We start from the raw sequence: 922,746 nt of genomic DNA, 5'->3' as shown, positions 1-922,746 counted from the left end.
AAACCAGAAAAAGCTTAAGTAAGCTTTTTCTGGTTAAATTAAACGAAATACATATCCGCCTACAGCGCCTGCCAGCACAATGACCCACGGCGGCATTTTTAGAAAAGCGATTAAACTAAACAGAATGGCGCCCAATGCAAAATCCTTAGAAGATAAAATGGAGCTCGTCCAGATTGGTGTGTAGAAAGCCGCGATCAAAATCCCTACAACCGCACCGTTCGCTGCTTGCATTGCCCCCTTCAGCTTTGGAATTCCGCGAAGCGCTCCCCAGAATGGCAGTGTCCCCATAATCAATAAAAAAGCGGGTAAAAAGATGGCCGCTGTAGCTAAAAGCCCTCCCTTCCAGCCGTTCATAACTGCTCCTAAATAAGCGGCAAAGGTAAAAAGCGGCCCAGGAACAGCTTGTGCTGCCCCATACCCTGCTAAAAAGCTATCCTTCGATATCCATCCCTGTGGCACAAATTCGTGTTCGAGGAGCGGCAGCACTACATGCCCACCGCCAAAAACAAGGGAACCGGATCGATAAAAGCTGTCGAATAGCGCCACTGTTCTAGAAGAAGTCAATTCCCTCAGAACGGGCAGGAATAAGAGCAATCCGCAGAATAGAATTAAACAAATCCAGGCAAATCGCCGCGATATTGGAACGCTGATATCCTTATCGACAGATATCTCTGTATGCTTAAAAAGGAGAAAACCAATCAGGGCTGAGAAAAGAATAATCGATACTTGCGACAATGGCGAATGCCATAGGAGACTCACCACTAAGGCGAACAAAGCCAGGCCTTTTCTTTTTAAATCCGGTGTCAGTGTCCGGGCCATGCCGATAATGGCTTGGGCAACAACGACGACAGCCACGATTTTTAACCCATGAATCCATCCTGAATCAATCAAAGCGGAGCCTTTTACTAATAACGCAAATAAGATCAAAACAATAACCGAAGGAAGCGTAAAACCTAAAAAGGCGGCAATTCCACCCAATACACCGGCACGGATCACCCCAATTCCAATCCCTACCTGGCTGCTTGCTGGTCCGGGCAAGAATTGGCAAAGGGCCACGAGGTCCAAGTAGCTGCGTTCATCCAACCATTTTCTTTTTCTTACATATTCTTCGTGAAAATACCCTAAATGAGCAATCGGACCGCCAAATGAAGTCAGGCCCAGTTTGGTCGATACCCATAAAATTTCAAATAGTTTTCGTGTCTTCATCGTTCACAACCCATTCTTTTCAATTCTTCCATTAATTTATCATTATTTTGCACTAGGCACGAGACCAAAAATTTTCTGAACACCCATGACATTTTCAAAATTATCGCATTTACTGTAAGGGTAAAGGAGGATGAGAAAATGACAGAGAAAGTTTTTCATCATGTTGCCCATGAACATTTAAGTAAAGAAGTTGAGATTATTACGGTTCAAGGTACATTCACTGGCAGGATTGAAGAGATTGGCGGTGATTTTCTTATTTTGCACACTAGGGGCAGAGGATTCCCACTGAATATCGCGATTAGAATTGAAGCAATCGTGGCCATCTTCCGAGTCGAGCATTTTCCGAGAGGACCATTTGGCTTTAACCCCGGTATTGAAGACGAGCTGCCTGAAAACCATTAAATTCATCGTTTGGGGGTCTGCTCATGAGGGGGCAGACCCTGATAAATGTCCGCGTTAATCAATTTCATCGTCCACTCGATACATAATATAAAAAAGGACAGACATATCAAAATAGCAGGCGGGTTCATTTTGAAAATTTTTTGAATGCAGGAAAGGCGGAAATCCTTTCGCTAAAAGCTTTTTCTTTAACCTGTTAAAAGACTGAATAAAAGTGTTCGGCTTGATGTTTTCAACAATGGAAAAAGCGATTCTTGTTGCGGGTGCTTCCTCATGGCTTTTTAACAAAAAATACTTAAGCATAATTCCTTCATCATGAGACAGAATGACTTCCCCATCCTCATAAACGGCGATAATATTCCGGTCATTAAAATACAGAATCAACGTGTTAAAAGGCGGGTTGGAGGTCAGGTTTTCACATTCTTGCTTGGAGCAGGTGGAAGTGCCGAATTCACTTACTTTATAAAAAGCATTCTTCCGCAAATATTGTTCATTTTCTAAGAGGCTTTTAAAAAGTGGAGAAAAATCTTGATTTGGGACTTGCAGATGTTGGTTGTGAAGCAATTTATTCATTTGTTCATAGGAATCTGTTGCAATATATAAAGCACTATTAGTCAAATATAAATGGGCATTCACCTGCTGCTGGTTGTTTAAAAGGTAGGGTGTATGCTGATAATACTGCTGGTTTTCAAGCGAAATTTGAAAATACTGCAATGCTTTTGTGTAGTCATTATACTTATAAGACAAAAAACCAAGCCGGTAGGCTGCAATCGGATTGCCAGGATCATATTTCAAGGCTTTTTCCAAACAATGGATCGCGGCATAATCATCCTTTTGATAGACCATTTTTGAATAGGTACCATAATGAATCAGATTGTAGACAAGCTTTTTGGTGACATATTCAAGCGAATTTCTACTATATTCATCTTGATTCTGACTAACGAGTTTCCTCCATTTTCGATGAATTTCTTCATAGAGTTCGATTCTTTGATAATGGTTTGAAATCCCGAGTTCAGCCTCCTGCTCGTTCAATTCCTCTTCAAGGTCTTCTAATTCTTCTAAGGATTTATTGGCTAATCGCATTTTGATTCCCCCAATAATGGCTTTTCCTGTCATAAACATTTGAATTTTCTTTACAAATTCTAGATATATCGCGGAAATCCTTCCTTTTTTTCATAAAAAAATGAGGCTTTCTCAGCCTCATTACACGACTTCTTTTATTTGTACGGGGGCAAATTTTCGCTTTTGTATATAAATTAAGCGGATGGATAAGGCGATGCCGGCTGCCAACAGGCCTACTGTCAAGCCAATCCAATATCCCGTAGCGCCCATGCTTGTATAATGGGCCAATAGATAGCCAACCGGTAAACAAATCAGCCAATAGGCAATCAAGGTCATGATAAAGGCAAGGTTCACATCTTTATATCCTCGGAGCGCAGCCTGTGCCGTTGCCTGGGTGGCATCACAAATTTGAAAGAACAGAGCATAGATTAAGAAATTTGCGGTCAATTCAATCACAGCAGACTCATTGGAATAAAAGCCGGCCACACGATAACGGAACGTAACAACTAAAACGCCTGTGACGATTGCAATCAAAATTGCAAGGAAAATCCCTAACCAGCTGTATGTTCGGGCATCGCGATATCGCCGCGCCCCTACCTCAAAGCCGACTAAAACTGTCTGCGCCATCGAAATACTAATTGGAATCATATATAAAAACGAAACGATATTCAGAGCAGATTGATAAGCGGCGATAGTCGTGACATTGAACTTACTGAGGAGGATTGTGACGACGGCAAACATACTTGTTTCAAAAAAGGTGGAGAGTCCCATTGGCACACCGATTTTTAAAATTTCCTGGCATTTTTTCAGCGAAAATTCTTTCAAATTTGCAAAGACCGGGTAGGATGAAAATGGATCCTGTTTTTTGACAATATAAACGGTCATGGCCAGAATCACCCAATAGGTAAACGACGTTGCATACCCTGCCCCGGCACCACCAAGTTCCGGAAAACCCCAATTGCCAAAAATCAGGACATAATTTAAAAAGAAATTGACAGGCAGTGCCAATAATAAAATCACCATGACAATGCGTGTTTTTCCTAATGCATAAATAAACGATCTTAAAACATTAAACAAAAACAAGGGTAAAATTCCGTAAGCGAGCCCTGCCAAATAGTTAAAGGCTGTTTTCTCCACTCTTGTTGGCAGATTCATTTTATCCAAAATCGGATGAAGGATAAAGGCTCCAAGTATGATCACTAAAATACAAATGATGAGGGAAAGATAAAGTCCATGCTTTACAACGGAGGTTACTTCATCGTTTTTCTTCTGACCAATCCGCTGGGCGGCAATCGGTGAGACGGCAAGGAGAATGCTGCTGATTCCGGTAAATATCGGACTCCAAATGGAAGAGCCGATCGCCACGCCGGCAAGGTCCGAGGAATTGTATTTCCCTGACATGATTGTATTGAAAAACACCATCGAAAACATACCAAGCTGTGTAATTAAGATCGGAATTAACAAGATAAAGATTTGCTTCGTCTTTTCTTTTAAACTAAAAGTTTGCTTCATAAAATAGACTCCTTAAAAAAATAACCAGTGGTTCCTTTACCATATTACCTGTTCCTTGGAAGGAATAGAAGTATTTTCATTCGTCATCATCACGAATTTAATTTTTCTAAGTTGTTAAACTAAGCATATCCCAGAAAATGGAGAGTACCGTAATGGAGAAAAAGATTGCAATTATCACAGATATTCATGGAAATTCCTCTGCTTTGAAAGCCGTTTTGGAGGATATCGATCAGAACAATGGAATCAACCATATTTTTTGTTTAGGTGATTTGGTGGGAATTGGGTATGAAACGAATGAAGTTTTAGAGCTGCTCGTTAAGAGAGACGATATTTCATTCGTGATGGGAAATCATGATGAAGCGATTTTGGATGTGATCAGAGGAGAAGAACCATACAGCAGGGGTGCGGAACGAGAACATCATAAATGGATTGCCGCAAAATTGGACCGGAAATTTATCCCCTTTTTATCTGGCCTTCCTATCTCATTAACAAAAAGCTTTAATGGAATGCGGCTTCATTTTGTCCATTACCATTTAATCAAGGATGATCAATTTTTAGCCGTTGATAAAGAACCGACGGAAGCGAAGCTCGATGAATTCTATAAAACCAGCAATTATGACATCGTATGTTTTGGACACCATCACGTCATCCACCATTTTAAAACAAAAGAACGGCTCTATCTAAATCCAGGTGCACTGGGCTGCCAATTCAAACCGGCCGCCCCCTACGCCATTTTAACCATCAGTCCCACCGGCACCACCAATATCGAATTCAAAGAAATACCATACAACAACAAAGAATTTCTACTCGGATACCAAAAACTAAACGTCCCAGACGCCGAATACATACTTAAAGTATTTCATGGGAATCAGCAATTGCGGTGATATCGGTGACAGGCACCGTTCGTGGACAAAACGGCCTAATGTGTCCTCCTGTGGCGGACACTCGATTTTGCCTCTGATGAAACTAAAAAGAACTAGTGCAACCTAGTTCTTTTTAGCTGGCCATTTATTTTTTGGCAATTTCGATCAGTTCCTTTAATTCGTTTGTAAATCCCTTAACTACATGCTTTTCCACGACAGTGACAGGCACTCCCATAAATCCAAACTGTTCCACTTCCTTTTGATATTCAGGATTGATCGATACATCTCTTGTCTCAAATGGAATCCCTTCCTCTGTAAGGACTTTTTTGACCATTGTGCACTCGATGCAATCCTTCGTCGTATAAACGATTACTTGTTTGCTCATGATTCATTCCCCTTCTGCTCTTTCCAAACTGCTAGATTATCCTGATGTCTTTTTTTCAAATTGGTTAGAAAACGGTAGTTCTTTTCATGCAAAAACCCAGTAAATGCTTCCCCATTTTGTTCATTTTTCACAAGCGCCAAATATTCCTTTGAATCATTCAAACGTTTTTGGATTTCACTCACTTCTGCTGCTACACTGCCATGGCCGGTTATGACCACTAAATGATGATTCTCACTGAGCAGCCTCTGAACGGTCATCAAGGTTTTATCGTATTCCCGATAGCTATGATACACAAATGGAAATTCAATATCTGAAAGGTAATCGCCGGCAATTAGCAGGTTTAATGACTCCACAACAACGAATAAACCGTCATTATTGTGACCTATTGCATGATAAAATGAAAGCTGCGTATCCCCTATCATTAATTGCTGACCATCCTTTTCAATCGCGTGGTCAATAGTAGGATATTCAACCGGGTATGGGCGGGAAATATAAAAATCATCATCATATTTGATCAGATCTTCGATTTGCTTTTCCCTAAGCGGACTTTCTACAAACTCCCTGCTCGCAATTGTTTTTGCACCAGGGAAGTTAGGGTAGCCAACAATGTGGTCATAATCTGAATGGGTAAAAAAGAGATAGACGGGCCTTTCCCCTTTGATATTATCCACATGGAGACGAATTTCATCGATTTCATGGGGGAAATAGCCAGGATCGACGACAAGAACCATATCATGGGTACTGATAACCGTTGAATTTAATTGAAACATCGCACTTTGAAAAACGGTGACATTTTTTGTCTTATAAATAATCATTGTTTTCTCCTTTCAATTCAACACTAATTTGCATTTTATGACAAAGTAATGCGGGAAATGTCTGTTTTTGCGCTTTCCCGAGAAATCTTCGGAAATAAATTGTTTGCGCTTACATTCATAAACTATGCCGTATCTACTTTGCAACAAACCAACAGGCATAGCATTAGTTTAGTATATTTTCTAAATAATTGCCCACTCTCACATGCACAAAAGGACAAATTATTTATATTCATCCAGAATAATCCCCTCATTTTTACAATTTGTTAAAGCTACGTAATGGAATTATTGTGTTAATATTAATAATATTCCGACTCAAAGGAAATGAGGGAAACTAATGAGCTTTAAAGAAACACCCATTAATTTTAGACATGCGGATCCCTTTCTTTATAAAATGATTGCCAATAAGCTGCGGCAAGCGGGATGTGTTTTTGCCGAGGATGAAACACGAATGCTCCTTTCCTCGGCAAAAAGCCAGGAAGAGCTTGACTCCATGCTGGAAAGGAGAATGTCCGGTTTGCCCCTGGAACACATCATAGGCTGGAAAGAGTTCTGCGGCATACGAATAGCGGTGGACCCGGGTGTCTTTGTCCCCCGCCGTCGATCTGAGTTTTTAGCCCTTCAGGCCGCCACCCTCCTGATGCCAGGAGACGTGGTGCTTGACTTGTGCTGCGGTACGGGCGCTTTAGGTTTTGTCTTGGCTGAAGTTCAGGAAGATATCAAGTTATTCGCCGTTGATATCGACCCGGCAGCGGTGAAGTGCGCCCGGAGAAACATCACATCCGTTGGTGGACATGTGTATGAAGGGAACCTCTATGAGCCTTTGCCAGCGAGTTTAAAAGGAAACGTCAATGTCCTTGTCGCAAACGCCCCTTACGTACCTACCGAGGTGATCGGACTTTTACCCGCGGAAGCCCGAATTCATGAGGCTCGAGTAGCACTTGATGGCGGCTCGGATGGGCTTGACGTCCAGCGACAGGTGGCCGCTGCTGCCCCCTTTTGGCTTGCACCAGGCGGTCATCTTCTAGTCGAAACAAGTGAAAAGCAGGCACGGCAGACCGTTGAGATTTTTGCTCAAAACGGGCTAATGCCTATAGTGGTAAACGACGAAGATTTGGATGCCACTGTTGTGATTGGCACTAAGCCCTCCCTATGAAACTAAAAAAAATCCTTCATAGACTCTATGAAGGATAAATCATACTGCTTTTAGAAATTCACAAATGCCTGCTTAGCATTAAGCGGGTTTTTTACCACCTTATTGTCATATAACCATTTTGCAACATTGGACCAGACCGCCAAGTCCTGATGACCGAATGTTACATTTTTTCCATCCATTAACGGCAGAAGAATCTGTAAGCTTTTCGTTTCCACCCCTTTATCTAATGGAGACGTTTTGTCTTCATGCTGCATTAAGATCGAAAGACCTTCCGCTGGGTGCTCCTGAACAAATTGCTGCCCCTTCCTTACCGCGGCCATAAACTTTTTAAACATCTCAGGCTTTTCTTTTAATTCCTTATCACTGGCAGTAAAAACTAATTCATAATAATCTGGCACTCCAAAATCTGCAGGATTGAATGTTCTCATGGGGTGCCCCTCTTTATCTAACAATAATTTCTCATGGTTTATATAACCGCCGATTAGGGCATCGGTCTTTTTCGTTGCCATGGCGGGAATGAGGTCCCAGCCAACATCGACCATTTTCGGTCCTTGCGGGTTACCTCCATCAGTTTTCACCATCGTTTGAATAATCGCTTCATCTAATGGAATCGATGGATAACCTACGGTTTTTCCTGCTAAATCCTTTGGTGATTTTATCGGCCCTGCTGCAGGAACCATCAATGTATTGAGCGGATGGCGGACAATCGCTCCAAAGGATTGAACGGGAATATTTTCGCCGCGGGCGATGAGAACCTGCGGCTGATAGCTGATCGCCATATCGACTTGGTTGGCTGCCACGAGTTTAAGAGGATCGTTCGTATCGGCAGGCATCTTAATATCGACATCGAGACCGTTTTCTTTGAAGTAGCCTTTTTCTTGTGCGACGTATAAAAACGAATGGACGGCGTTTGGATACCAATCCAGCATTAAGCTTACTTTTTGAAGTTTTTTGTCAGAAGCATTACTGCTATTCCCAGTGCTGCAAGCGCTCAACAGGACAACGACCAGACTTAACATAATTAATAAACTTTTTTTCATTGAAATGACTTCCTTTATCTTAATCTTTTTTTCAATACTAATTTTTCTAAAAATCCTATTAATAAAAAGAGGATAATTCCTAATAATGATAGGAGAAATATCGCGGCAAATACGGCATCTGCCTGCATATTTCCTGACATTCGCCGGCTGAAATAGCCCAAGCCAACACTGGCGCCGAGCCATTCCCCGATCGTTGCACCGACTACACAGTACACAGCGGACAACTTCAAGCCGGAAAAAATCGAGGGCAATGCCATAGGGATCTCGATTTTTTTAAAAATCTCCCATCTGCCGGCTCCCATTGTCAGCAGCAATTCGCGGTATTCATTCGCCCCGACCTTCAAACCGTCATAGGTGCTTACCACAATTGGAAAGAAAGCTGTTAAGATGGTAACGGCAATTTTACTCCATATCGAATAACCGAACCACATAATAAAAATTGGTGAAATGGCAATTAACGGAACCGTTTGCGAGATAACTAGAAACGGATAAAGAATCTTCTCCAACCTTTTGAAAAAATGCATGCTTACACCCAATAATGTGCCGCCGATCATGGACAGGCCAAAACCGATCAAGACTTCATTTAATGTTGCAGGCAAATGTTCTTCCAACAATATCTCTCTGTTATCTACCAACGATTTCCATATAGAAGTGGGAGCCGGCAATATGAAAGCAGGTATTTTCCCATGCGCTACCACCCATTGCCAGCTGCTGGTGATCACCACAATCACTAATAAAAACATGCCATATTCTTCTATCCATTTTTTCCATCTAGCTTTCATGGCGAATCAGCAGCTCCAATTCTTTTCTCAAATCGATAAAATCTGATTGATAAATCTGTTCCATACTTCTTGGTCGTGGCAAATGGATTATGACTTCCTTTATCTTCCCGCCGCTTGTCTTCGGCAGAAGGTAAATCCGGTCGCTTAACAAAATGGCTTCCTCCAGGTCATGGGTAATGAACATAACCGTCTTTTGTAAAATTCCCCATAATTCTAATAACCAGCCGTGCATGTTCCGTTTTGTCAGGGAGTCCAGAGCTCCAAAAGGCTCATCTAATAATAAAAGATCCTTATTCGTCATGATCGTACGTAAAAAAGCAGCGCGCTGCCTCATTCCACCTGACAATTCATGGGGATAGGCTTTTTCATATTCTGATAGACCAAACCGTTCTAACCATTCCCTCACTTCTGCCATTTTCTCAAGCTTGTTTTCTTTCGATAGCTCTACAGGGAGGAGGATATTTTCCATGATGGTTCTCCATGGTAAAAGAAGATCCTTTTGCGGCATATAGCCTACTTTACCTAATCGGTCCTTGGACTCCTTCCCCTCAATCCAAATTTGTCCCTCATCTTGCTCAAGCAATCCGGTAATCAGCTTAAAAAGGGTGCTCTTCCCCGATCCGCTTGCCCCGATGATGGAAACAAATTCTCCTGCTTTTACTTCCAAGGAAACCTTTTGAAAAATTGATTTCGAACCGTTCTCACTTGGGAATACATATGATATGTCTTTCACAGATAACATCGATGAGTTAGACAGGCCACTCGCCCCCTTTGTATACCATATCCCAGAACATGTACTCAAAGCGGGAGGTTGTCAGGAAATGTTCCTCCAGGATCGCCAGGTCCCGATCGGGTTTCCCTTCGGTCAATTCGTTTAATAAATCAATTAACCAAGCTGCCAATGTTCCAAATTCATCGGATGAATACATGGTAATCCACTCGCCATATAGCGGGTGTTCGCCTGAGCCTGGATAGGTTTTGGCGAGCATTTTTCCAATCTCCCAATAGCTCCACATGCAAGGAAGGAGGGCAGAGATTAGTTCTTCCAATGAACCATTCTGCGCAACATTTAACATGTAACGCGTATAAGCTAAGTTGATAGGAGCAGGCTCCTCTTCTTCCAGCTGCTGAAGGGTAATGCCAAACCGCTCCGCATATTGACGGTGCAAATCCATTTCGCCATGCAGTGTTTCATTTAAAAGGCCTGCGAATTTTCCCATCGTCTCAAGATCTCTGGCCTTCACGGCTCCGAAGGCAAACAGCTTGGAATAATCAATTAGAAATACATAGTCCTGCTTCATATAACGGATAAACGATTCAACGGGTAAATCCCCTTTGCCCAATCCCGTCACAAATGGATGCTGGTGGGTTTTTTCCCATATTTCTGAAACTTTTTCCAAAAGAGTTTGAGAGAACTTCATTGATGCGCTTCCTTTCTGGTGTTGCACCATTCAGCGATAAAGGCGGCAAGTACTTTTGTAAAATCGAGCAATTGACCGATCTCAACCTTTTCATTCACCGCATGGGCATCCTCTAATTTACCTGGTCCAAAAATAACCGTTGGGATCCCTGCCCGCCCCAGCCAGCCTGCATCTGTAACAGTTGTGGACATTCCGACAGAGGCGGATTGCCTTAGCATTTTTTGATACGAATGGACCAATGCCTGAGTTCCAGCCTGATCAGGGTCAATTTCTAACGAAGGAAAAATTTCCCCACGGTCGACAATCATGGATTTGCCTCCCCAAACAAATTGCGGAGGGTTCTCCCTTAGCCATGGATCTGCCGCTGCGACTGCACCAATATGATTTTCAATTTCTTGAATAATCTCTTGATAATCTTCATTTGGATAGAAATGAACGGTTACCCACAGCGCACAACGATCTGCTACAAACGCTGCATGCCTGCCGCCTTCAATAACAGCAGGATTAATGGTATTTGAGCCGGGAGGAAAACCCTCATAAGTTTTCGTCACGGCCCAGTGGCGTTCAAGTTCTTGAAGGCCTGTGACGATTTTCATCATTTTTTCGATGGCGCTCGCTCCATTCATACCACCGCCGGCATGAATCATTTTTCTGCGGAGACCATCATGGTATGTTTCTTTGCTTTGTACCGTAATCCAACCGGTTATGACGCCACCCTGCCCTTGGATCTGCAAGTCACTTGTATCGACAACGACCGCAAAATCTCCAGTATATCCTCTTTCCGTACAAGCGAGTGTACCCGCTTCCCCTGCTTCTTCTCCGATGACGGATTGAAACTGAAGATCGCCGTTTAACGTGATGCCAAGTTCTTTTAAGAGTTTAATAGCAATGAGTGAGGCGGCGATGCCGCCCTTCATATCGGCAACACCGCGGCCATAAATATAGGGACCTTGAATGGTTGCAGAAAATGGGGAATTGTCCCACTCTTGATCGTCACCGACTTCGGCAACATCGATATGTCCATTAATGATCAAGCTGTTGTATTGTCCTGGTGTTTCTCCCTGTAAATTACCGACCACATTAGGGTCACCAGGGTAAACATCCCATTTGTCCGTTTCAAACCCCAATCCTTCCAAATACCCTTGAATAAAATCCTGTACTTCATTCGTATTTCGGGCAGGAGGACTAACGGTCGGAAAAGCAACCAGTCTTGTTAAAAGATGGATTAATTCCGATTTCCTAGCCTCTACCTCGATTGATATTTTTTCAAACAGGTCCTCAGAAATCATTACTTCACCCCACTTTAAGCGAATTTGCCAACATTGTCTTTTAATGCTTTGGCAGCTTCAGCGGGTGATGTAGCGTGGCTGATTGCCGTAATGATGGAAACACCATCTGCACCCGCCTGTACGACTAAAGCAGCGTTTTCAATCGTTATTCCTCCAATGCCAACGATTGGAAAATCTATTCCTTTTTTCCGTAATGTTTCAATGAGGTCAGTGCCACTAGATTCCTTTGCATCCTCTTTTGTTTTCGTTGGAAAAATGGGTCCAATACCAAAATAATCTGCGCCCTCTTCCATTGCAGCTGTTGCTTCTTCTGGCGTATGGACGGAAACGCCAAGGATTTTATCGCAACCAATTCTTTCTCTGACCGTTTTCACTGGTTCGTCCTCTTGGCCAATATGAACACCATCCGCATTAAGGGCCATCGCAAGCTCAATATCATCATTGACAATGAACGGGATATTGTGATCCTTGCAAATCCTTTGAAGTTCTTTAGCCAGGGCTAGTTTGGCTGTTCCCGTTAAGGCATCGGCACCTTTTTCACGAAATTGAAAAAGAGTAATGCCCCCTTCAATTGCCTCTTTTAATACTTCTTTCGGATCCTTCAGACAGTTGGGGCTGCCCATAATAAAGTAGACTTTTAAAGCCTGCCGCAATGCTTGTTCAGTGGTTAGTAGCATGATGTGTCGGACTCCTTTCTTGTATTTCGATAGGCCCAATGATTGGTCGGCCCATGGCCATGACCAATATTGATTTGTTGTTCGATGGCCGCTTGGATAAAATCCTTTGCTTTGCAAACGGCCTCATAGACTGATGCCCCTTTTGCCAGCTCCGCTGTGATGACGGCCGAAAAAGTACACCCGGTTCCATGCGTGTTCTTTGTGTCGATTCGTTTGCTCTTAAAGGTATAAAATTCCGTCCCATCAAATAATAGATCCGTAGATTCAGTCTGATCTTCATCATGACCGCCTTTGATGACGATATTTTTTACGCCGTAATCCCAAAGTCGCCTTGCCGCCTCTTTCTTTTGATCGTCCGTTTGAATCGTCATTCCCGTTAATTCCTCTGCCTCAGGAATGTTCGGAGTAATGACCTTTGAAAGTGGCAGCAGATAGCGCTTCATAGCAGAAATGGCCTCCAGCTGCAGTAAGGATGCGCCTCCTTTAGCGATCATGACAGGGTCAACGACGACATTTTCCCATTGATACTGCTGAAGTTTTTCTGAAACAGCTTCAATAATTTCCGCATTAAAGAGCATACCGGTTTTAATGGCATCCGCACCGATATCTTCTCCGATCGATTGAATTTGTTTGGCAACAGCTTCCGCAGTCATCGGGTAAACCGCCTGAACTCCAAGTGTGTTTTGGGCCGTAATGGCGGTCAACGCTGACATTCCAAAGACTTCTAATTCTTGAAAGGTCTTAAGGTCTGCTTGGATTCCTGCGCCGCCTCCGGAGTCGGATCCGGCAATCGTTAAGGCTTTTTTCATGATGGTTTCCTCCCTAGAGTTTTCTAATAGAACTTGATTGTACGATATCTTCGTTTGAAACCTGTGCCAATTGGTTTAAAAACTCGATTTGGAAGCTGCCTGGTCCTTGTTCAACCGTTTTTGCCGCAGCTTTTTCAGCCGCAATTCCGTAATAGGTTAATGCTGCGACAGCTGCCGTTAGTAAATCTTTTTCCACACCGGCAAATGCGCCGATCACAGAGGTTAATAAGCAGCCGGTGCCTGTCACCTTTGTTAGAATTGGATGTCCATTGGCAACAACATAGGTGGTAATCCCATCCGTTACGACATCCTCTTTGCCAGTGATGACGACAACCGTATTCATTTTGGAAGCAGCCGTTTTCGCCAAGTCTACGATATTTCCTTTAACGGCCCCCGCATCAACACCCTTGATTTCCCAGTTTTCACCGGCCACATTGGCAATCTCAGCTGCGTTTCCTCGTATGATTGAAACGTTCAGCTCTTTCATGATTTTTTGTGCGGTTTCCGTCCGGTAAGGAGTAGCCCCTGCTCCAACTGGGTCAAAAATGACAGGGACACTATGTTCATTGGCAGATTTACCAGCAATGATCATCGACTCAACATTCTGAGGATTCAATGTCCCAATATTTAAAACGAGTGAACTCGAAATTTTCGCCATATCCGCGACCTCTTCGGCTGCATAGGCCATAACGGGCGATGCGCCAAGTGCCAAGAGTCCATTTGCCGTAAAATTTGTCACAACCACATTGGTGATATTATGTACAAGCGGGTTTACCTCCCTCACTTTTTGTAACGCAGCAATAATAGATGTTTTTTCCATGTTTGTTTTCCTCCTAATTTATATTGAAATTGATAAGGTTGTTTTTCCTTTAGGAAGTTCGGGCCGCCAATTTTTACAAATAAAAAGCCAGATCCATAACAGGACCCGGCTGGCACGTGAGCAACACAAAAATTCGCTTGCTACTTTCCTACGCTGGTATAATCCAGATCAGGTCCGAAGGGTTAAAAATGTCGCCATTTTCTCTCAGCCCGCTAAGCAGGCACCCCTAGTAGATAACACATATCAAATTAGCTTCATCATACCCCTATAAACTAATTAAGTAAAGAAATAAATAATCACAATAATTCTCCTAATTTACAATAAAAGGGGAAGTGTCCATCCTGCACGGACAAACGGGGAAGTTTGTCCTTTTGTGGTGCCTGTCACCAAAAAAAGCTTTTGTAGATGGCTGTAGTTTTGGCTGTGGTTTGGTTGTATAATATTTTTAGATATTTATAGTGGGTTTGGTGGAGGCTTATGCGAACGTTTAATGAGAAGATTAGTATTTATCATGGGATGGTTTCGACTATTGCTGTGAATCTTGCGGGGAATTTTTATCCGATTTTTGCGATTTCTATTTTGAATGCATCGAATTATCAGGTAGGCCTGATCAGTTCCCTTCCGCCTTTGGTTGCTTTGATCATGACGATTCCAACTGCGATGATGTTCAACCGGTTAGAGCAGCAGAAGAAAACGGTGGCCGTTTCTGTTTTATGGGCTCGATTGATGTTTTTGTTATTAATAGGTGTGGTTTACCTTTCTACTTCATACCAGGCGTGGACTTTTTTAATCATCATTGCCTTAATGAATATTCCCGGCACCGTATCAAACATCGGCTGGCAAACGCTGATTAGCGGCATGATTAAAGAAGAACGGCGTGGAACATTTTTCAGTGACCGCAATCGATTGTTAACCGTTGTTGGCATGATTTCAACCCTCATTATCGGAATAATCATGAAAAAACAGACCTATAACGTTTCGGCCTATCAGTGGTTATTTTTTGCCACTTTCCTTTTTGGCTTAGGAGAAGTTTATTTCTTAATGAAACACCGGGAAAAAAGTCAACCCAAGTCGAATTTGCAAAACAAAAATTCTTTGATGAATTGGACCATCTTTAAAGATCATGGGTACAAATGGTTCCTTATTGCGGCCCTATGTTTTAATTTCACATGGCAGATGTCTTGGGGAATTTTTAATATTTATAATGTAAAATATGCACATGCCACGATTTTGTGGATCAGCCTCTTTTCAGTCGGGAATCAGTTAGTCCAAATTTTCACCTTCCCATTATGGAAAAAATGGGCCGACCAAAAATCAAACACTTTAATGTTGGTTTGGGTTGCACTTGGAATGGCACTAGCTCCATTTTTAACAGTCCTGTCAACAAATCTAATCTATTTAACTATTATTCAAATGCTTTCAGGATTTTTTGTATCCGGAACATTGCTCCTCCTTTTCAATTTACTCCTGGAGCAATCTCCAAAGGAGACCAGAACCTATTGCATTACCACCTATAATGTCCTTTTATCCTTTGTGGCCTTTATCTCGCCGCAAATTGGCATCTGGCTATTAGATGCAACCGGCATCCAAAAATCAATGGAGTTAAATTCCGTTTTAAGGGGCATCAGCGCATTGGTTTTCTTGCTCATGTATCTAAAATCCATTAAGCAAGATAAAGCGTTGCTAATAAAAAGTAAGGCCTAATTTATTAAAAGGAGAAATGATGTTGAAAGAGTTTGTTTATCTAATCAGACCAACCCGGGAAAATTTTATGGATACCATGACTCAAGAAGAATCTGAGATCATGGACCAGCATTTTGATTATTTGAAAGATCTTTTAGAAAAAGAACAGCTTATTATGGCAGGACCTTGTTTGGACGCCGCCTTTGGAATCTGTGTGATTGCGGCAGATTCATGGGATTCCGCACAAAAAATCATGAAAAATGACCCCGCCGTTTCCAATGGGGTCATGAATAGTGAATTACATCCATATCGTGTCTCGCTTTTGCAGGGACGTTAGGAAAAGTCGGAGTTCCGGCTTTTCTTTTTTTCGTTCAAGCCTCTTCAAATGCATATCCAAGCAATTGCTTCTTTTTAAACTTCAATTCTTCCATTATTTTTTCATAGTTTTTCTTTTCAATGACAAGCTGCTGTTTTCTTGTTTCGATCATCCTTTGAACTTCCTTAGGACTTGGACCCCCTTGGATTGATCTAATTTCAATAAAGTAAGCAGGGGAAATGATTTTGTTCCAAACCTCATCCGTTAGAGTGACATCGGCATAACCTTTTATCATCATATTAATTTCATCAACGTCCCAGTCATAAAGTTCTTTTTCCTGCTTGGCTGTTGTTTTAGCGATGAAACTAGCGATCGTATGTGCTTTCCGAAATGGAAGTTGGTAATCCCGTACAAGCGTATCTGCTAATTCTGTTATCGTAATACATGATTTTGCTGCCATTTTCTTTGCATGTTCTTTATTTATTTCGAGTGTGGCAATGACGGCATACATCAGCTTTAAAACGCGGTTTGCCTTGTTAAATGCCCTGTATAAGTGCGGCTGAAGATCGTCTTCTGTATCAACGATATCGCCAAACGGTGTGTTGTGGATCATTTGCATGGCTGCTAATGCGTCGCTGTAAGCGCTCGAGGCAATGGCCCGTGAATGCTCAATCGATACCGGATTCCTTTTTTGCGGCATAATGCTGCTTACTTGGACATAAGGGTCAGCGACATGAAAGGTCGCAAATTCCCGGGTCACGTGCTGGAGAAAATCCTGAATCCACCTGCCTGTATTCACCATGCAAGTCATAATCGCCGTTGCCGTTTCTGTTAAATAATCGGCTCCTGCAACAGCGTCATATGAGTTTTCGATTATTTTATCAAATCCTAATAATTCACACGTCCGCATGCGGTTAATCGGGAACCCGGTAGTCGTGAAGGCTGCGGCACCAAGCGGAGATTGGTTAACCCTTTTATAGGCTGACCATAAACGTCCTATGTCCCGCTTCATAACATCATAGATGGCCAAAAAATAATGCCCGACAGTCGTCGGCTGGGCCGGTTGGGTATGGGTATATCCTGTTAAAATGGTTTCTTTATGAAGCTCGGATTGCTCTAATAACACTTCAGATAATTGGTACCCTTGATGGATCATTTCTAAAAGGTGGCCCCTAAGAATCATGCGATACATCGCGACACCCATATCATTGCGGCTGCGGCCGATGTGGATTTTCCCGGCCAATTCCTCGCCCATTTCCTCTGAAATTTTTGCCTCCATCATAAAGAATAAATCCTCAAACTGCGGTTGATAGGAAAGCGCTGCCGGATCCGTTTCTGCCACTTTATTAATGCCCGAGAGGATCCTTTTTGCTTCGTCTTTTTTCAATATTTGCTGTTCAGCGAGCATGATGGTATGGGCCCGGTGAATATCAAACATCGCATGAAATAGGAAGTCCCTTTGGTCATTAAAAATGGGAATCAGCAGTTCTTCCGCGTAGGTTTTTCCTGGAAAAGCATTTCCGTCGTTCTTGATAAATTCCTTTCGTTTACTCATACATTCCACTCCGTCTTTTTGCTTTCAAAAGCCCATATATAATCCTATGTTATTCCTTTCGAGATGGTTTCACTGTTGCCTCTGCACTTGTCACCTTTCTGGTCATAAATTCATATTTATTTAGGAAGGGATTGATTGGTTTGGGGGACTTTTCATGATAAAAGTTGGCGGTGAGGTTAAGAAGCCTCAGGAGTTGTTTCATTATATTACTGATCCGGTACAGAGGATTATTTTAAAACAAATGGCAGCATATGATGTTGTTTATGAATATTTAACGGTTGATTATCTAAAATTTGAACTATTATTTCGCATCAACACCTTAAAGGCAGCCCAGGCTCTGAACAAAAGCGGTGCAAAGTTTACAACCTATTATTATGCAATCTGCAATCGAAAGTATTGGGATCGTTTAGCGAATGGCGGGTTTCTAATAAAAGATAATATTAGTCCCTCCACTGCCATTTTGGATATTCTTAGAAATGGGCCAAAATATGCATTTGAATGTTCGACGGCCATTGCTATTTGCTTATATATCGCAACCGTTTATTCCATTGGTCCAGAATTATTTGATACCTATTTTCAAAGGCTATATTTATATGATTGGCAATTTGATGAGGACCTCTCCGTCCTTCCAAAAGACGGAGATGATTTTATAATAGGGGATGTTCTGCATTTTAATAACCCTGATTTTGATCCCAGACTGCCGCATTGGCGCGCTGAAAATGTTATTTATTTTGGCGATGATCGATTTTTTGGTCACGGAATCGGCATCCGAAATGCCAAAGCGTTTATTGACTTTCTTAATAAAAAAAGAAAACCGAATCCGAGGCAATCTGCATATTTAATGCGACAAGTAACAAGACCTAATTATCAAGCCATTTATAATTTGAGATTTCAAAGCTAGCCTTTCAGAAATCATACAGATTCTCACAAACACGCATAATGTCCGCCTGAGGTGGACATTATGCGTGTTTTGTCTTTTTGCGGTGCCTGTCACCAAAAATGTCACAAAAAAAGGTATTTCGTTACACGAAACACGGTGCTATAATTATAATCGGTTTTTAATTTGCTCATATTGGAAAGGTATGTGTTTAACATCATGTCGATGCGTAAAAATAAAGCATTAATCAGTTTATTTTTGGTTTCTATTTTATGGGGATGTAATTATCCGGTTAGTGCTTACCTGCTGCATGGCTTCTCACCTGTTTTTTTATCAACGGTTCGGATTTGTTTTACTTCTCTGTTTCTCATCATTGTTGCCCTTTGCCGAAGGGGTGTTAGAAGGCTTACGTCACAAGAATGGAAGTATTTAATCGGGGTCGGCATTTTTGGTACGCTTTTGAACCAAACTTTTTATTTTACAGGACTTCACCATACTACACCTGCGAACGCTTCTTTAATCCTTGCTTTATCACCCATTGCGACGATTTTATTGGAACGAGCTATTTTTAAAGTGAAGTTAACTGTAAAAAAATCGTTAGGTGCCATTATTAGTTTAATAGGCGTTTTTTCGATCATTGGCGTTGCTTCTGGCTCAATGGGGGTTTCGTTTGGAGATTTAAATATTGTCGTCGCTATGCTTTGTTTGTCTATTAGTCTTTTATATATTCGACGTTTGTCTAAAACATTGAATTCTTACGTGATTACGGTTTACGCAACTGTATTGGGAAGTGTCCTGATGATTCCGGCTGCAGGTGTGGAGAATCTTGTGAGCGGGTCAGTCATCAGCCATTCACCATCCATGTGGATCCTATTAATTTGCGCCGGTATTCTTGCACAAGGCATCGCTGGTTTTTGGTGGAATAGCGGCGTTTCGGAAGCCGGAGCGGGAACAGCATCTATGTTCATGAATATCCAGCCCTTCGTTGCCATTATCGCTTCCCATTTTATTTTGGGTGACCGAATACTTCCCATGCAAATTTTAGGTGGCATTTTAGTCCTACTTGGCGTATTCATTGCAAATCTTCCAACCGTTAAACCAATGGTTCCAAATGTAACCAATAAAAGTGTATAAACAAAAATATGGCCACCTGGTGTGGTCATTTTTTTTGCTTCAAACCTCACTTTAAAATAGGCTGTCCCATTTTTCTATTATCGTGATATCCGTTTAAGCCTGTCCACCAATTCCACATATACTAAGCTTTGTAAGGGCCCCTTATATTAATTTTGAAAAAGGAAAGGGGGTAGTGAATTGACTTTTTCTCTTGCGACTTTCCTTGTTGTAGTAGTCTTATTGGTTGCATTGCTGCTTGCAAGCTTGCTAAATGTTGACCAAGCTCCAATTTTAGCTGCTATTTGTGCAACATTGGGCTGCAGCTAATCCCTTTTTGCGCCAAAGGCTCTGCACTTGTTTCATCTAGAAAAAAATGCAGTACCATTCAATGACTCTAGAAGGTTATTTGAATATTAAAATAGCCTTCTAGGGTTTTTCAAAAAAGATATTCAAGAATTCAATACACATTCGGCTGTAAATTAATATCATAAGGTATGGATTTAAAATTAAGTATGTAAAGGTGGGCTAAATAATGGATGAACCCAAAAATGAGAATAACGCTTCTTCAATCAGTAATGAGTTAAATAAGGAAGCTATTATGAATCTCGCTAACAATCTAACAAAAAATGAAAATACGATTGATATGAGCTCGATTATGAGAATGGCAACCAATCTTCTAACAGATAATTCCCTTTTGAACTCAGTTAAAGAATTGGGGAATGTTAATAAAGCTCCCGCTCAGGACGAAGCAACGACAAACGATAACCAGAATAACAAAGAAATAACAGCAATATTTGAACAAATGGAGAAACTGATGGATGAGATTTCAAAAATGAATAAAAATCTTATGGCCGTTTTAGAACAAAATGAACAATTAATAAAATTAATGCAACCGAATGACAAGTCGGAGAAAAAAAGGAAAAAGTACTAATTGAAAATCACCCAAATTAAAAACCTTGAGAAATCAAGGTTTTTAATTCGTAAAAAATAGTTTAAATATCTCCTTTATATTGTTTGCCTAAATATTTTTTCGTTTCATTTTTTTCTTCAATTTCCAAAGGAAATGCTGCTTCCTCATTAACAGATGGAAAAACTTTTTCTTCATCGTTTCGTGGCAGCGCCTTCGCGTCCACCAGCTGCTCAAGCTTATTTATTCTTTCAATTAATAGATGATGTTCTTGTTCTGCGATTCTACCCTTCGAAGAGTAGTACGGGTCTCTTTCCCACCAATCCATTCCAATTTCCCGTGCCTTATCCACAGAAGCTACGAGGAGCCTGATTTTTATTGTCAGCAGGTCTACATCTGCCAACGATATTTTAATATCCCCTGCGATCACCACTCCCTTATCGAGAATTTTTTCTAAAACTTCGAGTAAATTGGTTGTTTGGGGTCCATTTTGAATGGGCATTAAATCTCACCTCCGCGATTCTTTACAGCAATTTTCCAAGCGGCCCCAGTTCAATATTCAAATCTTCCTTTTCTAAGCCAAAAACCCTTTTTAATTCTTCCATTTTTTCTTCCAGCCTCATTAATGTTAAACCCAGTTCCTCTAATTGATCGTCAGTAAGCGAATCATTCTCAACTCTTCGCATTGCCTGTCTTTCCATTAACTGGCGCAGAAGCTCGATGATCGTTAAGACTAACTTTGCTAACCCCTGCTCCACTTTATTTGAGTCCAGTAATATTCGTTCCACCTGCGATTGCCTCCCTAGCAAATTTGCGGTTGTTTGTTCCAAAGGCAGTTTCAATGGATGAAATAAGCAGCTGTAGGTCCACCAATATGAGGTCAATATTGGCAATCGATATGACGATTTCCCCTGTAACCACAACACCGGTATCAATAATTCCATCCAAAAGATCTAATAGGGTCATTTCTTTATTTTCAAATGGATGAAATTGTTCCATTACGAAGACTCCATTTTTGAAAAATGATAAGGCGGCCACGGTCCCGTTATTTGGATCATACATCCCATTTCCTCGAACCCCTGTTCAACTTCTTTCATTTTTTCTAAAAACGAATCGATATTCCTTGCCTCTATTAAGTAATCACAATTGATAATCATGTCATCTTTTCTCTCCGTTACCTCTTTTCCCCAATTCCTCCGTAAATTTGTTTCGGAAACGAAGGATGTTACCTGATCATTTATCTGGCGGCACCATTTCGATTGTTCGATTTCAAATTGATCCGCAATCAGACTTTCCAGCTTCTTTTTCATTAAAAACTGTTTCCCTTTTGGCATAAATGCCAGTTTTTCTTTTAACTCTAAAACTGCTGCATTTTTCTCCATTACGTAAGCCAACGCTTTACTTTTGTGACAAAACATTTTTACATTCCATTCTTGCTTATCCTTAAGCGCTAATAATCTTTGATGAATTCTTTCATACCGATTGGCTACTAAGCTTTCAAAATTCATCTCATTTTGATAAATGGTACAAAAGGACATCGGAATGATCGTAAAATGCTGGGAAATATTTGAGATAACTTCATGATGATGAAATGCTTTTTCTTTTAGCCATTCTGCATCTTTTAATTGAAGGTTTATATGCTGTTGTGAATAATTATTAGAATCCACCAGGGTCATAATCGCGGCAACATCTTTATACAATTTAACCGCGATCATTCGTTGATCGATTCCCAAAATAGAAGGAACCTCTGACTTTTGAAGTTCCTCTGCTAAAATGAAACCGTATATATATAGAAAATCCATTTCAAGCTTTATGTTTGTCATACTTCCTCCTCCAAACTATTCACTATCAATCTGATTCTTTTCACGTTCTTTGGCTATTTTATATCTATTAAGGAGTTCTTCTTCTTTCGCAATATATGTTTCTTCGTCCATTTCCTCCATTTCAAACATCATATGCAATTCGACAAGCTGTTGTTGCAAGTACGGAATATTGTAAAGCTCCTGGTCAACCTCTTCCTGGATTTTTTCCCCAAGTTTGATTAACGAACGGAATGGCAAGGTAAACAATTTATGAATCATGACTTTCCCTCAATCCTTAAACGAATATTGACAAAATTATAGGCTGGCCATGGACCTGAATATTTAAAATCCACTTTATCCTGCCAGACTTCATATAATTCATTCACCTTCTGATCAAAGGATTCTTCCTGATCTTTTTCCACTAAAAAAGCGGAATTCAAAAGGATTTTTCCTGGTATTGTACGATTGAGTTTCCCTGCTGCTGCAAGCTCTAATAATGGTTCGTATATCTCTTTCTCCACTCTATTTTCGAGAAGCATAACAAAATTTTGAGCATGTTCCCCTATTTCAATCTGTTCATAAAAAGAGCCCGGAGCTGCAAGATCCTTCTTTGCGTTTTTCCATTCATTTAGTAATGGATCCTTTTTCATTTCCTGCTCAATCCAATCTTTTTTTGCTTGGACCTTTAAGCCCACCTCGATCTTGTTTTCTAATTCGGAAAATAATTTATCAAGTTCTTCATACAAATGTTTCGTAATAAGAATGACATCCTCCTCTGAATGAAACACATTTCCAAAGCTCATAGGGATTATCGTATATTGCTTCATCACGTTTGAGATGGTCGATTGATGGGCCAATAAATTATTCCTTACCGGTAAAACCTCATCATCCACCCTTGCTGCTACCATTGCTACATCTTGGTGGTGTATCGTATATACCTCGTTTTCTTGTCCATTTAAGAGGACAGTTCCAAATTGTATGGGTTTTTTTTCTTGAATAGCACAGAATACATACACACCATTTTTTGATGTCATAGCTGTTCTTCCTTTCTCAGCAATTCCTTGATAATTAAGTCTCGAACTGCATCACGTCCAAGATCGGGATTCCCTTGTTTAACTGCTCTTGATAACAAATCCAAGCAAAGGTCTTGAAAGGCTTTATTTTCCGGCTGGACGGGGATATCTGCAATTTTGGCAATTGTCCCAACCATTAAGGATGACCGTAAACTTGGACCATTCCCATTCGAAAAAGATCGTAACCTTGAAACGAGCGTCACTATTATTTGGGCGTCCTGTTTGTTTAAACCTATTTTCTTTTGAAGGATTTCCATCTCTGTTTGATTGTCACAAATATCTAAGCTGATGGTGATCAATCGATCCATCAGTGCGTTTTGGGTGTGAAAGGTTCCAGCATATTCATCCGGATTACTTGTAAAGATAATGGAGAAATCAGGATGGCTTTTTATAGCTGATTCCTTCCCTTTCCCATATATAGGGAGAACTTTTTCTTCCAAAAGGGCTAGAAATATATTATTCGTTTCAGGAAGGGAACGTGAAAACTCATCGTAAATCACGACATGTCCATTTTTTACTGCCTCTACAAGCTGGCCATTGATCCAAAGCGGTTTGATTTCTTGGCTCAGTTTATAAACGGAATGAATATAATTATCAACCACTTCTTTTTTGGTAATTCCATAATATTGACCTAACAGATCCTTATTTGACAATTCATGATGTCCCCGGATGATGGTAATGGGCCTGTTTAATTGGCTGGCAATAAAGTAAGCCAAACTCGTTTTTCCTACTCCCGATGGTCCAACAAAATGGACTGGATATCCTGCTTTCATGTATTTAATCGCTCTTGCGATAATGTCATCGAAAAAAGCAGTTTTCACAAATCCACCGGACTCCTCTTCTTTCATTGAATGATTCAATATCATTCCTCCTACTTTCATAAGATAATTTCAAAAAAATGAGCCAAGGCTTATGACGATCCTTAGCTCCCACTTACAAACTATTTATAGTGCAGCCTCGACACCGACTTCCTCCCCAGCACTTTGAGATTGATTATTTAGAAGTCCTACCGCCTTTGCATATTTTAACCACGTATCAACGCTGGCAATAACAATTCGACCATCAATCGTAAGCAACTCGATCCCTACTAATGAAACACGCAGCCATAAGTCGATTACAACCCCTTTATCCAATATGCGGTCAATTACTTCAGCAAGGCTTGAGGAGTCTACACTCTTTTGAATAGCAGCCATAAAATCCCCTCCTTCCATTAGCTGTACCAAAGGGAGACCTGTATAAGATATTCCTAATTTTCAACTCTGGTGACGCCACACTCTCCTTTATGACAGCAGAATTCTTCGTTAATAACGAATTCATATATTATATGAAAATAGTAATTTCATCGTGTGGACAAACACTCATTCATTTGAGAGGATATATTTTTCTTTATTAAGAATTACTTCAAGTGTAACTTTTTGGAAGGATTCAAAGGAGCCACTCTAACAGAAGAAAATAGAGTAGGCGCATGAGAAATTTCATGCGCCTCTCACAGATCCGTACGTGCGGGTCATCGCATACGGCTCCTCCACTTTATCCCCTTTGGGGATGTAGTTCGTTGTATATGTCTAAAAGAAAAACAAGTTTAATTTCCCGAAACCTTTCATTCGGAATCGCAAAATGAACGTGCTCAGTCTTAGAATTCCTCCATCTAGTCATTGAAAGATGCGGAAGTTCACCCTTCCAATTCCTTTTCCGAAGCTCCCTGTGGAGCTTTCTTATTTTTCTCCAGCTTCTTAACTGAATCATTCTTAGCCTTCTTCGAATCCATGTATCCAATTTTTGAAATAGTTTTTTTGAAAAGCCAATTCCAAAGTATCTTCCCCATCCTCTAATAATGGGATTTAATCGATGCTTGACGAATTCTTCCAGGTTAACTGTTAGATTTCTTTTCGTTACATCTTTGATACTTTTCTTAAACTTCTTTACTGCTTTGTCTGATGGAGAATGGAAATATCCTCTTTTGAAAACATACCCTAAGAAGATAAACGGTTCTTCGTAGTTGTCTACAATCTTAGTTTTGTCTGGGTGCACTTTCAATCCTAACTTTTCATCTAAGAGCTTCACTACCGTTCTTAGTACTCTTTCTGCTCCCTTTCGGGATTTGCAACAGATGACGAAGTCATCCGCGTACCTTGTAATACGGTGACCTCTTTCCATCATCATTTCATCGAGCGGATGCAAATAGATGTTCGCTAACAATGGACTGATTACGCCACCCTGAGGACTCCCCTTGTCACTCTCATAGAAAATACCATTTTCAAGGATTCCCGATTTTAAGAACTGCAAAATTAGCGCCAATACTCTATTATCCACAACTTCTTCTTTGATTAATTCGATAAGCTTATCATGAGGAATTGAATCAAAATAAGTCTTTATATCGGCATCAATTACAAAGGTGTACCCATCCATCAAATCCTTTCGGATTTTGTCTATCGCCATATGTGCACTACGGTTCGGACGAAATCCAAAACTACAGTCTAAGAATTTCTGTTCAAAGATTGGTTCAAGTATTCTTTTAGTTGCAGCTTGGAGAACTCGGTCTTCTACTGTTGGAATTCCCAGTGGACGTTTTGTACCATCAGCTTTTGGAATAAAAACTCTTCTAACTGGTTTTGCACGATATGTTTTCAAACGCAAAGATTCTTGGAGCACTCTTAAGTTGTGTTCCAATTCAATTTCATAATCTTTAATCGTTACTTTATCCACTCCGTGTGAACCGCGATTTTTCTTCACGTCATAGAAAGCTTGTTCCAGGTTTTGATAGTTCCATAATTTATCCATTAGGCTGTACCACTTGCGTTTCTTTTTAGAATTCTCCACTACACGTAAGCTTCGTTTTCCTATTGATTCATTCATGCATTCGATTCCTTTCCCAATACAATATCAACTGAATAGGTAAACCAATGGCTGATATTTGATATTAGTACTTCGCCCTAAACAACCTACTTTCTTTCGGTCTCGATTCTTCGGCTTTCTGCCTCATCGACTTCTGTTTAGTACATGACGAGTAAATAAGTTCGTATTGCTTTTCTTCGATGGACAGACGGGCTTCGCATCAGTCCACTGCCTTTTGAGTCAGTGCCCGCCTTATCAACTTTGTGATAAGTCACTTGTCTTTGTGGCGTTTCCAACAAGTTTATTCACTACTATCCCCTGCTCTGACTTCTCACCTTCCATAATCCATTTCTTGTCCTTCGCGGCTTTGAAAAAGAGTTACCACCTACGGTGGAGATGATGAGATCTCCTTGGGTCACGTTCATCGCCTTTCACTCGAATCCAGTCCTCATAACTAATAAGATACAGAGTGGTATTGGACATCCCCATTTTATGCAAGGTTATCCCACCTTACCAGCCAACATGGTTACAGCCACCTGTTCCGAGTTTTGCCTTCAAGTCCTCCGCACGAAATCTCACGATACTCGCACTACCTGTCAGCTATACATTTCCGCCACAACGGCATGTTAGGGACTTTCACCCATTAGAGCGATGCGCTGCCAAGCGCACATAAAAAATGTCCACCTGGGGTGGACATTTTTACGGTTTTGTCTTTTTACGGTGCCTGTCACCGCATCATGACACCAGTTAAGAAGGACAAGAATACGTGGGTCCCCATTTTGACGGTTGGCTGGACTTGGGTGTCTTTTAGTGGGTCGAGGCAGACGATGTCCATGGCTTTTACTTTTGGGTGACGTCCGGCTGCCAGGACACCCTCAAGCAATTCCGATGTTGTCATCCCACCCGGGGTCGAAGCCGGCACGCCCGGTGCATAGGCAATATCAAGGCAATCCATATCGACCGTTACATAAATGGTATCTACCTTTTCAGAAAGCTCCTCCAAGCATGCCAATACCGTTTCTTCAAATCCCTTTTTCCTGGCATTGCGAAGGGTAATATAATTTACACCATGCGCATCGGCATATTCTTTCAAATCCTTTGTATTAAAAAAACCATGAAGCCCAATGTTGTACATATTGCGTCCTTCGACAACACCGCTCTCGATCAAATTCCGCATCGGCGTTCCATTGGAAGGACCGTTATCGCTCATATCCCGCAAATCAAAATGGGTATCAAACTGCAAAATCCCAATCCGCTCGGCCGGTTTCGCCTTATGCAAACCCTTCACCATCATCGCTGTAATCGAATGATCCCCGCCAATTGCACAAACCTTCGAATTTACAAAATGGCTGTGAAGTGTGGCTGAAGCCTCGATAATTTGATCATGGCAGCGGCGAATATCCGTTACATGCATCGGTACGTCGCCGACATCAAGTGCTGTCATTTCCGCTAAATCGATATCTTCGTCAAGATTATACGTGGTAAAGCCTTTCCATGCGCGCCTGAAGGCATCCGGAAATTCTGATGCACCCGATGCACTGATCGAAGAACGCGACAAAGGCACACCGACTACAACGATTTCTGCTTCCTTACTTTTTTCCGGATCGGCCTCTGACGTCAATGGCTGAATCCACTCATGAACCTTCTCAGGCGCTCTCCCCTCCGGTCTTACCCATGTAAAACTTGGAGGATTAATTTTTGGAAAAAGAAAGCTCTTCACGCAAGCGACCTCCCTTGACCACTACGGCACCATTTTTCACAACGGTGTCGACGTGGTTAACCCCATAGGAGTACTGTAGCTTCATATAGTTCGCCACATTAAAGATCGTTACATCGCCTTTTTTGCCGACTTCCAAGCTGCCAATCTCACCCGCGCGATTAATCGCATGCGCTGCATTAATCGTAGCTGCCGTGATGACCTCAGCCGGTGTCATCCCCATTTTCATACAGCCAAGGCTCATAATGAATGGCAATGAAACCGTTGGGGATGAACCTGGATTACAGTCAGTTGACAGGGCAACCGGCACACCTATATCGATCATTTTTCTTCCGTTAGCAGACTCTGCCATTAAAAAGTACGCGGTACCCGGAAGCAATACACCGACTACGCCCTTTTCCGCCATGGCCTTCATGCCTTTTTCGGATGCCTTTAATAAATGGTCGGCTGAAACCGCTCCGACTTCAGCTGCAAGCTCTGCCCCTTCATATGGCTCAATTTCATCGGCATGAATTTTTGCCAATAATCCATGACGCTTGCCTGCTTCTAAAATTCTTCGGGATTGCTCTGGTGTGAACACGCCATGCTCACAGAAAACATCGTTGAATTCAGCAAGACCAAGCTCTGCCACCTTTGGGATCATTTCCTCTATCAGCAGCCGGATAAATTCGTCGGGATTTTCCTTGTATTCTTTCGGAACCGCATGCGCACCCATGAAGGTTGGCACAACATCAATTACATGCTTTTCGTTTAGCTCTTTTGCCACTTCCAGCTGCTTCAACTCCGTGGCCCATTCCATTCCGTAGCCGCTTTTTGCCTCAACCGTTGTAACCCCGTGACGCAGGAATTGGTTTAAGCGTTCATAGCTCTCGGCAAAAAGTTGTGCATGGCTCGCAGCCTGCGTCGCTCTTGTTGTAGCATGAATTCCGCCGCCGGCATTCATGATGTCCATATAGGTCGCACCTTGGAGACGCATATTAAATTCATTTTCACGGCTTCCGGCAAAAACAAGATGGGTATGGGGGTCAACGAGCCCTGGCGTTACAAGCTTTCCTGTCGCGTCAACTATTTCTGCTTCACCCAAACGGGCTCCGTACTTAGCCGCCAACTCCTCATCCTTACCAACAGCTTGAATCACACCATCCTCAATCCAAACACTGCCATTTTCAATTATGTGAAGCTCAGACATCGCGTCCTTAACAAGGGGAGCATTCGAGCTCCCCTGCAAAGTAACGAGCTGAGCGGCATTTCTGATAAAAAGCGCTTTGCTCATTCGTTTTCATTCCTCTCTTCGACTTTTAGAATTGTCTAGCTACAGCGCCCAGCGACTAGTGGACTTCACTCGCCTCCTTACGATAAGTCAACATCGAATCGCTAACGCTCTTCGTGTTTCCTTTATCTCAGTCGACTCGCTCCAGTCCATACGTCGCTAAACAGGCGCTTCCGCTTTTCTTATAACATCGGCATTTTAATGCCTTTTTCTTTTGCCGTTTTAATCGCGAGTTCATAGCCTGCATCGGCATGACGGACAACACCCATTCCAGGATCAGTTGTTAATACACGCTGCAAGCGTACCTCCGCATCCTTCGTACCATCTGCCACAATGACCATACCAGAGTGTTGAGAATAGCCCATTCCAACGCCGCCGCCATGGTGTAAGGAAATCCAGCTTGCGCCGCCGACTGCATTAATCATCGCATTTAAGATCGGCCAGTCAGAAACTGCATCACTGCCGTCCTTCATGCTTTCTGTTTCACGGTTTGGCGAAGCAACAGAACCGGCATCCAAGTGGTCACGGCCAATCACAATTGGTGCAGACACTTCACCGGAAGCAACCATGTCGTTGATGATTTTTCCGAAGCGGGCACGATCTCCGTAGCCCAACCAGCAAATGCGGGCAGGAAGTCCTTGGAAAGCGATTCTTTCTTGAGCCATTCTTACCCATTTGCAAAGGTGCTCATCGTCTTTAAATTCGCGAAGCAGTGCTTCATCAATTTTACGAATATCTTCCGGATCTCCTGAAAGGGCTGCCCATCGGAACGGTCCTTTACCTTCGCAGAATAATGGACGAATGTAGGCTGGAACGAAGCCAGGGAAATCAAAGGCATTTTCCACGCCTTCATCTTTTGCCACCTGGCGAATGTTGTTACCGTAGTCAAACGTAACAGCGCCTTTTTGCTGCATCGTTAACATCGCTTTTACATGGAAGGCCATGCTTTGTTTTGACAGCTTCACATAGTGTGCAGGGTCTTCATTTCTTAGTTTTGCAGCTTCTTCCAGGCTGAAACCAACCGGAACATAGCCATTCAATGGATCATGTGCCGAAGTTTGGTCTGTCAACACATCCGGGTTAAAGCCTTTTTCAATCATTAATGGTAAAATTTCTGCTGCATTACCTAGGAGACCGATAGACAAGGCCTTTCCGGCTGCCTTAGCTTCATGAGCCAATTTTAACGCTTCATCGAGATCCTTTGTTTTTACATCAAGGTATTTAGTTTCGATTCGGCGGTCGATTCTCCATTCGTCCACTTCAATCGCAATACAAACGCCATCATTCATCGTAACGGCTAGTGGCTGAGCGCCGCCCATGCCGCCAAGTCCTGCCGTTAATGTAATGGTATGTTTTAATGTGCCGCCATACTCCTGTCTTGCAAGCTCTGCGAACGTTTCATAGGTTCCTTGGACAATCCCTTGGCTGCCGATATAGATCCAGCTGCCCGCTGTCATTTGCCCATACATCATCAGGCCTTTTTTATCAAGCTCATGGAAGTGCTCCCAGTTTGCCCAGGCAGGAACTAGATTTGAGTTTGCCAGTAAGACGCGCGGTGCATCTTTATGAGATTTCCAAACCACCACTGGCTTACCTGATTGGATGAGGAGCGTTTCATCCTCTTCTAATTCTAAAAGCGTTTTCACAATAGCATCATAAGACTCCCAGTTTCGCGCTGCTTTTCCGATTCCGCCATAAACCACCAAGTCTTCCGGTCTTTCCGCAACCTCTTGATCCAGATTGTTCATCAGCATGCGCAGTGCTGCCTCTTGAATCCAGCCCTTTGCATGTAATTCAGTGCCTTTATAATTTTTAATCACTCTTTTTTGAGTTGTGTTCGTTTCCATTTGTTTCACTCCCTTAATGTTGAAATCTAACTTTATTATAAAAAGATAATCTTCTGAAAAATACGAGTGAAAAGACAGAAAACATATAATATTCATTGAAAATAAAAGCTTTTATATAAAATAGGTATGTCCAAAACTATAAAATTTTTAGAGACATATAATTTAATTAGTTTTTCCATCTAAAAAAAGACTCAGTTTTCATACTGAGTCTTTTTCATCCGAAAATCTCTTGGTGATGTACCAATTGTTTCTTTAAACATCCGGCTAAAATAATTCGTATTGTGATAGCCTACCAAAAGTGAAATTTCCTTTACTGGCTTTCTTGTTTCAATCAGCAGACGTTTTGCTTCATTCATCCTAATGCCGGCTAAGCTTTCTGTAAACCCTTTTCCTGTTTTCGAAATCAATAAATGGCTAAAGTAGGACGGGTTTCGGTCCACAAATTGCGCGACATCTTCGAGCTTCAGATTACAGTTGGAAAAATTCGCCTCCATGTAGCCGATTCCTCGTTCAACTGGGTCCACTTTGTAATTTCTCGAGCTCACTTCAGCGCCAATGAAGATTTTTTGAATAAACAGGATCAGACTTTGAACTGTCCGATACAGGACTGTATCATACAAAATCGAGTTAAAAATATACCGGTATTCCCGCTCATATTGTGGCTGTTCGTCCAGGTTAAAGGTCTTCATATACCTTCGAATTTGAGCAAGAATACTGGTCAATCTGATTCTTACTAAACCTGGATCTGGAAAAGGATCTTGGAGATGAAGGAATTCATCATAAAGCCATTTTTTTATTTTTTCCAAATCGAAATTTGTCAGCATATCAATCCAGGCCCGCTGCTCAGGGGGATCAAGGAATGGGTCGATATGAGCCCAATCTGGTGAATAGTCAAACTCGACTACTTGCTTGTACCCTTTATAATAGGTGAATTCGAGCATTTTCTGCGTTTGCAGATATTTTTGGTTCAACCTCATGTTGGGAGTATTCCCTTTGTACACCACGATGGCAAGGGGTTCTGAGAATTCCTCTTCCCACCTTCTCATCACTTTTTGGCACTGTTCGGTCATATTCATGCATGATTCTTGAAATAGCAAGACAACCATATCACTAAGTGCGAATACACCATGCATGTCTTTAAATGGATATTCTGACAAGAAGGATTGCAGTGTCCCGATTGTTTCCACATTTTCCGTCTTGAATGCCGCCATATGGTAGTCTTCAGTTATAGAAGGCTGAGGGATAAATAAGGCTTCATAGCTTAAATCTTTATAGGAGTTAGGGTGAAGAGCCCCATTGGCATGATACTTTTTATCGAGATTTCGTGAAGCTTTTTGGTAGGCAGATTTAACCTTGGTCGACGAAAACGGCTTAATCATCAAATCCAATGCCTGCATATCAATAGCCAGCCGGGCCTTTTCAAAGGTTGCTTCCGCACTGGTCAGCAGTAATACCGGATCATATATTCGCATTAACTCACGGAATGATGTCCAATCCTCTTTCCCAATCATATCCAGCTCCATCAGAACAACATCAGGCGTTTTCCGCTCAAACAAAACCACAAACTCCTGATAATTCGAAGCCAATAAAATATTAGTCACCGGAATCGAAGACGTCTTCAACAGCCACTTCAACCCCTCCCGCTCATTCAAATCCCGATCCGCAATCAGCCACATCCCTTCCATAAACAATGCCCCCTCAACCAATCCATCTTCTCGCTCACAAACTCTTTCCCTCATTATATATCAAAATTCGGTGACAGGCACCGTTCGTGGACAAAACAACCTATTTTGTCCACCTCCAGAGGACACCAAAAAATAACCATAAAAAATCCTGCTGTAGCTTGCAGCAGGATCTAGCGTCCTCCTCAGGAGGACAAATTAGCTGTTTTGTCTTTTTGTGGTGCCTGTCACCAAGGTCGTTGTCACCAAGTCGTTGAGGATCATTTCTTTTTCGATGTAGCTGGCGCGGATTCCGAATTTTGGTTCCATGGTTTGGTGAATCTCTTCGCCAAGCAGGATTTTAATGGCCAAATATGGAATGTTGATGCCGGAGAGGCAGCTATAATGCAAGCCTCCGCTCATTCTCGGATTGATTTCGAGCAGCTTTGGAATGCCGCCGGAACTATATTTCACTTGGATATTAAATACATATGGTAGATGGAACGCTTGATGAAAATGATGGGCCATCTGAATGAGCTCGTGATGATCGATTAACTCTCTCACTCTGCCCGACCCTTTCCTTCGCGGGATGGCAGCATACATTTTCTCTGCAGACGCTACACAATCAATACTAAATTCAGGACCCTCTAAATACTCCATTACCATTAAGTCGGGAAAAGTCTCCTGCTGGTTTAATATGTCACAAGCATATTGGTACGGAATGCGAAAGCCTCCTCCAATTGAAAGCAATTGTTTAATCGAGTCATTTTCTTTCTTAATAACCCGAAATCCGCTTGCCCCTTCGCCAATCACTGGTTTAAAGCAAACATTATGTCCTTTTTCAGATAATCTTTCATACGCCGATTTAAAATCAGTGACATTGTTGACCACATAAAAATCAGGGATACGACAAAGTGCCGCTCCTTCTTTTTCCTTTTTCAAAATAGCTTGATAGGTTTCAGCCTTATCATCCATCATTTCCATTAACGCAGAATCAGGGCTGACTAATACTTTTACTCCTAACTGCTCAAAAAGGGCCAACCTTTTTGAAATTAATACATTTTCCTTCCTTGGAATAAAAATATCAATTTTGTGTTTCTTGCAAAAATCCAAGCAAAACTCAATATACGCATCACCAGAAATCTCTGGCTCCAAATAGGCAAAATCGCAATTTTGCAGGTATAGGGCATCCTTGTTTGGATTTGTCCCGTAAATAATAAACTTCCTCTGGTCAGGGTTATCACGTATTAAATCGATGTAATGTGAAACCGTCGTAAACCAGCGATTAAACCAAATATTCATTGAAATCCTCTTTCTAGTTATAATTTTAGACTTTTTCCATTATGGACTTTGTCCTGCCATTTTATAACCAGAAAAATCCAGATTCCTTACAAAACTCCTATTTTTCACCCAAAAGTCCTATTTTTATATACCAACTTTACTCTCTAACGCAATGAATCTCTGATCTAACCAAGTAATCAGATCATAGTAAAACACTTCCCGACCCACATCATCAAATGGGCGGTGTCTGACCGAATCATATTCAAACTTTTGTTTATCATTGGCCCCCACGATATCAAAAAATTCCCGAAGTTTTACAGGCGGGGTAATTTTATCATCATTTCCATACAGCAGCAATAAAGGGGCCTTAAGTGACTGCGCTTCGTTCATAATGCGTTTTAGAGATTCGTAAAGTCCTTTTCCCAAGCCAGGGGTAACGATATTGTGTCTAAGTGGATCAGCTGAGAGCTGCTCAATCATTTCTGGATCCCGTGTCAATAATTCTAAACTTCCTGGTTTATCTACTTTGAAATCCGGTTTGATTTTACCCATCAACGAGACGAGGATTTTCTCTGAAATAGTAAGTTCATATGAAATGGCAGGTGAAATCGCAACAAGAGCCTTCAAATCTTCTCCGTGAAATAAAGAATAGTCCAGGCAAATTACGCCCCCAAGGCTATGCCCGACCATTATTAATGGCAGCCCGGGCTGCTCATTACTAACAAGCTTGCGAAATTCGTGCAGGTCTCCTCTGAATTCTTCCCATTTCCGAATAAATCCCCGTACCCCCGGGCTTTTGCCGTGTCCTCTGAGGTCAAAGGCATATACTATGTATTCCCGTCCAACTAGACGCTCGCAAACCTTTTGCAGGCCACCGCTATGGTCCCCATGACCATGTACGACAATGATTGCGGCTTTAGGATCTACTGTTGGTGTAAAAACTCGATAATACAATTCAAGACCATCAGAACTTAAAAAAGTCCCTTCCCTTTTTTGCAAAAAAATCTCCCCTTTGTTTATTAAAAACTTAATTTCGAAATTTCCCAATACTCCTTTCATCATATTATTAATATCTAAATCTGTATATCTCAAAATACGATTAATTCCATTCCTTTCTTGTTTGAAATTAAACAGATAAAGGAATATAATGGAATGAATAATTCAGAAAAGAAATACTTTTCTGAAATAACAATAAAATTTCGTCATCTAATTTAAAAAAAGGGGATTGGGAAATGAGGCTAAAAGGAAAAGTTGCCGTTGTTACCGGGGGAGCCAGAGGAATTGGAGAATACACAGTCAGAGAAATGGTAAAGGAAGGTGCCAAAGCCGTTATTGCTGATTTAAATGATGAATTAGGCAATAAATTGGTACAGGAACTGAATCAGGAAGAGCAGCAAGCTGTATACATACATGTAGATGTCACAAATGAAGATCAGGTTGAACAAATGGTAGAGCGTGCTGTTTCTGAGTTTGGCAAACTGGATATTTTATTTAATAATGCCGGGATTGGTTCTTTAAGTCCAGCAGCGGAGCTTCCTTTTGAAGAATGGAGAAAAGTCATTGCGGTTAATTTGGATGGAGTTTTCCTTGCTGCAAAACATTCGATTAAAGCAATGCAAAAAAATGGCGGAGGAAGCATTGTTAACACGGCCTCTATTTTAGGTCATGTCGGACAAGCACAAACCGCTCCATACTCTGCATCAAAGGGTGCCGTTGTCAACCTTACGAGGACACTGGCTATTGAATATGCAAAAGATCATATCCGCGTGAATGCCGTGTGCCCAGGGTATATTGAAACACCGTTATTAGAACAGCTGGATGAGACAATGAAAAACTACTTAGTTTCGCTTCATCCAATTGGCCGTTTAGGTAAACCAGAAGAAATTGCAAAAGCCGTCGTATTCCTCGCCTCTGACGATGCCAGCTTCGTTACCGGCACAAGCCTTCTCGTTGATGGCGGATACACCGCTCAATAACAACCCACAAATTAAATTTAAACCAAAAAGGGACGCAATACCTAAACTGGTATCGTCCCTTTTTATTTACACTCTCAAATAACAGGGCATTACTGTCCACTCCACACGGACAAAACATGGTGAATGTCCTTTTGTGGTGACAGGCACCATATACACCATTATTTTACCACTTTTGGTTCGACTGAAAATTGGATGCTGCAATTTAGTGTTTGTGAGATGAAGCATGCTTTTTCTGCTCGTATGGCAAGTTCTTTTAGTTTTTCTTCTGTTACTTCAGCAGTGGTTCCTGTGTAGAATACTGGTCTGTGGATGATTTGTTTGAATTTTAATTTTCCATCGACACTGTCTACTATGCCTTCTGATTCCACTTCTAGTTTTTCAACTTCTATTTTTCGGTTACTAAGCATGGCTGCCAAGGTAATCATGTAACAATTATTTGATGAAGAAATGAGTAATTCTTCAGGACTTGACCCGATCCCTGGACCATCAAATTCTTTTGGTACCGAAACGGTAATATCTAATCCTCCCGGTGATTGAATATGTCCCGTCCCATTCCGATCACCTTGCCATGATCCATTAATTGTAAAATGTGAACTCATCACTTTACCCCCTGTTTCTTCTGAAAAATGGAATACCTTACTATTATATCCCAGCCAAAATGAAAAGTAATTGATTTAGATTCCTTATCAAGAAAACACTTATAGAGGAATTTAAATATTCTAAAAAACTATTTTGAGAAAATTTTCATGTTATAATCCGACTGATGTGATATTACTTTAATTAACAAGAAAGACAATTAAAGCAAGTTAATTTTCAAAAGAAATGAGGAAATACGATGAAAAAAGTTTTTTTACTAGCATCCGCAGCAACGATGGCCATTGGTTTGGCTGCCTGTTCCAGCAATAGCGCAGATTCAAACAAAAAATCATCCGATACTGCGCAAACTTCTTCCACAACAAATGTGAAAAAAGAAATGGTTAAGTTCTATATGGGCTTTACAAATGAAATCAATGCTAAAGACGCCGATCTAAATGCGTACGAAGCTGCCGATAAGCCAGATGCAGCAATGAAGCAAAAAGCAAGCGATTCAGCAGAGGCTGTTGCCAACTATCTTAAAAACGTACAAATCCCGGCTACACTAAAAGACCAAAAGTCTTCATTGGAAACAGCGATTAAAGACCTTGCGGATTCTTACCAAGCAAAAGGAGATGAGTTGAAAAAAGCTGCCCCATCACTTGACGCAGCCAACCAAACTTTCGCTAAAGGTGATGACGAGCTAGGAAACGTGTTTGTAGGCGTAAAATTATTTAAACCAAGTCTGGCAAAAGAAGTAGACTAAGGTATAATGGAAGAACGAGTCCTTACTTATGGGCTTGTTTTTTTGTTTCCTTCATTCATGGTAAAATGAATGAATCAATAATAAAGGAGCTATAATTCATGATTAAAATCGAAATACCACAAGCAGATGTTGTTCTGACGAAAAACAAGGAACTAGGTCAGCCAGTTGAAGCCCCGCTTAGCAGTGCCTATGGATTTACCGATTATAACCGTATTCCACGGGATAAGGGTGGAATAATATTATTTTACAATAAAAATGACGAATTGCTCTTCGTTGGAAAAGCAAGGAAATTACGGCCAAGAGTGAAAAGACATTTTGAGGATACCGTATCACCTATCAAAGCACATCGTGATGAGGTATATAAAATCGCAGTCAGCATTGTTGAAGATCCGATGGAAAGAGAGATTTACGAAACCTATATCATCAATAAACTACAGGCAAAATATAATATTGAAAAAGCATTTTACAAATAAAAAAAGGCTGTCATGACAGCCTTTTTTTTATATTATGAAAATTAAGCTTTACGAACGTTAGTTGCTTGTGGTCCACGTTGACCTTGTTCGATATCGAAAGTAACAGTTTGACCTTCGTCTAAAGTCTTGAAACCTTCAGTTTGGATTGCTGAAAAATGTACGAATACATCGTCTCCACCTTCGCGCTCGATGAATCCGAAGCCTTTTTCTGCATTAAACCATTTAACTTTACCTTGTTCCATTTGGAATCCTCCTTGTGTGCGATGCACACATTGTATTACTATCCTTGCTCAAAGTTATTTTCAGACGAAAAGTATCAAACTTATTCTTTCCTGACAAACCGAACAAAAATAATTCTTTTCCATCATAACAGCTAAACGAGATAATAGCAAATTTTTTCAAAATTAATTGCATGGGATAAACTTTCATAAAATTCCATCAATTTACCAACCCATTTCTTTTTACCTATAGTACAATGAAATTGGAGGTGCTTACATGAATCGTTTAACCGACCATTTGATCATCATCTCATTTGATTGCTTATCTGCACTCGACTTGCCATTATTACTCACTATGCCCCACTTCCAGACGGTTTTACAGCAAGGGGCCATTGTCGAAAAAGTTGAGACGATTTATCCGTCCATTACCTATCCCTGCCATGCTACCATTGTGACCGGGAATTATCCGAATCGCCACGGTGTCATAAATAACACGCTTTTTCAACCCGGCAGACTCTCCCCTGATTGGCATTGGTACCGCGATTCCATCCGCGGGACAACTCTATATGATGAAGTGAAAAAAGCAAACATGACGACAGCGGCATTATTATGGCCTGTTACCGGCAAGGCGAATATCGACTATAATATGCCGGAAATTTGGGCGAACCGGCCGTGGAAAAATCAAATTCTCACTTCCTTATTAAGCGGCAGCCCCCTTTTTCAATGGGATCTTAATAAGCGGTTTGGACAGATCCGGCAGGGGCTGAATCAGCCGGAATTGGATGACTTTGTTCTTGCTTCCACTGTATATACGATTAAAACGAAGCAGCCCAATTTATTAATGGTTCATTTCACCGATTTAGACACACAGCGGCATTACCATGGATTTTCATCCTTAGAAGCGACCGAAGCCATCAATCGGCATAATGACCGTTTAGGGGAAATATTGAAGGCTGTAAAGGATTGTGGTTTAGAAGACCGCTCTACTGTGGTTATTTTGGGAGACCATAGTGCCTTAAATGAAAGTCGAGCCCTTCATTTAAATGTGCTGCTCCATCAACATGGATTTATATCAACCAATTCAAATGGACGATTAAATAATTGGAAGGCCTATTGTAAAAGTTGTGACGGCTCCGCATATATTTATGTAAAAGACAAACATGATTCTGAAACCTTAACTGCCGTTCGCCTGTTGTTGGATTCGTTGCTCGAGGATCCTGGGTCAGGTATTGAACGGGTCCTGACTGGTGAACAGGCAGGTGAAAAAGGGGCGGACCCATCCTGCGCTTTCATGATTGAGGCTATGGAAGGATATTATTTTCTAGAGGATTATCATGGGGAATACCGGAAAATGGTTACTCCAGAAGACGTCAGGAGTGATAAAAAATATACTCTTGCCACCCATGGATATTCACCTGAAAAGGATGGCTATTCCACGATTTTGATGGCTGCTGGTAAAGGAATTCGCCCCGGTTCCATCCCTTCCATCCATCTTGTTGACGAAGGACCGACTTTTGCAAGGCTGTTGGGAGTTGATTTGGGTCATACAGATGGAAGAGTGGTTGTGGAGATGCTGGACTTTCTTAAAAAGGAGGAAAATGAATGAATCGTTTGTCAAAGCAAGAAAAAAGCTGGGTCTTTTACGATTGGGCCAATTCTGCCTATTCCCTCTTGATTACCACTGCCATTTTTCCATTATATTTTAAAGCTGCCGCTAATCATGCTGGTCTTTCCCCTCACGATTCAACCGCCTATTGGGGGTTTGCCAATTCTTTTGCTACCCTGCTTGTCTCGATTTGTGCCCCTGTTTTAGGAACGATTGGCGATTATAAGGGTTTAAAGAAACGATTATTTACCTTTTTCTTTTTGCTCGGAATTGTGTTCACATTCATACTGGCCGTGATTCCCAATAACCAATGGCTCACTTTATTAATTTGTTATATGTTGACTGTGGTTGGTTTTGCCGGAGCCAATATTTTCTACGATGCCTTCCTGGTCGATGTCAGCTCGGAGGAACGAATGAACCGGATCTCAGCCAGAGGCTTTGCGATGGGTTACATCGGCAGTACGATTCCCTTCATTATTTGTATTGCGATTGTCATTTTATCCTCCAAACATGTTCTTCCCTTGTCAGTTACAACGGCCAGCCAGATTGCTTTTGCCATCACCGCATTGTGGTGGGGTTTGTTCACCATTCCAATGCTGAAAAATGTAGAACAGGTTTATTATGTGGAACGCGTACCAAAACCAATTTCAAACAGTTTTAAACGGATGGTTGAAACCTTTAAACATATCAAAACCTATCGTGCATTATTTCTATTTCTCATCGCCTATTTCTTTTATATTGATGGTGTGGATACCATTATCACCATGTCAACCGTGTATGGTACCGATTTAGGAATCAGTTCGAATAATCTTTTAATTATTCTTTTTGCTACACAGGTTGTTGCCTGTCCCTTTTCGATGTTATATGGAAAATTGGCAGAGAAATTTCACGGAAAAAGAATGCTGCTTGTTGGCATAATTGTCTATATTGTCATCTGTTCCTATGCCTATTTTATGAAATCGACTTTGGATTTCTGGATTCTTGCGATGCTGGTCGCTTCATCACAAGGGGGCATTCAGGCATTGAGCCGTTCCTACTTTGCCAGGCTTGTACCGAAGGAAAATGCCAACGAGTTCTTTGGTTTCTATAATATTTTTTATAAATTTGCAGCGATTCTTGGGCCATCGTTAGTGGGTGGAATTGGGTATTTAACCGGCAATACGCGAATTGGTGTGTTTAGTTTAATTATTTTATTTGCTATCGGTGGAATGGTCCTGCTTCGTGTTCCGGAAAAAATAGATTCAGCATCCTCAAATTCTATTTAGAACTAAAGAAAGAGGCTTCCTGCACAGAAGCCTCTTTCTCTTATTTTTTAACGATCTTCGAAGGATTATTTATTTTATACAGGACTGCTTCATCTATCAAAAATTCTTCAGAGACGTCCTTCCCTTTTGACAATTTTTTGGCTGTTGCTTTTCCATCAAATTCAAGCAGATCCCCTGCTGCCAACTCAAATTTTTTGAGCGTTTTGCTGTGGCTGCACCAGGCAAGTCCTAATTCTAGCGGCGGGTCTTGTTCAATCCTCACCTTTTCCAGGATGACGACCTCATCATTTTCTTCAGTAAAGGCATTGTAGGTCATCGCAAATTGTTTAACTTGAGCTGTAAAATGGACCTTGTCCGGTGGAAGATCGATTTTCACTGCTTTTTCCTTCTTGGGTTTCTTCGGTTGTGGTTCCTTTTTGGCAACCGGCTCTGCTTCTTGTTTTGATTGTTCCGCAGTGGATTCAGGGACTTCTTCTACTTGAACAGGTACTTCCAAGGACTCTTGCTCCTTTTCCTCCAACCTCACCATACTTTCTTTTCCAAAGCTCGCCTGCTGCATTTCCTTTAAATAAGCCGGATGAATACAGCTTAAGTTTCCATCTGGAAACTCGATAACAATGGTATTTAAGTCGGCAGCCCGGCCATAGGTTTCAAAACCTTTAATCATGACAGTAAGCTGGTAGTTACGGTCCTTGTACCAAAACTCCTTTTTGGCTTCCTTAGAGGCAGAAAGTCCCCATTCCTTTAACTTATCCTTATAATGGTCCACATCGCGAAATGTTTCAAACTCTCCCCTTGGAGGAATATACTGAATCAATCCTGCCTCCTCCAATGCCGTTCGTTGAATCCCCATCACTACACACCCTTCTCTTATGTAAGTATCCTAAATTATAACACGTTCACAGAAGAACAAAAAAAGAACAGCCCGTCTATCCAAGCCATTCCTTTATGAAAACAAACTGTCCACCCCACACGGACAAAAGAGGAGGAGATGTCCACGAACGGTGCCTGTCACTGTGAATGTCACCGTGTCACCGTGTCACGATTTGTCCATCTTCGGTGAGGTAGTAGACTTTTTCGTTTGTGTGAATTTCTTTTGGGTAGTAGCGGATTTCTATGAGGACTGGCAAATGGATGGTTTGTAGATATTGTTTTAGTTGTTGGATATGACTCATTTCGAGTTTTTCGTTCATTCTTTTCCAGTCTTTTCTTATGTTTATGGTGACTGAGCATGAAAGTGGTGAAGCGTGGACTTGTTCATATGTTGGGGTATGTGGACCATTGTATTCTCCGCGCTCGACAACTTGCTCAGTATTGAATGTTGATTTATTTAAGCTCGGGAAAATGCTGGTTATTTTTTCTTTTATTGTGCTGGAATAAACGGTATCCCAGATCACTTTTGGATATGTATCTGAATATCCTGCTTTCGTATCCCCGTCTTCTTGCACCATGAATAAGACGTCTGTATGTTCCGTGGGATAAGCGTATGCCTGGTAGCTTTCGTCTAAATAATTATAATCGGTGGATTTTATAATAAATGACGCATGATATTTCTTAGATAAATAAGCCTGCATGCTGGCTGCCTGCTGATATTTACCCCATGGTGTTCCATTAAAGCCAAAATACACATAAACGCTTATTGAAAGAATGAGCAAAGCGATCAACCATATAAAAAATCTTCTGGCCGTTTTCATCCTCCCTCACCTCTAATATTCAGAATATTTAAATTATATTATTCGACTTTTTTTGAATTAATTCCTCTCTATTTTTTATGCATGGAAAAACTTTTTTAAGAAAGGTAGAATCATAAGCTGATTCTACCTCCAAAAAATGTTTACTTGATGACGATCCACCGAGTCGTGATATTCCGTGCCCCTTTGTTGTCGGTTACAGTAAGAGTTACTTTACATTTTTCTAAGTGCTTATATGTGTGATGAAAATAAAAACAATTTACTCGTATCCCTCCTTGATTCTCAAAATAAATACTTTTAACGATATGAAAAAATTATTTTCTATATAACTTCTTTAAGGAGATTTTTTTGCGCAACGATGCACCATCATTAGCTACTTTAAACGGTTAATGCGCTAACACAATGAAAAGAAGTTATTTTCCAAAAATATCGCTATAATAAAAATTTGCTATTTTTACTAAAATAGTGGAAAATCCAAGATGAAAACAAAATATATGAAAAATAATGTAGGGGAGGACTTATGAGGAACCATTTAGGGTATTTTTCCATTTTGATATCTTCTGTGTTGACACTCTCTGCATGTACTCCATTTCATGCTTCAAAACCGATATCTGTACATCATGAAAAACAAAAGGATACAGGGCAAATCAGTCCGGTTAACCACACTCCCGAACAAACTTCATCTCTTAAACAAATAAAAGATCTCGCCTATTCAGGAAACGTGGCTTCAAGCAAATTCGCCGCACATAAAAATTCCATTACAGATGTAGAGCGGGATTGGGGGCCGGCTTCAAGAACCGATCAAGTCCAAAACCTCTATTACGCAAATTACCCGGCCAAAGGAACGGTATTTGGCTACAATGCAAAAAAACAATTAGTGGATGTTCGCTCCTATGCTAAAAATTTAAACAAAATCACTTATCAGCAAATAAAAAAAGAACTTGGTGCTCCCACCTACATCCGGTCGAATCAATACGACCAAATCTATGGGTATAAGCTCAATATTCAATTTGAACTTCGATTTATTATCCCTAAATCTACCGGTACCGTGGACCATATATCCGTTTACAGTCCCAGCGATGCAAATATAGTGAAGGCCTTGCCGCCCTATATTTTACCGATTAAAGGGAATTCGAACACTTTATCGGCAACGGCTTGGGAAAATATGCAGGCCTGGCGCAATGAGATGGTTACGGTAATGAAACAGCATCCCAACCAAATTTTCCTAAATGGACCGAATCGTAAAATGGTAGCGCTGACGTTTGATGATGGTCCCGATCTAATTAATACACCGGTCATCATTGATACTCTTGCTAAATATCAGGTGCAAGGTAATTTCTTTTTTATCGGTGAGAAAGTTAGAAAATATCCGGAGGTTGTGAAGAACGCATATAATCAGGGGAATCTTGTTTTAAGTCACAGCTATTATCATCACGACTTAAGCAAAGAGACAGCTTCTCAAATCGAGGCTGATTTGGCCAAAACCGAAAAAGCCTTTCAGGATGTAGTTGGCGTGGAGCCAGCCTTGTTACGGCCACCATATGGTGCGGTGAATGATACCGTGATCTCCACTGGCGTTCAAAATGGCTACAAGGAGATATTATGGTCCATCGATACGCTCGATTGGTCGCAAAAAGAAAGCAGCAATATCGTAAACAATGTTTTGAAAAACATCCGATACGGCGATATCATTCTCATGCATTCTAACGAAGATAAAACAGAAACGGCAAAAGCATTGCCTCAGATTATCGAAGGCTTAAAGCAAAGAGGATTTGAAATTGTCAGTCTGCAAACCATGCTGAACGTTAAACCGTATAAATAACAAAAGAGGCTGTCACGCAGCCTCTTTAAATTTGATAAAATGATTTCGTATTTTCCAGCAAAATCTGCGCTATTTCCTCCTGAGCCATATTCTTGATTAGTGATATTCGCTCTATGGAATACTCCATCATCTTTGGATGTGTCATTTGCCCAAGAAACGGCCCTTCAAACGGCCACGGTCCATCCGTTTCAATCATCAACTTATTAATTGGGTATCTCTTCACTAAACATTGAATTTCTTCTTCATATACAACATCAGGTGTTATGGAAACATAATAGCCGTTTTCGATCATTCTTGTGATCGTTCTGTCATCGCCCTTAAACCAGTGAAAATGAGCCTTTGTGATGGAGTGCTTTTCTAAAAGATCACATACAGACGGGGCATCGTCATAAACTGCATGAAGGACAATTGGAAGCTCCCATCTTTTTGCCAATTGGATAAAAGACGCCAACAAATCAAGATAGGCACCAAAATCCCGATTTGAGACCTTCCCTTCCAGTCTACTGTAATAAGGGAGTCCTACCTCTCCAATGGCAACCATTTCAAATCGGTGTTCTTCCAGCCATTTAAACAGCTTTTGTCGTTCTGCTTCGGAGGGTAATCGCTGCTCTGGATGATATCCAAACGCTGGCTTCACCAAAGAATACTTTTTTGATAATAAAAGATTCCTTTTTGACGATTCAAGATCAAATGAAACGGAAACGAGCCCCTCTACTTGAGGAGAAGTCATCAGGATCTTTTCGATTTCTTCGTCTCTATAGTGGTCCAAATGAATATGGGCATCAATCATTTTCATTCTTTTATCTCCCCGGATCCAACCAATGCATAATGCACACGTCGTTTCCACTCCAGAAACTCATCATCCAGTAAAATCCTTTCCTTTCTTGGCCGTGGAAACGGGATCGTAAACTCTCCGGCCACTTTTGCCGGTTTTGCTGAAAGAACAATTATCCGGTCTGATAAAAATAACGCCTCTTCAATATTATGGGTGATAAAGAGAACCGTCCGTTTATGAGCCTCCCACACGGTTAAAAGCCATTTCTGCATCTCCAAACGGGTCAGTTCATCCAAAGCCGAAAAGGGTTCGTCAAGACAAATCACCGGTTGCGGGCTTAACAGAGCTCGGATAAAAGCAGCACGCTGTTTCATTCCCCCTGATAATTCATGAGGATAGGCTTTTTCGTAATCAGCCAGACCTGCGACTTCAAGCATTCCCCTTGCCTTTTCCTTTTCTTTTTTCCCCTTAAGTTCCTGGCCAAGCAAGACATTCTCCAGGATGGTTCTCCACGGAAAAAGTGATGGTGTCTGGGGCATATAGCTGATAAAGCCTCGTTTTCCATTAATGACTTTATTTTCGAGGATGATCTCTCCGTTGTCAGGGGAAAGAATTCCGCCAATTGTGTTAAAAATGGTACTTTTACCGCTTCCAGATGGCCCAATGATGGAAACAAATTCATCTTTTTCGATGGAGAAATTCATTTCCTTAAGGACTTCATTTGGACCGAAACGTTTCGAGACATCCTTCACAATGAGATGATTCACTTTCCTTCATTCTCCTTCACATGCCAGCGGACAACCCGCCGCTCAATCAGAATAATCACCAAAAAGAATAACAGGCTTAACAGCATGATCGCAAAAATGGCGACAAACACGCGGTCCGTACGAAAGGATGACGATGCAAGCGTCATGTAAACACCGATTCCTTCCTTCGCTCCCAGCCATTCTGAAATCACAGCCCCCATAATACTGTAGGTAGCCGAGATTTTTAAGCCTGAAAAAATCGACGGCAGCGCAAAAGGAAACTCCAATTTCCAAAACAGCTGCTGCTTTGAAGCCCCTGCCATCCTCATATAATGCTTTAATTCAGCCGGAGTCTGTTTAAACCCGTCCAGCGCTGCAACCGTGATTGGAAAAAAGCAGACTAAAGTGATGACAATCATTTTCGGCAATAAGCCAAAGCCAAACCAAATAACCAACAGCGGTGCCAGAACAATAATCGGTATATTTTGCGATAAAATCAGCAATGGATAAAAAGAATCTCTTAAGAACGGGATCAAGTAGAGCAGGACAGCAACCACCAAGCCAATGACAGCACCAATCACAAAACCAAGTAGGGAAATATTGATTGACGAGATCAAATTTGGATAAAAGTTGGGCCAATCGGTGAAAGCCTCCCTAAAAATCTTCGTCGGGGCCGGCAATAGCCATTCCTCAATATGTCCAAGCCTCACAACGATTTCCCAAATCACGAACAAAAGGAGGAGAACCGCGATTGGTCTCCACCCTTTAGCAATTTGTTTCTTCATTATCTATATTTCTCCGTTAATTGGTTCATCGTAATACCTTCCGGCTGATACAGGATTTTCACTTGTGAAATAACATTTTTGCTGCCGATTTCAATCATCCGTTCATTCATTTTTGCAATGACCACAAATAACTGCTGCAGTTCGCCCTCCATGGTCGTTTCTAATGGATGGACTTCATATTTTACCCCCGATTCATGAATGATGCGAATCGCTTCATCGACGTATGGAATGACATCCTCGCCATTTTTCGTTTTCGGCAATATTTGAATACTAACCAATGAATTAGCCATCATAATTCTCCTCCTATTTTGGTAAATACTCATTCGTAAATGCTTTATTGGCATCGAGCTTTTTATCTAAAAGTTTGTTGTCATACATCCAAGTGGCATAATTATTCCAAACACTTTCCTTTTGAATTCCCCATTGTTTTGCGTCGTCCTGATATTTAGGTGATAACCACTTTTGGCTGGCTTTTACAAGCTTTGGATCTAAATCCGGCGCTGCTTTGATGAGAATATCTGCTGCTTGGTCCGGATTTTTGATCGCATAATTATAGCCTTCAGAAGCTGCTTTTAAGAAAGCCTTTACCGTGTCAGGGTTTTGTGCGATCATTTTTTCACTTGTTTCTAAGACAGGTGTGTAATAATCAAGCTTCTTCGAATAATCCGTTAAGTAAACCATGTTAATTTTTTGATTTCGTAAACCTGCTTCAACCCCATCCCAGCCGTAATAAATCCAGGCAAAGTCGACGTCTCTTTTAACGGCTGTAAAGAAGTCCGTATCACCGATATTGACAATCTTTACCTTGTTTGCATCGGCATGTACTTTATTCATTAACGAAGTGATAACCGATTTTTCAATTGGTGAGCCCCAGCCGCCATAGGTTTTACCTGCGAAATCCTTCGGTGTTTTAATATTTTTAGCAACAGGTGAAGCAAATCCGGAAGTATTATGCTGAATGACAGCAGCAATCGAAACGAGCGGTACACCTTGAATACGTGCTTCAGTAATCGCCTCTTGATATCCGACACCAAAATCCGCTTTTCCGGAGGCCACGAGCTGGTCTGCGCCGGTTTTTCCCGGTTGAATAATATCCACATCCAACCCTTGATCTTTAAAATAACCCTTTGCTTTTGCCACATATAGACCGGTATGATTGGTGTTAGGTGTCCAATCAAGGACAACCGTAATCTTTTTCAATTTATTGCTATCCTTAGCTTGATTTGTTCCTTTATTATTGCTGCAGCCAGCAATTAAAAAAACGGTAAGTAAAACGAAAAACCACTTCTTCATTTTTAAATCCCCCATATGTATTTTTCAATTGAAATTGAATTAGAATCTGGTTGATTGCATTATAGAACAAAACTTTGACAACAACAAATAAGCACTCAGGCTCGAACCATGAGTGCATATCAACAAACAATTAATTGTTTAAGAATATGTTCCCTCCGCCGGTATCAACCAGATCAGGTTCTAAGGGTCATTGTCTTTTGCGGACAAACTCTCAACCGGCTATACCGGTCCCCCTACATTTCACTGTATTCATTTCAATTACCATTCCCATTATAACAAAAATGGTTCATATTACTAGCCTTATCTCATTTTTTCATTAATTTTTGGATTGTTACTAAAACCTCGTCGAGTACCTCAAAATCACCTTCTTGGATTCTTTCGACTACACAGCTTTTCAGATGGCCCTCTAGAAGGATTTTAGCCACGCTATTTAGCGCCGATTGCGTAGCCGAGATTTGCGTGATCACATCATCACAATATGTATCTTTTTCAATAAGCCCTTTAATCCCCCGGATTTGACCTTCGATGCGGTTTAATCTTGTGATCAGGTTACTTTTGGTTTTATCTGAATGGTGGCTTTTTCGGTGGCTTCCTTCCGCGTCACAGCAGGTCTCCTCGTCTAAATCCTTCATGTTCTCATGTTCAAAAGACATTCCATCGCCTCCCCTTTATCAATCGATTATAACATACCAGGGTATGGTAACGCGAATGAACTCAACACAAAGGGTCTGACTTCAGTTTCATGTCAGACCCTTTTGGTTATTTGCTTGTTATGCCAAAACTTTTTTCCATGAATGATTCAAGCAGTGGCAGGTTGAGACTGATCTCTTGTTTTGCTTCCTCCGCTAGTTTGAGGGCAGAGATTTCCTGATGAAGTCGTTCCATCTTCCTGTCTAAATGGGCTGCCATTGACGCTGTTTCTTTTAATTCGGCTGACATATGGGATGGAATTTCCTTATTGTATTTATAGAAAATTTTATGCTCAAGGCTTGCCCAAAAATCCATCGCAATGGTCCGAATTTGCACTTCCACATAGGTTAATTCCTCGTGGTCAGACATAAAAATAGGAATTTCTAAAATCATATGCAAGCTTTGATAACCATTTGGTTTTGGATTTTCGATATAATCTTTATATTCGATGACTTTAATATCCTTTTGGCTCGCAATCATTTTACTGATTTCATAAATATCTGAACGGAACGAGCAGGTGATGCGAATTCCTGCAATATCCTTAATATTTTCTTTGATCGCTTCTAATGAAAAGTCGCACCCTTTCCGATACACCTTCTTCAAAATACTCTCAGGTGCTTTAATCCGTGATTTCACATGCTCGATGGGATTATAGTCATGAATAAAATTAAACTCATCTTTTAAAATATTAATCTTTGTATTCATTTCATCTAACGCAAACTTATATGCCATCATGAACCTTGTCAGCTCAACCTTAAGCATTTTTAACTCTTTCATGTTAAGGATTTGTTCGATTTCCACAGAAAAAACTTCCTCTCTCCATTTACTCGATGCCTTTAAATTATGTTGTTGGATCGTATCTCGCTCTTATCATACCATAGGTACTAAAATTGGAACTAATGTTCATGTTTTTCCATTGACATGACTAGGGCCTTCGGTTCATACTTGAACTACTTTTTCGTCTAATAATCGGCTTATTTTTTTAATTTAGGCACCTTTCCTAAATTTTCTTCATAAAATTAATTATTACAATACTTTTGCCTAGCTTTAACTGTTACCCATCCTTTATAATATCACCATACTACTTTGGAAGGTGTGAATAATTTGGCAACCAATTCTGATTCAAAAAAAATTGATGTAAATTCAACCATCTCCTTAAAAGGAATCGTAAAAGCCATTTTTAACGATACTGTTCATGTACAAATTGGTGGAAAGATTATTACCTTACCAATTGGAGATTTTCTGCTGGAAAAATCAATAAATTAATGATTTTTAGAGTCATAGATTTGCAATCGTAAATAAACCCATCACTTTTTAAGTGATGGGCCTTTTTATTTCTATTAAACTAGGTTGTTGATTTACGCTGCGGGCGCTCGCTTTCCGCGGGGAGGTCCGGGAGCCTCCTCGGCGCTTTAGGCGCCTGCGGGGTCTCCCGTGACCTCTATATCCCGCAGGAGTCGAGCGCCCTCCGCTCCAATCAACAGTTATAAAAAATCATTATTCTCCTTTAACACATCAATTTCTGATTCCGTTTTTTGGTAGCAAAAGCATGTGACGATATGATCATTCACCATGCCGACGGCCTCCATAAATGCATAACAAATCGTGGAACCGACAAATTTAAAGCCGCGCTTTTTTAAATCCTTACTTAATTGATCACTTATTTCCGATGTTGCCGGAACATCCTTTAATTCATGGAAATGATTCTGGATCGGCTTTCCACCCACAAAGGACCAAATATACTGACTAAAGGAACCAAATTCCTCCTGAACTTTCAGAAACGCGTGGGCATTTGTCACCACGGCGTTGATTTTTAATTTATTCCGGACAATTCCTTCATTATGTAATAGCTCTTCGATTTTCTTTTCATCGTACCGGATAATTTTTTCAGGATCAAAGTTATCAAAGGCACTGCGGTAATTCTCCCGTTTTTTTAGGATTGTATACCAGCTAAGCCCGGCCTGTGCCCCTTCCAGATTTAAGTACTCAAAAAGCAAACGGTCATCATAAACGGGTACCCCCCATTCCTGATCGTGGTAATGAATATATAGTGGATCTTGATTCACCCAGCCGCATCGATTCATTTTATTGTCTTCTCCTTTCTTTTAGACATGCCCAGAAACATCTTACTACATTTATTACATGAATTGAAATTTTATCTAAAAAGTCTAAAAACTTAAAATAATGATTCATTTCTGTTTCTTTTTATGCTAAGGTAAAATCATTAAAGGATTTCATGCATCATGAAGATTTTTTGAAGTATTTACTTCACTAATTCATTACTTAACTAAAGTACGAAAGGATGAGGGAATGGAGCAGTCTTTTCAATTGATGGTCAAAGAAAAATTCCCCTATTTATCAGCAGGTCAAAAAAAAGTCGCCAATTATTTGATTGATAACCTGGATGAATCGGCTTTTAAAACAGCTTATCAAATTGGCCGCCTATCAGATGTTAGTGAAACAACCGTTATTCGGCTCTCCTATGCATTAGGTTTTGAAGGGTTCAGTGAAATGCAGACAAAAATTCAAAAGCAGCTGCTCATGCAGCATCAGACAGATCAGGCTTCATCCACTGACATTCAGCAAATGAAGGACCCTTTTACAAAAGTAATTGAAAATGAGGTTCATATTTTAAGGCATCTCCTAAACCCGGGGAATGTTCAAGAAATCTGGAAAGCCGTTGATGCCTTAATCAAGGCAGATCAAGTCTTAATTTCCGGGCATTACCTTTCACACGCCGCCGCCTATTGGTTTTCGTATATGCTAAGCACGATCAGAGAAAATGTCAGTCTTTGTTCTCCGGCTGGAGATTTCTTTGAAAAATTCTGCAATCTTACCAATCAATCGGTGGTCGTCGTATTCTCGTTTCCTCGCTATTCAAATGAAACCATTAAAATAGCGGAGTGTGCCCGCCAGCATAATATTGGCTTAATTTCCGTAACCGACCGCCTTTTATCACCTGTCGGCCGAATTGCTGATATTGTCCTGACTACTGAAGAAAATGCGGAAACGGGCATGAACTCGATTGCATCTGTCATAAGTCTTTTAGATTTAATTATTGAGGGGATCCATCAAAAGGACCAAAAAAGGATTCAGTCACATCAAGAAAAACTGGAAAGACTCTATTCCAGCTTCAACGTTTTTATTGAATAATATTTAAAGGAGGTGAAGCAAAAATGAAAACGATTCCATTTATTGACTTCTATCAGGATTTACTTTTAAAAACCTATGATGAGCTCCATGCATTAGCCGAACCAAGCTGGGAAGAAAAACATACATCCACCTATATTTGCCAATGCCTCCAAAATGCTGGTATCAAATATAAGACGTTTTCCGGTCATTATGGAATCGTCGCAGAAATTCCGGGTGAATCAAATCAAGTAGTTGCGTTAAGAGCTGACCTGGATGCTCTTGTACAAGAGGTTGACGGTGTCATTAAACCCAATCATTCCTGTGGTCACGATGCCCATAGTACGATGGTATTATTTGCGGCTCTAGCCATTCATGCAAGCGGGATTCAACCGAAACACACGCTCCGCTTTATTTTTCAACCTGCTGAAGAAAAAGGGGAAGGTGCCCTTCAAATGATGCAAGATGGCGCTCTGGAAAATGTCCATTATTTATTCGGTGTTCATGTTCGTCCAAATTCTGAAGTTCCATACTTAAAAGCTTCACCTGTCATTATCCACGGAGCGGCGGCAACCTTTAGCGGGACCATAAAAGGCTTGCAGGCGCATGCATCTCGACCGGAGGATGGCATCAATGTTCTTGAGGCAGCTGCCATACTCATTCAAAAATTAAAGCAGATCCAGCTCGACACATCCGTCCCCTACTCCATCAAAATGACCAAGCTTCATACCGAAAATGAGGCTTCCAATGTTATCCCGGAAACAGCTGTTTTTACCTTGGATGTAAGGGCACAAAAAAATGAAGTCATGAGCGAGCTCAAACAGGAAACAGAGGTTCTTATTAAGCAAATTATGGGACAAACAGGGACAACAATCTCAATGTCTGTCGTAGAATCTGTTCCTGCCGCCTCTGTAAATGAGAAGGCAATCAACTTAGCAAAAAGTGCAATTGCCTCCATTCTTGGAGAAGAAAATGTGGTTCCAACCTGTATTTCCCATGGTGGTGAGGATTTTCACTATTATACAACCAGAAATCCTCAGATTGCGGCTACGATGATTGGGTTAGGCTGTGATCTATCACCAGGTCTTCACCATCCACACATGAAGTTTAAGGTAGATGCCCTTATCTATGGAGCAAAAATATTAACTCAAACAATTTTACATGCTTCAGACCAATAAATTAAAAGAGGTGTTTTATGCAAAATACAGCGAAAAAATATCAATCCTCTGGACAACCCCTTCATCAGGAGCATTTGGAACGAAAATTGAAAACGCGCCATTTAACGATGATTGCCATTGGCGGAACGATTGGCACGGGACTCTTTTTAGCTAGCGGCACGACGATCCATGATGCCGGTCCGGGCGGTGCGATTGCCGCTTACTTAATTGCAGGAATCATGGTTTATTTCTTAATGGCTAGTTTAGCGGAAATGTCGGCCCTTATTCCAATCACTGGCTCCTTTAGTACATATACATCCAGATTTGTCGACCCGGCATTAGGTTTTGCTGTCGGCTGGAACTATTGGTATAACAATGCGATCATCCTCGCACTTGAATTATCCGCCTCCTCCCTGATCATGAAATACTGGCTGCCGCATGTGCCGGGAATCCTGTGGAGTGCAAGCTTTCTCGTCATTATTTTCCTATTAAATATTTTATCGGTTAAAGGTTATGGGGAAGCGGAATTTTGGTTCTCCATTATCAAGGTGTTCACGATTATTGTGTTTATTGCTGTTGGCTTACTCATGATCTTTGGAATCATGAGCGGTCATGCCGGTGGATTTAGTAACCTCACGAAAGGGGATGCACCATTCCATGGCGGTATTTTATCGATCTTTAGTGTCTTTATGGTTGTCGGTTTTGCCTTCCAAGGAACAGAAATGGTCGGGGTTGCCGCAGGAGAAAGCGAAAATCCAAGCAAGGATATGCCTCGTGCGATCAAGCAGATCTTTTGGCGCATTCTTTTATTCTATGTATTAGCGATTTTCGTGATCGGCTGTTTAATCAGCTATAAAGATCCAAATCTATTAAGCTCTGATTTAACGAATATTGCTGTGAGTCCGTTCACATTAGTGTTTAAACATGCAGGGCTTGCCTTCGCGGCGGCTGCCATGAATGCGGTTATTCTAACCTCTGTTCTATCAGCGGGAAATTCATCTTTATATGTTGGGTCACGTGTCCTTTGGACCTTAGCGGAAGAAGGAAAAGCCCCATCATTCTTGAAAAAAGTAAATAAAGGTGGCGTTCCGGTTAATGCGATTTATGCAACGACCCTAATTGGTATGCTTTGCTTCCTTACTTCCCTTTTCGGAGACGGAACCGTGTATAATTGGTTATTGAATGCAGCCGGCTTAGCAGGATACCTTTCCTGGTTAAGTATTTCTGTTACTCACCTGCGTTTCAGAAAAGCATACAAGGAACAAGGTAAAAATTTGAACGACCTGCCATATGTCGCCAAATGGTATCCATTCGGTCCCATTTTGGCAACAGTACTATGTTTAGTAGCTACATTGGGTACTAATTATGGAGCATTTATCGGGTCAAAGATTGACTGGTACGGCATTTTGGTTTCCTACATTGGTCTTCCATTATTTCTCTTAGGGTATTTAGGTTATAAATTTGTCAAGAAGACGAAAATGGTTCCATTGCAGGAAGCTGATTTCAGCCGGGAATAAGGTTTATTTTTAAGGGGGAATTAATCATGACAAGAAGTGAGGAAATTGAGATTCGTTCCCTGTATCGGATTGACGAGCTGGAAGAAGTGAGAAAGCTGGAATCTAAAATTTGGGGGGAGTCAGACTCCATCCCCACCCACCAAACCATTACGGCCGTGAAAAACGGCGGTTTGGTGTTGGGCGCCTTTTACAGGGACCAACTGGTAGGATTTCAATACAGCTTTCCCGGTTTCAACGGGAAATCCGTTTATCTTTGCTCGCACACATTAGGGACTGATTCTAATTTTCGCAATCAAGGAATTGGTGAGAAATTAAAGAATAAGCAGCGTGAGGAAGCCGAGAAGCTTGGATATTCGCTGATTACCTGGACATACGATCCATTAGAAAGCATTAATGGGTATTTAAATATCGCCAAGCTCGGCGGAGTATGTTCGACCTATATCACAAATTGTTACGGTGAAATGGAAGACATTCTGAATAGCGGGATTCCATCAGACCGCTTTCTAGTGGAATGGCATATCGGTGACGTGAACCCGCTGGAAAAGGTGGGCAAACTGGATGATGCAATGGAACAATCGCTGATTCAGTGGGCAATGAATGAGGAAGGTCTCCCCTTCCCTAAAGCGGTACGGTCGTTACCTGCTAATAGTGATGTGGCCTATGTAGCCATACCTAAGGATTTCCGAACAATCAGAAATACCAATTTAGCGGTCGGCACTGATTGGCGTTTGAAAACAAGAGATGCCTTTAGTCAGGCTTTTCAGCAGGGCTGGCAGGTGAATGGGTTTTTAAAGAATTCGAATTCAGAGATACCCGTTCATTTTTATGTGCTTACAAAAAGCCAGGATTCCTTCTTTTAGGAACCTGGCTTTTTTCATTTCTATTTTTTTTGATAAGCCCGTCTTTCAGCATACTCGGAACAAGGAATGCAGACTTTGACCGTCTCCCCCTTGTCATTCAGGTATTTGCGCAGCGGCTTCACCTTTCTTTTACAAATCGCACATTTATTGTCGAAAAAACTGAAAATAGACATTTTCTGTCCCCTTTAAAAGTGACGTTTTCTATATTTTATGTTTAATAGTTTCAATTTTGTTACATGTAATTTTGGGCTCCCTTAAATGCGTCCGTAACCCATCCCTCGGGCATAAGATATCACAATTAATATTGATAAAGGAGCATTAAAAATGGGTTTATTCATTAAAAATCCCGAGGTTTTTAGGAATAAAGAAAATCTTCAGGAACCAAATCAGCAGCTTTTAAGAAGGAATTCATTTTCAGAATTAATGGAAGAACAACAAAAAGCTAACAGCGAATTAAGGGAATTTTTAAAGCAGACAATGTTGAAAACGGAAGGAACAGTAAAACAGGATTTAATGAATCAAATTAACAGTGTGCTCGACTCCAATCAAGAGATTATCAAAAAGAACGATACCATTCATCAACAGTTTACACTACAATTGGAAGAACAATTGGATCTGCAAAAGCAAATGGCTATCCATATTTCGAAGCAGGAGGAAATTCAGAAGAGTGTTTTAAGCCGATTAGATTCCCATGAAGCAATTATAGAAAAAATTTCACGGCAATTGCATGAATTCCGTTCGATTCTTTTTGAGCGAACCAATCATTTAGCTGAAAAAATTGAAAATGGCTATAAAGCAACTTCATCCTATCTTCATAAACTGCTAACTGGATCAGACCAGCAAATGACCTTCTTCTTGATGAAAAATAAAAAAGAAGAGAATAAAAAACAGCAGGAATAATTTTTTCATTTACAAAATAAAACCCATCATGCAATCCTGAATGATGGGTTTTTGAATTAAATACCTTTATTAAAAATATCGGTTAAAACTGGAACAATCTGCTTTTTACGAGAAACTACGCCTTTTAAGACGGCTGTGTTAGCAGAGAGTGTAACATTATAAGCTTTTTCTACTGCAGTCGCTTTACTTCCTAATGCTAAACCGACAGAATCATTTGTTAAAATATCAGTAACAACGAATAAGAATAGATCAAGGTTCTTTTCGGCAATGATTTTTGAAATCTCAGCTTCTAATTCCTCTTTTCGGGAAAGAACCTCATCCGTATCAACCGCATTTACTTGGGCGATTTCTACTTTGCTGCCGCCCATTTCAAATCCTTTGGCATCCAGCGATAAAAGCTGTGGAACAGTTTTATCACTTAAATCAGCACCGGCTTTTAACATTTCTAAACCATATGTATTTGCGTCAACACCAGCAATTTCTGCCAATTCATGTGCAGCAGCAACGTCTTGGTCTGTGCAGGTTGGTGATTTGAATAATAGGGAGTCAGAAATGATGGCAGAAAGCATAAGGCCCGCAATTTCCTTACTGATTTGTTTCCCATTTTCTTTATACATTTTGTTTAAAATGGTTGCCGTACAACCAACAGGCTCACAACGGTAATATAATGGGTCACTTGTTTCAAAATTTGCGATGCGGTGATGGTCAATAACCTCTAAAACACGAACATCGGCAATGTCATTTGCACTTTGCTGGCGCTCATTGTGGTCCACAAGGATGACAGATTTCGCTTCTGCTGAAACAGCTTCCACCAAACGCGGAGCTTCTGCTTTGAAATAATTTAAGGCATATTGTGTCTCGCCATTTACTTCACCTAAGCGAACTGGCTCAACATCCATTCCTAATTGCTTTTTCAAATCAGCATATGCAAGCGCAGAACAAATTGTATCGGTATCAGGATTTTTATGACCGAATATAAGTACTTTTTCCATTTGATTACTCCTTAATTAAATAAAATATACGGTATTGCCCAACCATGGGAAATGACCCTAATGCAAATTATATATGATTCTGAAGCAGTATTCAAAAAATTTATATAAAAAACCAGCAGACTATCAACCGGCCTGCTGGTCTTTCTATTGGATTACATAATATTTTCTTAAGCGCCCTTCTAGCTTTGAATGGACTTGATTTCTAGATTCAAGCAATTCCAAATGCCCCTGTATTTGCGAAAGGCCAAGAAAAACGGTTCGTTCCCTTAATTGAGGATAGATTTTTGTGCAAAGCTCAAATACCGTCTTTTCACCATCAAGGAGAATTTCCAAAATGGTTTCGCAGCGTTTCTCCTGTTCTTGTCTTCTTGTTTCAATGATTGCTAAATGATTGTGAAAGGGTTCCCCATGCCCTGGATATATCGTTTTTAATGGCAAACGGCTGATTTTTTCAAGCGATTTTCGGTACTGTAAAAGCGGACTCGACCGTTCCTTCTCCCCATTAATCGGTGGTTCGATAAATGCATTGACAGAAAAAGCCTTGAGAAGATGGTCACCAGCAAAGGTATCCCCCGATTGCGGATCCCACAGCAGCATATCGCAGCCGCTATGTCCAGGGACAAAGACTACCTCAAAAGGGGTTCCGCCAAGCGGGATCGTCTCTCCCTCCTTCACATAGTTAATGTTGCTCCACTTTTCTTCCTTAAATTCCTGCCATATAATATGTCTTCGATAGTCGGCCCCGCACTGATCCAAAAATTGTTTATAGAAATCCTCAATTTGTTGAAAATCTTGTGGTCCACTATTAAAAGGACCTCTTGCTTTCTCATGGACATAGACTGGTACATCCGTCTCTTCCTGAATTAAACGGACACCGCCTGCATGGTCGAGATGCACATGCGTAAGGACGATATGATCGAGGTCTTTCAAAGTAAAGCCCTGGTGGTGCAGCAAGGATTTCAACGTTTGAAAAGACTTAACTCCCGGGTCACCTGTATCAATTAATGTAACGGACTCCCCTATTACTAAAAAGGAGTTTACTGTACCTTCTGCAAATTGAGTCTCGAGTTCTAGTGGTACAATTTTAACCATATTCAAGACCACTCCATTCTGCAAAAATTCATAAATTTACAATTCGCAAATAAATGTGCCGGATTCGCAAATAAACATCCTCAATTCGCAAATATAAGTGTCAGATTCGCAAATAAGCATCCTGAATACGCAAATAAAAGGTAAGTATCTGAAATTCGAAAGCTTTTATCGGCGAATTCTTTGGATTTATCAGCGAGTCTAGCGAGTTTATCGGCGAATTTTACAGATTTATCAGCGAATCTAGCTAATTTATCGGCGAATCTAAAATTCTACGAACACACCTCTCCCATATGAATAAACAAGGCAACTGCCGGGCCCTCAATTAATATTGCTGAAAAACAGCTTCGCCCTTCAATACTTCCTTTCCATCCTGGTTCACGGCCTGCACGTTTAAATATAGATTGTTTTCTTTTTGATCGGACAGTATTGCCTTAAAGGTAATGACATCATTTAAAAAAACCATGCCTTTAAAGCGAATCGAGTAATCCTGTATAAAGCCTTCTTCATAATGGGCAGTAAAAAGCTTCGCAAGATTTCCCATGGTCCACATCCCATGGGCAATAATCCCAGGGAGTCCTGCATTTTTGGCTTCCTCATCAATCGTATGGATTGGGTTAAAATCGCCGCTTGCACCCGCATATTTGATTAAATCAAGCCTTGATACAGGCGGTAGTTGAACTTCCTCTAAAGATTCGCCTATTTGCAATTGATCAAGTGTTTTCAATTGTTCAGCACCTTCCTAACCGCCTCCGTGATAATGACCGTCATTTTTGAACGAAAGATTACGTTCCCTGACCTGTCCTCGCCGTTGTTTTCCACTATAAGGAAGCCCATCCCGCTTTTCTCAAGATAATTCTTAATGACGGTGTAGCAATAGACCTCTTCGCCCACTAATATAGGCCGTTCATAATGATAAGACTGCTCTCCATGAATTAAGCCTTTAATGGGTAGAGTAAATCCCTCGATCACACCAAAATCGAAGACTATTGGAAAAGTGGGCGGTGCAATATTATTTTGGTAACGCGATTTTTTTCCGGCTTCTTCATCAATATAGATCGGATGGAGGTCGCCGATTGCTTCAGCAAATTTCTTAACAGCTCCTCTTTCGACTATGTTCTTCACTTTATTTGATTGTTTTCCGATATGCTCTTTGAACAATTCAACATCACCTCTAGATCTGCTTAATTTTTCGGTCTGCCGGCTTTCCGGTTTTTCCTACCGGAATTTGTGGGCACTTCTTTAATACATTATTTAATAAATTGGAAATTCTACAAATTCATATTACCCATTAATATGCTAGATACTTTTTGAAAATAACATATCTACCGATTGGTATTTCGGTTTAATTTTATTCTGAACTTTCAGATTAAACAAGTTTTATATAAAAAAATCCTTCGGTGTTTTTACACCAAAGGATTTTTTAATTTTGCCCGAAGAATTTTACGTTCTCTTAGTGTTGAAATGGCAATCGAACTGACAAGCCATGCAAGTAAGCCGATTATGATGCTGAAAGCCCAGTTATTTGTAGATTTCAGGACCAGCAGGACGGCTGTTACACAAACCAAGCCACCCATCATTCCATAGACAGAGCCTTTGGCAATGTTCGTTGCTTTCTTGGTACCAGCGGCAATTCCCACCATAATGACGGCTGTCAGCATGACCGCAGGAAAAGCAGCAAAGATTCCGGCAAGAATTTTCCAAGGAGAAATAATGGTGATGAGATAACTCATTGATACGGCTGTCCCACCGAGTAAAAATCGTATGAATAAGTCCTTTTTGTTCACGTTGTCCACCTTTTTTCTAATGTGATGTTATAAAAACGACTACAATCGATACTACAAACCAACAAGCCATAGAGTGAATGATGCCACGTTTCCAACCAAGTTTAGGCAAAAGATAACCGGCAATAATGGCAACAAGTATATTGATCGCCATTCCAAATATTGCGCCTTTTGAGATGATGATAGAATGATTGACTAGCTCGCCTCCATGAAAATCAAGTCCAATCGTTAGCAGTGCTGCCAGATAGACGGCAGGAAATGCGGCAAAAATTCCTCCTGCTTTCTCCCCCAGCCTCCTGGCCACTAAAGTGCAGGCAAGGACGGCTGAACCTCCCATTAAAAATCGAATGATTAGCGCGCTTACAGATAGATGCATCGATGTTCGCCTCATTTTCTGATTTTATTTGCTCAATGTTTCACAAATTGTTTTACAAGAATATTTTACCTCATTTTCTTTAGAATGCTTGTGAACTTTTTATTACGGTTTTGAATGGATTTTATTAAAATTATTGTCGTGGAAAAAGCTGTGGGTATGATAGTAAATTGATGCTCGTGCGGATCGTGTACCTCAAAAAGATGCCAGTGGATATTGTGGTAGTAATTTAGATGACCGAATCCAACCTTTATATCGGGTATCGGTCACCTAGAGCCTTCATAGGTGACCGATACCGCTCTTTTACTCACTTATAAGTAACCTAAAAAACCTAATAGAAGACTTCCATCATTTGTGCTTCATTACTTCGTTTTCATCGCATACTCTCTTACCATTTCGGCCGTTACATTTTTTCGAGTCGGGATAATGCCCTGTTTTGCTAATGTGTTAATTTGGTTTGTTACGTCATTAATTTTTTCCACTGTAAAGGCTTTTCCCTGTCTGCATAATTCCAAAGCTTCTTCGATATACTCCTCACGAAGTCTGTCCAATGATAAAAAATCATTGATCTTCTTGTTTTGTTTATTTACATGATCACTAATCGCTTTATGTACACTCATTTAATAAATCTCCTTTTACACTATTTTTTTTCCGAGGATCAGTAAGTCTCTCTCGATTCCATCTAACTCGGCGACATTTGGAAGATGAGCCCATTTTTCAAAACCCTGTTTTGTGAAGAGCTTAACGCTGGGTTCATTATGACCAAAAATAAACCCTAATAAGGTTTTAATCTTTAGGCTCGGACAAGCTTTGATAGCTGTTTGAAGCAAATATCCCCCCAGCTTTTTCCCGCGATAGTCAGGATGAAGGTAAATACTGATTTCAGCCGTCGCATTATAGGCAGGTCTGCCATAAAACGATTGAAAGCTGACCCAGGCACAAATTTCACCTTGATTTTCGACCACCCATAATGGTCTAGTGGCAGGCGAATGTTCATGGAACCATTTTTCACGGCTTTCCACTGATACCTGTTCAGTATCGGCCGTCACCATCCTGCTTGGAATCGTGGAATTATAAATACTGACGATTGCAGGTAAATCACTAAACAAAGCATCCCTTATGATGAAATCTTCATACATAATTAAGTACTCCTATTTGATAAGATATAGTTAGATTACCGATTAATGTTTATAATATCAAATAATTCGATGGAGGAGGAAAAAAGATGAAATTATCAGGGAATACCGTTCTCATTACCGGTGGCGCATCAGGGATTGGTTTAGCCTTTGCAGAGCGCTTTTTAGAAAGAGGAAATGAAGTGATTATTGTGGGCCGCAGGGAGGAGAAACTGAACGAAGCGAAGAAGAAGTTTCCACAAATACATACGAGAGTTTACGATGTTGCAAAGGTGGATGACCGCCAATCATTATTTGAGTGGATAACCGGTGAATTCCCCCAATTAAATGTCCTGGTTAATAATGCCGGGATTCAGCAGAAAGTGAATCTATTAAATGCTGACCAGGATTGGAGCTATTATCAAAATGAAATCGCGATAAATGTGGAGGGTCCCATTCACATGTCCATGCTGTTTATCCCCCATCTTCAACAACAAAAGGATGCAGCCATTATCAATGTTTCATCCGGCTTGGCGATCATGCCGGGAATTTGGGTGCCGGTCTACAGCGCAACAAAAGCAGCAATCCATTCCTTTACGGTGTCTTTACGCAATCAGCTGGAGAATACGAGCATCGAAGTTGTCGAAATCCTCCCGCCAGCGGTTAATACAGATTTAGGAGGCGTTGGTCTGCATACCTTTGGAGCCCCATTGAACGACTTTGCTGATGCCATTTTTCAAGGATTTGAAAAAGGTGAAATGGAAATTGGCTATGGCGATACAATAAAAAGGCTTGATGCATCAAGAAAAGAGAACATGTTCGCAGCAAAAATGGCCTGGGAAGGCTATTTAAAAAGGAATCCGGATTTTATAAGGTAATAGGAAAGAATAAAGGGTCTGTTCCCACAAACTATCACCGATTGTGTTTGAAGTGATGTAATGTGGGGGCAGCCCCCTTTTTTTAGTGCTTCCATACCAAATGGTACCCTTTTGTAATTTTGTCATTTTCCGTAATTTCCAATTTTGAATCATTCCAAATGTGTGCAGAATTTAGTACTATAGAAAGTGAAATATTTTTTCACTCAACTTCCTAGAAAGAACTGGAGAATTACATGAAGAAACCTAAGCTTGTAATCCTATATTATTTCATTGCCAGTATTATTTGGATATATGGAACTAATTTTTTAGTAGAACATTTTATACCAGCTTCGTTGGAATATTTTTTTGAAAGAGCAAAAGAGATTTTATATTTGTTGATCACGGGCGGCATGATTTATTTTTTCCTAAATAAAAAAGAGGAATTACATGCATCCAAAGAGGACGAAAAACGACTTTCGACGTTAATCAATTCAATGGTGGATTTTGTGAATTTTAAAGACGGCGAAGGCAGATGGATTGAAGCCAATGATTTTGGATTACGTTTATTTCAACTTGAAAACGTTGACTATCGAGGGAAAAAGGACTCCGAATTAGCTGAATACACCGAGTTTTATGGAGATGCGCTAAGATATTGTGAAATATCGGATGAAGAAACCTGGAGAAATGGCGAAATTACACGCATCGAAGAAGTGTTGCCAGTTCCCGATGGCACAACCAAAACATTTGACACGATCAAAGTTCCGCTTTTTAACGAGGATGGTACTAGAGAGGGTCTCGTCATCATGGGCAGGGATATTACCGAGAAGAAAAATATGGTAAAAGAGCTGGCCGAAAGCCAAGAGCGGCTTAGAAGGACGGAAAAGCTCTCCGTCGTTGGTGAACTCTCCGCTAGTGTGGCTCATGAAATTCGCAATCCGCTCACCTCTCTAAAAGGGTTCGTCCAATTGTTGCAAATGGAAGATGAAAAGCATCAGTTTTATTATCAAATCATGCTCGATGAACTAAATCGAATCAACCATATTGTTGGCGAGCTGCTGCTTTTAGCAAAACCACAGGCCCTAAAATTTACGACGTTCGGTATTCAAAAAATTTTATTTGATGTCATCTCCTTATTAAGCACAGAAGCAAGTCTTTATAATGTTCAAATTGAGTCTTCTTTTCCAAATGAGGATTTATTAATCGAATGTGAACCCAATCAGTTGAAGCAGTTATTCATAAATTTAATAAAAAACTCGATTGAAGCTTCACAAAATGGCGGCATGGTTTGGGTTAATATAGAGAAATTTGAGAATGGAATAATTTCCATCACGATTAAGGATAATGGGAGCGGTATTTCAAAAGAAAGATTGGCGAAAATTGGCGAGCCCTTCTATTCTTCAAAAGAAAAAGGAACGGGTCTCGGTTTGACCGTCAGCTTTAAAATTGTCCAAGCACACAAAGGAACAATCCACTTTGATAGTCAAATAAATGAAGGTACATCCGTTCATATCCAATTACCTTTACGACAATAGACCACTAATTGAACTTGCCAGCTAAAAAAGAGAGTATTCCTAACCTTAAGGAACACCCTCTTTTTAGCTGGTCTTCTTTTTCCGATTTCGAAAAAAAGCAATGATCAGCATGCTAAATGGTATAATAATTTGAAATGGCCAATGCAAATAAATCGGCACAATTATTAGCCCCTCTTTTATATGTTCAGCATAATTGGAAGCAATCGTCACGGATGCAAACAAGATGATGAAACCGATTGGAAATGAAAGCTTCTGTTGGCTTTTTAACTGAAAAATATCCGCTGTACCCGCAACGGCCGCATAAAAAAAGATGGAAATTTTAAAAAAGCCGCCTATGACTAAATAAAGCATAAATAAGACATCAAGACGCTCGATAAAATCAGCCAATTGGATCCTGGAAATGGTCGATAGCAGCGGAAAATTAGCTCTGCTAAACAGGGCTGCTCCTAAGACAGATACATTAACAACCGCCGTAATCGCAATATTGATCCCACTTAAAATCATCCCGCCGAAACAGACATATTTCACTTTTTTCGAGTCATTTAAATATGGTAACAACATTGTAAAGACAATCATTTCTCCAAATGGGAAGGTTATGGTTTCACCCAAAAATGTCTTTATTACAGGCTTCCAGCCATTCTCCAGTATAGGCCGAAGATTTTCTAAATGAATTAGGCCTGAAACAGTAATTAAAAGAATCCCTCCAATCGCCATGAAATAAACTACTCCAAAAAATATCTCTCCCACCCGGGCAATCACTTCAAAGCCCTTATGAATCGCATAAATGATTGTCACAATCATTAAAGAATTAATCACAATCATCGGTGTATTTGTATAGATCGTTGTTGTTAATAACTCGCCAAAATCGCGCAATACTCTTGAAGCGCAATACATAAAGTAGGTAATGTACAATATACCAATAAAGCGTCCAACCCATTTTCCGACAATCACTTGCAGATAGCCGGTCAAAGGTAAATCCTGATAATATTTATACAATTGGTAGTTAACGAGAAAGACACCGAGTCCTCCAATTAATCCTAATAAAATGGCGATCCATGCGTCTTGCTTTGCGCCGGATCCAAGACCAACAAGGATCGCACTGCCCATTTCAAAGAGAACAATCAGAACAAACAATTGTGATGCCTTTATTTTTGCATTTTCCATTTGTACACTTCCCTATTATGGAGGGTCATTATCTATTGAGGTCCACCCAAAATGGCTTTGTTCGTATACCCTCCCGCCGGATATAGGAATCAACCTTGACGTTCACTGCTAAATTAGCAAAATGATTATCCCAGTCCTTATTCAATTTCCTCCATAGTTTTGGATCCTTGCGATGAACGAATTCACCGAATCCGAAAACATCAATTTTCATTTTTTGTGCAGTTTTAACAGATTGAAGAATCTGTTTTTTTATTTCTTTTTCAACCTGTTTATCTATCTTTTCAATGACATTTGGATCGGTCAAATCTACTGCGGTATTCGCTTCACTAATCCAGCCTTCGTCTTTTATGAGGACATCAATTATAGGCTTCCCATTATTTATCCTGGCCGAAATCTTCGTTTTTGAGCGAATCGGCGCCATATTGATTGCGTTTTTTTTTCCATTCCAATCAACATTAACATCGGTACTGCTTACTTTGTTTAAAATCCAAACAACTCCACGTGCTTTTTCATGACTCATCCAGCCTATTAATTTACCCATTCTAAATATCGCTAAGCCATTTGCAGAAAGATAGGCTTCAGATGTGGTTTTTTGCAGGTTAGAAGCGATACTTGCCATTTTCTGGTTTCCGACAACTTTGTAACCATTTACCACCTGCGCCTTTCCACTACTTACAAGACCACTAATAAAATCATCGATCGTCACGGGCATATTTTCTCCAAGCATTTTTTGCGTCGATTCCAGTTCTTTTGTTACATGGTTGACTGGAATTTTATCTAATATGGTAAGTGCACTTACAAATTCTTTGGCCGTTGAATTTCGAGCAATGACCATCTGAGCTGTTGTTCTAAATTCAGGGTCCCGGTCCAATGCGTCCATAATATTGAGCATTTCCTTTTTGGCAATTTCCTCACTTACGACAACCAAATTGGTATGAGCATAATAAAGTCTCCGAGAAACTTTCTTTGTCGCATTTCTGGCAGCTTCCGTTAACGTATCCCCTGATGCACTATACACGGCAATGGGGAGCCCCATGCCGCCTCCAGATTGTCCAGTGGCAACATTTCCAGGATTGACAAGCTGGAACGAAACTTTAAACCGATTCCCGTCTCCTTTATCAATTCCCATCGCCATCACAAACGCCAATTCTGTCAGCTCTTTCTGATTCCAGCAGGCGCTGAGGACTGGTAGGAAAGTAATGACAAGTGAAAAAACCAAAAATAATTTTTTCATCCTTGATCACCTTTTGGGGATTGTTGTTGTTCATCCGGTTTAGGCGGTTCGGGTTTTTGATTTTCACCCGTTCTTACCATGTTTTCTTTACTAATAAACTTCGGTCTATTTTTCATTGCCCATACCGGAAAGCGAATAAAGACATCCTGTTGATTATGTATATTAAATGGAGCAATCGGCATCATGTAGGGAATCCCAAATGATCTTAGTGAACATAAATGGATGACCATAAACATAAGACCGATCATGATACCATAAAAACCCAACATAGTCGCTAACCCCATTAGAACAAAACGGATCAACCTGGCAGAAATCGCCATCGCAAAAACGGGTGTTGAAAAATTTGAAATCGCAGTTATCGCAACAACAATAACCATGATAGGCGAGATAATGCCTGCCTGAACGACAGCTTGCCCGATTACCAATGCGCCAACAATCGAAACGGCTTGACCTACTGATCGCGGCAGCCTTAATCCGGCCTCCCTTAAAATTTCAAAGGTAACCTCCATAACCATGGCCTCGACAAATGCCGGGAATGGCACATTTTCCCGTTGCGCAGCAATGGCAATCGCCATTGGGGTTGGGATCATTTCTTGATGAAAGGTTGTGGCCGATATATACACAGCCGGAGCAATCAACGCCAGGAAAAAAGCTAAAATCCTTAAAAGGCGAATTCCTGTCGAGATATCAAACCGGGAATAATAATCATCAGCAGCCTGAAAAAATTGGATAAAAATAGCTGGAACGGTGAGCACAAAAGGCGTACCATCGACAATGATGGCAATTCTCCCCTCAAGCAAATGCCCTGTCACTGTATCTGGTCTTTCCGAATGATAGGTGGTCGGAAATGTAGTCCACGTTTGGTCCTCAATTAATTGTTCAATATATCCAGAGCCTAAAATGGAATCCATGTTTATTCCTTTTAAGCGATCTCTGACTTCCTGAATAATTTTTTCATTTGCAATCCCTTTAATGTACATGATTCCAACATCTGTCTGGGAAACGGTGCCAATTTTCATCGTTTCCAGCCATAAATTTGGACTTTTAATTCGTCTGCGTAATAAAGCAGTGTTAGTTCGCAGTGTTTCCGTGAAAGAATCCTTTGGACCACGTATCGATAATTGTGTGGAAGGCTCAGTAATCGCACGCTTTTCATATCCCTTTGTGTCTACACTAATCGCTTTATTGTATCCATCAACAAAAATGATGGTGTTTCCTGATAAAAGTGAATCATATATTTGATTCCAATCAAGAATAACCTGGAGGTTTCCTAGCCCAGTTGCAATACTGACCATCCACTCGAAGGAATCGAATTCCGCAATTTTTACATCTTCCGTATTCATTTCCAGGAAGAACTCGCTGATCATCTGATTATCGGCTAATCCATCCACAAAAACGGCAGTTCCTTTACATTTTGAAAAACCGATTTCACGGAACGCAATATCTGTGCTTTTTCCGAACTCTTCCTTAATTCGACTAATATTCTCCTTGTAATCACTTTCTATAGGGAGATCTTCCGGTTTAGATGGGTCTTGTTTTTGCCGATAATTATCATTTTGTCGTTTTTTTTGCTTATTTTTTAGCATTTTCGATAAAATCGACACAAGAATCGCCTCACTTTAATGGGAAGGTAAACTTTCTCTCATGATTGGTAGATTACCCCAAAATAGATAGGCTTATCCACTTCTGTCATTCGAACCGTGAATAAATGATAAAAAGGATTCTAACACTAATCTTAATTTCCATTAGAAGGTGAATGGATGAAAATACTCCTAATTACATTTTTATTGGCCTTTCTATTATTAACGTTAATTATTTCACTCGACTTAATTTTAGGCACGGAACCGAGAATTGTTTTTTGGAAAGCACTGAACCCATTTCGGGTCATGGAACCAGCAGAATATGTGATTGTTTTACTTTTTATCCTCTTCTTTTTATTAAAAATCTTGCTTTCCTTTTTGAAAAAGAAAAAAGAGGAGAATCCATCCAGTAATTAATGGCATTCTCCCCTTTGACTTTTCTTTATGATAGTGATTTTTCAACAGACGGTACTCTCGCTTTTACATACACTTTGTTCCCCTTCGTGAAAAAGAAAATACTGCCAAGTGTCACTAAACTAATGATCCATAACATGATTTGTCCATGGAAATGACTGAAAAGATAACCGCCCAAAATGGGTCCCAGAAAGTTCCCAATTTTTCTAAAACCCCCTGCTCCAAAATAGGTACCCCGCATATGGTCAGGGGCAAGCGTATCAATCATCAGACTGTTGGAAGGAAATATTAAAATTTCACCTAAAGTCAGAAGGATAATCGCAAATATTGCAATGGTCCATCCATTTACAAAACTAAAACAAAGTAATCCTGCAGCCATTAAGACTGCACCCAATACCATCACTTGCATCGGCGTATATTTTTCTGCAAAATGGCTGATTGGCATTTGCAGGATGACCACTGAAATCGCATTGATGGAAAGTAACACAGAAAATATGACAACACCATTACTCATCGTCGCTTGCAGGTGCTGTGGCAAATTCGAATCTAGTTGAACATAGCCCATGTTGACTAGGATAATGCCTAAAATTAAGTATCTTAATGCTTTATCGGTCTTAACAATTCGAAATGCATCACCGAACGACACCGTTTTTTTACGCTGCTCCTGCTGTGGGATCACAAGTTTTTGCATAAAGTACAATAAAATGATGGCATAAAGCAAATAGGTAGACCCAGTAATTGCGAATGAAAGCTTGGCTGATGTCGTTGCTAAATATGCGCCAACCAATGGTCCGACAGAAGCACCAACATTTATTGCCGTATAGCGCAGCGAATAGGCTTTCATGCGATTTTTCTTATCCGTTACATCTGCCATCAGCGCCTGAGAGGTTGGTTCAAAGAAGGAATTGCAAAGACCGTTTAAGGCATTTAAGAGAATAAACCAGCCTTGGCTGTTGGCAATCGTAAATCCATAATAAACAAACGCCAAAGTGAACACTGCAACCATCATGACCCGTTTGCGGCCAAACCGGTCCGATAAATGCCCGCCGATAAAGCCCCCGATTGTCCCCATTAACGGGCTCATCCCGACCGTTAATCCGATAATCACCGGCGGTAGGTCCAAATGCCTTGATAAATAGATGGATAGGAACGGGAGTGTCATAAAGGCGGCACCTCTTGATAAAACGGTACCGATTAACAATACCCAAACAATTGTATGGAATTGACCGATGTAATTTTTGATATGATTCATAAAATTCCTCACTTCGATAGTTTCCTTATTTAGTAAACCAATATGTTGGGAGAAAGTAAAGAATTTTTGGCCTTTTCCAAAAAAAATAGAAAGAGACCCTTTTTAGGAGCCTCTTAGCCGATTAATAAAATTAATTTTGCATGTAATTCCACAGATAAATCCTTGTGGGGGTCTTGTACAAAGTGAAGTTTCGTCGTCCCCATATCCAATGTTTTTTTACGGCTGGTTCCGATCAAGCCCGGAAACACTTTTTCAATGAAGGTCCAATCCTGCTTTGAAAAATCCTTCATAACAAAGGGTTCGTTAATGGATACAATCCCGATATCCTCCGTATCAGGCTTCATAAAATATTTTCGGGTAAATACATATTTCTTTTCGCTGTCCATTTATTTTGGGTCCTCGTATTTTAAAGCTGTATCACTGTCCCCATATCCTTTGGTGGTGGGATCCTGGACAATTCCCAGCAACGAAAGCAAAACAAACACCGCATTTATGAACGTTAAAATCGAGTTTTGCATGGCACCGGTTAATTGGAAATGAACGACCCCCATTGAATTCAATCCGGCTATCACCATTTCGGCCACAATCAAAAGATGAGAAACAAATGAGACAACCCAATGCTTGTTTTTCAAACGGACCTTCCAGTTAATCATACGCCTGTCCCCTCCTATAAAATAATTGCTTTTTATAACATATGCTTGGGCAAATAAGGATTGTCCACAATTATCATTGGAATGAATCTTTTTTCACAAAAATGCTTTTATTGGTCTTTTGTTGCAAGAAAACTTATAATGGATGAAGCAAAAATTCCTTATGAAAGTTAGGTGATATAATGGAAAAGTTGCAGCCCTATTGGGAAAAATTGCAGCCCTATTGGGAAAAATTCAAACATTTATGGAAAAAAGCACATTTAACACAAATTATTTTATTAGTGGTTCTTGTCACTATTTTAGGGGCAATCCTTTATTTCGGCTGGCTTGCCTATCGCACTAATGTCCAATCCTTGCAGCAGGGACTCAGCCAGCCTACTGTCGTCTATGACAAAAACGGTAAGATTGCCACCTATGTTTCCACTAATCGAACGAAAGGTGTAAAAATAGCCGAATTGCCGAAATACGTGCCGAATGCTGTGGTGGCCATTGAGGATGAACGCTTTTATCAGCACGGGGGCTTTGATATTAGAGGAATAGCCCGCGCCTTTTTTGGTGATATCTTTGCTGGCCGAATAACGGGGGGCGGGAGTACTCTAACTCAGCAGCTGGTGAAAAATGCATTACTTTCACCGGAGCAAACCATTAAGCGGAAAGCGGAAGAAATATTTTTAGCTGTGAAAATCGAGAAGGTTTATACAAAAGATCAAATTCTCCAGATGTATTTAAATCAAGTTTATTTTGGCAGCGGGGCCTGGGGAATTGGAAACGCCTCAAAGAAATATTTTAATACGGATATAAAAAATGTTTCCATCAGTGAGGCCGCCCTTTTAGCCGGATTACTGCATGCACCTGATTATCTTGACCCTTATAAAAATTATGATTTGGCGATCAAACGAAGAAATGTTGTTTTGGCCAAGATGAAAGAGCTGAATATGATTACCTCCGCCCAATATAATGAGGCGATTAATGAAAAAATTGTTCTTCATAATGGCGGCGGAAGCTATATCAATCGAAAATATCCATATTATGTCGATGCTGTCATGAACGAGGCCATCTATCGTTATGGATTAACGCAGGATGAAATTCTTACTCGAGGCTATCGGATTTACACGGAAATGGACCAAAACATGCAAGCCGGCTTAGAAAATGTTTACAACATGGATTATCTGTTTCCTAGTAGTATGGGTGGTAAATTGGCTCAAAGCGGTTCGGTTTTAATGGACCCTGCTTCCGGAGGAGTCCGCGCACTTGTCGGCGGACGGGGTGAGAATACGTTTCGCGGCTATAACCGGGCGACACAGTTAAAGGCACAGCCTGGTTCTTCGATCAAGCCACTTGTCGTCTATACCCCTGCCCTTGAAAATGGATACCATTACTCATCTGAATTAGTCGACAAGCCGCTGTCATTCGGAAATTACAAGCCGGAGAATTTTTCAAAGACTTTCAGCGGACAGGTGCCAATGTATAAGGCACTGGAAGAATCGCTAAATGTCCCTGCTGTCTGGCTGCTTGATAAAATCGGTCTTGATAAAGGGTTAAATTCTCTAAATCGGTTTGGCATTCCCGTTGAAAATGCCGATAAAAATTTAGCGATTGCCCTGGGGGGAATGAGCAGAGGGGTTTCCCCCGTGCAAATGGCCGATGCGTTTTCAACCTTCGCAAATGGCGGATCTCGCTATGACAGTCATTTGATTACCAAAATTGTCGGACCGACAGGAAATATTATTGTGGCACATAAGCAGGAAAAAACAAATGTGACTTCGAAAGCTGTTACGGATGAAATGACCTCCATGCTTTTGAATGTCGTAGAGTCCGGAACAGGAAAACGCGCAAATATACCTGGAGTTCAAATTGCCGGAAAAACCGGGTCTACCCAGCTTCCGTTTGGAGGGACTGGTACGAAGGATCAGTGGATGGTTGGTTATACACCTAACCTGGTCGGCGCGATTTGGCTCGGCTTTGATCAGACTGACCGGCAGCATTATTTGACAAGTCCAAGCTCATCCGTTGTGGCACGGATTTTTAAAGAGATGATGAAGTCCTCACTACCTTATGTTCCTAAGCAAAACTTTGATGTAATCTCAGTTAATGACCAGATGGCCGGCAAAGAGCAATCAAAGATCAATTTGCAGCAGCAGGCAGAGAAATTGAAACAGGAATTGAATGCAAACGCGGCAAAACTTAGTAAAACGATTCAGGAAAATGCACCGGTCTGGAAAAAAGGACTGGACCAAGCCCTTTACAATTTTGGACAAGCGGTGAATGCAGTCGTCGAAAAGCTCAAAAACTTTAGACAATAATAATGAATAAAACCTCCTGCTCTTGCTGAACAGGAGGTTTTATTTTTCCAACAATCCATATTTCCTCTGAAAACGAGTCAATATTTTCAGCCAGGCATTACCGAATACCAGGAGAAAGAAAACATTTGAAACAGCATGCATGGAATCGAATAAGGCACTTCCAGCAAAATAAGGAACGATTGTGTTCATGTTTAGCGGCGTACCCGACTGTACCATGGAAAGTAAGCCCCAGATGTTCATAATCCAGCCAAATAAAAAGCCCCAGATCAACCCGAAGAGAAGCCTTCCCCACTTCCACTGCAACAGTTTCGTATTCTTTAAAAGCCCTGCTGTAAAACCAACAAGTCCCCATGCCGCCATTTGCCACGGTGTCCACGGACCTTGACCAAGGATCATATTGGAAGCAAGGGCCGCCACAGCTCCAATAATAAAGCCGCTTTCAGCCCCGAATACCAAACCGGCCATCATGATGACAAATGTCGTCGGCTGCACGCTCGGAATACTGGCAAACGGAATCCGGCCAACAGCGGCAATGGACGCCAAAACGGCAAGCAGGACCAATTCTCGTGGATCGACCTTTCTTCCTTCAAAACGAATCAAAAATAGTCCAAATATCAAAATTACCATTCCAAAGCTCAAGAGTAAATATTGATCTTCCCACCAAAAAGAGGTCAATAATACCCCAACAACAAGGAAAAATAAGATAACTTTCATTAAGACTCGATTAAAACGCATCTTCCTAGTGCCTCCTCTTTTGTGATCACGGAGGTTTCCCGGAAAAGCCGCTGAACCATGGTTGTATAAAAGAAATTGCCTTTGAAAAAGCTTTCTGGTGCTCCTTCTGCTGTAATCTTCCCCTGGAACATCATGCCGCATGTCGTTGCATATTGGGCAGCAAATTCTACGTCATGAGTAGACATAAAAATGGTGATTCCTTCAGCATTCAGTTTGCCAAGAATTTTAGCGAGATTCTCTTTAGAAATGGGATCCAACCCTTTTGTCGGTTCATCTAAAAGAAGAATTTCCGGTTTTCTTAGTAATAAACAAGCCATCGCCGCCTTTTGAAGCTCCCCGCCGCTTAAATCATATGGATGGATTTCAAGCAATTGATCGATGCCCAAATCTACCAAAAGCTGTTTTACTCTATCATCTCGAAGAATGCCCCACTGCTCCATTATGACTTCCATTTCTTTTCCTACCGTATCCTGAATGAAAAATAGCTTTGGATTTTGCGGCAAATACCCGATTGTTTTCGGGAGATTGATTTTTTTCAAAGGTTTATTTTCATAAAAAATCCGGCCGCTTTCCGGTTTCACCAACCCCGCCAGCACTTTTAATAAAGTGGACTTTCCTGACCCGTTTCCGCCGAGCAAAGCGTAAAAATCCCCTTTGTTTAATGAAAGGTCGAGCTCATTTAAGATGAATTCGGATTTCTTATCGTAGCGAAATTGTACCTTCTTGGCCTTCAGCCATACCTCACCACAATTTCTTGGATTCAAAGATACATTTTTCTCAACTATTTGTGGTGCCGCTTGCTGAACCCAGTTTCTTCCTTCTTTTACGGTTAAGGGAACATCCCCGTTGCCTCCCATACTAAAAAATAGCGCCGGGATGCTTGGCACAAAGGCTTGATTTGGAGAATTCCAAACCTTTTCAAGTACTTTCCTAGGTTCGCCGCTTAAAAGAACCTGTCCTTTTTCCATCATGACAATTTGATCTGCCATGGTAAACACTTCATCGAGTCGGTGCTCGGCCAAAATAATCGTCATTCCAAATTCCTCGTTCAGCCGTTTCAGCATATCTAAAAATTCTCTTGAACTAACCGGGTCCAATTGGGCGGTTGGTTCATCCAATAACAATATATCCGGCTGCATCAAGAGGATAGAAGCTAAATTTATCTGTTGCTTTCTCCCGCCGGAAAGCTCATGGGTTTTTCTGTGGAGCAAGGATTCTGCACCAAAAAAATGAACCATTTCCGCGACCCGGCTTCTCATTTCACTCGGAGACAGACCAATGTTTTCGAGACCAAAAACCATTTCGTGCAGCACATCATCTGCAACCACTTGATTTTCCGGATCTTGAAAAACAAATCCTATCCCACTTGATTCCCCTTTTATCAAAATGTCACCTGTCAGATTTCCGTGCGGGCGAATCTCGTTTTTTAATAAGTGGAGAAGGGTGCTTTTGCCTGAACCGGATGCACCGAACAGGACGACAAACTGTCCCTTCTTTATTTCAAGGGAAAGATTCCTGATGGCTGGATCTGAACAGTCTGGGTAGGTAAAGGAAACATCATTTAATTGAATAATCGCCATCTAAGCATCCCCCCTGCTTCAACAAATAATGGAAAGCTTATAAATAATAAATAAAAGATAAGTGTTTGAACATCCATCACAGATAAATGCCAAGATTCCATGACCGGATAAATTTGCAAAAATCCAAAGCCAAAAGCTCTCCCGTAAATAATCAGCGTAAACAAAATCAGCAAATAGATACCTGCCAGCAAATCGCCGCTTCGAAAAGTAAAATGCTCATAGCTTGAGCGCTGATGGGAACCGTACCCCCGCGCTTTCATGGAATCTGCCGTTTGGATGGCTTCTTCCAGGGAATAAGTTAATAGTGCCTGGACAAAAAGCATCGCGTTTCTTGCCCGGTATTTCCATTGTCCCTGAGTTACCGAGAGTCCCTTACTTTTTTGTATAACTGAAATCTCCTCCAATCTTCGTCTCATTAACGGGATAAACCGGAGCGTCAGCATTAAGAGGACGGCAAACTGCGGTAAAAATTTTGTAAATAAAAATAACAATTTATTTGGCGTCATCACAATGTTATAGGAAATAAAGAGGACAATAATGGCGATAATCGCCATTGCATTCATTCCTCCATAGGTAATCGCTTCCAATGTGAAGCGATGCTGGTGGATTTCAAATAAAACATGACGCCCTCTCTCATTAAAAAGAGGATTCAGGATCACCATTAGCAAAAAGGTTGAAAAAATGAAAACAAGCCAGTGCCGAAGTCCCTGAAACCGATCGTGGAGGAGGTTCATCATCAATATCATGACGAACCCCGAAACCAAGAAAACCGGATGAAGCATAAGAATCATAAGGGCGACACTCCCCACATAGTAAAGAAAAGTAACCAGCGGGTGTAACCGTTCAAAACGAAATCCCATGCTTCTATCGCTTATTCCGTGTATAGGCATTGAATACTGTCCCCTGCTTTGACTTTCATAACCCCGACACTTCTTGTCAAACTGCTACCGTTTTGCTTAAAAATCCAGCCGCTCTTGACACCGTAGTCAAACTCATAAATATTATCGATTCCCTCTACATAAGCGGTTGCGCCGCTGCCACGGGAATCAACCTGGATCCCGTGTTTTTTGGCAGCTTGCATGAGAATATCATAAATTGTATCTCCGTCCTGAAAGCTTACTTTTTCGGCAGCGAGAATATTTCGATGATCTTTCGGACCTACAATCGAAATGGTAACGGTCGAAATCGGCTTCTGAACAGGTGTTTTTGTTACGGGCTTTGCTCCGGATGTCTGGCTATTAGGTTTTACTACAGGTTTTACTGCAGGTTTTACTGCAGGTTTTATTGTTGTTACTGTTTTTTGTTTTTCAGCAGTATTTGTTTTCTTTTCGGTTATAACTGCTTTTTTTGGCTCATTGATTTTTGTACTTTCTTTTTTCACAGCCGGAATTGCCGTAGATTTTGCTTTTGGCTGTACAGGAACGGTCGGGCTTTTACTAGTATCCTTTTGGACCGCTATCACTACGGGCTTTGTATCCTTTTTGGCTTGGCCTGTGGAACTCGCTGATGTACCACCACACCCCGCTAGACTTACCGAAAGCAGGATGGTGATCATTAATGTTAAAAATCGCCTCAAGCTGATTTCCTCCTATTAAACAAAAAGAATGCTGCCATCCCGATCAGGATGAACACTGCCCCTAAAAGGAGAAGATTCTCTGCGTTGCTTGCCGTGTCCGGTAAAGAATGACCATTTTTAATGTTTGTGGCTGGAGCCGCCTGCTCATTGACCGGAGCCTGTTTCAAGAGCGGCAACTGATACAATGAACCGCTTCCTTTCGTATAAAGCAGGTAGGCTGCTAATGCCTGGAACCCTTGAGTAGACGATACCGGGTCACTTGAATCCCCGCTTTTCCAGCCAAATCCGCCGTCTTTATTTTGGAAGGATAATAAATATTGGAGCAGGTTTGACTTGCTATCCGCAAATAAGCCTTCACTGGCATTAATCCCCAAACTTGAAAGGGCGATGACTACTTGGGAAGCAGTCGTACTATTGTTGATTTTATGGCCAAGGTATTGCTTCGATAAATATTGAACGGCTTTATCTATTTTTACTTTCATGTTCGCTTGGTTTTTATATGGAGCAAATGCTGATAAGATCATCGCCGTTGTATCAATATCGCTTGTGCTGCTTTCATCCCAGGCCCAGCCGCCGTCTTTGTTTTGTTTTTCAAGCAAATAGTTTTCCAGCTTTTCTCTCGTCCAAACAGCAGATGCCGGGATTTGAAAGTGCGCGCTGTCAAGCGCAATTAGCGCATAGGCAACACCGATTAAACCTTGTTTGGTCACGTTTCCATTATATATTTCCTTCACTAGATTATAACCTTCAATATTCGTGGGGTCCCCACCGGCTGCAAGAATTCCAAGAACATATCTTTCCGTATCGGTGATTTTATGAAATTGACCTTGATTCTGGATCATTTGCTTTTTCACATTTTGCAGATAGCTGGCAGGAATCTTTCTGCCTGTTTGTTTCAAGGCAATAGCTTCCCATTCACCTATTTTCTCTTTCATGACGTATCCATCGACAGAGCTGATTGCTTTATTTACTGTCACATTGGAAATTGGTTGAACGACTGGCTTGTCATTCCCATTATCTCCATTATCTCCATTATTTCCATTATCACCGGGAGCCTGCCAGGATTCGAACTGAAAACTGATTTGATCATTCGACTGTAGCTGATAGCTGTCTGCTCCAACCGGTGCCATTTTTCCATTAATATAAAATGCCCAATAATTGGTGCCTTCTGCTTTCATTCCGTTGATCGAAGTTATCATTTTTCCGTATTGGGTATCTGTTAACCCTACCTTATCAGGCCCAAGGGCAGTCTGCAAAAGCTGCAAAGCGGTAGGATGCCCAATAATGGTAATCCCTGATAAATTATTCATTATGTTTTGCTTATCATCTACCACTTTAATGGACACGCTGCTTTGCGGAGGCTTCGTCCAGTCCGTATAACGGAAACTGATTTTGTCACCATTCTGGACAATGTATGTATCGGCCCCCATTTGTGCGGCTACTCCATTCACATAGAAAGCCCAATAATTGGTTCCTTCTGCCTTTAATCCGCTGATCGCCGTCACCATATCACCGTAGGTAGAATGAGAATATTCCACATTTTCTTTCCCAACTGCACTTTCCAATGCTTCCGTAGCGGTTTCTTTATCTCCTAATTGAATGGTCTTTTCAGGCAGTAATGGTGCTGCTTCATCGGTTCCAAAAACGGAAACCGTCCCTTGTTGCCCCTCTATTGCTGCAAATGCTGGAATTTGGAATCCGCTTGTTAATAATGCAAACAAAAGTATTGCTGCCATCCATAAATTTGATTTTCTGCTCTTCATGTCTGTCTCCCCTTTTAAAATTTCCCATAAAAAAATCCCCCAAATTGGAGGAGGGTGTTATGTAATGTTAAGAAAAAACGCAATGCTTACGTTTAAATGCTTAACACTCTCCTATCCCCGTAGGCTGCAGGTGTTTAAAAACAGGCAGGTTTCCTGGCTCATGGTCATGGCTTCCTATGTCTTCCCATCTATTTTGACAGTGACATATTATAGGTTGCTCCCATTTACAGTGGCGGGACCGCGTTGGTATTACACCAACTTCCCTTTTAAGCTACAATCTCTTTCAAGATTTTAGCACCTGTTCTTTCATTTTTTTATGTTATCTCTATTATTATATATATTTTTTTATTTGTATAGATTTATAAAAAAAGTAGTTGATAATTGAAATAGGCAAACAGAAAATAGTTTGCCTATTGGTTTGCTTCATAAATCCATATCTTATTGCTCGATACTTCTGAAAAGATTAGCCATTTCGATTGCTGCCGTCGCCGCATCCCAGCCTTTATTGCCAGCCTTTGTTCCGGCCCGTTCAATAGCCTGCTCAATGGAATCGGTGGTAAGTACCCCAAAAATGACTGGTATACCACTATTTAAGGCTGTTGCGGAAACGCCTTTCGCCGCCTCATTACAAACATAATCAAAATGAGGGGTAGATCCCCGAATAACAGTCCCGAGAGTAATAACTGCGTCATACTTTTTACTTTTCGCCATTTTTTGAGCAACTAACGGAATTTCAAATGCCCCTGGTACCCAAGCCACATCAACGTCCGCTTCATCAACCCCATGCCTCTTCAAGGCATCTTGGGCACCGCTAAGTAATTTACCAGTAATAAATTCATTAAACCGCCCAACTACAATCCCTATTTTTAACCCTGTTCCAACTAAATTGCCTTCAAAAATATGTCCCATCATTTGATCCTCCATTTATGTTTAATAATGTAAAAGATGTCCCAGCTTGTCATGTTTTGTTTTTAAATAGTTTTCATTCTCTCTTCTCAATTCCATTTGAAGCGGAACCCGCTCCACCACCTCAAGGTCATAGCCTTTTAAACCCTTAATTTTTCGAGGATTATTCGTTAGAAGCTTCATTTTCGTAATGCCTAAATCCTTTAATATTTGAGCACCGATCCCGTATTCCCTTAAATCAGCACCAAAGCCTAGCATCTCATTCGCTTCGACTGTATCGTAACCCTCTTCCTGGAGCTTGTAGGCTCTTAGTTTATTTAATAGGCCAATGCCCCGCCCTTCCTGGCGCATGTATAATAGGACTCCGTTACCCTCTTGCTCAATCTGCTTAAGGGCTGCATGAAGCTGCGGGCCGCAATCACAGCGATAGGAGCCAAAAACATCACCCGTTAAACATTCCGAATGTACTCTGACGAGAGTTGGTTTTTCGGGATCAATTTCCCCTTTCACTAATGCGACATGCTCTTTTTGGTCTACAAAATTTGTATACCCGATTGCTTTAAAAGTGCCAAATTCTGTAGGCAGTGTGATTTCCACTTCCCGTTTGACCAGCCGGTCCTTTTTATTGCGATATTCAATCAGGTCTTTTATTGTAATCATTTTCAGGTTTAATTCATCAGCAATTTTCCGCAATTGAGGAACTCGTGCCATAGACCCATCCTCATTCATAATTTCGCAAATCACGCCAGCAGGCTTTGCCCCGCATAAATTGGCTAAATCGACAGCCGCTTCCGTATGGCCTGTTCTCCTTAATACACCGCCTTTTTTAGCGATCAAAGGAAAAATATGCCCGGGTCTTTTAAAATCGTCTGGTTTTGCTTCCGGATCGAGCATGCTTAAAACGGTTGCGGAACGCTCGAAAGCCGAAATTCCTGTTGATGTAAATTTATGATCAATGCTGACGGTAAAAGCTGTTCCATGGGCATCTGTATTTTTCGCTACCATTGGCCATAAATTCAGTTTTTGAGCTAGCTCCTCTTCAATTGGAACACATATTAACCCTCTTCCATGGGTAGCCATCAAATTAATGACATCTGGCGTTGCTTTTTCTGCTAAGGCGATGAAATCACCTTCATTTTCTCTATCCTCGTCATCACATACGATGACGACATTCCCTTGTTTTAATTCATGAATAGCCTCTTCAATGGTATTAAACAATCTTCTCACTCCTTTGTTTTATACGAATCCGTTTTCTTCTAAAAATGAAAGGGAAATTCCTTTTTCCTTTTGGTTCCCTTTAAGACCTGTTAAAAAATGGCCGACATATTTTCCAATCATATCACATTCCAAATTGACGACTTCACCCTGTCCCTTCAAACCCAGGATGGTTTCTGATAATGTATGGGGAATAAGGGAAATCGTAAAACTTGACTCAGTTTTGCCAAAAACGGTTAAACTTGTCCCATCTACCGCAATGGAGCCCTTTAAGATTACGTAATTTAGCATTTCTTGATTCGCTTCAATTTCGTAATAAATGGCATTTTCAAACGGCTTTTTACTTTTGATTACACCCGTGCCATCGATATGACCGGAAACAAAATGCCCGCCAAATCGGCCGCCGGCAGCCATTGCCCTTTCCAGGTTAACCTTTGAACCCCGGTTAATATGATTCAGGCTTGTTGCCTTTACGGTTTCAGGCATCACATCGACGGTAAATCCTTTGCCCGAAAATGAAGTAACCGTTAAACATACTCCATTTACCGCGATGCTATCACCAAGGTGTACATCCTCAAGAATTTTTCCCGCCTCTATCGTCAATACAAAGGTTTCCCCCGACCGTTGAATAGTTGAGATTCTGCCTATTTCTTCAATAATTCCTGTAAACATAGTGTCTTTCTCCTTTAAAATTGAAAATAAAAAACCCTTAAGCAAGTAACGCTTAAGGGTCTCTTTTAAAGGCAATAGGAAAGAAAGGCTTAAAAATGGGTACAATTGTCCCTTTAATAATCCTGATTTTTTCCTTCTCCCATCCAGACTTTAACTGTCGGCCCTGGAGTTTCACCAGATCCACCGTTTAACTTAACGTTAACCGGGTCACGGACTAAGAAGCTATTCGCTTCATCACCGCCGGTTAGGAATTTCACCTGACCCCGAAGGCGAGGATGTCCCATAAGGGAATCTTACCCTTTGTAATGGAACAGCCTCCTTTATTAAAATTTTTATTGATTTAATCTTACTTCAGAATAATGTTTCTTGCAAATTATTTTCATTAGCTCCATAAATAGCGGAGACTTTTTCCGCTGTCTTTTTTCCCTGTTCGATACAATCCGGGATTCCCACTCCTTCATAGGATCCTCCTGCTAAGAATACCCCGGGAAGCTCCCTGCCCAGCTCCGCGTTGACGCGGGCCAATCTTTCCAGATGACCAACTGAATATTGCGGCATGGTCTTTTTAAATCTGGAAATAACGTAATCATCCGGTTTTTCGGTTATGTTCATCGTTTTATTTAAATCATTAAGAGCAAGCTTTACGATTTCCTCGTCTGATAAATCCACGATCTCTTGGTCGTTTGGTTTTCCAAGGAAGCAGCGGAGCAGTATTTTCCCTTCAGGAGTTGACCCTGGCCACTTTTTATGGACCCAAGTGCAGGCCGTAATGCGATGTTCGCTGTTTCTCGAGACAATGAAGCCCGATCCGTCGAAATCCCGCTTGATAACTGATTTAGGAAAGACAAGCGCAACATTTGCCACTGAATTGGCAGGCATCTGTTTATAGCCACCCATAAAGGAATAATCTCGAAGCATTTGCTGGGCATGAAAATGATCGGTGGCAATGATCACACTGTCCGCCCTATCCACCACCCCATTGGATAAATGGAGCAAATAGCTATTTTCGGTTCGAGCAATTCTTTCCACAGCGGTTTCTTTTAAAACGGTTCCTTCAAGTAATCGTTGTTCCAAAGATTTTACAAGCGTTTCAAGTCCACCTTTCAGAGAGAGAAACATCCCTTTTTTGGCTGTATGTTTTTTAGACTGCTTTGGTCTTTTTGGAAAGGTACGTTTTAACCCAGCGACAAGACTTCGATGGTTTTGCTCCATATGATAAAAATTTGGAAACAAAGCCATTAGGCTTAAATCATCAATATCTCCGGAGTAGATGCCGGAAAGCAGTGGTTCAATAAGGTTTTCAACGACTTCCTTCCCTAATCTTCTGCGAAAAAAGAAGCCTAATGATTGGTCTGTTTGTTTCTTCCCTTTTGGTAAAATAAAATCAGCCGCTGCTCGCAGTTTTCCCTTCAACGTAAATAATCCGGAAACTGCAAATGGCGTCACTCTGGTCGGGATGCCCATATAGGCTCCTTCCGGCATCGAATGGAATTTACCATTTGCCAGGATATAAGATTTCCCTGACTGATTATAGATGACCTGATTCTTCAATCCCAACTCTTCAATCAACTCTAGCCCGCACTTTTTCGTAGCGACAATCGAATCCGGCCCCTTCTCAATTACAAAGCCATCCTTTTTAATTGTTTGAATAACTCCGCCAAGTCGCGGGCTTGCTTCAATTAACTTGATTTCAATAGGGAGGCCCTTTTTTTGCAAATAATAGGCTGCCGACAATCCGGCAATTCCCCCACCAATGATGACCACTCTTTTTTTGTCCATGCTATTCACCTTATTTATCTTTAAATTTTGCTCATATTTTCACAAAATAATAGTAAAATGGATGGAGGAAAGGTTCTCCTCCATAGTTCAATTTTACAATATAAATTTAGTGAATAGTATTTTCAGAGTTAATTGTCAAAAATCGTTTGAATTTATCGCCAATCGTACTTTTTAACGGGTAAATAGATTTCATAATGGAGGTTCCCTGTGGAGTTTTGCTGATTACTTTCTTCCTTATAGACCTCCAGGCTTAATGCTTGAAAATCTTGTTCATAGCCGTACTCCTTCATCCATTTGATCATTTGCAGATATGTATTTTCGACCTCTTCCGGGCCTCCTCGATGAGTGGCAAAAACATAATTTTTTGCTGGAATCGTAAAACCAACCATTCCCTCAGGTACACTCTCAATCTTCTTTACGGGTGCCGTTACAAAATAGGTGAATTCTGTCTCTCTGCTGTGAAAAGGAGCAATTAGTACAGGTTCATCTGTTTTATTTGCCACCTCTTCAAGACGCTGTTTCATTTCTACAAATAGTTCCGGAATCGTACTTGTTTGTGAATAGGTCCCATTCCAGGAAATGCCCACAACCCTTAATTCTTCTTTTTCTACAACTTGAATGTCCAAGCGATCTCCCCCTTTTACAAACATCTTATTTTTATAATTCTGAATTTATCACCGAAAATCCTGCATAAAAAAAGAGTTTTTGGTCTTTGGGCGAAGATTAACAAAATTTACATTTTCCCTAGAAGTGGTTTTTTGTGCCTGTTCGGCCATAAAGGCCGCTCTTATTCACTTCTATCATTCATTAATCGGCAATGCGGTTGTATATTTAATCTCTCTTAATGATAAGCTTGTCTGAATTCGATTCACACCTGGAAGCAAATTTAGCTTGCGAATAAACTGCTCCAGTTCTTCTCGATTTCGGTTTGCGACTTTTAATAAATAATCGTACTCACCCGTTAAACAATGGCACTCCATAACTTCAGGCATCCTATTCATGGCCGTTTCTAAAATTTCAAGCTGTTCTTTTTGATGTATATTTGTACTGACAAAAATAAAACAAAGCAAATCAAATCCAAGCTTCTGATGATTTAAAATAGCTACTTGTCTGTTGATTAATCCTTCCGATTCCAATCGTTTTACCCTTGCATGGGTTGCCGGCGGAGAAAGATTTACACGGCGCGCAAGCTCAGCATTCGTGACCTGGGCTTCATTTTGAAGGATATCCAAGATGGCCCGGTCCAAATTATCCAATGTTTTTAAAATCGATGAATCAAACATCATACGTTCCTCTTTTCTGAATTTATATTGGTGAATAATTAATTGAACCAACACATTTTATTAATTAAAATATTAATAATATTTTTCAAAAACCACCAAAATCATAATATTATTCGTTATATTTACAATAACACAAAATATTAAACTATAAATCCCTTTTTTCTGCTAAGATAATACTATATTTTAATACAATTCAGAAAGAAGGGCATTCCATGCCAGGTTTATATGTTTTTTTATTGTTGCTAACCAGCTTCCTCTGGGGCGGTAATTTTGTGTTTGGGAAGTTCTTGGTAGGTCATGCCTCTCCCATGACGATTACCACATTAAGATGGGGAATTGCCACGATTGTCCTGCTGCCATTTGTTTTAAAAAAGGAAAAGAAACTGCTCCCGGAAAAAGAGACGATCCTTCCACTATTTTTAATGGGATTAACGGGGGTCATATTATTTAATATTTTTCAATTCTTAGCCTTGGCCAAAACAACGGCGACCAATGTCGGATTAATCTCGACTTTAAATCCCATTTCCATTGCGATCTTTTCTACCTTAATCCTGCAGGAAAAATTAAGAGTGCTTCAAATCGCATCAATGTTTGTTTCCTTTATCGGCGTATTAATTGTCCTTTCTAAAGGTGAAATGAGTCACATCCTGGAGTTGAATTTTAACACGGGTGATTTGTGGATGATTGCGGCTGTTATTTCATGGGGGCTTTATTCTGTTTGCAGCAAATGGGTTATGAAAAAAATGTCGCCGATGCTGGCTACTTTTTACTCAGGGATCTTTGGGGTGCTGTCGCTGCTTCCCTTTAACCTGCCGAGTTTTCAAATAACCAATTTCAATTATTCCTTTTTAAGCTCCCTTCTCTATACCGGTGTTATTTCAACAGTTGTTTGCATGGTTTTATGGAATACCGGGGTTCAAAAAGTGGGGGCAACCCATTCTGGTATGTTTTTAAACTTTAATCCTATTTTCACAGCTATACTTGCCTTCTTTATTTTAAGTGAGAAGCTGTCATGGGCTGAATTAGTTGGAAGTATGATCGTTATTTTCGGATGCTTTTTATTTTCATATGCCGGGTCTCTGACACCGATAAAAAGAGCCGTTCACGGAAAATGAACGGCTCTTTCCATTTACTTGACTCCTTGAGGAATGGCTAAACCCAGCCCCTTGGCAACCCGTTGGCCAAACTCCTGATCGGCTTTTAAGAAATGCTCGATTTGACGCAGCTTGATTGTCTCACTTTCAACAGGCTTCATTGCCCCCACGATATTTTCAACAAGGCGGCCCTGCTCTTCTTTATCCATTAACCGATAAAGGTCACCTGCTTGTGTGTAATGATCATGATGATTATAAGAAGTACTCTCAGCAACACCTGATACTTGAAAGGCTGTTTGTTTTACTTCCGGTGCTTCCTTTGGACCCCCAAAGCTATTTGGCTCATAATAGACGGACCCTCCGCCATTGGTGTCAGAGCGCATGGCCCCGTCCCGCTGGTAATTGTTTACCTCTGCCTTAGGACGATTGATTGGCAGCAGGTTGTGGTTCGGACCAACCCGATAACGATGGGCATCCGAATAGGCAAAAATGCGGCCTTGAAGCATTTTATCCGGCGAAGCCTCGACACCAGGCACCATTGTTCCAGGTGAAAATGTGGCCTGCTCCACTTCAGCAAAATAATTTTCAGGATTGCGATTTAATACCATACGCCCGACTTCGACAAGCGGATAATCCTTATGGGACCACACCTTGGTCACATCAAATGGATCAAAACGATACGTATTGGCGTCCTCAAACGGCATGATTTGAACATAAAGCTTCCATGCTGGGAAATCGCCCTTTTCAATCGCGTTAAATAAATCTTCCGTATGATAATCCGGATTTTCCCCCGCCAGTTTTGCCGCAACCTCATTGCTCATGTTTTTGACACCTTGTTCGGTTTTAAAGTGATATTTAACCCAGACTGCCTCACCCTCTGCATTCACCCATTTGAATGTATGGCTGCCGTAGCCGTTCATATGACGCAATGTCGCTGGAATTCCACGATCGCCCATTAAATAGGTTACTTGATGAAGAGATTCAGGTGAGTGCGACCAGAAATCCCAAATGGCCGTTGGGTTTTTTAAATGGGTTTGCGGATGACGCTTTTGGGTATGGATAAAATCAGGAAATTTAATAGCATCACGAATAAAGAAAATGGGTGTATTATTCCCCACTAAATCATAATTTCCTTCTTCCGTATAAAACTTCACCGCAAAGCCGCGCGGATCGCGAACGGTATCGGCAGAGCCTAATTCACCTGCAACCGTAGAGAAGCGAATGAACATCGGGGTTCGTTTTCCGCTACCATTAAAAAGCTTTGCTTTTGTATATTTGGACATATCATTGGTGACTTCAAAATAGCCATGTGCCCCCGTACCCTTCGCATGAACAACCCTTTCAGGTACCCGCTCGCGATTAAAATGGGCCAATTTTTCAAGGAGATGGACATCTTGGATAAGTGTAGGACCACGAGATCCGGCAGTCATGGAATTTTGATTATCCCCCACTGGTGCTCCGGTACTGGTTGTTAATGGTTTCTTTTGGTTACTCATTTGATCACCTCTTAATCTATTTGATTCCCAAATTATATCATTTTACTATTTAAAATCAATACTAAATTATAATAATTTTAAATAACTAATCAATTTGGGCCTGCTCTTTAAAAATATTAAAAAATATGGACATTATTCCTCAACCAACAAAATTTTGTCCACCTCGGATATGGACAATGGTACAAACCATAAAATGCTCTAAGCATAAAACTGTAGTAAACGAAAAAAAGACGGTGAAAATCATGCCTGCAATTTCTGGACAGGAATATATTAATAGAGTAAACAGGCTTAAAGCAGAGATTTGGATTGGCGGTAAACAGGTCGAAGGAAATATTTCTGAACATCCCGCATTTGCTGGCGTCATAAAGAGTCAGGCTAAATTATATGATACTCAGCTTGAATCGAATCATATGACGTTCAAATCCCCGACAACTGGCGATTCCGTTGGGCTCTCTTTTCTTATGCCGAAAACGAAGGAAGACCTTGTTTTACGAAGAATCATGATACAGGAATGGGCCAAAACGAGTGCAGGAATGATGGGTCGCTCACCTGATTATATGAATACTGCTGTAACGGCCTTTGCGTCAGGGGCTGATATTTTTGCAGTGAAAAATAATTGCTTTGATCAAAATATGAGGAATTTATATGAATTTGCACGCGAATCTGACCTATCCTTTACCCATACATTCATTAACCCCCAAGTGAACCGTTCCCAATACTATTCTGAAGATACACCAAAAATTATTTCAGCACAGACAATTAAGTCAAATGAGGAAGGCATCATCGTAAAAGGTGCCCGCCTTTTGGCAACACAGGGGGGCATTACCGATGAAATTCTCGTGTTCCCTACCCAGGCAGCTGCCATGAATAAAGACTTTGCTTATGCGTTTTCGATTCCAAGCAATACAAAAGGGTTAAGATTTATTTGCAGAGAATCTTTCAGCTACAAGGATTCTGAATTTGACCATCCGCTTGGCTCCCGCTTCGATGAAATCGATACTGTCGTTGTTTTTGATGATGTGCTGGTTCCGTGGGAACGAGTTTTCTGCTATCAAAATCCGGAAGCCGCTTATAAAATTTTTGCTGAGAGCAGTTTTTATCCTATAACAGCCCACCAGGTCACCGCCAGAAGAATTGTGAAAACAGAGTTTATTTTGGGTGTCGCCCAAATGCTTGTGAATGCCATCAATGTAGGAGAATACCTGCATATTCAAGAAAAAATCAGCGAAATCATTATCGGACTGCAAACATTAAAATCCTTGCTTTTAGCTTCTGAAAACAATGCTGAGATCGATAAATGGGGTACGATGGCACCAGACTTTCATTACTTGAGGGCAGCTTGTCTGATCTATAGCCGATTATACCCTCGTCTTTGTGAAATCCTTCAGCTCATCGGAGCAAGCGGCCTTGTCACAATCCCTGGTGAAGAAGATTTTGAATCTGAAATTAAGGAGGACCTTGACCAATACCTTCAAGGTGCAAATGTGAGCGGATATGAACGGGTCAGATTATTTCGGCTTGCGTGGGATATTAGTATGAGTGCATTTGGTACAAGGCAGTCACTCTATGAACGCTATTTTTTCGGCGATCCCGTAAAAATGGCCAGTAACATCTACCAAACATTTGAGAAGGATTCTTATATAGAATTTGCGAAAACCTTTTTAAAAAATAGTTAAATGATCAAAATCTTTTTGACTCTGTCTCTGAATTCGATATATGATAGTAGATACTATAGAACTAGGAGGAAAATCAGATGACAGAATCAAACCAGCCTGAAGAAGCGAAAAAGAAAATCAGCCTGCAGGAAGCCATGAAGCAGCAACTCGAAAACAAGAAAAAACAAGCTGCAGCAGGAAACTCCAACTTTAATCAGCAATCAACCAAGAAACTAAAAAGCCAACAGACGAAAAAAGTGAGCAATTCCCGCAGAAAAATGGGTGTTTAATTTTTACTAAAATACACCATACTAGTAGTACCATTTTACTTTTCTGTTATAGAGCAGAGAGGCTGTCTCAAAAGGGTCTGACCCTTTGTTATGAGGCAGCCTCTTTTTTCAGCATTTTATCTCATTAAATAAAAACCGACTCCAAATTTTGGAGTCGGTTTATTTTTAGGTATATTTATGATTTTTGGACATTTACTGCTTGTGGTCCACGTTGGCCATTTTCAATTTCAAAGGTTACCTCTTGGCCTTCATCTAATGTTTTATACCCTTCGCCCTGGATCGCCGAAAAGTGAACGAATACATCTTCTCCGCCTTCACGCTCAATAAATCCAAAGCCTTTTTCACTGTTAAACCATTTTACTTTACCATGTTCCATTTCTTTTGTAGCCTCCTAGCATGTAACAATTACATGAAATTGCAATTTATTCTTGCTTGATTATCTTTCCCCAGAAAAAATATTTTTAAACATTTTTTAATACCCATTTTCGAATTGCTTTTGCCACGCCATTATCATTATTTTCAGCTGTTACCCAATCCGCTGCTTCTTTCACTATTTCTTGGGCATTGCCCATCGCGACACCCAGTCCTGCTTCCTTTATCATCGCCATATCATTAAGGCTGTCACCGCAGGCCATGACATTTTCCATTTCAATTCCAAGCCGCTCACAAACAAGCTTCAGACCTTTGGCTTTATTGATTCCAAGCGGATTCACTTCTATGTTTCTTAGAGTTGAATTGCTGAGTTCAAATTCGCCTTTTGATTGGAGTTCTTTTAAAATGATTTCTCTAATCGCATCATCTTTTATGTCGAATCCGAATTTCAGCCATTCAAGTCCATGAATATCCTCGGGCATTTCATTAAACCAGTTACTTTCGGTACTGATTGCCCAGAATTTGGTTTTATGTTTTTGAGAAAGGTCCCACATCCATTGGATGAGTTCTGATTTTACAAGGTTTCTTTCTACCAGCTCGCGCTTATCATCCCAAATTTCACTGCCGTTCACGGTAACTAAATAGGAGGTCAGCTCTAATGAATCCGCATGCTCGCCACATGTCCGTAAAGAGCGGCCGGTACTTAAAACCACATAAACTCCTTGCTCCTTTACTTCTTTGATTGCTTGGCGGTTTTCCTCTGAGACCTCTCCTTTATCATTCAATAATGTTCCGTCCATATCTAAGGCAATTAATTTAATTTCAGGTATAAAATGATCCATTGTATGTTCCGTACTCCCTTCTTTGTTTACCGTATTAGATTATCATTTTTTATTATTCTTAATCAAAAAATGAGATTTATTTTTAGTTTACATAATATTTTTATAGTCATGTTAAAAGTTAACATAAAATTCAAACATTTTGATCTGCCTTTTATATAAAATTGAATTAGTGCTAAGTAAAAAGAAAGGTTGTGAAAAATGGTTATAAGGCCACGTCCAGTCCCATCTGATTTAACTATTATGAGATCGTTAAATGCACGAATGAATTTAGTAGAAAAAGAAAAAAACTACTTTTATTACCGTGAAAAAGGTTATGAAGGGGAAGTGCAGTTTGACAAATTGACTGAAAAGCTTCAATGTAATTGTTATATTTTAAACGACTTATTGCTCGAGCATAACAACTCTGAATTTCAAATTGACTCCTCCATTATTATCCAAAATACCCTAAATTTTTTCGAAATAAAAAATAATGAAGGCGATTATTGTTTTCATCCCGACAAATTTACTAACAAATCCGGCGACGAAATAAAGAATCCTTATATCCAATTGCAACGAACTGAATCCCTTCTCCGTCAATACCTTCGACACCATGGATATAATCTTAAAGTTGAAGGCCAAGTGGCATTTGTTAACCCCGAGTTTACCTTATACCAAGCCCCACTCGACAAGCCGTTTATATTCTCAAACCAGCTAAATCGATTGATGAAAAACTTAAACATGAAGAAGTCAAATTTAACTGACCGTGATTTGAATCTTGCAAACCAATTAATATCAGACCATAAAACCAAATCGCGATATACGATCCTCCCTGAATATAAATACCTCCAGTTGAAAAAAGGCACATTATGCGCAACTTGCTACTCCTTTATGCTTTATACAGGAGGAAGAAAGCTGGTATGTAGAAATTGTGGCGCGGAAGAAGGGATTGAATCGGCTGTATTAAGAAGTGTGGAAGAATTAAAATTGCTTTTCCCAGGTATGAAAATGACAACATTCTTGATTTATGAATGGTGTCGAGGTGTGGTGAGTAAAAAGGTGATTAGGTGTATATTAAAGAAAAACTTTAAAGTAATGAGTTATGGCAGGTGGTATTATTACGAGTAACTTTTGTTATTTTATGTGGTTCATTAGCTGTTTTCGATCACGGTTACTGTTCCTAAGTGACCTGAGATTCATTAATTACCTTTTCTTGGTCACGTAGGTTCCTCCTTCGTGACCGATTCTTATTTCTGCTCCAGCTTTTCGTCACGTAGACCCCCTCTACGTGACCGATCCAGCTTCTTGAACTAGCTTTTCGTCACGTAGACCCCTTCTACGTGAACGTTTCTGCTTTCTGCACCAGCTTTTCGTCACGTAGACCCCTTCTACGTGACCGATTCTGCTTTCTATATTAGCTTTTCGTCACGTAGACCCCTTCTCTACGTGACCGATCCTGCTTTCTATACTAGCTTTTCGTCACGTAGACCCCTTCTACGTGACCGATCCAGCTTTCTATACTAGCTTTTGTCACGTAGACCCCTTCTACGTGACCGTTTCTGCTTTCTATACTAGCTTTTCGTCACGTAGACCCCCTCTACGTGACCGATTCTGCTTTCTATATTAGCTTTTCGTCACGTAGACCACTTCTACGTGACCGATTCTGCTTTCTATACTAGCTTTTCGTCACGTAGACCCCCTCTACGTGACCGATCCTGCTTTCTATATTAGCTTTTCGTCACGTAGACCACTTCTACGTGACCGATTCTGCTTTCTATACTAGCTTTTCGTCACGTAGACCCCCTCTACGTGACCGATCCAGCTTCTTGAATTAGCTTTTCGTCACGTAGACCCCCTCTACGTGACCGATCCAGCTTCTTGAACTAGCTTTTGTCACGTAGACCCCTTCTACGTGACCGTTTCTGCTTTCTGCACCAGCTTTTCGTCACGTAGACCCCTTCTACGTGACCGATTCTGCTTTCTATACTAGGTTTTCGTCACGTAGACCCCCTCTACGTGACCGATCCAGCTTCTTGTATTAGCTTTTCGTCACGTAGACCCCCTCTACGTGACCGATCCAGCTTCTTGAACTAGCTTTTCGTCACGTAGACCCCTTCTACGTGACCGTTTCTGCTTTCTGCACCAGCTTTTCGTCACGTAGACCCCTTCTACGTGACCGATTCTGCTTTCTATACTAGGTTTTCGTCACGTAGACTCCTTCTACATCACGGATATCGCCGTCTAAACAAGCTTTTGGTCACGCAAACTCCTCTCTCTATATCAGTATCTACCCGGCCAAAAAAAAGAGCCCCATTAAAAAATTAGGACTCCTTCTTGTATCACAAGCTATTGTTGAAACTGGACCCGGTGAAGATTGGCGAAAATTCCGCCCTGCTCGATCAGTTCATCGTGCCTGCCTTCTTCTGCAATTCCGTCTTCAGTGACAACGATAATGCGGTCGGCATTTCGAATGGTGGCTAGACGGTGGGCAATAATTAAGGTGGTCCTGTTCACGGCAAGCTCCGTTAATGCTTCTTGAATGACCAATTCCGTTTCCGTATCCAGCGCGGAAGTAGCCTCATCCAAAATCAAAATTGGCGGGTTTTTCAAAAACATGCGGGCGATCGCAATCCGCTGTTTTTGACCGCCAGAGAGCTTTAATCCCCTTTCGCCAATTTGGGTCTCATAGCCATCCGGGAGTGATGCGATAAACTTTTCCAAATGGGCCCGGCGTGCGGCATCGAAGATTTCTTCATCGGTAGCATCCTGTTTGCCGTAAGCAATATTTTCTCTTAGTGTTCCCGTAAAGAGAAAGACATCCTGCTGGACAATTCCAATATTCGAACGCAACGATTGTTTCGTCATATTGCGGATATTGATACCATCAATGGATATACTGCCTTCTTCGACATCATAAAATCTTGGGATTAAAGAACAAATCGTTGTTTTCCCCGCTCCGGAAGGTCCGACAAAGGCAACCGTTTCACCTGCTCGAATCGACAAATCGATATCCTCAAGGACTGATTTATTCGAATCATAGCTGAACGAAACATCATGAAAAACAATATTTCCCTTTAATGTGGCCACTTCCACTGCATTGGCGGTATCCTTTATCTCAGGTTCGGTATCAATCAGCTCAATAAACCGCTTAAATCCAGCCATCCCTTTTGGATACAATTCCATAATGGCGCTGATTTTATCAACCGGCTTAAAGAGAACATTCACATACAAGACAAAACTGACCAATTCCCCGTAGGAAAGCTGTTTCGTGAAGCTTAACCATGCTCCGTAAACTAAAACGATCAACGTGATCATCCTGGTCATCATATAAATCCCTGAATTACTGAGCGACATCACCTTATAGCCGCCGAGCTTCGCTTTGCGGAATCGTTTATTATTCGTTTTAAATCTCGCAATCTCATAATCTTCATTTGTAAACGATTGGACAACACGAACGCCAGAAACACTGTCTTCGACCCGCGCGTTCACATCGGCAATATTGCTGTACATTTGATCCCATGCTTTGTTCATTTTCAAATTGCAAATGACAATTAGTAAAATTAAAAATGGAATAATGACAATCGTCGCAAGGGCTAGCTTCGCATTGATGGTCAGCATAATCCAAAATGCACCAATAAACGTCATGATGGCGATAAACGCATCCTCCGGTCCATGGTGGGCAAGTTCACCGAGATCAAAGAGATCGTTGGAAATTCTGCTCATGATATGACCCGTTTTCGTATTGTCAAAAAAGCGGAATGACTGTTTTTGCACATGCTCGAAAAGCTCCTGACGCATATCGGTTTCAATATTAATGCCAAGCTTATGTCCCCAATAGTTCACTATAAATTGCAGAAAAGTGCTTACCAGATATAGGGTCAATAAAGCAGCACTTACCGACACAATCGCCTTCCAATTCCCGCCTGGTAGTAATTTGTCAATAAACCACTGGACAGCAAGCGGAAACGCTAATTCTAATAGAGCCACTATGACCGCGCTGCTAAAATCGAGAATAAAAAGTTTCTTATGCGGTAGATAGTAAGAATAAAATCTTCGAATCATAATAATCTCCTTTATGTAGCAATACTTGAATTATATGAAAAAATCGTGAACATTTTCAAGGATTTTACATAAATAAAACGCTTGGAACTTTTTGCCCAAGCGTTTCTTCAAAAGATTAATGATGGTGGTGGTGACTGTCTCCATCTTTGGCAGGATTGGTAATCACCCATTCCTCTTTAGGGACATGGAACAGTTGAATCCAAACCCCATCTAAATACTCTTCCCGTTTATCCAAGATGAAATCGATATCCTTATCCGTTTTCACGATTTCATCATGTTCAGTTGGTGTATCCAGCATGAGGTCATAATGGGCATGTTCCCCGTGCATATGGGTGACATATACACGAAATAACTTCCCTTCTGACCCTTCTGTTTCTAACATTTTTTTTAAAGCCTTTGCGGCATTGCGATTAATTTTGCATTTCATTAAGCTGTTCTCCTATTCCTATGTATTCACACTTTCATTATCCCATTATAAATCATTTATTATCCTTTTCACTTTTTTTAAGTAAATTTAGTAACCGAAATGTTTCTAAGGAAAAAGTCATCCCTGTTACCCAAACAGCGCTGAAAACATAGCCCCCTAATAAATCATTCGGTTTCAGGTGTGAAACAAAAATGGCTGAAATAAAATAGGATAGCAAAATAAACAGAAACACGAAAAGCATAATGGTTGTGAAAAGAAAACTATTTCTATGCCGAACAAGCATGACAAAGAAAAATCCATAAACAGCCATTAGGAGCATGGCTTGCTCATTTGGAAAATCCACACTAATCCCTCTTCCAGGCAACATAAATTGAAAAATCCAGTGGATTCCGATTGAAAAAGGATAGCTGCCGACAAGTGTTGCTGCGAAAAATAATAGCTCAAGCCTTACATTCGTTCGATTGAAGAAAATGATAACAATGGTAAGAACGGCCATCACTGCGAATGAATTCCAACTAGAAAGATAATGAACCACATTCATTAACGGCACCCAGTGAGCATTAAACAATGAGAGAACAATGGTTTTGACAATTAAATTGAAATGCACATATTCGTTGGCCACTAAATCCTGAGTCATTCCAACCGTTAAAATAATGAAGGAAACAAATAGAATAAAAATGAATAAGATCATGATCTTGATTTTCAGAAAACTTCTAAACCTTTTAAAAGCTGACTCGTAAAGGAGGACGAATGCCTCTTTGATAAATACTTTATTATAGCGGAAAACAAAATAACCGATCGCGAGAATGCCAAATAGGATACTGGCTAAAACAAGCCATTTTTTAATTTCTCCCTGGTATTTATCCCATTGCGGGCCTAATACTTTCCCTAACGAAATAAAGGTCCCTACCCAAAGAAAAACTCCTATATATGAAAAGAACATAAACGAACGGAAAGGAAGTTTTATCACACCGGAAATGATGCTGGCAACATGTCTGACACCCGGAATAAAAAAAGAAAAAATCAACAAGACCTTTCCATACTTTCCGTACCATACGGACATCTTCTCCAGTTTTTCCGGGCCCATATGGATATAACGGCCATACTTACGGAAGAATGGCACACCTAGTTTATTTCCAATCCAATAGGAAATCGTAACTCCTAAAACCCCACCAAATCCTGCACTTAAGATAGAGAGATAAAGATTCATTTTTCCTTGGTAACAAAGGACACCTACATAACTCATTAACGCTTCATTTGGGATTGGGACAATGATCAGCTCAAGCATGAGTGAGATGATCAGGATGATATATCCATATTGATTTAATAAATGAATTAATTCATTCACATAAAATCCTCCGATTAGGAACTTCCTGTGCAAGGTGAATTATTTTTTCAGGCTGTTCTTCTTACTCCTTACCAGCTGGTAGCCGATAAACGCAACATATAGCGGGATCGCCACATAGATAAAATATGGAAATCGATGATGTTCTTTTCGAAAAACAATGTAAATAGCATAGCCCAAAAATAATGTGATTATGATTCCGTATTTTGGAAGTGGAACTTCCTTTAAGCTTGGAATTTTAATGGTACTGACCATTAAAAAACAAATGACAAAAAAGGCAATCGGCAGGATGATTGAAGGCATTTTCCCATGAAAAAGGGTTAGCAGCGTTAGCAAGCCCCCGCCTGCAGTAATCGGAACACCGGTAAAATAATGTAACGAAGATTTCACGGCGTTGATATTGAATCTAGCTAAGCGGTAAGCACCGAATAATGGGAATAGTCCGGAAATAGCCATTCCAAGCACGCCAAACGTAGAAAAATAAGAATAATAGGCCATCATCGCAGGAGCAACCCCAAACGTAACAATATCGGCTAGAGAATCCAGTTCTTTCCCAAGCTCGCTTTCTACACGCAGCATCCTGGCAACCCGGCCATCCATACTATCGAGCATCATCCCAATTAAGATAAGGATGGCCGCGTTTTTATAATCTCCGACAGCCGAATACATGACAGACAAAAAACCAAAAAATAAATTTAACAGCGTAAACAGATTAGGAATACTAGATCTAATAATATGTATCACTCCAATTTTTTAAAAAGGCAGGGGCTCCTTCATCAGTAATTAATTCTCTTATTATAACGTTTTTCTTTATAATATTGAAAAACCCAAATGGCACAAGCGAGCCAGAAGCCACTGGCAAAATAACCGCCAATTATATCACTTGGATAATGAACCCCTAAATAAATTCTGCTGACCCCAATAGCTAAAATCATAACAATACTGAAGAGGATTAACAATCCCCTGCCGAGCCTGCTCGAAATATGACGCCATAGCAAAAAGGCTAATATTCCGTATACCGCAAAGGCACTCATCGCATGCCCGCTTGGAAAGCTGTAGCCCGTTACATCAATGAGACGATGCAGGTGGGGGCGATTCCGGTGAAAAAGGTGTTTTAAAATTTCATTTAAAATACCTGACCCGGCAATTGCTGCAATAAAAAGGATTAATTCCAAACGGTGGTGCAGCACCATATAGAGATAAATCATAATTAAAAGACTGATAATGATAACAAATAAACTTGAACCTATCAAAGTAAAGAACTTCATCACGCTTGTTAAGGCTGGATTTTCCCGTCCTTGAATGGCCGATATGATAGTGTCGTCAAATTGACTAATTTTCTTATCACTAATCAACAATGAAATGATTCCAAAACCTATGACACTAAAAAGGCTGATAATAAAGGCAATAACAAGATTATTCTTTAAATTCATCGCAAATCTCCTTCATGTGAGTCTATCCAAAAATTAACATACTTTTTAATCGATAAACAAGTGAAAATGGAAAAAAGAAGCTCTTTTTCAAGAACCTCCTCATTCAATCCCCGGTTTTAATGGTACTTCTTTCTTTTTAAAAACAAACAGCTTCTGCCCCAAATAGTTTAATACAGTATAAAGCCCTGTTCCGACGAGAACGGCAAGGTCTGTTTGCCAATAAACGGAAATAAAATGCTGATTGTTCAGCACCCATACAACAAAATTTTTGGCTGCATCATAAGAAATAAAGTAGCAGGAAAAAATCACCAACACAAAACGAAAGGCACTCTTTGAAACCGCCTGCTCACTTTTAAACGTAAAGCTTCGATTTAAGAAAAAGCTGACAACAGCTCCAATCGAGTTTCCAATAAATGTTGATATCCAATAGGAAAGGGAAAAGGCATGCAACAATACATACGTTGCTGATAATCCAACAATTGTATTCACAATCCCTACCAAAATAAAACGAACAAATGAATGCCTCATACTTACTCCTAATGAGCAACAGCCTGTTTTTGTTGCTGTTCCTTTTCTTGTATATTGTAAAGGTTTTTCTCAATTGCGTATCTTGGGCGTCTTTTGACTTCTTGATAAATTTTACCAATATATTCGCCAATCATTCCAATTCCTAACAATTGCAATCCGCCAACAAACCAAATGGAAATCACAATGGAGGCCCATCCGGACACAGTGTGACCCAAGATTTCTTGAATAATTGCGTATGCCCCAGCCAGCACACTAATAATCATCGAAAGGAAACCAATAAAGCTGACAAACCGAATCGGAGCGACACTAAACGATGTGATACCATCAAATGCAAAGGCAAGCATTTTCTTTAATGGGTATTTCGATTCTCCGGCATACCGTTCTTTCCGGTCATAGTAAACATGAGTGGATTGAAATCCTACAAGCGGGACAAGACCGCGAAGAAATAAATTCGTTTCTTTATATTTGAACAATTCCTCTAAGGCACGCTTGCTCATCAAACGAAAATCGGCATGATTTGGGACAAGTTTTATACCGATTTTATCCATTAACCGATAAAATCCCACAGCAGTAGTACGTTTAAAATAGGTATCCGTATCCCGGCTGTCCCTTACACCATAAACAATATCGTATCCTTCCCAAAATTTCTCAACAAATTCATGGATGACTTTAATATCGTCCTGTAAATCAGCATCGATGGAAATCACACAATCCGAATAATTGGAGGCCGTTTCAAGTCCTGCAATAAGGGCATTTTGATGACCAACATTTCGGGCAAGCTTAACCCCTTTTACAAAGGGATTTTGTTCACTTTCACTCTCAATTAGTTCCCACGTACGGTCCTTGCTTCCATCATCCACAAATAATAGTTTGCTTTCACGAGCAATAAGCGCATCTTCCATTAATTCTTCCAGAACAGAAGATAATTGGGAAGAAGTCTCCATAAATACCTCTTCTTCATTGTAGCAAGGGACTACGATTGTCAGAATTGGCTGATTCATAACATAAAACTCCTCTTATTGCATTATTGTACTTCATAAAGGTAAATTCTCCAGGCAGAATCCTTTTGGTCAAACGCTTTTTTGAATACTAAATGATTTTCCTTCGCATTTAAAATCGGTACGGCTGAAAAAATATACTGCCCGCCCATTTGTTTCAATACCTTCGTATTAAGTTGCAAATGGTGAATTTTCACCTTGGAATTCTTTTCAAAATCATATTTCTTGCCTAATTCCGCTACAAAGATATAGCATCTGCCGCCCCATGTATCGAAATAATCCTTTAATAATGGACTCTTGTCCAACTCCTTTGAAATGATCTTTCTAAATTCATGTTTATAGGATAATGGATAGAAATTATTATAGGTATCCAGAGTATAGAACCCGTTATATTGGGCAATTGCCGGATGGAGTCCGATGCTTACCACCCGATAGCTATCTTTGGGTTTCCCGATATACTGGTCAATTTCTTTAAATTGCTCAACCGCATAAAATTGCTTGAACGAAGGAGTTCCGGCAATTCGATAAATAATTTCATTATTTGCTGCGAATAACACGATCAACTGAGCCACAAGGCAAACCTTGACAAGTGTTTTCCATCCTTTGCCCATTCGCCAAAGAAGATAGGCTCCAACGGCAAACATTAAATAAATAATTAGCGGATGTAAGAAATGAAATCGGGAAAAATTAAAAGTGTTTAATATGGAATACCGCTGCTTCAATGGCTCCCAGCCTTTATAAAACCAGAAGGCATACCAGACTGATAAGATAAAATTCAAGAGAAACAGCTGGATATACCGTTTTTCAACCCACCCCTTCTTTCGATTCCACAAAATCAAAATGACGAGGAAGGATAGCGGGACAATGACATACAAGTGTAATGTCAAGACATGGGTATGACCGAGAAAATAATTTGTAAAAATTAATTTAATTGTCGTCCATAAGCTATTGGTAGATTCATCAAATTCATTCCTGTTCGTCGGCGCTTCCGGAAAAACAAGCGAATAGACCAGACGGTACTCAATCGCCAAATAAAGAATGGTCATGAAAACGATACTGACGAAAAAGACCCAATTTGCTTTTTTCTTCACCAGTAAATCACGGAACCAAAGAAGGCCCATGGCTGTTAAAAAGAAAAAGAAGCCTAGCACAAAGCTGGAATAGAAGGGAAGCAGAAAAAGAGTCAGCCATTCCTTCCACGAATAGTTCCCCTCTCGAATATTCATAAATGCCCAAAGCGCCAGCGGCATCCCTAATGTACTCAGCATGCCCGACGGCCAAAATGGGGTTAACGCGAATGCCAACGATACCCATACACGGATTGGGTAGGCCTCTTCTAAAGTTACAAAATGCTTTTTTAATAACAGGTACATGCCAATAAAGGCAAAAATCCTTGTGATCGACTGGCCAATCGAAAAAGCCAGCATCGGGGAAAACACATTATTAAGCCACTGAATCCCGCTGAACTCCGTTCCAAACGCATTACGCGGAAGTCCATTGATGATTTGTGGGATAATCGCATTATTTGAGCCAAATAATTCCCCGCTGTTTTTCAATACTTTATACCAAGAAACATTCGAATCCAGATTATCGTGAACACGAATATGGGAGTTTTCACCTAAAATAAATAATGGTGCAACATAGATGGCAAGCAAAATAGCCGCTAAAAATAAATGCTTTTTTTCCTTGCTCCAAGATGCTAAAGAGTTATTCATGTTCCCACCGCAGTACAATCACACTTGTCTCAAATGTGATTTCCTTCCTATCAAACTAAAAAATGGTAGAATTTACTACCATTAATATTTTTACAGAACTCATTCCCAGCTGTCAAATTTATATGCGATTATTCAATTAGGCTATTCGATAAAGCTATATTTCATCGACTCTTGCATAGGAAAGCTTTCGCAATTTTAACTCCGCTAATACGTCCTTTAAGGCCGTAATGGTATTCATCGGGGCATCTGAGTCAGCGCCGAAGGTTTCTCCGCAATCGTGCAAAAGGATAATATCTCCTTGTTTTGTCTCAGACAGCAGTTTTTGCTTTACTTTTTCACTGCCACCTGAACTGCGCCAATCCTCAGCCATAACAGACCAGAGAATCGTTCTGTAGCTGTGAATGGTGAATAAGTCGAACAGATTTAAAAGCCCCCACGGCGGGCGGTAATAGATCGGCCTTACCCCCGTGATTCCTTCAATAATCGAGGCACTTTTGTTCAATTTTCTGTGGACGGTCCATGGAAGCATCAGCCAATTAGACCGATGAGCATAATTATGAATACCAATTAAATGCCCCTCCTGGTGCATCCGTAATATCAATTCCGGATATTTTTCCGCTTTGGAGCCAAGAACAAAAAAGGTGGCCTTGACATCATACTTTTTAAGTAAATCCAGAAGGATCGGCGTATAAACCGGATTGGGTCCATCATCAAAGGTTAAGGCAACTTTTCTTGAATCCTTCAATTTCTTGGTGACGCCCAATCCCAAGCCCCTATATATAAAAGATGGCATTATCGTATAAAGAATAATGAATAGAAAAGTTCCAAAAATCAAATCCCTTTCCATTTAAATCGTCACCTGCTTAACTACTTTCATCGATCTGAAAAGCTCATTATTTTGCCAAAGCAATGTTTGGTCTTTCATATCTTTTCGCCGCCCGTAAAATCACCGCAAGTGCATCCAATGAGGAGGTTTTCGTTTGAAATTGCTTCGTTTTTTGCCTCATCGATAGTAAGGAAAAGGAATCATACAGGATGGAATCGATTTTTAAAAGTAAATCCTGCTCATCTTCCGCCCTGATGGCAATCCCTGTTTTCACTAAATAATTGGCATTATCCTCCTCTTGTCCCGGCAGCGGATTAAAGATTAATAACGGCAGCTCCATGGCAATTGCTTCTGACGTGGTCACACCGCCTGGTTTGGAAATCATAAAATCAGCTACTGACATTAATTCATGGATATTTTCACAGAATCCCAGAACAAGCACATTATGTTTGGATGTTCTAAGCTCTTCCTCCAATTGTTTCCGTAATTTTTTGTTGCGGCCGCAAACAACAATCAACTGAACAGAGCAAGAAAGATTTTCTAATGCCTGAAAAGTTGACTTTCCTTTTCCAAAAAATCCGTCACCGCCGCCCATGATCAAAATCGTAAATTGATTAGAATTAAGGCCATATTTTTCCACTAGCAATTTTCGCGGTTGTTTCTTAACAAATTTTTGTCGAATTGGAATTCCGGTGCATTTAATCTTTCTGCTGTCTACACCCAGTGAAATTAAGCGGTCACGGACCTGTCTGGAGCCAACGACATATTGATCCGTATACGGATGAATCCAATAGGAATGATCTGTATAATCCGTAATGATGGTCACAACTGGAATATCAATCAATCCCTGTTCTTTTAATTTGGACATAATTCCCGCTGCAAACGGGTAGGTGCTGACAACAACTGATGGATTTATCTCTTCCAGAATCTCAAGCATAGAGCGCATTCCCATTGAGAAAAGTGTATTTAATTTAGCGGAGAATGCATTTCTTTCCCGTGTTTTTTGATAAAGATAGCCATACACCTGAGGGAATTTTTTAATGACTCTTTTATAAAAATAATTACTTACCGGATAAAGAACAGGATGTAACCACTCCATAATATCAATTATAATTGGCTCCATATTTGGAAGCGTAAATTCAACAGCTTCACTGATTGCATTTGCCACTTGCTTATGTCCATCTCCAAATGTGGCAGAAAGTAGCAGCATTTTATCCTTTTGTCTGTAATTCATATCATTATTAACTCCTCATTCGTAATTGATAAACTTTACCCTTTAAATCGGTATCCAGCTCCCCATACGGTTTCGATATACTGAGGATTGGAGGGGTCTGTTTCGATCTTTTCGCGAATTTTCCGGATATGGACGGTAACCGTCGATATCTCGCCCAGTGAATCAAAACCCCAAAGCCGCTCAAATAACTGTTCCTTACTGAAAACATGGTTTGGATGCATCGCTAAAAAGGTTAATACATCAAACTCTTTCGCTGTTAAGATCACTTCGTGGTTATTCACGTATACCTGTCTTGATGACTTATCAATCCTCAAGCCCCGAATCATAATTGATTCTGTTTGGGTTTCTTTTGTAATTAATCGTTCATACCGGGCTATATGGGCTTTCACCCGAGCAACCAATTCGCTTGGGCTAAATGGCTTGACAATATAATCATCCGCCCCGATCCCCAGCCCGCGGATTTTGTCTATATCCTCTTTTTTGGCTGAAACCATTAAAATGGGAATATCCTTTTCCACTCTGATTGCTTTGCAAATTTGAAAACCATCAATCCCTGGAAGCATTAAATCAAGTAAAACTAAATCTGTTTCTTCCTTTAATGCTTTATTTAAGCCGTCATTTCCATTAAGGGCGATATCGACACGATATCCTTCTATTTCTAAATAATCGCGCTCTAATTCAGCAATACTTTTATCATCTTCAATGATTAGAATGTGTTTCAACTTGTCCACCCGCCTTATTCAGCCTTATAAAGATCGATGTACCTTGACCTTTTATACTTTCTGCCCAAATAGACCCATGGTGTTCTTCGATAATTCTTCTGGCTATGGAAAGACCCAGTCCGCTGCCGCCTTTTTCGGTTCCTCTGGCTAAATCGGCCCGATAAAACCTTTCAAAGATGTTAGGCAGATTTGCTTCATCAATTCCGGGTCCATTATCTTCTATTTTTAATATTATATCAGAAATTTCGGATGATAGATGAAAGTCAAGTATTTTATGGTCAGTTTCGATATATTTCATGGAATTTTCAACGATATTGGTGATCACTCGTTTCAGATGTTCACGGTCAACCATTATATAATAATCACTATTTTTTTCAATATTTAAGTGTATTTCAACATTCATTTCTTCTACATCAAAACGAAGCTCTTCGACATAATCACGCAAATAATCATCGAAGGGAATTTTTTCAAAATGAAAAGGAAGCCGTTGCAAGTCTAATTTGGAATAAAGAAATAGCTCATCAATCATATGGTCCAAATCATTTGATTTAGAATAAATAGTCTGAATATACCGGTCGATTTTTTCCTGACTATTTGCCACGCCATCGCGGATTCCTTCAACATATCCTTTTATAGTGGTGATGGGTGTTTTTAAATCATGTGAAATATTGGCAATGAGCTCTTTTCGATTAGCTTCCATGGCCAGCTGCTGTTCAATCGATTCTTTTAATTTTTCCCTCATCTCATCGAAGCTTTGTGCCAATTGCCCGAGCTCATCTTTTGATGTAGCTTTTATCGGGACATTCAAATTTCCCTCTTTCATCAGCCGGGCTGATCTTTGCAGGTTTCGAATAGGCCGAATGATACTTCTTGAAACAAAATATGTCAATAATCCGTTTGTCACAATTAGGATAACAATTAAACCAATAAATAACAGCGGATAGGAGGCACGGACAAATTTAGCTAAGCCGCTGGCATCCGTGACAAAATATAACGAACCTTCTGTCTGATCCGGAAAAAAGAAATCAATTTTTTGGATCGAAACAAAACGGTGATCAACTCTCTCGAATGGGTCAACCTCTGCAATTTCACCAAATAATGGAAGGTCCTCTATATCGAGCCTGCTAAGTTGATGTGATTTGTAAATGACTTTGTTGCTTCTTTTTACCACTAAAGCGGAGCCGGATTTTTCAAGTTGCTTATCAATTTGATTTAGATAGGAGATATTCGTAAATTCCCCTGAATTTTTCAGTGATTGCCGCTGCAGATTAACTAAAAGTTGATCCTTGGCTGAAATCTGATGGTGATGCTCAGGCGGTATATAGATGTTTCGCAGCTCATTAAAATCCCCTCTAAATAATAGCGCGACTAAAAGAGCTGAAATCACAATAAAGAAGATCGGCACTAGTATCATCGCGAGATAGGAGATTAAAAGCCTAAAGCGAATGGACATCAAAACACCACCTTCTCTATTAAAATTCTTTTAACTACAATTATCATAACGTAAAGTATTAAATAATGTGAAATATGAGAACCAATCGTCCTGACTGTTTCTACCCTATTATACTAAAAAAGTCAACAATAATGCGATGGCCATTAATGGAAACCATGACAATAATGATACAGGTTTAGATTAGACAATCCCCATAAACATTGTATTAATGAATGATTAATTATTTATTAAATATTTATTGGAAATGAAAAAAGAGAAGGGCATCGCCCCTCCCTAACAAACTATAGTCCGTAAATCTCTGTATATTTTTTTTCCAAATATTCCACAAGATAATCAGCGTTCAATTCCTCACCAGTTACTTTGACAATCAATTCATTCGGTGTATACAGCTTTCCGTACTGATGAATTTTTTCTTTTAACCATGTTTGAATCTTATCGAATTTTCCATTTTGAATGCTGCTTTCAAAATCCGGCATTTCTTTTTGGATTGTGCGCAGAATTTGTGCTGCATAAAGATTTCCCAATGAATAGGATGGGAAATAGCCAAAGCCTCCAAAGGACCAGTGGACATCCTGAAGGACCCCTTCTGTATCTGTTCCTGGCGTCACTCCCAGGTAGTCCTGCATTTTTTCATTCCAAATGGCAGGAAGATCCTTCGCTTCAATTTCCCCTGCGATTAACGCTTTTTCAATTTCATAACGAATCATAATGTGCAGGTTATAGGTTAATTCATCTGCTTCAACTCGGATAAAGGAAGGCTGGACTGTGTTTACTGCCCGGTGAAACTCCTCTACCGTCACATCCTCTAATTGCGCTGGAAAAGTGCTTTGAAGCACCTGATAAAAATATTCCCAAAATTCCTTGCTGCGGCCAACCATATTTTCTAAAAAGCGTGACTGTGATTCGTGAATGCCAAAGGATGCGCCACTTTGCAAGACAGATTCCTCAAATTCCGGATTGACCTGCTGCTCATAGATCCCATGGCCTGCTTCATGTATGGTACCGAATATGGCTGAGCGAACATTGTCTTCCAAATAGCGTGTAGTTAACCGGACATCACCCGTATTAACGGTCTGTGCGAATGGATGGACGGTTTCATCCAACCGGCCAGCTTCAAGGTCAAAACCGATGACAGGTAAAATATAGCGATTGAATTCCTTTTGTTTGTTAACTTCATAGGATTGATCAAAAATTTCGACAGGGGTCGGCCTTCCATTCGCCTGGATTCGAACCAATAGGTTCACACTGGCTTCTCTTAATTTTGCAAACAAGGGATCTAATGTTTTAACCGTTAAACCTGGTTCGAATTCGTCTAATAACGCATCATATGGGTGGTCTTCATAGCCAAAAATTTCAGCAAATTTGCGTTTAAAGTCGATGATTTTTTCTAAGTATGGGAGGAAGTGTTCAAAATTATCTGTCTCTCTGGCCTCTTCCCACGCATCGTTGGCTTGGCCGGTTAAAACGGCATACTCCTGAAACATGTCAGCCGGGATGCTTTTTGATTTTTGATAATAGGCCTTGTATTCTCTAAGCTTCGCTTGTGTTCGATCATCAAGTTGCGAATGGTTTTCTGGAGAGGTTAATACCGCTAACAGGTCCCCCATCTCTTTAGAAACGGAGAGTTTAAAAACCTCTGTGCGAATGGTACCGGCTGCTTTAGCAAAAGTTCTTCTCCCTTTTTTTGGTGCCATTACTTTTTGATCCCAGTCAATTAAACCGCTGACACTTGAAAAATGTGAAATTTTCTCGTCTAATGCTTTAAATTGAGCCAATGTTTTTTGCAAGGTCTGATCTACGACCTTTTGCTCCATATGTATATCCCTCCAAATAATTTCTCCTCTACAAAATGTATCAATTTTGAAAACGGATACATTTCATTTTTATTATAAAGGAAATATTTATAATTTGGAAAAAATTCAGTCATTCATAAATTGACAATATTTTTAACCGCTTGATTAATACCATTTTTTTCATGTGGGCATAATAACCGCAGATTGATGGATGAAGGATGTGTAACGATTGGAAAATAAAAAAAAATCGCATTTCCCCTTTCGCCTTAATATCATTTTTTTCAGTATCTTTATATTGTTTTCCGCACTAATATTACGTTTAGGTTTTGTGCAAATTGTCTATGGCGAAAATTTTAAAAGAGATTTAGCGAGAAATGGGGATATTACCATCCAAAACCCTGTGCCAAGGGGGAAAATGCTTGACCGAAATAAAAAAATTATTGTTGATAACGTTCCGAAAAAAGCGATTACTTATACAAATTTAGGTGCGAATCAGCAGGAGATGCTGAATACGTCGGAAAAACTGGCTCAATTAATTGTAAAAAAAACGGATAAAGTGACAGAAAAAGATAAGAAGGACTATTGGATTTTAAAGCATCCACAGGAGGCTGATGCAAAAATTACCAGGAAAGAAAAAGCGCTCTATGCTTCAAATAAACTATTGGATAAGGATATATATCAAATAAAATTAGAGCGTGTTACGGAAAGAGATTTAAAAAAATTGACCGCTGATGACCTTAATGTCATTGCGATCTACCGTGAAATTAGCAATTCCTACAAATTCACCCCACAAATCGTGAAAAATGAGGATGTAACCGACAAGGAATTTGCTGTTGTCAGTGAAAATCTTCAATCCCTTCCTGGTATTGATACCACGACCGATTGGGAGAGATCTTATAACTTTCATAACACTTTAAGATCCGTATTAGGAAAGGTAACCACCTCGGATGAGGGATTACCGGCCGATCAGCTTTACTATTTTTTATCAAGGGGTTATAACCGAAATGACCGAGTCGGAAAAAGTTACTTAGAATATCAATATGAAGATATTCTCCATGGGTATAAATCAAAAATTAAAAATGTGACTGATAGCTCAGGTAATGTCTTGAATACCGAGGTTTTATCTGACGGAAAAAGAGGAAAGGATCTTGTTTTAAGCATTGATATGGGTTTACAAATGAAGGTAGAAAAAATTATCGAACAAGAGCTTTGGTCATTAAAAAGACTGCCCGGTACTCATTTCCTGGATAGAGCCTATGTCGTCCTAATGGACCCGAAAACCGGAGAAGTATTGACAATGGCTGGGAAACGAATCGTCAAAAATGAGAAAACCGGCAGAGCGGAAATGATGGATGATGCTTTAGGGACATTTACAACAACCTATAATGTGGGTTCTGCTGTTAAAGGGGCAACCGTCTTAACTGGCTATAAAACAGGGGCGATCACGCCGAATACGTATTTAAATGACGAGGGCATCAAGATTAAAAGCACCCCGCTTAAGAAATCATGGATGTATTTAGGAACATTAAATGAAATTGATGCCCTTAAAAAATCATCAAACGTTTATATGTTCCGCACCGCCATCAGGATTGGCGGTGGTGAATATGTTTATGATCACCCATTGAATTTGAAATCCAAGAGCTTCGATATTATTCGAAATTCTTTTGCAGGCTTCGGACTGGGAGCTCACACCGGCATAGACCTTCCAAATGAACAGGTTGGATTAAAAGGAACCAGTAAATTGCCCGGATTTTTACTTGACCTTGTCATCGGTCAATATGACACCTATTCCCCGATGCAAATGGCCCAATATGTTTCGACGATTGCAAACGGCGGGTTTCGCATGCAGCCCCATCTGGTTAAGGAAATTCGTGAGCCGGTGGATGGAATAAAAGGAATTGGATCCGTATATCAAGAAATCCATCCAAAAGTGCTTAACACGATTGACGTAAAACCGGACTGGCTAAGACGGGTGAAAATTGGGTTTAGAAAGGTTTTCCAGGAGCCTGGTGGTACAGCTTATAAATATTATCACGATGTTCCTTATTCACCCGCTGGAAAGACCGGTACAGCTGAAGCTTTTTATGATGGACCAAACCGCAATTTGTATGGAAAAGAACCGCCTCCAGTCATCAACCTAAGCTTAGTCAGCTATGCACCAAGCTCAAATCCTAAAATCGCCATGGCCGTACTAGTCCCTTGGGCCTACCAAGGAAAAGCTGAAAATAAAGCCAACTTAACAATCGGCCGAAAAGTCTTGGATACCTATTTCCATTACGAAAAGAAAAAAGAAGATGTTAAATAGGGGTCAGTCCCCCGTCGCTTTAAAGCGACGGGGGACTGACCCCTTCTTTATTTCTTCAAAACCGATTTGATAGCCTTTTCGATTTCTGCGTAGCCGGTGCAGCGGCAAATATTCGATTCTAGCCATTCTTTGATGGTCTTGTCATCTGCGTCTGGATGCTGTTGGATTAACGAATGGCAGTTCATAATGAATCCGGGTGTGCAATAGCCGCATTGAAAGGAAAAGTTTTCTATGAACGCTTTTTGAATCGGGGTGTCCCTTAACCCCTCGATAGTGGTAATTTTTTTCCCGATTCCTTCTACTGCAAGCATTAAACACGATTTCATCGGCCATCCGTCAACATTAATTGTACAGGCACCGCAATCACCGTTTAAACAGCCTGGTTTAGCACCTGTTAATCCAATCTTTAAACGTATTACTTGTAATAAGGTGTCTGCAGATCTTACCGTCACCTCATGAATCTCGTCATTAATATTTAATTGAATCGTATGGGTTTTCAAAATTGCCGCTCCCCCTTTCCTGTTAATCTATTGCTTCATCCCCTCACTCCATCCAATTCTATCAAAATCTCAGTCAATAAATTTTTTAAAACAAATAGCCGGTATTCGGAAGATCCCTCTACATCATTGAGGATGGGTTCAGGTAAATCTGACATAGCACCGGTTACCCTTTCAGATATAGAAATCCCTTGTCTATTCAACCCGGTCTCCATTTTTTTTGACCGAAACGGAAACGGACACAGTCCGCTTATTGCAACCCTGACAACATTATTGATTTTCAAGGCGGCGACGGTAATTAAAGGATAGCCGGTATCCCATTGCTGGCGTCGTTTTATGCTGACAAATGGAGCCGAAAGGTATCTTTGTTCCGTTGCTACTTGAACGAGAAACTCTCCTTGTTTCAACTGAAGCTGCTCATTGAAAATATCTTGAATAGCCGATACTTTTACGCCTTCCGGACCCACTGTGACCACCTGGCTGTCAGCCAGTAAAAAAGGAAGTACCGCTTCACGGTAAAAAATTTGCGCACAAATATTTCCGCCCAATGTGATTTTTACCCGTGCCGTATGATCCGCTATTTCACTTGCTGTTTTACTTAACAACGGAAAAGGGTTAGCCTCCTCAATTTGCGTCAGCGTCAGCGTGCTGCCCAACACCAAATAGTCCCCGTCAAACTCCATCACCTGACATTCAGCAATCCCCTTCAAATCAATCACTGCCTCTGTATAGACAAGATCAATTCTCCCGAGGGTTATTAATTCCGTTCCCCCAGATATAAACATCGGCTGAGTGCCTTGCTGATCCAAATACTGATATAAATCAAGGGCTTCTTTTAAGGTTTTAGGTTTAAAATAATCAAATTCCATTTATCTGCTTCCCTCCTTTGTCTTCCAGATTAGCTCTGGAATAAGAGGTAAATGATTTAATGAAATTCCTGCCGCCATTGACAGGGCATTTCCCAGTACCCCTGGCATGCCCATCAATCCAAACTCACCTATTCCGCGAGCTCCATAGGGTGAGTCCATCTGTGGCGTTTCCACAAACCCTACTAAGTACTCAGGGTTTTCTCCATAACGCAGCGGCCGGTATGTCCGAAGCTGTGGATTCAGCACCCTGCCGAGCTCATCAAAATAAAAGGTTTCTCTTCCGGCGAAGGCAATCCCCATACTCATGGCACCCATAATCTGGCCCAGTGCCATTTTTTCGTTCATTACTTTTCCGGCATCCACTACAGTCGCTGCCTTGACGACACGATACGTGTAATTGCGCCGGTCAAATTCGACTTCTATTCCGTAGGCTGCAGTCGTCCATTCCGGACCCGGTTTCCCTTCGCCTGTTTCGGGATCGATGCGGGTCAGGTGTCGCATGATATATTTCCCTACGCCAATTATTTGGCCGCCAATCGCATTCCCATTGGGATATTGATAGCCGTAGCCGATATCTTTATAATCAACGCCTATGGAGGGGTTATCCCCTATAAACACGCGGCTATTTCCAATTTCGAGGTCTTCCGTTGGAGCCCGTAAAACCGTTGAAGCAATTTCTTTCAATTGGCGGATTACATCCTCTGCTGCCAGCAAAACAGCTTTTCCCGCCATGAACGTTCCACGGCTTGCGACTGTTTTCCAATGCTCCGGCATCGTTTGCGTATCCACATCTAATCGTACATGGACTTTATTCACATCCATCTTCAATCTTTCAGCCGCAATTTGGGCAAGAATCGTTTTTGTTCCCTGTCCAATTTCGACTACACCTGACATGACATTAATACTGCCATCTGGATTAAACGAGATAATCGCCCCTGATGGAGCATTCGGATCAATCGTTGATGTTTTCCAGCTGCAGGCAACCGCCTTTACACGGACGAACTGCTCATTGATTTCCTGAACCTGCCTTCCATCCCATTTAAAAATTTCTCGTAATTTCTCGATACATTGCGGTAAATCGCCGAGATTACTTTTATTTAACAGCACTCTTGTGGGTGTCGTGTTTCCTGGTCTAATAGCGTTGATATATCTTAATTGGAGCGGGTCCATGGCTAATTTTTGCGCCAGAAGGTCCATCGTTCTTTCGATTGCAAAGGAAAGTTCAGAATGGCTGAAGCCTCTAAACGGTGAGGCATAGGGATGATTGGTATACATACAATAGGAGTCACACCAAACATTTTCAACATTGTACGGGCCTGTGCAGTCGACAGCACCCGATCTTGACACATCCACAGCTTTATCCGAATAAGCTCCCCCATCCCATAAATAGCGGATTTCCATCGCTTTAATCATTCCTTTTCGATCCGCGCCAATTTTAACATTAGCATCTAAACCGATATGACAGGGGGAGGTGATAAGATCCTCTTCCCGAGTATTAAAGACTTTAACCGCCCTTCCGCCAACTGCCTTTGAAGCAAGGTATGCGAACACTTCTAGCTGGACTGGAGCTTTTCCTCCGTAACCGCCTCCTACGAACGGGGTTTGAACAACAATTTTCCCGATATCTTCATCAAAGTAATCTGCAATGAGCCTTTTTGCCATATACGGAGCTTGAGAAGAGGTTGTAATATTTATAATTCCATCTGGTAAAATCTCGGCAATGGCACATCTTGTTTCCATTGCCGCATGGTCCGAAGGAGAGAAGCTGTAGCTTGCTTCTACGGTGATTTCCCCCTCGGACCAGCCTTTATCCATATTTCCTTTGCGGATTTTATAGTGTGTCGCAATATTGGTTCCTGGCACAGGGAAAGAAACTTCGTCCTTTTTGTATTCACCCAAACGTTCATGAATCAGCGGTGCATTTTTTTGAAACGCCTGCGTGGGCGAATTCACCACAGACAGCAATTCATATTGGACCTTCACTAAATCTGCCGCTTCTTTGGCCTGTGCCGGTGTATCCGCAACAACCAGTGCCACCGGTTCTCCGTGATAACGAACCCGATCATAGGCAATTGGCGGGCGGTCGCGAACTGCTTCCCCGATTAAAGGGAGATGACTCCCCCCTAATACAATCGCTCTAACCCCTAGCACTGCTGAAGCTTCAGACGTATCAATCGAGACAATTCGCGCATGGCCATAGGGGCTGATCACCTTATGACAGGAAAGGATTTTGGATGATTGGATATCATTGGTGTATAACGCCCTGCCAGTCACTTTTTCCTGTGCATCCTTTCGGATAATGCCTTTGCCAATTACCTCCATAGTCTTCCCCCCTTTAATGCGAAATGAAAGATTAGTAGCATCATCGAGCCATGTTTATACAAGCAGAGCTGGATTCAAAAAATCGGAAAAAGATCCATCATGCTACTCCTCTTTCCGCACAAAAAATTCCTACCCTATTTATATTCACCGCTAAACCATTCCTAGAATGGTTAATTTTTTTCATAGAAGAAACATACGCTATTTAAAAGATGTCTGTTAGGAGCGGTAGGTATGAAACTTTCAAAATTTATTGACCTTCTCCCAATTCCACCACGATTAAAACCAAAGTGGCAGTCAGGAGAATACACCTATTATGAAGTAAAAATGAGGCAGGTAAAGCAATCCTTGCATAGCGAATTGCCTGAAACGACTGTATGGGGATATGAAGGCAGCTATCCTGGACCAACAATTGAAGCTGAGATGGGGGAACGAGTTTTTGTTCAGTGGAAAAATGATCTTCCGGAAAAACATCTATTTTCGATTGATCATTCGGTACATGGCGCGGATATAAATAAGCCTGATGTGAGAACGGTTGTCCATCTTCACGGCGGGAGGACAGAGCCATCGAGTGACGGATATCCGGATGCCTGGTTTACGAAGCGGTTTAAGAAAACGGGCCCATTTTTTCAAAAAAAAATAGTTGAATATGGGAACCAGCAAAGCTCGCGGACACTTTGGTATCATGACCATGCAATCGGGCTGACGAGATTGAATATTTATGCCGGATTGGCTGGATTTTATTTGATTCGCGATCATCATGAACGTTCTTTAAATCTTCCAGCCGGCCCCTTCGAAATTCCTTTACTCATTCAGGACCGCTCTTTTCAATTGGATGGTTCTCTTTCCTACCCTGTAGGTCATGAAGCTGGCATTACCCCTTCCATTATCACTTCCTTCTTCGGGGATACGATTGTCGTCAATGGGAAGATATGGCCGCATTTGTTGGTCGAACCAAGAAAATACCGCTTCAGAATATTAAATGGAAGCAATGCCCGTTTTTTTCGATTGACATTGGATTCCGGACAAGTGATGTATCAAATTGGAACGGACAGCGGTTTACTGGAGAAACCTGTGGAAGCAGCATCCATCCTGTTAGCACCGGCAGAACGCGCAGATCTCATCGTTGATTTTTCAAAACATGCCGGCAAAACGATTCTTTTGAAAAATGATGCACCAACACATTTTCCGATTGGTGATCCTGTCGATCCTGAAACAACTGGAATGGTTATGCAATTTCGCGTAACCAAACCTCTTTCCAGCATGGATACGAGTGTGATTCCAAATTTTTTGGGGACCATTCTTCGCCTGCCGGAACATACAGCAAGTAAGCAAAGGTTTTTAGAATTAAGTGAAGAAAAAGATCGTTTTGGGCGCTCCCTGTTTCTCCTCGATAAGAAAAAATGGGATGATCCAATTACGGAAAATCCCTTTGCAGGTTCACGTGAAATCTGGAATTTCGTTAATACAAACGGCGATGACCATCCGATCCATGTTCACCTTGTCCAGTTTCAAATTCTTGAACGCCGACCATATGATGTGGAACACTTTAAAAAATCGAAAATAATACGATATACGGGATATCCAATACATCCGGAACCTGGGGAACGCGGTTGGAAGGATACAGTGAGGTGTCCTCCGGGGCAAATTACCAGAATTATCATACCGTTCTTCCCCTACACGGGCCGATATGTCTGGCATTGTCACATGCTTGAGCACGAGGATTATGAAATGATGCGCCCCTATCAAATACTTCCGCCTCACTAGCTTTTTGATAATTTTTTAATTAATGCGTTTGTTTCATGATATAAAGTAACTTGATATTGCATTTGTTGGATTTCTTTAGGAAGTTGAACCATCATCACCTCACTCTGGACTGCCGGGATTTCTTTTGCCTGAAAGAATGGGGCCAGTTTTAAGAATTGGTCGGCCCAGAGAGATTGCAAATCCGAGGTAATAGTCCCTGCAGCCACCCATGCTTGTAATGTCCCAACAATATTAGCAAGATAGGAATATCCTTCGGTTAAGTCATAAATTCTTTGTTGATGAAACTGCAGCACTTTTTCACTTTTTTTCGCAAAGGGGTTGTATCTTAGGCTGCTTTTCGCGTCTTGGATGATATTTTTTGTTCGATGAAGCTCTTGTAACAATTCTTTTGTTTCGATATGCAAATCATGGCCTTCCGCTTTTTCGAGGCCTGTTCGCACCCAATCAGATATTTTTTTAAGAGTTGTTGTTAGATTCTCAGATAAATCCGTAATGCTTTTTGTTGCCTCTTGGGTGAAATTTGGCGGGTAGACGATCATATGGATGACAACCGCAACTATAGCCCCGATTAATGTGTCACGAAAACGATCGATAGGATAATTGCCAGATTTTTGACCTACTGTAAAAACGAGTAACACGGTTAGAGCCACTTGGTGGAGGGCTGTTTCATCATTCTTCAACCATTTTGATAGAAAGGCTGCGACTAAAATAATGAACCCAATTGTCCAGCCATTTACTTGTAAATAGGGCGTTGCTAGAACCGTAACAGAAATCCCAATTACAGTTCCGACCATTCGATGGTAAGAAAACTGTATCGAGCGATTGATGGTCGTTTGTAAGCATAAAATTACGGAAATAGGGGCTAGATAAGGGTGATGCGATCCTGCCAACTTTGCAATCTCCCATGAAATAGCCGATGCAATTGCCATCTTCCAAATCAAAAAAGTTTTATTGATCATTCGCTTTTTAACCTGTTGATTATTTTTCATATTTTTCACCAGTAAATGTGGAATTTAATCCTATTTACTTTTCCCAGGATCATATGAATTTATCCGTTTTGGAAATCATTTAATGGTTAATGTCACCAATTTTACAGACTATTAAAGTTTCATTCATAGTTTGTTCATATTTATTGGCTATGATAGATTTAGGTTCCTAGTTTGAACCTTACACACCCCCCTTTTATATATATTTGTTTTGATATCCAGCCCGGTGCTGGATATTTTTTTTAGGCTCTCCTCCTCACCATGATCCAAGTATACTTTGCTAGATCCCTGTCAATAACAATACCAACGCAGTGAAAAGGGGTGTTATTGGATGAAGGGAATTTATTTTATTAATGAACGTATTTGTATCAATAATCAAACAAAGGAAGAAAGCACTCGAATGCAGGAACAATCCATTATCAACTATATTCAAAAAAATAAGATTGAAATCATAAAACTGAATCCTCTGCAATTACATGATTTTTATACCATTCCTCATGCCCTTTTATATGACTTAAAACAGAAAAAAAGTCAAATTGACTATTTATTGCTCTATTCTTCTCAGGTAATCGAGGATTTTATTTATACGTATCCTGCCAAGTGGCTTATTCTAAAAAGTTTTTTTGCAAATGTTATCATTCTAGAAGAGGAGAACAAACAAAAGATGCAAAATGTCATTTAATTATTTTTGATTTTGAGCGGTTAAAAATCACTAAATTAATGAGGAAAAGCAACAGAATATAGGCACCATAAAGTCCTACGGATAACAGTTTATTCCTGCTGAAGGAAGCTCCGACATAAGATAAAAGAAGGACGTTCGGAATCTTACCGATGGCAGATGCTATAAAAAAAGTCAACCATTTAACCTTGCTTAAGCCACAGACAAGATTGACAACAAAGGCCGGAATGACAGGGATCAGCCTTGATGACAAAATCGCAACAAAGGAATTTCGCTCAAGAAACAGCTCGAATTCCTGCAGCTTTGGGTATTTTACAAGTTTCGCCTGTGCAAAATCCCGGAATCCATACCTGCTCAAGAAAAAGAATAACATGGTTCCAATCATTGCTCCTGTTAAGGATACAAGCATTCCCTGCCTTGTTCCAAAAACCGCTCCTATCACTCCTGCTAAAACAGCAAACGGAACAACCGGAAAAAAAACACAAATAGCAACCATTAGCATGCTAATGAAGACGGATAGAATCCCACCTTCCTTAATAATCTGAATCAGTTCGTCCTTTTGAAGGAAGCCTACGGCAATAATCAATATAATGATCCCTATACTTACAATCCTTTTCATCATCCATTATTACATCCATTTCTGATTAGTAGTGTATTACTATTATACACATAAGGTAAATATAGACAAAGAGGCTGCCCCTAATTTTGAGACAGCCTCTAAATGAATGTTAAAATGCAGTTTTTGCTCCCAAATAGATTGGTTTCCAGTAGGAGGTAGTCATATCACTAATCGTGATTCCTTTCGATCCGGCATGAATAAATTGGTTATTGCCCAAATAAATTCCCACATGTGATGGACTAGAGGAAATTGTAGCAAAAAACACGAGATCCCCTGGATTTGGAGCACTTACACTTTTCAAAGCAGACCATTGAGTCGCCGTTGTTCTTGGAATAGAAATTCCCACCTTATTAAATACATAGCTCGTAAATCCGCTGCAATCAAAGCCCTGAGGGGTGCTTCCCCCCCAAACATACGGTACCCCTATGTATTTTTTCGCCTCTGTTATAACTAGTTGTGACTTCGAAATCGATTGGGGTGAATTATTTGTTGTACCGCTAACGACGAGCTTTTGCCCTACGAAAATCGTATCAGTGGTTAGGCCGTTAAGGATTTTCAGCGCCGTTACAGTAGTCCCATTTGCTTTAGCGATAGCGGATAGCGTATCACCAGATTTTACAATATAGGTGGTAGATGTTTGAGAGGTTGGTGCAACTAATGATAGTTTTTCATTTACATAGATGATATCATTTGTAATATTATTCCAAACTCTTAAATTACTAACGGACACCCCCGTCGTTTGAGAGATTTTCCAAAGAGTATCACCTGTTTGAACCGTATAGCTGGTTCCTGCAGCACTTGCTGAACCTCCAAATCCGGAAAATAAGAACCCTGCTGCGGCAACAGCGGCAAGTATTTGTTTTTTCATTAATTCGAGCTCCTTCATGGTTGTGGTTACTCCCATCATAAAAGAGCGTTTACATAAAAAACATCTGCAAAATGTGGTTGACTAGGAAACAGCTTCCTTACCTGGTAATGAAAGCGCTATATGTTACAAAGAATAGAAAAGTCCCCAGCTCTTGTCTAACATGGCAGCAAGCCTATTTTACTATTATTTTTTTGATAGTTTGTAATATTCCTGTAACAAAATCTTAATATACTTTTATCCACCCGGAAAGGAATGTAGAAATATTGTAACAAACCAGCGGTGTACTCCCAGCTTTCAATTTTATAATGAACCTATAGAAACAATTAATATGGTTTTAAAATAAAAATGAATTTTGGTGATGAAAATGCAAGGAATTGGACATCCACAGAAGATAGGCCATCCACATGGAATGAAAAAGGTAATCGATTATGATAAAAATCCGTTTATTGTCATTTGGGAAGTTACGCGTGCTTGTCAATTAAAATGCGTACACTGCCGGGCAGATGCTCAGCTTACACCAGACCCACGGGAATTATCACATGAAGAAGGCATCAACCTGATCGACCAAATCTATGAAATGGATAATCCGATGCTTGTTTTCACTGGCGGGGATTGCATGATGAGAGAAGATTTATTTGAACTTGCTGATTATGCCGTCAAAAAAGGTATGCGCGTGTCGATGACACCAAGTGCAACAGCTAATGTAACAAAAGAGAAGATGGAGCAGGCAAAAGCGGTTGGACTATCACGCTGGGGCCTCAGCCTAGATGGCCCAACCCCTCTGATCCACGATTATTTTCGCGGAACACCTGGATCATTTGAGCTTACAATTGAAAAAATAAAATATTTAAATGAGCTAAATATGCCGCTTCAAATCAATACAGTTATCTCCAGATACAATTACGATCACCTTGAAGAGATGGCAAAGCTAGTCGGCGAGCTAAAAGCTGTAATGTGGTACATTTTCCTGCTTGTTCCAACAGGAAGAGGACAACTGGATGCCTGTATCAACCCTGCTGAACATGAAAAAGTCTTCCGTTGGTTATATGAGCTAAGCAAAACGGCTCCATATGATATTAAAACAACAGCTGCACAGCATTATCGGCGCGTTGTCTTGCAGCAAAAAGCCCGGGAACAAAAAATTGCCAGCGGTGAAATTCGCTATGAAGATTCGATAACAACGGATTTTGCTTCCATGCATGATGGCTTAAAGCGCGCACCAAAAGGGGTAAACGATGGGAACGGATTTGCCTTTGTTACCCACATTGGGGATGTGGTACCGAGCGGATTGCTGCCAATCGTAGCCGGCAACATTCGTGATACCCCGCTCGCCGAAATCTACCGGGAATCAAAAGTATTTCAAGAACTACGTCAGCCTGACAACTACAAGGGAAAATGCGGGGTATGTGAATACAATAAAGTTTGCGGCGGCTCGCGCTCCAGAACCTATGCCGTAACTGGAGACTACATGGAAAGCGAACCATTCTGCGTCTATATTCCTCAAGCCTTGAGAAATAAAGAATCTGGGGCAACCGTATAAACGTATAAAGAGACCTCCACGTGGGGTCTCTTTATTAATGAAGAAACTGGTCTTTCCGTTTATCAATATATAATGAACCATCCCTCTGTAACTCAGCAAAAAAGACCTCTGATAAATCCGTTCCAGACTGGGTTAATTGTTGATCAACCCATTCTCGCTTTAGATTTAACGCTTGTAAATTTTCCTCTATGACTTTTCCATCGACAATAATTTGAGTAGGGATTTGGATTTTCGGCTGATTTTTTTTCGGCAGAGGAACATTTTCTTGTCTCAACGGTTGCTTTGTTTCTTTTAAAAGGACTGATAATTCACCATTTGTTTCGAAAATCGCATACTCCACATCGGAAATTGTGAAGACATCCTTTTTTCGTAAAAGCAGCTGCAAATGATCCATATCTAATCGCTGTTTTTTTAATGCCTGCTCCATCACCTTCCCTTGTTTGATCACAATAACCGGCTCACCTTCAATCATCATTCGCAATTTCCTTGATTTCAAATCGATTAACCCTACTAACAAGGTTAAGGCGCACCAGGTTAATAAACTAAGAATTCCTGCTGATACCTTTAAGCTTGCGTCGACTGAGATGGCACCCGCAATCGCACCGATAGAAATTCCAGTGACGTAATTAAAAAAAGTCAATTCTCCAATTTGTTTTTTCCCCATTAATTTTGTAAGAAGAAAAAGGACAATAAACGCCCCGACCGTCCTGGCAAAAACAGAAATCAAACTCATAAAATTTCGCCACCACCTTCATTATTCACTGTAACATCTGGACAGGTTAATATTAGTTCCTAATCTTTTTAACGTTCCAATCTAGATGGGATTTTATTCCGAAAGTCAATGAGACCTATTCAAGAAGTGAAAGCCGCTCAAGGGTGTGGTATGATGGTTTCAAATTTACATACATAAGGAGTTTGTATGATCCGAACAATTGCAGTTACTCAAAATAATCAATTGAAAAAAGATTTGGAGGTTTCAGAGCTGATTAACGGAAACTTCCGCTGGTTTTGGATTGATTTAAATCAACCCACCCAAGAGGAAATGGAGCTTCTAAAAGACCCCTTTCAATTTCATCCATTAGCCATTGAAGATTGTATCCATACTTTGCAGCGGCCAAAGCTCGATTATTATGAGGGCTATGCCTTTTTTGTGACCCAGTCCATTAACCCACAAACATTTAAACGGGAGGAAATTGACTTTTTTCTAAGTCGAACTTATTGTGTAACGTTCCACCATCATCCATCAACAGAAATTGAGGAGGTCTGGAAGCGGTTCAGCCTTGAAAAGGATATGAAGAAGTGGGATCCTTCACATGTTCTCTATTATGTACTTGATAAAATGGTGGACAATTATTTCCCGCTTGTCTATCAAATTGAAGATACCTTAAATGAAATTGATGATAATTCAAAGGGCAGATCCATGGAAGCACTGCTAGAGGATTTATTTGAGGCTAGACATAATCTTCTTTCACTGCGCCATACGATTACACCAATGCGGGACCTCTTATACCGAATTATCAATTCGCAGCGTTTAAAAAGTATCGAAGGAAAAATTGCTTATTTCTCTGATATATATGATCATTTATTAAAATTGACTGAAATGGTTGAGGCGAACCGGGAGTTAACAACGGATATACGTGATAGCTATATTTCCATCAACTCGCATGAAGCCAACCATGTGATGAAGGTATTAACCGTGATTACAACCATTTTCATGCCACTTACCTTTATCGTCGGTGTATATGGGATGAATTTTCACAATATGCCCGAGCTCTCATGGAAATACGGTTATTTCGCAACCCTTATTGTCATGCTGATCATTGCTGTATGGATGACCCTTTGGTTTAAGAAAAAAGGATGGTTTAAATAAGAAAAGACAAGCTGCATTTACGCTTGTCTTTTGCTATTTCCAATTTTTATATTCAATTTTACCACCCGTTAAATCAATGGTATTGAAATCTCCCTGATAATAGGTTTTTCCATCCTTTTTAACAATCTTTTTTTCGTACGTAAACATCTTTTGTCCGTTCGGCAATTGAATGACAACCTTTCTCCCTAAATCTTCTTTTGGAGGATCCATCCGAATGGAGCTCATATAATAATATCGAAAAATAAAGAAACCTATCGTAATAAAGATACACAATAGAACGAATAAAAGTAGACTTTTCCATCGTGATTGCTTCGGCTTAGCATGGTATAATTCTAATCTGGTCATCTTTCTCCCCCCATTAGTCTGCAAATTACTAATGAAAACATCCCCCTGTTTATTAAAATATCGTTATTTCATTCATAACCATTTTTATCCAATTTAATCCATTTGCATAATGTTTTTTATCATAGTTAACCTATGCATATAGAAATAAAAAGTTGACCAATCTTTTTTACAAAGACTTTCCAAATAGTTGTATAATAGGTAAGAATATGAATGAAGGGAGAATTTGCCTTGAATTACCCAAGCACGAAAGAAACGATTGAATTAATATCAAACCTTGTATCGATCCCCAGTCCATCAGGCAATACCAATGAAGTAATTTCTTTTGTTGAAAAATTTTTAGCAGAAATAAATGTAGAGACAAAAAGAAATCGAAAAGGCGGAGTCATTGCCACTCTTCCCGGGAAGGATTCCAATCGGCAACGCATTCTAACGGCTCATGTGGATACCCTGGGTGCGATGGTAAAGGAAATTAAAGCAAATGGCAGACTTCGGCTCGATTTAATCGGAGGCTTTAAATATAACTCCATTGAAGGTGAATACTGCCAGATTGAAACAAGCAGCGGAAAGAAATTTACAGGAACCATTCTCATGCATCAAACTTCTGTGCATGTATACAAGGATGCAGGAAAATTAGAGCGTAATCAGGAAAATATGGAAGTCAGAATTGATGAAAAAGTACATAATGCAGAAGACATCCGCACCCTTGGTATCGAGGTAGGCGACTTCGTTTCATTTGATCCGCGTGTGGAAATTACCCCTAGCGGCTTTATTAAATCACGCCATTTAGATGACAAGGCGAGCGTTGGCATTTTACTTCAACTAATTAAGCAAATTAAAACGGAGAATATCGTTTTACCGTATACCACCCACTTCCTGATCTCGAACAATGAAGAAATCGGCTATGGCGGTAATTCCAATATTCCTGTAGAAACGGTTGAATATTTAGCAGTTGATATGGGGGCAATGGGTGACGGCCAGTCGACTGATGAATACACGGTTTCGATTTGTGTAAAAGATGCAAGTGGTCCTTATCATTATGAGCTCCGCAAAAAATTAGTTCGCTTAGCGGAAGAAAATAATATACAATACAAATTGGATATTTACCCGTATTATGGATCTGATGCTTCTGCCGCAATCCGTTCAGGACATGATATTGTTCACGGATTAATTGGTCCGGGCATCGATTCTTCCCATGCATTTGAACGAACACATGAATCGTCCATTGAAAATACGGCCAAGCTGTTATTTCATTATGTTCAATCCGAATTAGTTATGTAACATTATGTATTTGGTCGAATTATTCAAAAAAGCCTGCGGAAATACTGCGTCGGCTTTTTTCCTTTTTGTTGAATTTAAGTTAATAAAAATTAATTTATTACTCATTATTTTTTAATGCAGAAAATTTCTATGGGCATTATGATAATAAAGTCCTATCAAACGAAACAGTTTTTTATGTTGATAGCGACTTCTCAAAATGTCATTTCATCAAATATATGACAAGTGGGGTTTTTAACCATGATACAAAAAATTAAAGAATTTTTTTACAATGAAAAAGTCAGCGGGACCAGCCGATTTTTATTCTATTTCATCATTCTGTTTTTATTGTTTTTTATGTATGGCTTTAACGATTCGAGTGCTGGGACCTATATTTATAATGATTTTTAATTTTGGAGGTGCCCTTAATGAAGATGTTAATGGCTATAAAGGAATTTGCACAAACACAACCAGAAAAAATGGCTTTTATCTCTTCCGATAAAGAGCTCACCTATCGTGAGCTTTGGCAAAAATCGGAGAGGATCGCAGCCTATTTAAACAAGCATTACCAACGCGAGCAATCACCAGTCTTGGTCTATGGACATATGGAACCTGAAATGCTTGTCTCTTTCTTAGGGAGTGTTAAAGCCGGTCATCCTTATATTCCTGTAGATACTTCTATTCCAATGGATAGAATCCTAAAAATCATCGAAAGCTCACAAACGGAACTAGTCATAAATGTATCAGACATTCCGTTAATGTTTGAAGGGTCATTGGTAAATGTGGTGAATCCGGACGAGATTTTCGATCAAATGGATTCAAATCCAAGCATTGACTCATCGAAATGGGTGAAGGATGATGAACCATTTTATATTATCTATACATCCGGCAGTACGGGGAACCCTAAAGGGGTGCAAATATCGGCCAATAATTTACAAAGCTTTGTGAATTGGATGGTGAACGATTTCTCAATCGATGGCGGACTTCGCTTTTTAAACCAAGCGCCTTTTTCCTTTGACCTATCTGTAATGGATTTATATCCTGCGTTGGCAACCGGTGGAACCCTTTTTGCCATTTCAAAAGAAATGATTGCAAAACCGAAGATGTTATTTGAAGCATTAAAAATTTCGAATACTGAGGTTTGGACATCAACGCCTTCATTTGTGCAGATGTGTTTAATGGACCCTTCTTTTAATGAAGAATTACTTCCTGATTTATCGGTTTTCTTATTTTGTGGAGAAATTCTTCCTGTCGCCATTTGCCGCCAATTAAGTGAGCGTTTTCCAAAGGCGAAAATTTTCAATACCTATGGTCCAACAGAAGCAACCGTTGCGGTAACCTTTGTAGAAGTAACGAAAGAGTTACTAGACGAATACCCATCCCTACCTGTCGGACAACCAAAAAATGATACGAAAATCGTGATTATTGATGAAAATGGGCAGCAGGTCCCTGATGGGGAAAAAGGAGAAATCATCATCGTCGGTCCAAGTGTTAGTATTGGTTACTTAGGCCAACCTGATTTAACTGATAAAGTGTTCTTTTCCTATGAAGGCCAGCAGGCTTACCGAACAGGCGATGCTGGATATATGGAAAAAAATCTTCTCTTTTACAAAGGACGAATGGATTTCCAAATCAAGCTCCACGGCTATCGGATGGAGCTTGAAGAAATTGAACACCATATTGCTAAATCGAAATATGTTAAAACGGTTGCCGTTGTACCGATTTATCAAAATGATAAAATCGAGTATTTATCAGCTTCGATCGTTCCAGCGCAGCACGAATTTGAAAAAGAATATCAACTTACGGGTGCCATTAAAAAAGAACTTAGCGAGATGCTTCCAGCCTATATGATTCCTAGAAAGTTCTCCTATCATGAAGAACTTCCGATTACACCAAATGGAAAGCTGGACCGAAAAAAAATTAGAGAAAAGGTAATGCTATGACACCTTACGGTAATTTTACATTCTTTTTTATTCTTGCGATTCTTTTAGCACCAACTGCTATTCTCGGTCTGCGAGGGAAAAAATTTCTAACCTATAACATGTTTGTAACGATTATAGCGCTTGTTATCATCTTTTCTTCAAGCCTTACTGAAGCCATTGCCTTAATTATTTTTAACATTTGGCAGGTTCTGTTAATTAAAGGCTATATCCGTTATCGAAAAAAAGCTAATGAAGGATGGGTATTTTATCTAGCTGCTTTTGCTTCCATCCTTCCTTTACTCATCTCAAAGCTCATGCCCTATTTTTCAAGTGTCAATTGGGTTGGATTTCTAGGAATTTCTTATTTAACTTTTAAAGGAACGCAATTGATTATCGAAACAAGAGACGGATTAATTAAACAGGATATCCCAGTTGGGCGTTTGCTTTATTTTATGGTATTTTTTCCGACGATATCATCCGGTCCGATTGACCGCTATCGCCGCTTTGATAAAGATATCCAAAATGAGCTAAAAGCGGATCAGTACAAGCTTTTACTATATCAAGGAATAAACAGGATTTTTCAAGGTTTTTTATACAAATATATAATTGGTTATTGGATCAATACCCATTACATTGTTAATTTAAGGTTTATTGCCACAAGTCATTTTCAAAATGAACTTTACTATATGTATCTCTATAGTTTATATCTATTTTTCGATTTTGCCGGCTATAGCTGCTTCGCCATTGGGGTCAGTTATATCATGGGTATTAAATCACCGGAAAACTTTAACCTGCCATTTATCAGCCGAAATATGAAGGATTTCTGGAATCGCTGGCATATGAGCCTTTCCTTCTGGTTTCGGGATTATGTTTACATGCGCTTTGTATTTTTAATGACAAAGAAAAAATGGATTAAAAACCGAAATGCAGTTTCAAACCTGGGTTATGTCTTATTGTTTGTTTTAATGGGATTTTGGCATGGCCTACAACCCCAATATATTTTATATGGTATTTATCATGCATTAGTCATGGTAGGTTATAATACTTTTGAGCAATTTAATAAAAAACACAAATGGTGGCCGCAAAATAAATACACACAAATTGTCAGTATTCTTCTTACTTTTCATGTTGTGTGCTTTGGGTTCTACATTTTCTCAGGCCATCTAATTTATAAAGGAGTACGATTATAATGGAATTTAAAAATGAAGTAATTGAACTATTAGCTGAAATTTGTCAAGACGATGTGGTTAAAGAAAATCCAGATGTCAATTTATTTGACTCCGGTCTTTTAGATTCGTTTGGCACAGTTGAGCTGCTTGTACAAGTAGAAGAACGCTTTGGAATTACCGTTCCCATTACTGAATTTGACCGCGATGTCTGGGATACTCCTAATCACATCGCCGTACAGTTGGCTGATATGAAATGAAAAAACCAATTTTCATGCCCTTCATCCTAGCATTTATTGCCCTATTTATTTTGGTAATCATTCCAAATAAATGGATTGAGAGCATGATTCCAAAAAATCGGGTTCAACAGGCTGCAACGGCAATGGACCCATTTATGTTCCAGGGTAAATATGTGCAGCAAAAAATGCTGGAAGACAAACGGTATTTACCAATGTACGGTTCATCTGAACTAACTCGACTTGACCGTTTTCATCCGTCCAATTACTTTCAAGAAACAAAGGCAGGGTTTACTCCCTTCCTTATTGGACGCGGCGGTTCTGAATCCTTGATCCATTTTCTTAATTTTTCGGAACATATCGATCAACTAAAGGGAAAGAAACTAGTTTTTGTCCTATCACCGCAATGGTTCACTCCAGGTGGTGCAGATGAGTCCCATTTTGTACCGAATTATTCATCGTTACAGGGATATGATTTTGCTTTTAACAATAAAATTAATCCCAATGTAAAGAAACTTGCGATAAAACGACTCTTAACTTATTCATCGGTAAAGAACGATTTTATGCTTTCTACCCTTTATAAAGCTGAAATCTCAAATGATTCATGGACAAAAGGTGAAGCTTCCCTTCTGCGTCCTTTTGCTCTCGGCTACCGGTCATTATTAGAGAAAAAAGACCTCTATTATACGTTGTGGGGCAGCAAGCCTCGTAAACGCGAGGTTAGCCCGGCTGTAAAGGGCAAATCATGGAGTCAATTAGAAAAAGAGGCTAATGCATACGCAGCCAAAAGAGTCACGAATAATCATTTTTATGTAGAAAATTCACAATTCAATCAATTTAAAAGCATGTTACCTTCATTAAAAAATAGTAAAATCAATGCAACCTACGCCAAGTCAAAAGAATATGGGGATTTCCAGTTAGTCCTCGATGTATTGAAACAAGCAGGAGCGAAACCGTTATTTATTTCTGTTCCTGTAAATGGCCGCTACTATGATTATATGGGCTTTCCAAAAAAGGGACGCACTGGCTACTATACGAGAATTAAGAAACAGATTGAAGCTGAGGGCTTCCAGATTGCAGATTTCTCAAACCATGAATATGATCCTTATTTTATGAAAGACACGATCCACATTGGCTGGAAAGGCTGGGTTTATACCGATCGGGCCATTAAGGATTTTTATGATGGTAATAAAAACGCTGAGGTTTATTAATGCCTTAGCGCTTTTTTTTGCTGTTTTCTAAAAGATTGTTAGTTTTAAAATAGATTCTGTGAGAAGTTGATTGGAGCGAAATCAACAAACAAGTTTAACAGAGCCTTTAGTAATATAGGAACAAAGTTTACGAAAATAGCCATATTTTTTTATGATTCTTTCTACCTTTACATAAATAATTATACTATACTGGTACAATGAAGGATAAAAAGTTATAATGAAGATTGAATAAAATTAATCTTCGCAAGGAGATGAGACTATGCTTTCAAATATTGGCGTACCAGGGTTGATTTTGATCCTAGTTGTTGCCTTAGTCATCTTTGGGCCAAATAAACTGCCTGAAATCGGACGTGCTTTTGGTAAATCAATTCGTGAATTTAAAAAAGCGACAGAAGGAATTGCTGACGGTATTAAAGAAGATATAAAAGAAGATATTAAAGAAGCCAAACAAGAACAAATCGATTTGAAAAAATAAACCTACAAAATGGAAATGCAAGATGAATTTACATTCATCTTGCATTTTTTTCATCTTCGTGTTTTTTCAGCAAAGGATTGGAATTGATTTTTCAGCTTTTCCCGGGTGTCTTTATTTCGCAGTAAATAAGCTGCTCCTAAAGCAAGTGTTGTCATCATCAATTTTCGGCCCATCTTTCATTCCTCCTACAAATGTCCTCACTTTAAATGTTCCCTTGTATTTTATTTTTTAAAAGCGAGTTTCTTAAAGAAAAATTTTAATTATTTCGACAAACTAAATATTTACCATCCAGGTGGTTTGTTGTATTCTAAAAATATAGAATAATTAATTTTTTTTGAATCTTCCATCTAGAGATACATCTTGGTTCTATTACATAAAAGAAGGTGTTTAGATGTATTTTCACATTATCATTGCAATTATATGCTGGACCATCGGACTTTCTTTTCCTTCAATTTCCGACAAATATCTTGTAACTCTAATGGTGGTGGGATTCTTTGCTTTTCTTCTATTTTTAAAAGAGCTTTTAAGTTATGTTAACTTGAAATTTCTTAAAGAAGTCGAGGAAGCCGAACAGGAGGAGAAAAGCAACCTGGATTATTTTAAAGGTAAATTTGTGATGATACGTGATGAGGATTCGCCCTTTTCTGACGAATTTACCTACATGATCTTTAATAATGGTCAAATGGAAATTCCATTATTTTGCCGTAATCTCCGCGTCATTCAAAAAGCAGCACAGGCAACCACAGAGTTAATGGTTTATTATAAAAACCATATCCTTGTCAGTGTAGATGAAATTGAAGAATAGAGTAGGCGCATGAGAAATTTCATGCGCCTCTCACAGATCCGTACGTGCGGGTCATCGCATACGGCTCCTCCACTTTATCCCCTTTGGGGATGTAGTTCGTTGTATATGTCTAAAAGAAAAACAAGTTTAATTTCCCGAAACCTTTCATTCGGAATCGCAAAATGAACGTGCTCAGTCTTAGAATTCCTCCATCTAGTCATTGAAAGATGCGGAAGTTCACCCTTCCAATTCCTTTTCCGAAGCTCCCTGTGGAGCTTTCTTATTTTTCTCCAGCTTCTTAACTGAATCATTCTTAGCCTTCTTCGAATCCATGTATCCAATTTTTGAAATAGTTTTTTTGAAAAGCCAATTCCAAAGTATCTTCCCCATCCTCTAATAATGGGATTTAATCGATGCTTGACGAATTCTTCCAGGTTAACTGTTAGATTTCTTTTCGTTACATCTTTGATACTTTTCTTAAACTTCTTTACTGCTTTGTCTGATGGAGAATGGAAATATCCTCTTTTGAAAACATACCCTAAGAAGATAAACGGTTCTTCGTAGTTGTCTACAATCTTAGTTTTGTCTGGGTGCACTTTCAATCCTAACTTTTCATCTAAGAGCTTCACTACCGTTCTTAGTACTCTTTCTGCTCCCTTTCGGGATTTGCAACAGATGACGAAGTCATCCGCGTACCTTGTAATACGGTGACCTCTTTCCATCATCATTTCATCGAGCGGATGCAAATAGATGTTCGCTAACAATGGACTGATTACGCCACCCTGAGGACTCCCCTTGTCACTCTCATAGAAAATACCATTTTCAAGGATTCCCGATTTTAAGAACTGCAAAATTAGCGCCAATACTCTATTATCCACAACTTCTTCTTTGATTAATTCGATAAGCTTATCATGAGGAATTGAATCAAAATAAGTCTTTATATCGGCATCAATTACAAAGGTGTACCCATCCATCAAATCCTTTCGGATTTTGTCTATCGCCATATGTGCACTACGGTTCGGACGAAATCCAAAACTACAGTCTAAGAATTTCTGTTCAAAGATTGGTTCAAGTATTCTTTTAGTTGCAGCTTGGAGAACTCGGTCTTCTACTGTTGGAATTCCCAGTGGACGTTTTGTACCATCAGCTTTTGGAATAAAAACTCTTCTAACTGGTTTTGCACGATATGTTTTCAAACGCAAAGATTCTTGGAGCACTCTTAAGTTGTGTTCCAATTCAATTTCATAATCTTTAATCGTTACTTTATCCACTCCGTGTGAACCGCGATTTTTCTTCACGTCATAGAAAGCTTGTTCCAGGTTTTGATAGTTCCATAATTTATCCATTAGGCTGTACCACTTGCGTTTCTTTTTAGAATTCTCCACTACACGTAAGCTTCGTTTTCCTATTGATTCATTCATGCATTCGATTCCTTTCCCAATACAATATCAACTGAATAGGTAAACCAATGGCTGATATTTGATATTAGTACTTCGCCCTAAACAACCTACTTTCTTTCGGTCTCGATTCTTCGGCTTTCTGCCTCATCGACTTCTGTTTAGTACATGACGAGTAAATAAGTTCGTATTGCTTTTCTTCGATGGACAGACGGGCTTCGCATCAGTCCACTGCCTTTTGAGTCAGTGCCCGCCTTATCAACTTTGTGATAAGTCACTTGTCTTTGTGGCGTTTCCAACAAGTTTATTCACTACTATCCCCTGCTCTGACTTCTCACCTTCCATAATCCATTTCTTGTCCTTCGCGGCTTTGAAAAAGAGTTACCACCTACGGTGGAGATGATGAGATCTCCTTGGGTCACGTTCATCGCCTTTCACTCGAATCCAGTCCTCATAACTAATAAGATACAGAGTGGTATTGGACATCCCCATTTTATGCAAGGTTATCCCACCTTACCAGCCAACATGGTTACAGCCACCTGTTCCGAGTTTTGCCTTCAAGTCCTCCGCACGAAATCTCACGATACTCGCACTACCTGTCAGCTATACATTTCCGCCACAACGGCATGTTAGGGACTTTCACCCATTAGAGCGATGCGCTGCCAAGCGCACATAAAAAACGAGGCTGTCTTGGCCTCGTTTTTTGGTTTTATTTGTTATTTTAACATTTCATTCATTTTTTTGTTTTGTTCTTTGTAGTGCATTAATAGCTGGTCTAAGTGCTTCTTGGCATTCACTCGATCCTTTGCCTCCGCCGCTTTTTTCAATTCATGGAAGGTATGCCATGCACCAAAGTGTTTACCTTCATGTACTTTTTTCATGAATTCCTCTTTGGTGATTTTTCCTGCATCTAATTGCTTCTTTAATTCCTGCATTTTGGCCGTATGTTCTTTCTTCCATTGCTCACGTTTTTTGGCATTTTCCGGACTCATCCACTTGTTCACCAAAGCTTTTCTTTCCGCTAAGACCCGTGTCCATTCGGCCTTTTGCTGTGGAGAATATTGGTCCACCCATCCAAGAATTTTCTTCTCTTTTTCTGCCATTCTCGCCTGCCAATCATGGTGACCCATATGGTCACGATGCTCATCTTGGCAGCACGATGGTTTTTCATGCGATCCCCCGTGATTGTCTGGCATAAAACCATGGGCAAATGCAAATCCAGGCAGAGCCAAAATGAACCCCATTATCAAGGTGAACATTTTAATTGTGATTTTCATCAAAATAACTCCCTTCATTTAGAAAATACTGAATGTCCTTATTGGCACGAATATATCATTCCCCATTTTTTTAAAAATATTTACCATATCGACAAAAATTTTCAATTAAAAAAAGCCCTCTTTAAAAGGACTTTTTGTCACTGTTTTACATCCATTCCAGAAATTCCAGCCGATTTCCAAAAGGGTCTTCAAGGTGAATTCGATTAGCACCGGGAAGATTTTCATCTTCAGTAAAAGATACATTTTTTTCTTTTAAATGTGATTTCAATTCTTCAAGATTTTCGATTACAAAGGCCGGATGTGCTTTTTTCGCAGGAGAAAAAGGCTCTTCTACCCCAATATGTACCTGATACATCCCGAATTCAAACCAAACTCCGCCTCGTTTTTTTAATTCTTCCGGCTTTTCGACTTCAGTTAATCCTAAAATACCTTGGAAAAATTCACGGGCAGATTCCTCACATCCTTTTGGTGCCGCAAGCTGGATATGATCAATTTTTTTAAAGTAAAAAGTCATTAAGAATCCCCTCCAAAATTGTATTTAATTTTATTTTATAAAATTATTAATATTCAATCAAATATAAACAAAAAAAGAGGCTGCGCAAAAAGATCAGACCCCTTTGGGGTCTGACCCTTATATTTTCGTCATTTACCAATAAACATTTGTGACCAGTAATTTCCATTTGATGTAAAACCAACACCGATATTCGTATAGTTAGGACTTAAAATGTTTTTGCGGTGGCCTTCACTGTTCATCCAGGCTGTAACTACCTGCTGAGCAGTGGTTTGACCCATTGCAATATTTTCACCAGCAGAACTATACGTGATCCCAAAGTCCCTCATCATATCAAATGGTGACCCGTATGTTGGGCTGGTATGTGAGAAATAATGCTTTGCTTCCATATCGTTTGATTTGGTCTGGGCTACCTTGCTTAATGATGCATCCGCTTTTAATGGAGGAAGCCCATTTTTCTTTCTCTCCGCATTCGTCAAGTCAATAACCTGCATGGCCACGGTGCCAATTCCGGCTGTTGCTTGCGGTGTTGTTGGCGCAGTGGTTTTTGGTGCTGCTGGTGCGGTTGTTTTTGGTGCTGTTGGTGTTGTTGGTGCTGTTGGTGTTGGTGCTGTTGGTGTTGGTGCTGTTGGTGTTGGTGCTGCTGGTGTTACCGCTTGCGGCGGTGTTACATTTCCAGGTCTTGCTTGATTCGTCATCCCTGTTTTAGGCTGGGCTCCTGAAGGCTCAAACGTGTAATACCAAAAGTTCCCTTGCTTTATTTGTTTACTGTGCGGGAACATATGGCTTGGTGTGTCAGTACTAAAGGAATTATGATCAATGGTAATGAACCCATTACTAGATGGCTGAATTTCAGTCGTTGATAACATGTTACCATTTTTCATGGTACCATTGTTCCAGCCAAAATTATTGTTCATTGGATTTAAATTACTGTTGTTCATTGGATTTACATTATTATTATTGTTCCATGAATTTAAATCATTATTGTTCCATGGATTTAAATCACCGGTAGATACATTTCTTGTATTAAATGTTCCCGTAGGATTATTAACCCTTGTTAAATCAGTGGAAACATTCCGGTTATTAAGCGGATGATTCAAATCACCCGTTGAAACATTCCGTGGGCCGACAGCAGTATTATCAAGATTGTTATTCGTTTTATTCGTTGAACATGCTGCAAGTGAAGCTAACATTAATGATGCTACCGCTATTTTTGTTTTCTTAAAACCCATCGTCACATACCCCCTTAATTTTTAGAAGATACGTTATTATCTTTTCCGGTTTGAGGTAAAGTATCGATGGGAAATACCGAGAAAATTGGAGTTAAAAGACGTCTTTTTTCGTAAAAACAATAAAGGCAGCAATCAATGCGCAAGCCCACCAAATAAGGAGTACAAGCATTGAAAACGACATGGTCATCCCTTCAATTGGCGGTGCCATCCCCTGCAAATAATCAGTTAATAACAAATTTACCATGAATAGGTATTTTGCTGATTGCCAAGAGGATACCATATTGTTTAAAATGGCTCCGGATATGAGGGCTGCGAGCATGACCCCCATTCCGGCAGCAGTACTGCGGATCATTACCGACAGCATAAAAGATAATGTCCCGACAACAATGGCCACAAACCATACAAGCCCAAAATCCATCAGCAAATACTGCCATAGCTTGAGCATTTTAACAGAAGAAGTATTTAAACCTGTTTCATTCACACTAAAGCCCGTTAAAATGGGTGTTCCCCACCCTTTATAGCCAAAGACGAGCCCGGATATTAAATAGGATAAAATACCAGCAATAGCAATAATGACGGATACTGCCAGACAAAGGGCAATATATTTACTTAAAAGAATTTTCCACCGTTTTATCGGCCTGGTTAACAGAAGCTTAATCGAGCCAAGACTGTGCTCAGACGAAACAAGATCACTGGCAATGACCATGACCATTAAGGGAATAAATAAATCGATGGAATTTTCCAAAAATATCCGGATAAAGGTCGGAGCGCCAGGTGCTGTTGGGTTTATATTATGATTAAGATAATATTGCTCCTGCTGCAATGTGATCTGTAGCTGTTTTTTCCATTCCGGAGGCATTCCACTGCTGCTTAACCTGTTCGTGGTATCGACAATTTGCTGCTGTAAAATCGTTCGCCAGTCACTTGTCCCCAATTTTGCCCGTTTGGTTTCAACTTGTTTGTATTGGGCATATGTAAAAAGAATGACCAACACCGTTATAATGATGGAGATGACAACAAGTCTATTCTTGGCAATCAGTTTCATCATTTCGTTTTGGACCAATTTATTCAATCGAATCACCTCCGGTTAATTCGAGGAACAAATCTTCAAGAACGGGCATCTTTCGGGTCATTTCCATGACGAGAATCCCTGCTTCAACCAGCTGTTTATTCCATTCGGGTACTTTTTGTTCTTTATATTCAGTCAGGATAAACCCATCTTCTTCCTCTAAATCGGTTAATGAACTTAAAATTTGTTTACCTTTTTCCAATGGTTCGAGATGCCAAACAACTCTTTCCCTGTTGGCTAATAAATCATGAACAGTATCAATTCGAATAATGGTCCCTTTGGAGATAATGGCAACCCGGTCGCATAATAATTGAATTTCACTTAATAAGTGGCTTGATACGAGAACGCTGAGGCCCTCTTCCGTGGCAAGATAACGGATGAATTGCCGCATCTCCCTTATTCCTGCAGGATCTAAACCATTGGTCGGCTCGTCGAGTATCAAGACTTTCGGTTTCCCTAAGAGAGCCTGTGCAATTCCAAGCCGCTGCCTCATCCCTAGTGAATAGGTTTTCACTTTATCATGGATCCGTTCAGATAAGCCGACAAGTTGGGTGACTTCGGTAATCCGGTCTTCTCCAATTCCATCAAGCATTCGGGCAAAATGAAGGAGGTTATCATGACCGGATAAATAGGGATATAATTCCGGGTTTTCTACGATACAGCCCAGATTTCTCATCGCTTCTTGAAAATGGTGGCTGATATTGAAACCGCAAATTGAAACGGTCCCTGATGTCGGTTTAATTAACCCAACCAACATACGAATCGTCGTGGTTTTCCCTGCCCCATTGGGCCCTAAGAAACCAAATACTTCCCCTTCTTTTAGCTCAAAGGTCAGCCCTTTGATAATTTCTCTTTTGCCAATTACTTTTTTTAAATTTTGTACTGATAAAGTTACTTTTTCCATTCCATTCGCTCCTTACCAGGTGAGCAATGCGGCCACACGTTCTGCGATCAACCGGTATCCTTTTTCATTTGGATGAAACTTATCAGAATACAGATAATCATTGACCTTTAATTCAAACAGGTCAAAGGTTGGAACAAAAACGATTTTTGGGAATGCGGCACTAATTTCAGCACTATCATAATTCCAATGCCGGATCGCCTTTGACATTTGATTACCTTGTCCTAAATCGATAAATGGATTATACAATCCAACAAAAAATACATTGGCAGTGGTATTTACCTGGCGTATTTGACCAAAGATAAATTTTAAATTAGCCAAATAATTTTTTTCAACCGAAGCAATATTACTTGATTGAAAATCCAGCAATCCCTGCCCGCCGCGAAACATATCATTTCCGCCAATTGTCAGCAAAACAATATCAGCTTTTTGAATTTGCCGTTTTACTTCTGTTTGCTGTACTTGTTGCCGAAGCTGATCAGATGTTTGCCCCATGATTCCCAAATTGGTAAGCTGAACTTGGCGCTTTGTTTTTTTCTTGATTTCATCCAGTAAATCACCAACATAACCCTTTCCCGTCACATCACCTGTACCCCTTGTTAAAGAATCACCGAGTGCAACGATGGTCAGCCCTTTTGTATTTTCCGCTTTCTTCGATAGGGAAGCTGGCGGAATTTTTTCCGGTTTTCCCGCATAATATTCGCCAACAGCATAGAAAAGTCCACCCAGCCAGAGAAGGCAAAAGATTACAGAAATAATCGTAATCAATCGAATAACATTTTTATTCAACGGCAACACTCCTCACTCGTTGGTATTTTATCCATTTTCATCTAATATAGTAATCCTCTTTGTAATTTCACACGAATTATTTTCAAAAATGGAAATATTTGATATCCTTTTTGTAAAATTGATAGAATTGGGGAATTTATGAAAAAGAAGATTTACTTTTGGGCAGGCTTTATTTTCGTGGTTGGTTTAATTTACGTTGGTTTTTTGCAATATAAAATCTCTCAATTCAGCTCATTAGAAGCCCCGAACAACGCGGATTATCTGATTGTCCTTGGAGCGAGGGTAAAGGGCGACGTCCCCTCGTTGGTATTAAAGGAGCGAATTGATGCGGCAGCGGCCTATTTATTGAAAAATAAGTATACGGTAGCGATTGCGTCTGGCGGATTGGGACCGGGAGAAACGATTTCGGAAGCAGAGGCCATCAAGAAAAGATTAGTCGCTAAGGGAGTTGAAGAATCGCGGATCATTTTAGAAAAGCGTTCCACAGATACATACGAAAATATCCGCTTTTCCAAAAACCTCATACCTTCCGGCTTACAGTCTGGTATTATCGTCACGAATACGTTCCATATGTTTCGATCGCTCATGATTGCGCGCGATGAGAAGCTGAAGGTTGCAGGACTTCCGGCAAAAACACCTTTATCAGCGATTTTTAAGTCCTATTCCCGGGAATATTTGGCGATTACGAAGTATTATTTAACGAAGGTTTTTTGAAAAAGTGAGTGTGGCCCCGCGTTTTGATTGGCATCATTGCGGGGCTTGTATTTGGAAGGTTTCTTTACCCAAAAGAGATTATTTTTCTCTATTACGGTCAATTCTACGGCTTTCCTTTGACCGTCCGTGATCTATTTTTCCTTCTATGGGCAAAGCAACGGCTTTCCTTTGACCGTTCATGCTCTTTTTTTCTTTCTAAGGGCAATGCATCGGCTTTCCTTTGACCGTTCATGCTCTTTTTTTCTTCCAAAGGGCAATGCAAGGACTTTCCTTTGACCGTTCATGCTCTTTTTTTCTTCCAAAGGGCAATGCAAGGACTTTCCTTTGACCGTTCATGCTCTTTTTTTCTTTCTAAGGGTAATGCAACGGCTTTCCTTTGACCGTTCATGTTCTTTTTTTCTTTCTAAGGGTAATGCCACGGCTTTCCTTTGACCGTTCATGCTCTTTTTTTCTTTCTAAGGGTAATGCAACGGCTTTCCTTTGACCGTTCATGTTCTTTTTTTCTTTCTAAGGGTAATGCAACGGCTTTCCTTTAACCGTCCGCGCTTTTTTTCCCTTTTGTTGGCAATGGAATTTTATTTAAGCAATACTTCCGAATTGCTATCATCAGGTTTCAAGCCAATATGCTTATACCTAGGTGAAAATACCGTGGTTTTGATTGGACAAGCGATTTGTTTTTGACAGCCTCCATCCACTGTCGGAACTTCCACCACCATTCCCCGCTCTTTCAATTGTGGATGTTCACATGCCTCAGCGAACGTGAGCACCGGCTCGACACATGCTTCAAAATCAGCAAACACCGCCTTCCATTCATCAAATGTTTTGCTGAAAAATGCAAACCGAACGGCCTCTTTAAACCTAGCAATATCTTCTGCTTTATGACTCAGGCTTATTTCATATAAGTCTTCCCTTCCGATTGCCACACATAATTGCTTCCGGAATTGAGGTTCCAGGCTTCCGACCAAAAAATACCTTCCATCACTGGTTTCATAAAAACCATAAAAGCTCCTGCCATTCAACAACGTTTCTTCCGGTTCAGGATTTACCCCGCCATTAAAATAACCAGGTGCCCATAATGCATTTAGGGAAAAGCTGCAATCCGTCATGCTAATAACGATCGCCTGCCCTTGTCCTGTTCGATCACGGTAAATCACAGCAGACAATATGCCAATGACAGCATGCAGAGAACCGCCCGCAAGATCAGCCATTTGCGTTCCATTTTGTGCCGGCCCCCCTGCCTTTGTACCGGAGTAGCTTGACACACCTGCCAATGCCAAAAAATTAATATCATGTCCTGGACGATCCTTGTAAGGACCAGTCTGGCCAAATCCTGTAATAGAGCAATAAATAAGGCGGGGATTAACTTTTTTAAGCTCTTCATATCCTAAACCCAGCCGGTCCATGACACCGGGGCGAAATTGCTCTAACACGATATCATATTCTTTCACTATTCGCTTGACTGCCTCAATCGATTCCGCCTTTTTTAAATCCAGTGTAATCGACTTTTTCGAGCGGTTCAGGTATTGATCAGTTCCCAATTCATCAACATATCCGTTTTTTTTCACATGAATTACCTCTGCGCCTAAATCGGCTAAAAGCAACGAAGCGAATGGACCAGGTAATAATGTAGAAAAATCTAAAATCTTTAAATGAGTTAAAAGTGACATAAATTAACTCCCTTAAATCTCTCCACTAAACTATTTTTGAAAAAACACACATATCTCTTACTTCCTTTCCATCTCCAGAAAGGGTGGCATTTTTTAAGATTCCTTCAAGAGTAAACCCCAATTTTTCCGGAATCGCCCGGCTTTTCATATTTTTTGAATCACAGTGGATGTCCACACGCCTTGCCTTCAAGCTCTCAAAAGCAAATTGAGTGATTCCTGCAACTGCTTCGGTAATATACCCCTTTCCACTGTGGCGGGTATCAATCCAATAGCCAATTTCAAACCGAGGCACATCCCAGTTGATTCGGTGTAAACCGGACGCCCCGATAAATTCGCCTGTTTTTTTATCAAAAAGGTGAAGCCTTAGGTCTTCACGGGTTAAAAATTTCGCATGGGCCTCGCGAATGTTTACTTCCGTATCCTCTTCCGTCTGGTTCTTATGTACCCAAGGCATCCAAGGTTTAAGTTCATTTATTGAAGCCTGGATTGCTTTGTAAACGGTTTTTCCATCACCAGGCATAGGCTTCCGGATGAGTAATCTTTCAGTATGAAATTCTTCAGGAAAATCTAGTAGTATTGGTTTCATTTTTTAATCTCCTCTCCATAATTTAGAAATTCTCCAAAAAAAGAGAAAGTCCTTTCTTCTTCAAATACGATTCGCTGATAAATATGAATGATTCGCCGATAAATAGCAATAATCCGCCGATAAACACTCTTGATTCGCCGATAAAATATATTGTCTTGTTCAAATTTCGCAAAATTCCATAAAAAAGAGCCCTCCTTTTATGGAAGAGCCCCTCAAAATAAGATTTTTAATACGCTTTTGCCCAATAAACCATCTTATCCGCTGGTTTTCCGCAGCAAACGCAAGTATCAGCAACTTTTTCCTGTGCAAATGGAATACAACGGGAGGTTGCGCTTGTTTCCTCTTTAATTTTTTCCTCACAGGCTAAATCGCCGCACCACATGGATTTAATGAAGCCGCCTTTTGACTCCAATGTTTCCTTAAATTCATCAAAAGTCACGGCAACCGTTGTTCTGTCTTCACGGTGATTCAACGCTTTGTTATATAAATTTGATTGGATATCATCAAGTAATTCCACAAGCTTTGTTTCGAGCTGATCCATAGGTACAACCACTTTTTCCAACGTATCACGACGGACTAACACAACTTGTTTGTTCTCGATATCTTTTGGTCCAACCTCTAAACGAACTGGAATCCCCTTCATTTCATATTCATTGAATTTCCAGCCAGGCTTTTTGTCGCTGCCATCAATACCAACACGTGCAACATTCGAAAGTGATTTTTTCAAATCATAGGCAAAATCAAGAACGCCTTCTTTATGCTGTGCGATTGGCACAATCATCACTTGAGTTGGAGCCGCTTTTGGAGGAATTACCAAACCGCGGTCATCTCCATGCACCATGATTAAGGCGCCGATGATTCTAGTTGTGAAGCCCCATGATGTCTGATGGACATATTGCAGCTTTCCTTCTTTGTCCGTGTATTGAATGCCGAACGCTTCGGCAAACCCGGTGCCAAAGTGGTGAGATGTACCTGACTGCAGCGCTTTTCCATCATGCATTAAGCTTTCAATCGTAAAGGTTGCTTTCGCTCCTGCGAATTTTTCCTTTTCGGTTTTTTGCCCTTTAACAACTGGTATTGCAAGTATCTCTTCACAAATCGCTGCGTAGACATTCAGCATTTTAATCGTTTCTTCCATGGCATCCTCATCGGTTGCATGGGCGGTGTGTCCTTCCTGCCATAAAAATTCTAATGTTCGTAAGAATGGGCGGGTCGTTTTTTCCCAACGGACCACATTTGCCCACTGGTTATAAAGCTTTGGAAGGTCACGATAGGAATGAATAATATTGCTGTAATGCTCACAGAAAAGCACTTCAGATGTTGGTCTAACCACCAATCTTTCCGTCAGCTCTTCAGAACCGCCATGAGTAACCCATGCCACTTCAGGAGCAAAGCCCTCGACATGATCCTTTTCTTTTTGAAGCAGGCTTTCAGGTATAAACAATGGCATATACACATTTTCATGCCCTGTTTCTTTGATTCGTCTGTCCAATTCATTTTTAATATTATCCCATAAAGCATAGCCATACGGACGAATAATCATCGAGCCGCGCACGCTTGAATAATCAATTAAGTCTGCTTTTGTGACAACATCGGTATACCACTGGGCGAAATCCTCGTCCATGGCGGTAACATCTTTTACAAATTCCTTTGCCATTTTTGACACCTCTTATTTTTAAAAATATTACCTGTTGATTTCCGCTCCAGGCACTCGCTTTCCGCGGGGAGGTCCGGGAGCCTCCTCGGCGCATTAGGCGCCTGCGGGGTCTCCCGTGACCTCTCTATCCCGCAGGAGTCGAGTGCCCTCCGCTCCAATCAACAAAAATACAAAAAGGCCCTGATCCCAAAAAGGGACCAAGGCCTTGGCGGTACCACCCTAAATTAATAAAGCAATTGCTTTAAACTCTCACCATGATAACGGAATCGATCCGCTTGTATCTTCAAAAAGAATCCGATACAGAACTCGGAGGCAGGTTCAAATGATGGTCTAAGAAACCTTGCACCAACCGGTTTCCTCTCTAGGTAAGACGCTGTCATTTTACTAATCCCCGTCATTGTTTCAAATGTATTTGAGGATATTATATGTTTCTCGACAGAAAAAGTCAATTCCTGCGTTGGAATTTTTTTCTGAAAACTGCTTTAAACTGAATTCCTTATCGGTTAAAATGCAATTAATTATATTTTTCGGAGTGAAAACATGAAAAAAGAAGAACAGGATGAATAAAAAAATAAGAAGATGAAGAGAAAAAATTTCTTCTCGACTATATAAAAATGCAAAATGAAACATTAAAGCGAATTTTTAAAAATACACTCGATAAAGAAGACTAGGATACTTGTAATGTTCATAAAACTCTCCCAAAATCGAAATCGGCAGGCGATTTTTACATTTATAATATTCTTATATTGTAATTAAGGAGATTTTTCTATGAATATTCTATCAATTTTTTCGGCTGTTATGGTCAGTCTTATGACCGGCTATTCTATTTATCTTGTTCACCGTGAAAAACAGAAATTAAGCTGCATGTCCGGAATGATAATTGCGATGGCCATTGCGATGGTAGCTGGCCTCATGTCCGGATACCTTCTTGGCGTCTTTTCCGGTGTCATGTTTCTTTCCAGCGGAGTTAGTATCATCATTGGATTCATAATTGGCTTACTAGCCGGGCAGCCAATCGGACTCATGGCGATTCTCGATGGACTCCTTTCCAGTATCATGAGCGGGTTAATGGGTTCGATGCTTGGGGTTATGATGAAATTTGAAAATCCGTCAATCATGTTAGGAATTTTACTGGGATTATCAGTAATCATTATCGGACTCGTCATTTTATTTATAATAGTAGAAACCAATGATAAGTTTTCCATCGATACCTTGAAAATTTCACCTTTTGCCATATTATCAGCTGGTGCAGTTCTGATTGCCTTATTTTTATTTTTATATAGCAGTGACCTTGTTAAAATACCAACTTACAATACTACTGCTACCACAAGTCAGACAGCGACTCAAACGGAGGTCGATGTGACGGCACAGGCAGCTCCAACCATAAAAATGCAGGTGACTCAATCCGGTTACAGCCCGAATATCATTCATGTCAAAAAAGGCGTTCCAGTTAAATTGACGATAGAGAATCCACTCGAAAATAGCTGCTTATCTACATTCACAATGCCTGAATTTAATATTAATAATGTCAATTTAAATGTTGGGACCACGAATCTCCAATTTACCCCTTCCAAAACAGGTGAATATACCTTTAGTTGCGGAATGGAGATGTTTAAGGGGACTGTCATTGTTGAATAATTATAAACAAAGGGTCAGACCAATGGTCTGACCCTTAATTTCGCTTTTATAATTTCCTGTACTTTTTCAATGCAAAAATGTTAAGAACAACAAAAATTACAGCAAAGATGATTAAGGCTAAAAGATCACCGCTAATATCCCCGAGTGACATCCCTTTGTACATGACACCTTTCAATGCGTCACCTGCGTAATACATCGGCATGATTTTTGCAACGGCTTGCAGCCAATTGACCATTCCTTCAAGCGGAAAGATACCGGCAAAAAAGACTTGCGGAATAACCGCGATCGGGATAAATTGGATCATTTGAAATTCTGATGCGGCAAAGGTTGATAATAAAATTCCTAAAGAAAGTGCGACTAAGGCCAGGAGTAGATTAGTGATGACCACACTCCAAATCGAACCTACAAGGACAATATCTAAGACCTTAATCGCATAGAAAACAACGATTAGGGTTTGAAGAACCGCAAATATTCCGTAACCCACCAAATACGAGATTACAATTTCAACTCTGCGAATCGGTGTCGACAACAATCTCTCTAGCGTCCCGGTAGTCCGCTCCCGCAATAAGCCGATCCCTGAAATAATAAAGACGAAAAAGAAAACAAAGTATCCGACTAAAATCGGACTTAAGACATCAAAATAGACAGTGTCTTTGTTCCCATAAACATATTTTGTTTCAATACTTTTATTCGGAAGACTCACATGTACCAGCAGCTGTTTCATCATGTTCGCTTGGGCAAATGTGGCAACCGCCTGGTTCACCTTCAATTGGAGGGCTTTGGCAGTTGCTGGGTCCGCATTCTTTAAGGTTAATTGATAGGTGCCATTATCCATTTGAAGCAAGCCGTCAAGATTATCACTAACAACGGTGTTACTGGACACTTTATCATACTGCTTCACTTTAATTTTTGAATCCTTTAAACCTTTTACAATTTGATGATCGATATTCCTTACGCCTAACGTAGGATTAACGGTATTGCCATTAAATAAAAAGTACATCAGGGTTAAAATGATTAGCGGCGCAACAAAAAGTAATGCCAAGGTTCGCTTGTCCCGGAACATCTGCTGACAAATTCGTTTGATTAAGGCTAGTATTCTCATGGTTTTTTCACCCCGGCCCGTAAGAATACCTCATCAAAATCGTCCGTTTCATAGACAGCCTTTAATTCATTTGGTGTGCCGTTAGCTAAAATACGGCCATCGCGAACCATCGCCACTACATCGCATTTTTCAGCCTCATCCATGACATGTGTGGTCACAATAATCGTTTTTTCCTCTTCATTTTTTAACCGTAGCAGCTCTGCCCAGATGGATAATTTTAATTCTGGATCAATTCCGACAGTAGGCTCATCCAAAATCAAGATTTTCGGATCCTGTATTAAGGCAATGGCGAGTGATAGCCGCCGTTTCATTCCTCCTGAGTAGGTGGATACTCGTTTCTTGAGATCGTCGGTAAGGTTGACTAACCCGGCTGCATACGCCATTCGCATTTTCTGTTCTGCCTTTGGCAGTTTATACAATGAGGCAAAGAATTTCAGATTCTCCTCCCCGGTTAATTCTACATAGAGGGCATCAGATTGCGCCATATAACCAATTTCCTGCAATAAAGCGAGGTTTGGCATTTGTTTTTCCAAAACAAGAATGGAACCTCGATCCGCTTTCTCCATCCCTACGATCATTTTGACCAATGTTGTCTTCCCTGCCCCTGACGGCCCAATTAAGCCAAATAATTGCCCTTTAGGAATAGTAAGGTTGATATCCTTTAATACGGGCTTTTTTCCAAAGCTTTTCGTGACCTGTTCGACTTGAATGGTCGGTTTCATGATGTAACCTCCTCTTCATTTCACTTAATGAACACCGTGTTGACCGTTCCTATGTGTTCAGATTACAATGGATTTACATGAAATACAATCAACAATAAATTGAAAAATGTTCAATCCTACAAAAGGAGTATGGAAACGATGTCTGAGAAAGTCCATCAGCAAATGGCAGCTCGCACCCGCCAATTATTGAAAGATGTGCTTGCTGAGTTAATTGAGGAAAAAGGATTTGAAAGTATTACAATTCGCGATTTGACAGCCAGAGCGGAATTAAATCGAGGCACTTTTTATCTTCATTTTCGGGATAAATATGACTTAATGGAGCAGATCCAGAACGAACTGCTTGAAGGATTTAGCGAGGTCATTCGACGAATAAACCCTTTTGGAATCGTTGAGTCTATTACCAACAGACAACCATACCCTGTATTGATTCAAATTCTTCAATATCTGCAAGGTAACGGTCGTTTTTTTAAAGTCTTATTAGGACCAAATGGAGACCCGGCTTTCCCTAAGAAAATGAAGGAAATGATTAAGGCGAATTTCTATAATAAAGTAATCAAACCGCAAACCAGTAATAACGGACTGGATTCCATTGTTCAAGAATATTTGCCTGCGATTGGGACATCCGCCATTTTTGGACTTATTGAGCATTGGCTGGAAACAGATATGCCGCACTCCCCTGAAGAAATGGCGACTGTTTATTTAAAATTCATTCATTTTATTAGCAGCCAAATAGGCCAAATAAATAAGGCTGACTTCTAAAGAAAGGGCTGTCGATTTAATCGACAGCCCTTTCTCTTAATTTACATCAATTTCTCCATGATGCTTCTTTCTTTTTCTTTCCGCTCTAAGAACATTGATGGATAAATACACCCCTGTCCCGGTTAAAGCCATCATTGCAATTGCAACGAGATCAAGGAGCCATTTTACATCGGTATTGCCGATTCTTCCTTCATGAAGGTTGCGGATGGTTCCTAAGATTCCTTGGGCTCCCCCATTCCTTCTAAAACCATTAAAATTTCCATTTCCACGAAAACTTCCACGACCTTGGAATTGCCCATTACTTCCTTGACCTTGGAACTGACCTGATGCTTGGCCTGAGCCAGCTGAATTCCCTTGCCCATTTTGTCCTTGATAGAATTGCCCCGGTTGGAAATTGGCTCGTCCTACACTAGCTTGTGATTGACCGACCAACCAAGGCTCATTCATTAATAATCCCGTTAAAGCCTCAGCGAAAATGAAAATTGAAGCTATTAAGCCAATCCATAAATGTGCCCTTCTAAGTTTCTTCATGTTAAATAAACTCCCTTCCATAAGACAATTCATGCTTGTACAGTTGATAATCGTATTATGTAAGGAGTTCCTTAAGATTTTCTTAAGAAATCAATTTTTTTGAGCTCTTGGAAAAATAATTTCAATCGTTGTCCCTTTACCAAGCGTACTAAGAACCTTTGTTTTCCCGTGGTGCTTGTCAATAATCCATTTGGCGATGGATAAGCCAAGCCCAGTCCCTTCAGCGGCAGAACGCGCTTTATCACTCTGGTAAAAGCGGTCAAAGATCTTTGGAATATCCGATTCCGGGATGCCTATGCCATTATCCTTCACACGTAAGGTAATCGATGAATGGCTTTGGTGACAGGAGAGCAAGATCTCCCCTCCTTCATTTGTGTACTTCATGGCATTGTCTAATAATATGATAATCAGTTGATGAATTCTTTCTTTATCTGCAAAAAATTGCACCGGATCGGGAACTTCCAAATGAATGGACTTTCCTTGATAAGAAATGATTTCTTCGTAATGCAGAAGAATTTCCTTTAAAAGCTGATCCAGCTGAAACATTTGCTTCTTCATTTCAATTTGGTCAGAATCAGACCTTGCCAAGGTCAATAAATTAGCCACCAGCTTCGATAGCCGTCTTGATTCGGTGGAAATCGCTGAAACATCAAGAATCTTCTCCTGAATAGTAGCAGACGGTGCACGGAATAATAGATCCGTTTTTGCCTGGATGACCGCTAAGGGAGTCCGTAGTTCATGAGAAGCATCAGAAACAAACTCCTGCTGTTTTTGCCAAGCATTTTTGATCGGGACAAGCGCTCTGCCAGCAAGTAAATAGCCGAACCCAATTGCACAAAGAACACCAATCCCGCAGCCTACTGCAATGATAATCAATAAACGGTTCAATAATTCTTTTTCGGAATTGACATTTCGAATGACTTGAACGGTGATTTTACCAAGCTGTGGAATATTTACATGAATGGCAATATAACGGAATGAGAAATTTTCGAACGTTACATCTTGCAGACTGTCCAACTTTTTCGGACGAATCTCGTTTTCATGATCTTGAAAGAGCTGTGATTCACGGCTCATTTCTGCCACTAGCTTATTATTTTCATCCCATACCAATGTCATGATTCGTGGGTCCCTTCGCAAAAATCGGGGAGCACCAATATCAGGTCCTTGGCCTCCTTGAGGCAGCTGCTTAAAATGGTTCACCGAATCCTTAAGTGACTGATTAACATCCTGATATAGCCTATTTTCCGTGTAAAAATAGATAATGCTTCCTAATATGCTAATCAAAACAATAAACACCAATGAATTTATAAAAGTTAGCCTAATATGTGTTTGCCGAAACATTCTGTTTTCCTCTATTCCTCATTCAGCATGTAGCCGACACCGCGGATGGTCTTGATATCTGCATGATAGCCGGATGGTTCAAGCTTTTTGCGGAGATGGTGCATAAAGACTTCGACAATGGCAATGGTTGTATCAGAATCAAAGCCCCAAACACGATCATATATTTGTTCTTTTGTTAAAATCGCTCCTTTATTTTGAATTAAGTATTCCAATAACTCATATTGTTTAGAGGTAAGTTTAACCGCTTCACCCTCCACTGTAATGTCCCGTTCTTTACCGTGTAATTCAATTCCGCGATATTGAATCGTTTGATTCGTTGTTAAGCTGCCGCTCCGCCGAAGTAAGGCTCGAATCCTCGCCTTCAATTCTGCTGCTTGAAACGGTTTTACCAGATAATCGTCGCCCCCGCTATCGAGCCCTTTTACCCGGTCCTCCAATGAATCTCGTGCGGTTAGAAACAGGACAGGAGTTTTTAATCCATCCTTCCTTATTGCCTGAAGGACTTCAAATCCATCGATTTCCGGTAACATGACATCCAGAACAATCACATCATGAATCCTTTGCATCGCTAAAAATAACCCGTCCTCGCCGTTTGCTGCCTGGTCCACTTCAAATTCATCTGATAACAGTTCCACAATCGATTCCAGTAATGGTATATTGTCTTCGACAACTAATAAACGCATCTAAAGAGCCCCTTTATATCAAAATAACTAACCACTATTATATAGCAAACAAAGCGATCGCAACATACGACCGCTTTGTTTTCAAACCGCTATTCATAGCGAAGGGCTTGAATAGGGTTTAATTTAGACGCCTTGTTGGCTGGGAATACCCCGAAAACGACACCAACGACAACGGAGAATAAAAACGACATGAACACAACCGACGACGAAAAGGTCATCGTCATACTCAGAGTTGATGATAGAATTTTCCCGATGCTAAGCCCCAGAAGAATTCCAATAATCCCTCCTAATGAGCTTAAAACAGCTGCCTCAATTAAGAATTGCAGGAGGACATCCCGCCGTTTGGCCCCGATGGCTTTGCGTATTCCAATCTCTTTTGTCCGCTCCGAAACGGAAACAAGCATGATATTCATAATGCCGATCCCGCCGACAAGTAAGGAGATACTAGCTATTCCGCCTAACATCATTGTCATTGTATTGCTTACCGAGCTTGCCGTGTCCATTAGATCTTTCTCGTTACTAACCGTATAGGAATCACTTTTATTTGGAAATAAAGACGCCATTTCCATTTCTACTTCGGTCATGACAAAATCTACCTGCTGTTCATTTTGTCCTTGGAGATAGACTTGATTAATATTGGTTTGTTTCACTAATCGTTCTCCGGTGCTTAGCGGTACAATAACGACATCATCACCGCTTTGGCCTAGTGAGGTTCCTTTCGAAGCTAGTACCCCAACGACCTTATAAGAATTTCCATCGATTTGTACGTACTGACCAACAGGGTTCTCTGCCCCAAAAAAAGTTTGCGCTGTGGTTGCACCAAGCACCGCAATTTTTTGTCGGTATTCGATATCAAGGTCATTAATAAAACGTCCTTCACTAACCTGGGCATTACGAACCGTTTCATAGGATGCAGTCGTACCAGTCAGGGATACTTGTTGGTTTGTTCGGTCTTTTGTAACACTCACTCGCCCAGAAATAACCGGTGCAAAATCCTTGACACCATTTAATTTGCCAAGCTTCGAAATTTTATCATCGGTTAACGCCAAATCGGTTCCAAAAGTATTTACAGTGATGAGATTCGTTCCTAACTGATTAATTTGGTTGGTGACATTTGTCGTTGAGCCTTGGGCCATCGCAACGAGGACAATAACCGAAGAAACCCCGATAATGATGCCCAGCATCGTTAGCACCGAGCGAAGCTTATTGCTTTTAATACTGCGGAGAGCCATTTTAATAGATTGAAAGATGCCCAATGAGCTCACCCCCATCTTCTTGAAGCTGTCCATCCTGAATGCTGACCATTCGATTTGCCTGCTTGGCGATCGCCAGATCATGGGTTATCAAAATAATCGTATGGCCCAATTCATTTAATTCTTTCATCACATAAAGGATTTCTTTACTAGTCTTACTATCTAAAGCACCCGTGGGTTCATCCGCTAGAAGAATGGCTGGGTTACCGGCTAGGGCTCTTGCAATCGCTACCCGCTGCTGTTGTCCCCCAGACAACTGTGAAGGCAAATGACCCGCCCTATCGTGCAAACTAACCTTTTTTAAACTTTCTAATGCCATTTCACGGCGTTCTTTTGCTGATAATCCTCGATATAAAAGCGGCAGTTCCACATTCTCTACCGCTGTTAATTTCGGCAGCAAATTAAAGTTTTGAAAAATAAACCCGATTTTTTCATTACGAATGGCCGCTAACTGATTATCATTCATTTTGCCAATCTCTTTCCCGTCAAGCAGATAGGTGCCCTTATCAGGGAGATCGAGACAGCCAATCATATTCATCAAGGTGGATTTGCCAGAACCGGATGGTCCGATTATCGCCAAAAACTCACCTTTTTTTATTTCAAGTGATACATTATTTAAGGCATGAACGGTTTCACCGCCAAGCTTATATGTTTTCATCATATTATGAATTTCAATTATGGGTGTTGACATTAGTTTCCGCTCCTTCCACCAGATGACTGGCCGCCGCCAGATCCGCCATTTCCACCTCCATTTCGGAAAGAACGGCCCGAGCCGCCATAACCACCGCCTCCAAATCCGCCAAATCCGCCAAATCCTCCCCTCATCATTTGCCCATTCGTGGAAGAATTACTGATAGCGAGCTGTGGAAGCCGGACAGTTTCACCTTCTGTTAAACCTTGAGTTATTTCCACGTAATCTGCATTGGCTAAGCCTGTTTTCACGACCTGCTGCTGCATTCCGCCATATTGATTAGAAGAGTTACCTGAATTTTGATTAGAAGAGTCAGCTGATGTTAAAATTACAAATTTTTCATTATTTCTTGTACGAACCGCATCTATAGGTACATACAGCGCATTGTTCTTGCTAGCTGTTAAAATACTTGCCTCTGTACTCATTCCAACTTTCAAGTTCGTCGGTTTATCAATGTGAACGGTGACATCAAAGGTTGAAACACTATTTGTCGATGTTCCTTCGTTAGCAATAGCTGTAACTTTACCAGTAAATGTTTGATCTGGATAGGCATTCACATTTACTGTCACTGGCTGTCCTAATTTTATTTTTGGAATATCAAGCTCATCAATTTGGACGACGGTTTGTAAATCGGTGTAGTTCGTTAAGTGGGCTACAGCTTGTCCAATTTGGACGCGTTCACCTGGTGCAACAGACAAAGTGGTTACAACCCCACTTGCAGGTGCAGTAATCGGATCGCTTCCATCTGTAAAGGTTATAAGGTCCTGACCTTTTTTAACCTGCTCACCGGCCGTAACTAACACTTCATCAATTTGATTATTGTTGATCGTGGAAGTGATATCTTCCGTCGTAACAGGCTGGACAGTTCCTGACCCGCTAACTTTAACCTCTAATTTCCCTTTTTGAACCATTGCAGTACGAATCTGAGCGGTCGCAAATTTCCCGGAGCTTGCATTTGCTCTTGATCCATACCACTGATATCCAACAAATCCTATTACGACAATCACAATAACCGTAATAATCCATTTTTTCATTCTACTTACTCCTTTTCCTGTCAGTATTCTAATGCTTTTATTTTGGAATAAGCCTATTATTATGTTAGTTCCTTAACTTTTCCTTAAAAAACAACCATCTGGATGAAACCTTTCTTCCTCTTGCTCGTACTGTTTAATAGTGGAAAAAAATCTCTCTAGAAATTTCGTTCTATAACAATAATCGTTTTATAATGGAAGTAAGAAAACTGGTTAGGAGTGAAAAAAGTGGGTGTTACCTTAAGTAAGGGCCAAAAAGTGGATTTAACTAAATCCTACCCTGGTCTGCAAAATGTTGTCGTCGGATTAGGCTGGAATATTAGTAATCTCGGGAATCAATTTGATTTAGACGCTTCTGCTTTCCTTTTGGGACAAACAGGCAAGGTTCAAAGCGATCAGGATTTTGTTTTTTACAACAACCCATCAGGCGGGGATGGGTCAATCCTTTACAGCGGGGATAATCGGGTTGGATCAGGTGTACAGGATGATGAACAAATCAAGATTGATTTAAAAAAAGTGCCGGCACATATTCATCGGATTGCCTTTACCATTACCATCCATGATGCCCAAGTAAAACGGCAAAATTTCGGACAAATCTCCCAGTCTTATGTGCGAATTTTTAATGAACAAACGAATGAAGAGCTGATTCGGTTTGATCTTGGCCGCGATTTTACAGTGGAAACGGCTATTGTAGCGGCTGAGCTTTACCGCCATAATGGGGAATGGAAGTTCAACGCCATTGCCAGTGGATTTCAAGGGGGCTTAGCGGCATTATGCCGGAATTTTGGTGTTTCGGTCGACGATGCACCGTCGCCAACCATATCATCTATGCAGCAGAATACTTATCAACCCAATTCATACCAGCAAAATCAAAATAGTTTTCATCCATATACACAACAGCCTGTGACTCCATATCAACAGCAGGCAGCAGCCTTTCAGCAGCCTGCCTATGGATATCCGTCAACTGCCTACCCTTCTGCACCAATTGCCAACCATACATATGGCGGGGAGGAAATTATCTGTCCGCGATGCCATTCCTCCAATGTTCGAACAGGACAAAAAGGCTTTGGGCTTGGAAAAGCGGCGATCGGCGGCTTGATCCTTGGACCAATCGGTCTACTGGGCGGTTTTATTGGAAAGAATCAATTGAAATTCACCTGCAACAATTGTGGCAGTTCTTGGTCCCCTTCGCAGACAGACTATGCAGAATGGGCGAACAATCAAAAACGAAGAGCACAAGAGCTTTTTGCCCGCTATAAGAGCCAGGATGTTCTGGATGCGGTTGTTGCAGCATGTGCCTTGGTATCGATGGCAGACGGCCATTTAGATATGGCTGAACGGCAAAAAATGATTGAATTTGTCAACCAGAGTGAAGAACTCCGTGTTTTTGATTCACAAAAGGTCCTGCAAAAATTCAACCTGTTTACTTCGAAGATAGAAAATGACCATGTGGTCGGGCGGGCTGAAGCGTTCCGGGCTTTAGGGAAAATGAGAACCAAACCAGAGATGGCAAGGCTAATTGCCCGCTATTGCATTGCGATCGGGTATGCGGATGGAAACTTTGATCAATACGAAAAACAAATGGTCGCAGATATTTGCCATGAACTCGGGTTAAATCCTACAGAATTTTTGTCTTAAAAAAAGAAAAGGCTTATCTCATAATGGGTTCCGTTCACTATCACTAACATTAAAATGTAAGTAAGTAGTCTAATCCTTTATGGAGTAACCAGTAATATTTAAAATAAGCGGAGATATTTCGGTTAAATTCAGAATGAAGCTCTTTTCGGGGGAAATAAGGGGAGGATTTCCGGTTAAGCAAAGAAAAATCCATCATTTTCATGTTTTTCGAGTCAATAGGCGGAATCTCTCCGTCTATTTAAGCTATTTTCAGTGCATTTTACTAATTAAGAGGAATTTCTCCGTCTATTTATCAGATCGGCTGCTTAACCACCCCCCAACAGATAAGAGTGGACCCTCACGGACCCAGTTGAGGGAATCAACATCTTTTTATCTGGTAGCATTCAGGCGGCCAAAAATGGATATTAAAAATGGCTCAGTAATGAACTGAGCCATTTTATTTTTAATTGCAAAAAGAGATACAAAAGGCAGTACAAATTGTGCTACATTTCCGGGTTTTGCGACCGAAAACGAAACCCGTTAGGCTCATCTAAGCCTCTTCTTTATTTTTGCATCCAAACTCGCTTATTTTCTACTCGTTTTGTCAATCCCAAGGCATCTAATTTTTCTAAGAAGGGAATCATGTATTTTCGGGAAAGGTCGAGAATATTTTTCGCATCCCCGACTTCAAACTCTGATCCTGTTCCACTGCGAAGCTTTTCAGCTGCCATATTAAATACTTCACCATGATAAGCAAATTGGTCATCAAGAAAGATGATTTGTCCTTGGTCTTCTAAGAATCGCCGGATATCGGCTTCCAGATTTGCCGGAATTCCCGCAGCTAAATAATAATCTTTGAAATGGTGGACTTTAAGGTCATCTTTCTTCATAACTTCTAACATGTTCTCAGTCCGTTTTTGCCAGCTTTTTGGAACATGGGGAGAAAAGCTTGAAAGGGACACATACTGTTCCTTCCTTGTAAATATCCTTTTGGCAATCCCATTTTCGAGAACAAAATCCAAAAGAGGTTTTGAGAACCTCTTTTGCATGGACTGTAAAAGCTCAGCCTTATTCATTCCTAGCTTCATGGGATGGGATTGATGAAATTCCTCCAAACGATCATATACATCCTCTTCAATGGAATCAATCAACCATTTTAGTGAATAATCCTTTCCATTATATAAGATAAAATCATTTGCTTTTAACTGTATGGAGAGCATCTCTTCATCTAAAGAAGTTCGTTTCATTAACTCTTCAAACGGCAGACTTTTTGCTTCAAAAAGTGCAGCAGTAATCCGTTCCTTCGGGGTACCCACTTTTTTCTTCTCAAGCTCTTCAATGGTTTGATGACCAAATTTATATTTATTTCCACGTGGGTCGATTACCCAGCCTCCGCCAATGGTTTCTTGCGGACTGGGACGGCGGATAATAAAACGGTCGCCTCTTTTTGTCAAAATTTCTTCATCCAGCCTCAGCTGACAGAGGATTTCACCGTTCTCTTCCTTTAACTCATTGCGATCAAAGAAAACAATCCTGCCCATTACTTCAGCGGTTCCAATATGCAGCTTAATCGGCATCCGCTGCTTTACCAAATGCTCAAGGTCTCGGGTGACCCTGATGGCGACATCTAGTGTTTTTGTGACGATAAAATGTTCGGATGAAACCAAAACATCCCCGCGTTCTAACTCATCCTTTGACACTCCGGAAAGATTAATCGCAGCCCTTTGTCCCGCATATGCCTTCGGCGATGACTGATGATGAACCTGAATTTGCCTGGCGCGAACTTCTACGCCTTTTGGCATAATTGTTAACGATTGCCCCTCTTCGACGGTACCTTCATAAACCGTTCCCCTAACTACCGTCCCCTGGCCCTTTACCGTAAACACCTGGTCAATCGGCAGCCGAAAAGCCCCTCGTGTCTCTCGCGTTTCCTTTTCCTTCAATGTCCGAATGATGAGCTCTCTTATTTCTTCAATTCCTTTTTTGGAAAGACTGTCAACGAGAACGAACGGGGCGCCTTCAAACACAGTTCCTTTCAATTCCTCTAAAATATCGTCCTTAACAAGCTCGATAAATTCTTCATCCACCCGGTCAATTTTTGTGATCGCTATGATTCCGGTATTGATCCCCAGAAATTTCAAAATTTCCAAATGCTCTTTCGTTTGCGGCATGACTCCTTCATCTGCCGCAACGACCAATACGACGAGGTCAATCCCGGCAACACCGGCAATCATTTGCCTGATAAACCGCTCATGTCCAGGAACATCTATGACAGAGATTTGAATTTCATCATCTTCATATAATGGTGCAAATCCGAGTTCAATCGAGATTTGACGTTCTTTTTCTTCCTTTAAACGATCGGTATCCACATTGGTCAGCGCTTTTGTTAGCGACGTTTTCCCATGATCAATATGCCCCGCCATGCCAATGGTAAAATATCTCTTTTCCAAGTTTGCCACCTACTTTATCACTCTTCCATTTTACTGTAGCCTTATTGGCAAAATTGTTCAAGCAAACATTTTAAGATATATTCCAATCGCCTAATTTGTAAATTTCAAGCAAATAGATACACAAATTTTTCAAAATTTTATATAATAATGATATATAAATTTTGCACTAAGGAAACATTTATTGACGAACGAACAAAGCTTGCAATAACGAAAAAACAAAACGAACGAAAGGATGGTGTCTTATGGGTCAAACAAATACAGTAGCTATTGAACGGACCCAGGCTGCAGAACACCGGACCGTTTCAGCCGCAAGAGATGCCATAAATGGTAAAGTTAAAGGCATCCGGGCGCTGCTTCCGTTTCTCGGCCCTGCTTTCATTGCCTCTATTGCTTATGTAGATCCAGGAAATTTCGCCACGAACATTCAGAGTGGTGCCCGATTCGGGTATAACATGCTTTGGGTGATCGTTTTAGCCAACTTGATGGCAATGCTTTTGCAAAACATGTCAGCAAAGCTTGGAATTGCAACCGGAAAAAGCCTGCCGGAAATTTGCCGCGCTAATATGCCAAAATGGCTTACCATCATTATGTGGGTTGTTTCAGAGCTGGCGGCCATGGCAACCGACCTTGCAGAGTTTTTAGGAGCGACGCTTGCTCTTAATTTACTGGCCGGCATTCCCATGCTATATGCCACGATTATCACCGGAATTGTGACCTACTTGATTTTAATGTTAGAGAAATACGGTTTCCGTCCACTGGAAAAATTTATTGCCGCATTCGCGGTCTTGATTGGCTTATGCTATTTGGTCGAAACATTGCTTTCAAAACCAGACTTTTCAATGATTGCGTACCACAGTGTGGTGCCTTGGCTTGGAAGCAACGAAAGCATTATGCTTGCGGTCGGTGTGATCGGTGCTACTGTTATGCCGCATGCCATTTACTTGCACTCTAGCTTGACGCAAAACCGAATTGTTCCAAGGAATGATATGGAAAAAATTAAAATACAAAAATTCAGCACAAAAGAAATTCTGATTGCAATGATATTAGCAGGATTTGTTAACTTGGCGATGATGTACATGGCCGCCTCTGTGTTCAACCACAGCGGGAACAGTCATATCGCGGATTTGACCTCTGCCTATCATACACTCACTCCACTGCTTGGATCTGCTGCAGCCAGTGTATTCTTAATCTCATTGCTCGCTTCTGGTGTATCAAGCTCTGTCGTTGGAACGATGGCCGGGCAGGTCATCATGCAGGGGTTTGTCGGCTTCACGATTCCATTATGGATTCGCCGCCTGGTTACCATGGCACCTACAGTCATTATCGTTGCAATTGGCGTTGACCCGACTCGTACCCTTGTCATCAGTCAAGTCATCCTAAGTCTCGTACTTCCGTTTCCGATTATTGCCCTTATCTACTTCACACAAAAGAGGGAGATCATGGGAGTGTTAACGAATAAAAGGATCACAACGATTCTATCAAGCATTTTTGCCATCGTGATATTAGGATTAAATGTTTGGTTGATCATGCAGACGTTTTTTGGATAAAAAAAATGACCATAGCTGGTCATTTTTTTTATTCTACTTTTAAATGAATCACATCCATTGCATTGTAACCGTAACCTTTCGGATTCCACTTTGCATCCTTTGGCTGAACATGACCTTCAGAATCTGTGGCTTTCGATAAAATGGTGTATTCTCCTTTATTATTGGCATACCAATTATAGCCCCATTTTACCCAGGCATAATGGTCATGGGATGGATCTAGTTTTGCTAAAGCCCAAGTCACTCCCCCATCCAGACTCACCTCGACACTGGTGATTCTCCCTGTACCTGTCCAGGCAATACCTGTTAGCTGATGAAACCCTGTGTTTACAACCTGTCTGTCTACTGGATTTTGAATCGTAGAGTTCACGTGGATTGTTGTCACCGGGATTTTTTCATTATTTAGGTAGTAAACATAATCAATAGCTTGAAAGGGTCCCCTAAACTCATGATCAATCACCGTTATTTTTTTAAGCCATTTTACCGAAGCCATGGCATACCATTCCGGTACGATTAATCTAAGAGGATATCCATGCTTAAAAGAAATTGGTTGATGGTTATATTCGTAGGCAATGATGGTATCGGGATGGAGTGCTTTTTCCAATGGCAAACTCCTAGAAAAATAGTGGATTTGATTTGTATCCGGTCTTTCTCCAAAATCATAGCCTTCAAAGACAATTTCTTTTGCAGAATCAAGATACCCTGTTTGCTGAAGCAATGTCCCGAGCGATACTCCCTTCCAGATTCCTTGACTGATGGCACCCTTTCCCCATTGCTCACCAAATACTTTCGGTTCAAAATGCTCCCTTTTATTGCCGGCACATTCCAAAACAACTTTATTCGTTTTCGAAGGCAAAGCGAGAATCTCCTGCAAGGTAAACACTTTTGAAGAATGAACGCGGCCATCAATCGGAAGCAAATAAAACGATGACAGAAAACTTGGATATGGAAAGTGGTTCCTTCGGTAGAATAAGCTGTTATTGACAATATCACCTGTAATGAATTGGATGGGAGTTTCCTGATTTTCGGGGGTTAATGACTTGGTAATTAAGTATGGTTTATTCATGATGCTCCTTTCATGATAAAGACTTTCGCTATTAAATTCATATGAAGGGTTTTTGAAATCATTCATTAAGCCTGAAGTTATCCGATTGATAGATTTTTAGGGGTATGGTCTTCTACCTGTGTCCTATGCCATGTTTGTAAAAGCCACTCCCCCATGGATCCTTACATACCATAGTTTGTTTGGATTTTCACGCTGTGTCACTAGAAATAATTCTTACTAAGCCCACTGAATCAGATTGCTTCCTTTAGTTTATTTTTAGACCGAAACAATTCCCCAAATGCTGCACCTCCTAAGATCAACACTGCCCCAGCTATTTGCATAAGACTTAACTTTTCACCTAAAATGGCAGCTGAAAAAATTAATGCGGAGAAAGGATCTAAATATCCGAGAATCGATACTGTCTGAACGGGCAGACGACCAATGGAAGAAAAATAGAAATAGCAGCCGATTCCTGTATTTACAACGCCTAATATCAGTATAGGTATCAAATTTCCTGCCATAATATGAACCAAAAATCCTTGCTTCAAGCCCATAAGAACTGCAACCGTTATAAAGCTAATAACTAACTGGCATGTGGCATTTTCAAGTCCCGTTATGCTCACAGCCATTTTATTGAACACTACCATAATGGCATACATGATTGCCGATAATATTCCGAAAATCAACCCCAAGGAGATTCTTCCCTGTATAAAAGCTTCCCCGTTTACACAAAGCATTCCAATGATTACTGCAAGAAATCCAAGTAGTTTAGCGCTCGATATTTTTTCCTTAAATATAAGTGGTGAGAGGATCATGACAATTACGGGAGCGCAATAATAGCATAGCGTGGCAATACTGACACCGACTTGTTCATAAGCTTCAAATAAAAATATCCAGCTTGCACCCATCGCCACACCGGAAACCACTAAATACAGAAAGTGTAATTTATTTTTCCAAAACTGTACTTTCTGCTTAGACAGTACCAATACGAAAATTAGAAACAGGCTGCCAATCAAAGTCCGTAAATAAACAATTTCATTACTGCTCAATTTGATGTAACTTGCAACAATTCCGTTGGAACCAAATAAGAGCAATGCTACTACATATTTGAAATATGCATTTTTCATATATAATCACCATACTTCTAGTAAAATTTAATTTTGAAAAACTCATACCACAACATCGGGGAGACCTCAACCGAGCATTATTTTCGAGTCATGACAAATAAAAAGAAGTAGGGATTGACCCTACTAAGTGGACAAATAAACATCGTTTGAATCCATGAACATATAAACACATATTCCTATATATATAAGGTCTACTTTTAGTATTTATTAATCAAAAACGCGAAATCGAATCTAAATCTTTTATTAAACTTTCTTTTGATTTCTCGACCTTAACCATTTGTGCATATTCCAATGCGAGTTTGTATTGTTCCTGTGCTAACTCATTTCTTTGTAAAAGAGCATTAGCACGACACAAAGCTTCATAAGCATAACCAATATAAAATGGTTCAATTTCATTCTTCAAGCTGACTTCCAAACAGCGTTCACCAAAATATAATGCTCTCTCCCCCAGTTCGGCAACCGCATATACTCTAGATAATTGCCAATATCCAATTGATAAATTTTGCGGTGTGTGGTCGACAACCTGTGTCCAATGCCAAAAAGATGTATGCGCTAAGTGGATCATTTGCTCATTCTCATCCACTGTTCTTTCTTTTAAATCAAGCAAGTCCCAGACTGCATTAAAGCAATGAACAGCGAGTTTTTTGTGAGGTAGGGTTGCTTCTGTCATTATATTTCTCCCTTTCTTTTTTCAAAATGACTGATGAATAGACCAGGAATTACTTCCATTTCCTCGACTAGCTGATAGCCATTTTTCAAATATAAATTTTTAGCAGGAGTATTTTCCCTGCCTGTTGAAACTTTAAAACTAGGAATGGTTGGATGATTATTTTCTAAAAAAGCTAATAATTTGTTCGCAATCCCTTTCCGAAAAAAATGAGGATGGACCACCATTCTGCAAATGGTTAGCTGTTGATGAAAGATTTCATAGGAAAGAGCTCCAGCCAGTTCTTCCCCTTCAAAAAATCCGATAAACGTTTCTCCACTTCTTTCAAACTCCTCATAAGACTGCTTCAAAGGGGGGATATCATAAAAATGAATTAACTCCGCTTCGATGAGATAAGAGGCTTTTTGCAGCGCAAATAACCTTTTTACTATTTTCCTATCTTGAAAATCGAGATATTGAATCATGAACCATAAACCCCTTATTAATCTTAAAAATTAACCATTTATTATATTCTCCACCACTAGCAAAAAACCTTTTTTAAAGGGAATTCTCTGTATATTATGTGTTATTATTTATCTATAAAGTAAAATTAAGGAGGAGCCTTATGACAGGTCTGGTTACAGTCGTTATGATTTTCTCGATTCCGATTGTTGCAATCGTTACCTCGCATTTCCAGCAGCAAACCAAAATGAAACACAAAATGATTAAAGAAGAATTGGAGCTTGAAAGGCTTAAACACGAAAACTACTTGATTGAAACGGAAAAAATGAAGTTGGAACTCCAAAAGATGCAGCTTGAGGAACCAAAGGATAAAATCCATTTTTAATAGAAAAGGTGCTTGGGACCCTTTCCAAGCACAAAAAATGCCCGGAACCTAAATCCGGGCATTCATTCAACCTCATTTTGGATACAAAATTTCATCAATAATCCCATATTCCTTTGCTTCTTCCGCACTCATGAAATAATCGCGGTCAGTATCTTTTGCCACCTTTTCAATTGACTGACCGGTCCGTTCGGAAATAATTTGATTTATATGCTCCCTTAACTTTAAAATACGACGTGCTGAAATTTCGATTTCCGTTGCTTGGCCGCGGGCGCCGCCTAGCGGCTGGTGAATCATGATTTCACTATTCGGCAGTGCATACCGTTTCCCTTTCGTACCGGCAAGAAGCAGCATGGCGCCAAATGAGGCAGCCATCCCTGTGCAGATGGTCCTCACCTCCGGCTTAATGTATTGCATCGTATCAAAAATCGCAAATCCTGCTGAAGTGGAACCGCCCGGGCTGTTAATATAAAGAGAAATTTCCTTATCCGGAGCATCGGCGGCTAAAAATAATAATTGGGCGACAACACTGTTTGCGACATGGTCGTTAATTTCATCCCCAATGATGATAATTCGATCCTTTAATAAACGGGAATAAATATCATAGGACCGTTCTCCACGGTTGGAATGTTCAATTACATAAGGTATCGTACTCATTTGGAACTCCTCCTTGAAAGCGTTTTTTGGCTATGCAGCCATACAGAGAGTGCTTGAAGGAGAGTGAGTTTTCATCATAAGTTTTGGTGTTTCCGTTTTTCTTGAAGAAATGGTTTGAATCAGTATGGACGGATCCCCTGTCTTTAATGCCTCCGTAAAAAGATCCGCAAACTGCTCGCGCTCATTCTCATCCCAATAGGATTGTAAAGAAACGTCTTCGTTTGTCTTTTCCAAGCGTTGTTTCATTCGATGAAGATTCGATTTTACCGCGATTTCGGTTGTATCCATCATCTCGGCAATTTCCTTTAGCTGATATTGAAACCCTTCCTTAAGCAAAAAGATCACCGCTTGCTTTGGAGTGAATCGATTTATTAGAAGATCGACTGTTTCGATTACATCAGAATATGGTTGGTTTTTAACATGTATATCGGGATTTTCCTCAATCGTTTCATTTTTTCTTTTTCGAATAAGGTCGATCCAATGATTGTAGGCAATTTTATTTAATAAAGCGGTAGTTAACTTTTGCGGGTTAGAGGCATATTTTCGTGCTTTCAAATAGGCATCCTGTGCGATATCGTCCCCATCCCATTTGTTTTGGGCAAGAAAATGACAATAGCGCTGAAGCTTTGGATAATGTTCCTTCCAATAAGAACTCTCTCCCCCCTCTTCAAGCTGATTATAATCATTAATGTCCGATTTCTGTAGGTTTGACATTTGGTTCACTCCTTTAACACTCTCTACCCAATAAACGTTTTGAGAGGGGTAAAAAGATACGGGTGTAAAAAATTTTTATTAATCCTAGATTATTCAACGTTTTGGTGAGAGTGATGGACTACTGAAAGTAAATATGTCCTTCAAATTTATAAAAATATATGATAAAACCTCTATAGAGGAGTTGTTAACATGAAATTTATTATGAAGGTTTTCTCCATTGCAGGCATCGTTATTTTTACAATACTTATATTTGTATTGTTTAATCTGCTTCAAGCAGAACTTTTTGTACCGAGAAATTATTTGATGTGGATTTTTAAAGGGCCTGCCTCACATCTCATTATCCTTTATGAGATTTATGCGTTCATTGTCTTTTTTTATATCACCAGCCGGGGTATGAAGGAAATAATCTCGAGGATTTTTAAATGGAATAAACGATTCATGATTACAGTTTTTGTCATACTGAATATTGGATTATTTTACTACATATTAACAGCTGTTACTGTTATTACAAATAATAAGATTATTAACTATTCATTTACAGCACCATTGGGTAAAGAATTCAGTTATAGAGATATTGTTAATATCAACACTGGCGTTTATGGTACCGGGCGCTCTAAAGGGAATTTCTATTACATCATCGAATTAAAAGATGGATCCAAAATCGATATCACCCAATTAGGCGGCGCAAAAAATGATGAGGACGAACGGTTTATCATTGAAAAACTTGATAAGAATTGGGTAAACATGGGCATTCCTAAAACCGCGAGTATGGCTAATTTTAATTATGCGAAGAAAAACCTGGATAAAATCTATACTGATAAAATTCGAAATATCATCAAAAATACAAAGTAAATTTTATTACACAAAAAGAAAAACACCCATTTTTGAGTGCTAAACGTTTGAAGTTTTATTTTTTAAATTTGGTCCAATCATACATTTTTTCCTTTTGCTTTCTTAGCCGTTCTTGTTTTTTACTTTCCACCTGTTTCTCCTTATTAAAATTCATGATATAACCACAGTCTTCACATATATAGGAAAAGTGTTTTGATTGGACAGGAATTTTAGCTAATTCGTTTTGCTCTTCGGATTCCAATATGAATTTTATTTTTGCTTCTCGATCCTCATTCATGCGAACATATTCATCATATCTTTCATATTCAGCTTCATAATAACCTTTTCTAAAATTAACGCCATTACAAACAAGACATGCAAATTCACTTTGTTTCTTATCCAGTTTAAACACCTCCATTAAATTTTATGAAGGCATTTACCATTCAAAACCAAAAATATTTAATAAATTATTAATAGATTAAAAGTAAATAATTAAGAACCTCCCTATATAATTACTTTGGTTTTAAAGAAATATTGGAGGTATTTTTTTGATGAAAAATTCAGCTACAGCAGAAAATTTAAATATTGAAAAACCACTTGTCAGCCAGTTATTAAGTAAGGTGCCAGAGGTTACTATTTACTTCTGGATCATCAAAGTGTTATGCACAACGGTCGGTGAAACATTTGCTGATTTCATAAATTTCAACCTTGGAATTGGATTAACGAACACAACCATCATTATGGGAATTGCGTTTTTCATCGCATTGTTTCTTCAATTTAGAGCAACGAAATATGTTCCAGGTATTTATTGGGCAACAGTTGTTCTTATCAGCGTTTTTGGAACGTTGGTCACTGATAATTTGACAGACGGAATGGGTGTACCGCTTGAGCTTAGTACAGCTGTTTTCTCCGTTTTGCTAGGATTAACTTTTCTTTTTTGGTATCTCAGTGAAAAAACACTTTCGATCCACTCGATTTTTACAAGAAAAAGAGAAGTTTTCTATTGGTTGACCATTCTTTTCACTTTTGCCCTTGGAACAGCAGTCGGCGATTTATATTCCGAACAACTCGGGTTTGGTTATCTAAACACAGGAGTAGCTGTTATTGTCATCATCGCATGTATATATTTGGCACATAAATTTTTGAATCTTGATGCGGTTTTAGCGTTTTGGGTTGCGTATATTCTGACTCGCCCGCTTGGAGCATCGTTGGGAGATTACCTATCTCAGCCAAAAGTGAATGGCGGGTTAGGCTTAGGGACAACCATTACTAGTGTCATTTTTCTTATAGCCATTTTAGCGATTATTGTTTTTCTAGCTGTTTCAAAAATTGATATCAATGCAAAAAGTGAAAATGCAGAAACAAACGGTAACAAGAGATATGTATTGACACAAACGATTGCAGTACTATGTATTTTCTTAGTTGTCGGAATTGGCGGTTATATTTGGCGCAGTAATGCTCTAGCAGCGCAAAATTCTTCACAAGCAACCTTAGGTGGACAATTAACACCTTTTATTAAAATTGAAAATAATATGCTAAAAGATGTAGACTCAAATAACTTTGCTTCAGCAAAAAAAGGTGCTGATGATTTAGAACATCAATGGGACACATCGGAAGCGAAGCTTAGAAAAATAGACGGCACCACATGGACTAAAATTGATGGAACGATTGACGTTGTCTTAGCATCTGCCCGTTCATCAAACCCTGATGCCAGCAAGAGCAAAACTGCACTTAATGCTTCACTTAGTGTCTTAAACAGTGCAAATAATAAAACCGCTTCATCACAAACATCATTAAAAGGGCAATTAACAGGTTTTGCCAAAGTCGAAAGTGATATGTTAAACCAAGTAAACTCAAATAACTTTACATCTGCGAAAAAAGGTGCTGACGATTTGGAACATCAATGGGACACATCAGAAGCGAAGCTTAGAAAAATAGATGGCACCACTTGGACTAAAATTGATGGAACAATTGATGTTGTATTAGCAGCAGTTCGTTCTGGAAACCCTGATGCGAGCAAATGCAAAAATGCCCTTAATAGTTCGCTAAGTGTCATAAACACAGCAAATAAATAAAAATCTAAGGAATCGCAATCGCGATTCCTTTTTTTATTGGAGATAAGGAAATGCCCGAACAAATTATCTAAAACTAGCATTTAATATTATATCTTTTAAAGAAAGGAGCTTTTTATGGATAATTTAAGAATATTTAATCTAGATGAAATGAATGAAACCCTTACTAAAAATACTAGAATGCAAATTAGCAATAACCAAGTGTTCACTTTTGTATGCGGAGCATTTGCGTTTTTTACTTTTCCTATTATTTTGCAAAGGGGCCAATTTGTAGATATCACTTGTGAATCAGGCCCCATTACCATCAGAATCGGATGCGGAAATCAGTTCAACGTCCGCATTGCAACGTTTAACTTAAGAGCCGGACAAGCCGTTCAAGTAACGTGTATCGGTTAACCATTCTTTCCCACGACCTTTATATTGCTTCAAACAGTACCCTTATGGATACTGTTTTTTTACGAATACCCCTACCAATAAAAGATTAATAGGTTATTACATAACCAAACAAGTAAATTTTTTCTATTTTTATTTTACAGTTATCAAGTTGCTGGTACCATTTCCAAGAACAGTTGTTGGATTCACACCGTTCCATTTCAGTACTTTATTGTATTCCACCAGTTCAGGTGTTAGAGATTTTGATAATGCTTTATTGGCTGCTGATTCACCATCGGCTTTGATTTTTGCCGCTTGTGCATCTGCTTGTGCGTTTAGGATTTTAGTCTGATTCTCAATCTTCGCTTTTGCCTGTTCGGCTTGTGCTTTTTTAACATTTAGCTCCGCAGTAGCAAGGGCCTGCTGAGATTGCTCCATTCCTTGTGGTGAACCTACATGAGTAAATCCGAATGTTCCGATGGAAATGCCCATTTTCTCAAGTTCAATCCCTAGCTCTTCATTGATTTTTGCTGTAACCTCCGCTTGCCCTGCACCTTTTATGTCATTCCACGTGTACATATGGGTGATTTTATTGACCACATTTTTCATCGTCGGTTTCACAATGGAATCGGAGATATATTGAATGTCCTTCCCCCCGACTGTTTGATACAATGCGGTGGCATTTTTGATATTGATCTTCCATGTTAAAGACGTATTGACTGGAAGTTCTTGTTGATCACTGGTTCCCACCGACCATTGTTGATTATCTGCCCCACCTTCCTTTGGGTTATTGGAAAGCACCATCGACTGCATATAAGTAGGATATTCTTGAACCGCAACTCCCCAGCCAACCCAATGAATCCCTTGGTTAAGTTCTGTGACTTCACCGTCTATATGTTTGACAATACCTACGTTTCCAACACTAATCCATGAAATCCCTGTAAAACCTGCAACTAATACCAATACAAGCACCAACGCAAAGATCAATGCTCCAAGTTTAAATTTTGTTATTTTCATCTTCCTCGTTCCCCCTGTTAATTTCTTCTTTGATTTTTTCTTTCGTTTGCTTTACTTTGTTTCCAATTCTAAAAAACAGTTTCCATGATAAACAAAACACGATCACTGCCAGGATTACCGCAATCACCACAAGCTGTAAAACGATTTCAACCAATTTCATCCCCCCCTTTTTTTCTTGAAATTGGCATAATAAAAAGACCTGCAATTTTCACAGGCTGCTAATTTGTTGAAAAACAAAAAAGCCCCCTGTATAAGGCGGTCTTAGACCTCCCTCGCTTTAGCCGACGAAGTTAGCTGACGGGTAGGATGGCGAAAGAGCAGTTCTCATCCCTTCTGATTCCAGAATTAACCCCAAAAGATTGGTTCCTCCGCTCCTGAATTGCTTCAGGATTAAGCCGATCAATGAAATTGCTAATTTATGAAATAATTGTAATCTTGAGTAACGAACATGTAAAAGTCCGTTTTGGGTTAAAACTGCTCTTAAACTAGGATTTTTTCAAATAAACCCAAGATTTCATCTTATTTTCTAATCCACACTCGTTTTTTTATCATACTTTGAAAAGTACTCTAATTTTCCGAATAAATATGCCATAAAAAATATCCCAACTGGTTACACTATCTAAGTATAGAAGATCGGGGACTAGGAGATTACATATGAATAAACAAACCATCAGCTTGCTTCAAATGTCTTCTATTCTAATAACTAGCACCGGCATTATTAACCATGTGCTTATTATCCCCTTGATACTGGACGTTTCTGGCCGTGATTCCTGGATTGCTATTTTGTTTTCAGGCGCTGCTTATCTATTCTTGATTCCTATTCTCTATTTTATCCATACAAGAATGAATGGAGAACAATTGTTTCTTTGGTTAAGGCAGCACTTCGGACCATTTGTTGCTTATCCTTTAATAACTATTATCCTCCTATACCTATTTTCCTTGAGTGTAGTAACTTTAAAAGAAACATTAACTTTTTTATCGTTTTATCTTCCGATGACACCTAAACTTGTTCTAGGTGCCTTATTTTCTCTTATTTGTTTTTATAATGCAAAACATGGATTACAATCTATTGCGTTAACAACAGGTATCCTTTTGCCCATCGTTATTGTTTTAGGGTTCTTTGTCATGACAGCAAATTTTCCAAATAAGGACTTCGCACTTTTAAAACCTTATTTGGAACATGGCCCTTCGCCAATCATAAAAGGCATGATATATCCTGTATCAGCATATATCGAATTAGCATTTATTCTATATTTGCATCAACATGTAAAATCGAAAATAAAGTTCATTACTTTGATTTGGATTGGGATTGTTTTTTTACTGCTTACTCTCGGACCTACAATCGGGGCGATTACGGAGTTTGGGCCTTTCGTTGCAGCTAAACAACGATATCCTGCCTTTGAGGAGTGGCGGCTTGTTTCAATTGGACGTTATATTGAACATCTCGACTTTTTATCCGTTTATCAGTGGTTTGTCGGGGCTTTCATTCGATTGTCACTACTTTCCTTTTTAATCCCTGATCTACTTCAAATTACAAATAAGAAAGTAAAATATGGTTTACAGCTCTTTTTATTCGCATTGGTCACTTTTCTATCAACTTGGTCTATTAACGATTCCACTTACTATTGGTTTTTATCCCACCTATTTATGCCCTACTCTTTTGTCTTAATTCTCTTTCTCACTCTATTCTTAGCCTTGCTCTCCATGTTTGTGAATAAGAAGAAGGGAGTAAAAACGAATGAAGCGCATTAAACAGACTGCACAAGACACGATCAATTTCATGTGGGATGAGCCCTTATTAAAAGGATGGTTTGAAGGATGTAAGGACGTTTTCATTGAAAAACAGCAAATTGCACATGGATCCCATTCTTTCTCATTTTTGTCATTGTATTGTCAGAGTCTCATTGATATAAAAGAATTGCGAAGAACGATCTTGCCTCATCTTCATGAGGTAGTTGAAAATGGAATTTCCGGTGATGCAACGGAATTGGAGGCAAAAGTTGTTTTCCCAATTAATCCCATACAGTCAGATTTATTACAGGAGGACATCGCCCAAAAGGTCTTTGAAGGAGAATTTCTCTTTTTTCTCCCTGAATTTAAATTGGCTTATTCCATAAAAATCGCACATTTTCCTGCAAGATCAGTAGAAGAACCTAGTACTGAGGTTACTTTGAAAGGAGGAAGGGATGGTTTTGTTGAAGAGCTAAGAACAAATATCGGATTGATCCGGAAACGATTAAAAACTAGTACCTTGACATATGATGAATTTGTTATCGGAACCAGGAGTAAAACGAGGGTAGCTGTCCTATATTTGAACGATGTGATTTCGGAGGATTTATTAGAACAAGTTCACTCTCAATTAAATAAAATTACTATTGATGCAGTCGTTTCTGCTACGCAAATTGAAGAACTTATTACCAATCGAACTTACAGTATTTTTCCATTATTAGAATATACCGGACGGCCAGATTACGCTGTAAATTGCTTGCTTATGGGCCGCTTCATTATTCTAGTAGAAGGCTCTCCAACTGCGTCAATCGGGCCTGTCACCCTCCCATTCTTTGTGAATAATGCAGAGGATCAACATTCTATGTCTCCTTTCGCAAGCTTTGCGAGAATTCTTAGAATTTTCAGTTTACTTGTAGCGGTCTTTCTTCCGGGGTTTTGGATTTCCTTAGCGGCCTTTCATCCTGATCAAATACCCTACACATTGTTGGCAACACTGACATTATCAAGAGAAGGTGTTCCATTGCCTGCGGCTTTAGAAGGGTTTATCATGCTTTTTTTATTTGAGTTACTGAGAGAGGCTGGACTTCGGATCCCTTCTACAGTTGGTCAAACGCTATCCGTGGTGGGTGGTTTAATCATTGGGCAAGCTGCCATCAGTGCAGGGTTCGCCTCCCCGGGGATCGTTGTCATGATGGCTATTTCTGTCGTTTCAACCTTTACCTTAATCAATCAATCACTTACTGGAACATTAAGTATCCTACGATATATTGTCTATATTTTCTCATCCCTTCTCGGAGTAGTAGGACTGATATTTTCAGTCTTTATTATTTTTATTCATATCGTGAACCTAAGGTCTTTTGGTGTTCCGTTTATGGCACCCTACTCTCCCTTGGTACCACAAAGTGTTATACCTGCCACATTCCGAGTTCGTTTTAAAAACATGCTAAAAAGGCCGAAAGAGCTTCATACAAACGATAGCACGAAAAAAAGGATGAATAAGAAGGATGATAAAAATTCGATTTAAGAAAAGGCTTCTTATTGTATTTGCAATCGTTTTTCTGTTAAGCGGGTGTTGGGATACAAGAGAGGTAGAGCATGTATGGTACATTAATGCATTAGGAATTGACTTTCAAGACAATCGTTACGTGATCTACCCACAGATCATCAATTTTTCGACTTTCGCTAAACAAGAAGGTTCGGCAAATCGTACTCCACAACCCATTTTTATCGGAAAAGGAACCGGGGAGATTTTAGATCAAACAGCCTTCGATTTTTATAAAACGGTACAACAACAGGTATCTTGGGAGCATATTAAAACTGTTGTACTCTCTGAAAATGTCTTAAAAAAAGGCGATATACAACAAATAGATGAATTTTTTGCCCGATTCTTTCAATTTAGAAATAGGATGTGGGTGTTTGGAACAAGGGATCCGATACATGATGTGCTCGCAACCGGGACTATCCTGAATATCTCCCCCCTTTATACAGTAATGGATATACCAAATGAAATGACAAAAAATTATGCCATTTTTAGTCCGTTGAGTTTTTTTAAATTTCGAGCGAATTTATATGAGCCTGGAATGACAACACAAATCCCTTTTTTAACAATTGCCAAAAAAAAATGGAAAGCAGACAAGAAGGATTTCCCTTTACTAAAGTATAGCGGTTCTGCTTTCGTGGCATCAAAGCAATACAAAGGATACTTTTCTGAAGGAGATCTATCCGGCCTAAAATGGATTGATAAAAAAATGAGACGAGCCCCCGTTCAATTACTAATCGATAGTAAGCCTGTTGCGGAAATTGTATTGAAAAAACCGAAAGTCAAAATACAATCTTACATAAAGAATCGTGAACCACATTTTCGAATGAAAATCAGCCTAGAAGGAGATATTTTCCAGTTGGTTAAATATTTGCCAGTGAAAAAATTAGAAACATTAGCTGATGAGAATATAAAAAAAGAAATTGAAAAAACCTATGAAAATGGATTAAAAAAAAGAATTGATGTGTATCAATTCTCCCAATTTTTGTATCGAAATCATGTAGATGTCTGGAAAAAGTATGAGAAAGATGGACTTATCCCACTAACGCCGTCATCCTTATCCGTGGATGTTAATGTAAAGATTTTAACCAGCGGCCAATGGAAGTCAACTAACTTGCAAGCGCCATTTACTAGTGAAAAATGAGCTAGATTTGGATTTAGAAAAATGTCTGTTTGAATTCCAAAAAGGAACTGAAAAATATTTTTCAGTTCCTTTTTTATCTAGAATCAATAAATTATTTAATTGGAATCCAAATTTCTGAATAGGAATCTTGATTGTATGGATTTTCCTCCGGATAAACTTCTAATTCCGGTGTACCGGCATGCTCATAACCACTAGACGGAAACCATTCAGTAAAAATCTGTTTCCACGCATTTTGCATAGCATCCGGCATCGGTCCATGAACCTCGAAAACGGCCCATTTAGATGCAGGGATATCTAGGTAATTTAATCCATCCGGTACTTCACCATGGTATTCAGTTGCAACCCAATAATCCATGCTCTGGCTTCCGCATATAACAGAACATATACCTAAAATGCCTTTCATGTTACCACCATTTAATTTAAATAATAAATCACTGGTTCCATTCGCATTTACTTCATCCCAGAACTTTGGAATCCCAACAAGGTTTTCTCCATTTTCAAATGAAAATTCTCTTTTAATCCCGACAACTTGGAAGGGCCCTTTTTCCATTATCGTATATTGCATCAATTCTACCCCTTTTTTTACTTTTTTTGAAAATTTTAAAAACTATCTGATATATTCTATATATAGGGATGTATCATCACCTAGTCAAGTTTATACATGTAACACCTACATAAATCAACGATATTTCAAGCCCGGAGGAAAAAATGATGGATTATGATGTAATCGTAGTGGGGGCAGGCCTCGCAGGCCTTGTGGCAACTGCAGAGCTGGCAGATGCTAGGAAAAAGGTGCTGTTAGTAGATCAAGAACCTGAAGCATCACTTGGCGGTCAGGAATGGTGGTCATTTGGCGGGTTATTTCTTGTCGATTCACCCGAACAGCGCAGAATGGGAATAAAAGATTCCCGTGAGCTTGCCTGGCAGGATTGGTTAGGTGCAGCGGGCTTTGACCGGGAAGATGATGAAGATTATTGGGGCAAAAGATGGGCAGAGGCTTATGTAGACTTTGCCGCCGGCGAAAAACGGGAATGGTTATATGGTATGGGTGTTCGCTTTTTTCCGGTTGTCGGCTGGGCTGAACGAGGTGGTTACCTTGCAGAAGGTCATGGCAACTCGGTCCCCCGATTTCATGTGGTTTGGGGAACAGGACCAGGTCTCGTAAAACCTTTTGAAGAGCAGGTACGGAAAGCGATGGCGAATGGGATTGTCGACTATCGGCCACGGCACCGAGTCAATGAGTTAATCACGGAAAATGGAGCCGTAACCGGAGTGCGGGGCGATTGTCTCGTGCCAAGCAATGCTGCCCGCGGCGAAGCCAGCTCCCGAGAAGTGATGGGTAGCTTTGAATTCCGTTCACAAGCTGTCCTGGTAACAAGCGGCGGGATTGGCGGGAATCATGAACTGATTCGGAATAATTGGCCAGCCCGTCTTGGTGATGCACCCAAACGGATGATTTCCGGTGTCCCCGAACATGTTGATGGCCGAATGCTTGCCATTACGGAAAAAGCAGGCGGTCGAATCGTGAATCGAGACCGGATGTGGCATTATACAGAAGGCATCAAAAACTGGGATCCCGTTTGGCCCATGCATGGGATTCGAATCCTGCCCGGCCCTTCCTCCATCTGGCTGGACGCCACCGGCAAACGTTTTCCGGCCCCTAATTTCCCAGGATTTGATACGTTAGGAACACTTGAAGCAATCATGAAAACTGGTTACGATTATTCCTGGTTCATTTTAACTCAAAAAATAATTGAAAAAGAGTTTGCCTTATCAGGGTCTGAGCAAAATCCTGATTTAACGGAGAAGAGTATTAAAAAAGTGTTGTCCCGTGTTCTCCCCGGGGCTACCCCGCCTGTTAAAGCCTTTATGGACAAAGGAGAGGATTTTGTGGTCGCAGAAACTTTGAGCGAACTCGTTTCCGGCATGAATAAGCTGACTGGTGACAACCTGCTCCAATTTGAAGAAATCGAGCGGCAAATTCTTGCACGGGACCGTGAAATGGATAACAAATTTACAAAGGATTTGCAGATTACGGCATTGCGTGGTGCGCGAAATTACCTCGGTGACAAATTAATCAGAGTAGCTTCTCCCCACAAAATTCTTGACCCGAAGATGGGGCCGTTGATTGCGGTTAGGTTAAATATCTTAAGTAGAAAAACACTTGGCGGTTTGCAGACAGATTTATCCGGTCGTGTCCTCGGTTCAAACGGACAGCCTGTCCCTGGTCTCTATGCGGCTGGAGAGGTTTCCGGTTTTGGCGGCGGCGGCGTTCATGGTTACCGCTCACTTGAGGGTACGTTTGTCGGAGGCTGCCTGTTTACCGGCAGGCAAGCTGGCCGTGCTCTTGCAAAAGAACTGAAGTAGTTGAAAAAATCAGTGGAAATCCATAATGGGTTCCGTTTCCTGTCACAAAACACAAAAATGCAATTGAAAATGTAGCCCAATTTGTACTGCCTTTTGTATCTGTTTTTGTAATAAAAAATTATATGGCTCACTACTGAGCCATTTTTAATATCTATTTTTGGTAAAAGAACGGACCCAGTTAAGGGAATTAGCATGGTTTGATACATAAGCGGTGAAAATTCTCTTAATTTGGAAATAGCACTGAAAATAGCTAAAATAGACGGAGAGATTCCGCCTATTGACTCGAAAAACATGAAAATGGGGGATTTTTCTTTGCATAACCGGAAATCCTCCCGTTATTTACCCCGAAACGAACTGCATTTTACAAATAACCGAAAAAACTCCGCTTATTTTAAATAGCACTGGTTACTCAATTATGGATAAGCTTTTCTTAAACTCCTCAGATTCGTTCATGTAAATCTACCAAACCACTCATTCAGTTCTATTTCCACTAAAATTTAACATAGATATAATCAATACTATTTAAACAGAAGGTGGATTTGTTGAATTACATAAAAAAGGCATCGCTTTTTGCATTTCTATATTCAGTAATAGGAACTTTGTGTGGGACTGTCTTATTTTTTGGGGGTCCTAAATTTTTTAAAATCATCGACTTGATTCTCTTTTGTTTCCTTACCGCTCTATATGTATGGCTGACGACAAAGTACTTGAAAAAATGGCGATATATCGTCGTCATCCCATGTTTTTATATTATTTATTTCCTTTTGTTTCTGATGATCATAAATACTATAGTTCATCGTGAATGGATAATGGAATTTTACACTATTATCTTTTTGGTGTATAACCTATTTAATTTCTACTGCGTATTAATTGGGTCATTTATCGGGTTTATACTCTCTCATTTAATGATATGGAGGATTAAAAAGTAAAGTGAAGGTTATAGAGAAAACTTTGCGAGCTGCTCTCCCCAAGAGGCTATTTCAGTTTCCATAAAACCCGCTTTTTTATAAACAAATTTTGCCGGATTTTCAGGATGATAACCTATCATAATCAATGGAATATTTGTATGATTCATTTTCTTTATAGCTTCAATTATTAATTTAATAGCCTGCATTCCAAGACCGTTACCTTGAAATTCTTTATCGATCATTAGCCTATAAATCCAATAATTATGATCTTCAGAGTCGATTCCAAACATAGTAAATTCTATCATTTTTTCATCAAGATAGATTCCTTTTGCAAAGAAGTTTTCAAGAAACTGAACCCCTGCAATCGAATAAAGGTTTGAAGCAATAAATGGCTTTTGTTCCTCAGTTACGGATAAACAAATCGCGTCTTCCCAATTATTTTTATTAATCGTTTTTAACGATACATTATGCAAGCCCAAGCTCCTCTCCTATGAAAAAAAACGGCACCAAGATGCCGTTTTTCTATTCTTTCATCATTCTATTAAACATATAAGAAGTTAGGACCATTGCCGCCCCAAATAATCCAAGTATAATAATTATTCCGATATCCATTTTTTTCACCTCTTCTTACACTTTTTATTGCTTAAATCACATTTTTGAACCCTACTAAAACAACCCTTATTATACCATCCTATCAAAATAAAGACTATGCATTTTATCACATTGATAACTTTATAATAATATTTTCAAAAAGTGGATTCTCCCATAGAAAATCCACTCCATCACAAAATTAATTCGAAAACACAAACTCCGTCCGACTTCCAGTTTGTGCTGCGGATACTTCCAGCCTTACGTCAATCCGTTCTTTAAGTTCTGGTACATGAGAGATGATTCCTACTAATCGTCCGCTGTTTTGGATGTCAATCAACGCTTCAATAGCCTGATCGAGTGATTCTGGGTCGAGGGTTCCAAAGCCTTCGTCTATGAACATCGTTTCCAATGAAACGCCGCCCGCATAGTTTTGAACGACATCGGCAAGGCCTAAGGCCAATGACAAGGCTGCCTTAAAGCTTTCACCACCCGATAAGGTTTTCACATGCCTCTCCTGACCCGTGTATTGATCAAACACTAGCAGCTCCAAGCCGCTTTGAGCATTTCCTTTGGATCGGTCTGTTTTTCGACTTAAATGGAAACGACCGGACGTCATCCGACGCAAACGAATATTGGCCTCTCTTAAAATATCATCTAAAAAGGCAGCCAGCACGAAACGCTCAAAGGTAACGCGATACGTATTTTGACCCTTGGCAATTTCGTAGAGATGGCCAATTAGCTTGTACCTTTCCTCTAACAATTTCATTTGTTCATTTAAATGATTCACCCGGTTATGGATTTCCTCATTATCCCGCTTCTTCACGAAAAGATCGGTGCGCTGATTCGTTAAGGATTCAATTTCCTGAACAAGGTTCCCCAACAACTCTTTTATGCCTTCCACATCCGGTACTTTCACATCTTTTAAAAGCTCTGTGAGTTCAGTCAAACGGTCCGTAACCGATCTTAATTCCTCGCGATATTCGCGAATTGCTTGATCCAGTCCTTGGATTTCATTTTCCGATCGTTTGGAGGAAGCATAATCCCCATAATTTTCAAATCCATGATCAGAAAGCTGTTGCTTAAATACTTCACGCTCGATATCCAATTCTTTCCCTTTATCCGCAAAGCGCTTTTCGGCATCTTGCAATCTTGCGGTTTCAGCAGCATGCTTTTCCTTAACCGCTTGGAATCGCTGCTTTGCATCCTCTAGCCTTTTTAATAATCCTTCATAAAGACTTTTGGCAGAAGCAAGGGCCCGTTCATATTCCGGTGCTGAACGAAGATTCTCCGGGATCAGATTCATCATTCTCGTTAGGTTCGTGTTCTTTTCGGTAAATTTGACTGTTAAACTGCTCACCTCACCGGTCAAGTCCTGAATGGCATTTTGTAGTAAAAGTTTATCGGCTTCTCGTTTTTCTATTTTCATTTTGATGCTGTCGAGCTGCTGAATCTGCTCGTCCAGTTGTCTTTGCTGATTGACAAGTTGATTTTTGGCAGAAACAATTCCCAATTTTACATCCCGCACATTATTTTCGGTTAAATCGACGCGCTGTGCACGCATTTCTGCAAAAATCCCCTCTACTGTTTCCCTCTGACTTTTTTCGGCTGATAAATGTTCAAAATAATTTAACTCTGCCTTGGACTTTTCTTGTTCCAACAATGCGACCTGTTCCTTTGCCGCCTTTAAGTCCTTTTCATTAGGGATTTCTTCTTCCGAAAAAAGAGCTGGTGCCGGATGATGCTCCGAACCGCAAACCGGACAGGCTTCACCTGAATGCAGCTTTGCTGCAAGCAATGCGGCTTGACCATGACGCCATTTATTCTCCAACTCTTCCACAAGTTCTCTCGCATCCGAATACCTTGAAACAATGTTATCATATTGTCCCTTTACGGCCGTCAGGTTCTGACGTGCTTTTTGCCATTGTTGATTGGTCTTTTCATATTTATCGAAACGATCGAGCTCTAACTCCAGCATGCTAAGCTTCTGCTTATTTTCCAAGAAAATAAGCTGGCCCCTTTCAATTTCTGCCTTTTTCTCAAGGAGAACCTTCATTTGTTCTTCCAAGGATTGCAGATTTTTTTCGGCAGTATGATGGTTGTCATTCGCTTGCTTTAGATTACTCTCAAGCTCCGCGGCCTCCTTCGCCAATAAAGCAAACGCATAAACATCCTCTTTTATAGAAGATAATCGATTTGCTGCCTCCAGAGCAGCCTGGCGTTCGCCTTCACTATCAAGCTCTTTCTTCAGCTGTTGTTCACAAAGTGCCGATTGCTGTCCCAAGCTCTCTAGTTCGGCTGTTATCGTATTAACTGCTGCTTGAACCTGATCCAAATCACGTTTCAAACGGTGGCAGAGGTCCTCTTGGTGGGCAAGATTCACCGCTTTTAATGCTTTTTGAACCTGTATTTCTTTTTCAGAAAATACAGCTGCTTGTTCATCAAGACGTGTTTTCTGCAGCTTTAATTGCTCTTTTGTCTGTAGCTGTTTAAGGATCGCTTCCGCTTCAAAGACTTGAGCTTTAAGCTTATCCTGCTCGAGAATTTTTTCTTTTAAGGTTCGATCCAGCTCCGCAAGTCTTTCTGCCATGCCAGTAATTTCCTCCACTAGCAATGGCATCATGATCGTGTCATTCACACTGTCAGCATCAAGGAAACTGTGCAGCTCCTCATTCAAAACCGCATGAATCCGGCGAAGCGCCTCACTCCTTGCTTGAACTTGGTCTTCTACAGATTTCTTCAGCTCTGAGGCTTCTACCTTTAGCCTTTCTTCCACCAGTTTGTAAATCTGTGTATGGAATAGCCGCTGTAAAATGACTTCTTTGTCCTTGCTGTCCGACGTCAACAGCTTTCGAAATTCTCCCTGCGGAATCATTAAGATTTGCCGAAATTGGTTGCTGTCAATGAGCATAATTTCTTTAATTTTTTCATCCACATCACTGACTTTTGAAGCAATCAGCTTTTTCTCGCCAGTGTCATCAATTAAATATAGTTCCCCTTTTGCACCAATTTGCGTAAACCCATCGCCTTTTTCCTTCTTTTTCTGCTGCTGCGGTGAACGGGTGATAGAATACATTTTGTTTCGAAGGGAGAAGTCGAGTGAAACCTCGGTTAATAGCTCATCCTTGGCAAACTGACTGCGAAGCTCCGGCCCATTTCGGTCCTCACCGCTCGCTTTTCCATAAATCGCATAGCTGATGGCATCGAAAATCGTCGTTTTGCCTGCGCCTGTTTTTCCAGAAATGACAAACATGGTGCGGTTGCCAAGCTTCGCAAAATCAATCGTTTCGACCCCTGCATATGGACCAAACGCTTGCATCGTTAGTTTTATCGGCTTCATTTTACTCCCTCCTCCTTCAGCACCTTATCGATTACATCTGTCATTACGTTTTTTTTGTCATTCGTAAATTCAGCAGAAGTCATTTCATTATAAAATTGTTCGAATAACTCCAATTCGGATTTCTTATCGCTCCTAGCGGCATCGAAGGATTGTTTTTTCTTCAAGTCGATTAAATCCATTTTCCGCTCGAGGTGAAGGACATTGGGATAAACTTGGCGGAGCTTGTTGATCGGGTCCAATAAGGCTCCTTCATCTAACAAGGTGATTTTTAAATAATCGTGGAGCCGTTCTTTTTCATAAAAGCGGGGGTCCAGCAGCTCATCCAAATAGCCTTCAATCTCCCGCATATCATATGTCGGTGTAAGCGACCGATAGCGATGGGTAAATCCGCCTTTCTCATCCATTTCAATGATGGAGATTGACTTATTTTGCTTAGCTTCAGAAAAAGAATATTTTAATAATGAACCGGAATATTTTACTTTAGGATGATTAATGGCATCCGGACTATGCAGATGGCCCAGTGCGGTATAGGAAAATGGTTCAAACAGCTCCGCTCCGACACATCCGGAACCACCGACAGATAAAACTCGTTCAGAATCGGAGGTCTGACCGCCAAGTACAAAAGCATGTCCTACTAAAACGTTAGGCTCATTCGGATTTAATGTTTCTTCCATTCTGCCGATTAGTGCTTTCATTGCATCCTGATGGGAATGGATCGTGTCATCTTCTAAAAGCTGGCGGACCACACCAGGCTCCGCATATGGAACTAGATAGAAATTGACGCCGTTTATTTGAACAGGTTGAAATTGATTTGATAGTTTACCAGTTAAATAGAATTGGCTGTGCTTATACCAGGAGCTGCCAAACGAAAGCCGCTCGGCACTATCATGGTTTCCCGCAATCGCCACGATAGGAGTTTTAAGCTCAACGTTGATTTTAAATAGTATTTCATCCAGCAATTCCACCGCATCGGTTGGCGGTACGGAGCGATCATACAAATCGCCGGCAATCACAACTGCATCCGGCTGTTCTTCTGCGACAACTGCCGTAAATTGCTCAAGTACTTCCCGCTGGTTTTCTGTCATATAGATTCCATGTACCAATTTCCCTAAATGCCAATCGGCCGTATGAATAAATTTCATCCGCTTCACCCCATTATCAAAATTCCAATACTACTATTATAGCAAAATAAAATCCTTAAAGGCTTTGGAAATCCAAGAAATTACAGGAACCTATCAGATTTTAGGACAATAAAAAACAGCCTGGCAAAATACCAGGCTGTTATAATTGGTTTTGTCAAATTATTTCTTAGTTACGTTAGCAGCTTGTGGTCCACGAGCTCCTTCAACTACTTCGAAAGAAACTTCTTGACCTTCTTCTAAAGTTTTGAAACCTTCTGTTTGGATTGCAGAATAATGAACGAATACGTCGTTTCCGTCTTCAGCTTCGATGAATCCGAAACCTTTTTCTGAATTGAACCATTTTACTTTACCGTTTTTCATGTAAAAAAATCCTCCTATTGGCTTAAATCTAAGCCATGTGTAAAATTCACCAAATTACAACGTGATAGCTTTACTTTCATTTTCTTATCCAAACATCGGCAAAAACTTTGAACAAGCTTGTTACATAAATCTAATCTCGTGCAACGGCTGTTTAAAATTTAACATTTATAATGTAGAATGTCAAGAATCGAAAGGACGACATAAATCTACAATATTCTACGTTCTTTCCCTCATTCGCTCTGGCAGTTTTTGAATCGATTCAACGACCATATCCAGCTTTGCTTCAATACGGTAAAGCAAATAAAGTGTCACAACGATCGGGAAACCAACCTGGCTAATGACTGGAACGAGTTGTTCCATGTTAAGTACCTCCTCTCATTCTAGGTTTGAAAAAGAGACCGGCTTCGACTCGAAACCGGCCCCCTACATCTTAAACAATCTCATAATCTGTTACATTTCGTTCTACAATGCGGGCTCCTTTTGCTGAAACAAAGTCATCACCTCCTTTCACCTTCTATATAGATGAAACGAAGTGAAAAGGTCATGGTTTGAAAAAATAAAAGGGCAACTCGAGAAATTCATAAATCCGTCTATATTTGTCGAAAAATTTCTCGAACAAAATAAAAAACCGAAGAAATTAATTCTTCGGCAATGTTGATCCTTCTTCCTCATTGTCCTTAAACTTATCAAAAATCGAAATGGTATCGACTAGATGATTATTGAAAATCTGACGAGCCACGGCTAAAAGTTCAATAATCAACGGGTCTTTTAGGGTATAGATTACCTTATTTCCTTCCTTCGTCCCGGAAACAATATTTTTGGCTCGTAAAATCGTTAGCTGTTGTGAAACGGCAGAGCCTTCGCTCCCAACAAGGGTTTGAATTTCGTTCACATTTTTATCTCCTTCAGACAAAAGCTCTAAAATGCGGATTCTTAGTGGATGCGCAAGCGCTTTGAAAAATTCCGCCTTAAATTGCTGCATTTCCAGATTCAATTCCTCCACTCCTTTCTAGAAGGTAGCTGTTAACGTCTGCCTACCTTCTACAGCCCCAGAAGCAGATAATTTTGTACATTCTCTAAACGCAAAATGTTTACATCCCAAGCATTTATTTTTGTTTATCTGTTCAAGAGCAAATTGAATCGCCTCTCCGGTCGATTGAAAAAAATGTTCCTCACCGATGATTTGGTATAACCCGGTCTTTTTCAGAACCCCTTCCGGCTGAGCATTCAATCCTGATACCATTACTATACCACTTTTTGAAAAATGATGGACAATACTGGCTAAAATGGCTTCCCCTGTTGTATCCATAAACGGTACTTTACCCATTCGTAATAATAAAATTTTTGGCCTGTAATTGATGGTAGACATAATCGTTTTTTCAAAGGTTTGTGCCGCTCCGAAAAACAAAGGTCCCTCTACATTGAAAATACTGATTTGCGGACAATCATGGGTGTCCGTCACCATTTGTGTTTCGACCTTTTCATTCTTATGGAGTCGATTTGGCAATGCTTTGGCCGTTCTGGTCACATCGCTCATTCGTTTTACGAAAATGACCGCTGACATCACCAGTCCCACTTCTACCGCAGTTGTTAAATTCACAAAAACCGTTAATAAAAAAGTCACCAATAAAACGAGGGTGTCTGTAGATTTTGTTTTTAAAATATGGGAAAACACTTTTCTTTCACTCATGTTCCAGGCAACGACCATTAAAATGGGTGCCATACTGGCGAGTGGAATATAAGAAGCTTTTGGCGCAAAAAACATTAGGACAAGCAAAACGACTATTCCATGTATAATCCCGGATAACGGAGATACTGCCCCATTCTTAATATTTGTCGCAGTTCGAGCCAATGCGCCTGTTGCAGGAATCCCCCCAAAAAGCGGTGTAATCATGTTCGCAATCCCCTGCCCAATGAGCTCCTTATTGCTGTTATGCCGGCTATTGGTCATTCCGTCTGCCACAACTGCTGATAGCAATGATTCGATTCCTCCAAGCATCGCAATAACGAAAGCGGGTTTCAACAATTTGACAATCGTTTGGGTATTTAAGCTTGGAATGTGCATAGACGGCAGGTTACTTGAGATTTCACCGTAGGCGGTTCCAATTGTCGCGACATGTCCGGGATAAAATAGCGATGCGGCCATAGTTGAAATCACTAATCCAATTAATGGCCCGGGGATTTTCGGTGCCACTTTTGGAGTTAAAATGATCATTACTAAACAAATAAGTGCGGTAACCATACTGTAAAAATTAATTGTACCTAAATGAATAAAGATTTCCTTGACGTTAAGAATAAATTCCTCATGCCGCTTAATCCCTGATAATCCAAGAAAACTGGCTATTTGTCCTGTAAAGATTGTCACCGCAATACCTGTTGTAAATCCAATGGTAACAGGTCTGGGAATATACTTGATTAATGAACCTAACTTAAACATCCCCATTAACAAGAGCATGATTCCCGCTAAGAACCCTGCTATTAGTAGATTTTCATAACCGTAAGTCATCACAATCCCGAACAAAATGGGAATAAAGGCGCCTGTTGGACCGCCAATTTGATATTTCGAGCCCCCTAATAATGATATAAGGGTCCCTGCCACAATCGTTGTATAGATTCCATACTCCGGTTTCACCCCGGAAGCAATAGCGAACGCCATACCAAGAGGTATTGCAATGACACCGACAATCAAGCCTGAAACGAGATCTTTCGGTACACTTCTTAAAGAATACGGATGGAATCTTTTGTCAATAAACATATACACCCTTCTTATCTTTTTATTTTTGTATATCTGATTATTTGAATATAGAATAATAGATAAAATATAACAATACTTTTTTCAAAAAAATTTTGTTTGTTTTCATCATTAGATTGTGTTACAATAACTGAGCGATGAGCTGAGTTGTGTAAGCCGAAGAACATTCCTTAATGGAACACACAATGTGGAGTGTGGTTCTTCGCCTCAATACGCGAGAAGACGCCTGATATCAGGCGTCTTTTTTATTTAATAAATGATTGGAACTTTTTCCCTTTATATTTTAAAATTAACATGCAAGGGAGAATTAGGGAAAATCGGAGGGATGAAAATGAATAACCACGAGATCGATTTCAAGATTTATGGCGATGACATGCAGTTTGTTGAAGTAGAGTTAGACCCACAGGAAACGGTGGTCGCAGAAGCTGGTGGTTTCATGATGATGGAAGATGATATACATATGGAAACGATTTTCGGTGATGGGAGCGGTAGCGGTGGTAGCGGACTTATGGGCAAGCTCTTCAGTGCTGGCAGACGTGTCCTTACCGGGGAAAGCTTATTCATGACCACCTTCACCAATCAAGGCAGAGGGAAGAAACGGGTTTCCTTTGCAGCCCCCTATCCCGGGAAGGTCATTCCCATGGACTTAACCCAATATGGCGGCAAAATCATCTGTCAAAAGGATGCGTTTCTCGCAGCAGCAAAGGGGGTTTCCGTCGGGATTGAATTCCAACGCAAATTGGGCGTAGGATTTTTCGGCGGCGAAGGATTTATCATGCAAAAGCTAGAAGGAGACGGTATGTGTTTCATTCATGCAGGTGGAACGATTATTCGTAAGGAACTATTACCAGGTCAAAGTTTACGGGTTGATACTGGCTGTTTAGTAGCCATGACCAGTGGGGTCAGCTATGACATTGAATGGGTTAAGGGAGTTAAAACGGCTCTGTTTGGCGGTGAGGGCTTATTCTTTGCCACCCTTCGCGGCCCTGGCTCCGTTTGGATTCAATCGCTGCCATTCAGCCGTCTTGCCAGCCGCGTATTTGCCGCAGCACCGTCACGAGGTGGAGCAAAGGATGAAGGCAGTTCCTTGAAAGGGATATTTGATTTATTTAGCGGGGATTGATTTTTTCATACTTTAAAGTGGCAGGGTCGTTTGACCCTGTTTTTTTCTACTAAGTTTTCCTCAAGCAACTTCTTCAAGGACACTTCTCCCTGCTTTTTGACCGCAAGTGACCTCGAACACCTTCTTCAAGGACACTTCCCTTCCTTTTTTGACCCCAAGTGTCCTCGAGCACCTTCTTCAAGGACACTTCCCTTCCTTTTTTGACCCCAAGTGTCCTCGAGCACCTTCTTCAAGGACACTTCCCTTCCTTTTTTGACCCCAAATATCCTCGAATGCCTTCTTCAAGGACACTTCCCTATCTTTTTTGAACCCAAGTATCCTCGAGTGCCTTCTTTAAGGACACTTCCCCTGCTTTTTGACCGCAAGTGTCCTCGAGACGCATCTTTAAGGATACTCTCAACTTTGTATGTTCCTATGAAACCTAATTGAATTTTTAAAACTGAGATTATCTCTGTTTCCTGCGGATTTTCTCAATTACATTCTCGAGATCATCCGGGCGTAAAAACTCAATTGGCGAAAAGCCTTTTTCGAAAACGACCGAATCCGCTTCTACCATTAATAGATACTTCCCGTTCACCTTTGCCAAATGAATGGTATCACCAAAATCGGCCAGCAGTCCTTTCACGGAAACGTGGTCCAGCTTCATTTTCAATTCGAGTTCCGGCGTGTGCTCAACAATTTGCGCGGCAGCTTCAATCACCTGCTCGGTTTCAAACCGTTCCTGAAGCTCTCGCTTTTCACTAGCCGCCCAAATTTCCATCGCCCCTTCAAACTGTTCGCGTTCCTCACTCTCCGGCTCAAAAGCTTCCTCTATATGCCCTTTCACCATTTCAAGAACCTGCGTTTTGACAATTTCAGGCATCGATTGCGCATATTCCACATACTTTAAAAAATCCTCAAAGTATCGGGCATGGGATGACTGATTAATCTTCAGTTCTTGCTCTTCGAGAATTCCTTCCTCCGGCATATAGGGATATTGGATCGATTTCATATTTTTCGTGGTAATCGCCATTTCTACATGGCGAATCAACGTGGACTCGTCGGAAATCGAGGCCACTTTTGGTTCAAAATCGCATTTTAATATAAACACAAAGGGATCATCAAAATAGCGTGCCAGCTTGGCAGTGGCAACCAAAAATACCCCGCCCCGAACGGCACTTGTATTTAAATAAGTATTAACAAATTTTTCAGCCTCTTCTTGAAATGCATCCTTAGAGTCTGCAAAACGAGTTCTTGAAAATAGATTATAGTTTGGATTTGAAGTGATATCATGCCCTTCTTCAACAACAAAATAGCCGATTTTCGTTGGGACCTCTTCCGTTTTCGGATGGCGCTCCACCTTCCGTTTAACGATTTTCGCGAATTCCCCGTCAAGAAATTCCTTTAATGGACTCTCTTCATACTCGGCTTCATTCATAGTTTGAAAATGTTTATATCGTTTATCGGCCTGCTCTCCCTTGCCTTCGACTTGAATCACAAAAAATGATAAATACTGTATTTGAAAGTCCATCCTATTCACCCTGTTTTCTTAAAATTGACTATACAAGTATATTGAAGGGATAGAAATAAAGTCAAACAGATTTTTACCGTATAGAATAGAAAAAGACCTATTCCTTATCAATAGGCCTTTTCATAACCATTATCTTAGATCCAATTCTTTTAGCTTTTGCTTTACTTGTTCTTTTTTCAAACTATAGGATTGCCACGGATGATAGGTGCCCGGTGCTTCATAAAAACGATGCACTAAAATCGATTTCAAACCCGGCACATTTTTATCCTTCTGGTAAAGTTCAATTAATCCGATTACGCCTGTAGAGGATAAATCGTTCATATATTGAAGATCAATTTTTCCAGTCTGTTCATAACGGGCGATATTTTCCTTCACAACAATTCTATCCAAATTAATCATATTTATCGATGTATAGTAGATGAGGGCCGTTATAAAATAGAAATGGAATAGTGACAGCTTTTCTATCCAAATTTTGATTAACGTGTAGATTAAGATGACGACGAGAAAAATCATGAACGAATGCGATAACACCCTAATAAACGAGAACCCATATGCTTCCTCATAAAGGCTTAAGCGGAGGAAAGCTGAGCCCAGCATAATAAAGCTCGCGAGAATAAGGAAAGTTAGTAAAATTTGAATCAACCGTTTTGTAACACTTGTTCCTTGACCAACATACGACAAGACTGTAACCGTAATAGACAGATTGATTAAAGAGACAAATAAAAGCTCAAAAAACCCTTTCCTTGCGTATTCTGCATAAGTAAATTCCCCCTGAAGGGTACCGCTGAAAAAATATTTGAATTGGACGACTGTAAATAACAAGTAGACAATATTAATTAAAACGAGAACGGTAATGGCGATTACCGCATCCGCTTTAAACATTTGGATACTTGATGGACGATTGATCACTTTTATTTGTTTATGGAAAAGAACTTGCAAGAAACCAAAGAAGCCAAAAGTATAGATTAGAATCACAATCAACCTTATAATCATTTCCGCTTTAACAGCTTTAAAAAATTGAGGGATCCCCCCCACTAACTTTTCAAACTGGGAATCGGCTGTCATTAATAAATATAGGACAACCATCAGGACGGGTATCGAAATCAAAACCCCAATTAATACTTTTTTCCAAACTAAAAATTGGCTTTCACTACCCTCCTGTTTTAAACCTTTCCCAAACAAGGCGGCAAAGGCGGCGTTATACTTTATCGCCTCCAAAAAGCGTGAGAAAATATATAAAATAAAGGCGAGCTGATTCCATGCCATTAATTTCGGCCCTGTTACCACGATAAGATGAAAAATGACTAACCCGGGAATAACCAGTCTATTCAATGCATTAAAAGCTTCATTATCTTGAAAGTAATAATTAGCAGAAAGCAGCCAAATACAAATGAGGACAAGGTATCCAAAGCGTTGATGGGAAAAAGGAAAACGGCGATATCTAATGAAAAATGCAGTGTAAAAGGAAAAGATAAACACAATATACGAAATTCCGATTTCGCCATGAAAAAAGGCTTCTTCTGCCAAAATACCAAGTAATAAGCAACAAACTAAAAACAACCAATCTGATCTGTTAATTTTCGTTTCCATTATTCATCCCTCTTTTTATAAAGAATTTCTATATACATAGTTTTTCTAGGTAATTAAGCAAAAAAAACTGCTTATATCGAAGCTTTCTTTCCCCAGCGATAGCCAATCAAACTAACTGGATAAAGAATAATAGTAAAAAAGATACAAGCAAGAATGAAAGTCTTTGTTAACAATGGAGCAAACCATGAATGGGGAATAATTTCAAAAACCGTTAAAATCATTAAGACTAGATTTGGAATAATGGATAGGAGAAATGTCTTTTTTAATAAATGCCTCCCCCTATGCCCAAACCCTTTGCCAATTTCATAGCCAAGCAATGCCCAAAAGAACAAATAAATAAAGGCAATTAAAGTTGGGATTGCGGTCAATTGGCTCCATATCATCGATAGCCATTCCCATTGATATAGATTATGGGCCAATGTCAGCAGGCTGCCACCACCGAAAAAGAGAATATTGATAAGGATAAATAGCCATTTCATATTGCTCGGTGTGACTGCTAGTTCTTCTTTCCACATCGCGGCAATCTCTCGTGGACTCCCAAGCCGTGTGATGATTCGTTCCATTACGGCTTCATCCTGCGTACAATCATAGGATTCCATTAATATTTCATCGATATGGCTCTCATACTCACGAAGAATATTCTCTTTATCCTGGTGGTTTCCTAATCCGATCGACAGTTCCTCAAGGAACCTATTCTTCTGCCGTTCCATGATTGGTTCTCCCCATTACCTTGTTCATAACTTTAACGAAGTCCTGCCATTCCCGGGTTTTTTCTCTTAATACTTCCTTCCCGGCATCTGTGATTCGGTAATACTTTCTGGCTGGACCTTTTTCCTGCTCACGCCAATAACAATCAATGTATTCTTGTTTTTCTAGTTTGTGTAAGGCTGGATAGAGGGTTCCTTCTTTGACACTAAAGCCATTGTCACTTCGTTTTTCGAGTTCCTTCACTAATTCATAGCCGTACATGTCTCTTTCATTTAATAGCTGCAGCAGGATTAATGATGTACTGCCTTTTACCAGTTCGCGGTTAAACATCTTATCACCTACCTAGTTTTTTTAGGTATATAGAAATTCTACCTCAGTAATATTTACTTGTAAAGTATTCCAAAGAAAAAAAAACAGTGACGAATCGCCACTGTTCTTTATTTTTTAGTCTGGTTTTTAATGTATTGGTTTCGTTCGCCGCCATCTGAGAGTTCTTCGGAAAATTCGTGTTCTGCTTTTTCCCCTAGGAACATTTCAGATGAGCGGATCGTTTTTGATGGTAAATTATTATTGGCTGCCGCCTGTTCATTCCATTTTCCCATAAAATCACCTCAGACTTATTATTGATAAAGCGATATGATTTTATTTATAAGAAAACCAAGCGTCTATATAATCATTTTCTTATTGGATTGTAAATGAATTTCTTGCTCCCCTAAGTCCTCCTGCTCACGATTCTTTTTAATTTTGAAATGATAAATTAAATAGCAAGCAACCGTAAATGGAACACCACAATACAGGGCAATTCGCTGTTCTGGATCGAATGCTAGGCTTAATAGGACGATGATGTTTAAAGTAAGACCCAAAATCGGCAGGAATGGGAAAAGCGGTGTTTTAAATTTAAGATCGGCGATATTTCCACCTTCACGGATGAATTTTCTACGGAAGGCAATCTGGGAAGCAGTTATGGAAATCCACCCCACCTGTGCCCCAAGTCCTGCAACGGAAATGAGCCAAACAAATACAGTATTTGCTGCCACAACACTGGATAAAAGAGATAAAAAGGCAATCGCCATCGTAATAAATAGGGCATTTAGCGGAACGCCTCTTTTGGATAATTTGGTCAGTTTTGTACTTGCCATCTTCTCCTTTGACATCGCATAAAGCATACGGGTAGCAGCATAGAGGCCAGAGTTTGCAACAGAAAGTAATGCCGTTAAAATGACAAAGTTCATAATGTCGGCTGCATACGGAATCCCAATACTATCAAACACCATAACAAACGGACTTTCAATAACGCCGGCTTTCTTCATCGGAATTAAACTGGATAGAACAAAAATGGCTAAGACAAAGAAGAAAAGTGTACGCCAAACTGTTTGTCTAATGGATTTTGGAATGGTTTTTTCAGGCTCTTCACTCTCGCCCGCTGCAATCCCGATTAATTCTGTTCCTTGGAAGGAAAAGTTGACGGTAATCATGGTCATGATTAAAGCAATGAACCCATGCGGCAGGAGACCATGTGCAGTGAAATTTGAGAAAAACGGTGCAGCCTGTCCGCCTTTCATATGGACGACACCAAACATGGCCGCCGCACCAAGGACAATAAACGCGATAATGGCAAAAATTTTAATGCTCGAAAACCAGAATTCTGTTTCCCCAAAGGCCTTTGCGGAGAGTGCATTTAATGCGAAAAGAACGGCTCCGAAAATCAGGCACCACATCCAAATCGGTGAATGTGGAAACCATCTTTGCATCTGATTACCCGCAGATAATAACTCAAGAGCAACTGTAACAGCCCATCCGAGCCAATATAGCCAGCCAAGAGCAAAACCCGTGCCAGGGCCAATAAATTTTGTCGTGTACGTTTGAAATGAACCTGATACAGGCATGGCCACAGACAATTCACCCAGACAAACCATGGTCAAAAACATGATAAAGCCGCCAACGATATAAGAAAGGACAGCACCGGCCGGTCCGGCATGCGAAATCGTATAGCCTGAACCCAAGAAAAGTCCTGATCCGATTACTCCTCCAAGCGAGATCATGAATAAGTGCCTTGCCTTCATCGTCCTTTGTAACTCTTGTGTGTTGTTCTGTTGTAAATTCATCGAATATCCCCTTTCATCCCCTTTTAGTGAACACGCTTTCATTATTTTGGAAAAATGCGATAATTATTTCAGTAAAACGAATTCCCTCCGAATCCTCGCCTATGAAAGAATAATGTAATTGTGACATATTTGCAACAAATAAATTCTTTCGAAATTATCACTATTTTCTATTAATATTATTGCAAGTTCCATGCCAACTTTAAAATGCCTACTTATGAACATTTTACGAACATTCATGCAAATTTTTTTTGCATAATCACCAAATATTTTGCTCTTTTAAAGCAAAAAAAATGCCCTTCTCGAAAAAAGAGAAGAGCGTTTTGTACTATAATAAAAATATTTTATACCCATCCACGGAAACGAGAAGCTTCCGCTACTTTTCTAATCCCTACCATGTAAGCGGCTAAGCGCATATCCACATGATGGGTTTGGGCAGTTTGGTAAATGTTTTCGAAGGATTCAACCATTACTTTCTCGAGTTTTTCCTCCACTTCTGCTTCTGACCAATAATAGCCTTGGTTATTTTGTACCCATTCAAAATATGATACCGTTACACCGCCAGCGCTTGCAAGAATATCCGGAACAAGGAGAACATCGCGTTCAGATAGAATTTTTGTCGCCTCTAGAGTTGTTGGTCCGTTCGCTGCTTCAACAATAATGGAAGCTTTTATCTTGTCTGCATTATGTGCGGTAATTTGGTTCGAAATAGCTGCAGGAACAAGAATATCACATTCTAATTCAAGTACTTCTTCATTTGTAATAGTATTATCAAATAGTTTTGAGAATGTTCCATAACTATCTCTTCTATCTAAAAGGTAATTAATGTCCAGACCATTTGGATCATATATGCCGCCATAAACATCTGATACACCAACCACTTTCGCACCTGCATCATGCATAAACTTTGCAAGATAGCTCCCCGCATTACCAAAGCCCTGAATAACAACACGTGCGCCCTGTAATGCGATCCCCTTTTTCTTAACAGCTTCTTTTATACACATCGTTACGCCGCTTGCCGTTGCTGTTTCACGTCCTTGTGATCCGCCAAGCACAATTGGCTTACCTGTGATAAATCCTGGTGAATCAAATTCACGTAAACGGCTGTATTCATCCATCATCCAAGCCATGATTTGCGAGTTCGTATAGACATCCGGTGCCGGAATATCCTTAGTTGGTCCAACGACTTGGCTGATAGCACGGACATATCCGCGGCTTAAACGTTCCAGCTCTCTGAAGGACATTTTCTTCGGGTCGCAAATAATTCCGCCTTTTCCTCCGCCATAAGGAAGATTGGTAATCCCGCATTTTAAGCTCATCCAAATGGAAAGAGCTTTTACTTCTTCTTCATTTACCTCAGGATGGAAACGGACTCCTCCTTTGGTTGGTCCCACGGCATCATTATGCTGAGAGCGGTAACCTGTGAAAACCTGTACCGTTCCGTCATCCATTCTGACAGGGATGCGAACCGTTAACAAGCGGATAGGTTCTTTTAATAACTCATACATTTCATGATTGTAGCCCAATTTTGCCAGCGCTTTTTGGATCACAGTTTGTGTTGAGTAAAATAAGTTTAAGGATTCCTCTTCTTGTTTTTGTTCCTTTGCCATATTTTCTTGCACTGTCGTAACGGTCATGGTTGACACCTCATATTAGTAGTAGTTTTAGGATAATACTTTAATAATTTTTTCGATTGCCCAGTCAATTTCCTCTTTTGAAATAATCAATGGAGGAGCAAAGCGAATTACAGTATCATGAGTTTCCTTACATAATAAGCCCTCTTCTTTTAATTTTTCGCAATAGGCCCGAGCTTCTTCTGTTAATTCAACCCCAATAAACAGCCCTCTTCCTCTAACTTCTTTTACGATTGGATTTTCGATTGTTTTTAACTGTTGAAGGAAATAGGCACCTAATTCTAAAGAACGTTCTGCTAATTTCTCTTCTTCTAAAACCTCTAAAGCTGCGACAGATACGGCGCATGCCAGTGGATTTCCGCCAAAGGTTGAACCGTGCGAGCCTGGATTAAATACGCCTAAAATATCAGAATTTGCCACTACACAAGAGATTGGGAATACCCCTCCACCAAGTGCTTTTCCTAAAATCAACATGTCAGGTATAACATTTTCCCAATCGCAGGCGAACATTTTGCCCGTACGTGCCAAGCCTGCTTGAATTTCATCTGCAATAAATAGAACATTGTTTTCTTTACACAATTCGGAAGCTGCTTTTAGGAATCCTTTAGGCGGAATGATGATCCCTGCTTCCCCTTGAATCGGCTCGATTAAAAACGCAGCCGTATTTGGAGTGATGGCCGCTTCTAATGCTTCAAGGTCTCCGTAAGGAACTAATTTAATGCCGGGAAGCATTGGTCCAAATCCACGCTTATATTCCGGGTCAGACGATAAGGAAACAGCCCCCATCGTACGTCCATGGAAGTTCCCGATACAGGCAATGATTTCCGCTTGGTCAGCTTCGATCCCTTTCACATCATAACCCCAACGGCGGGCAGCTTTTAGTGCTGTCTCAACGGCTTCTGCCCCCGTATTCATTGGCAGGACCATGTCTTTATTGGTTAATGTGCTCACTTTTTCATACCAAGGACCCAGTTGATCACTGTGGAATGCGCGTGATGTTAACGTTACTTTATCCGCTTGATCTTTTAAGGCTTGGATAATTTTCGGATGACGGTGGCCTTGGTTAACCGCTGAATAAGCACTAAGCATATCCATATAACGATTTCCTTCCGGGCTTTCTACCCACACCCCTTCTGCTTTTGCAATAACGATTGGCAGCGGATGGTAATTATTCGCACCGTATTTTTGAGTTTGTTCAATAATGGTTGTTGTTTTTGACATTGAAGTGGCAGTCATGTAATTTCCTCCTTATATTCAATCCACCAATTTTTAATGCAATTTTCATGCCAAAATATTTTTTGCTTTTTGTAAGGGTTTTCGGTTTTTATCCGCCATGCAATTTTGCGCAAAATTATTTTTTTCTACCTCTAACGCAAAATTATTTTGCATTAATAGTTTTCTAAGGTTAAAATGATTTGTAACTGATATGAACAAGGGGTATAGGGGATCATGGATAAACCGATTAAAAGCATTCAAAATTTGCAATTTATCAATCAAATGTACCAGCGCATTTTAGATGAAGTGGATGTAGGTGTACATGCGGTAGATGAAAGCGGAAAAACGATTATCTATAACAAAAAAATGATGCAAATGGAGTCAATGGATATCCAGGATGTTATTAATAAGAACTTATTAGATGTATTTCGATTTAAAGACAATCAAACGTCTACTCTCGTAAAGGCCTTAAAGAACGGGAAAGAAACCAATAACGTCAAACAAACCTATTTTAATAACAAAGGCCGTGAAATCACAACGATCAACAATACCATCCCGATTTATCATCAACAAAAAATCCAGGGAGCGGTGGAAATTGCACATGATGTCACTAAACTTGAGCGTTTAATGAAGGGAAACATAAACGCCAAAGGCACGCCGCGATTTACGTTTGACAGCATCATTGGAACCAGTCCAGCCATTAAGGATGTCATTAAAGGGGCTGAGCGCGCCACTAGAACCTCCTCCTATGTCCTAATCGTTGGAGATACTGGGACGGGGAAAGAACTCTTTGCCCAAAGCATCCATAACGGCAGCAGCAGACTTGCAGGTCCCTTTATTTCACAGAATTGTGCCGCCTTACCAGATAATTTAATTGAAAGCCTTCTTTTTGGTACGAAACGAGGGGCCTTTACGGGGGCAATCGATTCACCAGGATTATTCGAGCAGGCCAATGGCGGAACATTGCTGCTGGATGAAATCAATTCATTGAATTTAAATCTTCAGGCAAAATTGCTGCGAGTCCTTCAGGAAAAAACCATTCGGCGGATTGGTGATACGAAGGACACCCCTGTTGATGTCCGTGTGATTGCCAATATTAACGAGGATCCGATTGATGCGATCGCCAATAACCATTTGCGCAAAGACCTTTATTATCGCCTTGGAGTTGTAACCATTTTCCTTCCGCCTTTAAGAGAACGAAAAGAAGATATCCCTCTTTTGGTGCAGCATTTTATTGAAAAATATAATGAGCTTTTTCAAATGAATGTACAGGGTTTACATGAAGAGGTTAAACAGTCCTTCCTGGAGTATGATTGGCATGGGAATGTACGTGAGTTGGAACATATTATTGAAGCAGCCATGAATATCATGATGGATGAAGAGTACATTCGGTACTCGCATCTCCCTTACCAATATCGTAATAAAATGCAATTAAAAGAAAGAATGATTCCCCTTTCCATGGTGGATACCTTTATCTCCGAAAGCGATGAAACATCCGTTCCCCTGAAGGAACAAATGGAGTTATTTGAGAAGTCCTATATCGAGCATGTGTTAAAAAAGAATGATTTCAATATCTCCCGAACGGCAAAATTACTTGGCTTAAGCCGCCAAAGTCTGCAGTATCGAATGAAAAAATTAGAACTAAATACGAATGATTTGAATTAAAAAACCGCGAAGTGCTTTCGCGGCTTTTTATTTATGCCCAGATTATTTTTCACCAGCATGAAAAGGACAGCATAATATATAGAAATATACTCTACAAAAGATTCATCCACGAAATCTTATCCCCTGCATTGAATCAAAAAATACTAGCATAAAAATTCCATTTTTACTCAATACTATGAAAAAGCCGAGGTGATAGAAATGGGATTACTGAACTCTTATAATCAATGGAGAGAAACCAGACAGCAAAATCATATTTCCAATATGAAAGACCAGGGGAAATGTCCGGATTGCCAAGGCAGAGGCTATACCGTATACCCCTATAACGAATTCGCCTATTTCAACTCTTTTGAATGTCCAGGCTGTCAAGGCAGCGGCTCCTATTCCGATTGGGAGGAAATGCAGTAAATCATGAAAAACCGCTACTTTTAATGTAAGCGGTTTTTTTAGTGATTTTAAACCTGGAATATTTAGATAACCTTTAGGGAAAAAGAAGCCATAGGGATTATATTTTTTCCGGAGGTGTAAAAATGACGGTTTATGTTTACCAGACGTTTGATGTAAAACAGGATAAATTTAAAGAAGCCATCGATAATTTGAAGGAAATTAAAAAGTTTCGGAATGAGAATTACAACCAATCTGTTGAAATTTTAACCCCTGTTTCAGGCAAGGATCATACATATGCTCTTCTAACCACTTATGAAGGTTTGGCAGAAATGGAGTTACAAAACAAGAAGCTTTTTGAGGATGAGGAGTATTTAAAATTAATCGGTGATTTTTTTCTGGAAAATATTATTCAAGGCAGTTTATATACGCAAATTTATCGTACCATTAATGGAAAGAAATAGCATTATATTGAATACATAAACCTAATAGATAAAGGACAGTCTATTATTAAAAATAGCTGTCTTTTCTATTAAAATGTATCCTTCCATCTTTATTAGTGATATGATTTTCATCGAGATTATTTTTAACAACAACAAGGATGGATGAACGTGAAAAAACTTCTTATATACTCCCTTTTTTCCATGACCTTGCTTTCTGGCTGCAGTTTAAAGGAAGCGAGTGCTAAAATGAGCTCAGATGTGAAACCAACAATCCATTCTAAGGAAGTCAGCTTACGGTCTTCTTCGGAAATAAATGAAAAACCTGTAAAAGAAACCGCCAAAAATTTATTATTCCACCCTACGGCTGAAATAGCTATTAGTCCTATTCATTATGATTCTACTAGTTTAACTCTATCAACAATTAATAGAGAGGATTCGTATGCAAAAATAGATTACCATATTTGGCGAACTGCCGATGGACCGGAAAGCATGAAGAAGTTTTTTTCGGACCAAATACAGACGGATTTTTCATTCTTATTTCATTTAAACGAATTTTTAGACAAACGCGGCGAATATCAGGTGGAAGCGTATGGTGTAAAGGCTGACGGTAATGAAGAGCTTCTCGCCAAGTCCACCTTTACCTTTCAACAGCATGTCCCCATTCTCATGTATCATGCTATCGATGATTATCACGGGAAAGGTTTAAGAGAATTGTTCGTAACACCAGCCAATTTTGAAGCACAAATGAGCTATTTGAAGGAAAATGGATATACGTTACTTTCCTTTGAACATTTTGGCGAAATCAATAAAGTAAACAAACCTGTTCTTGTTACCTTTGATGATGGCATGAAAAATAATTTAAAGGCCTTCCGGATTCTACAAAACTTGCAGGATGACCATTTTCATCCTGTTGCAACAGAATTTGCCATCGCTGGTTCAATTGATCAGAACTCTAGTCACCTTTCGAGTTCTGATTTAAAAGAAATGTCGGACTCTGGGATTTTTTCCATTCAAGATCATACGATGACTCACGCAGAGCTTCCGAAGGTAACCGATTATTATTACGAACTGGAAGCATCCAAGGAAAAAATCGAACAAATTACAGGCAAACCGGTCATAGCCATTGCCTATCCATCAGGCCGTTTTAATGACAATGTTCTGGCAGAAACTAATAAATATTATCAATATGCGGTAACAACAAAGCCTGGGCAATTTATTGAAAAGGGTATTCCAGATGAAATGCTGTTAATCCATCGTGTTCGTATTTCTTATTCCACAACGCTCAATCAATTTGCTGCAATGGTGCATTCAAGATAAAACAATGAGGATGACTCTGAGAGTCATCCTCATTGTTTTAGAGAGGGTTCGGGCACCAATTCCTTGATTAATTACTTACAGATGATTGGTTGTATTTTCGTAATAGTTGTCCAAAAAGTTGGCTTTCCTCATCGGTCCAGTCTTTTATGACTTGCCCTATTCTCTCACAACGGGCCATCTGGTGTTCATCAAATTCTTTTTTTCCTAATTCTGTAATTTGCAATGTGTAGGCCCTGCCATCAAGAGGATCTTGAATTCTATATACATATCCCTTTTGCTCTAAAGCTGCTGTTTGTCTGCTGATGGTTGATATATCCAGTTGAAACTCATCCGCAAGTATTTTAACTCCAGCCGGACCTTGGGAAATAATGCGATATAATAATAGATACGCTGATCGATCAAGATGTCCGATTTTCCTGCTTGCTGAAGTGACGCGGCGAAGCAGAACCGCTAATTCAAGATCAATGGTTTCTAAGGCATTTTCCTTCATCCATTTCACCTCATTTTATCCATTCTTATCAACATGTTACCATATAGTTATTTTTTTTAAAGAGATATCTATTAGGACTTGTTTTATTCCTCATCAATTGGAATACACTATTGACATAGGAATAGATAGTTGTATAATACAAACATATACTTTTATTATACAACTTTTTAAAATGGGGGATTTTTATGCAAGCGCATGAAATTATGGTTGGCCATGTACAAAAGGTTAAAGAAGACGATACGGTACGGGTGGTGATTGAAAAATTTATTGAACATGGAATCAGCGGACTGCCTGTTGTCAATAATCGAAATGAAATTGTCGGTTATATCAGTGATGGTGATATTTTGCGCTATATTGGCAAGCATGAGGATCGCATTGTTGATTCTTTTTATTATGCTTTCGTGATCAAAGGCGATAATGAGGAGTTTGAAGAAAGAGAACAAAGGTTACTTGGTTTAAATGTTATGGAAATCGCGAAAAAGAAAGTCTATAAAGTTTCATGGAATGAAGAAATGGAAAACATCGCAGCGATTTTAGGAAAAAAACAAATAAAAAAAGTCCCGGTGGAACGGAATGGGGTATTAGTCGGGATTATCAGCCGCGGCGATGTGATCAGAAATTCATTTAAATCCTTCTTATAATTTTGCCTTCATTTCACCGAAAATAAAAGATAAAAACTAAAAGGGTAAGGGAATAATATAACAAAGGGGAGTTATAAGAATGTCATCCAATCCACAATCAATGGCCTCCGGGTCTGAAGATATAGTGTCATCATCCAATAGCAAATCAAGTTTATTAAGCCAGCCTCGCGCTGTTTGGGCTGTATTTTTTGCTTGTATTATCGCTTTCATGGGGCTTGGCCTGGTAGACCCAATCCTCGTTACAATTTCTAAACAGCTGCATGCGACGCCTAGTCAAACCACTCTGCTTTTCACCAGCTATAATGCCGTTATGGCCGTAGCCATGCTCATTACCGGAATGATTTCTTCACGGCTGGGTATTAAGTGGACACTTCTTTGCGGGATTATTATCATCGCAGTCTTTTCAGCTCTTGGAGGTGCCTCTAATAATATCTGGGCACTTGTTGGATTACGAGGCGGATGGGGCCTTGGAAACGCCCTTTTTGTTGCCACTGCCTTAGCAGCTATTGTTTCATTATCAAAAAGCGGCACAGCAAAAGCGATTATTTTATACGAAGCGGCTATCGGCATGGGAATATCCGTCGGACCCCTTTTAGGAGGATGGCTTGGCGGCATGTCATGGAGAGGCCCGTTCCTTGGAGTCGCTTCCTTAATGGTAGTAGCTTTTATTGGTCTTATCACGTTAATGCCAAATTCTAAACAACAAAATGTTACGCAAACAAAACAATCGATTAAAGAGCCTTTCCGTGCCTTAAAACATAGAGCATTATTAGTTTTTGGAATTGGAGCAGCTTTATATAATTTTGGTTTCTTTACGTTATTGGCGTACGCTCCGTTTGTTATGGGGCTTGATGAACATGGAATCGGCTTTGTATTCCTTGGATGGGGGATTTTATTGGCTATCACTTCTGTGTTTATGGCACCGATTCTTCAAAGAAACTTTGGAACAGTTAAATCAATGTGTATCATGTTAACTCTATTTGCTGCACTCCTTCTTGCTATGGGAATTTGGACTTCCACACAATGGGTAATTATTACAGCCGTTATTTTAGCAGGGGCCATGCTAGGGAATAATAATACACTTATTACGACAGCGGTAATGAATTCTGCACCGGTTGCTAGATCTACCGCATCTGCTGCCTACAGCTTCCTTCGCTTTATTGGCGGGGCAATTGCTCCTTATTTTGCTGGTAAGCTGGCTGAATGGTATAACCCAAGTACCCCTTTCATTGTAGGCGCCGGGTTTGTCCTTCTTTCAGTTGTATTTATTGGGCTAAATCATAAACATATCAAACATGTCGATTCTGTTGAATCAGGACATTAACATCAAAAAAGGCGAACAGTCAGGAGACTGTTCGCCTTTTTATTATTATTTTACTTTATTAGCGAGTTCTTTTAGTGCTGCGGTTAGTTGATTGTTTAATTTGCTCAATGCTGCTTTATCAAGTGTAGCAGCTTTAGAGCCGGCAATGGTTGGGTCAAGATACTTTTCGACTTTTCCATATAAATCTTTATTGTCCTTTTTCACATCATCTTCAAATGAAGACCATTGATCTTCCAGCGTTGGTCCAACTTTTTGTACTGTTGCTTGATCGCCGCTTTCAATGGCTTTCGATAATTGTGATGTTGTATCCAACATTTTATTTACACCATCTGAAACCTTGTTACTGGTTGAACTGCAGCCTGCTAATACGAATACTGCTGCAAGTAGTACGGCTAAGATCATTGAAGTTAACTTCTTCATGAAATATTCCCTGCTTTCTCTTTTTAATTATTATTTGCTGCTACTACACTTTTTCCTTTATATTTCTTCAAGACAATAATGAATGCAGCTGCAATAATAAGGATCACTTGAGGAACCACACTTTCCCACGATGGGTATAGTGCAAAAAACTCAACACTTGGGATACTCTGCACATTTGTTGTCGGAATAAACCCAGCTAATTGCAAGCTGTGGATGCCCATCCCTGTAAACTTGATACACAGATAAAATACAATAATGCTTGAGACCATAAAGAATGGACGTAGCGGTAATTTGAGACCGACAAACACCATTAAGTAGGCTAAAACTCCAAGAATTCCTGCGCCGATTAGGAAACCAAGCAATAAGGCCTGAAGCTTGATTTGGCTAGCCATCCCAATATAAAACAATACAGTCTCCGTTCCTTCACGAAATACGGCTAGGAAAGCAAGTAAACCTAAGGAAATAAGTTTCCCTGTCGTGATCGCCGTTTGGCTTTTCTCACGGATGTAGCGATTCCAATCGGCAATATTGGATTGGCTGTGGAGCCAATAGCTCATATACAGGAGCATTACCGCTGCAAAAACCCCTGTCCAGCCCGCTATAAGCGAGTTGTTGTTTCCAAAAGCACCAGAGGAAATCACAAATTTGACGATAAGGGCTAAGATGATACTCACACCTAGTCCTGCTAAAATCCCGCTCCAAATCCAGCCTTTCCCTTTTGACTCGCCAGACTTTTTAATGTATGACATAAGGGCAATAACAACGAGTAAAGCCTCTAATCCTTCCCGAATTAATATCATGGCTGCATCCCAAAAGGTATATTCTGATTTGGAAGCTAAAGGAGTAAGATAATTAATCATATTATCAAGCGTTTTCGCTGCTTGTTCATAATTAGGAGGGTTAGCCGCAAGCATTGCTTGAATCGTAACCAAATCTCTTTCTGAATCACTATAAACCTGTGCTGATTGGGCAACAACCACCCCTTCAACACTTAACCAGCTGCTGCTTGCATGTTTAATGTTTTTTAAGCTTTTAGCTTGATTTTGTGCTGTTATTTCCTTCTTTGTGTTTTGCAAAATAAGAATAAAATCATCTAAAGAAAGATCTTCCTTTTTAAACGCTTCTTTTGGATATCCGCCATTAGCAAATTTTTCATTTACTGTTTTGAGGCCTTGAAGAGCCTTTACCGCTTGATCGGGTTTTTTTAACGTAAACGCATAGACAACCTGTCCCATATTAGACTCGATATCCCGGTATGCTGCGGCTGAATCAGCCTTGACCCCATCTTCAATATCTCTCCAGGTTTGATCGAACTGATCATATGCCTTCTCTGCTTCAGTGAGGTTTCCTTTTGAAGCAAAAGCAATCGCCTTGTCCACCGAGGCCTCTGCCTTTTTAACATCTTCATTGGAATTTCCTGCAGCATACACATGGTTATGTACCCCAAATCCTATGATTAATAGAAGGATAGATAATGTAAGTAATAGTTTTTTGCTCATAAGATCCTCCTGATAGATTAATTGATAATGAATTTCAATATCATTTCATGTTTATAATTTTATTTTAAATGATAATGATTGTCAATTAGATTAACTAAAAAAATATGGCATTAATGTGGAAAACATAAAAAAACACCCCTCTCAGGGTGCTTATTCGTATATTTCATTAAACTTATGCAGCTTTCGTTTCTTTCAGCTCTTTAGCTGCAGGCTTTTTCATGACAATTGGATAGATGACAAGACCGATGACAAACAAGCCAATCCCCAGGAAAAAGGTTTTTAAATCAGCTGTACCAGTCTTAATGACCCAAAGTGAATATCCCAATGCAAAAACGGTGATAATTCCATCTTTAATCCGAGATCCTTTAATGATGTCATAGGTTTCTCCGGTAACAATCAACTTCAATTGATATAAGGCAGATACCAAATATGGGATTAAGTAGGCAAGTGTAGCAACAACAATGACAAAGTTATATGCCTCCGTTACAGTGCCTGAAATCGTTGAAAATAGAAATACCTGCGTCATAATATTGGTCAATGTTAAGGAATTGATTGGGCTCCCCTTGCGATTGGTTTTCGCAAAAAATGCAGGGAATAACTGATCCTTTGCAGCTTGATAAGGAACCTCCGTACTAACCACAATCCAGCCTACTGTCGAACCAAATAAGGAGATGAGAGCGAGCAGCGCCATAATGGAAACACCCCCGGACCCAACTACCTGTTGCAAGGCATCCACTAATGGCTTCTGAGAAGTTTTCAACGCTTCTACAGGCAATGCTCCCATCGTTAACAGGGTAATTCCAATATAAATAAACAAGGAAATAATAAGGCCGATAATCGTTGCTCTTTTGACATCCCTTTGTGATTTTGCCCGGTTTGATAACATAACAGCTGATTCAATCCCAATAAAGGCCCATAAAGTAAGGATGGCTCCGGCATTAATTTGACTGCCAAACGAAACAGCTTTTCCTGTCTTATCAATAAATTCCTTACCGTTACCAAGATTCGCCGCATCAAAAATAAATAAAGTTAACACGATAAATAAGGTAAACCCAATTACTTTAGCAATGGTCGCGATTAAGTTCAATTTTCCTCCGCCATTGAAGCTTCTTGCCAGTATCGCTTGGATGCCCCATAACATTATGGAACAAACAATAAAAGTGATGGCTTTTCCCATTTCCAATGAAAAGCTTGCTGCTGTAAAAATGATTTTTGTACTTTGCATGATCGGAAAAAAGGTCGTTAAATAACCGGCAAATGTGATGATAACGGAGGCAGTAGCCGCCCAGTTTGCCGCCCAGTACCCCCAGGCCATGCTATATCCTGCAATTCTTCCTGTTTTGGGCGATGAAAACATCGCCTGGGCATAGCTTTGCGGGCCGGCTTTTAATTCCGGCTTTCTTATGGCTAAATTACCAAAAACAAGTGCGATAAATAAGACACCCAGTCCTGTAATTCCCCATGCTGCCATGGAGCCAAAAGGGCTTGCTGCTTGTGCCATATTACTTGGCAGCATAAAGATACCTCCTCCTACCATATTCCCTACAACAAATGTTGTTAAAATCCATAATCCCCATTTTTTCGTTTCCATGATTGTAAACCCTCTCGTTTAAGATTTAATGTATTTTAATAGTATTTTCAAATTAGATTAACAATGTCGATGATGGTGCTTATAAGGATCGAATTTATGTTTTTTGATTGGAATCATCATAAGTCACCTCATGTTCTTTGATTACGATGCTAGTATATAACAATATTTTAGTATGGTAAAGTGATAAATCGGTAGCGTGATAAAGTAATAATATTCATAATTAATTGATAAATATTATAATAAATTTTTTGCACCAAAATCAGATTTGCTTCATATGCTGTAAAAAGCCAATAAAAACTTTTTTCCGGAAGTTTGGCTTTGATTAAAAAAATTACAATTTCCCCATCTTTAATGGGCTACTTCCTCCTTTAAACCTCATAAATTCCGAGAGCTGCTAATACCGGTTTTCGGATATTTTATTTAACATAAAAACCAGTCATAGCGGACATGACTGGTTTTTATGTTAATCAATTATATTAGGCTAAATAGGCTTCGCGGACAATTTAAAATGACGACACAAACATGTGCCGTCATTTGTTTTTCCCCATTCACTTTAAACCATAATTTTACAAATATCGTTTGTAAACTCTACAGGATCTTGAATTGGCAATCCTTCGATCAGGAGAGCCTGATTATACAAGAGGTTAGTAAATAGTGATAATTTTCCCTTATCCTTTTCAAAGGCATCTTTTAATGATTGGAAAACCTCATGGTGAACATTAATCTCTAATACCTTTTCAGCCTTAATATTTTGGTTGCCTGGCATTGCTTTTAGGATTTTTTCCATTTCGATCGTAACTTCGCCATCCGTCGTTAAACAGACAGGATGGGACTTTAATCGCTTGGAAACTCTAACATCCTTCACTTTTCCGGATAATTGGCCCTTCATAAAGTCAAAGAGGTCTTTATTGTCATTTTCTTCAGATGCTGATGCCTCTTGCTGGTCCTCTTCAATTCCTAAATCGCCGCTTGAAACGGATTTGAATTCCTTCTCCTTATAGCTCATTAACATTTTGATCGCAAACTCATCGATCTCTTCTGTGAAAAAGAAAATTTCATAGCCTTTATCCGCAACTAACTCGGTTTGCGGCAGCTTTTCAATTCTTTCCACCGTTTCTCCTGAAGCATAGTAAATATATTTTTGATCCTCCGGCATTCTCGACACATATTCTTCTAAAGTGACCAGCTTCTTCTCCTTGGAAGAATAGAACATCAATAAGTCCTGTAATTCTTCCTTATGTGTGCCAAAGTCGCTGTATACACCGTATTTCAACTGACGGCCAAAGGATTTATAGAATTCTTCATATTTTTCCCGTTCATTTTTAAGCACATTTTGCAATTCCGTTTTGATTTTTTTGCTGATATTTTTCGCGATAAGCTTCAATTGGCGGTCATGCTGTAAAATTTCTCGTGAAATATTTAGCGATAAATCCTCTGAATCAACCATACCTTTGACAAAGCTAAAATAATCAGGAAGGAGGTCGGAACATTTATTCATGATTAAGACGCCATTTGAATATAACTCTAAGCCCTTTTCATATTCCGGTGAGTAATAATCAAAAGGAATTTTTTCAGGAATATAGAGAATCGCATTATAGCGTACCGCCCCATCTACTTTGATATGGACATATTTTATGGGTTTATCAAAGCCATAATGTTTTTCAGAATAAAAATTCACATAATCTTCATCGGTCAATTCATTTTTATTCTTACGCCAAATCGGAACCATGCTATTAATGGTTTGTTCCTCAAGATATTCCTCGTATTCATTTTCGCTTCCTTCTTTAAGCTTGCTTTCGGTTACATCCATTTTGATTGGATAGCGAATGAAATCAGAGTATTTTTTGATAATTGATTTTAAGCGGTATTCTTCAAGGTATTCATCATAGTTTTCATCTTCGGTATTTTCTTTAATTTTCAACGTAATTTCCGTTCCAACTGAATCCTTCTCACATGGAACAATCGTGTAGCCTTCTGCTCCCATCGATTCCCATTTATAGGCTTCATCACTGCCTAATGGCTTACTGATAACGGTCAATGTGTCCGCAACCATAAAGGCAGAATAAAAGCCTACTCCAAATTGACCAATGATATCGTAGCCATCCTTTAATTCAGTTTCCTTTTTAAAGGCTAATGATCCGCTTTTCGCAATGGTCCCAAGATTAGTCTCAAGCTCTTCCTTTGTCATGCCGATACCGGTGTCAGCGATTTTTAAGGTTCTGTTATCCTTGTCCACTGCTACTTTTATGTAATAGTTGTCTTTGTCAAAGCTTAAGGAATCATCTGTTAATGCCCTGTAATATAACTTATCAATTGCATCGCTGGCATTGGATATTAACTCACGCAAAAATATCTCGCGATGTGTATAAATAGAGTTAATCATCATGTCTAATAATCTTTTTGATTCTGCCTGGAACTGTTTCGTTTCCATTATGATGTCTCCTTTCAATTTCAAATCAAATGGTTAGCACTCTTAACATTAGAGTGCTAACCATTATTTAAATATCATATTATTTCATTTTCGTCAATATTCACCTGACAACTAACGCCCGTTTTCCCATTTCAGTATAGATTAAATTAAAACGAGATTTTTTAATAGGATAGTTTTTATGACCGTTTAATGGATCATTTATATAGAAGTAACTGCTACTTGCTCCTGTCACAACAATACAATGCAAGGGTTCCGGGAACCAGTATCGATGACCATTTCGATAAATATAATGATTGGTTGGCTCAATATACCCGATTGTATACCAAGCCAGAACTGGATTACCTGCTCTGACTTCTTTTTCAATGGTTGCAATGCTTGCACCGGTCAGATCAGCGCTGCGCGGGCGGTATACCTTCGCCTCCTTCTGTAGCGCAACCGGATTTATCGTATTCCCTGTAGAATTGAATGGATTACCGATATATCCTTTATTTGCGTCCAAGGTATTGGTATAAGGCATCTTTTTTGCTGCCGTAATCTTATCTATTTTGATTCCTTTATAATTGAGGGCCATGGTAAGGCTGACCACTTCACAGCCGTTTGGAAGCTGGGGCATCTGACGAACGACTGGTACATTCATGATATAGGTGGAAGCATTATTCATTTTTTCCACATATGAACCACTAACGAAACCTGTTTTGCCATGATAGTTAATTTGGTACCAGCCGTTTGTGAGCTTCTTTTGAACGGAAAGGGTTGTACCTGCTTTTAATACTCCGAGCACACTATATTTAACTGAACTTCCGGAACGCACATTTAAGTTTTCAGTTGTCATATATTGATAGCTTAGTTTTGTTGAAGAATTATTTGATTTCACATATTGCCCGCTGACAAATCCTGTTTTGCCATGATAATTTACCTTATACCATCCACTTTGAAAGCCGGTAACGCTAATTTTTGCCCCTTTCGGCAATGTTCCGATGATTGAATAGGTTGTGGATGGTCCCATTCGAACATTCAAGTTTTCTATCGTTGTATAGACAGGCGTGTCAGCATTAACAACCGTGGGCTTAAGAAATTGAAAATTCATCCCGCCAAATCCATTAAGTATAATATTGGCCGCAATCCCCGCTGAAAGTAGCTTTTTTGCAATATGTTTTTTCATGATCCTTAAAATTGCCTCCTCCAATATCAATATTTTCGCATATAGTAAAATATAAAGTTAGAAGCTTAATAAATGGTTAATTTTAATAAAAATTACACATTTTTCTTTTTTTATTTTAACAAATGAAAAAGCGTGCAAACAAGTTTGCACGCTTCTGAAATTTATGAGGTGTGCTGTCGAACACCTTATATAGCAGGAAGATTAAATGACAATTCCGAAAGAAGAAATTTGTAGAAGAATAAGGTAGAAGTGTTAATACGAGTGAAAAACGCTATTGAAAAAATTGCACGATCAAAACAATCGCACCGAGCACAACGGCTAACCAAGCCAAGACCTTTTCTGGACTTGCCAAAGTAATTAAACCCAATACTAAACCAACAATACCTAACCAGATTGGGGCAAAGAAAAATCCAACAACTGCAGCAACAATCCCTAACCAGCCAAGCACTTTACCAGTTACAGCGCTCATTATATTCAGCTCCTTTAATTTCCATTTGGAATGTGTTTAAAACAGTCCGAAATCAAAGTTACCTTCCATTATTGGGGAACTCCATTTATTTTTGCTGTCCTGATCACCCCCTTAAAATTAAATTTCTTTTACAAATTCGAAAAGCTTACAATATATATATGTTTGGTGTCAAAAGAATAACACAGGCTAAATTCAAATTTATTGGGGTCAGTCCCCCGGCGCTTTAATGCGTTAACGTAAGATGCCATTTTATTCCTTTATTTTAGACTATTCATTATTTTCCCGCATAAAATTTTCCTAGAATCGAATTGAGGAGGGTGATTATGTTTAAGTTTTTTTCTATGAAGAAAAAACAAGTAGAAAAAGAAATCAAAATACCTCCTTTTCTCATTACAAAGCTAGACCGTATTATTGAATTGCTGGAGCAGCAACAAAAAGTTAACGAAAAAAAAGAAATCGAAAAAGAGAACCTGCGTGAAGGAAATAATATCCATATCGATCATGTCCAAATCGAACATTTAGAGAACATTGTCTTCCGGCTGGACAATATAGAAATAGACGATTTAAGCGGTAAGTTTATTATTGGGAATAATATCAATGCCACAGAAGATATGGCCAAACCACTCATGCAAAAGATCAACAAGGAAAATGCAAAAAATGAGGCCATGTCAGAATCGGAATCACCTGACCAAACAAATATGGAGAAAACTTCAAGTGGCTTTCGTTTCCGCAATAAATTCTAAACGACGCTTATTCCTTTTGGATATTGGCAATTTTGACATCCTGATCTTCAATGATGGCATCAATGACATCTTGATCATAATTCACATTATAATTGCTTGATAACTGATTTTCGTTTCCAAAGATCGCACCTTGGGCATAATTAATTTTTTCATTTCCATCCATTCCTGTTACATGACTTTTTCCAACAAAGACTGAGCTATTTTGCTGCATGGAATTAACATTAACGCTATCAAGATTAAGGGTGGACGTGTGCTCTTCATCGTTTTCTATATCAAAAGAAATATTGATATCACGATCATCGATTGGTGTATCAATTAAATCAGGGTCATTTAAGATAGAAATATTATGAAAAAGAAGATTTGATTCCCCGCTTACATTTCCAATTACAATATTTTCTTTCCCGTGGGCGCTCCAGCCGATGGCATTGTTTCGTTCCCCTATAAAGATGCCGCATTGCCTCTGCATGGTCTGGACATGAATATTCCCTAAAAAATTTATTTGTGAAGACTTCAACATCACTTACTCACCACGCTTTTTTTATTAACAGCCCAAGCTTTTACTGGCCTCACTATTGTAATTTATGTTTCAATATGGGGTTTGTGACGTACGCCTACCAGAATAAGAATAATTGTGTCATTCGCCCATTGCATGAATAGGCTAATATAGAAAGAAAGGGGAAATGGGACGATGATTCATATCACATTTGAAAATATAGCCATAAAAAAAATGGGTAATACTTCAGGAATTTTTATCGGCCAAAAAAATAATGTAGAAAAATTTCAATCTGAACGTGTCGTAAATGAAGTAGTAGGAAGCTTGTCCGGAAATGAAAATCGCGTAATTGAAAACAAGTGGCTTAAAAATAAAGTTGAAGAGGAGGCATAGTTCATGACTTCTCCGATTCTTTCGCCCACCTTTCATATCGGTACGATTAAAATCGGGAGCATTGAAGGTGCTTCATGCTTTAGCATTGGGAACAATTTTATTGAAGACTTTAAAAGCAGCAAAAAACATAATCAAGGGCTGGGCAACATCCACGGGGATCGAAACAACTTTGCCCGCACCAGCGCTTCTTTAACAAATTACGAGCGTCCTACCAAAAAGAAGAAACCAATAGAAAAGAATTTAAAAGAAGAACACCAAAATGAAAATGGAAACAAGGAGCCCTTAATTTAAATAGGGTTTTTTTTTATAAATTATTCCCAAAATTCGGTTTGAAATCTTGATCAAAAATAACCCCGTCAACAACTTCAAAAGCATCGACATTATTGCTTATATTACCGGCAATTACATTTAAAAAACCATATTGCCCACCAAAACCCAAATTATATTTCCTGTTACCATCCATCCCGGTAACAACAGATTCCCCTACAAAGATTGCGGCATTCGGCTGCGGAGAATTTATATTCATGATCCCTAAATTAATGACTGATGGCACCCCTATTACCTCCGTTCGTTCCAGTTTTTTAAGGTATCTTATGATAAAAAAATAATTTCTGTGAAGAAATTCCATTGTTTGTCCTAAAAAAGGCCAGCCCCTCAATTTTCATGAGGGGGCTGGCCTTAATGTAGAATCATCATTTAGAATTATTCAGCATTGGATTTCGCATTAGGATTAATATAGTTATATTTATTGCGGTCCACTGGGACAAACCCTTTTGGTTTGTAGAAACGTAGTAAATCTTCATTCACAACTGTATCTGATAGCGATAATTTTTGTTCAACGATGGACTGGTCTTTCTCTGCCAGCGGCAATTTATCCTTCGCCAGTTCCTTGCCAGTTTTTGAATCATAATAGGTTCCTTGATTTGATGTGATGGTTGAACTTACAAAATCACCATTTCGAAAAGGAATCAAATCATCATGCTGCTTTGAAAGCAGGTCGGTTCCGAATTGTACATAGTCTTTTGAATCGATTCCCATTAAATGAAGCAGTGTCGGCAGAACATCGATTTGCCCCCCATATTCGTGGTTAACACCGCCCTTTATTCCTGGAACATGAATGAATAAAGGAACACGTTGTAATCCAGTGCTTTCAAATGGAGTTACTGGTTTTCCAATTACTTTTTCCATCGTTTTATCGTTATCCTGCGAAATTCCGTAATGGTCGCCATAAATAATCACAATCGTATGATCCGCTAAGCCTGATTTTTTTAAGTCAGCAAAGAATTGCCTTAATGCTTCATCCGCATAACGCGCCGTCTGGAAGTAGCTGTCAATGGATGGAACACCTGTATTATCCGGTGCAATCGTTGCATCCTTTGGATCAATTGGAAAAGGAAAATGATTTGTTACGGTTATGAGCTTCGTATAAAATGGCTGCGGCAATGATTCCAGCATTGGCATCGATTGAGAAATAAATGGTTTGTCCATTAATCCATATTGAGCCATGTCATCAGGGTTGGTTTTATAATAGCTCGCATCAAAAAATTTATCGAAGCCGAATGATTTATAAATATCATCACGATTCCAAAAACTCCCCGTATTTCCATGAAACACGGCTGTTGTATAACCTTGCTGGTCAAAAATAGCCGGAGCTGCTTGGTATGTGTTTAGACTTTTGGTCATATAAGCAGAGCCTTGAGGCAATCCAAATAGGGAATTTTCTAACATAAATTCTGCATCAGACGTTTTACCATGTCCGGTTTCATGAAAGAAATTGTCAAAATAAATGGTGTTTTTATCTTTTGTCAAGGAATTTAGAAATGGAGTCACTTCTTCACCATGTAATTTGTAATGGATCAAGAAATTTTGAAAGGACTCCAAATGATAATAAATAACATTCATTCCCTTTCCGACACCAAAGTATGCCGGATTTGGTTCCGCATAATGGGATTTGGTATAATTCAAGACCTTTGTAATATCATTACTATCTGCCAAGACCCGTTGGGCAGATGTTTTTGTGTTTTGAAATGCATCATAGACAGCATAATCATACAATCCTAAATATTTGACAATGTAATTCCGGTCAAACCCTCTTGTTAATAATTCAGGACGGTCTATTTCTGCAAGAGCAATATTCGTACATAAAATAGCAATCGATAAAGAAAATAATGCAGAGATTCTTCCGGTTGGCTTATTTTCAACATCCATTTTAAATAGACGGAAAATAAGAGATAAGGCCAAAAGAACAAAATCCATAAAAAATAAAAAATCATAAGGTTTTAATAGTGAGACAACACTGCTTCCCACTTCACCAAAATTTTGGGTCTGAGTTAATGTAGGAACTGTAAGAAAATCATTAAAGAAACGGTAATATAAAATATTGCCATATAAAAGGATGGATAAAAACAAATAGATCCCCATTAACCAAAAATACTTTTTACGACCTTTAAATAAGCAGGCAATCCCTAAAAATAGCAGGGATGAACCCAATGGATTAATAAATAACAGAAACGCTTGGTAGGGACTCGAAATTCCCAACTTAAACTGTGTAGCTTGAGCAATATATGTTTTCATCCAAAGGAAAAATACAGTCACAAAGAAAAAGCCAAAATAGTTCTTAAAGATATTTCGACCTTTGTGAATTATACTATTCATTTTGTACCTCTCTTTTTACTTTTACTGAATGGTATCTATCTTTATGCTAGATCCAAACCTATTATGAAACCTATCTTAACATTTAATCAGGAACATTTAAAGCATTTAACTTGAGAATAAATGGAAAAACCAAGATTCTCTACCATTTATTATGCTAAAAATAAACAATTTAAAAATGAAAAGGAAATACATCACACAAAAAATGAACATTTTGTGACAAAAATCATTTTTCATTCTAAATTTGTCATCTTTCTGCTATATTAAAATAGCTTTGTACCTTTATTACTGTATTTATGCTAATTTACTATTTTCATTGAAAGGGGAACTTACATTGAGTAAATGGATCCAATATGCTAAATATTCCTTTTTAGCTTTATTGGGCATGGTGCTTTTAGCCGGTTGTGACAAGAGTAAATATATCGTTCTTGACCCTAAAGGACCAGTCGCTCACGAAGAACTACGTCTTATTATCATTTCGGTTATTTTATGTGCCGTCGTCATCATTCCAGTTTTAGGCATTTTCGTCTTTATAGCTATTCGTTATAGAGATAAACCAGGCAATACAGCCCCATATAAACCAGAATGGGATGATAGTAAAATCTTAGAATTCATTTGGTGGGGAATTCCGATTGTCATTGTCGCAATTCTAGGTGTTTATACTGCCAAGACAACCTTGGCTTTAACAAAGCCTCCGGTCAAAGATGTTAAACCGATTACTGTTCAGGTTACTTCGATGGATTGGAAATGGTTGTTCACTTATCCAGATAAGAAAATTGCTACAGTCAATTATGCAGAAATTCCTGCTGGTGTTCCAGTTCAATTCGTTTTAACGTCTGATGCTCCGATGAACTCTTTCTGGGTGCCTCAATTAGGTGGCCAGGAATATACAATGCCTGGTATGTCTATGGGACTCTGGCTTCAAGCAGATAAAGTCGGACAATATTTTGGCTCTGGAGCTAACTTTACCGGTAAAGGCTTCGCTCATATGCAATTTAGAGTGAAATCTGTAGCTCAAGCTGACTTTGATAAGTGGGCAGCAAACGTGAAGAAAACGGCTCCTGCTTTAACAAATGCAGGATATGAAAAATTATCTAAACCAAGTACTGAAAAAGAATTAAGCTTCTCATCTTATCCAAAAGGTTTATTCGAAAATATTGTGAATAAAAACGGCGGTAACTATTATCATCATATGAATCATATGGGTGACGGTTCGTCAATGTCCGGGATGGATATGTCCGGAATGGATATGAGTAAATAAAAAATAAATCTGGAGGAAATTTTCCATGAATACATCGCATTTTTTCGTTACCGGCGATCCTATGATTTATGGGGCGGATGTTTCCATTGTTTTGGTAATGGTCGCTGTTTTATTTTCCCTCACCTATTTTAAAAAGTGGGGTTGGTTATGGAGAGAATGGATTACAACGGTAGACCATAAAAAAATTGGTATTATGTACCTTCTTTCTGCTTTGCTTATGCTATTCCGCGGTGGAGTCGATGCTATCTTAATGCGGATTCAACTAGCTGTTCCAAATAATCATTTTTTACAGTCTGAGCACTATAATGAAATTTTCACAACACATGGAACAATCATGATTTTGTTTATGGCAATGCCATTTATGTTTGCCTTATTTAATATGGTTGTTCCTTTGCAAATCGGTGCCCGTGATGTTGCTTATCCAATGTTAAATGCAGTCAGCTTTTGGTTGTTCTTTATCGGAGCGATGCTCTTTAATATTTCCTTTGTTATCGGGGGTTCTGCTAGTGCAGGATGGCTTTCTTATCCTCCATTATCAGAAACTCAATTTAGTCCAGGACCTGGTCAAAACTTCTGGATATGGGGTATTCAGATTTCCGGTATAGGAAGTTTGGCAACAGGACTTAACTTCGTTGTAACTATTTTAAAAATGCGCACACCTTCCATGCGTTTAAGAGACATGCCTTTATTCACATGGTCTGTTTTATCATCATCTATTGCAATCTTGGGAGCATTTCCTATTCTTACTGTTACATTAATTATGCTGACGATTGACCGTTTACTGGGGGGCCACTTCTTCACCATGACAGCTGGCGGTAACCCGATGATGTACGTCAACTTGATTTGGATGTGGGGACACCCTGAAGTATACATTGTTGTATTACCTGCTTTCGGTGTATTTTCTGAGATTGTATCAACCTTCTCTAAAAAACGTGTCTTTGGTTACAATTCAATGGTATTTTCAATGATTGCTATTGCAGTAGTTTCTTATTACACATGGGTACACCACTTCTTTACAATGGGTGCCGGTGCTGATGTAAATATTGTTTTTGCCATCTGTACGATGATTATTGCGATACCAACTGGTGTTAAAATATTTAACTGGCTGTTTACAATGTTCCGCGGGCGAATTACCGTAACACAGCCATTGCTTTGGTTCTATGCATTCGTTCCAACCTTCCTAGTTGGTGGTGCAACGGGTGTCATGCTTGCTGCGGCTCCAGCAGACTATCAATATCACAACAGTTATTTCCTAATCGCCCACTTCCACCAAGTATTAATCGGCGGTGTTGTGTTCGGTTACCTTGCCGGTTTATATTACTGGTGGCCAAAACTGTTCGGATTTAAATTAAATGATCGTTTAGGTAAATGGGCATTTTGGTTGTGGCAAATTGGTTTCTATGTATGCTTTATGCCTCAATATGCCCTTGGTTTCATGGGAATGACAAGAAGAATTTATATTTACGATCAATCTGCAGGCTGGGATATGGGCTGGGCCCCACTTAATATGATTTCTAGTATTGGTGCATTCTTGATGGGTATCGGCTTCATCTTCCAAGCATGGCAAATTATTTATAGTATTAAGCAAGGTGAACGTGATGTAACTGGCGATGCTTGGAATGGCCGTACATTAGAATGGTCTATCCCTTCCCCACCTCCTGTTTATAATTTCGCTGTATTACCAACTGTTAATGGCAAGGACGCTTGGTGGTATCAAAAAGAAGATATGAAAAAAGAAGGCTATAAACCTGAACCGGTAAAATATGAACCGATTCATATGCCAAAAAATACTGGGATTCCTTTCATCATGTCAATTTTCTTCTTCATCGCCGGGTTTGGCTTTACGTTTGAATGGACTTGGATGGGAATTATCGGTCTAATCGGTGTAGCCATCACTTTATACGTACGTTCATTCCAATATGACTTAGATTATTACATTACTGTAGATGAGATCGAACGAACTGAAAAGGCATTTAGAGATAACCTTTCAGCACATCGAACTGCAAATTAGGAGGTTGTAAACATGCAACAAAGCGTTTCTGCTCATGTTTCTGAACATGATCATGGTCATGTTGACCAAGAAGGCTTAAAAATATTAGGATTCTGGATTTTCCTTGTAACGGACTGTCTTTTATTTGCTACCTTTTTTGCTGCTTATGCTGTTTTGCATACTCATACGAACGGCGGTTTTACAGCAAAGGAATTCAATGTTCCTGGTTTTGTTATTGAAACATTTATTCTATTAACTAGTTCATTTACAAGTGGTTTAGCTGTTTTAGCGATGCATAAAGGGAATAAGAAAGCTTTGATTAACTGGTTAATCATTACGATTGCTTTAGGTGCTGCATTCGTTGGACTAGAAATCAATGAGTTTATCAAGATGGCACATGAAGGTGCTACTCTTCAAAAGAGCGCATTTCTAACATCCTTTTTCTCATTAGTTGGTACTCACGGTGTCCACGTTTCCTTCGGTATTTGTTGGATGATCGGTTTAATTATTCAGCTTTCTAAAAAAGGAATTACATCGGTAACAAAACGTAAAATTTCTATGATTAGTCTTTATTGGCACTTTTTAGACGCTGTTTGGATTTTCATCTTCACAGTTGTTTACTTGATGGGGGTGATGTAACATGTCAGCACATGAACACACACACGAAAATCATGGATCAATCAAAGCATATGTTATTGGTTTCATTCTTTCGATCGTTTTGACTGTCATCCCTCTTGTGCTTGTTTTGGATCATTTAATGGCGAAAACAGCACTTATGGTGAGTATTTTAGTCGCTGCCGTTTTACAATTTGTTCTTCAATTAGTATTCTTTATGCATATTCGCGATGGAGAAGGTCCAAGATACAACGTAATGGCGTTAATTTTAGGGATTGTCTTCGTTGGAACGATTATTGCTGGCTCAATTTGGATCATGTCGTTTAATTCACAAGTTCAGTAGGAACCTTATAATCATAGAAGTTGAATCAAAACGAAATATTGGTACGATTCATTTATACTTCTCTTTGTACAGGCGGCGTTATCGTACAAAGAGAAGTTTCTTCTATGTCTTTTTTCATTTATTGCTTGTTTGTTATTTATAGATGTTCTCATACATAGTGAGGAATCTAATTAGAGGATGTGTGTTTATGCGCTATTTTTGGCTTTCATTTATAGCCGCAGCAGCCATTTTTTTGGTGAATGTGATGGGTTTTATAGATACGATGACCAATTCTGCTCAAGGATGCGGAAGCGGTTATCCCCTTTGTAATGGAAGTTTGTTTCCCAATTTTACTGACTATCATTCAGTGATAGAATATACACATAGAATTTTTGTTGGCTTAGCAAGTATTTTATTATTCGTTGTTTCTTTCATAGCCTGGTTTCGTTATAAAACGAAAAAGATCAAATGGCTCGTTGGTTTTGCTGTCCTGGGTATCTTAGGGGAATCAACTCTTGGTGCATTGACGGTAATGATTAAGTTATCACCGATGCTTTTGGCGGCACATCTTGGCATTGCCCTTATTTCTTTTTCGTCGCTATTTAATATCGCCTATGTTATCTATCATCAAGAAAAGAACATTCAACGAGAGCATAAAATGCCCTCTTCTTTCACAGCTTTTTCTTGGTTTACCTTTATCTTTTTATACGCAGCACTTTATTTTGGCGGCTATGTTGCCAAAACTGGATCAGGCGCAAACTTCCGTGGCTTCCCCATTCCAACAGAACAATTTGCTGTGGTTGGTCAGGCTTATTGGGTGGATGTCATCCATAGATTATTTGCGCTTTGCTTAATCATTTTATTTACATTCCTAATGCTGATGGCCAAAAAAAGCCGTGCACATCGACCAGACATCTATCGCTTTAGTATCATTTGTCTTCTACTTATCCTCCTGCAAGGCTTGAGCGGCGCCCTTCTAATCTATACCCATCTGCAATTAGGGTCCGTCCTGTTACATGTCTCATTTTTATCACTGCTCGTCGGCACACTAAGCGCCATCTGCGTCCAAAGCTGATATGTGGGGGGTCAGTCCCCCGGTCCGTTAACGCGTTAACCGACCGGGGGACTGACCCCAAAAAAAGGAGTGATTTGATGTTCCATAGCCAGCTGAGCATACTTGTCTATAGCCCGCAGCAGGCAGAAGAGTATGCTAGTAAAATACGTGAATACGGTTTTTCATCCGTAAGGTCAGCAGCGACTCCTGATGAAGCGGAACTATTAATACCAAATTCGGAGATCATATTGGGATGGAAGTTCCCTACCAAGCTTCTAAGTAAACCTATTTCCAGATCTGTCCGCTGGTTTCAATCGATGGGTGCTGGAGTGGATGACCTTATGGCAGACACATTGATTCCGTCCGACATTTCCATCACCCGAATTGTTAATCAATTTGGTGGATATATTTCAGAATATGTTTTCACTTACCTGTTGTACATATTGAAGGATGTTCCCCGAATGATGAAAGCACAATCTGAACGGAAATGGGATTCATTTATAGCAGAATCGCTTGAAGGTAAGGTAATCGGAGTTGCTGGCCTCGGATCAATTGGAGTTGAAATTGTACGAAAAGCTCGCGCCTTTGATATGAAAGTTCATGGATTAAGTGCTGGTGGAAAACACGCTCATTTAGTAGATTCACACTTTTATCCTGATGATTGGAATGGTTTTGTTAAGGATCTTGATTATTTAGTTCTAACTCTTCCTTTAACTAACGACACTCATCATATCATTAATCGAAAAATCCTATCTGCCATGAAAGCAGATGCTTGTCTTGTCAACGTGGGACGTGGTGCATTGATTGATGAAAATGATTTAGTAGAAGTCATGCAAGAAGGCCATCTAAAGGCATCCATTCTTGACGTATTTGAGAAAGAGCCGCTCGCTATGGAGCATCCTTTTTACTCCATTCCGAATATTTATGTCACTTCCCACCTCTCTGGACCCAGCACAATCGACGGAGTGACCGAATTTTTTATCGAAAACCTAAAGAGGTATGCAAATCATCAACCCTTGCTTGGCTTAGTGAATCGAAACCTGGGATATTGACATAAATTAGGGAGTGGCCACATACGGTCACTCCCTTTGTTTCATTCAGTTACTGCCAAATTCAAAACGAACTCCTGTTAATTTTTCTGAAAGCTCCCATAACTTTTGCATTGTTTCAGGATGATAGACACCAGATGCTGGAGTTTCAATGGCAGGATTCCCCTTTCGATTTCCCCTTCCATCGGGTCCAATATACTCTCCTCCCCTTAAACTATTTTCTGTCGCAGCATGGATGGTCGGTAGCGCTCCTTTGTCAGCAGGCTGCAAAAATACGTTCATTAATGTCTTTAAGTACCAAGGTGCATCTTTTTCTCTTACCTTAAACAGGTTGGTCGAAGAAATTCCCGGATGACAGGCCAGACTTAGTGTAGAAATGCCATGTTGTTTTAAACGGTTGTCGAGTTCTTTTGCGAATAACAAATTGGCAAGTTTACTTTGTCCATAAAACTTCATTGCTTTATAGCCCTTTGAACCATCCAAATTATCAAAAAAGATCGTGGCTCTTCTATGGGCTAAACTGCTAATTGTTACGACACGGGAATTTGCTGTTTTTTTAAGCAATGGCATCAAAAGACCGGTTAATGCAAAATGTCCTAAATGGTTCGTGCCGAATTGCATTTCAAAACCATCTTTTGTTTTTGAATATGGTGGTATCATGACTCCAGCATTGTTAATTAAAATATCTAATGTATGAAATTGATTACTATAGCTTTCAGCAAAATTCCTAACGCTTGTTAAGTCTGACAAATTAAGTTGCATCACTTTCAAAACAGCTTTGGGATACTCCTTTAGTATGGCTTCCATTGCCAGTCTGCCTTTTTGTTCGTTTCGAACCGCTAAGACCACTTCAGTTCCTTCTCCTGCCAAAACTTTCGCCGCCTCCAGCCCTATTCCGCTATTTGCTCCTGTGATAATGACTCGTTTTCCTGTTAACTCTTGATTTATCAACTGGAACACTTCCATTTCGATATATTAATAGAATTAATTATACAGAAATCCTTATAAATTGTTTTAAATAAAAGAAGAAAACAAAAGAAAAAGCGCTCTTTTTAGCGCTTAGAACTTACATTTCGGGCATTTCTCAAATGGATCCTTCTCATTCCCGCATTGCTTGCACTTCACAGTTCCTTTATGCAAACTTTTAAACTTCCATTGATCATACGTCATCCCATGAGCCGCCTCATCATTTAAGTACTTAATATAATCATAACTATATGGATGCTGCAAGAAACTCACCCCCTTCACTATCAATGTATGCGCTTTCATAAAATAAATGACTGGGGTCAGTCCCCCGTCGCTTTTATGCGGCGAATTACTAAAGGATTTTGATTTGCTCTATTTTTTCACAATAAGAGGTATTATAATATCTTTGTGTTGCAAGCTTTGTTGTAGAAAGAAGGCGGTTTGGATGGAAGCACTTATTACAATCGAAAATGTGATAAAAAAGGACAAATTGGGGCAGCCCATATTAGATGGAATATCAGCAAAAATATTCGAAGGTGAATATATTACGATTATTGGCCCTTCCGGCTCGGGAAAAAGCACCTTTCTATCATTACTTAATCGAATGATGGAGCCAGATTCCGGCACTTTACGTTTCAATGGCACTCCATATGGTGAGATCGATGTGTTAACACTGCGAAGAAAAATTGGCTTGGTTTTTCAATTGCCAACGATGTTACCGGGTACAGTAGAAGATAATCTATTAATCGGCCCAAGCCTGTTAAAGAAAAGCTTAAGCGATGCTGACTTGAACGAATTATTAGACCAGGTAGCACTGCCAAAATCAATAAAAAACCAAGAAGCCCGTTCCCTTTCAGGGGGACAAAAACAGAGGGTTTCCTTAGCACGGACATTAGCTAATCAGCCTGATGTCCTTCTCTTAGATGAAGTAACAGCCTCGCTGGATCCGAATAGCACCGAAGAGATTGAAGAGTTAATTCAAAATTTACACCAAAATGGAAAAACAATTCTTTGGGTCTCCCATAATTTGAAACAAGCAAAAAAAGTTGGACAATATACATATGTAATCGCAGGTGGGAAAATAGTGGAACAAGGACCCACTATTGAAGTCTTTGAGCATCCCAAAAATAAGATTACCCAAGAATTTATCTCGACATCCTTTGAGAAGGAGCCTATTAACTGATGAATACATTTGCCTTACTGTTGACGCTGATTTTTGTCGTTTTTGCCATTTTACTTTCGATTTGGCAGAAGCTTGGAATTGAAAAAGATATTCTCATCGGAACCGTACGTGCTGCGGCTCAATTAATCGCTGTCGGCTATGTCCTCCATACAATTTTTCGGCTTAAGTCATGGCCGCTCATTCTCCTGATGATAACTGTCATGATCACGGTGGCTACCCTTAATGCCCGAAAAAAAGGAAAAGGACTGCCGGGAATTGGCTGGCGGATCGCAATTGCGATCACCACCACTGAAATTCTCACAATGGGATTATTAGTTAGCCTGAAAATCATTGGAGCCACCCCGCAATATATTATCCCAATCAGCGGGATGATTATCGGAAATGGCATGGTGGTCTCGGGGCTGTTTCTTAACCGTTTACAATCTGAAATCGAAACAAGAAGAGAAGAAATTAATGTTTATTTAGCATTGGGGGCCACTTCCAAACAGGCTATTTCGCATGTCATGCGCAACACCGTGAAAGCGTCCATGCTGCCAACCATCGATGGAATGAAAACAGTGGGCCTTGTTCAACTTCCAGGTATGATGACCGGGATGATTGTCGCAGGTGCTAATCCAATTGAAGCAGTCAGATATCAAATATTGATCATGTATTCTTTTACATCGGCTGCAGCCATTACAGCGATTATTTTAGGAATTTTAACTCATGGACTGTTATTTACAAAAGCCCATCAATTTTCCTGAATTGCATTTCCTTTTTCGGAACGGATTGTGAGTTTAAAGTGACTCCTTCCGTTCCCTTTCTGTTGTAAGAAAAGTTAACCCATAACAAATGCTCATGAAAATAATAATAGCACTGACAAGTCCGATCCAGTGCAGATCTGACAATATAAATCCTCCCGCCCAGCCCAGGACACTCGATCCTAAATAATAGAACAACAAATACAGCGACGACGCGGTTGCTTTCCGATTGGCAGGAGCAGCCACTCCAGTCCATCCGCTAGCCGTGGTATGGGCTGCGAAAAATCCAAATGCAAAAACAGCGATCCCGCTAATTTTAACCGCCAGAATTGGGATAAGCGTTATCAAGGCACCTAGAATAAAAATGGCACAGGAGATTCCCATCAGCTTTTGGCGAGTATGGTGTTCTGCCAGTTTTCCAAACATGGTGGAACTCCAGGTGCCAATTAAGTTGACGACAAACAAAAAGCCTAGAACTGTTTGACTTAAATTATAGGGTGGCTCGGTTAATGGATATCCAATATAGTTAAAAAGCATGATATACGAACCCATTATCAAAAATCCCATGGAATACAATGGAAACAAACTTTTGCTCTTGAAACCTGCTGATAAAGCTTTCAAATAATGAGTAAAAGGGATTTTTTCAGCTCGGAAATTCCGTGAATGAGGCAAATAGAACCAAAAATACAAACTGCAAAGAAAACAAATCAGCCCCAAAATAAAAAAAGCAATCGGCCATGAAAACCAGTCGGTTAATGGCCCAATCGCAACACGGCCGACAAATCCTCCAACTGCGGTACCGGCAACATACGCTCCCATTGTACCACCGATGCTGTGTGGTGATAGTTCTTCATTTAAGTAAGCAATCGCAATGGCCGGAAAGCCTGACACACTGATACCTTCGAGTAACCGTATGAACAAGAATACTCCAAAGTTAACACTAAAAGCAGATAGCATTGCCAGAATGGACGTTGCAAACAAGGAAATCGCCATGATTCGTTTCCGGCCGATCCGTCTGGAGATAAAGGGAATAAATAATAAACTTGCAGCAAGTGCGAAGGTAGGAAATGAAATTGAGGCACTGGCAGTAGCGGGGGATACTCCGTATTGTTTTGAAAAAACATTCATTAAAGGCTGTGGGGCGTACAGCACTGCAAAAGTAACGATACTGCCAAGCAGCATACATATAATCACACGGTGATACGACTGGGTATTTCTCTCAATATAATCCATGATTCTCCATTCCTTTCCATAAGTCCTATAATACTGTAGAACAGAACGGAGAAAATGTCAAAAATGAGGAAACCTCTCCATTTATGAAGTAATAAAAAAGCTGACCAATTAGGTCAGCTTCAGACTGTCGACAAATCCGAGAAAAATCGGGTCTGCCGGCAGTCTTTTTTGTATAATTGATATATGAAGATTTTAATGAGGTGGATACTATGCTTTCAAAAAATACACAGATGAATCGTGACCAAATAGAAATGATAGCTTTAGAACAACTTGTACCTGCGAACCATTTGGTTCGCAAAATAGAAGCTGCCATAGATTTCTCATTTATCTATTCACTTGTACAAGATATGTATTCATCTGATCGAGGTCGTCCGAGTATTGACCCTGTAGTATTGATTAAGATGGCGTTTATCCAATATACCTTCGGTATTCGCTCTATGCGTAAAACTATAGAGGAAATCGACACAAATATTGCTTATCGTTGGTTTTTAGGCTTTGGATTTTATGATAAAGTACCACATTTCTCAACCTTCGGTAAAAATTACGAAAGACGTTTCAAGAACACTGATTTGTTTGAGCAGATTTTCTATCGTATTTTGAAGGAAGCTTCTGATAAAAAATTAATAAGCAGTGATCACGTTTTTATTGATTCCACACATGTTAAAGCAAGTGCAAATAAGCGTAAAATTGAGAAGAAAGTCGTTCGAAAAGAAACTAAAGCATATGAAGCGCGATTACAAGAGGAGATTAATAGTGACCGCGAAGATCACGGGAAAAAGCCATTTCCTCCAGATAAATTTGAAAAGGAAGAAAAGAAAGAAATTAAAGAAAGCACCACGGACCCAGAAAGTGGTTATTACGTAAAGGACGAGCGTACTAAACAGTTTGCTTACTCATTCCATACAGCTGCTGATCGAAATGGTTTTGTTCTGGGTACGATTGTTACACCAGGGAATATACACGATAGCGTTATTTTTGAACCACTTCTAGAAAAGGTCATTGAAAAACACGGGAAACCTGAGGCTGTTGCTGCTGATGCTGGATATAAAACGCCTGCCATTGCCCAATACTTATTTGAAAATGATATAACGCCTGCATTACCTTACACTCGCCCTCGTACGAAGGATGGCTTCTTAAGAAAGCATGAATATGTTTATGATGAATACTATGATTGTTATATCTGTCCGAAAGGACAAATATTAAAATATGCAACAACGACAAAGGAAGGTTATCGACAATACTTCTCTAACCCCATTGAGTGTAAAAATTGCCCATTATTATCACAGTGTACACAGAGTAAAGAACATAAAAAACTAATTCAACGACATGTGTGGGAAAACTATTTAGAAGAAGCCGACCATCTTCGTCATACAGAAGAAAATAAAACTATATATGCAAGACGTAAAGAAACGATTGAGCGTGTCTTTGCGGATGCTAAGGAAAAGCATGGAATGCGATGGACAACCTTAAGAGGTCTAAAAAAATTGTCTATGCAAGCGATGCTTACTTTTGCTGCCATGAATTTGAAAAAGATGGCCAGCTGGACATGGAAAAGTCCGGTAATGGGGTAAATATATGAATAAGATAAGTCTAAGTTTTGCTCTTACGAGCAAAAGTCCAACAAAAAGGCATCCGAATGGACACATTCGGATGCCTTTTGTCTACAATCTGAAGCTGACCAATTAGGTCAGCTTTTTTAAAAGGCTTTTGGTAGAGTTACTGAATTCCCAACTCGCTCTTTATATCTGCAAGTGTTTTGCCTTTGATTTGCTTTACAGCTTTTGGAGCGTTTGCCACGGTAGGATTTTGCATTAAGAAGTTCTTCTCAACAAAGCCAAAATCCTTCTCATCGACTTTTCCATCAAAATTGATATCCACTGAGCGTTCACTTGTTCCCCAATATTTTTGGATTAATAGTGCATCATTAATATCGATGACATTATCTTTATTTACGTCTCCTGCGGCAGCTACAAGCATTGTTTCTGTCCCTAATCTTTTAAAGATTCCGTAGTCAACACCATCCATTGTACTGTAAGTATTGTTGAATTTATCATACATTGTGAAGTGGCCAGGAATATTTTGGATAACGGTAAAATCATCACGTGTAACTGGTAATCCAGTTATATAATATTGTCCATATTTATCCATTGTCCCTGTGTAAGTTTTTCCTTGACTATCTTTAATTGTTACCTTTGCTCCAACTTTCGTATAGTCTTTAGCAAAATCAAGGTACCCATCTGCATTATTAAGTCCTTCAGCCTGAATATAGGCTTCCACGCTAGTGAAATTAGAAAGTATATTAATAGGCGCTATATAAGTAAATGGATTTGTCACGGTACCGTCAACACTGGTGAATGTTGAAGCTACTGATCTAAAGCTAGATGCAGGATTGACATCTTTCATGTTTGGAATTTTAATCGTTACATCCACCATTGGGAAATCACCTGTTACCTCTGATGAGCCATCAAATGTTACATTAACATTAGACTTGACGGTTGTGCTTGTTGGATTTGTGGTTGTCACATTTAGTTGTCCGCCAAGTTTTTGTGCAGCAGGATTTAGCGCAATTTTGGTAATATTCGTATCTGCAGTGTTTGTCGTGAAGCTGTAACCAGCAAGTTTCAGTTTGCTCACATTATTGGCAGTAAGTGTAATGGTCATGATATCGCCAATATGAGCATTGACTTGGTTTAATCTTGTCGCAACATTTGGCTGACCGTACACATACGGTGTACCTTCTTTAACAAAGAAATATTGTTTAAAACCATAGACGTTTGTAGCTTGGTCTGCCCCTGAGAACCGGAAATTTAACACCGGTAGATTGGGTGCCGTGGCAATTTCATCTTTGGCATTGCCATTTTCGTCTAATGAGAGTAGTCCGGATAGCCACGGACTGTTAAAGTAATAGCCAATCATATTTTGCGATTGATCAGCCTTTAAGCCAGCTGCTTTCATAGTATCGACAATTTTGTCATTTATTGAAGCTGTAAAAGGAACAGTCTGTTGACCATCTTTATATTCCACAAAAGGATTTCCTGCTTTTTCACCATCCACATGCACATCAAATTGATCAGGCATGGTGTTATCAACGAACAAATCCTGAGAAACAGTAAAGGATTTACCTGCATCATCATATCCAATCATCTTCACCTTGTAATGTCCTTCTGATGCTAATACCGTTTTCGAGCTAATTGGATTATTTGCATCATTTGTAAATGGGTAATAATATCCTGCGAATGCTCCAACCCCGTATTGAACACCTTCATCGCGTCCTATCCCATCAAATTGACCAATAAAGCCTAAGTCTTTACCTGTAGCTGCATCCGCAACTACTATATCAATGTATCTCATATGGGATTTTAATGAAAAATCAGCAAATACATATGGATAGAAAAATCCGTTATTCATATTATTACGATCGGAAGCCATCGACTGACGATCAAGAGTGAAACTCTGGAATCCTTCTTCTACAAAGTGTACGCCAAATGGTACTCGGTACGTTTCATTTGGATTATCATGGTTGGTATAGACAATATATCCCTCATAAATTCCTTTTTCCGCTGTTGCTGGAATCGATAGGGTTACTGTTCTCGTTACATTGCTATTTGCCGGCACTTTAAATGACTGGTCGTTATTTACTTCTACACCATTTTTCGCAGCATCTAATGAGCCTCTTAAATTTGATTGGAAGTTAACGCTAACATCAAATGTCTTATCTTTAGAACCATTGTTTGCAAATGTTAAAGAACGAGTATCTTTTATATTTTTACTGTTGTAAACCTCATTACCGAAGCTTAGAGCCCCTGTATCTTCTTTTATTTGTTTTTCTCTGCCATTAATAATCGTCGGTGTGGTTTCCTTCACTTTGATTTCCATATCCGAGTGAATCGCTTTATAAGGGTCTACACGACCAGCTCCTTCCTCAAATACACTGTATGTCTGACTTAAAGGATCTGCGGTATTCATTAAGATAGATTTTACATCTTCCGGCTGTAAACCAGGATGAGCCTGCAATAATAATGCAGCAACGCCAGTTGTGAAAGGAGTTGCCATAGAGGTTCCGGACATGCGCTCATAAGCATATTTATAGTCTGCTGGATTGCTAGGACTATGGATAAACCCTGGTACAGTCGATAACACACTTACTCCTGGTGCTGTAACTTCCGGTTTAATATCATAAGTAACACGAGATGGCCCGCGAGAACTGAAGTCTGCCAGTGTATCTCCTTTTGTTGAAAATTGACCTAATTCGCTAAAAGAAAACTGAGTATTTCCAGCAGCAATTTTTTGTTGAAGGGCAAGTCCATCGGCATTTGTTAAATTGAACGATGGGATAAAATCTGAGCCTTCCCCTAAATAAAACGGCATATAATCTTCAGTCGTTATGTTGTCCCAAATCAGAATCGCTGCAGCCCCTTTTAACTTGGCTTGTAAAATTTTATCATTAATGGTTGTTGAGCCGCGCTGTACAAGTACTACTTTACCCTTATAGTAATTTGGGTCAGAATTATTATAGTTGTAAGATGCACCATTTCCTGCAATAGGAACAATCGTATACGAATTTCCCAATAAAGAAGAAATGTTATCACTCCAACCTTTTGCCAATAAGCGCATATCAGATTTTACAGTGTCAAGATTCCCCTTCATCGTTGGAATTTGTGTAGGAACATCACTGGCTCCTACAGTTAAGGCTAAAGCTGCCCCGCCGGGAGAACCGACTGTATACATACCGTTTCCAGCATTTCCTGCCGCGATTACAGCCGTAACTCCGCTTAGCACCGCATTGTTAATTGCGATACTATCAGGATATAGCGGGTCATTGTAGTTAGCACCTAACGAAAGGTTCATCACGTCCATACCGTCTGCTACCGCTTTATCAATCCCCGCGATAATTCCATCATCAGCACCGCTTCCCCCTGGACCAAGCACACGATACACATATAAATCAGCATCTGGTGCAATACCAGTTGTTGCATATGGACTATCATTTTTCCCTTGACCGACGATTATCCCGGAAACATGAGTTCCGTGTTCTGTCTCGTAAGTTGATGGATCTCCGTTCGGCTTCCCGGCTTTTACCCAGTCCGCGTATGTTGTTTCCATCGGGTCATTATCATTATCGATAAAATCGTATCCACCTTTATAAGCGGATTTGATATCCGGATGATTGTAATCAACACCAGTATCTAATACCGCAACTTTTATACCTTTACCTGTGTATCCTTCTTGATGTAATTTATCAATTTTAAGGTAGGAGCGCTCAGCTGCCATTCCTTGGCCTTGAGCTTCCGTAGAAGGCTGCGCTTCACTGGTTGGGGGCTCTACTGTTACGGTTGAATCGCTATAAATTGCTTGGACTGCGTCCGATTTCACTAAATCCTTCAGCTTATTTGCAGGTACTTCGAGTGCTACCCCATTGAAGGCATTTTTGTATTCCCGTTTCACTTTGTAGGATCCATCTGATTTATCTTTAAACGTGTTTTCTAAATCATTCTTAAATGTTGCATGATCATTATCAACATTACTTTTGGCCTTGCTATCGGATATACTTTGGCCTTTTACTGCTGCTTCCAGAACAGCGACCTTCGAAGGTTTGTTTTTAAATTCCACAATTACCGAAACATTTTCAGTACTGTCAAGATTGACTTTAGAATCCACAAAAAGCCCGGTTTGATCGTCGGTGGAAAGCTGTTTTAAAGCCTGTCTTTGCTCAGGAGTCAATTTAGCTAAGATCTGTTCGGCTGTTGAATTTGTGGCAGCATCGACTTTTGATGGCAGTGAAAAATATGTATTTGATAGACTGCTAGAAACCAAACCTACCCCTAAAGTCAGAGCTGTCGCTTTTTTCACAAAACTCTTCTTATTAAATTTCATATTTGCTCCCCTTTTATTATTATTTTTTGAAAATTAAATCGATTACAAAAATAATAGTAAAGGGAATACAGGAAGAAGTAAATTGGGGTTATTGAGAGGCTAAATTCGTGTAAAAACTAGCTAAAAAGGATTACTTTTCTGCAATTAAAAGATATTTTTCACTATTTTATTTGAGCTAGAACTAGAGAACAGGCCAAAAGTCATAGTTGTCTTTTATAAAATTACCCCAAATTTTTGCATTTTAAATAAAAAAACTACCTGCCTTCAAAAAGGAGCAAATAGTTTTTTAAAATTATTGTTTTTAAAGCACTCCACAACCAGCTGGTCTAACTGAACAAGCCGACCATGGTTCCTGTCATGACGGAGCCAAGCGTAGCTACTACCAAAATTTTCAAACCAAATTTAGCCATCATGCTTGCTTTCTCCCCATTAATAGCCTGAATAGTGCCAAGAATGATCCCGATGGATGAGAAATTAGCAAATGAAACTAAGAAACTGGATACAATGGCTACGGTCTTCGCAGACATATGTGGAATCATTTTTTGAAATTGAAGCATAGCAACAAATTCATTTGCCGCAACCTTCGTTCCCATTACGGAGCCAACTTGTACGATTTCATGGGCGGGAATCCCCATTATGTAAGCGATGGGTGCAAACACATACCCCAATACTGCTTGAAAATTTATCCCGAAAAGGATAACAAAGACATAGTTGATCATGGCCAACAGCCCAATGTAGGTAATAAGCATAGCAGCAACTATTAATGCGACCCTTCCTCCATCTAATGCACCATTACCGATTGCTTCAAACAAAGATCTCTCATGAATCATTTCTTTCACATTAATTGCTTCATCCTCTTCAGCCTTTACAGGGCACACAATGGAAGAAAGGATTAAGCCTGAGAAAACATTGATTGGAAGTGCTACTAGAACATAGCTTGGTGGAATCATCTGCATATAGGCACCCAAGATGGAACAACTGACAGCTACTAACGACGAGGTACAAACGACAAATAAGCGGTTGGCACTTAATTTGTGTATATAAGTCTTAACCGAAAGAATCGCCGTTGTATCGCCAAATACCATGGAATTCACTGCTACAAAGGATTCAACTTTGGGGAGACCTGTTATTTTAGCAACGGCTCCACCAATGTACTTAATCGCTAATGGTAATATTCTCGTATACGTTAAGATGCTTAGCAGCGCAGACACGAAAATAATCATCATCAATACATTTATAAAGAACAACCCTTGTTTTGTTAATCCACCAAACACAAAAGCGATCCCATCATTACCAAACGAGAGGATTTTATTAAACAGATCAGTTACTTTCTTTAATATCAATTTACCAATGGATGTATTAAGGTTAAACCATGCTAACGCTAACTGAATAACCAACATAATCCCTGTAGCAGTATAGTTAATGTTCTTCTTATCATTTGACATGATCCATGCGACCACAAGTAGCAAAATAATTCCGATTATACCTATTAAAATGGACATACAATTTTCCTTTCTATGTTTAATAAGCTCATACATATCATGCCCAGTTCGAAAACCTTCATTATCAAAACTAAAAAAAAGACACTAGAGAAAAAATCCCTAATGTCTAATGAATATTTTATAAGCAATAGAAATACCATCGCATTAATGTCCACCCCATATGGACAAAGTCACATAAATGTCCACGAACGGTGTCTGTCACCATCACTCAATAAAGGAATTAGCCAGTTCTAAGGCTTTTTCTGTTGCTCCTTTTTGGAGATAGTAGTGAAAGAGTTTTTTTTCAAAGTGTTTTTGTAGGTTTTTGAATCCTGTATTTTTTAAATGCGGAAGGACTGTTGCCGCAATAAACTGATAGTACTTTTTTTCTTCATCCTTGAGTTGGTAGATGTGTAATTGAAAGGATATCCATAAATCTGATTTTGCGGCTTTGGCCAAATGTAAGCCTTTATTGGTCAGCTCCAATAATTCCTCGTGTGAAAGTAAGTTTCCTTTGTAGCTCGTACTGATCAAACCATCTAAACTAAGTAAATAATGAGGGATCCGTTCATCAACAAGTTTCATGGCCTGTTGGAAATAGTTCGAAGCCTCACCGTATTCCTTTCTCCGATATAGATCAAATGCAAGATTATGATAAAGCTTCGACTTGCGCTCCACATCATTAATGGTATCACAGGTACGGATCAATTGTTCGTAACGCACTTTCGTCTTTTTGATATCATGGTGTTCCTTGGCATTTAATTGGATCAACAACATCATTTCCGTATCAATGATTCGCTTAATGTTAAGGGTTTTTTGAAAATAATCAAGAACCTTCTCTGCATAATAATAAGAAATGATATTAGCATTAATCGTATGGTAGGCAAGGGCCAGATGGTAATAATATTCGAAGTGATTATAATGATTTTGATCAATCGATATTAAGATTTGTATACAATCGCGATATTTTCCAGTGAGAAAATAATAGATACCTTGTACATGCTTTAACATATTGCGATCTTGTGGAGAAAAAGATGCCTCATTTTTATGCAGGCTTTTGATGATATTCAATGCTAAGTCCAATTTAAAATGAGATAAAAAATGTCTGGCAGAAAGTAATTGATAATAAACGTGAAAATCCTCCAGGTTTATAAGCTTTTCCTTTTCAATTTCATTTTTTAATCTTTCTGATTCTTCGTTTTGCTGCATGACCAATGCCTCATGCCAAAGTTTTAATTTCAACTGAAGCTTATGAAAACACTCCTTTTCATCTTCGAGGTCGATATTTAATTTATTGGACAATAAGTATGTAATTTCCCCTGAATATTCCGTAATTCCTCTTTCAATTTTGCTTAAATGGGTAACTGAACAAATTCCTTCGACAAGTTCTCCCTGGGTTAAACCCGCCTTTTCACGATAAAACTTGATAATCTTCCCCTCTATCATTTACCCACCTCTATTGTCATATTGATATTATTATAGTGAAATTGTTAATAATATACTACATGTGCAAGCAAGAGGTTCAAAATAAAATAAATATAGGAGTAATAAAAAAATCCCTTATCAAGTATTATTCTTGATAAGGGATTTTTGATTATTTACTTGAAGAAGTTACTAATTCTTTCACACTATCTTCTAAACCAAGAGCAAATCTTTCATGTGTTTTTCTTACTAGTTTAAAATATTCATCGAAAACATTGTAACCTTCATGTCTCTGTTTTTGCAGAAGCTCAAAGTAAACTTTGTTGTTTTCAACTGATTTTTTTTCTAACCGGTTCAATAAATCAAATGTTGATTTAGTTGGAGTGATCATGATTTTTTCCCAACGATTAACTAGATCCTGCCATTGATTAACGAATGCATTATTTTTCAAGAACTCTAGTTTAAATGAGTTCTCTTGCTGTGATATGATCGCTTCATTTGCTTTTTTCGTTTCATCGAAATAGAATAAAAAACTATTTCGGTATTCAGAATTAAATTTTGCAGCATCCTCAAATGATTTTACTGACGCTTCAATTCCTTCCTCAAGGAATTGACGGGAAAGCTGTACAGCATTTTCAAATTGATCCCATAATGTGTTAACATATGAACTTGCTACAAACTCTTTTCCAATTTGATCATTCTTCTTTTGACTCATTTTTATTCCTCCCTTTACTGATACTAGATTTCTCTATGGAATCCTGCTTGTTATAAGTAGGAATGTAGAGCTCAAGAAAACTTGAATACATATGAAAAAATTGTTCTAACATACTTTGATAGCTCTCTAATTGATTCGCATGAATTTTTAAATAATTAATGCCAACATCTGTTATGGAGTATTTTCTCTTAGCAGGTCCACTTCCTGTTACATCCCATTCAGAACACACCAAATTTTCTTGTTCCAATTTCCTTAATAGACGATATAAATTCCCCTGATCAAGTGTTCGGAAGCCGAAATTTTGCAGCTTTTGAATAAGGTCATAACCATGTAAGGACATCTTGCTAAGCAGCAATAAAATAAATGGCAGAATAAAATTTTTAGATGGAGCCAAATTTTGATCATTGTTGTCGTTTGCCATATTTATTATCACCTCAAATCAATCTATATGTGTATTTTACACATATGGTTTATTTAATGTCAAGAGCAGTATTTCGGGGGTCAGTCCCCCGACAATTTAATGCATTAATGTACTGGGGGACTGGCCCCCGACCAAAAATAACCTTTATAGCAGAAAGAAAAGGCACTTTCCACTATAAAGGTTATTTTTTGTTGTATTTTCATTTTTTATGAAGTGGATGGTTGTGCGGAAGCTTGATTTTTTGGTTTTTTTGTAAATTGGAATGTTTGGTGAGCGTAATATACTTTTGCAAAAGCATGATTATCGCATAGTGAACACTTAACTTGGTACGATGCTTTACTAACATGGGGAGCTTCTAACAATGGCAATGTTTCTTTCATATGTGTAGTGCAGACCCACATAATCTCACCCCTTTAAAAAATGGTTATAATTCAACTAATTTCAAGGAAAAGGTCTAGGTAGTGGAAGCCACTTCCGTTTTAATTTTGTCCGGTTTTCTCATCTTCACTTGTTTTGTCACTTCATCGTCCCAGGAAACCGAGATATCCCCATTTGTGACAAATGTCTGGCAGCCTAAACGATAGCCCTTTTCAAGCCATTCCTCCCCTAATTTTCTTCTTTCCTGCACTTTCACTTTATCAAGATATTCTGTTCCCTCTTCCACTTTACATACACAAGATCCGCAAATTCCTCCACCACAACGGTTCGGAAGTTCACCATCATATCGGAGGGACATTCTCAAAATATTAGAATCCTCAGGAACCGTAAATTCTTTATTGCTATTTATAAATTTGATATTTGGCATTGGTCAATTCCTCCTTTTCATTATCTTCTTGGTATACAATATACCATAAATTTAATTTTCTAACAATATGTAAAATTTAAAATATTGAAATATTTTAAATTTACATATAGGATCCTATAGTGTTTTAAAATGAATAAAACAGGCTACTTAAAAAATAGCGGCCTGCTTAATACTTCCTTTTATTTTGTTTCTCTTTTAAACTCTCCATATAGGTGATATAAGCCTTTTTGGAGTTTTCAATATGGATCTTCATTAAATACTCGGCAATTTCAGCATCTCTGTCTCTTAATGCCTTCATGATATCAATATGTTCTCTTAATGATACTTTCCGTCTTCCTGGAGTTTCATATCCCATATTGGCAGCCATATGGATATAGTCGATCAGGCCGGAAAGTATTTCAAATAACTTGGGGCTTTTAGATGCTTTATTAATCAGCCGATTCATTTGAATGTGTTCAAAATTGAAATTTTCTTCCGCCTGCTCTTCCAATTCCTTCAGTTCTTGAATTTTTTGGTCCAGCTCCAATTGGGTTTCTTGATCCATTCTTTGGGCCGCTAATTTTACCGCCAGTACCTCCAAAGAGGCGAGAATCGTAAATACCTCAATAACCTCATTTTCCGAAATGTTCGTCACCACGACACCTTTCCGCGGTACGGTTTTTACAAATCCCTGTGATTCCAAACGGAACAATGCTTCCCTGATAGGAGTCCGGCTAATGTTCAATTTTGCCGCAAGCTCTCGTTCAATAAGGCGGTCCCCCGCTTGAAATTCACCTTCGAGAATCGTCTTTTTTAAATAAAGATAAGCATGTTCCCTGATTGATAATAGATTTTTTTCCTCCCATGTCGTTTCCATTTATTACACCCGCTATTATAGATTTAGGATAAAAAAAAGCCCCCATAAACGACCGCACCAATGATGACAAGAGAAGGATGAACCTTCCACTTACTTAAGGTGAGATAACTTAGCAAAGTCAAAAGAATGAGTTGGATGGCTCCGCTTTTTTCAAAAGCATCTAAAAAGAATTGGTAGGCCATAATGCCAAGCAACACAGCAATGATGGGTTGAACAGACTTTGTCATTAATTTCACTTTTGGTGAATCTTTAAATAAATTCACAAACTTAAACATTAAAATAACGGCAATAGCTGATGGCAGAATGGTAGCTGCAAGGGCAATAATAGACCCAAGAACTCCCCCAAGTTGATATCCAATAAAACCGCCCATTTTCGTTGCAATCGGTCCCGGCAAGGCGTTCGCTATGGCCAAGACATTGCTGAACTCAGATAAAGTCATCCAATGATAATGATTCACTACATCATTTTGGATTAATGGGATGATCGCAGGGCCGCCGCCATACCCCAATAAATTAGAAACTAAAAACGACCAAAATATATGCCAATAAATCATGAACTTTTCTCCTTTATTTGAACCACATTATCATCTGAGTTTGGTGATGACTTTTGTTTACGAGCAGCAATAAAATAAGCCGAGATAAGAAAAATTGCGATCAATATTCCTGGATTCACATTTAAAAATTGGATTAAGACTAAAGAAATGACTGAAAATGAGAGCATTTTTGAAATACCTAGTCCTTTGCGGCCATTTTGGAAAAAGCGATAGGCCATTTCCGCCAGCATAAAACCGATCACAGGTGTAACACCTTCTACCATTCCACCCACAATGGGAGAATGACGAAACGAATAAAGGACGCCTAACAAAGCAATCATGGCAATAATCGATGGAAGAATATGGGCAAGAATCGCTACTGTAGCACCTAATTTACCCTTCACTTTGAAGCCGATGTAGGCCGCCATTTTCGTTGCAATCGGTCCTGGCATTGTATTTGCAAGGGCTAAAATTTCTGTGAATTCCTCTACCGTCATCCATTTATATTTTTGGACGGCCTCGTATTCAATCAGAGGAATGGTAGATGGCCCCCCGCCATAACCAGTCACACCTGTGCGGGCAAATCCAATTGTTAAATCCATATAGGGCTTCAAGTGATTCTCCCCTTTCTAAAATCTTAAGGTTTGGATTCTAAAAAAAGACCTTATTCTGGACCATCAAAAATTTTGAATAAGGTCTTCCTATTTGCTTATTTTTTAATATCCGCTTCGGTAATCACTTCTAGTCCGCTTTTTGCCAAATAGGATTGTAAAGCCTTTAGTGCTGCTGTGCCCACTGCCGTATCCTGTTCACCGTTTCCGCCGCTTACACCTATTCCACCTACAACTTCACCATTCACCACGATTGGGAATCCTCCAACAAAAATGGCAAACTTGCCTGGAAGCATCTGATTGATCCCAAATGCTTCATTTCCTGGAAGCGCGGGGCCGTTTGGCTCTTTGTTAAATAAATGTGTGGAACGTTTATGGCCGGAAGCTGTATAAGCTTTTGCAATTGAAATTTCAGGGCCGGTAATGCGTGCTCCATTCATTCTTTCAAGGGCAATCAGGTTGCCGCCATCATCCACAATAGCAATCGTTTCTAGCACATTAATCTCTTCTGACTTTTTCTTTGCAGCTTCAACCATTAATTTGGCTTCTTCTAATTCTAATTTAAGGGCTTGTTTCATAGCGACTCTCCTCGGAAATTTACTTGTTTTAATAGCCGATATAGACTGTTTTTAATTGTGTAAAGAACTCCAAACCAACTCTGCCGGATTCACGGAATGTGGATGTACTGGATTTCTTCAGACCGCCAAAAGGAGCATTGATTAAGTTGCCAGTCGTAGTCCGATTCACCTTTACCGTCCCTGCCTGAATGTCTTTCGTAAACTTACCCGCAATCTTCAAGTTATTTGTCACAATGGAAGCAGATAATCCATACTCCACCCCATTGGCAATCCTAATCGCCTCTTCGTATGATTCTACTTCGATCACTGCCACAACGGGACCAAAAATCTCTTCCTTTGCAATGCGATGATCAGGTTTTACATCGGTAAAGATCGCCGGCTGAACATAGTAGCCCTGTTGGAATTTCCCGTCAGTCAGCTGTTCGCCTCCATAAGCTAATGTCGCTCCTTCTTCTTTACCAAACTCAATATATTTCAAGACATTTTTCAATTGTTTTTCATTGGCAAGCGGCCCGATTTTGACTCCCGCTTCAAAGCCATTGCCGATTTTAAGCGAACTTGTTTTTTCAATTAGTTTTTGAACAAACTCATCCTTGACATTTTTCATGACAATGACTCTGCTTGTTCCGGTACAGGCCTGACCTGTTAGCGAAAATCCGCCGTTTACAGTTAATTCAGCAGCCAAATTGAGGTCAGCATCCTCCATGACGATTAATGGGTTTTTCCCGCCAAGCTCCATTTGTGTACGGGTTGTAAAGGAAGATTTCTTATGAATATCTTCACCTGCAGCCGTCGAACCAGTGAACGTAACTGCCTTAATAGCAGGATGTGTAACCAAAAGATCCCCAACTTCCGAAGCTTTTCCCGTTACAAAATTAATAACACCTTTTGGTATACCAGCTTGAACCAATGCTTCCACAAGTCGCAATCCAATAAGCGGAGTATCAGATGATGGCTTAAAAACAACCGTGTTACCGGTGATTAATGCGGGAGCAATCTTTCTCGCAGGAATCGAAATCGGAAAGTTCCACGGAGTAATGACACTTACCACTCCAAGCGGTTCTCTTTCCGTCGAAACCTTCATGTTCGGATCATCATTTGGAAACGTCTCTCCTGAAATACTCTGTCCTTCCACAGCGTAATAACGGAGTGTTTGAGCAGAGCGCAGCACTTCATTCTTTGCATCGTTTACGTGCTTTCCTTCTTCTCTTGTTAATTCTTCAGCGTATTGATTGGCATTTTGTTCTAAAATCTCGGCCGCTTTATTTAAAATAGAGGCCCGTTTAGATGGCGCTGTATTGGCCCAGGTTGGAAATGCTTTAACGGCAGCTTCAATGGCTAATTTGACATCCTGTTCATTTGAAGCTTGGAAAGCCCCGACAATATCTTCTGTATTTGCAGGGTTTACACTATAAAACAGTTTATTGCTTACCGATTCCTGCCACTCACCATCAATTAAATTATTAAATGTCTCAACTTTAGTCGTTAGCAAACTATCACCTTCTACCATTCTATTAAATAAAAAACGGCCGTCTCATAGAACCTCGAATTTTCAAGATTTATAGGACGGCCTGAAACGTGCGTCGATTTTCTATAGGAAGTTCAATCTTCTGAATCAGGAATATATAATTGGTTACTTTTAGTCAATACTTAAGACTGAACTAATGCTCCTAGATCCTGCTCAAGATATTCTCTCCATAGACCGTCCATATACATGCGGCGCATTTTTGCTCCCGTACGGACAACTTCTAGGCAGCGCTGCTGTAATTCAGGAGTATCTGCATGGTCAAGAACGATTTTGTAACCGCGTTCGCCGTGGATTTCATCAGATACGATGTGTAAATCAAAGAATTCAATTTCTTCATCTGTAAATCCATATTGTTGACGTAATGCAGGAGTCTGTTTCCGGTAAATATCAGGAACTTGTGATTCCAAACCAACTACTAATGCAGCCGTTGCCACGACGAAATTTTCACGAGCCGCAACAGCAAAACACCAGCTTTGAAGACCTAGAGTCGTTGGAGCCATGTTAGCAGGGTCCATCACTCGTTCACGAGTGGTGCCGCAGCTTTCTGCAAAGCGAATTAGTAAGTCGGTATGGCGATCTGCTGCGATTTCTTCTTCATACATATTTTGTAATGTGAAATCCTTTGCAGATTCAAATTTTGGATCGGTTGGAGTGTTGTGGTAAATATACGCTAAGTAGTCTGCAAAAGGTCCTACATAGTGGTAATGGTTTTCAGCCCATTTTGCAAAGTGTTTTCTTTCAAGCTTCCCTTCAGCCCAAGCTAGAGTAAATGGAGCCTTTTGGCTATGGTTCCCTTTAATTGCTTCCTCTAATTGTTTACGAAATTCATCTTTTGATAATAATTCTGCCATTTTATAGTCCTCCTCTAGTTTTATGTAGGTTTTCTTAATGCTTGGCATTTGATATTTTGTATACCAAACTGTTGAAAAAATAAAAGAAAGTTGCTTGCCAACACTCTTTTTTAACTGTTTGGTATACCTTTAAAAATATATTAACCTACTTTATGTTGTTTGTAAACAAAATATTTAGAATTTTTTAAAGATTATAAATCACGTTTTCTATTCCCTGATCTCAAGCTAGTTGAAACTATTGATTTTTAAATTTAATAGTTTGCTAATCTCTTCCCTCAGGTTTTCCAGTGCTTCCTCGACAATACTTTCGCCAATTTCTCGGCTTGCTTTGGTGGCATCGCCGATACACCCATTTTGAGTCATTTCTTCATAGTAATAAAACCCTTGGATGGCTTTGCCTGGTCTAAGCTGCTTCCATCTTCCCTCTTCCTGGATATCCCCCTTTTCGAGGTCAGCAATCCGGACAATTTCTGGTGCCAAATAAAGCGCTTCCGAAACTTCCCGTTCACAGCTATGGCCGTATAAAGAGGATTTGATATATTTCTTAAAAGATTCCTTCGCCGATGCGGTCGTTTTCGCATAATAAACTTCTACTTCTAATTCTTTTGTTAAAGTCAGTGCTGCGACGCTTAAGGTAGATTGGTTGCCGCCGTGTGAATTTAAAAATAAAAACTTCTTTATACCATGATGCTTCAATGATTCAATCATATCTTTAAGAATGGCAATCAGCGTTGAAGGCTGCAAAGAAATCGTACCTGGAAAATTTAAATGGTGCTGCGAAACCCCCATATTTACAGTTGGTGTAACCAATGCATATGGATATAATTTTTCTCCCAGCTTTTTAGCCATTTTTTCAGCCAATACAGCATCGCAGCTTTCAACCATATGCGGACCATGTTGTTCATGGGCACCAATTGGGATGATCGCAAGCTGAACCGTAGTTAACGATTCTTCCACTTCCTTCCACGTCATCCGAGTTAGATCATAACAATCCACAAAACTTCACCTCTTGTATCTTTTTGTATTTTGTATACCTTTTAAAAACTATAACGTTTGCACGGTTGATTGCTTTTTAGGAACTGGAACAGAAATATTTTCCTGTGAAATTTCAATATCCTCTTGGATCGTTAATTGGCAGGTTAATCGATAACCTTCATTCACTTTGTCACCCAGCATTTTGACTTCCTTCCAATTTGGAGGCGCCAATGTTTCTGCACCGTTAATCACTTGACACGTGCATTTTGTACACCGTCCCATTCCGCAGCCATACTTTAACTTAGGAAATTGTCGAGTAGCGGCAAGTACGACTAAATTGGCATTGTCCTTAACCTCTTGTTCCACGATTGTTTCATCAACATGAAGAATAACTTTTGGCATACCAAATCCCCTTTCCTTCCGTTCAGAAAATTAAGATTTTTTTAAAGTATACAATCATTTTAACCAATAAGTAAACTAGTTTTTTTCTAAACCTGCTTTATTTACTACTTTAACGAGATGCATACGTTTAAATTTTTCTAATATTTAGAATATAATATTGAATTATCAGACTTTTTACTTTAAAATACAATTAAGAAGTTTTGGTATACAATGTTCCGCAGAGGTGATGCTAAAATCTTAGTTTTAGGTCTTGGTCTAGGATAGCACGTAGTAGTCATAAATTAATTAAAGGAGTGTTCGAAATGGGAAAATTTATAGTCTTAACGAATAAAGATACGGTCCAAACGATTTTAGAAAACGAGGGTTTAGAGGCTGTAGAATCCTATCAATTCTATTTTTTTGATAAATTAAAAGCTACATATACCATTGCCAAAGTCCTTGATGACAATATTAAAATCCAATTATTTGAAGAATACGAAGGAAAACAATATGTAAATCATATTGCTGTTAAGTTCTTTGAAAAATTCGATACGATTGACGCTGCCCGTGAGGAGTTACAGGAGATCGTCAAGGCGTCGGGGAACAGTGAAGATTCAGTGAATTCCAAGCTTGTTAAGGCTGAAGCAACAGTATAAGTTTTGAAAATAAAAAATCCGGGGGGAAAACATCTCTCCGGCTTTTATTTTATTTATCCTTTTTAAAAAATGGCTGTGTTAAAATCTAATGTTGATTTTTAATATTTGTTGATTGGAGCGGAGGACGCTCGACTCCTGCGGGATGAAGAGGTTACGGGAGACCCCGCAGGCGCCTTATGCGCCGAGGAGGCTCCCGGACCTCCCCGCGGAAAGCGAGCGTCCGGAGCGGAAATCAAATTTAGCAGTGCAGAAAAAAACCGCCACTTGAAAGGGACGGTTTTTATAGAAAGATTAAAACTTAAGTGTTTTTCTTAATGAAGCTAATTTTTTCTCCGCTTTTTTAGCAGCTTGTTTGGAACCAAATAGGAAGTTAAACATTTTTCATTCCTCCTGAATAATGGGTTATTTGTTACTTTTATTCTATTATGATGTTGAAAATAATACAACCAAATTGTATACCAAATACCAAATTTTTATTAAATTATGGCTAATTTGTGACTGGTTTATTATAAATTCATTCACTTGGTATACCATTATAAAGAAATTAGGTGATGATATGCTCCGGTGTATGTTTTTGTTGGTGATTTTTTTATATTTATTATCTGTGCTTTTACCTCAACTTGATCTAAATGTTCTTATATCCATACTAAGTCTTCTGATTGTCCTATGTACATGGGTCCTGGCAAAGCGATTTGTTCGAATATTAGGTAGCAGTTTTTTAATTCTGGGACTCCTGTTACTTTGGAAAAGCAATGCTTCTTATTCTCAATACATTCTTTCCTTTGGTCCAATGCTTGATTTGCTTACCATGTTTACCTTAGTCCCGATTTTAGGAATTCCGATAAAATTAGGCGGCTATAGCGGCGGGATTCAAACGATTATACAAAAAAATGTTAAGAATTCCGGTCAACTTTATATCATCACTTCTGCGATTTCCTATTTTTTTAGTATATTTATGAACCTTGCGACCTTGCCAATGACCTACTACTCCATCAGGCCGGCGATGGACTTATTTACAGTACAAAACAAAGAGCGTTTTATGAGCAGAGCAATCTCCCGCGGATTTGCGATGCCGCTTATATGGGCTCCCGTTACCCCTATTGTAGGAATTGTCATTACCATGACGGGCGTATCGTGGATTTCCATTCTTCCTTATGTCATTCCACTTAGCATTATAGGAATGGGAATGGATTGGTATATTGGAGCACGGAAATCAAAAGTGATGAACAAACCGAGAAAGGGCATAGCTGCAGATGAAACGGCGGCAACGGCAGAAATCAGCCCGAATAACCGTTCACGCCGAGTCTTACAAATTTTGCTGGCCATCATCATTTTCAATATCGTGATTTCCATCGTCGAAAAAAATGTTCCGTATCCTTTTTTAATTCTAGTATCTTTATTGGTTATCCCATTTGCGCTTGCATGGTCTCTTTTCTTAAAACAGGGGAAGGAATTTGGAGTTCAGTTATTAAAGCATTTTCAGTCTTTCTCCATTAGTATGAAGGATCAATTTTTCATTTATTTATCGGCAGGTTTTTTTATATCTGCTATCAATGTTTCCCATACAAATGAATGGTTGTACAGTTGGGTGATTAAGTTTATTCATGTGGCAGGTGTGGAGGCCTTCTTAATTTTACTGCCTTTAATCCCGTTGGCTTTTGCCTTTCTCGGTCTTCATCCAGCTGTTTCCCTTGCACTATTGGCGGAAGGATTAAATCCGCACACGATCGGTATTTCACCTCAAATATTGACTGTCGCAATGCTCGCCGGAGCCGTTTCCTCGTTTCTGGTAGGCCCGTATAATGCGACTTTAGGTCTCATGTCCAATATTGTAAAGGAAAGTTCCTATAAAGTGTCAAACTGGAATCTAACCTTCACAGGCCTTTATATTGCATGTGTAATGGGTTATTTATTTATTTTGCAATTATTATTAACATAAAATAAGGGTGTCAATCTGCATGATTGACACCCTTTTCATCTTTATATTGAATTTCTTTCACGATTTCCATCGCAAAGTGCCCGAGGCTCCCTTCACAATACCCTCGTATGATCTCTGGAGCTAACGATGTTAAAGCCCTTTTGACATATTCGGAAGGAAATCCCCTTTTGGCAAATTCATTCTCGATTTCGATTGCCGTTTTTACTGCGTAATAGGTTGCTAATTTATTTATTTCTGTTAAACAATTTTCATTTTCTATTTTTACCTGGCCAAGAGATTGATATATCTCTTCTATTTCCTCAGGAAGCGATGTTTCTGTGATAAATAGGCCGTTGCCGTGTTCCAATAAGTCTTTCCAGTGCCCCATGAACTTTACCCCGTAAACCTTTAATTCAGGGAATTTAGCTCTAACTTCTTTCGTTTGAAGAGTCGTGGCCATATTAATGATCATAGGTGATTTTATATTCAAATCGGAGATAAAGGGAACGATCTTCATTGCGGGCAAAGCCAAGATTAACACATTTAATTCAAGCAAATCTTTTTCTGTTAAAAGATAGGTATTTGGAAATTGTTCTGCAAATTGTTCTGCCTTCGTTTTGGAAGGATGGAATATCCCTATTTCTCTATTCTTTTTATTCCAATGCGTCATCATGGCGGTGCCTAATCTACCAATACCGACGATACCAATTTTACTTTTTTTCATCCCTGCTCACCTCGATTTTCCCATTATATGCAAAAATAGGGCTTCCCGACCCCCCTGTCAGGAAACCCCATTTAATAATTAAATGTTTGCAGCTACCATATGATAACGGCTAGAACCGTTGCTAGCAACAGTCCAATGATTACGGGCAGGAAGTTCTTTCTCGCCAGCTCTAATGGTGAAAGATTCAGGAAGCCTGCTACTGCACAAAGAGAAGACCAAGCAATAAGTGTTCCCCCACCGCTCCAAACCGAGCCCATCTGACCAATTGCGGCCATAACGGATGGATCAAGATGAGAGCTATGACCTAACGCTCCTGATAAAGCACCTGTTAAAGGAAGGCCTGCAAAACCGGAACCATCTAATCCTGTGATGATACCAACGAGTAAAATGCCGATTGCCGCAAAAATTGGGCTGTGCGGAATATAAGCCTGTCCTGCCTGGATGATGTCGAATAAAAATGCCGGTGCCTTAGCTGTTGGTGCAAGAGATAGAATTTGTCCTGAATAGTCACCAGTTCCCATAAAGAAGAATCCTGCAATTGGAATGACTGGACCCATTGCTCTGAATGAAAAGACAAATCCTTCTGTAATGTGTTCACTTATTTTTTCAAGTGCATGAATTCGATTAAAGGCAATAGTAGCCAATACTAATAGGATGGTTGCAACCCCGCCAATGAAAGCTGCGCCGTCTCCTCCCTCAAATCCAGTGTGTCCGCCAATTTTGGTCCCGAACATATAAATCATTACACCTAACATCGCTAGTGGTACAATGACAGCAAACGCTTTTCCCCAGGTTTGTTTTCTTTGGACCAATACTGGACTTTCTTCAACAGCTACTGTAGCAGCCATTTCATCGGCAACATTAAAGATTGTAGTCTCAGCTGTACCCGATTTTTTGGTGATCGCTTTTCGATGGGTCACGTACACGATTGCCAAAGAACTTAATCCAACAATTAAAGATAAAATCATCGCCTTGTCGGCAACTAAGGATTTATCAATACCAGCCGCTTTTGCACTAAGCATTGGCGCAACCTGCATAATATAGTCAGAAGAAAGCGCCATACCTTGGCCGGCAATGACAATGACCATTGCTGAAGTCATTACTGGTAATCCTGCACTCACTGCAGCAGGTACTAACAAAGCACAAATTAACGGAACTGCCGGGGTTGGCCAGAAAAAGAGTGAAATCACATAGGTGGCGACCATTAAAACGAGATACGAAACATGCCCGTTTACCATGATTTTTTGGATCGGAACAACCATCCTTTGATCCGCGCCCAAATCCTTTAAAGAGTTAAGTAGTCCAATCATGATTGATATAATTAGGAAAATACTGAATAGCTGCTGGGCTGCAACAAGGTTGGCATTAAAGATTGCCTGAAACCCTGCAATAATACCTCCTTTGTAAACCGCGGCGACTAAAAAAGTCCCGATGATAAGAGGTAAAACAATCCCCTTTCTAAAAAGCATGATAATAATTACACTCACAGTGACAATCAGATACATCCAATGAGCTGCTGTTAGTCCCATATATTACCTCCATCATTAAATAGAATCTAAAACGCTTTTCAATTAGACAACTTATGCTAAATGTTTTGAAAAGGATTGAGGATGAAGGAACCTTTGTATGACTGATCCTAGAAGACTATGTATTTCCTCATTCACAATCATTTAATGGAATATAAGGAAAAAAAGAGTTCTAATGCTAGTTTTGTATTTTGTGGATTGTATACCATAATAAAATAATAAATGCACCTGCTTAATTCTTTTAGTAAAACGCTTTCTTTTTCGTGAACCAACCACTTTCTGTGCTCAAAACAACTTCCCCTGCCAACATTTATAGCTTTAGAAAATAAACACCTCCTATATTCACTGTGTATAACTTATAAAATATCATATCTGAAAATAGATTAACTTGCAAAGGAATTTTTAAAAAATTTAGATATTTTTTTATATTCTAAATATTGATATTGTCTTTGAATAATTTGTTCAGTAAAATAAAATCAAATCGTATATTGTATACAATTTGAATAGACAGATGATGAGGTGAGTTGTTAATGTTAAAAGCTGGTATTATTGGATATGGCACATTGGGAAAGAGTATCGGGGAATTAATTCAAACAAAACAGGCCGGGGATATTGAATTAACGGCTATTCTGGTTAGAAACCCACTTAATTTAAAGGAGTCTCCAGGGGACGAAGTTACGGTAACAGCTGAGGAAAATGTGTTTTTTAATCTTGGTTTAGATATCATTATCGAAGCGGCTGGACATCATGCCCTTCAGCTCTATGGTGAAAAAGCTCTAGCAAGCGGAAGTAATTTGATGATCCTTTCGGTTGGCGCCCTTGCAGATCATGATTTTTATGAAAAACTACATAAGACCGCAACAGAACAGCATAAACAAATCCTGATTCCCTCTGCCGCTATTGCCGGTTTAGATAGAATTGCTGCTGGGGTATTAGGGGAAATCGAAGAGATTACGCTTATTACCCGGAAGCCGACAAGAAGCTGGTATGGGACAATTGCCGAGGAAAAAGTAGATTTAAAAACATTAGCAGAACCATTTTGTATCTTCGACGGCAATGCACGAGAAGCTGCGAAATTATTCCCGGAAAACGTCAATGTTTCCGCTACCCTCAGCCTTGCTGGTGTTGGTTTCGAAAAAACGAAGGTTCAGGTATATGTTGATCCTACGATTCAAAATAATACACATACGATTAAGGCAAAGGGCTTTTTTGGCCAAGTAGAAATTTCAGTCCAAAATATCCCGTTTATCCAAAATCCTAAATCAAGCCCAATCGTTTCTATGAGTGTTGCAAAGGTGTTAAAAAACTTAACTTCATCACTGGTTATTGGCGTATAAAACAATAGGGTCAGACTCCTCACTTGTGGTATGGAGGAATCTGACCCTGATTTTGTTATCACTTCTCTTTTTTCTGTCCTTTGCTATGATTAACCGCTTCAATATACGCTTTTCGAGCATTTTCAATATGAATTTTCGTTTGGTATTCGGCCATATCACTTTCTTGATTAATGATAGCCTCCATAATTTTGATATGCTCCTCCATCGACTGCTCTGCTCTTCCCAACTTTTTATATCCTGTCTTTGCAAAGGCTCTAATATAATCGGATAATCCACTCAGGATTTCAAAAAGCTTTGAATTCTTGGCGGAGCTGTATAGGAGACCATTTAGTTCTGTATGTAGCTCAGCGTATTCATCTTCATTTTGTTCCCTTAAACAGTCTTCCACTTTTTTAATGCATGCCTGAAATCTCCGTTTTGTTTCATCATCTAACTTTTGTACTGCTAATTTAGCGGCCAACACTTCAAGGGATGAAAGAATCGTAAACACTTCTATAATTTCCTTATCTGAAATATCAGCTACAATAACTCCCTTTCGCGGCACGGTTTTAACAAAACCTTGCGATTCTAATCGAAATAAAGCTTCACGGATAGGTGTTCTGCTAATATTCAATCTTTCTGCAAGCTCCCTCTCCACCAGCCGGTCACCCGTTTTAAATTCACCCTCTAATATTAAATCTTTAATGTAAAGATATACTCGTTCTCTTATCGAGATGAGATTTTCTTCCGTCCAGTTATTCCCCATGTTTTCTCCTCTTTCCACTCGGTAGACATTGGAATCATTATAACTTAAATTCTTTGAAAACAACAATTTTTTTGGAATTTATACCCATAAGGGGAATTTTCACTTGTGATTTTCACAGGCCGCTGATGCACCGCTCATGATAATCCCTGTCATGATCTCCGCCATTAACAAAACGGTATACAATCGAGTGTTATTTAATGACTGAGCGGGTGAAATGGGGTCAAGGTAATTAACAATAGCTTTCATATGGTAATCTCCCACACTAGGCAACCTCTTATTGAGTGCTTTGCCGGGAATAAATGATCCTTCCGATAAGTAGATGGATCCAATGTTCCTTTCATCACCCAAACAGGCATCAATTCCAAAAATAAAAGGGTCTTCAAATGAATCTTGAATATCCTTCAAAACCCTTGTTATATTTAACGCATGGACAGGAGAATGCAATGTTCCGTAAACAGGATATGGAAAATATTTGTCTTTTAACATTGTCCCTACCATTGGTCCTAGTGAATCTCCTGTAGAACGATCCGTTCCAATACATAAGAAGATAATTTCCTTAGACGTTTGGTTTAGCACGTCTTTTAGTTTATTTATCATGATTTCCTTTTCGAATTCTGTCCTCGGTTCTTGCAAGCAAATATCATTTGACCTTTCAGCTTTTTCTTTTTCCTTTTTTTTGTTTTCAAAAGGCCACATATGAATAAAACTCCTCCCCGTCCTTTGCAAATGGAGTATAAGTTGCGGGCAAAAAATTTCCATACCTTCTCTCTTTTCCAATATACTACAAAATAGTATTGGTATAGAACATTCATTTCATTTAAGGACCATATCAAAAGGAAGAGGTTGACTCAAAGTGAGTCAACCTCTTCCTTTTCTATTTTATTCCCAGTGCTTTTTTTGTATTAGGTCCAACGACACCGTCTACTTGTAGATGATGGGCTTTTTGAAAAAGACGGACAGCCTTTTCTGTGTTAGGGCCAAAGACTCCATCAATCCCTTTCGTCGAATACCCAAGAGAGGTCAGTTTCTGTTGAAGCGTCCTTACAGCAGAACCCTGACTTCCTTTTTTTAGAATGGCTCCACTGCTGCTAACCGGAACGGAAGCATTTCCAGCTCCCCCAGTTACTTTAAAGCCATTAGCAGATGCAATCGAGTTGAATGATTTTCCCGAATAGGTAATGATAACCGGTGTATTAATGGGAACTTGATTAAACAGCCACTCTACCTCATTATCATACATCCGAACACAGCCGTGGCTGACATACCCGCCAATGGAGCTTGGGTTATTATTTCCATGGATACCATAAGTCGTCCCCCAAGTTCCGCGTGCATTTAAACCGAGCCAGCGGTTCCCGAGCGGATTGCGAGGATCTCCACCTGGAATGTGTCCTGTGTAATAAGGCCGATTGACTATTTTATTCACAATCTTAAACCGGCCTTCGGGTGTCAAGGTCCGGCTCTTCCCTGTTCCAACTTTAAATACTTTTTGCAATTTGCCATTATCATAGTAAGCAAGCCGGTTGATTTCCTTGTTGATAATAATTAACTTGTTTCCCGTTGCAGCCAAACCAGAGGGGACCCCAACGATAAAACTAAAGAACATCAAAAAAGCAAAAACAACCAGAATAAACACTTTTTTGTGCAATCCAATCCCTCCAACACGACATTTAAAAAACTAATCCGTGTATCCTATGTTGAAGGGCTTGTTCATATTACAAATTTTACAATTTAGTTTCTTATGAATCTACTTCTCTTTGAAACTATTTCTAAAAAAATCAAAGTCTGTTTTTACGTAATGAAATGCTGCCGGGCTCCCGCCGTGGTCAGGATGGGTTATTTTCAATAATTGTTTATATCCTGCTAAGACAGTTTTATAACTTGCTGTTTTTGGAAGTCCTAATTTTTGACGATAATTATTCGAAATTGGTGCTGGAGGGGGAGTTTCAGTTTTGTCCGCCTCTTTTTCCGTTCCATTCGAAACGAAGTCTTTTAATTTTAATAATTCATTGCGTAAATCAATATTTTCTTTAAGAATTTTCTTGTTTTCTCTTTGTAATTCACTTTTTTCATTCTCTAAACTGACAATTTCGTTCCTTAATTTATTTCTTTGCTGTATTAACGTATTGACGGAAGTCTGATGAAGCTTTTCAAACTCTTTTAGATGCTCTTCCTGTGCTTTTATTTTTCCTTTTAATTGGCGGATAATTTTATCAGCGTCAATTGGAGTATGATTTAAAAACCTCTTTGAGGTTATTTCATTTGGTATGTATTCAGAAGTCCCTAATTTATGAATTTTTCCTTCATGAAGGTAGCGCTGTACAATTTGCATCCCAATCGTCTCAGAGACCCCTGCATCCTTTAACAGGTTCAGAGCTTCGTTTGTATCTTCGAGAATGTATCCCGTTTTCCTTGACCCTCTTGCCTCGAAGGTAATCTTCTTTTCCCTCAGCCATCGCCGGACCGTTTGAATACTAATATCTTCAGTGACTCCTGCATCCTTTAAAAAGTCAAAAGCTTGATCTGTGTTCACTTTGTTCCTCCTATTGAATAAATCCAAATCTCTATATCCCTATCATATATGAGGAAAGGAAGAAAATGAATGGATAAAAAATACTACATGGGATTGTTATTTGCACTTTTTATATACAATATAGCCCCATTGATTGGAGGCAAGGATCTTTAATTGATTGGACTTTAACAGCGATTCACTATACCATTCTTTCGAAATCATTAGCAATGCCTTCTTTTGGTTTAAAAACTCTGTAAAATCTCCATTTTTTACCTGTAAATTTCCTGCTAACTCAGCGGTCAGGACCTCGCTTTGAAGCCAATCCACAGTGCCAAAGGGCTGGTATTTATAGATAAGAGCTCCTTTAACTTGCATGTTATTTTTTACTTCTTCTATAAGACTTTGCTTTGGATTAGTCACGGGATTATTGAGATATGTAAAAATTTGCATTTCATAATAGACGGCTACTGACAAAATTGATGCTATAAGAATCAACTTCGTGAATCTCCTCCCATTTTGAAGAAAACTACTTGCAAGTACACCTATCATGATGGAAAGAGCCGGATAGATCGGCAGGATATACCATCTAATTCTTGTTTGCGCGAAGGAAAACAGGATGGATGGTAGCAAAATCCATAAACCAACTCCAATCCAAAAATACTTTTTTTCGGACGGGATGCTTTTGAACGACGAGCCTTTTTTGAGAACCAACAGAAAAATCAGCAAAACTATCCATAATCGAAAAAATTTGTATAACACTTCTATATAATAAAATTTTCCCTCTGTGTGATGCTCAATGGTCATAGTAGATCTATCAAGTAAATCATAAAAAAGCATGTTCTTAAAAAACATGACACTATCATAATGGTATCGAATTGCTCCCCAGGCAAGAATGGGCAGACTCATGGATAAACATACAATTAGCCAATTTTTGAAAGAGTGATTTTTATATTTTCCAGTCAAGATCAGTAAAAACGTCGTTATCAACACAATAATACCGGCATGCCAGCTTTTGGTTAAAAATGCGAGAGAAAAACCAATTCCTGTTCCACATAACCATTTGCAATTTTGATTCGATAATAATAAAGACAATAACGCGAAAGTAAAAAGAAAGACGTAAAGGGCATCTGCATCTCCTGTTCTTGAGGAATGATTGATTAAAAATTGAGTACTTGTCGCCATAACTAATGTTGAAATAAGAGAAGCGAGCTTTCCATGTTTTTTGTATAAAAAAACCGACACCATCGTGATGGTTCCCATTGAAAAAATGGCAGAGCAAATCCTCAATCCAAGCTCATTAAAACCTGCCAGTTTGTACCCGAGGATAATCGTCCAAAAACTAAGTGGAGGCTTTAGATTCCAATAATCATTTTTTTCTCTATATGTATTAACTATAAAATTCCCATTTTTTATCATTTCGAAGGCGCTAACGCCATGTCTCGCTTCATCCCAGCTGTAAATTGGGAAATCTCCCAACCGATAAAAGATATTAAAAGATGCCATGGTAAGTATTACTGCCATGGAAATGAAATAAACAATGGTTAATTTTTGATTTAAAAGGCGATCCATAAGGCTACTCCTATCTCTAAGAATAAACTTCAATCTCTCCTTCATTATCCCCTATTTATTTTTTTACTCTTATTTTCTCCGGTATGGCCTTCCAGTACATGGGGTCTTCCAGGCCGAGCCGCCAAATCCCGATTCCTTGTAAGTTATAAAATTCCACAAGATCCAGTTTAAATCGAAGGCTGTAACTATTCTCAAACCAAGCCTGATGGGCATCTTTATTTTCATCTACATAGCTAAAATAAGGTGTTTGCGAAACAGAGTCCCAGGAAATAGGTGTTTTATACTTTGCTTTCTGGCTCATTAACAGAGCATAGGAGCTATAAATCGATTTGTTTGCGGTTGTATCCCAGTTCCATCCGTAACCGGCGATACCAAGTAAAATTTTTGATGGCCGGACTCCATGATTCAAGGCATATTTAATCGTTGCTTCTGTCCAATCCAGCGATGCCGTTGTCCCTGGCTTGGTTCTTGGGTTATGTTCATCATAGGTCATAATCACTAACCTATCGGCATATTGACCCAGTTTCGCGTAATCAAACCAAGGCGACCAGGGGTTTGCACGCGAATCACCTGTATTTGCCGGAACGGAAACTGTCACTGCTTTTCCATCATTATGCAAAGCATGAGACAAATTTTTTATAAATAGACTAAAGGAATTTTTATCAGTCATATACAAATTTTCCATATCAATATTAATCCCGTCATAACTGAACTTCTTTAATTCATTTCGCAGGTTCTGTATAAAAACGCTGCGGTTTATATCGTTATCCAGAACAGCGCTCGCTACCTGCTTCCCCTTCTCGACGGTTCCATAAAAGAGATTATGAACGACCAGATATACCTTTATATTTTTTTGGTGGGCACTCTGAATAATCTTTCTTTTATGGTCTGCTGTAACAGAATTTAACAGACTCCCCGGCTTCTTATCATCAAGCTTGTACCAAAATGGCGCAATAATGGTGATATAGGGGGACTGAGTGTCTACGGTAGGTTGCGACCCCGGATAAGCCCCTTCCTGTTCTGTGTAAAAACCTAAAACTTCGCGAGGTGTTTTATTCGGATAAGTGACCTTTACTCTTTGAATGGGTAGTTCTAAGGTGCTAGGATGAAAATCAGCCAAATGATCGGGTAATGGCTTTCCAACTCCATAATTCTTTTCATTTATTATATTAGGGACTATTTCATTCTTTTGGGACTGACTGCAGGATGATAGGAATAAAAAGACCATGCATATAGAAATGATTGTGAATGTCCGATAACTGGAACAAGACAATACTTCCACCTTCTTCTCAAATATCTTTATTTCTAAGGTGATGCTGATAGGGGTAACTTATTCATGAAATAATCTCAAATATTCGAGGAATAATAGGAGAAAGGAGAGATTTAAATGGAAAAACCAATTATTATGATTCCAATTATTCTGCTCGTTGCCATCATAGTTTGCGCCAACGCCCTTTTCAGTCATCAGGCAAAGGAGCATAAAACAGGAACACCCGCCACAACGGATCAGGCGGCGAGCTCTTTTGATCCAAAAGCCTTCTATAAGCAAACTTGTGTCAGCTGCCATGGTGATCAGTATCAAGGTGTGGTGGGTCCCACTCTTAAGAATTTAAGCAAAAAGTATACTCAAAAGGATGTAGAAGGTATTCTGAAAAATGGAAAAGGCGGTCGGATGCCAGCTGGCCTTGTTAAAGACGAAGATATTCCGGCAATGGCAAAATGGGTATTATCACTAAAATAATCATGATATTCAGCTAAAAATTAAAAGAGGCGATTGAAATCGTAACGGGTTCCGTTTCATGTCGCAAAACCCGAAAATGCAATTGAAAATGTAGCCCAATTTGTAATGCCTTTTGTATCTGTTTTTGCAATTAAAAATAAAATGGCTCAGTTCACTGAGCCATTTTTAATATCCGGTACCTGAATGTTACTCGATAAAAAGATGCTGATTCCCTCATCTGGAGTCCGTGAGGGTCCGCTCTTATCGGTTGGGGGGCAAGTAAGCACCCGGTTTGATAAATAAGCGGAGAAATTTCTCTTATTTTGTAAATAGCACTGAAAATAGCTAAAATAGACGGAGAGATTCCGCCTATCGACTCGAAAAACATGCAAATGGGGGATTTTCCTTGGCATAACCGGAAATCATCCCCTTATTTACCCCGAAACGAGCTCCATTTTGCAAATAACCGAAAAATCTCCGCTTATTTTAAATATCACTGGTTACTCAATTAAGGATAAGACTACTTATGTTTCTAAGCATTTTTTGTAAGATAAATTGTATATCAAATTGAGGGTAAAATTGTGAGGGTACAACATCAATTGTACCCCTACAATTTGAGGTGCATTTCCTATATAAATTTATATGCAAATTCCACCCAAATGGCTTTACACCAATAAAAAATGAGAGTCAATTTCATATGCAAATTGGCAATCATTTTAACTTACATAGTGAAAGGGAACGGAACCCGTTATTGAATACGCCTCTTTTTTTACCGTTCTACAATCGTTGCCACCCCTTGGCCTCCGCCAATACAAAGTGTGGCTAATCCCGTTTTGCTATCCCGTTTTAACATTTCATGAATAAGTGTGACTAAAATTCGTGCCCCGCTAGCACCTATGGGATGCCCGAGGGCAATCGCACCGCCATTTACATTTAGTTTTTCTTTATCAAAATGAAGTTCGCGGTCTACCGCTAGGGCTTGGGCGGCAAAAGCTTCGTTGGCTTCAATTAAATCCATTTCTTGCAGTGACATGGCAGCTTTCTTTAAAACCTTCTTAACCGCTGTAACAGGACCAATCCCCATAATGCTTGGGTCGACGCCGCCACCTGCATTTGCTTTTATGCTTACTAATGGCTTAATTCCTAATTCATCTGCTTTTTTACGACTCATCACGACTAGTGCTGCAGCCCCATCGTTTATTCCTGAAGCGTTACCGGCAGTGACCGATCCTTCTTTGTTAAATGCCGGACGAAGCTTGGCTAAACCTTCTGCTGTCGTTCCGGCACGTGGAAACTCATCTTGGGCAAACACGGTAACCTGCCCTTTACGCCCAGGTACTTCTACTGGGACAATTTCATCAGCAAATCGATTCGATTCAATTGCAGCTTGAGCTTTCGCTTGACTCCATGCGGAAAATTCATCTTGTTCTTCACGGGAAATTTCATATTTTGCACTGAGATTTTCTGCTGTTACTCCCATATGATAGTTATTAAAGGCACACCATAATCCATCATGAATCATACTGTCTACCAATTTCTGATCTCCCATTTTAAATCCGTCGCGCGCCCCTCTTAGCACAAATGGGGCCTGGCTCATATTTTCCATCCCTCCGGCTACGACCACTTCGGCGTCTCCGGCTAGAATAGCTTGTGCGGCAAGGTGAACCGCTCTAAGCCCTGATCCGCATACCTTGTTAATGGTTAAAGCTGATACCTCATGAGGGAGCCCGGCAGCAAGGGCAGCTTGTCTTGCTGGATTTTGGCCAAGTCCCGCCTGTAAAACATTCCCCATAATGACTTCATCTATTTGAGATCCATCGATTCCAGCTTTTTCAACCGCTTCTTTTATAACAATTCCACCTAATGTAGTTGCAGAGACGCCTTTTAGCCCCCCTAAAAAGCTTCCGATTGCTGTTCTTACTGCACTGGCGATTACCACTTCTGTTTGCATACTGTTTGCGTCTCTCCTTATTAAAATCATTTACTTTTCCAATTGTTATCCTTTCATTTTTAATAAGGGTATATGCAAAAAAAGCTGATAAAAAAAGAACAGCGAAAATCGCTGTTCTACTTAAACATATTTAATGCTGCTTTTGTATTGGTTTCAAAAAGATCCATTAAACCTTTTTGTGCAGATTTAAATTGATTGATTGACTCTTCATAATATTTTTTTTGCTGATCAAAGCTGTTTTTAATTGAATGTTGGATTTGTTCTTGTGACTGATTTAACACTTCTAAGCTTTCTTTAAATGAAGGAGATGCTAAATTTTGAATACGGCTGTTCATTTCATCAAGCTGTGCATTCCACTTTTCAAAAGTTTTACTTGCATCATCGCCATAAAATTTTTGAATGTTTTGATTCACATACTCACGAACTTCTGCAATTACTTGTTTCTGTTCTGCTTGGATGGATTCGATGTTGCCAACAATTTTTTCTAATGATTCTTTTTGGCCCGTAAATGCTTGAAGCAATAGATTTTCTACTTCTTTTTGAGAAGTGAACACCTTATCCAAATTGTTTGACCACATGTTCATTAGAGATTCACCGAAATTGTTAAGGTACTCATTGTTTACTGTCATTTAAAAAACCTCCTATTTAAAATTCATAAAGTTTATCATTCACGATGAATGCAGCGATTATGCTAGACTTTTTATATATCGTTATCCTATAATAACGATAAGCCCTTATGTGTAATTTACACCTATAAGCATAATTAGTCAACCAATTTTTTATTGTAAAAGAATTTTCCCTTTCTTTGCAATAATTACTCTAACGGTATTTCACATTAATCGGGCATGATAAATGTTATTTAAAATAAAAATGTTGTGGAGGCAATAAAATGACTCAAAACTTTGACATGTTTGAAATGTGGAAAAATATTTATAATCAGTATAACACTTCTTTTGATGAAAAAATGAAAGAGAACTTTCCTTCTCAGGCTATGGCGCAAATGTTAGATATGAATCTCCTCTATCAAAAGATGTTAAATGAAACAACTGAACGGTATTTGGGACAAATGAATGTCCCTACTCGTCAGGACCTTGCAAAAATTTCATCCCTTATTGTCAATGTGGATTCAAAAGTGGATAACTTAGAAGACCTTTTGGAAGAAACAAGAGCAAAACAACAAAGCCATGAGGATGTGCAATCTCAAATAGCCGATTTAAGAAAAGAAATGGAAAATTTAGACTCTAAACTTAACCAAATCCTTACACAATTAAATTCTTTAAAGGATACAAATAATAAAAAAGCTGCGGATGACGTTGTAGAAGCAGCTGGTACTGATAAGACCAAGGAAACAACTGCTGTAAAAGCGGTTGTAATGAATGATGAGTCAGCAGAAGCTGAAAAGGCCAAAGAAACGGCTGCTGTAAAAGTGACGGCAAAGAATGATAAGGCAGCAACCCCAGTTGCAGCAGATGCTGAAAAGACCCAGGAAACAGTTGCTGTAAAAGTAACGGCAAAGAATAATGGTGGAGCAAAAAATAAAGAAGCAACAATGACCAAAGTGGCGACAAAGAAAAAGGAACCGGCAAAACGCAAAAAAACTAGCAAATAACATGGGTGAGCAACCAAATTTTTTAAACGGCCTGTAAGATTACTTACCATAAAGGAGTTGGGTTACATGGCGGATTTAAATAATAAAGTTGCGATAGTGACAGGCGGAAGCAGAGGGATCGGCGCATCGATTTCCAAAGAATTAGCAAAAAGTGGCGTAAAAGTGGTCATCAATTATAATAGCCGGAAAGAAACGGCTGAAAAAGTAATTGCAGAAATTAATGAAATCGGTAGTGAAGCGTACGCCGTGCAGGCCGATGTGTCAAAAATAGCAGATGCCGAAAAATTAATAAAGGAAGCTGTTGAACATTTTGGTCGATTGGATATCCTTGTAAATAATGCAGGGATCACTAGGGACAGATCGTTCAAAAAGCTCAGTGAAGAAGACTGGAGAACCGTTATTGACGTAAATTTAAACAGCATATACAATACTACCTCCCATGCTTTGCCACATTTGCTTGAATCTGATGCGGGACGTATTATTAATATTTCGTCTATCATCGGCCAGGCTGGCGGTTTTGGGCAAACTAATTATGCTGCAGCAAAAGCGGGAATGATCGGGTATACAAAATCTCTTGCGCTTGAACTTGCCAAAAGCAGTGTAACGGTTAATGCGATTGCTCCGGGATTTATCGACACTGAGATGGTTCAGGCCATTCCGGAAAATATCCGCGAGTCGATCGTGGCGAAAGTTCCACAGCGTCGTTTCGGACAGCCCGAAGAAATCGCCAAAGGAGTCATTTACCTATGTAAAGATGGAGATTATATCACTGGCCAGCAGTTAAATATTAACGGCGGGCTGTATATGTAATGAGTTCCTTCCCTATTGTTAGGAAACACCATATGATTCACATATCTGTGAAAGGTGTGAAGAACCATGAGAATCCCGACTTTAGAAGATTGGAAACAAATTTATCCAGCAATGCCGGACCAATACCAAAATTATTATCAGAAAATAAAAAGGGCAGCGGAAGTGCTGACGAAAGACGCCGATCCCGAAGTGGGACCCACACCAAAAGAAGTTATTTGGACAAAAAACAAAGCGATTCTTTTCAGGTATATTTCTAATCAGCCTGATAAGCATAAAGTTCCTCTTCTGCTGATTTATGCTTTAATTAATAAACCGTATATCCTTGATCTGACGAAAGGATTCAGTTTGGTTGAATATTTGGTCAACCGGGGATTTGATGTGTACCTTCTTGATTGGGGTACACCCGGTAAAGAAGACAGAGATATGAAACTGGATGACTACATTACAGACTACATTCCACGTGCCGTTCGTAAAGTATTGAGGACATCACAGGCGGAGGAAATTTCGCTTCTGGGTTACTGCATGGGCGGGACGATGACTTCCATTTTTACTGCTTTGCATCCTGAATTACCGATTCGTAACGTCATATTTATGACAAGCCCATTTGATTTTGAAAATATAGGCTTATATGGTGAATTCGTTGATGAAAAATATTTTGACATTGATAAAGTTGTCGATACCTTAGGTATTATTCCTCCAGAAATGATTGATTTTGGCAACAAAATGTTAAAACCAATGACAAACATTTATGGTCCGTATGTGAGTCTTGTTGATCGGGCCAACAACGAAGATTTTATTAAAAGCTGGAAGCTCATGCAAAAATGGGTGGGCGACGGCATCCCCTTCCCTGGTGAAGCCTTCCGTCAATGGATCAGAGACTTTTACCAGCAAAACAAACTGATCAAAGGGGAATTGGAGATTCGTGGTCAAAAGGTCAATTTAGGTAATATCACAGCCAATGTTCTCAACCTATCTGCTGCAAGAGACCATATTGCTCAGCCTCATCAGGTGGAAGCGTTAATGAACGTCATTTCCAGCAAGGATAAAACGTACATTTCCTTGCCAACTGGTCATGTTTCAGTGGCATTTGGTTCTAAAGCATCAAAAGTTACCTATCCAACCATTGGTGACTGGCTGGAACAGAGGTCAAATTAAAAATTGTTTTTGCTACTTGTTAAATAGAAGAAAGAACCTTCCAAATGGAGGGTTCTTTTATTTGTATATAAAAATCCCTAAATATTATCCTAACCTGAACACAATTCCATGGCCGCCCTTCGGATATTCCCATTTGATATTTTGATGCGGGCAGCCGATACGGCAGCTCCCGCATTCATGACAGCCTTCGTAACCAACATGCATTCTTATATCTTCCCATTTATAAATTTCGGCCGGGCAAAAGATCGTACAAATTTTATCAGGACATTGTGTTAAACAAATATCCTCATCTTTCACGTGAAGATGTGATTTTGTATCGGCGTTAAAGCGAATAAGGTATTGCTTTTCTTCGATGGACTGAAATTTTTTCTGTTCACTCATTATTTCATCACCTTCCAGGCTCGGTATACATCACGAGCCAATTTCATTTTTTCTTTCGCTGTACCAAGTCCGTTCCAAATTTTCTTTTGTTTCTCCCATTTGGATGCACCATCTACAGTAAACATTTGACTTGCGGCTTTGTTCACCATTGGAATATAGGCATCAAAATATTGCGGAAATTTATTAAAATGATGGGTGGAATTCTGATATTTTTTCATATCTTGGCCGACGAAACCTTCCATTAACTTGACGCGATAATGGTCGAGCATTCCAACAGAGAAATCTCCCGCTTCTTTTGCTAAAAGAACCGTTTCTGCTGCTAATCTGCCTGAAGTCATTGCCAAATTGGAACCCTCACGATGAATCGCATTAACTAGTTGGGAGGCATCGCCAATCACGATAACACCGTCCCCGACAATTTTCCCCATTGATTTATAGCCGCCCTCTGGAATCAAGTGAGCTAGGTACTCTTGCGGCTCGCTGCCTTGAATGTAAGGGCGGATCATCGGATGTTTTTTCACATATTCCAGTAATTCATATGGTTTAATTTTATGTTTGATGAGCCCGGATAGAAGTGTCCCAACACCAATGCTTAGCGTATCTTTATTGGTATAAAGAAACCCTGTACCGAGAATCCCCTTTGTGGCATCGCCAAATAATTCAAGGGTACAGCCCTGATTCTCTTCTAAATTGAAACGGTCCTCGATGATCGTTTTATCAAGCTTTAAAATTTCCATCGTGGCTAGGGCAACTTCATCCGGTTTATACTCTTTATGGAACCCTAGCTTTTGAGCCAATAGCGAGTTGACACCGTCTGCTAAAACAACGACATCTGCATAGATGTCACCGTCCGGGCGGTCTGTACGGACACCGACAACCTTCCCATCTTCCACGATACATTCTAAAACAACCGTTTCGCAGACTAATATCGCTCCTTGCTGAACCGCTTTTTCGGCATACCACTGATCAAACTTAGCTCTTAATACAGTAAAGTTATTGTAGGGCTCTTGGGCCCACTCCATTCCTTTATAACTAAAGGTTACTGCTGACTCCTTATCCATCATCACAAACCGTTGTTCAACGATGGGGCGCTCAAGCGGAGCTTCCTTCCAAAAATCTGGAATAATGTCCTCCATCATTTTCCGATAAAGGACACCTCCCATAACATTTTTTGAACCTGGATACTCTCCTCTTTCTATAAGCAATACATTTGCGCCGCCCTTTGCTAATTCATACGCACAGGAGATTCCAGCTGGACCTGCCCCGACAACGATACAATCAAACTTCTCTGGCATATTCTACCTCCACATTAGATAAAGCTTGTTTAAACTGTTCAATTAATAATGGGACAATCTCAAAGGCGTCGCCAACGATTCCATAGTGACAAGTTTGGAAGATAGGGGCTTCCGGGTCTTTATTAATCGCAATGATTATTCCGGAATTTTTCATCCCAACAATATGTTGAATCGCACCAGAAATACCTATGGCAAAGTAAATCTTTGGCGTAACCGTTACACCGGTTTGACCTACTTGGTGCGGATGGGCAACCCAGCCTGCTTCCACGACATCTCTGCTCGCCCCAACTGCACCGCCAAGTGTTTCAGCCAATTGATGAACTAACTGAAAACCCTCTGCACTTCCTAACCCTTTGCCGCCGGCAACAATGATATCGGCTTCGTCAATGCGGACATTTTTTGTGGTTTCCTTCACAATTTCCAATACTTTTGTTCGAATATCTTCTTCTTTTAAGGAAATTGTTTCGGAAATTGTCTTTCCTGTTCTTCCTGGTTGTGGCGCCAGAGCCTTCATGACTTTTGCACGGACCGTTGCCATTTGCGGCCGATATTTTTTACAAAGGATCGTCGCCATAATATTGCCGCCAAATGCAGGGCGGCTTGCCAATAATAGACCGGTATCTTCTTCTACATCCAACTCGGTCGTATCGGCGGTTAAGCCTGTCGGCAAATCTGTGGCAACCGCGCTGGCGAGGTCTTTTCCGGTTGAGGTCGCGCCGAACAGGATAATTTCAGGTTTATATTTATTGGAACACTCCAAAAGCGCCTTCATGAAGGATTCTGTTCGGTAATGTTTAAAAATGGGCTGGTCATAAATATAAACGGTATCTGCCCCGTATTCAAAAACAGTTTTACTTAAATGCTGAATATTTTCCCCGATTAAAATTCCTGCCAATTCCACTCCTCGTTTATCAGCAAGTTTTTTCCCTGCTCCTAATAGCTCCAATGAAACAGAAGCAATTTCCCCGTCCTTTTCTTCAATAAAGACCCAAACACCTTTATAATCTTTAAAATCCATCATTTCCCCTCCTTAACCGCAAACAATTCTTTCTTCTCCAGTATCACTGAAAGCAATTGTCCGACTTGTTCCTGCGGATTGCCTTCAATCATTGTCCCCCCTGCCGGCGGCGGCGGAGCCCATACTTTCGAAACAATGGTTGGAGAACCTTTCAAACCAAGCTGTTTAATATCTACGTCCTCCAAGTCATCAACTGACCAGATAACAGGTTGGTATCTCGCTGCTTTTAACATGTTGGGGAAGGATGAATATGGCACTTCATTAATTGTTTTTTCAACTGAAAATAAACAAGGTAAAGTCGATTTGATCACTTCATAGCCATCTTCCAGTTTGCGATGGACAATCGCATAGCCCTCGTCTTTATTAATTTCTTCTACTTTATTAACCGATGTCAGCGGTGGTATATCAAGTCTTCTGGCAATACCTGGACCGACTTGTCCCGTATCGCCATCAATGGTCATTTTCCCACAGATGACAAGATCAACAGGATTGGTTTTTGAAATTTTTTCAAGCGCTTTCGTAAGGGCATAACTGGTTGCCAATGTATCCGCTCCTGCAAATCTCCGGTCAGTGATTAAATAACCTTCATCTGCACCAATTTCAATACATTTTTTAATCGCCGTAACGGCTGGCGGAGGTCCCATCGATAAGACGGATACAATCCCACCATACCTTTTCTTAAGGCGTACGGCTTCTTCTACTGCGTGGGTATCATAAGGATTTAATATGGCAGGTGCCGTCCTCCGGTCCATCGTGTTGGTTTTGGGATTCATCTTAATTATTTTGGTGTCAGGTACTTGCTTAATACAGGCCACAATATGTAGCATCTAATCCCTCCTTATATAAATAAAGCGCTAGGCACATTTCTTAGAAGCAATAAGTTAAGAAACTATGATTTGAAGAAAAGGATAAGGTTGTACATCTCCTTCTCATCGAAAGCGTATTTACTTTTACTATATTAAAGCGACTCTGCTTACATTCGAATTTTCTGATAAATATCTTATCTTTTTTCATTTTAATTCGAGTAATTAAAAGTTAATAGCTAACTACCACTTGCATACGTTTTTACCAATAAACAGATAATAAGATATCATTCTCTTATTGAACCCGGGTGGATTTAATGAATATTAACAACGAGGTATCAAGTGTTCTTCATCATAATATAGAAGCGATAAATACTTTGTTGGGGAATAGTTCTGATTTTCAAATTCGAGAAATCACTTTGACTAGTATTGGTAAGAAAGCAGCAGTGTTGTTTATCGACCAAATTGTAGATTCGAATGCTGTCCAGTGCTATGTAATCGAACCTTTATTAACACATAAACCACCTTGTTTCCACTCTGATGAGGAACTCCTTTCTTTTTTAGAATCTGCCGTTATTCAGGCGAAAAATATTTCCCGCATAAAAGATCTTTCGCTTGCTTCAAATGAGTTGTTGACAGGTAAGACCCTTGTCATGGTGGAGGGAATAAATACGTTTCTCTCAACCGATACAACGAAATGGAATATAAGAAGCATTGAAAGCCCGAAAGGACAGCGGGTTGCGAAAGGACCTGATCTAGGTTTCTCTGAGAGTAGAAGTACAAACATTTCTCTCGTTCGAAAGATTATTAAAAATCCGAATATAAGAGTAACTACCAAACAATATGGAACCCACACGAATACAGACATATCCGTTATGTACATTGAAAACATTGTGGATAAGCAAATATTGGAAACCATTTATGCACGCCTTGAAAATCTGAAGTTGGATGCAGTGCTCGAGGCGAATTATATAGAAATGGTTTTGACGAAGGAATCCAAGTCTTTTTTTCCACTCATGCTCAATACCGATAGACCAGACGTGGTAGCAGCTGAAATGCTGGAAGGAAAAATCGCGATTTTTGTAGACGGTTCTCCATATGTACTAATCGCTCCTGCTGTTCTCATTCAATTTTTCCAAACACCCGAGGATTATTATGTAGGGAAAACTGGTCTTATAAATCCTCGACTCCTTCGTTGTTTTCTCTTTTTTATAGCATTGTATATTCCAGGGGTGTATGTTGCGTTTGTAACTTACCATGCAAACTTGCTACCCGTTAAACTATTAGTTGGGTTTGTTTCCCAACGAGAATTAGTGCCATTTCCAACCTCGTTTGAAATATCCATTTTGATCATTGTGATTATGGCTATAAACGAAAGTTCGACTCGGTTGCAGCAAAATATTGCCCTTACAGTGTCCATTTTCGGGGGAATAATCTTGGGTCAATCTGCTATTGAATCTCAATTAGTAGAACCTGCCAGCTTAGTTGTAGCTAGTGTTGCTTATATATTTATCAGCGTCGTCCCAATTAGCGCGATGAGACCACCGGCAGGCGTAATCTCTCTTAGTTTTATTAGTGGGGGTGCGGCTCTCGGATTTTACGGAATCGCCTTATTATCGCTTGTATTGTTGCTTCATCTCTGTTCATTAAGGAGCTTTGGCGTGCCCTATTTATCCCCTTTTGCTCCACTTGTAGCCCATGATCTTAAAGATAGTGCGATTCAATTGTCTCAGATTGAGATGACAAACGATGAATCCCAGTTTATGAAGGAAGAAACGGTGGAAGAGACAGATGAAGCGTAAACATTCGAAATCAAATATTACTCTTTGTCTATTAATCGGACTCATCATCGCAAATGTTGTCGGCAAAAATGCTCAAGACAACATGTTGAATAAAATATATATTATTTCCGCGATAGGAATTGATAAAAGTAAGGAAGGATACGTAACGAGCTTACAAATTATTAATCCCGCCTCCAACAGCAAAGAAGGAGCAATGGAACAAGGTGCTTACACCTACAGTGTACAAGGCCGAACGATCCCTGAAGCCATTGAACGTATTCATAATAGGGTCCCTCGGTCCATTTTCTTACATGATACAGAAGTTGCGATTATAGGTGAATCATTAGCAAGATCCGAAGGAATTTCTTCCATTTCCCATTACTTCATGCGTGAATCAAGTTATCCTTCCAATCTTAGGATAGTTATTTCGAAGGGAGTAACACCGGATAAACTTCTTCAAATCTTTACACCTGTTCAAAAAATTTCAGGAAGCAGATTTGAAGAAATACTGAATCAAAAACGAGAGTCGTGGGGGGATCTAACGAATATGACTTTTGACAAAGCAGAGGGAATGTTAAAGCAGAACAGAACGGAACTAACCATCCCTTATCTCACCATAAAAGGTAATGCCTCAAAGGGAATTATGAAAGGCAATATCGAAAAGGCGACGCCAGACGCAATATTAGAAATGGATGGATTAGCTGTTTTTCATCACCACCGATTATCATACTGGCTATCTTCATCGGAAAGCACCATATATGCGTTAGCCCGAAATAAAATAGCAGATACACAATTGGTAACGAAGTGCAGTAAACAGTCTGGATATGTGACATGGAAAGACGTTCAAAGCAAACCAGATATTCATGTACAAGATAAGAAGGGAACTCCATCCTTTCTTCTTCAGATTCACTTAAAAGGTAAATTAGGAGATGTATCGTGCAATATGGACACCTCTACTGTCCGTGCGATTGCCCAATTAGAACATGATACAGAGAATAAAATTCAAAAACAGATTAATCAACTGATAGTGAAAACACAACAAAAAAAAACCGATATAGCTGGATTTGGAGAAACCTTGTATCGAAAGCAACTGAATCGTTGGAACCAGGTTAAAAATAAATGGGATTCCGTTTATTCAACTGTACCGATTCGGACTAAAGTAAAGGTTGATCTTATAGATACAGGTGAAATTTCAGCCCAATAAAATGGATGATGCGTATGGAAAGGAATGGAGTAGGATGATGGTCAGAATATCACCAATTGAAATTTGTTCCTTAATGATCAACTTCTTACTGGGAAGCGCTATTGTAGTTGGATGGAACTTTGAAACGAAACAAGATGTTTGGATCTCCATCTTGTTGTCGTTAGGTTTTGGAGTGGGGATTTTTTATTTCTATATCACGCTTCACACGATAGGAAAATGGGGTAATTTGGTGCAAATGTTTGAATTGGGATTTGGAAGATGGATGTCCAAACTACTTGGATTTATTTATTGTCTTTATTTTTTATATATTGCCGGGAGAGTGCTAAAAGATTTCTCTTTTTTCGTCGCTCAAGTCCTTTTCGACAATATCCCTTTTGGAATTATTGCTTTCACCCTCCTTCTGGTGGTGTCGTATGGTTGTTTTCTAGGCATTGAGGCTACAGCAAGAAGTTCACTGATTTTATGTGCTTTTACTGGCGTTTTCATTTTAATTCTCATGTTATTTGGATTCCTTTCACCTTATTTTGATTTCAGCCATTTAACACCTATATTTCGGACGAGCTGGAAGCAGATTCTCTCTTCCATTTTCCCTACCGGACTGACTTTTCCGTATGGCGAACTCATTGTATTTACTATGCTCTTTCCGTTTACAAAAGATAAAACAGCTTTGCGAAAATACGGTTGGATTTCTGTTTGTGCAACAGGAGTGCTCTTGCTCTTAGCTGGTGAAATGATACTGGGCTTGTTAAATTCTGAAACAGTCACCATGTATGTTTTTCCGTTTGTGAAGGCTTTGGAATTAACCAGCGTTTTAGAATTCCTCCCGCACATTGAAACTTTTGCTGTGATCATCAACCTGATCGGTGGATTTATTAAAATTTCCATTTTTATGTACGGCGGGATCATGATTCTGAGACACTTGTTTCCGAAGACAAAGCCGAATCGGCAAATTATAGGATCAGCGATCCTAATCCTTTTATTTGCATTTACATTATCTAAAAACATTATCCAACACCTGTTTATTGGTTTAAAAATCGTTCCACTTTTTATCCATATACCAATTCAAATTATCATTCCATTCATTTTATTTGTCATTTTACTTATAAAGAAATACATTGTGAAATCAATATAAAAAAGATAGTGAATAAGAAAACATTCCTCTCTCACTATCTTTTTAAATATTGATGGTGGTACAACTGTATAAGTCTCTTACTATTATCAGTTTGTATGGTAAATGATCCTTATTTATCAACCTAAAACCTGTTGCCTAGTTTGAAGCCAGCATAAGTCCTCTTTCAATTAATACCGGGTATTCCTCATTTAATTTCTTTATTTCTTCGAGTTGATTCTTAAGAATCTCTTGCTTTTCTAATAAAAGATTATTTTTCATTAATAATTCAAGGACTTCGATTCTTAATAACCAATCCTCATGAAATTCAGCCGATAAAACTTTTATTACATCTAATAGTTCTTCTTTTAAATTATATTGATTATGGTCATTCTCACGTAAGCATCTTACTTTGCCATACAATTGTTCAAGTGGTGATAACTCTTTTTTAACGAGCGGGGTTTGTTTGATTTCTTCTAAATCGGAAAAGAACATTTCAGAATCGGCTGCTCCTGCAAAGATAGACGTTATTTTTTCCCCTACAGCCATATCATATGATCCCCAAGAAGGGTGGAATAACGTTTCTTCATTTAAGGTAACGGTACAATTCGTAAACGAAATGAGGATTAACTTCCCGTCTTCCCAGATGAACTGATTTGGAATTCCACTGACTTGTATCCCGCTTTCAAACAAAAGTTTACTCTCTTTGCCTATCACTACATCTATCATGCGAAGCTCTTCTTCAGTAAAATCTTCAAGAGGTACTGACATATTTTTAAGCCTGCCAATGGGAGAGCCAAACCCATCATAATGTGTTTCCTTCCCATGCCCTTTTATTTCTTGATCTTCATATGCTAATGCAGATGGACCCTCCGTTTTAATATAAATCGCTTCACCATCTGAATCCTTCATAATCGTGGTCAACGTCCCTGTCAGCTGCAGACCGGAGCTAAAACAAATAGTTGCCGTATGGTTTGAGCGGAGAGCTTTCTCTAGGCTTTCTGTTCCGCCAACCGTAAACGCCATTGTACCAGCAAATTCATTTACGGCATCAATCAATTGATCAAAGCTTTCACAAACAAATAGTTGAGGTTGAGGCTTTGTGATGTCAAAGCCCGTTTTAATCACCTGCTGCAGGTCAAAAGGAAGTTTTTCTACCTCTCGGGATAAGCTATTCCTTCCTTCCGCAACCGATGACAATAAACCTGCGCCATAGATTTTAGGGTCCGTAATGGTTCCTATTAACCCGTATTCGACCGTCCACCAGTATAACCGTGAAATTTGCTCCGCTTCAGATAATTCCGTTACGGCTGTTTGTTTTTCTTCAAAATTGGCTTTGGCCTGCTGGATTTCTTCATCGGATGCCAAACCGCTTTCTAAAAGATTCGAGTACGTACGAACCGCTTCAAACAGCTCATGCTCTTCTTTCGTTGCAATTGCTTTGGAGCCAATTTTTCCAAACAGCTTTACATACTCTGAAAATTTCTCTTCCGCCAGTATCGGAGCATGACCTGCAGCTTCATGGATGATATCCGGAGCAGGTGTGTATTGAATGTTTTCCAGTTTTCGAATATCTGACGCAATTGGCAATATGCCGTGTGCTTGGAAATCGAAGAACACAACACCAGGAATAAAACCGTCGATGTTTGCAGCCCCCCACCCGAAAGGTTCGAGTGCTTCATTCATTTGGTTTACATTCGGAATCTTCTCAATGGCGATTCCTGAAGATTTTAGACCACCCGTGTAAGCTGGATGTGCTGATTCCTTCAGAAAGTGGTGATTTTGCCTCATTACATAGCGCCATACGGCTTGATCGATTGGAGAGTATTTATCATATTGTTGATCTACCACGTATTTTGTTAAATGTCTTGGAATCTTTCTTGCTGCTGTTACGACTTCACTCATTTGTATATCTCCCCTTAAATAAAGTAAAAAGAGCCTACTCATCCCAAACAAAGGGACGAAGAGGCTCTCCGCGGTACCACCCTATTTGACAGGCAATAGCTGCCCATCCACTTAAAAAACAAGCTCATAAAACGGCATATGTAATTCGTATTCTAATACACCTGGATTTGCACCATTCATCCAGTCTCTATTTGCTGTGTATCAGGTACTACTAAGAATGCTGAGCTTCTATTCATTTGCTTCTTGTTCGTTAATCACTTAAACACTTAGACGCTTAAACGCTTTTAAGCACTAAAGAACTATATTAAAATATTATTATTTAAATTATAATTTGTCAAATAAAAATTCGTTTATAATGTGCTTCTGTTGAACTTTGAGTTGTAACCTGCGTTTGAGCGACGGTCTTTGTTTTGACTGTCGAAACATTATTTGAAATTCCAAGGTAAAAGATAATTCCTGCAATGTAAGCAATACTAGCCAAGCATACGATCCAAGAAGTAAATTTCTTTTTGTCCATATTAAGAGACTCCTTTCGGTTTATAATAGATTGCTATCATGATACTTTAGGATTAACCTCTCTTGAATTTCGTTTCTTCCTTAATAATCGCTTTTCTATATAAAAGGTAGGAATGATGATGGCTGCCCATATCGCAAAATAATTTAGAACTACGAGAAATGGACTGCTGCCGCCGCCACCGTCATGTCCACCTTTTCCACCACGAAAATCTCCGTTAGGCGGTCCTTGATGTATATTTGGAGTTGTCGGTGTAATTCCATTAGTAGATGTCTGTCCAAATTGCTGCATTTGTTTTGGATTGAAATCTCCTTTGCTAGGAGTAGAAGTTGAAGAAAACCATTGTATTCCGCCAGCTAAAATAGCAAGCGACAGGACTACGGATGCAATAACACCCTTCCTAAGTTTTCCTTCTTTCGATTTAAACGCTTTTTTACAAATAGTCATGACCCATTGCCAGTGTACCCCAATGTGGAGACCCACTAACGCAAGTGTGGCATCAGCAGAGAAACTGTGGATCCCACGAATCGAGTGGTTTCCTTGAATTGCAAGGGTAGGTAAAACGACTCTCGAAATTAAAATTCCCGTTATAATCACGGTAGCCATCGAAATTAACAACAATATGTTGAGCAAATAACTGAAGCGTGTTTTATTGGGAAGTTTTGGATCAAAAATCTTTCTCGTTGTATTGATCACCCACCGAAAGTTCAACCCGATGTGCGTCAAAATAGCTACGCCGATGACTAAACCAGCAATTTCATGAAACGGCAGACCGTTTAATACTCTTGGATTCATCAGCAAAACGAAGGTGACGGCCATCAGTAAATCCAGAACAATTTTCGTATAGTTCTTTTTCAAGTTCATTTCCTCCTAATTAAAATCTTAACCTGATTATAGAGAGGAAATTCAGAGGAATTATCGTAATAATATGTGAAAAATATGTGATGTACTTTCACATTTATTTCCATAACTCATCGTTAAATGATGTAGATATGAATGAGTGCAAGGATTCCAAAAACTAAGGCGGCAATCTTATGCTTCTTCTTCGTTGGCACGTTTTGCTTGGTTTTCCGCTTAGCGTAATGATACCAGCCTAACAAAGTTAGAACACCCAATGCCAAAAAGGAAGCAATCCCACTGTAAAAGTTCAAGGTATTATCATGACCGCCATGGGGTCCCATATCTGTCTTCACATTTCTAAATAGGAGGAAGTAAAGTCCGTGTATAAGGGTAATGAGGAATGTAATGATCGCCAAAAAGATATGATGCTTTTGCAACACCAAATACAGTTGACGAAACCATTCTTTTATTGAGGGATTTCCCTTTTTTATTTTTATCATGGCGATTCTAACCAGCCAAAGGACTGCCGAAGCGATCCCGACAATTTCTGCAAAAGTACCCGCTTGTCGATTGAGTCTTTCCCCGGTTTTGAAAGAAACGGACTTCCCCGCTTGTAAATTTAAAGTTGTAAATAACGCATATCCGCCGAACAATATTATTAAAACTCCTGCAATTAGGATTAACACAGAAAAACCTTTCATGGCTTGTCCAATTTGCTTTTTGTTCATTTTGCACCCTCCCCCTTTTCATTCATTATTCCCTAATAGTTGAACATTATGGTTAGGACCATTGGATTCGTTCATTCAATTTGAATGAAAAAAGGTGCTATAATAAAATGATCTATCAACACATATTTTTCACATAATTCTACGATAATTCCACGGAAATTCCATTTTATACTCTAATTAAAAAGAATTTATATATCGGTTCCATATAGAGATTTACAAAAAAGGAGGTTGTGCAAATGGCAACAATCTATCTGGTTGAGGATGAAGAACATCTCAATCATTTACTTAAAAAATACTTGGAAAAAGAGGGATATACGGTAGTATCCTTCTTAAACGGTGATTCTGCACTAAAAAAAATTCACGACTTACCCGAACTTTGGATTTTAGATATCATGCTGCCGGATATAGACGGGTACCAGCTCATTAAAGCAATAAAGGAGTATAATCCCCAAACGCCTGTCATCTTTATGTCGGCAAGGAATCAGGAACTGGACCGTGTGGTGGGATTGGAATTGGGCAGTGATGATTATTTATCAAAGCCGTTTTTACCAAGGGAGTTAGTAATCAGAACGAATAAAATCATCGAGCGAATGTACAGCAAAAAAGAAGAGCGTTCTGCCGATTTCCAATTAGAAGGCTACGTGGTCGACCGAAAACAGCGAACCATCTTTGACAATGGCGAGGAGATTATCTTGACCAATAAAGAATTTACCCTCATGCTTTATTTTATTGAAAATAGTAATACCGTGGTGACAAGAGAGCAAATTCTTGAAAAAGTCTGGGACGAACATTATTTCGGTTCGGATCGTGTTGTCGATGATACAATCAGAAGATTAAGGAAGAAATTAGCCAGATTGAATCTTGAAACCGTCTACGGTTTTGGCTATAAATTGGCTGTAAAATGATGAAATTTAAATCGCTTACGATAAGAATATGGTTTATTATATCGGTCATTATTTTCACCATTGTGTTGGTTGTTTCTCTGGCTTTTGCATTTATTATTAATCGAAATGATGAGGATAAAGCACTGCATTCGTTAGACCTTACCCATCAGCTTGTATTGCAAACGTTGACAGGAAACAATTTTAATCATGATATCATCGGATTTGTTAATCACCAAGGGACCTTTCATTTTCTTTTTGATAAAAGGAATAAGCAAATCAGCTTGATTCCGGATGACAAACACGAACCGGGTAAAAATGACATACACGATGCAGACAAAATGAAGCCCGACCAACCATTAATGATGAAGATGAGTAATCTAATCACAACAAACGCTCATCAAAGTCTGAAGGAAACCATTAATAATCAGGCTTACTTGATAGAGATTAGCCAAATTAGAGATCAAATGTTTTTAATTTCTTATCTGCCTCTCAATGATGGACAGAATTTGCCTCAAATTTTTCTGATTGGAATCCTTGTCATACTCTTTAGTTTACCTCTGTCAAAGGTAATAGCTAACAATCTTGCAAAACCTTTAAAGCAGTTGGAGGGTTATACAAAACGAATCGCTAATAAAGATTGGGATCATGAAATTGAATTAACTAGCAGGGATGAAATCGGAAGATTAGCGAAAGCGATGAAGGAAATGAAAGAAGCTTTAAAAATGGCAGATGAAGAAGAAAAAAAATTCCTGCAAAGCATTTCACATGATTTAAAAACACCTGTCATGGTCATTATGAGCTATGCTCAAGCAATTATTGATGGAATGTATGAAGATTCTGCCGAAGATTCTGCTACGGTTATTAAAAATGAGGCCATTCGGCTTGAGAAAAAGATCAAACAAGTTTTGTATTTAAATACACTTGATTATGTTTTAGGTAATGACAAAGAAAAAGAAGATGTCTATCTCGATAAGCTATTAGCCTATCTGATGGCTAATTTTCAGGCAGTGAATCCAAAATTAACTTGGGAATTGAATATTGAAGCAAAACCAGCCGTTATGTTAGGAAACCCAGACCGCATTAGAGTTTCGATTGAAAACATTTTAGAAAACCAACTTAGGTATGCAAAGAATTGGATCCACGTTTCCTTAAAGGATGCCGGTCGGTCCTGGTTGATTGAAATCAGGAATGATGGCCCTTTAATTTCTGAAAAAGATCTAAATCAAATTTTCAAATCTCTTTATAAAGGTGATAAAGGCAATTTCGGGCTTGGTTTAAGCATCTCACATAAAATTATAAATTTTTATCAAGGTTCTATTAAGGTTGAAAATCGAAATGGTCAGGTCTGCTTTTCTATTAGTTACCCAAAAAATGAATAAAAAATGATAAAATCCCCTTTTTTCGAGGGGATTTTTGCTAGGCTTTTATAGGTTATCCCCATTGGTTGCAATAACATCTTTATACCAAAAGAAGGATTTTTTCCGTTTGCGTTCCAATGTCCCGCTGCCATCGTCATGTTTATCCACATAAATGAAGCCATAGCGTTTCGAGAACTCCCCTGAAGACATGCTCACCATATCAATGCAACCCCAGCTAGTATAGCCCATTAATTCAACACCATCTTCAATCGCTTCACCCATGGCTTTCACATGTTCACGAAGATAGTCAATTCGATAATCATCATTGATAGAGCCGTCTTCTTCCACTTTGTCATATGCACCCAAGCCATTCTCGACAACAAACAAGGGAATCTGGTAGCGGTCATACAATTTGTTCAAGCTAATCCTAAGCCCGACCGGGTCGATTTCCCAGCCCCAGTCACTTGCTTTTAAGAAAGGATTCTTTACCCCTCCTATAATATTTCCTTGGGAAGCATCCGCATCAGACTTTACTTTCTTCTCGGTGCGGGACATATAATAACTAAAACCGACATAATCAACCTTGCCTTCTTTAATTATTTCTAAGTCCCCTTCTTGAATCTCTAATTCGATATGATGCTCTTTAAAGTAGCGATTGATGAATGCCGGATACTCTCCTCGTACTTGCACATCGCCGCAAAAGTAATTGAAAAGCTGCTCCTCCTGTAGAGAATGCAGGACATTTTCCGGATGGCAATCAAAGGAATAGACAGGTGCATAGAGAATCATACAGCCGATTTTTGAATTAGGGATGATCTCATGACACGCCTTGACCGCCATGGCGCTGGCGACAAATTGATGATGATAGGCCTGGAAAGTAGGTTGGTATTTATCCTCTTCTTTTTGGATCGAAAAACCCAGGCCTTGAATCGGCATCACCAAGCTACTATTAATTTCATTAAAAGTCATCCAGGTCTTTACTTTATTTTTATAACGGTTGAAAATAACATTTGCATATCTTTCAAAAAACGTTATTACCTGACGGTTTCTCCAACCACCATATTCTTTCACAAGGTTTAATGGCATTTCATAGTGTGAAATGGTCACAACCGGCTCGATGCCATACTTGTGCAGCTCATCAAACACACGGTCATAGAAAGCTAACCCTTCTTCATTAGGTTCCAGCTCATCGCCATTTGGAAAGATCCGCGTCCATGCAATCGACATCCGGAATACTTTAAAACCCATTTCCGCAAACAAAGCAATATCTTCTTTATACCGATGATAAAAGTCAATCGCTTCATGGTTGGGATAGCTGTATTGATCTGGATGGAGTTCAAAATCAAAGCCCGGATTCAGTAATATATTATACCGCTCTTTACCTCCTGGAAGAACATCAGCAATATTTAAACCTTTATTCCCTTCATTATATCCGCCCTCCATTTGGTTGGCTGCTGTAGCCCCTCCCCATAAAAAACCTCTAGGGAATTGAAACATTTTCATTTGATTCCCTCCCGAAATTTTTAACATTAATAGTAAAGGGACAGTTAGCCTGTCCCTTTTTGTTCACTTATTTTGATTTTTTTGAGCTCTTATTGCTATTTTTTCAAGTCCATTTTCTTTTGCAAACTCGGCATCTGATTTTGGTTGATTGCTCTTTAATCGGTTTTTCTTATTTTTACCCATTTTTACACATCCCTTGGCGTTTATTAAGTTATCCTTATTATTTTGCGCTGAAGGTTTTTAATTCAGCAAGTGTTGATGGAACTTTTACAGCCCCGGACTTAATTTTATCTGTCCAATCTTTAACTGCTTTATCAATCGCATCCTTGTTCGGAGCTTTCGCATTAATAGGAGCTAATCCTACACCGTTCTCATTCAATCCGTAAAGGACATCCTTTCCTCCGGGGAATTTTCCATCTTTTGTTTTTTGAGAAACGTCTTTTACGGCTACGTCCACACGTTTAAGAGCAGACGTAAGAACGACATCCGGACCCATGTCGGTTTGATCACGATCTACGCCAATGGCCCAGATTTCACGGCTTGGATCCTTTTTCTTTAAGTCATCTGCTTCTTTGAATAAACCATTCCCAGTAGCTCCTGCTGCGTGGAAGACGACATCTGCACCAGTAGAATACATTTTGTCAGCGATAGCTTGACCGACCTCGGCTTTGTCAAAAGCCCCAGCGTACTGAACATCAACCTTTACTGCAGGTTTTACTGCTTTTACACCGGCTAAAAATCCAGATTGAAAGTGTTCAATTACGGGACTTTGCATACCGCCGATGAATCCGATATGATTAGTCTTCGTGGTAAGGGCTGCTGCCACTCCGGCAAGGAAAGCGGCTTCTTGCTCTTTAAAAAGAATGCTTGCCACGTTAGGTTCCTTTACTTCAGCGTCTATAATTGCAAATTTTGTATTCTTTTGCTGCTTCGCAATTTGATCGACTGCGTTTTGCATTAAGAAACCAATACCGTATACCAGGTTAAAGCCTTGACGGGAGAGGGTATTTAAATTGGTTGTATAGTCTGCATCAGATGTGGATTGGAGGTAATCATATCCCCCTTTTCCTTTTTGCAGGTTGTTAGCCTTCCCAAAAGCTTGAAGACCTTCCCAGGAGGATTGATTAAAGGATTTGTCATCAATACCTCCTACATCTGTAACCATACCGACGGAAAATCCATTTCCTTTATTTCCACCAGTAGTATTATTATTTTTTCCACATGCACCCAAAAATGTTCCAACGACAAGCAAAACTGTTAATATCATTCCAATTTTTTGCTTATTCACATTATTGTCCTCCATGAATTTTTTGTCATTCTGATTCCTTTATCATAATGGAACCACACCTTTTTATATTTTCAATTAATTAGTCTTTATATTCATTATTTCCTACCGGTTGATACCTCCAGAAATAAAACAATTAATGATGTGATAATAGAGTAGGCGCATGAGAAATTTCATGCGCCTCTCACAGATCCGTACGTGCGGGTCATCGCATACGGCTCCTCCACTTTATCCCCTTTGGGGATGTAGTTCGTTGTATATGTCTAAAAGAAAAACAAGTTTAATTTCCCGAAACCTTTCATTCGGAATCGCAAAATGAACGTGCTCAGTCTTAGAATTCCTCCATCTAGTCATTGAAAGATGCGGAAGTTCACCCTTCCAATTCCTTTTCCGAAGCTCCCTGTGGAGCTTTCTTATTTTTCTCCAGCTTCTTAACTGAATCATTCTTAGCCTTCTTCGAATCCATGTATCCAATTTTTGAAATAGTTTTTTTGAAAAGCCAATTCCAAAGTATCTTCCCCATCCTCTAATAATGGGATTTAATCGATGCTTGACGAATTCTTCCAGGTTAACTGTTAGATTTCTTTTCGTTACATCTTTGATACTTTTCTTAAACTTCTTTACTGCTTTGTCTGATGGAGAATGGAAATATCCTCTTTTGAAAACATACCCTAAGAAGATAAACGGTTCTTCGTAGTTGTCTACAATCTTAGTTTTGTCTGGGTGCACTTTCAATCCTAACTTTTCATCTAAGAGCTTCACTACCGTTCTTAGTACTCTTTCTGCTCCCTTTCGGGATTTGCAACAGATGACGAAGTCATCCGCGTACCTTGTAATACGGTGACCTCTTTCCATCATCATTTCATCGAGCGGATGCAAATAGATGTTCGCTAACAATGGACTGATTACGCCACCCTGAGGACTCCCCTTGTCACTCTCATAGAAAATACCATTTTCAAGGATTCCCGATTTTAAGAACTGCAAAATTAGCGCCAATACTCTATTATCCACAACTTCTTCTTTGATTAATTCGATAAGCTTATCATGAGGAATTGAATCAAAATAAGTCTTTATATCGGCATCAATTACAAAGGTGTACCCATCCATCAAATCCTTTCGGATTTTGTCTATCGCCATATGTGCACTACGGTTCGGACGAAATCCAAAACTACAGTCTAAGAATTTCTGTTCAAAGATTGGTTCAAGTATTCTTTTAGTTGCAGCTTGGAGAACTCGGTCTTCTACTGTTGGAATTCCCAGTGGACGTTTTGTACCATCAGCTTTTGGAATAAAAACTCTTCTAACTGGTTTTGCACGATATGTTTTCAAACGCAAAGATTCTTGGAGCACTCTTAAGTTGTGTTCCAATTCAATTTCATAATCTTTAATCGTTACTTTATCCACTCCGTGTGAACCGCGATTTTTCTTCACGTCATAGAAAGCTTGTTCCAGGTTTTGATAGTTCCATAATTTATCCATTAGGCTGTACCACTTGCGTTTCTTTTTAGAATTCTCCACTACACGTAAGCTTCGTTTTCCTATTGATTCATTCATGCATTCGATTCCTTTCCCAATACAATATCAACTGAATAGGTAAACCAATGGCTGATATTTGATATTAGTACTTCGCCCTAAACAACCTACTTTCTTTCGGTCTCGATTCTTCGGCTTTCTGCCTCATCGACTTCTGTTTAGTACATGACGAGTAAATAAGTTCGTATTGCTTTTCTTCGATGGACAGACGGGCTTCGCATCAGTCCACTGCCTTTTGAGTCAGTGCCCGCCTTATCAACTTTGTGATAAGTCACTTGTCTTTGTGGCGTTTCCAACAAGTTTATTCACTACTATCCCCTGCTCTGACTTCTCACCTTCCATAATCCATTTCTTGTCCTTCGCGGCTTTGAAAAAGAGTTACCACCTACGGTGGAGATGATGAGATCTCCTTGGGTCACGTTCATCGCCTTTCACTCGAATCCAGTCCTCATAACTAATAAGATACAGAGTGGTATTGGACATCCCCATTTTATGCAAGGTTATCCCACCTTACCAGCCAACATGGTTACAGCCACCTGTTCCGAGTTTTGCCTTCAAGTCCTCCGCACGAAATCTCACGATACTCGCACTACCTGTCAGCTATACATTTCCGCCACAACGGCATGTTAGGGACTTTCACCCATTAGAGCGATACGCTGCCAAGCGCACATAAAAAACAATCCATTCCTCGATGGATTGTTTTTTGTTACAGTTGTTCAGTCCTCCAGCAGGTCTTCATAAATCTCATTATATTTCTTTGCGGACTGCAGCCAGCTATAATCTTGGCTCATCGCTTTTTGAACCAATCTGCTCCATGTTTCATTTTGATGGTATAAATTGATTGCTCTTCTTACTGTATGGAGCATGTCATGGGCGTTGAAATTCTTAAAGGAGAAACCGTTACCCTGACCGGAAGATTCATTGTACGATTGAACGGTATCATTCAAGCCACCTGTTTCTCTAACAACGGGGATCGTACCGTACTGTAATGCGATCAGCTGCCCTAATCCACACGGCTCAAACTGGGAAGGCATTAAAAATAAATCTGCCCCTGCATAAATTTGATGTGCTAACACTTCATTAAAACCTAAATAGATCTTTACCTTTTCAGGATATTCATGTTCCATTTGAGTAAAGAAGGTTTCATACTGATGGTCTCCAGAACCAAGAACGATAAATTGTACATCCTCTTGAATCATTTGATGAAATACATGAGTCACCAGGTCTAAACCCTTTTGCTGTGTTAATCGTGTCACCATAGCCATAATGGGTGTATCTGCTTTTTCCGGCAGCCCAAAATATTTCTGCAAAACCTTTTTATTTTCCGCTTTCCCCTCTTTCGAATCGCGATCATAGGGAACCGCTATTTCACTGTCTGTTCTTGGATTGTAAGCTGCATCGTCGATTCCATTGACAATGCCGAAAAGCTTATGGTTGTGCTTTCGTAAGAATCCATCAAGCCTTTCACCATAATAAGGATATTGAATCTCTTCTTTATAGGTCGGGCTAACAGTCGTTACTATATCTGATGCAACGATTCCGCCCTTCATAAAGTTAACATTCCCATAAAACTCGAGCTGCTCCGGATTAAAATATTGATGTTCCAATCCTAGCAGCTCACTCATAACCGTATACGGAAAAATCCCCTGGAATTGCAGATTGTGAATCGTAAAAACGGTTTTCATATCCCTATAGAGAGGATTTAGACGATACTGGGCATTTAATAAAAAATTTACCATGCCGGAGTGCCAGTCATGGCAATGAATTATATCCGGAATAAAATCCAAATGAGGAATACACTCCAGCACTGCTTTCGAGAAAAAGGAGAAGCGTTCTCCATCATCATAATGACCATATAAGGAATCTCGATAAAAATAATATTCGTTATCAATGAAATAATAGGTAATCCCATCATGTACGAAGGTGAAGATGCCACAGTATTGACTCCGCCATCCTACTTGAACATCTATTGATTTTTGAAACTGAAATGATTTTTTATACTTATCAGGTATTAAACTGTAGTTAGGTAAAATCACACGTACTTCTGCATCCAATTTTTTTAACGCTTTTGGAAGTGCCCCCGCTACATCCGCAAGGCCTCCAGTTTTCACAAACGGGACACACTCCGATACGGCAAATAAAACTTTCACGGTATTCTCAACGCCCCTTTTGGACAGTCCCTTTTTCTACTAAGTATGGTGCCTCGGCTGTTCCTTTCAGTTGGACACCCGTTTCAATCTTGACATATTTATCAATAATAACCCCATCTAGTACACAATTTTCTTCAATATTACATCTTTGCATAATAATCGAGTTCCGGATGACTGAGCCTTTTCCAATTTTCACTCCACGAAAAATAACGCAATTCTCAACTTCTCCATCAATTGTGCAGCCATTTGCAATCATTGAATTTGTTACCTTCGCCTCCTTCTTATATCGTGTTGGTGGCTCATCCTTTACCTTTGTGAAAATGGGTTTATCATCCGTAAAGATTTGCTTCCACACCGATTGCTGAAGGGTATCCAAGCTATTTTGATAATAGCTATTCAGTGAGTCAATGGTCGTAATATAGCCTGTCCATTCATACATATTAATTTTAAATGTATGGCGTTTATCATGTACTACATCCATAATACTGTAATATCCTTGATTCCTGTATTGTTCAAAAAGAGAAAGCAATAAATTTTTACTCAAAATGTACGTTTTTAGTGATTGCCCATTATGAAATACTTCTGTTATATCTGCCTCTGTTTCAATGTGATGATCCAAAATGGTACGGAAATCAATGGTTCCGATCGTATTGCAATTGGTAATCACCACATATGGCTGCCTAGCTCGTTTGAAATAGGTTATATTTCTAGAGAAATGCGCAAAAGAACCAAATCTTTCGTTTGTAGAATAACCTTCAGGTCCAAAAATAAACAACCCATCACGCTTTCTGTCCAAGTCCCATTGCTTGCCTGACCCTAAATGGTCAGTTAGGGAGCGAATCTCATGTCCGGTGAAAATCGCCACATTGGTAATCCCTGAATTCACCATATTGGATAACATGAAATCGATTAACCGATAGCGGCCGGCAAACGGAAGTGATGCTAAAGAACGATGGGCTGTTAAATTTTTAAACGTGCCAAACTCATTGGTTGCATTGATAATTCCCAGCATGGAACGCGGCATAGTATCTCCCTCCTTTTTCTCTACTCTTCATTGGCAAACAGCATGACAGCATCGTTCTTTGACGGACGAATGACGGCATGCTCCTCCACGATTACTCCTGGGGCAACAATGGCTCTTTCGATCACCGCATTTTTTCCAACACGGGCATTGGGCATGATCACGGAATCACGAATGACACTTCCTTCTTCTACTGTAACGCCTTGAAATAATACGGAATGCTGGACGGTGCCTTCCACCATGCAGCCTTCGTTAATCAAAGATTCCTCAATTTGAGCCGTTGGACCAATATACTGAGGCGGCTGGTTTGGATTGACAGAGTAAATCCGCCAATTTCGGTCATACAGATCTAAGTCTGTTTCTTCTTTTAATAAATCCATATTGGCTTCCCACAAGCTGCCTACTGTCCCAACATCCTTCCAGTATCCCTTGAATGGATAAGCCACGACCTTCTTCTTTTCTTCCAGTAACAGCGGAATAATATCTTTGCCAAAATCATTGCTTGACTCCGGATTTTTATCATCCATCTCCAAAAACGCTCGTAAGACGGACCATTTAAAGATGTAAATTCCCATTGAGGCCAAATTGCTTTTGGGAGATTTCGGCTTTTCCTCAAATTCAATGATCTCTAAATCCTCATTCGCATTCATAATGCCAAAACGGCTCGCTTCGTCCCACGGCACTTCAATAACGGAGATGGAAACATCCGCTTCCTTTTCTATATGAAAATCAAGCATTTTAGAATAATCCATTTTATAAATATGGTCACCTGAAAGAATTAAAACGTATTCAGGATTGTATTGCTTTAAATAATTTAAGTTTTGATAAATGGCGTTTGCCGTCCCTTTATACCATTTAAGGCCCGTGATTTCTGCATAGGGAGGTAATACCGTTACACCGCCGTTTATCCGGTCCAAATCCCACGCGCTTCCGATCCCGATATAAGAATGCAAAACTAGCGGCATATATTGCGTTAAGACACCAACTGTTTCAATTCCAGAGTTTGTGCAATTACTTAAGGGAAAATCGATGATTCGATATTTGCCGCCAAATGAAACAGCCGGCTTGGCGATATTTTTCGTCAGTGAGCTTAGACGGCTACCTTGTCCGCCTGCCAGTAACATGGCTACGCACTTTTTCTTCTGTACCATTGCTTTTAGTCCCCTTTCTGGTTTTCACTGGACGTAAGATTGAGATTCCAAAAGGCGGAATGGTCATTTCCAAATGACAAGGCTGATTGTGTAAAGGCTTTTCAATTGTTTTCATTTTCTTTTTATTCACTTGGCCTGAGCCGCCATATTGAATGGAATCGCTATTTAATATTTCATTGTAATGTGTGAAATAAGGAACCCCCACTTTGTAGTGGCTATAAACCACCTCTGTAAAATTGCACACGACAATAAGAGTATTGTCTTCTTTTTTCCCATTTCTTATAAACGAGAAAATACTTTGCTCCTTATTATCCGCATCAATCCATTCGAAGCCTTCAGAGGAATGATCAAGCTCCCACAATGGTTTCGAGCGCGTGTACAGCTTCATCAGATCTTTAAAGTACTCATGGATGGACCGGTGCATCTCGAAATCGTGCAATTCCCAATCTAAATCCTCTAAATCCTTCCATTCATCAAACTGTCCAAACTCTCCGCCCATAAACAGCAGTTTTTTACCGGGGTGTGTCATGAAATACCCTAGTAAAAGCCTTAGCTGGGCAAATTTCCGCCAATAATCACCGGGCATTTTATTTAATAGTGATTTTTTTCCATGAACAACCTCATCATGGGATAAAGGTAAAACAAAGTTTTCTGAATATGCATACAGTAACGAAAAAGTTACTTTTTCATGCAAAAACTTCCTGTTCCGCGGTTCAGCTTCCATATATTTCAAAATATCATTCATCCAACCCATATTCCATTTATAGTTAAAGCCAATACCACCTTCATATGTCGGCCTTGTAACAAGCGGCCAATCAGTCGAATCCTCCGCAATCATGAGGATGGTTGAGTCAAATTCAAACACAACTTCATTCAGCTTTTTTAAGAAGGAGACAGCATATTCATTCTCTTGTAATGTTCCCCCAGCCTCCCAATACAGCATATTGGCAACAGCATCCACCCGAAATCCGTCTATGTGGTAGTATTTCATCCAGAATAAGGCGTTCGAAATTAAAAAGCTTTTCACTTCAGGCTTACCTAAATCAAAATTCGCCGTACCCCATACCTTATTTTCCCGTACGTCCTCATCTTTATATTCATAGGCAGGCTGTCCATCAAACATGTACAAGCCGTGGGCGTCCTTGCAGAAATGCCCGGGAACCCAATCAAGCAAAACCCCAATACCACTTTGATGACAATGATCGATAAAATACATTAAATCGTGCGGTGTACCATATCGGCTTGTCGGCGAAAAGTAGCCTGTTCCTTGATATCCCCAAGAGCGGTCATATGGATGTTCAACAAGAGGCATAATCTCAACGTGTGTAAAATGGTGCTCCAGTACGTAGGGAATTAGCTCATCCGCCAGCTCTTTGTATGTATAAAACGCATTCTTATCCTTTTTCTTCCAGGAACCTAAATGTACTTCATAAATGGCAAGCGGTTCTTCATAAATACTTTTCTTCTTTTTATTTTTAAACCACTTTTGATCCTCCCATCCGTAGCCTTCTATATTATAAATAACAGAAGCCGTGTGTGGCCTGAACTCTGAATAAAATGCGTAAGGGTCTGCTTTTAGAATGGTCTTGCCAGTTGGTGTTTTCATTTGATACTTGTATATTTCATTTTCCGATAGACCAGGAATAAATAAAGTCCAAATTCCTTCATCATTCAGTCTGGTCATTCCATGATTGCCGCCATCCCATTTATTGAAATTTCCGACTACTTTAACTTCCTTCGCATGGGGAGCCCAAACCGAAAAACGAGTACCCTTTACACCTTTATGGATATCAAGGTGAGCACCAAATACTTTGTAGCTCTCATATAAACTCCCATCGTGGAAAAGGTGAACATCGTAATCTGTAGGATGTGTTGAAATCAAGATTTTCACCTCTTTGAAAAATAATGTTTATCTGTACATCATCAATCATACTACTACGTCCCTCATGACTCTCTTGTAGTTTTTCTAGAGAGAAAAGTTTAATGCATAATAAAGAATAATAACGCCAGGCCTCTTGGCCTGACCCTATTATTCTTTCATTTTTGGATGTTAAATTTCCGCAAAATTCTTCATTCTACTTAATTTGTGGCTAACAAGATAGATGCAATAGAAAATAGGAAATGAATAAAAAACACTCCATTTTTTTATCACATAAAAACCGAGCCATAAAAATAGTGGTTCTCCAATAAAAGAACTTCCTGCGGCAAAAATTAACGCCTTAAGATAAGGAGACAGCTTTGATTTGAATTGAATAAGGAGCATGATAAAGACAGGTAAAATGCAAAAATCCCAAGGAACATAGGAGGGCATAGACGGGATCACTTTTCCTGTATAGAACCACAAACCAAGCATGACTCCCCAAAAGTCCATCCATGAAGTAATAATTAAAACAAAAAATCCTACAAATATCAGCCGGCTGGAACTTTCCTTTTTTCTTAGTTTCCACCAAACAACCCAAGGTAAAATGGTTAAAATTAAAGATAAGAAAAAATCCCAATGAAATAAGGTGTTTTTCATCCAGAAGTGTAAATAATCATAATGAGAAGAGGAAATTCGATCATAAAACTGTCCTACCTCTTTAATCCTCTGAGGGCTCTCTACTGTTTTCATTCATATCTTCCCACTTTAAGCGTTTTTTTCTATCCTTACCATTAAGCATGAAACTATCCCAAATTTGAAAGGTTTTAACACGAATATTCTTAAAGAAGAATAGAGTAAAAAACGAGTAAAATTAAACGGTTAATTATTCCAATTAGAAATCGGATAAATATTTTTATACTTTTTCACATCAGCGGGGGTGTCGAGGTCTACACCCCATAAGGCGTTTTCAACATCGACCACTATTAATTCCTGCGGGTGTTTTTTTATGATGGAACGCCCTCCCTCATCTCCCGTTAAGTCGAGAAATTCCGAAAAAATTTCAGCATCTAGCAAAACAGGGTGACCGGGCACCCCCCTGAACCTAGGACGTACAATCCTAATTCCTTTTTCATGATTCAGCCAATACGATTGCAGAAGCTTTTCTATCAACATGGGAGGCAAAAACGGTTGATCGGCCAGAAATACCATCAAAGCATCTACCTGATTTTTCATTGCTTCAATCCCCAATTTTAACGAAGTGGCCATGCCCTCTTGGTAATGCGGATTATATATGATCTCAATTGGAAGTTCCTTCGTGTGTTCCCGAATGGCCCAAGTATGTTCCCCTCCGACAATAAAGATGGGAGATAAATCAGAATGAAGGGCACATTCTACAGCATATAAGAATAATGGTTTCCCGTGAAAATCTATGAGGATTTTAGGTTCTCCCATACGCTTTGACAATCCTGCAGCAAGGATGACGGCACCGACTTTACGCATGGATTTTCTTGCGTCCTTTAAGTGGTCTGCCACTCCTTCCACTTCGAAACATCATCAGTTCAGATAGTATACTTATCGCGACTTCTTCAATCGTTTCGGCACCAAGATCCAATCCAATCGGTGCATGAATGGGGCCACTGGATAATGTGGCACCAATGTTTTCAAGCATTTCCTCTGTACGGGAGAAAGGACCTAAGACACCAATAAAACGCGGGTTGCTTTTTAAAGCCAAAGCTAATGTCGCTTCATCGCGATTTTGTTGATGATTCATAATAACCCACGTGCATTCATTTACTGACCTGGGATCTGCTTGGTCCGGTTCAACGACCAAATGGGATACGTCTGGAAACCGGAATGGATTATTAAAGTCTGTACGAGGATCTAAAATGGTTACATCGTATCCCACTTTGTGAGCGGCCGAAGCAAGCGGGACCGCATCATGACCTGCACCTGCGATAATTAGCCGTTCATTTGGTTTCATTGTATCCACTACAAACCGGCGATTTTCGGCAGTAAGAATTTGGGCGCGTGTTCGTTCTGTCCCTTCCAAAGATGACTTTAGAACATGTTCCGGTACCAATTCCATATCCCCCCATCCAGTTCCTTCCTGGTCAAAGAGAATCCGAGCACCAGTTGGAATTTCTATAATCATCGAAAGCGGTTGATTTTTTTGTATCAGACATATGGCTGTTTTCCAAAATGTGTCGTTTGGATCAACCGGGATAATCATAATTTCCAAGGATCCTTTGCAGCCAATCCCTAAAGACCATAGTTCATTTTCACTTAGATCATATTGTTTGATAAGTGGACTATTTTCAGAGATTGCTGCTTTTACCCACTCAAACAAATCGCTTTCTAAACAACCGCCGCTCAGCGTGCCAAACATCTCCCCATCTGCCGCCATCATCATTTTTGCTCCTGGTTGACGATAAGCCGACCCTCGCACCTCATTAATCATTAATAAAGCAGCCTTTTGATTTCGCTCCCAGGCCTTTTGAATATGATTCAATACAAATTGTGCTTCTTGTAAGCGTGACAACATACTCCCTCCCTGATCTTTCCGTTAGCGTGAAACAATTGCACTCCCCAAAATAAATCGTTCCTCTTCTTCAAGTGCGGGAAGACCTTCCCAATCGCCCCAATACTGTGTAACCATGGCCCATCTGCATTGGCTTACTGTTAACAATAATAAAAGGCCATTTTTATTAACTTATTATAATCTTTTCATTATTTGCACACTGATCATTAATCTTTCAAAAAAATAGCCTATCGTCGTTTGACAATAGGTTAAGTTAACACTTTAATTAGGCAAAAAATTTAATATAAATTGGACGGGCAATTAAAGCAAGAGGAAAAACAATTCATAAATTTACAGAGCGTTCAAAAATTATTGTTTGATTTTTTGCTTGTCAAGTGGATAGACCCTAATTCACTATGAGGATGGCTTAATGATTGTAATTTTCTATATTCATTTTCTAGTTCCGTTAGTGTCAGCTGATAGAGGTGTTCATCTTCTTTTTTATACACGTTAAAAGCAATCAGTATTTCTATTAATTTTTGGCGCTTATATTCAACTGTTTTCCGAAGCCTCCCCACTTAGATCACCCCTTCTTTAGATTTTTTTATCATGCAAACTTTCGATCTAATAATGCTCTTGTACTTTCAAATAAAAAATAGGAAGCTTTTATTATGGCTGATTCATCAAGGGTAAATGCTGGATGATGCCAATCTTCGGTGCCATTTGTACCAAAAAAAGCAAATGTACCTGGGACATGATAAAGATAATAGGAGAAATCTTCTCCGGCCATTGATGTTTCTGGATCAATAATATTTAAAGACAGTTGTTTAGCGGCATTTCTAGCAATCTCTGTAACAGCCTGATGATTAGCAAGAGGTGGTGGACCTGGAAACCAGCCAATTTCTACTTTTTGTGAAAAAGCTGTAGCAATAGCCTCGACTATTGTATAGAACTTTCCTTTTACGTCTTCTCGTATTTTATTATCGAAAGTTCGAATTGTACCTTCAAGCGTGACCTCCCCAGGAATAACGTTCCAGGTGCAGCCGCCTATTATTTTCGTTACACTCAAAACCGCACATTTCAGTGGAGATACCGTCCGGCTAACAATAGTCTGAAGAGCAGTGATAAGATGACCAGCCACTACGATCGGATCCTTTCCATTTTGCGGAAGGGCTGCATGGCTGCCTTTTCCGTAAAGAACGATATGAAAACGATCCACTGCTGCCATTAATTGCCCTTCTTTTAAGCCAATTGTTCCAACAGGCAGCTCAGGTTTATTATGAAGCCCAATAATTGCCTCAACACCATCTAATTGTCCATCCGCAATGACTTGTTTTGCACCACCTCCTGATTCCTCTGCTGGTTGAAAGATCAGACGGACCGTTCCGTTTAGTTCTGTTTGTTTACCTTTCAAGAGGGATGCAGCTCCAATTAGAGCTGCTGTATGAAAATCATGACCGCAAGCATGCATGACCCCTTTTATTTTTGAAGAATATGGTAGGCCTGTTTTTTCCTCGATTGGAAGTGCATCAATATCTGCCCGTAAAGCGATTATTGGACCAGGTTTTTCCCCTTTGATGTCAGCAAAGACACCTGTCTTCATGCTCGTTTTCCGTGTGGAAATGTCGAGTTCCCGCAACCATTTTTCAATTGAATTCGTTGTTTCAAATTCTTGTTTTGATAATTCAGGGAATTGATGTAAATGACGGCGAATGGATATCAAATATGCTTCTAATTCCGTCTGATTCATAGATTTCTCCTTCCTTCAAAGCGATGCTTCCACCAAGGCGATATTTCCTCTGATGATTAGGTTGAGCCAATCGAAGTTTTACAGGCTGTTAACATCTAAACGAAAGCATTTTACTAAAATATCATTATTCATAAACTCTTTCGTTGGATCTCGTTTGAAACCAAGCCATTCATATAAACGGATCGCCTTTGGCATTTTATCACTTGAGTGCAAATATAATTTCTTTGCACCTTGAGACTTTGCAAAATGAATACCCGCTTTTATTAATTCTTGCGCTATACCTCGTCCTCTTGCTTGGGGATGTACAGCCAATAGACGAATAATGGGGGAATGAATTTCTAATTCAGGTTTTTGATAGGCCTTTTCTGATGACTCGAACAGCTGTAATGTCCCGAGTATTTGCTTATTACCTTTTGCAATTAAGATTTTTTTTACATCCGGGTTATCGACCGATGCCTTAATATTCGTTAAATAATTCTCCCAATCTTGAGAATTAGCAAATTCATTCTCATATTGTTTGTAACTCTCAACTAATAACCGGCGAACCGCTTCTTTTTCTTTCTCATCTATTTCCTCAATGATGATTGGATTTTTCACTTTTATCTACACCTTCCCCTACTTTAATTTTTCAAGAACTTTTTCAAGATGTTCAATTCCTACTTTTGTTACCCCTTCATAAATTGATCCCTGGCCAATTTCAACGACTGGAACATGCCTTACACCATACTTCATTTCTAAAATATCTCTTCGCTCATCATGATTGGTCACATCAATCGTTGTATATCTAATCCCTTGTTCTTGTAAATATTGTTTAACCTCTCCACAATAGTGACAGCCTTGTTTTGACCAAACGATAACGGTTAATTCTTTTCCCATCTTTTTATCCTCCCAATTGTTTTCTATTTCCTTTTAACTAAAAAAGCTCGCTATTAAAGGTAAATGACACCTTAAATAGAGAGCCTCCAGTTGTCTAGACAGCAAAATATTTTTACATAAAGTTTTATCATCTTTTTAATACCTTTTTTGCATAGCGGTTTTCTGGAAAAGGGATTCCCAGGTTTCCGCGCAATGTTTCAGCATCGTACTCTGTTCTAAATAGTCCTCGTTTTTGAAGAATCGGCACCACATAGTCTACAAAATCATCCAATCCATTCGGAACGACAGAACCGATAATGAATCCATCAGCCCCCTTACCTTCAAACCATTCCTGAATCAAATCAGCAATTATTTCAGGAGTTCCAATGAAAGGTGTCCTCGGTGTTGTCTCTCTTAAAGCAACTTGACGAAGCGTTAAATTTTGTTGCTTTGCTTCTTGTTTAATACGATTCGTATGACTTTGGAAGCTATTTTTACCTAAGTCCCCCAATTCAGGAAACGATTCATCGACAGGATATTGAGAGAAATCATGATGTTCGAAATATCGGCCCAGGTAATCAAGAGCTTTATCAATGGAAACTAGATTAGCAATTTCCTGATATTTTTTTTCCGCCTCCTCTTCGGTTATACCGATAATAGGTGAAATTCCAGGGAGGATAATGAGTTCATCTGGATTCCGGCCGAAAGCTTTCGCCCTTTTTTTAACATCCTGATAAAATTCTTTTGCCGATTCCAATGTTGGATGGGCTGTAAAGATGGCATCAGCTACTTTGGCTGCTAGATTTTTTCCCGGTTCAGAGGAACCCGCTTGAAAAATAACCGGACGCCCTTGCTTTGATCGACCGATATTAAGTGGACCTTGGACCGAGAAAAATTCTCCCTTATGATCTAATGAATGTAATTTATCTGGATCAAAGAATACCCCTGTTTCTTTATCCCGTATGAAGGCGTCATCCTCCCATGAATCCCATAGTCCTTTTGCCACCTCCAGATATTCGGAAGCAATTCGGTACCTTTTGGCATGATCAGGATGTTCTTCAATCGTTTTGCTATAGTTTAAAGCCGTTTTCTCTAATGGGGAGGTCACTACATTCCAGCCAGCCCGGCCTTGGCTGATATGATCAAGCGAAGCAAATTGACGTGCGACATTAAACGGTTCACTATAGGATGTGGACAATGTTCCCACGAGTCCTATCTTAGAGGTAACAGCAGCAAGAGCAGACAAAATCGTAAGGGGTTCAAAACGATTTAAAAAATGCGGGATCGATTTCTCGTTAATATGCAAGCCATCCGCAATAAAGACTAAATCGAATTTTCCTTCCTCCGCCTTGTGAGCTTGATTGGTGTAAAATTCCAAACTGACACTTGCATCCGCCTGAATTTCAGGATGTCTCCACCCAGCAATATTTCCACCAACTCCATGAATAATAGCGCCAAATTTCAATTGATTTTGCTTAGCCATCCAAAACTCTCCTTTATAAAATGAAATGTTCCGCGTATTATTTAACCAAATCCTTACTCATTCGCTTTAAGAACTGCCTTGTTCTTTCTTCTTTTGGTGATTCAAAAATGGTTTGCGGATTACCATCCTCCACAATTAGACCATTTTCCATAAACACCACATGATTTGAAACATCCCGGGCAAAGCTCATTTCATGTGTGACGACAATCATCGTGACCCCTTCCTTAGCGAGGTCACGGATTACCTCGAGCACCTCACCCACAAGTTCAGGATCTAGCGCCGAAGTCGGTTCATCAAATAGGATGACTTCCGGATTTAAGGCAAGAGACCTTGCGATTCCGACCCTTTGCTGCTGTCCTCCAGATAATTGGTTGGGATAGAACTCAAGCTTCTCCCCCAGTCCAACCTTTTCCAAAACCTCGATGCTTTTTGCCCGTGCCTCTAATTTGGGCTGCTTATGAACCATAACAAGGCCTTCCATTACATTTTCCAAAACGGTCTTATGCTTAAATAAATTATAATGTTGAAACACCATCGCTGTTTTTTTACGAAGCTGATGAATATTCTTTTTACTCGGATCCGCGTAGTCCATTATGAATTCTCCAATTCTAATGCTTCCAGTCCTTGGCTTTTCTAAATAATTAAGACACCGTAATAATGTGGTTTTCCCAGAACCACTTGGCCCTAGGATCACGACCACTTCCCCTTTGTTTACAGTTAAACTTATATTTTGCAAAACCTCATGTTCCCCGAAAGACTTTGAGATATTACTCAACTGAATCATGCGACACCTCCTCTATTAAAACGATTGATGCGTAATTCAATGAATCTTGTCACCCGCTCAATTAAAATCGTTAATCCCCAATAGATAACGGCTGCAGCAATATAAGATTCAAAGAATTTCCAATTGCTTGACGCGACGATTTGGGCTTTCGCATTAATGTCTACTACTGACACGGCGAATACCAAGGTGGATCCATGGAGCATCCCGATTAAAAGGTTTGAAAAGTTTGGCACACTTGCGGCCATTGCTTGTGGAAAAACAATCCGCCGCAATGCCTGATAGGTAGACATTCCAATGGAATAAGCTGCCTCTAATTGCCCTTTATCCACTGCTAACAGTCCGGAACGAATCACTTCAGAAAGATAGGCACCTGCTGTGATCGAAAAGGATAGGTAAGCAAAGTCGATCATCGGGACCACAGAAGAAGTAAAGTTCCACCCAAAATAAGGCGCCAAACCATCCACTAAAGAGGAAACCCCGAAATAGATTAATAATAGATGCGTAATCATCGGAGTTCCACGAATAATCACGACATAAATATGTGCAATCGACTGCAAAATCGGAACTTCAAAGTATCGGACAAAGACCACGATTGTACCGACTATAAAGCCTGCTAATACAGAAACTGCTGTTATTTCCAAGGTTACTGGAAGTGCAGCCAAGATACTAAAGAATGCTGTCAGGATAAAACCGGGATCGAGTTTCATAACCGGGAACCTCCTTTCTGCAGCTTGATTCCCGATGGAATTAAATCGACTAGCAATCGTTTTTTTTCAACTAGCCTCATAGAAAATTGACCCTTGAATTCATATTTCAGCAGACGCCTTTCAAGATTCACAAATAATTTTTCCAATACTAGACTTATAGCTAAATAAATCAATGCGAGGGCCATATAGGTTTCTATAAAGTGCTGCGTTAATTGAGCCAGCGTTTGGGCTTTACCGGTTAAATCCATCACACCTAGGGTAAAGGCCAACGAAGTGTCCTTCAAATTGGCGATGACGAGATTAGCAAATACGGGTACCGCTATTGCAAATGCTTGGGGAATGACAATCCTGCTAAATGCTTGATACCCCGTCATCCCAATCGAATAGGCCGCTTCAACCTGGCCCCTATCAACAGAGAGAACGGCAGAACGGATTGCTTCAGAAAGAAAGGCTCCGCTGTTTAGGGCATACGTTAAAATGACAAACGCCAATATAGGTGTTTTATTGACGTTAATATGAAGCAAAAATAAAAGCTGAGGCAGACCATAATAGATTAGAAACAGCTGAATTAAAATGGGCGTACCTCGAAAAAATGAAATGTATACCACTGAAAATCTCTTCAAAACCGGTATTTTGTATATCCTCGGAAGGGCCGCAACCAGGCCGAAGATGAATCCAATAAGGATAGAAAAAATAACAATCAACAGGGTTGTATTTAAACACGTAATCAATTTGGGAATGTGGATGAAAACATAAGTAATATCGAATTTTTTACCCAATTTCTATTCTCCCTTTCGGCTATTTCTAAGTGTTACTTAGTTGTCACCAGATTGTTCGTATAATCCTGCCCGAGCCATTTCTTGCTTAGTTTCGAAAGAGTCCCATCGGCCTTTATTTTTTTTAAGGCCTGATCAATCTGATTCGCTAGTACTTGTTCCTTTTGATCATTTTTTCGAAAGACGAAATAGACACCGTTACTTGCCAGTGGTTCCCCTGCAATTTTCAGCTTACCTTGAGGGTCGATGAGGGAAAGTGAAAAATCTGCGCCAAGTGTAGCATCGACACGTCCTGAAGTGATCTGGCTGACCGTATCATTGGATGCCCCATTGGTGTACACGATTTGGATGGAATTGTTATGGCTTTTGTTATAGTTTTCCAGCAGATTCGCTTCCGCCGTAGTGGCTGTGGTTAACACTTTTTTACCTTTTAAATCATCGAGGGAATGGATCGGATGATTATTCGTTTTGGCAACAATAATATAGGTCTTCCAAAAGGCATAAGGCTCCTTATTAAACAAGTATTTCTGTGAGCGTTCTTCATTTTTCTCCATTTCATTCGATACAAAATCAATCTTATTGGTCGTTAGACTTAGAAGTAAGTTAGCAAAATCCATTGTTTGGAACGTGAACTTATAATCCGGAAGACGATCATCTATCTCTTTGACCAATTCGATATCAAAACCCGTCAATTTGCCATTCTGGTCTAAAAAGGTCACTTGAGGAAAAGAGGGGCTTGTTCCTACGATAATTTGTTGAGCACTTTCTGACGAATTAGAGCTAGCCTGATTGGTGGTGGATGTACTGCATCCACTGAAAACCAATAAAGTAAATATAAGAAGAAGACTAAGACCAACCTTTTTTTTCATTTTAAAATTCCTCCCTAATTTAAGTTTTAGTTTCTGGTAATCTAGTTATTTTGAAGAGATATTTCTGATATTGCTTCACTTAACAAAACATACGATTTTAGCCGATCTTTAAAATTTTGAACAGGAGTTAGAATAATCACCTCATCAAGGTCGTAAATATTTTGAATTTGCAGCAATTTCTCTCTGATCGTCTTTTTTGATCCGTGTAAAATGTTTGCCTCTTGAATTTCAATTCGATAACTTTCATTTGCCTGCTTTGCAAACAGCTCTGCATGCTCTATGCTCGCTACCGTTACACTTCTTCCACTTTCAAGATGAACCTTATAAATTTTCGAATTGGTAACCAGCTGCTCTGCCTCCTCATCTGTGTCCGCAACAATAACAGAAAGTGCAAGAGTAAAGGAGATGGACTCTGACTTTTTGCGTTGCTGCAGCCGGCTGAATACTTCGAACGCTTCATCAAGAACCGACTCATTGCTATTGAAGAAATGAGCAAAAACAAAAGAGTAACCCAACTCACCGGCAAGTTTTGCACTTCCTGCACTTGCCCCCAGTAGGAAAAGCTCTGCAGGGACGGTTGGAACAGGCTCAGCTCTCAGTCCATAAAAAGGATGGTGCGGTTCAAGAGTATCCGTTAAAAAGCTTTTAAGATCGATCAGTTTTTCCCATAACTCTTTTTTCTTTTCCGTTCCTCCTTCCTGAAGGGCCATTGTCGACAACGGGAGCCCGCCTGGTGCTTTCCCTACCCCGAGGTCAACTCTTCCAGGAGCCAAAGACGCTAAAACATTGAATGTTTCGGCAACCTTATAAGGGCTATAGTGCTGAAGCATTACTCCTCCCGAGCCAATTCGGATCGTGTTTGTTTTTCCGAGTAGATGCGAAATTAAAACCTCAGGAGAAGACCCGGCAAGGTTTGGTGCATTATGATGCTCTGAAACCCAGAAGCGATGATACCCTAAACTTTCAGCCTCTTGAGCCAATTTAATCGTATGGTTAAGCGCATTAACGGCGGTTTCATTATTAGCGATTACACTTTGATCCAATATGCTAAGTCGTAATCCCATGAGATTCCACTCCTTCATTTGATTTATAGGATTGTGCGGCTCACATTCTTTTCAGTAATAACTTTCAATGATGTTTCTAATCGCTTTTTTGCATCTACATCCAGCTCGTATCGATCGTTACCCAGCTTTTCTACTTGGCTGTCTAAAACGAATGCACCTTTTAAGATGTGGGTCGCACCAAGTGCAGAAAGCACAGGTTTTAGACCATAATCAATCATTAACAAATGGCCGAATGTGCCACCAATGGCAATCGGCAAAATGGTTTTATTTTCAAAGCTATTTTGAGGAAGCAGATCCAAGTAAGTTTTTAAAATCCCCGTAAAGGATGCTTTATAAACTGGAGTTAGAATCACTATCACAGTTGATTCTTCCACTTTATTATTGGCTTTTTTAATTACAGGGCTGTTAAAATTAACCCGAATTAAATCCTCAGGTGGAAGATTGCGGATATTTATTACCTCAGGAAGTAATGCCACCTTTTCAAAGTGTTTGATAACATAATCCAGTACCCCATTTAATCTTGTTTGTTCTGATGGACTTCCAGAAATAATGGTTACTTTACTCATTTAGTGATACACCCTTTCTTTTTCCAAAAATATAAAAGGCTCCTGTTTTTATACAGGAGCCTTTGGTGGACCAATCGGCATTTTTCAGTATTCTGCTCGTTAATCAGTTAGGCTTTCCCGCTTCTTTCGTCATTCTTGTATCATGTAATTGTTTTCTTTTTCGGAGCAAACCTATTTTTTTCGGTCCTCTCTACTTGCACTAGTTGACCATCATGGATGGTAATCACTAATGTCCCATATTCGATGTTCTTTAATGCCTTTACAATAAAATCGATTTTTTCTTGATCAACAGCCGCCAATTAACATTCCCCTTTCATTTGGCCCTAACAACCAATAGGTATTTTTTTGGTAATGGAACAAAAACTGTTAAACGACTCTGATTTCACAGACATCTGTCTAACAAAAAAGGCTCCATCATCTCATTTGTTTGAGATAGGAGCCTTCGGTGGACCGAACAGCAGTTTTCTTACTTATCCAACCTGTTTACTTGGTATTAAATCTTATAAAGTCAAATATAAATTCAGAATGTAAAACTGTCAACTAATTTTTTGAAAATTTTTAAATTTATCTTTTAAAACCAACTTGACTTATCGGAATAGTTGATAATATGATTAGTTTAATAAATTGCTGTTTGGTCATCCAAAGGCACTCAACCCAAAAGGTGTCTAGAATTTTCTATAGGAGGGATTTTTAATGGAGGAAAGATTTCCTGTATTAACGGGGGCTGAGCCAATTTTCATAAAAGGAAGTCAAGTTGGAATTTTGATTTCCCACGGATTTGGAGGAACTCCTCAAAGCGTCCGATATTTAAGTGAGTATATTGCAGCTAAAGGGTACACAGTTTACGCACCTAGATTAAAAGGGCACGGGACTCATTTTCATGACATGGAAAAGTGCACCTATCATGATTGGTTTCAAAGCCTGGAGGATGGGTATCACTTTTTACAGAAACATCGTGACGTGATCTTCGTTATAGGTCAATCCATGGGTGGTACATTAACTCTAAATCTGGCAAGTAAATACCAGGATATTCAAGGTGTTGTCATCATAAATGCAGCCATGACCACTATTCCTGATATGGAACGGTTTAAACATACACAGGAACCAAGGTTTATTGAGGAAGGATCTCCTGATATCAAAGCGAAAAACATCTATGAATTAACCTATACCAAAACTCCTTTAAAAGCGATACAACAATTGTTAGCTTTAATGGGCCAAACTCAAGGAAAACTTCAGAGGGTTATCTCTCCAACATTAGCCTTTCAATCGCTGGAAGATCATGTCGTTCCACCTAAAAATACTGATTTTATCCTCCAACATATTCAGTCTGATATCAAAGAAAATTTATACCTCTATAACTCTTATCACGTGGCAACCATGGATAATGAAAAGAAATTTATAGCAGAAAACTGCTGCCTATTTTTTGAAAAACACTCTAATAATACAAGATACATGAAGTCTCTTTAATAGACCTACGCAAAGTAAATTGAAAAGGAATGTCGGTTGCTTAAAATATAAATTATTTTAATTGACCTATCCGACATACGGAGGGTCATACCATATTACCAGCTTGATAGTCTATGTTCCCCCCCTTCACAAGCGCCTTCCACTTATTCAAAAAAGTCGCAAACATCTTTTTTTTGGACATGCATAAGATGGAATATCCATTTTTTGCTGAAAGGGATGTTTTTCCATGAATGAATACAGATCAAAGCTAACGGCTTCGCTGTACGCAACGATATCGATTAGTTTTTGGGGAGTGTCGTTTGTATCAACAAAAGCTGTGCTAGGGAAGCTTGACCCTTATTCGTTACTCGTCATTCGGTTTGGGATAGGAGCCTTATTTTTACTTTTGCTTTTACATATGCAGCGTAAACGTCTGCTCGTCTCTATTAAATACCTCCCTCATTTAATCGTTCTAGGTATACTAGGAGTATTTGTTCATCAAGTGCTCCAGGCAACAGCCTTATTAACAATCCATGCTTCATCAGCTGGATGGCTCATTTCACTTTCCCCCATCTTTACGGTCATCCTGTCCATTCTCTTTTTACACGAAAAGATGAGGTTATCGCGGGCTGTAGGAATGCTGCTGGCGATAACAGGTGTATTCCTCGTTACGACCACAAGAAGTGGACAATCCTTTCAATTGGACATGAATTTTGGCTTTTTTCTCATGATTTTGAGCACCTTGAATTGGGCTGTTTATTCAGTGCTGTTAAAAAGCTTAAGAATTCCATATCCTCCTCTATTGGTGACGTTTTATATGAGTTTAATAGGCTTGATTCTTACAACCCCGTTGATCATCCGCAACAGAGGTTGGGAATCCCTGTCCCGTCTTAGCCAAACAGAGTGGGCGCATTTATTGTTTCTTGGGGTATTTGTTTCGGGAATCGCCTATTGGTATTGGGGGAAGGCGCTCGAAGTTTTAGAGGCATCAAAGGTTTCAATGTTCCTTTATTTGGAGCCTGTCTCCACTTTAATTGCGGCAGTTTTGCTTTTACATGAAAAAGTTTTCTTCATAAGTGTTGCTGGAGGAATCATAATTATATTGGGGGTGATTATTGTTAACGGTCAGCTTGTGCCTATGTTGTTCAGCTTCTTCAGGAAAAAACATCTATAGGAGGAGAGCTTTGTGACTTTAACAACCAGGATAAAAAATGTTTTTGACTCATTAAAAAGTCCATCTAAAACCGATCTGAAAGAGGCTTTATTACAATTGAATATTACACTTGACGACCTTGCCCAATTACCGGAGCCCTCTAAGAGAATTCCTTACAACCGGAAACTTCTCTATAAAAATGATGAAGTTGAACTGCTTGTGATGAATTGGTCCCAATTAGAGTGTGCCCCTCATGACCATGGAAATTCCCACGGCTGGATTCAAGTCCTCTCTGGTACCTCAATAAATACAGTTTATGAGGTAAACGAAAACGGCTTGCCTGCCGAATTATTTCATCATTTCCATCATAAAGGGAAATTTTATTACGCACCGAAAAAAATCATCCATAAAATGCAAGCTTCAAATCAGTCCGATTTGGTCACTCTCCATCTTTATTCCCCGCCGATCACCGGAATGATGGTCTATGATTTACAAAAATGTGCTGCCTGTGTGGTATCGGATGATTGCGGAGCATGGTGGCCTGAGGAACAGTATCAGAAGGTGAAAGAGATCCAACTTAAGAGGGATGTTGTTTCAGAAGAATGACATGCCAAATAAATAAGAAAAAAGAGGATTTTATACAGATCTCCTCTTCTCATTAAAATATTCATGGTCACCTTATTTGTTCTTATTATTGTTACTTGATTTCGAATTATTGTTTTTATTGTTGTTTTTATTATTGCTATTGTTTTTGTTATTGCTATTGTTTTTGTTATTGCTATTGTTCTTATTATTGCTATTGCTATTCTTCGAGGATCCAGAGTTTTTATTGCTGTTGTTCGAGTTTTTTCCCATCATTATCACCCTTTCGTGAAAAAGAATTTCTTGCACTTGTAACTTAATATAGATTATTCAGAAGTGGAAAAAAATCACGAGACAAGGCAAAAAAAAGGCGCTATGAGACGCCTTTTTGTTTTGATCCAAATTTATTAAGCTACATGCTCATTAGTGTTGCGGGAGACATTGAATGATTTCGTAGCAAAGCTGACACCGAATGTAACAACTAGATTGATGACTAATGCGATAACCCCCACATTGAGGTCTTTCACAAATTGCGGAAGAGCAGGGAAGAGTGTCCCAACAGTAGATGCGCTTATTGTAATATAGGCAACCGTTAACACTCCAATAGTAATACCTGCAAAAGCACCTGCTTTTGTAATAATGTTCTTTTTAGACAAGCTAAATACCAATGCTGGGAACAATTGTGTTACAAGGCTATAACCCATTAATAACAAGGTTACCAGCGTGTCTCCACCTTTAAAAGTAAAGAATAATGCGATTAGTGCAACCACTGGTACTAAATTCTTGGCAAGTTTTGAAATTTGTTTATCAGAAGCTTTTGGTACAAAAACCTTATAAACGTTTTTCGCTAATAGAGTAGACGCTGCCATCATGATCATCGAACCAGGAACGATTGCGGTTAATAGGCCAGCGGCTCCGATTAATCCGACGACCCATGGATCAAATGTCTGCATGGATAGCTTTAATAAGGAAAGGTCGCCGTCTGCTCCCTCTAAACCTTTAACCTGAAGGATGGCCGCAAAACCTACAAAGAATACAAACAATAACACGAGTTGATAAAGCGGCATGATAATGGCATTTTTGCGGAAAACCTTTGAATTTTGTGCAGAATAGATCGACCCAAATGTGTGCGGCCACATATAGAAACCTAGCGCTGTTAAGAGCACCGTCGAAACGAACCAAGATGGACTTAATCCTGTTGCAGGAAGAGCAAGGAAACCGGGTTTTGCTGCCTCAATTGCTTCAAACATCGGCTGGAAGCCGCCATAATAATGGAATGGTAAATAAATTCCCAAGAATAAAACAACACCGAGAATCATGATATCTTTGATTACAGCTGTCCAAGCAGAGCCGTGAATCCCTGAGATCATAACGTAAACTGTAACGGAAATTACGCCAATCCAGATCGCTGCAGTGGATGAAATAGAACCACCAGATGCCTCTGAAACGATAATTCCTAAACCTTTAATTTGAAGGACAAGATATGGGATAAGAGCTACTACACCTACAATAGATACTAAAATACCAAGAGCAGGGCTTTTATATTTACTTACAAAGAAATCGGGTTGAGACATTAATTTTTTTTCTTTTGCATATTTCCAAATAGCCGGAAGTAACCAATAAGACATGATATAAGCTAAACAGCCGTAGCCTAAGATATAAAAAGTAGGACCGCCTTTACCGTAAGCCCAACCGCTACCACCCAGGAAGGTAAAGGTTGTATAAATTTCCCCCGCCATTAATAGAAATACGAAGATCGTTCCGAAGCCGCGTCCCCCTATAGACCATTGCTCAAGGCTCATTTCCTTGCCCTTTTGTGCCTGTACACCAAGGAAGATGGACAATGCTAAAAATCCGAAAATGATAATTAATGCTGTATTCATTAAATTTCCTCCTCCCTATTCGCTGGGTCCATTTTGAAAATGATTGCCATAATTCCTGAAGTAAGAACTACCCACAAGACAATGTAAAAGAGGATAAAAGGCATCCCGAATACGTAGGGAGTGACTTGATTGACAAAATAAATTCCTCCGAGTAAACCGATAAAAGGTAATATTGCTAGAATGTTCTGTATTTTCATAAAATACTCCCCCCATTTAATTGATTAAAAAGTAGTAATGATGATACGGAACCTTCCAGCATTTCTATATATTAGAAGGTTCCGTTGATCACTTAAGCTAAAAACTTAAAGGTGGCATGAAGGAATGTTTTTACACCGATCGCTAGTGCATCCTCATCGATTGTGAAGCGTTCGTGATGATGAGGATAAGTGATCCCCTGCTCCTCATTTCCCGCTCCAACATAGAAGTAACAGCCTGGAGCTTTTTCCATGAATGCAGAGAAATCCTCTCCACCCATATTGGGTCTCATCATATCAAGTGCTTCTTCTCCAAATACTTCCCGCACCGTTTCTTCAATGACCGCTGTCACTTCGTGATCATTGATCACTGGACGATAGCCAAATTCATATTTAAACTCGTAAGTCGCTTCATGTGCTTCGGTGATTCCCTTAATGACGCGTTCCATTTTTCCTGGAATGGTTTCACGGAGTGTTGAATCAAAGCTTCGCACTGTACCGCAAATTTTAACAACTCCAGGAATTACATTGTGCGTTGTTCCACCAATAAATTGGGTCACAGAAAGTACTAAACTATCCAATGGGTCCGTATTCCTTGATACAATATGCTGAAGGTTCGTTACAACCTGTGCTGCAACAGCGATTGAATCGACTGTTTGGTGTGGAAGTGCAGCGTGCCCGCCTTTTCCATTAACAGTAATCCAGAAGGTATCTGGAGCAGCCATCATCGAGCCGTAAACAACGCCCACTTTGCCTTTTTCAATCGGTGACCAAAGGTGTGTTCCGATTACAAGGTCAACCCCATCCATTACTCCCGCTTGAACCATTTCCTCTGCACCACCAGGGAAAAGCTCCTCTGCATGCTGGAACAAGAAACGAACTTCTCCTTTCATCTGCTCCTTTAGACCTGAAAGAATTTTTGCCGTACCAAGCAGCATGGCTGTATGACCGTCGTGGCCACAAGCATGCATGACACCAGGGTTTTGGGAGGCAAATTCGAAAGTGTTCTCTTCCTGGATTGGCAATGCATCCATATCTGCACGAATGGCAAGTGTTTTTCCTGGCTTAGAGCCAATCAATCGGGCCATCACACTCGTTTTTGTCGGACGGGAAATTTCCAAGTTCCCAAAGGATTGTAATGTATCATATATAAATTGAGCTGTCTTTTCTTCATGGAAAGAAAGTTCAGGATTTTGATGCAAATGCCTTCTCCAGGAAATCACTTGCGCTTTTGTTTCTTCTGCTAATTGATTCAGATCAACGATTGTGCTGACACTCATGTTTGTCATCTCCTATTAATTTGATGCTACATTCACTTTTTGGACTGCTAAATTTAATATCGTATGAAAAAGAACATTGGCTCCGTCTGTACAGTCTTTTTTCGAACTCCATTCAGCCGGATCATGACTGATTCCATTCTTTGAGCGGATGAATAACATCCCCATTGGACATAAATCGATCAACTGCATCCCGTCATGTCCTGCACCACTTGGAAGATATGTGGTTTGAAGACCTAATTTTTCAAAAGCGTCCTTTTCCGCATTCTTTACTAATTCAGAACAAGGGGCCGGTGCAACCCGCTGCAGTTCTTCAATCGTTAACTTAACCCCTTGAGCCTCACAAATCTGTCCAGCCTGTTCCCTAATCTTCTTCTCTACCTCATCGCGTACCGCTTCACTAATATCTCGAAGGTCTAATGAAAATTCGACCCGTCCAGGGATGATGTTGATTCCTCCCGGAAGCACCTGAACTTGTCCTACAGTACCAACAGTGGTTCCAGTCTTGGCCGCTTCAGCTTCAATCGCAAGCATCACTCTTGCTGCCGCAGACAAAGCATCATGCCTAATTGCCATCGGAGTCGTACCTGCATGTCCAACTTCTCCTTCTAAAATGAACTTGAGCCATAACGGGCCGGCAATTCCAGTAACAATTCCGGCTGAGAGGTTTTGACCTTCAAGTACTTTCCCTTGTTCAATATGAAGTTCGATATACGCTTTAACATCCTCAGGCAAGCGCTTTGCTTTACCTATTTCATCCGGCCGGAGTCCGTTCGCGACGAACGCCTCGGCAACCGTGATTCCCTGCTTATCCTTATTAAGCAATTCCTCCTGCGTTAGAGTGCCTGCGATTCCTCGGCTGCCAATCATACCAAAACTGAATCTTGCCCCCTCTTCATCCGTAAAAGCGATTACTTCAAGGGGATGTTCTGTTTCAATACCCTGTTCATTCATGACTTGGAGTGCATCAACCGCTGCTAATACACCAAGTGGTCCATCAAAATTCCCGCCATTGAAAACAGAATCTACATGGGAACCAACTAATACGACAGGTGCATCCGGATTTAATCCTTCCTTCCTGCCAATTAGGTTTCCAACCTCATCCTCCCGAACTTGCAATCCTGCTTCTTTCATAAATGCAGCTACTAGGTCTTTTGCTGCTCGTTCTTCAGCCGTAAAGGATAAGCGGGTGACTCCCCCCGTTTCTGTTTTTCCAATTTCACTTAGAAGCTGCAGTCTATTCCATAATCTTTCTTCGTTAATCAATGTTTTCTCCTTTCCGCCACAGTCGGTTTAAGATTTAATTTTTGTGGGCTTGTCCTTTATTAATTATTTTTATTATAAAACTTTTCAGAATATTTGTTATGTCATTTTCTACAAAGTTTTCAATAAACAATTTGTGAAAACACACAAAAACATCACAACAAAATGCCCTTAACCTCATATTTCCTTATAAAAACCACACATCCACCAGAATAGTTTGTTACAATAGACAAAAGAAATAAATTTTTACATTATTCCAAAATAATTAGATTGTGAGGTGCATGATGAAGGAAACTCTTAGCCATCGTCAACTGCAGTCATTAATTCATGTCTCCAATGTATTAAACTCTTCCCTGGATATCGATACCATTATTGATTCGATTATGGTGCAAACAGTTTCAGTCATAGATGCGGCCCATGGCGGTGTTTTATTCATTTATGACCCAAAACTAGATCTCCTTATCCCAAAGTCTGACAGCAACTTTACATCAGAAATTACTGGGGTAAGGTTAAAACCAGGCGAATCCATGACTGGTCTAGCATTTACCGCACAGAAATGCTTGATTTTCCATAACCGGACGGAAGTGGAAAAAGCTATGACAACTCTTTCAGCATCCAATTATTCACTAATGGATCAATCGATTCCAACGCTTCCTTATTCATCGATTTGCGCGCCGATTATGTTAAAAGGACAATGCATCGGAGTAATTACACTCGATTCTTTTGATCCATCGCTCCACTTTATCCCTGAAGATATTAATCTATTAACAGCGATTGCCCATCAAGCAGCTGTAGCTCTTGAGAAAGCGAATCTTTACAGGGAGCAAGAACAGACGGTGAGGCAGCTTGAATATTTAAATAATACGATAACAAAACAAAATGAAATGCTTTCCCGCTCGGTGGATATCCATAATAGACTAGCTGAACTTGTATTACACGGGGAAGGTCTTGATTCCATCATTACCTATTTGAACGAAACAACCGGACACACTGTTTTGTTGTTTGACGATCTTGGTGAATTGATTTCTAATGCTCATAAAAACACGCTTTCCATTGAGGAATTGTTAATAATAAGGGAAATGGCACAAGAATCAATTAAATCCCCCACAAACGTACGTTCATTTCATAATTTTCAAATGAAAAAGGCAAATCAGTGTATTACGGTACTTCCAATTGGTGCTAAGCCAACGCTTTATGGATCACTAATTATCGTTTCCAATGAAAAAATGCGCGATGTAGATTTTGCCGCCTTAGAGCATGCCTGTACCGTTATCTCACTAGAGCTGGTAAAAGAACAAGCGATATTTGATGCACAGGAAAAATTAAATGAGGAACTAATTGATGTTCTCTTTTCCGGTAAAATAGATGGCACCATTCTTCAAAAAGCAAAACAAATGGATTTCGACCCTATGGGGGATTATTTAGCTGTCGTGATCCATCTGGACGAAATGGACAATACTCATAAAAGGAGCAGCATCATCCGGCATCTTGTTCAATTGTGCAATCGAGCGTTTTTAAAAAATTTCTTAAAAGGAATGGCAGTCCGGAATCACGATCAAATCGTTGTACTCCTTACTTTTCAACAAAAAGTCTCAACATCGTACGCACACCATCAGGTAAAGGAGCTTGTATCAAAGTTCCAGCAGGAAATTCAGATGAAAAATTGGGGGACCAGTATTTCAATCGGAATTGGCCGAATCCACTCAAGTTTATTAAAGGTTACTAAATCAATGCAGGAAGCAGCAAAATGTCTTCAATTCCTGCAAAGTTACGGCGGGGAAAACCGGGTAGTCAGTTATAAAGATCTCGGTGTCCAAAGGCTTCTCCTTCAAAATACCGAGGAGGAACTGATTGATTTTATTATGGAAGTTCTAAGACCCCTGTTAGAATATGACCAATCCAGGAAAGGGGAGCTTCTCCCTTCTCTTTTCGCGTATCTTGACAACAATCAAAATGCGAAGGAAGCAGCTGAATCGATCCATGTTCATACCAACACCTTAATGTACCGTTTAAAAAGGATTGAAGAAATTCTTTCCACTGATCTATCGGACAGCCAACAATTTTTAAATATCCATCTGGCGGTAAGCCTTTATCCTTTATTGAAAGATAAGCTTACTCTACAGGTATAAAATAAGGCGCCCTAATTAGGATAGGGCGCCTTTCATTTATTTCCCGTTAGAATATCGACGGTTTTTGATGTTACATAAAGTGGATTATTTTGTTAAAAGTGGCTGACTGACATTTTCTACCCCAACCAAACCAAGAATGGTTAAAAAGATAGTTTGAACTCCATAAAAGGCATCAGTTGGATTATAAAATTCATCAAGTGTATGGCAGCCGCCAAACTCTCCGCCGCCTCCGAGGGTAACGGCCGGGATTCCCAGGCTGATGGGAACATTTGAATCAGTACTGCTTGATTCATCCAAATTGGGCTCAAGTCCAAGTGCAGCACAAGAGGCCAGTGCGGCCTGCACAATCATACTGTCTTCTGGCTGTGACCCAGCCGGTCTGTCGCCTACGAGTTTCATTTCCACTTTCATTTCATTTGTTTCCCATCGTTTATTTTCTTCTTCCGCAGCATTTTGAATGATCTCCATCACTTTATCTTCTAATTCCGTTAACGCAACCGGAGAATTGGAGCGCATATCGATTAGCATTTCCGCACGAGCTGAAATCGTATTGATGGAAGTTCCGCCCTGTATGGTGCCAACATTAAATGTCGTTTTCGGCTCTTTCGGAGTTTGGATATCACTGATCCTGGAAATAGCTCTTCCCAATGCATGGATGGCACTTGGCCTCCCAAAATCAGTAAAACTGTGTCCGCCCGGTCCGGTAAATGTCACATGGTACCTTCGGCTTCCCGTTCCGAGGTATGTAATACGGTCAGGTGCTCCAGGCTCGATTGAAATAAAACCGTCGATATCGCGGTTGTTTTCGAAAAGTGCCTTGACACCATTTAAATCCCCTAAGCCTTCTTCTCCTACCGTTGCACCAAAAACAATATCTCCGGTTGTCTGGATACCCGCTTTTTCAAAAGTCCTTAATAGAGTTAGAACAGAGGCCAGCCCTCTTCCATCATCAGAAATTCCTGGGGCATAAATCCTTCCATCCCGTTGTTTCGCTTTTACGTCCGTACCTTCGGGAAACACCGTATCCAGATGGGCAGAAACGACCAGCTTCGGTCCTCCCCCTATCCCTGGCCGGATCCCGAACACATTGCCCTGTTTGTCTACTACAACATTCTTTAGTCCATATTCTATTAATCTCTTTTGATAATCCAGACCACGCTCCTGCTCTTTAAAGGTTGGAGCAGATATTTCTGTTATCGCTATTTGTTCCAAAGTGGTGTTTTCATTATCCTGTTCAAGGAAATCAAGACCTGCTTTCACCTTCGAATCTCTTTTTAAAACATCAAAAATGGACTTTGTTTCCTTTGATACTAAATCTAATGCATTATGTTTGCTGTTCACAATCCTATTGGCCATTTGAGTTCCCCCTCGTTGGAATTTAGATTTGAATCTATCAATATATTCTCGCTATTCTAGAAATTTATCAACCCCTATTTTCTCTACTATATTTCGTATGGTTCATATGTTTCAATAAAAAAAGTGCAGTAATTTACTACACTCTAATTTGAATATTGATTTAAATGGCCGCTAAAACTTTCAATCCGAACTTCCGTCGGTGTAAGATTTGTATGTTTTTTAAAATATGTATCTGTAAACGATATCCTCATTTTGGAAGAACAGAAAATAAAAAGAGAAACGCAAGCGTTTCTCCTAATTAGTATGACAATTAGCGGCAATACCGTGTATCCGTTCCTGATGGGTGTACACATTTAGGCCGTTTTCACGGATAAATCCTACTACCGTTATTCCGAGTTCGTTTGCCAACCCGAGAGCCAGATTGGTTGGGGCAGATTTCGAAAGAATAATGCCCACTCCAATCTTGGCGGCCTTAAGCAGCACCTCTGAGGAGATTCTTCCGCTAAAGGCTATCAGCTTATCTTTCAATGAAAGACCGTTCATTATGCAGTACCCATAAAGTTTATCTAAAGCATTATGCCTGCCGATATCCATTCTGGATAAAACAATTCCGTCGGTTGTGCACAAAGCCGCATTATGAACGCCGCCTGTCCGCCTAAAATGGGTAGAACCTTCCTGTAGTTTTGCCATTAAACCAAGGCATTGCTTCGGTGAAATCGTTAAGCCTGTCTTTACAGTCTTGGCTGTTTTGACATCGTTGTGAAAGTAAAATTGGCGCCCTTTACCACAGCAGGAGCCAATAAAGCGCTTCGAATGAAACTCTTTTTGGACGGACATTTGGTTAACCAGGTCTACGTAGGCAAAGCCTCTGTCCTCATCAATATGAAGGGATTTGATATCTTGATAGATTCGAATGACACCTTCTGACGCTAAAAATCCAACAACCAATTCCTCCAGTTCCGATGGGGTGCAAACCATTGTGGCAAACTCGGTGCCATCTAAAATAATGGTTAATGCTGATTCAACGGCTATATCATCCTGTTCCTCAACAAATTCCTCGCCGATAAACCTGACAATGTTTTCTGAAACCATGATCTCCTTACACACCTATTTTCACTCCTTCCCTTTAAGAAGCTTTGTGCTTATCCGATCTCCGTTTCAAGATCAGGAATTTGTTTTTCCAAGTAACCGGTATCTTTCCGGGCATTGTATCGTTCTGCTTTTTCCAGATAGACTGTAATATTGTAATCGGGAATGCCGGAAAATTTCTCGTAACGGCCGCGCGGCAGCAGAAAGTTGCCTTCCGGGAAGTGCACTTCGATATTCCCCGGGGCAATTTCAACGAATTTCGCTGTGCCTTGGAAGACACCGAACCCGTTATAAACCACAATTCCTTCCCCTTCCACAATACTCAGTCTCTCCGCATCCTGTGCATTCATAAGGACATCATAACGTCCTGCTCCGTTTTGCGGATCCACCTCTTTATAAACCATGGAATTAAATTGCTTTCCTCTTCGTGTCGTAACGATAAATTGTTCAGGCTTGCGATTTAAATTGGGAATATCGACCGGAATTAAGCTCGCCTTCCCATCTTTCGTCGGACAGACGCCGTCTTCACATAACCAGGCGCCGCCCCACTGGAACACATCCCCCTGCTTTTTCAAGTGCTGGATGCCGTTATAATCTGGATTTGCTTTAGCAATTTCTTCGCGGATACTGAATCCGTTTTCAAAATCAACCATGTAAGCACTTTCTGGTTTCACGCGCTTCGCCAGATCGATATAAATCTTCCATTCTGTCCTGGCTTCTTCTATTCTATTTTTATTACCCGGAATCTCAGGCGAAAAATAAACCATTCGTTCTGTTGACGTACTGGTCCCGCCGTCTTCTTGTTCATACCGTGTTTTTGCCGGGAGCACAATAACTGCTTCTTTTGCATCAACCAATGTTGAAGTGTTTAAGATGATATCCTGATGAACCCGAACTTCCAGCTCAGATAAGGCTTCTTTAATAAAATCAGGATCCGGCATCGTTTCCAGGAAGTTTCCGCCCGATAAATAGTAGAGTTTGATTTTTCGCTCATGATTGTCAGGAAGGTCAATATTTTCCAATGTCACCCCGACAATATCCCCCTGCCATTTAGGCAGTTCAAAGCCCCAAAGCTGTTCGATCCGCTCGACATTGTTACGGTCCCAGCCACCGCCAGGCAGGCTGAATGGGTCTGCCCCCATTTCGCTGCTTCCCTGAACACTGGAGTGTCCGCGAAATGGCATCAGTCCGTTAAATTTGCTTCCAAGATGTCCCCTTAAAAGCGCCAGATTGGCCACCTGGGAGATATTATCGGTTGCAAACGAATGCATCGTAAGCCCGAGCGCCCAAGCATAGACGGCATTTTTACTGGAAGCCAGCAATTCGGCTAATTCAATAATTCGTTCTTTCACAACACCTGAGGATTCCACAATCCGCTCCCATGATTGCTCCCCGACTTTTTGCTTTAGTTCCTCATAGCCCTTCACATTGGCTTTTACAAATTCATGGTTAATCGCTGAACCAAATTGGTTTTCTTCCATAGTAAACCAATGTTTGATGATTCCGTGCATGAACGCAATGTCCCCGCCAATGTTGACTTGATAAAAATCATCGGCGACTTTGGTTCCGAATAAAGCAGATTCAGGGTTCGAAGGAATCCAATACTCATCCATCGCCGGTTCCCGGTATGGGTTGACGACAATGATTTTCGTTCCTTTTTTCTTTGCTTCCAACATATATTTGGTCGATACAGGTGATGAATTCGAAGCGACACTGCCCCAAAACAATAATACATCTGTTCCAATCCAGTCTAAATAATTGCAGGTGGAAGCCCCAACCCCAATGGAGCGTTTTAACGCCGTTTTACTCGGGGCATGACAGATCCTGGAAGCGTTATCAATATGATTGGTGCCAAGAAAACGAGCCACTTTTTCCGCTACATAATAGCTTTCATTAGTAATCCCGCGGGAGGTGAGATAAAAGGCATATTGCTTCGGGTCCAGTTTTTTCATTTTGTCTGCAATCAAATTCATTGCTTCATCCCATGTAATGCGGGAGAATTTCCGTTCACCGCTTCGACGGATCAATGGGTACGGAATTCTTCCAAGCTTGCGGAGCTCCGTACTGTCATATTCCCTTAATTCTTCGATATCGGCATGAAGGATTTCAGGGGTTATGGCAGGCATTGTATTGAGCCTTAGAACATTTAACCGGGTTGTACACAGATGCGGACCCTTTAGGGTTTGGTCGTGCATCCCTGATACACCAAGCGCGCAGCCGTCACACACCCCTTTTGATAGGATATTGGCAGCGTAACCGATATTATCTTTATTTTCCCAAAATACCTTCATGGTATCGCGAATATGCTTTGGTTTTATTTTTCCCAGTCCAAAAGGAATCGGACTGACCCAGTGTTTGGGCGCAGGGACTTTTGAGATGTTTTGCGGACCTGGATGTAAGGTTTTTCCCATTTAAACTCCTCCTTGAACAATATTCCAATAAAAAACCACCTGAGAAAACAATCATCCCAAAATATCAGAATGATAGATTCCAAGGTGGTTAACCTTTAACGGACCTCGCCGCCAATTATATCAACGGCATTCCTCCGAAAGCGGATACATTTCCTTCAATCATTTTTAGAGATGACAAATCGGTCCATCCTCGGTTAACACTACGTTGCTGTTGTTAATATTTTAATTGATTATTAAAATATTTGCAAATTCTCTTCCTTTACTCTTTTACAGCTTTAATGACCAGATACATGATGCAAAAGATATTTTTTAACCTCCCTTTCATTCGACACCCTTTTTATTTTTCAGGGTTTATAGTATTTCTATGGTTTTATAAAGAGAAGGGGGATCCATATGAAGTTATTAAAAAGGTTGTTTCCAATTACCATCATCATGTTCCTATTAGTTCTGTCTACTACCAGTTTGGAATCTTATGCAAAGACTACTAATTCCAAGCATGCTAAAGTAATTAAAGCAACCACTTATATCACCTCATTTAAATTAAAAAACGGGAAATGGGTTGGAAAATTCGACTACATCCAATGGTATGTTGGAAAGGCGGCCGATCGAGAGTTTCTAAAAGATTGCAAGTGTAGTAAAGATATGGACCATGCCCCTGATGGCTACTGGATCAGAAATGTAAATCCAAAGATTCGTACTTTTACCATCTCAAAGAACGCTCAATATATCTTGCAAACCCGTAATGACTACGCGATCAAATGGAATGAAAAAGTGACAAGATCCCAATTTCTCAAATTTTTGAAAGAAAGAAATCGTGACCACCAAATTCCTTTTCATATTGAGATAAAAAATAACGTCATCACGAAGATTACGGAACAGTATATCCCCTAACACTCATCAATTACTGATAAAAAGACCTGCTCTGAGGCTGAGCAGGTCTTTTTATCAGTAATTGTGGAAAAAGCAATACCAAATTCCAAAATATGACTTAAGTCACATAAAAGTGTTGACGAAGGTGACTACATTCGTCATTAAAGCCGCCATATAATCAGAGTGTAAGATAGAAAACAAAATAAAATTAAAATAAGCTCATGAAAAAGGAGAATGAAAAGTGAACGCATTACCAATGTATGGAATCATTCTTGTGATTGTAGGTTTGGTATTTTGGAGAAGGACCAGGGCGATGGTTCGTCCGATTCAAGGGTCAGGGATCAAAATAGTACTTCCGATCCTCTATCTAGTACCAGGGATTTACGCCCATTCGAGTTTTCATTTACATTTAAAAATATGGGAGATTGGCGTTGCATCGTTCATCGGTGTATTGCTTGCTGTTCCGCTTATGATGACGACCAATTATGAAATTCGACAAGATGGACAGATTTATGCACAAAAAAATAAATCCTTTTTTATCGCTTTGATTGCCGTCGTGGCAATTCGAATCGTATTAAGGCAATTTATTTCGGACATGGATCCGGCAAGCTTAAGTATGCTTTTCTTTACAGTCGCTTGCAGCTATGTGGTCCCTTGGGGAATTGTCTCCTATGTAAAATTTAGAAAGGTAAAACAGTCACGAGCTTTTGATAAAGAGACTCTGCCAATTAAAGCATAAATTCATATTAATTAAACTTCAATTTCTTCACACGCGGTAATCTTGGATATAATAAGAATCCTAATATGGCACCCATTTTAAATGAAAATATAAGCAAATAGATTTAAAGACCCTCTCAGAACCATTTAAATGATTTTTGAGATGGTCTCCTTTATCTGAACCATTTAAAAAGGATTTGTGAGGGCACAGTTATTAAAAATATAATAATGCCACTTTTTCTTTTGCTTCTAGGTTTTCAATCATCGAAAACCAGGACTCAGGTTTATTCGGTAAAACCGTATAATACCTTTTTAAAAACTTCACAATTAAGTCTGTGTCCAACTCGAAGATTTCCCCATTCATTGGAAGGAAACAAAGGTCAAGACCTGTTACAGCTTCCCCATCATTGTTCCAGGACGGATGAACATAAGGAAAATCAAGTCGTTTGTAGCCCAGGTGAGCCAGCACTTCCCGGCGGACATAAGGATCCATTGGCTTCACTCCGCCAAATTCATAATGTTCGACACGATAGGGATCATAGATTTCCGCGAACATACCTGATAATTTCTTACCATTAGCGGCCGCTAATTCATTCAAATCCACTAATCTTTTTTGTGCTAAAAATGGTCCAATCCCCAAACCGGCTTCTCCTATGATGGTAAAGTCAGTCATCGCAACATTAAAATCCTCATAATAACGATACTCGGTCGCCCCGACCACTTTTCCTTCATGATCGGCAACAAAAACCCGAATTCCCGGATCCTCCAAAGGTTCTTTCCAAAGTCCGAATTCTAAAACTTCCTCCTGTGGGAATACATCCTGCATTAATTGATGCATTTGTTTGAATAACGGATCTTCAATATTGGTAATTCTACTATATTCCATTTAATCATCTCCTTTTAACTGTGAAACGGATTTTTCCATTTCATTAATGTTCCGAAATTACATGATTCTTCATCATCTAAATAATCTTTTACTATTTTAACAGGTGTACGGCCGCATCGAAGTAAGAAAGTGATAACGGGATCTTTTAGCTCTCCTTTTACGACTGCATCGAGATATTGTTCAGGTGACATTTCCTTTGCTTGTTTATAATAACCCGGCATCCTGCCTCCACCGAGCAATCTTTCCAAACCCAGATGAACAACCACATCATACATCGAAAATATCAACCACTTGCCTAAGCCTAATTTTCGGTAAGAAGGACGCACGCTGATATCGACAACGTACAAAGTATTTCCATTTGGGTTATGGTTGCGAATATAGCCATTGTCTGTTATCTCTTCCCAGGAATGGTCTGGGTGGTCGGGATCAAAGTTAATGAGCAATCCTGTCATTGAACCAGCAATTTCTCCATTCACTTCAATGCACAAAGCTCCAGAGGGAAATAACGTCACATGGTTTGTTAACTGCTCTTCATTCCACCATAATTCGGATGGAAATGGGGGAGGAAAACTTTCCTGCTGAATACGAATTAAATCAGGAAAGTCCCTTTCCTCATAATTACGGATTACCACTGGGACAGGATGATCTTGGTTGAAAACGAAAAATTCTTTTCGATACACGATGCCCCTCCTATCTCTACTATGTTTCCCAATCCGGGTATAGATCTGTTCGGCGGTCGCGCCATGTGGTAACAGATCCCTTTTCACGAACTTGATATAATAACTCTAAATCAAGATCAGCTGTGACAATCATATCTTGATTCAATTCCCCTTCTACTGCGATTCCTTTAGGTGGGAATGGAATGTCATTCGGAGTAATGATTGCTGCCTGGCCAAAATTTGCACGCATGAAATCAACGGTTGGCAGTGAACCTACCGTACCCGTCGTTACGATATATACTTGATTTTCAATGGCTCTTGCATGGCTTGTATAGCGAACCCGATGAAAGCCGTGGCGATCGTCCGTGCATGATGGACAGAAGATGATGTCTGCCCCTTTCGCCTTAGCCATTCGGACGATTTCTGGAAATTCGATGTCATAACACGTTAACATGGCGATTTTTCCTTTTTTTGTTTCAAAAATCTCAAACGATTCTCCAGGACTCATATTCCACTCATTTACTTCAGTCGGAGTAATGTGAAGTTTTGCCTGTTCTCCTACTCGTCCATCCGGGTAAAACAAATGGGCAACGTTATAAATTCGGTCATTTTTACGGATCACATGAGTACCACCGACAATGTGCATTTTATATTGTTTAGCTAAATTTATAAATAATGAACGATATTGTTCAGTAAAATCAGGTAATTCTTGGATGGTTAATGCTTCACCTTTATTATTGCCAACAGACATTAGCTGCGTGGTGAAAAATTCAGGAAAAATGATAAAATCCGATCCAAATTCTTCTGCTGTTTTTATATAATGCTCTACTTGGTTGGCAAACTCATTAAAAGAATGAATCGTGTGGAGATGATATTGAACTGCTGAAACTCTTAATTTCATTGGTTCCCTCTTCCTCTTTCATTATTAGTATGTAATCCTATTATTATCGAAATTAACAAAGCTAACAAGCTAAAGAATTAAAAAGACAGGAGATCTTAACTCCTGTCTCTTTTGTCTTACTTTTTTGATAATGATTTTTAAGAACCCATTGGTAATAAATATTTGGTCACTCTGATCCAAGGCATAGTGGTTTAGATTGCCTTTAATTCGAAACAAGGATCATTATAGTACACAATCTCTGAGAGAATTTTACTACCCTGAATATTCTTCAAAGCTTCTCTTGCTTCCTTTTCGGTGTTAAATTCATACATAATAATGGTTTTTTCCTTTGAATATACAGTGATAGTCCACATTGAAAAATTCCCTCCATTTGAATACTTACCATCTAAATACTACCATGAATTTTGTTTAATTATGACTGTTTTTTTGTTAAAATTTTGTAATATTATTATTCTTTCTATAATTTCCCTCCCGATATTTTATGTCTTCGATAGTAATATTTTATTGTGTTTTTACCAACATAACAATATTATTATCCGAATTTTATGAAAATTATTTCAAAAATAGTAAAATAGATAGAGGAAAAAGCAAAAAAATAACCCGAAGCAGAACGTCACTTTATTATCTTAAAATGTTTTATTTTGCAAGAAATCAAAACCGCCGGTAATCGGAGACTTTCCTCCAGTGTAAGTAGATTGAATCTTAGTAAAATTCAACTGGAACGATTCGAGTATATTGTTGAAGTTATAATCACTAATCATCACATTGCTTAACTTAATTGTGAGAATAGGAGTGGGAGTTTGACCTCTTGATACGAACACGATTGTGCATTCTTTTAAACGTTTTCCTGTCAGCATATTCTGGAATATAGGGATGGAAGAGGAATCAAGGCCTTTTTTGACTACAAACTCATTCATCTTTGGTTTTCCTGAACCGGCACCACTGCTTCCTCCAGTACTTGTCACTTGAGAAGCATCAAACTGAACTCCGGTAAGCACAATCCAATCGGGATAATTTTTTGCTCTCGAATCCCCTTTGATGGTGTCTAATTTCATAAACACATCATAATTAAGGTCAGTCGTTGCGGTACTCCCAGACACTGCATTTCCTGAAGAGCCTTGAGGGCCAGTAGGATTATTGTCCTGTGCCCAAACATTGGAAACTCCAAAGATCGCAGCGATCACCAAAACACCAATCATTGCAGCTTTCGTAATGGAATAGTTGAAGAAGCTTCTCATTTTCAAAAAGAAATCCCCCCTTATATGGATGTATGATGTGACACAACTATAAGAAATGCTCATTGTTCGCTTTTTAGAACATTGTTTCAAAAATATTAAGGCTGCTCCATCTGTCACCTGTAACTCTAAAAATTACTGTCAAAAACTCCATTGGACACATATATATATAGATGTTTTGATGAGGGGGATGATCTTTTTTATGTATTATCGGAATATTAATTATATCGTTCAGCAAGGAGATTCGCTGTATACCATTGCTAAAAAATTCAAAACAAATGCTGAACAAATAAAATATGAAAACCAACTAGCTTCAAATATAATTTATATTGGTCAGCCATTGGTCGTGCCGGCTAATGCTGAAAGGGAACTTTATATTGTCCAATCAGATGACAGCTTGTATACAATAGCTGCGAAATTTGGAGTATCGATTGAAAAATTAATTAGAAAAAATCAATTGCGCTCCGATATGATTTACATTGGTCAGCAATTGGTGGTGCCAGCTAATACTGAATGGTTGAATGGATCGGGGAATGATGTAAGACAAACAGAATATGTCATTAAGTCGGGTGATTCCTTATATCAAATTGCTCGCAGATATCATACAACCGCTGAGAGTATCATTGCCTTAAATAACTTAGCAGGCCACCAACTTACTGTCGGACAAAAAATTAGGATTCCGGTCTATTCGGAAGTGATTGTGAAGGCAAATAATGCAAACATCCGGCTGCGGCCAGGTCCTAGTTTTAGTGTCATTGCCCAAATGGACCGTGGCGCCAGATTACCTCTTATCGGTGTGGAAGGAGACTGGTATAAAGTTGCCTTATTCAATGGCAATCCGGGGTGGATCCCTAAGTCGGGGGCTACTTTAAGAGCCTATGATGGATCAGATCCGATTATTGAAATATTAGGCTATTATACCTTATCAGAAGGACCAACATTACCTAGTTCATATCAATCCTTTGTGACAAACACAGCGAGTAACTCACAAATCGGATTATTCTTATTTAGAATAAGTAAAGACAACCCAACAACAATTGATAAGTTTGGGGATTTTACGGATCAAGAAGTTCGGGAGCTTGTACGGATCGGTCACAGAAAAAATATAAAAATGTTAGCAACCGTTCACAACCTTTTATACGCAGAAGGCGTAGAAGAGGCAAAGCGGATCATTCATGAATTGGTTTCGTCTGAACAGAATATGAATGCCTTTGCGCTAAATTTAGTTAAATTGGTAGAAAAATATGGATTAGACGGCGTTGATATTGATATCGAGGATGTTTTGGAAGAGGATCGAAATCGATTAACTCACTTATATCAAGTAATCGGGCGCGTTTTTGATCAAAGAGGATATTTCTTCTCGACGGCTGTTCCATCTAAAACAGGACCTGGTGATCCAAGCGTTTTTGCCAAACCATTTGATTATCCAAATGTGCATAAACCAACGGATCAGTTTGTTATAATGCTTTATAATGAGCATGGCTGGCCGGGTAGCGGTCCAGGTCCAGTGGTATCGATTGGCCGAATGGAGAAAGTGCTGCGTTATGCCATGACCGTTATGCCTAAAGAAAAAATTGTTGCTGCTGTTTCAGTATTTGGTTTTGACTTTAATCTCGAAACAGGTCATGCCGCATATGCATCATTTGATCGAGCGATGTCTCTCGCTGCTAAATATAAAAAACAGATCACCTTTGATGAAGAAACGAAAACCCCAATGTTTGCCTATACAGACGAAAAAGGGGTCAAACATGAAGTATGGTTTGAAAATCGGGCTAGTATCAAAGCGAAGGCTGAGCTTGCCTATCGTCTCGGAATAAGGGGCTTAGCACTTTGGAGATTAGGAATGGAAGACAAAGGCATGTGGGATATGCTTCAAAATGAAGTAGTCGTGAGAAAACACGGATTAGAACAATAATGATTTGTTTTTAATTTGAGTCACCTTGTTAAAAATGGTAAACAGGGTAATAGGGAATCCCCCTTTTACCCTGTTTACTTTACACTCTTAACCGCAGTAATTCTACTAATCTATTATTTAATTTCGCACAAGATTCTTCAAAGTTGATTCATACTCTGTTAATGCCTCATCAAGTACTTGTAATCCTTCATCAATTTGTTCTCGTGTAACGATTAATGGTGGAATCATTCTTATAACTTCGCTGTGGTTTCCACAGAGGTAGAATAATACTCCTTTTTCAAGAGCTAAATCTAAAATTTTTAATAATCCCTTACCGTTAGGCTCCCTTGTATTTGGATCAATGATTTCAATGCCAATCATTAACCCGACAGCACGAATGCTGCCGACAACAGGATGTCTATCTTTAATACGTTCAAGTTGCTGAACAGCATAATTGCCCATTGTTTTCGAGTTTTCAAGAAGGTTTTCCTCTTTCATCACTTCTAACACTGCTAATCCAACCGAACAAGCAATCGGATTACCGCCAAATGTTGTACCGTGACTACCGAGGGGCCACTGCTTCATTAATTCACTAGAAGACACAGTTGCGCTGAGCGGGAGGCCATTTGCAATTCCTTTTGCAATCGCCATAATGTCCGGAATCACATCAAAGGTTTGTGCGGCAAACCATTCTCCTGTCCGGCCAAATCCCGTTTGAACTTCATCAAAAATAAGTAAAATGTTATAGCGGTTACAAATTTCACGGATTTTTTTCAACCAAGATTTTGGCGGAACAATATATCCCCCTTCTCCCAAAACTGGTTCCAAAATAACACAAGCTACTTCCTCAGGTGTTACTTGGTGGCTAAAAAGAGAGGCGAAATCTTTTTCTAATTTTTCAATTACAAAGCTTTCCGGGTCTACACCTGGCGGGCATTCTTTCACATTCGCATAAGGAACCTGATATGTAAGGCCTGATGGCTGGATAAATTTACGGTATTTGCTTTTAGAAGTAGTTACACTTAGCGCACCTAAGGAACGCCCGTGAAAACAACCCGTAAATGAAACAACATAAGGGCGTTTGGTTACATACTTTGCAAGTTTAATAGCTCCTTCAATTGCTTCTGCTCCACTGTTAGCAAAGAAAAAGCAATCAAGGTCTCCAGGTAAAATTTCTGCCAATTCATCTGCTAAACGTAATATAGATTCATACATGATGACACCAGAAGGGCCATGCATTAAACCGTCTGCCGCATCCTTAATCGCTTGAACAATTTTTGGGTGGCGGTGCCCAACGTTTGTGACGGCAATTCCAGACGTAAAATCTAAATATCTCTTTCCATCTACCCCGTAGTAATAACAGCCTTCCTCTTTCACAACTGGCAGGTTCGGATGATCCTTTGCCATACTAGGCGCTAACCTATTGGGCATATTTTTCACAAGATGATCCCATTTTCTTTCCATAAAAATTCCCCCAATTTTTGTTTTTCACCCTCAAATATGTTTTCTTTAATTAAGCATTTTTTTATTTAATGGATTTTAAGCTTTCTTCCCGAATAAGAGACAATAATTCTTCTTTATATTCGGCAAATTCCACTGTAGCTTTGATACTGAAATCTCTGGGTCTCTCCAAAGCAATCGGAACCTTTTTCTTTAGTCGACCTGGCCGCGCCGTCATCACATATACCGAATCGGCTAAAAAGATGGATTCATCAACGTCATGGGTAATAAATAAAATCGTCTTTTTAGACTCTTCCCATGCCTTTAGTAGTACTTCTTGCATGATGTTTCTTGTTTGGGCATCTAATGCTCCAAACGGTTCATCCATTAATAAGATTTTCGGATTATTGGCCAACGCACGGGCAATCGCGACACGTTGTTTCATCCCGCCTGACAGCTGAATTGGATAATGATTCTCAAAGCCTTCTAAACCGATTAATTGTAAGTAATGCCTCGCAACATCGCCCCGTTCTTTTTGAGAAACTCCTTTTAACTTTAGACCAAACGTAATATTGTCCTTCACAGTTAGCCATGGATAAAGTGTATAAGATTGAAAGACCATTCCACGGTCAGGCCCTGGACCATTGATTTCTTGCCCATCAAGAAGAACTTGGCCAGAGGTTGCTTCTTCTAACCCCGCCACGATACGCAACACGGTTGATTTGCCACACCCTGAAGGTCCTAATATTGTCACAAATTCCCCTTCGCCAATCGAAAAGGATGTCTTTTCTAGTGCTGTCGTTTCTCCTCGTTTCGTTTTAAATATTTTTCCTACTTCTTTAATTTCTAACTTCGGCTCTCTTATATGAGGTGCTACTATTACTTTCGGTGCCGGTTTAACAATTTTTTCAACTTCTTTTACTGTTGGTGTCACCATTTTATAAGCCATCCTTTCTCATCCACGAAAATGAAGCACGGTAAATGACTTTAAAGATAATATCTGTCATAAGCCCAAGCAAACCAATAATCAAAATTCCAACAATAATTTTATCTGGCTGCAAGAAACGTGAAGCTTGCATAATCATATACCCTAAACCACTGGATGCTCCCACAATTTCCGCTACTACTAAATACGTCCAAGCCCATCCGAACGTAATCCGAAGTGTATCGACTATTCCCGGTAAAGAGGCAGGTAGAATAACCCTCGTAAAAACTTGAGCCTTCTTGGCTCCTAATGTATAGGAAACATCCACTAAATCATTTTGAACATTTTTTGTAACGTCCATGACCATAAGAGTAAGTTGAAAAAAGGTTCCAAAGCATATTACGCCCATTTTTTCTGTTTCTCCAAGACCAGTCCATAAAATAAACAATGGTATAAATGCTGAAGCCGGCATATAGCGAATAAAACCGATTAAGGGTTCAAAGGCACCTTCCATAATTTTCAATGATCCCATCAAAATTCCTAATGGTATCCCAATTATTGCTGCTATTAGAAATCCAATTAGAACCCTTGAAAAGCTTATGCCAATATCAGAAAGGATACCTCCATGCATAAACAAATCAGCACCTGTGGCCAGCACATCGGTCGGCGTTGGTAAAAATAAAGAATTAACTATTCCTCCGTAGCTCAGCACAGACCATACCAATAGAAAAATAATAAAGGTAATTAAGCCAGCGGATGAATAAAGCGATTTTGATATTTCTTTATTAGGAGTAAACAACTTTGCTATCATTAATAATCACCTAATTTCACATTATTCTATAAATCTCTTGAAAAAAATGCCTAACTCACACGGCAATAGATAACCAGAATGAGTCAGGCAACTATATAAATGTCACCACAAAACAACGAAATACTCTTTATTTCTTTAGAAAACTTGGATTAATTAATTCATTAACGTTAGGTTCTTTATTAATTAAGCTTTGCTCTTTGTAAAACTTAATTGCATTATCCGTTGATTGATAGATCGATCCTTTATTGCTTTCAGTTCCGAATAATTTTGTATTATCCTCTTTCCCAAAGAATTTCAAGCCAGGTACCGTGCCTTCAAATTCTTTCAAATCAATCTTTAACCCTTTGGCCATAATTTCGTCTGATTCTTTAGGATACTTTTTCCAATAAGCCATTGCTTCTCCCATTGCATTTACAAATGCTTGCACATCTTTTGGACGGTTTTTAATCACGTCTTTTGAAAAGCTGATTGTATCGACTATAATTCCAGGTAAATCTTTCGTTGTTAGTAAAATTCTACCATTCCCTTGAGCACCTTTAGTTAACCAAGGCTCCCATGTAACAGCTGCATCTACTTTACCAGCTGCAAACGCTGCACCGGCATCACCGGCTGACATTGGAACGACCGTCACGTCTTTTTCTGTTAATCCACCTTGTTTCAACGCTTGTAACGCCAGCATTTCACTTGTAGAACCCACTTCAAATGCCATTTGTTTACCTTTTAAATCTTTAACACTATTAATTCCTTTCTTTACAAGGATCCCATCTCCACCGTGGGAATCATCCAATAACCAAACAACTTGCACCGGGATATTCTCTGCAGCTAACGTCACTTGTACATCTAACGCGGTTGCCATCCCATCAATTTTTCCACTTGCTAATGCTTGTTTGCGTTCAGCTAATCCTTCAACAATAGACAGGTCGACATTTACACCATTTTTTTTGAAAAAGCCCTTTTCTTTTGCTAAAAAAAGCGGCCCATAGCCTGTCCAGGTAGGCAGTGTCACTCTCAACGGCTCTGAAGACTTTCCATCAATTGTACTGGAGGCGGTATCCTTTCCACAAGCTGCCAATGCTAATAACAACATAAACGAACATACAATCACTAACCATTTCCTCATTGATAAGTTCCCCCTTATTTTTTTATCATTAATACAGCTTAGAAGCGGATAAATTCCCATTTCCAATTTCATCGGCTCTGCGAACAGCTTCTATCACCATATCTGGAGTGACTTTAAATGGCATATTCGCCATGTCTTCAATTGTGACGCTGATTTCTCCAAATTCTTTCCATTGATGATCCGTTAAACTCTCAATCCCCATTTGCTTTAATGTAAACGGAAGACCGATTTCTTTGTAATAACTGATTAAAGTATTCAGTTTTTCTTTCCCTACACCTTCCATGCACAATTGGGCTAAAATTCCAAAGGCAACAATTTCGCCATGATAGGTGCCATGAATCTCTGGAAAAATTGTTAATCCTGAATATATAGCATGAGCACCCGCAGTTCGGCAATCGTCACCACCATAACCGCTGACACTTCCACTCACTAAAATAACAGCATCTATAACATCTTCTAATGCTCGAGTTAAGCGTTGTTCTTCCACGGATTGAACAGCTTCTTTCCCTATATGGAGTAAAGTCTTGTACAACTGACTTGCTATTGCAATGGCCGTCTGATTTATCGCCGTCGGCACAGCTTTTTCCACAGAAGACTTCGTTTCAAACCATTTTGCTAATGTATCACCAATACCCGCAATCAAATACCGAACCGGCGCATTCAGAATGACGGTCGTATCTACTAAAACCAAATCAGGTGCTTTTGATTCTCGTCCGATTCCTATAAATTCACCTTCATCAGTGTATAGTATTGATATAGGTGTAGCTGCTGCACAAGTCGCAGCGATTGTTGGGATGGCCACTAAAGGTTTATTGAGCCGATAAGCAACAGCTTTAACCGCATCAATGGCTTTCCCTCCACCAACGCCTATTACAAAATCGATGTTTTGTGAAGTTAATTCTTCGACTAGTCTATTAATATTCGTTTGAGAAGATTCACCCCCATACCATAGGGAGTGCTCCAAAGAAATTTCGTACTCTGCTAAACTCTGTCTTATTAAACCTTCTACTATTTCTAAGCTAGTATGTCCCCCAATAAGAGCAGCAGTTTTTCCGAAATTTCTCATGTAATTTCCCGCTTCATTTAAAACTCCCTGCCTTCGTAAATATTGTCCAGGCCCTATTGTTACCATCAAAAGACACCCCTCCACCGCTTTTTAGTTTTTCTCATATTTATCACTTGTTAACTAATATCATGCAAGTTCTATGCCACTTTCATTCTATTTCATATTTTCTGATTTTTCTCACCACAGATGGTTGACTAATTCCTAAGGCTTTAGCCATTTGAATTGTTGTTTTGTATCGGTTTCTAGCATGTATTAGAACCTGTTTTTCTACGCTGTCAAGAATCTCAACCAATGGGCGATTTCCATCATCAGCGAATGAATCATAAGAGAAAGACTTTCGATATTCTTCTGGCAGATCTTCTATTTCAATTAAATGTTTCGAGGAAGTAACAACAAGTCGTTCAACTAAATTGATTAACTCTCTAACATTCCCCTTCCATTCTTGCGCTAACAACAAATGAATAACCCCTTCATCAATGTTTCGATCACGGCCATATTTTTCTGAGAAATATTTTAAAAAGTGGTCTATCAATGGAATAATATCAGATGGCCGCTTCCTTAATGGTGGGATTGTGATGGGTACGACATTTAAACGAAAAAACAGATCCTGTCTAAAGCTTTTTTCTTCAATTGCCTTCTCCAAATCTTTATTCGTCGCAGCAATAATTCGAAAATCAACAGTTCGAAGCTTTGTTCCTCCAACCCGATAAAACTGCTTTTCCTGAATAAACTTTAATATCTTTACTTGATTGGCTATTGACAACTCACCAATTTCATCTAAAAATAAGGTTCCTCCTTCTGCGAGCTCTGCTAAACCTACTTTGCCTTTTGTATTTGCACCTGTAAAAGAACCAGATTCATAACCAAAAAACTCAGCTTCAAAAAGGGTATCGGGAATCGCTCCACAGTTTACTTCAATAAATGGACCTTCCTTCCTGAAACTTTTGTTATGAATAAATTTAGCAACATAGGATTTGCCCACCCCTGATTCGCCAAGGAGCAGCACATTTGCATCGATTTCAGCTACTTGTAAAGCAATCTGAATGACCTTTTTCATTTTTTCACATGTTACAATCATGCCGTCAGTATAAAAATGAAGGTTTTTAAGCCTTTCAAGCTCACTTTTCACGCGTACCATTTCGTCTTCAATTTCAGTTAAGTATTTTTTCATATTGAGTAACTCAGTTACATCATGTGAATAACTAACAATACGAATTAGCTTATGGTCCTGGTCAAATACTGGAATTCCAGTAACAAGTAATTTTTTTCCCTCAAAAGTTGTTTGTACAAGGGTAATTTTCTTTTTTTCTTTAATAACCAGCGGTGTCAAAATCGGTGTAAAAACACCTTCTTTTTCGAGGTCATAAACCGAACGGCCAACCATATCATTTGAATTCATATTATAAATAGCTTCTGTTGCTTCACTGACTTTTAAAATAATTCCATCTATATTCGTCACTAAAATATCATCTTGCAATGAATGAAGAATCGCTTCATTTTCATTCCAAACTTTTTTTTCATTCACTCAACATCCCCCTCCTTTACATACTTTTTAATGCTAGCAATTATTCATTTATGAATAATTTTTTAGCAAATTCCTTTTATTCCTCAATGTTATCAGATTAAAAACAATATTTATACAATTTTGAATAATAAATTCAAAAATGGATAATTTTCTTTGTTAATAATATTGTAAGAGCCACCCATATTATTTTTATATGCGAACCGTTCTTTCAATTTCATCTCCATTACCAGTAGAAAAATCAGTTATAAATTCACTATGTATCCTAATGTCTATCTCTGCATTTAAGTTCGTAAACGTATAATAAAAATCAAGAACGTTCATAAATTATTTTTCTAGTTTACGAACGCCAAAAAAGTCCTTTTTTGAATAAAAAATACCCGTTCGGAAAAGTGCACTTTTTCGAACGGGTTTACAGTAAAGAAAATCCAATAGCTATTAATGCTTTCACCTTGTTGCATCAATATAGACTCCATAAAATCTTGTCGTTTAAAAAACCTCTGTCTATCCTCATTTGCCTTCTTCATATAATCGAATATATCCGCTCGGCTTTAGAACACCAGCAATGAATTCGAGACTGTCACCCCTTAATAAAAAGTGAACTAAAGAAGAGTAATACATATCTCATATATGAGACATGCTTGCAACAAAAAAATTATGAAAGATAAGACTTCTAATCATAATTAATATCTTTAACGAGCCTTTACCAGCTTAATCTCTCCATTTTTAGGTACCATTTCACTGATATTTTCATGTCTTTCGTCCATTTTTGACTGGTCTTGTTTTCTTACTACATATTCCTTAAAGGAACAACAAAAAAGCTTACGTTCGAGTCTTCCTCGTTCACCAATAAGGTTGAACCATTTTTGTCCAACATAAAATGCATTCATTAGCATTCTATCAATGATAAACGATACACGGGCGTTTTCTTCCTCTGTTTCAAATTTTATTTTAGAGGAAAGAGCCAATATAAAATAGTTTTTAAACTTATCTAATTCCAATACTTGAAGGTAGTAGATCCCGCGCTGCTTTTGATTGAAATCGTCCAGGACCGTTTTGATACTTTTTTCAATATCGATTTCATATTTACTGGCATCTCTTAATGTCGATAAACGAGAATCAAAGATGGACAATGTCAGGATATAATGTCCCGCATAATTTTTCGGATCAAATACTACCTTACCAACTCGCTTTTTATCTACTGGTTCGACAATAAAATTTTTATAGTCAGCAAAAAAATGTTCGTTCATATTATTTACCTTCTTTCATACCTCAATGGAATGGATAAATAAAATTATTCTTATCTATTACTTTCTGCTGTTGAATTTCCTTTTGAAATATACAATTATTCTTTTTTAATAGGCAAATCGTCGTTATGTCATATATATTCCATTATTAAATTCAAAAATCCTGCTTTTTCTTCATAAATCTACATGAATCAGCATTTTTAGTTAATAAGTCCTGTTATAAGATTCTTATTAGTGTCGCAATCTAATTCAAAGGCAGAACAAAGTTACCCCCTTTTTAAAAAGAGTAGGGGGTTATATGCCGGTTATTACCCGGTATACCTTTTTCGTTTATTCAATAAATAGCTATTCCCAACTTTAACCATTTGTTCGAATGTTACTTCAGGAGGTTTAGATGATTTAGATGCCCTTGGATACATAACATTATTTTTATTGTTATTATGAGCAAAATCATACTGCAGGTTCCCTTCTGTATTTCGCTTCGGTTCTCCTTGAGCGTCTACTAGAACATATGGATTGGGATCTTTTTTATCACCAAAAATATTTGAATAATATAAAATGTGTCCCATTTCATGAGCGACTACCCATGGATAGTCTGCCGCACCATCAGAGAATACAATGAAATATGGTGGTTTAATGGTATCATACGCAAGGGATAGGCCATTTACTGTCCCCTTAAATCCTACCCCGGGTAAATACAGGATGATGACATCCGGTTTTATATTTTGCTGCAAAAAATATTCTACAGCCTTTTGATATAACGATTTTAGAGAAGCATTTTTACTGAGTGCTTCTTGACGAATGCTTGTTGACTTAAGACTTGTACTTATTTTAGCCAGTCCGATATTTTCAAAGGAAATTCCCTTCCATACTCTTTGAGCATTTTGATATTGTTTAAATGGCTCTTTTATGGCAGACTGATCAGAAATGATTGTAGCAATTTTAATTCTTGGTTTCCCTCCATATCGAGAAGTCCCTTCATCACTCATAGACCCTTCCCTTTGAAAGTGAAACTGTTCCATAAATCGTACCTCTTTTCTAATAAGCTAATAGCATTGTATGAAATGGGACGACCTATGGTCTGTGTGCTTGTTCGATAGAAATGGATTTTATTATTTTCTAAGACAATTTAAATTTATCATCTTACTTTTAAATGATGTGCATAGATAAAAAAGGTATTATACAATAAATTCATAATAGGTGAATATTTCCACTTATGCGTTTTACGAACCATATTTTAGCCATTGAAAGGAAAACAGGTAATGGATGAAATCGACTATAAAATTATCAAACTATTAAAGGAAAATTCTCGTATTCAATGGAAAGAAATTGGAGATTCCATTCATTTGACTGGTCAAGCAGTTGGGAACCGAATTCGCAGAATGGAGGAGGAAGGGGTTATTGAAAAATTTACAATCATTGTAAACGAACTTAAATTAGGTAAATTGATTCAAGCATTTATTACAATCTTTATGAAAACAAATAATCATGCTGAATTTCAAAGGTATATAAAAAATAACCCGGATATAACAGAAGCTCATCGAGTAAGTGGTGAAGGATGCTATATTCTTAAAGCAAGTATTTCATCACAAGAAGACTTAAACAAAACTTTAGATGAAAAATTGAAATATGCAAACTATCGAGTAAATTTATCAATTGGTATAATTCTATAATAAATATATTATATTTTACCTATTTCACTTTTAAAAACGGAAAACCTCTTACAATTAGAAAAGAGGTTTTCTCGTTATTTACCTTGGCAATTTACTATATCTAATAATTTCCCCATTCTCAGGTACCCAAACTCTATCTTCTAATTTATTTTTTTGAATATAATTCCTAACTTCCTTACGAGTTAAAACACAGTGATTCCAAGATTCCATATGTGAAATAACCAAACTGGTTTTTGGATATCCTGCCACTATATGATGAATGTCTTCAATACCCATTGTAATAGGTTCCCCTTCCAAAAACTGAGCCTTACCTGCAAACACAATTGCTACATCCGGAGAATAATTATGAAAAACATTTTCAATCTCTGAACACCAAATACTATCACCAATTATATATAGGCTGGGCTCATCATCTGAATGGAGTAGAAATCCTGAAACAGGTCCCATTTTTTTTGCCAGTTCACCCTTGCCATGCTCCCCTTTTGTCCGAATAAAGTGAATTCCTTCCCAAGCATACTCCGCTAAAATTGGCAATACATTTGTAAATCCTTTCTCTATAATGATGCCTTCATCCTCTGGTTGACAAAATAATGGTAAACTTTTAGGAAGCCTTGAGACTGCTTCATCATCAAAATGATCGCGATGAGTATGAGTCACAATAATTGCATCTACATTGATTAAATCATCTATTTCAAGCGTGAGATCAGTTAATGGATTTTTTAAATGTTCATTGGGTGCATTTAAAACTGGTGTAAGAGTTCCCTTTTTATTAAACATTGGATCGAGCAATAATTTCTTCCCTTTATAAGAGATAATATGTGTTGCATGACGTGCTAATTGAATATACATTTGATTTCCTCCTGAAATTTAATTATATAATTTGTTTACAGGATAATTTTAGAAAAAATTTCAATACTGCAACAGAGTTTGGTGAAAAAGAAATAACGGTAAATTTTTCGCCATGAAAAACATTTGATAAAATTTTATGGAATTCTTTAGGGTTAGCAGGGCTTTTCATGCATAATTTATTCCTATTTTACATAGCTTTAATTCGGACTTAATTTAGTTTCATATAATAGAGAAAGCGGGAGATTTACATGATTGGAATGCAATATAAGGTCATTTTACCAAAAGATTATGATATGGGGATTATTAGAAAAAGGGTACAAAACAATGGTCATAAAACAAATGGTTTTCCGGGGCTAAATTTTAAAGCCTATTTAATCACTGAAGCTGAGAAAAATGGGAATTTATACAATTCCTACGCACCGTTATATATTTGGAATCATACACATGGAATGAACAAGTTTATCTTTGAAGGTTTTTACGACAATATTTTAGATTCATTTGGATGGCAGCATATTAACATTGGTGTTCCTTTATCTATTAACTTAGAAAAAGATTTTATTAAAAGCAGATTTCTTGTTGAATATGCCGGAAATATTCCGGAGGGCAAATCATTAATTCATACTCCATTTAATTCTATTAACCACTATGTGATAAATGCAGAAATAAGTTTGGGAAATGTATTAGTTTATAATCCAGATAAATGGGGATATAGCCAATTTAGTTTTTATCATGAAGAACCAAAAATTGACTCATCCACTCCCCTTACAGTATATGAAATTTTACATATATCAAAATAAGAACTAAGGGTATTCCATTAAAATGAGTGCAGGATATTTTCCTGCACTCAAATGATTTCAAAAATTGTATTTAATGCGCTTCCGATACCTTTTTCTTAGTCGTTAGCAACATCCCGACCATGATAATGACTGGTGTTACATTCACGGCTGCCAAAATGGTCCCTTGGAAGTCCGACCCGCTCATGATACCGTGTAACGTGACGAGGATATAGAGAATGGGATTCAGCGCATGCAATTTCCGCCATCTTTGATAACCAATTTTCTTGCGGAATTTGGATGTGATGATGGTGATGATTAAGAAATAAAAGGCAATTGTCCCCATTGCCATGGAAATGGTTTCATAGCCGCTGGCAAATGGAATCAGCACTTCTGATAGTTTAAACGGGAAATAAGAATCAATCAGCAATACCCCTAAGTGTGCACATGTAAGGATTAATGACCAATCTGAAAGGGCTTCATGAAGATGAATGATGCCGTTTATTTTCTTTTTCCTTTTCTTCTGTACTGCAGAAAAAAGTCCAGTTAATACTGCCAGATATAGTAATAGATAAGCCACCGTGCCTGTTGCCCGAATGGCGTACCACTCAAATGTCTCCATTTTATTCTCCTCCGATCCAAATTTCTTTCGCTTGATTGATGATGACTGCTTTATTCTTCTTGCCGGAAATCCAAGACTTTCCGCCCTCTTCTCCCATTAAAAGAATCACTTTTGCTAATACGTCCGCTTCCGTTGCCGTTGGGGCCGTTACGGTAGAAGAGATAATATTACTCTCTGATGATAGTCCTGTTCCAGCATCAATAAGGTGATGCTTATTTCTTCCATTAACCTTCCATCTTCTTTTCATAGAGGTGGAAGTGGCAACGGCGCCATCGGAAACTTGGATAGAGGAGATCATTTTGGCCGGGTCGAATGGATCTTCAATGCCAATATTTAAATGCCTTGGCAGCTTTCCAAAAATCCGAATATCGCCGCCGACATTAATAAAACCATATCCAATTTTAGATAATACATCTGCAGCGCGGTCAATGACCCATCCCTTGGCAATCCCGCCTAAATCAATACGAGTATTTAGGATTACTGTCTGTTTTTCCTCATTTAATTGATAAGGTTGAATGTTTCTAACCTCCGGAGCTGAAAGGGAGGAAGCCCCCAATTCGCGCCCTTTAATAAACTCAATCGATTTTATATACCCACTGTTTTCTATGGCCGACAATATACCAGGATTAAATACTCCATTTGTTTCTTTATAAAATTTAAGTGCGTTTTTTAGGATATTAAATAATAGATTCGAAACTTCCACTTCTTTGTGAAGTTGTTGATTTAACCTGGATAATTCACTTTCTTCTTTAAATCTGCTGCATGTATCTTCAACAGATGAGAACCATTTGTATACGGGCATGAGATCATTTGCAAACAGTTCTTGGTTTATCGATATTTGCACCGTCGTACTCATTGAATTGAAATGAAAGTTATACATCATCAGGTCCCTCCTGTCGTTGTGTCAAATCCTCCATGTTGACCAAAGCCGTCGTCTGAAGATTGAGTATCGTTCTGTCCTGAACTTCCATCATCAAATGTTGATTGACTGGACTGGTCATCGCCAGAGCTGAAAGAAGAGCTATCATCATTTGATGACTGGTCATTGCCAATGGTTGAGGAATCCCCATTATTATCGGAAGAGCTCCCAGAGGAGCTCTGGCTGTTTTGACTGGCTGATTGTTGCTTGGTGTTTTGACTAACCGATTTCGTTTGCTTTGATTGACTTAAAGCGTTTGTCGTTTCTTTGTTTGTTACTCCTAGGTATGATACCATGCCTGCAACGAGAGCAAGGCTGGTAAAGCTCACTCCCCAAGAGGTAAATTTCTTTTTATCCATTTTAAGGACTCCCTACGGTTTATTTAACCTTCATTCTGATCGATTATCATACAGTTGTGGTTTGAGCCTTTGGCTCTAACTTCTTTTCCACTTTTATCTTGTTGCTCATGTTAAGAAGTATAGAGAGGAAATTTCGTGAAATTATCTTGAAAATATGTGAAAAATATGTGTTTCGTGATTTTTGGATAATCGATTGATGCATGTTAATGTTGAAAGTTTAGTAGATGTTGGTGAAAACTTGATGAAAGCATTTCTTTTGACACAAAAAAATCCACCTTATAGAATTGGTGGATTTTTGAAAAATAGTAATCAATCTTCAATCTTAATAATAGGCTTGGCTTTTGGATTCAGCCATTTGAGTGTGGTTAGGAGATCTTTCTCCTGAATGGCCACGCAGCCGAGCGTGTAACGAGTATTGCTGTTTTTAATGTGCAAAAAGATGGCACTCCCCGCACCGTTTATGATCGGTGCATCATTGTAGCGAATGATGACGGCATATTTATATAACGGATGGGTCAGACGTTCATAGGATTTCCATCTTTGATAGGGATTTCCGGTATAATGAATCCATTTGTTATAGTCATTGGATGCGGTCGAGTCAATCCAGTAATCATATTTTCCTGCATGAAGAAATGGATATGTCATACCTGACGGCTTCGTCCCCCAGCCAAATGCATTCCCGAGCAGGAATGTTCCTTTTGGAGTCAGACTGTCACCTTCCCTTGTTTTGCCTACTCCTTTTTTACCGACAACGGCAGCGAACGCTTGGGACACCTTCACCCATTTGCCGCTCTTCTTTATATATCGCTGAAGGGTCGCTTTTGTTTTATCCTGGCTTGATTCCTTTACAAGCAGCATTTGACCTGCCGCTTGTTCAAGATTCTTATCCCGGACACACATGGCCAACTGTTTCAGCTTCGAGCTTACCATATCTAGTTTTATGTTTTGGTTATTTGTCGCAAACACGCCATTGCCCAAATCCAATCTGCCGGACTGGATGGAATAGACACGAAATTTTTCGTCAGGTTTAGCAGTTCTGATCTTACTTTTATCTACTTTATAAAGAAGTGTATTTTTTAAAACCGTCATTCTGGCAATCTGGTAGGGTTTCACTTCATCCTTCCCCAGCCACAGTTTCGTCCCCGCTTTTACGGTTGTACATGGGTTCACAGTTGCCGCCGCCGCGGAAAGCCCGTTCCCGCTTGAAATCCACATGGTGCAAACTGTAAGCATTATGACAATTATTTTAAGTTTCATTCCCTTATGCCCCTTCTCGATGATTTTCCATCTTTGATTCTACCATAGTAAGGAACCCTGTGAAATCGGAAGTGGACGACAAGAACTAATAATGGACGCAATGAAAACCAGTAATTTTTTCCAAATAAGGTTGACATTAGTTCAAAAACGGATTATTATCATTATTGAAAATGATAATAATGAAACCAACAAGGTGATTCTAATGAACGAAAAAGCAAATTTAATCCTACATCCAGTTAGAATGAGCATAATTCAAGTTTTGGTTGGCGGCAGAAAGCTTACCGTACAGGAAATGGGAAAATATTTAACCAATGTCCCTCAAGCGACCCTTTATCGCCATTTAAATAAACTTGTCGATGGAGGAATTATTGAAAGTGTTGAACAAAATCAAGTACGTGGAGCGGTTGAAAAGGTCTATGCGTTGTCAAGCAACAGCGCTATTACCACAAAGGAATTTATGGAAAGCTCAAAAGAAGAAAAGCTGGGAGTCTTTATCCAGTTTGTGAATGGATTAATCAACAGCTTCGGAAGTTATTTAGAACAGGAAAATATTGATTTGGTTAAGGACGGGATGAGCTTTAGACAGGTGGATCTTCATTTGAGTGACCAGGAGTTTGTCGAGTTTGTTCAAAGCCTTAGAGCAGTCTATCAAAAATATATGCAAAATACACCTGAAAAGGATCGAAAAAAAAGGACCGTTGCGACTATTATGATCCCCGAAGCGGGAAAAGGAGCGATTCGAAAATGAGTTACCAAATAAGAGAAGAGAATGTAATCATTCAAAGTATTGTAAAATTAGCCGGTACATTAACCATTCCCGTTGCTGGTGATGAGGAATACCCCGCTGTTCTGATCATACCTGGCAGTGGAGGCAGTGATCGTGATGGAAACAGCGGCAAATTTAATATGGGAATTTATAAGGATTTGGCTGATTTTCTTACAGGTCTTGGTTTTGTGACGCTGCGCTATGACAAACGAGGCACCCATCAAAGTGAAGGTGATCCCTATACTCGCGGATTCCTAGATTTGGCAGACGATGCAACCGCTGCACTTCGTTTTCTCAAGCAGCATCCGAAGGTAAATGCAAGTAAAACCGTAATCCTTGGCCACAGCGAGGGGGCACAGCTTACGCCTGCTGTTTATGTTCAGGAGCAATCGGCTGGAGTGGTCCTATTATGCGGGGGTGCCATGGGGATGCAGGAAATTATAAATTGGCAGCGTCAGCAGGGGTTAGATGCCCTTAATGATCTCGGAGGATTTAAGGGTTGGCTTATTCGAACGCTTAAAGCTACCGAAAAGGCAAAAAAGTTTAACTTCAAATTTGATAAAAGAGTAATGAACAGCGCTTCTGACACTATCAGATTAGCCGGAAGGAAATTTCCCGCAAAATGGCTTCGGGAATTTTATCAATATGATGTACTCGAAGACCTACGTCAGATCACCTGCCCCGTTCTGGTTATCGCGGGTGATAAGGATTGTCAGGTTCCGCTTGCAGCAAGCGAACAAGTCCTTCCAACTGTGGCAGGCTTGGCTGAGCTTCATGTGATTAAAAACATGACCCATATATTAAAAAGCTTATCCGGCAAAATGGATGCCGCCAATCCGATTAAGATTTATAAACCGTTGTTATCTGAACCACTTGCAGAGGAATTGAAAACTTGTTTGTCCACATGGATGAGTGACCATCTCCTTACTAAAGTTACTGACGACCAGCAAATTGTTGGCAATTAGATATCGAAAAAAATAGTAAACCCCTACTCAACTGAATAGGGGCTTTTTTGTATGACTGTGCTATTTAGTTGGTTATGGGCATAAAATGCATAACTTTTATAATAGTTTTTGCACTTCTTTATACCCTTTATCAAGTAAATCTATATCTCCAGACCATATTTGAAATTTATCATAATTTCCTTCAACCGTATTAAATACTTGATCAACGTTATAATCAATATACTCAAGACTACGAAGCTTAATTAAATGATGTGTAGCTTGACCGTTATTTTCAAATCCCAGATTTCTAAATTTTATTGGCTGATCATAGTTGTATTTTAATTCATAAAGAACAAATAAAATCTTTTGTTCACGATCATTTAACACATTATCACCCTCTCATCCTTCAAATTTACAAAGTCATAAACAATGTGAATTAGGGACCATTTCATTTTAAACAATTAAAAACAATTGTTTTTCGTTTTCCTAAACGATTACAATTACGAGTATTCTAAACTCCCAAAATTAATTTTCCCTTAACAAAAAAATTTTTTAATTAATTTTTGATTAATAAAGAAGCCACTCTTCGGAACTGTTGACAAATTAAGGTCCAAAGCAAAATGAAGACCACAAAAAAAGGACCGCATTTGACTGCGGCCCAACCCAAATCTAATCAATATCACTCCACTCTTCAATATAGGGGTCTTCAAAAATATTATACTTATTCGTATCCGTTCCTCTACAAGATTCACAAGTCCAACACTCACCATTGAAAGTAAATATTGTGTCCTGATAACAATTAAGACAAAATTCTTCAACTGTTATAACCATTTTCTTAATCCCCCTTCCAAAATTGAAAAAATGATTCCTTTATATTTATTATACTATTTATTAAAAATCTTTAACTTAGCTTTTAACAACAAAATATAAATCTTTTGTGAATTTCTTAACAATGTTTTGAGGCGATATAAAAAAACTTCCACCCTATGTTAATGGTGGAAGTCTGCATTCTTATAATGATGTGGTTGTGAAATTGTAATCCTGCGGACTTGTTTTGTCCACTCCCTTCTTTACCCCAAAAGCGCGGAATACGAGGGTAAGGACAATAGCAGCCGCAAAGTTAAGAATAAGAGCGTAAACTGCCGCGTATGCCGAAATAACTGTGCCGCCAATGTGAAGCGGGTAAACAGATGTGAATCCCTGAGCGGTAGCCATATAAGTACCCGAGACCATTCCGATCACCCAGCCTACAAGAAGGGCGGAACGATGGAACCAACTGGTGTATAGCCCGACAATAACAGCTGGCAGTGTTTGCAGAATCCAGATACCGCCGAGCAGCTGAAGGTTAATCGCGTACTGGGTTGGAAGAAAAATAATAAAGAAGAGCGCGCCCACTTTCACGATCAGCGATACGTATTTGGCCATGCTGGATTCTTGTTTTGGCGTACAGTTCGGATTGATGTATTCACGATATATATTTCGCGTAAATAAATTCGAAGCGGCGATCGACATGATCGCTGCCGGTACTAGAGCCCCTATGGCGATTGCGGCAAAAGCAAATCCGGAAAACCAATCTGGAAACATCTTTAAAAAGAGCAAAGGTACCGCACTGTTCGGTGTCTTTGTTTGAATCCCAGCTGCAATGGCCATAAAGCCTAAAAGAGCGATAATGCCGAGAATGAAGGAATATGCCGGCAAGAGCGCTGCATTCCGTTTAATAACATTCCGGCTGTTGGAACTGAGCACACCGGTAAGTGAATGTGGATACAAAAATAAAGCGAGTGCCGAGCCCAATGCAAGAGTCGCATACGGCATATAGGCTGCAGGGCCCAAGTTGATGCTCCCCGGTGGCGTGTGTGTAGGCAATGCCGCTGCTGCCGCGCTAAAAATATGGCCGAAGCCCCCGAGTTTCATCGGAATAATGATGATTGCTGCAATGACGGTAATGTAAATCATTAAGTCTTTAACAATCGCGATAACAGCCGGCGCACGAAGACCGCTTGTGTACGTATAAAGAGCCAGGATGGCAAACGCGATGATCAGAGGTATTTCCCCCTTAAATCCGTTCCCCGTAAGGCCCATCGCCGCAAGAACAGTCTGCATCCCCACGAGCTGTAAAGCAATATAGGGCATGGTCGCCAGGATGCCTGTAAAAGTTACAGCCAGAGCAAGAGATCTGCTATCATAACGATCCCTAATGAAGTCTGAAATGGTTATGTACCCGTGTTTTTTCGCCACTGACCACAGTCTCGGCATCACAACAAAAACTAGCGGATAAATGATGATGGTGTAGGGTACGGAATAAAACCCGAGGGCCCCTTTACCGTACATGAGTGCAGGAACGGCAATGAAGGTGTAGGCTGTATAAAGATCTCCTCCTAGCAGAAACCAGGTGATGAGCGTTCCAAAACGCCTCCCGCCAAGTCCCCATTCATTGAGATGATTTAAGTCGGCCCGACGCCACCGGGCTGCATAGAATCCCATAATGGTCACGAGCGCAAAGAAAAAGATAAAAACAATAAGTGCCGGCCAATTCATACATGAACCCCTCTCCATAATAATATTTATTTATTGCGTGTCCCAAAATAAACAATGCCCGTTAATATCGCGCTGATCAAAACCCAAACAAACTGATACGTGTAGAAAAACGGGATGCCGAAAAACGATGATGTAGAATTAGAATAAAAAGGCGGCCAAAGTGTGGCAATAAACGGAATAATCAATAAGAGATACCAATTGCTCCACTCCGATTTGTGTTCATTTTCATTTCTCTCTTCCATTTTGCTCCCCCCTTTCTTATATAATAAAGTTGCATATATTTTTTGATACATGCTACTATTCTGAATTTTCCCACATTATTCCACTTGCGTCAATATGAAGGAAATAAGCTTCTATGCCTATTTTTTCAAAAAAATATTTACATTTATTTCATTGTATTCTATAATCTACCTTATAAAGTTATGGAAAGCGGGGGATGTACAATGTTGATTTTAATTCAATCACTCAATTTAATTGAATATTGTACACAGCCCGATGGTTTTTTCCAATAAATTTTCATTGGTTTATTCGATGAGGATCAGTTTGTTTGTATACTTTTTTCCTTCTTTCACATTGAGAATCCATGGGCTGTGTACTGGCTCATGGGTTTTTTGTCATGTTTTATTCCGGGGCCGTTTTACACGGCCCTTTTTCATGAAAAATATTCTTAAATACGGAGGAATTAGCATTGAATAAAGGACAATTTGGTTGGAAATCATCGTTCGAAGAATCCTTTTTGCCTTATAAAGAACAAGGTCTTGAAGTGGGTCGAGTGACTCTTGAACATAAAAAATTGTATCGAATTATAACCGAAAACGGAGAATTATTGGGAGAAGTGACGGGAAAGCTTCGTTATGATGCAGGTAGTCGCGGGGATTTCCCGGCAGTTGGGGATTGGGTTGTTATTTCCCCCAGATGGAATGAAGAGAAGGCATCAATCCATGCCATCCTCCCTCGTTTCAGTAAATTCTCTCGAAAAGAAGCTGGTTTGGTTACGGAAGAACAAATCGTTGCAACGAATGTGGATACAGTGTTTTTAGTAAATGCATTAAATCGTGATTTTAATGTAAGACGGATTGAACGCTATTTGATCATGGCATGGGAAAGCGGGTCCAATCCCGTGATTATCTTAAGTAAGGCAGACCTTTGCGAGGATTTAGAGGATAAAATCCAAGAAGTGGAGTCGGTTGCCTTTGGAATCCCGGTTCATGTCATAAGTGCTGTAGATGGCAGAGGAATGGATGAACTTGCTCCATATGTTTCAGGAGGAAAAACGGTGGCCCTATTAGGATCATCAGGTGCAGGCAAGTCGACTTTAACGAATTATTTAATAGGAGAAGACAAACAGCTTGTGCAAGAGATCCGTGAAGGAGATGACCGCGGCCGCCATACCACCACACATCGGGAATTAATCGTCTTGCCAACCGGCGGAATTCTGATCGATACCCCGGGGATGAGAGAGCTGCAGCTTTGGGAAGCCGATGATAGCTTCAGCCAAAGTTTTCAGGATGTCGAGGAGCTAGCTTTGCAGTGTCAATTTAGGGATTGTACCCATCATAAAGAACCTAACTGTGCAGTAAAAGAAGCGATCCACGACGGTTTATTAGATCAGAGAAGATTTGATAACTATATTAAGCTTCAAAAAGAGCTGGCTTATTTAGATCGAAAAGCAGATAAAAAAGCACAGTTAGCGGAAAAGGAAAAGTGGAAGAAAATTGCCGGAGATCGTACGCGGGTAAACAGACGTTGATAAAAGCATAAGACAGACCCTTCAATGGGTCGATGATTAGGATGAAATAGATATTACGATTTACTTGAATAGCTAAAAAGCCATGATTACTCATGGCTTTTTAGCGAATTTAATTATTTAAATCGTTTTAAAATCGGTGCTTATCTTTGAAGCAAAGATAAAAATTCTGCTCGTGCATCCGAATGATCGCCAAAAATACCCCGGACAGAAGAAGTAGTTGTGGAAGCACTAGTTTTTTTGATTCCTCTTCCACACATACACATGTGTTTTGCTTCAAGAATAACCATCGTTCCTTTTGGTTCAAGAATCTCTTCTATTGCGTTTGCAATCTGAGATGTGAGACGCTCTTGAACTTGAAATCTTTTTGCATATCCTTCAACCATACGGGCGATTTTTGAAAGTCCAGTAATTTTTTCATTTGGGATATATCCAACATGTGCAACTCCAAAAAAGGGAGCGAAATGATGTTCGCAAACCGAGTGAAATTCGATGTTTTTAACAAGGACAAGCTCTTGATGTTCTACATCAAACGTTTTTTCAAGATGGAGTTTAGGATCTTCCCGATAGCCTTCCGTATACTCGAGAAATGCTTTAAGGACACGGTAAGGAGTTTCTTCGAGGCCGTCCCGGTTTGGATCATCACCGCATAATTCGATCAAGTCCTTGACGCCTTCCATAAATTGATGACCTAGTTTCGTTTTTTTATTTAGTTCATGGTATTGTTCCATTACTTCCGGAAATTCTCTCGTAATTAATTGTTTAGCATCTACTGCCATTTATTTTTCCTCCTCTTTTTCCCTATTAATGTTGGTTAAGATGTAGGCTCTAGAGAGAAATAGGGATGGTCTTTATCTATCGGCTCGTCTATCAATACTCGAAAGACACACCGTCCATCCCCATTTTGGAATCGTTCTTCACGAATCACTCGATGCCCAAGTAAACGAGTAAGCATAGAAACGGTCACACTACAAAGAGCAGGACGTTCTTTGGCTACATTAAGGAAAGGACAGTTCCTTTCAACAAGGCTCAGGCGATCCCCAGATTTTTCAACATCCATAAAAGTGTCATTCTTAAAATAAATTTCCTTCAATGCTTCTACACGCTCTGCTAGATCCAGCCCTTGAAGACGAGGTTCCCACTCTCTAACTCGCGCCTCAGTCATTTTTGAAAGAACTTTTTGCAAAGCCTCTAACCCAAGCTGTTGAGAAACCGTATCAATGACTTCTAAAGTGAGAGAGTCATAATGTTTTGGGAATAAGTGTTCACCTTCTGATGTTAAGCTGTAGTGCATGGACGGACGTCCGCCACTGTTTCCTGAATCTCTTTTCAAAATTCCTTTAATCCAGCCTTCATGCTCAAGCTGCAAAAATTGCTGACGTACTGCTTCGCGCGTCATTTCTAACTTCGAAGCAATTTCCGCTATCGTTGCAGATCCGTTATTTTTAAGGTATTGAAGAATTATCTGACGAGTTTCCGATAGCTGCTCCACACGTAAACCCATTAATAAATTCCCCCTTCCTTTTACGGTAGTTTAATAAAATTATAATTTAGCATAACAAGTTATACAAGTTATAAATTGCATAACTTATATAAATAAATTATATTCATGATGAAGTGGAAAATTGATGGAATGAAACGATTGGACAGAATAAAAAAATTCCCACTTCTAATTAGTGGAAATTTTCATGGAATTCCATTACATTTTTCGTTTGCAGCCAACCCTATCTAATTCTTGTTCACACTGATCGCAGAAATTGCAGTGCTTTCCAATGCCTTTTTTTGCCCGTTAAGTAACTTTGGTAACACGAGAAGATAATAACAGCCAACCCCAATCATGAGAACCCCGATTGCGTAATAAATGGCATTCACTGTTACAAAGGCTGGAAAAATAATCGCAATGACTCCAAGTGATAAAGAGTGTGAGAAACTCATTAACGGATCAATCCAACCGGACACTCTTCCCATTAACTTCGGATCCACCAATTCCGTCAACCAGCCGGAAAGCGCTACGTTAACCGGAGCGAGGATAACACCGGTAATGAATACGATAACAAAATAGATCCATACATTCTCCAACATGCCCAGAACATAATTGAAAACACCTGTTAATAGGATTCCGCCAATCAAAACCCGATGAACCTTTAATCTTTGAATTACATAGCACTTGATGTCGTACTTTTTTCAGACAATTCTTCTTGGTTTTTCCCTTTTAAATTTACTAAAAGCACACCGAATATGGCTATGATACCGCCGATGATCGATATATTGTTTGGCAGTTCATGAATCCAAAACCAGGCGACAATGATCGCAACCACCGGTTCAAGATACAGCATGCTTGAAACAGAACTGGCTTTTCCCGCAGCAAGCGCTATGGCCCATGTAGCATATCCTATGGCCGTTGGGAATATCCCGATATAGACGGCAGATAAATTTGCCTCCATAGTTGCGTGCTGAATATCATGCAAGAGACCTGGGAAAAAAATAAAAAATGACAAGGTTCCAGCCCATGTGAAATAGGCAGTTAATTCTATTGATGTATAAAGGCTATACAGAGACTTTTGATAGACAAACATCACAGATGTCGCAAGCGCTGCGATGAGTATAAAGATGGCCTCTTTAGAAATTGTAAAAGAATGATTGGATGAACCCAAGGTAATAATGAAGATCCCAACAAAGCCGATGGCTAATCCAGCCCATCCCCATTTCCCAAGCTTTTCTTTTAATACAATGACTGCAAGAAGTGCGGTAAAGATTGGTCCTGAGCCAATCAGCATCCCAGCAGTACCAGCAGAAACCGTTCGTTCACCAAATGTAACCCCTAGATGATAGATGCTGATCCCAATCAAGCCAAGTATGATTATTTTGAAAAGATCTTTCAATTTAGGGAGCCGGAAATGAACACCTGGCCAACAAGCATAGATGACAAAAAGTGCAGAAGCAATCAAGTACCGAATAAGAATCAAATGCCCTGCCGAATAGCCACCCATTAATCCAACCCGAATCGCTGTAAAAGAAGACCCCCAAATCAATACTGTAAAAAAGGCGATACAAAATGCTTTCGTATTCAATTTTCTTCCCCCTCATCCCCATAACACAATCCCAAGCGTATCATGGTCGGTGGATTGGTGCAATAATAAAATGGTGAAGTATTAGCATGCAAAAATAGCAGGACAATCCTGCTATTTATTCAAGAGGCTAAACTCCATCTAAAATATTTTCATATAATGATATTTTTTTCAATAATATCCCCTACCTAAAAAAACTAACTTTTATTTACGTTAATATTTCCACTTTTAGGCGATAATAAGAACGGTATAATCCCAAGAAGGAGCTTGAGTAAGTATGAATTTAGAGAATTTTAGCGATATGGATTTTATGAGAGAAGATTCCTTGGATCTTCATGAAAATAAGGACGGGGACCTTCAAGAAAAGTCAAACCCATTATTAAATGCTCTAAAGGAATCAAATGAAGTAAATGAACGTTTGATTAAAGTGCTAGAAGAAGTAATGAACCAAAATGGATTATCATCCTTTTTAGAAATGAATGACGGGGCAAGTACAGAAGATTATTTTTCCTATATCGCTAAACAGGCATTGGAAGGGGAGGACTGAATATGGTTCGAATCCATATAAATGTTACCCACAAAATCGATCCTGTTAAAGAAAACAGAGCTGCATGTTCTGCAACTCTGCACCGAAAATTTAAATACCAATCTCCCTATCTTTTGTAAAACAGAAACAACGATATTCCTAGTAAAATAACTGCAATACCTCTATGCCAATCAAAAGGAATCTGTTTTCCACCAAAAAAGCCGAAATTATCAATAACCAAACTCATTAAAACTTGACCTAAAATCACAGACACCATGGTTGTAGCCACACCAATTTTCGGTACAGCCATTACCATGACCAGCACATAAAAAGCTCCTAATAAACCTCCAGTTAATTGCCATTTTGAAACTGAGAAGATGTCTAGCAAATTACCCTTACCAAAAAAAATGGTAAACAGTAATAACACTAATGAACCAATAGCAAAAGAAACAAATGCGCCTTCTATTACTCCTATTTTCTTTCCCAAACTACCATTGATTCCAGCTTGGGCACCGATAAATAATCCTCCAATAACGGCTAATATCGACATGAGCCAACTCACGATGATCCTCCTATGTATTAAGACTTCACAACAAGTTTATATGGAAAATTCTACCCTATGTATTATAACCAATGAAAGGAATATGCCCTCATATATTCAATACGATTGGACCGATTTTAACTCTCTTCGAATAAAATTAGCAGATATAGGGTTTAGCTTTAATTCTCTCGCCCGAATTGAGAGTTGACCAATGTGATGAATTTCATGTGCTATGATATGGTGTAGTATTTCATCCACTGTATATTTTTCTTCGTCCCAAGGAACACTCACAAGTTTCTCTTTTCGTTCTTCCAAATTCGTTTTTAAGAATTCAGCAATTTCATTTCGAAATCGCTCTGATAGTAATTTCACTTTCTCAGGCGTATTATAATCAGCAAATTTAACGACTACATCTTCTTTGCCTTGAATCCCCCGAAGCCAACTGTATTCCACATCAATAATATGGAAAATGGTATATAAAATACTTCCTACTCCCCCTTTACGATTTTTTACCAATTCTTCAATTGGGAGTTGATTGCACCAGTCCAACCATTCATCTCTTACTTGCCAGTTATATTCAAAAAATTTTATCAAAGGAACCCTCCCATTTCTTAAGCTAATTACTTCTTGAACAAATAAATATATTCCCTTTTCAAGGATCATTTTCCTGTGTATTCTTTGTATTTACTCTAATCAGACATAAAAAATATCCTCCTTTGCATGTTTGGAGGATTCCAAACTTACAAGGAGGATCTATAAACTGTATTTAATTACCGCATGTAATGCCAATCCTTATAAACTTTTCCGTTCAATTCAGTCATCACATGCTTGATTTGTGTATAATCTTCGAGTGCATACACGGACATGTCTTTGCCAAAGCCGCTCTGTTTATACCCACCGTGTGGCATTTCAGATACAATCGTGATATGGTCATTAATCCAAACGGTTCCCGCTTGAATTTTCGAAGCCATCCGATTGGCTTTAAATACGTCCTTGGTCCACACGGAAGCGGCTAAGCCGAACGGGGTATCATTGGCTAACTCAACAGCAAGTTCTTCCGTTTCAAAAGGCAGAACCACAAGAACGGGTCCAAACACCTCTTGTTGAACAATTTCCGAGTCTTGTAAGGCATCCACAATGACGGTAGGAAGAAAATAGGCACCGTTTGCTAAATCTGGATCCTCCGGCCGCTTTCCACCTGCTGCAACTTTGGCTCCAGATTGGACAGCACGCTGAACGTATCCTTCCACCTTGTCACGGTGTTCAAATGAAATCAGCGATCCCATTTCTGTCTCACGCTGCATCGGCAATCCCACTCGAATACGTTCAACCCTATCCACGAGTTTCTGTACAAAATCATCATAAATGGAGGCCTCTACATAAATTCGGGTAGCAGCGGTACAATCCTGCCCAGAATTAATAAAACCACCCATTGCAGCCCCCTGGACGGCTGCCTCCAAATCGGCATCTGCGAAAACAACAAAAGGAGCTTTCCCCCCCAGTTCTAAATGCAGCTTTTTCACTGTCGAGGCCGCCTGAGCCATGATGGTCTTACCCGTTTCAGTATCTCCGGTCAGAGAAATCATCCGAACATCCGGGTGACGAACCAACGCTTCTCCAACTGTTCGTCCAGGCCCCGTGACAACGTTCAGCACGCCTGCCGGAATGCCAGCCTCTTCCGCACACCGCGCCATCTCCAAGGTGGTAAGCGGTGTAATGGTTGCCGGTTTGATTACCACTGTGTTTCCGGCAGCTAGAGCCGGACCAAGTTTCCATACCCCCATATTCATCGGATAATTCCAAGGGGAAATGAGACCAATAACACCGAGCGGCTCTCTATGAATCGAGCTTTGATGGCCTGGTACATATTCCATTGTCGCCATACCCGGAAGCACTCTGGCAGCTGAAGCAAAAAATCGCAGATTATCAATCGAAAAGGGAATATCAAATGTCTCTGTCATAATAATGGGCTTGCCAGTTTGAGCCGTTTCGAGTTCTGCAAATTCTTCGGCACGCTTTTCCATAATATCTGCCCATTTAGTCAACAAGGCTGCACGCCCCGCTGGTCCCAGTTCTGCCCATGCAGGAAAAGCCCGTTTTGCAGAAAGAACCGCCTTGTTAAGTTCTTCTGTCCCACATTTCGAAACTTCCGCGACAAGCGCGCCTGTTGCAGGATTAACAACTGAAAAAGTTTCCTTTGTGTTAACCCATTCACCATCGATGTAACTGTAGTATCGTTTTACCAAACCAACTCACCTCAATTTCCCATCTAAATGTATGCTCCGCCAATTTGAATCAAATTTACAAGTCTAGAGCTTTAGTGATTGCATGTTCTGCACACTCAATGTCTTCATTGGTCGTTCCCCCACTGACACCAATCGCTCCAATTAAGTCGCCCGACGCATTCCAAATCGGAACACCCCCGCCAAAGATCACCATTCGTCCATCTAAATTGAACTGTAATCCATATAATTCGGCACCAGGGCGGCATAGTTCTCCTAATTTGTCGGTCGCTAGCCGGTTTACCAGCGCTGTATACGCTTTATCTTGAGCCAGTCGAATACTGACAATCTCGGCATTTTCATGACGACGAAATCCCAAAAGATTCCCTCCCGCATCGACGACTGCCACAGAGATCAGAATCCCTAAGTCTCGCCCCTTCGAAAGCGCAGCATCTAACATATGAACAATGATTTCTTCTGTTAGTTTCATCAGCCCACGTCCTATTCTGCATCCGCTAGAATCTTACCGATTTGTTCAAGACGCCCAGGATTACGTGCCAACCTATGAATGACAATGCCCCCTACAATGACGTACGCCACAATGATGTATGGAAACCAATTGTAAGGTGCGCTAGGTATTGGATAGATGGATCCGATAAGTGGGATAAATAGAATCAATGCTGCGATGATAGGCAGTATGATATGCTTGAATGGATGCCGTTTTTCATCCTTTTGCTTTGACTGGTAGCGAACGTACCCGAAGGCTGCCAGCATATAGACTGGAATAATCCCCAGGGTCAGCAAGGCACCTAGGTACCCGTAAGTATTGGAAGGCCCGACCGACAATCCCATGACAAGCAAGAGAAATATCGAAACCACAGATTGAATGATAATCGCGTTTGTTGGAGTTTTATATTTTTTGTGCACTTTTCCAATGGACGCAGGCAATATATTCTCGCGGCCCACGACATATATAACGCGAGCGACTGCATTGTGTACATTGATGGTTACCGCGAGAATACTGCTTAAGCCGGCAAGAGCAACAAGACCGACCAACGTCCCGTTACCAAATTTGGAGGCTAAAGTCACAAATGGTGAAGTGTCCGCAGCGAGTGCCTTCATATTCCCCAACCCAAATCCATTCACTTCCGCAAACGTCGAGAAACAATAGATAATCCCAACTAAGAGCGTGGATCCAATCAAAGCCCGGTACACGTTCTTACCTGGTTCGCGAACTTCCTCTGCCAGTGTTGTAGCGGCTTCAAAACCAACGAAGGAAAGGATTCCGTACACCATACCCAAAGCAATACCTGAGAAACCGGTCGGGCTTAACGAAGGATTAAAGACACTGGCGTGAACCCCGTTAAATCCACCCTTTGCAAGAATAATGAAGCACAGAACTAAAAGTACACCGACTTCTGCCAAGAACAGGATTAGACTTAGCTTTAGTGACTGTTTTGCACCCACCCAGGAAAGAACCAAAACAACCAACCATGCTGCCAAAGCAATAATAACCCATGAGATGTTAATATGAAGATATTGTTTTAGTAGAGTACTAGCTGTGATACCAAACAAGGCTTCTTCTGCAGGTTCCAACGTGCTGTAGCCAATAAACAGCAGCCAACCTGTAATAAATCCAGTGCGTGGTCCAAATCCCTTACTCGAGAATGTGTAAAATGCGCCTGCGCTCGGTGCAAGTTTACTAAAGTCTCCGATGGTATTTGCGAGAATTAAACAGGCTATCAATGAAATCAAAAAGCTAATAGGCATCGCTGCCCCGGCAAAACCAGCTGCATATCCAGTATTGAAGTACATAGACACTGCAGGACCCATTGTACCAGCAGACATTATCACCGCGTCCCAAACGGACAGGTTTCGAACAAGGCGGTGGCTGCTAGTGTTAGTGCTAACCTGTAAATCACTCATGCTTTCCTCTACCTCCATTAATAGAATTTTGTTAATAGTACAAATATTCTGAAGACTTAGGTGCAATATTTTTATCTTACTATAAAGGGGACAGCAAATCATTAGACAAAATGTAAAGTTTTTACTTTTTTCTTTAGACGTAATGTAAAATTTTATAAGTGAAAACTCTATTGATTTCTTGGACAGATAGGAAAAAATAATGCCACCCGGTAAGGTGGCTTTGTTTTAAATTAAATACGTTAGATGGCGAACCCTATTATTTATTTAAAAAAACCGTACCCATTGAAATGAGCAGGAGACCGATGAATGTATAGACTGAAATTTTTTGATGTAAAACCAAAATAGATAAGATAGTTACGAGTACAGCATATATCCCTGTTTGAATCCCCCCGAGCATTACTGTATTTCCAAATACTCTACTGCCTTGGATGAAACCCCAGGCCAAGGCAATGTTTCCTAAAAATGATACAGGAAGAAAATAGATATTAAATTTAATGCTGTCCTTTAAAGTGGGTTGAAAAAAATTCGCAGATAAAATGGGAAATAAGGAAAACACAATTGAACCAATTATAATCGCTCCAATAACAAGAAATTTCAAATGAACACCCCTAATATTTTTAGAAAATATTTTACCCTAAATTGTAATCGATCTTTTTTGTCTCCCATTTTATTACCTTTTAAGTGCATCATTATACTCATGCATAAATTATTTTCATAATAACTGTCTTCGACGAACCTGATCTGTTCGATAAACATGAAAAAAGCCGCCATAAATGGCAGCGTATTTTTCAAATAACATATTCTTCATTCAAATAAAAAAATCAATCTAAATAAAATTACTAACAATGTTAGCTGGATTTTTTTATTTATCGGATTTAGATTCGGCTTCCTTAATCTTGATTTTAATGATTTCTAAGCATTCCCATCTATACATAACGATTCCTCCTTAATAAAACTGACTAATTAGTTTATTTTATTAAACCATGAATTACCATTTTTTTCAATAGGCGATGAGGATTTTTTTAATTTGACTCTCCCCCATTCATATTTAGTCATTTCATCTGTTAAACCCTCAACATTAAATGCTTAAAACATCGGTAGTCTTATCCTTAATTGAGTAACCAGTGATATTTAAAATAAGCGGAGGTTTTTCGGTTATTTGCAAAATGGAGCTCGTTTCGGGGTAAATAAGGGGAGGAATTCCGGTTATGCAAAGGTAAATCCCCCATTTTCATGTTTTTCGAGTCAATAGGCGGAATCTCTCCGTCTATTTTTGTTATTTTCAGTGCTATTTCCAAATTAAGAGAGATTTCTCCGCTTATTTCTCAAACCAGGTGCTTAACTTGCCCCCCCCAACAGTTATGAGCGAAACCTCAAGAACCCAGATGAGGGAATGATTGTACCATTAATTCTTGCTTCAATATTCTTCCACTCCTGAATTCAACTTCATCTCCCTCCCCCCCTATTTCTGCAAAGATATGGGGGCTTTTCTTCCGTTTGTCTGCATAGAATGTAGACAAGGGTAAGTAGTCTCTCAATGAAAATAGTGAACCTGGAGGGAATAACCTAATGCATTTTATTGAAGATGTGAAAGATGTGAAATTTAGTTTTTTGGAGAAACCGCCGGCGTCGTCTATGACTTATGCCTTTGTTTATGTGAATAATCAAAACGAATACTATGCCGTTAAAAATGGAGAGCGTTTGACTCGCAGTGAGTTGAGGATTGGTAAATATAAAAAGGTTTATACCGTCAATATGCAGCAACAGACCATCACCTACAATGAGGAGGTCCCTTCAGCAACAAGAGGAAGAAGGTTTTCGGTCAATTTATTTATTGATATCGCCGTCGAACATCCGGAACGATTGGTTCAGCAAAATGCTGGGGAATTTAGCACCATTATTAACAATAATCTGCCCTTTTGGGTGGAGTCGGAAGCAAGATTTTTTCCTATTGAAGAGGAGCTGAGATTTGCCCGGCATATTGAAGAATTTTTTCAAAGCTCACCATTAGTCAAGGTGTTAAGAGAGGCTGGAATTGTTGTCCGAAATGTTCGGGTTTTGATCCGGCAAGGGTTTCGGGATCAACGCCATGATGAGGCGATTGCCGATTTGGACAGGAACGCTGAATTATCTGCCTATCAAGAGGCTCTGGACTTGGAGGAAGCCCGCCGGATTTCGGCCTCGATTAAAGAAGCCCTTGAAGCAGGTGATTTTATCACGGCAGGGAAACTTGGTGAAAAGAATGAAATGGCACACCGGTTAGTAGAATCGGAGTTTAGCCAAAATCAAACTTTCAAAAATGAGGTAAACAAACAACTATTAAACTTAATCAATGATCATTCCATCGGCCAGTTTGAGGCTGAACAAAGATTAGCCAAGCTAAAGAAACTATTCCCTTATCTCCCCGTCGATTTGGAAAAAATAAATAGAAAAAAACAAATTGATAGTCCAAAGAGAGAACTTCTATCCTATTTTAATAAAGGAGATTAGCGATTGTGGAATCCATTATCAATCAGCTGTTTTGGATCTGGTCACCAATTTCTGTCCTGCCGGAATGGTTGCGTATTTTATTGGTCCTCTTTGTGCTCCTGCAGCTCGCAAGGCTGATTTTGTTGTACATCGTTCCTCTCTTTCTAAACTTGTTGTGCCGTTTTTTGAAAAAAATGCTTTATTACCTTTCTTATCCAATCATGGCACTCATTTTCAACATGCAAAGGAGCCGGAGAAACGCAGAAAAAACAGGTATCCCCGCTTGGATTGATGTCATTGAAGGAATGTTTGCCTTGGCCGATCGTTTTTTCAACAAAATGATTCAGCTTTTCATGAAACAGAAAAGGAATAAGAAAAGGATTAAAAGATGGACCTTCTATTCTGCTACAGCTTTAGCGATGTTGCTTACTGCAGCAATCATGAACAATCCACATGAGTGGTATACACAAAAATGGAAGAATGCGGAGGGGTGGCTAAACCAAGATCACGTGCACATACAAGCATCCGGGGTTTCCGTTCATCAAAAAGAATTTATTTTAAATAAGATCTATGAAGAGGGCGGAAATATTCGTGAAGCTCCCGCTCTGACTGCACCTCGTCTATACACCATTACAAATGGAGAAATCATGCAATTTTTGAATGAGGAACAAGTAGATACCAAGGGCATTAAGTGGCTAAAAGTTCAAACGATTAACGGGATCGAAGGCTGGATTTCAGCCGCGATTGTAAAGGAAAAATAAATTATTTTTCAACTTAATGGCGCAATGAATGGAACAATTACCGGGAGATTATGATCCTTTATCCAGTTCATAGAAAATGCTTCTCATTCAAAAAGCCATCCTATCTGGATGGCTTTTTGATTACATAGATTCATGTTTTATTATTCTTGATGTAAATTTGCTTCATTAACTTACATTACTTTCTTCTAGTGCATGTTGCCAACTTGGATAGTAATACAAAGCACTTCGCATTAAATCAGGATAAAGTTGTTTGACCTCTTTTTTCCGTAATGATTTACCTTCGTTGTGCAACTTCTGGATCTGAGTAATGACTTCCTTTGATGTTAATGTAACACCCATTTTCCATTCCTCCTATTCCATTTTCATTACTATCTTTCCATTGGCTAAAAATAAAAGTGTAAACATAGTTGCCTATTCGTCTGCAACATGTTTAAACAAGGTTATCATAGATTCATATTGTGAAGCAACTAATACGGTATCTATCCTGACCTTGCATCACAAGAATTTAACTGGAACAATAAACAAGGCTTTAATTCTATTCTATTTGTTATAATCAAATTTCATTTTACAAATGAGGAGCTTCTTCTGTCCCATTTTTCAAAGTGAATTGATTGGAATTATCCCACGTTCCTAATGACTTGCCAGTAGTTTTAGGTGCAAGTAAAGCCACATCCAATATCACAATAAACATAGCAGCCGCAACAAAACTAAACATTACCCCTGCCCCACTGTGTTGTAAAACTGGCAATAAGATAAACGGCATTAAACCGCTCATGATCCGGCTAATGCTGTAGGCACCACCAGAGGCTGTTGCACGAATAGCAGTTGGGAAGATCTCCACCTGAAGAATATGATAGGCGTTTGAAAAAATATTGCTGACAACCGTATAGAGGAATCCAGCAACAATAATAAGGGTTGGTGAACCGGCCATACCGAACATAAGCCCGAATACAGCCATACCAAATGCGGCAAGAACCACCAGCCATTTACGGTCAATACGTTCCACTAATGGTACTGAAAGCAGCGAACCTAATGGATAGCCAATAAAGGACAAGGCTACATATTCAAGCGAGTGCGTAACTGTATACCCCTTTGCTGCAAGAACGATAGGAGCGAGGGTGCCAAACCCATAGTAACCAATCGTCTGAAAAATTTGGAATATATAAAGCATTACTGTGCTTTTAAGAAACGGCTTTTGAAAAATAGTGGAAACTGGGAGTTTTTCCTGCTCTTTTTTCTTTTGTAAATGGGAAGCTGAAAAATCAACCTTGCTCTGTTGGTAATTAGACCCTTCTGCAAATCTTTTAAAAATCTTTTCTGCTTCCTCCATACGTCCAACTGATGCTAACCAAAGGGGTGATTCTGGCAAATTACGGCCCCCAATAAAAACGATGACAGCTCCAATGGCACCGATTATAAATAACCATCTCCATCCCTCCACTCCAAGAGGTGAAAGCGGTACAATCCCACGGGCTAAAAACCCCTCAACTGGTACTGCAAGAAAAGACAATGTGTATGCCCAGGCAATACATTTTCCTCGTTTGGAAGCTGGTACAATTTCACTTAAATACGTATCACAAAGGGCTGGCTGGCAACCGAGTCCGAACCCGGCAATAAATCTAAACAAAATAATAAGCGTCACGTTAGGGCTAAGTGCAATTAGGAATGAAGCAATAGAATAAATGGAAAGATTGAGGATAAATACTTTTTTTCGGCCCAATTTATCAGCCAAACCACTTAGAAAAAGCGCACCGAAGAACATGCCCAGGAAACTCGATCCAAGTAAAAGAGGCATTATATTTGCGCTAATTTGGAATTTTTCTTGCAATACAGGAGATAACACCCCTGCTAAAAACAGCTCGAAAAATTCAAAAAATAAACCAACTCCAATTAAGGCTATTGCCTTTTTATGGGTATTCCCAATCTGAAGACTGCTCAATTTATTTCCGATTGATACTTCCATCACAATTCCCCCTAAATGTTGATTTGTTGTTCATCCTATTTAATAAGGAATAAATTTTAAATGTTTCATGGTACAAAAAACGTAAACTTCTAATCTGCCGTCCCATGGTGATGAACAAAGAACAGTTATTGCCAGTTTCAATTGACATATAACTCACATTCAGAATACGTCACACTCCTTATGATTCTTTCACCCCCTATGCTCAAGTGAATTAACTATATAACTCATTTTTTTAACAACAATGTTTCTCTACCTTTAATGGTGCGAATTCTCCCAAGTGGTTCTCTTTGAGAAAGATTAACAGCAAAATCAGAAGCATCTAAAAGCTTTGAAAGGTCAATCCCTGTATCAATGTTCATTTTTTCAAACATGTGGACAACATCTTCTGTTGCTGCATTCCCGGCTGCACCTGGAGCAAAAGGGCATCCGCCTAAACCTCCAATCGATGATTCAAAGATTCGAATCCCCGCAATATGGGCCGCATAAGTATTCGCTAACGCCAACCCTCTTGTATCATGCAAGTGAACGGCTAAAGGAAAACTTCCTGTATCTTTAACAAGGGTGCTGCAAAGCTGGTATACCTGATCCGGAACCGCAACCCCAATTGTGTCCGCAATCCCCACTTCATCAGCCCCAGCCTCAATGGCCCTGTTGACAAGGTTCCTTACGTTGTCTTGCTTTATGCTGCCTTCATAGGGACATTCAAAACTCATCGCTACTGAAAAACGAAGTTTTACTCCTGCCTGTTTGGCTCGGGGAACTAGCCGTTGAAAGGTTATAAAATTTTCCTCTATTGATTGATTAATATTCTTCCGGTTAAAAGTTTCACTTGCGCTTGTTACCCAGTTCACTTCTTTGACCTGATTACCTAATGCACGTTCAAAGCCTTTTTCATTAGGGATGAGTGCGCAAAACGCAACACCTTCAACTCGGAACAGCGCCTTAATTACAAGTTCTGCATCTGCCATTTGCGGTACTTTTTGGGGATGTACAAATGAGACTGCTTCCACCCTTCTAATCCCTGATTCACAAAGTCTATGAATCAACTCAACTTTCTTTTCGGTCGGTACAAATTGCTGTTCATTTTGTAAACCATCTCTTGGACCCACTTCAATAATGGTTACCTGGGACATTTAAATCACCCCTTTTTCTTTCAGTTCAGCCATTTTCTTTTTTTCTAATCCCAATAAATCTCCCAATATTTCAACATTATGCTGCCCCAGCTCCGGACCAATCCAATCCAGATGACCAGGAGTTGCCGATAACTTTGGAACAATCCCTGGCACCAGGACTTTTTCCCCGCCAGGTAGATTTACTGATTCTAGCATTTGACGCGCTTTGTATTGTTCATCCTCAACAATCTCTTCCATACTGTATATGGGACCAACTGGAACAGATGCTTCATCTAATTTCGACCAAACCTCTTTCATCGTATAGCGATTCGTCCAACTTTCGATAATTCCATCAATGTATTGGACGTGCTCTGCCCGACCTTGATTATTTTCAAATCTTAGATCATTGGCCACATCATCCCTGCCAATGGCATGCATTAATCTTTTAAAAATACTATCTCCGTTTGCCCCTATGACAATATACTTTCCATCCGCACATAAGTAGGTATTAGAAGGGGCTATTCCCGGTAAAGTACTTCCAGTTCGTTGCCTGACAAGCCCTTTTAAATCATATTCAGGGAGGGCTCCCTCCATCAAGCTGAAAACGGATTCATAAAGAGCCACGTCAACAAGCTGCCCTTTTTTCTCCGGGTGTTGGTTTCTTGCATGAATCGCAAACATTGTACCAATAACGGCATATAGTCCAGCTGCTAAATCCCCTATGGCTATTCCAGCACGGACAGGGGGCCTGTCAGGAAAGCCGGTTAAATTCCGAAGCCCCCCAATAGCTTCAGCCACACTCCCAAATCCAGGCTTCTCTCTGTATGGTCCTGTTTGTCCATATCCGGAAATACGGGTCATAATCAAGCCTGGATTCAAGGCCTGAAGCGTCTCATAACCCAATCCCCAATTCTCAAGTGTACCTGGCCGGAAGTTCTCGATAATCACATCGACTTCTTTTGCTAATGAGCGAATGATTTCTTGTCCTTCTAAAGTACGCATATCAATCGTAATCGATTTCTTATTTCGTGCCTGAACATACCACCATATGGAAGTGCCATTATGTACAACCCTCCAACTGCGAAGAGGGTCCCCTTTTTCCGGCGTTTCTACCTTAATTACTTCTGCACCAAACTCGGCAAATACCTTAGCAGCAAAGGGAGCTGCGACAAGCGTCCCGAGCTCGAGGATTTTTAGTCCCTGCAACGGTCCTTGAACTTGCTTATCACTCATTAGGATCACCTCTAGATTGTTTTTTCATAGCTTTTTATACTGAGAAAATAGTCTTTCTGGATATGGTTGCACATTAATTCATGGGCAAGGTCGCCGTTTCGGTCCAATATCGCATGATAAATGGCCTCATGCTCTTCAATGACACTTTCTGGTCGTTCCGGATTATTCCGTAAAATGGCATTTCGATATAACGCTATAAGTCCTTTTAACTCTCTCATGATTTTCATAAGGTATGGATTCATGCTGGCTTCCACAATCTCCTGATGAAAAGCTGAGTTAATGTCATGAACTTTAATGTTTTGATTATCTGCATTCTCCTGCTTCATCTCTTCCAATAAAGTTTTTAATTTTTCTATCCTTTCAACTGTCCAGCGTTCAGCTGCACATCTTGCAGCTAAGGGTTCCACACTTAATCGGCATTCATATAAATACTTAAAATTTTCCTTAGTTGGGTTGTAAACCGTCACACCCCCCTGTGCGAAGGAATTGACTTTTACTAGACCGTCTGTTTCTAATCTTCTGATCGCCTCCCGAATGGGGCTGCGGCTTACCCCTGTTTCTTCTGAAATTTTCTCTTCAATTATCCTTTGCCCAGGTTCTATGCTTCCTGTTAAAATCTTATTTCGTAAATATTCGTAGACCTGAACTTGAAGTGTGTCGGTTTTTTTTATGATTCTACTCATTTTTTTCCACCCAAACTTCTTATTTGAATACTGTATTCTGTATACAGTCTCCTTATTTATTAGTATAAATATTCTGAATCTTAAGTCAATATTATTTTACAAAAATACATGATGCTACTGTTCTTATATGAATATGACATCTCATAAAAATATAGCTATTATATAAAAATCCATGTAAATAAAAAGTATATTCAGTGATATTCATATAAGTTAAAGCACATTCTATTCAGATCTTAAAAGACAAAAAAAAAAAGGGCAACAGCCCTCCTTTCGCTATATTTTTCGTAAACCTTTATTCCTATTGAAGAAAGCAATTTTTCCTAATTAAATGGTTTTATAAAATTCAGGTCTGCGATCAGCCACGCTTGGCAACTTTTCTCGTACACGGTTAATTCGCTTAAGGTCAATCTCTGAAATAATTAAAGTTTCTTCTTCTCCCGCATTTGCTTTCACTACACCCATCGGATCAATAATCATACTTTGGCCGGAGAAAATATTATCTACTTGGTCTGCTGCAAAAATATAAACCGTATTCTCAATAGCTCTTGCACGAAGAAGCGTTTTCCAATGGTCTTCCTTCATAGCTCCTGCTACCCAGCCAGCAGGGATAAAGAAGAAATCCGCGCCTTTAAGTGCTAACTGTCTGCTGATTTCCGGGAACCTTATCTCATAACAAACCATCATGCCAACTGTACCAAACTCTGTCTCAATAACTTCTTGTGCCTCCGTACCTGGTATGATAGAATTTGATTCTTTATAATTGAAGGCATCATATAAATGTGTTTTGTGATAGGCTTGCAATAATTCACCAGAGCGGTTAAGAAACACAGTAGTATTATAGCACCTTGCGTATTCACCAGGTTTTGACTCATGTACTCCACAAATAACATAAACTTGATTTTCCCTTGCGCACTCTGCTAAACCGCTAACGAATGGTCCGTCTAGAGGTTCGGCAATATCGGCATACCGAATTCCCGAGGAAGCAGGGTTAAAGGCCATGTACATTTCAGGCAGCAGAACAAAATCTGCTCCTTGATCAGCCGCCTTTTTAATATAATCTTTCGCCTTCTGTAAATTAGCGGTTTTATCCATACTAGACTTCAATTGGGCAACAGCGACTTTCATTAAAAATTACCTCCAATAGATTAGATTAATTGATTGCTAGTTTCAGCGTTTATGATTACGGTGTCAATATCATCAATATGATCATCTTCAAGAAGCGGTTTATTCGGTTTTACAAATAGCCAAGCGACTGCTCCTAATGCTCCAACAATGGTTAAGGAAGTAATACCAATTGTCCAATTTCCATAATGATTGACTAATTGAACAATTAAGATGGTGCCAATTGCGGTAGATAAATTCCCGCAGAAGTTAACAAAACCTGATAACGATGCACTATGTTTACCGCCAATGTCTTGAACGGCTGTCCAGTTTGGTACTTGAATCATGCCAATCCCTGCCATTGAAATCATTAAGAGGATGGACATGCTGGTAGTGGAACTGGTTTGTGTGGCAAGCCATAAACAAGATGAACTAACAATAAATCCTGCGATACCAAAAGGAACGCGTGAAATCACCCGGGATTTTGTTTTGCGGTAAACAAAATCCATGATACCGCCCATCACTAAGACCATAAGAGTCAATGATAACCATGGTAATGATGCAGAAATACCTGTTTTTACAATGGATAAATGACGTGCTTGAACAAGATAAGTCGGTAATAAAGTAATAAAGAAGCTTTCGATGAGAACCAAACAAAAATATTGAATACCGAGTGCCCAGAACTGGGACTTTCCTAAAAACTTTTTCCATTGTTTCCAGGATGTTTTGACAACGGTTACATTATTGTCTTCTTGATTTTCTGTAATGAATTCTAACTCAGCTTGATTGACTGATTTATGTTCCTTAGGACTATTACGAAAATTTTTATACCAGTACAACGCAATAACCAAGCCAATAATCCCAAAGCTATAAAAACTCCAACGCCAGCCAAATTGAGAAACAATCCAAGCGGTTAATATGGTTCCTATGGCTGACCCCAGATACCCTGAGCTTAGAAAAACGGAGTTTGCTGACGCTTTCTCCTTTTTAGGGAACCATGTATTGATGGCGTTAATGCCGCCTGGAATATCTGCCGCTTGCGCTATACCCAATAGGCAGCGGAATACAATAATGAGAGCGAGACTGGATCCTAAAGGGGTTATTAGAGTAAACAGCGACCAAAAAATACCGGCAATCGCAATGGCTTTATGAGAGCCTATCTTCTGCACCCAAATACTAGTGGGGATTTGAAAAAATGCATAAGTCCATGCAAATGCTGATAGGATAAAAGAAATCTCTACTAGACTGAAATTAAAATCCTTTTGAATAAAGGGTGCGCTTACCCCGATATTAATTCGGTCTAATGACATAATTAACTGCATCGGAAACATGATTAAAAATATAACTCGCCATCTAACATTACTTTTTTTCAATCAGCCCACCCCCGAATATTTTACCTAAAGAATTTTTCCGCTCCACTTAGTGCTGCAAGGCTCACCCCTGCATCTACTTGTCGTTTTGTTTCGATCTCAGCTTCTTGTTTTCCAATAGCCGTTCTACCATATTCTTCAGCATTTCTTGGGTCGATTACGAATACTCCATCATCACTGGCCACAATTAAATCACCAGGGTTAATACTTACGCCGCATACACTAATGGTTGTATTGATTTCGCCTTCGATCCCAAGAATTCTTGTTGTTAACGGGCTAATACCCAAAGAGAAAATGGGTAGATTTAACTCCAGAATTTCTGGTACATCATTAATACAGCCAGAAATAATGACACCGGCTACGTTTTTTGCTTTAGCAGCGTACGAGACCATCCCGCCCCAACAAGAACGTTGTGTGTCGCCGGACATATCTACAACTACCACATCACCAGGTTCTACCAAGTCTAACGCTTTATGTACAGCCGTAGAATCCATATGAGGAATCCGAACTGTCACAGCATTACCTACAAATCGTATGGGACGAGAGAGTGGCTGCAATCCTTTTAAAAAGCCAAAATCCGTCATATGGCCGATGGTGGAAGGATCTACCTTCTGATATAAATCAATTAATTTTGGACTGACACCTTGTACTCTAGGATTCACTCGAAACATTTTTTCTCCTCCATTTATTATAATTATCTAGCCATTGAAACCTTTTCTCTTATTTCCCAATTTTGCTGTAAAAATTGAACAATCCGATCAACGGAACGATCAACTAAAGCCTTTCCTTTTTCTGGGGTTCCTAAGGTAGCGTTGCCAATCGTACCTGAGGTTGTGTGTTCATCATAATGTGTGTATTGAATAAAATCAGAAAATTGGCTGCTAAATTTAGGCGGTTCATGGATTGCTTTTTCCATATCGACAAGATCTGGGTAAAGATACATTAACACGGATGTACCTGCTTCACTTGCATGGGCATGTGCTAAATCGCCTGTTTCAATGATGCCTTTATCTAGTGATTTAATAAAACGCCAGTAATCTATTTGAGCACAGCGAATGTCCTCATCTCGTTGCAATTCATGAGCGACTGAGCCAATGATAGGGACATTACCAAGATGCGTATTTATGAATAAAAAGTCTTTGAATCCCCATTTCTTCAAACTATTTACAATATCAATCAAGTAAGCTTTAAAACTTTCAGGTTTAATGGTGATTGTTCCTGGAAAAATATCAAGCATGGCAGAATCGCCAACTTCTAGAGTGGGAGAAATTATCGCATCAACTCTCTCTGCGACCAGTTCAGCCACTTTAACCGAGACTAACGTATCAGAGCCAAGAGGTAAATGGGGACCGTATACTTCAAAAGCCCCGGAAGGAATAATGACGAGATCTGTGCTTTCCTTTCTTTCCTTAAATGCTTTCCAACTCATTTCTTTCAGATAGTTCGTTTTCACACTCATTTTTGCATCTCCTTTTTAGTGATTTAAAAGATGTTTTAACTTGTGTTTTTCTTGTATTCCTGTTGTATACAAGTCATAAGCCTATATTACGATGATTCAGAATTGTTTGTCAATAATGTTTTTAATAGATTTTCTTCCTATTTACAAATTTTCATAATTTGTAAATTAATAGTAATAAAAGAATTGCATTCGTTGTATACAACAAGTATACTAAGGATACTGTGGTAAATAGATTACTATTTTTACCTTCGAATATCCTATACGATAGTTAAGGAGATAGATAAGATGAGCAATCTGCAGCTTAAAAATGGATTTCTTAAAGATCAAGCTTATCTAGCAATAAAAGATGAGATTATGAATGGGAAATTAACGCCTGGGGATTTTATTTCTGAAAATGTTCTTAGCGAAAAATTAAATATGAGCAGGACTCCCATTCGTTCCGCATTACAGCGGTTAGAACACGATGGAATTGTTCGGATTCTCCCTAAACAGGGAATTTATATTTGTGAAATTTCCGTAAAACAAATCAATGATGTTTATGAAATGAGAACTTCATTAGAGACATTTGCCATTAAGAAGCTAGCAAATAGAATCGAAAAATCTCAGATTGAAGAATTAAAGGAAATTTTAAAACAACAATATGAACAAATAGAATTAAAAGATCCCAACCTATTTATCGAATTTGATACGATCTTCCATTTAAAGTTAATGGAGTTTATTGATAACAAAGAAATGTACAACGCATTTAGTAACATTGAAGAAAAGCTTAATTTTTATGGGAAAGAAATTATTAAAAAGAATTTTGAACGGCTTAAGAACTCGTATGAGGAGCATGAAAGAATTTTATCCGAATTGGAAAATGGGAACGAAGCGGCAGCTATAAAAGAAGTGGAAAACCATTTACAAAATGGTCGTAGAGTTCTCCTAGGAAATTAATAAGCAAAAATGAAAGTTAGGTTTGAACAAACCTAACAGATTTCAATTAAACCATAAAAAAGGGAATATCCCTCTAGCAGTTTTCACCGCTCGGGGAATTCCCTTTTTCTTGAAATTGATTTTAAATATTTACCGCTTCTTCACCAGATGCAAAATCTAATTCTGGCGGTCTCTTACTAAACATTTTCGTCAAAAAGACCAAGTAAATAAATCCTATGACAGCCCATATGGAACCTAGCCAAAGCGCATTTTTATCCAAATGTACAAATAGCCAGATTGTAAACCCGGCGCCAATCAATGGCATAACCAAGTGCATTATTACATTTTTAACTGTTCGCTGCTTCCCACGGATAAAGTAATGGACAATGACGGACAAATTAACGAATGTGAATGCGGTAAACGCACCAAAGTTAATAAATGAAGTCGAAGTAGCGATATTTAGTTTTAGCGCTGCCAAACACACGATACCAACAATGACAATATTCCACACGGGGGTTTTAAACTTCTGATGCAGATGTCCAAAAACTCGTTTTGGGAGTACAGCATCTCGGCCCATTGCATACAGAAGTCGGGATACACTTGCCTGTGCAGAAATTCCGCAAGTTATGGCACCGACACCGAATCCGGCAACAAAAATGGCTGATAGAATGTTCCCCCCTACAAACTTAACAATTTCAGCACCTGCCGAGTCTGTACTTGAGAAAGTCACACTCGGATGATACAATTGCCCGACATAAGATACAATAATAAATATCAAACCACATCCTAGTGTTGCTAAAATTGTAGCCTTCGGAATCGTACGGGCTGGATTGATCGTTTCTTCCGAAAGTGTTGAAATCGCATCAAACCCCAGAAAAGAGTAACAGGCAATCGATGCCCCCGACATAATTGTGGAGAATGAACTATGTGCATTGAAAAGCGGCAAGCTGGAAACAAGTTTACCGGTTCCAATTCCAGAAAGAATTCCTTTAATTGTAAGAATGATAAAAGTTGCGATTACTACGAGTTGAAAAATCATCAACCAAAGGTTTACATTCGTTGAAACTTTAATTCCAATAATGTTTAAGATGGTGCAAATCGCAACGATTGAAATCACCCAAACCCAGGCAGGAACCCCTGGTATGGCTGAGCCTAAGAAAGCTGCTGAAACAACACAAGCTGCCATTGGCAAGAAAAAGTAATCCAATAAAACAGCCCACCCGATCATAAAGCCCAGATGTGAACCAAATGACTTACGGGCGTATGTGTATGCCGATCCGGCCGTTGGATAGGCTTTTACCATTCTGCCGTAGCTATATGCTGTAAATAGCATAGCGACAAGTGCCACGATATAGGCAGATGTTGCAACACCATTGGTTGTTTGAACCAGCACCCCATATGTTCCAAAGACAACTGTTGGAGTCATATAAGCGATTCCAAATAGAACAACTGGAAGTAACGTAAGACTCCGAGCTAAAGAAACATTATTTTTATTCTCAGTTGCAGTGTTGTTATTACTCATCAATCCGTTTCCTCCCTATTTTTAATTTGAAGCTAATATGTTCATTGTCACAATCTATTGGCTTTTTTCTAAAATTTATTTTCAAATACTCCTGGGCTAATTTCACGAGATTCAACTTTAAATAAACGTCGTTCATTGAGATAATGATAGTCTCTCCTACTCTTTTCTACCAAGCTTGTATCAATCGTTGAAGAGATAACTTCTTCCTCATTTCCTGCTGCGACAACAATTTCACCGTATGGGTTTACGATTATACTTTCTCCCACAAAGTTATACTTTCCTCCAACCCCTACTCTATTTGCCATCGCTACAAAGATTTGATTTTCTTGTGCTCTTGCTTGAATGGCAACACGGTGAACCGGACCATATGGCGCCATATTCCCATTCGTTAAGAGAATTAATTCCGCACCCAGTCCAGCAACTGCACGGGCTGTTTCAGGAAACTCACAGTCGTAGCAAATGAGCAGGCCAACACGTGTATCACGCCAATTACAGGCCCTAAAGCAATTGCCTGTCTCAACCTTTTCCGCTTCTTCCATAAATAAATGGGTCTTTCTGTAAGAAAGCTGCAGCCCTTCAGGTGATACTAGAACCGTAGTGTTGTATACGCTTTCACCATCTCGTTCATATAATCCAGTAACAATTGAAGTATTAGCTTCTCGGGCTTGACGTTCGATATGTTTCATAATCGGTCCATTTATTGGTTCTGCTAGCTTTCTGGCAATATCTCTGGATGGAAATCCCATTGTAAAAGTTTCAGGAAACACAATAATGTCATGTGAGGCTCCATATTCCTTTATTACTGAATCCATTACTTGCAAATTTTTATCGACCTGCCCATCAGTGCAAACAAGTTGCGCTAATGCAATGTTCACGTTTCCCATAAAAATCTCTCCTTAATCTTCAAATAGATATTCCAAAATACTTGAACCACACCTTGATTGTTCAAGAAGATTCAATAATATAGAATGCAAGAATTGTGCCAATGCCCGGAAGTGCAAAAATTCAGATAAATATGATTAATTTAACCATTTGTTGACAAAAAATCATTCAAAAGTGAATGATGATTATTCGTTTTTGAATGATTTTAAGAAATCCAATTAACAATAATGTACTCAGCTGAAAACTTTATTAAAATTAACGAATAAATATCATCATTTCAAAGAGAATTATAGTTTTGCTTCTAATTTTTGTGTTATTTTTATTCAGATATGAATAATAGCTGTTTTCTATAACTTCTTTTAACTTCGATCCTAAGCCCAGTATGGTCATCAATCATTTAAATGGAACGGAACAGTCGATACTACAACATCTTTTCTATTCAAAAGAATGGTACGTATCCGAAACGCAGATTGATTGTGTAAGAGACGATGCCACCACTTGTGCGTGATAAATTCAGGTAATAACACGGTGATTTTTTTCTCATTGTAACGATACTCGACACGTCCAATAAATTCTATCAGCGGCTTTATTAATGTTCGATAACGTGAGACGACTACCACTAATCGAACATCAGGATTCCATTGTTCCCACTTTTCCTCCATTTTTTTTGCATCCTCCGGAGAAAAGGCAACATAAAAAGCTACGACATTAGGAGAAAGAGTTTTTGCATAGGCAACAGTTGATAAGACAACCTTATGAATACCGGCAACTGGAACAATAATGACAGTTTCCAAATAGGGAATGGGTTCCGTTAATTCGACTTTTAATTGTTTCGCTACACTTTCATAGTGCTTGCTTATTCTTGTTAATAAGAAAAGCAACGCTGGTGTAAGTAAAATAACAATCCATGCACCATCCAAAAATTTTGTAATACTAAAAATGGCTAATACTATAAATGTTACAAAAGCACCCAAACCATTAATGAATGATTTACGTTTCCAACCAGTGGATTTTTCTTTTACCCATTTTAGTACCAATGCGGATTGTGCAATGGTAAAGGATGAAAATACCCCGATGGCATATAAAGGGATAATCGCCTCAGTACGTCCCTTGAAAGCAATTAATAGAATACTTGCAAGTACACCTAATGTTACAATCCCATAGTGATATGCCAAACGATCTCCTCTATGACTAAACATCCGAGGTAAATTTCTATCTTGTGCCATTATGGATGCCAAGATTGGGAATCCATTAAAACTTGTATTCGCTGCCAACGTTAAAATTAACATGGTTACCAATTGAATAATATAATAGAATGGACCATGTCCAATAATGCTTTCCGCCAACATTGATAAAACGGATTTTGTACCTGTATTATCGGGTCTAATTCCATATACCATTGCCAGTAAAGTGATTCCGCCAAAAATAATGGCCAATAGGATTCCTAATAAAACCAATGTATTTTTTGCACTTTTTGCAGGCGGATTCCTGAAATTTGGTACAGAATCCGAAATGGCTTCAATTCCCGTTACAGCCGAACAGCCTGATGAAAATGCCTTTAATAAAACAAACCATGTTAATGTTTTTGGAAATGTACCAGGAGTCGTAAAATGATGGGCATTATGTACATTTCCCGTCACCCAATCAAATATTCCTTTCACTATTAAAATGAGCATGGAAAGAATAAATAGATAGGTTGGTATTGCAAAAACATTCCCTGATTCGGATGTTCCTCTTAAATTCATCCATACCATAAACCAAATCATGATTATACACAAAGGTACTGTATAATGTGACAACATCGGGTAAGCAGAGACAATTGCCAACACTCCGGCAGAAATAGATACGGCTACTGTTAGTGTATAGTCAATAAGTAAGGAAACTCCCGTTAAACGCCCCCAATTCATACCTAAGTTTTCTTTTGCTACCATATAGGCTCCGCCGCCTTGAGGATAGGCATCGATGACTTGTCTGTAACTGATGATTAGGATCGAGATTAATAATATGATTGCAATTGCAATGGGGATAGAAAAAGAAAATGCCGCTGCACCAACAGTAGCAAGTTCCAGCAGAATCATTTCTGTTCCATATGCCACAGAAGAAAGAGCATCTGAAGATAAGATAGGCAGAGCTTTCCATACCGGCATTTTTTCTGCATCTGCTTCACTTGTTTTTAATGGGCGACCCATAACAAGTCTTTTTAATGATAAAGAAGTCATTATTTTTCCTCCAGCTTTTGATCACTATTTTTCCACTTTGAAAAAAAATAGGGCTCCTCAGTAAGATATGAGTATAGACACTTTAACTCACAACTTTAGGAAGAACCCTACTATATTCTTATGAGAGAAGCTGCATGACATTTAATACGGACTCAGCTGATTGATCCAGGGCCTTCTTTTCCTGTTCGCTTAGAGGAATTTCGATGATCTTTTCGACCCCTTCCCCGCCTATCACAGTAGGGATACCTAAATAAAGATTTTGATATCCGTATTCTCCTTCTAAGTAAGCTACAGCAGGAAGAATTCTTTTCTTATCTTTTAGAAGAGCCTCAGCCATTTGAACAATAGATGCGGCAGGAGCATAGTACGCACTACCATTGCCAAGCAGATTAACAATCTCCCCTCCGCCTTTTCGTGTCCGTTCCACAATCGCATCCAATCGTTCTTTAGGAATTAATTTTTCCAGTGGGATTCCTCCAGCATAAGAATAGCGGACTAACGGAACCATATCATCCCCATGACCTCCCAAAACAAAGCCGGTTACATCTTCCACTGAAACATTTAATTCTTGAGCAACAAATGTATTAAAGCGTGACGTGTCCAATACACCTGATTGGCCAAAAATACGATTTTTAGGAAATCCGGTCGTTTTAAAGCAGACGTACGTCATGGCATCAACTGGATTGCTTAGAACAATCACAAAACTGTTAGGTGCAAACTCCCGTATGTTTTCGGAGACATCTTTGATAATGCCGGCATTAATCGATACCAAATCGTCACGGCTCATACCAGGTTTTCTGGCTACACCTGCAGTAATAATTACCAAATCAGCATCGCTGATATCAGCGTAATCAGATGTTCCCGTTATGTTCACATTGAATTTTTGGACAGGGCCTGCTTCAAGAAGATCCAATGCTTTTCCCATTGTTGGATTTGTTTGACTGGGTATATCAAGTAAAACGACATCCCCTAATTCCTTTTGTGCCAGCATTAAAGCCGTTGTGGCACCGGTAAATCCGGCGCCGATTACAGCAATTTTTCTTCTTTTGAATCCCATAACGATCCTCTCCTATACTACTTCTTCTTCTCTTTCTGGTTGAGCTCCTTTTCGATTGAGACGGATGTTGACTTCAGCATATGAACCTAAATGAGGTCCCTTGTAAGCACGTTTGGCGAAACCATAATACAGCATGACCACAAGTACCATAATCACTAAAAACGCTTTTCCTGTTGTATAGTGCATCGTATAGCTTCCAAATGTAACATCGTTTGGTGCAAGGACGAATAATACATCGAAAAAGACGATCCATAATAAAGCGATAATGTTGACAGGAACACTCCACTTCCCTAAATGCCATGGTCCATTATCCGCATCTGTCCAAACGCCTCGTGAAATGGCACGAAGCTTATAAATAATTGGAATAAGGTAAGAAGTATGCAGACCCATTACGGAAATAGCGGTAACTGCTGCATAAACGCCTGGCTGGATCCCTAACAACAGAGCTACAAAAACGGCTAAATAAATGGCCGGAGCAGGTGTTCGAAACTTCGCTGATACTTTTCCCCATAATGCTGAAAAAGGAAGTCCATTATCACGCGAAAAAGCATAAATCATTCTTGAAGAAGATGTGGTTGCTGCAAGCCCGCAAAACCACATTGCAACAGACACTCCCCAGGAAAGGAACGACCCGAATTTAGATCCGAGCCCCTGCTGTACTGCTGTCAAAAATGCATTAGGAGCAGCAGCTACCTCGGCCTGATTGGTAATCGAAAGAGTAACCATTCCAAGGAGCAAGAATCCAAAGATTCCGGAAAACACTACCGACAAATACACACCCCATGGAGCCCGAACGCGCGGATCGATTGTTTCCTCACTGGTGTGGGCGGAGGCATCATATCCGGTGATCGTCCATTGCGCCTGAAGAAGTCCGAATAAAAACGCTACACCGTATGGAATATGAAGACTGTTCGCTTGGGGTGAAAAAGTGGTATCAAATAAATAAGAAATGGAATGATGACTTGGTGCGAAAATTGCCAATGCACCCACAATGACAGCCACACCAACCATATGATAAACAGCAGAAATATCGTTTAGCTTCGCAACAAGATGTATTCCGAAATGATTTAAAAGCGCATGACTCAATAAAATCCCTGCACAAAGAAGGTTTACTTCTGTAGTAGTTGGATGTGTCCAAATCAAAGCGGAAGCAAATCCGGCCAAACCGAAGTCGATGCCGGCAAGTGTAGCGACTTGGCCGATTGTATTAAGAATGGCCGAATACCAGCCGGTGGTGCGGTTCCCAAGAATGGACGCCCAGTGGTACACCCCGCCTGAAGTAGGAATCGCGGAGGTTAATTCCGCCAGTGCAGCTGCCATAAACAAACAAAATAAAATTACCAATACCCAGCCAATTCCGACAATCGCAGGTCCGCCGTTTGTGAAGCCTACACCATAAAGCGTGACTCCCCCAGTCAGGATAGAGATACATGAAAAGGAAATGGCAAAGTTTGAAAAGCCTCCCATATCGCGCAACAGCTCTTGCTTATACCCGAAAGAATTTAAATCGTCTCCGGCCTCCCCTTTGGCACGTGCTGTCTTGATTCCCTTATTCGCTTTCATAAAAATTCCAACCATGACTGCCATTGTAACAATAAGTAAAATAATTCCGAACGCCAAGAACTTTCCCCCCTATATTTGACCAATTTTTATTCAAAAAAATCCCTATCCATATAGTTCGTTTCGAGATGTTTGTTTTTAAGCTTGATCGACCAAGTTATTCAAGATTCCTTCTGTCCTGTCTCGTTCACTTTCCCCTTGTTGATTGGATGAATCATCGGTGTCCGTTCCATCGCTAGCAGCTGTCATTCCTCGCTCTTTGCCGTCTAATTGGATATCCGATTCACTTCCTAAAGACTCAACCGGCAAAACGGAGTCCACGATTTTTCCATGCTTTTGGCCAGCTTCGGACTCGGAAACTGCTGCTGTTTGTCCTACGTCACTTTTTTTTTTACGATGGTATCTATCTCATCGAAAGGACGAGGGATGACGTGAGCTGAAATCAATTGGCCGACGCGCTGTGCGGCTAATTTTCCAGCTTCCACTGCAGCTTGCACAGCTCCGACATCACCTTCAACAAGGACGGTTACTAATCCTCCGTCAATTTTTTCCTGATTCACTAATGATACGTCTGCTGACTTGATCATTGCGTCTGCTGCTTCAATGGATCCGATTAATCCTCTTGTTTCAATCATTCCTAATGCTTTCCCCATTTATGTCACCTGCTTTCCACGTCTATAGAATCAACGATGCCAATGATTACTGCGTCTATAGGTAAATCCTCGTTTTTAAAGATAAAACGTGCTGCACTTCCACTTGTCACTATGACACGATCACCAATCCCCGAACCAATACGGTCGGCTGCAATCAAAAAAGTTTCGCTTGGCGATCCCTGTGGGTCCTCTAATTGTACAAATAAAAATTTAAGTCCTGTTAATCCGTCTTCTTTTCGAGTTGCCCATACATTCCCCGTCACTCTACCGATTTGCATTATGATTGCCCCTCAAAATCGACTCTTAGTTTGATTCCTCTATCTCTGGCGATATCTTTAGCCAAAGAAGTAATAATGGTTTTGGAAGAAACACGAATTTCCGTTGTGTTTAGGCTCTCTATGTCCTTTTCCGTTAATACTTTACGGTCGTAACGAAACTCGGAAGGACGTATTGACTCGACCTGATCGAACCAAACCCCAAATTCCATCAATTGATTTTTGTACCGTATGAAATGAGCACGGTAACGCCTGACTCGTTCCGGAACTTCCATGATTTCTTGTTTTGCTAGCCAATCAAAATCTTCAGAGGGTTCAAATAAAACTGGGCAGCCCTTGTGAAGGGCTTTTGCAAGGAGCTTACTTCCGGGGGTATCCGTTAGTCCCATCGCTCCCCGAGCCAGCATATCCTGGCTTACATCCAAAAAAGCGAGATACTCAAAGTCAGATTGTTCTTCCAGAATGCTATCAGGAGAGTTATACACTTCAACCTGCCAGTGAACTTGCAATTTTGAGAGAATGTACTCCAGCTTTACTTGATTGTTTGTCCCATCATTTACTAGTAAAAGTTTTGGCTTCTCCTGCAATCTGGCCAGCACTTCATGAATAATTTTCTCTAGTGCTCCTTGATTGATTCTCATCCTTTTTCACTAGGAATAGAAAGGATTCCTTTATCTCCCGTTACAGACAGTGCAGCATTTGCTTCGTCCGTATCAATGTGCATTTCCAATTGATAGCGGGGTGAAACCCGAATTAACACTTTGTCAAATAAAAGCGGACGCTTTCCTTGCACCTTAACCTGAACAAATTGTCCATTTTGAACTTGAAACTGCTCAGCATCACTCGGCGCCATGTGAATGTGGTTTTGAGCGATAATTAATCCCTCCGTAAGATAAATACTCCCCTTTGGACCCACAATCGTTGCGGGCGATGACCCTTTTATATTGCCCGATTCTCGTAAAGGGGGATTTAACCCCAATTTCACAGAGTCCGTTTTACTCACTTCAATCTGCGTTCCACCTCGGACGGGCCCGAGAATACGAACTCGTTCAAGACTTCCTTTAGGGCCAACCACGGTTACGGTTTCGTTTGCGGCAAATTGGCCAGGCTGGGAGAGATCCGATTTTTTTGTCAACTGATAATTTGTTCCAAATAGAATCTCGAGATGCTCTTGGCTTAGATGAACATGGCGGGCAGAAACGCCAATCGGGATTGAAGGCGTTTCTGCAGCTTTTTCCATTTCTTTTATAATCTTTTCAACAATTGCTTGAATGACGTGGGAGTTCATGCCCCTTCCCCCTTACTTTCATTACTCACCCTGAATTTTTGGTAAAATGCTCTCCAATTCGTTATGAGGACGTGGAATCACATGTGTCGATAATAGTTCACCAATACGTTCAGCTGCTGCAGCACCTGCGTCAACTGCCGCTTTAACAGCTCCTACATCTCCGCGTACAAGTACCGTTACTAAACCGCCGCCAACATGAACTTTCCCAACCAAATGAACATTTGCAGCCTTTACCATTGCATCTGCAGCCTCAACGGATGCAACCAATCCTTTAGTTTCAATCATTCCTAATGCAGTAAGTTCTCTTGACATATTATTTTCCTCCTAAAATTTGAATGTAGTAGTTTATGTTTTGAATCTTTTTACATTTGAGCCAATACTTTGGTTACCATTTCGGTAATCGATTTCTGATCTAATTGGGTGCCTTTTCCTACACCTGCAAGGACCTTTTCAACGACGGATTGGATTTGATGATCCGAAATGGATGCACGTTCCGCCACTGCCGTCATTTTCGATTTAGGAACGTCGATATCCTTTGTGCCATAGGCAAGACGTTTAATATTGATTAAATGTTCGGCGCTGATATTGTCACCCGTAATGTTTCCGCCAAATGATCCGCAACCAAGTGTGAGAGATGGTTTTAGCCCTGTTGTTCCGCCAACAGCCCCGATTGAGGATGGCGTGTTGACCAATAATCTTGATACAGGCATTTGCAGCGAAAATCTTCGAATCACCTGTTCATCGGTCGAATGAATTGCTAATGAATGGCCTCGCCCGCCCAGTGCTAGAAGGAGGTCACAAACGTTATGTGCTTGTTTCTCCCCATCAACTGTATAAAACGGAAAGATAGGTGCAAGCTTTTCAATCGCAAAAGGAACTCCTTTTCCCACTTCTTCTTCTTCAGCGATCAAAATGGTTGTATCATCCGGAACATCAATTCCAGCCATTTTTGCAATGACAGATGCGTATCTGCCGACGATTTTTGGATTTAGCTTTCCAGGTGCCGTTACAATCACCTTTTCAACTTTTTGTTTTTCCTCATCATTTAAGAAATAAGCCCCATGGTTCTTAAATTCGCGAATGGCCACCTCCCGGATGCTGCGGTCCACCACCAATGCTTGTTCTGTAGCACAAATGGTTCCATTATCAAATGTTTTACTGTCAACAATCCGCTTGACAGCCTTTTTGATATCTGCTGTTTTCTCGATATAACATGGAACGTTACCCGGTCCTACACCATAGGCTGGTTTTCCGGAAGAATACGCGGCTTTTACAAGTGCACCGCCTCCTGTTGCCAGGATCAGGTTGACATCACGATGCTTCATCAATCCTTGCGTAGCATCCATTGTCGGGCTTGTAATCCAGCCAATGATTCCCTCGGGAGCACCTGCTTTCACTGCGGCCTCAAGGCAAATTCTCGCTGCCTCCACCGTGCACCCTTTCGCAGATGGATGCGGGCTTAAGACGATGGCATTTCTTGTTTTTAAAGCAATTAAACTTTTAAAAATAGCACTTGATGTCGGATTCGTTGTCGGTACAATCCCAGCAATCACACCGAAGGGACTGGCAATCTCCACTACTTTATCCTTTTTGTTCTCCCGGATCACACCGACCGTTTTTGTCTCCCGAATCGATTGCCACACACCCATCGAGGCTACTTCGTTTTTGATAGCCTTATGCTCGGCTACCCCCATACCTGTTTCTTCCACTGCCATCCTCGCGAGCTCGTCTTTTCTTGCAAAGGCGGCTTTTGCAGCTGCCTCCACAATCCGGTCGACCTCTTCTTGTGAAAATTCTTTGTATTTTGTTTGTGCTTCTTTTGCTTTTTTAACAGCTTCTCTCATCTCCTGGAGTGAGAGTAGGTCTTGATCAAGTTGCATTTGATCTGCTCCTTTCTAGGTTAATACGCGATTGGGTTGCGGGCAATCTCCATAATGCTTTGCCGAAAGGCGTCAGCTGCAGCACGGCAGGCTGACTGGGTTCCCGTTAAAAGTCCGCCGCCGAAGTTTGTTTCAGAAGGCGGGCCGTAAAAAGCCGCTAATTGAACATCTGCTGCTTTCAAAGCGGCATCAAGACCATACATCGCTTCTAATGGAGGTGCAATCAGGTATGCCAGAGGAGCACCTTCGTCAATATTGGCAAGCTTCGATAAATAACTTCCCGTCCTCGCAACAACATGAGCATACAATGAATGGGTTCCTTCAGGATTGAGAGCCTCGAAATAGGCTTCATTTTCAATGACATGTCTTGCAGCCTCGATTCCACTAATCACCTCATCCGGAAAAGGGCCGGCGATGATGCCAATAAACTCTCCTGATAATGGACCAGATGCATGACTTGCCCCGGCATAAAACGACTTCGCATACACTACTTCGACATCTGCCCGTTTCGTCGCTTCATCCATTGCCGTATAGCCCACGTCATCGATGGTACAAGTGAGAATCGCCAAACTTCGCTGATGCGGTTTTAGTTGAAAGGGCTGAGCAAGTGCCAGATCGGCATTAGGGATGATCCGAACAGCTAAAACCTCTGCTTTTATCGGTTGCAACTTCATCGATTCCATCCCTCCTAACTTTCTTTTCGAACCAGTGAGACACCGCTCGCCTGGTACTTTAAAATCTTTTGCACAACACTTCCCAGATAGGCACCCGCCTCCACCGGCGGAATCCCGCCTGAATGAATGTTGGAAATAACCATTCGGTCCGCTTCAATCGTGCCTCTTCTTGGCATGTAACAGAGATAAGCACTGAGAGATTCAGAGCTTACTAGCCCCGGACGTTCACCGATAAATAGAATGACCACTTCAGGCTCTAACACCTCTCCGACTTCATCCATGGAAGCCACTCTGCCTTTTTCAATATAAAAAGGTGTTCCATACTCAATCCCTAATTGGTCAAGCGACTGCAAAAACGATAGATAAACATCCTCAAGGTTCTTTTCGATTGCTTGAGAGCTTAGCCCGTCGGAAGCAATAATTTGGACCTTCGGTTGAAATTGGCATTTTTCACGGATCGTCCTTTTCGCATCCTCCGATAGTTTTCTTCCCAGGTCTGGCCGGCGGATATATTCTTCTTTATGATCGACCATTGTACTAACGGAAAAGAGATTAAGAGATTCGAGCAGCTCCTGTTGAACACTGCCATACACCGCATCCACAGCTGCTCCATGGTCCAGACGGAACCGAAGCCATGTCTCTGTTTTAGGGCGAAGCCCAGCGCGCCCAATTCCGATCCTTGCCGGTGTTTTTGCGATCGACTCCTGCAAAACTGTCGGATTACATGGGGAGTCGACGCCAACATTCGTTTGCAGCTCAGGAAGAATGGCATCCTCCGCCGCCTGACAACATTTCGTGTTAATTTCACGGATTTCTACATGATTCCAAAGCTTGACCAAGCCTTCTGAACCTGCGGCCGGTTCCGCAGTTTCCAGTGTACCGGGGTCAGTAATCTTATAATTATTATCAGTTGATAAGTGGTCCCACAGTTTTACCATTCCGGCACCTGTATCGGATGAAACGCTAGCCGTTTTTTCATCTTGTGATTTTCTCATTTTCTCTACAATTATTCTGGTTATCGACTCGATTAATTCTGTGTCCATCCTCTCACCTCCTTACTTATGAAAAAGGGTTAAATCCCCTGCACGGGATGTGAGTTTGCCGTCTTTCATAATCCCGACATTCTCAAGCCAAGCTTCAAACAATGGTGCAGGACGGCGATTCAGCGTCTGGCGTAATGTAGCCACATCATGATAGCTGAGAGATTGATAGTTTAGCATGCAATCATCTCCCATTGGTGCAGCTATGACAAAATTAACACCTGCAGCCGTAAGCAGCACCCCTAAATTTTCTATGTCATTTTGGTCGGCACGGATATGGTTCGTGTAACATATATCCACGCCCATTGGGATTCCGTGCATCTTGGCCATAAAATGGTCCTCAAGTCCGGCACGAACCACCTGCTTGCTGTCGTATAAATACTCTGGTCCAATAAACCCGACAACCGTATTCAAAATATATGGATCATACCGTTTGGCAAAACCGTAATTCCTGGATTCCAAGGTCACTTGATCCATTCCAAAATGGGCTTCCGCAGACAATTCCGACCCTTGACCTGTTTCGAAATATAAACGCTGCGGACCTGCTGAAGTTCCTAGTTGACGGATCATTTGATTTGCCTCATCCAACAGCGAAGCGGTAATCCCGAACGATTTATTAGCTGCTTCCGTTCCAGCAATACTTTGAAAAATCATATCGGCCGGAGCTCCCTGCTCAATCGCCTTCATTTGTGTGGTGACATGCGCCAGCACACAGTTTTGGGTTGGAATCTTCCAATCTTCGATAAAATCATGTGTTGCCTGCAATAAGCGTTTTACACTTTCAACAGAATCATCAACAGGATTAATCCCGATGACTGCATCGCCAATTCCGTAAGAAAGGCCCTCTTTTAATGAAGCAAGCATCCCTTCCACACTGTCTGTCGGGTGGTTGGGCTGCAGCCGGGAGGCGAGTGTGCCTTTATGGCCGATCGCGATATTGCATTTCGTGATAATTTCTAATTTATTTGCGGCATGAATCAAATCCAAATTAGACATCAGTTTTGTGACTGCCGCAATCATTTCGCTTGTAAGCCCGCGGCTTAAGCGGAACAGATCCTCTCCTGTTGTCGTATCATCAAGGATATATTCCCTAAGTTCGGCAATGGTCCAATTTTGAATTCTGCGATAGGCAGGTTCATTTACCTGTTCCTCAATAATCCTTGAAACTTCATCTTCCTCTGCAGGAAGAAGCGGATGATTTCGAATATCACTGACTGTTATATTTGCCAAAACCTGCTTGGCTGCAATGCGCTCCTGAACGGATTCCGCTGCAATTCCAGCCAGACGGTCTCCGGATTTTTCCTCATTCGCTTTCGCAAAAAGCTCTGTCAAGTTAGAAAATTGATAAACTTGACCGAGCAAACGAGTCTTCATAATCATAAATTGATGCCTCCTTCCTATGAATGAAATGCTAGCGTTTTAATGACGACGGGAACTACTTCTGATTGCAGCTTATTGCCGATATCTAAATAATCTCCTTGCTCAACAAGGATTTGATCAATACAGATTACATCCCGGCCAGACTGTAATGTTTGCAACGTTTGGCCGAGGACCTTTGCCAAATCATCTTCAAGCACAATAACAATAGGGTTCGACTGGTTTGGCTGGAGTTTATAGGCCTCAAGTAGCCAATTCCCTAGTTGCTGAACATCCCTGAATCGAAGAAAAGGAAGTCCCGTTACATATAATGCAAAGTTTTTTCCTTCAAGGGACGGATCGTACACTTGGATAGCCTGCTGGATTGCGTTCTTCACTTTGCTCGATCCATCCTCCAGATTTTGATTCATATCAAGTTGATAGACTGGAAGGTTTTTCAACGGCAATCTTGCGGCATCCACCTGGATCGTTGCCCCGCTGATATGGGTGGTTTGGGTACCTGCGCCAAGTACCGTTGCCCTGACTGTTTCAACCGGGGGAATCCACTCCCAGCTTTGTAGCTCCTGATTATCCTGTAGAGCCTTTGCTAAATAGACCCCTATATCTGTGTAAGAACCTGATAATGGCTCATGCCCATAAATGCATTCACTTACTCCGCCGGAGAACATGATTTGATCAATTGGAACCTCCCAATCGGGCGGATGTCCAAGCAGCAATACTTCGTCCTCTTCTGTTATTTTACGTTGTAAAATATGCACCAAAATCCTTGCCATTGCCCTTGTTACAGGGCCTATGAAATCAAGCGATACCATATCGCCAGCTTTAACAGATAACCCAAAAGCCTTCAATAATTCCCGTACAGGAGCGGAAACATTTTTCACCCTGTCGTGCTCAAATTCGATCAGGCGTCCCCCAATATGAAGAGTGCAAGTTCCTCGTAATATTCCAGCTTGATAGACGGCAATATTCGCTGTTCCGCCGCCAATATCGATATTGGCAATCGTTTTTCCCGTTTCCTTTGAACGCTGAAACGCACCGGAGCCTTTTCCTGCGATGATTCCTTCTAAATCAGGTCCGGCAGTGGCTACCAAGAACTCTCCGGCTTCCTCTGATAAAAGATGAAGCATTTCTTCCGCATTCTGTTTCGTTGCTGTCTCCCCTGTTATGATAATGGCGCCTGTTTGAATATCCTGCGACCGAACACCAGCTTTTTGATACTCCTGTGCAACAAGCCGAAGAACCGCTTTCATATCTATTAATGTATCGTTTAAAAGAGGTGTCCGGTAAATGGAACTTTTGTGAATGATTTCTTTATCCGTAATTTCTATTCGAGGTACGTGGGTTGTACCGGCTGTGTTCACAAGTGTAAACCGGCTTAATATCAGCTTCGTCGTACTGGTCCCAATATCGATCCCGGCACTAATGATTTGCTCATTTTTTTTCAAGAATTCCACCTTCTCTCACAGAAAACGGCGCCTAAATAACGATCATCGATCGATATTTAGGCGCCGTTGCCTGATTGTATGCATTTGAATTAAACATCCGTGACATCGGATTCCAATTTTCGATGAAGAAGAATCGAATCTGCTACTGCCTTCATTGTTTTTCCATAGTTCATACTATGGGACCTTAACATTTTAAAGGCCTGTTCTTCACTTACCTGGTAGACTTCCATTAAAATTCCTTTGGCCCGTTGAATCACCTTTTGGTCCTGAATTTTTTCATCCATTTTTTTAATGTCCATTGCCAAAGTCTCCAACCGTTTCGCTTGCGCCAAGGCAATTTCGACGGCCGGAATCAGGTCCCTTTCTGAGACTGGCTTAACCAGATAGCCAAGGATATGGGCATTTTTCGCTTCTTCCACTAAGTCGCGTTCACTGTATGCCGTTAAGAGAATAGACGGGATTTGGAATGCTTGATAAATGATCCGGCTTGCTTTAATTCCATTCATTTTCGGCATTTTGATATCCATGACGATTAAGTCCGGCTTGTGAACGGAGGCCAATTCAATGGCTTTATCACCTGAATTTGCTTCGGCTACGACTTCGTAGCCGGCTTCTATTAACATTTCTTTAATGTCCATGCGTAAAATGGATTCATCTTCCACTACCATCAATCTATATTTGCTCATGTCCATTCAATCCTCTCTATCAGGGAATGTAACCCATGCCTTTGTCCCTTGAACGCCTTGCTGCAGAAACTCAAAAGTCCCATTTAAATCGTAGCTGGTAAGATTTTTTACAATCTCAATTCCTAAATGGTCCGTTTCGATAGCAGGGTCAATCCCATTGCCATCATCGATCACACCAAGTTCAATGAGTTCCCCATTGCGCTTAAAATGAATCGTGACATTGCCGGTGGACCGCCCAATAAATGCATGCTTCATGCAGTTTTGAATCAATTCCGTTACAATGAGGGCCAGTGAAACTGCTTTGGACGAATCCAACTCAATTTCCTCTTCTGTACATAGGTTTATGGCGACTGAACAGTTTGGCTGGTATGGATAAAAAGCTTGACCTGTTGTTACTTTTTTAATGATCTCAACCATATTTACCTTTTCAATTCCGCTGCTTGACAAGACATCATGAACAGCTGCAATACTTGCGATTCGGTTAAGGCTTTCTTGATATAATTGTTTTGTTTCCTCCGGTACACCGCGTCTCATTTGCATGCGGAGCAAGCTTGCCACCGTTTGTAAATTATTTTTGACTCGGTGGTGAATTTCCTTAATGACAACCTGATTCACCATCAACTGTCGCTCCTTATCACGTAAATCTGTAATATCACGAATATAGAGGAGCATTCGTTTCGAATCCGCCTTTTTATTTAGTAAACAAATTGAACGGAGAATAAAAACCTTATCCATGCTTCTCACTTCGCGTTGTGTAATCCCCCGATGTGAAAAATCTGTCTGATCGATAAACGGTAAAACCGTTAAGATGTTTTGATTCGTTAATTTCTTGGGCTTAATGAGGCTATATTTATTGATTAATCCCATTGCAAAGCTATTTGCATACTGTATGATACCATCTTCCCCTAATAGGATTAGGGCCTCTTCAAGATAATCCGGAATCATTTGATCCTTTAAAGCGATATCCCAGGTCCGGCCAAATTCCGCCGTCGTTTCTGATAACAGGGCAAGTTCCTGCTCCTGCTCGACCTGCTGGGTTACGTCAGTTTCCAAGATTAATAGTCCAATTGTCAATCCGGCGTCATTTTTAATAGGAGTGACATTTTGACAAACATGCAACCCTTCATGTGTTAACGCACGATTCATTAATGCCGGTTTTCCGGTTCGATACGCTTTAAAAACCCCTGGTTCATAGGTTGATAAAATCTTTTTCCCAACAACCCGATAGCGGTATAGCGAGGGAACCGTCGTTGGTACTGCCTCCGCTACCACAATCGCTGTTTCGGGATCATTGGTGACACAATCGATAAAAACATTCCCTTGGGCAAGATCTGCAATCATCTGCAGTGATTTACTTTTCTCAACAATTAGCTCAACATCTTTTTCTGACAATGAAGTAAACTTTTTGCATAGACTTGAAATTTCTTCGTTTATTTCGATCATGTTGTTGATGCCCCTTCAGATAAAAAAGGCACCAATCTACATAGACCTTCTATGTGGATAGGCGCCTTTGCCTATATTCCTATGAATTTGTTTTATATTATTATATTACAAAATTTTCAGTCATTTGAAAAGGCTTTCTTTAAAAAAAAGACACAAATTTTTCACTTTTTCATAGTAATCCTTCATTTCTTTATAAGAATTGCACGAAACAAACCCCTTTATTTCTTCCATACCTTGTTGTGTAAAGGCTGATGATACAACGATTGGTCCTTGAATCATTGATTTCTTTAATTTAGAGATGGCTGCTTCAACATCTGCTTGCTCAGAATCTGCCTTCGTTACCACCCCAATCGCCAATTTAGGGATCCCTGAAGAAAAGCCCGGAGGAAAAGTTACCCTTTGATTGGTTGCATCCTGAATAAACAATACATGCGTAACTTCAAGGGCTGTAACCATAATCGATTTATAAAATAGAGGATTTTCTACGTATTCACCAGGTGTATCCACAATCCAGTCATAATAATGAAGGGTCTGTGTTTTCACTGCATCCACTTTTCGTCCTAATAGAGCGTTTGTTAAAGTTGATTTCCCTGCACCTACTGACCCAATCAGCATCGCACGATTAGACGTTGTAAACATGTTTCCGCCTCCTATGACTTCGTAATAGCAGCAGGGGTATACCCAAGAGTTTCTGATAAAAATTGATTGATTCTTCCCATCGCCATATCGACTTCAGATACACTGCCAACTAAGACCAGGCTTCCCGTGAAGCGATCCAGAAAACCAATCGTCACATTGGCTGCCTTGGTGGCTAAATCTCCTGCTATAATGACAGTTTCACTGGGAGTCAAGGTTAAAATTCCAATCGAACCCGCACTTTGTATTCCTAATTTTTCAAAGAGCACTTCATCTGGATTGGCAATCAAATGGCTCAAGGTAACTTGCTTCCCGGGGACAAATTCTTGTATAAAACGTTGTTTTTCTTCAGACATCAAAAGTACCTCCTAACAAAAGAAAACCCACTTCCAATAGGAAATGGGCTTCGTTGCCGTAGATTTTTTTATTTCATTATATCATAGTTTTAAAAAAGTTTATTTCGAATTTTTATTTTTTTTAATCCTTTCTGATTCATTGCAAATAAATTTTAATTTAAACCATGAGTTAGATTGGAAAAATGGACAAAACAAGGGAAACGACGATCATAATCACAGTTGAACCGCAGGCCCATTTAAGAATCATGCGCTGCAAGTCTCCGAAATCTTCTCCAACCATTCCTACTAATAAATAGGTGGAAGGTACTAAAGGACTTAATAAATGCACCGGTAATCCCATCAGTGACGCGCGGCCAACCAATGCCGGGTCTATACCGAACCCGCTGGCAGCTTTTGCAAGTAAAGGTAAAATTCCGTAATAGAAAGCATCATTGGACATAAAGAAGGTAAACGGCGCGCTAATAATCGCTGTAATTAGGGCAAAATGGGAGCCAAAAGTTGCCGGGATATGAGAAATCATTGTATGGGCCATGGCATCGACCATTTTGGTCCCCGTAAGGATACCAGTGAATATACCAGCGGCAAATACCATTGACACAACCGATAAAGCATTATCGGCATAATGCATGATTCGTTCTTTTTGTTCTTTAAGATTTGGATAATTAATCGTAATAGCAATGGCAAATCCAATCATAAACAAGACAGTGGTAGGCAGCAATTCCTTAATAAGGGCAAATAAGAGCAGAATTGTTAATAAATAGTTAACTACAATTAACTTCGGACGTTTGAGGTATACATCCGCTGTAGTAGCTGCTATCTCGGCCATTGTTTGAACATCAATTTCCAAAACGCCTATGCGCTTACGCTCTTTTCTTCCAAGGCTGTAAGCCATAAATAAGACAAATAACACTCCACCAATCATGCTAGGAATGACCGGTGTAAAAACATCTCCCATTTCAAGATGTAAGGCAGTCATGACCCTGGCAGTCGGGCCTCCCCATGGAAGAAGGTTCATGACACCTGAAGCGGATACGGCGATTCCAGCCAGTACTAATGGTTTCATGCCAATCCGTTTATACAATGGAAGCATGGCAGAAATCGTGATCATATAGGTAGTGGTCCCATCACCATCAAGTGAGATTAATAATGCAAGAATGGCGGTTCCAATCGCGATTTTTACAGGATCCCCTTTTACGAGCTTCAAAATGGTAGAAATGATAGGATCAAATACCCCGGCATCGATCATGATTCCGAAGAAGAGAATCGCAAACAGGATCATGATTCCTGTAGGTGCCACACTTTTTATACCTTCGAGCGCCATTGGCCCCATATCTTTTCCGAATCCGCCTATTAAAGCAAATACAATCGGCACTACAATTAAAGCTATCATTGCAGACAAGCGCTTGGTCATAATTAAGACCATGAAAACAATAATCAATGAAAATCCTAAAATAGTAAGCAACATCTTCACCCCTTTTGTTTGTAAATTAATAATAATCAAAATATTCCAGGGTGAAAACGTTTGCAAAATAATGTTCTTTTTGTAAATAAAGATCAATTTTGTACATTTTGTTCACAAAAAAAGTTCAATTTAACTATGTGAATATTTCAACTCTTTGGCATTATTTTTATCAGTACTGTACCTAACTCTTGATCATATAATAATAAGAGGTGATTGAAATGGATGAATATCTTCAACAAACATTTGATATCGGTTTTTTGAAAATTGGTGGGATGACCAATAGTGGTGTTCTGCAAATTGGTTGTGGCGCTCTAAAAGCTGAGCGAGTTTTTCCTGTTGGATATACTACAGTTGGATCTACATTAGTTCCCCTAACAGGCCCTCCAGAATTTGCTGTCCCATTACAAGCACCAGTACGTCCGAAGAAATAAAAAATGGGTCTTAATAAACCTTTTATGAAATAGGATAATATTTTCGTTCCGGCCTCCCGACAATTCCATATACTAATTCCGCTTTGGCTTCGTGAATGGAAGATAAGTACTCCAAATAACGCCGTGCCGTAATTCGGGAAGCCCCCATTTCATTTCCCACTTCTTCAGCAGAAAGTCCATGGTTGTTAACCTGGAGGACATTTTTCACTTTTCCAAGGGTAATATCATCAATTCCTTTCGGCAGCCCAATGTCCTTTACCGCTTTTTCTATCTTTTTATTTCCAAAAAGCAGGTCAACATAGTCCTGATCAATCTCGTGTTTTGAAGATAACAGGGAGTGTTTTTTTATATAATCCATCATGACTTTGTTAAACCGTTCCCTGTTTACCGGTTTAATTAAATAGTTCTCTACACCGTATCCAAGTGCTTTTTCAATGAAAAATTTTTCTGTTGCTGCTGTAATCATAATGATACTTACGTTTGGGAAACGCTCTCGAATGATGGGAAGCAAATCAGAACCCAGCATGTCAGGCATATAAACATCCAACATTAATAACTCAGGTTTTTTTTCCTGTAGGATCTGAAGCGTTTGTTCTCCATTCAATGATTTCCCTACCACCTCGATCTCATTGAATTTTTTTAAAAATTTTTCATGGATATCAGCAACACGGAAATCATCTTCTGCAATTAAAGTTCTAATCCTATCCAAGTAATTGCCTCCTCTCGTTTTCTTTAGGGAGATACACCGTAAAGATTGTGCCATTGTTCTCGTCACTTTGCACTTCCATCATCCCATTCATTTCTAGGACTGATTCTTCCACATTTGCCAGGCCAAATCCCCTCTGCTCCGTTCCATTTTTCGATGTATATCCCCTTTCAAAAAGAAGTGGGATTTCATTCTCCTGTATTCCTTTTCCATTGTCGGAAATCTCAAAAATAATATCACTGCCAATATCAGTCGCAAAGAACTTTACGACAGGAGATTCCAACCCATAAACCGCTTCAAAGGCATTATCGATTAAATTTCCAAGGATGACAATTAAGTATGAAAGTTTAATATGTGAAGGCAATGCCTCTAAATAGCTTTCTGGTATAATTTCAAACTTTATTTTCTTTTCGGAGGCTTTTCCCAATTTTCCTAACAGGATCGCCTGGACCTTTGTATCTTTCATATTTTTAAACACAACAGAATTTTGAAAGTGTAAAACCTGTGTTTCCGTTTCAATCATTTCGATCGCCTGCTCATATTCCCCAAGCTGAAGCAAGCCCATTAACACATATAGTTTATTGGTAAATTCATGCGTTTGCGCACGCAGGTCATCGGAATAACGTTTTACCTCTGACAGGGTGTTGACCATTTGTTCAATTTCCGTTTTATCACGAAAAGAGGCAACCACTCCGCTTATACCGGTACCGTCGAAGAGTGGGGTGCAGTTGACAATAACGGTTTTGTCCTTCCAAACCGTTTCTTTATCCACATGTGGAATTCCTGATTGTAAGACTTCATCTATATATTTGGAGGGAAAAAGGCCATCTACCTTTAAATGACGGACAGATCCCTTTATATTTAAAAGTCGTTTCGCAGGCTGATTCATTGTCGTAATGAATCCATCTTTATTCACAGCTAAAATCCCTTCTTTGACCCCATGAATGACCGCATTCTTTTCTTTATAAAGAGCGGCAATTTCATAGGGTTCAAGCCCCATTGTGTCTTTGCGGATATTGCGTCCCAGCAGAATGCTGCAAATGAGGGAGATGAAAACCGCAAAGAAGGATACAAGCAGGACCTTGTAGAGGTTATCCATAATTTGATGGCGGACGTCTTCCAGGAGAAAACCTACCGAAACAATTCCAATGATCTCTCCCTTTTTGTTAAAAATGGGAGATTTTCCTCTGATCGAAGGGCCGAGTGTCCCCTTTGCCTGAGAAACATAAAATTCACCTTTGGAAATAGCCCTTTCGTTATCTCCCCCTGTCATTTTCTTCCCGATCAACGATTGAACAGGGTGTGAGTATCGTATTCCTTCCTTGTTTCCCACAACGACAAATTCAGCACCCGTTTCTTTGCGAACCTTTTCGGCTATTGGCTGAATCGTTTTGGATGGATTCTTAGTTTGGAGGGAATCGATAATAGGTGGTATCAATGATACCGTTTTTGAGATTTCCAATGCCATCCGGCCTTTGTTTTCCTCAATTTGTTTACTTTCCATATAGCTGAAAAATACCGTCAAAAGCAAAACCAACAAGAATCCTAATGATAGAGTAAGCCCGAATATTTTGGTTTGAAGTGAAATTCGTTTCGTTTTCAGGCTGCATCCCCCCATAGTGAACCTTCGAAATAATCAAAATCTATTATACCTTTAAATATAGTTTTTGAGTTCCATCAATTTTTTCCTAAAATCGGTAAAATTAAAAGAAAGACCCAAGTAAGAAATTGGATATCTTCACCTGAGTCTGCATTTATATTTTTTTGGTTTCGATAAAGTTTTGATCAATCACAATAAAACTCACATAAACAATGCTGAAATTTAATAAACGACAACCGGTTCATTTTGACTCAGATTGTCATACACAGTTTTCATTGCACTGCTTGGGGTGTTAACGCAACCGCCAGACCCCTGTGTTAGATAGGCGGTGCTTGACCAGTTACTGCGCCAACTTGCATCATGGAAGCCACAACCACTGAGCGTGAAGGGGGCCCAATATTGTACCTTAACGTGATAATTCAGATTCCCTACTTCACTGCCCTTCAAGATGGATGGTGATTGTTTATACTCGATATACCATACTCCTGTATGGGTGTCTTGATTAACACCGTGCCAGCCAGTAACCACAGGAGTTGTTACAACCAATTTTCCATTTTTATAAAGCCAAATCCGTTGTTCCTTTATCGACACTTCCGCATACGTATCGCCGATGCCATTGTTCGTCGTATTAAGATAGCCGATTCCATGATGATTCCACCCGATGCCGTAAATAGTAGAGGCAGTTAACGATTCTTCTCCTTTCGTAAAGGCATCCTTAATCCGATTAGATTCTGCTGCCACATCAAGCGCCCATCCATAGGATACCCCTTTGACAGATATGACCGAACCAGAATGGGTCGTAAACGGATAATTTTTATTTAATGTCGATTGATTTTCATTAATTTGTTCAATCTTATTTTTAATACCCCCGGTATCAAAAATATACTGCATATCTTTTGATAAATAAGCATTTTTTATTAATTCGTCAGCTCTTAAGGAATAAACTTGGTCCTGGACCTTATAATCAACGGTCCGCGCTGCAAGTTCTTGCAGCATTCCCTCTTCCTTTTTTACAATCGGACTGCTCTCATTGATTGGTTTCTTATAAACCGGGTATAAATGTATTTCACTCTTATATTCTTGTTTCTGAAATTGCTTGACTAGACTCGCTACATCATACTGGTTTCCTGCAATACTTTTCGTGATCATGACTTTACCCTGGACCAAATGGGCTATGGCATCTTGGGGTGCTTTTCGGATTCTTCTTAAGGAGCTTTTCTTTTAATTGTTCTTCCAATGCTTTGAATGGAGATGAATCGTTGATTGGCGTCAAGGAATAATTTCCTGCCCTTGAGGTAGGGAAAAACGTCCACTGTTTATGCTGCAGTGTCCTAATATTAGATAAATCTTTATCAGTAAATACATTTTTAATATTTTTCCCATCTAAAATGAGCTTTTGTCCGACAAAGATATTGTTTTTTAATACAGTTGAATTTAGCTTTGTTAATGCTTGTTCCGCTGTTAATCTACCGACATTTATATCATTTATCGTTATATCTGAATTAAACCGGGTAGACTGATAATAGCAGAGACCCGCCAATACTACCGCTATTGTCAAAAAACTGCAGATCATCCATTTCCATTTCACTCCCGATTTAGAAATGGAAAATTCTTTTGTATCTGTCACTTTTGCCAACGAATTTCTCATAAAACTCACCCTGTTCTCAATAGTGGAAACAAAAATAGTCTGTCCAAAGAGCATAATGATCCCTCAGCGACAGACTCTTCCATATGTATGTTTCATATTTTAATATAACAATAATATTACAATATTATTACGGGTATTACAATACTTTGAAAGGGTTAATTAATGAAAAAATAGTCAGGCAATTACTAAAACACTAAAGTGAATGATAGAAATTTTATTCAAGATTAAAGTCTACAACAATACTTTCTACCATTCCGATCTCCTGCAAATAAGCAAATACCTCCTGGTGTGCCGGGTGCGGGCCATAGTTTTTCAAAGATGTACTGTCCTCAAAACGGACCGTTAACCCCATTTCATAACCCTTGCTTCTGTTGGAAAAGTTGATTCCCTGCTGTATATCAATAATCCCTGGAATCACATCTTTTAATAGCAAAGTCCTTCGAATCAACTCTTCCTTTTGCTCGATCGTTGTCTTTGGGGAAAATTTCAGCAATACAATATGTTCTACCATTACCGTACTCCTGCTTTTTTGTTCAATTGTTCCTTGTTGAACCCAGCTATTTGCTTATATTGATTGGCGATATCCTCTAATTCCTGCCGGGAAATGACATGATCTAAATGATCAAAACCGTTAGGCGCCCGTTCTTCCACAATTTGCATAACCACTTCTGGCCCATTTTTTCGATTCGTTAAAACAATGTTGGCTGTTGGTTCCAACCGTTGTTCTTCATATGCTTTCAATGCCTGTTCGGTATCCGGATGAGCTAATATAGCCTCTCCCAAAGCATCGGCGTCGAGGATCGCTTGTGAGGCACCATTTGAACCGATTGGATACATCGGGTGTGCCGCATCTCCCAGTAAGGTGACACGACCAAAGGTCCAACGTGGCAGTGGATCGCGGTCGACCATCGGAAACTCATATACAGCATCTGTTTCCTCTAATAACTTCGGTACATTCAGCCAGCTAAAATTCCAATTAGCAAAGGCAGGAGCAAATTTTTCTTTGTCGATTTTCTTATTCCAGTCAGCACGAGAAGGCATTTCGTCTTCAACAGCCAATTCAGCAATCCAGTTTACGAGAGCACGTCCCCTATTATTAGCTGTTTCCGGGCAAACAGGATAGGCTACAAATTTTTTATTCTGGTAACCAGCCATAATCATGGATTTCCCGCTCAAAAATGAATCAGCCTCCGTAATCCCGCGCCATAAAATCCGGCCGCTGAATTTCGGCAATCCCTCATTGGGATAAAACGTCTTTCGGACAACTGAATGAATTCCATCCGCTGCAACCATCATGTCAGCATTGTAAGAGTCAAGCACCTCACCCGTTTTGCGATTGACGAAACAGGCAGTTACCTTATCGTTACTGGTTTCAAACGATTGCAAATGATATCCTGTTAAAATCGCATCCTCCCCTAATTCATCAATCACAGCTTTTAATAGCAGTAATTGCAGGCGTCCGCGGTGAATCGAATATTGTGGCCAGTGGTATCCTGCAGCCACTCCCCTTGGTTCCTGCCAGATTTTCTGGCCAAACTTGTTCACATACATAAGTTCAGCAGTTTGCAGTCCTGTTTTTTCAAGCTCGTCAGCCAATCCAAGTTCCGTTAAGACCCTAACGGCGTGAGGGAGTAAATTAATTCCCACTCCAAGCGCTTTAATGGTTTCCACACTTTCAAAAACACGCACTGATACGCCAGCCCGGTGAAGCTTTAGTGCAGTCACCAGTCCGCCAATTCCTCCACCAATGATGAGAGCCGATTTTCGATCTGACAAAACAATCCCTCCATAAAAAAAGATACTGAAATAATTCTACTACAATATGAATTTTAATTTTTCTTAATTATTGCAGTTATCTGAAAATATATCAATATAAAAAAATTGATTTGGGAAATGTAAGAGAGGGAATTGAATTATTACTAGCATCAAACCTAGCTCTAGGCGACAAAACGGGGGATGAAGAAAAAAAGTGTCACCTATAAAGCTTATTGGCGACAAACAGAGAAGTGATCGAAATCAGTTTGAAAACATGGAACTGGGCATCTAGTAAGCTTCTAGATGACCGAGATCGGTTCGAAAACGTGAAACCGGGCATCTAGATGGCTTCTACGTGACTGTAATCCGTTCGATAACATGAAACCGGGCATCTAGACGACTTCTACTTGACCGTAATCCGTTCGATAACATGAAACCGGGCATCTAGATGGCTTCTACGTGACCGTAATCGGTTCGAAAACATGATACCGGGCATCTAGATGGCTTCTACTTGACCGAATTCGGTTTGAAAACATAAAACCAGGCATCTAGATGGCTTCTACTTGACCGAATTCGGTTCGAAAACATGATACCAGGCATCTAGATGGCTTCTACTTGACCGAATTCGGTTCGAAAACATGATACCGGGCATCTAGATGGCTTCTACTTGACCGAATTCGGTTTGAAAACATGGAACCGGGCATCTAGATGGCTTCTACTTGACCGAATTCGGTTTGAAAACATGGAACCGGGCTTCTAGAGGGCTTCTACTTGACCGAATTCGGTTTGAAAACATGGAACCGGGCTTCTAGAGGGCTTCTACTTGACCGAATTCGGTTCGAAAAAATGAGACTGGGCATCTATCAAGCTTCTAAGTGCCCGATTACGCTTTGAAAATAAGAAATCAGTCATCAATCAAGCTACAAACTGACCGAAATCGTTTTCTATCTTACTACCACCGCATATTTTAAAGCGTTATACGATGTTTCAAAAGCACTTTTACTCACCCAATATTTATTGTTTGTTTTTGTACTGTTTGGATCAGCAACATAGTAACTGCCTGTCTTCTTGTTATACCCAATCAAAGTCATCACGTGCATATTGTCTACTATATTCACATTTCCTGCAGTTCCCATATAATACTTTGCCCAAACTGGTTTTGCGAATTTTAGTGTGACATAGACGACTACCGGGTTTCCTCTATCTAACTCTTTCCTTAATTGGGTGGTGGTATACCCAGTTACATTAGCAACTTTACTACTAAACTTTTGACCATAAGCTGCAAGCGGTTTTGGGAAGATGGATTGAAATACACCGTTTATATTTTTATAGGGTGTACCGGCAAAGGCAATATAGGGATCGTTTTTTGTTTTAGGCATCTGATCTAGCAAACTTTTTAAACTTTCCTTTGTATAGCCTTTATACTTTAATGCCATTAACAAACTGGCCCCTTCACACCCGAATGGGGCATATGTCGGTGTTAATTGACTTATATATGGCACATTTAAGGTTACGGTTGAAGATTGTGCAGCCGTTGTCGTGGATGTACCAACCTTTGTCAGATACGTTGCACTTACAAAACCTGTGTAGCTGTTATACTTTACTTTATACCAACTACCGCTTGTTGAGAGGTACGTTACACTTTTCCCCTTCGGAATGGTTAAAATCCGAGCATAGCTTGTACCCGCACCTTTACGCATGTTTAAATTTTCTGTAGTTTTGTATGTAATAATCGTACTTGCTTCGGTAACGGTTGATCCCAAAATGGAATTATCACCATTGCCAAATGGTATTTGCGGAACGAGTCCACCTACCAAAAGGCTTGTTGCTACTAAGCAGCTTGTTACTGTTTTCTTCATATTAATCTCCTTAAATATTTTTCGTTTATTTTTTTATACTAGCTCATATTTTCCTTTACAGCAATCATTGCAAACTACTTGTGAAGATTTAATATTTACAATAGAATTTAATCCCTTATACGAAACATATAGTATAATTTACATCGTTATAACAAATTAATTTGGATGGCGAAGAAATCTAATAAGACAGGGGGAGAGAATATGGAGGTTCAAGCAAAAGCAAAAGTCATTACAGCAGAGAAAAAAGAATATCAAAATTATCAAACAGAGGCAATCCAAACATTAAAACTCCTAGCTAACAAGTACGAGAAAGAATATGATTTTGTCAATATGCCTTTTGAAAACGGTACAAATCGGTATTTGATTTTAAATGCTGAGTATGTAGAGGATGTTTTACAAGCAAAACAAAAATCATTTAAAAAAGCTGCTTCTTTCGAATTTTTCAAACCATTGTTAGGCGAAGGACTTGTTACAAGCGAATGTTCGAAACACAAACGGGATCGTAGAATTATCCAGCCTTCATTCACTATGAAAAAATTAGCTGTATATGCAGAAGCAATGATTGCAAATACATTGGATTTATTAAATGAATGGAAAAATGATGCCGCTGAAAAACGTGATATTTCTAAAGATATGATGAAATTAACATTAAATGTGATTGCTCAAACCATGTTTGGCGCCCACATTGAGAAGGAAAAAGTTGCTCGTGTAGATAAAGCATTCTCCACGTTTTCACAACTGACGAGTATTGGATTTAGGGGTACAACGGATGTGGGTAATATCAAGGAACAGATGATTGAAATTATCAAAGAAATTGCATCGGTTATCGAGCCAATCATTAAACAGAAAAGAGCACAGAATTTAGATGAAAATGTTGATTTATTATCTGTTCTTCTTCATGCAAAAGATGAGGAGTCAGGTTTAGGTATGACCGATAAGGAGATTTATGAACAAGTCACGACAATCTTCTTTGCAGGACATGAAACCACTTCGAATGCATTGTCATGGACATGGTATCTATTATCTCAGAACCCGAAAATAGAAGAGAAGTTTCATAGGGAGTTAGAAGAAGTTTTGAGAGGAAAGACTCCAACGCTAGCCGATTATCAAAAGTTATCCTATACTAAAGCATTGCTTCATGAATCTATGAGAATTTTCCCTCCTGTTCATCAAATTGGACGACAAGCAGCAGAAGATGTAGAGCTGGGTGGATATGCATTTAAAAAAGGGGATGCATTTATCAATTCCCAATATATCATACATAGAAGCGAGAAATATTTTAAGAACCCACTGGAATTTTCACCTGAACGCTTTGAGCAAGGAATTCCAATAGATATTCCTAAATTCGCTTACTTTCCATTTGGGGGCGGAAGTCGTAGGTGCATTGGGGACCATTTTGCTTTAATGGAAGCTGTCCTAATTTTAGCTACAATCGGACAAAAATTTAGATTTGAAAACAGGGATGAAGTGAAGTTAATCCCGATGATCACACTTAGTCCAGATAAACTGCTTATGAAAATTATAGAGAGATAAAAAAGCTGTTTCTTTCATGAGCAGATGGAGCCTGCAAGGACTCCATCTTTTTTTATACACTCCTTGTTGGTTTTCTCTTTTCTTCTCGCCGGATCCAATCTTGAACTCAAGCTCCTGTTTTGCTGAAGGAGATACGATATACCCTTCCCTTCTTCTTCTATTTATTTATCTATTAACCTGTTTCACTTTGATAGATTTGTTTTCTCTGCTTACTTTGATGATTTCCCCAATAATACTGACGGCAATTTCATTTGTTGTCTCAGCGCTAATTTCCATTCCGATTGGGGAATGAACCTGCTCCAACTGTTCTTGTGTGACGCCTTCACTTTTTAATTTTTCAAAAATGGTTATCACCTTTCGCTTGCTGGCGACCATGCCAACATAGGCAATCGGAAATTGCAGGGCTGTCTTTAATACTTTATCATCCCCATCTTTTGTCACAATGACCACGTATGATTTTTCGTTTAAGTTGGCTTGGAGCAGAGCCTCTCCAATATCCTCGTTCACGAAGAGGTTCGTCGCTTTAGGAAAGCGTTCCTTCGTACTATAACCAACGCGGTCATCGACAATGCAATAGGGATATTCAAGGAAATCAGCAAGCTTTGAGAGTGCATAGGCTAAATGACCGGCTCCAGCCAGAACAAGTTCAGGCCTGCTTGTATAAACTTCAATAAATACCCTGAGTGTTCCGCCACAGCTCATTTGAATTCCATCTTTTGCATGTCGATTCAATTTGTATTCCACGATTTTCGATTGACCATTTTCAAGTGCTTTTACACTCTCTTGGATGATATAGTGTTCCGCTAATCCCCCGCCGACAGTGCCTTCAATCGTACCATCACGGTATACAATCATTTTTCCAACATGTCTGGGGGTTGAGCCTTGTGATTCAATAATCATGGCTAATGCAAAGGTTTCGTTTTGACGCGTCAGCATGGCCACTTTTTCCATTAGTAACATAATTAGCTCCCACCTTATTGATATTGCTTCCTGCTAAGAAAATAACGTAAAAGATTTAAGGCGACTGTTTTTCTGTATAAAGCGGTGGAGCGCTGGTCGTCGATTGGTTGAATGATCTTTTCGAAGGCTCCCACAACCTGAGAGATGTCAGCATCTGTTAAGGGAAAAGTCATTCCATGCAGCTTTTTCTCAATATCAATGGACCGAACCATCGTAGGTCCGACCGCCCCGAAGGCAAAACGAACATCCTCGATTCGAGCATCCTTTATCCGGATATAGCCGGCAAACGATACTTTGGCAATGGCATCTGCGTTGCGGTTCCCGACCTTTTCAAATACGACATTAGTTCCTTCTTCCAATATAGACGGCAAGATAATTTCAGCCAAAATTTCATTGTGAACCCGACTGACCCTTCGTGGACCTTGGATAAAATCACTAATCGGAACGATGCGATTACCTTTAACCGAGCGCAGCAATAGCTTCGCGTTGTATACATATAATAATGGCAGTGTGTCACCAGCCGGAGAAGCATTGCAAATATTCCCTCCCAATGTCCCTCTGTTTCGAATAGCCGGTGCGGCAATCGTTTTGATTGCGTTCTTTAATGGGTTTGGAATGTGCGGGTTCTCAAGCAATTCGCTATAGGTACAGCAGGCACCGATGTGGAGATGGTTCTGATTTTGATATACCTGCTTTAGCTCAGAAAGATGATCAATAAAAACAATCGGTTTCGAAATTTTCGGAGGAACTCCCCTTCGACTTTTGTGAAGAACCATAAGATCGGTGCCACCGGCCAAGATGGCACAGTCTTCTTTGTTCATTTGGTCCAATGTTTGGTCCAAACGTTCGAAGCGGTAGGTGGTTATTTTCTTTGCCATAAGCCATCCCCTATTTTTGCGGCATGATTTATCGCATCCACGATCATATTGTAACCCGTACATCGGCACAGATTTCCAGAAATCCCTTCACGAATTTCAGCCTCCGAAGGATGAGGGTTTTTCGATAATAAGGCAGCACTTGCCATGACCATCCCAGGAATGCAGTAACCGCATTGCACCCCTCCGGCAGTGGAATAGCTCTCATCTAAAATCTTAAATTGTTCCGTTTCCATGAGACCTTCGATCGTTTGAATTTCGGCTCCTTCAATCGAGCCAATCGGTATCAGGCAGCTGTTTTGCAGGAGGTTATTTACAAAAACACTGCAGGCTCCGCATTCCCCTTCACCGCAGCCTTCCTTTGTACCGATTAAATGAAACTCATCTCGTATAAAATCAAGTAATCTTTCTGTGGCAGGGGCATCCGTTTCTACCTTTCTTCCGTTCAGAGTAAATGTAATCATTCTTCTTCACCAACTTTCTTCCAAAGGCTTTCCATAATGACTTCAGGTGTGATCGGAATTTGCTGATAAGAAGTTTGCATTGCATCCTCGATCGCCGCCTGGACGGCCGGGGCGCCGCCGATTAACGTCAATTCACCTGCACCCTTTGCTCCATATGGACCATCCGCATAGGGGTTATCAAAGACCTTGCTTTCGATTGGAACCACGTCTAATGAAGTCGGCGGTCCATAATCCGATATGCTTTTTTGTTGGATTCTACCTTGTTTTGACGTCATCTTTTCCAGATAACCGTACGCTAACCCTTGAGCTAAACCGCCATCAATTTGGCCTTTCATAATCCGGTCATCGATGACCTTTCCCACTTCATAATTGCCGTATACTTTTGATAACTTTACATTTCCGGTTACCGTATCCACTTCTACTTCAACGATATTCACACCCCATGAATATGCCGGGTAGGCATCTCCAGTAAAGGTCAGCTCATCCCAAGGAATCATTTCCCGGTGAACATAGTGCTCCAATACTTCCTGTTCCTGACCTGTTTGCCACTGATCCTTCAATTTTTTTGCGGCACGTTGAAGCAATTTTCCGACAATCATCGTCGTCCTGGACGCTACGGTTGGACCGGAGTCGGGAACCTCTTTTGTATCGGGATCTGGGTACAGAACTTTTTCGTACGGGAGATCTAATTCTTTGGCAACAATTTTACTAAGTGTGGTATAAATGCCTTGTCCCATATCAGAATTGGAGATTTTTAGCGAGACATGGTCGTCCTTTGATTTAACCAACTTGACCGTTGCTTTAATATGATCTCTTTCGCCGCTGCCTGTAAAGCCACACCCGTGGAGGAACAGCGAAGTTCCGATTCCTTTTTTATAACGCTGGTTTTGTTGATTCAAACGGTGAAACTCCTCTTTTTTCTTTTTGTATTGGGAAGTGTTGAGTAAATCCTCAATCATCTCTTCCATTAATATTGGGTCTCGGAATTTTCCTTTGGTGATGGTGGAGTCTCCTTGTTTGACGAGGTATCTTCTTTTATAGTCAAGCGGATCAAGGTTAGCACGTTTACTTAGATGTCCCATATGACTTTCGATTCCGGCAAAGCTTTGAGGAGCACCAAAGCCTCTGAAGGCGCCGTTTGGAACGGTGTTCGTTTTAAGAACATACCCTCTTGCATGAAAATGCGGGATTTTATAAACTCCGGCACTGTTGATTAAGGCACGCTGCAGCACGACATTGCTCAACCCCAGATTCGCCCCGCCATCAAGATAAATGTCCACACACATGCTCAAAATATTTCCTTCTTGATCAAGGGCTGTTCGATATTTGAGTTTGGCTGGATGCCTTTTCGTCGTCACCACCATATCCTCAGAACGGTCGAACACAAGCATCACCGATTTTTTGACTGCTTTTGCAGCCACGGCTACGTGACAGGCCATCATCGAAGGAAATTCTTCTTTGCCGCCAAACCCTCCGCCTGTAGGACTTTGCACTACTCTGACTTCATCATCACCACATGCTAAAGCACTAAGCAATGCATTTTTTATATAATAAAGACATTGCATCGATCCCTGGACGACAATTTCATCCTCCTTATAAATGGCGAGCATTCCTTGTGGCTCAAGGTAGACATGCTCTTGATAACCCGTATCATATTCCTCTTCGATAATCTGATGTGCTCCCTGCTCGATTGCTGAAATGGTCTCTAAGCTTTCGCCGAATTCGTAGCTTGCCATAGTTAACCCGGAAGCCAATTTTTGTTGGATCGCTTCTTCCAATGTATAAATACCCTGATGTTCTTCCAAATCAATCTTCACTTCATTTACCAAACCGTACAAGATATTCAGGTCTTTTCCGACAAGCATGAGAATCGGCTCACCAATATATTGAACCCATTCATTGGCAAAAATGGGCTGGTCTTCTTTGATGATTTTGACATAATTCGGTCCGGGAATATGCTCTGCTCCAACCGCTTCATACCCCTCCGGAAGGTCTGGTAATTGAATGGATATGATTTTCCCATAAGCAATGGGCGACCGAACCAAAACACCATACACCATATTTTCAACTTTCACATCACTAATATAGGCCAACTGGCCCGATACTTTGCCGCTATGGTCTTTTTTGGGCACAGAGATGCTAATGTCTCTTAGATTCATTGCAACAACACCCTTCGACTCATTTTTTTCATCGATACCTCTTCCTACGATTTTATATAGGAAAATATTAATTTATGATTCATTTTTAAAATTAGGCATTTTCATACTCAATCGCGATTTGGTAATCCTCTGGTGTGTCCACATCCATTATGACTCCCGGGTCATCTACATTCACATATTTCTTTTCGAAACAGGTGAGAACCTCACGCAAATTACTTTCTGGACGGGTCTCAAGAATTTTCTGTTTCACTACGTTTGATAATTTGATAGGATGACCGCCTTTATAATGGAAGCTGGGTATCACGACATTCCCTTCGTGTTCGGCTAGCATTTGAATGATTTCTTTTTTAACAAGGGGACAATCCCCGGGTGTGAACAAGAAGGTTGGTGCATGTACTTCGCTACAGCCCTTTTGAATGGAACTGAACATTCCCTGGTGAAAGTTTTCATTGAAAACAAATTTTATCTTAAAAGAGTATGCCTTTTTATGAAGAATTTTTTCAAGTTCCGCCTCGATCACGTCCGCTTGAAACCCAGCTACGACAATAACCCTGCTGCATAGTCCTTCAAATTTTGATATCGTTTGCTCTAATATGCTCATTTGCCCCAGTGGTAAAGTCATTTTAAATGCATTTGCTCGGCTGGAATAGCCAGCAGCCAGGACGATCGCTTCTATTGTTATCACCTTCTATTCCCGCATTGTTTACGTAACTCATCCAATGGAAATCCAATAAAAGGATGATATTAATACTTATGTAAAAAGTTTAAAAAAGAGGCGATTTCCGGCAAAATAAAAAAAAGCCGCCAAAGATTTGGCGACTTTTAGTTCGACATTAGTGTTGGACTTGCTTTTGTTGCTCCAATACCTTTTTGTGTGACGGAAGGAACAGAGAAACAAGAAGGTTTGCAATCCCGAGGAAAAACACAAGAATAAATACGAGATGCAACCCATGGGCGAGCGCCTTATGGATCATTTCAATAACATTAGCTGGCAGCTTACTGATGGTATTTGAGCTTAAGACATTACTAATATTGCCGCCTCCGCTCCATGCACCGCCCGAATGTTCTTTTCCATAATTAATGCGCGAGTTGTTAAATATAGTCCCAAATACCGTAATCCCAACGGTTTGACCAATGGAACGGGTAAATGTGTTTGAAGCGGTTGCCGCTCCGCGCATTTGCCAGCCAACCGCCGATTGGACAAGAACAGTCGTTGGCGTTGTTGCGTAACCCATACCAATACCAATAACGATCATAATTCCAACAAAATACCAATAAGGGGATCCGAGTTCCAGGGCCAGTAACCATGTTCCCCCGAGCGCAATAAAGACGGAACCAAGGACGGCTGTAAACTTTGAACCTATTTTATACATATAACGTCCGGCAAATGTCGCTCCCAAAGGCCATGCAAACGACATTGGCATTAGCGTAAGTCCAGAGCTCGTTGCACTGTGGCCAAGAATGGTTTGGATCCACATTGGTAAATAAACATTCACGCCAATGAGGACAGAACTCGACAGAATTCCAATGAAATTGGAAACCAAGATAACTGGAATCCGAAATAACGATGGAGGAAGCATCGGTTCTTTTACTTTTGTTTCAATATAGCCAAAGAGGACAATAAAGACCACCGCAACAGCAAATAATATATAAATCGATGCTGAATTCCAAGCATATTTCTGACCTGGACCAGCATTTAGAAGAGCGTATAAAAGAGTTGAAATCCCTATTGTAAAAGTGATTGCTCCAAGGTAGTCAATTTTACGGTCCTTTTTCAATTCAACTGTCTCATGGAAAAAGATAGAGATTAACACGATTGAAATGATACCAACCGGCAAATTAATATAGAAAATCCAGCGCCAGCTGATTTGGTCCACAAAGAAGCCGCCAATTAACGGGCCAAGAAGACCTGCAATTCCCCAGATCGAACTAAACACACCTTGCATTTTTGCCCGCTGCTCACCTGGGTAGAGATCACCGATAATTGTAAAGGTTAACGGCATGACCGCTCCTGCCCCTATGCCTTGAAAAGCACGGAACCAAATTAATTGGGTCATCGTATGGGCGGCACCAGACAGCATGGAGCCGAGCACAAACAAAATGACCCCAGTCATAAAAATTTTCTTACGTCCAAATAAATCAGCTAATTTCCCGTAAATCGGTGTTGTTACAGATGTTGTAAGAGTATAGATCGCAAAGACCCAGCTGATTAATTCCAAACCACTAAGATCACTGACAATCTTGGGCATCGCCGTACTGACAACAGTGACATCAATGGCAACCAAAAGAATGGCAACAAGCATAGCAACTGTTACCATCTTACGATTCGTCATTGTATTCGACATGTTTTTATCCCCTTAAAAATAATTAATAATTGCATTTAGTTGCATGGATGCACACATACTCCAATCCTCTCCTATTTTTCTGTAATTACTTTTATTATTTAGTGTGCACGATACAACTTTCTATTTCTTATTATAACGAAAATGGAAATAGATTCAATTTTTATAAGAGAATAGAAGTATTTTCTTTTCCAAATGTCCAAGAGTTTATGTGAAAGGTCATCCCCCAGTAGAAGCATGCGATTTCATACGAATTTCATAGGTGCTGAAGATTCTTCCATATAAATAAGCAAAACTGAATTGTAAGCCAGAAGCTATGTAAAAAGGCAGGGACAGTGAACCTAATCCAAAAAGATAGCCGGTGAAATACGGTCCGATGGATGTGGGCAATTTTAATGAAAAAACGTTGATACTTGAAGCGAAACCGCTGCGCCTATCTCGAGTCAAACTGACACTCAAGGCTTGCTGTGCCCCCTGTGTACCTCTGTTTAAAGCCGTTCGAATGATATACAAAACAGATACAAGAGCAAAGGAGGATAGTAAGGGCATCAAGATCAAAAGCAGACTTGCTATGAAACGAACCAGCACAATGGATCGGATTGTCCCGTGTTTATGGGATAATCTTGCTTGTAAAATCGAGGTCGCACCCGTCGCGAAAAAAGTGACAGCCAAGGTGTTTCCGATTTGAGTAATGCTTGCCCCAAATTTAGCCGAAAACCAATAAGCCATCATCGGCCCCGTAAGTCCGATAGCAATCCCATTCAGAATATTGATACCAGCCAGCTTCAAGACCGCAGAATTTTCTTCACGTAAGAGGATCCCTGAATCCTCTTTTGGGGTAGCTTTATGTCTTTCAGCTTCCCCTCCGTGAATAGTTAAAATGAGTGACGTGGTAACAAGTGATACAACAAAGATAAATAAGAAAATAGGACGAAAAGAAGATCCCCCAAGAAGGATTTGATTCCATAAGGCCGTGGTACCGGCAAGCACGGCACCTGTTCCCATTCCAAAAAAGCTAAGGGCATTATTCAGACTATAAACCTTTCCACGCTCGGATTTTGGGATAAAGGCCGCCAGCCAGGCCTGCTCTGCGGGGGCACAAGGACTCGGAGAACCAGCGTCCGCCTTCCCAAAGCCAGATAGGGTGATTGCGATAAACAACAAGATCGTGTCTGTTGATAATACCCCAATCAACGCACATCCTGCTGTTAATAGCTCAGAAAATAGGATAAAGGGTTTTCTCCCCAAACGATCGCTAAAAATACCGATTACGGGTGCTAGTCCCACTCCGAGTAAACCTCCGGCAGCAATCACACTTCCAATTGCGGCTGTGCTCCATCCCAATGCATCGAGATATAGTGATAGATCAACAACCAGCATACCTTGTCCAATACTTCGTAAGGCATTGACCAGCATCAGTTTTCTGGCCATCGGATGAATTTTTCCAGCTTTTTCATACTCTTTAGTAACAATCTTAAACTTCATTCTTTTCACTTCTTTTCTATTTTTCATAGAGGTGCATGGTATTAACCAACATTAGCAAATAGAAAACCTTACTAAAAGAGTTCCAAATTAAACTTCCATTTATTCACAATCCTTTATCGGTTTATGTTATGGAAGCTTGTCACCATAATGCCTAACAAATGAAAAAAGGTGCTAAAGGTTATGTACAGGACCCTTTTAGCACCAAGTTAACATTTATTTATTTTTGAAACGTTTTTTCCGTCGAAAATCTCCGATAGATAATGGATGTTGCCTGTTTCAAAGGTTGGCGATTGGCATCCTTAATCGCTTTTTCAATCAAATGATGTTTTGGGGCCCATTGGCAGACTGGATCCGTTGCATGAGCATCCCCGGTTAACGCATAAGCTTGACAACGGCAGCCTCCACCATCTTGGTGTCTTTGTTCACAGGAAAGACAGGGTTCGGGCAGCCATGCATCACCGCGGAAACAATTAAAGGAATCCGATTCATACCAAATCTGTCTTAAAGATGCCTTACGGACATTTTCAAAACGTAATCCTTCAATCATCCCTGCGGTTGGGCAAGGAAGGACTGTCCCATCCGGTGCTATGGTAAGACCGATTTCCCCCCATCCCCCCATACAAGGCTTAGGTGCCGGCGCATAATAATCAGGAATAACCCAAATCATTTCCATTTTTTTCTCAAGGCGTTTTTTTGCAGATTCATAGATTTCACTGGCGCGCTTGACCTGATCCCAGCTGGGTAATAACTGTGCCTGATTGAGCAATGCCCAATTATAATATTGGGTGTTCGCGAGCTCCAGCCGTTCAGCTCCCCATTCCTCTGCTAGATTAATAATCTCTTGTAAATAATCGAGATTCATCCGGTGCAATACTACATTTAACGACAAATGCAATCCGGCTTTTTTGACTGCCGCGGCTGCTTGCCGTTTCTTCTCAAATGCTTTATATCCGCCAATAAGGTCCGAAAGCTTTTGATCCGCCGCCTGGAAGCTTACCTGCACATTTTCAATACCAGCTTCTCCCAGTCGTGCTGCCTTTTCCGTTGTTAAGCCTATTCCGCTTGTAATGAGATTGGTGTACATCTCTAATGAATGAGCATGTCGAATCAGGTCTTCCAAGTCGTCGCGTAAGAGTGGCTCACCACCTGAAAAATGGACTTCTACGATTCCCAAATCGGCAGCTTCCGTTAGGACACGATACCAGCCTTCGGTTGTAAGTTCCATTTCCTGTGATGACATTTTTAACGGATTTGAACAATAAGGACAATGTAAAGGACAGCGATGAGTCATTTCAGCAAGGAGCGAATATGGGGGGTTAACATCCCTCGTTATCGATTGAGTCATGATGTTGCATCACCACCCATCCTTGATCCTCCATTTCCCGAAGAAACTCGGAAATGTCTGCTGCCATCGCTTTCAATTCGGGCAGAGCATCTGGAGCGCTTCCTTCTGTGTCTGCCTCGAGTGAGTTCCTTATCTTTTCAGTGATGTGGTTCACCGATTGACTCCCGTCACAAAGAGTAAGGATCGACGCTGCAGTTTCATTTAGGACCACAACCTTTTCCGGCAGCAAAAGGAGATGCTGTTCTCTCACCTTATCAAATTTTAGCCGGGCCTTTGCCGCAAGTTTTGGAAAGCTAGCAGTTAAAATTGGCTCCACCACCCATCATTCATTCTCTCCTTTTTAGTTAGCTCTACCTTAAAAGTTGATTTCACTGTGTTTGAAAAATAACCGTAAAATTCCGTTTAAATCGGGAAATACCTGTATTTCCTTAAAAATAAAGGGAGTTTTTCCGTTTATATGATCAAAACCATTGGATTTTGTCTTATTTAGAGCAGTTAATCGGAATATCTCCGCCTATATCTGCCTCTTAAGCCCTCTCTATCCACTTTAGCCGGAAATTCTCCGCTTATGGATTCTCCTACCTACACGAAAATCAACAATGAATAATAAGAGAACCTTTAATTTAAACACACGTTCAGGTTATAGAGGGATAAGCTTTTTCAATAGCATCAAGCTGCACCCACAATACATCACATTTAAATTTTAGTGCGTCAACGGCCCTCTGTTGCTCTTCCACCGTTTGACAATGCGTTAAAACCAATCTGAGGGCGCAATCCGAATCGAGTGGTGCTTGTGTCAAGCGACTTTGGAAATAATCGAAACCCCTCCTGTCAATCCACGGATATAATCGTTCCAGGAATTTCATTCGCTTCGAGATGAGATCCGGTGAAAATAATTCAGTTAAAGAGGAAGCCACCGCTTCAATCCACGGTTTTGTCCGCGCAAAATTAACATAGGCATCAACAGAAAAACGAACGCCGGGTACAACATGCTCCTCACTCAGAACTTCTTCTCTGGACAAACCGACTGCTTCTCCCAGCCGCAGCCATGCTTCAATGCCGCCTTCCTCCCCATCAGTACCGTCATGGTCAGTGATCCGCCTAATCCATTCACGACGCAGTTCCCTTGACGGCAGGTTCGACAAGATGGCTGCGTCCTTAATCGGAACTGATTTTTGATAGTAGTACCGATTGGCCACCCATCCGCGCATTTGTTCCCTGCTTAATTTTCCTTGATGCATGGCTAGATGAAAAGGATGTTTATCATGATAGAAAGAGCGTCCTACATCCCTTAATTTTTCTGTAAATTCTTCCTTCGTCCAAGGCTTTACCTCTACCTTTTCTTGACTTACTGCCTCACCTTGCTTCAAGATGATTACACCTCCACTTCCATACCGTCAAAGGCAATTTCTAAGCCCATTTGTTCCAATATATACCTTTCCATTGAATCCCTCTTCAGAATAGGGTTGCTGTTATTAATGTGAATCATGATTTTTCGTTCTGCTGGAAATGATGCTAACATCTCCGCGATACCCGATTCACCACTAATGGGTATATGCCCCATGTTACTTGCGCTGCGTTTAGTTGCGCCCATCTTGACCAGTTCTTCTTCGGACCAAAAAGTTCCGTCGACCATCAAAACATCAGCTTTCCGCAAACAGGCTTCTATTTCTGGAGTGATGTTTACTAATGTAGGAAAGTAGGCAAGACTTCTGCCGGTGCTTTCATTCCGTAGAACCAATCCAACCTCCCAAAAATCTTCCAGGGGATCATCCAACTTGTTTGACAAGGCATAAAGCGGCGGTTTTCTTGAAACCGGCACCGTCTCTACGAGGATTGTTGCTTCCCCTGATGTCCCTATCCTCTGCACGAAATCAGGGTGAAGGTGCTGCCATTCCCAAGTGCAATAGTTTTTGAGCATCGGGAACACGGGAAAAGCGGTTTGCAGACATGTCTTTACAGTTCCAGTGCCATAGATGGTCATTGAAGAACCCTCGCGCAATGACAATAACCCAATCGTATGATCGAGCTCGGCATCGGTAAGAATAACACCGGCTAGAGGTGTTTCTCTAATTCCAGGGCCCGGATGCAGCGAAGCAAATGATTCAATTTGCTTGTGAACATCCGGGCCAGCATTGATGAGGTACCAATCCTTATCATTGGAGCTTACAGCAAGAGAGGATTGTAATAGCGGTATAAATGCTTCATTTCCTTCGCGGACACCGCGACAGTTTGAACAAGCACAATTCCACTGAGGAAATCCCCCTCCTGCTGCTGTTCCTAGGACTCTAATTCTAATTTGGATTCAGTCCTTTCACGGGAGATTCCAACTTCCTTCCTGCTATTATCCCTTTGTTTACTAATTAATCTTCCTACTTGCCACCCAATAACAATATTGACCAAAGCCATGAGGGGATATAGGATATAGTCTCCGATTGGTTCAGGAGTCAGGAGGTCGACGACCAGCCACCCTCCAGCTGTTGCACAACCAATAATCGCGCCTATCAATGATTTTACATAACGATTCATTCTCATCCGCACATCCTTCGTTGATTTTTAAAACCATTTAAGCATGTACCAGAGACAGCAGAGTCATGTTATTTGCCAATGTAGGAATACATCGTTACCTCAGAAGATGTATTAATCACTTTATACTCAGGCTTCACCCACATGTTTTTACCCCCCTTTCATGTCACTGTGTATTTTGACTTTATCTCAGTGTCTGATTTTCCCTTTCAAAAATATCTTATGTTTGGGGAATAACCAAAATAACTAGAATTTCGACTTGAAGTTGTCCAAAAATATTACGGAGTTTTGCAATATTTAGCAAAAACGGACAAGAACGTAGCGGTATTCCCTTTTAAACTTAAATAAAAAAACCTGAGTCCGGATGATGTCGAACTCAGGTTTTTTTATATATTTTGCATAAAGAATTATCTTTGTGATTCGATATTGTTACTTCTTACCGGCCAGCCATTTTGCTAATGCTTTCGCTTGATCTGCGTTAACGAGACCTCCCGGCATACGCCCGCCACCGTTCATAATTTGATTAACAATATCCTGTTCTGTCATGGATGAACCGACATGCTGGAGATTAGGACCGGCCCCTCCTACCAGATTTGCACCATGGCAAGAAATACAGCTCGTTTTGTAAATAGATTCGGCGTTCATACTAGCCGGTTGCTTCCTCGGTTTTTCTTTATTACCGTGGCTTCCATGATTCGCATCATCGGTTTTCCCTGAACCTTGACTTTGTTCAGGAATGACCTTTTCTTTACCGCCAAGCCCATAAGCAACAATTTTCGTACCGGTAACGAAGGCAACATATTGTTTCCCTTTATCCATATAAATCGCTGGCGCCATCATGATCTGATCTCCACCGCTCTTCATATTCCATAACACTTTTCCACTTTTGATATCCATAGCGCTAACACTTCCGTCCAAAGCCCCATAAAAGGCAAGTCCTGAAGCCGTACTCGTAAAACCACCGCGCATCGGTTGCTTCGTCTTGATCTGATAGGCTTTCTTACCGGTATTCACATCGATGGCCGTAATCGTGCCGGAGATTTCAACACCTTTAGGGGTAAGTGACATCTCCGTTCCCGGAAATAAACCATTTTTTTTGTCAACTTCTTGTTCATTTTTTGCGGCAATATTTAAAGAGGGCATGTTAATACCCGGAATTAAGACATAATTAGATTCAGGGTCATACGTTTCTGGTGCGTAATTTTGCCCGCCTTCAACCCCTGGCCATTGGGGTAACGCTTTACTTGTATCCGTCGGCAGTGGCGTATGCTGGATTTTTACAAATGGAACCCCATCATAAATGGTCTCCCCCGTTTTCGCATCCCATGCAAACCATTTTCCGTTCTTGCCTCCATGAACGACGACCTTTTTCTTATTGCCGCTAACCGTAGCATTTAGAACCATCGGAGTGGAGGCAGCATCGTAATCCCACTCATCATGTTCAACTTCTGATTTTGCCCAAATCAATTTACCTGTTTTACTATCAAGCGCAACGACCGAATCAGTATAAGGGTTTTTACCCGGGCGAGCTTTTATAAAAAAGTCAGGTGCCGGGTTCCCTACGCCGAAATACATCATATCGGTTTCCGGGTCAAAAGACATCGGATTCCAGACGGCGCCGCCCCCGGTATATTTACCCTTCACCCAGCCCTTTCCTTTTTCAGGAACAGTCCAGAATGGTTGATTCCAGGCCGGCTTCAGATCGCTTGCTCTGAAGGCCATAACGAAACCGCGAATACCATTATCGCCTCCGCTGCTCCCGACATAGATGTTGCCCTTGTAGTACATAGGCGCCGAAGTTTCATAATACCTGTTTTCAAGTGTAACCCCTTTCATGGTATCCCAAAAATTAATCATCTTAATTAATTTTCCGGATTTCGCATCAAGCTTGGCTAAACGATTATCCGCCATAAGGACAAAAACATTCCCATCGGCAACTGCTACGCCTCGGCTGGCAACAACCTCTAAAAGGCTGAGGTCCGCTTTAGCAAGATGGTCTAGAACATCTTTCGGCGGAATCCACTCCCAAATCTTTTTTCCATTAGAGGCATTGATGGCAAACACTCGGTTAAAGGAAGTTGTTACATACATGACACCATCTTTAACAACCGGGTAATCCTCCGAGGCATTTGGAACTTTGTTTTCCCAATTAGCTAAATCTGACTGCCAGACAATTCCTAAATCCTTAACATTGTCTTTTGTAATTTCTTTATAAGGGACATGACGGGTTTGTTGATCGTTATATCCCCAAATTGGAAAGCCGGTATCTACTGTAACTTTGGCGGGAGGTTTATTGGCAGTTTTAGTTTTTTGCTTATTCTCTTGTTTTGTTTGACAGCCAACAATTAACATCATTGCCAAGAAAGCTACGCCTATCTCTTTTCCGTAAAGCCTCAAGAAAAGACCTCCTATGCTATAATTTCAAGGGTTTTCAAAGGTGGTCAATCTGTTCCCCTAATGGCCTCTTTCATTAGGTTTTTGAAGTTCCCCCTGCATGAGAAAACTAATTTTTTTGGAGCCACCTCAACTTCTAGATTGAGTAAAACCTTCCTTAATTATGCAAAAAAAGAGGAAGAGGGTACCTTAAATTTTTCTATTCTATACAGCGTTTTGGATTTAAGAATATTTACTAAAAATGGAGGCAATTTATATATGAGGATGGTCATAAAACCAAGAAACACCGGATTATACATTAATCCCCAAATACTTAAATTTCAGGATGGTGGTCAAATGAAGTTTTTCGCTAAATGTACAAATGGTATTAGTAGTTTTATCTTATTACTATTCCTACTAGTAGGTTTTGGATTGGTTACTTCTCAAAGTGCAATGGCTAAATCGGAAAATTTTCTCGGTTCTGCAGAAGATCATGGCATAATACTTACTATTAATAACTATGCCATACAGAACTACGGCCAAGAAATGGTAGTGTTTTATACAGTACAATCAAAATCAGGACAACTGATGGAGGCAGATGGGACAAGTGTTTTAAAAAAATCGGATTTCTCTATAGGAAACCATCTCGTTCAAGGAAATAACACTTGGCATAAAAAATTAAGCAATCAGAAATATCAAGGTGCAGTAAAGGTAGCTTTGCCTCAATATAGACCTGCCATTTCTAATGTAGAATTTTATACAGATGCCATTCTTAATCAAAAAGGACAATGGAAGATTAACTTTCAAATTAAAAAGTAATTAAAAATATAATTGATTTTTCACCACAAAAAAACACTCACGAATGCTGTTTTCACAACATTTGTGAGTGTTTTATCGTTTTAACTTAACTATCTATTCTTTACAGTAATGGCATTCTTGCAAGCGTATCCTTTTATACCCATTGAATGGAACCAAACTCACCATGCGGATGGTTTTGTAATTTGTATCTCCTATATTCATATTCTAATTTCGAAAGTTTCATCTCATAAAGCTGTTGGTCCTCTTTGTTATAAACATTCAAAAATATTAGTTTATTGATTAGTTTTTGACGCTTTTTTTCATCCTTATTTCTCATCAGAAACACTCCTTCAGTTTTATAACAAACTTCCTTTGACAACAACAACTTTTAAACCGATCTGATTACATTTAAATTATTTGAATAATTTCATTATAAACTTATAATTCCTATCTGTAAAGTATGAATTAAAATTAAAACAGGGGTCAGTCCCCCGCCAAATTAAAGCGTTAATTCGACGGGGGACTGACCCCGTTTTATATATTATATTGACATTTAAATGTAAAAATCTCATCCACAGCTTGCTGATACCCACCTGATTTTTGATAGGATTCCTGTATTTTTGCAATAGCTTGATGGACGGATGGGTCGTTTAATACTTGATCTGCGGCTTCACGCAGTTTATTGGCAGTTAAGTTTTGCATTTGTAATTGAATACCGGCTCCGATATTGGCCACCTGTCTGGCAATGATTGGCTGATCCGCGTTTTGTGGAATGACAATAAGCGGAACCCCGTTATAAAGACCTTCTTGGGTACTGTTCATTCCACCATGAGTAATAAATAACTTCGTGTATTTCAGCAGCTCCGTTTGTGGAACATAATTTTTCACAATGAAGTTTTCGGGTATATCCCCCAAATCAATCAGTTGAGTTTGTTTTCCAATCGACATGACCATCGTTTGATCGCTATTTCCAAATGCTTCGAAACAAAGCTTATAAAAATCAACAGCACGATTAAAAACGGTCCCGAGCGAAATGTAAATAGGATTTTTTCCTTTGATATCTTCAAGATCAAAATGATCCTGCTCGAAACGTGAAGCAATCGATGGACCTACAAATTTGTATGAATGATCGAATGCTTCTTTAAAAGGTTGAAACTCCTTGGTTGTATATACGATTGTAAGTGGTGCTGGATTACAAAAAACTTCGTAAGGAGAATGAATCTCTACATCATATTTTTCCTTCACCACTTCCGTCAGACGGTGAAATTCATCGTATATTTCTGCAGGAATGTTTTTAGAAAGCTGTTCCAATGTTTTTTCAAATGATGCTTGTGTCTGCGCAAAAGAAGTACAAGAATTAATGGCCGGAAGTTTAAGAATTTGGGCAAGTAAATTTCCACAACCAAACATGGAATCGTAGATGATATAATCAAAATGTTCTCCTTCGATCTGCTCCAATACACTTGGTATCACGATATCTGCAGTTCGTAAAAGACCGTTGACTCTTTCGAGTAAATAATTTCTTCCACCTGAGAGAAAGGCTTGTATAAATTTTTGACCGTCAATTGTCCTAACCGTAGCTCCTGCCTTCTCAATGCGGTCGCGAAAAGCTTCGATCGTAAAGTACACGACCTCTTCTCCACGCGAAATAAGCTCTTGCACAACTCCTATCGTTGGATTGATATGTCCTTCTGACCCGCCGTTAATAAATAAAACACGTGCCATTCTCACCACTCCTCATTTTTCCTGCAATTTTTTCTATTAAAGAGCTGAAAAAATAAAAGAAAATTGTTAGGAAAACTTTACTGTTTCCTAATTATAGCCCATTTAGACATTCCGATGAAACGGGATATATTGACCATCCTAATAATAATGCTAAATTCATACTTTAAATATTCTAAAGAATGGATTGTTTATATTTTTACTATTCTTTTTAAAAATAAAAATGGATAACCAAATAAACATTTGGTAATCCATTTTATCTTTATTTTTTATAAACGGTTTTTCTCTCATTAACCTATGGGTTATTCTTTAAGAATTTATTAATATCGTTAATTCCTTGACAATTTTTAAAGACATATCTTTATTAAGCGCATGATTTGCTCTACCCGGTCTTGAACCCAAATAGCTGCATGATCCATCGCTTGCTCAAGGCTGCATGGCTTGGGCACGATGGAAAAACCTGCTTTCAAGCCAATCTGATCCATCTGTTCGCTCGATAGTTCCATTCCTCCACATAAAGCAATAACAGGAATTTGATATAGACATGCTTTTCCGCAAACACCGGCAATGACCTTGCCTGATAGGGTTTGATTGTCCAGTTTCCCTTCACCGGTAATGATTAGATCGGCTTGCTGAATATGAGTGTCAAAATCGATTGCTTCCATTACAATCTCGATTCCAGGCTTAAATTCAGCTTGCAGGAATGACATCAACGCTGCACCCATTCCGCCAGCTGCACCGCTACCTGGAAGGTCCCGCACATCGACACCCGATTGATGAAAGAAAATCTCCCCGAATCGGGAGAGCCCTTTGTCCAAGCATTCAACCATTTCCCTTGTGGCTCCTTTTTGCGGCCCAAAAACTGCTGATGCCCCGTTCGGCCCGCATAATGGATTGATAACGTCACTGGCAATGGTAAAATGGGACTCTCTTAACCTTGGATCCATATCGGATATATCGATAAGTGAAAGTTCTTCCAATGATGCACCGCCTTCGGGGAGCAATGTCCCTTCATGATTGTAAAACTTAGCACCAAATGCTTTTAACATACCAGTACCGCCATCGTTCGTGGCGCTGCCACCCAGTCCAATGATAAAGCGGCGATATCCTGAGTCCAGAGCCTGGCGAATTAACTCTCCTGTACCATAACTGGTTGTAATGAGAGGATTTCTTTCATTTTCCTTAAGTAAAGGAAGACCGGATGCTTGTGCCATTTCAATGACAACCGTAAGACCGTCACCCAAAACTCCATAACAAGCCTTGATTGGCCTCCCAAGAGGATCTCTTACCCCGAATTCGTATGTTTTTCCATTTGTTGCATAAACCATATTCTCTAATGTGCCCTCACCGCCGTCAGCCAAAGGCAGCTCAATGACGTCAACTGATGGATCGACGGAAAGAATCCCATTTCGTATGGAACGGCACAAATCACGGGCCGAAATGGACCCTTTAAACGAATCTGGCGCCACTACGATTTTCATTCCTTCCACCCCCGTATGTTAAGTTTCTCTATGTAAAACTTCCTCAGGTCAATCATAATATGTGTAAAAATAATTGTAAAATCAGATAATTCGAGTTTGGTGCTATAAATTCGAAACTATCTATTTCTCCACAAAAAACACTCACAAATTTAACACATTTGTGAGTGTTTTTTCGTTTTAACTATCTATTCGTGGATAAAGCTACCCAGTCATTTTTGATTAAACCTGCACTAATAGTCTTTCCTTTTCAAAGCTATCCTTTGGTCCGAAGAATTCAAAATGGATTCTATCTTCTTCTACACCCAATTCTTTTAATGAATGGTAGATGGCTTTCATGAATGGAGTGGGACCACAGAAATAGAAGTCTGCATCTTGAATTTCCACGTTGTCCTTCAGCCACTTTTTAGATACATATCCTTCAAAGTCAAAGCTGTCATTTTGGCGGTCATCATCTGTTGGTGCATCGTAAAATACAAAAGAATTTACGTTTTCCTTTTCCGCAATCATATCTACTTCATCTCTAAAAGCATGCACGCTGCCATTTTGAGCTGCATGAATAAAGGTAACTTTTCTTTCAGGCTGTACTTCAACAACAGTTTTTAACATACTTAACATTGGAGTAAGACCAACACCGCCACTTAATAGGACTACTGGCGTTTTCTTATCTAAATTAACGATAAAATCTCCCGCGGGGGCACTTACTTTTAGAACGTCCTCTTCATTTACAAAATCATGAAGGTAATTGGATACCTTGCCATCAGGATTCTGTGTCCCGGCTTCACGTTTCACACTAATGCGATAATAATCCTTACCCGGGGCATCAGAAAGGCTATATTGACGAATATGGGTGAATGTTTCGCCTTGGATCTCCAGTTTAATGCTAATATATTGTCCCGGTTGGAAAGGTGCAATTTCTTTTTGATCTACAGGTTTTAAATAAAATGAAGTGATAACATCGCTTTCGATCACTTTGTGGTCAACCATAAATTCGCGGAATCCATCCCAGCCTCCTTTCTGGTTGGCGGCTTCATTGTATAATTCCGCTTCAATACTAATGAAAGCATCTGCAATGACTCCATACGCCTCCTTCCAAGCATCAAGTACTTCATCAGTTGCTGCATCTCCCAGTACATCCTTAATAGCCAATAATAGGAATTTCCCAACAATCGGATAATGCTCTGGTTTAATCCCAAGACTTCGGTGTTTTTGGGCAATTTGATTAACAACGGGAAGGATAACAGATAAGTCATCGATGTGTTTGGCAGCTTCATAAACAGCGCTTGAAAGAGCCCTTTGCTGCCTGCCTTGTTTTTGATTTGCATGATTAAAGATATTGAGGAGTTCAGGATGGGCTCCAAACATTAATTGATAAAAGCGGGTTGTAATTTTTTCACCATTTTGTTCCAATACCGGAACAGTTGATTTCACAATTTGTATTCTTTTTTGATCAAGCAAAATAAACACTCTCCTTTTTTGTTGCAAGTTGTATCTTTTAACATAAATGTTATTATAAGAAATCCATTACGGAGAATTTGTGATTTAAATCACACTTTGAAAAAATTCGGTCCTTTGGATTATGAGGTCTTATGAGTCATATGGAGGAGTAGTTGGTAGAATCTCCTTACCAGACTTAAACTTGAGTTTTAAGTGAAGGAGATTGAATGTAAAGATAGGTAATAAGGACCAGTGCGCCATTGATAACGTAACATTTTGATAATCGTCTAAGATCGCACAATGAAGCTTCATACCACCCCCTGCTGTCTCGTATTATTTTTCTCCTTTCAATTCTAGCAGAATCCTGCAAGTTTTTACGATCCCTCCTTGCCAACTATCCAATATTATTCAAAACAAAAAAGCTGCCAATACTATTAGCAACTTTTGAAATAAGATCAATTAACATAAGGAAAAAAATCAAGTCGCTACAAATGGTAAAATAGCTTGAACTGATTTCGCAGATCTATCAAGTGCCTCTTTTTCATCCAAAGCCAAAGGAAGCTCTATTACACTATGAATTCCGTTTCCGCCAATGATTGTCGGAACTCCTAAACATAAATCTTTATAGCCATACTCCCCCTGCAAGTAAGCAATTGCCGGAAGGATACGCTTTTTGTCACGGATGATGGCTTCTGCCATGATGACAAGAGAGGAGGACGGGGCATAATAAGCACTCCCATTTCCTAGTAAAGAAACAATCTCGCCCCCGCCGTTCCTTGTTCGTTCTACAATTTTGTCTAGGCGCTCTTTTGGAATCAGTTTTTCAAGCGGAATTCCTCCCGCATAAGAAAAACGAATTAACGGGACCATTTCGTCCCCATGGCCGCCCAGGACAAATCCGGAGATATCCTCAACCGAAATATCCAACTCTTTTGCTACAAAAGTATTAAATCTTCCTGTATCAAGAACACCTGACTGACCAATCACCCGGTTCCTTGGAAAATTTGTTGCCTTATAGCAAACATAGGTCATCGCATCTACCGGATTGCTTAAGACAAGAATAAAACTATTTGGCGCATATTTTGCGATTTTAAGAGAAATGGAGTGAATGATGCCCGCATTGGTTGAGACGAGATCCGCCCGGCTCATGCCCGGTTTTCGTGGAATGCCGGCAGTAATAATGATAAGATCCGCATTTTCGATATCGGCATAATCCGAAGTCCCTTTAACCTTTGCATTGAAACGCAAAACTGGCCCAGCTTCGAGAATATCAAGCGCTTTTCCTTTTACTGGCTGTTCCTGTTCAGGTATATCCACTAGAACGATATCCCCCAGTTCTTTTTGCGCAAGCATTAACGCAGTTGTTGCGCCCGTATGGCCAGCCCCGATGACAGCAATTTTTGGGCGTTTAAAAACCATGTTTCTCCTCCTTCCATTCTTATTTCGTACATTAGGCAAAACCTTTTTGAGGATTCGCCCCATTTATTTCCTTTCGTTTACTTGGACTCTTTCATGATTCCATAGATTTCACTATCGATCCTTGGGATGACATGTGCAGCCCGGAGACCACCCACTCTAGCCGCAGCCTCTTTCCCCACTTGAACAGCAGCCTGTACCGCACCAACATCACCTTCAACCAAAATCGAAACAAGGGCACCATCTACTTTTTCCTGTTTAACTAGCCTTACATTGGCCGCTTTCAACATGGCATCTGCGGCCTCAATCGAGGCGATTAACCCGAAGGTTTCAATCATTCCGATTGCTTTAGCCATTCCATTCACCTTCTTTATCGAATTTCTGTCTGATCTACAATTCCGATAATCGCTGCATCAAGGGGAGAAGCACATTCCGGCATAATCGCCCGCGCTGGGCTGCCTTCTGCAAATATGATCTGATCCCCCATGCCGGCACCGATTCGATCTGCCGCAATAATCGGGGTTTGAATGAAAGACCCATCCGGTTTAATCGGTTGCACCACCAGGAGTTTTAAGCCGGTCAGGCCATCCTCCTTCCTCGTTGCCCATATATTTCCAATCACAATTCCGAGTCGCATGCCATCCCACCTTAAGAATCAATAATCACAATTTTCTTTCCGGTATCGCGGGCTGTATCCCTTGCTAATGGGGTAACAATACTCATTTTTTTAATATAAATGGTTTTAGATGTATATCTTTGGACTTCATGATGGGTAAGTATTTTCCCATTAAAAACCTGATGATTCGATCGTCCCTCCGGCAAATCCTTTATCTTGGGGGAATCCTGGATCATCTGTGGTTGCTTCTGGCGATTCATGATCCTCCCGGGCTGGCCTGTTTGGATCAATCCGGCATTGGCTTCATCCGTATCAATATGCATTTCCGTGATATACGAAGGGGATACCCGGACTAAAACCCGCTCAAAGGTAATGGGACGGAAAGTATCCACTCGCACCGTTACATAACCGCCATCTTCAACTCCAAACTTTTTCGCATCTTGAGGGTTTGTATGAATATGCGCTTGGGCAATGATAAGCCCATCCTGTAAATAAAGGCTTCCATTCGGCCCTATGATGGTCACCGGACTGGAGCCATTTAGGTGACCGGATTGCCGGACTGGCGGGTCAAGTCCAAGTTTCATCGCATCGGTTATACTGACTTCGACCTGCGTTTGTTTTCTAACCGGGCCAAGGACACGAACGCGTTCAATCGTACCTTTTGGACCCGCGATCATAACCCTTTCTTCAGCCGCAAACTGATTGGGCTGTGAAAGCTGTTTTTTTATCCTTAATTGATAAGAGGCTCCAAACAATACAGCCAGATCTTTTTCTGATAAATGCACATGGCGTGCTGAAACAGCAATTGGGATCAGGTGCTGTTCCAAAGTTGGCTGTTTTTCATTCAACTGGTGAAGAACCTCTTCAACGATGGATTGAAGCATGGGATGTTCCATCTTGTTTTCACCTCACTTTTGGCAAACCACAAATAGTGTAGATTTCCTATCGTATTGCCGATAAATCCGGTTCACTTTCTGATGGGACAGCCTTAGGAATTTGCGGCAAAATAGTCTCCAGCTCATTATGAGGTCTTGGAATTACATGGACGGACAAAATTTCACCTACCCGGTTGGCCGCAACTGCCCCGGCATCCGTCGCTGCTTTTACGGCACCTACATCGCCGCGAACCAGCACGGTCACGATTCCACCACCTACATGAACTTTTCCAACAAGATTCACACTTGCCGCCTTCACCATTGCATCCGCTGCTTCAATCGATGCTACCAAACCCTTCGTTTCAATCATTCCTAATGCTTCTTGACCCATTTTATCTTCCTCCTTGATCATTATGGATTTGCCCTACTATTTGAACGACAATTCGGGCAATATCAGCGGTCTGATAATTTCCATTTAAGCCCATTTCCTGCATTACTTTTTCAACAATCCAATTTTGTTTTACTGACTCTTGATTTCGTGCTGATCTTTGGTCCTGTTCTCCTTTTTTAGGAATTGACACTTCTTTAATTCCTTGAGCCATTCTTTTTATGTTGATTAAATGCCTGGCTGTAATATTGTCTGAAGTGATATTGCCTCCGAACGATCCACAGCCCAATGTAAAGGATGGGTCAAAGCCTGTTGTGCCTCCCACTGCTCCCATGGTTGAAAGCGTGTTGACGAAAATTCTTGATACTGGCATGTCCAGAGAAAATTCCTTCGCTACACGCTCATTTTCCGTGTGAATCGAAAGGCTGTGGCCTCTTCCGCCCAAATCGAGCAGCTGACCGCAGATTCTTTTTGCATCGGCAGTATGGTCGGCCTGATAAAGAGCAAAGATCGGCGATAGCTTTTCTAAAGAGAAAGGGGCTTGCTTGCCAATCTCCGTTTCTTCTGCAACAAAAAGCCGAATGTTTTCATCAATGGAGATTCCTGCAAGCTCGGCAATGGTCGCAGGGCTTTTTCCGACAATCGCAGGATTTACCTTTCCTGGTACAGGAGAAATGACCTTTTCCATTTTTTTCTTTTCTTCCGGATTTAAAAAATAGGCCCCGTTCTGTTTCAACTCACGAATCACATCAGAGGCAATTTCCCGGTCCACAACAATCGACTGTTCCGTCGCACAGATGGTTCCGTAATCAAAGGTCTTGCTATCGACAATCATGGATACCGCTTTTTTTATTTTTGCTGTTTTTTCAATATAAACGGGCACATTTCCCGGTCCGACGCCATAAGCCGGTTTCCCGGAACTGTATGCGGCTTTAACAAGTCCGCCTCCGCCGGTAGCAAGGATTAAATTAACATCTTTATCCTTCATTAGCGCCTGTGTTGCTTCCATGGAAGCAAAGGATAGCCAGCCAATTAACCCTTTCGGCGCACCTGCCTCCATTGCAGCTTTTTCACATATTTTTAACGCTTCAGTTGTACATTTCACGGCATACGGGTGTGGGCTGGCCACAATGGCATTCCGTGTTTTTAAGGAAATCAACGTTTTAAAAATAGCCGTTGAGGTTGGATTGGTTGTCGGGATAATCGCAGCCACCACACCGAATGGAGCGGCGATTTCCACCATTCCCTTGGCCGTGTCCTTCCGAATGATGCCAACCGTCTTCTCATCTTTGATCGATTCATATACGGCTTTAGAGGCCACATCATTTTTCATCTTTTTATGCTCAATCACGCCCATGCCCGTTTCCTTCACAGCAAGCTCAGCTAATTCATACGAGTGTGCATAGGCTGCATCTGCGACCGTCTTAACAATCCGATCAACCTGTTCCTGTGAATACGACATATACTTAGCTTGAGCCTGTTTGGCATTTCGAACGACTTCTCTCATTTCCTGAAGCGCAAGTAAATCTTGGTCGACTACTGCATACATGCCATCACTACCTTATAGATTGATAGATTATGATTGAACTAACAGGGATACCCAGCGGGAATTTTCCTCTTTTTGAAAAAACTGATTTGTTTCCAAGTCCGGATTTGGCATGACTCCGGATGTTAGAAGGGTGCCGGCTTTTTTGGCGATCATGGCTCCCACTTCAATGGCTGTCGTTACAGAGCTCAAATCGCCGCAAATCATTAGTGTGACAAGTGCAACATCCCTCGTCTCATGTTTAATAATTGTGATATCTGCCGCTTTTAGCATCGCATCTGCCGCTTGAATGGAAATGGCCACACCAATCGTTTCGAGCAATCCAATCGCACCGTACAACATTATTCCCTCATCTCAAAAGATTTCTTTATTCAAGGTAGTGGCAGATATATGTGTCCCTACAAGCCGAAACTCCCTCTTTCAATTAGAAATCTTTCATTATTTCCCCGTAACGGGTAAAATAATTTCCAATTCATTGTGTGGACGTGGAATGACATGTGTGGATAGAAGCTGCCCGACACGTTCTGCAGCAGCCGTTCCCGATTCTACTGCCGCTTTCACGGCTCCCACATCTCCTGTTACCATAACGGTGACAATTCCGCCACCGACGTGCACTTTTCCGATTAAATTAACATTTGCTGCTTTCACCATTGCATCCGATGCCTCTAACGCAGCCACCAGTCCCTTAGTTTCAATCAACCCTAATGCTCCATCAATGATTCTGGCCATGTTCATTCCTCCATTTTGTCTATTTCATTGCCATACTTTTTTAATAAAAAGTTGAATATAACTTAACTTGTTCTTCTTTGCCTGTTCCATTTTCCACTGCTCTTTTCCGAATAGTGGCAGCTACCTCTTCCCATTTTTTCAACTCTGATGCCTCCAGTGATCTAATGGCTGAAGGCTTGTTGGACGAAACAGTTTCATCGTTAGCACCAATCAAGCTCGAGGAAATGGTCTTCCACAATTTTATTTCTTCATTCGTAAGTGGGTTGGGTTTGGCAGCGTACGGCTGATGTTCATGTCCCCAATTCTTTTCATTTTTATTAAGGGGAAAAGCTTCAGCATGCTCTTCCAGTTTTAAGAGAACGAGTTTCGTGATTTCTTCAATGATCGTTTGATTCATGCTCTGTTCTGCCCTCCATTCAACAAAACTTCTCAGCTCTGTATGATTTTTCAAAAATTAATGCGCTTACAAATGAAATCTTTCTAAATAGCGAATGGCTAATTCGTCCGTTTGCTCGGTGTATTTACTTCCGAGTTCTTGGCTGGTAGGGTTATCATGACTGCCGATCCAAGCGATCAGCATTAATCTCCTCATTAAGATAAAGGTTGGGATCTCATCCTCTTCCTGTTTCGAAAGCGGGCGAACCTTACGATATCCTTTCATCCATGCATGAATAAGGTCAGGCACAATCGGCTTGTGTTCTATAAAACTTAAAGAAGTGGCCAGATCAAACATGTACCAGCTAAAGCCACAGTCATCAAAATCAATCACTTTGATGACCTTATCTTCAATAATTAAATTGGGGAGACGCAAGTCAGCGTGAATTAATCCAAAGCGGTCATTGGCTTTTCCATATTGATCTAACCGGTGTTTGATCACTTCCGTTACCTTTTGGAATAACTCCAGTCTTTCCGGGGTCATTCCTTTCCCATCCTGCCATCTGCCCCAGATAGGATCATCCCCTATGACGTTTTCGTAAGCCCAGGACCAGCGATTGATTTTTTGAGGCGGTTTCCAATTGATGCTGTGATTGTGGAGATGTGCGGTAATTACACCAAGGTTTTCAAATTGTGCGATTAACTCCGATTCATTTTCCTCACTTGGCGATTCCCCTACTAAAAAAGCAAATAACGTACAATAAAATGGGGATGGTTCATCGTTCAAATAAACTTCCTGAACATCCTCCCAATTTGAACCGGGGTAAGGTAGGGCAACAACAATGGGGCTATCCCTATTGATTGATTTTAACCATAATAATTCGCTTTCAATTTCTTCTTTTGTGTGATAACCAGGCCGATTGACTCGTAAAATATATTTCTCATTGTTTGCAAAATTTCTCACTAGATAAGTAGCATTCTCTGAGTAATTTAAGAGTTCGATGTTTGCACTGGTTAATTTGGAATACATTCCGAGTGCTTTTTTTGCCACTTCATGAAAAATCGTTAATACACCTGCATAGGATGGTTCATTTGCTACTCCCATAGTTTTTCCCCCCTAATCCAGTTTTTCAATTAATATCCCAGTTTTCTTGCTGCCTGCTTAATGCCAAGCTCACATCGTTCCAGCAGTTCGTCACAATAATCCTTGTCGCAAAGAAGACCTGGTTTGAACTGCAATACGCGATTATCAAGCATGGAGTAGATGGCCCATACACCATTTTCATAAAGTGAACTCATCACATGCTTGGCACCCTGCGGGTGATCGAATTCGAGACCCATCACAACACCCAATTGACGAATTCCGACGAAGAAGTCTGAATGGCGCTGTTTGATCTTCTCCAATTCATATCGTAAGTAGCGGGAAACAAAGTTCACATTTTGAACAACTTCTTCTCTTTGTGAAATTTCCAATACTTTCATTGCTACCAAACATCCCAGTTCAGAACCTCCAAAGGTGGAAATATGCGCCATCCCATCCTCATTCATCCACTGGCCAGCCCTCTTGCTTACGACGGTTGCTGCAATTGGATAGATACCCCCGCTAAAGCCTTTTGACGTAACCAAGATATCGGGTTCGACATCATAATGCTCGATTCCCCAAAGTTTTCCAGTTCGCATAAGACCAGTCTGAACTTCATCCGCCACATAGAGTGTTCCATATTTCTCACACAAACGCTTCACCGACGCGAGATACCCGGTTTCAGGAAGAGGGAAACCGTATGTTGCCGGAATGGTTTCGATAATGACACAGGCAACGTCTTCGTTTCTTAAGGCAGCTTCCATCGCATGTAAATCATTGAAAGGGACATGAATAAACTCTGAAGGGTTCCCTTCGCTTAAAAACGGCTTTGAATACCGCTCATTTCCCAGTGATACGGCTAATCCGGTATGGCCGTGATACCCGTTGATGATCGAGACAAATTTCTTTCTCTTCGTCGCATATCTGGCGCATTTTAAAGCGACATCAATGGCTTCACTCCCGCCGCAAGATAGAATGGAGTAATGAAGGCTTTTGGGAGTAGCCTTTCCAAGTGCTTTCGCAAGCTGCGCCCGGGTGATGGATGGAAAATGATGGTTTCCAATATCAAATTCTTCTAATGCATTCTTTAGAGTTGAAATAATTTCAGGATTCCGGTGTCCTAAGTTGTATGTACCCCCATTCAAATGGACATCCATCAACCGGTTCCCATTCATATCGTAAAAATAATAGCCCTCTCGTTTTCCAATAACCAAGTCAACGCCATCCTGTTGCCATTGTTTTGTTTTTCCAGGATTCCACCATTCAATAGATTGTTGAAGCACTTGTTCTTTTGATATTTCTTTAGTCAAATTCAAACTGTATTCCCTCCCTGTCCTATGACTATTTTTCTACTTGATAGGCTTACTATAACATCAAAAAAAGCATAGTTATTGTAAAAATCGGAACATTCAGAATAATATTCTTTGATTTAAGTCTATTAATTTGTATAATAAATTCATGGATTCAACGATTCTTAATTAGTCTTAGAGCAGTCTACTGAGGAGGGTATAAAGTTTGAATATATTTAGCCAGCCAAAAACAGTTTCTTATTTTCCATCACAACCTGAAATTGAAAAAAACTCTGACTATTATTTGGAGCAAAAGCCAACAAGTTTTTTATGTAAAAGAAATATTTCGGTATTTTACCAATTTAAGATAAAACAAAACGGGGCAAAGTTCGCTTCTATCATCCCGGACGGAGCGTTCGATCTCTTGTTTTGTTGCCACCCAAGCGGGCCGGAAGTTTATTTATGGACAACCCCGTCCAAAAGAATGAGAATCCAGGAAGGCTTTCGAGAGGATTGTGACTATTTTGGGGTCCGTTTTTATCCTGAACAACAACTTTATTACTTTCACTACAACATGAAAGAATTACTGGATCAGAAAATTCCCCTTAATGATGTCATCAAGATGGACCCCACATTTGCCGATCTAATTGCCGAGGCCCAAAGCTTTGAGGAAAGAATTCATTTATTTGAAAAGCTAATGGAAAAACGTCAGGCAGAGAAATCTTCCAGTCACCTCATCATCGAATATTCCATTCAAAAGATTTACTCCACTAAAGGACAAATAAAAATTGAGATGTTATCAGACGATATCGGCTATACAGATCGCTATTTAAGAAAAAAGTTCGAAGAACAAATCGGAGTCTCCCCGAAACAATTTAGCATGATTGTTAGATTCCAAAATGCCTTAAAAATTATCCTTAAAGATTATCATTATGATTTGTCAAAAATACTTTTTGAACAAGGCTACCATGATCAGTCGCATTTTATTCATTCATTCAAAAATTTTACCAACCTATCACCTGAAAGATTTCGGGAGATCTTTTATAACTCTTGATCTATTTAAAATAGGGATATTATCTGATAACAGGAAAACCCTCACCTTTTAAAAAGGGAGGGTTTCTTTTCTTCAATCATATTATCATTTAGGCTAAAGCATCTAAACTTTCCGGTATAATTTGACCGCCATCCACGACAATCGTTTGAGCCGTAATATAGTTGGCTTCTTTGGAGGCCAAAAAGAGCGCAGCATAAGCAATGTCTTCCACTTTGCCAATTCGTTTCATTGGAACGGTGGCCGCCATGCTGTTGATATAATCATCCCCTAATTCTACTAATCCCTCGGTTAAAATATTCCCTGGCATCACCGCATTAATCGTAATATTGTACGGAGCCAGCTCCAATGCCGCGCTTCTCATAAAGCCAAGCTGTGCCGCTTTGCTTGCTCCATAGTGTGACCAGCCAGCGTACCCGGTAACCGGTCCCGTAATCGAAGATGTCAGGATAATACGGCCAAATTCAGCTTCTTTTAAAAAAGGAAGGCAAGCCTGAATGGCAAATAAGGCTCCTCTGGCATTCGTATTCATAACCAGATCCCATTCATTGATACTCATATCTTCAATGGAGGAGTTTGGAAATACCCCTGCATTGGAGCAAAGGACATCTACTCCTCCAAATGAAAAAGCTACGTCTTGAGCCATTTTTTTCATGGATTCAAGGTTTGAAACATCACCTGCAAATGCTTTTGCAATCCCCCCGTTTTTCCGAATTTCTTCTGCGCTGCTCTCAGCAGTGTCTATATTCCTGGCAACAACGGCCACATTTGCTCCTTTCTTTGCAAAAACTTCGGCAATTCCTTTCCCAATCCCTTTACTGGCCCCTGTGACGATCACTGTTTTCCCTTTTAATGGTGTCAACATTGAATGCTCTCCTCCTGATTAATGGATTAATAAGATTTCATTCTATAATTCTAATTGTGGCGGAAGTTTGCGGAATCCTTTCGTTTTAATGGCCAAGTAGACGAGGCCAATGACAAGCCATGAGGTGCCAATGATTTGTGCCAATCGATCCATACTAATCCAAACATACAAGATGATTAGGAATCCAATGATCGGCAATACAAAATAGCGGAGATGGCCAATTCCAGTTGGCTTCCAATTTGGGACACTTCCAAGTTTTAAGGAAGATTCCCCTTTTTTCTTCACATAGTACAGCCAAACGACTGAAAAATTTAAGGCAGCGAATCCGAATAATGCACCATAGTTTACTAGATTTGAAAGTGTTGCCATGTTTGAGCTGAGGCCTAAGATAAACTCGATAGAGACAATAATAACAATGCTCCAATGAGGTGTTTTCCATCTTTTGTTCACTTTGGCAAATACACTTTTTGGCAGCAGACTGTCCCTTCCCATTCCAAATAGGAGTCGTGCCCCTGCCGCTGTAGCCACAAGATTAAAGACAGCTAATTCCGTTAAATACCCTGCAGTAAAAAAGATTCCGAAGCCTTGTCCCCCTGTCATTTTTGAAACTTGGAATAATACGGTATTCACCCATGTTTCATTATTCATATGAGATTTCCAATCAGGAATAACAAGCATCCCAAAATATCCGCAAGCAAACATCGTTAAAGTTCCGATCCCAATGCACCAATAGATCGCTTTTGGAATATCCCTCTTAGGTCTCTTCGTTTCTTCTGCCAAGGTGGTAATCGCATCAAAGCCAAGAAAACTAAAAACAGCTAGAGATGTTCCCGCAGCTAACGTGGAAAAACTGGTGAAATGGAAGGGTTCAGTACTAAATAAAGTTCCTGTTCCCATTCCACCATGAACGGCATGAGCCCAGACAATGATGGCGAGCCAAACGACAAATTCACCAATCACGAGAAGCCATAATCCCAATTTGGATATTAATTCAACACCGAATAGATTTAATAACCCTGTTCCTACAGAGAAAACCGCTAATAGAACCCAATAAGGGATTCCCGGAAAATATTGTTGAGCAAAATAGGCCGAACTAGAGGCAGTTACTGTAGGGATCAATATGTAATCCAAGGTTAATACCCACCCGGCTATAAATCCCAAATGTGGATTCCATCCTCTTCCAACATAGCTGTAAATAGATCCTGCAAGTGGGAAATTCCGGACCATTACAGAGTAGCTAAAGGCAGTGAATAGCATGGCAACTCCAGCCAGCAAATAGGGAAGTGCTACCGTACCGCCAGAGGTTTGCAGCAAAAATCCAAAAATAATGGCTGGAGCAATCGGTACCATATAATTTAATCCGAATGCCGTTAGCTGCCAAACGTTCATCGTTCGATCCAACTCTTGCGCATAACCAAATTTTGAAATATCAGTAGGCACATTCGCTGGAATTTTTAATTCTCTTTCTTCAACAGACATTTGTTTTACCTCCCTTTTATCATATCCCGACAGAAGACTCTCACCTTAAGGAAGCAGGAGTGCCTAGTAAGTAAGAAAGTGAGAGGTGAAAACTTTCTACGATTCATTTTTTGAAAGAAGTCGATCGAATTGCTTGACAAAAATCTGTTGAAAATTTAGCAGATGCTTATAAACGATAGTATAAATAGCAAAATAAAAAACTTCACTTGTGATGTAAGCGTTTTCTAAAATTTGAAGAGTTGCCGGAGCTATCGTTGGTGAATGGTGACAGGATTTTTAATGCTAGTGCCTCATTTTCATTTGTTCTTTAAAAATTTTTTCAACTCAATCTAACAAGACCTCCCTCCGTTTTTTTCAAACTAGATAGAAAAAGTATAACATCATTAAAATAATGTTTATTGTAAAAATCGGAACCTTCTGAATATTATAAAATAATTTTCCTCTAGCTTTTAAAATGGTTATATTAAAAAAGAAGTTTTTGACTATTTATTTCGCTCTTCGAATCATTAATATAATGAAAATCAAAAAAGCCAATTTCCAATCCGTATTGGAAATTGACTTTTTTAGTTTAAAATTTGCTTTATTAAAAATCACAATCCTAAATAGGCATTTTTAATTCGATCATCGTGTAATAATGTCCGTGCATCTCCATCCAAAACAATTCTACCATTCTCTAATACATAGGCCCGATCTGCTATTCCTAATGAATAATGGATGTTTTGTTCGACTAAAATAACGGTACATCCTGAGGCATTGATCTGTTTTATTAAATCTAGCAATTGGTGAACCATGACGGGTGCTAATCCTAGTGAAGGCTCATCCAGCATAATAATGGAAGGATTAGCCATTAAACCTCTCGCTATTGCACACATCTGAGCTTGACCTCCGCTAAGTGTACTCGCCTGTTGGTTAGACTTTTCCTTTAATATTGGTAAGAGATCATACACATACTCTAGGTTTTTAGTAAACAATTGACTTGCTTTCTTTGAATAGGCCCCCATTTCTAAATTCTCATAAACGGTCATTTCAGGGAATAAATGCCTGCCTTCTGGAACTAACGTTAACCCTAAATCTACTCTTTTGAAAGAAGGAATTTGTTGAATGTCTTTCCCGTTTAACTTTATTGTTCCATTATATTTTGATAAAACACCGGAAATAGCGGAAAGAAGAGTTGTCTTTCCTGCCGCATTTGCCCCAACGATGGCAATAATTTCACCTTTTTTCACATTTAAGTTGATATCGTACAATATCTGCACGTCTCCGTAAAATGCGTTCAAATTAGAAACTTCCAACAACGTCGATCTCATCCTTTCCTAAATAAGCCTCAATCACTTCAGAATCTGAACTCACTTCTATTGGTGTTCCCTCTTTAATTTTCACGCCGTGATGCAGTACCACAATTCGGTTAGCCAATGTCATAATGGCTTTCATAATGTGCTCAATCATGAGGATGGAAATATGATTCTGGTTAATTTTTTGTAAGATTTCAATCATTTCATTGACCTCGTTTGGACGAAGTCCTCCCATTACCTCATCAAGCAATAGCAGTTTCGGCCCTGCAGCTAATGCCCTGGCAAGTTCTAACTTCTTACGATCAGAAATGGTCAAGTGACGGGCAAGCATGTCCTTAATATGATAAATCCCCAAGAACTCTAGAGTCGTAGAAGCCATTTCATGTGCACGCTTAGGATTACTCGATTTATTGAATGCACCTACCATGACATTCTCGATCACTGTCATATCACCAAACGGTTTTACAACTTGAAACGTTCTTGTGATCCCATTTTTTGCAATCTCATGTGGTTTGAGACGGGTTATATCTTTTCCCTCAAATACGACTGATCCTTGGTCAGCATTTATAAAGCCTGTAACACAGTTGAATAAAGTGGTTTTGCCAGCTCCATTTGCACCAATCAGACCCGTTATTTCATTTTCAGCGACATTAAATGTGATATTATGTAACACATGGTTTCCGCCAAAACTCTTACTTACATTATTTACCTTCAGAATACTCAACCATTTCACCCCTTGTTAAGGTTTTTCTTGCCCTTAACCTATTTCGAATCAATGATTCTATTTTTTTGCTTAATCCTTCAGGCATAAATAACACTATGATAATTAAGGTAATTCCATAGATCACACCATATAGGCCATGGAGAGAGGTTAGCCATCCTTGAAGCAATATACTTAGCGGGATAAGTAAAAGAGCACCAAGGAAAGGTCCAACAACCGTACCCATTCCGCCAATGATACAAACAAGTGCCACTTGAACAGATGTATTAATAGAAAAGACGACATTTGGATCAGTATACAGATAATATTGATTGTACAAGCCGCCACCTATTCCGGAAAGAAACGCACTTAAAAATAATGCTAAAACCTTTAATCGCACAGTATTCACACCAAGAGCTTCAGCTGCATTCTCATCTTCTCTTAAAGCTACTAAATAAAATCCAAACTTCGATTTTTTTATATAGGAAGAGATGATAAATAATAGGATCGCGTATACAAACATGAGAAGTGTGTAGTCTACTTTAGAGGTCCATGCCATATTCCAAAACCCCGGTTGAAAAGGTGTGGATAAACCGGAGGATCCACCTGTCACATCTTTGAGGGAAATAGAAAGTATGCGAATGACCTCTGCAAAAGCCATCGAGGCTAGAGCAAAAAACGGGCCATTTAGTCGTAATGTCGCCATGCCAATGATCACAGCAAACAGGCCAGAACATAATCCGCCAAGTAAAATTCCTAACCAGGGCGAAATCCCAAAATCTACAAATAATAAACTTGTGGTGTAAGCACCAATACCGATAAAAGCGGCATGACCAATGGATAATTGCCCTGTTAAACCACTTGAAATATTCCAAGCGCTTGCAAGTCCTGCCCATAGAAGGGTTAATGTCAGAATGTCCCTATAATAGCTATCATTAACAATGAAAACGAGTAACAAGACGATTAACCATGCTATGTTCATCGGCTTTCGTATATTTAACAGGCTTCCCACTATACCAACCTCCTTGTTTGGGAATTAAAGATACCCGTAGGTTTAAGAATCAATATAAGAATGAAAATTAAGAAATAGGCTGCCTGCTGCGCTTCGGATCCGACATAAAAGCCTGTCAAACTTTCCGTCAAACCAATAATCAACCCACCGATAACGGCGCCAGGCAAACTGCCTAATCCCCCTAGGACTACACAAACAAAAGCCTGATTCACAAATTGCAGACCGACAGTAGGATAGGTGGGGTACATCGGACTCAAGATTGCACTTGCAACCCCTACTAGTGCAATTCCGCAACTGAAGGTAATCATATAAATTCTTGATACATTGATTCCCATTATTTGTGCGGCAAATGAACTTTGAGAGGTAGCACGTATAGCCTTTCCTACTTTCGTGCTCTTAAGGATCCAGTAAAAGATAGCAGAGACACAAGTAGCAATGATAAAAGCAACTAACAAAGGTGTACTAATTGTAAGAGTGCTAAACTTCACAGCATCATGACTATACCCCGTATTTACATTTCTAAAATCCGCTCCCCATAACATTAACGCACCATTTTGCAGTACCAATGAAAGCCCCATGGTTGCGAAGATCTGAGTAGAGTGGGAGGCATTGATAACTTTCTTCATCACGAATTGGTATATTAACAATCCGAGGATAAACATAATAGGGGCACCTACTAATATGGAAAGATACGGGTCCATCCCATACGAGGAAAAAAAATAGTACGTGATATACATCCCAATCATCATAAAATCACCATGGGCAAAATTCACCATTTTCATAACTCCAAAGATCAGAGTCAGTCCCACGCTCACTAATCCATATAATCCGCCCAAGAGCAACCCTGATATTGTAACTTGAAAAAAGTCAGACACTATATGATCCCTCCCTGTTATCAACTGGTATTATTTTTGCCGTTACCATGACCATGATAACGGCAAAAATGATGTGGATATTTACTTTTTCATCAAACTAAGAGGTTTTGAGGCGAACTTTTCCGGCCAAACAATAGACATTTTTCCATTCTCCCATTGGTCTGCGATAGGGGAAGCACCCGTATTCTGACCTTTTGAATCATATTTTGCAGGCCAACCTACAATGGTCTGAGGGATATCGATGGAATGTGCTGCTTCTATAATTTTATTTGGGTCATCACTTCCCGCTTTTGGCAATACATCATGAAGGAGGTTATAGGTAGCTGCAAAAGTAAGTTCGGCTGCTAACGGGATGGTATCCGAACCGTATTTCTTTTTATACATGGAACGGAACTCATTGTCTAACTTTTGTGTAGCAGAATTTAGCTTGTCCACTGGAATGTTATAAGCAGAATCGATGGAAATAACTCCATTCGCACTCTCTCCTACAGCCTTAGCAAACTGGGGATCACTATAGCCTGATCCTGTCCCAACTAAAAACTTAACATTTAGACCCTGTTGCTTAGCCTGATTCCAAAATAATGTAGCATCATTGATGTAGCTGCTCGCAATAATAATGTCAGGCTGCTTTGATTTTAGTCTTAAAACCATCCCAGTCAAATCACTAGCTGTACTGCTGTATGTTTCATGAGCGACAATATTTACATTCTTTACCTTAGCTTCATTCAATGCTCCTGTGGCGATGGAAGAACCATAGCTAGAATCTTCATTTACGATCGCCACTTTAAGCGACGATAAGTCAGTCCCAAGTTTAGCAGCTAAGTTTTCTGCTATTAAATCGATTGCAACTTTCCCGCGAAACTCTCCCTGATCAGCAAACCTGAATAAATATTTATAACCTCGATTAGTAATCTTGTTGTCGATTCCAGTAGTTTCCCAGAAAACGACTTGATTACGCTCAGCAACTGCACTCGCTTGTAATGAATTATTACTGGAGATAGACCCAGTCAGAATCTTTACCTTTTCTTGGGAAATCAATCGATTTGCTTCTGTTGCAGCAGTTGAAGGATCACTAGCATCCGCATTCACAAATTCAATAGGAGCTCCATTCACCCCGCCATTGTTATTTACAATTTCTCTGGCAAGCTCAGCCCCATGGAGTGCTTCAGTTCCAAATAAAGCCAATGGACCGCTTGTCGGATAAAGGGTTCCTACCTTAATGGAAGATTTCTGACCACCCGAAGACTGATTACTACAACCTATTAAAGTCGCTGCCATTACACCTGTTAACAAGATAAGATTGATCTTTTTCAATTTACTCATCTCCTTATTGGGAATATATTAAAATTTGTTTTTAAGACTTTGACGTTTCCTTCAATTGATTTAAATGCAATATTCATACCAACCTAAAAATCTACTGAATATTGCATTAAATCAGATAGATTATAAATTTCAGAATATTCAAGTGACAAATAATTTATTGCAAAGTTACAACATCATGTTTCAATTTTCAACACTCCGTAAAACTTGAGGCTTTAAAGCTCTCTCAATCTACAAAACTCAGGAAGATAGCGATGCCAATACACTCATTCCACCACAAACATATAACACTTGTCCTGTGGTAAACCAATTTTCATCGTCTGCAAAATATTCCACAGCTTTCGTAACCTGCCTCGGAGTACCCACTTTTCCCATAGGCTGGCTCCTCATCCGAAACCCTACTTCTTCCTCCGTACTCTGTCTGTGAAGCGGAGTATCAATCATACCTGGCGCAACGCAATTTACTGTAATTCCCATTCTTGCCGTTTCTAAAGCAAGCGACCTTGTTAGGCTTACGATTCCGCCCTTTGAAGCCGCATAATTACACTGGGCTGTACCACCTAACCACCCTCTGGAAGAAATATTGATGATTCTGCCAAATCCCTTTTCCTTCATAATTTTTATTGCTTCTTTACTGCATAAAAAGTACGACTTAAGGTTTACCCTTATTATTTCATCCCAATCCTCGTCCTCCATATCTGTAATAGGCATATTTCTCATTGTGCCTGCATTATTTACAAGGATATCTATAGTCCCGTACTTTTTAAGCACAGTTTTAAATAAACTGTCACAGTCGCTGCTGTTTGAAACATCAGCCTTAACAAATATTGCCTCTCCGCCATCTGCCTTTATAGCATGAACAATCTGGTTTCCTCTTTCTTCATTTCTTCCCACCACAACGACTCTGCAGCCATTTGCCGCAAATTTAACGGCAATATCCTCACCGATCCCAGATGTACTGCCCGTAATAACTGCAACCTTATTTTTCATGAGGCGTCCCTCCAACATCCAATTTTCCAACAGGAAAGTATAGTCCAAATCTTCATTAACCTCTTAAAACTTCAAGCACCATTCGTGCCACAAAAGCACTTCTAATGGCAATATGGTCTGTATTTATATATTCCTTGCCCGGCTGATGTACAAAATCTCCGCTCATTCCCATGCCATCAAGCGTCGGGCATCCAACAGATGCGGTAAAGTTGCCATCGCTCCCTCCTCTAATAATAATGCCTCTCATATCCATACCGAATTCTTGTCCAACCTCTTTTGCCTTTTCATATAGGGCCTTGTGTATAGGGTCTTTTTCATCAAAAGGTGGTTTTTCTATGCCACCCTTTGTTGTAATTTTCACCTTAGGATTAAATGGCTCAAGATTTTTAAACAGCTTATCGTATTCTACTGCCAACTCTGCTGAGGAAAACCTTGCATCGATTGTCAGCTCTCCGTCACCAGGAACTGTGGGCCAGCCTGCATTGCCACTTTGTAGGCAAGTACAGGCAACCGCCACACCCTTATTTAGGTCTGTAAGGCTTTCTAAATAAAGAGCCTGCTGTGCCAGTTCCTTTAAACCACTGTCTGCATTTTCTGGCTCCTGACCGGAATGGGCAGGTTTTCCCTCTGCCACAAAGGTATAATTTCCCCTGCCAAAACGTCCTATTTTTAAACCGCCCACATAGTCGCCTCTTGTACTTTCCATAACAAAGGCAGCCTTGCTCTTTTGTGCCAGCTCCTTATAATGCATAAAGGATGAATAGCTTCCAGCTTCTTCATCAGAGCTTAAGAAAAATACGATTTTTTTGTTTTCTGGCAGCAGATTAAGCTCCTTAAGTGCTTTAGCCACAAGGTATACTTGAACATCTCCGCCCTTCATATCAAGAACACCAGGGCCCCATACCTTTGTGCCCTCCTGTTTCCACAGATCACCAAAAGTCCCCTTTGAATAAACCGTATCGTAGTGTCCCACAAAAAGAACCTGCTCATCACCATTCCCTAATTCCATCAGCAAGTGGTCACCGTAGCGGCTGTCTTTGCTAGGGACAACACTGCACTTAAACCCTAAATCAGCAAAGATTTTTGCAAAATAATCTCTGCATTTTTTAAGGTCTTCTTTATCCCCCTCTGTGGGTGTTTCTAACAGCACCGCTTCATTTAGCACCGCTAAAAACTCATCGGTGTGTTCTTCCAAATAATCTAAAAGCATTTTTGCCTCTGTCATAAAACTCTCCCCTTTCTTATTTCCGTATTGTCAACACCCAATATCAAAATAGATAATGAAATTTCGAACATTGAAAATTTTTGACATCAACTTTATTTATTTAAGTAAAAGTCTGTTTTCGTACTCGGTCTTGGTAAGAAGTTCAAATCCATCTTCTGTAATAGCTACCATATCCTCAATACGGACACCCCCAACACCTGGGAGATGCACAGATGGCTCAATGCAAAATACCATTCCAGGTTCAATAATCCATGGTTTTTCACCCTTGGCCGAAGCTTCTCCTATGATAGGTGCCTCCTGAAGGCAAAGACCAGTAGCGTGTCCGGTAACTCCAAAATACCAATATTTTTCATAACCAGCCTCACGGAGAACATCTCTTGACGCTTTGTCTATATCAGAAGTCAAGGCTCCCGGTCTGCAAGCTTCGAGTGCTGCCATTGTCGCATCATAAACTGCTGTATATACTTTTTTCTGCTCATTGTTTATCGGATTTCCTGCCATAACCGTACGACAATAATCACTGTGATATCCATTGTAACAACATCCAACATCCATAAGCACAAAGTCGCCGTTTCTGATAATTCTCTCCGTTGGGAAACGCACGAGAGTTATGGCATTTTCGCCGGAATTTACTTGTGTAGGGTGAGTGTGTCCTCCTTCCGAGCCCCGCAGAACCATTTCATTATGAATCATAGCTGAAACTTCTATTTCCGTTAGACCCGGACGCATGTTTTCAATCGCAACCTGTGTTCCCGCTTCAGCAATAGCGCATGCCTTTTTAATAAGATATATTTCTTCCGCGCTTTTTACTGCTTTAGCTTTTGCGAACGTCTTGCGCGCGTCCACAAAAACATAATCTGAAAAAGTTTCTTGGAATACCTGAAAGAGCTGGAACCCCATTTCATCAATGCCAATTTTAGCTCCCTTTTTTAGGTCAAGCTCTTTGAAAACCTCTTTAAATTGGGCGACACTAAGCATAGGATCCATCGGAAGAGGTTTTACTCTTCTTTCTAGCCATGGCATATAGGTCATAGCCCTGTCATAATCTCCGCTTGCCACCAAGGCCCAAGGGCTATCTCCAACTGCTTTTACAGCTGCATACCTAAAATAATAAAAAACATTTGGACTGTTCGGGCGAAAGCTTGTCAAATAGCGCACATTATCCACTCTCATTGTTATAATGCAGTCAAGCCCGTCTTTTTTCATTTGCTCATCGATTCTATTAAGCCTGTAATTTCTCATTTTCTCCATGTTTATAGGCTGTTCAAAATCAAACTCTGCCATATTATTTCTCTCCTTTTTACTGAGCAATCCCGCTTCATATATAATTCTTACATTCTTCCAATATCAGATTCTTTCATATAGTGCCTTTCTTTACGCCATAACTGCCCCGCCGTTAATATCTAGAACTTCGCCTGTAATATAAGCAGCTTCATCACTGGTAAGGAACACTATAGCATTGGCAACTTCCATAGCCGTACCCGGTCTTTTTATTGAGAGGCGTTCAAAAATCTCCTGCATGTTTTGGGTTTTGGCCCAAAGATCCGTGATTCGCTGACTGGCCTCGATATAACCCGGAGATACCGAATTTACTTGGATACCATATTTCCCAACCTCTCTAGCTAAATACTTGGAAAATTGATCAATTCCGGCTTTAAGGCTGGAATAGGCTATATTTGTATTCTCTCCCGCAGCCCTGCCGATTAGAGAAGAAACATTTACAATCCTTCCATAGTTTCTTTCCTTCATGCCTGGTAGCACTTCTTTGCAGCATAGAAAGACATTTTTTAAGTTCAGTTTATAGACTTCATCAAATTCCTCTCCGGTCAGGTCAAAAGTAAATTTCCTGCCCGTACTGCCCCCAGCCACATTGCAGAGGATATCCACATGTCCAAAAATTTCAAAGCATGCGGCAAAAGACTCAATGACAGAATGTGAAACGGTTACATTTGTTGATTTATAAAAGCATTTCACGCCGTATCTTTCACACGACTCCTTTGTTTCCTTCAGCTTTTCCTCGTCACGGCTCATTAAAAAGAGATCTGTTCCGTTTTTAGCAAGTAGAATGGCCGATGCCCTGCCGATACCGCTTCCGGCTCCGGTTACGACCGCTACCTTCCCCATAAGGCTTGGGAACAACGCCATATGTTCTTTTTCCATTCAACTTCCACCTCACAAATAAAGTAAATCTATTATTTCATTTCAGAGTTTAGGACTAAGACTTAATTGAACCATTTTTGAAACGATGGCATCGCCCATTTCAATCGTCGTGTGCGTGCCCCCCAAGTCAGGTGTTCTTATTTCTCCATCAAGCAACACATCTTCAATGGAATCGAGGATTAATTTGCCTACTTCGTAGAGTTCGAGATGCTCCATCATTAGACAAAGGCTCCAAATGGAGGCAATTGGATTGGCAATCCCTTTCCCAGCAATATCGGGTGCTGAACCATGAATCGGCTCAAACATTGAAGGATAGATGCGCTCCGGATTGATATTTCCTGATGGAGCCAGACCCAATCCTCCTACAATCGCTGCACCTAAATCTGTCAAAATATCGCCAAATAAATTACTTCCAACCACTACATCAAGTGTTTCGGGTCTTGAAATAAAATAAGCAGCCAAAGCATCAATATGATAAAGTTGGGTTTTCACCTCCGGATAACTACTGCCGATTTCTTTCACTATCTCGTCCCAAAACGGCATGGTAAAATTAATAGAATTTGATTTTGTGGCCACTGTAAGGTCCTTCTTTACTCTCTTTCTGGCCAGGGCGTAAGCATAATTTAGGATTCTCTCAGTCCCATATCTGGTAAAAATATTATTTTGCATTGCCAGTTCAAATGGAGTTCCTTCATGAACACGTCCGCCGCTATTGGAGTACTCCCCTTCTGTATTTTCCCTGACAACAACAAAGTCGAGGTCATCATGATTTTTATACCTTAGAGGGCTTTCCAATCCTTTTAGTAGTTTGATAGGTCTCAAATTTACATACTGTTGAAATTTTCTGCGGATGGGAAGGATTAATTCCCAAACAGAAATGTGATCAGGTACAGTTTTAGCCCCAACGGCACCAAATAGAATGACATCAAAATCTTTTAAAATGTCCAGCCCGTTATCTGGCATCATTCTTCCATGTTGGAGATAATAATCGCAACCCCAATTAAAGGATTCACATGAAAAATTTATCCCGCCGTGGATTTCCTCTACTTTTTTTAATACCTTAACGGCTTCATTAATTACTTCCGGTCCAATTCCATCTCCAGGAATTAATGCAATAGAATAGTGTTTCATATCCTTCACTACTTTCGTTTAATTCTTTATTTCCTTTCACATCATTAAAGGTGCAAGTTTTATGCCAACAGGATCAGATTCAGAAAAGTCATAAAAATCAAATAAAAAAACAGGGATCGATTTCCCTGTTCGACATCATGCGGTTTCAAGCTGCAACATGGTGTTGTTTTTTACAACGTCATAAATTATAATCTTTCATTTTTCTCCAAAGAGTTGAACGGTCGATACCAAGAGACTGAGCGGTTAGCTTCTTATTAAAAGCGAATTTTTCCAATGTGGTTAGAATCATTTCTTTTTCTTTATTTTTGATACTTTGTATATTTGAAACATCCCCAAAAATGTTCCTTCTTCTTAATTTTTCCAAAAGAAATTTTGCCCCATGAAGCCCTAGACTGTTACCTTCCTCTAAAACTACCATCCGTTCAATGGTATTCCTCAATTCACGAATATTCCCCGGCCAATCGTATTGCTGAAATAAAGCAATCAATTCTTTATCAACAGTTTTTATTTTATTTTTCCTTTTATCATTAAACTCAATCAAAAAAGAATTTACTAGTTTGGGAATATCCGCTAAACGTTCCCGAAGAGGGGGTAATTCCAACGTAAGAACATTTAAACGATAATATAGGTCCGATCGGAATTGTTTCTTTTCAACCTCTTCTTCTAAATTTCGATTAGTTGCGGTAACAATTCTCACATCAACCGGTATGATTCTCTCCCCGCCAACACGGCGTATGTTTTTTTCCTGAAGGACTCTTAATAGAAGGGCCTGTATTCGTAAAGGCACTTCCCCAATCTCATCCAGAAATAGTGTGCCACCATGGGCAAGTTCAAAAAGTCCCGGCTTTCCCTCCTTAAGACCGCCTGTGAATGTCCCTTTCTCGTAACCAAATATTTCACTTTCCAATAGATTTTCTGGAAACACTGCGCAATTCACAGCTACAAATGGACCAATTGCGCGGTCGCTCGCCGTATGAATTCCTTGGGCAAATAATTCCTTACCAGTTCCAGACTCACCTGTGATGAGAACTGTCGATCCCGCTCCGGCAAATCTTTGCGCCAATTCTTTTGCCTCCAATATTCCAGGTGTTTCTCCGATAATATTACTTAATCGATATTTTGCTTCCAAGCCATTTTGATGGAGCTTTTTGCGAAGTTGCAATTCCATCTTTTGGATATTAGTAATTTCTTTAAAATTTGATACAGCTCCGACAATTTTCCCTTTAACAATTACAGGGGAGCGGTTAATGACAATTTGGCGGCCCCCAACAAGGGCAATATCATCCCTTTCAATCTTTCCAGTTTGCAAAACCCGAATCATGTCAGATTGGGGAATAAACTCAGTGATATTCCGCCCCTTCGTATCCCCTTCAAGACCAAGAATCGTTTTCGCATGCTTATTAACCAAGATAATCTTTCCGGATTTATCAACTGTAACCACTCCATCATGTGTGGAATTAACGATTGCATCTACCTGATATCTTTCTTTTAAAATTTCTTCCATTAAATTCACTAATGAACCTGCTGTCTGTAATAACGGAATGACCGAAGTAAATGCTGGCTTAATATAATGCAAATGTTTAATCCTTGGGACAGAAATTATTCCCTTCATCCATACTGGGGCCAGAATAATGTGTTTCGAATTAAGTACAGAAGATTGTTTGTCTAATAAAAAGGAGATTTGAATATCTTTATTTTCAAGATGATTTACATATTCTTTTTTCAGCCACTTGATTTCGTCGTTTGAGGCGACATATGTATAGTCCTGGTTTTCATGTAATTCCACTAACTCTTTTATTGACTTTTTTATATCCCCTACATTAATTGAAATTGGAACAATTGGAAAAGAAACATCCTCCAATTCTTTCTTATAGATAACAGGTGTAAGAATAACCATTGGATTCATGATTTGATCTAATATCGAATTAATCGAATAAAAGCTGGCAGTTTGATATCCCAAATCAAATAAGAATTCTTTTATTTGATCTTCGTATACTTCATTCATTTTATATAGAGCTATCATCGTATCTCCCCAAAATATAAAATTAAGTAAGATAAATTATTCTGTTATTCACCCTATTCTGAATATTCTATATTTATGGTAAGATTATTTTTCTAGATTGTAAACCTTCAGTTATCAAAAGATAAAAATATTTCAATTTACAAAACATCCTATTTGTCAATGTAATTAGCTCTCTACTAGTTATTAAGTACTATGAAAATACTTGATAATTTTCCTATTTAAAAGAAAAACAGAGCTGCCTTTTCTGCAACTCTGCTCGAAGATCTTATTTTGGGATTAATGATTTTTGTCATTTTCAGCTTACTTAGATTTTACGATCATTCCAATTGCCATACCGCCTAATGTCAATACGAATGTTAATGGAACAATGAACTTGACTTCTCCCCATGCATAAATGCAGGGGATTCTCTTTTAAACCTTCATCAAAGCTGCCCTTCATCCGGGGAATCCAGGTCTTACGACTTCTCAAGTTCATTACGATATGTGGTAAAAACCTCATAACGCAGCCCAATCATAGGCACTACGCCACTGCTAGCTTGTACTTATTACTCTTCGAAATAGGAACACAAGGTTCACTCGACGATACTTTGTATCCTTGAATTGAGGAATGGGTCTATCTTTTGTCAATCCTCTATTTAATGATTTATCTAATATGTTTACTGCTCCTACCACATCACGATGTCCTTTTGCACCACGGGTGCAATAGAAATTTCTATATCTCTCAAAACTCGTGCCATTTGAGGTAAGGAATTTTCCCATGATCTCAATTCACTGTCAGAAACCACCTTGTTCATTTTAGAAAAAACATTTTCCTTTAGGACATAGCCAATTTTTTTCTCATAGATGTGATTCAAAAATCTAGAAGACGTTTCATTGTAAATGATCATTAGGCACAATTCCTCACTTTGCCTGAACAGGATACTTTATTTCATTTTTCTTCATCTTTTTTAATACTTCATCCTCGAGGTCGATATTCATTTTGTCCGCTAACTGGATAAGATAGATTAAAATATCAGCCATTTCCTCCTTGATATTCTGTTCAGATTCCTTTATAGCTTCTTCACTACTTTTCCATTGAAAATTCTCTAATAGTTCATTCGCTTCCAGTGAAATCGAAATAGCTAAATCCTTTTCATTATGATAAGCTTTCCAACCTCGTTCATCACGGAATTCAAATATTTTTTGCCGCATTCTATCCAAAAAGTTTCCCTCCATTTACTTTTATTAGTATGTAAAAATCTATAGTATCTAATTCTAACTTACCATATAAAACCATGAAATTGGTTTCTTTTTGGTATTTTGTTGTTTAATATGATAAAAATCCACAATGGAAATTAGGGCTCTGATTATTTATCTTTGATGTCCTTCCAGTGAAGAACTATAGTTCAAATGTAGCGTTTATATACTAAAAATACTAAAACTCAAACATATTTAAGTTTTTAGACCTATATATATAATGTAGACAGTCAATGGAGGTGTGTTGATGAATTCATCGTCTCAAAAAAAGAATGTAATATGGGTATGGCAAATAGGAACCATTATATTAATCGGTTTACTGATTTACACAGCATTCTATTATAAATCGAGAACCGATCTCATTACAATCCCATTAATCCTATTATCAGGAAGTGTTGGGGGTCTTGCACATGCTATGTTTTACCACGATAATAAGCTAATTTATCCAAAGAAAGGTAACGATGAACAGGACACCTGGTTTCATTGGGTTTTTTTTCTGATATTTTCCTAGGAGCGGTTGCTGGCCTTGTTGGTGCATTTGCTTTGGGCAAAGCCGAAACCATTCAAATAGTATATGTTGCTATTTTAAGTGGATTTGGCGGTGGGGCCTTTTTAAAAAATAAAGCAGATAAAAATGATAACGGAACATTAACTGATTCAGACACTTCCATCCTCAACGTACCACCATTAAAGGAGCTCTCAAATGGGACATCTCTTCCTTTAAACGCTTCTATAAAACTTGGAAATATTGAAATAGATGTAACCAAAGAAGTCAATTGGTCGTCAAGCAAAGACACAATTGTTTCTGTAGACAAGGAGGGCCTAATTACCGCTTTAGGAAATGGAGAATCGATTATTACTGTTACAATTCCTGGTAAAAAGAATCTTTCAGCAACCTGTAAAGTAAAAGTTGGGTAAAAATAATGTCAGAAAGTGGATTATGAAACTAGTTAAATAAAAAATGCCTGTCACTGCCTGGTAAACCGAAATTTAAATAGCAATTTTATATTTTTACAAATCATTTGAACGATTACAGTTTGCAAAGATGTTTTATAGGTATTTAAAAAACCTCCTTGTAAATCCAATATTCCATATAAAAATAAAAGCCATTGCTCAAGATGAGTAATGGCTACTTTTTGACGAATATCTTTTATTTTCAAATAAAAACCTTTCCCCTTAAAACCCTGCTGTGATTCCAACCGCTTGTCTAAGACTTTCATCCATATAGGCAATTAATTTTTCAATAACTTCATCGGTATGGGCCAACGAAACCGCGTGATGAAGCAGGAAGTTTGGTGAGCAATAAACCCCATTGGCTGAAAGAGTTTGGATAAAAGCTGCATATTGGACTTTATCACTTTTTGCAGCACTGCGGTAATCTACGACCTCCTCATCGGTGAAATACCAATGAAAATGGCCGCCCCTTCCTTGCATTTTTGCTTTAATTTGGTGTTTCTCCGCTAATTTGGCAAATTCAAAAATCAATTTTTCAGTCCTGTTTTGCAGTGTTTGGAAGACTTGTTTTTCTTCGTATATTTCCATAAAGGCCATGGAAGCTGCCAAGGATAGTTGATGACCATTATAGGTTCCGACAAATGATCCTGGTCCGATGCCTGGAGTAACCGTCTCAAAAATGGATGCTTTTCCGGCAACTGCCGCTAGCATATAGCCGTTGCTGATTGCCTTCCCGAATGTGGATAAATCAGGTGTAACTCCATAATGACTTTGAGCTCCTCCAGGAGAATCCCGGAACCCTGTCAATAATTCATCAAAAACTAGGACAATATTTAATTGATTACATAATTTTCTTAGTCCCTGGAGATATTCTTTTTTCGCAGGAATATAACCGATGTCAATCATCGTTGGTTCAATAATTAGGGCTGCAATTCGGTGTTTATTTTCGGTTAAAAGGTGTTCTGCCACTTCTAAGTCATTGAATGGAAGCACTAAAGTACTTTTTACAACAGATTCAATTAAACCTGCGGCACCCGGAAGAGAGTTTGGTGCTGATTTCTCTCCAGCCTTTTGCAAATCAGGCCATGTGCTGACCTGCACTGCGTCATGCCATCCATTATACGCTCCCTCAATAATCGCAATATCTGATTTTCTCGTATAAATTCTTGCCATGGACATTGCATGCATAATCGCTTCGGTACCCGTATTGGTATAGCGGATTTGCTCTGCAGTCGGAACAAGAGAAAGAAACTTTTCAGCTGCTTTTATACTTAATTCAGTCTCTACACCAGTGATAATCCCGGTAGTGTGATAATATTTGATTCTTTCATTAAAGTCCGGATCATTATGTCCCAAAATAATCGCTCCGTTGCCCATGATGCAATCAATGTAACGGTTTCCGTCAACATCTGTGAGATACGCTCCGCCTGCTTTTTGGTAATAGACCGGATGAGGGTTTCTGTAGCGGGAATTTGAATGCACCCCTCCTGGGACGGATTGGCGGGCGCGATCAAATAATTCTTTTGATTTTATCACTTCCATGATTTCACTTCCTATTGAATTTGTTTGACTGTATCAGCAGAGTGCATTTTTTATATAAAAAATGATAAATTAACAGCTTTTGAGATTACGGTCTCTTTTTTACATTTAACTCAAACGAATTAAATGCTTGGGATAAGATGTTAGTATTTCCAGCTTCCCTTCTTCGTTGAGATAGACATCATCTTCGATACGTACTCCGCCAACTCCTGGGAGATAGATACCAGGTTCAATAGTAAACAATAAACCTGGTTCCATAACCATCTCATTTTGGGAATGGATGGAAGGCGTTTCATGGACCTCAAGACCTAAGCCATGCCCCGTGCGGTGCACAAAATATTGGCCATAGCCTTGGGACTCGATATAATCTCGAGCCGCGCAATCGACCACTCCAATTTGTTCTCCTACCTTTACTGCTTCAATCGCCCTTAGATTCGATTCCAACACGGTATCATAGATTTGCTTCTGTTGTTCCGTTTCCTCTCCCACTATGAAGGTTCGAGTAATATCCGAACAATAGCCATCTACAAAAACACCCATATCAAATAGAAGAAATCCGCCAGGTTCGATTTTTTTCTGTCCGGGCGTGCCATGAGGAAGTGAAGAATTTGCCCCTGATAACACAATGGTAGAAAACGCAGGACGTTCAGCGCCTAAAGCTTTCATCTGGTACTCCAATTCAGCGGTCAATTCCAATTCTGTCATTCCAACTTTAAATTTTTCAACGCCATGCTGCAAAACTTTCTCTATCATTTCGACGGCTCTGCGAACGATTTGAATATCTTCTGGGGATTTCTTTAATCGCAGTGTTCCTAGAAACCCCTCCAAGTCCTTGAAATTCACCTGTGGGAAGCACGCTGCTAGCTGCTCGATTTGGTAAAGCGAAACAGCCTTTTTCTCTACACCTGCAGATACAATTTTTGTTCCTACAGTATTCTTTAGCATTTCATATGGATTATCCGTATCAGTAACCGGGATCAAGTCAGTCACTGCTGATTTCTCCGTGGCCAATTCTAAGTCAAGTGCCGGAACAAACAGCGAAGCCTTTCCTGTTCTCCCATCTACAAGCAATGCCATAAAACGCTCATGGGGATTGGAGAAAAATCCTGTTAAATAATAAATATTAATCGGGGAAGTAATCAAAGCAATATCGATACCTTGTTCATTGATATAAGAATGCAGTAAATCCAGTCTTTTTTGAAAGAGTAACGATTTCATAAAGGAATCCTCCCTTGTTTAATGATTATCTTTGTTTTTTCGTTCTTCAGTAAATCCCAAAATCTCAAAGTTTTCCGGGTCAAGGATCACTCCAAATTTTTCTTTCGCCTGAAGAAGGGAAATGTAGCCATTCTTTACATCGCTGACAACCCTTTCCGGCATGCGATTATAAGGATGACCGAACCCGCCACCGGTACCCGTAACAAGCTGCACAATATCGCCTTTATTTAGAGTGTATCTCGATTTAATTCCAAACGGCCCTTCCTTCTCTCCGGATCGCTTTTTAACAAGCACGTAGTTCATTGAACCTTCTTCCCCGCCGTTCAATCCCCAAGGCGCGAACTGATGTTTCCCGAAGATAACTGATAATTTCTGATTATCACTTAATGCACGGTAGGAACGAATAGCACCTGATCCACCGATACACTCCCCTGCTCCTGCTCCATCACAGTGCAAGCTATATTCCTCTACTAGAACGCCATATCGTGCTTCCGCTACTTCTACAGGAACATTATAGGTTTCCCCGTCACCAATACAAAACTGACCTCGCTGGCCATCTATGCCTCTTCCTGCTCCCCATCCTCCTACGGAAGGCTCGACGATCAAGAAAGGTTCATTAAAATCCGGGTGATTTCCGGTAACAACTACCGAACACACGGATAATAGATGCCCGGCTGTCAATCGATCTGGCAAAACAGGTGCAAGCGCTCTCCAGATTAAATCAGCACCGCCTAAACGTGCTTCCCAATTCACCGATACAGGGGCTGGTCGTTTTGCTGAGACAATCGAACCCTCATCGGTGATGATCTTTAAAGGTTGGAAAACACCTTCATTTACATTTTCAGTCGGATTAAGGATCGCCAAATAAATAGCACGCACGCCGGCAAGCAGTGCAAAATAGGAACAGTTAAAAGGCACCATCACTTGCGGGTGGCTGCCGCGAAAATCGCAAATAAATTCCTCTTCGGAAATAGTTACCTTGACTTGAATAGGAAAAGGACCTCCGTGAGAACCATCGTCTTCGATATAACTCTCCGCCGTATACGTTCCCTTTGGCAATTGTAAAAGTTCATTTTTGGCTAGCTTTCTTCCCTGTTCTAACAAATGGTCAATCGCAGTAACGACCAAGCTACTCCCAAATTTCTCACATAACTCGGCAAAACGTTTTGCCCCTGTACGTAAAGCAGCCACTTGCGCCCACATATCACCTAAGGAGAGTTCAGGGAAACGCACGTTGGAAGCTATGATATCCACAATAGCTTCATTTACATTTCCTTTATCAAACAACTTTACTCCCGGCAATTGCAGTCCTTCCTGAAAAATTTCCGTAGCATCACTGGTAAAAGAACCAGCATCCTTTCCACCAACTTCTGTCCAATGGCCCTTATTTGCTGAAAAAGCAACTAATTTACCCTTAAAAAAGATAGGCATGACAAGGCCAACATCTGATAGATGCGATCCGCCCCCTACATATGGATCATTGATGATAACAATATCACCTGGTGCCAGATCTTCACCATTATTGAACCTCTTTAATACATGCTGGACCATTGGGCTTAACATGCCAATAAAGCTTGTTACACCGTTTCCCTGACTAATCAATTGTCCCTTGGCATCTGTAAGCCCGCAGGCATAATCCAGGACTTCATAAATAATTGGACTCATCGACGTCCGGGCTAGTGCATAGAACATCTCATCGCCGATAGCTAACAAGGAATCTTTAATGATTTCTACACTAAATGGATCAATCTTTGTTACCGTTTCCGTTGGCATTTTGCTTCCACCTCTTTTTAAAGGAATGAAAAGGATGTCCTTAAAACTATAGGGTCAGACCCCTCAACATACAATATAAAGTAATATTATCTTACTAGAAGAAATCCTTGCCTTTGGCAAGGCAAGGATTTAACTATCATTCTATTTCTTTACTAGAACCCAGACAATTTCACAGTCTTCATCCCCGTCGTTAAAGCTCCAATGTGCTTCACCTGCAGGAATCAAGCTGGCTTCCCCTGCGGACATTCGGAATACCTCATCACCGATTCCAGTAACAATTGACCCCTTAACTATGATCGAGTATTCATCTTGTTCATGTACACCTGTCCCGTTTAATGGGATTCTCGCTTTAGGCGGAACCACTACTGTTCCAAATGTTGCTTTACCGCTATCAATTACACTCTCTTCAAACAATGTTTTTAAGGAAACACCGGGACGATCAGCCGGTTGAACCTCTTTGCTGTCAATGACTAGCATTACATCTGCCCCCTTTCGATGTGCCCAGCTCGCTCAGACGTTACCCCGTCTACTTCAAAGGTATTTGGTTCAAGAATCACTCCATAAATGTCCTTCGCCTGTTGTAAAGTGATGTACCCATTCTTCGCATCAAGTGCGACTTTTTCTTGTGGTCTGTTAAGCGGATTGCCGTAACCGCCTCCAGTTGCCGTGATCAGACGGGCGACATCCCCTTTCTGCAGCGGGAACCGTGCAAATTTTCCGAATGGGCCTGCTACTTCTCCATTCGCTTTCACAATGACAAACTCATTACGAGATCCATCATGACCACCCTCAAATCCCCAAGGCAGGTACTTATGACGTCCAAAGGTAGCTGTTAAGGTTTGACCATCGGACATCGCGCGATAGGAACGGATTACTCCAGACCCCCCACGATATTCCCCAGCTCCAGCGCCGTCGGCCCGTAAGCTGTATTCATCAACCATAATCCCATATCGAGTTTCTGCTACTTCAACAGGAACGTTGTATGTTTCTCCATCCCCAATACAGAATTGCCCTGCCATTCCATCTAACCCTTGACCTGCACCCCAGCCTCCAACTGATGGTTCAACAATTAAGAACGGCTCACTGGTATCTTGATGGAGTCCTGAAAGAACAACGCCGCAAACAGAAAGTAAGTGACCAGCATTTAATCGATTAGGAAGGACAGGAGCAAGTGCCTTCCAAACTAGATCCGCCCCGTAAAGCATGGTTTCCCAGTAAGTAGAAACGGCAGCTGGACGTTCTGCTGAGAAAATGGATTTTTTATCCGCAATGATTTGCAGTGGACGGAACACTCCATCATTCACATCCTGTGAAGGATTGGTTGCAGCTAAGAATATGGTTCTCACTGCAGAGACTAAAGCTGTATAGGAACAGTTTACCGGTCCAAGCACTTGCGGATGGCTTCCGCGGAAGTCACAAATAAACTCATCATCAGTAATGGTTACCTTGACTTGAACATTAAACGGACCATTGCCAATTCCATCATCATCAATGAAATCATAGGCTTCATAAGTCCCTTTTGGCAGCATGCCGATTTCCTTACGTGCAAGCTGTTCTCCATGGTTCAGCAAATGATCAATCGATTCCATCACGATATCCCTGCTGTATTTTTCGCACAATTCGCGGAAACGTTTATCTCCTGTACGAAGAGCGGCAACTTGTGCCCACATATCCCCGAGAGATAGATCCGGGAAACGGACGTTTGCGGCAGTCATGTCCACAAGGGCCTGATTTACTTTGCCTTCATCAAACAACTTCACACAAGGGAACTGGAGCCCTTCCTGGAAAATTTCTGTAGAATCAGTCGTCCAGGATCCTGGATCCTTTCCTCCAACTTCCGTCCAGTGTGCTTTATTGGCTGAAAAAGCGACTAGCTCACCATTGAAAAAGATCGGCATTACCAATCCCACGTCAGATAGGTGGGAACCTCCTCCACCGTAAGGATCATTGATGATAATAATATCGCCCGGCTTTAGATCGCCTTCTTTACCGAATTTCTCTAAAGTTTGCTTAACCATGAAGGTCAGCATCCCAATAAACCCGGTGACTCCGTTTCCCTGTGTTAACAATTGGCCTTTGGCATCTGTCAATCCGCTGGCAAAGTCAAGCACTTCGTATATAATCGGACTCATCGATGTCCTTGCAAGTGTATGAAACATTTCTTCGCCAATCGCAATGAGAGAATCTTTAACAATTTCAAGTGTAAACTGATCAACCTTTATTGTTGCTGTAGCCATTACCTTATACCCCCGTCTCAACAATTAGATTCCCGTATGGGTCAACGGTTAGTGTTTGTCCTGGATAGACCACTGTGGATGAAGATACTTCTTCGACAATTGCAGGTCCGTGAATGAACGTACCGGCATTCAGCACTTCACGATCATATACACCCGTTTCAACCCATCCAACTTCCTCATACAGAACCGAACGAACTTCTTTCAATGACTCTGCTGCATTGTCCCCGACCCTGTCGAGCTTGGCCAATTCGGGCTTGTCCACCAATCCAAAAGCTGTTAGGTGAAGATTTACGATTTCTGTTGGTGCGCCTTCTAACTTAAATGTATAATGCTGTTCATGTATATCATGGAAAATGCTTACAATTTCCTCCATTTGTTCTTCCTCGAGCACTCCGTTTGGAATCGGAACTTTAACAGAATGTTCTTGGCCAAGATATCTCATATCCGCGTAACGAGTGAATGCAACTTGCTCTTTATCCATCCCTTCAGCAGCATATTGGCTGTAAGCACCCTCCTCTATGCTGGACCATTCAGCATTTAACTCATCGATATTTAGCCCATTAACACGACGAATATAAGTTTGGATGTAATCATGCCGCAGATCCGTCATTAACATTCCCCATGCTGAGAAGACTGAGGCAGCAAGCGGAATTATGACCCTTTTGACCCCAAGCTCTTTTGCCAATGCCATTGCGTGCATAGGCCCGCCTCCACCAAATGCAACAAGGGAGAATTCGCGCGGATCATATCCTTTTCTTACTGAAATAAGCTTGAGTGCATTTAGCATATTGGAATTTGCGATACGAATGATTCCTAATGCTGCATCTTCAACGGAAATATCGAAGTGCTTTGCTACTTTCTCTTGAATGGCTTGTTTAACAGCCTCCATATTCACTTCATTTTGGAAATTTTTCGCAGACAGACGACCCGTGACCAAATTTGCATCTGTCGTTGTTGGATTTTCTCCACCTTTGCCGTAAGCAACAGGTCCAGGTAAAGCGCCAGCTGACTGCGGGCCTACTTTTAATGAACCTGCGTCATCGATCCAAGCAATCGATCCGCCACCATTCCCAATTTCTACAATATCTACAACAGGAACCTTAATCGGATAGCCAGCATTCCGGTCATTATGCTCAATTTTGTATTCCGTGGTTACCTTGACTTCCCCATTGTCAATTAAGGAACACTTAGCTGTTGTTCCTCCAATATCAAAAGCAATAATGTTTTCTTCACCAATAATTTTTCCAAGAATCGCTGCACCGAAGATTCCGGCAACCGGTCCTGATTCCACCATGTTAATTGGCGTTTCTTTGGACTGCTCAAAGGTTGTTGTTCCGGAATTTGATTGCATAATATATTTGTTGCCACTTACATTAATAGCGTTTAATTTCCCTTCCAATTTGTTAATGTAGGAAGCAGCAATAGGTTTCACATACGAATTCAATACCGCTGTACTGCTTCGCTCATATTCCCGCCATTCTTTTGTTACATCCGAGGAAGCGGTTACAGCAACCTCTGGCCAAATCTCTTTAATGATGGCGACGGTTTGTTTCTCATGATTTGAATTCGCATAAGCATGAAGGAAAGATACGGCAATAGCGTCTACCCCTTCGTTTCGAAGTTGTTCAACCGCTGCCTTCACTTCGTCCACTGCTAGTTCAGTGACCACTTCGCCTTTATAGTTCATACGTTCACTTACCTCTAAGCGTAGGTGGCGAGGTATGAATGGAGTTGGTTTTTCATAGCGTACATTAAATAAATCCGGGCGGTTTCCACGGGCAATCTCTAACACATCACGGAAGCCTTTCGTTGTAATTAAACCGGTTTTTACCCCTTTGCGCTCAGTTAAGGCATTGATAATAACGGTCGTTCCATGAATAAATGTGGAAATCGATTCACCTGAAATCCCACTCTTTTTGATAACATCAAGTACTCCTTGCTCGAAATTCGGAGGAGTTGTATCACTTTTAGCGGTACCGATTCGGCCATTTTCATCTAAATATACAAGATCTGTAAAAGTTCCACCAATGTCTGTTGCAATCCGCATAATGTCCACCTTTCTTTTTATCAAGTTAGTTTATTAATCCAGCGACCCTTCTTAGAAGATAACTGGAGTTAAAACACACAAAATTTTTGCAATCTGATTCAATGGGTTCTGCCAAGAGTGAGGCAGATTGGACGGAAAATGAATAGAATCTCCGGTTTTCAGAAGATACTCTTTTTCATCAATCGTAAAAATGACTGCACCTTCAAGAACATAATAGAATTCTTCCCCTGGGTGACTGAACAGATTGTCCTGTATTAGATTTGGAGACAACGTAACGATAAGCGGTTCAATCGTTCTTCCGTTAAAGTTACCCCCAAGCCGGGTGTATTCTGCACTAGATCCCTCAATTTGGAATGGTTTATGATTTTCAGCCTTTACCAAAAAGTTTTGATTGGACTGATTTTCGAAAAATTCTGTAATTGGCACTTGAAAAGCATCAGCAATTTTTTTCAAAGATGTAATAGCCAACGTTGTAGCTCCACGCTCTACTTGGGACAGAAAACTGATAGATAAGCCTGTCTTTTCACTTAAATCTTTCAAAGTAAATTCGTGTTGTCTTCGCAATTCTTTTATTTTTTGATAAACTTCATCCATTTTTTATCATCTCAATCTCCTTTTCTTTATGTTTTCATTTTATAGCAAAATAATTTTTAAATCAATCAGAAATTACAGTAATATCAAAATTTTTTATATTTTTTACACTATTACTGTAATTTTGAATTGATAGAAAAAAATTGGGCAACTTGTATGTCGCCCAAATTTTTCTCTCTCTTAATGAAGAATTTCCCCTTCCATTTCCTTCAGGAAGAGCGTTGCGATAAAAGTAATCACCAAAAATACGGAGATGAATGAAACGGTTACCATAAAACTTGTATTTGCAGCCAACATGGCCCCAATTACACTTGGTGCAATCGCGTTCGCCACACGTTGGGCGCTGGAACCAAGTGAATAGCTGACGCCACGAACCTCTGTCGGGTAAAGCTCCGCCATCCAAGTATCCCAAACTCCCCACGCACCTAAACTGAAGAAGGAAAGGATAAAGTTCCACACATACATTTCTGTCATTGTGCTTGAAGAGGCAAAACCAAAACCACTGATCGCCGCCAACAGAACAAAGATGAACATGATCTTTTTACGGCCAAATTTCCCTGTCAAATAAGACGATGTCATGTAACCCGGGAACATAAAAATTGCGGAAAGTGCCATGAAACCTAAACCAGCCGGTGTGCTAAGACCCTTTTTCGCCAAAAGCACGGGCATCCAAGAAGACAGAGCCCAATATCCCCAAGAAAAGCTGAAGTTAATGATTAACTGAAGAACTGTAGGACGGAGGTATTTCCCTTTAAAAATTTCAAGGAACGAACCTTCTTTAGCTTTGTCCACTACAAGTTCAATCCCGTCTAAATCCTTGTCCATCTTACCTTCAGAAAGTCTGCCAATAACGTCTTTTGCCTCTTCCTGACGGCCTTTCCCGGCCAGCCAGTAAGGAGATTCTGGAACCAGTTTCGCCACTACGAGGAGCCATAGACCTGCAAGAGAGCTAATGGCTAAAGCCCAACGCCAGCCAAGCCCACTGAAGTAATAGGAAATACCAATCGCAATCAGAAATCCGATCGGCCAGCCAGATGCAAGATATACCGTTGCTTTTCCGCGTGCTTTAATAGGAAGAAGCTCCTCGAAGTAAGGAAACGTCGCAACCATTAATCCGGAAAGTGCAACACCGGACGCAAAACGCATCCACCAAAGCATGTCAAAGTTGACTGAAAATGCGCTTATGAGCGAAATGATTCCATATAGCAGTAAACTGTAAATCATGGATTTTTTACGTCCCCATTTATCTACCAGTTTTCCCCATATTAAACAACCCGGTATCATTCCAAGATAAATAGATCCAATTAAAGAACCAATTTGTACGCCATTTAGCTTAAAATCCTTTCCAATGGAACCGCTCACAAGAATAATGATCATCATTTCCCATGCTTCGATTACGAAGGAGAAGAATAAAGCAAGTCCAGCTTTCCAATGCTGGCTTGTTACTGGCATATTCTCGAATAATTTACCAACTTGTACCCTCTGTCTACCGGCTTGTGAAACATTTGAAGTAGTCTGCAAACTCATATAAATCCCCCTTGTTAAAAATGATTATTGAATATTGCGAAAATTTACCATGTGCAGAAATGATTCCTTTTAACACCTCCTTGCTAAAAATATCCAAACATTTCGAATTTTTATTATTTTCTTATTTCTGAATTTATTATATATTAAATTTTTTACACTATCAATTAAAAAAATGTTACTTTATCAAAATTATTTTCTATTTTGCAAACAATTAGGGATTAAAAAAACTTGGTGGAATGAGTCCTGTCAAGTACAGGCTTCATTCCACCAAGAAAGAAGCATCATATTACCTTTTTAGTGAAACCTGATTAAACAATTGAAACTCTTCTACCTCGTCGGCAGGTGGTGATTGGTAACCTACAAGTTTACTATGTGTCCATGCCAATTTTTGTTTTATCTCCACTAAGAATTCTGCATATTTAAATGGGGCCAAGCTTGCATCTATGACTGGGACCCCCAGTCCTTCCTGTAAAGTCTCAAATAAGCCATACTCACCAGTACATCCCAATATTATGACATCTGCACCATCTTGTTCAATGGCTTCAGTCGCAGCTTTTTTAATTCTTCTTTTCGTCTCTTCATGATCTTTTTGAAAATCATGGACTCCCAAGCCAAGAGATTTAAATGACGCTAATTTATGTGCAAAGCCATACTTATGAACATTTTCTTTCATTTCTGGAATCCACTTTTGCCGGCCTACGACAACAGAAAAATTTTCTCCCAATGTAGTGGCAATATGGAGAGCTGATTCAGCGGGTCCAGTTATCACCATTTTTTCAGCAACCTCACGGCAGGCTCTTAATGCAGGATCATAGAAACAACCGATAATGGCGGCATCATAGCCGTCTTCTTCCGCTTTTTTTACAGTTCTGATTAACTCAGGAATAACCATGGCCTCATAGCAGCTATACTCGATATGGATCGGTCCTACTCCATCAAAAGAAACTACATCCACCACGGTATCGGGACTTTTATAACGTTCAAATTGTGTTCTGAAATCATCATCAAAGGCATCAGTGTGCACGGGATTTATAAATAAAATTTTCTTAGGCATCTTATAACCTCCAGGTAATAAAAATATTAAAATAATCAAACCTTTATTTATTTTGATAATGGTTTAATCGATTCAAAATTCTTATGCTTGTAAAATTGAATATTATTATTCTTCCAATCTTTCTATCCACACTTGTTCCGTTCCGTTCAACCAAATTCGTTCCCCAATAGCTCCTAGAGACTCCAAATAATTAGAATCAATTTGAGCAAATACGTTAACTGGCTCATCGCCTTTGTGGCTGCGTGTATGCTCTGCACCATAGTAGATGGCTATTACTTCTGAAACATCCTGTTCAGACTCTGCTGTCCAATCCCTCCAGTAGATGACTTCCCCTATACTAGTGAAAATGGTTTGATTCTCTTTATTAGGCTTTTTCGTTGTTTTTAATTCAAGATTAACTTCTCGGCCAGACCATCTGGAGTGTTTTACGATACTAGTAAAAGGGAGAGCCTCCCAAACGAATTGACACGTTTGGAGAGCCTTCTTCTCTAGCAAGGTGGCCGGCAATTTTTCTCCATTTTCAAACGAAATTAAAATACGCCGCATGTTCCACCTCGAGATTAGTATCGGTTTGCGTTCCGGTAATTGATTGTTTGCTGCTCATCTACTTCTAATGCATCTGCTTTAATGACCACTCCATATTGTTCCATAGCATTTTGTCTATCGATATACCCATCGATGACATCATCAAGCACTCGGTGGATTTCCCTGTCAAATGGATGGCCAAACCCGCCGCCGCCGCCGGTTTTAACGATCACCTGGTTCCCTCTCTTCATCGGTTTGGCATTTATTTTCAGTGCTTTTTCTTCCTCGCCTCCTGCAAAAATCGTTACTTCTGGAGCAGACGATGCGCGGCCTCCAAAAAGTCCCCAAGCCGGTGTCTTTGAACGCTCCCACCAAAGGGATAAATAAGATTCATCAGCAGCAACCTCATATCCTCTTACAAGACCGAGCCCACCACGATTCTTACCTGCACCACCGGAATTTGGTCTAAAACCGTAAGTTGTTACTTTGAAAGGATATTTATCTTCGAGAACTTCAACAGGCAAGTTTTTAAAATCACCGTTAACATTATTGATGAGGCCGGATTGACCATCATTTGCCGCAAATCCTCCCCATCCGCCCGCAGTTGCTTCAACATTTAGGAAAGGTGTGTTATTGCGGCGCGGGTCAACCCCGGCAAAGGTAACAATCATGGAATCCCCATAATGTGCACCGGCACTGCTTTCCTTCATAGCCGGAGAAAGTGCTTTGACCACAAGGTCGATTAGAAGACCTAACGCGGAAAAATACCAAACACAAGCAGCAGGTTCTTGTGCACTGAAGATGGTTCTATCCGGCACTACTACTTTTAGGGTTTTAAAATTACCTCCAGTAACCGGCGCTTCAGGACTGATGAGCTGTTTAAAGGCAACACGGCAAGCTGAGATCGCTTGGGCAAGTCCGCAGTTTGTCATCCCTCTTACCTGTTCACTCGAACCGGTGAGATCGATGGTAATATTTTCGCCTTCAACATTGACTTTAACTTTAACCTGAACTGGTTCATCCGATACCCCATCATTGTCCAAATGGCCTTCCGCTTCATAAACACCATCTGCAATACTGGCAATCTTCTCGCGGTCTAAAATCTCTGACTGCTTAAAGATATCACTGATCGATCGATTGACTGTTTCTAGACCAAAGCGGCTGATGATTTCGTGAAATCGCTTTTCACCAGTGCGGCATGCAGCGATTTGGGCATTTAAATCTCCTAATGCTGCTTCACGGAACCGGCTGTTAGCAACGATAAGATTAATAACATCCTTTCGTGCCTGCCCGGCTTCATATATTTTGGTTGGAGGGATGCGTACTCCCTCTTGGTAAATTTCTGTAGCATCCATTGAGAATCCAGGGTCCTGAGCACCTACATCAAGCCAGTGAGCCCGATTTGCCGTAAATCCAACAAGGTCATCATCGTAAAACACAGGAGAAATAACCGTAATATCATTTAAATGGGTACCCGTGAGATAAGAATCATTCATGATGTATACATCGCCAGGCCGATAATTTTCAACCCCTCCGATATAGTCGGTATTGATTTTGATACATTCATCCAAATTTCCCAGAAAGATCGGGAGTCCCGCTGATTGGCCTAATAGCTCAGCATTCTTATTAAAAATCCCAACGCTGCAATCCTTCATTTCATAGATGATTGGGGAAAAAGAACTTCTTGCAAGGCTAGCATTCATTTCATGAGCTGCCGAAATTAACGCGTTACGAATAATTTCCGTTGTAATTGGGTTTTCTAAAAACAGGCTGGTTTTAACTGCTGTATTGGCTTCCATCCTTATTCTTCCTCCTTTGAAATTTCAAGATTTCCTAAAGGATCTACTTCGACTCTGTATCCGCTTGGGATAACAGTCGTTGTTCTAGGATCTTCGACTACGGCAGGTCCATAAAAACGGTGACCATACTTCAAATGCTCCGTAGTGAGAACAGGAGTAGTTACTTCTGTTCCGTTCCATACTACCTGTTTATTTTTTCTTGCAACAATTTCCGTTTCGGCGAAGAAAACGCTTTCCTCAGTGCGTTCAGTGTCTTTTTCAAGTTTACCGTAGCCTGTTAGACGAAGATTAACTGCCTCGATGATCCCCTCTGGATTGTTATGTCCGTAAATTTTCCCATGCATCTCATGGAAAAGTTCAGCAAGTTGTTCTATCGCTTGTTCATCGATTTGTTCAAAATGAAAAGGTACGTTTACTGTGTATTCCTGACCGACATAGCGAATATCAATCGTGCGTTGGAATGACATATCTTCCTGTTTCACTTTTTGCTGGGCTAAAATTTTCTGCGTTTCCTTTTCCATTTCCTCGAAAAGGAATGCCATTTTCTTTTTATCACTTTGAGTTAAAATGGATACAAATGTCCGTACTGCATCGTGTCGGATATCAGTCTGCAGCATGCCCCAGGCTGAGAAAGTCCCTGCAACAGTCGGAACAAGGATTTTCTTAATTCCAAGAAGATCAGCAATTAAAACAGCATGCATCGGTCCAGCTCCACCAAAAGCAACCAGTGCAAAGTCACGAGGGTCAATCCCTTTGCTTACAGTTAATGTACGGATGGCATCAGCCATTTTTGCATTGGCGATGTCGCAAATCCCTTCCGCCGTTTCAATGACACCCAGTCCAAGCTGGTCAGCGATTTCCTTAACTGCTTTATAAGCTGCATCGCGGTTTAATTTCATATTTCCACCAAGGAACCCGTCCTCATCCAGTCTTCCTAGTACAAGGTTTGCATCGGTAACAGTGGCTTGGGTACCTCCGTTCCCATAACAAGCAGGTCCCGGGTCAGCACCGGCACTTTTCGGTCCAACACGCAGTGCCCCGCCCTCAATCCAAGCAATGGAACCGCCGCCTGCCCCGATTGTGTGAATATTAACCATTGGTGAAAGGATCGGAAATTCTTCCAAGCTCGTTTCAGATGTTACGTCCGGTTCTCCATCGATGACAAGGCTGACATCGAAGCTTGTTCCTCCCATGTCTACACAAATCAAGTTTTTATAATCCGTCAGTTTCCCAAGGCTAATACTGCCTATTGCCCCGCCAACCGGGCCTGACATCAGCGTTTGAATCGGCATTTTTTTCGCCACTTCGGAAGTCATTACACCCCCATTGGATTGCATGATATATAAATCTCCTTCCAGTCCGCCTTGAACAGTTCTTTTCTCAAGACTGGAAAGATAGTTTTCAACAATTGGAGCGACATAAGCATTGATCACGGTTGTGCTTGTCCGCTCGTACTCACGCCATTCCCGGGCAATTTCATGAGAAAGGGACACAGAAATATGAGGCGCTTTTTGTTTGATAAACTCTTTAAGTTTTGTTTCATGATCAGGGTTTTTGTAAGCATGTAATAGACTGACAGAAACAGAATTGAATCCGCTTTCAATTATTTGATTAAGAACTTCATTTAATTGATTGACATTAAGGTCTTTATCAATGGTGCCATCAGCCAACACCCGTTCCTCGACCTCAAAAACGTTACGCCGCTTGACCAATGGTTCCGGTTTACGATATCTGATGCTGTACATGTCCGGCCGATTGGCACGACCGATTTCATAGATATCCCGAAATCCTTTTGTCACAATTAAGGCCACGTTTGACCCTTTTCTCTCGAGAAATGCATTAAGCCCGGCTGTTGTTCCGTGTACAAAATAATCAATCTCACGAAAATCTTCTACTAGATTTTGCATTCCTTCGATTACACCATCTGATAAGTTTCTTGGAGTTGTTAATATTTTTTCCGTTTGATATCTTTTTTCTTTCTTGTCGTAAAGTACTAAATCTGTAAATGTTCCCCCTATGTCAATTGCTAAACGATATCGCGTCACAAAAACTCGCTCCTTTTCTTTAGAAAAATTACTCCCTAGTATTTTTTTGCCTGATTTTCATTACAATCCAGTAATAATCGGAGTTAGAAACCTAATGGATACGCAAGTTTTTTCTCTCATCTCCTTTTATGTAAGTTTTCGTAATTCTCAGATTTTTACAATCTCTTCCACGATTGTTGAACCTCCAAAATCTACAGTAAAACTGAAAAAATTTCTAGATATTGAATTTTTTGAAGTAATACTGTATTTATTTTCATATTAACAATATTTTTGGAATAAATAAAGTATTCTGAATAAATATTTTTCATTTACTCTATTAAAAATGGCTTGTATTCCTCAAAAAATACAAGCCATTTTCTAATCGTTTTTATAGCGTTATTTAAAAAAAAAACCCTTTAAGGGCAAAATGATACATTTTCCGGTCGTTTTCGTCTTAAATACCAAGCCATATACATTCTAAAATCCCCGCAGAAAGAAGTTTTTTGACAACTTCATGTTCAGGATAATTCAAGAACTACGCCTTTTATTTAAAGAACTCTTGTGAACGCAAAATAAATTCCTTAATAAGTTTAGCTGAATTTTTAATATCCTCTATGCAAACACTGCCGACAGCCGTATGCATATATCTCATCGGAATGGAAACCCCTCCCGTCAGTACCCCTTTGCCAGCCAAACTGATTTTCGCACCATCTGTTGCCCCGTGTAATACGACATCCCGTTGGTATGGGATCTCGTTTGTCTCGGCTACATGTATTAATTGCTGCGTTAACTTTTTCGGTACAGCATTTCCATTAAACGTTTTTAAGGACCAATCGAAAAATTTTATTGCAGGTCCGTCCCCCATTTTTATTGGCAGAGATTTTTCTGGTGTATTAGGGGTTCCACCCGCAAAGGTCACATCAATGGCAATAGCCAGATGAGGCTCTATTGTAAAAGCGGCAGGGCCTGCCCCTCTAATGCCAATTTCCTCTTGAACCGTTGCCACTGCATACACAGTAGGGAAAATATCCAAATCGTGAAGACTTTCCATCACTTCCAACATCACTGCACACCCTGCACGATTGTCTACAGATTTCCCGGCAAAAACATGGCCATTATTTAAAAATTGTCCATTTCGATCAAAAGATACATAATCACCAATATTTACACCAAGTTCTAGTGTTTCTTTTCTGCTGGAAGTCCCTACATCGATAAAAATTTCCTCTATCGGAATGGTCTTGCTCGCTTCCTCTTGCGCTACAATATGACTTGGTCTTACTCCAGTAACCCCTTTTACGAGGCCTTTAAAGGTATTTATATTGAGGAATTGGTTGATGGCCATTCTTGGGTCATGAATCCCGACAGGATGGATATAGACAAATCCACTCTCATCAATGAATCTTACAATATATCCAATTTCATCCATATGGGCTGATAGCATAATCTTAAAATCCTGGCTTTTCCCCCTTTTAATAAACACATGATTCCCAAGATTATCACGATAAAACTCATCTATAAAAGGCTGCATTTCAGAAACTAGATATTCAGCTACTTTCCCCTCGTCACCAGAAACACCTGGAATGGAGTCCAGTTCTTGCAATCGCTTTTTTAATTTTTCCATTTCTGTTAGCTCCTATTTTTTCTATGGATCTCTTTAAATGTTCACTTTGTGCTTTTGTCGCTCTTCTACTGGAATATAGTCCAAATCATACCCAAAGTATCTAGGGCCAAACGCTTCGATACCATTCTTAGTCCTCATCCGGTCTTGTGCTATCAAAAGAAGAATGGTTCCTCTATACCCATATTTGACGATATCTGTTCGAATCGGCTGACCCGTTTCTGTATCAACAATCATAATTAAATCAGGGGTGGTGCATTCGAGCTGACCATTTATATTTAAGTTTAACCATTCATTTTGAAAGTCTAGTGTGGCAACCTTGCCTTTATCATCGTTTATTCCTTCCATTACGAGCGTCCCTAACGTAAATCCCTTTTGCATCTCTGCACCAAATTCTCGCTTGATATCGGTAATTTTCCCATCAAACACTCTGTATCCTGAAAGATTATACTTTTCGCTAAGGTCAGTTATGATTTGGTCCGCTGGATTTACGTGTTCTTTTCGGGCATGCAGGACAGATTTTCCTACATCCCAGGCAATACTTTGGGAGTTGATGATCGATGTCCTCTTCACATCCGATCCTCTCATTGGATAGGTGGCAATCCATGAGATTCCTCCATAGGACATCGATGTTTTTCTGGCAATCGATTCTGCCATTAAGTAGTCTTCTTTTGTATCAATCACGGTTACATTCAGCCGGTCATCACACGATACGGTAGGGGTTGGATGGACACCATGGGTAGCCCAAGATGTCATTTGAATTTCAGGAAATGCCCGACCCATTCCATCGGCATCAATAATCGGGAGACCTAATTCACCTGCAACCGCGTATGTAATGGTCGACGCTACTCCTCCACATTCCAGTGGAATCAACGCCTGTACTTTTTGGCCGAGATAGTCCTCCAGTTTTGAAATAGCATGCGTGCAAACGTCTTCATTGGGCGGTTTTTCCGTTAAGACGATGGAAGAACCTAAAGGAGTTGGGCAAGCCACTAAAATATCGTCGGGTACATCTTCAGGATCGATCATGACGATGTCTTTTCCTTCATCTAACACTTTAAGAGCCCAAAGCAGGCCTATTTCCGGATTCCCTCCTCCTCCTGTTGCTAATATGGAGGCACCAAGGGTGATTTCCTCAATATCCTTCCTGTCGATCAATTTAAATTTTGTAATTCCCATTTCTTTGATTTTGTCAAAGACGCTCATTTAAATCCCTCCCCATGCAATTAGTTTAATTCTTCAACTGGAACGTAATCTAAATCGTATCCAAAGTATCTTGGTCCAAATGTCTCAATCCCCTTTTTTGTCCGCATTCGTTCATGAGTTGATAAGAGAAGGACCGTTCCTCGATAACCGTATTTAACAATTTCAGTACGTATCGGCTCCCCTGTTTCAACATCAATTATCGCAATTAAGTCAGGGGTTAAACATTTCACTTCATTGTCTATGATTAGATTTAGCCATTCATTTTGATAATCGATCGTTGCCACTTTCCCTGTATCCTGATTAATCCCATGCATAATTAATTTACCGATCGTGAATCCTTTACTTAGTTCCCCGCCAAATTCCCTTTGGATATCGGAAACCTTTCCATCAAATACCTTGAAACCCGTAACCTGATACTTTTCTTTTAGATTCAGGATAATCTGTTCTGCAGGGTTTACATGATGCTTTCTCGCATACATAACTGCTTTTCCCACGTCCCATGCAATGCTTTGAGAATGAAGAATCGACGCTCTTTTAAGATCTTTGCCATTCATTGGATAGGTGGCAATCCATGAAATGCCGCCATAGGACATCGACACCTTTCTGGCAATCGATTCCGCCATTAAGTTATCTTTAGTATCAATAATGGTGGAATTCAGACGGTCATCTGTCGAAACGGTAGGTGTTGGCGGCACGCCATGTGTTGCCCAGGATGTCATTTGAAGCTCTGGAAAAGCACGATTCATTCCGTCTGCATCAATCACCGGGATTCCTAACTCTCCAGCTATCGCATAGCTGACAATGGACGCTACTCCCCCGCATTCTGGCGGAACAATCGCTTCGACTTTCTTTCCCAGGTATTTTTCCAGTTTTGAAATCGACTGTTTTAATGCGTCCACATTTGGCGGCTTCTCTGTTAAAACAACTGGGGAACCCAAAGGAGAAACAGAACAAATAAGGACATCATCTGGAACCATCATAGGGTCGATTAAGACTATATCTTTCTTTTCCTCCAGGACTTTATAAGCCCATAGTCTTCCTATTTCGGGATTCCCTCCGCCTCCTGTTGCCAAAATCGAAGCACCTAACGTAATTTCATCGATACTCTTTTTATCAATTACCCGATATTCAGAAATATTCCAATTCTGAAGCACATCATAAACACTCACCGGAAAACTGCCTCCTTTCGATTTAAAATACATTGCCTTTTACGCGAACTCGTATCCGCTCTTTTTTACCAGGCATATAAGTAAATGGAACCTCTTCGATTTCTAAAATTTCCTCGGTGCCAGGCACTGCCCCAGCCTCTCTCACATGATTTTTCGCCAATTCAACAGCACGTTCAATGGCAGATTCCCTACTTTCTGTTTCAAGGTCGACCGCAATTTCCGAGGATCCACTAATTTCAGCGATGGTGCTTCCAACTGCTCCTCCAACTTCAAAGTTATCTGGAATAATGACTTCAGAGGTGCCATTAATATTCGTTTGTGGAACAACTATAGCTCCTCCGCCAATAAAGATGGCAGGGATTAATCCAGCCTTGGTCTTCATTTGGTCAATGGCAACTTCAATTTTTTCTTTAATGATTCTGTCAGCTTCCAGAATCGTTTCTTTCGGTACTGCTTCAATATTTTCTCTATGGGTAACAAACTCCGTTTCAAAGATATCCAAATTATTTGTTAAACGACCAGTCGCTACTGCCACATCATGTACGGTTAACATAGTTCCGCCAAACGAGATTCCCTCTTTCGTAAGCTTATACCCCACGCTTTTAGGTCCGACTGTTACCGTTTCATCCGTATTTTTTTCAATAATGGTTCCTCCGCCTAATGCAATCGATAATAAATCAGGCATTCTTATATTGGTCGTAACTCCCCCAATATTGACGGTAATGGAGCTTTCCCGTGGAAAACCATTCACAATATACGCAACATCAGTCGATGTTCCGCCTACATCAACTACCGCACCATTTTCAATACCGGATAAGTAAACAGCTCCACGGACTGAAGCCGCGGGACCAGCTGCAACCGTGAAAATCGGGTAGTCCACTGCGAAGTCAGCACTCATTACACTGCCATCATTTTGCACAGCGAACAGCTTTGCATCAATACCTCTGGCACATAGCGCTTCTTTAAACGCATTGACTGCATTTCTCATGACTGAAACAACAGAGGCATTTAAGATCGTGGAATTCTCTCGTTCGATTAAAGATAAGGAGGCAATTTTATGGGATAGCGTGATCGAAACCTCATCCCCTAAATATTCTCTAACGATTTGTGCAGCGCGTTCTTCATGTTTCGTGAGGATGGGTGAAAAAATCCCTACAATCGCTACAGATGTTACATTTCCTTTCATTTTTTTCACGGCTCTTACAATCTCGTCCTCATCCAATGGCATGATATCTCTTCCATCAAATTCAGAGCCTCCGGCAATAATATGAGTATGTAGTTTTCCGCCTATCGCTTCTACTAAATCCTCCGGCCACCCGGTTAGCGGAGGAATGGAAGTGGAGGAAGGTGCACCAAGACGCAACACCCCAACCTTGTCTAAATTTTTCCGCTCAATAATGGCATTTATGGTATGAGTAGTGCCTAATGAAATCATTTGGATATCTGAAGGATAAATCTTGCTTTCTTTTAATAAATTATCTAACGCCTTTACAATTCCAGTCGTTACATCTTCTGTATTCAAAGACTTTGTTTTTCCTATAACTTCCCGTCCTTGCATAATCACTCCGTCAGTAAACGTTCCACCTACATCAAAACCCATTCTTATTTGACTAACCATGAAAATCCTCCTTTTTAATCATTTGGCAAAACATCAAGTCATTTAATAGCCATGCCTATATTCGTTTTACAAATTTGAATTTTCAGAATTTACGCCAATTATACCGTTGCAAATTAGAAAGAGATATATTTTCAGGGAACAAAAAAAACGCCAAATGTTTGTTTATGGAAAACAATCAGCGTTTCAATAGATTACTAAAAATAAAATTAGTTGATTAAGGTAATAGGCACCGGACTTTGAGTGCGAGGTGTAAATTTAATTGATATGCCGGATTTTTGAAAGGGTCAAACCCTAAGATCTCCCGAACCTTTTGAATTCGGTATTTGACGGTGTTGGGATGTAAATATAATTTTTTCGCCACATCCAAAAAGCTCTCTTTGCTATCAAGATATACTTCTACAGTTTTAACTAGTTCTGTTTGATTCTCAAAGTCATAATGGAGAAGCTGTTCGAGGATGCCTAAAGGAAATTCACTTAAAAGAGCTTTTGAAGTCTGTCCTAATACACCATAAACTCCCAATTCCTGTACGGAAATGATACTTCCTGCCCCAAAAAATTTGGTTCCCACGTCCAACGTATACTGGGCATCTTTCAAGCTCTTACTTAAATCTACTGGAGATTTATAATAATTACCGATACCAACAGTTATCGTAGAGCCAGAAAATGCATTATCTACTGCTTTTTGGATCAGCTCTGATAATTGTCTTGTTTCTTGTTTCACCCTGCCTATGGGTGTATTGCAGTCAACATGTACAAACACAATAATCGCTTGATCACTAACCAGGACCTCACTACGAGGTGAATGTTTTTCTACTATCGAATGAACGACAGTATATATTTTCTGATCTAATAGCTGTTCACTTAACAGAGCTTCCCGCTCAATGGAAGCAATGACGGTTATATGTTTATGTTTAAGATTCAGTCCAATAGAATGGGCACGTCGGTACAAATCATCCTCGAGGTTAAATTTCCCTTCCATTAGCTCTGTCAAAAAATTGGCCTTTAAGCGACTCTCTGTAATTGAGACTGCTTGTTGTGATTTTCTATTATGAATCGCCCCTAATACCGCAGAAAAAACCTTTGTATAGGGCATGGTAGGAGGTAATAAAACGATGGGAAGGTTATAAAAGTCAGCTGTCTCTAACAATTCCTCACTAAATTTTGTCCCCGTTACAAAAGGGTGGATTCCAACAGCAGATACACCGGCCTCCCCGAGCTTTTGAATTGCCTCCACCTGCCCTTCCTGGTCAGCACTTAAGCTATGAAAGGTTGTTAAGATCAATTCACCGCCAACCAAGAAAGTTTCGAAATTATCTGGAATTTCCTGGACACTGACCTCCTCAATAATACGGTGTAAACCTTTCCATCCAGCAATTACACGCAATTCTTTTAACGGCTCCAGCCGGAGCATTTCATCTACACGCAATCCCATTGTCCAATCCTCCTAAGGAACCAATTACAACTGTATACTAAACCCCGCTTTATGTTTTATAGCTTTTTCGTACACATATTTGGCAACTAATATATCCACGACGGCAAGGCCGACAGATTTAAACACGGTAATTTCATTATCGTTTTCTCTTCCCTGTTTTTTCCCACTTACAATTTCACCTAGTTCGGCATAAATTTTATCCGGGGAAAAACTACCTTCGTGAATCGGAAACTGCAGATCACCGGTTTCCTCAAGTGCTGCTTCTGTTGATTCTACTACTACCTTATCTGCAGAAGATATGGCATAAGACGGAAGTTCTTGCATCTCAGGGCGAAATGATCCTACGGCATTGATGTGAACACCCGGTCTTAAAGGTTCCGAAAAAACGGGTGAAGGTGAATTGGTGGCCGTAATAATAATATCTGCTTCCTGAACGGCCTTATTGGGATCCGGGTAAACTTGAATCTCTTTGTTAAATTTTTCAGATATAATTTTAGCAAAATTGTGTGCCTTTTTTTCAGTCCTGTTATATAGGACTACTTTTTCAATTTCCCGAACCGTTAGAACCGCTTCTATCAGACCTATCGCCTGTTCCCCCGTCCCTATTAGAGTTAGTACTTTTGAATCCTGGCGGGATAGATACTTCGTAGCAACTCCTGATAACGCTCCCGTACGTATCTTTGTTAAATACGAACCTTCCAAAAGAGCAACCGGTTCTCCTGTTTCAAAATCAAAAAGCATGATTACACCATTAATCATTTTCTTTCCGACTTTATGATTGCCTGGTACTACAGTCACTAATTTTAATCCCAGACCCTTGAGTTCTTCGGCAATCGATGGCATGACTAATGCCGTGTTTTGATCGTTACCGAATGGGAGAGCTGTACGAATCGGTGTAATGGTTCTGCCTGCGGAAAATTCCCATAAAGCAGAGCTGACATGATCAATAACTTCTTTCGTATCTATTAATTTTCTTTGTTCATCGGCATTTAAAAGTAACAATTTTTTATCCCCTTCCTTAATTTAATGGATATATGTTGAATGCCTATGAATGGTTAATAATTTAGCAGGCTTTTTATTCTAAGAGGAATTTGGTTCTAATAACGAACCAGTAGTTCTTTTTTTATTTTTAATATAAGTTAAAATTTTAGAAAATTCAATATACATATACATTTACCTAATATACGCTTTAAAAATTTCCTATAACTAAAAAAGTTACGCAGATATATTACCGCCTAATCAACCTTTACCGAATATCTATTAGGAAAGGTCATTAGTATTAGTCTAAAAAATTCACATATATTCATGTCAATTCCATTAATTTTATCCTAATTGTTGTTATAAATAATATATCGAGTGCTCAATTGGTGTAGCCTGAGCAATGGTCGAATTATGATCTAGTTAAATAGGAAAAATGCCTGTCACTGCCTAGTAAAACGACTTTCGTCAATTACCAGGAGTACAGGCATTTTATTTTACATATTAATCATATAGAAATTAAATGCTTGCCCAATTACCGACACTCTTAATTTCCTTATACTCAGGCTGCCACACGGCATCTACCACAGCTTTCGCTACATCCGTAATATCCGCTCTCGCAATCCCTTCCTCGATCGCAGCCTTTGCTACTTCGACGGCAACATAGATTGATACATCATGCAATTTGTCAATCGATGGAAGCAGCGATGCACCTGGTTGGCAGCTGTCACTCATTTGTGCTACAGCGTTTGCTGCTGCTGCGAACATTCCTTTTGAGATAATCTGAGCTTTTGCAACAATAGCTCCGAGGCCAAGGCCAGGGAATACAAATGCGTTATTAGACTGCCCAATTTCATAGGAAACACCATTGAATTCTACATTGGCAAACGGGCTGCCGGTTGCAATGAGAGCCTTTCCATCTGTCCAATTAATCAAGTTTACCGGCACGGCTTCAGTCAGTGCGGTAGGGTTGGACATAGGCAAGATGATGGGACGCTCTACGTGCTTGGCCATTTCTTTCACAATTTCTTCAGTGAAGGCGCCAGCTTGTCCGGAAGTACCAATCAGGATGGTTGGCTTCACCCTCTGAACGACTTCCATTAATGAAATGATTCCATCCTCATTCTTATCCCACTCCTTCACTTCATTCGCCTTTCTTACATAAGGCTTTTGAAATTTCAGGACATCTTGTGTTTCATCCGTTAGTAACCCCCGATAGTCGATAGCCCAGAAACGGTCATAGGCTTCTTCTCTGGTCAGCCCTTCAAGAACCATAGTCTCTGCGATTTGGTCAGCGATACCAATACCAGCAGCCCCTGGTCCGAAGACAACAATGCGCTGGTCCTTCAGAGCAGCTCCTGTTACTTTCAATCCAGACATAACGGCCGCAAGGGTTACAGCACCTGTTCCCTGGATATCATCGTTGAAGGTAAGGATTTTGTCACCGTATTTATCCATGATTTTACGCGCATTCACATTGCCAAGGTCCTCCCAGTGAAGAAGAACCTCTGGAAAGAACTTTCTTGCCGTCTGAACGAATAAATCAATGAATTGATCATAACGCTCACCGCGGACACGGGCGAATTTGTTGCCGATATAGATAGGGTCTGAAATCAAAGCCTGATTGTTCGTACCAACATCCAACACAACAGGCAGTACGCGGCTTGGATCAATACCAGCTGCCGCTGTATAAACGGCAAGTTTACCGATGGCTATATTAATGCCGCCTACCCCTTGGTCCCCGATACCAAGAATGCTTTCAGAGTCGGTAACGACGATTAAATCAATGTCATTTTTGGACTGCCCAAGGTTATAAAATGCTTTTTCAATGCCCTCTGGATCATCAATGGATAGATATAAACCACCTGGGCGGCGGAAGGTATGGGAGTATGACTGGATCGCTTCACCAACAGTAGGAGTGTAGATGATTGGAAGCATTTCTGCTAGGTGTTCTTTTAAAACTCGGTAAAATAAAACGACATTACGGTTATATAAATCATAAAGCACCCCGTTTTTGAACAGATTCGTTGTTCGCATTGAATATTGCTCATAGAACCTATTTGCCTGTTCATCAAGGGTGAGTACACGGGACGGTAACAAACCGTCGAGTCCAAGGTCCTCCCTTTCCTCTTTCGTAAAAGCCGTTCCTTTATTCAAAAAAGGATTAGAGAGAACATCTTTTCCTTTTAAAGTTGTAATAATAAAATTCTCAGGTACATTCATGGTGTTTCCTTCTTTCTATCATAAAAAATTAAAAATACTTTTTGCAACGAAACAAAGCAGACAGGTAAATCGCTGACTGCTTTGGTCTATCTATTTATCATGCTGCAATATTAATTGGTTTATTAGCTTTTTTCCTTTCGGACCTTTTAAATACATAGCTAACAATAATTGGACAAACGATTGCAGATACTACACATGCTGCTGCAACTTGTGCAGTAGCTGATTGTGCTACTGAAGATAAGGCTGGATCTGCTGCTGCAACAATCATTGGTGTTGCTACAGCATTTCCTGCAGTCGACCCAGTTGCTAAACCAACAATAGGATTTTCTTTAAATAATTTCAAAAGTACGAAAGCTCCAATTCCAGTGAAAGCAGCGATTAATCCAAGTAATATGCCAGGGCCTCCCGCTTTTAGAATCGTTGAAAAATCCATACCTGCACCTAATGGGAAGGAGAAGAATGGGATTAATAATAATTTACTGCTTCCAAGGAACTTTCTCATTTCTGGATCGATATTTCCTAAAATCATTCCGATTACAATTGGAATTAATACTCCTAGAAGTGTTTGAAAAGGAATAGTGGCAAGGCCGGATGCACCTAATGCAACTAATGTGAAAAATGGACCATCTTTTAAAGAAAATAATGCATATGCGCCTACATCTGTTTCGTCACCATACGATGAAGCAAGAGATGCATATAATCCTCCATTAGCATTTAATAATGCTGCAAGGATGGCTAATGGTGATAATCCTAGTATTCCGGCTGGCCCGAAAAGCATGGCAACACCTAAACCTATACCAGCACCTACGATAAATTTTCCTGTTAAAAGAATCGCACCTTTTTTTAACGCCTTTGGTGCTAATTTAAAATTAATTTGGGAACCAATTAAAAACATAAAACATGCCAAAATGGTAGATGATGCTTCTTTACTAAATAAGGCCGTTGTAAAACTTCCAATTTTTAAAACTTGCGGGAAAAATGTATTCGTTAATACCCCTAAAAATAGTGGAACAACCATCAGACCGCCTGGAATTTTATCAAGCATTTTCTTAATTGGAATTTGCATTTTTCATCCTCCTAAAATAGTTAATATAATCTTGCTATACAAGTTTTTCTAGCTGTATTTTTGATTTCTTCATTTAAAGCGGGAGTGGAACAACACCAACCAATTTCTACAGTTCTTGTAGAAAGCGTTTTCCAAATTTCTTGTTGTTTTAATCCCCCTTTGCCTTGCTACATGTCTATCATATTCCCAAATAAAACGTTTTCATAGATTATGAAAGTTTATTAATTCTTTTTGTAAATAAAAAAAGTAAGCAGTACCGAAAATGCTTACAGAAAGTTTTTTTATCAAGGCTCTGTTTATTCATTGTTGATTTTCGTGTAGGTATGAGAATCCATAGGCGGAGAAATTCCGGCTAATCTATAAATAGGAAGCTTAAGAAGCAGATATAAGGGGAGGATTTCCGATTATGCAAAGCAAAATGGCCCTTTTTTCACGTTTTTCGAGTCAATAGGCGGAATCTCTCCGTCTATTTTAGCCATTTTTAATAATAATTATCAATTAAGCGAAATTTTTCCGTTTATTTATCAGCTCGGATGGTTAACCTGATCCCCCAACCGATAAGTAATAAGGGATACCCATTCATACGCGAATTAGTATCCCTTTTAGCTTGTTATTTGATTGTTTCTACCTCAAAACCGACCACAAACAAATTTTCTTTTAATATTGTGCCAAGCACCAATCTTTGGTTTTTTGGTCGGCAAAAGATGCTTTTACACTGTTTAAATATATTTGTCGGTAATCCTCTTCGCTGAGATTAAATTCTTTATTCACTAAATGGATTTCTTTTAACATGGTAGTATCAGATACTGTTCTGTTATCCGTATTAATTGTCACTTTTATTCCATCTTTATGAAAATTATATATCGGATGGTCAGCATAATGTTGAACAGCTTTTGTTTGGACATTACTGGTTGGACACATTTCAAGCACTACTTGTCCTTCTTTCACTTTCCTATAAGCCTCTGCACATTCTTTAATAAATACACCATGTCCTATTCTTTCAGCACCCAATAATTCAACAGCTTCTAGGACGTTTTTACCTATACCCGTTTCACCTGCATGAATCGTGACCCTGTAGCCATATTCTTTGGCTAAGGCGATTGGTTCTACGAATCTTTCACAAAAACCTTCTTCTTCTGATGCACATAGATCAATTGCTACTACACCTTTACCCAGGAATTTTTTCCCCTTTTCAACCACCTCAAATGCACTTTCAACAGACATTGACCTCAAGCAAGACAGGATAATATTTCCCTTTATTTCGTAACAGCTTTCTGCTTCCCTCATCCCTTCTATAACGCTTTCGATAACTTCTTCAACATCTAGTCCATTTAATGTGTGAAGTAGTGGTCCAAATCTGACCTCCAAATATTTCACATTTTCCCTTGTTGCGTCCTCAAAAAGCTCAAAAGTAATTCTTCTTAAGCTTTCCTTGGACTGCATGACCAAATTGGGAAGAGAAAACCTTTTTAAATATTCATCTAGGGAATCACATTCCAAAGGAGCAATTAGCTCCTTTTGCAACTCTTTTTTATCATATGAGGGTAACTGGATGCCCTCCTTTTGGGCAATATCAATAATGGTTTCAACCCTAACGCTCCCATCCAAATGGCAGTGAAGTTCAATTTTAGGCAACTCTAAAAAGTTCATTTTGACCTCCAAATATAGTTTTTATATTTCAGAATAAAAAAAAAATTCCTGATTACGAAGAAAGTACAAGATTTGTATTTTCTTCGTAATCAGGAATTAGGTTCCTGGTAGAGACCTCCAAACCAAATTATTGGAGTTATACGAAATTTTATTAGATTTATAAACACTTAATTAAAGATAATAGAAAAATTTCAGACTGTCAATATAGTATCTAATACCGAGAAAACATAATGCAACAAAAATAATTATTTTCCTTCTTTAACAAGCCTTCACCGACTATTTTACATTATTACATAGCTTCCCATCGCAATCTACGCATTCTCTAATTTGCTCATTCTTTTCACTACCCTTTACCTAAATTATTTTGGACGCATTCGAAACCGAAGTGCGTCCATTTGAAAGTAAAGAATCAATTAATTCCTATTCTCCCATTACTTGAATAAAAATTTTTCTCACTTGTGGGCCATCAAATTCAGCTAAATAAATATCCTGAGAAAATTTGCGTTGAATTTTACCATCTTTAATAGGCATTACACAATGATTGCCACATAAAATAGATTTTAAATGTCCTGGCGCATTTCCACCTGTGGCACCATAGCTTGGCAGAAAATGTGCATGTACATAAGGAAAGTTTGTAGGTATTAATCTTTCCAACGTTTCTTCAATGTCAGTATATAAACAATCCAAATTCTCATTCACTATTATTCCTGTGGTAGTATGCGAGGTAATAACAAACACCATTCCATTTTGTATTCCTGAAGCATCCACAAAATCATGTACATCTTGGGAAACAGGAATTAGCTGAAATTCTTTCTCTGAAATGTATGCTTTTTCTATCATTTTAATCATTTTTTTATTCCTCCAATCCTAAGAATCTAACTGCATTTTCTCCAAGAATCTTTGCCTTTGTAGCAGGACGCCAATCGATAGAATCCAGACCTCTTTTAATCCTTGCTGTTCTAAATCTAGGATTGTTTGACCCAAACATCACTTTATCTTTAATATTGTTTTCAATCCATAATGAACCAAGCTGCTTTGTCAAAACCTCATTAAGGAAAATTTCAGGAGAGTCCATGTAAAGCATGGAAGTATCTGTATAAATATTAGGATATTTTAAGACCAGAGCTGTGGTCTCGAAAATCCAGGGCCATCCAAAATGGGCTAAGCAAAAACGTAATTCTGGGTATTTTAATGCAACTTCCTCAAAATTGAGAGGTTGGGAATATTTCATAAGACAATTAGGTTCCCATGACATACCGGCATGGAACATTATTGGCTTATTATATTCAATACATTTTTCATATATTTTATCCAACATAGGATCAGCAGGATAAAAGCCTTGTTTTGAAGGATGTAATTTTAGTCCCATTAATTTTAAATCTTTAAAGGCATACTCCAATACTTCTATTACATCTTTTCTAAAGGGGTCAACACTTGCGAACCCATAAAATAAATCTGGTGCGATATCCATCATTTTTCTAATCTCTTCATTACTTACAACACAACCTCCCATTTGCGTTGTTAAATCTAAGGGTAAAAGTACTAACTTATCAACACCAGCAAATTTCATTTGCGTTCTGGTCAGTTCTACGGGAAACTTAGACATTAAATCCCAACCCATAGCTTTTTTCCTAAACTTAAGTTCTTCTGAGTCCTCGCTGATTTCTTCATAAAAGCCAGGATGTACATGCATATCAATGATCATTATCGTTTTCCACCCTTCTCTATTTTTTTATCTAGCCTTTCACAGAACCATTTGTCAGCCCAGCAACAATATATTTCTGCATAAAAATGAAGATTAGCACTACTGGTAAAACAACCATACTGCCGAATGCCATCGATCTGCTCCATTCAATGCCATATCTCCCAACAACATTATAAATACCAGTCGTTAGCGGCCATTTTGTTGAGTCTGAAACATATGTGAGGCTGTAAACCATATCCCCATATCCAAATAAAAATGAGAAAACAAAGCATACAATAACACCGCCTGAGCTCATTGGAAGCATAACCCTAAAAAAAGATTGAAGAGAGTTACATCCGTCAATGCGCGCAGCTTCATCAATTTCTTTCGGAATGTTTAAAAAGTAAGTTCTCATCATCAAAACACAAAACGGAATGGCTAATGTGCAGTTTGATAAAATGGGTGCCCAATAGGTATTATAGATACCTACTTTTTTGAATATCATAAAGTTGGGTATTAGTGTAAATATTTGCGGAAGCATTTGTGATACTAGAAATAAGAAAATAATAATCTTAAAACCTCTTATTTTAAATCTTGCCAAGCCATAAGCAGCCAATATGGACAATATGGCTGAAATGATCATAGTTGCTCCAGAAATCAAAAAACTATTAAATAATGCTCTAGGTATGTCAAACGTCGTCATAGAAAGTTGTGTTGTGTATGCAGAGAAACTGGGGTGTAAAGGAAAAATTTCTGGGGGGCTTTTGAATACTGCTGTTTCTTCCTTTAAAGAACTGGTAAACATCCAATATAATGGAAATATCATAATAATAAAGCATATAACTGCAGTAAATGTACTTATGTATTTCCCTAATTTACTTTTAACTTTATAACTTTTAAAATAATTCATTTACATCAACTCATCTTTCCTTATCATTTTCGAATAAAAAATACCCACAATAAATAATATTAAGAATAAAATATTCGAAATTGCTGCACCTTCAGCAAAATTGAAATTAACGAAAGATGTATTATAGGATAGAATAGCCATGATTTCTGTTCCATTGACTGGTCCACCGTTTGTCATTACATAGACAAGTTCAAAAACTCTAAAAGTATAAACAAATCCCAATACTAATACCGCTTCAATAGAGGATCTTAATGCTGGAACTGTAATAGAAAAAAACTTTTGGAAGGCATTTGCTCCATCAATCTCTGCGCTCTCATAAAGATCTTTGGGAATATTGGCTAAACCAGCAGATAATAGAATCATATTAAATGGAACACCACACCAGATATTCGCAATAATGACAGATAACATAGCTGTATCTGGGTGCAACAACCATTCAACAGGTTTATCAATCACCCCAATCCATTGTAAAAATTCATTTGCAATACCGCCATTTACACTAAATATGAATTTAAATACGATTGCGCTAACTGTTGCAGGCAAAATATATGGCACCAACATAACGGCTCTCATAAATTTAAATGCTCTATTTTCCCTATTAAAAAGTACCGCTAGTAGAAAACCAAATGAAAATTGACAAATAATACATCCAATCGTAAATATAAAGGATTTCACTATAGCATTGATTAAAGAATCAGCTTTAAAAATGTTAATATAATTTTGAAACCCTATAAACTGTTTGTGATGACTCAGCAAGGTCATCACATCTACTTTTTGCATACTTATAACAAAATTATAGATAATGGGATAAAACATTAATGCACCCATGAATACTAATGCTGGAAGAATATATAAGTATCCAATTCTGTCACCTTTGGAAATTTTCTTGAACATAAACATCACCTCACTGCACAAAGTCAGTACATTACCATTGAGAGAAGAGGTACTTTTCAAAAGTAAATCGATAGTACCTCTTCAACTATTTACCTATTAATTTTACTTATCCTTATATTTCGCTAGCGCTTCATCTATCGCTTGTTGGGCTTTTTTAAGCGCTACCTCTGGTGTCTCTTGTAATGATAATGCGCCTTGAATAGCTTGTTGATAGGCTACTGATACTTCTGGATAAGCAGGGGTAACGTCTCTAGCTCTTGTATGAGGAATCATTTCAATAAATGGCTTCCAGTTTTCATCCTGCGTATACTTTGGATCCTGTAATGTTGATTGTGATGCTACAAATTCATCTGTGGAATAGTTCCATTCACCATTTCGATCGTAATCTAAGAACCATTTCAAAAATTCAGCAGATTCTTTAACATGCTTCCCTTTAACGATGGCTAAATTTTCACCGCCGTATACGGATGCAGTTGTAACATCTGAAGGTATTTTTGATACTCCAAAATGAATTCCATTCGTTTTATAATCTGTAAATCTCCATGGGCCCATAACTTCCATGGCAATTTTTCCATTTGAAAATTGTGTTGACAATTCTCCTTGGCTCCAACTAATCGACTCTTTAGGCATAACTCCATCCTTAACCATATCTGCGAACATCGTTAAAGTTTTTTTACCTGCAGCACTATCAATCTTCATCGTTTGTCCACCTGCAGACCAGAAGAATGGTAGGAATTGATAAGTTGCTTCTTCACTAGCAACGGCTGACATGCCAAATCCATATACCCCGTTTTTCGTTAAGGCCTTTGCTGCTGATTTTAACTCTGCAAAATTTGTTGGAGGTTTTACTCCAGCTGCAGCCAACATATCTTTGTTATAAACAATCTCAAGATTATTTGATTCAACTGGTAAAGCATAGATCCTTCCCTTATACATACCAGTTTTTAAGATTTGAGGAAAATAGGATTTTGTGGTTTTCCAATCTTTTACTACATCTGTAATATCCTCAAACATTCCCATTGCGGAATAAGCAACATTATCGCAGTTGTCTATAAGGACAATATCAGGTAATGAATCGGACGCTGCGCTAATTGTTAGCTGTTTCTTAAAATCACTAAAAGGCAGTACGGAAACAGTAACATGAGTTGTTTTGCTTTGAGCATTAAATTTGTCCACATAGTCTTGGAATTTCTTTTGAATACTTTCCGTACCAAAATAGTGCCATATTTTTATTTCCTGCTTTCCACCACCAGAAGCTTTCTCTGTCGTTTTTGCATTGTCGCACCCCGCTAGAATGCTAAACATGAATAATGCAATAACAAATAAAAAAGTACTAACCTTTTTCAAATAAATTCCCCCCTTAAATATTTTGAGAAAGTTTAACGTACCATATTTAGAGTTTTTTTCCAGGTAAAAATATAGCGGTCTTTTGATATTCACCCCCTTAGAGACTATTAATCTAATATTTCACTTTCCACATGTATCTACGATTTGAATATGGATGTTTGTTAACTTTGGAAAGTTCTCTTAAAAATAGGTTGTTTAAAACAGGAGCAAATAATAAATGATTAAAATACTCCGACACACAATCACTTATTCTATTAATACCTAAATCTTTTGCATCCAAAACAAATAACTTCTCACCATAAACCTGTAAAAAATTTAATGCCCTTTCATCTACTGCTCTCGTTCTTCCTTCACTCATTAAAAAGAATAATGGTGTATTTTTATCAATGGCCTCAAATGGTCCATGCAGCAATTCACCATGATTGACAGTTGGTGAATGGATCCATTGCATTTCCATCAAGTTGCATATCGAGAATATATAGGCAGCCCCCATTGAAGGTCCAGCACCTAATACATAAATACAATCTTCGTTTTTGAAAGCCTCTGCAAAAGCTTTTGCACGAGGTTTACAGAACTTAACCGCATCCTGATAAATGTCGTCCAGTATTTTAAACGCTTTCATTGCATCTTCATAATGCTCATATCCTTCAAACTGCTCCAGAATTTCAAATGCCATTCTAAGCGCAACACTTGAGTTAACTTCTTCTGCTCTTGAATCATCTTCAGCAATACTTTGATATTTATATATGTAATCACAAATCTCTGTTAATTCTGAATCCTGCACATAAAGTGCAAGGGTTACTGCCCCTGCTTCCCTTGCTACCCTTACGGCTTCGATCGTCTCTGGTGTTCCTCTCATGGAGCAACTAATTACGATTGCATTAGGACCGCAATTTTTGGGCAATGCATGGACAAATTCATTGCTAGTAAACATCCCGGTCCTTAAAGTAGTGGACTCATGTTCCAACAAATAGAACGCAGGATAAAATCCACCGTAAGATCCACCACATGCTACAAAGTACACGGTATCGATTTTTTTCCCGGACCCTTGTTCTTTAATTGAGCTGATGATTTCTTTTATTTTCATCCTCTTTTCCCACCTTTCTGTTTTTGAAGGTGCCCCATTTATACTAGAGCCCTCTAGCCCTGAACCATCCTAAACTTTTAGCATACGCGGGCTCCGGGTTTTGATGATATCTGTCACTTAAAATTTCCAGTGATAAATATCCTTCATAACCAAAGTCCTGTAAATCTTTTAAATACTTATCTAACGGCAATATTCCATCACCAAGCGCCAGATGGCCACCCGGCATACCATCAACAAAATGTACGTGACAAATATCTTTTCCCATTAACTCTAAATACTCTTTTGCACCTTCACCTACACGTGCAGCCATGTCCACATCAACCATCGCTTTTAGATTAGGTCCGCCCACTTCATCCATCATCCTCTTTAAGTCTTTTGCAGTAATACATAGATTGGTAGTTGCGGCTGTCAAATGTTCTAGCATAATCGTTGTCCCCATTTTCCCCGCGTAGTCAGCTAATATATGTAATGAATCTACACAACGTTTCCAAGCCTCATCAACAGACTCATTTCGATATCCCTGGCCTACAGTAACTAAAGTTTTAGGTGCTTCTACTTGGTTAGCAATTTCAAAAGCTCTTTTCATATAGGCCATACTCCGATCCCTTACTGTTTTCTCTCTTGAGGCAATATTGATAGGATACATGCATTGCTCTGGAGTATAACAAATGACTTTTTTATTATGTTCTTTAATTTTTTTATAAATTTGATCTACCATCCCAGGTGTGCATTCGTCTTGATATAAGTGAGGACCAGCACCCCATAGTTCAATATTCTCAACCCCAAGTCTATCCATTGAGTCTAAGAAATAATTGAAATCGAACAACCAATAGGCAAAGTTGCCGCAAACAACACTTGACATATTCATACACTTTCCTCCAAGGAACAAGTTTTATTTAGTATTACGAGCATGGCAAAATTAGGGCTAAATGGATTTATTTCATTATTCTTGTGAGATTCTTAAGAGGGAATAATCGATTCATTTTTCTTGTGAGTTTCTTGGGAGGGTATAATTGATTCATTTTTTTGTTGAGTTTCTTGAGGAGGCATTAATTGATTCATTTCATTTTGCTTGTGAGATTCTTGAGAGGGAATAATGATTCATTTCTTTTTCGTGTGAGATTCTTGGGAGGAAATAATTGATTCATTTTGCTTGTGAGATTCTTGAGGAGGCATTAATTGATTTTCGAATTAATACCATTGCAAACAACTCATTACTACACATATTGTATCATATTGTCTTAGCCAGTCAATATATATATTTAAAATTTTCAAAATATTTAAAAATAGAAAACATCTAATTCTTAGCAAGTTATCCAAATAATAAAATAAGTCCCTGCCTATGAGAAGGCGGGGACTATGTACAATCATTATATTTTGAAAGGGATTACCATCTCATATCTATCTGCATTTATGATCTGCTTGCATGTATGCACCGGAATGTTATTCTCATCTTTGTTAAAATCATTTTGTAATATTAGTGCCTGCTTCGGCTGTACATCTAGTATTTTAGCCTCCTCTTCCGAAGCATAGCATATATTTATTGTTTTTATTCCTTGGTTAATATTCACCCCATGTTTATTAAGATGTTTATTAATGGAACCCGTCAAATCTTCTGAAAGCAAAAAAGAATATCTCGTCGGGAAATGACTTTCCTCAATGATCACCGGAACTCCATCAACCTTTCTAACTCTAATAATACGGATAATTCGTTCTTCTTCTTGTAGATTTAGTTTTTCAACATCACTTATTGGGGCAATAATAAAATCAACTTTAAGAACTTCTGAGGAAGCCTTATATCCTTGCATTTCACAAAGTTGAGTAAATCCCATAAAACTCCCCGACGTTCTCAGGAGTTTCCGAGTGGCTACAAAAGTTCCTTTTCCTTGTTGTTTTACTAGTATTCCTTCTTCAGCTAATAAATCAACTGCCTTTTTTACTGTTATACGACTCACATCATACTTTTCACTTAATTCTGGTGCCGTTAATATTTTATCATTCTCTTTTAATATTCCCTTATTTATCTGTTGTTTTATTATATTTGCCAATTGTTGGTACAGAGGAATACTACTTTCCTTGTTTAATATAACCATCCTACTTCCTCCCTCAAATTATTTTCCATAATTCCGACTTCGGAACATATGTATGGATCTGGCAACTTTCGGAAAAAATTTCTAGAAATCTTGTAATAAGTTAAATATATTCAATTATATTGTATTATAACAATATAGATTGTCAACATCAGTTAATGGCCCTACTTAGTAAAATTAACTCTTCACAGCTAATTTTAAGTTTGCTATATTATATATGTATTGACATAATTTGTTATATGTTGTTATATGCTATATATCATTGATGGGGGTGGGTCAAAAAATGAGGATAGCTGCTTTAGGCTTTTGTTGTATCGATATCTATGAAAATATTAATAGACATTATGCAACAGGGAATGGAATTGATTGTATTATTAATCTTGCTAAAAAAGGGATTAAATCTTCGGCTGTAACCGTAGTGGGTGCAGATCAGTACGGGAAAGAAATGTTAGAAACATTGAACCATTATCATATTGATACTTCGCATACACAAGTTCGGGATGGTGCTACTTCGATTTACCGTATGGCTCTAGAAAACGGTACAGAAAGGGTTCATTTGGAAAACATTGAAGGTGTAATGGAGAATTATGTTCCAACACGAGAAGACATAGAATTTGTTAAACAGCATGAATTTGTACATACAGATTTAACTGGTAAAGTATTGCACTTATTACCAGAAATCAAAAAGGCAGGATGCAAAATTGTATTTGATTTTTCGATTAGAAAAAATGAAGATAATTTGCAAATAGTTTTACCATATGTTAGCTATGCTTTTTTCTCATGTGATAGAAAGGACGATTCTATCAAAGATTTTCTGATTCATGCAAAATCTTATGGACCTGAATTAGTAACGGCCACTTTTGGTGAGGAAGGCAGCATGTGTTATGATGGTCATCATTTTTATGAACATGGTATCAATATTGTGCCTGTTATCAACACTGTTGGTGCAGGAGATTCCTTTATAGCTGGTTTTATATATGGAATTATGAAAGGTTGGGATATTCCTGCATGCCTAAAGAGTGGTGCAGATCTATCATCAGAAATTGTCCAATTATTTACCCCCTACTAATAATTTTTGGTTCAATTACAATCTACGAGAACAAAATTCCACAAATTTAATTCGCAATATTCTGAACTGCACTCCAATTGTTAGACACATAGCTAACAATTCGAGGTGCAGTTTTTTATGTAGAATTTATATCAGGACAAAATTGAAGCAGTTTTTGCTTGGGTGTGTTAAATACGTTTTAGCCCATATCAGTGTAAAAAAAATGGACGCCTCACCGGCACCCATTCATCACTCTTTTACTATCTTACATTATTACTTAACTTACCAATTTTTTCCACTTCCACTGTTACAAAGTCACCTGATTTCATTGGACAACTGCCAGAAGGGGAACCAGTAGCCAAAACATCACCTGGTTCAAGGGTCATAACTTGTGAAATCCAGCTAATCAGAAAAGGTATGGAAAGAGACATCTGATTGGTATTACCCTCTTGGACAACTTCACCGTTTAACTTTGTAACGATGCGTAAATTGGTTGGATCAATACCTGTCACAATCCACGGACCCAACGGGCCAAAAGTGTCAAACCCTTTGCCGCGTGTAAACTGAGGATCCTTTTTTGTAAGATCTCTTGCCGTTACGTCATTAAATATGGTACAGCCAAAAACATAATCCATTGCCTCTTCTTCTTTTATGTTTTTGCCTCGTTTGCCGATAATGAGTGCCACTTCCCCCTCCAGCTCCACCTGATTGGTTAAATCACTTGATGGAAGAACAATATCCCCACCATTTGGAATCAATGAAGTTGTCGGTTTTAAAAACAAAAATGGCTCTTTTAGATTTGCCGTTCCCCCGGTTTCCTTTGCGTGTTCCGCATAGGTCCAGCCGAAATTAATCACTTTTGAGGGTGCTACAGGCTCCAAAATTTTCACATCATTAAATTTAACTTTTATTCCATCATAGTTTAATTCATTGTTTACAATTTCAGTAAAACTACTGGACAATTGTAAAATTTCATCATCCTCAACCATACCATAATAAATTTTGCCACTATGGTTCTGATAACGAACTAGTGTCTGTGTTTTTTGTAATAACTGCGTTACCAAACTAACCAACTCCATCTACAAATTTCAATGTTATTTACCCGAAACAATGATTCAACTAACTAGAGATCGAAACATTCATCATTAAAGTAAACAATCTGTGTAAGAATCTTATTACCTTGAATACTTTCAAAAAAATGTTTTGCTTCTTTTTCATTGGTAAACTCATACATTCTTAAACTTTGTCCATTTTTAAACACAGTGATATTCCACATACAAAAAACCCCTCACTTTTTCGTCAATTTTTATATTTGTAAGTATTTTTTAGTCATTTTCATTTCCAGAATTATAGATTGCTTACAAATAAGGATAATGCAATAATAGAAATAAATGAAATACCAATAAATTATATTTACTTATAAGAAATTTTTATATCTAATAAACAGGGTGTGAACAATGGAATACCGTGATTGGGAAATACTGAAAGTTCTTCATAGAGAAAAAAACTTAACAAAAGCTGCTAAGCTTTTGTTTATAACTCAACCTGCATTAACCAATCGTATCAAGCATATGCAAGAGGAATTAGGGACGACCATCGTCACGCGTGAAAGTCGGGGGATCCATTTTACCCCGCAAGGTGAGTACCTTGCCCAATGTGCGGAGGAGGCCCTTGCCCATTATCAAAAAATAAAAGAGAATCTGCTCAATATGGGCAGTACAAAAGATAATGAAGTGGCAGGTATCCTTAAATTGGGAGTATCCAATTTTTTCGCGAATTATAAACTTGCTCATATTTTGAAATTATTTAAACAACAGTATCCTCATGTGGAATTCAAAGTGATCACAGGGTGGAGCAAAGATGTTTCTCAACTTGTGCATAACAATGATGTTCATATTGGCTTTGTTCGAGGAGATTACAGTTGTCGGGGATTATTGAAACATCAATTATTTGAAGAAACCATATGCGTCACATCCAAGGAAGAAATTGCCATCGCGAATCTTCCTCATCTTCCTAGAATCGATTACAGAGGAGACTACTTATTAAAATCCTTAATTGATAATTGGTGGGCCGAAAACTTCACACAATCGACTTTTGTCAGTATTGAAGTCGACCAAGTGGATACTTGCAAGGAAATGGTTAAAAATGGATTAGGCTATGGTATTCTCTCGAGCCGGACACTTAGCGGGATCGAGGATTTATGTAAAATTGATTTAATTGATAAAAAAGGGAATCCTATTTTGCGGCGAACGTGGATTTATTATCATGAGCGATCTATGGAATTGAATGTGGTAAGAGCATTCGTACAATTTATAAAAGATTTGGATTGGAAAGACATGTAAAATAATGGATTATGTTTTTTCGCTGGACTGGCTGGAATCGAACCTGGCAGAGCTGGCACGCGCCTCTCAAGCTATTAAGTAGGTACATGGAAGTGATTACCATTGATAACCCCATTTGAAAACAATGAAATTCCTATTCTTGAAACAGAACAATATCTTTTAAGAGGTCTTACACTTGAGGATGCCCCGGCATTATTCGATTTTATGAGTGATGCTGAGACAATGAAATTTGTCACTCCTCACCCTGTAAAAACACTCAGAGAAATGGAAGAGAAAATAAAGGGTCATCTTGCAAACTTTCAAAAGGAGAAAGAAATTCCTTGGGTGATCAACGAAAAAAGCAGCCGTGAAGTGATTGGCATGTTTCGCCTTCATAAACTCCACATGTGGCATAGAAAAGCAGAAATGGGAGCATATTTGCACCAAGACTATCACAAAAAAGGTGTTATGACCGAGGTCTTAAAGACAATATTACCTTTCGTATTTAAGGAACTTGGACTAAATCGCATTGTCGGAGATTTATTTGCAGAAAATCAGGGTTCAAAAAAGCTTCTTGAAAAATTTGGCTTTCATCAAGATGGAATCCTTAGGCAAACAGACTTTGATGGTTTCAAATTTCACGACACCATCGTTTACTCATTATTAAAAGAAGAATTCAACCAATAGAAGCCAAAACAACCTTTAATGAGTTTCTTTAGAAAAAACACTAGAATTTTCCCAAAGGAATCACTTGTACCTTTGTCAAATCCACAAAAAATGAAGGAAGCAGAGAATTAGGATCATATCCACCTGCTTTTCCTTCATCTTTTTTTAATGCCCCTGCCAAGGAACTTCATTTTATCACTTTACAGACTTGCTTGCCACGCCTTTCCCTTTATTAGAAATAAATAAATCAGTTAACTCTCCGCTCCTGCTTCTGCCAATATTGATCGCGAAGGTGGCGTTTTAAGATTTTTCCGGCAACGTCATCCTCACGTATTCTACGTGATGCATTGGTTGCTGGCCAAACTATTAGGTGTACATCCCACCGTTAATATTGAGTACCTGTCCATTTACATAATTCGATAATGGCGAGGCGAGATAGAAGATTCCTTCAGCTGCTTCTCTCATTGTTCCAGCTCGCTTTTGCGGAATCGATTGCTCGAACATCTTTCTGACCTTTTCCGGAATCCCGACTGCCACCCCATCAACGGATTCCCCTTTTTCCTTCGGTTGAGTCAAGCGTGTATCGATCATTCCAAAAGCAACGGCATTACAATTAACATTGAATCCTGCCCATTCCTTCGCAACTGTTTTCGTAAGACCGATTAATCCCGCCTTTGCTGAGGCATAATTGGCTTGCCCAACGTTGCCCATCACTCCGGCAACAGATGAGACATTAACGATTTTCCGATAATGGACCCTGCCTGCCTCGATATCCCTCTTACCAGCTTCACGAAGGAGAGGCGCAGCTTCGCGAATCAATCGGAACGGAGCAATGAGGTGAATGTCAAGCATCTTTTGAAATTGGTCATCGGACATTTTATGAATTAAATTATCCCACGTATATCCTGCATTGTTGACGAGAATATCCAGCTTTCCAAAAGCTGAAACCGTTTCTTCCAAAATCTTTTTTGGAAAATTACTTTCAGTGACATCACCGACAACAGAAATAGCCTTCCCACCTTTTGCCGTAATGGCTTGTAAAGTTTCTTCAGCAACCTGATGGTCCTTATCGGAAATGACCACCTTTGCACCATGCTCCACCATGATTTCAGCTAATGCTCGGCCTACACCGCGTCCTGACCCTGTAATAATCGCAACTTGATTTTCTAGTAAACTCATTTATTCTCCTCCATTCCCATTATTCGTTATCATCCTTTACGACTTCAAAAACCCCTGTTAGCTTCACTTGCTCATTGCTTTTTACGGCCAATTCGCCTACCCACTTTGATTCGCCGTCACGTTCTATTTCATCGGTAATTTGTCCTGTGATCGTTAGCTTTTCACCCGGATGAGTCATATTTACAAAACGAACCTTAAATTCTCGTAAATTTTGACGTGGAAACCATTGTGAAAGTGCCTGACCGGCAAAGCCCATCACGAGCATTCCGTGCGAAATCACGTCATCAAGACCCGCTTGTTTGGCAACAGGAACAACGGTATGAATCGGGTTAAAGTCACCCGAAGCTCCTGCATAACGAACTAATTGAGTATGGGTAATCGGCGGTTTTTCCACCGGTTGAAGGTTTTTCATCGTTTCGCTCCTTTTAAAAAGAATGATAGTTTATGTTCTTTCGATTACGACGGATCTTGAAACCAATACTAATTCGTCATCCTGATTCTTGTATTTCGTTTCAATGGTAAATAGTTTCATTTTTCGTTTTTCAATCGCCTTAGTAACTTTGCTGCTGCACTGAATCCTATCGCCCCCACATATCTCTCCCACATAGGTATACTGCATTTCACCATGAAGCACTTTCAGTGGATTGAGTTCGAGTACGTAGATTAGTTGCTCAAAATCAGGACCGGCCCACATATCGATTGCGGTTGCAAACGTAGGGGGAATCGGAACATCGCGAAACCCGGCTTTTTTGGCCTCCTCAACACTGTAATAAATGCTGTTATCATCGCCAATTGCTTGAGCGAATTCTTTAATTTTCCCTCGTTCAACGGTGTAGCTGTATGGTGCAAACTCGAGTCCAATTTTATTGGAAAGATTATTTAACATTTTTTTCCTCCTTTAAAACTATGAATGAATACCCTTACCCTTTTTGATACATAGTCACCACGCAAGCACCGCCGAGACCCAGATTATGCTGGAGGGCCACCCTCGCTCCTTCGACTTGGCGATTCCCTGCTTCCCCGCGCAAATGCCAAACTAGCTCCGTACATTGAGCCAAACCGGTTGCACCAAGGGGGTGTCCTTTTGACATTAATCCGCCGGATGGATTAATAACAAATTTCCCGCCATACGTATTATCTCGATCATGAATGAATTTCTCTGCTTCGCCTTCGCCACAAAGGCCCAATCCCTCATAGGAAATGACCTCATTCGGTGTAAAACAATCATGAAGTTCAACGATATCGACATCTTCTGGACCAGCACCCGCTTTTTCATACACCATTTTCGCAGCACGAGCCGTCATGCTATAGCCGACTAAATGGAGATGATCCTTGTAGGTATCAGGTTGATCCGTCGTCATGGATTGAGCGATAATTTTCACAGTCTGATTGAACCCATGTTTTTTCGCAAAAGGGATTTGCAATATGTTCTCTAAAGAGCTGCAAACTTAAAATCAGGTGCTTACATTGATTCTGAGGATATTCCATGTTTGGGCCAAATTATTAAGGAAAAAGAGTCTATCATACAATCAAAATCAAGTTACAAAAATAAGATCCAAATGATTGAAAAGGATATCATCATCTCTGCCTTAAAAGAAGCAAAAGGGATTGACTTCTTCCCATGCATAAATGCAGGGGATTCTCTTTTAAACCTTCATCAAAGCTGCCTTTCATCCAGGGAATCAAGGTCTTATGACTTCTCCAGTTCATTACGACATGTGGTAAAAACCTCATACCGCAGCCCAATCATAGGCACTACGCCACTGCTAGCTTATACTTATTACTCTTCGCAATAGGTACAAGGTTCACTCGACGATACTTTGTATCCTTGAATTGTGGAATGGGTCTATATTTTGTCAATCTTCTATTTAATGATTTATCTAATATGTTTACGGCTCCTACCACATCACGATGTCCTTTTGCACCACAGGTGCAATAGAAATTTCTATCTTCTTGCTTACGAAATTTACCGCAAGTTGGGCATGTTCCCGATGTATAAGATTCTTCCACAACCTCACTTTCTATCCCTCGAAGTTTTAATTTATATTTGATTTTTTCTGTCAATCTACCAAAACTCCAGTTGGAAAGCTGCTGGCTAATTTCTTTTCGAGTATTCTTTTTGGTATTCCTTTGAACACCATCAGGTGATCCAATGAAAAGAGTTTTGATGTTGTTTTCAACACACCAATCTTCTATCATTCTTGAAATGCTATGCTCTAAATATTCAATTTTCCGTTCCATTTTTTCTAGAGAACGGCGTTTACGTAAAATCAATTTATATCGAGCGTTCCAACCTTTTTTCTTTCTATCAATTCGTTTTGAGAACTCTTTTAATCTTTTATTGCGATATCTTGTTACAGAACGAAGCTCTTTTCCAGTGATAATCAAATGGGTTTTACCATTACTCAATGTAGCAGCATGAATTAACCCTAAATCACAACCAGCTTTACCATTACCTCCAACTTGTTTTTGCTTTGGTTCTTCTACCGTAATATGCATCCAGTATTCATTTTTATGCCACACAATTTCAGCGCTTTTAATGGAATCAAATTTAATATGGTTCGGCTTTGGTATTATTAGCTTCGATTGTTTTCTTCCATTACTAAATTCAATTGTTCCGCCTTTCATACTAATAGCTGATTTTTTGTATTTAACAGAAAAAAACTTCTTGTGCTTCCAAGGATATTTCCATTGTTTTTCGCCTTTTGAACGAAGGTTGCGTGTTCTTTCGCATGTTTCTTCGTGAAGTTCAATAATGGCTTGAATGGTTTGGGCATGAAGCTTATGAGATTTGGCATTGAACCATTTTTTCTTTTCAGAAGCACTTGTCCAAACTTTATAGACATCATACAACCACCAATGGAGGTCCAGTATGTCATTCCATAGATTTGCCGCTTCTAAACGCAAATGATCTACCAGATGTCTTTCTTTATCAGTTAATCGCAACGGAATTTTTTTTACAACAATATCCCCTTTGGTCTCGTTTTTCTTTTCCTCTTTTAGTTTTTTCCTTTTCACGTCTCTTTTCACCTTCTTCAAACAGAACATTTGTTCCCGCACTTAAATTTTACCAAAAACACCCAGCAAAGTCATGCGATATCCCTTGAATTAACAAAAAATACAGCTTATATCCCCATATCTGAAGAAAGGGGTTTTACGCTGTATTTTGATATTCCAGGGAAAAAGACGAAAGTTAGGGTAACCTTAATTTGTTTACCCTTACATGTTTACTTCTTTACTAACCTATTATCATGATGTTTCATGCCTTGGTAAAAACTAATCTTCAATTGTGTTATCAAAATGCCAATTAGGGATACGTATTAATAAAAAGCCTTTTTCATCGCAATAATCGTTTTTAATTTTACTCTTTTTTTTGTTTGCGAAATTAACCTATTCTTTTAATATCTTAAGGACATTCCACAATTGGGATCACGATTGTCAATAATACTCATGTGTTTCCAAATAAGCAAAAAAGAAGCTGCCCATCATTTCGAGCAGCTGATTAAATAACTTATGTAAATCATATAAAATTCAATGTTTTAATGTTTCTTCATTTAAATTATATTTTCAACTCTTCCTTCGAAACGCACCATATAATTCTTTTGAACAGGTAAAGACGTTCTTGACAAATCATAAGCATAACGGACTAAAGAGACACCCTTTTTGATAAGAATGCTCTCTGTTAAGCTTTCGTCATACACCTTTAAATCATAAATCATAGAAAAGTGCCTGTCACAACCCGAATAATGTCAATGAATTCAACAAATAGTGGTTTGTGACAGTGGCACATATTTCAATTCACTCAGAAACTTCATCTAACCATTTTTCCCGCCAATCCACCCGTTCCTTCTCTTCTATTTGTTTTTCGAGCGTATCATCCCATCGCCCGAGCCATGTATTCCATACCCGAGCGTAAAAAATATCCTGTTCTTTATTGTACAATTGAAATTCTAGGCATGGTATATGTTCAACCATTTGTTGGTTGAAGCTATTTACTTCCCCCACTACTGTTTGAAAGCCGTTTTCCACCAGCCCGTTTTCTCTCTCGGTGAGAACTTGCAAAATTCGCTCCGCATTGATCAGAACCTGATTATTTGCATACCGAAAAAGTGGCAATTCTTCGTTTGTATCTAGTAAAGGTTCGGTCAGCTCTGGCCAAAACTCATCATGAACCGGACTGTAAGATAGCACTGTCCACTCTTCTTCCAATTCCTCGACAATGATTCCTGCCTTTAGCTGCTCATGCCCTTTCGATGTTAGCTTGTAGCTTTCTTTTTCCAGACGAATCAAGCCCATTCGCTGCATTTTATCAAGTAAATCTACAATGAATCGCTCCTCTACCAGCAGCAGTTCGGACATATTGGCTGCTCGGCGTATTTCGGCCTGTTCAATAGTAAGTAGCATCATTTTCATAAGGATATCCATTTTAGACCGCTTTACCCGCTTAAATTCCACATCATATGTCATTACCGGTAAATGCCATATTATTGACTGCTTGATTTGGATGGCTGGATTTTCAATTAAAATGGACCTTAAATCCTTTATTAATTTATTCATGCAAACCCACCTCTTCCAGTTTACGCAGTCCATGTTGTTTTTTCACAGCTTCTAATACGTGTGTATACATCTTTCTCGTATCCTTATGTTTGGTCCGTTCGGTAAACATCTTTGTACTGCCGATTAACACAAGCAGTTCTCTTGCACGTGACAAAGCGACATTTAGCCTGCGATAATCTTTGGCAAAGCCGATGTCACCCTGATTATGATCGTGATTGCGCACCATGCTTAGTAGAATCACATCCATTTCCATCCCCTGAAATCTGTCCACTGTCCCCGTGCGAATCGTTAAGTGGGGCAAACGAAGCTCCTGATGTATCATGCGGTCAATCCTTTTTACCTGTTCACCGTAAAAACTAATGACGCCAATACTTTTTTTCTCATCCGCTTCCATTCTACCCGCTTGCTTTGCCTTTGCCGCCGCTTCATCCAATTCCTTCAGCAAGGCACCAATCCTCCGCAATTCAGCCGGATTATACAGGCTTTTTCCGCCTTTCATTCTTTCTTCGAAAAACGCAGGCTCGTTCGGCATATCCAGCCATAAGAGATGATTGTTCCGTTGAATAAGCAGTGATTCAAGCATGTGATCCCGTTCCAAATCAGAGTCGTCTAAGCCACATTGAAGTCGATCATTTTCCTGTTCATAAAACGGGGTGATTGTTGCCATAATGTTTTCATGCATCCGATATTGGATGGCAAGCATGGTTTTATTTGTTTTCGGCAGGTTTTTAAACAACCGTTCAAATAGTGACTCATTTAACAGCTTCTTTAATTCAGCTTTTCCTTCAAAATCTTCACTTTCTTCCGCCATTTCCTGTAGCGTTTCCTCCAGCGTATCATCCCCTAAAAGAGGTGGCAGCTGATGATGATCGCCGACTAAAATGATTTTTTTCCCTTTTAACATCGGCAAAAGCAGCTCTGGCGGGGTAGCTTTTGACACTTCATCAATGATGACAACATCAAAAACAGGGTAGCTTTCGATAAAATCTCTGCGGGCGGATGCCACGCATGTTGTTCCTATTACATTTGAATGCTTCACATAGAGTTTTCGAATTTCATTCAAGTCATGTTCATTTGCATCTTTCAGCAAGCTACGCCACATCCCCTGGATGGATTGGAATAGCGGAAGCTTCTTCTTTTCCTGTTTTAATGACTCTCGTGTAAAAGAAATACTCGCCAAATTTCGTAATACCTTTTCGTGCTCCTGCTCCGGTTTTGTAGATAGGATTTCTTGTATTGGTGCCAGTTCTTCCTCTTTTTCGTTAATCATACTAGACAGCTTTTCAAGATGGGCTACGATTTGAGTTTGCAGCTGCTCCGTTTTTTGAAGTTGAAGGGCTTCTTTTGCATGTTTTTGGCGATTATGATCAACCCGTAGTTTAGCTTCCTTAAACTGCTCTTTCCTTTGTTGAAGTTCTAATGCTTTTGTTTCTTTTTGCTGAAGCAATTCTTTTACGTTTGGGATTATTTCTGCTGTCGCCATCACTTGCATATGCTTGTTTTGTAGAAAAGTAAGCTTTGTGCTTTGCTCGTCCAAATCCCTCAGCCACTTTTGGTGGATCATTTTATTTTCATCCTGTAACGGCTGAAGCTGCCCAATCAATTCCTGCTTTAAATGCTGCATGACCTCTTCAGCCATTTTTTTATGTCCATTTGGCTTTAGCCGTGCTGCTTTTTTCCAGACTGATTGTCTCCTGCCATATAATCCTTCAAGAAATGTTACAAGTCTTTGCGTAGAGATTTTTGAGCTACCTGTTAATTCTGTTCTCAGTTTGTCTAAGAATTGATCAATTTCCACAGCGGTAGTAGAAACGGAAACCACCTTATTCATTCGCTGCTGTAGCTGGACGATTGAGATATGCTGCTCCAAAAGCTGCTCAACATAGAAAATAGCGCGGTCTAATTTGTCATTATAATCTTTTAATTTATTCCACTGGTTTACTTCTTCGTGAATGTCTTCTCCCTCGCCAATTAACTGCTGAACTCGTAAAGTCCGTTTCATATTCTGTTCTAAAATAATCCATTTTAGGCTTTCTATTTTTTGAGCAGCTGCTATTCTTGCCGTTAGTGCATCTGTCTGATTCGTGATTTGCTTCCATTTTTCACATTCTACAGAAACCTGTTCCATGGTTTGTTTTTTTTCATAAATTTCAGCTTCTAGCTCCTTTAATGCAAGGCTATTTTGCAGCCGCACAATCTCTTGCTTGGTAGCATCCCACTCTTTTTGAATCCCACTTTCGTCAGGTTCACTTGCTAGAAAGATTTCGTCTTTTTCGATGATGTTATTCAACAGGCGAAGCGACTGCTCCATTTCATGGAAATGCCTCTGCGCCATTTTGTGCTCTTGTTCAGCACTATGCAAGTCCTTTTTATATTTTTCGATGATAGACTGAATTTCCCCATACTGTTGTACTGCCTTCTTTTTTGCTTCAACCTTCAGTTCTACTTGTTCAAGCACCTGCTGGAGTCGCTCTTGTTCCTGTTCATTTGCTGTCCATTCCGCTTCTATATCGATTTCTCGCTGTTTACGGGCTTCAAATTGGGTAGAAACTTCTTGTAGTGTATGGTCTTTCCAATATTGTCCAACATTTTCTTCTATGAACTTTTTACCTTCTTCTTCAATGCTTTCCGTGCGCCCAACCCGAAGAATACGGATGTCTTTATTTGCTAGCAATCGACCAAGTGCATTGTCGACAGCTAAATTTGACTGCGAAGCAACCAAAGTGCGCAGCCCAGCTTTTGCATTTTGGAGGCAAATTTCAGAAATAACCGTCGTTTTTCCTGTACCAGGTGGCCCTTGAATGACGTATAAGTCTTCAGCAGACATAGCGCCAATGACCGCTTCTTTCTGGAATTCGTTCAATCGATTATGAAATTGCAGCGATGCTCGGTTTTTCACAGCTTTAACCGGCGGCTTGTTTTCGAATAAAAGGCGCTCAAGCTCCGGATTCGCAGCCTGGCCATTTTCTAATTGCTTAAACCCTTGACGCAATCTTTTCACTTGGCTTAATGTTGCAAAATTACTAAAGACCACTTCCTTTGGATGGATGTCAAGCCGCTGCTGACGGGCCTGTCCCTCCATATACCCAAATAATTCCACTTCAACCGTGGAATCGGAACGGTTCGCTTTCAGTACTTTACCGATGTCCTGGTCAATTCCCTTGAGCCTGACGCTTAAATCCTTGAGTGACTCCCATTCCTTTTCATTCAGCTGGCAACCCGTAATGGTAACCCGGCTGAAATCATCATTGTATATAATCCTCGAATAGCGAGATGTCATATCAGGAATATCTGCCGACCGCTCCTGGATTGTCAAATAACCTTCCCAGCTCGCAATCCGCTTTTTCACATAGATTGAATTTTCCTTTTCAACCGGCATGTTGTGAATTAAATTCAGCAATTCAATCGGAACCGGTTCACCATGCTGAACGCTTAGATCAAACGTGATATCTACTGAAAGACGCCAATTAGACTGCAATGGTATATGCGCCGCTCTTGTCGTTACATTGGTCACAATAAATCGGTCCTGCTTCACAACACAATGCAAAACCACCACAATCCCATTACACGTATCTGCCAGCCTTACATTCTTCTTATTATCAAAAAACAAGGCAGCCGAAATACCGTGATCAGCTGACTGTGGATACTTCTCTATATAAACGTGAAATGACTTTTCCAATAAAAAAAACGATCGCTCATCAAACCCGAGCTCCCGCATTTTTTCCTTTGCCGTTTTTGTCAAAGTTAACGGACAACGATATGTCTTATTTTGCTTATTCGCCATGCGTCCACCTGCTTTATCTACACCAAAACGTTTTTGAATGGCCTATTCTATCATTCTATTTTAATCAATGAGAATAAAAAAGAAAAATTGTATGGTTACTGAATTATAGCATACTGATTATTAGATATTTAGGAGAGAAATGCGTTAACACATATTTCCTGCTGGTGGTAAATAGCTCCCATATTCCAATGTACATGTAAATCTTCAAGATGCAATAACCAACATAATTGGCCCGATATTATATATCTTATTTGTGTCCTTTCGATTTGGTGCTAAAACTGGTACCTATTTATGTAAAACTAGGACATGTCCCATACCATTTGCTTTATAGCAAAATAATATATAGAAAAAAGAATCATAAAGTTTTGTACACATTATTTCCTATTAAACACTTAATCGTCTTTTTTCAGGAAAATGTATCATGCATGCCAAACTAATTTGATATAGGAGGTGTCGAATATTATGGCTAAAAGTGAAAGATTAAAATCTAATAAAAACATCTTATCTAGTAATGATCTACAAACTATTGATTCATGGATAAAAAATATGAATAAAAGGTTCTATTGGGATAATAATCATCGGATTAGTGTAGCTAAGAAAAGTTTAAAGTTAAATTACGATATCATTGGAAATGGTTTTTTTAGGATAGTTTATGATTTGGGGAATGGATACGTACTTAAAGTCGCTGTTTCAAGTTCTGGGATTCAAAGTAATAAAACTGAATATGAAATATATAACAAGTGTTCTCCGAATATAAGAAACAGCTTGTGCCCAGTCATACAGTATGGTTATGGTTGGATCATAATGAAGAAGATGACGAAAATCCCTAAAATTACAAAAAATATGATACTACAACTGAAGGACAAATTCCTAGCTAATGGAATTATACCGGATGATTTAAAGAGGGACAATTTAGCCTTATCTAATGAAGATACAATCATTGTAATTGATTATGGACTTTTTGCTATGAAAGGGGAACAACATTTCTTTTTCCCATTTTGAGAAACCCTCGTTTATCCTCTTACTCTTCTTTGAAGCAACTCCTTTCTCCCATTCCTCAATCTTATGCAACCAATCGTATTAAAGTCGGGGAAAATCCTTGTTTAAAAAAGTGCCTGTCACAACCCGAATAATGTCGATGAATTCGACAAATAGTGGGTTGAGACAGGCACTTATTTCAATCAAAAGAAATCAAAGAATGATGATTTCATAGACGGGACCATTTTTTCGAAAAGTTCAATCTCATTTTTATTCCCTTTTAAGTACCCCATTTCAAAAAGATCCATTGGCCTTTTGTAACCAAATAGAATGGCGGAAAGAGAATTAATCGTTAATCGAATCCCTTTTTTAGGAGGATGAACGCACTGTCCTCCCATTTTTTCTTTAAACACTTTCATTTCTCCGTTACCTAGTAAATAGCTCCCATTATTCCAAGGTGCATGTGAATCTTCAAGATGCAAGAAGAGTGGTGGATGTTCTTGAATAAACGGAAATCTTCGTAAGCATTCTTCCGCATCCACAATCCTTGCCAAAAAATAGGGAGTCAACTCGGTTTTCACATTGGGCTGCGGCAAAAAATAAGGGAAAGGATCCTGACTTGCCAGATTGAGAGTCACAGTTTCAACCATGGAGTCATGCTGGCAAATAAAATTCCATAGCCCTATTCTCGCATGATGGTCAAGTGCAACCAACTCCTCCACTTTCATTTTTTTATCCTTTACTTGATAAAGAATATAGCCCTTTGCATCGTTCTCAGAATGATAATAGACAGCAACTTGCGAATCTTCACTATATACCTTTTCTTTCCACCATTTTGTGTCCCGCTTTAGCATCCCTGAATGTCGAGTGCAGAATTGCATGTAAAGGTTTTCTATGACCTCATTGTGCGTCTCCTTAGAATATCTCCTGACAAAACCAGGCTGCGCTTCCAGGAACTTCAAATTGATTTTTTCAATCGTTAATTTTTTCTGTTCATTTAATATTTCCCAACCGAATTTTCGATAAAAAGAGATATCAAACGGGTATAAAAGCGATACAATCTGATTATTATTTCTCATGTGTTTTAAAGCATCGGTGATGAGAGCATTTACGTAACCGTTTCGTCTGTACTCTGGATAGGTAGCAACACCAGCGATTCCACCCATTGACCATTCGGCATCATTCATAAAAATGGTAAGTGGAATAATATGCAGTTGGGCAGCTAAAATATCCTCATCCCATATTCCTAAAATTTTATGATTTTTCATACTTTCTTTTCTGGCCTGTAAGTCAGCGTCCTCAAGCTTATATTGAAACGCATACATTGACAGTTTCATTGATTCTAAGTAGTCATTCTCCGTGATTTCTCTAACTTGCATTTTAGAACAACCCCTTTGTAACTCAATCTCATAAATTCTATGATTTAAATGATAAATTAATATGTAGGACTGTGTGGGAATTGAACCCACTAGACCTGGCAAGCAGGTCTCATGCAATTTTAAAAACTTCAGGAGTTCATTAAGAATTATTGCTAATTGCTAGATTATGATGAACCCTAACTAAATCAATTTTGAATTAAAAATTCCAAATGGACAAAGGTCACACCCTAACCATAATCTCCATGTGAATAGATTGAAGAAATTTTTTGATGTCGATACGGGTAGTGGTGGTGTGGTTTTTACCTTCCAGTTCGAGCATTTTCATTCTTACCTGGGTGTAGTCGAACAATTTGGATGAATAGTGTTCAAATGTTGGATTGCCAAAATCGGTTAAGCCGAGTGAGGCAAGATGCTCGAGCACTTGTTGGAGGATGCGTCGGATCCGTTGTTCCACTGCTTTCCCTTCTTTTCTTATTTCCTCCGAAGAGGCTGCCGCACCGAGACGCTTCTTGGCTGCAAGCTCATACAGCTCCTTCAAAGGCGGGAGCTCCCGATTTCCTTCCATGTCCCATTGATGAATAATTTCCAGCAGATCCAGCAAATCTTTTTCACCGTTTTTACCAACAATCCCAAGTTCTAGAAGGATACTTTTGGCAGTGGAGATAAACGAATGTTGTTTTTTCGAGTGAGTTTGCTCAAATTGCCTGTTAGTTGTATTGTGGGATGTTAAAACGCTTAACGATTTTTGAATCGTATGGAGTGATTTTTCCAGTAATAGATAATCACTTACCTTCTTAATGACACTAACCACTTCGAGCCGGTTAATCGGCTTTGTAATATAATGCTCGACACCGAGAGAATACGCTTCACTAATCATATCCTTCGTTTCAACTTGAGAAATCATAATGATTTTTCCCCGAAAGAAGGGAGCAATTTCTCTGACTGTCTCAATCCCGTCCCTGATGGGCATAAGCAGATCGATCATCAAGATATCCACTTCCCGTACAGCTAGGGTTTGAGCATCAACTTCAGCTCCATCGGCAGCTTCCCCAACAATGGCCCCCAATCCTTCTTCTTCAATTATATTTGACAGCATCCCTCGAATGTTGGCTGTATCATCAACAATAAAAAAATTCACCGTCATCCCCCCTTTTTCTAAAAATAGTGTAGTAAGCTAAACGGGCCCATCCGCTTTTCTGATTAAATTTTCGATGGGAAGATGTATCTCAAAGTTTGTTCCATTTGCTGCAGGTGACTCGACCAGGTTGATTTTTCCTTGAAGATTTTCAACGACATTTTTTGTGTAGGATAAACCAATACCATTTGAAGCAATTCCGGCTTGGTCAAATTTCGTGGTAAAACCTGGGTCAAAAATATATTTTTTGTTTTTCTCAGAAATCCCCTTCCCATTATCCATAATCCTTATGTTAACTTCGTCCTCAACCCTTGCCACGGTTAAGGAGACCTGCCCCTCCTGTTCGATGGCTTCAACAGCATTGGCCACAAGATTATTAAGCAGCGAAAGGAGGACAAAGGGTTGGTACTCCGGATGCTCTCCAAAAACATGTACTTCGAAATCAATCGTTTTTCCAAGCAGCTCACCATAATGTTGATTTGAAATGGTGACAACCGAAATGATCTCGCGAATGTTCATAAAGTCAAACTTTTCCTTATTCATTAATTTGGACAAACCGGCATAGATCCGTTGATTATCTTTTTTAATTTCGTGTAATTCCCCGGCTATCTTCAGCATCTCCTGCGCATGATTGTGATTGTTTAATGTTTTTAAATCACGATAAATGGCATAGCAGGCGCTCGTTAACTTCTCCGCATTTTCAGCTGATTTTTTCAATTGAAACATTTCTACATATAAATTTGAGACGATCAGTAAAACCTCTTCGGTCCGCTTCCGTTGCTGCTCTTCCGCCAACCTTGTCTCGCGCACTAAGATCGTATTAAAGAAACCGAGCACAAAGAAACTGCGGATGATTGCTACCCCAACAATAATCAAGAAATCTGAGGCTGTCAATTTCATATCGGTTGTAAAATGGCGAATGGTCATTTCCGTAAAATTGCCCATAATTTCAAGCACCATTCCAAGCAGACCAATGAATAATGGCCGGTGGTACTGTTTTTTCACCTTAAAAATATGAAAAAACAGGCCAAAGATCATGTAATAAAAAAATGTTTGAAAATGGTTTTGGAAATCAAATGTGCCAACTTCAAGCTTGTCCAGAATGATTCGAAAAAAAACGACTGCCATTCCCGTCAAAAAGCCGGCTAAGACGGGATGGATTTTACGTGACCATAACAAAATGAAGAAAAATACAGGTGTACTCAAGCTTATTCTAAAGTCAGTACTGTTTAAAGGATAAAACTTTAATTCACCGGTAATCGGTACAGCAATCAGCATAAATAAATAGGCAACTAATTTATCGCGAATAGGATTACCTCCTGCCCATCAAAAAAATAATAATATGAATTGTAAAAATATTTTAAATGATTTTTGTAGTTTTCTGTAGTTTATTGTAGTCCGACTATTATGATATAAACTGTAATCGTTTACAACATATATTCTACTACAATAGTATCAAAAAGCTTATTGATGGGAGAGAAGCGAATGAAAAAAATTAGTTTAGCTTGGCAAATTTTTATTGGCCTTATTCTTGGGATTATTGTAGGAGCTTGTTTTTACGGAAATCCACATATAGAAGAGATTTTGCAGCCGATTGGAACCGTCTTTTTAAGATTAATTAAAATGATTGTCGTGCCAATTGTAATCTCTTGCCTTGTCGTTGGTGTGGCAGGTGCCGGTGATATGAAATCAGTAGGCAAGCTTGGCGGTAAAACACTTCTTTATTTTGAAATCATTACAACAATCGCCATCGTTGTCGGCTTGTTAGTTGCAAATATTTTTCATCCAGGTACAGGCGTTGACCGTTCACAGCTCGTTAAATCGGACATGAGTTCCTATGTAACGACCGAAAAAACAACAGATTCACACTCCAAAATTGATACATTTGTGAATATCGTTCCGACCAATGTCGTTCAAGCGTTTGCAAATGGTGATATGCTGGCCATTATTTTCTTCTCTGTTATGTTTGGACTAGGCGTTGCAGCAATCGGAGAAAAAGGCAAGCCCATTATCGAGTTTTTTAGGGGTACAGCTGATGCGATGTTCTATGTTACCAACCAGATTATGAAGGTTGCACCATTTGGGGTATTTGCCTTAATTGGGGTTACGGTTTCGCAATTCGGATTAGCTTCATTAATTCCTCTTGGGAAATTGGTGATCACTGTTTATGGTGCCATGATCTTCTTTATCATTGTGATTCTCGGCATTGTTGCGAAAATTGCCGGTTATAACATTTTTAAGCTATTAGCCTACCTGAAAGACGAATTAATTCTGGGTTATTCCACAGCGAGCTCTGAAACAGTCCTTCCAAAAATTATGGAAAAAATGGAGCGGATTGGCTGTCCAAAAGGAATTACTTCTTTTGTCATTCCTACCGGCTATTCTTTTAATCTTGACGGCTCTACCTTGTATCAGGCAATCGCGGCTTTGTTTATTGCGCAAATGTATGGGATTCATTTAAGTATTGGCCACCAAATAACATTAGTCCTTATTTTAATGATCACTTCCAAAGGAATTGCAGGCGTACCTGGAGTTTCCATTGTCGTCCTACTTTCAACGTTAGGAAGTGTCGGAATTCCAGTAGAAGGTTTGGCCTTAATACTAGGCGTTGACAGACTGCTTGACATGGCCCGTACTTGTGTCAACATCGTCGGCAACTCACTAGCTGCTATTGTCATTTCAAAATGGGAAGGTCACAAAGTAGAGAGACACCACGAAGAAAAAGCCGCATAGAGACGGTTTTTATAGAGCATATAAAAAGCACGATCAGCCGGAATAAGCTGGTTGTGCTTTTTTGATTATTTAAAATCTGTTAATAAATTAAAGATACGGTATGTATCAACAGAAATTTGTCAATCAGAGCTTAACTGTTGATTAAATCTTTGGATTTTGAAGGACCACAATTATTACTTTTTTTTCCATATAAAATTTTCTTATAACTAAGCATTATTTTTTGCGATTTTAATTATTCCTGCAATTGCATTATTCTTATCCATAACGAATCTACACTTTTTAGATAAAAACACTACACAAAAAAAGAAATACAATCATGGAGGTATTGAGGATGGGGAAACTGAAGAGCCAAAAAAATCCTTGGGAGAATTTTATTGGACCAAACCTTGGCTATGTGCTGGAACAATATGAAAAGTACTTGAGTGGCAATGATCAAATTGATTCAGGTTTAAAAGAGCTTTTTACTGGATGGGAATCACCTCTTTCTTTTGAAATAAACGATATGGAAGAACCTTTTCATGCTATTCCAACGAATATGCAAAATTTAGAAAAAGTGATTAAAACAAGAGAATTGTTGGGGGAATTGCGCTCCTACGGCCACTTATCAGCTAAGATTAATCCTTTAGATGACAATGAAAAAAATCATGACATGCTGAATCTAAATAAGTTTGGATTAACTCAGGATGATTTAAAAGCCATCCCTGCTAGTGCAGTTTGGGAGGAGGCTCCAACTGAAGTCCAAACTGCATGGGATGCTTTTAGTCATTTAAAAGTAAAGTATACCTCTTCTTTGGCCTATGAATTTGATCATGTTCAACATGCTGAAGAACGAAAATGGTTACGTCAGATGGTAGAAAAGGAATTTCTTCATTGTGAGCTTACAAACACAGAACGAAAAAATCTGTTAACACGATTGACAGAGGTTGAATGTTTTGAACAATTTTTACATAAAACCTTTGTTGGTCAAAAAAGATTCTCCATTGAAGGAGTCGACATGCTTGTTCCGATACTTGATCAGCTAGTCCGCGAAGGTTCGAGAGATGGTGTACACAATATCGTGATTGGAATGGCACATCGCGGGCGCTTAAGTGTATTGGCGCATGTTTTGGAAAAGCCCTACAACAAGATTTTCTCTGAGTTTCAACATTCTTCTACTAAACAGCAGGGCAAGCCCTCCGAACTTTTAGAATTAAGTGAAGGCTGGACAGGAGATGTGAAATATCATTTAGGCTACGATCGATTCATAGCAAGCTCCGGGACAGTTCGTACACGTGTAACACTGGCAAACAACCCCAGTCATCTGGAATTTGTAGACCCGGTGGTTGAAGGCTTTACAAGAGCGGCCCAGGAATCACGGACAAAACCTGGTTTTCCTAAAAGAAATCATTTGAAAGCGCTCGCTGTCTTAGTTCACGGCGATGCGGCATTTCCTGGCCAAGGCATTGTCTCCGAAACTTTGAATTTAGGGAGATTAAAAGGATACCAAACTGGGGGGACGATCCATATTATTACAAATAATATGGTCGGTTTTACAACAGACAGCCATGATTCCCGTTCTACGAGATATGCGAGTGACTTGGCAAAAGGATACGAAATCCCGATTGTGCATGTGAATGCAGATGATCCAGAAGCCTGCCTGCAAGCTATCAACTTTGCCTATCAATACCGAATCCGTTTCCAAAAAGACTTTTTAATAGACTTAGTAGGTTATAGGCGTTTTGGACATAATGAAATGGATGATCCTGCTGTCACTCAGCCTAATATGTACAAAAAAGTGGCCAAGCATCAAACGGTCAGAGCTCTATATGCTGAATCATTGCAAAAAAGAGATATTCTTAGTCAAATTGATATTGAACAAATCAATCGTTGTATACAAGAGATATTACAAGCAGAGTATGACAAAGTCTCAGAGAAAAAGGAAGTTCCAGCCGACAATTTAGAGGTGCCGGCGGTAATTGCCAACGGTATTCCACCAATGGACACGTGTGTATCTCTAAACACACTTCGGGAATTAAACACCGAATTACTTAAATGGCCAAAAGATTTTCATGTTTATCCAAAATTAAAGCGTATTCTTGAGCGCCGGAAAAACGCATTGGAAGAGACCGGAAAAGTTGAATGGGCGCTAGCTGAGAGTTTAGCATTTGCATCAATATTAAAAGATGGCACACCGATCCGTCTAACTGGACAGGATTCCGAGCGTGGAACGTTTGCTCACCGTCACATTGTACTTCATGATACAGAAACAAATGAAACCTTTTCACCTTTGCAAAGTCTTCCGGAAGCCCGTGCTTCGTTTGCTGTTTATAATAGTCCGCTTTCAGAAGCAGCGGTAGTTGGCTTCGAATATGGATATAATGTTTTTGCTCCTGAAACACTTGTGATATGGGAAGCGCAATATGGAGACTTTGCCAATACCGCTCAGGCATTATTTGATCAATTTATTTCAGCTGGAAGAGCTAAATGGGGGCAAAAATCCGGTCTTGTACTCCTTCTGCCCCACGGTTATGAAGGACAAGGACCGGAACATTCAAGTGCCCGTCCGGAACGCTTTTTACAATTGGCAGCTGAAAACAATTGGACGGTGGCAAACTTAACAAGTGCTGCTCAATATTTTCATATACTGCGTAGGCAAGCAGCGGCTCTTGGAACGGAGTATATACGACCATTAGTCATTATGACGCCAAAAAGCCTATTACGTCATCCGCTGACATCGTGCACAAGTACAGATCTTACCGAGGGGTATTTCCATACAGTGCTTGAACAGGAACACCTTAGAAAAGAAGATAGTAAGGTAAAACGTTTAGTGTTAACAACAGGTAAAATGGCGATTGATATCGCAGCAGTAGAGTCAACGAAAGAATATTCAAATTCGAATGAAGTACATGTGATTCGCATTGAACAATTATACCCATTTCCAAAGGAAAAAGTGGAAGTGATTGTACAACGGTATCCGAATTTGGAGGAGATTGTTTGGGTGCAAGAAGAGCCAAAGAATATGGGAGCATGGCATTTTGTCTTCCCTATTCTATCTGATCTTGCTTCTGGAAAAGTAACAGTTTCCTATATTGGTCGTCCGGACCGTTCCAGTCCTGCGGGAGGTGACCCGACTGTTCATAGGGAAGAACAAGAACAAATTATTCAACAAGCTTTAAATATGAATCAATTAATAAATAAAGAAAAATATGAGAGAGTTTTAGTGCATAGCTAAACTGGGAATCTAATAACTACATTTTTTTAAAGACTTAGGAGGATATAGATAAATGATTGAACTTAAGGTACCGGAACTAGCAGAATCGATTTCAGAAGGGACCATTTTGCAATGGCTCGTAAATGTTGGCGATAAAGTAACCAAAGGTGAAGGAATCGTTGAACTTGAAACAGATAAGGTTAATTTAGAAGTTGGAGCTGAATCAACTGGTATATTGACAAAGGTTTTAAAGGAACCAGGTGATACGGTCGAAGTAGGAGAAGTAATCGCAATATTAGAAGATAATGAGACAGTGGCTGCTGCTACATCCTCTTCATCAATTCAAGAAGGAAAAGCTCCAGAAGTAGAAAAACCGTCTAACCAGCCTGACATCGAGTTAAACCAGCAAAAAACAGAACGCACGATTGCTTCACCGGCAGCAAGGAAACTAGCAAGAGAATTAGGAATTGATTTACGACAAGTAGTCAGCAGCGACCCATTTGGAAGAATCAGACCGCATGACGTAACAGCACATACTCAGACACCTGCGATAAAGGATCAGTCTAAAATGGAGAAAACTAGTTCAAGTCCGGCCCCCATTCAGCAACAATCGGAGCCCGATAAGCTTGTTGAACGAGTGAAGATGTCCAGGCGCCGGCAAACGATCGCAAAACGGCTTGTGGAAGTACAACAAACAGCTGCAATGCTGACTACGTTTAATGAAGTTGATATGACAGCCATTATGAACTTACGGAAAAAGCGGAAAGATGTGTTTTTTGAAAAACATGAGGTTCGTCTCGGTTTTATGTCATTTTTTACAAAGGCCGTGGTAGCAGCCTTAAAGCAATTTCCACTATTAAATGCAGAAATTCAAGATGATGAGGTTCTTGTTAAAAAGTTTTATGATATCGGAATTGCGGTTGCGGCTCCCGGGGGGTTAGTGGTACCGGTGGTGCGCGATGCAAATCAGAAGAGTTTTGCTGAGATTGAAAGAGAAATAAGCGACCTTGGCAAAAAAGCACGTGACAATGCGCTTACATTGAAGGAGCTCCAAGGAGGCACATTTACGATTACAAACGGCGGAGTTTTTGGTTCTTTAATGTCTACACCAATCCTAAATGGCCCTCAAGTAGGTATACTAGGTATGCATAAAATTCAGACAAGACCAGTCGCTATAGATGAAGAAAGAATGGAAAACAGACCAATGATGTATATTGCCTTGTCGTATGATCATCGAATTGTTGACGGAAAAGAAGCTGTAAGTTTTCTAACTTTAGTAAAAGAGCTTTTAGAGGACCCTGAAACCTTATTATTAGAGGGTTAAATAACATTTTCAAAATGGTTCAATTTCGGTTTATAGGAGATGTGGATATGGAAGTAAAATATTGTAAAGAATCACGAGTAATACGTACAAGTCGTGTATTCCCAAATGATGTAAATAATCATAATACATTATTTGGCGGTCGGTTAATGAGTGATGTGGATCAAGTGGCATCTATTTCGGCAGCCCGACATAGCCGCAGGGAATGTGTAACGGCTTCAACCGATTCAGTTGACTTCTTATGTCCTATTCATACATCAGATTCGGTTTGTTTTGAATCCTATGTGACATGGACAGGTACTTCATCCATGGAGGTTTTTGTAAAGATTATTGCTGAAGATTTAAAAAGTGGTGAACGTAGAATTGCAGCAACTGCTCTATTAACGTTTGTGGCACTTGATCAGCATAAACGTCCAGCACATGTTCCGCAGGTCATTCCTGAGACAGAAGAAGAGAAAAAATTACATGAAACCGCACCAGAGCGAGCAAGAATGCGTAAGGAAAGAAAACAAAAAAGCAAACAACTAGCAGCTTTCTTAACAACAAATTATAGCCTTTGATAACTTTAATAATGTTATAAACGTTTGTCAGTCAGTCTGTACAAAAATAAAGGGTCATCCAATTGATTGGGTAGTTACCTGAAGATGGAGCCAATAACTCCGTTTGTCTTTTAAACAACCTCAGCATTCTGTTCTCAACAGGGCTGAGGTTGTTTAATTATCGGCCAAATGTCCCCCAAAATAGCGGAAAAACACCACATTTACTTCCATGTAAACAACATAAAAAAACCTCTACCCTTGGATAGAAGTTTTTTATTCAAAAACCACCTAAAATAAATTTAGGCATATATTATGTTTGCGAGATGGAACGAATAACATACTTCTATTAAGACTCCATCTCTTCAAAAGAACACTCTTGCAATGGAACGACTTTCGTTTTATGAACAATCTTATACCCAATCCATACTGCCAAAAAGATCGGTAACCCAATATAGGAAACAGCTACTCCATACCAATCAATCTTACCATTCAAAAAAGCTTGATAATTTTGGCCCAAGATCACAATCACACACATCGTAAAAGCGAGAATCGGACCGAGGGGATACCATTTTGCTTTAAATGTTAATTCATTCAACTCCCTGCCTTGGGCTGTGAATGCTTTCCTAAAACGGTAATGGCTGACTGCAATTCCAAGCCAGGCGATAAATCCAGTTAAACCTGAAGCATTTAATAACCATGTATATACTTGGTCTCCAAAAATCGATGTTAAAAAGGCGAAGCCTCCTATAATGGTTGTTAAGATAAGCGCATTCATTGGAATCCCGCGATTATTTAGTTTTCGTAAAAATTGAGGCGCCTGTCCGTCTTTTGCCATTGACCAAAGCATACGGGTCGATGCATATAAACCGGAATTCCCCGCGGATAAAACCGATGTCAATATGACGGCATTCATTACCGATGCGGCAAATGCAATGCCCACTTGCTTAAATACAAGGGTAAAAGGGCTGACCGCAATGGCGTCAACGTCCCCGCCTAAAAGATTGGGGCTTGTATAAGGAATAATAAGGCCAATCACTGCAATGGCAACGATATAGAAAAGGAGAATACGCCAAAATACTTGTCGAATTGCCTTTGGTACGTTTTTCTCAGGCTCTTCACTTTCTCCTGCAGCAATCCCCACGAGTTCGGTTCCTTGGAAGGAAAAACCGGCAATGAAAAAGATCCCTAAAATCGACATAACGCCCCCATGAATCGGAGCATCACCTATTGTAAAATTTTTAAAGCCAATAAAATGTCCACCCAAAATACCGAAAATAGTCAACAGACCTACTCCAATAAAAACAATGATTGTCACAACTTTTATCAAGGAAAACCAATACTCGGATTCTCCGTAACTTTTAACCGACAATGCATTCAATAAAAAGATGACCGCTAAAAACAATCCACTCCAAACGATGCTCGGTACATCCGGGAACCAAAACTTCATGATAATAGCAGATGCAACAATTTCAACTGCAAGTGTCACAGCCCAGTTGAACCAATAATTCCACCCGAGCGCAAAACCAAATGCCGGGTCGACAAAACGGCTGGCATACGTTGCAAAGGAGCCCGAAACAGGCATTAAGGTCGCCATTTCTCCAAGACTAGTCATTAAGAAGTAGACCATGATGCCGATTGCTCCATATGCGATTAGCGCCCCGCCAGGTCCAGCGGTTTGGATCGACGCCCCTGTCGCTAAAAATAACCCAGTTCCAATTGAACCGCCAATGGCAATCATCGTCATGTGCCGTGCCTTTAGATTTCGTTTTATATGAACCTGCCCATCTTTAACATTCTGATATTTCTGATTATTATGGTCATGATTATGGCTTTTGGTCGCTTCCATGTCATTTCTCCCTTCACTTTGAACGATAAATCATGCTTTTTTAAAGGACAATTTATCCCTACTACGTTTCGATAGGGATAAATTGTCCTTAAGATTCAATTCTTCTTACTAGTAAAAAGCGGGAGACAGCTCACTATTTATTTTGAAAAATCAAAGTAGTTTCGCTTCAATAAGCGTGGAGCGGCCATAAGTGTTTCATACATCATACTTTTTTCAAGCATAGAGGTATCAATTAAATAGAGTTGATCCTCAATTTCTTTCACTGTACGATCAGTTTGATAGTTCATTCCGCATTCCAAGCAATGAATGGTTGGCGTGTTGTGAATTTCGATCACTTTCGTTCCATCTGGAAGCTCCCAATACACGGTGTTACTCGTTTCACTTGTTGAGTTAGACTCGCACCATTGACAAACCACCATTATTCCTCCCCTGCTCCCACCGTTACATACTTAGTCATTTGCGCTTGGAACTTTTTCTCTTTTAATTCATCCCGCTTTTCACGTTTATCCTTTAAAGAACTATGTTCAGGATTTTCCTTATACGTTTTCCGGCGGTCCAGACGCTTTAATCCTTCAGGTGTTAGGTTAAATTTCGTATCGTCAATAATGGACAGAACTCCATTACTTTCAAACTTTTCAAACACTTCAGGATAGACCGTTTTAAAATAATCCTCCGCACTTCCTGGCAGATAGTTTTGCGGTTCAGGATAAGAGGTGATGACACCCTCAAAGTTACGTAAAACAACCTTATTTGCACTTTGAGAAATAATATAGTTCGGCTGCAATGGAATTTTACCGCCTCCACCCGGCGCATCCACAATAAACGTTGGAACGGCATAACCGGATGTATGACCGCGAAGTCCTTCCATGATTTCCAAGCCTTTGCTGATCGGTGCACGGAAATGGCCGATGCCTTCTGATAAATCGCATTGGTAAATATAATACGGACGAACGCGGATTTTCACAAGATCATGCATGAGTTGTTTCATGATCGGTACACTGTCGTTTATGCCTGCTAAAATAACCGCCTGGTTACCAAGTGGTACCCCCGCATTTGCCAGCATTTCACAAGCTCGTTTCGATTCTTCGGTAATTTCAATCGACGTATTAAAATGTGTATTCAACCAAACTGGATGGTACTTTTTCAAGATATTGCAAAGATTTTCTGTAATGCGCTGCGGGAACACGACTGGTGCTCTTGTACCAATACGAATAATTTCCACATGGGGAATCTCCCGTAAATTCTTTAAAATATATTCTAAAATATTGTCATTAATCAGGAGTCCGTCTCCTCCGGAAATGAGCACATCGCGAATTTGCGGGTTGGATGCGATGTAATGGATCGCTGTGTCTAATTGTTTCTTAGGCACTCCCATTCCGATTTGTCCGGAGAAACGTCTTCGTGTACAGTAACGGCAGTACATCGAGCATTGGTTGGTTACTAGGAACAACACGCGATCCGGATAGCGATGGGTTAACCCAGGTACCGGAGAATCTTCATCCTCATGAAGAGGATCTTCTAAATCATATTTTGTTTTATGAAGTTCCTCAGAAATCGGAACAGACTGCATACGGACCGGACATCTTGGATCATCCTGATCCATAAGTGAAGCATAATACGGTGTGATGTTTAATGGGATGGTTTTCGTTGAGATTTTTACCCCGTTTTCTTCATCTGGTGTTAAGTTCACTACTTTCTTTAAGTCATCTAAATTTTTGATGGTATTCGTCAGCTGCCACACCCAATCGTTCCACTGCTCATCTGTTACATCCTTCCATAGCTCGATCTCTTTCCAATGTCTTTTCGGTGTGAATAAAGTGTTTCTCATCCTTAACCCCTCCATAGGTAACATATTTTTACAGATTTAATTGACGTGTTCTCCCCTGCTCATTACTTAATTAAGAAATAAGGTACTCCATATAATAACGATTTTCCCCTTGGCCAAATTCATCGGACCTCGTCTCTTTTATGGCAAATCCTACTTTTTCATATAACTTCACGGCTGCCTCATTTTTAACATTGACCGTTAGGCAAACCTTGCGAAATCCATCTTGCTTCAAAATGGGATAAATCTCCTGTAAAAATATTTTTCCGATTCCTTTCCCCTGCTGGTCAGAGCGGACATAAAATCCAAAAATATAGGCTTTGTGAATATCCTTGTAATCTCTCATTAGTTCGCAAATTGCAATCGGCCTTGGGTCATCTGATTGCCAATATTGAATCAGTTTTCCGTACCGTGCCAGCGGAATAAGCGTTTGTTCATCTACCGCGCCTAAGCCCGGAAAGGCATCTTTTTCAAGCTCCATCATCATGGTCAGCTGTTCCGGCTTCAATGAAGCGGGTACTTCAACAAAATAGGATTTATTTAGTGTCTCCACGTTTCTTTCCTCCTCTGTTCGACTTCATATTGGATTTCATCAAGCGGCCAAACGGGCCTTGGAATATGACGATAAGTAAAAGTGGTTAAACGATTGGATGCAACCCCAGGTGCATCCACATAAATAATGGGGCCCACAATCGGCTCAAAAGCTGCGCGAAAATGATTTTTCGCTTTTAATCCAATTAATCGCTTTGCCTGCGGCTCAAGGCCAATATGACGAAACATTTCTGGATCATTTGCTGACATCGGTCTTCCAATGAGGAGGATATCCAAATGGCCCACACGAATATGAGCGGCTCCCTTTAAATCTACTTTTAAATGCTGGTTGAAGGGTCCGGAATTGTAGAATATACCGTCTGATAAGGCAACAACCGCAGCTTCAACCAGAACAGGTTCCCCGAATTCAGGCGATATTTTTCCCCCAAGAGACAACGACACCTTGTTTCCGACTCCTGCTTTACGGCAAGCTTCAATTGATTCGGGATCATAGAGTCCTCCGAACAACGTATTAGGCGTATTCCTTTGAATCATTTCACGTAGCAGCCCGGTTGTATCCCCGCTGCCACCGCTTAAGGGATTATCTGAGATATCAGCCAGTACAATCGGTTTGTCATCTACTAACGAGATTGCCTGATTCATTCCTTCTCTAACATCTAGCAAATCCATGATAAATTCTTCTCTTACACTCCAAAACAAGGAGGCTAGCTTTTTCGCTGTCTCTTCCCCTTTTTGCGGATGACGTGAAACAACTAGTATACTTGCCCCAGCCATGGGGATATCGGAATAAGGAAAACCGCCAAAAACAGACACATTATAAATAGCATCATCTTCTTCGGCTTGTTTCGCCCACTCTATCATTTTGTGCATCGGCCCCTCTGCCGTTCTCATATTAATAGAAGGAGGCATCATCGGTAATTTTTCAAAGGCAGCATAATAAGATATACCTTCCTTTAATTGCTTTAATAAGGCGATCGCCGCCTGAACCCCTTGTTCATACATGTCAATATGCGGATAGGTTTTGAATCCAAAATGCAGCGGTGTGTAATCAATCATTTTTGCACTTAAATTGGCGTGCATGTCCAGGGTTGTAGCAATTGGAACATTGGGCCCGATCACCTCACGGATTTTTCCCAGCAAATGCTCTTCCGGATCAAAGAGGTCCTCCACAACCATTGCTCCATGCAGTGCCAGCAATAACCCGTCCAGCCTTCCCGCCTGCTCAATGGATTCCAGCATTTGCTTTTCGATGATCGAGTAGGCACTGCTTGAAACAACACCTGAGGGAACCGCGGCCGCACAAAGAAGCGGTATGATTTGAACATCCTCTTGCTGTTTCAAAACATCTAGAAACCCGCCAACTTCCGTTTTCGTTCCAGAATAGGCATCGTAAATTTCATCGCCGATAAAGTAGCCTTCATTATAAAAATGTTCAATTTCAGTTTTCATCGGGCTAAAACTGTGGGATTCATGGTAAAAGAAAGCTATACCAATACGATGTTTCCTCATTTTCTCCCCCCTTTGTAAAAGACATGGTTCTTGATCAATAGTTGGTATAGATTGACTTCCACTCGGTCATCACATCGAATGCATGATGAGAAACTTCGCGGTGACCGTTTCCGGACATTTTCATCCCGCCAAACGCAACACCCATTTCAGCATTGGACGTCCCGTTATTAATATAGACAAGTCCGCTGACCGCTTCCCTTGCTGCACGGTTCGCATAATGCAGGCTCTCTGTATAAATAGAAGTCGATAACCCATAAACGGTCCCGTTATTGACCGACATGGCTTCCTCATAAGAGTCCACTTCCATAATGGCGAGAACAGGACCAAATATTTCTTCCTGAGCAATGGTATCGTTCTGTTTTACATTTTCAATGATGGTCGGCGCATAGTAGTACCCGCCTAATTCTTTCACCCGCTGACCGCCCCACACCATTTTTCCGCCTTCTTTTATCGCTGTGCTTACATATTGCTCTACTGTCTGAAGCTGATCTTCATTTACTAGCGGGCCAACTTGAATTCCCTCTTCTAATCCATTCCCTATTTTCATAGATTTTGTTAATTCAACCACTTTTTGAACGAGCCGTTCCTTCACTGCCCGCTCGACAATGACACGGCTTGCCGCCGTACAGCGCTGACCGGTTGTCGTAAACGCTGATTTTACAATTCCGTCTGCCGCCTTATCCAGATCCGCATCCTTTAAGACAATCACGGCATTTTTTCCGCCCAATTCCAATGAAATCCGCTTTAACGTTTTACTGCTCTTTTCAGCCAGCTGTTGTCCAACTTCTGTCGAACCCGTAAACGAAATGACTTTCACATCCGGATGATCGGCAAGCCTTCGCCCAACTTTACTACCGGAACCAGTAAGCAGGTTTACTACCCCTGAAGGCAATCCCGTTTCCACTAAGATTTCCACGAAAATCTTGGCCGATAATGCCACCTCTGAAGCTGGCTTCCATACGACGGTGTTGCCGGCAATCAAAGCCGAAAAGATCTTATAGGAAGCAAGGGCAACCGGGAAGTTCCAAGGTGTGATGCACGCTGCCACACCGAGAGGTTCACGAACCATTCTTACGTTTCGGTCGTTGAATCCTGCAGGCACCGTTTCCCCAAAAAGGCGCCGTCCCTCGCCTGCCATATATTGAGCAGTGGCGATGACCACTCCCACTTCGCCCAAAGATTCCGTTAGAACCTTCCCCATCTCCATCGTCATGACACGGGCCAGTTCCTCTCTCCGCGCTTCAAATAATTGACTTGCTTTTATTAAATACGATGCCCGTTCCGGAATAGGGGTGTTCTTCCACTTTGAATAGGCTTCGTCTGCGGCTGCTACTGCTTCATCCACTTGCTCCGCTGTGGCAGCTGCACATCTGCCAACAAGTTCCCCTGTTGCCGGATTTAAACTTTCAAAATAGGACTGTTCGGGTGATTTTACCCATTCCCCATTTATATAAAGATCCCCGTGAAGAATATCTGTTTTAATTTGACTGGACATAACCTTTGCCTCCTTTTTACGCTCTTTTAAAACAAAATCAGTTTCCTAAAAGGGTTTCCGTCATTACATTTTCTAAAATCGTTAAACCTTTATGGAGCACGTCCTCCTCTATATTAAGAGGCAGCATTAATCGGATCGTTTGTCCGCTCACTCCGCAGTTCATCATAAGCAAGCCTTGTTCCAATGCTTTTGATTTGATTCTCGGTACATACAATGGTGCGGATTCTGAATCGAATTCAATCCCGATCATCATTCCCACGCCTCTTACATCGATAATGCCAGGTAAATGTCCGACCGTGTCTTGAAGGCGGCTGACAATCGCCGCACCGAGTTTTGCACTGCGCTCTACCAACATTTCTTCCTCAATCACCTCAATATTGGCCAAAGCCGCCGCACATGAAACGGGATTTCCTCCAAATGTCGAACCATGACCTGCAGTCGGCCATTTTTCATGTAGCTTCCGGCTCGCTACAATCGCCCCAAGAGGCATACCGCCAGAAAGGGCTTTTGCCAATACTAAAATATCAGGAGTCACATTGGCATGCTCTGCCGCAAACATTTTACCTGTACGGCCGAATCCTGTTTGAACCTCATCAAAGATCAGTAAAATACCGTGTTCCTTTGTAATCTTCCTTAACGCTTGTAAAAAGCTTGGCGGTGCCGGATAATAGCCGCCTTCACCCATGACAGGTTCAATGACGATCGCCGCAACACGTGAAGGATCGACTCGTAAATCGAATAATTTTTGAAGCTGATTCAAGCAATATTCTTCGGTTTCTTCCTTTTTAATGTTTTTCAACTGGCTTGGATAAGGATATGGAACATGGTACACCTCACCTAAAATGGGTTCATAATAACGACGGTATTTAGAGCTTGATGCTGTAATCGCTGTTGCCCCTAATGTACGGCCGTGAAATGAGCCTTCAAACGCAATGATCGCGGGTCTGCCGGTGGCCGCTTTTGCCAATTTTAGCGCACCGTCAATCGCTTCAGCTCCCGAATTGGAGAAAAAGACCGTGTCCAGATTTCCTGGTGTGATTTGGGCTAGTTTTTCCGCCAAATTCGCTGCCGTTTCATAGTAACCATAGTTCAATCCAAGATGGATCAAGGCTTCTGCTTGCTTTTTAATGGCATCAACCATCTTTTGGTTCGTATGTCCGACTGCATTGACCGCCACTCCTGAAACGAAATCGATATATTCCGTTCCATCTGTCGTCCAAAATTTAGCGCCATGCGCTTTTTCAATGACTAACTCGGTGACCCTTGTCATGACCGGTGAAAGATGCTTTTTTGCTTTTTCTTGAATTTCTTCTGTTTTATTTCGTAATTTCATATACCTCGCCCTTTCGTTCCTGACTCTTGAATAGTGTCAATGATTCGTCTAATATTCTCACAATCTCATCTATTTCTTTTTTCGTTGCATTTAAAGGAGGGCTGACGATGAGGTGTTCTCCCTTTGTGCCATCAATCGAGCCGGCGCCGGGATAAAAAACAGCACCGAGCTCCATCGAAATTCCATTCAATCGTTCAGCCGCTTTTTCAGATGGATCAAACAGCAGATCAAGCTCCCGATCCCTTACAAGCTCGATACCGATTAAAAGCCCTCTGCCACGAATATCAGCTATATAAGTATGTTTTTTCTTTAACTCTAAAAGAAGATTGAAAAGGTAGTCACCTTGTTTAATGACGTTATCCAATACCTCTTCCCGCTTGTATACGTCCAATGCGGCAAGTCCGGCAGCCACCGCTACTGGATGCCCGCTATAGGTGTAACCATGTATAAATTTCCCATCACTGTTTTGGATAAGCCCTTCGATTACCCGATCATGAACAATCATTCCCGCCAATGGGGCATATCCTGCTGATACCCCTTTTCCAAAAGTGATAATATCGGGCGTAATTCCAATCTGCTCTGTCGCGAAATTGGTTCCAGTACGGCCGAATCCCGTCATCACTTCATCAATAATGAGGACGATTTCGTAACGATCACACAGTTCCCGGACCTTCTCAAAATATCCTGCTGGCGGCGGGACTGCACCTTGCTGACTTCCGACAATCGGTTCAGCAATAAATGCCGACACGTTCTCAGGTCCAAGTTCCAAAATGGTTCTCTCAAGGTCCGTTACGCATGTCCAGTTTTGATTAGAAAGACAATCATTAAGCTGGCGATTGTATGGACATCGGTGGCAGTACGGTGAAGAGACATGGGCATAGTTTAATAAATTAGGAGTGTAGGCATGTCTTCTTTTCACGTCCCCTCCTGCTGATAAGGAACCAATCGTGTTTCCGTGATACGATTGCCACCGACCAATTACAATATGTTTTTGGGATCTTCCGGCATCCCGATGATATTGCCTCGCCAATTTCATCGCGCTCTCATTTGCTTCGGAGCCACCGGTTGTAAAATACACTTTATTTAAATGATCGGGGGCCATTTTTCCGATTGTTTCAGCCAATTGGTGCAATGCTTTTGTCTCGAAACGCATGGTATGGACGAAAGCGGCTTTTTTGGCTTGATCTGCCATTGCCTCCCCAATAGAGGAGATCCCATGGCCCAAGTTGGCTGCAACCGCTCCTGAACAAGCATCCAAATATTTTTTGCCATTTTCATCAATGAGATAAGACCCTTCACCATGCGTAATGATCGGGTACTTCTTATTTAAATCACGATGAAACACGTAGTCTTTTTCTATTCGCTCCATCTTTCCACCACCATTGCCATTCCTAATCCTCCAGCGACACAAAGCGTCGCCAGGCCAAATTGCCGTTTTTGTTTTTCAAGCTCGTGACATAATGTAGTGACAATTCTGGCACCGGTGCAGCCTAGGGGGTGGCCTAAGGCAATCGCCCCTCCATTGACATTTACGTTGTCACCTTTTATGCCCCATTCTCTTTGACACGCCAGACTTTGCGCTGCAAATGCTTCATTTAATTCAATCAAATCAATCTCTTCTAAACGAAGGCCTGCTTTTTTTAAAGCCATTTGGGATGCAGGAACAGGACCGATCCCCATTTCTTTTGGGGATACGCCTGCTGAAGCAAAGGAACGAATCCTTGCGAGTGGGACCACTCCAAGCTGTCTCGCCTTTTTCTCTGACATCAACAATAGCAGCGAGGCCCCATCATTTCTCCCAGAGGAGTTTCCTGCCGTAACCGTACCATCCTTTTGAAAAACGGGATTTAGTGTTCCTAACTTTTCAAGGTCCGTCAATCTTGGGTATTCATCTATGGCAAAGTGTCTGATTCCATGTTTCCTTTCCATTACCGGAACAGGAACAATTTCTTCTTCAAAACGGCCCATTTCAATCGCACGTTTGGCTTTCTGCTGGCTTAAATAAGCAAATTCATCCTGTTCACGACGGCTAATCTTATATTTTTCAGCGAGCCATTCAGCGGTCTGCCCCATTGTGAAGCGGCCGTATATTTCCTCTGGCTGGGATTTTGGCTGACTTTCCGTATTCGAATCATACAAAGTCATATCTCCTATATTGGGGCCAAATCGTGTACCAATCGTATAGTGAGGAGCCTGCGACATACTTTCTACTCCACCCGCTAAAACCACTTCCGCCTGGCCGGTTAGTATGGACATCGCCCCATTTACGACTGCCTGCATACCGGAACCGCATTGACGATGTACGGTATAAGCAGGAATTGATTCAGGAAAATGGGCACGTAAGGCTGCCACCCTGGCAATATTAGGAGCATGGGCACTCTGCTTTGTTTGGCCTACGATTACTTCATCGACTATATTGGCACCGTAACCGGCAGCTGAAAGATTATTTTTCATAATGAGGGCCACCAGCTCTTCTGGCGGTGTTTTCGCCAGTGAACCGCCGAAGCTGCCAATAGCCGTGCGAAAGGCATTTACGATTACAACCACTACACCGTCACCTCATTGTCTATATGAAAAGACTTAGAAACATGGAACGGTGCGTCCGTTTTTTGTTGAACTTCCTCAAGGGAAACTCCAGGTGCCAGCTCCATTAGATGAAGTCCATCTTCCTTAACGGAGAACACAGCCAATTCGGTAATAATTAAATCGACCGTTCGTTCTGATGTAAGCGGATAGGTTAATTCCCTGACAATTTTTGGACCTCCCTCGGAATTGGTATGCATGGTTGTAACAATGACCCTTTTGGATCCTTCTAATAAATCCATTGCCCCGCCTACACCGAGAACACTTTTTCCTGGAACGGCCCAATTGGCGATCCGCCCAATCGCATCTATTTGGAGCACACCAAGAATAGAAACACTTACATGCCCTCCCCGTATCATGGCAAACGAGGATGCGCTATCAAAAAAGGAAGAGCCTTCTAAAACAGTTACAGGCAGTTTCCCTGCATTGACAAGATTTTGGTCAGTTTGCTCTGGATCAGGTGAAGGACCTACTCCGAGAATGCCGTTTTCCGAATGTAAAAAAACATTTATATCTGATCGAATATAATCAGCCACCAGTGTTGGAATGCCGATTCCCAAATTGACGATATCACCATTCATTAATTCCTTTGCAGCTCTTGCAGCAATGTATTGTTTCACATTCAAACTAGTTCCCCTCCTTTACTACGATGTAGTCCACGTATAAATGCGGGGTTACAATTTCTTCAGGGGAAAGCCCGCCTGCCTCGACTAACTCATCCACCTCTGCTATCACAACCTTCGAAGCTGTTGCCATCATCGGATTAAAGTTTCTTGCCGATTTGTTGTAAATGAGATTTCCTAACTGGTCCGCGCTTTTAGCCTTAATAAAAGCAAAATCCGCTTTAATGGGCTCCTGGAATACATATTTTTTCCCGTTAAGCGTACGCTCTTCTTTGTTTTCTGCGATTTTCGTCCCCACGCTGACTGGTGTATAAAACCCTCCAATGCCCGCACCCCCCGCTCGAATCGCTTCAGACATCGTTCCCTGCGGGAGAAGCTCCACTTCCAATTCTTTATCCTGATACGCTTTAACAACTTCCGGGTTCGATGTAAAATAGGAACCTATCGCTTTTTTCACTTTTTTTTGCCGGACTAATACGCCAAGACCTTTTCCAGGTTCCCCCAGATTATTACTAATAATCTCTAAGTCTTTGACTTCCGTTTTAGCTAATGCCGCTATCAACTCTAGCGGACTTCCCACAAGGCCAAATCCCCCTACCATAATCCGCGAGCCGTTTTGAACTTTTTTTACTGCTTCTTCGCAGGTAATCAGTTTGCTCATGTTTTCCCCTGCCTTTCCATTGACGATTGTGTGTGCTAACAATTCGGAAATAGAAAAAACCGAGCAAAACATAAATCCTTTATAAAGAATGCCATGTGAATGGCGATTCCCTACAAAGTGTTCATGTCTGCCCGGTTTTAATAAGACCATGGGAAGAGGTCATCTTCCCACTTTATTATAACCAAACGTTATGTATTTTCTTGCTTCACGTTATCCCAGTAACGTTGAACTGCAGCCTGAAGGGCGACAATGATCGCTTGCTGGGATGGAGCAAAATAAAAGCTTTGAATTCTTTGAATCAGAGGCTCCACACCATCTTGAAGGGGGTAGCCTATCAGCAGTTTTTGAAAATGATTTTTCGTTAATTCTGTAACGAAAGTAAATTCGGCGTTGATAATTTTATGTTCTTTCGGATCCACTTCGAGTACAATTCCCGCATGTTTATACATTTCATACATGGAAGTTCCCTGTGGAGCCTTTGCATACCCTGTAACAATAACTGTTTCCAGTGTTTGCATGCCCCTAAACCTCCTTTCAAAACTAACTGATCATTTTCTAATCACGAGTATAAGGGTCAGCCAAAACAATGTCAATACAAAAATTCAAAATTTTCAAAAAGGTAAAAGCGCTTTCAAGTTGGTGTAATTATTTTCGTAATATAAGATTTATTACATATCAAACCTTAAAAAAACTCCTTACCAACCACGTTCCTGCATACGTGCTTCCGGTGCTAATGTTGAAATCTCGATACCCTTCATTGGGGTTCCAAGGTCTTTGGAAAGCTCAGCAATCAATTTGTAATCATGATAATGAGTGGTTGCTTCCACAATGGCTCGTGCAAATTTAGCAGGGTTTTCCGATTTGAAAATACCTGAACCTACAAATACACCATCTGCCCCAAGTTGCATCATAAGTGCGGCATCTGCAGGTGTCGCGACTCCGCCCGCTGCAAAATTTACAACTGGAAGACGGCCTAAACGTTTGATTTCAAGCAGTAATTCAAATGGCGCACCTAAAAGCTTCGCTTCCGTCATCAGCTCATCTTCTTGCATTCCTACTACTTTTCGGACCTGTGCATTCACCTTACGAATATGTCGAACAGCTTCTACGATATTACCTGTCCCCGGCTCTCCTTTTGTCCGCAGCATGGATGCACCTTCACCAATCCGGCGGGCAGCTTCCCCTAGATCTCTACATCCGCATACAAAGGGAACGGTATAATCACTTTTTAATAAATGGAATTCTTCATCAGCAGGTGTTAATACTTCACTTTCATCGATATAGTCAACACCCAATGCTTCAAGTACACGAGCTTCTACAATATGGCCGATTCTAGCTTTCGCCATAACCGGAATGGAAACCGCATTAAGTACTTCTTCGACGATTCTCGGATCCGCCATTCTTGCCACTCCGCCAGCTGCACGAATATCAGAAGGAACCCGCTCCAATGCCATTACAGCTACCGCCCCTGCTTCTTCTGCGATTTTTGCTTGCTCTGCATTCACAACGTCCATAATAACGCCGCCCTTTTGCATTTCAGCCATACCTCTTTTTACACGGTCTGTACCTGTTTTCATTTGAATCCTCCTAAATAACGTATTTATTTCTATAAAGTTATAAAAATAGTGATAGAATCTTCACAGTTATCGCTATTTTCACTATTATTAATGCAATTTCTGTGCCAATAGTGATAAGGTCGATTTTCAAGGTTTTTATGATGCCCATATGCCAATTTTTTTGGCACTATCTGTATTTTTTTTCACTTTAACTGCAAAAGCGGTAGATACCCTAAAAATGAATTTGAAATAGGGGAAAAAAGCAGAGCATTTAACTGTCAGTGCAAAAAAAGAGTGCAAAGTAATTATCATTACGGTAATTACTTTGCGCTAATTAACCAATTAAGGTATTGGGTATATTCGGTTGCCTGAATTACTGGATGAACTGTCTCTGGCAAAATTGGCCGCCGACGGCAGCTAGCGTAAGCGCGTCCTGTTATATTCTTTGTCAAAGAGTGGTACAAAAGATGGCACAGGTGGTAAAATCATATGGCCGTAATTATGTCTACTCTTTAAGGTACATTTTATCAAGGCTAATATAGTCGATAGGATTGTTGAACAAAATCTATTGTACAAAAATATTCAGGGCAGACATGGAGGCATACTACCTACCAATCTTCTTCCCCTGCAGTAAAATCGAGTACAAATTCATGTCTATTACGTCCCTCCGATAAATTCTGGACCAAATCACTAATCTTTGGTGCATGCGGAGATTCTTCCACAAATTTCAATAGATTCTTCTGTACATCATCATACGAATATTTCTGCAGGATTATGTACCAGGCATCCAGCTTATGTTGATCAAACTGAAACTTTTCATAATAAACTTGTATAAGGTCCATCAACTTATAACTCTCTTTCTTATTCATCAAGGTTAAAATCCTCCTCCGTTAGTCTCTTCTTCCCTTCCTGCTGATTGAGATAAGACTCAAATTTTGTCCCAAACAATGTCTCCGGCCGCAGGAACTTATTCCAAGCTGGATCGGACTTCCAATCAGCTGCCTTCAAATCGATGACTCTATTAAAATCCTCCAGCGTAAAACCTTCTCTATATCTGGCATGAATCAGTTCCCTCGTTTTAATAGAACTTAGTTTAAAGCTCTTTCCCGTCTTCTCATTCAAATAGCCAATAATTTCATCATAGGGAATCACCTTTTTCACAGATGAATGGTCTGCCGATTCCTTCATCTTCTCCGAATCTTCCTCAGGTGCTGTTTCCTCTATGGGAGTAACTTCACTCGCGGGCAGGCTATCTTCAAACTCCTGCAATTTTTCATAGTCAATGCTGTACCATTTTGTCTTATCCATTTTCATCTGATTCCAGTTTTCAGATAGAAGTAATCCTAGCATCTCTAACGAGCGAATTGTCCTCTTAATCGTACTCACAGACCAAAATGGCAGCTGCTTCTGCCACTCTTCATATGTATTATAAACCCAGGTTCTCCCCTCAATATTATGCTTGCTAATTCCAAGCCAATAATGAATTTGCTGCAATACCACTGCCTCATTTAAACCAATCTTAACTGCCAAACTAGGAATAATCATGACCGGACTTTCATTGACTAATAGCTTACTCAACTGAACCGCTCCTTTAATGAATTTTATTACAGGAACTAAGGCTGGTCGTAAGACTCAAGTAGCCCACCGATTGGTTCAAGTCCCTTCACTTGTTATATAGAAATAAAATCGGAAAAAGGACAGGTTCTTTAAAAAATATTTTTGCTTGATGGAATTTGAAATGGAAGAGGAGCTATTATTTCTTCTTTGCCGTAATCTTTGAAGTACTCTAATGAAGAAATCTATGGTATTGCTTGGTTCAACAAGACTATCTCTACGTGCCATTCTGAATCGAACCCAACCTCAGGATGATCGAATCAGCCTGGTCATTTTGTGCTGATGCAGGATTCATAAAACCTGCCGTAAGGAAATGGATGATAAAAGAGGCTTCCCAAAAGTTCAAAGAATTAGTGGAAAACCTCTAATTTAGATCCTTAATAGCGAAAATGTTACCCTTTTGTTACCCTTAGGTTTTTCAAGCTATAAGAATCCCCTTATATCAAAGGGAATCCGGTGACATGATAACATCATGCCGCACGTGAGTTTAGAGTGTATCGTTAATGAAGGGTGCAAAAAGTCCGGCAAATCAACGTTTTGGGTATTTTTGTCTGCAACATTTTTAACGGGGATTAACCGTTTTTCAAGTTCTGACGATAGCAAAATGTAAGCAACTTCAAGCTGATATCTGTAGCATTTCCCTCTACACTCAACATGTGTCGTATGTAGAAACACTTCTTTTTGAATACAAATCCGAAATTTACTTTTTTGAACATAAAAAAAAGTTGCAAATAATTATAGCAACTTGTAATCATATAAAATATGGCGGGACTGCGTGGGAATCGAACCCACCAGACCTGGCACGCAGGTCTCAGGTAGTTTTGAAGACTGTGTCATTAATCCAGATGGAAACACCATTGTAAGAAAGCCGTCAAATCAACGTTTATCTTCATTCCCCAACAGGTTTATCAAGGTATTCTGTTCAGTTTTTCCGTAGTCGCTACAGTTTTATTATAGTTTTCTTTACATACGATGTGCAATACAAAAAATGCATGAATGATTTATTGTTGTGTACTTAGGTGCATCGCCATACATTAAATATGATACATTGAAAAAGACTGTATTTGGAAAAAAATGCTTTTATCATTTAATGCTAAAGTCAATTTTTTGTTAGATATTAAAAAAAATATCGCTTCTCCTCCTATCAATATTAGAAACCCCTACAAATTTTGTTATAATTGTTCTAATACTAGCTGATTAAAGGACTGTGGACCAAATGCCAAAGCAAATGCCAAAGAAAAATTTATTATCTATCACGGAAATTGAAGATAGAGCTAAAACAATAATTGAAAATTTAAATGAAGAAACTTTTATTGAAGAGTTTTTAGGACTTTTTGATATTCCTAAAACAAGTATCACACGTGCAAGGTCAAGTCAAGGTGATTTTTTGATACGAAATAAAGTTCGTTATCGAAGAGTTGAAAATAATCCACTACGCGCTATTGATGAAATCGAGCAGGAAATTGTATCTCAAAATCAAAAACCCCGCTATCTCATCACAACTGATTTTGAAATGCTTTATGCAAAAGATACAAAAACAAATGATTCACTTGCCATTGACTTTGAAGATTTACCAACTTCTGCAGAGTTTTTCCTTGCATGGAATGGGATTGAGAAAGTAGATTACCAAAAAGAAAACCCAGCGGATATTAAGGCTGCGGAGCGTTTCACAAAACTTTATGATGAATTGGTCAAAATCAATCCAGAGCTTGCAAAAGAGGACGCTAACGGTAAACCGTTTAACCTTTTTCTAATTCGTTCACTTTTCTTGTACTTCTGTGAAGATACAGAAATTATCACTAAAGGCTCATTTACTAATATCCTTAAAAAAAGAACTGAATCTGATGGGAGCAATCTGAATTCAGTCATCAAAGAATTGTTTTTAATTTTAGATGTTCCTGAAAAGCAAAGATACAGTACGCCTGAATGGTTAAAAAAATTCCCATACGTTAATGGAAAACTTTTCAAAGAACCACATGTTGACTTAAATTTCAGCACTTTAACCCGAAAACTACTTATCGAAGCAGGCGAATTGCTTAAATGGAATGAAATCAATCCTGATATATTGGGAGCGATGATTCAAACTGTTGCAAACAAAGAAGAACGCCAAGTCTCAGGCATGCACTACACTAGCGTACCAAACATCTTGAAAGTAATTAAACCGCTATTTTTGGACAATCTTCAAGCGGAGTACCAAAGACTTTCTGACCGTGCAGATGATTACTTAGAGCGTGAAATCACCGAAAAACAAAGACGAGAACAACAAAGAAACATTATTAAAGAACTGAATAGTTTGCTTGAGCGAATGAGCAAAATTAAGTTCTTGGACCCCGCCTGTGGTTCTGGTAACTTTTTGATTATTACCTATAAGGAGCTTCGCAGACTTGAAATCCAAATCCTTGTTAAAATTGGGGAAGTTCAGAAAGCCTTAAATGAAAAGATTGTTAATCAAGGAGAATTGTTCAAGCAATCTAAGATAAAGCTAAACCAATTCTCAGGTATTGAGATTGATGATTTTGCGCATGAAGTAGCTAGACTTTCTCTTTATATTGCTGAACATCAAATGAATGTGGAAATGACGGAATCCCTGGCGGATTATCAACCTAGGATTCTTCCACTTCAAGAATCTGGAAACATTGTGCATGCCAATGCCTTGCGCGTAGATTGGAATGATGTTGCTCCTCATGGAGCAGATGATGAAGCTTATATTATGGGGAATCCACCTTATATTGGTGCAAAACTTCAAAGTAAAATCCAAAAAAAGGATTTAGAAATTGCAATAAGCCCAGTATTAAATTTTAAGAAACTTGATTATATTTCTGGTTGGTTTTATAAAGCAACAAAATATATTTTTAAGAAAAATGCTCAATATGCTTTTGTAACAACAAACTCGATAAATCAAGGTGAACAAGTGAGCCTACTATGGATTGAGTTGTTAAAATATGGGGAAATTTCTTTTGCTTATCAATCATTCAAATGGGGAAATAGTGCTGCACATAACGCTGGAGTAACGGTTGCAATTATCGGATTTTCAAACAAAAATGAGAATCAAAAAGTACTTTATATTGATGAGATTGCAAGTTATAGTACCAATATCAATCCATATTTAACATTCGGAAACAATGTTATAGTTGAAAACTCAAATAGTAATTTTGCTCAATTCCCTCAAATGGTCATGGGAAATATGCCAAGAAGTAAAAAACTAATTTTCAATCAAGAAGAAAAAGACAAGTTAGTTGACAAATACCCTGAAACTGCACAATTTTTTAAAAAGTATATTGGTTCAGAAGGTTATATTAAAGGTGAATATCGCTATACTCTCTGGTTAGAAAAAAAAGATTATCTTACTCTAAAAACTATTCCAGAATTTGCTCAAATTTTTAATCAAGTTTCTGTTGAACGCTCAGGAGAAAATTCAGCTGAATCTACAAAAGAATATGCTAAAAAACCATGGCTATTTGTTCAACGAGGCGAGTGGGACAAAGCAAATGAAGCTGGAAAAATACAAGGAAAACAAGCATTAATTGTTCCAAAGGTCTCTTCAGAAACTAGAGACTACGTACCAATGGGATTTGTAGAAGATGATACAATAATTTCAGATCTTGCTATGGTAGTTTATGATGCACCAATCTGGCTTCTCGGCGTGTTAGAATCTCGTATGCATATGACTTGGCTTCGCGCAATTGGTGGAAAATTGAAAACTGATTATCGTTATTCTGCAGGTATGGTTTATAATACTTTTCCAATACCTAAACTTTCAACAAACCGTAAAAATATCCTGGAAGAAGCCGTTTTGGAAATGCTTGATGTCCGTGAAGAAGAAGGGGGTACTCTTGCTGAGCTTTATGGAGGTGCGAATAAACCAATGAACGCAAGATTACGCGAAGCACACGAAAAAATTGACGGCATTGTGGAGCGCGCATATAAGCAAGAACCTTTCAAATCCGATGAGGAACGATTGAGCGTATTGTTGAAACTTTATCAAGAAATGGTAAGTGAGGAGAAAAAATGACATCAAATATTTTTGAAATTAATTATAATGGTACTGGACAAAGCCAAAATACAAATGCATTAGGGATGCGTGAGATGCAGGTACGTGTCTATGAGAAACGTTCCTCACAATATCTATTAGTTAAAGCTCCCCCTGCATCAGGGAAATCACGCGCTTTAATGTTTGTAGCTTTGGATAAGCTCACAAATCAAGGCATAAAAAAAGCAATTATTGCAGTTCCAGAACGTTCAATTGGGAAATCCTTCCAAACCACAGAGCTTGCAAAATTCGGCTTCTTCTCTGATTGGGTTATTAATCCAAAAAACAATCTTACGGATCGTGGAACAAGTGAAAGTAAAGTGTCGCAGTTTGTTAATTTTATTCGTTCAATAAACTCAGTAGATAATATCATGATTTGCACCCACGCGACTTTACGTTTTGCTTTTGAGAAATTGAATGATTCGGACTTTGACAATGTTTTACTTGCCATTGATGAATTTCATCATGTATCACAAGATGATAATTCAGTTCTTGGTAATGCGATGCGTAATATTATGGGAAATTCTTCTGCTCATATCGTTGCGATGACTGGCTCTTACTTTCGCGGTGATTCAGTCCCGATTTTGGAGCCTACTGACGAGCAAAAGTTTGATAAGGTAACTTATACTTATTATGAACAACTTGAAGGTTATAAATATCTAAAGAGTTTTGCTATGGGCTATAGCTTCTATCAAGGTCGATATACTGATGCACTTTCAGAAGTTTTAGATACTTCAAAGAAAACAATTATTCATATTCCAAATGTAAATTCTGGCGAATCTACCAAAGATAAATATGATGAAGTTGACCGTATTCTGGAAGAATTAGGTGATGCAGAATTTGATGAAAATACAGGACTTTGGCTAGTAACTGAAAAATCTGGACGAGTATTAAAAATTGCTGATTTGGTTAATGAAGAAGGTCGTGAAAAAGTTCAAAAATATATCCGAAATATGTCTGAACTTGATGACTTGGATATTATCATTGCGCTTGGTATGGCAAAAGAGGGATTTGACTGGCCATTCGCAGAATATGCTTTAACAATTGGTTATCGTAATTCATTAACTGAAGTTGTGCAAATTATTGGGCGCGTGACTCGTGATAGTTCAAATAAAACTCATGCACAATTTACCAATTTAATTGCTCTCCCAGATGCTCAAGATGATGAGGTCATGTTTGCGGTTAATAATGTCATGAAGGCAATCACTGCAAGTCTTTTGATGGAATCTGTATTAGCTCCAAACTTTCACTTTAAGCGTAAAGATAATGATGACCAAAAATCAAAAGGAACAGATATTTTCATCAAAGGCTTAAAAGAGCCAAGTACTGAGCGTTCAAAAAATATTATTCAAAACGATTTGAATGATTTGAAAGCGACTATTTTACAAGACAGTCAAATTCAGCAAGCTATTGCTGCTGGTGTCGATGCAAAAGTGATTAATAAACAACTTATACCGCGTGTGATAATGAATACCTATCCTGATTTGTCAAATGATGAGACTGAGGAAGTTCGTCAGCACTTAGTAGCACAAACTGTCATTCAGTCTGCTGAACGTGAAGAAGGAACAGGCGGAAATCAATTTCTTAGAATGGCGAATAAGTTTATAAATATTGATGAAATTGCCATTGATTTGATTGATGAAGTGAATCCTTTCCAGCGTGCTTATGAGATTATTTCAAAGGAAATTGATGCACCAACTTTACGCTTTATCCAAGATTATATGGATGGTATAAAATTTACTTTTTCTGAAGATGAATTAGTTATGTTGTATCCTCAAATTGTTCAATTTAAAAATGAAAATGGTAGGATTCCAGATAAGTCTAGTTCAGACCAATACGAGCAAAGATTAGCCTATGCTTTATTACGTTTGGAGCAACTAAGGAGAGAAAGACAAGATGGACAAGCTTAATCTTGATGATATTTTTTCAGACCCAATTTTTGATGAACTAATAGCTGAAACTCCTAAGAAACAAGTTAAGCGAATTGACCCAGAATTTGAAAAATTTCAAGAGATTATCGAATGGATAAAAAATCATGATGGAAAAGAACCAGAAAAATCTCGTGATATGACCGAAAGAAAATTATTTTCCAGACTTAAAGGCTATCGTGACAAGACAGAAATGATAAAGAAGCTCGCTGAAATTGATGAACTTAACTTGCTTGGTAGCCAAAATACGGTTCTAGAAAATACGATAAAAAGTCCAGAATCTCTTGATGATATTCTTAATGATGATACACTTTTCGAGAAAAAAGATAAAGTTGATTCACTGCTTGACTTGTCAAGATATAAGAGAACAATTAGTGCAGCTGATAAATACAGCGTTCGGAAACGAGCTATCCATTTCGAACGATACGAACCACTATTTAAGCTTGTTCAAAAAGAAATCGCAAATGGCACTCGAAAAATAATTCCTGTTGATTCTGAAAACAACATTTTACCAGGTAAATTTTATATTGATAATGGGATTCTGCTTTACGTTCTATCCGTAGGTAATTATTATCAAGATAAACATGGTTATCGTAACGCAAAGCTTCATCTTATTTATGAAAATGGTACTGAAAACAATGGAATATTACTAAGGTCATTTGCATCAAATCTCTTTGATAAAAATCGTCATGGCCGAATGGTAACCGAAGTAATGAGTGATGTTATGGGAGAAACAACCGTTGAAGAAAGAGCTGCTGAATATTTGACTACTGGATATATTTATGTAGTCAAATCTCTTAGCTCAAATCCCGAAATATCAAAATATCAAAATCTTTATAAGATTGGTTTTACTGCTGGAAGTGTTGAAAAACGAATTGCTAATGCTAAAAATGAAGCGACTTACCTATATGCACCTGTGAAAATTGTTGCAACATGGGAAGTTCAAAACTTTAGTGGTCGGAAACTAGAAACAGTCATTCATCATAGATTTGAAGATAAGCAAATACAAATCTCTGTCCCAACAGCAAATGGAAAAATTGAAAATCCCAAAGAATGGTATTTAGTTTCTATGGATGAAATTGAAGCAAGTATAAATGATATTATTATGAAATTGAACAGTTAATTCAAATTTATGAGTTGATAAAGCATCTTTGCCATAATGGTGATGATGCTTTTTTATATATTTAATTTAGCTTTTTCTAGTATTCCTCACGAAATCCTTCTTTGCTTTTTGGATGGCTGTACTAGCTCTGTTCCCCGCCACCCCCTGTACCATCTAGTTATAATGGTCTTATAAGGAATGCCGTATATTTCAGCCCATTCAATAAGAGGTTTTGTAACTCCATTTAATTCTGCATACTTGGTATCCCGTTTGTTTCTGCATTGTTCATGCAGTTCTATCCATTTACAATTAGAAGGTTCGTAATTTCCATTTACATCAATACGCTCCAGACTCAAACCCTCTTGGTAGCCATTGTCAATTGCCCAGCTATAAAAGTTCATGAAGTCAGTTCGCCATTCATGACAGATTGATATTCCTCGTCCTCCATAATTATGGAAGTTGGATGCATTTGGATTAGTGCACCTGTCTATCACCTTCCTCCATAAACTATGAATTCGCGTCTTTGATAAACCGTGTCTATGTATTCCCATTTTGAAAGACCTCCGTTAAGATGGTTTAATGAAAAATAACCAGTTCATCCCGAAAGGTCAAGCAGTAAATTAATTGGGTTTTTGATTTATAGTGGCTACTCTCTCATAAATGGAACAGCGGGTGTATTTCGTAAATAAAGTGCCCACAAGCTAAAAAAAGCCATTCAACCATTGCTGCAATAGCATTCATGGTTAAAAGGCTCTTTGATTTATGCTGCTGCGTGTGTAAGAAACGGAAAAATGCAAACAAATGAAGCTTACAAATCCCTGCTTAAACTGATTTTCCTATACAGAGCTATAACTCTCTTATTTTGGCTTTCCCAAGCTTCATTCTTTAACATAGGTACAGTGTATGTCCTTTCCATTTCGTCCATTAAATCAGCCAATTTGCGGCTTCTGAATGACTCTTTTGCTGCTCCATGAATGATTTCCTCATATTCTTGGTTTATTGCTGCAAGTGGCCGCATTCTCTATCCTCCTATAAAACAAATTCATTTAAGCTATTTTCAATTTCTTCAGCGGTAATCCCTATATATCTTAATGTTACATCAGGTTTCGAATGATTCAGAATGTGTTGAAGCTTGGCTACATCCTTTGTTTTTTTATAAAACCAATAACCAAATGTTTTCCTCATGGTATGGGTTCCAATGCCGTCCTCAATATCAGCCATTACAGCGGCTTTGTTTAGCTGTCTGTATGCTTGGGTTGGTGTAATAGGTTTATCCCCTTTACGGCTGGGAAAAAGCCATTCTGTGCCTTCTAAGTTCTTTATGTAGGCTTGGATTTCATCATAAATATTAGATAAATTGATAGGTCTTGTTTTCTTGGTTTTTCCCTCTTGAATGACTATTTTCTTTTTCCTCTTAACATCCTTTATTTTCAGTTCTAGCAGGTCTCCCACCCTCAAACCTGTATTAATTCCAATAAGAAACATGATGAAATCTCGCTCGGAACAATGCCGCTTTAATGACCATTTCATATCTTCAATCTGTTTCATGCTTCTGATTGGCTGAACGTCTTTTACTTGGTTTAATGTTGTCATTTTTTCTCCATCCCTTTCAAGTCAATAAAATCAATTAAATGAATGTACGATTTTTTACGATAACTCTATTATATATCAAATTGGGCTTAAACCCAATGAATTAGCTCAAATGAATGTAAGTTTTTTAATATTTTCTTACATTGAAAAAACAGAAAAATCTTTAATAAAGTTCTTGAAATTTGTTCAACTAATGGTTACGTTCTAAGAGTAAAGGTACAAGACTCCTTCTTTAGCCGCTCGCTTCAATGTGGGCGGCAATCCCTAACTAATAACCGTAAAGGATGATGAATAGATAATGATTCCAGAAAACAAAGAAATTGAGTCCATTCTAAGGGCTTTAGATAATCGTGATGTGTTGATTTTCCCCGACATGTTGACTGTCGGCAGGCAGATTCGTCTTAAAAGATGCTTTCATGACATGACTTTACCTGAATTAGGGAAATTGCTTCATATTGGTGCTAGCACGATTTCAGAATACGAAAACAATCGCCGTCCGATTGCTCGCAAACATAAGCGTAAGTTCGATTGGTTCTTGTATGAGTATGATGAATTTAATTTTTTTCAAAGTAATGATGCTGAATGGAGAAAGGATGATTAATCATGACAGATTACGAGAAAATCATTGGACGATTAGAGCAGCAAAATATGAATCCTGATACTACTGCAGCTCAAAAAGAAGCCAATAACTTCCGTGTACAGTGGCTTAAAAAGCTGCATAGAGAAAAGCCCGCAGTGACTAAAACGACATTCTATGACCCTATTCAGGAACGTCTAGCGCATGGATATGCAATTAGTCCGACTTCATTACTGCATGAATAATGGTTTTCCTTGCCTAATTTAGGAGTGCTCGGAGGCGCGGGTTTGGGCAGCCGCCCAAGGTTTTAAATGGGCAAGGAATATGCTCGTATGTCCTCTCTCTTCCCTCACCTGTTACACTAGGAAACCGATGAAGCACCTTATTAACTACCTAATTCAGTGTGTGTCATCGGCAAGATTGACGCAACGGGTGAGGGTGGCATTGTCAAGGTGGCTTGAAGTTTTTCAGCGAAGCATTTTGAAAAAGTTTTGCGAGGTACGAGCAACCCCTTGACGATGACATGGGATGTGGCGGTCTCATGGCCTTTATGGTTTTAGGGGCGTGTGCTGCATGAATGGCAACTCGCTATCCTTGGGGCGTGATGGACAACCGAAGGTCAGCCGAAGGGGCGGTGGGCATGAAAGGTCTACAAGCTTTATCATAGAAATATACCTTGCCACTGGAAAATTTCATATTTTTTTACTCTTATAGTGAAGAATCTTCATATTTATATGGACAAGCTTCCCCACTGTAGTCCACTATTATTGTAGAAACTTACTGCTTAATATCACTTGGTTTCCGTACTGTAGTATGTGTCCTCCACTGTACTTGGGTGCAGAAAGTTACTATTCTAATCCATATAGATTGGTGGCAGATAGATACTCCTACCTCTTATGTGTTTCTGTTCAGTGGGTGTATTTTCCCCTGTCTCTCTTATGATGGCTTCCGTACAGTAGATACCAGCCACCCTATATGGAGTCTGTCTTTGATGCAGAAAGATGGGTGCTAGTATCAACCACCATTGATTGGTTTAATGAGGCTCTCTACTTGCAGATACTAACTTGGAATTAGTAACCTTCTGCCTGTATACATACATGGGTGCGTGCAGCTACTCTCCTAATCCATATAGGTTAGGTGCAGTTAGGTATCTCCTACTTCTAATGTCTTCTGGGTGCGAAGAGCAACTCTCCATTAATCCATATGGGTTAAGGAGGTTGAGTAACTTTCTACGCTTTTTGTACGATGGGTGCTGATACCTACCCTCCACCTGTATAAGGAACCTGCTGCCCTAATTGTTACCATGAATGAATAGAGAGTCTGCATTGGCCTCTACTTCTAATGTTTTCCATGTGTTAGGGCTATCGACGCTCACTTTGTTCTCGCCTCACCCATATGGAGCCTGCATTAGCCTGATAACTACAAGCAGAGAATAACATCCCCCTAAAAGTGAGGTTTATGCTAAAATAAATTAATATAAACCTCATATTCAGGGGGTTAATAGATACACAGGAGGAGAATTCAAAATGGAGAAGCTACAGAAAAACAATGGGTGGGATACTCATCTAGATGCATGGATAGATAAATTGGATGAAAGACAGAACCGTGTAAGTGAAGAGAGCCATGATGAATTTAAGATGGTTTGGACGAAGAAAGACATCATCGACTTTACTGGGTGGATGGACTCAAACTACATGAAGAAGACAACGCAGGAGAAGAGAGAGCGCCTACACAACATGGGAGTAACTCTTCATGAGTTAAAAGGCAAAGGTGATGCAACCCAGGCTGTTGTGACTATACATAATTATGCCTGGTACTATCTTTTACTGCGGGGACAGGGACAACGCAGTGAAGTGACGGAAGCATATCTAGATAACATCTTCATAGGCAATGGTTATCTGAACTTGGATGGCGACAACATCGCCGCTACCCTGACTGAATTTGCAGAAGTCTACGCAGAACGGTTTGGCGAGACCGTGCGTGCAGTGAGTAACAAGCTAGATAGACTCCGTAAGAACATTAAGCCATATGGATACATCTTAAGTGGCAAAGAGTCACATGCAAAACAGATACGGGTCAAGGTTTGTGGAAGCAAAGACTGGTTGAAGGGACCAAGAGCCATCTTACTTGACCAGGAACTCAGATATGCATACTCTCGCTTCTACGAGTATTTAAGTCTGAATGTGCCATACTTGGAGACAGACCCGCTCCGCAATAGATTGCGTGTGAAGAAACTCCGTCAGGAAATGATAGAGGATTTCACCAATAAACTCAAGAAGACGAACAAGTTGGATTTAATTCGCTCACATCGCTCCAGTACTATCTCTCATGAGGGCCGCACTGACTACAACGCCATTATCACCCTGTATATGATGGGTGCTACCTTCTCCGAGATTCGCAGTTTTTTAGAAGAACGCCCAATCTACTGGCAAGAGCAGCACCAGAAAAATAAGCCGTCAGGAAAGACTATTGACGAGATTCTGGAAGAACTAATACCATTCATAGCTAAAAGCAGCTCCCACTAATGAAAAAAGCCACCTGACATACTAATACCATTCAGATGGCTTTCCCTTTATTATCTCCATAGAGCAAATCAAGTTACTAGATGCCATCAATTAAAAGAGCCACTATAAAACATGGCGGCTCCACTTGGTTACTTATATAGATAATTCACTGGCGAATAGGCGTTATGCTGTATCTGCACTTCTTTATTAGTCATTTGAATGTAGCGGCGAACCATATTCATGTGAGTGTGCCCTAAAATACGCTGTAAGCTAAATGGGTCCCCACCGTTCAAGATGTAGAATAACGCTGCTGTATGACGGAATGTGTGCGGCGATACCCTTTTATTTGTTATCCTGGCAACCTTGCCATATAAGGCTAAATTATCCCTTACCGTGGCTTCTGACATCCTTTCGCCTTCGTAAGTAAGAAATGCATATTCACTCCCGAATTCTGCTGTTTCCTGCAAATAATCTTCCAGTATTTTTATGGTCTTTAAGGACAGCGGAACCACTCGAGCAACTCTGGTCTTGGTGTCGGCTGCCTCAAGCTGAATTAATCCATGTTTAAGGTTTATATTTTGCCGCTTAATATCCACAAGCTCACTTACACGAACCATAGTATCTAATAAAACAAAAACAATTACCTTTGTACGGAAACCTGTATAAGAGCTTTCATCAATCGCCCCCAATAGCCTCCTCACCTCTTCTGGTGTCAATGATTCCACATTATCAATCGGTGCCTTAACAGGCTTAAAACGCTTATGAATAGGCTCTGGAATCCATCCTTTTTCCTCATAACAGAAACGAATGAATGAACGCATTGTTCTTACTCTAATGTTTATTGTGGCAGGAGCAAGCTCCATTTCTTCCGCCATATGGCTAATCCATCCACAAAAGAGCTCCATAGTCATTTCATTTTGTTTTACATCCCCACCAGTATATCGCAGAAAGTAATCATAATTAACGTAATACTCCTTAATAGTTCGGCGAGCTAACCCCTCTGATTTCTTAAGCAGCATAAACCTTTCGAACATTTCACTCATTGTGTAGGATTCCTGGCTGCCATTCACATTGGAAACAGTAGTTTCCCGTTTAAACTTCCGATTAACTTTTCTTTGCATACAAAAAGCCCCCTTAATTCATATTAAGCGAGCTACGATACCGAACAGTTTCTTGATAAGTCCTAATCAGTCTTACATCCCAGTCTCAAACAGTCTTTCGTGAAACTGGCAGAAAACTGTGTGGGAAATCCCTATGTAAGTATAAATCAATGCTAGGGCTGAAAATCAATACAAACCCTTGCAGCTGTTGACTTTATTGGCGGGACTGCGTGGGAATCGAACCCACCAGACCACACACGGTGGTCTCAAGCAGTTTTGAAGACTATGGAGGACACCAGTACCCCATTCAGCCCCGTATATTGGACATAAATTATTATACTAATAAAACCAACATGGTTACAATACTTTTCACATGATCGTAAACTTTACCATGTTTACTTGTCTTCATTCGTCAAAACAGACTATAATAAAAGGAAAATAGCTTTTTGTAGGTGAATCGAAATGCTTCATGGTTGGTTTTTGTGGTTTATCCTTTTTTGGGTTTTCTTTTTGGTTTTTTCCATGTTTATTGGCGGGTTCTTTATGTTCCGAAAGTTTTTGAAGAAGATGCCGAAAGAAGACGGTAAATCGGTAATGGATTGGGAAGAGCATTTTGTGAATGAATCGCGTCATCTTTGGGGAGACGATGAGAAAGCGCTGCTTGAAGATTTAGTCAGCCCGGTTCCTGAGCTTTTCCGCGACGTGGCCCGACATAAAATTGCTGGAAAAATTGGCGAGCTTGCGCTGAAAGAAAATGCCTCTATAATCACCGAGGAATTGGTAATCCGCGGGTATATTCAAGCGACTCCGAAACGGGATCATAAATTTTTACGAAAGAAATTATTTGAAAATAGAATTGACTTAGCTCCATATGAGCATTTATTCTAGACCGTCCTAATTGTGGATGGTTTTTATTTTGCCCAAGCGTTTTTGTCGATTGATCTTGATTCTAATAAGTATCCTCGATGATCGTAATCACCTTTTCAAACTAATTTCGGGCATCGAAAAGTTTTATAGATGACCTTGTCTCATTTTTCGAACTGCTTTCGGGCATTGACAACCTCCATAGATGACCCAATCTATCAATCCTAACCAATTATGGTAATCAACAAGCTCTATAGATGACCGTAACCGCCTTCTCCAAACTAATCCGGTAATCAACAAGCCCTGTAGATGACCGTAACCGCCTTCTCCAAACTAATCCGGTAATCAACAAGCCCTGTAGATGACCAAATTCCAATTTCCTAACCCGATACGGGCATCAATCCCCTTTCTTTGCCTCCATTCAACCCTCACTCACTCATTAACAGCCAATTTCCCCATAAAAAAAACACTGGTCCATAAACCTGAACCAGCATTTCCACCACACACTATTTTCTTCCCATATGAAGCTCCCGATAAAGCTTCTTGTAGTCCATAAACATCGCAATCCGCCAAGGCAGCAGCATACAAAACGCTAAGAGAAAGAACATGCCGCCCAATTGAGCTGCATTGATTTCTGCACTAAGAACAGATTTTAAAGCAATCCGGATGATCAAGAGGCCGACTAAGATATAAATAAAGGCTCTCGAGCGTTTCAGATAAATATCGTTATCGCGGATTTCGAATTTAGATGTTTTAATGAGGAAGATCGAAAAAAATGCTCCCACTACGATTGCCCCGATGACTTCCACAAAAGAGGGTCTGAACAAGGGACTTATATACATTAAGGCACCAGACGCCATAAAGAATGGCGGTAAAATGATTTTTCTTGCATTCGTTGGTTTTTTGGCTGCTTTTAAGCGGACGAACATGACCGCTATAGCCATTAAGGCAGCACCAATCGATGAGATAACAACCGGGTTCATTTCATCATTCATTCCTTATCGATTAATTTTTCTTACCTATTATATATCATAACTTACTGGTTGGATAAAACTATTTGCATAGTGTTAATGAATTTTTTGTGACAATCATGAATACCTGCATCCAAACTGACCAGCAATTAGCTAAAATGGAAAAACCATCTTGGGCGCTTCCCTCAATGGTTCTTATTTCAAAGCTCTATGAATGGCTTCCAGTACCCGGCAATCATCAAAGGGTTTGATGATGAAATCCTTGGCGCCTGCTTCAATTGCTTCCATAATAATCTTTTGTTTCCCCAATGCTGAGCACATGATGACTTTTGCAGTAGGGAATTCAGCGCGGATCTTTTTGATGGCTTCAAGGCCATTCATTTCCGGCATCGTAATATCCATTGTAACAAGTTCAGGCTGTAGTTCGCGGTACAGCTCGATGGCTTGCTTGCCGTTTTCCGCTTCCCCCACTACTACGTGGTCTGACTTCGTTAAGATCGTCGTTAATGTTTTTCTCATTAATTTCTTATCATCTACAATCAATATTCGCGCCAAAGCCTTTCCCCCTCGAGCCGGAAGCGAAGCCTTTTTAAGCTTACCCTGGCATCTGATATCAAAAGAATCCCATATAAATCTATTATATTTTAATATAACAATTTTTTACAGTCGTAAGGGAGTTAAAAACCGGAAAAATTTCCAAATAATCCTTGAAAAACGGTAATGATTTTCGTCATCCAGTCAAAGAAGAGGATGACCCCCATCAGAATCATGACATAGCCGCCAATTTTGACGATTTTACTACTGTGCCTGCGAATCCATTTCATGCGGCCGACAAAGAAGGATAGGATGAAAAAGGGAATTGCAAATCCCAGCGAATAGGCGGTCATATACAGCACACCTGAACCCGGGTTGGAGGCTGCTAATAGAATAACGGATGAAAGAATCGGTCCGGTACAGGGTGTCCAGCCAGCGGCAAATGCCATCCCGATTAACACGGAGCCAATATAGCCGGATGGACGATTTTTAAATTCGAATTTGCGGTCTTTCATCATAAACTCCGGTGATAAAATCCCGACAATGATTAACCCGAAGAAAATGATAAAGATTCCGCCCAGCTGACGAATTAAGTCTTTATACTCGCGGAAGAAGCTGCCAATAAAGGAGGTTCCAAAGCCAATCGCGATGAAGATGATCGAAAAGCCGATTAGGAAAAACAAGGTATGTAACAGACTGCGTCTTTGAAGCATTGCATTTTCACTTTTGAGTTCGCCTACAGACATTCCTGTGATGTACGATAAAAAGGCGGGATAAAGCGGCAGACAGCATGGCGAAATGAAGCTTAAAAATCCGGCGCCCAATGCTATAAATATATTTACGTCAGACATATTAACACTCCCACTATAGTTGATACTTAATTCATTCTAACAAAACTTTTGTTCAAAAGGTAATGGATAACTTGAATATTTTGTGTCGCAATTGGTTTTTCTTTTCTACTTCAAGATATTTCTATCTTTCAATTAAATTCCAGATTAACATTGGATATTTTTTTACAAATGTCTTTGAATTTATTCCCATTATAGTTTATACTAGTAAAACGACATGTTATTTTAATAGATTTATTTTTGGAGTTTCTCCGGAAAGGATATCGGCCGTGATCAAACAAGATCTCATAGCATTAATCGAAAAAAAGCGGGCTGAATTAATCCAAGTCGCGATCACGAACGGCTTGAGTTCCTCCGTAGCGATTCGTTACAGCCAGGAGCTTGATCACTTATTAAATGAATATAATCGAACCTACTTAAAAAAAGTATCCTCAGCCACTTACTAGACAATCATGTCTCACTGATGGACATTTGCCTATATAAACACACAAAAAAGCCTGGAATCTACCAGGCTTTTTTCTATTACTGGGCAATATCCTCGTAAGTCAACGTCGCTCCATTTTGCAGCAAAAACATTTTATGATATAAGCCGCGGATGGCAAGGAGCTCTTGGTGCGTGCCCCGCTCGACAATTTCCCCGTTATGCAACACAAGAATTAAATTCGCATCCTGGATGGTTGATAATCGATGGGCAATCGCGATAGTGGTCCGGCCCTTGCGCATTTTAGCGAGCGCCTCTTGAATGGCTTCTTCTGTTTCGGTATCAATATTGGCGGTCGCTTCGTCCAGGACGAGGATTTTCGGATTAGCGGCAATCGTCCGCGCGAAGGCGATCAATTGGCGCTGCCCGCTTGAAAAAGTTGAACCCCTTTCGACCACTTTATGATCATAGCCATCCTCGAGCTTTTCAATAAAAGGATGGGCCTGAACAAACTTAGCGGCCTCGATGACCTCTTCCTCTGAAAGCTTTGTATTATGAAGACGGATATTCTCTTTTACCGTTCCGTAAAACAGGAATGGATCCTGTAACACAAGCCCCATTTTGTCCCGCAGCTCCTCTTTGGAAAAATCGCGAATTGATTCCCCATCGATGTCAATATCTCCGCGCTCAAATTCATAGAATCGCATTAACAGATTAATAATCGAGCTTTTCCCGCTGCCGGTGTGCCCGACAAGCGCCACCGTTTCCCCGGGATTGGCCGTAAACGAAATATTTTTCAATACATCACGCTTGTCATCATAAGAAAAACTAACATTCTTAAATTCAATTTTTCCTGTTTGAATGGCGTAGTGCTTTTCCTCATTCTGCTCCGGTGCCAATTCCTCATGATCCAGCAGGGTAAAGACACGGGAACCGGCAACGATCGCTTGTTGAAAGAGGGAAAGTCTCATCATCATCTGGTTAATCGGCTCGAAGAAACGGTCCAGGTAGTTGATGAATGCATATAAGACACCGATTTCAACTGTATGCTGGAAAGAGGTAATCCCGAAATAATTTAACACAATGATCAAGGCGAACAAATAAATCAGATCAATTGCCGGTCTTAACAATAAGCCGTCAACTTTAATATTCTTCATCCCCGCCTGGTAATGCTGCTGATTGATCACGCCAAACTCGGCACGAAGCCGTTTCTCCTGACGAAACACCTGAATAATCGCCATCCCCTGCAATGATTCACTAAGCTTGGCGTTGAGCTGGCTCAGTCGTTCGCGCATATCCAAATAAAATCGCGAGCTGTATTTTCGGTAAAGATTCATGACCAGGAGGATGATCGGAATAACGACGACACAGTACAAGGCCAATTGGACATTCAAAATAAACATCGTTATAAAAATACCGATTAGTAAACAGCCCGCTTGAATAAAGGTGGCAATAACCGTGACAAACATATCCTTGATCGCTTCCGTGTCATTGGTGACCCGGGACACAATACTTCCAGCAGGTGTCTGATCAAAATACTTCAGTCCGAGCGATTGCACCTTTGTAAAAACATCAACACGCAGCTTCTGGATGATTTTTAAAGCAATTTCCTGGAATTTGACCAATTGGAAAAAGAGCAGAATCGATTTGACCACCTGGATCCCCAAATAAACGGAACCGAGGATCACAAGCGGCTGAAACGCTAATTTTCCGGGGGTTAAATAATCGTCGATAAAAATTTTGACCAAAAGCGGCCCGACAATATCCCCCAGTGTCGTTAACAGCAATAAGCTGAAGGCCCATACGAGTGATTTTTTATGTGCTTTTGTATAGGAAAGCAGCCTAAACAGAATCCTTCGCTGCTCCTTCTCTGAAAACAGGTCTGTTTTTTCCATCTTAGTGACCTCCATGCTCGACCAGCTCCTCAAGCTGCTGGCGTAAATACATTTCCTTATACCATCCGCCTTTGACCATTAATTCCTCGTGGGTCCCTCTTTCGATGATTCTTCCCTCATCCAATACAAGAATTAAATTGGCATGTTGAATGGCACTTAATCGATGTGACGTGATGATAGTGGTTTTCTCTTCGCGATTTTGCCTTAAGGCTGTCAGAATTGCTTCTTCTGTCTTGGCATCAACGGCTGACAACGAATCATCAAGAACTAAGATCTCCGGTTCCATCATTAAGGCACGGGCTATGGAAATTCTTTGTTTCTGTCCGCCCGATAAAGAGACACCTCGTTCCCCCACCACGGTCTGGTACCCATCGGTAAACTGGAGAATATCCTCATGAATATTCGCTAATTTTGCGGCCTGCTCAATATCTGCCAGTTCCTTTTCCGGATTGGTGAAGGCAATATTTTCGGCCACGGTTGCTGAAAACAAGAAATGATCCTGCGGGACGTAGCCAATCGCTTCTCGCAGTTTCTTCATTTGATAGTCTTGAATGGATTTCCCCCCAAACTGGATTTTTCCCTGTTCGATTTCAAATTCACGGATTAACAGCTTTAACAGCGTTGTTTTTCCCGCCCCGGTTTTCCCGACAATTCCGAGCGTTTCTCCTCTTTTCAGCGTGAACGAAATCTCCTTCAATCTGGCCATTGATTCACCTGGATAGGCGAACTCACTGATATCAAAGCTCAAATCCCCGCTCGGCACCTGATTGAGTGCCTCCTCTCGGTCACGGATTTCCACCGGCTCCTTCAGCAGCGCGACAACCCGGTCGTGGGAAGCCCGGCCGCGTTCAACAATATTAAATAACCATCCGAAGGCCAGCATCGGCCAGATTAATAGACCTAAATACGTAGTAAACGAGATTAATTGCCCAATCGTTAATTCGTGGTTCAGCACGTATTTCGCTCCAAATACAATTGCCAGGAAAAATGAGATGCTGATAATAATCGAAATCGTCGGATCATATAAGGAATCAATTTTGGCCACGACAATGTTCTTTTGGACCACATCCTCGGACTGCTTTCGGAAATCCTCGATATCTTCATGTTCCTGCCCAAATGTTTTAATCACTTTAATACCGGTGATGCTTTCCTGAGTTTTATCATTTAAAGAGGAAAAGGCTTCTTGCGCTTTATGAAAGGTGCGATGCAGCATCGTGCCGAACCAGCTGGTCAGCATTGCCATGAACGGCATGGGGATCAAACAGATCAACGTCAGCTTCCAGCTGATGGTAAACGCCATCGCAATGATGACCGATCCACCTGTGGAGAGTGAATCGACGAGAGTTAATACCCCTGTCCCGGCTGTTTCCTGAACCGCCTGCAGGTCATTGGTCGCGTGGGCCATTAAGTCGCCAATTCGCCGTTTTTGATAAAAAGCCGGCGACAGATTGGTGAAGTGTTCGTATAATCGATTTCGCAATATTTTACTAAGCTTCCTGGAGGAACCAAAAATCATGATTCTCCAATAATACCGGAGCACATACATCGCAAGTCCAACCGCAGCCAGTACGATTGTCCATTGAACAATCATCCCTTTTGTCAACGTTCCGTTTTTGATCTGATCCGCGACAATGCCGATCACTTTCGGCGGAACCAGCTGAAGCAGGGCCACAAATAATAGGATCACGACCCCAAATATGTAGGCTCTCTTCTCCTGTTTAAAGAACCATCCTAAATCCAAAAACACCTTCATGATAATTCCCCCAAAATCTCTATCTAACTGTTTAAGTTTTAATTTTAACAAATTTTTTGAAAATATTAAAGATTGCGTTAACACAAAAAACACCCACAAATGTGAGTGCTTCTATAATTAGTTCGCTTTTTTCAAGCTTTCCTTCTTTCTTATAATAATTGTGTGTTAAACCTCCCTGTCGATTTTCAAAATAAAAAGCTGTCTAAAAAATGCACCAACACATATTGAACAGCCTATTACTCCAATGATCGATACAGCTCTAACAAAAAGGAATGGAGAAAAAATGACTTGTAAAGTACCTAATAGGATTAAAATCCCGAACAAAACACATCCAACAATTAACTCCTGTTTCAACTTTTTTCCTTTCATTACCTCACTCCCCCTAAAAAAGCAGTTCCATACATAAATATTATTTTAATGGTTATACTTACCAAGCAAGGGTAAGGTTTTTGGAATACTCCACCTCACCTTTTAGAAAAAAGGAGTTGTGTTTTGTGAAGAAATCCAGATTCTTATTGATCCTGATAATGATTCTTCCCTGGTTTTCCCTTCCACTTCTGGGACGAAGGACATTATACCGGTTTCTCCCATCATCAATATTTATTTGCATCGTGGTAAAAATAACGAACATAATGGCCAAAAAACGAAAATGGTGGCTATTTTATTCCAGTATTCATCCCAAAGTTCCTGGAGATATTCCTTTTATTATTGGTCCTTTTTTTATCGGAACTCTTTGGATTTTAAAAATGACTTTTGGCAGGTTTCCTTTATATATACTGGCAAACTTAATTGTCCATTTTTTATTTGCCTTTCCAGGAATGAAACTTATAAAACGTTTAGATATTTCATCTTTAATAAAAATGAGTCCCATCCAATTAGTAGTCCTACTTGAATTGAGAGCATTTCTTTTATATGGTATTCAATTTGGATTAGAGAAAATGAAGCCATTCTCTTCTAAAAAGAAATTCCGTAAGGCTAGGAAATTATTTTCCTAGCCTTTTTTCCAATTCTTAATACGATCACCATTGATTATAGGCCTTTTATCTATTCATCTAACAAGAAGTTGAATAATAAAATGACAAAAAGGTGGTGATTAACGGTGATTGGACCGTTCATTCTGATCGTGATTGGCATCATATTTTTTATTTTAGGATTTTTCTTTTGGGACACGTATGATTTTTTTGATGCTGCTCCACTTTCCTGGATTATTGGCTTATTAATGATTGCATTTGGTATCATATCTTTCTTTAATCATGACATCTTTAATGTCGTTTTTCATAATTTCTCTGGATTACTGCATTATAAGGGCTAAGTTCGGCGTTAATCCGAAAGGGATTTCGTTTATACAACCAAAAAGGATCGCTACAGCGGTCCCCTCCTCAAGTCTTGTACCTCCAGTTACAACCTTCCGTGAAGGAATTCTACAAAGTTTCATGTGTATTCTACAAAATGGCTCCAATAAACAATTTCTTAACAAAAAAAAGCCACGAATGATCCATTGGGCAAAACCAAACGGACTACCGTAGCCATCATTTTATCCTTATTCACTTTTGGATTGTGCTGCAATTTCCTCTATTAACGCAGGCAGCCAATCGTTCAAATGGGTAAAGGAATAACCAGCCTTTACCGCTTTTGAAGTATCCATTGTCCAGGAAACCGGTATACCGAACGGGGACATATGATTCCGATCTGTCTCCGATTGGACATTAGCTTTCTTTCCGACATTCCGTTCAATTAGGCTTACTAAATGGGCCAATGTGTATTCACCGTCAGAGCAGGCATTAACAGGCCCCTCAATTTCGGATTGTCCCACGAAATAAAGAAATGAAGCAGCTTCATCTGAATTTATGAAGGAAATTTCAGCTTCAGGATTAGGTATTCCTAGCGGCAATCCTTGTTGAATATGTTCAACGTGAAAATGGAGTCGGCGGGTGTAATCATCAGGCCCTAACACAATCGGAAAACGAATCGCTGCTACTGGAAATTTAGCCTTTTGAAAAAAGACCGCTTCGACAAGACGCTTGCCTTCCGCATAGTCAAATTGGGTTGGGAAAGGATCGGGAATCTTGTATGTATTTGTGTCAACCTCCTCTTCCTTTTTGGAAGGCCCGCCGAAATCATAAACACTTAACGATGACGTAACAATATATTTACCCGTGCGTCCAGTAAATAGTTTAACAGCATCCTCCGCCTCTGCCGGGCCAAAACAGATATTATCGTAAACAAGATCATATTTATTGGAACCTAGAACTTTTTCAAGAGCTTGAGGGTCCGTACGATCAGCTTTTAGATGTGTAACGGCATCTCCAAAGGCATCAGGTGTATTTCCTCTCGTTACAATCGTGACGTCCGCTTTTTCCTGAATAAATCGTTCCACTAGCTTTTTTCCAAAAAAACGTGTACCACCCAAAATGAGCACTTTCTTCAACATAAACACTTCCCCTCCAAATACCTTAAAGATTATTAAAATATATTTCCATCATTATTATTCCTTAAATCTCCCCATCATATAAGTATTATAGTAGTTTCCGTCTGAAAGAATTCTATCTTTTTTCATTAAGCCTTCTATTTCAAAACCGAGTCTTTGATACATTTCAATCGCTTTTTCATTTGTTTCCAGAACACCATATAGGACAATTTTTGTAATGCCGCTCTCGTCAGCCCAGGCAATGGTTTCTTTCATGAGATTTTTTCCAATTCCATATCCCCAGAAATCTTTCAAAACCCCTAAACCGAATTCCACTTTATGAGCGAATCGTTTCAATTCATAGCCTTGACATCTTGAATAACCAACCAATCTCCCATCCACTTCGGCAACTAAAAATAGATTTCTTGTATGGTTCGTATCCGTTTCAATTATTTTTTCAAAACCTGCTTGGTCTATGAACGCTTCTCCCTTTTCTCTGTCCATATTTTCGGTTTCTCCATCAATCTGTAATCTCAATTCTGACAATTCTTTTGCATCACTTTTAATCGCAGATCTAATTGTGTAGTTTAATTCCTTAACATTGAAATCTTGATGGTTGGTAATCATGAGCAGCACTCCATCCTTAAGTATAACTTTCTAAAATTTGCATAAAATAATTTACAAATATCTATTGGGTGATTATATGTTTAGTTGGATTTATGACAACATCATCAATACCACTTATACAATTGGAGCTATCATAAGTATTTTGGGCTTATCTTTTTTGATTTTTCTTTCTATATGTATTAAATCACAAAAATGAAAAAACAAAAATTCTTTGCAATATTTAAACAGCACCTGTTATATTTAAAAAGAAACTAACAGGAAGTGTTTATAGGTGAAACAGGCTCTCATAATCGTTGATATGCAAGAGATTTTTTTCAATTATCCAGAAAACTATTTATATTTGAAAGAACAATTAGTTAGTAATATTAACAAGCTAATTAAGCAGGCACATGAAAAAAATATACAAGTTATCTTTATCCAACATACTGATCAAAACGAACAGGATGAACTTTTTGAAGGAAAAAATGACTGGAAACTACATAAAAATTTATTGGTATCCTCTACCGATAAAATTATCAAAAAATCCAAATGGGATTCATTCTATCAAACTGAACTCTTAGATTACTTAAGAACCAATGAAATAGAACAGCTTATATTTGCAGGTGCACAAACTGAGTTTTGTCTCGATACTACCATCAGAGCTGCCTATAGTTTAGGGTATCAAAAAAATCTACTTTTCAAAGAGACGCATAGCACATTAAATGGTGCGATTTTAGATGCAAATGATATTATTAAACATCATGAGTCTATTTGGAATAATAGATTCCTCACTGTGATCAATGGTGAACCAAACCTATAATAATTTAAGGACGGTTATCTACCGTCCTTTTTTTAAAACTCTTTCTAGCTTTAACTCTTCCATCCTTTAGCCCCTTAAAGCTCTTCTGACTTTCCTTGCAAAAGATATTGGATCATCTACAGCTTCGATATTGACGTAAATTAAATTCGGATTATCATGAAGCCACTCATTGTGTATCGATGAGACGATTATTCCTTGTTTAAGAATGGAATCCACAAAATGATCGACTTCTTTTTGCAAGAGTGCAACTCTGCCTAAGCATAATGCTCGTCCAGTTTGACTATCTCTTGATTCAAATGAGAATGAAGAGGTTACTCTGAACCGTTTTCCTAAAATGAGTGCTTGAATTTCAGTACGATTGATTGTTGCGACGCATTTCCCTCCGGCAAATCCCTCTTGTCCTCCGATAATTCTAGCAAACTCTTGACAAATTAATTCATCATTAGACACCAGTTATTCAACTCCTTCCTAGTATTTTTAGGATATGAATAAAAGAGTAGATTCGAAACGGACAAGTATCTATTTTTCAAATAATAATGAAAAAGCTATCGATAACTAAGTACTAAAATCCTATTATTTTGAAATTATTCCAAATATATTGAATTATTAGTCATTATTGAATATGATTAATCAAAAATGACTAGGGTGATGGAAATGAATATAAACAAGAATGATTCCCTTCTCATCAAGCATATTTTAGAGCATTCTTTTGATGAAATCTTTGTTGCCGATGCTTCTGGAATGGTGTTATATACGAGCCAATCTACCGAAACAGTATTTGGAATTCCATGTGAGCAAATTCTTCATCACAATATTTTTGAACTTGAAAAACGAGGTATTTTTTCACCCTCGGTCATTGCAAACGTGTTAAGAACCAATCAGATCGATACACTCATTCAAGAAACGCAACACAATAGAAAACTAATTATCTCTGGCTACCCCATTCATGATGAATCTGGAAATTTAGTAGGAGCCATGAGTGTCGCCAGAGATATGACAGAATTTGAGTATTTGAAAAAAGAAAATGAACAGGTGGCAAAAGCCTTACAGATTTATCAAGAGGAAATTGAAAAATTACAGAATCAACCCCTTATGAGAGATAGAAAAATGGAAAAGGTATTTGAGATTATTTCAAAAGTAGCAAACATTAATGTCACCGTTTTGCTAGAAGGTGAATCAGGGGTAGGTAAAAACCATATTGCCCATGCGATGCATCATATGTCTGAAAGAAAAGATGCTCCATTCATTGAAGTAAACTGTGGGGCTATACCAGAGTCATTATTTGAGTCTGAACTTTTTGGATATGAGGAAGGAGCTTTTACAGGATCCAAAAAAGGCGGAAAAAAGGGATATTTCGAAACCGCAGGTGAAGGAACCCTTTTTCTGGACGAAATTGGTGAACTCCCCATGAACCTTCAAGTGAAATTATTGTCCGTCTTACAAAACCACAGCTTCATGAGAATAGGCGGAACAAAAAAAATTGAGATGAAATGCAGAATCGTTTGTGCGACCAATCAACAATTAGAAAAGATGATTCAAGAAAAGAAATTTAGAGAAGACCTTTACTACCGCATCAATGTCATTAAGATTGAAATTCCGCCGCTTCGAGAACGAAAAGAAGAAATCATTCCGTTAGTTTATGAGATTACCGAACAAGTCAACCAAAAATATAAACTTGAAAAGTATTTTACACCCACGATGGCAGCATGGCTAAGCCAGCAAAGCTGGCCAGGAAATGTCAGAGAATTACGGAACTATATTGAAAAAAAGATGATCACCACTAGCGGGAACGAAATAAACCTTGAGCTGGGAGAAGAGGAACTAAAAATGGATTCCTTTGCTGATTCAGAAAAGGAAATACCGCTAAATGATTATTTAGAAGTATTGGAAAAGGATTATATTGTTCGAATGTATCAAAAATATTCCAGCAGTATCAAACTGGCAGAAAAATTGGGAATCAGTCAATCCACGGCGAATCGCAAAATTCAAAAATATGTCATGCAACGCTAGTCATTTTTGACTACAAGATTGCGCAAAAGCCTTTTTTATGGGTTGGCATGAAAATTGCATCTTTTATAATTGAAGAATCTTAAAGGAGGTAATTTACATGACCAATCAAGATGAAAAACAATTTCTTAATTTGCCTTTTACCGGTATCTGTACGTTTGGAAAATACCCGGTTTGTCCTGATTTAGACCAACTGGATGCAAACGTAGCGGTCATTGGCGTACCCAATGATATGGGCACGCAGTGGAAATCTGGCGCAAGAATGGGTCCAAGAGGAATTCGTGAAGGCTCTACGCTTTATAGCTTTGGCCTAAATGGCGCCTACGATATTGAAAATGACATTATGTATTTGGGACCTAGATGGAAAGTTGTCGATTGCGGCGATGTGGATATGGTGCATGGGGATCTTTTGCAATGTCATGAAAACACCGAAGAAGCGATTCGAAAAATTGTGGAAAAAGGTGCCATGCCAGTCGTTTTAGGCGGGGATCACTCCATCTCCATACCAGTCGGAAAAGGATTAGAGGATTTAGGACCCTTCCATGTTATTCAAATCGATGCCCATTTAGACTGGGCAGATCATCGTTCTGGTCAACGGTATGGCCATGGAAGCAGTATCCGCCGTTTATCGGAAATGGATCATGTTCAGAAAATTTTCCAATTTGGCATTCGTGGAATCAGCAGCAGTACAAAGGAAGATGTTGATGCAGCGAGAGCGTATGGAAGTGTGATTTTATCACCAAGACAGATTCGGAAAATGGGAATCGACAATGTGTTAGAACTCATTCCTGAAGGAGAAAAGTATTATATTACTCTCGATATCGATGGTTTGGATCCATCCGTTGCACCTGGGACTGGGACACCTTCACCAGGCGGATTCATTTACGATGAAGTCAATGAATTGCTAGAAAGAATTGCGAAACGAGGAAACGTGATTGGCTTTGATTTGGTGGAAGTTGCTCCCCCCTATGATCCCGGTGGCATGACAGGTCAAGTAGGGGCACGCCTTGCTTTAGATTTACTCAGCTTTGTGTTAAAAGAAAAAGAGAAATCGGAAGACCGTAATTTGAATAAGGAAGAAATACATCTTTAAGTTCAGTCTCCAAAAATAATTTAGCGGAGGTATGTTAATGAAAATTGAAACGAGAAGTATTGATTTTATTCCTGCAAATGAACGTCATGGTAAAGCAAGAGGGTTATTTTCTGTCTGGTTTGCTGCCAATATGCATATCACCACACTTGTAACAGGAGCACTGTGCGTTACCTTTGGTTTAAATCTATTTTGGAGTGTAATGGCAATTATTGTAGGTAATTTAGTTGGTGCCATTTTTATGGCCTCCCATTCTGCCCAAGGACCAAAGCTTGGGATCCCGCAAATGATTCAAAGCCGGGCACAATTTGGAGTGATTGGTGCGGTCATTCCCCTCATTCTCGTTATCTTTATGTATTTAGGGTTCTTTGCCAGCAGTGGATTGTTAGGCGCTCAGGTTTTGAGCAGTACATTAAACCTAAATTTAACCTGGAGCATTATTATTCTAAATGTGATCACCTTCACCGTCACGATGATTGGCCATGACTTGATTCATAAAATCCAAAAATACTTAACATGGTTGTTTTTCCTTGTTTTTATCGTTGCGACAGTCATTGTTTTTCAATTGCCAGTTCCCGCTGGAAGCTGGTCCCCAGCACACTTTAACCTTGCGACCTTCCTGTTAAGTGTCAGTGTGGTCGCTACTTGGCAGATTTCTTATGCACCCTATGTTGCGGACTATTCACGGTATTTGCCGGTTGATACGAATTATTCAAAAACATTCTGGTATACGTATGCTGGGTCCGTCTTAGGAACGGTTTGGATGATGCTTTTGGGAGTTCTATTGACTACAGCCATTCCAAATTACTTGAGTGCTTCCGGTGCAAATCTCGCCCATCAGTTTGGTAGCTTCTCAATCATTATGTTTGCAACCATCCTCTTTGGACAGCTATCCATCAACTCATTTAATTTATATGGCGCCTTTATGTCCACTGTCACGACTGTAGAGCCTTTTTCAAAAGTGAAAGTTACCCCTAAAGTCAGAATGGCTTTTGTTGCCGTAATCGCAGCCATTGGCACTTTGTTATCTATTTTAGGACAAGGAAATTTCTTATCGCATTTTATCGACTTTATTTTATTCATCAGTTACTTCTTAATTCCTTGGACAGCCATTAACCTCATTGATTTTTACGTACTGCGCCACGGAGAATATAGTATTAAAGATATCTTTGATTTAAATGGCAAGTACGGGAAAATAAACAAGATTACTTCTATCTCTTATATCATTTCCGTCATCGCTGAAATTCCATTTATGAATACCTCTCTCTATGTCGGTCCCGGTGCCAAAGCAATGGGCGGTGCCGATGTTGCTTGGATTTTAGGAATCATCGTTCCATCCGTCCTCTATTATGTCATGATGAAAAGAAAATTGGAGGATCCAGCTCAAAACTCCATCCATTTTGAAGATAGTGAAACATCACAAATCTAGTTTATTAAAACTAAATTCTATGAAAAAGCAAAACAACCCAATTTTTGAATTATTTTTAAGATCCAAAAATTGGGTTTTTTACCCTATTATTCTTTTTTCTTTCTTTTTCGTCTTCTGTTTAACCGTATAAACGCTTAAATAACGTTATGCAAAATTTCCCGTGTGTGCCAGCAGGTACATTAACATTAAGAGAGGCAGGGTTATTTACTGATACCGAAATAGAGTTTCCTGGTGATATGCCATTTGCGCCACCAATTGGGACAGCAAAACCAGAAGTGTCAGTAACTGTTGCAGTGATCGGTTCGGTTCCCGCATTGAAAATTTCAAAGGTTCCTTGAAAATAATCATTCTCCGGCGTAGGAGCCTGCCACACAGGAAATTCAGAAAGAGGCCCCTGCAAATTTCCACAAATTTTTTCTTGAAACACGACTGCATTTGGGCAGCAGCAACAATTAGAGTTAGACCCAGATCCACACATTTAACATTTCCCCTTTTATAAGATTGTTTATTCGAATACTCGTTTGTATAACGTGATACACCATTTCCCATGAGTTCCTGGTACCGCACCAGGAAAATCGGTCGTTTGAATGATGAAATTAGTCGGATTATTCACTGATATAGACTGGGAAGTCCCTCGTGGAACGTTAAAAGGCGGGGTAGGAAGATTATTAACAGTGAATAAGACCGGCCCATTACCCGCATTAAAAACCTCAAAAGTACCTTGAATATAGTCATTCACACCAGGTGCTTGCCACACTATCTCATTAATATCCCTAAAATTCCCACAAATTTGCTCTTGTAAAATGACAGCATTTGGACAACAACAATCGTTTCCTTGAGACCCACACATTAATCCCACACCCTTTTTTATGATAGAATGATAGTTTGTCAATTATAATTAATGCAGCTTATATAAACTTGTATAGGATAATGGCCAAATTTTAAGTAAAAAGGCTCAATTTCCACGTGCCTAATTTTAAATGGGATAAACCCAAAATCCATACCTTATGAACAACAGAAGCATAAGGTATAAAAGCCGTGCTTGGAAAGGAGTTATAAAGTCAGTGAGTTGTAACCACCATTCAGCCAATTGCATTTGTCATACATTAAAAGGCATCGTCCTAGCACAATCCTCAAGAAAAAAGGATGATCACATTCTTTGTCATGATTTTCATTCACCATTGGAGGTGATAACCAATATTGATACAATTCCCATCATGCTTCTATGCAAAGGTACTTGTGATTTTTTTATTGGTTCAGGCGTTTTTCATGCTCACGAGGCTATTGAATGTTTTAAAACACCTGTATTTCGTGTATCAAAGGTCATTGAAGATGATCATGATCAATGCTGTGTCGAGCTGGAGCTCTTACAACCCCAGGGCAAAAACGGAGGAATCCCTTCCTGCCCCAATCATGATGTCTGCAGTTTCTTTTCAGACAAAAAAATCGAAAAATTCATAAGGACAGGTGTTTGTATCGTTGTTGATGTTGGATGCTTCTGCGGTATCGAATGTCTTCCACCAGTGAAGGCTCACTGTGAAACACCTGTTTCATGTCCACCTAAAACAACAACAACTCATCATAGAGAGGAAAAGATCATTAAAGAGGAAATTTGCGGTAACTTTGGTCCTGGAAAACAGATAGTTTGGGAAGCAATATCAGTAGATAACATCCATGGAACATTTCAAATTTTTAATTCTGTAAATAGCACTTCACCTGTAGAAGGTTTTGTTGATGGAAGTAACCCAGTCATCTTCCCGGCTGTCCCACCCGGTTCAACCCTTTCCAGGTCTACTACTTTTCCTAAATCTTTTACCATTGAAGCACCAACTGGATCGAGCGGAAAATATTGCATCATTTTTACGAAAATCATTTCAATGAATCAGCCTTGTAAGGATTGGGAGTAAATGAAGATAAAAAAACGCTTAAATAAGCTAAAAAGCTAATGGAGAAAATTTGGTTTTCCCCATTAGCTTTTTTATATGTAACTCTATATCAGAATCGTTACAATTGGAAGGTCCTTGTTTGTGCCCCGCCATAGGTATAAAGACTAAAGGTAAAAAGATGGATTTACTTTCCTTTTTCATATCTTAAAATACATATTATGATATTTAGTTTACAAGTTCATTACAGAGATGCGTCTCGGGAAAGTGCTTCCTAGTTTCGCTCCTCTATACTTTATACGAAGGAAAGGGTTACTAGCCCCTTCATCTATAGGACTAAAAAGGAGTAAAGAAAATGAAGATTGCTAAAATAGAAAGGGAAATTAGATTGAAGGAATTTACTGTTTGCTATACTTTTGATAATGAGATCATAACTGAAAAAGTGATCAAAGAATTTGATGTGAAAAAAGAAGACGTTGAACGAGCAATTATAGAAAGGATGGAACGTTACAAATTCTTTCATGTGGAAAATGAACAAGGAAATTTTATGATAAATTCATATTTAGTGCGTTATGTGCAGATTACAAATGAAAAGATTTTAGTCTAAGAAAATAAACACAGAACCTTCAATCCAAAGGTTCTGTGTTTTAGAATTAACTATTAACAATTTCTTTTTCGCTTAGGCCAAGTGTCTCTGCTGTTGATTGATAAATTTTTTGGAAAATCGCTGGGTTTTCCACTAATGACATGCCATAACTAGGGACCATTTCCATTAGTTTCGATTCCCACTCATCAAAATGTTGTCCGAAGCATTTTTCTAATACCTCAAGCATAACGTGTACGGCAGTAGATGCTCCCGGTGAAGCGCCTAGTAATGCAGCGACCGAGCCGTCAGCGGCTGTAATCACTTCTGTACCAAATTGAAGAGTGCCTTTACCGCCTGCCTCCGTATCTTTGATTACTTGCACGCGTTGGCCGGCTACTACGATATCCCAATCCTCGCTTTTAGCATTCGGAACAAATTCACGCAACTCTTCGATCCGTTGTTCTTTCGATAACATCACTTGTTGGATCAGGTATTTTGTCAATGGCATGTTTTTTGCACCTGCCGCTAACATCGTGAGGACATTATTCGGTTTTACCGAACCAATTAAATCCATATTTGAACCCGTTTTTAAGAACTTTGGTGAGAAGCCGGCAAACGGTCCAAACAGCAACGATTTTTTGTTGTCGATAAATCGTGTATCCAGATGCGGCACAGACATTGGAGGTGCACCAACCTTCGCTTTACCGTATACTTTGGCATGATGCTGCTCTACCACTTCCGGATTGTTACAAACCAAAAATAGTCCGCTTACTGGGAATCCTCCAATATGTTTTGACTCAGGAATACCCGTTTTTTGTAGTAAAGGTAGACTTCCGCCTCCTCCACCGATGAATACGAATTTTGCCGTATGGGTTTCAATTTTACCACTTTTGATATCTTGCACCCTTACTTCCCATAAGCCTTCGCTATTGCGTTTAATATCCTCGACACTATGCTTATAATTAATTTCTACATCATTTCTCTCTAAGTGGTCAAACAACATGCGTGTTAACGCACCGAAATTGACATCCGTTCCATATTCAACTTTTGTTGCCGCGATCGGTTCGTTCGATGTCCGTCCTTCCATGATAAGCGGAATCCATTCCTTCAGTTTTTCAGGATCATCCGAAAATTCCATCCCTTGAAAAAGAAGGTTTTCTGAAAGCGCTTTAAAACGTTTATTCAAAAACGATACATTTTTTTCCCCTTGAACAAAACTCATATGAGGTATTGGCGTAATAAAGTCCTGCGGATTACGAATTAAATTTCTATTTACTAAATAAGACCAAAACTGTCTTGATAGCTGAAACTGTTCATTTATTTTTACCGCTTTACTAATATCGATAGATCCGTCAGATTTTTCCGACGTATAATTTAATTCACACAATGCTGAATGGCCCGTACCCGCATTATTCCACTCGTTCGAGCTTTCTTCTCCAGCACTTGCTAGTTTTTCAAATACTTTAATCTCCCATTTCGGTGATAACTCTTTCAATAAAGACCCCAATGTCGCACTCATGATTCCAGCACCAATTAAGATAACGTCTGTTTTAGTTTTTGTGTTGATCATAATTACCAACCTTTTCCCCTATAATTTGCAAAAAAGATGCAGGCGCCACTCAAGGTTAAGGCAATGCCTAATCACACACCTTTTCTGTTTTAAAACCAAAGAGTATTTCATATATTTAATAGTTTTAATTATTACTATTACAATAATAATTATATGATAATTATAAGCTATTTAAAAGCAGGTAAAAAGTGAGAAGTCTTCCAAATGATCAAAAAAACAAAAAAAAATCAAAGTCTTCCCCAGCTTTTTGCAGGTAAAGCTTTGATTTAATAGGAAGATTAATCATTTAGCTTAGAATTTTTTAAAAGCAACCTTTGGTTAAACAAGAAAATATTTGAATTATTTCAAATAAAAAACCACCTTTCCTCAGAAAAGTGGTATTAGTTTTAAAAAGGAAGATTGAAGCAATTATTTCATAAATCAGAATTCAGTTTTTAGAAGGTTGCTCATTCTCAAAACATCTATAATTGCTCATAACCAATTGAAAAAAGGCTTAAATCTCCAATTTTATTTACCTTGTTGTTTGTTCATGGCGTTAAGCATTTGGTTGATCTTCTTCTGCGAAGGCTTCATACCCATTTGCATCATCATCATTTTTAACATTTGCTCATTGATTGGCGGATTTTTCTTTAAGTAAGTCATCATATACCTACGTGCAATGAAAAATCCTAGTGCTACACCAGCTCGTTTTTGCCAATTTATTACCAAATTTTCAATCACATTTTCTTTGAGAAAAGTTAACCATATTTTTGTACAGTTTGTCAAGGAGAGTTTACCCTGGTTAATAGATTCTGGTTAAACCTTCACCCTATTTTCGGGTTTAAAATTGGTGAAAAAAAGGTTGAAGTTTTCCGTATGAATTTTTGATTAATTTCAACCTGATTGTGGGAGTTGTACTGCTACTTCACAATCAAAAAATAGTTTTTTAAAAAATGTTAAATCCACGCCTCTACCTAGCACAAAAGACACCCTTTTCGAGAGCCTTGAGTATATACTTTTTTTAGTTATTCCTATCCACTCACTTGAGCATTAGTTAAGTAAGTACCTTCTATATTACTTACAAAATCGGTTATAGCCTTTATTGATGTTTCATTTTCAATTGACATATAATCCCTTCTCTTTTGAAATTTAAGATGATAATCTTTTTTATCTTTTCTTTAATTCTTGTAAACCGAAGAACGGGAACACCTGTCATTTTGGTTATTCCATTGGTACATAATACGATTTAATGTTAACTTAATACTGCTTCTTTAACTGTATAGGCTTCTTGTAATACAGCATTCATTAGTTTTTCACTTTCTTGCTTGGATTGTTCAATATTTTTCTCTAGTTCATCACAAAGTTCAATTAAATTATTCACTTTTTCAACTATACGTTTTTGTTCCTCTACAGGTGGAATTGGAACTATAGTAGTGCCTAGATTTTTCTGATTTATTGTATTTTGACCAGCCGTTGTTGTGATTTTGTTCGATAGTTGTTGTCGAATTAAATTGGAATTAAACATGTACCAAAAATAGTTCACATCAATTGATTCTGGTAGAATACCGAACATCAAATGGTCACAATATGCAACTGGAATGTCTTCTTGATATAAAACTGCTTTACCAACTAAATCAAAACTACCATTAACCCGAACGAATAATAACCCTTGGTTATCAACTTTATAAGTTTCAAATTCTTCTGATGTTAGCATTATTCTTCGACAGTTTCGTAAAGAAACTTTACTATCTTTAATATCAGCTAATCTTAATACAATCTGTTCTTCTCCTTTTGTTCCTTTACGCTTAGAAATACCATTTTTCACTGACAATACATCACTAAACCTTGCCCATTCCCATCCTTTAGGTAAATCAAACGGCTTCTCTTCATCTGTAATTTGTGGTAATGGTTTTTCTTTTTTTATTTTCTTATCTTCAATTAATTTTTCTTTTTCTTTTTTAATTTTTTCTAACAAAACACTCGCTGGTTCGTCAGTTGACACCTGTTTGGCTAACTTACCCTGTATAACCAGGCTCAGAAGGCTGTTACGTAACAATTCGATGTCCTTTATGGTATTGCAAAAATACTCCATATTTTTAACCACAAACTGTAGGTCTTCTTTTTGGGAAGGATTATTATTGTCCTGTATTCTTGTAAACACACTCTTATTCATAGCCGAAGAAATCCTTTCTTTTTGCTCAATCTCCTCCTTCAGACCATCACAGACCGCAAACAGTTCCTGAATTTTCTTCACTATTCGTAGTTGTTCTTTATATGGGGATAGCGGAAATATAGAATGAATGATTTTTGCCCTTGATATATTGGGCTGTGCTCCGCCAGCTCCCTGGTTTCTAAAGTCCTCCCTTTGAGAAAGAAGGTAATAGAAGAGGTATTGATTAAAGACACCTTCATATGGCGTGCATGCACAACAAGCCTGATTCGTAGTAGCTTCAATCTCTAAAATGCCGAGTTTCCCTATAGTGGCTCCATACATAGCGATAAGAACATCACCAGGCTTATTCAATCGGAGTGATACCTTTGATAAGGCTAATTCTGTTATCGTCTCTTCGGAAGAACCGATATATCCATCATTTAATTCCCCTGTTTTTAACCATGGTATTGTCCCGTTGTAAAATTCAGGATTACTTCTACTTGGTGTAGCACCTGCTCCCCAGTCTCCGATTCCCCCTAAACGCACCCATTTCCAATGCGCTGGTATCTCATAGGGATGCTCCTCTTGTGTAACAGGTGGCATAGGCTTTTCACGTCTTATCTTCTTCTCCTCAACAAGTAGTTTTTTCTCTTCCTCTATTTCTTGTAACAGCATAGTCACAGGCTCATCATTTGGGTCTAGTGTTACCAACTTCCCTTGAAAGGCAAATTGTAAAATGAGTTGCTTCAACTGCTCCACAGCGACTCCTGTTACAACTGCTTCATGAAGGTATTGTAATAAGGCTTCCATGCTTACACTCCTTTCACAATAGCAGATAATTCTTCAACAAGACGTTGCTTTGTAGCCCTAACTCGTTCCACAGATTCTTGATACTTCTTTAAAGCAACTGAAGGGTTTAACAACTGGACCTCTTCAGAATTAGGGTTCTTTATGTCCAAGTTATAATTTCGACCCTTAATCTCATCAATGGATACCTTCCACGCGTACCGATTTTCTTCTCTATAATTCCACCATGCACACTCTGCATCAAATTCTTCTAATTTAATCGGTTTTGTTTTTGTATAATTTTTATAGCCTTCCGGTAATTGATGTTCATAAAACCACACTTCTTTTGTCGGGTCAGTTTTATCAAAAAATAATAAATTTGTTGCGATTCCCGTATATGGGGCAAAGACACCTTTTGGCAAACGAACAATAGTGTGTAGATTAAATTCTTTAAGGAGTTTCTCTTTAATATTTCGCTTTACACCTTCTGTTCCGAACAGGAAACCATCTGGTAATACTACACCAGCTTTTCCGTTTTTTTTCAATCGTTCCATGATAAGAACCATAAATAAATCTGCTGTTTCTGAAGTTTGAAATTCCTTTTTAAAATTATTTTGAACAGATTTTTCTTCTACCCCACCAAATGGTGGATTCATTCCAATCTTATCTACTTTTTGGTCATCTGAAATATCACGAGTATCTATTTCTAATGAGTTATCACGTTTGATTTTAGGGGCATCTACACCATGTAAAATTAAATTTGTGACAGCCAATGAATTTGGCATTGGTTTTTTTTCAATACCAATTAATCCATTAAATACAGACTCCTCCCCACCTGTACGTTTATACTCTGGTTGTTTTTTCATATATTCAAGAGCACAAGTTAAAAATCCACCTGTACCACATGCAAAGTCAGCAAATGTTTCCCCTACTTTTGGGTCCAACATTTCAACAATAAACTCAGTAACCGCTCGTGGTGTGTAATATTCACCACTGTTTCCAGCAGACTGCAGGTCTCTTAAGATTGTTTCATAAACATCATTGAATGCGTGACGCTCTTCATATGACCCAAAATCAATTTTTTCAATTATATCTATTACTTGTCGAATTAAAGTGCCGTTCTTCATATAGTTATAAGCATCTTCAAAGACGTATTTGACTAAAGCTGAACGTTCTTCTGTATGTTCATCAATTTCCAGTTCTTTTAAAGTAGGAAATAATTTCTCGTTTATAAAGTCTACAAGTTCATCACCTGTAATGGCTTGTCCTGTCTCTTCATCTGCTTTCGCCCAATTACGCCATTTTAGTCCTTCTGGAATAATTGAAACATAATCATCTTCAAATACTTCCCATTCTTCTTCTTCTTTAGCATCATATATTTTAAGAAATAACATCCAAACTAATTGGGAAATACGCTGTGCATCTCCATCAACTCCTGGGTCTTGTCGCATTATATCTTGTATAGATTTAACAAAAGTTGTAATTGTCACTTTTACTGACCTCCTACTTAATAACAATATTCATAGTATATCATTATAATTTCCATACAAATATCCCAAAAAAAATTGGAACCCACGTTTTAAATCAACATGAGGTCCAACTGCAATTTAACTAATATCATACAGCTCTTTTTCAAGTTCCCTTATCGCTTTATTCCAACCAATTTTTCCGCCAAATGCTTGGATTAAATCTTTTGGCTTTCCTATTTCTTGGAATGGCTCAAGTCGAAGCACTTTGACATCATCAAGATTATAAACGCCTTCATTCATATATTTTATTAATAAGTTATCTAGGACTTTTTGTGCCACTTCTGAATATTTACCGAAGTAATTTCGTTTTTTAATGTTGTTTGCTCGTTCTTTTCTTGTCAACGGCTTCATGTCATAAGCAATATGACAAATCAAGTCAAAGTCATCTACTTCATTCAGACCTGTTTCTTCACGCAAAGCATCTAAAATAACGCCATGCTCCTTTAATTCTTCGATAATTGCTTCCTTACGTTCTTCCGAGTTCCAACGCCTTAAAAATTCATTTAAGTCAGCAAATTCTTCTTTTATATTGCGTTTTGAATAATCTATTAGAGATTCTGTAACTAATTTGCCGTCTTTATCATAGTATTGAACTCGCTCATGAATTAATAATACTTCAACATCGTTGACATAAACTTTCCTTTTTGGCGGATTCCCCTCTACACCGCCCCTAGGTTTTCCTCTACCACCTTTGTTACCACCTTCATCTGGTGGTATTGGGTCACCATCAAAATCTGGGTCAGCAAATTTACTAGACGCATCTCGGAAATCCAGCAGATTAAAATACAGCTTATCATGTTTTTCGTTAATTCTAGTTCCTCGACCTATAATTTGTTTAAACTCAATCATAGATTCAATTCGGGAATCAATAGCAATAACTTTACAAGTCTTTGCATCTACTCCAGTTGTAAGCAATTTTGATGTTGTTACAATTGTTGGATATTTACTATTAGGGTCTATGAAATTATCGAGTTGTGCTTTGCCTTCGTTATCATCACCTGTAACCCTCATAACATATCTGGAATCTTCTTTAACTAAATCACTATTTTCATTAACTAATGCTTGGCGCATACGTTCGGCATGTTCAATATCAATACAAAATACGATTGTTTTCATGAACCTGTCATGTTTTTTTAGAAAGTCTGATATAACTTTAGAAACTAACTCTGTACGTTGTTCTAAAACTAAATTGGTGTCAAAATCTTTAGTATTATAAATACGGTCTTCGATAATATATCCTTCTTTATCTAGTTGACCTTTCTTTGGTCTAAAGCCCATTAAATCTTTATCTAATCCATAACGATAAACTTTATATGGGGCAAGAAAACCATCCTCAATACCTTGCTTTAATGAATATGTGTAAACTGGCTCTCCAAAATATCCGATGTTCGAAACACTAGTTGTTTCTTTTGGTGTCGCCGTAAGTCCTACTTGTATAGCATCTGAGAAATATTCGATAATTTCTCTCCATTGGGAATCCTCTTTTGCTGACCCACGATGACACTCATCAATAACAATTAAATCAAAAAAGGATGGAGAAACATGTTTGTAAATTTTATCCGTTTCATCTGGTCCTGTTAATGCTTGATACAAGCCTAAATACACTTCATAGCTTGTATTTATTGTACGATTTTGTATTTTTGTCATTACTTTCTTGAAAGGTTTAAAATCTTGATTCATTGTTTGGTCAACTAAAATATTACGGTCTGCTAAAAAAAGAATACGTTTTGCTTTTCTCGCCTTCCATAATCGGTAAATGATTTGAAAAGCAGTAAATGTCTTACCCGTACCCGTTGCCATTACTAACAATATTCTGTTTTGCCCCTTAGCCACTGCTTTAATCGTTTCATTAACTGCGTTCATTTGATAATATCGGGGAGTTTTATCACCTAGCTGAAAATAATATGGTTCAGTCATTAATTCTTCTTCTTGATTATCAATTTTGTTATGTTGCTTAAACCGTTTCCATAGTTGGTCAGGACTCGGTAATTCGTTAAGACCTATTTGACGTTCTTGACCAGTTAAAAGGTCATGTTCAAGAAATCCATCACCGTTAGAAGAATAAACAAAAGGAACATTTAGCATTTCACCATAACCTATTGCCTGTTGAATGCCATGACCAATAGAATGGTTATTATCCTTTGCCTCGATTATTGCAATTGGTAGGTTGGCTTTGTAAAATAAAACATAATCCGCTCGTTTTTTAGTTCCTCTAGTTACAAGGCTCCCACGTACAATAATTCTTCCATCTGTAATTTGATACTCTTCACGAATTTGCCTATGTAAATCCCAGCCAGCGTTCACAATTGCTGGTGTAATAAATTTAGTGCATATATCCCGTTCTGTCATTTTAGATTTATCCATTCAAATATCACCTCCACAGACCTTCTAGCCATTTTATATTTATTTCAACTTTAACATACATATTAACCTTAGTATTGACAATAGCAGAAGTAAAATAGATGCTTTTTACAGTTTTTTCCTTATTACTTCATTATGTTTTTTACACTTCCAGTAATAAGCCATTTGACCCTAACCATCTATAAGTCATTTTCCTCATTTTACCTTAAATATCAATCTATATGAATACTTTTTAGAAAATCCTATCAAAACTAAGTTCTGTTAAGAAAAACTTTGTCCTTTATCGAAATTTGTTAGATAATAGAAATTGGTAGGAATATTGGATTAAGTAACTCTTCACTCATTTTGGGAGATGAGGTGAATTTCAATTGGACATTAGTGAAGAAGAATATTTTCAGGAAAGATTAGACGACCAAATCAACTGGTATGACAGCAAGAGTAGTCGTTCCCAAAAGTTATATAAACGTCTTAAAGGTATAGTTATAGTTCTATCAGCTTCTATTCCACTATTTGTAGGTTTTATCAAGGATTTTAAATTTTGGGAAACCGTCGTCAGTGCTATAGGAGTAATTATTGTAGTAATAGAAGGTTGGTTGGGTTTAACTAAGTACCATGAACATTGGATTGAATACAGAAGCATTTGTGAAACGTTAAGACATGAAAAATATATGTATTTAACTAGAACAGGTGTATATGACATTGAAAATCCATTTAAGGTACTTGTTGAGCGAATCGAAAGTATCATATCCAGAGAAAATGTAAATTGGGCTAGTCTAAATAATAATCAAAATGGAGGAGAATAAAAATGGCAAAAAAGGTCTTTGTTAGTTATCATTCTGCAGAAGAGGATACAAGACATAAAAATTTATTAGTAGCATGGTCTGCAAACGATAATGGTTATTTCGATATTAAATTTGATGACACTTCTGTTGGTGTGTCGATTAATTCAACAAATGCAACTTATATCAAAAGTGTAATCAAAGGGAAAATATCAGGAAGTACGGTATTTCTCTGCCTTATTGGGAAAAACACTCATAAAAGTGATTGGGTTAAATGGGAAATAGACAAAGCAATTGAATTAAAGAAAAAAATAGTTGCCGTAAAAATTCAAAAATCCTATACTTCACCTTCTAATATTCTGGGTATAGGTGCAAGTTGGGCACAAAGCTTTACTTATGACTCAATAAAAAATGCTCTAAACAGCTAAAATTTTATTACTCTACAGGTTCATAAGTTTTTTCAAATATGTCTGGTTTAACAGGGTATTTCTCTCCATTAATACCCTTTACTATCCAGTCACCTGGCGAGGCTATCATTGTACCTTCTAGTGTTTCAATTTCAACTTCTTCAAACACTTGATAAGCTTCAACGATAACAGGTTTCTTTACAAATTTTCTTGGAGAACACATTGACAAACACCTCTTTCCTTGATTTCTACTAGTGTGAAACGAAAAGGAGGAAGATGTTTTTATCTTTTCCCCTTCATTTTATTCAACGAGTTATTTCTTTGACCGTGACATTATTCTTTCAAAAGATAATATGTCACTTATCATGTTCAACCAATTCCATTATTTCACTCACATTTTGAGAAACAATGAGATTATTTTGAATTTGTCTCGATTAATGTTAATTCCATACATATAGTAAGTCTTTATTTTATCGGTACACCACTTCGGGCGACCTTTATAAACTCCACTCTCCTTGGCTAGAGCAAAGCCTTCTGCTTGTCTTTCCTAAATCGTATCCGTTTCAAACTCTATGATGCCGCTCAGAACTGTAATCATTAATTCTCCAATGGATGTAAACGTATCTGATTTTTCCTTACCCATGTTCAGAGCAATCAGATTCAAACAGCACGCATTTAACAGCTTGATTGTGCTAAGAGCTTCTTTGGTACTTCTAGCAAATCTCTCTAGCTTCGTAACAACAATTGTGTCACCAAATACACTCATAAGCAACTTCTTATACTGCTCTCCATATATGTAACAAGATATGCATTAGCAAGCAATATTGATTCTTCTTATGTATTTCCGCCCTATAGGGCTTTTAAATCGGTATACATTTTCCGCCTATGCAATTACCTATCAAATAACGTATCATATCTAATGCTTTATAATAATCTTCTCCCTCGGCTTATTGAGTTATCTTGTTCATGGCGAGGTTAGAAGATTGTACCGCTTTAGCGGAACACATTAGTTTAATTAGATTGCATTAGCAAGATGTATGCAATATGATTATTTCCATATTTTCCAATTTTCGATGAATATCTTATTTATGGATATTAAAGTAATGTTCTCCCCGCTTATAATAAATCTCTGATGGATAACATTAAAACCACTAATCCATCAATCGTTATTGCTTGGTGATGATGGAAAAGTGGTTTGTATGTATGTATGTATTAAGTTATATTTCATGAACAGCAAGTAACTAAGAATGAGTTATATTTAACAAAGAATAAGAACATTTTTTTCTCTAAAGATGCTCAATCCGTTGGGAGAGTAGGGATAAAGGCTGTTTTGGAAGGGTGCAAAAAAGACACCTAATTAACCAAAAAGGGTGCAAAAAGGACACCTATTTTTTGGGGGAGTATGGAGAGGAAGCAAACATAGCTTTCAATGTTTCATCAGGATAGCCTTTTTTACGATAAAAAACATATGGATTCAGTGTGATAAATGTATTCCTTCTGTCCTCTCGAACTGTTTCAACAACTATTTTACTTTTTCTTAATTTTGAAAGTAGTTCTACTACCTTTTTCTCTTCCATATCCACTTTTTCAGCAATACACTTTACATTTAGGAACTCAATTTTCTCAGGCTCAATCTCAAAAGGATTGTTACAAATCATGTTAGTTCTTAGATGAACATAAGGCAACAGTATATATAAGAATCCTAGTTCGTTAGCTTTAAGTGTCTCACATAGTTTCTTTAGAGTAGTACTGAATAGTTTAATTACCTTTTGGTCATGTGCCTGTCCTTTGAAATGATACTTAGGATTGATAAGATACTTACCATCAACAAACTCTAAGATACCATTATCCTCTAGAGCCTTGCATAATCGTTTGTTTACATCTTTTGATATACCTAATACATTATGTATTTCTACCTTCTTTGTTACTGCCTTTCCTTCCTTATCGTGTAGAAATCCTGTCTCTAAATCAATGAAACATTGCAAATGTAATAGATAGCCTAGATGAACATTTGATAAACTTGAAATTACTTCTGGTAGGCTTACCATATGGGCAAAAGTAAAGTATCGTGTATCCTTATTCTTTTCTAACTGCTTTTTGTATCCTTCTACTTGTGCCTTACTTGTTACAGTGTGTGTTAATGGATTTACTAATAATCTTAAATCTCCATTTTCATTCAAAACTTGTTCAATTGCTTCCATTTTACTAATCTCCTTTATATTTTAATTGTTGAATCTATATGAACATTGCCCTCTATTGCTAGAGGACAATGGAGTTTTAATATAGAATCCTTTCATATTCCTTGCATATGTCAGCATTCTCAGCCATTTCTCTGTCCAAAATTTCTCGTAAAACTTGAGACTTATTTAATCCTGATATAACCGCTATCAATGCAAGATATTTCAAGTGTGTTTCCTCTAAATAGAGACATGTAGCCTTAGTTTCCATAACCGATAACCTCCCTTTCAAATTGCGTTAATGCTTTTTTTATTTGTTCTCTTACTGTTTTAAGTGTCTCAACTTCATATCCACTAGAAGCTAGATTCCTAATTATTGAATCTAAACATTCAATCTCAATCACCTTGAAAATCCTTCCTTCATTCCGATAATGTGCAAAATGCCCACGAATAGCGGAATTGTAGCTTAAATCTTCTACTAGTTTGTTTAGATTTACATTTAAAGCAGTAGCAAAACTAGATAAGTCTAAATAATAGCCACGCTGAAAATGCTTAATCACTGACATCCTTTCCTTGCCTTTTACTAGTTCGATTCCATATTGTTCATATTTCAATGAAACTTCAATTTCTGTATTAAACATGTGATTACACCTCATTCCTTATTAATTTAAACGTGTGACGAAAGGTAGTGACCAGCTACCCTTCATCTAGCATTTGATAATGACTTAAAATGATTTGTATGGAGGAGTTTAGTAAAATGTAGAGATATGAGAATGGAAGAGTTCCTCACATCTCTGTATCTTAAACTTATTTCAGTAAGCAATATTATGCGGTCACCTTCATTGGCATATAACTATATTGCCTTACATGAATATATTTACGGATTGAGACTAACATTTTGTCACTTTAATACGTTGGAATGTTTTCGTTTTGGTTTCATAACTTAAAAGTATTGACACCGTTTTGTTGAAGTAGTAATATCAATGTATCATCAGGTGTCATAACTTAGTGTTATAAATACAATAAAAAAAGAGGTGTTTTGAATGAAATATGGCTACGCTAGAGTAAGCACATTAGCACAAGATTTAGAATCGCAGTTGCAAGCATTGGAGAATGAAGGATGTGAAAAAGTCTATTCTGAAAAATTTACTGGAACGAAAAAAGATAGACCCGAGTTTCAAGAATTGCTTTCAATCCTAAAAGATAGTGATACACTAGTTGTCACAAAGTTAGACCGCTTTGCACGTTCAGTAAGTGACGCAATACAGATTGTTAAAGGATTGTTTGAAAGAGGTGTGAAAGTCCACGTTCTGAATATGGGCTTAGTTGAAAATACACCAACAGGCAGACTGATATTCACGATTATGAGTGCATTTGCAGAGTTTGAGAGAGATATGATTGTGGAACGGACACAAGAAGGAAAAGCCATTGCTAAACAACGTGATGACTTTAGAGAAGGCAGACCAAACAAATTCAGTAAGAAACAAATTGAACATGCCTTGCAGTTACTTGAAAGCAACTCATACAAACAAGTCGAATCAATGACAGGCATTAGCAAAAGCACTTTAATAAGAGCAGCTAAACAAAGGAGTGTTTTATAACACTCTTTTTTCTTATAACAAGGATTATGGGATTAGGAGATTAATATTAGTTGTTCAAAATTAGTTTTTTAGGGTGGTAATCAGTGACCATCCGGATATGGTGAAAAAAATTCCGCGCGGCTATATGCTTAGGGTAATTTAGTCCTGCTTGTCTAGGTGTTCTAGTAAATGATGTTGGACTATCCTAGTTAGGACTATAACGCCCAAATTACTTAAAATTTTAGTAATAACCTGTGATGGACATTCCTCAACCTTCCAAAACTAATATCATTTTTACTCTTTCCGCACGTGCAAGGGGCGGGGGGATATTCAAAAACCATTTTCCTCTTTTTCTAAAAAGTAATTAACGCACCCTAATACATATATTATCTGGTTTTTAGGTTTATTGGTAAATTATGTATAAGACTCAATCATCCTTCTATTTTTGCCCGTATGTAGATGTATATTAAATCACTTTTAGGTAATCATTTAATTACAAACGCAAATATATAAGTGAACAATGTAAAGGAGGCAAAAATAAATGGATGAATTATTTATACAGGAAAACTTCAATAGATTACCTATTCAAATATTAGCCAAGACACTTAATGTTGATGTAATACAACTCTGCAATTGGTTAAGAAAAAAAGATTATATTAAAGAAATCCAACCAATTGAAATGCAGTACATTACCAAAAACATTGATAAAGTTCCTATGAAAGTAATTCAAGAGAAATTAGGCTTAACCGATACACAATTTAGCCAAATTCGTCAGCGTTTCAATCTTACGAAGAAGCAAAGAAAGACTGATGAGTACTCAGAGAAAGAGGTGTTAAACAAAACTCGATGGTTAGTTGAAGAAAAGATGGCAATAACTATCGATGACCTATTGCCTAAAACTATTCGAGCTGAACATTTCAACGAATATGGATTGTACCCAATTCTCAAATATGGGGAGAAAATGAAGAAATTAGACCCATATTTCAAGTATTTTTCGGCAGTGGCTTTTTTGGTATGTAAAGCCTATCCTAATGTATTTAAACCTTTTCAGTTCCCACACTCCAACGAAACGAAGGATTATTTTGACAAGAGAAATTATATTCGTGAATTAAGGTGGATGATTGAAAAGAAATTAGGCTTAGATGAGGAGTTTTTAATGAACACCTCTATGATGAACTCATTCCTTACAAGGAAAGAACTTGACCTTTATGGATTAGGCTATCACACCTATAAACATATTTTCGAAGATAAAAAGTCAATAATCCAAGCACTTATTACTTCTTGTAGGGTTCAGACTATAGAAAGGAATGCAACCAGCGAGGATTTGAGGAATATTCTTAAGAATGAAGGTATAGACACGGAAATTTGCCATATTGATGGCTGTAAAGCAAAAAACATCGAAATTCACCATATCATTCCAAAGAGATTTAGAAGGTTTGTTAAATTTAACGTTGATGAATCCTTTAATCTAATACCTCTTTGTGAAAACCACCATGACTCTGCGGGGAGAATAGATACTGAAAACCTTCCTGTTCAAAACAAAGAAATTTGGAGAGAGTTAATAAAGGAGTGGGTAAAGGCTAGTAATAGTTAATGCCCGAAAAAGCTGTATCCATATTTTCTTTGACACTTTTTTCATCAATAAGAAACAGAGGGACATTGTTTAATGTCCCTTTTTTTATCCCTATATCCTAAAATTTCAGTTATGGCAATATAACAAAAAAATTGCTAATATAACTTGTTCATGTCAATATTCAATCCTGCACTCTTAAGTTCTTTAGCAAGTTGAACCCGCCAGAATCCAGCTGAATCAATTGGTATAAAAATTACCCCTTGATAATCAGATGGAATCTCTACACCTTCACTGTATAATGCACAAACATTCTTTCTGGACAGTCTGCCTATAAAATATCCAAGTTCAAAAATAACATTTTGTCTTGCACGTGGCTTTGCTTGTTCAGGCTTGTCCTTTAAATACCCTATGTCATCCGAAGTCATTAAAACAATAGCAAATCCGACAGAGGAAGCATGGGTTTCAAATTTTTCAATTATTGTCTTACCTTGATTGGCTTGTTCATGAAGGATAATTGGTTTTAAGTCTAAATTTGATAAGAAACGTGCAAGTGATTCTTTAGCGCCATCATCTTGTCCATGAACAATAAAGATATCACTTTTTACTGGTATGGTCTGATTCGTTGAAACTAATGGCTTTGAATTGGATGAATTTAATTCAGGAATTAAGTCAAGCCGTTCTAGTATGGATTCTATCTTTGTGATTTTCCTGCCGATTTCTTTCCTAAAGTTATTTACCTCATCTTGAAAAGTGTAACTTCCAAGATATGCGAAGGCAAAACTTGAAGTGGCGTATTCGTCAGCAACAGAAAAATTATCAAAAAGACGTTTTAATAATTCCTCGTTATATTCCGACCATTTCTTTTCGTCATTCATAGCTTGGTCTAGTGCTATTTGGCTATTAAATGGTTGGTCACGGAGTTTTTTTCCTTTTTCTAGCCTGTCTTCGAGTTTTTTCCGTACATTCTCTCTTGATTCAACTAACATTGGAGGAAGCTTAGTCTCTTTAACCGTTTGTTTTTTTTGCGCCATTTGGTCTACTCCTCTTAGTAATAATGGAATATTATAACATAGAAAAGTAAAATTGAGGTATTATTGAGCCAAGGAAATTTAATCAAATTTTAGCTTATACTAGCCCCGTTTACTGATTATGGGAACAAATGTTCTAATGGTATATTAGTGAATCAATAAACTAAGAACACATACATATTTTTAATAATTCTGAATTTACAATTATGAGAAAGACATTATTAGGATTTGAATGCTTTTTATTACTTACGAGCGGATAAAATCGTTTATAATGGTTTACATTTATCAGAAAGAGAATCCTTTACGACACTAAAGTGATAATCACCCTACCTCTTTTTTCAGAAGCGTTCTCAGAGGATTCAGCGAAGCTGTGTCAGACTTTCAGATTTTTGCCAAAGTTCATTAATGGACTAATATCAATACCTCTCTGAATCAATGTCTTATCATCCAATGTTTGAAGATACCGTTGTGTTGTTGACACATCAGAATGCCCTAAAAGCCTTGAAAGAGTGTATAGGTCTTTTCCATTAAGCAAAGCATTTACAGCGTAGTAGTGCCTAAATGTGTGCGGAGAAACCCTTGCATCTTCAACATTGGCTCTCTTTCCTGCTTCCCTAATGATGTTCCATAAAGCAGTATGGGAGATTTCACCACCATTATAGTTCAAGAAATAGTTTTCTGCTGTTGATGCAAAATCTTTAAAGTATTTTACTTTTTGTCTTTCATATTTGATTAGGAATTTCTTCAATGCAGGAGAGATTGGAACGTGTCGCTCTTTATTACCTTTACCCATGACTACCATATTATCTTTATCAATAAGTGTTTTGACCTTGAATGTGCGTATCTCTATGGCTCTAAGTCCAGTGTCAGCAAGCATAGCAATGATAGCTTTGTTGCGAGCCTCTATATACGTTTTAGTGCCAAATGAATCAATCATTGACTTTATTTCATCATCAGTGAACCCCTTTAGAATGAGTTTAGATTGCTTCGGTCTTTCTACCTTGTCCATTGGATTATGTTCAATGTACTCTTCGCCAACACACCAGTTGAAGAAAGCATTTACTGTCTTGAATGTTGTTAGAATTGTTTGAGGTTTATTGCCTCTAAGTTGTTTGGCTCTGAAATATGCCTTTAAATCCTCGAGAGCAATCTCATTCAAAAGCTTGTCCTCAGTTCCCCTTTTCTTAGTCATAAAGTTGCAAAGAAATTTGTATTCCTGCCTTTTATTTTTCATTGTTTTGGCAGTGTAGCCACATGCCTGACAGTGAACTAAATACTCATCCATTGCATCAAGAAACTTAATTTCATCCATAATAAAAAGCCACCTTTTCTGTTTAGATTTTGGTTAATCCTTCATCAGAAAATGTGACTTATTGGCATAAATTTCAAAATGAGTGCGAAGGTTTAAGCACTTTTTACCGTTTTTTCGGGGAAGGTTTCAGAATAAACGTTTTTTTCTGTTTTCTTAACCCGAAATCCCGACCCAAGCAAAACACTTAAACCATTGATACAACTGGGATTTTACTTGCCACCTTGTTTGTTCATGGCGTTAAGCATTTGGTTAATCTTCTTCTGCGAAGGCTTCATACCCATTTGCATCATCATCATTTTTAACATTTGCTCATTGATTGGCGGATTTTTCTTTAAGTAAGTCATCATATACCTACGTGCAATGAAAAATCCTAGTGCTACACCAGCTGCTAGTGCTAGTATACCGACTAGAACATATAACATTAAACTTCCTCCTTCATGTTGTCTACCATCATACAGTGTACTAAAATTATTGCAAATTTACAATATCCGCTTTCAATTAGACATACTTTCTTTCTTTAATTGGCTTTAACCAGCCATATCGCTGATGTTCCAAGTCGATTGCCAAAAAGGATGTTTCACATTTCCTTAACACTTCAAAAAACATCGTTTCCGCATCATAGCTGCCGCTAGCCTCAACTGAAATTAAATCTTGAAAAACTTCTATTTTAGCCGTACTTAGTTTTCCACTAAGTTCAATTGAGTATGTACCATGGTCCGCAATAAATCCCTTAATCCGGCCAAGTTGTTTCTGTACAAGCTGATGAATTTTTAATACCTCTATTGTTTTTGTGATATAAGTAATTTGTTTTCGTGTAATATATTTAAGTTCGCCGATTGCTCCCTCATTTTCCTGAAAAAGTTGATAAAACATACGCTCTCTTCCGAAGTAATGTGCGGCAAATTCATCTTCTATTAAATATAGCTGATATTTTCTCACCACGATCTCTCCTTCGCTCGAACCCCTTTTATCTATTATATTGAAAGGCAAGTAAAACTTTTGTCTTTTCGCGACAAAAACTTTCACTACTTTTGTCGATTTGCTCGTTATTAAGGTTGACGGTAATTTTATATAGCGATTTCAATTTTTCCACATTCACCTTCCTGTCAATTTGATTCTATTTTAAGACAAAATTATCGGTTTTTTCTTACTTTTAGAATAAATTCATTAATTTATTTGCGAATTGAACGTTTATATTTGCGAATCTGCCTAATTTATTTGCGAATCCAAAAATCTTATGTAAGCTCCAATTTATCGGTGAATTATTGCTGTTTATCAGCGAATCTAACTCATTTATCGGCGAATGACGGTAGTTTTTCGGCGAATCAGAGCATATAATCGGCGAACCTAAATTTAGCCTCCCAGAAAAAAAAGAGAACAGCCAAGGGCTATTCTCTCTTTGTTATAGGATTTATTTTTGTAAAAGAGCTTTTACACGGTCTACGACGTTCTTAACTGTAAAGCCGTACTCTTCCATAATTTTTTCACCTGGCGCAGAGGCACCGAACTGATCGATGGCCAAGACATCCCCTTCGTCACCGGTATATTTGTGCCAGCCGAAGGAGGAACCAACTTCAATTCCAAGACGTTTCTTAACTCCAGCAGGAAGAACGGATTGTTTATACTCTTTTGATTGTGCTTCAAAGCGATCCCATGAAGGCATGCTGACAACGGAAACATCGATACCTTCCGCTGACAAGGCTTTTTGCGCTTCCACTGCAAGGCTAACCTCAGAACCAGTTGCAAGCAATAAGGCGTCTGGTGTTTGTTTTTCTGCAGGAGAAACAACATAAGCACCCTTCGATACACCTTCATAAGCATGTTCATCAGTTCCCTTAAGTGTTGGCAGGTCTTGACGCGTTAACACAAGGGCTGTTGGCTTGTTTTTGGACTCTACAGCAAGCTTCCAGGCTGCTGCTGTCTCGTTTCCATCAGCAGGACGGATGATCGATAAACCTGGCATTGCTCTTAATGCTGCAAGCTGCTCAATCGGTTCGTGAGTTGGTCCATCCTCTCCAACGGCAATACTATCATGGGTAAATACATAGGTTACAGGAAGTCCCATTAAGGCAGCCAGACGAATTGCAGGTCTTAGATAGTCAGAAAACACAAAGAATGTTCCACCAAATGCGGTTACTCCGCCGTGTAGGGTAATCCCGTTCAAGGCAGCTCCCATGGCGAATTCACGAACACCGAACCAGAAATTGCGGCCTTCATATGAACCAGGCATATAGTCCTGCGTCCCTTTAATAAGCGTTTTGTTGGATCCGGCAAGGTCAGCAGATCCTCCGACAAAGGTAGGTAAATTCTTTGCAATTGCATTTAACACTTCTGCGGAAGAAGCACGGCTAGCCAAGCTTTTCCCTTCACTATAGACTGGAATATCTTTATCCCAGCCTGATGGAAGTTCTTTGTTCAAGGCTAGTTCAAGCTGGTTTGCAAGCTCAGGAAATTCCTTTTTATATTGAGCAAACAGGTCATTCCATTCTCTTTCTTTTTTCTCGCCATTTTCAACAATCAGCTTTTGGAAGTTTTCATATACTTCTTTAGGTACATGGAAATCTTCCTCGAAAGTCCAGTTATAAGCTGCTTTTGTCAATTTTAATTCTTCTTTGCCGAGTGGAGCCCCATGAACACCGGAAGTTCCAGCCCGGTTTGGTGAACCATAGCCGATAACCGTTCTAACTTCAATCATCGTTGGATGTTCTAGGTCATTTCGTGCTTCTTCAATCGCTTTGGCAATTTCTTCAAGATTATTGCCGTCTTCTACGCGGAGATATTGCCAGCCGTAAGACTCGAAACGGCCTTTGACACTTTCTGAGAATGATTTATTTAAATCACCATCAAGGGAAATATCATTTGAATCATATAAAACCACTAGGCGGCCTAATTTCAAATGCCCTGCTAAAGAAGCTGCTTCAGCAGAAACACCTTCCATCAAATCTCCATCACCACAAATACTATATGTATAATGGTTCACAATTTCAAAATTATCTTTGTTATAAACACTAGCTGTATGACGTTCTGCCATTGCCATCCCCACCGCCATGGCGATTCCTTGTCCAAGCGGTCCAGTGGTTGCTTCAACACCTTCTGTATGGCCATATTCAGGGTGACCTGGTGTTTTGCTTCCCCATTGACGGAATTGTTTCAAATCATCCATGGTCACATTATAACCAGCTAAGTGAAGCATGCTGTATAATAACGCAGAGCCATGCCCAGCGGATAGAACAAATCGGTCACGGTTAAACCAGTGCGGGTTTTTAGGGTTTTGGTTCATAAAGCGAGTCCATAGTGTATAAGTCATTGGGGCAGCACCCATTGGCATGCCTGGGTGGCCAGAGTTTGCCTTCTCAATCGCATCAATAGCTAGAGTACGAATGGAAGTTACAGATAATTGATCAATAGTATCAAACATAAATGACATCCTCTCCTGATTACTAGGATTTAAATACAACAACAATAATATTATAATTATGCAGGGATTTATTCAACAAATAGCCCCTACATAGCGAACAAATCTCATATTGTTTCTTATTTTGACACAGAGTCGGATTGTATATGTAAAAAAGGAATACAAAAATTTGTATTCCTACATTAATGAAGTGTATTTTTTTTCCTTGCTTTAATTTTTTCTGGTGTCACATCATTGCCTTCGGGGTCAATGATTTTTGTATTTGTTAACGTATCTAGCATAGCAGAACGGAATGTTGCCAAATACTCACTTCTTAATTTGGACTGTTCTTTAGCTTCTAGCTCCGTTAATCCAGTAGCTTTTGATTTTCTTGCCAGCTCATTAATTCTAGCCATCTTTTCTTTAGAAAGCATTTAAGAACCTTCCTTTCAAATAAAATCCTTTCAAAGAGTAAATTTTACTAAAAAAAAGAGGTTCTGACAAGGTTAAAGACTTAGTCTTTAATTGACTGTATATACTCCTGGTATCTTCTATGAACAGTGGCTTTGGAGATGTTGTATCCAAAGCCCCTTAAAACAGCCGCAATTTCAGAGAAGGTTAATTTGTTTTTTCTAAGCCGAATAATTTCCTCTATTGGGGCATCGATTTTTTCTCTGCCTGCATGCTCGCCCAGATTCTTGAGGTTTTTCTCCGGTTGATATCCCTGCGCAACGGCTCGTTTCATACCACGCTTAATTTTAATATTATGTAATTTCCTTTGGTATTCTTCGACCATCCCAACAATCTTTAATACCATAGAATCAGACTCGGAAAGCTGCAATTCTCCATTATGAGATATACTAAAAAGCTTTATTCCTTCCTTTAAAATACAATGTAATAAAGCTATTTTTGCGTTTCCTCTTCCAAGTCTGGTTTCATCTTGGATCAACACGGCATGCGCTTGTTTCTCTTTCACCAGATCCAATAATTGAAGGATTCCATCTCTTTCTAGTTCGTATCCACTTGCTTGTTCTTTAATAATGGAAATGACATCAAATTGATGGAGGTTTGCCAATTGAAGCAGCTCTTCTTCTTGACGCATTAATGACGTTTCTTGGGTTTCTTTCGTTGTACTTACCCGGCAATAAATAATGGCTTTCATTATTATTAACTCACTTTCTATTCTGCTGCGGCACTTGCATATTCCATATTAGAATCTGCATTTGCATGTTTACTTACAGGGATTACAATCTCTTCCCCTGGATAAATATTATCATCATCCAGCTGATTGTGCAGCTTAACCCAGCTGACAAACTCCTCATGGGTAAGGGAATGCTGACCAGAAAACTGATCAGAAATTTTCCAAAGTGAATCTCCTGTTGAAACGGTAATCTTTATGTATTTATCATTTGTGTTTGCATTCAAATGGATGGAAAACATGATTGCTAAAGAGCAGCTTAATAGAATAAGAGTGATAGCATAAGAATATTTTTTCCATAACGTTTTCATAACTCGCACCTCTTAATAGAATATATGTTCGTCTTCTTGGTTTTTATTATAAACCGAACATTCGTTTGCTGTCAACAAAATGTTCGAACTTATGTTTGTATAAAATTGGCGAACATGCTATAATTAAGGCAACATTTACTAGGGCGAGGTGTACATACTATGGCAAAAATATCAAAAAGGCAGCAGGATATCCTTGATTTTATCAAAGGCGAGGTTAAGAAAAAGGGATACCCGCCATCCGTTCGAGAAATTGGCGAGGCAGTCGGCTTAGCCTCCAGTTCAACAGTCCATGGTCATTTAGCTAGATTGGAAAGTAAAGGTCTGATTAGACGGGATCCTACTAAACCAAGAGCGATTGAAATATTAGAAATGGATGAAAGTACACATATTCCAAGAAACAATGTTGTTAATGTTCCGGTTGTCGGAAAAGTTACAGCTGGTATTCCGATTACGGCCATTGAAAATGTGGAGGAATATTTCCCTCTTCCTGAAAGACTGGCACCTTCAGATGAGCATGTTTTTATGCTTGAAATTATGGGGGAAAGTATGATAGAAGCCGGCATACTGGATGGGGATTACGTCATTGTCAAGCAGCAAAGTACCGCTAATAATGGTGACATTGTTGTCGCCATGACCGAAGAAGACGAAGCAACCTGTAAGCGATTCTTTAAAGAGAAAGATTACATTCGCCTGCAGCCAGAAAATTCAACAATGGAGCCAATTATTTTACGAAACGTTTCTATTTTAGGGAAAGTAATTGGAGTATACCGTCATATTCATTAGAAAAATGGCTTGGAGTTTTTGCTCCAAGCCATTTTTTTGTTGGACAATTTACTGAATGCTTTTGCGAATATAGGGAATTCCCTAATATTAATTTCCATTTTTTACAAAAATTTGTTTTATTTGACTTAATATGTTGTATTTGTCCACAATAGTCATAGGTGATCCTAATTGATTCTTTTAATTCTATTCCTGTTTTTTTCCTAATTTTCTTTATGCCTAAGAGAATTCCCTTTGTTCATTTTATATCCTATTGGGTTTTTACACTAACAATCGATTATTGTGCTCTTCTTCTGCAGATTCATTTATATTTTTCGAATGATCGTGATAAGTATGAAATATTTGATTTCCTTTTATACTATTTTCTCTATCCATGCTCCATGTATTTATTTATTTTAGGATTGGCAACTTGGCAGTTCCTTAGGAAACATTGGTTTTACTATGTTTGTTGTGCTGCGATAGTCACAACTGTTTTAGAGAAAATAGCACATTTTATGAAAGTAGCTACTTACATTCATTGGTCTATATGGTTATCACTAATTGCTTATATCATTTTATATAGTATGAATGTGGGCATGTACTATTTTGTAGGTAATCACTCTAAGCTTTTCCGAAAACTTAAAAAGACGAATGAGTTTTATAAACCTAACTAAAGGCGACAAAAGTGAGATAGAAAAAACAAAAAGTGTCACCTATAAAAGCTATTGGCGACACCTCTAAAATCATTTCATGACAACTGCTTTACCTCAATCCAACGAATCCACTTAAAATAACCCAATAAAATGAGTAACAGGATTGGATCTAAAATTGCTGAGTAACCTAAATTCCACCAGCCAAAATGAAAGTAACCCCATGGTTCGGGAAGTAAAGCTACTGCCTCATAAATTAATATTCCAATTAAAAAAATGATGAAGAAGGTTACTTGTTTTATTTTAGCTTTTTCAAACGGGAAAAAATTTAAAAATATTATATTAACTGGAGGAACAAGCATAATATTTGTCGGCAATTCTCTCCAGTCTGCTTTTTTTGTAAAATACCAGTAACCATGATGTTCCATATCTACATAAAAATCAAAATTCATTTGAAAGGCTACCGTAAACATCCAAATATGAACAATTTGGTTTAGGGATAGTCTTTTATTTGTAGAAAAAGCGATAAGATTTGTAATAATAATAGCAATAATAAGTCCAATCATTCAAACACTCCTCTTCCACATATTTTCCATTTTATTGAAAAAGGATACCATGAATACGAAAGTTGCATATTCATGAACAGAATTAGCAAAATAAAAATAAAAAAAGCCCGACGCATAGTGCGCCGAGGCTTTCGTTTTTTAATACATGCTCATATATTGATCGCGTTCCCATTGGTGAACGACTGTTCTGAACATATCCCATTCGATTTCTTTCGCTTCTACGAAGTGCTCGAAGATGTGCTCTCCAAGACCGGAAACAATCACTTCGTCCGTTTTTAATTGATCTAGTGCTGCAGCCAATGTTGCTGGAAGATCGATGATTCCCTCTTCAATTCTTTCCTCTTTGCTCATCACATAGATGTTACGATCTACAGCAGCTGGAGGAGTTAAGTTGTTTTTAATTCCATCTAAACCTGCTTTTAATAGTACAGCCATGGCAAGATATGGGTTTGCAGCCGGGTCAACAGATCTTACCTCAACACGTGTGCTCATGCCGCGTGAAGCAGGAATACGAATTAATGGTGAACGGTTTCTTGCAGACCATGCCACATAACAAGGTGCTTCGTAACCAGGTACTAAACGCTTATATGAGTTAACTGTTGGGTTCGTTACCGCTGTAAAGCTTGGAGCATGCTTTAAGATGCCGGCAATGAACTGACGAGCCGTATCACTTAATTCAAGGTCGCCGCTTGGCTCATAGAATGCATTTTTGCCGTCTTTGAATAAAGAAAGGTTACAGTGCATTCCAGATCCGTTTACACCGAATAATGGTTTTGGCATAAAGGTAGCGTGTAAGCCGTGCTTACGAGCAATTGTTTTTACAACCAACTTGAATGTTTGAATTTGGTCACATGCAGTAATGGCATCCGCATATTTAAAATCAATCTCGTGTTGTCCTGGTGCTACTTCGTGGTGAGATGCTTCGATTTCAAAGCCCATTTCTTCTAATTCAAGAACGATATCACGACGGCAGTTTTCGCCAAGGTCAGTAGGCGCTAAGTCGAAGTAGCCGCCTTGGTCGTTAAGCTCTAAAGTTGGCTCACCTTTTTGATCTAATTTAAATAAGAAGAATTCAGGTTCTGGTCCTAAGTTGAAGTTAGTGAATCCTAAGTCTTTCATTTCTTGTAACACACGTCTTAGGTTGTTACGAGGATCCCCTTCAAATGGTTTTCCTTCTGGTGTATAAATATCACAGATTAGACGTGCAACCTTTCCTTTTTCAGCTGTCCAAGGGAAAACTACCCATGTATTAAGATCTGGGTAAAGCTGCATATCGGACTCTTCAATGCGTACAAAACCTTCGATAGAAGAACCGTCAAACATCATTTTATTGTCTAACGCCTTTTCTAATTGGCTTACTGGAATTTCTACGTTTTTAATGGTGCCGAGAATGTCGGTGAATTGTAAACGGATGAATTTAACGTTTTCCTCTTTTGCCAATCGTTGAATATCTTCTCTTGAGTACTTAGACATGGTATTACCCCCTGCTTTTTAATTAATTAATTAATGGAAAAATCGTGACATGTCTCCTTGGCGTAATGTCGACCGATTTAGTCTACCCGAATGCAATAATTCATTTCTTAGAAGGGTTCTTAGTTGTTCATCTGTTACTTCGCGTTTGGCTTTTTCAGTCGGTGGCGGTGTCATATTTAACTGCTGCTCTTTAATAAAGAACAACTGCTTGATTCCCGCCATGTTAACGCCTTGGTCAATTAAATCTTTAATTTCTAGCAGCCTATCAATATCGTTTAAGCTAAATAGGCGCCGGTTCCCGTCTGTTCTTGCTGGAGAAATCAATTGGTGTTCTTCATAATAACGGATTTGTCTGGCAGTTAGTTCAGTAAGCTGCATGACAGTTCCGATCGGGAACAGCGGCATGGAACGGCGAATTTCCTTTCCAGTCACCAAATTTCTCCTCCTTCTTGCTGATTTATATTGTTATTATATTTCGTGTTAGAAAAGATGTCAATCATATGTTAGGTTTTCTAACATGATTTTTTATATAATTTTATTTCCTGCTAATAGCTCATCCATCTTTTGTAAAAATGTACAAAACTCCAAAACCGGATTCAAAACCTCAAAAAAAGAGGACAATTTATTTTGCCCTCTATATAACAAATTTATTTTAACTTAATTAACCCCTTTTCAAGCAACCGATCCAGTGCCAGACAAATAGCCATTTTGACATGGCCGTAGGTTAATCCCCCTTGGACATAGGCTACATAAGGAGGTCTAATCGGTCCATCTGCGGTCAGTTCGATGCTTGCCCCTTGTATGAAGGTGCCTGCTGCCATAATGACATCATCCTCATAGCCTGGCATATAGGCAGGATACGCAGTGACATGCGAATTGATTGGGGAAGCAAATTGAATGGCCTGACAAAAAGCGACCATTTTGTCGCGGTCATCAAATTGGACCGACTGAATAAGGTCTGTCCTCATGGAATCCCATTTAGGCGAAGAATTCATCCCTAGTTTTTCAAGGGTCGCTGCGGTGAAAACCGCCCCTTTTAATGCCTGACCAACCACATGCGGGGCTAGAAAAAAGCCTTGGTACATCTCCTGCAGGCTGTAAAGCGAGGCACCTGCCTCCGCCCCGATTCCAGGAGAAGTCATCCGGTAGGAACAGGCTTCGACCCAGCGTTTTTTCCCGACAATATAGCCGCCTGTTTTGACGATGCCGCCGCCCGGATTTTTGATCAGTGAGCCTGCCATTAAATCGGCACCGACATGACAAGGTTCCAGCTCCTCGACAAATTCGCCGTAGCAATTATCCACAAAGACAACCACATCGTCTTTAATTTCCTTAACAAATGAAATCATTTCTTTGATTTCAGCAACAGTGAAAGATGGTCTTGTCGCATACCCTTTCGAACGCTGGATGCCAATCATTTTTGTATTGGGCTTGATTTTGCTGGAAACGGTATCCCAATCAATCGTTCCCTCTTCAGCGAGTGAAACATGATCATATGAAATGCCGAACTCTTTCAAGGAACCGACCCCGTTCCCGCGGATTCCGACGATTTCTTCCAGGGTATCATAAGGTTTTCCGGTGATATACAAGAGTTCGTCTCCCGGACGAAGGACGCCGAACAGCGCGATGGATATCGCATGAGTCCCGGAAATAATTTGCGGACGAACAAGTCCTGCCTCTCCGCCGAAAACATCCGCATAGACTAGTTCCAATGTATCACGGCCAATATCATCATAGCCGTAACCTGTTGTTGGGATAAAATGCGAATCACTAACTTTATGTTTTTGAAAGCTCTGCCATACGCGAAACTGATTTACTTCGGCTCTTTCCTCAATCTTCTTATGAACCTCGGCAATTTGTTTTTCTACTTCTGCCACAATCGGCTGAAGCTTTTCCCCATTCTTCAACTGTTGAAACATGATGTACTCCAATCTAAACTTTGAATTTTTGTAATTGTCCTGTTATTTGATGGTCTTCTAGTGAAAATCCCCGGCATTGATAGTGTCCGCTCTCTTCATTAAAGGTTAATTCCCTTAATACCGTTTCATTTTTCAATAAGGAAAGCAGTTTTCCTTCTGTTGATGGAACTTCCACTTGGTATGGCGCCATCATCTCGATCACGACGGATTCCATTTTTCTTTTTAAGGCATCGCGGTCTTCTTTGTCAAATGCACTAATAAAGATGGAAGGAGTGTCTGCAGTAGGAACAAAGTCTGGGTGCACCAGATCCCTTTTATTATAGACGGTTAGTTGCGGAATATCTTTTACCTCCAAGTCTTCAAGCAGTTTATGGACCGTTTTTTCATGGTGAAAATAATCAGGATTTGACATATCGACCACATGCAAAAGCAAATCCGCTTCCTTCACCTCTTCCAATGTCGAGCGGAAAGCCGCAATCAGGGCGGTCGGTAAATCCTGAATGAATCCGACGGTATCGGTAATCAACGCTAAAAAACCGCTTGGTAAAATTAATTTCCGTGTCATCGGGTCAAGTGTGGCAAACAATTGGTTTTCCTCGTAGGATTCGGCTTCTGACAGCCTGTTGAACAGCGTTGATTTTCCGGCGTTGGTATAGCCAACGATGGCCACTTGAAAGGTTTTATTTTTCTTTCTTCTTTCCCGGTAACGCTCACGGTGCTGGACAATGACCTTGAGCTGAGCTTTAATATCGTCAATCCTGCGGCGAATGTGGCGGCGGTCTGTTTCCAATTTTGTTTCCCCGGGTCCTCTTGTCCCGATTCCGGCTCCAAGCCTTGATAAGGCAATTCCTTGCCCGGCAAGGCGCGGCAATATGTACTGCAGTTGGGCCAGTTCAACCTGAAGCTTTCCTTCCTTTGACCTGGCTCTTTGGGCAAAAATATCTAAAATAAGCTGAGTCCGGTCAATAATCCTTGCGTCAATTTCCTGTGCAAGATTTCGCTTTTGACTTGGGGAAAGCTCATCATTAAAAATCACGATATCAGCTTCAAGCTCTTCGGATAATGCTTTCAGTTCTTCCACTTTGCCTTTGCCTAAATAGGTGGCTGGATGAATTCGCTCCCGTTTTTGAACAACAGAAATCAGCACCTCAGCCTTAGCCGTTTCTGTCAACGAAGCTAATTCTTCCATTGAATAGGTAAAGCGCAGTTCATCTTCTTCAGGAGTTTGGCAGCCGACAAGGATCGCTTTTTCTATCGTGTCTTTTTGTTCCAATGGACCATCTTCCTTTCCATAAACTTCTTGTTCCATCATATCAAAAATTCTCTGGATACTCTAATTTTCCATCGTTCACAATTATTCAAAATTTGTGTTGTATTTTTATCCAACCGTGATACAATCAAAATTGTTTATATGAATATACTATTAACGTTCTATATAGTAGAAATAAGGAGAAATGGGTTAGCATGACGTGGGAAGTACTAAGTATGATTGGAACCATTGCCTTCGCCGCTAGTGGTGCGATTGTCGCAATGGAGGAAGAATATGATATTTTGGGTGTTTTTATTTTAGGGATCGTCACAGCCTTCGGCGGCGGTGCGATTCGTAATCTGTTAATCGGGGTACCGGTATCTGCTCTATGGGATCAGGGGTTGTTTTTTGAAATTGCCTTATTAGCGATTACGGCCGTTTTTTTATTCCCAAGCAATCTTCTAAAGCACTGGCAAAAATGGGGAAACTTGTCCGACGCCATCGGGTTGTCTGCTTTTGCGATTCAGGGTGCCATCTATGCAACAAAAATGAACCATCCTCTAAGCGCCGTTATAGTCGCTGCTGTCTTAACCGGAATTGGCGGCGGAATCATTCGCGACTTGTTAGCAGGAAGGAAACCTATCGTACTCCGCTCGGAAATTTATGCGGTTTGGGCCATTCTTGCTGGATTAATTATTGGATTAAAAATTACCACCGAAGCTTGGGAATTATATACCCTGTTCGGTGTGATCACCGTCTTACGCGTGCTTTCTTATACATATGATTGGAAGCTGCCGATTCGGAGACTAGAAGGAAATTAAGAAAACGGGAGACTATTAGTCTTCCGTTTTTAGGTATCTATCATATAAATGACATTAGAAATGGCGTGTAAACTGATAACAGTTATGACACGCCATTTTTCTGATTAACAAACCTGCAGCTTCATCCTTACAACTTAGAAATGAATCTTCATGTAAAATTTTTTAATGCAACAATAATTAAAATGGAGAAAATAACGATTAACAAAAACATCAGTGTATTTCCAATTAGAGCTACCCATCGAACAATGCCTTTATTGATAAAAAATGAAGTTACAATTCCTATTATTGAAAGAAGCAGGGCAATTAGATAAAAAACAGGTTCCCATTGATCTCTAATTTTCATTATTAAAATTAAAACAATAGATAAAAGTAAAGATAAAAACGAAAAATAATTTCTCATACCCATTCCCCATTTCAAAAATTTAAAATGTCAAACGATTCTCTAACAAATTTTTAAAACAGGTAAACATGAAGTCTGGAATAAGATTAAAACATTTGCTTTATTATATGTGCGATAAGAGAAGATGAGAATGATCATAAAAAACTACATAATTGTCAGTTAATAACAAAGAGGCTGCCTTTTTACAGCAGCCGGATTTTTTACTTCCATGAAAAAAGGATTACCGAAGCAATCCCTGCACATTCATAAGCCTTATCAACATGGTAATTATAGTTCTTTTTGACATTTTACCATTATAAATTTAAACGGAGGTTTATTTTCCATATTTTTATGTGGCTCAACAATTTCCGAGAATTCTATCAGTCCATATTTTCCAAATTCTTGTTTTATCGAGGCAGAATCATAAAAAAACATTTTTACGCCTTCCATTATCTCGAAATAGTCTTTACCCAGTTGTTTGCCCTTTCCAAACATGGGGGCCTCTTTTGAAATAGTAGTAAAAATCATATATCCGTTTGGTTTTAGCTGATTATAGCAATCATTAATCAACTTGGCCCTCTCATGATTATTCAATAAGTGAATAAGTGCATAACAAAATATACCGTCATAAAGTTTGTGATCAAAAGGCATATCAGTTACTGAGCCATGAAAAATACTACTATTAATTCCATTTTGCCTTGCCAAATCAATCGCCGTTTTTGAAATCTCAATACCTGTTACCTTTATTCCGTTGTCAATAAAAACCTTGGCGTTTCTACCATATCCAATACCGGGGATCAATATATCCTTAACTTTCTTTTCAAGGAAAAAGTCCTTTGTCAGGATTGCTGAGTCTGATGGTTCAAATCCCCACATCATTTGATGTTCTATAAAACTTAATTCCCAAAATTCTGTCATACCTCTATCTCCTTCCTATTTTGTTTTAAGTGATCTTGGGGGGTGAAAATAATTTGTAAGAAGGGACAGAGGAAAACAGGAGTCTTCCATTTCTAGACTATTAGGTTAAGCTCACAATGCCTTTATTAAGGATTTAATAAATCCTGTATGCTGTCCTTCGTGATAAAGGGAAAAATTGAGTGTTTCGCCTACTGTTTGAAATTCTACAATACCAGGAATAGAAAAAGGTAACACAGTTGCTTGGTCTAGTTTGCCTTGCAGGCTTGATTTGATACGGTCAGACTGGTCAGTTAAATATTTCTTTAGCTCAATTAACGAAGGTGGGCTCATTTTCCATTCCCCAGGCCTAGTTCCCCCTTTAAATAATTCTTGATAATTAGCAGGTATTTGTGGTTCAACCCCGGCATAACGGAGTGCCAGATTTTCCTGCGACACATAAATATGCCCCAGATGCCAGCGGATGGAGTTATTAAAACCATTAGGAATTTTATCAGCAGCATCTTCATCAATTTTATCAAAAAGCCCTAATGTAATTTTGCGGTAGAAATCCAATTGTGAAAATATCATTTTTTCGTTCATACTTATTCCTCACCTTTACTTTTTTAATTTTATAGTTCCTGTTCTTTGCCTTCAATAATTAAATCAAGCTCATTATAAAAGTTGAGAACAAGTGGTTCAGGCAACCGTTCAAGGATTTGTTTTATTTCGGCAAGATTTTCTGCCTCTTCGATGGTGGTTGGCCGCTTTCCTAATTGCAGATACCAAATCTTTAATTCATCGATGAACTCATAAAAATGCAACTCAAACCGTTCTGCAAAATCTTCGCTTTCATCGTAGGAAGTTTTCTTCATCGCCTCCCAATCTAATAGTGCTATCTCCAATTTCATTTTCACATGTTCAAACATTTTATCACTTTCCTTTATTTATTATACAAAAAAACCTCACTCCCATTAGCACAATATCTTTTATGGAAACAGCTGGACAGTTGCCGATTCTAATTCCTACCTTAGATAGTAGTATATTATTGATTTTAATAAAAAGGAGGTGAGTATTTGTCTGATTTACACAAACACTTTCAATACACTGCTCTTGGAAATTCCATTGCATCCGGAGTTGGTGCTTCATTTACAGTCAATGATACTAAAAAGCACGGATACGGGTACGTTTACTACTTTAGGGACTTCTTGGCGACGATTTTCCCAAGTGTGAACTTGGTTAATCTTGCCGATCCTGGTTTTACTAGTAGTGATTTACTTCAGCTATTGCAAACAAATATGGATGCTCGGCAGACAGTGAAAAAGGCTGATTTAATCACAATAAGTATTGGTGGTGCCGATTTATTGGATTGTATTTTACTGCACCCAACAGACCCTACCTGTTTGCCAAATGCGGTCTCAGCTTTTTCCAGTAACTGGACACTAATTATGCAAGAGATTCGAAAAAGCATTAAATCTCATGCTGTAATATTTGTAATGACTGTTTACAACCCTTTCAGAAGTGATGATCACCCAAATTTTGACATCGCTGAGCACTTTATTCAGGAAATTAATAATGTGATTAAAGCAAACCGTTTCAAATTTCATTATAAAGTGGTTGATGTTCATGAGGATTTTCTAGGACAATTCACTAACACTACACAATGGAAGGTTTGTATTTGGACACATTTCTGTGAACCAAAAATACCGCCGGACCCACATCCTACCGACAGCGGTCATTTAGAAATTGCTCGCTTGCACGAATTAGCTTACCTTCAAAATCATCCGGTCAAGCTGTACTTTAACCTATGCAATGACGAGAGCAGCAGTGATGAAAGTAGTCATTGAACGTTTAAAATATTGACATGATAAGGCCATCCCTATTTATAAGGGATGGTCTTTATTTTGACGGTCTTTTTCTCTATTCCTTTAACGGGTCAGTTTCATACGAATTACCATTTATTTGTCAATACAATCTTCCCAATTGCCTGTTTAGATTCCAATAACCTATGTGCTTCCTTTACCTGATCAAAATCGAAAACCCGTTCATCTACTAACGGCTGAAGTTTCCCTTCCTCTACAAGTTTCGTTACTTCTCGTAAAAGGTTCCCATATTCCTGCCTTTTTTCCTGATTCATTATTTTTAAAATCATAAAAGTGATATGTAAGGATAGTGCCTTCGCATGTAAAGGAGACAAATCATGCGTTGAGCGTGCAGCAATTGCTAATACGGTTCCGTGTGTGGCAGCAGCTTGGAAAGATAAATCGAGGTTTTTGCCCCCAACCGTATCGAACACAACGTCAAACCCTTTTCCATCTGTATGTTCCTTTACGTATTCCTCCACCGATTGTTCCCGATAATTAATGGATACATCTGCACCCAGACGCTTTCCAATGCCTAATTTTTCCTCAGATGAAGCCGTAGTGAATACTTTTGCACCAGCTAGCTTTGCAAGTTGAATTGCCACATGACCTACCCCGCCTGTGGCACCATGAATTAGTACCGTTTGTCCGTTTTGAACATTCGCACGATTATAAAGTGACTCCCATGCTGTAATGGTTACCAGTGGAAGTGCCGCTGCTTGTGCCATTGTTAAATTTCTTGGTTTAATGGCGAGAAGCTGCACGTCTGCAAGCATATATTCGGCCAGGGCACCGCCTGTTCCCTTCACACCACCAGCGCAGCCAAAGACTTCATCCCCAACCTTGAACTCTGATACTCCTTCTCCCACCTCTACAACTACTCCAGCTACATCGCCGTGTAAGATCGCTGGAAATTCTGGTGCAATAGCTGGCACCGCTCCAGATCGAACTTTTGTATCAATAGGATTTACACTAGTTGCTTTTACTTGAATAACAACATGCCCAGGAATTGCCTCTGGTCTAGGTACCTCAGCAATCTCAAAAACAGATGGATCTCCAAATCTTTTTATTACTTGTGCTTTCATTTGTTTTCACACTCCTCTCCTATTATTTTACTGTAAGTAATTATCGTTTTTAAAATAATATGGATTTTTTACAATTCCCTCATTTTCAGCGAACTAGAATTTTTATGTTTTTTGTAGGCCAATGGTGTCATATTCATCGACTTTCGGAATTTATCAATGAAATAGCTTGTGCTGTTAAATCCTACATGATAGGCAATTTCTGTGACATTGGATTCCGGTTGTTGTAATAAAATTAAACTTTTTTGAATTCGATAATCGGTTACATAATTCAGAGGTGTTTTCTTTAAAATTCGTTTGAAATATCGACAGCACTCGGAACGGCTTAATTGACCAGCTCGGGCAATATCGTCTAAAAGGATTTTCTCATGAAAATGTCGGTGGATCCAATTTAACATCTGCTTCATCCGATCACTTTTTACCATTTCCGTCTGCTCGTACTCTATTTCAATCCCATTAATAATTAGGTTCCTCCAAATTAATGTTAGATGTACGCTGATGTCGATTTCATAGTATGGAGAATTTTGTTTTATCAACTGATTGATTTTCATAATTGAGTCCAAAATATTAGTCGCCCAAAGCTCCTTTGGAACCAAGCGTAAATAAGGTATGTTCGTCGCCTGAATATAAGGGTTTACATAGGTTGTATAAAGTTCTTGGGATAACACGAAACTTGGGGAAACATTTAAACAGATATAGGCACAGCCCGAATCATTCTTATCTTTTGCCATGTGCAAGCAGCCACTATTTATAAATAGCCCTTCGCCTTCTCGAACTGTCATATTTTCTTCATTTATTTGAAAAATGGCTTCTCCTTTTACAACCAAAACAAACTGGAATTCATCATGCCAATGAAGTGGTATATACCCATTTATATTTTGATTAATCGTAGTTTCGTAACATGCAATCGGTAACACAACTGTACGATGTTCCGTTAATTCTTTTAAACTTTGGTCAATCATAAAATCTTTAATTTGCATATTACCACCTCAATATATTTATATTTTTCCATTCGATTTGAGTATTCTTTCAGAGGTTTTCCCTTTATCATTTATAACATAATAACACTATTTTTATATTTAAAGGTGGAGAATCAAGCATGAATAGACGTAAGGGAATTTTTCTTGTTGTAACGGGAGCGGTATTTTGGGGGATCGGTGGCACTGTTGCAAAAAAGCTTTTTCAACAGGATCAAATCGATGTAGATTGGCTGGTTACAATCCGATTGCTCCTATCTGGGTTTTTACTCCTTTCCGTTCAATTTTTCAGAAAAGACCGTTCCCAAATACTAGGTGTCTGGAAAACTCGAAGGATGGCTTTTCAATTGATGGTCTTCGGACTACTGGGTATGCTTGGGGTTCAATACACATACATGGCTTCCATTGAACATGGAAATGCTGCTGTCGCAACGCTATTGCAGTATTTAGCACCTGTTATGATTATCGTATACTTAATTTTTCGCAAAAAAACTGTTCTCTCACGAAGAGATTTGTTGACGGTTTCTCTCGCTTTAGTTGGTTGTTTTTTCTTATTAACAAACGGCTCCATCTCTCAATTATCTGTGCCGACACCGGCAATCGTTTGGGGTGTTTTATCTGGAATAGCTTTGGCGTTTTATACTCTATATGCAGTTCCCCTCCTTGCGGAATACGATTCACTTGTGATAGTCGGATGGGCGATGATCATCGGTGGTTTGGCATTAAGTTTTATTCATCCGCCGTGGCAAATGGACTTTACAAGCTTACCGTTAGAAGGGTATGTGTATTTGGCCTTCATTATTATATTTGGGACGATGATTGCATTTTGGTTCTATATTGAAAGTTTACAAAGTCTGCTCCCTAAAGAATCAAGTCTGCTAGGCAGCATCGAGCCACTAGCTGCCGTTTTAACAACGGTCTTTTGGTTAAAAGAACCCTTTGGTTTTTTCCAATGGGTTGGTACCGCCTGTATTATTGGCATGATTTTATTATTGGCTTTGAATAAGGAGTCTTCTTCAAGGACCAGCCAGCATCCTAAAAATAAAGAACCCCTCAGCGTTAATTGATAAGAGGAGCTTAATTCTTCCAAGGCGTTTCATTAATTAATTTCTAAAGTATAATGCCTCCGTATATAATGTACCAATATCCTTTGGAGTGTGGTGTTTGTTTTGAGTATTCCATCGTTACGGGGGCAAATTATTGATGTGGTTTTATCAAGAGATATCTTTTTTCAAGGAAAACTTGTTGATAGCGGAAAGGACATCATTGTTCTGTTTAATGGACAAAAATATATTTATATCCCGCTAACCCATCTGCATAGGGTCAATCGGAGCTCATTTGTATTGAATAATTATGACGCCTCAAGTAAAACATCCCGAACAGAATATGTAGATGAGTCCATTTCCTATCGAACTACTTTAGCGAATGCCAAGGGTCGTTTTTCAGAAATTTATGTCACGGGTCAGTTCCCTTTACACGGATATATTTTTAATGTTCGCAGTGACTATTTTGCCTTTTATTCCCCTGTCTACAAAACCATGTTGGTTTCCCTTCAGCATTTGAAATGGCTTATTCCCTATTACGACCTAAAAACGACTCCCTATTCTCTTCCGGATGATAAACTTCCCGTTATCCCGTACAATCAACCATTGCTGCCTTCACTTGAAGAGCAATTAAAAAAATGGGAAGGGGAGCTTGTCGTGTTTGACCTGGGGGAAGACCCAATGAAAATAGGATTGTTAAAATCGGTTCGTAATCCGATGGTCGAGATTGTGGTTGCACATGGTGAATCCGTCCATTTAAAGCTTTCCCATATCAAATCGGTCCATTTGCCGTAATTAAGGGTCCTGCTGAACTCAGCAGGACTTTTTTCGATTAATAAGCGACGGCAAACACCCATTTCTATCTATAAATGCCCCGCGAGGAATAATGCGCATCAAGAAGAGGTAGGGAAAAAGTCTAGTATTCGAACGGTTAACATGGTTGTTTTGGTCATGAAAACCGGGTCATATGCCATTAAAAGGGGTCCTGCCGTTGTCGGCAGGACCTTTTTGGATGGAAAGCTGACGGCTAACACCCATTTTTCTTCACCAGCATATGGGAGTAGACAAAAGTACATTTTCAAATACTAGTTCGATTGTCCATTCTTTTTGGCGTGGCCGGAATATTTTGTTAGTACAAGTCAAGGGACAACCCAGAAATCATGATTTATTCCCTCGGTCATTATAATTTCTGGTACCCCTGTACCTCTTGTACAATACAACAAGTTAGAAAGGAGAAAACATAAATTTGTTTACAATAGCACTAACGATCTTTTCGTTTGTAGCGACGATCATATTGATTATGTGGAGACCCAAGGGACTTAACGTATCCATTCCCGCGCTCGTCGGAGCAGCGTTGATGGTCATCGCTGGATCGGTTTCGTTGGGAGATTTACAAGTGATTAGTTCAGATGTTGGTGGCGCGGCGGTGACGATCATGGCAACTATCGCGATGGCGCTTGTTCTCGAAAGCTTCGGTGTATTCCAATATGTAGCTGATTTTTTAGCAAGACTCTCAAAGAATTCGGGTGTTCGCCTTTTTTGGTACATCAATTTAATGAGTTTGCTTATGACCCTGGTGTTTAACAATGATGGTGCTATCATTATTGCAACACCAATCCTAATCATTCTGCTCAGAAAGTTGGGACTTAAACCCCATCAGCAAATCCCGTATCTGTTGAGCGCCGCGCTCGTCGATACCGCTGCGAGTGCCCCTCTTGGCGTCAGCAATATAGTCAATCTAATCTCTATAAAAATCATCGGAATGAGCCTCGCAACCTACTCTGCTATGATTTTCGTCCCATCTATGATAGGTGTTGGCGTCCTAGCAGTATTAAATTATCTAGTATTTCGTAAGAAACTGGTTATTGACCTGGCTGCTTCGGATTTACAATTAGAAACTCCTTCGAAAAAACAAAAAAGGTTCATGACGAATATCTTCCTATATGTCTTAGCCGTTCGTGTGGCGCTGTTTGTCGGTGCCGACTTTGGAGTGTCTCCATCGATTACTGCGGTTGTTGGAGCTGCCATACTCCTCATCTGGCGATGGGTGAAGATGGGCACATCACCAGTGGATATCTTACGAAAAACTCCGTGGCATGTACTCTTTTTTGCCTTTGGTATGTATGTTGTCGGAGCCGGGATCGCAAATGTTGGATTAAACGCATGGCTTGTGCATGTACTTCAACCGTATATTGCTGGAGGGTGGTTTAGCTCTATCGCAGCCACGGCAGTTGCGGTTAGCGTCATGTCCGACCTGTTTAATAATCACCCTGCTTTGATGATTGGTACGTTAAACCTAACATCCATGCATCTGAGTCCGATGGCACTCCATGTGGCGTACCTAGGTAATATCATTGGAAGCGACATCGGTTCATTGCTTACACCGATTGGGCTCCTTGCGACTTTGATATGGATGTTTGTCTTGAAGCAGTATAAGGTGTTCATTAGTTGGGGTCAGTATCTCCGTTTAACAGCCCTGGTCGTTCCACCGACCGTAGTAGCAACCATCATCTTATGTTACGGTTGGATTCGCCTGATTTACGGCTAAACAACTTTATTGCCACCACATAGAGGGATGATTGGTGTTAAGTTGTTAGGATGAAATCTCCGGAAAATACTCTAATTGATAGCAAGCGCTATCAATTAGATACATAAAAAAAGACCTGACAGGTTAAGTGCCAGGACTTTTGTAATTAGAAAGGAGGAAAAAATAATGTTTCACGACTCAATGGTATGGATCACCATATTAACTTTTTTGGGTACACTTATATTTATCTTATGGCGACCACGAGGCATTAATGAAGCGATACCTGCTGCGATTGGCGCGCTAATTGTCATCAGCATCGGCAGTGTTTCGTTTTCCGATTTAGGTGTCATTTTAAAGACCGTCGGTGGTGCCGCCATTACGATTTTGGCAACAATCGTCATGGCGATTGTTTTAGAAAGCTTTGGCTTCTTCCGCTTGGCGGCAGAGAAGCTCGCAGAAAAAGCAAAGGGATCCGGTGTCAGATTATTTTGGTACATCAATCTGCTATGTTTTCTCATGACACTCCTTTTCAATAATGATGGAGGTATTTTAATCACAACCCCTATATTAGTCATGTTGGTAAACAACATGGGTTTAAAAAACCAGCAAAAAGTGGCTTATTTGCTCTCTGGAGGCTTAATTGCGACTGCTTCCAGCGCTCCAATTGGTGTAAGTAATATCGTCAATTTAATTGCTTTAAAAATCGTTCACATGACTTTGTGGATGCATACCGCGATGATGTTTGTTCCGGCAACGCTTGGATTACTCATCTTGGCTTTTCTTCTGTTTCTTCGTTTTCGCAGCATCCTGCCAAAACATGTACCCACCAATATTACTGGCATAACCGACCCTTCTTTCCATCCGCTTAAAACAGGAATTAGACCTGGTCCAAAATTCGCTTCGGAGAAAACTCGTACCAAATTCATGCTGCTCATCCTGCTATTCGTATTTGCTGTCCGTATCGGACTTTTCATCGCTGCGTTTTTTGGCATTCCGATTTCCATTGTAGCTGTTGCCGGTTCTGTCTTTCTTTTGGGATGGAGATGGATGAATTTAAAAATCCATCCTGGCGATTTAATCAAGAAAACCCCGTGGTTTATCATCGTTTTCGCATTTGGTATGTATACCATCATCTATGGTTTAAATAACATTGGTTTAACGAACTGGCTGGTCAAGGTTGTCGATCCATTGATTTCCGGAAGCCTGCTCCATACCAGCATGTTGATGGGCATCCTTCTTAGCGTCATGTCCAATCTATTTAATAATCATCCCGCACTTATGGTTGGAACCATTACGTTGATGCATATGCACCTAGATCTGCTATCTTTGAAAATTGCCTATCTGGCTAACATTGTCGGCAGCGATATGGGGTCTTTAATACTACCAATGGGAACTCTCGCTTCCCTCATGTGGATGTACATTGTTAGACGTGGAAATGTCCAAATTAATTGGTCGGAATATATAAAAACGACCATTGTGGTGATACCCCCTACCGTATTATTCACATTAATGATTTTATATTCTTGGGTTTCTACTTTCTTCGGTGGAGTCCTAATAAGATAACAGGTTCCACTATCCTTCATCCTATAGTTGAGGAAGAACGAAATTATTCAGATTAAAAATAAAAAGCCCGTAAAAGGGCTTTTTAACTGAAATCAAAATCGATAACGAACACTTCGTCGGAGGGATCTGTTTCGTCCAATTTGTGCAGCGTCTCGATATCACCCTCCAATTGTTCCCCCGTGGACTGGATGAGAAGGAAGATGGTTTCGTTCTTTACTTCCAAACGCAGGCGGCGTCCGGGGAACAGCTCAGCAGCCCGTGCTCGTGCCTTAACAATCCGATTTTTAAGTTTTGATACATACTCCTCCATGTTTCCCCTCCTAATAGACTAAATTTTTCCTTTTTGAATTTATATGAATGAAAGATCCTAAAGTTTCACTAACTTTTCGTTTAGTTCAACAATAAAGTAGGGAAACCTTTCTCAAGGCTTCCCCCTTATCAAACCGTACGTGCCCTATTAAGGCATACGGCTTACCAAATGTTACAATTTAATCAAGAGGATGCATTCCAGGCATTTTGCATCTTTTGGACACGGTGAGGTGTGAAATACTCCTCACCTTTTGCTTTTGCTCGTTTGATTCGATTCTGAATGTCTCTTTTAACTTTTCTGGACATATCACTTAGGTATTGTTCCTTTGTGTATCCATATGCTTTATTTAAATAGAGCCAATAAGTTGGAATCAGATTGATGTTAAGAAAGAAGGCATTATTCCAAATACTTTGCATCTTCATCCCTTTTCTTTGGGAAGGATGTCTATGAATAAAAGCTACTCTTAGTCTTTTCCTTATGTATCCATCTAAAGATTTCAGGGTTCTTCGAACCCACCTTGTAATACAGTGGTTTGGAATCCCTCGACTAATATTATCTTTTATAGCATTAACTATAGTTAGGTAATAGTTGACCTTCCCTCTGATAATTGGGTTCACTCGCTCAATCCACTCTTCCTTACTCAGCGTAAGCGTTTTACGGGTCTTGTCCTTTATTTTCGACCGAAAATCTTTGACGGATTCTTCCTTTGGAGTTACATGAAATTCTAGCTTGTTATCTTTCTTACCTTTTCTCCAGTGATGGAACGTGAAACCTAGAAAATCAAAATCATCCTTCTTAAAGTTGACGATTTTAGTCTTTTCTTTAGATATCTCAAGTCCAAGTTCTTTCAACTTATCCCTAGTTATAGAAGCTGCACTCTCGATGCTATCTTTCGATTTTGCAAAGAGGAGAAAATCATCCGCATAGCGGACAAAACGAATGTTGTTCAAGTCCCATTCCCAGTCAAGTTCATTTAAATACACATTTGCTAAAAGTGGTGAAATTACACCACCTTGAGGGGTTCCATAATCCGAGTGGATTAGTTTGCCTTCTTCCATGTGTCCAGCCTTCAGCCATTGTTCAACCAACCCTAGGACCGTACGGTCCGAAACATATTTCTTAAGAACTTCGATTAGTTTCTTATGAGGGATATTGTCAAAGAATCCTTTTATATCACAATCGTAGATATGATTGTAGCCTTGCTCAATATTCCACAGAATTATTTGTAAAGCTCTTTGAACTCCACGATTCGGTCTGTAACCTACTGACCAACTATGAAATAGATTATCTTCAAATTTGGGCTGAAGTACGTTCACTACACTTTGTTGTACAATGCGATCTTCAATTGTTGGTATTCCAAGTGGTCGTTTCTTCCCATTCTTCTTGGGAATGTAAACTCTCCTTACTGGCTGAGCTTGATAGGTCTTTGCCTTTAATCTGTCTAAAAGTGCCATGATGTTTTCATTTAAATTAGCTTCATAACTTTCTATTGTTTCTCCATCGATACCGCCTGCACCCTTATTAGCTTTCACTTGTTCAAAGCATTGGGTTAGTCTTCGGTCGAATAATATTTGTCCATAAACACTGTGTAGCTTAAATTTCCACTCTTGATTCATTGCGTATTCCACGCCTTTCCTTGATGTACATTCAAACGGTTTTACCGCAGTAACATGATTGTTAACATTACATCTTGTTCATGACTTGGAGCCATAGGTCATTCCCCTTCCGTTCACTTGATGTTATGGTCATCAAGTTACTTCCGTACTATGAGAATGTCTGACTACTCCACCCATTCTTCGTCACTTCGGGTTACCCTTATAGACTAGAACCCTGCCTGTTCGGTAGGGTGGAGTTCTCACGGGGTCATCGCATTTCCCTTCTAAGCATACCCTGCACCATCACGCTATAAGTCACATTTCCTCGTTCTGACTTCTAAAGGAAATGCCTTTTTGAGAGGGCTTCCTTACTTTTCGAAAAGTCGCCAACTTATCTCGCCGCCGTGCTTCACACTTATTGCATTAGGGTCTACCTATTCGCTTACGGTTCTCTCGATTTACCGCATCTCCTTCAGACAACACCTCACGGTGTTGCCCTAGATTAAGCTTCCCGAGCTAGGTCAGTCTCCTCGGGTATGGATTTTCACCATCTGGGATTCATTTTCATTATCCTCTCCAAGTCGTTTCACCGAGATGACGTCTCTTTCAGATAATGAAAAGAAGAGTGTTAACTGAGTTAACACTCTATGCGACTGCCCGTCGCACAAAAAGACCGCCGCAGCGATCAAACTAGAGAGTATATAACTGTTCAAAGGAACTAGCAAGATAATGAAATCCAAGCGGGCGTAATGTTGAAAACTGTTGTTGAATGTTCATTTCTTCTTCTGAGTTGTCAGGTAATACGTAAAGCTTTGTAACGGGCTTTTCCTCTTTTAGAAGTTCAATGACTTTAAAAAGCATTATTTTAAATGCATTCTTTAATTCTTCATATTCTTCTGGAAATTGTTGTTCTAATCGTTCAAATTCTACTACTGTTTCATGGATGTGACTGAATGACATTCCTCTCCATTCCAAAGCTAAAATAAGAATATCAAGATTGGGATGTTTTTTTGCTAGTCTATAATGGTTACCCCATTGTTCTTTACGTTTTTCTGTTGAAATAGGATGTTCTTGATGGTAGGCAACTGTCATTGGATCCAGAGCAAATTGTACTCCATTTTTGTACAATCGATAGCCTAACTCCCAGTCTTCTGCTCCGTATCCTACAAAGCTCTCATCAAAGTAACCAACCTGATCTAATTGTTCCTTTCTTACTGATACGTTTCCACTTAAAAATGCAATATAAGGGACCTTAAACTCACTTAAATTATGTTCGAAATGTTTCACTCCACTATTAAGAAAATAACGATTGGGAAAGGACAAAGCTTTATAATTTTCATTATCAATATCATCTTTTGTAACGAGTTGATATGGAAAAACTTTCTCATTACTATTTCTAAACTCCTCATACCTTCTTGAATAATGTGAATTATTTCCCACTAAACTATCCAGTAATATCCATTGTTCTGTATTATACTCTGGAAAAATAAAAGTATAAAGGCCTTGGTAATGCATAGCCCCTGTCACGACTAGATTCAATTTCTCTACATGATGTCTGTAGTGATTTTCAATAAACATTGGGGGTAAAAACATTTCTCCATCTACAAAAATTAAAATTTCTCCTTCAGAATGCTTGATTCCTATATTTCGTGTGTAAGACCGGCCTTTATTGTTTTTTAGACGGATGTATTTAAATTTAAATGGAACATCTATTTCTTTTATGAGATTTGGTGTTTGATCAGTAGAACAATCATCAATGAGGATCACTTCATAATTAGTGTGGGAAAATGTTTGTTTTGATAAACCATAAAGAGAAAGAGATAGTTGATGGTATTTATTATAGGAAGGCATGATTATACTCACTTTTATTGGATTATTATGATTGTTTTTGATTTTTATTTCGTATTGGTCCTTTGCCATGTTGACAGTCTCATTTTTCAAATGGACAGGATCCTGTTCAGACATGGATATTTGTTCATTGAAATTCTCATAACTGTCGGTTGCTCTTAAAGCCGGGCTTTTACGGTTGCGATCTCTTTGATCTGCCCAACCAGGTTCTCTTCTACTATCTAACAATTGATAAACACCTCGCTTTATACGCTTGTACTCCAATATATTCCCAATTTACTGGAATTCTTGGACAAATTAAAAAAAGTGACTATTTTTAGTCACTCCTAAAGAAAATGGCACAGGTCAATTCCTGTGCCAATAAGTATGTCATTTATTCCTTTTCACGTCGCCCCCGTTTTTTCAGCTAGGAATCCTCCTCAAACACTAAATCATTGCTCCTGAGTGTCATTAATTCATGCTTGTCATAAGAATTAAGCATCAACAGCCGCATCGCTTGGGCACGGATAGACTTTTCTATGATGTTACGGACATAGCGCCCGTTCGAGAAACTATTCGGGTTTATCACAGCCTTCACCCAAATCAAATGATCTTTTACTTTCTTTTCGGCTTCGTGGCTGAAGGAATATTCTCTTTCTATTAACATACGTTTTGCAATTTCCAACAATTGATCAATATTGTAATCGGGAAAATCGATGACAAGCGGAAACCGGGAATGCAGCCCGGGGTTTAAGGTTAAAAAATAATCCATTTCCCTTGAGTATCCAGCAAGAATTAGAATAAATTCATGCTGTTTATCCTCCATATGCTTAACCAATGTATCAATGGCTTCCTTGCCAAAATCCTTTTCTCCGCCTCTTCCAAGAGAGTAAGCTTCATCGACGAACAAGATCCCTCCTTGCGCTTTTTTTACGAGATCGCGTGTCTTTTGGGCCGTGTGGCCGATATATTCCCCAACGAGGTCCGCCCGTTCTGCCTCAATTAAATGCCCCTTTGATAGGACGTTCATTTTCTGAAACAGCTTTCCAATCAGTCTGGCCACCGTGGTCTTGCCGGTACCGGGATTTCCTTTAAACATCATATGGAGGGCTTGCTTTTTAGCCTTCAGCCCGGCTTCTTCGCGTTTTTTGTTCACATAAATCCACGCATAAATTTCTTTTATCATTCGTTTCATTTCTTCCATGCCAACCAATGCCCCGAGTTCCTCTTCAATTTCCCTTAAAGCCGTATGCTCAGGGGGAATTTCCTTTGGCACAACCTGTGGCTCTGGCAGTTCTTTTGCTAAGGTCTTTCTTTTCTGTGAATTGAAGACAACGCTGATTTGCCCGTTGCTTTTCATCCGAATCGGTTGGTCCAAAGCTTTCACCTCTCAATCTGCAAACAGTATATGCTAGGAATCCTTTCCGGTTTTTGACACTTTTGTATGTCCATCGCAAATTAAATTTGCGCCTATTTGGATGAAATACTTGTTCATTCTATTTGTATTCAGCCTTGATGCATTTCATTAAAAGGATTTTTCTTGAAAAATAAAAAAGAGCCCGGATTAGGGGCTCAAATTTATGAAAATGTTTTATTGGGCATCCAAATCAAGCTGAACATTTCGCTGCGGCGCAAATGTTGAGATGGCATGCTTATAAACCAATTGCTGCTTTCCTTCGGATTCAAACAGAACCGTAAAGTTATCAAAACCTTTAATTTGCCCTCTTAATTGGAAGCCGTTTAATAGAAAAACGGTCACATGTGTATTGTCCTTCCGGCATTGGTTTAAGAATTGGTCCTGAATATTAATCGTTGTTTTCATTTGTATATCCTCCTCTTTTATCTCTACTAATATGTATTCGATTTTACTTGGAGCTTTCCTTCAACATAATGTGAAATTTCCGTTAAATTTTTCGTAAAGTTCTTTTCCTCTGTAAAATCAAACCACATTACTTCCATCTTGTTTCGAAACCATGTAAGCTGCCTTTTGGCATAACGCCGTGAATTTTGCTTTAAATTTTGGACAGCTTCCTCCAAGCTAATTGTACCATCAAGATACTCATAAATCTCTTTATAACCAATGGCTTGGATGGATTGACAGTGACGTAAATCCTGTTCATATAACTGGGAAACCTCTTTAAGAAGCCCTTCTTCCATCATAATATCCACCCGGTCATTAATCCGGCTGTACAGCTTTTCCCTGTCCATTGTTAAACCTATGAGCGCCGTATTGTATAAAAGGTCTGCCTCTTGCGTTTGTTGATACTCACTCATCGTTTTGCCTGTACAGTGATAAATTTCAAGTGCCCGAATCACTCTCCTGATATTATTCGGATGAATTTGCGATGCACTCTCCGGATCAATTTGAACCAATTCTTGATAAAGGGCGTCATTTCCGATTAATTTGGCTTTTTCTTCAAGCTCAATTCGGCAGGCTTCATCCGCAGGAGCATCGGAAAATTGGTAATCATAAATAACCGATTGAATATATAGCCCTGTTCCGCCTGCAATAATCGGGAGCTTTCCTTTATCTGCAATTTCTCTTATGCGGGAGCGGACAAGCTGTTGGAATTCTGCGACTGAAAAACTCTCATTGGGTTCTTTGATATCGAGCAAATGATGAGGAATTCCTTCCATTTCTTCCGGTTTAATTTTAGCTGTCCCGATATCCATGCTTCGATAAATTTGCATCGAGTCTCCGCTGATGATTTCCCCATTGAACCGTTTGGCAAGCTCAATGCTGAGCTTTGTTTTCCCCACTGCTGTCGGACCAATAATGACTAATAACTTTTGCTTTAAATCCAAAATTTCCACACTGCCCTTATTCCAATTTCAGTGAAAGACTTCTCCTTCACTTTTACATCCTACCACAAATTCGAAAAGCAGTTGAACATCAAATAAGTATACACAAAAAAAATTATTTCTATGCAATTCATAGGAAATGAATTTTATTCTAATTTGGGAATAATTTCAAGCAACATTACAATATGATAACGATTCGTTTACATTTGGGATTATACCCCCATTTCGTGGTAGTCTTAATCGTACCTTATTTTTGTAATAATACTAGGGAAAAAGGTGAAACAAATGTTATCTCATTCTGAAATTGGAATTGACTTAGGAACTGCTAATATACTTGTGTATAGTAAAAATAAAGGAATTACAATCAATGAACCTTCCGTTGTTGCCATTGACACCGTAACAAAACGGATTGTCGCTGTTGGTACGGAAGCAAAAGAAATGATCGGGAAAACTCCCGAGAAAATTGTAGCGATTCGTCCGTTAAAGAACGGCGTCATTGCAGATTTTGATATTACGACTGAAATGTTGAAGTATATTATGGGGAAAGCTTCTAAAAAAATGGGTTTTGCCATGCGCAAACCAAGCGTGGTTGTCTGCACACCATCGGGTTCTACCAGTGTGGAACGCAGAGCAATCATGGATGCAGTCAGGAATGCCGGTGCAAAAAAAATTCAATTGATTGAGGAGCCGGTTGCAGCTGCCATTGGAGCCGGATTACCAGTTGATGAACCGGTGGCCAATGTCGTGGTGGATATCGGCGGCGGGAATACCGAGGTAGCGATTATCTCATTTGGCGGTGTGGTCGCATGTCATTCGATCAAGGTTGGCGGAGATCGCCTTGATGAAGATATCATTCAACATATCCGCAAGGAATATAACGTCTTAATCGGTGAAAGGTCTGCCGAAAAGATCAAAATAGAAATTGGATACGCCCTTATTGATCATGAGGAGCTTACCATGGAAGTCCGCGGCCGGGATCTTGTAACTGGTTTACCAAAAACAATTACATTATCATCCTATGAAATTAGAAATGCGATCAAAGAGGCTCTTTCCCAAATATTAGAAGCGATTCGGGCCACACTTGAAAACTGCCCTGCTGAACTTAGCGGTGATATTGTCGACCGAGGTGTGATCTTAACTGGCGGCGGCTCGTTAATGAAGGGCATGATAGAATGGCTGAGCAAGGAAATTTCTGTGCCAGTGTCACTAGCACCTAATCCGCTTGAATCGGTGGTCATTGGGACAGGAAAAGCGTTGAATTTTATTCATAAGCTTCCATCGGTTGCGAAATAAGATTTAAAAAACACTGCTGGGGCTATATTTAAATGGTTCTAGTCTGAGATGCTAATAATAAAATTAGTCCCTCAATGACAGTAATTTTGACATCTGTTTTGTAAATAATAAAGAAAACTCGTCAAAGTAAATTGGCGAGTTTTCTTTATTTGGAATACCAAATCCTTATTGAACTAGAGCCCCCCGATTACTCAGCAAATAATATTGCTTTTCTAATGAATTTATTAGTTTTACATCTTCTGGTAATGAAAGATAATCATTTCCTCTTGTCTCTTTTAATCCAATAAAATTCCTGGAATTTTCTCTCCCCCATAACATTGTGTCCAACGTCATTAGCATACCAAGACAAAAAGGTTCCCCAATGAAAAAAAGTGAATATATTGGGGAATATGTAAATTACTTCACTTATTTGCATACCTATACACATGTACATCATAGAAAAAAAGATTATTTCATTTTCCTTTGCATAAATTGATACTATATCTTGTTAGTTTTTTTGTCATGTTTTGTTTATTAAGTATAGAATCATTCAAAAATAAGTGAAGGGAGCTTAAAAACTCTTGAAAATAATGACAATCCTTGGAACACGCCCAGAAATCATTCGGTTAAGCTTAATTATTAAAAAATTGGACGCTCTAACAGAACACGTTCTTGTTCATACCGGCCAAAACTATGACAATTCTCTAAGCGATGTTTTTTTTGCGGAGCTTGGCATTAGACAACCAAACTACAAAATTCATTTAAAGTCCCATACATTCGGTCAGCAAGTTGGCCATATGTTTTCAGAAGTCGAAAATATTATTACTATTGAAAAACCAGATAAGATTCTTCTGCTTGGAGATACGAACAGCGGTCTTTGTGCAATACTGGGTGAACGAATGGGGATACCCGTCTACCATATGGAGGCAGGAAATCGTTGTTTTGATCCAAATGTTCCTGAAGAACTTAATAGAAAAATAATCGATTCAATTTCATCTTTTAATTTGCCATATACCCTGCTTAGTAGAGAAAATCTGATTCGTGAAGGTATTCCTAGTCACCGAATTTGGGTGTCCGGAAACCCTATATATGAGGTACTGCAACAATATAAAGAAAAAATTGACAAAAGTGACGTCCTTCAAAAGTTGAATATTACAGAAAATGGATATATTTTGGTAACAACCCATCGTGCAGAAAATGTAGACAATGAATCACGACTTCGTCATATAGTGGATGCACTTCAACTTATTGCCAAACAACACCAAATCCCTATTATATGTAGTGTACACCCCCGAACGCGCGATCGTATGAAAAAATTTAATATTAACCCTCAACATCCGTTGATTAAATTTTATGAACCATTTGGTTTTTTTGATTTTGTCAGCCTTCAAAAACATGCAAACTGTGTAATAACAGATAGTGGAACTGTTCAAGAGGAAAGCTGCATACTCGGGGTCCCTACCGTAACAATAAGGGATAGTAATGAAAGACCAGAGACGGTTATGTGCGGGAGTAATGTTATTTCTGGTGTTCATTGCAATAAAATTTTGGATAGTGTGAACTTGATGATTCGCTCGAATCGATCATGGAGATTGCCAGAGGGATATGATGATCCAAATGTTTCAGACAAAGTAGTCAACATGGTTTTGGGTGGACTCCATCATCTTTAATAATATTGAAAAGCCTTTTCTTGCTGAAAAGGCCTTTCTTAAAAATGACTTTGAATCTCTTACTCAATCACTTCAAACCACATAGGAGACTGATCTCTAGGATCGCCGTTATAATTAACGGTAATTTCTTCTCCCTCCCTAATGTCACGTACCGCATAAAAGGAAATGGACAATTTATCAAGGTTATTTAGAAACATCGCATTTGGAGTATAAGAGTGATTAAATAATGAACCGTATCCTAGAGCAATAGCGGTTTGATCGAATTGTTCCCCCCAGTTAAAACAATATTCAAATACAACGGTCTTCTTCAAGTACCCACGTTCTCCGTTAGGTGAAACAAAAACAGGGGATTCTTCAATGAGTTCACCATTTTTAATATCTCGTGCAGCGAATATCCCTCTACCATATTTCCCGGTATCTTTCATACAAATTGGTCCCATAATAGGCTCCTTTCTTATTATTTTACCGAATGTTATTTTTCAAGGGAGCCCCCCTCAAATTTGCTGTCCACGTTATTAATCTACATATTGATCCATTCTGTAAGTAATCTCTTAAAATTCAAAAAACCTCCTTTATATACCATCTGATAGTATTCGAGGATTAAATATACAGGTCAAACATTTTACAAATAGTATACGAAGAAAATCCAGAAATGATTTTACTCTGTTGAAAAATGGGTTGGACAAAAAAAAATTATTAATAGGTATACACATAAGCAATTGGATATTTTTTCCATAAACTAGAGTTGTTAGTTGCTTATGGAGCGAAATACAATACAAAAGTTTCAGAGGAATGAATCAAAATATAACTAGGAGGTCTAAAATTGTTTGAAAATCAAATAATTTTGGTAACAGGTGGTACAGGCTCATGGGGCCAAGAATTAGTTAGGCAGCTGTTAAAATTCAATCCAAAAGAAATACGTATTTTTTCAAGAAATGAATCCGTCCAATTTTTGATGAAACAAAAATTTAATCATAATCCAAAATTACATTTTCTCATTGGAGACATTAAGGATAAAGACTCCTTAAACCTGGCATGTAAAGGTGTAAATTATATTTTTCACCTGGCAGCATTAAAACATGTTCCCGTATGTGAGGATCAGCCAATTGAAGCCTTAAAAACAAACGTACTTGGAACACAGAATGTGATAAATCTCGCCATAGACCATAATGTTCGAAAGGTTGTTTATATTTCAACCGACAAGGCATCAAACCCTATAAATTTCTATGGAATGACCAAATCAATGGGGGAACGCCTAATTACTCATGCAAATACCTTAAATACGAATACAAGATTCGTTTGTATACGCGGCGGGAATGTTTTAGGTACAAATGGAAGTGTGATTCATGTATTCAATAAACAGATAGCAGAAAAGGGTATGGTTGGTATTACTGATCTAAATATGACTCGTTTCTTTTTGACACTTGAAGAGGCTATTAACCTAATATTTAAAGCATCATTTGAAAGCATTGGCGGAGAAATATTTGTCATGAAAATGCCAAGATGTAAGATTACTGATCTTGCTGATGTTTTAATCGAGGCTTCTGAAAAAGAAAACATAGGGATTGAAATACTTGGCATTAGACCTGGAGAAAAAATTCATGAGGTGCTTATTTCAGAGTACGAATCGAAAAACACCATATCCTATGATAATGAGTATTTTGTTATTCTACCGAACTTACCTATTAAAGATTTAAAAGAACATTATGCAAAATATAAATCTGTAAATTTCCGAAACTATAGTTCCGGCGAAGGTTTAATGAATAAAGATGAATTAAAAAGACTCTTAGATAGAGGAGGATTTATCTAAATGAAGTTACTGATACTTGGAGGTAAAGGAATGGCGGGCCATGTCATTACTGCTTATTTCCAACAAAAAGCAGAGTATCAAGTCTACTATACCTCAAGGGATCAAAATGATAAAAACGGTATTTATTTAGATGTAACGAATTCAACGGAGCTAGAGGAAATTCTAGAAACTATAAAGCCGGATATTACTATTAACTGTATTGGAATATTAAACGATCATGCAACGAACAATAAGGAACTTGCCTTTCAAGTAAATAGTTTATTACCTCATCAATTAGCCAAATTTTCCGAACGCATTCGAGGAAAATTGATACACATTAGTACAGACTGTGTTTTTTCTGGAACAAAAGGAGATTACACAGAGAATGATATTCCAGATGGAACTTCCATCTATGCTCAATCAAAGCAATTAGGAGAAATTATCAGTGATGAACATTTAACCATTCGTACATCTATTATTGGACCAGAGCTTAAAGAGGACGGAATCGGATTGTTTCTTTGGTTTATGAAACAAAATGGGAAAATAAAGGGCTATACAAATGTTTGGTGGAATGGTGTAACCACACTGGAATTGGCAAAAGCCATTGAAAAGATGATTTTGCATGAAATTACCGGACTATACCACCTAGGTTCAGATCAAAAAATTTCAAAGTATTTGCTGTTAAAAACCATTCAGGAAGTTTTCGGGAAAGCGGATGTTGAAATCATTCCAGATACTTGTATTATACAAGACCGAACAATCATTACTACAAGGACTGATTTTATTTATAGCGTTCCTACTTATCGAGAAATGCTTACGGAATTAAAAAATTGGATACAAAATTATGAACAAATTTCTTAGATTTATACAATAAGACAGCGAAGTTAGTTGAGAAATGGACGGAAGAGTAATATTCAAGCCGTTTTTTACAAACTGCCTGCGAAAAATACTTATGAAAGGATGTTTTTTATGAATGATGTAGGAATTGTTATGCCCATATACAACCAAGACCCTGGATTGTTAAAAGCGGCAATCAACTCAATCCTCCAACAAAATTATAAAAACTTTCAGTTCGTTATTGTAATTGATGGGGCAAATGACCAGACCAGAGAAACAGTTTATGAATTAATCAAAAATGATTTACGGGTGAAAGTCATTGATAAAGAAATAAATCAAGGAGTTGCTAAAGCTTTAAACACGGGGTTTGATTTTTTATTTAATAATAATGAAATTAAATTCTTAACTTGGGTATCTAGTGACAATTTATATTATGACAATTTTATTGATAAACTACGAGATAAACTTATAAATTCTTCACCAGAGGTTGGACTAGTATATAGCAGTTTTCGACATTTGGATTCTAATGGAAATCCATTACAGAATGAATTCGAACTAATACAATTTCGAGAATTTCAACAAAATAAAACTTTAGAAGATTTATTAGATGTTTGTTTTATAGGTGTATCATTTATGTATAAAAAAAATTTTGCACAACAAATTAGTGGATATGACTTTGAACCAATAGAGGACTATGAGTATTGGCTCCGTCTAACCGAAATTTGTAATTTTATATATATACCAGAAGAACTTATGGATTACAGAATGTCCTCTCCCTATAGTATATCCAAAGATGTTCATAGTGACCAAATTAAACATAGGTGGTGGAGAGATCGGTTTAATTTAGCCAAAAATATGACTCTTAAAAGAAGAAATTTGTCTTACGAAACAACTGTTCTTTTTATGGTAAATTCACTTAATGATCAAAAGATAAGTGACTTAGAAATTCTTCTAGATCAATTATATTATGGTTTTTGGTTAATTATTTTAGATGAAACCATGCAAATGAAAAATAAATTAAAAGAACTCCAAATAAATGATCCCAGAATAAAGGTAGTCGAGACAACCAGCTTAGATCTAAGCATTTTAGATGTCGTTCAATCTCTAAATACCTCTTATGCTTTAATTTATTCTAATGGATTTAATGAAAAGGGACTATACGCTTTTTCAAATTTAGTTAAAAAACTTAAAACAATTAGAAAAACAGATAAAGCCGAGGGTATTTCAACCTATTATGAAGGTAGAAGTTTAAATGTTTCTGTTAGAACGAACCAATCAATTTGGAACTATAATGAATTATATAATACTCATTTCTTAAAGAATTTAATGGTTAACCGAAATACGTCTTCCATAACAGAGAGTATTCCTCCATTTATTCTCAATTCAATACCGAAGAGCGGGACAAATCTTGTTATTCAATTACTCTCAGGGATACCAAGTCTATTTAGATCAGAATCAAAACATCTTTACGAGGGTATAAATTCACAACTCCCTCAACATTTTAATATGTTAAGTGAATTAATAGAAAACGAATTTATTGTTGGCCATATTTATTACTCACCTGAGTGGGAAAACATGCAAAAAAATCTTGGGATGAAACAGATTTTTATTTATAGAGATCCTAGAGATGTTGTCGTTTCTCATGCTTACTTTATGGAGAAAATGGGTTCTGTTTCACCAAATAACCTTTTATATCAATATGTTAAAAATAAAGGGTTATCTAGAAAAGAACAATATTTAACACTCATTAACGGGGTAAAGTTATCAACTGGGAATTTCCCTAATATTTATGATGCTACCACGATATTTTTAGAGTGGACAAACTCTCCAAATGTCCTTGCCATTCGTTATGAAGAAATTATGTGTTCAGAGGAATCTCGATATCATGCATGTGAAAAAGTAGTAAATTATTTATTTAATAAACTACCTACGGATGTATTACAGAAAATGATTAGAGATATGAGTACAAAAATAAATAAAAACGATTCATGGACATTTCGTAACGGTAAAATTGGGGATTGGCGGAAAGAATTTGATGAAGAATTAAAGACTAGTTTTAAAAAAGTAGCAGGTAATTTGTTAATTGAATTAGGCTATGAGAATGATACAAATTGGTAAATCGAAGTATGGATTATTAAAGGAGGCGATAAGTATAGATTTACAAGAAATTAAAAAGCCATTCGATTTGGTTGTAAGTTTAGGATCCTCATGTTTACCTACTTACCATTTGAAACGACACCATTTAAGAATTTTTTCTGGTCCCTTTGACTGGGTTCTATCACCATCACTCCCGGATGTAAATAAATTAATAAGTAATGAGCTAAATGATCTGATGGAACTCGAAAATATGCATTTGATTAAAGGGAATCATTACAACCTTCTCAATGATAATTCTGAACCTCAAAAATCTCACACATATGAAGTGAGGGACACCAAATATAATATTACGTCAGTCCATGATTTCCCTATTGTTCCAAACGCTGACTGGTCAATATCATATCCAGCTTATAAAGAAAAACTAACTAAAAGGATTAACACATTTATTGAAAAGATAAAAACCAGCAATTCTATATTATTTGTAAGAACTGGAGCAAGTTATGAAGACGCGTTAAACTTAAAGTCTGTTTTATCTCAAATCACGGATAGAAGTTTTAACATACTCATTGTGAATCTAGTAGTTGGACTGCAAAATGTAATTGAAAAAAATTGGGATATTGATGGAGTATGCTCGATTGAGTGCCCACATCATCAAGATGCTTGGTATGGGGACGAAACTGCATGGGATTATATCTTAAATGGGATAAAATTAAACTAAATTTAATTTTAATATAAATAATATATTGATGAAAATCCTCATAACAGCACATTAACGCCCAAAAGCCGACAGTCTTCTGTCGGCTTTATTCGTATATTACTAGGGTTCATTTTTTAAAACTTGAATCATGTTTATAAAATCCTCTGCATATTTTTCGGGGGAGAAATTGACCGCAATGTGCTTCACACCATTTTCCCTAAGTGCTTCGCGCAGCACAGTGTTTGACATTAATTCTTTTGCTTCCATTATTGCTTCATTGATATTTCCAAATGTATAGAATTTCCCTGTTTCATTATGTTTTATAAAATTACGAACACCATCTGAATCTGTTGACAATACCGGACACTTGCACACGAGTGCCTCCAGCACTGCGTAACCAAATGATTCAACTTTGGAGGTCGAACATAAGAAACCTCCTGAATCCCCAATGATTGAAAAGTAATCCGCCATTTTGCTATGCGGCTGATTTGCATAAATGATGAGGTTGTCTTTTAAGTTTAACTCGTCAATTTTCTGTTCAAATGCTATTCTTTCAGACTCTACACCTAATGTATTATCTTCGAACATCCAGAGTCGAATGGCTGGGTTTTCTTTAATTAAGTCAGCTCCGATCAAAAGGAAATCCTTCCAATTTTTATTCTCTTCTAACCTTCCTACCCAACCGATAATTGGAAAATCCTTTTTTGGGTGTACCTCATAGTGAAACTCATCAGTATTAAAACAATTATTAAAATGAAACTGTTTTTTTAATGGAAAATTACTTTTAAAGGCTTGGATTAGATGTTGGGTTTTCGGATATATGATTGCATCACAATAATTGGAGATAATGAATGAATTGGAGGGTTGTTTTAAGTAATAATCAGCAAATTCTTTGTTGACACCTAAACCTTCATTGTTATAAATTAGGATCCCCTGATACCCAAATTTCTTTACTTTTTGTAGCAGTGTAAGATCCGTGCATACAACAATGGCATCGTATTGTCCTTTTTCTATAATACTTTTTATTTCATGATCTTCATTGGTTACAAAAATAGAAGCATCAGTTTTATTTTGGAGCCCTATCCCCTTTTGGGTGTATAAAAAATCACAGTTTACATTCTTTTTACTTAATGCATAAAACCTTTGTCTATTCAGTGTTTCGACCCCTCCACTTGGAAGATAATAAGTAAATAAGATATTCATTTTGCTACTCAATTTAGTTGTACTCTTTAACTTGTTCCATGTGGCCCCATAATTAATTTTGCCATTATTTTTATTGCTGGTTGAATCAAAAGCATCATACCCGTCTCCTTCATTTAATTTCCAATAACCTACAAGTCCTGTTTCATCGCCAAATAATTCCTTTTTCATATTCTCCTGGATTTCTTCTTGTGTCCTTACTGTACTCCAAATCCGTATTTCTTGAAGACTGCCTATATAAAAACCGTAAGGATAGATTCCTCCAAAAATTCCCGATGGAACGACACTTTCTTTAATACTCGCTTTCCCAGATTTAGCAAAATTTCCATTAATATACAACAAAGGAGCTTTATTATTATAGACAACAGCAATGTGAGTCCAATCATGTAAATCGGCTTCATAAACTAATGTCGCAGGTAAATGATTTGTAGTATGTTCAAATATTGAAATTCCATTCGTTCCAACAGATACTCCAAGACCTGCTCTAGTATGATTCCCGTTGTCGTATACACCCAAAACTGGTGTAATGGCAAAACGTTGGTTAACCACTTGGGTAACACCCATATTTGACTCTTTGTGTATATGATCTAGAGCTTCTGGTTTTGCCCAAAATTCAATGGTGAATGTATTTTTAATGTTGGAAAACAATTGTTTTTGTGTAGCTATTATATTATTTCCATGAAAAGTAAGAAAATCATTACGGATCATACTAAATCCCTCCACACAACTGAGCTCTTTGATGAACAAATCACTCATTTCAATATATGTAAAAAAGTGATTATCGCTACAAATTCCAGATATTCAGCTATTTATTTTTCTGTTTGATTAAGCCTAATTCATTTTTTTCTGTGTCTTCCTATTGATTGAATTAGCAGGTGATAATATTTATTTTTAACTATCTCTGACTCTAGCATCTGCTCATTGTAATGGACGACAGAATTCATCGACTGATGGTATCTATATTTAACAAGTGGTTTATCTAAATAGTGAAAAACATAATGTTGTGCGATTCTCGACCACATATCGTAGTCCTGTGCATAACTCAAGGATTCATCAAAGAGGCCAATATTCCTTAAAATATCCAATTTCACCATGACGGTACAGCCATTAATATGACAGCCATTTGATAAATTTTTTAGAAAGACGTCATCATTATCAAAATGAACCCCTGCGTTATCATAAATAATGTGATTGGATTCATTGATGATATGGAAATTTGTATAGCTGACCGTTGCATTTGTTTGGGTCATAAACACTATTTGTTCGTCTAATTTTCTACTTTCAAATAAATCATCAGAACTTAACCAAGCAAAATATTCGCCTGTTGCATGCCGAATTCCTTCGTTCAAGGCACTTGCAGTTCCGCCGTTCTCTTTTTTAATATATTTGATTTTCGGTGAATGAAGATATGGTTTTATTAGATCAACGTACATCGTTGATCCGTCATTAACTATGATTATTTCCAAATGAGGATATGTCTGATTTAATACGCTTTCGATTGCTTGATTTACATAGGAACAATTATAAAAAGGCATGATAACGGATACCAAGGGATAATCCTCTCTTTTCATAAAGCATTGCCACCTTCTTTTAATAGTTTACTAGGGTTAAAAAACAAAAATTAATTATACCCCTTGTTTAACATCCTATGGTACTGTTATATATTTTAGACTGCCTAAAGCTAGGAGGATTCTCTATGATATCGTATTTTCGTTTGTAAAATAATGATGAAAAGTGGTAAAAACTGTAAAAAGTATTTGTTGATATACTATAGCCTGTACATCTTTGAAATTTGTAAATAAGATATAATGTATACTTTTTCATACTTAATGAAAGGAGAGGATTCATTATATTCGGAAAAGGAAAAGGTAAAGGTAAAGGTAAAGGAACAAACCCTGACGGTCATAAATGTGTCGGTGACACAGTTAATTTACGATTTAACCCAACTAACGATGCTGTAAACTCTGTGTTTGTAGCCGGAAGTATTTATCCATGTACTTTACCACCAATCACACCCGGGCCACTTCCGACCCCAACTCCAGCGCCAACCCCTGCAGCCACTAGCTTTATAAGCTGTCTCGTATCAAATGGTTTTAATATCATCGATATTGTGATGTTAACTCCAACTGATGTGCTCGTAACTCTTATAAGATGCTAATTGATTTATGCTTCTACCTACTGCTAAACCAAAGGAATTTCCTTTGGTTTAGTTTTTACATAAATCAAAAGCATCCATTTTCCCCTAAATTAAAGTCTATCTCTTATTAAATTTGAAAGAAGTGATCAAATGATAAATGTTGATGACCCAATAGTCTCAATCATTATTCCGGTTAAAAATGAAGGTAATCATGTCAAAAATACCATTGATTCCGCTTTTCAAGTTAAAACGGATTATCGTTTTGAAATCATTGTAGTAGACGATGGATCAACGGATGATTGCTGTAATTTTTTATCATCTCCTGGGACAAGACCAATAAAACTAATAAATAGTCATGGAATTGGTGCAGCAAGAGCAAGAAATATTGGAGCACAATATGCAAGGGGATCCTACCTGATTTTTTGTGATGCTCATGTTTTTTTTGAAGACCATTGGTTAGAAGGCCTACTCGATCCCCTACAAAAAGGAATGGCAGATGGTACCACTCCTGGAATAGCCGATGTAGCTAATCCTATGAATGCTGGATTTGGACAATTCTTAAATCAATCATTAGAAGTTCAATGGCATTTAAATAAAACAGCTCCATTTCCAACTTCGATTCTTCCAGGTGGATGTTTTGCCATATCCAAGAAAGTATTTACTGATATCGGTGGTTTTGATAACGAATTAAGAGTATGGGGATATGAGGATATTGAGCTTTCAATTAAAATGTGGTTGTTTGGATATACTTGTTTCGTTCAACCAGCAGTAAAAATTCTTCATGTGTTTCGAACTTCACACCCCTACAAGATCAATTGGGAAGATTATTATTTTAATATGATGAGACTGGCATATAGCCATTTTTCTGAGGAACGAATAGATAAATGCAGGCAGTTAATTAAATATAGTAACCCATCTATAATTGAAGAGGAGGTTTTTAAAACAAATGTACTAGAACAACGAGATTTATATTTTAAACGAAGGAAGTATGATGATAACTGGTTTATGAAAACTTTTAACATTGATTTCTAATTTTAGTTTGATCAAAGGGGATGAGAAATGAGCATTTCTATAACATTAATGGGATTATCTGTTGGTTTTTTAGTTGGTTTAACAGGTGTGGGCGGGGCTGCCCTTTTAACTCCTATTCTTATGATGTTTGGGATTAACCCTTCTATCGCAATAGGAACAGATTTTGTCTATAACTCCATTACTAAACTGTTTGGAACGATTCAACACTGGAAACAAAGATCTATTAATAACAAACTGGTAATATACCTTGCATTAGGAAGCGTACCAAGTGCGGCAATGGCAATGGGACTTCTCCAATTATTCGAATCTACATTTCATAATCAAGATCAAATTATTAAGCATTCTCTCGGATACGTCCTTATAATAGTAGCTATAGCAATCTTAATAAAAACCTTTTTTGAAAATAGAATAGGTCCGAACCGTTGGCAAAAAAAATCAATTGAAGAAAAACGTGGATTAACGATCCTTATCGGTATTGTCTTTGGTTTTATTGTTGGACTTACTTCAATTGGGTCTGGTTCCCTTTTTGCACTTGCGATGATTTATCTTTACCGTTTAGCGGGGGCCGAATTAGTTGGTACAGATATTGCTCATGCATTTTTATTAGTTACAGTCGCAGGATTGCTGCATGCATATACTGGGAGTGTAGACTACAAGCTAGTGGGAAATCTTTTAATTGGATCTATACCTGGAGTCTTTGCAGGAAGCATTTTATCAGCAAAAGTTCCTGCAAAACCTATTCGTATATTGGTCGCAATAGTCGTCATTATTAGTGGTATAAAGCTTATTGTTTAGATGAACAAAAATATTTTGAAAGTAACGGGCATTATTTAATGGCCAATAAAAATGGATTAAAATAACATGAAAGGAGAACAGAAAATTGGATAAAACGGATTCCGACAACCATGTAATTTGGCAGGAATCGATCGTAAAAAAAGAAGATCGCCAAAATTTACACGGACATAAAAGTTTGATGATTTGGTTTACTGGTCTTTCAGGGTCAGGTAAATCTACAATAGCCAATGCACTTCAGCTCGATCTATATAATAAAGGGATAAGTGTTTATTTGTTGGATGGAGATAATCTGCGGCAAGGTATAAATAAGAACCTATCTTTTACAAAAGAAGATAGAAAAGAGAATATAAGAAGAACAGCTGAAATAGGCAGGCTTTTTGTTGATGCAGGTATTGTTGTTCTGGCTGCCTTAATATCTCCTTACGCAACTGATCGAGCGAATGCCAGATCAATATTCAGCAAACAAGAATTTATAGAAATTTATGTGAAATGTCCGATTGAAGAATGTGAAAAGCGTGATCCAAAAGGTCTTTATAAGAAAGTTCGAAATCGGGAGCTCCTAAATTTTACAGGTATCGATGATCCATATGAAGAGCCACAAAATCCTGAGATAATCCTTGATACCAGCGTCCTTTCTATAGAAGAGTGCACAACTAAAATTATAAATTATCTTTTCAATGATATTAACCGGGTTTCTATAGGTAAGGGGGAATAATTTTGGCTAAAAGTATTCCTCATGGCGGAGAACTAATCAATCGAATCAATAAAGATTATGATATTTCTAAAATTATCTCTGAAATTGAAATTGATACAATGGCCTTATCAGACTTAGAATTAATTGCAAATGGAGCATTTAGCCCCTTAACAGGTTTTCTAAGTAAAGAAGACTATGAATCTGTACTATCACGAATGCGATTAAAAAACAACTTGGTTTGGAGTATTCCTATTACATTACCTGTCACAGAAATAGTAGCAAATCAATTAAAAATTGGGGATGAAATTAAATTATCCCACAAAAACATTGTTTACGGTGTATTAGAGTTAGAAGAAATATATGCCCCAAATAAAATGGAAGAAGCAAAAAAAGTTTTTCAAACAACAGATCTTCAACACCCAGGAGTCAAAAGCCTATTTAGACGCCCAAACGTATATTTAGCTGGTCCAATTCATTTAATAAAAGTTCCTCCGAAGAATGAAGACTTTAGTCAATACTATCAAACTCCTATACAAACGAGAAACGAATTTAATCTTAGGGGTTGGAACACGGTAGTGGGCTTCCAAACAAGGAATCCAGTCCATAGAGCACATGAATATATTCAAAAAACAGCGCTAGAAATAGTGGACGGTTTATTTTTAAACCCTTTAGTCGGTGAAACAAAATCTGATGATATCCCAGCCACGATAAGAATGAAAAGCTATGAAGTATTATTAAGTAATTATTATCCAAAAGATAGAGTATATTTAGCAGTGTTTCCAGCAGCCATGCGGTATGCAGGACCAAGAGAAGCCATTTTCCATGCACTGGTTCGAAAAAATTATGGTTGTACTCATTTTATCATTGGCAGGGATCATGCTGGAGTTGGAAACTACTATGGAACGTATGATGCGCAGAAGATTTTTTCACAATTTAGCTTTGAAGATATTGGGATAACAATCCTCCCTTTTGAGCACAGTTTTTATTGTACAAAATGTGGAAACATGACCTCAAACAAAACATGCCCACACACAAAGGAATATCACCTTCTTTTATCAGGAACAAAGGTTAGAGAAATGTTACGCAATGGCATTTCACCTCCCCCAGAGTTTAGTCGTCCAGAGGTAATAAAAATTTTAATGGATGGGTTAATGGAACCATAAAATGAACAATTCCATCTAAATGCGGATATTGGTTATGAAATAACCTTAACTCTGATATATTTCCAATATTGTAGCCCTACAGTCATTTTCCTACTTCCTACTGACCAAATTTTTGAACAAATCTCATAAAAAATGGGAAAAGAGATAAAAACTCTTTTCCCATTTTCCTTTTCAGTCATTTATTATTATTCAGGAGCTAATTCGCTAACATTTTGAAGCTAATTAATATTGTTCCATTAACCTCAATGAAATATTAGAGAAGTATCTTACGATAAATAATTATTTTTATGCTTTCGATTCTAATTATATCGGTATCTTACTTCCCCTCAAGCAGTTGCTGAAGCTCATTCAATAAAATTTTTACACCTTCACGGCTTAATATTATCTTTCCATTTGCAAATACAAGATTATCATCTAAAACTTCTCCCGTAATCATACAAGCATTGTTAGGGGTATATTTCTTAATTATAATACGATCCCCATCAATAAAAATCTCCATAAGGTCATTTTCCTTTACATTTAGAGTACGTCGCAAGTTCATTGGAATAACTATACGTCCTAATGCATCCAAATTTCGGACTATGCCAGTACTTTTCATTCAACACTCCCCCATTTACAATTAATGTAATCAATATATTATTTATCTTATAGGGTAATTGTTCACATTAACATATGTTATATGGGTAATTTATACCACTGTTTTTATTATGTTTAGTTATGGTAAATATTACCTGTAGGGTAAAATTGATGCATAAGCTACTTTATTTGAACGTAGTGTGCTTTGTTAGTCGGAAAGGTAAATATTCCCTTTTAAACTCCCTGCAGTTCAATTAGAAGAGGCTGCCATTTGTGGCAGCCCAATATTCAAGGATTTTGCTTTTTTCGCATATTGTTAAAATACAAGAATATAGGCAGTGGAATCACGATAAAGCCCAAACTCTTGATAATTTGATTTTTCGCATTTTCCCTTGCACGGTTCTGGTCATCCTTTACAGACTGGTCATAATTAGCCCGTATCTCTGCGTCCGTTAAATTTTGACTTCCACCTTTTCCGGTATCATACATTTGTTTATAGTCCTGGTAGTTTTGATAATAACTAGGCGGACTGACTAAATCCGCTGCCGCCATAAAAATCGAAATACCTCCACCGATGACCATCATCAGTGTAGCAAACAAAACTAAATACGTATAAAGATGGCGTAACACAGTTTCTCCCCCCTTTTCTTTGTATCTCACTGCATAGACAATCACAAAAACAATAATCACAACCGGTAAAAATAAGCCTAACAGGGTAAAACCAACGATTGAAATCACCCCCTTAAAGACTTGTAATCTTTATATATATTCATATTTTCAATTGATTTATTCATTCCAGATATATACATTTTTAATGAAATGTATATATTTTAAAATGGGAGCATGGCGGACACTTTAGCTTTTAAAAATAAGAAAAGTGTCCGTAATAAGGTTTCTTACGGACACTTCGGGCTCTTATTCTATGTAAAGTGTCCGTTACTGGGGCTCTTGCGGACACTTTGGACTCTTAATCTATGTAAAGTTGTCCGTTACTGGGGGCTCTTGCGGACACTTCGGGCTCTTATTCTATGTAAAGTGTCCGTTACTGGGGGTCTAACGGACACTTCGGGCTCTTATTCTATGTAAAGTGTCCGTAACAAGGGCTCTTACGGACACTTTGGGCTCTTATTCTATCCAAAATGTCCGTTACTGGGGCTCTTGCGGACACTTTGGGCTCTTATTCTTTGCAAGGTGTCCGTAACAAGGGCTCTTACGGACACCTCCGGCTCTATATCTATGTATAGTGTCCGTAACAAGGGCTCTTACGGACACCTCCAGCTCTATATCCATGTAAAGTGTCCGCAGCAAGGGCTCTTACGGACACCTCCAGCTCTATATCCATGTAAAGTGTCCGCAACAAGGGCTCTTACGGACACCTCCGGCTCTATATCTATGCAAAGTGTCCGCAACAAGAGCTCTTGCGGACACTTAAGACTCAAAATCTTTGAAAACTGTCTATTATAATAGGCATGCGATATAAAATCACATCACCCGCTTAAACATCTTCTCCATATCATAGGAAGAATAATGGGCAATGATCGGTCGTCCATGCGGACAGGTAAACGGATCAGAAGCTTTTCGCAAATCGTCTAACAGTGCTTGGATTTCATCATTGCGCAGGTGGCGATTCGCTTTAATGGAGGCTTTACAGCTCATCATTATCGCCGCTTCTTCCCGCAGCTTTTTAATATCGACTTTCTTCATCGCTAAAAGCTGCTCGATCATTTCCTCCATGATTTCCTTCTCTTCTCCTTTAGGAAACCATTGCGGATGCGAGCGAACAATGAAGCTGTTGATCCCAAACTCTTCGAGAAAAACACCTACGTTTTCCAGCTCGCCAATATTTTCATTGATTTTAATAAACTCATCGGTAGAATACTCAAACGTCAACGGCACAAGCATTTCCTGCAGTTCTGACTCTACCTGTCCGACTTTTTCCCGGAAGTATTCATACTTCAGCCGCTCCTGGGCAGCGTGCTGATCAATAATATATAAACCATTTTCATTTTGGGCAAAAATATATGTTCCATGCATTTGCCCGATCAGATACATGCGGGGAACCCGGCTCTCGTTTTGCTGGGCATCCCTAATTGGATCATCATCAAAGGGACTCTCAACGAATGGTTCCTCATCAAAAGACTCCTCTTCAAAAGCATCCTCTTCTATCGGATCCATATTTGGTACAATGGGCGGGGACAAAATTTCTATTATTTCTTTTTTAATAGGCTCCAGCTTCGGACGCACTTCCTGAACCCCAGCTGCAAAAAAGGGCCTTTTCCCCTCATTGCGAACAGGGACATCCTCCGAACCCTCATTCAGCACCAAAGTGGTCTGTTCCGATTTCGGCATTTCTTTTTTCACATGCGTATACGCTGTCGGAATCAGGATCTTTGATTTAAAGGCATCCTTTATCATCACTGTCACTAACTCATTCAGCTCTGCTTCCTTACTAATCCGGACTTCCATTTTCGAGGGATGGACATTCACGTCCACCAGTAATGGGTCCATTTCAATATTTAACAGAATAATTGGATACCGCCCAATAGGCAATAAAGTATGGTAACCATCCTGAATCGCTTTCGCCAGCGGGTAATTTTTAATAAAACGTCCATTGATCATGGTCGAGATATAGTTTCTCGACGCTCTGGTGACTTCAGGCATCGAAGCATAGCCGCTAATTTTATAATCAAGCGAAGTCCCGGAAATAGGTACCAGCTGCTTGGCAATGCTCATGCCGTAAATGGCAGCCAGCACCTGGCGGACATCGCCGTTTCCATTCGTCTGCAGCAGCTTCCGTTCATTATGAATCAAGCGGAAGGCCACCTCTGGATGGGAAAGGGCCAGCCGGTTAACTACATCAGTAATATTCCCGAGCTCTGTGTGTATGGTTTTCATATATTTTAAGCGGGCAGGAGTGTTGAAAAATAAATCGGTAATGACAATATCTGTGCCGCGTCTGGCCGAAGCTTTTTCAAAAGTTTCGACTTTGCCGCCCTCAATCACGACCCGATTACCTGCGCCCTCACCAGTCGACGTTTTCAACTCCAAACGAGAAACGGATGCGATACTCGGTAAAGCCTCGCCTCGGAAACCAAGCGTCCGAATACGGAATAGATCGTTTTCATTCTTAATTTTACTGGTGGCATGCCGTTGAAAAGCCATTAGGACATCCTCTTCGTCAATGCCGCTGCCATTATCGGTGATCCGGATTTTCGCTAGTCCGGCTTCCTCTACTTCAATTTCAATGACCGTACTGCCGGCATCAATCGCATTCTCTACCAGCTCTTTCACAACAGAGGCAGGGCGCTCGACAACCTCACCTGCAGCAATTTTATTGGACAGGGCATCATCTAACTGGATAATCTTGCCCATTCACATCCACCCCCTATTTCAACTTTTTATGGAGCTCGTACAATAAATTCATCGCTTGAAGTGGTGTCATATCTAATAAATCGACTTCTTTTATTTTTTCTACTACTCGTATTTCTTTTGTTGACAGCTCCTGCTTTTTCGGCTCCTTTGGTTCATCGAAAAAGGAGAGCTGTGCCGGCTGTTGATGGGCAACTTGCTCCGTTTTTTCCACGGTCATGGCTGGAATATCCTTGGCATCCGATTGTTCTAAAGCTGTCAAAATTTCATTGGCCCGGTTAATTAATTCTTCCGGAAGCTCGGCTAGTTGGGCCACATGAATTCCGTAGCTCTTATCAGCCGGACCTTCTTTAATTTTATGAAGGAATACGACCTTGCCTTGATGCTCGATGGCGCTGACGTGAATATTCTTCAGCTTGACAAGCTCCTCCTCCAAGACTGTCAACTCATGATAGTGGGTTGAAAACAGCGTCTTTGCTCCGATGCGGGTATGAATGTATTCAATGATCGCTTGAGCTAGAGCCATACCATCATATGTCGAGGTTCCGCGGCCGATTTCATCAAACAAAATCAAACTGTTCTGCGTCGCATTGGCAATCGCATTCCTTGCTTCGAGCATTTCGACCATAAAGGTACTTTGTCCGCTAATTAAATCATCAGCAGCCCCAATCCGGGTAAATACCTGATCAAAAATCGGCAGAATCGCTTCCGTTGCCGGTACATAACAGCCGATTTGCGCTAAAATGGCCGTCAAGGCGATTTGTCGCATATAGGTGCTTTTCCCCGACATATTCGGCCCGGTAATCAGCAGAACTTCCCGTTCATTGTCCATGAAACAGTCATTTGGAACATATTCCTGAGCATTCAGTACTTTTTCCACAACAGGGTGCCTGCCTTCTTTCAGTACCACTTTGCGTTCATCTGAAAACTGTGGCTTCACATAACGGCGTTCCTCGCTCACCTGGGCAAAGCATTGCAAAACATCCAGCTCGCTGATATATTTCGCTAAAGCCTGTAAGCGCGGGATTTGTTCCTTAACGATTTCGCGAATTTCGCTAAACAGCTCATATTCAAGCTCGCCGCATTTTTCCTCGGCTTGTAAAATTAACGCTTCTTTTTCCTTTAAATCCGGTGTGATAAAGCGCTCGGCATTGGTTAACGTCTGTTTTCGCTCATATTGACCTTCTGTAAGCAAATGCAGATTGGCTCTTGTTACTTCTATATAATATCCAAAGACACGGTTATAGCCGACCTTCAGCGATTTGATGCCGGTTTTTTCCCGTTCCTCCCGTTCCAGCTGGGCAATCCACGTTTTTCCGTTCCGGCTGGCATCACGGTAATTGTCTAATTGAGCATTGTAGCCATCGCGGATCATGTTCCCTTCTTTTAACGACAGCGGCGGGTTCTCGACAATCGCCTGCTCGAGCAAATCGGTCACATCTTCACATGGGTCGAGCTGTTCTGCCAATTCACTTATGTCTTCATTCTGCATCGATTGGAGGATTTGTTGTAAAAAAGGAACCTGGATCAGCGAGCGTTTTAACTGTACTAAATCACGGGCATTGACATTTCCAAACGCGACACGGCCGGCTAACCGCTCTAAATCATATACTTCCTTTAATTTTTCACGAAGCTCCTGCCGTTCAAAATAGTGATTCAACAGGACCTCAACCAGTTTGTGGCGCTGTTCAATCATGCTCTTCGAAATCAACGGACGGTCAATCCAGGTTTTCAGCATCCTCCCGCCCATCGCGGTCATCGTTTCATCCAGCAGCCATAACAGGGAACCCTTTTTCCCTTTGGAACGAATCGTTTCAGTTAATTCAAGGTTGCGTTTCGAATAATAATCAATTTTCATATATTGATGAATTTGATAAGTCGTCACAGCTTGAAGATGGTCAAGACTTCTTTTTTGCGATCGATATAAATAGTGGAAAAGCCTTGCGGCGGTTTGCTTCAGTTTATTTTGCTCCATTCCTTCGAGCAGGTGGGAAAAATTCAATTCTATTGAACTATTATCTTCAATTGAAATGGCCAGCACATCGCGTTCGCGCATTTTTTTCTGAAGTTCGGCATCAAAGCTTGATGCGACCACGACTTCCTTTGTGCTTAAAACCGCCAGTTCATTTAACACTTCATCAAAATTGGATAGTAGCGTTACCCTGCTTTCTCCAGTGGATAGATCTGTATAGGCAAACCCAAAGGTTTGGTCATCAAAAGCGGTGATTGAAGCAATATAATTGTTTTCTTTATCCGTTAATCCTTTGCCTTCCATAACGGTTCCGGGTGTGATCAGCTGGACAACTTCCCGCCTTACCACTCCTTTGGCCTGCTTCGGATCTTCGGTTTGCTCGCATATTGCAACCTTATAGCCTTTCGTAATTAATTGTTCAATGTAGTTGGCGGCTGAATGATACGGCACCCCGCACATTGGAATCCGATCTTCGGTGCCGCCCTCACGGCTCGTTAACGTAATCTCTAATTCTTGTGAAGCTTTAATCGCATCGTCAAAAAACATTTCATAAAAGTCGCCTAAGCGGAAAAATAAAAAGGCATCTTGATAGTCTGCCTTAACGGTTAAATATTGTTGTATCATTGGCGTATAAGCTGCCATAATGACCTCCAGATTCAAATCATTTCGAGTATCTTCGACAAACTATTATAACATATTCGTCAGGTGACAGGCACTTGTCGAATATATACCAATTTTGATGTATATTTTTTCTATTCATTTCGCTTGAATTTTTAGAAAATTATGTTAATCTAAAATTAATTTTTATAATATTATTTATATTGGGAATAATTGTCTTTGAAACACCTTGATAACATTCGAATTGATAAGTGGAGAGGGGAGTGATTTTAGTTTCGTAGAAAAACTTTTTCACTATGATGATGTTGTTTATTCAGTGATTTTTTTCCAAATATATTGTATTGGAGTGGATAGAATGAATAATTCTAAAAATGGTTCGTATGAAATGGCAGGCGTTGATATTTGTCATGCTTGCGGTAATGTAAAAGTGTCCTTTGAAGGTTCTCAATCAAATAAAAAATTGAATATTTTTTATACGGCATTTGGATGGTTGTTCGCCGCAATTTCCTTTCTCTTTCTGCCAATTGTTTTTGGGGCAGCCGCATTTTTCTTGGGATTATTAACGTATTACGAAAGAAATAAGGTTCATGGCGCCATTTTAATGGTCTTTGCAACACTTGGAGTAGTCCTCGGCTCACTGTTCAGCTTCTTTGTCGCCGGAACCATGTTTATTTAAAAAAGATCTTCCTTATGGTAGGCAAAACCTTGCTTATCTACCGTAAGGTTTCTTTTTAGCACCATATATTCAATCTTTCACATGGTGCCTGTCACCGATAAATGGTAAACTTTTCATTGACCTTTTTCAAATTAATTATTATAATAAATAACGTTCCTTTTATATTTTGTCCCGATAGCTCAGCAGGATAGAGCAACAGTTTCCTAAACTGTAGGTCGGAGGTTCGAATCCTCTTCGGGACGCTAAAAGACCCTTGCCTCGGCAAGGGTTTTTCTGTTTTATCTGTTATAGTTGTATTTATTAAACAGCCGGGTTGCCACCATATTGCCACCAAACATAACTAATTGCCACCAAATGAGACAAAATATTTCTGTCAAAGAAAGTAAATAAATTTAAAAAAGATTGAAATCAATCCTATTAAAAATTCACCCCAAATTTAATGACCACATAAAGGAGCATTTTCAATATTAAATTAAAGTAACCGAAATTGATTCATTCACAATCTCTCCTAGACCATAATATAACTCCCAAACCTAATATTTGTTGTTCCAGAATCCAATATAATACAAAAGACGCCTTCTTATTCAAGAAAAGCGCCCGATTGTGGAATACGATGACTGGAGTTTTTATAAAGTAGATTTTTTTATACAATTGCCGTAACAAAAATGTTCGTTTTTGTTAACAATAAACCAGAAAAATATCACCCTTTTCCCAAGTAGCTCCTTAATTCCCGTACAAATATACAAGAATATATTCTATAGATTTTCGAAGCTTTGTTCTATTACAATTCGTATACCTTAACACATTAGAGGGTTTATTTATAATTCCCTGATGCTCCATAGTCTTTAATTGTTACGTTTACATTGTAGTTAATGGGAATATTAATAAAGGTTTGGTCCCAATCTTTTTTCACCTTTTCCCATACTTTTGGATGCTGAATTTTCAAACGTCCCCCAAAGCCGACAGCGTCGACTTGATATTCCTTTTGCATTTTTTTTAAAGTCAGACCGATCAATTGTTTTACTTGTATTGCCGTAGATTCTTCTGCCCTTTTTAGAAATGCATTTTCAAAAGGAGTACCTGAACCGACCCAATTCTCAATCAATCTTCCTTTTGAATGGATGTTTACATCAAAAGAGATTTTATTACCTCTAACATGTGATGTGATTTTACTTTTAATAGACTCTACCTCATATAAGATCGGGCTATTGGTTTGTTTATCAAAACTTTTCACAACACCGTCTAAACCCTTCCCGGTTAACCATGTGACAGCCTCCAATTCATTTTCATTTAAAAAACCAAGTAATTTTTTTGTCTTTCCTTTAATCACTGCAGCTCCGGCAAATTTCACTTGTCCATTTGCTGCTATTACATTCTGCAAAAGAAAACTTGATCCTGATTGAAGCTTGCCATCTAATTTAATGAGCGAAACAGGAGGCAAAATTCTGGATGATTTATATGCATTATCTATAATACCGTATAGACGTAATGCTGGAACTTCTCCTGGTGTCTTTGAAATTAATGTTTCGCTGGCCCTCCCTTTTGAAATAAAAACAAGACAGCTGGGTCGAAACTCATTATGTCTAAGAGGCATGTCTAGTAAATTTTGTAAATTGACCGACCGAGCCAGTTTTTCTCCAATTACAATGACCTTCATGTGGGCGGCATGAAAAGGAAAATCTGATCTTAAAGATAACTCACGGGCCACCTGAATGATTGAATCTCCCGTTTCAGAAATATTAACGTAGGATTGTTGCGGCGGTCCTCCTTGTTTACCCGATGAACTTGCTATTTGCGGAGTTATCAGTTGGAAGGTGGCAGTGATTCGATTCTTTTTTGAATATCCTCCTCCCTTTTCGTCTAAGTTGTTCTCAGTACTTGACTTCCTGCCTGTATCAAATGCAATTCCTACACCTAAGCTTAAATTTTCAATTTCATGGCTACTCCAACAGCCGGTCAGACAGAATAGCAAAAGACCGGACAGTGAGGTCACAAGAAATCGTAAAATGGTCTGTTTGTACTTCATTGTGTCCTTCTCTCCCATCTCGTAATAATTAGGAGAAGCGGCGGCAGCAATCCAAATAAGTAAAGTGCAGCATTACCCATTAAATCCCCAAGGTTTAAAAAATCATTAAGATTTTTTGGAAAAATGCAGATGAGATAAATAACTGGCAGCAGCCCCACCATAAATGGACGGATGCTTTTGTTGAAAATTTGGGCCAGCCCTAGAGCAGCAGCATAGTGAGCCGTGGTAAAGATGGTAAACATTTGCATAATCCAAATCGCAAGTAACAATGATTCAAATCGTTCAAAAATTAACCCGGAAATTTCAAAACTACGGACCAGGTCAAGCGTCGGCCATGTTCTCGTGACTACTTCATCCGTTGATAACCCACCGATGACCATGACCATGGTTATCAGGTAAAAAATCAAAGCCATACTAATTCCGGCTATGACCGCTTTTACTCCTTTGTTTGGCTCTTTCATAAATCCGACAATGATCAGCATGATCTCAGGGCCGGTATACGCAAGAGCCGTTGACTTTATCCCTTTTAACACTGGAAAAACTCCTGACCCTAGTACCGGGCGTAAATTATCGATTTCAAATATTTTGAAACTCAAAAAAATAGTAAGTAAAAACAAGACAACAGTAATAGGTAATATTATTTGATAATGACGGGCAATCGCATTGATTCCCCCCATGATTAGATAAAGGCCCACCAACATAAACGGCAGAATAATTACCCAGTTGGGAGTTCCCTTCAGTAATATGAACTTAGTTACTTCAGTTAATGAACGTAATTGAAAACCGGCGGACGTTAGAAAATATCCAGTGAGAATAAAACTAAGGAGCACCCCCACCCATTTGCCCACAATTTCCCGGCTGTATTGATAAAAGGTTTTTTGGGGAAATTGCTGACTTAACTTCACCATAACAACTCCAGCTGCCATCGCCAAGAGTCCTCCTAATAGAACGCTTATCCATACATCTGGAGTTTGTACCTTCTCTACAGCTGCTCTGGGCAGGGTAAGGATTCCTGTCCCAAGTATATAATTGATGACAATAACTGCTGCCTGTTGGGCTGTAATTTGATCTTTTGGATTCAGAATCATCCTTACTAATTCCTTTCTCGACAGGTTATCCCTTACGTAGCTCATCTTTGGCATGATTCATTTTCGGGCGTTTCTTCATGATCAATAGAGGCATGCGAACCATAAAGTCCTTCCAGTCACTTAGGCGATAAGGAACTGCTGGACTTACATAAGGAACACCAAAACTTTTTAGTTTCACTAAATGGCTGGTAAGCAAAAGGAAAAATATAATGACTCCATATAATCCTAATAGCGCAGAAAAAATCATCGCTACGAAACGCAGAGAACGCAGTGCTATCCCTGCATTATATTGCGGAATAGCAAACGATGAGATCGCCGTCAATGATACGATTATGACTAACATAGGGCTAACAATTCCGGCTTGTACAGCCGCTTCGCCAATGATTAAACCACCGACAATCCCCATTGCAGGTCCGATTGGTTTTGGCAAACGGAGTCCAGCTTCCCGCAAAATCTCAATTGAGATTTCCATGAATAACGCTTCGATTAGTGCTGGAAATGGAACCTGAGCTCTCGATCCTAATATGGAAATGGCTAATTTAGTAGGAATCATTCCGGGATGGAATGAGATAAAAGCAATATACAAAGCCGGTGAGAAAAGGGACAGAATCGCTGCCAGGTATCGAAGCAACCGGATCAACGAACCAGGAATCCATCTTTCATAATAGTCCTCTGGTGATTGCAGCATCATGCTAAAAGTAACCGGAACAATTAAGGCAAAAGGTGTTCCATCGAGTAAAATTGATACCCGGCCTTCCACTAAAGCAGCAACTACCCGGTCAGGACGCTCTGTACTCTGTACCTGAGGAAAAGGACTCAGGTAGTTATCTTCGATAAGTTGTTCAATATAACCCGATTCCGGTACATTGTCGATATCTATTTTTCGAATACGCGCTTCTACCTCTTGTACTAATTGGGGATCAGCAATGTCATTAATGTAAGCGACAACTAAATCTTTTTTTACCCTCTTTCCTACTTTAAAATTTACTAACTTTAAATTTTTATTTTCTCCATTCCCTCTCAAAAGAGATGTATTATCCCTTAAAGATTCAGTGAAACCGGATCGTGGGCCTCTTACTAATGGCTCGGAAACCGGCTCTTCAATTGCCCTTGTTTTTAATTTAGTGGTACCAAGGATTAACACATCGGAAGAGCCATCAATTAATAGTGCAGTAGCACCTATTAACACTTTGGCTGCTAACTCTTTTATTGAACCAACCTCTTCTACCTTACTAATAGGCAGTACTTGGTTTTTTACAAATTCATTTAAATTACTTCCTTTTACAGAGGATAGTTCCAGTTTATATTCCGATGAGAAATTAGCCATCAACGATGTCATGATTTGTTTATTAATCAGATCCTTATCTGCTAATCCATCCACAAAAATAAGGCATGATCGAATGCAGGTGCGACCTATGTTAAACTCTCGATAATGTACATCCCAATTTTGTCCGATTTCATTTTTAACTAATTCAAGGTTTAAAATGATATTATCCGTAAAATGATTATTTAATTCTTGAGGCACGACCTTCTGTTGATCTTCATTTTTGTTAGCTTTTTTATATTTTATTTTCACCTTAAATTTCCTTTCCCTCATTTTCAGCACTGTTCCTCTGATGATCTACGAATCCAATTAAAAAGTCGAAAGATAAAGAACATGGATAGCGCCTTCCTTTGTTAAACATTGCATGGAAAATCGTGGTGATAAACTTATCTTTATCTTGTGAGGTATCTAACAAATCTATTCGGGTACCACCAGCAAAACGCTAATTTACAACGTTAAGGATATTCAAAGTAAAAATCCCAATTTCTCAGCATTAAAATTGAGAAATTGGGATTTTTTGATATTTATGAAAGTGCCCGATTATGGAAGATCATTTATATTTTCTTATTAAAGATTAGCACCCGTTTAGTAAATAGAAAAATTTTCATTTAATACGTTTCTTTCAAATATTAAATTATAAAAGCCATATTTTGTTTGTTTTACAAAAAAATTAATATGGTTTAGGTTGATAAAAATAGTTGGGCTTTATAATTTTATTTTTATATGGTTTATATAAAACCTTATAAAATCAGGCATTTGCCTATGTAATACAGTTTAATATTACACATACCTAAACTGTAGGTCGGAGGTTCGAATCCTCTTCGGGACGCTAAAAGACCCTTGCTTCGGCAAGGGTCTTTTTATTATCTATAAATTAAAACCGCTGCTGCAAGATCAATTCTGCTCGTTTCTCTGCTCCACCAATCTTAATCTTCTTACCATTTATCCGCGTCTTCCACCTCTACCGCCCTGTTTTGCTCCATTGTTACGATTGAGGGTAGACAAATTTTCTTCACTTGTCTTTAAAAAACGAGCCATTTTGTCTTCAAAACTTTCCTTTGATTTGAAATTACCTTTTGGACGAAATTCTTTGGAACGGTTATCTGCTCTTCCTGGGCGTGGTGGGCGTTGTGAATAGGAAGAGGTTTGTCCTTCAGGTCTATCTATAGCTTTTTTGATGGACAGTGAAGTTTTTCCGTCCTTCATACTAACAACTTTTACTTCAACCTGGTCGCCTACTTTGAGATGGTCATTTACATCTTTTACATAGCTATCCGCTACTTCACTGATATGCACAAGACCTGTCGATCCATCAGGTAATTCCACAAAAGCTCCGAAATTAGTAATGCCTGTTACCTTACCTTTTACTTTGCTGCCTATTTCTACTGACATAAAAATATTGTTCCCCCTCAAGAATGTTAAAAACACTTTACTATAAGGAATGATATAAATCGCTAAATATCTTCCTCTTATATTTCCAAATGCAATGATGACAAAAGACAAGTATTAAATATTCAAGTTAAATTTTATCACAATATAGATTGTATTATTTCAAAAAATCCATTATCCACTCATTACCAATTGATACAATCTACACAATTTTAGCTAAAAAACTGGATATTATTAAGAAGTCCTGTCAAACTTATATTATAAAGTATGCATCAAAAACAATAAGTAATAATTGATCAATTCATTATTTGGGTTTCTGAGAGGGTGAGAAAATGAGGGAAAGTCTATTTACTATTGGGGATAAAGTTAAAATAAAAGCGTCTGGTGAATCAGTAACAATCTATAAATCTCAGTATGTTAAAAATATGAAAAGGTACTCTTACATTGTTAATGAATATCCAAAGACCTTCTTCTTTGAAGAAGAATTAATTGAAGAATAAAACCGGATTAATTTTTAAATTAGGAAATTTCGTATTTGTATGCTACACTGATTTTACCATTTGATTTACCGTTCTCCATTCCCTGCTCACTCGTGAGTAGGGTTTTTATGTTATTAAAAAATAAAAAAAGACTCTAGAATAAGAGTCTTTCTATATTCGTTCTTATAATTAAGCTTTTTGAACGTTTGAAGCTTGGGGTCCACGTTGACCTTGCTCTACGTCAAAAGTAACTGCTTGACCTTCTTCAAGTGTTTTGTACCCTTCGCCTTGGATCGCTGAGAAATGAACGAATACATCGTCTCCACCATCGCGTTCGATGAATCCGAAGCCTTTTTCGCCATTAAACCATTTTACTTTACCTTTTTCCATTTGTGTTGCCTCCTAGTGTGTAAATACACACAATATAATACTATCCTTGCTCACAGTGATTATCAAGACGAAAAGCTTTACTGATGCTATCCTTTACACCGAACAAAAATAATTCTTTTAAAGAATAGCATTTTTCGAATGTGTTTGCAAGGATGCTAACTATTAAAACAGCTTAGAAAAGGGGGTTTACTGCTTCACGAAAACATTAAAACTATTTTTATCCGGTCGGCAGCTATATTTTATCAATGATTGTTGAAATATACTGTCTAACCATTCCATAGGTGTATAATGAACGATATTCAGATCATGCATATGATATTTCATGGAGAGAATTCTATACATATGTCGAAAAAAACAAAAAATGAGGTTAAGAAATGAGTAAAAGAAGTTTTGCGGATTATCATGTAAGCAATGAAATAAAAAGAGCACTAGCGGTGTTAAAATACGAAACTCCAACAGAAGTTCAGAGTGTGGTCATTCCATTAGCAATGGAAAATCAAGATCTTGTCGTAAAATCTCAAACAGGAAGCGGCAAGACTGCCTCCTTTGGTATTCCTGTTTGCGAAATGATTAAATGGGAGGAAAAAAACCCGCAGGCCTTAATTCTTACCCCAACCAGGGAGCTTGCGGTTCAAGTCCGCGAAGATATTACCAATATCGGAAGGTTTAAACGCATTAAAGCGATGGCCGTCTATGGAAAGGAACCTTTTACAAAACAAAAGGCAGAATTGAAACAAAAAACTCATGTAGTTGTCGGTACGCCTGGACGGGTCAAAGACCATATTGAACGAGAAACCCTCGTTTTAGATCAAATAAAATATCTTATCATAGACGAAGCTGATGAGATGCTTAATAGAGGTTTTATCGATGAAGTAGAAGCAATCATCAAAGAGCTGCCTTTAGACCGGATAACGATGGTTTTTTCTGCTACTCTGCCTAAAGATGTTGAAAATCTCTGCCATAAATATATGAAAGAGCCGATAAATATCGAGATTGAATCAACCGTGGGAACGGCCGATACCATTGAACATTTTTTAATTGAAGTGATAGAAGAAGAAAAGATCTCACTTCTTAAAGACGTCACGGTAGTAGAAAATCCAGACAGCTGCCTCATTTTCTGCCGCACCAAAGAACACGTTGATGCTGTGTATAGCGAACTGGAAAAAGCTCAATATACTTGTGAAAGACTCCATGGGGGACTAGAACAAGAAGACCGGTTTGCTGTTATGGAAGGTTTCAAAATGGGGAACTTCCGCTATCTGGTGGCCACCGATGTAGCTGCCAGAGGTATTGATATTGATAATGTGACACTTGTCATCAACTATGACGTTCCTATGGAAAAAGAGAGCTATGTACATCGAACCGGGAGAACCGGCCGTGCCGGAAATAAAGGAAAAGCCATTACGTTTTCAACTCCTTTTGAAGGAAAGTTCATGAAAACAATTGAAAAATACATCGGCTTTGAGATACCTACTATGGAAGCCCCCACGCATCAGGAAGTGGCTGGTGGAAAAGCAGCTTTCGAAGAAAAACTTAGCATTAGGCGGATTGTAAGAAATAATAAAACAGCTCGAATTAATTCAGATATTATGAAACTCCATTTTAGCGGCGGAAAAAAGAAGAAAATTCGTGCTATTGATTTTGTTGGAACGATCGCAAAAATCTCTGGAGTCACAGCAGAAGATATCGGCATTATAACCATCCTGGATCAAATGTCATATGTTGATATTCTGAATGGAAAGGGCTCACTAGTTCTACAAGCCATGGAGAATTTGACTATCAAAGGGAAGAAGTTAAAAGTGAGCAAAGCAATTAAATAAAAAGTTTTATAGGAAGCCCTTAAATCCCCCTCACTTAAAAAGATGAGGGGGATATTTGCCTCCATTGTGATATTACACGAGCTGCTGTAAGATCAATTCTGCCGCTTTCCCTGCTCCATCAATCTTAATCTTTTGATAGTTTACGGTCTTTCCTAAGTTTTCTAACACAGCATTGGAAAGCGTGATTTCGTCCGTTTCTGAGAAATTCATTTTGATTCCTGCGCCAATTCTTTCTAGTTTATCAGATACAAGCTTTTGTTCGAAATGCTCTTCTAAAGGAAAATACAGAAAATTCTTATTCAATGCAACAAGTTCCGTCGTTGATGTTCCTCCACCTTGTACAATCGCCAAATCGCAGGCGGCAAAATGCTCATATAATTTAGGCACATAGCCTTTAACCTGAACTCCTTCAGCGGCCATAATGGAATGGGGATCAATTCTTGGCCCGCAAATCAAAACCATCTGTAACTCAGGCAGATTTCCCTTTAACATCCTAAAGGTGCGTGAACATAAATTTAATAGATCCTCTCCAATGGCGGTTCCACCTACAGAACAGATAATAAGTGGCCCTGTCCCGGAACCCAACCGCCTTTTCATCTCGGCGGAATTACTATAATCCTGCGGGTTAAAAGGTAAAATATTGCCCAAAAACTTATAATGCTTTTCCGCATGATTTCTGGCGTTTGGCAAGAATACGCCATAGGATTTGTCCGCAATATCTTCAACATTCCCTACAAACAGAGACAAGTCTTCTACCCAGGGGGTGCGATTGCCTGTTATCCAAGCAAAATTCCATAAATAGGTACCCATTTTCTCAAAGGGATTTTTGGTTGTAGCATCGAAGCCAAAAAAATCATAGATCATTACGAATGGTGCCTTCTTTTTAATTCCTGGAAAGAATAAGAAAGCTAATATCAATTCATAGGCTTCATCAGCGATAATTAAATCGAATTTTTTCTCTTTTGTAAGCTTCCGTATTGCCATTATGCTCTTTCTCCACTCCAAGAGCACCATAAACAGATACTTATTTACATTTAATCCGAACCCATTGGAGACCTTTTCTGCTAAAAAACTATCTTTACCCAACAGCTCGCACTCCGGCAGCAGGTTCTCGCCTGCCTCTTCAATCACTTTGCTTGCTGGGTCTCCAGCCAGCCAGGAAATTGCTATGTCAGGATTTCGCTTTTTCAGTTCTTTTGCAATGGCCAAATCTCTTGCTGCATGGCCGAGGCCAATGGAACTGCTAATAAATAGTACATTCTTTTTCATGGTTCTGTTCCTCATTCCTAATCATTAAAGCTTCTATTTCTATTATGCTTGCATTATCGCATAAAGAAAATAATAAAGCGAAAACATCAAAATAGATGTTTTCGCTTTATTATTTTAATATATGTTGTTCAATAGTAAATAGATTTTTACCCTTCTACTCAAACTTCATCCCCCTTAAGCCAATCGCATAGAACAGGATCATAAATCCGGCTAATGCGAGCGTATCTTTCAATAAAATGCCCGAATTTAGACTGCCGCTCACGATTTCCTTAAATCCTGACATCGCCCAGCTTTGCGGTACAACTAAGGCAATTTTTTGCATAAAATCCGGCACAATGTCCAGCGGCCAGTAAACTCCGCCAAGCATACAGGTGCTGACGATTAAAATAGCATTTAATGCCATCGCTTGCTGTTTCGTTTTGACCAGTCCGGCAATCATCAGCCCGAAGCCGACAACCATTAAAATCACGAGTGATGCAAACGGTACAAGGAGCCCGAGGTTGCCCCAGTTCGTATCAAACATGAACTTCATCGCTGTAATCAGCACCGCAAATTGGATCCATCCCATAAGAAAAAAGGCTCCCAAATAACCGGTAATAATTTCGTATTTACGAGCCGGTGAAACCAACAATCTCCCCCACGTGCCTGCCCTTTGTTCGTCAAGAATGCTGGAGGCCGCGCCCGATAGACCAAACATCATAAACATGATCGCAAAACCGACTACCATTAAATTGGTTTCCACATGCGTATTGGTATCCTTTTGAACAATTTGTTTTTCAACTATAACGCCCCTCTGCTGGGCCACTGCCGCTAAAACATTGGGTAAGGCACCTTCTCCCGCTGCTTGATAGGAACTGTTAATCAGCCGTGCTGTACCTTGTATATAAGGTGCAAGAGCCAGATAATCCTGCGTCTTCTTTTCGATGATGACATCAAATAAAACCTGCTGATTGGCTATTCGCTTTTCAATATCGCTTGGTATAACAATAGCCGCGACCACCTTTTCATCCGTAACATTTGCACGTGCCGTTTTTAAGGCCACCGTTTTCCATGAATAATGTTCGTTCTTTTTTAATAGATTCGTAATTTGCCCACTAATTTCGCTATGGCTGTCAACAATATTTACGACTGGTTTATTTTCCGTTGAACTTGAAGACAATCCGCCGAAAATCCAGCTGAAAAGAAGAGGAAGCACAAACATCAATACCCAGGCACTAGGGGTTTTAAAAAAACTCTTCAGGTGTAATGATAGGATTGGAAATATTCTACGCATACTTTCGCCTCCTTTCAAACGTTAAGCAAACTAAACCAATCGCAAAAAAGAAGAAGCCTAAAGCGATCGAGCCCGCAATGGAAGGAAGAATATCAGCCAACCCTGAACCGGACATCAGCTTTAAGTACGTTTGAAGGGCAAGCCCATTCGGCAAAAATTTTGTGGCCAATATGACCCAATCAGGAAACAGATACATCGGCACCATACTGCCTCCTAAGGCCGCCATAATCTGCGTCCCGAGCATCCCGGCGACATTAAAGCCTTTTTCCGTTTTGATCAATGCCCCGGCCAACATGCCGAGTCCGCAGGCATTCACGACAAAGGCGAATGTCATCACCACAATACCCGGAATCGACGAACCCCAATTCACTCCAAAAATAAGGTTTGTGCCGATAATGATGATAAAGGCCTGAAATAAACAAAGAACAATTAAGCCCAGCATTTTTCCAAAAAGATAATGCGGATAGGTCAGTTTCGTGATCAGTAGGCGCTGATAAACCGTTTCTTCTTTTTCACGGATCATCATCGTAATTCCCTGAACGACGGTCATAAGCAAAAACATCACGCCCATCGCTGCGGCATAATATTGGAAGGATCCGACTGGTTTTGTTTTTTTATTAATCGTGGTTTCTTTTATGAAGGTTTTAGTATCCATGGAGTTATTTTGCGGTATCACATTTCCTTGTTTTGCCACCGTCATGGTTTCAATCGGAATCATTTGTGTAAACTGTTCAATGACACTTTCCACGATGACCGCTTTGATGCCCGGGTCAGGAACCGTTAACAGCTTCACTCGTGTTTCTTTTCCTGCTAGTAAGCTTGACGTAAAATCCGGCTCAATGATGAGACCGACGTCTAATTGATGATCATTTATTTTTTTATGTAATTCCTGTTCTGGATAATACTGAACCTTGATTTGCTTCGACAGACTTTTCTCCAATACATCCTTTGTTAATGCTTTGCTTAACACCCCATGATCTAAATTCACGACGCCAAGGGTGAATTTCTTGATGACAGCATCACTCTCGTTAAAAATATTGCCAAATGCAGCCCCCAAAATGGTTATTAACAATAACGGCATCATCACCAAGGTAATTAAGGCCTTTCGATCACGGATCATCAGCACTAAATCCTTCCAGGCAAGCCACCAGAAACCCATGACCATCACCCCCTTTATTAATCTCTTAAGCTACGACCGGTTAAATGCAAAAACACACTTTCCAGGTTTGGCTCCACAATTTCGACAGAGGTGACCTTTGCTCCCAATTCTGTCACCAGTTGGATCAGTCTGCTTAAGATGCTATGCGGTTCCTTATGAAAAACCAGGAGTTCGTTGTCTTCGAGCTGGATGTCCTTTTCGGAAAAAAGGTTGATTAATGCGTCCGTCAATGGTGTGGAAATTCCAGGCAGGTTCTCAATCGTTAATTTTATTTTTGAGCGATCCTCCATTTTCTCGCGCAGCTCCATTAACGTCCCGCAGGCAATGACTTCACCGTGGTCAATAATTCCGATTCTCTCACAAAGGAATTCCACTTCTTCCATGTAATGGCTGGTGTAGATAATGGTCATGCCCTCATGGTTTAACTGCTTCACTGTCTCTAAAATATGGTTTCTTGATTGCGGATCAATCCCAACTGTCGGCTCGTCCATGATAAGGATTTGCGGCTGGTGGAGAATCGCGGCCCCTATATTCACCCGCCGCTTCATGCCTCCTGAAAATGTAGCAACTTTATCTTTCGCCCGATCGGTTAAGCCAATCAACTCCAGCACTTCATCGACCTTTTTATCGAGTGCCTTTCCACTAAGATCATATAATCTTCCCCAAAATTTCAAGTTTTCCCTTGCTGACATTTCTTGATAAAGGGCAATTTCCTGTGGTACAACCCCGATCCATTTTTGTGCCTGCTTTGGCTGTTTGACCACATCAATCGTATTTAGAATAATCGAACCTGATGTGGGCGGGAACAACCCGGTAATCATGTTGATGGTCGTTGATTTTCCGGCTCCGTTCGGACCCAGCAGTCCAAAGGATTCCCCTTTATTGACGGAAAAGGAAACTCCCTTTACCGCCTTAAATTGGCCGAAGGTTTTTTGTAAACTCTTTACGGTCAACATTTCCACTTGCAACACCCCCTGCTTGATTCTTTCGTCTTAATCATACATTAATCAAACATGAAAAAATATCCATTTCTTCAAAAATATGAATTTATCTTTCTGTAATAGTATTGTTCTAATGATGTAATCCCAAGTCAATACCCGCCAATTTTTTAATGGATACGGGCAACAACCCAGTTTAAATGAATATAGTATCCTAGAGTTTTCTTATTTAAGGGGAGTTGTGTCATGTCAAAAAATAACAATAACGATAGGGGAAGACAAAATAGTAATTGTAAATGTGATTGTTTATGCAGGCTTCTTAAATGCTTCAAGGGCTGTGATGTAACCATTAAAACAAAATCAGGCGACATCATTTTTGGTGTGCTCGTTAAAGTAAAATGCTGCTGTGTACGAATCATTGAGCCTGGTTCGATGTCCCCTTTCGTTAGCGTGAGGCTAGCGGTCATCAGGTGCAAAGACATTGAAAGCTTCAACGTCGAGCTAGACGAAGATGAATAAAAAACGAAAAGAGGGTGTCCCAAAAGTATAACTTTTTGGGGGCACCCCTTTTAGAGTAGATATAACTGTTCAAAAGAACTAGCAAGATAATGAAGTCCAAGAGGTCGTAATTTTGATAACTGTTCTTGAATGATCCTTTTTTCTACTGAACTTTCTGGTAATTCGTAAAGTTTTGTAACTGGTTTTTCCTCGTTAAGATGTTCAATGACTTTAAAAAGCATAATTTTAAATGCATTCTTTAATTCTTCATATTCTTTTGGAAATTGTTTTTCCAATTGTTCATATTCGACTAATGTTTTATGAATGTGAATGAATGATAATCCTCTCCATTCCAAAGCCAAAATAAGAATATCAAGATTGGGATGTTTCTTTACTAGTCTATAATGGTTGCCCCATTGCTCTTTACGTTTTTCTGTTGAAATAGGATGTTCTTGATGGTAGGCGACGGTCAATGGATCCAGTACGAATTGGATTCCATTTTTGTACAACCGATATCCCAACTCCCAGTCTTCTGCTCCATATCCTACAAAGCTCTCATCAAAGTAACCAACTTTATCAACTTGTTCCTTTCTTACTGATACATTACCACTTAAAAATGCAATATAAGGTAACTTAAACTCACTTAAATTATTTTCGAAATGTTTAACCCCACTATTAAGAAAATAACGATTAGGGAATGACAAAGCTTTATAATTTTCATTATCAATATCTTCTTTTGTAACGAGTGGAAAAACTATATCTTTACTATTTTTAAACTCATTATATCTTCTTAAAAAATGCGAATTATTTTTCGCTAAACTATCTAGCAATATCCATTGGCTTGTATTATATTCTTTAAAAATAAAAGTATAAATACCTTCATAATGCATTGCCCCAGTAACAACTAAATTCAATTTCTTTTCATGATGTCTGTAGTGATTTTCAATAAACTTTGAAGGTACTAACATTTCTCCATCTAAAAAGATTAAAATTTCTCCTTCTGAATGCTTTATTCCTATATTTCGCGTGAAAGATCGACCTTTATTTTTTTTAAGCCGGATGTATTTGAATTTAAATGGAACATCAGTTTCTTGGAAGAGAATAGGTGTTTTATCTGTGGAGCAATCATCAATGAGGATTACTTCATATTCAAATTGAGGAAATGTTTGTTTTGATAGGCCGTAAAGAGAAAGTGAAAGTTGATGATACTTATTATAGGTGGGCATGATTATACTCACTTTTACTGGATTATTATGATTGTTTTTGATTTTCAATTCGTATTGCTCATTATCTATGCTAACACCATTTTTTTTAACATTGACAGTCTCCTGTTCATACAAGAGTCTGCTAGTTTCAGCGTCATTATTGTTAATTTCTTTTTCAAAAGAAGCATCAATTGAGTGATTATTACTAGAAGGACCTTTCTTTATTTCATCTTGTTCACTTTGCGTTTTTTTCTTAGACTTTCCAGAGTAAATGTAACCCTGCTTCTTTATTATTTTCATTTATAATTTATTCTCCTTTCAAATTTTTCTAATTACACACTCATTTATAATATGTTTGTTATGTATTTGGTGTAAGGGTGCCTGTCCTAATGCAATAGATTATAGGATCAAATTATTTAATCATAAGTGCATCTTTTTTCCTTCCAAATGGTGCATTTAATTTCTCAAATGAAGCCCCCTACACGCGCCTAAAGCGCCGAGGAGGCTCTAGGACCTCCCCGCGAAAAGCGAGCTTCCTTCGCTCCAATCAACATCCCTGTTTAACAGAACCGTTTATTAAGCAGGCTGAAAATAGCTTCCACTGAAGAAGCGTTGAGGACAAATTGGCTTCGCCTTCTTAAAGCCAAATCCGTTGCATCGGAAGTATGACGATGTGTATTTCCATAGCGGACATATAGATAATGGTCCTTTGATAAAGAATACATCTTTACATTGTTTTCAAAACACCTTTGTTGAAACCCGCTATCCTCCCCCTGATTAATAGGTGGAAAGGATACCTTATTAAATAAATCCTTTTTAAAAACCATTGACGCCCCACTTAAAAAAAAGGAAGTCTGATAGCTATTCTGACCATTATTGATGACCCAGCGATTTTCATGATACGGATTATATAATCGAAGCTCCTGATTCTCTTTAAAATATATATAGAAGCTGCTTTTCCCGACCATTTCTGCGTTTGTTTGCTTGAGTGCCGCATACGCTTCCATCAAATAATTGACTCCATAATAGTCATCATCCATTTTTGCAACGTAATCAAACCCGGCTCGTTCCACGCCATAATTTAAACATTCTCCTAAACTCATTTTTTCAGGAAATTGCAGCAAATGACTCTTTATACCGGCTTCTCCAAGGAGGTTCTCGACTCGATTGTCATCCATCTTTGTAGAATTAAGTATGAGGACCAGCTCTAGATCCGGAAGTGTTTGTTTTCGAAAATTCACAAGAATATTCCCTACATAATCCTCACGATTGGTACAAGCAACAACCGAAATCATTTCATCTCCCCTTCTTATCGTCATGATTCATCGAAACATTCTTTGCTACAAATATGTTACATTTTCAAAAATATGTTAGAACGGAAACAACGAAGAGAAAAATTGTAACAGATAAAATGCAATGAGTGATACAAGTGGCACTTGTAAGGTGGGGCGATCAATATGAGCCTATTTTTAATGTGATTAATGATGGTTGGATTAAGGTTAAGGAATTGAAGAGTAAATATTAGCGTGGATTTCAGCCAAGTTCTTAAGGAAAGCAATATTACAGCAAAAAGATCGCCAAATGATGGCGATCTTTTTTTAAAGATTAACTTTTTTAATTCAATTGGTTTTCTTTTTAACTTGATGGCTCGCAGCTTTTTCTTTTGCGGCTTGTGAAACTTGTTTTCCATGATTATTTGCTGCTGGTGTCGATGTCGTTTTTCCGATTGTCATTGTTGCTTTTTTCGATTGTCCCGGTGCAGTTTTATTCGGTGTTGGTGCAGCAGCTGAAGTCGTCCTTGTTGTTTCCGTAGCCGTGCTATTCGAATTTGTCATGGTATTCGTGGCAGGTGCTGTTGTCTTGGCAGTTGTTATCCGATCATTCGTTGCCTTCGTGCTCTTCCCAATTGGCGCTACGGCTACACCACTATTGCTTCCATTTTTTAAAACCTCATGGACTGCAGGAATTTTATGAGAAGCCGTGGTTTGCACGTTTTGGGTTTGATCCTGTACCGATTTTCCTGCTTGGTTTATACTAACGGCTGTTTTTTGATTTCCGGAATTGCTTAATGTATTTGCTTCTGTAAATTGTTTAGAAGAATGATCTTTATGGTCTGCTTTCTTTTGGTCCGTGGATTTGATTGCAACATTTGCTTCTGCCAGCCGTATAGCAGGATGATCGGAAACAAAAGCGTTGGTGATAGAAAACGTAACGGAACCCAATAACACCATCGCAATGGCCCCTTTGGTCAGTTTGTTCATAGTTTTCTCCTAGTATCTATTTTTCGACTTTATTACAAATTTCGCCCGATCCCACTTGGTTTTGGGGGTATAACTAATGATCATTTTAGGCAAAAACTTGCGTCAGTACCATATAAAACTGATCCTCTACCCCCAAAATTCTTAATCAGCCACCTAACCTTTTGTTGTTAGTCATTTTTCGTCGAAAAGTGACATCTATATATAAAAATAAACTCAATCTATTAATATATACTTTTTCGACATTTACACCTATGAGGAGGAATCTCGGTGAATCGAATGTTTAGGTGGATGATTAGATCCTTATTTGCACCTGTGACTGGAAATGGAGGAGCAGTTGCGAGTACACTTGGGTTTTTCTTGGGGTTCTTACCTTTATATAGTGCCAGAATCCCATTAATGATTGCTTTTTCACTCTTATTTCGTCTTAATATTGTCGCTTTATTTCTCGGAACACTGATTACTATTTTTATCCCATTTATACGACATTTGCCATTCTTGAATTTACGTGTATTAGAAGGATACCTTACCATTATTAATGACTGGTTATTTTCAACGTTTAAACTTAAAATACATTTTTCACAATCCGTCGCAACAGGCGTTCTTGGAGGCTTAATCGGTCTTATCTGCTATTTTTTCTTCCATTGGTTTTACAATTTAGGACTAAAAAAAAGGGAGCAAAATCAAGAGCATGTTTTTCTTGATCCTGCCAAAAGACGCTGGACCATTATTAAACGAATGAGTACAGGCTTCGCAGTCCTTCTTGTTTTAGTTTCGATTATTTTTATGGAGAGCCTGATGACGGACCCGGTATTTTCTGGCCTGCCATTGAACAAAAACGCAGCAACGAGCGGGATTGAACCAATTAATCAACCTATTAGTGAAAAACAGGTAGCCACGCAGCTGGACAGCATCCAGCCATCCAATCAAAAAAATAATGACCTAGTAAGAAAACAATCAGTTACCAGCAAACAAGAAGTGTATGGTTTTTACGTCAATTGGGACGAAAACAGCAAAACTTCTTTCAAAAAAAATATCAAATCTATTACAACACTAATTCCGGAGTGGCTGCAGCTTACTCCCGATTTAAGCCTTAAAACTAGCACTGATAGGTCTATAATTGCAGAGGCAAAAGCACATCATATTAAGATGCTCCCATTAGTTAATAATTATATAAATCAAAAATGGGATGCAGAGGCTCTTCATCGGTTATTTACAACTCCCGGTGATGAAGATCTGTTTATTAAAAAATTACTAGCTTATGTGAAAACAAATCATTTTGCAGGGATCAATATTGACTTCGAAGATATCAAACAAAATGATAAAGCTGGTTTCACACGATTTATGGATAAAGTGTCAAGAGCCCTTCATCAACATGGTCTCATAGTAACGATGGATGTACCACCTATGAACGATAGTTATAACTATTCTTCTATAGCGTCTGACGTTGATCGGATGATTGTGATGCTCTATGATCAACACAATTCGATGAGTAAACCTGGACCTGTCGCACCATCTGATTGGGTAAGAGTGAGCTTAAACCAGCTTCATATTCCTTCCGATAAATTGATTGTGAGTTTGGGAAGCTTCGGTTACGACTGGGTAGAAAACTCCAATCAGGCTGCTGATACGATGACGTTCGGGGATATTATGGATCTCGGGATTGGGACTAACCTGAAAATTCATTGGAATAAACAAGCAGGCAACCCTTATTTACGTTACAAAATAAACGGAGAAAACCATATTGTTTGGTTTTTAGATGCAGCTTCATTTTATAACCAAATGAAGCAAGCGTATAATAGCGGTTCAAAAGGCATAGCGGTTTGGCGTCTTGGCTCTGAAGATCCTTCTATCTGGAATTTCATCAATAAACCAAAGGGATTGCTCAATCCTTCCGATGCCCTTAAAACATTAGTCAGTCCTGAGCCTGTCCATTATACCGGTGCTGGAGAAATTTTAAAAATTGTTTCCCAATCAGAAAAAGGGAAAAGGAACATTCAATCCGATCCAAATGGTTTCATTCAAGATGAATCCTACACGAAATTGCCAAAGCCTTTTGAGGTGGTTCGATATGGCAAACCGAAGAACAAGGAAGTCGTCCTTTCCTTTGATGACGGACCGGATCCAACCTATACACCAAAAATATTAGACATTTTGGACAAAAATCATATTAAAGGCGCCTTCTTTATCGTTGGAGAAAATGCTGAAATGAATCCAAAGCTGATTGAAAGGATGTATAAAGAGGGGCACGAAATCGGCAGCCATACCTTTACCCATCCAGATGTTGCATCCATTTCACCGCTGCAAACAAAAATGGAGCTGAATGCAAATCAAAGGCTTTTTGAAGAAATTACCGGTCATTCGATGAACCTTTTCCGTCCGCCGTATGTGGCCGATGCTGAACCCAGCACCAGAAACGAACTGCTTCCGGTTTTACGGGCACAAAATATGGGTTATACAATGGTCGGCGAATTAATTGATACGAACGATTGGCAAAGACCATCCAGCAGCAAAATTGTGCAGCGCGTAATCGACCAGCTTCCAAACGGAAATATTATTTTGCTCCATGATGCCGGCGGTGACCGCTCCAACACGGTAAAGGCGTTGCCAATGATTATTAAAGAACTTAAGAAGCGCGGCTACACCTTTACCACTATTGCAGGTCTTTTAGGAAAAAGTAATAGCCAGATCATGCCGTCTGCTAAGGAAAGCCCTTATGTGATCTATGACAAGGCTGTATTTAAAATGATGCACGGCTGGCGATTAGGACTAAGTATCCTGTTCTTCTCGGCGATCCTTTTAGGGATCCTGCGCCTGCTTTTATTCATATTCCTGTCCAGGAGACAGGTAAAAAGAGATAAAGGAATCCAGATTGACCCGGGCTTTACACCTTTTGTAAGTGGCGTCATTGCAGCCTATAACGAGGAAAAAGTCATTTGTAAAACCATTCATTCTATTTTATCCAGCGATTATCCAGCATTTGAAGTGCTGATTATTGACGATGGATCCAAGGATGATATGGCTGCTGTTGTTCAAAACTCATATGAAAACCACCCTTACGTCAGATTGATTAAGAAACCCAATGGTGGAAAAGCTTCTGCTGTAAACCTTGGTTTTAAAGAAGCGAAAGGGGAAATCGTAGTCGCTCTTGATGCTGATACACTCATTGCTGAAAATGCCATCTCGCTGCTAGTTAACCATTTTAAAGATGATAAGGTTGCGGCTGTTTCAGGGAATGTGAAGGTTGGCAATAAGGGAAACCTCCTTACAAACTGGCAGCATATCGAATATGTAACAGGCTTTAACCTAGAGAGAAGAGCTTTTGCCGCACTTAATTGCATTACGGTTGTACCGGGTGCAATCGGTGCCTGGAGAAAGACAGCGGTTGAACAAGCAGGCTACTATCAAGAAGATACATTGGCGGAGGATACCGATCTTACTCTTACTCTTTTGCGCCAAGGGAAAAAGATTGAGTTTGAAGACAAGGCTTTTGCTTTTACCGAAGTGCCGGAAGATATAAAAAGCCTGGCCAAACAGCGGTACCGATGGGTTTATGGTACCCTGCAATGCTTATGGAAGCATCGGGATGCACTATTCAATAAAAAGCATCACTCATTAGGATATATCGGCCTGCCTAACATGTGGATTTTCCAATATATATATCAAACTATATCGCCAATTGCAGATCTATTGTTCATTTTAGCGCTTTTTGGAGCGCATCCTGGAAAAGCAGCGATCGTCTTTATCCTGTTTTACTTGCTGGATTTCATGACGTCTCTTTACGCATTTCGCATGGAAAAGGAAAATCCGCGCCCACTTGGTTCGTTGTTTCTGCAACGAATCTTGTACAAGCAGATTATGACCTACGTCGTATTAAAATCTATTTTTTCGGCAATGAAAGGAATTACCGTTGGCTGGAATAAGCTAAAACGAAAAGGAAATGTGACGCAGGAACCCTTTATTGTGAACGTTAAGGAACATATGTAATGGTAAGTGACCGTTTTCTTCTTCTTGAACTTGCTTTTGGTCACGTAGAATCCTCCTACGTGACCGTTTCTTCTTCTTGATCCTACTTTTGGTCACGTAGACTCCTCCTACGTGACCGTTTCTTCTTCTTGATCCTGCTTTTGGTCACGTAGACTCCTCCTACGTGACCGTTTCTTCTTCTTGATCCTGCTTTGGGTCACGTAGACTCCTCCTACGTGACCGTTTCTTCTTCTTGATTCTGCTTTGGGTCACGTAGACTCCTACGTGACCGTTTCTTCTTCTTGATCCTACTTTTGGTCACGTAGACTCCTCCTACGTGACCGTTTCTTCTTCTTGATCCTGCTTTTGGTCACGTAGACTCCTCCTACGTGACCGTTTCTTCTTCTTGATCCTGCTTTTGGTCACGTAGACTCCTCCTACATGACCGTTTCTTCTTCTTGATCTTGCTTTGGGTCACGTAGACTCCTCCTACATGACCGTTTCTTCTTCTTGATCCTGCTTTTGGTCACGTAGACTCCTCCTACGTGACCGTTTCTTCTTCTTGATTCTGCTTTGGGTCACGTAGACTCCTCCGTGACCGTTTCTTCTTCTTGATTCTGCTTTGGGTCACGTAGACTCCTCCTAAATGACCGTTTCTTCTTCTTGATCTTGCCTTGGGGCACCTAGACCCCTCCTACGTGACCGTTTCTTCTTCTTGGACCTACTTTTGGGCACCTAGACTCCTCCTACGTGACCGTTTCTTCTTTGTGATCCTGCTTTTAGGCACCTAGACTCCTCCTACGTTACAGTTTCTTCTTCTTGATTCTGCTTTGGGTCACCTAGACTCCTCCTACGTGACCGTTTCTTCTTTGTGATCCTGCTTTTGGGTATCTAAACTCCTTGACCGATTCTTCTTACTCTGTTTATTTCGCATATAGCTAGGTTTAATTAAAGATATCTTGTCTGAAACTTAAAATTATAAATTCTAACAAATTATCCTGAATGACCACTTAGTAATTAACTAAAAAAAAATCGTTGACAACAATTTCCCTATTGGTCAAAATTGTTAATGTAGGAAAATAAATTTAAATTCCTAGGACTTAAGTAATCAATTGAGGTCAAAATAACCATCACAAATTTGTAATGTAAATACGTTGAATCTACAAATGAAAGAATAAGACACCTAGAGCAAGCATAAATGTTTTAGGTGTCTTTTTTAATCTTTTCTAAATAGGAAAATATAGAATTAATAAAACTGGGGGTAATGCAATATGAATCTAAAAGAAACATTAGAGATGCTAAAAAAAGTCTTAAATGATAACAAAGATTTAATCAAAAATGAGGAGTCCACAAAACAATTTTTGATTTTACCTTTAATTAACGGTCTTGGATACGATACATACAGCCCACAAGAAGTTACACCTGAATTCACTGCAGATTTTCATAAGAAGAATGAGAAGGTAGATTATGCTATATCAATTAATAGGGAACCTAAAATATTTGTGGAAGCAAAATCAATAAATACGAAAATAAATAAAAGTGCACCGCAACTTAGTAGGTATTTTAGTACCTTTCCAAGTGTGAGATTAGGTATTTTAACAAACGGTATAGAATATCATTTTTTTACGGATTTAAATGATACAAATATCATGGATTCCCAACCATTTTTTACATTTAATATTACAAATTTTAATGACGAGGATTTCAACAATTTAGTTAAATTCTCTAAAAATCTTTATGACTATGAAAGTATTAAGAAATTAGCTGAATCTCTAATGTACACACAATCTTTTAAATCCGTAATTAAGGAGATATTTGAAAACCCGAATGATAACTTTATTAAATTTGTAATAAAAGAGCAATTTAACTTTAAAGTAACTCAACAGTTTATAAATACTGCCCGCCCTCTTGTGCAGAAATGTATTCAAGAATCTATTGCTGAAATTATAAGTGAAAAATTTGAAACTCCTTTTAATAATGAATTTTTACAGGAAGTATCAGCAGAGATTGAAGAAGAAATTCCACAGGAAGATAAAAAGAATTATTATTCAAAAGAAGATCTGAAGTCTTTAAATACTTTTGAGGAATTTAATGGAGTAAAATTAGTCCAGCCAAATTCACAATCTTATATCAAATTATTAAAAATTCCTAAGGAAGAATATTCAGTGGAAAAAGGGAATCCGTTGAGTGATTTTTTTGTTGCATCAGTACTTACACAAGGGAATTCGATTGTTGGGTATTTAATCGGTCAATATACTAATCAAAAAGAGGATACTACCTTATACCCTGTAAAATCAAACGAATTCGCTAATTTCTTAGAAGATAATCCAATACTTAAAAATACAGGCTTTATCAATGCGAAACTAGGTTACCGCTCTAATAAAACCACTAATGATAAAACTTACTATTTAAAAAGTTGTTTACCAAATCTGTCATTTAGAGAGATACCAAATATGGTATCCAAAGTTGAAAATGTTGCTGATTTTTTTAATTATATTTATTAAAATTGACTGAGTTAAAGGTGAATTTTGATTTTTACAACTGTTGATAGGAGCGGAGGGCGCTCGACTCCTGCGGGATGAAGAGGTCACGGGAGACCCCGCAGGCGCCAAAAGCGCCGAGAAGGCTCCCGGACCTCCCCGCGGAAAGCGAGCGCCCGGAGCGAAGATCAACCACCAAGTTACACAGCCAAAAACAATATAAAATGCCGTCCTCACTGGGCGGCATTATCTTTCTTTAGGTAATTTATAATATAAGACAACCCAATCAGCAATCCCCCGTCTTTAAACGGTGAAACGATGTCATTTAATATTTCTGTAATTCTGATAGGCTCCGCCCTTTCCCCCGCCGTCAAATATTGAGTAGCGTTATAGTATAAGGTCGAATCAATTCCGCTGATAATTCCTACGACGATCACTACCCAGCCGGTTATAAAAAGGATTTTTGAAATATTTTTCCCCATGCCTGAACGCCTCCTTACTAATCTATATGTCTATTTTTCTATAAAAGTCCAACAAGAAAAAAACGCTATGTTATCACATCGTCTACTAATATAGTAAACGGGACAACATAGCGTTTTTTGTTTGGTTTTGAAATTTTTAATATTATCAACTGATTATTTCTTACAGATGATCGAAAATGAATAGGGCCGACTTAAATTGAATTGCAATTTATTTGGATTTTTCAATTCAAATGAATGTTCTTCGCCAGTTTCATCCATCCCGAACATGGAAATTTTTCCTTTCATTCCATTTTCAAGTATATAAGTATACGTCTGAATGATCGATTCTGTATCACCGACGACCAGAACGTTAATTTCATCATTTGATTCTGCAAAATCAAATGTAAGATTTGAATATTCAAGATGATCAATCGCAATTGTGGCATTATTTAGGATCATAATTTCATCACCTCCAATCCCATCAATAAATTTGACAAGATAGAGGAAATTTCCTTTTAAAAAACGAAAATTTCACATTTTTTAAATAATTTAAACAAAAAGCTAGTAGGCCATTTCTCCCCTCTTTTGGTGATAAGATAGGAAATTCGCGCATTTTGTCGAATTCGTGAAATAACTTTATCAACCCTTGATAGGTAAATCTTTTATAGCTCGACCAGGTTATATGCCACCACAACCTTTCCATAAGAATTCCAATTTCACCATTCCTCTTTCCTAAAAAAATTCACTGCCTTTACAATCGGAAAGGTACTAAAGGCTGTATTTTTCATTATTGTCAGAATAGGCAGAATATTATTTATTGTCTACCAAAAAGTTGTATACCATAATTGATTCGTACAACTAAATAAATAAGGAAGAAGGTTATTGGATGAAGAAGTTTTTGAAAAAAATCTCAACTGTATCCACATTAAGTTCTCTCGTGCTGCTCACTGCTGTACCTTCCTTAACCAATGCGGAAAGTCCGCAAAAAGTCGCCGTTCAACAGGGCGCAAATCCTCAGGTTTTACAAAATGCGAGCGTTTTTGGAGATTTGCCTGGAAATACCCAAGTCACTGTCGATATTGTGATGAAGATCCATAATAAGGACAAGCTGGCTGAATTTATTAAGCAAACAACCACACCAGGAAATATAAATTATCGCAAGTATCTATCAGTCGACCAATTTAGTAAAAGCTATGGTGCCGATTCAACCTCTATTAAACTGACAACATCCTACTTGAAATCTTTCGGTATTCAATCAAAAGTTTATCCTAATAACTTGATTATTACCGCGACCGGAACGGCAGATCAGTTTAATAAAGCCTTTTCCATCACTCTAAAGCAAGAACAATACAAAGGAAAATCCTTTCACGGCACTAAGGACAACCCAAGGGTACCAGCGAATTTTGGCGGAGATATACTTTGTATCCTTGGATTATCGAATTACGCCAATTTCACTTCCCATGCTGTCAAGCAGCCGGCAGCTTTAACGGAAGACGGCACTTCGCCTGCCGGTCCGCTTAATTTATTGCCAAGTGATTTAATTAAGCAATATAATGTCCAGCCGCTTTATGATAAAGGGGCTGCTGGGAAAGGTCAAACCATTGGGGTTGTCACTCTGGCTGACTTTAATCCTGATGATGCCTATGCTTTCTGGAAGGGGAATAACATAAATGTGAAACCAAACCGGATTACAAAAACAAATGTCGATGGCGGCTCCGGCTGGGCAGGCTATGATGAAACAACATTAGACGTAGAACAATCCGGAGCATTGGCACCACAAGCCAATATCAATGTCTTTGTTGGTCCAAACACCGACACAGGGTTTACGGATGCCTTCGCAACGGCAATCAATGAAAACAAGGCACAGCAAATCTCGGTAAGCTGGGGTCAAAGTGAACCGGCGATTGACTATTTCGTCCAACAGCAGCTTGAAACACCGGGTTATGCTGAAGTATTTAACCAATTGTATATGCAGGCAGCCTCCCAGGGTATTTCCATGTTCGCTGCAGCCGGCGACGAAGGGGCCTATGATGCGGCTAGACAATTCGGATTTGACTCTGGAGTCGCCAATGCTACTTCATTATCCGTTGATAATCCTGCAGATAGTCCGTATATTACGGCAGCCGGCGGGACAACCTTACCGTTCCATTTCCACTCCAATACTTACAATTATGATGTAAGCAATGACCAGGAACGCGCTTGGGGCTGGGATTATCTGTATGGTTACTTTGGAGTAAGAGGATTAGATAATCCAGTTGGCTGGGCACAAAGATACCTTGCTGGAGGAGGCGGCGGCTTTAGCCATTTATTCAACACGCCGTACTACCAGCTTGGCGTGCCAGGTGTCAACAAATTTACAGGTGTGAAACAATGGACTCCTGATGCGAATCAAACTACTCTTACTCGTGATGCCGCGCCTACGATTGTGACTGGAACTGGTACAGGAAGAAATATGCCGGACCTTTCGATGAACGCCGATCCATATACCGGGTATCAGGTTTGGTTCAGTGATCCGGGTGCACCAGGCACAAATTTCGGAAGTGCTACTTACGGTGGAACTTCCTTCGTAGCTCCGCAATTAGCCGGACTTTCAGCATTAATTAATAGTGCAGACCATACGCAGGTTGGATTCTGGAACCCGCAAATCTATCGTTTTGCCCAGCAAAAGAATTCACCACTGCACCCATTAAATAAGACTGGTGCTGATAATGATAATGGTTTCTATACTGGTACCCCTGGTACAGTGTACAATCAGGCAACTGGCCTTGGTACACCGGATGTAGCAGCACTTGCTGATAAATTCTCAAAGTAATTTTAAAAAAGGCTGACCCTTTTTATTTATGGGCCAGCCTTTTTCATGTATTAAACTCCTTTATAAGCTAGCCGATAAATTTCCGCCAATTCGGTCACTAACGGAAGCTTCGGATTGGCAGTCGTACATTGGTCTTCAAAAGCGCGGTCCGCTAAGAACTCCACTTTGCTTTCAAATTCTGCTTTATCAATATTATTAGCCTCAAGGCTCATCGGAACCTCCAGCTCTTTTGCCAGTTTAATGATCGCTTGAACAAGGCTTTCGACACCCTCTTCCGTCGTACGGGCTGGAAGACCTAGTGTTCTGGCAATTTCCGCATAGCGTTTATCCGCTTTGAAATGGTTATATTTCGGAAAGGCGGTAAACTTAGTCGGTTTTGTCGCATTATAACGAATGACATGTGGTAAAAGAACCGCATTGGCACGACCGTGAGCAATATGGAATTCTGCTCCCAGCTTATGCGCAAGGCTATGGTTAATTCCTAAGAAGGCATTGGCAAAGGCCATTCCGGCAATCGTAGAAGCATTGTGAACCTTTTCGCGTGCTTCTTCATCACGGCCATTTTTGTAGGCTCTTGGCAGATATTCAAATACCAGTTGAATGGCTTTCATCGCTAATCCGTCGGTGAAATCATTGGCCATGCAAGATACATACGCCTCAATGGCATGGGTCAATACATCCAGCCCGGTGTCTGCAGTAATATGTTTAGGAACCGTCATGACAAATTGCGGGTCAATAATTGCCACATCCGGTGTTAATTCATAATCTGCGAGCGGGTATTTAATATTTGCTTCTTTATCCGTAATAACAGAGAAGGACGTTACTTCAGAGCCTGTACCGGAAGTCGTCGGAATGGCAACAAATTGTGCCCGGCCTCCCAATTTTGGATACTTAACAATTCTTTTGCGGATATCGAGAAACTTTTGTTTTAAACCAAAGAATTCAGAATCCGGATACTCATAGAACAGCCACATACCTTTAGCAGCATCCATTGCGGAGCCACCGCCGAGCGTGATAATCACATCCGGCTGGAATTTAGCCATCATTTCTGCCCCGTTCAATACGGTTTCAATGGATGGATCTGGTTCCACCTCTGAGAAAATTTCGCAATGCACATAGTCAGGGCGCTTTCTTAAGTGGTAAAGTACTTTATCTACATACCCTAATTTCACCATGCCAGGGTCGGTAACAATGAAAGCTTTTGATATCTTCGGCATTTTGGCCAAGTACTGTGTAGAGTTCTTTTCAAAATAAATTTTGGAAGGGACTTTGAACCACTGCATATTCACATTCCTCTTTGCAACCTTTTTAATATTAATTAAGTGAATGGCACCCACGTTCGTTGAGACAGAGTTTCCGCCATATGTGCCGCAGCCAAGTGTCAAGGAAGGCATATAGGCATTGTAAATATCGCCAATCGCGCCCTGTGAAGAAGGAGCATTCACAATAATCCGACCGGCTTTCATCCTGAGGCCAAATGCTCTAACTGCCTCTTGGTCATTGGTGTGAATGACTGCAGAGTGGCCTAAACCGCCAAACTCCAGCATTTCTTCAGCTCGTTTTAACCCTTCTTCTAAGCCGCTTACTTTGTAGCAGGCTAAAACCGGACTTAATTTTTCTCTGGAAAGAGGTTCCTTTGGACCGACTCCTTTTAATTCTGCCACAAGGATTTTGGTGCCTTCCGGAACAGAAACCCCTGCCATTTCGGCAATTTTGAATGCTGGCATTCCGACAATATCAGCGTTTACCGCACAGGAATGCTCATTGATCACTAATTTTTCTACTTTTTGCTTTTCTTCCTCATTTAGAAAATAACATTTGTTGGCGATCATTTCTTTTTTAACGTCCGTATAAATGTCTTTATCAATGATGACTGCCTGCTCGGATGCACAAATCATACCGTTGTCAAAGGTTTTTGATAAAATAAGGTCATTAACCGCTTGTTTGAGGTTGGCGGTTTTTTCAATATAGCAAGGAACATTCCCTGGTCCCACTCCAAGAGTCGGTTTACCGGAGCTATAAGCGGATTTCACCATACCGGCACCACCCGTTGCCAGGATCATCGAGATTTTTGCATGGTTCATCAGTGCTTGGGTAGCCTCAAGGGATGGTGTTTCTATCCATTGGATACAGTTTTCAGGTGCACCTGCTTTAATCGCGGCATCTCTGAGAACTCTAGCGGCTTCACTGCTGCATTTTTGTGCAGATGGATGGAAGGCAAAAACGATTGGATTGCGCGTCTTAATCGAGATTAATGCTTTAAACATGGTGGTAGAGGTTGGGTTTGTAACAGGCGTAACACCGGCTACAACCCCGACAGGTTCGGCAATTTCGATAATTCCCTCGATATCATTTTCGTTAATGATGCCAACGGTTTTATCGTATTTAATGTTGTGATAGACATATTCCGTCGCAAACATATTTTTAATAATTTTATCCTCATAAACACCTCTTTTTGTCTCTTCCACTGCCAATTTTGCGAGCGGCATATGCTGGTCGAGCCCCGAAAGCGCCATTTGTTTCACAATTTCATCGATCATTTCTTGATTGAAGGAGCGGAATTCCTCCAATGCTTTTAAACCATTATTTACGAGTTCATCGACCATTTTTGTAACATTTTGATTTTGTTTAACTACTTTTTCTTCCACTGCCATTTTCTTCACTCCTCAATTTGTGAAATATTTCACATGTGATTTTTTAAAAAAAGGTTTATTCGCACACCGGATTTCTTGGAATTTTTTCGAATGAGATTTCAGTTAGAACATTGGAACGTCTTTTTACTATAATGACATAATTAACAGTCCATATAAAAGCAGGAACTGGATCTTTTTCTTTGAACAGCATCGCTTCAAATTCATCACCCACAGCGGCTTCAAACGCATCAAGTGTATAGGTTTCAGAATCTGTAGAAAAAGTATTCCACTCACAAATCATCATTTGTTTCACTCCTTTTTCTTTTGTGATTTCATCATAACATGGAATTTGAGGAATAGATTGTGAAATATTGAACAAACTTTGACACATTGATACATTTTCAAAATCCTATGTATAAAAAAGCCGTTTATGTTTGGATCATAAACGGCTTTTTCCATTAAATTAAATCCCTATTCATTCGATTTGCCCGTATGGCATGTTTATTACGTGCTCTTGTTAATCTTCTCTTCTTTTCCTTATCGTAAAAATAATGAACAATAAAGTAAGAAATAGTGCCGAGGACGATACCTAAAATGGTCATTCCGATTAATACGTGAATCCCTCCGTGAAGGATCCCAATTAGTCCGTTAAAATCACCATGCATTAATTTTTGAAATGAAAAAGGTGTAGAATGCCCTAATTGTACTCGCATTGGTAAAATGGCTTTGCCGATTTTTCGGGCGAGCGGTAACAGAAGAACAGGTAAAAATGAAAGTTTTCCAATTACATTTCCTATGATTGCAGCAGGTAAAGAACCTTTGGATAAACGAACAATCGGGATAAACACTATATAAATGAGAGATGCTGTCGAAATAACTAACATTTCTAAACCAAAGCCAAGAGCAAATCCTAATGAAACTTTTTTGGCTCCACCTGGTGAACGAAAAAGCTTTAAAAAGTTCAATTTAAAAGCCCGGCCGATCCGTTGAAAAAAATTATACTTTTTTGGCTTTTTCCTCATGCTGTTACCTCCTTTTTAATGAATCCCCAAACTATTCAACTGGTAATAAAGCCTTTGTTTAAAAGCCCTATTACCATTATATTTTCGAAAAAAAATTTTGCCATTATTATTTTACGATTTCTATAAAGAAATCCAATTCAAAACCATAACAATAGGGATATCTCTATTGTAATACAAAAGTTGCATATTTAAGAAGAAATAATAAAAATTTAATAAACAAAAAGAGAGAATATTCACCCAGTCAATGAACAACCCTCTCTCTTTTACTGCTCATTTTTCGCTAACTAATAATTTGGAAAGTAATGGTCTGTTATTCTGCCATAGAACACTGACAGGAATCTCGAAAAAATCGGAAAGTTTCCCGCTCGAAAGCATATCAACAGTATCTCCTGAACTAAATACTTGTCCCTCTTTTAGTAACAAAGTTTTATTAAATACTGGCAGGATCTCCTCAACATGATGGGTGACGTAAACCATTGTTGGGGCATTTGGCTTTTTCAAGAGCGTTTCGATCGATTCCAACAGCTGTTCACGAGCAATGAAATCCAATCCATTAGTAGGCTCATCAAATATAAGTAGAGATGGATCTGCCATTAATGCCCTGCCAATAAGGACCCGTTGTTTTTCCCCTTGGGACAAGGTTTCATAGTTCCGGTTGGCATAATCGATACAGCCAAGTTCTTCAAGGAGCGTAACTGCCTTTTGTCTTATTTCATCTGTAGGCGATTCGTAGAGCCCAATCGAAGAAAATGCGCCACTTAACACGACTTCAAAGGCATTATCGCTCGGATACATTTTCTCTTGAAGGGATGAGGAAACAAATCCAATCTGTTTACGAAGCTTTTCTCCAAGATAGGTTTTCCCGAATTCTTTACCAAGGACGGTCACCCTCCCCTTTGAAGGGAAATTGTAGGCATTTAGTATATTTAAAATCGCCGTTTTTCCGGCACCGTTTAATCCAAATAATACCCAGTGGTCGCCTTTATTGATTGTCCAATTTACATTCTGTAAAATCCATTGTCCATTTCTTACTAATGAAACACCTTCCAGCTGCAATACCATTTGGATTACTCCCTTTCATTTTGATACTCGAATGATTATTTATTATAGTATCATAGTGAAGTATGAATGGTAGGTACTTATGCTCAAAATAATCTAAAAAATACGACAATTTAGATTTATATTAGAGAAACCTATTTCTATTTCCAATTGCCCCGCTTATTACTTTTCATTGGACACGACCTGTAGCAATTCATCACGGTCAATATAACTCCCGTTGAATTCATGCGTTAAATTTCCCTTTGTATCAAAAACGAGCGTCTTGTTATCATGCATGACAGCTGCCCCTTTTTTGCTAAAATGCTCGCCAAGCGAATTGGTAACTTTTTTAATCTCACTCATTTTTCCAGTCAACATTTTCAAATAGGACAAATCAAAATGCATTTCCTTCGCATGTTCTTTTAATTTTTCCGGCGTGTCATTTACAGGGTCAACCGAAACAGATACCAGTGCGATATGATTTGTGTTTATGCCCTTCGTTGATAAATCCTCCTGCAGGTTTCGGAAATTCCCCAATAAAACCGGGCAGGCATTAGGGTCCACACAGTTGACATAGGTGAAGGTCATCACCACAGTTTTTCCCAATAGGTCTTGCTTAGCCACCGGTTTGCCATTTTCATCGATTAGGTTAAAATCAGGAATAGATAGTTTTTTTGTGACTTTATGGGCATTTTTTTTTTGTCAAAGCCTCAACTGAAAACGTTTTATCGATCTCGGTTGTTTTCCCGTTTTGTTCCACTTTGATGGTTGCCACCCAGTCCCCATTCATGGCCAAGTTGGAGATACCGATATATTTTCCTTCGCCGATTTCTTCTGTCGAGACCGGAATGGTTCCATGGTCCATATTTTTCATATTAAGCTCCGCAGTTACTTTTCCTCCTTTAAGCGGCTTCCCCTGATTATCCAAAATAGTCATTTGCATCGGGAATGTTTTCCCTGGGGTAAACGTTTTTGGTGTTGCCAGTTTCACCTGTACGTTTTCTGAAGCACTGCATCCTGCGATCAATATCATTATAAGAGTAACCATGAAGATCACCATTTTTCTCATTTCAATCAACCTTTCAATTTGAAAACATTTTTTGATTTCTCTTCTATTTTATCTGGTTTTAAAAGGTTTTCACTATATCAATAATGACAAATCAATGAACGAATAAAAGGAGCCCGGACATCATCCGGCCTCCTTTTCTACATGGTGTCAGGCACCCTGTACATTATACAATTAACATTTTTTCAACATCATGAAAGATTTTGTCTGCCTTGGCAAGGCCGATGCTTTCAATTTCGTATAGTTCCTCTTCAATTTTTGCTTTCAGTTCTTGGTCTTTCATAATTTTGGTGTTAATTAATACATTTAGCTTTGCTCCTTGGAGAGCCGCCTTACAGAATACTACGCCCACACCCACATCACTAATTGCGATCCGAGTGCCTTTTGCCGCATATTCTTCATGCAGATGAATCGCTTCTAAACAATTCTTGGCAATTTCCAAAGGTACCATGGAAGCGGCAATCAGTGCTTCTTGTAAAACGGCATCCTTGGCTTTTTTCTCTTCTTCCGTTACGGAAGGAAGCCCGTAAGCTTGGGAAAGGGGATAGAAAACTTCTGCATCCTTAGCTACTAAGGCTTTTAGATTATTTATAATGATTTCTGATTTGTTTAATAGCACAATGATGTCTTCTTCAACATCTTTATATTTCTTTTTCCCTACGGTGAGGTTGCCCACCATACTGCCAAGTGCCATCCCCAACGCACCGACGTAAGCGGATGCGCCGCCGCCGCCTGGAACGGGTGATTTCGATGATAGTTCCTCAATAAATTGACTGCTGCTCTTTTCTAACAAATTGTTCCCCTCCATTATGTAATCCTATCAAAGAGGGCAGAATCACAATCGCCTTCTGCCCCTATAGCTTACTATTATTTTAGACAAACATCCTTATTGGCACTTGTTAATTTCTCGCAGGCTTGGACGACATGATCCAATAATATGGTTGTGGTAATAAGTCCTACTCCGCCAAGGGCCGGGGTAATGGCTTTTACTTTATCAAAAACTAAATCAAAGTCTACGTCACCGCAAATTTTGCCATTGCCATCATCGTTGATCCCAACATCGACCACGATGGAATCTTGAGAAAAGAATTCATCATTCATAAACTTGGCTTTTCCAATCGCTGCAACCACAATATCGGCGCTTTTCGTGATGGATGGCATATCTTTTGTGCGGGAATGGCAAACCGAAACGGTGGCATTTTCATCTAATAGAAGCATGGCGAGTGGTTTACCGACTACTAGACTTCTTCCAGCCACAACGACATTTGCACCCTTTAATGGAACCTGATAGAACTTCAAAATTTCGATTACTGCCTTTGGTGTACATGGGGCAAATCCTGTACTAATGCCCTCAAATACCTTTTCAAGGTTCACCGGTGACATGCAATCAATATCTTTTGCAGGATCAATTAGATTTCGAATGATTTCCAGATCAAGATGCTCTGGAAGCGGTCTGAAAATCATGATCCCATGGATGGAAGTATCCTGATTTGCTTTTTCGAAAACCTTTGTCAGTTCTTCCATCGTAACAGTAGTTGGCAGCTGTTTTACGATGATGTTGATTCCGAGAAGATCGCAATTCTTTAAAATGCTTCTTTCATAGGAAATATCATCCTCGCGTTCCCCAACTCTGATTAATAGAAGCGTGGGTGATACATTATTTTCTCCAAGTATGGAGACTCTTGATTTAATATTTTCTCTCAAGAATTCCACAACCGGTTTTCCGGCAAGTCTTATTCCCATATTGCACCTCCTATTATATAAGCTCTGTTGAACTTGGGTGTTGATTTCCGCTCCGGTCGCTCTCTTTCCGCGGGGCGGGCGGTGAGCCTCCTCGGCGCATAAGCGCCTGTGGGGTCTCATCTGTCCCGCTGCTCCCGCAGGACATTGAATAAGCTTCCTCGAATATTCACCGCACGAAGAAAATGCGTTAGCATTTTCGAGGAGGAGAGCGCCCTCCGCTCCAATCAACGGTTGTAAAAAATCAACATTCCCCTTAACACCTTAACACAGCTATTATGAAAGACCAATAATTTCTCCGTCTTCTGTTATGTCCATGCCGTAGGCTGCCGGTACTTTTGGTAGACCAGGCATTGTCATGATTTCACCGGTTAACGCCACGATGAAGCCGGCACCAGCAGAAACCTTCACTTCTCTTACTGTTAAAGTAAATCCAGTAGGAGCACCTAGCAATGCAGGATTGTCGGAGAAGGAATATTGAGTCTTCGCCATACATATTGGCATTTTATCAAGCCCCAATGCAGCAATTTCAGCAATCTGCTTTTTAGCCGCCGGAGCAAATTCCACTCTTTCTGCACGGTAAATTTCTGTAGCAATGGTCGTTATTTTCTCTTCAATTGTACCATCAACATCATAAAGAGGGGTATAATTTGATTCTTTTGTTTCACAAATTTCAACAACCTTGTTTGCGAGGTCGATTCCGCCTTCTCCACCCTTGGTAAAAACTTCTGCAAGAACTACCTCTACGCCTTGTTCCGCACATTTTTCTTTTAATAAATTAATTTCAGCTTCTGTATCGGTAGGGAATATATTGATAGCCACTACAGCTGGAACACCAAACTTACTTACATTTTCAAGATGTCTTTCAAGGTTTGCGATTCCTGCCTCAAGTCCTGGCAGATTTTCAAAGCCCAATTCATTCTTCGAAACGCCGCCATTCATTTTCAATGCACGAATAGTAGCAACAATTACTGCCGCGTCTGGTTTTAAGCCGGAAAAACGACATTTAATATCGAAGAATTTCTCAGCGCCAAGGTCGGCACCAAATCCAGCTTCTGTTACAACATAATCAGCTAGTTTTAGAGCTACAGTTGTCGCCATTACCGAGTTACAACCGTGCGCAATATTAGCGAACGGTCCGCCGTGGATAAAGGCAGGTGTGTTTTCAAGTGTTTGCACCAGATTTGGCATGATCGCATCTTTTAATAGCAAGGCCATTGCACCTGTAGCTTGAAGGTCACCTGCTGTAACTGCTTTGCCATCTCTTGCGTAAGCAACAACCATTCTTGAAATTCTTTCCTTAAGATCTGTCAAGCTTGTTGATAGGCAAAGGATCGCCATGATTTCTGAAGCCACCGTAATATCGAAGCCGCTTTGTCTAATAAATCCGTCTGCTTTACCACCAAGGCCGATGATCATGTTTCTGAGCGCTCGGTCATTCATATCCAGCACGCGTTTCCATATAATTTTCTTAGGATCAATGTTTAATGCATTTCCTTGGTGAATATGATTATCTAATAGCGCTGCGAGCAAGTTATGAGCTGATGTTATGGCATGGAAATCGCCGGTAAAATGCAGATTTATATCATCCATTGGAACAACCTGTGCATAACCGCCACCTGCTGCTCCTCCTTTCATGCCAAAGCATGGTCCAAGGGACGGCTCCCTTAATGCGGTAATCGCTTTTTTCCCAATTTTATTTAATCCCATGGAAAGTCCAACATTAATCGTTGTTTTTCCTTCTCCGGCAGGAGTTGGGTTAATGGCTGTCACTAGAACAAGTTTACCATTTGGTTTATCTTCCAGTCTTTTTAAAACATCTAATGAGACTTTGGCTTTATAACGTCCATAAGGCTCTAATTCATGTTCATTAATTCCAAGATAATTTGCTATTTCTGAAATGTTCTTCATTTGAGCTTCTTGTGCAATTTGGACATCTGTCTTCATAGTGGCTCTCCCTTTAGCTGTTTTTGATTTTCAATCGAAAGCGTTTTCACTTACTCTAAAATTTTAACATTAGAAGGAAATATATACATTGTAAAAATACACAAAAGAAATGAACAATTTTTGAATTTATTCCATAAAAGTTAATTAAAAAGCGCCTAACACCAATAAGGTGCCAGGCACTTCACTTTCTATACCCATTTCTTTTGAAAATCAGCGATTGCTTGATATTCTTCTTGTAAAATACGGGAAAGTCGAATATAAATCGGCGTTAAATCTTCATATATAGATACATTTTCATCGATCGGAGTATGGTGGAAAGTTGCTCCGACCATTTCTGATACCACATTTAATGAATCAATTTCTCCCAAACTATATAGTCCTAAAATCGCTGCTCCAAGGCAGGAGCTTTCAAAGCTTTCCGGAATATATACGTCCTGATTAAAGATATCCGCCATCATCTGCCGCCATAATTCAGATCTGGCAAAACCGCCGGTGGCGTGAATTTTCTTTGGCTCGCCGATTAATTCCTCCAACGCTAGAAGCACCGTATATAAATTTAAAATAACTCCCTCGAGCACTGCGCGGATGAGGTGTTCCTTTTTATGATGCATCCCTAAACCAAAGAAAGAACCTCTGGCATTTGAATTCCATAATGGTGCCCGCTCCCCTGCCAAATAGGGATGAAATAGCAATCCATCCGCACCCGGAGTAACAAGGTCTGCGATTTCCGTCAGTAATTCATAGGGGTCTTTTCCAAGTCTTTTTGCTGTTGCAACCTCTGAATCCCCCAGCTGGTCTCTGGCCCAACGAAAAATCATTCCGCCATTGTTTACCGGCCCGCCAATGACCCAGTGATTTTCTGTTAAGGCGTAGCAAAAGATCCTTCCTTTTGGATCGGTTATCGGTTTATCCGATACAGCCCGAATCGCACCGCTTGTCCCGATCGTAACGGCCACTACCCCAGGATCAATGGCATCCACACCCAGGTTGGAAAGGGGGCCATCTCCTGCTCCAATAACAAACGGTGTCGTTGGAAGGAGGTTCATCTCTTTGGCATAGCTTTCGTCCATACCGCTCAAACGATAGGTGGTTGAAACAGGCTCTGAAAGATGTTCCTCGGTTACGCCTGCAATCTTTAATGCTTCCTCATCCCATGTTAAAGAATGGATATTAAACAAGCCTGTAGCTGAAGCAATCGAATAATCCACTACGTATTTTCCAAACAGCTTGAAAAAAATGTATTCTTTTATCGAGATAAATTTTGCACTTTTATTAAAAAGCTCAGTATAATCATTTCGCAGCCAAACCAACTTGGAAAGCGGTGACATCGGGTGAATGGGTGTCCCTGTTCGAAGGTAAATTTGGTGCCCGTTCATTTCTGATTTTATTTTTTCCACCCAGTCAGAGCTTCGGTTATCTGCCCAGGTTATGCATTCTGTCAGCGGCTTCCCCTCTTGATTGACAGCAATGAGACTGTGCATCGCGGAGCTAAACGATACACATAGGACGTCTTCCGGACGAACATTACCTTCTTGCATGGTTTGCTTCACGGTATTGATAACGGCCCGAAAGATTTCCTCCGGATTTTGCTCTGCCGTCTCAGGCGTTGGTGAAAATAAAGGATATTCAAAGGCACTGCTGGATTTAACCGTACCATCCTTTGTATAGAGAACTGATTTTGAACTTGTTGTACCGATATCTACTCCAATAACATATTTTGAATTCATCTTTCTTCCTCCTCGAAAAACCCTTTGATGTATAATGGAAATAACATCCATTTTTCATTTTTGTTTTAGACAATGGTCCCCGAATTCAAATTGTTTATCTCGTTGTGAAAATTTTTTTCATTCCCATAACCAATTATACGAAATTTTTTTCATTAAGCAAACGGTTACAGGAAAAAATTTTTTTCATCCTTTTATTATGCTATACTTTTTGTAGGAATTTCATGAAAGGGAAGTTTTTTATGACGCAGAATTGCTTAGGAACCATACATTCTCAATATCATAAATTTAGCGAAAAAGAAAAAATGATTGCTGATTACATATTGAAGAAGCCTGAACATGTCATCCACCGTACCATCAACGAAGTGGCAGATGATTTGAATATTGCCGATGCAACCGTGTTTCGATTTTCCAAGCGAATTGGCTTTAAAGGCTTTCAAGCTATGAAAATTGCTCTTGCATCTGAGGTCATCTCCCTGTCACAATCCGACCAAAAAGAAGTCACGGTGGAAGACGAAGATTCCATAACTGAAAAAATTTTTAATGCCCATATTAGGACCTTGCAACAAACATTAAAATTGAACAGCCAGGACTTGATCAAGAAAGCAGTCGATGTAATTAGGCGCTCAAATAGAGTAGAGTTGTACGGAACAGGCAATTCAGCCCTTATCGCAATCGATGGTTTTCAAAAATTCGTCAGTTCAGGGATTCACGCCTTTTCCTATCAGGATCCTCATTATCAGCGGCTGTCTGCCGCCCAACTAACTAAAGACGATGCTGCTATTATCATTTCCCATTCCGGTTCAAATAAAGAGACAATGAATATTCTAAAAATCGCTAAGGATGCCGGAGCCAAGACCGTTGGCATAACAGCCTTCCCGAAATCTCCTATTAGTTTGAACGTTGATATTGCGCTTTATACGAGTTTGGAGGAAACTGAGTCTTATTCTGCAGCATTCTCCTCACAAATTGCTCAAATGAGTATAATTAATGCGCTGTGCATGAATATTTTACATTTTGAATGATTCGGTTAAACTGATTTTAAAAGCTTAACAAATGAATGAATTGAGGTATAATATAATGGGTGCTTTAGCGTCAACATGCTACTATGTTGAAAAAGGTTTCATCTAAATTAACTTTTGTAGATTTAATGTAGAAAGAGAGTGTTAAAATATGGGCCGTAAATGGAACAATATTAAAGAGAAAAAAGCTTCAAAGGATGCAAATACAAGCCGTATTTATGCGAAGTTTGGGGTCGAAATCTATGTTGCTGCGAAGAGTGGCGACCCAGATCCAGAATCCAATCAAGCATTGAAATTCGTCCTTGAACGTGCAAAAACGTACAATGTACCAAAACATATTATTGACCGCGCGATTGAAAAGGCAAAAGGCGGTTCCGAAGAAAGCTATTCCGAGCTTCGTTATGAAGGCTTTGGGCCAAATGGATCGATGGTCATCGTTGATGCCTTAACCAACAACGTAAACCGAACAGCATCAGATGTGCGTGCTGCCTTTGGTAAAAATGGCGGAAACATGGGTGTAAGCGGATCGGTTGCCTACATGTTTGATGCTACGGCGGTTGTTGGTGTGGAAGGAAAAACGGAAGAAGAAGTCATGGAAATTCTAATGGAAGCGGACGTAGACGCCCGTGATATTATCGAAGACGAAGAACAGGTTATCGTTTATGCTGAACCTGATCAATTCCATGCTGTACAAGAAGCATTTAAGGGTGCCGGGATCAACGATTTTACCGTTGCCGAATTAGACATGATTGCCCAAAATGACGTCACCCTGCCAGAAGATGCGCAAGCTAAATTTGAGAAAATGATCGATGCCTTGGAAGATTTAGATGATGTTCAACGGGTATATCACAACGTTGACTTAGCTGAATAATAGAGTAGGCGCATGAGAAATTTCATGCGCCTCTCACAGATCCGTACGTGCGGGTCATCGCATACGGCTCCTCCACTTTATCCCCTTTGGGGATGTAGTTCGTTGTATATGTCTAAAAGAAAAACAAGTTTAATTTCCCGAAACCTTTCATTCGGAATCGCAAAATGAACGTGCTCAGTCTTAGAATTCCTCCATCTAGTCATTGAAAGATGCGGAAGTTCACCCTTCCAATTCCTTTTCCGAAGCTCCCTGTGGAGCTTTCTTATTTTTCTCCAGCTTCTTAACTGAATCATTCTTAGCCTTCTTCGAATCCATGTATCCAATTTTTGAAATAGTTTTTTTGAAAAGCCAATTCCAAAGTATCTTCCCCATCCTCTAATAATGGGATTTAATCGATGCTTGACGAATTCTTCCAGGTTAACTGTTAGATTTCTTTTCGTTACATCTTTGATACTTTTCTTAAACTTCTTTACTGCTTTGTCTGATGGAGAATGGAAATATCCTCTTTTGAAAACATACCCTAAGAAGATAAACGGTTCTTCGTAGTTGTCTACAATCTTAGTTTTGTCTGGGTGCACTTTCAATCCTAACTTTTCATCTAAGAGCTTCACTACCGTTCTTAGTACTCTTTCTGCTCCCTTTCGGGATTTGCAACAGATGACGAAGTCATCCGCGTACCTTGTAATACGGTGACCTCTTTCCATCATCATTTCATCGAGCGGATGCAAATAGATGTTCGCTAACAATGGACTGATTACGCCACCCTGAGGACTCCCCTTGTCACTCTCATAGAAAATACCATTTTCAAGGATTCCCGATTTTAAGAACTGCAAAATTAGCGCCAATACTCTATTATCCACAACTTCTTCTTTGATTAATTCGATAAGCTTATCATGAGGAATTGAATCAAAATAAGTCTTTATATCGGCATCAATTACAAAGGTGTACCCATCCATCAAATCCTTTCGGATTTTGTCTATCGCCATATGTGCACTACGGTTCGGACGAAATCCAAAACTACAGTCTAAGAATTTCTGTTCAAAGATTGGTTCAAGTATTCTTTTAGTTGCAGCTTGGAGAACTCGGTCTTCTACTGTTGGAATTCCCAGTGGACGTTTTGTACCATCAGCTTTTGGAATAAAAACTCTTCTAACTGGTTTTGCACGATATGTTTTCAAACGCAAAGATTCTTGGAGCACTCTTAAGTTGTGTTCCAATTCAATTTCATAATCTTTAATCGTTACTTTATCCACTCCGTGTGAACCGCGATTTTTCTTCACGTCATAGAAAGCTTGTTCCAGGTTTTGATAGTTCCATAATTTATCCATTAGGCTGTACCACTTGCGTTTCTTTTTAGAATTCTCCACTACACGTAAGCTTCGTTTTCCTATTGATTCATTCATGCATTCGATTCCTTTCCCAATACAATATCAACTGAATAGGTAAACCAATGGCTGATATTTGATATTAGTACTTCGCCCTAAACAACCTACTTTCTTTCGGTCTCGATTCTTCGGCTTTCTGCCTCATCGACTTCTGTTTAGTACATGACGAGTAAATAAGTTCGTATTGCTTTTCTTCGATGGACAGACGGGCTTCGCATCAGTCCACTGCCTTTTGAGTCAGTGCCCGCCTTATCAACTTTGTGATAAGTCACTTGTCTTTGTGGCGTTTCCAACAAGTTTATTCACTACTATCCCCTGCTCTGACTTCTCACCTTCCATAATCCATTTCTTGTCCTTCGCGGCTTTGAAAAAGAGTTACCACCTACGGTGGAGATGATGAGATCTCCTTGGGTCACGTTCATCGCCTTTCACTCGAATCCAGTCCTCATAACTAATAAGATACAGAGTGGTATTGGACATCCCCATTTTATGCAAGGTTATCCCACCTTACCAGCCAACATGGTTACAGCCACCTGTTCCGAGTTTTGCCTTCAAGTCCTCCGCACGAAATCTCACGATACTCGCACTACCTGTCAGCTATACATTTCCGCCACAACGGCATGTTAGGGACTTTCACCCATTAGAGCGATGCGCTGCCAAGCGCACATAAAAAAACAGACCTTGAAGGTCTGTTTTTTTTGTTTATTAAACAAACATATTAACGATTAATGCCATAATAAATGCGGAGAATGATAAAATTGTTTCCAATACCGTCCAGGTTTTAAACGTTTCTTTTACTGTTAAGCCCAGGTATTCTTTTACCATCCAGAAGCCTGCATCATTAACATGTGAGAACATCAAGGATCCTGCACCTGTAACGATTACGAGCAATTCCATGTTGACTCCTGTCATGTGCTGAACTATCGGGGCAACAATTCCTGCAGCTGTCGTTAAAGCAACAGTAGCTGATCCAGTTGCTATACGAATTAATCCTGCAATCATAAACGCTAACACAAGTGGTGATAGATGGATATGCTGGGTCATGTCACCAATTGTAGCACCTACGCCGCTATCAATTAGGATTTGCTTAAAACCGCCTCCGGCACCGATAATCGCAATGATACCACCGATTGGAAGCATACATTCTTCCGTAAATTTCTTAATAGCGTTTTTATCGATCCCTTGTCGAATACCAAGGAAATAAAATGCGGCGAAACATGCAATAAGAAGAGCAATAATAGGACTTCCGATTAATACGCAAACCTTCATTAAGCCGTCAGGCATGCCCATGTATGGAGCAAAGGTTGAGAAAATCATTAAAATAACTGGTAATAAAATAATAAAGAATGAAATTCCGGTACTTGGCAATTTCTTTGCCGCCATATTGATTTTGATTAACTCAGGTTCCCCTTCAGGAATAACACGTTTATGAATAAATTTAGCAAATAATGGTCCTGCAATGATCAATGACGGAATTGCCACAATGAGTGAGTATAAAAGCACTTTTCCTAAATTGGCTTTGTAAATAGCAATGGCTGCAACAGCCCCTGGATGCGGCGGTACTATACCATGCACAATCGATAATCCAGCAATCGCAGGAAGAGCAATCAATAAAATATTTTGTTTCGAAGTTTTGTGTATCGAAATAACCAATGGAAGAACAATTAAAATTCCAACCTCAAAGAATACAGGAAGACCAATAATAAAACCTGCCAGCATCATGGCCCATGGAAGATATTTAACACCAAATTTCTTGACGAAGAAATCAGCTACTTGGATTCCGGCTCCTGATTCCGCCATCATCTTCCCTAGAATGGTTCCTAATGCCAAAATTCCGACTAAATGGCCCAAGGCCCCGCCAACACCTGTTTCAATTCCAGAAACGATTTTATCTAAACCTAAACCTGAAAAAATGGCAAGGAACAATGTTGCTACGGTTAAACTAATAAATGCGTGCCATTTAAACCACGATACTCCTAATACGACAAGAATAATTGCTAATAGAGTAATTAATAACTGATACATCTAGTAATTCCACCTTCCCCTTTATATCTGTAAGCCCTTTCGAAAATTCCTTTGTGATAGTATTTCTTTTAATGAAAAATAAATACTTTCCACTCACATGAATTATTTTGGCCAAATAATCTTTGAAAGCACTTTCAAGCTATAAGTAGATTATATGAAAGAAATTTTCTTTTATCAATAGTTTTTATGAAAAAATATTTTTTAATTACATTTTTCTCTGAAACATTAAAAAAAGCCCTCTCAATTGAGAAAGCTTTTATCCACCGAGGGATGTAAAGATGATTCCAAAACAAGCTGCCACCAACAGCAGCGTAATCCCTAAGCCAATCAATAACCCTTGGCCGAATCGTTTTCTTCCCTTAGCGAAACTTAATACAATTATCACGATATGAACCACTACAGCCGTTACTAATGAAATAAAAAAGTTTTGTATTATGGATGGGAGAAGAAGGACTCCTATCAAATAAATGGCAAAAGTGAGTGCAATCCCTAGCCATAGGTCTTTCAGTGAGCCGTCTTTCTTATTCCCCCCCTGATTTTGATCCATTCCATGGTCACCCCCATTCATTTCAACTAGAACCTTAATTTCTTACCGTCCCCCTCTCAAGCTCTTCCTGAATTTTCTTCAGCTCCTGCTCTTTATCGTCGCGGTAAAACAAATTATAGGTATCAAACGGAATAATGCGGCCATCTGTATGAGCAATATGCACACAGGATTTCTTTACAGAACGGACATCAAAGTTATAGGCATCTAAAAATTGCATGATGATCACGCGAAAAACATTATCATAACCAATTTCTCCCGGCATGGCCACTTTCGGTAAGCAGCATAACAAATCCTTTAATGATAAGGCAGATGAATCCGGGGAATGATTCAGTGAAAACAGCTTGAATATCATGTTTTTGATATTGTCATCTTGTTCAAAAACAATCGTATTACGTTCTCCCTCTAACAATATTTTCGGGTCTATTAATCCAGTTAACGGCGTTACGCCGCCATTCAGTTTTAATGCGTAGCCCATGGCAAGGCAATCTGGATGACAGGGAACCGGTATGATATCTTTAGGTCCGAATACCTCTGATTGATCAATAATCATCTGCCGAACTTCGCTTAATGTTAAACGGTTGATTGACGGGTCATATTCCTCTAAACGCCCTGCTGCTTGAATAGGCTGGAAGGTCACCCCTCGCACACATTTTTGCTTTAAGCCAAATTGAATGATTTTCCCCACTTCATGGTCATTTAAACCTTTTTTCAGCGTAACAACCAGAGTGGTAGATATATTGTATTCGTTCAAATTTTCAAGAGCTTTTTGGCGGATGTCCCTTAAATCGACACCGCGCAGCTCTTCCAATGCCCCTTTTTCAAAGCTGTCAAATTGCAGATAAATTTCAAAACCTGGTGCGTAGCCGGCAAGTTTTTTCACAAATTCCTTATCATTGGCAATCCGCAGCCCGTTCGTATTGACCATGATATGCCGAATTGGTCGTGATTTAGCCATGTCTAGGATTTCGAAAAACTGTGGATGAATCGTTGGCTCACCGCCGCTAATTTGAACAATATCCGGCTCCCGCTCATTTTTTATGATGTTATCTAACATGAACTCTATCTTTTCCAAACTGCGAAAGCTTCCTTTTTGGGGTGATGATTCCGCATAACAAATGGGACATTTCAAATTACAGCGCTCGGTAATTTCAAGTAATGTCAAACAGCTGTGCTGCTCATGATCGGGGCAAAGACCGCAATCATACGGACAGCCATACTTGATCGGCGTGTTCCAGCGGTATGGCATTTCTGAAGGCTTAATAAATTCGCGGCACCACTTATAGTACTCAACATCGGTTGAAATCAGGACTTTTTCCCTGCCGTGTTGCAGGCAGTTCTTGACCAGATAAACCTTTTCATTTTCGATAATGACCTTTGCTTCCACTTTTCGTAAACAGGTCGAACAAATACTGTTGGTTAATTCGTAAAATAAATAAGGGCGATTAGGCATAAAGCGCTCTCCTCTTTTCGGTTTGTTTTTTTGTAATCAGCCATATGTAATAGGTAATTCCCATGATGGATGCGATTTGGATATTATTAAAAATCCAGTACGGGTGTGGTGTTGGTTTGATAAAATCAATCAGAAGCCGAAATGTTAAATAGCCGAGCATAAATAATTGGAACAACAAGCCTTCCCAGCCAATCCTTTTCTTTTTTAGTTGAAAAAGAATCAAGATGAAGAGCCCTAAGAATACGATTTCATACAGCTGTGTCGGATGCCTTTTTACCCCGTCACCGAAATCCACTCCGGTAATCCAGTTCGTTGGGATTCCATAGGTATGATCATCTAAACCGGTTAAAAAGCAGCCCACTCGTCCGATCATCATGCCGACTGCGAGCGGCAAAACAAAATCATCTCCTGTGGACCGCTTCCAGCCGATGCACTTTTTCGCTGTTTCCACTCCAATTAAACCGCCAAGCAGTCCACCGACGATTGTTTTTCCTTCCATTAAATAGAGAATGTTATGCCAATTCTCAAGCGTCTTTTTCGGATCTTCAAACCAATATAAAAACTTAGCCCCGATGGCTGCTCCCAATGTCGCACCCACAACAACCCAAAGTGCTTTGTCCATCGGTATTCGCTCTTTATTTCTTGTATATAAATAGACACGGAAGCCGATAAAGTAGGCAAGCGATTCAAATAACAAATGGGGATGGATTCCAAAAATATAGAAAGGGAACTTCATTGCTAACCCTCCTTCCTATTCTCTATATTATCAGAAAATTACCAGGAAATTCTCTTATTTTCTATTTTTTTACTATACTGATAGATTTTTTCTTTTTTTCAACTTGCGATACATGCGGTACCCTTTTCTTATCGCATCTACGACTATAAAAGGAATAGGCGGGTGATATTTCAATAAAAGGGGTTTATAAATTTTATAATACGCTCTTTTGAGATCATCCCATTTCTCGCAATATCCTTGTTTATAAAAATCGGAAACATCGACAATATAACCTCTTCCCTCGTTCATCACCACATTTTTCCCATGAACATCAAACGGATTTAATCCAACGGACTTGGCATATTGTAAGCCCCTATCAATATCATTTATGACACTTTCAGGGATAGGCACTCCTTTCACAATTGCTTGAAATAACGTAATTCCCTCGAGTTTTTTTAACACGAGATAATTTTCACCATAAGCATATAAGGTGGAATAGGCTTCATGGCTTCCCAATTTTTGATAGACCTCTATTTCTTTCCGCAGCTCCTCTGGACTCCTTCCGTATACCTTTACAACTTGATCTGGATTCGAACCATGTGAGAATACCCCAGCATAATTACCATTCCCAATCGTTTTCCACGATCGTGAAAGATTTCTCACATGAATGGGGTCAAATGGATTGGAAGATGATAAATGTATAAAGGGCAATAATTCATTTTCTATTAAATCTATATATTTACCTATCTTCATAGCATATCGCCCCTTTATAATATGGATGTTGTTAGTTTATTTTCGATAATGTCTAATCGATACCCTTTTTTCTTTCCATTTGAAATTTGCCGTTATACACTTAAATAAGAAACTTTTTATGAAAGGGGGCTAAAGAGGATGTTTCCAATTCTTGAAACCGAGCGTTTAAAATTGGTTGAGTTGGGTTATCAGCATGTTCAAAGCTTATTTGAAATATTGTCCATTGAAGAGGTCATGAGGTATTATGGCTCCGATTCTTTTACTACGCCAAACGAAGCCATGAAATTAATTGAAATTTTTCAAAAAAACTATAAAGAAAAACGCGGGATTCGCTGGGGCATTGTTTTAAAAAGAAATAAAAAGTTGATTGGATCCCTTGGACTTAATTCTTTGCTGCTGAAAAATAAACGCGCCGAGATCGGCTATGAGCTTCATCCAAACTATTGGCGAAATGGGTATACGATTGAGGCGATTCGGGAGATCCTGCGTTTTAGCTATAATGAATTAGGTTTGAACCGTGTAGGAGCCGTAGTCTATCCGGAAAATGAACCCTCCTTACGTCTCCTAAGAAAATTGGGCTTTACTCAGGAAGGTATACTTCGCGATTACATGTATCAAAGCAAACAGTTTCATGACACCATTGTCTTGTCATTATTAAAGCATGAATGGGAAAAAAGCCAGGAGAATTAATCCTGGCTTTACTTATTCTTCAAAAAATGCACGAAACTTCTTTGAATCCTTGTTTTCATGTTCATGAAAGTACGGATTATTTTCTGTTGAATCTTTCGGATCGAGATTCGTCTTGATGACTAAAGATGGCATCGATGGAGATTCCATAATCACGCGATCGTTTAAATGATCGAAATCAGGCATCTTTTTATTCCCAGGCTTAATTGGATCCATTTTAAGCTGCACCTCCTAAAACTAGGTTGCTTTTTCATGGCCTAAATCATTCAACTATATAGGAGCGGCATTCGTTTCCTTCCGGACAATGATTGTATAAGGGAAGTTTGTGGGAGTAAATCGTGCTTCTTTTTCCCCAGAAACAACAGCCATTATGGGGTGAATGGTTGCACCACGATCTGTTGGATACCAGTTCCTCCCTTCCTTAACAAGAACGAATACACCTTCATTATCCCCATAAAAGGAAAACAGATCATTTTCTGTTTTATATTGATTGCTAATATGCGGTTCAAGCTGCTCTTTCATCTCAGCGATTGTACTCACCGGCATACCTATTTCACTTACATCATACCAACCGCTCATAGGCTGATTTTCTCCCCAATAGAACGGTCTTTCAAGCATTTCTAAGATATTGCCGTCCGGGTCGATAAAGTAGGCCTGCTTCCCTTTCCAAAACATGCTGTATTGCCCCTCTTCATCCGACAATAACAAGCTTTTTTCAGCAAGTTTATGAAACATTTGGTCAAAGTAATCGGAACCAGTACGAAAACAAATATGGTAATAGGGTGTACTTTGATCCTTTTCAAATAACAATTTGGTTGAACCAGCCCTTACCGCAAAATAATTTTCAGCTTTACTAACCAATTCCATCTCTAAATCCTCGGTATAGAACCGTTTCATTTCTGAAAGATTAAAGCATTTTAACTGTAATTGATAGATTTTCATCCCCAACACTCCTTATACATCCATTATAAAGGGATGGAAAATGTGATTAGTCGGCCTAAAGACTGAAAATTCCTCCATCATTATCCCGAAAACAGAAAAAAACTAGGAAGTAAAAACTCCCTAGTATCTTTATTCCTCTTCAGAACCGACAAGGAAATCAGGATTTAATTCCTCGAACTCTTCATCGTCTACATCCATACCCCATTCCTCATCGTCGCCTTCGCAGCCTTCTGGATTAATTTTTACACAAATTTTTGTTTCGCCAATAACCTCAACAAGAAATTCCCTTTCTACATGGACGATGATGCGATTGCCATTTGGTGAGATAACTGCTTCACTGCAATTAGGCTGTTGCAGCACTCGTGCAATTATTTCATTGTCATCAAGGACATCATGGTCACGGTATTTTAACTTAATGACATCCGTATATTGGACGCGTTCAGTCACCACTTCCGTTTTGGTGTTGTCATTATATGAGTACCAAACGTTGGTGTCAAAAGAACCGTGTATCTCTACATTTTTGCCAACCTTTTTCGCATTGTATTTATGCTGGATAATCCAACAGCCAAGGATGCTTGATGGACTATGCGCCGGGCTAATCGTATGATTGGACTGTGTGAATTTTCGTCCTTTCGCTACTACCGCTTTGGCAAATATCTCTCTAAATTCTCCCATTTCGCGCGAACCCTCCTCATTCATTTTCATTTCATCCTATGCTAATTTTTAGACTAGTGTGCGATATATTTTTAGGAACACTGGATAAAAGTTTAGTCATGATTCAGTTTATGCGGGATTTTTAGGTATGTGCCATGGAGGCCCGGATTTTAAAAATGAGGGGAGCAGCACAGCTGATTTTGGGTATTAAAAAGGCAGGAATAATGGACAAACAAAAAGCCAGACTAAAGAGTAGTCTGACTTAAAGAATTATTGGTCGTGATCGCAGTCGTCATGGCCTTCGCATGCACCGCTGCCATTTTTCATGCTGGCGCCTGTTTCACCCATTAACACATCTCCACCTGTTGAAATAATGATTTCATCGGTTACGGTATTCGAAATCGTGGAGGCAACGAGCTGCAAGAGCTCATTCACATCCACTTGTGATTGTTTGAATTCCTTAACAACTGGAATTGCATCGAGTTCCTGTTCAAGAGAATCCATTTTTTCCTCTACTTTTTTCAAGGCTTCAGGTTTTCCATAATGCTGAAGACTGACAGCTTGTTTTTGTAAGCCTTTAATATCTGAGATTAATGTCTTCACTTTTGGGTTTTCATGAATTTGTGCTTCAGCCCTCTTGAAAAAATCCACTTCATCTGTTTCAGCAATCATCCGTGCCAAGTCATGGGCACGAGCGACGATTTCGTCTTTTGTATACTTCGCCACTTTATTTCACCTCTGCTGGTTCTAATTCTTCTATCATTTCTCCGTTTAATGACCATGTTTTTGCTTCTGTAATTTTCACCTTCACAATTTTGCCAATTGTAGATTTTGGTGCAATAAAATTAACAAGCTTATTTCTAGAGGTATATCCGGCTAACACATCAGGATTATTCTTACTTTCCCCTTCAACAAGAACATCCACGATTTGACCCTTGTATTTTTTCATTGCTTCCAATGAAAGCTCATTCACCAGGGCGTTTAATCGCTGTAAGCGCTCCTTCTTCACTTCCAATGGAACATTGTCCTGCATGGCTGCCGCAGGTGTACCTTCACGAGGTGAATAAATAAACGTATAAGCAAGTTCATAACCAACTTCACGGTAAAGTGACATGGTTTCTTCAAATTGCTCATCTGTTTCATTTGGATATCCAACAATGATGTCTGTAGTTAATGCGACATTTGGTATCGCTGCCTTAATTTTTCGAACAAGCTCTAAATATTGTTCTCTCGTATATTTACGAGCCATAATTTTTAACACGTCAGTAGAACCGGATTGAACAGGTAAATGGATGTGATCCATTAAATTTCCGCCCTTTGCCAGTACTTCAATTAAATGATCATCAAAATCCCGTGGATGGCTGGTAGTGAAGCGAATGCGCGGGATATCAATCTTCCTCAATTCATCCATCAGGTCACCAAGGCCATAGGTAATGCCCTCAAGGTCCTTACCATAGGCATTAACGTTTTGACCTAAAAGGGTCACTTCTTGATAGCCCTGAGCGGCTAAATGACGAACCTCCTGGATAATTTCTTCCGGACGGCGGCTCCGCTCTTTTCCGCGTGTATAAGGAACAATACAATACGTACAGAATTTATCACAGCCATACATGATATTAACCCATGCTTTAATATTTCCACGGCGTACTTTTGGAAGGTTTTCAATGACATCGCCTTCCTTGGACCAAACCTCAACCACCATTTCCTTTGACATATATGCCTCATGCAAAATGTTCGGAAGTCGGTGAATATTATGGGTTCCAAAGATCATATCTACATGGTGGTAGGTTTTTAGAATTTTATTGACCACTGATTCTTCTTGTGACATACAGCCGCACACACCAAGCAGAAGGTCAGGCTTTTCCATTTTCAGCGCTTTTAAGTGGCCAAGCTCACCAAATACTTTATTCTCAGCATTTTCACGAATGGCACAAGTGTTAAGAAGAATAACATTTGCATCCTCCGTGCGATCTGTAGGCTCATAGCCCAATGCCAGGAAAATCCCTGCCATTACTTCTGTATCATGCTCATTCATTTGACAGCCATAAGTGCGGATATAGAACTTTCTTCCCTCACCCATGCCGCGGAATTCCTCAGGAATAGAGAAATCAGAATGATATTTTACTTCTTCCTTACCACGCTTTTTTGCTTCTTTTAATGAAGGAGCAGTCATCACTTGTTCAAAATATTTGCTGTAATCCTTGGCGGATTTTCTGTCCGAAGAATTAGCAGCTTCTACTTTTTTACTATCTAATCGTTGTTGTTCATTCATTAGGAAAAACTCCTTTCTCGGGTTTCAATTTGCATTTATTTGTTCAATGATTTTTACCATTTCAATACATCATGATAAAAGTGCAGACGTATCTGCACATTATAATAGTATAAAGGTTATCAAGGGTGAAAACAATAGAAAAACCCGTGAAATTAGATTCCACGGGTTTTTTAAAATTAACTACTAATTACATAAATTCTGCAACTAATTTATCGAAGTGTGCTTGATCAAGGTTAAGGTTAGCGTTAACTAATGGCTCTTCTGAGTATCCTTTAATCAATTCTTGATAAGAAGGACGCTCTGTGTTTTGGTAAATAAGTCCAGTAACAAGGCCATTATGCTTCATTAAAGTCTGCATAGCTGTTTCGCGGCTAGATGAGTCATAACCTTCAACATCGCTTAATTTCGTTAAGTTTTCTTTAAACCAGTCATATGTGTTGACCTTATTATAGGTCACACATGGGCTGAATACGTTAATTAAAGAGAAGCCTTTATGTTTGATTCCTGCTTCAATTAATGCAGTTAGGTCTTTTAAATCAGTTGAAAAGCTTTGTGCAACAAAAGTAGCACCGGCAGTTAATGCCATTTCCATTGGAGAGATGGTTTGTTCAATGGACCCCATTGGCGTTGACTTTGTTTTAAAGCCTTCTGCTGAACGTGGGGAAGTCTGACCCTTTGTTAGACCATAAATTTGGTTATCCATAACAATATAAGTAATATCAACATTACGACGAATCGCATGGATCGTATGAGCCATACCAATTGCATAACCATCACCGTCCCCACCGGAAGCGATAACAGTTAGGTCACGATTGGCCATCTTAACACCTTGAGCAATCGGTAGGGAACGACCATGAATACCATGGAAGCCATAAGAATTAATATAACCGGAAATACGTCCTGAACAGCCAATCCCAGAAATTACGGCTAAATTCTGAGGTTCAAGTCCTACATTCGCTGCTGCACGTTGCATTGCCGCTTGTACAGAGAAGTCGCCACAGCCAGGGCACCAGTTCGGTTTTACATCATTTCGAAAATCTTTAAATGTGGCCATTTAGAACAACTCCTTGCATTTTGAATAAACTTCATGAGGTAAAAATGGATTTCCATCATATTTTACAAACTTCGTAATTTTTTCAGCGTGTCCAACATTCATTTTCATAATATTGGCTAATTGACCAGTTGCGTTGTTTTCTACGACAAGTACTTTCTTAGCCGTACGTAGAAGTGGTAATAATTCGTCTGTCGGGAACGGATGAATTAAACGAACATGTGCATGATTCACTTTCATTTCGTCATTTTCAAGACGAACCATTGCCTCTTCAATCGCACCACGAGTAGAGTTAAAGCCCACAATTAGAAGGTCTGCATCTTCGTGTGGTGCATTTTTATATACAGGTGTATTAAAACGAATATTCTCAACTTTACGGAAACGTTTGTCCATTTGGGCAATACGATTTGATGCTGATTCAGATGGTTTACCAGTTTCAGCGTGCTCAACACCTGTAACGTGGTGAATACCATTTTTCATACCAGGGATTGTACGTGGTGAAACACCATCTTCAGTTACTTCATAACGTTTGAAGTAGCCTTTGTTTTCAATCTCTGGAAGCTCTTCAGTCACAAGCTTACCGCGTCTAATTTCTACTTTAGAAACATCAAGTGGTTCTACAGTTTGTTTACCCAATGATAATTGAAGATCGGATAGAACAATAACCGGGCACTGATATTCTTCAGCAAGGTTAAAGGCTTCTGCCGTATCATAGAAAGCTTCTTCAACAGTACTTGGAGCCATAACAATTTTAGGAATTTCTCCGTGTGTACCATAAATCATGGCCATTAAATCGGATTGCTCCTGTTTTGTTGGTAATCCTGTTGATGGACCGCCACGCTGTGTATCTACAATGACAAGCGGAGTTTCGGTAATACCAGCAAGACCAATCGCTTCCATCTTTAATGATAATCCTGGCCCAGATGAAGCTGTGATGGCACGAACGCCGCCATAGCTGGCACCAATTGTCATTGTACATGCAGCGATTTCATCTTCCGTTTGGATAACAGTTCCGCCAAGTGCAGGCAGTTTCTTAATTAAGTATTCCATAATATCTGATGCCGGTGTGATTGGATACGCGGCCATAAAACGGCAGCCTGCAGCAAGTGCTCCCAGAGCAATCGCATCATTCCCAATCATAAACATACGTTTTTTGCCATCGGCTTTTTCAAGCTGCATGGTTGGAACGCTGGCATCCATTTTTTCTTTCATGTAATCAAATCCAGCTTTAATGGCATCCATGTTTTTCGCAACAACCTGGTCGCCTTTTTTGCCGAAAATTTCACGAACTACTTCTTCGAAAACATGAATATCTAAATCTAATACAGCCGAAGTAGCACCGATTGCCACCATGTTCTTCATTAAGGAAGTTCCTAATTCTGTAGCAATTTCTGTAAATGGAACCGCATACAATGCTGCTTCTGAATCTTCCGGTCTTGTTGGATTAAATTTGGAATCAGCCAGAATTACACCTTTACTGTGCAATTCTTTGTAATTAACATCAATAGTTTCTTGGTCAAATGCGACAAGGATATCAAGGTCATCAGAAATAGAACGAACTTCTGTTGTGCTGACTCTGATTTTATTGTTAGTATGGCCGCCTTTAATACGAGACGAAAAGTGACGATAACCATACAAGTAATACCCCAGGCGATTCAATGCGATAGCAAAGATTTCCCCAGTGCTTTCAATACCTTCCCCTTGTTGTCCGCCAACTTTCCATGAAAGTTGATTGATCATGTCTTACACCCCTTTGGATATGTAAAAAGTTAAGTAAAAAATTTCACTATAAGAGTAGCACTTTCCCTAGCAAATCACTAGACTTTCAAGCTTTAATACCTAAAAGAATATTGCATAGATGTACTAAACGCTTTCAATTCTAGACCTATGTACATAAAATTGCAAGTCTTTAGGGAAAAATATTGTCTAAAATATGAATATTTTTTTACTGCTTTAAATTCCCTTCATTTTTAAAGCATTGATAGAAAGCTTAAGCAGCTGTAGATCGCGTTGTTATGCAGTTTTCACTTTATCCTTGTGGTTTTATCGCTTTAAAGCATGTTTATAATTGTAGGTATATTAGAATAATATATTTGAAGAAATCAAGTTGAAAGTTTTGCCAATTAAAAATGCCTGCTTGTTAGGTACACAAGCAGGCAGGAAATGAACGCCTTCCACCCTTTATTCTATAGGATGAAAATATGTCTATCGTGGTTCGACAATTAGTTTTATCGCTGTACGTTCTTCACCGTCAATTAAAATGTCGGTAAACGCCGGAACACAAATCAGATCCACTCCGCTAGGTGCTACAAATCCTCGAGCAATCGCTACTGCCTTTACGGCTTGGTTCAATGCACCCGCACCAATTGCCTGTATTTCCGCTGCACCTCTCTCACGAAGTACTCCGGCAAGCGCACCAGCTACAGAATTAGGATTAGATTTTGCTGAAACTTTTAATATTTCCATTCCTAGCTTCCCCCTTGTATAATCCCGATCCCCCATGAGCATTTCATGAACAATTCAGGTATATAAGTTTCCACTGCTACTATATTCAATGGACAAAAGACATATTCCGGCTTGACCAAAAAAAGCAAAGAAAAAACCTCCCAAAAGGAGGTTTTTCATTATGTGTACCATGGATGATCGTCATTAATCAAAATCCGCTCTATTTTCTTGCAGAGACCCGTTTTTTTATCTAATTCAATCAAAACTCCGCTCAGCAAATTACGGCCGGTTTTTGCCACTTCAAAGCGCACAGGAAGGCTTGTCAGAAATCTCTTTAGGACGGCTTCTTTTTCCACCCCAAGAATGCCATCGTAAGGTCCAGTCATGCCCACATCCGTGAGATAGCCTGTTCCTCCCGGCAAAATACGGTTATCCGCAGTTTGTACATGCGTATGCGTTCCTACCACTGCTGAAACTCTTCCGTCTAAATACCATCCCATTGCTTGCTTCTCACTCGTAACCTCTGCGTGGAAATCAACAAAAATAATGGGTGTCCGCGCACGCGCAATTTCAATTAATTCATCTGCCTTACGAAATGGACAATCAATTGACGCCATGAAGGTCCTGCCCTGTAAATTGATTACTGCAACTTCAAATTCATTTACCTTAAAAAAGGCCAACCCTTTACCAGGAGTGCCTTCCGGAAAATTCGCCGGCCGCACCATATTTTTCGCCTTATCTATAAATTCAAAAATTTCCTTATTATCCCATGAGTGATTTCCAAGTGTAATGGCCTGAGCGCCATAGCCCAAAAATTCACGGTATATTTTCTCTGTAATTCCTTTACCAGCGGCTGCATTTTCCCCATTAATAATGGTGAAATTCGGCCGGTATTTTTCTTTTAGTTTCGGAAGGTATTCCTTCACCATGTCACGCCCGGGTGAACCCACAACATCTCCAATAAATAATAAATTCATGTTTTTCCCTTTCTGCTTTTGACCTAACTATTTAAATTGTATCACAACAGCTGATTATTTAATCGTTTCAAAAAATAAAGCGGTGCATTCGCACCGCCTTATTTTGCGTATTCCACAGCCCGTGTTTCACGGATAACTGTTACTTTTATATGTCCAGGATAATCAAGCTCTTCTTCAATCCGCTTTCGGATATCCCGTGCCAAGCGATGTGCAGCTAGATCATCTATCGTATCCGGTCTAACAATTATCCTAACTTCACGACCAGCCTGAATAGCAAATGACTTTTCTACACCTTCATAGGACTCAGAAATTTCTTCAAGCTTTTCAAGACGACGAATATAATTTTCTAGAGTCTCACTGCGTGCACCAGGTCTTGCAGCGGATAAGGCATCAGCTGCAGCCACTAGGACAGCGATGACAGATGTTGGTTCCGTATCGCCATGATGTGAAGCAATACTGTTAATGACAACAGGGTGTTCCTTGTACTTTGTAGCAAGCTCTACCCCAATCTCAACATGGCTTCCTTCTACTTCATGGTCAATTGCTTTACCGATATCGTGGAGTAAACCTGCACGTCTAGCTAATGTTTCATCCTCGCCAAGCTCAGCTGCCAGTAAACCTGAAAGCTGTGCAACTTCCATTGAATGTTTAAGAACATTCTGCCCGTAGCTCGTACGGAATTTTAGACGACCAAGGATTTTGATTAAATCAGGATGCAGTCCATGAACACCGACTTCAAATGTCGTTTGTTCACCGACTTCGCGGATGTATTCATCTACTTCACGACGAGATTTCTCAACCATTTCCTCGATTCGTGCCGGATGGATTCGTCCATCCTGAACTAATTTCTCAAGGGCGAGTCGAGCAGTTTCACGACGAATTGGATCAAATCCAGATAAAATAACAGCTTCCGGCGTATCATCGATAATTAAATCAATTCCAGTTAATGTTTCGAGTGTACGGATATTTCGTCCTTCACGGCCAATAATACGGCCCTTCATTTCATCGTTTGGAAGGTTGACGACAGAGACAGTCGTTTCCGCAACATGGTCAGCAGCGCAACGCTGGATTGCCAGCGAGAGAATTTCTTTCGCCTTTTTGTCAGCTTCCTCTTTTGCGCGGGTTTCGCTTTCTTTGATCATGATGGCTGTATCAACAGTCAGCTCCTGCTCAACTCGATCTATAATAATCGATTTCGCTTCCTCACGCGTTAAGCTCGAAATTCGTTCTAGTTCAGTTTGTTGTGTTCGTACTAACACTTCCACTTTGCTTTCCATCTCTTCAATATGCTGTTGTCTTTGGTTTAGAGAATCATCCTTCTTTTCTAAAAGAATTTCACGCTTATTTAACGTATCATCCTTCCGGTCTAAATTCTCTTCTCTTTGCAGTAAACGATTTTCTTGTTTTTGCATTTCATTTCTTCGTTCACGAACCTCACGTTCTGCTTCAGTACGAAGCTTGTGAATTTCATCCTTTGCCTCGAGCAATGCTTCTTTCTTTAACGAATCAGCATCACGCTTTGCTTCTTCAAGAATTTGCTCTGCAGCATTCTTTGCTCCTGCAACTTTTGCATCAGCAATGGATTTGTGAACCAAATAGCCAACAACGGCACCGACGATAAGGCCAAGCAAAATGAAGGCGATTGTAAGTGGACCCATCGTTACACCTCCTCTTGCTATGAACTTTTGTTTCTTCTTTCAAGTGTCGGCATGTACATTGTTTAGACTCAACATACAGCAAGCACTAAGGCTTTTCAATGTAATATTTTCAAAAATGTAAAATATACATGTTAATTGTAAATGTGTGCAAATTTATTGTCAAGGGTATGTCCTTACAGCTTTTTGAAATATTTTGAATTTCTTTATATACTACACGGTTTTTCGTTGGGTTTTTGATGAATAAAAATACATTTTGTTGAATAATTATGCGAATTTATTAAAAAGAGCAAAACCTGGTTTGGCTTTGCTCATTCTTAGATTTAGTCAAGTAATTCAAATTGGTCGTCATCTTCTGTTTCAGTAACGGTTTTTTCTCCATCCAAACCATAGTGCGCGCGGATTTTTTGTTGAATATCCAAGCGAATATTAGGGTTTTCCTTCAAGAACTGTTTCGCATTTTCACGGCCCTGACCAAGTCTTTCCTCATTATAGGAATACCATGACCCGCTCTTTTGAACGATATCCAGTTCTGCTCCCATATCAATGATTTCGCCTTCTTTAGATATACCTTCACCATACATAATATCCACTTCCGCCGTACGGAATGGAGGTGCTACTTTATTTTTTACAACTTTAATTTTCGTTTTGTTTCCGACCATGTCGTTACCTTGTTTTAAGGTTTCGGCACGGCGGACTTCTAGACGGACGGTTGAATAGAATTTAAGGGCGCGGCCGCCTGGTGTCGTCTCGGGGTTCCCGAACATGACTCCAACTTTTTCACGAATTTGGTTAATAAAGACCGCGATTGTTTTTGATTTATTAATTGCACCAGATAATTTACGAAGGGCTTGAGACATTAAACGGGCTTGCAAGCCTACGTGTGAATCTCCCATTTCCCCTTCAATCTCTGCTTTAGGGACTAAGGCTGCAACAGAGTCGATAACGAGAATATCAACTGCACCGCTTCGGACAAGTGCTTCCGCAATTTCAAGGGCTTGTTCGCCTGTGTCAGGCTGAGATAATAATAGCTCATCAATATTTACACCAAGTTTTTGTGCATAGGTTGGGTCAAGTGCGTGCTCGGCATCGATAAACGCTGCTTGGCCGCCTTTTGCTTGTACTTCTGCGATAGCATGTAAGGCTACGGTTGTTTTACCAGATGATTCAGGGCCATAGATTTCAATAATTCTTCCCCGAGGATACCCACCTACACCAAGAGCTACATCAAGTGCTAATGAGCCGCTAGGAACAGTAGATATTCTTGTTTCTGTTTGCTCTCCCATTTTCATAATGGAGCCTTTACCGAATTGTTTCTCTATTTGCTTTAACGCCATTTCTAAGGCCGCTTTACGATCACTCACTAATCGTTCCTCCTCAAATATATATAAATAAAAGTTCAGACAATCTATCATTTTGAAACCTATTAATAATATAACCTCTTTTAGGATATTTGTCGAGCAAAAAATCGAACATCCATTCGACTATTTTTGTTTGAATTGAGATGTGAAATTAGGTGAATTCCACTGATATTTGAGGATTTTTGGTAGGGCTAGACTGCCCAATTACCTATTTTTGTTAGTTGTCTGAAAATATAAAATGAAATAGTAGATTTTGATTTGAGATATTTGAAAATTATTATGTTCTTTTCTAATTGACCACGTTTTACGGTCACTATTTTGATTGATTTCAACGGTTTTGTCCGTAAGACCACCGATTGTGGACATTTCCAAGAGTTTCTGTGCCAGCATTGTCCGTTACACCCACGATTACGGACAACTCCAAGATTCTCTGCACCTGCATTGTCCGTTACACCCACGATTACGGACAACTCCAAGATTCTCTGCACCCACATTGTCCGTTACACCCACGATTACGGACAACTCCAAGATTCTCTGCACCTGCTTTGTCCGTTACAACCCCGATTACGGACAACTCCAAGATTCGTTGCACCAGCTTTGTCCGTTACAACCCCGATTACGGACAACTTCAAAATTCTCTGCACCTGCTTTGTCCATTACACCAACGATTACGGACAACTCCAAGATTCTCTGCACCATCATTGTCCGTTACACAAATACACCTTGCTCGTAGCAACAGCCAGCAATCGCATTCCAACAAAAAAACACAAAACGCTACACAGCATTTTGTGTTTCTTTCAACAAATAATAGCATCCCAATTTAACAGCACGGACACGGTTGGCTTCCCGCGCACCGGCAAGAATGACCTCCCGAACAACGGTCGGACGCCCCTTAATAGCAATCCCAATATAAACGGTTCCGACAGGCTTGCCTTCCTGCTTATCAGGGCCGGCTACGCCTGTAAAGCTAATCCCAATATCCGCCCCCGTAAGCGCAGCGACATTTTCTGCAAGCTCCAAGGCGCATTGTTCACTAACGACTCCATATTGTTGAATCGTTTCTTCTTTCACACTTAATACGTTGCGCTTTACCTCATTCGTATAGCAGACCACTCCGCCTTTTAAAACAGCACTCGCTCCGGGAATCGCTGACAGCTCCTGCTGAAACATTCCCCCTGTCAGGCTTTCTGCAGCAGAAACGGTCCATTTCTTTTCGTGTAAAATTTTGCTCAATTCATTCACTAGAGAAGTTTGATCATAGCCATATAAATACTGCCCCACCCGCAGGCTAATCGTATTTTCCACTTCATCCAGCATAAAATTTGCTGTCGTAACATCTTGGTGCTTGGCGGTCAGCCTTAACGTTACCTCACCATCAGAGGCCAGCGGGGCTATCGTCGGGTTCGTTTGTGCATCAATTAAATCAAGGATTTCCGTTTCCAATGCGGCTTCGCCAATCCCGAAAAATCTTAGCACCCTTGAAACAATTTTCTCATTGGATTTGACTTGTGCGGAAAGCGCACCAATACCATAGTCTAAGAACATGGGCTCCATTTCTTTTGGAGGGCCAGGCAAAAGCATGTAAATGTGCCCGTCGCTCTCCACCACCATCCCTGGTGCCATTCCATGATCATTTGGCAATATAACCGAACCCTCGAAGACGAGTGCCTGTTTCCGGTTATTTTCTGTCATTTGCCGGTTCGTTTTTTTGAAATAAACCTCAATAGAATCTAATGCGGCTTGGTCGAAAACAAGTTTTTTGCCAATATGTCTTGCAATTGTTTCTTTTGTCAAATCATCTTTTGTCGGACCGAGGCCACCGGTAAAGATAATTAATTCGGATCGGCTTTCAGCAATCGAAACAGCTGCCTCTAAACGGTCAGGATTATCACCAACGACCGTGTGGTAAAATACATTAATCCCCATGCCGGCTAACTGCTGTGACAAAAACCTAGCGTTAGTATTGACGATTTGACCAAGTAATAGTTCTGAGCCAACGGCAATAATCTCAGCATTCATCTTAACACCCCTATTTTGAGTTTCTCAGAATATGACTATTTTTAGCAAAATAATCCCATCCGGACCAAATCGTGAAAATCAAGGCAACCCATAAAGCAATCTGTGCAAATGGAAAAGAAATCATCTCAAAAATGAAATTATGTAAAAGTAGAGCGGCAATGGCAACAATTTGTGTCCATGTTTTAATTTTTCCCAGCATATTGGCAGCGACCACTTCACCTTCCCCTGCTAAAAGGAGCCTAAGCCCTGTCACGGCAAATTCCCGGCTGATAATTACAATGACAATCCAAGAGGAAGCGTATCCCAATTCTACTAAAACGATTAAGGCTGCCGAAACAAGAAGCTTATCGGCCAGCGGATCAAGAAATTTCCCCATATTCGTAACCAAGTTATATTTTCTTGCATAATAACCATCCACCCAATCGGTAGCAGATGCAAAAATAAATATTAATGCCCCGACAAAATGGGTGACCGGCAAGTCTGTTCCAAGCAAATGCATCGTTCCCCATTTAAAAGGGACAAGCATTATAATCAAGAATAACGGAATCAATAATATTCTCGAAACCGTTATCTTATTTGGTATATTCATCGTAAAACCTCCAAATCTATTTCAACAAAGTGAAAAATAGCCATCGGACAGATGACTATTTGTTCTTCGGAACATATTGGATCGTAATGTTCTGACGAACCACTTTATCCGGTGCAACAGAGTACGCAAGCTTCTGGTCATTCACATAAATATCTGTATCCAGCGCATTGCCGACAACAAGCACAGCCTGACTTTCTTTTGATAAATCGACTGTTTTACTGTCGGTACTGCCTTTAGTAAGCATTCCCTGGAAGAAGGAATACCCTTTACCATTCCTAATATTTACCCATGTTTGACCATTTGAAACCAATTTAACCACAAATTTATTTGCATTTTTCAATTGGAAGGTTGAATTGCGGCCGGCGCTTTGAACCACTTTTAATTCCTGTTGTGGTGCAGGTTTTGCAGGCGTCGTCGAACCAGTTTGGTTACCAGCGGCATTCGTATTATTTCCGGTTGACGCTTTGTTAGCATTTTCGCTTTTTGGTTGTACAAGATTTTTCGCTCTTTCTATCTTCGCTTGATCGTTTACTTTGTTGAAAGATTCATTTGAAGTGTTGCCGGGATGGTTAATTAAAAAATAGTAGAGTAACCCGGCCACACCAATGACAAAAACACCAATTAAGATTTTGGGCAGAATATCAAAAACCTTAGAGTTACTCTCGGAAATCGTTTTACGAGTTTTCACTCTTGATAATTGATTTGAAAGATCCTCATTATGCGCAGCGGGAATTTCATTTTTATATTCTTCAAAAAGCTCGTCAGGATTCATATGCAATGCTTCTGCATATTGCTTAATGAAGGCACGAACATAGAAATTTCCGGGCATGCTGGAATAATTGCCTTCTTCAATACCAATTAAGTAACGTTTTTGAATTTTTGTGATGGTTTGCAAATCATCCAAACTTAAATTTTTGGCTAATCGGGCTTCCTTTAGTCGATTACCTAATTCAGTCAACTTTTAACACCTTCCAAATTTATTAAAAATTAAAATCTCCAAAATCCGAACCGGAGAGTAAATTATTTTCAACCACTTCATATGTAATCTCTTCATCTGGGTCATTCCGAAGCTCGATAATATAATCAAAATCTTCAAGAGTGTACTCGGAATTTTGAACAAATATATCAGGATGTTCCACGACCTTAACGGCAGGTAAACGCATAATCTCACGGACAAGCTGCCAATGGCGCTCGTTTGCCCGTTTGGTCGAAACGATTCCATCTAAAATAAACAAGTTATTTTCATTGTATTCATCTTCAATTAATTGATTTCGAATCGTTTGTTTTAAAAGAGTGGAAGAAACAAACAGCCATCTTTTACTGGCACACACGCTTGCCGCTACGACAGATTCCGTTTTTCCCACACGAGGCATACCGCGGATTCCAATCAACTTATGCCCTTCCTGCTTAAATAATTCTGCCATAAAATCAACTAATAATCCAAGCTCATCCCTTACAAAACGGAATGTTTTTTTATCATCTGCATCTCTTTGAATATAGCGGCCGTGTCTGACAGCAAGACGGTCCCGCAGCTTTGGTTCTCTTAACTTTATTACTTTTATTGTATCCATAGTATGTAAAATTGACTCAAGCCGTTTTATTTGATCATCATCTTTTGCTTTAATTAATAATCCTCGTCTGCCTTCATCCACACCATTGATCGTTACAATATTAATAGACAGCATACCTAAGAGGGATGATATATCGCCCAATAATCCCGGACGGTTGATTTGTATCTCATATTCCAAATACCATTCTTTTTTCCCCATTAAAAACCCTCCTCATGCTATATGTGAAGATAATTCGACATTTTTCACGTATCCCTATCTAAACCTTATAATAAATGATTTTGATGGAAGATGAAAGTAAAATCAAGGATAACGGTCATAAAACTAGATATTATTGAAAAAACAAAAAAAAGAGAGGAACCTCCCTCTCTTTTAACGCTCTCCATTATTTTGGATTAGTTTTACCATCATATTTGCAATTGCTTGTTGTTCACCTTTATCTGCTACTGACCACAAATCGGCGAGAATTCGTTCTTGTTCGTTTTTTGGCTCCACTTGATTTGAAAGATAATCGCCAATTTGAAACGCAAGATTGCTGATAGCTCCCTCGCTCATTCCTTCATTTTGCGCATGATGAAGTCGGTTGGCAAGAAAATCTTCCCACTGCTTCCAATTATCTAAAACAGACATTTTAAAACCCTCCTTTAAATTAGTACAAGATTATTTTGTGGCGAGGCGGGGAGATTTATTCAATAAACGTAAAAAACTTAACTGTACCAGCCGCCATTTATGGCAATAATTTGTCCGGTTATATATGATGATTCTTCGGATAATAAAAAGGAAACTCCTTTAGCAATTTCCTCCGGTAAACCCAATCTCCCCATCGGAATCGTATCGGTAAGCGAAACCAGCTCCTCCTTTGTAAAGCTGCCGAGCATCGGCGTTGCTATGGCGCCAGGGGCAATACCGTTTACCCGAATACCATTTAATGCAACCTCCTTGCTTAACGCTTTGACAAATGCAATTTGGGCTCCTTTTGCTGTGGAATAGGCCACTTCACATGCAGCACCCATCTGCCCCCAAATGGAGGTAATGACAATTATATTTCCTGCGCCCTTGTTAAGTAATTTAGGGAGCAGTTTCTTTGTCATTAATAATGGATTTAATATATGTACATTCATTATCGCTTCTGCATCTTCCTCAGGTAAATCAACTAAAAGTCCATAATGACTGTTTCCGCTGCAATGAATAATGGCATCAAGTGAGAAAATATGAGGGCAAACCTGTTTATATCCATCCCGCTCAGCCAAATTCGCTTGAATAGGCATATATTCTCCGCCAAATGCTTGCAATTTTTCCATTAGCTCCGCCATCGACTGTTCATTTCGATTGTAATGTAAATATAAACGGAATCCTTCCTGGGCCAGCTTTAATGCCACCGCTTGTCCAATTCCACCGCTTGCTCCCGTGATGAGTGCATGTTTTTTCATTATTGCTCACTCTTTCTATATGGTACTGCTACCATTATATCCGAAAAAAAGCGCCGTTTGACATACGGCGCTAGACGATCTTACTTTTTCTTCGGCACGACCTGGCATACTGAGAATCGTTCCTCTGCAATGACTTCGGATGCCAATGACTGTACATCTTGTATTGTAATTTTTTCAAGTGTCGGGACGACATCAAACAGGTTCATATCATTAAAGGCATAGCGTGTAAACTGATTGGCGATATATTCAGGTGAGTTAATGGCCCGTAAAAAAGAGCCAATTTTCTTCTTTTTGGTCCGTTCAAGCTGTTCTTCAGAAAATAAATTTCCGTTTTTTGCATTGAGCAGCATTTTCTTCAGGCGCTCGGCCAATTGGTCCGGCTCTCTTGTGTCACCGCCAATCATTGCAAAGCCAAAACCCTGTTCCTGTGTATAGTCATAGGAGAACGTTTCGTCGATAAGGCCATCATTATATAGTTGATCATAATTAGCGGCGCTTTTCCCGAATAACAAATCAAGCAGAATATTCATTGTTAACTCATTCTTTAACATGGTCTCTCCAGTTTGGTCAACATGAAGAGCCTTAATGCCGACTAAGCATTTGGAGGTTTGAACATTCATTTCTAATACTTGTTTCGGCTCGGCTGCCTCGACTGGTTCCTCTTCAAATTTACGCTTAACTTCCGGCTGGTCTTTATAATCTTTTTTGGCTTGATTTTCTCTTACCTGATTCATAAATTTTTCGGGGTCGACCGGACCGACAATGAATAACAGCATATTGCTTGGGTGGTAAAACGTATTATAACATTCATACAGCCAATCTTTTGTTATATGTGAAATGGATTCAATGGTTCCGGCAATATCAATTCGAACCGGATGATTTTTGTAAAGGTTCTGGATTAATCCAAAATACAGACGCCAATCAGGATTGTCATCATACATGGTGATTTCCTGACCAATGATTCCCTTTTCTTTTTCCACTGTTTTTTCAGAAAAATAAGGGTCTTGAACAAAATCGACTAATGTTTCCAGGTTTTTTTCCACATCTGATGTACTGGAAAATAAATAGGCTGTTCGGGTAAAAGAAGTAAAGGCATTTGCCGATGCTCCCTGGCGGCTGAATTGTTGAAACACATCGCCATCTTCCTTTTCAAAAAGCTTATGCTCCAAGAAATGGGCAATACCGTCGGGAACCTTTACAAACTCTTCTTTTCCTAATGGAACAAATGTATTATCAACCGAACCATATTTTGTTGTAAATGTTGCGTATGTTTTATTAAAGCCGTTCTTCGGTAAAATATAGACATTTAGCCCATTGGGAAGTTTTTCATGAAAAAGCTCCTCTTGAAGCTGATCAAAGGTAATCTTTTCCATCATTTACCCTCCTCCGTTCCCGTTAAGAAATAAATCGTATCAAGCTCAATCTTTTGTCCCACGGCAATGATTTCCTCTTTTGTTGCTTTCTGCATTTCTTCGAGCCATTGTTCTAATTTGATTTCTACCTTTGCGACGACATTATGGTAGAGTACCTCAGTCAAGCCTCTTGATGTATCAATCGTTTCGAGCATTTGGTTTTGGATGACTGCTTTGGTTTGTTCTAATTCCTGGTCTGTGAAATCTCCCTTTTTCATGGCATCCATTTGTTCATTGATGATGCTCACGGCCTGGTCATAATTCTTTAAGTCAATACCTGATGAAACCATCATCAAAGCTTTATGACTTTCCAATCGACTAGCTGCATAGTAGGCAAGACTGGCTTTTTCGCGAACATTGATAAATAACTTGGAATGGGCAAAGCCGCCAAAAATGCCGTTAAACACCTGGAGAGCAAAATAATCGGGATCCCCGTATTTAATGTTGGTTCGATAGCCGATATTCAGCTTACCCTGCTTGACATCCTGAACTTCTTTTACATCATGAACCTTCTCTTTTTTATTTACTGCCCGGGATTCTACCATTTTTGGTGATCGGTTCTCGAATTGAAGCAGTTTATCGGCAAGCTTCTTCACTGTTTCCTCTTCGACATCCCCAATAATATATAAGTCCATTTCATCCTCTGAAAAGGCCTTTTGATAATACTCATATAAACTCTCCGGCGTGATCGGGTCAACCTCTTCCATTTCTCCGTTTAGTGGCAGAGCATACAGCTCCCCCTTACACATTTCTTCGACTAAACGAATATTGGAATAGCGCATTTTATCATCATATACAGATTGGATTCGCTGTTTTAATGTCCGTTTTTCTTTTTCCACGGTTTCCGCATCAAATGCATTTCCTGATACGTTCGGCTTTGTTAAAATTTCAGCTAAAAGCTCAAATCCTTTTTGCAATAACGGGTTTCGATCGCTTAAAAATTTTTCATTCGCAATTTCAATCGAAAAGCTTACACAATGATATTCACCTTTTTTGGCTAAATCAACAAACAGGGTCGCTCCATATAATTCGTCTAAATAGGATCTTAAAGCCGTGGATGTTGGATATTTAGCCGAACTGGTCTGTAATACTTGAGGAAGCAGCGCCCTTTTTGTCAAATCCTCTTTTGATAATGGCGCTTTCATTTTCCAAACAAATGTATTGGTTTTATATTTGTCTGTCTTAATGACATGCAGTTTGTATCCTTGCATATCGGTTATCAATTCTTTTGTAGAATCCATTTGCAAACCTCCTTATAAAATTAAGGCTATAACCTATCATTATGTATTTAACGCTATTTTATATCTTATCCCTTGGAAAGAAACGCTATTCTTATAATAAGCTGTGTTAGACATGAGTGTTGATTTCCGCTCCTGGCGCTCGCTTTCCGCGGGGAGGTCCGGGAGCCTCCTCGGCGCTTTAGGCGCCTGCGGGGTCTCCCGTGACCTCTACATCCCGCAGGAGTCGAGCGCCCTCCGCTCCAATCAAAGGTTGAAAATATCATCATTCGACTTTAACACAGCCATAATAAAAAACCCTCGGAGCAAATCCTCCAAGGGTTCAAACATTTATTAACGTGTTCCTTTAATATAATGAACGCCGTCTGCTTTAGGTGCTTCTGCGCGTCCGATAAAGCCTGTTAGGGCAAGAATGGTTAGGACGTATGGAGCAATTAGCAAATACACATCCGGAATTCCTTTTAAGAATGGCAAGCTTGAACCGATGATACTGATACTTTGGGCAAAACCAAAGAAGATTGCGGCGCCCATCGCTCCAAGCGGATGCCATTTACCAAAAATCATCGCTGCAAGGGCCATGAAACCTTGACCACTGATCGTAGAGTGGCTGAAGTTGGATGAAATGGATTCAGCGTAAACGCCGCCGCCAATTCCACCAAGTGCTCCAGAAATAATAACACCATAATAACGCATTTTTGTTACATTAATCCCCATTGTGTCAGCTGCCATTGGGTGTTCCCCAACTGAACGAAGACGAAGACCAAATGGAGTTTTATAAATAATATACCAGGCGATAATCGCAACAATGATCGCTACAAAAGATGTCCAATAGGTATTTTGGAAAAAGATTTTTCCGATAACCGGGATATCTTTTAATACAGGGATATCAATTTTATTAAAAGACTGTTTAATAATATCGGTTTCACCTTTATTATATATTAACTTAATTAAAAACAAAGTTAATCCTGTAGCCAATAGGTTGATGGCCACCCCGGAAACCGTATGATCGGCACGGAATGTAATGGCTGCAAGGGCATGCAAGATGGAGAAAACCGCCCCGGCAACCATGGCAACCAATAAGGCAATCCATGGTGTAGCACTGCCTAATGAACCGGCAAAGGTTAAGTTAAACACGACAGCTGCAAAGGCACCAATAACCATTAAACCTTCAAGACCAATATTGACAACACCGGAACGTTCAGAGAAAACTCCGCCTAATGCTGTGAAGATAAGTGGTGCAGCCCATAAAAGTGTTGATGGAATAACGATCATCAAAATTTCCATTAGACTCACTTACTTCACCCCCTTTTTACTGAATCGATCAAGAAATATTCTAATGATATAGCTTGAGCCGACAAAAAATACGATTAACGCAATGATAATATCGACAAGCTCATTTGGTACACCCGCTTCAAGCGGCATTGACAATGAACCTATTTTTAAAATCCCGAATAACAAAGCGGCGAAAAATACGCCGAGCGCGGTATTTCCACCTAGCAAGGCAACGGCAATTCCGTTAAAACCTACACCGGTGAATCCACCTTGAACAGCCATATAACCGAATGTCCCTAATCCTTCCATCGCTCCGGCAATCCCGGCAAAGGCTCCTGAAATAACCATCGAAAGAATGATATTTTTATTTACACTCATACCGGCATAGTGTGCCGCATCTTGATTAAAACCAACAGCACGTAACTCGTAGCCCCGAGTTGTTTTTTCTAAAAGGAACCACATAATAAAACAGCAGATAATAGCAATTACAATCCCCCAGTGAAGGGTTGAATTTTGTGTTATGCTTTGCAGCCAAGGTGATGCCAATGAAGCAGAAGGATGAATCATAGCCGTTTTGGATGAACCTGAATTCATTTGATTGTTGATAATATAGTTCACTGTGTGAAAAGCAACATAGTTCATCATGATTGTCACGATAACTTCATGAACTCGGAAGCGTGCTTTTAATAAACCTGGAATAAATGCCCAAAGTCCGCCAGCAATCATCGCTGCGATAATGGCTAATGGCAAATGGATGATTTTTGGTAAATGAAATGTAACCCCTACCCAAACCGATGCAAGCCAGCCAACGATAAATTGACCCTCTACACCGATGTTAAATAAACCAACACGGAATGCAAAAGCAACGGCTAAACCAGCCAAAATATATGGTGTAACCTGTCTTAAAACTTCACCGATATAGTATGAATTTCCAAAAGCACCATCCCATAATGCCTGATAGGCGGCGACAGGGTCATACCCGCTTATTAACATGATGATGGTTCCAACGATAATACCTAAAAACACAGCAATAATGGGTGTTAAAATATTGCGTAAGCGTTTAGACATGTGTTCCTTCCCCCGCTTCTTTTTTCGAGCCAGCCATTAACAACCCTAATTCTTGCTCGGTTGTGTCTTTTGGATTCACGATCGCTACTATTTTTCCCTCATAAATAACAGCAATTCGGTCACTGACATTCATAATCTCATCAAGCTCGAAAGATATAAGTAATACTGCTTTTCCGTTATCCCGTTGTTCAATCAGCCGTTTGTGAATAAATTCAATGGCCCCGACATCCAAACCACGAGTAGGCTGCGCCGCAATAAGCAGGTCGGGATTGCGGTCAACCTCGCGTCCGATAATTGCCTTTTGTTGATTACCACCTGATAATGCACGGGCAAGTGCTGTTTCACTTGGTGTCCGAACGTCATATTCTGCAATTAAACTTTTCGCCTTCCTGTAAATTTCTTTGAAGTTTAAGATTCCGTTTTTCGAAAATGGTTTCTTATAGTACGTTTGTAAAACCATATTCTCTCCAATTGGATAGTTCAGAACTAAACCATGTTTATGCCTGTCTTGAGGAATATGTCCTACCCCTGATTCGGTAATTTTTCTTGGCGTGAGTCCAAAAAGTTCTTTATCATTTAACTTAATGCTTCCTCTATCAGCCTTTCTTAAACCGGTAATGGCCTCAATAAATTCTGACTGACCATTGCCGTCTACTCCCGCGATCCCCACAATTTCACCAGCGCGAACAGTTAAATCCAAGCCATTCACCATTGTCACTCCACGTGAATCTTTTACAACCAGATCTTTAATATTAAGCACATCTTGTTTTGGTGAAGCTTCCTTCTTTTCTGTTTTAAAGACAACTTCACGTCCAACCATTAAATTCGCTAATTCATTCGGATTGGTTTCGCTTACATTAACCGTTCCAATTCCTTTTCCTTTCCGGATAACGGTACAACGGTCGGCAACTTCCATAATTTCTTTAAGTTTATGAGTAATAATAATGATAGATTTGCCTTCTTTAATAAGCGTTTTCATGATTTGAATCAATTCTTTTATTTCTTGAGGTGTTAATACAGCAGTCGGTTCATCGAATATTAAAATTTCTGCACCGCGATAAAGGGTTTTTAAAATTTCCACCCGTTGCTGCATACCTACAGAGATATCCGAAATTTTCGCCTGCGGATCAACCGCTAATCCATAACGCTCGGAAATATCACGGACTTCTTTTTCGGCCTTCTTCAAGTTAATCCGTCCGGCTGTCGTGATTTCTTTCCCAAGAATAATATTTTCAGTTACAGTAAACTTATCTACAAGCATGAAGTGCTGATGAACCATTCCGATTCCAAGGTCATTGGCGATGTTCGGATTAGAAATTTTCACAGGTTTTCCATGAACACGAATTTCCCCTTGCTCTGGCTGGTATAAACCAAAAAGAACGTTCATTAACGTCGTTTTACCGGCCCCGTTTTCGCCGAGTAAAGCATGGATTTCTCCTTTTTTCAATTGCAGGGTAATATTATCATTTGCGACAAAGCTGCCAAATTCTTTGCGAATATTAAGCATCTCAATTACATATTCCATCTTTTCTCACTTCCTTTAATTCATAAATATTAAAATTTATACATGAGTAGTAAGAGGTCAGACTTTCCATATTTTAAAAAAATAGGGGATTCCTCCCTTAATAAAATCCTAAGTGAAAAGCAGAATCCATTCTACCCTTCAATTAACATTCTAATGAATAAAAAATAAGCGGGCCGGTTTACAACCCGCTCATTTATTAAAGATTATTGAGCTTTAAAAGTCTTTAAATCCTTAAGTGTACCAGGAACAGTAATAGCACCGGACTTAATTTTATCTGTCCATTCTTTAACAGCTTTTTCAATCGCAGCTTTTGCTGGTGCTTTAGCATTGATAGGAGCTAAACCAACGCCGTCTTCTTTTAAGCCGTAAACAGTCGTTTTTCCTCCAGGGAAATTACCATCTTTTGTTTTTGTAGAAATATCTTTAACCGCAAGGTCTACACGTTTCATAGCAGATGTAAGAACAACATCTGGACCCATGAAGCTTTGGTCTTGGTCTACACCAATTGCCCAAATATCACGGCTAGGATCTTTTTTCTTTAAGTCGCTAGCTTCTTTAAATAGACCGTTTCCTGTTGCACCTGCAGCGTGGAAAACTACGTCTTCGCCAGAAGCATACATTTTAGAAGCGATAGACTGACCCACTTCTGCTTTATCAAAATAACCGGAGTATTCAACGTCAACTTGTACTGAAGGTTTAGCCGCTTGAACACCAGCTAAGAAACCTGCTTGAAAACGTTCGATAACTGGGATTTTCATACCGCCGATGAAACCGATTTTATTCGTTTTCGTTTCAAGTGCTGCTGCAACCCCAGCAAGGAATGCTGCTTCTTGCTCTTTGAAAAGAACGCTGGCAACGTTTGGTTCTTTAACTTCATCATCAATGATTGCAAATTTCGTATTTGGTTGTTGCTTTGCAATGGTATCAACAGCGTTGTGCATTAAGAAACCGATACCATATACTAAGTTAAATCCTTGGCGGGAAAGTGTGTTAAGGTTTGTTGAGTAGTCTGCATCAGAGGTAGATTGAAGGTAATCATATCCGCCTTTACCTTTAGTCATTCCATTATCTTTACCGAATTCTTGAAGACCAGTCCATGCAGATTGGTTGAATGATTTGTCGTCAACACCGCCGACATCTGTAACCATACCTACTGAGAAAGATTGACCTTTCTTGCCACCATTATTAGCCGTGTTTTTTGTAGTATCTGTTTTTCCACAAGCACCTAATAGTGTTCCAGCAGCAAGTACTAGTGATAGTGCCATTCCAATTTTAGCCTTTTTCAACGTATTGACCCCCTTAAAGATTGTTTGTTTGATTTAGTAGAAATGCTGGAAAAAGCAGTTTTTGTTTCCGTTTTCATGATTGGCTAAAAAAAATTAAACTCTTTTCCGCAATACACGGAAACTAAACTTATCTGCTTTAAAATAGTTTACCGAAAAAAGAATTGGTTCATCCATTTCATCGAAATGCATCTGTTTAAGAACAAGTAATGAGGTTTCAGGATCACATTCCAGAATTGGGGAAATTTTCTCATGATAACCAATCGGTTCGATATTTGCAACAGCATATGTAATCTTGCGGTTTGCCTTTTCTTCCAAAATGCTGAAGATAGATTCTTCGCTATGGTTAAACGTTTCAGGCAAAATGCTTTCTGGTACCTTGTCGATACAATAGACAACAGGATCGCCATTGGCCGTTCTTACCCTTTCCATGACAACAATTTCCTCATCTATAGAACATGAGAAACGGCGAACATCTTCCTCGGTTGCTCCTTGAGTCGATGAGCTTAAGAAAATAGTACCTGGTTTCATCCCAGCTTGTTTAATCATGTCAGTGACACTATTCAATTGTTCAATCCCTGAAGTAAACAGCGGCTTTGAATTAACAAATGTCCCCACACCGTGGCGACGAATGATAACATTTTCCTCTTCGAGAATGCGCAGTGCTTCGCGAAGTGTGGCCCTGCTTACACCCAGATGTTTGGCAAGATCAAATTCCGAAGGTAATTTTTCTTTTTCTTTATATATCCCCTCTTCAATATCTTGCTTTAACCGATCGATTACTTGTAAATACAAGTGCCGATTATCTGACTTTATTGACATGCAGGTTCCTCCAGCCTTTTCCTAAGACATCAGACATCTGATGTATTATCATTCCTACTAATCGAAAATAATATAACACTTTTTTAGGGATAAATAAATAGAAATTCATCATTTTGTCGAAAAAAGCTAATTAGGAGATAATTATTAAAAAACCTTATGTTTTAAGGGTTTAAAATCTGATATAATTAATCACTGAAAATAGATAATAGGGAGTTACTGGTAAATAACAGGCTTTTATTCCCGGATTACTATAGATAAAAACTACTACTTAATATATGTAAAATTAGGACAAAAATAATAAAAAGAGCCAAAATTTTTGGCTCTTTTTTTATACCCTTTACGAACTGGCTTCTTCTTTTGGTTTAGACTGTAAAACTACTCTTGGCTTGCTGCCCTCGTATGGACCGACTATTCCGCGAGCTTCCATCTCATCAATGAGGCGCGCTGCTCTTGTGTAGCCAATTCTAAATCTTCGCTGCAGCATGGAAACAGAAGCCGTCTGCATTTCAATAATTAAATCAACTGCTTCTTCATACAAATCATCATCGACTGCACCTTTTGCTTCCGGGATATCGTCCGGGATCATTTCTGCTTGATATTGTGCCTTTTGCTGCGATATCACAAACTCCACCGTTTCTTCCACTTCTTCATCCGAAAGAAATGCACCTTGAACCCGAATTGGTTTTGAAGCCCCGACTGGAAGGAACAGCATATCCCCTCTGCCAAGAAGCTTTTCAGCACCACCCATATCCAATATCGTCCTGGAATCGGTTTGACTTGAAACGGCAAAAGAAATTCTTGATGGAATATTTGCTTTTATAACACCTGTAATAACATCAACAGATGGGCGCTGGGTTGCGATGATTAAATGGATACCGGCTGCACGCGCCATTTGTGCAAGCCTCGTAATCGAATCCTCAACATCGCTTGATGCGACCATCATTAAATCGGCTAATTCATCAACAATGACAACAATATAGGGCAATAATGGCTGTTTATCATTTTCTTCGAGGTTATGACGTCTGATATGTTCATTATACCCTTCAATATTCCTTGTTCCGGTGTAGGAAAACAATTCATAGCGTCTTTCCATTTCATTGACTACTTTTTTTAATGCCTGTGAAGCTTTTTTTGCATCCGTGACAACAGGTGCCAATAAATGTGGAATTCCATTGTAAACATTTAGTTCGACCATTTTAGGATCAATCATCATTAACTTTACTTCATGCGGCTTGGCTCTCATCAAGATACTTACGATAATTCCGTTAATACAAACACTTTTTCCGCTTCCCGTTGCACCGGCTACGAGCAAATGCGGCATCTTGTTCAATTCAGCAAGCACTGCTTCACCAGTTATGTCCCTGCCAAACCCAATCAATAATTTTGCATCCGGCTTGTCATTTTGAGTAGCTTCGAGCACTTCTCTTAATGAAACCATTGCAACCTCGGAATTAGGGACTTCTATACCGATTGCCGATTTCCCCGGAATTGGAGCTTCAATCCGGATATCTTTTGCAGCAAGGGCTAAGGCTAAATCATCGCTTAAACTGACTATTTTACTTACCTTGACGCCTACATCCGGATGAACTTCATACTTTGTTACCGCAGGACCTAAATGAACTTGGGTAACTCGTGCTTTAACACCAAAGCTTTGAAAGGTTCTTTCGAGTTTGGCTGCATTTGATTGAATTAATTCGTATTCACCACTTTGATCTGTTTTTCTCGGGAGCTTTAACAGCCTAAGCGGCGGAAGCTCATATGCGACATTTTCCACCTCTGTAAAGGTAATCGGAGGGGATGTATCCTCTTCCTCTTTTTCCGGAGTGGGTTTATTTTCATTAGATGTTTCCTTCTTTTGTTTTTCCTTCGGTACGGCCTCTTGATAGTCCCTATCAGTAAAACTTGAAATAATTGGTTCAGGTACTCTGATTTCCTCTTCTACAAGAGACTGTTGGATAATTTCTTCCCGTTGGTGATTCGTCCGTCTCTGTTGTACTTCCTGGCGCTGTCTATCTTTTCGTTCTTCCTTTTTCTCTTGTTGTTTTTGTTTCCATTCTTCTACATCATCTTTAAATGCCGACCATTGCCCTTTTGAAAATCCAAAGATTCCCAATAGAATTTTTCCAATAAAATCTCCAAACGATTTTCCGGTAATTAAAATAAAGCCGATGATGATAAAAATAAAAGCAACAATTTTTGTGCCGGTATCGGCGAAAAGGAAATGAAATAAGGCAAATAAAACAGCCCCAATCATCCCTCCACCAAGGTCGTGCGTACTGGTTTCCCCTTTTACCTCCATCATAAAAACTTCCCAGGTGGTTCTGATTACGCTCGGATCTTTGAATTTCCCATCATTCGTCATCAACCGAAAAAAAGTTAAATGGCTTAAAAGTAGAATGGATGAAATAATAAAATAAGAGCCGGTCAATTTAAGATTGAAAAAAAAGGGAATCGTCCTCTTCCACATAAGATACACGCTTAAAACGACCAGTCCAAGAATGGCGGCCATATACCATTCACCCATCCAAAAACGGAAAAATAAGACGGAAGCTTTTCCAACTGCCCCTAATCTGGCCATTGAAATAATCGCCAATGCTAATAATGCAAGGGCTGATAGTTCATATTGGACTGTCCGCTTTATATGATTATCCCTTTTTTTTGCTTGTCTTCGCTTTTTCTTCGCCATTCAATCACCTTGTTCATATAGATTCCTTTAATGTTAAAATAGTAATTAAAAGATAGAAAGAAAGCAGCCTTATTGGCTGCTCTTGTTTTGTTACGGTAATTATACCATAATCTACTATTATAATGCGGACAATCCCTCAACGTTTGCGAAAGAAATTTTTGATCCCGGGCAAATCCGCTCATCTAAAAAATGCTGGGGATCACTGCTTAGAACGCGAAGAACTTGAACATTTTGCTGATCTGTTTGCATGACCATGAGTGGAATTCCTTGAAAGGTGACCATTTGTTGTTTGCTAAACTCGGCTGCCTCACATGGAAAAATAAGCTCCTGAGGCATCATCGTGTATAAAATCATTGAATCAGCCCCTCGTTTTGCTCTTTATGGAGATCGATCAATTCATTTAACTTTTTCATTGCGGCTCCCATGCCACCCACCTCATCGATGAGTCCACAATTAACAGCATCAACACCAATTACATTTGTTCCTATATCCCTGGTTAAATTACCTTTAGCAAACATTAAATCTTTAAATGTCTCCTCGGTAATGTTAGAATGCTTGGTTACAAAATTAACAACCCGTTCTTGCATTTTATCCAAATATTCAAATGTCTGAGGTACACCAATCACTAATCCTGTTAATCGAATTGGATGAATCGTCATAGTTGCCGTTTCTACAATAAAGGAATAGTCACAGGATACCGCAATTGGAACACCGATGGAATGTCCCCCTCCAAGAACAATAGATACGGTCGGCTTCGAAATGGTTGAGATCATTTCTGAAATCGCTAACCCTGCCTCAACGTCTCCCCCTACCGTATTTAAGATAATAAGCACACCTTCAATTTTGGGGTTCTGCTCAATCGCAACCAGCTGGGGTATTAAATGTTCATATTTTGTTGTTTTATTTTGCGGCGGCAATGCTAAATGCCCTTCAATTTGACCGATAATTGTTAAACAATGAATTCTTGAATCTGCTGAAAGCTGGGGTACATTGGTTGTACCTAATTGTTGAATTTTTTCTATTAATGCTGATGAGGGCTTCTCCTCTTTTTGCGGTTCCTTCCCTTCATCGGATTCATTGTTTAAAATATTTTTAAAGATATCCATCCCTAATCTCCCTTCAAGCATGATGGTTTTAGTATTGACGTTCTCCTTAATTTCATCCCTATAAAATAAAAAGCGCCGGTTGCCCCGGCGCTTTTTGATAGATATGTTACACTTCCATGATAATTGGAAGGATCATCGGTCTTCTTTTTGTTTTTTCATATAAGAATCGGTTTAATTCGTCGCGAATGTCTTGCTTCAAGCTTGACCATTCAAAGGAGTCTTTTGAAATATTACGCTCGACAACATCGCGGACCAGTTTATTAGAATCATCCATTAATTTTTCTGATTCCCTTACATATACAAAGCCTCGTGAAATAATTTCAGGACCTGCGGCAATTTTCTTATCCTGCTTTGTTAATGTTACCACTACAATAAGAATTCCATCCTGAGACAAAAGCTTACGGTCACGTAGAACAATATTGCCAACATCTCCTACACCAATTCCATCAATTAATACATTTCCGGATGGAACCTTACTGCTGATGGTAAATTTCCCATCCTTGATTTCAACGACTTCTCCCCGGTCAGGAATCAGAATTTGCTCATTTGTGAGTCCATATTCCATGGCAAGCTTACGATGGGCTTTTAACATGCGATATTCTCCATGAACAGGAATGAAAAATTTCGGATTCATCAAGTTCAGCATAAATTTTAATTCTTCTTGACTGCCATGACTTGATACATGAATAGCCCGTTTACCCGAAACCACATTTGCGCCTGCTCTGAAAAGGAGATCGACCGTTTTGGATAAATATAATTCACTTCCTCTTAATGGCGAGGCAGCAATCAATACGGTATCGCCGGGTTGAATATTCACAAGCTTTGCTGATTGCTTTGCCATTTTTTGCAGAGCCTCAAACGGCTCTCCCTGGCTCCCCGTCATTAATACGCAAATTTCATGGTCTTGATATTCATTAATTTCATTAATAGGAATAATTAAATCTTCCTCAACTTCTAAATATCCCAGGTCTAAGGCGATATGATAAATTTTTTCCAGACTTTTCCCAACAACAGCGATTTTTCGTCCGTTCTCTTTAGCGGCATCAAAGATATGTTGAATACGATTAATGTCTGATGCAAAGCAGGCAGCAATAATTCTTCCTCGTGCATTATAAAAGGCATTCGACATTTCTCGTTCTACAATCGCTTCTGAAGTGGTATATCCCGGCTTTTCAGCTTCGGTACTATCAGATAACAAGCACAGAACTCCCTTGTCCCCAATCGCAGCCATTTTCCCAATTTCAGGTTTATAAAGCTTCTTAGCAGCTTGATCAAATTTAAAGTCCCCTGTGTAAACAATAATCCCTTCGGAAGTATGAACACAAATGCCAATAGAATCCGGGATACTGTGATTGGTTTTAAAAAAGCTAACTTCCACCGTACCCATATCCACGATGGTATTTGAATTAACTTCGATAAAATTTGCTTTCCCGTTAAAATCCTGTTCTTTAAGCTTAGCATTCGCCAAGGCCAAAGTAAGTTTGGTTCCGTAAACCGGTACATTTATATTTCGCAGCAAATAGGACAGTCCGCCAATATGATCCTCATGGCCATGGGAAAGAAAAACAGCTTTTACTCGTTCCTTATTTTCCGTTAAGTAAGTCATATCCGGAATAACAATATCAATGCCCAGCATCTCTTCCTCGGGGAACATTAAGCCGGCATCGATAACAAATATGTCCTTGTCCACTTCTACAAGATACATATTTTTTCCGATCTCTCCAATACCACCAAGCGAAATGATCTTAATGGAGTTATTTTTTCTTTTAGTCAATTTTTGTATCCTCCTACGTTGATAATAACCCGATCGAAATCAGTTATGCTTATTATACTTGAAACTAGAAAACCTTTACAATAGAAAAAAGCCAATCGAATTATATCGATTGGCTTAATACCGTATTAGTTCTTTTTTAACGTATTTATAAGAGTTATCCGTTCCTGCTCAGTTAACGGTACAAGCGGCAGCCTCACAGACCCGACATCCAATCCATTAATTTGCAGGGCCGTTTTTACTGGTGCAGGACTAGGGGCCGCGAACAAACCTTGCATTAATGGCAGAAGCTTTTGATGCAGCTTGGCGGCTTTCGTAATTTCTCCCTCATAAAACGCTTTAATCATTTCCTGCATTTCATTTCCAATGACATGTGAAGCCACTGACACGATTCCTGTGCCGCCAATGGAAAGAACCGGTAATGTTAAACCATCATCACCACTATAAAGAAGGAAATCATCTGCGGTATTTGCAATGATTTTTGTCATCGCATTTAAATCTCCGCTTGCTTCCTTTACGGCAATAATATTGGGGATTTCTGAAAGCCGGATAATTGTATCCGGAAGTATATTTACAGCCGCTCTTCCTGGAATATTATACACCATAACAGGAAGGGCTGTAGATTCAGCCACTGATTTGAAATGCTGAAAAAGTCCTTCTTGGTTCGGCTTATTATAATAAGGGGCTACTGCCATGATTCCATCTACACCAAGCTGTTCGGCTTTTTTGGTTAACTCAATGGAAGCATAAGTATTATTGCTTCCCGTACCGGCAATCACCGGTATTCGTTTATCCACGACCTTCACAACATGGCTGAATAATGCCAGCTTCTCTTCTTTTGATAATGTCGGGGATTCCCCGGTTGTACCCGCAATTACCAAAGAATCAGTCCCATTATCAATTAAATAATTTACTAATTGTGTGGTCTTAGTAAAATCAACATGCCCATTTTTATCAAATGGAGTTACCATTGCTGTGGAAACTCTCCCAAAGTGAACCATTTAACTACTGCTCCTTCCTGGCATTGGCCCTGCATTGATGCGGTCATTGCCTTAGCATACCCTATCCTGCCAAAAGAAATTTCTCCTAATCGATTCGGTAGATTTCCAGTGAATCTTCTTCCAATTGAAAGGCATCATGCAGCGCATTAACCGATTTTGCCAAGTCTTCTTGTTTTACAAGCACCCATATGGTTGTATGACTGTCTGCTGATTGCAAAATTCGAATCCCCTGCTCGGATAATGCCGTTACAATTTTGGAAGTTACCCCCGGTACCCCGGCAATTCCAGCACCCACCACTGAAACCTTTGCGCAATGACGTTCAACAACAGGCTCATGACCTAATTCATGTAAGACGTTAATTGCAAGCTCTGACATCTCATCTGTTACTGTGTATATAACACCGTTTGGAGATATATTGATGAAATCAACGCTGATTTTTTCATTTGCCATCGCTTTGAACACTTCAGCCTGCAGATAGTATTGGTCTTTTTTCGCAAACACTTTTATTTGTGTGACATTTGAGACATGGGCAATTCCTGTTACGGTTCGTTCCTTTATATCACTGCCTCGATTTTCTTTATTGATCGTTGTAACGAGGGTCCCAAGATTATTGGAATAAGTGGAGCGAATTCGAATGGGAATCTTGGATTGCATCGCAATTTCCACCGCTCTTGGATGGATGACTTTCGCTCCCTGGTATGCCATATTGCACACTTCCGTATACGTAACGACAGAAAGCGGCCGGGCATTTTCAGCAATTCTGGGGTCCGCTGTCATAATCCCTTCGACATCCGTAAAAATATCGATCCATTCTGCATTCAGCGCGGCGCCAAGTGCCGCAGCAGATGTATCACTCCCGCCTCGGCCAATGGTTGTAATATCGCCATTTTTCGCTGCTCCTTGAAACCCTGCAACTACAACGACGTCTGCGTCCTCTAATTCACGTAGAAGCCGATCACATTTCATCTCCATAATTTTAGCATTGTTATGGTCGTTGTTTGTGCGAAAACCAGCTTGAGCCCCGGTTAATGCCACAGCATTAATCCCGCTTTCTAATAACATATTGGCAAAAATAACGCTCGATATGGTTTCCCCGCAGGACATCAGTAAATCAGTTTCTCGTTTGCTCGTTTTACTTTGGTTACCCCCAATTAAAGATAGAAGTGTATCCGTTGCATAGGGGTCCCCTTTTCTGCCCATTGCCGAAACAACGACAACGACTTTATAACCGTCCGCTATTGCTTTAACTATATGTCCCTCGGCATGTTTCCTTCCATTTTCGTCCCTGACAGATGTCCCTCCAAATTTTTGCACAATAATTTTCATGGTGACATTCAAAACCTGCCTTTTTGATGGAAACTTTATTCGCTTTCTTTCACAAGACCAAGCTTCACCAAGCTTTCGGCAATCTGTACTGAATTCCAAGCCGCACCTTTTAGTAAGTTGTCTGATACAACCCACATATGGAAACCACGGTCATCGTTTAAGTCCTTGCGGATCCTGCCCACAAAGACATCATTTTTCCCTACACAATTTGCAGGCATCGGATAAATTTGGTTCTCAGGATCATCTTGTAAAACGACACCTGGCGCTTCTTTTAACAATGCTTTAATCTCCTCGGCACTGACCCCGTCTGCTTCGATTTCAAAATAAACGGATTCAGAATGACCGACTGCGACCGGAAGGCGCACACATGTGGCCGAAACGGCAAGCTCGGGTACATGCATGATTTTCTTTGTTTCATTAATCATTTTCATTTCTTCAAATGTAAAGCCGTTCTCTTGAAATTTATCAATTTGTGGAATCGCATTAAACGCAATTTGATAATGATTGTTATCACTCTTCACCGGAAGAATTTCTGGTTTAAATGATTCATTATTTATAATGGACTTCGTTTGATCCATTAGTTCTTGAACAGCGGCTGCTCCCGCTCCGGAAACAGCTTGATAGGTTGATACAATGATTTTTTTCAAGCCTAATTTTTGCCTGATTGGTTCTAAGGCCACAACCATTTGAATGGTTGAACAGTTTGGATTGGCAATAATTCCTTTTTGCTGATGTAAATCTCCTTCATTCACTTCAGGAACGACCAAAGGGATATCCGGATCCATACGGAATGCACTTGTATTATCAACGACAATGGCACCGCGTTTTACAGCCTCTGGAGCAAGTTCTTTAGAAACACTGCCGCCTGCACTAAATAAGGCAATGTCTACCCCTTCAAAGCTTTCAGGCCTAGCCTCTTGAATGGTATATTCCTTACCATCTACGATTACTTTTTTTCCTGCAGAACGACCGGATGAAAGTAATGTTAACTGATTGAAAGGAAACTTTTGATTGACTAATGTTTGAAGCATTTGCTGGCCTACTGCGCCAGTTGCTCCGACTACTGCGACGTGAAAACCTTTTTGCTGACTCATTTCTGGTACCCCTTTCGGATTCTTATATGGTTATTTCCAAAGGAAATAATCTTGTAGGATAAAATCAATTCTCATCTAAAGAATTATTACTATATTCTAACATAATCCTTTGAAAGAAATAACCATTTTATACGATAGCGGGTATAATTAATCATCATCACGAAATCTTTCCACGAGGACAGGCTGAAGCTGTTTTCCTAAAATGGCATACTCGACGGTTTCAGAAAGCAAGGTCATTCTTGCCACCATGGAGTTTGGCTTTTTCACAGGATCATCCTGGCCGTATGGAATAAAATAGATATTTTTTGTTGCCATCAATCTCATTAAATTAACACCATTTAATCCAAGTGCATCATTCGTGGATATTCCAAGAACGACGGGCTTAAGATTTCTCAATGTTGCCTTTGCTGCCATTAGAACAGGACTATCGTTTATGGCATTCGCAAACTTACTCATTGATACGCCTGTCAGTGGTGCAATGACCATACAATCAAGGGGAATCTTTGGTCCTAGCGGCTCAGCTTTCACGATAGAATCAATCACTTTATTTCCAGTTAAATCTTCTATCCGTTGAATCCAATCCTCACCTTTTCCAAAACGGGTTTCCGTATTTTGAACTGTGAATGTTACAACTGGCATAACCTCTGCACCAGCTTGCACTAATTTTTCAATTTCCGGGAATACTGCATCGTATGTGCAATGAGATCCTGTTAACCCAAAGCCAATCCTTTTTCCTTTTAAACTCATTTCACTTTCCCCTTTCGCTTTCGCAAATCATCTTGTAGAAGTTGGGCAAGCACATTGGCGAGAATCAGACCTGCCGTTTTCGGTGCAACTATTCCTGGAAGGCCAGGTGCCAGTAATGCTTTAATTCCTCTTTTTTCGGCATATCTAAAATCGGTTCCGCCAGGCTTTGAAGCAAGATCGATAACGAGCGTATGGGGAGGCATTTTGGAAAGAACCGTTGCATTGACTATCGGAAATGGTACAGTATTAATTAAAATATCAACATCCTTCACTTCACGCTCTAAATCGTTAAAATGAAATGCAGTTAAACCCATCTCGGTAATTCGGGCTAAATGTTCACTCTTCCTTGCCCCAACCTTTACCTTGCCCCCAAGAGCTGCAAAGGTTCTTGCTACGCTCATTCCGCATCTTCCAAGACCTAATACCGTAATATTTGAACCGTGGATGGTAAAATCGGTATGCTGAATCGCCATCATGATGGTACCTTCGACGGTTGGAATCGAGTTGTAAATGGCCACATCGTCTCTCTCAAACAATTGAATGAGAGTCCGATTGCTTTGGTTTGTAATTCCATTTAAGTAGGAATTACTGATTCCGGAATATATGGTGCAGTAGTCAGGGGTTTTGGCCAACACATCAGCAGTTAAAATAACCTTTTCATTTGAAAAGATTGTTTCAATCTGTCCTTCCAAATTTGTACCTGGTACAGGTAAGATTAGGGCATCCATATTTGTTAAATCCGCTTCATCCAGCTTTTCCTTTACGGCACCAGTGAAGGCATGGTCAAGCTGTTCGAAGCCAATTAGCGATAATCTGGCATCTAACTCGGTTAACTTCCGGATAATTTCCAGCTGTCTTGCATCTCCACCGATCACGGCTATTTGCATCCCTGTCAGCATGAAAACATTCACCTTCTTTTTAAAAAATCCTAGCAGGAATTCATTTCTTTTTATCACTTCAACATCTTATGTAGGAAGGATTCATTCTGTGAGTTTTCCATTAAAGTTGAATAAAAAAAGCCCAAGCAACGCTTCGGTTGCTTGGGCTTTATAAGAAAAGCGGAAGGCGCCTGTTTATCGGCGACCAGCATAAGACGAGCCGGCAGGAAGGTTGTTCTTTAACCTTCATGACGGATTGGCTTATGACCTCGAGCCGATGGCGCCTGGAGCTAGACAGTTATAAAAGTTATATAGTTATTCCTCTTCGGGAACATCAATGATAATCATATCTGTGCCAATCTTCTTTATATGCTGCCAAGGGACACGGCTGACCTCCCCTTGTTTACGTAAACCGAACCATTTTAGAGAAGGAATAAGGAGCGCTTGGATTTGTCCTGTCCCTTCATTTATTTCCAAATCCGTTTGACCGAGAACCCCCAGTCGTTCAGCTTTTTTAACATCAACAATCTCTTTTCCACTTAATTCACTCAGCCGCATATTCTTAAAACTCCCTTCAAGACTTGTTACTATATATTTATCGAGGGAAGTCCTAAAATAGAATAAGAAAAGCGGAAGGCGCCCGATTATCGGCGACAAGCACAAGACGAGCCGGCCGAAAGGTTGCTCTTTAACCTTTTGGACGGATTGGCTTGTGACCTCGAGCCGATGGCGCCTGGAGCTAGACAAAATAAAAACAGTCCGGGCCCGAACTGTTTTATTTACATTCTATTTTAAGTTTTTCGGTAATTCCCCATCCGGGCTTATTAACGTGACTGAATATTTGTCATTAAAAATAGATCGTGCCATTTCATCTACACTTGGTTTCGAGACCAAATCAATCATTTCGATAATTTCGTCGAGTGAACGGTGACGCTTCAAAAGAAGCTCATTTTTCCCATTTCGGCTCATACGGCTATTGGTGCTCTCTAAACTTAGCATTAAACTTCCTTTTAATTGTTCTTTTGTATTGGTTAATTCCTTTTCAGTAATTCCGTCCTGCTTTAATTTCTCAAGCGTTTCCTGAATGGTTTCATAGAGTAAATCAAGCTGCTTGGCCCCAGTTCCCCCATAGACCGTTACAATCCCGCTATCCTGATAGGCCGAGTGGTATGAAAAAACGGAATAGGCTAACCCTCTTTGTTCCCGCACCTCTTGAAATAATCTGCTGCTCATACTGCCGCCTAAAACATTGTTTAAAATAATTAAGCTGTAAATATCCTCATGACCAATTTGAAGTCCTTCAAAGCCTACGCATAAATGGGCCTGCTCGGTTTCCTTTTTTCTTGAAATGCGATTGGAATGGAAAGCCGGTCTCATTTCAACACGTTGGCTCTCGCCGCCGGTATAAGAGCCAAAATATTTTTCCACTTCATAAATAAATGAATCCGATATATTTCCCGCAATCGATATCACCACATTTTCTGGAGTGTACCGTTCGTGGATATAGTTATTGAGTTTCTCTCCGGTAAATGTGTTAAGGGTTTCTTCTGTACCAAGAATTGGATACCCAAGAGGGTGGTCCTCATAAACGGCACGGCTTAATAAATCATGCACAATATCATCCGGTGTATCTTCATACATTTTGATTTCTTCAAGAACAACATTTCTTTCTTTATTTAATTCCTCTTCAACAAAAGTGGAATTAAAGAACATATCAGCTAAAACATCTAATGCAAATTGAGAATGAGTATCTAGTACTTTTGCATAGTAGCAAGTGTATTCTTTAGAAGTAAAAGCATTTACCTGACCGCCAATACTATCAAATGATTCAGCAATTTCTTTTGCAGACCGGGTTTTCGTCCCTTTAAAGAACATATGCTCCAGAAAGTGAGAGATCCCATTATTCTGTTGGTTTTCATTTCTTGAACCTGTTCCAATCCATACCCCAATCGCAACCGATCGAACGGTTGGAATATTTTCTAATACAATCCTTACCCCATTTGAACATGTGTATTTATTAATCATCGAACTCCTCCTGAATATAAACAGCTCCTGTTTTTCAATGCTATTACATTATTCTTTCCAAATTTAAACGTTCTTGCTCCAGATTATTTCATTATTCTTTCCTCATTCATTAATTCTGTGACCGTTCCGATTTTAAGATTCTTTTGTTCAATTAACGTGATTAAACGGTCAAGAGATTTAGCTGTTGCTTCCGTGGGGTGCATCAGTACCATTGAACCATTACCAATTTTACTGATAACCCGGTTAATCAGAACATCCGGTGTTGGCTTTTGCCAGTCAATTGTGTCAACAGTCCACATGACTGTTTTCATCTTTAATTCAGCCGCCACCTTAACCGTTTCATCACGGAAACTGCCGCTTGGAGGAGCAAACCATTTACAATTCACACCTGTTGCGGCCTTAATCACTTCATTGGTTTTGATCATTTCCAATCTTGCCTGGTCAGCTGTAAGCAGTTTCATATCCGGATGGGAATAGGAATGATTACCTACTTCATGTCCAGCACTGACGATCATTTTTGCAAGTTCGGGATTTTTCTTTACCCAATTTCCCTCTAGAAAAAAACTGGTCGTAATATGATGCCTCTTTAAGGTTGCAAGCATTTCTGACAGATATTCGTTCCCCCAGGCAACGTTTATGATAAAGCTTACCATTGGTTTATCAGGATGCCCTTTATAGATTGGTGAAGGGGGTAAATTATTTAAGTGAACTTTCGGTTTTATTTGTGTAAAGACCAATTTCTTTTCATCAAATTTACCTTTATTTTTCATCTTTTTATAGGATGCTGCAAGATCGACCTTTAGGCCATTATAACCCGGGATAGCCTTCCATACTTTGTCAATACGTGCATCGGAAGGTGGAACTTCAAACTTGGCAGCATTCTTAACGATACTCTGATACAGAGGATCTTCTTGCTTGGTCACAGACAACGCAGTATTTTGTAATGATTCAACATATGGATTCACAATTGGGTTGTTAACTGCGAACCAGCCAACTAAAAAAATAAACAGAATGATAATAGCCTTTTTCATCTACCTTCCCCCTTCCATAAAGATTATGAAAAATGGGGACAAGGTAGAACACCGAAAAGCGGAAGGCGCCTGCCTATCGGCGACAAGCACAAGACGAGCCGGCCGAAAGGTTGCTTTTTAACCTTTTGGACGGATTGGCTTGTGACCTCGAGCCGATGGCGCCTCCTCCTAAAAGCTATCGCTTTCAGTCGTGCGATGCTTATGCTGCCGGAGCTTTCCTTGTGGAGCTAGACAGTAATCTAATTTCAAAGTATACATAGAAAAAGTCAGGGTTCCCCCTGACTTTATGTCATCCCAGCATACCGGGGTTTTGCATTAATGTTTTTCTTCCGCCTTTTCACGCTGTTCCTTTAAAATCGCTTTACGTGATAGGTTGACACGGCCTTGTTTATCAATTTCAGTTACTTTAACCAGAATTTCGTCTCCAATTTTTACGACGTCCTCCACTTTTCCGACTCGCTCCTCAGCAAGTTCAGAAATATGAACAAGTCCGTCCTTACCAGCAAAAATTTCCACAAAAGCACCGAATTTTTCAATACGTTTTACTTTACCAAGATAGATTTGCCCAACTTCCACTTCACGGACAATATCTTCAATGATTTTCTTAGCTTTTTGGTTCATTTCCTGATTGGCTGACGCAATGAAAATCGTGCCATCCTGCTCGATATCAATTTTCACACCGGTTTCTTCAATAATCTTATTGATTTGCTTTCCGCTCGGTCCAATCACATCACGGATCTTATCAGGGTTGATCGCCATGGTGAGGATTTTTGGTGCAAATTGAGATAGCTCTGAACGCGGCTCGGCTAGTGTAGACAGCATAGAATCCAGGATTTGCATTCTTCCTTTCTTCGCCTGCTGCAGGGCTTCCTCTAAAATTTCACGTGAAAGACCTTCAATTTTGATATCCATTTGCAAGGCAGTAACACCTTTTGCGGTTCCGGCCACTTTGAAGTCCATGTCTCCAAGGTGATCTTCCATTCCTTGAATATCTGTTAACACCGTATAGTGTTCCCCGGACTTTACAAGCCCCATTGCAATCCCTGCGACAGGTGCTTTGATCGGAACACCCGCATCCATCATCGCAAGCGTACTTGCACAAATACTTGCTTGTGAGGTAGAACCATTAGATTCAAGAACCTCAGAAACCAGTCGGATCGTGTAAGGGAAATCTTTTTCATTCGGCACAATTGGTTCAAGCGCACGTTCACCAAGCGCCCCATGGCCAATTTCACGGCGTCCCGGCCCACGAATCGGACCCGTTTCTCCTACACTAAAGGAAGGAAAATTATAGTGATGCATGAATCGTTTTTCTTCCTCAATTCCGAGACCATCCAGAATCTGAACATCACCCATAGCCCCTAATGTACAGATGCTTAAAGCCTGAGTCTGTCCACGTGTAAATAGTCCTGAACCATGTGTACGTGCAAGCAAACCGACCTGTGAAGATAATGGGCGGATTTCATCAATTTGACGGCCATCTGGACGAATCTTCTCGACTGTAATTAAACGGCGGACTTCGTCTTTAACCATCTTATCTAAAATTTGCTTTACTTGCTTAATATCTTCATCTGTTGCTTCCGCTTCTTCATACTTTGCCAAAACTTGATTTTTTACTCCTTTAATGGCATCTTCACGTGCATGCTTTTCTTGGACCTGAATCGCCTTTACCAAATCAGCCTCGCACATTTCTCTTACTTCATCTTTAAGTTTTTTATCGAGTTCATAAAGAGAAATTTCTCTTTTTTCCTTGCCGATTTCCGCAACAATTTTTTCTTGGAATTCAATTAACCGTTTGATTTCTTCATGACCGAACATAATGGCCTCAAGCATAATTTCTTCCGGCACTTCATTCGCCCCTGCTTCAACCATATTAATCGCATCTTTTGTACCAGCGACAGTTAAATGAATATCACTTTGTTCTGCTTGTTCCACAGTTGGATTGATAATAAACTCTTCATTTACACGGCCTACTACGACACCGGCAATCGGACCCTCAAAAGGAATATCCGAAGTACATAATGCTAAAGATGAACCGAACATGGCTGCCATTTCAGTTGAACAATCCTGATCAACACTCATGACAATACTAATTACTTGTACATCATTACGAAAACCGTCAGCAAAAAGCGGACGTATCGGGCGGTCGATAAGACGGCTGGCTAAAATAGCTTTTTCACTTGGTCGGCCTTCCCGTTTAATAAACCCGCCGGGTATTTTCCCTACTGCATATAAACGTTCCTCATAATTAACTGTAAGTGGAAAAAAGTCCAGGTTTTTAGGTTCTTTAGAAGCTGTTGCCGTACTTAGCACGGCAGTATCTCCATAGCGTACCATTACGGCACCGTTTGCTTGCTTAGCTAATTGTCCAATTTCGACACTTAGCTTTCGACCGGCCCAATCGATCGAGTACTCATGTTTCGTTTGTTCCATTTTTTTACCCCTCTCAATCTAAATCACTTAGGAGGATGCTGCGAATTTTACCTAAAAATTTCGCAGTAATCATCTTAATTTTTATAAAAAAGCCAAAAATGCTTATGTTATCAATACAAATGTATTTATAGTATGCTCAAATTTACGTTATTTTAAATATGTATACAAAATTCTATATCTTTTTAAAGGCTAACAAAAAAGCGGGAAAACTCCCGCTTCTGATGTTTATCGACGAAGACCTAGTCTATTAATTAACTCACGGTAACGTTGAACATCTTTGTTACGTAGGTAAGTTAAAAGATTACGACGTTTACCAACCATTTTCAACAGACCGCGACGTGAGTGGTGGTCCTTCTTATGAGTACGTAAGTGCTCATTCAAATTGTTGATTGATTCAGTAAGGACAGCGATTTGAACTTCTGCAGATCCAGTGTCGTTTTCATGAGTTTTATACTCAGCGATAATTTGATTTTTACGCTCTTGAGTGATTGCCATCCTGATTCACCTCCTAAATATGAATCCCCTGTTACTGAGCAAGCGTCGGTGATTCGACTTGCCAAGCAAAGGTTTATTTTTAGTACGTTAATAAGAATACAATGTTTCTCGTCAAAAAGCAAGCAAAACCTTGATGATAATGTAAAGAAAGAGTTTTTTTGCGGCTTTTTTCATGAAGAATGTCGAGTTTGTTCAAAGTATTCGATGGCTTTTTGTTTATCTTTTTCAATTTGCGAGACGAGTTCATCAATACCGGAAAATTTTTGTTCCTTTCGCAAATATACATGCCATTCAATTACAACCTTTTCTCCATAAATAGATTGGTCAAAACGGAATAAATGAACTTCGATGGACGGCTTTTCTGCTACCTTGTTAAAGGTAGGCTTGTAACCGACATTGCAAACCCCTTGATACCATTCTCCATGCACTTTCATTTTTACAGCATAAACACCAAGCGGCGGGATAATATATTCCTCATTTACATCCACATTCGCGGTGGGAAACCCAATGGTCCGCCCCCGTTTATCACCGTGAATGACAATTCCTGTGGTCGTATAATATCTTCCTAATAATTCAGGCAGATTATTTGTTCTTCCTTCTTTTAAAAATTTCCGAATCTGAGTCGAGCTAATTTTTTCCTCACTGTTAGTGAATTTGGGAACGACCGAATAAGAAAATTGTTCCCGTGAATGGAATGGTAAAGTTTCCATTGTTCCTTTTCCCATCCGTCCATATGTAAAGTCAAAGCCGGCAACCACATGCATCACGTGCAAACCAATTATGTATTGATCAACAAATTCCTGTGGCAGAAGATTGGCAAATTCTGTTGTGAAATGGATGATAAATAAATAATCAATCCCCATCTCTTCAATGATTTTTATCTTTTCCGGTAATGGGGTTATATAGTGTACATGCTTTTCTGGTTTGCCCAACACTACCGATGGATGCGGATCAAAAGTCATAACCGCACTTTTTAATCCAAGTTTTTCAGCATTCCGTTTCGCTTCTAAAATGACTCTTTGGTGGCCGAGGTGGACACCATCAAAATAACCAAGTGCCATTGCAAGCGGCGGTAGTTCGTTTTTCTCTATATGATGTGGAAAATAAAGCTTTTTTACTTCCAAGGAAACTCACCTTTTCTATATACCGTACCCTTTAATCTAGATCATTTCGCAACACTTTAACCGGTTTAATCAAGTCAGGCTTTGTAGGATGCTTTGCATAAATGGCAAGTGCCTGTCCGTCTGTAGTTTCAGTGATAATAGGTCCGTTACTATTTTTTAAGATTTCCGGAACGGGTAGAAGTGCCCCATTCTTTACTTTCTCTGCTACTTTATCATTAATTACGTATTTCGGCAAATGAGAGAGTGCTGACTCTAAAGGTCTAAGGACATTTTCAATCCTGCCCTCTTCCATTAATTTTTCAATTTCTTCAAACGTAAGACAGTCCTCTATGTTAAAAGAAGCGGATTGGATTCTCTGCAAATAGGACATATGTGCTGGAAAACAGAGTCGTTCTCCGATCATCACAGCCAATGTTCGGATATAGGTTCCTTTGCTGCAGCTGACACGGAAACGGAATGAGAGGGGATCCCCACTAAATTCGTCCCTGTCATCTAGCAATTCGATTGTCTTTATCGTCACCGTCCGTGTCGGGCGTTCCACTTCGATGCCTTTTCTCGCATATTCGTAAAGCCGGACTCCATTCACTTTCACCGCGGAATACATGGGCGGGGTTTGCTCAATTTCACCTGTTAATGAGTTTAGGACCTCGAGAATTTCTTCCCTCTTTATGACGCGATTTACCGGCTTTTGTTCAACGACCTCACCGGAAGCATCCTCCGTTGTTGTCGAAAAACCTATGGTCACTTCACCTTCATAGGCTTTGCCAGCGTCGGTTATGTATTCAGCCACCTTTGTTGCCCTGCCGATACAAATCGGAAGAACACCGGTTACATCGGGGTCGAGCGTGCCAGTGTGGCCCACTTTTTTCGTTCTTAAAATTTTTCGCAGTTTAAAGACACAATCATGAGAGGTTAATCCTGCTGGTTTATATAATGGTAAAATTCCTTCCAAAAATTTTTGCACTCCTTTTTGTTGAAATTACTTTGTAGAAAAATTTCAAAGACACTTCGATACGTTTTTTTGACCGAAGTGTCCTTTAGTACACTCTTCGAGGACACTTTGACCATTTTTTATGCTTCAAGTGTCCTTGAGACCAATCTTCAAGGACACTTTGATCGGTTTTTACGTTTCAAGTGTCCTTGAGATCTCTCTTCGAAGACACTTTGATCGGTTTTTATGCTTCAAGTGTCCTTGAGACCTCTCTTCGAGGACACTTTGATCGGTTTTTATGCTTCAAGTGTCCTTGAGACCATCTTCGAGGACACTTTGACCGTTTTTTTTGCCCGAAGTGTCCTTGAGACCTCTCTTCGAGGTCACTTTGACCGCTTTTTATGCCCGAAGTGTCCTTGAGACCTCTCTTCGAGGACACTTTGACCGCTTTTTATGCCCGAAGTGTCCTTGAGACCTCTCTTCGAGTACACTTTGACCGCTTTTTATGCCCGAAGTGTCCTTGAGATCACTCTTCGAGGACACTTTGACCGCTTTTTATGCCCAAAATGTCCTTGAGGCCTCTCTTCGAGTACACTTTGACCGCGAACAACAAACCCATTGAAAAAAATGGATAGACATATGTCTATCCATCCATTTTATTCTTCCTCATTCTTTTCACCAGGTTTTTCATCATGATGCAATTGATGAAGCAGGTTTTCAATTCGATTTCCATAGTCAATGGATTCGTCGAATTCAAAGATAATTTCTGGTGTTTTTCTAAGTCTGATCCTGTGACCGATTTCAGTTCGAATAAATCCCTTTGCTTTGGCAAGACCTTTTAAGGTATTCTCCTTCTGCTCGTCATCACCTAAAACAGAAATATATACTTTTGCTTGCTGTAAATCTCCTGTAACCTGAACGTCTGTAACCGTCACAAAGCCGATGCGGGGATCTTTAATTTTACGACCGATGATGTCACTTAGTTCTTTCTTCATTTGTTCTCCAACACGATTTGCTCTGTGGCTCATCACATTCACCTCTTAACTTAAAGCCATTCTATCTCGGTGATCGTCCTCTCTATTTCTGGAAACGAGTCAATTAACTTCAAGGCATTTTGCAGTTCAAGTTCTGTCGCAACCCTGGTAGAAGTTACTGCTGCAATGGCAATTTTTGTTCTTTGCCATGTATCCTGAAAATCAACCTCTGAGACAGAGACATTAAATTTCTGCTTCAATCTTGTAAGGATGCGCTGCAATACCGCTCGTTTTTCTTTAAGCGAATGGGCATCGTAAATGAGGCATTCACAAACGGCCGCGCCGATGATCATTTACGCTCGATTTCTTCCATCACGAATGCTTCAATGATATCGCCTTCTTTAACATCATTGAAATTCTTAATGGTAATACCGCATTCATATCCTTGGGCAACTTCTTTAGCATCATCTTTGAAGCGTTTTAGGGCATCAATTTGGCCTTCAAAGATGACAACGCCGTTGCGAATTAACCGTATTCCACTGTCACGAGTGATTTTACCGTCTATTACATAAGAACCGGCAATCGTTCCCACTTTCGACACTTTAAAGGTTTGACGAACCTCGGCTTGACCAATGATTTTTTCTTCGAATTCAGGATCAAGCATCCCTTTCATCGCTGCTTCAATTTCTTCAATTACTTTATAAATAATACGGTGCAGACGGACATCCACTTTTTCAGCTTCTGCAGCACGCTTCGCATTTGCATCAGGGCGTACATTAAAGCCAATGACAATTGCATTTGAAGCGGCAGCAAGACTGATATCCGATTCATTGATCGCACCAGCACCACTATGAATGATTTTAATGTTTACGCCTTGGACATCAATTTTTTGCAGGGAAGCAGCAACGGCTTCAGCTGAGCCTTGTACGTCCGCTTTGAGGATAATGTTTAGATCCTTCATTTCCCCTTGTTTCAATTGATCAAATAAAGTTTCAAGGCTGACAATTGATTTTTCACCGCGCTGGGCAACAAGGGCCTGCTGTGAGCGGGCTTCCCCAACTTGACGAGCCGTTTTTTCATCTTCAAACACAACGAAGCGATCGCCTGCCTGTGGCACATCATTAAGACCAGTGATTTCAACTGGAGTAGAAGGACCAGCTTCTTTCACACGGCGGCCTTTATCATTGACCATCGCACGGACACGGCCAAAAGTGTTTCCAACAACGATTGGATCACCAATTTTTAATGTACCGTTTTGAATCAGTAAAGTTGCGACTGAACCACGGCCTTTATCTAATTGTGCTTCAATAACCGTACCCATTGCCTTGCGATTAGGGTTTGCTTTATATTCTTCCACTTCGCTCACAAGAAGAATCATTTCTAATAGATTGTCGATGCCATCGCCTGTCTTTGCAGATAGCGGAACGAAAATCGTATCCCCGCCCCATGCTTCTGATACTAAACCGTGTTCAGTTAATTCCTGCATGACTCGATCGGCATTGGCAGCTTCTTTATCCATTTTATTTACAGCAACGATAATTGGTACTTGAGCAGCTTTGGCATGGTTAATGGCTTCAACTGTTTGTGGCATAACTCCATCGTCTGCAGCAACAACCAGAATCGTAATATCTGTAATTTGTGCTCCACGTGCACGCATCGTTGTGAAGGCAGCGTGTCCTGGGGTATCCAAGAAAGTTATTTTCTTACCGTTTTCAACAACTTGATAGGCACCAATATGCTGAGTGATACCACCTGCTTCCCCTTCGGTTACTTTTGTATTCCGAATGGAATCCAGCAAGGTGGTTTTACCATGGTCAACGTGTCCCATAATGGTCACAACAGCAGGTCTTTCCTCAAGATCATCAGCTGTATCTTCAGTAAAGTAAACCTCTAAATCAGTTGTATCGATTTTGATTTCTTCTTCAACTTCGACACCATATTCACCGGCAATCAATTCAATTGCATCTTTATCTAATACTTGATTAATGGTTGCCATTACTCCAAGTAAAAAGAGCTTTTTGATGATTTCAGATGGTTCACGGTAAAGTTTTTTAGCCAATTCAGCAACCGTTAGAGATTCTGTGAAAGTAATTTTCGCAGGAAGCTCTTTCTCTTTTTTCTTTTGTGGCTGTGCTTGTTGAACAGGTGTATGATGATTCTTCTTTTTGTTATTATTATTACGATTTTGATTATTGTTATTATTATAAGGTCTTTTATTATTACCTTTTCCTGAATTGAAGACTTTATTTTCTTTCGATTGATATTCTTGGTTTTGCTTTTTGCCCTCAATTGTTTTGGGAGGAGAGACTACTTTCACTTTACTTGGTGCAGAGTTTTTCTCATCATCTTCCTCAAATGCCTTTGGAGTCGTTTTTGTCTGAACCAGTTGTTTTTGGGTTTGCTGCCCTTGACTAGGACGCTGATTCATTTGCTTTTGCTGCTGGGTATTAGCTTGTTTTTGCTGCTTTGCCCCATTGTTGTCTTTTTTATTATAAATTGCATCGAGTTTTACAATATCTGCATCTTCTATTGTTGCCATATGATTGGAGACCTCTATATTCATATCTTTTAATTTTGTAATGACGTCTTTACTTGAAACATTATGTTTCTTTGCATACTCATAAACACGAATCTTACTCATATTTTCACCCCCGCTAGAATTAATCGAGCAACGTTACCAGTTTTTTTGCAAATCCATCATCCAATACAGCAACAACAACGCGGGCTTCTTTGCCAATTGCTTGGCCCAGAAGATGGCGATTTTCCACGATTTTCAGTGGAATTTCATACGATTTACATTTGTCTGTAATTTTTTTGGTCGTGTTTGCAGATGCATCTGCCGAAAGTATTACGAGCCTTGCTTTACCGCCGCGAATCTCCTTAACGGCCAGCTCTTCGCCCGATATAATTTTCCGTGCTCGATTGGCCAAGCCAAGTAATGACATCCATTGATTTCCATTCATTTGGATAGCCGGTTCTCCTTCTCTATAAGCTCAAGAAGCTCTTCGTACAATGAATCATTTATTGAAACTTCCAAATGATTGGACAAGGTATTCTTTTTCTTGGCTTGTAAAATTGCTTCTTTGTCCTTTGAAAGATAAGCACCTCTGCCTGATTTCTTTCCAGTCAGGTCGATCGATACCTCTCCTTCTTTGGTGCGAACGATGCGAACGAGTTCTTTTTTCGGCTTCATTTCACCGGTTGCTACACACTTGCGCATAGGAACTTTTTTACGATTGTTCACTCATCATTCACCTCAACTTTAATCTAATTCTTCTTCAAATTCGAAATCATTTTGGGTCTGGTCATCAAATAAGCGAATCGTTTCTGCACGGGGGTAAATTCCCAGGTCTCGCGCTTCTGATTCAGCTTTAATATCGATTTTCCAACCGGTTAATTTGGCGGCTAAACGTGCATTTTGACCGCGTTTACCGATTGCAAGGGATAACTGATAATCCGGAACAACTACGGTAGTCGCTTTCTCATCTTCACTCACCATCACATCTAATACCTTTGAGGGGCTTAGTGAATTGGCAACAAAAACGACTGGGTCATCGGACCATTTTACAATATCTATTTTTTCCCCTTTTAATTCATTGACAACTGCTTGAACTCTTGTTCCTTTTGGACCAACACAAGAGCCAACCGGATCCACTTCAGGGTTATCGGAATGAACAGAAATTTTCGACCTGTCGCCAGCTTCGCGGGCAACTGATTTAATTTCCACTGTGCCGTCAAAAATTTCGGGCACTTCAATTTCAAATAATCGTTTTAATAAACCGGGATGAGTCCGGGAAACAAAGATTTGTGGACCTTTTGTCGTTTTTTCCACTTTGGTGATAAAAACCTTGATCCGATCGTGAGGCTTATATCTCTCGTTCGGGATTTGTTCATTCACAGGAAGAAGCGCTTCAATTTTGCCAAGGCTTACGTAAATGAACTTGGAGTCTATTCTTTGAACAATCCCGGTCATGATATCTTCTTCACGGTCAATGAATTCGGAATAAATAATGCCTCTTTCTGCTTCTCTTACACGTTGTGTGACAACTTGTTTCGCTGTTTGAGCGGCAATTCTGCCAAAGTCCTTTGGCGTAACTTCCATTTCCACAACATCTTCTACCTGATAGTTCGGATTGATTTGTCTCGCGTCCTGAATGGAAATCTCCAAACGTGGATCAAAAACTTCATCTACCACTTCTTTTCTGGCAAAAACTCTCATCGAACCAGATTGTAAATTCAAATCAATTCGTACATTCTGGGCCTGATTAAAATTTCGTCTATATGCTGATACAAGTGCTGCTTCGATTGCATCAATTAAAACATCCCTGGAAATACCCTTTTCTCTTTCCAGTATTGTTAGAGCATCTAATAATTCGCTGCTCATCGGCGTATATCCCCCTAACCTTTTTTCAATTTATTCTATTTTCACTAAAAAATAACCGCCAGCCTGGCTGCTGCTACTTTTTCATATGGAATCTCAATGGTCTTCTTTCGTGTTTTTATTTTCACTTCAATTGTTAATTGTTGACCATCAAAATCTAGCAATGTTCCTTCAAAACTTTTTTCACCATCTAAAGGTTCGTAGGTTTTAATAAAGACATTTTTGCCGATTGCCTTTTCAAAATCCTTGTCTTTCTTTAAGGGACGTTCAGCTCCTGGTGAGGATACTTCGAGAAAATAATTATGGGGAATCGGGTCAATCTCATCGAGCTTTTCGCTGAGTCGTTCACTTACATGTCCGCAATCCTCTATATCAACACCTTGTTCTTTATCGATATATACGCGAAGAAACCAGCTTTTTCCTTCTTTGACGTAGTCGATTTCCACCAATTCTAACCCAAGCTCTTGGATAATCGGAGCTGCCAGTTCTTCTACCACTTCCGTTACTTTGCTCATGCTAAGCCTCCTTTTTGCAAAATTCCACCCATATTATATGTAGTTCATGGAAAGTTTTATTAAGAAAAAGACGCAAACAAAATCAAGATGCGAAAGCGCCTTGGTCAGCCCCGACAAGCGCTGGAGGGCCAGACGGTGAAGTCGTTCTTTGACTTCATCGGCTGGACCGAAGCGATCGAGGGGCTAGGCGCTGAAGCTCGATTCCAAAACGAAAGAGTGGGTTTCCCCACTCTTAGATACGAGAGTATTTCTTAGTATTTCCATTAAAACTATACCATAACCATTATTTATATGCAAATGGAATCAAGTTCTGACAGGCTTTTTACCTATCTAGAAAAGGCTGAGCTGGTTTTGTTCCGGCAGTGATTCAAGAGAGCCTTGTTTATCCAAATATTCAATGAGCGTTTTGGATACTTTCCCCCGTTGCTGCAGATCTTCTTTTGATAAAAATTCTCCCTCTTCCCTTGCCTTAACAATATTTAAAGCCACGTTTGTTCCCAGTCCCGGGATTGAATTAAACGGAGGAATCAAGGAGTTTTCTTCAATGATAAAATCTTTTGCAGCAGATTTATACAGGTCAATCTTTTTGAATGAAAATCCTCTTTCTGTCATTTCAAGGGCAAGTTCAAGAACTGTTAACAGGTTTTTCTCCTTATTTGAAGCTTCAAGACCTTTTGCATTGATTTCCTCAATTTTGGAACGAATGGCTTCGGATCCTCGCGACATGGCTTCAATGTCGAAATCCTCAGCGCGAACCGTGAAATAGGCAGCATAATATAAAAGCGGCAAATGTACTTTAAAATAAGCAATCCTAACAGCCATTAGCACATAGGCTGCAGCATGGGCCTTAGGGAACATATACTTGATTTTTTTACAGGAATCGATATACCACTCCGGTACTTCGTTTTTGCGCATTTCCGCTTCCATTTCTTCGGTTAAACCCTTCCCCTTACGGACCGATTCCATAATTTTAAAAGCAAAGGATGGCTCCAACCCTTGATAGATCAAATACACCATGATATCGTCACGGCAGCCGATTACCTCACTTAGTGTACATGTCTGATTATGAATTAATTCCTGTGCATTCCCAAGCCAGACATCCGTCCCGTGCGATAATCCTGAAATTTGAACAAGCTCGGAAAAGGTTGTTGGTTTCGTATCCTCAAGCATTTGCCGGACAAAGCGCGTCCCAAATTCAGGGATGCCTAGTGTACCGGTTTTACACATGATTTGCTGTTCGGTTACCCCTAATGATTCCGTCCCGCTAAAGATTTTCATTACTTCAGGGTCATCCGTTGGAATCGTTTTTGGATCGATTCCACTAAGATCTTGAAGCATTCTGATGACGGTAGGATCGTCGTGTCCAAGAATATCCAGCTTCAAAACATTATCATGGATGGAATGGAAATCAAAATGGGTTGTTTTCCATTCTGAAGTTTTATCATCTGCCGGAAATTGAATCGGGGTAAAATCATATACATCCATATAATCCGGGATAACGATAATCCCTCCCGGGTGCTGGCCCGTTGTTCTTTTCACGCCCGTGCAACCGGAGGCAAGCCTCTCGATCTCGGCACCTCTTATTTGAAGGTTGTTATCCTGCTGGTAAGCTTTTACGTACCCGAAAGCCGTTTTATCCGCTACGGTTCCAATGGTCCCGGCACGATACACATTGTCTTCACCAAATAGAACTTTTGTATAATTGTGAGCCCTTGGCTGATATTCACCAGAGAAGTTTAAATCGATATCCGGAACTTTGTCCCCTTTGAAACCAAGAAACGTTTCAAACGGAATATCGTGGCCATCCTTCTTGTATTTCGTCCCGCAATTTGGACAAATTTTATCAGGCAGGTCAAATCCCGATCCCACAGAGCCATCATTAAAAAATTCCGAGTTTTTACAGCTAGGACAAATATAATGAGGAGGTAGTGGATTCACTTCGGTAATTTCTGTCATCGTCGCAACAAAGGAAGAACCGACAGAACCACGGGAACCTACGAGGTAACCGTCATCAAGGGATTTTTTTACGAGCTTGTGCGAGATTAAATAAATAACAGCAAAACCGTGCCCGATAATACTTTTCAATTCTTTTTCCAAGCGGGCTTCGACGATTTCAGGAAGCTCCTCACCATAAATCCTTCTGGCCATGGCGTAACTCATTTCCCTCATCTCTTCGTCGGCACCTTCGATTCTCGGTGTATACAAATCATCTTTTATCGGTTTAATCTCTTCAATCATATCAGCAATTTTATTGGTATTCGTCACGACGATTTCCTTTGCTTTTTCCGCCCCTAAAAAGGAAAACGCTTCGAGCATTTCATTTGTGCTTCTAAAATGGACATCGGGAAGTTCGTGTCGGTTCAAGGGGTTTGCGCCGCCTTGTGAATTGATTAATATTTTTCGATAAATTTTATCATTTTCATTTAAATAATGAACATTCCCCGTTGCGACTACCGGAATGCCCAGTTTATCACCCAGCTTGACTACGTTCGAAATAATCTCTTCAAGTGCCTTTTCATTGCGAATTAATTCCATCTCAATTAATGGGGCATACACTTGTTTTGGCATGACTTCTAGATAATCATAAAAACGGGCGTGGGCCTCCACTTCATCAGGCGATTTTTGCATCATTCCTTCAAAAACCTCACCCTTATCACAAGCTGAACCGACAAGGATTCCCTCCCTGTATTTTTGCAGGACGGACCTTGGTATCCGAGGAACGCGATAGTAATAATTAATATGGGAAATAGAGACCAGCTTAAACAAATTCTTCAGACCCAGTTCAGTTTGAGCGAGAAGTGTACAATGATACGGTCTGGCCCGTTGATAAGCATTTCCTTTTCCCATATTATCATTAAATTGATCATGATATTCGATCCCTTTTTCAAGGGCATCCTTTAACATCTTTAACAGTAAATAACCGGTTGCCTCCGCATCGTATATGGCACGGTGGTGCTGGGTTAATTCAATATCGAACTTTTTAGCCAGCGTATTAAGCCGATGATTCTTCATCTCCGGATAAAGAAATCTGCCTAGTTCGAGTGTATCAATAACAGGGTTTTTCGCTTTTTCAAATCCGATCTTTTGATAACCAACGTTGAGAAAGCCCATATCGAAGGATGCATTATGAGCAACTAAAATAGAATCTTCTACCCAGTCCTTAAATTTTAAAAGAACTTCGCCAACCTCTGGTGCATTTTCAACCATATCATCCGTAATTCCTGTTAGATTAATGGTGGTAGCAGACAGTCGATGGTGCGGGTTAGCGAATGATTCAAAGCGGTCGATAATCTCTCCGTTTTTCACTTTAACGGCTGCAAGTTCAATGATCGTATCATAAACGGCTGAAAGACCAGTAGTTTCCACGTCAAAAACAACAAAAGTATCTTCTGCAAGCAAACGGTGTCCATCATTATAGGCAATGGGAACACCATCATCGATTAAATTTGCTTCAAGACCGTAAAGAATTTTGATCCCATTCTTTTTCCCTGCACCATATGCTTCAGGGAACGATTGAAGGATAGCATGGTCGGTAACAGCTATCGCCTTATGACCCCATTTTTTCGCCTGGGCAATCAGGGAGCTGACTGGTGTTACAGCATCCATTTGACTCATCGGAGTATGAAGATGAAGCTCCACACGCTTCTCATCATCAGGTGCTGTATCCTTTCGGCCAATAGGTTTGATTTCGTTTATATCATTACCGATCATCACCAGATCACGGACAAAGGTATCATTTTGAATGCTGCCTCTGACCTTTACCCACATGCCTTTTTTCACATGCTGATAAAGGGCGGCATCCTCTTTATCTCTGGAGAACATTTTAACCATGATGGAGCTTGTATAGTCTGTAATTTTGAACGTTAATAGCGTACGGCCGCTTCTCAGCTCTTTTGTATCCGCATCGAAAATATAGCCTTCAACTGCCACTCTTCGTTCTTCATCATTGATGTCAATCAAATTACGGAAGTCACTATCGTCTTTAATGGTCAACCCAATGGTTAATGGGCCTTCAGGCATATCAGAAGCAGACTGATCTTTTTCAGCTTCTTTCTTTTGCAGTTCCACTAATGCTTGTAAGCCACGTTCTTGATCTTCTTTTTGTTTAGCTAGTAAGAACTGTTCATATTCATCATTTTTTTCATTCGTTTTTATGTCAGTCTCGACGGTTAAGCTTGGAAAACCAAAGGATTGGTATATTTCAGAAATTAATCCACCGTATTTTCGTGTCAATGCTAAACCTTCCGCTTCATTTCGTACAGTTATGGTCACTCTATTCCCATTAACAGAGGGGATGTTTTCATTTAATAACCTTAAAAGAGGCGGGGCGATGCCGTCAATCTGCTGAATGCAATGATTCCAATAACTCAATAATAGTTCCGATGAAAAGCTTCGCTCGGCGACTATTATTTCGTATGAAATACTGGCTATATGTGAAAATTCTCTCTCGAGTTGGGAAGTAAAGCGGATAAATACATTATAAGGAAGGATTTTTTCAAGTGAAAATTGAAAATGCCACTTTCGAGCTTTCTTTTCAACGATAAATCTTTCAATTTGTGCATTTGGAAAGTGCGCAACGACTGCATCTTCATTTAATTTTAGCTGCTGGAGCAAGAGTAGGAATCGCTCTTTTTTTTCATGGGCATGTCCGCTCATCATTCTCTCTCCCATCTATATTCATTCTCTAGATTCCATATGAATTCAAATAGTAATTATATCATATGGCGTTTGTTAATTCGGCTAAATTCGACAGAAAACTTCATCCATTTTTAAACAAAAAAAGAAAAGGTACCATTCGCAGGTACCTTATACTTATAGGAAAAATCTTTGGATGTCATTCCATGTTACGACCAGCATCAGAAGCATAAGAAGGGCAAAGCCAATAAAGTGAACCATTCCTTCTTTTTGGCGGTCAATGGGTTTCCCGCGAACAGCTTCTACAGCAAAAAACAATAATCTTCCGCCGTCAAGAGCCGGTATCGGAAGTAAATTCATTATACCCAAATTAATGCTTAAGATCCCGGCCCATTTCATTAAATAATAAATACCTGATTTGGCTACCGTATCCGTGGCTTGATAAATTCCAACCGGGCCTGATAACATATTGATCGAAAACTGACCCGTTACCAATTTTCCAACCATCGAAATGATTTGCATTGTCCAGGTATATGTATCTTTGAATCCGGACGTAATTGCTTGTACTGGTGACTTTTCAACCGGGTTATATACACCAATAATCCCCATTTTCTTTCCATCTACTGTTTTTTCAACCGGGGTTACTTGGATTTCTTTTTCCTGACTTCCTCTTAAAATAGAGAAATTCAACGGCTTGTTTGGGTTTTTGCGGATAATTTCAACCACATCTTGCCAGCTGGTAATTTCCGCTCCATTAATGCTTTGAACAACATCATTCTTATGAAGTCCAGCCGCTTTAGCTGCCCCATCAGGGGTGATTTCTCCTAATTTATTATCATTTGTTGGCACACCTTGTAAAAAGGCAATAATAACAAAAACGACAAACGCGAGCACAAAGTTCATCATCGGGCCGGCGAAAATAGCCATCGTTCTTTGGCCTAAAGTTTTGGAACCGAATTGACGGTCAATTGGCGCTATTTGTGATGCAATCCCGTTTTCTACGATTACAGCAGTTGGGAGGATCTTAAAGGTTTTTAAGTTTTCTTCCTCATCATCAGGATATCCCTTTATAACAAGTTCACGTTCAATATCTGCATATTCTACTTCCACTATCCGACAATTAGGGAATTTTTCCTTATTATTCAAAATGATTTTATTTACGTTTTCTTCCTTGTCAAACAACAATCCGACCCGATATCCAGGCTTGATTTCCACCATTTCCGGATCTTCACCAGCCATGCGGACAAATCCCCCAATGGGCAATAAGCGAATGGTATAGGTTGTTTCTCCCTTTTTATGGGAGAAGACTTTCGGCCCAAAACCAATGGCAAATTCTCGGCATAATATTCCAGCTCTTTTGGCAAAGACAAAATGGCCTAATTCATGAAAAAAAACAAGTGCGCCAAAGATAATAATAAAGGCAATAACTGTTGTCAAAAATAAAACCACCTTTTTTATAGAAGTGAATGTACAAACTGTCTCGTTTCTTTATCTACTTCTTGAATTTCTGAAAGACTTGGGTGTTCAATGGTTTGATGAGATTGCATCGCTTTCTCGATCAAATCTTCAATTTGTAAGAAACGGATTTTTCCTTCCAAAAATGCAGCGACAGCTATTTCATTTGCTGCGTTCATTACAGTTGGCAAGGTTCCACCTTTTTTTCCTGCTTCATAGGCAAATTGCAAGCAGCGGAAACGTTCAACATTCATTTCTTGAAAATGCAGTTTTCCAATACTAGCCAAATCCAATCTTTTAGAGGAAGGAAGCGGCATTCGGTCAGGATATGAGAGTGCAAATTGTATAGGTACGCGCATATCCGGTGTCCCAAGCTGGGCGATAATACTGCCATCATGAAATTCTACCATCGAATGGATGATGCTTTCTTTATGAAGCAACACATCGATTTTTTCATAAGGTAAATCAAAAAGCCAATGGGCTTCAATTACTTCTAAGCCCTTATTCATCATCGTGGCGGAGTCGATGGTAATTTTTGCGCCCATTGACCAGTTAGGATGATTTAACGCATCTTCCACTGTTACCTCTTCTAGTTCTTGTCGTGATCGGTCGCGAAAGCTTCCTCCAGATGCGGTTAAGATTAATCTTTCGATATTTTTTTGTTTTTCACCTTGAAGTGCCTGAAAAATGGCTGAATGTTCACTATCGACCGGGAGCAATGGGACATTTTTTCTCTTGGCTGCTTTCATGACGAGATGTCCTGCGGTTACCAGTGTTTCTTTATTGGCAATAGCAATCGTTTTACCGCTTTCAATGGCTTGTAATGTCGGGTTTAGACCAACACTGCCAAGCACGGCATTCACAAGAATATCTGCTTCCTCATAAACAGCCGCTTCGATCAGCCCATCTTGCCCAAATGTAAATTTAGTAGATGGAAACTCAGCATTTAAAGTTGCGCAATCCTGATAATCCAACACAGAAACAAGCTTTGGTTTAAATTCATTGATGATTTTTCTTGCCAAGTTAATATTTTTTCCGACTGATATGGCAGCTAAATGAAATTCTGTCGGGTGTTCTCGAATAATATCTAAAGTTTGGGTACCGATTGAGCCAGTTGCACCCAATAAACTAATTGTTTTCAATTTCAAATTCCCTTCCTAAAAAAATTAACTCCAAAGATGGAAAAAGTACAATAACGGCCATACAAACAATAAGCTGTCAAAGCGATCAAGGATTCCCCCATGCCCGGGTAAAATATTTCCGGAATCCTTTATATTAAAATGCCGTTTAAAGGCAGATTCCACCAAATCGCCAATTTGTCCAAAAACAGAAAGGACAACTGTTATGCCCAGTAATGAGATCCATGTCGTATTGATATTTGAAAGTAATGAAAATAATAAAGCGATGATTAAAGCACAAACTACACCGCCAATGGAACCTTCAACAGTCTTATTTGGGCTTATTTCTGGCCATAATTTCGTTTTGCCTAAGGCTTTTCCAATGAAATAAGCACCTGAATCCGTAGCCCAAATCATAAATAAGGAATAAAAAATGTAGGCAAGCCCACCTTCCAGGCGGGTTTCCATAAAGAAATAAAATCCGATTCCGACATATATGGCAGCAAGAATCGAAAATGCGGCATCTTCAAATGTAAAGCTATTTTTTGTTATCACAGTAAACGTTAATAATAACAGGATTAAACCGATGGCTAACTCCGTTTTGGAATAATGAAATGTATCAAATATATGATAATACTTGCTTGGGAATAAAATGACCCAGAGAAATAAAAGTGATAACAGTCCCGTCACTGAAAAAAAAGACAAATTTTTCATTTTTAATAATTCATACAACCCTATGGTGGCCAGAAAATACGATAAAAGCACGAATGGAAGTCCGCCGATAAAAACAAGGGGAACAAATAGGGCTGCTGCTATGACTCCTGTTATGATTCTTTGCTTCATTTAAAAGTTCAACACCTTTGTCATTCTTGAATGATTAAACTCCTCCAAACCGGCGCTGGCGATGCTGGAATACTTCAATCGCTTCCAGTAAATGCTCTTCACTAAAATCCGGCCATAAGACATCAGTAAACCAAAACTCTGTATAAGCTAATTGCCATAGCATAAAATTGCTTAAGCGAATTTCTCCGCTTGTTCGAATTAATAGATCCGGGTCCAACATATTGGATGTCATTAAATAGGAGGAAAAGGTTTCCTCATCTATGTCATTCTCTTTCATTATACCACTGCTGCAATCATTTAAGACTTTTTTCACTGCGTCAATTATTTCAGCCCGACTGCCATAATTCAAGGCAAAATTCAGGATTAGTCCGTTATTGTTCTTCGTTTCTTCAATAGCTTTTTCTATAGCATGTAATGTATGTATAGGGAGTTGATCTTTATATCCCATCATTTTCACTTGAACATTCTCTTCAATTAATTCAGGCAGGAAGGTACCTAAAAACTCCTCAGGTAATTTCATGATATACTCTACTTCAGTTCTGGGACGTTTCCAATTCTCAGTCGAAAAAGCATATAAGGTAAGAGTTTTAATTCCAAGTTTATTAGCGAGCCTTGTCGTTTTACGAACAACCTTCATCCCTTCATGGTGGCCAGCAACGCGCGGTAAGGCTCTCTTTTTAGCCCATCGTCCATTGCCATCCATGATGATGGCAACATGTTGAGGGATTGGTAACTTTTTTATTTCTTCTATTCTTTCTCGGAGTGTGGAAGAGTTATTTTGATTCTTCCATAGCCTTATTTTATTAAACATGATAATGCTCCTCCAAATTAAGTTAATCATATACTCCGATAATAGATCCTGTTAAACGGTGAACCGGAAATGCATGCATATATCATACCAAAAAAGTAAAAAGATATCTTCTAATAACTAACTTATGTAAAGTAAAAGGGATTCAGAATAATAGTTAATACTGTTATTGCTTTTTAAAATGGTTAAAAATAGAGAAAAAACCCCCTATAATAGAGGGTCACCTAAAATGTAATGACTTACACTTCCATAATTTCTTTTTCTTTATCTTTTGTAATTTGATCAATTTTATTGATGTTTTCATCTGTTAACTTTTGAATGTCATCAGAGTATCCACGAAGTCCATCTTCTGTAATATCGCCTTTTTTCTCTAACTTTTTCAAGTCTTCATTCGCATCACGGCGGATATTGCGGATAGCAATTTTCGCTTCTTCCGATTCTTTTTTTACGAGTTTCACAAGTTCTTTCCGGCGCTCTTCCGTTAATTGTGGAATGGCAAGTCGGATTAACATTCCATCATTAGTCGGATTCAAACCCAAATCTGATTTTAGGATTGCTTTTTCAATATCACCTAAAATGGATTTATCATACGGTTGAATAACAAGCAGCCTTGCTTCAGGAGTTGTGATTCCTGCTAATTGATTCACAGGTGTAGGTGCTCCGTAATAATCTACCGTTATTCGGTCTAACAGGGACGCACTGGCTCTGCCTGCACGAATGCTGGCAAGTTCACGAGTATATGCTTGTATCCCTTTTGACATTCTATCCTTTGCATTCGCGATCACTTGTTGTGCCATTAATTTTTCCCCCTAACGATTGTTCCAATTTTTTCACCCAGTACGGCGCGCTTAATATTTCCTTGTTCCATAATTGAGAAAACGATAAGTGGAATGTCATTATCCATACATAATGATGAAGCAGTGGAGTCCATAACTGCCAATCCTTCTTTAATTACATCCAAGTAGGATAGTTCTTCATATTTTGTCGCCTCTTTATCAAAGCGCGGATCTGCTGAATATACACCGTCAACATTGTTTTTTGCCATGAGGATAACTTCCGCATCAATCTCAGCTGCTCTTAATGCAGCCGTTGTATCAGTTGAGAAATATGGATTTCCTGTACCTGCAGCAAAAATGACGACACGTTTCTTCTCTAAATGTCTGATTGCACGACGTCTAATATATGGCTCGGCAACTTGTCGCATTTCAATTGAGGTTTGAACACGGGATTCGATCCCCAGATGTTCTAAGCTGTCCTGGAGTGCTAGAGAGTTCATGACAGTAGCGAGCATCCCCATATAGTCTGCTGTGGCACGATCCATGCCCATTTCGCTGCCAATCTTCCCTCGCCAAATATTGCCTCCGCCTACAACAACTGCAACTTCAACACCAAGCTCTGCTATTTCTTTCACTTGAATGGCAATCGATTTAATAACGGAAGGTTTAATTCCAAAGCTCGATTCTCCCGCTAGTGCTTCCCCGCTCAATTTTAAAACAACCCGATTGTACTTAGGACCACTCATATAAACCTCCGAAATATGTAATAACTTTTTTCTTCAAAAATAGGGAACACAATGTGCTCCCTATTCAAATTATTTTTTATTTACTTGGTTCATAACTTCTTCTGCGAAGTTATCTTCACGTTTTTCAATGCCTTCGCCTACTCCATAGCGAATGAATTCACGAACTTTTGCACCTTTAGATTCAACAAATTGACGTACTTTTTGATCTGGGTTCTTAACAAATGTTTGATCAAGGACACATACATCTTCGAAATATTTTCCAAGACGGCCTTCAACCATTTTCGCCACGATATTTTCAGGCTTTCCTTCGTTAAGTGCTTGTTGTGTTAATACTTGGCGCTCACGCTCAACTTCTTCTTGTGATACTTGATCACGAGAAACATATTTTGGATTTAATGCGGCAATATGCATTGATACATCTTTTGCTACATCGGAATCAGTTGTTCCTTCAAGAACAGTTAATACAGCAATGCGGCCGCCCATGTGAAGGTATGCACCGAAAGCGTCGTTATTTGTTTTTGAAACAATTGTGAAACGGCGTAGTGAAAGTTTTTCACCAATTTTAGCAATTGCTGCATTGATGTGTTCAGCAACAGTAGTACCGTTTTCCATTGTTTGTTGCTCTGCTTCTTCTACAGTTGCAGGTTTGTTTTTAAGAAGATGTGTGCCAATTTCTTTAACAAGCGTTTGGAAACCTTCGTTTTTCGCAACGAAATCTGTTTCAGAGTTTACTTCAAAGATAACAGCGTCGTTACCTTCAGTTGAAATAGCCGCCAATCCTTCAGCAGCAATACGGTCAGCTTTTTTAGCAGCTTTAGCGATTCCTTTTTCACGTAGGAAATCAATCGCTTTTTCCATATCACCATCAGTTTCAGTAAGCGCCTTTTTACAATCCATCATTCCTGCGCCTGTTTTTTCACGTAGTTCTTTAACCATTTGAGCAGTAACTGCCATAATCTATTTCCTCCTTTAATTCTATGTACTCTACTTCTATCATAGCCATTGTGACCTAAGAATAAATGTAATTCTCTAAAAAAAGGTGATAAAGGGTCTCCCTCTTATCACCTTTTTAATAAGTCACTCTTATGCTTCTTGTGCTACTTCTTCACCTTGTTTAGCTTCAAGAATAGCGTCTGCCATTTTACCTGTTAAAAGTTTAACAGCGCGGATCGCATCATCGTTTGCAGGAATTACAACATCGATTTCATCTGGATCACAGTTTGTATCAACAATACCTACGATAGGAATGTTTAGTTTCTTAGCTTCAGCAACTGCGATACGCTCTTTGCGAGGGTCGATGATGAATAGTGCATCTGGAAGCTGTTTCATATCTTTAATTCCGCCTAGGAATTTTTCAAGACGTTCTTGTTCTTTCTTTAATTGAACAACCTCTTTTTTAGGTAGTACTTCGAAAGTACCGTCTTCTGACATTCTTTCAATATCTTTTAAGCGGCCAATACGCTTTTGGATTGTTTCGAAGTTTGTTAATGTACCGCCTAACCAGCGTTGGTTCACATAATATTGACCAGAACGGCCTGCTTCTTCTTTAACAGAATCTTGAGCTTGTTTCTTTGTACCAACGAAAAGAACTGTTCCGCCGTTACCAGCAAGTTCCTTTACCCAGTTATAAGCTTCTTCTACCTTCTTAACTGTTTTTTGAAGGTCGATGATATAGATGCCGTTACGCTCAGTGAAGATATATTTCTTCATCTTAGGGTTCCAACGACGAGTTTGGTGTCCAAAATGTACACCAGCTTCAAGCAATTGCTTCATAGAAATGACTGACATGTTTTTTCCTCCTAATGGTTTTGATTTCCTCCGCTTATCTCATCTTTAGCCAAAAACTGTTTAAGAACAGCACCATCTGGATAAATCAATAAGCGTGTGTAATAACACCATGAAATAATATAGCACATGTAGGGATGACTTTCAAGTAATACTTACATAAAAATAAAAACTCCCTTGTGGAAAACTCCGACAAGGGAATGATGAATCATTAATTTGATCTTAATTTATCTAATTCAACCAGGAACTTATCATTTAAAACTTTAATATAGGTTCCTTTCATTCCAAGTGAACGAGATTCGATGACCCCGGCACTTTCTAGCTTTCTTAATGCGTTAACGATCACAGAGCGTGTGATTCCGACACGGTCAGCAATTTTTGATGCGACTAATAGGCCTTCATGACCGTTTAGCTCCTCAAAAATATGTTCAATAGCTTCTAATTCACTATAAGATAATGAGCTGATCGCCATTTGAACAACAGCTTTACTGCGTGCTTCTTCTTCAATTTCCTCTGATTTTTCACGTAAAATTTCCATACCAACAACTGTCGCGCCGTATTCAGCAAGGATGAGATCATCATCATGGAATTTTTCATGCAATCTTGCAAGAATTAATGTACCTAAGCGTTCCCCGCCGCCAATGATGGGAACGATCGTCGTTAATCCCTCAACGAACAAATCTTTATTCTCAACCGGGAATGCGGTATATTCACTTTCAATATCAAGATTAGAAGAAGTTTCTTGAATATTAAATAGCCCTTTTGTATATTCTTCAGGGAATTGACGGTCCTCAAACATTTTTTTCATGCGTTCATTTTCGATTTGCTGGTAAACGGCAAATCCAAGCAATTTTCCGCGACGGCTGACAACGAAAATATTGGATTCAATAATTTCGCTTAATGTTTCAGACATTTCCTTAAAGTTAACTGGCTTGCCGGCAGCTTTTTGCAATAAAGCATTAATTTTTCTTGTTTTAGTAAGTAAATCCATCTGTTTCTTCCTCCTAATTAACTGCAACCATTATGAAATTTTATAGTAATACGTTCATTTCCACGTATTAGGATCTTTGTTTTTATAGAATAAACTGGCTTAAATCCTTATTTTTGGAGATGGCTCCAAGTTTTTCATCCACATATTGTGGAGTGATCGTGATTTTATCCAATGTAATATCAGGCGCTTCAAAGGAAAGGTCTTCTAAAAGCTTTTCTAAAATAGTGTGAAGACGTCTTGCACCGATATTATCGGTATTTTGATTCACTTCAAAAGCCACTTCAGCAATTCTACGAATAGCATCGTCAGAAAATTCAATTTGTATACCTTCTGTTTCCAATAATGCCTGATATTGTTTGATAAGCGCATTATCCGGTTCAACCAGGATTCTAAAGAAGTCATCTATCGTTAATTTTGTCAGTTCAACACGAATCGGGAAACGCCCCTGCAATTCTGGAATCAAGTCAGATGGCTTTGCCATATGGAATGCTCCTGCAGCAATAAATAATATATGATCCGTTTTAACAGATCCATATTTAGTCACCACTGTTGAACCTTCGACAACCGGTAGAATATCTCGTTGAACACCTTCTCGGGAAACATCTGCCGAGGAGCCGCCGGAATTTTTACTTGCGATCTTATCAATTTCATCAATAAAAATGATCCCTGTCTGCTCGGCACGATAGACGGCTTCAGACGTTACTTCATCCATATCAATGAGCTTGCTGGCTTCTTCGCTTGTCAAAACTTTTCTCGCTTCGCGAACCGTTAATTTTCGTTTCTTGCGCTTTTTCGGCATAAAGCTGCTCAATGCATCCTGCATATTCATGCCCATTTGTTCAATTCCAGACCCTTGAAGCATATCGAACATGGAAGGCGTTTGTTCTTCCACTTCAACCGTCACCATTTCATCCTCTAATTGACCAAGTGCAAGCTTTTCCTTGACAATTTTCCGCTTTTCATTCACTGAGTAATCATCTGTGTTCTGAGCGTCATGATTGGTATCCGTATTTCCACCGCCAAATAACATCTCGAGCGGGTTTTTATACGTATTGGTTTTTTTCGACGATGGAACGATTAATTCGACTAGTCTTGCATTTGCATTTTCTTCGGCCCGTTCTTTCACACTAAGCATCCGATCTTCTTTTACTAACCTAACGGCCGTTTCAACAAGGTCTCTTACCATTGATTCAACATCACGGCCTACATACCCAACCTCAGTGAACTTAGTCGCTTCAACTTTTATAAAAGGAGCACCAACCAGCTTTGCAATTCTTCGGGCAATTTCCGTTTTACCGACACCGGTAGGTCCGATCATTAAAATATTTTTGGGGATGATCTCATCCCGTAATTTTTCATTTAATAATCCTCTTCTGTATCGATTTCTTAAAGCAACTGCTACTGCCTTTTTGGCGTCCTTCTGTCCGATAATATATTGATCAAGCCTTTCAACGATCTGGCGAGGGGTTAAATTTGTTGTTTTTCCCATTGATTAATTGGTCTCCTTCCCGTTATAGCTCTTCAACAATAATGTTGTGGTTCGTATACACACAGATTTCAGCAGCTATTTCTAAAGAAGCTTTAGCAATTTCCTTGGCCGTTAAATGTTCGCCTGAATATTTTTTTAATGATCTCCCTGCAGCTAAGGCGTAATTTCCACCTGAACCAATTGCAATAATGCCATCATCAGGCTCAATCACCTCACCTGTACCGGATACGAGCAACAGGCTTTCACGATCCATCACAATCAGCATGGCTTCAAGCTTCCTCAGCATTTTATCATTTCGCCATTCCTTCGCTAGCTCAACAGCCGCTCTTTGCAGGTTTCCGTTGTATTCTTCAAGTTTTGCTTCAAATAATTCGAACAAAGTGAATGCATCGGCAACTGAACCGGCAAATCCGGCCAGTACCTTCCCATTAAATATCTTTCGAACCTTTCTTGCTGTGTGTTTCATCACTACTGCATTGCCAAATGTCACCTGACCATCTCCGGACATTGAACATTCACCCTTATGATGAATGGCGAAGATCGTTGTAGCATGAAATTGTTCCATTAATTGTTCCACCTCTTTTAAAGAGTTTTCAATTTTATTCGTATCAAATGAAGAAATATACTGTACTCTAGAAAATTATGAAAACTTTATTCATTTATGCCCTAGGATGATGGGACATATACGTTTTTATTTAGTGTTCATCTATTACACGTCGCTTTTCACAAAAAAAGCTTCCACTACATTTTCATATGTATATACTCAACATCAATAATTGACTGCTGCTTGCTCAGATATGAACGTAATGAAACCACTGAAAACAAGTTGATAATATTTAATTGTATTCTGAGTAATTCTTCTCCATTTGTAAATACACGATCAACAATGTTAATAAAACCTTCACATTTGTCATTCGATTCAGCTCACAAGGGCTACTAAATAGTATCACACTTCTATAGCCCTTGCAATAAATTTTACAAAACTTTCACAAAGTTCTGAATTGTTTCTAAGGCTCGATTTGCATGCTGCAGGTTTCTTTCCTGTTTCCCTTTAATTCGAACTGGAAGTTCCGGGAATAAACCAAAATTGGCATTCATCGGTTGAAAATTAGCTGGATTTGCTGTTGTAATATAGCGTGCCATGCTGCCGATTGCGGTTTCCGCCGGAAACTCAACCGTTTCTTTCCCATCAATAAATCGAGCGGCGTTTATTCCTGCAATCAAGCCGCTGGCTGCTGATTCTACATAGCCTTCGACACCGGTCATTTGACCGGCAAAAAATAAATCTTCACGATTCCGGAATTGATAGGTTGCCTTTAACACTTTCGGAGAATTGATAAACGTATTCCGGTGCATTACACCATAGCGGATAATTTCTGCATTTTCAAGTCCCGGAATCAGGCTGATTACTTCTTTTTGTGCTCCCCATTTTAAATGTGTTTGAAAGCCAACGATATTAAATAAGGTTCCTGCCGCATCATCCTGCCTTAGCTGAACAACGGCAAAGGGGCGTTTTCCCGTTTTCGGATCCTCTAGTCCCACTGGCTTTAATGGACCAAATAGCATCGTTTTCTTGCCGCGCGCAGCCATAACCTCAATCGGCATGCAGCCTTCAAAAAAAACTTCCTTTTCAAATTCCTTGACGGGGGCTGTTTCAGCCGAAACAAGCGCTTCATAGAATCGAGTGAACTCTTCCTCATTCATGGGACAATTTAAATAGGCCGCTTCACCTTTATCATACCGTGATTTCAAATAGACTTTATTCAGATCGATGCTTTCTTTTTCAATGATCGGAGCAGCAGCGTCATAGAAATAAAGATAATCCTCACCTGTAAGCTTTTTCAACTCCTCCGATAATGCCGGACTTGTTAATGGGCCTGTTGCAATAACAGTTGGACCTTCCGGAATTTCGGTTATTTCCTGATTAACTACCGTCACGTTTTCATGGTTTTTAACCATCTCCGTAACTTTAGCCGCGAATTCATGGCGATCGACGGCTAAAGCCCCGCCTGCCGGCACTGAACAGGCATCAGCGGCGGCTATAATAACCGAATCAAGCTTTCTCATTTCTTCTTTTAATACTCCAACTGCATTGGTTAATGTATTGGCTCTTAATGAGTTACTGCAAACTAATTCGGCAAATTTATCAGTATGATGCGCAGGGGTTTGCTTCACTGGACGCATCTCAAAAAGGCGGACCTTTTTGCCCCGCTTGGCAATTTGCCAGGCGGCTTCACTTCCTGCAAGCCCTGCACCAATTACATTTATGGTAACATCGTTCATGGTTGACCTCCTGAATTCATTCTTTTTGTCATTTACACAGATAATATTACTCTTCCCTCAGGTCAAGTCCATATTGCATTGTACTATAGGTTGCCTAAAGAAAAAAGTCATTTGATTAAAACAAAAGGAAAAGAGTGAGCTTTGCCCACTCTTTAGCTTTGCTGTTCTTCCTTGTAGTCACATTCAGTGCATTGTACTTGAACACCTTTTTTAAGCTTCTTTTCTACAAGTAGCCCTTCGCATTTGGGGCAGCTTCTTGGCAGCGGTTTATCCCAAGAAATAAAATCACACTCTGGAAAATGGGTGCAGCCATAGAACAATCTTTTTTTCTTACTTTTGCGTTCGACGATTGTTCCTTCCTTACACTTCGGACAAGTAATCCCGATTTCTTTCACAATTGGCTTTGTATTCCGGCAATCCGGGAAATTGCTGCATGCCATAAATTTCCCATATCTGCCCATTTTAAACACCATCGGATTACCGCATTCTTCGCAATCCTCTCCGGCAGGTTCATCTTTTATTTCTATTTTTTCCATTTCCTGTTCCGCTATTTTTAAATGGGTTTCAAACTCTTTGTAAAATGCATCAATCAGATTTATCCAAGTCATTTTCCCATCTTCAATATGGTCTAAACCTTTTTCCAATCTCGCTGTAAATTCCACATCTATGATGTCAAGGAAAAAATCCGCCATCACTTCATGCACGATTTCACCAAGCTCAGTTGGAATAAAGCGTTTATTGTCTAAAGCCACATATCCTCTTTTTTGAATCGTATCCAATGTCGGAGCATATGTAGAGGGACGCCCTATTCCCTGCTCTTCAAGTGTTTTGACAAGCCGTGCTTCTGTATATCTAGGAGGCGGCTGAGTAAAATGCTGCTTCGGGTCTATATCTTTTTGGAGGACCAAATCTCCCTCTTTAAGGTCAGGAAGCATATTATCTTTTTCATCTACTTGATCATCGGTGCCTTCAACATACACTTTCATAAACCCGGGAAATTTCACCTTTGAACCTGTTGATCTGAAAATCACACGGCCATTTTGTAAATCAACACTCATGGTATCCATTACTGCCTGTGCCATTTGGCTGGCAATAAAGCGGTCCCATATTAGTTTATATAGGCGGAATTGGTCTCTAGATAGAAAATCTTTCAAGCTGTTCGGATCCCTCATCGTGCTAGTTGGGCGTATGGCCTCATGGGCATCCTGAGCGTTTGTTTGTTTTTTCTCTTTTCTTTGCTCTTCTTTTAAATAATTTTCTCCGTATTCTGAACGGATATAGTTGGCAGCCTCGGCTTGGGCAATTTCTGAAATACGGGTGGAGTCTGTTCTCATATAAGTAATCAGACCAATTGTACCCTCTTTGCCGAGTTCAATTCCTTCGTAAAGCTGCTGGGCAAGCATCATCGTTTTCTTGGCACGGAAATTCAGCTTTCTTGCCGCTTCTTGCTGCAACGACGAAGTAATAAACGGCGGTGCCGGATTACGCTTTCGTTCTTTTTTTGTAACCGCAATCACTTTAAATTGATTGCCTTCCATTTTGCTTAGAACATTCTGAACATCTGCCTCAGACTTTAATTCCGACTTTTCTTCACCGGCCATCGAATGAAAAAGAGCACGGAAATGATTTTTCCCCTTAAAAACTTCCCCTTCAATGGTCCAATATTCTTCCGGGATAAAGGCTTTAATTTCCTTTTCGCGGTCAATAATTAACCGGACGGCAACGGATTGAACCCTTCCTGCACTTAAGCCCTTTTTCACCTTTTTCCATAGTAGCGGGCTAATATTATAGCCGACAAGACGATCAAGAATTCGTCGTGCCTGCTGTGCATCAACTAAATCCATATTGATCGGACGGGGATGTTTAAACGACTCTTTAATCGCATCTTTTGTAATTTCATTAAAAACAACCCGGCAATCTGAATGAATATCCACATCCAAACTATGAGCTAAATGCCAAGCAATTGCTTCCCCTTCGCGATCAGGGTCAGCTGCGAGAAAAACTTTTTTAGCTTTTTTTGCGGCTGATTTTAATTCCTTTAAAACAGGTCCTTTACCGCGAATGGTAATATATTTAGGCTCAAAGCTATTTTCGACATTGACACCCATTTGGCTGCGTGGCAGGTCGCGTACATGTCCCATCGATGCTTTCACTTTATATTTATTTCCAAGATAGCGTTCGATTGTTTTCGCTTTTGCAGGTGATTCAACGATTACAAGAAACTCTGACATTCAAAAATCCTCCTTAAGAGGGGTATAAGAAATGTGAAAGCGACCAGTTGGTGGCTGCTTACAATTTGATAAGTTTTCCTTAAATTCCAATATAACTACTTGGAGGGGAGAAAATACTTTACAAAAATGCCTTATCCCGATTTTATTCAATATATTGATTAGGTCTTTAACCATTTAAATAACATAAAGTCGTTTTAACCAAGTTATGCAAAAAGTGAATTTAAAATATCCATTATTATTGTACATAACATAAGAACTTGTCAATGAACAAGCCATTAGATGTTAACGTTTACTGATGGAAAATGTATAACATAATAGAAATAATTTCAAGTCTTTTTTGCTTATTTCTTCGTTTCTTTTGAAAAAACCTCTTAAAAATGAAGCACTTATTCCTAATTAATTACTTTTTATCCTTAATTATTGTCAATCTCTTCTAAAATATCCGCTGCATTTGTAACAAGCTTCGCTCCTGCCTGTATAAGTTCATTTGTTCCAATTGAAAAAGGATTAAAGATACTGCCAGGTAATGAGAAAACATCACGACCTTCATTAACTGCATAGTTTGCTGTTATGAGAGAGCCGCTCTTTCTTTTTGCCTCTATAATAAAAGTTCCTTTTGAAAGTCCGCTGATAATTCGATTCCTTGCAGGGAAATGCCACCGGAGCGGCTTCGTATCGGGAGGATATTCGGAGATGATCAACTGGGATTTCATTAATTCGATAGCGAGACTCATATTTTCCTTTGGGTAAATATGATATATTCCGCCGGCAATCACAGCGATTGTGTTTCCGCCATTCTTAATGGCATATTCATGGGCAAGCGCGTCAATCCCTTTAGCCATACCGCTCACAATGAGAACACCTTTTTCAATTAATTCAGGGAAAATGAGCCTGATGGCATTTCGGCCATATTGGGTTGCCTGACGCGATCCAACCACAGCAAGTTTAGGTTCCTTATTCAGAAGGGAAATATCACCTTTAGCAAATAGTGCCCATGGCGGCTGGTAAATTTCCTTTAAAATTTTAGGGTATTCCTTATCAAAAATGGAAATCACGGAAATATCATTTATATCGTATTGGCGTATTTGTTCATGAATGATTTCAGTAGTGTTATTTAGGGAATTGGGTGATTTGGGAGAATTCACGGGGGTGCCGATAAGTGCCGGTGGACGGAACTGGTATATTGATTGAAGTGATGGGTCCTTTTTTAGCAATTGGTATACTCCATTCCATGAAATATTAGGATAATGGAGTACATGAATCAATTTTTCTTTAAAGTCATCCATATAAAATCTCCTTTTCAATTTTTTAAGGAAAGAGAAATAGCCCCTCATGTTATGAGGGACTATCTGTTAATCTTGGTGAATATTAGTGTGTTTTACATTTTTCATAAAGGCCTTGCTCTTTTAATACTTCGATTAACGTTTCTCCCATTACTGATGGAGTGTCCGCAACTTTAATGCCGCATTCGTTCATGACACGGATTTTTTCATCTGCAGTTCCTTTACCGCCGGAAATAATCGCACCAGCATGGCCCATACGCTTTCCTGGAGGTGCTGTACGGCCGCCGATAAAGCCTACAACAGGTTTTGTCATATTAGCTTTAACCCACTCAGCAGCTTCTTCTTCTGCTGTACCGCCGATTTCACCAATCATAATAACCGCATAGGTGTCAGGATCTTCGTTAAAAGCTTTTAAACAATCGATAAAGTTGGTTCCATTTACAGGGTCTCCGCCGATACCAACGGCTGTTGTTTGGCCGATACCTGCTTGTGTTAATTGGTGAACAGCTTCATACGTTAATGTACCAGAGCGGGAAACAACGCCAACGTGGCCTTTTGTATGAATATAGCCTGGCATGATGCCAATTTTACATTCATCCGCTGTAATAACACCTGGACAGTTTGGACCTACTAAACGGGTCTTCTTGCCTTCCATATAGCGTTTAACCTTTACCATATCCAATACTGGAATATGTTCAGTAATACAGATGACAAGATCTAACTCAGCATCTACGGCTTCGATAATAGAATCTGCTGCAAATGGTGCTGGAACATAAATAACGGAAGCATTGGCACCAGTAGCATCCACAGCTTCTTTAACTGTATTGAAAACAGGTACTCCCTCTACCTCTTGTCCGCCTTTACCAGGAGAAGTTCCACCAACGATTTTCGTACCATATTCAAGCATTTGTTGTGTATGAAAACGGGCTGTTCCGCCTGTAATCCCTTGAACAATAACTTTCGTATCTTTATTAATAAAAACGCTCACGTTAATACCCCTTTCTTTACGATCCTATTTCACTAATGAAACGATTTTTTGTGCTCCGTCTGCCATGGATTCAGCAGCTGTAATGTTTAGACCAGATTCAGCCAGAATCTTCTTGCCCAAGTCTACATTTGTTCCTTCTAAACGAACAACAAGAGGAATGGAAAGACCTACTTGTTTAGCTGCTTCAACAACTCCCTCAGCAATAACATCACACTTCATGATTCCGCCGAAGATATTGACAAAAATACCTTTAACGTTTGGATCAGAAAGGATAATTTTGAATGCTTCTGTTACCTTTTCAGCTGTCGCACCGCCGCCAACATCAAGGAAGTTCGCTGGATCACCGCCATAATGCTTAACGATATCCATCGTTGCCATTGCAAGACCGGCTCCGTTAACCATACAACCGATGTTTCCATCAAGTGCAATATAGCTTAAGTCATATTTAGAAGCTTCGATTTCTTTTGGATCCTCTTCTTCAAGGTCGCGATACGCTAAAACGTCTTTTTGACGGTATAATGCATTGGAATCAAAGTTTAATTTGGCATCCAACGCCATAACTTTACCATCACCTGTCACTACCAATGGGTTGATTTCAGCAATAGAGCAGTCCTTTTCAATGAAAGCATTGTAAAGACCTGTCATGAATTTAACCGCTTGACCCACTAATTCTTTTGGAATATTGATATTAAAAGCAATACGACGGGCTTGGTAAGGCATTAAACCAAGAACAGGATCGATCTCTTCTTTAAAAATTTTCTCAGGTGTTTTAGCCGCAACTTCCTCAATTTCTGTACCGCCTTCTTCAGATGCCATTAATACAACATGAGAAGTTGCACGATCTAATACTAACCCGACATAATATTCTTTTTTGATGTCGCAGCCTTCTTCAATAAGGAGACGCTTAACTTCCTTACCTTCAGGGCCTGTTTGGTGTGTTACCAATGTTTTACCTAAGATTTCGTTAGCATATGTACGAACCTCTTCAAGGTTTTTAGCGACTTTAACTCCACCGGCTTTACCCCTTCCGCCTGCATGGATTTGTGCTTTTACGACACATACTTGTGTCCCTAGTTCTTTTGCAGCTTCAACTGCTTCTTCAACAGTGAAGGCTACTTTTCCATTCGGAACAGCTACCCCGAAATTCTTGAGGATCTCTTTGCCTTGATACTCATGGATATTCATTTCCCATCCTCCTATCAAACTCTTCAAAAATTGACTCCGTTTTCATTTTATATAATGACACATACCTTGTCCACCATAATGCAAAAATTACTTTATAAAAATAATAAACAGGCTAGGCCTGTTTATTAGAATGATGCTCCTATACCCTTTTTATGTCTGGTTTTTAAAATAATTTTAATTGCTCGGCTGCAACTGTTTCTTTAATCGGAGCAAAGCTTTTTCGGTGATGGGGAGTGATTCCGTGCTTCTCGATGGCAAGGATATGCTCTTTTGTCCCGTAACCCATATTTTGATGAAATCCGTATTGAGGATATTCTATTGCCAATTCCTTCATCAGCCGGTCTCTGGCGACTTTTGCAATAATGGATGCAGCCGCAATGGAAACACTTTTGGCATCACCTTTTATGATGGACTCAGAGGGAAAGGGGGTATCGAGCTTCATCGCATCGATCAGCAGGAAATCAGGCTTCACCTTTAAAGAAGCAATTGCTGAATTCATTGCCTTTTTGGTCGCTTCATAAATATTAATTTCATCGATAACACTGGGTTGAATCATCGATATACTGATCGCGATTGCTTCTTTTTGAATGATTTCGTTAAACTCTTCCCGTTTTTTTTCCGTCAGCTTTTTGGAATCATCAATTCCTGACAAAAAGAAGCCTTCTGGTAAAATAACAGCGGCACACACCACCGGCCCTGCTAATGGCCCCCTGCCGACCTCATCAACCCCCGCCAGGAAATGAAAACCTTGGGCGCGGTATTTTCTTTCATAATGATTCATTTCGTTGAATTTATCGATCCGGTATTTTTCTTGCATCCGCTGTTTTTTCCACTTTTCGAGCTCTTTTTGGACACCTTTTCGCTCGTCCTTTTCAACTTCTGCTATAAATGGGTCAGAATCATCTAAAATGGTCGATAATTGTTCTTCAACCTGTTTGATGGATAATTTCTGCATATTAGCCTTCCTCATTCAACGAAAAATCGGTTGGTTTTTCAAGGGATAATCGCCCAAATTTTTCTGAACGAATTTCCCGGATGACAAGCTCAGCTACTTTATCGTAATCGACTACGCCGCCGCCCATTAAGCAGCCGCGGAGCTCGCCGATATGATCAAATAATTCAACAACATCCTCAGGAACTGCTTCCAGCTGATAACGCTCTTTTAATCGTTCCGGATAGACTTTTTCTAAAAAATGAATCGTATAGATTGTCAAATCCTGCAGGTTCAATAAGGTATCTTTTATTGCACCCGTAATCGCCAGCTTCCTGCCAACCTCTTGATCCTCAAATTTCGGCCACAAAATACCCGGTGTATCTAATAATTCCATTTCTTTCCCGACTTTAATCCATTGTTGGGACTTGGTCACACCTGGAGTATTACCGGTTTTAGCGATATTTCTTTTCGCTAAACGATTAATGAGCGTGGATTTCCCTGCATTTGGAATCCCTACAATCATCGCGCGGATCGCTCTCGGTTTAACACCCTTTGCTTTTAAGCGGTCAAATTTTTCCTTTAATATTTCTTGTGAGGCCTGAAGAATATCCCTCATCCCTTCTCCGGCATGGGAATTAATGGCGAGCGCCTTTATTCCTTTTTCAGCAAAAAAGGCAATCCATTCCCTTGTTATCTCTTTATCAGCCATATCGGCTTTATTTAATAGAACCAGTCTTGGCTTATGCTGGATGATTTCATCAATCATCGGATTTCTTGAAGAATACGGAATCCTAGCATCGACCAACTCAAAAATAATATCTACCAGCTTTAATTTTTCCGTGACCTCTCTGCGAGCCTTGGCCATATGACCTGGAAACCATTGGATCGTCAAATTAGCCACCACCTCTCAAATTACTATTTCACTTTTACGATATGAGCATCCTTTAACGGCCAGTATACAAAGCTCGTTTTGCCGATCACCTTGCTTAGCGGTATTGTTCCAATATGACGGCTGTCCTTACTGTAACGGCGATTATCACCCATTACAAATAACTGGCCTTTTGGAACTGTATCACGGCCGATTATTTCTTTTAATGTAAACGGCGCAGTTAACGGTCCGCCCTGTGCTTCTTTTTTATATTGATCCAAATATGGTTCCTTATATGCTTTACCATTTACATATAAAGTATCATTCTTATACTCGATTCTATCCCCTGGAAGCCCAATAACACGTTTTATGTAATCCTTCCCTTCAGGAGCGTGAAACACAATAATATCAAATCGCTTCGGCTGGCCAATTTCATAACTTAACTTATTGACGATCATTCTGTCCTGGTTGTGCAGTGTCGGCATCATTGATAATCCGTCAACGACGATTGGAGCAAATAGGAAATATCGAATAACGGCTGCCAGTATAACAGCAATTAAAAGAGCTTTTGTCCATTCCCACAGTTCATTTTTCTTTTTAGCCATAAAAATCCCCACCAATCTTTTTTGCAAAAAATATATACTAATGCATATTTTACATAAGTTCCTTACTTTTAACACGATGGGACGAATTTTTTTAATTAAACTTTAATAGTTCGTTCAAAATCAGCCATATTTCTGAAATTTCGATAAAAAAAAGAGCCTGCAGAGCAAGCTCTTTTTTTTTCATATTAGCGAATTTCTTTAATTCTTGCTTTTTTACCGCGTAGCTTACGCAAGTAATATAGCTTAGCACGGCGAACTTTACCGCGGCGAATTACTTCAAGCTTAGCAATTTTTGGTGTGTGAACAGGGAAAGTACGCTCAACGCCTACTCCATAAGAAACTTTACGAACTGTAAAAGTTTCGCTAATTCCACCACCACGACGCTTAATCACTACACCTTCAAATAACTGAATACGCTCACGAGTACCCTCGATAACTTTTACGTGTACACGTACAGTGTCACCAGGACGGAAAGCAGGAAGATCAGTGCGAAGTTGCTCTTGTGTGATTTCTTTAATTAATTGTTGCATCGTTTTCAACTCCTTCCGAACAGACGCTCATGCATATCTAAATACGATTTCATTGCAGCGGAACATCGTTATAAGACCAATACTGAAACGAATCAGCTTAAGTCACAAGAAGTATCTTAACATAAATGCCTATTCTATGCAATACTACTCGTATTCTTTTTTAACTTCGCTCAGCCATTTTTCCTGCTCTTTAGTCAAGTCAATCTTTTCAAAAAGATCCGGACGGCGCAGCAGGGTTCTGCGTAATGCTTCCTTATTTCGCCACTCCTCTATCAGCTTATGATTACCTGATAACAATACATCTGGAACCTTCATTCCGCGAAAATCGGCTGGTCTAGTGTAATGGGGATGTTCAAGTAATCCAGTGCTGAATGAGTCTTTCATATGGGATTCTTCGTTTCCTAATACTTCCGGAAGCAGCCGGACAACACTATCAATGATAACCATTGCGCCAAGCTCACCGCCGGTCAAAACATAGTCACCGATCGAAATCTCATCTGTCACAATATGCTCTCGGATTCTTTCATCATAGCCTTCATAATGTCCGCAAATAAAAAGCAGATGCTCTTCTTTTGCTAACTCCTCCGCTTTCCTTTGGTCAAAGCGGGTGCCTTGCGGACAAAGGAGGATGACCTTTGTTTGCTTAGCTGCGGCCTTTTCTTTTAAATCGGCTACTGCATCGAAAATGGGCTGCGGTTTTAAGACCATGCCCGCTCCTCCGCCGTATGGATAGTCATCGACAGTGTTATGCTTGTTATCGGCATAGTCGCGGAAATTGACGACATTATAGTGGACGGCCTCTTTATCAGCCGCCTTTTGTAAAATCGATTGACCTAAAACCCCTGTAAACATTTCTGGAAAAAGGGTGAGAACGTCAATTTTCATCATGATAGTAACCCTTCGATTGGTTCGATTAATATCACTTTTTCCTTCACATCAACCTTTTTGACCACATCATGTATATAGGGAATTAAGAGCTCTTTTCCGCCTTTTCCTTTAACAACCCAAACATCATTGGCACCAGGAGAAAGTATTTCCGTTACCTTTCCAATTTCCTCTCCTCTTACTGTAGCAACGAGGCAGCCGATGATTTCATGATAATAAAATTCATCTTCATTTAATGTCCCAAGCTGTGATTCCGGTACCTTCAGAATCCCGTCGCGGAACTTTTCCACTTCATTGATATTTTCAAAGCCTTCAAACGTTAACAGGTCAAAATTCTTATGGCTTCGATGTGTTTTGACTGTTAATTCAATGGGGCTGTTGGACTTTGGCATAAATAAAAACAAAATATTTCCCGCCTTATACCGTTCTTCAGGAAAATCTGTTTTAGATATGACACGGACTTCTCCTTTAATTCCATGGGTGTTTACGATCTTTCCGACATTAAACCATTTTTCCATAGGGTTTCACCTCGTTCGTATTTCATTTACGATTCCATCTTTAATAATAATTGTTGGCTCTTCCCAAACATCACCAACCTTAATCTCAATAAGGGCCTGTACCTCTTTTTCCTTTAGTTCACTGCCTAATGGTAGCATATGTAATTGTTCTAGTTGAAAGTCAAGGAGCTTTTCTTTTTCCTGTCTTAGTTGCATTTCTTTGTCAAACTGTTTTTTTAGCGCATTAGGTGAAAGATTCTTGGTTTTTTCAAGCCGCTTCATTTCAAACTGCAGCTGGTCCCGCTCCTTCTGAAGCTGCAGCTTTTGCGCTTGAAATTTTTCAAAAAGATGCTGTTTGCTTGTTTCTGTTACTATTTGTTTCACCACAACAGTTTGGATAATTTGCATAAGATTGCCCCCTTTTTTTCTAATAGCAAAAAAGGGAGGATGTTAATCCCTCCCTTAGCTTGGAAAAAGCTATTCTCCAATTTCTAGAAAAATCTTCTTCTGTTGTGATGATCCTGCTGCATAGACTACTGTTCTAATGGCCTTTGCAACTCGCCCCTGCTTGCCAATCACTTTCCCCATATCAATCTTATTGACCATGAGCTGATAAGTGATTCGTTGTTCCTCTTCGACAACATTGACCTGTACGTCTTCTGGAAAATCAACAAGGGGCTTAACAATCGTTTCGATTAATTGTTTCATCGATAAACGATTACTTACCTAATTTAGCATTATGGAATTTTTCCATGATGCCTTGGTTAGAGAAAAGGTTACGTACTGTATCAGATGGTTTTGCACCGTCTTGTAACCATTTAAGAGCTAATTCTTCGTTGATTTGAACTTGAGCTGGTTGTGCAACTGGATTGTAAGTTCCAACGATTTCAATGTAACGTCCATCACGTGGTGAACGAGAGTCTGCTACTACAATACGATAGAAAGGAGATTTTTTAGCTCCCATACGTTTTAAACGAATTTTAACTGCCATTTTAAAAAAGCACCTCCGAAATGTTTTACACAAGAAATAATATTAGCAGAAAGGCAATGTGTTGTAAAGTGTTTTTTCTTTACATACTTAGAATGGTTTAAATGGAAATTTAAAGCCACCCTTTTTCTTGCTTTTTTGCTGCATGCCTGAGAATTGTTTCATCATTTTTTTCATATCTTCAAATTGCTTTAATAAGCGATTTACCTCAGTAACAGTCCGCCCGCTGCCTTTGGCAATCCTTGTTTTACGTTTTGAATTCAAGATTTCAGGATGATTCTTTTCTTCCTTCGTCATCGATTGAATAATAGCCTCGACATGGGCAATCTGCTTTTCTTCGATTTGAATATTATTCAAGCCTTTAATTTTATTGGCTCCCGGCATCATTTTTAATAGTTCATCAAGCGGGCCGAGTTTGCGAACCTGACCGAGCTGTTCTAAAAAGTCGTCCAGCGTGAATGAGGCTGTACGCATTTTTTGCTCAAGCTCTTTTGCTTTTTCTTCATCCACATTCGCTTGGGCTTTTTCAATAAGCGTTAGCACATCACCCATGCCAAGAATTCTTGATGCCATACGTTCCGGATGAAACGGCTCCAAAGCATCCATTTTTTCCCCTAAACCGACAAATTTAATCGGTGTCTGGGTTACGGCGCGGATCGATAGGGCAGCACCGCCTCGGGTATCACCATCAAGCTTTGTTAATACTACCCCGGTTAAGCCGAGTGTCTCGTTAAAGCTTTGCGCCACATTTACTGCATCCTGACCTGTCATGGCATCCACAACAAGGAAAATTTCATCAGGCTTTGTCAGTTCTTTAATGTCCTTTAATTCGTCCATTAAGGCTTCATCAACATGCAGCCTTCCTGCCGTATCAATCAGGACATAATCATGGTGTTCTTCCTTTGCTTTAGCAATTGCCTGTTTCGCAATTTCAACAGGACTAATTTGGTCACCAAGTGAAAAAACAGGCATGTCTAATTGCTTGCCAAGCGTTTGAAGTTGTTTGATGGCAGCAGGCCGGTAAATATCGGCGGCAACCAATAACGGCTTGCGGTTATACTTCTTTCGGAGCAGGTTCGCGAGTTTTCCAGTTGTCGTCGTTTTACCTGCCCCTTGAAGACCAACCATCATGATCACGGTCGGCGGACGATTGGATGCGGCAATTTTGCTATGCTCCCCACCCATTAACTCGGTCAATTCTTCATTTACAATTTTAATAATTTGCTGGCCTGGGGATAGGCTTTTTAGTACATCCTGTCCCACTGCGCGTTCGCTGACTTTTTTAACAAAGTCTTTGACTACCTTGAAGTTTACGTCTGCTTCGAGGAGTGCTAGACGGACTTCGCGCATCATTTCTTTTACATCCGCTTCAGAGACTTTTCCTTTACCGCGGATTTTTTGTATGGTACTCTGCAGTCGGTCGGCTAATCCTTCAAACGCCATTGTTGCCGCCTCCTAATCTAATTTCTCAAGCTCGGCAAATACTTCTAATATTGCCTGCTTTGACGAGTTTTCTTCGTTAAGCATTTCTTTTACATGCCTTAACAGCTTGCTGCGCTCTTGAAATTTCTGTAATAATAGCAGCTTTTCCTCATACTCCTCAAGCATTGCCTCTGTCCGTTTAATATTATCATATACAGCCTGACGGCTGACATCATACTCTTCAGCAATTTCTCCAAGTGAGTAATCGTCTAAATAATAGAGAGACATGTAGCTTTGCTGCTTTGGAGTTAACAACGAATAGTAAAAATCGTAAAGATAGTTCATCCGTGTTGTCTTTTCAAGCATGCCAACCCCTCCGTTAAGTGAAAAGCCTTTACAATTTGTAGTTTACACAGTCCCATAATTTCTGTCAAGATAAGGTCTTTGCTACACTTTATGATTCATATATTGGTAGTTTTGCTGGTGATTTCCGCTCCAGGCGCTTCGCTTTCCGCGGGCGTGTCGGGGAGCCTCCTCGTCGCTTCGCTCCAATCAACATAAAATTGTCTAATTAAAAAAGAAAAGCAGTACAACTACTGCTTTTTACTATAATTTATTCCGATTTCTCCACTTGGTCAGCAAATAACCCGTAAACATACTGCTCGGCATTGAATTCCTGGAGATCATCCATTTTTTCGCCGAGGCCGACGAATTTGACGGGGATTTTTAATTCACTGCGGATGGCTAGGACAATTCCGCCTTTTGCTGTTCCGTCTAGCTTCGATAAAACGATTCCACTTACATCGGTTACTTCTTTAAAGGTTTTTGCCTGTATCAGTGCGTTTTGACCTGTTGTCGCATCAAGGACAAGCAGGACTTCATGCGGTGCACCCGGTATTTCCCGTTCAATGACACGCTTAACCTTTTCCAGCTCCTTCATCAAATTGACTTTGTTTTGAAGCCTTCCGGCGGTGTCGCATAAAAGAATATCGGCTTTGCGGGACTTGGCTGCTTGAATGGCATCATACATGACAGCTGCCGGGTCTGAACCTTCAGCCTGCTTAATCACTTCAACGCCGACTCTTTCGCCCCAAACCTCGAGCTGCTCGATGGCACCGGCGCGGAAGGTATCCCCCGCAGCCATGAGAACTTTCTTCCCTTCACTCTTATACTTGTGGCCCAGCTTTCCAATGGTCGTTGTTTTTCCGACTCCGTTTACGCCGACAAATAGAATAACCGTCAGTCCATCTTTTTGGATATTCACTTCGGTGGATTGTTCTCCCCCGGCTGCATTATATATTTCGACCAGCTTCTCGGAAATCACGCCTTGCACTTCTGCCGGTTCTTGTATATTTCGGCGCTTTACTTCCATTTTCAACTCATCAATCAATTCCATGACTGTGCCAAAGCCTACATCTGCTTGAATGAGGATTTCTTCTAATTCCTCGAAAAATTCTTCATCCACTTTCCGATATCTTGCAACAAGATCATTTACTTTGCCGGAAAAGCTGTCGCGGGTTTTCGTCAAACCCTCTTTAAATTTTTCTGTCACGGTATCGGCTTGTTTCGTGATTTTTTCTTTTAGTTTTTTGAAAAAACTCATATTATCACTTCCAATTTTTTAAGATTCAACAAGTGCTTCTGTTTCTTCAAGACGGACTGAAACCAGCTTGGAAACGCCCGATTCCTGCATGGTTACCCCGTAAAGGACGTCGGCTTCTTCCATCGTGCCTTTCCGATGGGTTATCACGATAAACTGTGTTTCTTTACTATAGCGTTTTAAATATTGACTAAAACGGTGAACATTCGCTTCATCGAGGGCGGCTTCGACCTCATCAAGAATACAGAATGGCACCGGGCGGACCTTTAAAATCGCGAACAGCAGTGCAATGGCCGTCAGCGCTCTTTCTCCACCGGACAATAATCCCAGGTTTTGCAGCTTCTTGCCTGGCGGCTGAGCAACAATTTCTACCCCGGTATTTAATAGGTCCTCTGGTTCTGTCAAGCGCAAGTCAGCCCTGCCTCCGCCAAATAAGGCACGAAACACCGGTTCAAAATGCTCGCGAATTCCTTCAAAGGTATGCTCAAAACGTTTTTTCATTTCCAAATCCATTTCTTCAATCACTTGAAACAGTGTATCCTTCGCCTCTTGAAGGTCGTTCTTTTGTTCATTTAAAAATTCAAAACGCTCAGAAACACGATCATATTCATCAATCGCACCTAAATTTACATTGCCAAGCTCTTCAATCGCCAATTTAATCAGTTTTACCTTTTTACGTGCCTCGTCAATCGGAACCATTAAGGGGTATTGTTCCTTTGCTCCTTCAAATGATAATAAATATTCTTCCCGAAGATGGGCAAGACGATTTTCGAGATCAACATCTATCCGGTTGATCTTTACTTCCTCATCTTTCAAGACTTCGACCATTCCTTTATGAAGGCGTTTTAATTCTTTTGCTTCAAGCTCGGCATCTTCTAAAGTCTCGGCAAGCTCCAAACGTTCTTTCCTTCTTGAGGAAATCAACTCTATCGTAGCCTCTTTGTCCCTTAGTTTTTGCAAACTTTGCGTTTCCAACTGTTCTTCCCCTGATGAACTGGTTGACATTTCTGATGAAAGCAATTGAAGGTCTTCGGTATAAATCGCCAATTTTTGCTCGCTCTCTTGTAAGTCTTCTTTTATTAAGGCCAGACGTTCCTTGGCATTTGAAAACTGTTCATTTTTCGATGCGAACGCTACTTTTAAATCATTCATTTCATTCGTAAGGGCTTCCTTCGATGATTGATCGTTCGTCTTTTGTTCCATTAATTTGTCAATCAGTTGATCTAAGGCAGCAATTTTTTCTTTAAAGGAATCCATAGAACGATCTAATTCCTGTTTTCTTGTTTCCAGGGTTTCCTTTTCCTCTGAAAATTGTCCTTTTTCCAAATCATAGATCGCTAATCGATCATTTATTGTCTTTTCTTCCAGCTCTGCCTGACGTAAATCACCCTTTAATGCCTGTTCAAGGAGCCGGTCATCCTCGCCGGTTTTTCGCATTTCTTCAAGGAGGTTCTCATTTTGATGAACCTCAGCTTTCAGTGTTTTTACGAGATTTTCTAAATCGGCGGTTTGTTCCTCCATCACCTTAAGCTTTTCTTTTAAGTCTTCCAGTTCACCTTTTCGTGTTAATAGAGAAGACGTTTTTTGTTTTGTCGCTCCGCCAGTCATCGAACCGCCTGGGTTTACGATATCACCATCAATGGTAACCAGACGGCAGCGATATTGAAGGATTTTTGCTAATTCGTTTGCCCCTTTTAAATCCTTTGTAATCACAACATTGCCCAGAAGGTTATTCATGATTTCCACAAATTTGTTATCAAATTTAACAAGGCTCACAGCACTTCCAACCAAGGAGGGATGGTTTTGGATGGACTGCAGCTGGGCATGCGACAAAGTTCTCCCTTTTACTACAGTCAGCGGCAGGAACGTTGCCCGCCCATAAGAATTTTGTTTTAAGTATTGAATGGCCGCTCGCGCATTTTGCTCTGTATCGACGATTATATGCTGAAGCGCCCCGCCAAGTGCCGTTTCCAGCGCTGTTTCATACTCTTTAGGGACGGTAACAAGCTCTGCGACTGCCCCTTCAATTCCTTGAAGCTTTTTGCCCCGTGCCTTTAAAACCTCTTTAACCCCTTGGAAAAATCCAGAAAAATCCTCTTCCATCTCTTCAAGCATTTCTTTTCTCGACTTGGCTTGCTGGAGAATTTGATAGGCTTGGTAGAGGGTTTTTTCCTGTTTTTGATAATGGGCCTTCACCGACTCTAGCTTTCGCTGCTGGTCACGAAAAGAGACAACCTGATTGGCCAGTTTTGCCTTTATTTCATCTAATGAGGCTTGAATCGTTATCTTCTTTTCGGTTGCTTTGTGCCGTTCCTCGAGATATTTCCCATTTTCCTCATCAAGTCTGACACTCTTTTTTTCTTGCTGCTCCAGCTGTTGAGTAATATATTTCAGCTCATTTTTTGCCCCTGCTTGGTCATTGAGCAATTCAATGTATTCACTTTTTAACGAATCAATTTTTTCCTCTATGTTTTCTGTGAATAATTGCAGCTTATCCTGCTTGTCCTTTAATTGAAGCTGCAAAGCTTTTGACTGTTCTCCTAATTCTTTTACTGCTGCCGCGTGGGTCTCCCGATTCTTTTGTAACTGGCTGATTTTTTCAGTTACTTCAAGAATGTTCTTTTCAAGTTGTTCCTTATTTTGCGAAGCGTTTTTCTTCCGCTCCTTTAATACTTCTTTTCTGCCCTCTATTTTTTCCAGTTCTTCACTCGCATGAAGCAATACATTTTGCAAATCGGAAATGGACTCATCAAGAGCGGTCACATGATCCCGAGTTTCTTCAATCATGGCTTCTTTCTTTTGAAGCTGTGCTGAAAGCTTAATTTCTTCCTGCTGATGGTCTTCCAGCTGCAATTTAAGCTTTTCCCACTTTTGATGCAGCTCCTCAATTTCATAAACAGTTAAAGCCACTTCAATTTTTTCGAGTTCTTCTTTTTTCTCTAAGAAGTCTTTTGCCATCGAAGCCTGTATTTTTAATGGCTCCACTTGACCTTCCAACTCATACAAAATGTCATTGACACGGTTTAAATTTTCTTGTGTCTCATTAAGCTTTGCTTCCGCTTTTTTCTTGCGGTTTTTATATTTCAATACACCCGCTGCTTCTTCAAAAATGGTTCTCCGTTCTTCCGGTTTGCTATTTAAGATTTCTTCAACCTTCCCTTGGCTGATGATCGAAAATGCTTCACGGCCAAGACCGGAATCCATGAATAAATCAATAATATCTTTAAGCCGGCACGACTGCTTATTGATAAAAAAATCACTGTCCCCAGAGCGGGATACCCGTCTGGTTACGCTAACTTCATTGTAGTCAATTGATAACCCTTGATCGAAATTATCCAATGTGAGAGTAACCTCAGCAAAATTTAGAGGTTTTCTCGAATCACTGCCGGCAAAAATAATGTCTTCCATTTTTGCCCCGCGAAGTGATTTTGCGGATTGTTCACCTAATACCCAGCGAATGGCATCGGTAATATTACTTTTACCACTTCCGTTTGGTCCAACCACTGCCGTTACTCCGGGTACAAAATCCACGCCGATGCGGTCAGCGAAAGATTTAAATCCAATAATGTCCAACCGCTTTAAAAACATTCCATATCCTCCCTGAGTGCATGTAAGCATGAATTTCTAGGTTGTTTTTGCTTTTAAAACCGCAAGCGCCATTTGGGCGGCGTGCTGTTCGGCTTCTTTTTTCGATTTTCCGGTACCTGTCCCAAGTTCTTCGCCATTTAAGGAAACTCTTGATACAAACTCCTTATTGTGGGCGGGTCCGATTTCCTGGAGCACCCGGTATTCGATGAGTCCTGTCGCATCCCTTTGAATTAATTCTTGGAGCTGGCTTTTATAATCCATCACATGAGAAAAAGCACCCGCATTGATTTTAGGAAATACGTTTTTTTCTAGAAATCCAATCACTGTTTCAAGCCCTTTGTCTAAATAAAGTGCACCGATAAAAGCTTCAAAAACATCCGCGAGCAAGGCAGGCCGCTCTCTGCCGCCCGTCATTTCCTCACCTTTGCCAAGTAAGATTAATTGACCAAAAGATAATTCATTGGCGAGTGTTACAAGTGATGGCTCACAAACGATCGCTGCGCGCAGTTTTGTTAATTCACCTTCACTCATCATCGGATACTTTTTAAATAGAAATTGAGAAACAGTGAGTTCCAAGACGGCATCCCCTAAAAATTCAAGCCTTTCATTATCTTCATAAGGCTTTCTGCGATGCTCATTCACATAGGATGAATGGGTAAAAGCTTGCTTAAGTAATTTTTCGTTTTCAAAATGAATATTATTTTTCTGCTGAAAATCTTTAAATTGATTTTCCTTTGCGCGATTATTTATTTCTTTTTCCTTACCGTTTTTGCGCATGAAAGTCTCCACCTTGCGTGTATTTTCCACAATTACCTGTTGATTTCCGCTCCACTAAGGAAAGCTTCCTAGAATAATCATCGCTGGGACAGGCTGATTTTTGCCTGTCACGAGGATGCTCGCTTCAATCAACATAGTTTTAGTTTAAAAAAACTTCGTAAAAAACGCAAAGAAACTTGACAGTCACATAGAACTGCCAAGCTTTTCCTTGCGAAAAAAGAGGATGTTCAAATGCATCCTCTTTTTGTTGTGAATCCAACGATTATTTCGTGCTATTTATGTAATTAACAGCATCACCAACAGTGCTAATTTTTTCAGCATCATCGTCAGAAATTTCCATATCGAACTCATCTTCCAATTCCATTACTAGTTCCACTACGTCAAGGGAATCAGCGCCAAGATCATCTTTAAAAGAAGCTTCAAGCTTAACTTGAGACTCGTCTACACCTAAACGGTCTACGATGATCTTCGTTACACGTTCTAAAACATCTGCCATGCTTGTTCACCTCCCCTCAAGCTATTATAGAGTATTTCATTAAAATAATAAATGTTAAATTATAAAAAACAACTACATTACCATACCGCCATCAATATGAAGCGTCTGTCCAGTCATATAAGAAGAATCATCCGAAGCAAGGAATGCCGTTACTTTCGCGATATCCTTAGGCTCCCCTAAACGGGCTAAAGGAATCTGCTTTAACATCTCTGCTTTTATCTCTTCCGTTAATTTATCAGTCATATCCGTTGTGATAAACCCGGGAGCAATCGCATTAACCGTGATATTTCGTGCGGCGAGCTCTTTTGCTGTTGTTTTTGTTAAACCGATGACTCCTGCTTTGGCAGCCACATAGTTTGCCTGGCCAGGGTTTCCGCTAACCCCTACAATCGATGCGATATTAATAATACGGCCTTCTCTTTGCTTCATCATTTGTCTTGTTACTGCCTTCGTGCAAAGGAAAACACCTTTAAGATTGATATTAATTACATCATCCCATTCATTTTCTTTCATTCTCATTAATAAATTATCCCTCGTAATCCCTGCATTATTAACGAGAATATCAAGCTTGCCGAAACGGTCAATCGTTTCTTTGACCATGGCGGTTACTTCCTCAGAGTTGGAGACATCACATTTTACTGTAAATGCGTCTCTGCCAAGCGCTTTAATTTCATCTACTACTTCATTTGCCTTTGCTTCACTGCCTGAAAAATTCACGGCCACATCTGCACCCTGCCTTGCCAATTCAAGTGCAATTTCCCGGCCGATTCCCCTTGACGCGCCTGTTACCAGGGCTGCTTTACCCGTTAAGTTCATTAATTTTCCTCCTTTAAAGCGTCCATTACAGCCTGGGCGCTTGCTTCATCTGAAACTGAGTAGGTTCTAACTGTTTTATTAATTTTTTTCACAAGCCCGGATAGTACCTTTCCAGGTCCAATTTCAATAAATGTATCAACACCAAGCTCAATCATTTTTTCAACAGAATCCTCCCATAATACTGGGGAATACAGCTGTTCAATTAATTTTTCTTTAATTTCAGGAGCATCGTTCATCGGCTCAGCAGTCACATTCGCGATCACTGGTATATTTGCATTTTGCATTTGAATACTATCTAAGACGTCCCGCAATTTTGCCGCGGCAGGCTTCATTAATTCAGAATGGAACGGTCCGCTCACCTCAAGTGGAATAACGCGTTTGGCTCCGGCTTCCTTCGCTTTGCCCCCAGCCATTTCAACTCCTTTTTTGGAGCCGGAAATAACGATTTGTCCAGGGCAGTTTAAATTGGCAAGTGAAACCGGAAAACCTGAATCATTTACTTCTTTTGTTACCTTCGCTAAGGAATCTCTGTCAAGGCCTAATACCGCCGACATCGAGCCTTCACCATTTGGAACAGCCGCTTCCATAAACTCACCGCGTTTGCGAACAGCAAAGACTCCTTCTTCAAAGGTTATAGCTCCCGATGCAACAAGTGCGGTGTATTCTCCAAGGCTATGGCCTGCAACATAATCAGCGGCAACGCCTGACTTTTTGAAAAAATCCAAGATTGCGATGGATGTTGTTAACAACGCAGGCTGTGCATTCACTGTTAACGTCAATTCCTCTTGCGGCCCTTCAAAAATAACTTTGCTTAATTGGCCATTTAACGTTTGATCTGCTTTTGAAAAATAAGCCATTACATCAGCATGCTGTTCTGCTAATTCTTTTCCCATCCCTACGGTTTGTGAACCTTGACCAGGAAATACGAACGCTATTTTACCCATGATTAAACACCTTCTTTTTTAGTTTCTTCCACTGTTTTCTTTATGAGGCCGACGACATCGTTTGCGGCCATTTCTCTCGTTTGGCGAATCGCACTAAAGATAGCTTGTGCATTGGAAGAGCCATGCGCCTTGATGACGGGTGCTTTTAAGCCAAAAAGTGCTGCTCCGCCATATTCCGAATAATCCATCGTTTTTTTCAATGTAACAAGGTTGGGTTTCAAGACAGCAGCTGCCAGTTTACTTTTTAGACTGCTCATTAGGGCAGTTTTTAACATTTTAAACATTGTCAGCGCCGTACCCTCAATCGTTTTTAACACCATATTGCCGGTAAAACCGTCCGTAACGACGACATCAGCTGCCCCTTCAAGCAGGTCGCGTGCCTCGACATTCCCGACAAAATTCAAAGGAGAGTCCTTTAAGAGTTCAAAGGAGGCCTTCGTTAATTCATTTCCCTTTTTTTCTTCTGTTCCAATATTCAATAGCCCCACTCTTGGTTTTTGGACGCCTCTTACCTTTTCACTATAAAGGGAACCCATAATCGCATATTGTAATAAATGCTCAGGCTTCGCATCTGCATTTGCCCCGACATCAAGTAGAAGAAAACCCTCTCCGCCAATCGTTGGCAGTGTAGGTGCAAGAGCCGGACGATCGATCCCTTCAATCCTGCCTACCACAAATAAACCTGCAGCCATTAATGCACCGGTGTTGCCGGCAGAAATACAGGCATTCGCATTGCCATCTGCCACCTGCTGTGCCGCAAGTACCATCGAGGCATTTTTCTTACGCCGGACCGCTCGAACAGGCTCATCTGTTCCAAGAATAATCTCTGTTGTATGAAGGATGGTAATTCGTTCTTCATTCGTTAAATGCTCTTTAATTTTGCTTTCGTCCCCTACAAGGGTAATATGTAAATCAGGAAATTCTTCTATGGCTTTCCTTGCTCCTATGACGACTTCTTTAGGGGCATGATCGCCGCCCATCGCATCGATAGCAATTTTCATTTTCGCTCATCCTTTATTGGTTTTTCGAACGGTACATCTCAAATTCACCTGTAAAAACCAACTCATTATTTACAAAACTTTTCACTTCGACCATCGTTCTGCCAAAATCACCATCAATGGTTAAAACTTTTGCCTTTGCAATCACCCGTTCATTTTGTTTGACAGAACGTTTAAATTGAATATTGGCTTTTGCAGTTAAAGCCAATTCATCATTAATGACAGCAACAGCAAGTGAATTCGCCTGGGCGAACAAATGATGACCACGGGCAATTCTGTTACGTTTGAAAACATGCTCGTCTTTCACATCTAAAATGGAAATAGCACTTTGGTCGAGATCAATATCAATAATTTCACCAATAATTTCTTCAATCGGTAAGGAACGAACTTCATCATCAAAGCGTTTTTCGGCCACATTTTTTATCCGTTCACGCAATTCGGGGATGGAAAGTTCGAGCCGGTCAAGCCGAATTGTCTGGACACTAACATGAAATTTATCAGCAAGCTCTTCATCCGTAATGAAAGGATTGTCTTTTATGGTAGCTGATAATAAATGTTGCCGCTCTTTTTTGCTTCTCTTCATGATTACCACACCGTCCGAGGTCTTATGACTAAGTACTAATAGTAGTATATAAGCAGAAAAAGCAGATTGCAAGAAATAATTGTTATGCCTGCAATCTGCTTTTCTTGATTATTATTCTTTTATCATGACTAGTTTAGTCCAGTTTTTCTCCCTCAAGGACGCCGGTTTCCTCGAGATGCCTTCTTAAGAATTCATACTCCGGAGCAGTCCAAAAGGCATCCGACTGAATCATTAAAGCTGCGTCCGCTCTTGCCGTTTCAAGTGCCCGATAATCATGAACCATATCTGCAACTTTAAATTCGGGAACACCGCTTTGTTTTTTTCCAAAAAAGTCCCCCGGGCCTCTTAGTTCCAAATCCTTTTCACTAAGAACAAAGCCATCGTTAGTTTCTGTCATAATTTTCATTCGTTCTTGTCCAACTTCCGACTTGGGGGCTGCGAGCAGGATACAATAGGACTGATCACTGCCCCTGCCGACACGTCCACGCAGCTGGTGCAGCTGGGAGAGGCCAAATCTTTCCGCATCATAAATGACCATCATCGTCGCATTGGGGACGTTTACTCCGACCTCGACAACCGTCGTCGAAACAAGAACTTGCACTTCATTGCTGCTAAAGGCCTTCATGACGGAATCCTTTTCATCTGAACTTAACCGGCCGTGCATTAATCCAACTTGAAACCGATTTTGAAAATAATGAACCAGCGTGGTATGAACATCAATGGCATTTTGCACATCAAGCTTTTCGGATTCTTCAATCAGCGGACAAATCACGTAGGCCTGATGCCCCTTTGTTAATTCTTTCTCGACAAACGCCAGGACCCGCTCAAGCATTTCCGGTTTTGCCCAATACGTTTCAATCGTTTTTCTGCCGGCGGGCATTTCATCGATCACCGATACGTCCATTTCTCCGAAAACCGTGATTGCCAATGTACGTGGAATGGGAGTTGCCGTCATAAATAAAACATCGGGATTCTCCCCTTTTTCCCGCAATACTCTCCGCTGCTCCACCCCAAAGCGATGCTGTTCATCAGTGATGACAAATCCCAATTTTTTAAATTCAACCTCATCCTGGATCAAGGCATGCGTACCAATTAATAAATCTACTTCGCCTTCCGCTAATTTCTGAAGGATTTCTCGTCTTCGTTTCCCTTTAACCGAACTGGTTAAAAGTTCTGTGTGGACGGACATAGGCTCCAATAATTCTTTTAGAGACTGCGCATGCTGCTCGGCCAATATCTCAGTTGGAACCATTAATGCCCCTTGATATCCGGCCGTAATACTGGCATATAAACCGATTGCCGCCACAACTGTTTTTCCTGAACCTACATCTCCTTGAAGAAGTCTGTTCATCCGAAGCGGCGATTTCAGATCGGCTAAAATATCATTGACCACCTTTTTTTGGGCATTTGTTAAAGGAAATGGCAGACTTTTAATGAATTCTTTTACTTTTTCTATTTTGTATTTTTGCATGATACCCGGGGATTGCTCGCGTTCAAATTTTCTTAATGCCTGCATTTTTAATTGGAATAAGAGAAATTCCTCATAAACAAATCTGCGTCTCGCATGTTTTACATCCTCTGCCGTTTGGGGAAAATGCATGATGTGCAGCGCATCGCGGCGGTTTAATAATTTGTACCTTGCTATTAGCGCGTGTGGAAGATTATCTTCTATGAAACTTCCATATTGCATAAAAGCAAGGTTAATAAATTTACGCATCCCTTTTGTCGTCATTTTTCCTCTGAGAGCATAAACAGGCTCAAAATCCTTCACTTTTGCGTAGGGTCCTGCCTGCATTTCATTCGCTGTGATCGTTTGCCGGTGGGCATCCCATTTACCGGTAACCGTTATGGTTTCATTCATCGCTATTTTATTTTTTAAATAGGGCTGATTGAAAAACACAACCTTAATTAAGTAACGGTCTACAAACAGACGTATGGTGATTTTGGATTTTTTCCTGCCATAATAGACAAGAGAAGGCTCACTGTGAACCTTCCCTTCAACCGTTATTTTTTCTTCATGCTGTACTTCGGAAAGCTCGCGGAGGCGGTAGTCTTCATATCGATAAGGGAAATATTCCAATAAATCGTGAATGGTAAAAATTTTCATCTCAGCAAACGTCTCAGCTGTTTCCTCGCCAATACCTTTAAGGACAGTAACAGACTGGTTTAGGTTTGAATTCACTTTTCTTTAAGCGGAATACCGAAGATTTTCGCCTCGAGCTCACGACCCGTCGGTGTAGCCGCCAACCCTCCCTGTGCTGTTTCTCTTAAGGCTGATGGCATTGACTGACCAATTTTATACATTGCATCAATGACTTCATCACATGGAATGCGGCTTGTTACACCGGCTAATGCCATATCAGCCGCAACCATTGCATTGGCCGCTCCCATTGCATTTCGTTTCACACATGGTACTTCGACAAGCCCTGCAACAGGATCACATACTAGTCCAAGCATATTTTTCAACGTAATGGCAAAGGCTTGGGCACATTGTTCCGGAGTTCCGCCTGCCATTTCGACGATGGCAGCTGCAGCCATCCCTGCGGCAGAACCTACTTCGGCTTGACAGCCGCCAGCAGCTCCGGATATGGAAGCATTATTAGCGACGACAAATCCAAACGCACCTGATGTAAATAAAAATGAAACCATTTGCTCTCTAGTAGGATTAAGCTTATGTTTTAATGCAAATAATGTTCCAGGAACAACACCAGCGGAACCTGCGGTAGGTGTTGCACAAATAGTCCCCATTGCAGCGTTCACTTCATTTGTTGCAACCGCTTTACTAACAGCGTCCAACACGGTTTCACCGGTTAAAAAGTTTCCCTTTTGGATATATGCTTGAAGTAATACAGCATCACCGCCGGTTAAACCGGAATGAGATTTTACACCTTTAATCCCGCGTTCAACAGCCTCTTCCATCACTCTTAAATTCCGGTCCATAAAGGCAAGTACTTCTTCTCTTGATCGGCCAGTGACTGAAACTTCTTGTTCAATCATGATGTCAGAGATTTTTTTATTTTGACTATTAGCAAGTTCTACAAGCTCTGCTACATTACGAAACATCAGAATTCCTCCTCATCGATGCTAATTAATCCACAATCTTTGTTGCTTTTAAAATATTCGGCAACTGTTCTAGTTCATCTATTAGTTTGTCCTCAATGTTTTGGTCTACTTCAATTGTCATAAGGGCAAGCTTTCCTTTTTCTTTACGGGAAACCTCCATATGACCGATATTAATTTCGTATTTTGCAAGCGTGTTGGCTACACTGGCAATTGTTCCAAAACGGTCATTATGAACCACTAATAGGGCAGGATGGTTTCCGGATAATTTCAATTCAAAGCCATTAAGCTCTGTCACTTCAATTTTTCCGCCGCCAATGGAGATTCCCACCAATTCAAGCTCTCCATTATGGTCACCGATAATCACCCTTGCCGTGTTTGGGTGGTCTGTAATGGCATCTTCTTCAATAAAGCGTATTTTTATGCCTTTTTCTTTGGCAATATCGAGAGCATTTATAATCCGTTTATCATCTGTATCAAAATCCAATAACCCGCCGACAATTGCTACATCTGTCCCATGACCTTTGTATGTTTTTGCAAATGAACCGTATAAAGAAATATTGGCCCATTTTGGTTCTCTGCCGAATAAGCTTCTTGCCACGCGGCCAATTCTCGCAGCCCCGGCAGTATGGGAACTAGATGGTCCAATCATTACCGGTCCAATTATATCAAACACGCTTCTATACTTCACATGTATCTCTCCCTTTGCAAGCGATCTTTAAAAGGTAAAATAATATTAATAAAAAAATAAGAAGGGTAACCCCTCCTTATTTTAGCTGTTCCTTATTCAATTGAAAAGATAAAAGAATATAATGGTTGCTCGCCGTTGTGAAGTTCAACTTCCAAATCTGGATAATTTTCTTGAGCATACTCAGAAAGAGCCTCTACATCAGCCTCTGCCACATCTTCTCCGTATATAATCGTTAAGATTTCCGAATCTTCAGCCAGCATCTTGGCAAGCAGATCCTGTGCCGCAATTACCTTATTTTTATTTTTTACAATAATTTTTCCTTCCGCAATCCCCATAAAATCATCTTTTTGGATATCGATTCCATCAATATGGGTATCACGAACGGCATAGGTAATTTGTCCGGTTTTCACATTCTGCAACGCTTCGGTCATTGCCGATTTATTTGATTGGGCATCACTGGCAGAATTAAAGGCTAATAAGGCAGATAGACCTTGTGGGACGGTTTTGGATGGAATCACAAACACTTCTGCTTCAGCCACTTCTGCTGCTTGTTCCGCTGCCATAATAATATTTTTATTATTTGGCAAAATAAAAACCTTTTTCGCATGCACATCATTAATTGCTCTTACGATATCCTCCGTACTGGGATTCATCGTCTGGCCGCCTTCAATCACCGCATGGGCTCCAATGCTTTTAAATAAATCCGCAATACCTGCTCCCATGGTTACAGAAACAACACCATATTCCAATTGTTCTTTTGACTTCTCCACTTTTCCGCTAACAAGAGGTGTATGGGTTTCGCCAACAATATTGGAGTGCTGCTGGCGCATATTTTCAATCTTCATATTGATTAACCCGCCATATCGCTGCCCGTAGCTTAACACATCACCGGGATGTTCCGAATGAATATGCACCTTTACTACATCTTCATCGGCAATCACAAGAAGGGAATCACCAAATTTACTCAAATCATTCCGGAATGTTTCCTCATTAAAGGGCTGCTTGGCTGTTTTTTCCTTTTCAAACTTGACCATAAATTCGGTGCAATAGCCAAACACAATATCCTCGGTATTCATATGGCTTTGCACACTTTTGTGATGTTCAGCACTTACCAGCTCATTCATTGTTGGCATGAAAGTTGGTGAATCTGGCAATTGTTCCCCTTTTAATTCCGCTAAAAATCCTTCATAAACGAAAACAAGACCTTGGCCGCCGCTGTCAACAACGCCCACTTCCTTTAAAACCGGAAGTAAATCTGGAGTTCGTTTAAGTGAAGCTTTAGCTTCCAGTAAGACCTCTTCCATAATTTCAATAATATTATCAGTTCTTTCGGCAGCCTGAACGCCCTTCTTAGCGGAATCTTTGGCAACTGTAAGGATTGTCCCTTCAACCGGTTTCATGACCGCTTTATAAGCAGTTTCTACGCCCGTTTCAAGTGCTTGAGCAAAATCCTTCCCCGTAATGGCCGATTTGGCCTCGACTGCCTTTGAGAAACCACGGAATAATTGGGACAGAATAACCCCCGAATTTCCGCGTGCTCCCATTAAAAGGCCTTTAGATAAAGCCATTCCGACCTTACCTATATGCTCTTGGACATTACTTCTAACTTCCTTGGCCCCGGAGGTCATCGATAAGTTCATATTTGTTCCAGTATCACCATCGGGCACAGGAAAAACGTTTAAGGCATCAACCATTTTTGCATTCGCTGATAGATGATTTGCTCCTTGGATCACCATCTCTGCAAAACGTTTTCCATCTAAAGATGTAATTGACACTAACTTTCCTCCTCCACTAGAGGTTCGTTACACGAACTTAAGGGTTCGTCACACGAACACCCTGAACGTAAATATTTACCGAGTCAACAGCAAGTCCAACAGTCTTGTCGAGGGTGTATTTCACCTTAGATTGAACGTTATGGGCAACCTCGGAAATTTTCGTTCCATAGCTAACAATTATATACATATCAATATGTACTTCCTCATCTTCTTGACGAACAATGATTCCACGAGTAAAATTTTCTCTTCTTAAAATTTCTGTAAAGCCGTCTTTTATTTGGTTTTTTGAGGCCATGCCGACAATTCCATAGCAATCGATAGCGGCTCCTCCGGCGATGGTAGCGATTACTTCATTTGAAATATCAATTTGTCCGTATTTCGTTTTTAATTCAATGGACATGAATCGTTCCCCCTCCTGTAAAAATGCTCCTTGACTACAGTCATTTTACTATAGTCACTGTAAATTGGAAAGTATGACTTGCCTAATTTTGGTTGTCAAGGTTTTTTTCTTGAAAGGTTTGTTTACAACTATTGCATTCAGCAAGTTTGTATGATAAATTATTAAGGTATCTTTTGAGCAGAAAATATGGCCATGCCATTTTTCTTAACCAGATGGCACCATCTGATTAAATGAAATGCTTTATAAAGCTTTTGGTAGTTAAGGAGGGAAATCATTATGCCACGTAAATGTGTTGTAACTGGAAAGAAAACTACAACTGGTAATGCACGTTCTCACGCTATGAACGCTAATAAGCGCACATGGGGTGCTAACCTACAAAAAGTACGTATTCTTGTTGACGGAAAACCAAAACGTGTTTGGGTTTCTGCAAGAGCGTTAAGATCTGGTAAAGTAGAACGCGTTTAATAATAAGAAAGAGCATCCTTTTGGGTGCTCTTTCTTTTTTATCCTTCCCACAGACACCAAAAATAAAAGCACCTGAGTAATCAGGTGCTTAAATGAACATGCCTATTCGTTTTTCTTAAAAGCCCCAATCATCGCTCGGACAAGCCCGCCCAAAAATTTCGGCAGTTTAATCGTATAAAATTTCATACTGTCCCTCCTCAAATCTACACATCTCTTTTTCATAAATCCTTACCATATTATTCAAAGGAATAAAATCAGTACCATATTAATCATGACTTCTTATCACTATTAATATGCCTTCTGAAAATGAAAAAGTACCATAATCACTAATAAGTTCGTTACTAATACATAGTGTGGACCCAAGTGAAATATGACGATTTTTCAATGGATATTTAAAGCCGTCAAGTGTAAGATTTGAGATATTTTCTGTTGCAGAGACAAAGGAAATATACTTTTTTGCCGGGATTTTTTTAATTTGATAACAGCCTGGCCCTTTTACAAATAGATGATTTTGCCTGTCAATGATGATAATTTCAGGCAGATCATTTGTCTGCAAAGCGTGAATTAATAATTGGACATTACCAAATAAATGATCAAGCCTTCCACCTGTAGCACCAAATATTTGAATGGTGTCCGGATTTTGGCTGATAGCCCATTGAAGGGCAAGCTCAAGGTCCGTCTCATCCTTTTCCGGCTTGAATCGCTTTAGTTCCTTTACCATGTTTTCAATTTCTGCTAACTCTTCATGATTAACCGAATCAAAATCACCAAAGGCAATCCTCGGCAAAATATTTTTTTTTAACAAATGATAGACACCGCGGTCGACTCCAACCCAAATGCTTCCATCAGATAAATACGGATGAAGATCAGGAAGATTCTCTAAAGGGCCGCCTGCCATGATATTGATATTCATTTTTATCCTCTTATTAATGAAATGGCCTTCGCATAATCTTCTTCATTATAGATGGCAGAACCGGCAACCAGAACCGTTGCGCCTGCTTCCATGCACAGCTTTGCTGTTTCCGGATTGACACCGCCGTCAATTTCGATTTCAACGGCAACTCCCTTTTCGTCTGCCATTTCTTTTACTTTTCGTATTTTCGGGAGGACTTCAGAAATAAATTTTTGTCCTCCAAATCCAGGGTTAACCGACATTAACAACACCATATCAACATCTCCAATGATATGCTCAATGGATGTAACCGGCGTTGCCGGGTTTAATACGACGCCAGCTTTCACGCCGAAAGATTTAATATGATGAATGGTCCGGTGGAGATGCCGGCAGGCTTCCACATGAACGGTGATATAATCAGCGCCTGCTTTGGCAAACGCTTCTATATATTGGTCAGGATTTTCAATCATCAGATGTACATCAAGCGGCAGCTTGGTAATTGGGCGTACAGCCTCAACAATCAGAGGCCCAATTGTAATATTTGGAACAAAGTGTCCATCCATCACATCGATATGGATATAGTCGGCTCCTCCTTTTTCAACTGCTAAAATCTCTTCCCCCAATTTGGAGAAATTAGCTGAAAGGATGGAAGGCGCAATTTTTACCATGATTAATACCTCGGCTTTCTCTCTTTTATTTCTTGTAAAAATTCCAAATAATGCTCATAACGGTTTGTTGGGATTTCTCCTTTTTCAACAGCAGCTTTCACAGCACATTTTGGCTCGCTCACATGCAAACAACCGCGAAATTTACATTCCTCGCTCGCTTTTCTAAGCTCAGGGAAGCAAAAAGCTAAATTCTCAGTATCAATATTTGTAAATTCTAAGGAGCTAAAGCCTGGTGTGTCAGCAACAAGACCATTGCCAATTTTAATTAACTCTACATGGCGTGTCGTATGCTTTCCTCTTCCAAGGTGGGCCGATATATCATTTGTTTTTAAATCAAGGTCCGGCCGTAATACATTTAATAAGGATGATTTTCCTACGCCAGATTGACCAGCAAAGACAGAGATTTTATTTTCAATATGCGGGTTCAATTGTTCGATACCCGCTTCTGTCTCTGATGATGTAAGGATGACCTCATAGCCGGCTGATTTGTATTGCTCAGCATATTGAATGACCGCTTGCTGCTCATCTTTATTGGTTAAATCCATTTTTGTAATACAAATAAGCGGCTGGACATGATTAAATTCAACCAAAACAAGAAATCGGTCTAATAGAGCAGGACTAAAATCAGGTTCGACAGCGGAAAAAACAAGAATGGCTTGATCGACGTTTGCAATCGGCGGTCTAATCAATTCATTTTTTCTTGGCTTTACCTCCAGAATATATCCTTCAGACTCATGGTCAGCCTGAAAAACAACCTCATCCCCAACAAGAGGGGTAATTTTATTCTTGCGAAAAACCCCTCTGCCGCGACATTGAATCAGTTCATCATTATAAAGCACATAATAAAACCCGCTTAATGCTTTGACAATTTTCCCTTCAGGCATAGCTACACTCCTTGCTTTTTTCTAACCAAATGAATTTACCCTTATCAGCACTCACTGGCAAGAATAAAACAGTCCAAACAAGGCTTTTATTCCGCAGCATCGTAGTTAATCGACTCATCGATAATGACCTTATTATCACGCATCACCTTATATTCCGCTTTTTTACCTGATTGAATAGTAAGTTCAATCCGCCGCTTTATTGTATCTGTGATCAGAAATGAATCTGTCGGTTCTAACACACTATGATTCATATCTTCAATCAAAATTTGAACCTGCTGTGGTTGGCCTGGTTCTGTTGGTTCATAAGGAATGGTTATTTCCTTGACGATCGTCTTAGGCGGTTTTTCCTCTTTCCCTTTGGATATAACCAGTTTAACCTTGTCGCCTTTTGCCATTTCCGTTCCAGGTGCAGGTGATTGCGAGATGACCATTCCAGCAGGAACCGTATCATCGTATTTTTGTTGAGAAGTATCTATTGTAAACCCCATAGATTCCGCATAATCTTGTGCGGCTTTTAAATTGTACTCGGTTAAGTCTTTTAAAGGGAATTTTTCGACTCCTTTACTAACCTGAAACTCAAGAACAGTATCTTCAGGAACAATATTTTCTCCACTAGTTGGTGTTTGACTAATAATGGTACCTGGCGGACTGTCATCATACACATCATTTCTGATAATATCTTTAAAGTTTCTACTTTCCAATAGACTTATGACATCATCAAATTGTCGTCCTGTGTAATCGGATAGTTCATATTTTTCTTTCCCCGCACTCACATAGATCGTAATTTTTGCATTTTCTTTTACTGTACTATCAGCCTCGGGATCCGTCTTAATCACTTTTCCTTCGGCGATATTTTCATCGTTTATTTCAATTTTATCGCCTGCCTGAAGTCCGGCAAGACGGAGCTTTGAAATCGCATCATCCACATTCATTCCACTGACATCTGGAATTTGAATGTCTTTTGATGCTAACAAACCTGGTAAAACAGTGATAGTAAAAATACCTAGAATTGCAAGAATAATAAAGGTTGTAATCAAAATAATAGGCCATTTTTTGCGTTTTTTCTTAATATTTTGCTCTTTTGCATTCTTTGCAGGAGTCTCTTTGCCATTACCTGCAGTTTTTTCACTGCTAAAATTCAGCGTTTCATCAAGGTTTTGATGAGGGCGTTCATTCGTAATGACCGGAATCGCCTTTGTTGCATCCTCATCAATTGGAATCACAAACTTAGGTTCATTAAGCCTCTCGGAATTTAGGGCTGTTCTTAAATCCTCTTCCATTTCATCCACACTGTTATACCGATGAAATGAATCTTTTGCTGTTGCTTTTAAAACAATATTTTCAACACTTTGCGGAATGTTAGGATTCCATCTTCTAACTGAAGGGGTTTCAGATTGAAGATGCTTTAAAGCAATCGATACTGCTGATTCTCCAGAAAATGGCAGCCTTCCTGTCAGCAACTCAAACAAGACAATACCTAAAGAATAAATATCCGATTTCCGGTTTGCCATTCCACCTCTTGCTTGTTCTGGTGATAAATAATGAACAGATCCTAAAACGGAATTCGTTTGGGTAATACTTGTTGCACTCAAAGCCATTGCAATACCAAAATCGGTGATTTTTACATTCCCTTCTCGATCAATTAAGATGTTTTGCGGTTTAATATCCCGATGGATAATATGATTTTGATGGGCATGTGTGATGGCGGAAGTCAACTGCTTCATTATGTCAAGTGCTGCTTCAACACGAAGTGGTGAGTGCCCTTGTATGTATTGTTTTAATGTCTGGCCATTTACATATTCCATGACAATATAATAGATAGAATCTTCTTCACCGACATCATAAATACTAACAATATTGGGATGGGCAAGACTTGTAGCTGATTGTGCTTCTCTGTGAAAGCGGCGAATAAATTCCTCGTCATTGGCAAAATCAAGACGGAGCATTTTAACAGCAACATCTCTGTCTAAAATCATATCATGTGCCAAATAGACATTTGCCATTCCGCCTCCGCCAATCATTTCAAGAATTTTATAGCGGTCGCTTATTCTTTTCCCAATAATCACTTAATCACCCTCTTTCATTTTCATCATCAAAAGCTACTATGATTAGGGTGATATTATCTTCTCCACCATTTTCATTTGCCAAATCTATAAATGTTGAAGCCTTCTGTTCAAGTGTTTCATCATTTTGAAGGATTTGCAGCATTTCCTGCTCATTCACCTTATTAGATAACCCATCGGAACATAATAAGAGGAAATCTCCTTCTTCAAACATGATCGTTTTAATATCAATTTTTACATTTTGTTCCGTACCTAATGCTCGTAAAATAACATTTTTCCTTGGGTGATGCTCAGCATCCTCCCTCGAGATTTGCCCTGTCCGGACTAATTCATTTACAAGCGTGTGGTCTTCTGTCAGCTGCTGAAATCCTGCATCATTTAAAATATAACAACGGCTGTCACCCACATGTGCAATGGTTGTAAAACGATCGGTTGCAATCACAGCCTCGATCGTTGTTCCCATTCCTTCACACTCGGGGTTATTGTGAGAATGATCAAACAGCAAACTATTGACTTGAGAAATATGGCTTTGAAGCCACTGTTCCGCCTGGTCTGCTGTTTGAATCCCTTCCGAGTGCTCCCACATTTCCTTTAAGTGTATGACAGTCATTTCGCTTGCCACATCACCAGCCAGGTGTCCGCCCATACCATCTGCGACAATGGCTAGTCGATGCCCCTGTCGGTTTACAAAAGTTCCACCGTTATCTTCATTATTCTGGCGTATCCTACCTTGGTCCGTTTTAAAAACAGCTTTCAATGCTGTCACCTCGTCTCCTCTTTTCGCTCCTTTGCACGAAGCTGCCCGCATGCTGCATCAATATCATGACCGTGCTCTCGGCGAATTGTCACATTTATACCGCGATTTTTTAAAGCTTTTTCAAAAGCAAAAATTTTGTCTCTTGGTGTACGAACGTAATCCCGCTCAGGGACATAGTTTACAGGTATTAAATTCACATGGCATTTGATCCCTTTTAAAAGTGCTGCCAATTCTTCAGCATGTTCGACCGTATCATTCACACCGCCAAAAAGACCATATTCAAAGCTGATTCTGCGCCCTGTCTTATCGATATAATATCGCACTGCTTTCATTAAGTCATCAAGTTTATATGCTTTATTAATCGGCATTAATTTAGAACGTAATTCAGTATTTGGAGCATGAAGGGAAATCGCAAAATTAATTTGTGTATTTTCATCGGCAAATTGATAAATTTTTGGAACAATCCCGCTTGTTGAAACGGTGATATGACGTGCACCAATGTTCAAGCCCTTTTCATGGTTGATGATTTTTAAAAACGACAACATATTGTCATAATTATCAAACGGCTCGCCAATCCCCATAATAACAACAGAACTAACCCGTTCATCCGTTTCATCCAGAGCTTGCTGCACTGTGACAACTTGGGAAACAATCTCTCCCGCTTCCAAATGCCTTTTTAATCCGCCAAGCGTGGAAGCACAGAAAGTACAGCCAATCCGACAGCCTACCTGAGTAGTGACACACACGGAATTTCCATATTCATGCCGCATTAACACTGTTTCAATGGAATACCCATCATGAAGCTCAAAGAGAAATTTAATGGTGCCATCTGAAGAGGTTTGTTTGATTACCGTTTTTAATGTTGTCAGGACAAAATGACTTGACAGCAGATCTCTTACTCCCTTTGACAGGTTACTCATTTCAGAAAAAGAGGAAATCCTTTTTTTATATAGCCAATCAAAAATTTGCTCGGCACGGAAAGGCTTTTCACCATTTTCTGATAACCAGTCCTTTAATTCATGGAGCTGAAGGGAATAAATAGATTTTTTATCTGTTTCTGATGTTGGTTGTACTGTGGTTGTTGTAATTTGTTCCACTTGTTATACCTTCTTTCTTAGAGCTGCAAAATAAAATCCGTCCGATCCGAAATCCTGTGGCATAATTTGAAGGTCAAACCCCGTGATTAGCGGCTGAATGGCTTCAGGCATTCGTTCTTTTAACGTGAAATCTTTCTCAAATTGAGGATTTTCTTCTAAAAATGTTTTGACTTGGGCTTCGTTCTCGGCTTTATCGACTGTACAGGTACTGTAAACTAGCATTCCACCTTTTTTCACCAAAGGGGAAACGGATTTTAACAAATTTTGTTGAATCCTGCTTAATTGTTCGATATCTTCAGGCTTTTTCGTGTATTTTATATCAGGCTTTCTTCTCATTACTCCAAGGCCCGAGCATGGGGCATCAAGCAGGACTCTGTCAAAGCTTTCAGCTTGAAAATGCTCTTCCGCTTTTCTTGAATCCATGGCGATTGTTTTGATATTCCCCAAACCAAGTCTGGCGTCATTTTGATTAATTAATTTCACTTTATGCTCATGTAAATCCAGGGAGATTACGACCCCGGTTCTTTTCAACTTCTCCGCAATATGAGTAGTTTTCCCTCCCGGAGCAGCACATGCATCGAGTATCTTTTCATTTTGCTGGACACCTAGAGCGTAGCCAACCAGCATGGAGCTTTCGTCCTGAATGGTGATCAAGCCTTTTTGAAAGGCTCTGGAATAAGCCAAGTTTCCTTTCAGCGATCGAATCGCCTCAGGAATCACCGGACTCTTTTCGATTTGGTAGCCTTCCTCTTCTAAGTCCTCCATACATTCACGAACGGATGTTTTCGTTAAATTAACTCGGGCTGTCTGCAAAGGAGCAGTCAGGTTATGCTCACACATTTCTTTTGTTTTTTCAAGGCCAAATTGCTCAACCCATCTCGCAACAAGCCATTTAGGATGACTTGTTTCAAGAGATAATCTCTCAATCGGATCTTCAATCTCCATAAAAGACGGAAGTCCCTCTCTTTGTATGGTCCGGAGCACACCATTCACTAAGGATGCAATCCCTTTATGCCCCCGTTTTTTGGCGATTTCTACTGCTTCATAAATCGCTGCTCGGTCAGGTATTTTGTCCAGATAAACCATTTGATAAATAGTAATCCTTAATAGCTGCAAAACCCAATTCTCTAATTTATTTTTGTTTTTAATGAAAGGATTTAAATAGTAATCAAGCGCCATTTTTCTTTGGATCGTTCCATAGGTTAATTCCGTTAATAACCCAATATCTATAGAAGGCAATTCATTTTTCTCGATGGTACTATTCAATAATAAATTGCTGTAGGACTGGTTTTTCTCAATGGCTGTCAGTAAATCCATCGCAGCTTCCCGAACGTTTTTTCGTTTTGATGTCATATTAATCTCCCAGCTTGGTGCCTATTAAAATTTTCGCCCCTGAGCCTCTGAAAAACTCCTCACTTGTCATTTTCGTTTTTCCTGAGGGCTGAAGCTCCTTGATCCGAATGGCTGTTTCATTTCCAGTCGCTACAACCATCCCCTCGGATTCATTTTTTATGATGGTGCCAGGCACTTTATCCACTAAAGCGGAAACCTTTTCTGCCTGCCAGATTTTTAATACTTGACCATCCATAGTAGTAAATGCAACCGGCCATGGATTAAGACCGCGGACATGGTTATAGATTTCCTCTCCCGTTTTGGACCAATCAATTTTTTCCTGTTCTCGTTTTATGTTGGAAGCAAATGTTGCTTCTTGATCATTTTGTGCGATCGGAGTAAGCTTCCCTGCCAAGAGCTCCGGCAAAGTTTCCGATAACAAGTCTGACCCAGCCTTGCTTAACTTTTCATGAAGGGTTCCTACGTTATCTGTTTCGGTAATCGGTACTTCTACTTGTGTTAAAATATCGCCGGCATCTAATTTTTCTGCCATATACATGATGGTAATACCCGTTTTATCTTTACCTTGAATGATGGCATAATGAATGGGTGCACCACCGCGGAGTTCCGGAAGGAGAGATGCATGGACATTAATACAGCCATATGTAGGGGCAGCTAATAATTCATTTGGCAATATTTGCCCAAACGCAGCCGTTATAATTAAATCTGGCTTTAATGCGAGGATTTTATCCAGCTCTTCCGGTTCGCGAATCTTTTCCGGCTGAAAGACTGGTATTCCATATTTTAAGGCTTCTACCTTAACAGGCGGAGGGGTCAACACCTTTTTCCTCCCCACCGGGCGATCCGGCTGGGTTACCACACCAACCACTTTATAGCCCTCCTCAATCACGCGCCGAAGCACAGGCACTGAAAAATCAGGGGTGCCCATAAAAACAATTCTTGTCATTCACTTTCTACTCCTTTTAACTCATCTTCTTCGAGATAGCGGATTACTTTTGAGGTAAACAAAATCCCGTCAAGATGATCCATTTCATGCTGAATTGCCCGTGCAAGGAACCCTTCAGCTTCCAGGGAATATTTCCTGCCTTTTCTGTCCAATGCTTCAATTTTTACAAAATTGGGGCGCTTGACCTCCCCATAAAGTCCTGGAAAACTAAGGCAGCCCTCCGGATCTATCTGTTCACCTGAGGTGGTTAAGATCCTCGGGTTAATCATCTCTATCGTCCCGGATTCATCATCTATATCCACAATGGCCACGCGCATGTCTAATCCAATTTGCGGGGCGGCCAGTCCAACTCCATCATATTCGATCATCGTTTCATACATGTCATCAAGGATTTTCCCGAGCTTCCGGTCAAATTTTGTCACTTCCTTGCAGGGTACTTCAAGTATTTCTGCAGGGTAAAAAACAACTTTTTTAATCGCCAAATTTCTTCCTCCATACTTTTGCTTTTCTTCTTATTTTCACCAAAAAATTTTAATGATAACCTTTCATGCCATTGAAATCAAGAGATTACATTAAAATGAACGGATTGACATCAATCGATACTTGCAATCCGCTTGTTGAATCCTTTTGATAGTTATCAAGAATGGCTTTCAACGTCTTCGTAAGCTCTGGTTCCCGCTTGTATTTTATCAAACATTGGTATCGATATCTATTATTGATCCGCGGAATCGGCGAGGCTGCAGGTCCAAGGACAACCGTACGGTCCGAGAGCTTGGAACGGATGAAACCGGCAATTTTTTCGGTTATTGAAACGGCTGTCATGAGCTGTTCGTGGCTGACCGTTATTAATGAAAGATAATAAAACGGCGGATAGTGATGCAATTTTCTTACCATCATTTCATGCTGATAAAAAAGATCAAAATTTTGTGTGGCACTAAGCTCTACACTGTAATGCTCAGGGGTGTAGGTCTGGATAATCACCTCGCCGGGCAATTGGTGCCTTCCAGCTCTCCCGCTCACTTGTGTCAACAGTTGAAAGGTTTTTTCCGATGCGCGGAAATCAGGCAAATGCAGCATGGTATCCGCTGAAAGGACACCCACCAGAGTGATATTGGGAAAGTCTAATCCCTTGGCAATCATTTGTGTCCCTAAAAGGATATCAGCTTTTCCATCTTGAAAATCCTTTAATAATTTTTCATGGGATCCTTTTCTTCCTGTTGTATCCACATCCATTCGAATAACCCTGGCATGCGGCAGCACTTTGCCCAGTTCATCCTCAACCTTTTGCGTACCCGTGCCAAAATACCGGATATGTTCACTGCCACATTCCGGGCACTCTTTTGGCACATAATTTTCATAAGTGCAATAATGACATTTCATGCGCTCACTCACTCGATGGTACGTTAAGGAAATATCGCAATTTGGGCAGTTTACGACATAACCGCAGTCCCTGCACATCACGAACGAGGAATGTCCGCGTTTGTTTAAAAATAAGACAGATTGTTCCTTTTTCTCCAGTCGGTTTTGCAGTTTTTCAAAAAGCTTCCGCGAAAACATGGAGCGATTTCCTTCACGAAGCTCCTCACGCATATCAATGATATCGACTGCAGGAAGCTCGCGATTATTCATCCTGCTTGGAAGCGATAATAGCTGATAAACCTTTTTCTGAGCTCTGGCAAAGGACTCAAGCGACGGAGTGGCACTCCCCAAAACAACTGGGCAGCTGTAAGTTTTCGCCCTTTCGATCGCTACATCCCTAGCGTGATAGCGCGGCATCTCTTCCTGCTTATAGCTAGTTTCATGCTCCTCATCGATAATAATGATTCCTAAATTTTCAAAAGGAGCAAAAATGGCCGACCTTGCCCCGACAACCACTTTTACTTCCTTTCGTTGTATTTTCCGCCATTCATCGTATTTTTCACCAGCTGATAAGCCGCTGTGCAAAACGGCAACTAAATCGCCAAATCTTCCTTTAAAACGATTCACCATTTGCGGTGTCAAGGCAATCTCCGGAACAAGAACGATCGCTTCCCGCCCTTTTTCAAGGCAATCTTGAATCGACTGTAAGTATATTTCTGTTTTTCCGCTTCCTGTCACACCATATAATAAGAATACTTCATGATGGTTCTCTTCGATGGAGGCAAGGATCGGCTGGATGGCTTTTTCCTGAGCATCCGTTAAGGCAAGCGCATGAGTTCGTTCAAAAATGCGATGTTCAAAGGGATCGCGGTAGACTTCCATTTCCTGCACGGATAGGATCTTTTTTTCAACAAGTGCTTTGATTGCACCTGAAGAAATATTTAAATCTGCTTGCAGCTGCCTTAATTCAATTTCTTGATAATGTTCAACGAAATAATTCAAAACAGCCTTTTGCTTTTCTGCCCTTGCCGGCCACTTTTTCAGCTCCTCTTTCAAGTCGAGAAGAGCGATTCGCGGCCGTATGGTTTTCAAATGCTTTTTTTTCACCTTTTCCTTAACAGAATAGAGAACTTCCAGGTTGCCCTTATAGGCTTCCCGCTGCAGCAAAGGAACAAGTCCATGTTCTAATGCTGTCTCCCATGGAATCGTTTCTTCCTGTTGAAAAAACGCTTGAAGCTTGGGAGGCAGGTCCAGGAGGTTAACCCCGACCCCCACCTTGACAGACTTTTCATATTTTGCTTTTAAGGCTGCCGGAAGCATGGCCTGATAGGCTGCGATTTTAAAACAAAGCGTATGCTCTGTCAGCCAATTCGAAAGCTTTAATAATTCCTGATTAAGGACGGGCTCAAGATCCATTGGCTCGGTTATTTCTCTTAATTTCGCAAACTCGGAATGTTCCTTTATTTCTGTGACAAACCCTTGGATTTTTCTTGGTCCAAACGGTACGATTACCCTCATACCCGGCTGAATTGTTTCGTGCCATTGATCTGGTATCAGATAATCAAAGGCCTTGTCCGTTTGTTTAGCGGGGACATCAACGATTACACTAGCAATTTTCATTATCAGCCGTGTCCTTTAATAGCAAGGTAATTTCCTGAATAATTTTTTCTGCAACTGCTTGTTTTGACATAAGCGGTAGTTCGGAAACTTCGCCATTTCGTTTAAAGAGGGTAACAATATTCGTATCTGTCCCAAACCCTGCTCCCTCTGCCTTCACATTGTTCGCAACAATCATATCCGCATTTTTGGCATATAATTTCTTTCGCGCATATTCCGCAATATGATCTGTTTCAGCAGCAAACCCAACAAGAATTTGATGTTTCTTTTGAGTCCCAAGCTCTAACAAAATATCTTTCGTTCTTTCCAATTCAATGGAGAGGTCGCCAGGCTGTTTCTTTACTTTATGATCATGTGCATGTTTGGGACGATAATCTGCAACTGCGGCTGTCTTGATCACCACATCTGCTGTGGGAAAATAAGAAAATACGGACTCGTACATTTCGGCAGCACTTTCGACTTTCACCACTTTCACTCCAGCAGGGTTTGGGAGGGATACAGGACCAGAAATGAGAACCACGTCAGCCCCCTGTTTTTTTGCCTGCTCTGCTAGGCAAAAGCCCATTTTTCCAGAGGAATGATTGGATATAAAGCGGACTGGATCAATTTTTTCTCTGGTGGGGCCAGCCGTAATAACCACTGTTTTCCCACTTAGCGGCAAACCTTCTCTATTGAAATAACCTTGTGCTAACTCGACGATTTTCTCCGGCTCTTCCAGCCTTCCTTTGCCAATATAACCGCAGGCAAGATAGCCTTCACTTGGTTCAATAAATTGATAGCCGTATTCAGCTAAAATCGAAATGTTCTTCTTCACCGCGGGATGTTCATACATATGGACATTCATGGCAGGGGCAATCCAAACGGGTGCAGTCGTTGCCAGAAGGGTAGTTAAAACCATATTGTCAGCAATCCCCCCGGCTAGTTTGGCAATTGTATTGGCCGTCGCTGGGGCAACTAAAATGAGATCCGCCCAGTCGGCAAGATCGATATGGGCAATCACACTTGGATTTTTTTCTTCAAAGGTATCCGTGTATACTTCATTGCGGGATAGTGCTTGAAAGGTTAATGGGGTAACAAATTTTGCAGCAGAGTCGCTTAAGATTACTTTCACTTGTGCTCCTGCCTGTACAAGCTTACTTGTCAATGCGGCTGCTTTATAGACGGCAATACCGCCTGTTACACATAATAATATTTTCTTATCCTTTACCATCATCGAACCCTCACTTTTTTCACCAAAAATCTACTATTCATTATGCTGGAAAATAATTATTTTTTCATCTTTTTCTTCTTTTTAAAATAATTCTCGGTTAAACTTATTTGTTGATTGTAGTGAAGGGCGGGCGGTGAGCCTCCTCGGCGCCTAAGCGCCTGTGGGGTCTCACCTGTCCCGCTGCTCCCGCAGGAGTCGAGCGCCCTCCTCTCCAATCAACTGTTGTAAAAAATCAACATTCGCCATTAACACAGCCTAAAATAAAAAAGGCTGACACATAGGAATTCCTTGTTGTCAGGCCTTTGATCAACTTGATGGTTTTGAGCAAGGCTTATTCAGCATGAGCCTCTGCTTTTTTAGAAATGCGATAGGTTAGCTCGCCGCTATAAATCTCTTCCAATGCTTTTCCAACATATTTATAAGAGACGTACTTCGGTAATCTTTCATCTTTTGCCTGTGACATAGCACGGGCGCGTTTAGCAGCTACTGAAACCAGTGAATATTTTGAGTCGATTTTTTCTAGTAATGAATCAATAGAAGGATATAACATTCTATTCAACCTCCAACAATTTTTTATAACGGTGTTCCACGCGCTCTCTTCGGCAATGCTCAGCAGTGATAATAGCTTTTATCCGTTCACAGGCGTGTTCCACTTGATCATTCTCTACAACATAATCATATAATTCCATCATTTCGATTTCTTCCCGGGCTGACAGCATTCGATTATGGATTAAATCATCGGTTTCCGTTCCTCTTGTAACAATCCGATTTTTAAGTTCAGAAAGGCTTGGCGGCATCAGGAATATAAATAATCCCTCCGGAAATTTTTCACGAACCTGCCTTGCACCCTTCACTTCAATTTCTAAAAAAACATCTTTCCCTGTATCAAGTGTCTCTCTGACATAATCAACAGGTGTGCCGTAATAATTCCCGACAAATTCGGCATATTCCAGCAGCTTTCCTTGTTCGATTAACACTTCAAACTCTTCACGTGTTTTAAAAAAATAATCGACCCCATTCACTTCCCCTTCCCTTGGTGAGCGGGTTGTCATTGAGATGGAGTATTCAAAAGCCGTATCGGGATGAGAAAATATTTCTTTTCGAACCGTTCCTTTACCAACACCTGATGGTCCTGAAAGTACGATCAGCAATCCTTTTTCCTGCATTTTTATAAATCCTACCCTTCATCAATAATCTCATCACGGTCTGCCAAACGATGGGCAACCGTTTCTGGCTGTACAGCGGAAAGTATGACATGATCGCTATCCATCACAATTACCGCACGAGTCCGTCTGCCATATGTGGCATCAATTAAGGATCCACGGTCACGTGCATCTTGTATAATTCTTTTAATCGGTGCAGATTCAGGGCTCACAATTGAGATAATCCGATTGGCCGATACGATATTTCCATACCCAATATTTATCAATTTTATCACAATAACTCATCCAATCATCAATAATATATTTTGACCGCCATAAACGGTTTCTAAACCAATCTACTCAATATTTTGAACCTGCTCTTTTAGTTTCTCAAGCAAGCTTTTCATTTCTACCACTTTTTTTGCAATTATGGCATTGTTTGCTTTTGAACCGATGGTATTAGCCTCCCTGTTCATTTCCTGAACAAGAAAATCGAGTTTTCTCCCGATTGGTTCATAATCATTTAACGTCTGAATAAATTGCCCAATATGACTCTTTAACCGGGTAATTTCTTCATTTATATCCGCTTTGTCCGCAAAAACAGCTACTTCAGTCAAAATTCTCGTCTCATCTATTTGACCGTTAACAAATTCCTGCATTCTCTTTGTTAACCGCTCTTTATACGTTTGTAAAACAGATGGAGCGTATTCATGAAGCTCTGTCACATTTTTTCCAAGCAGAGATAATGAGGAATGCAAGTCTTTCTTTAATTCCTCGCCTTCTGCCATTCTCATTTGTTTTAGTAAAAGAACAGCTTCTTCTACGGCAGAGAGAACTAAATTTTCAAGTTCCTCATTTCCGGCATCACTTTCTTCTATATGTAATAGCTCACTGCGGCCCAATAGATCTTGAATGGAGACGGTTCCTTCAATTCCATATTTTTCACGGGCGGTTTTAATAACCTGGTAATATTCGTCCATAAGCGACCAATCAACATGGATCTTACGGGTTACCGTACTTTCCCCTTCGATGCTGACATAAACTTCTATTCTGCCCCGGCGGATATGCTGATTAAGTATTTTCTTCAGTTTATCTTCTATTTTTAAAAGCTGCCGTGGCATCCGAATATTAAATTCACAAAATCGATGATTTACGGTCTTCACTTCCACGTTAACAGATATCAAGTCCGATTCCGTCTTGCTTCTTCCAAAGCCCGTCATACTAATTACCATGATGTTCACATCCAATCTCTCTAGAAAGACATGATCGGTACGAAATGCTTAATGCATCACAAAAAGGTAATAGAGTTCCTCTACTACCTTTTGGATTATAACATACTTTATTTTGTTTTTCTTAACAAAAATGATCCCGCTAGTAAAAAAGTTGGAACAGAAGACATGCCGATGATTAATAGCCAATCCTTTCCGATAATCGGAAGGGTATGAAAAACAGGCTGCAGCGGCGGATAATAGATGACCACCAACACAAGTGCCAATGAAGATATCACAGACCATACAAGATATTGATTCCCAAAAGGATTTCGTGACAATACTGATTTTTCACTTCGGCAATCAAAAACGTGAATCAGCTGTGCCATGACCAATGTAGCAAAAGCAATCGTTTGTGCATATTGAAGTCGCCCTGGATCATTATGATAAATAATCATAAAGGAAAGAAGAGTTACCAGACCAATGAGGAAGCCTCTTGAAACGACCTTCCAGCCCAATCCCCTGGAGAATACGCCTTCATTTGGACTTCTCGGATGCCGCTTCATTACATTTTCTTCAGGCCTGTCCAGACCAAGTGCCATTGCCGGCAGACCATCTGTTACCAGGTTAACCCAAAGGATTTGAATGGGGATGAGCGGCAGCGGCAGCCCCAGGATCATTGCAAATAGCATAACCAAAATTTCGCCCACATTGGAAGCTAATAAATAGCGGACAAACTTTCGGATATTCTCATAAATATTTCTGCCCTCTTTAATGGCTGCTTTTATGGTCGCAAAATTATCATCCAATAAGACGAGTGCTGACGCTTCCTTGGCTACATCTGTTCCGGTAATTCCCATCGCCACACCGATATCTGCAGCTTTTATCGCAGGTGCATCGTTTACTCCATCACCAGTCATTGCCACGATATGGCCTCGATTCTGCAATGCCTTAACAATTTTCAATTTATGCTCTGGGGACACCCGGGCAAATACAGATACATCCTCCACTACATCTTCCAGTTCATCTACTGACATATTGGATAAAGCTTTTCCATCGAGTACCTTGCTTTTTTTCGTAAGGATTCCCAATTGAGCTGCAATCGCCTTTGCTGTAATAACATGGTCACCGGTAATCATCACGGTCTTTATCCCGGCTTCCTTACATTCCTTCACAGCTACTTGAACCTCCGGCCTTGGCGGGTCAATCATGCCTTGAACGCCGATAAAGGTTAATTTTTTTTCTGCTTCATGTTCGCTTAGAATGATGGTATTTGCAGGGACCGGTTTAAAAGCGATGGCTATTGTTCTTAGCGCATTTGAGGCCAGCCCGTCTATTGCCGCCTGGACCTTTTTTTGCATTTCAGCATGTAAGTATTGAGTTCGTTCATCCCAAAGGATGGACTCGCTGATCCCTAAAATGACGTCAGGTGCACCTTTCGTCACTATAAAATGACGTCCTTGTTTGTCCCGAACATGCATACTCATCATTTTCCGGGCGGAATCAAACGGGAATTCATTAAGAATGGTAAATTCCTTTAACAGGTTCGGCCGGTGAAATCCCGCCTTCATGGCACTTACTAGTAAAGCTCCCTCTGTTGGGTCCCCGTCCAAAATGATTTCGTCCTCTTTCTCTACCAATTCCGAATGATTGCATAACATGCCGAAAATAAGCATTTGCTGCAATGCTTTTTCTTCTTTCGGATGGACGGTCTGATCATTTCGATAAAAGCTCCCTCTCGGTTGATATCCTACACCGTCAACTGTCCATGTTTGTCCGCCGCTCCAAAGGTGGGTAACCGTCATTTTATTCTGTGTCATCGTTCCGGTTTTGTCAGAGCAAATGACCGAAGCGCAGCCAAGAGTCTCCACCGCTTGAATTTTACGGACAATCGCATTTTTCTTAATCATTTTTTGCACGCCCAAGGACAACGCAACGGTAACGATTGCCGGCAGTCCTTCAGGAATTGCGGCCACTGCTAAAGAAACACCCGCTAAAAACATTTCATATAATTTATGTCCTTGAAAAACACCAATCACCACAACGAGCATTGTTAAGAATAAGGCAACAGTGATCAGAATCTTCCCTAATTGTTCCAATCGGCGCTGCAAGGGGGTTTCTTGTGATTCAGCATTTTGCAGCAAATCAGCTATCTGGCCCATGGCCGTTTTCATCCCGGTAGCAATTACGACACCAACGCCGCTCCCCCGTGTGATCATCGTCCCCATAAAGGCGATATTTTCCATATCACCAATCCCCGGATTCACCGTTGTTAAGCAGTCCGTATGTTTTGAAACAGGAACAGACTCCCCCGTTAAGGCAGACTCTTCCACTTCCAAGCTTTTCGATTCGATCATTCTTAAATCGGCACCAATGCGATCACCGCTCGAAAATTTTAAAATGTCGCCGACCACAATTTCCTTTGAAGGGATTTTGGTCCAGTGCCCATCTCTTAGGGCCGAGACCTGTGGTGCCGATAATTCCTTTAATGCCTGCAGTGATTTTTCCGCTTTCCGTTCCTGGAAAAAACCGAGAAACCCGTTAATAATGACAATAGCAATGATAGCTATGGCATCGATATATTCACCAAGCAACCCGGAGATTAAGGTTGCTGCGAGTAAAACTAAGACCATGAAATCTTTAAACTGACTAAAAAATAAGAGTAAAGCCGACTGCTTTTCCCCTTCCGCTAATTCATTATACCCATGCTGTTTAATCCGCTTCTTTACTTCTTCAGTTGTTAAACCAGATGAAAAGTCGGTTACTAAGACCTTTTCTACTTGTTTGATCTCCATTTCATGGAACTTCATCCGACCATCTCACTTCCCCCTTAAATAGTCATACATTGGCTAGCTCCAGCGCCTAGCCCCTCGAGGTCGCTTCGATCCAGCCGATGAAGTCAAAGAACGACTTCACCGTCTGGACCGCAAGCAGCTGTCGGGGCTGACCAAGGCGCTTCCGCTTTTCTATCCTAAAGAAAGCTTATTCAGACTCGTCCAAAAAAATGCTATGATATAATGGATTTAATCTGAAGAAGTAGAGGATGTTTTCCATGTCATTCGATGGTTTATTTACAAATGCGATGGTAGATGAATTGGCTCGTTCGCTAAAAGGCGGGCGCATTAATAAAGTCCACCAGCCCTATAAAAACGAAGTGATTCTGGTGATTCGTGCCGGTGGAGTCAACCATAGACTGCTATTATCAGCACACCCCAGCTATGCCCGGGTTCAGCTTACAAATGAGGCCTACGATAATCCAAGTGAACCGCCAATGTTTTGTATGCTGCTTAGAAAGCATATTGAAGGATATATTTTGGAGAATATTTCTCAGGTTGAAAACGACCGTATTATCATTATGGAAATAAAAGGCCGAAATGAAATTGGTGACATCAGTTATAAACAATTGATTATTGAAATTATGGGTCGCCACAGTAACATTGTGTTAGTGGATAAATCCCGCGGGATGATTCTCGACAGTATCAAGCACATATCCTTTGCTGTTAACAGTTATCGCGCAATATTGCCTGGTCAGCCATATGTATTCCCACCAGAGCAGAATAAGTTAAATCCTTTTCAAGCAGTGGAAGAGGATGTGTTAAAAAAAATTGATTTTAACAGCGGGAAACTGGACCGTCAGCTGGTCGAGCAGTTTGCCGGTATTTCACCGCTTTTTGCAAAAGAAGTGATTTTTCAAAGCGGGCTGGCTAATCGGACTACCGTTCCCAAAACCTTCATTCATATGATGAAAAAAATGGAGGCTGGTCATTTAAGTCCTGCCATTATCACAAGCGGTGGGAAGGAAAGCTTTTACCTGTTTCCGCTAGAGCATTTAAAGGGGGAAAGCAAGTGCTTTCCTACATTAAGCGAAATGCTCGACCGTTTTTATTTTGGTAAAGCGGAGCGCGACCGTGTAAAACAACAAGGTCAGGACATCGAACGTCTAATAAGCAATGAAAAAGAAAAAAATGAAAAGAAAATTGAAAAGTTGACAGTCACGTTGAGTGAAGCAGAGCGTGCTGACCAATATCAACGTTTTGGTGAGTTATTAACGGCCAATCTTTATGCGGCCAAAAAAGGAATGACAGAAATCGAAGTCCTGAATTATTATGATGAATTGGGCGGGACCTTGGTCATTCCTCTCGAACCGCGAAAGTCCCCTTCTGAAAATGCGCAGAAGTATTTTTCCAAATATCAAAAGGCGAAAAACGCATTGTCTATTGTTGTGGAGCAAATCGAACTAGCCCGCGCGGAAGCTGCTTATTTTGATAATTTGCTGCAGCAGGTAAATGCAGCCTCGCCGAAGGATATTCAGGAGATTCGTGAAGAACTGATTGAGGGCGGCTATATTCGCGAACGGCAAAAACGAAGCGGGAAAAAGCTGCAAAACGTGAAGCCGCTTCTTGATCACTATCAGTCAACAGATGGCACTGAAATCATTGTCGGAAAGAATAATAAGCAGAATGATTATTTAACCAATAAGGCAGCAGCACGGGATGATATTTGGCTGCATACGAAGGATATTCCCGGTTCACATGTTGTGATTCGCAGCAAGGAGCCGTCGGAAGAAACGATTCTGGAGGCAGCCATTTTAGCAGCCTATTACAGCAAGGCGCGGAATTCAAGCTCTGTACCTGTTGATTTAACCAAAGTCCGTTTTGTTAAAAAGCCAAGCGGAGCAAAGCCTGGATTCGTGATTTACGATAATCAGCAGACGGTTTATGTAACGCCGGATGAGGAAATGGTATTAAAATTGAAGAAAAACTAGGTAAAGCCCCGGAGTTCCGGGGCTTTTTCCTATTTATCTACAAATATTTGATTTTATCTACAAAATATAAGCGGTTATCTACAAACTTTTAGATTTATCTACAAATATAAAGACTTTATCTACAAATTTGCAATTATATCTACAAAACCAGAATTAGCAATCTAATTCAATTCGCTTACTCCACTCAGCCGGACCATCACTCCATGCTAAAAGACTGTCTTTATCCTTTTCACCAATATAGCCTTTTTCAATCGCAACCTCAATTAATGTTGCAAAATCAGTTATTGAAGCAGCAGCAATTCCTTCCTGCTTAAACGCTTCTTTCCCCTTTTCAAGCCCATAAGTAAAAATGGATACGACACCAAGTACTTCACAGCCCGCTTCTCGTAATGCTTGAACGGCGGTAATGACACTGCCTCCCGTTGAAATTAAATCTTCAACCACCACTACTTTTTGACCTTGTTCAACTTTCCCTTCAATTTGGTTTCCCTTTCCATGACCTTTTGCCTTTGAGCGCACATAGCACATCGGAAGGTTCATTTGTTCACTCACCCATGCGGCATGCGGAATGCCTGCTGTCGCGGTACCGGCAATGACCTCAGCTCCTTGGAAGTTTTCTTCAATAAGCTGTTGCAAGCAAGAAGCAATCTCCCTTCTCACCTCAGGAAACGAAAGCGTTAACCGGTTATCACAATAGATAGGGGAACGAAGTCCTGACGTCCATGTAAATGGATCCTGCGGTTTTAAGGCAACCGCATTGATTTCTAATAGTTTTTCAGCAATTAAATGTTTCATCATTAAACTCCCTTCCATGCTTCCATCCATTGTTTATAGCTTGCAACGGGATCCTTTGACCGTGTGATCGAGCGCCCGACGACAATGGACGTTACACCCGCATTTCTTGCAAAATCCGGGGTTGCTACCCGCTTTTGATCTCCGACAAGGTCTGTACTCATTCGAATCCCGGGCGTAACCGTATAAAATTCAGGGCCCAACTTTTCCCGAATGAATCCAGCTTCCCATGCCGAACAGACAACACCATCCAAGCCTGCCTCCTTCGACAAACCCGCATAGTGTAAAACGGATTCCTGCAAGGTAACCGGGATTAGCTGTTCTTGATTCATTTGTTGTTCTGATGTGCTTGTTAATTGAGTTACCGCGATACATGCCGGCCGCTTGCCTCCTGCTGGGGTCCCTGCATCCAGCCCTTCTAACGCCGCCATCATCATTTCTTTGCCGCCGGCCGCATGAACATTGACAATGTCACACTCAAGCCGCGCTAAACCCTTCATCGCACTTTTTACGGTATTAGGAATATCGTGAAGTTTTAAATCTAAGAAAATACGATGACCAGCTTCTTTTAACATATGAATAATCGAAGGACCTTCTTGATAAAAAAGCTCCATACCCACCTTCACAAAAAGCTTTTCTCCGGCAAATGGCTTCAAAAACTGTTCCACTTCAATGCCATTTGCAAAATCAAGGGCAATGATTAGCGAGTTATCCATTACCTCCAGCTCCTTCCTTTGCATTCACTAATGTGTTCATAACCTAATTTATCAAGTAAGCCAGGTAGCTCTTCAATAATCGAAGGGCAAACAAATGGGTCGACAAAATTGGCGGTCCCTACTGCAACTGCACTTGCCCCGGCATAGAAGAATTCTATTACATCTTCTGCTGATTGAATGCCGCCCATTCCAATGATCGGAAGCGATACTGCTTGGCTGACCTCATAAATCATCCGAATGGCAACCGGCTTAACAGCTGGACCTGATAAACCGCCTGTCCGATTGGCTAAGATCGGTTTCCCTGTCTTCAAATCTAATCTCATTCCAACAAGGGTGTTAATCATTGTTATACCATCTGCACCGCCCGCTTCGACAGCTTTTGCCATTTCCACGATATTTGTGACATTCGGCGAAAGCTTTACATAGACCGGAACTTCTGATGCTTCCTTGACTTTCCGAGTTAATTCCTTTGCCACATCAGGAATCGTGCCAAAAGCGATCCCTCCTGTTTTTACATTAGGGCAGGAAATATTTAATTCAAGTGCATGAACATTCGCTGCTTTTGATATTTCTTTGGCAACGGCAATATAATCCTCTTCTAATGATCCGGCAACATTGGCGATAATCGGTACATCAAATTGCTCGAGCCATGGCAGTTCTTCTGAAACTACTTTTTCAAGACCAGGATTTTGCAATCCAATCGCATTAAGCATCCCTGCACGGGTTTCGGCGACTCTTGGCGTAGGATTCCCGAACCTTGGCTCTACAGTTGTAGCTTTGATCATAATTGCCCCAAGTGTGCTCAAATCGTAAAACTGGCTATACTCTCGGCCAAACCCAAAACACCCGGATGCCGGCATAATCGGATTTTTCAAATGTAAACCGGGTAACTTTACTTCCAACCGACTCATATCAAAACCTCCCCGGCACGAAAAACTGGGCCATCACTGCAAACCTTTTTATAAGATGTACTCGAGCCATCCGCCGTTTTACAAACACAGGCAAAGCATGCCCCGACGCCGCAGCCCATTCGTTCTTCTAATGATAAAAACAATTTCTTATCGGAATATCCTTTTTCTATCGCTCTTAACATCGGTGTCGGACCGCATGTATAAATGCAATCAAACTGTAAATCCTTCATTACATCGGTGACAAACCCTTTTGATCCGTAAGAACCATCAACGGTTGCAATAAAGGTTTCGCCATTTTGCAAAAATTCTTTTTCGTAAAAGACAGCTGTTTCGGATTGGAATCCAAGAACGTGAATCACCTTTACCCCTTTGGCTACCAATTGCTTAGACAGTTCAAAAAGCGGCGGGACACCGATTCCTCCGCCGACAAGCAGCGCAGTTTCCCCAATATTTACTTCATCAATTGGAAACCCATTTCCCAATGGCCCAAGGATGTCAATTTCCATCCCCGCCTTCAGCTCAGAAAGCAGAGAAGTTCCATTTCCCTCCTTACGGTAAATCATCGTAAATTGCTTATTGCTTTTATCGTTTGAACAAATACTAATCGGTCTTCGTAAAAGAGGGTCCCAACTATTTGAGACCCGGATATGGACGAATTGGCCTGGTGCATGTATTTCCTTAACCAATTCAGCTTCTACTTTCAGTTCAAAAATATCCTCTGCAATTTCCTTTTGGTCGATGATTTTGCACAATTCTTTTCTAATCATACAAAAATCGCCTCTCTTTTCGTTTCAACACTCATTGATTCCGTAGAGAAATTCATAGACTCAATCACTTTTAGAATAGCGGCAGCAGTATCTAATGATGTTAAACATGGAACGCCATTTTCGACCGCTTCACGGCGGATTCTAAAGCCGTCCCGTGCCGGCTGTTTCCCTTTTGTCAATGTATTAATAATAAATTGGGCTTCTCCATTATGAATTACATCCAGAAGCGTTTTACCTTCTGAGCCGATTTTTCCTACTACTTTAACCGGCAGTCCCGCAGACTTTAAAAGTGCAGCTGTTCCGCTTGTTGCCATAAGGCGATAGCCGATTGCCGAAAAGCGTTTGGCCAGTGATAAGGCTTCCTGTTTGTCTTTATCGGCAACCGTAAACAGCACTGTTCCAAACTGGTGGATGTTCATGCCTGAAGCAACCAAACCTTTATAGAGGGCTTTTTCAAGTGTGATATCCTTGCCCATTACCTCACCAGTGGATTTCATTTCTGGTCCTAAGGTAATATCTACATCCTTCAGCTTGGCGAATGAGAAGACCGGAACTTTTACAAAAACACCTTCTTTTTCCGAAGCAAGACCAGGGATATAGCCTTGATCTATAATCGAAACTCCCAGGATGGCTTTTGTCGCAATTTTCGCCATCGGAATATTGGTGATTTTACTTAAAAATGGTACGGTACGGCTGGAACGAGGATTTACCTCTAATACATATACTTGATCGCCAGCAAGGACATATTGAATGTTCAACAGACCAACGATATTTAAGCCTTTTGCTAATTTCACCGTATATTCTTCCAGTGTGCGTTTAATATTCTCAGATAAGGTTTGGGGCGGGTAGACTGCAATTGAATCACCCGAGTGAACTCCCGCGCGTTCAATATGCTCCATTATTCCTGGAATCAATACATTTTCGCCATCACAAATTGCGTCTACTTCAATTTCTTTTCCCGTTAAGTAGCGGTCAATTAAAACCGGATGCTCAGGGTTGATTTTCACTGCATTTTCCATATAATGCAAAAGCTCGGCTTCACGATAAACAATTTCCATGGCCCGGCCGCCAAGAACATAGGATGGGCGAACAAGTACCGGATAGCCGATTTCTTCGGCAATTCCTAATGCTTCCTTTACCGAAAGAGCTGTTTTCCCAAGCGGTTGCGGTATGTTCAATTTTTGGAGAGCCTGCTCAAATTTATCGCGATCCTCTGCGCGGTCCAAATCCTCGAGGCTTGTTCCAAGAATTTCAACTCCGTTTTCCGTCAGACCAGCTGCCAGGTTGATAGCAGTTTGCCCACCAAACTGGACAACCACTCCGATTGGCTTTTCCAAGTCAATAATACTCATAACATCTTCGACTGTCAGCGGTTCGAAGTAAAGCTTATCGGAAATACTGAAATCAGTTGAAACTGTTTCCGGGTTATTATTTATTATAATCGCTTCAAGACCGGCTTCTTTGATCGCTTTAACAGAATGGACAGTAGCGTAATCAAATTCGATTCCCTGGCCAATACGGATAGGACCTGAACCTAGAACGACAACACTTTTTCTTTCTGAAACAAGCGATTCATTTTCTTCTTCATAGGTGCCATAAAAGTAAGGTGTTTCGGACTCAAACTCTGCGGCACAAGTATCTACCATTTTATAAACTGGTAAAATTCCCTTTTCTTTACGTAGGTTATAGATCTCTTGTTGCGTACTATTCCAAAGTTCCGCAATTTTTTTATCCGTAAACCCTTTTCGTTTTGCCTCAATCAGTACCTCTTGATCAAAAGAATTCAGACTAAGCTTTTCTTCAAGCCTAATAATCCCTTCCATTTTCTTAAGGAAAAATAAATCAATTTTACTCCATTGATGAATGGTTTCTATGCTAAGACCCCGTTTTAAGCCTTCTGCGATATAAAAGAGGCGCTCGTCTCCAGCTTTACGGATCCGCTTCTCAATTAATTCATCATTTATATCTGCCGCACCATTCAATTCGAAATGGTAAACTCCAGCTTCTAAAGAACGGATTGCTTTTAATAGCGATTCCTCAAACGTACGGCCAATTGCCATAACTTCGCCCGTTGCTTTCATTTGCGTTCCTAGTGAACGGTTACCCGACTCAAATTTATCAAATGGCCATCTCGGGATTTTAGTCACAACATAATCAAGAGCCGGCTCAAAGCTCGCATACGTTTTACCTGTTACCGGATTCATCATTTCATCGAGTGTGAGACCGACAGCAATTTTCGCAGCCAGCTTGGCAATCGGATAACCGGTTGCTTTTGAGGCAAGAGCGGAAGAACGACTGACTCTTGGATTTACTTCGATGATATAGTAGTTAAAGCTATATGGGTCTAAGGCAAGCTGGACATTGCAGCCCCCTTCAATCCCAAGCGCACGGATAATCTTTAAAGAAACATTTCTTAAAAGCTGGTATTCCCTGTCACTTAAAGTTTGGCTTGGTGCCACTACAATCGAGTCTCCGGTATGGACACCAACAGGGTCGATGTTTTCCATGTTACACACGACAATGGCGCTGTCATTCGCATCACGCATGACTTCGTATTCAATTTCCTTGTAACCGGCGATGCTTTTTTCCAGCAGACATTGATGAACAGGACTGTTTTTCAAACCGCTTGTCACGATTTCTTCAAGCTCTTCATCGTTGTTACAGATTCCTCCGCCTGTTCCCCCAAGAGTGTAAGCAGGGCGGACGATGACCGGGAAGCCGATTTTTTCAACAAATGCTTTTGCCTCATCCAATTGATGAATAATTTCACTATCTGGAACTGGTTCGTTTAATTCGTTCATTAAGCTGCGGAACAATTCCCGGTCCTCCGCCTGCTTTATTGCTGAAAGCTTTGTTCCAAGGATTTCAACTCCCAGTTCTTCCAAAACACCTGATTCAGCTAATTCAACTGCCAGGTTAAGACCTGTCTGCCCCCCTAAGGTGGCTAAAAGTGCGTCAGGACGCTCTTTGCGGATGATACGGCTGACAAATTCCACTGTCAGCGGTTCGATATAGACCGCATCAGCCATCTCCGTATCCGTCATAATGGTTGCTGGATTTGAGTTTACCAGGATAACACGATAACCTTCCTCTTTTAGAGCTATACAAGCCTGTGCTCCGGCATAGTCAAATTCTGCGGCCTGACCGATGACAATTGGGCCTGATCCGATTACTAAAATGGATTTAATATCTGTCCGTTTAGGCATGATGAGTAACCTCCTGTTTGTTCGCTTCCATCATCGTAAGAAATTGTTCAAATAACCCGTTTGCATCTTCAGGTCCTGGCGATGCCTCCGGGTGGTATTGAACTGTAAATGCCGGATAATCTTGATGTTTCAATCCTTCAATCGTGCCATCATTTAAGGCAAGATGTGTGACGGTTAATCTTGTATTTTTAACTGACTCCGGCTCAACCGTATAACCGTGGTTTTGAGACGTAATGGCAATTTTTCCTGTTGCCAGTTCCTTTACAGGATGATTGGAACCGCGGTGGCCAAACTTCATTTTTACCGTATCTGCTCCGCAGGCTAGCGCAAATAATTGATGGCCGAGGCAAATTCCGAAAAGGGGGACCCTGCCCAGAACTCCTTTAATCATATCAATCGCTTCAGGAACATCTTTTGGATCTCCAGGTCCATTCGAAAGCATGATTCCGTCTGGACGTAATTGAAGGATTTCTTCAGCAGTTGTATGATAGGGAACCACTACAATATCACAGTCACGGTGATTTAATTCCCGCAAAATTCCGTGCTTCATCCCAAAATCGACCAGAACAACCCTTTTTCCGCGGCCGGGGCTAGGATATGGATTTTTCGTAGATACCTGTCTTACTTGATCGATTGGCAGCTCTTTGCCCTGTAAGCTTTTTAATACCTCATTGGCATCTTTTTCAATACTGCAAATCGCTCCCTTTAATGTTCCATACTGGCGGATAATCCTTGTCAGCTTTCGTGTGTCGATGCCGGCGATGCCAGGAATTCTTTTCATTTGAAAATATTCATCAATCGTGAATTCACTCCGCCAGTTTGACGGGAAATCACTTGCTTCTTTAACGATAAATCCTTTTACTGCCGGATTAATTGATTCGAAGTCATCACGATTAATCCCGTAGTTTCCAATCAATGGATAAGTAAGTGTGACGATTTGTCCGCAGTAGGATGGGTCGGATAGGATTTCCTGATACCCTGTCATTCCGGTATTAAAAACTACTTCACCGATTGTTTCTGTATCACTGCCAAACCCTTCTCCGACAAAAACCGTTCCGTCCTCTAAAATAAGCTGTCTTTTCATGCTGTCACCCATCCTTTTTCCCAAACTATTTTTCCTTCTGCGATGGTCATTTCTGGCCAGCCCTTACATTTCCATCCAGTAAATGGTGTGTTTTTACCTTTTGATAAAAAGTCTTGCGGATCAATCGGCCGTTCATCATCCAAATTTAACAGGACGAGGTCCGCTACGGCACCAACTTCGATTTTTCCATATGGAAGTTGAAAGGCCTCCGCAGGTTTTTTTGTTAAGAAATCGATTAATTGCACAAGTGTAATAATATTTTTCAATACAAGATTTGTATAAAGAAGCGGGAAGGCTGTCTCCAAACCGACAATTCCAAACGGTGCAAGGACCATTCCTTCACTTTTTTCTTCAGTTGTATGCGGTGCGTGATCTGTTGCGATAAAATCGATGGTTCCGTCTAAAAGTCCTTCGATTAAAGCTACGCGGTCAGCCTCGTCTCTAAGCGGCGGATTCATTTTATAATTCGCGTCAAGTCCCGGTATATCGTCCTGGGACAATAATAAATGGTGCGGCGTCACTTCTGCTGTAACACGTATCCCCGCTCTTTTTGCATCTCTTACAACTCTGACAGATTCCTTTGTGCTGATATGGCAGACATGGTAATGACAGCCGGCAGCTTCTGCTAACAGAACATCTCTGGCAATTTGAACAGATTCACAAACGGAAGGGATTCCATTTAATCCGTGACGTTTTGAAAATGTTCCTTCGTGAACAGAGCCTTTATTGATTAGCGTGTTTTCTTCACAGTGAGCAACAATCGCCATATTCAATTCAGCTGCGTTCTGCATGGCTTGAAGCATCCTTTCAGCGGATTGAACTCCCACGCCGTCATCTGTAAAGGCGAATGCTCCTGCATTTTTCAGAGCTTTAAAATCTGTCAATTCTTGACCAAGCTGTCTCGTCGTAATCGAAGCATAAGGTAAAACCCGAACACTTGCTGTATCTTGAATTCGATTCATAAGCCATTCCATTTGTTCTTTGCTATCAGGCACCGGTCTTGTATTAGGCATTGCGGCAATGGTTGTGAAACCTCCTTTGGCAGCAGCAAGAGTTCCGGTCGCAATTGTTTCCTTCTTCTCGCCACCCGGCTCGCGAAGATGGACGTGAAGGTCAACAAATCCTGGAGATACGAGCATTCCTTTCGCATCCACTATTCGGTCAGCATGCTCCTCAATCTTTTCTTCTATTTTAGTAATTGTCCCATTTTCCATTAAAATATCGGCTTGTTTCGATACACCATCAAATGCTTTGTAAGTGGCGTTCTGGATAAGTAGTTTCATATCTGTTTCCTCCTTCAAGACTTTCAAGTGAGCGTTTTAAGGCAGCCATTCTGATGAATACGCCATTTTTCATTTGTTTAAAAATTCTTGAGCGTTCGCATTCGACTAGACTATCAGCAATCTCAACATTTCGATTTACTGGAGCAGGGTGCATGATAATGCTCCCTTCCCTCATTAACTTTTCTCTTTCTATTGTTAGGCCGTATTGTTTATGATACTCAGCAGCTGTAAAACTTCCTTTTTGCTGATGGCGCTCATGCTGTACACGCAGAAGCATAACAACATCGGCTTCCTTAATCGCCTCATCAACAGGTCTGAATCTCGAAAAATTTATGCTTTTGTTATCAAACCATTCTTCCGGTCCGGAAAAGAATACTTCCGCTCCTAGCCTTGTCAGTACGTCAGCATTTGAACGGGCCACCCTGCTATGGCGTATATCGCCGATGATGGCAATTTTTAAACCTGCGAACCGGCCAAATTCCTGCTTAATCGTCATAAGATCGAGCAGAGATTGTGTTGGATGATGACCGCAGCCATCTCCGCCATTGATAATTGGGATATTTACCTTCCCCACTAATTCATCAAAGTAGCGGTCTTGTTCATGCCGAATGACTAGTGCCTTAACACCTATCGCTTCTAATGTTTTTACCGTATCGTATAGCGTCTCGCCTTTTTGGACGCTTGAGGTTAATACTTCAAATGGGATTACCTCCAGCCCCAGTCTTCTTTCGGCCACTTCAAAACTGCTTTTCGTTCTTGTACTTGGTTCAAAGAATAAATTTGCCGTAAATACCTGCTCTGCTGGGCGCCATTTCATTCCATTCGCAAAATTCTCTGCATCTGTTAAGATTTGATAAATTTCTTCAACCTTTAATTCATTTGTGGTTAACAAATTCTTTAACATATCTCTCCCGCCTTTCATAATGGGCCAAAAAAAGCACCCTATTCAATCGATTAGGGTGCACATATAGAGAACTTATCAAATGAGAACTTCGGAGATTTCAAATCCAAAAATTATTCTCATTCTTAGCCCTACACCCTTATAAGCCTCTCTGGACTTCTTTTAAAAGGTTCCTTTTTTTATGCAATTTTCCGTTCTTTTACTGATTCTACTTCTTCAAACATATTTTCATTCACTGGAGGTTTTCCAGGAAGGATGAGATTCAATACTACACCGAAAATGGCGGCCAGGGCCATCCCTTGGATTTGAAATGAATCGGATACTTTAATAAATGCTCCGCCAATTCCGATGACAAGGATAACAGATGAAATGACAAGGTTTCGTTTATCTCCAAAATCAACCTTGCTGTCAACTAGCATTCTAAGGCCTGAAGAAGCAATGATTCCAAAGAGAAGAATCGAGACGCCACCCATTACCGGTGTTGGGATTGTACTAATTAAAGCAGAGATCTTTCCGATAAATCCAAAGATTATGGCAAAAACAGCTGCACCGGCAATCACATAAACACTGTATATTCTTGTAATCGCTAGGACTCCAATATTCTCTCCATAAGTTGTTTTAGGCGGACCACCTATGAGGGAGGAAATGAGTGTTGCTGTTCCATCACCCAGGATTGAGCGGTGAAGGCCCGGATCCTTAATGTAATCATGACCAACTACTTTACTAAGTACCAACTGGTGGCCAATATGCTCTGACAAAGTAACGACCGCAACCGGCACCATTAGCAGAACTAAATCAAAGGTGAATTTCACTTTGTAACTGATAAACGGGAAGATAAAACTTGGAACTTCGAACCAATGGGCTTTCAATACTGGTGTGAAATCAACAATTCCGACAATTAACGCATACACATATCCGACAATGATTCCGCCTAATATGGGAATCATGCTTAGCTTTCCTTTTAAATAAATCGAGAAGACAATCGTTGCAGCCAACGTTACTAATGCAACAGAGAAGTGAAGCAGACTGTATTTATGAGTAATAGGATTATTCATTGCCATGCCAACCGCTGTACCAGAAAGGGCTAAACCAATGACAACGATCACCGGACCCACGACTACAGGCGGAAGAATGTTCATGATCCAGCGATATCCTGCCTTGCTGATAATCAGAGCCACAATTCCATAGATAAGTCCTGCCAGGAAGGTGCCCATCATGGCTGCGCCTGGACCACCGGCTGTTTTAGCGGCAATAATTGGGGCAATAAAAGCAAAGGAAGAGCCAAGGTAAGCAGGAACTTTGAACTTGGTTATTAATAAAAACGCCATGGTTCCCAGTCCACTTGAAATGAGCGCAATAGCTGGACTTAAACCAACCAGATATGGAACAAGTATCGTCGATCCAAACATTGCGAATAAATGCTGTAAGCTTAAGGTTAACCATTGACCTGGTTTCGGCCGTTCATTTACATCTAAAATAGGTTTGTTTGGCATTTATTTCTCCTCCGGTAATATGTTATTTTCTATTAGCATGGGGTTTTCCTTCATAAAAAAACCCCTTTGCCGATGATGGTACAAAGAGGATAGAAATACCGGTTATTGGTAAAACGCCGGTTTTTCCCCTTTGTCAGCCTCTCGGGACTGAATTTAAAAGGGTAACTATTTACTTGTCAAAGATACTTACTTGATCTACTTTATCAATTTCATTTAATTCAACTACGATTTTTTCCACACTTGATGTTGGTATGTTTTTACCAACATAATCAGCTCTAATTGGCAGTTCCCGGTGCCCTCTGTCAACTAATACAGCCAGCTGTATAACAGAAGGACGTCCTAAATCCATGATGGCGTCCAATCCCGCTCTCACAGTTCTACCCGTAAATAAAACATCATCCACGAGGATGACCTTTTTATCGGTTAGCTCTCCAGGGATATCTGAACCCTTTACAAGCGGTTCTTGATTTTCCGTCTTCTTGGTTAAATCATCTCGATAGAGAGTAATGTCCAATTCCCCAACTGGGATGGGCTTTCCTTCAATTTCTTCTATTTTAGCTGCAAGACGTTCAGCAAGATAGATCCCTCTTGTACGGATACCTACGAGGATACATTCTTCAATCCCTTTATTTTTTTCGATTATTTGATGGGCAATTCTTGTTAATGCTCTTCCAATCGCCTGCTCATCAAGCACAACAGCTTTTTGAGTCATCACTACACCTCCTGACCAATAAAAAACCTCTCGACCGGATAAGGCGAGAGGTAGACTGGTTATCTTGAAGATATAAGAGATAGTCACTTATATCTATACCGTTACCTTCTCAGCCTCACGGGACTGATTTAAAGGTCATATTCAACTGTTGTTATCTTACAATACTTATTAACCTGCTGTCAACGATTATTTCGCAGTTGTTCAAGCAGCCGTTCAAAATCCTCAGGAATTGGTGCTTCAAATTCCAGGTATTCCTTTGTTCTTGGATGATTAAATCCAAGTATCCCTGCATGTAATGCCTGTCCATTAATATCAAGGGTTTTTTTCGGGCCATATTTGGGATCTCCGGCTAATGGATATCCGATGTATTTCATGTGAACCCTTATTTGATGGGTGCGCCCTGTTTCCAATTGACATTCGACTAAAGAAAAATCTTTGAATCGTTCAAGGACATGGAAATGGGTGACGGCATGTTTCCCATTATCAACAACCGTCATACTTTGCCGATCCTTTGTATCTCTTCCAAGCGGTGCATCAATTGTTCCGAAATCATGTGGAATGACTCCGTGGACAATCGCCTTATATTTCCTTGTCACCGTTTTTTCAACGAGCTGATTCACTAAACTCTCATGTGCCATGTCATTTTTCGCAACCATTAAAAGACCGGATGTATCTTTATCAATGCGATGGACAATCCCTGGGCGCAGAACTCCGTTTATTCCAGATAAATCCTTGCAATGGGCCATTAAGCCGTTTACAAGCGTCCCGGTTAAATGACCTGGTGCTGGGTGTACAACCATGCCGCGCGGTTTATTTACAACCAAAACATCTTTATCTTCGTAATAAATATCCAAATCCATTTCTTCCGGGATTACATCCAAAGCTTCGGGGTCCGGGATGGATATTTCAATCTGATCATTTAAGCTGCACTTATAGTTCGTTTTGACACTACTGCCATTAACAAGAACATTTCCTTCTTTAATCCACTGCTGTACCTGTGTTCTTGACCATTCCTCATCAAGACCAGAGATCACCTTATCAATGCGATCCCCTTTTTGGTCCTCAAGAATGATGTGTTCCATTTTCTCCATAAGATTTCTCCTTTGTTTCTCTCTCATCACGAAGCATCGAAATCATCAAGAGGATGACTCCAATGCATAAGGCTGAATCGGCGATATTAAATACCGGAAAATTGTAGCCAAAAATATAGGTATGAATAAAATCGACAACTTGTTTACGAATGAGGCGATCAAGAAAGTTTCCGATCGCTCCACCGAGCATGAGCCCAAGCGATACACCCAACAACCATTTACCCCTTGCAGCTTTTTGCAAATAATAAATTATCGCTCCAATGACGATTAATGTAATGACGTAGAAAAGCCACATCTGTCCTTGAAGAATTCCCCAAGCGGCACCGGCATTTCTATGTGAGGTAATATAAAGAACATTTTCAATAATGGTTATACTGTCACCAAAGTTCATTTTACTTACAATGAGCCATTTGGTAATTTGGTCCAATAAAATTACAAAAAGAGCAATTAAATAATAAAACACCTAAAAATTCCTCCACATCTTGTCATTACTTCACTTCTTTTTGAATTTTAGCACACTATTAAGCGAAACGACAATGTAACATTATAAAAAAGAGGAGTTTAGAGGAATTTTATAAAAAGAGTGCAGCTTTTCTGAATCACTAGTTGATTTCAAGGTAGGAATACTGCGTAACAAATCTTCCGGAATGAGCTCACCAGAAATTTCACAAAGACCATAGCTTCCATTTGTTATTTTTTCCATTGCAGAACAAATATCAGCCAATTCTTCTTTTAAAATCGGGGTCATCCAATCAGTTCGTTGTTTTGTTTTTAATGATGCTTCGATTTCTGCTTGTGTTTGACGGAGTTCTAAAAACAGCTTTTCCTGCGTGGCATTCATAGTTGTATCCTCCGTTTACCTTATTTGTTTCCTTATTATCTCCGGGTTTGACAAGCTGACACGGATAAACATTTGACATCAACAACAAGAATTAACGGAGGTGGGAAAAATTAAAAGAGGATGACTCATCGTCATCCTCCATCTTTTTATGCTAAGTGGGAATAATGTTCTTTTACAACTTCTGCACATCGGGAGCAAAGCGTTTTATGGTCTGCATCCGTGCCGACATCAGGTGTAACCACCCAGCAGCGTTCGCATGTTTCGCCTTCCGCTTTTGTTACAACAATCGCAGCAGTCTCTAATTTCACCGCATTTTCAGGAGCTTCCTCATAAGTTCCACCCACTTCAAAGCCTGAAACGATGAACAATTGCTTTAGGTTTTCATTAACGGAATCCAATAGCGTTTTCGTTTTTTCACCTACATATAAAGTGACCTTTGCTGTTAAAGATTTGCCAATGACCTTTTCATTTCTTGCTTCTTCCAATGCTTTTAGCACATCATCACGAAGCTTCATGAACGCCGTCCATTTTGCTTCTAATTCTTTGGCATTATCGAGCTCTTGATATTCTGGAAGATCCGTTAATTGAACACTGTCTTCTGTTACCGCAGGAATAAACTTCCAAACTTCATCAGCCGTATGTGAAAGAATTGGTGAAACTAATTTTGTCAAAGCAAGCAATGATTCATATAAAACAGTCTGAATCGCACGACGCTCGTGGTTGTCAGTTGCCTCAATATATAAAACATCTTTTGCAAAATCAAGATAAAATGCACTTAAATCTAATGTACAGAAATTATTAACGGCATGATAAATGCCGGCAAACTCATAATTTTCATAGGCATTTCGAACATATTTGATCAGCTTATTCAATTTCACGAGCATAAATTGATCGACTTCACGCAAGTTTTTATATGCCACCTTATCGCTCGAAGGGTTAAAATCAGCCAAGTTACCAAGCAAGAAACGGAAGGTATTGCGGATTTTTCTGTACACTTCAGCTACTTGTTTTAAAATGGCATCAGATACGCGAACATCAGACTGATAATCAACCGATGCAACCCACAGCCGTAAAATATCTGCTCCAAGCTGATTCATTACCTTTGCCGGTACCACAGTATTCCCTAATGATTTACTCATCTTTCTGCCTTCGCCATCCAGTGCAAATCCGTGGCTTAAAACGCCTTTATAAGGAGCTTGACCCGTTACCGCAACAGCAGTGGAAAGCGAGGAGTTAAACCAGCCGCGATATTGGTCAGAGCCTTCAAGATAAAGATCTGCCGGGCGAACTAAATCTTCTCTTTCAAGTAATACTGCTTGATGGGAAGAACCTGAATCGAACCAAACATCCATGATATCTGATTCCTTCGTAAATGTACCGTTCGGGCTGCCAGGATGTGTAAATCCTTCTGGGAGCAAGTCTTTAGCTTCCCGTTCAAACCAAATATTGGAGCCAAACTGACGGAATAATTCTGACACATGGTTGATGGTTTCATCTGTAATAATTTCCTGGCCATTCTCTGCATAGAAAACCGGAATTGGCACGCCCCAAACACGTTGACGGGAAATACACCAGTCACCACGGTCACGCACCATATTAAATAATCGTGTCTCTCCCCATGCCGGAACCCATTTCGTTTCTTTAACGGCTTCAAGCAGTTCATCCCTGAAGTCTTTAATAGATGCAAACCATTGAGCTGTTGCCCTGAAGATTACTGGTTTTTTCGTTCTCCAATCGTGTGGATATGAGTGTGTAATAAACGAAAGCTTTAAGAGTGCCCCGGCTTCTTCGAGTGCTTGTGCAATCGGCTTATTGGCCTGGTCGTAAAATAATCCCTCAAAGCCAGGTGCTTCACTTGTCATATTCCCTTTGTCATCAACCGGACAAAGTACTTCCAAGCCATATTTTTGCCCAACATGGAAGTCATCTTCCCCATGGCCTGGTGCCGTATGAACACAGCCTGTTCCTGCATCAGTTGTAACATGTTCCCCTAACATCACTAAAGAATCACGGCCGTATAATGGGTGAGAGGCAACAATATTTTCTAATTCAGCCCCTTTAACCTTTTGGACTATTGCGGCTTCCTCCCAGCCAACTTCTTTTGAAACAGCTTCTAATAGCGCTTCGGCTACAAGATATTTGTTCCCGTTGTTGGAAACGACGACATAAGTTAGGTCAGGATGAACAGAAATTCCAAGGTTGGCTGGAATGGTCCATGGAGTTGTTGTCCAGATGACAATTTGGGTGTCTGTATCCAATACCCCTTTTCCATCCTTTACTTTAAAGGCAACATAAATGGATGGTGATCTTTTATCCTGATATTCAATTTCTGCTTCTGCTAAGGCTGATTCACTGGATGGGGACCAATAAACTGGCTTAAGACCTTTATAAATGTAGCCTTTTTTCGCCATTTCCCCAAATACCTTTATTTGCTGAGCCTCATACTCAGGTTTAAGAGTAATATACGGATTTTCCCAATCGCCACGAACACCGAGTCGCTTAAATTGTGTTCGCTGATTGTTAATTTGTTCAAGTGCATACTTCGTGCAAAGCTGACGGAATTCAGCGACTGTCATTTCCTTGCGTTTAACCCCTTTATTGGTTAACGCTTGCTCAATCGGCAAACCGTGCGTATCCCAGCCGGGAACATATGGTGCGTGGAAGCCGCTCATTGATTTAAAGCGAACAATAAAATCCTTCAGTATTTTATTAAGAGCATGCCCCATATGGATATCACCATTTGCATATGGAGGACCATCATGCAAAACAAACATCGGGCGTCCCTTTGTCCGCTCTTGCACTTTCCCATAGATATCCATCTCTTCCCATTTGCTCTGAATTTCAGGTTCCCTTTGTGGAAGATTGCCACGCATCGGAAACTCGGTTTTCATCATTAATAACGTATCTTTATATTCCATTATTTCTTCCTCCTAAAAACTCTTCATTAAAACATTTTTGACATGAAACAAATAAAAAAACCCTCTCATCCCAAAATAGGGACGAGAAGGTTTTATTCCCGCGGTACCACCCTGATAGAAGTGCTAAAAATGCACTTCCTCTTAAGCATTCGTAACGTGAATAACCCGCCACAGTCTACTCCTGAAAAGTTTCAACCTGGAACTCAAGGGTGATCTTCCAATTATCCACTTTATCGGGCTTCCACCATCCCCAACTCGCTCTGAAAGCACAGGAAAATTGTACTGTCCCCATCACTGTCATTTCTATTTCTTTATACTTATTAAAAAATTATATGTGAATGAACGTTAATTCGTCAAGCTAATGAATCTTCTTCTTGATGAATTTTTAACTCAGTGGCATCTACTTCATAATCGAGAAGATGATCCCAATCATCCGTATTAAGCATATCGAGCTGGGCTTCAATCAACATTTTAAAGCGCGTGCGGAAAACCTTCGATTGCTTTTTCAAATCCTCGATCTCCATGGCAATCTTTCTTGCCTTTGAAAGGGATTCATTTACAATTCGATCTGCATTTTTTTCTGCCTCTTTAATAATCAATTTTGCTTCTTTCTGAGCAGTCCGTTTTACCTCTTCACCCGCTTCCTGAGCAATGATAATGGACTTGTTCAATGTTTCTTCAATATTGATAAAATGGCCCAAGCGGTCCTTCATTTCAGTTAAGCGTTCTTCCATTTCCTTTTTTTCACGAAGCACTAATTCATAATCCTTAATCACCTGATCAAGAAATTCATTTACTTCATCTTCATCATATCCGCGAAACCCTTTATTAAATTCTTTGTTGTGAATATCTAACGGCGTTAACGGCATCGCTGCCACCTCCATCATATAAGCTTAAATATGTATTAAAACTAATATTCGACATAGTTTTCAAAATTCCTGCCTTAATATTAATTATTTTTGTTTTCCAACAGTAATTCGCCATTTTTCTTTTTTTGTTTTACCGTCAAGGGAAATCACTTTAGCTCTTCCGTAGCCTCGCACAGAAAGCAAATCCCCTTCATTACATTCAAATGACGGGCTTTCAATGGTTGTCCAATTAACCTTCACGAGACCCTGCTGAATAAATAATTGCGATTTTTGTCGAGATAGATGGTGAATCCCGGAAATAACTGTATCCAGACGTAAGGAAGAGACGGTCAGGTCAGCTTCACTCCATACTTGATGAGCAGAAATTGCATCAGAAAGATTGATTTCAGCCAATTTTACTTTCGCTCTCCCTATAGACTCAAGATTCATTTTGAGATAATCCGCAATTTCCTTTGCGGCAAAAAATTGAATTCTTCCATCATGAACCAAGATATCACCAAATTTCCCTCGCTTTACCCCCAAGGACATGAGACTCCCCAAAACCTGAGGATGCTCAATCGTGACAAATTTCATGGGATAATCAATTTCAAAAAGGGTGATTTGAAAATCATCATATGTTTCTATGAAATAATCCGGCATAACCAATGCCCTGCTTCGTTCAGCCCCGGAACCGCCACCATAAAATTGGCACTTAATGTGGCCATTTTCACCGATTAGTACTTTTAAAATATGCTGCTCTCTTGGATCTAAAAAATCAGTAAGTTTAGGAGTATACGCCGTTTCTACAAAATCCTTCCATTGTAAAACCTGGTCAATGAACTCCCGTTCTTCCGGTCGGAAATGTTGATAGATGTTCATTCAATTCTCCTTATCTAACTTATAACCAGCGATAAACGATACTAAGTCCTCTTTGAGCCATGTTAAGGACAAAGAAAGCAACAATCGGGGAAATATCCATCATTCCAAATGGTGGAATAATTCTTCTAAACGGCTCTAAATATGGTTCACAAATTCTTGCTAAAAAGCGGCCAATTGAATTATCCCTGGCGCTTGGAAACCATGACATCAAGATATAAACGATTAATGCCCATGAATAAATCTGGATTAATTGTTGTATAAGTCCAATTACGTATCCCATTATTACCTACCACCTCGTTTCTTGAAAACCTTGTTCCTTAACTAACTCAGAAATGTTTCCAGATACCTCAACATTGTCAGGTGTACATATAAAAATATTGGCACCGATTCTTTGAATTTCTCCGCCAATTGTATAAACGGCACCACTTAAAAAGTCAACAATTTGTCTTCCTTGCTCCTTTTCAATTTGTTGAAGATTCACGACAACTGCACGGCGGTTTTTCAAATGATCAGCGATTTCCGTCGCATCGGAATAGCTGCGCGGCTCGACCAGGATCAATTTAGAGGATTTCTGAGCATTCGTACTTGCATTCGTACTTGAAGACTTTTGTACACTTTGTAAACTTTGTAAACTAACCACATTTTGCGGTTTTACCGTTTGCTTTACTACCGGCTTTACAGGCTCAGCTTCTTCTATAACATTCTCAGTATCATCATACTCATCTTCTAAAAAGAAAAAAGTTTTAATTTTCGATTTAATACTCATTTTTTACCTCCTACTCTTCTTCACCCACAAGTGCTGTGCCAATTCTTATCATGGTGGATCCTTCTTCTATAGCAATGGCAAAATCATTCGACATTCCCATCGAAAGCTCAGTGCATGGTGCAAACTCGAATTTGCAGGACTGAATTTGGTCACGAAGCTCTTTTAATTGTCGAAAGCATTTGCGAATCAGGTCTTCGTCATCTGTTAAAGGTGCCATTGTCATTAAGCCTTCAACACTAATATGGTTGAATGGTTGAAGCTGTTTAATAAAATCCTGTACCTCTTCAGGTGAAAGCCCATGTTTAGACTCCTCCTGTGATACATTCACTTGCACAAGACATTTTATTTTTTTATTGGCCCGTTTATTGATTTCCTCTGCAAGATTAAGGCGGTCTAAAGAATGGATATATTCCACCTTATCGATAATATTTTTAACTTTCCTTGTCTGAAGCGTTCCGATAAAATGCCAGATAGGCTTGTCCTTTAATGCAGTCCACTTTTCCAGAAGGCCTTCATCACGGTTTTCTCCTAAATTGATAATGCCGGTATCGACCGCTTCTTTTGCCCTTTCAGTGCTGACATATTTTGTAACAGCTACTACCTTAATTTCATCAGGATTTCGTTTTGCCTTAAGGCATGCTTCATTTATTTGCTGTTGAATGATTTCATACTTTGCTGCTACTCTCATAAATGGTCGGCAGCCTCCTTCCAGCCAATAAAACTGATCATTCTACCCGTTTTGCCCCTATCGCGGCGATGAGAAAAAAACTCTCCCTCATTGCAGCTTGAACATAAATCGGTTATATGAATATTTTTTTCGAGGACCCCTGCTCTCAATAATATTTGCTTATTTACTTCACGCAAATCTAATGTATATTGACCTTTATTTATTAAATTATAGGGCTTTTTTTCAACATCTTCTAGTGTCTTTTCTACGAATCCGATGACATGGTCATCTACAATATAACATTTTTCACAAATGGATGGACCAATTGCCACAAAAATATCTTTAGGACCGATTCCTTCTGCTGCAAAAGCTTTTACCATCTTCATGGCTATTTGATTTACAGTCCCTTTCCAGCCGGCATGTGCTGCACCAATTATTTTTTTTTCTGGAGAAATAAAATAAAGAGGGACGCAGTCTGCAAAGCAAAGGGTTAACAAGATCCCCTCTTCATCGGTATAAAATCCATCAGTTGCTTTAAATGAAGTCGCATAACTTTGAGACCCTTTTCCACAGTCAGCTTTCGTAATTTTTTGAATATGAATATCATGGGTTTGTTCAGCTCCCACCCATTGGTTCAATGGAAATTGAAGAAAGTCTGCCAGCCGGTTTCGGTTCGAACAAACGTCAGCAGGTTGATCGCCAACGTGGAAGCCGAGGTTCATCGTTTCAAAAGCTCCTTGGCTCACGCCGCCTGCTTTAGTTGTGAATCCAGCCATTAACCCGGGAAACTGCTGCATCCAGCTCTCAATTAAAAAAAAGGACTGATTTTGTAATGCAAATGGCTCCATTTTCTTACCTCTTTTGTTTTCTTTATAGTTTACCATGAATATAGAAAATGGTCACCGCGTACAAGCCAGATTAAACATTGACTTCTTCAGCACTTATTTCTTCGGCTCCTTTATATCTAACTAAAATGACATCCTGGCCGATTTTAATAATATTTTTCCATGGAATGACAATATCTTGATCTTTTCCGAAAAAGCCTAAAACCCTGCCGCTCCCAGAAATAACAACAGCTTCTATTTTTCCGGTAGTTAAATTAATTTCGATATCTCCAATATTACCAAGCCTTTTCCCATCAGAAACATTCACTACATCTTTTATTTGAAAATCAGAAATTTTCATCATCATTTCTCACTCCCAGCTTCTTTACTATTGAAAATATATGATTGCAAAAAGGAATTTATCTTAAAAAGAAAAAATAAAGCTGCCCAAAGGACAGCCTTAATTTTGAATATTTTTATTCATTTGTCTGATTGCCGCTTTTTCTAAACGGGAAACCTGTGCTTGAGATATGCCGATTTCATCAGCCACTTCCATCTGGGTTTTGCCTTGGAAAAACCGTTTACGCAATATTAATTTTTCACGCTCATTCAATCTGCGCATGCCTTCTTTTAAGGCGATTTCCTCAATCCAATGGATATCCTTATTTCGCTCATCACTTAATTGGTCCATAACATAAATCGGGTCGCCGCCATCATTATAAATGGGCTCAAATAGGGAAACAGGATCTTGTATTGCATCAAGTGCAAAAACGATCTCTTCATGCGGAACCTCCAAAACCTTGGCAATCTCTTCGGCTGTTGGTTCCCGGGAGGTTTCACTCATTAAGCGTTCCCTCACTTGAAGAGCCTTATATGCAATATCCCTTAATGATCTGGAAACACGAATTGGGTTATTATCACGTAAATACCGACGAATTTCCCCTATAATCATTGGTACGGCATACGTGGAAAACTTTACGTTTTGACTTAAATCAAAGTTATCAATCGATTTCATTAGTCCGATACAGCCTACTTGAAACAGATCATCAACAAATTCGCCTCGGTTGTTAAACCGTTGAATGACACTTAATACGAGTCGTAAATTTCCGTTGACGAGCTTTTCACGTGCAGTTAGATCGCCCTCTTGCATTTGCTTGAAGAGTAATCTCATTTCTTCGTTTTTTAATACAGGAAGTTTTGATGTGTCCACACCGCAAATTTCAACTTTATTTCGAGTCAATCCTTTTCCCTCCTCATAGGAGCTGCTGTACAAAAAACAGTATCTCCTTGGGCAGGAAAAATATGCACCTGCTCTTCCATGCAGCAGGCCGGATATTTGTCGAATAATGCGTTTATTTCACTAAAATATTGGGTTTTTTAGGCAGAAAAATTTTTCTTTTTTCATATAACTAGACCATTTTATTAAATTCTTTCCTCAATCTTTTTATGATCCGTTTTTCTAGCCGCGAAATATAGGACTGGGAAATTCCCAGCATATCTGCCACGTCTTTTTGGGTTTTTTCTTCCCCGTTTGTAAGACCGAAGCGCAGCTCCATAATTTGTTTTTCACGATCTGTCAGCTGATGCAATGCTTTTGTTAAGAGCTTGCGGTCGACATTAGCCTCAAGGTCCTTCGTGATAATATCATCATCTGTGCCTAACACATCTGATAATAATAATTCATTGCCATCCCAATCAATATTTAGAGGTTCATCAAAGGAAACCTCTGAGCGGATTTTATTATTTCTTCTTAAATACATAAGGATTTCGTTTTCAATACATCTCGATGCGTATGTAGCAAGCTTTATTTTCTTCTCAGGATTAAAGGTATTTACGGCTTTGATCAAACCAATGGTACCAATACTGATTAAATCCTCAATGTTAATGCCGGTATTTTCAAATTTCCTTGCGATATAGACAACAAGCCGGAGGTTGCGTTCAATTAATATGGATCTTGCTGCCTTATCTCCGCCGGGAAGTTTTTTCAATAATAATTCTTCTTCATCTTTACTTAAAGGAGGCGGCAATGCTTCGCTTCCGCCAATATAATAAACTTCATCCGTTTTTAAGCCCAATTTTATTAAGATTTTATACCAGTAATAGGATAAGCGAAGTCTCCATTTTTTCATGCAAGTTCCTCCTTCTAAAATATGTTTTTCTGAGTATAGTATTATTAACTTACTTTCACCGTTTCTCCTTGCTGTTTAGGTCCGGTAAGCATTTTGGGATGGACGATACATTGAAACGAATCGTCTGGAGAAAGCTCTTGCATTGTAAAGGATACAAGGCCTTTTTCACATAAGAATTGTTCACCATTTTTTTCAAATAAAATGGAATCGGGTTTGACGGCAACAATTAACTGATGTTCTTGTCCAACTACCTTACAGGGAACAATTCTCAGCCGATTTTGCCATTCAGATGGAAATTCATTCGTTCCCATTATTAATGACTCAGGGTTGTCAGCCATTTGCTTAATTGGATCTGCCATTCCCTCCATTTGATTTTTAATCGAGACAAACATGACCGGAAGCTTTGAAATTGGATCATATAACTGATTTCCACTATCGACCAAACCTTTAAAAGAATAGGTTTCAGTATTAATTTGGAGACTGACATTTACAATTTGATCAAATTGAATTTTTGTCATTTCCATGCCTTCTATATTTTTCTTCGAGAAATGCCACGCTAGAGGGAACCCGATAAAAACAAACAGCCAGCTGATTGGATCACCAAACCCTTTAACACCCGTTATCATAATGGAATCATTTTGAAGAAAAAAATGTGTTCCAATTAGTGCACCGCCTATTAAAAACGTCGAAATATATAGCGTAAATAACGCTTTAATAAAAAAAGACAGCCGCTTATATCCAAATGTTGCAAGGACCATAAATACAGAACAGGCAAGTTTTGACAGGGGATGGCTTGTGTAGTCATGTATGGGGGTAAAGGATAAAAGAATAATCAATGAACCAATAAAGCCCCCTGCAAGTACCCTCCTTATTCGTACCGTTCTTTTTAAAAAGATTGCCGTTAAGTAAAGGAGAAGGCTATCAAAAAGCAGATTAAGAGCCCAGATTACATCTAAATAAACTACCAAACTCCTTCCTCCTTTAATTGGAAATCCAACTATTCTGTTTAAGCAACAGTATATCGTAGTAATGCAGCTGAAGTGTGTCACTTTCTGCAATCAAAAAATTAGAGATTTTCACTATATACAACGGAATTTGTCACATTGATAATTTACTTAACTAGAAAAGGCATGGCCCCATTGGGTCCATGCCTTTTCTAGTAAAAATTGTTTATCTTCTACGATTGCGATTTCTTAAAAAAGTAGGAATATCTAATGCCTCTTCTTGTGTTGAGGTATTCGCACGAGTTGGTTCAGGCTGAACTTCTTCCCGTTTAGGTTCTCTTTTCACATTTCCAACCTGTGGCTTGACCTGATTAAAGGACGGGCGAGTTACTTTTGGTTGCATGACTTCCTCGTTAAAACCGGTTGCAATGACAGTCACGATAATTTCATCCTTTAGATGATCATTGATGACAGATCCGAAAATCATATTTACTTCTTGATCTGACGCCGTAGCAACAATATCAGCAGCTTCTTGAACTTCATATAGGCTTAAATTTGAACCGCCTGTAATGTTCATGAGTACGCCCTGGGCACCGTCAATTGACGTTTCCAATAATGGGGAGCTGATTGCTTTCTTGGCCGCTTCAGCCGCACGATTTTCACCAGAAGCGATACCAATTCCCATTAATGCTGATCCTTTATTGGACATGATGGTTTTAACATCAGCGAAATCAAGGTTGATTAATCCCGGAACAGCGATTAGATCAGATATACCCTGAACCCCTTGGCGAAGAACATTGTCTGCCTCGCGGAATGCTTCAAGCATCGGTGTGCTTTTATCGACGATTTCCAGCAGTCGGTCGTTTGGAATAACGATGAGGGTATCGACCGCTTCCTTCATTGCAGCGATTCCACCGGATGCTTGTGTAGAGCGCTTCTTTCCCTCAAAAGTAAAAGGTCTTGTCACAACCCCTACCGTTAAAGCCCCTAATTCACGAGCAATTTGGGCGATAACTGGTGCTGCTCCAGTCCCCGTTCCCCCGCCCATTCCAGCGGTAACGAAGACCATATCTGCACCTCTAAGTGCTTCTTCTAATTGTTCTTTACTTTCTTCAGCGGCTTTCTTTCCAACTTCAGGATTGGCCCCTGCTCCAAGACCGCGGGTTAATTTACCGCCAATTTGCATTTTAATTTCTGCTTTAGAGAGGTTTAACGCCTGTGCGTCCGTATTGACGGCGATAAATTCCACCCCTTGTACACCGTGCTCAATCATGCGGTTGACGGCATTGTTACCACCACCGCCGACACCGATTACTTTTATGGTAGCAAGAGAATCTAAATTGGTATCAAACTCTAACATGACAAATCCTCCTAATTCGTCGATAGACTTTTCGGTTTACTTACTCGAAAAAGTAACCAAGGAATTTTTTTACTTTTGATGACATCTTATCTTCCGGATGTTTTTCTACTTTAGGTTGTTTTGGCTGCTGCTGCTGTTGTTGTTGTTGATGTTGTTTTGGCATCTTCTTTTCGATTGGCTCAGAAACTGGTGCCGCTGCACTCACAGTTCCTCCTGGCAATCTAGCATTCTTGTAGGCATACTTGATTAAACCAACCGCAGTAGTATATTGAGGTTCTCTTACTCCAATATAATCAGGTACCGCAATGCGAACTCTGTTTTGGAGAATCACTTGCGCAAGGTCAAGGACCCCTTGCATATTGGCGATTCCACCGGTTAAAACATAACCGCCTGGCAAATCATTCAAGCCTTTTCGTTTCATTTCATTTAATACCAATTCAAAAATTTCCTCTAACCTCGCTTCAATAATATCGGAAATTTCCAGCTGGTTAAATTGTTGATGCTGGTCGCTGCCAATAATCGGAACGCTGAATACTTCATCTTCTGATGCGTCATCATAAAAGGCATGTCCATATTTTACTTTTATTTTTTCAGCATCCTCCGTTGATGTGCGTAACCCAATCGAAAGGTCTTTCGTAATATGTTCGCCGCCAACAGGAATCACACAAGTTTCTTTTAAGTAGCCTTGGTCGAAAACAGCTAGTGTGGTAGAACCACCGCCAAGGTCAATGAGAGCAACCCCCAGATTCTTCTCATCTTTGGATAGGGCAAATTCCCCTGCTGCCATTGGCTGAAGGGCAATATCTAAAATATCAAGCCCTGCCCGCTCCACGCATCGAAGTGTATTATGAAGGATGGTTTTCGACCCTGTGATGATTGTTCCTTCCATTTCCAATCGGACGCCAATCATGCCGCGAGGATCATTAATTTCATCAAGACCATCGACAATAAACTGCTTGGAAACCACGCCAATAATTTCACGTTCAGGCGGAATTGAAACGACTTGTGCCGCATCAATTACACGAATAACATCCTCATTGGTAATTTCACGATTAGGGCTTGAAACGGCAACAACACCATGACATGGCTGCAGCATTACATGATTTCCGGTAATTCCGACAATCACTTGCCTAATCTCCATCCCAATCATTCTTTCTGCCTGCTCAATCGCTTTTTTAATAGAATGAACTGTTTCGTCTATATCTACAATGGATCCTTTTCGTAATCCTTCAGATTTAACATTCCCAACACCAATTATATTTAATGTGTCATTGACCATTTCACCAATGATAACTTTTACACTGGATGTACCGATGTCAAGACTTACATATATTTCATTGCTGTTCATTCTTTGGCACCTCCTTTTTTCATTCCTTAAGTCGAACAACAATTTAATTTTGTTCAAAAAAAGTCTCACATTACATATTTTATTAAATTATTCGTCACAACTAATTGATTCCCTTTAAAAATATTCAATTTTTTTCTATTTTTTCTTTGTTTCTTGACCATTTCGTCAATAAAATACGTCTTATGACAGCAATATTTTGAAACAATCTTACACCAAAGGCAAATATGGCTGCTAAATACAAGTCTACACCAAGATGCACGCCTAGAAAAGCTAAACTTGCTGCCAGAAGAATATTGAAAAAAAATCCCGAAACAAATACCTTTTCGTCGTAAATATTTTGCAAATGTGCACGGATACCGCCAAATAATGTATCGAGTGCAGCTAACACGGCTATCGATAAATAATTCGCATAATCTTCAGGTACTCGAATATCGGTTAATAAGCCGAGAAAAACCCCAATTAATAGTCCCAGAACCGGAAGCCACATGATCAATTGCCCCCTTCATTGCCATTTACCGGCTCTAAATATTGAATCTGAATTGGGTTTTCATACGCTGGAACCGCAATCGATTGGGAAGGTGCTCCTACAGTCAGCCTCAAATCGTCAAGATAGAACTCCTCAATCGATTTTGAGACCTTCATCCGATTAAATAACTTTTCCGCCGTGCTCATATTATCTACCGTAGCCTTAATTTCAATGGGAAAGCTTTGAATGGTATGCCCATCAATTTTTGTGTCACCATTAATATCCCGGATTACCGTTGTATTAATAATTCTTTGTCCATCGATTGATACATACTTTGCTTCGTACATATTTAATTCATTTAATAATCTTTTTAAAAGGTCCGGTGAGATAACTTTTGTTACAGGCGCTCCCAATTTTATTTCTTCTAATGCGGGTTCAATTTTAAGGATAATACCAGGTTTGATGATTTCTGTTGTCCCAGCTTCGATCTTTAATTCATTTAAAGTATCCTTTAAAGCTTGTTCCTTACTTTGTCTTCGCTTCGATTCATAAGCCGTTATTTTTTCCTCGTTTGAACGAATTTCTTTTAAAAGGTTCGTCTGTAATTCCTTTTCCTTCAATAGGGCATCGCGCAGCTGCCAAATATCACGTGTATCCCGTTCAGCAGGCTTTTTAACGGTTTGAAACTGAATGGCCATCATAAATCCAATTACTAATGCAACCAGGGTAAAGCTTAGCTTCTTTTTTAGCTTGTCCACTCTATTCACCTTACCTTTTAGTATTCTAGTCGTGGACACTTTTAACTTCCTATAATTGGATTTAAAATAATTTGATCTTCTTTTTCAAGGGAAAATACAATATTGTCATTTACGAGCTGGTCCTTTACTCCTCCTGTAAGATTGATTGCAGCAGCAAGAACATCCGGATCGCCGATTGCCGTGATTACAAAGGGAGCAGGGTGCTGCACACCATCTACGGTAATAACAGGACCATTACAATTGATATAAGAATGACTTGTTAACCTTTGACCATTAATCGCAATTGCGGCGGCTCCTGAAATATAGAGCTCGTTTACCACTTTAAAAATATGAATCTCGTGAACTAGATAATTGTTTACATCCGCGGCATTGGGATCATAGGCACCATCTGTAAGGGTAATTTTAACCCCTTTCCCTTTCACTTTAACCTTCCCTAAGAACATCCTGTATTTCTCAGCATCTTCAGCTAAATTAAAAAAACTTTGTGTTTCTTTTGAAAGGTCTTTTTCATTTTCCAGAACCATTTCCTGTGTTTGATTTAATTCTTTTTGAAGCTTGCTGTTTGTTTCCTCCTGGGCATTCAATTGGTTGCGCAAATCAAGCGTCTTTTCATATTGCTTATCCGATAGCTTGCTATGTTGCTGATTTTCTTTCTGCGTCATATGATAGGAAAAAGCAATCATATATCCAAGCACGAGACAAACAAGGGATAAAATGACATGCTTCCCTTTGACTTGTATTTTTTTCAACTTCATTATCCTCCACTCAATGATCAAACGCCTTGAAATAGGACCCGACTTCTAAATCAATAATTCCTTTTTGGTTGGGGTTTAACTGGCTGATAATAGCAGGGTAATGAACCATTTTTTCTGAAAAACTTCTTAATGAAGCACTTACTTCGAAACCATCATTCATAAATAAAGAAATATGATACGGGTCGTTTTTTTCAGGAGTATAATGAATTTCAGAGATGGAATTTACTATTTCAGCTGGAAGATTTTCAAGTCCAGTCACCATTTCATTAAGAACGGAGCCTTCTACAAAATCAAAGAGAATAGGAGAATTGCTTGGAATATCTGTTGTGATTCCACTTTTAATAATTTTCCCGTTTTCCATAACAGGATAAAAGGATGCATTTTTTTCAAGAAAGGCAATTCTTTTATGTTCTTTAACATTGATTAAAATTGTGTTCGGCCAGGTTATCTTAACATTTACTTGTTTGATTTCGGATAAAGATTGTAATTTAGCTGAAACTTCTTTGCCTTTTACCTTCCATATGTTTGTCTTATCGGAAAGTCCGGTCATTTTGATTATTTCAGCCGTAGAATACATTTCATTTCCTTTTACGATGATCCTCCTTACATGGCTTAAAGGGGATTGTACATAGCCGATAGCAGCAATTATGGTAAAAAACAAGAAAAGAAGAAAAATCAGCCTTCGATTAGCTTTTCGCTTTCTTTGCTCTTTTAATTTCGGTATCCGGTCCTCCAGAGCAACAATTTTACTTTTATCCATAAATTCCCTCCAAAGAGCATCTGCTGCGCCATTAGGACTACACGAAGCTTGTCCAGGGAAGGACGGGTCCGTGTCTCCTAGAGATACCTCGAAAAGAGAAACAACGGCACGAATAATCATGCCGTCATTCAATTTCTTCAGCTTTTATACCTTATTTATGATTAATAATTATACCACAATATTTGTCATTCAGACGAGAATTTCTTCTTATTTACGACCGATTATTTCTACTTCTGTTTCCATTTCCACTTGATATAATTGGAAAATAATATCCTTTACATGTTGAATTAATGCAAGCACATCACCTGCAGTTGCATTTCCAGCATTTACAATAAAATTCCCGTGCATTTCTGAAATTTTTGCACCGCCAATACTGTAGCCCTTTAGACCTGCTGCCTCAATCAGTTTGCCTGCATAATTTGGCAGAGGATTGCGGAAGATACTGCCCGCACAAGGGAAATTCCAGGGCTGGGTTTCTTTGCGATAATCTTTATTTTTTTGCATTTGTGATACGATAGAGGCTTTTTCTCCTTCATCAAGCTTAAATTCAGCCTCGACAACAATTCCCGGCCTTTTTTTCTGCAAGACAGAGGTCCGATAGGTGAATTCCATTTCTTCATTCGAAAGCCATTCCATTTTTCCGTTCTCAAATAAAATCAGCGCACGGGTTAATATTTTGCTAATATCAGACCCGTGTGCTCCTGCATTCATATATACAGCTCCGCCAACTGAACCGGGAATACCGCTCGCAAACTCCAGTCCGGATAATCCCATTTTGCTTATTTTCGTTGCTAAGCTCACAAGCGAATAGCCTCCGCCCACCGTAATTTCCGTTCCGTTAACGGAAAGTTTCTCAAGGCCTGAGCCTAGTTTGATTACTGCACCTTCAATTCCCTTATCCGATACCAATAGATTGGAACCTCTCCCTATCGCCCGCCATGGCAGATTCGTTTTTTGGATCACGTCCATCACTTTTATCAGGTTTTCCGTTGATGAAGGTTCGATAAAAAGATCAGCCGGACCGCCAATTTTTATAGTCGTGTGATTGGCAAGTAGTTCATCCTTTTTCACCTTACCCACGTTCATTTCTTGTAATTGAGTCAATAATCCGTCCACCTAGTTCACCTATCTTTCTAAATCCATGTTAGTTCAGTTTATGCGAAAAATAATATTGGTCTACTTTTGATTTTCTTTGACAAGCATTTTCATTAAATCGTACAGTTTATGTGCAGAATCAGGCACACCGATTTTTTTTGCCTTTGTTTTCATTTCCTTTAAATGGTCCTTGTTAAGCAAAATATGGTCAATATGCTCCACAAGGCTTTTGTTATTTAAATTTTTCTCCAATAATACTTGAGCAGCCCCTTGCTCACTAAGGGATCTCGCATTTTTCTCTTGATGGTTATTGGTTACGTAAGGACTTGGAATTAGAATGCTTGGGATACCGAGTGAAGTAATTTCCGCTAAGGTAGTCGCACCTGCTCTTGAAACAACCAGATCAACGCCTGCTAGAACTTCCGGCATATTATGCAAAAATGGCTTAATCACCACATTGCGCGGGTTCCCAACTAATTCTACTTCTTTTTTTACATCTTCAAAATGGACGTCACCTGTAATATACAAAATTTGATACGATTTTCCACCCAAATCCGATAAAGCCTTAACCACAGCCTCATTAATTGGTTTCGCACCGCGGCTGCCGCCAAATATTAACACTGTCGGCTGCGTCGTGCTTAAACCAACCGAAATCCGGCCGCGGATCCCGTCTTTTCCAATGACCTCAGAGGCCCGCGGGTTTCCTGTAAATACTACCTTTTCCTCAGGGAAATATTGCTTTGCTTCATGAAAACAAATGGCAATTCTTTTGACATAACGGCTCAAAAATTTATTGGTAAGACCCGGTACACTGTTTTGCTCATGAATGATCGTTGGAATATTCAGCTTTGCGGCCGCATACACAACAGGTCCACAAACATATCCTCCAGTCCCAATGACAATGTCAGGTTTAAATTCTCTTAGGATTCTTTTGCTATCCTTTACACCTTTAAGAAAACGATAAATGGTTTTAATATTTTCAAAGGAAAGCTTCCTTCTGAATCCGGTAATATGTATGGATTGAAAAGGAATGCCTTCTCGTGGAACAAGACTGCTTTCAAGTCCGTTTTTTGTGCCAATATATAAAAATTCCGCATCTTTTGCTTCCTTTTGGATTTCACGAATAAGGGCAAGAGCAGGATATATATGTCCACCTGTCCCTCCGCCGCTAATGACTATTTTCATATCTCCACCTCTTAACAATTTAACACTTACACCATTCTACTATAAAAACAAAGAAAAGAAAGGAATTGAAAAAAGAATGTTATCGAAATGTAAAAAACCCTGCTTGATCACAGGGTTTGATTTTAATATCTTGAATATCGGCTAATGTTAAGAAGAACACCGATGGCCATTAACATTAATGTTAATGAGGATCCTCCGTAGCTTAAGAATGGGAGTGTAATCCCTGTCACCGGCATTAGCCCTGTTACTACACCGATATTAATCATCACTTGTATAGCCACCATTGCGATAATCCCTACTGCTAGAAAGCTTCCATATAAATCCGGAGCACCTAATGCGATGCGGATTCCCCGCCATAAAAGAAGGGCAAACAACAATAAAATGAATGAACCGCCGATAAACCCCAATTCTTCTGAGAGAATCGCGAAAATAAAATCAGTTTGCGGTTCCGGTAAGTAGAAAAACTTTTGCCTGCTTTGACCAAGACCAAGCCCAAATAACCCTCCAGGACCAATGGCATATAGGGATTGAATAATTTGAAAGCCGCTCCCCAGAGCATCCGACCACGGGTCCATAAAAGAAGTAATCCGTTTCATTCGATAGGGAGCAGAAATTATTAATCCAACAAACCCGGCAACTCCTAATAATCCAAGGAAAGCAAAGTGGCTGGTACGGGCTCCGGCAACAAAAATCATTACGACACAGGTTCCAATCATTACTGTTCCCGTTCCAAGGTCCGGTTGGAGCATAATCATCGCAAAGGCGATAAAAGCAAGCCCAAGGGATGGAATCAGCCCTTTTTTAAAGGAGGTAATTAATTTCTGCCGTTCAGATAAGAATTTAGCCAAAAAAGCAATCATCGCCAATTTCATAAATTCTGATGGTTGTATCGAAAAAGCGCCTACACCTATCCAGCTTCGAGATCCATTTCGAACATTGCCAATTCCGGGAATTAACACAAGAACCAACAAAACAAAACAAACAATTAAGATCGTTTTTGCCCATGTTCTCCATGTCCAGTAGTTGACGTTCATAATGAAAAACATCGCTGCAATCCCAATCCCTGCAAAAAGGGATTGTCTCTTTGCAAAAAAGAAGGGATCGTGGAATTTATATTCGGCCCATACAGCACTAGCGCTGTACACCATGATTAGCCCAATTGCCAGCAGCGTGAAGGTCACGATCATCAAAATAAAATCAGGAGTTGTTTTTTTTGTCGGCACCACTATACACCTCAACTACGTGTTTTAGGGCTAAGCGGTAATTTAAAAAATGTTTAGCTCGAGCGCTGTGCAGTAAACGTACTTCACTTAACAAGCGCTTTTAGCTTTTCTTTGGACAAGCCCTTACTTAAGCATATGCACTGCCTCGATAAAAATGTCTCCCCTGACTTCAAAAGTTTTATATTGATCCCAGCTTGCGCATGCAGGAGACAACAAAATAACATCGCCCGGTTCAGATAATTGATAGGCCTCAGGTACTGCCTTTCCAACATTATCGACACGCTTTAGTTTATTTATTCCTGCTTCCTTTGCAACCCGTTCTATTTTTGGAGCTGTCTGTCCGAATGAAATTAATGCCTTAACATTTTTCAAATAAGGAATAAGCTCATCAAATTCATTTCCGCGGTCGAGCCCACCTGCCAATAAGATGATTGGCGCGTCAAATGCAGATAGGGCATTGACTGTTGCTAAAATATTCGTAGCTTTAGAATCATTATAAAATTTTCGGTTATTCATTTCTGCAACAAATTGAAGACGATGCTTTACACCTGTAAACGTTCTAAGAACTTCACCGATTGCTGAATTTTCGACACCAACCAGCTTTGCAGCGGCCATCGCCGATAAAATATTCTCAAGATTATGTACGCCCGGTAAAGCGATATTCTCAAGCGGCACTACTTTTTCGCCATTAAAGCAAATCCATTCATCCTGTACATAGGCCCCTTCTTGAAGTACTGTCTTCGTTGAAAAAGGAATGATCTTTGCTTTGGAATGACGCGCAATTTCCATCGTCTCTTCCTGATCATAATTAACGATTAAGAAATCATTCTCAGTTTGATTTTGAGTGATTTTCGCCTTTGCTTTTATATATTCCTGTCTTGTGCCGTGATAATCCAAATGGGCATCATAAATATTGGTAATAATCGCGATTTTAGGGTTAAACGAGTTAATACCCATTAACTGAAATGAAGATAATTCTATCACGATCGTATTTTCTTTCGTTGCAGTTTGGGCAACTCCAGATGCAACAGTACCGATGTTTCCTGCTATTAACGGCTGTTTATTTCCTTGGTTTAACATTTCATATGCAAGGGTCGTTGTAGTCGTTTTCCCATTCGTTCCCGTTATGGCGACAAACGGCGCTTCAGATATTTGATAGCTCAGCTCCACTTCGGTTATAACGGGAATTCCTCTTTCAAGCGCTCCCTCAATGATTGGATTGGTATAAGGAATACCCGGGTTTTTTACAATCAGTTCAAACCCCTCATCCAATAGCTCAATCGGGTGTTCACCACAAATTACTTTTATACCCTCTTCTAATAATCCTTGAGCCTCTGGATTTTCCTCCAGCGGCTTTTTATCATTTACGGTCACAAAAGCACCAAGCTTATGTAGAAGAGCAGCAGCAGTTACCCCGCTTTTAGCCAGCCCGAGAACAAGAATCTTCTTATGACAATACGTATCAATCTGTTTCAATTACAACCACACCTCGATATAGATTCCTAGAATCGCTAGAATTAGACCAACACTCCAAAAAGTGACCACAACCCGCCATTCTGACCATCCTGCTAATTCATAATGATGATGCAATGGACTCATTCGAAAAATTCGTTTCCCTGTTGTTTTAAAGGAAATGACCTGAAGAATAACGGATAGTGTTTCAATCACGAAAACTCCGCCAATAATGATTAGCAATATCTCAAGCTTAGTTAATATCGCAATCGCAGCAATGGCTCCGCCAAGTGCAAGAGATCCTGTGTCACCCATGAATACCTTTGCCGGATGGGCGTTAAAGACTAAAAAGCCTAGAACAGCCCCAACGATTGCCACTGAGAAAATCGCAATTTCCACTTGCGATTGGTTCCAAGCAAGAACGGCATAGGCTCCAAAAGCAATCGCAGCCGTACCGGATACGAGCCCATCTAATCCATCCGTCAAGTTAACTGCATTTGAAAATCCAACAAGCCAGAAAATGATGAATAATAGATAAAACCAGCCTAAATCAAAGGAAAATCCGCTATATGGAACCGTAATTTCAGTCGGGAACCCATTCTGTTTATAAATGAAATAAAAAATAACAGAGATAATAATTTGTCCTAGCAGCTTTTGTTTTGATGTTAAGCCTAAATTCCTTTTCAAGGCAACTTTGATAAAGTCATCAAGGAAACCAAGGAGACCAAAGCCAAATGTGACAAGGATCAACAAATAGGTTTTCACAGTTGGTGCAGAAAATTTCCCAGTCATGACCAATGTGGTAATGATAATGGAAAACAATATCATGATTCCACCCATCGTTGGTGTTCCTGTTTTCTTTTGGTGGGATTCCGGCCCTTCCTCACGAATGCTTTGTCCAAATTTTAACCTTCTTAAGAAGGGAATAAAAAGGGGAGAAAGCAGGACTGAGATTAGAAACGACATTAAAATAGTGAAAAAAATAACTTGCTCCAGCATTTTATCCCCTCCTTTCTATTTGAGCATTCATACTGGCAGCCGCTGCTTTTGTTACCATCGCGTCAATATCATATGTTTCATTATTTTTGGTATGAAGTTTTTTTGTTAAAAAATCAAATTTAGTAATATTCATTGTCTTATTTGTTTCTCCATCTAATTTTTCTAAGTATCGTTGTAGGATGTTTCCTACTGCTTCTGCCGGGTCATCTGTCAAAAATAGCGGGAATTGATTAGGAGTATACGATGGAACAATTAAATTTTTATTCCAAATCGCCGCAATCGCCCCATTCGCAAGTGCTTGTTTGAGCTCGCCGGATTCTTTTGATAACGGAACAAAGATTCCTTTCTTTAAAGGCGCATTGGCATTATCACTTAACGTATAAAATAATAAGTTTTCATCGATTGTGCCTTTCCTATCCGGAATCAGATTGGCTATATCATTGAAAGCTAAATACATTACTCTCTCCCCTTAATTGCCTCTCGAGCGATAAGCCGGTCATCGAAATCATATACGTTTTGGCCAATAATCTGATAGGTTTCATGCCCTTTCCCCGCAATTAAGATAACATCATCTGCTCCTGCTTGCCCGACAGCCGTTATAATTGCTTGCCTTCTATCAGGTATAACTAAATAATTTTGTCCTTGAACACCGGAGGTCATCTCATTTAAAATCGCCAACGGATCTTCACTTCTTGGATTATCAGAAGTAAAGATCGGGTTGGTCGCAAATCGGCATGCAATTTGCGCCATCAATGGCCTTTTTGTCCGATCGCGGTCACCTCCACAACCAACAATGACAAAAATTTTGCGTTTAGCAAATTGCCGTATAGTTGTTAATACATTTTCCAAACTATCCGGTGTATGGGCATAATCCACGATAACGGTGAAATCCTGCCCGGCATTAACCAGCTCGAATCGTCCAGCCACACCATGAATTCCTTCAATCGATTTGATAATCTTATTAATTGGTACCCCAGATACTAGAGCCGCCGGAATACTTGCCAAAACATTATAGACATTAAATTTGCCTAATAACTGAATACTAATAGGATAGCATACCTTATCAATCATTAAATCAAAGGTTGTACCTAAAGATGTCATTTGTATGTTTACAGCTCGGATATCTGCTTCATGATCGATTCCATATGTAATTACATGTGCTGCAGTTGATTTTTCAAATAAAGCCATTGATGGTTCGTCAGCATTCAGAATGGCAAATTTCGGTCTATTTTTATCAAAAGAATTACCAAGCTGGGAGAACAATAAACTTTTGGCTCGCTGGTATTCATCCATTGTTTGATGGTAATCGAGATGATCTTGGGTTAAGTTTGTAAATATGGCGATATCATAATCACAGCCATGTACTCTCCCCATATCAAGGGCATGGGATGAAACTTCCATAACAGCCAGGTCAATTCCTGATTCCACCATCCGCCCAAAATTCTTTTGCAATGTTAAGCTATCTGGAGTGGTATTTTTGGTTTCAATGATTTCATCACCGATTTTTGTATACATTGTCCCAATAAGACCTGTCTTATAGCCTGTTTCAGCAAAAATCTTTTCGATTAAATGACTGGTGGTCGTTTTTCCATTCGTTCCCGTGATCCCGATTAACTTCAGTTTTTTTGTGGGCTGCGAGTAAAATGCGTCGGACAAAACAGCCATCGCCCTAAAGGTATCCTTTACTATAATAACAGGTACGTCAAGTGGCAGATTTTTTTCAGCGAGGATGGCAGCAGCACCATTTTTTACCGCATCCAAGGCAAAATCATGGCCGTCCACTGTATAGCCTTTTATACAAATAAAAAGACTGCCTTTTTGAACCTTCCGGCTATCATTTTCCAGCGACGTAATTTCTGGATTTGCTCCCGAGAACGGGATGAATGAATGCAAGTGTTCAAGTAACCTTTGTAGCTTCATCTTCTCTCAAATCCTCTCATGACCTTTCATACATTATGGATTTTCTATCGGGCCAAGAATGTATCGCAAAAGTCTGCTGAAGAAAGTTTCACTTTATTTTACATAAAAATAACACCGACTTCTATTTTACCATCATTGCCAGAGAAAAAATAGGCGGCGGAAAACTGTTTCCCACCGCCAATTCCCATTACAATATAAGTTATTCACCCTCGCCATAATAAAGTCTTATTTTTGATCCTTCTTTTAACTTCGATCCAGGCTCAGGGGATTGCCTTACTACTACATCCCCATCACCGCTTGAATCAATTTGTAGATTTAACAGCTGCTCACTGATTTCCTCTTTTGTTAATCCTGTTAAATCCGGCAGTGTTATTAACGGCGTATCCAACCAGGTTTTTTTCTTTTCAATTTGATTTTTTCTTGGCGGTACCCCCATGGACATAAGTCCATCCTTAATGATACTTCCTACAATTGGGGCGGTAACCGTACCCCCGAATTGCACTGTTCCTTTTGGATTATCGACAGCCACATAAACAATAATTTGTGGGTCATCGGCTGGTGCGAAGCCGATAAAGGATACAATAAAATTGTTCTCTAAATAATGTCCATTTTGAGCTTTTTGGGCAGTCCCTGTTTTTCCGCCGACGCGATAGCCATCGATAAATGCTTTTCCACCAGTACCTTGTGCTACAACACTTTCGAGCGCTTTCCGCATTTCTGCTGAAGTTTTTTCAGATATTACTCTTCTTTTTTCTTCAGGAGTGTTTCTCATGACGACTTCCTGGGTGACAGGATCAATTAATTCCTTGGCAATATAAGGCTTATACAGGATTCCGCCATTTATCGCAGCTGAAACAGCTGTTATTTGTTGAATCGGAGTTACCGATACTCCCTGCCCAAACGCTGTCGTTGCTAATTCCACCGGTCCGACCCGATTTAAATTAAATAAAATTCCTGTTCCTTCTCCTTGTAAATCGATTCCAGTTTTTTGCCCAAAACCGAAATTGCGAATATATTGGAATAATTTATCTTTGCCTAATCGTTCTCCTAAGGCTACAAAACCAGGGTTACAGGAGTTTTGGACTACCTGCAAAAATGTTTCACTCCCGTGGCCGCCCCTTTTCCAGCATTTTAACCTCGCCCCCGCAACCGTTACATAACCAGGGTCATGAAATTGTTCCTTTTCTAAGTTTACTTTTCCTTCGTTTAAAGCTGCAGCTAATGTGATAATTTTGAAAGTAGAACCCGGTTCATACGTAGACCAAACTGGAAGGTTTCGATTGTACACTTCTTGTGGAACATTTCTAAAATTAGTTGGGTCAAAGGTAGGACGGCTGGACATCGCTAATACTTCCCCATCATTCGGATTCATGGCGATCGCAACAATTCCATCAGGATGATATTTAGCCTCGGCTATATCCAATTCCCTTTCAACAATCGTTTGGATTTTAGTATCGATTGTTAATTTCAAATCAAGACCACTTGTTGGCTGATTATAATCATCCGGCATATTATTCATTCGCGATCCTTTGGCAGTGGCGTAAAATTTAACGGCTCCTCGCTTACCGCTAAGCTCTTTATCGTAATATTTTTCCAAGCCCATTAAACCCTGGTTGTCGATCCCGGCAAAGCCAAGTACGTGGGAAAGATAGCTCCCAAACGGATAATATCGCTTCGAGTCTTCACCGATATAAATACCATCAAGTCCCAAAGCCCTGATTTCCTTTGCCTTCTCATGGGAAATTTTCCTTCCCTCTTTAATTCGAACTATGGATTGCCCCTGGGTGATTTCCCTGTAGGCTGTTTCTTTAGACATTTTTAACACGGAAGCCAATTTCTCTGCTTCTCCAGCCGGGTCTTTGACCTGCCTCGGTACAACCCAAACTGTTGGCGCACTAATGTTTGTTGCCAAGGCAACGCCATTCCTGTCCACAATTTCACCACGTTCAGGTTCAAATGGAATATTTCGGCTCCATGAATCCATTGCACGATTGGTCAGCATATCGCCCAGAAAGAACTGTACATACCCCAGCCGGACATCAATAATGAAAAAAATAAGAATTCCTACGAACAGTGCAATCATTAACCGTTTACGGACAGTTACATTGGAAACTCGCATATTATTGGACGATCCTCCTTTAAGTGGTCGTTCCATTTATATGCTTGTACAAATTTAATTAGAACGAAGAAAAAGAGGCTTCATCAGCCTCTTCATTAATCCTTCACGTCATTCTGAGAATTATCGTTCTTTGATGGAGATGATTTATTTTTAGCCTGTTCCTCCGGTGTTTGCAGCTGAATGATTAAATCATCCTGACTTCTTAGACTTCCTCCAAGCCCAATGCTCTGTTTCACGACAAAACCGCTGCCGCTTATATGAAGCTTTAAATCGGTCAGCTTTACTACCTTCATGACATCACGAAGGGACCAGCCGGTCATGTCGGGCGCTAAAGCTTCTCCGTCCGTCTGAATGATTACTTTCTCTCCATCGATAATGGATGTCCCTGGTAAAGGGAGCTGGGCGGTTACCTTAGTACCTTTTCCGATTACAACTGGATTAAAGCCTTCCTCAGTCAATGTTTTCACAGTATCCTTAACTGATTGACCAGAGAAATCTGATATTTCCTCCGCAGTCGGTTTATCCTGCTTGGCAGGCTGGACATTTAAGTATTGTAAACTATTTTTCATGACAGGATCGAAAATTTCTGAAACCGGTATTGATCCCAATTCATAATTATCAATGTTTGGCTGTTGGACTGCAATATACACAATTAATTTCGGATCATTTTTAGGAGCCATTCCTAAAAATGAAAAAATATAATCCGAAGGGCCTGTTAAATAACCGTTTGGCCCAGGTATATTGGCCGTTCCTGTTTTACCAGCCACATCATAGCCAGGAATTTTGTACCGATGACCCGTCCCATTTTTTGAGGTAACGACCGTTTCTAAGTAATCTCGGACCTTTTTAGCTGTTTCATCGGTAATAGGTGTCGAGACGACATTCGGCTGAACATCTTTTATTATTTTTCCAGTATCATGGTCTACAATTCTATCAACAATATGCGGCTGCATCATTTTTCCGCCATTAGCCACTGCAGTTGCTGCCTGGATTTGCTGGATTGGTGTGATGGCTGTTCCTTGACCGAAAGCCGTAGTCGCTTTTTCAATCGGATAATTAAACATTATTTTCCCCGAAGTTTCATTCGGAAGTTCAATTCCTGTTGGTTTGTCAAAACCGAATTTAGTTAAGTACTGACGGTAGCGGTCAAAGCCCAATTTTTCATTGGCAATTTTTGCAAACGCTACATTGGATGAACGTTGGACTCCCTCTAGATAGGAAATCGTTCCCCAGCCTACATAATTATGGTCATGAATATAAGGAGCCTTTGGTGCAACCTGATAAGAACCAGATTTATAGAGCTCATTTGGATTAAACACATTTTCATTTACTGCAGCGGAAAGCGTAAATACTTTCATTGTTGAGCCAGGTTCATAAGAATCCTCAATCGCTTCATTATGCCAGCTGTCAGTGATTCCATCTTTCGTTTTAGGGTCAAAGGTTGGCCGTTGACCCATCGCTAATATTTTTCCCGTTTTCGGATCGGCAACAATACCAATAATTTTTTTCGGCTTATATTCCTCCGCAACATTATTCATTGCATCCTCTAAAAACGTTTGAATCTTTTTATCAATAGTTAAATAAACATCGTTTCCATCTTTTGCGGGAGTTATTTTTTCTTTTTTATCTGGAAGCAAATATCCCCATAAATCACTTTCATAATTCAAGCTTCCATTTTTACCGGTTAAGTAGGAATTTAACGACTTCTCAATTCCCATTTCTCCAACGTTTTTCTCCGGGTCAGTGTAACCGATGACATGGGAGGCAAATACCCCATTTGGATAAAAGCGTTTTGTATCACGAATAAAAGTGATACCAGGCAGCTTCAATTTTTCAATTGCCGATTTGGTTTGCAGAGAAATATCCCGCCCTGCCTTGCCAAATTCAACCTGAAACTCCTTTTTTGTTAATCGACTATAAATCTCAGATTCATCCATTTTTATATATTTTGCCAATTCCATCGCCGTCTTTTGTGGGTCGACAACATTTTGTGGATCTTTTGGATTTACGGTCATTTTCTTGCTGAGAATGGCAACCAGTGAATAGGAGGCAGTATCCTCTGCGATAATTTCACCGTTGCGGTCATAGATATTGCCTCGGACCGCGTCAATTGTCCCCACTCTTGTATATTTTTGCTTCGCCTTAGCCGCAAGCACCTGACCGTCGACTTCTCCGGAAATCTCGATCGAAAAATACCTAAAAATTAATACAAAAAAGAGCAGTCCGAATATCACAAATAATATCGCTGCTCCGAAATTCATATAGGGCTGTTTTCTAATCATTTCGCTGGCACAACCTTGATGTTATTTGGATTTAATGAAAGTCCCATTTTCTTGGCTTTTGCCTCAATACGGCTATATTGACTAAGTTCACTTACTTGAACCTTTAAGTCATTAATTTCCTTCTTTTGTGCTTCAATCGAGGAACCAGTTTCTTGGATTCCCTTATTTACCTCATAAATTTGAGATTGAGTTGAAATGATATGAACGGCACCAAAACAAACCATTCCGGCAAACATCATACCAATTATTTTCTCTCCTGGAGTAAGCCAGTGCTTTTTGATTTTTACTGTACTTGTGTTTTGGATTGTTACTTTTTCCTGTTGCTGTTGTTGTTCCTGAATATTCCTGGCAAGATTACTCAAACCTGACCCCTCCAATTAGTTTTTCATAATTTTTCTGCTATACGCAGTTTGGCAGAACGAGCGCGGTTATTGGCCGCTAATTCCTCTTCAGATGGAAGAATCGGTTTACGTGAGATTAATTTTAATTTTGGTTTAAATTCGTCAGGGATGATTGGCAGACCATGTGGCAAATTAGGGGTTTCACTTTCCTTTTTAAAAGTCGCCTTACAAATTCGATCCTCCAGAGAATGAAACGTAATCACACTAATTCGACCACCGGTATTTAACATTTCAATTGCCTGAATTAGTGATTGCTCAAAAACAGATAATTCGTCATTCACGGCAATTCTAACTGCTTGAAAAATTCGTTTGGCCGGATGTCCACCTTTTCTTCGGGCAGGCGCGGGGATTGCTTCCTTAATTAAGTCGACTAATTCTGCCGTCGTTTCAATTGGTTTTGATGCGCGGGCCGCTTCAATCTTTCGAGCAATTTGCTTGGAGAATTTCTCTTCACCATACCTAAAAAATATTTTCACTAATTCTTCATATGACCAGTGATTAATCACTTCGTAAGCAGAAACATTGGCGTCATTATCCATTCTCATGTCCAGTGGCGCATCGTGATGATAACTGAATCCTCTCTCGGGTGTGTCTAATTGTGGTGAAGACACTCCAAGATCATATAAAACACCATCGACCTTTTCAATTCCACGTTTGCTTAGCTCGTCCTTCAAATATAGAAAATTACTTTTAATTATGGTTAGTCGATCACCGAAGTCAGCTAATTTTCTTTTAGCATTTGCAATTGCTGTCTCATCCTGATCAAAGGCAAACAGAATTCCGTTCTCCCCAAGTTTCGAGAGAATAAGGGAACTGTGCCCTGCCCCGCCTAATGTACAATCCACATAAATGCCGTCAGGTTTAATATTTAACCCTTCAACCGCTTCGTTTAATAACACTGTTGTATGTTCAAACATCAAAAACCATCCTTTTCCAATCGAACAAATATAATTGATTATCCATATAATTTTTCCACTATATATCAAATCCAATCATATTTTCTGCGATTTCGGCAAAAGATTCTTCAGACTGATCAAAGTAGTCCTCCCAAATCTGTTTACTCCAAATTTCAATTCGATTGGAAACGCCTAAAATCACACATTCTTTTTCTAGTTTCGCATATTGAAGTAGTGGTGCAGGAATATTGATTCTTCCTTGTTTATCCAGTTCGCTTTCCGTAGCACCTGAAAAGAAAAAACGGGTAAATGCACGGGCATCTTTTTTCGTTAATGGCAAACCTTTTAACTTTTCTTCCAAAAGGCTCCACTCTGTTAGCGGGTAACCAAACAAACATTGATCCAAACCTCTTGTGATGATAAACATTTCGCCAAGCTCATCACGAAATTTGGAGGGCACAATTAAACGGCCTTTGATATCAATGCTATGATGGTACTCGCCCATAAACATCCCGTAGCCCCCACTTTCTTTTATTAGAGTACCACATTCCCCCACTTTCCTCCACCTATTTTTAAAAATTCGTCCTAAAGTTTGAAATTCCTTTTTAATCCAGAAAAATATCAAAAAAAAAACTTCACACATTAGGTGAAGTTCCTTCTACATCTTAATAACCTTATGCTTTCCATCAAACTCAAAAGGCAATTCCATTAAATTTTTAACGAAGTAAAGTCCAAATTGGTTTAAGTATTGAAACACATTCCAAATTCGTTCCTGGGGAAAGCCGTCAGGTCTTAACGATAAGTCTACGCGGGCAAATTTCTTCAATATGATCTCATGTTTTCGTTTAACCGCCTCATCCAGCTTTGTTTGCATAAAGGCAATTTCTTTTAATAAGTATTGCTCGTTTTTCTCCAATAACGGGAGAAGCCCACGATCAAGCTCGGCTGTTTTTGCTTCAATCAGTCGATATTGGCTTCGAAGCCGTTCCTTTGCTTCTGAAAATAAAGCTTCCGCTTCCCGGTCTTTAATCGAATGCAGAAACAGTTCTTTTTCATTAGCAGTACCTCTCATTAAAATTTCGGGCAAGCTTAATTTCAATTCAATTAGATCTGTTTCTACAGAACGATCTAGCAAAGTAATGTTTAACCTTGGCACAATTGGCGGCATTTTGAGATGAAAAGATTCAAAAACCAGTTTAAGTTCTGCCCAATAGGAAATTTCACCAGGGCCTGCAATGAAAGCAATTGTTGGGAAAAGCCATTCTTGCATTAATGGTCTGGTAACCACATTATTGCTCAACTGACCTGGATTATTTGCAGCTAATTCCAAAAGTTCCTCTTTTGAGAAGACAACGGCTCCACTTTTACCCACAAATCGCTCGTTTTCACAATCATATTCCAAAAGAATTCGTTCCTGTCTTTTTTCATCGTAATAAAACATATTTGCTGCTTGCTCATTTGCCTCAATGGTTAGAGGGTAGCCATTTTGACTGATAGATTCTTGTTGTTTTAATAATGAATAAGTGATCGAATTGTGATGGATTAGTTGTTCTGTTAAATATTCTTTTTGCAGCTGGCGAAATTCCCGGTCCCCGGAATCAACAATTAATAATCCATAATCCTTAAACAGTTCCATAATGATGTTAGCAAAAAAGTCAACAAAGTTTTGAGATTTCTCTGCTTGTTCCTCGGCAAAGGCTAAAAGTTGATTCGTATAGGCGGTTTCTCCAAAGTTCTCTATCAAGTTTTCCATCCAGGTCCGACAGATTTCCTTGTTTATCGTAACATCGGTAACCATTTTCTTATGGAGCATTTTTTCGGGATACTGCCATTTATCTACCCCTTCTTCCACAGGTACAAAAACATGGTTGACCTCTTGGAAATCATGATCCTCTCCGGCAATCCAGAATACCGGTACAACCGGAACCTTTAGCTGCTTTTCTTTTTCTTCAGCTAATTTAATAATTGAAATGACTTTATGAATCGTATAGAGCGGTCCGGTTAATATTCCGGCCTGCTGCCCGCCAATCACAACGACACTATTGTTTTCTTGCAATTTTCCAAGTGATTTCTCGACAGCTTCAGAAGTTGGATAGCGCTGCATAAAGTTTTTAATATATCCTGCAAGCTCACTGCGGTGAAATCTTCTGGATTGTAATTCTGTTAATCGTTCCAAATCATCAGACAATTGATTATAACGGTAATGAAAAAATTGCTGAATTTCAGCTGTTTGTGCTAAATAATTTGAAGCAAATCGATTTGTAGCAGGTAAAGAGAGATTTAGAATCTCCATTTATGTACTCCCTTTCTAATCAACCATTTTCATTCTTTTAAGAGTATAGCATTAACCAACGCTTTTGAAAAAAAACTATGCTCACGAGTAAAAAGTAAATTGAATCGCACGGAAAACAAAGCCAAACAGGGTCAGTCCAAAATAGGCTGCAAAAAAGAAAATGAAAGTAAATCTCCAAAACCCGTTTACAACTTTCCCATAAACAATTTCACCTTTTATTTTCCAATGTAGTATAACAAACAACATTGCACTTATTAGCAAAAAGATAAAGATTAACCATAAGAGGGATTTTCCCAATATGGCTAAAATCAAAAAATGCACCGCGATAATAAAGAAGATAGTCGTAAAATCCAACGCTTTATGAATCGCTTTTTTGGTGTTTTTCGTTACCATTCTAACAAAAATATAAACAAGGATGAATGGAAGCAGTGGAAAAGTAAAAAAAATGGTTAAGACGGTAATGAGTCCGGCAATTATAAAAGATCACCTCTTGCATATTCTTTTCCTTTAATCAGGCAGAATAAACTATTAATCAATGGGGCTGCTATTTGTCTCTTTTTTGCTTCCTCCAGCAAAAAGCCCAAAATAGCATCCACTTCTGTCCTTCTTCCTGCTTCAAGATCTTTAAGCATCGAGGAGCGATTATCAGCTGTCAGCTGACAAATATTCTTGATTTTGTTTAGGTTCTCTTCCAGATTTTCTAATTTTAAAATCAGGGAAATTTCTGCAAATAAGTTTTCTACTGTTTTCAAATAAAACATATTGCTGATAAGGTCGCCGTTTTTTACATCAAGAATAGCAGTTAACGGATTGATGACGGCATTCACAATTAGCTTCTCAGTCAGCATTCGGTAATAATCTTCCTTGATGACAAATGGAAAATTAGCGGGGACATAGGAAGCAAAGTGTGATAATAGAGCAGGATTGCCCTTCAAGACTGCAACATTCGTCACTCCTTCACCATTATGACTGACAGTAATGGAATTTTCACGATAGGCACCATGTTCTACGGTTCCAACAAAAATATTCATTGCTTCCAGGTTATCTAGCAGTTTTAAATGCCCCATTCCGTTTTGCAAAAATAAAAGGTTCTTTGGATAGACAGGAAGTTGATTGAACTTGGAAATAATGGATTCCAGCTGATATTGTTTTACTGTCAAGATGGCGAAATCCTCTGTTCCTTCCCATTCTTCAATAGGTTTGGCATCAACATGCATTTTCGATATTTTTGCATCTTTTTTTAGGATAAGCCCCAATTTATTTATTTCCTCTGCCTGTGCTTTTGTACGAGTATAAAGTGTAACCTTAAAAACGCTGCTTATATATGAAGTAAATAAAAGCCCAATGGAACCTGCACCTATAATCGCAACTCTCATATTAATCCCTCTTTTTTTCATCATTCACTTTATATTTTACCAAAGATAATTGGAATTTTGGAACTATTTAAATTGCAAAAAATCCCTTTTCGTAAAGGCAACGAAAAGGGATTTTTTGTTTATACCGGATAAACGGGGTGCTTGCGATTACTGAAATTCATATCTTTTGTTTCATAGAAGCGATAGCGCTGGATCAAGACATCTCTCAATTCCGACGGCGCCACAATCTCATCGACAATGAGTTCTGAGGCCAATTTATAAATATCAATGTGCTCTTTATATTCTTTATGCTTTGCTTGGACAAAGGCAATTTTTTCTTTTGGATCGGTAATTTCGTTTATTTTATTGGAATATACCGCATTAACGGCGGCTTCAGGTCCCATTACCGCGATCTGTGCAGTTGGCAGAGCTATGCAGCAGTCCGGTTCAAACGCTGGGCCAGCCATTGCATAAAGTCCTGCACCATATGCTTTTCTTACAATAACTGAGATTTTTGGAACGGTTGCCGAACTCATCGCGGCAATTAACTTTGCTCCGTGGCGGATAATTCCGGCGCGTTCCACCTTTGTCCCAATCATAAAGCCAGGTACATCGGCTAGGAATAATAATGGAATATGGAAAGCGTCACAAAGCTGAATAAATTTGGCTGCTTTATCGGCAGAATCGACAAATAAGACACCGCCTTTAACCTTCGGCTGATTTGCGATAATTCCCACTGCTCTGCCATCAATTCTCGCAAGTCCCGTAATCAGCTCTCCGGCAAACAACTTTTTAATCTCATAAAAGCTGCCATTGTCAACAATTTGATCGATACATTCGTACATATCAAACGGTGCATTTTGATTTTCAGGGATAATGGCCTCCAATTCTCGACCTTCTTTTGGTTCCAAACCAACGGCCATTTTCGTTTTTTCTTTAAAGCTCGGAGGAAAATATCCGATATATTTTTTTGCAGATTCAATGGCTTCTTCTTCACTAAAGGCCAGAACATCCCCACACCCGCTAACAGAACAATGCATGCGGGCTCCGCCCATTTCCTCGAGAGTCACCTTTTCACCAATTACTTTTTCCGCCATCCTTGGCGATCCTAAGTACATCGAGGCATTTTGATCAACCATAATGACAATATCACAGAATGCCGGAATATAGGCCCCCCCTGCAGCAGATGGCCCAAAAAGGATACAAACCTGAGGAATCATGCCTGAAAGCTTTACTTGATTATAAAAAATTCTACCTGCACCGCGGCGGTTTGGAAACATCTCCAATTGGTCAGTTATTCTCGCACCTGCCGAATCGACAAGATAAAATAAAGGAACCTTCAGCTTTTCCGCCGTCTCTTGAATTCGAATGATTTTTTCAACCGTTCGTGCTCCCCAGGAGCCAGCCTTAATGGTTGAATCATTGGCCATTACACAAACGGTTTGACCATTAATTTTCCCAATCGCCGTTACCACGCCATCCGCAGGTAAATCTTCTGCTTTAAAATTTGCAAATTTTCCATCCTCTTCATATTTACCTTCATCAAAGAGTAAAGAAAGACGGTCGCGGACAAACATCTTATTCTGTTCCTTCAGCTTTTCATGATATTTTGGCTGCCCGCCTGCTTCTATTTTTTTTCGATTTTCTGCTAATTTTTCATTTAAAGTATTGGTTGTAGCCAATTGCTCTCCTCCTAACGTTGCTGCTATTCCACTACAAATAAAACATCATCTTCATTTACAAAGTCACCGATATTTACTTTTATTTCTCTCACGATTCCCTGTGCACTACTTTCGATCGGGATTTCCATTTTCATTGATTCAAGCATTAATACTTCCTGGCCGATTGTTACTTGTTCACCGCTCTCTACAAAAATATTTAGTACTGTACCTGCCATTGAAGCTTTAATTTCTCTCATTTTATCTCTCTCCTTATTTCACTAATATGTTTGATAAAAAGTTGGTTGTATAACGGCCATCCTGGAAATCTTCATTTCCCAGAATATTGAGAAAAAGGGGTGCGTTTGATTTTATTCCATCAAATTGCAAGTTTTTAAAAAACTGTTCAGCAATAGATAATGCCTCTTTGCGAGTTTCACCATGAAATATGCATTTTGCTATCATCGGATCGTAGAACGGCGTTACCTTTCCACCCTCATCATAGCCCGCATCAATGCGTGCCCCATTTATTGGTTCCCAATTAAACTTAGTAATGGTCCCTGGCGAAGGCAAAAACCGGACTGGGTCCTCCGCATAAAGACGAAATTCAATCGCATGTCCGCTTGAAGTAATTTCGGATTGTAACAACGGCAGGTTTTCACCCCTAGCTACCAGTATTTGCCATTTAACAAGATCAAGTCCAGTAATTTGTTCTGTAACAGGGTGTTCAACCTGCAGACGCGTATTCATTTCTAAAAAGTAAAAATTCTCCTGTTCATCAACGATGAATTCAATGGTTCCGGCATTAATATAGTTAACCGCTTTTGAAGCTTTTAACGCGGTGTTATACATCTTTTCACGCGTTTCATTTGAAAGGAAGGGTGAAGGTGATTCCTCTACTACCTTTTGATGTCTTCTTTGGATGGAGCAATCCCTTTCAAACAAATGAACAATGTTGCCAGACTTGTCACCAAAAACCTGAATTTCAACATGTCTTGCATCTGCAATATACTTTTCAATAAATACCTCATCAGAGCCGAAATAGGCCATTGCTCTTGATTTTGTCGCCGTAAAGGATTTAACGAGCGCTTGCTCATTTTCACAAAGCACCATACCAATCCCGCCGCCGCCGCCGCTTGCCTTTAGCATCACCGGAAATCCGATATTTTCAGCGAGCATGCAGGCTTCTTCCACTGTTTTTAATCCATGACCGCTTCCGGGAACAACAGGAACACCAGCCTGCTCCATCGTTTGCCTGGAAACAATCTTATCACCCATTAATTTAATTGTTTCCGGGTTTGGACCAATAAACGTGATACCTTCCTTCATAACAGCTTCGGCAAATTCAGCATTTTCAGATAAAAAGCCGTATCCGGGATGAATCCCATCTACCCCTTCGCTTTTGGCGATTTCCAGAATTTTAGATGCTTGCAAATAAGATTTATTTACAGGCGGCTCACCAACACAAACAGCCTTTGAAGCCGCTTTTACAAATGGCATCTCACGATCAGCCACAGAGTATACTGCAACGGTTTCAATCCCCATACTATGGCATGTTTTTATTATCCTAAGGGCGATTTCTCCACGATTGGCTATTAAAATTTTCTGCACTTTTTTTCCCCTTTCCTTGCCACTATAATCCTGCATATTATATGTTTCTACAACATTCACCGAATTTCCTGCAAATTTTGAAAACGCTTCCTGAAGTTATTTGAAGAATTTTTTATTTATTTGTTATATAATGATATTGATTTTACGGGATTTAAATTCAAAAATATTTTACTTTTCTTGTTTTTCAGTATTTAATGGATATATGCAAGTAAATATTACCAATCAATATTAGGGGGTTTTCATATGGGTTCTAAGGTTGAAAAACTTAAAGTGAATTTTAAAACACTTGAAGAGTTTAAAAAATTTAAGCAATATGGAATTCAAGAGCTGTCTATGCTGGAAGATTTACAAGCAAATATGGTGGAAGATGATAGTGACTCACCATTTTACGGTGTTTATTTTGGAGACACACTTGTTGCAAGAATGAGTTTATACCAAATTGACACGAAATTTGACCGCTATTTCTACCCGCCACAAAATTATTTAGAGCTTTGGAAGCTTGAAGTTTTGCCTGAATATCAAGGAAAAGGCTATGGAAAACAGCTTGTAGAATTTGCAAAAAGTTTCGGCCTGCCTATTAAAACAAATCCTAGAGTCCATTCAAGTGAATTTTGGAAAAAAATGGACTTTGATGCTGTTGAGTATGATATGGAACGCGACCGTGGTGAAAATCCACTTGTCTGGTATCCAGAAGGTGTCGAGCCGCAGCATCACGAATAAAAAGCGGACATGAATGTCCGCTTTTTATTTTTCCACCCTTTCAAGATTTCCGTTTTTTTCCATTTGGAATTTCACCTTCGACTGACGATCTTCTTCCTGGACCACCATTTTTCTTGCGCGATCCATAATTTCAATCAATTTACGATAATCCTCTTCAATTGCTTTTAAGTTTTTTGTGAGTCTTTCATTTTCTGCTGCTAAATAAAAAGTTTTCTTTTCCAATTCTTTTATTTTTTCAAATGACTTTTCTTTGTCTTTTTCAAACATGTTGGATACCTCCGCCTTGCGATGAAGACTCTCAAGGAAGTGAATCACTGATTGAAATGTAACGGATTCTTCTTTCGGAGAGACTGAATCCTCCACAGAGACTATTTCTGAATTAAATTCTTCTTCAACATGGACGTTTTGCTTTTTAAGCTCTTTACGTTGCTTCTTGGCAAGCTCAATTCCTGATTTATATTGTTTCCTTACGAATGAGTTCCAGCGAAATCCACACGCAGCAGACGTTCTTGAAAGCTGTTTTCCAACTTCTTCAAATGCTTGCAGCTGCGTTCCGCCTTCTCGGATATGTCGTAACACAACTTCTGCAAGCAGTAAATCCTCATCTTGGGACCAGGCATCTTGGCGAGTTGGTGACATTTTATCCCTCCTAGTGTTTTTATTCATACATATGCATCTACTAGAAAAGATAGACTCTCCAAGACTCCTGTTTTACTCTTTATTCGTTAATTTTTTCGTTATAAACTTTTTAACATGTTCATGATGGGCTTCGGATTCCCAAAGCAGTGCACAATTTTGCACTTCTTTTTCTATTCTTTCACGCAAATTCGTTTCCTGCCATTTTCTGATCCACACATTTTTATAGGATTGTACTACATTTATGTCCATCGCTAACAGCTTATTTAAAAACAGTTCACAGGCATCAAGCGGCTGGCTTTCATAAAGAGAATCTATAAACCCCAAATCCTTCAAATCCTCAGCTGAATGCGTATCTGCCTCCATTAAGAGTTTCATTACTTTTCCTGCAGACAGCTTTTCAGCTAAAATAGCTCCTCCGCCCCAGCCCGTGGTAATGGATTGTTTTCCTTGAACAAATCCAGCTTTAATTCCCTTTCGAGCAATTCGAAAATCGCAGGCAGCTGCGATTTCACATCCACCCCCAACTGCATGCCCATTCATTACGGCGATGGTCGGTTTTGATAAAGTGAGCAATGCATAGAGGATCTCAGCCATTTTAGAAAGCATGGTGTACGCTTCCTCCTTTGTTTCGAGCAAGTGAAAAACGGATAAGTCACCGCCGGAACAAAATGCCTGATCACCTTCTCCCGTGATAACGAGTGCTTTAATGTCAGGGGCTGCCGCTCGATCTATTGCTTCTTTAAAGCCTTTCATGATTTCAAAATTAATCGCGTTTCGTTTTTCAGGCCTTTTGATTGTAAATAACAAATATTCCTTTGCACGCCTCTCAATTGAATACTCCATTTTCATCTCCGTCTTCCTTTAAACTTGGTTGTTGATTTCCGCTCCAGGCGCTCGCTTTCCGCGGGGAGGTCCAGGAGCCTCCTCGGCGCTTAAGGCGCCTGCGGGGTCTCCCGTGACCTCTCTATCCCACAGGAGTCGAACGCCCTCCGCTCCAATCAACAGCCGTAATAAATCAACATTATCCTTTAACACAGCCTATTAATTATGTAAATGCATGTAAACGACAAAAGCACAAGGGCTTAAAAGTCCTTGTGCTTTCTATCCTAATGAAAATTAGTCGTTTACTACATCTTTTCCTTTGTATGTTCCGCAAGCCTTACATACGCGGTGAGCTAGTTTCATTTCACCACAGTTTGGGCAACTTACCATACCAGGTACGTTTAATTTAAAATGAGTACGACGCTTTCTTTTTGCAGTTTTAGAAGTTCTTCTAAAAGGTACAGCCATTCTTCCCACCTCCTTAAAGAGTATTAAGAAAGTAATGAAGGCCAGGAATGCTGGTTCTTCACTTTGCTTCTTTTTTTGCCGATTATGATTCGGAAGAATTGTTTTCGTCAAAAAACTTTGCAAGCCCTGCTAGCCTTGGATCAATCTTTTTAGATTGATCTTCTGCTTGAACGACTTCCCAATCTTTTCCGGATTGAGGAGCAGCGTCTTCATGATTGACATCATCACAGAAAACCTGCATTGGAACTTCAAGTAAAAGAATCTCCCTAATGATTGGCAATAAATCAAGAGTTTCACCTTTTACTTGATAAACCTCCTCTTCAGTTTCATATTCTGAAGCTTGTAAGAGAAAGGTTTCAGTTGTTTCGACATTAATTGGAAGTAATACATCCACTAAAGTACGAGAACAAGGAAGAATTAAATGACCTTCTATTTTCAAATGGAATGTCACTTTCATTGAATCAATATCTCCCCTGCCAGTTATATGCATAGGAGATACCTCTCGGATAGTCGGATCATCTTGTTTAATCTCATCCACCCGAATGGTTTCATCAATTAAAAAATCCTTGTTTCGATATTTCTGTAATTGGCTTAATGTCCATTTCAATTGAATCACCCCAAGGCAACAAAGGTAATTATAGCTTTCGATTAAATTTTTGTCAATGTTTTTTCTTTACACCCATTTTGGTGATTTCCTCTAAACTCGCGGGCAAAAAAGCAATCTCTACTAGTTTGTCCATAAACATGGTTTACAAACCAAATTACCAATGAAAGACTTGGGAAATTATCTCTTTTTAGAAAAGTTTTGTTATAATGTTGATATTTAAAATAAAGGAGTTTAAAAATGAAAGCAGTCGGTGTAATTGTTGAATATAACCCTTTTCATAATGGTCATGCCTTTCATGTCCAAGCAGCAAGAGAAGCAGCAAAGGCGGACATTGTTATAGCCGTTATGAGCGGGAATTTTTTGCAAAGGGGTGAGCCTGCACTTGTCTCCAAATGGTCGCGTACCAAAATGGCCTTAGGGGGCGGGGTCGATCTTGTTTTCGAGCTGCCTTACCTTTTCGCCTCCCAGCAGGCTGAGGTGTTTGCAGATGGGGCTATTTCTATTTTGGATGCGGCAGGGTGTGATTCTTTTTGCTTTGGCAGTGAAAGTGGTGATATTTCTTTATTTTATCGAACCATAGACTTTTTATCAGAAAATCAGGCAATTTTTGATGAACAGATAAAAATGTTGATGAAAACGGGAGTAAGCTATCCGAAAGCCTTATCATTGGCCTTTCAGCAATTAGCTAATTCGGAAAACTACTTAAATTTATCAAAACCAAATAATATCCTGGGGTTTCAATATATGAAATCTTTGAAAAAACAAAATAGCAGGATGGTGCCGTATACGATTGCGAGAAAAAATGCAAATTATCATGATGAGCATTTTGCTTCTGAAACCATTGCCAGCGCAACTAGTATTCGAAAATCACTCTTTTCCGAAGATGAAAGCAATCCTTCCATTGCTCAATATGTTCCAGAATATACTTTTCAGCAATTGAATGAGTATTATCAAGAAAATGGGACTTTCCATCAATGGGAGAATTATTGGAGCCTTCTTCAGTATCGAATCATTCAGTCGACTGGAGCAGAGCTTCGTGATATTTATGAAGTAGAAGAAGGTCTCGAAAATAGATTAAAGACGGCTGCTCTCCAATCTGCCAGCTTCCATGAATTCATGGAAAATATAAAAACAAAGCGCTATACTTGGACAAGGCTTCAGAGAATTTGTGTTCATATTTTAACAAATGCCAAAAAATCAGAAATGGCACCGACGCCAGAAAAAGCGGCTTATTTACGGTTATTGGGAATGACTCATAAAGGAAAAAGCTATTTAAATCAGATGAAGGCTGAGTTCTCGCTTCCTCTTATATCAAAAGTTTCTTCCTATAAGCAAAATGAGATCTTGCTTGATATTAAAGCAGCTCAAATATATTCTTTTGGTTTGCCGGAGCATTTAAAAAATGAACTGCTGCTGCAAGAATTTAAACAGCCGCCAATCATCGTACAATAAATAAAAGATGGAGCCGGAGGCTCCATCTTTTATTTATTGGCTATTTGGTGGTTGATTTCCGCTCCGGGCGCTCGCTTTCCGCGGGGAGGTCCGGGAGCCTCCTCGGCGCTTAAGGCGCCTGCGGGGTCTCCCGTGACCTCTTCATCCCGCAGGACATTGAATAAACTTCCTCGAGTTTTCATCGCACGAAGAAAATGCGTTAGCATTTTCGAGGAGGAGAGCGCCCTCCGCTCCAATCAACAGTTGCAAATATCAACATTCGCCTTTTACACGTTTTATTTATTTGGTAACTTTTTTAAATATGCTAATGCATCATCGAAGGTATCGACTGGGACTATTTTCATTTTTGTATGAATATCACGAGCGGTTTTTACGGCTGCTCGGTAGTTAGAATCTTTTGCTCCCTTTTCGTTAGGGGCAAAAAAGATTTCCGCACCTGCATTATCAGCGGCAATAATTTTTTGTTCAATGCCTCCAATCGGTCCCACTGTCCCATCGACATCCATGGTGCCCGTACCCGCAATTTGATAGCCTTTTGTCAGGTCTCCTTTTGTTAATTGATTATAAATTTCAAGTGTAAACATGAGACCGGCCGAAGGTCCGCCAATATCATCTGTCTTTACGGTTACTTTTGGTTTCACGATAATTTCTTTATCATCCACCAATGAAATACCGATTCCAACTCTCTTTGGTTCTTCCTTAAACGCTTTAAGAGCTAATTTTACAGAATTAATTTTTTTATTCCTTGAGTAGGATAATGTGATTTGATCCCCAGCATGTTTTTTTCCAATATAGTTGATAAATTGCTGCGAGGAAGAAAATTGATGTCCATCCACCTTAAAGATACGATCACCTGCTTTCAACTTACCTTCTGCAGGCATACCAGGCACGACACGGATGACGTAGATTCCTTTATAATGATAATTTACGGGTATTCCCGCTTTTTTATAAGCAACTTCAATGGCATTTAGTTTAGAGCTTGCCATAAGGTAAAGCTGGGTTGCATTGTATTCATCCTCTGTTTCTTTTTGGTCTAAAATCATATTTAAAGGGTAGAGTTCCTCGTATTTCTTTATTTTTGCTTCTGCATATGAATATATGGTCGCTCTCCCCATCCTGACAGTCGTCAGCATAAAGTTTCCTTTTTCCTTATCTCCATTTTCAACTTTAATAATTGGCTTCAGTGCTTTTGCCATTCCTGGTTTAGTTACATAATAAGGGAGTGGGTAAAATAGTCCTCCAATAAGTAAAATAGCAATGATTAACAATGATCCTAAGTAAATTTTTTTGCGCATTCAATTGTTACCCCTTCCACTGCTCTATCACATTTTTTATTTGCGAGATATGTTTTTTTGTTTCCTCTTCGCCGGCTTTTATGATTTCTTCAATATTGGTAAAAGCGCGGGAACTAAACATTTCAACAGGAGGACGTAACATAATGGAAGCTGTCAGGTCCCTGCTTTTAATTATTTCGGTCTGCATAATATCAATACTCTGCATAATCACATCATAAATGGAAGATATTTCTGCATTTCGCTTTACCATTGAGACATCCACCGCAATAATAATATCTGCGCCCATTTCTTTTGCAACAGAAACGGGGACACGATCAGCGACACCACCGTCAACAAGAATTCTTCCATCGTATTTCTCTGGTACAAAAATTCCTGGGATGGAAATGCTTGCTCGAACTGCCTCTGCAACCGGGCCTTTTTTATATACTACTTTTTCACCTGTTAATAAATCTGTTGCTACGATTCCTAAAGGGAGAGATAAATCCTCAATATTTTTCCCGTGGGTAAAGACTCTAATGAAATCCTTCACTTTTTTGCCAGTAATAAACCCCATCTTCGGAACGGTAAAATCCAAAAAGTATTTCCTTTTAAATGCAGTTGACAGTTTATATAAACGGTTTATTTCAATTCCAGCTCCATAAAAACTTCCCACCAAAGCCCCCATGCTGCTTCCAGCGATTAAATGAATAGGAACTCCTTCATCAATCAATACCTTAATTACCCCTAAATGTGCAAATCCTCTTGCGCCGCCTGAACCAAGTGCAAGCCCGATTTTAGGAAGCTCCACATCACTACCTCCTTCACCAACACCTTTTACAGCCTTCAACTTAGCAATCCCATAATTGATTGAAGTTTAAGAGAGAATTCTCGTTCAATCTTATGGTCTATTTTATTGTTCTATGAGTATATTGTTTTATATGAGGACAAGGCTTTTAGAAAACATTTTAGAGAATAATCCTTATTTTATCATTGAACTGATTGATTGCATAATTTGAGATAATCCTTAAGGGGGGAGGTTAACCACTTGTCTCGGTCGAAAATAAAAACTTTGATTTTATCGATATCAGTTACCATAATAGCCGTTTCGCTTATCAGTTTTCCAAAGGAGTCTTATGAAGCTTCGATCCGGGGTCTTAATATGTGGTGGGGAATTGTATTTCCTTCGCTTATGCCCTTTTTCATAGTGACTGAAATGTTAATCGGCTTTGGGGTTGTCAAATTTATTGGTGTGCTCTTGGAGCCTTTTATGAGGCCCATTTTTAAAGTGCCTGGTGTAGGCGGTTTTGTTTGGGCAATGGGGATGGCTTCTGGATATCCATCAGGAGCAAAATTCACAGCCCGATTACGGCAGGAAGGCCAGTTAACAAAAATTGAGGCCGAGCGACTCGTTTCTTTCACTAATTCCTCGAACCCATTATTTATTTTTGGGGCAGTATCCGTAGGTTTTTTTCATAATCCAAAATTAGGGTTAATCCTCGCTCTTTCCCATTATCTTGGTAATATCTGTGTCGGAATCATCATGAGATTTTATGGGAAGGAAGAGCGTCCGCTTACACATGAAAAGAAACAAAAATTTAAAATTAGCTCAGCTTTTTCAGCATTACATCAAACAAGATTAAATGACAATCGACCGATTGGTAAGCTTTTAGGGGATGCCGTAACCTCATCAATTCAGACTTTATTAATGATTGGCGGTTTTATTATTTTATTTTCAGTGGTAAACACCCTGCTATATCATTTACATATTACAGCCATCCTTGCCAAAGGTGTTGAAGCATTGCTATCTTCCCTTTCCTTCCCGAAATTGTTAAGTATTCCGTTTATATCCGGAATATTTGAAATCACCCTTGGCAGCAAATTGACAAGCCATGTTCCCGATGCAAGCCTTTTGCAAAAAGTAATGATTACGAGCTTTATCCTTGCATTTAGCGGTTTTAGTGTCCAAGCGCAGGTTGCCAGTATCCTGGCCCAGGCCGATATTCGCTTTCAACCATTTTTCATTGCCCGAATTATTCACGGAATATTAGCAAGTTTTTTCGCTTATATACTATGGAAGCCCATTTACATTCGGTTTAACAATATGGACGAGACGACAAATGCAATACCCGTCAGTTTTTTTGGAAAAGGTTCCTGGCTGTTGGACTTCTATCAAAGGGTTGTCGAATCAGGGCCGCTGATAACTATCAGTATGCTTGGCATCTATACATGGATCTTGTTTATAAAACTGAAAAAAAACCGGACATAGTTGTTTAACATGTCCGGTTTTTTCAGTTATTTCCGATAGAATTTTTCGTGTAATGCCTTTTCTACATAAGGTGGTACAAGTTCAGAGATATTTCCGCTGTACTTGGCCACTTCTTTCACAATACTTGAGCTTAAAAATGAATACTGGTTATTTGTCATAATAAAAAAGGTTTCAATTTCATCATTTAAAACTCGGTTCATCGAGGTAATTTGCATTTCATATTCAAAATCAGATACTGCACGTAAACCGCGAATGATGGCATTTGCATTGACACTCTTAGCATACTCGACAAGCAGACCCGAAAATTCAGCCACTTTTACATTAGGAATTTCCCGCGTTACTTCTTTTATTAGGTGGATACGCTCTTCAACAGTAAAAAGCGGCTGTTTTGAAGAATTATTCAACACTACGACATATAACATGTCAAACACTTTGGCCCCTCTTTTAATAATATCTAAATGGCCATATGTAATTGGATCAAAACTCCCTGGACAAACAGCAATACTAGCCAAACAAGATTCCCCCTTATTGCTCCGTGTTTTTCGAATAAATCGTCACGGCAATGATTCCGTACTTTTCATGTTTTATTTGCCTTAAAGCCCCAACCTGTTCCGGTAAATCAATCTGATGGCTATGCTCACAGACGATTATTCCGTTTTCGGTTAAAAGGTGCTGTTCCTCAATTTTTAGCATTAAGCTTTCTAATTGCTGCTTTTTATAAGGCGGATCTAAAAATATGTAATCAAAACATATTTCCCTTTTCAGCAATGCCTTTAATGCACGGTCGGCATCATTGCGGTAAACTTCAGTTTTTTCTGCAAAATGGCAAGCATTAATATTTTCATGGATAATTTGAATGGCTTTGGCGTCACGGTCAATAAAAATAACTTTTTCGAGTCCGCGACTAAGGGCTTCTACTCCCAAGCCGCCGCTGCCGGCAAATAAATCAAGGCCGACCCCGCCATCAAAATAAGGGCCAATCATATTAAATAAGGCTTCTTTTACTTTATCAGTTGTTGGTCTGGTCGTATTTCCCGGTACCGCTTTTAGCGGCCTGCCCTTACAAGTACCTGAAACCACTCTCAAAACTATCACCACAATTTTTTCAAAATCTTTTTTCTTTTCCTATCCTATCATAATTGCCACTAATGCGCCAAATATCATATAAAAACATTTTTCAGAGAAAAAAATTGAAAATGGTGTATAAGCTATTTTGTAATGGGGATAATGTAATTAACAACATCAATTCGAGGATGTTGTTGCCAACCGCGGAGAAGACTTACGTTTCCCCATAAGTTCTTCCTCCGGTTTCTCCTCTCCCTTTGCCTTCTTTCCTTGTAAAGGATGTAGAAGGACCCTGCAGAACTAAGTTCTGCAGGGTTTTTTCTTGTCCAAAAAAGGCGAGAGCATCGCCCCCGCCTTTTTATATACCCATTTTATAATCGTATTCCTTTGCTTTATCCGGTGCTGAATTTTCAAATTCAACATTTAAGAAAGGCTTATAGGATGGCTCCACTTTTTTTACAAACGAAAAGGATGAAAGCTTATCCATAATCCCTTCCAGATCTTCTTGATTACAATACAGGACCACATATTTCAACTTTTTTGATACGTAATGAACATTACCGAAACGCCGTAACATTTTGGCTTGTTTCAATGAGTAAAGCCATACAACTAATCCTTGTCTTTGTACAAACATAGTTTTTTCCCCTTCAACAAACCTTCATTTTATTTAGTCTAGCATATCGAATCAATATTTTTCAATTCAAACTTTTCTAGATACTAACATAATATGCAACTAAAGGCTGCAAATACAGGGTGGTATGGATGGATTTAGAAGATATTTGGTTTCATTTTATCGAGCGGCTCACAAGAAATCCGTTTATTGAAAAAGCCAGTTGGAACAAAGTGGCCGGCCTGCCGTTTTTATATATCACGGCAACCGCAGAACTTTCACAATCTATATTAGAAATAGAAATTCGCAAATGTTCGGCAATCGCAATGAAAGGGCACCGCCTCCATTGTGAGACCGTATTCGTCCGCAATGAGGGGCATCTATATGTATACCGACACCGCTTCCTCGTTCCTCAGGAGAAAATGTTCTGCTGCGGAAATTTATGCGCTGATTGTGTTCGCTTAAAGGGAAAGATTTAAAAAAAATCGGCAAACATCGCCGATTTTTTCATTATTAACCGCAGCTTCCACTTCCACAGCCGCCGCTGCAGCTATGTCCTGAATCGAAAAAGGGATTTCCCGTCGGTACTTTTATTTGATCGGAAACTGCTCCGCCAATTAAAACGCTGATTTCATCCAATAAACCCTGCAAATCATTTTCTGCTAGTTTGAATTCTGCTACAAAAGGATCTAAGTCCATTTCCCTTTTAATTGCACGGACTTGAGACATGACCCTTTTATAATCGGGATGATATTTGCCAAAGCGCTGAACTTCTTCATATAGTTCCTTCATATTGACAAACTGTTTGATTTTGAGTTGTGATTCTTTATTCTTATTTAATCTATATAAACAAAGTTGGTATTGTTCAACTATATCAGATTCTAAAATCATATTTGCTATATGATCTGCACGTTCCAATATTTCAATACGTTCTAGTGTTGCAAGCACACCCGCTCACCTCCATTCACATTTTAACATGAATGAAATTAGAAAGCGAAATTTTCCTTTTACTTAGGGATATTTACCATGAACTCCTTATTTAAACCATATGGCTGATTTGTTAATTTTACAATTTCCAGCCTTAATTTATGGTTTCCGGGTGGCATCTCCTTTACGATAAATGCAGCCGAAGTAACCTCTTGATACCTTTTCCCATCAATCCATACAATCATTTTTCCTATTTTTTGCTTAGATTGATCAGCTTCTCGGAAACTGATCCCTGTAAGGACGCAATCTACAAATAGATTATTTCCCTTAACCTGGTGATGAACAAATAATGAAGGGGCTTCATTGGACGAAAAACCCATTGTAAAAGTATTCATGAATACCGAAAGCACTAAATACAAAACAATTCTTTTCAATCAAATCACTCCTTATGAATGTATTGTTCGCCCCTTTTTGATTTTTAATCCTTTATCAAGTAACAGGCAATAAAAAAAGGCCACACTTTTTTATATGTGAACCTTTGTTAATTTTGATTTTTCATTGCCTGGAACATTTGAAACATCATCGAAGCCATCTGAACGCTGTTTGAAAACTTTTCAACCTGATGCGGGATTGTTTTTTTGTAATGATGTAACGATGCAATCTCAAGCGCTTGTAAATCATAAGGATTTCTAGTAAGCTTCCGATACCAAAATGGCTGCTGGCGGACAAATTGTTTTAAATCCTTTTTATTACCTAAATATTCTAAGACATCTTTTCTCATCATGAAACGACCCTTTCATTTAGTCTTTTCGAAATAAAAAAGGATGTTTTGGACCTTCAGGCGGTTTAACAGGGGAATTATTATTACTGCTGCCTCCCTGGAATTGAGAGATCACCCCTTGGATTGCTCCGAGCGCTTGACTTAAATTATTAATATGATTCTGAACCTGGGCCGGATCCATCTTATTAAACATTCCGAGAAAATTCGAGTACCAGTCTCCTTTTTTATCTTGTACTTCCTCTGTCACTTCTTCTTTTTTTTCGGTTCCAATTGTTTCCCACCGCTGATCTTCTTCCCCTAATAAATACCAATCTTCATATAATTCTTGCCAGGTTGCATTTCCCTTTCGTACTTCAAGAATTAATTTTGGATTGTTTTTTACAAACTCCTTAAACTTTACAACGGATGGGTGCAGTTTTTTTTGTGCCATTCATCTCACCTCTACCGATCTAAAATGCCTATAATAGGATATGTGAGAAATGGAATTTGGTGAAAATCAATTTTCCAAAGAATTATTTATAATTCCCCACATTAATGATAAGATGACACAAGAATATTATTGAAAGAGGTACGAAAATGAAGGAAGAATTGCTGAAGATGTTAGAATCGTGCATTCTAAATGGTTCGGAGACAGATCTTAGAGCCCTAGCTTATCTATTAGAAGGTATTCAAACAAAAATTTCGAAGAAAAATCATACATTTATCGATCCTTTACTCCATATGAAAAGAAAGCTTGATAAAGATTCATGCGAGATCACCATTCCGATTAATCCAATTATCAATAATTCGTTGGAAATTGTTCACGGCGGTGTCACGGCAACAATTCTGGACACTGCGATGGGAACACTGGCTAATTATCTGGTTCCGGAAGGCTTTGGGGCTGTAACGAATCAGTTGAATATCCATTACATTGCACCAGGAATTGGAGACTTCCTTCACTGCAAGGCAGAGCTCATTCATCAGGGCAATAAAACTCTTGTCATTTCCGGTGAAGCATTTAGAAGTGACGGTAAAAAAATAGCTTATGCAACTGGAACATTTTTTATCATCCAAAAATAACCGCATGAGGGGTATGCTTAGAAAATGGTAACAGCCATTGTCGTCCCAATTGTCATTTTTTATTTTTATTGGCTTACGAAGAGAGAAATGAAGGAGCAAGACAAAAAATGGCTTGCCTGTGCACAGATTGCACAGGAGTCTGTCTTAGTTGGAAAAATCAAAAGTATTACCACAGAAAAGCAGCTTTTTTTTTATCACCGTTACATTTATGTCCAAGAAATGAGGCTGCAAACTGAAACGAAACTCGTTACGATAAAAAAAAGCACCCCAATAACCAATAACGTTAGAATTGAACCTTTTGAAATCGAGGAAACGATTCGAGTTTATGGACGCTGGGAAGGATCTCATTTTCTTTTTAGCTATTTTGAAAGAATTTCACTATCCTAAACCCGAAAAAAATAGAAACAGTGGTCATTACCACCGTTTCTATTGTTCAGGTTTTTCAATAAAATCCTGTGTATAATACTTTTCGTAAACTCCTACGCCCAAATAAGAAAAGCTTTGATTTAATATCGCTTCCCGATGTCCGCTGCTATTTAACCAACCTTCAACTACCGCAGGTGCATCAGAGTAATTGGCTGCAATGTTTTCACCCGAGGATTTATAACTAATTTCTGCATCCTGTAACCGTTCAGACAAGGTTCCATATTTCTTTGAAGTATGCGAAAAATCATTATTTTCCGCCATATCCTTACTATGGTTATAAGCCACCATCGCCGTACGGTCGTCCCAAATTAAAGGCTTCACATTATTTCTGAGCCTCAACACATTCGTTATATCAAAAACCTCCTTCGATGTACCGTCTTCAATGCTTTTTAACATATCCAGAGAAAGAGGCGGTGGTTCTTCCAGTTGTCCGGAATAAGTGAGTTCATATGGTTTCAGTTTAATAAGAGTATTTGCGTCTAAAAAACGAATACTGGATAAATTACCTGAAAATTTATCAATATAGAGCTGTACATATAGGTTACCCAGTTGGACAATCGGCCGTATATTTAAATCCGTATCATTTAGTTCAAATCTGTACGTATTACCTTTCAATTTAATATCTATATTCGCATCAATATATTGGGTATTGTAGATTTCCTCAACAGGCTGACCAATTTCAAATGGTGCGACATCCAGATTATCTCCAACAGCATAAATGGTAACGACATGATTATTTTCAACCCCAACCTGAAGATACCGTGAATAATCCTGGTTATATATATACCATACATAACCATACCCAGTTTGATCAATTCGGTCTGGCTTTCCTAATTGTTTTTCGACAGCTGCTGATTTCTTACCCATTAGGAGCGCCAAACCTTCAGATGGTTTATTTTTCGTCATTTTACTTTGTTTGATATCGGGATCGTTCGAAAGAGCGGGATTCAATTTCGATGATTGCTGATCTTTAATTAATACATCATGAACATTATTTTCATTTATATTAAGATAAAATCCGATTGCAAAAAAAACAATGGAGATTATTAATATTTTTATAAGCATTCTCAGAGACTTTCACCTTCTCATTTGTTTTGAATGATATGTAATAATAAAAATATTATATCATCAATAGCTTTTAAAGTAATAAAAACTGATTTTGTAAAAACAAAACAGGTACCATAGGCACCTGTTTTAATGCTATATTTCGTATAAACTAATGCTGTGCCCCATTAAAATTTGGTTCAGATATGTTTGTAAGTGCCTGCTTGGCTTGATCATCGGTTAACTCTCGTATAGCAAAATCTCCAAGTGAGACAATACCTACTAACCGGTCTCCTTCTACAACCGGGAGTCGTCGAATTTGATTTTCAGCCATTAGCTTGGCTGCTTCCCTGCTCGTCATATCCTTATTAACAGTAATGAGATTCTTGCTCATGATTTCCTCAACTTTAGCAGAGCCCGGGTGCTTTTCCGCTACACCTCTTATCACTATGTCACGGTCCGTAATCATACCGACGAGTTTATCCTGATCCACAATAGGAATGGCTCCTACATTTAATTCTTTCATTTTTACTGCGACTTCAAAAACATTATCCAATAAGGAACAGCATTCAACATCGGTAGTCATAATCTCACTAACTTTTTCCATTTTTAAATACCCCCAAGTCATTATTTTCAATCTAACATTATTGTAGGATTTCCCAAAGAGTTCGTTTTATTCGTTCATCTATTCATTGCAAGTTGTCACATTTTCAACTATTATTAAATTGAATTAAATCTCTGTTATACCTAATAATGAAGCATAGAGCAAGGCAAGAGTTTTTTAGGAGGGATAGATAGTGAAATTCGAAAACACGGAAATCGAAAAAATGAAAGCTGATTTAAACCGTTTAGATGAGGTTATGCATGATCACGGTTTAGTTCGTGAAGGTCAATGGGATTATGAACGTGTTACATACGATCGCAAATTTGAATTAAAAGAAGGAATTTTCTACCTTCGCGTTTTTGGCTATGCAGTTGAAGGCGATGTCGGTGCACATAAGGCATCCATTCAATTAATGACCCCGCTTTTAGGAAAATATTATTACCCTCATGGTGTCGAATATGGTGAAGGAGAAAGCTTCCCTTCAGGACTTGTGTCGCAATGCAAAAAATTATTAGAAGAAATTAAATCAGAAGTTGCAAAATTTGCAGATTAAAGAAGAAGACGCATGAAGTTCATGCGTCTTTGTTTATACCTTTATTCCCTACCAGCCCAATATAGCTTTAATCATGGAAGTGGTCTCCCCACCTTTGTAAAAAACATAAAGCAATAAATAAACCATCACACCAGTAATCGCAGTAAAAAACCAAACAATACTAGTTATTGGGCCCAACTTACGATGAATGGAGAGCTTATTCTTAAATCCTGTTATCAAAGATACAAGCCCTAAAATGGCACCTGTAGTGGCTAATGTAATATGGAAGATTAAAAACAAGGTATAATAAATCTTTATATTGTCTGGACCACCAAAAGATGTATTACCGATAAATATGGTTCTTGTTGCATAAATAATAAAGAAAATCAGCGCAAAAATAGATGCAAGCAGCATCGTTTTTTTATGGGCTTCGATTTTTTTCATTTTTATTTGCCGCCAGCCAATGGCAATCGTAATGGCACTTAGCACAATAAAGGAAGTGCTGATCGTAGGTAAAATTTGTATAGAACTCATCAAAATGTCCTCTCTTTTTTCATTGTTATTAAATTATCTTAAATTAACAATGATTATATTTCAATAATAAGCAAAAAAAGAGTCTGTCCCAAAACAAAAGGGTCAGACCCCACAACGTCAATATATAGCTAACTTATCTTAAAAGCTACTATATATTAAGTGTTGAGCGAGGGGGTCAGACCCTTTTGGGACAGCCTCTCATTCTATAATAGTCGGTTCCATAGAAGGCTTCATTTCTTGCTCGGATTCTGCTTGATCCTTTCGATACCATTCAAAAAATACATAACCTAATACGCATCCATAGATGATTTCCTGAATAATCTTCATAATGACACCGCCAAGCTGCTGATCTTCCAATAGAGACATCGAGCTAAAAACTTGCGGACCGCTAAGATTCAAGCTCGCAAACTTAGATGACCCGATACATACACTCATCATCTTTCCCCATAAATGCGGATCCGAGTAAGTAGCATAAAGTGGTGTGTTCGAAAAAATTATTAAGGCACATGCAGGTGTTAACAACATCCCATTTGCAAAGACATACGCCACCTTTTTTAATCCGTTAAGTGTTTCCTGCCCGTCCACTTGATTAATTAATGGCCACCACATAAACAAGGCAACCAAAAACAAAAGGATGGAATAACCTGCATGAAAACCTGCATTTTGCATTACACGATCGAATATCATTGGTACATGATAAAACGAAAACAAGCCATTAAATAAAAGAATGGCAATTATTGGCTTTGTGAAAAATTTAAAAACAGAGCCAATTCCTGTTGTATTTAATACACTTTTCCAAATCCATGCTGGAATTCCAAGTATAAATATAGGCGGAATAATGAGAACTAATACAGCCATTTGAATCATATGAACGTAAAACAACAGGTGCCCGAGCAAATCAACGGGAGACCCTTTGATTATATACAGGAGCAAAATAGATAATACGAACCAAAATCCTTGTTTTATTGTTAATGGTTCACTTCCGGAAAACCAATGGCTGAATTTAATGGCAATGGTAAAATAAGCAGCTGCAATCACCGTTAAAAAAAGAAAAAAATAAGGGCTCCATAGTGCTTCAAAGCCAAATATGTTTAAGGTAAGCACCGCAAATCACCTCGCATAATTATTGAAAAGAATCTTCTATTAATTATAATCCCTGTAAATGACATAAGCAAAATCATCAGGTTTCAAAAAGAAAATCGGCCGGAAGCCGATTTTCTTTTTGTCTCATTACCACCAAACAATAGTCAAAAAGGTCAAAACCGTTAATAATCCAACGAGCAATCCTGAATATAAAAACAGTGATGGTGCCTCATGACCTTTATGTTTCATATGCATAAAATAGTAAAGCTGGAAAATTACCTGAACCACTGCCAACAGCAGTATTACAGGTTTTGTAAAGGAAGCCGTAAAACCCTTTAAACCAACTGCTGCAAATGCAATTAAGGTTAAAAAAATCATCATCGCAAATGAGACGATTTGATATCTCATTTCTTCCGCACTTTTCTTCCGGCGATATTCAATGTCAACTCTTGGATTACCAGAATTTAATGGTTGATTTGTCATTCAATTACCCCACCATTCCCATTAAATATACTACTGTAAAGATGAATACCCAAACAACATCAATAAAGTGCCAATATAAACTGAATACATAGAATTTTGGAGCGTTGTAAAGATTTAATCCCCGCTTGCCATTGCGAATCATCAATGTAATGATCCACAATAAACCAAAAGCTACGTGGCCTCCGTGGAATCCGACTAATGTATAGAAGGCTGAACCGAAGGCACTGCTGGTAAAGGTGTGATGGAATTCCGTCACATATTTATGGAACTCATAAATTTCTGAACTTAAGAACCCAATGCCCAATAATGCAGTAACAACAAACCAAATCATCATTTTCTTGAAGGCAAAGTTTTTCATATGGTAAATCGCATAAACACTTGTTAATGAGCTTATTAATAAAAACATTGTTGCAACAAATGTCAGCGGAAGTTCAAATAAATCCTTTGCCAAAGCATGGTGCCCGCTTGGAACTTTATCTTTTAAAGCAAGATATGTGGCGAAGAGACAGGAGAAAAGCACAGTCTCTCCTCCTAAGAATAACCAAAAACCAACAAATTTATTTTTTGCCTCAAGGGTGGCTTTTTCAGGCTCTGCAGGCCAGGTTTCATACGTAAATTTTTCTTCTGCGTGCATTATGCCTTAACCCCCTTATCGTTTTCATCATTTAAATCTTCTTTATGGATATGGAAGCCATGATCATCGATAACGGAACGCAGTAACATTGATCCTAATGTTACAAGTAAGCCCAAAATCAATACAGGCAATGCCCATGGCTTATGATTTACATGATACATGGCACCGAACGCTGCTATAAATAGTCCAAGTGCAATCGTAAACGGTAAGAATGAGGAATTCGGCATATGAATATCACCTAATGGTTCTGCAGGCGTCATCCCTTTTTTACCTTCCATTTTTTCTAGCCAATAAGCATCTAAACCACGAACAAGTGGTAATTGTTTAAAGTTATAAAATGGCGGTGGTGATGGGATGGACCATTCAAGTGTTCTTCCGTCTCCCCATGGATCATTACCAACCCTGACATTCTTAACAGATGTATAAATAATGTTTATTAACAGAATAATCACACCTGCTGCCATGAAGAAAGCACCAATAGAGCTTATTAGGTTTGCTGTTTCAAAACCCTGACCCGGCAGGTAAGTGAATACGCGTCTTGGCATCCCCCATAGACCTAGGAAATGCTGGATAAAGAATGTTAAATGGAATCCAATAAAGAAAAGCCAGAAGGTGATTTTCCCCATTACTTCATTTAACATAGTACCAAACATTTTTGGCCAGTATAGGTGAGTTCCGGCCAAAACAGCAAATACAACCCCGCCCACAATGACGTAGTGGAAGTGGGCAACAACGAAATACGTATCATGATATTGATAATCCGCTGCAGCTGATGCAAGCATTACTCCAGTTACTCCACCGGCAACAAATGAAGGAATAAAGGCAAAGGCATAATGCATTGGCGTGGTAAATTTAACACTACCGCCCCACATCGTAAATAACCAGTTGAAAATTTTAATACCTGTTGGAACACCAATAGCCATTGTTGCAACAGCGAAAATAGCATTCGCAACAGGACCTAATCCATCTGTAAACATATGGTGTGCCCATACCATGAAGCCCAGGAAACCAATTAAAACGGTTGCAAAAACCATCGAAGAGTAGCCGAAAAGCCTCTTTCTTGAAAACATTGGGAAGATTTCCGAGAAAATACCGAAGGCTGGAAGAATTAAAATATACACCTCTGGATGACCGAATATCCAGAATAGATGTTCCCAGATAAGTGTATTACCACCAAAGGCAACTTCAAAGAATTTTGCCCCAAACAAACGATCAAACATCATTAAAACAAGGCCCACTGTAAATGCAGGGAAAGCAAATAAAATCATGGCAGAAGTGACAAATGTTGTCCAAGTAAACAATGGCATCCGCATATAGGTCATTCCTGGTGCACGCATCGTTATGATTGTAACCAGAAAGTTGATACCACCGATTAAGGTTCCAAAACCAGCGATTTGCAGACCTAGAATATAGAAATCAACACCATGTCCTTTTGATGCGACTGTCAGCGATGCATACGAAGTCCACCCTGCATCTGGTGCCCCTCCTAAGAACCATGAAAGGTTTAGGAACACCCCGCCAAAGAAGAATAACCAAAATCCGACTGCATTGACAAACGGATAGGCTACGTCACGTGCGCCAATTTGCAAGGGCATGACTGCATTCATAAAAGCAAAAATGAGCGGCATTGCTGCCAAGAAAATCATCGTTGTACCGTGCATTGTTAAAATTTCATTATAAACACCGGCACTTACAAAATCATTATTTGGTACTGCAAGCTGGATCCGGATAAAGACGGCTTCCACTCCGCCGACTAAGAAGAAAAATCCACCTGCAATAAAATATAGGATAGCGATTTTTTTATGGTCAACAGTTGTTAGGTAATCCCATAAAGTCGCACCGAATCCCTTTTTTTGAGCATAGGTACTCACAATTTTACCTCCCTTTCAACCAATTCCCCTATAATTACTGGACTTTCAGTCCCATTAAATATTCTGCTAAAGCATTAAGCTGATCTTCAGACATGTGTGGATACTTACCAGCCATCTTATTTCCTGGCTTATAGGTTTCTGGATTGCGTATCCAATCCTCCACATCTTTTTTCGTGTGCGGCAATATTCCAGCGACACGAGAGCGGTTACCAAAGTTGGTTAAATTTGGCGCAAGACGGGCAGTATCAGGCATATTGTTTGCCGGTGTCACGGCATGACAGCCGATACAGCTTTTATTGAAAATATCTTGGCCTTGCTGTGCTAAAGCAGAATCTGCTTTTTGAGGTGCTTTCACATTTTGCATGGCGGTAACCCATGCATCAAATTTATCTTTAGTAATCGCTTTAACCTTGAAATCCATCAAGGCGTGTGATGGGCCACATAACTCAGCACATTTCCCGTAGAAAAGATTACCAGCTTCATTTGCTTTTGTATTATCAAACTCAAGCCAAAATTTATTAATATTATCTGTGTCAACATCCAACTTACCGCCAACAGCCGGAATCCAGAATGCGTGTTTTACATCCATAGATTTTAAGTTAAAGTAAACCTTTTGATTTGTCGGAACTACCAGCTCGTTACTTGTAACGATTTTCTGGTTTGGATATTCAAAATCCCACCAGTACAAATGGGCTCGCACGTTTACTACCAATGCATTTTTATCATCCATTTTTGAAACATCCGCAAGTTTAAAGGTGTCTGCAACTGTTGGAACAGCTAGAATTAGAAGTAAAAGAATCGGAATAGCCGTCCAAATAATTTCTAATTTGTGGTTACCTTCCACTTGTTTTGGAATCTTGTCATCTTTTCTTCTAAAACGGATAAATACAAGAACAAAAATGATCACTACGACAAGAATTACCCCAACCATAATGTACGTACTTAACTTCATTAAGTCAAATTGCATATCAGCAACTTCACCGGCAGGCTGCAACGTAGAAAGATACGGTTTGCCACATCCGGAAAGAATCAGCGCTAACAATGCAAAAATCGAAATTAAGCGCCATTTTGCAAGCCTTTTCATAGCTCAATCCAACCCCTCTTTCACTTAAAATTCTTAAATCATGCTAAATCAAAGAAGTATGTAGTATGATTCATTCTTTATAAAAATATCTTAAGCGGCAGCTAAAATATTACTAAATTAGTCGCCGGGATTTTCTTATGTTTGTTAACAGCAGGCTGCACTCCCATTAACCTAGAATGAATCCTGCAAAACTAAATCAATGTAACAATGACCATTGCTACAAAAATAATAGTTAAATATTGCAATGAGTACACAAACATTAGTTTTGCCCACTTTATATCATCTTTGACCTTATATCCATAAATCCCTAAAACAAGCCACCCTACATTTAATGCGGTGGATAGAATTAGAAATGGGATTCCTAAATCACGAAGAAAAAATGGTATAGGCAATAAAGCGATGACCCAGAGAAGAATATGTTTTTTGGTCGTTTTAAACCCCTTTACCACTGGAAGCATTGGAATTCCAGCAGCTTTATATTCCTTTACCCTTCTCATCGCAAGAGCATAAAAATGAGGCGGCTGCCAAGCAAACATTAATACAAATAATGCCCATGCCATTACATCAAGATTTCCATCTACAGCAGCCCAGCCAATCAATGGGGGAACTGCTCCAGAAATACTTCCTATGATTGTATTAGAAACCAATTGGCGCTTTGACCACAATGTATAAAGGAAGACATAGCTAAAAACTCCAAGCAGCCCTATTACCGTTGCAGTCACAGTAGTAAATGATAACGACAGCGTCCCCAGACCAATTAGTAAAATTCCAAATATTAGAACCTTCACGGGAGATATTTTACCGGTCACTGTAGGCCTGGATTTTGTTCTTTCCATTAAGTGGTCGATGTCACGGTCCACCCAGTTATTAATAACGCATGACCCTGCAATAATAAGGGCAGCACCAGCCAGTGTAAAAAAAACGATATTTAAATTTAACAAAAAACTCCGGCCTGAAAAATGAAGGGCCAGAAAGAGACCTGTGAAGGTTGTTATGAGATTAGAATTCACAATCCCAATTTTTATAAGGGATGTAAATTCCCTCCATAAAGAGGTCTTCTCGGAGTGCAGGCTGGAAGCGCCATTTTTAATTGCCGCCTCACCATAAGCCTTAGAGTTGGACATTTTTTCTCCTCCTAATCATTAATTACAATATTTGCATTCTCAACAAACTCAATACTTAAAATATATTCTATGTATCATAATCTTAAACAAATAGGATATTGTTTCTATGTTTTTGTCTCTTCAATACAAAAATTCATCACGAATAGTGTGATCAAAATAACGCTTTCTCTGTATATTAAATCACACTTCTTACCATTTTTGTGAATTTTTTTTGAATAATTTATGACTAAATTATGATCGAAATCTTTTTCTTAACAAATTCGGCGTCATTAACGAAATATTCATAAAATTCTCTTTAATTATAATCCATCTTTTATATTTTATATAGTCTAAAAATTAAGTTTTCCTAGTTTTCACTATAATAATAGTGAAAACTAAAAAATTATTTATTCTTTTCTTCTTTGTGCTACTTTAAAAAAATAATCGTGATTTTCTGTTCTTTTTCGACTGTTTTCGATATGATGGAAATGGGTTAAATCTCAATTCTTTCCATTCATTATACTGTCAACTTTAACCATTGACAAATTTCTGAACTTTTACTTGGAGGTGAATTTATTGCGTCGATCTTTAAAATGGTTGGCTGTTGCTACAACAATTGGGATGATCGTTGTTGTAATTGGCGGGGCTCTGGTAACAAAAACCGGATCCGGTATGGGGTGTGGGAGATCTTGGCCACTATGCCATGATGCATTTACGCCATCCCAAATAACCCCAAAGTTAATAATCGAGCTGACTCATAGACTTGTTTCAGGAGTAGAAGGAATTTTAGTCTTGATCCTATCCATTTGGACATGGAAGTCAATCGGACATATTAGAGAAACAAAATTTCTTTCCTTTCTCTCCTTTTTCTTTTTGCTTCTTCAAGGATTAATAGGTGCGGCGGCTGTCATGTGGGGGCAAAATAGCTTTGTCCTTGCCCTGCATTTTGGCATCTCACTTGTTTCATTTGCGGCAGTATTTTTGCTGACGTTATTGATCTTTGAAGTTGATAAGAAATTTGATGCCGAAAATCTTATAATCGATCGGCGAATGGGATTTCATATTGTCGGTGTTACAATTTACAGTTACCTGGTTATTTATTCAGGTGCCCTTGTGCGCCATACAAAATCAAGCCTTGTCTGCCGGGATTGGCCTCTCTGTCTTAATGATTCTCCGGCATTGCCTAGCAATATGTATGAGTGGGTGCAAATGGGCCATCGAACTGCGGCTGAATTAATCTTTATTTGGATTGCATACATTACATATTTAGCTATTCGCTATTACAAGTCACAAAGAGTGCTTTTTTGGGGTTGGATTACTGCCTTTTGTCTCGTTTTCTTGCAGGCAACGGCAGGGGCGTTCATTATTTTCACGAGACTTAATCTTTATATTGCCTTACTTCATGCATTTTTTATTACATGTTTGTTTGGCGTTTTGAGTTATTTTCTGCTGCTATTTTCACGGTCGAAAAGAAATCATCCCAACAAATAAAAAAAGTTGCCGCCGGCAACTTTTTTTATTTTAAATATAGAACACATTCCCATCCTGTGTTTGGGTTTTTTTAGCTTTTGGTTCCTGATTATTTTTATATCTCTTTTCATATTTCACAAACATTGAAACATTTACAAGAATTCCGACGGCAATTGCCAATTGTAATAATGAGGATCCCCCGTAGCTGATAAATGGGAGGGGTACACCCGTAAGTGGTATTACACCTGATACCCCGGCGAGGTTAACAAAAGTTTGAATCCCGATCATACTGGAAATCCCTATGGCAAGCAAACTGCCAAAGGGGTCCTTACATTGTAAACCAATATAGATTCCTCTTAAAACAATATATCCCAAGGTAATAACAACGAACCCAACACCCCAAATCCCCAGTTCTTCAGCAATGACAGCCATGATGAAATCCGTATGGGATTCTGGAAGATAGCCAAGCTTTTCAATGCTTTTTCCTAAGCCTAACCCATTTATGCCTCCAGAACCAATTGCTATATAAGAGTTGGCAAGGTGAAAACCTGTAGTTTGAGCAGTTGCAAAAGGGTCATTTAACACGGACACCCGGCTTAGGCGTTTTTCAGAAAATATTTTTCCGTGAAAGACAAGAATAAAGGGAGCAACTATGATGACACTAATAAGGATTAACTTAAATATGTTTTTAAAATTCATCCCGGAAGAAAGAATGATTGTACAACCTATTAATACAATAATCATGGCTGTACCAAAATCCGGTTGAATCGCAATCAAGCCGCAAACTAATATTAAGTAGGCTAATGGAGGGAGAACTCCATGATTAAATTGATTAATATAAGACTGCTTTTTTGCGTAAACCGCAGATAGGTAAATGATCACAAAAAGCTTAACAAACTCTGATGGTTGTATACTTAATGGCCCGAGCTTGAACCAGCTTTGTGCATTTCCGGCAACATGTCCAAAAACAAATAGACCAAAAAGTCCAAACAGTGATGAAAATACCATTGGTACTAAAAATTTTTTGCTTCTCATAATTTTATATGGAACAATTGCTGTAAATATAAAGACAGCTGCAGAACCTATTAAAAATAATTTTTGGCGCTGGTAAAAAAAATCACTGGAAACATTATACCTTTGAACCGCTGAAGCCATGCTGGCGCTATAAACCATTACCAAGCCAAATAGCGACAAAAGGATGATGGCAATGATTAGTGAGTAATCATATGATTTGAATATTTTTTTTACCATTTATTTCTTCCTCATCTTCAAAATTAATTTGTTAATACTATTATAATAAAATTTCTTCCTTTTTTCTTGAGGAAAAATGACTGAGTATAAAAAATATCACATATTAATAACAAAAAACTCAAACAGCTAGACATCATTGTTTGAGTTCTTTTCTTTATTTTCTTTTGAATGCGTCATGAAGCGCAGATAGCTCTCGTTCCAATTTATCTAAAATCGCTTTACCTTCTAAAATATCTATTAAGCCTAATCTAGCCGCAAAATCTATTTCTCTCGATAATCCAAACATTTGCGTATCCAATACCTCTTCATAAAGAGGGCATTGAGGCATCGTTAGATTGTCCATTTGCACTTTAATAAGCTTTAAAATTTTTTCAGCGTCAGCCTGCAACAAGGCATATGCTTTTTCTTGATGATTCATAATCATTTCAGACGCCAACATTGATCCCCCCAATCAGAGCGATTACCCAACTTATCTATAAATTTTACCGTTTTAAAGCTAAAATTGCAAGAACATTGACCTACTTTTACCTTCTCCATGACTTCCTCTAAAAAAAAAGATATACTAGTAAGGATTATGATCGGAGGAATACACGTGGAAAATATCATTTTAATGACTGGGAATGTAAAGTATACGATTACGCTTGATCCGGGAGTATGGATTTTCGATGATCGCCGAATTGATTTAACGACGTTTTTCTCTACTAATCAGGAACGTCCGAATGAAATTGAAGAATATACAAAAGCAGTATCCAAACATTGGGATCGTGAAATAATGGAGGGGGCTATTTATCCTCCAACATTAAAATCCGAAAAGAAATTTGAAAAAGAAAAACTTCTAACCGGAACATTTGGTATTCCATTAAAGCCATTTCTGAAAAATGCTGAACCAACTGAAAATGCAAGCCAATTCATTGTAAAAACTTCTAATGGTACGGTGGAAATGCCTCTTGATAAAGCATATGAAGTCATTCTTGGTTTCTCTAACAACGGGAAACCGCTTAGAACTGATGGCCCCGTTTATATTTATTACGGCGACGGTTCTAATCAAGAAAATCCCATTAAAAATGTTAAGGAATTCATTGTTAAATAAACGGGAGCTTTTGAGGCCCCCGTTTCTTTATTTTCCTCTTATAACAAATCGGCGGCCAGCCGCGCCAACCCTGACCTTTCCCCTTTTAGAAGTTTAACATGTCCAGAAATGACTTGATCCTTAAATCTTTCCACTACATAGGTTAATCCGTTATTATAAGCGTCAAGATAGGGATGATCTATTTGTTCAGGATCACCCATTAATACAATTTTGCTGCCTTCCCCAACACGGGTTAAGATCGTCTTTACTTCATGTTTCGTTAAATTTTGTGCTTCATCAATGATGATAAATTGCTTCGGTAAGCTTCTTCCGCGGATATATGTTAATGCTTCAACCTCAATGGAACCCATACCAGCTAAAATGGCATCAAGCTCTCCAGGCTTTTTAGTATTAAAAAGATATTCCAGATTATCATAAATCGGCTGCATCCATGGTCTTAGCTTTTCTTGCTTTTCTCCTGGTAAATATCCTAAATCCTTTCCAACAGGAACGATTGGCCGGGCAACGAGGAGCTTTTTATATTCTTTAAGGTCTTCCGTTTGCATTAAACCGGCTGCTAGAGCTAATAACGTTTTCCCTGTCCCTGCTTTTCCAATTAATGTTACTAGCGGAATATCCTTTCGAACTAACAATTCAATTGCCATGGTTTGCTGAACATTTCTTGGATGGATTCCCCAGACATGCTCTTGATTAATTAATAATTTTTTCACCTTTTTATTGGTCTTGTCGACCATTCCAATTGCGGATGCTGAACTGCCCAGAGCATCCTTCATAATTAAAAATTGGTTGGGATAAAACGGATGGTTGGCAATTTCGGAAAGAAACAGCTCTCCTTTTTCATAAAATCGCCCTAGTATATCGAGCGGAAGGTAAACTTCAAGGAATCCCGTATAAATATGTTCAATTTCTACAACCCGGTCAAATAAAAAGTCCTCTGCCAATAGACCGATGGCATCTGCCTTTACCCTGACAAGAGCATCTTTACTGACAAGAATGACCGGTTTCCCGTTTTCCTTTGTTTGCTCCTCTATGGATAAATTTTTTGCAACAGCAAGAATCCGATTATCATTGGTTTTTTCTACAAATATTTCTTGCAGTTCGTGAAATGTTCGGTGATTCAGTTCAATTCGAATCGTTCCCCCGTTTTCAAGCGGGATTTTTTCATGGAGCTTTCCTGCAGCTCTAAGTCCATCAATCAGTCTTGAAACATGTCTTGCATTTCGGCCAATTTCATCCATATATCTTTTCTTTGAGTCCACTTCTTCAAGAACAACTGCAGGAATTACGACTTCATTATCCTCAAAGGAGAAAATGGAATACGGGTCTTGTAATAAGACGTTTGTATCCAACACGTATATTTTACTCAAAGCGACGCCTCCCGCTTTCTAGGTGTATAGGCTGTCTTCAAAGTGTCTGACCCATTTATTTGCAGACAGCCTTTTTCCTGATAGGACTTTGGTAAAATATATGTTTATTGGAATAAAGATAGAAGGAGTTATGCACAATAAATGTAGTGAACATACAACATTGAAAGTATTTTTAGAGCTCTTGGAGGGTGAATTTCATTGAAAAATATATTATTAGCTGCCAGTCTTCTCATTATTTTAAGCGGCTGCAATACAAATAGAGGAATCCAAGAACAAAAAAATCAATCGTTGGTTAATGTTAAGAACAGTTACATTGAAGAGGTGGACCGCAAGACTGGTCAGGATATTTCAAAACGGTTAGTAAAGCTTGCAACCAGCATTCCCAATGTTAATGATGCCACTGCCGTCGTACTTGGGAGGTATGCCATTGTTGGTATCGATGTAAATTCAAAACTTGAGCGAACACAGGTTGGAAGTATTAAATATTCCGTAGCTGAAAGCCTAAAAAAAGACCCATACGGCGCAAAATCGATTGTGGTCGCAGATGCAGATACAACTGAGCGTTTAAAAGAGATTTCTGCTGATATTAAGCGAGGCAGGCCAATACAGGGAATTATGGAGGAGCTGGCAGATGTAGCCGGACGGCTGATGCCTGAAGTTCCCGGTGACTTAATGACACCCAATCCTAAAAATGCAACGGATGAGCCCAAAAAGAAGCTTCCCCCTGAGGAACAAAAAAATCTAAAAGAAAAACAAAAAATTCAATCAAAGGATTAAAAATAAAGGATGACCTGAGTCATCCTTTTTTCATTGCATCCATCACTTGTTTATCTAAACGAGCGGCTGCATCTTTATCGTAGGTTTTATCATACTGTGGTTCGGTAACAATTTTTGAACCGTAAAACATGACGTCTCTAACTTCTTTTATAGAGATTTCAATTAAGGCCAGCTTTAGAGGAACGTCCTGCATTCTTTCTTCTTTTACGACTGCTTCACCTTGTATGGAATATGTAGATTCATTGGCGATTACATTAAGTATAACTTGATTATTTTGCTGAATATTTTGGATAATTCTTGAGCGATTATCTACTGCAAAATAAATCGTACCTTCATCCTTTGCATAGACCCACGAAATAGCACTTACATTCGGTCCTCCTGTTTCGAAGTCCACTGTTGCTAACGTAACAAATCTTTCTTTTTGTAATTCATCATATAGAGGCTTTATCAGCCTTGGTTCAACCTGGTTTGCCATTGTTACAACCCCTTTAATCATTTCCTAAACTCTGTAAATAAAAGAGTTATTCTAATATTACTACTATCAGTCTTTTTCATCAACTTTTTCAGAATAGATTTACCTTCTAAAGCGCTCCCATGATATACTAGAAAAAACATTCATTTTGTAAAACAAATATATGAGGTGCCATAATGAGAGTAAAATGCGTAATCTGCGATAAAATTGAAGCAATTGATGATGAATCATTAGTGGCCAAACGCCTGCGTAATCGCCCCATTCATACATATATGTGCAATGATTGTAACATAAGAATTTCTGATAAAACAAAAGCACGGATAGAAACTGGAAATTTTCGGTTTTACCGTGCCAGATCTGAAAAAGATGATTGGTAAAAGAGGATGACCATTTGGTCACCCTCTTTTTTATTCTTCCTCTATTGGATAGTTTTCATATTTCTCTGGCTCTTTATTGATCTGATCTAAAAAGAACTCAATAACCTCGATCGGGAAGCGTTTTTTTTGTGTTTCCCCTTCCAGAAGATAGGAAACATGGTAAAAGGTTTCATCAGTAGAGACCTCAATGTTACTTATATGATATTCATTGGTTAATATTTCTTCAAAGAGGTCAGCAGTATCTCTCGCTGCATTATCATCTGGGCGTGCGTCACTTACAACCTTAATGGTAAGCCAATTATAAATAGCATCCTGTAAGGATTTCATTTCCCCATCCTCCGTTATTTTGCTTCTGTCTGATGTTTTTTCGATTGGTGTAAGCGAATTTTATAAATGATAAGAATTAAGGCGGCAACAACCAAACCCTCAGCTACCGGCAAAAAGATTCCCAGGAAGGTAAATATCGTACATCCTAAGATTAAAAATAAATAAATGACAATCGATTTACCGAGTGGCAGCTTTTTAGCAAACCCAAGCTTATAGACAACAATGGAAAGTGCAACAATGGTCAAATAAAGCAGCCACATGCCAAGTTTTGGTTGTTCATTAACCTTATATAGAGCGGCAAAAAATGAGAGATGTTCAGCTACATTCACTCAAAAAAACCTCCTAAAGAGCTTTAACTCATTTCAGCGTATTTTTTCTTTTTCGCTTGACGTTCGCGCTCGTTTTTATCAAGAATTTTTTTCCGGAGACGAATCGATTCTGGTGTTACTTCACAATATTCATCTTCATTCAAATATTCAAGCGATTCCTCAAGCGTCATGATTCGAGGTTTTTTAATGACTGATGTTTGGTCTTTGTTAGCTGAACGGACATTGGTTGCCTGTTTCACTTTTGTAATATTAACGGTAATATCATTCTCCCGTGTATGCTCGCCAACAATCATACCCTCGTATATTTCCGTACCTGGTTCCACAAAGATGGTCCCGCGGTCCTCTACCTGCATGATTCCATACGTAGAAGCTTTCCCTGATTCCATTGAAACAAGTACACCTTGACGTCGACCGCCCACTTGACCTTGAACCATTGGCTGATAGCTGTCAAAAGTATGGTTAATGATTCCATAACCACGCGTCATGGTTAAGAATTCAGTTGTGTACCCAATTAATCCACGCGCAGGCACATTAAAGATTAAACGAACTTGACCAGTTCCGTTGTTAATCATATCAATCATTTCACCTTTGCGAGCACCAATTGATTCCATAACAGAACCGGTATGCTCTTCCGGAACATCAATTTGCACACGTTCGATCGGTTCACAACGGACTCCGTCGATTTCTTTTACAATAACCTCAGGTTTTGATACTTGAAGCTCATAACCTTCACGGCGCATATTTTCAATAAGGATAGATAAATGAAGCTCTCCGCGTCCGGAAACAATCCATGCATCCGGTGAATCCGTATTTTCAACGCGTAAGCTTACATCGGTTTGTAATTGAGCACGTAATCTTTCTTCAATTTTTCTTGAAGTTAAATATTTGCCTTCACGACCAGCGAATGGACTATTATTTACAACGAATGTCATTTGCAATGTTGGTTCGTCAATCCGCAGTACAGGTAATGCCTCTTGATGTTCAACTGGGCAAACGGTTTCGCCCACATTAATATCTTCCATACCGGAAACAGCAATCAAATCTCCTGCTTTTGCTTCTTGGATTTCCTCACGTTTTAAACCAAAGAAACCAAAAATCTTAGTTACCCGAAACTGTTTGACACTACCATCAAGCTTCATAAGTGCAACTTGCTGGCCAACATGCATAGTTCCGCGGAATACACGGCCAATTCCGATACGTCCTACATAATCATTATAATCAAGTAAAGCTACTTGGAATTGAAGCGGTTCATCACGGTTATCAATTGGAGCCGGGATATGCTCTACAATGGAATCATACAAGCATTGCATGTTTTCGTCCTGTTTTTCAGGATCTGTACTTGCAGTTCCATTTATCGCAGAAGCATAAATGACAGGAAACTCTAATTGGTCTTCTGTTGCATCAAGCTCAATAAATAAATCAATGACTTCGTCAATTACTTCAGTTGGACGAGCGAAATCACGGTCAATTTTATTCACGACAACAATTGGTGTTAAGTTTTGCTCTAAAGCCTTTTTAAGAACAAATCGTGTTTGCGGCATTGTACCTTCATAAGCATCAACCACAAGTAAAACGCCATCCACCATTCTCATAATCCGTTCTACTTCACCGCCAAAGTCAGCGTGTCCAGGGGTATCCAAGATGTTGATGCGAGTATCTTTATATTGGATAGCAGTATTTTTTGCTAAAATGGTAATTCCGCGTTCTCTTTCCAAGTCGTTCGAATCCATCGCACGTTCTTCTACATGCTCATTAGAACGAAATGTTCCTGATTGTTTTAATAATTGGTCAACCAAAGTGGTTTTTCCATGGTCTACGTGGGCAATAATCGCAATGTTGCGGATATCTTCTCTTAATTTCAAAAAATTCACTCCTGCCTCTATTCATAAAATAAAGCTATTTTTAGTTTCCCTTATACAACTAAAACATTATACCACATTTAGAGTAGAAACTTAAAACCATTTTATGTAGAATAAAAAGATAAGCACTATGGTTAGACATTCAGGGCTTATTTAATTCAAAGGAGACTTAAAAATGAAACAAATAAAATGGAATCTCTTGATGTATGCGGTTCTTGCAGCAGCATGTATCGCTGGAATCGGCATTGCGATTGCCGAAAAAAGCATTTTAGGGTCAATCGGCTGCATCATTGCCGTTATTTTTGTAATGGGTTTTGGATTTAAAACGAAAAAAAGAATGCGTGAAAATGGACAATTATAAAAGAGGCCCCCAAGCGGGCCTCTTACCATTTCCCTTCCTTTAAATAATCTTTTAAAATCGTTTCGTGTAATACCGGCTTAGCTACAAACAAGGAATCCTTCGAAAGAAAGTTGAGCTTTTCTCCCCTTAAATTAGTCACGATGCCTCCCAATTCTTCGACGATAACGGATCCTGCTCCAAAATCCCATGGTGATAAACGCATCGACATATAGGCATCAACTCTTCCCGTTGCAACAAATACCATCTCAAGTGCAGCAGTACCATATGATCTTGTTCCTCTGACGTCCCTTACAAGAGGGATGAGAAGATTATGATCAATTCGGTGATTCTCCATTACCCATGTTGCATTTAAGGCAATGATAGCCTCGTGTATAGAAGTTTCTTGTAATACCGGAAGCTGCTTATCATTCAAATAGGCACCATGCCCTTTAAACGCATGATACAATTCATCATGGACCACATCGTAAACCAAACCAATTTTGCCTGCTCCCTCTTCATATATTCCTAAGGAAATGGCAAAATTGCGCTGTTGATGAATAAAATTCATCGTTCCATCAATTGGGTCAATCAACCACACAATCCCGTCCATGCTTTTCAGTTCATCGCCAAAACCTTCCTCACCCATGATTTTATGGTCTGGATACACCTCTCTAATTTTACCGATAAAATATTGTTCAATTTCTTTATCGATATTGGTAACTAAATCGTTGGCATTTGATTTCGTTTGAATATTCAATGTCTGGTCAAAGGATAATCTGATTTTCTCCCCTGCCTCATAAACCCATGCTTTGGCATGGGTATAAATAGTTTCCCAATCCATTTTGATCCTCCATTATTTCAATACTGTTATCCAATGTATGTAGTATGAATCATGATAATTCATTTGATGTACTCTTAGCTTAATCAAAAAAATCAGGCCTATCAACTTTAAACTGCAGGCAAAATAATAAACGAACTCCCAACCAATTTTCTCGGAGTTCGTTTTATTTAAGTGTGACCACACTATTTTTTCGATCCATTTCCAAAAGCTTCCCCTTAGATATACGCGCTCAAAATGCCTTTAATCGTAATAATTCCTGACGGATTCGTTCTAATTTTTGCTTGCACTCTTTTATTTTCTTGTCATTTTTTTCTTCAATTGCTTCAAACAATGTCGCTAATTCATAATCCATTTCCAATCTAAGTACAGCAGTTCTTTCCTTTTCGCCTGCTTTTTTAAGCGTCGTATTCATTAGTTGTTTCATAGTTCTCCTCCCTTTCTGCGGTGTTATTTGATTCATTTTTCTGACTATTTTTTACTGTATAATATGAACCATTGCGCGGTGTTGCAACAAATATGTGCGTTAACCTAGTGAGGCAAGTCATTTCGAGTCAATTCAGCCAATATGTTACAATATTAGACAAAGATGTGTTGGAGGTATGGGAATGGAATTCAATGGATTTACGAATGAGGATTTTGATGTTTTTTTAATAGATGGATTAGAGCCAAGGATGGAAGCCTTGAAAGAAAGGATTCGTCCAAAGCTTGAAGCATTAGGAGATTATTTTTCCCCCATATTAACCACGTTAACAAGCGATGAAATGTTTGTTCATGTGGCGAAGCATGCGAGACGCACCATTAATCCGCCCAAAGACACTTGGGTTGCTCTGGCGAACAATCCGCGTGGGTACAAAATGCTGCCCCATTTTCAAATCGGCTTATGGAACACCCATTTATTTATTTGGCTTGCCATCATCTATGAAGCACCCAATAAACAAGAATTCGGAGCCAGGCTGACTAAAAAAATATCAAAAATCTATAAAGAAACTCCAAAGGATTTTGTTTGGTCTGTCGATCATATGAAACCGGAAACAGTTCAACATGGAACATTAAAGAAACCTGAGTTACAAATATTTTTTGACAAATTGCAAACGGTAAAGAAAGCTGAACTTTTATGTGGATACACTATCGACCAAGAAGCAGTCATTCAAATGAGCTCTAACGATTTACTTCATAAAATAGAAGAAGTTTTCCAAACCGTTGCACCGCTATATAAATTGGCGTTAAAGATTAAATAAACAAACAAAAGGGTCAGACCCCACAAAGAAAAAATATAGCTGAACTTTTCTTAAAAGCAGCCATATCTTTACTCTGGTGTAAGGGGGTCAGACCCTTTTTACTATTTCTTCATGAGAATTTTTTCACCTGATGGAGCATCTTTTGCTTTTTTAATGGTTTGAAACGCTGAATAACCGCTGACTTCTTCAAATTCTGCCGTAATCGATTTTTCTTGTGCTTTGCTAGGAACAATTTCTTTAAAGCGCCGATAGGCATTCATTAAAGCATCGCGTTCTATTCCCTTTTCAAATGCCTTTTCAACTGCTTCATAGAAATTAATGACATCGACAATTTCATCTGTGGACCAATGGTAATCAATTGGATATTGGTATTCCATAAATACACCTGCTTACTTTTTTATAGCGTTATTTTCCCCATTTTACTCGTATTTGTTCCGCATCGCCAATCATCCGCTTAAAAAGCTCAGCTACCGTTGGTACATCTTTTATTAAGCCCATTACCTGACCTGCCCAGCCAAACCCAGCCTCATCAGAGCCTTCATAAATATAGCGTTTGTTGGCTGTACCGCTGATGAAATCCTTTAAATCTTCATAGGTTGATCCCGCTTTTTCCAGTTCGATAATTTTGTCAGTCCAAGAATTGGATATCACCCTGGCAGGTGAACCGAGCGAGCGCTTAATCACTACCGTGTCAGTTTCAGTCCCGTTTACTAACGCGTGCTTATATAATTCGTTTGCATGAACACACTCTTTTGTGGCGATAAATCTGGTCCCCATCTCAATCCCTTCTGCTCCTAAACTTAGAGCTGCCATCAGTCCTCTGCCGTCTCCTATTCCTCCTGATGCAATTACGGGGATGGAAACCGCATCTACCACTTGTGGTATGAGCACCATTGTTCCAATATCATCACGACCAAGGTGTCCACCACCCTCCTGTCCAACCACCATTACGGCATCAGCACCAAGTTCTTCCGCTTTAACGGCCTGCCGTCTTGCAGCAACAAGAACAAGTTTTTTAATTGGTGTTCCTTTTAATTGTTCAAAAATAGGCGCAGGATTTCCTCCAGTCATCGTTACAACAGGAACATTTTCATTGATCGCGACCTGTAAAAATTCCGCAAATGGACGACCATGCTGACCTATTGCAAAATTTACCCCAAATGGTTTTGAAGTTAATTGCCTTACTTTCTGAATTTCTGCTTTGAGCTGCTCCGGACTTTCAAGGGACATGGCCGTAATTTGCCCAAGGCCCCCTGCATTCGAAACTGCAGCAGCCAAATCAGAATAGGCCAGATGAGCAAGACCTCCTTGGATGATTGGATATTGAATGTTAAGAAGATCGGTTACACGAGTTTGCCAATTCACATTAATACCTCCAATTCGTTATTTCCTTTGTAATTTCGATGTGACCGGTTAATTTTCCTTTCATTTTGGAAAACTATCATAAAAATGCACAAAAGAACACGAATCCCTATGCAACGATGGCTAATAGTGCTATAATTCTTTTGTTTTTGTATAAATATACTTAAGAAACGAGTATTTTTGAATAAAAGAGGTGTGGGAATAAATTGTCACAAAATCAAACACCGTTATTTAGCGGTTTATTAGAACATGCAAAAAAAAATCCAATTCAATTCCATATTCCAGGCCACAAAAAGGGCGCAGGAATTGATCCTGATTTTCGTCATTTTATTGGTGATAACGCTCTGTCCATCGACTTAATTAATATTGGTCCCCTTGATGACCTACATGCCCCAAAAGGGATGATTAAACAAGCTCAAGATCTTGCCGCAGAGGCTTTTGGGGCAGATCGTACCTTTTTTTCAGTTCAGGGTACAAGCGGGGCAATTATGGCAATGGTCATGGCGGTATGCGGACCAGACGATAAAATAATCGTTCCTAGAAATGTCCATAAATCGGTCATGTCGGCAATTGTTTTTTCAGGTGCCATTCCAGTTTTCATTCACCCGGAGATTGATGAAGAATTAGGAATCTCCCATGGAATCACAACAGATGCGGTGGAAAGAGCTTTGCAGCAGCACCCTGATGCAAAAGGAGTGCTGGTCATCAATCCTACTTACTTTGGCATTTCCGCAGACCTAAAAAAAATCGTTGAAATTGCCCATTCCTATCATGTTCCCGTCCTTGTTGATGAAGCCCATGGGGTCCATATTCATTTCCATGAAGAACTTCCGTTATCAGCGATGCAAGCGGGTGCAGACATTGCGGCAACCAGCGTTCATAAACTTGGCGGTTCAATGACCCAAAGCTCTATCCTTAATGTTAAAGAAGGGCTGGTGTCCGCTAAGCATGTTCAATCCATTCTCAGCATGCTGACAACAACTTCAACATCTTATTTATTGCTGGCTTCACTTGATACAGCCCGGAAACAGTTAGCTACAAAAGGTAAAGATTTAATTGATAAGACCATTAAATTAGCTCAATCTATTCGCCATAGAATTAATCAGATTGATCACATACACTGTGTGGGAAAAGAAATTTTAGGCTCCAAAGCGACGTTTGACTATGACCCAACAAAGCTGATTATCTCGGTAAAAGATTTAGGAATGACCGGCTACGATGTTGAAAAGTGGCTTAGAGAAAAACATAATATAGAAGTTGAATTATCAGACCTCTACAACATCCTTTGTCTGATTACGATTGGAGATACCGAAAATGAGGGTAACCTTTTGGTGGAAGCTCTGGAGGATTTAGCAGAAGAATGTGAGCATCGTGCTGAAAAATTTGAACCATTGCAAGTTTTATTACCTGATATCCCAGTACTTGCATTAACACCAAGAGATGCATTCTATTCAGAAACAGAGGTTATTCCTTTTGAACAATCTGAAGGAAGAATCATAGCAGAATTCATAATGGTTTATCCCCCAGGTATCCCTATTTTCATCCCTGGTGAAATTATTACTAAAGAAAATCTGCGCTATATCCGCGAAAATCTTGAAGCAGGCCTTCCTGTTCAAGGTCCGGAAGATGACGAAATTAAGACCATTCGGGTTATTAAAGAATATAAAGCAATTAAATAGAAATAAAAAAACAGGATTCCAGCATGGAATCCTGTTTTATCTTATTAATTGTCTATTTTTCTTCTTTTGAATGATGTTCTTCACAGCAACTACATTTTGTAGAATAGAGAACTGTTACTTTTTCGTCTTCAAAATGATCAATTGTAGAGTTACAAGCTTGGCATACTATAGTGCCCATATTTCAATCCCCTTTTCATAAAATGAAAGCGTTTAATTTATCCTTAACTCCATAATAATATATCACATTGGATTTTTCAAGCCTAAATTGTATGTCACATTAATTTATTTGCGCATGAAAAAAGGCCTTCTTAGAGGCCCTTTCTCGAATTCATCATTCATACTGAGTATAAAAATGCGCGGATGGCAGTGTTTCTGCAAAAAACTCTGCTAAATCTACTGCCTGCTGCTTATCAGAAATTCGGAATACGGTTTGAAGGTGATCAATATCTTCAATGTCTTTGGGGTCGAGGAGAGTAGAACGGCCGGTTTGCATACAGACAACTAGGGGCTTACCAAAAAACATGTTGGTATAAATGATGCCAAAATCATAGCGGGTATGTTCTGTCGTAAATCCAATAAACCTCACTTTAACATTTTCATTTTCATCATATAACTTTTCAAACAAATCCATTGGACTCCTCCATTCTTTAAATATTTAGAATATTATTATAATTCAATTTCACAAAAATAACAAGAAACTTGTTTTTGTACCGGTTGTCATTCGTTTTTATTCAATGGTAAAATAGAAAAGGATATCAAATGGAACTAGTAAGGGGGGAATGATGATGGCTAAAAACGCATACATTAAGCTCGTGCCCTCATCTGAGAAACAGACGGTTACGATTGATGAAGTAAAAGAGCTTTTTTATTATTATAAAGATATTACTACAAAAACTGGAAATCAGGTAGATTGGCAATTTAGCAGCTCTGCATTTCCTTATGAAATAAAAGAAACAGAAGAGGGTAAAGGAAAATGGTTTTACTTGCACTCTGACCATGAAGGCTATTTTGCCATATTAGTAGGAGTGGATCAAGAGACACTTCAAGATGAAAACGGAGAAGAAAAACAGCAATTCTACATACAAGTATCCTTGCCTGAGCAAGCTACGTTTGGAGATAAAGGAAAAGCAAACGAATTTTGTAAATTCCTCGCCAAGAAATTCAAAGGCGAACTTCACCTTTTTAATGAAAGAATTATGTATTACTATCCAAGAAAGTAAAAACTCCCCCACCGGGAGTTTTTTTATGTATGGCTGTGTTAAAAGCGATTATTTATTTTTTACAACCGTTGATTGGAGCGTAGGGCGCTTGACTCCTGCGGGATGAAGAGGTCACGGGAGACCCCGCAGGCGCCTTAAGCGCCGAGGAGGCTCCCGGACCTCCCCGCGGAAAGCAAGCGCCCGGAGCGGAAATCAACAAGCTAGTTTATCAGAACCTAATGAATATAAAGTGCAAGAGTATAATGAATGGAGGTGTAGATGATGAGGCTTAAACCAGTTAGAAAAAGTGTTTTTTTGGAAGATTTGGTCACTTGATTCCCTATTAAGAAGGCAAGGTAAAAAAACACGAAAAACATAATAACCTTATAAACCAATTGGTCATGCTTCGACAACCATTCGATCAATGTGTAACCGCTCCAAATGATAAATTGCAGCATCATTACAATATAGACCCTCATATTTATCACCACTAAACATTCATAAATTTCATATTTTTCCTTGAATAATATAAGTATATGTAGAAAAAGGGTTGTAATATTCAATTTTTAAATAAACGAATCGACAAGCCTTATCTTTTATTATACAAGAACTTTTCAATTAAAAAAGAGGTTGACTCCTAAAGTCAACCTCTTTTAAATAAATTATTTAATAATATGAATCGGGCTGCCAAGTGCTACTTCAGCCGCTTCCATTGTTATTTCACCAAGGGTTGGATGGGCATGAATTGTCATGGCAAGATCTTCAGCTGTCATTCCAGCTTCAATCGCAAGACCTAACTCCGCAATCATGTCAGATGCACTTGCACCGGCAATTTGTGCACCAATCACAAGTCCATCTTCTTTACGAGTAATTAGTTTTAAGAAACCATCTGCACTGTCGAGTGATAAGGCACGTCCATTTGCGGCAAATGGGAATTTAGCGGCAGTTACTGCAATTCCTTCTTCTTTTGCCTGTGCTTCAGAGTATCCTACTGAAGCTAACTCAGGATCAGAGAAAACAACTGCAGGAATTCCTAGATAATCAATTTCGGAATTATGACCGGCAATTGCTTCAGCAGCAATTTTGGCTTCATAAGAGGCCTTGTGTGCTAATTGAGGGCCAGCAACAACATCCCCGATCGCAAAAATGTTACTAATATTTGTACGGCATTGTTTGTCGATTTCAATCAAGCCGCGGTCAGTTAATTTTACACCAACCTGCTCTAAGCCCATTTCATCGGTATTTGGACGGCGTCCAACCATAACAAAGCAATAATCAGCTTCAAGTTTCTTTTCTTCACCTTTTGTTTCAAAGGTTATAACAACACCATTGTCAGTCTCTTCTACACCTTTAGCGAATGCCTTCGTATAGAATTCTGCACCTTTTTTCTTCATATTCTTTTTAACAAGTGCCGCCATTTGCTTATCAAAAACGCCCATTCCCAAAATTTCATCTGCACCCTCAAGAATGGTTACTTGGCTGCCGAAGTTAGCATAGGCACCGCCAAGTTCAATTCCAATTACACCGCCGCCAATGACAACGATTTTTTCTGGAATTTCGTTTAAGTTAAGTGCACCGGTTGAATTCAAAACACGTTTTGAATATTTAAAAGCTGGCAGTTCAATTGGACGGGATCCAGTTGCAATAATCGCATTTTTAAAGGTATACGTTTGTGCTGAATTTTCGTCCATTACACGAAGGGTATTGTTATCAACAAAATACGCTTCACCGCGCGCAATAGTCACTTTATTCCCTTTTAATAACCCTTCAACACCGCCAGTTAATTTTTTTACGATTCCGCCTTTAAATTCCTGAACCTTTGTAAAATCAACTTTTACATTTTCCGCGGTAATCCCGAACGCGTCAGAATGCATCGCTGTTTCGTAGCGGTGACCTGCTGCAATTAATGCTTTGGAAGGAATACAACCAACATTTAAACAAACGCCGCCAACATATTCCTTTTCAACAATGGTTACTTTTTGGCCAAGCTGGGCAGCACGAATGGCTGCCACATATCCACCGGGGCCAGCACCGATGACTATAGTATCCGTTTCAATTGGGAAATCTCCAACTACCATTTTTTTACGCCTCCATTAACAATAGTTCTGGATCGTTTAATAAACGTTTAATATGATTCAATGCATTTTGTGCTGTTGCACCATCAATCATGCGATGGTCAAAGCTTAAAGAAAGTGCTAAAACTGGTGCAGCTACAATTTCGCCATTTCTAACAATTGGTTTCTCGGCAATTCTGCCAACACCCAAAATAGCAACTTCCGGATGATTAATGACAGGAGTGAACCATTGTCCGCCTGCAGAACCGATGTTGGAAATGGTACATGATGCACCCTTCATTTCATTCGGGGCAAGCTTTCCATCTCGCGCTTTACCTGCTAGTTCATTTATTTCATTAGAGATTGTAAATACAGACTTACGATCAGCATCTTTAACAACAGGAACTAACAACCCTTTTTCCGTATCAGCAGCAATTCCGATGTTGTAATAATGCTTATGAATAATTTCACTTGTTGCATCATCAAGTGATGTATTTAATGCTGGGAATTCTCTTAATGCACTGGTTAGTGCTTTTACGATATATGGCAAGAAGGTAAGCTTGATGCCTTTTGCAGCCGCTACTTCTTTGAATTTTTTACGGTGTGCTACAAGTTTTGTAACGTCAATTTCATCCATTAATGTTACGTGTGGAGCCGTGTGCTTGGAATTAACCATTGCTTTAGCAATTGCTTTACGAATACCGCTCATTTTCTCACGAGTTTCAGGATATTCACCTTGTGGAATTGGAGCAGCCGTTTGTGCAGCTGGTGCAGCTGTTGTTTCAGCAACTGGAGCTGCTTCAACTTGAGGTGCTTGAGCTCCACCGCTTAAGAATGTATCAATATCGCTTTTCAAAATACGTCCATTATCCCCAGTTCCGGCAACAAGACGGATTTCAACACCTTTTTCTCGTGCATATTTGCGTACAGAAGGCATTGCAATAATGCGACGGTTTGGATCAACTTCAGCCTGTGGTGCAGCTGCTGCAGCAGGTGCTGGTGCAGGTACAGGTACAGGTACATTTTCTTGTTTTGCTTCAGGTGCCGGAGCAGCCGGTTTTTCTTCTTGTTTAGGAGCTTCATCACCATGGTCACCTTTAAATTGCAAGTTCTCATAACCTGGAGCATCGAATGTAACAAGGACTTGCCCAACCGTTGCAACTGTTCCTTCACCAACTAATACATCAATAACGGTCCCCTCGACAGGAGACGGAATTTCTACTACTGCTTTATCATTTTGAATTTCACATAGAACGTCATCTTCTTGAACTTTATCGCCAGGTTTAATAAACCATTTGACAATTTCGCCTTCATGAATGCCTTCACCAATATCAGGCATTTTAAATTGGAATGATGTGGCCGTTGCGCTCACTTAATTCATCCTCCTAATGTTATAAATTTCTCCAAATCCATTTTTAGAAAGTTAAAACTTTCTTTGCTGTTTCAATTACATCTTTATAGTTAGGAAGCCATACAGCTTCTGCTTGTGAGAATGGGTAAATCGTGTCCGCAGCTGCTACTCGTAAAACAGGAGCTTCAAGACTTAAGATGGCACGATCATTGATTTCCGCAACAACGTTTGCCGCCACTCCAGCTTGTTTTTGTGCTTCCTGTACGACCATTGCACGTCCTGTTTTTTCAACAGAGGCAATAATAGTTTCGATATCAAGCGGACTAATGGTGCGTAAATCAACGACTTCAACGGAATAGCCTTCTTTTTCTAGCTCTTCTGCTGCTTTTAATGATTCGTGAACCATTGCACCATAAGTAATGATTGATAAATCCGTACCTTCACGTTTTACATCTGCTTTCCCTAGTGGAATCGTATACTCCTCTTCAGGTACTTCTTGACGGAAAGCGCGGTATAATTTTAAATGCTCAAGGAAAATAACCGGATCATTATCACGGATAGATGAGAGTAATAATCCTTTTGCGTCGTATGGAGTTGATGGAACAACCACTTTTAAACCAGGAGTTTGTGCCATTAATCCTTCCAAGCTGTCTGAGTGAAGTTCAGGTGTGTGAACTCCGCCGCCAAATGGAGAACGAACGGTAATTGGCATATTATAACGTCCGCCGGAACGATAACGCATCCGTGACATTTGGCCTGCAATTGAATCCATTACTTCAAAAACAAACCCGAAGAATTGAATTTCAGGGATTGGACGAAATCCGGTTAATGCAAGACCAATCGCTAAACCACCAATACCAGACTCAGCTAATGGTGTATCAAATACGCGATCTTCGCCGAATTCTTTTAAGAGTCCTTCAGTAGCACGGAAAACACCACCGTTCACTCCAACGTCTTCACCGAACAATAATGTTTTCGAATCATTACGCAGTTCAGTGCGCAGTGCGTCAGTAATTGCTTGAATCATTGTCATTTGAGCCATGACTTACTTCGACTCCTTTGCTTTATAAATTTCAAATTGTTCTTTTAAGTTAGATGGCATTTCTTCGAACATAAAGGACATTAAATCAGTCACTTTTTGCTTAGGAGCAGCGTCTGCTTTCTTAATAGCCTCTTTTATATCCTCTTTAGCTTGTTCAATTACTTGATTTTCTTTTTCTTCACTCCAAAGCCCTTTCTTTTCAAGGAACTTGCGGAAACGAACAAGCGGATCTTTCTTTTCCCATTCATTATCAAGATCAGCTGTCCGATAACGAGTTGGATCATCACCGGCCATTGTATGTGGACCATAACGGTAAGTTAAAGTTTCAATTAATGTAGGACCTTCACCATTTACAGCGCGCTCACGTGCTTCACTTACAGCAGCATATACAGCCAATGGATCCATTCCATCTACTTGAATACCAGGAATTCCTGCAGCAACAGCTTTTTGTGCGATGGTTTTTGCTGCGGATTGTTTTTCTACTGGAGTTGAAATGGCAAATCGGTTATTTTGAACAATGAAAATAGCTGGTGCTTTGAAGGCCCCTGCAAAGTTGATTCCTTCATAGAAATCTCCTTGTGAAGCTCCACCGTCACCTGTATAGGTAATCGCAACGGCCTTTGTTCCATTCTTCTTGATTCCTAGTGCAACACCTGCAGTCTGAACATATTGTGCACCAATGATAATTTGTGGGGATAAAACATTAACACCCTCAGGAATTTGATTTCCTTGGAAGTGTCCGCGGGAGAATAAGAATGCTTGATATAACGGCAATCCATGCCAAATTAATTGGGGAACATCACGATATCCCGGTAAGATAAAATCTTCTTTCTCAAGAGCAAACTGCGAAGCTAATTGAGATGCTTCCTGACCTGCCGTAGGAGCGTAAAAACCAAGTCTGCCTTGACGGTTTAATGAAATAGATCGCTGGTCAAGAATCCTTGTGTAAACCATACGACGCATTAATTCCTGAAGCTGTTCATCGGAAAGTTCAGGCATTGCTGATTCATTTACAACTTCGCCTTCTTCATTTAATATTTGAAGCGTTTGAAATTGATTAGATACTGTCTCGAGGGCTTTTACTGCATCGAGCTGGGCGTTCTTTAATTTAGAAGCCATCTAGGTCACCTCTTCCTTTCTTTTCAAAACATAAAAATGTAAAAAATAAATTCCACCTTTGTTATGGTGCCCAAAACATGTGAAAAGACTTCATTTGAAATTGATTGTAGTTTTCCACTTTTATCTAAAGGTCAAACGTAAATCTTTCTTTCATGCTTATATTATTCTGTATCATTATTTTTGATAATAATATTGATACAATAACTATCTCCATAAAGAGTGTACATCATCCAATAACGCACGTCAATTACTACGCATTATAATTTTTCATCATTTTCACATTGCAAATTATAATATCCTTACCACCGTCTGTATCACTATTTACTTAAAACTGTTATATAAAGAAATTATTTTTTGCCATTTGTTATAGGAAAGATGAAAATAGAGTAGGCGCATGAGAAATTTCATGCGCCTCTCACAGATCCGTACGTGCGGGTCATCGCATACGGCTCCTCCACTTTATCCCCTTTGGGGATGTAGTTCGTTGTATATGTCTAAAAGAAAAACAAGTTTAATTTCCCGAAACCTTTCATTCGGAATCGCAAAATGAACGTGCTCAGTCTTAGAATTCCTCCATCTAGTCATTGAAAGATGCGGAAGTTCACCCTTCCAATTCCTTTTCCGAAGCTCCCTGTGGAGCTTTCTTATTTTTCTCCAGCTTCTTAACTGAATCATTCTTAGCCTTCTTCGAATCCATGTATCCAATTTTTGAAATAGTTTTTTTGAAAAGCCAATTCCAAAGTATCTTCCCCATCCTCTAATAATGGGATTTAATCGATGCTTGACGAATTCTTCCAGGTTAACTGTTAGATTTCTTTTCGTTACATCTTTGATACTTTTCTTAAACTTCTTTACTGCTTTGTCTGATGGAGAATGGAAATATCCTCTTTTGAAAACATACCCTAAGAAGATAAACGGTTCTTCGTAGTTGTCTACAATCTTAGTTTTGTCTGGGTGCACTTTCAATCCTAACTTTTCATCTAAGAGCTTCACTACCGTTCTTAGTACTCTTTCTGCTCCCTTTCGGGATTTGCAACAGATGACGAAGTCATCCGCGTACCTTGTAATACGGTGACCTCTTTCCATCATCATTTCATCGAGCGGATGCAAATAGATGTTCGCTAACAATGGACTGATTACGCCACCCTGAGGACTCCCCTTGTCACTCTCATAGAAAATACCATTTTCAAGGATTCCCGATTTTAAGAACTGCAAAATTAGCGCCAATACTCTATTATCCACAACTTCTTCTTTGATTAATTCGATAAGCTTATCATGAGGAATTGAATCAAAATAAGTCTTTATATCGGCATCAATTACAAAGGTGTACCCATCCATCAAATCCTTTCGGATTTTGTCTATCGCCATATGTGCACTACGGTTCGGACGAAATCCAAAACTACAGTCTAAGAATTTCTGTTCAAAGATTGGTTCAAGTATTCTTTTAGTTGCAGCTTGGAGAACTCGGTCTTCTACTGTTGGAATTCCCAGTGGACGTTTTGTACCATCAGCTTTTGGAATAAAAACTCTTCTAACTGGTTTTGCACGATATGTTTTCAAACGCAAAGATTCTTGGAGCACTCTTAAGTTGTGTTCCAATTCAATTTCATAATCTTTAATCGTTACTTTATCCACTCCGTGTGAACCGCGATTTTTCTTCACGTCATAGAAAGCTTGTTCCAGGTTTTGATAGTTCCATAATTTATCCATTAGGCTGTACCACTTGCGTTTCTTTTTAGAATTCTCCACTACACGTAAGCTTCGTTTTCCTATTGATTCATTCATGCATTCGATTCCTTTCCCAATACAATATCAACTGAATAGGTAAACCAATGGCTGATATTTGATATTAGTACTTCGCCCTAAACAACCTACTTTCTTTCGGTCTCGATTCTTCGGCTTTCTGCCTCATCGACTTCTGTTTAGTACATGACGAGTAAATAAGTTCGTATTGCTTTTCTTCGATGGACAGACGGGCTTCGCATCAGTCCACTGCCTTTTGAGTCAGTGCCCGCCTTATCAACTTTGTGATAAGTCACTTGTCTTTGTGGCGTTTCCAACAAGTTTATTCACTACTATCCCCTGCTCTGACTTCTCACCTTCCATAATCCATTTCTTGTCCTTCGCGGCTTTGAAAAAGAGTTACCACCTACGGTGGAGATGATGAGATCTCCTTGGGTCACGTTCATCGCCTTTCACTCGAATCCAGTCCTCATAACTAATAAGATACAGAGTGGTATTGGACATCCCCATTTTATGCAAGGTTATCCCACCTTACCAGCCAACATGGTTACAGCCACCTGTTCCGAGTTTTGCCTTCAAGTCCTCCGCACGAAATCTCACGATACTCGCACTACCTGTCAGCTATACATTTCCGCCACAACGGCATGTTAGGGACTTTCACCCATTAGAGCGATGCGCTGCCAAGCGCACATAAAAAAATCGACTTTCTTAGCCGATTTATCCATTTATGAATTCGATGCTACATCTGAAAAGACAAAGAGATTAACTTTTTATCTATTGTTTGTTAGACTAATCATATGCATGATTTTGATAACAGGAGTGAATCGGAATATGATTATGATGGAGGATATCATACGCGATGGTCATCCTACGCTGAGAAAAGTGGCCCAAGAAGTTGCTATGCCGCCAACAGTTGAGGAAAAGCAAATCCTAAAAGATCTATTAGAATATGTAAAAAATAGCCAAAATGCTGAAATTGCTGCTAAATATGGTTTAAGACCTGGAATTGGCCTTGCAGCACCTCAAATAAATGTATCAAAAAGGATGATTGCCGTTCATGTTCATGACAATAAAGGAAACCTTTATAGTTACGGTCTATTCAATCCAAAAATTGTCAGTCATTCCATCGAAAAAGCCTATTTGGCATCAGGAGAGGGATGCCTATCTGTTGATGAGGCAATACCTGGTTATGTGCCCAGGTATGCCAGAATAACGGTGAAAGGCATTGATTTAAACGGAGAAGAAGTAAAGCTGAGGTTAAAAGGGATGCCTGCAATTTGCTTTCAACATGAAATTGATCATTTAAATGGGATTATGTTTTATGATTATATTGATAAACAGGACCCTTTCAAGAAAATTGAAGGTGCTATTGAAATTGAAAGATAAAGAAAACTCGCCGGGAGGGCGAGTTTTCTTATATTAACTGCAATTCCTTTAAGCCATTCCAAATTCCATCATCAGCTACATCTGTTGTAATGTAATCTGCAAGCTCCTTTGCTTCAGGGACACCGTTTCCCATAGCGACACTAGTCCCGGCAGCCTTAAGCATCTCCAGGTCATTTAAGCCGTCTCCAAATGCATAAACATCAGCTAAATCAAACCCTAATCGTTCAATCATTTTCTTAATGCCTTCTGCTTTTGAGCCGCCTTTTGGCAGCACATCAACAGAATATTCATGCCATCTGATAAAATGAAACAACGGATAATTTTTTATATATTCTTCTTCATTTTCACAAAAAAGTAACGTTTGATAGATTTTTTTATTTTTATAAAAGCTGGCATCGTAATCAGGAAGTGCAAAGTTTAAGCTTCCAATCGCCAAATCAATATAACGGTGATGATTAACGGTTGCCTTCATGGTTTTTTCGTTCATAAATACTAATGGATGTTTATTTTCAGATGAATGCGCCAACAATCTCTCAAGCTCTATTTGGTTAAGCGGGTTTTCATAGATAACTTCCTTTTCAAACACAACATATTGACCGTTATAGCTTACATACGATTCAATGCCCAATTCCTCCCGAATGCTTTCAAACATAAAGGGTGCCCTTCCAGTGGCAATCGCGACATAAATCCCATTCTCTTTTAATTTAGTTATTGCCTTTTTTGTAGTGCTTGGTATAGCTTTTTCATGGTCAAGTAATGTTCCATCTATATCAAAAAAAACTATTTTTTTCATTCCTATAATAACCCCTTTCCTAAGACTAAGCTGCAGCACTTTTATTTGATTTATTTTTTGTTTTAAGTGATGAAATATAGACGCCTAAAAAGATAACAAGTAAACCGATCACAATGGACAAATGGATTTTTTCTTTTAAAAGTACAGAACCCCAAATGATAGCAGATACAGGTACAAGATAGGTTACGAGGGAAGCAAATTCCGGACTGCCCTTTTGCACCAGGTAATAAAAAAGAAGGTATGCAACACCTGATCCTAATGCACCTAAACCTATCAAAGGCAGGTAAATTGCCCCATTAATAAAGGAAGAGAGGGATCCAGGAGCCGAAAACATCATAACAATTAAGCTAATAACCGTTGATAACATTAATGTAAAAAAAGATATTTCAAGGACAGTTAATTGAGTGAGATATTTTTTAGACAATTGGGCACCTAATCCGTAGCATAAGGTGGCACCGGTCATCATTAAAATTCCAATGGTGTTACCGCTGTGCAGGTCACCAACTTTAAAATCAGACAGAATAAAAATCCCTAAAAACCCCACAATAATTCCCAGCCATTGGGTTTTCCTCAGAGACGAAGAGAAAAAGATAAAACCGATCACTAATGTCCAAATCGGTGTGGTTGCATTAATAATGGAGGCAATACTTGATGACAATCTTGTTTCACTAGAGCATATTAACAGCCAAGGGAGGACATTATTCGTTAAGGCTACTAATAATAATTTCACCCAAGGCAATTGATTTAATTGAGTTTTTTTCTTATTAAAGAGTAAAATCAACAGAAGCATGATTGTTCCAAACAGCGTTCGTCCAAACACGACAGCTTCTGGTCCCAAATGAGACAATAAAATTTTAATAAACAGGAATGAAGTTCCCCAGATAAGACTCAAAACGATTAAACAAGCAGATAATTTCCCCATATCAACCCGATTCCTTTTCATCTTAATTTTCTTGTTAAAGACTAAACCTTTCAACAATAATTGTCAATCCATATAATTCCATGTTTATCCATGAAAAAATCAGCGAAATCCTCATATACTAATAGTATAAAAACCCACCCATGGAAAAAAATCTTTTATAATCTATCATGGCTTGCTTTACATTGGACAAGTATCGTATAAAATAAGAAGTAAGGAGATGATCCACTATGTTAAAGAAGCTGAGAAAAAAGCTTTTAAAACAGTGGAAAGATTTACTGCGAAAAAAAACCATTGCCTAAAATTTTGAGCCCTTCAAACTTGCGAAGGGCTCCTTCCTTATTGTAAATTGATAAACAGTGACCTTTTTACATACGTTCACAATAGGTTGATAAACTTCCATTTTTAGTTTTGCAAAGAAAATAAATGAAAAAGATGTAAATATTTTATATAATAGAAAAAGTTATGATTGAATAAGGAGCGATATTGTCATGATATATAAAGTTTATTATCAAGAAAACATTAAACAAGTACCTGTAAGAGAAAATACAAAATCTCTCTATATTGAAGGCGAATCAGTAAGGGATGTAAGAACAAAAATTGCTGATCGGGGATATAACGTAGAATTCGTCCAACCCGTAAATGGTGCATTTTTAGAATATGAACAACAAAACGAAGACTTTAAAGTATTGGAGATATAATTTATGAAATTTGTAAAAAATGATCAAACTGCTGTTTTTGCTCTAGGCGGTTTAGGTGAAATTGGCAAAAACACTTATGCAGTACAGTTCCAGGATGAAATCATTTTAATCGATGCCGGAATTAAGTTCCCTGAAGATGAGCTTTTAGGTATTGATTATGTAATCCCGGACTACACCTATTTAGTGAAAAATGAAGATAAAATAAAAGGTTTATTCGTTACTCACGGACATGAAGATCATATTGGCGGGATTCCTTATTTATTACGTGAAGTAAATATTCCTATTTACGGGGGAAAACTTGCGCTTGGATTAATTAAAAACAAATTGGAGGAACATGGCCTTCTAAGAACCGCAAAGCTGATTGAAATTAAAGAGGACGATATTATTAAATTCCGTAAAACCTCCGTTACTTTTTTCAGGACTACCCACAGTATTCCAGATTCCTATGGTATCGTTGTGAAAACACCTCCTGGCCAAATCGTTCATACTGGAGATTTCAAATTCGACTTCACACCAGTCGGCGAACCGGCAAATTTAACCAAAATGGCCGAAATTGGAAAAGAAGGAGTTTTATGCCTGCTTTCGGATAGTACCAATAGTGAAATCCCAGAATTTACGATGTCCGAGCGCAGGGTTGGAGAAAGTATTGACGATGTTTTCCGCAAAGTGAATGGACGAATCATTTTTGCTACCTTTGCTTCGAATATTCATCGTCTTCAGCAAGTAGTGGAAGCTGCGGTTACTTATGGCAGAAAAGTTGCTGTATTCGGCCGTAGTATGGAAGCGGCGATCAATATCGGCTTGGACTTAGGTTATATCATTGCACCTAAGGAAACCTTTATCGATGCTCAGCAAATAAACCGCTTACCTGCAGATAAAGTCACGATTCTTTGCACCGGCAGCCAGGGTGAACCGATGGCTGCCCTTTCAAGAATAGCTAATGGGACCCATCGGCAAATTCAAATTAATCCGGGAGATACCGTCGTGTTCTCGTCTTCTCCGATCCCAGGAAACACCATTAGTGTCAGCAGGACCATTAACATGCTTTATCGTGCCGGTGCCGAGGTTGTTCATGGGAAGCTAAGTAATATTCATACCTCCGGACATGGTGGGCAGGAAGAACAAAAGTTAATGCTTCGTTTAATTAAGCCAAAATTCTTTATGCCAATTCACGGTGAATATCGGATGCAGAGAATGCACGCCAAATTAGCTGTTGATTGTGGTGTTGAAGAAGAGAATTGTTTTATCATGGATAATGGCGAAGTGTTAGCTCTTTCAGAAGACACGGCACAAGTGGCAGGTAAAATCCCATCTGGATCAGTATACATTGATGGAAGCGGAATTGGCGACATCGGAAATATTGTACTAAGAGATCGCCGAATCCTTTCAGAGGAAGGGTTAGTCGTTGTAGTCGTCAGCATTAACATGAAGGATTTTAAAATCGCTTCAGGACCTGATCTCATTTCCCGAGGCTTCGTCTATATGAGAGAATCCGGTGATTTAATTAATGATGCTCAAAATTTAATTACTAAGCATTTAAATAAAGTAATGGAACGAAAAACAAGTCAATGGTCCGAAATAAAAAATGAAATAACAGACACATTGGCACCATTCCTTTATGAAAAAACGAAAAGAAGACCAATGATTTTACCAATTATAATGGAAGTATAAAAAAAGCGGGAGCGCCTTCAGGGCACTCCCGCTTTTCAATCTTTGCTGTTTTATTCTTCATTTAACATATTAAACTGTGCTTTAACCAAGTGGAAGTATTCTCCTTTTTCATCCATAAGTTCTGCATGATTTCCATGCTCTATAATTCTTCCATGATCCAAAACAAAAATTTGGTCCGCCTCCCGGATGGTCGAGAGTCGATGAGCGATAATAATGGCTGTGCGATCCTTTAACAATGTTTTTAAAGCCTTTTGAATTTGAATTTCTGTTTCAGTATCAATACTCGCTGTCGCTTCATCTAAAATTAAAATTCTCGGATTTGCCAGCAATGCCCTTGCAAACGAGAGCAACTGCCTTTCCCCAACTGATAGTACATTTCCACGTTCTTCAACTTCCGTATGATAGCCGTTTGGCAGCCTTTCAATAAAATGATGAGCTCCAACCAATTTTGCTGCCTGTTCTATTTCTTCATCAGTGGCAGAAGGACAGCCAAAGCGAATATTCTCCAATATCGTTCCAGAAAAGATAAAAGTGTCTTGTAAAACCACGCTTATTTGCTCTCTCAAACTTTTTAGCGAAATGTCTTCAATGGAAATTCCATCAATTTTTATTTGACCTAAGGTCGGATCATAAAAACGAGAAATCAAATTCGCAATGGTAGTTTTTCCTGAACCAGTATGACCGACAAGCGCCGCCGTCTGCCCTGCCTTTATATCAAGACTAACGCCTTTTAAAGCAACTCTTTTTTCATCGTAAGAAAAAAATACTTTTTCGAAACAAATATTCCCGCGAATTTCACCAATTTTTTGAGCACTATCTTTTTCTGAAACAATTGGTTTTTCATCTAAAAATTCAAATATCCTCTCCGATGAAGCCATGCCGATTAAAAGTTGATTGTAAACTTGCCCTAATCTTGAAATGGGATCCCAGAACATCCCTAAATAAAAGGCAAATGAGACAAAAACACCGATAGTTATCGAATTGTTATGGATAAGATGGGAGCCGTACCAAATCAATACTGCCGTCCCTAATGCATTCGTAAAGTCAACAAGTGGTCTAAACATGGCGTTTTTTCTAGAGGCGCTTTTCCAGCTTGAATAATTCTCATGATTCACGCCTTCAAAAAAGGCCATATTCTCCCTTTCCTGTGTAAAAGACTGGGTGACCCGAATTCCTTGTATACTTTCATTTAAATGTGAATTAAGCTTGGATTGTTTTAAACGGACCATTTGCCACGAGCGCCGGATATTCCGCCGCAGACTGGTTGAGATAAAAAACATAATGGGCAGCATGATCATGACCGCTAAAGTAAGCGCTGGACTTAGTGTGAAAAGCACAATAATAATGCCGATAAGCATCAAAGAATCCATTAGTGAATTAATAACACCATTTGTAAACAATTCCTGCAATGAATTAATATCATTCATAATTCTTACCAGAATGGAACCTGCAGAACGCTGGTCAAAAAAACCGTGCGAGAGACCTTGAACATGTGAAAACAAATGCCTGCGAATGTCATAGATAACCCCTTGACCAAGTTCATTCATCCAGCGAATTCTAAAATAATTGGCGATATATGTGATAACATATAGGGTTGCAATAATCGCGACAAGGGTTATCAACATATTTATATTTTTACTTTTTATTGCCTTATCCAGTGTATAGACTCCGATTAAAATCGGGATTATTAATCGGACTGCTGTCGTTATGATGACCATCAATGCCGAAAGCGGCAAAAGTTTTTTCCGATATGGCTTAAGGTAGCTAAACAGCCTAGTCATTTGCACCCAGTTAAAAGGCATATCAATGACTTGGTCTGATGAGTAGTGAAATCTTTTTAAAATATTTGCCTGTGACTTTCTTTCATTCACAAAACATCCCCCTTTATCCAGTTTTTGAAGTTAATACCGCCTGTTGATCTTTATATTGAATCTCATAAACACGTTGGTATAGGCCGTTATTATTCAGCAATTTTTGATGTGTTCCTCGTTCTATGATCTGACCATCCTCGAGCACTAAAATTTCATCTGCATGCTTTAAAGAGGATATTCTATGGGCAATAATGAAGGTTGTACGCCCCTTCATGACTTCTTTTAATGCTTTTTGGATATTCACTTCTGTTTCCATATCCACTGCGCTTGTCGCATCATCTAAGATTAAGATGCTTGGATTAACACAAATGGCTCTTGCAATCGCTATGCGTTGCTTCTGTCCCCCTGAAAGACCCATTCCCCGCTCGCCAAGAACCGTATCATAGCCTTTAGGCAGCTCGGTAATAAATTCGTGAGCCTGCGCTCGTTTTGCCGCATCAATGATTTCTTCCATTGTTGCTTCTGGCCGCCCATAACAGATATTTTCTTTAATTGTTGTAGAAAATAAGAATGACTCCTGCAGGACAAAGCCTATGCTGCTCCTTAATGCCCGAAGAGAAAACTCACTGACCGGCTTCCCATCAATCAGGACTTTCCCTTCACTAGGCTCATAAAATCTGGTCATTAATTGCGTAATACTTGTTTTGCCCGCACCTGTAGAGCCAATTAAGCCAATTACCTTTCCTGGCTGTGCCTCAAAGGAAATATTATATAAAGCTTCTTTAGAATCCTGGCCATATCGCAATGAAACATTTTTAAATTCCACATAGCCATTAATTCGCTCTGCTTCATCCACTCCGATTTGATCTTCTATCTCATTATCTGTTTCCAAAACCTCTAAAAGCCGCTCACCTGAGGCCTTGGCTTGTGAAAATTGGTTGATGACAAATCCTAGGTTCACAATCGGCCAAATGATATACCAAACCAAACTATAAAAGGCAACAAGTTCACCCGGTAGTAATGTGCCGTTCATGACCAAAAATCCGCCATAGGCCAGCAAAAAGACAACGCTGATATTCCCCATTAACTCCATTAAAGGGAAGAACTTAGCCCAGATGGTGGAAGTGAAAATATTTTGTTCTTTAAAGTCCCCATTGGAATCATTAAATTTCCCAATTTCAAAACTTTCCTTTGCAAGTGATTTGACGGTATTAATCCCACTTATACTTTCTTGGACCTTTGTATTTAACCGACCAAACGATTGACGGACTCTCCGAAATGCAGGGTGGACTGCACGGTCAAATTTATAAACAACGATCGCTAAAAAAGGCAGGGTGATAAGTGTAACTATGGTCAAGCTAATTGAATAATAAACCATTACAGCTACACTTATGATAATTAATAGAAAAAACCTTAATAGTTCTGAAAATCCATATGATAAAAAAAAGCGAAAACCTTCCACATCAGCTGTTAATCGTGACATTAAATCTCCGGTTTTCGCATTATCATAATATTTAAAAGGTAGAAATTGCAGTTTCTCATATAAAGAATTCCTCAATTTATATACTGAAGTAATTCCAAATAAGTCCCCTGTATATTGGTTAATAAATGTTGCAACTCCTTTAACAATCATAATAAGAACAAAACCAATGGCCAAATAAGGAACCCAATTGTACTCCCCCTTCAGAACAACGTCATCAATTGTAAACTGAAGAATCATTGGATAAACAACTGTTATCGCCGTTACTAATAACATAAATACAATTGAGCATATAAAATATTTCTTAAATGGCCAATAATAAGGTTTTAATTTTTTAAAGGTTTCCATTTCCCCATCCCCTTTCTTACTATTTTAAATTTTTAGAATTAACACGCATTAATAAATATATCGGGTTTCGAAATATTTTTCTAGTCTTTTCTTACATTTTCATAAAAAAAAACTGTTCGTTTTGTTAACGAACAGTTTTTTTAGTTATTCAGTTTTTTCAATTTCATCCAAAACACGATTTACCCGCTTTTCAAGCATTTTCATTCCGCTTCCGCCAGCCTGGAAGTGACGCAGCTTGCCTTCACGATCGAATACATAATAGGCTGGTACATATTGATTTTCAAAAGCCTCTGTCAACTTATGCTCACTATCAACAAAGATTGGCTGGGTAATTCCATGTTCAGCAGCAACTTGTTTAATTTCCTCAAGGTTTAAATCATTTTCCGACCTTGGCATATGAACGGCAACGACATTTAATTTGTCGTGATAATCATCACGGAATTGATTGACCTGCGGCATCGCCTCTTTACAAAGATGACAACTAATGGACCAGAAATGAATAAGGGTTGGCTTTTCGCCCACTAAATCACTTTTGGTTACTTCTCCGTTCAACCATTCTGTTGCCCCGGATAATTCCGGCATCGGCTCACGTAATTTCATCATTAACCCCCCTATTTCAAAAAAGACCTAACACTTCTTAAAGGTTAGGTCTATCATTTTAAATTAACTATTAAACATTTAATGTAGCTTGTCCAGGCTTCCAGTTAGCCGGGCAAAGACCACCTGTTTGTAATGCTTGAAGCACACGTAAAGTTTCATCAACATCACGGCCGATATTGTTGTGATTAACAACAGAATACTTTAATTCACCTTCAGGATCGATGATGTATAAACCGCGAAGAGCAATACCTTCTTCTTCAATTAGTACACCGTAATCACGAGAAACCACATGGTTGGTGTCGGCTGCTAAAGGATATTTTAAATCGCCTAGGCCGTTATCTTTACGGTCTGTTTTAATCCATGCAAGATGAGTGTGAATAGTATCAGTTGATACACCAATGATTTCAGCATCAAGATCTTCAAATTCATCATAGCGGTCGGACATAGCAGTGATTTCAGTTGGACAAACGAATGTGAAGTCCATTGGATAAAAGAACAATACTGTCCATTTACCATTTTTCATGTTTTCTTCAAGACTTACTTTTTTAAATTCTTTGTTTTGCATTACTGCGTCCATTTCAAAGCGTGGAGCTTGTTTACCTACCATACGTTCTGGCATTTGAATCCCTCCAAAAATTAAATTAAATGAGAAAATCTTCGTTACGATTCTCATTTGCTTACCTTTGACATTTTTTATTATAGGACAAGGATAGATAAGAGTCAATATTAAATTATAATTAATTTAAATAAATATTTATTATTAATTATAAGCTAATTTTCCCCTCCATAAGTTTCTCCTAAAAAAATAAATCTATAACAATTTTCACCATTATTTGCTATTAGTTTACCATGAATGCAAGTAAGGATAAAAATAAAAAGTCTTATTCTGTTTGAGGGTTTCCTTTATAGTTAAGATAGCTCGTCATAACTTTAATAGCCTCTTCAATTGCCTGTTCATTCGGCGTTAATTTGGCATGATGTAAGCCAAATGGTGAGTCGACACCAAGCCAAAACATCAGTCCAGGAATCTCCTTGAGCATAAACCCAAAATCTTCACCCGTCATTGCTTCCCTGCATTCGACTACCTCTACAATCGATTCTTGTCTTAAATATTGAATAAAATCCCTTGTCAGTCCTTCATCGTTATAGACCTGATAGTACATGGAACCAAAGTCAATAGATGCTTCACAATCAAAACCGATTTCAATCCCTTTTATCAGAGAATTGATTCGCTGTTTAACTTTTTTCATTGATTCAGGCGACAATGTTCTAATCGTTCCTTCAAGTCTTGCCTTTTCAGCAATAATGTTTTGAACAGTACCGCCGGTTATTTTCCCTATTGTGACAACCGCACTATCCAGGGGGTCAACATTCCTTGACACAACCGTTTGGAGCTGATTGACTAAGTTACATGCGGCAACTACCATATCATTGGTTTGATGTGGATAAGCCGCATGCCCGCCTTTACCCTTTAAGTCAATAAATAACTCCGATGTATTGGCAAACAGCAGCCCTTCTTTAAGAGCAATGGTCCCGACAGGATATTCAGGAGCAATATGCAAGGCAAAAATGATATCCGGCTTCCACTCTTGCATCATTTCAGATTGAAGCATAGGTTCAGCACCGCCAGGCCCTTCCTCTGCCGGTTGAAAAATAAACAAAAGGTCATCGTCAATGGGGTTATCCACGAAATGGGTCAGAATGCCGAGAGCAATACTCATATGGAAATCATGACCGCAGGCATGCATTTGCTTTGGATGGGAAGAGGAAAAGGAAAGACCTGTTTCTTCTTCAATTGGCAGCCCATCAATGTCCGTACGGTACCCGATTAACTTCCTAGGGTTTAATCCGTGTATTTTAACAAATAGACCGGTTTTCCATTTTTTTATGGAAATCCGTTCCCCATTTAATGATTGCAAATAGGTTAATAAATATTCTTGTGTCTTAAACTCCTGAAAGCCTAATTCAGGAATTTGGTGAAGGTCACGACGAATTTGCACAAAAGAATTCACACTGCTTGCCTCCCATTAACTACGAAGAAAGCGTGGAGATTATCCACGCTTTCACAGAAATTTTATAACTGACGAAGCGCATCCATAATTTCTGTCTTCGATTTAGTCTTCTCATCAATTTCTTTAATCTTTTTAGCTGGAATCCCCGCTACAACTGTATAAGGAGGAACATCATCGGTAACAACGGCACCAGCAGCAACCACTGATCCTTTGCCGACTCTAACCCCTTCCAGTACCACGGCATTTGCTCCAATTAGCACATCATCTTCAATCACAACCGGTTCTGCTGAAGGTGGCTCAATAACACCGGCTAAAACGGCGCCAGCCCCGATGTGACATCTCTTTCCTACTGTTGCTCGTCCACCTAACACAACATTCATATCAATCATCGTTGAATCACCGATAACTGAACCAATATTAATAACGGCACCCATCATAATGACGGCATTATCACCAATTTCTACTTGATCACGAATCGTCACACCCGGTTCAATTCGGGCATTAATGTTATTTGTATTAAGTAAAGGAATGGCTGAGTTACGGCGGTCACTTTCGACAACATAATCCTCAATCTTTCCTTTGTTTTCTTCCAGGGCTGAATTAATTTCAGACCACTCGCCGAAAACAACACCTGTGTTCCCGTTAATAAATACTTTTGCTTCACTTCCAAAATCGATTCCTTCCAGGTTTCCTTTTAGATAAACCTTAACGGGTGTTGACTTTTTGCTTTTTTGGATAAAAGAAATAATTTCGTGCGCGTCCATTTTTTTCATTAATAGATCCTCCTTGCTATGTACTAAAAATTACTTTAACAAACGAAAGTACTGAAAACAATAAAAAATTAAATTATTTCTCTGAATCTGAAATGTATTCTTTAATTAATTCAACAAATGCCTGAACCTGCTTGAGCTGAAAGGCCGATTCATACCCCAAAAGCCAAGTATCCCGCTTTAACGGCTGGTTGTTTCCATCTAATAGAGGAATTTTAAAAATTTGTTTATCGGCATTATTTAACGTAATCGCCGGTAAAATAGAATAGCCTATCCCATTAAAGGTCATTTGTTTACATGTCTCAATCTGATCAACAATAATGGTTCGCTTCGGTGATGATTTAAAGTTTCGCATCCACCAATCTTGAATTTCCTGATAGTAATTGGAATCACTTTTAAATTGAATAAAAGGTCTATCGGTTTGGAGAACTTGCTCTGGACTCTTGATTTCCCGATCAACTAAGTAAAGCGGATCATGAAAAAGATGAACCTTCATCCCCTTCCAATCGGGGGTACCTCGAATAATGCCAATATGAACTTGATCATCGTATAAACATTTTAATATTTCGCTGCTCCAGCCCGTTACAAGCGAAATTTTTGCTTGAGGATATGTATCAATAAATCTTTTCAATACCTGAGGAAGCCAATTTTGACCTACAATGGATGCAACAGCAATTTTTAAGGTTCCCGATACGCCTTCTTTTAGAGAAAAAATGGTTTCACGGACTTTTTCCTCTTTATTCAAGACCTCGTTTACAAATTGAATCACCAGTTCACCAGCAGGTGTAAGTGATAGTCCTTTTTGTGAGCGGATAAATAATTTTGTTCCCCAATCTTTTTCAATGGTCTGTAAGCGCTGAGATAAAGCTGGCTGGGAGACAAACAGACGTTCTGATGCTTTACGCATATTCATCTCTTGAGCTAAAACGGATAATAACTGAAATTCTGACAATGAGGACAATGGCATCCCTCTTTATATGTTTTTTTAGACGGCACTCTTTTTAGGTATAAAGAGTACGAGAATCAAACTAATGACAGCAAAGATTAATACAATAAAATAGACTGCGTTAAGCGAAACGGTTAAACCATTCTGAAGAAGATGGCGGACTGTTCCCGGTAACTTATTCCGATCACGTTCGCTCAAAAGTATATTGACTGAATTAACGGATAGTTTATTCCCAAGATGCCTGGCATTCTCGTATAAATAATGATTGATCCGGCTATTTAGAATGCCTCCGAGTAACGCTGCCCCAATGGTGTTCCCCAGATTTCTCATGAACATATTGGCAGCCGTGGCAATCCCTCTTTGCTGCCAGCTGACTGTACTCTGTATGGAGACAATAAAGGCAGTAGATGTTAATCCCATCCCTAAACCAACCAGGAAAGAACCGGATGCAGCCCAAAGAGGTCCTGAATTCGCTGACATCGTTACAAACGCAATACTGCCAATTACTAATGCGATTCCTCCAATAATAGAGGTTTTTCGGTAGCCTATCGTGATTAACATTCTACCCGAGAGTGTTGAAGCAAGCGGCCAGCCAATTGACATGGTTGTTAAGGTAAATCCGGCAATGATAGGGGTTTGTTCCATCACACCTTGTACAAAGGCAGGTAAAAAGCTCGAAATTCCAATTAACATGATACCAGTTGTTAAGGAAGTAATATTGGCAATAAAGATTGACCTTTCCTTCCATATACTAAATGGCATAACCGGTTCCACTGCACGTCCTTCTTGGAACACAAAAGCAATGAAGGCAGCACCGCATAGGCCTAAAAGTGATAAAGCCTGCCATGAGCTCCATGACCAGTGACTTCCTCCTTCAACAAGGAGGAACATCAGAGTAGAAATGGCAACGGTTAACAAAACCGCCCCGAGATAGTCGATTTTATGTTTTTTCTTTTCAACATTTTCATGCAGGTATATGGTCAACCCTGCCAATGAAAGAATACCAAGCGGGATATTGATCCAAAAAACATAGTGCCAGCTTACATATTGGACAAGTAAACCACCTACAGCAGGGCCAGTTATCGCTGATATTCCCCAAACACTAGAAAGATATCCTTGAATTTTTGCCCGCTCCTCAGCCGTGTAGATATCCCCAACGATTGTGGTCGCAATAGGCATAACGGCTCCTGCACCAAAACCTTGAATAAGCCTAAACAGAATCAGCAGCTGCATTGATGCAGCAAAACCACATAGCGTCGACCCTAGTAAAAAAACAATAATTCCGAAAAATAAAATCGGTTTTCGCCCAAATAAATCAGATAGTTTCCCGTAAATGAGTACGGTTACCGAATTCATTAACAGATAGGCTGAAAAAACCCAGCTATAGTATTGAAATCCTCCCAAATCACCAACAATTGCCGGCATTGCTGTGGATACAATGGTTGCTTCAATCGCTCCCATAAACATTGCGAGCATAACAGAGGCCAAGACAAAATGCTTTTTGGTTTGCTTCCTTGGCGAACTGGTCTCAGCAGTTTGATCGATTGAATCTGCCATCATTCTCTCCCCTTTAAAAATAGCTCCCGGTACGGGAGCCATAATATTGCCATTATGATTTTTTAAATCTTTTTATAATTTTATTTAATTCATGAAGCACTTTACTTCTTGGCAATATTCCTTCAAAGAAGCCTTCATTTGATTCAATACAAATAAATGGATGATTAACAAGCAATTCAAGGCAGGTTATCAAGGAAGCTGAAATATTGATCCTTGGTACTTCCCTTTTCATAATCTCTTCTACTCGTTTGTTTTCAAGTTTTTCAAATTCAATTCTTTCCAGCCCTAAAATGGAGTCCATAATAATCGGGGTACTGATTAATCCATGCAATTTATAGTGTGGATCTAAAACTGGAATCGCTGTATATCCGCTTTTCGTTAACACCAATAATGCATGTTCAAGATTATTACCTATTTGGACATGTGCGACACGCTCAGATGGTATCATAAAATCTTTAATATTTAATTCTAAAAATTCCCCACTGTGAAGACTGATCATAAGCCGAACTCCTCAAAATTTGTTTTTTCCAAATTCATTCTAACATAGTTTATGAGGGCGTTGTCATTTTTAACTATGTACAATTCAAAAAAGAAAGGAACCTTTCTGGTTCCTATTGAATCAAGTCAAAAATTTCAATTGTTATCATGTCGATATTGTCAAATTGATATCGTTTTGGCTTTTCCTTGTCATTATATACTTCTAATTCAAACGTTAACGTTTTCGGATGGAAGGTAACCTGACACTTTCTTTCACCATTTACTTCAAAATAGCGTTGTGCTGGCTCACCACTACCTGATTGTTCTTGAAGATTTTTTAATCGAGTTAAAATTCCCTGAAGCTGTGACATATGCTTATCTCCTTTCGAAACACAAACAACCTTCTATAAATAGGTTTCTCATTTGGAATGTTTCTATCCTTATTGTTTATTGACAGAATTTTTCAACTTAGAATTTATATGCCAATATTAAAAGAATAAAATAATACCAAGCATTTGTCCAAGCAAAAATGAGGAAATAAGCATTTTTTTTTAAATTAATGATGATTATTGCCCTTTACAATAACTGTTCGTGCTCAAATAAGTATTGATAGCTTATGTCAATAAACAAGTACTCATTTTCATTCATTGGAAATGAAAAGGTTCGTATGGATTCTCCTGTTTCAATATCACAATATAAGTCGGACAAAATTCCTTTCCGCTCATTTCTCATTTTAATAATATTTTCTAAGAAGTAAGGACGCCAGCTCCAATTTTTTTGAATATATTCTGTTTGTGTTTCCCATCCATTTATTCCTTTAAAAATATTAGCGGAATTTTGAAAACCATCTTCATTACATACATACATTCTAAAAGCGATCTCATTCATTTCTTTGATCAAAGCAAGAAAAAGTTCTTCATAGCCAGCCTTTTTATTTTTCATCACAATTTCTTGAACTTTTAATTGAAAAAATTCCGCTGTTGTATAAACAGCCTCTAATTTTCTTTTTTCATAGGAAATAAAATCATGGAATTTTTCTCTAAGCCGCTCTTTTAGCAAATCCCTTGGAATAAATTCTGCAGCTGGCGGATGAAGATAATACCCTTGATAATACCGGCCTCCATTCTTCCAGGCGAATTGAAGCTGGTAGCTCATTTCAATATTTTCAAACAATAATGTTGCACCAATTTTTCTTGCTAAAAGGGATAAGGAAAAAAGAACATCATTAAAATTAGTCCCTGTAGATGTCGATTTTAATGCATGGAGATTAATTTTCAAAAAATCCGGCTCCAATTGACCAATTCGTTCAAAATAATTGCTTTCACTTTCAATTCGTGCAATCGCGATATTAATTCCATATGTCCGGTAATACTGCAGGAGATGGTCCAATTGGTCGATATCTCCTTTGTAATTGCGATCCGAGACCTCTATAACAATTCTGTCTAGTTTTACCCCCTGCTTTTCAAATGACAGGAGCTCCTGTAAAAAAGGTTCCCCGTGACCAAACATTAATAATTCCGCGCTGCGATTAAAGAAAATTTTGATATCCTCTTCTAGTTTTACCGCTCTTTCAAGTGCCTTTCTCGCTAACAGCTGGTCCACTTCAAACTTATATTCATCAGGAATTTGATCATCCTGAAAAAAAGGTCCAAGGCTTATAATATTACCTTCAGAACGGAATCTCCCTAACACTTCATAAGCGATGACCCGCTGCTCTTCCGCACTAAAAATCGGTTGAAAAAAAGGAATGACATTTTCAAGATCCGCCAGGATATCCAATGCATCCATCCGACTACCTCCACAATATGATTTATTCCATTATACCATACCAATATATACAATACGTCATTCGTGCGCTTTCGTTCATTTCCAACAGGATAACGGCCTCGTTTCCCGGTTGTTTTTTTATGTATATTTTACAGAAATTTGAATATTAACCTATTAGACAACTCTTTTAAGCAGATTTTTCTTTTTCCAGAAAGTTTTACTTGCTTTATAGAAAATTTTTTTAAGAAAATACAAAATGACGGTCTTTTCAGAGAGTGGAGAATATGGAGGAAGGTTTGTAAAAAATGGCTAAAAAAATGACCAGAAGAGTTATGCTAAAACGCACATTGGGTGCATTCCTCACTCTATTTGGCTTAAGTTCCGGCGGCTATGTGTATGCCAATCAAATTGAGCCCAGCATGCTTGATACAAATATGCTAGAAATAAAACATCCATTAATTCCAAAGAGCTTTTCAGGAAAAAAAATTGTTCAATTCAGCGATACCCACTTGGGATTTCAATATAATCACACCCAATTTAAAAAATTAATTCAAAAAATTAATAGTCTGAATCCAGATCTTATCCTTTTTACAGGGGATTTAATGGACGAGCCAAACCGATATCAGCAAATCCATAAAATTGTTCCGCTTTTACAGCAACTAAAAGCCCCGCTGGGAAAGTACTGTATTTATGGAAACCATGACCATGGCGGGTATGGGTCTGAAATCTATCGAAATGTTATGGAATCTGCCCAGTTTACAGTCTTATTGAATGATTCCAGGCCGATACTGCTTAAAGATGGAAGCTCCATTTATTTAGTTGGCGTGGATGATGCCATGTTAGGCAAACCAGATATTCCTTTAGCACTTGCGCATGTCCCATATTCTAAATTTAAAATCTTATTATCCCATGCCCCTGACCTTGCAGATTTAGCCTCAAAGTATAATATTCACTGGCAATTCAGCGGTCATAGCCATGGTGGTCAAGTAAAATTGCCCTTTTTTGGGGCTTTAATTAGACCGCCATTTGCAGAAAAATATCCTGAGGGTTACTATTCGATAGGTACTAAGCCATTTTCCTTATATGTAAATAGAGGAATCGGGACAACTCGCCTTCCATTCCGGTTTATGGCCAAACCCGAATTAACTGTTTTTACATTACAACAAGAAAATACAAAATAAAAACCCTTATCTATGAGAGATAAGGGTTTTTTAATCAACTGCCAAGAATTTCTGCTCGACCTCTGATGAAGAGATTGGTTTTGAATAATAGTAGCCTTGAATTTTATGACAATCAGCTTTCATTAAAAACTCAACTTGACAGCGATTTTCTACTCCTTCAGCAATTACTTCAAGGCCCAGGCTTTTCCCAAGATGAATAATTGTTGAAGTGATTGCAGCATCCTTTTCGTTTTCAAGAATATCCTTAATAAAGGATTGATCGATTTTTAAAACATCCAATGGGAACTGTTTTAAATAATTGAGGGAAGAATACCCGGTTCCAAAATCATCAACGGCAATCGTAATTCCTAATTCTTTTATTTTATTTAAAATGGGAATCGTTTCTTTTGTATCCTGCATGGTTCCTTCAGTGATTTCAATTTCTAAAGAAGACCCCGAAATTCCATACTTCTTTACGATAGAGCTTATCACATTCACTAAATTTGGCTGTTGGAATTGCTTTGGCGAAATGTTTATCGCCACTCGAATATCATGATATCCTTTACTATTCCATAAATGGATTTGCTCACAGGCTTTTTCAATGACCCAATGTCCAATTGGTACAATAAGCCCCGTGTCCTCTGCTAATGGGATGAATTGACCGGGTGAGATCAAACCAAGCTCGGCGCAATTCCATCTTAAAAGAGCCTCAAAACTCTTTACCTTACCGCTCGAAATCTCTGTCTGCGGCTGAAAATATAAAACAAATTCGTTTTTATCAATTGCTTTTCGTAATTGGGTCTCCAACGTTACGACATTGGTAAAGCATGTGTTCATATCACTTCGATAAAATTGATAATGTGCCTTCCCTCTTTCTTTTACCCGGTAGAGTGCTTCATCTGCATTTTTGATTAACATTTCAGCATCTTTTCCATCATTTGGATACATACTGATACCAATGCTCGGTGAAATAAAATATTCTTGTGAATTAAAATAAAAGGACTGAGCAAATGCTGAAAAAATCTTTCTGACAAACGCACTTGTTTGATTACGAGTGGTATTTAGGAGCAATATGTTAAACTCATCTCCGCCTTGACGATAAACGAAGCAATGTTCACGTTGAAACTGTGCCAAGCGGAAGGCAACACTTTTTAAAATTTCATCTCCCGCCAAATGACCTAATGTATCGTTTAGATGTTTAAATCGATCCAAATCGATAAATATTAAAGCAAATTCCTTTTTATTTCTAACCGGGGATGTAATATTTTTGTTTAAATGCTCTAATAAGGCTCGTCTATTGAAAATTCCTGTTAACTGATCATGAAAGACCATAAATCGAATTTTTTCCATATTTTCCGCTTGTTCGGATAAATCCTTACAAATCACATAAAGTCCTCTGATTTCATTATGAATCACAATCGGTACGGTTTTTAGATGAATAATTATTAGTTGGTCTTCGGAATGAATAAATCTGTAATCAAGTGATTCAAGTGCATAACCTGAGCAGGTTTTTTCAATAAGGTTTTTAAAATCAGCTAAATCTTGGTCATGAATGAAGTCATACATCGACCTTGTCGTCATCTGCTTTTGTGAATAGCCTGACAGCTTACTCGCAGCAGGGTTTGCTTCAATTATTTTACCGTCTAAATTTATCGTAAAAATTGCGTCCATATTATTGTCAACAATTGAGCGATATCTTTGTTCACTTTCAATTAATTTATTTTTCTCCATTGACCATTCTGCTTCCAATTTTGAAGTAAATTTACTTTTTAAATGAACCATTTTATCATCCCTTTAAAAAGTTTCTAATTTTTTAAAATAATGTTTTTACATTCTTGTATTTCTATTTTACAATTAAATCAAAAGAAAGAAAGTGAATTTAATGAAAATATTGATTATTTCAAGAAAATTTCTTGAATAATATCATTCACAATTGTTTTAGGGAAATACTACAAATAATTGTTGGAAATTACCGGAGATTATAGTTTGAATTATTTTCAGGAATATTCAATAATTATTATTATTGCTCGAAATAGGTATAATAAAGATGTTGTGAAAAATAGAAAGGAGAACAAATCTTGAATCCGGACCAGAAACATCCCCCAACACAGGTTAATATTACCATCGAAAACCTCTCACAAGCTGTTTTTATTGTCAATCGCCATGCAAAAACAGCGATTAATCCCAAATTTTTATACAAATTAAAACATGAAGCATTAAAAAAATTAATTATGGAGGGAAAAGCCAAAAAAGTGGGCCTCCATTTTTCTGAAAACCCTAGAAACAGTCAACAGCAATCAGATGTATTAGTGGAATGTGGAAGATACACTTTCCATATACCGCCAACAAAAGCTGACTTTGCAGAGCTTCCCCATTTAGGAAAACTAGACGGTCATGTCAGAAATCCTAAGGCTGCCCTATCTTTAAGCCAGGCGAAGGGATTACTTCAATCCTATACAGGGATTTCTGAGACAAGACAGCCCCCCTCAAAGCCTAAAAATAATCAGCGTTCCTACCAAAAGCCTATTTTCAAAAAGCTGGGAGAAAGATATTCATAATAAGGGCCATCACAGGATGGTCTTTTTGTTTGTATTTAATTGAATGTATAAATGGTAGAATCTTGAGGAGATATTGACTATAATCAAACTAATTCTACATAAAAGCTAAAGTAATTTTGGAAGGATGAGCAAGGGTGGAGCAATTTCTAAATCAAAGAGTTAAAGATATTGAAATATCCGGTATAAGGAAATTTTTTAATATGGTCTCGCATATGGACGAATTAATTTCACTTACCATTGGACAACCCGATTTTCCTACACCGGGACATGTTAAGCAGGCGGGCATACAGGCAATTGAAGAAAATTTCACCTCCTATACCCACAATGCAGGCATGATAGAATTACGTCAAGCAGCATGTGATTTCCTGAAAAAAAAATATAATCTGGACTATCGTGCGGATTCAGAAGTGATTGTAACAATAGGAGCGAGCGAAGCGATTGACATTGCCTTTCGGACAATCTTAGCCGAGGGAACAGAGGTCCTTATGCCCGGACCAATTTATCCCGGCTATGAACCTATTATCCAGATGTGCGGAGCTGTTCCGGTTCATGTCGATACAAGGGATAATCAATTTCGATTCAATCTTGACATGATTAAGCCATATGTAACCGAGAAAACTCGCTGCATTGTGCTGCCGTATCCCTCCAATCCAACTGGTGTGAGCCTGAGCCAGTCCGAATTAGAGGAAATTGCTCATTTTTTAAAAAGCCGTAATATATTTATTCTTGCCGATGAGATATATAGTGAGTTGACATATGAGCAGCCTCATACATCAATCGCTTCTTTTCTAAAAGAAAAAACGATTGTCATCAATGGATTATCAAAATCCCATTCGATGACAGGCTGGAGGATTGGGTTTTTATTTGCTCCCGAATATATAACAAAACATATGCTAAAGGTTCATCAATATAATGTTTCCTGCGCTAATTCTATTGCACAAAAAGCAGCGTTGGAGGCACTTACAACAGGGATTGATGATGCGATTCCGATGAAAGAGGAATATGAAGAGAGGAGAGACTTTTGTTTTAACCGATTACTCTCCATGGGCCTTTCAGTTGTGAAACCAGATGGTGCCTTTTATTTCTTTGTCAAAATTCCAGATTGTCTTCAATTGAATAGCTTTGATTTTGCTTTAGATCTCGTCAATAAAACCAAAGTAGCCGTTGTCCCTGGCAGTGCTTTTTCCAAATTTGGCGAAGGCTACTTCCGCTTATCATTCGCATGTTCGATGGAAACCTTGACAAAAGGTCTAAATCGCCTCGAAGATTATTTAAAAAAGTGACAATAAAAATCGTACCTCACTGTTTAGTGGGGTACGATTTTTATTAACCATTATATTTTCCGTTATTCTTCGGAGCCTTTTCTTTTTTGGCTTTATCTTTATGAATCTTATTGGCCGCTGCAGAACCCATTTCATGAGCAAATTCTTCGTTTAGCTTTGAAGAATCAAAGCCTTTTTTATTTTTTTGCTGCGGGTCATTTTTTTTCGTCCGTTTCGCCATTTAAATTCCTCCTAATAGAAATTCTTTCTTAGTTTCTTTTATCCTGGAGGAATTTATTCTTTTCATTCATTTAGCTTTTCCAATACTTATAAAGCGCGTGTGTTCCGCTATTTTCTTCACCTTGTGCAGCCAATTGATCATATAAGGACTTTGCCAAGGCTAATCCAGGTGCTTCCATCCCGATTAATTCTGCTTCCTCCAAGGCAATTTTCATATCTTTAATAAAATGCTTTATGTAAAATCCAGGCTCAAAATTCTTATTTAACATTCTTGGTACATAGTTACTAAGTGACCAGCTGCCTGCTGCACCGGTGGAAATGCTTTTTAAGACATTCTCCGGGTCCAAACCGGCTTTTTCAGCATAGATAATGGCCTCACATACCCCAATCATATTGGTAGCAATCGCGATTTGATTACAAGCTTTCGTGTGCTGACCTGCACCCGCTTTTCCTTGATAAACAATATTGGTTCCTAAATGTTCCAGAATAGGACGAACATCTTCAAACGCTTTAGGATCGCCCCCTGCCATAATCGAGAGCTTTGCCTCTCTGGCCCCAACATCCCCTCCGGAGACAGGTGCATCTATGGTTTCAATTCCCCGCATTTTAGCCTCATCGTAAATTTTGGCAGCAAGCGTTGGTGCCGAGGTCGTCATATCAACCATATAACTGCCTTCTCGACCATTTGGAATCAAGCCGTTTTCTCCCAAATATACTTCTTCCACATCCGTTGGATAACCAACAATTGTAAAAATCACATTTGCCTTCTTGGCAATCTCCTTTGGTGATTCAGCCCAAATGGCTCCTCTTTCTAATAACTCCGATGCCTTATCTTTTGTTCTCGAATAAACAACCATTGGATAGCCGGCATTTAACAGATGTCCTGCCATACTTTTACCCATTACCCCGGTTCCAATAAAACCTATGACTGTATTTTTGGGTGATAACAAAATAAATCTCTCCTCTTTAAAAATTTCGTTTATTTCATTGTAACATAAAAAGACCGGAACGATTAAACCGTTCCGGCCGTGCTCCATCTCCAAATTTATGCACAAAATTAGAATACCCTTAAATGGATTTAATCATACCGCCGTCCACTAAAAATGAGCTTCCAGTCATATAAGAATTTGCATCCGAAAGCAAAAACGCAGCAAAATCAGCAAATTCCTCAGGTGTCCCATACCTATTTAATGGAATACTCGCTTTAACCTTTTCTTCAATTGTTTCACGAGAAACGCCAAGTTTGTCCGCATTAATTTGGTCTAAATGCTGAACTCGGTCTGTTGCAATTCGTCCAGGAGCAATTGTATTGATTAAAATATTATAGGGAGCAAGTTCAGAAGCCAGAGTCTTTGCAAGTCCAACAATACCTGTTCGAAACGTATTAGAAAGGATCAATCCCGGAATCGGCTCTTTAATCGAAGATGATGCGATATTTAATATTTTACCGCCTTGTTTTTTTAAATAAGGCAGGGATTCACGAATTAAGCGTACATAGGATAATAGATTTAATTCAAAGGATGCCTGCCACTCATCATCCGTTAATTGTTCGAATGAACCGGCAGGCGGCCCGCCGGCATTAGTAACAAGGATATGTATTCCATCAAAAATTTCATTCGTTCTTTTGACAAGCTGCTTTATTTCTTCCTGCTTCGTAATATCTGTTTGTTGATAAGCGACTTTTCCTTTTGCTAATGTTTCGAGGATCCTTGCCTTCTTTTTTAACTTGTCTTCATCGCGGCCTGTGATCATGACATTGGCCCCCTCTTTAACAAGCCGTTCTGCTATGGCAAATCCTAACCCTTGGCTAGAGGCAGCGATAATGGCTGTTTTACCTGTCAGGTTTAAATCCATTTTAATGACTCCTCTCATTATGAACATATGAACGAAAAAGACCAGCAGTGAACACAGCCGGCCTTTTCGGTTAGTATAATTATTTAGTGGCAGCCTTGACAGCTTCGACTACTTGAGAAGTGGTTTGCATATTTAAAACGGTTTGAGCTAACTTTTCCATGTCTGTTTTCGTTAAGTTTTTAATCAGTGAACGAGCTTTTAAAATTGAGGTAGCACTCATTGAAAACTCATCAAGACCAAGACCTAATAGGACTGGAATAGCTGTTTCATCCCCAGCCATTTCACCGCACATACCAGCCCATTTGCCTTCTGCATGCGCTGCATCGATCACCATTTTGACCAATCTTAAAATGGATGGACTATATGGCTGGTAAAGGTAGGATACACGTTGATTCATACGATCCGCTGCCATTGTATATTGAATTAAATCGTTCGTGCCGATACTAAAGAAGTCAACTTCTTTGGCAAATTGATCGGCAAGGACTGCGGTGGATGGAATTTCGACCATGATTCCTAATTCAATTTTTTCAGAAACCTTAACACCCTCGGTGATAAGCTTTTGTTTTTCTTCTTCAAGAATTGCTTTTGCAGAGCGGAACTCATCCAAGGTTGCAATCATTGGGAACATAATTTTTAAGTTTCCATAGCTGCTCGCACGAAGCAGGGCACGAAGCTGTGTACGGAATATCCCTTGCTCTTCCAGACATAAACGAATGGCCCGGAAACCTAAAAATGGATTAAGTTCCTTCGGCAGCTCCAAGTATGGAAGCTCCTTATCCCCACCAATATCCAAGGTACGAACAACAACGGGTTTGCCATTCATTCCTTCTAATACAGCTTTATAGGATTCATACTGTTCTTCCTCGGTTGGAAGCTGGTCTCTACCCATGTAGAGAAATTCAGTCCGGTATAGACCGACCCCTTCACCGCCGTTTTCGATTACACCCTTTAAATCATTAGGAGTACCGATATTAGCAGCTAATTCAACATGATGACCATCAGCAGAAACAGTCTGCTCATTGACTAATTTCGCCCACTCGGCTTTTTGTGCTTCATATTCTTCGTGAACTTTACCGTATTCGTTTACTAATTCCGGTGTCGGATTAATATGTACTTCACCTTTTAATCCATCCACAATGACCAAATCACCATTGTTTATTTCTTCAGTGGCTGTTTTAGTCCCTACCACAGCAGGGATTTCCATCGAACGTGCCATGATCGCAGAATGCGAAGTCCGCCCGCCTATATTGGTCGTAAATCCTTTTACAAATTTACGATTCAATTGCGCTGTATCAGAAGGGGTTAAATCCTCGGCAATAATAATCACTTCTTCGGCAATCATGCTCGGATTAACAATTTGAACGCCTAATAAATGAGATAGCACCCGCTTCGTCACATCGCGAATATCTGCTGCCCGTTCCTTCATATAGTCGTTATCCATTTGTTCAAACATCATAATGAACATATCAGCCGTGTCTTTCAGAGCTGCTTCAGCATTTACTTTTTCTGATTGAATTTTATCTTCAATTGGGCCGTTTAATTCCGGGTCGCTCAATACAAGAAGATGGGCATCGAAAATGCAGCTTTGTCAGCTCCCAAGTCAACTTGTGCTCGGTCACGAATCGCTTCAAGTTCTTGCTTGGAAGTTGCAACAGCTTGGCGGAAGCGTTCCACCTCTGCTGTCGTATCGGCTACTTCTTTTTTTTCAAACGATAAATCTGGTTCAACTAGACGGTATGCTTTAGCAATAGCAATACCGTTTGATGCAGCAATACCATGTAAAAACGACATTATTCAGCCAAACCTTCTTTATTCAAGGTTTCTGCAAGGCTGTTTAAAGCATCATTAGCGTCACTGCCCTCCGCTGAAATGGTAATATCAGCACCTTGACCAATTCCTAAAGACATAACACCCATGATGGATTTCAAGTTTACTTTTTTGCCTTTATATTCTAATTGAATTTCAGAATTAAATTTGCTCGCAGTTTGAACTAATAATGTTGCCGGTCTTGCATGAATACCTGTTTCTGCTGTTACTTTGAATTGCTTTTCTGCCATGAAAATCAAACTCCTTTATCCTAAAAAATAATGATTAACTTCATTTTGTTGCCTGCCTCATTAACTTATACAATCAACTTATTTTAGTCAACTATACGTTAATAGACTAAAATAATCCCTAACAATTATTTTGCACGTTAATTGTCAATAAAATGTATAAGAAATAATCACTTTGTGAAAAACGGCACATAAGAAAGGATATCATTTTCATGCCATATTGAAAAGTAAAAAACCTCACAAAAAATGCTGCTCTAAAAAAAATTTAGAAACAGCCATTTTGAATGCTAATTTTGAGTTTGGTGAATCTTTTCTCGCTCTTCTACTGTATGAACTGCATTTAATATTTCCATTTCCAGATCATTGCAGTACTTTTGCTTTTCGTGATTATTCCAGCCAAATTGGTCTGCCATATAGTTCATAACTTGTTTTTTTCTTTCATTAACAGTTTGAATATCAAATAGAATCGCTCCTGTTCGGCGATAAAAAAAATCGACGGGAGTTGCAATCATTTCAAAATTGATCCCATAAATAAGTTTAGCGAAGAATGGAAGCGGAAGCTCGTATTTTTCAGCATCATTTTTATTTTTTATCAGAAGATCGAACACAACTTCCACATTTGATCCATATATTCTTGCTAAATAATTGGCTTCAGCTTTGGTCAGTCCAATATTTTCCTGATATTGAATTTTCTCTTTTATGAATTGATTAAAATTTACTGCCCCTCCAACATTCCCTCCTGAAATCGGTGAATGTTTTGTTTGACATTTAAGATAGCTTTTTCCTTCTTCTAAACTTAGTTTCTTCACTAACATATCAACAATCGTTTCTGCCATTTTTCGATAACCGGTTAGTTTCCCCCCGGCTATCGTTAATAACCCTGTTTCAGACACCCATATTTCGTCTTTTCGGGATATTTCTGACGCATTTTTCCCCTCTTCATAGATAAGCGGCCGGATACCTGCCCAACTTGATTGAATATCTTTTTCGCTAACTTGTACTTCAGGAAACATATAATTGATTGCGTTAATCAGATAATTTCGATCGCTGGAATTCATATAGGGATGGGCCATTTCCTGGTCATAAAAAGTATCTGTTGTACCAACATATGCTTTGCCTTCCCTTGGAATCGCAAATACCATTCTGCCATCAGGAGTATCAAAATAAATGGCCTGTTTTAGCGGAAAACGCGACTGATCAATCACGAGGTGCACTCCTTTTGTCAACTGAAGTGTTTTTCCCTTTTTATATTGGTCCATTTCTCGTATAGTATCCACCCAAGGCCCGGCAGCATTGACTATTTTTTTTGCGCGAATTTCATATTTTTCTCCTGTGATTTGGTCATGAACGTTAACTCCAACAACCTGTCGATTTTTATAGATAAGCTTTATTACTTTTGTATAATTGCATGCAGTCGCTCCTTTTTCAACAGCCGCCTTTATCACTTCTATTGTCAGCCGTGCATCATCTGTCCGGTATTCGACATAATAACCACCGCCTATTAAACCCGTTTTCTTTAGAAGCGGTTCTTTTGCTATTGTTTGCTCCACCCGGAGCATCCTCCGCCTTTCTGATTTCTTTACACCTGCCAAGAAATCATAGATACGTAAGCCTAGCGAGGTGGTAAATTTGCCAAAGGTTCCTCCTTTATAAATTGGCAGCAGCATCCATTCAGGTGTTGTCACATGTGGTCCATTTTCATAAACAATCGCTCGTTCCTTCCCTATCTCAGCTACCATTCTTACTTTATATTGTTTTAAATATCTTAATCCGCCATGTACTAATTTAGTTGATCGGCTTGATGTACCTGCTGCAAAGTCCTGCATTTCTACTAGTGCCGTGTTCATCCCTCTTGTTTGCGCATCAAATGCAATTCCACAGCCAGTGATTCCACCGCCAATAACTAAGACATCAAAATTCTCACTTTTTAGTTTATTTATGATTTCTTTGCGATTTAAATTGGAAAATTTCATTTCGTTTTCCTCCTTAAACTTGGATGTTGATTTACGCTCCGTGCGCTCGCTTTCCGCGGGGAGGTCCGGGAGCCTCCTCGGCGCTTTAAGCGCCTGCGGGGTCTCCCGTGCCCTCTACATCCCGCAGGACATTGAATAAGCTTCCTCGAATATTCACCGCACGAAGAAAATGCGTTAGCATTTTCGAGGAGGAGAGCGCCCTCCGCTCCAATCAACAGTTGTAAAATAACAACATCGTCATTAACACAGTCAAAATAAAAAAGACCACAAGGACATTACCGTTTTCGATAATGTTTTTGTGGTCTTTGCGGATTTTTCTGCCAGATATTAACTTAAACTGATTATAGCATGAATCAAACGATTTGCGTAGTAAATATTGGATTATTTAAATGCCATTGCAGCTTTTACAGCCTTTTTCCAGCCACCATATAAATGATTGCGTCGTTCCTCATTCATATTGGGGTTGAATTTTCGTTCCACAGCCCATTGATGAGAAATTTCCTCCTGGCTTTGCCAGAAACCAACAGAAAGGCCAGCTAAATAGGCAGCGCCCAAGGCTGTCGTTTCATTAATTACCGGTCTTTCAACAGGAACATTTAAAAGATCGCTTTGGAATTCCATTAAGAAATTATTTTTGACTGCCCCTCCATCAACACGGAGAGTCTTAAGAGCAATTCCGGAATCTGCTTCCATTGCCGATAAAACATCCTTTGTTTGATAAGCAAGAGACTCAAGTGTCGCACGAACAAAATGTTCCTTTGACGTTCCACGGGTTAAACCAAAAACAGCCCCTCGAACATCGCTATCCCAGTAAGGAGTTCCTAAACCAACAAAAGCTGGAACAACATAGACCCCTTCTGTCGATTCAACTCTTCTTGCATATTCCTCGCTAGCCTTGGCATCATTGAAAAAACGCAACCCGTCACGGAGCCATTGGATAGCGGATCCAGCAACAAAAATACTGCCTTCTAATGCATATTCTACTTTGCCATTTAATCCCCATGCAAGCGTAGTTAATAAACCATGTTCTGAACGAACCGCTTTTTCCCCTGTGTTCATCAGCATGAAACAGCCGGTGCCATACGTATTTTTCGCCATTCCTTCCTCAAAGCATGCCTGGCCGAATAATGCGGCCTGCTGATCCCCCGCTACGCCGGAAATCGGTATTTCCTTCCCAAAGAAATGGTAATCAATTGTGTTCGCATATATTTCAGAGGAAGGGCGAACTTTTGGAAGCATGGATTTAGGTACATCCAAGATTTTCAATAATTCCTCATCCCAATTAAGATCATAAATATTGAACATTAATGTACGGGAGGCGTTGGAATAATCCGTAACATGCGCTCTCCCACCGGAAAGCTTCCAAATCAACCATGTATCAATGGTACCAAACAATAATCTCCCTTGATTCGCTTTATCACGGGCTCCTTCAACATGATCTAAAATCCATTTAACTTTTGTCCCTGAAAAATAAGCATCAATTAATAAGCCGGTTTTTTTTTGAAAAAGGTCATTGTAGCCCTTTTCCTTTAATTCCTCACAGATTTGGCTGGTCTGTCTTGATTGCCAGACAATTGCATGATAGACAGGGTGACCTGTTTCTTTATCCCAAACAACTGTTGTTTCCCGCTGATTGGTAATACCAATTCCGGCAATTTGCTCAGGAATAATGCCTGATTCCGATAAGACGCCGGCGATGACGGCAAGGATGGAGCTAAAAATTTCATTCGCATTATGCTCCACCCAGCCGGGCTGAGGAAAAAACTGAGTGAATTCCTTTTGTGCTGAATGAATGATTTCACCGTTCTTATTAAACAAGATGGCCCGAGAACTAGTTGTTCCTTGATCTAACGCTAAAATATACTTTTCCAAGGATTAACCCCCATTCGTATATTCACATCTCAAAAATGATTGGATTTTAAAGTTAGCTCAGGAGTTTTTATTTTTCTTCCGAAATTGAAACCGCTTTCTCCCGAAGCTTAACTCCGAAATATGCCCAACTCCCTAAAAGGCTTCGAAAATATTCACTTATTCTATTTTATCAAATTTTTTAATTTTTCCAACTTATTTACTGCCTAATAAATTCCTTTGGGTCTTTATTTGTCGAAATTTCCTCGGAAATAGTAGAAAAACATAGGATTTCACCATAATGGGAACGTCTTTGATAGATTATTACAGGTTATCACGAAGAATTAACATAATTGTCAAATAAAATCCTTTACGAATAGAGAAAAGTAGTGCAAACTGTTATTTAAATGGATATTTATACTTTGTCAGGCAAAGGAGAGAGACTAAATGAAGAAGGCAGAAGTTGGGGATATCATTGAATTCCGTGGAGGTTTGCAAGGAATAGTTGAAAAAGTGAATGAAAATTCTGTAATAGTCGACCTAACCTATATGGATAATTACCGTGACTTAGAGCTGGATCAGCGTACAGTAGTCAATCATAAAAATTATAAGATAGTAAAAGAAAGCGCTTATTAATTGAATAGAATAATAGGAAAGGCAGATTTTCTGCCTTTCTTTTAATTTGGCTCAAAATTCATTATGCTGAAAATAAGTATAATTTTACAGATTTTTAGAAAAAATGATGTATTTAGAAGGGTCTATTGGAATCCCCTCAGTTGGCATGCCATTTTTATTTGGTTTTTCCTGTTTCTTTAGCAATCTGTTTGAAGGATTTCACTTTACCATGGGGATTCTGGTCCTGTTTTCGAACCGTCCATTCCCGTTCTTGTTCACTTTGGGATTTACTCATAACAATACCTCCTTTCACTATTTTATTTTTTTCTATTTTTTATTTCTTATCATGAAAATTGATTCAAAAGAAAAAGAAACCATTTCCATACATATTATTTAAAATGGAGCTGCTTAAATGAAGAAACACTCCTTCGATATGACTCTTATTTTGGGGCTGTTCATGGCCCATTGCCTGATGCTATTTTCCTTTGAAGAAAAATCGATATTTTGGTACATCTTTTCGGGGTCATTGTTATCCTTAATCCTTTACGTCAATCTGTTAGATGATGATGATACGAAAGATTCGTTTATAAATTACATTGCCCTTGGTTCAATTTCTGGCTTTGCTCTATATGTTGTATTTTGGGCTGGTCTTCAAATCCTTCATTTTGTCCATCTTCCGGTTTTTCAAAGTGTTAAAAACCTTTATCGTTCATATGCACCGACGTTTTTCTGGCAGTATCTTGCCCTTTTGCTAATTGCAGCACCAGGAGAGGAAATTTTTTGGAGAGGTTTTGTCCAAAAAAGATTAACAAGATACATGGGAACGCTTGGCAGTATTATCACAGCAGCATTACTCTATTCCTTAGTTCAAATTTATTCCGGTGCATTCATGCTCGTCTTGGCAGCATTTATTTCCGGCCTTGTTTGGGGATTTCTTTATTCTTGGAAAAAGAGCATACCACTTGTCATCGTTTCCCATCTAATTTTTGATCTTATGCTTTTTATTATTTTACCTTTAAAATAAAATGAGAGGCTTTTCGCCTCTCTTCTTTTATTACGATTTCGTTAAATGATCGGGGAGTGACTTCATCCATAATAGGACAAAAAAAACGAGGCTGATGTAACCGAACAAAGGATACAAGTAAGAAAGCAACTTCCCGTAATTCACCAGACTAATCAGGTATGCCGCACCAAAAATAGCTGTTATGGACGCCAAAGTCGGAACAAGGACATATTGTTTCAGCTGGCGGTCAAGACCAAAAACATTGCCGATTACGGAAGTAAAAATTTCACCATAAATTACAAGGACAAAAATCCAATGAAAAAATGGTGCAATTTGCTTCATGATGATCGCCATTGGAATTTCGTAATTCTCAAGATTAGGAAGCATGATTAAAGTAAAATGGCTTGCCAAGAGAATGAGGGTTAAAGCAGCTCCCCCAAGAATTCCCCCCCACTTAATTGTCCAATCATCCTTTACTTCAGTAGCGATTGGTACCAGGACTGCCTGGGCCAAGGCAAGATTTAGAGCGGAATAAGAAAAGGGTGCCAGAACGCTTTTCCATCCATCATCGGCATGTGGTATGAATAAAAACTGATCCATAAAATGCGGCATTTTGACAGAAAACCCCATTAACAGCAAGCTGAAGGAAATCATCAGTGGAACCACAAATGAATTTACGGCAAACAGCCCTTTTGTTCCAGTCAAGATGACAATATAAGAAAGAGATATAGTTAAAAGAACCCCTAAACTCTTCGAAAGTCCTAGCTGCTCATGAAAAACGGCACCGGCACCTGAGAGCATGACAGCACTCACCCCAAGCAGCATAAAGAGCATCAAAATATTAATGACTTTCCCGGCCCATTTTCCAAACAAATATACATTAAACTCCTGATAGGACTCTGCATTTATATGTGCTGCCAGCCTCATTAACTTTGAACCCAAAACGACAAGGAGGTAGCCGCTCATTAATATACTTATTAAACCAATGAAGCCAAACCGTGAAAAAAATTCAACGATTTCTCTTCCGGTTGCAAAACCAGCACCTACGACTGTACCAACGTAGACTGCTGCAATTTGAAAAGCTGCTGCCCAATTTCTTTTCACTCCATCTCCCCCTTCATAACACTATATGAAGGTAAGGACAAACTAAGACGAGCCAACTTTATTATTTTTGAAAAAATTACCTTAACCTAATCACTTGAAAGTCAAAAAAGGTCAGAGTATACTATGGTCATAAGGTCAAATATAGTCAAAGTCAAACGCCTTATTTAGATATTAATTACGAGGAGGTTTTTATTTATGCTATGTCAATTGTGTAAAGAAAACCAAGCAAACATGCAATTAACCATCGTCATAAACGGACAACGCAATGAAATGAAACTATGCCATGATTGTTATGCCAAAGAAAAAAATACAATAGGGGCTGGCATGAATTCTTTTTCAAGCTTTCCTTTTGAGGGGCTTTTTTTCACTGACAATTCATTTGAAAATAAACCGAAAAATCAGCGAGAGGCCGCACAAAAAGGTCAAATGCATTCAGGTGGCGGTTTTATCGATCAATTTGGACGCAATTTAACGCAAATGGCGAAAGCAGGCCTAATTGATCCTGTCATTGGCCGTGATGATGAAATCAAAAGAGTCATTGAAATTTTAAACAGACGTAATAAAAACAATCCTGTCTTAATTGGCGAACCTGGTGTTGGGAAAACAGCGATCGCTGAAGGTCTTGCCTTAAAAATAGTCGAAGGGTTAGTGCCTGGTAAATTAAAAAACAAAGAAGTTTACCTTCTTGATGTGGCTTCATTAGTAGCCAATACTGGAATCCGCGGGCAATTTGAAGAGAGAATGAAGCAATTAATTTCAGAAATACAGGAGCGAAAAAATATCATTCTGTTCATTGATGAAATCCATTTACTAGTGGGTGCCGGCTCTGCTGAAGGCTCCATGGATGCAGGGAATATATTAAAACCAGCTCTTGCCAGAGGGGAAATACAGGTTGTTGGTGCTACGACGTTAAAGGAATATCGTCAGATTGAAAAAGATTCTGCCCTGGAACGCCGCTTCCAGCCTGTCCATGTTCTTGAACCATCAACAATGGCCGCAATGGAAATCCTAAAAGGGATTCAGAAAAAATATGAAGATTACCATGAGGTGAATTATTCAGAAGAGGCAATCCGTGCCTGTGTGCAATTGTCACATCGTTATATTCAGGATCGTTTTTTACCGGACAAAGCGATTGATCTGCTCGATGAAGCCGGCTCTAAATTAAATCTTAACTCCGATTATAAGAGCACCGATCAAATTGAAAACCGCCTAAAAGAAATTGAGATTGAAAAAGAAAAAGCATTAAAAGCAGAAAATTATGAAGCAGCAGCTGCATTGCGTGACGAGGAAACAAAGCTGGGTACTGCATTAAATCACGTGGGGACTAGTGAAAGACCGACCGTTGATGTCGTCCACATACAGGAAATCATTGAACAAAAAACAGGGATTCCTGTCGGAAGGCTGCAAGCGGATGAACAACTAAAAATGAGGCATCTCGAAGAAAACCTAAATCAAAAGGTCATTGGTCAAAAAAAAGCTGTGGAAAAAGTGGCGAAAGCGATTAGAAGAAGCCGAGCAGGATTAAAGTCTAAACACCGCCCAATTGGATCCTTCCTTTTTGTCGGACCTACCGGAGTTGGGAAAACAGAATTAACAAAAACACTGGCCCAGGAATTATTTGGTTCAAAGGATGCAATGATTCGTCTCGATATGAGTGAATATATGGAAAAGCACAGTGTTTCTAAATTAATTGGTTCCCCTCCAGGCTATATTGGCCATGATGAAGCAGGACAGCTTTCTGAAAAAATCCGCAGAAATCCTTATAGTATTCTCTTATTGGATGAGATTGAAAAAGCACATCCGGATGTTCAACATATGTTCCTGCAAATTCTTGAGGATGGGCGTCTAACCGATAGTCAAGGGAGAACAGTCAGCTTTAAAGATACTGTCATCATCATGACAAGTAACGCAGGAGCCGGATTTAAACCAATCCATGTCGGCTTTGGTACAAACGATGCAATGGAGGAAGCTTCTATTCTTGATTCTCTTGGCAGTTTCTTTAAACCGGAATTCCTTAATCGATTTGATAGTATAATTGAATTTAATACACTCGAGAAAGACCATATTTTACAAATTGTTGATTTAATGTTAGACGAATTACAAGAAACATTAAAAGAACAAAAAATCGAACTAACGGTAACTCCAGAAGCAAAAGAAAAATTAGCTGAGCTTGGCTTCCATCCTGCATTTGGTGCTCGCCCGCTAAGAAGGGTCATTCAAGAACAGCTTGAAGATAAAATGGCTGATTTTATTCTGGAAGAACCGGATACTCATAGAGTAACAGTTGTCATCGAAAATGAAGAACTAAATGTACGGTCCGAAATGGTAACCGTTCAATAAACTAAATGAAAAGAGGCTGACTAAAGGGTCGGCCTCTTTCCATTCTATAGATTCTTATCGTTAACTGAATTTAGCCAGCTTTCGATCACACCAACGACTGATTCTACACAGCCATTTTCAAATGGCGAAATCAAATTGGCTTCTTTTACAAGCTTCGTAAAGGACATACTTCCGCCCAGCTTGCAAAGATTCACATAATCCGTCCATGCCTCGTCTTGATTTTCTCTCGAACGCTTCCAGAATTGGAAGGCACAAATTTGTGCTAATGTGTAGTCAATATAATAAAAAGGAGAATTGTAAATATGGCCCTGCCGCTGCCAGAAGCCACCGTTTTCTAAATACTCGTTACCTTCATAGTCCTTATGAGGCTGATACTTTCTTTCTATTTCCCGCCACTTAAGCTTACGTTCTTTAGGGGTTGCCTCTGGATTTTCATATACCCAGTGCTGAAATTCATCAACAGATACACCATACGGGAGGAATAGCAAAGCACTGCTTAAATGAGAAAACTTATATTTATCGGTTTCCTCCTGGAAAAACAAGTCCATCCATGGCCATGTAAAAAACTCCATGCTCATCGAATGAATTTCACATGCCTCATAAGTCGGCCAATTATATTCCGGAATTTCAAAATGACGGCTGGAATAGACTTGGAAGGCATGACCTGCTTCATGTGTCAGCACATCAATATCACCAGAGGTACCATTGAAATTGGAAAAAATGAACGGTGCTTTGTAATTTTCAATATACGTACAGTAACCTCCGCCTGCTTTTCCTTTTTTCGCCACTAAATCCATTAGATTATTTTCCCGCATAAACCTGAAAAAATCACCTGTTTCTGCAGAAAGCTCTTCATACATCTTTTGTCCGTTTTCAATGATCCATTCCGGGCTTCCTTTTGGCAGCGGATTACCTGTTTGAAACTCAAAGCCTTCATCATAATACTTTAGTTTTTCCAACCCAATACGCTCAGCTTGTCTTGCTTTTAGTTTTGTTGCAATCGGTACAATAAAATCTTTTACCTGATTGCGGAAATTGGCCACCATTTCTGCATTATAATCGGTTCTCATCATGCGATTATAGCCAAGTTCAACGAAGTTTTTATAACCGAGTTGTTTGGCAATCTCTGTTCTAACCTTTACAAGCTCATCATAAATCCGATCTAGTTCTTCTTCATGTTCTGCAAGGAAACCAAATTTCGCTTCACTTGCAAGCTTTCTTATTTCTCTGTCTGTGGACTGGGTAAATGGCTCTAACTGGGCAAGTGTTCTTTCCTCGCCTTCAAAATCAATTTTAGCTGAGGCAAGAAGCTTGGTATATTCTGTTGATAAGCGATTTTCCTTTTGCAGTAATGGTACGATTTCCGGTTTGAAGGTTTTAAGCTGCCCTTCTGCAAGTGCAAAAAGCTGGGTTCCCCATTTTTCTTCTAACTCTGAACGAAACTTGGAATCGCATAGTGCCTGATAATATTTCGTTATCAATCCCTCAATTTCAGGCTGGACCTCATCCATATAATCTTGCTCTTCTTTATAGAACTCATCATTCGTATCAACTGAATGACGGATGGAAGCCAGAGTAAACATGGTGCCGAGATCATTTCGAAGTTGATTAATCTCCTCCATTGCCCTGCATTGGTCTTCAATGGATGCTGCTTGACTAAATCCTTTTAGGACCTCATCAAAGTTTGCTTTAATTTCCTCTAAGTTTGGCCGTTTATATGTATAATTTTCAAAACCCATTTGCCCAACCCCTTTTTAATTATTTTGCAACATTATCCATTTCGACAGCACTTATTAATATTCCTCTAATAAAAAAATACGACCGAGCGGCCGTATTAAAATTTCCCAGCAGGTAACCCTAATTTTTTTAATAATAAAATGGCTTGCTCTTTTTCATCTGCTGTCAGACTGGACATTAATTGATGAATGTGCTCAGCATGACCAGGAAAAATCTCTTCAATAAACTTTCTGCCTTCTTCTGTTATCTGAGCATATGTCACCCGTCTGTCTTTTGGACAGGCAATCCGCTTCAACATCCCTTTTTGTTCCAGCTTATCCACTACATACGTAATGCTGCCGCTCGCAAGCAGAATTTTGCCTCCTATTTGTTGCATCGGCTGGTCCCCTTTATGATATAAAAGCTCGAGGACCGCAAATTCTGTCGGGTTTAAACCAGTTGTCTGAATGACTTTATTTACATGCTCATTTATGGCTTTATAAGCTCTAGAAAGGACAATAAACAGCTTTAACGATTGAGAAATAGATTCATTATCCACAAAAAATCATCCTTCTTAAATATCTCGATTTCAAATTAATTATAAAAAACTTTTTTATCAGTGTCAATTTACCAATTTATTTCGAATTTAGAAATAATCCTTTTTCTTTTTGCTTAAAATTATGTAAGATAGGTATATTCATTCGCCAATTTAATAAAAAAGGAGATTAATATGAATACACAGGCTGTTTTACCTGCTGAAGCCCCAAAAGCGCAAAATTCTACAATGTTTAAGATTCTTTTCATCATCGGGCTGTGCCATTTATTAAATGACGCTATACAATCCGTCATTCCGGCTATGTTTCCCATTTTAGAAAAGTCAATGAAATTATCCTTTACCCAGCTCGGAATTATTGCATTTTCCTTAAATATGGTCTCATCCGTCATGCAACCGGTAATCGGTATTTTTACAGATAAAAAGCCGATGCCCTTCGCCTTGCCAATCGGTCTAAGTTTTACTTTAATTGGAATCTTTGGGCTGGGGTTTGCTCCAAGCTTTCAGCTCATCGTCCTTTCTGTTATTTTTATAGGTCTTGGTTCAGCTGTTTTTCATCCGGAAGGTTCAAGAGTAGCCCATATGGCTGCAGGGAACAAAAGAGGTCTTGCCCAGTCCATTTATCAAGTCGGCGGCAATACAGGGCAAGCATTAGCCCCATTGATCACTGCGTTGATTTTGGTTCCGCTTGGTCAAATTGGTGCCTCCTGGTTTACAATCGTAGCGGCATTGGCTGTTATTTTATTAATTTATATAGCGAAATGGTATCACCAGCGTTTACAAGTAGCTCCTTTAAAGAAAAAACAGACAAACAACACTGAGAAAAAGGGTATTTCAACTGAAGTAAAAAATGCATTGGTTCTTATTTTGCTTTTAATTTTCGCAAGGTCTTGGTACATTTCAGGTATGACCAACTTTTATGCTTTTTATGCGATTAAAGAATACTCCATGTCCATAAAAGAATCTCAGCTTTACTTATTCGCCTTTTTAGTTGCTGGCGCATTTGGAACCTTCTTTGGAGGGCCATTGGCCGATAGATTTGGTAAAAAGAAAATTATTTCTTTTTCTATGTTAGCCACTGCTCCTTTTTCATTAATCATCCCGTTTGTGCCGTCCTACCTGGCTTTTATTTTTCTATTGATAACTGGTTTTATTTTAATGACGAGTTTTTCTGTCACTGTCGTGTATGCACAAGAATTGGTTCCGGGGAAAATTGGTTTAATGTCTGGTTTAACAGTCGGCCTCGCATTTGGAATGGGTGCAATCGGTTCTGTTGGATTAGGGTATATAGCTGATTTAATCGGTCTGAAGTCAATGGTTTCAGGCATTGGTGTCCTGCCTTTATTAGGCCTAACTGCTTTCCTTCTTCCTTCCGACAGCAGGGTTCGTGAATGGTATCGAGGAATATAAAAGGATGGGGAAAGCCCCATCCTTTTATATTTCTTGTATTTTACGAAATAACTCTTCCTTCTCTTCCTCAGATAGCATTCTTTCTGCCATCGGGAACAAAACGTTTTCTTCTTTAGAAAAATGCTGTGTTAAAATAAAGTAAGCCTCTTTGATTAAGGCTGAAAGGTTCTGTATCTTTTCTTTTTTGTGTTCACCGCTCGCTGATTGTTCCAAGAAAGCGTTTATTTTCATTTTCGCTTGGTCATGCTCATATTCCATTACAGCAATTGGTCCTGAGCTTGTCCCAATATATGCTCCCATCATTGGAAACAATACACCTTCTTCCCGTTCAGAATGTGGGTCAAGCTCGGCTTTAAATTGGTTTACTTTTGAAATTAAATCAGAAAAATTCTTTTCAATGTCCACTCCTTCTTCAATTAGCTGAGTGCATTTATATATTTCTTCTAATTGCGCTAATAACGGAGGATGCTCTCCTTTTAATTGTTTCAGTCCTTTACTTAATTCACCTGGGGCCATTCCGCCCATTGCGCTCATGCAGCCGCTCATTTTCTACACCTCTTTTTATTTTGCTTAGGTTAAGTATAAAAGCTTCACTCCCTTAATGTTGTGATACCCGTCACAGTCTATTCGTTTTAATGGTATACTCTTTCAATTTGACAATTTGGTGAAAACGCTTAATTTTTCAATAAATATTAACATTATCACTCAAATAAATTGAAAAACTCTCATATAATAAAGATAGAAATTAAAAGGAGGGAAATATTCTTATGCAAACCCCTAACTATCGTGACTTTTATCAAAAGGCCTTAATTCCAATTGGATTCAATGACCGCAAATCGCTTAAGGAATCAGAATTAGAGCTATATGGCGTTCCCTGCACCCATTGGCTCATCGCATTAGAAGGAGAACAACTCCCTCAACCTGAGGAATATTTTCATTGGAAAGTAAGTATTTATCCGTCTAATTCTGATGGCGCCTTTCCATGGAGACGGCCTATTTATACTACAGAAAATATAGAAGGTTTCGATCAAGCAATTGAATTAGCTAGAGTCCTAGAAACATATACAAAAAAGGATGAATTTAACTCCGAATATCTCCAAGAAAAAATCAGTTAGTCCTCCCACCCTCATTTAGCTTCACCCTCTTTTTTACACTGACATGTGAAAAAATATACATATAGTGTTTTACCAATTCCTTATAATACAAAAAGAAACGCTGACTGCCATTGCAATCAGCGTTTTTTTGATTAAGCCATCCGGAACACGATTCCGTGACCGCCTTTTGGATATTCCCATTTAATGTTTTGGTATGGACAGCCAATTCTGCAGCTTCCGCATTCGTGACAGCCTTCAAAGCCTACCTGCATGCGGTTTCCTTCCCATTTATAGACCTCAGCCGGGCAAAATATTGTACAAAGCTTATCAGGGCAATTGGTCATGCATACATTATGATCAAGCACGGTTAAATGCGATTTCGTATCACATTTAAACCGAAGGAGATATTGTTTTTCCTCTAATGTTGTTGTAGACATTATTTCACCGCCTTCCAAACACGATAAATATCGGTAAGAACCTTGAACGTTCCTTTTCCGGCTGTAAAGCTCTTGATAATTTGTTTTTGCTTTTCGCGTTTTGGTGTACCATCTACTGTAAAGAACTTACCCATTGCTTTCGTCAGCAGCGGTGCGTATTCTTTGAAATATTGTGGATTTGCCTCAAATGTATGTGGGGCATCTTTGTATTTCTCCAAATCCTTCATGACAAAACTATGGTTAAGTGCATCGCGGTAATGGTTTAAGCTGGATTCGCTAAAGTCTCCGCGTTTTTTCGCTTGAACAATTGCTTCTGCAGCCAGTTGTCCGGAATACATTGCCAAGTTTGAACCTTCACCATGCATGGCGTTTACAAGCGATGCTGCGTCCCCAACAACAACGACACCATTTCCAACCACCTTTTGTACGGATCGGTATCCCCCTTCAGGGATAAGATGGGCAAGATATTCTGCAGACTCGCCGCCTTCAATCAGTGGTTTAATATTAGGATGATTTTTTAGTTGATCCAGTAAATCATATGGTTTTAGTTTATCCTTGATCATAGCAGCAATCGTGGTTCCGACGCCAATATTTATGCTGTCTTTATTCGTATATAGGAATGCTGCGCCAAAGTTTCCTTTTGTTGATTCACCAAAAATTTCAATCGCAACACCTTGCTCAGTACTGATGTTAAACCGTTCGTTAATTTTTTCTTTTGGCATATTGATAACTTCCATGGCGCATAAAGCGACATTTTCAGGCGGATGTTCTTTCCGGAAACCAAGTTGTTTAGCTAATAAGGAGTTGACTCCATCAGCTAATACGACTACATCAGCATAAAGATCACCATCCGGACGGTCAGTACGAACACCGACTACCTTTCCGTTTTCAACGATACATTCTGTAACCACCGTTTCATTAACAAGCAACGCTCCTGCTTCAACAGCCTTATTTGCAAACCATTGGTCAAATTGGGCTCTTAGAACCGTAAAACTATTGTATGGTTCTGCTCCCCATTCAGTTCCCTTATATCCGATTTGAACCGCTGAATCTTCTCCCAATACCATGTACCGGTGATCGACCACAGGACGTTCAAGTGGAGCTTCCTTCCAGAACTCAGGAACTAAATCCCTTAATTGTTTGCTGAATAGGACACCGCCCATAACGTTTTTACTTCCAGGATATTCTCCTCTTTCAAGAAGCAATACATTTAAACCGTTTCTTGCAGCAACAAGTGCGCAGGCTGCCCCTGCCGGACCCGCCCCGACAACGATAACATCAAATTTTTCAGACATAGCTTACTTCACCGCCTTTTTCATTACGCACCTGCTTAAACTCGGCAATCAATTTTGGTAAAATCTCCATTGCGTCTCCGACAATTCCATATTGTGCAACATCAAAGATTGGCGCTTTAGGATCCTTATTGATGGCGATGATCATATCAGAGTTCTTCATGCCAACTACGTGTTGAATGGCTCCCGATGATGCGATGGAGAAGAATATTTTTGGCGTTACGGTTTCACCGGTTTGGCCCACTTGCAGGTAGTGAGGAAGCCAGCCAGCTTCAACAACATCCCTTGTACCACCGACGCTTGCGCCAATGGTTGAGGCAAATTCATGAATAAGCTGAAAGTTTTTTTCATCGCCCATACCTTTACCGCCGCATACAATCACGTGTGCATCCGCTAAATTAGCCTTTTTTGTTACATCATTCACAATATGCAGTACTTTTGTCCGCATATCTTCTTCTTTAAGGGAAATGGTTTCTTCAATCACTTTCCCGACTCTGCCTGTATTTGGCTCAAGAGCCTTCATTACCTTTGGTCTTACAGTTGCCATTTGCGGACGATGCTTCTTACAAAGAATCGTTGCCATAATATTTCCGCCGAATGCCGGACGGCTTGCTTCGAATAGACGGTTTTCAAGATCAATATCAAGCATCGTCGTATCTGCCGTCAAACCTGTATTTAAGTCCGTTGCAACAGCACTGGCGAGGTCTTTTCCATTCGGTGTTGCACCATAAAGGATAATTTCTGGCTTGTATTTTTGAGCAAGCTGCATAACACCCTTCATATATGACTCGGTTCTGTAATCCTTTAATACAGGATGGTCAATTAAATATATTTCATCTGCACCATAAGAGATGACTTGTTTAGCCAGTGACTTTATACCAGAACCTAGTAAAAATCCTCCTAATGGGACTTCCAATTTATCAGCAAGCTTCCTTCCGGCACCAAGCAGTTCCAGCGAAACTCCTTCGATTTTACCGCCGTTTTGTTCGATAAAAACCCAGACTCCACGGTATTCTTCTATGTTCATGTAAACCCCTCCATACGACATGATTAATCTTTTTATTTAGCTGATTGGATGGTGAACAGATCTTTTTTGTCCATTAAGGCTCCCATAAGCTGCTTCACTTGCTCATCCGAAGAGCCTTCGAGCTGTTTCACTCCACCCTCTGGTCTTGGAGGCGTAAACATTTTTCCTACAATTGTTGGTGAACCTTTTAGACCGAGCTGAGTACGATCTACGTTCTCAAGGTCGTTAACTGTCCATACAATCGTTTCATACCTTGCTGCTTTTAGCATATTTGGCATTGGTGCATATTCAATTTCATTTATTTCCTTTTCTACTGTCAATAAGCATGGCATTTCAGCTTGAATGAGCTCATAACCGCTTGTTAATTTGCGTTTGAGCAGAACAGTATTTTCTTTTATATTAACTTCCGGTACTTCGATTACATTTGTCACCGGAGGAATATCCATCCTTCTAGCAATCCCCGGTCCTACTTGACCTGTATCTCCATCAATTGCGTGCTTACCGCAAATAACCATATCCACTGGGAGATCCTTGCTAATTCTATCTAATGCTTTAGACAAGGCATAGCTTGTTGCAAGTGTATCGGCACCGGCAAAGGCACGGTCAGAAATGAGATAGCCTCTATCGGCACCAATTTCTATACTTTTCTTAATGATTTCTGTTGCCTGTGGCGGTCCCATTGATAACACGGAAATCGTACCACCGGATTTTTCTTTAATTTTTACGGCTTCCTGCACGGCATGAGCATCATAAGGATTTAAAATAGCAGGAGCGCTGCGGCGGTCGAGTGTGTTTGTTTTGGGATTAATTTTAATAATTTTTGTATCGGGTACTTGTTTGACACATACGACAATGTGCATGTAGGACTTTCCCTCCTCCAGATAATCTAAATATGTTTAACCAATCGCTTTCAAAGGATAAAGATGCTTTATATTACGATATAAGATCGCAATATTAGCACAGTATCAAACTGGAATACTTTTCTTTTTTTCTTCCTAATTTAATTCTAATCTAAAAATAATTGTGAGAGTTTGAACCTTTCTTGAACAATTGCATAGTCATTCAAAAAGTGTTCAAATTCTTTTTTTGATAGAATTAAAGTCATAAAAAATAAACAATCTTGGAAGTATGTATAGTGGTGTTCCGGATGTGACGATTCATATCATTTCAGCCTATTATAACTATATGAAATATCATGATATTAACAATGAGAAAAGTCACAGCAAATGTCATAATTTGTAGATTTAACGAATCGAATGGAGGGAATAAAAAAAGAAAGAAGACCTATATTTGCACTGGATTAACATTCGTGTGCAAAGAAGGTCTTCTTCATGAAAGTGTATGGATTTATTTAAAGTTGTACTAATGCCTTTGGCCAAATCATCATTGGTTTAAAAGTAATTTTTACTTCTTCATTTGGAATGCTTTTGTTATTTATTGCTAATTGATATTTATATATTAAATCATCAAGCTCTTGGCTGTATTTCAGTGTTTCATCATTTGTATAGCCCTTTTTATTTGCACAATCCATCATTAATTCTCTTTTTTCGCGAATCTCCTCTAATATTAAGGAGCCATTATTAACATGCTTGTCCAATTCGAACCTACCCCTTACTGTTTCACTGTAATCCATTAAAATATGGCCACTTGATGAATTATGACAAGTATTTGTATAAATGTAAATAGAATCGCAAAAGTAGACAAAAAAATCTATTTTTCTCTTTTTTCGACATATTATATACTAAACTTCTTGCAAATACGACAATAAAAAAGCTGGCTTGCAGGACACCTGCAGCCAGCTTTTTTTTCTATTGCTTCACTTCTTCTTTTTCGTAAATTGGCACCCAGCCTTCGGTTGTTACAAAAATTCGAACAGCAACAACTTTGCGATCATCTTCAAGGGTAAAATAGTGTCTGGTATTTTCTGGAACAGAAATTAAATCCCCTGGGTTTAAATGGACCTCATAAAACCCGCCATCTTTCCCTTGAATGACAAATACACCATGACCACTGACAATAAAACGGACTTCATCATCTGTATGATGATGCTCTTGCTTAAAGTTTTTCAGCAGCGTATCCAAATTAGGTGTATGGTCTGATAATGAAATCACGTCCTGTGCCTGATAACCCCTTCGTGCAGAAATATCAGCGATTTCTTCCGAGAATGCATGAAGGATTTCTGCTTTTTCCTCATCATTTAACAGATACTTTTCAACAAGTGATTGCGGGAGTTTGGCAATATCCCAATGTTCATAAATAACCTCTTGGCCGCCCAGGAAGCTAGCTACCTCCTCCTGTGCATGAATTTGTTCTTCTTTGTTTTGAAATGAAATGTAGGCCATTTTCATTTTCCTCCTAAACTATATTTACATTAAACTACTTTAAATAATTGGTAAGGTTTATGTTCCAATAATCGCAGTTGGTAACGGAATAAAAACTCCGTTGCTTCAAGGATTTTCTTTGCCTCGAAGGCCGTTTTCCCCCATACCGTGATTCCGTGGTTGCGAATTAAAACAGCACCGCAGTCCTCATTAACATGCTCCGAAAACGCATGAGCCAGGGTAGGAATATGAGCATAGTTTCGAATAATCGGTATTTTCAGCACAGCATCTTCTTCCCATTTATCAAAGGCCTTGATTAGTTCCTGACCTTGAAAAGATACTTCTTCCCGGTCACCGTACACTTCAGAAATGACATTATTATCGATCGTATGCACATGCAGACTGCAGCCGGCTTTTGTTTTGCGGTATATTTCTACATGCAGCAAGGTTTCGGCTGATGGACGCAAATGGGTCTCCTCGACAGGCCGGCCGAATTCATCAACAAGTAAAAAGTCCTCACCGGTGCGTTTCCTTTTATCCTTTCCGCTTGCAGTAACCAAAAACTGCAATGGGCTGTCACTAACTTTAATCGCCAGATTTCCACTCGTCCCCATGAACCAATCTCTTTCTGCCAGCTCATCCTTAACATCTGCCAATTCAGTCCATCTATCTTTTAACATTTTATCTTCCCCACCTCAATTCTCTTTTTTATTTCAGCAATGCAATCATAGAAGGTAGAAAAACCTTGATGGTTGATTTCCCATTCTTCACATTTTTCTTGAAGCAAATCCTTTGCTAACACAAAGTCTGCATGTTTTGCTGCCTCTAAGTCTGTAACGGAATCACCGATCACAATCGTAAAGCTGTCTTTATTTGTAAGTTTTCTAATAATGCTTGGTTTGCAGCAACCGCAGTCATGCTGACAAAAGGAATCGCATTGATAGGGCCAAAGAATTTTGATTCGATCCCCTGAAAAATCAGACTCATTACAATAGATTCCATCAAATGGACCGTAATTGTTTAAAATGGGATACACAAAAAAATCAATTCCACCGCTTACAATGTAAAGCGGAATTCCTTCACTTCTCGCAAAATCTACAAATTCTTTAAAACCAGGACGAATCTTTGCATTTTCAATCGCAAAAGCGGTTATTTCTTCCTTCCATTTAGTTGGAATGAGGGAAAATAATCTTCCTACTCCTTCACTAATCGAAAGTTCTCTGGCTAAAATTTGATCTTTGATGGTTTCCCAACCTTCAGGAGCGAATTTTTTCATGAGAGCTATGATGTTATCACTTTCCGTAACCGTACCGTCAAAGTCGCAATAAATCACCGGATTGGTCATTTTGCTGTTACCTCGGCATTTCCCCACAATTTAAGGGCTATGTCCAGCTCAGAGTATTGTTCTGCGCCAGCAGCAAGAGTTCGGCCTAAAAGAATAGATTCGATTGCTTGTCGGAAGGCAAGACCTCCCCCACGTGCACCTGCCGGGTGTCCATGTACTCCTCCTCCGGCATTGATCACAGAATTAATTCCAAAATCTCGAATCAATAATGGCACTAATCCAGGATGAATCCCAGCGGACGGTACAGGAAATGTCTGTTTAAAACAATCTTCTACAGTTAATTCTTCCGCTATAGATAGTGCTGAAGATTTTTCTAAAGCCACGGTCCCGTATGGGGATGGAAATAACGACAAATCAGCCCCTGCGTAGCGAACAAGTTTTCCAAGTAATAAGCCATGGGAAACCCCGTATTCTGAAGAGGATGTCAATGCTCCGCTAAAGGCCGGGTGGGCCATTATAGGCAGGGCGATTCCATCATCCTCCCGTAATTCCTGCAGACAATCCAGTCCATAAGAGAATACATTGAACAATAATAAATCAGCTCCAAGCTCTGCGGCTTTCCTTGCTTGTTCCTTTAGCTTGGAGGTTCTTCCAGTAAGGTTTACAGCATACAAGGTCCGATGCCCTGTCTCGTCATATACCTCTTTTAAAACCTTTTTCCCTTCAACTATTCTTTTTTCAAATGGTGTCAGCTCGTTTTCAAAAAGGATTTCATCATCCTTAACAATGTCCACACCGCCAAGGGCTTGCTGTTTTAACTGTTCTGTTAAAAATGTAAGATCTTTTCCGAGCACTCCTTTAAAAATACTCATTAACAAAGGTCTATCAAAAACACCAAGTTTGCTGCGGATGCCATTAATGCCAAATCGCGGCCCAGGAAACTGTGCCTTTAAGAAATCATCAAATTGTAAATCCACTAACTTAATTTTGCCGTCTAGTGACAGTTTTCCAAAAACAGTCGTGAGGATAGCCGGCAAATCGTTTGAAAAATTGACCGTCGGATAGGCAATCCGAATCAGTGATTGATCTTCCTTCACTTCAAGCCCTTCAATCGAAACGACCCTGCCCTTGTGTTTTCTCAATTGGTTTTGTTCCAATTCAGGTAAATTCGTCCACGAGCCTACTGTTAAGCCTAATGCAATTTCTTCAGCTTTTTTTCCTGGATTTTTTTCATTATGTAGTAAATATGAGGCAATAATTTCACTCAAATTTGATCTCCCTTTCCCTTAAAACATAAAAAACCTCTTCAAAAAGAAGAGGTTAGTAACGATAACTAACATCTTCTCATCTATCAGCTTTTCGCTGCAAGAATTAGCACCGTGCTTAAAACTAGTTTAAGTCGGTTGCCGGGCTTCATCGGGCTGGTCCCTCCGCCTGCTCTTGATAAGAAAACGATTCGTATTTATTCACATTAAAATGTTGTTAACTATTTTGCATTATCCCAAGAAATGAATATTCTGTCAAGTCAAATTATTAAAAATTTCTAATAAACTTATTCTTCTCACTGCTTCTCCAAGACGTTCCTCTGAAGTTAACAGCCCTACCCTAACATAGCCCTCACCGTATTCCCCAAACCCAATTCCGGGTGCGACCATGATATGCGCCTTTTCAAGGAGTAAATCAGCAAATTGTTCTGATGTAAGACCGTCCGGTACTTTCAGCCATGCAAAAAATGAGCCTTTTGGCGCCGTCACCTTCCATCCGATCGAATGAAGGCCATCGATTAGAATATTTCTTCTTCTCTCGTAAAGTTGATTTAGTTCCCTTACACATTCCTGGGAACCATTTAACGCTTCCGCTGCGGCCTCTTGAACGGCTCCGAACAAACTGACATATAAATGGTCCTGTAATAATTCGATGGCTGAAATTACACTGCTGTTTCCGACAGCAAAGCCTACACGCCAGCCCGCCATATTATAAGTTTTAGACAGTGTATAAATTTCAATGCCCACTTCTTTTGCTCCTTCAACCTGTAAAAAGCTTAGCGGGCGTTGACCATCGAAACCAATGGCTCCATATGCAAAATCATGTACAACACAAATATTGTTCTTTTTCGCGACGTTTATGGTGTTAACAAAAAATTCCTTCGTAGCTATTGCTCCTGTAGGATTATTTGGATAATTGAGGAACATTAATTTTGCCTTAGCCAAGTCTTCTTCTGAAAGCTCATTGTAATCGGGTAAAAAATCGTTTTGTTCTTTTAGCGGCATTGTAACCATTGCTGCCTTTGCAAGTGCGACACCCGACCAGTAATCCGGATATCCTGGATCCGGAACAAGGATTGTCTCGCCAGGATTTAAGAGACATTGAGGAATCTCGACTAAGCCCGCTTTTCCCCCAAACAAAATCGCGACTTCCTTATCCGGATTAATCGTCACCCCATATTCCCTTTGATAAAAATCGGCTGCAGCCTGCTTTAAATAACGAAAGCCTTGGAATGGGGGATATTTATGATTCAGAGGGTTTTCAGCCGCTTCCTGAAGTTTTTTCACAATATGAATGGGTGTGGGCTGATCGGGATTTCCCTGCCCTAAATTAATCACATCATGGCCTGCTTCAATAAACTGCCCCACTTTTTTGACAAGAGCGGCAAAAAATTGCTTTGGAAGATTGTTTAATAAATCGGATGGTGGAAAAAGGTTCATTTATTTCACCTGCTCATCATTTTAAAGTTGAAATTCTAGTGACAAATGATATAACTTTTATATCAGCTTGTAAAGTAAAAATTCTGAAATTCATATTAGGGGGAAGTTTCATGAACTTGAAAATTGCTTGCCTGCAAATGGATATTGCATTTGGTGAACCTGCTAAAAACTATCAATCGGCTGAAAAATTAATAGAAAAAGCGATGTCAGAAAAACCGGACATTATAGTCCTTCCGGAATTATGGACCACCGGGTATGACTTGACCCGACTTGAGAACATTGCTGATCCAGATGCGCTTCAAACAATTGAATTTCTCGTCAAAGCAGCAAAAAAATATCATGTTCATTTTGTCGGGGGCTCTGTGGCTGATCAAGGTGAAAATGGAGTGAATAATACACTTTTAATTATCAACAATAACGGTGAACTGATCCATCAATATAGGAAATTGCATTTATTTAAGCTTATGGATGAACATCTTTATCTTAATGCTGGAACAGAAAAGGGGTTGTTTCAACTGGATCACCACCAGTTTGCTGGGGTCATCTGTTATGACATCCGTTTTCCGGAATGGATTCGTGCTCATACAGCCTTTGGAGCGCAAGCCTTATTTGTCGTAGCAGAATGGCCTGCTCCAAGGCTATCACATTGGCGTGCTTTATTAATTGCCAGAGCCATTGAAAATCAATGCTTTGTTATCGCATGTAACCGCTCAGGCAGCGATCCTGCCAACCAGTTTGCTGGTCATTCCATGATCATCGACCCATGGGGGGAGGTTTTGGCCGAGGCAGAAGAAAATGAAGAAATTTTAATGGCTGAAATTAACCTGGAACTTGTGAAAGAAATCCGTAAACAGATTCCGATTTTTGAGGATAGGAAACCAGAATTTTATAAATAATATTCAAAATATATTGACACTTCCAATCTGAAACTGATATTATTTTTAGCAAATTGAAAAAATTAGGGGAACTCAATATGAGCATACTTAATCAAGAAACCTACGAGCGTCTAACTGAAGCTACTGCCTCTGAACTTGGACGAGCATTAAATATATTTGCCGATGATGCAGACATTATCTGCCAGGAAATTGGTGATGGAAATCTTAATCTAGTCTTTCATCTAGTGGATGCGCACCATGGGAAGAGTATTATTATCAAACAGGCCCTTCCATACGCAAAAGTTGTAGGGGAAAGCTGGCCGCTTACGATTAAAAGGGCAAAAATTGAAGCGGATGCGTTAAAAATATTCAGGGCAATTGTACCGGATTATGTACCAGAAGTTTATTTTACAAATGATTTTTTAGCGGTAACGGTAATGGAAGACCTCTCACATCTATCCATTGCAAGGACAGGCTTTATAAATGGTGAGACTTATCCGCTCATTTCTAATCATATTGGAGAATATCTGGCGAGGACATTATTTTATACATCCGATTACGCATTAAGCCCAACATTAAAAAAAGAACAGGTTCGACAGTTTATCAATCCCGAGCTTTGTAAAATTACCGAGGATCTAATTTTCACTGATCCCTATTTTAACGCGGAAACCAATGAATTTGAGGAGGAGCTGCGCGTTGATGTCGAATCACTTTGGAACGATGATGACCTAAAGGTTCATGTCGCGATATTAAAGAAAAGCTTTTTAACCGAGGCTGAAGTTCTCCTTCATGGAGACCTGCATACTGGCAGTGTTTTTGCAGATGATTCTGAAACAAAAGTAATTGACCCGGAATTTGCTTTCTATGGACCTGCAGGTTTCGATATCGGTCAAGTATTTGCGAATCTCCTTTTTCAGGCCATCACAAATGAAAATCACCGTGGTCTTTTTATTAACCATGTGGAAACAGTTTGGAATGTCTTTGAAGCAGAATATTCCCGTTTATGGGAAACAGAAAATAAAGAGGAGCTTTCAAAATCCAGTCCATTCCTATCTTACGTGTTAAATAAATATTTTGAGGATGCACTTGGCTTTGCCGGGTGTGAGTTAATCCGAAGAACGATTGGGCTTGCACATGTAGCCGATTTGGATCAAATAAGCGATACACAAGCAAGACTGGTGGCAAAACGTAAAACATTGGAACTGGGAAGGATCCTTATCAAAAAACGAAAAGAGCTAAACGCTCTTGACCTTTTCATTAGCACTGTTAAAGAAACCATAAATAATGAGGCTGTTTAAAACAGCCTCTTATTTCATTTAATTAGGAAAAACACTTCTGCCAAGAAGTGTTTTTCCTAATTAATCATTTATTATTTATTGGTACGGAAATATGGAAAGTAGCCCCTTTTCCGACTTCACTATCGATTTGTATATTCCCTTTATGCTCTTCGATGATTTTATAACTGACCATAAGTCCCAGGCCGGTACCTCTTTCTTTGGTCGTATAAAAAGGTTCACCAAGTTTTTTTAATTTTTCTTTTGATATTCCCATTCCCTCATCCTGAATGGATATCCGAATTTGATGATTTTCTGTCATCTTAATGGAAATCGAAATAGTACCACCATGTGGCATCACTTCAATAGCATTTTTTATGATATTAATAAAAACCTTTTTCATTTGATTCGGCTCACAAAAAATGAGCGGCAGGTCATCCTCATAATCGGTAGTAAATTGAACATTGTGCAGGACCGCCTGAGCGTTTAGAAGTTCAACCGTTTCCATCATAATCGTAATAATATTCTTCTCTTGGAATCTGATTGCTTGTGGTTTGGCCAAAATTAAAAATTCATTTATAATCGAATCAATTCTCCCAAGCTCTGATGTAATGACTTGATAATACATGGAATGCTCGTCCTTAATACTTCCTTCAAGCAATTGAATAAAACCTTTTAAGGCCGTCATTGGATTGCGTATTTCATGGGCAATTCCTGCTGCCAGCTCACCGATCACATTCAAGGTGTCCGATTTACGGAGCTGTTCCTCAATTGCCACTTTTTCAGTTACATCTTTAAAAACGGTGAAATTAATACCATCAACAATTTCCAGTTTAGAAGAACATTCAATATGTCTCTTTTTCCCGTCTATATCATTAAAAATAATGGTAGATTCAATTTTGCCCTTTTGGATAACTTGCTCGAGATGTTTAATAATTAACTGTTTATTCTCCTCATCTTTTGAAAATGGCTCATAAACAAAGCGACTGATTATTTGGTCTTTTGAAATGCCAAACATTTTCTCCCCTGCGCTATTAATATCAACCACTCGAAATTGGTTATTCCACAAAATTAAACCATCTATGGAATCTTCAAAAATCCTTCTGAATTTTTGTTCACTTTCCTGCAATTCTTTTCCCATCAAATGACTTTTGGTAATATCGCGAAAAATAGCAATAATATAACCTTCCTTTGAATGGGATTTGCATGAATAGTCAATGAATTTTTCCTTTCCATTTGGCAGTTTCAAAAGTAATTGACTTTTTATAGAACCGGCACGAAAAAATTCTTTTTCCTTTTCTACATTGCGGCTTTTTTCCAAGGAATTAAGCTGCAAAAAATTAACACCAACTAATTCATGGAAAGGGCATTCAAGAATGCAACAGGCAGAGGCATTCGCATTTACTATATTTCCTTTATCGTCGGCAATGATAATACCCTCGGAGGCAAATAAAAATAATTCCTCAAGTATATGTGCATCTACACTAATCCTTTGCCCCATAACCCGGTCGGGGGTAGTTTTTAATTCTTTCATATCAATGTTTCCCCCTTCAGATAAAGGTAGAGCATCTTTTTCGCCGAACTGCTTTTCCACTAATAGTCACCCCACGAATACCAAAAAATGAATCCTTTATATATAATACCATAATATGATTTTATAAATTTTATAATTTGTATGTGAATTCCTTTTAATTATAAAATGAAAAAAAGCAAAACGCTATGCGCCTTGCTTTTTTTGAGCGATTATAGCATCGGATTTTCGTGCTTTGCTTTTAGTCGCTGCCATCTTTTTTCTACTTCCGCCTCAAACTCTTCTAAAATTGGTTTATTTTCATCCTTTAGAAGGTGTTTTGTTTTACCCATATATTTTAACCAATCAGATTGAGGCACTCGTTTGTTTTTCTCTTCCGGATTATAAGTAATCGTCGTAATTCCTTGTTCAACTTCGTATAGCGGAAAGAAGCATGAATTTACGGCTTGTTCCACTATTGTTCTGCCATATCGGTCATCTGACTTCCAGTTTAGCGGACAAGTAATCAGGATTTTCCCATAAACAGTGCCAACATTCTGAGCATACCACTGTGCTTTTGCACCTTTTTTAATTAAGTCTTGCGGAAATGCTTCCGAACCTGTAAACACATAAGGAATATTTGTGGCAGCCATAATTTGCGCGGTATCTTTATGATGGAATGCTTTACCACGCTGTGCTTTTCCCACACCCGATGTACTGGTCATATGGCCCAATGGTGTAGAGTAAGACATTTGCGAACCGGTATTCATATAGCCCTCGTTATCATATTCAAGCATGATCAGCTTATGTCCTCGGAGCGCAGTACCTATCGCTGAACCCATTCCGATATCCATACCGCCGTCACCAGTAATCATGACAAATGTTGCATCATCCGAAACTTCAATTTCACCGCGGCGCTTTAATTCCATGAACGCTTCAACAGTCCCTGATAATGTTGCAGCACCATTTTGGAACAGGTTATGCATCATCGTTTGTTTGTGTGAGGTGCTTGGATAGCCGGTAGTTGTTACATAGGCGCAGCCTGTTTGGAAGAGAGTAACAATATCCCCTTCAATTCCTTTAAAGAACAGCTCTAAGCCTGCAAATATTCCGCATCCTGGACATGCGCCATGACCGGATGAGATTCTTTTTGGTTTTGCGGTCAAAGCACGTAATGGTGGAATTTTCACTTTTAATTTATTTGTTTCTTCATCCATTTTCACGTCAATTAGCCCTGTTTTAAAGACATCGCCATGTTGAGGCAAAATAACAGGCTTAAGATCTTTTTCCGGGTCACCCAGAACATGACCATAGTAATCAAATGGTTTTTCCGCATAACCTTTTTCCATCGCATCCATGGCCATATCAAAGAAAGCTTGCGCATCGGTTGCGTAGAAGTCCTTGCCTCCAAGACCGAAAACGCGGCTTAACACGATTGTTTGATTGTTTTTATCGTCTTGAAGGGCAGACTTCACTTCATGTGTAAGGTTTGGACCATGGGCACCGTATGAATCCGCACGCTCACCAACTAATAATGATTTTACATTTTTAAGCGCTTCACGGATTTCTTTTGCCGGGAATGGTCGAATAATATTGGGACTGATTACACCTGCTTTAATCCCTTTCTCACGAAGCTGATCAACAACATCCTTAGCAGATTCTGCTGCAGAATTTAATAAGAATAAGGCAACCTTTGCATCTTCCATTTTATATAAATCGAGCACAGGATATTCTCTTCCAGATAGTTTAGCATATTCAGTGGCAATTTCTCTAAATACCTCACCAGCATTGTACATGGCTTCAGATTGCTGGTAGTGGTTGTTCAGGAAATCATCCCCGCTCATATGGGCACCTACTGTAACAGGTTTGCGCAAATCTCTCACAAAATTATAATCTGTTGGACATTCGCCGACAAATTGCTGCACGACTGAACGATCCTTAAAGTATTCCACACGACGTTTTTGGTGAGAAGTAAAGAATCCATCATAGGCAACAATAACCGGTAAACGAACTTTTGAGTGTTCAGCAACTTTAAGGGCCATGATATTCATATCATAAACAGCTTGAGGTGTTTTAGCTGTTAAAATAACCCATCCCGTGTTCAATGCATAATACAAATCGGAGTGATCTCCACGAATATCAAGCGGACCACTAACAGCACGTGTTACCAGATTCATAACCATTGGGAAGCGTGTTCCTGATTGAACAGGCATCTGTTCAATCATATATAAAAAGCCATTTGCACTTGTTGCATTTATTACCCGTGCACCGGTTGCTGCTGCACCATAGCAAATACCTGCGGAGCCGTGCTCGCCATCAGCGGGAATTAACTTAATATCGTGCTGGCCGCGTGTTTTCATTTGGTCTAAAAATTGGGCAACCTCTGTGGATGGTGTAATTGGGAAATACCCCATAATATGATAATTAATTTGAGCTGCAGCCATGGCAGCCATTTCGTTACCCGATTCGAAGGTTGAAACCTGTTCTGCGACACCTTGTTTTTTTAAATTTTCTTCTAAAATAGCCATCAGATTGCACCTCCTGCAATATAAGGAAAGTTCTGCTTCACACGATTTTCATCTGCATATCCTATCATTTCACGAAGATCACCTAGTGCATCGGTTGGACATGCCTCAACGCATTTTAAGCAGCCTTTACAATATTGATAATCAATTCCTTTAAGGAACATTTGTTTTCTGCCTTTTTTGTCTTCTCCTTCTTCCCACACAAAACAAAAATCAGGGCAAACATTATCGCAAGCTGCACAATTAATACATTTTTCTTGTTGGAATTCAGGAAGGAATCCTTGACGTGAACCGCTTAAATCTTTGAAAATACTATTCGCCTGTGATACCATGACGCCGCCGATTTCTTGCGTCATATATCCAAGTAGTGGAAGTGGACGGGAGAAAGTTTTTCCCTCTGCTCCTTCCGGCACTTCATATGTTTTAAATTGAACTTCATTATAGCCACGGTCAAATGTACGGATATTTGGTTCAACAAGATGTGGATATTTCTTTGTAAATGTTTTGCGAATCACATCTCTCATTGATTCTGGATCAAGAAAATCACAGATACGATATAAGGCACCAAGCATCGCGGTATTTACTTTTGTTTTTTCCTCAACAGCAATGGATAAAGCGTCAATAATGGCAAGCTTACCATATTCCAGTTTCAAATCATTTTTAACTTCATCAAAATCTCTTGCTGTATTTACCAGGACAATCCCATCAGCATTCAATCCGCTGACAACATCAACGGTTCTGTATAATGCTTCATGGAATACTCCAACAATATGCGGTTGTTCGATTGGACTGTGATCCCTAATTTCTACTTCAGGGTCACAAAAACGAATGAAACTTTTTACTGGAGAACCTTTTTTTTCTGATCCGTAAGATGAAAAATTAGATCCTTTTAAACCAAGGCTTAAAACTCCTGCCTCTGCTAACATTTTTCCAGCTAAATTCGCTCCTAACCCACCGATGGATTCAAGACGGATTTCAAAAAATCCAAGTTCATTTTTTTTCGGTAAGACTGACATAATCTCCCTCCCAAATATAAGAAAGACGCGGGCGTCTTTTAAAATATAAGATAAATAGAATATCATCCCCACTGTTATTCTATTGCAAGCTAAATAAAAACGCTGTGACAAATGTTATAGTTGAAGAAAAAGATTGAAACACAATATTCAATTGACAATTGGTCCCTTTATCTATCAGATAATAAACCGTTTTCACAATTGTA

At 39.5% G+C, this 922,746-nt stretch carries 879 protein-coding genes, 2 tRNA genes, 5 pseudogenes, 7 riboswitches and 2 other annotated features; of the genes and pseudogenes, 192 read left to right on the top strand and 694 right to left on the bottom strand.

Annotated elements, in window-relative coordinates; translation table 11 throughout:
• Positions 1 to 33 precede the first annotated feature (33 nt).
• Positions 34 to 1,206: a chromate efflux transporter gene (gene chrA, locus ACZ5XR_RS10265; RefSeq protein WP_464501555.1), complete on the bottom strand. Its 1,173-nt coding sequence runs from the start codon at positions 1,204 to 1,206 to the stop codon at positions 34 to 36.
• 138 nt (positions 1,207 to 1,344) lie between these two features.
• Here chrA and ACZ5XR_RS10260 point away from each other — a divergent pair, with 138 nt between their 5' ends.
• Entirely contained in the window at positions 1,345 to 1,608 is a 264-nt protein-coding gene (locus ACZ5XR_RS10260; protein ID WP_464501554.1) for a hypothetical protein, read from the top strand.
• A gap of 54 nt (positions 1,609 to 1,662) precedes the next feature.
• Here the strand turns inward: ACZ5XR_RS10260 and ACZ5XR_RS10255 are convergent, their stop codons facing one another.
• Both ACZ5XR_RS10255 and ACZ5XR_RS10250 read right to left on the bottom strand, forming a co-directional pair.
• A complete protein-coding gene (locus ACZ5XR_RS10255; RefSeq protein ID WP_464501553.1) occupies positions 1,663 to 2,688 on the bottom strand; it encodes a tetratricopeptide repeat protein in 1,026 nt (341 codons plus the stop codon).
• Positions 2,689 to 2,808: 120 nt separating this feature from the next.
• A complete protein-coding gene (locus ACZ5XR_RS10250; protein ID WP_464501552.1) occupies positions 2,809 to 4,179 on the bottom strand; it encodes an MATE family efflux transporter in 1,371 nt (456 codons plus the stop codon).
• A 152-nt stretch (positions 4,180 to 4,331) separates the two neighbouring features.
• On the opposite strand from ACZ5XR_RS10250, the gene ACZ5XR_RS10245 reads away from it, so the two are divergent.
• Positions 4,332 to 5,063 carry a metallophosphoesterase family protein gene (locus ACZ5XR_RS10245; RefSeq protein WP_464501551.1) on the top strand — a complete coding sequence of 244 codons (732 nt, stop codon included), beginning with the start codon at positions 4,332 to 4,334 and terminating at the stop codon, positions 5,061 to 5,063.
• A gap of 124 nt (positions 5,064 to 5,187) precedes the next feature.
• Here the strand turns inward: ACZ5XR_RS10245 and ACZ5XR_RS10240 are convergent, their stop codons facing one another.
• The gene (locus tag ACZ5XR_RS10240; RefSeq protein WP_464501550.1) at positions 5,188 to 5,427 is read right to left on the bottom strand and encodes a glutaredoxin family protein; all 240 of its coding nucleotides are present in this window, start codon (positions 5,425 to 5,427) and stop codon (positions 5,188 to 5,190) included.
• Positions 5,424 to 6,242, bottom strand: a complete 819-nt coding sequence (locus tag ACZ5XR_RS10235) for an MBL fold metallo-hydrolase (protein ID WP_464501549.1) — start codon at positions 6,240 to 6,242, stop codon at positions 5,424 to 5,426. The genes ACZ5XR_RS10240 and ACZ5XR_RS10235 overlap by 4 nt, the downstream gene beginning before the upstream one ends.
• Positions 6,243 to 6,576: 334 nt before the next feature.
• Here ACZ5XR_RS10235 and ACZ5XR_RS10230 point away from each other — a divergent pair, with 334 nt between their 5' ends.
• Entirely contained in the window at positions 6,577 to 7,395 is an 819-nt protein-coding gene (locus ACZ5XR_RS10230; protein ID WP_464501548.1) for a putative protein N(5)-glutamine methyltransferase, read from the top strand.
• A 50-nt stretch (positions 7,396 to 7,445) separates the two neighbouring features.
• On the opposite strand, the gene ACZ5XR_RS10225 is transcribed toward ACZ5XR_RS10230, so the two are convergent.
• The 8 genes from ACZ5XR_RS10225 to thiM form a co-directional block, all read right to left on the bottom strand.
• Positions 7,446 to 8,435 carry an ABC transporter substrate-binding protein gene (locus ACZ5XR_RS10225; protein WP_464501547.1) on the bottom strand — a complete coding sequence of 330 codons (990 nt, stop codon included), beginning with the start codon at positions 8,433 to 8,435 and terminating at the stop codon, positions 7,446 to 7,448.
• A 14-nt stretch (positions 8,436 to 8,449) separates the two neighbouring features.
• Positions 8,450 to 9,217: an ABC transporter permease gene (locus tag ACZ5XR_RS10220; protein ID WP_464501546.1), complete on the bottom strand. Its 768-nt coding sequence runs from the start codon at positions 9,215 to 9,217 to the stop codon at positions 8,450 to 8,452.
• A complete protein-coding gene (locus ACZ5XR_RS10215) occupies positions 9,207 to 9,884 on the bottom strand; it encodes an ABC transporter ATP-binding protein (protein ID WP_464501545.1) in 678 nt (225 codons plus the stop codon). Before ACZ5XR_RS10215 ends, ACZ5XR_RS10220 begins: the two co-directional genes overlap by 11 nt.
• A gap of 82 nt (positions 9,885 to 9,966) precedes the next feature.
• Positions 9,967 to 10,638: a thiaminase II gene (tenA, locus tag ACZ5XR_RS10210; protein WP_464501544.1), complete on the bottom strand. Its 672-nt coding sequence runs from the start codon at positions 10,636 to 10,638 to the stop codon at positions 9,967 to 9,969.
• Positions 10,635 to 11,927 (bottom strand): acetylornithine deacetylase, encoded by a 1,293-nt coding sequence (locus ACZ5XR_RS10205; RefSeq protein ID WP_464501543.1) that lies wholly within the window; start codon positions 11,925 to 11,927, stop codon positions 10,635 to 10,637. Before ACZ5XR_RS10205 ends, tenA begins: the two co-directional genes overlap by 4 nt.
• Before the next feature lie 14 nt (positions 11,928 to 11,941).
• Positions 11,942 to 12,604 (bottom strand): thiamine phosphate synthase, encoded by a 663-nt coding sequence (gene thiE, locus ACZ5XR_RS10200; RefSeq protein ID WP_464501542.1) that lies wholly within the window; start codon positions 12,602 to 12,604, stop codon positions 11,942 to 11,944.
• Positions 12,595 to 13,413 carry a bifunctional hydroxymethylpyrimidine kinase/phosphomethylpyrimidine kinase gene (gene thiD / locus ACZ5XR_RS10195; protein WP_464501541.1) on the bottom strand — a complete coding sequence of 273 codons (819 nt, stop codon included), beginning with the start codon at positions 13,411 to 13,413 and terminating at the stop codon, positions 12,595 to 12,597. The genes thiE and thiD overlap by 10 nt, the downstream gene beginning before the upstream one ends.
• A 13-nt stretch (positions 13,414 to 13,426) precedes the next feature.
• Positions 13,427 to 14,233, bottom strand: coding sequence for a hydroxyethylthiazole kinase (gene thiM, locus ACZ5XR_RS10190; protein ID WP_464501540.1), 807 nt, complete (start codon positions 14,231 to 14,233; stop codon positions 13,427 to 13,429).
• A 128-nt stretch (positions 14,234 to 14,361) separates the two neighbouring features.
• A riboswitch (TPP riboswitch) is annotated at positions 14,362 to 14,471 on the bottom strand.
• 239 nt (positions 14,472 to 14,710) lie between these two features.
• Here thiM and ACZ5XR_RS10185 point away from each other — a divergent pair.
• Both ACZ5XR_RS10185 and ACZ5XR_RS10180 read left to right on the top strand, forming a co-directional pair.
• A complete protein-coding gene (locus tag ACZ5XR_RS10185; protein WP_464501539.1) occupies positions 14,711 to 15,937 on the top strand; it encodes an MFS transporter in 1,227 nt (408 codons plus the stop codon).
• Positions 15,938 to 15,953: 16 nt separating this feature from the next.
• Entirely contained in the window at positions 15,954 to 16,253 is a 300-nt protein-coding gene (locus ACZ5XR_RS10180; RefSeq protein ID WP_464501538.1) for a YciI family protein, read from the top strand.
• 34 nt (positions 16,254 to 16,287) lie between these two features.
• On the opposite strand, the gene argH is transcribed toward ACZ5XR_RS10180, so the two are convergent.
• Positions 16,288 to 17,787, bottom strand: a complete 1,500-nt coding sequence (gene argH / locus ACZ5XR_RS10175; RefSeq protein ID WP_464501537.1) for an argininosuccinate lyase — start codon at positions 17,785 to 17,787, stop codon at positions 16,288 to 16,290.
• Positions 17,788 to 17,941: 154 nt separating this feature from the next.
• Here argH and ACZ5XR_RS10170 point away from each other — a divergent pair, with 154 nt between their 5' ends.
• The 4 genes from ACZ5XR_RS10170 (at position 17,942) to ACZ5XR_RS10155 (ending at position 20,708) form a co-directional block, all read left to right on the top strand.
• Positions 17,942 to 18,688, top strand: a complete 747-nt coding sequence (locus tag ACZ5XR_RS10170) for a protein-glutamine gamma-glutamyltransferase (protein ID WP_464501536.1) — start codon at positions 17,942 to 17,944, stop codon at positions 18,686 to 18,688.
• 195 nt (positions 18,689 to 18,883) lie between these two features.
• On the top strand, positions 18,884 to 19,798 hold the full coding sequence (locus ACZ5XR_RS10165; RefSeq protein WP_464501535.1) for a DMT family transporter: 915 nt from the start codon (positions 18,884 to 18,886) through the stop codon (positions 19,796 to 19,798).
• 177 nt (positions 19,799 to 19,975) lie between these two features.
• Positions 19,976 to 20,104, top strand: coding sequence for a hypothetical protein (locus ACZ5XR_RS10160; protein ID WP_464501534.1), 129 nt, complete (start codon positions 19,976 to 19,978; stop codon positions 20,102 to 20,104).
• 205 nt (positions 20,105 to 20,309) lie between these two features.
• The gene (locus ACZ5XR_RS10155) at positions 20,310 to 20,708 is read left to right on the top strand and encodes a hypothetical protein (RefSeq protein WP_464501533.1); all 399 of its coding nucleotides are present in this window, start codon (positions 20,310 to 20,312) and stop codon (positions 20,706 to 20,708) included.
• A gap of 190 nt (positions 20,709 to 20,898) precedes the next feature.
• Here ACZ5XR_RS10155 and ACZ5XR_RS10150 read toward each other — a convergent pair.
• From ACZ5XR_RS10150 to ACZ5XR_RS10080, 15 genes and pseudogenes are all read right to left on the bottom strand, one after another.
• Positions 20,899 to 21,186, bottom strand: a pseudogene (locus ACZ5XR_RS10150) (gas vesicle protein); the annotation flags it as partial.
• A 22-nt stretch (positions 21,187 to 21,208) separates the two neighbouring features.
• Positions 21,209 to 21,472 carry a gas vesicle protein K gene (locus tag ACZ5XR_RS10145; protein WP_464501532.1) on the bottom strand — a complete coding sequence of 88 codons (264 nt, stop codon included), beginning with the start codon at positions 21,470 to 21,472 and terminating at the stop codon, positions 21,209 to 21,211.
• Positions 21,444 to 21,683, bottom strand: coding sequence for a gas vesicle protein (locus tag ACZ5XR_RS10140; protein ID WP_464501531.1), 240 nt, complete (start codon positions 21,681 to 21,683; stop codon positions 21,444 to 21,446). Before ACZ5XR_RS10140 ends, ACZ5XR_RS10145 begins: the two co-directional genes overlap by 29 nt.
• Positions 21,683 to 22,507, bottom strand: coding sequence for a GvpL/GvpF family gas vesicle protein (locus ACZ5XR_RS10135; RefSeq protein ID WP_464501530.1), 825 nt, complete (start codon positions 22,505 to 22,507; stop codon positions 21,683 to 21,685). The genes ACZ5XR_RS10140 and ACZ5XR_RS10135 overlap by 1 nt, the downstream gene beginning before the upstream one ends.
• A 15-nt stretch (positions 22,508 to 22,522) precedes the next feature.
• Complete coding sequence (locus tag ACZ5XR_RS10130) at positions 22,523 to 22,765, bottom strand: gas vesicle protein GvpG (RefSeq protein ID WP_464501529.1); 243 nt, start codon at positions 22,763 to 22,765, stop codon at positions 22,523 to 22,525.
• Positions 22,762 to 23,520, bottom strand: a complete 759-nt coding sequence (locus tag ACZ5XR_RS10125; protein WP_464501528.1) for a GvpL/GvpF family gas vesicle protein — start codon at positions 23,518 to 23,520, stop codon at positions 22,762 to 22,764. Before ACZ5XR_RS10125 ends, ACZ5XR_RS10130 begins: the two co-directional genes overlap by 4 nt.
• Positions 23,517 to 24,419: a gas vesicle protein GvpN gene (gvpN, locus tag ACZ5XR_RS10120; RefSeq protein ID WP_464501527.1), complete on the bottom strand. Its 903-nt coding sequence runs from the start codon at positions 24,417 to 24,419 to the stop codon at positions 23,517 to 23,519. The genes ACZ5XR_RS10125 and gvpN overlap by 4 nt, the downstream gene beginning before the upstream one ends.
• An 84-nt stretch (positions 24,420 to 24,503) precedes the next feature.
• A complete protein-coding gene (gene gvpA, locus ACZ5XR_RS10115) occupies positions 24,504 to 24,752 on the bottom strand; it encodes a gas vesicle structural protein GvpA (protein ID WP_464501526.1) in 249 nt (82 codons plus the stop codon).
• 337 nt (positions 24,753 to 25,089) lie between these two features.
• A complete protein-coding gene (ltrA, locus tag ACZ5XR_RS10110) occupies positions 25,090 to 26,415 on the bottom strand; it encodes a group II intron reverse transcriptase/maturase (protein ID WP_464497298.1) in 1,326 nt (441 codons plus the stop codon).
• Positions 26,416 to 27,121: 706 nt separating this feature from the next.
• Positions 27,122 to 28,114 (bottom strand): agmatinase family protein, encoded by a 993-nt coding sequence (locus tag ACZ5XR_RS10105; RefSeq protein ID WP_464501525.1) that lies wholly within the window; start codon positions 28,112 to 28,114, stop codon positions 27,122 to 27,124.
• Positions 28,086 to 29,384, bottom strand: a complete 1,299-nt coding sequence (hutI, locus tag ACZ5XR_RS10100; RefSeq protein ID WP_464501524.1) for an imidazolonepropionase — start codon at positions 29,382 to 29,384, stop codon at positions 28,086 to 28,088. Before hutI ends, ACZ5XR_RS10105 begins: the two co-directional genes overlap by 29 nt.
• Positions 29,385 to 29,563: 179 nt before the next feature.
• Positions 29,564 to 31,228 (bottom strand): urocanate hydratase, encoded by a 1,665-nt coding sequence (gene hutU, locus ACZ5XR_RS10095; RefSeq protein WP_464501523.1) that lies wholly within the window; start codon positions 31,226 to 31,228, stop codon positions 29,564 to 29,566.
• A 191-nt stretch (positions 31,229 to 31,419) separates the two neighbouring features.
• Positions 31,420 to 32,913 (bottom strand): helix-turn-helix domain-containing protein, encoded by a 1,494-nt coding sequence (locus tag ACZ5XR_RS10090; protein ID WP_464501522.1) that lies wholly within the window; start codon positions 32,911 to 32,913, stop codon positions 31,420 to 31,422.
• A 195-nt stretch (positions 32,914 to 33,108) separates the two neighbouring features.
• Positions 33,109 to 34,191, bottom strand: coding sequence for an ATP-grasp domain-containing protein (locus ACZ5XR_RS10085; protein WP_464501521.1), 1,083 nt, complete (start codon positions 34,189 to 34,191; stop codon positions 33,109 to 33,111).
• Positions 34,192 to 34,314: 123 nt separating this feature from the next.
• Positions 34,315 to 35,169: an alpha/beta hydrolase gene (locus ACZ5XR_RS10080; protein WP_464501520.1), complete on the bottom strand. Its 855-nt coding sequence runs from the start codon at positions 35,167 to 35,169 to the stop codon at positions 34,315 to 34,317.
• A 233-nt stretch (positions 35,170 to 35,402) separates the two neighbouring features.
• Here ACZ5XR_RS10080 and ACZ5XR_RS10075 point away from each other — a divergent pair, with 233 nt between their 5' ends.
• Positions 35,403 to 36,146 (top strand): SDR family NAD(P)-dependent oxidoreductase, encoded by a 744-nt coding sequence (locus tag ACZ5XR_RS10075; protein WP_464501519.1) that lies wholly within the window; start codon positions 35,403 to 35,405, stop codon positions 36,144 to 36,146.
• Between the two features lie 158 nt (positions 36,147 to 36,304).
• On the opposite strand, the gene ACZ5XR_RS10070 is transcribed toward ACZ5XR_RS10075, so the two are convergent.
• The gene (locus ACZ5XR_RS10070; protein ID WP_464501518.1) at positions 36,305 to 36,745 is read right to left on the bottom strand and encodes an OsmC family protein; all 441 of its coding nucleotides are present in this window, start codon (positions 36,743 to 36,745) and stop codon (positions 36,305 to 36,307) included.
• Positions 36,746 to 36,981: 236 nt separating this feature from the next.
• Between ACZ5XR_RS10070 and ACZ5XR_RS10065 the strand changes: the two genes are divergently transcribed.
• Together ACZ5XR_RS10065 and ACZ5XR_RS10060 are read left to right on the top strand one after the other, a co-directional pair.
• Complete coding sequence (locus ACZ5XR_RS10065; protein ID WP_464501517.1) at positions 36,982 to 37,485, top strand: hypothetical protein; 504 nt, start codon at positions 36,982 to 36,984, stop codon at positions 37,483 to 37,485.
• Between the two features lie 98 nt (positions 37,486 to 37,583).
• A complete protein-coding gene (locus ACZ5XR_RS10060) occupies positions 37,584 to 37,958 on the top strand; it encodes a nucleotide excision repair endonuclease (protein ID WP_464501516.1) in 375 nt (124 codons plus the stop codon).
• Positions 37,959 to 37,999: 41 nt separating this feature from the next.
• Here the strand turns inward: ACZ5XR_RS10060 and ACZ5XR_RS10055 are convergent, their stop codons facing one another.
• The gene (locus ACZ5XR_RS10055; RefSeq protein WP_464501515.1) at positions 38,000 to 38,200 is read right to left on the bottom strand and encodes a cold-shock protein; all 201 of its coding nucleotides are present in this window, start codon (positions 38,198 to 38,200) and stop codon (positions 38,000 to 38,002) included.
• A gap of 253 nt (positions 38,201 to 38,453) precedes the next feature.
• Here ACZ5XR_RS10055 and ACZ5XR_RS10050 point away from each other — a divergent pair, with 253 nt between their 5' ends.
• Positions 38,454 to 39,782: an alkaline phosphatase family protein gene (locus tag ACZ5XR_RS10050; RefSeq protein WP_464501514.1), complete on the top strand. Its 1,329-nt coding sequence runs from the start codon at positions 38,454 to 38,456 to the stop codon at positions 39,780 to 39,782.
• Positions 39,779 to 41,047 (top strand): MFS transporter, encoded by a 1,269-nt coding sequence (locus tag ACZ5XR_RS10045; protein WP_464501513.1) that lies wholly within the window; start codon positions 39,779 to 39,781, stop codon positions 41,045 to 41,047. The genes ACZ5XR_RS10050 and ACZ5XR_RS10045 overlap by 4 nt, the downstream gene beginning before the upstream one ends.
• A gap of 40 nt (positions 41,048 to 41,087) precedes the next feature.
• On the opposite strand, the gene ACZ5XR_RS10040 is transcribed toward ACZ5XR_RS10045, so the two are convergent.
• Together ACZ5XR_RS10040 and ACZ5XR_RS10035 are read right to left on the bottom strand one after the other, a co-directional pair.
• Positions 41,088 to 41,900, bottom strand: a complete 813-nt coding sequence (locus ACZ5XR_RS10040; RefSeq protein WP_464501512.1) for a hypothetical protein — start codon at positions 41,898 to 41,900, stop codon at positions 41,088 to 41,090.
• Between the two features lie 178 nt (positions 41,901 to 42,078).
• Entirely contained in the window at positions 42,079 to 42,741 is a 663-nt protein-coding gene (locus ACZ5XR_RS10035; RefSeq protein WP_464501511.1) for a YfjL-like protein, read from the bottom strand.
• A gap of 517 nt (positions 42,742 to 43,258) precedes the next feature.
• On the opposite strand from ACZ5XR_RS10035, the gene ACZ5XR_RS10030 reads away from it, so the two are divergent.
• A complete protein-coding gene (locus ACZ5XR_RS10030) occupies positions 43,259 to 44,560 on the top strand; it encodes a DUF4309 domain-containing protein (protein WP_464501510.1) in 1,302 nt (433 codons plus the stop codon).
• Positions 44,561 to 44,585: 25 nt separating this feature from the next.
• On the opposite strand, the gene ACZ5XR_RS10025 is transcribed toward ACZ5XR_RS10030, so the two are convergent.
• The 7 genes from ACZ5XR_RS10025 to ACZ5XR_RS09995 all read right to left on the bottom strand — a co-directional run bounded on the left by ACZ5XR_RS10025 (position 44,586) and on the right by ACZ5XR_RS09995 (position 49,626).
• Complete coding sequence (locus tag ACZ5XR_RS10025) at positions 44,586 to 45,356, bottom strand: TatD family hydrolase (protein ID WP_464501509.1); 771 nt, start codon at positions 45,354 to 45,356, stop codon at positions 44,586 to 44,588.
• The gene (locus ACZ5XR_RS10020) at positions 45,353 to 46,102 is read right to left on the bottom strand and encodes an ABC transporter ATP-binding protein (RefSeq protein ID WP_464501508.1); all 750 of its coding nucleotides are present in this window, start codon (positions 46,100 to 46,102) and stop codon (positions 45,353 to 45,355) included. Before ACZ5XR_RS10020 ends, ACZ5XR_RS10025 begins: the two co-directional genes overlap by 4 nt.
• Positions 46,099 to 46,866 carry an ABC transporter permease gene (locus ACZ5XR_RS10015; protein WP_464501507.1) on the bottom strand — a complete coding sequence of 256 codons (768 nt, stop codon included), beginning with the start codon at positions 46,864 to 46,866 and terminating at the stop codon, positions 46,099 to 46,101. The genes ACZ5XR_RS10020 and ACZ5XR_RS10015 overlap by 4 nt, the downstream gene beginning before the upstream one ends.
• Positions 46,866 to 47,156: a thiamine-binding protein gene (locus ACZ5XR_RS10010; protein WP_464502282.1), complete on the bottom strand. Its 291-nt coding sequence runs from the start codon at positions 47,154 to 47,156 to the stop codon at positions 46,866 to 46,868. The genes ACZ5XR_RS10015 and ACZ5XR_RS10010 overlap by 1 nt, the downstream gene beginning before the upstream one ends.
• Positions 47,157 to 47,169: 13 nt before the next feature.
• Positions 47,170 to 48,159, bottom strand: a complete 990-nt coding sequence (locus ACZ5XR_RS10005) for an ABC transporter substrate-binding protein (protein ID WP_464501506.1) — start codon at positions 48,157 to 48,159, stop codon at positions 47,170 to 47,172.
• A 133-nt stretch (positions 48,160 to 48,292) separates the two neighbouring features.
• Positions 48,293 to 48,404: riboswitch (TPP riboswitch) on the bottom strand.
• Positions 48,405 to 48,464: 60 nt separating this feature from the next.
• Entirely contained in the window at positions 48,465 to 48,812 is a 348-nt protein-coding gene (locus ACZ5XR_RS10000; protein ID WP_464501505.1) for a metal-sensitive transcriptional regulator, read from the bottom strand.
• Positions 48,813 to 48,918: 106 nt separating this feature from the next.
• Entirely contained in the window at positions 48,919 to 49,626 is a 708-nt protein-coding gene (locus ACZ5XR_RS09995; RefSeq protein ID WP_464502281.1) for a GTP pyrophosphokinase, read from the bottom strand.
• Between the two features lie 327 nt (positions 49,627 to 49,953).
• On the opposite strand from ACZ5XR_RS09995, the gene ACZ5XR_RS09990 reads away from it, so the two are divergent.
• Positions 49,954 to 50,115 carry a hypothetical protein gene (locus ACZ5XR_RS09990; protein WP_464501504.1) on the top strand — a complete coding sequence of 54 codons (162 nt, stop codon included), beginning with the start codon at positions 49,954 to 49,956 and terminating at the stop codon, positions 50,113 to 50,115.
• 218 nt (positions 50,116 to 50,333) lie between these two features.
• On the opposite strand, the gene ACZ5XR_RS09985 is transcribed toward ACZ5XR_RS09990, so the two are convergent.
• On the bottom strand, positions 50,334 to 50,933 hold the full coding sequence (locus tag ACZ5XR_RS09985; RefSeq protein WP_464501503.1) for a DNA-3-methyladenine glycosylase I: 600 nt from the start codon (positions 50,931 to 50,933) through the stop codon (positions 50,334 to 50,336).
• A 226-nt stretch (positions 50,934 to 51,159) separates the two neighbouring features.
• On the opposite strand from ACZ5XR_RS09985, the gene ACZ5XR_RS09980 reads away from it, so the two are divergent.
• The 5 genes from ACZ5XR_RS09980 (at position 51,160) to ACZ5XR_RS09960 (ending at position 56,412) form a co-directional block, all read left to right on the top strand.
• The gene (locus tag ACZ5XR_RS09980) at positions 51,160 to 52,002 is read left to right on the top strand and encodes a MurR/RpiR family transcriptional regulator (protein ID WP_464501502.1); all 843 of its coding nucleotides are present in this window, start codon (positions 51,160 to 51,162) and stop codon (positions 52,000 to 52,002) included.
• A gap of 23 nt (positions 52,003 to 52,025) precedes the next feature.
• A complete protein-coding gene (locus ACZ5XR_RS09975) occupies positions 52,026 to 53,156 on the top strand; it encodes an amidohydrolase (RefSeq protein WP_464501501.1) in 1,131 nt (376 codons plus the stop codon).
• Between the two features lie 17 nt (positions 53,157 to 53,173).
• Positions 53,174 to 54,652, top strand: coding sequence for an amino acid permease (locus ACZ5XR_RS09970; protein ID WP_464501500.1), 1,479 nt, complete (start codon positions 53,174 to 53,176; stop codon positions 54,650 to 54,652).
• Positions 54,653 to 54,678: 26 nt separating this feature from the next.
• Entirely contained in the window at positions 54,679 to 55,512 is an 834-nt protein-coding gene (locus tag ACZ5XR_RS09965) for a GNAT family N-acetyltransferase (protein WP_464501499.1), read from the top strand.
• Positions 55,513 to 55,836: 324 nt separating this feature from the next.
• On the top strand, positions 55,837 to 56,412 hold the full coding sequence (locus tag ACZ5XR_RS09960) for a hypothetical protein (RefSeq protein WP_464501498.1): 576 nt from the start codon (positions 55,837 to 55,839) through the stop codon (positions 56,410 to 56,412).
• A gap of 56 nt (positions 56,413 to 56,468) precedes the next feature.
• Here ACZ5XR_RS09960 and ACZ5XR_RS09955 read toward each other — a convergent pair whose 3' ends face one another.
• The 8 genes from ACZ5XR_RS09955 to ACZ5XR_RS09920 form a co-directional block, all read right to left on the bottom strand.
• Positions 56,469 to 57,404 carry a manganese-dependent inorganic pyrophosphatase gene (locus tag ACZ5XR_RS09955; protein WP_464501497.1) on the bottom strand — a complete coding sequence of 312 codons (936 nt, stop codon included), beginning with the start codon at positions 57,402 to 57,404 and terminating at the stop codon, positions 56,469 to 56,471.
• Between the two features lie 144 nt (positions 57,405 to 57,548).
• On the bottom strand, positions 57,549 to 58,496 hold the full coding sequence (locus ACZ5XR_RS09950; protein WP_464501496.1) for an MBL fold metallo-hydrolase: 948 nt from the start codon (positions 58,494 to 58,496) through the stop codon (positions 57,549 to 57,551).
• Between the two features lie 322 nt (positions 58,497 to 58,818).
• Positions 58,819 to 59,220, bottom strand: a complete 402-nt coding sequence (locus ACZ5XR_RS09945; RefSeq protein ID WP_464501495.1) for a MaoC/PaaZ C-terminal domain-containing protein — start codon at positions 59,218 to 59,220, stop codon at positions 58,819 to 58,821.
• Positions 59,217 to 59,654, bottom strand: a complete 438-nt coding sequence (locus tag ACZ5XR_RS09940; RefSeq protein ID WP_464501494.1) for a MaoC family dehydratase N-terminal domain-containing protein — start codon at positions 59,652 to 59,654, stop codon at positions 59,217 to 59,219. The genes ACZ5XR_RS09945 and ACZ5XR_RS09940 overlap by 4 nt, the downstream gene beginning before the upstream one ends.
• A gap of 245 nt (positions 59,655 to 59,899) precedes the next feature.
• A complete protein-coding gene (locus ACZ5XR_RS09935; protein WP_464501493.1) occupies positions 59,900 to 60,280 on the bottom strand; it encodes a DUF3147 family protein in 381 nt (126 codons plus the stop codon).
• 16 nt (positions 60,281 to 60,296) lie between these two features.
• A complete protein-coding gene (locus tag ACZ5XR_RS09930) occupies positions 60,297 to 60,653 on the bottom strand; it encodes a DUF3147 family protein (protein WP_464501492.1) in 357 nt (118 codons plus the stop codon).
• 359 nt (positions 60,654 to 61,012) lie between these two features.
• Positions 61,013 to 61,270: a YpbS family protein gene (locus tag ACZ5XR_RS09925; protein ID WP_464501491.1), complete on the bottom strand. Its 258-nt coding sequence runs from the start codon at positions 61,268 to 61,270 to the stop codon at positions 61,013 to 61,015.
• 15 nt (positions 61,271 to 61,285) lie between these two features.
• Positions 61,286 to 61,789 (bottom strand): N-acetyltransferase family protein, encoded by a 504-nt coding sequence (locus ACZ5XR_RS09920; RefSeq protein ID WP_464501490.1) that lies wholly within the window; start codon positions 61,787 to 61,789, stop codon positions 61,286 to 61,288.
• 86 nt (positions 61,790 to 61,875) lie between these two features.
• Between ACZ5XR_RS09920 and ACZ5XR_RS09915 the strand changes: the two genes are divergently transcribed.
• Together ACZ5XR_RS09915 and ACZ5XR_RS09910 are read left to right on the top strand one after the other, a co-directional pair.
• Positions 61,876 to 62,643, top strand: coding sequence for an SDR family oxidoreductase (locus tag ACZ5XR_RS09915; RefSeq protein ID WP_464501489.1), 768 nt, complete (start codon positions 61,876 to 61,878; stop codon positions 62,641 to 62,643).
• A 233-nt stretch (positions 62,644 to 62,876) separates the two neighbouring features.
• Positions 62,877 to 64,154: an ATP-binding protein gene (locus ACZ5XR_RS09910; RefSeq protein ID WP_464501488.1), complete on the top strand. Its 1,278-nt coding sequence runs from the start codon at positions 62,877 to 62,879 to the stop codon at positions 64,152 to 64,154.
• Positions 64,155 to 64,217: 63 nt separating this feature from the next.
• On the opposite strand, the gene ACZ5XR_RS09905 is transcribed toward ACZ5XR_RS09910, so the two are convergent.
• The 3 genes from ACZ5XR_RS09905 to ACZ5XR_RS09895 are packed head-to-tail and all read right to left on the bottom strand — an operon-like array spanning position 64,218 to position 68,138.
• Positions 64,218 to 65,318 carry a GerAB/ArcD/ProY family transporter gene (locus ACZ5XR_RS09905; protein ID WP_464501487.1) on the bottom strand — a complete coding sequence of 367 codons (1,101 nt, stop codon included), beginning with the start codon at positions 65,316 to 65,318 and terminating at the stop codon, positions 64,218 to 64,220.
• A gap of 28 nt (positions 65,319 to 65,346) precedes the next feature.
• On the bottom strand, positions 65,347 to 66,552 hold the full coding sequence (locus tag ACZ5XR_RS09900; protein WP_464501486.1) for a Ger(x)C family spore germination protein: 1,206 nt from the start codon (positions 66,550 to 66,552) through the stop codon (positions 65,347 to 65,349).
• On the bottom strand, positions 66,549 to 68,138 hold the full coding sequence (locus ACZ5XR_RS09895) for a spore germination protein (RefSeq protein WP_464502280.1): 1,590 nt from the start codon (positions 68,136 to 68,138) through the stop codon (positions 66,549 to 66,551). Before ACZ5XR_RS09895 ends, ACZ5XR_RS09900 begins: the two co-directional genes overlap by 4 nt.
• Positions 68,139 to 68,312: 174 nt before the next feature.
• Between ACZ5XR_RS09895 and ACZ5XR_RS09890 the strand changes: the two genes are divergently transcribed.
• The gene (locus ACZ5XR_RS09890; protein WP_464501485.1) at positions 68,313 to 68,549 is read left to right on the top strand and encodes a hypothetical protein; all 237 of its coding nucleotides are present in this window, start codon (positions 68,313 to 68,315) and stop codon (positions 68,547 to 68,549) included.
• Between the two features lie 25 nt (positions 68,550 to 68,574).
• Here ACZ5XR_RS09890 and ACZ5XR_RS09885 read toward each other — a convergent pair whose 3' ends face one another.
• The 3 genes from ACZ5XR_RS09885 to ACZ5XR_RS09875 all read right to left on the bottom strand — a co-directional run bounded on the left by ACZ5XR_RS09885 (position 68,575) and on the right by ACZ5XR_RS09875 (position 70,451).
• The gene (locus ACZ5XR_RS09885; protein ID WP_464501484.1) at positions 68,575 to 69,798 is read right to left on the bottom strand and encodes an MDR family MFS transporter; all 1,224 of its coding nucleotides are present in this window, start codon (positions 69,796 to 69,798) and stop codon (positions 68,575 to 68,577) included.
• Between the two features lie 113 nt (positions 69,799 to 69,911).
• Positions 69,912 to 70,184: a hypothetical protein gene (locus tag ACZ5XR_RS09880; protein ID WP_464501483.1), complete on the bottom strand. Its 273-nt coding sequence runs from the start codon at positions 70,182 to 70,184 to the stop codon at positions 69,912 to 69,914.
• Positions 70,185 to 70,451, bottom strand: a complete 267-nt coding sequence (locus ACZ5XR_RS09875) for a phage holin (protein WP_464501482.1) — start codon at positions 70,449 to 70,451, stop codon at positions 70,185 to 70,187. It lies immediately after the preceding gene.
• 179 nt (positions 70,452 to 70,630) lie between these two features.
• Here ACZ5XR_RS09875 and ACZ5XR_RS09870 point away from each other — a divergent pair, with 179 nt between their 5' ends.
• Positions 70,631 to 72,751 carry a transglycosylase domain-containing protein gene (locus ACZ5XR_RS09870; RefSeq protein ID WP_464501481.1) on the top strand — a complete coding sequence of 707 codons (2,121 nt, stop codon included), beginning with the start codon at positions 70,631 to 70,633 and terminating at the stop codon, positions 72,749 to 72,751.
• Positions 72,752 to 72,790: 39 nt separating this feature from the next.
• Here ACZ5XR_RS09870 and ACZ5XR_RS09865 read toward each other — a convergent pair whose 3' ends face one another.
• The 11 genes from ACZ5XR_RS09865 to ACZ5XR_RS09815 form a co-directional block, all read right to left on the bottom strand.
• Positions 72,791 to 73,486, bottom strand: a complete 696-nt coding sequence (locus ACZ5XR_RS09865; RefSeq protein WP_464501480.1) for an ECF transporter S component — start codon at positions 73,484 to 73,486, stop codon at positions 72,791 to 72,793.
• Positions 73,465 to 75,066, bottom strand: a complete 1,602-nt coding sequence (locus ACZ5XR_RS09860) for an ABC transporter ATP-binding protein (protein ID WP_464501479.1) — start codon at positions 75,064 to 75,066, stop codon at positions 73,465 to 73,467. The genes ACZ5XR_RS09865 and ACZ5XR_RS09860 overlap by 22 nt, the downstream gene beginning before the upstream one ends.
• The gene (locus tag ACZ5XR_RS09855) at positions 75,048 to 75,956 is read right to left on the bottom strand and encodes an energy-coupling factor transporter transmembrane component T (RefSeq protein WP_464501478.1); all 909 of its coding nucleotides are present in this window, start codon (positions 75,954 to 75,956) and stop codon (positions 75,048 to 75,050) included. The genes ACZ5XR_RS09860 and ACZ5XR_RS09855 overlap by 19 nt, the downstream gene beginning before the upstream one ends.
• Positions 75,938 to 76,642 carry a DUF4430 domain-containing protein gene (locus ACZ5XR_RS09850; protein ID WP_464501477.1) on the bottom strand — a complete coding sequence of 235 codons (705 nt, stop codon included), beginning with the start codon at positions 76,640 to 76,642 and terminating at the stop codon, positions 75,938 to 75,940. Before ACZ5XR_RS09850 ends, ACZ5XR_RS09855 begins: the two co-directional genes overlap by 19 nt.
• Positions 76,639 to 78,405 (bottom strand): DUF4430 domain-containing protein, encoded by a 1,767-nt coding sequence (locus tag ACZ5XR_RS09845; protein ID WP_464501476.1) that lies wholly within the window; start codon positions 78,403 to 78,405, stop codon positions 76,639 to 76,641. The genes ACZ5XR_RS09850 and ACZ5XR_RS09845 overlap by 4 nt, the downstream gene beginning before the upstream one ends.
• A gap of 126 nt (positions 78,406 to 78,531) precedes the next feature.
• Positions 78,532 to 78,722: riboswitch (cobalamin riboswitch) on the bottom strand.
• A 121-nt stretch (positions 78,723 to 78,843) separates the two neighbouring features.
• A complete protein-coding gene (gene ribH, locus ACZ5XR_RS09840) occupies positions 78,844 to 79,314 on the bottom strand; it encodes a 6,7-dimethyl-8-ribityllumazine synthase (RefSeq protein WP_464502279.1) in 471 nt (156 codons plus the stop codon).
• Between the two features lie 21 nt (positions 79,315 to 79,335).
• Positions 79,336 to 80,529 carry a bifunctional 3,4-dihydroxy-2-butanone-4-phosphate synthase/GTP cyclohydrolase II gene (locus ACZ5XR_RS09835; protein WP_464501475.1) on the bottom strand — a complete coding sequence of 398 codons (1,194 nt, stop codon included), beginning with the start codon at positions 80,527 to 80,529 and terminating at the stop codon, positions 79,336 to 79,338.
• Positions 80,530 to 80,547: 18 nt separating this feature from the next.
• The gene (ribE, locus tag ACZ5XR_RS09830; protein ID WP_464501474.1) at positions 80,548 to 81,198 is read right to left on the bottom strand and encodes a riboflavin synthase; all 651 of its coding nucleotides are present in this window, start codon (positions 81,196 to 81,198) and stop codon (positions 80,548 to 80,550) included.
• A gap of 127 nt (positions 81,199 to 81,325) precedes the next feature.
• Positions 81,326 to 81,473, bottom strand: a riboswitch (FMN riboswitch).
• 76 nt (positions 81,474 to 81,549) lie between these two features.
• Positions 81,550 to 82,977: a protoporphyrinogen oxidase gene (gene hemY, locus ACZ5XR_RS09825; protein WP_464501473.1), complete on the bottom strand. Its 1,428-nt coding sequence runs from the start codon at positions 82,975 to 82,977 to the stop codon at positions 81,550 to 81,552.
• 152 nt (positions 82,978 to 83,129) lie between these two features.
• The gene (locus ACZ5XR_RS09820) at positions 83,130 to 83,603 is read right to left on the bottom strand and encodes a GyrI-like domain-containing protein (RefSeq protein ID WP_464501472.1); all 474 of its coding nucleotides are present in this window, start codon (positions 83,601 to 83,603) and stop codon (positions 83,130 to 83,132) included.
• A 174-nt stretch (positions 83,604 to 83,777) separates the two neighbouring features.
• Positions 83,778 to 84,263, bottom strand: coding sequence for an Lrp/AsnC family transcriptional regulator (locus ACZ5XR_RS09815; RefSeq protein ID WP_464501471.1), 486 nt, complete (start codon positions 84,261 to 84,263; stop codon positions 83,778 to 83,780).
• A gap of 209 nt (positions 84,264 to 84,472) precedes the next feature.
• Here ACZ5XR_RS09815 and ACZ5XR_RS09810 point away from each other — a divergent pair, with 209 nt between their 5' ends.
• Positions 84,473 to 85,375 carry a DMT family transporter gene (locus tag ACZ5XR_RS09810; RefSeq protein ID WP_464501470.1) on the top strand — a complete coding sequence of 301 codons (903 nt, stop codon included), beginning with the start codon at positions 84,473 to 84,475 and terminating at the stop codon, positions 85,373 to 85,375.
• Positions 85,376 to 85,389: 14 nt separating this feature from the next.
• Here the strand turns inward: ACZ5XR_RS09810 and katA are convergent, their stop codons facing one another.
• Complete coding sequence (gene katA / locus ACZ5XR_RS09805) at positions 85,390 to 86,850, bottom strand: catalase KatA (RefSeq protein ID WP_464501469.1); 1,461 nt, start codon at positions 86,848 to 86,850, stop codon at positions 85,390 to 85,392.
• Between the two features lie 242 nt (positions 86,851 to 87,092).
• Here katA and hpaB point away from each other — a divergent pair, with 242 nt between their 5' ends.
• Together hpaB and ACZ5XR_RS09795 are read left to right on the top strand one after the other, a co-directional pair.
• Entirely contained in the window at positions 87,093 to 88,526 is a 1,434-nt protein-coding gene (gene hpaB, locus ACZ5XR_RS09800; RefSeq protein ID WP_464501468.1) for a 4-hydroxyphenylacetate 3-monooxygenase, oxygenase component, read from the top strand.
• A gap of 77 nt (positions 88,527 to 88,603) precedes the next feature.
• Positions 88,604 to 88,795, top strand: a complete 192-nt coding sequence (locus ACZ5XR_RS09795; RefSeq protein WP_464501467.1) for a hypothetical protein — start codon at positions 88,604 to 88,606, stop codon at positions 88,793 to 88,795.
• A gap of 175 nt (positions 88,796 to 88,970) precedes the next feature.
• Here ACZ5XR_RS09795 and ACZ5XR_RS09790 read toward each other — a convergent pair whose 3' ends face one another.
• Together ACZ5XR_RS09790 and ACZ5XR_RS09785 are read right to left on the bottom strand one after the other, a co-directional pair.
• The gene (locus ACZ5XR_RS09790) at positions 88,971 to 89,171 is read right to left on the bottom strand and encodes a cold-shock protein (RefSeq protein WP_464501466.1); all 201 of its coding nucleotides are present in this window, start codon (positions 89,169 to 89,171) and stop codon (positions 88,971 to 88,973) included.
• Between the two features lie 85 nt (positions 89,172 to 89,256).
• On the bottom strand, positions 89,257 to 90,009 hold the full coding sequence (locus tag ACZ5XR_RS09785; protein WP_464501465.1) for a Cof-type HAD-IIB family hydrolase: 753 nt from the start codon (positions 90,007 to 90,009) through the stop codon (positions 89,257 to 89,259).
• 198 nt (positions 90,010 to 90,207) lie between these two features.
• On the opposite strand from ACZ5XR_RS09785, the gene ACZ5XR_RS09780 reads away from it, so the two are divergent.
• The gene (locus ACZ5XR_RS09780) at positions 90,208 to 91,113 is read left to right on the top strand and encodes a nuclease-related domain-containing protein (protein WP_464501464.1); all 906 of its coding nucleotides are present in this window, start codon (positions 90,208 to 90,210) and stop codon (positions 91,111 to 91,113) included.
• Between the two features lie 1,218 nt (positions 91,114 to 92,331).
• Here the strand turns inward: ACZ5XR_RS09780 and ACZ5XR_RS09775 are convergent.
• The 13 genes from ACZ5XR_RS09775 to ACZ5XR_RS09715 all read right to left on the bottom strand — a co-directional run bounded on the left by ACZ5XR_RS09775 (position 92,332) and on the right by ACZ5XR_RS09715 (position 106,542).
• Complete coding sequence (locus ACZ5XR_RS09775; RefSeq protein ID WP_464501463.1) at positions 92,332 to 94,047, bottom strand: ABC transporter ATP-binding protein; 1,716 nt, start codon at positions 94,045 to 94,047, stop codon at positions 92,332 to 92,334.
• Between the two features lie 115 nt (positions 94,048 to 94,162).
• The gene (locus tag ACZ5XR_RS09770) at positions 94,163 to 94,474 is read right to left on the bottom strand and encodes an iron-sulfur cluster assembly accessory protein (protein WP_464501462.1); all 312 of its coding nucleotides are present in this window, start codon (positions 94,472 to 94,474) and stop codon (positions 94,163 to 94,165) included.
• Between the two features lie 52 nt (positions 94,475 to 94,526).
• Positions 94,527 to 95,822, bottom strand: coding sequence for a VTT domain-containing protein (locus ACZ5XR_RS09765; RefSeq protein ID WP_464501461.1), 1,296 nt, complete (start codon positions 95,820 to 95,822; stop codon positions 94,527 to 94,529).
• A 39-nt stretch (positions 95,823 to 95,861) separates the two neighbouring features.
• Positions 95,862 to 96,563 (bottom strand): CDP-diacylglycerol--serine O-phosphatidyltransferase, encoded by a 702-nt coding sequence (pssA, locus tag ACZ5XR_RS09760; protein WP_464501460.1) that lies wholly within the window; start codon positions 96,561 to 96,563, stop codon positions 95,862 to 95,864.
• A gap of 32 nt (positions 96,564 to 96,595) precedes the next feature.
• The gene (locus ACZ5XR_RS09755; RefSeq protein ID WP_464501459.1) at positions 96,596 to 97,252 is read right to left on the bottom strand and encodes a phosphatase PAP2 family protein; all 657 of its coding nucleotides are present in this window, start codon (positions 97,250 to 97,252) and stop codon (positions 96,596 to 96,598) included.
• A 99-nt stretch (positions 97,253 to 97,351) separates the two neighbouring features.
• Complete coding sequence (locus ACZ5XR_RS09750; RefSeq protein ID WP_464501458.1) at positions 97,352 to 97,780, bottom strand: GtrA family protein; 429 nt, start codon at positions 97,778 to 97,780, stop codon at positions 97,352 to 97,354.
• A gap of 8 nt (positions 97,781 to 97,788) precedes the next feature.
• Positions 97,789 to 98,781: a glycosyltransferase family 2 protein gene (locus ACZ5XR_RS09745; protein ID WP_464501457.1), complete on the bottom strand. Its 993-nt coding sequence runs from the start codon at positions 98,779 to 98,781 to the stop codon at positions 97,789 to 97,791.
• Between the two features lie 23 nt (positions 98,782 to 98,804).
• Positions 98,805 to 100,493, bottom strand: coding sequence for a DUF6044 family protein (locus ACZ5XR_RS09740; protein ID WP_464501456.1), 1,689 nt, complete (start codon positions 100,491 to 100,493; stop codon positions 98,805 to 98,807).
• Between the two features lie 154 nt (positions 100,494 to 100,647).
• Complete coding sequence (locus tag ACZ5XR_RS09735) at positions 100,648 to 101,340, bottom strand: polysaccharide deacetylase family protein (protein ID WP_464501455.1); 693 nt, start codon at positions 101,338 to 101,340, stop codon at positions 100,648 to 100,650.
• Between the two features lie 46 nt (positions 101,341 to 101,386).
• The gene (locus tag ACZ5XR_RS09730) at positions 101,387 to 102,553 is read right to left on the bottom strand and encodes an MGDG synthase family glycosyltransferase (protein WP_464501454.1); all 1,167 of its coding nucleotides are present in this window, start codon (positions 102,551 to 102,553) and stop codon (positions 101,387 to 101,389) included.
• A gap of 35 nt (positions 102,554 to 102,588) precedes the next feature.
• The gene (locus ACZ5XR_RS09725; protein WP_464501453.1) at positions 102,589 to 103,284 is read right to left on the bottom strand and encodes a response regulator transcription factor; all 696 of its coding nucleotides are present in this window, start codon (positions 103,282 to 103,284) and stop codon (positions 102,589 to 102,591) included.
• A complete protein-coding gene (locus ACZ5XR_RS09720) occupies positions 103,253 to 104,728 on the bottom strand; it encodes a sensor histidine kinase (protein WP_464501452.1) in 1,476 nt (491 codons plus the stop codon). The genes ACZ5XR_RS09725 and ACZ5XR_RS09720 overlap by 32 nt, the downstream gene beginning before the upstream one ends.
• A gap of 281 nt (positions 104,729 to 105,009) precedes the next feature.
• Positions 105,010 to 106,542, bottom strand: a complete 1,533-nt coding sequence (locus tag ACZ5XR_RS09715; RefSeq protein ID WP_464501451.1) for a carboxypeptidase M32 — start codon at positions 106,540 to 106,542, stop codon at positions 105,010 to 105,012.
• A gap of 208 nt (positions 106,543 to 106,750) precedes the next feature.
• On the opposite strand from ACZ5XR_RS09715, the gene ACZ5XR_RS09710 reads away from it, so the two are divergent.
• Positions 106,751 to 108,826: a peptidoglycan D,D-transpeptidase FtsI family protein gene (locus ACZ5XR_RS09710; protein ID WP_464501450.1), complete on the top strand. Its 2,076-nt coding sequence runs from the start codon at positions 106,751 to 106,753 to the stop codon at positions 108,824 to 108,826.
• 47 nt (positions 108,827 to 108,873) lie between these two features.
• Here ACZ5XR_RS09710 and ACZ5XR_RS09705 read toward each other — a convergent pair whose 3' ends face one another.
• Genes ACZ5XR_RS09705 through ACZ5XR_RS09695 form a run of 3 tightly spaced genes read right to left on the bottom strand, consistent with a single transcriptional unit; the run spans position 108,874 to position 112,514 of the window.
• Complete coding sequence (locus tag ACZ5XR_RS09705) at positions 108,874 to 109,326, bottom strand: (2Fe-2S)-binding protein (RefSeq protein ID WP_464501449.1); 453 nt, start codon at positions 109,324 to 109,326, stop codon at positions 108,874 to 108,876.
• Positions 109,327 to 109,361: 35 nt separating this feature from the next.
• Positions 109,362 to 110,192, bottom strand: a complete 831-nt coding sequence (locus ACZ5XR_RS09700) for an FAD binding domain-containing protein (protein WP_464501448.1) — start codon at positions 110,190 to 110,192, stop codon at positions 109,362 to 109,364.
• On the bottom strand, positions 110,193 to 112,514 hold the full coding sequence (locus ACZ5XR_RS09695; RefSeq protein WP_464501447.1) for a xanthine dehydrogenase family protein molybdopterin-binding subunit: 2,322 nt from the start codon (positions 112,512 to 112,514) through the stop codon (positions 110,193 to 110,195). It abuts the gene before it with no gap.
• Between the two features lie 231 nt (positions 112,515 to 112,745).
• On the opposite strand from ACZ5XR_RS09695, the gene ACZ5XR_RS09690 reads away from it, so the two are divergent.
• Positions 112,746 to 114,278 carry a multicopper oxidase family protein gene (locus ACZ5XR_RS09690; protein ID WP_464501446.1) on the top strand — a complete coding sequence of 511 codons (1,533 nt, stop codon included), beginning with the start codon at positions 112,746 to 112,748 and terminating at the stop codon, positions 114,276 to 114,278.
• On the opposite strand, the gene ACZ5XR_RS09685 is transcribed toward ACZ5XR_RS09690, so the two are convergent.
• Entirely contained in the window at positions 114,275 to 115,267 is a 993-nt protein-coding gene (locus ACZ5XR_RS09685) for an FUSC family protein (protein ID WP_464501445.1), read from the bottom strand. The two genes, ACZ5XR_RS09690 and ACZ5XR_RS09685, sit on opposite strands and share 4 nt — an antisense overlap.
• A gap of 328 nt (positions 115,268 to 115,595) precedes the next feature.
• On the opposite strand from ACZ5XR_RS09685, the gene ACZ5XR_RS09680 reads away from it, so the two are divergent.
• Positions 115,596 to 115,946, top strand: a complete 351-nt coding sequence (locus tag ACZ5XR_RS09680; RefSeq protein WP_464501444.1) for a hypothetical protein — start codon at positions 115,596 to 115,598, stop codon at positions 115,944 to 115,946.
• On the opposite strand, the gene ACZ5XR_RS09675 is transcribed toward ACZ5XR_RS09680, so the two are convergent.
• On the bottom strand, positions 115,939 to 116,565 hold the full coding sequence (locus ACZ5XR_RS09675; protein WP_464501443.1) for a TVP38/TMEM64 family protein: 627 nt from the start codon (positions 116,563 to 116,565) through the stop codon (positions 115,939 to 115,941). The genes ACZ5XR_RS09680 and ACZ5XR_RS09675 overlap by 8 nt on opposite strands.
• Before the next feature lie 106 nt (positions 116,566 to 116,671).
• A complete protein-coding gene (locus tag ACZ5XR_RS09670) occupies positions 116,672 to 117,430 on the bottom strand; it encodes a C40 family peptidase (RefSeq protein ID WP_464501442.1) in 759 nt (252 codons plus the stop codon).
• Between the two features lie 364 nt (positions 117,431 to 117,794).
• Here ACZ5XR_RS09670 and ACZ5XR_RS09665 point away from each other — a divergent pair, with 364 nt between their 5' ends.
• Positions 117,795 to 118,970, top strand: coding sequence for a TIGR04053 family radical SAM/SPASM domain-containing protein (locus tag ACZ5XR_RS09665; protein ID WP_464501441.1), 1,176 nt, complete (start codon positions 117,795 to 117,797; stop codon positions 118,968 to 118,970).
• A gap of 34 nt (positions 118,971 to 119,004) precedes the next feature.
• On the opposite strand, the gene ACZ5XR_RS09660 is transcribed toward ACZ5XR_RS09665, so the two are convergent.
• Positions 119,005 to 119,703 carry a DUF421 domain-containing protein gene (locus ACZ5XR_RS09660; RefSeq protein WP_464501440.1) on the bottom strand — a complete coding sequence of 233 codons (699 nt, stop codon included), beginning with the start codon at positions 119,701 to 119,703 and terminating at the stop codon, positions 119,005 to 119,007.
• A gap of 186 nt (positions 119,704 to 119,889) precedes the next feature.
• Between ACZ5XR_RS09660 and corA the strand changes: the two genes are divergently transcribed.
• Entirely contained in the window at positions 119,890 to 120,840 is a 951-nt protein-coding gene (gene corA, locus ACZ5XR_RS09655; protein WP_464501439.1) for a magnesium/cobalt transporter CorA, read from the top strand.
• Between the two features lie 33 nt (positions 120,841 to 120,873).
• Here the strand turns inward: corA and ACZ5XR_RS09650 are convergent, their stop codons facing one another.
• Entirely contained in the window at positions 120,874 to 121,185 is a 312-nt protein-coding gene (locus tag ACZ5XR_RS09650; RefSeq protein WP_464501438.1) for a hypothetical protein, read from the bottom strand.
• Between the two features lie 228 nt (positions 121,186 to 121,413).
• Here ACZ5XR_RS09650 and ACZ5XR_RS09645 point away from each other — a divergent pair, with 228 nt between their 5' ends.
• From ACZ5XR_RS09645 to ACZ5XR_RS09615, 7 genes are all read left to right on the top strand, one after another.
• Complete coding sequence (locus ACZ5XR_RS09645; protein WP_464501437.1) at positions 121,414 to 122,463, top strand: M42 family metallopeptidase; 1,050 nt, start codon at positions 121,414 to 121,416, stop codon at positions 122,461 to 122,463.
• Positions 122,464 to 122,700: 237 nt separating this feature from the next.
• Complete coding sequence (locus ACZ5XR_RS09640; protein WP_464501436.1) at positions 122,701 to 122,850, top strand: teichoic acid D-Ala incorporation-associated protein DltX; 150 nt, start codon at positions 122,701 to 122,703, stop codon at positions 122,848 to 122,850.
• Between the two features lie 17 nt (positions 122,851 to 122,867).
• Positions 122,868 to 124,382 (top strand): D-alanine--poly(phosphoribitol) ligase subunit DltA, encoded by a 1,515-nt coding sequence (dltA, locus tag ACZ5XR_RS09635; RefSeq protein WP_464501435.1) that lies wholly within the window; start codon positions 122,868 to 122,870, stop codon positions 124,380 to 124,382.
• The gene (gene dltB, locus ACZ5XR_RS09630; protein ID WP_464501434.1) at positions 124,379 to 125,551 is read left to right on the top strand and encodes a D-alanyl-lipoteichoic acid biosynthesis protein DltB; all 1,173 of its coding nucleotides are present in this window, start codon (positions 124,379 to 124,381) and stop codon (positions 125,549 to 125,551) included. The genes dltA and dltB overlap by 4 nt, the downstream gene beginning before the upstream one ends.
• Positions 125,551 to 125,787 (top strand): D-alanine--poly(phosphoribitol) ligase subunit 2, encoded by a 237-nt coding sequence (gene dltC, locus ACZ5XR_RS09625; RefSeq protein ID WP_464501433.1) that lies wholly within the window; start codon positions 125,551 to 125,553, stop codon positions 125,785 to 125,787. The genes dltB and dltC overlap by 1 nt, the downstream gene beginning before the upstream one ends.
• A complete protein-coding gene (gene dltD / locus ACZ5XR_RS09620) occupies positions 125,784 to 126,974 on the top strand; it encodes a D-alanyl-lipoteichoic acid biosynthesis protein DltD (RefSeq protein WP_464501432.1) in 1,191 nt (396 codons plus the stop codon). The genes dltC and dltD overlap by 4 nt, the downstream gene beginning before the upstream one ends.
• 259 nt (positions 126,975 to 127,233) lie before the next feature.
• A complete protein-coding gene (locus ACZ5XR_RS09615; protein ID WP_464501431.1) occupies positions 127,234 to 127,449 on the top strand; it encodes a twin-arginine translocase TatA/TatE family subunit in 216 nt (71 codons plus the stop codon).
• 50 nt (positions 127,450 to 127,499) lie between these two features.
• Here ACZ5XR_RS09615 and ACZ5XR_RS09610 read toward each other — a convergent pair whose 3' ends face one another.
• A complete protein-coding gene (locus ACZ5XR_RS09610; RefSeq protein WP_464501430.1) occupies positions 127,500 to 127,622 on the bottom strand; it encodes a hypothetical protein in 123 nt (40 codons plus the stop codon).
• 218 nt (positions 127,623 to 127,840) lie between these two features.
• Here ACZ5XR_RS09610 and ACZ5XR_RS09605 point away from each other — a divergent pair, with 218 nt between their 5' ends.
• On the top strand, positions 127,841 to 128,254 hold the full coding sequence (locus ACZ5XR_RS09605) for a hypothetical protein (RefSeq protein WP_464501429.1): 414 nt from the start codon (positions 127,841 to 127,843) through the stop codon (positions 128,252 to 128,254).
• 74 nt (positions 128,255 to 128,328) lie between these two features.
• Here ACZ5XR_RS09605 and ltrA (ACZ5XR_RS09600) read toward each other — a convergent pair whose 3' ends face one another.
• The 7 genes from ltrA (ACZ5XR_RS09600) to ACZ5XR_RS09570 form a co-directional block, all read right to left on the bottom strand.
• Positions 128,329 to 129,654, bottom strand: a complete 1,326-nt coding sequence (gene ltrA, locus ACZ5XR_RS09600) for a group II intron reverse transcriptase/maturase (protein WP_464497298.1) — start codon at positions 129,652 to 129,654, stop codon at positions 128,329 to 128,331.
• A 692-nt stretch (positions 129,655 to 130,346) separates the two neighbouring features.
• Positions 130,347 to 130,907: a hypothetical protein gene (locus ACZ5XR_RS09595; protein ID WP_464501428.1), complete on the bottom strand. Its 561-nt coding sequence runs from the start codon at positions 130,905 to 130,907 to the stop codon at positions 130,347 to 130,349.
• Positions 130,908 to 131,052: 145 nt separating this feature from the next.
• Positions 131,053 to 131,421 carry a VOC family protein gene (locus ACZ5XR_RS09590; RefSeq protein ID WP_464501427.1) on the bottom strand — a complete coding sequence of 123 codons (369 nt, stop codon included), beginning with the start codon at positions 131,419 to 131,421 and terminating at the stop codon, positions 131,053 to 131,055.
• Positions 131,422 to 131,549: 128 nt separating this feature from the next.
• Positions 131,550 to 132,650, bottom strand: coding sequence for a CAP domain-containing protein (locus tag ACZ5XR_RS09585; protein WP_464501426.1), 1,101 nt, complete (start codon positions 132,648 to 132,650; stop codon positions 131,550 to 131,552).
• Positions 132,651 to 132,741: 91 nt separating this feature from the next.
• Entirely contained in the window at positions 132,742 to 133,722 is a 981-nt protein-coding gene (locus tag ACZ5XR_RS09580; protein WP_464501425.1) for an ABC transporter permease, read from the bottom strand.
• On the bottom strand, positions 133,715 to 134,623 hold the full coding sequence (locus ACZ5XR_RS09575; RefSeq protein ID WP_464501424.1) for an ABC transporter ATP-binding protein: 909 nt from the start codon (positions 134,621 to 134,623) through the stop codon (positions 133,715 to 133,717). The genes ACZ5XR_RS09580 and ACZ5XR_RS09575 overlap by 8 nt, the downstream gene beginning before the upstream one ends.
• 12 nt (positions 134,624 to 134,635) lie before the next feature.
• A complete protein-coding gene (locus ACZ5XR_RS09570; RefSeq protein ID WP_464501423.1) occupies positions 134,636 to 135,409 on the bottom strand; it encodes an SGNH/GDSL hydrolase family protein in 774 nt (257 codons plus the stop codon).
• A gap of 138 nt (positions 135,410 to 135,547) precedes the next feature.
• Here ACZ5XR_RS09570 and ACZ5XR_RS09565 point away from each other — a divergent pair, with 138 nt between their 5' ends.
• Positions 135,548 to 136,123, top strand: a complete 576-nt coding sequence (locus ACZ5XR_RS09565) for a YdcF family protein (RefSeq protein ID WP_464501422.1) — start codon at positions 135,548 to 135,550, stop codon at positions 136,121 to 136,123.
• 575 nt (positions 136,124 to 136,698) lie between these two features.
• Here the strand turns inward: ACZ5XR_RS09565 and ACZ5XR_RS09560 are convergent.
• The 3 genes from ACZ5XR_RS09560 to proS all read right to left on the bottom strand — a co-directional run bounded on the left by ACZ5XR_RS09560 (position 136,699) and on the right by proS (position 140,033).
• The gene (locus ACZ5XR_RS09560) at positions 136,699 to 137,790 is read right to left on the bottom strand and encodes a CaiB/BaiF CoA transferase family protein (RefSeq protein WP_464501421.1); all 1,092 of its coding nucleotides are present in this window, start codon (positions 137,788 to 137,790) and stop codon (positions 136,699 to 136,701) included.
• Positions 137,791 to 137,815: 25 nt separating this feature from the next.
• Positions 137,816 to 138,376, bottom strand: coding sequence for a GNAT family N-acetyltransferase (locus tag ACZ5XR_RS09555; RefSeq protein ID WP_464501420.1), 561 nt, complete (start codon positions 138,374 to 138,376; stop codon positions 137,816 to 137,818).
• A gap of 226 nt (positions 138,377 to 138,602) precedes the next feature.
• Positions 138,603 to 140,033: a proline--tRNA ligase gene (proS, locus tag ACZ5XR_RS09550; RefSeq protein WP_464501419.1), complete on the bottom strand. Its 1,431-nt coding sequence runs from the start codon at positions 140,031 to 140,033 to the stop codon at positions 138,603 to 138,605.
• Positions 140,034 to 140,222: 189 nt separating this feature from the next.
• Positions 140,223 to 140,440: a binding site (T-box leader), on the bottom strand.
• A gap of 361 nt (positions 140,441 to 140,801) precedes the next feature.
• Between proS and ACZ5XR_RS09545 the strand changes: the two genes are divergently transcribed.
• A complete protein-coding gene (locus ACZ5XR_RS09545; protein WP_464501418.1) occupies positions 140,802 to 141,671 on the top strand; it encodes a cupredoxin domain-containing protein in 870 nt (289 codons plus the stop codon).
• Between the two features lie 46 nt (positions 141,672 to 141,717).
• On the opposite strand, the gene ACZ5XR_RS09540 is transcribed toward ACZ5XR_RS09545, so the two are convergent.
• Both ACZ5XR_RS09540 and ACZ5XR_RS09535 read right to left on the bottom strand, forming a co-directional pair.
• Positions 141,718 to 142,773, bottom strand: coding sequence for an ABC transporter permease (locus ACZ5XR_RS09540; protein ID WP_464501417.1), 1,056 nt, complete (start codon positions 142,771 to 142,773; stop codon positions 141,718 to 141,720).
• Complete coding sequence (locus ACZ5XR_RS09535; RefSeq protein WP_464501416.1) at positions 142,770 to 143,495, bottom strand: ABC transporter ATP-binding protein; 726 nt, start codon at positions 143,493 to 143,495, stop codon at positions 142,770 to 142,772. The genes ACZ5XR_RS09540 and ACZ5XR_RS09535 overlap by 4 nt, the downstream gene beginning before the upstream one ends.
• Positions 143,496 to 143,633: 138 nt before the next feature.
• Between ACZ5XR_RS09535 and ACZ5XR_RS09530 the strand changes: the two genes are divergently transcribed.
• A complete protein-coding gene (locus ACZ5XR_RS09530; RefSeq protein WP_464501415.1) occupies positions 143,634 to 144,254 on the top strand; it encodes a TetR/AcrR family transcriptional regulator in 621 nt (206 codons plus the stop codon).
• 36 nt (positions 144,255 to 144,290) lie between these two features.
• Here the strand turns inward: ACZ5XR_RS09530 and ACZ5XR_RS09525 are convergent, their stop codons facing one another.
• The 6 genes from ACZ5XR_RS09525 to ACZ5XR_RS09500 all read right to left on the bottom strand — a co-directional run bounded on the left by ACZ5XR_RS09525 (position 144,291) and on the right by ACZ5XR_RS09500 (position 149,787).
• Positions 144,291 to 144,785 (bottom strand): PepSY-associated TM helix domain-containing protein, encoded by a 495-nt coding sequence (locus ACZ5XR_RS09525; RefSeq protein WP_464501414.1) that lies wholly within the window; start codon positions 144,783 to 144,785, stop codon positions 144,291 to 144,293.
• 90 nt (positions 144,786 to 144,875) lie between these two features.
• Complete coding sequence (locus ACZ5XR_RS09520) at positions 144,876 to 146,126, bottom strand: sensor histidine kinase (RefSeq protein ID WP_464501413.1); 1,251 nt, start codon at positions 146,124 to 146,126, stop codon at positions 144,876 to 144,878.
• 11 nt (positions 146,127 to 146,137) lie between these two features.
• Entirely contained in the window at positions 146,138 to 146,809 is a 672-nt protein-coding gene (locus tag ACZ5XR_RS09515) for a response regulator transcription factor (protein WP_464501412.1), read from the bottom strand.
• A gap of 89 nt (positions 146,810 to 146,898) precedes the next feature.
• Positions 146,899 to 148,074: an ABC transporter permease gene (locus ACZ5XR_RS09510; RefSeq protein WP_464501411.1), complete on the bottom strand. Its 1,176-nt coding sequence runs from the start codon at positions 148,072 to 148,074 to the stop codon at positions 146,899 to 146,901.
• Complete coding sequence (locus ACZ5XR_RS09505; protein ID WP_464501410.1) at positions 148,043 to 148,753, bottom strand: ABC transporter ATP-binding protein; 711 nt, start codon at positions 148,751 to 148,753, stop codon at positions 148,043 to 148,045. The genes ACZ5XR_RS09510 and ACZ5XR_RS09505 overlap by 32 nt, the downstream gene beginning before the upstream one ends.
• Positions 148,753 to 149,787: an efflux RND transporter periplasmic adaptor subunit gene (locus ACZ5XR_RS09500; protein WP_464501409.1), complete on the bottom strand. Its 1,035-nt coding sequence runs from the start codon at positions 149,785 to 149,787 to the stop codon at positions 148,753 to 148,755. The genes ACZ5XR_RS09505 and ACZ5XR_RS09500 overlap by 1 nt, the downstream gene beginning before the upstream one ends.
• Before the next feature lie 225 nt (positions 149,788 to 150,012).
• On the opposite strand from ACZ5XR_RS09500, the gene ACZ5XR_RS09495 reads away from it, so the two are divergent.
• Positions 150,013 to 151,422: a TerD family protein gene (locus ACZ5XR_RS09495; RefSeq protein ID WP_464501408.1), complete on the top strand. Its 1,410-nt coding sequence runs from the start codon at positions 150,013 to 150,015 to the stop codon at positions 151,420 to 151,422.
• A gap of 542 nt (positions 151,423 to 151,964) precedes the next feature.
• Here ACZ5XR_RS09495 and selB read toward each other — a convergent pair.
• Positions 151,965 to 153,851 (bottom strand): selenocysteine-specific translation elongation factor, encoded by a 1,887-nt coding sequence (gene selB / locus ACZ5XR_RS09490; protein ID WP_464501407.1) that lies wholly within the window; start codon positions 153,849 to 153,851, stop codon positions 151,965 to 151,967.
• A 242-nt stretch (positions 153,852 to 154,093) separates the two neighbouring features.
• Here selB and ACZ5XR_RS09485 point away from each other — a divergent pair, with 242 nt between their 5' ends.
• A complete protein-coding gene (locus ACZ5XR_RS09485) occupies positions 154,094 to 155,398 on the top strand; it encodes an Nramp family divalent metal transporter (protein WP_464501406.1) in 1,305 nt (434 codons plus the stop codon).
• Positions 155,399 to 155,426: 28 nt separating this feature from the next.
• On the opposite strand, the gene ACZ5XR_RS09480 is transcribed toward ACZ5XR_RS09485, so the two are convergent.
• From ACZ5XR_RS09480 to ACZ5XR_RS09465, 4 genes are all read right to left on the bottom strand, one after another.
• Positions 155,427 to 156,461, bottom strand: coding sequence for a sulfite oxidase (locus ACZ5XR_RS09480; RefSeq protein ID WP_464501405.1), 1,035 nt, complete (start codon positions 156,459 to 156,461; stop codon positions 155,427 to 155,429).
• 230 nt (positions 156,462 to 156,691) lie between these two features.
• Positions 156,692 to 157,567 (bottom strand): DMT family transporter, encoded by an 876-nt coding sequence (locus ACZ5XR_RS09475; RefSeq protein WP_464501404.1) that lies wholly within the window; start codon positions 157,565 to 157,567, stop codon positions 156,692 to 156,694.
• Between the two features lie 211 nt (positions 157,568 to 157,778).
• Positions 157,779 to 158,237, bottom strand: a complete 459-nt coding sequence (locus ACZ5XR_RS09470) for a hypothetical protein (RefSeq protein WP_464501403.1) — start codon at positions 158,235 to 158,237, stop codon at positions 157,779 to 157,781.
• The gene (locus ACZ5XR_RS09465) at positions 158,237 to 158,698 is read right to left on the bottom strand and encodes a GNAT family N-acetyltransferase (protein ID WP_464501402.1); all 462 of its coding nucleotides are present in this window, start codon (positions 158,696 to 158,698) and stop codon (positions 158,237 to 158,239) included. The genes ACZ5XR_RS09470 and ACZ5XR_RS09465 overlap by 1 nt, the downstream gene beginning before the upstream one ends.
• Before the next feature lie 140 nt (positions 158,699 to 158,838).
• Here ACZ5XR_RS09465 and ACZ5XR_RS09460 point away from each other — a divergent pair, with 140 nt between their 5' ends.
• Positions 158,839 to 159,060 carry a hypothetical protein gene (locus tag ACZ5XR_RS09460; RefSeq protein WP_464501401.1) on the top strand — a complete coding sequence of 74 codons (222 nt, stop codon included), beginning with the start codon at positions 158,839 to 158,841 and terminating at the stop codon, positions 159,058 to 159,060.
• A 72-nt stretch (positions 159,061 to 159,132) separates the two neighbouring features.
• Here ACZ5XR_RS09460 and clpP read toward each other — a convergent pair.
• A pseudogene (gene clpP / locus ACZ5XR_RS09455) lies at positions 159,133 to 159,717 on the bottom strand (ATP-dependent Clp endopeptidase proteolytic subunit ClpP); the annotation flags it as partial.
• A 27-nt stretch (positions 159,718 to 159,744) separates the two neighbouring features.
• A complete protein-coding gene (locus ACZ5XR_RS09450; RefSeq protein WP_464501400.1) occupies positions 159,745 to 160,428 on the bottom strand; it encodes a sigma-70 family RNA polymerase sigma factor in 684 nt (227 codons plus the stop codon).
• A gap of 189 nt (positions 160,429 to 160,617) precedes the next feature.
• Between ACZ5XR_RS09450 and ACZ5XR_RS09445 the strand changes: the two genes are divergently transcribed.
• Entirely contained in the window at positions 160,618 to 161,280 is a 663-nt protein-coding gene (locus ACZ5XR_RS09445; RefSeq protein ID WP_464501399.1) for a hypothetical protein, read from the top strand.
• A 55-nt stretch (positions 161,281 to 161,335) separates the two neighbouring features.
• Here ACZ5XR_RS09445 and ACZ5XR_RS09440 read toward each other — a convergent pair whose 3' ends face one another.
• Positions 161,336 to 161,671 (bottom strand): hypothetical protein, encoded by a 336-nt coding sequence (locus ACZ5XR_RS09440; protein ID WP_464501398.1) that lies wholly within the window; start codon positions 161,669 to 161,671, stop codon positions 161,336 to 161,338.
• Positions 161,672 to 161,810: 139 nt separating this feature from the next.
• On the opposite strand from ACZ5XR_RS09440, the gene ACZ5XR_RS09435 reads away from it, so the two are divergent.
• Together ACZ5XR_RS09435 and ACZ5XR_RS09430 are read left to right on the top strand one after the other, a co-directional pair.
• Positions 161,811 to 163,334 (top strand): COG4705 family protein, encoded by a 1,524-nt coding sequence (locus tag ACZ5XR_RS09435; protein ID WP_464502278.1) that lies wholly within the window; start codon positions 161,811 to 161,813, stop codon positions 163,332 to 163,334.
• Between the two features lie 114 nt (positions 163,335 to 163,448).
• Entirely contained in the window at positions 163,449 to 163,727 is a 279-nt protein-coding gene (locus ACZ5XR_RS09430; RefSeq protein WP_464501397.1) for a hypothetical protein, read from the top strand.
• 129 nt (positions 163,728 to 163,856) lie between these two features.
• On the opposite strand, the gene ACZ5XR_RS09425 is transcribed toward ACZ5XR_RS09430, so the two are convergent.
• Both ACZ5XR_RS09425 and ACZ5XR_RS09420 read right to left on the bottom strand, forming a co-directional pair.
• Positions 163,857 to 164,720 (bottom strand): SPFH domain-containing protein, encoded by an 864-nt coding sequence (locus tag ACZ5XR_RS09425; protein ID WP_464501396.1) that lies wholly within the window; start codon positions 164,718 to 164,720, stop codon positions 163,857 to 163,859.
• Positions 164,701 to 164,874, bottom strand: coding sequence for a hypothetical protein (locus ACZ5XR_RS09420; protein ID WP_464501395.1), 174 nt, complete (start codon positions 164,872 to 164,874; stop codon positions 164,701 to 164,703). The genes ACZ5XR_RS09425 and ACZ5XR_RS09420 overlap by 20 nt, the downstream gene beginning before the upstream one ends.
• A 110-nt stretch (positions 164,875 to 164,984) precedes the next feature.
• A riboswitch (cyclic di-AMP (ydaO/yuaA leader) is annotated at positions 164,985 to 165,127 on the bottom strand.
• Positions 165,128 to 165,374: 247 nt separating this feature from the next.
• Here ACZ5XR_RS09420 and gerXB point away from each other — a divergent pair.
• Genes gerXB through gerXC form a run of 3 tightly spaced genes read left to right on the top strand, consistent with a single transcriptional unit; the run spans position 165,375 to position 169,132 of the window.
• The gene (gene gerXB / locus ACZ5XR_RS09415; protein WP_464501394.1) at positions 165,375 to 166,472 is read left to right on the top strand and encodes a spore germination protein GerXB; all 1,098 of its coding nucleotides are present in this window, start codon (positions 165,375 to 165,377) and stop codon (positions 166,470 to 166,472) included.
• Complete coding sequence (gene gerXA / locus ACZ5XR_RS09410; protein ID WP_464501393.1) at positions 166,459 to 167,973, top strand: spore germination protein GerXA; 1,515 nt, start codon at positions 166,459 to 166,461, stop codon at positions 167,971 to 167,973. The genes gerXB and gerXA overlap by 14 nt, the downstream gene beginning before the upstream one ends.
• Positions 167,954 to 169,132: a spore germination protein GerXC gene (gene gerXC / locus ACZ5XR_RS09405; RefSeq protein ID WP_464501392.1), complete on the top strand. Its 1,179-nt coding sequence runs from the start codon at positions 167,954 to 167,956 to the stop codon at positions 169,130 to 169,132. Before gerXA ends, gerXC begins: the two co-directional genes overlap by 20 nt.
• A 91-nt stretch (positions 169,133 to 169,223) precedes the next feature.
• Here the strand turns inward: gerXC and ACZ5XR_RS09400 are convergent, their stop codons facing one another.
• Complete coding sequence (locus ACZ5XR_RS09400; RefSeq protein ID WP_464501391.1) at positions 169,224 to 169,697, bottom strand: GyrI-like domain-containing protein; 474 nt, start codon at positions 169,695 to 169,697, stop codon at positions 169,224 to 169,226.
• Positions 169,698 to 169,843: 146 nt separating this feature from the next.
• On the opposite strand from ACZ5XR_RS09400, the gene ACZ5XR_RS09395 reads away from it, so the two are divergent.
• Positions 169,844 to 171,499, top strand: coding sequence for an FAD-binding dehydrogenase (locus tag ACZ5XR_RS09395; protein ID WP_464502277.1), 1,656 nt, complete (start codon positions 169,844 to 169,846; stop codon positions 171,497 to 171,499).
• 937 nt (positions 171,500 to 172,436) lie between these two features.
• Here ACZ5XR_RS09395 and ACZ5XR_RS09390 read toward each other — a convergent pair.
• The 7 genes from ACZ5XR_RS09390 to ACZ5XR_RS09360 form a co-directional block, all read right to left on the bottom strand.
• Entirely contained in the window at positions 172,437 to 172,880 is a 444-nt protein-coding gene (locus ACZ5XR_RS09390; protein ID WP_464502276.1) for a GNAT family N-acetyltransferase, read from the bottom strand.
• A 317-nt stretch (positions 172,881 to 173,197) separates the two neighbouring features.
• Positions 173,198 to 176,335, bottom strand: a complete 3,138-nt coding sequence (locus tag ACZ5XR_RS09385; RefSeq protein WP_464501390.1) for an SbcC/MukB-like Walker B domain-containing protein — start codon at positions 176,333 to 176,335, stop codon at positions 173,198 to 173,200.
• Positions 176,332 to 177,477 carry an exonuclease SbcCD subunit D gene (locus ACZ5XR_RS09380; protein ID WP_464501389.1) on the bottom strand — a complete coding sequence of 382 codons (1,146 nt, stop codon included), beginning with the start codon at positions 177,475 to 177,477 and terminating at the stop codon, positions 176,332 to 176,334. The genes ACZ5XR_RS09385 and ACZ5XR_RS09380 overlap by 4 nt, the downstream gene beginning before the upstream one ends.
• A 159-nt stretch (positions 177,478 to 177,636) precedes the next feature.
• A complete protein-coding gene (locus ACZ5XR_RS09375) occupies positions 177,637 to 177,837 on the bottom strand; it encodes a cold-shock protein (RefSeq protein WP_007083969.1) in 201 nt (66 codons plus the stop codon).
• A 216-nt stretch (positions 177,838 to 178,053) separates the two neighbouring features.
• Positions 178,054 to 178,197, bottom strand: a complete 144-nt coding sequence (locus ACZ5XR_RS09370) for a YvrJ family protein (protein ID WP_464501388.1) — start codon at positions 178,195 to 178,197, stop codon at positions 178,054 to 178,056.
• A 277-nt stretch (positions 178,198 to 178,474) separates the two neighbouring features.
• Positions 178,475 to 178,831, bottom strand: a complete 357-nt coding sequence (locus ACZ5XR_RS09365; protein WP_464501387.1) for an ArsR/SmtB family transcription factor — start codon at positions 178,829 to 178,831, stop codon at positions 178,475 to 178,477.
• A gap of 15 nt (positions 178,832 to 178,846) precedes the next feature.
• The gene (locus ACZ5XR_RS09360) at positions 178,847 to 180,592 is read right to left on the bottom strand and encodes a SulP family inorganic anion transporter (RefSeq protein ID WP_464501386.1); all 1,746 of its coding nucleotides are present in this window, start codon (positions 180,590 to 180,592) and stop codon (positions 178,847 to 178,849) included.
• Positions 180,593 to 180,920: 328 nt separating this feature from the next.
• Between ACZ5XR_RS09360 and ACZ5XR_RS09355 the strand changes: the two genes are divergently transcribed.
• Positions 180,921 to 181,712 (top strand): TIGR00266 family protein, encoded by a 792-nt coding sequence (locus tag ACZ5XR_RS09355; RefSeq protein WP_464501385.1) that lies wholly within the window; start codon positions 180,921 to 180,923, stop codon positions 181,710 to 181,712.
• Positions 181,713 to 182,157: 445 nt separating this feature from the next.
• Here the strand turns inward: ACZ5XR_RS09355 and ACZ5XR_RS09350 are convergent, their stop codons facing one another.
• The 8 genes from ACZ5XR_RS09350 to ACZ5XR_RS09315 all read right to left on the bottom strand — a co-directional run bounded on the left by ACZ5XR_RS09350 (position 182,158) and on the right by ACZ5XR_RS09315 (position 190,477).
• A complete protein-coding gene (locus tag ACZ5XR_RS09350; RefSeq protein WP_464501384.1) occupies positions 182,158 to 183,222 on the bottom strand; it encodes a DUF3900 domain-containing protein in 1,065 nt (354 codons plus the stop codon).
• A 129-nt stretch (positions 183,223 to 183,351) separates the two neighbouring features.
• Positions 183,352 to 184,812 (bottom strand): DUF4153 domain-containing protein, encoded by a 1,461-nt coding sequence (locus tag ACZ5XR_RS09345; RefSeq protein ID WP_464501383.1) that lies wholly within the window; start codon positions 184,810 to 184,812, stop codon positions 183,352 to 183,354.
• Positions 184,813 to 184,883: 71 nt separating this feature from the next.
• The gene (locus tag ACZ5XR_RS09340; protein ID WP_464501382.1) at positions 184,884 to 185,522 is read right to left on the bottom strand and encodes an HAAS signaling domain-containing protein; all 639 of its coding nucleotides are present in this window, start codon (positions 185,520 to 185,522) and stop codon (positions 184,884 to 184,886) included.
• Positions 185,503 to 185,850, bottom strand: coding sequence for a PadR family transcriptional regulator (locus ACZ5XR_RS09335; protein ID WP_464501381.1), 348 nt, complete (start codon positions 185,848 to 185,850; stop codon positions 185,503 to 185,505). Before ACZ5XR_RS09335 ends, ACZ5XR_RS09340 begins: the two co-directional genes overlap by 20 nt.
• Before the next feature lie 107 nt (positions 185,851 to 185,957).
• On the bottom strand, positions 185,958 to 186,122 hold the full coding sequence (locus tag ACZ5XR_RS09330) for a hypothetical protein (protein ID WP_464501380.1): 165 nt from the start codon (positions 186,120 to 186,122) through the stop codon (positions 185,958 to 185,960).
• Positions 186,123 to 186,185: 63 nt separating this feature from the next.
• Complete coding sequence (locus tag ACZ5XR_RS09325) at positions 186,186 to 187,625, bottom strand: amino acid permease (RefSeq protein WP_464501379.1); 1,440 nt, start codon at positions 187,623 to 187,625, stop codon at positions 186,186 to 186,188.
• A 341-nt stretch (positions 187,626 to 187,966) separates the two neighbouring features.
• Complete coding sequence (locus ACZ5XR_RS09320; protein WP_464502275.1) at positions 187,967 to 189,232, bottom strand: Glu/Leu/Phe/Val family dehydrogenase; 1,266 nt, start codon at positions 189,230 to 189,232, stop codon at positions 187,967 to 187,969.
• 54 nt (positions 189,233 to 189,286) lie between these two features.
• A complete protein-coding gene (locus tag ACZ5XR_RS09315) occupies positions 189,287 to 190,477 on the bottom strand; it encodes an ornithine--oxo-acid transaminase (RefSeq protein ID WP_464502273.1) in 1,191 nt (396 codons plus the stop codon).
• Positions 190,478 to 190,705: 228 nt separating this feature from the next.
• Between ACZ5XR_RS09315 and ACZ5XR_RS09310 the strand changes: the two genes are divergently transcribed.
• The 4 genes from ACZ5XR_RS09310 (at position 190,706) to ACZ5XR_RS09295 (ending at position 194,277) form a co-directional block, all read left to right on the top strand.
• A complete protein-coding gene (locus ACZ5XR_RS09310; RefSeq protein ID WP_464501378.1) occupies positions 190,706 to 192,136 on the top strand; it encodes a sigma-54 interaction domain-containing protein in 1,431 nt (476 codons plus the stop codon).
• 198 nt (positions 192,137 to 192,334) lie between these two features.
• Positions 192,335 to 192,541 carry a methionine aminopeptidase gene (locus tag ACZ5XR_RS09305; protein WP_464501377.1) on the top strand — a complete coding sequence of 69 codons (207 nt, stop codon included), beginning with the start codon at positions 192,335 to 192,337 and terminating at the stop codon, positions 192,539 to 192,541.
• A 122-nt stretch (positions 192,542 to 192,663) separates the two neighbouring features.
• Entirely contained in the window at positions 192,664 to 192,981 is a 318-nt protein-coding gene (locus tag ACZ5XR_RS09300) for a hypothetical protein (protein ID WP_464501376.1), read from the top strand.
• Between the two features lie 147 nt (positions 192,982 to 193,128).
• Complete coding sequence (locus tag ACZ5XR_RS09295; RefSeq protein ID WP_464501375.1) at positions 193,129 to 194,277, top strand: polysaccharide deacetylase family protein; 1,149 nt, start codon at positions 193,129 to 193,131, stop codon at positions 194,275 to 194,277.
• Positions 194,278 to 194,344: 67 nt separating this feature from the next.
• Here the strand turns inward: ACZ5XR_RS09295 and ACZ5XR_RS09290 are convergent, their stop codons facing one another.
• Positions 194,345 to 194,767, bottom strand: coding sequence for a MarR family winged helix-turn-helix transcriptional regulator (locus tag ACZ5XR_RS09290; protein WP_464501374.1), 423 nt, complete (start codon positions 194,765 to 194,767; stop codon positions 194,345 to 194,347).
• Positions 194,768 to 194,952: 185 nt separating this feature from the next.
• On the opposite strand from ACZ5XR_RS09290, the gene ACZ5XR_RS09285 reads away from it, so the two are divergent.
• On the top strand, positions 194,953 to 195,408 hold the full coding sequence (locus ACZ5XR_RS09285; protein WP_464501373.1) for a CBS domain-containing protein: 456 nt from the start codon (positions 194,953 to 194,955) through the stop codon (positions 195,406 to 195,408).
• 79 nt (positions 195,409 to 195,487) lie between these two features.
• Complete coding sequence (locus ACZ5XR_RS09280) at positions 195,488 to 196,732, top strand: MFS transporter (protein WP_464501372.1); 1,245 nt, start codon at positions 195,488 to 195,490, stop codon at positions 196,730 to 196,732.
• Positions 196,733 to 196,777: 45 nt separating this feature from the next.
• Here ACZ5XR_RS09280 and ACZ5XR_RS09275 read toward each other — a convergent pair whose 3' ends face one another.
• The 6 genes from ACZ5XR_RS09275 to ACZ5XR_RS09250 form a co-directional block, all read right to left on the bottom strand.
• On the bottom strand, positions 196,778 to 197,152 hold the full coding sequence (locus ACZ5XR_RS09275; protein WP_464501371.1) for a hypothetical protein: 375 nt from the start codon (positions 197,150 to 197,152) through the stop codon (positions 196,778 to 196,780).
• A 23-nt stretch (positions 197,153 to 197,175) separates the two neighbouring features.
• Positions 197,176 to 198,651, bottom strand: coding sequence for an FTR1 family iron permease (locus ACZ5XR_RS09270; RefSeq protein ID WP_464501370.1), 1,476 nt, complete (start codon positions 198,649 to 198,651; stop codon positions 197,176 to 197,178).
• Between the two features lie 172 nt (positions 198,652 to 198,823).
• Positions 198,824 to 200,242 carry an amino acid permease gene (locus ACZ5XR_RS09265; RefSeq protein ID WP_464501369.1) on the bottom strand — a complete coding sequence of 473 codons (1,419 nt, stop codon included), beginning with the start codon at positions 200,240 to 200,242 and terminating at the stop codon, positions 198,824 to 198,826.
• 553 nt (positions 200,243 to 200,795) lie between these two features.
• Positions 200,796 to 202,673, bottom strand: a complete 1,878-nt coding sequence (gene htpG, locus ACZ5XR_RS09260) for a molecular chaperone HtpG (RefSeq protein ID WP_464501368.1) — start codon at positions 202,671 to 202,673, stop codon at positions 200,796 to 200,798.
• A gap of 100 nt (positions 202,674 to 202,773) precedes the next feature.
• Positions 202,774 to 203,835 carry an SH3 domain-containing protein gene (locus ACZ5XR_RS09255; protein ID WP_464501367.1) on the bottom strand — a complete coding sequence of 354 codons (1,062 nt, stop codon included), beginning with the start codon at positions 203,833 to 203,835 and terminating at the stop codon, positions 202,774 to 202,776.
• 271 nt (positions 203,836 to 204,106) lie between these two features.
• On the bottom strand, positions 204,107 to 204,304 hold the full coding sequence (locus ACZ5XR_RS09250; protein WP_464501366.1) for a hypothetical protein: 198 nt from the start codon (positions 204,302 to 204,304) through the stop codon (positions 204,107 to 204,109).
• Positions 204,305 to 204,627: 323 nt separating this feature from the next.
• On the opposite strand from ACZ5XR_RS09250, the gene ACZ5XR_RS09245 reads away from it, so the two are divergent.
• Positions 204,628 to 205,047, top strand: a complete 420-nt coding sequence (locus ACZ5XR_RS09245) for a hypothetical protein (protein WP_464501365.1) — start codon at positions 204,628 to 204,630, stop codon at positions 205,045 to 205,047.
• Between the two features lie 7 nt (positions 205,048 to 205,054).
• Here ACZ5XR_RS09245 and ACZ5XR_RS09240 read toward each other — a convergent pair whose 3' ends face one another.
• A complete protein-coding gene (locus ACZ5XR_RS09240) occupies positions 205,055 to 205,564 on the bottom strand; it encodes a hypothetical protein (protein WP_464501364.1) in 510 nt (169 codons plus the stop codon).
• A gap of 171 nt (positions 205,565 to 205,735) precedes the next feature.
• Between ACZ5XR_RS09240 and ACZ5XR_RS09235 the strand changes: the two genes are divergently transcribed.
• Together ACZ5XR_RS09235 and ACZ5XR_RS09230 are read left to right on the top strand one after the other, a co-directional pair.
• A complete protein-coding gene (locus ACZ5XR_RS09235; RefSeq protein ID WP_464501363.1) occupies positions 205,736 to 205,933 on the top strand; it encodes a hypothetical protein in 198 nt (65 codons plus the stop codon).
• A 3-nt stretch (positions 205,934 to 205,936) separates the two neighbouring features.
• The gene (locus tag ACZ5XR_RS09230) at positions 205,937 to 206,224 is read left to right on the top strand and encodes a hypothetical protein (protein WP_464501362.1); all 288 of its coding nucleotides are present in this window, start codon (positions 205,937 to 205,939) and stop codon (positions 206,222 to 206,224) included.
• A gap of 13 nt (positions 206,225 to 206,237) precedes the next feature.
• On the opposite strand, the gene ACZ5XR_RS09225 is transcribed toward ACZ5XR_RS09230, so the two are convergent.
• Together ACZ5XR_RS09225 and ltaS are read right to left on the bottom strand one after the other, a co-directional pair.
• Positions 206,238 to 206,486 carry a hypothetical protein gene (locus ACZ5XR_RS09225; protein WP_464501361.1) on the bottom strand — a complete coding sequence of 83 codons (249 nt, stop codon included), beginning with the start codon at positions 206,484 to 206,486 and terminating at the stop codon, positions 206,238 to 206,240.
• A 149-nt stretch (positions 206,487 to 206,635) separates the two neighbouring features.
• On the bottom strand, positions 206,636 to 208,588 hold the full coding sequence (gene ltaS / locus ACZ5XR_RS09220; protein ID WP_464501360.1) for a lipoteichoic acid synthase: 1,953 nt from the start codon (positions 208,586 to 208,588) through the stop codon (positions 206,636 to 206,638).
• A 382-nt stretch (positions 208,589 to 208,970) separates the two neighbouring features.
• Between ltaS and ACZ5XR_RS09215 the strand changes: the two genes are divergently transcribed.
• From ACZ5XR_RS09215 to ACZ5XR_RS09190, 6 genes are all read left to right on the top strand, one after another.
• Complete coding sequence (locus ACZ5XR_RS09215; protein ID WP_464502272.1) at positions 208,971 to 209,846, top strand: ubiquinol oxidase subunit II; 876 nt, start codon at positions 208,971 to 208,973, stop codon at positions 209,844 to 209,846.
• Positions 209,847 to 209,871: 25 nt separating this feature from the next.
• A complete protein-coding gene (locus tag ACZ5XR_RS09210) occupies positions 209,872 to 211,857 on the top strand; it encodes a cbb3-type cytochrome c oxidase subunit I (RefSeq protein ID WP_464501359.1) in 1,986 nt (661 codons plus the stop codon).
• Between the two features lie 12 nt (positions 211,858 to 211,869).
• Positions 211,870 to 212,475: a cytochrome o ubiquinol oxidase subunit III gene (cyoC, locus tag ACZ5XR_RS09205; protein ID WP_464501358.1), complete on the top strand. Its 606-nt coding sequence runs from the start codon at positions 211,870 to 211,872 to the stop codon at positions 212,473 to 212,475.
• A gap of 1 nt (position 212,476) precedes the next feature.
• Positions 212,477 to 212,794 carry a cytochrome o ubiquinol oxidase subunit IV gene (cyoD, locus tag ACZ5XR_RS09200; protein ID WP_464501357.1) on the top strand — a complete coding sequence of 106 codons (318 nt, stop codon included), beginning with the start codon at positions 212,477 to 212,479 and terminating at the stop codon, positions 212,792 to 212,794.
• 187 nt (positions 212,795 to 212,981) lie between these two features.
• Positions 212,982 to 213,848, top strand: a complete 867-nt coding sequence (locus ACZ5XR_RS09195) for a COX15/CtaA family protein (protein ID WP_464501355.1) — start codon at positions 212,982 to 212,984, stop codon at positions 213,846 to 213,848.
• A gap of 77 nt (positions 213,849 to 213,925) precedes the next feature.
• Positions 213,926 to 214,879 carry a D-2-hydroxyacid dehydrogenase gene (locus ACZ5XR_RS09190; RefSeq protein WP_464501354.1) on the top strand — a complete coding sequence of 318 codons (954 nt, stop codon included), beginning with the start codon at positions 213,926 to 213,928 and terminating at the stop codon, positions 214,877 to 214,879.
• Between the two features lie 45 nt (positions 214,880 to 214,924).
• Here ACZ5XR_RS09190 and ACZ5XR_RS09185 read toward each other — a convergent pair whose 3' ends face one another.
• Positions 214,925 to 215,827, bottom strand: coding sequence for an oxidoreductase (locus ACZ5XR_RS09185; RefSeq protein ID WP_464501353.1), 903 nt, complete (start codon positions 215,825 to 215,827; stop codon positions 214,925 to 214,927).
• Between the two features lie 108 nt (positions 215,828 to 215,935).
• Complete coding sequence (locus ACZ5XR_RS09180; protein ID WP_464501352.1) at positions 215,936 to 216,106, bottom strand: hypothetical protein; 171 nt, start codon at positions 216,104 to 216,106, stop codon at positions 215,936 to 215,938.
• A gap of 181 nt (positions 216,107 to 216,287) precedes the next feature.
• On the opposite strand from ACZ5XR_RS09180, the gene ACZ5XR_RS09175 reads away from it, so the two are divergent.
• Entirely contained in the window at positions 216,288 to 217,025 is a 738-nt protein-coding gene (locus ACZ5XR_RS09175; RefSeq protein WP_464501351.1) for an ABC transporter ATP-binding protein, read from the top strand.
• Positions 217,025 to 217,768 carry an ABC transporter permease gene (locus ACZ5XR_RS09170; RefSeq protein WP_464501350.1) on the top strand — a complete coding sequence of 248 codons (744 nt, stop codon included), beginning with the start codon at positions 217,025 to 217,027 and terminating at the stop codon, positions 217,766 to 217,768. Before ACZ5XR_RS09175 ends, ACZ5XR_RS09170 begins: the two co-directional genes overlap by 1 nt.
• Positions 217,769 to 217,801: 33 nt before the next feature.
• Here ACZ5XR_RS09170 and ACZ5XR_RS09165 read toward each other — a convergent pair whose 3' ends face one another.
• Positions 217,802 to 218,998, bottom strand: coding sequence for an MFS transporter (locus tag ACZ5XR_RS09165; RefSeq protein WP_464501349.1), 1,197 nt, complete (start codon positions 218,996 to 218,998; stop codon positions 217,802 to 217,804).
• Between the two features lie 209 nt (positions 218,999 to 219,207).
• Between ACZ5XR_RS09165 and ACZ5XR_RS09160 the strand changes: the two genes are divergently transcribed.
• Complete coding sequence (locus ACZ5XR_RS09160; protein WP_464500685.1) at positions 219,208 to 220,569, top strand: IS1182 family transposase; 1,362 nt, start codon at positions 219,208 to 219,210, stop codon at positions 220,567 to 220,569.
• A 145-nt stretch (positions 220,570 to 220,714) separates the two neighbouring features.
• Here ACZ5XR_RS09160 and ACZ5XR_RS09155 read toward each other — a convergent pair whose 3' ends face one another.
• The 14 genes from ACZ5XR_RS09155 to ACZ5XR_RS09090 all read right to left on the bottom strand — a co-directional run bounded on the left by ACZ5XR_RS09155 (position 220,715) and on the right by ACZ5XR_RS09090 (position 236,050).
• Positions 220,715 to 224,872, bottom strand: coding sequence for a S8 family serine peptidase (locus ACZ5XR_RS09155; protein WP_464501348.1), 4,158 nt, complete (start codon positions 224,870 to 224,872; stop codon positions 220,715 to 220,717).
• Positions 224,873 to 225,198: 326 nt separating this feature from the next.
• Positions 225,199 to 226,374, bottom strand: a complete 1,176-nt coding sequence (locus ACZ5XR_RS09150) for a NupC/NupG family nucleoside CNT transporter (protein ID WP_464501347.1) — start codon at positions 226,372 to 226,374, stop codon at positions 225,199 to 225,201.
• 204 nt (positions 226,375 to 226,578) lie between these two features.
• Positions 226,579 to 227,799: a helix-turn-helix domain-containing protein gene (locus ACZ5XR_RS09145; RefSeq protein WP_464501346.1), complete on the bottom strand. Its 1,221-nt coding sequence runs from the start codon at positions 227,797 to 227,799 to the stop codon at positions 226,579 to 226,581.
• A 148-nt stretch (positions 227,800 to 227,947) separates the two neighbouring features.
• The gene (locus ACZ5XR_RS09140) at positions 227,948 to 228,490 is read right to left on the bottom strand and encodes a hypothetical protein (protein WP_464501345.1); all 543 of its coding nucleotides are present in this window, start codon (positions 228,488 to 228,490) and stop codon (positions 227,948 to 227,950) included.
• Complete coding sequence (gene phaQ, locus ACZ5XR_RS09135) at positions 228,471 to 228,911, bottom strand: poly-beta-hydroxybutyrate-responsive repressor (RefSeq protein ID WP_464501344.1); 441 nt, start codon at positions 228,909 to 228,911, stop codon at positions 228,471 to 228,473. The genes ACZ5XR_RS09140 and phaQ overlap by 20 nt, the downstream gene beginning before the upstream one ends.
• A 454-nt stretch (positions 228,912 to 229,365) precedes the next feature.
• Entirely contained in the window at positions 229,366 to 229,716 is a 351-nt protein-coding gene (locus tag ACZ5XR_RS09130; RefSeq protein ID WP_464501343.1) for a 2Fe-2S iron-sulfur cluster-binding protein, read from the bottom strand.
• A gap of 166 nt (positions 229,717 to 229,882) precedes the next feature.
• On the bottom strand, positions 229,883 to 230,572 hold the full coding sequence (locus ACZ5XR_RS09125) for a GntR family transcriptional regulator (protein WP_464501342.1): 690 nt from the start codon (positions 230,570 to 230,572) through the stop codon (positions 229,883 to 229,885).
• 23 nt (positions 230,573 to 230,595) lie between these two features.
• Positions 230,596 to 231,126 (bottom strand): chromate transporter, encoded by a 531-nt coding sequence (locus ACZ5XR_RS09120; protein WP_464501341.1) that lies wholly within the window; start codon positions 231,124 to 231,126, stop codon positions 230,596 to 230,598.
• Positions 231,123 to 231,707: a chromate transporter gene (locus ACZ5XR_RS09115; protein ID WP_464502271.1), complete on the bottom strand. Its 585-nt coding sequence runs from the start codon at positions 231,705 to 231,707 to the stop codon at positions 231,123 to 231,125. Before ACZ5XR_RS09115 ends, ACZ5XR_RS09120 begins: the two co-directional genes overlap by 4 nt.
• Positions 231,708 to 231,814: 107 nt before the next feature.
• Positions 231,815 to 232,294 (bottom strand): GlcG/HbpS family heme-binding protein, encoded by a 480-nt coding sequence (locus ACZ5XR_RS09110; RefSeq protein WP_464501340.1) that lies wholly within the window; start codon positions 232,292 to 232,294, stop codon positions 231,815 to 231,817.
• A gap of 28 nt (positions 232,295 to 232,322) precedes the next feature.
• Positions 232,323 to 233,804 carry an aldehyde dehydrogenase family protein gene (locus ACZ5XR_RS09105; protein ID WP_464501339.1) on the bottom strand — a complete coding sequence of 494 codons (1,482 nt, stop codon included), beginning with the start codon at positions 233,802 to 233,804 and terminating at the stop codon, positions 232,323 to 232,325.
• A gap of 140 nt (positions 233,805 to 233,944) precedes the next feature.
• The gene (locus ACZ5XR_RS09100) at positions 233,945 to 234,673 is read right to left on the bottom strand and encodes a TenA family transcriptional regulator (protein ID WP_464501338.1); all 729 of its coding nucleotides are present in this window, start codon (positions 234,671 to 234,673) and stop codon (positions 233,945 to 233,947) included.
• Positions 234,674 to 234,898: 225 nt separating this feature from the next.
• Positions 234,899 to 235,669, bottom strand: a complete 771-nt coding sequence (locus ACZ5XR_RS09095) for a creatininase family protein (RefSeq protein ID WP_464501337.1) — start codon at positions 235,667 to 235,669, stop codon at positions 234,899 to 234,901.
• Positions 235,670 to 235,717: 48 nt separating this feature from the next.
• Positions 235,718 to 236,050, bottom strand: coding sequence for a 2Fe-2S iron-sulfur cluster-binding protein (locus ACZ5XR_RS09090; RefSeq protein WP_464501336.1), 333 nt, complete (start codon positions 236,048 to 236,050; stop codon positions 235,718 to 235,720).
• A 302-nt stretch (positions 236,051 to 236,352) separates the two neighbouring features.
• On the opposite strand from ACZ5XR_RS09090, the gene ACZ5XR_RS09085 reads away from it, so the two are divergent.
• Positions 236,353 to 236,685 (top strand): hypothetical protein, encoded by a 333-nt coding sequence (locus tag ACZ5XR_RS09085; RefSeq protein ID WP_464501335.1) that lies wholly within the window; start codon positions 236,353 to 236,355, stop codon positions 236,683 to 236,685.
• A gap of 568 nt (positions 236,686 to 237,253) precedes the next feature.
• Positions 237,254 to 238,624: a hypothetical protein gene (locus ACZ5XR_RS09080; RefSeq protein WP_464502270.1), complete on the top strand. Its 1,371-nt coding sequence runs from the start codon at positions 237,254 to 237,256 to the stop codon at positions 238,622 to 238,624.
• Positions 238,625 to 238,634: 10 nt separating this feature from the next.
• Here ACZ5XR_RS09080 and ACZ5XR_RS09075 read toward each other — a convergent pair whose 3' ends face one another.
• Entirely contained in the window at positions 238,635 to 239,327 is a 693-nt protein-coding gene (locus ACZ5XR_RS09075; RefSeq protein ID WP_464501334.1) for an NAD(P)-binding domain-containing protein, read from the bottom strand.
• 92 nt (positions 239,328 to 239,419) lie between these two features.
• Positions 239,420 to 240,856: a hypothetical protein gene (locus ACZ5XR_RS09070; protein WP_464501333.1), complete on the bottom strand. Its 1,437-nt coding sequence runs from the start codon at positions 240,854 to 240,856 to the stop codon at positions 239,420 to 239,422.
• Between the two features lie 527 nt (positions 240,857 to 241,383).
• Here ACZ5XR_RS09070 and ACZ5XR_RS09065 point away from each other — a divergent pair.
• Complete coding sequence (locus ACZ5XR_RS09065) at positions 241,384 to 242,190, top strand: aspartate dehydrogenase (protein WP_464501332.1); 807 nt, start codon at positions 241,384 to 241,386, stop codon at positions 242,188 to 242,190.
• Positions 242,191 to 242,248: 58 nt separating this feature from the next.
• Here ACZ5XR_RS09065 and ACZ5XR_RS09060 read toward each other — a convergent pair whose 3' ends face one another.
• The 6 genes from ACZ5XR_RS09060 to ACZ5XR_RS09035 form a co-directional block, all read right to left on the bottom strand.
• Entirely contained in the window at positions 242,249 to 242,935 is a 687-nt protein-coding gene (locus ACZ5XR_RS09060) for a GntR family transcriptional regulator (protein WP_464501331.1), read from the bottom strand.
• A gap of 99 nt (positions 242,936 to 243,034) precedes the next feature.
• Positions 243,035 to 243,631: a spore protease YyaC gene (gene yyaC, locus ACZ5XR_RS09055; protein ID WP_464501330.1), complete on the bottom strand. Its 597-nt coding sequence runs from the start codon at positions 243,629 to 243,631 to the stop codon at positions 243,035 to 243,037.
• A gap of 178 nt (positions 243,632 to 243,809) precedes the next feature.
• Positions 243,810 to 244,580 (bottom strand): L,D-transpeptidase family protein, encoded by a 771-nt coding sequence (locus ACZ5XR_RS09050; RefSeq protein WP_464501329.1) that lies wholly within the window; start codon positions 244,578 to 244,580, stop codon positions 243,810 to 243,812.
• A 99-nt stretch (positions 244,581 to 244,679) separates the two neighbouring features.
• Positions 244,680 to 245,465, bottom strand: coding sequence for a hypothetical protein (locus ACZ5XR_RS09045; RefSeq protein ID WP_464501328.1), 786 nt, complete (start codon positions 245,463 to 245,465; stop codon positions 244,680 to 244,682).
• 96 nt (positions 245,466 to 245,561) lie between these two features.
• Entirely contained in the window at positions 245,562 to 247,013 is a 1,452-nt protein-coding gene (locus ACZ5XR_RS09040; protein ID WP_464501327.1) for an ArnT family glycosyltransferase, read from the bottom strand.
• Positions 247,014 to 247,068: 55 nt separating this feature from the next.
• On the bottom strand, positions 247,069 to 248,286 hold the full coding sequence (locus ACZ5XR_RS09035) for a glycosyl hydrolase family 18 protein (protein WP_464501326.1): 1,218 nt from the start codon (positions 248,284 to 248,286) through the stop codon (positions 247,069 to 247,071).
• Positions 248,287 to 248,400: 114 nt separating this feature from the next.
• Between ACZ5XR_RS09035 and ACZ5XR_RS09030 the strand changes: the two genes are divergently transcribed.
• A complete protein-coding gene (locus ACZ5XR_RS09030; RefSeq protein WP_464501325.1) occupies positions 248,401 to 248,754 on the top strand; it encodes a c-type cytochrome in 354 nt (117 codons plus the stop codon).
• Positions 248,755 to 249,502: 748 nt separating this feature from the next.
• Here the strand turns inward: ACZ5XR_RS09030 and ACZ5XR_RS09025 are convergent.
• Both ACZ5XR_RS09025 and ACZ5XR_RS09020 read right to left on the bottom strand, forming a co-directional pair.
• The gene (locus tag ACZ5XR_RS09025; protein WP_464501324.1) at positions 249,503 to 250,684 is read right to left on the bottom strand and encodes an acetyl-CoA C-acetyltransferase; all 1,182 of its coding nucleotides are present in this window, start codon (positions 250,682 to 250,684) and stop codon (positions 249,503 to 249,505) included.
• A 116-nt stretch (positions 250,685 to 250,800) separates the two neighbouring features.
• Positions 250,801 to 251,313 (bottom strand): hypothetical protein, encoded by a 513-nt coding sequence (locus ACZ5XR_RS09020; protein WP_464501323.1) that lies wholly within the window; start codon positions 251,311 to 251,313, stop codon positions 250,801 to 250,803.
• A 260-nt stretch (positions 251,314 to 251,573) separates the two neighbouring features.
• Between ACZ5XR_RS09020 and ACZ5XR_RS09015 the strand changes: the two genes are divergently transcribed.
• The 3 genes from ACZ5XR_RS09015 (at position 251,574) to phaC (ending at position 254,258) form a co-directional block, all read left to right on the top strand.
• Positions 251,574 to 252,293 (top strand): hypothetical protein, encoded by a 720-nt coding sequence (locus ACZ5XR_RS09015; protein WP_464501322.1) that lies wholly within the window; start codon positions 251,574 to 251,576, stop codon positions 252,291 to 252,293.
• A gap of 66 nt (positions 252,294 to 252,359) precedes the next feature.
• On the top strand, positions 252,360 to 253,103 hold the full coding sequence (gene phbB / locus ACZ5XR_RS09010) for an acetoacetyl-CoA reductase (RefSeq protein WP_464501321.1): 744 nt from the start codon (positions 252,360 to 252,362) through the stop codon (positions 253,101 to 253,103).
• Between the two features lie 66 nt (positions 253,104 to 253,169).
• Entirely contained in the window at positions 253,170 to 254,258 is a 1,089-nt protein-coding gene (gene phaC / locus ACZ5XR_RS09005; protein ID WP_464501320.1) for a class III poly(R)-hydroxyalkanoic acid synthase subunit PhaC, read from the top strand.
• Positions 254,259 to 254,342: 84 nt separating this feature from the next.
• Here phaC and ACZ5XR_RS09000 read toward each other — a convergent pair whose 3' ends face one another.
• The 4 genes from ACZ5XR_RS09000 to ACZ5XR_RS08985 are packed head-to-tail and all read right to left on the bottom strand — an operon-like array spanning position 254,343 to position 257,779.
• The gene (locus ACZ5XR_RS09000; protein WP_464501319.1) at positions 254,343 to 254,639 is read right to left on the bottom strand and encodes a ferredoxin family protein; all 297 of its coding nucleotides are present in this window, start codon (positions 254,637 to 254,639) and stop codon (positions 254,343 to 254,345) included.
• Entirely contained in the window at positions 254,639 to 255,934 is a 1,296-nt protein-coding gene (locus ACZ5XR_RS08995) for an FAD-dependent oxidoreductase (protein WP_464501318.1), read from the bottom strand. The genes ACZ5XR_RS09000 and ACZ5XR_RS08995 overlap by 1 nt, the downstream gene beginning before the upstream one ends.
• Positions 255,918 to 256,952, bottom strand: a complete 1,035-nt coding sequence (locus tag ACZ5XR_RS08990; RefSeq protein ID WP_464502269.1) for an electron transfer flavoprotein subunit alpha/FixB family protein — start codon at positions 256,950 to 256,952, stop codon at positions 255,918 to 255,920. The genes ACZ5XR_RS08995 and ACZ5XR_RS08990 overlap by 17 nt, the downstream gene beginning before the upstream one ends.
• Entirely contained in the window at positions 256,952 to 257,779 is an 828-nt protein-coding gene (locus ACZ5XR_RS08985) for an electron transfer flavoprotein subunit beta/FixA family protein (RefSeq protein ID WP_464501317.1), read from the bottom strand. Before ACZ5XR_RS08985 ends, ACZ5XR_RS08990 begins: the two co-directional genes overlap by 1 nt.
• A gap of 293 nt (positions 257,780 to 258,072) precedes the next feature.
• On the opposite strand from ACZ5XR_RS08985, the gene ACZ5XR_RS08980 reads away from it, so the two are divergent.
• From ACZ5XR_RS08980 to ACZ5XR_RS08970, 3 genes are read left to right on the top strand one after another with little or no spacing between them, the layout of a single operon-like run.
• Positions 258,073 to 259,557, top strand: coding sequence for a spore germination protein (locus ACZ5XR_RS08980; protein WP_464501316.1), 1,485 nt, complete (start codon positions 258,073 to 258,075; stop codon positions 259,555 to 259,557).
• Positions 259,547 to 260,740 (top strand): Ger(x)C family spore germination protein, encoded by a 1,194-nt coding sequence (locus ACZ5XR_RS08975; RefSeq protein WP_464501315.1) that lies wholly within the window; start codon positions 259,547 to 259,549, stop codon positions 260,738 to 260,740. Before ACZ5XR_RS08980 ends, ACZ5XR_RS08975 begins: the two co-directional genes overlap by 11 nt.
• 34 nt (positions 260,741 to 260,774) lie before the next feature.
• Positions 260,775 to 261,872 (top strand): GerAB/ArcD/ProY family transporter, encoded by a 1,098-nt coding sequence (locus tag ACZ5XR_RS08970; RefSeq protein WP_464501314.1) that lies wholly within the window; start codon positions 260,775 to 260,777, stop codon positions 261,870 to 261,872.
• A gap of 135 nt (positions 261,873 to 262,007) precedes the next feature.
• On the opposite strand, the gene ACZ5XR_RS08965 is transcribed toward ACZ5XR_RS08970, so the two are convergent.
• The 4 genes from ACZ5XR_RS08965 to ACZ5XR_RS08950 all read right to left on the bottom strand — a co-directional run bounded on the left by ACZ5XR_RS08965 (position 262,008) and on the right by ACZ5XR_RS08950 (position 265,835).
• Positions 262,008 to 263,753, bottom strand: a complete 1,746-nt coding sequence (locus ACZ5XR_RS08965) for an aromatic amino acid hydroxylase (RefSeq protein ID WP_464501313.1) — start codon at positions 263,751 to 263,753, stop codon at positions 262,008 to 262,010.
• A 334-nt stretch (positions 263,754 to 264,087) separates the two neighbouring features.
• Positions 264,088 to 264,270, bottom strand: coding sequence for a hypothetical protein (locus tag ACZ5XR_RS08960; protein ID WP_464501312.1), 183 nt, complete (start codon positions 264,268 to 264,270; stop codon positions 264,088 to 264,090).
• Positions 264,271 to 264,306: 36 nt separating this feature from the next.
• The gene (locus ACZ5XR_RS08955; protein ID WP_464501311.1) at positions 264,307 to 265,131 is read right to left on the bottom strand and encodes a DUF4405 domain-containing protein; all 825 of its coding nucleotides are present in this window, start codon (positions 265,129 to 265,131) and stop codon (positions 264,307 to 264,309) included.
• A 113-nt stretch (positions 265,132 to 265,244) separates the two neighbouring features.
• Complete coding sequence (locus ACZ5XR_RS08950; protein WP_464501310.1) at positions 265,245 to 265,835, bottom strand: hypothetical protein; 591 nt, start codon at positions 265,833 to 265,835, stop codon at positions 265,245 to 265,247.
• 236 nt (positions 265,836 to 266,071) lie between these two features.
• Here ACZ5XR_RS08950 and ACZ5XR_RS08945 point away from each other — a divergent pair, with 236 nt between their 5' ends.
• Positions 266,072 to 266,740 (top strand): response regulator transcription factor, encoded by a 669-nt coding sequence (locus tag ACZ5XR_RS08945; RefSeq protein WP_464501309.1) that lies wholly within the window; start codon positions 266,072 to 266,074, stop codon positions 266,738 to 266,740.
• Positions 266,737 to 268,098, top strand: a complete 1,362-nt coding sequence (locus ACZ5XR_RS08940; protein ID WP_464501308.1) for a sensor histidine kinase — start codon at positions 266,737 to 266,739, stop codon at positions 268,096 to 268,098. Before ACZ5XR_RS08945 ends, ACZ5XR_RS08940 begins: the two co-directional genes overlap by 4 nt.
• 45 nt (positions 268,099 to 268,143) lie before the next feature.
• Here the strand turns inward: ACZ5XR_RS08940 and ACZ5XR_RS08935 are convergent, their stop codons facing one another.
• The 22 genes from ACZ5XR_RS08935 to ACZ5XR_RS08830 form a co-directional block, all read right to left on the bottom strand.
• Complete coding sequence (locus tag ACZ5XR_RS08935; protein WP_464501307.1) at positions 268,144 to 269,580, bottom strand: glycoside hydrolase family 1 protein; 1,437 nt, start codon at positions 269,578 to 269,580, stop codon at positions 268,144 to 268,146.
• Positions 269,581 to 269,800: 220 nt separating this feature from the next.
• Positions 269,801 to 270,868: a BMP family lipoprotein gene (locus tag ACZ5XR_RS08930; protein ID WP_464501306.1), complete on the bottom strand. Its 1,068-nt coding sequence runs from the start codon at positions 270,866 to 270,868 to the stop codon at positions 269,801 to 269,803.
• A 225-nt stretch (positions 270,869 to 271,093) separates the two neighbouring features.
• Positions 271,094 to 272,419, bottom strand: coding sequence for a group II intron reverse transcriptase/maturase (ltrA, locus tag ACZ5XR_RS08925; protein WP_464497298.1), 1,326 nt, complete (start codon positions 272,417 to 272,419; stop codon positions 271,094 to 271,096).
• A 695-nt stretch (positions 272,420 to 273,114) separates the two neighbouring features.
• A complete protein-coding gene (gene glgA / locus ACZ5XR_RS08920) occupies positions 273,115 to 274,575 on the bottom strand; it encodes a glycogen synthase GlgA (protein WP_464502268.1) in 1,461 nt (486 codons plus the stop codon).
• On the bottom strand, positions 274,556 to 275,572 hold the full coding sequence (locus ACZ5XR_RS08915; protein ID WP_464501305.1) for a GlgC family sugar phosphate nucleotidyltransferase: 1,017 nt from the start codon (positions 275,570 to 275,572) through the stop codon (positions 274,556 to 274,558). The genes glgA and ACZ5XR_RS08915 overlap by 20 nt, the downstream gene beginning before the upstream one ends.
• A gap of 20 nt (positions 275,573 to 275,592) precedes the next feature.
• Positions 275,593 to 276,720 carry a glucose-1-phosphate adenylyltransferase gene (locus ACZ5XR_RS08910; RefSeq protein WP_464501304.1) on the bottom strand — a complete coding sequence of 376 codons (1,128 nt, stop codon included), beginning with the start codon at positions 276,718 to 276,720 and terminating at the stop codon, positions 275,593 to 275,595.
• Positions 276,668 to 278,602 carry a 1,4-alpha-glucan branching enzyme gene (gene glgB / locus ACZ5XR_RS08905; protein ID WP_464501303.1) on the bottom strand — a complete coding sequence of 645 codons (1,935 nt, stop codon included), beginning with the start codon at positions 278,600 to 278,602 and terminating at the stop codon, positions 276,668 to 276,670. Before glgB ends, ACZ5XR_RS08910 begins: the two co-directional genes overlap by 53 nt.
• A 168-nt stretch (positions 278,603 to 278,770) precedes the next feature.
• Entirely contained in the window at positions 278,771 to 279,331 is a 561-nt protein-coding gene (locus ACZ5XR_RS08900; RefSeq protein WP_464501302.1) for a CBO0543 family protein, read from the bottom strand.
• Positions 279,332 to 279,460: 129 nt separating this feature from the next.
• Positions 279,461 to 280,114, bottom strand: a complete 654-nt coding sequence (locus tag ACZ5XR_RS08895) for a nucleotidyltransferase family protein (protein WP_464501301.1) — start codon at positions 280,112 to 280,114, stop codon at positions 279,461 to 279,463.
• Positions 280,074 to 281,123 carry an XdhC family protein gene (locus ACZ5XR_RS08890; RefSeq protein ID WP_464501300.1) on the bottom strand — a complete coding sequence of 350 codons (1,050 nt, stop codon included), beginning with the start codon at positions 281,121 to 281,123 and terminating at the stop codon, positions 280,074 to 280,076. Before ACZ5XR_RS08890 ends, ACZ5XR_RS08895 begins: the two co-directional genes overlap by 41 nt.
• A 338-nt stretch (positions 281,124 to 281,461) precedes the next feature.
• On the bottom strand, positions 281,462 to 281,677 hold the full coding sequence (locus ACZ5XR_RS08885) for a Fur-regulated basic protein FbpA (protein ID WP_464501299.1): 216 nt from the start codon (positions 281,675 to 281,677) through the stop codon (positions 281,462 to 281,464).
• Positions 281,678 to 281,706: 29 nt separating this feature from the next.
• Positions 281,707 to 282,849 (bottom strand): amidohydrolase, encoded by a 1,143-nt coding sequence (locus ACZ5XR_RS08880; protein ID WP_464501298.1) that lies wholly within the window; start codon positions 282,847 to 282,849, stop codon positions 281,707 to 281,709.
• A 78-nt stretch (positions 282,850 to 282,927) separates the two neighbouring features.
• Entirely contained in the window at positions 282,928 to 283,446 is a 519-nt protein-coding gene (locus tag ACZ5XR_RS08875; RefSeq protein WP_464501297.1) for a GNAT family N-acetyltransferase, read from the bottom strand.
• A gap of 18 nt (positions 283,447 to 283,464) precedes the next feature.
• A complete protein-coding gene (locus ACZ5XR_RS08870) occupies positions 283,465 to 283,725 on the bottom strand; it encodes a glutaredoxin family protein (protein WP_464501296.1) in 261 nt (86 codons plus the stop codon).
• Between the two features lie 127 nt (positions 283,726 to 283,852).
• Positions 283,853 to 285,187, bottom strand: a complete 1,335-nt coding sequence (locus ACZ5XR_RS08865; protein WP_464501295.1) for an LLM class flavin-dependent oxidoreductase — start codon at positions 285,185 to 285,187, stop codon at positions 283,853 to 283,855.
• A 37-nt stretch (positions 285,188 to 285,224) separates the two neighbouring features.
• On the bottom strand, positions 285,225 to 285,971 hold the full coding sequence (locus ACZ5XR_RS08860) for an amino acid ABC transporter ATP-binding protein (RefSeq protein WP_464501294.1): 747 nt from the start codon (positions 285,969 to 285,971) through the stop codon (positions 285,225 to 285,227).
• The gene (locus ACZ5XR_RS08855; protein WP_464501293.1) at positions 285,968 to 286,678 is read right to left on the bottom strand and encodes an amino acid ABC transporter permease; all 711 of its coding nucleotides are present in this window, start codon (positions 286,676 to 286,678) and stop codon (positions 285,968 to 285,970) included. Before ACZ5XR_RS08855 ends, ACZ5XR_RS08860 begins: the two co-directional genes overlap by 4 nt.
• The gene (locus tag ACZ5XR_RS08850) at positions 286,675 to 287,457 is read right to left on the bottom strand and encodes an amino acid ABC transporter permease (protein WP_464501292.1); all 783 of its coding nucleotides are present in this window, start codon (positions 287,455 to 287,457) and stop codon (positions 286,675 to 286,677) included. Before ACZ5XR_RS08850 ends, ACZ5XR_RS08855 begins: the two co-directional genes overlap by 4 nt.
• Positions 287,458 to 287,489: 32 nt before the next feature.
• Positions 287,490 to 288,323 carry a transporter substrate-binding domain-containing protein gene (locus ACZ5XR_RS08845; RefSeq protein ID WP_464501291.1) on the bottom strand — a complete coding sequence of 278 codons (834 nt, stop codon included), beginning with the start codon at positions 288,321 to 288,323 and terminating at the stop codon, positions 287,490 to 287,492.
• A 41-nt stretch (positions 288,324 to 288,364) separates the two neighbouring features.
• On the bottom strand, positions 288,365 to 289,387 hold the full coding sequence (locus tag ACZ5XR_RS08840; protein WP_464501290.1) for an LLM class flavin-dependent oxidoreductase: 1,023 nt from the start codon (positions 289,385 to 289,387) through the stop codon (positions 288,365 to 288,367).
• A 23-nt stretch (positions 289,388 to 289,410) separates the two neighbouring features.
• The gene (ssuE, locus tag ACZ5XR_RS08835; RefSeq protein ID WP_464501289.1) at positions 289,411 to 289,953 is read right to left on the bottom strand and encodes an NADPH-dependent FMN reductase; all 543 of its coding nucleotides are present in this window, start codon (positions 289,951 to 289,953) and stop codon (positions 289,411 to 289,413) included.
• A gap of 140 nt (positions 289,954 to 290,093) precedes the next feature.
• Positions 290,094 to 290,252 (bottom strand): YezD family protein, encoded by a 159-nt coding sequence (locus ACZ5XR_RS08830; RefSeq protein ID WP_464501288.1) that lies wholly within the window; start codon positions 290,250 to 290,252, stop codon positions 290,094 to 290,096.
• Positions 290,253 to 290,646: 394 nt separating this feature from the next.
• Between ACZ5XR_RS08830 and ACZ5XR_RS08825 the strand changes: the two genes are divergently transcribed.
• The 3 genes from ACZ5XR_RS08825 to ACZ5XR_RS08815 all read left to right on the top strand — a co-directional run bounded on the left by ACZ5XR_RS08825 (position 290,647) and on the right by ACZ5XR_RS08815 (position 293,158).
• Complete coding sequence (locus tag ACZ5XR_RS08825) at positions 290,647 to 291,420, top strand: alpha/beta hydrolase (RefSeq protein WP_464501287.1); 774 nt, start codon at positions 290,647 to 290,649, stop codon at positions 291,418 to 291,420.
• A 226-nt stretch (positions 291,421 to 291,646) separates the two neighbouring features.
• A complete protein-coding gene (locus ACZ5XR_RS08820) occupies positions 291,647 to 292,573 on the top strand; it encodes a DMT family transporter (protein WP_464501286.1) in 927 nt (308 codons plus the stop codon).
• A gap of 12 nt (positions 292,574 to 292,585) precedes the next feature.
• Entirely contained in the window at positions 292,586 to 293,158 is a 573-nt protein-coding gene (locus ACZ5XR_RS08815; RefSeq protein ID WP_464501285.1) for a cysteine dioxygenase, read from the top strand.
• Between the two features lie 383 nt (positions 293,159 to 293,541).
• Here ACZ5XR_RS08815 and ACZ5XR_RS08810 read toward each other — a convergent pair whose 3' ends face one another.
• The 4 genes from ACZ5XR_RS08810 to ACZ5XR_RS08795 all read right to left on the bottom strand — a co-directional run bounded on the left by ACZ5XR_RS08810 (position 293,542) and on the right by ACZ5XR_RS08795 (position 297,754).
• The gene (locus ACZ5XR_RS08810; RefSeq protein ID WP_464501284.1) at positions 293,542 to 295,017 is read right to left on the bottom strand and encodes a sodium:solute symporter family protein; all 1,476 of its coding nucleotides are present in this window, start codon (positions 295,015 to 295,017) and stop codon (positions 293,542 to 293,544) included.
• A complete protein-coding gene (locus ACZ5XR_RS08805) occupies positions 295,017 to 295,214 on the bottom strand; it encodes a DUF3311 domain-containing protein (RefSeq protein ID WP_464501283.1) in 198 nt (65 codons plus the stop codon). The genes ACZ5XR_RS08810 and ACZ5XR_RS08805 overlap by 1 nt, the downstream gene beginning before the upstream one ends.
• 92 nt (positions 295,215 to 295,306) lie before the next feature.
• On the bottom strand, positions 295,307 to 296,491 hold the full coding sequence (locus tag ACZ5XR_RS08800; protein ID WP_464501282.1) for a M20 family metallopeptidase: 1,185 nt from the start codon (positions 296,489 to 296,491) through the stop codon (positions 295,307 to 295,309).
• A gap of 15 nt (positions 296,492 to 296,506) precedes the next feature.
• Entirely contained in the window at positions 296,507 to 297,754 is a 1,248-nt protein-coding gene (locus ACZ5XR_RS08795) for a hydantoinase/carbamoylase family amidase (RefSeq protein ID WP_464501281.1), read from the bottom strand.
• 278 nt (positions 297,755 to 298,032) lie between these two features.
• Between ACZ5XR_RS08795 and ACZ5XR_RS08790 the strand changes: the two genes are divergently transcribed.
• Entirely contained in the window at positions 298,033 to 299,880 is a 1,848-nt protein-coding gene (locus ACZ5XR_RS08790; RefSeq protein WP_464501280.1) for a helix-turn-helix domain-containing protein, read from the top strand.
• A gap of 84 nt (positions 299,881 to 299,964) precedes the next feature.
• Here ACZ5XR_RS08790 and ACZ5XR_RS08785 read toward each other — a convergent pair whose 3' ends face one another.
• The 3 genes from ACZ5XR_RS08785 to ACZ5XR_RS08775 form a co-directional block, all read right to left on the bottom strand.
• Positions 299,965 to 301,236: a M20/M25/M40 family metallo-hydrolase gene (locus ACZ5XR_RS08785; protein ID WP_464501279.1), complete on the bottom strand. Its 1,272-nt coding sequence runs from the start codon at positions 301,234 to 301,236 to the stop codon at positions 299,965 to 299,967.
• Between the two features lie 294 nt (positions 301,237 to 301,530).
• The gene (gene fdhD, locus ACZ5XR_RS08780; protein WP_464502267.1) at positions 301,531 to 302,328 is read right to left on the bottom strand and encodes a formate dehydrogenase accessory sulfurtransferase FdhD; all 798 of its coding nucleotides are present in this window, start codon (positions 302,326 to 302,328) and stop codon (positions 301,531 to 301,533) included.
• A 50-nt stretch (positions 302,329 to 302,378) separates the two neighbouring features.
• On the bottom strand, positions 302,379 to 304,736 hold the full coding sequence (locus ACZ5XR_RS08775) for an FdhF/YdeP family oxidoreductase (RefSeq protein ID WP_464501278.1): 2,358 nt from the start codon (positions 304,734 to 304,736) through the stop codon (positions 302,379 to 302,381).
• A 393-nt stretch (positions 304,737 to 305,129) separates the two neighbouring features.
• On the opposite strand from ACZ5XR_RS08775, the gene ACZ5XR_RS08770 reads away from it, so the two are divergent.
• Entirely contained in the window at positions 305,130 to 305,627 is a 498-nt protein-coding gene (locus tag ACZ5XR_RS08770) for a hypothetical protein (RefSeq protein WP_464501277.1), read from the top strand.
• Between the two features lie 220 nt (positions 305,628 to 305,847).
• Positions 305,848 to 306,345 carry a cytochrome c biogenesis protein CcdC gene (locus ACZ5XR_RS08765; RefSeq protein WP_464501276.1) on the top strand — a complete coding sequence of 166 codons (498 nt, stop codon included), beginning with the start codon at positions 305,848 to 305,850 and terminating at the stop codon, positions 306,343 to 306,345.
• A 192-nt stretch (positions 306,346 to 306,537) separates the two neighbouring features.
• Here the strand turns inward: ACZ5XR_RS08765 and ACZ5XR_RS08760 are convergent, their stop codons facing one another.
• From ACZ5XR_RS08760 to ACZ5XR_RS08740, 5 genes are all read right to left on the bottom strand, one after another.
• Positions 306,538 to 307,209: a GNAT family N-acetyltransferase gene (locus tag ACZ5XR_RS08760; RefSeq protein WP_464501275.1), complete on the bottom strand. Its 672-nt coding sequence runs from the start codon at positions 307,207 to 307,209 to the stop codon at positions 306,538 to 306,540.
• A 14-nt stretch (positions 307,210 to 307,223) separates the two neighbouring features.
• A complete protein-coding gene (locus ACZ5XR_RS08755; RefSeq protein WP_464501274.1) occupies positions 307,224 to 307,889 on the bottom strand; it encodes a GNAT family N-acetyltransferase in 666 nt (221 codons plus the stop codon).
• A gap of 19 nt (positions 307,890 to 307,908) precedes the next feature.
• Entirely contained in the window at positions 307,909 to 308,769 is an 861-nt protein-coding gene (locus ACZ5XR_RS08750; protein WP_464501273.1) for a carbon-nitrogen hydrolase family protein, read from the bottom strand.
• Between the two features lie 191 nt (positions 308,770 to 308,960).
• Complete coding sequence (locus ACZ5XR_RS08745) at positions 308,961 to 309,122, bottom strand: hypothetical protein (RefSeq protein WP_464501272.1); 162 nt, start codon at positions 309,120 to 309,122, stop codon at positions 308,961 to 308,963.
• A 273-nt stretch (positions 309,123 to 309,395) separates the two neighbouring features.
• Positions 309,396 to 310,007: an Hcp family type VI secretion system effector gene (locus tag ACZ5XR_RS08740; protein WP_464502266.1), complete on the bottom strand. Its 612-nt coding sequence runs from the start codon at positions 310,005 to 310,007 to the stop codon at positions 309,396 to 309,398.
• Between the two features lie 199 nt (positions 310,008 to 310,206).
• Between ACZ5XR_RS08740 and ACZ5XR_RS08735 the strand changes: the two genes are divergently transcribed.
• Positions 310,207 to 311,919, top strand: coding sequence for a LysM peptidoglycan-binding domain-containing protein (locus ACZ5XR_RS08735; RefSeq protein ID WP_464501271.1), 1,713 nt, complete (start codon positions 310,207 to 310,209; stop codon positions 311,917 to 311,919).
• 117 nt (positions 311,920 to 312,036) lie between these two features.
• Here the strand turns inward: ACZ5XR_RS08735 and ACZ5XR_RS08730 are convergent, their stop codons facing one another.
• The 8 genes from ACZ5XR_RS08730 to ACZ5XR_RS08695 form a co-directional block, all read right to left on the bottom strand.
• On the bottom strand, positions 312,037 to 313,362 hold the full coding sequence (locus tag ACZ5XR_RS08730; RefSeq protein WP_464501270.1) for an aspartate aminotransferase family protein: 1,326 nt from the start codon (positions 313,360 to 313,362) through the stop codon (positions 312,037 to 312,039).
• A 61-nt stretch (positions 313,363 to 313,423) separates the two neighbouring features.
• The gene (locus ACZ5XR_RS08725; RefSeq protein WP_464501269.1) at positions 313,424 to 314,287 is read right to left on the bottom strand and encodes an ABC transporter ATP-binding protein; all 864 of its coding nucleotides are present in this window, start codon (positions 314,285 to 314,287) and stop codon (positions 313,424 to 313,426) included.
• Positions 314,277 to 315,074, bottom strand: a complete 798-nt coding sequence (locus ACZ5XR_RS08720; protein WP_464501268.1) for an ABC transporter permease — start codon at positions 315,072 to 315,074, stop codon at positions 314,277 to 314,279. The genes ACZ5XR_RS08725 and ACZ5XR_RS08720 overlap by 11 nt, the downstream gene beginning before the upstream one ends.
• 127 nt (positions 315,075 to 315,201) lie before the next feature.
• The gene (locus ACZ5XR_RS08715; protein WP_464501267.1) at positions 315,202 to 316,194 is read right to left on the bottom strand and encodes an ABC transporter substrate-binding protein; all 993 of its coding nucleotides are present in this window, start codon (positions 316,192 to 316,194) and stop codon (positions 315,202 to 315,204) included.
• Positions 316,195 to 316,222: 28 nt separating this feature from the next.
• Entirely contained in the window at positions 316,223 to 317,326 is a 1,104-nt protein-coding gene (locus tag ACZ5XR_RS08710; RefSeq protein WP_464502265.1) for an iron-containing alcohol dehydrogenase family protein, read from the bottom strand.
• An 82-nt stretch (positions 317,327 to 317,408) separates the two neighbouring features.
• Entirely contained in the window at positions 317,409 to 318,785 is a 1,377-nt protein-coding gene (locus ACZ5XR_RS08705; protein ID WP_464501266.1) for a sigma-54 interaction domain-containing protein, read from the bottom strand.
• A gap of 689 nt (positions 318,786 to 319,474) precedes the next feature.
• On the bottom strand, positions 319,475 to 320,032 hold the full coding sequence (locus ACZ5XR_RS08700; RefSeq protein WP_464501265.1) for a hypothetical protein: 558 nt from the start codon (positions 320,030 to 320,032) through the stop codon (positions 319,475 to 319,477).
• A gap of 305 nt (positions 320,033 to 320,337) precedes the next feature.
• Positions 320,338 to 321,051 (bottom strand): hypothetical protein, encoded by a 714-nt coding sequence (locus ACZ5XR_RS08695; RefSeq protein WP_464501264.1) that lies wholly within the window; start codon positions 321,049 to 321,051, stop codon positions 320,338 to 320,340.
• Positions 321,052 to 321,291: 240 nt separating this feature from the next.
• On the opposite strand from ACZ5XR_RS08695, the gene ACZ5XR_RS08690 reads away from it, so the two are divergent.
• Complete coding sequence (locus ACZ5XR_RS08690; RefSeq protein WP_464501263.1) at positions 321,292 to 321,702, top strand: Lrp/AsnC family transcriptional regulator; 411 nt, start codon at positions 321,292 to 321,294, stop codon at positions 321,700 to 321,702.
• Positions 321,703 to 321,780: 78 nt separating this feature from the next.
• Here the strand turns inward: ACZ5XR_RS08690 and ACZ5XR_RS08685 are convergent, their stop codons facing one another.
• A complete protein-coding gene (locus tag ACZ5XR_RS08685) occupies positions 321,781 to 322,551 on the bottom strand; it encodes an MBL fold metallo-hydrolase (protein WP_464501262.1) in 771 nt (256 codons plus the stop codon).
• A gap of 248 nt (positions 322,552 to 322,799) precedes the next feature.
• Here ACZ5XR_RS08685 and ACZ5XR_RS08680 point away from each other — a divergent pair, with 248 nt between their 5' ends.
• Positions 322,800 to 323,348 carry a DUF4865 family protein gene (locus ACZ5XR_RS08680; protein WP_464501261.1) on the top strand — a complete coding sequence of 183 codons (549 nt, stop codon included), beginning with the start codon at positions 322,800 to 322,802 and terminating at the stop codon, positions 323,346 to 323,348.
• 70 nt (positions 323,349 to 323,418) lie between these two features.
• Here ACZ5XR_RS08680 and ACZ5XR_RS08675 read toward each other — a convergent pair whose 3' ends face one another.
• The 4 genes from ACZ5XR_RS08675 to ACZ5XR_RS08660 all read right to left on the bottom strand — a co-directional run bounded on the left by ACZ5XR_RS08675 (position 323,419) and on the right by ACZ5XR_RS08660 (position 326,481).
• Positions 323,419 to 323,946 (bottom strand): ferric reductase-like transmembrane domain-containing protein, encoded by a 528-nt coding sequence (locus ACZ5XR_RS08675; protein WP_464501260.1) that lies wholly within the window; start codon positions 323,944 to 323,946, stop codon positions 323,419 to 323,421.
• A 1-nt stretch (position 323,947) separates the two neighbouring features.
• Complete coding sequence (locus ACZ5XR_RS08670) at positions 323,948 to 324,829, bottom strand: FAD:protein FMN transferase (RefSeq protein WP_464501259.1); 882 nt, start codon at positions 324,827 to 324,829, stop codon at positions 323,948 to 323,950.
• Entirely contained in the window at positions 324,829 to 325,224 is a 396-nt protein-coding gene (locus ACZ5XR_RS08665) for a hypothetical protein (RefSeq protein ID WP_464501258.1), read from the bottom strand. Before ACZ5XR_RS08665 ends, ACZ5XR_RS08670 begins: the two co-directional genes overlap by 1 nt.
• Positions 325,225 to 325,533: 309 nt before the next feature.
• Positions 325,534 to 326,481 carry a L,D-transpeptidase family protein gene (locus ACZ5XR_RS08660; protein WP_464501257.1) on the bottom strand — a complete coding sequence of 316 codons (948 nt, stop codon included), beginning with the start codon at positions 326,479 to 326,481 and terminating at the stop codon, positions 325,534 to 325,536.
• A 202-nt stretch (positions 326,482 to 326,683) separates the two neighbouring features.
• Here ACZ5XR_RS08660 and ACZ5XR_RS08655 point away from each other — a divergent pair, with 202 nt between their 5' ends.
• On the top strand, positions 326,684 to 327,229 hold the full coding sequence (locus ACZ5XR_RS08655) for a helix-turn-helix domain-containing protein (RefSeq protein ID WP_464501256.1): 546 nt from the start codon (positions 326,684 to 326,686) through the stop codon (positions 327,227 to 327,229).
• Positions 327,226 to 328,212 carry an alpha/beta hydrolase gene (locus ACZ5XR_RS08650; RefSeq protein ID WP_464501255.1) on the top strand — a complete coding sequence of 329 codons (987 nt, stop codon included), beginning with the start codon at positions 327,226 to 327,228 and terminating at the stop codon, positions 328,210 to 328,212. Before ACZ5XR_RS08655 ends, ACZ5XR_RS08650 begins: the two co-directional genes overlap by 4 nt.
• 96 nt (positions 328,213 to 328,308) lie before the next feature.
• On the opposite strand, the gene ACZ5XR_RS08645 is transcribed toward ACZ5XR_RS08650, so the two are convergent.
• The 3 genes from ACZ5XR_RS08645 to ACZ5XR_RS08635 form a co-directional block, all read right to left on the bottom strand.
• On the bottom strand, positions 328,309 to 328,578 hold the full coding sequence (locus ACZ5XR_RS08645; RefSeq protein WP_464501254.1) for a hypothetical protein: 270 nt from the start codon (positions 328,576 to 328,578) through the stop codon (positions 328,309 to 328,311).
• Positions 328,579 to 329,202: 624 nt separating this feature from the next.
• On the bottom strand, positions 329,203 to 330,729 hold the full coding sequence (gene mctP / locus ACZ5XR_RS08640) for a monocarboxylate uptake permease MctP (RefSeq protein WP_464501253.1): 1,527 nt from the start codon (positions 330,727 to 330,729) through the stop codon (positions 329,203 to 329,205).
• A gap of 26 nt (positions 330,730 to 330,755) precedes the next feature.
• Positions 330,756 to 330,971 (bottom strand): DUF3311 domain-containing protein, encoded by a 216-nt coding sequence (locus ACZ5XR_RS08635; protein WP_464501252.1) that lies wholly within the window; start codon positions 330,969 to 330,971, stop codon positions 330,756 to 330,758.
• Positions 330,972 to 331,417: 446 nt separating this feature from the next.
• Between ACZ5XR_RS08635 and rsgA (ACZ5XR_RS08630) the strand changes: the two genes are divergently transcribed.
• The gene (rsgA, locus tag ACZ5XR_RS08630; RefSeq protein WP_464501251.1) at positions 331,418 to 332,479 is read left to right on the top strand and encodes a ribosome small subunit-dependent GTPase A; all 1,062 of its coding nucleotides are present in this window, start codon (positions 331,418 to 331,420) and stop codon (positions 332,477 to 332,479) included.
• 140 nt (positions 332,480 to 332,619) lie between these two features.
• Here the strand turns inward: rsgA (ACZ5XR_RS08630) and folE are convergent, their stop codons facing one another.
• The 4 genes from folE to ACZ5XR_RS08610 all read right to left on the bottom strand — a co-directional run bounded on the left by folE (position 332,620) and on the right by ACZ5XR_RS08610 (position 335,547).
• Positions 332,620 to 333,207: a GTP cyclohydrolase I FolE gene (gene folE / locus ACZ5XR_RS08625; protein ID WP_464502264.1), complete on the bottom strand. Its 588-nt coding sequence runs from the start codon at positions 333,205 to 333,207 to the stop codon at positions 332,620 to 332,622.
• Between the two features lie 83 nt (positions 333,208 to 333,290).
• Positions 333,291 to 333,980 carry a helix-turn-helix transcriptional regulator gene (locus ACZ5XR_RS08620; RefSeq protein WP_464501250.1) on the bottom strand — a complete coding sequence of 230 codons (690 nt, stop codon included), beginning with the start codon at positions 333,978 to 333,980 and terminating at the stop codon, positions 333,291 to 333,293.
• Between the two features lie 224 nt (positions 333,981 to 334,204).
• Entirely contained in the window at positions 334,205 to 334,606 is a 402-nt protein-coding gene (locus tag ACZ5XR_RS08615) for a hypothetical protein (RefSeq protein ID WP_464501249.1), read from the bottom strand.
• 26 nt (positions 334,607 to 334,632) lie between these two features.
• A complete protein-coding gene (locus tag ACZ5XR_RS08610) occupies positions 334,633 to 335,547 on the bottom strand; it encodes a DMT family transporter (RefSeq protein WP_464501248.1) in 915 nt (304 codons plus the stop codon).
• A gap of 274 nt (positions 335,548 to 335,821) precedes the next feature.
• On the opposite strand from ACZ5XR_RS08610, the gene ACZ5XR_RS08605 reads away from it, so the two are divergent.
• On the top strand, positions 335,822 to 336,091 hold the full coding sequence (locus tag ACZ5XR_RS08605) for a hypothetical protein (RefSeq protein ID WP_464501247.1): 270 nt from the start codon (positions 335,822 to 335,824) through the stop codon (positions 336,089 to 336,091).
• Positions 336,092 to 336,197: 106 nt separating this feature from the next.
• Here the strand turns inward: ACZ5XR_RS08605 and ACZ5XR_RS08600 are convergent, their stop codons facing one another.
• From ACZ5XR_RS08600 to ACZ5XR_RS08575, 6 genes are all read right to left on the bottom strand, one after another.
• Positions 336,198 to 336,632, bottom strand: a complete 435-nt coding sequence (locus ACZ5XR_RS08600) for a DMT family transporter (protein WP_464501246.1) — start codon at positions 336,630 to 336,632, stop codon at positions 336,198 to 336,200.
• A 96-nt stretch (positions 336,633 to 336,728) separates the two neighbouring features.
• On the bottom strand, positions 336,729 to 337,205 hold the full coding sequence (locus ACZ5XR_RS08595) for a DinB family protein (protein ID WP_464501245.1): 477 nt from the start codon (positions 337,203 to 337,205) through the stop codon (positions 336,729 to 336,731).
• 176 nt (positions 337,206 to 337,381) lie between these two features.
• On the bottom strand, positions 337,382 to 338,857 hold the full coding sequence (locus ACZ5XR_RS08590) for a gamma-aminobutyraldehyde dehydrogenase (RefSeq protein ID WP_464501244.1): 1,476 nt from the start codon (positions 338,855 to 338,857) through the stop codon (positions 337,382 to 337,384).
• A 55-nt stretch (positions 338,858 to 338,912) separates the two neighbouring features.
• Positions 338,913 to 339,323, bottom strand: a complete 411-nt coding sequence (locus tag ACZ5XR_RS08585; RefSeq protein WP_464501243.1) for a GlcG/HbpS family heme-binding protein — start codon at positions 339,321 to 339,323, stop codon at positions 338,913 to 338,915.
• An 11-nt stretch (positions 339,324 to 339,334) separates the two neighbouring features.
• Positions 339,335 to 340,759, bottom strand: coding sequence for an APC family permease (locus ACZ5XR_RS08580; protein ID WP_464501242.1), 1,425 nt, complete (start codon positions 340,757 to 340,759; stop codon positions 339,335 to 339,337).
• A gap of 256 nt (positions 340,760 to 341,015) precedes the next feature.
• The gene (locus ACZ5XR_RS08575; RefSeq protein ID WP_464501241.1) at positions 341,016 to 341,357 is read right to left on the bottom strand and encodes a hypothetical protein; all 342 of its coding nucleotides are present in this window, start codon (positions 341,355 to 341,357) and stop codon (positions 341,016 to 341,018) included.
• A gap of 971 nt (positions 341,358 to 342,328) precedes the next feature.
• Between ACZ5XR_RS08575 and ACZ5XR_RS08570 the strand changes: the two genes are divergently transcribed.
• Positions 342,329 to 343,249 carry a hypothetical protein gene (locus tag ACZ5XR_RS08570; RefSeq protein ID WP_464501240.1) on the top strand — a complete coding sequence of 307 codons (921 nt, stop codon included), beginning with the start codon at positions 342,329 to 342,331 and terminating at the stop codon, positions 343,247 to 343,249.
• Positions 343,250 to 343,254: 5 nt separating this feature from the next.
• Positions 343,255 to 343,989 carry an SH3 domain-containing protein gene (locus ACZ5XR_RS08565; RefSeq protein WP_464501239.1) on the top strand — a complete coding sequence of 245 codons (735 nt, stop codon included), beginning with the start codon at positions 343,255 to 343,257 and terminating at the stop codon, positions 343,987 to 343,989.
• A gap of 165 nt (positions 343,990 to 344,154) precedes the next feature.
• Here ACZ5XR_RS08565 and ACZ5XR_RS08560 read toward each other — a convergent pair whose 3' ends face one another.
• The 9 genes from ACZ5XR_RS08560 to ACZ5XR_RS08520 form a co-directional block, all read right to left on the bottom strand.
• Complete coding sequence (locus ACZ5XR_RS08560) at positions 344,155 to 344,328, bottom strand: hypothetical protein (protein ID WP_464501238.1); 174 nt, start codon at positions 344,326 to 344,328, stop codon at positions 344,155 to 344,157.
• Between the two features lie 226 nt (positions 344,329 to 344,554).
• Positions 344,555 to 345,952: an MFS transporter gene (locus tag ACZ5XR_RS08555; protein ID WP_464501237.1), complete on the bottom strand. Its 1,398-nt coding sequence runs from the start codon at positions 345,950 to 345,952 to the stop codon at positions 344,555 to 344,557.
• 224 nt (positions 345,953 to 346,176) lie between these two features.
• Positions 346,177 to 347,085 (bottom strand): hydroxymethylglutaryl-CoA lyase, encoded by a 909-nt coding sequence (locus ACZ5XR_RS08550; protein ID WP_464501236.1) that lies wholly within the window; start codon positions 347,083 to 347,085, stop codon positions 346,177 to 346,179.
• The gene (locus tag ACZ5XR_RS08545) at positions 347,086 to 348,297 is read right to left on the bottom strand and encodes a CaiB/BaiF CoA transferase family protein (protein ID WP_464501235.1); all 1,212 of its coding nucleotides are present in this window, start codon (positions 348,295 to 348,297) and stop codon (positions 347,086 to 347,088) included.
• 11 nt (positions 348,298 to 348,308) lie between these two features.
• Entirely contained in the window at positions 348,309 to 348,980 is a 672-nt protein-coding gene (locus ACZ5XR_RS08540) for a GntR family transcriptional regulator (protein ID WP_464501234.1), read from the bottom strand.
• 324 nt (positions 348,981 to 349,304) lie between these two features.
• Positions 349,305 to 350,105, bottom strand: a complete 801-nt coding sequence (locus ACZ5XR_RS08535; RefSeq protein ID WP_464501233.1) for a carbon-nitrogen hydrolase family protein — start codon at positions 350,103 to 350,105, stop codon at positions 349,305 to 349,307.
• Between the two features lie 20 nt (positions 350,106 to 350,125).
• Positions 350,126 to 351,454: an MFS transporter gene (locus ACZ5XR_RS08530; protein ID WP_464501232.1), complete on the bottom strand. Its 1,329-nt coding sequence runs from the start codon at positions 351,452 to 351,454 to the stop codon at positions 350,126 to 350,128.
• Between the two features lie 20 nt (positions 351,455 to 351,474).
• Complete coding sequence (locus ACZ5XR_RS08525) at positions 351,475 to 352,122, bottom strand: RraA family protein (RefSeq protein ID WP_464501231.1); 648 nt, start codon at positions 352,120 to 352,122, stop codon at positions 351,475 to 351,477.
• 23 nt (positions 352,123 to 352,145) lie between these two features.
• On the bottom strand, positions 352,146 to 352,910 hold the full coding sequence (locus tag ACZ5XR_RS08520; RefSeq protein WP_464501230.1) for a creatininase family protein: 765 nt from the start codon (positions 352,908 to 352,910) through the stop codon (positions 352,146 to 352,148).
• Between the two features lie 285 nt (positions 352,911 to 353,195).
• On the opposite strand from ACZ5XR_RS08520, the gene ACZ5XR_RS08515 reads away from it, so the two are divergent.
• A complete protein-coding gene (locus tag ACZ5XR_RS08515; RefSeq protein WP_464501229.1) occupies positions 353,196 to 353,846 on the top strand; it encodes a GntR family transcriptional regulator in 651 nt (216 codons plus the stop codon).
• Positions 353,847 to 353,967: 121 nt separating this feature from the next.
• On the opposite strand, the gene ACZ5XR_RS08510 is transcribed toward ACZ5XR_RS08515, so the two are convergent.
• The 21 genes and pseudogenes from ACZ5XR_RS08510 to ACZ5XR_RS08410 form a co-directional block, all read right to left on the bottom strand.
• The gene (locus ACZ5XR_RS08510; protein ID WP_464501228.1) at positions 353,968 to 355,347 is read right to left on the bottom strand and encodes an APC family permease; all 1,380 of its coding nucleotides are present in this window, start codon (positions 355,345 to 355,347) and stop codon (positions 353,968 to 353,970) included.
• Between the two features lie 68 nt (positions 355,348 to 355,415).
• Positions 355,416 to 356,231, bottom strand: coding sequence for a carbon-nitrogen hydrolase family protein (locus ACZ5XR_RS08505; RefSeq protein WP_464501227.1), 816 nt, complete (start codon positions 356,229 to 356,231; stop codon positions 355,416 to 355,418).
• A gap of 387 nt (positions 356,232 to 356,618) precedes the next feature.
• On the bottom strand, positions 356,619 to 358,448 hold the full coding sequence (locus ACZ5XR_RS08500) for an APC family permease (RefSeq protein ID WP_464501226.1): 1,830 nt from the start codon (positions 358,446 to 358,448) through the stop codon (positions 356,619 to 356,621).
• Between the two features lie 118 nt (positions 358,449 to 358,566).
• A complete protein-coding gene (gene mdh, locus ACZ5XR_RS08495) occupies positions 358,567 to 359,505 on the bottom strand; it encodes a malate dehydrogenase (protein WP_464501225.1) in 939 nt (312 codons plus the stop codon).
• Positions 359,506 to 359,517: 12 nt separating this feature from the next.
• Complete coding sequence (locus ACZ5XR_RS08490) at positions 359,518 to 361,125, bottom strand: amino acid permease (RefSeq protein ID WP_464501224.1); 1,608 nt, start codon at positions 361,123 to 361,125, stop codon at positions 359,518 to 359,520.
• 78 nt (positions 361,126 to 361,203) lie between these two features.
• Positions 361,204 to 361,386: a hypothetical protein gene (locus ACZ5XR_RS08485; protein ID WP_464501223.1), complete on the bottom strand. Its 183-nt coding sequence runs from the start codon at positions 361,384 to 361,386 to the stop codon at positions 361,204 to 361,206.
• 83 nt (positions 361,387 to 361,469) lie between these two features.
• Positions 361,470 to 361,718: pseudogene (locus ACZ5XR_RS08480) on the bottom strand (BMC domain-containing protein); the annotation flags it as partial.
• A gap of 5 nt (positions 361,719 to 361,723) precedes the next feature.
• Positions 361,724 to 361,996 (bottom strand): EutN/CcmL family microcompartment protein, encoded by a 273-nt coding sequence (locus tag ACZ5XR_RS08475; protein WP_464501222.1) that lies wholly within the window; start codon positions 361,994 to 361,996, stop codon positions 361,724 to 361,726.
• Complete coding sequence (locus ACZ5XR_RS08470) at positions 361,996 to 362,634, bottom strand: hypothetical protein (RefSeq protein WP_464501221.1); 639 nt, start codon at positions 362,632 to 362,634, stop codon at positions 361,996 to 361,998. The genes ACZ5XR_RS08475 and ACZ5XR_RS08470 overlap by 1 nt, the downstream gene beginning before the upstream one ends.
• Positions 362,631 to 363,281, bottom strand: coding sequence for a phosphate propanoyltransferase (gene pduL / locus ACZ5XR_RS08465; RefSeq protein ID WP_464501220.1), 651 nt, complete (start codon positions 363,279 to 363,281; stop codon positions 362,631 to 362,633). The genes ACZ5XR_RS08470 and pduL (ACZ5XR_RS08465) overlap by 4 nt, the downstream gene beginning before the upstream one ends.
• 21 nt (positions 363,282 to 363,302) lie before the next feature.
• Positions 363,303 to 363,593 carry a BMC domain-containing protein gene (locus ACZ5XR_RS08460; protein WP_464501219.1) on the bottom strand — a complete coding sequence of 97 codons (291 nt, stop codon included), beginning with the start codon at positions 363,591 to 363,593 and terminating at the stop codon, positions 363,303 to 363,305.
• A 50-nt stretch (positions 363,594 to 363,643) separates the two neighbouring features.
• Positions 363,644 to 365,161: an acetaldehyde dehydrogenase (acetylating) gene (locus ACZ5XR_RS08455; RefSeq protein WP_464501218.1), complete on the bottom strand. Its 1,518-nt coding sequence runs from the start codon at positions 365,159 to 365,161 to the stop codon at positions 363,644 to 363,646.
• 20 nt (positions 365,162 to 365,181) lie between these two features.
• Positions 365,182 to 365,835 carry an ethanolamine utilization microcompartment protein EutL gene (gene eutL, locus ACZ5XR_RS08450; RefSeq protein ID WP_464501217.1) on the bottom strand — a complete coding sequence of 218 codons (654 nt, stop codon included), beginning with the start codon at positions 365,833 to 365,835 and terminating at the stop codon, positions 365,182 to 365,184.
• Between the two features lie 14 nt (positions 365,836 to 365,849).
• Complete coding sequence (eutC, locus tag ACZ5XR_RS08445; RefSeq protein WP_464501216.1) at positions 365,850 to 366,878, bottom strand: ethanolamine ammonia-lyase subunit EutC; 1,029 nt, start codon at positions 366,876 to 366,878, stop codon at positions 365,850 to 365,852.
• Positions 366,879 to 366,890: 12 nt separating this feature from the next.
• Positions 366,891 to 368,255 (bottom strand): ethanolamine ammonia-lyase subunit EutB, encoded by a 1,365-nt coding sequence (locus ACZ5XR_RS08440; protein WP_464501215.1) that lies wholly within the window; start codon positions 368,253 to 368,255, stop codon positions 366,891 to 366,893.
• A 17-nt stretch (positions 368,256 to 368,272) separates the two neighbouring features.
• Positions 368,273 to 369,706 carry an ethanolamine ammonia-lyase reactivating factor EutA gene (locus ACZ5XR_RS08435; RefSeq protein ID WP_464501214.1) on the bottom strand — a complete coding sequence of 478 codons (1,434 nt, stop codon included), beginning with the start codon at positions 369,704 to 369,706 and terminating at the stop codon, positions 368,273 to 368,275.
• Positions 369,707 to 369,786: 80 nt separating this feature from the next.
• Entirely contained in the window at positions 369,787 to 370,383 is a 597-nt protein-coding gene (locus tag ACZ5XR_RS08430) for an ANTAR domain-containing response regulator (RefSeq protein WP_464501213.1), read from the bottom strand.
• Between the two features lie 6 nt (positions 370,384 to 370,389).
• Positions 370,390 to 371,826: a sensor histidine kinase gene (locus tag ACZ5XR_RS08425; protein WP_464501212.1), complete on the bottom strand. Its 1,437-nt coding sequence runs from the start codon at positions 371,824 to 371,826 to the stop codon at positions 370,390 to 370,392.
• 120 nt (positions 371,827 to 371,946) lie between these two features.
• Positions 371,947 to 372,465 carry a EutP/PduV family microcompartment system protein gene (locus tag ACZ5XR_RS08420; RefSeq protein ID WP_464501211.1) on the bottom strand — a complete coding sequence of 173 codons (519 nt, stop codon included), beginning with the start codon at positions 372,463 to 372,465 and terminating at the stop codon, positions 371,947 to 371,949.
• 11 nt (positions 372,466 to 372,476) lie between these two features.
• Entirely contained in the window at positions 372,477 to 372,818 is a 342-nt protein-coding gene (gene eutS, locus ACZ5XR_RS08415) for an ethanolamine utilization microcompartment protein EutS (RefSeq protein WP_464501210.1), read from the bottom strand.
• Between the two features lie 169 nt (positions 372,819 to 372,987).
• Positions 372,988 to 374,310, bottom strand: a complete 1,323-nt coding sequence (locus ACZ5XR_RS08410) for a CitMHS family transporter (RefSeq protein WP_464502263.1) — start codon at positions 374,308 to 374,310, stop codon at positions 372,988 to 372,990.
• Positions 374,311 to 374,498: 188 nt separating this feature from the next.
• Here ACZ5XR_RS08410 and ACZ5XR_RS08405 point away from each other — a divergent pair, with 188 nt between their 5' ends.
• Positions 374,499 to 374,711 carry a spore germination protein GerPB gene (locus ACZ5XR_RS08405; RefSeq protein ID WP_464501209.1) on the top strand — a complete coding sequence of 71 codons (213 nt, stop codon included), beginning with the start codon at positions 374,499 to 374,501 and terminating at the stop codon, positions 374,709 to 374,711.
• A gap of 22 nt (positions 374,712 to 374,733) precedes the next feature.
• On the opposite strand, the gene ACZ5XR_RS08400 is transcribed toward ACZ5XR_RS08405, so the two are convergent.
• The 6 genes and pseudogenes from ACZ5XR_RS08400 to ACZ5XR_RS08375 form a co-directional block, all read right to left on the bottom strand.
• Positions 374,734 to 375,420: a response regulator gene (locus ACZ5XR_RS08400; RefSeq protein WP_464501208.1), complete on the bottom strand. Its 687-nt coding sequence runs from the start codon at positions 375,418 to 375,420 to the stop codon at positions 374,734 to 374,736.
• Entirely contained in the window at positions 375,413 to 377,035 is a 1,623-nt protein-coding gene (locus ACZ5XR_RS08395; RefSeq protein ID WP_464501207.1) for an ATP-binding protein, read from the bottom strand. The genes ACZ5XR_RS08400 and ACZ5XR_RS08395 overlap by 8 nt, the downstream gene beginning before the upstream one ends.
• 204 nt (positions 377,036 to 377,239) lie before the next feature.
• Positions 377,240 to 378,665, bottom strand: a pseudogene (locus ACZ5XR_RS08390) (L,D-transpeptidase).
• Positions 378,666 to 378,879: 214 nt separating this feature from the next.
• Positions 378,880 to 379,176 carry a Dabb family protein gene (locus tag ACZ5XR_RS08385; RefSeq protein ID WP_464501206.1) on the bottom strand — a complete coding sequence of 99 codons (297 nt, stop codon included), beginning with the start codon at positions 379,174 to 379,176 and terminating at the stop codon, positions 378,880 to 378,882.
• Positions 379,176 to 380,441 carry a flavin-dependent oxidoreductase gene (locus tag ACZ5XR_RS08380; protein WP_464501205.1) on the bottom strand — a complete coding sequence of 422 codons (1,266 nt, stop codon included), beginning with the start codon at positions 380,439 to 380,441 and terminating at the stop codon, positions 379,176 to 379,178. Before ACZ5XR_RS08380 ends, ACZ5XR_RS08385 begins: the two co-directional genes overlap by 1 nt.
• A 923-nt stretch (positions 380,442 to 381,364) precedes the next feature.
• Positions 381,365 to 382,279: a C39 family peptidase gene (locus tag ACZ5XR_RS08375; protein WP_464501204.1), complete on the bottom strand. Its 915-nt coding sequence runs from the start codon at positions 382,277 to 382,279 to the stop codon at positions 381,365 to 381,367.
• Positions 382,280 to 382,480: 201 nt separating this feature from the next.
• Here ACZ5XR_RS08375 and ACZ5XR_RS08370 point away from each other — a divergent pair, with 201 nt between their 5' ends.
• Positions 382,481 to 383,812, top strand: a complete 1,332-nt coding sequence (locus ACZ5XR_RS08370) for a cytochrome P450 (RefSeq protein WP_464501203.1) — start codon at positions 382,481 to 382,483, stop codon at positions 383,810 to 383,812.
• 165 nt (positions 383,813 to 383,977) lie between these two features.
• Here ACZ5XR_RS08370 and ACZ5XR_RS08365 read toward each other — a convergent pair whose 3' ends face one another.
• The 14 genes from ACZ5XR_RS08365 to ACZ5XR_RS08300 form a co-directional block, all read right to left on the bottom strand.
• On the bottom strand, positions 383,978 to 384,772 hold the full coding sequence (locus tag ACZ5XR_RS08365) for an XdhC family protein (RefSeq protein WP_464501202.1): 795 nt from the start codon (positions 384,770 to 384,772) through the stop codon (positions 383,978 to 383,980).
• Positions 384,773 to 384,786: 14 nt separating this feature from the next.
• Positions 384,787 to 385,650, bottom strand: a complete 864-nt coding sequence (locus tag ACZ5XR_RS08360; RefSeq protein ID WP_464501201.1) for an FAD binding domain-containing protein — start codon at positions 385,648 to 385,650, stop codon at positions 384,787 to 384,789.
• On the bottom strand, positions 385,635 to 386,111 hold the full coding sequence (locus tag ACZ5XR_RS08355; protein ID WP_464501200.1) for a (2Fe-2S)-binding protein: 477 nt from the start codon (positions 386,109 to 386,111) through the stop codon (positions 385,635 to 385,637). Before ACZ5XR_RS08355 ends, ACZ5XR_RS08360 begins: the two co-directional genes overlap by 16 nt.
• Positions 386,108 to 388,270 carry a xanthine dehydrogenase family protein molybdopterin-binding subunit gene (locus tag ACZ5XR_RS08350; protein ID WP_464501199.1) on the bottom strand — a complete coding sequence of 721 codons (2,163 nt, stop codon included), beginning with the start codon at positions 388,268 to 388,270 and terminating at the stop codon, positions 386,108 to 386,110. The genes ACZ5XR_RS08355 and ACZ5XR_RS08350 overlap by 4 nt, the downstream gene beginning before the upstream one ends.
• A 91-nt stretch (positions 388,271 to 388,361) precedes the next feature.
• On the bottom strand, positions 388,362 to 388,955 hold the full coding sequence (locus ACZ5XR_RS08345; protein ID WP_464501198.1) for a nucleotidyltransferase family protein: 594 nt from the start codon (positions 388,953 to 388,955) through the stop codon (positions 388,362 to 388,364).
• A 148-nt stretch (positions 388,956 to 389,103) separates the two neighbouring features.
• A complete protein-coding gene (locus ACZ5XR_RS08340; protein WP_464501197.1) occupies positions 389,104 to 390,615 on the bottom strand; it encodes an MDR family MFS transporter in 1,512 nt (503 codons plus the stop codon).
• A gap of 216 nt (positions 390,616 to 390,831) precedes the next feature.
• Complete coding sequence (locus ACZ5XR_RS08335) at positions 390,832 to 392,097, bottom strand: MFS transporter (protein ID WP_464501196.1); 1,266 nt, start codon at positions 392,095 to 392,097, stop codon at positions 390,832 to 390,834.
• 217 nt (positions 392,098 to 392,314) lie between these two features.
• Positions 392,315 to 393,442, bottom strand: a complete 1,128-nt coding sequence (gene pqqE, locus ACZ5XR_RS08330; RefSeq protein ID WP_464501195.1) for a pyrroloquinoline quinone biosynthesis protein PqqE — start codon at positions 393,440 to 393,442, stop codon at positions 392,315 to 392,317.
• The gene (pqqD, locus tag ACZ5XR_RS08325) at positions 393,414 to 393,761 is read right to left on the bottom strand and encodes a pyrroloquinoline quinone biosynthesis peptide chaperone PqqD (protein ID WP_464501194.1); all 348 of its coding nucleotides are present in this window, start codon (positions 393,759 to 393,761) and stop codon (positions 393,414 to 393,416) included. The genes pqqE and pqqD overlap by 29 nt, the downstream gene beginning before the upstream one ends.
• A 316-nt stretch (positions 393,762 to 394,077) precedes the next feature.
• Positions 394,078 to 394,812: a pyrroloquinoline-quinone synthase PqqC gene (gene pqqC, locus ACZ5XR_RS08320; RefSeq protein ID WP_464501193.1), complete on the bottom strand. Its 735-nt coding sequence runs from the start codon at positions 394,810 to 394,812 to the stop codon at positions 394,078 to 394,080.
• Positions 394,813 to 394,817: 5 nt separating this feature from the next.
• Entirely contained in the window at positions 394,818 to 395,735 is a 918-nt protein-coding gene (pqqB, locus tag ACZ5XR_RS08315; protein ID WP_464502262.1) for a pyrroloquinoline quinone biosynthesis protein PqqB, read from the bottom strand.
• Positions 395,723 to 395,977 carry a hypothetical protein gene (locus tag ACZ5XR_RS08310; protein WP_464501192.1) on the bottom strand — a complete coding sequence of 85 codons (255 nt, stop codon included), beginning with the start codon at positions 395,975 to 395,977 and terminating at the stop codon, positions 395,723 to 395,725. The genes pqqB and ACZ5XR_RS08310 overlap by 13 nt, the downstream gene beginning before the upstream one ends.
• Before the next feature lie 62 nt (positions 395,978 to 396,039).
• Positions 396,040 to 396,114, bottom strand: a complete 75-nt coding sequence (pqqA, locus tag ACZ5XR_RS08305) for a pyrroloquinoline quinone precursor peptide PqqA (protein ID WP_464502261.1) — start codon at positions 396,112 to 396,114, stop codon at positions 396,040 to 396,042.
• Positions 396,115 to 396,397: 283 nt separating this feature from the next.
• On the bottom strand, positions 396,398 to 398,365 hold the full coding sequence (locus tag ACZ5XR_RS08300) for an outer membrane protein assembly factor BamB family protein (protein WP_464501191.1): 1,968 nt from the start codon (positions 398,363 to 398,365) through the stop codon (positions 396,398 to 396,400).
• A gap of 255 nt (positions 398,366 to 398,620) precedes the next feature.
• Here ACZ5XR_RS08300 and ACZ5XR_RS08295 point away from each other — a divergent pair, with 255 nt between their 5' ends.
• Positions 398,621 to 399,160, top strand: a complete 540-nt coding sequence (locus tag ACZ5XR_RS08295; RefSeq protein WP_464501190.1) for a hypothetical protein — start codon at positions 398,621 to 398,623, stop codon at positions 399,158 to 399,160.
• 133 nt (positions 399,161 to 399,293) lie between these two features.
• Here the strand turns inward: ACZ5XR_RS08295 and ACZ5XR_RS08290 are convergent, their stop codons facing one another.
• The 15 genes from ACZ5XR_RS08290 to ACZ5XR_RS08220 all read right to left on the bottom strand — a co-directional run bounded on the left by ACZ5XR_RS08290 (position 399,294) and on the right by ACZ5XR_RS08220 (position 412,118).
• The gene (locus tag ACZ5XR_RS08290; protein ID WP_464501189.1) at positions 399,294 to 399,476 is read right to left on the bottom strand and encodes a Fur-regulated basic protein FbpA; all 183 of its coding nucleotides are present in this window, start codon (positions 399,474 to 399,476) and stop codon (positions 399,294 to 399,296) included.
• 197 nt (positions 399,477 to 399,673) lie between these two features.
• Entirely contained in the window at positions 399,674 to 400,864 is a 1,191-nt protein-coding gene (locus tag ACZ5XR_RS08285) for a macrolide family glycosyltransferase (protein ID WP_464501188.1), read from the bottom strand.
• Between the two features lie 344 nt (positions 400,865 to 401,208).
• Positions 401,209 to 402,342 (bottom strand): glycerate kinase, encoded by a 1,134-nt coding sequence (locus ACZ5XR_RS08280; RefSeq protein WP_464501187.1) that lies wholly within the window; start codon positions 402,340 to 402,342, stop codon positions 401,209 to 401,211.
• 219 nt (positions 402,343 to 402,561) lie between these two features.
• Positions 402,562 to 403,797, bottom strand: coding sequence for an NO-inducible flavohemoprotein (hmpA, locus tag ACZ5XR_RS08275; RefSeq protein WP_464501186.1), 1,236 nt, complete (start codon positions 403,795 to 403,797; stop codon positions 402,562 to 402,564).
• Positions 403,798 to 404,253: 456 nt separating this feature from the next.
• Positions 404,254 to 405,195: a malate dehydrogenase gene (gene mdh, locus ACZ5XR_RS08270; RefSeq protein ID WP_464501185.1), complete on the bottom strand. Its 942-nt coding sequence runs from the start codon at positions 405,193 to 405,195 to the stop codon at positions 404,254 to 404,256.
• Positions 405,196 to 405,272: 77 nt separating this feature from the next.
• Positions 405,273 to 405,548, bottom strand: a complete 276-nt coding sequence (locus ACZ5XR_RS08265) for a BMC domain-containing protein (protein WP_464501184.1) — start codon at positions 405,546 to 405,548, stop codon at positions 405,273 to 405,275.
• Between the two features lie 14 nt (positions 405,549 to 405,562).
• Positions 405,563 to 405,829, bottom strand: coding sequence for a EutN/CcmL family microcompartment protein (locus tag ACZ5XR_RS08260; protein WP_464501183.1), 267 nt, complete (start codon positions 405,827 to 405,829; stop codon positions 405,563 to 405,565).
• An 11-nt stretch (positions 405,830 to 405,840) separates the two neighbouring features.
• The gene (pduL, locus tag ACZ5XR_RS08255) at positions 405,841 to 406,704 is read right to left on the bottom strand and encodes a phosphate propanoyltransferase (protein WP_464501182.1); all 864 of its coding nucleotides are present in this window, start codon (positions 406,702 to 406,704) and stop codon (positions 405,841 to 405,843) included.
• A 46-nt stretch (positions 406,705 to 406,750) separates the two neighbouring features.
• On the bottom strand, positions 406,751 to 407,074 hold the full coding sequence (locus ACZ5XR_RS08250; protein ID WP_464501181.1) for a BMC domain-containing protein: 324 nt from the start codon (positions 407,072 to 407,074) through the stop codon (positions 406,751 to 406,753).
• A gap of 1 nt (position 407,075) precedes the next feature.
• Positions 407,076 to 408,620: an aldehyde dehydrogenase family protein gene (locus ACZ5XR_RS08245; RefSeq protein ID WP_464501180.1), complete on the bottom strand. Its 1,545-nt coding sequence runs from the start codon at positions 408,618 to 408,620 to the stop codon at positions 407,076 to 407,078.
• A gap of 27 nt (positions 408,621 to 408,647) precedes the next feature.
• Complete coding sequence (locus ACZ5XR_RS08240; protein WP_464501179.1) at positions 408,648 to 408,959, bottom strand: BMC domain-containing protein; 312 nt, start codon at positions 408,957 to 408,959, stop codon at positions 408,648 to 408,650.
• 96 nt (positions 408,960 to 409,055) lie between these two features.
• Positions 409,056 to 409,346 carry a BMC domain-containing protein gene (locus ACZ5XR_RS08235; RefSeq protein ID WP_464501178.1) on the bottom strand — a complete coding sequence of 97 codons (291 nt, stop codon included), beginning with the start codon at positions 409,344 to 409,346 and terminating at the stop codon, positions 409,056 to 409,058.
• Positions 409,347 to 409,386: 40 nt separating this feature from the next.
• Positions 409,387 to 409,743, bottom strand: coding sequence for a hypothetical protein (locus ACZ5XR_RS08230; protein ID WP_464501177.1), 357 nt, complete (start codon positions 409,741 to 409,743; stop codon positions 409,387 to 409,389).
• Between the two features lie 66 nt (positions 409,744 to 409,809).
• Positions 409,810 to 410,826 (bottom strand): phosphotransferase enzyme family protein, encoded by a 1,017-nt coding sequence (locus ACZ5XR_RS08225; RefSeq protein WP_464501176.1) that lies wholly within the window; start codon positions 410,824 to 410,826, stop codon positions 409,810 to 409,812.
• Between the two features lie 29 nt (positions 410,827 to 410,855).
• The gene (locus ACZ5XR_RS08220; RefSeq protein ID WP_464501175.1) at positions 410,856 to 412,118 is read right to left on the bottom strand and encodes a class-III pyridoxal-phosphate-dependent aminotransferase; all 1,263 of its coding nucleotides are present in this window, start codon (positions 412,116 to 412,118) and stop codon (positions 410,856 to 410,858) included.
• A gap of 199 nt (positions 412,119 to 412,317) precedes the next feature.
• Between ACZ5XR_RS08220 and ACZ5XR_RS08215 the strand changes: the two genes are divergently transcribed.
• Complete coding sequence (locus ACZ5XR_RS08215; protein WP_464501174.1) at positions 412,318 to 413,145, top strand: AraC family transcriptional regulator; 828 nt, start codon at positions 412,318 to 412,320, stop codon at positions 413,143 to 413,145.
• A gap of 88 nt (positions 413,146 to 413,233) precedes the next feature.
• On the opposite strand, the gene fabG (ACZ5XR_RS08210) is transcribed toward ACZ5XR_RS08215, so the two are convergent.
• From fabG (ACZ5XR_RS08210) to ACZ5XR_RS08145, 14 genes are all read right to left on the bottom strand, one after another.
• Complete coding sequence (fabG, locus tag ACZ5XR_RS08210; protein WP_464501173.1) at positions 413,234 to 414,007, bottom strand: 3-oxoacyl-ACP reductase FabG; 774 nt, start codon at positions 414,005 to 414,007, stop codon at positions 413,234 to 413,236.
• 42 nt (positions 414,008 to 414,049) lie between these two features.
• Positions 414,050 to 415,486: an APC family permease gene (locus ACZ5XR_RS08205; protein WP_464501172.1), complete on the bottom strand. Its 1,437-nt coding sequence runs from the start codon at positions 415,484 to 415,486 to the stop codon at positions 414,050 to 414,052.
• 590 nt (positions 415,487 to 416,076) lie between these two features.
• Positions 416,077 to 416,763 carry an ABC transporter ATP-binding protein gene (locus ACZ5XR_RS08200; protein WP_464501171.1) on the bottom strand — a complete coding sequence of 229 codons (687 nt, stop codon included), beginning with the start codon at positions 416,761 to 416,763 and terminating at the stop codon, positions 416,077 to 416,079.
• 1 nt (position 416,764) lies between these two features.
• Entirely contained in the window at positions 416,765 to 417,502 is a 738-nt protein-coding gene (locus ACZ5XR_RS08195; protein ID WP_464501170.1) for an ABC transporter ATP-binding protein, read from the bottom strand.
• Positions 417,480 to 418,490 carry a branched-chain amino acid ABC transporter permease gene (locus ACZ5XR_RS08190; protein WP_464501169.1) on the bottom strand — a complete coding sequence of 337 codons (1,011 nt, stop codon included), beginning with the start codon at positions 418,488 to 418,490 and terminating at the stop codon, positions 417,480 to 417,482. Before ACZ5XR_RS08190 ends, ACZ5XR_RS08195 begins: the two co-directional genes overlap by 23 nt.
• The gene (locus ACZ5XR_RS08185; RefSeq protein WP_464501168.1) at positions 418,490 to 419,365 is read right to left on the bottom strand and encodes a branched-chain amino acid ABC transporter permease; all 876 of its coding nucleotides are present in this window, start codon (positions 419,363 to 419,365) and stop codon (positions 418,490 to 418,492) included. The genes ACZ5XR_RS08190 and ACZ5XR_RS08185 overlap by 1 nt, the downstream gene beginning before the upstream one ends.
• An 81-nt stretch (positions 419,366 to 419,446) precedes the next feature.
• Positions 419,447 to 420,679 (bottom strand): ABC transporter substrate-binding protein, encoded by a 1,233-nt coding sequence (locus ACZ5XR_RS08180; protein ID WP_464501167.1) that lies wholly within the window; start codon positions 420,677 to 420,679, stop codon positions 419,447 to 419,449.
• A 246-nt stretch (positions 420,680 to 420,925) separates the two neighbouring features.
• Positions 420,926 to 421,675 carry an SDR family NAD(P)-dependent oxidoreductase gene (locus tag ACZ5XR_RS08175; RefSeq protein WP_464501166.1) on the bottom strand — a complete coding sequence of 250 codons (750 nt, stop codon included), beginning with the start codon at positions 421,673 to 421,675 and terminating at the stop codon, positions 420,926 to 420,928.
• A gap of 55 nt (positions 421,676 to 421,730) precedes the next feature.
• Positions 421,731 to 422,900, bottom strand: coding sequence for a M20/M25/M40 family metallo-hydrolase (locus tag ACZ5XR_RS08170; RefSeq protein ID WP_464501165.1), 1,170 nt, complete (start codon positions 422,898 to 422,900; stop codon positions 421,731 to 421,733).
• Between the two features lie 96 nt (positions 422,901 to 422,996).
• Complete coding sequence (locus ACZ5XR_RS08165; RefSeq protein ID WP_464501164.1) at positions 422,997 to 424,184, bottom strand: M24 family metallopeptidase; 1,188 nt, start codon at positions 424,182 to 424,184, stop codon at positions 422,997 to 422,999.
• A gap of 90 nt (positions 424,185 to 424,274) precedes the next feature.
• Positions 424,275 to 425,060, bottom strand: a complete 786-nt coding sequence (locus ACZ5XR_RS08160; RefSeq protein WP_464501163.1) for an SDR family NAD(P)-dependent oxidoreductase — start codon at positions 425,058 to 425,060, stop codon at positions 424,275 to 424,277.
• A 42-nt stretch (positions 425,061 to 425,102) separates the two neighbouring features.
• On the bottom strand, positions 425,103 to 426,191 hold the full coding sequence (locus ACZ5XR_RS08155) for a tartrate dehydrogenase (RefSeq protein WP_464501162.1): 1,089 nt from the start codon (positions 426,189 to 426,191) through the stop codon (positions 425,103 to 425,105).
• A 178-nt stretch (positions 426,192 to 426,369) separates the two neighbouring features.
• Positions 426,370 to 428,214, bottom strand: a complete 1,845-nt coding sequence (locus ACZ5XR_RS08150) for a sigma-54 interaction domain-containing protein (RefSeq protein ID WP_464501161.1) — start codon at positions 428,212 to 428,214, stop codon at positions 426,370 to 426,372.
• Positions 428,215 to 429,114: 900 nt separating this feature from the next.
• Positions 429,115 to 429,405 carry a nucleotide pyrophosphohydrolase gene (locus ACZ5XR_RS08145; RefSeq protein WP_464502260.1) on the bottom strand — a complete coding sequence of 97 codons (291 nt, stop codon included), beginning with the start codon at positions 429,403 to 429,405 and terminating at the stop codon, positions 429,115 to 429,117.
• Positions 429,406 to 429,933: 528 nt separating this feature from the next.
• Between ACZ5XR_RS08145 and ACZ5XR_RS08140 the strand changes: the two genes are divergently transcribed.
• Entirely contained in the window at positions 429,934 to 430,368 is a 435-nt protein-coding gene (locus ACZ5XR_RS08140; protein ID WP_464501160.1) for an Ig-like domain-containing protein, read from the top strand.
• A gap of 258 nt (positions 430,369 to 430,626) precedes the next feature.
• On the opposite strand, the gene ACZ5XR_RS08135 is transcribed toward ACZ5XR_RS08140, so the two are convergent.
• The 29 genes from ACZ5XR_RS08135 to ACZ5XR_RS07995 form a co-directional block, all read right to left on the bottom strand.
• A complete protein-coding gene (locus ACZ5XR_RS08135; protein WP_464501159.1) occupies positions 430,627 to 431,946 on the bottom strand; it encodes an aspartate aminotransferase family protein in 1,320 nt (439 codons plus the stop codon).
• Between the two features lie 105 nt (positions 431,947 to 432,051).
• Complete coding sequence (locus ACZ5XR_RS08130) at positions 432,052 to 433,161, bottom strand: M24 family metallopeptidase (RefSeq protein WP_464501158.1); 1,110 nt, start codon at positions 433,159 to 433,161, stop codon at positions 432,052 to 432,054.
• Positions 433,162 to 433,179: 18 nt separating this feature from the next.
• Positions 433,180 to 434,934: a hydantoinase B/oxoprolinase family protein gene (locus ACZ5XR_RS08125; RefSeq protein ID WP_464501157.1), complete on the bottom strand. Its 1,755-nt coding sequence runs from the start codon at positions 434,932 to 434,934 to the stop codon at positions 433,180 to 433,182.
• A 141-nt stretch (positions 434,935 to 435,075) separates the two neighbouring features.
• Positions 435,076 to 435,411, bottom strand: coding sequence for a cupin domain-containing protein (locus ACZ5XR_RS08120; protein WP_464501156.1), 336 nt, complete (start codon positions 435,409 to 435,411; stop codon positions 435,076 to 435,078).
• Positions 435,411 to 437,171 carry a hydantoinase B/oxoprolinase family protein gene (locus ACZ5XR_RS08115; RefSeq protein WP_464501155.1) on the bottom strand — a complete coding sequence of 587 codons (1,761 nt, stop codon included), beginning with the start codon at positions 437,169 to 437,171 and terminating at the stop codon, positions 435,411 to 435,413. The genes ACZ5XR_RS08120 and ACZ5XR_RS08115 overlap by 1 nt, the downstream gene beginning before the upstream one ends.
• Positions 437,172 to 437,175: 4 nt before the next feature.
• A complete protein-coding gene (locus ACZ5XR_RS08110) occupies positions 437,176 to 439,218 on the bottom strand; it encodes a hydantoinase/oxoprolinase family protein (protein ID WP_464501154.1) in 2,043 nt (680 codons plus the stop codon).
• A gap of 51 nt (positions 439,219 to 439,269) precedes the next feature.
• The gene (locus tag ACZ5XR_RS08105; RefSeq protein ID WP_464501153.1) at positions 439,270 to 439,812 is read right to left on the bottom strand and encodes a helix-turn-helix domain-containing protein; all 543 of its coding nucleotides are present in this window, start codon (positions 439,810 to 439,812) and stop codon (positions 439,270 to 439,272) included.
• Between the two features lie 177 nt (positions 439,813 to 439,989).
• Complete coding sequence (locus ACZ5XR_RS08100) at positions 439,990 to 441,336, bottom strand: MFS transporter (RefSeq protein WP_464501152.1); 1,347 nt, start codon at positions 441,334 to 441,336, stop codon at positions 439,990 to 439,992.
• Between the two features lie 286 nt (positions 441,337 to 441,622).
• Entirely contained in the window at positions 441,623 to 442,390 is a 768-nt protein-coding gene (locus ACZ5XR_RS08095) for an aspartate/glutamate racemase family protein (protein WP_464501151.1), read from the bottom strand.
• Positions 442,391 to 442,495: 105 nt separating this feature from the next.
• The gene (locus tag ACZ5XR_RS08090) at positions 442,496 to 442,936 is read right to left on the bottom strand and encodes a DUF3830 family protein (RefSeq protein WP_464501150.1); all 441 of its coding nucleotides are present in this window, start codon (positions 442,934 to 442,936) and stop codon (positions 442,496 to 442,498) included.
• A gap of 14 nt (positions 442,937 to 442,950) precedes the next feature.
• A complete protein-coding gene (locus ACZ5XR_RS08085; protein WP_464501149.1) occupies positions 442,951 to 444,714 on the bottom strand; it encodes a hydantoinase B/oxoprolinase family protein in 1,764 nt (587 codons plus the stop codon).
• A 2-nt stretch (positions 444,715 to 444,716) separates the two neighbouring features.
• Positions 444,717 to 446,759, bottom strand: coding sequence for a hydantoinase/oxoprolinase family protein (locus ACZ5XR_RS08080; RefSeq protein WP_464501148.1), 2,043 nt, complete (start codon positions 446,757 to 446,759; stop codon positions 444,717 to 444,719).
• A 523-nt stretch (positions 446,760 to 447,282) separates the two neighbouring features.
• Positions 447,283 to 448,359, bottom strand: coding sequence for a M42 family metallopeptidase (locus ACZ5XR_RS08075; RefSeq protein WP_464501147.1), 1,077 nt, complete (start codon positions 448,357 to 448,359; stop codon positions 447,283 to 447,285).
• A 33-nt stretch (positions 448,360 to 448,392) separates the two neighbouring features.
• Positions 448,393 to 449,562 (bottom strand): DUF917 domain-containing protein, encoded by a 1,170-nt coding sequence (locus ACZ5XR_RS08070; protein WP_464501146.1) that lies wholly within the window; start codon positions 449,560 to 449,562, stop codon positions 448,393 to 448,395.
• Positions 449,563 to 449,582: 20 nt separating this feature from the next.
• Entirely contained in the window at positions 449,583 to 450,731 is a 1,149-nt protein-coding gene (locus ACZ5XR_RS08065) for a DUF917 domain-containing protein (protein ID WP_464501145.1), read from the bottom strand.
• Positions 450,732 to 450,753: 22 nt separating this feature from the next.
• On the bottom strand, positions 450,754 to 452,349 hold the full coding sequence (locus tag ACZ5XR_RS08060) for a hydantoinase/oxoprolinase N-terminal domain-containing protein (protein ID WP_464501144.1): 1,596 nt from the start codon (positions 452,347 to 452,349) through the stop codon (positions 450,754 to 450,756).
• Between the two features lie 214 nt (positions 452,350 to 452,563).
• Positions 452,564 to 453,781 (bottom strand): PucR family transcriptional regulator, encoded by a 1,218-nt coding sequence (locus ACZ5XR_RS08055; RefSeq protein WP_464501143.1) that lies wholly within the window; start codon positions 453,779 to 453,781, stop codon positions 452,564 to 452,566.
• Positions 453,782 to 453,805: 24 nt separating this feature from the next.
• Positions 453,806 to 454,783, bottom strand: coding sequence for an ornithine cyclodeaminase family protein (locus tag ACZ5XR_RS08050; protein WP_464501142.1), 978 nt, complete (start codon positions 454,781 to 454,783; stop codon positions 453,806 to 453,808).
• A 495-nt stretch (positions 454,784 to 455,278) separates the two neighbouring features.
• The gene (locus tag ACZ5XR_RS08045; RefSeq protein WP_464501141.1) at positions 455,279 to 456,982 is read right to left on the bottom strand and encodes an NAD-dependent malic enzyme; all 1,704 of its coding nucleotides are present in this window, start codon (positions 456,980 to 456,982) and stop codon (positions 455,279 to 455,281) included.
• Positions 456,983 to 457,079: 97 nt separating this feature from the next.
• Positions 457,080 to 458,048, bottom strand: a complete 969-nt coding sequence (locus tag ACZ5XR_RS08040; protein WP_464501140.1) for a 2-keto-3-deoxygluconate permease — start codon at positions 458,046 to 458,048, stop codon at positions 457,080 to 457,082.
• Positions 458,049 to 458,705: 657 nt separating this feature from the next.
• A complete protein-coding gene (gene add / locus ACZ5XR_RS08035) occupies positions 458,706 to 459,698 on the bottom strand; it encodes an adenosine deaminase (RefSeq protein WP_464501139.1) in 993 nt (330 codons plus the stop codon).
• Between the two features lie 66 nt (positions 459,699 to 459,764).
• Positions 459,765 to 459,862: riboswitch (purine riboswitch) on the bottom strand.
• A 256-nt stretch (positions 459,863 to 460,118) separates the two neighbouring features.
• Entirely contained in the window at positions 460,119 to 460,547 is a 429-nt protein-coding gene (locus ACZ5XR_RS08030) for a secondary thiamine-phosphate synthase enzyme YjbQ (protein WP_464501138.1), read from the bottom strand.
• Positions 460,548 to 460,551: 4 nt separating this feature from the next.
• Positions 460,552 to 461,403, bottom strand: coding sequence for an amidohydrolase family protein (locus tag ACZ5XR_RS08025; RefSeq protein ID WP_464501137.1), 852 nt, complete (start codon positions 461,401 to 461,403; stop codon positions 460,552 to 460,554).
• A 31-nt stretch (positions 461,404 to 461,434) separates the two neighbouring features.
• Positions 461,435 to 462,292 (bottom strand): carbohydrate ABC transporter permease, encoded by an 858-nt coding sequence (locus tag ACZ5XR_RS08020; RefSeq protein WP_464501136.1) that lies wholly within the window; start codon positions 462,290 to 462,292, stop codon positions 461,435 to 461,437.
• Positions 462,293 to 463,186 (bottom strand): carbohydrate ABC transporter permease, encoded by an 894-nt coding sequence (locus tag ACZ5XR_RS08015; protein ID WP_464501135.1) that lies wholly within the window; start codon positions 463,184 to 463,186, stop codon positions 462,293 to 462,295.
• Positions 463,187 to 463,288: 102 nt separating this feature from the next.
• Positions 463,289 to 464,533: an ABC transporter substrate-binding protein gene (locus tag ACZ5XR_RS08010; protein WP_464501134.1), complete on the bottom strand. Its 1,245-nt coding sequence runs from the start codon at positions 464,531 to 464,533 to the stop codon at positions 463,289 to 463,291.
• Positions 464,534 to 464,645: 112 nt separating this feature from the next.
• Positions 464,646 to 465,620 (bottom strand): phosphosugar isomerase, encoded by a 975-nt coding sequence (locus ACZ5XR_RS08005; RefSeq protein WP_464501133.1) that lies wholly within the window; start codon positions 465,618 to 465,620, stop codon positions 464,646 to 464,648.
• Positions 465,621 to 465,663: 43 nt separating this feature from the next.
• Complete coding sequence (locus ACZ5XR_RS08000; RefSeq protein ID WP_464501132.1) at positions 465,664 to 466,488, bottom strand: sugar phosphate isomerase/epimerase family protein; 825 nt, start codon at positions 466,486 to 466,488, stop codon at positions 465,664 to 465,666.
• 502 nt (positions 466,489 to 466,990) lie between these two features.
• The gene (locus tag ACZ5XR_RS07995) at positions 466,991 to 467,713 is read right to left on the bottom strand and encodes a GntR family transcriptional regulator (RefSeq protein ID WP_464501131.1); all 723 of its coding nucleotides are present in this window, start codon (positions 467,711 to 467,713) and stop codon (positions 466,991 to 466,993) included.
• Positions 467,714 to 467,993: 280 nt separating this feature from the next.
• On the opposite strand from ACZ5XR_RS07995, the gene frlD reads away from it, so the two are divergent.
• The gene (frlD, locus tag ACZ5XR_RS07990; RefSeq protein ID WP_464501130.1) at positions 467,994 to 468,779 is read left to right on the top strand and encodes a fructoselysine 6-kinase; all 786 of its coding nucleotides are present in this window, start codon (positions 467,994 to 467,996) and stop codon (positions 468,777 to 468,779) included.
• A 239-nt stretch (positions 468,780 to 469,018) separates the two neighbouring features.
• On the opposite strand, the gene ACZ5XR_RS07985 is transcribed toward frlD, so the two are convergent.
• Positions 469,019 to 469,822, bottom strand: coding sequence for a fumarylacetoacetate hydrolase family protein (locus ACZ5XR_RS07985; protein ID WP_464501129.1), 804 nt, complete (start codon positions 469,820 to 469,822; stop codon positions 469,019 to 469,021).
• Positions 469,823 to 470,215: 393 nt separating this feature from the next.
• Between ACZ5XR_RS07985 and ACZ5XR_RS07980 the strand changes: the two genes are divergently transcribed.
• Positions 470,216 to 471,100, top strand: a complete 885-nt coding sequence (locus tag ACZ5XR_RS07980) for a LysR family transcriptional regulator (protein ID WP_464501128.1) — start codon at positions 470,216 to 470,218, stop codon at positions 471,098 to 471,100.
• 102 nt (positions 471,101 to 471,202) lie between these two features.
• On the top strand, positions 471,203 to 471,766 hold the full coding sequence (locus ACZ5XR_RS07975; protein ID WP_464501127.1) for a GNAT family N-acetyltransferase: 564 nt from the start codon (positions 471,203 to 471,205) through the stop codon (positions 471,764 to 471,766).
• 345 nt (positions 471,767 to 472,111) lie between these two features.
• Here the strand turns inward: ACZ5XR_RS07975 and ACZ5XR_RS07970 are convergent, their stop codons facing one another.
• From ACZ5XR_RS07970 to ACZ5XR_RS07940, 7 genes are all read right to left on the bottom strand, one after another.
• Entirely contained in the window at positions 472,112 to 472,924 is an 813-nt protein-coding gene (locus ACZ5XR_RS07970) for an SDR family NAD(P)-dependent oxidoreductase (protein WP_464501126.1), read from the bottom strand.
• A 19-nt stretch (positions 472,925 to 472,943) separates the two neighbouring features.
• Entirely contained in the window at positions 472,944 to 473,336 is a 393-nt protein-coding gene (locus ACZ5XR_RS07965; protein WP_464501125.1) for a MaoC/PaaZ C-terminal domain-containing protein, read from the bottom strand.
• 30 nt (positions 473,337 to 473,366) lie between these two features.
• On the bottom strand, positions 473,367 to 473,810 hold the full coding sequence (locus tag ACZ5XR_RS07960; RefSeq protein ID WP_464501124.1) for a MaoC family dehydratase N-terminal domain-containing protein: 444 nt from the start codon (positions 473,808 to 473,810) through the stop codon (positions 473,367 to 473,369).
• Between the two features lie 34 nt (positions 473,811 to 473,844).
• Positions 473,845 to 474,348: a thiolase C-terminal domain-containing protein gene (locus ACZ5XR_RS07955; RefSeq protein ID WP_464501123.1), complete on the bottom strand. Its 504-nt coding sequence runs from the start codon at positions 474,346 to 474,348 to the stop codon at positions 473,845 to 473,847.
• 331 nt (positions 474,349 to 474,679) lie between these two features.
• Complete coding sequence (locus ACZ5XR_RS07950) at positions 474,680 to 475,942, bottom strand: RNA-guided endonuclease InsQ/TnpB family protein (protein ID WP_464501122.1); 1,263 nt, start codon at positions 475,940 to 475,942, stop codon at positions 474,680 to 474,682.
• Positions 475,943 to 476,722: 780 nt separating this feature from the next.
• Complete coding sequence (locus tag ACZ5XR_RS07945; protein WP_464501121.1) at positions 476,723 to 477,481, bottom strand: hypothetical protein; 759 nt, start codon at positions 477,479 to 477,481, stop codon at positions 476,723 to 476,725.
• Positions 477,474 to 481,265 carry a DEAD/DEAH box helicase gene (locus tag ACZ5XR_RS07940; protein WP_464501120.1) on the bottom strand — a complete coding sequence of 1,264 codons (3,792 nt, stop codon included), beginning with the start codon at positions 481,263 to 481,265 and terminating at the stop codon, positions 477,474 to 477,476. The genes ACZ5XR_RS07945 and ACZ5XR_RS07940 overlap by 8 nt, the downstream gene beginning before the upstream one ends.
• A gap of 462 nt (positions 481,266 to 481,727) precedes the next feature.
• Between ACZ5XR_RS07940 and ACZ5XR_RS07935 the strand changes: the two genes are divergently transcribed.
• Positions 481,728 to 482,267, top strand: coding sequence for a protein kinase family protein (locus ACZ5XR_RS07935; RefSeq protein ID WP_464501119.1), 540 nt, complete (start codon positions 481,728 to 481,730; stop codon positions 482,265 to 482,267).
• 179 nt (positions 482,268 to 482,446) lie between these two features.
• Here the strand turns inward: ACZ5XR_RS07935 and ACZ5XR_RS07930 are convergent, their stop codons facing one another.
• The 3 genes from ACZ5XR_RS07930 to ACZ5XR_RS07920 form a co-directional block, all read right to left on the bottom strand.
• Entirely contained in the window at positions 482,447 to 483,622 is a 1,176-nt protein-coding gene (locus ACZ5XR_RS07930) for a GNAT family N-acetyltransferase (RefSeq protein ID WP_464501118.1), read from the bottom strand.
• A gap of 220 nt (positions 483,623 to 483,842) precedes the next feature.
• A complete protein-coding gene (locus ACZ5XR_RS07925; protein ID WP_464501117.1) occupies positions 483,843 to 484,760 on the bottom strand; it encodes a response regulator in 918 nt (305 codons plus the stop codon).
• A 36-nt stretch (positions 484,761 to 484,796) separates the two neighbouring features.
• The gene (locus ACZ5XR_RS07920; RefSeq protein ID WP_464501116.1) at positions 484,797 to 486,035 is read right to left on the bottom strand and encodes an ATP-binding protein; all 1,239 of its coding nucleotides are present in this window, start codon (positions 486,033 to 486,035) and stop codon (positions 484,797 to 484,799) included.
• A 207-nt stretch (positions 486,036 to 486,242) separates the two neighbouring features.
• Here ACZ5XR_RS07920 and ACZ5XR_RS07915 point away from each other — a divergent pair, with 207 nt between their 5' ends.
• From ACZ5XR_RS07915 to ACZ5XR_RS07900, 4 genes are all read left to right on the top strand, one after another.
• Entirely contained in the window at positions 486,243 to 487,490 is a 1,248-nt protein-coding gene (locus tag ACZ5XR_RS07915) for a cation:dicarboxylate symporter family transporter (RefSeq protein ID WP_464501115.1), read from the top strand.
• A 331-nt stretch (positions 487,491 to 487,821) separates the two neighbouring features.
• Entirely contained in the window at positions 487,822 to 490,701 is a 2,880-nt protein-coding gene (locus tag ACZ5XR_RS07910; RefSeq protein ID WP_464501114.1) for a 2-oxoglutarate dehydrogenase E1 component, read from the top strand.
• Between the two features lie 52 nt (positions 490,702 to 490,753).
• Positions 490,754 to 492,004, top strand: a complete 1,251-nt coding sequence (gene odhB, locus ACZ5XR_RS07905; protein ID WP_464501113.1) for a 2-oxoglutarate dehydrogenase complex dihydrolipoyllysine-residue succinyltransferase — start codon at positions 490,754 to 490,756, stop codon at positions 492,002 to 492,004.
• A gap of 47 nt (positions 492,005 to 492,051) precedes the next feature.
• Positions 492,052 to 492,561 carry an acyl-CoA thioesterase gene (locus ACZ5XR_RS07900; protein ID WP_464501112.1) on the top strand — a complete coding sequence of 170 codons (510 nt, stop codon included), beginning with the start codon at positions 492,052 to 492,054 and terminating at the stop codon, positions 492,559 to 492,561.
• Positions 492,562 to 492,886: 325 nt separating this feature from the next.
• Here ACZ5XR_RS07900 and ACZ5XR_RS07895 read toward each other — a convergent pair whose 3' ends face one another.
• The 15 genes from ACZ5XR_RS07895 to ACZ5XR_RS07825 form a co-directional block, all read right to left on the bottom strand.
• Positions 492,887 to 494,386: an amino acid permease gene (locus ACZ5XR_RS07895; RefSeq protein ID WP_464501111.1), complete on the bottom strand. Its 1,500-nt coding sequence runs from the start codon at positions 494,384 to 494,386 to the stop codon at positions 492,887 to 492,889.
• A gap of 137 nt (positions 494,387 to 494,523) precedes the next feature.
• Entirely contained in the window at positions 494,524 to 494,802 is a 279-nt protein-coding gene (locus ACZ5XR_RS07890; RefSeq protein ID WP_464502259.1) for a YokU family protein, read from the bottom strand.
• A gap of 2 nt (positions 494,803 to 494,804) precedes the next feature.
• On the bottom strand, positions 494,805 to 496,214 hold the full coding sequence (gene kamA / locus ACZ5XR_RS07885) for a lysine 2,3-aminomutase (RefSeq protein ID WP_464501110.1): 1,410 nt from the start codon (positions 496,212 to 496,214) through the stop codon (positions 494,805 to 494,807).
• A gap of 70 nt (positions 496,215 to 496,284) precedes the next feature.
• The gene (locus ACZ5XR_RS07880) at positions 496,285 to 496,764 is read right to left on the bottom strand and encodes a GNAT family N-acetyltransferase (RefSeq protein WP_464501109.1); all 480 of its coding nucleotides are present in this window, start codon (positions 496,762 to 496,764) and stop codon (positions 496,285 to 496,287) included.
• Positions 496,752 to 498,272, bottom strand: a complete 1,521-nt coding sequence (locus ACZ5XR_RS07875) for a M81 family metallopeptidase (RefSeq protein WP_464501108.1) — start codon at positions 498,270 to 498,272, stop codon at positions 496,752 to 496,754. The genes ACZ5XR_RS07880 and ACZ5XR_RS07875 overlap by 13 nt, the downstream gene beginning before the upstream one ends.
• 34 nt (positions 498,273 to 498,306) lie before the next feature.
• On the bottom strand, positions 498,307 to 499,767 hold the full coding sequence (locus ACZ5XR_RS07870) for an aldehyde dehydrogenase family protein (protein ID WP_464501107.1): 1,461 nt from the start codon (positions 499,765 to 499,767) through the stop codon (positions 498,307 to 498,309).
• Between the two features lie 37 nt (positions 499,768 to 499,804).
• Positions 499,805 to 501,100 (bottom strand): aspartate aminotransferase family protein, encoded by a 1,296-nt coding sequence (locus tag ACZ5XR_RS07865; protein ID WP_464501106.1) that lies wholly within the window; start codon positions 501,098 to 501,100, stop codon positions 499,805 to 499,807.
• A complete protein-coding gene (locus tag ACZ5XR_RS07860) occupies positions 501,084 to 502,469 on the bottom strand; it encodes an aminotransferase family protein (RefSeq protein WP_464501105.1) in 1,386 nt (461 codons plus the stop codon). The genes ACZ5XR_RS07865 and ACZ5XR_RS07860 overlap by 17 nt, the downstream gene beginning before the upstream one ends.
• Complete coding sequence (locus tag ACZ5XR_RS07855) at positions 502,457 to 503,647, bottom strand: thiolase family protein (protein ID WP_464501104.1); 1,191 nt, start codon at positions 503,645 to 503,647, stop codon at positions 502,457 to 502,459. The genes ACZ5XR_RS07860 and ACZ5XR_RS07855 overlap by 13 nt, the downstream gene beginning before the upstream one ends.
• On the bottom strand, positions 503,647 to 504,309 hold the full coding sequence (locus ACZ5XR_RS07850; protein WP_464501103.1) for a 3-oxoacid CoA-transferase subunit B: 663 nt from the start codon (positions 504,307 to 504,309) through the stop codon (positions 503,647 to 503,649). Before ACZ5XR_RS07850 ends, ACZ5XR_RS07855 begins: the two co-directional genes overlap by 1 nt.
• Before the next feature lies 1 nt (position 504,310).
• The gene (locus tag ACZ5XR_RS07845; protein WP_464501102.1) at positions 504,311 to 504,967 is read right to left on the bottom strand and encodes a CoA transferase subunit A; all 657 of its coding nucleotides are present in this window, start codon (positions 504,965 to 504,967) and stop codon (positions 504,311 to 504,313) included.
• 188 nt (positions 504,968 to 505,155) lie between these two features.
• Positions 505,156 to 505,485 (bottom strand): DUF3870 domain-containing protein, encoded by a 330-nt coding sequence (locus ACZ5XR_RS07840; RefSeq protein ID WP_464501101.1) that lies wholly within the window; start codon positions 505,483 to 505,485, stop codon positions 505,156 to 505,158.
• A gap of 177 nt (positions 505,486 to 505,662) precedes the next feature.
• A complete protein-coding gene (gene pdxS / locus ACZ5XR_RS07835) occupies positions 505,663 to 506,544 on the bottom strand; it encodes a pyridoxal 5'-phosphate synthase lyase subunit PdxS (protein WP_464501100.1) in 882 nt (293 codons plus the stop codon).
• A gap of 587 nt (positions 506,545 to 507,131) precedes the next feature.
• On the bottom strand, positions 507,132 to 507,395 hold the full coding sequence (locus ACZ5XR_RS07830) for a hypothetical protein (protein WP_464501099.1): 264 nt from the start codon (positions 507,393 to 507,395) through the stop codon (positions 507,132 to 507,134).
• A complete protein-coding gene (locus ACZ5XR_RS07825; RefSeq protein ID WP_464501098.1) occupies positions 507,385 to 508,101 on the bottom strand; it encodes a conserved phage C-terminal domain-containing protein in 717 nt (238 codons plus the stop codon). Before ACZ5XR_RS07825 ends, ACZ5XR_RS07830 begins: the two co-directional genes overlap by 11 nt.
• Positions 508,102 to 509,365: 1,264 nt before the next feature.
• Between ACZ5XR_RS07825 and ACZ5XR_RS07820 the strand changes: the two genes are divergently transcribed.
• The 3 genes from ACZ5XR_RS07820 to ACZ5XR_RS07810 are packed head-to-tail and all read left to right on the top strand — an operon-like array spanning position 509,366 to position 515,218.
• A complete protein-coding gene (locus ACZ5XR_RS07820; RefSeq protein ID WP_464502258.1) occupies positions 509,366 to 512,149 on the top strand; it encodes a DNA methyltransferase in 2,784 nt (927 codons plus the stop codon).
• Positions 512,146 to 514,077: a DEAD/DEAH box helicase gene (locus tag ACZ5XR_RS07815; protein WP_464501097.1), complete on the top strand. Its 1,932-nt coding sequence runs from the start codon at positions 512,146 to 512,148 to the stop codon at positions 514,075 to 514,077. Before ACZ5XR_RS07820 ends, ACZ5XR_RS07815 begins: the two co-directional genes overlap by 4 nt.
• Positions 514,064 to 515,218, top strand: a complete 1,155-nt coding sequence (locus ACZ5XR_RS07810) for a GIY-YIG nuclease family protein (RefSeq protein WP_464501096.1) — start codon at positions 514,064 to 514,066, stop codon at positions 515,216 to 515,218. Before ACZ5XR_RS07815 ends, ACZ5XR_RS07810 begins: the two co-directional genes overlap by 14 nt.
• Before the next feature lie 86 nt (positions 515,219 to 515,304).
• Here ACZ5XR_RS07810 and ACZ5XR_RS07805 read toward each other — a convergent pair whose 3' ends face one another.
• The 3 genes from ACZ5XR_RS07805 to ACZ5XR_RS07795 all read right to left on the bottom strand — a co-directional run bounded on the left by ACZ5XR_RS07805 (position 515,305) and on the right by ACZ5XR_RS07795 (position 516,790).
• Positions 515,305 to 515,748: a hypothetical protein gene (locus ACZ5XR_RS07805; protein ID WP_464501095.1), complete on the bottom strand. Its 444-nt coding sequence runs from the start codon at positions 515,746 to 515,748 to the stop codon at positions 515,305 to 515,307.
• A 257-nt stretch (positions 515,749 to 516,005) separates the two neighbouring features.
• Positions 516,006 to 516,215 (bottom strand): hypothetical protein, encoded by a 210-nt coding sequence (locus ACZ5XR_RS07800; protein ID WP_464501094.1) that lies wholly within the window; start codon positions 516,213 to 516,215, stop codon positions 516,006 to 516,008.
• Between the two features lie 11 nt (positions 516,216 to 516,226).
• A complete protein-coding gene (locus ACZ5XR_RS07795) occupies positions 516,227 to 516,790 on the bottom strand; it encodes a tyrosine-type recombinase/integrase (protein WP_464501093.1) in 564 nt (187 codons plus the stop codon).
• A gap of 295 nt (positions 516,791 to 517,085) precedes the next feature.
• Between ACZ5XR_RS07795 and ACZ5XR_RS07790 the strand changes: the two genes are divergently transcribed.
• The 3 genes from ACZ5XR_RS07790 (at position 517,086) to ACZ5XR_RS07780 (ending at position 519,889) form a co-directional block, all read left to right on the top strand.
• The gene (locus ACZ5XR_RS07790; protein ID WP_464501092.1) at positions 517,086 to 517,388 is read left to right on the top strand and encodes a helix-turn-helix domain-containing protein; all 303 of its coding nucleotides are present in this window, start codon (positions 517,086 to 517,088) and stop codon (positions 517,386 to 517,388) included.
• Positions 517,389 to 517,390: 2 nt separating this feature from the next.
• On the top strand, positions 517,391 to 517,609 hold the full coding sequence (locus tag ACZ5XR_RS07785; protein ID WP_464501091.1) for a hypothetical protein: 219 nt from the start codon (positions 517,391 to 517,393) through the stop codon (positions 517,607 to 517,609).
• A 1,281-nt stretch (positions 517,610 to 518,890) separates the two neighbouring features.
• On the top strand, positions 518,891 to 519,889 hold the full coding sequence (locus ACZ5XR_RS07780) for a hypothetical protein (protein WP_464501090.1): 999 nt from the start codon (positions 518,891 to 518,893) through the stop codon (positions 519,887 to 519,889).
• A gap of 128 nt (positions 519,890 to 520,017) precedes the next feature.
• On the opposite strand, the gene ACZ5XR_RS07775 is transcribed toward ACZ5XR_RS07780, so the two are convergent.
• Together ACZ5XR_RS07775 and ACZ5XR_RS07770 are read right to left on the bottom strand one after the other, a co-directional pair.
• A complete protein-coding gene (locus ACZ5XR_RS07775) occupies positions 520,018 to 520,989 on the bottom strand; it encodes a tyrosine-type recombinase/integrase (RefSeq protein ID WP_464501089.1) in 972 nt (323 codons plus the stop codon).
• A 197-nt stretch (positions 520,990 to 521,186) separates the two neighbouring features.
• Positions 521,187 to 521,283: transfer RNA gene (locus tag ACZ5XR_RS07770), tRNA-Sec, on the bottom strand.
• A gap of 147 nt (positions 521,284 to 521,430) precedes the next feature.
• On the opposite strand from ACZ5XR_RS07770, the gene ACZ5XR_RS07765 reads away from it, so the two are divergent.
• Entirely contained in the window at positions 521,431 to 521,856 is a 426-nt protein-coding gene (locus ACZ5XR_RS07765; protein WP_464501088.1) for a DUF2621 domain-containing protein, read from the top strand.
• A 482-nt stretch (positions 521,857 to 522,338) separates the two neighbouring features.
• Here the strand turns inward: ACZ5XR_RS07765 and ACZ5XR_RS07760 are convergent, their stop codons facing one another.
• From ACZ5XR_RS07760 to ACZ5XR_RS07750, 3 genes are all read right to left on the bottom strand, one after another.
• Positions 522,339 to 522,815: a CcdC family protein gene (locus ACZ5XR_RS07760; protein WP_464501087.1), complete on the bottom strand. Its 477-nt coding sequence runs from the start codon at positions 522,813 to 522,815 to the stop codon at positions 522,339 to 522,341.
• Between the two features lie 183 nt (positions 522,816 to 522,998).
• Positions 522,999 to 523,358, bottom strand: coding sequence for a response regulator (locus ACZ5XR_RS07755; protein ID WP_464501086.1), 360 nt, complete (start codon positions 523,356 to 523,358; stop codon positions 522,999 to 523,001).
• A gap of 122 nt (positions 523,359 to 523,480) precedes the next feature.
• Positions 523,481 to 524,188 (bottom strand): cytochrome c biogenesis CcdA family protein, encoded by a 708-nt coding sequence (locus ACZ5XR_RS07750; RefSeq protein ID WP_464501085.1) that lies wholly within the window; start codon positions 524,186 to 524,188, stop codon positions 523,481 to 523,483.
• A gap of 266 nt (positions 524,189 to 524,454) precedes the next feature.
• Between ACZ5XR_RS07750 and ACZ5XR_RS07745 the strand changes: the two genes are divergently transcribed.
• Complete coding sequence (locus tag ACZ5XR_RS07745; protein WP_464501084.1) at positions 524,455 to 524,631, top strand: Spo0E family sporulation regulatory protein-aspartic acid phosphatase; 177 nt, start codon at positions 524,455 to 524,457, stop codon at positions 524,629 to 524,631.
• Positions 524,632 to 524,707: 76 nt separating this feature from the next.
• Here the strand turns inward: ACZ5XR_RS07745 and ACZ5XR_RS07740 are convergent, their stop codons facing one another.
• The 3 genes from ACZ5XR_RS07740 to ACZ5XR_RS07730 all read right to left on the bottom strand — a co-directional run bounded on the left by ACZ5XR_RS07740 (position 524,708) and on the right by ACZ5XR_RS07730 (position 528,623).
• Positions 524,708 to 526,501: an ABC transporter ATP-binding protein gene (locus ACZ5XR_RS07740; protein WP_464501083.1), complete on the bottom strand. Its 1,794-nt coding sequence runs from the start codon at positions 526,499 to 526,501 to the stop codon at positions 524,708 to 524,710.
• Position 526,502: 1 nt separating this feature from the next.
• A complete protein-coding gene (locus ACZ5XR_RS07735) occupies positions 526,503 to 528,254 on the bottom strand; it encodes an ABC transporter transmembrane domain-containing protein (RefSeq protein WP_464501082.1) in 1,752 nt (583 codons plus the stop codon).
• 165 nt (positions 528,255 to 528,419) lie between these two features.
• On the bottom strand, positions 528,420 to 528,623 hold the full coding sequence (locus ACZ5XR_RS07730) for a hypothetical protein (protein ID WP_464501081.1): 204 nt from the start codon (positions 528,621 to 528,623) through the stop codon (positions 528,420 to 528,422).
• A gap of 125 nt (positions 528,624 to 528,748) precedes the next feature.
• On the opposite strand from ACZ5XR_RS07730, the gene ACZ5XR_RS07725 reads away from it, so the two are divergent.
• Positions 528,749 to 529,249, top strand: a complete 501-nt coding sequence (locus ACZ5XR_RS07725) for a hypothetical protein (protein ID WP_464501080.1) — start codon at positions 528,749 to 528,751, stop codon at positions 529,247 to 529,249.
• 104 nt (positions 529,250 to 529,353) lie between these two features.
• On the top strand, positions 529,354 to 529,566 hold the full coding sequence (locus ACZ5XR_RS07720; protein WP_464501079.1) for a hypothetical protein: 213 nt from the start codon (positions 529,354 to 529,356) through the stop codon (positions 529,564 to 529,566).
• A gap of 228 nt (positions 529,567 to 529,794) precedes the next feature.
• Here ACZ5XR_RS07720 and ACZ5XR_RS07715 read toward each other — a convergent pair whose 3' ends face one another.
• Both ACZ5XR_RS07715 and ACZ5XR_RS07710 read right to left on the bottom strand, forming a co-directional pair.
• Positions 529,795 to 530,685, bottom strand: a complete 891-nt coding sequence (locus ACZ5XR_RS07715) for an NAD-dependent epimerase/dehydratase family protein (protein ID WP_464501078.1) — start codon at positions 530,683 to 530,685, stop codon at positions 529,795 to 529,797.
• Between the two features lie 54 nt (positions 530,686 to 530,739).
• The gene (locus tag ACZ5XR_RS07710) at positions 530,740 to 531,288 is read right to left on the bottom strand and encodes an N-acetyltransferase family protein (protein ID WP_464501077.1); all 549 of its coding nucleotides are present in this window, start codon (positions 531,286 to 531,288) and stop codon (positions 530,740 to 530,742) included.
• Positions 531,289 to 531,559: 271 nt separating this feature from the next.
• Here ACZ5XR_RS07710 and ACZ5XR_RS07705 point away from each other — a divergent pair, with 271 nt between their 5' ends.
• Complete coding sequence (locus ACZ5XR_RS07705) at positions 531,560 to 532,087, top strand: isochorismatase family protein (RefSeq protein WP_464501076.1); 528 nt, start codon at positions 531,560 to 531,562, stop codon at positions 532,085 to 532,087.
• 66 nt (positions 532,088 to 532,153) lie between these two features.
• On the opposite strand, the gene ACZ5XR_RS07700 is transcribed toward ACZ5XR_RS07705, so the two are convergent.
• The gene (locus ACZ5XR_RS07700; RefSeq protein ID WP_464502257.1) at positions 532,154 to 532,540 is read right to left on the bottom strand and encodes a DUF1259 domain-containing protein; all 387 of its coding nucleotides are present in this window, start codon (positions 532,538 to 532,540) and stop codon (positions 532,154 to 532,156) included.
• Positions 532,541 to 532,741: 201 nt separating this feature from the next.
• Here ACZ5XR_RS07700 and ACZ5XR_RS07695 point away from each other — a divergent pair, with 201 nt between their 5' ends.
• The 3 genes from ACZ5XR_RS07695 to ACZ5XR_RS07685 all read left to right on the top strand — a co-directional run bounded on the left by ACZ5XR_RS07695 (position 532,742) and on the right by ACZ5XR_RS07685 (position 536,613).
• A complete protein-coding gene (locus ACZ5XR_RS07695) occupies positions 532,742 to 534,097 on the top strand; it encodes a sigma-54 interaction domain-containing protein (protein WP_464501075.1) in 1,356 nt (451 codons plus the stop codon).
• Positions 534,098 to 534,194: 97 nt separating this feature from the next.
• A complete protein-coding gene (gene speB / locus ACZ5XR_RS07690; RefSeq protein WP_464501074.1) occupies positions 534,195 to 535,187 on the top strand; it encodes an agmatinase in 993 nt (330 codons plus the stop codon).
• A gap of 37 nt (positions 535,188 to 535,224) precedes the next feature.
• The gene (locus ACZ5XR_RS07685; RefSeq protein ID WP_464501073.1) at positions 535,225 to 536,613 is read left to right on the top strand and encodes a purine-cytosine permease family protein; all 1,389 of its coding nucleotides are present in this window, start codon (positions 535,225 to 535,227) and stop codon (positions 536,611 to 536,613) included.
• A 118-nt stretch (positions 536,614 to 536,731) separates the two neighbouring features.
• On the opposite strand, the gene ACZ5XR_RS07680 is transcribed toward ACZ5XR_RS07685, so the two are convergent.
• On the bottom strand, positions 536,732 to 537,091 hold the full coding sequence (locus tag ACZ5XR_RS07680; RefSeq protein ID WP_464501072.1) for an S-Ena type endospore appendage: 360 nt from the start codon (positions 537,089 to 537,091) through the stop codon (positions 536,732 to 536,734).
• Positions 537,092 to 537,118: 27 nt separating this feature from the next.
• Complete coding sequence (locus ACZ5XR_RS07675; protein ID WP_464501071.1) at positions 537,119 to 537,463, bottom strand: S-Ena type endospore appendage; 345 nt, start codon at positions 537,461 to 537,463, stop codon at positions 537,119 to 537,121.
• Positions 537,464 to 537,677: 214 nt separating this feature from the next.
• Here ACZ5XR_RS07675 and ACZ5XR_RS07670 point away from each other — a divergent pair, with 214 nt between their 5' ends.
• Both ACZ5XR_RS07670 and ACZ5XR_RS07665 read left to right on the top strand, forming a co-directional pair.
• Positions 537,678 to 538,520 (top strand): CotY/CotZ family spore coat protein, encoded by an 843-nt coding sequence (locus tag ACZ5XR_RS07670; RefSeq protein ID WP_464501070.1) that lies wholly within the window; start codon positions 537,678 to 537,680, stop codon positions 538,518 to 538,520.
• Positions 538,521 to 538,851: 331 nt separating this feature from the next.
• The gene (locus ACZ5XR_RS07665) at positions 538,852 to 539,103 is read left to right on the top strand and encodes a hypothetical protein (protein WP_464501069.1); all 252 of its coding nucleotides are present in this window, start codon (positions 538,852 to 538,854) and stop codon (positions 539,101 to 539,103) included.
• Between the two features lie 46 nt (positions 539,104 to 539,149).
• Here ACZ5XR_RS07665 and ACZ5XR_RS07660 read toward each other — a convergent pair whose 3' ends face one another.
• The 5 genes from ACZ5XR_RS07660 to hsdR all read right to left on the bottom strand — a co-directional run bounded on the left by ACZ5XR_RS07660 (position 539,150) and on the right by hsdR (position 547,462).
• Positions 539,150 to 540,652, bottom strand: a complete 1,503-nt coding sequence (locus tag ACZ5XR_RS07660) for a malate:quinone oxidoreductase (RefSeq protein WP_464501068.1) — start codon at positions 540,650 to 540,652, stop codon at positions 539,150 to 539,152.
• A gap of 507 nt (positions 540,653 to 541,159) precedes the next feature.
• Positions 541,160 to 541,372, bottom strand: coding sequence for a YneF family protein (locus ACZ5XR_RS07655; protein ID WP_464502256.1), 213 nt, complete (start codon positions 541,370 to 541,372; stop codon positions 541,160 to 541,162).
• 511 nt (positions 541,373 to 541,883) lie between these two features.
• Complete coding sequence (locus ACZ5XR_RS07650) at positions 541,884 to 543,593, bottom strand: restriction endonuclease subunit S (RefSeq protein ID WP_464501067.1); 1,710 nt, start codon at positions 543,591 to 543,593, stop codon at positions 541,884 to 541,886.
• 2 nt (positions 543,594 to 543,595) lie between these two features.
• Complete coding sequence (locus tag ACZ5XR_RS07645) at positions 543,596 to 545,059, bottom strand: class I SAM-dependent DNA methyltransferase (RefSeq protein ID WP_464501066.1); 1,464 nt, start codon at positions 545,057 to 545,059, stop codon at positions 543,596 to 543,598.
• Positions 545,060 to 545,176: 117 nt separating this feature from the next.
• Entirely contained in the window at positions 545,177 to 547,462 is a 2,286-nt protein-coding gene (gene hsdR, locus ACZ5XR_RS07640) for an EcoAI/FtnUII family type I restriction enzme subunit R (RefSeq protein WP_464501065.1), read from the bottom strand.
• A 365-nt stretch (positions 547,463 to 547,827) separates the two neighbouring features.
• On the opposite strand from hsdR, the gene ACZ5XR_RS07635 reads away from it, so the two are divergent.
• Positions 547,828 to 548,262: a DUF4231 domain-containing protein gene (locus tag ACZ5XR_RS07635; RefSeq protein ID WP_464501064.1), complete on the top strand. Its 435-nt coding sequence runs from the start codon at positions 547,828 to 547,830 to the stop codon at positions 548,260 to 548,262.
• A 2-nt stretch (positions 548,263 to 548,264) separates the two neighbouring features.
• Positions 548,265 to 548,666 carry a TIR domain-containing protein gene (locus ACZ5XR_RS07630; protein ID WP_464501063.1) on the top strand — a complete coding sequence of 134 codons (402 nt, stop codon included), beginning with the start codon at positions 548,265 to 548,267 and terminating at the stop codon, positions 548,664 to 548,666.
• Between the two features lie 7 nt (positions 548,667 to 548,673).
• On the opposite strand, the gene ACZ5XR_RS07625 is transcribed toward ACZ5XR_RS07630, so the two are convergent.
• From ACZ5XR_RS07625 to ACZ5XR_RS07610, 4 genes are all read right to left on the bottom strand, one after another.
• Positions 548,674 to 548,868: a hypothetical protein gene (locus ACZ5XR_RS07625; RefSeq protein WP_464501062.1), complete on the bottom strand. Its 195-nt coding sequence runs from the start codon at positions 548,866 to 548,868 to the stop codon at positions 548,674 to 548,676.
• Between the two features lie 324 nt (positions 548,869 to 549,192).
• Positions 549,193 to 549,411: a recombinase family protein gene (locus ACZ5XR_RS07620; protein ID WP_464501061.1), complete on the bottom strand. Its 219-nt coding sequence runs from the start codon at positions 549,409 to 549,411 to the stop codon at positions 549,193 to 549,195.
• Between the two features lie 619 nt (positions 549,412 to 550,030).
• Positions 550,031 to 550,846, bottom strand: a complete 816-nt coding sequence (locus ACZ5XR_RS07615; protein ID WP_464501060.1) for a replication/maintenance protein RepL — start codon at positions 550,844 to 550,846, stop codon at positions 550,031 to 550,033.
• 236 nt (positions 550,847 to 551,082) lie between these two features.
• Complete coding sequence (locus ACZ5XR_RS07610) at positions 551,083 to 551,463, bottom strand: hypothetical protein (protein ID WP_464501059.1); 381 nt, start codon at positions 551,461 to 551,463, stop codon at positions 551,083 to 551,085.
• Between the two features lie 402 nt (positions 551,464 to 551,865).
• Between ACZ5XR_RS07610 and ACZ5XR_RS07605 the strand changes: the two genes are divergently transcribed.
• Positions 551,866 to 552,423 (top strand): recombinase family protein, encoded by a 558-nt coding sequence (locus ACZ5XR_RS07605; protein WP_464501058.1) that lies wholly within the window; start codon positions 551,866 to 551,868, stop codon positions 552,421 to 552,423.
• 520 nt (positions 552,424 to 552,943) lie between these two features.
• On the top strand, positions 552,944 to 553,996 hold the full coding sequence (locus tag ACZ5XR_RS07600; protein ID WP_464501057.1) for an HNH endonuclease signature motif containing protein: 1,053 nt from the start codon (positions 552,944 to 552,946) through the stop codon (positions 553,994 to 553,996).
• A 134-nt stretch (positions 553,997 to 554,130) separates the two neighbouring features.
• Here the strand turns inward: ACZ5XR_RS07600 and ACZ5XR_RS07595 are convergent, their stop codons facing one another.
• The 8 genes from ACZ5XR_RS07595 to yneA all read right to left on the bottom strand — a co-directional run bounded on the left by ACZ5XR_RS07595 (position 554,131) and on the right by yneA (position 561,218).
• The gene (locus tag ACZ5XR_RS07595; RefSeq protein ID WP_464501056.1) at positions 554,131 to 555,006 is read right to left on the bottom strand and encodes a TIR domain-containing protein; all 876 of its coding nucleotides are present in this window, start codon (positions 555,004 to 555,006) and stop codon (positions 554,131 to 554,133) included.
• 370 nt (positions 555,007 to 555,376) lie between these two features.
• Positions 555,377 to 556,315, bottom strand: coding sequence for a tyrosine-type recombinase/integrase (locus ACZ5XR_RS07590; RefSeq protein WP_464501055.1), 939 nt, complete (start codon positions 556,313 to 556,315; stop codon positions 555,377 to 555,379).
• A gap of 209 nt (positions 556,316 to 556,524) precedes the next feature.
• Positions 556,525 to 556,737 carry a YneF family protein gene (locus tag ACZ5XR_RS07585; protein ID WP_464501054.1) on the bottom strand — a complete coding sequence of 71 codons (213 nt, stop codon included), beginning with the start codon at positions 556,735 to 556,737 and terminating at the stop codon, positions 556,525 to 556,527.
• Positions 556,738 to 556,813: 76 nt separating this feature from the next.
• Positions 556,814 to 557,254 (bottom strand): sporulation inhibitor of replication protein SirA, encoded by a 441-nt coding sequence (gene sirA, locus ACZ5XR_RS07580; RefSeq protein WP_464501053.1) that lies wholly within the window; start codon positions 557,252 to 557,254, stop codon positions 556,814 to 556,816.
• A 472-nt stretch (positions 557,255 to 557,726) separates the two neighbouring features.
• Entirely contained in the window at positions 557,727 to 559,733 is a 2,007-nt protein-coding gene (tkt, locus tag ACZ5XR_RS07575; RefSeq protein ID WP_464501052.1) for a transketolase, read from the bottom strand.
• A gap of 179 nt (positions 559,734 to 559,912) precedes the next feature.
• On the bottom strand, positions 559,913 to 560,143 hold the full coding sequence (locus ACZ5XR_RS07570; protein WP_464501051.1) for a DUF896 domain-containing protein: 231 nt from the start codon (positions 560,141 to 560,143) through the stop codon (positions 559,913 to 559,915).
• A gap of 80 nt (positions 560,144 to 560,223) precedes the next feature.
• Positions 560,224 to 560,871 carry a YneB family resolvase-like protein gene (locus tag ACZ5XR_RS07565; protein WP_464501050.1) on the bottom strand — a complete coding sequence of 216 codons (648 nt, stop codon included), beginning with the start codon at positions 560,869 to 560,871 and terminating at the stop codon, positions 560,224 to 560,226.
• 17 nt (positions 560,872 to 560,888) lie between these two features.
• Positions 560,889 to 561,218, bottom strand: coding sequence for a cell division suppressor protein YneA (yneA, locus tag ACZ5XR_RS07560; RefSeq protein WP_464501049.1), 330 nt, complete (start codon positions 561,216 to 561,218; stop codon positions 560,889 to 560,891).
• 159 nt (positions 561,219 to 561,377) lie between these two features.
• Here yneA and lexA point away from each other — a divergent pair, with 159 nt between their 5' ends.
• A complete protein-coding gene (lexA, locus tag ACZ5XR_RS07555; RefSeq protein WP_464501048.1) occupies positions 561,378 to 562,001 on the top strand; it encodes a transcriptional repressor LexA in 624 nt (207 codons plus the stop codon).
• 724 nt (positions 562,002 to 562,725) lie between these two features.
• Here lexA and ACZ5XR_RS07550 read toward each other — a convergent pair.
• The 5 genes from ACZ5XR_RS07550 to hflX all read right to left on the bottom strand — a co-directional run bounded on the left by ACZ5XR_RS07550 (position 562,726) and on the right by hflX (position 567,897).
• A complete protein-coding gene (locus ACZ5XR_RS07550) occupies positions 562,726 to 563,193 on the bottom strand; it encodes a hypothetical protein (RefSeq protein ID WP_464501047.1) in 468 nt (155 codons plus the stop codon).
• A 138-nt stretch (positions 563,194 to 563,331) separates the two neighbouring features.
• On the bottom strand, positions 563,332 to 564,666 hold the full coding sequence (gene glnA / locus ACZ5XR_RS07545) for a type I glutamate--ammonia ligase (RefSeq protein WP_464501046.1): 1,335 nt from the start codon (positions 564,664 to 564,666) through the stop codon (positions 563,332 to 563,334).
• Between the two features lie 30 nt (positions 564,667 to 564,696).
• Positions 564,697 to 565,071, bottom strand: a complete 375-nt coding sequence (locus ACZ5XR_RS07540) for a MerR family transcriptional regulator (protein ID WP_464502255.1) — start codon at positions 565,069 to 565,071, stop codon at positions 564,697 to 564,699.
• A gap of 242 nt (positions 565,072 to 565,313) precedes the next feature.
• On the bottom strand, positions 565,314 to 566,585 hold the full coding sequence (locus tag ACZ5XR_RS07535; RefSeq protein WP_464501045.1) for a methionine gamma-lyase family protein: 1,272 nt from the start codon (positions 566,583 to 566,585) through the stop codon (positions 565,314 to 565,316).
• A gap of 13 nt (positions 566,586 to 566,598) precedes the next feature.
• Positions 566,599 to 567,897, bottom strand: a complete 1,299-nt coding sequence (hflX, locus tag ACZ5XR_RS07530; protein WP_464501044.1) for a GTPase HflX — start codon at positions 567,895 to 567,897, stop codon at positions 566,599 to 566,601.
• Positions 567,898 to 568,049: 152 nt separating this feature from the next.
• On the opposite strand from hflX, the gene ACZ5XR_RS07525 reads away from it, so the two are divergent.
• Complete coding sequence (locus ACZ5XR_RS07525; RefSeq protein ID WP_464501043.1) at positions 568,050 to 568,655, top strand: trimeric intracellular cation channel family protein; 606 nt, start codon at positions 568,050 to 568,052, stop codon at positions 568,653 to 568,655.
• A 148-nt stretch (positions 568,656 to 568,803) separates the two neighbouring features.
• Here the strand turns inward: ACZ5XR_RS07525 and ACZ5XR_RS07520 are convergent, their stop codons facing one another.
• The 4 genes from ACZ5XR_RS07520 to ACZ5XR_RS07505 all read right to left on the bottom strand — a co-directional run bounded on the left by ACZ5XR_RS07520 (position 568,804) and on the right by ACZ5XR_RS07505 (position 570,857).
• Positions 568,804 to 569,055, bottom strand: a complete 252-nt coding sequence (locus tag ACZ5XR_RS07520) for a hypothetical protein (RefSeq protein WP_464501042.1) — start codon at positions 569,053 to 569,055, stop codon at positions 568,804 to 568,806.
• Between the two features lie 267 nt (positions 569,056 to 569,322).
• On the bottom strand, positions 569,323 to 569,952 hold the full coding sequence (locus tag ACZ5XR_RS07515; protein WP_464501041.1) for a class I SAM-dependent methyltransferase: 630 nt from the start codon (positions 569,950 to 569,952) through the stop codon (positions 569,323 to 569,325).
• Positions 569,953 to 570,063: 111 nt separating this feature from the next.
• Positions 570,064 to 570,531 (bottom strand): DinB family protein, encoded by a 468-nt coding sequence (locus ACZ5XR_RS07510; RefSeq protein WP_464501040.1) that lies wholly within the window; start codon positions 570,529 to 570,531, stop codon positions 570,064 to 570,066.
• A gap of 29 nt (positions 570,532 to 570,560) precedes the next feature.
• The gene (locus tag ACZ5XR_RS07505) at positions 570,561 to 570,857 is read right to left on the bottom strand and encodes a hypothetical protein (protein WP_464501039.1); all 297 of its coding nucleotides are present in this window, start codon (positions 570,855 to 570,857) and stop codon (positions 570,561 to 570,563) included.
• Between the two features lie 147 nt (positions 570,858 to 571,004).
• Here ACZ5XR_RS07505 and ACZ5XR_RS07500 point away from each other — a divergent pair, with 147 nt between their 5' ends.
• Positions 571,005 to 571,775, top strand: coding sequence for a GDSL-type esterase/lipase family protein (locus ACZ5XR_RS07500; RefSeq protein WP_464501038.1), 771 nt, complete (start codon positions 571,005 to 571,007; stop codon positions 571,773 to 571,775).
• Between the two features lie 104 nt (positions 571,776 to 571,879).
• Here the strand turns inward: ACZ5XR_RS07500 and ACZ5XR_RS07495 are convergent, their stop codons facing one another.
• Positions 571,880 to 572,875 (bottom strand): zinc-dependent alcohol dehydrogenase family protein, encoded by a 996-nt coding sequence (locus ACZ5XR_RS07495; RefSeq protein ID WP_464501037.1) that lies wholly within the window; start codon positions 572,873 to 572,875, stop codon positions 571,880 to 571,882.
• 68 nt (positions 572,876 to 572,943) lie between these two features.
• Positions 572,944 to 573,852 (bottom strand): AraC family transcriptional regulator, encoded by a 909-nt coding sequence (locus ACZ5XR_RS07490; protein ID WP_464501036.1) that lies wholly within the window; start codon positions 573,850 to 573,852, stop codon positions 572,944 to 572,946.
• A gap of 119 nt (positions 573,853 to 573,971) precedes the next feature.
• Here ACZ5XR_RS07490 and ACZ5XR_RS07485 point away from each other — a divergent pair, with 119 nt between their 5' ends.
• The 4 genes from ACZ5XR_RS07485 to ACZ5XR_RS07470 all read left to right on the top strand — a co-directional run bounded on the left by ACZ5XR_RS07485 (position 573,972) and on the right by ACZ5XR_RS07470 (position 578,982).
• A complete protein-coding gene (locus tag ACZ5XR_RS07485) occupies positions 573,972 to 574,916 on the top strand; it encodes a DMT family transporter (protein ID WP_464501035.1) in 945 nt (314 codons plus the stop codon).
• 102 nt (positions 574,917 to 575,018) lie between these two features.
• A complete protein-coding gene (locus ACZ5XR_RS07480) occupies positions 575,019 to 575,687 on the top strand; it encodes a DUF2642 domain-containing protein (RefSeq protein WP_464501034.1) in 669 nt (222 codons plus the stop codon).
• A 451-nt stretch (positions 575,688 to 576,138) separates the two neighbouring features.
• Positions 576,139 to 577,440, top strand: a complete 1,302-nt coding sequence (locus tag ACZ5XR_RS07475; RefSeq protein ID WP_464501033.1) for an ArsB/NhaD family transporter — start codon at positions 576,139 to 576,141, stop codon at positions 577,438 to 577,440.
• A 165-nt stretch (positions 577,441 to 577,605) separates the two neighbouring features.
• On the top strand, positions 577,606 to 578,982 hold the full coding sequence (locus ACZ5XR_RS07470) for an arsenic transporter (RefSeq protein ID WP_464501032.1): 1,377 nt from the start codon (positions 577,606 to 577,608) through the stop codon (positions 578,980 to 578,982).
• Between the two features lie 82 nt (positions 578,983 to 579,064).
• On the opposite strand, the gene ACZ5XR_RS07465 is transcribed toward ACZ5XR_RS07470, so the two are convergent.
• The 6 genes from ACZ5XR_RS07465 to miaA form a co-directional block, all read right to left on the bottom strand.
• Positions 579,065 to 579,292, bottom strand: a complete 228-nt coding sequence (locus tag ACZ5XR_RS07465; protein ID WP_464501031.1) for a hypothetical protein — start codon at positions 579,290 to 579,292, stop codon at positions 579,065 to 579,067.
• Between the two features lie 182 nt (positions 579,293 to 579,474).
• On the bottom strand, positions 579,475 to 580,908 hold the full coding sequence (ltrA, locus tag ACZ5XR_RS07460; protein ID WP_464497272.1) for a group II intron reverse transcriptase/maturase: 1,434 nt from the start codon (positions 580,906 to 580,908) through the stop codon (positions 579,475 to 579,477).
• 669 nt (positions 580,909 to 581,577) lie between these two features.
• Positions 581,578 to 582,963, bottom strand: coding sequence for a glycosyltransferase (locus ACZ5XR_RS07455; protein ID WP_464501030.1), 1,386 nt, complete (start codon positions 582,961 to 582,963; stop codon positions 581,578 to 581,580).
• 178 nt (positions 582,964 to 583,141) lie between these two features.
• The gene (spoVK, locus tag ACZ5XR_RS07450; RefSeq protein ID WP_464501029.1) at positions 583,142 to 584,092 is read right to left on the bottom strand and encodes a stage V sporulation protein K; all 951 of its coding nucleotides are present in this window, start codon (positions 584,090 to 584,092) and stop codon (positions 583,142 to 583,144) included.
• Positions 584,093 to 584,305: 213 nt separating this feature from the next.
• Positions 584,306 to 584,536, bottom strand: coding sequence for an RNA chaperone Hfq (gene hfq / locus ACZ5XR_RS07445; RefSeq protein ID WP_034672853.1), 231 nt, complete (start codon positions 584,534 to 584,536; stop codon positions 584,306 to 584,308).
• Positions 584,537 to 584,562: 26 nt separating this feature from the next.
• A complete protein-coding gene (miaA, locus tag ACZ5XR_RS07440; RefSeq protein ID WP_464502254.1) occupies positions 584,563 to 585,519 on the bottom strand; it encodes a tRNA (adenosine(37)-N6)-dimethylallyltransferase MiaA in 957 nt (318 codons plus the stop codon).
• A gap of 282 nt (positions 585,520 to 585,801) precedes the next feature.
• Between miaA and mreBH the strand changes: the two genes are divergently transcribed.
• Together mreBH and wecB are read left to right on the top strand one after the other, a co-directional pair.
• Entirely contained in the window at positions 585,802 to 586,809 is a 1,008-nt protein-coding gene (mreBH, locus tag ACZ5XR_RS07435; protein ID WP_464501028.1) for a rod-share determining protein MreBH, read from the top strand.
• A 560-nt stretch (positions 586,810 to 587,369) separates the two neighbouring features.
• Positions 587,370 to 588,458 (top strand): non-hydrolyzing UDP-N-acetylglucosamine 2-epimerase, encoded by a 1,089-nt coding sequence (gene wecB / locus ACZ5XR_RS07430; protein ID WP_464501027.1) that lies wholly within the window; start codon positions 587,370 to 587,372, stop codon positions 588,456 to 588,458.
• Positions 588,459 to 588,517: 59 nt separating this feature from the next.
• Here the strand turns inward: wecB and ACZ5XR_RS07425 are convergent, their stop codons facing one another.
• Positions 588,518 to 588,898, bottom strand: a complete 381-nt coding sequence (locus ACZ5XR_RS07425) for an SET domain-containing protein (RefSeq protein ID WP_464501026.1) — start codon at positions 588,896 to 588,898, stop codon at positions 588,518 to 588,520.
• 383 nt (positions 588,899 to 589,281) lie between these two features.
• Here ACZ5XR_RS07425 and ACZ5XR_RS07420 point away from each other — a divergent pair, with 383 nt between their 5' ends.
• The 4 genes from ACZ5XR_RS07420 (at position 589,282) to ACZ5XR_RS07405 (ending at position 593,899) form a co-directional block, all read left to right on the top strand.
• Entirely contained in the window at positions 589,282 to 590,268 is a 987-nt protein-coding gene (locus ACZ5XR_RS07420; protein ID WP_464501025.1) for a polysaccharide biosynthesis protein, read from the top strand.
• Positions 590,269 to 591,108 (top strand): SDR family oxidoreductase, encoded by an 840-nt coding sequence (locus ACZ5XR_RS07415; RefSeq protein ID WP_464501024.1) that lies wholly within the window; start codon positions 590,269 to 590,271, stop codon positions 591,106 to 591,108.
• A 108-nt stretch (positions 591,109 to 591,216) separates the two neighbouring features.
• Entirely contained in the window at positions 591,217 to 593,202 is a 1,986-nt protein-coding gene (locus tag ACZ5XR_RS07410; RefSeq protein WP_464501023.1) for a glycosyltransferase, read from the top strand.
• Positions 593,186 to 593,899 (top strand): DUF1796 family putative cysteine peptidase, encoded by a 714-nt coding sequence (locus ACZ5XR_RS07405; protein ID WP_464501022.1) that lies wholly within the window; start codon positions 593,186 to 593,188, stop codon positions 593,897 to 593,899. The genes ACZ5XR_RS07410 and ACZ5XR_RS07405 overlap by 17 nt, the downstream gene beginning before the upstream one ends.
• Before the next feature lie 99 nt (positions 593,900 to 593,998).
• Here ACZ5XR_RS07405 and ACZ5XR_RS07400 read toward each other — a convergent pair whose 3' ends face one another.
• Together ACZ5XR_RS07400 and ACZ5XR_RS07395 are read right to left on the bottom strand one after the other, a co-directional pair.
• A complete protein-coding gene (locus ACZ5XR_RS07400) occupies positions 593,999 to 595,786 on the bottom strand; it encodes a glycosyltransferase (protein ID WP_464501021.1) in 1,788 nt (595 codons plus the stop codon).
• Positions 595,787 to 595,914: 128 nt separating this feature from the next.
• Positions 595,915 to 596,649 carry a glycosyltransferase gene (locus ACZ5XR_RS07395; RefSeq protein WP_464501020.1) on the bottom strand — a complete coding sequence of 245 codons (735 nt, stop codon included), beginning with the start codon at positions 596,647 to 596,649 and terminating at the stop codon, positions 595,915 to 595,917.
• A gap of 716 nt (positions 596,650 to 597,365) precedes the next feature.
• Between ACZ5XR_RS07395 and ACZ5XR_RS07390 the strand changes: the two genes are divergently transcribed.
• From ACZ5XR_RS07390 to sat, 4 genes are all read left to right on the top strand, one after another.
• Entirely contained in the window at positions 597,366 to 598,247 is an 882-nt protein-coding gene (locus ACZ5XR_RS07390; RefSeq protein ID WP_464501019.1) for a glycosyltransferase family 2 protein, read from the top strand.
• Between the two features lie 27 nt (positions 598,248 to 598,274).
• A complete protein-coding gene (locus ACZ5XR_RS07385; RefSeq protein WP_464501018.1) occupies positions 598,275 to 599,042 on the top strand; it encodes a sulfite exporter TauE/SafE family protein in 768 nt (255 codons plus the stop codon).
• Between the two features lie 85 nt (positions 599,043 to 599,127).
• The gene (gene cysC, locus ACZ5XR_RS07380; protein WP_464501017.1) at positions 599,128 to 599,757 is read left to right on the top strand and encodes an adenylyl-sulfate kinase; all 630 of its coding nucleotides are present in this window, start codon (positions 599,128 to 599,130) and stop codon (positions 599,755 to 599,757) included.
• Positions 599,758 to 599,759: 2 nt separating this feature from the next.
• Complete coding sequence (gene sat, locus ACZ5XR_RS07375; protein WP_464501016.1) at positions 599,760 to 600,899, top strand: sulfate adenylyltransferase; 1,140 nt, start codon at positions 599,760 to 599,762, stop codon at positions 600,897 to 600,899.
• A gap of 316 nt (positions 600,900 to 601,215) precedes the next feature.
• On the opposite strand, the gene ACZ5XR_RS07370 is transcribed toward sat, so the two are convergent.
• From ACZ5XR_RS07370 to mutS, 4 genes are all read right to left on the bottom strand, one after another.
• Positions 601,216 to 601,497 (bottom strand): AbrB/MazE/SpoVT family DNA-binding domain-containing protein, encoded by a 282-nt coding sequence (locus ACZ5XR_RS07370; protein WP_464501015.1) that lies wholly within the window; start codon positions 601,495 to 601,497, stop codon positions 601,216 to 601,218.
• A gap of 266 nt (positions 601,498 to 601,763) precedes the next feature.
• Positions 601,764 to 602,213 carry a hypothetical protein gene (locus tag ACZ5XR_RS07365; RefSeq protein WP_464501014.1) on the bottom strand — a complete coding sequence of 150 codons (450 nt, stop codon included), beginning with the start codon at positions 602,211 to 602,213 and terminating at the stop codon, positions 601,764 to 601,766.
• 744 nt (positions 602,214 to 602,957) lie between these two features.
• On the bottom strand, positions 602,958 to 604,847 hold the full coding sequence (mutL, locus tag ACZ5XR_RS07360) for a DNA mismatch repair endonuclease MutL (protein WP_464501013.1): 1,890 nt from the start codon (positions 604,845 to 604,847) through the stop codon (positions 602,958 to 602,960).
• 13 nt (positions 604,848 to 604,860) lie between these two features.
• The gene (gene mutS / locus ACZ5XR_RS07355; RefSeq protein ID WP_464501012.1) at positions 604,861 to 607,458 is read right to left on the bottom strand and encodes a DNA mismatch repair protein MutS; all 2,598 of its coding nucleotides are present in this window, start codon (positions 607,456 to 607,458) and stop codon (positions 604,861 to 604,863) included.
• A gap of 331 nt (positions 607,459 to 607,789) precedes the next feature.
• On the opposite strand from mutS, the gene ACZ5XR_RS07350 reads away from it, so the two are divergent.
• Together ACZ5XR_RS07350 and ACZ5XR_RS07345 are read left to right on the top strand one after the other, a co-directional pair.
• Positions 607,790 to 608,110, top strand: coding sequence for a hypothetical protein (locus tag ACZ5XR_RS07350; RefSeq protein WP_464501011.1), 321 nt, complete (start codon positions 607,790 to 607,792; stop codon positions 608,108 to 608,110).
• Between the two features lie 168 nt (positions 608,111 to 608,278).
• Positions 608,279 to 608,352 (top strand) — tRNA-Arg (locus ACZ5XR_RS07345).
• A gap of 572 nt (positions 608,353 to 608,924) precedes the next feature.
• Here ACZ5XR_RS07345 and ACZ5XR_RS07340 read toward each other — a convergent pair.
• From ACZ5XR_RS07340 to ACZ5XR_RS07325, 4 genes are all read right to left on the bottom strand, one after another.
• Entirely contained in the window at positions 608,925 to 610,136 is a 1,212-nt protein-coding gene (locus ACZ5XR_RS07340) for a Ger(x)C family spore germination protein (protein ID WP_464501010.1), read from the bottom strand.
• Positions 610,133 to 611,224: a spore germination protein gene (locus ACZ5XR_RS07335; protein ID WP_464501009.1), complete on the bottom strand. Its 1,092-nt coding sequence runs from the start codon at positions 611,222 to 611,224 to the stop codon at positions 610,133 to 610,135. The genes ACZ5XR_RS07340 and ACZ5XR_RS07335 overlap by 4 nt, the downstream gene beginning before the upstream one ends.
• A gap of 25 nt (positions 611,225 to 611,249) precedes the next feature.
• Positions 611,250 to 612,821: a spore germination protein gene (locus ACZ5XR_RS07330; protein ID WP_464501008.1), complete on the bottom strand. Its 1,572-nt coding sequence runs from the start codon at positions 612,819 to 612,821 to the stop codon at positions 611,250 to 611,252.
• 669 nt (positions 612,822 to 613,490) lie between these two features.
• Positions 613,491 to 613,940 (bottom strand): S1 domain-containing RNA-binding protein, encoded by a 450-nt coding sequence (locus ACZ5XR_RS07325; protein WP_464501007.1) that lies wholly within the window; start codon positions 613,938 to 613,940, stop codon positions 613,491 to 613,493.
• A 329-nt stretch (positions 613,941 to 614,269) separates the two neighbouring features.
• Here ACZ5XR_RS07325 and ACZ5XR_RS07320 point away from each other — a divergent pair, with 329 nt between their 5' ends.
• Positions 614,270 to 614,437 (top strand): hypothetical protein, encoded by a 168-nt coding sequence (locus ACZ5XR_RS07320; RefSeq protein ID WP_464501006.1) that lies wholly within the window; start codon positions 614,270 to 614,272, stop codon positions 614,435 to 614,437.
• A gap of 168 nt (positions 614,438 to 614,605) precedes the next feature.
• Here ACZ5XR_RS07320 and ACZ5XR_RS07315 read toward each other — a convergent pair whose 3' ends face one another.
• Positions 614,606 to 614,806 (bottom strand): cold-shock protein, encoded by a 201-nt coding sequence (locus ACZ5XR_RS07315; RefSeq protein ID WP_464501005.1) that lies wholly within the window; start codon positions 614,804 to 614,806, stop codon positions 614,606 to 614,608.
• 374 nt (positions 614,807 to 615,180) lie between these two features.
• On the opposite strand from ACZ5XR_RS07315, the gene ACZ5XR_RS07310 reads away from it, so the two are divergent.
• Entirely contained in the window at positions 615,181 to 616,626 is a 1,446-nt protein-coding gene (locus ACZ5XR_RS07310) for a DEAD/DEAH box helicase (protein WP_464501004.1), read from the top strand.
• Between the two features lie 72 nt (positions 616,627 to 616,698).
• Here the strand turns inward: ACZ5XR_RS07310 and ACZ5XR_RS07305 are convergent, their stop codons facing one another.
• From ACZ5XR_RS07305 to ACZ5XR_RS07275, 7 genes are all read right to left on the bottom strand, one after another.
• Entirely contained in the window at positions 616,699 to 617,895 is a 1,197-nt protein-coding gene (locus ACZ5XR_RS07305) for a glycosyltransferase (RefSeq protein ID WP_464501003.1), read from the bottom strand.
• Positions 617,896 to 618,049: 154 nt separating this feature from the next.
• Positions 618,050 to 619,168, bottom strand: a complete 1,119-nt coding sequence (locus ACZ5XR_RS07300; RefSeq protein ID WP_464501002.1) for an ABC transporter permease — start codon at positions 619,166 to 619,168, stop codon at positions 618,050 to 618,052.
• Positions 619,161 to 620,327, bottom strand: coding sequence for an ABC transporter permease (locus tag ACZ5XR_RS07295; RefSeq protein WP_464501001.1), 1,167 nt, complete (start codon positions 620,325 to 620,327; stop codon positions 619,161 to 619,163). The genes ACZ5XR_RS07300 and ACZ5XR_RS07295 overlap by 8 nt, the downstream gene beginning before the upstream one ends.
• A gap of 17 nt (positions 620,328 to 620,344) precedes the next feature.
• Positions 620,345 to 621,283, bottom strand: a complete 939-nt coding sequence (locus ACZ5XR_RS07290) for an ABC transporter ATP-binding protein (protein ID WP_464502253.1) — start codon at positions 621,281 to 621,283, stop codon at positions 620,345 to 620,347.
• Positions 621,284 to 621,834: 551 nt separating this feature from the next.
• Positions 621,835 to 623,268, bottom strand: a complete 1,434-nt coding sequence (locus ACZ5XR_RS07285; RefSeq protein ID WP_464501000.1) for a glycosyltransferase family 2 protein — start codon at positions 623,266 to 623,268, stop codon at positions 621,835 to 621,837.
• Positions 623,269 to 623,528: 260 nt separating this feature from the next.
• Positions 623,529 to 624,263 (bottom strand): glycosyltransferase family 2 protein, encoded by a 735-nt coding sequence (locus tag ACZ5XR_RS07280; protein ID WP_464500999.1) that lies wholly within the window; start codon positions 624,261 to 624,263, stop codon positions 623,529 to 623,531.
• Positions 624,264 to 624,587: 324 nt separating this feature from the next.
• Complete coding sequence (locus ACZ5XR_RS07275) at positions 624,588 to 625,229, bottom strand: hypothetical protein (RefSeq protein ID WP_464500998.1); 642 nt, start codon at positions 625,227 to 625,229, stop codon at positions 624,588 to 624,590.
• A 276-nt stretch (positions 625,230 to 625,505) separates the two neighbouring features.
• Between ACZ5XR_RS07275 and ACZ5XR_RS07270 the strand changes: the two genes are divergently transcribed.
• Together ACZ5XR_RS07270 and ACZ5XR_RS07265 are read left to right on the top strand one after the other, a co-directional pair.
• On the top strand, positions 625,506 to 629,213 hold the full coding sequence (locus ACZ5XR_RS07270; protein WP_464502252.1) for a polysaccharide deacetylase family protein: 3,708 nt from the start codon (positions 625,506 to 625,508) through the stop codon (positions 629,211 to 629,213).
• 1,250 nt (positions 629,214 to 630,463) lie between these two features.
• Positions 630,464 to 631,696 (top strand): type I restriction endonuclease, encoded by a 1,233-nt coding sequence (locus ACZ5XR_RS07265; protein ID WP_464500997.1) that lies wholly within the window; start codon positions 630,464 to 630,466, stop codon positions 631,694 to 631,696.
• Positions 631,697 to 631,905: 209 nt separating this feature from the next.
• Here ACZ5XR_RS07265 and ACZ5XR_RS07260 read toward each other — a convergent pair whose 3' ends face one another.
• Both ACZ5XR_RS07260 and ACZ5XR_RS07255 read right to left on the bottom strand, forming a co-directional pair.
• Positions 631,906 to 632,154, bottom strand: coding sequence for a hypothetical protein (locus ACZ5XR_RS07260; protein ID WP_464500996.1), 249 nt, complete (start codon positions 632,152 to 632,154; stop codon positions 631,906 to 631,908).
• A gap of 153 nt (positions 632,155 to 632,307) precedes the next feature.
• Complete coding sequence (locus tag ACZ5XR_RS07255; RefSeq protein WP_464500995.1) at positions 632,308 to 632,592, bottom strand: hypothetical protein; 285 nt, start codon at positions 632,590 to 632,592, stop codon at positions 632,308 to 632,310.
• Between the two features lie 427 nt (positions 632,593 to 633,019).
• On the opposite strand from ACZ5XR_RS07255, the gene ACZ5XR_RS07250 reads away from it, so the two are divergent.
• Positions 633,020 to 634,945, top strand: a complete 1,926-nt coding sequence (locus ACZ5XR_RS07250; protein ID WP_464500994.1) for a S53 family peptidase — start codon at positions 633,020 to 633,022, stop codon at positions 634,943 to 634,945.
• 50 nt (positions 634,946 to 634,995) lie between these two features.
• Here ACZ5XR_RS07250 and adhE read toward each other — a convergent pair whose 3' ends face one another.
• The 10 genes from adhE to gntK form a co-directional block, all read right to left on the bottom strand.
• Positions 634,996 to 637,599: a bifunctional acetaldehyde-CoA/alcohol dehydrogenase gene (adhE, locus tag ACZ5XR_RS07245; protein WP_464500993.1), complete on the bottom strand. Its 2,604-nt coding sequence runs from the start codon at positions 637,597 to 637,599 to the stop codon at positions 634,996 to 634,998.
• A 55-nt stretch (positions 637,600 to 637,654) separates the two neighbouring features.
• Positions 637,655 to 637,882, bottom strand: a complete 228-nt coding sequence (locus tag ACZ5XR_RS07240; RefSeq protein ID WP_464500992.1) for a hypothetical protein — start codon at positions 637,880 to 637,882, stop codon at positions 637,655 to 637,657.
• A gap of 154 nt (positions 637,883 to 638,036) precedes the next feature.
• Positions 638,037 to 638,600, bottom strand: coding sequence for a DUF2062 domain-containing protein (locus tag ACZ5XR_RS07235; protein WP_464500991.1), 564 nt, complete (start codon positions 638,598 to 638,600; stop codon positions 638,037 to 638,039).
• Between the two features lie 270 nt (positions 638,601 to 638,870).
• A complete protein-coding gene (locus tag ACZ5XR_RS07230) occupies positions 638,871 to 639,662 on the bottom strand; it encodes an ABC transporter ATP-binding protein (protein WP_464500990.1) in 792 nt (263 codons plus the stop codon).
• A 159-nt stretch (positions 639,663 to 639,821) separates the two neighbouring features.
• The gene (locus ACZ5XR_RS07225; protein WP_464502251.1) at positions 639,822 to 640,301 is read right to left on the bottom strand and encodes an SCO family protein; all 480 of its coding nucleotides are present in this window, start codon (positions 640,299 to 640,301) and stop codon (positions 639,822 to 639,824) included.
• Positions 640,302 to 640,320: 19 nt separating this feature from the next.
• Positions 640,321 to 640,707: a FixH family protein gene (locus tag ACZ5XR_RS07220; protein WP_464500989.1), complete on the bottom strand. Its 387-nt coding sequence runs from the start codon at positions 640,705 to 640,707 to the stop codon at positions 640,321 to 640,323.
• 163 nt (positions 640,708 to 640,870) lie between these two features.
• Positions 640,871 to 641,497, bottom strand: a complete 627-nt coding sequence (locus ACZ5XR_RS07215; RefSeq protein WP_464500988.1) for a cyclodeaminase/cyclohydrolase family protein — start codon at positions 641,495 to 641,497, stop codon at positions 640,871 to 640,873.
• Positions 641,498 to 641,571: 74 nt separating this feature from the next.
• Positions 641,572 to 642,447: a bifunctional 5,10-methylenetetrahydrofolate dehydrogenase/5,10-methenyltetrahydrofolate cyclohydrolase gene (locus tag ACZ5XR_RS07210; RefSeq protein ID WP_464500987.1), complete on the bottom strand. Its 876-nt coding sequence runs from the start codon at positions 642,445 to 642,447 to the stop codon at positions 641,572 to 641,574.
• Between the two features lie 273 nt (positions 642,448 to 642,720).
• Positions 642,721 to 644,391, bottom strand: coding sequence for a formate--tetrahydrofolate ligase (locus ACZ5XR_RS07205; protein WP_464500986.1), 1,671 nt, complete (start codon positions 644,389 to 644,391; stop codon positions 642,721 to 642,723).
• Between the two features lie 188 nt (positions 644,392 to 644,579).
• Positions 644,580 to 646,118 (bottom strand): gluconokinase, encoded by a 1,539-nt coding sequence (gene gntK / locus ACZ5XR_RS07200; RefSeq protein ID WP_464500985.1) that lies wholly within the window; start codon positions 646,116 to 646,118, stop codon positions 644,580 to 644,582.
• A 239-nt stretch (positions 646,119 to 646,357) separates the two neighbouring features.
• Here gntK and ACZ5XR_RS07195 point away from each other — a divergent pair, with 239 nt between their 5' ends.
• Positions 646,358 to 647,140, top strand: a complete 783-nt coding sequence (locus ACZ5XR_RS07195; protein WP_464500984.1) for a MurR/RpiR family transcriptional regulator — start codon at positions 646,358 to 646,360, stop codon at positions 647,138 to 647,140.
• 148 nt (positions 647,141 to 647,288) lie between these two features.
• The gene (locus tag ACZ5XR_RS07190; protein WP_464500983.1) at positions 647,289 to 648,008 is read left to right on the top strand and encodes a YebC/PmpR family DNA-binding transcriptional regulator; all 720 of its coding nucleotides are present in this window, start codon (positions 647,289 to 647,291) and stop codon (positions 648,006 to 648,008) included.
• 77 nt (positions 648,009 to 648,085) lie between these two features.
• On the opposite strand, the gene ltrA (ACZ5XR_RS07185) is transcribed toward ACZ5XR_RS07190, so the two are convergent.
• The 6 genes from ltrA (ACZ5XR_RS07185) to ACZ5XR_RS07160 all read right to left on the bottom strand — a co-directional run bounded on the left by ltrA (ACZ5XR_RS07185) (position 648,086) and on the right by ACZ5XR_RS07160 (position 654,883).
• On the bottom strand, positions 648,086 to 649,411 hold the full coding sequence (ltrA, locus tag ACZ5XR_RS07185; protein ID WP_464497298.1) for a group II intron reverse transcriptase/maturase: 1,326 nt from the start codon (positions 649,409 to 649,411) through the stop codon (positions 648,086 to 648,088).
• Positions 649,412 to 650,098: 687 nt separating this feature from the next.
• Positions 650,099 to 651,418, bottom strand: a complete 1,320-nt coding sequence (locus ACZ5XR_RS07180) for a GntP family permease (RefSeq protein ID WP_464500982.1) — start codon at positions 651,416 to 651,418, stop codon at positions 650,099 to 650,101.
• Positions 651,419 to 651,674: 256 nt separating this feature from the next.
• Entirely contained in the window at positions 651,675 to 651,965 is a 291-nt protein-coding gene (locus tag ACZ5XR_RS07175; protein ID WP_464500981.1) for a hypothetical protein, read from the bottom strand.
• A 34-nt stretch (positions 651,966 to 651,999) separates the two neighbouring features.
• Positions 652,000 to 653,415: a radical SAM protein gene (locus ACZ5XR_RS07170; RefSeq protein WP_464500980.1), complete on the bottom strand. Its 1,416-nt coding sequence runs from the start codon at positions 653,413 to 653,415 to the stop codon at positions 652,000 to 652,002.
• Positions 653,408 to 654,151, bottom strand: coding sequence for a prolipoprotein diacylglyceryl transferase (locus tag ACZ5XR_RS07165; protein WP_464500979.1), 744 nt, complete (start codon positions 654,149 to 654,151; stop codon positions 653,408 to 653,410). The genes ACZ5XR_RS07170 and ACZ5XR_RS07165 overlap by 8 nt, the downstream gene beginning before the upstream one ends.
• Before the next feature lie 72 nt (positions 654,152 to 654,223).
• Positions 654,224 to 654,883: a protein kinase family protein gene (locus ACZ5XR_RS07160; protein ID WP_464500978.1), complete on the bottom strand. Its 660-nt coding sequence runs from the start codon at positions 654,881 to 654,883 to the stop codon at positions 654,224 to 654,226.
• A gap of 138 nt (positions 654,884 to 655,021) precedes the next feature.
• Here ACZ5XR_RS07160 and ACZ5XR_RS07155 point away from each other — a divergent pair, with 138 nt between their 5' ends.
• Positions 655,022 to 655,573, top strand: a complete 552-nt coding sequence (locus tag ACZ5XR_RS07155; protein WP_464500977.1) for a GNAT family N-acetyltransferase — start codon at positions 655,022 to 655,024, stop codon at positions 655,571 to 655,573.
• Positions 655,574 to 655,585: 12 nt separating this feature from the next.
• Here ACZ5XR_RS07155 and ACZ5XR_RS07150 read toward each other — a convergent pair whose 3' ends face one another.
• The 88 genes from ACZ5XR_RS07150 to ACZ5XR_RS06715 form a co-directional block, all read right to left on the bottom strand.
• Complete coding sequence (locus ACZ5XR_RS07150) at positions 655,586 to 655,786, bottom strand: hypothetical protein (RefSeq protein ID WP_464500976.1); 201 nt, start codon at positions 655,784 to 655,786, stop codon at positions 655,586 to 655,588.
• Between the two features lie 54 nt (positions 655,787 to 655,840).
• Positions 655,841 to 656,512 (bottom strand): VOC family protein, encoded by a 672-nt coding sequence (locus ACZ5XR_RS07145; RefSeq protein ID WP_464500975.1) that lies wholly within the window; start codon positions 656,510 to 656,512, stop codon positions 655,841 to 655,843.
• Positions 656,513 to 656,641: 129 nt separating this feature from the next.
• The gene (locus ACZ5XR_RS07140) at positions 656,642 to 657,187 is read right to left on the bottom strand and encodes an outer spore coat protein CotE (RefSeq protein WP_464500973.1); all 546 of its coding nucleotides are present in this window, start codon (positions 657,185 to 657,187) and stop codon (positions 656,642 to 656,644) included.
• A 249-nt stretch (positions 657,188 to 657,436) separates the two neighbouring features.
• Positions 657,437 to 657,892, bottom strand: coding sequence for a YlbF/YmcA family competence regulator (locus ACZ5XR_RS07135; protein ID WP_464500972.1), 456 nt, complete (start codon positions 657,890 to 657,892; stop codon positions 657,437 to 657,439).
• Between the two features lies 1 nt (position 657,893).
• A complete protein-coding gene (miaB, locus tag ACZ5XR_RS07130) occupies positions 657,894 to 659,438 on the bottom strand; it encodes a tRNA (N6-isopentenyl adenosine(37)-C2)-methylthiotransferase MiaB (protein ID WP_464500971.1) in 1,545 nt (514 codons plus the stop codon).
• A 187-nt stretch (positions 659,439 to 659,625) separates the two neighbouring features.
• Entirely contained in the window at positions 659,626 to 660,492 is an 867-nt protein-coding gene (locus ACZ5XR_RS07125; RefSeq protein ID WP_464500970.1) for a 2-oxoacid:ferredoxin oxidoreductase subunit beta, read from the bottom strand.
• Positions 660,493 to 662,229 (bottom strand): 2-oxoacid:acceptor oxidoreductase subunit alpha, encoded by a 1,737-nt coding sequence (locus tag ACZ5XR_RS07120; protein ID WP_464500969.1) that lies wholly within the window; start codon positions 662,227 to 662,229, stop codon positions 660,493 to 660,495. It abuts the gene before it with no gap.
• A gap of 465 nt (positions 662,230 to 662,694) precedes the next feature.
• Positions 662,695 to 662,955, bottom strand: coding sequence for a stage V sporulation protein SpoVS (gene spoVS / locus ACZ5XR_RS07115; RefSeq protein ID WP_038541258.1), 261 nt, complete (start codon positions 662,953 to 662,955; stop codon positions 662,695 to 662,697).
• 158 nt (positions 662,956 to 663,113) lie between these two features.
• On the bottom strand, positions 663,114 to 663,911 hold the full coding sequence (locus ACZ5XR_RS07110) for a TIGR00282 family metallophosphoesterase (protein WP_464500968.1): 798 nt from the start codon (positions 663,909 to 663,911) through the stop codon (positions 663,114 to 663,116).
• Positions 663,912 to 664,009: 98 nt separating this feature from the next.
• Positions 664,010 to 665,569 (bottom strand): ribonuclease Y, encoded by a 1,560-nt coding sequence (gene rny, locus ACZ5XR_RS07105; protein ID WP_464500967.1) that lies wholly within the window; start codon positions 665,567 to 665,569, stop codon positions 664,010 to 664,012.
• 320 nt (positions 665,570 to 665,889) lie between these two features.
• Positions 665,890 to 666,930 (bottom strand): recombinase RecA, encoded by a 1,041-nt coding sequence (gene recA, locus ACZ5XR_RS07100; RefSeq protein ID WP_464500966.1) that lies wholly within the window; start codon positions 666,928 to 666,930, stop codon positions 665,890 to 665,892.
• 771 nt (positions 666,931 to 667,701) lie between these two features.
• Complete coding sequence (locus ACZ5XR_RS07095) at positions 667,702 to 668,946, bottom strand: competence/damage-inducible protein A (RefSeq protein ID WP_464500965.1); 1,245 nt, start codon at positions 668,944 to 668,946, stop codon at positions 667,702 to 667,704.
• Between the two features lie 10 nt (positions 668,947 to 668,956).
• A complete protein-coding gene (gene pgsA, locus ACZ5XR_RS07090; protein WP_464500964.1) occupies positions 668,957 to 669,535 on the bottom strand; it encodes a CDP-diacylglycerol--glycerol-3-phosphate 3-phosphatidyltransferase in 579 nt (192 codons plus the stop codon).
• 55 nt (positions 669,536 to 669,590) lie between these two features.
• Positions 669,591 to 670,493: a helix-turn-helix domain-containing protein gene (locus ACZ5XR_RS07085; protein WP_464500963.1), complete on the bottom strand. Its 903-nt coding sequence runs from the start codon at positions 670,491 to 670,493 to the stop codon at positions 669,591 to 669,593.
• A 22-nt stretch (positions 670,494 to 670,515) separates the two neighbouring features.
• Positions 670,516 to 671,304: a DUF3388 domain-containing protein gene (locus ACZ5XR_RS07080; protein ID WP_464500962.1), complete on the bottom strand. Its 789-nt coding sequence runs from the start codon at positions 671,302 to 671,304 to the stop codon at positions 670,516 to 670,518.
• A 171-nt stretch (positions 671,305 to 671,475) separates the two neighbouring features.
• Positions 671,476 to 671,733 carry a DUF3243 family protein gene (locus ACZ5XR_RS07075; protein WP_464500961.1) on the bottom strand — a complete coding sequence of 86 codons (258 nt, stop codon included), beginning with the start codon at positions 671,731 to 671,733 and terminating at the stop codon, positions 671,476 to 671,478.
• 77 nt (positions 671,734 to 671,810) lie between these two features.
• Positions 671,811 to 672,533, bottom strand: coding sequence for an elongation factor P 5-aminopentanone reductase (ymfI, locus tag ACZ5XR_RS07070; RefSeq protein ID WP_464500960.1), 723 nt, complete (start codon positions 672,531 to 672,533; stop codon positions 671,811 to 671,813).
• Positions 672,534 to 672,613: 80 nt separating this feature from the next.
• Positions 672,614 to 673,906, bottom strand: a complete 1,293-nt coding sequence (gene yfmH, locus ACZ5XR_RS07065) for an EF-P 5-aminopentanol modification-associated protein YfmH (RefSeq protein ID WP_464502250.1) — start codon at positions 673,904 to 673,906, stop codon at positions 672,614 to 672,616.
• Positions 673,906 to 675,186: an EF-P 5-aminopentanol modification-associated protein YfmF gene (yfmF, locus tag ACZ5XR_RS07060; protein ID WP_464500959.1), complete on the bottom strand. Its 1,281-nt coding sequence runs from the start codon at positions 675,184 to 675,186 to the stop codon at positions 673,906 to 673,908. The genes yfmH and yfmF overlap by 1 nt, the downstream gene beginning before the upstream one ends.
• Before the next feature lie 330 nt (positions 675,187 to 675,516).
• Positions 675,517 to 676,476 (bottom strand): ABC transporter permease, encoded by a 960-nt coding sequence (locus ACZ5XR_RS07055; protein WP_464500958.1) that lies wholly within the window; start codon positions 676,474 to 676,476, stop codon positions 675,517 to 675,519.
• Positions 676,477 to 677,523, bottom strand: a complete 1,047-nt coding sequence (locus tag ACZ5XR_RS07050) for an ABC transporter permease (protein WP_464500957.1) — start codon at positions 677,521 to 677,523, stop codon at positions 676,477 to 676,479.
• Positions 677,516 to 679,048 carry an ABC transporter ATP-binding protein gene (locus tag ACZ5XR_RS07045; protein WP_464500956.1) on the bottom strand — a complete coding sequence of 511 codons (1,533 nt, stop codon included), beginning with the start codon at positions 679,046 to 679,048 and terminating at the stop codon, positions 677,516 to 677,518. Before ACZ5XR_RS07045 ends, ACZ5XR_RS07050 begins: the two co-directional genes overlap by 8 nt.
• Positions 679,049 to 679,251: 203 nt before the next feature.
• Positions 679,252 to 680,334: a BMP family lipoprotein gene (locus tag ACZ5XR_RS07040; RefSeq protein ID WP_464500955.1), complete on the bottom strand. Its 1,083-nt coding sequence runs from the start codon at positions 680,332 to 680,334 to the stop codon at positions 679,252 to 679,254.
• Positions 680,335 to 680,427: 93 nt separating this feature from the next.
• Positions 680,428 to 681,153: a GntR family transcriptional regulator gene (locus tag ACZ5XR_RS07035; protein ID WP_464500954.1), complete on the bottom strand. Its 726-nt coding sequence runs from the start codon at positions 681,151 to 681,153 to the stop codon at positions 680,428 to 680,430.
• Between the two features lie 337 nt (positions 681,154 to 681,490).
• A complete protein-coding gene (locus ACZ5XR_RS07030; protein ID WP_464500953.1) occupies positions 681,491 to 683,839 on the bottom strand; it encodes a DNA translocase FtsK in 2,349 nt (782 codons plus the stop codon).
• Positions 683,840 to 683,956: 117 nt separating this feature from the next.
• Entirely contained in the window at positions 683,957 to 684,193 is a 237-nt protein-coding gene (locus tag ACZ5XR_RS07025) for a YlzJ-like family protein (RefSeq protein ID WP_464500952.1), read from the bottom strand.
• Positions 684,190 to 684,945: a ClpP family protease gene (locus ACZ5XR_RS07020; protein WP_464500951.1), complete on the bottom strand. Its 756-nt coding sequence runs from the start codon at positions 684,943 to 684,945 to the stop codon at positions 684,190 to 684,192. Before ACZ5XR_RS07020 ends, ACZ5XR_RS07025 begins: the two co-directional genes overlap by 4 nt.
• 106 nt (positions 684,946 to 685,051) lie before the next feature.
• Positions 685,052 to 686,719 carry a ribonuclease J gene (locus tag ACZ5XR_RS07015; protein ID WP_464500950.1) on the bottom strand — a complete coding sequence of 556 codons (1,668 nt, stop codon included), beginning with the start codon at positions 686,717 to 686,719 and terminating at the stop codon, positions 685,052 to 685,054.
• Between the two features lie 125 nt (positions 686,720 to 686,844).
• Positions 686,845 to 687,717 (bottom strand): 4-hydroxy-tetrahydrodipicolinate synthase, encoded by an 873-nt coding sequence (dapA, locus tag ACZ5XR_RS07010; RefSeq protein ID WP_464500949.1) that lies wholly within the window; start codon positions 687,715 to 687,717, stop codon positions 686,845 to 686,847.
• A gap of 85 nt (positions 687,718 to 687,802) precedes the next feature.
• Positions 687,803 to 689,044, bottom strand: a complete 1,242-nt coding sequence (gene dapG / locus ACZ5XR_RS07005; protein WP_464502248.1) for an aspartate kinase — start codon at positions 689,042 to 689,044, stop codon at positions 687,803 to 687,805.
• A gap of 35 nt (positions 689,045 to 689,079) precedes the next feature.
• Positions 689,080 to 690,138: an aspartate-semialdehyde dehydrogenase gene (asd, locus tag ACZ5XR_RS07000; protein WP_464500948.1), complete on the bottom strand. Its 1,059-nt coding sequence runs from the start codon at positions 690,136 to 690,138 to the stop codon at positions 689,080 to 689,082.
• Positions 690,139 to 690,285: 147 nt separating this feature from the next.
• Positions 690,286 to 690,885 carry a dipicolinate synthase subunit B gene (dpaB, locus tag ACZ5XR_RS06995; protein ID WP_464500947.1) on the bottom strand — a complete coding sequence of 200 codons (600 nt, stop codon included), beginning with the start codon at positions 690,883 to 690,885 and terminating at the stop codon, positions 690,286 to 690,288.
• Positions 690,882 to 691,784 (bottom strand): dipicolinic acid synthetase subunit A, encoded by a 903-nt coding sequence (gene dpaA, locus ACZ5XR_RS06990; protein ID WP_464500946.1) that lies wholly within the window; start codon positions 691,782 to 691,784, stop codon positions 690,882 to 690,884. Before dpaA ends, dpaB begins: the two co-directional genes overlap by 4 nt.
• Positions 691,785 to 692,078: 294 nt before the next feature.
• Positions 692,079 to 692,321, bottom strand: coding sequence for a YlmC/YmxH family sporulation protein (locus tag ACZ5XR_RS06985; protein ID WP_464500945.1), 243 nt, complete (start codon positions 692,319 to 692,321; stop codon positions 692,079 to 692,081).
• A gap of 228 nt (positions 692,322 to 692,549) precedes the next feature.
• Positions 692,550 to 693,788: a M16 family metallopeptidase gene (locus ACZ5XR_RS06980; RefSeq protein ID WP_464500944.1), complete on the bottom strand. Its 1,239-nt coding sequence runs from the start codon at positions 693,786 to 693,788 to the stop codon at positions 692,550 to 692,552.
• 83 nt (positions 693,789 to 693,871) lie between these two features.
• A complete protein-coding gene (locus ACZ5XR_RS06975) occupies positions 693,872 to 694,819 on the bottom strand; it encodes a polysaccharide deacetylase family protein (protein ID WP_464500943.1) in 948 nt (315 codons plus the stop codon).
• A gap of 315 nt (positions 694,820 to 695,134) precedes the next feature.
• Positions 695,135 to 697,252, bottom strand: a complete 2,118-nt coding sequence (pnp, locus tag ACZ5XR_RS06970) for a polyribonucleotide nucleotidyltransferase (protein ID WP_464500942.1) — start codon at positions 697,250 to 697,252, stop codon at positions 695,135 to 695,137.
• A 225-nt stretch (positions 697,253 to 697,477) separates the two neighbouring features.
• Positions 697,478 to 697,747, bottom strand: coding sequence for a 30S ribosomal protein S15 (gene rpsO, locus ACZ5XR_RS06965; protein WP_464500941.1), 270 nt, complete (start codon positions 697,745 to 697,747; stop codon positions 697,478 to 697,480).
• Positions 697,748 to 697,917: 170 nt separating this feature from the next.
• The gene (gene ribF, locus ACZ5XR_RS06960) at positions 697,918 to 698,871 is read right to left on the bottom strand and encodes a bifunctional riboflavin kinase/FAD synthetase (protein WP_464500940.1); all 954 of its coding nucleotides are present in this window, start codon (positions 698,869 to 698,871) and stop codon (positions 697,918 to 697,920) included.
• A 31-nt stretch (positions 698,872 to 698,902) separates the two neighbouring features.
• Positions 698,903 to 699,823 (bottom strand): tRNA pseudouridine(55) synthase TruB, encoded by a 921-nt coding sequence (truB, locus tag ACZ5XR_RS06955; RefSeq protein ID WP_464500939.1) that lies wholly within the window; start codon positions 699,821 to 699,823, stop codon positions 698,903 to 698,905.
• Positions 699,824 to 700,458: 635 nt separating this feature from the next.
• The gene (gene rbfA, locus ACZ5XR_RS06950) at positions 700,459 to 700,830 is read right to left on the bottom strand and encodes a 30S ribosome-binding factor RbfA (RefSeq protein ID WP_464500938.1); all 372 of its coding nucleotides are present in this window, start codon (positions 700,828 to 700,830) and stop codon (positions 700,459 to 700,461) included.
• Positions 700,831 to 700,847: 17 nt separating this feature from the next.
• Positions 700,848 to 701,129 carry a DUF503 domain-containing protein gene (locus ACZ5XR_RS06945; RefSeq protein WP_464500937.1) on the bottom strand — a complete coding sequence of 94 codons (282 nt, stop codon included), beginning with the start codon at positions 701,127 to 701,129 and terminating at the stop codon, positions 700,848 to 700,850.
• Positions 701,126 to 703,417: a translation initiation factor IF-2 gene (gene infB, locus ACZ5XR_RS06940; RefSeq protein WP_464500936.1), complete on the bottom strand. Its 2,292-nt coding sequence runs from the start codon at positions 703,415 to 703,417 to the stop codon at positions 701,126 to 701,128. The genes ACZ5XR_RS06945 and infB overlap by 4 nt, the downstream gene beginning before the upstream one ends.
• Positions 703,418 to 703,436: 19 nt before the next feature.
• Complete coding sequence (locus tag ACZ5XR_RS06935; protein ID WP_464500935.1) at positions 703,437 to 703,739, bottom strand: YlxQ family RNA-binding protein; 303 nt, start codon at positions 703,737 to 703,739, stop codon at positions 703,437 to 703,439.
• Positions 703,736 to 704,020 carry an RNase P modulator RnpM gene (rnpM, locus tag ACZ5XR_RS06930; RefSeq protein ID WP_464500934.1) on the bottom strand — a complete coding sequence of 95 codons (285 nt, stop codon included), beginning with the start codon at positions 704,018 to 704,020 and terminating at the stop codon, positions 703,736 to 703,738. Before rnpM ends, ACZ5XR_RS06935 begins: the two co-directional genes overlap by 4 nt.
• An 18-nt stretch (positions 704,021 to 704,038) precedes the next feature.
• On the bottom strand, positions 704,039 to 705,160 hold the full coding sequence (gene nusA / locus ACZ5XR_RS06925; RefSeq protein WP_464500933.1) for a transcription termination factor NusA: 1,122 nt from the start codon (positions 705,158 to 705,160) through the stop codon (positions 704,039 to 704,041).
• Between the two features lie 44 nt (positions 705,161 to 705,204).
• Positions 705,205 to 705,672 carry a ribosome maturation factor RimP gene (gene rimP, locus ACZ5XR_RS06920; protein WP_464500932.1) on the bottom strand — a complete coding sequence of 156 codons (468 nt, stop codon included), beginning with the start codon at positions 705,670 to 705,672 and terminating at the stop codon, positions 705,205 to 705,207.
• Positions 705,673 to 706,002: 330 nt separating this feature from the next.
• Positions 706,003 to 710,328: a PolC-type DNA polymerase III gene (locus ACZ5XR_RS06915; RefSeq protein ID WP_464502247.1), complete on the bottom strand. Its 4,326-nt coding sequence runs from the start codon at positions 710,326 to 710,328 to the stop codon at positions 706,003 to 706,005.
• 156 nt (positions 710,329 to 710,484) lie between these two features.
• A complete protein-coding gene (rseP, locus tag ACZ5XR_RS06910) occupies positions 710,485 to 711,744 on the bottom strand; it encodes an RIP metalloprotease RseP (RefSeq protein WP_464500931.1) in 1,260 nt (419 codons plus the stop codon).
• 17 nt (positions 711,745 to 711,761) lie between these two features.
• Entirely contained in the window at positions 711,762 to 712,904 is a 1,143-nt protein-coding gene (dxr, locus tag ACZ5XR_RS06905) for a 1-deoxy-D-xylulose-5-phosphate reductoisomerase (protein ID WP_464502246.1), read from the bottom strand.
• Between the two features lie 24 nt (positions 712,905 to 712,928).
• Complete coding sequence (locus tag ACZ5XR_RS06900; protein ID WP_464500930.1) at positions 712,929 to 713,723, bottom strand: phosphatidate cytidylyltransferase; 795 nt, start codon at positions 713,721 to 713,723, stop codon at positions 712,929 to 712,931.
• A gap of 34 nt (positions 713,724 to 713,757) precedes the next feature.
• Positions 713,758 to 714,534 carry an isoprenyl transferase gene (locus ACZ5XR_RS06895; protein ID WP_464500929.1) on the bottom strand — a complete coding sequence of 259 codons (777 nt, stop codon included), beginning with the start codon at positions 714,532 to 714,534 and terminating at the stop codon, positions 713,758 to 713,760.
• A 236-nt stretch (positions 714,535 to 714,770) separates the two neighbouring features.
• Complete coding sequence (frr, locus tag ACZ5XR_RS06890) at positions 714,771 to 715,328, bottom strand: ribosome recycling factor (protein WP_464500928.1); 558 nt, start codon at positions 715,326 to 715,328, stop codon at positions 714,771 to 714,773.
• The gene (gene pyrH / locus ACZ5XR_RS06885) at positions 715,328 to 716,053 is read right to left on the bottom strand and encodes a UMP kinase (RefSeq protein WP_464500927.1); all 726 of its coding nucleotides are present in this window, start codon (positions 716,051 to 716,053) and stop codon (positions 715,328 to 715,330) included. The genes frr and pyrH overlap by 1 nt, the downstream gene beginning before the upstream one ends.
• Positions 716,054 to 716,122: 69 nt before the next feature.
• Positions 716,123 to 717,007, bottom strand: coding sequence for a translation elongation factor Ts (gene tsf / locus ACZ5XR_RS06880; protein ID WP_464500926.1), 885 nt, complete (start codon positions 717,005 to 717,007; stop codon positions 716,123 to 716,125).
• 129 nt (positions 717,008 to 717,136) lie between these two features.
• Positions 717,137 to 717,841 carry a 30S ribosomal protein S2 gene (rpsB, locus tag ACZ5XR_RS06875; RefSeq protein WP_464500925.1) on the bottom strand — a complete coding sequence of 235 codons (705 nt, stop codon included), beginning with the start codon at positions 717,839 to 717,841 and terminating at the stop codon, positions 717,137 to 717,139.
• Between the two features lie 208 nt (positions 717,842 to 718,049).
• A complete protein-coding gene (gene codY, locus ACZ5XR_RS06870) occupies positions 718,050 to 718,829 on the bottom strand; it encodes a GTP-sensing pleiotropic transcriptional regulator CodY (RefSeq protein WP_464500924.1) in 780 nt (259 codons plus the stop codon).
• Positions 718,830 to 718,911: 82 nt separating this feature from the next.
• Positions 718,912 to 720,318, bottom strand: a complete 1,407-nt coding sequence (gene hslU, locus ACZ5XR_RS06865; RefSeq protein WP_464500923.1) for an HslU--HslV peptidase ATPase subunit — start codon at positions 720,316 to 720,318, stop codon at positions 718,912 to 718,914.
• A gap of 22 nt (positions 720,319 to 720,340) precedes the next feature.
• Entirely contained in the window at positions 720,341 to 720,883 is a 543-nt protein-coding gene (gene hslV, locus ACZ5XR_RS06860) for an ATP-dependent protease subunit HslV (protein WP_464500922.1), read from the bottom strand.
• A 410-nt stretch (positions 720,884 to 721,293) separates the two neighbouring features.
• On the bottom strand, positions 721,294 to 722,601 hold the full coding sequence (gene trmFO / locus ACZ5XR_RS06855) for an FADH(2)-oxidizing methylenetetrahydrofolate--tRNA-(uracil(54)-C(5))-methyltransferase TrmFO (RefSeq protein ID WP_464500921.1): 1,308 nt from the start codon (positions 722,599 to 722,601) through the stop codon (positions 721,294 to 721,296).
• Positions 722,602 to 722,753: 152 nt separating this feature from the next.
• On the bottom strand, positions 722,754 to 724,832 hold the full coding sequence (topA, locus tag ACZ5XR_RS06850; protein WP_464500920.1) for a type I DNA topoisomerase: 2,079 nt from the start codon (positions 724,830 to 724,832) through the stop codon (positions 722,754 to 722,756).
• Between the two features lie 413 nt (positions 724,833 to 725,245).
• Entirely contained in the window at positions 725,246 to 726,118 is an 873-nt protein-coding gene (gene dprA, locus ACZ5XR_RS06845) for a DNA-processing protein DprA (RefSeq protein WP_464500919.1), read from the bottom strand.
• 82 nt (positions 726,119 to 726,200) lie between these two features.
• The gene (gene sucD / locus ACZ5XR_RS06840; RefSeq protein WP_464500918.1) at positions 726,201 to 727,103 is read right to left on the bottom strand and encodes a succinate--CoA ligase subunit alpha; all 903 of its coding nucleotides are present in this window, start codon (positions 727,101 to 727,103) and stop codon (positions 726,201 to 726,203) included.
• A gap of 24 nt (positions 727,104 to 727,127) precedes the next feature.
• Complete coding sequence (gene sucC, locus ACZ5XR_RS06835) at positions 727,128 to 728,288, bottom strand: ADP-forming succinate--CoA ligase subunit beta (RefSeq protein WP_464500917.1); 1,161 nt, start codon at positions 728,286 to 728,288, stop codon at positions 727,128 to 727,130.
• Between the two features lie 163 nt (positions 728,289 to 728,451).
• Positions 728,452 to 729,243, bottom strand: a complete 792-nt coding sequence (locus tag ACZ5XR_RS06830) for a ribonuclease HII (protein WP_464500916.1) — start codon at positions 729,241 to 729,243, stop codon at positions 728,452 to 728,454.
• Position 729,244: 1 nt separating this feature from the next.
• A complete protein-coding gene (gene ylqF, locus ACZ5XR_RS06825; RefSeq protein WP_464500915.1) occupies positions 729,245 to 730,114 on the bottom strand; it encodes a ribosome biogenesis GTPase YlqF in 870 nt (289 codons plus the stop codon).
• A 23-nt stretch (positions 730,115 to 730,137) separates the two neighbouring features.
• Positions 730,138 to 730,695: a signal peptidase I gene (lepB, locus tag ACZ5XR_RS06820; RefSeq protein ID WP_464500914.1), complete on the bottom strand. Its 558-nt coding sequence runs from the start codon at positions 730,693 to 730,695 to the stop codon at positions 730,138 to 730,140.
• Between the two features lie 185 nt (positions 730,696 to 730,880).
• Positions 730,881 to 731,225: a 50S ribosomal protein L19 gene (rplS, locus tag ACZ5XR_RS06815; RefSeq protein WP_464500913.1), complete on the bottom strand. Its 345-nt coding sequence runs from the start codon at positions 731,223 to 731,225 to the stop codon at positions 730,881 to 730,883.
• 144 nt (positions 731,226 to 731,369) lie between these two features.
• Positions 731,370 to 732,110 (bottom strand): tRNA (guanosine(37)-N1)-methyltransferase TrmD, encoded by a 741-nt coding sequence (trmD, locus tag ACZ5XR_RS06810; protein ID WP_464502245.1) that lies wholly within the window; start codon positions 732,108 to 732,110, stop codon positions 731,370 to 731,372.
• Positions 732,110 to 732,628 carry a ribosome maturation factor RimM gene (rimM, locus tag ACZ5XR_RS06805; protein ID WP_464500912.1) on the bottom strand — a complete coding sequence of 173 codons (519 nt, stop codon included), beginning with the start codon at positions 732,626 to 732,628 and terminating at the stop codon, positions 732,110 to 732,112. Before rimM ends, trmD begins: the two co-directional genes overlap by 1 nt.
• Before the next feature lie 6 nt (positions 732,629 to 732,634).
• Positions 732,635 to 733,015, bottom strand: a complete 381-nt coding sequence (locus tag ACZ5XR_RS06800; RefSeq protein ID WP_464500911.1) for a YlqD family protein — start codon at positions 733,013 to 733,015, stop codon at positions 732,635 to 732,637.
• Positions 733,016 to 733,084: 69 nt separating this feature from the next.
• On the bottom strand, positions 733,085 to 733,315 hold the full coding sequence (locus ACZ5XR_RS06795; RefSeq protein WP_464500910.1) for a KH domain-containing protein: 231 nt from the start codon (positions 733,313 to 733,315) through the stop codon (positions 733,085 to 733,087).
• A 10-nt stretch (positions 733,316 to 733,325) separates the two neighbouring features.
• Positions 733,326 to 733,598, bottom strand: a complete 273-nt coding sequence (rpsP, locus tag ACZ5XR_RS06790) for a 30S ribosomal protein S16 (RefSeq protein WP_464500909.1) — start codon at positions 733,596 to 733,598, stop codon at positions 733,326 to 733,328.
• Positions 733,599 to 733,685: 87 nt separating this feature from the next.
• Positions 733,686 to 735,038, bottom strand: a complete 1,353-nt coding sequence (gene ffh, locus ACZ5XR_RS06785) for a signal recognition particle protein (RefSeq protein WP_464500908.1) — start codon at positions 735,036 to 735,038, stop codon at positions 733,686 to 733,688.
• A gap of 12 nt (positions 735,039 to 735,050) precedes the next feature.
• Positions 735,051 to 735,383, bottom strand: coding sequence for a putative DNA-binding protein (locus ACZ5XR_RS06780; protein WP_464500907.1), 333 nt, complete (start codon positions 735,381 to 735,383; stop codon positions 735,051 to 735,053).
• A 247-nt stretch (positions 735,384 to 735,630) separates the two neighbouring features.
• Positions 735,631 to 736,620, bottom strand: coding sequence for a signal recognition particle-docking protein FtsY (gene ftsY / locus ACZ5XR_RS06775; protein ID WP_464500906.1), 990 nt, complete (start codon positions 736,618 to 736,620; stop codon positions 735,631 to 735,633).
• Between the two features lie 18 nt (positions 736,621 to 736,638).
• Positions 736,639 to 740,205 (bottom strand): chromosome segregation protein SMC, encoded by a 3,567-nt coding sequence (gene smc, locus ACZ5XR_RS06770; RefSeq protein WP_464500905.1) that lies wholly within the window; start codon positions 740,203 to 740,205, stop codon positions 736,639 to 736,641.
• A gap of 36 nt (positions 740,206 to 740,241) precedes the next feature.
• Positions 740,242 to 740,982 carry a ribonuclease III gene (gene rnc / locus ACZ5XR_RS06765; protein ID WP_464500904.1) on the bottom strand — a complete coding sequence of 247 codons (741 nt, stop codon included), beginning with the start codon at positions 740,980 to 740,982 and terminating at the stop codon, positions 740,242 to 740,244.
• Between the two features lie 262 nt (positions 740,983 to 741,244).
• Positions 741,245 to 741,478 carry an acyl carrier protein gene (locus ACZ5XR_RS06760; protein WP_464500903.1) on the bottom strand — a complete coding sequence of 78 codons (234 nt, stop codon included), beginning with the start codon at positions 741,476 to 741,478 and terminating at the stop codon, positions 741,245 to 741,247.
• Between the two features lie 72 nt (positions 741,479 to 741,550).
• Positions 741,551 to 742,294 carry a 3-oxoacyl-[acyl-carrier-protein] reductase gene (gene fabG, locus ACZ5XR_RS06755; RefSeq protein ID WP_464500902.1) on the bottom strand — a complete coding sequence of 248 codons (744 nt, stop codon included), beginning with the start codon at positions 742,292 to 742,294 and terminating at the stop codon, positions 741,551 to 741,553.
• On the bottom strand, positions 742,294 to 743,238 hold the full coding sequence (fabD, locus tag ACZ5XR_RS06750; protein ID WP_464500901.1) for an ACP S-malonyltransferase: 945 nt from the start codon (positions 743,236 to 743,238) through the stop codon (positions 742,294 to 742,296). The genes fabG (ACZ5XR_RS06755) and fabD overlap by 1 nt, the downstream gene beginning before the upstream one ends.
• A gap of 2 nt (positions 743,239 to 743,240) precedes the next feature.
• Positions 743,241 to 744,239: a phosphate acyltransferase PlsX gene (gene plsX / locus ACZ5XR_RS06745; RefSeq protein ID WP_464500900.1), complete on the bottom strand. Its 999-nt coding sequence runs from the start codon at positions 744,237 to 744,239 to the stop codon at positions 743,241 to 743,243.
• Positions 744,240 to 744,252: 13 nt separating this feature from the next.
• Positions 744,253 to 744,819, bottom strand: a complete 567-nt coding sequence (gene fapR, locus ACZ5XR_RS06740) for a transcription factor FapR (protein ID WP_464500899.1) — start codon at positions 744,817 to 744,819, stop codon at positions 744,253 to 744,255.
• 133 nt (positions 744,820 to 744,952) lie between these two features.
• Positions 744,953 to 747,001 carry an ATP-dependent DNA helicase RecG gene (gene recG, locus ACZ5XR_RS06735; RefSeq protein ID WP_464500898.1) on the bottom strand — a complete coding sequence of 683 codons (2,049 nt, stop codon included), beginning with the start codon at positions 746,999 to 747,001 and terminating at the stop codon, positions 744,953 to 744,955.
• On the bottom strand, positions 746,998 to 747,882 hold the full coding sequence (gene sdaAA, locus ACZ5XR_RS06730) for an L-serine ammonia-lyase, iron-sulfur-dependent, subunit alpha (RefSeq protein WP_464500897.1): 885 nt from the start codon (positions 747,880 to 747,882) through the stop codon (positions 746,998 to 747,000). Before sdaAA ends, recG begins: the two co-directional genes overlap by 4 nt.
• Before the next feature lie 25 nt (positions 747,883 to 747,907).
• Positions 747,908 to 748,570, bottom strand: coding sequence for an L-serine ammonia-lyase, iron-sulfur-dependent subunit beta (sdaAB, locus tag ACZ5XR_RS06725; protein ID WP_464500896.1), 663 nt, complete (start codon positions 748,568 to 748,570; stop codon positions 747,908 to 747,910).
• A 92-nt stretch (positions 748,571 to 748,662) separates the two neighbouring features.
• Positions 748,663 to 750,345 (bottom strand): DAK2 domain-containing protein, encoded by a 1,683-nt coding sequence (locus ACZ5XR_RS06720; RefSeq protein WP_464500895.1) that lies wholly within the window; start codon positions 750,343 to 750,345, stop codon positions 748,663 to 748,665.
• Positions 750,346 to 750,382: 37 nt separating this feature from the next.
• The gene (locus ACZ5XR_RS06715) at positions 750,383 to 750,745 is read right to left on the bottom strand and encodes an Asp23/Gls24 family envelope stress response protein (protein WP_464500894.1); all 363 of its coding nucleotides are present in this window, start codon (positions 750,743 to 750,745) and stop codon (positions 750,383 to 750,385) included.
• 276 nt (positions 750,746 to 751,021) lie between these two features.
• Between ACZ5XR_RS06715 and rpmB the strand changes: the two genes are divergently transcribed.
• On the top strand, positions 751,022 to 751,210 hold the full coding sequence (gene rpmB, locus ACZ5XR_RS06710; protein WP_007087786.1) for a 50S ribosomal protein L28: 189 nt from the start codon (positions 751,022 to 751,024) through the stop codon (positions 751,208 to 751,210).
• Positions 751,211 to 751,312: 102 nt separating this feature from the next.
• Here rpmB and spoVM read toward each other — a convergent pair whose 3' ends face one another.
• The 17 genes from spoVM to ACZ5XR_RS06625 all read right to left on the bottom strand — a co-directional run bounded on the left by spoVM (position 751,313) and on the right by ACZ5XR_RS06625 (position 769,216).
• Positions 751,313 to 751,396 (bottom strand): stage V sporulation protein SpoVM, encoded by an 84-nt coding sequence (spoVM, locus tag ACZ5XR_RS06705; RefSeq protein ID WP_035445740.1) that lies wholly within the window; start codon positions 751,394 to 751,396, stop codon positions 751,313 to 751,315.
• Between the two features lie 79 nt (positions 751,397 to 751,475).
• Positions 751,476 to 752,123: a thiamine diphosphokinase gene (locus ACZ5XR_RS06700; RefSeq protein ID WP_464500893.1), complete on the bottom strand. Its 648-nt coding sequence runs from the start codon at positions 752,121 to 752,123 to the stop codon at positions 751,476 to 751,478.
• 2 nt (positions 752,124 to 752,125) lie between these two features.
• A complete protein-coding gene (gene rpe, locus ACZ5XR_RS06695) occupies positions 752,126 to 752,770 on the bottom strand; it encodes a ribulose-phosphate 3-epimerase (RefSeq protein WP_464500892.1) in 645 nt (214 codons plus the stop codon).
• 2 nt (positions 752,771 to 752,772) lie between these two features.
• Positions 752,773 to 753,654, bottom strand: a complete 882-nt coding sequence (gene rsgA, locus ACZ5XR_RS06690; protein ID WP_464500891.1) for a ribosome small subunit-dependent GTPase A — start codon at positions 753,652 to 753,654, stop codon at positions 752,773 to 752,775.
• An 86-nt stretch (positions 753,655 to 753,740) separates the two neighbouring features.
• Entirely contained in the window at positions 753,741 to 755,720 is a 1,980-nt protein-coding gene (gene pknB / locus ACZ5XR_RS06685) for a Stk1 family PASTA domain-containing Ser/Thr kinase (RefSeq protein WP_464500890.1), read from the bottom strand.
• A 4-nt stretch (positions 755,721 to 755,724) separates the two neighbouring features.
• Positions 755,725 to 756,474 carry a Stp1/IreP family PP2C-type Ser/Thr phosphatase gene (locus ACZ5XR_RS06680; RefSeq protein ID WP_464502244.1) on the bottom strand — a complete coding sequence of 250 codons (750 nt, stop codon included), beginning with the start codon at positions 756,472 to 756,474 and terminating at the stop codon, positions 755,725 to 755,727.
• 5 nt (positions 756,475 to 756,479) lie between these two features.
• Positions 756,480 to 757,571: a dual-specificity RNA methyltransferase RlmN gene (rlmN, locus tag ACZ5XR_RS06675; protein WP_464500889.1), complete on the bottom strand. Its 1,092-nt coding sequence runs from the start codon at positions 757,569 to 757,571 to the stop codon at positions 756,480 to 756,482.
• Between the two features lie 3 nt (positions 757,572 to 757,574).
• Positions 757,575 to 758,924 (bottom strand): 16S rRNA (cytosine(967)-C(5))-methyltransferase RsmB, encoded by a 1,350-nt coding sequence (rsmB, locus tag ACZ5XR_RS06670; RefSeq protein WP_464500888.1) that lies wholly within the window; start codon positions 758,922 to 758,924, stop codon positions 757,575 to 757,577.
• Between the two features lies 1 nt (position 758,925).
• The gene (gene fmt / locus ACZ5XR_RS06665) at positions 758,926 to 759,870 is read right to left on the bottom strand and encodes a methionyl-tRNA formyltransferase (protein ID WP_464500887.1); all 945 of its coding nucleotides are present in this window, start codon (positions 759,868 to 759,870) and stop codon (positions 758,926 to 758,928) included.
• A complete protein-coding gene (gene def / locus ACZ5XR_RS06660) occupies positions 759,867 to 760,352 on the bottom strand; it encodes a peptide deformylase (protein ID WP_464500886.1) in 486 nt (161 codons plus the stop codon). Before def (ACZ5XR_RS06660) ends, fmt begins: the two co-directional genes overlap by 4 nt.
• An 85-nt stretch (positions 760,353 to 760,437) precedes the next feature.
• Complete coding sequence (gene priA / locus ACZ5XR_RS06655) at positions 760,438 to 762,849, bottom strand: primosomal protein N' (protein WP_464500885.1); 2,412 nt, start codon at positions 762,847 to 762,849, stop codon at positions 760,438 to 760,440.
• Positions 762,836 to 764,056 carry a bifunctional phosphopantothenoylcysteine decarboxylase/phosphopantothenate--cysteine ligase CoaBC gene (gene coaBC / locus ACZ5XR_RS06650; RefSeq protein WP_464502243.1) on the bottom strand — a complete coding sequence of 407 codons (1,221 nt, stop codon included), beginning with the start codon at positions 764,054 to 764,056 and terminating at the stop codon, positions 762,836 to 762,838. The genes priA and coaBC overlap by 14 nt, the downstream gene beginning before the upstream one ends.
• Before the next feature lie 331 nt (positions 764,057 to 764,387).
• On the bottom strand, positions 764,388 to 764,606 hold the full coding sequence (gene rpoZ, locus ACZ5XR_RS06645; RefSeq protein WP_464500884.1) for a DNA-directed RNA polymerase subunit omega: 219 nt from the start codon (positions 764,604 to 764,606) through the stop codon (positions 764,388 to 764,390).
• Position 764,607: 1 nt separating this feature from the next.
• A complete protein-coding gene (gene gmk / locus ACZ5XR_RS06640) occupies positions 764,608 to 765,222 on the bottom strand; it encodes a guanylate kinase (protein WP_464500883.1) in 615 nt (204 codons plus the stop codon).
• An 11-nt stretch (positions 765,223 to 765,233) separates the two neighbouring features.
• Complete coding sequence (gene remA / locus ACZ5XR_RS06635) at positions 765,234 to 765,497, bottom strand: extracellular matrix/biofilm regulator RemA (RefSeq protein WP_464502242.1); 264 nt, start codon at positions 765,495 to 765,497, stop codon at positions 765,234 to 765,236.
• 57 nt (positions 765,498 to 765,554) lie between these two features.
• On the bottom strand, positions 765,555 to 766,430 hold the full coding sequence (locus tag ACZ5XR_RS06630; RefSeq protein WP_464500882.1) for a YicC/YloC family endoribonuclease: 876 nt from the start codon (positions 766,428 to 766,430) through the stop codon (positions 765,555 to 765,557).
• Positions 766,431 to 766,537: 107 nt separating this feature from the next.
• Positions 766,538 to 769,216: a cation-translocating P-type ATPase gene (locus ACZ5XR_RS06625; RefSeq protein WP_464500881.1), complete on the bottom strand. Its 2,679-nt coding sequence runs from the start codon at positions 769,214 to 769,216 to the stop codon at positions 766,538 to 766,540.
• A gap of 242 nt (positions 769,217 to 769,458) precedes the next feature.
• Between ACZ5XR_RS06625 and ACZ5XR_RS06620 the strand changes: the two genes are divergently transcribed.
• Positions 769,459 to 771,171 carry an Rqc2 family fibronectin-binding protein gene (locus tag ACZ5XR_RS06620; protein WP_464500880.1) on the top strand — a complete coding sequence of 571 codons (1,713 nt, stop codon included), beginning with the start codon at positions 769,459 to 769,461 and terminating at the stop codon, positions 771,169 to 771,171.
• Between the two features lie 153 nt (positions 771,172 to 771,324).
• Here ACZ5XR_RS06620 and pyrE read toward each other — a convergent pair whose 3' ends face one another.
• The 48 genes from pyrE to ACZ5XR_RS06380 all read right to left on the bottom strand — a co-directional run bounded on the left by pyrE (position 771,325) and on the right by ACZ5XR_RS06380 (position 820,879).
• Positions 771,325 to 771,966: an orotate phosphoribosyltransferase gene (gene pyrE / locus ACZ5XR_RS06615; protein WP_464502241.1), complete on the bottom strand. Its 642-nt coding sequence runs from the start codon at positions 771,964 to 771,966 to the stop codon at positions 771,325 to 771,327.
• A gap of 2 nt (positions 771,967 to 771,968) precedes the next feature.
• Positions 771,969 to 772,679 carry an orotidine-5'-phosphate decarboxylase gene (pyrF, locus tag ACZ5XR_RS06610; protein ID WP_464500879.1) on the bottom strand — a complete coding sequence of 237 codons (711 nt, stop codon included), beginning with the start codon at positions 772,677 to 772,679 and terminating at the stop codon, positions 771,969 to 771,971.
• A complete protein-coding gene (locus tag ACZ5XR_RS06605; protein WP_464500878.1) occupies positions 772,679 to 773,590 on the bottom strand; it encodes a dihydroorotate dehydrogenase in 912 nt (303 codons plus the stop codon). The genes pyrF and ACZ5XR_RS06605 overlap by 1 nt, the downstream gene beginning before the upstream one ends.
• Positions 773,587 to 774,357, bottom strand: coding sequence for a dihydroorotate dehydrogenase electron transfer subunit (locus tag ACZ5XR_RS06600; protein ID WP_464500877.1), 771 nt, complete (start codon positions 774,355 to 774,357; stop codon positions 773,587 to 773,589). The genes ACZ5XR_RS06605 and ACZ5XR_RS06600 overlap by 4 nt, the downstream gene beginning before the upstream one ends.
• Positions 774,354 to 777,563: a carbamoyl-phosphate synthase large subunit gene (carB, locus tag ACZ5XR_RS06595; RefSeq protein ID WP_464500876.1), complete on the bottom strand. Its 3,210-nt coding sequence runs from the start codon at positions 777,561 to 777,563 to the stop codon at positions 774,354 to 774,356. Before carB ends, ACZ5XR_RS06600 begins: the two co-directional genes overlap by 4 nt.
• Entirely contained in the window at positions 777,556 to 778,647 is a 1,092-nt protein-coding gene (locus ACZ5XR_RS06590) for a carbamoyl phosphate synthase small subunit (RefSeq protein ID WP_464500875.1), read from the bottom strand. Before ACZ5XR_RS06590 ends, carB begins: the two co-directional genes overlap by 8 nt.
• A complete protein-coding gene (locus tag ACZ5XR_RS06585; protein ID WP_464500874.1) occupies positions 778,644 to 779,930 on the bottom strand; it encodes a dihydroorotase in 1,287 nt (428 codons plus the stop codon). The genes ACZ5XR_RS06590 and ACZ5XR_RS06585 overlap by 4 nt, the downstream gene beginning before the upstream one ends.
• Positions 779,890 to 780,834 (bottom strand): aspartate carbamoyltransferase catalytic subunit, encoded by a 945-nt coding sequence (locus ACZ5XR_RS06580; RefSeq protein ID WP_464500873.1) that lies wholly within the window; start codon positions 780,832 to 780,834, stop codon positions 779,890 to 779,892. Before ACZ5XR_RS06580 ends, ACZ5XR_RS06585 begins: the two co-directional genes overlap by 41 nt.
• Before the next feature lie 176 nt (positions 780,835 to 781,010).
• Complete coding sequence (locus tag ACZ5XR_RS06575) at positions 781,011 to 782,324, bottom strand: solute carrier family 23 protein (protein ID WP_464500872.1); 1,314 nt, start codon at positions 782,322 to 782,324, stop codon at positions 781,011 to 781,013.
• Positions 782,325 to 782,493: 169 nt separating this feature from the next.
• A complete protein-coding gene (pyrR, locus tag ACZ5XR_RS06570; RefSeq protein ID WP_464500871.1) occupies positions 782,494 to 783,036 on the bottom strand; it encodes a bifunctional pyr operon transcriptional regulator/uracil phosphoribosyltransferase PyrR in 543 nt (180 codons plus the stop codon).
• 179 nt (positions 783,037 to 783,215) lie between these two features.
• Positions 783,216 to 784,127, bottom strand: a complete 912-nt coding sequence (locus ACZ5XR_RS06565; protein WP_464500870.1) for an RluA family pseudouridine synthase — start codon at positions 784,125 to 784,127, stop codon at positions 783,216 to 783,218.
• Positions 784,099 to 784,590 (bottom strand): signal peptidase II, encoded by a 492-nt coding sequence (gene lspA, locus ACZ5XR_RS06560; RefSeq protein ID WP_464500869.1) that lies wholly within the window; start codon positions 784,588 to 784,590, stop codon positions 784,099 to 784,101. The genes ACZ5XR_RS06565 and lspA overlap by 29 nt, the downstream gene beginning before the upstream one ends.
• Before the next feature lie 81 nt (positions 784,591 to 784,671).
• Complete coding sequence (locus tag ACZ5XR_RS06555) at positions 784,672 to 784,968, bottom strand: hypothetical protein (RefSeq protein ID WP_464500868.1); 297 nt, start codon at positions 784,966 to 784,968, stop codon at positions 784,672 to 784,674.
• A 146-nt stretch (positions 784,969 to 785,114) separates the two neighbouring features.
• A complete protein-coding gene (gene ileS / locus ACZ5XR_RS06550; protein ID WP_464500867.1) occupies positions 785,115 to 787,886 on the bottom strand; it encodes an isoleucine--tRNA ligase in 2,772 nt (923 codons plus the stop codon).
• A gap of 74 nt (positions 787,887 to 787,960) precedes the next feature.
• Positions 787,961 to 788,190 (bottom strand) — a binding site (T-box leader).
• Positions 788,191 to 788,239: 49 nt separating this feature from the next.
• The gene (locus ACZ5XR_RS06545; RefSeq protein ID WP_464500866.1) at positions 788,240 to 788,755 is read right to left on the bottom strand and encodes a DivIVA domain-containing protein; all 516 of its coding nucleotides are present in this window, start codon (positions 788,753 to 788,755) and stop codon (positions 788,240 to 788,242) included.
• A gap of 84 nt (positions 788,756 to 788,839) precedes the next feature.
• Positions 788,840 to 789,613, bottom strand: coding sequence for a YlmH family RNA-binding protein (locus ACZ5XR_RS06540; protein ID WP_464500865.1), 774 nt, complete (start codon positions 789,611 to 789,613; stop codon positions 788,840 to 788,842).
• Positions 789,614 to 789,632: 19 nt separating this feature from the next.
• On the bottom strand, positions 789,633 to 789,893 hold the full coding sequence (locus ACZ5XR_RS06535; RefSeq protein ID WP_464500864.1) for a YggT family protein: 261 nt from the start codon (positions 789,891 to 789,893) through the stop codon (positions 789,633 to 789,635).
• 6 nt (positions 789,894 to 789,899) lie between these two features.
• Positions 789,900 to 790,379, bottom strand: coding sequence for a cell division protein SepF (locus tag ACZ5XR_RS06530; RefSeq protein WP_464500863.1), 480 nt, complete (start codon positions 790,377 to 790,379; stop codon positions 789,900 to 789,902).
• 10 nt (positions 790,380 to 790,389) lie between these two features.
• Complete coding sequence (locus tag ACZ5XR_RS06525) at positions 790,390 to 791,067, bottom strand: YggS family pyridoxal phosphate-dependent enzyme (RefSeq protein ID WP_464500862.1); 678 nt, start codon at positions 791,065 to 791,067, stop codon at positions 790,390 to 790,392.
• On the bottom strand, positions 791,064 to 791,894 hold the full coding sequence (gene pgeF / locus ACZ5XR_RS06520) for a peptidoglycan editing factor PgeF (protein ID WP_464500861.1): 831 nt from the start codon (positions 791,892 to 791,894) through the stop codon (positions 791,064 to 791,066). Before pgeF ends, ACZ5XR_RS06525 begins: the two co-directional genes overlap by 4 nt.
• Positions 791,895 to 791,964: 70 nt before the next feature.
• A complete protein-coding gene (locus ACZ5XR_RS06515) occupies positions 791,965 to 792,234 on the bottom strand; it encodes a YlmC/YmxH family sporulation protein (protein WP_464502240.1) in 270 nt (89 codons plus the stop codon).
• A gap of 96 nt (positions 792,235 to 792,330) precedes the next feature.
• On the bottom strand, positions 792,331 to 793,110 hold the full coding sequence (gene sigG, locus ACZ5XR_RS06510; protein WP_464500860.1) for an RNA polymerase sporulation sigma factor SigG: 780 nt from the start codon (positions 793,108 to 793,110) through the stop codon (positions 792,331 to 792,333).
• 169 nt (positions 793,111 to 793,279) lie between these two features.
• Positions 793,280 to 793,999: an RNA polymerase sporulation sigma factor SigE gene (gene sigE, locus ACZ5XR_RS06505; RefSeq protein ID WP_464500859.1), complete on the bottom strand. Its 720-nt coding sequence runs from the start codon at positions 793,997 to 793,999 to the stop codon at positions 793,280 to 793,282.
• 44 nt (positions 794,000 to 794,043) lie between these two features.
• Positions 794,044 to 794,967 carry a sigma-E processing peptidase SpoIIGA gene (gene spoIIGA, locus ACZ5XR_RS06500; protein ID WP_464500858.1) on the bottom strand — a complete coding sequence of 308 codons (924 nt, stop codon included), beginning with the start codon at positions 794,965 to 794,967 and terminating at the stop codon, positions 794,044 to 794,046.
• A 202-nt stretch (positions 794,968 to 795,169) separates the two neighbouring features.
• On the bottom strand, positions 795,170 to 796,303 hold the full coding sequence (ftsZ, locus tag ACZ5XR_RS06495) for a cell division protein FtsZ (RefSeq protein WP_464500857.1): 1,134 nt from the start codon (positions 796,301 to 796,303) through the stop codon (positions 795,170 to 795,172).
• 40 nt (positions 796,304 to 796,343) lie between these two features.
• Complete coding sequence (gene ftsA, locus ACZ5XR_RS06490) at positions 796,344 to 797,651, bottom strand: cell division protein FtsA (protein ID WP_464500856.1); 1,308 nt, start codon at positions 797,649 to 797,651, stop codon at positions 796,344 to 796,346.
• A gap of 124 nt (positions 797,652 to 797,775) precedes the next feature.
• Complete coding sequence (locus ACZ5XR_RS06485; RefSeq protein ID WP_464500855.1) at positions 797,776 to 798,138, bottom strand: small basic family protein; 363 nt, start codon at positions 798,136 to 798,138, stop codon at positions 797,776 to 797,778.
• 2 nt (positions 798,139 to 798,140) lie between these two features.
• Complete coding sequence (locus ACZ5XR_RS06480) at positions 798,141 to 798,875, bottom strand: DUF881 domain-containing protein (protein ID WP_464500854.1); 735 nt, start codon at positions 798,873 to 798,875, stop codon at positions 798,141 to 798,143.
• Between the two features lie 41 nt (positions 798,876 to 798,916).
• Positions 798,917 to 799,630: a DUF881 domain-containing protein gene (locus ACZ5XR_RS06475; RefSeq protein ID WP_464500853.1), complete on the bottom strand. Its 714-nt coding sequence runs from the start codon at positions 799,628 to 799,630 to the stop codon at positions 798,917 to 798,919.
• A gap of 10 nt (positions 799,631 to 799,640) precedes the next feature.
• Positions 799,641 to 800,390 carry a cell division protein FtsQ/DivIB gene (locus tag ACZ5XR_RS06470; RefSeq protein WP_464500852.1) on the bottom strand — a complete coding sequence of 250 codons (750 nt, stop codon included), beginning with the start codon at positions 800,388 to 800,390 and terminating at the stop codon, positions 799,641 to 799,643.
• A 207-nt stretch (positions 800,391 to 800,597) separates the two neighbouring features.
• Entirely contained in the window at positions 800,598 to 801,476 is an 879-nt protein-coding gene (gene murB, locus ACZ5XR_RS06465; protein WP_464502239.1) for a UDP-N-acetylmuramate dehydrogenase, read from the bottom strand.
• Between the two features lie 90 nt (positions 801,477 to 801,566).
• Positions 801,567 to 802,670, bottom strand: coding sequence for an undecaprenyldiphospho-muramoylpentapeptide beta-N-acetylglucosaminyltransferase (murG, locus tag ACZ5XR_RS06460; RefSeq protein WP_464500851.1), 1,104 nt, complete (start codon positions 802,668 to 802,670; stop codon positions 801,567 to 801,569).
• A gap of 122 nt (positions 802,671 to 802,792) precedes the next feature.
• Positions 802,793 to 803,893: a stage V sporulation protein E gene (gene spoVE, locus ACZ5XR_RS06455; protein ID WP_464500850.1), complete on the bottom strand. Its 1,101-nt coding sequence runs from the start codon at positions 803,891 to 803,893 to the stop codon at positions 802,793 to 802,795.
• A 123-nt stretch (positions 803,894 to 804,016) separates the two neighbouring features.
• On the bottom strand, positions 804,017 to 805,369 hold the full coding sequence (murD, locus tag ACZ5XR_RS06450; RefSeq protein WP_464500849.1) for a UDP-N-acetylmuramoyl-L-alanine--D-glutamate ligase: 1,353 nt from the start codon (positions 805,367 to 805,369) through the stop codon (positions 804,017 to 804,019).
• Positions 805,370 to 806,344 carry a phospho-N-acetylmuramoyl-pentapeptide-transferase gene (mraY, locus tag ACZ5XR_RS06445; protein WP_464500848.1) on the bottom strand — a complete coding sequence of 325 codons (975 nt, stop codon included), beginning with the start codon at positions 806,342 to 806,344 and terminating at the stop codon, positions 805,370 to 805,372.
• A 1-nt stretch (position 806,345) separates the two neighbouring features.
• Positions 806,346 to 806,801 carry a hypothetical protein gene (locus ACZ5XR_RS06440; protein ID WP_464500847.1) on the bottom strand — a complete coding sequence of 152 codons (456 nt, stop codon included), beginning with the start codon at positions 806,799 to 806,801 and terminating at the stop codon, positions 806,346 to 806,348.
• Entirely contained in the window at positions 806,801 to 808,264 is a 1,464-nt protein-coding gene (locus ACZ5XR_RS06435) for a UDP-N-acetylmuramoyl-L-alanyl-D-glutamate--2,6-diaminopimelate ligase (RefSeq protein ID WP_464500846.1), read from the bottom strand. The genes ACZ5XR_RS06440 and ACZ5XR_RS06435 overlap by 1 nt, the downstream gene beginning before the upstream one ends.
• Before the next feature lie 199 nt (positions 808,265 to 808,463).
• Entirely contained in the window at positions 808,464 to 810,383 is a 1,920-nt protein-coding gene (locus tag ACZ5XR_RS06430) for a stage V sporulation protein D (protein WP_464500845.1), read from the bottom strand.
• Positions 810,384 to 810,478: 95 nt separating this feature from the next.
• Positions 810,479 to 812,665: a penicillin-binding protein gene (locus ACZ5XR_RS06425; RefSeq protein WP_464500844.1), complete on the bottom strand. Its 2,187-nt coding sequence runs from the start codon at positions 812,663 to 812,665 to the stop codon at positions 810,479 to 810,481.
• A complete protein-coding gene (gene ftsL / locus ACZ5XR_RS06420) occupies positions 812,662 to 813,027 on the bottom strand; it encodes a cell division protein FtsL (protein ID WP_464500843.1) in 366 nt (121 codons plus the stop codon). Before ftsL ends, ACZ5XR_RS06425 begins: the two co-directional genes overlap by 4 nt.
• Positions 813,028 to 813,050: 23 nt before the next feature.
• Positions 813,051 to 813,983 carry a 16S rRNA (cytosine(1402)-N(4))-methyltransferase RsmH gene (rsmH, locus tag ACZ5XR_RS06415; protein WP_464500842.1) on the bottom strand — a complete coding sequence of 311 codons (933 nt, stop codon included), beginning with the start codon at positions 813,981 to 813,983 and terminating at the stop codon, positions 813,051 to 813,053.
• Between the two features lie 58 nt (positions 813,984 to 814,041).
• Positions 814,042 to 814,473 carry a division/cell wall cluster transcriptional repressor MraZ gene (gene mraZ / locus ACZ5XR_RS06410; protein WP_464502238.1) on the bottom strand — a complete coding sequence of 144 codons (432 nt, stop codon included), beginning with the start codon at positions 814,471 to 814,473 and terminating at the stop codon, positions 814,042 to 814,044.
• Between the two features lie 147 nt (positions 814,474 to 814,620).
• A complete protein-coding gene (bshC, locus tag ACZ5XR_RS06405; protein WP_464500841.1) occupies positions 814,621 to 816,255 on the bottom strand; it encodes a bacillithiol biosynthesis cysteine-adding enzyme BshC in 1,635 nt (544 codons plus the stop codon).
• A gap of 81 nt (positions 816,256 to 816,336) precedes the next feature.
• Positions 816,337 to 816,702 (bottom strand): DUF3397 domain-containing protein, encoded by a 366-nt coding sequence (locus ACZ5XR_RS06400; RefSeq protein WP_464502237.1) that lies wholly within the window; start codon positions 816,700 to 816,702, stop codon positions 816,337 to 816,339.
• A gap of 26 nt (positions 816,703 to 816,728) precedes the next feature.
• Entirely contained in the window at positions 816,729 to 817,631 is a 903-nt protein-coding gene (locus ACZ5XR_RS06395; protein WP_464500840.1) for a 2-dehydropantoate 2-reductase, read from the bottom strand.
• A gap of 119 nt (positions 817,632 to 817,750) precedes the next feature.
• A complete protein-coding gene (locus ACZ5XR_RS06390; protein ID WP_464500839.1) occupies positions 817,751 to 819,292 on the bottom strand; it encodes an acyl-CoA carboxylase subunit beta in 1,542 nt (513 codons plus the stop codon).
• 23 nt (positions 819,293 to 819,315) lie between these two features.
• Complete coding sequence (locus ACZ5XR_RS06385; RefSeq protein WP_464500838.1) at positions 819,316 to 819,528, bottom strand: biotin/lipoyl-containing protein; 213 nt, start codon at positions 819,526 to 819,528, stop codon at positions 819,316 to 819,318.
• A 13-nt stretch (positions 819,529 to 819,541) separates the two neighbouring features.
• Positions 819,542 to 820,879 (bottom strand): acetyl-CoA carboxylase biotin carboxylase subunit, encoded by a 1,338-nt coding sequence (locus ACZ5XR_RS06380; protein ID WP_464500837.1) that lies wholly within the window; start codon positions 820,877 to 820,879, stop codon positions 819,542 to 819,544.
• Between the two features lie 243 nt (positions 820,880 to 821,122).
• Between ACZ5XR_RS06380 and ACZ5XR_RS06375 the strand changes: the two genes are divergently transcribed.
• Positions 821,123 to 821,599 (top strand): N-acetyltransferase, encoded by a 477-nt coding sequence (locus ACZ5XR_RS06375; protein ID WP_464500836.1) that lies wholly within the window; start codon positions 821,123 to 821,125, stop codon positions 821,597 to 821,599.
• Positions 821,600 to 821,623: 24 nt separating this feature from the next.
• Here ACZ5XR_RS06375 and ACZ5XR_RS06370 read toward each other — a convergent pair whose 3' ends face one another.
• The 4 genes from ACZ5XR_RS06370 to ACZ5XR_RS06355 all read right to left on the bottom strand — a co-directional run bounded on the left by ACZ5XR_RS06370 (position 821,624) and on the right by ACZ5XR_RS06355 (position 824,135).
• Positions 821,624 to 822,238, bottom strand: coding sequence for an RsfA family transcriptional regulator (locus tag ACZ5XR_RS06370; RefSeq protein WP_464500835.1), 615 nt, complete (start codon positions 822,236 to 822,238; stop codon positions 821,624 to 821,626).
• 72 nt (positions 822,239 to 822,310) lie between these two features.
• A complete protein-coding gene (locus ACZ5XR_RS06365; protein ID WP_464500834.1) occupies positions 822,311 to 823,087 on the bottom strand; it encodes an enoyl-CoA hydratase/isomerase family protein in 777 nt (258 codons plus the stop codon).
• A gap of 267 nt (positions 823,088 to 823,354) precedes the next feature.
• A complete protein-coding gene (gene rpmF / locus ACZ5XR_RS06360; protein WP_024029176.1) occupies positions 823,355 to 823,528 on the bottom strand; it encodes a 50S ribosomal protein L32 in 174 nt (57 codons plus the stop codon).
• 82 nt (positions 823,529 to 823,610) lie between these two features.
• Entirely contained in the window at positions 823,611 to 824,135 is a 525-nt protein-coding gene (locus tag ACZ5XR_RS06355; RefSeq protein WP_464500833.1) for a YceD family protein, read from the bottom strand.
• 237 nt (positions 824,136 to 824,372) lie between these two features.
• Here ACZ5XR_RS06355 and ACZ5XR_RS06350 point away from each other — a divergent pair, with 237 nt between their 5' ends.
• Positions 824,373 to 825,587: a nucleotidyltransferase gene (locus tag ACZ5XR_RS06350; protein WP_464500832.1), complete on the top strand. Its 1,215-nt coding sequence runs from the start codon at positions 824,373 to 824,375 to the stop codon at positions 825,585 to 825,587.
• A 275-nt stretch (positions 825,588 to 825,862) separates the two neighbouring features.
• Here ACZ5XR_RS06350 and ACZ5XR_RS06345 read toward each other — a convergent pair whose 3' ends face one another.
• Positions 825,863 to 826,882 carry a SepM family pheromone-processing serine protease gene (locus tag ACZ5XR_RS06345; RefSeq protein ID WP_464500831.1) on the bottom strand — a complete coding sequence of 340 codons (1,020 nt, stop codon included), beginning with the start codon at positions 826,880 to 826,882 and terminating at the stop codon, positions 825,863 to 825,865.
• Between the two features lie 7 nt (positions 826,883 to 826,889).
• Positions 826,890 to 827,669 (bottom strand): patatin-like phospholipase family protein, encoded by a 780-nt coding sequence (locus ACZ5XR_RS06340; protein WP_464500830.1) that lies wholly within the window; start codon positions 827,667 to 827,669, stop codon positions 826,890 to 826,892.
• Positions 827,670 to 827,906: 237 nt separating this feature from the next.
• Here ACZ5XR_RS06340 and ylbJ point away from each other — a divergent pair, with 237 nt between their 5' ends.
• Complete coding sequence (gene ylbJ / locus ACZ5XR_RS06335; protein WP_464500829.1) at positions 827,907 to 829,127, top strand: sporulation integral membrane protein YlbJ; 1,221 nt, start codon at positions 827,907 to 827,909, stop codon at positions 829,125 to 829,127.
• Positions 829,128 to 829,153: 26 nt separating this feature from the next.
• Here the strand turns inward: ylbJ and coaD are convergent, their stop codons facing one another.
• The 3 genes from coaD to ACZ5XR_RS06320 all read right to left on the bottom strand — a co-directional run bounded on the left by coaD (position 829,154) and on the right by ACZ5XR_RS06320 (position 830,826).
• Positions 829,154 to 829,639 (bottom strand): pantetheine-phosphate adenylyltransferase, encoded by a 486-nt coding sequence (gene coaD / locus ACZ5XR_RS06330; RefSeq protein WP_464500828.1) that lies wholly within the window; start codon positions 829,637 to 829,639, stop codon positions 829,154 to 829,156.
• Positions 829,640 to 829,652: 13 nt separating this feature from the next.
• Positions 829,653 to 830,213: a 16S rRNA (guanine(966)-N(2))-methyltransferase RsmD gene (rsmD, locus tag ACZ5XR_RS06325; protein WP_464500827.1), complete on the bottom strand. Its 561-nt coding sequence runs from the start codon at positions 830,211 to 830,213 to the stop codon at positions 829,653 to 829,655.
• A gap of 337 nt (positions 830,214 to 830,550) precedes the next feature.
• Positions 830,551 to 830,826, bottom strand: a complete 276-nt coding sequence (locus ACZ5XR_RS06320; protein ID WP_464500826.1) for a YlbG family protein — start codon at positions 830,824 to 830,826, stop codon at positions 830,551 to 830,553.
• A gap of 128 nt (positions 830,827 to 830,954) precedes the next feature.
• Between ACZ5XR_RS06320 and ACZ5XR_RS06315 the strand changes: the two genes are divergently transcribed.
• A complete protein-coding gene (locus ACZ5XR_RS06315; RefSeq protein ID WP_464500825.1) occupies positions 830,955 to 831,281 on the top strand; it encodes a hypothetical protein in 327 nt (108 codons plus the stop codon).
• A gap of 34 nt (positions 831,282 to 831,315) precedes the next feature.
• Here ACZ5XR_RS06315 and ACZ5XR_RS06310 read toward each other — a convergent pair whose 3' ends face one another.
• The 4 genes from ACZ5XR_RS06310 to ylbD all read right to left on the bottom strand — a co-directional run bounded on the left by ACZ5XR_RS06310 (position 831,316) and on the right by ylbD (position 832,940).
• Positions 831,316 to 831,750 (bottom strand): YlbF/YmcA family competence regulator, encoded by a 435-nt coding sequence (locus tag ACZ5XR_RS06310; protein ID WP_464500824.1) that lies wholly within the window; start codon positions 831,748 to 831,750, stop codon positions 831,316 to 831,318.
• A gap of 59 nt (positions 831,751 to 831,809) precedes the next feature.
• Positions 831,810 to 832,163, bottom strand: a complete 354-nt coding sequence (locus tag ACZ5XR_RS06305; RefSeq protein WP_464500823.1) for a hypothetical protein — start codon at positions 832,161 to 832,163, stop codon at positions 831,810 to 831,812.
• Between the two features lie 107 nt (positions 832,164 to 832,270).
• Positions 832,271 to 832,510 carry a YlbE-like family protein gene (locus ACZ5XR_RS06300; protein WP_464502236.1) on the bottom strand — a complete coding sequence of 80 codons (240 nt, stop codon included), beginning with the start codon at positions 832,508 to 832,510 and terminating at the stop codon, positions 832,271 to 832,273.
• A gap of 19 nt (positions 832,511 to 832,529) precedes the next feature.
• Positions 832,530 to 832,940, bottom strand: coding sequence for a spore coat protein YlbD (gene ylbD, locus ACZ5XR_RS06295; RefSeq protein ID WP_464500822.1), 411 nt, complete (start codon positions 832,938 to 832,940; stop codon positions 832,530 to 832,532).
• A 146-nt stretch (positions 832,941 to 833,086) separates the two neighbouring features.
• Between ylbD and ACZ5XR_RS06290 the strand changes: the two genes are divergently transcribed.
• Together ACZ5XR_RS06290 and ACZ5XR_RS06285 are read left to right on the top strand one after the other, a co-directional pair.
• A complete protein-coding gene (locus tag ACZ5XR_RS06290) occupies positions 833,087 to 833,569 on the top strand; it encodes a PaaI family thioesterase (protein ID WP_464500821.1) in 483 nt (160 codons plus the stop codon).
• 24 nt (positions 833,570 to 833,593) lie between these two features.
• On the top strand, positions 833,594 to 833,956 hold the full coding sequence (locus ACZ5XR_RS06285; RefSeq protein WP_464500820.1) for a hypothetical protein: 363 nt from the start codon (positions 833,594 to 833,596) through the stop codon (positions 833,954 to 833,956).
• Positions 833,957 to 833,995: 39 nt separating this feature from the next.
• Here ACZ5XR_RS06285 and ACZ5XR_RS06280 read toward each other — a convergent pair whose 3' ends face one another.
• A complete protein-coding gene (locus tag ACZ5XR_RS06280) occupies positions 833,996 to 835,060 on the bottom strand; it encodes a CAP domain-containing protein (RefSeq protein ID WP_464500819.1) in 1,065 nt (354 codons plus the stop codon).
• 151 nt (positions 835,061 to 835,211) lie between these two features.
• Complete coding sequence (locus tag ACZ5XR_RS06275; protein ID WP_464500818.1) at positions 835,212 to 835,646, bottom strand: CBS domain-containing protein; 435 nt, start codon at positions 835,644 to 835,646, stop codon at positions 835,212 to 835,214.
• Between the two features lie 190 nt (positions 835,647 to 835,836).
• On the opposite strand from ACZ5XR_RS06275, the gene ACZ5XR_RS06270 reads away from it, so the two are divergent.
• Positions 835,837 to 836,196, top strand: coding sequence for a YugN family protein (locus ACZ5XR_RS06270; RefSeq protein ID WP_464500817.1), 360 nt, complete (start codon positions 835,837 to 835,839; stop codon positions 836,194 to 836,196).
• Positions 836,197 to 836,244: 48 nt separating this feature from the next.
• Here ACZ5XR_RS06270 and ACZ5XR_RS06265 read toward each other — a convergent pair whose 3' ends face one another.
• The 7 genes from ACZ5XR_RS06265 to cyoE form a co-directional block, all read right to left on the bottom strand.
• A complete protein-coding gene (locus ACZ5XR_RS06265) occupies positions 836,245 to 836,709 on the bottom strand; it encodes a DUF420 domain-containing protein (protein ID WP_464500816.1) in 465 nt (154 codons plus the stop codon).
• A gap of 198 nt (positions 836,710 to 836,907) precedes the next feature.
• On the bottom strand, positions 836,908 to 837,813 hold the full coding sequence (gene ctaG, locus ACZ5XR_RS06260; protein WP_464500815.1) for a cytochrome c oxidase assembly factor CtaG: 906 nt from the start codon (positions 837,811 to 837,813) through the stop codon (positions 836,908 to 836,910).
• A gap of 126 nt (positions 837,814 to 837,939) precedes the next feature.
• A complete protein-coding gene (gene ctaF / locus ACZ5XR_RS06255) occupies positions 837,940 to 838,275 on the bottom strand; it encodes a cytochrome c oxidase subunit IVB (protein ID WP_464500814.1) in 336 nt (111 codons plus the stop codon).
• A gap of 4 nt (positions 838,276 to 838,279) precedes the next feature.
• Positions 838,280 to 838,909 (bottom strand): cytochrome c oxidase subunit 3, encoded by a 630-nt coding sequence (locus ACZ5XR_RS06250; RefSeq protein ID WP_464500813.1) that lies wholly within the window; start codon positions 838,907 to 838,909, stop codon positions 838,280 to 838,282.
• Positions 838,909 to 840,780: a cytochrome c oxidase subunit I gene (gene ctaD / locus ACZ5XR_RS06245; RefSeq protein ID WP_464500812.1), complete on the bottom strand. Its 1,872-nt coding sequence runs from the start codon at positions 840,778 to 840,780 to the stop codon at positions 838,909 to 838,911. The genes ACZ5XR_RS06250 and ctaD overlap by 1 nt, the downstream gene beginning before the upstream one ends.
• Before the next feature lie 34 nt (positions 840,781 to 840,814).
• Positions 840,815 to 841,864 carry a cytochrome c oxidase subunit II gene (gene coxB, locus ACZ5XR_RS06240; protein ID WP_464500811.1) on the bottom strand — a complete coding sequence of 350 codons (1,050 nt, stop codon included), beginning with the start codon at positions 841,862 to 841,864 and terminating at the stop codon, positions 840,815 to 840,817.
• Positions 841,865 to 842,055: 191 nt separating this feature from the next.
• Positions 842,056 to 842,988, bottom strand: a complete 933-nt coding sequence (cyoE, locus tag ACZ5XR_RS06235; protein WP_464500810.1) for a heme o synthase — start codon at positions 842,986 to 842,988, stop codon at positions 842,056 to 842,058.
• Positions 842,989 to 843,543: 555 nt separating this feature from the next.
• On the opposite strand from cyoE, the gene ACZ5XR_RS06230 reads away from it, so the two are divergent.
• On the top strand, positions 843,544 to 844,458 hold the full coding sequence (locus ACZ5XR_RS06230; protein WP_464500809.1) for a COX15/CtaA family protein: 915 nt from the start codon (positions 843,544 to 843,546) through the stop codon (positions 844,456 to 844,458).
• A gap of 30 nt (positions 844,459 to 844,488) precedes the next feature.
• On the opposite strand, the gene ACZ5XR_RS06225 is transcribed toward ACZ5XR_RS06230, so the two are convergent.
• Both ACZ5XR_RS06225 and ACZ5XR_RS06220 read right to left on the bottom strand, forming a co-directional pair.
• Positions 844,489 to 845,688 (bottom strand): FtsW/RodA/SpoVE family cell cycle protein, encoded by a 1,200-nt coding sequence (locus ACZ5XR_RS06225; protein ID WP_464500808.1) that lies wholly within the window; start codon positions 845,686 to 845,688, stop codon positions 844,489 to 844,491.
• A gap of 154 nt (positions 845,689 to 845,842) precedes the next feature.
• The gene (locus tag ACZ5XR_RS06220) at positions 845,843 to 846,127 is read right to left on the bottom strand and encodes an Fpa/YlaN family protein (RefSeq protein ID WP_464500807.1); all 285 of its coding nucleotides are present in this window, start codon (positions 846,125 to 846,127) and stop codon (positions 845,843 to 845,845) included.
• Between the two features lie 153 nt (positions 846,128 to 846,280).
• On the opposite strand from ACZ5XR_RS06220, the gene ACZ5XR_RS06215 reads away from it, so the two are divergent.
• On the top strand, positions 846,281 to 846,778 hold the full coding sequence (locus ACZ5XR_RS06215) for a peptidyl-prolyl cis-trans isomerase (RefSeq protein WP_464500806.1): 498 nt from the start codon (positions 846,281 to 846,283) through the stop codon (positions 846,776 to 846,778).
• Between the two features lie 38 nt (positions 846,779 to 846,816).
• Here the strand turns inward: ACZ5XR_RS06215 and ACZ5XR_RS06210 are convergent, their stop codons facing one another.
• Positions 846,817 to 848,145 (bottom strand): PhoH family protein, encoded by a 1,329-nt coding sequence (locus ACZ5XR_RS06210; RefSeq protein WP_464500805.1) that lies wholly within the window; start codon positions 848,143 to 848,145, stop codon positions 846,817 to 846,819.
• 198 nt (positions 848,146 to 848,343) lie between these two features.
• Here ACZ5XR_RS06210 and ACZ5XR_RS06205 point away from each other — a divergent pair, with 198 nt between their 5' ends.
• Complete coding sequence (locus ACZ5XR_RS06205) at positions 848,344 to 848,922, top strand: YhcN/YlaJ family sporulation lipoprotein (protein WP_464500804.1); 579 nt, start codon at positions 848,344 to 848,346, stop codon at positions 848,920 to 848,922.
• A 19-nt stretch (positions 848,923 to 848,941) separates the two neighbouring features.
• Here the strand turns inward: ACZ5XR_RS06205 and ACZ5XR_RS06200 are convergent, their stop codons facing one another.
• Positions 848,942 to 849,397 (bottom strand): pyridoxamine 5'-phosphate oxidase family protein, encoded by a 456-nt coding sequence (locus ACZ5XR_RS06200; RefSeq protein ID WP_464500803.1) that lies wholly within the window; start codon positions 849,395 to 849,397, stop codon positions 848,942 to 848,944.
• Positions 849,398 to 849,570: 173 nt separating this feature from the next.
• Between ACZ5XR_RS06200 and ACZ5XR_RS06195 the strand changes: the two genes are divergently transcribed.
• A complete protein-coding gene (locus ACZ5XR_RS06195; RefSeq protein ID WP_464500802.1) occupies positions 849,571 to 849,771 on the top strand; it encodes a YlaI family protein in 201 nt (66 codons plus the stop codon).
• A gap of 30 nt (positions 849,772 to 849,801) precedes the next feature.
• On the opposite strand, the gene ACZ5XR_RS06190 is transcribed toward ACZ5XR_RS06195, so the two are convergent.
• From ACZ5XR_RS06190 to typA, 3 genes are read right to left on the bottom strand one after another with little or no spacing between them, the layout of a single operon-like run.
• Positions 849,802 to 850,098: a hypothetical protein gene (locus ACZ5XR_RS06190; protein WP_464500801.1), complete on the bottom strand. Its 297-nt coding sequence runs from the start codon at positions 850,096 to 850,098 to the stop codon at positions 849,802 to 849,804.
• Between the two features lie 14 nt (positions 850,099 to 850,112).
• The gene (locus ACZ5XR_RS06185; RefSeq protein ID WP_464500800.1) at positions 850,113 to 850,427 is read right to left on the bottom strand and encodes a YlaH-like family protein; all 315 of its coding nucleotides are present in this window, start codon (positions 850,425 to 850,427) and stop codon (positions 850,113 to 850,115) included.
• Positions 850,428 to 850,450: 23 nt separating this feature from the next.
• Positions 850,451 to 852,289, bottom strand: coding sequence for a translational GTPase TypA (typA, locus tag ACZ5XR_RS06180; RefSeq protein WP_464500799.1), 1,839 nt, complete (start codon positions 852,287 to 852,289; stop codon positions 850,451 to 850,453).
• Positions 852,290 to 852,461: 172 nt separating this feature from the next.
• Between typA and ACZ5XR_RS06175 the strand changes: the two genes are divergently transcribed.
• Positions 852,462 to 852,647, top strand: a complete 186-nt coding sequence (locus ACZ5XR_RS06175) for a YlaF family protein (protein WP_464500798.1) — start codon at positions 852,462 to 852,464, stop codon at positions 852,645 to 852,647.
• A gap of 22 nt (positions 852,648 to 852,669) precedes the next feature.
• Here the strand turns inward: ACZ5XR_RS06175 and ACZ5XR_RS06170 are convergent, their stop codons facing one another.
• Both ACZ5XR_RS06170 and ACZ5XR_RS06165 read right to left on the bottom strand, forming a co-directional pair.
• Positions 852,670 to 853,467, bottom strand: a complete 798-nt coding sequence (locus tag ACZ5XR_RS06170) for an inositol monophosphatase family protein (RefSeq protein WP_464500797.1) — start codon at positions 853,465 to 853,467, stop codon at positions 852,670 to 852,672.
• 229 nt (positions 853,468 to 853,696) lie between these two features.
• The gene (locus ACZ5XR_RS06165) at positions 853,697 to 853,891 is read right to left on the bottom strand and encodes a hypothetical protein (RefSeq protein WP_464500796.1); all 195 of its coding nucleotides are present in this window, start codon (positions 853,889 to 853,891) and stop codon (positions 853,697 to 853,699) included.
• Between the two features lie 181 nt (positions 853,892 to 854,072).
• Here ACZ5XR_RS06165 and ACZ5XR_RS06160 point away from each other — a divergent pair, with 181 nt between their 5' ends.
• On the top strand, positions 854,073 to 854,705 hold the full coding sequence (locus tag ACZ5XR_RS06160; RefSeq protein WP_464500795.1) for a YktB family protein: 633 nt from the start codon (positions 854,073 to 854,075) through the stop codon (positions 854,703 to 854,705).
• A gap of 101 nt (positions 854,706 to 854,806) precedes the next feature.
• Here the strand turns inward: ACZ5XR_RS06160 and ACZ5XR_RS06155 are convergent, their stop codons facing one another.
• The gene (locus ACZ5XR_RS06155; RefSeq protein WP_464500794.1) at positions 854,807 to 855,082 is read right to left on the bottom strand and encodes a UPF0223 family protein; all 276 of its coding nucleotides are present in this window, start codon (positions 855,080 to 855,082) and stop codon (positions 854,807 to 854,809) included.
• Positions 855,083 to 855,110: 28 nt separating this feature from the next.
• Positions 855,111 to 856,070: an NAD(P)H-dependent flavin oxidoreductase gene (locus ACZ5XR_RS06150; RefSeq protein ID WP_464500793.1), complete on the bottom strand. Its 960-nt coding sequence runs from the start codon at positions 856,068 to 856,070 to the stop codon at positions 855,111 to 855,113.
• A gap of 203 nt (positions 856,071 to 856,273) precedes the next feature.
• Between ACZ5XR_RS06150 and ACZ5XR_RS06145 the strand changes: the two genes are divergently transcribed.
• Positions 856,274 to 857,746, top strand: coding sequence for an aminotransferase class I/II-fold pyridoxal phosphate-dependent enzyme (locus ACZ5XR_RS06145; protein WP_464500792.1), 1,473 nt, complete (start codon positions 856,274 to 856,276; stop codon positions 857,744 to 857,746).
• A gap of 52 nt (positions 857,747 to 857,798) precedes the next feature.
• Here the strand turns inward: ACZ5XR_RS06145 and ACZ5XR_RS06140 are convergent, their stop codons facing one another.
• Together ACZ5XR_RS06140 and ACZ5XR_RS06135 are read right to left on the bottom strand one after the other, a co-directional pair.
• Positions 857,799 to 857,924: a GapA-binding peptide SR1P gene (locus tag ACZ5XR_RS06140; protein WP_464500791.1), complete on the bottom strand. Its 126-nt coding sequence runs from the start codon at positions 857,922 to 857,924 to the stop codon at positions 857,799 to 857,801.
• Positions 857,925 to 858,077: 153 nt separating this feature from the next.
• Positions 858,078 to 858,377, bottom strand: coding sequence for a DUF3055 domain-containing protein (locus ACZ5XR_RS06135; RefSeq protein ID WP_464500790.1), 300 nt, complete (start codon positions 858,375 to 858,377; stop codon positions 858,078 to 858,080).
• 154 nt (positions 858,378 to 858,531) lie between these two features.
• Between ACZ5XR_RS06135 and ACZ5XR_RS06130 the strand changes: the two genes are divergently transcribed.
• Complete coding sequence (locus ACZ5XR_RS06130; protein ID WP_464502235.1) at positions 858,532 to 858,966, top strand: DUF1885 family protein; 435 nt, start codon at positions 858,532 to 858,534, stop codon at positions 858,964 to 858,966.
• 215 nt (positions 858,967 to 859,181) lie between these two features.
• On the opposite strand, the gene ACZ5XR_RS06125 is transcribed toward ACZ5XR_RS06130, so the two are convergent.
• From ACZ5XR_RS06125 to ltrA (ACZ5XR_RS06100), 6 genes are all read right to left on the bottom strand, one after another.
• Positions 859,182 to 859,424, bottom strand: a complete 243-nt coding sequence (locus tag ACZ5XR_RS06125; protein ID WP_464500789.1) for a hypothetical protein — start codon at positions 859,422 to 859,424, stop codon at positions 859,182 to 859,184.
• A 183-nt stretch (positions 859,425 to 859,607) separates the two neighbouring features.
• Positions 859,608 to 861,023: a dihydrolipoyl dehydrogenase gene (gene lpdA, locus ACZ5XR_RS06120; RefSeq protein ID WP_464500788.1), complete on the bottom strand. Its 1,416-nt coding sequence runs from the start codon at positions 861,021 to 861,023 to the stop codon at positions 859,608 to 859,610.
• Positions 861,024 to 861,027: 4 nt separating this feature from the next.
• The gene (locus tag ACZ5XR_RS06115) at positions 861,028 to 862,338 is read right to left on the bottom strand and encodes a dihydrolipoamide acetyltransferase family protein (RefSeq protein WP_464502234.1); all 1,311 of its coding nucleotides are present in this window, start codon (positions 862,336 to 862,338) and stop codon (positions 861,028 to 861,030) included.
• A gap of 76 nt (positions 862,339 to 862,414) precedes the next feature.
• The gene (locus ACZ5XR_RS06110) at positions 862,415 to 863,392 is read right to left on the bottom strand and encodes an alpha-ketoacid dehydrogenase subunit beta (RefSeq protein WP_464500787.1); all 978 of its coding nucleotides are present in this window, start codon (positions 863,390 to 863,392) and stop codon (positions 862,415 to 862,417) included.
• A 3-nt stretch (positions 863,393 to 863,395) separates the two neighbouring features.
• Positions 863,396 to 864,511 (bottom strand): pyruvate dehydrogenase (acetyl-transferring) E1 component subunit alpha, encoded by a 1,116-nt coding sequence (pdhA, locus tag ACZ5XR_RS06105; RefSeq protein ID WP_464500786.1) that lies wholly within the window; start codon positions 864,509 to 864,511, stop codon positions 863,396 to 863,398.
• Between the two features lie 459 nt (positions 864,512 to 864,970).
• Positions 864,971 to 866,296: a group II intron reverse transcriptase/maturase gene (gene ltrA / locus ACZ5XR_RS06100; protein WP_464497298.1), complete on the bottom strand. Its 1,326-nt coding sequence runs from the start codon at positions 866,294 to 866,296 to the stop codon at positions 864,971 to 864,973.
• A 789-nt stretch (positions 866,297 to 867,085) separates the two neighbouring features.
• Here ltrA (ACZ5XR_RS06100) and def (ACZ5XR_RS06095) point away from each other — a divergent pair.
• Entirely contained in the window at positions 867,086 to 867,640 is a 555-nt protein-coding gene (gene def / locus ACZ5XR_RS06095) for a peptide deformylase (RefSeq protein ID WP_464500785.1), read from the top strand.
• A 28-nt stretch (positions 867,641 to 867,668) separates the two neighbouring features.
• Here def (ACZ5XR_RS06095) and ACZ5XR_RS06090 read toward each other — a convergent pair whose 3' ends face one another.
• Positions 867,669 to 868,433 (bottom strand): Cof-type HAD-IIB family hydrolase, encoded by a 765-nt coding sequence (locus ACZ5XR_RS06090; RefSeq protein WP_464500784.1) that lies wholly within the window; start codon positions 868,431 to 868,433, stop codon positions 867,669 to 867,671.
• A 25-nt stretch (positions 868,434 to 868,458) separates the two neighbouring features.
• Positions 868,459 to 869,412 (bottom strand): DMT family transporter, encoded by a 954-nt coding sequence (locus ACZ5XR_RS06085; RefSeq protein ID WP_464500783.1) that lies wholly within the window; start codon positions 869,410 to 869,412, stop codon positions 868,459 to 868,461.
• A gap of 431 nt (positions 869,413 to 869,843) precedes the next feature.
• On the opposite strand from ACZ5XR_RS06085, the gene ACZ5XR_RS06080 reads away from it, so the two are divergent.
• Both ACZ5XR_RS06080 and rnjA read left to right on the top strand, forming a co-directional pair.
• Positions 869,844 to 870,053, top strand: a complete 210-nt coding sequence (locus tag ACZ5XR_RS06080; RefSeq protein ID WP_464500782.1) for a DNA-dependent RNA polymerase subunit epsilon — start codon at positions 869,844 to 869,846, stop codon at positions 870,051 to 870,053.
• Positions 870,054 to 870,056: 3 nt separating this feature from the next.
• Positions 870,057 to 871,724 (top strand): ribonuclease J1, encoded by a 1,668-nt coding sequence (rnjA, locus tag ACZ5XR_RS06075; protein WP_464500781.1) that lies wholly within the window; start codon positions 870,057 to 870,059, stop codon positions 871,722 to 871,724.
• Positions 871,725 to 871,774: 50 nt separating this feature from the next.
• Here the strand turns inward: rnjA and ACZ5XR_RS06070 are convergent, their stop codons facing one another.
• From ACZ5XR_RS06070 to ACZ5XR_RS06020, 11 genes are all read right to left on the bottom strand, one after another.
• Positions 871,775 to 873,595, bottom strand: a complete 1,821-nt coding sequence (locus ACZ5XR_RS06070; RefSeq protein WP_464500780.1) for an ABC transporter ATP-binding protein — start codon at positions 873,593 to 873,595, stop codon at positions 871,775 to 871,777.
• Positions 873,596 to 873,608: 13 nt separating this feature from the next.
• On the bottom strand, positions 873,609 to 875,363 hold the full coding sequence (locus ACZ5XR_RS06065) for an ABC transporter ATP-binding protein (protein WP_464500779.1): 1,755 nt from the start codon (positions 875,361 to 875,363) through the stop codon (positions 873,609 to 873,611).
• A 144-nt stretch (positions 875,364 to 875,507) separates the two neighbouring features.
• The gene (locus tag ACZ5XR_RS06060) at positions 875,508 to 875,963 is read right to left on the bottom strand and encodes a TlpA family protein disulfide reductase (protein ID WP_464502233.1); all 456 of its coding nucleotides are present in this window, start codon (positions 875,961 to 875,963) and stop codon (positions 875,508 to 875,510) included.
• A 70-nt stretch (positions 875,964 to 876,033) separates the two neighbouring features.
• Positions 876,034 to 876,582, bottom strand: coding sequence for a peroxiredoxin (locus ACZ5XR_RS06055; protein ID WP_464500778.1), 549 nt, complete (start codon positions 876,580 to 876,582; stop codon positions 876,034 to 876,036).
• A 262-nt stretch (positions 876,583 to 876,844) separates the two neighbouring features.
• The gene (locus tag ACZ5XR_RS06050; protein WP_464500777.1) at positions 876,845 to 877,975 is read right to left on the bottom strand and encodes an N-acetyldiaminopimelate deacetylase; all 1,131 of its coding nucleotides are present in this window, start codon (positions 877,973 to 877,975) and stop codon (positions 876,845 to 876,847) included.
• Between the two features lie 62 nt (positions 877,976 to 878,037).
• Positions 878,038 to 878,748, bottom strand: coding sequence for a 2,3,4,5-tetrahydropyridine-2,6-dicarboxylate N-acetyltransferase (gene dapD, locus ACZ5XR_RS06045; RefSeq protein ID WP_464500776.1), 711 nt, complete (start codon positions 878,746 to 878,748; stop codon positions 878,038 to 878,040).
• 73 nt (positions 878,749 to 878,821) lie between these two features.
• Positions 878,822 to 879,712 (bottom strand): LysR family transcriptional regulator, encoded by an 891-nt coding sequence (locus ACZ5XR_RS06040; RefSeq protein WP_464500775.1) that lies wholly within the window; start codon positions 879,710 to 879,712, stop codon positions 878,822 to 878,824.
• Positions 879,713 to 879,730: 18 nt separating this feature from the next.
• The gene (locus ACZ5XR_RS06035; RefSeq protein WP_464502232.1) at positions 879,731 to 881,248 is read right to left on the bottom strand and encodes an MDR family MFS transporter; all 1,518 of its coding nucleotides are present in this window, start codon (positions 881,246 to 881,248) and stop codon (positions 879,731 to 879,733) included.
• Positions 881,249 to 881,300: 52 nt separating this feature from the next.
• Positions 881,301 to 881,747, bottom strand: coding sequence for a cyclic-di-AMP-binding protein CbpB (cbpB, locus tag ACZ5XR_RS06030; RefSeq protein ID WP_464500774.1), 447 nt, complete (start codon positions 881,745 to 881,747; stop codon positions 881,301 to 881,303).
• 112 nt (positions 881,748 to 881,859) lie between these two features.
• Positions 881,860 to 882,096, bottom strand: coding sequence for a YkuJ family protein (locus tag ACZ5XR_RS06025; protein ID WP_464500773.1), 237 nt, complete (start codon positions 882,094 to 882,096; stop codon positions 881,860 to 881,862).
• A gap of 205 nt (positions 882,097 to 882,301) precedes the next feature.
• Positions 882,302 to 883,513, bottom strand: a complete 1,212-nt coding sequence (locus tag ACZ5XR_RS06020; RefSeq protein WP_464500772.1) for an EAL domain-containing protein — start codon at positions 883,511 to 883,513, stop codon at positions 882,302 to 882,304.
• A gap of 284 nt (positions 883,514 to 883,797) precedes the next feature.
• Between ACZ5XR_RS06020 and ACZ5XR_RS06015 the strand changes: the two genes are divergently transcribed.
• A complete protein-coding gene (locus ACZ5XR_RS06015; protein WP_464500771.1) occupies positions 883,798 to 884,673 on the top strand; it encodes a metallophosphoesterase in 876 nt (291 codons plus the stop codon).
• Between the two features lie 30 nt (positions 884,674 to 884,703).
• Here the strand turns inward: ACZ5XR_RS06015 and ACZ5XR_RS06010 are convergent, their stop codons facing one another.
• Positions 884,704 to 886,434: a putative bifunctional diguanylate cyclase/phosphodiesterase gene (locus tag ACZ5XR_RS06010; RefSeq protein ID WP_464500770.1), complete on the bottom strand. Its 1,731-nt coding sequence runs from the start codon at positions 886,432 to 886,434 to the stop codon at positions 884,704 to 884,706.
• A gap of 296 nt (positions 886,435 to 886,730) precedes the next feature.
• Between ACZ5XR_RS06010 and ACZ5XR_RS06005 the strand changes: the two genes are divergently transcribed.
• Both ACZ5XR_RS06005 and ACZ5XR_RS06000 read left to right on the top strand, forming a co-directional pair.
• Positions 886,731 to 887,210, top strand: coding sequence for a YkyB family protein (locus tag ACZ5XR_RS06005; RefSeq protein WP_464500769.1), 480 nt, complete (start codon positions 886,731 to 886,733; stop codon positions 887,208 to 887,210).
• Between the two features lie 134 nt (positions 887,211 to 887,344).
• Positions 887,345 to 888,493, top strand: coding sequence for an aminotransferase A (locus ACZ5XR_RS06000; protein WP_464500768.1), 1,149 nt, complete (start codon positions 887,345 to 887,347; stop codon positions 888,491 to 888,493).
• Positions 888,494 to 888,536: 43 nt separating this feature from the next.
• Here ACZ5XR_RS06000 and ACZ5XR_RS05995 read toward each other — a convergent pair whose 3' ends face one another.
• From ACZ5XR_RS05995 to glpK, 7 genes and pseudogenes are all read right to left on the bottom strand, one after another.
• The gene (locus tag ACZ5XR_RS05995) at positions 888,537 to 888,713 is read right to left on the bottom strand and encodes a hypothetical protein (RefSeq protein WP_464500767.1); all 177 of its coding nucleotides are present in this window, start codon (positions 888,711 to 888,713) and stop codon (positions 888,537 to 888,539) included.
• Between the two features lie 70 nt (positions 888,714 to 888,783).
• Positions 888,784 to 889,662 (bottom strand): NAD(P)-dependent oxidoreductase, encoded by an 879-nt coding sequence (locus ACZ5XR_RS05990; RefSeq protein WP_464500766.1) that lies wholly within the window; start codon positions 889,660 to 889,662, stop codon positions 888,784 to 888,786.
• 118 nt (positions 889,663 to 889,780) lie between these two features.
• Entirely contained in the window at positions 889,781 to 890,566 is a 786-nt protein-coding gene (locus ACZ5XR_RS05985; RefSeq protein ID WP_464500765.1) for an SDR family oxidoreductase, read from the bottom strand.
• 79 nt (positions 890,567 to 890,645) lie between these two features.
• Positions 890,646 to 892,357: pseudogene (ptsP, locus tag ACZ5XR_RS05980) on the bottom strand (phosphoenolpyruvate--protein phosphotransferase).
• Positions 892,357 to 892,623 (bottom strand): phosphocarrier protein HPr, encoded by a 267-nt coding sequence (locus ACZ5XR_RS05975; protein WP_464500764.1) that lies wholly within the window; start codon positions 892,621 to 892,623, stop codon positions 892,357 to 892,359. Before ACZ5XR_RS05975 ends, ptsP begins: the two are co-directional and overlap by 1 nt.
• A gap of 284 nt (positions 892,624 to 892,907) precedes the next feature.
• The gene (locus ACZ5XR_RS05970; RefSeq protein WP_464500763.1) at positions 892,908 to 894,593 is read right to left on the bottom strand and encodes a glycerol-3-phosphate dehydrogenase/oxidase; all 1,686 of its coding nucleotides are present in this window, start codon (positions 894,591 to 894,593) and stop codon (positions 892,908 to 892,910) included.
• A 381-nt stretch (positions 894,594 to 894,974) separates the two neighbouring features.
• The gene (glpK, locus tag ACZ5XR_RS05965) at positions 894,975 to 896,465 is read right to left on the bottom strand and encodes a glycerol kinase GlpK (protein ID WP_464500762.1); all 1,491 of its coding nucleotides are present in this window, start codon (positions 896,463 to 896,465) and stop codon (positions 894,975 to 894,977) included.
• A 423-nt stretch (positions 896,466 to 896,888) separates the two neighbouring features.
• Here glpK and ACZ5XR_RS05960 point away from each other — a divergent pair, with 423 nt between their 5' ends.
• A complete protein-coding gene (locus ACZ5XR_RS05960; RefSeq protein ID WP_464500761.1) occupies positions 896,889 to 897,077 on the top strand; it encodes a YkvS family protein in 189 nt (62 codons plus the stop codon).
• Positions 897,078 to 897,231: 154 nt separating this feature from the next.
• Here ACZ5XR_RS05960 and ACZ5XR_RS05955 read toward each other — a convergent pair whose 3' ends face one another.
• On the bottom strand, positions 897,232 to 897,351 hold the full coding sequence (locus ACZ5XR_RS05955) for a DUF6254 family protein (RefSeq protein WP_464500760.1): 120 nt from the start codon (positions 897,349 to 897,351) through the stop codon (positions 897,232 to 897,234).
• Positions 897,352 to 897,468: 117 nt separating this feature from the next.
• Between ACZ5XR_RS05955 and ACZ5XR_RS05950 the strand changes: the two genes are divergently transcribed.
• Positions 897,469 to 898,080, top strand: a complete 612-nt coding sequence (locus ACZ5XR_RS05950; protein WP_464500759.1) for a lysostaphin resistance A-like protein — start codon at positions 897,469 to 897,471, stop codon at positions 898,078 to 898,080.
• Positions 898,081 to 898,110: 30 nt separating this feature from the next.
• Here the strand turns inward: ACZ5XR_RS05950 and ACZ5XR_RS05945 are convergent, their stop codons facing one another.
• Positions 898,111 to 899,163 carry a YkvI family membrane protein gene (locus ACZ5XR_RS05945; protein WP_464500758.1) on the bottom strand — a complete coding sequence of 351 codons (1,053 nt, stop codon included), beginning with the start codon at positions 899,161 to 899,163 and terminating at the stop codon, positions 898,111 to 898,113.
• Positions 899,164 to 899,358: 195 nt separating this feature from the next.
• Here ACZ5XR_RS05945 and ACZ5XR_RS05940 point away from each other — a divergent pair, with 195 nt between their 5' ends.
• Positions 899,359 to 901,503, top strand: a complete 2,145-nt coding sequence (locus ACZ5XR_RS05940; protein ID WP_464500757.1) for an ATP-dependent Clp protease ATP-binding subunit — start codon at positions 899,359 to 899,361, stop codon at positions 901,501 to 901,503.
• Positions 901,504 to 901,547: 44 nt separating this feature from the next.
• Here the strand turns inward: ACZ5XR_RS05940 and ACZ5XR_RS05935 are convergent, their stop codons facing one another.
• Together ACZ5XR_RS05935 and ACZ5XR_RS05930 are read right to left on the bottom strand one after the other, a co-directional pair.
• Positions 901,548 to 903,242 carry a M3 family oligoendopeptidase gene (locus ACZ5XR_RS05935; RefSeq protein ID WP_464500756.1) on the bottom strand — a complete coding sequence of 565 codons (1,695 nt, stop codon included), beginning with the start codon at positions 903,240 to 903,242 and terminating at the stop codon, positions 901,548 to 901,550.
• A 95-nt stretch (positions 903,243 to 903,337) separates the two neighbouring features.
• A complete protein-coding gene (locus tag ACZ5XR_RS05930; RefSeq protein WP_464500755.1) occupies positions 903,338 to 903,778 on the bottom strand; it encodes a MarR family winged helix-turn-helix transcriptional regulator in 441 nt (146 codons plus the stop codon).
• A 171-nt stretch (positions 903,779 to 903,949) separates the two neighbouring features.
• Here ACZ5XR_RS05930 and ACZ5XR_RS05925 point away from each other — a divergent pair, with 171 nt between their 5' ends.
• Positions 903,950 to 905,182, top strand: coding sequence for an MFS transporter (locus ACZ5XR_RS05925; RefSeq protein WP_464500754.1), 1,233 nt, complete (start codon positions 903,950 to 903,952; stop codon positions 905,180 to 905,182).
• Positions 905,183 to 905,206: 24 nt separating this feature from the next.
• Here the strand turns inward: ACZ5XR_RS05925 and ACZ5XR_RS05920 are convergent, their stop codons facing one another.
• Positions 905,207 to 905,728 (bottom strand): hemerythrin domain-containing protein, encoded by a 522-nt coding sequence (locus tag ACZ5XR_RS05920; RefSeq protein WP_464500753.1) that lies wholly within the window; start codon positions 905,726 to 905,728, stop codon positions 905,207 to 905,209.
• A 221-nt stretch (positions 905,729 to 905,949) separates the two neighbouring features.
• Between ACZ5XR_RS05920 and ACZ5XR_RS05915 the strand changes: the two genes are divergently transcribed.
• Positions 905,950 to 906,297: a hypothetical protein gene (locus ACZ5XR_RS05915; protein WP_464500752.1), complete on the top strand. Its 348-nt coding sequence runs from the start codon at positions 905,950 to 905,952 to the stop codon at positions 906,295 to 906,297.
• A 131-nt stretch (positions 906,298 to 906,428) separates the two neighbouring features.
• Here the strand turns inward: ACZ5XR_RS05915 and ACZ5XR_RS05910 are convergent, their stop codons facing one another.
• The 10 genes from ACZ5XR_RS05910 to ACZ5XR_RS05865 form a co-directional block, all read right to left on the bottom strand.
• On the bottom strand, positions 906,429 to 906,713 hold the full coding sequence (locus tag ACZ5XR_RS05910; RefSeq protein ID WP_464500751.1) for a ferredoxin family protein: 285 nt from the start codon (positions 906,711 to 906,713) through the stop codon (positions 906,429 to 906,431).
• The gene (locus tag ACZ5XR_RS05905; RefSeq protein WP_464500750.1) at positions 906,713 to 908,008 is read right to left on the bottom strand and encodes an FAD-dependent oxidoreductase; all 1,296 of its coding nucleotides are present in this window, start codon (positions 908,006 to 908,008) and stop codon (positions 906,713 to 906,715) included. Before ACZ5XR_RS05905 ends, ACZ5XR_RS05910 begins: the two co-directional genes overlap by 1 nt.
• A complete protein-coding gene (locus ACZ5XR_RS05900; protein WP_464500749.1) occupies positions 908,001 to 909,032 on the bottom strand; it encodes an electron transfer flavoprotein subunit alpha/FixB family protein in 1,032 nt (343 codons plus the stop codon). Before ACZ5XR_RS05900 ends, ACZ5XR_RS05905 begins: the two co-directional genes overlap by 8 nt.
• 32 nt (positions 909,033 to 909,064) lie before the next feature.
• Positions 909,065 to 909,892 carry an electron transfer flavoprotein subunit beta/FixA family protein gene (locus tag ACZ5XR_RS05895; protein ID WP_464500748.1) on the bottom strand — a complete coding sequence of 276 codons (828 nt, stop codon included), beginning with the start codon at positions 909,890 to 909,892 and terminating at the stop codon, positions 909,065 to 909,067.
• A 491-nt stretch (positions 909,893 to 910,383) separates the two neighbouring features.
• Positions 910,384 to 910,629: an aspartyl-phosphate phosphatase Spo0E family protein gene (locus ACZ5XR_RS05890; RefSeq protein ID WP_464500747.1), complete on the bottom strand. Its 246-nt coding sequence runs from the start codon at positions 910,627 to 910,629 to the stop codon at positions 910,384 to 910,386.
• Positions 910,630 to 910,840: 211 nt separating this feature from the next.
• Positions 910,841 to 911,374: a 1,2-dihydroxy-3-keto-5-methylthiopentene dioxygenase gene (locus tag ACZ5XR_RS05885; RefSeq protein ID WP_464500746.1), complete on the bottom strand. Its 534-nt coding sequence runs from the start codon at positions 911,372 to 911,374 to the stop codon at positions 910,841 to 910,843.
• 29 nt (positions 911,375 to 911,403) lie between these two features.
• The gene (locus tag ACZ5XR_RS05880; protein ID WP_464500745.1) at positions 911,404 to 912,033 is read right to left on the bottom strand and encodes a methylthioribulose 1-phosphate dehydratase; all 630 of its coding nucleotides are present in this window, start codon (positions 912,031 to 912,033) and stop codon (positions 911,404 to 911,406) included.
• Positions 912,027 to 912,698: a 2-hydroxy-3-keto-5-methylthiopentenyl-1-phosphate phosphatase gene (locus tag ACZ5XR_RS05875; protein WP_464500744.1), complete on the bottom strand. Its 672-nt coding sequence runs from the start codon at positions 912,696 to 912,698 to the stop codon at positions 912,027 to 912,029. The genes ACZ5XR_RS05880 and ACZ5XR_RS05875 overlap by 7 nt, the downstream gene beginning before the upstream one ends.
• On the bottom strand, positions 912,695 to 913,906 hold the full coding sequence (gene mtnW / locus ACZ5XR_RS05870) for a 2,3-diketo-5-methylthiopentyl-1-phosphate enolase (RefSeq protein ID WP_464500743.1): 1,212 nt from the start codon (positions 913,904 to 913,906) through the stop codon (positions 912,695 to 912,697). The genes ACZ5XR_RS05875 and mtnW overlap by 4 nt, the downstream gene beginning before the upstream one ends.
• 73 nt (positions 913,907 to 913,979) lie before the next feature.
• Positions 913,980 to 914,088: riboswitch (SAM riboswitch) on the bottom strand.
• Between the two features lie 70 nt (positions 914,089 to 914,158).
• Complete coding sequence (locus tag ACZ5XR_RS05865; protein WP_464500742.1) at positions 914,159 to 915,343, bottom strand: aminotransferase class I/II-fold pyridoxal phosphate-dependent enzyme; 1,185 nt, start codon at positions 915,341 to 915,343, stop codon at positions 914,159 to 914,161.
• On the opposite strand from ACZ5XR_RS05865, the gene ACZ5XR_RS05860 reads away from it, so the two are divergent.
• Complete coding sequence (locus tag ACZ5XR_RS05860; RefSeq protein ID WP_464500741.1) at positions 915,325 to 916,239, top strand: carbon-nitrogen family hydrolase; 915 nt, start codon at positions 915,325 to 915,327, stop codon at positions 916,237 to 916,239. The two genes, ACZ5XR_RS05865 and ACZ5XR_RS05860, sit on opposite strands and share 19 nt — an antisense overlap.
• 77 nt (positions 916,240 to 916,316) lie before the next feature.
• On the top strand, positions 916,317 to 917,516 hold the full coding sequence (gene mtnK / locus ACZ5XR_RS05855; RefSeq protein ID WP_464500740.1) for an S-methyl-5-thioribose kinase: 1,200 nt from the start codon (positions 916,317 to 916,319) through the stop codon (positions 917,514 to 917,516).
• A gap of 64 nt (positions 917,517 to 917,580) precedes the next feature.
• Here the strand turns inward: mtnK and ACZ5XR_RS05850 are convergent, their stop codons facing one another.
• From ACZ5XR_RS05850 to ACZ5XR_RS05840, 3 genes are all read right to left on the bottom strand, one after another.
• Positions 917,581 to 919,026, bottom strand: coding sequence for a PAS domain-containing sensor histidine kinase (locus tag ACZ5XR_RS05850; RefSeq protein ID WP_464500739.1), 1,446 nt, complete (start codon positions 919,024 to 919,026; stop codon positions 917,581 to 917,583).
• 209 nt (positions 919,027 to 919,235) lie between these two features.
• The gene (locus ACZ5XR_RS05845) at positions 919,236 to 921,530 is read right to left on the bottom strand and encodes a thiamine pyrophosphate-dependent enzyme (RefSeq protein WP_464500738.1); all 2,295 of its coding nucleotides are present in this window, start codon (positions 921,528 to 921,530) and stop codon (positions 919,236 to 919,238) included.
• A complete protein-coding gene (locus tag ACZ5XR_RS05840; protein ID WP_464500737.1) occupies positions 921,530 to 922,543 on the bottom strand; it encodes a 2-oxoacid:acceptor oxidoreductase family protein in 1,014 nt (337 codons plus the stop codon). Before ACZ5XR_RS05840 ends, ACZ5XR_RS05845 begins: the two co-directional genes overlap by 1 nt.
• Positions 922,544 to 922,746 lie beyond the last annotated feature (203 nt).

Source organism: Neobacillus sp. Fa239, assembly GCF_055395235.1.
This window is presented reverse-complemented; position numbering and strand designations above follow the sequence as displayed.

Excerpts from the sequence above, each read along its gene's own strand:
- chrA (WP_464501555.1), bottom strand. The coding sequence starts at position 1,206 with ATGAAGACACGAAAACTATTTGAAATTTTATGGGTATCGACCAAACTG.
- ACZ5XR_RS10260 (WP_464501554.1), top strand. The coding sequence starts at position 1,345 with ATGACAGAGAAAGTTTTTCATCATGTTGCCCATGAACATTTAAGTAAA.
- ACZ5XR_RS10255 (WP_464501553.1), bottom strand. The coding sequence starts at position 2,688 with ATGCGATTAGCCAATAAATCCTTAGAAGAATTAGAAGACCTTGAAGAG.
- ACZ5XR_RS10250 (WP_464501552.1), bottom strand. The coding sequence starts at position 4,179 with ATGAAGCAAACTTTTAGTTTAAAAGAAAAGACGAAGCAAATCTTTATC.
- ACZ5XR_RS10245 (WP_464501551.1), top strand. The coding sequence starts at position 4,332 with ATGGAGAAAAAGATTGCAATTATCACAGATATTCATGGAAATTCCTCT.
- ACZ5XR_RS10240 (WP_464501550.1), bottom strand. The coding sequence starts at position 5,427 with ATGAGCAAACAAGTAATCGTTTATACGACGAAGGATTGCATCGAGTGC.
- ACZ5XR_RS10235 (WP_464501549.1), bottom strand. The coding sequence starts at position 6,242 with ATGATTATTTATAAGACAAAAAATGTCACCGTTTTTCAAAGTGCGATG.
- ACZ5XR_RS10230 (WP_464501548.1), top strand. The coding sequence starts at position 6,577 with ATGAGCTTTAAAGAAACACCCATTAATTTTAGACATGCGGATCCCTTT.
- ACZ5XR_RS10225 (WP_464501547.1), bottom strand. The coding sequence starts at position 8,435 with ATGAAAAAAAGTTTATTAATTATGTTAAGTCTGGTCGTTGTCCTGTTG.
- ACZ5XR_RS10220 (WP_464501546.1), bottom strand. The coding sequence starts at position 9,217 with ATGAAAGCTAGATGGAAAAAATGGATAGAAGAATATGGCATGTTTTTA.
- tenA (WP_464501544.1), bottom strand. The coding sequence starts at position 10,638 with ATGAAGTTCTCTCAAACTCTTTTGGAAAAAGTTTCAGAAATATGGGAA.
- ACZ5XR_RS10205 (WP_464501543.1), bottom strand. The coding sequence starts at position 11,927 with ATGATTTCTGAGGACCTGTTTGAAAAAATATCAATCGAGGTAGAGGCT.
- thiE (WP_464501542.1), bottom strand. The coding sequence starts at position 12,604 with ATGCTACTAACCACTGAACAAGCATTGCGGCAGGCTTTAAAAGTCTAC.
- thiD (WP_464501541.1), bottom strand. The coding sequence starts at position 13,413 with ATGAAAAAAGCCTTAACGATTGCCGGATCCGACTCCGGAGGCGGCGCA.
- thiM (WP_464501540.1), bottom strand. The coding sequence starts at position 14,233 with ATGGAAAAAACATCTATTATTGCTGCGTTACAAAAAGTGAGGGAGGTA.
- ACZ5XR_RS10185 (WP_464501539.1), top strand. The coding sequence starts at position 14,711 with ATGCGAACGTTTAATGAGAAGATTAGTATTTATCATGGGATGGTTTCG.
- ACZ5XR_RS10180 (WP_464501538.1), top strand. The coding sequence starts at position 15,954 with ATGATGTTGAAAGAGTTTGTTTATCTAATCAGACCAACCCGGGAAAAT.
- argH (WP_464501537.1), bottom strand. The coding sequence starts at position 17,787 with ATGAGTAAACGAAAGGAATTTATCAAGAACGACGGAAATGCTTTTCCA.
- ACZ5XR_RS10170 (WP_464501536.1), top strand. The coding sequence starts at position 17,942 with ATGATAAAAGTTGGCGGTGAGGTTAAGAAGCCTCAGGAGTTGTTTCAT.
- ACZ5XR_RS10165 (WP_464501535.1), top strand. The coding sequence starts at position 18,884 with ATGTCGATGCGTAAAAATAAAGCATTAATCAGTTTATTTTTGGTTTCT.
- ACZ5XR_RS10155 (WP_464501533.1), top strand. The coding sequence starts at position 20,310 with ATGGATGAACCCAAAAATGAGAATAACGCTTCTTCAATCAGTAATGAG.
- ACZ5XR_RS10140 (WP_464501531.1), bottom strand. The coding sequence starts at position 21,683 with ATGGAACAATTTCATCCATTTGAAAATAAAGAAATGACCCTATTAGAT.
- ACZ5XR_RS10135 (WP_464501530.1), bottom strand. The coding sequence starts at position 22,507 with ATGACAAACATAAAGCTTGAAATGGATTTTCTATATATATACGGTTTC.
- ACZ5XR_RS10130 (WP_464501529.1), bottom strand. The coding sequence starts at position 22,765 with ATGATTCATAAATTGTTTACCTTGCCATTCCGTTCGTTAATCAAACTT.
- ACZ5XR_RS10125 (WP_464501528.1), bottom strand. The coding sequence starts at position 23,520 with ATGACATCAAAAAATGGTGTGTATGTATTCTGTGCTATTCAAGAAAAA.
- gvpA (WP_464501526.1), bottom strand. The coding sequence starts at position 24,752 with ATGGCTGCTATTCAAAAGAGTGTAGACTCCTCAAGCCTTGCTGAAGTA.
- ltrA (WP_464497298.1), bottom strand. The coding sequence starts at position 26,415 with ATGAATGAATCAATAGGAAAACGAAGCTTACGTGTAGTGGAGAATTCT.
- hutI (WP_464501524.1), bottom strand. The coding sequence starts at position 29,384 with ATGAGCAAAGCGCTTTTTATCAGAAATGCCGCTCAGCTCGTTACTTTG.
- hutU (WP_464501523.1), bottom strand. The coding sequence starts at position 31,228 with ATGGAAACGAACACAACTCAAAAAAGAGTGATTAAAAATTATAAAGGC.
- ACZ5XR_RS10090 (WP_464501522.1), bottom strand. The coding sequence starts at position 32,913 with ATGGAAGGGATGTGGCTGATTGCGGATCGGGATTTGAATGAGCGGGAG.
- ACZ5XR_RS10085 (WP_464501521.1), bottom strand. The coding sequence starts at position 34,191 with ATGAATATTTGGTTTAATCGCTGGTTTACGACGGTTTCACATTACATC.
- ACZ5XR_RS10075 (WP_464501519.1), top strand. The coding sequence starts at position 35,403 with ATGAGGCTAAAAGGAAAAGTTGCCGTTGTTACCGGGGGAGCCAGAGGA.
- ACZ5XR_RS10070 (WP_464501518.1), bottom strand. The coding sequence starts at position 36,745 with ATGAGTTCACATTTTACAATTAATGGATCATGGCAAGGTGATCGGAAT.
- ACZ5XR_RS10065 (WP_464501517.1), top strand. The coding sequence starts at position 36,982 with ATGAAAAAAGTTTTTTTACTAGCATCCGCAGCAACGATGGCCATTGGT.
- ACZ5XR_RS10060 (WP_464501516.1), top strand. The coding sequence starts at position 37,584 with ATGATTAAAATCGAAATACCACAAGCAGATGTTGTTCTGACGAAAAAC.
- ACZ5XR_RS10055 (WP_464501515.1), bottom strand. The coding sequence starts at position 38,200 with ATGGAACAAGGTAAAGTTAAATGGTTTAATGCAGAAAAAGGCTTCGGA.
- ACZ5XR_RS10050 (WP_464501514.1), top strand. The coding sequence starts at position 38,454 with ATGAATCGTTTAACCGACCATTTGATCATCATCTCATTTGATTGCTTA.
- ACZ5XR_RS10045 (WP_464501513.1), top strand. The coding sequence starts at position 39,779 with ATGAATCGTTTGTCAAAGCAAGAAAAAAGCTGGGTCTTTTACGATTGG.
- ACZ5XR_RS10040 (WP_464501512.1), bottom strand. The coding sequence starts at position 41,900 with ATGGGGATTCAACGAACGGCATTGGAGGAGGCAGGATTGATTCAGTAT.
- ACZ5XR_RS10035 (WP_464501511.1), bottom strand. The coding sequence starts at position 42,741 with ATGAAAACGGCCAGAAGATTTTTTATATGGTTGATCGCTTTGCTCATT.
- ACZ5XR_RS10030 (WP_464501510.1), top strand. The coding sequence starts at position 43,259 with ATGAGGAACCATTTAGGGTATTTTTCCATTTTGATATCTTCTGTGTTG.
- ACZ5XR_RS10025 (WP_464501509.1), bottom strand. The coding sequence starts at position 45,356 with ATGAAAATGATTGATGCCCATATTCATTTGGACCACTATAGAGACGAA.
- ACZ5XR_RS10015 (WP_464501507.1), bottom strand. The coding sequence starts at position 46,866 with ATGAAGAAACAAATTGCTAAAGGGTGGAGACCAATCGCGGTTCTCCTC.
- ACZ5XR_RS10010 (WP_464502282.1), bottom strand. The coding sequence starts at position 47,156 with ATGGCTAATTCATTGGTTAGTATTCAAATATTGCCGAAAACGAAAAAT.
- ACZ5XR_RS10005 (WP_464501506.1), bottom strand. The coding sequence starts at position 48,159 with ATGAAGAAGTGGTTTTTCGTTTTACTTACCGTTTTTTTAATTGCTGGC.
- ACZ5XR_RS10000 (WP_464501505.1), bottom strand. The coding sequence starts at position 48,812 with ATGTCTTTTGAACATGAGAACATGAAGGATTTAGACGAGGAGACCTGC.
- ACZ5XR_RS09995 (WP_464502281.1), bottom strand. The coding sequence starts at position 49,626 with ATGAAAGAGTTAAAAATGCTTAAGGTTGAGCTGACAAGGTTCATGATG.
- ACZ5XR_RS09985 (WP_464501503.1), bottom strand. The coding sequence starts at position 50,933 with ATGAATCGATGCGGCTGGGTGAATCAAGATCCACTATATATTCATTAC.
- ACZ5XR_RS09980 (WP_464501502.1), top strand. The coding sequence starts at position 51,160 with ATGGAGCAGTCTTTTCAATTGATGGTCAAAGAAAAATTCCCCTATTTA.
- ACZ5XR_RS09975 (WP_464501501.1), top strand. The coding sequence starts at position 52,026 with ATGAAAACGATTCCATTTATTGACTTCTATCAGGATTTACTTTTAAAA.
- ACZ5XR_RS09970 (WP_464501500.1), top strand. The coding sequence starts at position 53,174 with ATGCAAAATACAGCGAAAAAATATCAATCCTCTGGACAACCCCTTCAT.
- ACZ5XR_RS09965 (WP_464501499.1), top strand. The coding sequence starts at position 54,679 with ATGACAAGAAGTGAGGAAATTGAGATTCGTTCCCTGTATCGGATTGAC.
- ACZ5XR_RS09960 (WP_464501498.1), top strand. The coding sequence starts at position 55,837 with ATGGGTTTATTCATTAAAAATCCCGAGGTTTTTAGGAATAAAGAAAAT.
- ACZ5XR_RS09955 (WP_464501497.1), bottom strand. The coding sequence starts at position 57,404 with ATGGAAAAAGTACTTATATTCGGTCATAAAAATCCTGATACCGATACA.
- ACZ5XR_RS09950 (WP_464501496.1), bottom strand. The coding sequence starts at position 58,496 with ATGGTTAAAATTGTACCACTAGAACTCGAGACTCAATTTGCAGAAGGT.
- ACZ5XR_RS09930 (WP_464501492.1), bottom strand. The coding sequence starts at position 60,653 with ATGCATCTATCTGTAAGCGCGCTAATCATTCGATTTTTAATGGGAGGT.
- ACZ5XR_RS09925 (WP_464501491.1), bottom strand. The coding sequence starts at position 61,270 with ATGAGTGTACATAAAGCGATTAGTGATCATGTAAATAAACAAAACAAG.
- ACZ5XR_RS09920 (WP_464501490.1), bottom strand. The coding sequence starts at position 61,789 with ATGTATGAAGATTTCATCATAAGGGATGCTTTGTTTAGTGATTTACCT.
- ACZ5XR_RS09915 (WP_464501489.1), top strand. The coding sequence starts at position 61,876 with ATGAAATTATCAGGGAATACCGTTCTCATTACCGGTGGCGCATCAGGG.
- ACZ5XR_RS09910 (WP_464501488.1), top strand. The coding sequence starts at position 62,877 with ATGAAGAAACCTAAGCTTGTAATCCTATATTATTTCATTGCCAGTATT.
- ACZ5XR_RS09905 (WP_464501487.1), bottom strand. The coding sequence starts at position 65,318 with ATGGAAAATGCAAAAATAAAGGCATCACAATTGTTTGTTCTGATTGTT.
- ACZ5XR_RS09900 (WP_464501486.1), bottom strand. The coding sequence starts at position 66,552 with ATGAAAAAATTATTTTTGGTTTTTTCACTTGTCATTACTTTCCTACCA.
- ACZ5XR_RS09895 (WP_464502280.1), bottom strand. The coding sequence starts at position 68,138 with ATGCTAAAAAATAAGCAAAAAAAACGACAAAATGATAATTATCGGCAA.
- ACZ5XR_RS09890 (WP_464501485.1), top strand. The coding sequence starts at position 68,313 with ATGAAAATACTCCTAATTACATTTTTATTGGCCTTTCTATTATTAACG.
- ACZ5XR_RS09885 (WP_464501484.1), bottom strand. The coding sequence starts at position 69,798 with ATGAATCATATCAAAAATTACATCGGTCAATTCCATACAATTGTTTGG.
- ACZ5XR_RS09880 (WP_464501483.1), bottom strand. The coding sequence starts at position 70,184 with ATGGACAGCGAAAAGAAATATGTATTTACCCGAAAATATTTTATGAAG.
- ACZ5XR_RS09875 (WP_464501482.1), bottom strand. The coding sequence starts at position 70,451 with ATGATTAACTGGAAGGTCCGTTTGAAAAACAAGCATTGGGTTGTCTCA.
- ACZ5XR_RS09870 (WP_464501481.1), top strand. The coding sequence starts at position 70,631 with ATGGAAAAGTTGCAGCCCTATTGGGAAAAATTGCAGCCCTATTGGGAA.
- ACZ5XR_RS09865 (WP_464501480.1), bottom strand. The coding sequence starts at position 73,486 with ATGCGTTTTAATCGAGTCTTAATGAAAGTTATCTTATTTTTCCTTGTT.
- ACZ5XR_RS09860 (WP_464501479.1), bottom strand. The coding sequence starts at position 75,066 with ATGGCGATTATTCAATTAAATGATGTTTCCTTTACCTACCCAGACTGT.
- ACZ5XR_RS09855 (WP_464501478.1), bottom strand. The coding sequence starts at position 75,956 with ATGCCTATACACGGAATAAGCGATAGAAGCATGGGATTTCGTTTTGAA.
- ACZ5XR_RS09845 (WP_464501476.1), bottom strand. The coding sequence starts at position 78,405 with ATGAAGAGCAGAAAATCAAATTTATGGATGGCAGCAATACTTTTGTTT.
- ribH (WP_464502279.1), bottom strand. The coding sequence starts at position 79,314 with ATGGGACATATTTTTGAAGGCAATTTAGTTGGAACAGGGTTAAAAATA.
- ribE (WP_464501474.1), bottom strand. The coding sequence starts at position 81,198 with ATGTTTACAGGAATTATTGAAGAAATAGGCAGAATCTCAACTATTCAA.
- hemY (WP_464501473.1), bottom strand. The coding sequence starts at position 82,977 with ATGGACAAAAAAAGAGTGGTCATCATTGGTGGGGGAATTGCCGGATTG.
- ACZ5XR_RS09815 (WP_464501471.1), bottom strand. The coding sequence starts at position 84,263 with ATGATGTTTGATTCATCGATTTTAAAAACATTGGATAATTTGGACCGG.
- ACZ5XR_RS09810 (WP_464501470.1), top strand. The coding sequence starts at position 84,473 with ATGCCAGGTTTATATGTTTTTTTATTGTTGCTAACCAGCTTCCTCTGG.
- katA (WP_464501469.1), bottom strand. The coding sequence starts at position 86,850 with ATGAGTAACCAAAAGAAACCATTAACAACCAGTACCGGAGCACCAGTG.
- hpaB (WP_464501468.1), top strand. The coding sequence starts at position 87,093 with ATGCCTGCAATTTCTGGACAGGAATATATTAATAGAGTAAACAGGCTT.
- ACZ5XR_RS09795 (WP_464501467.1), top strand. The coding sequence starts at position 88,604 with ATGACAGAATCAAACCAGCCTGAAGAAGCGAAAAAGAAAATCAGCCTG.
- ACZ5XR_RS09790 (WP_464501466.1), bottom strand. The coding sequence starts at position 89,171 with ATGGAACATGGTAAAGTAAAATGGTTTAACAGTGAAAAAGGCTTTGGA.
- ACZ5XR_RS09785 (WP_464501465.1), bottom strand. The coding sequence starts at position 90,009 with ATGGATCATTTTATACCTGAAATTAAATTAATTGCCTTAGATATGGAC.
- ACZ5XR_RS09780 (WP_464501464.1), top strand. The coding sequence starts at position 90,208 with ATGGTTATAAGGCCACGTCCAGTCCCATCTGATTTAACTATTATGAGA.
- ACZ5XR_RS09775 (WP_464501463.1), bottom strand. The coding sequence starts at position 94,047 with ATGATTCGAAGATTTTATTCTTACTATCTACCGCATAAGAAACTTTTT.
- ACZ5XR_RS09770 (WP_464501462.1), bottom strand. The coding sequence starts at position 94,474 with ATGAAATGCAAAATTAATCGCAATGCCGCAAAGGCTTTAAAAAAAATG.
- ACZ5XR_RS09755 (WP_464501459.1), bottom strand. The coding sequence starts at position 97,252 with ATGAATTTAAAGAATAATCTTGTTATTGCCTTTATTATCAGCCTTTTT.
- ACZ5XR_RS09750 (WP_464501458.1), bottom strand. The coding sequence starts at position 97,780 with ATGAGGCATTCATTTGTTCGTTTTATTTTGGTAGGGATTGTGAATACA.
- ACZ5XR_RS09745 (WP_464501457.1), bottom strand. The coding sequence starts at position 98,781 with ATGAATCAGCCAATTCTGACAATCGTAGTCCCTTGCTACAATGAAGAA.
- ACZ5XR_RS09740 (WP_464501456.1), bottom strand. The coding sequence starts at position 100,493 with ATGAATAACTCTTTAGCATCTTGGAGCAAGGAAAAAAAGCATTTATTT.
- ACZ5XR_RS09735 (WP_464501455.1), bottom strand. The coding sequence starts at position 101,340 with ATGGAAAGGGATTTGATTTTTGGAACTTTTCTATTCATTATTCTTTAT.
- ACZ5XR_RS09730 (WP_464501454.1), bottom strand. The coding sequence starts at position 102,553 with ATGAATTACAGACAAAAGGATAAAATGCTGCTACTTTCTGCCACATTT.
- ACZ5XR_RS09720 (WP_464501452.1), bottom strand. The coding sequence starts at position 104,728 with ATGTCCATTCGCTTTAGGCTTTTAATCTCCTATCTCGCGATGATACTA.
- ACZ5XR_RS09715 (WP_464501451.1), bottom strand. The coding sequence starts at position 106,542 with ATGGAGCAAAAGGTCGTAGATCAGACCTTGCAAAAAACATTGGCTCAA.
- ACZ5XR_RS09700 (WP_464501448.1), bottom strand. The coding sequence starts at position 110,192 with ATGGAATTTGATTATTTTAAACCTAAAACCTTAAAAGAAGCCCTTGAT.
- ACZ5XR_RS09695 (WP_464501447.1), bottom strand. The coding sequence starts at position 112,514 with ATGGAGGTAATTGGCAAAGGCATTATCCGAAAGGATGCACAGGAAAAA.
- ACZ5XR_RS09690 (WP_464501446.1), top strand. The coding sequence starts at position 112,746 with ATGAAACTTTCAAAATTTATTGACCTTCTCCCAATTCCACCACGATTA.
- ACZ5XR_RS09685 (WP_464501445.1), bottom strand. The coding sequence starts at position 115,267 with ATGAAAAATAATCAACAGGTTAAAAAGCGAATGATCAATAAAACTTTT.
- ACZ5XR_RS09680 (WP_464501444.1), top strand. The coding sequence starts at position 115,596 with ATGAAGGGAATTTATTTTATTAATGAACGTATTTGTATCAATAATCAA.
- ACZ5XR_RS09675 (WP_464501443.1), bottom strand. The coding sequence starts at position 116,565 with ATGATGAAAAGGATTGTAAGTATAGGGATCATTATATTGATTATTGCC.
- ACZ5XR_RS09670 (WP_464501442.1), bottom strand. The coding sequence starts at position 117,430 with ATGAAAAAACAAATACTTGCCGCTGTTGCCGCAGCAGGGTTCTTATTT.
- ACZ5XR_RS09665 (WP_464501441.1), top strand. The coding sequence starts at position 117,795 with ATGCAAGGAATTGGACATCCACAGAAGATAGGCCATCCACATGGAATG.
- ACZ5XR_RS09660 (WP_464501440.1), bottom strand. The coding sequence starts at position 119,703 with ATGAGTTTGATTTCTGTTTTTGCCAGGACGGTCGGGGCGTTTATTGTC.
- corA (WP_464501439.1), top strand. The coding sequence starts at position 119,890 with ATGATCCGAACAATTGCAGTTACTCAAAATAATCAATTGAAAAAAGAT.
- ACZ5XR_RS09650 (WP_464501438.1), bottom strand. The coding sequence starts at position 121,185 with ATGACCAGATTAGAATTATACCATGCTAAGCCGAAGCAATCACGATGG.
- ACZ5XR_RS09640 (WP_464501436.1), top strand. The coding sequence starts at position 122,701 with ATGATACAAAAAATTAAAGAATTTTTTTACAATGAAAAAGTCAGCGGG.
- dltA (WP_464501435.1), top strand. The coding sequence starts at position 122,868 with ATGAAGATGTTAATGGCTATAAAGGAATTTGCACAAACACAACCAGAA.
- dltB (WP_464501434.1), top strand. The coding sequence starts at position 124,379 with ATGACACCTTACGGTAATTTTACATTCTTTTTTATTCTTGCGATTCTT.
- dltC (WP_464501433.1), top strand. The coding sequence starts at position 125,551 with ATGGAATTTAAAAATGAAGTAATTGAACTATTAGCTGAAATTTGTCAA.
- dltD (WP_464501432.1), top strand. The coding sequence starts at position 125,784 with ATGAAAAAACCAATTTTCATGCCCTTCATCCTAGCATTTATTGCCCTA.
- ACZ5XR_RS09615 (WP_464501431.1), top strand. The coding sequence starts at position 127,234 with ATGCTTTCAAATATTGGCGTACCAGGGTTGATTTTGATCCTAGTTGTT.
- ACZ5XR_RS09610 (WP_464501430.1), bottom strand. The coding sequence starts at position 127,622 with ATGGGCCGAAAATTGATGATGACAACACTTGCTTTAGGAGCAGCTTAT.
- ACZ5XR_RS09605 (WP_464501429.1), top strand. The coding sequence starts at position 127,841 with ATGTATTTTCACATTATCATTGCAATTATATGCTGGACCATCGGACTT.
- ltrA (WP_464497298.1), bottom strand. The coding sequence starts at position 129,654 with ATGAATGAATCAATAGGAAAACGAAGCTTACGTGTAGTGGAGAATTCT.
- ACZ5XR_RS09595 (WP_464501428.1), bottom strand. The coding sequence starts at position 130,907 with ATGAAAATCACAATTAAAATGTTCACCTTGATAATGGGGTTCATTTTG.
- ACZ5XR_RS09590 (WP_464501427.1), bottom strand. The coding sequence starts at position 131,421 with ATGACTTTTTACTTTAAAAAAATTGATCATATCCAGCTTGCGGCACCA.
- ACZ5XR_RS09585 (WP_464501426.1), bottom strand. The coding sequence starts at position 132,650 with ATGGGTTTTAAGAAAACAAAAATAGCGGTAGCATCATTAATGTTAGCT.
- ACZ5XR_RS09575 (WP_464501424.1), bottom strand. The coding sequence starts at position 134,623 with ATGGAAAAAGTAACTTTATCAGTACAAAATTTAAAAAAAGTAATTGGC.
- ACZ5XR_RS09565 (WP_464501422.1), top strand. The coding sequence starts at position 135,548 with ATGAAAAAGAAGATTTACTTTTGGGCAGGCTTTATTTTCGTGGTTGGT.
- ACZ5XR_RS09560 (WP_464501421.1), bottom strand. The coding sequence starts at position 137,790 with ATGTCACTTTTAACTCATTTAAAGATTTTAGATTTTTCTACATTATTA.
- ACZ5XR_RS09555 (WP_464501420.1), bottom strand. The coding sequence starts at position 138,376 with ATGAAACCAATACTACTAGATTTTCCTGAAGAATTTCATACTGAAAGA.
- proS (WP_464501419.1), bottom strand. The coding sequence starts at position 140,033 with ATGGCAAAGGAATTTGTAAAAGATGTTACCGCCATGGACGAGGATTTC.
- ACZ5XR_RS09545 (WP_464501418.1), top strand. The coding sequence starts at position 140,802 with ATGAATATTCTATCAATTTTTTCGGCTGTTATGGTCAGTCTTATGACC.
- ACZ5XR_RS09540 (WP_464501417.1), bottom strand. The coding sequence starts at position 142,773 with ATGAGAATACTAGCCTTAATCAAACGAATTTGTCAGCAGATGTTCCGG.
- ACZ5XR_RS09535 (WP_464501416.1), bottom strand. The coding sequence starts at position 143,495 with ATGAAACCGACCATTCAAGTCGAACAGGTCACGAAAAGCTTTGGAAAA.
- ACZ5XR_RS09530 (WP_464501415.1), top strand. The coding sequence starts at position 143,634 with ATGTCTGAGAAAGTCCATCAGCAAATGGCAGCTCGCACCCGCCAATTA.
- ACZ5XR_RS09525 (WP_464501414.1), bottom strand. The coding sequence starts at position 144,785 with ATGAAGAAACTTAGAAGGGCACATTTATGGATTGGCTTAATAGCTTCA.
- ACZ5XR_RS09520 (WP_464501413.1), bottom strand. The coding sequence starts at position 146,126 with ATGTTTCGGCAAACACATATTAGGCTAACTTTTATAAATTCATTGGTG.
- ACZ5XR_RS09515 (WP_464501412.1), bottom strand. The coding sequence starts at position 146,809 with ATGCGTTTATTAGTTGTCGAAGACAATATACCATTACTGGAATCGATT.
- ACZ5XR_RS09505 (WP_464501410.1), bottom strand. The coding sequence starts at position 148,753 with ATGTCAACACCCATAATTGAAATTCATAATATGATGAAAACATATAAG.
- ACZ5XR_RS09500 (WP_464501409.1), bottom strand. The coding sequence starts at position 149,787 with ATGAAAAAATGGATTATTACGGTTATTGTGATTGTCGTAATAGGATTT.
- ACZ5XR_RS09485 (WP_464501406.1), top strand. The coding sequence starts at position 154,094 with ATGGGTCAAACAAATACAGTAGCTATTGAACGGACCCAGGCTGCAGAA.
- ACZ5XR_RS09480 (WP_464501405.1), bottom strand. The coding sequence starts at position 156,461 with ATGAATAAACCATACTTAATTACCAAGTCATTAACCCCCGAAAATCAG.
- ACZ5XR_RS09475 (WP_464501404.1), bottom strand. The coding sequence starts at position 157,567 with ATGAAAAATGCATATTTCAAATATGTAGTAGCATTGCTCTTATTTGGT.
- ACZ5XR_RS09470 (WP_464501403.1), bottom strand. The coding sequence starts at position 158,237 with ATGACAGAAGCAACCCTACCTCACAAAAAACTCGCTGTTCATTGCTTT.
- ACZ5XR_RS09465 (WP_464501402.1), bottom strand. The coding sequence starts at position 158,698 with ATGATTCAATATCTCGATTTTCAAGATAGGAAAATAGTAAAAAGGTTA.
- ACZ5XR_RS09460 (WP_464501401.1), top strand. The coding sequence starts at position 158,839 with ATGACAGGTCTGGTTACAGTCGTTATGATTTTCTCGATTCCGATTGTT.
- ACZ5XR_RS09450 (WP_464501400.1), bottom strand. The coding sequence starts at position 160,428 with ATGTCAAACCTACAGAAATCGGACATTAATGATTATAATCAGCTTGAA.
- ACZ5XR_RS09445 (WP_464501399.1), top strand. The coding sequence starts at position 160,618 with ATGAAATTTATTATGAAGGTTTTCTCCATTGCAGGCATCGTTATTTTT.
- ACZ5XR_RS09435 (WP_464502278.1), top strand. The coding sequence starts at position 161,811 with ATGAAAAATTCAGCTACAGCAGAAAATTTAAATATTGAAAAACCACTT.
- ACZ5XR_RS09430 (WP_464501397.1), top strand. The coding sequence starts at position 163,449 with ATGGATAATTTAAGAATATTTAATCTAGATGAAATGAATGAAACCCTT.
- ACZ5XR_RS09425 (WP_464501396.1), bottom strand. The coding sequence starts at position 164,720 with ATGAAAATAACAAAATTTAAACTTGGAGCATTGATCTTTGCGTTGGTG.
- gerXB (WP_464501394.1), top strand. The coding sequence starts at position 165,375 with ATGAATAAACAAACCATCAGCTTGCTTCAAATGTCTTCTATTCTAATA.
- gerXA (WP_464501393.1), top strand. The coding sequence starts at position 166,459 with ATGAAGCGCATTAAACAGACTGCACAAGACACGATCAATTTCATGTGG.
- gerXC (WP_464501392.1), top strand. The coding sequence starts at position 167,954 with ATGATAAAAATTCGATTTAAGAAAAGGCTTCTTATTGTATTTGCAATC.
- ACZ5XR_RS09400 (WP_464501391.1), bottom strand. The coding sequence starts at position 169,697 with ATGCAATATACGATAATGGAAAAAGGGCCCTTCCAAGTTGTCGGGATT.
- ACZ5XR_RS09395 (WP_464502277.1), top strand. The coding sequence starts at position 169,844 with ATGGATTATGATGTAATCGTAGTGGGGGCAGGCCTCGCAGGCCTTGTG.
- ACZ5XR_RS09385 (WP_464501390.1), bottom strand. The coding sequence starts at position 176,335 with ATGAAGCCGATAAAACTAACGATGCAAGCGTTTGGTCCATATGCAGGG.
- ACZ5XR_RS09380 (WP_464501389.1), bottom strand. The coding sequence starts at position 177,477 with ATGAAATTTATTCATACGGCCGATTGGCATTTAGGGAAATTGGTACAT.
- ACZ5XR_RS09375 (WP_007083969.1), bottom strand. The coding sequence starts at position 177,837 with ATGAAAAACGGTAAAGTAAAATGGTTCAATTCAGAAAAAGGTTTCGGA.
- ACZ5XR_RS09370 (WP_464501388.1), bottom strand. The coding sequence starts at position 178,197 with ATGGAACAACTCGTTCCAGTCATTAGCCAGGTTGGTTTCCCGATCGTT.
- ACZ5XR_RS09360 (WP_464501386.1), bottom strand. The coding sequence starts at position 180,592 with ATGTTTATTGACAAAAGATTCCATCCGTATTCTTTAAGAAGTGTACCG.
- ACZ5XR_RS09355 (WP_464501385.1), top strand. The coding sequence starts at position 180,921 with ATGAATAACCACGAGATCGATTTCAAGATTTATGGCGATGACATGCAG.
- ACZ5XR_RS09350 (WP_464501384.1), bottom strand. The coding sequence starts at position 183,222 with ATGGACTTTCAAATACAGTATTTATCATTTTTTGTGATTCAAGTCGAA.
- ACZ5XR_RS09345 (WP_464501383.1), bottom strand. The coding sequence starts at position 184,812 with ATGGAAACGAAAATTAACAGATCAGATTGGTTGTTTTTAGTTTGTTGC.
- ACZ5XR_RS09340 (WP_464501382.1), bottom strand. The coding sequence starts at position 185,522 with ATGGAACGGCAGAAGAATAGGTTCCTTGAGGAACTGTCGATCGGATTA.
- ACZ5XR_RS09335 (WP_464501381.1), bottom strand. The coding sequence starts at position 185,850 with ATGTTTAACCGCGAACTGGTAAAAGGCAGTACATCATTAATCCTGCTG.
- ACZ5XR_RS09330 (WP_464501380.1), bottom strand. The coding sequence starts at position 186,122 with ATGGGAAAATGGAATGAACAGGCGGCAGCCAATAATAATTTACCATCA.
- ACZ5XR_RS09325 (WP_464501379.1), bottom strand. The coding sequence starts at position 187,625 with ATGAATTTACAACAGAACAACACACAAGAGTTACAAAGGACGATGAAG.
- ACZ5XR_RS09320 (WP_464502275.1), bottom strand. The coding sequence starts at position 189,232 with ATGGCAAAGGAACAAAAACAAGAAGAGGAATCCTTAAACTTATTTTAC.
- ACZ5XR_RS09315 (WP_464502273.1), bottom strand. The coding sequence starts at position 190,477 with ATGTCAAAAACAACAACCATTATTGAACAAACTCAAAAATACGGTGCG.
- ACZ5XR_RS09310 (WP_464501378.1), top strand. The coding sequence starts at position 190,706 with ATGGATAAACCGATTAAAAGCATTCAAAATTTGCAATTTATCAATCAA.
- ACZ5XR_RS09305 (WP_464501377.1), top strand. The coding sequence starts at position 192,335 with ATGGGATTACTGAACTCTTATAATCAATGGAGAGAAACCAGACAGCAA.
- ACZ5XR_RS09300 (WP_464501376.1), top strand. The coding sequence starts at position 192,664 with ATGACGGTTTATGTTTACCAGACGTTTGATGTAAAACAGGATAAATTT.
- ACZ5XR_RS09290 (WP_464501374.1), bottom strand. The coding sequence starts at position 194,767 with ATGAAGGAAAATGCCTTAGAAACCATTGATCTTGAATTAGCGGTTCTG.
- ACZ5XR_RS09285 (WP_464501373.1), top strand. The coding sequence starts at position 194,953 with ATGCAAGCGCATGAAATTATGGTTGGCCATGTACAAAAGGTTAAAGAA.
- ACZ5XR_RS09280 (WP_464501372.1), top strand. The coding sequence starts at position 195,488 with ATGTCATCCAATCCACAATCAATGGCCTCCGGGTCTGAAGATATAGTG.
- ACZ5XR_RS09275 (WP_464501371.1), bottom strand. The coding sequence starts at position 197,152 with ATGAAGAAGTTAACTTCAATGATCTTAGCCGTACTACTTGCAGCAGTA.
- ACZ5XR_RS09270 (WP_464501370.1), bottom strand. The coding sequence starts at position 198,651 with ATGAGCAAAAAACTATTACTTACATTATCTATCCTTCTATTAATCATA.
- ACZ5XR_RS09265 (WP_464501369.1), bottom strand. The coding sequence starts at position 200,242 with ATGGAAACGAAAAAATGGGGATTATGGATTTTAACAACATTTGTTGTA.
- htpG (WP_464501368.1), bottom strand. The coding sequence starts at position 202,673 with ATGGAAACGAAACAGTTCCAGGCAGAATCAAAAAGATTATTAGACATG.
- ACZ5XR_RS09255 (WP_464501367.1), bottom strand. The coding sequence starts at position 203,835 with ATGAAAAAACATATTGCAAAAAAGCTACTTTCAGCGGGGATTGCGGCC.
- ACZ5XR_RS09250 (WP_464501366.1), bottom strand. The coding sequence starts at position 204,304 with ATGAGCGCTGTAACTGGTAAAGTGCTTGGCTGGTTAGGGATTGTTGCT.
- ACZ5XR_RS09245 (WP_464501365.1), top strand. The coding sequence starts at position 204,628 with ATGTTTAAGTTTTTTTCTATGAAGAAAAAACAAGTAGAAAAAGAAATC.
- ACZ5XR_RS09240 (WP_464501364.1), bottom strand. The coding sequence starts at position 205,564 with ATGTTGAAGTCTTCACAAATAAATTTTTTAGGGAATATTCATGTCCAG.
- ACZ5XR_RS09235 (WP_464501363.1), top strand. The coding sequence starts at position 205,736 with ATGATTCATATCACATTTGAAAATATAGCCATAAAAAAAATGGGTAAT.
- ACZ5XR_RS09230 (WP_464501362.1), top strand. The coding sequence starts at position 205,937 with ATGACTTCTCCGATTCTTTCGCCCACCTTTCATATCGGTACGATTAAA.
- ltaS (WP_464501360.1), bottom strand. The coding sequence starts at position 208,588 with ATGAATAGTATAATTCACAAAGGTCGAAATATCTTTAAGAACTATTTT.
- ACZ5XR_RS09215 (WP_464502272.1), top strand. The coding sequence starts at position 208,971 with ATGGTGCTTTTAGCCGGTTGTGACAAGAGTAAATATATCGTTCTTGAC.
- ACZ5XR_RS09210 (WP_464501359.1), top strand. The coding sequence starts at position 209,872 with ATGAATACATCGCATTTTTTCGTTACCGGCGATCCTATGATTTATGGG.
- cyoC (WP_464501358.1), top strand. The coding sequence starts at position 211,870 with ATGCAACAAAGCGTTTCTGCTCATGTTTCTGAACATGATCATGGTCAT.
- cyoD (WP_464501357.1), top strand. The coding sequence starts at position 212,477 with ATGTCAGCACATGAACACACACACGAAAATCATGGATCAATCAAAGCA.
- ACZ5XR_RS09195 (WP_464501355.1), top strand. The coding sequence starts at position 212,982 with ATGCGCTATTTTTGGCTTTCATTTATAGCCGCAGCAGCCATTTTTTTG.
- ACZ5XR_RS09190 (WP_464501354.1), top strand. The coding sequence starts at position 213,926 with ATGTTCCATAGCCAGCTGAGCATACTTGTCTATAGCCCGCAGCAGGCA.
- ACZ5XR_RS09175 (WP_464501351.1), top strand. The coding sequence starts at position 216,288 with ATGGAAGCACTTATTACAATCGAAAATGTGATAAAAAAGGACAAATTG.
- ACZ5XR_RS09170 (WP_464501350.1), top strand. The coding sequence starts at position 217,025 with ATGAATACATTTGCCTTACTGTTGACGCTGATTTTTGTCGTTTTTGCC.
- ACZ5XR_RS09165 (WP_464501349.1), bottom strand. The coding sequence starts at position 218,998 with ATGGATTATATTGAGAGAAATACCCAGTCGTATCACCGTGTGATTATA.
- ACZ5XR_RS09160 (WP_464500685.1), top strand. The coding sequence starts at position 219,208 with ATGCTTTCAAAAAATACACAGATGAATCGTGACCAAATAGAAATGATA.
- ACZ5XR_RS09155 (WP_464501348.1), bottom strand. The coding sequence starts at position 224,872 with ATGAAATTTAATAAGAAGAGTTTTGTGAAAAAAGCGACAGCTCTGACT.
- ACZ5XR_RS09150 (WP_464501347.1), bottom strand. The coding sequence starts at position 226,374 with ATGTCCATTTTAATAGGTATAATCGGAATTATTTTGCTACTTGTGGTC.
- ACZ5XR_RS09145 (WP_464501346.1), bottom strand. The coding sequence starts at position 227,799 with ATGATAGAGGGGAAGATTATCAAGTTTTATCGTGAAAAGGCGGGTTTA.
- ACZ5XR_RS09140 (WP_464501345.1), bottom strand. The coding sequence starts at position 228,490 with ATGAGTCAAAAGAAGAATGATCAAATTGGAAAAGAGTTTGTAGCAAGT.
- phaQ (WP_464501344.1), bottom strand. The coding sequence starts at position 228,911 with ATGGCAAACGACAACAATGATCAAAATTTGGCTCCATCTAAAAATTTT.
- ACZ5XR_RS09130 (WP_464501343.1), bottom strand. The coding sequence starts at position 229,716 with ATGCCAAATATCAAATTTATAAATAGCAATAAAGAATTTACGGTTCCT.
- ACZ5XR_RS09125 (WP_464501342.1), bottom strand. The coding sequence starts at position 230,572 with ATGGAAACGACATGGGAGGAAAAAAATCTATTATCAATCAGGGAACAT.
- ACZ5XR_RS09120 (WP_464501341.1), bottom strand. The coding sequence starts at position 231,126 with ATGATTTATTGGCATATATTTTGGTCGTTTTTAGTTTCTAATTTATTG.
- ACZ5XR_RS09115 (WP_464502271.1), bottom strand. The coding sequence starts at position 231,707 with ATGGATTTAACAATTGGATTTGCCCGCACAGGTGTGACTGGTTATGGC.
- ACZ5XR_RS09110 (WP_464501340.1), bottom strand. The coding sequence starts at position 232,294 with ATGAAACAAGCCCTTAAATTAGAATTAGAAGAAGCCAAATTAATGGTT.
- ACZ5XR_RS09105 (WP_464501339.1), bottom strand. The coding sequence starts at position 233,804 with ATGGTAGAAGGTGATAGTTTGCTAACGACTAAAGTTGAGACATTTAAT.
- ACZ5XR_RS09100 (WP_464501338.1), bottom strand. The coding sequence starts at position 234,673 with ATGGCAGAATTATTATCAAAAGATGAATTTCGTAAACAATTAGAGGAA.
- ACZ5XR_RS09090 (WP_464501336.1), bottom strand. The coding sequence starts at position 236,050 with ATGCCAAAAGTTATTCTTCATGTTGATGAAACAATCGTGGAACAAGAG.
- ACZ5XR_RS09085 (WP_464501335.1), top strand. The coding sequence starts at position 236,353 with ATGGGAAAATTTATAGTCTTAACGAATAAAGATACGGTCCAAACGATT.
- ACZ5XR_RS09080 (WP_464502270.1), top strand. The coding sequence starts at position 237,254 with ATGTTTTTGTTGGTGATTTTTTTATATTTATTATCTGTGCTTTTACCT.
- ACZ5XR_RS09075 (WP_464501334.1), bottom strand. The coding sequence starts at position 239,327 with ATGAAAAAAAGTAAAATTGGTATCGTCGGTATTGGTAGATTAGGCACC.
- ACZ5XR_RS09070 (WP_464501333.1), bottom strand. The coding sequence starts at position 240,856 with ATGGGACTAACAGCAGCTCATTGGATGTATCTGATTGTCACTGTGAGT.
- ACZ5XR_RS09065 (WP_464501332.1), top strand. The coding sequence starts at position 241,384 with ATGTTAAAAGCTGGTATTATTGGATATGGCACATTGGGAAAGAGTATC.
- ACZ5XR_RS09060 (WP_464501331.1), bottom strand. The coding sequence starts at position 242,935 with ATGGGGAATAACTGGACGGAAGAAAATCTCATCTCGATAAGAGAACGA.
- yyaC (WP_464501330.1), bottom strand. The coding sequence starts at position 243,631 with ATGTGGCCTTTTGAAAACAAAAAAAAGGAAAAAGAAAAAGCTGAAAGG.
- ACZ5XR_RS09040 (WP_464501327.1), bottom strand. The coding sequence starts at position 247,013 with ATGGATCGCCTTTTAAATCAAAAATTAACCATTGTTTATTTCATTTCC.
- ACZ5XR_RS09030 (WP_464501325.1), top strand. The coding sequence starts at position 248,401 with ATGGAAAAACCAATTATTATGATTCCAATTATTCTGCTCGTTGCCATC.
- ACZ5XR_RS09025 (WP_464501324.1), bottom strand. The coding sequence starts at position 250,684 with ATGCAAACAGAAGTGGTAATCGCCAGTGCAGTAAGAACAGCAATCGGA.
- ACZ5XR_RS09020 (WP_464501323.1), bottom strand. The coding sequence starts at position 251,313 with ATGACAGTAAACAATGAGTACCTTAACAATTTCGGTGAATCTCTAATG.
- ACZ5XR_RS09015 (WP_464501322.1), top strand. The coding sequence starts at position 251,574 with ATGACTCAAAACTTTGACATGTTTGAAATGTGGAAAAATATTTATAAT.
- phbB (WP_464501321.1), top strand. The coding sequence starts at position 252,360 with ATGGCGGATTTAAATAATAAAGTTGCGATAGTGACAGGCGGAAGCAGA.
- phaC (WP_464501320.1), top strand. The coding sequence starts at position 253,170 with ATGAGAATCCCGACTTTAGAAGATTGGAAACAAATTTATCCAGCAATG.
- ACZ5XR_RS09000 (WP_464501319.1), bottom strand. The coding sequence starts at position 254,639 with ATGAGTGAACAGAAAAAATTTCAGTCCATCGAAGAAAAGCAATACCTT.
- ACZ5XR_RS08995 (WP_464501318.1), bottom strand. The coding sequence starts at position 255,934 with ATGCCAGAGAAGTTTGATTGTATCGTTGTCGGGGCAGGTCCAGCTGGA.
- ACZ5XR_RS08990 (WP_464502269.1), bottom strand. The coding sequence starts at position 256,952 with ATGGATTTTAAAGATTATAAAGGTGTTTGGGTCTTTATTGAAGAAAAG.
- ACZ5XR_RS08985 (WP_464501317.1), bottom strand. The coding sequence starts at position 257,779 with ATGCTACATATTGTGGCCTGTATTAAGCAAGTACCTGACACCAAAATA.
- ACZ5XR_RS08980 (WP_464501316.1), top strand. The coding sequence starts at position 258,073 with ATGAATATTAACAACGAGGTATCAAGTGTTCTTCATCATAATATAGAA.
- ACZ5XR_RS08975 (WP_464501315.1), top strand. The coding sequence starts at position 259,547 with ATGAAGCGTAAACATTCGAAATCAAATATTACTCTTTGTCTATTAATC.
- ACZ5XR_RS08970 (WP_464501314.1), top strand. The coding sequence starts at position 260,775 with ATGATGGTCAGAATATCACCAATTGAAATTTGTTCCTTAATGATCAAC.
- ACZ5XR_RS08965 (WP_464501313.1), bottom strand. The coding sequence starts at position 263,753 with ATGAGTGAAGTCGTAACAGCAGCAAGAAAGATTCCAAGACATTTAACA.
- ACZ5XR_RS08960 (WP_464501312.1), bottom strand. The coding sequence starts at position 264,270 with ATGGACAAAAAGAAATTTACTTCTTGGATCGTATGCTTGGCTAGTATT.
- ACZ5XR_RS08955 (WP_464501311.1), bottom strand. The coding sequence starts at position 265,131 with ATGAACTTGAAAAAGAACTATACGAAAATTGTTCTGGATTTACTGATG.
- ACZ5XR_RS08950 (WP_464501310.1), bottom strand. The coding sequence starts at position 265,835 with ATGAACAAAAAGCAAATTGGACAAGCCATGAAAGGTTTTTCTGTGTTA.
- ACZ5XR_RS08945 (WP_464501309.1), top strand. The coding sequence starts at position 266,072 with ATGGCAACAATCTATCTGGTTGAGGATGAAGAACATCTCAATCATTTA.
- ACZ5XR_RS08940 (WP_464501308.1), top strand. The coding sequence starts at position 266,737 with ATGATGAAATTTAAATCGCTTACGATAAGAATATGGTTTATTATATCG.
- ACZ5XR_RS08935 (WP_464501307.1), bottom strand. The coding sequence starts at position 269,580 with ATGAAAATGTTTCAATTCCCTAGAGGTTTTTTATGGGGAGGGGCTACA.
- ltrA (WP_464497298.1), bottom strand. The coding sequence starts at position 272,419 with ATGAATGAATCAATAGGAAAACGAAGCTTACGTGTAGTGGAGAATTCT.
- ACZ5XR_RS08915 (WP_464501305.1), bottom strand. The coding sequence starts at position 275,572 with ATGCCGCGTTCCATGCTGGGAATTATCAATGCAACCAATGAGTTTGGC.
- ACZ5XR_RS08910 (WP_464501304.1), bottom strand. The coding sequence starts at position 276,720 with ATGGTACAGAAGAAAAAGTGCGTAGCCATGTTACTGGCAGGCGGACAA.
- ACZ5XR_RS08900 (WP_464501302.1), bottom strand. The coding sequence starts at position 279,331 with ATGAAAACAGTAGAGAGCCCTCAGAGGATTAAAGAGGTAGGACAGTTT.
- ACZ5XR_RS08890 (WP_464501300.1), bottom strand. The coding sequence starts at position 281,123 with ATGTTGTCACGCTTACAAGAAGCACAATTTGTATTGAATCATATTCAA.
- ACZ5XR_RS08880 (WP_464501298.1), bottom strand. The coding sequence starts at position 282,849 with ATGAATCAGACGGAATTAGAAGCATATTTGATATCCATTCGCCGTCAT.
- ACZ5XR_RS08870 (WP_464501296.1), bottom strand. The coding sequence starts at position 283,725 with ATGGGAAAAGAATTAACCGTTATCGTTTGGTCAAAACAAGGCTGTCAC.
- ACZ5XR_RS08865 (WP_464501295.1), bottom strand. The coding sequence starts at position 285,187 with ATGGCTAAGCAAAATCAATTGAAATTTGGCGCTATTATTCATGGAGTT.
- ACZ5XR_RS08860 (WP_464501294.1), bottom strand. The coding sequence starts at position 285,971 with ATGATTCAGTTGAGTAATATCTCAAAGTCTTTCGGGGAACATGAGGTT.
- ACZ5XR_RS08855 (WP_464501293.1), bottom strand. The coding sequence starts at position 286,678 with ATGAAACTCGATCCCGGTTTTATCCTGACAGCATTCTTTAGTATCTTG.
- ACZ5XR_RS08845 (WP_464501291.1), bottom strand. The coding sequence starts at position 288,323 with ATGAAAAAAAAGGTTGGTCTTAGTCTTCTTCTTATATTTACTTTATTG.
- ACZ5XR_RS08840 (WP_464501290.1), bottom strand. The coding sequence starts at position 289,387 with ATGGGATTACGACTTAGCATATTGGATCAAAGTGTAATCGCTAATAAT.
- ssuE (WP_464501289.1), bottom strand. The coding sequence starts at position 289,953 with ATGAGTAAAGTAACCATTATTTCTGGAAGTCCATCAGAACAAACAAGA.
- ACZ5XR_RS08825 (WP_464501287.1), top strand. The coding sequence starts at position 290,647 with ATGGAGGAAAGATTTCCTGTATTAACGGGGGCTGAGCCAATTTTCATA.
- ACZ5XR_RS08820 (WP_464501286.1), top strand. The coding sequence starts at position 291,647 with ATGAATGAATACAGATCAAAGCTAACGGCTTCGCTGTACGCAACGATA.
- ACZ5XR_RS08810 (WP_464501284.1), bottom strand. The coding sequence starts at position 295,017 with ATGAATACAGCATTAATTATCATTTTCGGATTTTTAGCATTGTCCATC.
- ACZ5XR_RS08805 (WP_464501283.1), bottom strand. The coding sequence starts at position 295,214 with ATGAAAATACAGAACATTCTAGCAATATTACCTTTTATCGGTTTACTC.
- ACZ5XR_RS08800 (WP_464501282.1), bottom strand. The coding sequence starts at position 296,491 with ATGAGTGTCAGCACAATCGTTGATCTGAATCAATTAGCAGAAGAAACA.
- ACZ5XR_RS08790 (WP_464501280.1), top strand. The coding sequence starts at position 298,033 with ATGATGAAGGAAACTCTTAGCCATCGTCAACTGCAGTCATTAATTCAT.
- ACZ5XR_RS08785 (WP_464501279.1), bottom strand. The coding sequence starts at position 301,236 with ATGGCCAATAGGATTGTGAACAGCAAACATAATGCATTAGATTTAGTA.
- fdhD (WP_464502267.1), bottom strand. The coding sequence starts at position 302,328 with ATGGTTTCAGAAAACATTGTCAGGTTTATCGGCGAGGAATTTGTTGAG.
- ACZ5XR_RS08775 (WP_464501278.1), bottom strand. The coding sequence starts at position 304,736 with ATGGGAAAAACCTTACATCCAGGTCCGCAAAACATCTCAAAAGTCCCT.
- ACZ5XR_RS08770 (WP_464501277.1), top strand. The coding sequence starts at position 305,130 with ATGAAGTTATTAAAAAGGTTGTTTCCAATTACCATCATCATGTTCCTA.
- ACZ5XR_RS08760 (WP_464501275.1), bottom strand. The coding sequence starts at position 307,209 with ATGGAATATAGTAGAATTACCAATATTGAAGATCCGTTATTCAAACAA.
- ACZ5XR_RS08750 (WP_464501273.1), bottom strand. The coding sequence starts at position 308,769 with ATGAAATTAAGAGTTTCAGCAGTTCAATATCATCTCCACACGATTCAT.
- ACZ5XR_RS08745 (WP_464501272.1), bottom strand. The coding sequence starts at position 309,122 with ATGTGGACTATCACTGTATATTCAAAGGAAAAAACCATTATTATGTAT.
- ACZ5XR_RS08740 (WP_464502266.1), bottom strand. The coding sequence starts at position 310,007 with ATGAGAAGCTTCTTCAACTATTCCATTACGAAAGCTGCAATGATTGGT.
- ACZ5XR_RS08735 (WP_464501271.1), top strand. The coding sequence starts at position 310,207 with ATGTATTATCGGAATATTAATTATATCGTTCAGCAAGGAGATTCGCTG.
- ACZ5XR_RS08730 (WP_464501270.1), bottom strand. The coding sequence starts at position 313,362 with ATGGAAAGAAAATGGGATCATCTTGTGAAAAATATGCCCAATAGGTTA.
- ACZ5XR_RS08725 (WP_464501269.1), bottom strand. The coding sequence starts at position 314,287 with ATGGCTTATAAAATGGTGACACCAACAGTAAAAGAAGTTGAAAAAATT.
- ACZ5XR_RS08720 (WP_464501268.1), bottom strand. The coding sequence starts at position 315,074 with ATGATAGCAAAGTTGTTTACTCCTAATAAAGAAATATCAAAATCGCTT.
- ACZ5XR_RS08715 (WP_464501267.1), bottom strand. The coding sequence starts at position 316,194 with ATGAGGAAATGGTTAGTGATTGTATGTTCGTTTATGTTGTTATTAGCA.
- ACZ5XR_RS08710 (WP_464502265.1), bottom strand. The coding sequence starts at position 317,326 with ATGGTAACAATAGGGCCTGGACAATATTTACGAAGGCAGGGAGTTTTA.
- ACZ5XR_RS08700 (WP_464501265.1), bottom strand. The coding sequence starts at position 320,032 with ATGAACGAACATTTTTTTGCTGACTATAAAAATTTTATTGTCGAACCA.
- ACZ5XR_RS08695 (WP_464501264.1), bottom strand. The coding sequence starts at position 321,051 with ATGGAACAGTTTCACTTTCAAAGGGAAGGGTCTATGAGTGATGAAGGG.
- ACZ5XR_RS08690 (WP_464501263.1), top strand. The coding sequence starts at position 321,292 with ATGGATGAAATCGACTATAAAATTATCAAACTATTAAAGGAAAATTCT.
- ACZ5XR_RS08685 (WP_464501262.1), bottom strand. The coding sequence starts at position 322,551 with ATGTATATTCAATTAGCACGTCATGCAACACATATTATCTCTTATAAA.
- ACZ5XR_RS08680 (WP_464501261.1), top strand. The coding sequence starts at position 322,800 with ATGATTGGAATGCAATATAAGGTCATTTTACCAAAAGATTATGATATG.
- ACZ5XR_RS08675 (WP_464501260.1), bottom strand. The coding sequence starts at position 323,946 with ATGGAGACATTTGAGTGGTACGCCATTCGGGCAACAGGCACGGTGGCT.
- ACZ5XR_RS08670 (WP_464501259.1), bottom strand. The coding sequence starts at position 324,829 with ATGATGTATAACTTTCATTTCAATTCAATGAGTACGACGGTGCAAATA.
- ACZ5XR_RS08665 (WP_464501258.1), bottom strand. The coding sequence starts at position 325,224 with ATGGATAAAAAGAAATTTACCTCTTGGGGAGTGAGCTTTACCAGCCTT.
- ACZ5XR_RS08660 (WP_464501257.1), bottom strand. The coding sequence starts at position 326,481 with ATGAAACTTAAAATAATTGTCATAATGCTTACAGTTTGCACCATGTGG.
- ACZ5XR_RS08655 (WP_464501256.1), top strand. The coding sequence starts at position 326,684 with ATGAACGAAAAAGCAAATTTAATCCTACATCCAGTTAGAATGAGCATA.
- ACZ5XR_RS08650 (WP_464501255.1), top strand. The coding sequence starts at position 327,226 with ATGAGTTACCAAATAAGAGAAGAGAATGTAATCATTCAAAGTATTGTA.
- mctP (WP_464501253.1), bottom strand. The coding sequence starts at position 330,729 with ATGAATTGGCCGGCACTTATTGTTTTTATCTTTTTCTTTGCGCTCGTG.
- ACZ5XR_RS08635 (WP_464501252.1), bottom strand. The coding sequence starts at position 330,971 with ATGGAAGAGAGAAATGAAAATGAACACAAATCGGAGTGGAGCAATTGG.
- folE (WP_464502264.1), bottom strand. The coding sequence starts at position 333,207 with ATGGAACAATACCATGAACTAAATAAAAAAACGAAACTAGGTCATCAA.
- ACZ5XR_RS08620 (WP_464501250.1), bottom strand. The coding sequence starts at position 333,980 with ATGGGTTTACGTGTGGAGCAGCTATCGGAAACTCGTCAGATAATTCTT.
- ACZ5XR_RS08605 (WP_464501247.1), top strand. The coding sequence starts at position 335,822 with ATGAATTTAGAGAATTTTAGCGATATGGATTTTATGAGAGAAGATTCC.
- ACZ5XR_RS08585 (WP_464501243.1), bottom strand. The coding sequence starts at position 339,323 with ATGAAACTAACAGAAGAAATCATTGTTCATATGTTAGATGCTGCGCTT.
- ACZ5XR_RS08580 (WP_464501242.1), bottom strand. The coding sequence starts at position 340,759 with ATGAGTGATTTACAGGTTAGCACTAACACTAGCAGCCACCGCCTTGTT.
- ACZ5XR_RS08570 (WP_464501240.1), top strand. The coding sequence starts at position 342,329 with ATGCATTTTATTGAAGATGTGAAAGATGTGAAATTTAGTTTTTTGGAG.
- ACZ5XR_RS08560 (WP_464501238.1), bottom strand. The coding sequence starts at position 344,328 with ATGGGTGTTACATTAACATCAAAGGAAGTCATTACTCAGATCCAGAAG.
- ACZ5XR_RS08555 (WP_464501237.1), bottom strand. The coding sequence starts at position 345,952 with ATGGAAGTATCAATCGGAAATAAATTGAGCAGTCTTCAGATTGGGAAT.
- ACZ5XR_RS08550 (WP_464501236.1), bottom strand. The coding sequence starts at position 347,085 with ATGTCCCAGGTAACCATTATTGAAGTGGGTCCAAGAGATGGTTTACAA.
- ACZ5XR_RS08545 (WP_464501235.1), bottom strand. The coding sequence starts at position 348,297 with ATGAGTGATAAGCAAGTTCAAGGACCGTTGCAGGGACTAAAAATCCTC.
- ACZ5XR_RS08540 (WP_464501234.1), bottom strand. The coding sequence starts at position 348,980 with ATGAGTAGAATCATAAAAAAAACCGACACACTTCAAGTTCAGGTCTAC.
- ACZ5XR_RS08535 (WP_464501233.1), bottom strand. The coding sequence starts at position 350,105 with ATGAAAGTCGCTGTTGCCCAATTGAAGTCTAGTATGGATAAAACCGCT.
- ACZ5XR_RS08525 (WP_464501231.1), bottom strand. The coding sequence starts at position 352,122 with ATGTTTCGAGTGAATCCTAGAGTACAAGGTGTCAGTCCAAAATTAATT.
- ACZ5XR_RS08520 (WP_464501230.1), bottom strand. The coding sequence starts at position 352,910 with ATGAGTGTGAAAACGAACTATCTGAAAGAAATGAGTTGGAAAGCATTT.
- ACZ5XR_RS08515 (WP_464501229.1), top strand. The coding sequence starts at position 353,196 with ATGAGCAATCTGCAGCTTAAAAATGGATTTCTTAAAGATCAAGCTTAT.
- ACZ5XR_RS08510 (WP_464501228.1), bottom strand. The coding sequence starts at position 355,347 with ATGAGTAATAACAACACTGCAACTGAGAATAAAAATAATGTTTCTTTA.
- ACZ5XR_RS08505 (WP_464501227.1), bottom strand. The coding sequence starts at position 356,231 with ATGGGAAACGTGAACATTGCATTAGCGCAACTTGTTTGCACTGATGGG.
- ACZ5XR_RS08500 (WP_464501226.1), bottom strand. The coding sequence starts at position 358,448 with ATGACTTCTTTATCATTAAAAAGACTTGTTATGGGTCGCCCATTAAAA.
- mdh (WP_464501225.1), bottom strand. The coding sequence starts at position 359,505 with ATGGGATTCAAAAGAAGAAAAATTGCTGTAATCGGCGCCGGATTTACC.
- ACZ5XR_RS08475 (WP_464501222.1), bottom strand. The coding sequence starts at position 361,996 with ATGCAAATCGGTAGAGTGACGGGGAATGTATGGGCAACTCGAAAAGAA.
- ACZ5XR_RS08470 (WP_464501221.1), bottom strand. The coding sequence starts at position 362,634 with ATGAGAATCAATCAAGGAGCACTAGAGAAAATTATTCATGAAGTGCTG.
- pduL (WP_464501220.1), bottom strand. The coding sequence starts at position 363,281 with ATGAACTCCCACGTCATTCAAGCAATTGTTGAAAAGATTATAAAAGAA.
- ACZ5XR_RS08460 (WP_464501219.1), bottom strand. The coding sequence starts at position 363,593 with ATGTCAAGAGAACTTACTGCATTAGGAATGATTGAAACTAAAGGATTG.
- ACZ5XR_RS08455 (WP_464501218.1), bottom strand. The coding sequence starts at position 365,161 with ATGCAACTTGATCAAGACCTACTCTCACTCCAGGAGATGAGAGAAGCT.
- eutL (WP_464501217.1), bottom strand. The coding sequence starts at position 365,835 with ATGAAGTTGCAACCGATAAAAGCAGAGGTTTTAGCTGTTCGGATCATC.
- eutC (WP_464501216.1), bottom strand. The coding sequence starts at position 366,878 with ATGGACACAGAATTAATCGAGTCGATAACCAGAATAATTGTAGAGAAA.
- ACZ5XR_RS08440 (WP_464501215.1), bottom strand. The coding sequence starts at position 368,255 with ATGATTATGAAGACTCGTTTGCTCGGTCAAGTTTATCAATTTTCTAAC.
- ACZ5XR_RS08430 (WP_464501213.1), bottom strand. The coding sequence starts at position 370,383 with ATGAGCAAATATAGATTGATGGTAGTGGAAGATGAATCCATTTTACGC.
- ACZ5XR_RS08425 (WP_464501212.1), bottom strand. The coding sequence starts at position 371,826 with ATGATCGAAATAAACGAAGAAATTTCAAGTCTATGCAAAAAGTTTACT.
- ACZ5XR_RS08420 (WP_464501211.1), bottom strand. The coding sequence starts at position 372,465 with ATGTTTACAACGTCTAATCGTGCGATGCTGATTGGGTCAGTAGGTGCA.
- eutS (WP_464501210.1), bottom strand. The coding sequence starts at position 372,818 with ATGTCTGAAGAAAAACAACGTTTTATACAAGAATTTGTCCCCGGGAAG.
- ACZ5XR_RS08405 (WP_464501209.1), top strand. The coding sequence starts at position 374,499 with ATGGATGAATATCTTCAACAAACATTTGATATCGGTTTTTTGAAAATT.
- ACZ5XR_RS08395 (WP_464501207.1), bottom strand. The coding sequence starts at position 377,035 with ATGGGGGGATGCAGCCTGAAAACGAAACGAATTTCACTTCAAACCAAA.
- ACZ5XR_RS08385 (WP_464501206.1), bottom strand. The coding sequence starts at position 379,176 with ATGGTAGAACATATTGTATTGCTGAAATTTTCCCCAAAGACAACGATC.
- ACZ5XR_RS08375 (WP_464501204.1), bottom strand. The coding sequence starts at position 382,279 with ATGAAGAAAACAGTAACAAGCTGCTTAGTAGCAACAAGCCTTTTGGTA.
- ACZ5XR_RS08370 (WP_464501203.1), top strand. The coding sequence starts at position 382,481 with ATGGAGGTTCAAGCAAAAGCAAAAGTCATTACAGCAGAGAAAAAAGAA.
- ACZ5XR_RS08365 (WP_464501202.1), bottom strand. The coding sequence starts at position 384,772 with ATGTTACTAATGGAAAAAGTGGCCATGCTGACGCGTCAAAACGAAACC.
- ACZ5XR_RS08360 (WP_464501201.1), bottom strand. The coding sequence starts at position 385,650 with ATGGCAAAGAAAATAACCACCTACCGCTTCGAACGTTTGGACCAAACA.
- ACZ5XR_RS08355 (WP_464501200.1), bottom strand. The coding sequence starts at position 386,111 with ATGATTACATTTACTCTGAACGGAAGAAAGGTAGAAACGGATGCCCCT.
- ACZ5XR_RS08350 (WP_464501199.1), bottom strand. The coding sequence starts at position 388,270 with ATGAATCTAAGAGACATTAGCATCTCTGTGCCCAAAAAAGACCATAGC.
- ACZ5XR_RS08340 (WP_464501197.1), bottom strand. The coding sequence starts at position 390,615 with ATGTCGAATACAATGACGAATCGTAAGATGGTAACAGTTGCTATGCTT.
- ACZ5XR_RS08335 (WP_464501196.1), bottom strand. The coding sequence starts at position 392,097 with ATGAAGTTTAAGATTGTTACTAAAGAGTATGAAAAAGCTGGAAAAATT.
- pqqE (WP_464501195.1), bottom strand. The coding sequence starts at position 393,442 with ATGACTCAATCGATAACGAGGGATGTTAACCCCCCATATTCGCTCCTT.
- ACZ5XR_RS08310 (WP_464501192.1), bottom strand. The coding sequence starts at position 395,977 with ATGAGAATGAATCGTTATGTAAAATCATTGATAGGCGCGATTATTGGT.
- ACZ5XR_RS08295 (WP_464501190.1), top strand. The coding sequence starts at position 398,621 with ATGAGGATGGTCATAAAACCAAGAAACACCGGATTATACATTAATCCC.
- ACZ5XR_RS08290 (WP_464501189.1), bottom strand. The coding sequence starts at position 399,476 with ATGAGAAATAAGGATGAAAAAAAGCGTCAAAAACTAATCAATAAACTA.
- ACZ5XR_RS08285 (WP_464501188.1), bottom strand. The coding sequence starts at position 400,864 with ATGGCACGTGTTTTATTTATTAACGGCGGGTCAGAAGGACATATCAAT.
- ACZ5XR_RS08280 (WP_464501187.1), bottom strand. The coding sequence starts at position 402,342 with ATGAAAATCGTAGTGGCGCCAGATTCGTTTAAAGGGTCCATTTCGGCC.
- mdh (WP_464501185.1), bottom strand. The coding sequence starts at position 405,195 with ATGGTTTTTAAACGCCCAAAAATTGCTGTCATCGGGGCTGGCCATACG.
- ACZ5XR_RS08265 (WP_464501184.1), bottom strand. The coding sequence starts at position 405,548 with ATGGCTAAAGCAATCGGAATGATTGAAACCTTCGGGTTAATCGCCTCG.
- ACZ5XR_RS08260 (WP_464501183.1), bottom strand. The coding sequence starts at position 405,829 with ATGCGACTCGGAATTGTGATTGGAAATATATGGGCAACGAGGAAGGAG.
- pduL (WP_464501182.1), bottom strand. The coding sequence starts at position 406,704 with ATGGAACATCCCATGCTTCAATCCATCGTTGAAGAGGTTCTTCACCAG.
- ACZ5XR_RS08250 (WP_464501181.1), bottom strand. The coding sequence starts at position 407,074 with ATGGGTCAAGAAGCATTAGGAATGATTGAAACGAAGGGTTTGGTAGCA.
- ACZ5XR_RS08245 (WP_464501180.1), bottom strand. The coding sequence starts at position 408,620 with ATGTATGCAGTAGTCGACCAAGATTTACTTGCGCTTCAGGAAATGAGA.
- ACZ5XR_RS08240 (WP_464501179.1), bottom strand. The coding sequence starts at position 408,959 with ATGTTGTACGGTGCGATTGGATTGCTCGAAACGATTGGTGTGGCCATT.
- ACZ5XR_RS08235 (WP_464501178.1), bottom strand. The coding sequence starts at position 409,346 with ATGGCCAGAATCATTGATGGAGCATTAGGGTTGATTGAAACTAAGGGA.
- ACZ5XR_RS08230 (WP_464501177.1), bottom strand. The coding sequence starts at position 409,743 with ATGAATCAAACGATCATTGAAGAAATCACGAAACTCGTTCTCTTAAAA.
- ACZ5XR_RS08225 (WP_464501176.1), bottom strand. The coding sequence starts at position 410,826 with ATGGGAGTAGCAAATGAACCATCCTATGCAGGTGTATTAACGATTTTT.
- fabG (WP_464501173.1), bottom strand. The coding sequence starts at position 414,007 with ATGTTGACACCATTAAAAGGGAAAACAGTGATCGTCACAGGGGCCAGT.
- ACZ5XR_RS08205 (WP_464501172.1), bottom strand. The coding sequence starts at position 415,486 with ATGTCTGTTGAAGAAAGAGAATTAAAAATTCCAGCGAATGTGCCTACT.
- ACZ5XR_RS08175 (WP_464501166.1), bottom strand. The coding sequence starts at position 421,675 with ATGAAAAATAAGGTTGCAGTTATTACGGGCAGTACATCTGGGATCGGT.
- ACZ5XR_RS08170 (WP_464501165.1), bottom strand. The coding sequence starts at position 422,900 with ATGACAGAGGCAAAAATGCTTTTAGATTATTTGGAAGAACACACCGAT.
- ACZ5XR_RS08165 (WP_464501164.1), bottom strand. The coding sequence starts at position 424,184 with ATGGCAGAGTTTGATTTTGAACAGCCTATAAACATGGAGAAAATGAGA.
- ACZ5XR_RS08160 (WP_464501163.1), bottom strand. The coding sequence starts at position 425,060 with ATGGAAAAAGAACATATGGCGTTGTTCCCAAGCCTTATGGGGAAGGTA.
- ACZ5XR_RS08155 (WP_464501162.1), bottom strand. The coding sequence starts at position 426,191 with ATGAAACACTATTCTATTGCATTAATTCCTGGAGATGGAATTGGACCG.
- ACZ5XR_RS08150 (WP_464501161.1), bottom strand. The coding sequence starts at position 428,214 with ATGATAGCTCTATATAAAATGAATGAAGTATACGAAGATCAAATAAAA.
- ACZ5XR_RS08145 (WP_464502260.1), bottom strand. The coding sequence starts at position 429,405 with ATGCGGCAAAAAATATTTGAATTCCGTGATGAACGAGGTTGGAAAGCT.
- ACZ5XR_RS08135 (WP_464501159.1), bottom strand. The coding sequence starts at position 431,946 with ATGGAAGTGATAAAATCAAAAGAATTATTTGATCGCGCCCGCCAATCC.
- ACZ5XR_RS08130 (WP_464501158.1), bottom strand. The coding sequence starts at position 433,161 with ATGAAATCGTTACTCTTTCAAAAAAGACTGGATTTACTGCATTCTTAT.
- ACZ5XR_RS08125 (WP_464501157.1), bottom strand. The coding sequence starts at position 434,934 with ATGCCAACGGAAACGGTAACAAAGATTGATCCATTTAGTGTAGAAATC.
- ACZ5XR_RS08120 (WP_464501156.1), bottom strand. The coding sequence starts at position 435,411 with ATGCTAGTCATTGACAGCAAAGAGGTTCAACCGGCTGATCGTCCCGGT.
- ACZ5XR_RS08115 (WP_464501155.1), bottom strand. The coding sequence starts at position 437,171 with ATGGCTACAGCAACAATAAAGGTTGATCAGTTTACACTTGAAATTGTT.
- ACZ5XR_RS08110 (WP_464501154.1), bottom strand. The coding sequence starts at position 439,218 with ATGCGGATTGCAACAGACATTGGTGGAACTTTTACAGATCTTGTATAT.
- ACZ5XR_RS08105 (WP_464501153.1), bottom strand. The coding sequence starts at position 439,812 with ATGGATGAAGTTTATCAAAAAATAAAAGAATTGCGAAGACAACACGAA.
- ACZ5XR_RS08100 (WP_464501152.1), bottom strand. The coding sequence starts at position 441,336 with ATGAGTTTGCAGACTACTTCAAATGTTTCACAAGCCGGTAGACAGAGG.
- ACZ5XR_RS08095 (WP_464501151.1), bottom strand. The coding sequence starts at position 442,390 with ATGCCTAAGAAAATTTTATTTATAAATCCCGTGCACACTGATGCCTTT.
- ACZ5XR_RS08090 (WP_464501150.1), bottom strand. The coding sequence starts at position 442,936 with ATGCGGCGTATTTTAATTTCGTTTGAAAATGGAGAAAAATTGCCGGCC.
- ACZ5XR_RS08085 (WP_464501149.1), bottom strand. The coding sequence starts at position 444,714 with ATGGAAGCCAATACAGCAGTTAAAACCAGCCTGTTTTTAGAAAACCCA.
- ACZ5XR_RS08075 (WP_464501147.1), bottom strand. The coding sequence starts at position 448,359 with ATGGAAAAATTAAAAAAGCGATTGCAAGAACTGGACTCCATTCCAGGT.
- ACZ5XR_RS08070 (WP_464501146.1), bottom strand. The coding sequence starts at position 449,562 with ATGAGCGTCTTTGACAAAATCAAAGAAATGGGAATTACAAAATTTAAA.
- ACZ5XR_RS08060 (WP_464501144.1), bottom strand. The coding sequence starts at position 452,349 with ATGGTTAGTCAAATAAGAATGGGTTTTGATGTAGGTGGAACGTTTACT.
- ACZ5XR_RS08055 (WP_464501143.1), bottom strand. The coding sequence starts at position 453,781 with ATGGGATTGCGTGTAGATGAAATGCTCCGGCTGGAGCCGTTAAAAGAA.
- ACZ5XR_RS08045 (WP_464501141.1), bottom strand. The coding sequence starts at position 456,982 with ATGAATGTACCTGAGAATTTTATTATTACAACTTTAAAAGGAAAAGAT.
- ACZ5XR_RS08040 (WP_464501140.1), bottom strand. The coding sequence starts at position 458,048 with ATGCAAATTCCAATTAAGAAAATGCTTGATAAAATTCCAGGCGGTCTG.
- add (WP_464501139.1), bottom strand. The coding sequence starts at position 459,698 with ATGAACTTTTTAGAGTTGCCTAAAATTGAACTTCACTGCCATTTGGAT.
- ACZ5XR_RS08030 (WP_464501138.1), bottom strand. The coding sequence starts at position 460,547 with ATGATTAAAATGATAGAAAAAGCATACATTTCAGAGAAAGAATTTCAG.
- ACZ5XR_RS08025 (WP_464501137.1), bottom strand. The coding sequence starts at position 461,403 with ATGATCATTGATATGCATGTACATCCTGGCTTTTATGAAGAAATCAGC.
- ACZ5XR_RS08020 (WP_464501136.1), bottom strand. The coding sequence starts at position 462,292 with ATGAATTATTTTAAAAGTTATAAAGTTAAAAGTAAATTAGGGAAATAC.
- ACZ5XR_RS08015 (WP_464501135.1), bottom strand. The coding sequence starts at position 463,186 with ATGTTCAAGAAAATTTCCAAAGGTGACAGAATTGGATACTTATATATT.
- ACZ5XR_RS08005 (WP_464501133.1), bottom strand. The coding sequence starts at position 465,620 with ATGAAAATAAAAGAAATCATCAGCTCAATTAAAGAACAAGGGTCCGGG.
- ACZ5XR_RS08000 (WP_464501132.1), bottom strand. The coding sequence starts at position 466,488 with ATGAATATGTCAAGTGTTGTTTGCGGCAACTTTGCCTATTGGTTGTTC.
- ACZ5XR_RS07995 (WP_464501131.1), bottom strand. The coding sequence starts at position 467,713 with ATGGTTATATTAAACAAGGAAAGTAGTATTCCTCTGTACCAACAATTG.
- frlD (WP_464501130.1), top strand. The coding sequence starts at position 467,994 with ATGAGGATAGCTGCTTTAGGCTTTTGTTGTATCGATATCTATGAAAAT.
- ACZ5XR_RS07980 (WP_464501128.1), top strand. The coding sequence starts at position 470,216 with ATGGAATACCGTGATTGGGAAATACTGAAAGTTCTTCATAGAGAAAAA.
- ACZ5XR_RS07970 (WP_464501126.1), bottom strand. The coding sequence starts at position 472,924 with ATGAGTTTACTAGAAAATCAAGTTGCGATTATTACAGGGTCAGGACGC.
- ACZ5XR_RS07965 (WP_464501125.1), bottom strand. The coding sequence starts at position 473,336 with ATGAAAAACCTTCAACCGGTGGAAAAACCGCCGATTACCCATACTCAA.
- ACZ5XR_RS07960 (WP_464501124.1), bottom strand. The coding sequence starts at position 473,810 with ATGTTAAATAATCTTTCCAATAAAATTGGACTCGAGTTTGCACCATAC.
- ACZ5XR_RS07945 (WP_464501121.1), bottom strand. The coding sequence starts at position 477,481 with ATGAATAAATTAATAAAGGATTTAAGGTCCATTTTAATTGAAAATCCA.
- ACZ5XR_RS07940 (WP_464501120.1), bottom strand. The coding sequence starts at position 481,265 with ATGGCGAATAAGCAAAATAAGACATATCGTTGTCCGTTAACTTTGACA.
- ACZ5XR_RS07935 (WP_464501119.1), top strand. The coding sequence starts at position 481,728 with ATGGCTAAAAGTGAAAGATTAAAATCTAATAAAAACATCTTATCTAGT.
- ACZ5XR_RS07930 (WP_464501118.1), bottom strand. The coding sequence starts at position 483,622 with ATGCAAGTTAGAGAAATCACGGAGAATGACTACTTAGAATCAATGAAA.
- ACZ5XR_RS07920 (WP_464501116.1), bottom strand. The coding sequence starts at position 486,035 with ATGCTGATTGCTGTACCGATTACCGGTGAATTAAAGTTTTATCCTTTA.
- ACZ5XR_RS07915 (WP_464501115.1), top strand. The coding sequence starts at position 486,243 with ATGAAAAAAATTAGTTTAGCTTGGCAAATTTTTATTGGCCTTATTCTT.
- ACZ5XR_RS07910 (WP_464501114.1), top strand. The coding sequence starts at position 487,822 with ATGGGGAAACTGAAGAGCCAAAAAAATCCTTGGGAGAATTTTATTGGA.
- odhB (WP_464501113.1), top strand. The coding sequence starts at position 490,754 with ATGATTGAACTTAAGGTACCGGAACTAGCAGAATCGATTTCAGAAGGG.
- ACZ5XR_RS07900 (WP_464501112.1), top strand. The coding sequence starts at position 492,052 with ATGGAAGTAAAATATTGTAAAGAATCACGAGTAATACGTACAAGTCGT.
- ACZ5XR_RS07895 (WP_464501111.1), bottom strand. The coding sequence starts at position 494,386 with ATGGAAGCGACCAAAAGCCATAATCATGACCATAATAATCAGAAATAT.
- kamA (WP_464501110.1), bottom strand. The coding sequence starts at position 496,214 with ATGAGAAACACTTTATTCACACCGAAAAGACATTGGAAAGAGATCGAG.
- ACZ5XR_RS07875 (WP_464501108.1), bottom strand. The coding sequence starts at position 498,272 with ATGAGGAAACATCGTATTGGTATAGCTTTCTTTTACCATGAATCCCAC.
- ACZ5XR_RS07870 (WP_464501107.1), bottom strand. The coding sequence starts at position 499,767 with ATGTCCAGTCAAATTAAAACAGATATTCTTCACGGGGATCTTTATATA.
- ACZ5XR_RS07865 (WP_464501106.1), bottom strand. The coding sequence starts at position 501,100 with ATGAAATTACGAAATAAAACAGAAGAAATTCAAGAAAAAGCAAAAAAG.
- ACZ5XR_RS07860 (WP_464501105.1), bottom strand. The coding sequence starts at position 502,469 with ATGGAGCGAATAGAAAAAGACTACGTGTTTCATCGTGATTTAAATAAG.
- ACZ5XR_RS07845 (WP_464501102.1), bottom strand. The coding sequence starts at position 504,967 with ATGAGCAAACTGATTACCTGCGAAGAAGCAGTAAAAAAAGTTCAAAAC.
- ACZ5XR_RS07840 (WP_464501101.1), bottom strand. The coding sequence starts at position 505,485 with ATGCAAACACTGGAAACAGTTATTGTTACAGGGTATGCAAAGGCTCCA.
- pdxS (WP_464501100.1), bottom strand. The coding sequence starts at position 506,544 with ATGAAAACAGGTACAGACCGTGTAAAAAGAGGTATGGCTGAAATGCAA.
- ACZ5XR_RS07820 (WP_464502258.1), top strand. The coding sequence starts at position 509,366 with ATGCCAAAGAAAAATTTATTATCTATCACGGAAATTGAAGATAGAGCT.
- ACZ5XR_RS07815 (WP_464501097.1), top strand. The coding sequence starts at position 512,146 with ATGACATCAAATATTTTTGAAATTAATTATAATGGTACTGGACAAAGC.
- ACZ5XR_RS07810 (WP_464501096.1), top strand. The coding sequence starts at position 514,064 with ATGGACAAGCTTAATCTTGATGATATTTTTTCAGACCCAATTTTTGAT.
- ACZ5XR_RS07805 (WP_464501095.1), bottom strand. The coding sequence starts at position 515,748 with ATGGGAATACATAGACACGGTTTATCAAAGACGCGAATTCATAGTTTA.
- ACZ5XR_RS07800 (WP_464501094.1), bottom strand. The coding sequence starts at position 516,215 with ATGCGGCCACTTGCAGCAATAAACCAAGAATATGAGGAAATCATTCAT.
- ACZ5XR_RS07795 (WP_464501093.1), bottom strand. The coding sequence starts at position 516,790 with ATGACAACATTAAACCAAGTAAAAGACGTTCAGCCAATCAGAAGCATG.
- ACZ5XR_RS07790 (WP_464501092.1), top strand. The coding sequence starts at position 517,086 with ATGATTCCAGAAAACAAAGAAATTGAGTCCATTCTAAGGGCTTTAGAT.
- ACZ5XR_RS07785 (WP_464501091.1), top strand. The coding sequence starts at position 517,391 with ATGACAGATTACGAGAAAATCATTGGACGATTAGAGCAGCAAAATATG.
- ACZ5XR_RS07780 (WP_464501090.1), top strand. The coding sequence starts at position 518,891 with ATGGAGAAGCTACAGAAAAACAATGGGTGGGATACTCATCTAGATGCA.
- ACZ5XR_RS07775 (WP_464501089.1), bottom strand. The coding sequence starts at position 520,989 with ATGCAAAGAAAAGTTAATCGGAAGTTTAAACGGGAAACTACTGTTTCC.
- ACZ5XR_RS07765 (WP_464501088.1), top strand. The coding sequence starts at position 521,431 with ATGCTTCATGGTTGGTTTTTGTGGTTTATCCTTTTTTGGGTTTTCTTT.
- ACZ5XR_RS07760 (WP_464501087.1), bottom strand. The coding sequence starts at position 522,815 with ATGAACCCGGTTGTTATCTCATCGATTGGTGCTGCCTTAATGGCTATA.
- ACZ5XR_RS07750 (WP_464501085.1), bottom strand. The coding sequence starts at position 524,188 with ATGTCTGACGTAAATATATTTATAGCATTGGGCGCCGGATTTTTAAGC.
- ACZ5XR_RS07740 (WP_464501083.1), bottom strand. The coding sequence starts at position 526,501 with ATGGAAAAAACAGACCTGTTTTCAGAGAAGGAGCAGCGAAGGATTCTG.
- ACZ5XR_RS07735 (WP_464501082.1), bottom strand. The coding sequence starts at position 528,254 with ATGAAGGTGTTTTTGGATTTAGGATGGTTCTTTAAACAGGAGAAGAGA.
- ACZ5XR_RS07730 (WP_464501081.1), bottom strand. The coding sequence starts at position 528,623 with ATGAAAGGAAAAAAGTTGAAACAGGAGTTAATTGTTGGATGTGTTTTG.
- ACZ5XR_RS07715 (WP_464501078.1), bottom strand. The coding sequence starts at position 530,685 with ATGTTGAAGAAAGTGCTCATTTTGGGTGGTACACGTTTTTTTGGAAAA.
- ACZ5XR_RS07710 (WP_464501077.1), bottom strand. The coding sequence starts at position 531,288 with ATGATTACCAACCATCAAGATTTCAATGTTAAGGAATTAAACTACACA.
- ACZ5XR_RS07695 (WP_464501075.1), top strand. The coding sequence starts at position 532,742 with ATGAATATAAACAAGAATGATTCCCTTCTCATCAAGCATATTTTAGAG.
- speB (WP_464501074.1), top strand. The coding sequence starts at position 534,195 with ATGACCAATCAAGATGAAAAACAATTTCTTAATTTGCCTTTTACCGGT.
- ACZ5XR_RS07685 (WP_464501073.1), top strand. The coding sequence starts at position 535,225 with ATGAAAATTGAAACGAGAAGTATTGATTTTATTCCTGCAAATGAACGT.
- ACZ5XR_RS07680 (WP_464501072.1), bottom strand. The coding sequence starts at position 537,091 with ATGTGTGGATCTGGGTCTAACTCTAATTGTTGCTGCTGCCCAAATGCA.
- ACZ5XR_RS07675 (WP_464501071.1), bottom strand. The coding sequence starts at position 537,463 with ATGTGTGGGTCTCAAGGAAACGATTGTTGTTGTCCAAATGCTGTCATT.
- ACZ5XR_RS07665 (WP_464501069.1), top strand. The coding sequence starts at position 538,852 with ATGAAGATTGCTAAAATAGAAAGGGAAATTAGATTGAAGGAATTTACT.
- ACZ5XR_RS07660 (WP_464501068.1), bottom strand. The coding sequence starts at position 540,652 with ATGATCAACACAAAAACTAAAACAGACGTTATCTTAATTGGTGCTGGA.
- ACZ5XR_RS07650 (WP_464501067.1), bottom strand. The coding sequence starts at position 543,593 with ATGGAAGCCTTATTACAATACCTTCATGAAGCAGTTGTAACAGGAGTC.
- hsdR (WP_464501065.1), bottom strand. The coding sequence starts at position 547,462 with ATGGATAAATCTAAAATGACAGAACGGGATATATGCACTAAATTTATT.
- ACZ5XR_RS07630 (WP_464501063.1), top strand. The coding sequence starts at position 548,265 with ATGGCAAAAAAGGTCTTTGTTAGTTATCATTCTGCAGAAGAGGATACA.
- ACZ5XR_RS07625 (WP_464501062.1), bottom strand. The coding sequence starts at position 548,868 with ATGTGTTCTCCAAGAAAATTTGTAAAGAAACCTGTTATCGTTGAAGCT.
- ACZ5XR_RS07620 (WP_464501061.1), bottom strand. The coding sequence starts at position 549,411 with ATGAGTGTATTTGGTGACACAATTGTTGTTACGAAGCTAGAGAGATTT.
- ACZ5XR_RS07615 (WP_464501060.1), bottom strand. The coding sequence starts at position 550,846 with ATGGAAGCAATTGAACAAGTTTTGAATGAAAATGGAGATTTAAGATTA.
- ACZ5XR_RS07610 (WP_464501059.1), bottom strand. The coding sequence starts at position 551,463 with ATGTTTAATACAGAAATTGAAGTTTCATTGAAATATGAACAATATGGA.
- ACZ5XR_RS07605 (WP_464501058.1), top strand. The coding sequence starts at position 551,866 with ATGAAATATGGCTACGCTAGAGTAAGCACATTAGCACAAGATTTAGAA.
- ACZ5XR_RS07600 (WP_464501057.1), top strand. The coding sequence starts at position 552,944 with ATGGATGAATTATTTATACAGGAAAACTTCAATAGATTACCTATTCAA.
- ACZ5XR_RS07595 (WP_464501056.1), bottom strand. The coding sequence starts at position 555,006 with ATGGCGCAAAAAAAACAAACGGTTAAAGAGACTAAGCTTCCTCCAATG.
- ACZ5XR_RS07590 (WP_464501055.1), bottom strand. The coding sequence starts at position 556,315 with ATGGATGAAATTAAGTTTCTTGATGCAATGGATGAGTATTTAGTTCAC.
- ACZ5XR_RS07585 (WP_464501054.1), bottom strand. The coding sequence starts at position 556,737 with ATGTTATATGTTCTAGTCGGTATACTAGCACTAGCAGCTGGTGTAGCA.
- tkt (WP_464501052.1), bottom strand. The coding sequence starts at position 559,733 with ATGTTTGATACTATTGATCAATTATCTGTAACTTCCATTCGTACTCTA.
- ACZ5XR_RS07570 (WP_464501051.1), bottom strand. The coding sequence starts at position 560,143 with ATGCTTTCTAAAGAAAAGATGGCTAGAATTAATGAGCTGGCAAGAAAA.
- ACZ5XR_RS07565 (WP_464501050.1), bottom strand. The coding sequence starts at position 560,871 with ATGAAAGCCATTATTTATTGCCGGGTAAGTACAACGAAAGAAACCCAA.
- yneA (WP_464501049.1), bottom strand. The coding sequence starts at position 561,218 with ATGAAAACGTTATGGAAAAAATATTCTTATGCTATCACTCTTATTCTA.
- lexA (WP_464501048.1), top strand. The coding sequence starts at position 561,378 with ATGGCAAAAATATCAAAAAGGCAGCAGGATATCCTTGATTTTATCAAA.
- ACZ5XR_RS07550 (WP_464501047.1), bottom strand. The coding sequence starts at position 563,193 with ATGATTGGACTTATTATTGCTATTATTATTACAAATCTTATCGCTTTT.
- glnA (WP_464501046.1), bottom strand. The coding sequence starts at position 564,666 with ATGTCTAAGTACTCAAGAGAAGATATTCAACGATTGGCAAAAGAGGAA.
- ACZ5XR_RS07540 (WP_464502255.1), bottom strand. The coding sequence starts at position 565,071 with ATGCCGCTGTTCCCGATCGGAACTGTCATGCAGCTTACTGAACTAACT.
- ACZ5XR_RS07535 (WP_464501045.1), bottom strand. The coding sequence starts at position 566,585 with ATGTTTCAACAGTTGAAGAATGGGGAAAAGCTTCAGCCGATTGTGGCA.
- hflX (WP_464501044.1), bottom strand. The coding sequence starts at position 567,897 with ATGATGGAACAAGAAGTTTATGGAAAGGAAGATGGTCCATTGGAACAA.
- ACZ5XR_RS07525 (WP_464501043.1), top strand. The coding sequence starts at position 568,050 with ATGACGTGGGAAGTACTAAGTATGATTGGAACCATTGCCTTCGCCGCT.
- ACZ5XR_RS07520 (WP_464501042.1), bottom strand. The coding sequence starts at position 569,055 with ATGAGAAATTATTTTTCGTTTTTATCTTTACTTTTATCTATTGTTTTA.
- ACZ5XR_RS07515 (WP_464501041.1), bottom strand. The coding sequence starts at position 569,952 with ATGACAGAATTTTGGGAATTAAGTTTTATAGAACATCAAATGATGTGG.
- ACZ5XR_RS07510 (WP_464501040.1), bottom strand. The coding sequence starts at position 570,531 with ATGAACGAAAAAATGATATTTTCACAATTGGATTTCTACCGCAAAATT.
- ACZ5XR_RS07505 (WP_464501039.1), bottom strand. The coding sequence starts at position 570,857 with ATGTTTGAACATGTGAAAATGAAATTGGAGATAGCACTATTAGATTGG.
- ACZ5XR_RS07495 (WP_464501037.1), bottom strand. The coding sequence starts at position 572,875 with ATGAAAGCACAAGTAATAAAAAGATTTGGAGATCCATCTGTTTTTGAG.
- ACZ5XR_RS07490 (WP_464501036.1), bottom strand. The coding sequence starts at position 573,852 with ATGCAAATTAAAGATTTTATGATTGACCAAAGTTTAAAAGAATTAACG.
- ACZ5XR_RS07485 (WP_464501035.1), top strand. The coding sequence starts at position 573,972 with ATGAATAGACGTAAGGGAATTTTTCTTGTTGTAACGGGAGCGGTATTT.
- ACZ5XR_RS07470 (WP_464501032.1), top strand. The coding sequence starts at position 577,606 with ATGTTTCACGACTCAATGGTATGGATCACCATATTAACTTTTTTGGGT.
- ACZ5XR_RS07465 (WP_464501031.1), bottom strand. The coding sequence starts at position 579,292 with ATGGAGGAGTATGTATCAAAACTTAAAAATCGGATTGTTAAGGCACGA.
- ltrA (WP_464497272.1), bottom strand. The coding sequence starts at position 580,908 with ATGAATCAAGAGTGGAAATTTAAGCTACACAGTGTTTATGGACAAATA.
- hfq (WP_034672853.1), bottom strand. The coding sequence starts at position 584,536 with ATGAAAACAACGATTAATATTCAGGACCAATTCTTAAACCAATGCCGG.
- mreBH (WP_464501028.1), top strand. The coding sequence starts at position 585,802 with ATGTTATCTCATTCTGAAATTGGAATTGACTTAGGAACTGCTAATATA.
- ACZ5XR_RS07425 (WP_464501026.1), bottom strand. The coding sequence starts at position 588,898 with ATGGGACCAATTTGTATGAAAGATACCGGGAAATATGGTAGAGGGATA.
- ACZ5XR_RS07415 (WP_464501024.1), top strand. The coding sequence starts at position 590,269 with ATGAAGTTACTGATACTTGGAGGTAAAGGAATGGCGGGCCATGTCATT.
- ACZ5XR_RS07410 (WP_464501023.1), top strand. The coding sequence starts at position 591,217 with ATGAATGATGTAGGAATTGTTATGCCCATATACAACCAAGACCCTGGA.
- ACZ5XR_RS07405 (WP_464501022.1), top strand. The coding sequence starts at position 593,186 with ATGATACAAATTGGTAAATCGAAGTATGGATTATTAAAGGAGGCGATA.
- ACZ5XR_RS07400 (WP_464501021.1), bottom strand. The coding sequence starts at position 595,786 with ATGATCCGTAATGATTTTCTTACTTTTCATGGAAATAATATAATAGCT.
- ACZ5XR_RS07395 (WP_464501020.1), bottom strand. The coding sequence starts at position 596,649 with ATGAAAAGAGAGGATTATCCCTTGGTATCCGTTATCATGCCTTTTTAT.
- ACZ5XR_RS07390 (WP_464501019.1), top strand. The coding sequence starts at position 597,366 with ATGATAAATGTTGATGACCCAATAGTCTCAATCATTATTCCGGTTAAA.
- ACZ5XR_RS07385 (WP_464501018.1), top strand. The coding sequence starts at position 598,275 with ATGAGCATTTCTATAACATTAATGGGATTATCTGTTGGTTTTTTAGTT.
- ACZ5XR_RS07370 (WP_464501015.1), bottom strand. The coding sequence starts at position 601,497 with ATGAAAAGTACTGGCATAGTCCGAAATTTGGATGCATTAGGACGTATA.
- mutL (WP_464501013.1), bottom strand. The coding sequence starts at position 604,847 with ATGGGCAAGATTATCCAGTTAGATGATGCCCTGTCCAATAAAATTGCT.
- mutS (WP_464501012.1), bottom strand. The coding sequence starts at position 607,458 with ATGGCAGCTTATACGCCAATGATACAACAATATTTAACCGTTAAGGCA.
- ACZ5XR_RS07350 (WP_464501011.1), top strand. The coding sequence starts at position 607,790 with ATGAATAATTCTAAAAATGGTTCGTATGAAATGGCAGGCGTTGATATT.
- ACZ5XR_RS07340 (WP_464501010.1), bottom strand. The coding sequence starts at position 610,136 with ATGAAGTACAAACAGACCATTTTACGATTTCTTGTGACCTCACTGTCC.
- ACZ5XR_RS07335 (WP_464501009.1), bottom strand. The coding sequence starts at position 611,224 with ATGATTCTGAATCCAAAAGATCAAATTACAGCCCAACAGGCAGCAGTT.
- ACZ5XR_RS07330 (WP_464501008.1), bottom strand. The coding sequence starts at position 612,821 with ATGAGGGAAAGGAAATTTAAGGTGAAAATAAAATATAAAAAAGCTAAC.
- ACZ5XR_RS07325 (WP_464501007.1), bottom strand. The coding sequence starts at position 613,940 with ATGTCAGTAGAAATAGGCAGCAAAGTAAAAGGTAAGGTAACAGGCATT.
- ACZ5XR_RS07320 (WP_464501006.1), top strand. The coding sequence starts at position 614,270 with ATGAGGGAAAGTCTATTTACTATTGGGGATAAAGTTAAAATAAAAGCG.
- ACZ5XR_RS07315 (WP_464501005.1), bottom strand. The coding sequence starts at position 614,806 with ATGGAAAAAGGTAAAGTAAAATGGTTTAATGGCGAAAAAGGCTTCGGA.
- ACZ5XR_RS07310 (WP_464501004.1), top strand. The coding sequence starts at position 615,181 with ATGAGTAAAAGAAGTTTTGCGGATTATCATGTAAGCAATGAAATAAAA.
- ACZ5XR_RS07305 (WP_464501003.1), bottom strand. The coding sequence starts at position 617,895 with ATGAAAAAGAATGTACTATTTATTAGCAGTTCCATTGGCCTCGGCCAT.
- ACZ5XR_RS07300 (WP_464501002.1), bottom strand. The coding sequence starts at position 619,168 with ATGCGTAGAATATTTCCAATCCTATCATTACACCTGAAGAGTTTTTTT.
- ACZ5XR_RS07295 (WP_464501001.1), bottom strand. The coding sequence starts at position 620,327 with ATGGGTTTCTGGTGGCTTGCCTGGAAGGATTTAGTGCTGATGATCCGT.
- ACZ5XR_RS07290 (WP_464502253.1), bottom strand. The coding sequence starts at position 621,283 with ATGTTGACCGTAAAGAGTTTACAAAAAACCTTCGGCCAATTTAAGGCG.
- ACZ5XR_RS07285 (WP_464501000.1), bottom strand. The coding sequence starts at position 623,268 with ATGAAAATAATAAAGAAGCAGGGTTACATTTACTCTGGAAAGTCTAAG.
- ACZ5XR_RS07280 (WP_464500999.1), bottom strand. The coding sequence starts at position 624,263 with ATGATTTCGGTTGTTGCTTGTACCAATCGTGAGGATTATGTAGGGAAT.
- ACZ5XR_RS07275 (WP_464500998.1), bottom strand. The coding sequence starts at position 625,229 with ATGAACAAACTGACCAAAGGGGCCATTGCGATGGTGTTATTGGGTTCC.
- ACZ5XR_RS07270 (WP_464502252.1), top strand. The coding sequence starts at position 625,506 with ATGTTTAGGTGGATGATTAGATCCTTATTTGCACCTGTGACTGGAAAT.
- ACZ5XR_RS07265 (WP_464500997.1), top strand. The coding sequence starts at position 630,464 with ATGAATCTAAAAGAAACATTAGAGATGCTAAAAAAAGTCTTAAATGAT.
- ACZ5XR_RS07260 (WP_464500996.1), bottom strand. The coding sequence starts at position 632,154 with ATGGGGAAAAATATTTCAAAAATCCTTTTTATAACCGGCTGGGTAGTG.
- ACZ5XR_RS07255 (WP_464500995.1), bottom strand. The coding sequence starts at position 632,592 with ATGATCCTAAATAATGCCACAATTGCGATTGATCATCTTGAATATTCA.
- ACZ5XR_RS07250 (WP_464500994.1), top strand. The coding sequence starts at position 633,020 with ATGAAGAAGTTTTTGAAAAAAATCTCAACTGTATCCACATTAAGTTCT.
- adhE (WP_464500993.1), bottom strand. The coding sequence starts at position 637,599 with ATGGCAGTGGAAGAAAAAGTAGTTAAACAAAATCAAAATGTTACAAAA.
- ACZ5XR_RS07240 (WP_464500992.1), bottom strand. The coding sequence starts at position 637,882 with ATGATGATTTGTGAGTGGAATACTTTTTCTACAGATTCTGAAACCTAT.
- ACZ5XR_RS07235 (WP_464500991.1), bottom strand. The coding sequence starts at position 638,600 with ATGAGGAAAAAGCCAAAAAAGTATAATTTTTTTCAACGGATCGGCCGG.
- ACZ5XR_RS07230 (WP_464500990.1), bottom strand. The coding sequence starts at position 639,662 with ATGGTATTGCAGCTGGAAGGTGTTTCATTAGTAAGAAATGGACAATGG.
- ACZ5XR_RS07220 (WP_464500989.1), bottom strand. The coding sequence starts at position 640,707 with ATGAGAAAAATGGTGATCTTCATGGTTACTCTTATAATGATATTGATC.
- ACZ5XR_RS07210 (WP_464500987.1), bottom strand. The coding sequence starts at position 642,447 with ATGGGAATAAGACTTGCCGGAAAACCGGTTGTGGAATTCTTGAGAGAA.
- ACZ5XR_RS07205 (WP_464500986.1), bottom strand. The coding sequence starts at position 644,391 with ATGAAGACAGATGTCCAAATTGCACAAGAAGCTCAAATGAAGAACATT.
- gntK (WP_464500985.1), bottom strand. The coding sequence starts at position 646,118 with ATGAATTCAAAATATGTTATTGGAGTAGATATCGGTACAACAAGTTCA.
- ACZ5XR_RS07195 (WP_464500984.1), top strand. The coding sequence starts at position 646,358 with ATGACGCAGAATTGCTTAGGAACCATACATTCTCAATATCATAAATTT.
- ACZ5XR_RS07190 (WP_464500983.1), top strand. The coding sequence starts at position 647,289 with ATGGGCCGTAAATGGAACAATATTAAAGAGAAAAAAGCTTCAAAGGAT.
- ltrA (WP_464497298.1), bottom strand. The coding sequence starts at position 649,411 with ATGAATGAATCAATAGGAAAACGAAGCTTACGTGTAGTGGAGAATTCT.
- ACZ5XR_RS07180 (WP_464500982.1), bottom strand. The coding sequence starts at position 651,418 with ATGTATCAGTTATTAATTACTCTATTAGCAATTATTCTTGTCGTATTA.
- ACZ5XR_RS07175 (WP_464500981.1), bottom strand. The coding sequence starts at position 651,965 with ATGGATCAAAATCAGGGGGGGAATAAGAAAGACGGCTCACTGAAAGAC.
- ACZ5XR_RS07170 (WP_464500980.1), bottom strand. The coding sequence starts at position 653,415 with ATGCCTAATCGCCCTTATTTATTTTACGAATTAACCAACAGTATTTGT.
- ACZ5XR_RS07165 (WP_464500979.1), bottom strand. The coding sequence starts at position 654,151 with ATGAAGTTCCCTTTCTATATTTTTGGAATCCATCCCCATTTGTTATTT.
- ACZ5XR_RS07160 (WP_464500978.1), bottom strand. The coding sequence starts at position 654,883 with ATGAAGATAGGTAAATATATAGATTTAATAGAAAATGAATTATTGCCC.
- ACZ5XR_RS07155 (WP_464500977.1), top strand. The coding sequence starts at position 655,022 with ATGTTTCCAATTCTTGAAACCGAGCGTTTAAAATTGGTTGAGTTGGGT.
- ACZ5XR_RS07150 (WP_464500976.1), bottom strand. The coding sequence starts at position 655,786 with ATGGATCCAATTAAGCCTGGGAATAAAAAGATGCCTGATTTCGATCAT.
- ACZ5XR_RS07145 (WP_464500975.1), bottom strand. The coding sequence starts at position 656,512 with ATGAAAATCTATCAATTACAGTTAAAATGCTTTAATCTTTCAGAAATG.
- ACZ5XR_RS07140 (WP_464500973.1), bottom strand. The coding sequence starts at position 657,187 with ATGGGAGAATTTAGAGAGATATTTGCCAAAGCGGTAGTAGCGAAAGGA.
- miaB (WP_464500971.1), bottom strand. The coding sequence starts at position 659,438 with ATGAATGAACAACAACGATTAGATAGTAAAAAAGTAGAAGCTGCTAAT.
- ACZ5XR_RS07125 (WP_464500970.1), bottom strand. The coding sequence starts at position 660,492 with ATGGCCACATTTAAAGATTTTCGAAATGATGTAAAACCGAACTGGTGC.
- ACZ5XR_RS07120 (WP_464500969.1), bottom strand. The coding sequence starts at position 662,229 with ATGATCAATCAACTTTCATGGAAAGTTGGCGGACAACAAGGGGAAGGT.
- spoVS (WP_038541258.1), bottom strand. The coding sequence starts at position 662,955 with ATGGAAATATTAAAAGTTTCAGCAAAATCTAATCCTAATTCTGTAGCT.
- ACZ5XR_RS07110 (WP_464500968.1), bottom strand. The coding sequence starts at position 663,911 with ATGAATTTATTATTTATTGGAGATGTTGTGGGTTCACCCGGGCGTGAC.
- rny (WP_464500967.1), bottom strand. The coding sequence starts at position 665,569 with ATGGGTCCACTTACAATCGCCTTCATTTTGCTTGGCCTTATCGTCGGT.
- ACZ5XR_RS07095 (WP_464500965.1), bottom strand. The coding sequence starts at position 668,946 with ATGAATGCTGAGATTATTGCCGTTGGCTCAGAACTATTACTTGGTCAA.
- pgsA (WP_464500964.1), bottom strand. The coding sequence starts at position 669,535 with ATGAATATACCAAATAAGATAACGGTTTCGAGAATATTATTGATTCCG.
- ACZ5XR_RS07080 (WP_464500962.1), bottom strand. The coding sequence starts at position 671,304 with ATGGGGAAAAAAGAATGGTATTTGGAATATGAGATACAAATCAACCGT.
- ACZ5XR_RS07075 (WP_464500961.1), bottom strand. The coding sequence starts at position 671,733 with ATGTCTGTTTTAGATAATTGGAAGCAGTGGGAAGATTTTCTTGCCAAC.
- ymfI (WP_464500960.1), bottom strand. The coding sequence starts at position 672,533 with ATGAAAAAACATGCACTCATCACGGGAGCAAGCGGTGGAATTGGACAA.
- yfmH (WP_464502250.1), bottom strand. The coding sequence starts at position 673,906 with ATGGAAAAGATTACCTTTGATCAGCTTCAAGAGGAGCTTTTTCATGAA.
- yfmF (WP_464500959.1), bottom strand. The coding sequence starts at position 675,186 with ATGGATTCTACAAAAGAATTGATAACCGATATGCAAGGATACAAACTG.
- ACZ5XR_RS07050 (WP_464500957.1), bottom strand. The coding sequence starts at position 677,523 with ATGTCTAAACGCTTACGCAATATTTTAACACCCATTATTGCTGTGTTT.
- ACZ5XR_RS07045 (WP_464500956.1), bottom strand. The coding sequence starts at position 679,048 with ATGGAATATGTAATTGAGATGCTTAATATTCGCAAAGAATTTGGCAGC.
- ACZ5XR_RS07035 (WP_464500954.1), bottom strand. The coding sequence starts at position 681,153 with ATGTCAATAAAGTCAGATAATCGGCACTTGTATTTACAAGTAATCGAT.
- ACZ5XR_RS07030 (WP_464500953.1), bottom strand. The coding sequence starts at position 683,839 with ATGGCGAAGAAAAAGCGAAGACAAGCAAAAAAAAGGGATAATCATATA.
- ACZ5XR_RS07025 (WP_464500952.1), bottom strand. The coding sequence starts at position 684,193 with ATGATTTTATACACGATGATGCCTCAGGAGCTTATTTTTCCATGTGAG.
- ACZ5XR_RS07020 (WP_464500951.1), bottom strand. The coding sequence starts at position 684,945 with ATGGATATCTTTAAAAATATTTTAAACAATGAATCCGATGAAGGGAAG.
- dapA (WP_464500949.1), bottom strand. The coding sequence starts at position 687,717 with ATGGTTCACTTTGGGAGAGTTTCCACAGCAATGGTAACTCCATTTGAT.
- dapG (WP_464502248.1), bottom strand. The coding sequence starts at position 689,044 with ATGAAAATTATTGTGCAAAAATTTGGAGGGACATCTGTCAGGGACGAA.
- asd (WP_464500948.1), bottom strand. The coding sequence starts at position 690,138 with ATGAGTCAGCAAAAAGGTTTTCACGTCGCAGTAGTCGGAGCAACTGGC.
- dpaB (WP_464500947.1), bottom strand. The coding sequence starts at position 690,885 with ATGAGTTTAAAAGGAAAAAGGATTGGCTTTGGGTTAACAGGATCTCAT.
- dpaA (WP_464500946.1), bottom strand. The coding sequence starts at position 691,784 with ATGCTGACAGGGATGCAAATAGCCGTGATCGGTGGAGATGCAAGACAG.
- ACZ5XR_RS06985 (WP_464500945.1), bottom strand. The coding sequence starts at position 692,321 with ATGCGGCTGAGTGAATTAAGTGGAAAAGAGATTGTTGATGTTAAAAAA.
- ACZ5XR_RS06980 (WP_464500944.1), bottom strand. The coding sequence starts at position 693,788 with ATGATTAATAAATACACATGTTCAAATGGGGTAAGGATTGTATTAGAA.
- ACZ5XR_RS06975 (WP_464500943.1), bottom strand. The coding sequence starts at position 694,819 with ATGAAAAAGGCTATTATCATTCTGTTTATTTTTTTAGTTGGCTGGTTC.
- pnp (WP_464500942.1), bottom strand. The coding sequence starts at position 697,252 with ATGGAACAAACGAAACATGAGTACTCGATCGATTGGGCCGGTCGAAAG.
- rpsO (WP_464500941.1), bottom strand. The coding sequence starts at position 697,747 with ATGGCAATCACTCAAGAGCGTAAAAATCAAATTATCGCTGAGTATAAA.
- rbfA (WP_464500938.1), bottom strand. The coding sequence starts at position 700,830 with ATGAGCCACAGAGCAAATCGTGTTGGAGAACAAATGAAGAAAGAACTA.
- ACZ5XR_RS06945 (WP_464500937.1), bottom strand. The coding sequence starts at position 701,129 with ATGATCATCGGCGCGGCCGTTTGTGAATGCCTCATTTACGATGCCCAT.
- infB (WP_464500936.1), bottom strand. The coding sequence starts at position 703,417 with ATGAGTAAGATTCGTGTTTATGAGTATGCAAAGAAACATAATGTTTCA.
- ACZ5XR_RS06935 (WP_464500935.1), bottom strand. The coding sequence starts at position 703,739 with ATGAATGGAAATCAATGGATGTCATTACTTGGCTTGGCCAATCGAGCA.
- nusA (WP_464500933.1), bottom strand. The coding sequence starts at position 705,160 with ATGAGCAGCGAATTATTAGATGCTCTAACAATACTGGAAAGAGAAAAG.
- rimP (WP_464500932.1), bottom strand. The coding sequence starts at position 705,672 with ATGAGCAAAGTAACGGAAGTGGTAGAAGAACTGGCAGCTCCGATTATC.
- ACZ5XR_RS06915 (WP_464502247.1), bottom strand. The coding sequence starts at position 710,328 with ATGAGCGGACATGCCCATGAAAAAAAAGAGCGATTCCTACTCTTGCTC.
- ACZ5XR_RS06900 (WP_464500930.1), bottom strand. The coding sequence starts at position 713,723 with ATGAAGCAAAGAATCATAACAGGAGTCATAGCAGCAGCCCTATTTGTT.
- ACZ5XR_RS06895 (WP_464500929.1), bottom strand. The coding sequence starts at position 714,534 with ATGTTTAATAAAATAAGGCTATGGAAGAATCAAAATAACTCTTCCACA.
- frr (WP_464500928.1), bottom strand. The coding sequence starts at position 715,328 with ATGGCACAACAAGTGATCGCGAATGCAAAGGATAGAATGTCAAAAGGG.
- pyrH (WP_464500927.1), bottom strand. The coding sequence starts at position 716,053 with ATGAGTGGTCCTAAGTACAATCGGGTTGTTTTAAAATTGAGCGGGGAA.
- tsf (WP_464500926.1), bottom strand. The coding sequence starts at position 717,007 with ATGGCAGTTACTGCTCAAATGGTTAAAGAACTACGTGAAAAAACAGGC.
- rpsB (WP_464500925.1), bottom strand. The coding sequence starts at position 717,841 with ATGTCAGTCATTTCTATGAAGCAATTGCTTGAAGCTGGTGTACATTTT.
- codY (WP_464500924.1), bottom strand. The coding sequence starts at position 718,829 with ATGGATTTACTTACTAAAACAAGAAAAATTAATGCTTTATTGCAAAAA.
- hslU (WP_464500923.1), bottom strand. The coding sequence starts at position 720,318 with ATGGGAAAAACAACAAATTTAACCCCTCGCCAGATCGTTGAAAGGCTT.
- hslV (WP_464500922.1), bottom strand. The coding sequence starts at position 720,883 with ATGGAACAATTTCATGCTACAACGATCTTCGCCATTCATCATAAGGGT.
- trmFO (WP_464500921.1), bottom strand. The coding sequence starts at position 722,601 with ATGAACGATGTTACCATAAATGTAATTGGTGCAGGGCTTGCAGGAAGT.
- topA (WP_464500920.1), bottom strand. The coding sequence starts at position 724,832 with ATGTCAGAGTTTCTTGTAATCGTTGAATCACCTGCAAAAGCGAAAACA.
- dprA (WP_464500919.1), bottom strand. The coding sequence starts at position 726,118 with ATGGATGACTTTAAAGAAAAATTGATTCATGTACTCCATTATCCTAAT.
- sucC (WP_464500917.1), bottom strand. The coding sequence starts at position 728,288 with ATGAATATCCATGAGTATCAAGGCAAAGAGATCCTCAAGAATTTCGGG.
- ACZ5XR_RS06830 (WP_464500916.1), bottom strand. The coding sequence starts at position 729,243 with ATGCAGAAATTATCCATCAAACAGGTTGAAGAACAATTATCGACCATT.
- lepB (WP_464500914.1), bottom strand. The coding sequence starts at position 730,695 with ATGGCTAAAAAGAAAAATGAACTGTGGGAATGGACAAAAGCTCTTTTA.
- rplS (WP_464500913.1), bottom strand. The coding sequence starts at position 731,225 with ATGCAACAATTAATTAAAGAAATCACACAAGAGCAACTTCGCACTGAT.
- trmD (WP_464502245.1), bottom strand. The coding sequence starts at position 732,110 with ATGAAAATTGACGTTCTCACCCTTTTTCCAGAAATGTTTACAGGGGTT.
- rimM (WP_464500912.1), bottom strand. The coding sequence starts at position 732,628 with ATGGAAAAATGGTTTAATGTCGGAAAGATCGTAAACACCCATGGAATT.
- ACZ5XR_RS06800 (WP_464500911.1), bottom strand. The coding sequence starts at position 733,015 with ATGCAAATTATCCAAACTGTTGTGGTGAAACAAATAGTAACAGAAACA.
- ACZ5XR_RS06795 (WP_464500910.1), bottom strand. The coding sequence starts at position 733,315 with ATGAAACAATTAATCGAAACGATTGTTAAGCCCCTTGTTGATTTTCCA.
- rpsP (WP_464500909.1), bottom strand. The coding sequence starts at position 733,598 with ATGGCAGTTAAAATTCGTTTAAAACGTATGGGAGCTAAAAAATCTCCT.
- ffh (WP_464500908.1), bottom strand. The coding sequence starts at position 735,038 with ATGGCGTTTGAAGGATTAGCCGACCGACTGCAGAGTACCATACAAAAA.
- ACZ5XR_RS06780 (WP_464500907.1), bottom strand. The coding sequence starts at position 735,383 with ATGCTTGAAAAGACAACACGGATGAACTATCTTTACGATTTTTACTAT.
- ftsY (WP_464500906.1), bottom strand. The coding sequence starts at position 736,620 with ATGAGTTTTTTCAAAAAACTAAAAGAAAAAATCACGAAACAAGCCGAT.
- smc (WP_464500905.1), bottom strand. The coding sequence starts at position 740,205 with ATGTTTTTAAAGCGGTTGGACATTATTGGATTTAAATCTTTCGCTGAC.
- rnc (WP_464500904.1), bottom strand. The coding sequence starts at position 740,982 with ATGCGCAAAAACGGTAAGGAAAAAGAAATAAATAATCGCGCAAAGGAA.
- ACZ5XR_RS06760 (WP_464500903.1), bottom strand. The coding sequence starts at position 741,478 with ATGGCAGATGTTTTAGAACGTGTAACGAAGATCATCGTAGACCGTTTA.
- fabG (WP_464500902.1), bottom strand. The coding sequence starts at position 742,294 with ATGAACTTAACGGGTAAAGCAGCCCTGGTAACAGGCGCGTCAAGGGGA.
- fabD (WP_464500901.1), bottom strand. The coding sequence starts at position 743,238 with ATGGGTAAAATAGCGTTCGTATTTCCTGGTCAAGGTTCACAAACCGTA.
- plsX (WP_464500900.1), bottom strand. The coding sequence starts at position 744,239 with ATGAAAATTGCTATCGATGCGATGGGCGGCGATCATGCCCCTAAAGAA.
- fapR (WP_464500899.1), bottom strand. The coding sequence starts at position 744,819 with ATGAAGAGAAGCAAAAAAGAGCGGCAACATTTATTATCAGCTACCATA.
- sdaAA (WP_464500897.1), bottom strand. The coding sequence starts at position 747,882 with ATGTTTCGTAATGTAGCAGAGCTTGTAGAACTTGCTAATAGTCAAAAT.
- ACZ5XR_RS06715 (WP_464500894.1), bottom strand. The coding sequence starts at position 750,745 with ATGTCCATTGAATTAAAAACGAAATACGGACAAATTGATATTTCAAAT.
- rpmB (WP_007087786.1), top strand. The coding sequence starts at position 751,022 with ATGCCACGTAAATGTGTTGTAACTGGAAAGAAAACTACAACTGGTAAT.
- spoVM (WP_035445740.1), bottom strand. The coding sequence starts at position 751,396 with ATGAAATTTTATACGATTAAACTGCCGAAATTTTTGGGCGGGCTTGTC.
- ACZ5XR_RS06700 (WP_464500893.1), bottom strand. The coding sequence starts at position 752,123 with ATGAATATCAATATCATGGCAGGCGGCCCTTTAGAGAATCTTCCTGAT.
- rpe (WP_464500892.1), bottom strand. The coding sequence starts at position 752,770 with ATGGTAAAAATTGCGCCTTCCATCCTTTCAGCTAATTTCTCCAAATTG.
- rsgA (WP_464500891.1), bottom strand. The coding sequence starts at position 753,654 with ATGCCTGAAGGGAAAATTGTCAAAGCATTAAGCGGGTTTTATTATGTG.
- rsmB (WP_464500888.1), bottom strand. The coding sequence starts at position 758,924 with ATGACATCAAAACGAAAAAACGTTCGGGAAGCTGCGATGGATTTACTG.
- fmt (WP_464500887.1), bottom strand. The coding sequence starts at position 759,870 with ATGACAAGAATTGTTTTTATGGGCACCCCTGATTTTTCAGTGCCTGTG.
- priA (WP_464500885.1), bottom strand. The coding sequence starts at position 762,849 with ATGAAAATTGCTAGTGTAATCGTTGATGTCCCCGCTAAACAAACGGAC.
- coaBC (WP_464502243.1), bottom strand. The coding sequence starts at position 764,056 with ATGGTAAAGGATAAGAAAATATTATTATGTGTAACAGGCGGTATTGCC.
- rpoZ (WP_464500884.1), bottom strand. The coding sequence starts at position 764,606 with ATGTTATATCCTTCTATTGATTCATTACTAGAAAAAATCGACTCAAAA.
- gmk (WP_464500883.1), bottom strand. The coding sequence starts at position 765,222 with ATGCAGGAAAAAGGATTGCTGATCGTACTTTCAGGACCATCAGGTGTT.
- ACZ5XR_RS06630 (WP_464500882.1), bottom strand. The coding sequence starts at position 766,430 with ATGGTAATTAGTATGACGGGCTTTGGAAGAAGCAAGACGGAATCGGAC.
- ACZ5XR_RS06625 (WP_464500881.1), bottom strand. The coding sequence starts at position 769,216 with ATGAAGTTCCATGAAATGGAGATCAAACAAGTAGAAAAGGTCTTAGTA.
- ACZ5XR_RS06620 (WP_464500880.1), top strand. The coding sequence starts at position 769,459 with ATGTCATTCGATGGTTTATTTACAAATGCGATGGTAGATGAATTGGCT.
- pyrE (WP_464502241.1), bottom strand. The coding sequence starts at position 771,966 with ATGAAACATTTAATTGCTGAAAAACTATTAGAAATCAATGCGGTTGCC.
- pyrF (WP_464500879.1), bottom strand. The coding sequence starts at position 772,679 with ATGGATAACTCGCTAATCATTGCCCTTGATTTTGCAAATGGCATTGAA.
- ACZ5XR_RS06605 (WP_464500878.1), bottom strand. The coding sequence starts at position 773,590 with ATGAGTCGGTTGGAAGTAAAGTTACCCGGTTTACATTTGAAAAATCCG.
- ACZ5XR_RS06600 (WP_464500877.1), bottom strand. The coding sequence starts at position 774,357 with ATGATTAGAAAAGAATTGTGCAAAATCATCGACCAAAAGGAAATTGCA.
- carB (WP_464500876.1), bottom strand. The coding sequence starts at position 777,563 with ATGCCTAAACGGACAGATATTAAATCCATTTTAGTAATCGGATCAGGC.
- ACZ5XR_RS06590 (WP_464500875.1), bottom strand. The coding sequence starts at position 778,647 with ATGAAAAGACAGCTTATTTTAGAGGACGGAACGGTTTTTGTCGGAGAA.
- ACZ5XR_RS06585 (WP_464500874.1), bottom strand. The coding sequence starts at position 779,930 with ATGAAACTACTTATCCAGAACGCCACTTACAAAGCATTTGATGGTGTA.
- ACZ5XR_RS06580 (WP_464500873.1), bottom strand. The coding sequence starts at position 780,834 with ATGTTAAAGAATTTGTTAACCACAAATGAATTAAAGGTTGAAGAAATT.
- ACZ5XR_RS06575 (WP_464500872.1), bottom strand. The coding sequence starts at position 782,324 with ATGCCAAACAAACCTATTTTAGATGTAAATGAACGGCCGAAACCAGGT.
- pyrR (WP_464500871.1), bottom strand. The coding sequence starts at position 783,036 with ATGACTCAAAAAGCTGTTGTGCTTGATGAGCAGGCGATTGGAAGAGCA.
- ACZ5XR_RS06565 (WP_464500870.1), bottom strand. The coding sequence starts at position 784,127 with ATGGAGAAAATGGAACACATCATTCTTGAGGACCAAAAAGGGGATCGC.
- ACZ5XR_RS06555 (WP_464500868.1), bottom strand. The coding sequence starts at position 784,968 with ATGAATGCCACGCAGGAAAAGCTGTTTTTAGAACTCCGTCAAACACAA.
- ileS (WP_464500867.1), bottom strand. The coding sequence starts at position 787,886 with ATGGAATATAAAGATACGTTATTAATGATGAAAACCGAGTTTCCGATG.
- ACZ5XR_RS06545 (WP_464500866.1), bottom strand. The coding sequence starts at position 788,755 with ATGCCGTTAACGCCGTTAGATATTCACAACAAAGAATTTAATAAAGGG.
- ACZ5XR_RS06540 (WP_464500865.1), bottom strand. The coding sequence starts at position 789,613 with ATGAACATCTATCAACATTTCCGACCGGAAGAACGGGAGTTCATTGAC.
- ACZ5XR_RS06535 (WP_464500864.1), bottom strand. The coding sequence starts at position 789,893 with ATGGGATACGTAATTGGACTTATACAACAATTAATCCAGATTTATTCA.
- ACZ5XR_RS06530 (WP_464500863.1), bottom strand. The coding sequence starts at position 790,379 with ATGAGTATTAAATCGAAAATTAAAACTTTTTTCTTTTTAGAAGATGAG.
- ACZ5XR_RS06525 (WP_464500862.1), bottom strand. The coding sequence starts at position 791,067 with ATGAGAGTAGCAGCAAAGTATGAAATCATTCAACAGCAAATAAATGAA.
- pgeF (WP_464500861.1), bottom strand. The coding sequence starts at position 791,894 with ATGGAGCCATTTGCATTACAAAATCAGTCCTTTTTTTTAATTGAGAGC.
- ACZ5XR_RS06515 (WP_464502240.1), bottom strand. The coding sequence starts at position 792,234 with ATGATGAAAATTTCTGATTTTCAAATAAAAGATGTAGTGAATGTTTCT.
- sigE (WP_464500859.1), bottom strand. The coding sequence starts at position 793,999 with ATGAAAAAATGGAGACTTCGCTTATCCTATTACTGGTATAAAATCTTA.
- ftsZ (WP_464500857.1), bottom strand. The coding sequence starts at position 796,303 with ATGTTAGAGTTTGATACCAATTTAGATTCTCTTGCTACCATAAAAGTA.
- ftsA (WP_464500856.1), bottom strand. The coding sequence starts at position 797,651 with ATGAACAGCAATGAAATATATGTAAGTCTTGACATCGGTACATCCAGT.
- ACZ5XR_RS06485 (WP_464500855.1), bottom strand. The coding sequence starts at position 798,138 with ATGTGGCTTCCGGTTCTGGGACTATTAATTGGGGTTTTTCTCGGCTTA.
- ACZ5XR_RS06475 (WP_464500853.1), bottom strand. The coding sequence starts at position 799,630 with ATGAAGTTGAAAAAAATACAAGTCAAAGGGAAGCATGTCATTTTATCC.
- ACZ5XR_RS06470 (WP_464500852.1), bottom strand. The coding sequence starts at position 800,390 with ATGGATAAAAGTAAAATTGTTGCTCTGGAGGACCGGATACCGAAATTA.
- murB (WP_464502239.1), bottom strand. The coding sequence starts at position 801,476 with ATGAACGTGGGTAAGGTGAAAAAGGATGAACTACTTGCCAATCACACG.
- murG (WP_464500851.1), bottom strand. The coding sequence starts at position 802,670 with ATGAAAATAGTCATTAGCGGCGGAGGGACAGGTGGACATATATATCCT.
- mraY (WP_464500848.1), bottom strand. The coding sequence starts at position 806,344 with ATGCTGGAGCAAGTTATTTTTTTCACTATTTTAATGTCGTTTCTAATC.
- ACZ5XR_RS06440 (WP_464500847.1), bottom strand. The coding sequence starts at position 806,801 with ATGTATTTAGCTTTCAATGATATAGCCAATCTGATTCCGGATAGGAAA.
- ACZ5XR_RS06435 (WP_464500846.1), bottom strand. The coding sequence starts at position 808,264 with ATGAAGCTACAAAGGTTACTTGAACACTTGCATTCATTCATCCCGTTC.
- ACZ5XR_RS06430 (WP_464500845.1), bottom strand. The coding sequence starts at position 810,383 with ATGCGAGTTTCCAATGTAACTGTCCGTAAACGGTTAATGATTGCACTG.
- ACZ5XR_RS06425 (WP_464500844.1), bottom strand. The coding sequence starts at position 812,665 with ATGATTAGAAAACAGCCCTATATGAATTTCGGAGCAGCGATATTATTT.
- rsmH (WP_464500842.1), bottom strand. The coding sequence starts at position 813,983 with ATGTTTGAACATACAACAGTGTTATTAAACGAAGCGGTTGAAGGGTTA.
- mraZ (WP_464502238.1), bottom strand. The coding sequence starts at position 814,473 with ATGTTTATGGGCGAGTACCATCATAGCATTGATATCAAAGGCCGTTTA.
- bshC (WP_464500841.1), bottom strand. The coding sequence starts at position 816,255 with ATGGAGATTCTAAATCTCTCTTTACCTGCTACAAATCGATTTGCTTCA.
- ACZ5XR_RS06395 (WP_464500840.1), bottom strand. The coding sequence starts at position 817,631 with ATGAGAGTTGCGATTATAGGTGCAGGTTCCATTGGGCTTTTATTTACT.
- ACZ5XR_RS06385 (WP_464500838.1), bottom strand. The coding sequence starts at position 819,528 with ATGAGAGAAATTAAAGCTTCAATGGCAGGTACAGTACTAAATATTTTT.
- ACZ5XR_RS06375 (WP_464500836.1), top strand. The coding sequence starts at position 821,123 with ATGGGTTCTAAGGTTGAAAAACTTAAAGTGAATTTTAAAACACTTGAA.
- ACZ5XR_RS06370 (WP_464500835.1), bottom strand. The coding sequence starts at position 822,238 with ATGTCACCAACTCGCCAAGATGCCTGGTCCCAAGATGAGGATTTACTG.
- ACZ5XR_RS06365 (WP_464500834.1), bottom strand. The coding sequence starts at position 823,087 with ATGAAAATGGAGTATTCAATTGAGAGGCGTGCAAAGGAATATTTGTTA.
- rpmF (WP_024029176.1), bottom strand. The coding sequence starts at position 823,528 with ATGGCTGTACCTTTTAGAAGAACTTCTAAAACTGCAAAAAGAAAGCGT.
- ACZ5XR_RS06350 (WP_464500832.1), top strand. The coding sequence starts at position 824,373 with ATGAAAGCAGTCGGTGTAATTGTTGAATATAACCCTTTTCATAATGGT.
- ACZ5XR_RS06345 (WP_464500831.1), bottom strand. The coding sequence starts at position 826,882 with ATGCGCAAAAAAATTTACTTAGGATCATTGTTAATCATTGCTATTTTA.
- ACZ5XR_RS06320 (WP_464500826.1), bottom strand. The coding sequence starts at position 830,826 with ATGTTTGTACAAAGACAAGGATTAGTTGTATGGCTTTACTCATTGAAA.
- ACZ5XR_RS06315 (WP_464500825.1), top strand. The coding sequence starts at position 830,955 with ATGGATTTAGAAGATATTTGGTTTCATTTTATCGAGCGGCTCACAAGA.
- ACZ5XR_RS06300 (WP_464502236.1), bottom strand. The coding sequence starts at position 832,510 with ATGAGAAAAGATGTCTTAGAATATTTAGGTAATAAAAAGGATTTAAAA.
- ylbD (WP_464500822.1), bottom strand. The coding sequence starts at position 832,940 with ATGGCACAAAAAAAACTGCACCCATCCGTTGTAAAGTTTAAGGAGTTT.
- ACZ5XR_RS06290 (WP_464500821.1), top strand. The coding sequence starts at position 833,087 with ATGAAGGAAGAATTGCTGAAGATGTTAGAATCGTGCATTCTAAATGGT.
- ACZ5XR_RS06285 (WP_464500820.1), top strand. The coding sequence starts at position 833,594 with ATGGTAACAGCCATTGTCGTCCCAATTGTCATTTTTTATTTTTATTGG.
- ACZ5XR_RS06280 (WP_464500819.1), bottom strand. The coding sequence starts at position 835,060 with ATGCTTATAAAAATATTAATAATCTCCATTGTTTTTTTTGCAATCGGA.
- ACZ5XR_RS06275 (WP_464500818.1), bottom strand. The coding sequence starts at position 835,646 with ATGGAAAAAGTTAGTGAGATTATGACTACCGATGTTGAATGCTGTTCC.
- ACZ5XR_RS06265 (WP_464500816.1), bottom strand. The coding sequence starts at position 836,709 with ATGAGTTCTATACAAATTTTACCTACGATCAGCACTTCCTTTATTGTG.
- ctaF (WP_464500814.1), bottom strand. The coding sequence starts at position 838,275 with ATGACAAATCAACCATTAAATTCTGGTAATCCAAGAGTTGACATTGAA.
- ACZ5XR_RS06250 (WP_464500813.1), bottom strand. The coding sequence starts at position 838,909 with ATGCACGCAGAAGAAAAATTTACGTATGAAACCTGGCCTGCAGAGCCT.
- coxB (WP_464500811.1), bottom strand. The coding sequence starts at position 841,864 with ATGAAAAGGCTTGCAAAATGGCGCTTAATTTCGATTTTTGCATTGTTA.
- cyoE (WP_464500810.1), bottom strand. The coding sequence starts at position 842,988 with ATGTCCAACTCTAAGGCTTATGGTGAGGCGGCAATTAAAAATGGCGCT.
- ACZ5XR_RS06225 (WP_464500808.1), bottom strand. The coding sequence starts at position 845,688 with ATGGTAAAAAAAATATTCAAATCATATGATTACTCACTAATCATTGCC.
- ACZ5XR_RS06220 (WP_464500807.1), bottom strand. The coding sequence starts at position 846,127 with ATGTTGGCGTCTGAAATGATTATGAATCATCAAGAAAAAGCATATGCC.
- ACZ5XR_RS06200 (WP_464500803.1), bottom strand. The coding sequence starts at position 849,397 with ATGGCAAACCAGGTTGAACCAAGGCTGATAAAGCCTCTATATGATGAA.
- ACZ5XR_RS06195 (WP_464500802.1), top strand. The coding sequence starts at position 849,571 with ATGAGAGTAAAATGCGTAATCTGCGATAAAATTGAAGCAATTGATGAT.
- ACZ5XR_RS06190 (WP_464500801.1), bottom strand. The coding sequence starts at position 850,098 with ATGAAATCCTTACAGGATGCTATTTATAATTGGCTTACCATTAAGGTT.
- ACZ5XR_RS06175 (WP_464500798.1), top strand. The coding sequence starts at position 852,462 with ATGAAACAAATAAAATGGAATCTCTTGATGTATGCGGTTCTTGCAGCA.
- ACZ5XR_RS06170 (WP_464500797.1), bottom strand. The coding sequence starts at position 853,467 with ATGGATTGGGAAACTATTTATACCCATGCCAAAGCATGGGTTTATGAG.
- ACZ5XR_RS06165 (WP_464500796.1), bottom strand. The coding sequence starts at position 853,891 with ATGAAACAACTAATGAATACGACGCTTAAAAAAGCAGGCGAAAAGGAA.
- ACZ5XR_RS06160 (WP_464500795.1), top strand. The coding sequence starts at position 854,073 with ATGGAATTCAATGGATTTACGAATGAGGATTTTGATGTTTTTTTAATA.
- ACZ5XR_RS06155 (WP_464500794.1), bottom strand. The coding sequence starts at position 855,082 with ATGGAATACCAATATCCAATTGATTACCATTGGTCCACAGATGAAATT.
- ACZ5XR_RS06140 (WP_464500791.1), bottom strand. The coding sequence starts at position 857,924 with ATGGGCACTATAGTATGCCAAGCTTGTAACTCTACAATTGATCATTTT.
- ACZ5XR_RS06135 (WP_464500790.1), bottom strand. The coding sequence starts at position 858,377 with ATGGATTTGTTTGAAAAGTTATATGATGAAAATGAAAATGTTAAAGTG.
- ACZ5XR_RS06130 (WP_464502235.1), top strand. The coding sequence starts at position 858,532 with ATGGCTAAAAACGCATACATTAAGCTCGTGCCCTCATCTGAGAAACAG.
- ACZ5XR_RS06125 (WP_464500789.1), bottom strand. The coding sequence starts at position 859,424 with ATGAGGGTCTATATTGTAATGATGCTGCAATTTATCATTTGGAGCGGT.
- lpdA (WP_464500788.1), bottom strand. The coding sequence starts at position 861,023 with ATGGTAGTTGGAGATTTCCCAATTGAAACGGATACTATAGTCATCGGT.
- ACZ5XR_RS06115 (WP_464502234.1), bottom strand. The coding sequence starts at position 862,338 with ATGCCTGATATTGGTGAAGGCATTCATGAAGGCGAAATTGTCAAATGG.
- ACZ5XR_RS06110 (WP_464500787.1), bottom strand. The coding sequence starts at position 863,392 with ATGGCTCAAATGACAATGATTCAAGCAATTACTGACGCACTGCGCACT.
- pdhA (WP_464500786.1), bottom strand. The coding sequence starts at position 864,511 with ATGGCTTCTAAATTAAAGAACGCCCAGCTCGATGCAGTAAAAGCCCTC.
- ltrA (WP_464497298.1), bottom strand. The coding sequence starts at position 866,296 with ATGAATGAATCAATAGGAAAACGAAGCTTACGTGTAGTGGAGAATTCT.
- def (WP_464500785.1), top strand. The coding sequence starts at position 867,086 with ATGATTATGATGGAGGATATCATACGCGATGGTCATCCTACGCTGAGA.
- ACZ5XR_RS06090 (WP_464500784.1), bottom strand. The coding sequence starts at position 868,433 with ATGAAAAAAATAGTTTTTTTTGATATAGATGGAACATTACTTGACCAT.
- ACZ5XR_RS06080 (WP_464500782.1), top strand. The coding sequence starts at position 869,844 with ATGATATATAAAGTTTATTATCAAGAAAACATTAAACAAGTACCTGTA.
- rnjA (WP_464500781.1), top strand. The coding sequence starts at position 870,057 with ATGAAATTTGTAAAAAATGATCAAACTGCTGTTTTTGCTCTAGGCGGT.
- ACZ5XR_RS06065 (WP_464500779.1), bottom strand. The coding sequence starts at position 875,363 with ATGGAAACCTTTAAAAAATTAAAACCTTATTATTGGCCATTTAAGAAA.
- ACZ5XR_RS06060 (WP_464502233.1), bottom strand. The coding sequence starts at position 875,963 with ATGAAATTACGTGAGCCGATGCCGGAATTATCCGGGGCAACAGAATGG.
- ACZ5XR_RS06055 (WP_464500778.1), bottom strand. The coding sequence starts at position 876,582 with ATGCCAGAACGTATGGTAGGTAAACAAGCTCCACGCTTTGAAATGGAC.
- dapD (WP_464500776.1), bottom strand. The coding sequence starts at position 878,748 with ATGAAAAAAATGGACGCGCACGAAATTATTTCTTTTATCCAAAAAAGC.
- ACZ5XR_RS06040 (WP_464500775.1), bottom strand. The coding sequence starts at position 879,712 with ATGCCATTGTCCTCATTGTCAGAATTTCAGTTATTATCCGTTTTAGCT.
- ACZ5XR_RS06035 (WP_464502232.1), bottom strand. The coding sequence starts at position 881,248 with ATGGCAGATTCAATCGATCAAACTGCTGAGACCAGTTCGCCAAGGAAG.
- cbpB (WP_464500774.1), bottom strand. The coding sequence starts at position 881,747 with ATGATCAGTCTTCACAGTGGGGAATTTTTAGAATTAAATATTAAAGAT.
- ACZ5XR_RS06025 (WP_464500773.1), bottom strand. The coding sequence starts at position 882,096 with ATGTCACAGCTTCAGGGAATTTTAACTCGATTAAAAAATCTTCAAGAA.
- ACZ5XR_RS06020 (WP_464500772.1), bottom strand. The coding sequence starts at position 883,513 with ATGGATGCATTGGATATCCTGGCGGATCTTGAAAATGTCATTCCTTTT.
- ACZ5XR_RS06015 (WP_464500771.1), top strand. The coding sequence starts at position 883,798 with ATGGCTAAAAAAATGACCAGAAGAGTTATGCTAAAACGCACATTGGGT.
- ACZ5XR_RS06010 (WP_464500770.1), bottom strand. The coding sequence starts at position 886,434 with ATGGTTCATTTAAAAAGTAAATTTACTTCAAAATTGGAAGCAGAATGG.
- ACZ5XR_RS05995 (WP_464500767.1), bottom strand. The coding sequence starts at position 888,713 with ATGGCGAAACGGACGAAAAAAAATGACCCGCAGCAAAAAAATAAAAAA.
- ACZ5XR_RS05985 (WP_464500765.1), bottom strand. The coding sequence starts at position 890,566 with ATGGATTTAAACCTGACAGGTAAAACAGCCATTATCGCTGCCTCTAGC.
- ACZ5XR_RS05975 (WP_464500764.1), bottom strand. The coding sequence starts at position 892,623 with ATGGCAGAAAAGCAATTCAAAGTAACAGCAGAAACAGGTATTCATGCA.
- ACZ5XR_RS05970 (WP_464500763.1), bottom strand. The coding sequence starts at position 894,593 with ATGAAATTTTCCAATTTAAATCGCAAAGAAATCATAAATAAACTAAAA.
- ACZ5XR_RS05960 (WP_464500761.1), top strand. The coding sequence starts at position 896,889 with ATGAAGAAGGCAGAAGTTGGGGATATCATTGAATTCCGTGGAGGTTTG.
- ACZ5XR_RS05955 (WP_464500760.1), bottom strand. The coding sequence starts at position 897,351 with ATGAGTAAATCCCAAAGTGAACAAGAACGGGAATGGACGGTTCGAAAA.
- ACZ5XR_RS05950 (WP_464500759.1), top strand. The coding sequence starts at position 897,469 with ATGAAGAAACACTCCTTCGATATGACTCTTATTTTGGGGCTGTTCATG.
- ACZ5XR_RS05940 (WP_464500757.1), top strand. The coding sequence starts at position 899,359 with ATGCTATGTCAATTGTGTAAAGAAAACCAAGCAAACATGCAATTAACC.
- ACZ5XR_RS05935 (WP_464500756.1), bottom strand. The coding sequence starts at position 903,242 with ATGGGTTTTGAAAATTATACATATAAACGGCCAAACTTAGAGGAAATT.
- ACZ5XR_RS05925 (WP_464500754.1), top strand. The coding sequence starts at position 903,950 with ATGAATACACAGGCTGTTTTACCTGCTGAAGCCCCAAAAGCGCAAAAT.
- ACZ5XR_RS05920 (WP_464500753.1), bottom strand. The coding sequence starts at position 905,728 with ATGAGCGGCTGCATGAGCGCAATGGGCGGAATGGCCCCAGGTGAATTA.
- ACZ5XR_RS05915 (WP_464500752.1), top strand. The coding sequence starts at position 905,950 with ATGCAAACCCCTAACTATCGTGACTTTTATCAAAAGGCCTTAATTCCA.
- ACZ5XR_RS05910 (WP_464500751.1), bottom strand. The coding sequence starts at position 906,713 with ATGTCTACAACAACATTAGAGGAAAAACAATATCTCCTTCGGTTTAAA.
- ACZ5XR_RS05905 (WP_464500750.1), bottom strand. The coding sequence starts at position 908,008 with ATGTCTGAAAAATTTGATGTTATCGTTGTCGGGGCGGGTCCGGCAGGG.
- ACZ5XR_RS05900 (WP_464500749.1), bottom strand. The coding sequence starts at position 909,032 with ATGAACATAGAAGAATACCGTGGAGTCTGGGTTTTTATCGAACAAAAC.
- ACZ5XR_RS05895 (WP_464500748.1), bottom strand. The coding sequence starts at position 909,892 with ATGCACATTGTCGTATGTGTCAAACAAGTACCCGATACAAAAATTATT.
- ACZ5XR_RS05885 (WP_464500746.1), bottom strand. The coding sequence starts at position 911,374 with ATGGCCTACATTTCATTTCAAAACAAAGAAGAACAAATTCATGCACAG.
- ACZ5XR_RS05880 (WP_464500745.1), bottom strand. The coding sequence starts at position 912,033 with ATGTTAAAAGATAGATGGACTGAATTGGCAGATGTTAAGGATGAGCTG.
- ACZ5XR_RS05875 (WP_464500744.1), bottom strand. The coding sequence starts at position 912,698 with ATGACCAATCCGGTGATTTATTGCGACTTTGACGGTACGGTTACGGAA.
- ACZ5XR_RS05860 (WP_464500741.1), top strand. The coding sequence starts at position 915,325 with ATGGTGGAAAAAGGTTCATTTATTTCACCTGCTCATCATTTTAAAGTT.
- ACZ5XR_RS05865 (WP_464500742.1), bottom strand. The coding sequence starts at position 915,343 with ATGAACCTTTTTCCACCATCCGATTTATTAAACAATCTTCCAAAGCAA.
- mtnK (WP_464500740.1), top strand. The coding sequence starts at position 916,317 with ATGAGCATACTTAATCAAGAAACCTACGAGCGTCTAACTGAAGCTACT.
- ACZ5XR_RS05850 (WP_464500739.1), bottom strand. The coding sequence starts at position 919,026 with ATGAAAGAATTAAAAACTACCCCCGACCGGGTTATGGGGCAAAGGATT.
- ACZ5XR_RS05845 (WP_464500738.1), bottom strand. The coding sequence starts at position 921,530 with ATGGCTATTTTAGAAGAAAATTTAAAAAAACAAGGTGTCGCAGAACAG.
- ACZ5XR_RS05840 (WP_464500737.1), bottom strand. The coding sequence starts at position 922,543 with ATGTCAGTCTTACCGAAAAAAAATGAACTTGGATTTTTTGAAATCCGT.